Source organism: Sulfurospirillum sp. 1307 (assembly GCF_054408545.1).
The window spans coordinates 921,955-1,790,000 of record NZ_CP176011.1; the positions used below are offsets into that span (position 1 = coordinate 921,955).

At 30.4% G+C, this 868,046-nt stretch carries 841 protein-coding genes, 9 tRNA genes, 6 rRNA genes and 10 pseudogenes (2 of these 866 only partly in view); 359 read left to right on the forward strand and 507 right to left on the reverse strand.

The genetic code is table 11. The annotated features are described in order from the left end of the window. The 17 genes in view from flgK to ACKGJI_RS04840 are tightly spaced (at most 59 nt apart) and all read left to right on the forward strand, a layout consistent with a single transcriptional unit that may run on beyond the window. Window positions 1–693: the 3' portion of a flagellar hook-associated protein FlgK gene (flgK, locus tag ACKGJI_RS04760; protein WP_458701427.1), read on the forward strand. 1,191 nt of this gene lie to the left of the window's left edge; only the last 693 of its 1,884 coding nucleotides appear in the window; the start codon falls outside the window, past its left edge; its stop codon occupies window positions 691–693. Beyond that, window positions 693–1,496, forward strand: a complete 804-nt coding sequence (locus ACKGJI_RS04765) for an ABC transporter permease (RefSeq protein WP_458701428.1) — start codon at window positions 693–695, stop codon at window positions 1,494–1,496. Before flgK ends, ACKGJI_RS04765 begins: the two co-directional genes overlap by 1 nt. Further along, window positions 1,497–2,246: a TIGR02757 family protein gene (locus ACKGJI_RS04770; RefSeq protein WP_458701429.1), complete on the forward strand. Its 750-nt coding sequence runs from the start codon at window positions 1,497–1,499 to the stop codon at window positions 2,244–2,246. A gap of 59 nt (window positions 2,247–2,305) precedes the next feature. Beyond that, a complete protein-coding gene (locus tag ACKGJI_RS04775) occupies window positions 2,306–2,980 on the forward strand; it encodes a F0F1 ATP synthase subunit A (protein ID WP_458701430.1) in 675 nt (224 codons plus the stop codon). Window positions 2,981–2,986: 6 nt separating this feature from the next. Next, on the forward strand, window positions 2,987–3,259 hold the full coding sequence (locus ACKGJI_RS04780) for a hypothetical protein (protein WP_458701431.1): 273 nt from the start codon (window positions 2,987–2,989) through the stop codon (window positions 3,257–3,259). After that, window positions 3,237–3,779, forward strand: a complete 543-nt coding sequence (locus ACKGJI_RS04785; protein WP_458701432.1) for a thiamine phosphate synthase — start codon at window positions 3,237–3,239, stop codon at window positions 3,777–3,779. The genes ACKGJI_RS04780 and ACKGJI_RS04785 overlap by 23 nt, the downstream gene beginning before the upstream one ends. An 11-nt stretch (window positions 3,780–3,790) precedes the next feature. Further along, complete coding sequence (gene gatB / locus ACKGJI_RS04790; RefSeq protein ID WP_458701434.1) at window positions 3,791–5,221, forward strand: Asp-tRNA(Asn)/Glu-tRNA(Gln) amidotransferase subunit GatB; 1,431 nt, start codon at window positions 3,791–3,793, stop codon at window positions 5,219–5,221. A gap of 3 nt (window positions 5,222–5,224) precedes the next feature. Next, window positions 5,225–6,778: an ion transporter gene (locus ACKGJI_RS04795; RefSeq protein ID WP_458701435.1), complete on the forward strand. Its 1,554-nt coding sequence runs from the start codon at window positions 5,225–5,227 to the stop codon at window positions 6,776–6,778. After that, window positions 6,775–7,464 (forward strand): potassium channel family protein, encoded by a 690-nt coding sequence (locus ACKGJI_RS04800; RefSeq protein WP_458701436.1) that lies wholly within the window; start codon window positions 6,775–6,777, stop codon window positions 7,462–7,464. Before ACKGJI_RS04795 ends, ACKGJI_RS04800 begins: the two co-directional genes overlap by 4 nt. Beyond that, window positions 7,461–8,348: an NAD(P)H-dependent glycerol-3-phosphate dehydrogenase gene (locus tag ACKGJI_RS04805; protein WP_458701437.1), complete on the forward strand. Its 888-nt coding sequence runs from the start codon at window positions 7,461–7,463 to the stop codon at window positions 8,346–8,348. Before ACKGJI_RS04800 ends, ACKGJI_RS04805 begins: the two co-directional genes overlap by 4 nt. Next, window positions 8,345–9,361: a glycoside hydrolase family 3 N-terminal domain-containing protein gene (locus ACKGJI_RS04810; RefSeq protein WP_458701438.1), complete on the forward strand. Its 1,017-nt coding sequence runs from the start codon at window positions 8,345–8,347 to the stop codon at window positions 9,359–9,361. Before ACKGJI_RS04805 ends, ACKGJI_RS04810 begins: the two co-directional genes overlap by 4 nt. After that, window positions 9,358–10,581: an amidohydrolase family protein gene (locus ACKGJI_RS04815; RefSeq protein WP_458701439.1), complete on the forward strand. Its 1,224-nt coding sequence runs from the start codon at window positions 9,358–9,360 to the stop codon at window positions 10,579–10,581. Before ACKGJI_RS04810 ends, ACKGJI_RS04815 begins: the two co-directional genes overlap by 4 nt. Continuing rightward, a complete protein-coding gene (gene amrB / locus ACKGJI_RS04820) occupies window positions 10,578–11,351 on the forward strand; it encodes an AmmeMemoRadiSam system protein B (RefSeq protein WP_458701440.1) in 774 nt (257 codons plus the stop codon). The genes ACKGJI_RS04815 and amrB overlap by 4 nt, the downstream gene beginning before the upstream one ends. A gap of 51 nt (window positions 11,352–11,402) precedes the next feature. After that, window positions 11,403–12,320 carry a DUF2333 family protein gene (locus ACKGJI_RS04825; protein WP_458701441.1) on the forward strand — a complete coding sequence of 306 codons (918 nt, stop codon included), beginning with the start codon at window positions 11,403–11,405 and terminating at the stop codon, window positions 12,318–12,320. After that, window positions 12,320–13,906, forward strand: a complete 1,587-nt coding sequence (locus ACKGJI_RS04830; RefSeq protein WP_458701442.1) for a phosphoethanolamine transferase — start codon at window positions 12,320–12,322, stop codon at window positions 13,904–13,906. The genes ACKGJI_RS04825 and ACKGJI_RS04830 overlap by 1 nt, the downstream gene beginning before the upstream one ends. After that, window positions 13,884–14,579, forward strand: coding sequence for a phosphatase PAP2 family protein (locus tag ACKGJI_RS04835; RefSeq protein WP_458701443.1), 696 nt, complete (start codon window positions 13,884–13,886; stop codon window positions 14,577–14,579). Before ACKGJI_RS04830 ends, ACKGJI_RS04835 begins: the two co-directional genes overlap by 23 nt. Further along, entirely contained in the window at window positions 14,563–14,925 is a 363-nt protein-coding gene (locus ACKGJI_RS04840; protein ID WP_458701444.1) for a diacylglycerol kinase, read from the forward strand. Before ACKGJI_RS04835 ends, ACKGJI_RS04840 begins: the two co-directional genes overlap by 17 nt. Here ACKGJI_RS04840 and truA read toward each other — a convergent pair. Genes truA through glmU form a run of 7 tightly spaced genes read right to left on the reverse strand, consistent with a single transcriptional unit; the run spans window position 14,909 to window position 21,265 of the window. Further along, complete coding sequence (gene truA / locus ACKGJI_RS04845) at window positions 14,909–15,637, reverse strand: tRNA pseudouridine(38-40) synthase TruA (RefSeq protein WP_458701445.1); 729 nt, start codon at window positions 15,635–15,637, stop codon at window positions 14,909–14,911. The two genes, ACKGJI_RS04840 and truA, sit on opposite strands and share 17 nt — an antisense overlap. Beyond that, a complete protein-coding gene (locus ACKGJI_RS04850; protein ID WP_458701446.1) occupies window positions 15,637–16,662 on the reverse strand; it encodes an LptF/LptG family permease in 1,026 nt (341 codons plus the stop codon). Before ACKGJI_RS04850 ends, truA begins: the two co-directional genes overlap by 1 nt. Then, a complete protein-coding gene (locus ACKGJI_RS04855) occupies window positions 16,655–17,401 on the reverse strand; it encodes a prepilin peptidase (RefSeq protein ID WP_458701447.1) in 747 nt (248 codons plus the stop codon). Before ACKGJI_RS04855 ends, ACKGJI_RS04850 begins: the two co-directional genes overlap by 8 nt. Further along, a complete protein-coding gene (locus ACKGJI_RS04860) occupies window positions 17,398–18,087 on the reverse strand; it encodes a di-trans,poly-cis-decaprenylcistransferase (RefSeq protein WP_458701448.1) in 690 nt (229 codons plus the stop codon). The genes ACKGJI_RS04855 and ACKGJI_RS04860 overlap by 4 nt, the downstream gene beginning before the upstream one ends. A 2-nt stretch (window positions 18,088–18,089) precedes the next feature. Then, window positions 18,090–18,788: a hypothetical protein gene (locus ACKGJI_RS04865; protein ID WP_458701449.1), complete on the reverse strand. Its 699-nt coding sequence runs from the start codon at window positions 18,786–18,788 to the stop codon at window positions 18,090–18,092. Then, the gene (gene coaBC, locus ACKGJI_RS04870; protein ID WP_458701450.1) at window positions 18,785–19,963 is read right to left on the reverse strand and encodes a bifunctional phosphopantothenoylcysteine decarboxylase/phosphopantothenate--cysteine ligase CoaBC; all 1,179 of its coding nucleotides are present in this window, start codon (window positions 19,961–19,963) and stop codon (window positions 18,785–18,787) included. Before coaBC ends, ACKGJI_RS04865 begins: the two co-directional genes overlap by 4 nt. Then, window positions 19,964–21,265 (reverse strand): bifunctional UDP-N-acetylglucosamine diphosphorylase/glucosamine-1-phosphate N-acetyltransferase GlmU, encoded by a 1,302-nt coding sequence (gene glmU, locus ACKGJI_RS04875; RefSeq protein ID WP_458701451.1) that lies wholly within the window; start codon window positions 21,263–21,265, stop codon window positions 19,964–19,966. Window positions 21,266–21,412: 147 nt separating this feature from the next. Between glmU and ACKGJI_RS04880 the strand changes: the two genes are divergently transcribed. From ACKGJI_RS04880 to fliP, 3 genes are read left to right on the forward strand one after another with little or no spacing between them, the layout of a single operon-like run. Beyond that, window positions 21,413–22,177 carry a motility protein A gene (locus tag ACKGJI_RS04880; RefSeq protein WP_458701452.1) on the forward strand — a complete coding sequence of 255 codons (765 nt, stop codon included), beginning with the start codon at window positions 21,413–21,415 and terminating at the stop codon, window positions 22,175–22,177. A gap of 8 nt (window positions 22,178–22,185) precedes the next feature. Next, a complete protein-coding gene (locus ACKGJI_RS04885) occupies window positions 22,186–22,968 on the forward strand; it encodes a flagellar motor protein MotB (RefSeq protein WP_458701454.1) in 783 nt (260 codons plus the stop codon). After that, window positions 22,969–23,697 (forward strand): flagellar type III secretion system pore protein FliP, encoded by a 729-nt coding sequence (gene fliP / locus ACKGJI_RS04890; RefSeq protein WP_458701455.1) that lies wholly within the window; start codon window positions 22,969–22,971, stop codon window positions 23,695–23,697. 10 nt (window positions 23,698–23,707) lie between these two features. Here the strand turns inward: fliP and ACKGJI_RS04895 are convergent, their stop codons facing one another. The 7 genes from ACKGJI_RS04895 to ACKGJI_RS04925 all read right to left on the reverse strand — a co-directional run bounded on the left by ACKGJI_RS04895 (window position 23,708) and on the right by ACKGJI_RS04925 (window position 28,613). Further along, window positions 23,708–24,229, reverse strand: coding sequence for an ATP/GTP-binding protein (locus tag ACKGJI_RS04895; protein WP_458701456.1), 522 nt, complete (start codon window positions 24,227–24,229; stop codon window positions 23,708–23,710). Window positions 24,230–24,286: 57 nt separating this feature from the next. Then, on the reverse strand, window positions 24,287–25,078 hold the full coding sequence (locus ACKGJI_RS04900) for an amino acid ABC transporter permease (RefSeq protein WP_458701457.1): 792 nt from the start codon (window positions 25,076–25,078) through the stop codon (window positions 24,287–24,289). 6 nt (window positions 25,079–25,084) lie between these two features. Continuing rightward, window positions 25,085–25,870 carry a transporter substrate-binding domain-containing protein gene (locus tag ACKGJI_RS04905; RefSeq protein ID WP_458701458.1) on the reverse strand — a complete coding sequence of 262 codons (786 nt, stop codon included), beginning with the start codon at window positions 25,868–25,870 and terminating at the stop codon, window positions 25,085–25,087. 60 nt (window positions 25,871–25,930) lie between these two features. Continuing rightward, a complete protein-coding gene (locus ACKGJI_RS04910) occupies window positions 25,931–27,649 on the reverse strand; it encodes a YgiQ family radical SAM protein (RefSeq protein WP_458701459.1) in 1,719 nt (572 codons plus the stop codon). A 12-nt stretch (window positions 27,650–27,661) separates the two neighbouring features. Then, window positions 27,662–28,057 (reverse strand): hypothetical protein, encoded by a 396-nt coding sequence (locus ACKGJI_RS04915; protein WP_458701460.1) that lies wholly within the window; start codon window positions 28,055–28,057, stop codon window positions 27,662–27,664. Window positions 28,058–28,165: 108 nt separating this feature from the next. Next, window positions 28,166–28,252 (reverse strand) — tRNA-Leu (locus ACKGJI_RS04920). A gap of 82 nt (window positions 28,253–28,334) precedes the next feature. Then, entirely contained in the window at window positions 28,335–28,613 is a 279-nt protein-coding gene (locus tag ACKGJI_RS04925) for an HU family DNA-binding protein (RefSeq protein WP_458701461.1), read from the reverse strand. A 173-nt stretch (window positions 28,614–28,786) separates the two neighbouring features. On the opposite strand from ACKGJI_RS04925, the gene flgL reads away from it, so the two are divergent. Then, the gene (gene flgL / locus ACKGJI_RS04930; protein WP_458701462.1) at window positions 28,787–31,177 is read left to right on the forward strand and encodes a flagellar hook-associated protein FlgL; all 2,391 of its coding nucleotides are present in this window, start codon (window positions 28,787–28,789) and stop codon (window positions 31,175–31,177) included. A 107-nt stretch (window positions 31,178–31,284) separates the two neighbouring features. Next, the gene (locus tag ACKGJI_RS04935; protein WP_458701463.1) at window positions 31,285–33,366 is read left to right on the forward strand and encodes an FtsK/SpoIIIE family DNA translocase; all 2,082 of its coding nucleotides are present in this window, start codon (window positions 31,285–31,287) and stop codon (window positions 33,364–33,366) included. 31 nt (window positions 33,367–33,397) lie between these two features. Here the strand turns inward: ACKGJI_RS04935 and prpF are convergent, their stop codons facing one another. Genes prpF through ACKGJI_RS04960 form a run of 5 tightly spaced genes read right to left on the reverse strand, consistent with a single transcriptional unit; the run spans window position 33,398 to window position 41,115 of the window. Beyond that, window positions 33,398–34,579 carry a 2-methylaconitate cis-trans isomerase PrpF gene (gene prpF, locus ACKGJI_RS04940; RefSeq protein WP_458701464.1) on the reverse strand — a complete coding sequence of 394 codons (1,182 nt, stop codon included), beginning with the start codon at window positions 34,577–34,579 and terminating at the stop codon, window positions 33,398–33,400. 8 nt (window positions 34,580–34,587) lie between these two features. Continuing rightward, a complete protein-coding gene (gene acnD, locus ACKGJI_RS04945) occupies window positions 34,588–37,176 on the reverse strand; it encodes a Fe/S-dependent 2-methylisocitrate dehydratase AcnD (RefSeq protein ID WP_458701465.1) in 2,589 nt (862 codons plus the stop codon). A gap of 1 nt (window position 37,177) precedes the next feature. Then, complete coding sequence (gene prpC, locus ACKGJI_RS04950) at window positions 37,178–38,329, reverse strand: bifunctional 2-methylcitrate synthase/citrate synthase (RefSeq protein ID WP_458701466.1); 1,152 nt, start codon at window positions 38,327–38,329, stop codon at window positions 37,178–37,180. Then, a complete protein-coding gene (gene prpB, locus ACKGJI_RS04955) occupies window positions 38,326–39,207 on the reverse strand; it encodes a methylisocitrate lyase (protein ID WP_458701467.1) in 882 nt (293 codons plus the stop codon). Before prpB ends, prpC begins: the two co-directional genes overlap by 4 nt. Before the next feature lie 12 nt (window positions 39,208–39,219). Further along, window positions 39,220–41,115 (reverse strand): propionyl-CoA synthetase, encoded by a 1,896-nt coding sequence (locus ACKGJI_RS04960; RefSeq protein ID WP_458701468.1) that lies wholly within the window; start codon window positions 41,113–41,115, stop codon window positions 39,220–39,222. A 233-nt stretch (window positions 41,116–41,348) separates the two neighbouring features. Here ACKGJI_RS04960 and ACKGJI_RS04965 point away from each other — a divergent pair, with 233 nt between their 5' ends. Next, a complete protein-coding gene (locus ACKGJI_RS04965; protein WP_458701469.1) occupies window positions 41,349–42,392 on the forward strand; it encodes a hypothetical protein in 1,044 nt (347 codons plus the stop codon). Here ACKGJI_RS04965 and ACKGJI_RS04970 read toward each other — a convergent pair. Beyond that, window positions 42,389–44,944, reverse strand: a complete 2,556-nt coding sequence (locus ACKGJI_RS04970; protein ID WP_458701470.1) for a YhdP family protein — start codon at window positions 44,942–44,944, stop codon at window positions 42,389–42,391. The genes ACKGJI_RS04965 and ACKGJI_RS04970 overlap by 4 nt on opposite strands. On the opposite strand from ACKGJI_RS04970, the gene mltG reads away from it, so the two are divergent. The 14 genes from mltG (at window position 44,835) to ACKGJI_RS05040 (ending at window position 58,409) form a co-directional block, all read left to right on the forward strand. Further along, the gene (gene mltG, locus ACKGJI_RS04975; RefSeq protein ID WP_458701697.1) at window positions 44,835–45,827 is read left to right on the forward strand and encodes an endolytic transglycosylase MltG; all 993 of its coding nucleotides are present in this window, start codon (window positions 44,835–44,837) and stop codon (window positions 45,825–45,827) included. The genes ACKGJI_RS04970 and mltG overlap by 110 nt on opposite strands. A gap of 151 nt (window positions 45,828–45,978) precedes the next feature. Continuing rightward, window positions 45,979–48,150, forward strand: a complete 2,172-nt coding sequence (locus tag ACKGJI_RS04980) for an NADP-dependent isocitrate dehydrogenase (RefSeq protein WP_458701471.1) — start codon at window positions 45,979–45,981, stop codon at window positions 48,148–48,150. Window positions 48,151–48,203: 53 nt separating this feature from the next. After that, the gene (gene mdh / locus ACKGJI_RS04985; RefSeq protein WP_458701472.1) at window positions 48,204–49,154 is read left to right on the forward strand and encodes a malate dehydrogenase; all 951 of its coding nucleotides are present in this window, start codon (window positions 48,204–48,206) and stop codon (window positions 49,152–49,154) included. Between the two features lie 3 nt (window positions 49,155–49,157). Beyond that, a complete protein-coding gene (locus ACKGJI_RS04990) occupies window positions 49,158–50,009 on the forward strand; it encodes a fumarate hydratase (RefSeq protein WP_458701473.1) in 852 nt (283 codons plus the stop codon). Window positions 50,010–50,020: 11 nt separating this feature from the next. Next, entirely contained in the window at window positions 50,021–50,581 is a 561-nt protein-coding gene (locus ACKGJI_RS04995) for a Fe-S-containing hydro-lyase (RefSeq protein WP_458701474.1), read from the forward strand. Window positions 50,582–50,732: 151 nt separating this feature from the next. Further along, window positions 50,733–51,905: an ADP-forming succinate--CoA ligase subunit beta gene (gene sucC / locus ACKGJI_RS05000; RefSeq protein WP_458701475.1), complete on the forward strand. Its 1,173-nt coding sequence runs from the start codon at window positions 50,733–50,735 to the stop codon at window positions 51,903–51,905. Beyond that, complete coding sequence (gene sucD / locus ACKGJI_RS05005; RefSeq protein ID WP_458701476.1) at window positions 51,905–52,777, forward strand: succinate--CoA ligase subunit alpha; 873 nt, start codon at window positions 51,905–51,907, stop codon at window positions 52,775–52,777. The genes sucC and sucD overlap by 1 nt, the downstream gene beginning before the upstream one ends. A gap of 78 nt (window positions 52,778–52,855) precedes the next feature. Then, window positions 52,856–53,173 carry a 4Fe-4S binding protein gene (locus ACKGJI_RS05010; RefSeq protein ID WP_458701477.1) on the forward strand — a complete coding sequence of 106 codons (318 nt, stop codon included), beginning with the start codon at window positions 52,856–52,858 and terminating at the stop codon, window positions 53,171–53,173. Between the two features lie 9 nt (window positions 53,174–53,182). After that, complete coding sequence (locus ACKGJI_RS05015) at window positions 53,183–54,316, forward strand: 2-oxoglutarate synthase subunit alpha (RefSeq protein ID WP_458701479.1); 1,134 nt, start codon at window positions 53,183–53,185, stop codon at window positions 54,314–54,316. Beyond that, window positions 54,316–55,146 (forward strand): 2-oxoglutarate ferredoxin oxidoreductase subunit beta, encoded by an 831-nt coding sequence (locus ACKGJI_RS05020; RefSeq protein ID WP_458701480.1) that lies wholly within the window; start codon window positions 54,316–54,318, stop codon window positions 55,144–55,146. The genes ACKGJI_RS05015 and ACKGJI_RS05020 overlap by 1 nt, the downstream gene beginning before the upstream one ends. 11 nt (window positions 55,147–55,157) lie before the next feature. Beyond that, entirely contained in the window at window positions 55,158–55,709 is a 552-nt protein-coding gene (locus tag ACKGJI_RS05025; RefSeq protein ID WP_458701481.1) for a 2-oxoacid:acceptor oxidoreductase family protein, read from the forward strand. A 78-nt stretch (window positions 55,710–55,787) separates the two neighbouring features. Beyond that, entirely contained in the window at window positions 55,788–56,324 is a 537-nt protein-coding gene (locus ACKGJI_RS05030; protein ID WP_458701482.1) for a hypothetical protein, read from the forward strand. Beyond that, a complete protein-coding gene (locus ACKGJI_RS05035) occupies window positions 56,321–57,214 on the forward strand; it encodes a DMT family transporter (protein ID WP_458701483.1) in 894 nt (297 codons plus the stop codon). The genes ACKGJI_RS05030 and ACKGJI_RS05035 overlap by 4 nt, the downstream gene beginning before the upstream one ends. Beyond that, window positions 57,204–58,409 (forward strand): BaiN/RdsA family NAD(P)/FAD-dependent oxidoreductase, encoded by a 1,206-nt coding sequence (locus ACKGJI_RS05040; RefSeq protein ID WP_458701484.1) that lies wholly within the window; start codon window positions 57,204–57,206, stop codon window positions 58,407–58,409. The genes ACKGJI_RS05035 and ACKGJI_RS05040 overlap by 11 nt, the downstream gene beginning before the upstream one ends. Here the strand turns inward: ACKGJI_RS05040 and ACKGJI_RS05045 are convergent. The 13 genes from ACKGJI_RS05045 to ACKGJI_RS05105 form a co-directional block, all read right to left on the reverse strand. Next, on the reverse strand, window positions 58,406–58,747 hold the full coding sequence (locus ACKGJI_RS05045) for a metal-sulfur cluster assembly factor (protein WP_458701485.1): 342 nt from the start codon (window positions 58,745–58,747) through the stop codon (window positions 58,406–58,408). The genes ACKGJI_RS05040 and ACKGJI_RS05045 overlap by 4 nt on opposite strands. Next, on the reverse strand, window positions 58,740–59,159 hold the full coding sequence (locus tag ACKGJI_RS05050; RefSeq protein WP_458701486.1) for a SufE family protein: 420 nt from the start codon (window positions 59,157–59,159) through the stop codon (window positions 58,740–58,742). The genes ACKGJI_RS05045 and ACKGJI_RS05050 overlap by 8 nt, the downstream gene beginning before the upstream one ends. 1 nt (window position 59,160) lies before the next feature. Then, a complete protein-coding gene (locus tag ACKGJI_RS05055) occupies window positions 59,161–60,348 on the reverse strand; it encodes an aminotransferase class V-fold PLP-dependent enzyme (protein ID WP_458701488.1) in 1,188 nt (395 codons plus the stop codon). Continuing rightward, window positions 60,348–61,511 (reverse strand): SufD family Fe-S cluster assembly protein, encoded by a 1,164-nt coding sequence (locus tag ACKGJI_RS05060; protein ID WP_458701489.1) that lies wholly within the window; start codon window positions 61,509–61,511, stop codon window positions 60,348–60,350. Before ACKGJI_RS05060 ends, ACKGJI_RS05055 begins: the two co-directional genes overlap by 1 nt. After that, window positions 61,495–62,253 carry a Fe-S cluster assembly ATPase SufC gene (gene sufC, locus ACKGJI_RS05065; protein ID WP_458701490.1) on the reverse strand — a complete coding sequence of 253 codons (759 nt, stop codon included), beginning with the start codon at window positions 62,251–62,253 and terminating at the stop codon, window positions 61,495–61,497. Before sufC ends, ACKGJI_RS05060 begins: the two co-directional genes overlap by 17 nt. An 11-nt stretch (window positions 62,254–62,264) precedes the next feature. Then, entirely contained in the window at window positions 62,265–63,698 is a 1,434-nt protein-coding gene (sufB, locus tag ACKGJI_RS05070) for a Fe-S cluster assembly protein SufB (RefSeq protein WP_458701492.1), read from the reverse strand. A gap of 133 nt (window positions 63,699–63,831) precedes the next feature. Further along, window positions 63,832–64,503 carry a YggS family pyridoxal phosphate-dependent enzyme gene (locus ACKGJI_RS05075; RefSeq protein ID WP_458701698.1) on the reverse strand — a complete coding sequence of 224 codons (672 nt, stop codon included), beginning with the start codon at window positions 64,501–64,503 and terminating at the stop codon, window positions 63,832–63,834. Continuing rightward, window positions 64,503–65,564, reverse strand: a complete 1,062-nt coding sequence (gene rseP, locus ACKGJI_RS05080; RefSeq protein ID WP_458701493.1) for an RIP metalloprotease RseP — start codon at window positions 65,562–65,564, stop codon at window positions 64,503–64,505. Before rseP ends, ACKGJI_RS05075 begins: the two co-directional genes overlap by 1 nt. Further along, on the reverse strand, window positions 65,564–66,109 hold the full coding sequence (pgsA, locus tag ACKGJI_RS05085; RefSeq protein WP_458701494.1) for a CDP-diacylglycerol--glycerol-3-phosphate 3-phosphatidyltransferase: 546 nt from the start codon (window positions 66,107–66,109) through the stop codon (window positions 65,564–65,566). The genes rseP and pgsA overlap by 1 nt, the downstream gene beginning before the upstream one ends. After that, entirely contained in the window at window positions 66,106–66,888 is a 783-nt protein-coding gene (locus ACKGJI_RS05090; protein ID WP_458701495.1) for an enoyl-ACP reductase, read from the reverse strand. Before ACKGJI_RS05090 ends, pgsA begins: the two co-directional genes overlap by 4 nt. Then, window positions 66,888–67,781, reverse strand: coding sequence for a 4-hydroxy-tetrahydrodipicolinate synthase (gene dapA / locus ACKGJI_RS05095; protein ID WP_458701496.1), 894 nt, complete (start codon window positions 67,779–67,781; stop codon window positions 66,888–66,890). The genes ACKGJI_RS05090 and dapA overlap by 1 nt, the downstream gene beginning before the upstream one ends. Beyond that, the gene (locus ACKGJI_RS05100; RefSeq protein ID WP_458701497.1) at window positions 67,778–69,040 is read right to left on the reverse strand and encodes a M16 family metallopeptidase; all 1,263 of its coding nucleotides are present in this window, start codon (window positions 69,038–69,040) and stop codon (window positions 67,778–67,780) included. Before ACKGJI_RS05100 ends, dapA begins: the two co-directional genes overlap by 4 nt. Window positions 69,041–69,081: 41 nt before the next feature. Beyond that, window positions 69,082–70,143, reverse strand: coding sequence for a quinone-dependent dihydroorotate dehydrogenase (locus tag ACKGJI_RS05105; protein WP_458701498.1), 1,062 nt, complete (start codon window positions 70,141–70,143; stop codon window positions 69,082–69,084). A 93-nt stretch (window positions 70,144–70,236) separates the two neighbouring features. On the opposite strand from ACKGJI_RS05105, the gene ACKGJI_RS05110 reads away from it, so the two are divergent. Beyond that, window positions 70,237–70,863 (forward strand): LysE family translocator, encoded by a 627-nt coding sequence (locus ACKGJI_RS05110; protein WP_458701699.1) that lies wholly within the window; start codon window positions 70,237–70,239, stop codon window positions 70,861–70,863. 26 nt (window positions 70,864–70,889) lie between these two features. On the opposite strand, the gene ACKGJI_RS05115 is transcribed toward ACKGJI_RS05110, so the two are convergent. From ACKGJI_RS05115 to murJ, 3 genes are read right to left on the reverse strand one after another with little or no spacing between them, the layout of a single operon-like run. Beyond that, window positions 70,890–72,614, reverse strand: a complete 1,725-nt coding sequence (locus ACKGJI_RS05115) for an ABC transporter ATP-binding protein (protein WP_458701499.1) — start codon at window positions 72,612–72,614, stop codon at window positions 70,890–70,892. Then, the gene (gene cysS / locus ACKGJI_RS05120) at window positions 72,611–74,002 is read right to left on the reverse strand and encodes a cysteine--tRNA ligase (RefSeq protein ID WP_458701500.1); all 1,392 of its coding nucleotides are present in this window, start codon (window positions 74,000–74,002) and stop codon (window positions 72,611–72,613) included. The genes ACKGJI_RS05115 and cysS overlap by 4 nt, the downstream gene beginning before the upstream one ends. After that, window positions 73,989–75,389: a murein biosynthesis integral membrane protein MurJ gene (gene murJ, locus ACKGJI_RS05125; RefSeq protein WP_458701502.1), complete on the reverse strand. Its 1,401-nt coding sequence runs from the start codon at window positions 75,387–75,389 to the stop codon at window positions 73,989–73,991. Before murJ ends, cysS begins: the two co-directional genes overlap by 14 nt. Window positions 75,390–75,479: 90 nt before the next feature. On the opposite strand from murJ, the gene ACKGJI_RS05130 reads away from it, so the two are divergent. The 10 genes from ACKGJI_RS05130 to flgH all read left to right on the forward strand — a co-directional run bounded on the left by ACKGJI_RS05130 (window position 75,480) and on the right by flgH (window position 85,781). Beyond that, the gene (locus ACKGJI_RS05130) at window positions 75,480–77,399 is read left to right on the forward strand and encodes a flagellar assembly protein A (protein WP_458701503.1); all 1,920 of its coding nucleotides are present in this window, start codon (window positions 75,480–75,482) and stop codon (window positions 77,397–77,399) included. Continuing rightward, window positions 77,396–77,956 (forward strand): Holliday junction branch migration protein RuvA, encoded by a 561-nt coding sequence (gene ruvA, locus ACKGJI_RS05135; protein WP_458701504.1) that lies wholly within the window; start codon window positions 77,396–77,398, stop codon window positions 77,954–77,956. The genes ACKGJI_RS05130 and ruvA overlap by 4 nt, the downstream gene beginning before the upstream one ends. Window positions 77,957–77,960: 4 nt before the next feature. Continuing rightward, window positions 77,961–78,998: a D-alanine--D-alanine ligase gene (locus ACKGJI_RS05140; RefSeq protein WP_458701505.1), complete on the forward strand. Its 1,038-nt coding sequence runs from the start codon at window positions 77,961–77,963 to the stop codon at window positions 78,996–78,998. A 1-nt stretch (window position 78,999) separates the two neighbouring features. After that, complete coding sequence (locus ACKGJI_RS05145; protein ID WP_458701506.1) at window positions 79,000–79,209, forward strand: prevent-host-death protein; 210 nt, start codon at window positions 79,000–79,002, stop codon at window positions 79,207–79,209. 1 nt (window position 79,210) lies between these two features. Then, window positions 79,211–79,927 carry an alpha/beta fold hydrolase gene (locus ACKGJI_RS05150; RefSeq protein WP_458701507.1) on the forward strand — a complete coding sequence of 239 codons (717 nt, stop codon included), beginning with the start codon at window positions 79,211–79,213 and terminating at the stop codon, window positions 79,925–79,927. Beyond that, window positions 79,914–80,186, forward strand: coding sequence for an acylphosphatase (locus ACKGJI_RS05155; RefSeq protein WP_458701508.1), 273 nt, complete (start codon window positions 79,914–79,916; stop codon window positions 80,184–80,186). Before ACKGJI_RS05150 ends, ACKGJI_RS05155 begins: the two co-directional genes overlap by 14 nt. Window positions 80,187–80,242: 56 nt before the next feature. Next, window positions 80,243–81,613 (forward strand): Mur ligase family protein, encoded by a 1,371-nt coding sequence (locus ACKGJI_RS05160; RefSeq protein WP_458701509.1) that lies wholly within the window; start codon window positions 80,243–80,245, stop codon window positions 81,611–81,613. Window positions 81,614–81,765: 152 nt separating this feature from the next. Further along, the gene (gene pta, locus ACKGJI_RS05165) at window positions 81,766–83,853 is read left to right on the forward strand and encodes a phosphate acetyltransferase (protein ID WP_458701510.1); all 2,088 of its coding nucleotides are present in this window, start codon (window positions 81,766–81,768) and stop codon (window positions 83,851–83,853) included. Continuing rightward, the gene (locus tag ACKGJI_RS05170) at window positions 83,853–85,043 is read left to right on the forward strand and encodes an acetate/propionate family kinase (RefSeq protein WP_458701511.1); all 1,191 of its coding nucleotides are present in this window, start codon (window positions 83,853–83,855) and stop codon (window positions 85,041–85,043) included. The genes pta and ACKGJI_RS05170 overlap by 1 nt, the downstream gene beginning before the upstream one ends. Window positions 85,044–85,070: 27 nt before the next feature. Continuing rightward, window positions 85,071–85,781, forward strand: coding sequence for a flagellar basal body L-ring protein FlgH (gene flgH, locus ACKGJI_RS05175; protein WP_458701512.1), 711 nt, complete (start codon window positions 85,071–85,073; stop codon window positions 85,779–85,781). A 31-nt stretch (window positions 85,782–85,812) separates the two neighbouring features. Here the strand turns inward: flgH and ACKGJI_RS05180 are convergent, their stop codons facing one another. Genes ACKGJI_RS05180 through ACKGJI_RS05250 form a run of 15 tightly spaced genes read right to left on the reverse strand, consistent with a single transcriptional unit; the run spans window position 85,813 to window position 99,298 of the window. After that, the gene (locus tag ACKGJI_RS05180) at window positions 85,813–86,304 is read right to left on the reverse strand and encodes a type II secretion system F family protein (RefSeq protein WP_458701513.1); all 492 of its coding nucleotides are present in this window, start codon (window positions 86,302–86,304) and stop codon (window positions 85,813–85,815) included. Continuing rightward, window positions 86,301–88,049, reverse strand: a complete 1,749-nt coding sequence (locus tag ACKGJI_RS05185) for a GspE/PulE family protein (RefSeq protein WP_458701514.1) — start codon at window positions 88,047–88,049, stop codon at window positions 86,301–86,303. The genes ACKGJI_RS05180 and ACKGJI_RS05185 overlap by 4 nt, the downstream gene beginning before the upstream one ends. A gap of 4 nt (window positions 88,050–88,053) precedes the next feature. Continuing rightward, window positions 88,054–88,605 (reverse strand): hypothetical protein, encoded by a 552-nt coding sequence (locus ACKGJI_RS05190; protein ID WP_458701515.1) that lies wholly within the window; start codon window positions 88,603–88,605, stop codon window positions 88,054–88,056. Continuing rightward, complete coding sequence (locus ACKGJI_RS05195) at window positions 88,595–89,512, reverse strand: CDC27 family protein (RefSeq protein ID WP_458701516.1); 918 nt, start codon at window positions 89,510–89,512, stop codon at window positions 88,595–88,597. Before ACKGJI_RS05195 ends, ACKGJI_RS05190 begins: the two co-directional genes overlap by 11 nt. Continuing rightward, on the reverse strand, window positions 89,505–90,311 hold the full coding sequence (locus ACKGJI_RS05200; RefSeq protein ID WP_458701517.1) for an AAA family ATPase: 807 nt from the start codon (window positions 90,309–90,311) through the stop codon (window positions 89,505–89,507). Before ACKGJI_RS05200 ends, ACKGJI_RS05195 begins: the two co-directional genes overlap by 8 nt. After that, window positions 90,304–91,794 (reverse strand): pilus (MSHA type) biogenesis protein MshL, encoded by a 1,491-nt coding sequence (mshL, locus tag ACKGJI_RS05205; RefSeq protein ID WP_458701519.1) that lies wholly within the window; start codon window positions 91,792–91,794, stop codon window positions 90,304–90,306. The genes ACKGJI_RS05200 and mshL (ACKGJI_RS05205) overlap by 8 nt, the downstream gene beginning before the upstream one ends. Continuing rightward, window positions 91,763–92,176 carry a hypothetical protein gene (locus ACKGJI_RS05210; protein ID WP_458701520.1) on the reverse strand — a complete coding sequence of 138 codons (414 nt, stop codon included), beginning with the start codon at window positions 92,174–92,176 and terminating at the stop codon, window positions 91,763–91,765. The genes mshL (ACKGJI_RS05205) and ACKGJI_RS05210 overlap by 32 nt, the downstream gene beginning before the upstream one ends. Next, entirely contained in the window at window positions 92,173–92,817 is a 645-nt protein-coding gene (locus ACKGJI_RS05215) for a hypothetical protein (protein ID WP_458701521.1), read from the reverse strand. Before ACKGJI_RS05215 ends, ACKGJI_RS05210 begins: the two co-directional genes overlap by 4 nt. Window positions 92,818–92,819: 2 nt before the next feature. Then, window positions 92,820–94,337 (reverse strand): hypothetical protein, encoded by a 1,518-nt coding sequence (locus ACKGJI_RS05220; protein ID WP_458701522.1) that lies wholly within the window; start codon window positions 94,335–94,337, stop codon window positions 92,820–92,822. A 60-nt stretch (window positions 94,338–94,397) separates the two neighbouring features. Beyond that, the gene (gene era, locus ACKGJI_RS05225) at window positions 94,398–95,345 is read right to left on the reverse strand and encodes a GTPase Era (protein WP_458701700.1); all 948 of its coding nucleotides are present in this window, start codon (window positions 95,343–95,345) and stop codon (window positions 94,398–94,400) included. Between the two features lie 8 nt (window positions 95,346–95,353). Then, entirely contained in the window at window positions 95,354–96,679 is a 1,326-nt protein-coding gene (gene hslU / locus ACKGJI_RS05230; RefSeq protein WP_458701523.1) for an HslU--HslV peptidase ATPase subunit, read from the reverse strand. Window positions 96,680–96,681: 2 nt separating this feature from the next. Further along, window positions 96,682–97,224, reverse strand: a complete 543-nt coding sequence (gene hslV / locus ACKGJI_RS05235) for an ATP-dependent protease subunit HslV (protein ID WP_458701524.1) — start codon at window positions 97,222–97,224, stop codon at window positions 96,682–96,684. Next, window positions 97,225–97,671 (reverse strand): 50S ribosomal protein L9, encoded by a 447-nt coding sequence (rplI, locus tag ACKGJI_RS05240; RefSeq protein ID WP_458701526.1) that lies wholly within the window; start codon window positions 97,669–97,671, stop codon window positions 97,225–97,227. 11 nt (window positions 97,672–97,682) lie between these two features. Continuing rightward, on the reverse strand, window positions 97,683–98,069 hold the full coding sequence (locus ACKGJI_RS05245) for a rhodanese-like domain-containing protein (RefSeq protein ID WP_458701527.1): 387 nt from the start codon (window positions 98,067–98,069) through the stop codon (window positions 97,683–97,685). Continuing rightward, window positions 98,069–99,298 carry an argininosuccinate synthase gene (locus tag ACKGJI_RS05250; protein WP_458701528.1) on the reverse strand — a complete coding sequence of 410 codons (1,230 nt, stop codon included), beginning with the start codon at window positions 99,296–99,298 and terminating at the stop codon, window positions 98,069–98,071. Before ACKGJI_RS05250 ends, ACKGJI_RS05245 begins: the two co-directional genes overlap by 1 nt. A gap of 163 nt (window positions 99,299–99,461) precedes the next feature. Here ACKGJI_RS05250 and ACKGJI_RS05255 point away from each other — a divergent pair, with 163 nt between their 5' ends. From ACKGJI_RS05255 to ACKGJI_RS05275, 5 genes are read left to right on the forward strand one after another with little or no spacing between them, the layout of a single operon-like run. Continuing rightward, the gene (locus ACKGJI_RS05255) at window positions 99,462–99,707 is read left to right on the forward strand and encodes an RNA-binding S4 domain-containing protein (RefSeq protein WP_458701529.1); all 246 of its coding nucleotides are present in this window, start codon (window positions 99,462–99,464) and stop codon (window positions 99,705–99,707) included. After that, on the forward strand, window positions 99,707–100,693 hold the full coding sequence (gene trpD, locus ACKGJI_RS05260) for an anthranilate phosphoribosyltransferase (protein WP_458701530.1): 987 nt from the start codon (window positions 99,707–99,709) through the stop codon (window positions 100,691–100,693). The genes ACKGJI_RS05255 and trpD overlap by 1 nt, the downstream gene beginning before the upstream one ends. After that, the gene (gene tsaE / locus ACKGJI_RS05265) at window positions 100,690–101,091 is read left to right on the forward strand and encodes a tRNA (adenosine(37)-N6)-threonylcarbamoyltransferase complex ATPase subunit type 1 TsaE (RefSeq protein WP_458701531.1); all 402 of its coding nucleotides are present in this window, start codon (window positions 100,690–100,692) and stop codon (window positions 101,089–101,091) included. The genes trpD and tsaE overlap by 4 nt, the downstream gene beginning before the upstream one ends. Then, on the forward strand, window positions 101,078–101,800 hold the full coding sequence (gene lptB / locus ACKGJI_RS05270) for an LPS export ABC transporter ATP-binding protein (RefSeq protein WP_458701532.1): 723 nt from the start codon (window positions 101,078–101,080) through the stop codon (window positions 101,798–101,800). Before tsaE ends, lptB begins: the two co-directional genes overlap by 14 nt. Before the next feature lie 9 nt (window positions 101,801–101,809). Continuing rightward, window positions 101,810–103,078, forward strand: a complete 1,269-nt coding sequence (locus ACKGJI_RS05275) for an RNA polymerase factor sigma-54 (protein ID WP_458701533.1) — start codon at window positions 101,810–101,812, stop codon at window positions 103,076–103,078. Here ACKGJI_RS05275 and ACKGJI_RS05280 read toward each other — a convergent pair. Continuing rightward, a complete protein-coding gene (locus ACKGJI_RS05280) occupies window positions 103,075–103,479 on the reverse strand; it encodes a J domain-containing protein (RefSeq protein WP_458701701.1) in 405 nt (134 codons plus the stop codon). The two genes, ACKGJI_RS05275 and ACKGJI_RS05280, sit on opposite strands and share 4 nt — an antisense overlap. A 68-nt stretch (window positions 103,480–103,547) precedes the next feature. On the opposite strand from ACKGJI_RS05280, the gene ACKGJI_RS05285 reads away from it, so the two are divergent. Both ACKGJI_RS05285 and ACKGJI_RS05290 read left to right on the forward strand, forming a co-directional pair. Further along, window positions 103,548–103,862: a transposase gene (locus tag ACKGJI_RS05285; protein WP_458699524.1), complete on the forward strand. Its 315-nt coding sequence runs from the start codon at window positions 103,548–103,550 to the stop codon at window positions 103,860–103,862. Between the two features lie 11 nt (window positions 103,863–103,873). Beyond that, the gene (locus ACKGJI_RS05290; RefSeq protein ID WP_458701702.1) at window positions 103,874–104,737 is read left to right on the forward strand and encodes an IS3 family transposase; all 864 of its coding nucleotides are present in this window, start codon (window positions 103,874–103,876) and stop codon (window positions 104,735–104,737) included. 42 nt (window positions 104,738–104,779) lie between these two features. On the opposite strand, the pseudogene ACKGJI_RS05295 reads toward ACKGJI_RS05290, so the two are convergent. Together ACKGJI_RS05295 and ppk2 are read right to left on the reverse strand one after the other, a co-directional pair. Continuing rightward, window positions 104,780–105,535, reverse strand: a pseudogene (locus ACKGJI_RS05295) (IS1634 family transposase); the annotation flags it as partial. A gap of 180 nt (window positions 105,536–105,715) precedes the next feature. Then, window positions 105,716–106,531 carry a polyphosphate kinase 2 gene (gene ppk2, locus ACKGJI_RS05300; RefSeq protein ID WP_458701534.1) on the reverse strand — a complete coding sequence of 272 codons (816 nt, stop codon included), beginning with the start codon at window positions 106,529–106,531 and terminating at the stop codon, window positions 105,716–105,718. A 101-nt stretch (window positions 106,532–106,632) separates the two neighbouring features. On the opposite strand from ppk2, the gene dsbD reads away from it, so the two are divergent. Both dsbD and ACKGJI_RS05310 read left to right on the forward strand, forming a co-directional pair. Continuing rightward, window positions 106,633–108,393, forward strand: a complete 1,761-nt coding sequence (dsbD, locus tag ACKGJI_RS05305; RefSeq protein ID WP_458701535.1) for a protein-disulfide reductase DsbD — start codon at window positions 106,633–106,635, stop codon at window positions 108,391–108,393. Window positions 108,394–108,421: 28 nt separating this feature from the next. After that, window positions 108,422–108,712 carry a hypothetical protein gene (locus ACKGJI_RS05310; protein ID WP_458701536.1) on the forward strand — a complete coding sequence of 97 codons (291 nt, stop codon included), beginning with the start codon at window positions 108,422–108,424 and terminating at the stop codon, window positions 108,710–108,712. A 26-nt stretch (window positions 108,713–108,738) separates the two neighbouring features. Here the strand turns inward: ACKGJI_RS05310 and kdsB are convergent, their stop codons facing one another. Genes kdsB through ACKGJI_RS05335 form a run of 5 tightly spaced genes read right to left on the reverse strand, consistent with a single transcriptional unit; the run spans window position 108,739 to window position 113,861 of the window. Beyond that, entirely contained in the window at window positions 108,739–109,440 is a 702-nt protein-coding gene (gene kdsB, locus ACKGJI_RS05315) for a 3-deoxy-manno-octulosonate cytidylyltransferase (RefSeq protein ID WP_458701537.1), read from the reverse strand. After that, on the reverse strand, window positions 109,437–110,909 hold the full coding sequence (thrC, locus tag ACKGJI_RS05320) for a threonine synthase (protein ID WP_458701538.1): 1,473 nt from the start codon (window positions 110,907–110,909) through the stop codon (window positions 109,437–109,439). Before thrC ends, kdsB begins: the two co-directional genes overlap by 4 nt. Before the next feature lie 13 nt (window positions 110,910–110,922). After that, window positions 110,923–111,774 carry an acetylglutamate kinase gene (argB, locus tag ACKGJI_RS05325; RefSeq protein ID WP_458701539.1) on the reverse strand — a complete coding sequence of 284 codons (852 nt, stop codon included), beginning with the start codon at window positions 111,772–111,774 and terminating at the stop codon, window positions 110,923–110,925. Window positions 111,775–111,802: 28 nt separating this feature from the next. Continuing rightward, window positions 111,803–112,720, reverse strand: a complete 918-nt coding sequence (locus ACKGJI_RS05330; protein WP_458701540.1) for a tetraacyldisaccharide 4'-kinase — start codon at window positions 112,718–112,720, stop codon at window positions 111,803–111,805. Continuing rightward, a complete protein-coding gene (locus ACKGJI_RS05335) occupies window positions 112,713–113,861 on the reverse strand; it encodes a DegT/DnrJ/EryC1/StrS family aminotransferase (RefSeq protein WP_458701541.1) in 1,149 nt (382 codons plus the stop codon). Before ACKGJI_RS05335 ends, ACKGJI_RS05330 begins: the two co-directional genes overlap by 8 nt. Before the next feature lie 287 nt (window positions 113,862–114,148). Here ACKGJI_RS05335 and ACKGJI_RS05340 point away from each other — a divergent pair, with 287 nt between their 5' ends. Then, window positions 114,149–115,378 carry an IS110 family RNA-guided transposase gene (locus ACKGJI_RS05340; protein WP_458701542.1) on the forward strand — a complete coding sequence of 410 codons (1,230 nt, stop codon included), beginning with the start codon at window positions 114,149–114,151 and terminating at the stop codon, window positions 115,376–115,378. Between the two features lie 285 nt (window positions 115,379–115,663). Here ACKGJI_RS05340 and ACKGJI_RS05345 read toward each other — a convergent pair whose 3' ends face one another. Further along, the gene (locus ACKGJI_RS05345) at window positions 115,664–116,467 is read right to left on the reverse strand and encodes an NAD+ synthase (RefSeq protein ID WP_458701543.1); all 804 of its coding nucleotides are present in this window, start codon (window positions 116,465–116,467) and stop codon (window positions 115,664–115,666) included. A 213-nt stretch (window positions 116,468–116,680) separates the two neighbouring features. Between ACKGJI_RS05345 and ACKGJI_RS05350 the strand changes: the two genes are divergently transcribed. Continuing rightward, window positions 116,681–117,274, forward strand: coding sequence for an MBL fold metallo-hydrolase (locus ACKGJI_RS05350; protein WP_458701544.1), 594 nt, complete (start codon window positions 116,681–116,683; stop codon window positions 117,272–117,274). Here ACKGJI_RS05350 and ACKGJI_RS05355 read toward each other — a convergent pair whose 3' ends face one another. Genes ACKGJI_RS05355 through ACKGJI_RS05365 form a run of 3 tightly spaced genes read right to left on the reverse strand, consistent with a single transcriptional unit; the run spans window position 117,275 to window position 118,986 of the window. Further along, on the reverse strand, window positions 117,275–117,805 hold the full coding sequence (locus ACKGJI_RS05355; RefSeq protein WP_458701545.1) for a PaaI family thioesterase: 531 nt from the start codon (window positions 117,803–117,805) through the stop codon (window positions 117,275–117,277). It lies immediately after the preceding gene. A gap of 40 nt (window positions 117,806–117,845) precedes the next feature. Beyond that, entirely contained in the window at window positions 117,846–118,745 is a 900-nt protein-coding gene (cmoB, locus tag ACKGJI_RS05360) for a tRNA 5-methoxyuridine(34)/uridine 5-oxyacetic acid(34) synthase CmoB (protein ID WP_458701546.1), read from the reverse strand. Continuing rightward, the gene (locus tag ACKGJI_RS05365; RefSeq protein ID WP_458701547.1) at window positions 118,732–118,986 is read right to left on the reverse strand and encodes a hypothetical protein; all 255 of its coding nucleotides are present in this window, start codon (window positions 118,984–118,986) and stop codon (window positions 118,732–118,734) included. Before ACKGJI_RS05365 ends, cmoB begins: the two co-directional genes overlap by 14 nt. Window positions 118,987–119,033: 47 nt before the next feature. Here ACKGJI_RS05365 and ACKGJI_RS05370 point away from each other — a divergent pair, with 47 nt between their 5' ends. From ACKGJI_RS05370 to ACKGJI_RS05380, 3 genes are read left to right on the forward strand one after another with little or no spacing between them, the layout of a single operon-like run. Next, entirely contained in the window at window positions 119,034–120,308 is a 1,275-nt protein-coding gene (locus tag ACKGJI_RS05370) for a zinc-binding metallopeptidase family protein (RefSeq protein WP_458701548.1), read from the forward strand. A gap of 2 nt (window positions 120,309–120,310) precedes the next feature. Then, entirely contained in the window at window positions 120,311–120,874 is a 564-nt protein-coding gene (locus tag ACKGJI_RS05375; protein WP_458701549.1) for a thioredoxin family protein, read from the forward strand. Then, on the forward strand, window positions 120,874–121,563 hold the full coding sequence (locus ACKGJI_RS05380; protein WP_458701550.1) for a response regulator: 690 nt from the start codon (window positions 120,874–120,876) through the stop codon (window positions 121,561–121,563). The genes ACKGJI_RS05375 and ACKGJI_RS05380 overlap by 1 nt, the downstream gene beginning before the upstream one ends. 158 nt (window positions 121,564–121,721) lie before the next feature. Here the strand turns inward: ACKGJI_RS05380 and nth are convergent, their stop codons facing one another. From nth to ACKGJI_RS05395, 3 genes are read right to left on the reverse strand one after another with little or no spacing between them, the layout of a single operon-like run. Beyond that, on the reverse strand, window positions 121,722–122,366 hold the full coding sequence (gene nth, locus ACKGJI_RS05385; RefSeq protein ID WP_458701551.1) for an endonuclease III: 645 nt from the start codon (window positions 122,364–122,366) through the stop codon (window positions 121,722–121,724). Between the two features lie 18 nt (window positions 122,367–122,384). Further along, window positions 122,385–122,711, reverse strand: coding sequence for a type II toxin-antitoxin system PemK/MazF family toxin (locus ACKGJI_RS05390; RefSeq protein WP_458701552.1), 327 nt, complete (start codon window positions 122,709–122,711; stop codon window positions 122,385–122,387). After that, complete coding sequence (locus ACKGJI_RS05395) at window positions 122,705–122,965, reverse strand: AbrB/MazE/SpoVT family DNA-binding domain-containing protein (protein WP_458701553.1); 261 nt, start codon at window positions 122,963–122,965, stop codon at window positions 122,705–122,707. The genes ACKGJI_RS05390 and ACKGJI_RS05395 overlap by 7 nt, the downstream gene beginning before the upstream one ends. Before the next feature lie 183 nt (window positions 122,966–123,148). On the opposite strand from ACKGJI_RS05395, the gene ACKGJI_RS05400 reads away from it, so the two are divergent. The 11 genes from ACKGJI_RS05400 (at window position 123,149) to ACKGJI_RS05450 (ending at window position 148,249) form a co-directional block, all read left to right on the forward strand. Beyond that, window positions 123,149–123,961 (forward strand): peptidylprolyl isomerase, encoded by an 813-nt coding sequence (locus ACKGJI_RS05400; protein WP_458701554.1) that lies wholly within the window; start codon window positions 123,149–123,151, stop codon window positions 123,959–123,961. 10 nt (window positions 123,962–123,971) lie between these two features. Further along, on the forward strand, window positions 123,972–125,042 hold the full coding sequence (gene fbaA, locus ACKGJI_RS05405; RefSeq protein WP_458701555.1) for a class II fructose-bisphosphate aldolase: 1,071 nt from the start codon (window positions 123,972–123,974) through the stop codon (window positions 125,040–125,042). Window positions 125,043–125,073: 31 nt separating this feature from the next. Then, window positions 125,074–125,946, forward strand: coding sequence for a 1-aminocyclopropane-1-carboxylate deaminase/D-cysteine desulfhydrase (locus tag ACKGJI_RS05410; RefSeq protein WP_458701556.1), 873 nt, complete (start codon window positions 125,074–125,076; stop codon window positions 125,944–125,946). 13 nt (window positions 125,947–125,959) lie between these two features. After that, window positions 125,960–126,205 carry a hypothetical protein gene (locus ACKGJI_RS05415; protein ID WP_458701557.1) on the forward strand — a complete coding sequence of 82 codons (246 nt, stop codon included), beginning with the start codon at window positions 125,960–125,962 and terminating at the stop codon, window positions 126,203–126,205. After that, window positions 126,198–126,578 carry a PIN domain-containing protein gene (locus ACKGJI_RS05420; protein ID WP_458701558.1) on the forward strand — a complete coding sequence of 127 codons (381 nt, stop codon included), beginning with the start codon at window positions 126,198–126,200 and terminating at the stop codon, window positions 126,576–126,578. Before ACKGJI_RS05415 ends, ACKGJI_RS05420 begins: the two co-directional genes overlap by 8 nt. Further along, a complete protein-coding gene (gene hisD, locus ACKGJI_RS05425) occupies window positions 126,556–127,854 on the forward strand; it encodes a histidinol dehydrogenase (RefSeq protein WP_458701559.1) in 1,299 nt (432 codons plus the stop codon). The genes ACKGJI_RS05420 and hisD overlap by 23 nt, the downstream gene beginning before the upstream one ends. 96 nt (window positions 127,855–127,950) lie before the next feature. Continuing rightward, complete coding sequence (locus tag ACKGJI_RS05430) at window positions 127,951–129,759, forward strand: TolC family outer membrane protein (protein ID WP_458701560.1); 1,809 nt, start codon at window positions 127,951–127,953, stop codon at window positions 129,757–129,759. Window positions 129,760–129,769: 10 nt separating this feature from the next. Beyond that, window positions 129,770–131,944, forward strand: coding sequence for a type I secretion system permease/ATPase (locus ACKGJI_RS05435; RefSeq protein ID WP_458701561.1), 2,175 nt, complete (start codon window positions 129,770–129,772; stop codon window positions 131,942–131,944). 9 nt (window positions 131,945–131,953) lie between these two features. Further along, window positions 131,954–133,330: an HlyD family type I secretion periplasmic adaptor subunit gene (locus tag ACKGJI_RS05440; protein ID WP_458701562.1), complete on the forward strand. Its 1,377-nt coding sequence runs from the start codon at window positions 131,954–131,956 to the stop codon at window positions 133,328–133,330. A gap of 2 nt (window positions 133,331–133,332) precedes the next feature. Then, window positions 133,333–133,950 carry a response regulator transcription factor gene (locus ACKGJI_RS05445; RefSeq protein WP_458701563.1) on the forward strand — a complete coding sequence of 206 codons (618 nt, stop codon included), beginning with the start codon at window positions 133,333–133,335 and terminating at the stop codon, window positions 133,948–133,950. 79 nt (window positions 133,951–134,029) lie between these two features. Further along, window positions 134,030–148,249 (forward strand): Ig-like domain-containing protein, encoded by a 14,220-nt coding sequence (locus ACKGJI_RS05450; protein WP_458701564.1) that lies wholly within the window; start codon window positions 134,030–134,032, stop codon window positions 148,247–148,249. A 35-nt stretch (window positions 148,250–148,284) separates the two neighbouring features. On the opposite strand, the gene ACKGJI_RS05455 is transcribed toward ACKGJI_RS05450, so the two are convergent. The 3 genes from ACKGJI_RS05455 to tgt are packed head-to-tail and all read right to left on the reverse strand — an operon-like array spanning window position 148,285 to window position 151,997. Then, window positions 148,285–150,210 (reverse strand): bifunctional diguanylate cyclase/phosphodiesterase, encoded by a 1,926-nt coding sequence (locus ACKGJI_RS05455; protein ID WP_458701565.1) that lies wholly within the window; start codon window positions 150,208–150,210, stop codon window positions 148,285–148,287. Beyond that, complete coding sequence (locus tag ACKGJI_RS05460) at window positions 150,207–150,872, reverse strand: transglutaminase-like cysteine peptidase (protein ID WP_458701566.1); 666 nt, start codon at window positions 150,870–150,872, stop codon at window positions 150,207–150,209. The genes ACKGJI_RS05455 and ACKGJI_RS05460 overlap by 4 nt, the downstream gene beginning before the upstream one ends. Window positions 150,873–150,875: 3 nt before the next feature. Further along, complete coding sequence (tgt, locus tag ACKGJI_RS05465) at window positions 150,876–151,997, reverse strand: tRNA guanosine(34) transglycosylase Tgt (RefSeq protein WP_458701567.1); 1,122 nt, start codon at window positions 151,995–151,997, stop codon at window positions 150,876–150,878. Window positions 151,998–152,121: 124 nt separating this feature from the next. Between tgt and ACKGJI_RS05470 the strand changes: the two genes are divergently transcribed. The 12 genes from ACKGJI_RS05470 (at window position 152,122) to ACKGJI_RS05525 (ending at window position 163,911) form a co-directional block, all read left to right on the forward strand. Continuing rightward, a complete protein-coding gene (locus ACKGJI_RS05470) occupies window positions 152,122–152,940 on the forward strand; it encodes an STAS domain-containing protein (protein WP_458701568.1) in 819 nt (272 codons plus the stop codon). Then, window positions 152,924–153,232, forward strand: coding sequence for an STAS domain-containing protein (locus ACKGJI_RS05475; RefSeq protein WP_458701569.1), 309 nt, complete (start codon window positions 152,924–152,926; stop codon window positions 153,230–153,232). Before ACKGJI_RS05470 ends, ACKGJI_RS05475 begins: the two co-directional genes overlap by 17 nt. Continuing rightward, complete coding sequence (locus ACKGJI_RS05480; protein ID WP_458701570.1) at window positions 153,216–154,271, forward strand: ATP-binding protein; 1,056 nt, start codon at window positions 153,216–153,218, stop codon at window positions 154,269–154,271. The genes ACKGJI_RS05475 and ACKGJI_RS05480 overlap by 17 nt, the downstream gene beginning before the upstream one ends. Next, entirely contained in the window at window positions 154,268–155,203 is a 936-nt protein-coding gene (locus ACKGJI_RS05485) for a diguanylate cyclase domain-containing protein (protein ID WP_458701571.1), read from the forward strand. Before ACKGJI_RS05480 ends, ACKGJI_RS05485 begins: the two co-directional genes overlap by 4 nt. 62 nt (window positions 155,204–155,265) lie before the next feature. Next, window positions 155,266–156,669 carry a COG3400 family protein gene (locus tag ACKGJI_RS05490; protein ID WP_458701572.1) on the forward strand — a complete coding sequence of 468 codons (1,404 nt, stop codon included), beginning with the start codon at window positions 155,266–155,268 and terminating at the stop codon, window positions 156,667–156,669. Window positions 156,670–156,678: 9 nt separating this feature from the next. Next, window positions 156,679–157,713: a 3-dehydroquinate synthase gene (aroB, locus tag ACKGJI_RS05495; RefSeq protein ID WP_458701573.1), complete on the forward strand. Its 1,035-nt coding sequence runs from the start codon at window positions 156,679–156,681 to the stop codon at window positions 157,711–157,713. Then, entirely contained in the window at window positions 157,706–159,307 is a 1,602-nt protein-coding gene (locus ACKGJI_RS05500; RefSeq protein WP_458701574.1) for a mechanosensitive ion channel family protein, read from the forward strand. Before aroB ends, ACKGJI_RS05500 begins: the two co-directional genes overlap by 8 nt. Then, a complete protein-coding gene (gene mtaB, locus ACKGJI_RS05505) occupies window positions 159,304–160,545 on the forward strand; it encodes a tRNA (N(6)-L-threonylcarbamoyladenosine(37)-C(2))-methylthiotransferase MtaB (protein ID WP_458701575.1) in 1,242 nt (413 codons plus the stop codon). The genes ACKGJI_RS05500 and mtaB overlap by 4 nt, the downstream gene beginning before the upstream one ends. Beyond that, a complete protein-coding gene (locus ACKGJI_RS05510; protein WP_458701576.1) occupies window positions 160,532–162,187 on the forward strand; it encodes an AAA family ATPase in 1,656 nt (551 codons plus the stop codon). Before mtaB ends, ACKGJI_RS05510 begins: the two co-directional genes overlap by 14 nt. Beyond that, window positions 162,174–162,668, forward strand: a complete 495-nt coding sequence (gene bioV / locus ACKGJI_RS05515) for a pimelyl-ACP methyl ester esterase BioV (protein ID WP_458701577.1) — start codon at window positions 162,174–162,176, stop codon at window positions 162,666–162,668. The genes ACKGJI_RS05510 and bioV overlap by 14 nt, the downstream gene beginning before the upstream one ends. After that, window positions 162,665–163,189 carry a molybdopterin adenylyltransferase gene (gene mog, locus ACKGJI_RS05520; protein ID WP_458701578.1) on the forward strand — a complete coding sequence of 175 codons (525 nt, stop codon included), beginning with the start codon at window positions 162,665–162,667 and terminating at the stop codon, window positions 163,187–163,189. Before bioV ends, mog begins: the two co-directional genes overlap by 4 nt. A 29-nt stretch (window positions 163,190–163,218) precedes the next feature. After that, a complete protein-coding gene (locus tag ACKGJI_RS05525) occupies window positions 163,219–163,911 on the forward strand; it encodes a tRNA (5-methylaminomethyl-2-thiouridine)(34)-methyltransferase MnmD (protein WP_458701579.1) in 693 nt (230 codons plus the stop codon). On the opposite strand, the gene ACKGJI_RS05530 is transcribed toward ACKGJI_RS05525, so the two are convergent. The 3 genes from ACKGJI_RS05530 to ACKGJI_RS05540 are packed head-to-tail and all read right to left on the reverse strand — an operon-like array spanning window position 163,897 to window position 167,734. Continuing rightward, entirely contained in the window at window positions 163,897–164,517 is a 621-nt protein-coding gene (locus ACKGJI_RS05530) for a LysE family translocator (RefSeq protein ID WP_458701580.1), read from the reverse strand. The genes ACKGJI_RS05525 and ACKGJI_RS05530 overlap by 15 nt on opposite strands. Continuing rightward, entirely contained in the window at window positions 164,514–165,110 is a 597-nt protein-coding gene (locus ACKGJI_RS05535) for a DedA family protein (protein WP_458701581.1), read from the reverse strand. Before ACKGJI_RS05535 ends, ACKGJI_RS05530 begins: the two co-directional genes overlap by 4 nt. After that, complete coding sequence (locus ACKGJI_RS05540; RefSeq protein ID WP_458701582.1) at window positions 165,110–167,734, reverse strand: valine--tRNA ligase; 2,625 nt, start codon at window positions 167,732–167,734, stop codon at window positions 165,110–165,112. Before ACKGJI_RS05540 ends, ACKGJI_RS05535 begins: the two co-directional genes overlap by 1 nt. A 244-nt stretch (window positions 167,735–167,978) precedes the next feature. Here ACKGJI_RS05540 and ACKGJI_RS05545 point away from each other — a divergent pair, with 244 nt between their 5' ends. From ACKGJI_RS05545 to ACKGJI_RS05695, 31 genes and pseudogenes are all read left to right on the forward strand, one after another. After that, window positions 167,979–168,419, forward strand: a complete 441-nt coding sequence (locus ACKGJI_RS05545) for a rhodanese-like domain-containing protein (protein ID WP_458701583.1) — start codon at window positions 167,979–167,981, stop codon at window positions 168,417–168,419. Then, complete coding sequence (locus ACKGJI_RS05550) at window positions 168,409–169,077, forward strand: TVP38/TMEM64 family protein (protein WP_458701584.1); 669 nt, start codon at window positions 168,409–168,411, stop codon at window positions 169,075–169,077. Before ACKGJI_RS05545 ends, ACKGJI_RS05550 begins: the two co-directional genes overlap by 11 nt. After that, entirely contained in the window at window positions 169,058–170,155 is a 1,098-nt protein-coding gene (locus ACKGJI_RS05555; protein ID WP_458701585.1) for a (Fe-S)-binding protein, read from the forward strand. The genes ACKGJI_RS05550 and ACKGJI_RS05555 overlap by 20 nt, the downstream gene beginning before the upstream one ends. Then, on the forward strand, window positions 170,152–170,793 hold the full coding sequence (locus ACKGJI_RS05560) for a TVP38/TMEM64 family protein (protein WP_458701586.1): 642 nt from the start codon (window positions 170,152–170,154) through the stop codon (window positions 170,791–170,793). The genes ACKGJI_RS05555 and ACKGJI_RS05560 overlap by 4 nt, the downstream gene beginning before the upstream one ends. Further along, window positions 170,780–171,985 carry an ABC transporter substrate-binding protein gene (locus ACKGJI_RS05565; protein WP_458701587.1) on the forward strand — a complete coding sequence of 402 codons (1,206 nt, stop codon included), beginning with the start codon at window positions 170,780–170,782 and terminating at the stop codon, window positions 171,983–171,985. The genes ACKGJI_RS05560 and ACKGJI_RS05565 overlap by 14 nt, the downstream gene beginning before the upstream one ends. A 64-nt stretch (window positions 171,986–172,049) precedes the next feature. Then, on the forward strand, window positions 172,050–172,772 hold the full coding sequence (locus tag ACKGJI_RS05570) for a hypothetical protein (protein WP_458701588.1): 723 nt from the start codon (window positions 172,050–172,052) through the stop codon (window positions 172,770–172,772). Then, window positions 172,769–173,485 carry an ABC transporter permease gene (locus tag ACKGJI_RS05575; RefSeq protein ID WP_458701589.1) on the forward strand — a complete coding sequence of 239 codons (717 nt, stop codon included), beginning with the start codon at window positions 172,769–172,771 and terminating at the stop codon, window positions 173,483–173,485. The genes ACKGJI_RS05570 and ACKGJI_RS05575 overlap by 4 nt, the downstream gene beginning before the upstream one ends. Then, the gene (locus tag ACKGJI_RS05580) at window positions 173,463–174,458 is read left to right on the forward strand and encodes an ABC transporter ATP-binding protein (protein WP_458701590.1); all 996 of its coding nucleotides are present in this window, start codon (window positions 173,463–173,465) and stop codon (window positions 174,456–174,458) included. Before ACKGJI_RS05575 ends, ACKGJI_RS05580 begins: the two co-directional genes overlap by 23 nt. Further along, window positions 174,455–175,033, forward strand: coding sequence for a CDP-alcohol phosphatidyltransferase family protein (locus tag ACKGJI_RS05585; RefSeq protein WP_458701591.1), 579 nt, complete (start codon window positions 174,455–174,457; stop codon window positions 175,031–175,033). The genes ACKGJI_RS05580 and ACKGJI_RS05585 overlap by 4 nt, the downstream gene beginning before the upstream one ends. A 35-nt stretch (window positions 175,034–175,068) precedes the next feature. Continuing rightward, window positions 175,069–175,923, forward strand: coding sequence for a TIGR01777 family oxidoreductase (locus ACKGJI_RS05590; RefSeq protein WP_458701593.1), 855 nt, complete (start codon window positions 175,069–175,071; stop codon window positions 175,921–175,923). Between the two features lie 30 nt (window positions 175,924–175,953). Continuing rightward, on the forward strand, window positions 175,954–177,759 hold the full coding sequence (locus ACKGJI_RS05595) for a diguanylate cyclase (RefSeq protein WP_458701595.1): 1,806 nt from the start codon (window positions 175,954–175,956) through the stop codon (window positions 177,757–177,759). Window positions 177,760–177,762: 3 nt separating this feature from the next. Beyond that, window positions 177,763–178,539 (forward strand): GGDEF domain-containing protein, encoded by a 777-nt coding sequence (locus ACKGJI_RS05600; protein WP_458701596.1) that lies wholly within the window; start codon window positions 177,763–177,765, stop codon window positions 178,537–178,539. Continuing rightward, on the forward strand, window positions 178,536–179,078 hold the full coding sequence (locus tag ACKGJI_RS05605; RefSeq protein WP_458701597.1) for a PAS domain-containing protein: 543 nt from the start codon (window positions 178,536–178,538) through the stop codon (window positions 179,076–179,078). Before ACKGJI_RS05600 ends, ACKGJI_RS05605 begins: the two co-directional genes overlap by 4 nt. Before the next feature lie 613 nt (window positions 179,079–179,691). After that, window positions 179,692–180,057, forward strand: a pseudogene (locus ACKGJI_RS05610) (methyl-accepting chemotaxis protein); the annotation flags it as partial. A gap of 90 nt (window positions 180,058–180,147) precedes the next feature. After that, on the forward strand, window positions 180,148–180,507 hold the full coding sequence (locus ACKGJI_RS05615) for a CZB domain-containing protein (protein WP_458701703.1): 360 nt from the start codon (window positions 180,148–180,150) through the stop codon (window positions 180,505–180,507). Window positions 180,508–180,579: 72 nt separating this feature from the next. Then, on the forward strand, window positions 180,580–184,389 hold the full coding sequence (locus ACKGJI_RS05620; protein ID WP_458701598.1) for a LamG domain-containing protein: 3,810 nt from the start codon (window positions 180,580–180,582) through the stop codon (window positions 184,387–184,389). A gap of 44 nt (window positions 184,390–184,433) precedes the next feature. Beyond that, complete coding sequence (locus ACKGJI_RS05625) at window positions 184,434–184,670, forward strand: DUF433 domain-containing protein (RefSeq protein ID WP_458701599.1); 237 nt, start codon at window positions 184,434–184,436, stop codon at window positions 184,668–184,670. Beyond that, entirely contained in the window at window positions 184,670–185,023 is a 354-nt protein-coding gene (locus ACKGJI_RS05630; protein WP_458701600.1) for a DUF5615 family PIN-like protein, read from the forward strand. The genes ACKGJI_RS05625 and ACKGJI_RS05630 overlap by 1 nt, the downstream gene beginning before the upstream one ends. A 10-nt stretch (window positions 185,024–185,033) precedes the next feature. Then, complete coding sequence (locus ACKGJI_RS05635; protein WP_458701601.1) at window positions 185,034–185,672, forward strand: prepilin-type N-terminal cleavage/methylation domain-containing protein; 639 nt, start codon at window positions 185,034–185,036, stop codon at window positions 185,670–185,672. Beyond that, window positions 185,669–186,586: a type II secretion system protein gene (locus tag ACKGJI_RS05640; RefSeq protein WP_458701602.1), complete on the forward strand. Its 918-nt coding sequence runs from the start codon at window positions 185,669–185,671 to the stop codon at window positions 186,584–186,586. The genes ACKGJI_RS05635 and ACKGJI_RS05640 overlap by 4 nt, the downstream gene beginning before the upstream one ends. After that, window positions 186,586–187,044, forward strand: a complete 459-nt coding sequence (locus ACKGJI_RS05645) for a hypothetical protein (RefSeq protein ID WP_458701603.1) — start codon at window positions 186,586–186,588, stop codon at window positions 187,042–187,044. Before ACKGJI_RS05640 ends, ACKGJI_RS05645 begins: the two co-directional genes overlap by 1 nt. Then, window positions 187,041–187,553, forward strand: a complete 513-nt coding sequence (locus tag ACKGJI_RS05650) for a pilus assembly FimT family protein (protein ID WP_458701605.1) — start codon at window positions 187,041–187,043, stop codon at window positions 187,551–187,553. The genes ACKGJI_RS05645 and ACKGJI_RS05650 overlap by 4 nt, the downstream gene beginning before the upstream one ends. A 17-nt stretch (window positions 187,554–187,570) precedes the next feature. Next, on the forward strand, window positions 187,571–189,061 hold the full coding sequence (locus ACKGJI_RS05655; protein ID WP_458701606.1) for a hypothetical protein: 1,491 nt from the start codon (window positions 187,571–187,573) through the stop codon (window positions 189,059–189,061). Beyond that, on the forward strand, window positions 189,058–189,666 hold the full coding sequence (locus ACKGJI_RS05660; protein ID WP_458701607.1) for a hypothetical protein: 609 nt from the start codon (window positions 189,058–189,060) through the stop codon (window positions 189,664–189,666). Before ACKGJI_RS05655 ends, ACKGJI_RS05660 begins: the two co-directional genes overlap by 4 nt. Next, entirely contained in the window at window positions 189,663–190,037 is a 375-nt protein-coding gene (locus tag ACKGJI_RS05665; protein ID WP_458701608.1) for a hypothetical protein, read from the forward strand. Before ACKGJI_RS05660 ends, ACKGJI_RS05665 begins: the two co-directional genes overlap by 4 nt. A gap of 2 nt (window positions 190,038–190,039) precedes the next feature. Next, window positions 190,040–191,482: a pilus (MSHA type) biogenesis protein MshL gene (gene mshL / locus ACKGJI_RS05670; protein WP_458701610.1), complete on the forward strand. Its 1,443-nt coding sequence runs from the start codon at window positions 190,040–190,042 to the stop codon at window positions 191,480–191,482. Next, on the forward strand, window positions 191,483–192,280 hold the full coding sequence (locus ACKGJI_RS05675; RefSeq protein WP_458701612.1) for an AAA family ATPase: 798 nt from the start codon (window positions 191,483–191,485) through the stop codon (window positions 192,278–192,280). Further along, on the forward strand, window positions 192,273–192,995 hold the full coding sequence (locus ACKGJI_RS05680; protein WP_458701614.1) for a tetratricopeptide repeat protein: 723 nt from the start codon (window positions 192,273–192,275) through the stop codon (window positions 192,993–192,995). Before ACKGJI_RS05675 ends, ACKGJI_RS05680 begins: the two co-directional genes overlap by 8 nt. Next, complete coding sequence (locus ACKGJI_RS05685; RefSeq protein WP_458701616.1) at window positions 192,992–193,528, forward strand: hypothetical protein; 537 nt, start codon at window positions 192,992–192,994, stop codon at window positions 193,526–193,528. Before ACKGJI_RS05680 ends, ACKGJI_RS05685 begins: the two co-directional genes overlap by 4 nt. 9 nt (window positions 193,529–193,537) lie before the next feature. Further along, window positions 193,538–195,205 (forward strand): GspE/PulE family protein, encoded by a 1,668-nt coding sequence (locus tag ACKGJI_RS05690; protein ID WP_458701617.1) that lies wholly within the window; start codon window positions 193,538–193,540, stop codon window positions 195,203–195,205. After that, window positions 195,195–196,460, forward strand: a complete 1,266-nt coding sequence (locus ACKGJI_RS05695; protein WP_458701619.1) for a type II secretion system F family protein — start codon at window positions 195,195–195,197, stop codon at window positions 196,458–196,460. Before ACKGJI_RS05690 ends, ACKGJI_RS05695 begins: the two co-directional genes overlap by 11 nt. Window positions 196,461–196,644: 184 nt before the next feature. Here the strand turns inward: ACKGJI_RS05695 and ACKGJI_RS05700 are convergent, their stop codons facing one another. After that, window positions 196,645–197,244 carry an IS1634 family transposase gene (locus ACKGJI_RS05700; protein ID WP_458701704.1) on the reverse strand — a complete coding sequence of 200 codons (600 nt, stop codon included), beginning with the start codon at window positions 197,242–197,244 and terminating at the stop codon, window positions 196,645–196,647. A gap of 12 nt (window positions 197,245–197,256) precedes the next feature. Here ACKGJI_RS05700 and ACKGJI_RS05705 point away from each other — a divergent pair, with 12 nt between their 5' ends. Together ACKGJI_RS05705 and ACKGJI_RS05710 are read left to right on the forward strand one after the other, a co-directional pair. After that, window positions 197,257–197,571 (forward strand): transposase, encoded by a 315-nt coding sequence (locus ACKGJI_RS05705; RefSeq protein ID WP_458699524.1) that lies wholly within the window; start codon window positions 197,257–197,259, stop codon window positions 197,569–197,571. Window positions 197,572–197,582: 11 nt separating this feature from the next. Next, complete coding sequence (locus ACKGJI_RS05710; protein WP_458701702.1) at window positions 197,583–198,446, forward strand: IS3 family transposase; 864 nt, start codon at window positions 197,583–197,585, stop codon at window positions 198,444–198,446. A gap of 35 nt (window positions 198,447–198,481) precedes the next feature. On the opposite strand, the pseudogene ACKGJI_RS05715 reads toward ACKGJI_RS05710, so the two are convergent. The 13 genes and pseudogenes from ACKGJI_RS05715 to ACKGJI_RS05775 all read right to left on the reverse strand — a co-directional run. Continuing rightward, window positions 198,482–198,661: pseudogene (locus ACKGJI_RS05715) on the reverse strand (IS1634 family transposase); the annotation flags it as partial. Between the two features lie 167 nt (window positions 198,662–198,828). Continuing rightward, window positions 198,829–199,665 carry a J domain-containing protein gene (locus ACKGJI_RS05720; protein WP_458701620.1) on the reverse strand — a complete coding sequence of 279 codons (837 nt, stop codon included), beginning with the start codon at window positions 199,663–199,665 and terminating at the stop codon, window positions 198,829–198,831. A gap of 42 nt (window positions 199,666–199,707) precedes the next feature. Then, window positions 199,708–200,442: an arginyltransferase gene (locus ACKGJI_RS05725; RefSeq protein WP_458701621.1), complete on the reverse strand. Its 735-nt coding sequence runs from the start codon at window positions 200,440–200,442 to the stop codon at window positions 199,708–199,710. Next, window positions 200,442–200,609, reverse strand: coding sequence for a hypothetical protein (locus ACKGJI_RS05730; protein ID WP_458701622.1), 168 nt, complete (start codon window positions 200,607–200,609; stop codon window positions 200,442–200,444). The genes ACKGJI_RS05725 and ACKGJI_RS05730 overlap by 1 nt, the downstream gene beginning before the upstream one ends. Before the next feature lie 80 nt (window positions 200,610–200,689). After that, window positions 200,690–201,487: a HesA/MoeB/ThiF family protein gene (locus ACKGJI_RS05735; protein ID WP_458701623.1), complete on the reverse strand. Its 798-nt coding sequence runs from the start codon at window positions 201,485–201,487 to the stop codon at window positions 200,690–200,692. A gap of 54 nt (window positions 201,488–201,541) precedes the next feature. Further along, window positions 201,542–201,826 (reverse strand): MoaD/ThiS family protein, encoded by a 285-nt coding sequence (locus tag ACKGJI_RS05740; RefSeq protein ID WP_458701624.1) that lies wholly within the window; start codon window positions 201,824–201,826, stop codon window positions 201,542–201,544. A 213-nt stretch (window positions 201,827–202,039) separates the two neighbouring features. Further along, the gene (locus ACKGJI_RS05745) at window positions 202,040–202,282 is read right to left on the reverse strand and encodes a MoaD/ThiS family protein (protein ID WP_458701625.1); all 243 of its coding nucleotides are present in this window, start codon (window positions 202,280–202,282) and stop codon (window positions 202,040–202,042) included. Next, window positions 202,282–204,024, reverse strand: a complete 1,743-nt coding sequence (locus ACKGJI_RS05750; RefSeq protein WP_458701626.1) for an aldehyde ferredoxin oxidoreductase C-terminal domain-containing protein — start codon at window positions 204,022–204,024, stop codon at window positions 202,282–202,284. The genes ACKGJI_RS05745 and ACKGJI_RS05750 overlap by 1 nt, the downstream gene beginning before the upstream one ends. 67 nt (window positions 204,025–204,091) lie before the next feature. Further along, entirely contained in the window at window positions 204,092–204,751 is a 660-nt protein-coding gene (locus tag ACKGJI_RS05755; RefSeq protein ID WP_458701628.1) for a response regulator transcription factor, read from the reverse strand. Beyond that, entirely contained in the window at window positions 204,748–206,646 is a 1,899-nt protein-coding gene (locus tag ACKGJI_RS05760) for an FIST N-terminal domain-containing protein (RefSeq protein ID WP_458701629.1), read from the reverse strand. Before ACKGJI_RS05760 ends, ACKGJI_RS05755 begins: the two co-directional genes overlap by 4 nt. A 126-nt stretch (window positions 206,647–206,772) precedes the next feature. Then, entirely contained in the window at window positions 206,773–207,078 is a 306-nt protein-coding gene (locus ACKGJI_RS05765; RefSeq protein ID WP_458701630.1) for a metal-sulfur cluster assembly factor, read from the reverse strand. 10 nt (window positions 207,079–207,088) lie between these two features. Next, on the reverse strand, window positions 207,089–208,327 hold the full coding sequence (locus tag ACKGJI_RS05770; protein ID WP_458701631.1) for a hypothetical protein: 1,239 nt from the start codon (window positions 208,325–208,327) through the stop codon (window positions 207,089–207,091). A gap of 6 nt (window positions 208,328–208,333) precedes the next feature. Then, window positions 208,334–208,660, reverse strand: coding sequence for a hypothetical protein (locus ACKGJI_RS05775; protein WP_458701632.1), 327 nt, complete (start codon window positions 208,658–208,660; stop codon window positions 208,334–208,336). A 126-nt stretch (window positions 208,661–208,786) separates the two neighbouring features. Here ACKGJI_RS05775 and ACKGJI_RS05780 point away from each other — a divergent pair, with 126 nt between their 5' ends. Next, window positions 208,787–209,248 carry a hypothetical protein gene (locus tag ACKGJI_RS05780; protein WP_458701633.1) on the forward strand — a complete coding sequence of 154 codons (462 nt, stop codon included), beginning with the start codon at window positions 208,787–208,789 and terminating at the stop codon, window positions 209,246–209,248. A 15-nt stretch (window positions 209,249–209,263) separates the two neighbouring features. Then, window positions 209,264–210,322, forward strand: a complete 1,059-nt coding sequence (locus ACKGJI_RS05785) for a tyrosine-type recombinase/integrase (RefSeq protein ID WP_458701634.1) — start codon at window positions 209,264–209,266, stop codon at window positions 210,320–210,322. On the opposite strand, the gene ACKGJI_RS05790 is transcribed toward ACKGJI_RS05785, so the two are convergent. From ACKGJI_RS05790 to ACKGJI_RS05825, 8 genes are all read right to left on the reverse strand, one after another. After that, on the reverse strand, window positions 210,319–210,822 hold the full coding sequence (locus ACKGJI_RS05790) for a SixA phosphatase family protein (protein ID WP_458701636.1): 504 nt from the start codon (window positions 210,820–210,822) through the stop codon (window positions 210,319–210,321). The two genes, ACKGJI_RS05785 and ACKGJI_RS05790, sit on opposite strands and share 4 nt — an antisense overlap. A gap of 9 nt (window positions 210,823–210,831) precedes the next feature. Next, the gene (locus ACKGJI_RS05795; RefSeq protein WP_458701637.1) at window positions 210,832–211,095 is read right to left on the reverse strand and encodes a hypothetical protein; all 264 of its coding nucleotides are present in this window, start codon (window positions 211,093–211,095) and stop codon (window positions 210,832–210,834) included. Then, window positions 211,088–211,348 (reverse strand): ribosome-recycling factor, encoded by a 261-nt coding sequence (locus tag ACKGJI_RS05800; protein ID WP_458701638.1) that lies wholly within the window; start codon window positions 211,346–211,348, stop codon window positions 211,088–211,090. Before ACKGJI_RS05800 ends, ACKGJI_RS05795 begins: the two co-directional genes overlap by 8 nt. 69 nt (window positions 211,349–211,417) lie before the next feature. Further along, window positions 211,418–213,214, reverse strand: coding sequence for a Na/Pi cotransporter family protein (locus ACKGJI_RS05805; protein WP_458701639.1), 1,797 nt, complete (start codon window positions 213,212–213,214; stop codon window positions 211,418–211,420). Continuing rightward, window positions 213,214–214,749: a hypothetical protein gene (locus ACKGJI_RS05810; protein ID WP_458701640.1), complete on the reverse strand. Its 1,536-nt coding sequence runs from the start codon at window positions 214,747–214,749 to the stop codon at window positions 213,214–213,216. Before ACKGJI_RS05810 ends, ACKGJI_RS05805 begins: the two co-directional genes overlap by 1 nt. After that, entirely contained in the window at window positions 214,743–216,236 is a 1,494-nt protein-coding gene (locus ACKGJI_RS05815; RefSeq protein ID WP_458701641.1) for a tripartite tricarboxylate transporter permease, read from the reverse strand. The genes ACKGJI_RS05810 and ACKGJI_RS05815 overlap by 7 nt, the downstream gene beginning before the upstream one ends. A gap of 9 nt (window positions 216,237–216,245) precedes the next feature. Beyond that, window positions 216,246–216,698: a tripartite tricarboxylate transporter TctB family protein gene (locus tag ACKGJI_RS05820; RefSeq protein WP_458701642.1), complete on the reverse strand. Its 453-nt coding sequence runs from the start codon at window positions 216,696–216,698 to the stop codon at window positions 216,246–216,248. Window positions 216,699–216,703: 5 nt separating this feature from the next. Then, a complete protein-coding gene (locus ACKGJI_RS05825; protein WP_458701643.1) occupies window positions 216,704–217,642 on the reverse strand; it encodes a Bug family tripartite tricarboxylate transporter substrate binding protein in 939 nt (312 codons plus the stop codon). 137 nt (window positions 217,643–217,779) lie between these two features. On the opposite strand from ACKGJI_RS05825, the gene ACKGJI_RS05830 reads away from it, so the two are divergent. The 8 genes from ACKGJI_RS05830 to ACKGJI_RS05865 all read left to right on the forward strand — a co-directional run bounded on the left by ACKGJI_RS05830 (window position 217,780) and on the right by ACKGJI_RS05865 (window position 225,930). Next, window positions 217,780–218,454, forward strand: coding sequence for a response regulator transcription factor (locus tag ACKGJI_RS05830; protein ID WP_458701644.1), 675 nt, complete (start codon window positions 217,780–217,782; stop codon window positions 218,452–218,454). Further along, entirely contained in the window at window positions 218,447–219,754 is a 1,308-nt protein-coding gene (locus ACKGJI_RS05835) for a cache domain-containing protein (protein WP_458701645.1), read from the forward strand. Before ACKGJI_RS05830 ends, ACKGJI_RS05835 begins: the two co-directional genes overlap by 8 nt. Window positions 219,755–219,757: 3 nt before the next feature. Further along, window positions 219,758–220,273, forward strand: coding sequence for a sensor histidine kinase (locus ACKGJI_RS05840; RefSeq protein ID WP_458701646.1), 516 nt, complete (start codon window positions 219,758–219,760; stop codon window positions 220,271–220,273). A 118-nt stretch (window positions 220,274–220,391) separates the two neighbouring features. Continuing rightward, window positions 220,392–221,357 carry a tripartite tricarboxylate transporter substrate binding protein gene (locus tag ACKGJI_RS05845; protein WP_458701648.1) on the forward strand — a complete coding sequence of 322 codons (966 nt, stop codon included), beginning with the start codon at window positions 220,392–220,394 and terminating at the stop codon, window positions 221,355–221,357. Between the two features lie 59 nt (window positions 221,358–221,416). Then, on the forward strand, window positions 221,417–221,905 hold the full coding sequence (locus ACKGJI_RS05850) for a tripartite tricarboxylate transporter TctB family protein (protein ID WP_458701649.1): 489 nt from the start codon (window positions 221,417–221,419) through the stop codon (window positions 221,903–221,905). Beyond that, window positions 221,902–223,416: a tripartite tricarboxylate transporter permease gene (locus tag ACKGJI_RS05855; protein WP_458701651.1), complete on the forward strand. Its 1,515-nt coding sequence runs from the start codon at window positions 221,902–221,904 to the stop codon at window positions 223,414–223,416. The genes ACKGJI_RS05850 and ACKGJI_RS05855 overlap by 4 nt, the downstream gene beginning before the upstream one ends. Before the next feature lie 11 nt (window positions 223,417–223,427). After that, complete coding sequence (locus ACKGJI_RS05860; RefSeq protein ID WP_458701652.1) at window positions 223,428–224,123, forward strand: response regulator transcription factor; 696 nt, start codon at window positions 223,428–223,430, stop codon at window positions 224,121–224,123. Continuing rightward, window positions 224,116–225,930 carry a sensor histidine kinase gene (locus tag ACKGJI_RS05865; protein ID WP_458701653.1) on the forward strand — a complete coding sequence of 605 codons (1,815 nt, stop codon included), beginning with the start codon at window positions 224,116–224,118 and terminating at the stop codon, window positions 225,928–225,930. The genes ACKGJI_RS05860 and ACKGJI_RS05865 overlap by 8 nt, the downstream gene beginning before the upstream one ends. Window positions 225,931–226,016: 86 nt before the next feature. On the opposite strand, the gene ACKGJI_RS05870 is transcribed toward ACKGJI_RS05865, so the two are convergent. After that, entirely contained in the window at window positions 226,017–227,915 is a 1,899-nt protein-coding gene (locus tag ACKGJI_RS05870; RefSeq protein WP_458701654.1) for a PilZ domain-containing protein, read from the reverse strand. A gap of 405 nt (window positions 227,916–228,320) precedes the next feature. Between ACKGJI_RS05870 and murA the strand changes: the two genes are divergently transcribed. The 13 genes from murA to ACKGJI_RS05935 all read left to right on the forward strand — a co-directional run bounded on the left by murA (window position 228,321) and on the right by ACKGJI_RS05935 (window position 241,325). Further along, entirely contained in the window at window positions 228,321–229,583 is a 1,263-nt protein-coding gene (murA, locus tag ACKGJI_RS05875; protein WP_458701655.1) for a UDP-N-acetylglucosamine 1-carboxyvinyltransferase, read from the forward strand. Next, window positions 229,580–230,776, forward strand: a complete 1,197-nt coding sequence (locus ACKGJI_RS05880) for a molybdopterin molybdotransferase MoeA (protein ID WP_458701656.1) — start codon at window positions 229,580–229,582, stop codon at window positions 230,774–230,776. The genes murA and ACKGJI_RS05880 overlap by 4 nt, the downstream gene beginning before the upstream one ends. A gap of 84 nt (window positions 230,777–230,860) precedes the next feature. Next, a complete protein-coding gene (locus ACKGJI_RS05885; protein WP_458701657.1) occupies window positions 230,861–232,495 on the forward strand; it encodes a methyl-accepting chemotaxis protein in 1,635 nt (544 codons plus the stop codon). A gap of 74 nt (window positions 232,496–232,569) precedes the next feature. After that, window positions 232,570–232,644: transfer RNA gene (locus tag ACKGJI_RS05890), tRNA-Gly, on the forward strand. 8 nt (window positions 232,645–232,652) lie between these two features. Next, window positions 232,653–233,528 (forward strand): flagellar basal body P-ring formation chaperone FlgA, encoded by an 876-nt coding sequence (gene flgA / locus ACKGJI_RS05895; RefSeq protein ID WP_458701658.1) that lies wholly within the window; start codon window positions 232,653–232,655, stop codon window positions 233,526–233,528. Between the two features lies 1 nt (window position 233,529). Beyond that, window positions 233,530–234,054, forward strand: a complete 525-nt coding sequence (locus ACKGJI_RS05900) for a UbiX family flavin prenyltransferase (RefSeq protein ID WP_458701659.1) — start codon at window positions 233,530–233,532, stop codon at window positions 234,052–234,054. Further along, the gene (gene coaD / locus ACKGJI_RS05905) at window positions 234,051–234,527 is read left to right on the forward strand and encodes a pantetheine-phosphate adenylyltransferase (protein WP_458701661.1); all 477 of its coding nucleotides are present in this window, start codon (window positions 234,051–234,053) and stop codon (window positions 234,525–234,527) included. The genes ACKGJI_RS05900 and coaD overlap by 4 nt, the downstream gene beginning before the upstream one ends. Next, window positions 234,511–235,095 carry a dTMP kinase gene (tmk, locus tag ACKGJI_RS05910; protein ID WP_458701662.1) on the forward strand — a complete coding sequence of 195 codons (585 nt, stop codon included), beginning with the start codon at window positions 234,511–234,513 and terminating at the stop codon, window positions 235,093–235,095. Before coaD ends, tmk begins: the two co-directional genes overlap by 17 nt. After that, complete coding sequence (hisS, locus tag ACKGJI_RS05915; RefSeq protein ID WP_458701663.1) at window positions 235,088–236,293, forward strand: histidine--tRNA ligase; 1,206 nt, start codon at window positions 235,088–235,090, stop codon at window positions 236,291–236,293. Before tmk ends, hisS begins: the two co-directional genes overlap by 8 nt. Before the next feature lie 8 nt (window positions 236,294–236,301). Continuing rightward, window positions 236,302–238,131: a biosynthetic arginine decarboxylase gene (gene speA, locus ACKGJI_RS05920; RefSeq protein ID WP_458701664.1), complete on the forward strand. Its 1,830-nt coding sequence runs from the start codon at window positions 236,302–236,304 to the stop codon at window positions 238,129–238,131. Beyond that, window positions 238,132–238,857 carry a serine O-acetyltransferase gene (gene cysE, locus ACKGJI_RS05925; RefSeq protein ID WP_458701665.1) on the forward strand — a complete coding sequence of 242 codons (726 nt, stop codon included), beginning with the start codon at window positions 238,132–238,134 and terminating at the stop codon, window positions 238,855–238,857. Window positions 238,858–238,907: 50 nt separating this feature from the next. Further along, on the forward strand, window positions 238,908–240,074 hold the full coding sequence (locus ACKGJI_RS05930; protein ID WP_458699324.1) for a pyridoxal phosphate-dependent aminotransferase: 1,167 nt from the start codon (window positions 238,908–238,910) through the stop codon (window positions 240,072–240,074). Window positions 240,075–240,128: 54 nt separating this feature from the next. Beyond that, the gene (locus ACKGJI_RS05935; RefSeq protein WP_458699326.1) at window positions 240,129–241,325 is read left to right on the forward strand and encodes an NAD(P)-dependent oxidoreductase; all 1,197 of its coding nucleotides are present in this window, start codon (window positions 240,129–240,131) and stop codon (window positions 241,323–241,325) included. Between the two features lie 48 nt (window positions 241,326–241,373). Here the strand turns inward: ACKGJI_RS05935 and ACKGJI_RS05940 are convergent, their stop codons facing one another. From ACKGJI_RS05940 to dat, 8 genes are all read right to left on the reverse strand, one after another. Next, window positions 241,374–241,613, reverse strand: a complete 240-nt coding sequence (locus ACKGJI_RS05940) for a hypothetical protein (protein ID WP_458699328.1) — start codon at window positions 241,611–241,613, stop codon at window positions 241,374–241,376. Window positions 241,614–241,625: 12 nt separating this feature from the next. Next, on the reverse strand, window positions 241,626–242,588 hold the full coding sequence (lpxD, locus tag ACKGJI_RS05945) for a UDP-3-O-(3-hydroxymyristoyl)glucosamine N-acyltransferase (protein WP_458699330.1): 963 nt from the start codon (window positions 242,586–242,588) through the stop codon (window positions 241,626–241,628). Further along, complete coding sequence (gene ilvN / locus ACKGJI_RS05950; RefSeq protein WP_458699332.1) at window positions 242,588–243,058, reverse strand: acetolactate synthase small subunit; 471 nt, start codon at window positions 243,056–243,058, stop codon at window positions 242,588–242,590. The genes lpxD and ilvN overlap by 1 nt, the downstream gene beginning before the upstream one ends. A 4-nt stretch (window positions 243,059–243,062) precedes the next feature. Continuing rightward, a complete protein-coding gene (locus ACKGJI_RS05955) occupies window positions 243,063–244,754 on the reverse strand; it encodes an acetolactate synthase large subunit (protein ID WP_458699334.1) in 1,692 nt (563 codons plus the stop codon). A 117-nt stretch (window positions 244,755–244,871) separates the two neighbouring features. Beyond that, a complete protein-coding gene (thiH, locus tag ACKGJI_RS05960) occupies window positions 244,872–245,999 on the reverse strand; it encodes a 2-iminoacetate synthase ThiH (RefSeq protein WP_458699336.1) in 1,128 nt (375 codons plus the stop codon). Then, window positions 245,992–246,762, reverse strand: a complete 771-nt coding sequence (locus ACKGJI_RS05965) for a HisA/HisF-related TIM barrel protein (protein WP_458699338.1) — start codon at window positions 246,760–246,762, stop codon at window positions 245,992–245,994. Before ACKGJI_RS05965 ends, thiH begins: the two co-directional genes overlap by 8 nt. A 1-nt stretch (window position 246,763) precedes the next feature. Beyond that, a complete protein-coding gene (thiC, locus tag ACKGJI_RS05970) occupies window positions 246,764–248,632 on the reverse strand; it encodes a phosphomethylpyrimidine synthase ThiC (RefSeq protein WP_458699340.1) in 1,869 nt (622 codons plus the stop codon). 292 nt (window positions 248,633–248,924) lie between these two features. Then, window positions 248,925–249,785, reverse strand: a complete 861-nt coding sequence (dat, locus tag ACKGJI_RS05975; protein WP_458699342.1) for a D-amino-acid transaminase — start codon at window positions 249,783–249,785, stop codon at window positions 248,925–248,927. 102 nt (window positions 249,786–249,887) lie between these two features. Here dat and ACKGJI_RS05980 point away from each other — a divergent pair, with 102 nt between their 5' ends. The 7 genes from ACKGJI_RS05980 to ACKGJI_RS06010 are packed head-to-tail and all read left to right on the forward strand — an operon-like array spanning window position 249,888 to window position 254,677. Further along, the gene (locus ACKGJI_RS05980) at window positions 249,888–250,670 is read left to right on the forward strand and encodes a pyridoxine 5'-phosphate synthase (RefSeq protein ID WP_458699344.1); all 783 of its coding nucleotides are present in this window, start codon (window positions 249,888–249,890) and stop codon (window positions 250,668–250,670) included. Continuing rightward, window positions 250,658–251,563, forward strand: a complete 906-nt coding sequence (gene pdxA, locus ACKGJI_RS05985; RefSeq protein WP_458699346.1) for a 4-hydroxythreonine-4-phosphate dehydrogenase — start codon at window positions 250,658–250,660, stop codon at window positions 251,561–251,563. The genes ACKGJI_RS05980 and pdxA overlap by 13 nt, the downstream gene beginning before the upstream one ends. A 52-nt stretch (window positions 251,564–251,615) precedes the next feature. Beyond that, a complete protein-coding gene (locus ACKGJI_RS05990; protein ID WP_458699348.1) occupies window positions 251,616–252,362 on the forward strand; it encodes a DUF4198 domain-containing protein in 747 nt (248 codons plus the stop codon). Beyond that, complete coding sequence (cbiM, locus tag ACKGJI_RS05995) at window positions 252,362–252,961, forward strand: cobalt transporter CbiM (protein ID WP_458699350.1); 600 nt, start codon at window positions 252,362–252,364, stop codon at window positions 252,959–252,961. The genes ACKGJI_RS05990 and cbiM overlap by 1 nt, the downstream gene beginning before the upstream one ends. Then, window positions 252,958–253,350 carry a hypothetical protein gene (locus tag ACKGJI_RS06000; RefSeq protein WP_458699352.1) on the forward strand — a complete coding sequence of 131 codons (393 nt, stop codon included), beginning with the start codon at window positions 252,958–252,960 and terminating at the stop codon, window positions 253,348–253,350. Before cbiM ends, ACKGJI_RS06000 begins: the two co-directional genes overlap by 4 nt. Further along, complete coding sequence (locus ACKGJI_RS06005; protein ID WP_458699354.1) at window positions 253,281–253,994, forward strand: energy-coupling factor transporter transmembrane component T family protein; 714 nt, start codon at window positions 253,281–253,283, stop codon at window positions 253,992–253,994. The genes ACKGJI_RS06000 and ACKGJI_RS06005 overlap by 70 nt, the downstream gene beginning before the upstream one ends. Further along, window positions 253,991–254,677, forward strand: coding sequence for an energy-coupling factor ABC transporter ATP-binding protein (locus ACKGJI_RS06010; RefSeq protein ID WP_458699356.1), 687 nt, complete (start codon window positions 253,991–253,993; stop codon window positions 254,675–254,677). The genes ACKGJI_RS06005 and ACKGJI_RS06010 overlap by 4 nt, the downstream gene beginning before the upstream one ends. Here the strand turns inward: ACKGJI_RS06010 and mnmH are convergent. From mnmH to ACKGJI_RS06050, 8 genes are read right to left on the reverse strand one after another with little or no spacing between them, the layout of a single operon-like run. Next, on the reverse strand, window positions 254,613–255,623 hold the full coding sequence (gene mnmH, locus ACKGJI_RS06015) for a tRNA 2-selenouridine(34) synthase MnmH (protein WP_458699358.1): 1,011 nt from the start codon (window positions 255,621–255,623) through the stop codon (window positions 254,613–254,615). The genes ACKGJI_RS06010 and mnmH overlap by 65 nt on opposite strands. Continuing rightward, entirely contained in the window at window positions 255,617–256,105 is a 489-nt protein-coding gene (locus ACKGJI_RS06020; protein ID WP_458699360.1) for an HIT family protein, read from the reverse strand. The genes mnmH and ACKGJI_RS06020 overlap by 7 nt, the downstream gene beginning before the upstream one ends. Next, a complete protein-coding gene (gene trpC, locus ACKGJI_RS06025; RefSeq protein WP_458699362.1) occupies window positions 256,105–256,890 on the reverse strand; it encodes an indole-3-glycerol phosphate synthase TrpC in 786 nt (261 codons plus the stop codon). The genes ACKGJI_RS06020 and trpC overlap by 1 nt, the downstream gene beginning before the upstream one ends. Further along, window positions 256,887–258,098 carry a tetratricopeptide repeat protein gene (locus tag ACKGJI_RS06030; RefSeq protein ID WP_458699364.1) on the reverse strand — a complete coding sequence of 404 codons (1,212 nt, stop codon included), beginning with the start codon at window positions 258,096–258,098 and terminating at the stop codon, window positions 256,887–256,889. Before ACKGJI_RS06030 ends, trpC begins: the two co-directional genes overlap by 4 nt. A 32-nt stretch (window positions 258,099–258,130) precedes the next feature. Continuing rightward, window positions 258,131–258,508, reverse strand: a complete 378-nt coding sequence (locus ACKGJI_RS06035; RefSeq protein ID WP_458699366.1) for a YkgJ family cysteine cluster protein — start codon at window positions 258,506–258,508, stop codon at window positions 258,131–258,133. After that, the gene (locus tag ACKGJI_RS06040) at window positions 258,502–259,191 is read right to left on the reverse strand and encodes a tRNA1(Val) (adenine(37)-N6)-methyltransferase (protein WP_458699368.1); all 690 of its coding nucleotides are present in this window, start codon (window positions 259,189–259,191) and stop codon (window positions 258,502–258,504) included. The genes ACKGJI_RS06035 and ACKGJI_RS06040 overlap by 7 nt, the downstream gene beginning before the upstream one ends. Next, window positions 259,178–261,328 (reverse strand): hypothetical protein, encoded by a 2,151-nt coding sequence (locus ACKGJI_RS06045; RefSeq protein WP_458699370.1) that lies wholly within the window; start codon window positions 261,326–261,328, stop codon window positions 259,178–259,180. The genes ACKGJI_RS06040 and ACKGJI_RS06045 overlap by 14 nt, the downstream gene beginning before the upstream one ends. A 1-nt stretch (window position 261,329) precedes the next feature. Next, window positions 261,330–262,292 (reverse strand): NAD(P)-binding domain-containing protein, encoded by a 963-nt coding sequence (locus ACKGJI_RS06050; RefSeq protein WP_458699372.1) that lies wholly within the window; start codon window positions 262,290–262,292, stop codon window positions 261,330–261,332. A gap of 98 nt (window positions 262,293–262,390) precedes the next feature. Here ACKGJI_RS06050 and ACKGJI_RS06055 point away from each other — a divergent pair, with 98 nt between their 5' ends. Continuing rightward, window positions 262,391–263,626 (forward strand): glutamate-5-semialdehyde dehydrogenase, encoded by a 1,236-nt coding sequence (locus ACKGJI_RS06055; RefSeq protein ID WP_458699374.1) that lies wholly within the window; start codon window positions 262,391–262,393, stop codon window positions 263,624–263,626. Continuing rightward, window positions 263,613–264,071, forward strand: a pseudogene (locus ACKGJI_RS06060) (ATP-binding cassette domain-containing protein); the annotation flags it as partial. The gene ACKGJI_RS06055 and the pseudogene ACKGJI_RS06060, both read left to right, overlap by 14 nt. Before the next feature lie 159 nt (window positions 264,072–264,230). Here ACKGJI_RS06060 and ACKGJI_RS06065 read toward each other — a convergent pair. Beyond that, window positions 264,231–265,595: a class II 3-deoxy-7-phosphoheptulonate synthase gene (locus tag ACKGJI_RS06065; RefSeq protein WP_458699376.1), complete on the reverse strand. Its 1,365-nt coding sequence runs from the start codon at window positions 265,593–265,595 to the stop codon at window positions 264,231–264,233. Window positions 265,596–265,713: 118 nt separating this feature from the next. Between ACKGJI_RS06065 and rarD the strand changes: the two genes are divergently transcribed. From rarD to ACKGJI_RS06095, 6 genes are all read left to right on the forward strand, one after another. Beyond that, entirely contained in the window at window positions 265,714–266,586 is an 873-nt protein-coding gene (rarD, locus tag ACKGJI_RS06070) for an EamA family transporter RarD (RefSeq protein ID WP_458699378.1), read from the forward strand. Between the two features lie 179 nt (window positions 266,587–266,765). Then, a complete protein-coding gene (locus tag ACKGJI_RS06075; RefSeq protein ID WP_458699380.1) occupies window positions 266,766–267,779 on the forward strand; it encodes an amino acid ABC transporter substrate-binding protein in 1,014 nt (337 codons plus the stop codon). A gap of 100 nt (window positions 267,780–267,879) precedes the next feature. Beyond that, a complete protein-coding gene (locus tag ACKGJI_RS06080; protein WP_458699382.1) occupies window positions 267,880–269,034 on the forward strand; it encodes an amino acid ABC transporter permease in 1,155 nt (384 codons plus the stop codon). Further along, window positions 269,034–270,119: an amino acid ABC transporter permease gene (locus ACKGJI_RS06085; RefSeq protein WP_458699384.1), complete on the forward strand. Its 1,086-nt coding sequence runs from the start codon at window positions 269,034–269,036 to the stop codon at window positions 270,117–270,119. Before ACKGJI_RS06080 ends, ACKGJI_RS06085 begins: the two co-directional genes overlap by 1 nt. A gap of 23 nt (window positions 270,120–270,142) precedes the next feature. Next, the gene (locus ACKGJI_RS06090; RefSeq protein WP_458701705.1) at window positions 270,143–270,871 is read left to right on the forward strand and encodes an amino acid ABC transporter ATP-binding protein; all 729 of its coding nucleotides are present in this window, start codon (window positions 270,143–270,145) and stop codon (window positions 270,869–270,871) included. Window positions 270,872–271,013: 142 nt separating this feature from the next. Beyond that, the gene (locus ACKGJI_RS06095; protein WP_458699386.1) at window positions 271,014–271,469 is read left to right on the forward strand and encodes a hypothetical protein; all 456 of its coding nucleotides are present in this window, start codon (window positions 271,014–271,016) and stop codon (window positions 271,467–271,469) included. Between the two features lie 29 nt (window positions 271,470–271,498). Here ACKGJI_RS06095 and ilvA read toward each other — a convergent pair whose 3' ends face one another. After that, window positions 271,499–272,710: a threonine ammonia-lyase gene (gene ilvA / locus ACKGJI_RS06100; protein WP_458699388.1), complete on the reverse strand. Its 1,212-nt coding sequence runs from the start codon at window positions 272,708–272,710 to the stop codon at window positions 271,499–271,501. Next, window positions 272,711–273,145: a CoA-binding protein gene (locus ACKGJI_RS06105; protein ID WP_458699390.1), complete on the reverse strand. Its 435-nt coding sequence runs from the start codon at window positions 273,143–273,145 to the stop codon at window positions 272,711–272,713. Window positions 273,146–273,487: 342 nt separating this feature from the next. Here ACKGJI_RS06105 and ACKGJI_RS06110 point away from each other — a divergent pair. Both ACKGJI_RS06110 and ACKGJI_RS06115 read left to right on the forward strand, forming a co-directional pair. Beyond that, window positions 273,488–273,634 (forward strand): annotated as a pseudogene (locus ACKGJI_RS06110) (HAMP domain-containing protein); the annotation flags it as partial. Window positions 273,635–273,997: 363 nt separating this feature from the next. Beyond that, window positions 273,998–274,492, forward strand: a pseudogene (locus ACKGJI_RS06115) (methyl-accepting chemotaxis protein); the annotation flags it as partial. A gap of 6 nt (window positions 274,493–274,498) precedes the next feature. Here ACKGJI_RS06115 and trmA read toward each other — a convergent pair. The 13 genes from trmA to ACKGJI_RS06180 all read right to left on the reverse strand — a co-directional run bounded on the left by trmA (window position 274,499) and on the right by ACKGJI_RS06180 (window position 290,584). Further along, a complete protein-coding gene (gene trmA, locus ACKGJI_RS06120; protein ID WP_458699392.1) occupies window positions 274,499–275,602 on the reverse strand; it encodes a tRNA (uridine(54)-C5)-methyltransferase TrmA in 1,104 nt (367 codons plus the stop codon). Beyond that, entirely contained in the window at window positions 275,592–276,545 is a 954-nt protein-coding gene (locus ACKGJI_RS06125) for a DNA adenine methylase (protein WP_458699394.1), read from the reverse strand. Before ACKGJI_RS06125 ends, trmA begins: the two co-directional genes overlap by 11 nt. Before the next feature lie 9 nt (window positions 276,546–276,554). Further along, window positions 276,555–277,262 carry a DUF445 domain-containing protein gene (locus ACKGJI_RS06130; protein WP_458701706.1) on the reverse strand — a complete coding sequence of 236 codons (708 nt, stop codon included), beginning with the start codon at window positions 277,260–277,262 and terminating at the stop codon, window positions 276,555–276,557. 58 nt (window positions 277,263–277,320) lie between these two features. Further along, on the reverse strand, window positions 277,321–278,364 hold the full coding sequence (gene corA / locus ACKGJI_RS06135) for a magnesium/cobalt transporter CorA (protein ID WP_458699396.1): 1,044 nt from the start codon (window positions 278,362–278,364) through the stop codon (window positions 277,321–277,323). Window positions 278,365–278,375: 11 nt separating this feature from the next. Continuing rightward, complete coding sequence (locus tag ACKGJI_RS06140; protein ID WP_458699398.1) at window positions 278,376–280,295, reverse strand: TIGR00341 family protein; 1,920 nt, start codon at window positions 280,293–280,295, stop codon at window positions 278,376–278,378. Next, window positions 280,288–281,211 carry a mechanosensitive ion channel family protein gene (locus tag ACKGJI_RS06145; protein ID WP_458699400.1) on the reverse strand — a complete coding sequence of 308 codons (924 nt, stop codon included), beginning with the start codon at window positions 281,209–281,211 and terminating at the stop codon, window positions 280,288–280,290. Before ACKGJI_RS06145 ends, ACKGJI_RS06140 begins: the two co-directional genes overlap by 8 nt. A 21-nt stretch (window positions 281,212–281,232) precedes the next feature. Further along, entirely contained in the window at window positions 281,233–282,747 is a 1,515-nt protein-coding gene (locus ACKGJI_RS06150; RefSeq protein ID WP_458699402.1) for a B12-binding domain-containing radical SAM protein, read from the reverse strand. Continuing rightward, window positions 282,744–283,661 carry a methylenetetrahydrofolate reductase gene (locus tag ACKGJI_RS06155; RefSeq protein WP_458699404.1) on the reverse strand — a complete coding sequence of 306 codons (918 nt, stop codon included), beginning with the start codon at window positions 283,659–283,661 and terminating at the stop codon, window positions 282,744–282,746. The genes ACKGJI_RS06150 and ACKGJI_RS06155 overlap by 4 nt, the downstream gene beginning before the upstream one ends. A gap of 94 nt (window positions 283,662–283,755) precedes the next feature. Continuing rightward, window positions 283,756–286,311, reverse strand: a complete 2,556-nt coding sequence (gene acnB / locus ACKGJI_RS06160) for a bifunctional aconitate hydratase 2/2-methylisocitrate dehydratase (protein WP_458701707.1) — start codon at window positions 286,309–286,311, stop codon at window positions 283,756–283,758. 123 nt (window positions 286,312–286,434) lie between these two features. Then, window positions 286,435–287,055 (reverse strand): HAD family hydrolase, encoded by a 621-nt coding sequence (locus ACKGJI_RS06165; protein ID WP_458699406.1) that lies wholly within the window; start codon window positions 287,053–287,055, stop codon window positions 286,435–286,437. Further along, the gene (locus ACKGJI_RS06170) at window positions 287,052–287,549 is read right to left on the reverse strand and encodes an N-acetyltransferase family protein (protein ID WP_458699408.1); all 498 of its coding nucleotides are present in this window, start codon (window positions 287,547–287,549) and stop codon (window positions 287,052–287,054) included. The genes ACKGJI_RS06165 and ACKGJI_RS06170 overlap by 4 nt, the downstream gene beginning before the upstream one ends. Window positions 287,550–287,595: 46 nt before the next feature. Continuing rightward, a complete protein-coding gene (locus ACKGJI_RS06175; protein ID WP_458699410.1) occupies window positions 287,596–289,566 on the reverse strand; it encodes a thioredoxin domain-containing protein in 1,971 nt (656 codons plus the stop codon). A 151-nt stretch (window positions 289,567–289,717) separates the two neighbouring features. Then, window positions 289,718–290,584, reverse strand: coding sequence for an AraC family transcriptional regulator (locus ACKGJI_RS06180; protein ID WP_458699412.1), 867 nt, complete (start codon window positions 290,582–290,584; stop codon window positions 289,718–289,720). 500 nt (window positions 290,585–291,084) lie between these two features. Here ACKGJI_RS06180 and ACKGJI_RS06185 point away from each other — a divergent pair, with 500 nt between their 5' ends. The 3 genes from ACKGJI_RS06185 to ACKGJI_RS06195 are packed head-to-tail and all read left to right on the forward strand — an operon-like array spanning window position 291,085 to window position 292,588. Beyond that, window positions 291,085–291,954: an SDR family oxidoreductase gene (locus tag ACKGJI_RS06185; RefSeq protein WP_458699414.1), complete on the forward strand. Its 870-nt coding sequence runs from the start codon at window positions 291,085–291,087 to the stop codon at window positions 291,952–291,954. Next, on the forward strand, window positions 291,938–292,321 hold the full coding sequence (locus ACKGJI_RS06190) for a hypothetical protein (RefSeq protein ID WP_458699416.1): 384 nt from the start codon (window positions 291,938–291,940) through the stop codon (window positions 292,319–292,321). The genes ACKGJI_RS06185 and ACKGJI_RS06190 overlap by 17 nt, the downstream gene beginning before the upstream one ends. 42 nt (window positions 292,322–292,363) lie before the next feature. Further along, the gene (locus ACKGJI_RS06195) at window positions 292,364–292,588 is read left to right on the forward strand and encodes a hypothetical protein (RefSeq protein ID WP_458699417.1); all 225 of its coding nucleotides are present in this window, start codon (window positions 292,364–292,366) and stop codon (window positions 292,586–292,588) included. 52 nt (window positions 292,589–292,640) lie between these two features. Here ACKGJI_RS06195 and hypA read toward each other — a convergent pair whose 3' ends face one another. Genes hypA through hypB form a run of 6 tightly spaced genes read right to left on the reverse strand, consistent with a single transcriptional unit; the run spans window position 292,641 to window position 297,750 of the window. After that, window positions 292,641–292,979, reverse strand: coding sequence for a hydrogenase maturation nickel metallochaperone HypA (gene hypA / locus ACKGJI_RS06200; RefSeq protein ID WP_458699418.1), 339 nt, complete (start codon window positions 292,977–292,979; stop codon window positions 292,641–292,643). Beyond that, window positions 292,972–294,609: an enoyl-CoA hydratase-related protein gene (locus ACKGJI_RS06205; RefSeq protein ID WP_458699419.1), complete on the reverse strand. Its 1,638-nt coding sequence runs from the start codon at window positions 294,607–294,609 to the stop codon at window positions 292,972–292,974. Before ACKGJI_RS06205 ends, hypA begins: the two co-directional genes overlap by 8 nt. Before the next feature lies 1 nt (window position 294,610). Continuing rightward, complete coding sequence (gene hypE / locus ACKGJI_RS06210) at window positions 294,611–295,606, reverse strand: hydrogenase expression/formation protein HypE (RefSeq protein WP_458699420.1); 996 nt, start codon at window positions 295,604–295,606, stop codon at window positions 294,611–294,613. Continuing rightward, window positions 295,603–296,739: a hydrogenase formation protein HypD gene (gene hypD / locus ACKGJI_RS06215; RefSeq protein WP_458699421.1), complete on the reverse strand. Its 1,137-nt coding sequence runs from the start codon at window positions 296,737–296,739 to the stop codon at window positions 295,603–295,605. The genes hypE and hypD overlap by 4 nt, the downstream gene beginning before the upstream one ends. Beyond that, window positions 296,720–297,001: a HypC/HybG/HupF family hydrogenase formation chaperone gene (locus ACKGJI_RS06220; protein WP_458699422.1), complete on the reverse strand. Its 282-nt coding sequence runs from the start codon at window positions 296,999–297,001 to the stop codon at window positions 296,720–296,722. The genes hypD and ACKGJI_RS06220 overlap by 20 nt, the downstream gene beginning before the upstream one ends. After that, window positions 297,001–297,750 (reverse strand): hydrogenase nickel incorporation protein HypB, encoded by a 750-nt coding sequence (hypB, locus tag ACKGJI_RS06225; protein ID WP_458699423.1) that lies wholly within the window; start codon window positions 297,748–297,750, stop codon window positions 297,001–297,003. The genes ACKGJI_RS06220 and hypB overlap by 1 nt, the downstream gene beginning before the upstream one ends. Window positions 297,751–297,881: 131 nt before the next feature. Here hypB and ACKGJI_RS06230 point away from each other — a divergent pair, with 131 nt between their 5' ends. Further along, entirely contained in the window at window positions 297,882–298,565 is a 684-nt protein-coding gene (locus ACKGJI_RS06230) for a hypothetical protein (RefSeq protein ID WP_458699424.1), read from the forward strand. 35 nt (window positions 298,566–298,600) lie between these two features. Here the strand turns inward: ACKGJI_RS06230 and nikR are convergent, their stop codons facing one another. From nikR to ACKGJI_RS06280, 10 genes are all read right to left on the reverse strand, one after another. Next, window positions 298,601–299,017, reverse strand: a complete 417-nt coding sequence (nikR, locus tag ACKGJI_RS06235; RefSeq protein ID WP_458699425.1) for a nickel-responsive transcriptional regulator NikR — start codon at window positions 299,015–299,017, stop codon at window positions 298,601–298,603. 97 nt (window positions 299,018–299,114) lie between these two features. Further along, the gene (gene hypF, locus ACKGJI_RS06240; protein WP_458699426.1) at window positions 299,115–301,328 is read right to left on the reverse strand and encodes a carbamoyltransferase HypF; all 2,214 of its coding nucleotides are present in this window, start codon (window positions 301,326–301,328) and stop codon (window positions 299,115–299,117) included. Further along, complete coding sequence (locus ACKGJI_RS06245) at window positions 301,318–302,964, reverse strand: hypothetical protein (protein ID WP_458699427.1); 1,647 nt, start codon at window positions 302,962–302,964, stop codon at window positions 301,318–301,320. The genes hypF and ACKGJI_RS06245 overlap by 11 nt, the downstream gene beginning before the upstream one ends. Window positions 302,965–303,062: 98 nt before the next feature. Continuing rightward, window positions 303,063–303,602 (reverse strand): HyaD/HybD family hydrogenase maturation endopeptidase, encoded by a 540-nt coding sequence (locus tag ACKGJI_RS06250; RefSeq protein ID WP_458699428.1) that lies wholly within the window; start codon window positions 303,600–303,602, stop codon window positions 303,063–303,065. A 9-nt stretch (window positions 303,603–303,611) separates the two neighbouring features. Beyond that, window positions 303,612–304,283, reverse strand: coding sequence for a Ni/Fe-hydrogenase, b-type cytochrome subunit (gene cybH / locus ACKGJI_RS06255; RefSeq protein ID WP_458699429.1), 672 nt, complete (start codon window positions 304,281–304,283; stop codon window positions 303,612–303,614). Between the two features lie 14 nt (window positions 304,284–304,297). Continuing rightward, complete coding sequence (locus ACKGJI_RS06260) at window positions 304,298–306,046, reverse strand: nickel-dependent hydrogenase large subunit (protein ID WP_458699430.1); 1,749 nt, start codon at window positions 306,044–306,046, stop codon at window positions 304,298–304,300. 18 nt (window positions 306,047–306,064) lie between these two features. After that, entirely contained in the window at window positions 306,065–307,222 is a 1,158-nt protein-coding gene (locus ACKGJI_RS06265) for a hydrogenase small subunit (protein WP_458699431.1), read from the reverse strand. A 253-nt stretch (window positions 307,223–307,475) separates the two neighbouring features. Then, window positions 307,476–308,816, reverse strand: coding sequence for a nickel-dependent hydrogenase large subunit (locus tag ACKGJI_RS06270; RefSeq protein ID WP_458699432.1), 1,341 nt, complete (start codon window positions 308,814–308,816; stop codon window positions 307,476–307,478). Continuing rightward, window positions 308,803–309,699, reverse strand: a complete 897-nt coding sequence (locus tag ACKGJI_RS06275) for an NADH-quinone oxidoreductase subunit B family protein (protein WP_458699433.1) — start codon at window positions 309,697–309,699, stop codon at window positions 308,803–308,805. The genes ACKGJI_RS06270 and ACKGJI_RS06275 overlap by 14 nt, the downstream gene beginning before the upstream one ends. Next, window positions 309,689–310,282 (reverse strand): TetR/AcrR family transcriptional regulator, encoded by a 594-nt coding sequence (locus ACKGJI_RS06280; RefSeq protein WP_458699434.1) that lies wholly within the window; start codon window positions 310,280–310,282, stop codon window positions 309,689–309,691. Before ACKGJI_RS06280 ends, ACKGJI_RS06275 begins: the two co-directional genes overlap by 11 nt. Window positions 310,283–310,485: 203 nt before the next feature. Between ACKGJI_RS06280 and ACKGJI_RS06285 the strand changes: the two genes are divergently transcribed. After that, window positions 310,486–310,884 carry a TerB family tellurite resistance protein gene (locus tag ACKGJI_RS06285; RefSeq protein ID WP_458699435.1) on the forward strand — a complete coding sequence of 133 codons (399 nt, stop codon included), beginning with the start codon at window positions 310,486–310,488 and terminating at the stop codon, window positions 310,882–310,884. Here the strand turns inward: ACKGJI_RS06285 and ACKGJI_RS06290 are convergent. The 13 genes from ACKGJI_RS06290 to ACKGJI_RS06350 form a co-directional block, all read right to left on the reverse strand. Further along, window positions 310,849–311,460 (reverse strand): hypothetical protein, encoded by a 612-nt coding sequence (locus ACKGJI_RS06290; protein ID WP_458699436.1) that lies wholly within the window; start codon window positions 311,458–311,460, stop codon window positions 310,849–310,851. The genes ACKGJI_RS06285 and ACKGJI_RS06290 overlap by 36 nt on opposite strands. A gap of 81 nt (window positions 311,461–311,541) precedes the next feature. Next, window positions 311,542–312,564, reverse strand: coding sequence for a CNNM domain-containing protein (locus ACKGJI_RS06295; RefSeq protein WP_458699437.1), 1,023 nt, complete (start codon window positions 312,562–312,564; stop codon window positions 311,542–311,544). A gap of 84 nt (window positions 312,565–312,648) precedes the next feature. Further along, on the reverse strand, window positions 312,649–314,457 hold the full coding sequence (locus ACKGJI_RS06300; RefSeq protein ID WP_458699438.1) for a menaquinone biosynthesis decarboxylase: 1,809 nt from the start codon (window positions 314,455–314,457) through the stop codon (window positions 312,649–312,651). A gap of 11 nt (window positions 314,458–314,468) precedes the next feature. Then, window positions 314,469–314,744: a type II toxin-antitoxin system RelE/ParE family toxin gene (locus ACKGJI_RS06305; RefSeq protein ID WP_458699439.1), complete on the reverse strand. Its 276-nt coding sequence runs from the start codon at window positions 314,742–314,744 to the stop codon at window positions 314,469–314,471. After that, window positions 314,734–314,988, reverse strand: a complete 255-nt coding sequence (locus ACKGJI_RS06310) for a prevent-host-death protein (RefSeq protein WP_458699440.1) — start codon at window positions 314,986–314,988, stop codon at window positions 314,734–314,736. The genes ACKGJI_RS06305 and ACKGJI_RS06310 overlap by 11 nt, the downstream gene beginning before the upstream one ends. Before the next feature lie 70 nt (window positions 314,989–315,058). Continuing rightward, complete coding sequence (gene hemC, locus ACKGJI_RS06315; RefSeq protein ID WP_458699441.1) at window positions 315,059–316,003, reverse strand: hydroxymethylbilane synthase; 945 nt, start codon at window positions 316,001–316,003, stop codon at window positions 315,059–315,061. A gap of 4 nt (window positions 316,004–316,007) precedes the next feature. Beyond that, on the reverse strand, window positions 316,008–316,841 hold the full coding sequence (locus ACKGJI_RS06320) for a DsbA family protein (protein WP_458699442.1): 834 nt from the start codon (window positions 316,839–316,841) through the stop codon (window positions 316,008–316,010). Next, on the reverse strand, window positions 316,795–317,226 hold the full coding sequence (locus ACKGJI_RS06325; protein WP_458699443.1) for an FxsA family protein: 432 nt from the start codon (window positions 317,224–317,226) through the stop codon (window positions 316,795–316,797). The genes ACKGJI_RS06320 and ACKGJI_RS06325 overlap by 47 nt, the downstream gene beginning before the upstream one ends. Continuing rightward, a complete protein-coding gene (locus ACKGJI_RS06330; protein ID WP_458699444.1) occupies window positions 317,223–318,929 on the reverse strand; it encodes a proline--tRNA ligase in 1,707 nt (568 codons plus the stop codon). Before ACKGJI_RS06330 ends, ACKGJI_RS06325 begins: the two co-directional genes overlap by 4 nt. After that, entirely contained in the window at window positions 318,916–320,256 is a 1,341-nt protein-coding gene (gene hemA, locus ACKGJI_RS06335; RefSeq protein WP_458699445.1) for a glutamyl-tRNA reductase, read from the reverse strand. Before hemA ends, ACKGJI_RS06330 begins: the two co-directional genes overlap by 14 nt. Then, window positions 320,256–321,128: a polyprenyl synthetase family protein gene (locus ACKGJI_RS06340; protein ID WP_458699446.1), complete on the reverse strand. Its 873-nt coding sequence runs from the start codon at window positions 321,126–321,128 to the stop codon at window positions 320,256–320,258. Before ACKGJI_RS06340 ends, hemA begins: the two co-directional genes overlap by 1 nt. A gap of 36 nt (window positions 321,129–321,164) precedes the next feature. Continuing rightward, window positions 321,165–321,581 carry a hypothetical protein gene (locus ACKGJI_RS06345; RefSeq protein WP_458699447.1) on the reverse strand — a complete coding sequence of 139 codons (417 nt, stop codon included), beginning with the start codon at window positions 321,579–321,581 and terminating at the stop codon, window positions 321,165–321,167. Next, the gene (locus ACKGJI_RS06350) at window positions 321,581–321,865 is read right to left on the reverse strand and encodes a DUF2018 family protein (RefSeq protein WP_458699448.1); all 285 of its coding nucleotides are present in this window, start codon (window positions 321,863–321,865) and stop codon (window positions 321,581–321,583) included. Before ACKGJI_RS06350 ends, ACKGJI_RS06345 begins: the two co-directional genes overlap by 1 nt. 187 nt (window positions 321,866–322,052) lie before the next feature. On the opposite strand from ACKGJI_RS06350, the gene yedF reads away from it, so the two are divergent. Then, the gene (gene yedF, locus ACKGJI_RS06355; protein ID WP_458699449.1) at window positions 322,053–322,643 is read left to right on the forward strand and encodes a sulfurtransferase-like selenium metabolism protein YedF; all 591 of its coding nucleotides are present in this window, start codon (window positions 322,053–322,055) and stop codon (window positions 322,641–322,643) included. A gap of 59 nt (window positions 322,644–322,702) precedes the next feature. Here yedF and hutG read toward each other — a convergent pair whose 3' ends face one another. Both hutG and hutI read right to left on the reverse strand, forming a co-directional pair. Continuing rightward, window positions 322,703–323,677, reverse strand: coding sequence for a formimidoylglutamase (gene hutG, locus ACKGJI_RS06360; protein WP_458699450.1), 975 nt, complete (start codon window positions 323,675–323,677; stop codon window positions 322,703–322,705). After that, the gene (gene hutI, locus ACKGJI_RS06365; protein ID WP_458699451.1) at window positions 323,670–324,878 is read right to left on the reverse strand and encodes an imidazolonepropionase; all 1,209 of its coding nucleotides are present in this window, start codon (window positions 324,876–324,878) and stop codon (window positions 323,670–323,672) included. Before hutI ends, hutG begins: the two co-directional genes overlap by 8 nt. Before the next feature lie 79 nt (window positions 324,879–324,957). Here hutI and hutU point away from each other — a divergent pair, with 79 nt between their 5' ends. The 6 genes from hutU (at window position 324,958) to cysK (ending at window position 331,668) form a co-directional block, all read left to right on the forward strand. Then, window positions 324,958–326,616, forward strand: coding sequence for a urocanate hydratase (gene hutU / locus ACKGJI_RS06370; RefSeq protein ID WP_458699452.1), 1,659 nt, complete (start codon window positions 324,958–324,960; stop codon window positions 326,614–326,616). Between the two features lies 1 nt (window position 326,617). After that, complete coding sequence (hutH, locus tag ACKGJI_RS06375) at window positions 326,618–328,150, forward strand: histidine ammonia-lyase (protein WP_458699453.1); 1,533 nt, start codon at window positions 326,618–326,620, stop codon at window positions 328,148–328,150. Window positions 328,151–328,177: 27 nt separating this feature from the next. Then, window positions 328,178–328,882: a UTRA domain-containing protein gene (locus ACKGJI_RS06380; RefSeq protein ID WP_458699454.1), complete on the forward strand. Its 705-nt coding sequence runs from the start codon at window positions 328,178–328,180 to the stop codon at window positions 328,880–328,882. 169 nt (window positions 328,883–329,051) lie between these two features. Beyond that, entirely contained in the window at window positions 329,052–330,317 is a 1,266-nt protein-coding gene (locus ACKGJI_RS06385; protein WP_458699455.1) for an O-acetylhomoserine aminocarboxypropyltransferase/cysteine synthase family protein, read from the forward strand. Window position 330,318: 1 nt separating this feature from the next. After that, window positions 330,319–330,732 (forward strand): RrF2 family transcriptional regulator, encoded by a 414-nt coding sequence (locus ACKGJI_RS06390; RefSeq protein ID WP_458699456.1) that lies wholly within the window; start codon window positions 330,319–330,321, stop codon window positions 330,730–330,732. A 9-nt stretch (window positions 330,733–330,741) separates the two neighbouring features. Continuing rightward, a complete protein-coding gene (gene cysK, locus ACKGJI_RS06395) occupies window positions 330,742–331,668 on the forward strand; it encodes a cysteine synthase A (protein WP_458699457.1) in 927 nt (308 codons plus the stop codon). Here the strand turns inward: cysK and ACKGJI_RS06400 are convergent. From ACKGJI_RS06400 to ACKGJI_RS06410, 3 genes are read right to left on the reverse strand one after another with little or no spacing between them, the layout of a single operon-like run. After that, entirely contained in the window at window positions 331,665–332,882 is a 1,218-nt protein-coding gene (locus ACKGJI_RS06400; protein WP_458699458.1) for an MFS transporter, read from the reverse strand. The two genes, cysK and ACKGJI_RS06400, sit on opposite strands and share 4 nt — an antisense overlap. Window positions 332,883–332,939: 57 nt before the next feature. Further along, complete coding sequence (locus tag ACKGJI_RS06405) at window positions 332,940–333,308, reverse strand: heat shock protein transcriptional repressor HspR (protein WP_458699459.1); 369 nt, start codon at window positions 333,306–333,308, stop codon at window positions 332,940–332,942. A 19-nt stretch (window positions 333,309–333,327) separates the two neighbouring features. After that, complete coding sequence (locus tag ACKGJI_RS06410; RefSeq protein ID WP_458699460.1) at window positions 333,328–334,209, reverse strand: DnaJ C-terminal domain-containing protein; 882 nt, start codon at window positions 334,207–334,209, stop codon at window positions 333,328–333,330. A gap of 182 nt (window positions 334,210–334,391) precedes the next feature. Between ACKGJI_RS06410 and ACKGJI_RS06415 the strand changes: the two genes are divergently transcribed. From ACKGJI_RS06415 to ACKGJI_RS06430, 4 genes are read left to right on the forward strand one after another with little or no spacing between them, the layout of a single operon-like run. Continuing rightward, complete coding sequence (locus ACKGJI_RS06415; protein ID WP_458699461.1) at window positions 334,392–335,795, forward strand: DegQ family serine endoprotease; 1,404 nt, start codon at window positions 334,392–334,394, stop codon at window positions 335,793–335,795. A gap of 43 nt (window positions 335,796–335,838) precedes the next feature. Next, window positions 335,839–336,522 carry a response regulator transcription factor gene (locus ACKGJI_RS06420; RefSeq protein ID WP_458699462.1) on the forward strand — a complete coding sequence of 228 codons (684 nt, stop codon included), beginning with the start codon at window positions 335,839–335,841 and terminating at the stop codon, window positions 336,520–336,522. 14 nt (window positions 336,523–336,536) lie between these two features. Continuing rightward, window positions 336,537–337,769: an ArsS family sensor histidine kinase gene (locus ACKGJI_RS06425; RefSeq protein ID WP_458701708.1), complete on the forward strand. Its 1,233-nt coding sequence runs from the start codon at window positions 336,537–336,539 to the stop codon at window positions 337,767–337,769. A 29-nt stretch (window positions 337,770–337,798) separates the two neighbouring features. After that, window positions 337,799–338,197 carry a hypothetical protein gene (locus ACKGJI_RS06430; protein ID WP_458699463.1) on the forward strand — a complete coding sequence of 133 codons (399 nt, stop codon included), beginning with the start codon at window positions 337,799–337,801 and terminating at the stop codon, window positions 338,195–338,197. A 1-nt stretch (window position 338,198) separates the two neighbouring features. On the opposite strand, the gene ACKGJI_RS06435 is transcribed toward ACKGJI_RS06430, so the two are convergent. Together ACKGJI_RS06435 and secA are read right to left on the reverse strand one after the other, a co-directional pair. Further along, a complete protein-coding gene (locus ACKGJI_RS06435) occupies window positions 338,199–339,401 on the reverse strand; it encodes an ABC transporter permease (protein WP_458699464.1) in 1,203 nt (400 codons plus the stop codon). A gap of 2 nt (window positions 339,402–339,403) precedes the next feature. Next, on the reverse strand, window positions 339,404–341,968 hold the full coding sequence (secA, locus tag ACKGJI_RS06440) for a preprotein translocase subunit SecA (protein ID WP_458699465.1): 2,565 nt from the start codon (window positions 341,966–341,968) through the stop codon (window positions 339,404–339,406). 104 nt (window positions 341,969–342,072) lie between these two features. On the opposite strand from secA, the gene lolA reads away from it, so the two are divergent. Next, on the forward strand, window positions 342,073–342,588 hold the full coding sequence (gene lolA, locus ACKGJI_RS06445) for a LolA-like outer membrane lipoprotein chaperone (RefSeq protein WP_458699466.1): 516 nt from the start codon (window positions 342,073–342,075) through the stop codon (window positions 342,586–342,588). A gap of 29 nt (window positions 342,589–342,617) precedes the next feature. On the opposite strand, the gene ACKGJI_RS06450 is transcribed toward lolA, so the two are convergent. Genes ACKGJI_RS06450 through ACKGJI_RS06460 form a run of 3 tightly spaced genes read right to left on the reverse strand, consistent with a single transcriptional unit; the run spans window position 342,618 to window position 344,862 of the window. After that, window positions 342,618–343,022 carry a flagellar basal body-associated FliL family protein gene (locus ACKGJI_RS06450; RefSeq protein WP_458699467.1) on the reverse strand — a complete coding sequence of 135 codons (405 nt, stop codon included), beginning with the start codon at window positions 343,020–343,022 and terminating at the stop codon, window positions 342,618–342,620. Continuing rightward, window positions 343,009–343,515: a hydrogenase-4 component G gene (locus ACKGJI_RS06455; RefSeq protein ID WP_458699468.1), complete on the reverse strand. Its 507-nt coding sequence runs from the start codon at window positions 343,513–343,515 to the stop codon at window positions 343,009–343,011. Before ACKGJI_RS06455 ends, ACKGJI_RS06450 begins: the two co-directional genes overlap by 14 nt. Window positions 343,516–343,545: 30 nt before the next feature. After that, window positions 343,546–344,862, reverse strand: a complete 1,317-nt coding sequence (locus ACKGJI_RS06460; protein ID WP_458699469.1) for an ATP-dependent DNA helicase — start codon at window positions 344,860–344,862, stop codon at window positions 343,546–343,548. Window positions 344,863–344,895: 33 nt separating this feature from the next. On the opposite strand from ACKGJI_RS06460, the gene ACKGJI_RS06465 reads away from it, so the two are divergent. Both ACKGJI_RS06465 and ACKGJI_RS06470 read left to right on the forward strand, forming a co-directional pair. Next, window positions 344,896–346,803, forward strand: a complete 1,908-nt coding sequence (locus ACKGJI_RS06465; RefSeq protein WP_458699470.1) for a bifunctional C40 family peptidase/M15 family metallopeptidase — start codon at window positions 344,896–344,898, stop codon at window positions 346,801–346,803. A gap of 12 nt (window positions 346,804–346,815) precedes the next feature. Then, a complete protein-coding gene (locus tag ACKGJI_RS06470) occupies window positions 346,816–347,403 on the forward strand; it encodes a hypothetical protein (RefSeq protein ID WP_458699471.1) in 588 nt (195 codons plus the stop codon). A 1-nt stretch (window position 347,404) separates the two neighbouring features. Here the strand turns inward: ACKGJI_RS06470 and ACKGJI_RS06475 are convergent, their stop codons facing one another. From ACKGJI_RS06475 to rsmH, 6 genes are all read right to left on the reverse strand, one after another. Then, a complete protein-coding gene (locus ACKGJI_RS06475) occupies window positions 347,405–350,227 on the reverse strand; it encodes an EAL domain-containing protein (protein ID WP_458699472.1) in 2,823 nt (940 codons plus the stop codon). A gap of 33 nt (window positions 350,228–350,260) precedes the next feature. Then, window positions 350,261–352,381 carry a methyl-accepting chemotaxis protein gene (locus ACKGJI_RS06480; RefSeq protein WP_458699473.1) on the reverse strand — a complete coding sequence of 707 codons (2,121 nt, stop codon included), beginning with the start codon at window positions 352,379–352,381 and terminating at the stop codon, window positions 350,261–350,263. Window positions 352,382–352,450: 69 nt separating this feature from the next. Then, window positions 352,451–353,629, reverse strand: coding sequence for a DNA recombination protein RmuC (locus ACKGJI_RS06485; RefSeq protein WP_458699474.1), 1,179 nt, complete (start codon window positions 353,627–353,629; stop codon window positions 352,451–352,453). Continuing rightward, window positions 353,622–356,714 carry an efflux RND transporter permease subunit gene (locus tag ACKGJI_RS06490; RefSeq protein ID WP_458699475.1) on the reverse strand — a complete coding sequence of 1,031 codons (3,093 nt, stop codon included), beginning with the start codon at window positions 356,712–356,714 and terminating at the stop codon, window positions 353,622–353,624. Before ACKGJI_RS06490 ends, ACKGJI_RS06485 begins: the two co-directional genes overlap by 8 nt. Next, window positions 356,714–357,022, reverse strand: coding sequence for a hypothetical protein (locus ACKGJI_RS06495; RefSeq protein ID WP_458699476.1), 309 nt, complete (start codon window positions 357,020–357,022; stop codon window positions 356,714–356,716). Before ACKGJI_RS06495 ends, ACKGJI_RS06490 begins: the two co-directional genes overlap by 1 nt. Next, a complete protein-coding gene (gene rsmH / locus ACKGJI_RS06500; RefSeq protein WP_458699477.1) occupies window positions 357,015–357,920 on the reverse strand; it encodes a 16S rRNA (cytosine(1402)-N(4))-methyltransferase RsmH in 906 nt (301 codons plus the stop codon). The genes ACKGJI_RS06495 and rsmH overlap by 8 nt, the downstream gene beginning before the upstream one ends. A gap of 59 nt (window positions 357,921–357,979) precedes the next feature. Between rsmH and ACKGJI_RS06505 the strand changes: the two genes are divergently transcribed. Next, on the forward strand, window positions 357,980–358,561 hold the full coding sequence (locus ACKGJI_RS06505; RefSeq protein WP_458699478.1) for a class II aldolase and adducin N-terminal domain-containing protein: 582 nt from the start codon (window positions 357,980–357,982) through the stop codon (window positions 358,559–358,561). Here the strand turns inward: ACKGJI_RS06505 and ACKGJI_RS06510 are convergent. Further along, window positions 358,531–359,079, reverse strand: coding sequence for an RBBP9/YdeN family alpha/beta hydrolase (locus ACKGJI_RS06510; protein WP_458699479.1), 549 nt, complete (start codon window positions 359,077–359,079; stop codon window positions 358,531–358,533). The two genes, ACKGJI_RS06505 and ACKGJI_RS06510, sit on opposite strands and share 31 nt — an antisense overlap. Beyond that, on the reverse strand, window positions 359,072–360,382 hold the full coding sequence (locus ACKGJI_RS06515; protein WP_458699480.1) for an adenosylmethionine--8-amino-7-oxononanoate transaminase: 1,311 nt from the start codon (window positions 360,380–360,382) through the stop codon (window positions 359,072–359,074). Before ACKGJI_RS06515 ends, ACKGJI_RS06510 begins: the two co-directional genes overlap by 8 nt. A gap of 112 nt (window positions 360,383–360,494) precedes the next feature. Between ACKGJI_RS06515 and ACKGJI_RS06520 the strand changes: the two genes are divergently transcribed. From ACKGJI_RS06520 to ftsZ, 3 genes are read left to right on the forward strand one after another with little or no spacing between them, the layout of a single operon-like run. Further along, a complete protein-coding gene (locus ACKGJI_RS06520; RefSeq protein ID WP_458699481.1) occupies window positions 360,495–361,955 on the forward strand; it encodes a peptidylprolyl isomerase in 1,461 nt (486 codons plus the stop codon). After that, a complete protein-coding gene (gene ftsA, locus ACKGJI_RS06525) occupies window positions 361,956–363,320 on the forward strand; it encodes a cell division protein FtsA (RefSeq protein ID WP_458699482.1) in 1,365 nt (454 codons plus the stop codon). Between the two features lie 21 nt (window positions 363,321–363,341). Next, window positions 363,342–364,469: a cell division protein FtsZ gene (gene ftsZ / locus ACKGJI_RS06530; protein WP_458699483.1), complete on the forward strand. Its 1,128-nt coding sequence runs from the start codon at window positions 363,342–363,344 to the stop codon at window positions 364,467–364,469. A 30-nt stretch (window positions 364,470–364,499) separates the two neighbouring features. Here the strand turns inward: ftsZ and prmC are convergent, their stop codons facing one another. Both prmC and ACKGJI_RS06540 read right to left on the reverse strand, forming a co-directional pair. Next, window positions 364,500–365,306, reverse strand: coding sequence for a peptide chain release factor N(5)-glutamine methyltransferase (gene prmC / locus ACKGJI_RS06535; protein ID WP_458699484.1), 807 nt, complete (start codon window positions 365,304–365,306; stop codon window positions 364,500–364,502). Beyond that, entirely contained in the window at window positions 365,299–366,498 is a 1,200-nt protein-coding gene (locus ACKGJI_RS06540; RefSeq protein ID WP_458699485.1) for a M48 family metallopeptidase, read from the reverse strand. Before ACKGJI_RS06540 ends, prmC begins: the two co-directional genes overlap by 8 nt. 105 nt (window positions 366,499–366,603) lie before the next feature. Between ACKGJI_RS06540 and ACKGJI_RS06545 the strand changes: the two genes are divergently transcribed. Further along, complete coding sequence (locus ACKGJI_RS06545) at window positions 366,604–368,535, forward strand: ABC-F family ATP-binding cassette domain-containing protein (protein ID WP_458699486.1); 1,932 nt, start codon at window positions 366,604–366,606, stop codon at window positions 368,533–368,535. A gap of 12 nt (window positions 368,536–368,547) precedes the next feature. On the opposite strand, the gene ACKGJI_RS06550 is transcribed toward ACKGJI_RS06545, so the two are convergent. The 4 genes from ACKGJI_RS06550 to ACKGJI_RS06565 all read right to left on the reverse strand — a co-directional run bounded on the left by ACKGJI_RS06550 (window position 368,548) and on the right by ACKGJI_RS06565 (window position 372,827). Further along, window positions 368,548–370,140 (reverse strand): methyl-accepting chemotaxis protein, encoded by a 1,593-nt coding sequence (locus tag ACKGJI_RS06550; RefSeq protein ID WP_458699487.1) that lies wholly within the window; start codon window positions 370,138–370,140, stop codon window positions 368,548–368,550. A gap of 2 nt (window positions 370,141–370,142) precedes the next feature. Continuing rightward, the gene (locus tag ACKGJI_RS06555; protein WP_458699488.1) at window positions 370,143–370,448 is read right to left on the reverse strand and encodes a hypothetical protein; all 306 of its coding nucleotides are present in this window, start codon (window positions 370,446–370,448) and stop codon (window positions 370,143–370,145) included. Window positions 370,449–370,511: 63 nt separating this feature from the next. Beyond that, entirely contained in the window at window positions 370,512–372,044 is a 1,533-nt protein-coding gene (purH, locus tag ACKGJI_RS06560) for a bifunctional phosphoribosylaminoimidazolecarboxamide formyltransferase/IMP cyclohydrolase (RefSeq protein ID WP_458699489.1), read from the reverse strand. A 27-nt stretch (window positions 372,045–372,071) separates the two neighbouring features. Further along, window positions 372,072–372,827 carry a TerB family tellurite resistance protein gene (locus ACKGJI_RS06565; protein ID WP_458699490.1) on the reverse strand — a complete coding sequence of 252 codons (756 nt, stop codon included), beginning with the start codon at window positions 372,825–372,827 and terminating at the stop codon, window positions 372,072–372,074. A gap of 59 nt (window positions 372,828–372,886) precedes the next feature. On the opposite strand from ACKGJI_RS06565, the gene ACKGJI_RS06570 reads away from it, so the two are divergent. Further along, window positions 372,887–374,023 (forward strand): MalY/PatB family protein, encoded by a 1,137-nt coding sequence (locus tag ACKGJI_RS06570; RefSeq protein ID WP_458699491.1) that lies wholly within the window; start codon window positions 372,887–372,889, stop codon window positions 374,021–374,023. Window positions 374,024–374,033: 10 nt separating this feature from the next. Here ACKGJI_RS06570 and ACKGJI_RS06575 read toward each other — a convergent pair whose 3' ends face one another. Together ACKGJI_RS06575 and purL are read right to left on the reverse strand one after the other, a co-directional pair. Next, window positions 374,034–374,834, reverse strand: a complete 801-nt coding sequence (locus ACKGJI_RS06575; protein WP_458699492.1) for an ion transporter — start codon at window positions 374,832–374,834, stop codon at window positions 374,034–374,036. Between the two features lie 14 nt (window positions 374,835–374,848). After that, the gene (gene purL / locus ACKGJI_RS06580) at window positions 374,849–377,050 is read right to left on the reverse strand and encodes a phosphoribosylformylglycinamidine synthase subunit PurL (RefSeq protein ID WP_458699493.1); all 2,202 of its coding nucleotides are present in this window, start codon (window positions 377,048–377,050) and stop codon (window positions 374,849–374,851) included. Between the two features lie 127 nt (window positions 377,051–377,177). Between purL and ACKGJI_RS06585 the strand changes: the two genes are divergently transcribed. After that, window positions 377,178–378,725, forward strand: a complete 1,548-nt coding sequence (locus ACKGJI_RS06585) for an inorganic phosphate transporter (protein WP_458699494.1) — start codon at window positions 377,178–377,180, stop codon at window positions 378,723–378,725. A gap of 37 nt (window positions 378,726–378,762) precedes the next feature. Here ACKGJI_RS06585 and mnmE read toward each other — a convergent pair whose 3' ends face one another. From mnmE to glmS (ACKGJI_RS06635), 10 genes are all read right to left on the reverse strand, one after another. Beyond that, window positions 378,763–380,097 carry a tRNA uridine-5-carboxymethylaminomethyl(34) synthesis GTPase MnmE gene (gene mnmE / locus ACKGJI_RS06590; RefSeq protein ID WP_458699495.1) on the reverse strand — a complete coding sequence of 445 codons (1,335 nt, stop codon included), beginning with the start codon at window positions 380,095–380,097 and terminating at the stop codon, window positions 378,763–378,765. Further along, window positions 380,097–380,939 carry a Jag N-terminal domain-containing protein gene (locus ACKGJI_RS06595; protein ID WP_458699496.1) on the reverse strand — a complete coding sequence of 281 codons (843 nt, stop codon included), beginning with the start codon at window positions 380,937–380,939 and terminating at the stop codon, window positions 380,097–380,099. The genes mnmE and ACKGJI_RS06595 overlap by 1 nt, the downstream gene beginning before the upstream one ends. Continuing rightward, window positions 380,936–382,543 carry a membrane protein insertase YidC gene (gene yidC / locus ACKGJI_RS06600; RefSeq protein WP_458699497.1) on the reverse strand — a complete coding sequence of 536 codons (1,608 nt, stop codon included), beginning with the start codon at window positions 382,541–382,543 and terminating at the stop codon, window positions 380,936–380,938. The genes ACKGJI_RS06595 and yidC overlap by 4 nt, the downstream gene beginning before the upstream one ends. 17 nt (window positions 382,544–382,560) lie before the next feature. After that, window positions 382,561–382,890 (reverse strand): membrane protein insertion efficiency factor YidD, encoded by a 330-nt coding sequence (gene yidD, locus ACKGJI_RS06605; protein ID WP_458701709.1) that lies wholly within the window; start codon window positions 382,888–382,890, stop codon window positions 382,561–382,563. Further along, on the reverse strand, window positions 382,887–383,225 hold the full coding sequence (rnpA, locus tag ACKGJI_RS06610; RefSeq protein ID WP_458701710.1) for a ribonuclease P protein component: 339 nt from the start codon (window positions 383,223–383,225) through the stop codon (window positions 382,887–382,889). Before rnpA ends, yidD begins: the two co-directional genes overlap by 4 nt. After that, entirely contained in the window at window positions 383,213–383,347 is a 135-nt protein-coding gene (gene rpmH / locus ACKGJI_RS06615; protein ID WP_458699498.1) for a 50S ribosomal protein L34, read from the reverse strand. Before rpmH ends, rnpA begins: the two co-directional genes overlap by 13 nt. 77 nt (window positions 383,348–383,424) lie before the next feature. Continuing rightward, the gene (locus ACKGJI_RS06620) at window positions 383,425–384,993 is read right to left on the reverse strand and encodes an AMP-binding protein (protein ID WP_458699499.1); all 1,569 of its coding nucleotides are present in this window, start codon (window positions 384,991–384,993) and stop codon (window positions 383,425–383,427) included. A 255-nt stretch (window positions 384,994–385,248) separates the two neighbouring features. Beyond that, entirely contained in the window at window positions 385,249–386,451 is a 1,203-nt protein-coding gene (locus ACKGJI_RS06625; RefSeq protein ID WP_458699500.1) for a glutamate mutase L, read from the reverse strand. Further along, window positions 386,444–387,811, reverse strand: a complete 1,368-nt coding sequence (locus ACKGJI_RS06630) for a methylaspartate mutase (RefSeq protein ID WP_458699501.1) — start codon at window positions 387,809–387,811, stop codon at window positions 386,444–386,446. Before ACKGJI_RS06630 ends, ACKGJI_RS06625 begins: the two co-directional genes overlap by 8 nt. Next, entirely contained in the window at window positions 387,808–388,221 is a 414-nt protein-coding gene (glmS, locus tag ACKGJI_RS06635) for a methylaspartate mutase subunit S (RefSeq protein WP_458699502.1), read from the reverse strand. Before glmS (ACKGJI_RS06635) ends, ACKGJI_RS06630 begins: the two co-directional genes overlap by 4 nt. Before the next feature lie 82 nt (window positions 388,222–388,303). On the opposite strand from glmS (ACKGJI_RS06635), the gene rraA reads away from it, so the two are divergent. From rraA to ACKGJI_RS06650, 3 genes are all read left to right on the forward strand, one after another. Continuing rightward, window positions 388,304–388,783, forward strand: coding sequence for a ribonuclease E activity regulator RraA (gene rraA / locus ACKGJI_RS06640; protein ID WP_458699503.1), 480 nt, complete (start codon window positions 388,304–388,306; stop codon window positions 388,781–388,783). 83 nt (window positions 388,784–388,866) lie between these two features. Further along, a complete protein-coding gene (locus ACKGJI_RS06645) occupies window positions 388,867–389,268 on the forward strand; it encodes a hypothetical protein (protein WP_458699504.1) in 402 nt (133 codons plus the stop codon). Continuing rightward, complete coding sequence (locus ACKGJI_RS06650) at window positions 389,265–389,618, forward strand: nitrous oxide-stimulated promoter family protein (protein WP_458699505.1); 354 nt, start codon at window positions 389,265–389,267, stop codon at window positions 389,616–389,618. Before ACKGJI_RS06645 ends, ACKGJI_RS06650 begins: the two co-directional genes overlap by 4 nt. On the opposite strand, the gene ACKGJI_RS06655 is transcribed toward ACKGJI_RS06650, so the two are convergent. Next, window positions 389,586–390,386 (reverse strand): glycosyltransferase family 2 protein, encoded by an 801-nt coding sequence (locus ACKGJI_RS06655; protein ID WP_458699506.1) that lies wholly within the window; start codon window positions 390,384–390,386, stop codon window positions 389,586–389,588. The two genes, ACKGJI_RS06650 and ACKGJI_RS06655, sit on opposite strands and share 33 nt — an antisense overlap. A gap of 1 nt (window position 390,387) precedes the next feature. Beyond that, window positions 390,388–392,961: an ATP-dependent Clp protease ATP-binding subunit gene (locus ACKGJI_RS06660; RefSeq protein WP_458699507.1), complete on the reverse strand. Its 2,574-nt coding sequence runs from the start codon at window positions 392,959–392,961 to the stop codon at window positions 390,388–390,390. A 257-nt stretch (window positions 392,962–393,218) separates the two neighbouring features. Here ACKGJI_RS06660 and ACKGJI_RS06665 point away from each other — a divergent pair, with 257 nt between their 5' ends. From ACKGJI_RS06665 to crcB, 7 genes are all read left to right on the forward strand, one after another. Continuing rightward, entirely contained in the window at window positions 393,219–394,463 is a 1,245-nt protein-coding gene (locus tag ACKGJI_RS06665) for a S41 family peptidase (RefSeq protein ID WP_458701711.1), read from the forward strand. Window positions 394,464–394,472: 9 nt separating this feature from the next. Further along, window positions 394,473–395,189 (forward strand): phosphoribosylaminoimidazolesuccinocarboxamide synthase, encoded by a 717-nt coding sequence (gene purC, locus ACKGJI_RS06670; protein ID WP_458699508.1) that lies wholly within the window; start codon window positions 394,473–394,475, stop codon window positions 395,187–395,189. Window positions 395,190–395,191: 2 nt separating this feature from the next. Then, on the forward strand, window positions 395,192–395,431 hold the full coding sequence (purS, locus tag ACKGJI_RS06675; RefSeq protein ID WP_458699509.1) for a phosphoribosylformylglycinamidine synthase subunit PurS: 240 nt from the start codon (window positions 395,192–395,194) through the stop codon (window positions 395,429–395,431). Further along, window positions 395,431–396,108 carry a phosphoribosylformylglycinamidine synthase subunit PurQ gene (purQ, locus tag ACKGJI_RS06680; RefSeq protein ID WP_458699510.1) on the forward strand — a complete coding sequence of 226 codons (678 nt, stop codon included), beginning with the start codon at window positions 395,431–395,433 and terminating at the stop codon, window positions 396,106–396,108. The genes purS and purQ overlap by 1 nt, the downstream gene beginning before the upstream one ends. Window positions 396,109–396,192: 84 nt before the next feature. Beyond that, window positions 396,193–397,350 carry a hypothetical protein gene (locus ACKGJI_RS06685; RefSeq protein ID WP_458699511.1) on the forward strand — a complete coding sequence of 386 codons (1,158 nt, stop codon included), beginning with the start codon at window positions 396,193–396,195 and terminating at the stop codon, window positions 397,348–397,350. Window positions 397,351–397,394: 44 nt separating this feature from the next. After that, complete coding sequence (locus ACKGJI_RS06690) at window positions 397,395–398,099, forward strand: lysophospholipid acyltransferase family protein (protein ID WP_458699512.1); 705 nt, start codon at window positions 397,395–397,397, stop codon at window positions 398,097–398,099. Further along, the gene (gene crcB / locus ACKGJI_RS06695) at window positions 398,068–398,457 is read left to right on the forward strand and encodes a fluoride efflux transporter CrcB (protein WP_458699513.1); all 390 of its coding nucleotides are present in this window, start codon (window positions 398,068–398,070) and stop codon (window positions 398,455–398,457) included. Before ACKGJI_RS06690 ends, crcB begins: the two co-directional genes overlap by 32 nt. On the opposite strand, the gene ACKGJI_RS06700 is transcribed toward crcB, so the two are convergent. After that, on the reverse strand, window positions 398,435–398,848 hold the full coding sequence (locus ACKGJI_RS06700; RefSeq protein ID WP_458699514.1) for an arsenate reductase/protein-tyrosine-phosphatase family protein: 414 nt from the start codon (window positions 398,846–398,848) through the stop codon (window positions 398,435–398,437). The two genes, crcB and ACKGJI_RS06700, sit on opposite strands and share 23 nt — an antisense overlap. Before the next feature lie 233 nt (window positions 398,849–399,081). Here ACKGJI_RS06700 and htpG point away from each other — a divergent pair, with 233 nt between their 5' ends. Continuing rightward, entirely contained in the window at window positions 399,082–400,959 is a 1,878-nt protein-coding gene (htpG, locus tag ACKGJI_RS06705) for a molecular chaperone HtpG (protein ID WP_458699515.1), read from the forward strand. 82 nt (window positions 400,960–401,041) lie between these two features. Here the strand turns inward: htpG and ACKGJI_RS06710 are convergent, their stop codons facing one another. The 5 genes from ACKGJI_RS06710 to ACKGJI_RS06730 all read right to left on the reverse strand — a co-directional run bounded on the left by ACKGJI_RS06710 (window position 401,042) and on the right by ACKGJI_RS06730 (window position 408,011). After that, the gene (locus ACKGJI_RS06710) at window positions 401,042–401,431 is read right to left on the reverse strand and encodes a rhodanese-like domain-containing protein (protein WP_458699516.1); all 390 of its coding nucleotides are present in this window, start codon (window positions 401,429–401,431) and stop codon (window positions 401,042–401,044) included. Between the two features lie 133 nt (window positions 401,432–401,564). Further along, window positions 401,565–402,779 carry an NrfD/PsrC family molybdoenzyme membrane anchor subunit gene (gene nrfD, locus ACKGJI_RS06715; RefSeq protein ID WP_458699517.1) on the reverse strand — a complete coding sequence of 405 codons (1,215 nt, stop codon included), beginning with the start codon at window positions 402,777–402,779 and terminating at the stop codon, window positions 401,565–401,567. Window positions 402,780–402,789: 10 nt separating this feature from the next. Continuing rightward, window positions 402,790–403,353: a 4Fe-4S dicluster domain-containing protein gene (locus tag ACKGJI_RS06720; RefSeq protein ID WP_458699518.1), complete on the reverse strand. Its 564-nt coding sequence runs from the start codon at window positions 403,351–403,353 to the stop codon at window positions 402,790–402,792. Between the two features lies 1 nt (window position 403,354). Next, on the reverse strand, window positions 403,355–405,772 hold the full coding sequence (locus tag ACKGJI_RS06725; protein WP_458699519.1) for a molybdopterin-dependent oxidoreductase: 2,418 nt from the start codon (window positions 405,770–405,772) through the stop codon (window positions 403,355–403,357). 208 nt (window positions 405,773–405,980) lie between these two features. After that, window positions 405,981–408,011 carry an ATP-dependent helicase gene (locus tag ACKGJI_RS06730; protein WP_458699520.1) on the reverse strand — a complete coding sequence of 677 codons (2,031 nt, stop codon included), beginning with the start codon at window positions 408,009–408,011 and terminating at the stop codon, window positions 405,981–405,983. Window positions 408,012–408,117: 106 nt separating this feature from the next. Here ACKGJI_RS06730 and ACKGJI_RS06735 point away from each other — a divergent pair, with 106 nt between their 5' ends. From ACKGJI_RS06735 to ACKGJI_RS06765, 7 genes are all read left to right on the forward strand, one after another. Next, window positions 408,118–408,828: a type II secretion system protein gene (locus tag ACKGJI_RS06735; RefSeq protein WP_458699521.1), complete on the forward strand. Its 711-nt coding sequence runs from the start codon at window positions 408,118–408,120 to the stop codon at window positions 408,826–408,828. Between the two features lie 4 nt (window positions 408,829–408,832). Continuing rightward, window positions 408,833–409,429: a type II secretion system protein gene (locus ACKGJI_RS06740; RefSeq protein ID WP_458699522.1), complete on the forward strand. Its 597-nt coding sequence runs from the start codon at window positions 408,833–408,835 to the stop codon at window positions 409,427–409,429. A gap of 128 nt (window positions 409,430–409,557) precedes the next feature. Next, window positions 409,558–410,091, forward strand: a complete 534-nt coding sequence (locus ACKGJI_RS06745; protein ID WP_458699523.1) for a hypothetical protein — start codon at window positions 409,558–409,560, stop codon at window positions 410,089–410,091. After that, window positions 410,040–410,354: a transposase gene (locus tag ACKGJI_RS06750; RefSeq protein ID WP_458699524.1), complete on the forward strand. Its 315-nt coding sequence runs from the start codon at window positions 410,040–410,042 to the stop codon at window positions 410,352–410,354. Before ACKGJI_RS06745 ends, ACKGJI_RS06750 begins: the two co-directional genes overlap by 52 nt. Window positions 410,355–410,365: 11 nt before the next feature. Beyond that, the gene (locus tag ACKGJI_RS06755) at window positions 410,366–411,229 is read left to right on the forward strand and encodes an IS3 family transposase (RefSeq protein ID WP_458701712.1); all 864 of its coding nucleotides are present in this window, start codon (window positions 410,366–410,368) and stop codon (window positions 411,227–411,229) included. A gap of 28 nt (window positions 411,230–411,257) precedes the next feature. Beyond that, on the forward strand, window positions 411,258–411,941 hold the full coding sequence (locus ACKGJI_RS06760) for an IS1634 family transposase (RefSeq protein WP_458699525.1): 684 nt from the start codon (window positions 411,258–411,260) through the stop codon (window positions 411,939–411,941). A 49-nt stretch (window positions 411,942–411,990) separates the two neighbouring features. Then, on the forward strand, window positions 411,991–412,167 hold the full coding sequence (locus ACKGJI_RS06765) for a hypothetical protein (protein WP_458701713.1): 177 nt from the start codon (window positions 411,991–411,993) through the stop codon (window positions 412,165–412,167). Here ACKGJI_RS06765 and ruvX read toward each other — a convergent pair. From ruvX to ACKGJI_RS06780, 3 genes are read right to left on the reverse strand one after another with little or no spacing between them, the layout of a single operon-like run. After that, window positions 412,148–412,558, reverse strand: coding sequence for a Holliday junction resolvase RuvX (gene ruvX, locus ACKGJI_RS06770; protein WP_458699526.1), 411 nt, complete (start codon window positions 412,556–412,558; stop codon window positions 412,148–412,150). The two genes, ACKGJI_RS06765 and ruvX, sit on opposite strands and share 20 nt — an antisense overlap. Next, on the reverse strand, window positions 412,559–414,442 hold the full coding sequence (locus ACKGJI_RS06775; RefSeq protein WP_458699527.1) for a methyl-accepting chemotaxis protein: 1,884 nt from the start codon (window positions 414,440–414,442) through the stop codon (window positions 412,559–412,561). It lies immediately after the preceding gene. A gap of 46 nt (window positions 414,443–414,488) precedes the next feature. After that, complete coding sequence (locus ACKGJI_RS06780; RefSeq protein ID WP_458699528.1) at window positions 414,489–415,241, reverse strand: glycerophosphodiester phosphodiesterase; 753 nt, start codon at window positions 415,239–415,241, stop codon at window positions 414,489–414,491. A gap of 149 nt (window positions 415,242–415,390) precedes the next feature. Here ACKGJI_RS06780 and ACKGJI_RS06785 point away from each other — a divergent pair, with 149 nt between their 5' ends. Further along, window positions 415,391–416,794, forward strand: coding sequence for an FAD-dependent oxidoreductase (locus ACKGJI_RS06785; RefSeq protein WP_458699529.1), 1,404 nt, complete (start codon window positions 415,391–415,393; stop codon window positions 416,792–416,794). Next, window positions 416,791–418,002 carry an NAD(P)/FAD-dependent oxidoreductase gene (locus tag ACKGJI_RS06790; protein WP_458699530.1) on the forward strand — a complete coding sequence of 404 codons (1,212 nt, stop codon included), beginning with the start codon at window positions 416,791–416,793 and terminating at the stop codon, window positions 418,000–418,002. The genes ACKGJI_RS06785 and ACKGJI_RS06790 overlap by 4 nt, the downstream gene beginning before the upstream one ends. On the opposite strand, the gene ACKGJI_RS06795 is transcribed toward ACKGJI_RS06790, so the two are convergent. The 10 genes from ACKGJI_RS06795 to ilvC form a co-directional block, all read right to left on the reverse strand. Beyond that, window positions 417,999–418,790 carry a metallophosphoesterase gene (locus tag ACKGJI_RS06795; RefSeq protein WP_458699531.1) on the reverse strand — a complete coding sequence of 264 codons (792 nt, stop codon included), beginning with the start codon at window positions 418,788–418,790 and terminating at the stop codon, window positions 417,999–418,001. The genes ACKGJI_RS06790 and ACKGJI_RS06795 overlap by 4 nt on opposite strands. Continuing rightward, entirely contained in the window at window positions 418,787–419,638 is an 852-nt protein-coding gene (locus ACKGJI_RS06800; RefSeq protein WP_458699532.1) for an ABC transporter permease, read from the reverse strand. The genes ACKGJI_RS06795 and ACKGJI_RS06800 overlap by 4 nt, the downstream gene beginning before the upstream one ends. Then, window positions 419,635–420,489 (reverse strand): ABC transporter permease, encoded by an 855-nt coding sequence (locus tag ACKGJI_RS06805; protein WP_458699533.1) that lies wholly within the window; start codon window positions 420,487–420,489, stop codon window positions 419,635–419,637. Before ACKGJI_RS06805 ends, ACKGJI_RS06800 begins: the two co-directional genes overlap by 4 nt. Before the next feature lie 3 nt (window positions 420,490–420,492). Next, complete coding sequence (locus ACKGJI_RS06810; RefSeq protein ID WP_458699534.1) at window positions 420,493–421,551, reverse strand: ABC transporter ATP-binding protein; 1,059 nt, start codon at window positions 421,549–421,551, stop codon at window positions 420,493–420,495. A gap of 87 nt (window positions 421,552–421,638) precedes the next feature. Further along, window positions 421,639–422,700: an extracellular solute-binding protein gene (locus ACKGJI_RS06815; RefSeq protein WP_458699535.1), complete on the reverse strand. Its 1,062-nt coding sequence runs from the start codon at window positions 422,698–422,700 to the stop codon at window positions 421,639–421,641. 217 nt (window positions 422,701–422,917) lie between these two features. Further along, window positions 422,918–423,679, reverse strand: coding sequence for a DNA-processing protein DprA (locus ACKGJI_RS06820; protein WP_458699536.1), 762 nt, complete (start codon window positions 423,677–423,679; stop codon window positions 422,918–422,920). Then, window positions 423,679–424,737 carry a divergent polysaccharide deacetylase family protein gene (locus tag ACKGJI_RS06825; RefSeq protein WP_458699537.1) on the reverse strand — a complete coding sequence of 353 codons (1,059 nt, stop codon included), beginning with the start codon at window positions 424,735–424,737 and terminating at the stop codon, window positions 423,679–423,681. Before ACKGJI_RS06825 ends, ACKGJI_RS06820 begins: the two co-directional genes overlap by 1 nt. Beyond that, window positions 424,724–424,966, reverse strand: a complete 243-nt coding sequence (gene minE / locus ACKGJI_RS06830; protein WP_458699538.1) for a cell division topological specificity factor MinE — start codon at window positions 424,964–424,966, stop codon at window positions 424,724–424,726. The genes ACKGJI_RS06825 and minE overlap by 14 nt, the downstream gene beginning before the upstream one ends. Then, window positions 424,963–425,772: a septum site-determining protein MinD gene (minD, locus tag ACKGJI_RS06835; RefSeq protein WP_458699539.1), complete on the reverse strand. Its 810-nt coding sequence runs from the start codon at window positions 425,770–425,772 to the stop codon at window positions 424,963–424,965. The genes minE and minD overlap by 4 nt, the downstream gene beginning before the upstream one ends. Window positions 425,773–425,831: 59 nt before the next feature. Continuing rightward, window positions 425,832–426,854: a ketol-acid reductoisomerase gene (ilvC, locus tag ACKGJI_RS06840; RefSeq protein WP_458699540.1), complete on the reverse strand. Its 1,023-nt coding sequence runs from the start codon at window positions 426,852–426,854 to the stop codon at window positions 425,832–425,834. Window positions 426,855–427,002: 148 nt separating this feature from the next. Between ilvC and ACKGJI_RS06845 the strand changes: the two genes are divergently transcribed. The 6 genes from ACKGJI_RS06845 to rpsR all read left to right on the forward strand — a co-directional run bounded on the left by ACKGJI_RS06845 (window position 427,003) and on the right by rpsR (window position 431,970). After that, a complete protein-coding gene (locus ACKGJI_RS06845) occupies window positions 427,003–427,815 on the forward strand; it encodes an HDOD domain-containing protein (RefSeq protein WP_458699541.1) in 813 nt (270 codons plus the stop codon). Continuing rightward, window positions 427,812–429,755, forward strand: coding sequence for an RNB domain-containing ribonuclease (locus ACKGJI_RS06850; protein WP_458699542.1), 1,944 nt, complete (start codon window positions 427,812–427,814; stop codon window positions 429,753–429,755). Before ACKGJI_RS06845 ends, ACKGJI_RS06850 begins: the two co-directional genes overlap by 4 nt. Continuing rightward, window positions 429,748–430,722: a DNA polymerase III subunit delta gene (holA, locus tag ACKGJI_RS06855; RefSeq protein ID WP_458699543.1), complete on the forward strand. Its 975-nt coding sequence runs from the start codon at window positions 429,748–429,750 to the stop codon at window positions 430,720–430,722. Before ACKGJI_RS06850 ends, holA begins: the two co-directional genes overlap by 8 nt. Window positions 430,723–430,803: 81 nt before the next feature. Next, complete coding sequence (rpsF, locus tag ACKGJI_RS06860; RefSeq protein WP_458699544.1) at window positions 430,804–431,178, forward strand: 30S ribosomal protein S6; 375 nt, start codon at window positions 430,804–430,806, stop codon at window positions 431,176–431,178. Between the two features lie 11 nt (window positions 431,179–431,189). After that, the gene (locus tag ACKGJI_RS06865; protein ID WP_458699545.1) at window positions 431,190–431,669 is read left to right on the forward strand and encodes a single-stranded DNA-binding protein; all 480 of its coding nucleotides are present in this window, start codon (window positions 431,190–431,192) and stop codon (window positions 431,667–431,669) included. A gap of 31 nt (window positions 431,670–431,700) precedes the next feature. Continuing rightward, the gene (gene rpsR / locus ACKGJI_RS06870; protein ID WP_458699546.1) at window positions 431,701–431,970 is read left to right on the forward strand and encodes a 30S ribosomal protein S18; all 270 of its coding nucleotides are present in this window, start codon (window positions 431,701–431,703) and stop codon (window positions 431,968–431,970) included. Window positions 431,971–432,003: 33 nt separating this feature from the next. On the opposite strand, the gene lon is transcribed toward rpsR, so the two are convergent. Together lon and ACKGJI_RS06880 are read right to left on the reverse strand one after the other, a co-directional pair. Further along, window positions 432,004–434,427 carry an endopeptidase La gene (lon, locus tag ACKGJI_RS06875; RefSeq protein WP_458699547.1) on the reverse strand — a complete coding sequence of 808 codons (2,424 nt, stop codon included), beginning with the start codon at window positions 434,425–434,427 and terminating at the stop codon, window positions 432,004–432,006. A gap of 171 nt (window positions 434,428–434,598) precedes the next feature. Next, window positions 434,599–435,246, reverse strand: a complete 648-nt coding sequence (locus tag ACKGJI_RS06880; RefSeq protein WP_458699548.1) for an outer membrane protein assembly factor BamD — start codon at window positions 435,244–435,246, stop codon at window positions 434,599–434,601. Window positions 435,247–435,389: 143 nt separating this feature from the next. Here ACKGJI_RS06880 and fliW point away from each other — a divergent pair, with 143 nt between their 5' ends. The 6 genes from fliW (at window position 435,390) to hpf (ending at window position 442,561) form a co-directional block, all read left to right on the forward strand. Further along, on the forward strand, window positions 435,390–435,773 hold the full coding sequence (gene fliW / locus ACKGJI_RS06885) for a flagellar assembly protein FliW (RefSeq protein WP_458699549.1): 384 nt from the start codon (window positions 435,390–435,392) through the stop codon (window positions 435,771–435,773). Between the two features lie 171 nt (window positions 435,774–435,944). Beyond that, entirely contained in the window at window positions 435,945–439,958 is a 4,014-nt protein-coding gene (locus ACKGJI_RS06890; RefSeq protein ID WP_458699550.1) for a hypothetical protein, read from the forward strand. Further along, complete coding sequence (locus ACKGJI_RS06895; RefSeq protein ID WP_458699551.1) at window positions 439,958–440,596, forward strand: type II secretion system protein; 639 nt, start codon at window positions 439,958–439,960, stop codon at window positions 440,594–440,596. The genes ACKGJI_RS06890 and ACKGJI_RS06895 overlap by 1 nt, the downstream gene beginning before the upstream one ends. Further along, window positions 440,596–441,477, forward strand: coding sequence for a type II secretion system protein (locus tag ACKGJI_RS06900; protein ID WP_458699552.1), 882 nt, complete (start codon window positions 440,596–440,598; stop codon window positions 441,475–441,477). Before ACKGJI_RS06895 ends, ACKGJI_RS06900 begins: the two co-directional genes overlap by 1 nt. Beyond that, entirely contained in the window at window positions 441,477–441,899 is a 423-nt protein-coding gene (locus tag ACKGJI_RS06905) for a type II secretion system protein (RefSeq protein WP_458699553.1), read from the forward strand. Before ACKGJI_RS06900 ends, ACKGJI_RS06905 begins: the two co-directional genes overlap by 1 nt. Before the next feature lie 146 nt (window positions 441,900–442,045). Next, complete coding sequence (gene hpf / locus ACKGJI_RS06910; protein ID WP_458699554.1) at window positions 442,046–442,561, forward strand: ribosome hibernation-promoting factor, HPF/YfiA family; 516 nt, start codon at window positions 442,046–442,048, stop codon at window positions 442,559–442,561. A gap of 2 nt (window positions 442,562–442,563) precedes the next feature. Here hpf and recG read toward each other — a convergent pair whose 3' ends face one another. Genes recG through ACKGJI_RS06925 form a run of 3 tightly spaced genes read right to left on the reverse strand, consistent with a single transcriptional unit; the run spans window position 442,564 to window position 446,676 of the window. Then, window positions 442,564–444,351 carry an ATP-dependent DNA helicase RecG gene (gene recG, locus ACKGJI_RS06915; protein WP_458699555.1) on the reverse strand — a complete coding sequence of 596 codons (1,788 nt, stop codon included), beginning with the start codon at window positions 444,349–444,351 and terminating at the stop codon, window positions 442,564–442,566. Next, window positions 444,338–445,630 carry a M16 family metallopeptidase gene (locus ACKGJI_RS06920; RefSeq protein ID WP_458699556.1) on the reverse strand — a complete coding sequence of 431 codons (1,293 nt, stop codon included), beginning with the start codon at window positions 445,628–445,630 and terminating at the stop codon, window positions 444,338–444,340. The genes recG and ACKGJI_RS06920 overlap by 14 nt, the downstream gene beginning before the upstream one ends. Next, complete coding sequence (locus tag ACKGJI_RS06925) at window positions 445,630–446,676, reverse strand: dehypoxanthine futalosine cyclase (RefSeq protein ID WP_458699557.1); 1,047 nt, start codon at window positions 446,674–446,676, stop codon at window positions 445,630–445,632. Before ACKGJI_RS06925 ends, ACKGJI_RS06920 begins: the two co-directional genes overlap by 1 nt. Window positions 446,677–446,764: 88 nt before the next feature. Here ACKGJI_RS06925 and ACKGJI_RS06930 point away from each other — a divergent pair, with 88 nt between their 5' ends. The 6 genes from ACKGJI_RS06930 to ACKGJI_RS06955 all read left to right on the forward strand — a co-directional run bounded on the left by ACKGJI_RS06930 (window position 446,765) and on the right by ACKGJI_RS06955 (window position 453,102). Further along, the gene (locus ACKGJI_RS06930; protein WP_458699558.1) at window positions 446,765–447,391 is read left to right on the forward strand and encodes a LysE family translocator; all 627 of its coding nucleotides are present in this window, start codon (window positions 446,765–446,767) and stop codon (window positions 447,389–447,391) included. Between the two features lie 109 nt (window positions 447,392–447,500). Then, window positions 447,501–448,370 (forward strand): sulfurtransferase, encoded by an 870-nt coding sequence (locus ACKGJI_RS06935; protein WP_458699559.1) that lies wholly within the window; start codon window positions 447,501–447,503, stop codon window positions 448,368–448,370. Between the two features lie 94 nt (window positions 448,371–448,464). Further along, window positions 448,465–450,360 (forward strand): DHHW family protein, encoded by a 1,896-nt coding sequence (locus ACKGJI_RS06940; protein WP_458699560.1) that lies wholly within the window; start codon window positions 448,465–448,467, stop codon window positions 450,358–450,360. A gap of 59 nt (window positions 450,361–450,419) precedes the next feature. Next, the gene (locus tag ACKGJI_RS06945; RefSeq protein ID WP_458699561.1) at window positions 450,420–451,160 is read left to right on the forward strand and encodes a (Fe-S)-binding protein; all 741 of its coding nucleotides are present in this window, start codon (window positions 450,420–450,422) and stop codon (window positions 451,158–451,160) included. Further along, window positions 451,160–452,521, forward strand: a complete 1,362-nt coding sequence (locus ACKGJI_RS06950; protein ID WP_458699562.1) for a lactate utilization protein B — start codon at window positions 451,160–451,162, stop codon at window positions 452,519–452,521. Before ACKGJI_RS06945 ends, ACKGJI_RS06950 begins: the two co-directional genes overlap by 1 nt. Then, a complete protein-coding gene (locus tag ACKGJI_RS06955) occupies window positions 452,521–453,102 on the forward strand; it encodes a LutC/YkgG family protein (RefSeq protein ID WP_458699563.1) in 582 nt (193 codons plus the stop codon). Before ACKGJI_RS06950 ends, ACKGJI_RS06955 begins: the two co-directional genes overlap by 1 nt. A 307-nt stretch (window positions 453,103–453,409) precedes the next feature. Here the strand turns inward: ACKGJI_RS06955 and ACKGJI_RS06960 are convergent, their stop codons facing one another. The 9 genes from ACKGJI_RS06960 to ACKGJI_RS07000 form a co-directional block, all read right to left on the reverse strand. Beyond that, window positions 453,410–454,051, reverse strand: coding sequence for an IS630 family transposase (locus tag ACKGJI_RS06960; RefSeq protein WP_458699564.1), 642 nt, complete (start codon window positions 454,049–454,051; stop codon window positions 453,410–453,412). After that, window positions 454,035–454,373: a helix-turn-helix domain-containing protein gene (locus tag ACKGJI_RS06965; RefSeq protein ID WP_458699565.1), complete on the reverse strand. Its 339-nt coding sequence runs from the start codon at window positions 454,371–454,373 to the stop codon at window positions 454,035–454,037. Before ACKGJI_RS06965 ends, ACKGJI_RS06960 begins: the two co-directional genes overlap by 17 nt. A gap of 238 nt (window positions 454,374–454,611) precedes the next feature. Beyond that, window positions 454,612–454,812: a tautomerase family protein gene (locus ACKGJI_RS06970; protein WP_458699566.1), complete on the reverse strand. Its 201-nt coding sequence runs from the start codon at window positions 454,810–454,812 to the stop codon at window positions 454,612–454,614. Further along, a complete protein-coding gene (locus ACKGJI_RS06975; RefSeq protein ID WP_458699567.1) occupies window positions 454,813–455,271 on the reverse strand; it encodes a YybH family protein in 459 nt (152 codons plus the stop codon). A gap of 60 nt (window positions 455,272–455,331) precedes the next feature. Next, window positions 455,332–455,904 (reverse strand): TetR/AcrR family transcriptional regulator, encoded by a 573-nt coding sequence (locus tag ACKGJI_RS06980; protein ID WP_458699568.1) that lies wholly within the window; start codon window positions 455,902–455,904, stop codon window positions 455,332–455,334. 76 nt (window positions 455,905–455,980) lie between these two features. Beyond that, window positions 455,981–456,490, reverse strand: coding sequence for a sigma-70 family RNA polymerase sigma factor (locus ACKGJI_RS06985; RefSeq protein ID WP_458699569.1), 510 nt, complete (start codon window positions 456,488–456,490; stop codon window positions 455,981–455,983). Continuing rightward, window positions 456,490–456,981 carry an ArsI/CadI family heavy metal resistance metalloenzyme gene (locus ACKGJI_RS06990; protein ID WP_458699570.1) on the reverse strand — a complete coding sequence of 164 codons (492 nt, stop codon included), beginning with the start codon at window positions 456,979–456,981 and terminating at the stop codon, window positions 456,490–456,492. Before ACKGJI_RS06990 ends, ACKGJI_RS06985 begins: the two co-directional genes overlap by 1 nt. Window positions 456,982–457,236: 255 nt before the next feature. Further along, the gene (locus ACKGJI_RS06995; protein WP_458699571.1) at window positions 457,237–457,650 is read right to left on the reverse strand and encodes a hypothetical protein; all 414 of its coding nucleotides are present in this window, start codon (window positions 457,648–457,650) and stop codon (window positions 457,237–457,239) included. Continuing rightward, the gene (locus ACKGJI_RS07000; protein WP_458699572.1) at window positions 457,640–458,569 is read right to left on the reverse strand and encodes a DMT family transporter; all 930 of its coding nucleotides are present in this window, start codon (window positions 458,567–458,569) and stop codon (window positions 457,640–457,642) included. The genes ACKGJI_RS06995 and ACKGJI_RS07000 overlap by 11 nt, the downstream gene beginning before the upstream one ends. Window positions 458,570–458,846: 277 nt before the next feature. On the opposite strand from ACKGJI_RS07000, the gene ACKGJI_RS07005 reads away from it, so the two are divergent. Then, window positions 458,847–459,524 carry a GDSL-type esterase/lipase family protein gene (locus ACKGJI_RS07005; RefSeq protein WP_458699573.1) on the forward strand — a complete coding sequence of 226 codons (678 nt, stop codon included), beginning with the start codon at window positions 458,847–458,849 and terminating at the stop codon, window positions 459,522–459,524. Here ACKGJI_RS07005 and ACKGJI_RS07010 read toward each other — a convergent pair. Beyond that, window positions 459,501–459,755 carry a hypothetical protein gene (locus tag ACKGJI_RS07010; RefSeq protein WP_458699574.1) on the reverse strand — a complete coding sequence of 85 codons (255 nt, stop codon included), beginning with the start codon at window positions 459,753–459,755 and terminating at the stop codon, window positions 459,501–459,503. The genes ACKGJI_RS07005 and ACKGJI_RS07010 overlap by 24 nt on opposite strands. A gap of 329 nt (window positions 459,756–460,084) precedes the next feature. Here ACKGJI_RS07010 and ACKGJI_RS07015 point away from each other — a divergent pair, with 329 nt between their 5' ends. The 4 genes from ACKGJI_RS07015 (at window position 460,085) to ACKGJI_RS07030 (ending at window position 464,784) form a co-directional block, all read left to right on the forward strand. Next, a complete protein-coding gene (locus ACKGJI_RS07015) occupies window positions 460,085–460,339 on the forward strand; it encodes a DUF4212 domain-containing protein (RefSeq protein WP_458699575.1) in 255 nt (84 codons plus the stop codon). Window positions 460,340–460,351: 12 nt separating this feature from the next. Then, complete coding sequence (locus tag ACKGJI_RS07020) at window positions 460,352–462,256, forward strand: sodium:solute symporter family protein (RefSeq protein ID WP_458699576.1); 1,905 nt, start codon at window positions 460,352–460,354, stop codon at window positions 462,254–462,256. A gap of 93 nt (window positions 462,257–462,349) precedes the next feature. After that, window positions 462,350–464,170 (forward strand): DUF294 nucleotidyltransferase-like domain-containing protein, encoded by a 1,821-nt coding sequence (locus ACKGJI_RS07025; RefSeq protein ID WP_458699577.1) that lies wholly within the window; start codon window positions 462,350–462,352, stop codon window positions 464,168–464,170. After that, window positions 464,170–464,784 carry a 3'-5' exonuclease gene (locus ACKGJI_RS07030; RefSeq protein WP_458699578.1) on the forward strand — a complete coding sequence of 205 codons (615 nt, stop codon included), beginning with the start codon at window positions 464,170–464,172 and terminating at the stop codon, window positions 464,782–464,784. The genes ACKGJI_RS07025 and ACKGJI_RS07030 overlap by 1 nt, the downstream gene beginning before the upstream one ends. Here the strand turns inward: ACKGJI_RS07030 and ACKGJI_RS07035 are convergent. From ACKGJI_RS07035 to ACKGJI_RS07060, 6 genes and pseudogenes are all read right to left on the reverse strand, one after another. Beyond that, the gene (locus ACKGJI_RS07035; RefSeq protein WP_458699579.1) at window positions 464,781–465,620 is read right to left on the reverse strand and encodes a CheR family methyltransferase; all 840 of its coding nucleotides are present in this window, start codon (window positions 465,618–465,620) and stop codon (window positions 464,781–464,783) included. The genes ACKGJI_RS07030 and ACKGJI_RS07035 overlap by 4 nt on opposite strands. Then, window positions 465,620–466,198 carry a CheB methylesterase domain-containing protein gene (locus ACKGJI_RS07040; RefSeq protein WP_458699580.1) on the reverse strand — a complete coding sequence of 193 codons (579 nt, stop codon included), beginning with the start codon at window positions 466,196–466,198 and terminating at the stop codon, window positions 465,620–465,622. Before ACKGJI_RS07040 ends, ACKGJI_RS07035 begins: the two co-directional genes overlap by 1 nt. A 2-nt stretch (window positions 466,199–466,200) precedes the next feature. Further along, the gene (locus ACKGJI_RS07045; RefSeq protein WP_458701714.1) at window positions 466,201–467,358 is read right to left on the reverse strand and encodes a methyl-accepting chemotaxis protein; all 1,158 of its coding nucleotides are present in this window, start codon (window positions 467,356–467,358) and stop codon (window positions 466,201–466,203) included. 15 nt (window positions 467,359–467,373) lie between these two features. Then, window positions 467,374–467,890, reverse strand: a pseudogene (locus tag ACKGJI_RS07050) (cache domain-containing protein); the annotation flags it as partial. A 61-nt stretch (window positions 467,891–467,951) separates the two neighbouring features. Then, window positions 467,952–470,033, reverse strand: coding sequence for a transporter substrate-binding domain-containing diguanylate cyclase (locus tag ACKGJI_RS07055; RefSeq protein WP_458699581.1), 2,082 nt, complete (start codon window positions 470,031–470,033; stop codon window positions 467,952–467,954). Between the two features lie 83 nt (window positions 470,034–470,116). Continuing rightward, window positions 470,117–471,703: an aspartate:alanine exchanger family transporter gene (locus ACKGJI_RS07060; RefSeq protein WP_458699582.1), complete on the reverse strand. Its 1,587-nt coding sequence runs from the start codon at window positions 471,701–471,703 to the stop codon at window positions 470,117–470,119. Window positions 471,704–471,811: 108 nt separating this feature from the next. On the opposite strand from ACKGJI_RS07060, the gene ACKGJI_RS07065 reads away from it, so the two are divergent. Continuing rightward, entirely contained in the window at window positions 471,812–473,671 is a 1,860-nt protein-coding gene (locus ACKGJI_RS07065) for a 7TM diverse intracellular signaling domain-containing protein (protein WP_458699583.1), read from the forward strand. On the opposite strand, the gene eutC is transcribed toward ACKGJI_RS07065, so the two are convergent. The 3 genes from eutC to ACKGJI_RS07080 are packed head-to-tail and all read right to left on the reverse strand — an operon-like array spanning window position 473,660 to window position 476,200. Next, window positions 473,660–474,424 (reverse strand): ethanolamine ammonia-lyase subunit EutC, encoded by a 765-nt coding sequence (gene eutC, locus ACKGJI_RS07070; protein ID WP_458699584.1) that lies wholly within the window; start codon window positions 474,422–474,424, stop codon window positions 473,660–473,662. The genes ACKGJI_RS07065 and eutC overlap by 12 nt on opposite strands. Further along, window positions 474,418–475,824: an ethanolamine ammonia-lyase subunit EutB gene (locus ACKGJI_RS07075; protein WP_458699585.1), complete on the reverse strand. Its 1,407-nt coding sequence runs from the start codon at window positions 475,822–475,824 to the stop codon at window positions 474,418–474,420. Before ACKGJI_RS07075 ends, eutC begins: the two co-directional genes overlap by 7 nt. A 4-nt stretch (window positions 475,825–475,828) precedes the next feature. After that, on the reverse strand, window positions 475,829–476,200 hold the full coding sequence (locus tag ACKGJI_RS07080) for a DUF423 domain-containing protein (RefSeq protein ID WP_458699586.1): 372 nt from the start codon (window positions 476,198–476,200) through the stop codon (window positions 475,829–475,831). A gap of 138 nt (window positions 476,201–476,338) precedes the next feature. On the opposite strand from ACKGJI_RS07080, the gene ACKGJI_RS07085 reads away from it, so the two are divergent. Both ACKGJI_RS07085 and ACKGJI_RS07090 read left to right on the forward strand, forming a co-directional pair. After that, window positions 476,339–477,130 (forward strand): exodeoxyribonuclease III, encoded by a 792-nt coding sequence (locus tag ACKGJI_RS07085; RefSeq protein WP_458699587.1) that lies wholly within the window; start codon window positions 476,339–476,341, stop codon window positions 477,128–477,130. Window positions 477,131–477,212: 82 nt separating this feature from the next. Further along, entirely contained in the window at window positions 477,213–477,923 is a 711-nt protein-coding gene (locus ACKGJI_RS07090; protein WP_458699588.1) for a YebC/PmpR family DNA-binding transcriptional regulator, read from the forward strand. Between the two features lie 42 nt (window positions 477,924–477,965). Here the strand turns inward: ACKGJI_RS07090 and dnaK are convergent, their stop codons facing one another. The 6 genes from dnaK to rpsO all read right to left on the reverse strand — a co-directional run bounded on the left by dnaK (window position 477,966) and on the right by rpsO (window position 482,530). Beyond that, complete coding sequence (gene dnaK, locus ACKGJI_RS07095) at window positions 477,966–479,843, reverse strand: molecular chaperone DnaK (RefSeq protein ID WP_458699589.1); 1,878 nt, start codon at window positions 479,841–479,843, stop codon at window positions 477,966–477,968. A 179-nt stretch (window positions 479,844–480,022) separates the two neighbouring features. Next, entirely contained in the window at window positions 480,023–480,598 is a 576-nt protein-coding gene (gene grpE, locus ACKGJI_RS07100; RefSeq protein ID WP_458699590.1) for a nucleotide exchange factor GrpE, read from the reverse strand. Between the two features lie 19 nt (window positions 480,599–480,617). Beyond that, window positions 480,618–481,400, reverse strand: a complete 783-nt coding sequence (locus ACKGJI_RS07105; protein WP_458699591.1) for an HrcA family transcriptional regulator — start codon at window positions 481,398–481,400, stop codon at window positions 480,618–480,620. A gap of 183 nt (window positions 481,401–481,583) precedes the next feature. Continuing rightward, complete coding sequence (locus tag ACKGJI_RS07110) at window positions 481,584–481,748, reverse strand: hypothetical protein (RefSeq protein WP_458699592.1); 165 nt, start codon at window positions 481,746–481,748, stop codon at window positions 481,584–481,586. Continuing rightward, window positions 481,748–482,050: a helix-turn-helix domain-containing protein gene (locus ACKGJI_RS07115; protein ID WP_458699593.1), complete on the reverse strand. Its 303-nt coding sequence runs from the start codon at window positions 482,048–482,050 to the stop codon at window positions 481,748–481,750. Before ACKGJI_RS07115 ends, ACKGJI_RS07110 begins: the two co-directional genes overlap by 1 nt. A gap of 207 nt (window positions 482,051–482,257) precedes the next feature. Then, the gene (gene rpsO, locus ACKGJI_RS07120) at window positions 482,258–482,530 is read right to left on the reverse strand and encodes a 30S ribosomal protein S15 (protein ID WP_458699594.1); all 273 of its coding nucleotides are present in this window, start codon (window positions 482,528–482,530) and stop codon (window positions 482,258–482,260) included. Window positions 482,531–482,696: 166 nt separating this feature from the next. Between rpsO and ACKGJI_RS07125 the strand changes: the two genes are divergently transcribed. The 5 genes from ACKGJI_RS07125 to ACKGJI_RS07145 are packed head-to-tail and all read left to right on the forward strand — an operon-like array spanning window position 482,697 to window position 486,936. Continuing rightward, complete coding sequence (locus ACKGJI_RS07125; RefSeq protein ID WP_458699595.1) at window positions 482,697–483,098, forward strand: Rrf2 family transcriptional regulator; 402 nt, start codon at window positions 482,697–482,699, stop codon at window positions 483,096–483,098. 12 nt (window positions 483,099–483,110) lie between these two features. Then, window positions 483,111–485,312: a flagellar biosynthesis protein FlhA gene (flhA, locus tag ACKGJI_RS07130; protein WP_458699596.1), complete on the forward strand. Its 2,202-nt coding sequence runs from the start codon at window positions 483,111–483,113 to the stop codon at window positions 485,310–485,312. A 9-nt stretch (window positions 485,313–485,321) separates the two neighbouring features. After that, window positions 485,322–486,374: a DHH family phosphoesterase gene (locus tag ACKGJI_RS07135; RefSeq protein WP_458699597.1), complete on the forward strand. Its 1,053-nt coding sequence runs from the start codon at window positions 485,322–485,324 to the stop codon at window positions 486,372–486,374. After that, complete coding sequence (locus ACKGJI_RS07140) at window positions 486,364–486,624, forward strand: hypothetical protein (RefSeq protein WP_458699598.1); 261 nt, start codon at window positions 486,364–486,366, stop codon at window positions 486,622–486,624. Before ACKGJI_RS07135 ends, ACKGJI_RS07140 begins: the two co-directional genes overlap by 11 nt. Beyond that, entirely contained in the window at window positions 486,625–486,936 is a 312-nt protein-coding gene (locus ACKGJI_RS07145) for an NGG1p interacting factor NIF3 (protein WP_458699599.1), read from the forward strand. A 16-nt stretch (window positions 486,937–486,952) separates the two neighbouring features. Here the strand turns inward: ACKGJI_RS07145 and cmoA are convergent, their stop codons facing one another. The 12 genes from cmoA to ACKGJI_RS07205 form a co-directional block, all read right to left on the reverse strand. Next, window positions 486,953–487,657: a carboxy-S-adenosyl-L-methionine synthase CmoA gene (gene cmoA, locus ACKGJI_RS07150; protein WP_458699600.1), complete on the reverse strand. Its 705-nt coding sequence runs from the start codon at window positions 487,655–487,657 to the stop codon at window positions 486,953–486,955. Then, window positions 487,650–488,528, reverse strand: a complete 879-nt coding sequence (locus ACKGJI_RS07155) for a bifunctional riboflavin kinase/FAD synthetase (protein ID WP_458699601.1) — start codon at window positions 488,526–488,528, stop codon at window positions 487,650–487,652. Before ACKGJI_RS07155 ends, cmoA begins: the two co-directional genes overlap by 8 nt. Then, window positions 488,494–489,207: a 23S rRNA (cytidine-2'-O)-methyltransferase TlyA gene (tlyA, locus tag ACKGJI_RS07160; RefSeq protein ID WP_458699602.1), complete on the reverse strand. Its 714-nt coding sequence runs from the start codon at window positions 489,205–489,207 to the stop codon at window positions 488,494–488,496. Before tlyA ends, ACKGJI_RS07155 begins: the two co-directional genes overlap by 35 nt. Further along, entirely contained in the window at window positions 489,204–491,150 is a 1,947-nt protein-coding gene (gene ligA, locus ACKGJI_RS07165) for an NAD-dependent DNA ligase LigA (protein ID WP_458699603.1), read from the reverse strand. Before ligA ends, tlyA begins: the two co-directional genes overlap by 4 nt. 102 nt (window positions 491,151–491,252) lie before the next feature. Next, complete coding sequence (locus tag ACKGJI_RS07170) at window positions 491,253–491,648, reverse strand: thioredoxin family protein (protein ID WP_458699604.1); 396 nt, start codon at window positions 491,646–491,648, stop codon at window positions 491,253–491,255. Window positions 491,649–491,707: 59 nt separating this feature from the next. Continuing rightward, entirely contained in the window at window positions 491,708–492,469 is a 762-nt protein-coding gene (locus ACKGJI_RS07175; RefSeq protein ID WP_458699605.1) for a TSUP family transporter, read from the reverse strand. A gap of 1 nt (window position 492,470) precedes the next feature. Then, window positions 492,471–492,914: a hypothetical protein gene (locus tag ACKGJI_RS07180; protein ID WP_458699606.1), complete on the reverse strand. Its 444-nt coding sequence runs from the start codon at window positions 492,912–492,914 to the stop codon at window positions 492,471–492,473. Continuing rightward, the gene (gene folP, locus ACKGJI_RS07185) at window positions 492,911–494,053 is read right to left on the reverse strand and encodes a dihydropteroate synthase (protein WP_458699607.1); all 1,143 of its coding nucleotides are present in this window, start codon (window positions 494,051–494,053) and stop codon (window positions 492,911–492,913) included. Before folP ends, ACKGJI_RS07180 begins: the two co-directional genes overlap by 4 nt. After that, a complete protein-coding gene (locus tag ACKGJI_RS07190; protein WP_458699608.1) occupies window positions 494,050–494,670 on the reverse strand; it encodes a DNA polymerase III subunit delta' in 621 nt (206 codons plus the stop codon). The genes folP and ACKGJI_RS07190 overlap by 4 nt, the downstream gene beginning before the upstream one ends. Continuing rightward, on the reverse strand, window positions 494,663–495,214 hold the full coding sequence (locus ACKGJI_RS07195; RefSeq protein WP_458699609.1) for a HobA family DNA replication regulator: 552 nt from the start codon (window positions 495,212–495,214) through the stop codon (window positions 494,663–494,665). The genes ACKGJI_RS07190 and ACKGJI_RS07195 overlap by 8 nt, the downstream gene beginning before the upstream one ends. A gap of 3 nt (window positions 495,215–495,217) precedes the next feature. Further along, window positions 495,218–496,420 (reverse strand): aspartate kinase, encoded by a 1,203-nt coding sequence (locus ACKGJI_RS07200; RefSeq protein ID WP_458699610.1) that lies wholly within the window; start codon window positions 496,418–496,420, stop codon window positions 495,218–495,220. A gap of 1 nt (window position 496,421) precedes the next feature. Then, window positions 496,422–496,892: an RNA pyrophosphohydrolase gene (locus ACKGJI_RS07205; RefSeq protein WP_458699611.1), complete on the reverse strand. Its 471-nt coding sequence runs from the start codon at window positions 496,890–496,892 to the stop codon at window positions 496,422–496,424. Between the two features lie 60 nt (window positions 496,893–496,952). On the opposite strand from ACKGJI_RS07205, the gene hemW reads away from it, so the two are divergent. Genes hemW through queA form a run of 4 tightly spaced genes read left to right on the forward strand, consistent with a single transcriptional unit; the run spans window position 496,953 to window position 500,235 of the window. Continuing rightward, entirely contained in the window at window positions 496,953–497,993 is a 1,041-nt protein-coding gene (hemW, locus tag ACKGJI_RS07210; RefSeq protein WP_458699612.1) for a radical SAM family heme chaperone HemW, read from the forward strand. A gap of 45 nt (window positions 497,994–498,038) precedes the next feature. After that, window positions 498,039–498,464 carry a Sec-independent protein translocase protein TatB gene (tatB, locus tag ACKGJI_RS07215; RefSeq protein WP_458699613.1) on the forward strand — a complete coding sequence of 142 codons (426 nt, stop codon included), beginning with the start codon at window positions 498,039–498,041 and terminating at the stop codon, window positions 498,462–498,464. Next, a complete protein-coding gene (gene tatC, locus ACKGJI_RS07220) occupies window positions 498,464–499,216 on the forward strand; it encodes a twin-arginine translocase subunit TatC (protein ID WP_458699614.1) in 753 nt (250 codons plus the stop codon). The genes tatB and tatC overlap by 1 nt, the downstream gene beginning before the upstream one ends. Next, window positions 499,213–500,235, forward strand: coding sequence for a tRNA preQ1(34) S-adenosylmethionine ribosyltransferase-isomerase QueA (gene queA, locus ACKGJI_RS07225; RefSeq protein WP_458699615.1), 1,023 nt, complete (start codon window positions 499,213–499,215; stop codon window positions 500,233–500,235). Before tatC ends, queA begins: the two co-directional genes overlap by 4 nt. On the opposite strand, the gene ACKGJI_RS07230 is transcribed toward queA, so the two are convergent. Beyond that, a complete protein-coding gene (locus ACKGJI_RS07230; RefSeq protein ID WP_458699616.1) occupies window positions 500,228–500,512 on the reverse strand; it encodes a flagellar basal body rod C-terminal domain-containing protein in 285 nt (94 codons plus the stop codon). The two genes, queA and ACKGJI_RS07230, sit on opposite strands and share 8 nt — an antisense overlap. A gap of 65 nt (window positions 500,513–500,577) precedes the next feature. On the opposite strand from ACKGJI_RS07230, the gene ACKGJI_RS07235 reads away from it, so the two are divergent. Further along, window positions 500,578–500,919: an arsenate reductase family protein gene (locus tag ACKGJI_RS07235; protein ID WP_458699617.1), complete on the forward strand. Its 342-nt coding sequence runs from the start codon at window positions 500,578–500,580 to the stop codon at window positions 500,917–500,919. A 24-nt stretch (window positions 500,920–500,943) separates the two neighbouring features. Here ACKGJI_RS07235 and ACKGJI_RS07240 read toward each other — a convergent pair whose 3' ends face one another. After that, window positions 500,944–501,441: an asparaginase domain-containing protein gene (locus tag ACKGJI_RS07240; RefSeq protein WP_458699618.1), complete on the reverse strand. Its 498-nt coding sequence runs from the start codon at window positions 501,439–501,441 to the stop codon at window positions 500,944–500,946. Between the two features lie 164 nt (window positions 501,442–501,605). Here ACKGJI_RS07240 and ACKGJI_RS07245 point away from each other — a divergent pair, with 164 nt between their 5' ends. Continuing rightward, on the forward strand, window positions 501,606–501,854 hold the full coding sequence (locus tag ACKGJI_RS07245; RefSeq protein ID WP_458699619.1) for a CBU_0592 family membrane protein: 249 nt from the start codon (window positions 501,606–501,608) through the stop codon (window positions 501,852–501,854). Between the two features lie 19 nt (window positions 501,855–501,873). Here the strand turns inward: ACKGJI_RS07245 and ACKGJI_RS07250 are convergent, their stop codons facing one another. The 6 genes from ACKGJI_RS07250 to ACKGJI_RS07275 all read right to left on the reverse strand — a co-directional run bounded on the left by ACKGJI_RS07250 (window position 501,874) and on the right by ACKGJI_RS07275 (window position 508,364). Beyond that, window positions 501,874–502,068 carry a hypothetical protein gene (locus ACKGJI_RS07250; protein ID WP_458699620.1) on the reverse strand — a complete coding sequence of 65 codons (195 nt, stop codon included), beginning with the start codon at window positions 502,066–502,068 and terminating at the stop codon, window positions 501,874–501,876. 40 nt (window positions 502,069–502,108) lie between these two features. Further along, the gene (gene acs / locus ACKGJI_RS07255) at window positions 502,109–504,046 is read right to left on the reverse strand and encodes an acetate--CoA ligase (RefSeq protein WP_458699621.1); all 1,938 of its coding nucleotides are present in this window, start codon (window positions 504,044–504,046) and stop codon (window positions 502,109–502,111) included. 42 nt (window positions 504,047–504,088) lie between these two features. Then, complete coding sequence (locus ACKGJI_RS07260) at window positions 504,089–505,723, reverse strand: cation acetate symporter (protein WP_458699622.1); 1,635 nt, start codon at window positions 505,721–505,723, stop codon at window positions 504,089–504,091. Beyond that, a complete protein-coding gene (locus ACKGJI_RS07265) occupies window positions 505,720–506,037 on the reverse strand; it encodes a DUF485 domain-containing protein (RefSeq protein ID WP_458699623.1) in 318 nt (105 codons plus the stop codon). The genes ACKGJI_RS07260 and ACKGJI_RS07265 overlap by 4 nt, the downstream gene beginning before the upstream one ends. Window positions 506,038–506,154: 117 nt before the next feature. Then, window positions 506,155–506,823, reverse strand: a complete 669-nt coding sequence (locus ACKGJI_RS07270) for a response regulator transcription factor (RefSeq protein WP_458699624.1) — start codon at window positions 506,821–506,823, stop codon at window positions 506,155–506,157. Further along, a complete protein-coding gene (locus ACKGJI_RS07275; RefSeq protein ID WP_458699625.1) occupies window positions 506,820–508,364 on the reverse strand; it encodes an ATP-binding protein in 1,545 nt (514 codons plus the stop codon). Before ACKGJI_RS07275 ends, ACKGJI_RS07270 begins: the two co-directional genes overlap by 4 nt. Window positions 508,365–508,422: 58 nt before the next feature. Between ACKGJI_RS07275 and ACKGJI_RS07280 the strand changes: the two genes are divergently transcribed. Together ACKGJI_RS07280 and ACKGJI_RS07285 are read left to right on the forward strand one after the other, a co-directional pair. After that, on the forward strand, window positions 508,423–509,412 hold the full coding sequence (locus ACKGJI_RS07280) for an agmatine deiminase family protein (protein ID WP_458699626.1): 990 nt from the start codon (window positions 508,423–508,425) through the stop codon (window positions 509,410–509,412). A gap of 189 nt (window positions 509,413–509,601) precedes the next feature. Further along, a complete protein-coding gene (locus tag ACKGJI_RS07285; protein WP_458699627.1) occupies window positions 509,602–510,495 on the forward strand; it encodes a cation diffusion facilitator family transporter in 894 nt (297 codons plus the stop codon). Between the two features lie 29 nt (window positions 510,496–510,524). On the opposite strand, the gene feoB is transcribed toward ACKGJI_RS07285, so the two are convergent. Both feoB and ACKGJI_RS07295 read right to left on the reverse strand, forming a co-directional pair. After that, window positions 510,525–512,624 (reverse strand): ferrous iron transport protein B, encoded by a 2,100-nt coding sequence (feoB, locus tag ACKGJI_RS07290; RefSeq protein ID WP_458699628.1) that lies wholly within the window; start codon window positions 512,622–512,624, stop codon window positions 510,525–510,527. Continuing rightward, window positions 512,621–512,848 carry a FeoA family protein gene (locus ACKGJI_RS07295; protein WP_458699629.1) on the reverse strand — a complete coding sequence of 76 codons (228 nt, stop codon included), beginning with the start codon at window positions 512,846–512,848 and terminating at the stop codon, window positions 512,621–512,623. The genes feoB and ACKGJI_RS07295 overlap by 4 nt, the downstream gene beginning before the upstream one ends. 144 nt (window positions 512,849–512,992) lie before the next feature. Here ACKGJI_RS07295 and ACKGJI_RS07300 point away from each other — a divergent pair, with 144 nt between their 5' ends. Further along, window positions 512,993–513,868, forward strand: a complete 876-nt coding sequence (locus tag ACKGJI_RS07300; RefSeq protein ID WP_458699630.1) for a carbon-nitrogen hydrolase — start codon at window positions 512,993–512,995, stop codon at window positions 513,866–513,868. A 19-nt stretch (window positions 513,869–513,887) separates the two neighbouring features. Here the strand turns inward: ACKGJI_RS07300 and ACKGJI_RS07305 are convergent, their stop codons facing one another. Genes ACKGJI_RS07305 through ACKGJI_RS07315 form a run of 3 tightly spaced genes read right to left on the reverse strand, consistent with a single transcriptional unit; the run spans window position 513,888 to window position 517,031 of the window. Further along, on the reverse strand, window positions 513,888–514,451 hold the full coding sequence (locus ACKGJI_RS07305) for an NUDIX domain-containing protein (RefSeq protein WP_458699631.1): 564 nt from the start codon (window positions 514,449–514,451) through the stop codon (window positions 513,888–513,890). Window positions 514,452–514,458: 7 nt separating this feature from the next. Further along, on the reverse strand, window positions 514,459–515,829 hold the full coding sequence (gene mgtE / locus ACKGJI_RS07310; RefSeq protein WP_458699632.1) for a magnesium transporter: 1,371 nt from the start codon (window positions 515,827–515,829) through the stop codon (window positions 514,459–514,461). A gap of 8 nt (window positions 515,830–515,837) precedes the next feature. After that, window positions 515,838–517,031, reverse strand: coding sequence for a peptidoglycan DD-metalloendopeptidase family protein (locus ACKGJI_RS07315; protein ID WP_458699633.1), 1,194 nt, complete (start codon window positions 517,029–517,031; stop codon window positions 515,838–515,840). A gap of 116 nt (window positions 517,032–517,147) precedes the next feature. Between ACKGJI_RS07315 and ACKGJI_RS07320 the strand changes: the two genes are divergently transcribed. From ACKGJI_RS07320 to ACKGJI_RS07330, 3 genes are read left to right on the forward strand one after another with little or no spacing between them, the layout of a single operon-like run. Further along, on the forward strand, window positions 517,148–517,867 hold the full coding sequence (locus ACKGJI_RS07320) for a plasminogen-binding N-terminal domain-containing protein (protein WP_458699634.1): 720 nt from the start codon (window positions 517,148–517,150) through the stop codon (window positions 517,865–517,867). A gap of 1 nt (window position 517,868) precedes the next feature. Further along, a complete protein-coding gene (glcD, locus tag ACKGJI_RS07325) occupies window positions 517,869–519,251 on the forward strand; it encodes a glycolate oxidase subunit GlcD (protein ID WP_458699635.1) in 1,383 nt (460 codons plus the stop codon). A gap of 2 nt (window positions 519,252–519,253) precedes the next feature. Further along, window positions 519,254–520,060, forward strand: a complete 807-nt coding sequence (locus ACKGJI_RS07330) for a YihY family inner membrane protein (protein WP_458699636.1) — start codon at window positions 519,254–519,256, stop codon at window positions 520,058–520,060. Here the strand turns inward: ACKGJI_RS07330 and ACKGJI_RS07335 are convergent. The 8 genes from ACKGJI_RS07335 to ACKGJI_RS07370 form a co-directional block, all read right to left on the reverse strand. Then, window positions 520,022–521,257 (reverse strand): ComEC/Rec2 family competence protein, encoded by a 1,236-nt coding sequence (locus ACKGJI_RS07335; protein WP_458699637.1) that lies wholly within the window; start codon window positions 521,255–521,257, stop codon window positions 520,022–520,024. The genes ACKGJI_RS07330 and ACKGJI_RS07335 overlap by 39 nt on opposite strands. Then, window positions 521,257–523,719: a replicative DNA helicase gene (dnaB, locus tag ACKGJI_RS07340; protein WP_458699638.1), complete on the reverse strand. Its 2,463-nt coding sequence runs from the start codon at window positions 523,717–523,719 to the stop codon at window positions 521,257–521,259. Before dnaB ends, ACKGJI_RS07335 begins: the two co-directional genes overlap by 1 nt. Continuing rightward, window positions 523,706–524,767 carry a flavodoxin-dependent (E)-4-hydroxy-3-methylbut-2-enyl-diphosphate synthase gene (gene ispG / locus ACKGJI_RS07345; RefSeq protein WP_458699639.1) on the reverse strand — a complete coding sequence of 354 codons (1,062 nt, stop codon included), beginning with the start codon at window positions 524,765–524,767 and terminating at the stop codon, window positions 523,706–523,708. The genes dnaB and ispG overlap by 14 nt, the downstream gene beginning before the upstream one ends. A gap of 202 nt (window positions 524,768–524,969) precedes the next feature. Next, window positions 524,970–526,802 (reverse strand): primosomal protein N', encoded by a 1,833-nt coding sequence (locus ACKGJI_RS07350; protein ID WP_458699640.1) that lies wholly within the window; start codon window positions 526,800–526,802, stop codon window positions 524,970–524,972. Between the two features lies 1 nt (window position 526,803). Continuing rightward, a complete protein-coding gene (locus ACKGJI_RS07355) occupies window positions 526,804–527,268 on the reverse strand; it encodes a type II secretion system protein (RefSeq protein WP_458699641.1) in 465 nt (154 codons plus the stop codon). Between the two features lie 8 nt (window positions 527,269–527,276). Then, window positions 527,277–527,741: a type II secretion system protein gene (locus ACKGJI_RS07360; RefSeq protein ID WP_458699642.1), complete on the reverse strand. Its 465-nt coding sequence runs from the start codon at window positions 527,739–527,741 to the stop codon at window positions 527,277–527,279. A 79-nt stretch (window positions 527,742–527,820) separates the two neighbouring features. Further along, a complete protein-coding gene (locus tag ACKGJI_RS07365) occupies window positions 527,821–528,039 on the reverse strand; it encodes a hypothetical protein (protein ID WP_458699643.1) in 219 nt (72 codons plus the stop codon). After that, window positions 528,036–528,269 (reverse strand): hypothetical protein, encoded by a 234-nt coding sequence (locus ACKGJI_RS07370; RefSeq protein ID WP_458699644.1) that lies wholly within the window; start codon window positions 528,267–528,269, stop codon window positions 528,036–528,038. Before ACKGJI_RS07370 ends, ACKGJI_RS07365 begins: the two co-directional genes overlap by 4 nt. A 58-nt stretch (window positions 528,270–528,327) precedes the next feature. On the opposite strand from ACKGJI_RS07370, the gene uvrB reads away from it, so the two are divergent. Genes uvrB through ACKGJI_RS07390 form a run of 4 tightly spaced genes read left to right on the forward strand, consistent with a single transcriptional unit; the run spans window position 528,328 to window position 533,580 of the window. Then, the gene (uvrB, locus tag ACKGJI_RS07375; RefSeq protein WP_458699645.1) at window positions 528,328–530,304 is read left to right on the forward strand and encodes an excinuclease ABC subunit UvrB; all 1,977 of its coding nucleotides are present in this window, start codon (window positions 528,328–528,330) and stop codon (window positions 530,302–530,304) included. A gap of 48 nt (window positions 530,305–530,352) precedes the next feature. Continuing rightward, window positions 530,353–530,877: a putative metalloprotease CJM1_0395 family protein gene (locus ACKGJI_RS07380; protein WP_458699646.1), complete on the forward strand. Its 525-nt coding sequence runs from the start codon at window positions 530,353–530,355 to the stop codon at window positions 530,875–530,877. Between the two features lie 56 nt (window positions 530,878–530,933). Further along, window positions 530,934–533,036 carry an RNA degradosome polyphosphate kinase gene (locus tag ACKGJI_RS07385; RefSeq protein ID WP_458699647.1) on the forward strand — a complete coding sequence of 701 codons (2,103 nt, stop codon included), beginning with the start codon at window positions 530,934–530,936 and terminating at the stop codon, window positions 533,034–533,036. Window position 533,037: 1 nt separating this feature from the next. After that, window positions 533,038–533,580 carry a gamma carbonic anhydrase family protein gene (locus ACKGJI_RS07390; protein WP_458699648.1) on the forward strand — a complete coding sequence of 181 codons (543 nt, stop codon included), beginning with the start codon at window positions 533,038–533,040 and terminating at the stop codon, window positions 533,578–533,580. Here the strand turns inward: ACKGJI_RS07390 and ACKGJI_RS07395 are convergent. The 5 genes from ACKGJI_RS07395 to ACKGJI_RS07415 all read right to left on the reverse strand — a co-directional run bounded on the left by ACKGJI_RS07395 (window position 533,570) and on the right by ACKGJI_RS07415 (window position 537,888). Continuing rightward, window positions 533,570–534,361, reverse strand: coding sequence for a 3'-5' exonuclease (locus ACKGJI_RS07395; RefSeq protein WP_458699649.1), 792 nt, complete (start codon window positions 534,359–534,361; stop codon window positions 533,570–533,572). The genes ACKGJI_RS07390 and ACKGJI_RS07395 overlap by 11 nt on opposite strands. Then, window positions 534,358–534,945, reverse strand: coding sequence for a phosphoribosylanthranilate isomerase (locus tag ACKGJI_RS07400; protein WP_458699650.1), 588 nt, complete (start codon window positions 534,943–534,945; stop codon window positions 534,358–534,360). Before ACKGJI_RS07400 ends, ACKGJI_RS07395 begins: the two co-directional genes overlap by 4 nt. 118 nt (window positions 534,946–535,063) lie before the next feature. Continuing rightward, window positions 535,064–535,702: a ribulose-phosphate 3-epimerase gene (gene rpe, locus ACKGJI_RS07405; protein WP_458699651.1), complete on the reverse strand. Its 639-nt coding sequence runs from the start codon at window positions 535,700–535,702 to the stop codon at window positions 535,064–535,066. A gap of 12 nt (window positions 535,703–535,714) precedes the next feature. Then, window positions 535,715–537,100, reverse strand: a complete 1,386-nt coding sequence (locus tag ACKGJI_RS07410) for a chemotaxis protein CheX (RefSeq protein WP_458699652.1) — start codon at window positions 537,098–537,100, stop codon at window positions 535,715–535,717. Continuing rightward, a complete protein-coding gene (locus tag ACKGJI_RS07415) occupies window positions 537,100–537,888 on the reverse strand; it encodes a hypothetical protein (protein WP_458699653.1) in 789 nt (262 codons plus the stop codon). The genes ACKGJI_RS07410 and ACKGJI_RS07415 overlap by 1 nt, the downstream gene beginning before the upstream one ends. A 155-nt stretch (window positions 537,889–538,043) precedes the next feature. Between ACKGJI_RS07415 and rpmB the strand changes: the two genes are divergently transcribed. From rpmB to ACKGJI_RS07435, 4 genes are read left to right on the forward strand one after another with little or no spacing between them, the layout of a single operon-like run. After that, complete coding sequence (rpmB, locus tag ACKGJI_RS07420) at window positions 538,044–538,232, forward strand: 50S ribosomal protein L28 (protein WP_458699654.1); 189 nt, start codon at window positions 538,044–538,046, stop codon at window positions 538,230–538,232. Between the two features lie 28 nt (window positions 538,233–538,260). Next, window positions 538,261–539,391 carry a potassium channel family protein gene (locus ACKGJI_RS07425; protein WP_458699655.1) on the forward strand — a complete coding sequence of 377 codons (1,131 nt, stop codon included), beginning with the start codon at window positions 538,261–538,263 and terminating at the stop codon, window positions 539,389–539,391. Continuing rightward, window positions 539,384–540,571 (forward strand): bifunctional glutamate N-acetyltransferase/amino-acid acetyltransferase ArgJ, encoded by a 1,188-nt coding sequence (argJ, locus tag ACKGJI_RS07430; protein WP_458699656.1) that lies wholly within the window; start codon window positions 539,384–539,386, stop codon window positions 540,569–540,571. The genes ACKGJI_RS07425 and argJ overlap by 8 nt, the downstream gene beginning before the upstream one ends. Window positions 540,572–540,629: 58 nt before the next feature. Further along, window positions 540,630–540,857 carry a YdcH family protein gene (locus ACKGJI_RS07435; protein ID WP_458699657.1) on the forward strand — a complete coding sequence of 76 codons (228 nt, stop codon included), beginning with the start codon at window positions 540,630–540,632 and terminating at the stop codon, window positions 540,855–540,857. Between the two features lie 69 nt (window positions 540,858–540,926). Here the strand turns inward: ACKGJI_RS07435 and ACKGJI_RS07440 are convergent, their stop codons facing one another. The 10 genes from ACKGJI_RS07440 to ACKGJI_RS07485 all read right to left on the reverse strand — a co-directional run bounded on the left by ACKGJI_RS07440 (window position 540,927) and on the right by ACKGJI_RS07485 (window position 550,348). Continuing rightward, on the reverse strand, window positions 540,927–542,060 hold the full coding sequence (locus tag ACKGJI_RS07440; protein WP_458699658.1) for an MFS transporter: 1,134 nt from the start codon (window positions 542,058–542,060) through the stop codon (window positions 540,927–540,929). Beyond that, window positions 542,050–543,306: a bifunctional DedA family/phosphatase PAP2 family protein gene (locus ACKGJI_RS07445; RefSeq protein WP_458699659.1), complete on the reverse strand. Its 1,257-nt coding sequence runs from the start codon at window positions 543,304–543,306 to the stop codon at window positions 542,050–542,052. Before ACKGJI_RS07445 ends, ACKGJI_RS07440 begins: the two co-directional genes overlap by 11 nt. Continuing rightward, window positions 543,303–543,983, reverse strand: coding sequence for an EI24 domain-containing protein (locus ACKGJI_RS07450; protein ID WP_458699660.1), 681 nt, complete (start codon window positions 543,981–543,983; stop codon window positions 543,303–543,305). Before ACKGJI_RS07450 ends, ACKGJI_RS07445 begins: the two co-directional genes overlap by 4 nt. Continuing rightward, window positions 543,983–544,558: a DedA family protein gene (locus tag ACKGJI_RS07455; RefSeq protein WP_458699661.1), complete on the reverse strand. Its 576-nt coding sequence runs from the start codon at window positions 544,556–544,558 to the stop codon at window positions 543,983–543,985. Before ACKGJI_RS07455 ends, ACKGJI_RS07450 begins: the two co-directional genes overlap by 1 nt. Window positions 544,559–544,661: 103 nt before the next feature. After that, window positions 544,662–545,480, reverse strand: a complete 819-nt coding sequence (locus ACKGJI_RS07460) for a patatin-like phospholipase family protein (protein WP_458699662.1) — start codon at window positions 545,478–545,480, stop codon at window positions 544,662–544,664. 69 nt (window positions 545,481–545,549) lie between these two features. Beyond that, window positions 545,550–546,983 carry an ArnT family glycosyltransferase gene (locus ACKGJI_RS07465; RefSeq protein WP_458699663.1) on the reverse strand — a complete coding sequence of 478 codons (1,434 nt, stop codon included), beginning with the start codon at window positions 546,981–546,983 and terminating at the stop codon, window positions 545,550–545,552. After that, window positions 546,976–547,869 (reverse strand): ChbG/HpnK family deacetylase, encoded by an 894-nt coding sequence (locus ACKGJI_RS07470; RefSeq protein WP_458699664.1) that lies wholly within the window; start codon window positions 547,867–547,869, stop codon window positions 546,976–546,978. Before ACKGJI_RS07470 ends, ACKGJI_RS07465 begins: the two co-directional genes overlap by 8 nt. Continuing rightward, window positions 547,853–548,800, reverse strand: coding sequence for a glycosyltransferase family 2 protein (locus ACKGJI_RS07475; RefSeq protein ID WP_458699665.1), 948 nt, complete (start codon window positions 548,798–548,800; stop codon window positions 547,853–547,855). The genes ACKGJI_RS07470 and ACKGJI_RS07475 overlap by 17 nt, the downstream gene beginning before the upstream one ends. Next, window positions 548,790–549,200 (reverse strand): GtrA family protein, encoded by a 411-nt coding sequence (locus ACKGJI_RS07480; RefSeq protein WP_458699666.1) that lies wholly within the window; start codon window positions 549,198–549,200, stop codon window positions 548,790–548,792. Before ACKGJI_RS07480 ends, ACKGJI_RS07475 begins: the two co-directional genes overlap by 11 nt. An 89-nt stretch (window positions 549,201–549,289) precedes the next feature. Continuing rightward, a complete protein-coding gene (locus ACKGJI_RS07485; RefSeq protein ID WP_458699667.1) occupies window positions 549,290–550,348 on the reverse strand; it encodes an LptF/LptG family permease in 1,059 nt (352 codons plus the stop codon). Window positions 550,349–550,509: 161 nt separating this feature from the next. Here ACKGJI_RS07485 and ACKGJI_RS07490 point away from each other — a divergent pair, with 161 nt between their 5' ends. Beyond that, entirely contained in the window at window positions 550,510–551,952 is a 1,443-nt protein-coding gene (locus tag ACKGJI_RS07490; protein ID WP_458699668.1) for an ArnT family glycosyltransferase, read from the forward strand. Here ACKGJI_RS07490 and ACKGJI_RS07495 read toward each other — a convergent pair. From ACKGJI_RS07495 to ACKGJI_RS07565, 15 genes and pseudogenes are all read right to left on the reverse strand, one after another. Next, window positions 551,941–552,966: an LptF/LptG family permease gene (locus ACKGJI_RS07495; RefSeq protein WP_458699669.1), complete on the reverse strand. Its 1,026-nt coding sequence runs from the start codon at window positions 552,964–552,966 to the stop codon at window positions 551,941–551,943. The two genes, ACKGJI_RS07490 and ACKGJI_RS07495, sit on opposite strands and share 12 nt — an antisense overlap. 155 nt (window positions 552,967–553,121) lie before the next feature. After that, the gene (locus tag ACKGJI_RS07500; protein WP_458699670.1) at window positions 553,122–553,994 is read right to left on the reverse strand and encodes a ChbG/HpnK family deacetylase; all 873 of its coding nucleotides are present in this window, start codon (window positions 553,992–553,994) and stop codon (window positions 553,122–553,124) included. Then, on the reverse strand, window positions 553,994–554,962 hold the full coding sequence (gene galE, locus ACKGJI_RS07505) for a UDP-glucose 4-epimerase GalE (protein WP_458699671.1): 969 nt from the start codon (window positions 554,960–554,962) through the stop codon (window positions 553,994–553,996). The genes ACKGJI_RS07500 and galE overlap by 1 nt, the downstream gene beginning before the upstream one ends. Beyond that, window positions 554,959–556,383: an LssY C-terminal domain-containing protein gene (locus ACKGJI_RS07510; RefSeq protein WP_458699672.1), complete on the reverse strand. Its 1,425-nt coding sequence runs from the start codon at window positions 556,381–556,383 to the stop codon at window positions 554,959–554,961. Before ACKGJI_RS07510 ends, galE begins: the two co-directional genes overlap by 4 nt. A gap of 2 nt (window positions 556,384–556,385) precedes the next feature. Continuing rightward, window positions 556,386–558,182: a glycosyltransferase family 2 protein gene (locus ACKGJI_RS07515; RefSeq protein ID WP_458699673.1), complete on the reverse strand. Its 1,797-nt coding sequence runs from the start codon at window positions 558,180–558,182 to the stop codon at window positions 556,386–556,388. A gap of 124 nt (window positions 558,183–558,306) precedes the next feature. Continuing rightward, a complete protein-coding gene (locus ACKGJI_RS07520; protein ID WP_458699674.1) occupies window positions 558,307–558,579 on the reverse strand; it encodes a type II toxin-antitoxin system YafQ family toxin in 273 nt (90 codons plus the stop codon). Beyond that, entirely contained in the window at window positions 558,576–558,827 is a 252-nt protein-coding gene (locus tag ACKGJI_RS07525; protein ID WP_458699675.1) for a type II toxin-antitoxin system RelB/DinJ family antitoxin, read from the reverse strand. Before ACKGJI_RS07525 ends, ACKGJI_RS07520 begins: the two co-directional genes overlap by 4 nt. 177 nt (window positions 558,828–559,004) lie before the next feature. Next, the gene (locus tag ACKGJI_RS07530; RefSeq protein ID WP_458699676.1) at window positions 559,005–560,258 is read right to left on the reverse strand and encodes an HD-GYP domain-containing protein; all 1,254 of its coding nucleotides are present in this window, start codon (window positions 560,256–560,258) and stop codon (window positions 559,005–559,007) included. Window positions 560,259–560,271: 13 nt separating this feature from the next. Further along, a pseudogene (locus ACKGJI_RS07535) lies at window positions 560,272–560,733 on the reverse strand (methyl-accepting chemotaxis protein); the annotation flags it as partial. A 1,345-nt stretch (window positions 560,734–562,078) separates the two neighbouring features. Next, complete coding sequence (locus ACKGJI_RS07540) at window positions 562,079–563,377, reverse strand: sensor histidine kinase (protein WP_458699677.1); 1,299 nt, start codon at window positions 563,375–563,377, stop codon at window positions 562,079–562,081. Then, window positions 563,367–564,023: a response regulator transcription factor gene (locus tag ACKGJI_RS07545; protein ID WP_458699678.1), complete on the reverse strand. Its 657-nt coding sequence runs from the start codon at window positions 564,021–564,023 to the stop codon at window positions 563,367–563,369. The genes ACKGJI_RS07540 and ACKGJI_RS07545 overlap by 11 nt, the downstream gene beginning before the upstream one ends. 3 nt (window positions 564,024–564,026) lie before the next feature. Further along, on the reverse strand, window positions 564,027–564,470 hold the full coding sequence (locus ACKGJI_RS07550; protein ID WP_458699679.1) for a PepSY domain-containing protein: 444 nt from the start codon (window positions 564,468–564,470) through the stop codon (window positions 564,027–564,029). 89 nt (window positions 564,471–564,559) lie between these two features. Continuing rightward, window positions 564,560–567,586 carry an efflux RND transporter permease subunit gene (locus ACKGJI_RS07555; RefSeq protein WP_458699680.1) on the reverse strand — a complete coding sequence of 1,009 codons (3,027 nt, stop codon included), beginning with the start codon at window positions 567,584–567,586 and terminating at the stop codon, window positions 564,560–564,562. Beyond that, window positions 567,583–568,434 (reverse strand): efflux RND transporter periplasmic adaptor subunit, encoded by an 852-nt coding sequence (locus ACKGJI_RS07560; protein WP_458699681.1) that lies wholly within the window; start codon window positions 568,432–568,434, stop codon window positions 567,583–567,585. The genes ACKGJI_RS07555 and ACKGJI_RS07560 overlap by 4 nt, the downstream gene beginning before the upstream one ends. Next, on the reverse strand, window positions 568,431–569,666 hold the full coding sequence (locus ACKGJI_RS07565; protein WP_458699682.1) for a TolC family protein: 1,236 nt from the start codon (window positions 569,664–569,666) through the stop codon (window positions 568,431–568,433). The genes ACKGJI_RS07560 and ACKGJI_RS07565 overlap by 4 nt, the downstream gene beginning before the upstream one ends. Before the next feature lie 116 nt (window positions 569,667–569,782). On the opposite strand from ACKGJI_RS07565, the gene ACKGJI_RS07570 reads away from it, so the two are divergent. Genes ACKGJI_RS07570 through ACKGJI_RS07585 form a run of 4 tightly spaced genes read left to right on the forward strand, consistent with a single transcriptional unit; the run spans window position 569,783 to window position 573,075 of the window. Beyond that, window positions 569,783–570,508 (forward strand): ABC transporter ATP-binding protein, encoded by a 726-nt coding sequence (locus tag ACKGJI_RS07570; RefSeq protein ID WP_458699683.1) that lies wholly within the window; start codon window positions 569,783–569,785, stop codon window positions 570,506–570,508. A gap of 1 nt (window position 570,509) precedes the next feature. Further along, the gene (locus ACKGJI_RS07575; RefSeq protein ID WP_458699684.1) at window positions 570,510–571,445 is read left to right on the forward strand and encodes an ABC transporter permease; all 936 of its coding nucleotides are present in this window, start codon (window positions 570,510–570,512) and stop codon (window positions 571,443–571,445) included. Next, window positions 571,438–572,406, forward strand: coding sequence for an ABC transporter permease subunit (locus tag ACKGJI_RS07580; RefSeq protein ID WP_458699685.1), 969 nt, complete (start codon window positions 571,438–571,440; stop codon window positions 572,404–572,406). The genes ACKGJI_RS07575 and ACKGJI_RS07580 overlap by 8 nt, the downstream gene beginning before the upstream one ends. A 54-nt stretch (window positions 572,407–572,460) precedes the next feature. After that, entirely contained in the window at window positions 572,461–573,075 is a 615-nt protein-coding gene (locus ACKGJI_RS07585; RefSeq protein WP_458699686.1) for a hypothetical protein, read from the forward strand. Window positions 573,076–573,107: 32 nt separating this feature from the next. Here the strand turns inward: ACKGJI_RS07585 and ACKGJI_RS07590 are convergent, their stop codons facing one another. From ACKGJI_RS07590 to yajC, 16 genes are all read right to left on the reverse strand, one after another. Beyond that, complete coding sequence (locus ACKGJI_RS07590; protein WP_458699687.1) at window positions 573,108–574,529, reverse strand: sensor histidine kinase; 1,422 nt, start codon at window positions 574,527–574,529, stop codon at window positions 573,108–573,110. Next, a complete protein-coding gene (locus ACKGJI_RS07595; RefSeq protein WP_458699688.1) occupies window positions 574,516–575,172 on the reverse strand; it encodes a response regulator transcription factor in 657 nt (218 codons plus the stop codon). Before ACKGJI_RS07595 ends, ACKGJI_RS07590 begins: the two co-directional genes overlap by 14 nt. Then, window positions 575,153–575,719: an undecaprenyl-diphosphatase gene (locus tag ACKGJI_RS07600; RefSeq protein WP_458699689.1), complete on the reverse strand. Its 567-nt coding sequence runs from the start codon at window positions 575,717–575,719 to the stop codon at window positions 575,153–575,155. Before ACKGJI_RS07600 ends, ACKGJI_RS07595 begins: the two co-directional genes overlap by 20 nt. Further along, window positions 575,719–577,626, reverse strand: a complete 1,908-nt coding sequence (locus tag ACKGJI_RS07605; RefSeq protein ID WP_458699690.1) for an LTA synthase family protein — start codon at window positions 577,624–577,626, stop codon at window positions 575,719–575,721. Before ACKGJI_RS07605 ends, ACKGJI_RS07600 begins: the two co-directional genes overlap by 1 nt. A gap of 57 nt (window positions 577,627–577,683) precedes the next feature. Beyond that, on the reverse strand, window positions 577,684–578,346 hold the full coding sequence (locus ACKGJI_RS07610; RefSeq protein WP_458699691.1) for a 3-methyladenine DNA glycosylase: 663 nt from the start codon (window positions 578,344–578,346) through the stop codon (window positions 577,684–577,686). Then, window positions 578,339–581,311: a transcription-repair coupling factor gene (mfd, locus tag ACKGJI_RS07615; RefSeq protein WP_458699692.1), complete on the reverse strand. Its 2,973-nt coding sequence runs from the start codon at window positions 581,309–581,311 to the stop codon at window positions 578,339–578,341. The genes ACKGJI_RS07610 and mfd overlap by 8 nt, the downstream gene beginning before the upstream one ends. A 3-nt stretch (window positions 581,312–581,314) precedes the next feature. Continuing rightward, window positions 581,315–581,713 (reverse strand): bactofilin family protein, encoded by a 399-nt coding sequence (locus tag ACKGJI_RS07620; RefSeq protein WP_458699693.1) that lies wholly within the window; start codon window positions 581,711–581,713, stop codon window positions 581,315–581,317. Continuing rightward, entirely contained in the window at window positions 581,656–582,552 is an 897-nt protein-coding gene (locus tag ACKGJI_RS07625) for a M23 family metallopeptidase (protein WP_458699694.1), read from the reverse strand. Before ACKGJI_RS07625 ends, ACKGJI_RS07620 begins: the two co-directional genes overlap by 58 nt. Next, the gene (locus ACKGJI_RS07630) at window positions 582,542–583,696 is read right to left on the reverse strand and encodes a bifunctional folylpolyglutamate synthase/dihydrofolate synthase (RefSeq protein WP_458699695.1); all 1,155 of its coding nucleotides are present in this window, start codon (window positions 583,694–583,696) and stop codon (window positions 582,542–582,544) included. Before ACKGJI_RS07630 ends, ACKGJI_RS07625 begins: the two co-directional genes overlap by 11 nt. Next, window positions 583,693–585,240: a GGDEF domain-containing protein gene (locus ACKGJI_RS07635; RefSeq protein ID WP_458699696.1), complete on the reverse strand. Its 1,548-nt coding sequence runs from the start codon at window positions 585,238–585,240 to the stop codon at window positions 583,693–583,695. Before ACKGJI_RS07635 ends, ACKGJI_RS07630 begins: the two co-directional genes overlap by 4 nt. A 10-nt stretch (window positions 585,241–585,250) precedes the next feature. Next, entirely contained in the window at window positions 585,251–585,754 is a 504-nt protein-coding gene (lptE, locus tag ACKGJI_RS07640; protein WP_458699697.1) for an LPS assembly lipoprotein LptE, read from the reverse strand. After that, complete coding sequence (gene leuS / locus ACKGJI_RS07645) at window positions 585,754–588,204, reverse strand: leucine--tRNA ligase (protein ID WP_458699698.1); 2,451 nt, start codon at window positions 588,202–588,204, stop codon at window positions 585,754–585,756. The genes lptE and leuS overlap by 1 nt, the downstream gene beginning before the upstream one ends. Window positions 588,205–588,218: 14 nt before the next feature. Beyond that, a complete protein-coding gene (locus ACKGJI_RS07650; protein ID WP_458699699.1) occupies window positions 588,219–588,557 on the reverse strand; it encodes a DUF6394 family protein in 339 nt (112 codons plus the stop codon). 340 nt (window positions 588,558–588,897) lie between these two features. Further along, a complete protein-coding gene (gene secF, locus ACKGJI_RS07655; protein WP_458699700.1) occupies window positions 588,898–589,869 on the reverse strand; it encodes a protein translocase subunit SecF in 972 nt (323 codons plus the stop codon). After that, the gene (secD, locus tag ACKGJI_RS07660; protein WP_458699701.1) at window positions 589,869–591,452 is read right to left on the reverse strand and encodes a protein translocase subunit SecD; all 1,584 of its coding nucleotides are present in this window, start codon (window positions 591,450–591,452) and stop codon (window positions 589,869–589,871) included. Before secD ends, secF begins: the two co-directional genes overlap by 1 nt. Then, window positions 591,445–591,717: a preprotein translocase subunit YajC gene (gene yajC, locus ACKGJI_RS07665; RefSeq protein ID WP_458699702.1), complete on the reverse strand. Its 273-nt coding sequence runs from the start codon at window positions 591,715–591,717 to the stop codon at window positions 591,445–591,447. The genes secD and yajC overlap by 8 nt, the downstream gene beginning before the upstream one ends. Between yajC and ACKGJI_RS07670 the strand changes: the two genes are divergently transcribed. The 3 genes from ACKGJI_RS07670 (at window position 591,690) to ACKGJI_RS07680 (ending at window position 594,288) form a co-directional block, all read left to right on the forward strand. After that, window positions 591,690–592,961 carry an apolipoprotein N-acyltransferase gene (locus ACKGJI_RS07670; RefSeq protein WP_458699703.1) on the forward strand — a complete coding sequence of 424 codons (1,272 nt, stop codon included), beginning with the start codon at window positions 591,690–591,692 and terminating at the stop codon, window positions 592,959–592,961. The two genes, yajC and ACKGJI_RS07670, sit on opposite strands and share 28 nt — an antisense overlap. Window positions 592,962–592,979: 18 nt before the next feature. Next, a complete protein-coding gene (ctlX, locus tag ACKGJI_RS07675; protein WP_458699704.1) occupies window positions 592,980–593,906 on the forward strand; it encodes a citrulline utilization hydrolase CtlX in 927 nt (308 codons plus the stop codon). A gap of 88 nt (window positions 593,907–593,994) precedes the next feature. Beyond that, window positions 593,995–594,288 carry a hypothetical protein gene (locus ACKGJI_RS07680; RefSeq protein ID WP_458699705.1) on the forward strand — a complete coding sequence of 98 codons (294 nt, stop codon included), beginning with the start codon at window positions 593,995–593,997 and terminating at the stop codon, window positions 594,286–594,288. A 21-nt stretch (window positions 594,289–594,309) separates the two neighbouring features. Here ACKGJI_RS07680 and metK read toward each other — a convergent pair whose 3' ends face one another. The 16 genes from metK to ACKGJI_RS07760 all read right to left on the reverse strand — a co-directional run bounded on the left by metK (window position 594,310) and on the right by ACKGJI_RS07760 (window position 607,160). After that, window positions 594,310–595,533, reverse strand: coding sequence for a methionine adenosyltransferase (metK, locus tag ACKGJI_RS07685; RefSeq protein ID WP_458699706.1), 1,224 nt, complete (start codon window positions 595,531–595,533; stop codon window positions 594,310–594,312). Between the two features lie 198 nt (window positions 595,534–595,731). Further along, window positions 595,732–596,628: an AEC family transporter gene (locus tag ACKGJI_RS07690; protein WP_458699707.1), complete on the reverse strand. Its 897-nt coding sequence runs from the start codon at window positions 596,626–596,628 to the stop codon at window positions 595,732–595,734. Window positions 596,629–596,684: 56 nt separating this feature from the next. Next, the gene (locus tag ACKGJI_RS07695; RefSeq protein ID WP_458699708.1) at window positions 596,685–597,869 is read right to left on the reverse strand and encodes an ATP-binding protein; all 1,185 of its coding nucleotides are present in this window, start codon (window positions 597,867–597,869) and stop codon (window positions 596,685–596,687) included. A 68-nt stretch (window positions 597,870–597,937) separates the two neighbouring features. Continuing rightward, window positions 597,938–598,603 (reverse strand): leucyl/phenylalanyl-tRNA--protein transferase, encoded by a 666-nt coding sequence (aat, locus tag ACKGJI_RS07700; RefSeq protein ID WP_458699709.1) that lies wholly within the window; start codon window positions 598,601–598,603, stop codon window positions 597,938–597,940. After that, the gene (clpA, locus tag ACKGJI_RS07705) at window positions 598,587–600,770 is read right to left on the reverse strand and encodes an ATP-dependent Clp protease ATP-binding subunit ClpA (protein ID WP_458699710.1); all 2,184 of its coding nucleotides are present in this window, start codon (window positions 600,768–600,770) and stop codon (window positions 598,587–598,589) included. Before clpA ends, aat begins: the two co-directional genes overlap by 17 nt. Before the next feature lies 1 nt (window position 600,771). After that, window positions 600,772–601,068, reverse strand: coding sequence for an ATP-dependent Clp protease adapter ClpS (gene clpS / locus ACKGJI_RS07710; RefSeq protein WP_458699711.1), 297 nt, complete (start codon window positions 601,066–601,068; stop codon window positions 600,772–600,774). Continuing rightward, entirely contained in the window at window positions 601,061–601,663 is a 603-nt protein-coding gene (locus tag ACKGJI_RS07715) for a thioredoxin domain-containing protein (RefSeq protein ID WP_458699712.1), read from the reverse strand. The genes clpS and ACKGJI_RS07715 overlap by 8 nt, the downstream gene beginning before the upstream one ends. A 68-nt stretch (window positions 601,664–601,731) precedes the next feature. Continuing rightward, window positions 601,732–602,193, reverse strand: coding sequence for an SsrA-binding protein SmpB (gene smpB / locus ACKGJI_RS07720; protein ID WP_458699713.1), 462 nt, complete (start codon window positions 602,191–602,193; stop codon window positions 601,732–601,734). Continuing rightward, window positions 602,168–602,497, reverse strand: coding sequence for a type II toxin-antitoxin system RelE/ParE family toxin (locus ACKGJI_RS07725; RefSeq protein ID WP_458699714.1), 330 nt, complete (start codon window positions 602,495–602,497; stop codon window positions 602,168–602,170). The genes smpB and ACKGJI_RS07725 overlap by 26 nt, the downstream gene beginning before the upstream one ends. Continuing rightward, complete coding sequence (locus ACKGJI_RS07730; RefSeq protein ID WP_458699715.1) at window positions 602,487–602,702, reverse strand: addiction module protein; 216 nt, start codon at window positions 602,700–602,702, stop codon at window positions 602,487–602,489. The genes ACKGJI_RS07725 and ACKGJI_RS07730 overlap by 11 nt, the downstream gene beginning before the upstream one ends. 28 nt (window positions 602,703–602,730) lie before the next feature. Further along, on the reverse strand, window positions 602,731–603,042 hold the full coding sequence (locus tag ACKGJI_RS07735) for a type II toxin-antitoxin system PemK/MazF family toxin (RefSeq protein ID WP_458699716.1): 312 nt from the start codon (window positions 603,040–603,042) through the stop codon (window positions 602,731–602,733). Continuing rightward, window positions 603,032–603,262 (reverse strand): AbrB/MazE/SpoVT family DNA-binding domain-containing protein, encoded by a 231-nt coding sequence (locus tag ACKGJI_RS07740; RefSeq protein ID WP_458699717.1) that lies wholly within the window; start codon window positions 603,260–603,262, stop codon window positions 603,032–603,034. Before ACKGJI_RS07740 ends, ACKGJI_RS07735 begins: the two co-directional genes overlap by 11 nt. A gap of 37 nt (window positions 603,263–603,299) precedes the next feature. After that, complete coding sequence (locus ACKGJI_RS07745; protein WP_458699718.1) at window positions 603,300–604,070, reverse strand: 4-(cytidine 5'-diphospho)-2-C-methyl-D-erythritol kinase; 771 nt, start codon at window positions 604,068–604,070, stop codon at window positions 603,300–603,302. Then, complete coding sequence (gene csrA / locus ACKGJI_RS07750; RefSeq protein ID WP_458699719.1) at window positions 604,067–604,300, reverse strand: carbon storage regulator CsrA; 234 nt, start codon at window positions 604,298–604,300, stop codon at window positions 604,067–604,069. Before csrA ends, ACKGJI_RS07745 begins: the two co-directional genes overlap by 4 nt. After that, the gene (gene truB, locus ACKGJI_RS07755) at window positions 604,294–605,118 is read right to left on the reverse strand and encodes a tRNA pseudouridine(55) synthase TruB (RefSeq protein ID WP_458699720.1); all 825 of its coding nucleotides are present in this window, start codon (window positions 605,116–605,118) and stop codon (window positions 604,294–604,296) included. Before truB ends, csrA begins: the two co-directional genes overlap by 7 nt. Further along, window positions 605,115–607,160, reverse strand: a complete 2,046-nt coding sequence (locus ACKGJI_RS07760) for an ATP-dependent helicase (RefSeq protein WP_458699721.1) — start codon at window positions 607,158–607,160, stop codon at window positions 605,115–605,117. The genes truB and ACKGJI_RS07760 overlap by 4 nt, the downstream gene beginning before the upstream one ends. A gap of 508 nt (window positions 607,161–607,668) precedes the next feature. Here ACKGJI_RS07760 and ACKGJI_RS07765 point away from each other — a divergent pair. Further along, complete coding sequence (locus tag ACKGJI_RS07765; protein WP_458699722.1) at window positions 607,669–608,571, forward strand: LysR family transcriptional regulator; 903 nt, start codon at window positions 607,669–607,671, stop codon at window positions 608,569–608,571. 4 nt (window positions 608,572–608,575) lie between these two features. On the opposite strand, the gene ACKGJI_RS07770 is transcribed toward ACKGJI_RS07765, so the two are convergent. Beyond that, on the reverse strand, window positions 608,576–609,028 hold the full coding sequence (locus ACKGJI_RS07770; protein WP_458699723.1) for a hypothetical protein: 453 nt from the start codon (window positions 609,026–609,028) through the stop codon (window positions 608,576–608,578). Further along, a complete protein-coding gene (locus ACKGJI_RS07775) occupies window positions 609,006–610,742 on the reverse strand; it encodes a M3 family oligoendopeptidase (RefSeq protein ID WP_458699724.1) in 1,737 nt (578 codons plus the stop codon). Before ACKGJI_RS07775 ends, ACKGJI_RS07770 begins: the two co-directional genes overlap by 23 nt. Window positions 610,743–611,014: 272 nt before the next feature. Between ACKGJI_RS07775 and ACKGJI_RS07780 the strand changes: the two genes are divergently transcribed. Continuing rightward, window positions 611,015–612,259: a dicarboxylate/amino acid:cation symporter gene (locus ACKGJI_RS07780; RefSeq protein WP_458699725.1), complete on the forward strand. Its 1,245-nt coding sequence runs from the start codon at window positions 611,015–611,017 to the stop codon at window positions 612,257–612,259. Window positions 612,260–612,296: 37 nt separating this feature from the next. On the opposite strand, the gene ACKGJI_RS07785 is transcribed toward ACKGJI_RS07780, so the two are convergent. From ACKGJI_RS07785 to ACKGJI_RS07800, 4 genes are read right to left on the reverse strand one after another with little or no spacing between them, the layout of a single operon-like run. Continuing rightward, window positions 612,297–612,866, reverse strand: a complete 570-nt coding sequence (locus ACKGJI_RS07785) for an aminotransferase class IV (RefSeq protein ID WP_458699726.1) — start codon at window positions 612,864–612,866, stop codon at window positions 612,297–612,299. After that, a complete protein-coding gene (locus tag ACKGJI_RS07790) occupies window positions 612,850–613,794 on the reverse strand; it encodes an aminodeoxychorismate synthase component I (protein WP_458701715.1) in 945 nt (314 codons plus the stop codon). Before ACKGJI_RS07790 ends, ACKGJI_RS07785 begins: the two co-directional genes overlap by 17 nt. Beyond that, the gene (locus ACKGJI_RS07795; protein ID WP_458699727.1) at window positions 613,781–614,656 is read right to left on the reverse strand and encodes an aspartate carbamoyltransferase catalytic subunit; all 876 of its coding nucleotides are present in this window, start codon (window positions 614,654–614,656) and stop codon (window positions 613,781–613,783) included. The genes ACKGJI_RS07790 and ACKGJI_RS07795 overlap by 14 nt, the downstream gene beginning before the upstream one ends. 55 nt (window positions 614,657–614,711) lie before the next feature. After that, a complete protein-coding gene (locus ACKGJI_RS07800; protein ID WP_458699728.1) occupies window positions 614,712–617,540 on the reverse strand; it encodes an FAD-binding and (Fe-S)-binding domain-containing protein in 2,829 nt (942 codons plus the stop codon). A gap of 122 nt (window positions 617,541–617,662) precedes the next feature. Between ACKGJI_RS07800 and ACKGJI_RS07805 the strand changes: the two genes are divergently transcribed. Further along, complete coding sequence (locus ACKGJI_RS07805; protein WP_458699729.1) at window positions 617,663–618,154, forward strand: glycine zipper 2TM domain-containing protein; 492 nt, start codon at window positions 617,663–617,665, stop codon at window positions 618,152–618,154. On the opposite strand, the gene bioD is transcribed toward ACKGJI_RS07805, so the two are convergent. From bioD to ACKGJI_RS07820, 3 genes are all read right to left on the reverse strand, one after another. Then, the gene (gene bioD, locus ACKGJI_RS07810) at window positions 618,131–618,787 is read right to left on the reverse strand and encodes a dethiobiotin synthase (RefSeq protein ID WP_458699730.1); all 657 of its coding nucleotides are present in this window, start codon (window positions 618,785–618,787) and stop codon (window positions 618,131–618,133) included. The genes ACKGJI_RS07805 and bioD overlap by 24 nt on opposite strands. Next, window positions 618,784–622,266 carry an EAL domain-containing protein gene (locus ACKGJI_RS07815; RefSeq protein WP_458699731.1) on the reverse strand — a complete coding sequence of 1,161 codons (3,483 nt, stop codon included), beginning with the start codon at window positions 622,264–622,266 and terminating at the stop codon, window positions 618,784–618,786. Before ACKGJI_RS07815 ends, bioD begins: the two co-directional genes overlap by 4 nt. 64 nt (window positions 622,267–622,330) lie before the next feature. After that, window positions 622,331–623,281 (reverse strand): adenosine deaminase, encoded by a 951-nt coding sequence (locus ACKGJI_RS07820; RefSeq protein WP_458699732.1) that lies wholly within the window; start codon window positions 623,279–623,281, stop codon window positions 622,331–622,333. Window positions 623,282–623,418: 137 nt separating this feature from the next. Here ACKGJI_RS07820 and ACKGJI_RS07825 point away from each other — a divergent pair, with 137 nt between their 5' ends. The 3 genes from ACKGJI_RS07825 to ACKGJI_RS07835 all read left to right on the forward strand — a co-directional run bounded on the left by ACKGJI_RS07825 (window position 623,419) and on the right by ACKGJI_RS07835 (window position 628,838). Beyond that, window positions 623,419–625,086: a Na+/H+ antiporter NhaC family protein gene (locus tag ACKGJI_RS07825; RefSeq protein WP_458701716.1), complete on the forward strand. Its 1,668-nt coding sequence runs from the start codon at window positions 623,419–623,421 to the stop codon at window positions 625,084–625,086. A gap of 97 nt (window positions 625,087–625,183) precedes the next feature. Beyond that, window positions 625,184–625,690, forward strand: a complete 507-nt coding sequence (locus ACKGJI_RS07830) for a glycine zipper 2TM domain-containing protein (RefSeq protein ID WP_458699733.1) — start codon at window positions 625,184–625,186, stop codon at window positions 625,688–625,690. A gap of 55 nt (window positions 625,691–625,745) precedes the next feature. Then, window positions 625,746–628,838 carry an efflux RND transporter permease subunit gene (locus tag ACKGJI_RS07835; protein ID WP_458699734.1) on the forward strand — a complete coding sequence of 1,031 codons (3,093 nt, stop codon included), beginning with the start codon at window positions 625,746–625,748 and terminating at the stop codon, window positions 628,836–628,838. Here the strand turns inward: ACKGJI_RS07835 and ACKGJI_RS07840 are convergent. Beyond that, window positions 628,829–629,698: a LysR substrate-binding domain-containing protein gene (locus tag ACKGJI_RS07840; RefSeq protein WP_458699735.1), complete on the reverse strand. Its 870-nt coding sequence runs from the start codon at window positions 629,696–629,698 to the stop codon at window positions 628,829–628,831. The genes ACKGJI_RS07835 and ACKGJI_RS07840 overlap by 10 nt on opposite strands. A 95-nt stretch (window positions 629,699–629,793) precedes the next feature. Here ACKGJI_RS07840 and ACKGJI_RS07845 point away from each other — a divergent pair, with 95 nt between their 5' ends. Beyond that, window positions 629,794–630,774 (forward strand): YeiH family protein, encoded by a 981-nt coding sequence (locus ACKGJI_RS07845; protein WP_458699736.1) that lies wholly within the window; start codon window positions 629,794–629,796, stop codon window positions 630,772–630,774. Between the two features lie 26 nt (window positions 630,775–630,800). Beyond that, entirely contained in the window at window positions 630,801–631,367 is a 567-nt protein-coding gene (locus ACKGJI_RS07850) for an HD domain-containing protein (RefSeq protein WP_458699737.1), read from the forward strand. On the opposite strand, the gene ACKGJI_RS07855 is transcribed toward ACKGJI_RS07850, so the two are convergent. Then, complete coding sequence (locus ACKGJI_RS07855) at window positions 631,354–632,211, reverse strand: AraC family transcriptional regulator (protein WP_458699738.1); 858 nt, start codon at window positions 632,209–632,211, stop codon at window positions 631,354–631,356. The genes ACKGJI_RS07850 and ACKGJI_RS07855 overlap by 14 nt on opposite strands. Before the next feature lie 91 nt (window positions 632,212–632,302). Between ACKGJI_RS07855 and ACKGJI_RS07860 the strand changes: the two genes are divergently transcribed. From ACKGJI_RS07860 to ACKGJI_RS07875, 4 genes are all read left to right on the forward strand, one after another. Further along, complete coding sequence (locus ACKGJI_RS07860; RefSeq protein WP_458699739.1) at window positions 632,303–633,472, forward strand: aminotransferase-like domain-containing protein; 1,170 nt, start codon at window positions 632,303–632,305, stop codon at window positions 633,470–633,472. A gap of 64 nt (window positions 633,473–633,536) precedes the next feature. After that, window positions 633,537–634,394: a DMT family transporter gene (locus ACKGJI_RS07865; protein WP_458699740.1), complete on the forward strand. Its 858-nt coding sequence runs from the start codon at window positions 633,537–633,539 to the stop codon at window positions 634,392–634,394. After that, window positions 634,391–635,224, forward strand: a complete 834-nt coding sequence (locus ACKGJI_RS07870; protein ID WP_458699741.1) for a bifunctional helix-turn-helix domain-containing protein/methylated-DNA--[protein]-cysteine S-methyltransferase — start codon at window positions 634,391–634,393, stop codon at window positions 635,222–635,224. The genes ACKGJI_RS07865 and ACKGJI_RS07870 overlap by 4 nt, the downstream gene beginning before the upstream one ends. A gap of 96 nt (window positions 635,225–635,320) precedes the next feature. After that, window positions 635,321–636,370, forward strand: coding sequence for an AbrB family transcriptional regulator (locus tag ACKGJI_RS07875; protein WP_458699742.1), 1,050 nt, complete (start codon window positions 635,321–635,323; stop codon window positions 636,368–636,370). A gap of 15 nt (window positions 636,371–636,385) precedes the next feature. On the opposite strand, the gene ACKGJI_RS07880 is transcribed toward ACKGJI_RS07875, so the two are convergent. Both ACKGJI_RS07880 and ACKGJI_RS07885 read right to left on the reverse strand, forming a co-directional pair. Beyond that, complete coding sequence (locus ACKGJI_RS07880) at window positions 636,386–636,661, reverse strand: hypothetical protein (protein WP_458699743.1); 276 nt, start codon at window positions 636,659–636,661, stop codon at window positions 636,386–636,388. Between the two features lie 12 nt (window positions 636,662–636,673). Continuing rightward, window positions 636,674–638,257: a glycerol-3-phosphate dehydrogenase/oxidase gene (locus ACKGJI_RS07885; RefSeq protein WP_458699744.1), complete on the reverse strand. Its 1,584-nt coding sequence runs from the start codon at window positions 638,255–638,257 to the stop codon at window positions 636,674–636,676. 186 nt (window positions 638,258–638,443) lie between these two features. Between ACKGJI_RS07885 and ACKGJI_RS07890 the strand changes: the two genes are divergently transcribed. Together ACKGJI_RS07890 and ACKGJI_RS07895 are read left to right on the forward strand one after the other, a co-directional pair. Continuing rightward, window positions 638,444–638,758, forward strand: coding sequence for a transposase (locus ACKGJI_RS07890; protein WP_458699524.1), 315 nt, complete (start codon window positions 638,444–638,446; stop codon window positions 638,756–638,758). 11 nt (window positions 638,759–638,769) lie between these two features. After that, the gene (locus tag ACKGJI_RS07895) at window positions 638,770–639,633 is read left to right on the forward strand and encodes an IS3 family transposase (protein ID WP_458701702.1); all 864 of its coding nucleotides are present in this window, start codon (window positions 638,770–638,772) and stop codon (window positions 639,631–639,633) included. Between the two features lie 36 nt (window positions 639,634–639,669). Here the strand turns inward: ACKGJI_RS07895 and glpK are convergent, their stop codons facing one another. The 19 genes from glpK to rpsP all read right to left on the reverse strand — a co-directional run bounded on the left by glpK (window position 639,670) and on the right by rpsP (window position 655,478). Next, window positions 639,670–641,079, reverse strand: a complete 1,410-nt coding sequence (glpK, locus tag ACKGJI_RS07900; RefSeq protein WP_458699745.1) for a glycerol kinase GlpK — start codon at window positions 641,077–641,079, stop codon at window positions 639,670–639,672. Between the two features lie 56 nt (window positions 641,080–641,135). Next, complete coding sequence (locus ACKGJI_RS07905) at window positions 641,136–642,845, reverse strand: ABC transporter substrate-binding protein (protein WP_458699746.1); 1,710 nt, start codon at window positions 642,843–642,845, stop codon at window positions 641,136–641,138. A 48-nt stretch (window positions 642,846–642,893) separates the two neighbouring features. Then, a complete protein-coding gene (locus ACKGJI_RS07910; RefSeq protein ID WP_458699747.1) occupies window positions 642,894–643,172 on the reverse strand; it encodes a DUF2160 domain-containing protein in 279 nt (92 codons plus the stop codon). A 9-nt stretch (window positions 643,173–643,181) separates the two neighbouring features. Next, window positions 643,182–644,006, reverse strand: a complete 825-nt coding sequence (locus ACKGJI_RS07915; protein ID WP_458699748.1) for a carbohydrate ABC transporter permease — start codon at window positions 644,004–644,006, stop codon at window positions 643,182–643,184. Next, window positions 644,006–644,878, reverse strand: a complete 873-nt coding sequence (locus ACKGJI_RS07920; RefSeq protein WP_458699749.1) for a carbohydrate ABC transporter permease — start codon at window positions 644,876–644,878, stop codon at window positions 644,006–644,008. The genes ACKGJI_RS07915 and ACKGJI_RS07920 overlap by 1 nt, the downstream gene beginning before the upstream one ends. Continuing rightward, window positions 644,878–645,957, reverse strand: coding sequence for an ABC transporter ATP-binding protein (locus tag ACKGJI_RS07925; protein WP_458699750.1), 1,080 nt, complete (start codon window positions 645,955–645,957; stop codon window positions 644,878–644,880). Before ACKGJI_RS07925 ends, ACKGJI_RS07920 begins: the two co-directional genes overlap by 1 nt. A 1-nt stretch (window position 645,958) precedes the next feature. Further along, a complete protein-coding gene (locus ACKGJI_RS07930; protein WP_458699751.1) occupies window positions 645,959–647,065 on the reverse strand; it encodes an ABC transporter ATP-binding protein in 1,107 nt (368 codons plus the stop codon). Between the two features lie 366 nt (window positions 647,066–647,431). Continuing rightward, window positions 647,432–648,205 carry a triphosphoribosyl-dephospho-CoA synthase gene (locus ACKGJI_RS07935; protein ID WP_458699752.1) on the reverse strand — a complete coding sequence of 258 codons (774 nt, stop codon included), beginning with the start codon at window positions 648,203–648,205 and terminating at the stop codon, window positions 647,432–647,434. Further along, entirely contained in the window at window positions 648,171–648,659 is a 489-nt protein-coding gene (gene citX, locus ACKGJI_RS07940; protein ID WP_458699753.1) for a citrate lyase holo-[acyl-carrier protein] synthase, read from the reverse strand. The genes ACKGJI_RS07935 and citX overlap by 35 nt, the downstream gene beginning before the upstream one ends. Continuing rightward, on the reverse strand, window positions 648,643–650,097 hold the full coding sequence (gene citF / locus ACKGJI_RS07945; protein ID WP_458699754.1) for a citrate lyase subunit alpha: 1,455 nt from the start codon (window positions 650,095–650,097) through the stop codon (window positions 648,643–648,645). Before citF ends, citX begins: the two co-directional genes overlap by 17 nt. Beyond that, window positions 650,090–650,974: an aldolase/citrate lyase family protein gene (locus tag ACKGJI_RS07950; protein WP_458699755.1), complete on the reverse strand. Its 885-nt coding sequence runs from the start codon at window positions 650,972–650,974 to the stop codon at window positions 650,090–650,092. Before ACKGJI_RS07950 ends, citF begins: the two co-directional genes overlap by 8 nt. Continuing rightward, entirely contained in the window at window positions 650,971–651,270 is a 300-nt protein-coding gene (citD, locus tag ACKGJI_RS07955) for a citrate lyase acyl carrier protein (RefSeq protein ID WP_458699756.1), read from the reverse strand. Before citD ends, ACKGJI_RS07950 begins: the two co-directional genes overlap by 4 nt. Next, entirely contained in the window at window positions 651,254–652,276 is a 1,023-nt protein-coding gene (citC, locus tag ACKGJI_RS07960; RefSeq protein WP_458699757.1) for a [citrate (pro-3S)-lyase] ligase, read from the reverse strand. Before citC ends, citD begins: the two co-directional genes overlap by 17 nt. 136 nt (window positions 652,277–652,412) lie before the next feature. Beyond that, on the reverse strand, window positions 652,413–653,273 hold the full coding sequence (locus tag ACKGJI_RS07965) for a damage-control phosphatase ARMT1 family protein (RefSeq protein ID WP_458699758.1): 861 nt from the start codon (window positions 653,271–653,273) through the stop codon (window positions 652,413–652,415). A 40-nt stretch (window positions 653,274–653,313) separates the two neighbouring features. After that, entirely contained in the window at window positions 653,314–653,670 is a 357-nt protein-coding gene (gene rplS, locus ACKGJI_RS07970) for a 50S ribosomal protein L19 (protein ID WP_458699759.1), read from the reverse strand. A 28-nt stretch (window positions 653,671–653,698) separates the two neighbouring features. Next, the gene (gene trmD, locus ACKGJI_RS07975; RefSeq protein ID WP_458699760.1) at window positions 653,699–654,388 is read right to left on the reverse strand and encodes a tRNA (guanosine(37)-N1)-methyltransferase TrmD; all 690 of its coding nucleotides are present in this window, start codon (window positions 654,386–654,388) and stop codon (window positions 653,699–653,701) included. Further along, complete coding sequence (rimM, locus tag ACKGJI_RS07980) at window positions 654,388–654,924, reverse strand: ribosome maturation factor RimM (protein ID WP_458699761.1); 537 nt, start codon at window positions 654,922–654,924, stop codon at window positions 654,388–654,390. The genes trmD and rimM overlap by 1 nt, the downstream gene beginning before the upstream one ends. After that, the gene (locus ACKGJI_RS07985) at window positions 654,914–655,162 is read right to left on the reverse strand and encodes a KH domain-containing protein (RefSeq protein WP_458699762.1); all 249 of its coding nucleotides are present in this window, start codon (window positions 655,160–655,162) and stop codon (window positions 654,914–654,916) included. Before ACKGJI_RS07985 ends, rimM begins: the two co-directional genes overlap by 11 nt. Window positions 655,163–655,256: 94 nt before the next feature. Beyond that, entirely contained in the window at window positions 655,257–655,478 is a 222-nt protein-coding gene (rpsP, locus tag ACKGJI_RS07990) for a 30S ribosomal protein S16 (protein WP_458699763.1), read from the reverse strand. A gap of 226 nt (window positions 655,479–655,704) precedes the next feature. On the opposite strand from rpsP, the gene ACKGJI_RS07995 reads away from it, so the two are divergent. After that, window positions 655,705–656,445 carry a hypothetical protein gene (locus tag ACKGJI_RS07995; RefSeq protein WP_458699764.1) on the forward strand — a complete coding sequence of 247 codons (741 nt, stop codon included), beginning with the start codon at window positions 655,705–655,707 and terminating at the stop codon, window positions 656,443–656,445. A 9-nt stretch (window positions 656,446–656,454) separates the two neighbouring features. Here ACKGJI_RS07995 and ffh read toward each other — a convergent pair whose 3' ends face one another. From ffh to ACKGJI_RS08045, 10 genes are all read right to left on the reverse strand, one after another. Beyond that, entirely contained in the window at window positions 656,455–657,798 is a 1,344-nt protein-coding gene (ffh, locus tag ACKGJI_RS08000) for a signal recognition particle protein (RefSeq protein ID WP_458699765.1), read from the reverse strand. A gap of 72 nt (window positions 657,799–657,870) precedes the next feature. After that, a complete protein-coding gene (locus ACKGJI_RS08005) occupies window positions 657,871–658,611 on the reverse strand; it encodes an RluA family pseudouridine synthase (RefSeq protein WP_458699766.1) in 741 nt (246 codons plus the stop codon). Continuing rightward, window positions 658,608–659,735: a lipid IV(A) 3-deoxy-D-manno-octulosonic acid transferase gene (gene waaA, locus ACKGJI_RS08010; protein ID WP_458699767.1), complete on the reverse strand. Its 1,128-nt coding sequence runs from the start codon at window positions 659,733–659,735 to the stop codon at window positions 658,608–658,610. The genes ACKGJI_RS08005 and waaA overlap by 4 nt, the downstream gene beginning before the upstream one ends. A gap of 9 nt (window positions 659,736–659,744) precedes the next feature. Then, window positions 659,745–660,458: a zinc ribbon domain-containing protein gene (locus ACKGJI_RS08015; protein ID WP_458699768.1), complete on the reverse strand. Its 714-nt coding sequence runs from the start codon at window positions 660,456–660,458 to the stop codon at window positions 659,745–659,747. A 26-nt stretch (window positions 660,459–660,484) separates the two neighbouring features. Next, window positions 660,485–661,210, reverse strand: a complete 726-nt coding sequence (locus tag ACKGJI_RS08020) for a Nif3-like dinuclear metal center hexameric protein (protein WP_458699769.1) — start codon at window positions 661,208–661,210, stop codon at window positions 660,485–660,487. After that, window positions 661,200–662,063, reverse strand: a complete 864-nt coding sequence (glyQ, locus tag ACKGJI_RS08025; RefSeq protein ID WP_458699770.1) for a glycine--tRNA ligase subunit alpha — start codon at window positions 662,061–662,063, stop codon at window positions 661,200–661,202. Before glyQ ends, ACKGJI_RS08020 begins: the two co-directional genes overlap by 11 nt. A gap of 19 nt (window positions 662,064–662,082) precedes the next feature. Continuing rightward, window positions 662,083–662,547, reverse strand: coding sequence for a DUF3972 domain-containing protein (locus ACKGJI_RS08030; protein ID WP_458699771.1), 465 nt, complete (start codon window positions 662,545–662,547; stop codon window positions 662,083–662,085). 10 nt (window positions 662,548–662,557) lie between these two features. After that, on the reverse strand, window positions 662,558–663,052 hold the full coding sequence (gene purE, locus ACKGJI_RS08035) for a 5-(carboxyamino)imidazole ribonucleotide mutase (RefSeq protein WP_458699772.1): 495 nt from the start codon (window positions 663,050–663,052) through the stop codon (window positions 662,558–662,560). A gap of 16 nt (window positions 663,053–663,068) precedes the next feature. After that, window positions 663,069–664,328, reverse strand: a complete 1,260-nt coding sequence (locus ACKGJI_RS08040; RefSeq protein WP_458699773.1) for a peptidase U32 family protein — start codon at window positions 664,326–664,328, stop codon at window positions 663,069–663,071. 2 nt (window positions 664,329–664,330) lie between these two features. Beyond that, on the reverse strand, window positions 664,331–665,059 hold the full coding sequence (locus ACKGJI_RS08045; protein ID WP_458699774.1) for a chemotaxis protein: 729 nt from the start codon (window positions 665,057–665,059) through the stop codon (window positions 664,331–664,333). A 102-nt stretch (window positions 665,060–665,161) separates the two neighbouring features. Between ACKGJI_RS08045 and ACKGJI_RS08050 the strand changes: the two genes are divergently transcribed. Then, window positions 665,162–665,941: a histidinol-phosphatase gene (locus tag ACKGJI_RS08050; protein WP_458699775.1), complete on the forward strand. Its 780-nt coding sequence runs from the start codon at window positions 665,162–665,164 to the stop codon at window positions 665,939–665,941. Window positions 665,942–666,013: 72 nt separating this feature from the next. After that, window positions 666,014–667,444: a type I glutamate--ammonia ligase gene (gene glnA / locus ACKGJI_RS08055; RefSeq protein WP_458699776.1), complete on the forward strand. Its 1,431-nt coding sequence runs from the start codon at window positions 666,014–666,016 to the stop codon at window positions 667,442–667,444. Window positions 667,445–667,468: 24 nt separating this feature from the next. On the opposite strand, the gene ACKGJI_RS08060 is transcribed toward glnA, so the two are convergent. From ACKGJI_RS08060 to ACKGJI_RS08070, 3 genes are read right to left on the reverse strand one after another with little or no spacing between them, the layout of a single operon-like run. Further along, window positions 667,469–668,149, reverse strand: a complete 681-nt coding sequence (locus ACKGJI_RS08060) for a response regulator transcription factor (protein ID WP_458699777.1) — start codon at window positions 668,147–668,149, stop codon at window positions 667,469–667,471. Window positions 668,150–668,152: 3 nt separating this feature from the next. Then, window positions 668,153–669,265, reverse strand: a complete 1,113-nt coding sequence (locus ACKGJI_RS08065) for a sensor histidine kinase (protein WP_458699778.1) — start codon at window positions 669,263–669,265, stop codon at window positions 668,153–668,155. A gap of 55 nt (window positions 669,266–669,320) precedes the next feature. Continuing rightward, complete coding sequence (locus ACKGJI_RS08070) at window positions 669,321–670,754, reverse strand: alanine/glycine:cation symporter family protein (RefSeq protein WP_458699779.1); 1,434 nt, start codon at window positions 670,752–670,754, stop codon at window positions 669,321–669,323. A gap of 167 nt (window positions 670,755–670,921) precedes the next feature. Between ACKGJI_RS08070 and ACKGJI_RS08075 the strand changes: the two genes are divergently transcribed. Both ACKGJI_RS08075 and ACKGJI_RS08080 read left to right on the forward strand, forming a co-directional pair. Then, window positions 670,922–671,161 carry a DUF2721 domain-containing protein gene (locus ACKGJI_RS08075; RefSeq protein WP_458699780.1) on the forward strand — a complete coding sequence of 80 codons (240 nt, stop codon included), beginning with the start codon at window positions 670,922–670,924 and terminating at the stop codon, window positions 671,159–671,161. 216 nt (window positions 671,162–671,377) lie between these two features. Continuing rightward, on the forward strand, window positions 671,378–671,584 hold the full coding sequence (locus tag ACKGJI_RS08080; protein ID WP_458699781.1) for a DUF2721 domain-containing protein: 207 nt from the start codon (window positions 671,378–671,380) through the stop codon (window positions 671,582–671,584). An 8-nt stretch (window positions 671,585–671,592) separates the two neighbouring features. Here the strand turns inward: ACKGJI_RS08080 and ACKGJI_RS08085 are convergent, their stop codons facing one another. The 7 genes from ACKGJI_RS08085 to alaS are packed head-to-tail and all read right to left on the reverse strand — an operon-like array spanning window position 671,593 to window position 679,344. Next, entirely contained in the window at window positions 671,593–672,045 is a 453-nt protein-coding gene (locus ACKGJI_RS08085) for a YaiI/YqxD family protein (protein WP_458701717.1), read from the reverse strand. Then, window positions 672,039–673,961, reverse strand: a complete 1,923-nt coding sequence (locus ACKGJI_RS08090; protein ID WP_458699782.1) for a penicillin-binding protein 1A — start codon at window positions 673,959–673,961, stop codon at window positions 672,039–672,041. Before ACKGJI_RS08090 ends, ACKGJI_RS08085 begins: the two co-directional genes overlap by 7 nt. Further along, complete coding sequence (locus ACKGJI_RS08095; RefSeq protein ID WP_458699783.1) at window positions 673,958–674,650, reverse strand: ATP-binding cassette domain-containing protein; 693 nt, start codon at window positions 674,648–674,650, stop codon at window positions 673,958–673,960. The genes ACKGJI_RS08090 and ACKGJI_RS08095 overlap by 4 nt, the downstream gene beginning before the upstream one ends. Further along, a complete protein-coding gene (locus ACKGJI_RS08100; RefSeq protein WP_458699784.1) occupies window positions 674,647–675,750 on the reverse strand; it encodes an aminotransferase class I/II-fold pyridoxal phosphate-dependent enzyme in 1,104 nt (367 codons plus the stop codon). The genes ACKGJI_RS08095 and ACKGJI_RS08100 overlap by 4 nt, the downstream gene beginning before the upstream one ends. A gap of 2 nt (window positions 675,751–675,752) precedes the next feature. After that, complete coding sequence (gene maf, locus ACKGJI_RS08105) at window positions 675,753–676,304, reverse strand: septum formation inhibitor Maf (protein ID WP_458699785.1); 552 nt, start codon at window positions 676,302–676,304, stop codon at window positions 675,753–675,755. Beyond that, entirely contained in the window at window positions 676,304–676,801 is a 498-nt protein-coding gene (locus ACKGJI_RS08110) for a hypothetical protein (protein WP_458699786.1), read from the reverse strand. The genes maf and ACKGJI_RS08110 overlap by 1 nt, the downstream gene beginning before the upstream one ends. Before the next feature lie 2 nt (window positions 676,802–676,803). Continuing rightward, window positions 676,804–679,344, reverse strand: coding sequence for an alanine--tRNA ligase (gene alaS / locus ACKGJI_RS08115; protein WP_458699787.1), 2,541 nt, complete (start codon window positions 679,342–679,344; stop codon window positions 676,804–676,806). Window positions 679,345–679,503: 159 nt separating this feature from the next. Between alaS and ACKGJI_RS08120 the strand changes: the two genes are divergently transcribed. The 3 genes from ACKGJI_RS08120 to hemH are packed head-to-tail and all read left to right on the forward strand — an operon-like array spanning window position 679,504 to window position 682,426. Further along, the gene (locus ACKGJI_RS08120; RefSeq protein ID WP_458699788.1) at window positions 679,504–680,598 is read left to right on the forward strand and encodes a DegT/DnrJ/EryC1/StrS family aminotransferase; all 1,095 of its coding nucleotides are present in this window, start codon (window positions 679,504–679,506) and stop codon (window positions 680,596–680,598) included. Window positions 680,599–680,603: 5 nt separating this feature from the next. Next, window positions 680,604–681,503 carry a Gfo/Idh/MocA family oxidoreductase gene (locus ACKGJI_RS08125; protein WP_458699789.1) on the forward strand — a complete coding sequence of 300 codons (900 nt, stop codon included), beginning with the start codon at window positions 680,604–680,606 and terminating at the stop codon, window positions 681,501–681,503. Further along, window positions 681,500–682,426, forward strand: a complete 927-nt coding sequence (hemH, locus tag ACKGJI_RS08130; RefSeq protein ID WP_458699790.1) for a ferrochelatase — start codon at window positions 681,500–681,502, stop codon at window positions 682,424–682,426. The genes ACKGJI_RS08125 and hemH overlap by 4 nt, the downstream gene beginning before the upstream one ends. Here the strand turns inward: hemH and ACKGJI_RS08135 are convergent. The 4 genes from ACKGJI_RS08135 to flgB all read right to left on the reverse strand — a co-directional run bounded on the left by ACKGJI_RS08135 (window position 682,403) and on the right by flgB (window position 685,429). Next, entirely contained in the window at window positions 682,403–684,088 is a 1,686-nt protein-coding gene (locus tag ACKGJI_RS08135) for a peptidoglycan D,D-transpeptidase FtsI family protein (protein WP_458699791.1), read from the reverse strand. The genes hemH and ACKGJI_RS08135 overlap by 24 nt on opposite strands. A 107-nt stretch (window positions 684,089–684,195) precedes the next feature. Next, window positions 684,196–684,492 carry a flagellar hook-basal body complex protein FliE gene (gene fliE, locus ACKGJI_RS08140; RefSeq protein WP_458699792.1) on the reverse strand — a complete coding sequence of 99 codons (297 nt, stop codon included), beginning with the start codon at window positions 684,490–684,492 and terminating at the stop codon, window positions 684,196–684,198. A gap of 7 nt (window positions 684,493–684,499) precedes the next feature. Next, window positions 684,500–684,994 (reverse strand): flagellar basal body rod protein FlgC, encoded by a 495-nt coding sequence (gene flgC / locus ACKGJI_RS08145; RefSeq protein WP_458699793.1) that lies wholly within the window; start codon window positions 684,992–684,994, stop codon window positions 684,500–684,502. Window positions 684,995–684,997: 3 nt separating this feature from the next. Continuing rightward, window positions 684,998–685,429 (reverse strand): flagellar basal body rod protein FlgB, encoded by a 432-nt coding sequence (gene flgB, locus ACKGJI_RS08150; RefSeq protein ID WP_458699794.1) that lies wholly within the window; start codon window positions 685,427–685,429, stop codon window positions 684,998–685,000. Window positions 685,430–685,537: 108 nt separating this feature from the next. On the opposite strand from flgB, the gene ACKGJI_RS08155 reads away from it, so the two are divergent. From ACKGJI_RS08155 to ACKGJI_RS08190, 8 genes are all read left to right on the forward strand, one after another. After that, entirely contained in the window at window positions 685,538–686,698 is a 1,161-nt protein-coding gene (locus ACKGJI_RS08155; protein WP_458699795.1) for an FtsW/RodA/SpoVE family cell cycle protein, read from the forward strand. Window positions 686,699–686,739: 41 nt separating this feature from the next. Beyond that, a complete protein-coding gene (gene murG, locus ACKGJI_RS08160; protein WP_458701718.1) occupies window positions 686,740–687,762 on the forward strand; it encodes an undecaprenyldiphospho-muramoylpentapeptide beta-N-acetylglucosaminyltransferase in 1,023 nt (340 codons plus the stop codon). After that, the gene (locus tag ACKGJI_RS08165) at window positions 687,759–688,001 is read left to right on the forward strand and encodes a hypothetical protein (protein ID WP_458699796.1); all 243 of its coding nucleotides are present in this window, start codon (window positions 687,759–687,761) and stop codon (window positions 687,999–688,001) included. Before murG ends, ACKGJI_RS08165 begins: the two co-directional genes overlap by 4 nt. Continuing rightward, the gene (locus tag ACKGJI_RS08170) at window positions 687,998–688,621 is read left to right on the forward strand and encodes a LysE family translocator (protein WP_458699797.1); all 624 of its coding nucleotides are present in this window, start codon (window positions 687,998–688,000) and stop codon (window positions 688,619–688,621) included. The genes ACKGJI_RS08165 and ACKGJI_RS08170 overlap by 4 nt, the downstream gene beginning before the upstream one ends. A 96-nt stretch (window positions 688,622–688,717) precedes the next feature. Further along, window positions 688,718–690,571 carry a methyl-accepting chemotaxis protein gene (locus ACKGJI_RS08175; protein ID WP_458699798.1) on the forward strand — a complete coding sequence of 618 codons (1,854 nt, stop codon included), beginning with the start codon at window positions 688,718–688,720 and terminating at the stop codon, window positions 690,569–690,571. A gap of 2 nt (window positions 690,572–690,573) precedes the next feature. Next, window positions 690,574–693,426, forward strand: a complete 2,853-nt coding sequence (locus tag ACKGJI_RS08180; protein ID WP_458699799.1) for a transporter substrate-binding domain-containing protein — start codon at window positions 690,574–690,576, stop codon at window positions 693,424–693,426. Between the two features lie 77 nt (window positions 693,427–693,503). After that, window positions 693,504–695,276 carry an ATP-binding protein gene (locus tag ACKGJI_RS08185; RefSeq protein WP_458699800.1) on the forward strand — a complete coding sequence of 591 codons (1,773 nt, stop codon included), beginning with the start codon at window positions 693,504–693,506 and terminating at the stop codon, window positions 695,274–695,276. Next, entirely contained in the window at window positions 695,266–696,327 is a 1,062-nt protein-coding gene (locus ACKGJI_RS08190; protein WP_458699801.1) for an HD domain-containing phosphohydrolase, read from the forward strand. The genes ACKGJI_RS08185 and ACKGJI_RS08190 overlap by 11 nt, the downstream gene beginning before the upstream one ends. On the opposite strand, the gene ACKGJI_RS08195 is transcribed toward ACKGJI_RS08190, so the two are convergent. Both ACKGJI_RS08195 and ACKGJI_RS08200 read right to left on the reverse strand, forming a co-directional pair. After that, on the reverse strand, window positions 696,324–697,121 hold the full coding sequence (locus ACKGJI_RS08195; protein ID WP_458699802.1) for a hypothetical protein: 798 nt from the start codon (window positions 697,119–697,121) through the stop codon (window positions 696,324–696,326). The genes ACKGJI_RS08190 and ACKGJI_RS08195 overlap by 4 nt on opposite strands. 104 nt (window positions 697,122–697,225) lie before the next feature. Then, window positions 697,226–697,302, reverse strand: a tRNA-Arg gene (locus ACKGJI_RS08200). Between the two features lie 85 nt (window positions 697,303–697,387). On the opposite strand from ACKGJI_RS08200, the gene ACKGJI_RS08205 reads away from it, so the two are divergent. Then, window positions 697,388–698,281: a nucleoside recognition protein gene (locus ACKGJI_RS08205; protein ID WP_458699803.1), complete on the forward strand. Its 894-nt coding sequence runs from the start codon at window positions 697,388–697,390 to the stop codon at window positions 698,279–698,281. Window position 698,282: 1 nt separating this feature from the next. Then, window positions 698,283–699,128, forward strand: coding sequence for a prephenate dehydratase (locus tag ACKGJI_RS08210; protein ID WP_458699804.1), 846 nt, complete (start codon window positions 698,283–698,285; stop codon window positions 699,126–699,128). Window positions 699,129–699,226: 98 nt separating this feature from the next. On the opposite strand, the gene rrf (ACKGJI_RS08215) is transcribed toward ACKGJI_RS08210, so the two are convergent. The 12 genes from rrf (ACKGJI_RS08215) to trpB all read right to left on the reverse strand — a co-directional run bounded on the left by rrf (ACKGJI_RS08215) (window position 699,227) and on the right by trpB (window position 711,667). Next, a 5S ribosomal RNA gene (gene rrf, locus ACKGJI_RS08215) occupies window positions 699,227–699,342 on the reverse strand. Between the two features lie 348 nt (window positions 699,343–699,690). Continuing rightward, window positions 699,691–702,602: ribosomal RNA gene (locus ACKGJI_RS08220) — 23S ribosomal RNA — on the reverse strand. 193 nt (window positions 702,603–702,795) lie between these two features. Continuing rightward, window positions 702,796–702,871: transfer RNA gene (locus ACKGJI_RS08225), tRNA-Ala, on the reverse strand. 117 nt (window positions 702,872–702,988) lie between these two features. Beyond that, window positions 702,989–703,065, reverse strand: a tRNA-Ile gene (locus tag ACKGJI_RS08230). A gap of 96 nt (window positions 703,066–703,161) precedes the next feature. Then, window positions 703,162–704,672, reverse strand: a 16S ribosomal RNA gene (locus ACKGJI_RS08235). Together the 16S, 23S and 5S rRNA genes with 2 tRNA genes alongside form the textbook arrangement of a ribosomal RNA operon. 351 nt (window positions 704,673–705,023) lie before the next feature. Beyond that, window positions 705,024–705,704: a pilus assembly FimT family protein gene (locus ACKGJI_RS08240; protein WP_458699805.1), complete on the reverse strand. Its 681-nt coding sequence runs from the start codon at window positions 705,702–705,704 to the stop codon at window positions 705,024–705,026. A 9-nt stretch (window positions 705,705–705,713) separates the two neighbouring features. After that, window positions 705,714–706,898 carry an ArnT family glycosyltransferase gene (locus ACKGJI_RS08245; RefSeq protein WP_458699806.1) on the reverse strand — a complete coding sequence of 395 codons (1,185 nt, stop codon included), beginning with the start codon at window positions 706,896–706,898 and terminating at the stop codon, window positions 705,714–705,716. After that, window positions 706,895–707,464, reverse strand: coding sequence for an anthranilate synthase component II (locus ACKGJI_RS08250; RefSeq protein ID WP_458699807.1), 570 nt, complete (start codon window positions 707,462–707,464; stop codon window positions 706,895–706,897). The genes ACKGJI_RS08245 and ACKGJI_RS08250 overlap by 4 nt, the downstream gene beginning before the upstream one ends. A gap of 73 nt (window positions 707,465–707,537) precedes the next feature. After that, complete coding sequence (locus ACKGJI_RS08255) at window positions 707,538–707,987, reverse strand: phosphoribosyltransferase (protein ID WP_458699808.1); 450 nt, start codon at window positions 707,985–707,987, stop codon at window positions 707,538–707,540. Window positions 707,988–708,006: 19 nt separating this feature from the next. Continuing rightward, window positions 708,007–709,287 carry an NCS2 family permease gene (locus tag ACKGJI_RS08260; protein WP_458699809.1) on the reverse strand — a complete coding sequence of 427 codons (1,281 nt, stop codon included), beginning with the start codon at window positions 709,285–709,287 and terminating at the stop codon, window positions 708,007–708,009. A 2-nt stretch (window positions 709,288–709,289) separates the two neighbouring features. Beyond that, on the reverse strand, window positions 709,290–710,360 hold the full coding sequence (gene mqnE, locus ACKGJI_RS08265; protein WP_458699810.1) for an aminofutalosine synthase MqnE: 1,071 nt from the start codon (window positions 710,358–710,360) through the stop codon (window positions 709,290–709,292). A gap of 95 nt (window positions 710,361–710,455) precedes the next feature. Further along, window positions 710,456–711,667 (reverse strand): tryptophan synthase subunit beta, encoded by a 1,212-nt coding sequence (gene trpB / locus ACKGJI_RS08270; protein ID WP_458699811.1) that lies wholly within the window; start codon window positions 711,665–711,667, stop codon window positions 710,456–710,458. A 150-nt stretch (window positions 711,668–711,817) separates the two neighbouring features. Here trpB and ACKGJI_RS08275 point away from each other — a divergent pair, with 150 nt between their 5' ends. From ACKGJI_RS08275 to ACKGJI_RS08285, 3 genes are read left to right on the forward strand one after another with little or no spacing between them, the layout of a single operon-like run. Beyond that, the gene (locus ACKGJI_RS08275) at window positions 711,818–714,346 is read left to right on the forward strand and encodes a [protein-PII] uridylyltransferase family protein (protein ID WP_458699812.1); all 2,529 of its coding nucleotides are present in this window, start codon (window positions 711,818–711,820) and stop codon (window positions 714,344–714,346) included. A 1-nt stretch (window position 714,347) separates the two neighbouring features. Beyond that, window positions 714,348–716,159, forward strand: coding sequence for a glutamine--fructose-6-phosphate transaminase (isomerizing) (gene glmS / locus ACKGJI_RS08280; protein ID WP_458699813.1), 1,812 nt, complete (start codon window positions 714,348–714,350; stop codon window positions 716,157–716,159). Continuing rightward, complete coding sequence (locus ACKGJI_RS08285) at window positions 716,159–716,641, forward strand: c-type cytochrome (RefSeq protein WP_458699814.1); 483 nt, start codon at window positions 716,159–716,161, stop codon at window positions 716,639–716,641. The genes glmS (ACKGJI_RS08280) and ACKGJI_RS08285 overlap by 1 nt, the downstream gene beginning before the upstream one ends. On the opposite strand, the gene ACKGJI_RS08290 is transcribed toward ACKGJI_RS08285, so the two are convergent. Beyond that, window positions 716,624–717,748 carry a glycerate kinase family protein gene (locus tag ACKGJI_RS08290; protein ID WP_458699815.1) on the reverse strand — a complete coding sequence of 375 codons (1,125 nt, stop codon included), beginning with the start codon at window positions 717,746–717,748 and terminating at the stop codon, window positions 716,624–716,626. The genes ACKGJI_RS08285 and ACKGJI_RS08290 overlap by 18 nt on opposite strands. Continuing rightward, window positions 717,745–718,875, reverse strand: a complete 1,131-nt coding sequence (locus tag ACKGJI_RS08295; protein ID WP_458699816.1) for a murein transglycosylase domain-containing protein — start codon at window positions 718,873–718,875, stop codon at window positions 717,745–717,747. Before ACKGJI_RS08295 ends, ACKGJI_RS08290 begins: the two co-directional genes overlap by 4 nt. A gap of 26 nt (window positions 718,876–718,901) precedes the next feature. Here ACKGJI_RS08295 and amrS point away from each other — a divergent pair, with 26 nt between their 5' ends. Both amrS and ACKGJI_RS08305 read left to right on the forward strand, forming a co-directional pair. Then, window positions 718,902–719,732: an AmmeMemoRadiSam system radical SAM enzyme gene (amrS, locus tag ACKGJI_RS08300; RefSeq protein WP_458699817.1), complete on the forward strand. Its 831-nt coding sequence runs from the start codon at window positions 718,902–718,904 to the stop codon at window positions 719,730–719,732. After that, window positions 719,732–720,091 carry an HIT family protein gene (locus ACKGJI_RS08305; RefSeq protein ID WP_458699818.1) on the forward strand — a complete coding sequence of 120 codons (360 nt, stop codon included), beginning with the start codon at window positions 719,732–719,734 and terminating at the stop codon, window positions 720,089–720,091. The genes amrS and ACKGJI_RS08305 overlap by 1 nt, the downstream gene beginning before the upstream one ends. Here ACKGJI_RS08305 and ACKGJI_RS08310 read toward each other — a convergent pair. Next, window positions 720,086–721,174, reverse strand: a complete 1,089-nt coding sequence (locus ACKGJI_RS08310) for a dipeptide epimerase (protein ID WP_458699819.1) — start codon at window positions 721,172–721,174, stop codon at window positions 720,086–720,088. The two genes, ACKGJI_RS08305 and ACKGJI_RS08310, sit on opposite strands and share 6 nt — an antisense overlap. A gap of 128 nt (window positions 721,175–721,302) precedes the next feature. On the opposite strand from ACKGJI_RS08310, the gene ACKGJI_RS08315 reads away from it, so the two are divergent. From ACKGJI_RS08315 to ACKGJI_RS08335, 5 genes are all read left to right on the forward strand, one after another. After that, window positions 721,303–722,895 (forward strand): ABC transporter substrate-binding protein, encoded by a 1,593-nt coding sequence (locus tag ACKGJI_RS08315; RefSeq protein ID WP_458699820.1) that lies wholly within the window; start codon window positions 721,303–721,305, stop codon window positions 722,893–722,895. A 166-nt stretch (window positions 722,896–723,061) separates the two neighbouring features. Next, window positions 723,062–724,066 carry an ABC transporter permease gene (locus ACKGJI_RS08320; protein ID WP_458699821.1) on the forward strand — a complete coding sequence of 335 codons (1,005 nt, stop codon included), beginning with the start codon at window positions 723,062–723,064 and terminating at the stop codon, window positions 724,064–724,066. Next, the gene (locus tag ACKGJI_RS08325) at window positions 724,066–724,935 is read left to right on the forward strand and encodes an ABC transporter permease (RefSeq protein WP_458699822.1); all 870 of its coding nucleotides are present in this window, start codon (window positions 724,066–724,068) and stop codon (window positions 724,933–724,935) included. The genes ACKGJI_RS08320 and ACKGJI_RS08325 overlap by 1 nt, the downstream gene beginning before the upstream one ends. A gap of 82 nt (window positions 724,936–725,017) precedes the next feature. Further along, window positions 725,018–725,878, forward strand: coding sequence for an ABC transporter ATP-binding protein (locus ACKGJI_RS08330; protein ID WP_458699823.1), 861 nt, complete (start codon window positions 725,018–725,020; stop codon window positions 725,876–725,878). Then, window positions 725,875–726,663: an ABC transporter ATP-binding protein gene (locus tag ACKGJI_RS08335; RefSeq protein ID WP_458699824.1), complete on the forward strand. Its 789-nt coding sequence runs from the start codon at window positions 725,875–725,877 to the stop codon at window positions 726,661–726,663. The genes ACKGJI_RS08330 and ACKGJI_RS08335 overlap by 4 nt, the downstream gene beginning before the upstream one ends. A gap of 311 nt (window positions 726,664–726,974) precedes the next feature. Here the strand turns inward: ACKGJI_RS08335 and ACKGJI_RS08340 are convergent, their stop codons facing one another. Continuing rightward, entirely contained in the window at window positions 726,975–728,795 is a 1,821-nt protein-coding gene (locus ACKGJI_RS08340; protein ID WP_458699825.1) for a 7TM diverse intracellular signaling domain-containing protein, read from the reverse strand. 145 nt (window positions 728,796–728,940) lie between these two features. On the opposite strand from ACKGJI_RS08340, the gene ACKGJI_RS08345 reads away from it, so the two are divergent. Beyond that, on the forward strand, window positions 728,941–729,132 hold the full coding sequence (locus ACKGJI_RS08345; protein WP_458701719.1) for a SelT/SelW/SelH family protein: 192 nt from the start codon (window positions 728,941–728,943) through the stop codon (window positions 729,130–729,132). Here ACKGJI_RS08345 and ACKGJI_RS08350 read toward each other — a convergent pair. Together ACKGJI_RS08350 and ACKGJI_RS08355 are read right to left on the reverse strand one after the other, a co-directional pair. Further along, on the reverse strand, window positions 729,129–730,040 hold the full coding sequence (locus tag ACKGJI_RS08350; RefSeq protein WP_458699826.1) for an AEC family transporter: 912 nt from the start codon (window positions 730,038–730,040) through the stop codon (window positions 729,129–729,131). The two genes, ACKGJI_RS08345 and ACKGJI_RS08350, sit on opposite strands and share 4 nt — an antisense overlap. A 6-nt stretch (window positions 730,041–730,046) precedes the next feature. After that, window positions 730,047–731,642: an ABC-F family ATP-binding cassette domain-containing protein gene (locus ACKGJI_RS08355; RefSeq protein ID WP_458699827.1), complete on the reverse strand. Its 1,596-nt coding sequence runs from the start codon at window positions 731,640–731,642 to the stop codon at window positions 730,047–730,049. Window positions 731,643–731,747: 105 nt separating this feature from the next. Here ACKGJI_RS08355 and ACKGJI_RS08360 point away from each other — a divergent pair, with 105 nt between their 5' ends. Genes ACKGJI_RS08360 through ACKGJI_RS08370 form a run of 3 tightly spaced genes read left to right on the forward strand, consistent with a single transcriptional unit; the run spans window position 731,748 to window position 734,307 of the window. Next, complete coding sequence (locus tag ACKGJI_RS08360; RefSeq protein WP_458699828.1) at window positions 731,748–732,818, forward strand: PilZ domain-containing protein; 1,071 nt, start codon at window positions 731,748–731,750, stop codon at window positions 732,816–732,818. Between the two features lie 36 nt (window positions 732,819–732,854). Further along, the gene (locus tag ACKGJI_RS08365) at window positions 732,855–734,066 is read left to right on the forward strand and encodes a GGDEF domain-containing protein (protein WP_458699829.1); all 1,212 of its coding nucleotides are present in this window, start codon (window positions 732,855–732,857) and stop codon (window positions 734,064–734,066) included. A 28-nt stretch (window positions 734,067–734,094) separates the two neighbouring features. Beyond that, window positions 734,095–734,307 carry a hypothetical protein gene (locus ACKGJI_RS08370; protein WP_458699830.1) on the forward strand — a complete coding sequence of 71 codons (213 nt, stop codon included), beginning with the start codon at window positions 734,095–734,097 and terminating at the stop codon, window positions 734,305–734,307. A 27-nt stretch (window positions 734,308–734,334) separates the two neighbouring features. Here ACKGJI_RS08370 and ACKGJI_RS08375 read toward each other — a convergent pair whose 3' ends face one another. Together ACKGJI_RS08375 and ACKGJI_RS08380 are read right to left on the reverse strand one after the other, a co-directional pair. After that, entirely contained in the window at window positions 734,335–735,549 is a 1,215-nt protein-coding gene (locus ACKGJI_RS08375) for a tetrahydrodipicolinate N-succinyltransferase N-terminal domain-containing protein (RefSeq protein WP_458699831.1), read from the reverse strand. A gap of 178 nt (window positions 735,550–735,727) precedes the next feature. Then, window positions 735,728–736,861 carry an Mrp/NBP35 family ATP-binding protein gene (locus ACKGJI_RS08380; RefSeq protein ID WP_458699832.1) on the reverse strand — a complete coding sequence of 378 codons (1,134 nt, stop codon included), beginning with the start codon at window positions 736,859–736,861 and terminating at the stop codon, window positions 735,728–735,730. Between the two features lie 111 nt (window positions 736,862–736,972). Between ACKGJI_RS08380 and ACKGJI_RS08385 the strand changes: the two genes are divergently transcribed. Genes ACKGJI_RS08385 through ACKGJI_RS08400 form a run of 4 tightly spaced genes read left to right on the forward strand, consistent with a single transcriptional unit; the run spans window position 736,973 to window position 740,674 of the window. Continuing rightward, window positions 736,973–738,136 (forward strand): bifunctional 2-C-methyl-D-erythritol 4-phosphate cytidylyltransferase/2-C-methyl-D-erythritol 2,4-cyclodiphosphate synthase, encoded by a 1,164-nt coding sequence (locus ACKGJI_RS08385; RefSeq protein ID WP_458699833.1) that lies wholly within the window; start codon window positions 736,973–736,975, stop codon window positions 738,134–738,136. Beyond that, on the forward strand, window positions 738,133–739,023 hold the full coding sequence (locus ACKGJI_RS08390; RefSeq protein ID WP_458699834.1) for a response regulator: 891 nt from the start codon (window positions 738,133–738,135) through the stop codon (window positions 739,021–739,023). Before ACKGJI_RS08385 ends, ACKGJI_RS08390 begins: the two co-directional genes overlap by 4 nt. Then, window positions 739,001–740,197, forward strand: coding sequence for a sulfate adenylyltransferase (locus tag ACKGJI_RS08395; RefSeq protein ID WP_458699835.1), 1,197 nt, complete (start codon window positions 739,001–739,003; stop codon window positions 740,195–740,197). The genes ACKGJI_RS08390 and ACKGJI_RS08395 overlap by 23 nt, the downstream gene beginning before the upstream one ends. Window positions 740,198–740,206: 9 nt before the next feature. Next, on the forward strand, window positions 740,207–740,674 hold the full coding sequence (locus tag ACKGJI_RS08400; RefSeq protein WP_458699836.1) for a phosphatidylglycerophosphatase A family protein: 468 nt from the start codon (window positions 740,207–740,209) through the stop codon (window positions 740,672–740,674). Here the strand turns inward: ACKGJI_RS08400 and ACKGJI_RS08405 are convergent. After that, window positions 740,655–741,248, reverse strand: coding sequence for an IMPACT family protein (locus ACKGJI_RS08405; RefSeq protein ID WP_458699837.1), 594 nt, complete (start codon window positions 741,246–741,248; stop codon window positions 740,655–740,657). The genes ACKGJI_RS08400 and ACKGJI_RS08405 overlap by 20 nt on opposite strands. A 140-nt stretch (window positions 741,249–741,388) precedes the next feature. On the opposite strand from ACKGJI_RS08405, the gene ACKGJI_RS08410 reads away from it, so the two are divergent. Next, window positions 741,389–741,601: a hypothetical protein gene (locus ACKGJI_RS08410; protein ID WP_458699838.1), complete on the forward strand. Its 213-nt coding sequence runs from the start codon at window positions 741,389–741,391 to the stop codon at window positions 741,599–741,601. A gap of 9 nt (window positions 741,602–741,610) precedes the next feature. Here the strand turns inward: ACKGJI_RS08410 and proC are convergent, their stop codons facing one another. Further along, window positions 741,611–742,354 carry a pyrroline-5-carboxylate reductase gene (gene proC / locus ACKGJI_RS08415; RefSeq protein WP_458699839.1) on the reverse strand — a complete coding sequence of 248 codons (744 nt, stop codon included), beginning with the start codon at window positions 742,352–742,354 and terminating at the stop codon, window positions 741,611–741,613. A 154-nt stretch (window positions 742,355–742,508) separates the two neighbouring features. On the opposite strand from proC, the gene ACKGJI_RS08420 reads away from it, so the two are divergent. Beyond that, a complete protein-coding gene (locus ACKGJI_RS08420) occupies window positions 742,509–742,997 on the forward strand; it encodes a ferritin-like domain-containing protein (RefSeq protein WP_458699840.1) in 489 nt (162 codons plus the stop codon). 33 nt (window positions 742,998–743,030) lie between these two features. On the opposite strand, the gene ACKGJI_RS08425 is transcribed toward ACKGJI_RS08420, so the two are convergent. Beyond that, window positions 743,031–743,585, reverse strand: a complete 555-nt coding sequence (locus ACKGJI_RS08425) for a hypothetical protein (protein WP_458699841.1) — start codon at window positions 743,583–743,585, stop codon at window positions 743,031–743,033. Window positions 743,586–743,693: 108 nt separating this feature from the next. Between ACKGJI_RS08425 and ACKGJI_RS08430 the strand changes: the two genes are divergently transcribed. Next, the gene (locus ACKGJI_RS08430) at window positions 743,694–744,287 is read left to right on the forward strand and encodes a DUF134 domain-containing protein (protein ID WP_458699842.1); all 594 of its coding nucleotides are present in this window, start codon (window positions 743,694–743,696) and stop codon (window positions 744,285–744,287) included. Here ACKGJI_RS08430 and ACKGJI_RS08435 read toward each other — a convergent pair. The 11 genes from ACKGJI_RS08435 to ACKGJI_RS08485 form a co-directional block, all read right to left on the reverse strand. Then, complete coding sequence (locus tag ACKGJI_RS08435; RefSeq protein ID WP_458699843.1) at window positions 744,270–745,370, reverse strand: GGDEF domain-containing protein; 1,101 nt, start codon at window positions 745,368–745,370, stop codon at window positions 744,270–744,272. The two genes, ACKGJI_RS08430 and ACKGJI_RS08435, sit on opposite strands and share 18 nt — an antisense overlap. A 182-nt stretch (window positions 745,371–745,552) precedes the next feature. Then, a tRNA-Ser gene (locus tag ACKGJI_RS08440) sits at window positions 745,553–745,643 on the reverse strand. A gap of 70 nt (window positions 745,644–745,713) precedes the next feature. After that, on the reverse strand, window positions 745,714–745,857 hold the full coding sequence (locus ACKGJI_RS08445) for a hypothetical protein (protein ID WP_458699844.1): 144 nt from the start codon (window positions 745,855–745,857) through the stop codon (window positions 745,714–745,716). Between the two features lie 49 nt (window positions 745,858–745,906). Then, window positions 745,907–747,376, reverse strand: a complete 1,470-nt coding sequence (locus ACKGJI_RS08450; RefSeq protein WP_458699845.1) for an AsmA family protein — start codon at window positions 747,374–747,376, stop codon at window positions 745,907–745,909. 9 nt (window positions 747,377–747,385) lie between these two features. Beyond that, on the reverse strand, window positions 747,386–748,069 hold the full coding sequence (pyrF, locus tag ACKGJI_RS08455) for an orotidine-5'-phosphate decarboxylase (protein ID WP_458699846.1): 684 nt from the start codon (window positions 748,067–748,069) through the stop codon (window positions 747,386–747,388). Between the two features lie 3 nt (window positions 748,070–748,072). Continuing rightward, a complete protein-coding gene (nusB, locus tag ACKGJI_RS08460; protein WP_458699847.1) occupies window positions 748,073–748,477 on the reverse strand; it encodes a transcription antitermination factor NusB in 405 nt (134 codons plus the stop codon). Continuing rightward, on the reverse strand, window positions 748,478–748,942 hold the full coding sequence (gene ribH / locus ACKGJI_RS08465) for a 6,7-dimethyl-8-ribityllumazine synthase (RefSeq protein ID WP_458699848.1): 465 nt from the start codon (window positions 748,940–748,942) through the stop codon (window positions 748,478–748,480). Window positions 748,943–748,956: 14 nt separating this feature from the next. Beyond that, on the reverse strand, window positions 748,957–749,721 hold the full coding sequence (locus ACKGJI_RS08470) for an undecaprenyl-diphosphate phosphatase (RefSeq protein ID WP_458699849.1): 765 nt from the start codon (window positions 749,719–749,721) through the stop codon (window positions 748,957–748,959). A 4-nt stretch (window positions 749,722–749,725) separates the two neighbouring features. Then, window positions 749,726–750,526, reverse strand: a complete 801-nt coding sequence (gene kdsA, locus ACKGJI_RS08475; protein WP_458699850.1) for a 3-deoxy-8-phosphooctulonate synthase — start codon at window positions 750,524–750,526, stop codon at window positions 749,726–749,728. After that, the gene (locus ACKGJI_RS08480; protein ID WP_458699851.1) at window positions 750,523–751,395 is read right to left on the reverse strand and encodes a DMT family transporter; all 873 of its coding nucleotides are present in this window, start codon (window positions 751,393–751,395) and stop codon (window positions 750,523–750,525) included. The genes kdsA and ACKGJI_RS08480 overlap by 4 nt, the downstream gene beginning before the upstream one ends. Then, the gene (locus ACKGJI_RS08485) at window positions 751,396–752,364 is read right to left on the reverse strand and encodes an integron integrase (RefSeq protein WP_458699852.1); all 969 of its coding nucleotides are present in this window, start codon (window positions 752,362–752,364) and stop codon (window positions 751,396–751,398) included. It lies immediately after the preceding gene. Window positions 752,365–752,548: 184 nt separating this feature from the next. Between ACKGJI_RS08485 and ACKGJI_RS08490 the strand changes: the two genes are divergently transcribed. The 14 genes from ACKGJI_RS08490 to ACKGJI_RS08555 all read left to right on the forward strand — a co-directional run bounded on the left by ACKGJI_RS08490 (window position 752,549) and on the right by ACKGJI_RS08555 (window position 762,655). Further along, window positions 752,549–753,514 (forward strand): hypothetical protein, encoded by a 966-nt coding sequence (locus ACKGJI_RS08490; RefSeq protein ID WP_458699853.1) that lies wholly within the window; start codon window positions 752,549–752,551, stop codon window positions 753,512–753,514. A 1-nt stretch (window position 753,515) separates the two neighbouring features. Further along, a complete protein-coding gene (locus ACKGJI_RS08495) occupies window positions 753,516–753,890 on the forward strand; it encodes a hypothetical protein (RefSeq protein ID WP_458699854.1) in 375 nt (124 codons plus the stop codon). Window positions 753,891–753,976: 86 nt separating this feature from the next. Then, complete coding sequence (locus ACKGJI_RS08500; protein WP_458699855.1) at window positions 753,977–754,822, forward strand: restriction endonuclease; 846 nt, start codon at window positions 753,977–753,979, stop codon at window positions 754,820–754,822. An 85-nt stretch (window positions 754,823–754,907) separates the two neighbouring features. Beyond that, window positions 754,908–755,252 carry a hypothetical protein gene (locus ACKGJI_RS08505; protein WP_458699856.1) on the forward strand — a complete coding sequence of 115 codons (345 nt, stop codon included), beginning with the start codon at window positions 754,908–754,910 and terminating at the stop codon, window positions 755,250–755,252. Window positions 755,253–755,276: 24 nt separating this feature from the next. Continuing rightward, the gene (locus ACKGJI_RS08510) at window positions 755,277–755,732 is read left to right on the forward strand and encodes a hypothetical protein (protein ID WP_458699857.1); all 456 of its coding nucleotides are present in this window, start codon (window positions 755,277–755,279) and stop codon (window positions 755,730–755,732) included. A gap of 79 nt (window positions 755,733–755,811) precedes the next feature. Then, complete coding sequence (locus tag ACKGJI_RS08515; protein WP_458699859.1) at window positions 755,812–756,288, forward strand: hypothetical protein; 477 nt, start codon at window positions 755,812–755,814, stop codon at window positions 756,286–756,288. 87 nt (window positions 756,289–756,375) lie between these two features. Next, window positions 756,376–758,355, forward strand: coding sequence for a DUF2075 domain-containing protein (locus ACKGJI_RS08520; protein WP_458699860.1), 1,980 nt, complete (start codon window positions 756,376–756,378; stop codon window positions 758,353–758,355). Window positions 758,356–758,415: 60 nt separating this feature from the next. After that, on the forward strand, window positions 758,416–758,844 hold the full coding sequence (locus tag ACKGJI_RS08525) for a PaaI family thioesterase (RefSeq protein WP_458699861.1): 429 nt from the start codon (window positions 758,416–758,418) through the stop codon (window positions 758,842–758,844). A 154-nt stretch (window positions 758,845–758,998) separates the two neighbouring features. Next, entirely contained in the window at window positions 758,999–759,232 is a 234-nt protein-coding gene (locus ACKGJI_RS08530) for a type II toxin-antitoxin system Phd/YefM family antitoxin (RefSeq protein ID WP_458699862.1), read from the forward strand. Next, window positions 759,226–759,495, forward strand: a complete 270-nt coding sequence (locus ACKGJI_RS08535; protein WP_458699863.1) for a Txe/YoeB family addiction module toxin — start codon at window positions 759,226–759,228, stop codon at window positions 759,493–759,495. The genes ACKGJI_RS08530 and ACKGJI_RS08535 overlap by 7 nt, the downstream gene beginning before the upstream one ends. Before the next feature lie 6 nt (window positions 759,496–759,501). Continuing rightward, window positions 759,502–760,086: a TetR/AcrR family transcriptional regulator gene (locus ACKGJI_RS08540; protein ID WP_458699864.1), complete on the forward strand. Its 585-nt coding sequence runs from the start codon at window positions 759,502–759,504 to the stop codon at window positions 760,084–760,086. Window positions 760,087–760,162: 76 nt separating this feature from the next. Beyond that, window positions 760,163–760,684: a hypothetical protein gene (locus ACKGJI_RS08545; RefSeq protein ID WP_458699865.1), complete on the forward strand. Its 522-nt coding sequence runs from the start codon at window positions 760,163–760,165 to the stop codon at window positions 760,682–760,684. Between the two features lie 132 nt (window positions 760,685–760,816). Continuing rightward, the gene (locus tag ACKGJI_RS08550; RefSeq protein ID WP_458699866.1) at window positions 760,817–761,503 is read left to right on the forward strand and encodes an aspartate/glutamate racemase family protein; all 687 of its coding nucleotides are present in this window, start codon (window positions 760,817–760,819) and stop codon (window positions 761,501–761,503) included. A gap of 72 nt (window positions 761,504–761,575) precedes the next feature. Further along, window positions 761,576–762,655, forward strand: coding sequence for a mechanosensitive ion channel family protein (locus ACKGJI_RS08555; RefSeq protein ID WP_458699867.1), 1,080 nt, complete (start codon window positions 761,576–761,578; stop codon window positions 762,653–762,655). Between the two features lie 6 nt (window positions 762,656–762,661). On the opposite strand, the gene ACKGJI_RS08560 is transcribed toward ACKGJI_RS08555, so the two are convergent. Then, complete coding sequence (locus ACKGJI_RS08560) at window positions 762,662–763,387, reverse strand: DUF4395 domain-containing protein (protein WP_458699868.1); 726 nt, start codon at window positions 763,385–763,387, stop codon at window positions 762,662–762,664. A gap of 156 nt (window positions 763,388–763,543) precedes the next feature. Here ACKGJI_RS08560 and ACKGJI_RS08565 point away from each other — a divergent pair, with 156 nt between their 5' ends. From ACKGJI_RS08565 to ACKGJI_RS08600, 8 genes are all read left to right on the forward strand, one after another. Next, the gene (locus tag ACKGJI_RS08565; protein ID WP_458699869.1) at window positions 763,544–763,750 is read left to right on the forward strand and encodes a heavy-metal-associated domain-containing protein; all 207 of its coding nucleotides are present in this window, start codon (window positions 763,544–763,546) and stop codon (window positions 763,748–763,750) included. Next, on the forward strand, window positions 763,743–764,108 hold the full coding sequence (locus ACKGJI_RS08570) for an ArsR/SmtB family transcription factor (RefSeq protein WP_458699870.1): 366 nt from the start codon (window positions 763,743–763,745) through the stop codon (window positions 764,106–764,108). The genes ACKGJI_RS08565 and ACKGJI_RS08570 overlap by 8 nt, the downstream gene beginning before the upstream one ends. Further along, window positions 764,090–766,264 carry a heavy metal translocating P-type ATPase gene (locus tag ACKGJI_RS08575; protein ID WP_458699871.1) on the forward strand — a complete coding sequence of 725 codons (2,175 nt, stop codon included), beginning with the start codon at window positions 764,090–764,092 and terminating at the stop codon, window positions 766,262–766,264. The genes ACKGJI_RS08570 and ACKGJI_RS08575 overlap by 19 nt, the downstream gene beginning before the upstream one ends. Before the next feature lie 87 nt (window positions 766,265–766,351). Beyond that, entirely contained in the window at window positions 766,352–767,737 is a 1,386-nt protein-coding gene (gene der, locus ACKGJI_RS08580; RefSeq protein WP_458699872.1) for a ribosome biogenesis GTPase Der, read from the forward strand. A 57-nt stretch (window positions 767,738–767,794) separates the two neighbouring features. Next, window positions 767,795–768,301, forward strand: a complete 507-nt coding sequence (locus ACKGJI_RS08585) for a shikimate kinase (protein ID WP_458699873.1) — start codon at window positions 767,795–767,797, stop codon at window positions 768,299–768,301. Between the two features lie 230 nt (window positions 768,302–768,531). After that, the gene (gene trpS, locus ACKGJI_RS08590; RefSeq protein ID WP_458699874.1) at window positions 768,532–769,497 is read left to right on the forward strand and encodes a tryptophan--tRNA ligase; all 966 of its coding nucleotides are present in this window, start codon (window positions 768,532–768,534) and stop codon (window positions 769,495–769,497) included. 8 nt (window positions 769,498–769,505) lie between these two features. After that, a complete protein-coding gene (serS, locus tag ACKGJI_RS08595) occupies window positions 769,506–770,750 on the forward strand; it encodes a serine--tRNA ligase (protein ID WP_458699875.1) in 1,245 nt (414 codons plus the stop codon). 17 nt (window positions 770,751–770,767) lie between these two features. Further along, a complete protein-coding gene (locus ACKGJI_RS08600; RefSeq protein WP_458699876.1) occupies window positions 770,768–773,068 on the forward strand; it encodes a tetratricopeptide repeat protein in 2,301 nt (766 codons plus the stop codon). 5 nt (window positions 773,069–773,073) lie between these two features. On the opposite strand, the gene ACKGJI_RS08605 is transcribed toward ACKGJI_RS08600, so the two are convergent. The 38 genes from ACKGJI_RS08605 to ACKGJI_RS08790 form a co-directional block, all read right to left on the reverse strand. Beyond that, a complete protein-coding gene (locus tag ACKGJI_RS08605) occupies window positions 773,074–774,627 on the reverse strand; it encodes a 2-isopropylmalate synthase (RefSeq protein ID WP_458699877.1) in 1,554 nt (517 codons plus the stop codon). Window positions 774,628–774,831: 204 nt separating this feature from the next. Then, complete coding sequence (gene pssA, locus ACKGJI_RS08610; RefSeq protein ID WP_458699878.1) at window positions 774,832–775,566, reverse strand: CDP-diacylglycerol--serine O-phosphatidyltransferase; 735 nt, start codon at window positions 775,564–775,566, stop codon at window positions 774,832–774,834. Further along, window positions 775,553–776,203, reverse strand: coding sequence for a phosphatidylserine decarboxylase (locus tag ACKGJI_RS08615; RefSeq protein WP_458699879.1), 651 nt, complete (start codon window positions 776,201–776,203; stop codon window positions 775,553–775,555). The genes pssA and ACKGJI_RS08615 overlap by 14 nt, the downstream gene beginning before the upstream one ends. Further along, window positions 776,193–778,124 (reverse strand): ATP-dependent zinc metalloprotease FtsH, encoded by a 1,932-nt coding sequence (gene ftsH / locus ACKGJI_RS08620; protein WP_458699880.1) that lies wholly within the window; start codon window positions 778,122–778,124, stop codon window positions 776,193–776,195. The genes ACKGJI_RS08615 and ftsH overlap by 11 nt, the downstream gene beginning before the upstream one ends. After that, window positions 778,111–778,953, reverse strand: a complete 843-nt coding sequence (locus ACKGJI_RS08625) for a 50S ribosomal protein L11 methyltransferase (protein ID WP_458699881.1) — start codon at window positions 778,951–778,953, stop codon at window positions 778,111–778,113. Before ACKGJI_RS08625 ends, ftsH begins: the two co-directional genes overlap by 14 nt. Before the next feature lie 5 nt (window positions 778,954–778,958). Beyond that, window positions 778,959–779,324, reverse strand: coding sequence for a chemotaxis response regulator CheY (locus ACKGJI_RS08630; protein ID WP_458699882.1), 366 nt, complete (start codon window positions 779,322–779,324; stop codon window positions 778,959–778,961). Window positions 779,325–779,409: 85 nt separating this feature from the next. Further along, window positions 779,410–780,120, reverse strand: coding sequence for a 1-(5-phosphoribosyl)-5-[(5-phosphoribosylamino)methylideneamino]imidazole-4-carboxamide isomerase (hisA, locus tag ACKGJI_RS08635; RefSeq protein ID WP_458699883.1), 711 nt, complete (start codon window positions 780,118–780,120; stop codon window positions 779,410–779,412). Between the two features lie 2 nt (window positions 780,121–780,122). Next, on the reverse strand, window positions 780,123–780,734 hold the full coding sequence (gene hisH / locus ACKGJI_RS08640) for an imidazole glycerol phosphate synthase subunit HisH (protein ID WP_458699884.1): 612 nt from the start codon (window positions 780,732–780,734) through the stop codon (window positions 780,123–780,125). After that, on the reverse strand, window positions 780,718–781,635 hold the full coding sequence (locus ACKGJI_RS08645; RefSeq protein WP_458699885.1) for a PDC sensor domain-containing protein: 918 nt from the start codon (window positions 781,633–781,635) through the stop codon (window positions 780,718–780,720). The genes hisH and ACKGJI_RS08645 overlap by 17 nt, the downstream gene beginning before the upstream one ends. A gap of 104 nt (window positions 781,636–781,739) precedes the next feature. Beyond that, entirely contained in the window at window positions 781,740–783,836 is a 2,097-nt protein-coding gene (locus ACKGJI_RS08650; RefSeq protein WP_458699886.1) for an STT3 domain-containing protein, read from the reverse strand. 112 nt (window positions 783,837–783,948) lie between these two features. Beyond that, window positions 783,949–785,682 carry a polysaccharide biosynthesis protein gene (locus ACKGJI_RS08655; RefSeq protein WP_458699887.1) on the reverse strand — a complete coding sequence of 578 codons (1,734 nt, stop codon included), beginning with the start codon at window positions 785,680–785,682 and terminating at the stop codon, window positions 783,949–783,951. Between the two features lies 1 nt (window position 785,683). Further along, window positions 785,684–786,793, reverse strand: coding sequence for a UDP-N-acetylbacillosamine transaminase (gene pglE, locus ACKGJI_RS08660; RefSeq protein ID WP_458699888.1), 1,110 nt, complete (start codon window positions 786,791–786,793; stop codon window positions 785,684–785,686). Further along, complete coding sequence (locus ACKGJI_RS08665) at window positions 786,790–787,389, reverse strand: acetyltransferase (protein ID WP_458699889.1); 600 nt, start codon at window positions 787,387–787,389, stop codon at window positions 786,790–786,792. Before ACKGJI_RS08665 ends, pglE begins: the two co-directional genes overlap by 4 nt. Continuing rightward, window positions 787,389–787,982, reverse strand: a complete 594-nt coding sequence (gene pglC, locus ACKGJI_RS08670; RefSeq protein WP_458699890.1) for an undecaprenyl phosphate N,N'-diacetylbacillosamine 1-phosphate transferase — start codon at window positions 787,980–787,982, stop codon at window positions 787,389–787,391. The genes ACKGJI_RS08665 and pglC overlap by 1 nt, the downstream gene beginning before the upstream one ends. Beyond that, window positions 787,975–789,132, reverse strand: a complete 1,158-nt coding sequence (locus ACKGJI_RS08675; RefSeq protein WP_458699891.1) for a glycosyltransferase family 4 protein — start codon at window positions 789,130–789,132, stop codon at window positions 787,975–787,977. The genes pglC and ACKGJI_RS08675 overlap by 8 nt, the downstream gene beginning before the upstream one ends. Continuing rightward, window positions 789,129–790,247, reverse strand: a complete 1,119-nt coding sequence (locus ACKGJI_RS08680; protein WP_458699892.1) for a glycosyltransferase — start codon at window positions 790,245–790,247, stop codon at window positions 789,129–789,131. Before ACKGJI_RS08680 ends, ACKGJI_RS08675 begins: the two co-directional genes overlap by 4 nt. Continuing rightward, window positions 790,244–792,115, reverse strand: coding sequence for an asparagine synthase (glutamine-hydrolyzing) (gene asnB, locus ACKGJI_RS08685; protein WP_458699893.1), 1,872 nt, complete (start codon window positions 792,113–792,115; stop codon window positions 790,244–790,246). The genes ACKGJI_RS08680 and asnB overlap by 4 nt, the downstream gene beginning before the upstream one ends. Further along, the gene (locus tag ACKGJI_RS08690) at window positions 792,103–793,212 is read right to left on the reverse strand and encodes a glycosyltransferase (RefSeq protein WP_458699894.1); all 1,110 of its coding nucleotides are present in this window, start codon (window positions 793,210–793,212) and stop codon (window positions 792,103–792,105) included. Before ACKGJI_RS08690 ends, asnB begins: the two co-directional genes overlap by 13 nt. Further along, on the reverse strand, window positions 793,209–793,829 hold the full coding sequence (locus ACKGJI_RS08695; RefSeq protein ID WP_458699895.1) for a hypothetical protein: 621 nt from the start codon (window positions 793,827–793,829) through the stop codon (window positions 793,209–793,211). Before ACKGJI_RS08695 ends, ACKGJI_RS08690 begins: the two co-directional genes overlap by 4 nt. A gap of 2 nt (window positions 793,830–793,831) precedes the next feature. Beyond that, entirely contained in the window at window positions 793,832–794,140 is a 309-nt protein-coding gene (locus tag ACKGJI_RS08700) for a glycosyltransferase family 2 protein (RefSeq protein WP_458699896.1), read from the reverse strand. Further along, entirely contained in the window at window positions 794,133–795,203 is a 1,071-nt protein-coding gene (locus ACKGJI_RS08705) for a glycosyltransferase family 4 protein (protein WP_458699897.1), read from the reverse strand. Before ACKGJI_RS08705 ends, ACKGJI_RS08700 begins: the two co-directional genes overlap by 8 nt. Beyond that, window positions 795,200–796,054, reverse strand: coding sequence for a glycosyltransferase family A protein (locus ACKGJI_RS08710; RefSeq protein ID WP_458699898.1), 855 nt, complete (start codon window positions 796,052–796,054; stop codon window positions 795,200–795,202). Before ACKGJI_RS08710 ends, ACKGJI_RS08705 begins: the two co-directional genes overlap by 4 nt. Then, window positions 796,051–797,742, reverse strand: coding sequence for an ABC transporter ATP-binding protein/permease (locus tag ACKGJI_RS08715; protein WP_458699899.1), 1,692 nt, complete (start codon window positions 797,740–797,742; stop codon window positions 796,051–796,053). The genes ACKGJI_RS08710 and ACKGJI_RS08715 overlap by 4 nt, the downstream gene beginning before the upstream one ends. Beyond that, on the reverse strand, window positions 797,743–798,999 hold the full coding sequence (gene tviB, locus ACKGJI_RS08720) for a Vi polysaccharide biosynthesis UDP-N-acetylglucosamine C-6 dehydrogenase TviB (protein ID WP_458699900.1): 1,257 nt from the start codon (window positions 798,997–798,999) through the stop codon (window positions 797,743–797,745). Beyond that, complete coding sequence (locus tag ACKGJI_RS08725) at window positions 798,989–799,801, reverse strand: DNA ligase (protein WP_458699901.1); 813 nt, start codon at window positions 799,799–799,801, stop codon at window positions 798,989–798,991. Before ACKGJI_RS08725 ends, tviB (ACKGJI_RS08720) begins: the two co-directional genes overlap by 11 nt. A gap of 108 nt (window positions 799,802–799,909) precedes the next feature. Then, the gene (locus ACKGJI_RS08730) at window positions 799,910–800,158 is read right to left on the reverse strand and encodes a ComEA family DNA-binding protein (RefSeq protein ID WP_458699902.1); all 249 of its coding nucleotides are present in this window, start codon (window positions 800,156–800,158) and stop codon (window positions 799,910–799,912) included. Window positions 800,159–800,241: 83 nt separating this feature from the next. Beyond that, window positions 800,242–801,081, reverse strand: a complete 840-nt coding sequence (gene galU, locus ACKGJI_RS08735; protein WP_458699903.1) for a UTP--glucose-1-phosphate uridylyltransferase GalU — start codon at window positions 801,079–801,081, stop codon at window positions 800,242–800,244. Further along, the gene (locus ACKGJI_RS08740; RefSeq protein WP_458699904.1) at window positions 801,078–802,319 is read right to left on the reverse strand and encodes a glucose-6-phosphate isomerase; all 1,242 of its coding nucleotides are present in this window, start codon (window positions 802,317–802,319) and stop codon (window positions 801,078–801,080) included. Before ACKGJI_RS08740 ends, galU (ACKGJI_RS08735) begins: the two co-directional genes overlap by 4 nt. Beyond that, window positions 802,316–803,404 carry an NAD-dependent epimerase gene (locus ACKGJI_RS08745; protein ID WP_458699905.1) on the reverse strand — a complete coding sequence of 363 codons (1,089 nt, stop codon included), beginning with the start codon at window positions 803,402–803,404 and terminating at the stop codon, window positions 802,316–802,318. The genes ACKGJI_RS08740 and ACKGJI_RS08745 overlap by 4 nt, the downstream gene beginning before the upstream one ends. Further along, the gene (locus tag ACKGJI_RS08750) at window positions 803,401–804,765 is read right to left on the reverse strand and encodes a phosphomannomutase/phosphoglucomutase (RefSeq protein ID WP_458699906.1); all 1,365 of its coding nucleotides are present in this window, start codon (window positions 804,763–804,765) and stop codon (window positions 803,401–803,403) included. The genes ACKGJI_RS08745 and ACKGJI_RS08750 overlap by 4 nt, the downstream gene beginning before the upstream one ends. Then, entirely contained in the window at window positions 804,762–806,039 is a 1,278-nt protein-coding gene (locus ACKGJI_RS08755; protein WP_458699907.1) for a sugar transferase, read from the reverse strand. Before ACKGJI_RS08755 ends, ACKGJI_RS08750 begins: the two co-directional genes overlap by 4 nt. 10 nt (window positions 806,040–806,049) lie before the next feature. Next, the gene (locus ACKGJI_RS08760; RefSeq protein WP_458699908.1) at window positions 806,050–807,366 is read right to left on the reverse strand and encodes a TolC family protein; all 1,317 of its coding nucleotides are present in this window, start codon (window positions 807,364–807,366) and stop codon (window positions 806,050–806,052) included. 21 nt (window positions 807,367–807,387) lie between these two features. Further along, entirely contained in the window at window positions 807,388–808,713 is a 1,326-nt protein-coding gene (locus ACKGJI_RS08765) for an HlyD family type I secretion periplasmic adaptor subunit (protein WP_458699909.1), read from the reverse strand. Further along, a complete protein-coding gene (locus ACKGJI_RS08770) occupies window positions 808,713–810,479 on the reverse strand; it encodes a type I secretion system permease/ATPase (RefSeq protein ID WP_458699910.1) in 1,767 nt (588 codons plus the stop codon). The genes ACKGJI_RS08765 and ACKGJI_RS08770 overlap by 1 nt, the downstream gene beginning before the upstream one ends. 8 nt (window positions 810,480–810,487) lie before the next feature. Beyond that, the gene (locus ACKGJI_RS08775) at window positions 810,488–811,912 is read right to left on the reverse strand and encodes a SapC family protein (protein ID WP_458699911.1); all 1,425 of its coding nucleotides are present in this window, start codon (window positions 811,910–811,912) and stop codon (window positions 810,488–810,490) included. A 74-nt stretch (window positions 811,913–811,986) separates the two neighbouring features. Then, complete coding sequence (locus ACKGJI_RS08780; RefSeq protein ID WP_458699912.1) at window positions 811,987–812,418, reverse strand: hypothetical protein; 432 nt, start codon at window positions 812,416–812,418, stop codon at window positions 811,987–811,989. Window positions 812,419–812,434: 16 nt separating this feature from the next. Continuing rightward, window positions 812,435–812,510 (reverse strand) — tRNA-Thr (locus ACKGJI_RS08785). 99 nt (window positions 812,511–812,609) lie between these two features. Further along, entirely contained in the window at window positions 812,610–813,356 is a 747-nt protein-coding gene (locus ACKGJI_RS08790) for a transposase (protein WP_458699913.1), read from the reverse strand. Between the two features lie 120 nt (window positions 813,357–813,476). Here ACKGJI_RS08790 and ACKGJI_RS08795 point away from each other — a divergent pair, with 120 nt between their 5' ends. The 3 genes from ACKGJI_RS08795 to ACKGJI_RS08805 are packed head-to-tail and all read left to right on the forward strand — an operon-like array spanning window position 813,477 to window position 814,230. Continuing rightward, window positions 813,477–813,764, forward strand: a complete 288-nt coding sequence (locus tag ACKGJI_RS08795; RefSeq protein WP_458699914.1) for a nucleotidyltransferase family protein — start codon at window positions 813,477–813,479, stop codon at window positions 813,762–813,764. Then, window positions 813,757–813,927, forward strand: coding sequence for a ribonuclease HepT family protein (locus tag ACKGJI_RS08800; RefSeq protein ID WP_458699915.1), 171 nt, complete (start codon window positions 813,757–813,759; stop codon window positions 813,925–813,927). The genes ACKGJI_RS08795 and ACKGJI_RS08800 overlap by 8 nt, the downstream gene beginning before the upstream one ends. A 57-nt stretch (window positions 813,928–813,984) precedes the next feature. Further along, on the forward strand, window positions 813,985–814,230 hold the full coding sequence (locus tag ACKGJI_RS08805; RefSeq protein ID WP_458701720.1) for a HepT-like ribonuclease domain-containing protein: 246 nt from the start codon (window positions 813,985–813,987) through the stop codon (window positions 814,228–814,230). Between the two features lie 222 nt (window positions 814,231–814,452). Here the strand turns inward: ACKGJI_RS08805 and ACKGJI_RS08810 are convergent, their stop codons facing one another. The 4 genes from ACKGJI_RS08810 to ACKGJI_RS08825 all read right to left on the reverse strand — a co-directional run bounded on the left by ACKGJI_RS08810 (window position 814,453) and on the right by ACKGJI_RS08825 (window position 819,819). Further along, on the reverse strand, window positions 814,453–814,767 hold the full coding sequence (locus ACKGJI_RS08810; protein WP_458699916.1) for a transposase: 315 nt from the start codon (window positions 814,765–814,767) through the stop codon (window positions 814,453–814,455). Continuing rightward, a complete protein-coding gene (locus tag ACKGJI_RS08815; protein ID WP_458699917.1) occupies window positions 814,716–815,045 on the reverse strand; it encodes a hypothetical protein in 330 nt (109 codons plus the stop codon). Before ACKGJI_RS08815 ends, ACKGJI_RS08810 begins: the two co-directional genes overlap by 52 nt. 381 nt (window positions 815,046–815,426) lie before the next feature. Beyond that, window positions 815,427–816,170, reverse strand: a complete 744-nt coding sequence (locus tag ACKGJI_RS08820) for a transposase (RefSeq protein ID WP_458699918.1) — start codon at window positions 816,168–816,170, stop codon at window positions 815,427–815,429. Between the two features lie 577 nt (window positions 816,171–816,747). Continuing rightward, window positions 816,748–819,819 (reverse strand): beta strand repeat-containing protein, encoded by a 3,072-nt coding sequence (locus ACKGJI_RS08825; RefSeq protein WP_458699919.1) that lies wholly within the window; start codon window positions 819,817–819,819, stop codon window positions 816,748–816,750. Window positions 819,820–820,001: 182 nt separating this feature from the next. Between ACKGJI_RS08825 and ACKGJI_RS08830 the strand changes: the two genes are divergently transcribed. Together ACKGJI_RS08830 and ACKGJI_RS08835 are read left to right on the forward strand one after the other, a co-directional pair. Beyond that, window positions 820,002–820,226, forward strand: a complete 225-nt coding sequence (locus tag ACKGJI_RS08830) for a hypothetical protein (RefSeq protein ID WP_458699920.1) — start codon at window positions 820,002–820,004, stop codon at window positions 820,224–820,226. Further along, a complete protein-coding gene (locus ACKGJI_RS08835; protein ID WP_458699921.1) occupies window positions 820,223–820,486 on the forward strand; it encodes a Txe/YoeB family addiction module toxin in 264 nt (87 codons plus the stop codon). Before ACKGJI_RS08830 ends, ACKGJI_RS08835 begins: the two co-directional genes overlap by 4 nt. A 59-nt stretch (window positions 820,487–820,545) precedes the next feature. On the opposite strand, the gene ACKGJI_RS08840 is transcribed toward ACKGJI_RS08835, so the two are convergent. The 6 genes from ACKGJI_RS08840 to ACKGJI_RS08865 all read right to left on the reverse strand — a co-directional run bounded on the left by ACKGJI_RS08840 (window position 820,546) and on the right by ACKGJI_RS08865 (window position 823,507). After that, on the reverse strand, window positions 820,546–821,139 hold the full coding sequence (locus ACKGJI_RS08840) for a tyrosine-type recombinase/integrase (protein WP_458699922.1): 594 nt from the start codon (window positions 821,137–821,139) through the stop codon (window positions 820,546–820,548). 235 nt (window positions 821,140–821,374) lie between these two features. Further along, the gene (locus ACKGJI_RS08845; RefSeq protein WP_458699923.1) at window positions 821,375–821,608 is read right to left on the reverse strand and encodes a sigma factor-like helix-turn-helix DNA-binding protein; all 234 of its coding nucleotides are present in this window, start codon (window positions 821,606–821,608) and stop codon (window positions 821,375–821,377) included. Between the two features lie 12 nt (window positions 821,609–821,620). Then, window positions 821,621–822,115, reverse strand: coding sequence for a hypothetical protein (locus tag ACKGJI_RS08850; RefSeq protein ID WP_458699924.1), 495 nt, complete (start codon window positions 822,113–822,115; stop codon window positions 821,621–821,623). Continuing rightward, complete coding sequence (locus tag ACKGJI_RS08855; protein ID WP_458699925.1) at window positions 822,112–822,675, reverse strand: siphovirus Gp157 family protein; 564 nt, start codon at window positions 822,673–822,675, stop codon at window positions 822,112–822,114. The genes ACKGJI_RS08850 and ACKGJI_RS08855 overlap by 4 nt, the downstream gene beginning before the upstream one ends. A gap of 2 nt (window positions 822,676–822,677) precedes the next feature. Continuing rightward, a complete protein-coding gene (locus ACKGJI_RS08860; protein WP_458699926.1) occupies window positions 822,678–822,887 on the reverse strand; it encodes a hypothetical protein in 210 nt (69 codons plus the stop codon). A gap of 83 nt (window positions 822,888–822,970) precedes the next feature. After that, the gene (locus ACKGJI_RS08865; protein WP_458699927.1) at window positions 822,971–823,507 is read right to left on the reverse strand and encodes an antirestriction protein ArdA; all 537 of its coding nucleotides are present in this window, start codon (window positions 823,505–823,507) and stop codon (window positions 822,971–822,973) included. A gap of 599 nt (window positions 823,508–824,106) precedes the next feature. Here ACKGJI_RS08865 and ACKGJI_RS08870 point away from each other — a divergent pair. Beyond that, window positions 824,107–824,328 (forward strand): hypothetical protein, encoded by a 222-nt coding sequence (locus ACKGJI_RS08870; RefSeq protein WP_458699928.1) that lies wholly within the window; start codon window positions 824,107–824,109, stop codon window positions 824,326–824,328. 264 nt (window positions 824,329–824,592) lie between these two features. Next, complete coding sequence (locus ACKGJI_RS08875; RefSeq protein ID WP_458699929.1) at window positions 824,593–826,635, forward strand: DEAD/DEAH box helicase family protein; 2,043 nt, start codon at window positions 824,593–824,595, stop codon at window positions 826,633–826,635. 644 nt (window positions 826,636–827,279) lie between these two features. Here ACKGJI_RS08875 and ACKGJI_RS08880 read toward each other — a convergent pair. From ACKGJI_RS08880 to ACKGJI_RS08940, 13 genes and pseudogenes are all read right to left on the reverse strand, one after another. Then, complete coding sequence (locus ACKGJI_RS08880) at window positions 827,280–827,891, reverse strand: hypothetical protein (protein ID WP_458699930.1); 612 nt, start codon at window positions 827,889–827,891, stop codon at window positions 827,280–827,282. A gap of 343 nt (window positions 827,892–828,234) precedes the next feature. After that, window positions 828,235–828,507, reverse strand: a complete 273-nt coding sequence (locus ACKGJI_RS08885; RefSeq protein ID WP_458699931.1) for a type II toxin-antitoxin system YafQ family toxin — start codon at window positions 828,505–828,507, stop codon at window positions 828,235–828,237. Continuing rightward, window positions 828,492–828,773 carry a type II toxin-antitoxin system RelB/DinJ family antitoxin gene (locus tag ACKGJI_RS08890; RefSeq protein ID WP_458699932.1) on the reverse strand — a complete coding sequence of 94 codons (282 nt, stop codon included), beginning with the start codon at window positions 828,771–828,773 and terminating at the stop codon, window positions 828,492–828,494. Before ACKGJI_RS08890 ends, ACKGJI_RS08885 begins: the two co-directional genes overlap by 16 nt. 61 nt (window positions 828,774–828,834) lie before the next feature. After that, window positions 828,835–829,977 (reverse strand): tyrosine-type recombinase/integrase, encoded by a 1,143-nt coding sequence (locus ACKGJI_RS08895; RefSeq protein ID WP_458699933.1) that lies wholly within the window; start codon window positions 829,975–829,977, stop codon window positions 828,835–828,837. A gap of 508 nt (window positions 829,978–830,485) precedes the next feature. Continuing rightward, window positions 830,486–830,584, reverse strand: a pseudogene (locus tag ACKGJI_RS08900) (sugar phosphate nucleotidyltransferase); the annotation flags it as partial. 364 nt (window positions 830,585–830,948) lie between these two features. Further along, a complete protein-coding gene (gene tviB, locus ACKGJI_RS08905) occupies window positions 830,949–832,205 on the reverse strand; it encodes a Vi polysaccharide biosynthesis UDP-N-acetylglucosamine C-6 dehydrogenase TviB (protein ID WP_458699934.1) in 1,257 nt (418 codons plus the stop codon). After that, complete coding sequence (locus ACKGJI_RS08910; RefSeq protein ID WP_458699935.1) at window positions 832,195–833,007, reverse strand: DNA ligase; 813 nt, start codon at window positions 833,005–833,007, stop codon at window positions 832,195–832,197. Before ACKGJI_RS08910 ends, tviB (ACKGJI_RS08905) begins: the two co-directional genes overlap by 11 nt. A gap of 108 nt (window positions 833,008–833,115) precedes the next feature. Next, window positions 833,116–833,364 carry a ComEA family DNA-binding protein gene (locus ACKGJI_RS08915; protein ID WP_458699936.1) on the reverse strand — a complete coding sequence of 83 codons (249 nt, stop codon included), beginning with the start codon at window positions 833,362–833,364 and terminating at the stop codon, window positions 833,116–833,118. An 83-nt stretch (window positions 833,365–833,447) separates the two neighbouring features. Then, complete coding sequence (galU, locus tag ACKGJI_RS08920) at window positions 833,448–834,287, reverse strand: UTP--glucose-1-phosphate uridylyltransferase GalU (protein ID WP_458699937.1); 840 nt, start codon at window positions 834,285–834,287, stop codon at window positions 833,448–833,450. Continuing rightward, window positions 834,284–835,525: a glucose-6-phosphate isomerase gene (locus ACKGJI_RS08925; protein WP_458699938.1), complete on the reverse strand. Its 1,242-nt coding sequence runs from the start codon at window positions 835,523–835,525 to the stop codon at window positions 834,284–834,286. Before ACKGJI_RS08925 ends, galU (ACKGJI_RS08920) begins: the two co-directional genes overlap by 4 nt. Continuing rightward, window positions 835,522–836,658, reverse strand: a complete 1,137-nt coding sequence (locus tag ACKGJI_RS08930) for an NAD-dependent epimerase (RefSeq protein WP_458699939.1) — start codon at window positions 836,656–836,658, stop codon at window positions 835,522–835,524. Before ACKGJI_RS08930 ends, ACKGJI_RS08925 begins: the two co-directional genes overlap by 4 nt. Further along, window positions 836,651–837,013, reverse strand: coding sequence for a four helix bundle protein (locus ACKGJI_RS08935; protein WP_458699940.1), 363 nt, complete (start codon window positions 837,011–837,013; stop codon window positions 836,651–836,653). The genes ACKGJI_RS08930 and ACKGJI_RS08935 overlap by 8 nt, the downstream gene beginning before the upstream one ends. Window positions 837,014–837,051: 38 nt before the next feature. After that, window positions 837,052–838,461 (reverse strand): phosphomannomutase/phosphoglucomutase, encoded by a 1,410-nt coding sequence (locus ACKGJI_RS08940; protein WP_458699941.1) that lies wholly within the window; start codon window positions 838,459–838,461, stop codon window positions 837,052–837,054. Between the two features lie 94 nt (window positions 838,462–838,555). Here ACKGJI_RS08940 and waaC point away from each other — a divergent pair, with 94 nt between their 5' ends. The 6 genes and pseudogenes from waaC (at window position 838,556) to ACKGJI_RS08970 (ending at window position 845,948) form a co-directional block, all read left to right on the forward strand. Next, complete coding sequence (waaC, locus tag ACKGJI_RS08945; RefSeq protein ID WP_458699942.1) at window positions 838,556–839,500, forward strand: lipopolysaccharide heptosyltransferase I; 945 nt, start codon at window positions 838,556–838,558, stop codon at window positions 839,498–839,500. Continuing rightward, window positions 839,490–840,383 carry a lipid A biosynthesis lauroyl acyltransferase gene (locus ACKGJI_RS08950; protein WP_458699943.1) on the forward strand — a complete coding sequence of 298 codons (894 nt, stop codon included), beginning with the start codon at window positions 839,490–839,492 and terminating at the stop codon, window positions 840,381–840,383. The genes waaC and ACKGJI_RS08950 overlap by 11 nt, the downstream gene beginning before the upstream one ends. Then, window positions 840,380–842,653, forward strand: coding sequence for an O-antigen ligase family protein (locus ACKGJI_RS08955; RefSeq protein WP_458699944.1), 2,274 nt, complete (start codon window positions 840,380–840,382; stop codon window positions 842,651–842,653). The genes ACKGJI_RS08950 and ACKGJI_RS08955 overlap by 4 nt, the downstream gene beginning before the upstream one ends. Further along, window positions 842,638–844,187, forward strand: a pseudogene (locus ACKGJI_RS08960) (glycosyltransferase family 2 protein). The gene ACKGJI_RS08955 and the pseudogene ACKGJI_RS08960 overlap by 16 nt, the downstream one beginning before the upstream one ends. Continuing rightward, window positions 844,177–845,037, forward strand: a complete 861-nt coding sequence (locus ACKGJI_RS08965; RefSeq protein ID WP_458699945.1) for a glycosyltransferase family protein — start codon at window positions 844,177–844,179, stop codon at window positions 845,035–845,037. The pseudogene ACKGJI_RS08960 and the gene ACKGJI_RS08965 overlap by 11 nt, the downstream one beginning before the upstream one ends. Further along, window positions 845,034–845,948: a glycosyltransferase family 9 protein gene (locus ACKGJI_RS08970; protein ID WP_458699946.1), complete on the forward strand. Its 915-nt coding sequence runs from the start codon at window positions 845,034–845,036 to the stop codon at window positions 845,946–845,948. Before ACKGJI_RS08965 ends, ACKGJI_RS08970 begins: the two co-directional genes overlap by 4 nt. On the opposite strand, the gene gmhA is transcribed toward ACKGJI_RS08970, so the two are convergent. The 5 genes from gmhA to ACKGJI_RS08995 are packed head-to-tail and all read right to left on the reverse strand — an operon-like array spanning window position 845,908 to window position 850,118. Next, window positions 845,908–846,480, reverse strand: coding sequence for a D-sedoheptulose 7-phosphate isomerase (gene gmhA, locus ACKGJI_RS08975; protein ID WP_458699947.1), 573 nt, complete (start codon window positions 846,478–846,480; stop codon window positions 845,908–845,910). The genes ACKGJI_RS08970 and gmhA overlap by 41 nt on opposite strands. Next, complete coding sequence (gene rfaE1, locus ACKGJI_RS08980; protein WP_458699948.1) at window positions 846,477–847,886, reverse strand: D-glycero-beta-D-manno-heptose-7-phosphate kinase; 1,410 nt, start codon at window positions 847,884–847,886, stop codon at window positions 846,477–846,479. Before rfaE1 ends, gmhA begins: the two co-directional genes overlap by 4 nt. Beyond that, window positions 847,879–848,853, reverse strand: coding sequence for an ADP-glyceromanno-heptose 6-epimerase (gene rfaD, locus ACKGJI_RS08985; RefSeq protein ID WP_458699949.1), 975 nt, complete (start codon window positions 848,851–848,853; stop codon window positions 847,879–847,881). The genes rfaE1 and rfaD overlap by 8 nt, the downstream gene beginning before the upstream one ends. Window positions 848,854–848,861: 8 nt before the next feature. Then, complete coding sequence (gmhB, locus tag ACKGJI_RS08990; protein ID WP_458699950.1) at window positions 848,862–849,371, reverse strand: D-glycero-beta-D-manno-heptose 1,7-bisphosphate 7-phosphatase; 510 nt, start codon at window positions 849,369–849,371, stop codon at window positions 848,862–848,864. Window positions 849,372–849,407: 36 nt separating this feature from the next. Then, entirely contained in the window at window positions 849,408–850,118 is a 711-nt protein-coding gene (locus ACKGJI_RS08995; protein WP_458699952.1) for a tetratricopeptide repeat protein, read from the reverse strand. Window positions 850,119–850,255: 137 nt separating this feature from the next. Between ACKGJI_RS08995 and ACKGJI_RS09000 the strand changes: the two genes are divergently transcribed. Beyond that, a complete protein-coding gene (locus ACKGJI_RS09000) occupies window positions 850,256–850,552 on the forward strand; it encodes a c-type cytochrome (RefSeq protein ID WP_458699953.1) in 297 nt (98 codons plus the stop codon). On the opposite strand, the gene ccoS is transcribed toward ACKGJI_RS09000, so the two are convergent. Both ccoS and ACKGJI_RS09010 read right to left on the reverse strand, forming a co-directional pair. Next, window positions 850,553–850,792, reverse strand: coding sequence for a cbb3-type cytochrome oxidase assembly protein CcoS (gene ccoS / locus ACKGJI_RS09005; RefSeq protein ID WP_458699954.1), 240 nt, complete (start codon window positions 850,790–850,792; stop codon window positions 850,553–850,555). 39 nt (window positions 850,793–850,831) lie between these two features. Further along, window positions 850,832–853,210, reverse strand: a complete 2,379-nt coding sequence (locus ACKGJI_RS09010) for a heavy metal translocating P-type ATPase (RefSeq protein WP_458699955.1) — start codon at window positions 853,208–853,210, stop codon at window positions 850,832–850,834. A gap of 95 nt (window positions 853,211–853,305) precedes the next feature. On the opposite strand from ACKGJI_RS09010, the gene ACKGJI_RS09015 reads away from it, so the two are divergent. From ACKGJI_RS09015 to ACKGJI_RS09030, 4 genes are all read left to right on the forward strand, one after another. Next, window positions 853,306–853,581 (forward strand): hypothetical protein, encoded by a 276-nt coding sequence (locus ACKGJI_RS09015; RefSeq protein ID WP_458699956.1) that lies wholly within the window; start codon window positions 853,306–853,308, stop codon window positions 853,579–853,581. Beyond that, window positions 853,578–853,973, forward strand: a complete 396-nt coding sequence (locus ACKGJI_RS09020; RefSeq protein WP_458699957.1) for a hypothetical protein — start codon at window positions 853,578–853,580, stop codon at window positions 853,971–853,973. Before ACKGJI_RS09015 ends, ACKGJI_RS09020 begins: the two co-directional genes overlap by 4 nt. 317 nt (window positions 853,974–854,290) lie before the next feature. Beyond that, entirely contained in the window at window positions 854,291–855,628 is a 1,338-nt protein-coding gene (rho, locus tag ACKGJI_RS09025; protein WP_458699958.1) for a transcription termination factor Rho, read from the forward strand. Window positions 855,629–855,808: 180 nt separating this feature from the next. Beyond that, window positions 855,809–857,413, forward strand: a complete 1,605-nt coding sequence (locus ACKGJI_RS09030) for a DNA polymerase III subunit gamma/tau (RefSeq protein WP_458699959.1) — start codon at window positions 855,809–855,811, stop codon at window positions 857,411–857,413. Between the two features lie 31 nt (window positions 857,414–857,444). On the opposite strand, the gene ACKGJI_RS09035 is transcribed toward ACKGJI_RS09030, so the two are convergent. The 3 genes from ACKGJI_RS09035 to prfB all read right to left on the reverse strand — a co-directional run bounded on the left by ACKGJI_RS09035 (window position 857,445) and on the right by prfB (window position 860,785). Then, window positions 857,445–859,118 carry an alpha-keto acid decarboxylase family protein gene (locus ACKGJI_RS09035; protein ID WP_458699960.1) on the reverse strand — a complete coding sequence of 558 codons (1,674 nt, stop codon included), beginning with the start codon at window positions 859,116–859,118 and terminating at the stop codon, window positions 857,445–857,447. 30 nt (window positions 859,119–859,148) lie between these two features. After that, entirely contained in the window at window positions 859,149–859,475 is a 327-nt protein-coding gene (locus tag ACKGJI_RS09040; RefSeq protein WP_458699961.1) for a hypothetical protein, read from the reverse strand. A 212-nt stretch (window positions 859,476–859,687) separates the two neighbouring features. Then, window positions 859,688–860,785, reverse strand: coding sequence for a peptide chain release factor 2 (prfB, locus tag ACKGJI_RS09045; RefSeq protein ID WP_458699962.1), 1,098 nt, complete (start codon window positions 860,783–860,785; stop codon window positions 859,688–859,690). A gap of 55 nt (window positions 860,786–860,840) precedes the next feature. Between prfB and panC the strand changes: the two genes are divergently transcribed. From panC to tilS, 3 genes are read left to right on the forward strand one after another with little or no spacing between them, the layout of a single operon-like run. Next, entirely contained in the window at window positions 860,841–861,665 is an 825-nt protein-coding gene (gene panC, locus ACKGJI_RS09050; protein ID WP_458699964.1) for a pantoate--beta-alanine ligase, read from the forward strand. Window positions 861,666–861,672: 7 nt separating this feature from the next. Further along, the gene (gene rimO / locus ACKGJI_RS09055) at window positions 861,673–862,986 is read left to right on the forward strand and encodes a 30S ribosomal protein S12 methylthiotransferase RimO (protein ID WP_458699965.1); all 1,314 of its coding nucleotides are present in this window, start codon (window positions 861,673–861,675) and stop codon (window positions 862,984–862,986) included. Beyond that, complete coding sequence (gene tilS, locus ACKGJI_RS09060; RefSeq protein WP_458699966.1) at window positions 862,961–863,938, forward strand: tRNA lysidine(34) synthetase TilS; 978 nt, start codon at window positions 862,961–862,963, stop codon at window positions 863,936–863,938. Before rimO ends, tilS begins: the two co-directional genes overlap by 26 nt. A gap of 62 nt (window positions 863,939–864,000) precedes the next feature. Here the strand turns inward: tilS and rrf (ACKGJI_RS09065) are convergent. The 5 genes from rrf (ACKGJI_RS09065) to ACKGJI_RS09085 all read right to left on the reverse strand — a co-directional run. Continuing rightward, window positions 864,001–864,116 (reverse strand): 5S ribosomal RNA (gene rrf, locus ACKGJI_RS09065). Between the two features lie 257 nt (window positions 864,117–864,373). Further along, window positions 864,374–867,285, reverse strand: a 23S ribosomal RNA gene (locus ACKGJI_RS09070). Window positions 867,286–867,478: 193 nt separating this feature from the next. Continuing rightward, a tRNA-Ala gene (locus ACKGJI_RS09075) sits at window positions 867,479–867,554 on the reverse strand. Between the two features lie 117 nt (window positions 867,555–867,671). Next, window positions 867,672–867,748: transfer RNA gene (locus tag ACKGJI_RS09080), tRNA-Ile, on the reverse strand. Between the two features lie 96 nt (window positions 867,749–867,844). Further along, a 16S ribosomal RNA gene (locus tag ACKGJI_RS09085) occupies window positions 867,845–868,046 on the reverse strand; it runs 1,309 nt beyond the window's last position.

Here is an 868,046-nt window from a genome sequence, read left to right on the forward strand (position 1 = left end):
ACAACCATGGATAAAAGCACAGTTGACATATCTGGTAATAGTAATAATGATAGTATTGTTGATCAATTCAATTTTGATAGTGATGACAATGCTGATAATAACTCTTTAAATGATATTAATGACTATTTTAAAGCAACTTTTTCATATGATGCAGATACTAATAGTGGAATTTTATCTTTTCAATCACAAAATGAATTATCAGGTTACACAATAGCCATACAAGATAATGGCACAAATTTCGCAGGAGCGATTGGTCTTAGTCCTTTTTTAGAAGGAAGTGATGCATCTCATATGAATGTGGTTTTAGATTATCGAGATGATCCTTCTAAGCTTAATGCCTTCGGTGCACCAATAGATGGAAACAATGATGTTGCAAATGCTATGGTTCAAATGCAGTATGAAAGTTTTGATTTTTACAGAGCAAATCAAACTGATGTAAATGAATCAATAGAAGGATTTTACAGATTTATAACTACTCAAATTTCTACTGATGGAGAGAGTGTTGGAAGAAACTATGAAACTAGTAATGCTCTTTACAACACTATAAATAGTGAATTTCAATCTATTAGTGGAGTTAATATTGATGAAGAATTATCAAATCTTATGAAATATCAAGCCTCTTATGGTGCAAATGCAAAGGTTATAACTACTATTGATCAAATGCTTGATACTCTTTTAGGGTTAAAACAGTAGTGAAATTACCTAAGATTAGTATATTTGTACTTTTTAGTGTTGTTTTTGTATCTTTTTTTGGCTCATTTTTTTATGATGTAAGTCCATATGAGTTAAATCCAGATTTCATACTGCTTCATCCTTCAATCAACCATCCATTAGGAACTGATAGACTTGGAAGAGATCTTTTAGCTAGAATTATGGAAGGTGGTAAGATATCTTTAAGTATTGGACTTTTAAGTGCTTGTATAACTAGTCTTATAGGTCTTATTATCGGTGTAAGTGCTGGTTTTTTTCAAGGAAAAACTGATAAAACTATCATAGTGCTTATCGATTTATTTTTAACTTTTCCCACTTTTTTCTTATTATTAGCACTTGTTAGTTATGTTAATGCATCTGCTTTTGTCATTATCATAGTTATTTCGGTAACTGGTTGGATGGGAATGGCTAGAATGATTAGAAGTGAAAGTTTTGCAATCTCAAATGCACCGTATATAAAAGTTCTAAAAATTGCAAATGTAAATAAATTAAAAATTATAATAAAGTATTTTACTCCAGTTCTTGCTCCAATCTTTTTTATTAGTTTTACTTTTGGTATTAGTGGAGCAATACTAGCAGAGAGTGGACTTAGTTTTTTAGGGATTGGTATAAATCCTCCTGATATTAGTTGGGGGACAATTTTAAGTGAAGGAAAAGAGGTTATTGATATAGCTTGGTGGGTTAGTTTTTTTCCTGGATTTATGATTTTTTTAGTTACTTACTCGCTTATTAATATATCTGATTATTTACAGAGTAAAACTGATTCAAAAGAGAGAATAGTATAGTTGAATAAAATACAAAATCTTTTGCTAGAAGAGACTAAAAAAAGAGATACATTAGTTGAATTAAGTGAAGAAAGACCTGATCCACTTATGGTTGCAAAAGATTATAATGATGAGTTTGTATCTTTGATATGTGCTTTATTTGCTTACGGAAATGCAAGGTTGATTGTAAAATTTTTAAGAAGTTTGGATTTTTCTTTATTGGATAAAAATGAAGATGAAATTAGAGAAAACCTTAAAAAACATTATTATAGATTTCAATCATCAAATGATATTGTTGAATTTTTTATAACATTGAATCGCTTTAAAAAAGCAAGTAGTATAGAAGATATTTTTAAAATAGCTTATAAGAAAAATGAAGATGTTATGAGTGGTTTAAAAGAAGTTATCTCTTACATGTATGAGTTAAACTCTTATAGATCAAGAGGTTATGAATTTTTAATAGGAAAAATCCCTTCAAATACCCCAGCTTCACCATATAAAAGATGGCATATGTATCTTAGATGGATGGTAAGAAAAGATAATCTTGATATGGGACTTTGGAGCGGAATTGATAAAAAAAATCTACTAGTTCCACTAGATACTCATACTTTTAAAGTTGGTCAAAAACTAGGTTTAATTAAAAGAAAAAGCTATGATTTTAAAGCAGTTGTTGAATTAACTGAGTCATTTAGAAAAATTGATAAAAGTGATCCTGTTAAATTTGATTTTGCTCTATATAGGATAGGCCAAGAAAATCTATTAGAGGATTAATTAACTCTTAAAGCATTTTAAGGTAAAATCTCACAAATTTATAAGAAGGAAACAGTGTAATGGGTGAAATTTTTACATTTTTAGGCCTTATTAATCACTCTCATGGCTTTATTATTGGAGCTCATATTGTATTAGTGGGTATTATTGTTTTATTATTGGCAAAAAGTGCAACTTCTTCAATGCAATTAGTTCCAAAAGGTACACAAAACATCATGGAAGCTTACCTAGAAGGTGTTATAGCTATGGGTAGAGATGTAATTGGTGAAGAACTAGCTAGAAAATATTTACCTCTAATTGCTACAATTGGTCTAATTGTATTTGTTGGAAATGTGATAGGAATTATTCCTGGTTTTGAATCTCCAACAAGTAATGTTAATATGACAGTGGTATTGGCTATTATTGTTTTTATTTATTATAATTATGAAGGTATTAGAGTTAACGGAGTTGTTAAATACTTTGGACATTTTATGGGTCCTATGAAGATATTAGCTCCTTTAATGTTCCCAATAGAAATAGTTTCACACTTCTCAAGAATCATTTCTTTATCTTTCCGTCTTTTTGGAAACATAAAAGGTGATGATATGTTCTTGGCTGTTATTCTTATGTTGGCTCCTTGGTTAGTTCCAATGGTACCTTTTGCACTATTAACATTTATGGCATTTTTACAAGCATTTATTTTTATGATGTTAACATATGTTTATCTTGCAAGTGCAGTTCAAATTAGTGATCACTAATAATATATGACAAGAAAACACACCGCCTTTGAAAAGCTAATCAGTTTGCTTCAAGGTGCTTCTTGGGCTTTTGCTTTTTTAGGTGGTGTAACTTTATACTCTTTTTTCTCTCCTTTTGGTTTGGTATTTTCTCTTTTAGCAGCTTTCATAGGCTCTCTTGCTGGGCTTTTTTTAGTAATCATCTTAGAAATCGCAAATATCCAATTTGAAAAATTATATGAGATAAAAAAACAAACAAAACTTTTAGAAAAAATAGATGAAAAGTTATCTAATAACTGATCCATCTTTTTATACTTCAAACCCTAAAATCTTAGAAAAAAAACTTCTACATGTAGACTCTACTAAAAAACCAGACTTTATCTGTCTAAGGGATAAAATTACTACTGATTTTTACTCCTTAGCAAAAACTTTTAGTGAGTTAAAACTAAATGCAAAAAAAGTTTTACATAGTGATTATAAACTTGCTTTTAAGCTTGGTTTTTGGGGAGTTCATCTACCATCAAACAAGTTTGAAGATATCAAAAAAGCAAAAGATTTATCTTTACATGTAGTCGTTTCAACTCATAGTTTAGAAGAAGCTTTACATGTAGAAAAACTTGGGGCTGATTTTATCACTTTTAGTCCAGTATTTTTTAGCCCAAACAAAGGAAAACCAAAGGGTTTAGAGAAGTTAAAAGAAATAAATGATAAAATATATATAAAGTGTTTCGCACTTGGCGGAATTATAGAAAAAAAGCAAGTGGAACTTTGTGAACAAGTAGGTGTTTATGGTTTTGCTTCGATTAGATATTTTACATAAAGGTAAGTTATATGCAATTTGAAGTTGTAATAGGTCTTGAAGTTCATGTTCAATTAAATACAAAAACGAAGATTTTTTGCTCATGCCCAACTAGTTTTGGAGATGAACCAAATACAAATGTTTGTACGGTTTGTTTAGGTTTGCCTGGAGCTTTACCAGTTTTAAACAAAGAAGCAGTAAAAAAATCAATTGCATTTGGCACAGCTATTAATGCAACAGTTCATAAAAAATCAATTTTCAATAGAAAGAATTACTTTTATCCTGATCTTCCAAAAGGTTATCAAATAAGCCAATTTGAAATTCCAATTGTTGAAGGTGGAGAGATTATTATCGATTTGGATGATGGAAGTAGCAAAAGGATTGGAGTTACAAGAGCTCACCTTGAAGAAGATGCTGGAAAAAATATGCATGCAGGAAATGTAAGTTTTGTTGATTTAAATCGTGCTGGAACTCCACTTTTAGAAATCGTAAGTGAACCAGATATGAGAAGTGCTGAAGAAGCAGTTAAGTATCTAAAAAAACTTCACTCAATTGTTAGGTATTTAGACATTAGTGATGCAAATATGCAAGAGGGAAGTTTTAGATGTGATGTAAATATCTCTATTCGTCCAAAAGGTGATGAGAAGCTTTATACTAGAGCTGAGATTAAAAATCTAAACTCATTTAAATTTATACAAAAAGCAATAGAATATGAGATAGAAAGACAAACAGAAGCTTGGGAAGATGGAGTATATGAGCAAGAAGTAGTTCAAGAGACTAGACTTTTTGATACAGAAAAAGGTGTTACAAGAAGCATGAGAGGAAAAGAAGATAGTGCAGAGTATAGATATTTTCCAGATCCAGATTTACTTCCTGTTATAATTCCAGATGATATGATGGAAGAGTGCAAAAAGATACCTGAACTTCCTGATGAGAAAAAAGCTAGATTTATAAATGATTATGGAATCAAAGATTATGATGCTATGGTGATTACAAGTTCTGTTGAGATGGCAAACTTTTTTGAGGAAATGCTAAAAGAGGGAGCTGATGCAAAGATAAGCGTAACTTGGCTTACAGTTGAGCTTTTAGCTAGATTAAAAGGAGAAATTAGCATTACAAATTCTCCAGTAGATGCAATCAAACTTGCATCTCTTGTAAAAAGAATTCAAGATGGAACCATAAGTGGAAAGGCTGCTAAAGATGTGCTTGATTATCTTATGGAAAATGAAAATAAAGATGTAGATGAAGCCATAGATAAGCTAGGATTAAAACAACTTAGTGATGATTCAGCAATTCTAGCGATTATTGATGAAATCTTATCTAAAAATAGTGATAAAGTTGAAGAGTATAAAAGTGGAAAAGATAAACTTTTTGGCTTTTTTGTTGGTCAAGTTATGAAAGCAAGTAAAGGTACAGCAAATCCTGCAAAAGTAAATGAGCTTTTAAAACAAAGATTAGGATAAAAAATGTTAGCAAAGTTTTTAGTCTCTTTTGCTTACTTTTTAGATAATTCTACTGCTTATAAAAGAGCTAAAAAATTTGCTTATGATATTTTAGAAAATCCAAAATCTAAGATAAAACCATACTTTGATTTATTTATCATTTTTTTGGTTTTAGTAACTGTTTCAATATTGATATATGATATTGCTCATCATTTACCATACCATTTTGAAGTTATTGAAAATATTGCAGTTGGTGTTTTTATATTAGAGTGGCTTGGTAGATTTTGGATACATGATGATTTAAGACATGAAATTATCAAATACCATGAAAAGACTTTAGCTAAAAACAAACAACCAAGAGCCATAGATATATTTGACATTTGTTTAAAAGCCAAATTGCAGTATGTTTTTTCTCTTATGTCAATTATAGATTTATTGGCAATTTTACCTACTTACAGACCTCTTAGAGTTTTAAGAATATTTTTGATTTTTAGACTCTTGAAAATTTTTAGATATACAAAAAGTTTAAATACATTTTTTAAAGTTTTAAATGATAAAAAAATGGAATTTTACTTTTTATCTATTCTGACTGCATTTGCTTTATTTTTCTCAGCAACTATTATGTATGTTTTTGAAGGAGTTGGAAACAATCCAAATATAAATTCTTTTGTTGATTCATTGTATTGGGCTATTATCACTATGACTACTGTTGGTTATGGAGATATTACTCCTGTTACTATTACTGGAAAAATAATTACATTTTTTTTAGTAGGCGGAGGTTTTTTAATATTGGTATTGGCTACTTCTATAGTAACAAATGCACTTTCAGAAAAAATAGATTTGGTTTTGGAAAATAGGCTTGTTAGTGAGACAGGAAAAATTGAAAAATTAATTGTTGTTTTTGGATTTGGTAGAATGGGTCAAACACTTTGTGAAGAGCTCATATTAAATAAGAAAAAATTTGTAGTTGTTGATAAAAGTGAAGAAAATGTAAAAAAAGCAAGAGAGCTTGGATATTATTGTTTAAAAGGTGATGCAAGTGATTATGAAATTATAAAAAAGACAGTCTTTGATAATAATGTAAAAAAAGTGGTAGTTACAACAGATAATGATGCATTGAATTTATCAGTTCTTCTTACTATTAAAGCTGAGAGACAAGATATAATAGTAATTGTTAGAGCAAATAACGATGAAAACATTAAGAAATTTAAAATTGCTAAGGCTGATTTTGTAATTTTCCCTTATGAAACTGTTGCTGATGTTGCAGTTGAGTACATTGGAAACTCAGTAAAATTTGATGCAATTGAAAATATTTTACTTAAAAAAAGTGGCATAACACTTGATGAGATTCATATACCAAAAGGTAGTGATATGATTGGAAAATGTATAAATAGAATTGGTTTTGAAGATTTAAATATAACTACCATTGCAGTTTTAAAAGATGGAAATACAAGAAATTATATTTTTAATCCTGATTGGTATGATTATAAATTTGAAGAAAATGATTCACTGGTTGTTATGGGAGAGTTAGAAGATATTGAAAAAGTTAAAAAATCAATTGCAAGGCAGTTTGCATGATGAAAGTTGTATTATTTGGATATTCTAAAACTGGTAGAGAAATAGCAAAAATTTTAAAAGATGATGAATATGACTTTAGTATCATTGAAGAAGATCCTCTAAAAGTATCTGAAGCAAAAATTGATGGATATGATTGTTGGCATACAAATTTAAAAGATGATAGCGTACTTGAAGAAATTGGAATAGGAAAAGATGTAGATGTTTTGTTTTGTGCTTCAAATGATGATAGTTTAAATCTATTTGTAACTCTAAGCGCTAGAAATTTAGATGAAAATTTAAAAATATTGACATTGATTTATAAAAAAGACGACGAAAAAAAGATGCTTTTAGCTGGGGCAAATAGAACTATTAGTCCATATGATGTAGGAGCAATTAAAGCTTATAGGATTATAGATAAGCCAAAGGTATCAAAAGTATTAAATCTTTTTTCTTCACATTCCAATAAACTCTCCATCAGCGAAATAGAAGTCCCAAAAAACTCTATACTAGATGGAGTTTACTTTAAAGATGTTGATATTTTTAAAAAGCACAATCTTATATTTTTAGGTATTTTAGATAGAGAGTTAGATGATAAATTTATCTTTTTTTCACAAGGAATAAACCATAAAATAGATGCAAAAGATGTGCTTGTTGTTCTTGGAAGTAAGAGTGATATCAAAAAATTTAAAAAAGAGATAAGTGCATGAAAAGTATAGCTGTAATTGGTGCAGGTAAATGGGGTAGTGCAATACATTTTGCGATTAGTAAAAACTTTACATGTAAGATTAGTTCTAGAACAAAAAGAGATATAAAAGATTTTGTAGAATTAGATGAAGCGTTAGAATGTGAATATTTGGTGATGGCATTGCCAGCTCAAATTATAAGAAATTGGCTAAAAAATAATTTTAAATTTAATAACCAAAAGATACTTGTAGCTGCAAAAGGAATTGAAAAAGGAAGTGGAGCTTTTTTAAATGAAATTTATAGCCAGTTTGTCCCACAAAATAATTTAGCTTTTTTATCAGGTCCATCATTTGCTGCTGAAGTTATGAAATCACTTCCAACTTGTTTGGTAATAAACTCAGAAAATGAGACTTTAGCAAATGAATTTGCATCATTTTTCCCTGATTTTATAAAAACTTATACATCAAATGATGTAATAGGAGCTGAGATTTGTGGAGCTTACAAAAATGTTTTAGCAATTGCTAGTGGGATTTGCGATGGACTAGAGCTTGGAAATAATGCTAGAGCTAGTTTAATCTCAAGAGGCCTTGTCGAGATGAGAAGATTTGGCAAGTTTTTTGGTGCAGAAGATGAAACATTTTTAGGACTTAGTGGAGCTGGAGATTTGTTTTTAACAGCTTCTAGTACACTCTCAAGAAATTACAGAGTTGGATTAGGGCTTGCTAAATATAAAACTTTAGAAGTGATTTTAGAAGAGTTACAAGAGGTAGCTGAGGGTGTTTTTACAACTTATGCTATTAAAGAGCTTTCTTTGAAACATGGCATATATACACCAATTGTAGACGAAGTTTTTGAAGTACTAAATGGCAAATCAGTTCACAAAAGCCTTAAGGATTTGCTGTCTTGATAAAAATATTGCTGATATTTTTTTTTACATGTAACTACCTTTTTGCAATTAGTATAGATAATATGATAGGGCAAATGCTTCTTGTTGGAGTGGGGGGAAGCAAAGTATCAGATAAGTGGGTTAAAGTACTAAGAGATGATATAAAAAATGGTAGAGTTGGCGGAGTAGTTTTTTTTAAAAATAATGTACATAGTAAAAAGGAATTAAAAAAATTAACTGGTTTTTTAAATCCAAAAGAGTTAAAATTAAAGCCATTTATTGCAATAAACCAAGAGGGTGGAGAGTTTAGCAATTTATTTGCTAATTATCCAAGTGCTTATGAAGTTGCTAATAAATTGGATTTAAATAAAGCTAGTAAGATGTATGAGGGTTTGGTATCTGAACTAAAAGAGTATGGATTTAATCTAAACTTTGCTCCAGTTGTAGATTTAAACAAAAATCCTAATTCAAGCAAAATAGGTGCTAAAAATAGAAGTTATTCAGCATATGAAGAGATTGTAATCTCTTATGCTAGTGAATTCATAAAAGTATTAGATGAAAAAAATATCATAAGTGTTATAAAACATTTCCCAGGATATGGAAGTTCTAGTAGTGATACTTGGGATTATAATGAGTTAAAGCCATATTATTATTTTATAAAATATAACAAAGTTGATGCTATTATGGTAGGACACATATACTTGAGCCAATTTGATAAAATTTATCCAGCAACGCTTTCTAATATCATAATCCAAGGTATATTAAGAGATAAAATGAAATTTAATGGTGTTGTATTTAGTGATGATATGCAAAAAAAAGAGTTGCTTAAAAAATATACTTTAAAAGAATCAGTCATAAGAGCAATAAATGCTGGGGTTAATGTACTTGTTTTTTCAAGTTATTTTACAAAAAAATCAAGTGTGATAAACGATGTCAGTAAAATCATAAAAGAAGCAGTTAAAAATGGTGAAATAAAAAAAGAAAATATAATCGATTCGTACAATAGGATTGTTAAGTTAAAGGAGAGATTGTGATACTTATAAAAAATGCAAAACTTTCAGATGAAAGTGTAAAAGATATACTAATTGATGAGAATAAAATAGTAAAAATTGAAGAAGAAATTGATATTTTAAATAATACAAGAGTAATTGATGCAAACAATAACTATGTAATAGCAGGACTTGTTGATTTAAATGTAAGATTAGCAAATGATGTTCTCAATAAAGATTCACTTAAAAAACTTACAAAAAACTCTCTTAAAGGTGGAGTTACTACAAGTGTAATTATGCCCGATTTTACTCCAAGACTTGATAATTCAACTTTGCTTGAACATTTTATGATAAAAGCAGATGACGAAGAATCAACTCTACATGTAGCAGCTCCTTTAGTAGATGTAAATGAAGAAAAGTTAAATAATATAGCAACTCTACTTGACAATGGAGCAACTGCAATTTGGACAAATTCAAATATAAATGCAAATCTTTTAAAAAGAGGATTTCAATACGCTAGGATGAAACTCGCTCCAATTTTTTGTAGATGTTATGATGAAAATTTAGATGAAAGTGGAGTTATGAATGAGGGTGAGCTATCTTTCAAACTTGGACTTAGTGGAATTTCTAAAATCTCAGAGAGCTCAGAAGTTGCAAAAATTGCTGAGATTTCTACTATAAATAACACAAAGATAATTTTTCAATCTCTCTCAACAAAACGCTCAATCGACATAATCAAAGATATGAAAAAAGCAAATAAAAATATATTTGCAGAAGTTTCAATCCATCACATAGCAAAAAATGAAAATAGCTGTGATGGCTTTAATACTTATTCAAAAATCTTACCTCCACTAAGAGATGAAGAAGAAAGAGAAGCAGTTTTAAATGAAGTTGTAAATGCAAATGTAGATATCTTAACATCAGCTCATTCTCCAAAATCAGTTTTATATAAAGATGTAGCTTTTGAAAATGCGGCATTTGGTTTGGGATGTATCCATGAGTACTTGTCTATTTGTTATACATATTTGGTAAAAAATCAAAAAATAAATATGAAAAAACTAGAAGAACTGATTTCAACAAAACCAGCAAATTTAATAGACAAAGAAGATATTGGAAAAGTAGAAGTTGGATATATTGCTGATTTGGTTATTTTTGATGAAAATGCTTCTTTTGAAGTAAATGATAAGACTTCTTTGTACTATCAAGATACTTTATATGGTGAAGTAAGACAAGTTATAAAAAATGGTGAGGTAGTTGAGCTATGATTCGACTTATGAGTGTTGATGGTGCATTTTATCCTGATAATGAGGAAGATTTAAAATCTACTTTTAACTACTTTAATGAACTAATAGAACAACATTTTAAAGATAGATTATATAATGAAGATGTAAAAGCCTTAGTTGTCCCTCATGCTGGTTACATGTATAGCGGATTTACTGCAAATTTAGCGTATAGAAATGTAAAAAAAGCTCCAAAAAGAGTTGTTGTGATTGGTCCTAGTCATAAGGTGGCATTTGATGGAATTAGTCTAAATGATTATGATAAGTATTTGACTCCTTTAGGAAACATCGCTGGAGATAGCAATTATGTAAATGAGCTAAAAAAAAGGTTTAAATTTACTTCTATAAGGCATGAAGAACATAGCACTGAAGTTCAATTTCCTTTTATAAAGCATTATTTTAAGGATGCTAAAGTAGTCGAATTGATTTACTCACACAATGCTAGTTTAGATCCAATCATAGAGTATGTTTTAAATGATGAAGATAATTTACTCTTAATCAGTACAGATTTAAGTCATTTTCATGAACAACAAAAGGCTAATAAGTTAGATAGATATATCATAAAAGGAATTGAAGAGTTTGATATAAATCTACTAAGCCAGGGTGAAGCTTGTGGAATTTTTGGAGTTGCATCACTTATACATGTAGCAAAAAAGATGGGCTTACATGTAAAAGGTTTGGATTATAGAACAAGTGGAGATATAACTGGTGATAATAGCAGTGTTGTGGGCTACTATAGCGCTATGCTTTACTAATAATTTACTTTGTTTGGATAAAATACATTTTTTTATAATTTTGGAGAGTTTATGAAAGATTTTTTGATAGATTATTTGTTTGATTTTAATGAGTGGAAAATATTTTTTAAAAGATTATTTTCTTTGGTTGCTTTGATTGTTGTCTCTTTTTTACTTTGGTTGTTTCCTATTAGTTTAATTGTAGCTCCTTTTTATAGTATTACTACTGATACTCCAAAGCAAATTGTTATATACAAAGATGTTGTAGGAAAAACTACTGTTAGTGCTATAAAAGATGGTTTAGCAGAATTAGTTGATGAAGGTTTGGTTACTAATTTTACAGGTGTTAATTTTTGGATTGATAATAAGTATTTTGAGCAAGTTGGCGAGATTGAGATGTATAGAATTGCTATTAATACACTAGAAAATAATCTCGCAAGAAATAGAGGAACTGGTGGAGCTAACAAATACATTGTTCAAGCTCGCTCAGATATATATGCTGATTATACTCTACCAATCTTTACTAGCTATACAACTAGACTAAAACAAAGTATTAAGAGTTTAGATAAATACTTAAGCGAGTTAGAAAAAGACCAAAACAAACCTATGGAAGAGAAAAATGCTGTTTTTATTGTAAATTCTGACAATCTAGCTGAAGTATTAGATAAAATCAAACAGCAACTTCAAACAAATATCATGATTAAAACAAGCTTTCTTTCTCAAGACGATAAGTATTACAGAATAAAAGGAAACCTTCTTGCAATGCAAAGGTTTTTAGAAGGAATTAACTATGATTTTAAAGATAAAATGATTGATAAAACAAGCTATGAAGAAAATTTCCTTCCACTTCTTGCTTTGATAAAAAGTAGTATAAAGCAGAATCATATAGTCATACTTGAATCATTTGGCCATTTATCTAAGCTTGAAAAAAATGCAAACTTGATAGCACAAAAGCTAGGTGAATTAAGAGATAAGTTGAGGAATGGTTAATGAGAATTACCCAATACAATCTAATCTTTTTAGTTTCACTGTTTTTTTTATGTTTTGCTAATTTTTCATTTTTTGAAAATGTTTTAAAAGTTTACCCATGGAATGAAAATGCCATTTATATAATCTCAGTTGCTCTGTTTTTACTTGCTTTTTTTGTTTTGTTTTTTACACTTTTAAGCTCAAAATATACTACAAAACCAATTTTGATTTTAACTCTTTTAGTCTCTTCTTTTACTAGTTATTTTATGGATACATATCATGTAGTAATTGATTCAACTATGATAAGAAACTCTCTTCAGACTGACATCCATGAGTCTTTGGATTTATTTAGCTTGAAAATGGTTTTATATGTTCTGTTTTTAGGAATATTGCCATCAATCTTAGTTTACAAAGCAAAAATAAAATATCATGGATTTAAATCTGAATTATGGAGAAAGATAAAAGTTATAGTATTTTCAATTGTACTTATTGTAGCAGTAGTTGCTAGTTTTAGTAAGTTTTATACATCATTTTTTAGAGAACATAAACCTTTAAGATATTATACAAATCCAACTTATTGGATTTATAGTGTTGGAAAATACATTTCTAAAACTTACACTGGCGGACCAATTGTTCTTAAGAAAATTGGACTAGATGCAAAAATAGAAGATGATAGTAAAAGAAAATTGATTATCATGGTAGTAGGAGAGAGTGCAAGAGCTGATAGATTTTCACTTAATGGCTATGAAAAAGAGACTAATCCTCTTTTAAAACAAGAAAATGTTGTTAGTTTTACAAATATGTACTCATGTGGAACTTCAACTGCTACTTCAGTTCCTTGTATGTTTTCTATGTATGATAGAAGTGATTATAGCTATAAAAAAGGAATATCAACTGAAAATGCAGTAGATATATTAAAGCATACTAACAAAGTAGATATATTATGGAGAGATAATAACTCTGATTCAAAAGGAGTGGCTCTTAGAGTAAATTACGAGGATTATAAAACACCAAATAAAAATAATCCAATATGTGATGATAAAGAGTGTAGAGATATGGGAATGTTAGTTGGACTTGATAAATTTATAGAAAAGTCTAATAAAAAAGATATTTTTATAGTACTACATCAAATGGGAAATCATGGACCAGCTTATTATAAAAGATATCCAAAAGAGTTTTTGAAATTTAAACCGATTTGTACTACAAATCAGTTAGAAAAATGTACGCAAGAAGAGATAAGCAATGCTTATGATAATGCGATACTTTATACTGATTATTTTTTATCAAAAACTATAGAGTTTTTAAAAGGATACTCAAAAGATTTTGAAACAGCGATGATATATATGAGTGATCATGGTGAGAGTTTGGGAGAAAATGGAGTTTATCTTCATGCAATGCCTTATTTTATGGCACCAGATGCACAAAAACATGTAGCTTCAGTATTTTGGAGTAGTAATGATAGTGTAATTAATGCACTAAAAAAAGTACAAGATAAAGAATTTTCACAAGACAATCTATTTGATACGATTTTAGGGATTTTTGATGTAAAAACAAAGATGTACAATAAAACTAAAGATATAGTGTATGACGCAAAAAACAACAAATAAACAAATCATAATAACCTCGATTTTATTGTTTTTTGTAATTGCTTTGTTTGAATTTACTAACTTGGATTTTGTTGTACAAAATTATTTTTATAACTTTGAAACTCATACTTGGTTACTTGATAGAAATGAGCCAATTTTAAAGTTTATTTTTTATGATGGTATTAAAAAATTACTTATTGTAATTGCTGTTTTAATCCTCTTTAGTTTGATTTTTTTTAGAAAAAAGAAACTAATAAAAGAGTATAAAAAAGGCTTGATTATTATAGTGCTTTCTGCAATTTTTGTGCCAGTAGTAGTTGGTGGATTAAAAGCAATTTCAAATACACCATGTCCTAAAAATATAGAATATTATCATGGAAAATATCCAAATGTAAAAGTTTTTGATTCTTATCCAAAAGATTTTAAGCAAAATGGCAAGATAAAATGCTGGCCAGCAGGTCATGCAAGTGGTGGTTTTGCTCTTTTGTCACTCTTTTTTTTATTTAAAACTTCAAAAAATAGAAAAATAGCACTAACTGGAGCTATGGTAGTTGGCTGGAGTATGGGACTATATAAAATGTTTATAGGAGATCACTTTTTAAGCCATACTATTATAACTATGCTAATTGCTTGGCTAATTGTACTTATCATTGCAAAATTGATTCAAGGAAAAGAATTTGAGAAATCAACCTAAATATAATTTTTTTAAAAATACATCATATGCTCTAAACGGCTTAATTGATATAATAAAAACAGAAAGTTCTTTTAGGATTGAACTTGCTTTTGGAGTTATATTAATACCTCTTATTTTATTGTTAGATATTAATTTAACTAATAAACTTTTTCTTTTTAGCTCATATATGCTTGTTTTACTAGCTGAAGCTATTAATAGTGCTATTGAGAGAGTTGTTGATTTAGTAACTATTGAATACCATGAAATGGCAAAAAAAGCAAAAGATGCTGGGAGTGCAGTAGTATTTATATCTATAAGTATAGCAACGATTACTTGGTTTAGTATATTAGTTAATAGTATATTTTAGACAAATATAGTCCATTTGGAGCAATCAGAGTTCTTGAATAAATCTTTTTACATGCTAATTGATCTTTTAAGTTTTGCTCACTTAAATACCCTTGCATTACTTTAAGTGCAAAATCGCTCATCATTCTAACTTGACTTCTTAAAAAACCATTCCCTAAAAAATAAATAATAAAAAAGCCTCTATGTTCATAAGCTCCAGCTCTATAAATAATCCTTACATCGCTATTTGTTGGACTGCCTTCTTTTTTGAAGTTTTTAAAATCATGTTCACCTATAAAATTTTTTACTATTTTATTTAGTTTTTTTATGTCTAATTCTTTTACATGTAAAGCATAGTTGTGTAAAAATGGCTGATACTTACCAGTGTATAAAATGTATCTGTATAATCTTTTTTTAGCATCAAATCTTGCATTAAAGTTGTCATGGATTTGTTGTATTGATTTTATGTAAATAAAAGGACTTAATATTTGATTAAGCTTATTTGTAAGTTTTTTTAAATCTTTCCAAAAGTTTGGAACTTCAAAGTCTATGACTTGATTTGTTGCATGAACTCCACTATCAGTTCTTCCACTTCCATTTATATTTGATTGAATGTTGAGTTTTAAAAGAGCCTCTTTGATATCTCCTACAACGGTTTTTACTTTTGTATTAGATTGAATTTGAAATCCATGAAATTTGCTTCCATCATAACTTAAAATTGCTTTTACTTTCATCAGTACCTAGTTAAAATTTTTCGTTTGTAGTATAAATATGATAGTGTCATAAAGCTTGAAAAAAGAATTATCAACCCAATTAGATTCCAATATTTAATCATTATAAAACCAGGTATCATATAGGCCATAATAACTAGTGCCATACTAGGATAAATTCCTTTTTTTTCATATCTATAAGTTACGATTCCAATGCTAACTGCAAATAGTGCAGTTGCTAGTGGAAATAGAGCTATTAGCAGGAAAAATGCTAAATCGTAGGCTCTTTTTGGGTATTTAAGAGCAGCTAGCCAGTAATCTTTTATGCTTTTTACTTCTGAAACATATTCTCTAGTTTCATTATATAGATACATTTTTTTAAAATCTAATTGTTCAATTTTATCTTTTTCAATTTGAAATGCTCTTCCATCATCTAGTTCTAATTGTAATATCCCTTTTTTATTTTTTATATTTGCTTTTTTCGCAGTTATTAGTTTTTCTGGATCATTTTTTTTATCAGCTTGATACATAACAACACTATCATATGTACCTTTTTTATCACTTTTGTTTATATAAACAAGCCAATTAGAAAATTTTTGACCAAATTCTGTGGCTTTTATATTGAATTTTGCTTCCACCTTTTTATAATCTATAAAATTTGCATTTAACTGCTTTGCTGTTGGAATTAAGACGATTATATTAATGATTAGTAATGTTGTAAGTATAAAAGATACTGTGGTAAAAAGTTTTGCAATTTTTCTAGGTGAGTGACTGAGTGTAAACAAAACAATGATTTCATTTTCTTTTGATAAATTAAAAAGAGAGATACAAACAGCTATAAAAAAAGTAACTGGAAGTGTATAAATTAAAATATTTGGGATGAGATATAAATACAAAATTCCAAGCTCAACAAATGTGATTTTTATAACAGATGTAATATTTGCTATTTTGATAAAAAATATGATAGATGTTATGAAAAACAGAGTAAAAAACAAAGATGAAAAAATTGAGCTAAATTGTTTTAAAAGATAGTTGTTAACTCTATTCATATAGCATATCCATCAAAATTTTTATGTTATCTAAATACTCCCAAGTTATAAAAAGGCCTAATGCTAAAAATGGTATAAAAGGTAGTTCATAGCCTTTCTTTGAAACAATTAAAAATACTGGCAGAGCAATTAAAGCTGATATATAAATAGCTACAAAACCATACTCAACTCCAAGAATTGCTCCAATGATTCCTGCTATGATTATGTCAGCTTCTCCCATAGCCTCTTTTTTTATAATCCATGACACAAATATACGAAGTAAGCAAAAGGCTCCAGCAAGAATAAGAGCATTTTGCAATGAAACTAAGAAATTACCAAAAAAAAGCGAAATTATAAGGGCTGGTATGCTTATATTATCAGGAACTGCTTTGTATTTTAAATCTATAAAGCTAAGAGATAAAAGCATTGAAAAAAGGATAGATAATACTAACATATCTTTTATATTTTCAACTCTGTAAGCAACTATAGTAAACAAAACAGAAGTTAAAATTTCAACAATTGGATACTGAATAGAAATTTTTTCACCACAAAATGCACATTTGCCTTTTAGAAATATCCAAGAAAAAACAGGGATATTATGATACCACTTTAGAGGATGATTACATTTTATACAATGAGAAGAAGGAAAAGCAATATTTTCTTCTTTTGGAACTCTAATTATAACTACATTTAAAAAAGAGCCAATTAAAAGACCAATTAATCCATAAAAAAATAAAAAAGGCATTGATGATGTAATCATATTGCTCCAAATCTCCTTGAAGTTCTTTTAAATTTATCTATCATGGTTTCAAGCTCACCACTACTAAAATCAGGCCAGAGAGTATCAGTAAAAAATAGTTCAGCATAAGCACTTTGCCATAAGAGAAAATTAGAAAGCCTTTTATCTCCTCCTGTTCTTATGAGTAAGTCAACATCAGGATATTTTGCAGTATCTAAAAAGCTTGAGAAATCATCTTGGCTTATCTCATTTTTAGACTCTTTTAAAGCTTTATTTACTGCTCTTGTGATTTCATCTCTTGAACCATAGTTGATTGCTAAAATTTGAGTCATACCTGTACAGTTTGAAGTCTCTTCTCTTGTTTTTTCTATTGTTTTTTGAAGTTCTTTGGAAAATTTACTAATATCTCCTATAACATCAAATTTTACATTATTTTGCTTAAAAGTTTTTACTTCTTTTTTTAGAAACTTTGATAATAATTTCATTAGAAATTCTATTTCACTTTTAGGGCGTTTCCAATTTTCTGTACTAAAAGCATACAAACTTAGATATTTTACACCAAGTTTGGAACAATACTCTGTAATATTTCTTACATTTTTAGCCCCATTTTCATGTCCAAATGAGCGTTTTTTACCTTGACGCTCTGCCCACCTACCATTGCCATCCATTATTATCGCTATGTGTTTTAAATCATTTAAATTTGTCAAAATTAACCTTTTAGATCGAGTATCAATTTATCTATTTCAAAAAGTGGCAAAATGTCTTCTTTGATACTAAAATCTATATTTAAATTTATATCATCTGCTTTTTTAGATAAAAAATATAAACTTTTAGAAAATAGTATATCAATTTTTAGCTTTTGATTCTCAAAAATTCCTCTAATTGGTCCAAGATTTTCAAAACTCATATAAAATTCATTGTTTTTTATTTGAACTAGGTTTAATTTATTGTTTTTTTTAAAAGGAAGATGTATAACTTCGTTTTTTAAAGCCAATAGCATTGTAGCAAATATTTTAAACTCTTTTTTGCCTGCTTTTTCTAAGTTATCCATGATCCATTGTTTAAAATTTATTAGTGAAATGTTTTTTAAATTTTCTAAAAAATCTTCCATTTCAATATCTAAAAAATTACTGTCATCTTGCATAAAAGTTGGCATTTGTTTTAAGTTTGAAATAGTTATTATGCCATCTCTACTTTTACCAAAATTTCCCCAATATCTGTTTTTCTCTTTTAGTTTTTTTTGAGACTTTGTTGTAAATTCACGATTTCCTAAAAGAAGTTTATATCTATCAAGAGGTAACTCTTTTAAAACTTCTATGCTTATAGGAAGCGAACTATTAAATTTCAGTGGTAAATCAGGATTTGATATTCTTTGAATTTTTGAAATTTTTGAAATATTATTTATCATAACTCTTTACTTAGATTTACTATTTGCATAGCTATATCAAATTTAGTTGCTATTTTTAAATGAAATTCATTATTTTTTGTTAAAAATACTATCTCATTTTTATCACTTCCAAATTTATTATCTTGTTTGATGATATTTAAACAAACAGCATCAAGTGATTTTTTTTCTAACATTTTTTTTGCATTATCTTTTGCACTAAATTCATCTAGCTCAGCTTTAAAACCAATAGTTCTTATGTTTTTTTTATCAAGATTTAAAAGAATATCTTCATTTTTAACTAATTCTAGATTCCAACTATCCCCAATTTCTTCTTTTTTAATCTTACCTTCTTTTTTAACAGCCGGCACAAAATCACTAATAGCAGCAGCCATAAAAAGATATGAGTTTGGCTTAATAGTGTTTTTGATAGCTTTTTTATAATCTTGCGAAGATTCTACATGTAGAGTTTTTATCAAAGATAAATTGTTCTCTTTTGAGCTAATCAGAGTTACATTTGCTCCTTTTAGATAAAAAGCATAAGCTAGAGCATTTGCTTGTTTACCACTTGAAAAATTGCTTATGCATCTTACATCATCAATCCTCTCTACGCTTCCACCACCGGTTATAACTACATCTTTATTTGTCCAAAAATCATCTTTTAAAAGTTCTCTTGCACATATATCAAAGATGTCTTTTGGCTCGCTCATAGCACCTTTTCCGCTATCAAGACAAGCCAATAACTTATCTTGTGGTTCACTTATGATAAATCCTAGTTTTTTTAGTTTATCTAAACTCTCTTTTGTGATATGATTTTCAATCATATTTGTATTGGCACTTGGAGCAATAACTATCGTTTTATTAAAAGCTAGTATGCTTTGAGTTAGCAGGTTATCAGCGATTCCATTTGCAATTTTATTGATACTATTTGCACTTATTGGAGCTATGACAAACAAATCAGCCCATTTACCAATGTGTATGTGATTTAATTCATCAGCCCAATTTTCAGTTTCTACATGTAAAACTCTGTTTTGACTGATTGCTTCAAAAGTAAGAGGAGTTACAAACCTTTTTGCTTCTTCACTCATAAGAACTTTTACACTTGCATTTTGTTTTATAAAAAGTCGGATTAACTCCAATGTTTTGTATATCGCAATACTTCCAGTAACTCCTACGAGTATTTTTTTGCCACTTAACACTTATTTATCCTCTTTGTTAAAGAATTTATAAAAGAAACTATCAATAATCTTAAGCTTTTCTCTAGCGATTGCCAAGCTTCCTTTTTTTACATCTTTTGTTACTGTTGTTCCACTTGCAATGAGTACATCATCTTCTATTTTTATTGGAGCAATCAGTTGCGAATCACTGCCAACAAATACATTTTTACCGATTATCGTTTTATATTTTGCTCTTCCATCATAATTACATGTAATAGTACCACATCCTATATTGGTTCCCTCATCAATCTCACTATCGCCAAGATAGCTAAGATGTCCAGCTTTAACACCATTTAGAGTTGATTTTTTGATTTCTACAAAATTTCCAATTTTAGAATTTATGATACTTGATTTTGGTCTAACTCTAGCAATTGGCCCAATTTCGGAGTTTTGAATGAGACTATCTTCTATAACGGAATTTGCTTTGATATGCGAATTGATAATACGAGATCCTTTTAACAAGCTAACACCATTTTCTATAATACATTCACCTTCAATTTCAACATCACTTTCTATGTAGATACTATCAGGAAGTCTCATAATAACACCATCTTCCATAAACCTTCTTTTTATTCTTTTTTGCATAATCTCTTCAGCAATGCTAAGATGATATTTAGAATTAACTCCCATAAAAGTTTCTTCTTCTACATGTAAAGCTTTAACATTTATATTTTGTTCGTTTGCGATACTGATTAAATCTGTTATATAGTACTCTTTTTGATTGTTGTCATTTGATAGTTTAGATAGATTTTCTTTTAAAAATTTTGTATCAAAAAGGTAAACTCCAGCATTTACATTATTTACCTTCAATTCTTCTTCATTTGCATCTTTTTGCTCAACTATTTTTACAACATTTGAGTTATCATCAAGTATCACTCTTCCATATCCACTAGGATTACTACATGTAAAGCTACTCATAACTACTTTTGCATCTACTTCAAAAAACTTTTTCATATCATTGGCTTCAAGAAGTGGCATATCTCCATTTAATACTAAAACTTTTTCATATTTTGGCTCAATTTTCATGATCGCTCCACCAGTTCCAGGGAAGTTTTTATGATCTTGGATTATATAGGTTAAATTTTTAAAGTACTGATTCATTTCAGCTTCTATTTCTTTTGCTTGATGAAATAAAATTACACTTATATCATCAGATATCTTACTAGCTTCTTTTATGATATGATAAAGCATAGGAAATCCACTGATAGTATGTAGTACTTTTGATTTTTTAGATTTCATTCTAGTTCCAAAACCAGCTGCCATAATGGCTATTGAGCATTTCATTTTTATTCCTCTAAAGATATATTATAAATAGACGATATTTTATCTAAAGTTTGTTTTAATCGGTATAAAATAGGGGCTTTAACCACTTTTTAACATTAAAATAACTAAAATTATACATATCTACTATTTTAGCAAGGAAGCAAAAACATGGATTTAGGAACGGTCGTTGGTTTAGTACTAACATTGGCGCTACTTTTTGGTGCAATGGCAATGGGTGTTGGTATAGGTCCATACATAGATATACCTTCTGTTTTAATTGTTTTTGGTGGTACAGCAGGAGTTCTTTTAATCGGCTTTAAAATGGAGCAGATGAAGAGCTTAACAAAAATTTTTATGATTGCAATTAAGCCTCCACAAGAAGATATAGCAGCACTTATTAAAAAAATGGTAGAGTATTCAACAAAAGCAAGGCGAGATGGTATATTGGCTTTAGAAGCTGATGCAAATAGTGAAGAAAATGAATTTTTAAAAAAAGGCTTATCTATGGCAGTTGATGGAAATGAGCCTGATACTATTAGAGATATGCTTGAGATTGAGATGGAACAAACAAGTGCAAGACACGCAGCAAATGCTCAAATCTTTGACCAAATGGGTGGTTTTTCAGGTGCTATGGGTATGATTGGAACTCTTATCGGTCTAGTTGCGATGCTTTTGAATATGGCTGATCCTAGTGCGATTGGTCCATCAATGGCGGTTGCTTTGCTTACAACGATGTATGGAGCGATGATTGGAAACATCGTAGGTGCTCCGGTTGCTAATATTTTGGGTATTAGAGATAGTGATGAAACTTTAGCTAAGACACTTATCTTAGAAGGAATTATGGCTATTCAAGCTGGAGATAATCCTAGAACTTTAGAAGGAAAATTACTTTCATTTTTACCTCCTAAAGAGAGAGTTTCTCAATTTGATTAAGGTGTATAATGGCTAAACAAAAATGTCCTGATTGTCCAAAATGTTTGCCAGGATGGTTGGCTGCTTTTGGTGATTTGATGAGTTTACTGCTTTGTTTTTTCGTTTTGCTTCTATCTATGTCTACAATGGATGCTAAAAAAGTTCAAGAAGCAATTGGATCTCTTGCTGGAGCTTTGAGTGTACTAGAAGGTGGTACTAAAACAGAGATTAGCCGTGAGAGACAACAACAAGCAACACCAATAGAATCTCAAGATGAAACTTCAAATAGAGTTGTAACAACACAACTTAAAAAAGCAATTACTGAAATAAATGAGATGTTAAAAACTTCAGGAGGGCCTGAAGTTCAAGTAGAAGAGGCTGAAGATGGGTTTATAATTAGGCTTCCAAGTGGGCTACTTTTTGCTCCTGGCAGCGCTGTTATACAAAATGAAGATGCCTTATTGTTTTTAAAAAGAATTGCTTTAATTGTTAAAAAATTGCCTGAAAAGATGCAAGTAAATGCAAAAGGTTATACAGATGATGTTCCTCCGCCAAGTACAAGTCCATATAAAGACAATTGGGAACTCTCCACTGCAAGAGCAGTAAGCGTAGTAAAAGAGCTTATAAAAGATAGAGTAGATCCAAAAAAAATTATAGCTTCGGGAAGAGCTCAGTATGATCCAATAGCATCAAATGCTACAGCTGAGGGAAGAGCAAAAAACAGAAGAGTTGAGCTTCACTTTTTCTCACTAGATGGTTCTTCAAAAAATAGTGCTAAAAAAAGTATATTAGATCAAGCTGGAGCTAAATAATTGAGAAAAATTATCTTTATTTTTCTATTAATATCTCCAATATTTGCTGTAGATCCAATTCCAACAGTTAATCTAAGTCTTAGTGCTCCAAATACACCAGAACAGTTAGTAACTAGTTTAAACTTACTTGTTGTTTTAACGATACTAGTTTTAGCACCTTCTATTGTTTTTGTTAGTACTAGTTTTTTAAGATTGATAGTTGTGTTTTCTTTTTTAAGACAGGCTCTTGGAACACAACAGATGCCACCAAATCAAATTTTGATTTCATTGGCTTTGATACTTACATTTTTTATTATGGAACCAGTTGCAACAAAATCATACGATATTGCAATAAAACCTTATTTGGAACAAAAAATAAGCTATCAAGAAGCATTTGATAAAGGTGTAGAGCCTTTTAAAGCTTTTATGGTAAGGAATACTAGAGAAAAAGATTTAGCTCTTTTTTTTCGTATAAGAAAACTTGAAAACCCAAAAAATATACAAGATGTTCCTTTAACAGTAGCAGTTCCAGCTTTCATGATAAGTGAGCTAAAAACTGCATTTCAAATAGGCTTTTTACTCTATCTTCCTTTTTTAGTTATAGATATGGTTGTGGCTTCAGTTCTTATGAGTATGGGTATGATGATGTTACCTCCTGTTATGATTTCACTACCATTTAAATTACTCGTATTTGTTCTGGTAGATGGCTGGAATCTTTTAATTGGTAGTTTGGTAGAAAGTTTTCATTAGCTAATAAACTTTACATGTAGAGCTCAAATTTATCTTGTTGTTTTAGTAAAGCATCAAAAAGTTTTTGAGCCTCTTTTAGGATTTTTTCATTTTGATTTTCTGCTTTTTGAAGGACTTTATCAAAAGTTTTTAAAGTATTATTGCTTAAATAGTTTTTTGTATTTAAATCTTTTGCTTTTGGAAGATAAGAGTTTAAATCAAATGCTTTGTTTGTGATTTGTGCCATAGAAGAGTCTTTATCACTTTCTTTTATGTTTTTAAGGTACTTCTCAAGCATAGGCTCGATGATTTTCATAGCTTCTTTTATCTCTTTTTTATCTTGCTTATCAATTCCATTACCTTCATAATGAAAACTATATCCGTAAGAATGAGTAAGTGAGAGCATCATCTCTGTTTTGCTGCCATCTTTTTTGTATGACATTTCAGAAGATTTTTCATCATATAGTTTTAAATCTATCTTATCACCACTACTTGTTTGCATAGAAAAATTAAAATCATTATAGTTGTAGTTACTTGTGTTTATACTTTGCATGATATACTCCTTACATGTAAAGAGTATATCGACAATCAATATTTTTTATTAAGTACTTTAATCTTTCATTTTATTTTCTAGTTTTCTAGCCCAAAATGAAATTGGGTAAGTAAGTAGTAAGTATCCAACACCTAGTGGTATATAGCTCTCTAGTGTTGAGTAAGTATATGCATTTACTTCTTGTGCATTCATAGTAAATTCACTAATAGAAATTATAGATAATAGTGAAGAATCTTTGATAATTGATGCAAATTGTCCTGTTAAAGGAGGGATTATCCTCTTGTATGCTTGAGGAAATATGATGTATAGATAGGTTTTTGTTGGAGTAAACCCTAATGATTGAGCTGATTCATACTGCCCTTTATCTATGCTTTTTATCCCAGCTCTAATTATCTCACTCACATATGCTCCACTAAACATTGCTAAAATTACAGTTCCAACTATGTAGCGGTTATTAAATCCTAAATTACTAGCAAATACATAGTAAAATATAAGTATTTGTACAAGTAAAGGCGTACCTCTAATAACTTCTATGTAAAATCTGGAAAAAAACCTTAAAAGTATTATTTGTGAGCTTTGACCATAAGCAAAAACAACCCCAATTACAAAGCTCAGGATAAGAGCAAAGAAAGAAATATAAATAGTCATTAAAAAACCATCTATAAATTTTTGTCTATACTCCCATATGCTATCCCATTGAAATTCATAGTTTATAGTAGTAAACATAAAATAAAATAGTAAGATGATAGTTGTGCTTAACAATAAAAAGTTGAAGATGTAAACACTTTTTGGAGTTTTTACATCTTCTTTTTGGTCAATTTTTTGAATAAAATATTTTTTTAAATTCATATATTCTTAAAAGAAAAATTCGATTCCAAGTTTATCAAATGTAGCTCTAGCTTCTGTTAGGTATTTTTTCGATAACTTATCAAAAGTACCATCGCTTTTAGCTTTTTTTATAAATTCATCAACTTTTTTCTTTAAATCAGTATTACCTTTTTTAATTGCCATTCCCCAGTATTCTGGTTTTTCTTGAAAAGGCTTTAGTAAAGCTACTGTTGTGTCTTTATGTTTTGCCCAATTTTTATATATTGTTAATTGGTCATATAAAAATCCGTCAGCTTTTCCTTGAATAACTTCTAAAACAGCTGCATTTTCTTTATCAAAAACTAATAAATCAGCATTTTTTAGATATTTCATAGCATAAATGTGACCAGTAGTACCTTTTTTAACAGCAATTTTTTTGTCTTTTTGGTTTAAGTCATTTATGTTTTTGACACCACTTTTTGTATTTGTAAGGATTGCTAAGTTTGACTGTGCATAAGGGATTGAAAAATCTATACTTTTTGCTCTTTGAGGAGTTATAGTCATAGACGAAATTATCAAATCAACTTTTCCAGTTTTAAGAGAAGGAATTAGTCCATCCCAAGCAATATTTTCTATTTTAACTTCACGACCAAGGTATTTACCAAGAGCATATGCCAAATCAACACTAACTCCTGTTGGTTTTCCTTGTTTATCACTCATCTCAAATGGTGGGTATTGAAGTTCCATTCCAACTACCAAAGGTTTTTCGGTAGCAACTAAACTTGCTGTACTTAAAAGTAGCGTAACTAAAAGAGCGCTTATCTTTTTAAACATACTAATCCTTTCTTATATCTTAAAATGTTCGCTTATTGTATAGTTTATTTTCTTAGTTTCTTATGAGTTGAATGTGCTTTTAAAGTTTCGTTTCTCTTTTTTAACAACTATACTTTTTTGTCTTTCTTTTTTATGGACATCTTTTTCAACAAAGATTGGCTTTCTAGTTTTTGGATCTAGCCCTGTATAATACATCAAAGTAGAGTATGTTGAAGGTGTTGGAGTAAAGATTTGAGCTTGTTCTGGATTCATCTTTAGAACATTACTCGCAAAATCTTTTAGATTGTACATATTTTTTTCTTTGCATCCTGGATGAGCTGCTATGAGGTAGTATGTTAAAAACTGCTTTTTACCTGATTCTTTATTTAATTTGTCAAAAAGTTTTTTAAAATCTACAAGTGATTGTTTACCTGGTTTTCCCATGTAAGCTAAAACTTCATCATCTATATGTTCAGGAGCTACTTTCATCTGACCACTTATGTGGTGATTTACAATCTCTTTTAGATAGTTATAACCATTTAGTTTGTCATCATTTATCAAATCATATCTTATGCCACTAGCAATAAAGGCTTTTTTTATACCTTTTATCTCTCTGATTTTTCTTAAAAGTTTAATCTGAAAAGAATGGTCTATCTTCATAGCACTACACATTTTAGGAAACATACATGCTTTGTGTTCGCATGTCCCTTTTGTTATTTTTTTATTGCACTCATATCCGTACATATTGGCTGTTGGCCCACCAACATCAGAAATGATACCTTTAAAATCTTTATATGTTGTAAATTTTTGTGCTTCCTTTAGGATTGACTCTTCACTTCTGCTTCTGATCGTTCTTCCTTGATGAACTCCTATCGCACAAAAACTACACTCTCCATAACATCCTTGATGAGTCATAATAGAAAATTTTATAGTCTCTAACGCTCTTACATTCCCATCTTTTTTATGATATGGATGTAAATCTCTTTCAAATTCGAGATCACTTACACTATCTAATTCTTCAGTTGTAAGATTAATTTGAGGTGGATTTTGTATGAGGTATCTTGTATCTATTTTTTGGCATAAACCTTTTGCACTAATTGGATCATTGTTTTTATAAAAATGATCAAACATATCAATAAATTTATTTTTATCACTAAGGCACTCATCATGACTTGGAAGCTCGATATAATCTTCTTTTGGAGTTTTTGAGATGTAGCTAAGACCTCTTACATGTAAAGGCGCAATTCCCTCTTTTAAACAATTGGCAAATTCAACTATACTTTTTTCAGCCATACCATAGATAAGATAATCAGCCTTTGCGTCAAATATGATAGGTTTTCTTAGTTTATTTGACCAAAAATCATAATGCGTAACTCTTCTAAGACTAGCTTCAATGCCACCTAGAACAATTGGAACTGTGTTTTTAAAGTATCTTCTTATGAGATTTGTATATTTTAAAGTAGCCATATCAGGGCGTTTGTTGTTAATGCCACCTGGGGTATAATCATCACTATGTCTAAATTTTTTTGTAGCAGTATAATTTGAAACCATACTATCTACACTACCTCCACTAACTCCCCAAAAAAGTTTTGGCTCACCTAGTCTTTTTATATCAACATCACTATTAATATCAGGTTGTCCAATGATACCTACGCGGTACCCAGCTCGCTCTAGTATCTTTCCAACAACACTAACTCCCATATAAGGAGAGTCTATGTAAGCATCACTTGTGATTAAAATAACATCTAGTTTTTTCCAACCTCTTTTTTTCATCTCTTTTTTTGTGGTTGGTAAAAACATTTAAGTTATTCCTTACTTATTTATCCATCTATCAACAATTGACATACAAAAAGGTACTCTTTTTTTCAAACCTTTTGCAAGTCCATCTTCCAAAACACCCCAGTTATAAATACTTTTGTCCATATAAGCACTACTTGCATAGCATCCAGCAGAAATATTTCCAAACTTATGAGCAAACTCAAAATACTTTATAGCTTTATCTAAGTTTTTATGTACACCTTTTCCTTCTAAGTACATTTTACCAAGTATATGACCAGCATTAAAAACTTTATCTTTTTCCAACGCAACTTCTAAAAGTACTTTTGCTTTGCTAAAATCACCTTTTTTATACGCACGCATTCCCTCAGTAAAGTTATTTGAACTAAATACAAAAGTACAAACAGAAAACAATACAATAAAATATTTCACTTTAAATCTCCATAACCTTTAATAAGCGATAATTATATCAAATTAAAAGAAGTTTTTTATATAAATTTATATTAAAATTTCAAATTAAGTGTATTTGTAACAAAGAAGTGGTACCTGAGGCCGGACTCGAACCGGCACGGTATTGCTACCATCAGATTTTGAGTCTGACGTGTCTACCAGTTTCACCACTCAGGCACATAAAAATGAGATTGAAATAGTACAAAAAAAAGCTTAAAGATAGTTTGAACTACCTTTAAGCAATTATCGTATATAAAAATTAAGCTTTAGCTACTGCTTCTTTTAATTTTTTACCAACTTTGAATTTAACTGCTGTTGTTGCAGGAACGTCCACTACTTTGTCAGTTCCAGGAACTCTAGCTTTTCTAGCAGCTCTTGGTGCTGTTGAAAATGTACCAAAACCAATAAAGCTTGCGCTTTTACCTGCTACTAGTGCTTCACTAATAGTTTCTAGTGCAGCATCTACTGCTTTTTGAGCATCTTTCTTTGAAAGACCTGCTTTGTCAGCTACAGCTTGGATAAACTCTGCTTTTTTCATTACTAAATCCTTTTGAAGTATTATTATGCGGTCATTGTACACTTTTTTTTTATAAATTACAATAATTTTTGCAAAGAAATTAAAGAAAACACCTAAAAAGTCGATTTTTTACCATATGGAACTTATATTGCTTGTGCTAAAATGAGTAAAATTTAGATAAAAGGTAGTAAACTATGAGGATAACCAATTCACTTTTTTATACAAATGCAACAAATGACTACCAAAGAAATATGAAAACGTTGTATGATATCAATACACAACTATCTTCTGGCATGAAAATTCAAAATAGTTATGAAGATAGTGGTACTTTCGTAGATGCTATGAGATTAAACTATGAAGTAGCAACACTAGAACAGGTAAAAGAGAGTAGTTCAAAAGCTCAAACTTATGCAAATAATACAGATAAAACTTTAAATCAATTTACAGATGCACTAGACCAGTTTAAAACAAAACTTATACAAGCTTCCAGTGGAACCCACTCTACTACTAGTTTAGACGCTTTAGCTAATGAATTAGAAGCCTTGAAAAGACATATGATAAGTCTAGGAAACACTTCTATAAATGGGCAATATCTTTTCTCAGGTTCAGCAGTTACTAAAAAACCACTTGATGATTTAGGAAATTATCAAGGAAATGATGAATCAGTTGAAGCAATCATAGGCTCAGGTGTAAAGCTTCCTTATAATATCAACGGAAAAGATCTTTTTTTAGGAACTGATAGTGATTATAATAAAGTGATTTCAACAAATGTAAAAATGCTCAACCAAACACTTTTACATCCCAAAGTAATGCAAGGTCTAGATAGTAATCCAAAGGAGGAGTATCTAAGTGAGAGTAATACTATAAGAGATATGGTAGGTGATAGTGATGCAGACGCTTTAAATGATCCAAAACCAGTTTTTTATCTTTCAGGAAGAAATTCTGATGGAGAAACAATAAAAACAAAGTTTGATATGTCATCAAGTTCTAAAATATCAGATTTGTTAGAAAAAATTGGAAATGAGTTTGGTAACACTTCTACAAATCAAGTAGTTGAAGTAAGCATGAATGCCCACGGTCAAATTGAAGTAAAAGATCTGAAAAAAGGAAACTCTTTGCTTCAAATGCATCTATTTGCTGCTGTTGATAGAAATGCAACTAATTTAGCGGGTAGTGCAGACCAATCTAGTATAGATGATTTGTTAGCTCAAAATAATGTAGATATTATAGAATTTATAAAGAGTGATTTTAAATCTGTAAATACTGCTAGTACAATTAACTCTAGAGAAGATATATACAGTTCAGGTACATTTTATGTTGGTTTTCCTATGAAAGATAGTGATGGAAATGAAGCAAAATTAACCACTAAATTACAAGATATAATGGGTGTAAAAACAACAGAATTAGAAATAAATGGTACTTATTACGAAGTAAATAGCACTTCTAGTGTAAGTGACTTTATAAATAATATTGAAGCAGAATACACAGGGGTATCGGCTAGGATTGAAAATGGACAAATTATTGTTGATAAAGGTAGTTATTCTGGTGCATTAAGTATTTCAATTACAGCTAGGGATACAGCAAATCCACCACTAGATGGTAGTGGTAATCTTGTAGATGCGTTTTCAACACCTGATGCAATGAACTATGAAAGAAGAGGTTTTAGTAAAGATGGAAATCAGTTAAGTGGAAATATATCTCAAATCATAAAAGGTACCAATGAATATGCAACTTCTAGTACTAAAATATTTAATGTTACTGGTCAGGATTTAGATACTACTTCGCTAACATTAGATTATAAAGATGTTTTTGGTAATTCTAACAGTGCAACAATAAATTTTTTAGATTCTGGCAGTACCTTTAGTGTGAATGGGAATACATACAATATCTTTGATTCATCAGGAGTTATAACAAAAGCAGATGATGTTACATATCAACAAATTAATGATATTGTTTCTATGCTTGTTTCAAACAAATTACCTACAGATAGTGACACTAGTGGTACTATAGATTTTTCAGAATACAATAGTGCTATTACTGATGCAAAAGCAGTAGTTGAAGTAGGATTAGATTACAAAGGTAGACTTGAAATAAAAGATAAGCAAAACTCACAAACTTCTATAGAGTTTGCTATGTATGACTCAAAGTCAAATGACTATAGTGCTACTCCTTCTACACTAAATTTTATGGCAAATGATTTAATAACAATAGAAGAGCCTAAGATTGATTTTTATAAAGATTTAGACCAAATGATTGAAGCTGTTAGAAATGGGACATTTAGAATGGATTCACAAGGCAGTAATCCTAGAAATATTGGTATGCAAAATTCTATCCAAAGGCTTGATCATTTACTAGATCATGTTACTAAGGAACACACTAAGATAGGCTCATACTCAAATGCACTCTCACAAGCAAGTGATAGAGCTCAACTTTTAAGCATAAATGTTCAAACTGTTCGCTCAGAAGTGATTGATGTGGATATGGGTGAAGCTTATATGAAGTTTCAGCAGTTATCAAACTCTTATCAAGCTATGTTATCAACTGTTGCGAAGATAAATTCTATGAGTTTATTGAACTACATGTAAACATTAGATATAATTCCAACTTATTTACATGTAAAGGATAAATCATTTTAAAAGAGACTGTTTTTATATTATCTATTGCTATACTTATATTTTTTGGTGTTTCTACTTTGGTACCTGATCCTAGTTTTGTGGGAAGTTATGGTGCAACCTTAGGACATTGGAATCAAAAATGGTTTGGTTATGTTTCATATATCTATCCATTTTTATTGATAGTACCTACTTTTTTATTTTATAAAGATACAAGTTTTACTTCTAGAAGAATTGAGTTTGTTTTATCTACTATTCTTTTTTTATTTGCAATTTTGATTTTTCAAGCAAGTGTTATAGAGTCTAATATGAAAGGATATTTAGGTTTTTCAATAGTTGAGATTTTGCAATCATTTATAGGGGTTTTAGGCGTTTGGTTGTTTATGATAGCAATTGCAATTTTGTCTATTAGTATAATCGTAGATAAAACTACTGATGATATGTTTACATTTTTTAAAGAAAAAATTCCTACTAAAGAAAATGAAGAAGAATTAGATGAGAAAGAAGAAAAGCCAGAATTACATCAAGAAATAATATCAAATGACATTGTAGAAGATGATGTACATCCTGAAGAGTACAAAGATAGTATAAAACTCATAAAAAAAGATGAAGCTAAAGAAGTTACTAAAGTTGAAGAAAATGATAATAAAGAAGATTTAAAAAAGGAAGTAACAGAGCATCATAGCGTAGAGATTCTTAGTGAAGTAGAAGAAAATAAAAAGCTACTTGACGAGATAGAAAAAGGAGAACAAGATAAACCAAAAGATTATAAATTGCCTCCTTTAAAATTTTTAACAACTCCACCAAAAAAGTCTAAGCATATAAATGAAGCAGAAATTGATAGAAAGATTTCTAATTTATTGGATAAATTAAAAAGATTTAAAATCGATGGAGATGTTGTTAGGACTTACTCAGGTCCAGTTGTCACAACCTTTGAGTTCAAACCAGCTCCGCATGTAAAAGTTTCAAAGATTCTTACTTTACAAGATGATTTGGCAATGGCTCTAAAGGCTAAGACGATTAGGATACAAGCTCCAGTTCCAGGAAAAGATGTAGTTGGGATTGAAGTTCCAAATGAGAGTATTGAAACCATTTATTTAAAAGAGATTTTAGAAAGTGATATTTTTACTAAAGCTTCATCTCCACTAACAATTGCACTTGGAAAAGATATAGTCGGAAATCCATTTGTAACTGACCTTAAAAAACTTCCCCATTTACTAATCGCAGGAACAACTGGAAGCGGAAAGAGTGTTGGAATTAATTCTATGCTTTTAAGCCTTCTTTATAGAAATTCGCCAGATAATCTTAAGCTTCTTATGATTGATCCAAAGATGTTGGAATTTTCAATATACAATGATATTCCTCATCTTTTAACTCCAGTTATTACGAAACCAAAACAAGCTATTATAGCTTTAGCAAATATGGTCAGTGAGATGGAAAGAAGATATCAAATTATGAGCCAATCAAAGACTAAAAACATAGAAAACTATAATGAAAAAGCAAAAAAATTAGGACTTGAGCCATTTCCCTATATCGTAGTTATCATAGATGAGTTAGCAGATTTGATGATGAATAGTGGAAAAGAGGTAGAATTTTATATTGCAAGACTTGCTCAAATGGCAAGAGCTAGTGGAATTCACCTAATAGTAGCAACCCAAAGACCTTCAGTAGATGTAGTAACTGGTCTAATAAAAGCAAATTTACCAAGTAGGATTAGTTATAAAGTTGGACAAAAAATTGATTCAAAAGTTATCCTTGATACTATGGGGGCTGAATCACTTCTTGGGCGAGGAGATATGCTTTTTACTCCACCTTCAACTTCTGGTCTTATTAGACTTCATGCCCCATATGCGAGTGAAGATGAGATTGAACAAATTGTAGAATACTTAAAAAAACAAAGATCAGTTTCTTATGATGAGAGCTTTTTAAAAGAGAGTTCAAATGATACTACTAGTTCAAGTGAAAGTGAAATAACAGGTGAAATTGATGAACTTTTTGAAGAAGCAAAAGCAATAGTGCTAAATGAAAGAAAATGCTCAATCAGCTACATTCAAAGAAGACTCCAAATAGGCTATAACAGAGCTAGTAGGATTGTAGAACAACTAGAAATGATGGGAATTTTATCAGCTCAAAATGCAAAAGGTCAAAGAGAGATATTATAATCTACATGTAGATAGTTCTACATGTAGAAAATTATTGTAAAGTAACAGCAGGAACATGTACAAAACCATCCATGATAATTCTTGCACTTCTGCTCATGCTGGCTACTTCTACTTTGGGTTTGTTATTGTTATATGAAATTTTAGCACCAACTTTTAGTGTTCCTGATGGGTGACCAAAGGTAATGCTTTCTTTTTTACCACCACCGCAAGCAAGATTTACTAGTGTATTTGGTATGCATGCTGCTACACCAATAGCTACAGAAGCTGTCCCCATCATAGCATGATGAAGTTGTCCCATAGAAAGTGCTCTAACATTTAAATCTATCCCGTTTTTTTCTATGGTTTTACCACTAGAAGCTACATAGCTTTGTGGTGGTGAAACAAAAGCGACTTTTGGAGTATGAGCTCTTGTTTTTGCTTCTTCAATGTTTTTGATAAGTCCCATTTTAATAGCACCATATGCTCTAATTTTCTCAAATATTTCTAAAGCTTTTTCATCAGAATTTATATCGTTTTGAAGTTCACATCCACTATATCCTAAAGCTTTTGCTTCTAAAAAAATGATAGGAATTCCAGCTGTTATCATAGTAGCTTTAAAAGTACCGACTCCTGGAACTTCTAAGTCATCTACTAAATTTCCTGTAGGAAAAAGCTCTTCACTTGGATCAACTGGTTCAACAAATTCAAGTTTTATTTCACTTGCTGGAAATGTAACACCATCAATCTCATAATCTCCAATCTCTTGAACATAGCCATCTTTCATTGGAACATGACAAAGTATAGTTTTATTTATATTTGCTTGATATATTTTTACAGTTACTATGCCATTTTCAACTAATCTTTCTTTTGGCACAAAGCCACATTTTATAGCAAATGGTCCAACTGCACTAGATAAATTACCACAGTTACCACTCCAATCAACAAAAGCTTTATCGATTGATACTTGCCCAAAATAATAATCAACATCATGGTCGCCATTTGAACTTTTTTTCAAGATGACAGTTTTGCTCGTACTAGAAGTAGCACCTCCCATTCCATCTATTTGTTTTTTATAAACATCTGGGCTACCAACTACTCTTAGAAGTATTTTATCTCTAATTTCATCATTTTCTTTAGCAATTTGAGGTAAATCATCAAACTTGAAAAAAGTTCCTTTACTAGTCCCGCCACGCATGTATGTAGCGGGGATTTTTATTTGTGGTTTATAGCTCATGGTTTGCCTTATTTGTTTTTTAAAAAATCTTGAGCAAATTTTTGCAAGATTCCACCAGCATTGTAGATTTCAACTTCTGCACTCGTATCTAATCTACAAATAACAGGTATTTCTACAATTTCACCACTTTTTCTTGTCATTTTAAGTATCAAAGAAGTTCTAGGTTTGATTTCACCTTCAACTTCAAATACTTCACTTCCATCAATCTTGTAAGTTAATCTACTATCGCTATCTTGAAATTGAAGTGGTAAAACTCCCATACCAACTAAATTAGTTCTATGTATTCTTTCGATACTTTGTGCCACTACTACTTCAACACCTGCTAGTCTAACACCTTTAGCAGCCCAGTCACGAGAACTGCCTTGTCCATAATTTATACCAGCAACAATGATTAGTGGTTGCTTTCTATTTTTATAAGTTTCAATTGCTTCCCACATTCTAATAACTTTACCATCAGGCTCGACTCTTGTAAGTGATCCTTGGATGATATTGCCATTTTCATCTCTTACCATTTCATTATATAGTTTTGGATTTGCTAAAGTTGCTCTTTGAGCAGTTAAATGATCCCCTCTATGAGTTGCATAAGAGTTAAAATCCTCTTCAGGCAGTCCCATTTTTGCTAGGTATTCTCCAGCGGCGCTATCAGGAAGTATCGCATTTGAAGGAGATAGATGATCTGTTGTTATATTATCTCCAAATACTCCTAGTGGGCGCATGTTTTTAAGAGCTGGTTTTCCCATAAACTCATCTTCCCAATAAGGAGGATTTTGTATATAAGTACTTTTTTTATTCCAGTTATAAAGAGGGCTTACTTTTACATTTTCAAGTCCACTTTTTGCAAACATTGGATCATAGATTGCTTTAAATTGTTCAGGCTTAACTGCATTATTAATAATACTATCTATCTCTTCATCACTTGGCCATAAGTCATCTAGTTTTATTTCATTACCATCTTTATCAACACCTAAAACATCATTTTCAATGTCAAATCTTATAGTACCAGCAATCGCATATGCAACAACTAAAGGTGGGGAAGCTAAGAATGCTTCTTTTACATATGGATGAATTCTTCCATCAAAATTTCTATTTCCAGATAGAACTGCAGTTGAGTATATATCATTTTCAACTACTTCTTTTTGAATTTTAGGATCAAGTGCACCACTCATACCATTACATGTAGTACAAGCAAATCCAACTATTCCAAAACCTAATTTTTCTAAATCTTTTAAAAGATTAGCTTCTTTTAGATACTCTTCAACAACTTTTGAACCAGGTGCTAGAGAAGTTTTTACCCATGGTTTTCTTTGTAATCCAGCTTTATTTGCATTTCTTGCAAGTAGAGCTGCAGCTATTACATTTCTTGGATTACTAGTATTTGTACAGCTTGTGATTGCTGCGATTAGGACTCCTCCATCAGGTATTTTATCTTCACTTACTTGAGTATTTTTCACGATACCTTCTTCTTTTAAAGTCGCTAGAGGTACTAACTTATGAGGTTTAGATGGACCAGCTAAGCTTCTAGTAACACTAGATAAATCAAATTCCAAAACTCTTGCATAAGTTGCATCTTTAAGGCTATCGGCCCATAATCCATTTGTTTTAGCATATGTTTCAACTAAATTGATTTGAGAAGGCTCTCTTCCTGTTAGTTTTAGATATGAAAGTGTTTGATTATCTATAGCAAACATAGCAGCACTTGCGCCATATTCAGGTGTCATATTTGATATTGTCGCACGATCAGCCAAACTTAGATACTCAATTCCATCTCCAAAAAACTCTAGAAATGAAGAGATTACATTTTGTTCTCTTAAAAAACTAGTCATTGCTAAAGCAATATCAGTTGCTGTAATTCCTTTTGCTCTTTTTCCTGTTATTTTAACTCCTACGATTTCAGGGAGTCTCATGTAAGTTGGATTTCCAAGCATTACATTTTCAGCTTCAAGACCTCCAACCCCAATAGCAATTACACCTAAAGCATTAACATGTGGAGTATGTGAATCTGTTCCTACTAATGTATCTGGACTAGCGATTTTATCTTTAACACCTACAACAGGTGACATTTTTTCAAGATTTATTTGATGCATGATTCCATTGCCTGGAGGTATAACATCAACATTGTCAAAAGACTCTTTAGTCCAATTTATAAAATGAAATCTATCAGCATTTCTTCTATCTTCAATGGCTCTGTTTTTGTTAAAAGCATCAGGATCATATCCGCCACACTCAACCGCTAAAGAGTGATCTACTATGAGTTGAGTAGGAACAACAGGATTTACAAGTTTTGGATCACCACCTTCTTTTGCAATTGCTTCTCTAAGACCTGCTAAATCAACTAAAGCAGTAAGACCTAATATATCATGGCAAACAACGCGACTTGGATACCAAGGAAAATCTTTATCTGCTTTTTTTTCAATGATTTGTTCAAGTGACTCTTTTAGTTCATCACCTTCACAATTTCTTATAATATTTTCTGCTAATACTCTTGAAGTATAATTAAGTTTATTAAATGCTCCATTTTTTATATCTTCAACAGCTTCTTTAACATCATAATATTTTAGATCTAAGCCATTAAGCTCTTTTAGATATTTATCACTCATATTATCTCTCTTCAATTGGAGTAAATTTTAAATTTTCATCTCCAATATAATTAGCTGAAGGTCTGATTATTTTTCCATCTTCTCTTTGCTCTATTACATGTGCTCCCCATCCAGTTACTCTAGACATAACAAATATAGGTGTAAACATATCAGTTGGAATTCCCATTTGTGAGTAAGAAACAGCAGAGAACCAATCAAGATTAGGGAACATTTTTTTAGCATCCCACATAATACTCTCGATTCTCTCAGCCACATCAAACATCAATGTATCGCCATTTTCAACTGATAGTTTTTTTGCAACTTCTTTGATAACTACATTTCTTGGATCACTAGTTGTATAAACAGGATGTCCAAATCCAATGATTATCTCTTTTCTTGCCATTCTTTCTTTGATGTCTTTTTCAGCTTCATCAGCACTGCTGTATCTCTCTTGGATCCTACAAGCTTCTTCGTTTGCACCACCATGCTTAGGACCTCTAAGAGCTCCAATTGCTCCAGTGATACAAGAATACATATCAGAATTTGTTCCAGCAATTACACGAGCTGTAAATGTTGAAGCATTAAACTCATGCTCTGCATACAAGATTAATGAAGTTTGCATTGCTCTTATCCAAGTTTCACTTGGTTTTTTACCATGAAGTAGATGTAAAAAATGTTCAGCAATACTATCATCATCTGTTACTAGTTCTATTTTTTTATTGTTGTGAGTGTAGTGATACCAATAAAGAAGCATTGAACCAAAAGATGCCATTAGTCTATCAACAATATTTTGAGCTTCTTCTTTTGGATGAGATTGGTCTTCTCCTTCAACACATCCAAGAGCTGAACAACCAGTTCTTAAAACATCCATTGGGTGAGTGTCTTTTGGAAGTTGTTCTAATATGTTTTTTACCTCTTTAGGTAAATCTCTAAGATTTTTTAATTTGTTTTTATAATCTTCTAACTCTTTTTTATTTGGAAGTTTTTCATGAACGATTAAATATGCAATTTCTTCAAACTCTGCAACATTTGCAAACTCTAAAATATCATATCCTCTATAATGTAAATCATTTCCACTTTTTCCAACTGTACAAATTGCTGTATTTCCTGCAGCAGTTCCTGAGAGTGCTACTGATTTTTTTGGTTTAAATCCTGATTTGTTTTCTGTGCTCATTTCTTCTCCTTTGAAAAAAGTTGATCTAATTTCTCTTCGTAAGAGTGGTAATCTAACATATCATACAATTCCATTCTTGTTTGCATGATATCTAAAACATTAGTTTGGCTTCCCTCTTTGATTATTGTTTCAAAAAGAGTTAATGCGGCCTTATTCATAGCTCTAAATCCTGATAAAGGATATAAAACCATGCTTATTCCAACACTTGCTAACTCTTCTACACTAAACATTGGAGTTGCACCAAATTCTGTAATATTAGCTAGTACTGGCACTTTGATTTCATTTGTAAAATCTTCATACTCTTTTAGAGTGTGGATAGCTTCAGCAAATATCATATCAGCTCCAGCTTCAACATAGGCATGAGCTCTATCAAGTGCAGCTCTTTGTCCTTCGCTAGCATGAGCATCTGTTCTTGCCATGATTACAAAATCTTCATCTATTTTTGCATCAACTGCTGCTTTTATTCTATCGCACATTTCTTCAGTGGATACTAACTCTTTATTTGGCCTATGTCCACATCTTTTTTGTGCAACTTGGTCTTCTATGTGAAGTCCAGCTGCGCCAGCTCTTGTCATCTCTTTTACAGTTCTTGCTATATTAAACGCACCACCCCATCCAGTATCAGCATCAACCAAAAGAGGTAAATCAGATCGTCCAGTTATCCTTCTAATATCTATACAAACATCTTCTAGCATTGTCATACCAAGATCTGGCAAACCATAGCTTGCATTAGCAACACCAGCACCAGATAGGTATAGTGCTTTTGCTCCAGCTCTCTCAGCTTGAATAGCACTATATGCGTTAATTACTCCTAAAATTTGTAGTGGTGTTTGCTCTTTTAATGCTTCTCTAAATCTTTTTCCTGCGCTTTTTAACATATTATTTCCTTATTATTTTTTTGGGTAGCCAAGCTTTTTAATAGCTTCTTCAATTTCTGGCAAAACAGTTGCATCCTCTATAGTTGAAGGCATATTCCACTCTTTTCCATCAGCCATTGCTCTCATTGTTCCTCTAAGTATTTTTCCACTTCTTGTTTTTGGAAGTCTTTTTACAACAGTTGCTATCTTAAAACTAGCTACTGGTCCAATTTCATCACGAACTAGTTGAACAACACCTTCAATTAAAGATTGGTAATCTCTTTCTATACCTTCTTTGAGTACAACAAATCCCATAGGAATTTCACCTTTTAGCTCATCATCTACTCCAATTACAGCACATTCTGCAACATCAGGGTGTTTAGCTACTATTTCTTCCATTTCACCTGTTGATAAACGATGTCCAGCAACATTGATAACTCCATCCATACGTCCCATTACCCAAACATAGCCATCTTTATCGATGTAGCCTGAATCTCCAGTTAAGTAGTATCCTTCGTAGAAGTTTAGATATGAGCGTTTATATCTAGCATCATCATTCCAAATTCCCATCAAACAACTTGGTGGAAGAGGTAGTTTAATAACAAGATTTCCTAGTTTTTCAGCTTTACATTGTTTTCCATTTTCATCTAGAACTTGCAAATTATAACCAGGCATTGGTTTTGTTGGGCTTCCTGGTTTTACAGGCATTGGGTCAAGTCCTAAAGGATTAGCTGCAATTGCCCATCCAGTTTCAGTTTGCCACCAGTGATCAATCACTTCTTTTCCTGTGACTTTTTTAGTCCACTCATAAGTTGGAGAATCACATCTCTCACCAGCCATAAATATATTTCTAAGATTACTTAAATCATACTTTTTAGCCCATTTCCCTTCAGGATCTTCTTTTCTAATTGCTCTAAAGGCAGTTGGAGCTGAAAATAGTACATTTACTTTATACTCCTCACAAACCCTCCAAAATGCTCCCGGATTTGGTGTGCGAACAGGTTTCCCTTCATATATAACAGTAGTACATCCATTCATAAGTGGCGCATAGACTATGTAAGAGTGTCCAACAACCCAGCCAACATCACTAGCTGCCCAGAACACATCTCCTGGTTTTGCGTTGTAAATATTATCCATTGACCATTTCATAGCAACTGAGTGTCCGCCGTTGCTTCTAATAACACCTTTTGGTTTTCCTGTTGTTCCTGAAGTATAAAGGATATAAAGTGGATCAATTGCATCAACTGGGACACAATCAACTGGATTAGTTTTTTCTTCTTCTTCAGCCCAATCAACATCTCTCCAAGGAAGCATAGTTGCTCTTTCTTGTGGTCTTTGAAAAATAAAACAAGTTGTTGGTTTATGGCTTGATTTTTTGATAGCTTCATCTAAAAGAGGTTTATAGTGAATTACTCTACTTATTTCTATACCACAACTAGCACTCATAATAACTCTTGGTTTTGCATCTTCTATTCTAGTAGCAAGTTCGTGTGCTGCAAATCCGCCAAAAACTACTGAGTGAATTGCCCCAATTCTTGCACAAGCTAGCATTGCTATTACTGCTTCAGGAATCATTGGCATGTAAATTACAACTCTATCACCTTTTACAACACCTTTATTTACAAGCATTCCAGCTACTTTAGCAACTCTATCTCTTAATTCTCTGTATGTATAAGATTTTTTAGTATCAGTAACAGGAGAGTCATATACAAGAGCTGTTTGATCTGCTCTTCCATGGTCTACATGTAGATCCAAAGCATTATAACAAGAGTTCATGCAACCACCAACAAACCATCTATAGTGACCATCTACTACATCTAAAACTTTATCCCACTTATGATACCAATGTACTTTAGTAGCAGCTTCTGCCCAAAATTTTTCAGGGTCTTTGATTGACTCTGCGTAGACTTTATCATATATTTCGCCCATTAGTTTCTCCTTTGATTATATTAATAACTGACCTTACGCACTATATATAGTTCTTGTTTTACCCTTTGGGTGCTTTTTGCAACACTCCCTTGTGGCGTTAAAAAGTTTCAAGTTACCTACGGGTAGCCTTTCAACTTTTTGCCTACCAATGAATTATTGCAAAAAACATCAAGCACTACATATAGTGCGTAAGGTCAGTTACTGACAGTATACAATGTAACAAAGAAATATGCTTGTACAAAAGAGTGATATTTAAAGCAATTTTTGTACATATTGCTTTTTTTGTACAAAAATTGTACAATTTTACTATGAAAACAGTTGAAAAAATCATAGAAATATACAAACGCTCAGAACTAAGTATCTCTAAGTTTGCTTCAATTATTGGCAAAGATAGGAGAACTGTAACTTCTTGGATTGATAAGATAGTTGAAAGAGAGCCAAATGATGATGTACTAGAGAGGATAAATAAATTTTTTAGGTATCCAAGTAGTATTTGGGATGAAAATTGTCATTATAATGAATTCATAGAAATGATTACAAAAGTTCCACAAGAAGAGATTAAAATCATAGATGAAGGATATCTTGGAGGACTTAAGTATATACTAGAGCATGAGGATAAAGAGAGATTTGTAATTCATCCTCAATTTCCTGGTCCAATGTATAGAGATACAACAGTTCCTAGAGTTTATCGTACAAAAAATAGTTCAGAAATAGAAAAATTTAAAAAAGAAAGAACTATAAGGATGCTTTCTTACTCTTTTGAAACTACTGAGTGGTATAGCATAAAATCATTACTTGCTTTTTGTTTTTCACCTATTGGTAATTTTTATACAAAAGAGCAAAAGCTTCAAATTTTAAATTTAATGTATGATAATTTTCATGAAAATTACAATAAAAGATTATATTTTTTTGATTCATTTTCTAGAAAAATTTATGGTTTAGATACTGCTTATACATCTATAAATATAAAAAATGGAGTTATGTTTTTTAAAGCTCCTTTGGAATCTGTTTTTATAGAAGTTAGAAATAAAAAATTGATTGAAAGAATTCATAGACATTTTACATTTGGAAAAGAAGCACCAAATCATATAAATCCAAATGAGGCAACTATGATTTTAAAAATTTTAAAAGAAGCAATAGAATTTAATAAATCGATTGAAGAAGCCTACGAAGATATAAATAGTAAAACTCTATATGGAGGGCTTTTTAGAAATAATATAAGTCTGTCTTTACATAATAGATTATCTTTACCAAAGGATGGACAAAAGATTAATTAATTTTCAAAAAGCTTGAAAGGTGCTTGAATAGTTCTTTTAATCATATTTAAAGGTGAGCTTGCCGAATCTTTTAATATATTCGTTTTGATTATTGGCTTACTAGCTGTACCACTTACATCAATTTGAGTATATAGTTTGTCATCATCTCCAAGTATGATATAGTTAAATACTGGTATATTTTTAACTAGGGAACTAAAACTTTTAAGTATAGATAGTTTTAAACTTAAAGTTATTTCATCAGTAAGTAAATTGTATTTTCCATATCCTTCTATGTCTGTACTTTTACCATCGATAGTTATTTTACTCATATCTATAAAATCCCCATTTTTTTGAAATTTTATATCCATTGAATTTATACTAAAGCCTTTTTCGTTAAATCCAGGTGTTTTAAATGTGAGTAAGGATGGAATTGTATTTATAGTGGCAATCAAGTTATTATAAAAAGACATCCTTTTTAAAGTAGTATTAGTAGCTTTAAAGTTTCCTCTAAAATTGTCTAAATCTTTTCCATAAAATTTAAATCCAAAAATTCCATTTTCAAAATCATTTTCACCAATCAAAGAGTTGATAAAAATGTCACTCAAGTTTTTACTTTCAACATAAAATAAATTATTTGTTTTTTTTACATGTAGTTCTTGATTGAACAAAAATGAATCTAGGTATAAATTGCCATTATTGATTTTTATTTTATATGATAGGCTTAAAAGTTTTTTTGAGGAATTTGTATCTTTAATATTGGAGTTTCTTCCATCTATTTGTATATCAGATATCTCATTATTTGATGAGTTAATTTTTGAAAAGTCCAATGCAATATCAAGATTATCCAAATATACAGATAAAAAATCTTTTTGTTCAATTTTTAAAAATTTATCCTCAGAAATTGCACTAAAATTTTTACCATCAGTATTGATATGCATTTTTAGTTTTTTTAATTTTTTACGATTTTTAAGTATTGGTAAATCAATATTTTTGATATCAGCTAGTATATTATAGTTTTTAAAATCATTTGTTTTTACATATACATCACTATCTTCAATATTTAGTTTTTTCATTATGTCTGAATATTTTTTAAGATTTTTAAGGTTTTTTACATTTATTTCATTTAATTTTCCAAATTTCAGTGTAGCATTTAAATCATCTAATGAAATATCTACATTTTTATCAATTTTCATTTTAGAATTTGTTTCAAAGTTTGTTATATCTAGAAGTTTGGTTTTTCCTAGTTTTACATGTAAAGAATTTATATGATTTTGACTTTTGTATGTACTGTTTTTTGTATTGAAAACTCCTGATGTATTTAAATCAAAAATTGATTTATATTTTAAATTTGCATTTTTTATATAGATTAAATCATTATCTAGTTTTACTTGTGCCTTTTTAGAGTACATTTGCACTCCAGAAATACTTATATTTGAATCTTTTAGTAAAAAATCTCCAGTGTAGCTTTTTACTTCAATTGGCTCAAAAGAAATATCAAGTTTTACGTTTGCTTCAGTAAGTCCTGAGTGTTGGATTATTGGTACATGTATATCATATGCTCTTAGGATTTTATGGATTGAATCATCTAAAATAGTATGAGCTTTAATATTTACAATTATTCCAGCTCCTTTTGTCATTAGATGGTAAATATAAACATCAGATTTACTTACATCTTTACTTTCGTAAGTGGCTTTTTGTATATCAAATATCAAAGTATCATTTTTTAAGATCACATCTAAATCATTTCCAATAGCAACAGGGGCATTTTTGTCAAATTTTATAGCTGCATTTTTAACATTTGCTTTTGCTTTCATTTCATTTGGATAATAATCATTTGTTTTTAGGTTGAATTTTCCTTCAAGGTAGTTTAGTTTATAAGTATCTGCAATAATTTTTTTATATATCCAAGCGCCAATTAGTGGTTCTAAGTCGATTTTTTTAGATAAAAAATCCATAAAAGGTTTTAATGTTTTGAATTTTTGAGTAGAAATCTTGTAATTTAAAATGTTGTTTTTTATATCAAGATTTAAACTTCCATCTATATTAAAAGTTGAAAAGTTTCCTTGAAACCTGGTTTGTTTATTTTTTAGATTTAGTAAAAGATTTCCTTTTAGTCTAAGCTCCCAATCTTTTAAGAAAAGGTTTTTTATTTTTACTTCAATATTTTTTTCCCATGGTTTAACTTGTGCATCTAAGCTTATATAATCACTGTTTATATAAAAAACTTCATCTTTATATAAAAATTTAAATTCTTTGTTATCATATTTGAAATCTTTAATAGAAACTGAGTCAAACAGCATATATAGATGAGGTAGGTAATTTAAAATATTTTTTATCTCAGATAAGGAAGTTTCATTTTTGTTTGTTGCAGCTATTTGTACTTTTGCTATATCTACAATTAGTTTTTTATCTAATTTAATGTAAAATTGTTCAATATTGACTTTTGGTAGAGTTATTTTGTCTATTCTTATACCATTTAATAGAGTCAAAAAAACGATGGTGATAGTTAAAATTATGAATAAAAAAACAGTCCAAATTTTCTTACTTATTTTTGATGTTATATTGATTATCATATATTCTCTTATCTTTTATCTCTCAGAGCCTATTTATTCTACAAAGGTTGTTAATGTTCCAAAAGGTTCTATTTCAGCGATTATATCATATTTAGAGAAACAAAAGTTTAACGTATCATTAAGCGTAGATAAATATTTATTGTACCTCATAGGAAAACCGCAATTTGGATGGATTGAAATAGGAAAAAATAAGCTATCAAGAGGAGATTTTTTATATAAACTCTCACATGAAAAAGCAGCTTTACAGCCTATTAAACTAATTCCAGGTGAAACTATAGATGTATTTATGTATGAACTTTCTAAAAAATATGGGTTAAATTATAAAAAACTAATGAAGTATTATAATGAGTTGAGCCCTTTAAAAGATGGTTTTATAGTTCCAGAGACTTATCATATACCAATTGGGATAGGCGAAAAACATTTGATTGTTTATCTTTTAAACTATGCATACAGATATCAAAAAGAGATGTCAATAAAAATTTTTAAAACTTACAATCAAAAAAGTTGGTTTAGATATTTAATTATTGCTTCGATTATACAAAAAGAAGCAGCTAGTGTTGAAGAAATGCCAATAGTTTCTTCTGTAATTTATAACAGACTTAAAAAAGGCATGAAGTTGCAAATGGATGGGACTTTAAACTATGGAAAATTTTCACACATAAGAGTTTCAGCTAAAAGAATAAAAGAAGATAATTCTCTTTTTAATACATATAAACATATAGGCTTGCCACCATATCCAGTATGTAGTGTGTCAAAAGAGGCTATTTTTGCAGCTATATTTCCTAAGAAAACCAATTATTTATATTTTGTAAAATCAAAAAATGGAAAACATGTTTTTTCTAGTACGTACAAAATGCATATGAAAAACATAAAGAAAAACTAAAATTGTATTATTTGTATTATGTATTTTATATGTTATAAAGTAAAAATTTCACAAAATTAAAGAATTTATAATAAATTCTATTGGTTTAAAATAGTTAAAAGTAATTAATCAATATAGTAATACTATAAAATCTAAAAATTAAGGAGATTTGATGGCACCGGTTTCAAAAATAGTTTATACAAAAGTAGATGAAGCACCAGCATTGGCTACATATTCGTTTTTACCAATTATTAAAGCTTTTACAAAAGACTGCGGTATTGAAATGGTAAGTAAAGATATTTCTTTAGCTAGTAGAGTACTTGCTGCTATGGGTAAAAAAGAAGATGAACTTAAAGAATTAGGAAATTTAGTTTTACAATCAGATGCAAATATTATAAAACTTCCAAATATTTCAGCTTCAATTCCACAGCTAAAAGCTTGTATCGCAGAATTGCAAAAACAAGGTGTTGATATTCCTGATTATCCAGAAGATCCAAAAAATGATGCAGAAAAAGAGATTCAAGCAAAATATGCAACTTGTCTAGGCTCAGCTGTAAATCCAGTTTTAAGAGAGGGAAATTCAGATAGAAGAGCAGCAGTTGCTGTTAAAAAATTTGCTCAGAAGAATCCTCATAAATTAAGAGAGTTTTCAAAAGATTGTAAAGCATATGTTGCTTACATGGAAAATGATGATTTTTATGGTAATGAGCAATCATGTGTTGCAACTAGTGATGATGAATACACAATTGAATTAAATGGCAAAGTACTAAAAAAGATTGAAGGTGTAGAAGCTAAAGAAATTGTTTCTAGTACATTTCTTTCAGCTAAATCATTAAAAAGTTTTTTAGCTAAAACTATTGAAGATGCAAGAGAAAAAGGATTACTTTGGTCAATACATCTAAAAGCTACAATGATGAAAGTTTCAGATCCAATTATATTTGGTTATGCTGTAGAAGTGTTTTTCAAAGAAGTTTTCGAAGCATATAAAGATGAGTTTGAAAAGCTTGGAGTAAATCCTGATTTGGGGATTGGAGATCTTCTAAAAAAAGTTGAAAATTCAGATAAAAAAGATGAAATTTTAGAAAAAATAGAAAATATTGTAAAAGGTGATAATCCAACAATTGCAATGGTTGATAGCGATAAGGGTATTTCAAATCTTCATTTTTCAAATGACATCATAATCGATGCATCAATGCCTCCTGTTATTAGAGAAGCTGGACAAATGTGGAATAAAGATGGAAAGTTACAAGAGTGTGTAAGTGTTATTCCTGATAGAACTTATGCTCTTATGTACAGCGCTATTTTAGAAGATTGTAAAGAAAATGGACAATTTGATGTTGCTACTATGGGACACGTCTCAAACGTTGGACTGATGGCAAAAAAAGCTGAAGAGTATGGCTCTCATCCATATACTTTTAAAGTTAGCGAAGATGGTAAGATGAGTGTTAAGGATTCTAGCGGAAATGTGCTAATGAGCCATGAAGTAAAAAAAGGTGACATATGGAGAGCTTATAGAGTAAAAGATGTTGCTTTAAAAGACTGGGTAAGACTAGCTCACGAAAGAGCAAAATTAACTTCTCAGCCTGTTGTATTTTGGCTAGATTCAAACAGAGCTCATGATGCAAACCTAATAAAAGGAGTACTTGAGTATCTACCAGAGCATTTAGAAAAAGCACCAATAGAATATCATATTATGGCATCACCTCTAGCGATGAAATATACAGTAAAAAGAAGTAGAGCAGGGCTTGATACGATAAGTGCAACAGGAAATGTTCTTAGAGATTATTTGACTGATCTTTTTCCAATTTTAGAGCTTGGTACTAGTGCAAAAATGATGTCAATTGTTCCACTCTTGGCTGGAGGAGGACTTTTTGAAACTGGAGCTGGTGGAAGTGCACCTAAACATGTTGAACAATTTTTAAACGAAGGCCATTTAAGATGGGATTCATTAGGTGAATTTTTAGCATTAGCAGAAAGTTTAAGAATGATTTATAATAAAACTGGTGATGAAAAAATCAAAATAGTATGTGAGGCACTTGATAGTGCAAATGAAGCATATTTGGATAATAATAAAGAACCAAGTAGAAAAGTGGGAGAGCCTGATAATAAAGCAAGTCATTATTATTTAGCAATGTATTGGGCAAAAGCCTTGGCAAATTATGATAAAAAGTTTGAAAAAATTGCCAAAGAGTTAGAAGATAATGAATCAAAAATCTTAGAAGAACTACTGTCGGTTGAGGGAAAAGCTCAGGATATTGGTGGTTATTTTAAACCAAATGATGAATTGGCAACAGATGCTATGAGACCAAGTCAGACATTAAATAAAATTATAAGTAATATTTGATATAAAAATTAATATGGAAATTAAATTTCCATTTATGCATTTAAGGAGTAAACTTGTTACAAGCAAAAAAGGTTTCAATCATTGGAGCTGGAAATGTAGGAGCCACGATTTGTTATTGGCTTGCTATGAGAAAAAGTTGTAGAGAAATAGTAATGATAGATATTGTTGAAGGGCTTGCTAAAGGAAAAGCTTTAGATATTGCTCAAGCTACTTCGCCGGAGGGAAGTCATACTATTATAAATGCATCAAGTGATTATGAAGATATAAAAGGAAGTCATATAGTAGTTATAACTGCAGGGGTACCGAGAAAACCTGGAATGAGCAGAGATGATTTGCTAATGATTAATGCAAATATTATAAAAGATATTGTTTTAAAAATTAAAGAAAATGCTCCTGAAGCTATAATAATCACAGTTACAAATCCTCTTGATGCAACAACTTATACAGCTTTAAAAGTTGGAAATTATCCAAGAAATCAAGTTGTGGGAATGGCTGGAATTTTAGATAGTGCTAGGATGGAAACGCTAATTTCGCAAAAACTTGGATATGGTTATGGTCAAGTAACAGCAAGTGTAATGGGTGGACATGGGGACAACATGGTTCCACTTCCAAGATACTCTTCAGTAAATGGAGTAGCACTTGAAGATTTACTTAGTGATTTAGATATAGAAGAAATTATAGAAAAAACAAGACATGGAGGTGCAGAAATAGTAGGGTATATGGGGACATCAGCTTACTATGCACCAGCAAATGGAACTGTTAAAATGGTTGAAGCGATATTAGGGGATAAAAGAGCAATATTTCCTTGCGCAACTCTTCTTGAAGGAGAGTATGGTTACAGTGATACTGTAAATGGAGTTCCTGTTGTATTAGGTGCTAATGGGGTTGAAGAGGTTGTTGAGTTACCACTTAATTTAAGTGAACAAAAACTCTTTGCTAGAAGTATTGATTCAGTAAATTCTTTATTGGAAACATTACGAAAAAATAATTTTTTTGGGGAGTGAAACATGAGAGAAATAAAATACGAAGATATTGTTAAGTCTATTAGAGACTGTATCATATATAGTGGTACAAATCTTCCAAAGGATGCATTAGAAAAAATGCAAGAAGCATATGAAAAAGAGCAAAGTCCTGTTGCAAAAGAGGTACTTAAACAATTATTGGATAATGCTGAAATTGCATCAACTGAAGAAAAACCATTATGTCAAGATACTGGACTTGCTGTTTTCTTTGTAAAAGTTGGAGAGGATTTAAAAGTAGTTGGCGGAACTCTAAAGGATGCTATTAACGAAGGAACTGAAAAGGGTTACACTGAAGGTTATTTAAGAGCTTCTACATGTGTATGGAATACAAGAGAAAATCTTAAAGATAAAATTGGATATAACCTTCCAGCAATAATTCACTTTGATTTAGTAGCTGGAGATGGACTAGAAATTGAATATGCTGCTAAGGGTGGTGGTAGTGAAAATGTAAGTCGTGCAACTGTACTTCCACCAGCTGCTGGTCGCCAAGGAATAATTGATTATGTTAAAGAGGTAGTTAGCAATGCTGGACCAAACCCTTGTCCTCCTTTAACAGTAGGTGTTGGAATTGGAGGAACTTTTGAAAAAGCAGTAATTTCTTCTAAGCATGCACTTTTTAGAAAACTTGGAAGTGTAAACGAAGATCCAACATTAGATGGTATGGAAAAAGAGTTAGTTGAAGAATTAAACAAATTAGGTATTGGAGCTATGGGAATGGGAGGAACTCAAACAGTGTTTGGTGTTCATATTGAAGCAAATCCATGCCATATTGCAAGCCTTCCAGTTTCAGTTAATGTTCAATGTCACAGTAGTCGTCATACAGTTATTAAGTTGTAGGAGTAAAAAAGATGAGTAAAACATATCATTTAAAAACACCATTAAGCGTTGAAGATGTAGAGCAATTAAAAGCGGGAGATATTGTTTATCTTAGCGGAGTTATTTATACAGCACGTGATGCAGCGCATAAAAAATTGATAGATTTAATGGATGCTGGTGGAGAATTACCATTTGAAATTGAAGGTTCTGTTATATATTTTGTAGGACCTACTCCTCCAAAACCAGGTGATCCAATAGGAAGTGCTGGACCAACTACTAGTTATAGAATGGATTCATACTCTCCAAGACTAATTAGAGAAAAAGGTCTTAGAGGAATGATTGGAAAAGGTAAAAGAAATCAAGATGTAATTGATGCATGTAAAGATGCAAAAGCAATTTATTTTGGAGCTACTGGAGGTGCAGGAGCACTTTTAGCTCGTCAAATAAAGAGTGCAGAAGTTATAGCTTATCCTGAACTTGGTCCTGAAGCGATTAGAAAATTAGAAGTTGTTGATTTTCCTTTAACAGTTATAAATGATACATATGGTCAAGATTTATACAAAATAGGAAGAGCTCAATACGAAGTAAAATAAGTAATAAGGTAACACTTTTTAGTGTTGCCTTCTTCTCTAACCTTAAACAATAAGAAAAAAATATATATAGTTGATAATTTTATTGGTTTGATAGACAATTAAGTATAAAGTTTTATCAAATTTGTGTAAAACAAAAAAATTAGGAGATTCAATGAATGTTCATGAATATCAAGCAAAAGAGATTTTTGCTAAGTATGGTGTACCAGTTCCTAGAGGGATTTTAGCAAATAGTGTTGAAGAAGCTGTTGAAAATGCTAAAAAATTAGGAGGCAGTGTTTGGGTTGTAAAAGCTCAGATTCATGCAGGCGGACGTGGACTTGGCGGTGGTGTAAAAGTTGCTAAGAGTTTAGAAGAAGTTGAAAAATATGCTAATGAAATCTTAGGCATGACTTTGGTAACTCATCAAACTGGCCCTGAAGGTAAACTTGTTCAAAAAATTTATATTGAAGAGGGTGCTGATATTGCTGATGAACTTTATCTTGGTGTTGTATTAGATAGAGCAAAAGAGATGCCTGTAATCATGGCTTCTACTGAGGGTGGAATGTCTATTGAAGAGGTAGCAGCTAAAACTCCTGAGAAAATCATAAAAGTTGCGGTTGATCCAACAATTGGTTTTCAAGGTTTTCATGGACGAGAACTTGCTTTTGGTCTTGGTCTTCCAAAAGAACAAATTGGTAAATTTATCAAATTTGCATCTGCTTTATATAAAGTTTATATGGAAAATGATGCTGAGTTAATTGAAATTAACCCACTTGTTAAAACAGGAAGTGGTGATTTTATATCACTTGATGGAAAAATGGGATTTGATGATAGTGCACTTGGACGTCATCCAGAAATTGAAGCTTATAGAGATATAAGTGAAGAAGATGCGGATGAGAGAGAAGCTGGCAAGTATGGTTTAAGTTATGTTGCTCTTGATGGTGAGATTGGTTGTATGGTAAATGGAGCAGGACTTGCTATGGGTACTATGGATACAATCAATTATATGGGAGGAACTCCAGCAAACTTTTTAGATGTTGGTGGAAAAGCTAACGCTGAAACTGTTGCAAAAGGTTTTGAAATAATTCTTAAAAATAAAAATGTAAAAGCAATTTTCGTAAATATTTTTGGTGGTATTGTTAGATGTGATAGAATTGCAAATGGAATTCTTGAAGCTACTAAATTAGTAGATGTTCATGTTCCAGTTGTGGTAAGACTTGATGGAACAAATGCACCAGAAGCTGCAGAAATTTTGAAAAATGCAGGAATAAAAAATGTTATAGCAGCTGATGATTTAGGTGATGGAGCTAAAAAAGCAGTAGCTGCAGCGAAAGGAGAGTTATAATGAGTATATTAGTAAATAAAGATACAAAAGTAATCGTTCAAGGTTTTACTGGTAAAGAAGGAACTTTCCATGCAGAGCAGTGTATTGCTTATGGTACTCAAATTGTTGGTGGTGTTACTCCAAATAAGGGAGGAACTGAGCATTTAGGAAAACCAGTTTTTAATACAGTAAAAGAAGCAGTTCAATCAACTGGTGCAACTGTTAGTATGATTTTTGTTCCACCTGCATTTGTTGGTGATGCTGTAATGGAAGCTGCTGATGCTGGAGTGGAATTAGCTGTAATTATTACTGAGGGTGCTCCTGTTAGAGATATGATGTTTGCTAAAATGTATGCAACTAAAAAAGGAATGAAAACAATTGGTCCTAACTGCCCTGGTATTATTACTGCTGAAGAATGTAAAATTGGTATTATGCCTGGTATGGTTTTCAAAAAAGGAAATGTTGGACTTATTAGTAAATCAGGAACATTAACTTATGAAGGTGCAAATCAAGTAGTTAAAGAGGGTTTTGGTATTACAACTGCAGTTGGAATTGGTGGTGATCCAATCATTGGTTTAAGTTATAAGCAACTATTACCTATGTTTGAAGCAGATCCAGAGACTGAAGCAATTGTAATGATTGGTGAAATTGGTGGAGACTTGGAAATCCAAGCTGCAGCATTTATAAAAGAAAATATTACAAAGCCAGTTGTTGCTTTTATTGCAGGACAAACTGCGCCAAAAGGTAAAAGAATGGGACATGCTGGAGCAATTGTAAGTGGAAGTGCTGGAACAGCGGCTGAAAAAATGGCTGCTCTTGAAGCTGCAGGTGTTGCAGTTGTTAAATCACCAGCTGATATTGGTAAAAAAGTAGCAGAAGTTTTAAAAAAATAAGTTTTTAGGAAAATAATAGGTCATTTTTGGCCTATTATTGTTATGATATAAATAAAATTTTCAAAGGAGACTTGAAATATGAGTTTAATTAAAGCCCCACAAGATACTCCTGTTTGGGTAAATACAAGCAGATGTAAAGCATGTGATGTGTGCGTTAGTATGTGCCCTGCTGGTGTGCTAGCGATGGTTCCTGCACCTAATTCAATATTAGGTTCAATGATTGAAGTTGTTCATCCTGAATCTTGTATAGGATGTAAGGATTGTGAACTTCATTGTCCTGATTTTGCGATATATGTAGCAGATAGAAAAGAGTTTAAGTTTGCAAAGATTACTGATGAAGCTAAGAAAAGAGCTGAAGAAGTCAAGAAAAATCATTTTAGAAAAATAAGTGCGTAAGGAAGCCTAATGTCAAGAGAAGTAATTTCAAGTGGAAATGCACTTGCAGCAAAAGCTGCAGTTGAGTGTGGTTGTAGATTTTTTGGTGGCTATCCTATTACACCATCAAGTGAAATTGCACACGATATGAGTGTTTTACTGCCAAAAGAGGGTGGTAGATTTATTCAAATGGAAGATGAGATAGCTGGAATTTGTGTTGCACTTGGTGCATCAATGAGTGGAACAAAAGCAATGACAGCGACAAGTGGACCTGGTATATCACTTAAATCAGAACAAATTGGATATGCATTTATTGCTGAAATCCCATTGGTTATTGTAAATGTAATGAGAGGTGGTCCTAGTACTGGTCTTCCAACTCGTGTTAGTCAAGCTGATATCGGACAAGCAAAATACCCAACTCATGGAGATTTTGCATCTATTACATTATGTCCTGGTTCACTTGAAGAAGCTTATAGTGAAACTGTTAGAGCTTTTAATATAGCTGAGCAATATATGACGCCAGTTTTCCTACTTTTGGATGAAACTCTAGGTCATATGCACGGAAAAGCAATTTTACCAGATTTAGAAGAAGTACAAAAGTCTATTGTAAATCGTGCAGTTTATGAAGGTGATCCAAAAGATTATAAACCTTATGACGCTCCTATGGATCAACCAGCAGTTTTAAATCCGTTCTTCAAGGGATATAGATATCATGTTACAGGGCTTCATCATGGACCAACAGGTTTTCCTACAGAAGATGCAAAAATATGTGAGTACAATATCGAAAGATTGACTGGAAAAATAAATAATCATAAAGAAGATTTAGTTAAATATGAAGAGTTTATGCTTGATGATGCGGAAGTTTGTATCATTGCTTATGGAAGTATCTCGAGAGGTGCAAAAGAAGCTGTTGTTAAGTTAAGAAATGATGGAATTAAAGCAGGTTTATTTAGACCAATTACACTTTGGCCAAGCCCAGAAAAACAGTTAAAAGAAATAGGTGAAAGATTTGAAAAAATCTTTGTTACAGAGTTAAATATGGGGCAATATATTGAAGAAATTCAAAGAGTTATGAAAAGAGATGATTTTGCTACGCTTCATAAAGCAAATGGTAGACCAATCGCACCAATTGAAATGGTAGCAAAAGTTAAGGAGATGTTTTAATGGCTTTTGATTACGATAAATATCTTAGAGTAGATAAGATGCCAACACTATGGTGTTGGGGGTGTGGAGATGGTGTTATACTAAAAGCAGTTATCCGTGCAATTGATAAAATGGGTTGGGATATGGATGATGTTTGTATAGTATCTGGTATTGGTTGTAGTGGACGTTTTAGCTCATACATCAATTGTAATACAGTGCATACTACGCATGGTCGTGCTGTTGCGTATGCTACTGGAATCAAGCTAGCAAATCCTGATAAACACGTTATAGTTGTTACTGGAGATGGTGATGGTTTAGCAATTGGTGGTAACCATACAATTCATGGTTGTAGAAGAAATATAGATTTAAATCATGTATTGATTAACAACTTTATTTATGGTTTGACTAATTCTCAAACAAGTCCTACTACTCCACAAGGAATGTGGACAGTTACTGCACAGTATGGAAATGTTGATCCAACATTTAATGCTGCAAAACTTGCATTTGGTGCAGGAGCTACTTTTGTTGCTAGAGAATCAGTTTTAGACCCTGCAAAAATGGAAAAAGTTCTTGTTGCTGGTTTTAAACATAAAGGGTACTCTTTTATGGAAATGTTATCAAACTGTCATATTAATCTTGGTAGAAAAAATAAAATGGGAGAAGCTGTTCAAACATTAAATTGGATTGAAGAAATGACTATCCCTGTTAAAAAATATGATGCATTACCAGATGAAGAAAAATATGGAAAATTACCAACTGGTATATTAAAAGAATATGATAATCCAGAGTATTGTGATAGCTATAGTAAAGTTATTGAAGCAGCTCAAAACAATACTAAAGTTAAATTATAAGGAATGCTAAGATGAGAAGACAATTAAGATTTGTTGGCGTTGGTGGACAAGGTGTTATCTTAGCTGGAGAGATTTTAGCAGCTGCAAAAATTAAAGATGGTGGGTATGGAGTAAAAGCTTCAACATATACTTCTCAAGTAAGAGGTGGACCTACTAAGGTTGATATTCTTCTTGATGATACAGAAATTTTATACCCTTATGCAAATGAGGGTGAAATCGAATTTATGATTGCTACTGCTCAAGTTAGTTTTGATCAATTTAAAGATGGTGTAAAAGAGGGAGGTATCATTGTAGTTGAACCAACCCTTGTAACTCCAAGCGAAGAAGATAGAAAAAAATGGAGAATTATAGAGATTCCTATTATTAGTATTGCTAAGGAAGAAGTTGGAAACGTTATTACTCAATCAGTTGTTGCTCTTGCAATTACAGTTGAAATGACTAAAGTTCTTCCTGATGATTTAGTATTAGATGTAATGCTTTCTAAAGTTCCTCCAAAAGTGCATGAAGCAAATAAACTTGCTTATTCATTAGGTAAGAAATACGCTCAAGAAGCACTTTCTTAAAAACTATGGAGTAAGGCATAGAAGCTTTACTCCACTTTCAAAAGCAATTTTATATATTTTTTTTAGTACAATTTGTTTATGAATAAACAAATAAATTATATATTAGAGTATTTGGCTAAAAAAGATGATTATATTTATAAAGAAATATTGGGTTTTTTTGAAAAAAAACTGATTTATATCCCTACAAAATTCAGTCCAAATCAGTTAGAATTATTAGCACAAAAATCAGATATCGATCTTTCAAAAACAAAATTAGATAAACTTGTAAATGAAATTTTGGATGATGAATTAATAAAAGCTAAAAAAAGTATTTTTCATACACTTATAAAATCAAATTTTAAAAAAGATATTGAGAAATTTAACAAGGTTGAAAGTAGCATATATAAGTTGTTGGATTTATATATTAATTCCTTGTGTATAGGTTTTGATCTTTTTTATATTTACACTAAATCTAATTTGCAAGAGCCAGAAATTTGTATTGAGTTTGCAAATGTGCTACATGTAAAACTTTTAAATAAAATTTTTAATAAAGAAGAGATTGTGCTTTTGGAAAAAAATTTAAAAGAAGTTATGAGTGTTTATCTAGCTTTGTATGCAAAGTATCTTTATAAATGATTAAAAATAAATTACCGATTATTGCCTTTGTTATTTTAGGAGTAGTGTGGGGAAGTAACTTTATATATATGAAATGGGCAAGTGAATTTATAAGTCCACTACAAATTGTTTTTATTAGGGTGCTTTTTGGTTTTATTCCTGTGTGTATTTATGCTTTAATAAGAAAAGAATTAAAACTAAAAGATTTAAAACATAGTATTCATTTTTTTGTTATGTCATTGCTTGGAACAACTATATATTATTATTTTTTTGTCAAAGCAAGTTCGTTACTTTTATCAGGTCTCGCTGGAGCTTTAAGTGGTTCAATCCCTATATTTACCTTTATATTAGCACTTATGTTTATAAAAGAAGAAAAAGCAAATGTTTTTAGTATTTTAGGTATTATAATAGGTTTTATTGGTGTAGTATTGATAGCAAAACCATTTGAACTTGACATATTTAATGCAAATATTGAAGGTGTTATTTCTGTAGTTGTAGGCTCTTTTGTAATAGGTTCTTCTTTTGTATATGCAAAAAAATTTATTGTTCCATTAAAGCTTCATTTTTCAGCTCTTGCTACTTATCAGTTAGGTTTTGCTTTACTTGTTTTATTTTTTGTTGTTGATTTAAATGGCATAGGAGATATTTCTTCTAATACTCATGTTTTAGTTGGTTCAATTTTGGGTTTAGGTTTACTTGGAACTGGTGTAGCATATATAATTTACTACTATCTTATAGAGACTTTAGGAGCTATAGTGGCTTCTTCTGTAACATATTTACCTCCTATTGTGGCTTTATTTATTGGTTATGTTTTTATTGGAGAAAATATAACTTTACTTGATTGTATTGCAACACTTTTTATATTTATTGGTGTCTTTTTGATTAACAAGAGGGCTAAAAATGATTTATGATGTCATTGTGATTGGAGCAGGGGCTTGTGGTATTATGAGTGCAATAAGTGCAGCAAGAGATGGAAAAAAAGTATTATTATTAGAAAAACTTCCAAAAATTGGAGCAAAATTAAAAGCAACTGGTGGAGGAAAGTGTAACTTAACTAATACTTTGGGTAGTGACGATTTTATTAAAGCTTTTGGTAAAAATGGGCGTTTTATGAGAGATGTAATAAATGCTTTTAGTAATGAAGATTTAATAAAATTTTTAAATTCTATCGGCTTGCAAACAGATTGCAAGGATGGATTTAGAGTTTTTCCAAGTTCTCATAATTCTACAAGTGTACTAGCAGTTTTTGAAAATGAGTTAAAAAGACTACATGTAGAAATTCAATGTAATTGTAGCGTCAAAAAAGTGGAAAAAAAAGAAAATATTTTTTATGTAGATAATTATGAAGCTCTACATGTAATAATAGCAACAGGAGGTTTGGGTTATCCTAAACTTGGTGCAAATGGAGATGGGTATAGGTTTGCAAGTCATTTTGGACATAAAATCACTACTCTAGCACCAGCTATGATGCCTTTATTTGTAAGAGAAAAATGGGTTCAAAATTGTACAGCTGATACTATTGCAAGAGCAATCATTTGGGTAGATTTACCAAAATATAAAAAGTTAAAAGCAGTTGGAGATTTAATCTTTACAAAAAATGGAATCAGAGGTCCTGTTGTACTTGATTTTGCAAGAGAAATAACTCCACTTTTAGATAAGTTTGAAGAAGTACCAATATGTGTCAATATGATTCAAGGCATGAGCGAAGATGATATAATATTTCATCTAAAAAAACATAGTGATAAAAATATATTAGAAAGTATCTCTAAATTAATCCCACAATCTGTAGTGGTAGAAATGCTAAATATACTTAATCTTTCTTCTACATGTAAATATAAACAAATAGAAGGAAAATCAAGAGATAAACTTGTAAAAATTTTAGCTAAAACTCCTTTACATGTAATAGGTCATGATGGCTTTGAAAAAGCTATGATAACAAGAGGTGGGGTAAGTTTAAAAGAGATTGATCCAAAAACTATGCAAAGTAAACTTGTTAAAGGACTATATTTTTGTGGAGAAGTTGTTGATTTAGATGGTCCTTGTGGAGGCTATAATCTCCAATGGTCTTTTTCAAGCGGATATGTAGCCTCTAAACTATTATCTTAGATTACCATACCATTAAGTGCTAGTAAATCTTTTCCTTCATCGCTTATTTTACTAGGATCCCAAGGTGGATCAAAAACAAGGTTTACAACAGCGGTATTTATCTGATCAACTGATGCTGTTAGGTATCTTACTTGATCAACTAAAACATCAGCAACAGAACATCCAGGAGATGTTAAAGTCATATCTACTTCGCAGTGAATTAATCCATCATTTTCTTCTAGTCTAATATCATAAATCAGTCCTAAATCATAAAGGTTTACTGGTATTTCTGGGTCGTATATTGTTTTTATGTATTCTATTATTTTATCTTTTATTGCTTTTTCTTCTTCTTTAGTCATTTTTGTGCCTTTTAGTGTATTCTATTATTTTATTTACAATACTTGTAAAACCATTTTGTCTTGTAGGTGTAACAATTTCTGCTAAGCCTAAATCATTTAATCTATTTAAATCAAAATCTAAAATTTCTTTTGGAGTTCTATTGGAAAACAATTTTAACAATATTGCTACTAATCCTTTAACGATTACAGTATTGCTATCACCTCTAAAATTCATTTTACCTTCAACATAAGAAGGAATAATCCAAACTTGAGATGTACAGCCTTGTATCAAGTATTGATCTATTTTTTCTTCATCTTTTAGCGGCTTAATGCCTTTGCCCAAATCAACTATATATTCATACTTTTCTAATTCATCATCAAAAAGTTCAAAATCTTCAATAATTTCATTTAATTGTTCGTCTATACTTGGCATCTTAATCCTTTAAAATATTAATTGCTCTTTTTAGTTTATTTATAAAAATATCAATATCCTCTTTGTCATTATAAATTCCTAAACTAACTCTAAGAGTTCCATTTATATTTAATTTTTTCATTATAGGCTGTGCACAATGGTGTCCTGCTCTTATGCTTACATTCATTTTATCAAGTAATATCCCCAAATCATCAGCCATAATTCCTTTGATATTAAAGCTCAAACTCCCTATTGAATTGATTGAATCAGTATAAAAGATTATATCTTCTATATCTTTTAAACTTTCATATAGATATTCATAGATTTCATTTTCATAGCTAATTACAGTTGGGTAGCCAATCTCTTGTAAAAACTCAATTGATTTTTGAAAGCCAATTACTCCTGCTATATTTTGAGTTCCAGCTTCAAATTTAAATGGAGCATCAAGAAGTGTAGTTTTATCATAACTAACATCACTTATAGTAGCACCACCTGTTTGGTATGCTCTTAAATCTTTTAAATGTTTTTTATTGGCATATAAGGCTCCAACTCCAGTAGGCCCATAGGTTTTATGACCTGATATTGTATAAAAATCTGCATTTATATCTTGCATATCTATGTTAAAGTGAGGGAGTCCCTGAGCACCATCTACCATAACAACAGCCCCATATTGATGTGCTATTTTGATGATGTTCTTTATAGGGTGGATTTTTCCAAAAGCATTTGAAACATGAGTAATGCTAACAAATGAATTTGGATTATCTTTAAGTAGTTTTTCAAAATGATTCATATCAAAAGTTAAACCATCATCACAATCAACCACTTCAAGACCATTGTGAAGGCTTCTGTTTTGCATATGCCAAGGGACAATGTTTGAATGGTGCTCAAGTGATGATATTATAACAGTATCAAATCTATCTTTCACAAAAGAAGAGGCAACAAGATTTAGTGATTCTGTTATCCCTTTTGTAAATATGATTTCTTCTGAATCATTAGCATTGATGCATTTTTTTATAATTTGTCTTGTTTTTTCAAACTCTGTTGTTGCTTTATTTGCATCTTTAAAATTGCTTCTGTGAGTATTGGAGCAATATTTTGTATAATACTCATTGATAGCTTCAATTACAACTGTTGGTTTTTGTGCAGTTGCAGCAGTATCTAAATAAATATTTTTACTATTATTAAAATAGGGAAAATACTTTTTATACATTACTTACCTTTTAAAAAATCTAATGCAAACTCTTTTACATCACTATTTACTATCGTATCAAGAATTTGTAATTCAACAGCTTGTATTAACATGTCTGATGCCATTTTCTCATCTATACCTCTACTCATTAGATAATATAAAGCTTCAGTATCAAGTGAACCACTAGTAGCGCCATGAGCAGCTTCAAGTTCATCAGTATGTAATATTAGCTGAGGAATCGCATTTATCTTTGGGCCATTATCTAATAGAATTGTTTGTGAGTTTTGAAATGTTTTTGAAAATTTTGCATTTTGCTCAACCGTACTTTGAACTTCAAACAGAGCTGATGATTCATCACTTAATATATGTTTTGAGATAAAATTACTTGAAGTTTCTTCTGCAACATGATGCATTGAAGCAATATTTCCAGATTTTTGAGATTCATTGATTCTTATAATGCCGTGAAAAGAAAATGAACTTTTTTGATTATTTAGTGTAATATCTGAAACATTTAATGAAATTTTACTTCCCAAATCAATCATATTTACATTACACGTAGCACTAGTAGCAATTTTTGGTATAAAATTACATGTCATACTATTTGATTTATTTAGATTTTGTAGCTTAACATAGTTAAGTTCTGAATTGTTTGAAATATCAAAAGTTCTATTTAAATTTACAAAAGAATCTCTCAAAGATTCATCATCAAAAACTTCAACTATATCTACATGTAGATCATTTTGAACTTTTATATTTAATTGATTTGCTATAAAAGATTTAGAACCTGAAAGTTGGTTTACTATCATTATGGGTTTATCTAAGTTTTTATTTATTAAAAGAGTTTGCTCATCTTTTAAAAATGCCTCACTTAGATAATACAAACTATTTGTAGTTTCTATTAAGTTTTTATTTTTGCTACTACATTGCACATCATTAGATAGTTCTGAACTAGTTGTATCAACTATACCATTTTTTAAAATTATAGTTATAAATTTTTCATCTTTAACAAAATTTTTAAAATTATCTGTTAAATCTATATCGTACTCTTCATCTAGTAAAGAGCTGATATCAAAATGCCTATAATTTTCGACTTTTTTTGAAGGTAAGCCAATCTCTTGTAATTTTAAAAAAGCTTCACTATCGATGATATTTTGATTATTTTGTAATTCATTTGGTTTCATCATGTTTTATTCCTAAGCCTTCATAGCCTTCTTCATCAATCCTAAGAGCGAGTGAGTAATCACCACTTTCAATTATTTTTCCATCTTTTAAGATATGAACAAAATCAGGCTTAATTAACTCTAACAATCTATCATAATGTGTTATCATAAGAACTGATCGTTTACCATCTAAAAGAGCGTTAACTCCATTTGCAATAGTTTTGATAGCATCTACATCTAAACCAGAATCAATCTCATCTAATAAAATTAAATCAGGTTCCATAACGACCATTTGAAGAAGTTCACTTTTTTTCTTTTCTCCACCAGAAAATCCATCATTTACACTTCTTTTTAGCATTTTATCATCGATTCCAAATTCTTTGGTTTTCTTCCTTAAAAGTTTTAAAAACTCTGCACCATTAATTTCTTCTAATCCTTGATATGCTCTTTTTGCATTCAATGCTGTTTTTAAGAAGTACATGTAATTAACACCTGGTATCTCAGTAGGGTTTTGAAAGCTCATGAAAATGCCTTCATTTGCTCTTTCGCTAGGATTTAACTCTAATAAATTTTTATTTTTGTATGTTATTTTTCCATCTGTTACTTCACAATCAAAATGATCACTAAGTGTTTTTACTAGTGTTGATTTTCCTGCCCCATTTGTTCCCATTAGAACATGAACTTCACCAGGGTTAATTTCTAAATCTAAACCTTTTAATATCTCTTTATCTTTTATATTTACATGTAAATTTTCTATTTTTAACATTTTATCTCCCATTATCCTACACTTCCTTCTAATGAAATACTTAAAAGCGCTCTTGCTTCAACTGCAAATTCCATAGGTAATTCTTCTAATATTTCTTTACAAAAGCCATTTACTATAAGCGAAACAGCATCCTCTTCATCAATTCCTCTTTGTTTTATATAAAACAATTGCTCATCACTAATCTTAGAAGTTGTTGCTTCATGCTCAATATTGGCACTTTTATTGCTAACTTCTTGATATGGAAAAGTGTTAGCTGAACAAGTTCCACCAATCAAAAGTGAATCACACTGTGAAAAATTTCTAGCATTATCTGCATTTTTACCAACTTTTACTAATCCTCTATAAGCATTTACGCCATTCATAGCAGAAATACCTTTGGAAATGATTGTTGATTTTGTATTTTTACCAAGATGAATCATTTTTGTTCCAGTATCAGCTTTTTGAGATAGTGATGTTAGTGCGACTGAATAAAACTCACCTACACTATCATCTCCTTTTAATACACAGCTTGGATATTTCCAAGTTAAAGCTGATCCTGTTTCTACCTGTGTCCAAGAAATTTTTGAGCGATTTCCTTTACAAAGTCCTCTTTTAGTAACAAAGTTATAAATTCCACCTTGTCCTTTTTCATCACCTGGATACCAATTTTGTATAGTAGAGTACTTGATTTGTGCATCTTCTAGTGCTACTAATTCAACAACGGCAGCATGTAGCTGTGATTCATCACGCATTGGAGCGGAACACCCTTCATTGTAAGATACATAACTACCTTCATCAGCGATTATTAGAGTTCTTTCAAATTGTCCAGTATTTAGAGCATTAATTCTAAAGTATGTTGATAATTCCATTGGACATTTTGTATTTTTTGGTATATATACAAATGAGCCATCAGTAAAAACAGCACAGTTTAGTGTCGCAAAAAAATTATCATTTACAGGAACTACTGAAGCTAAATATTTTTTCAATAGTTCAGGATGCTCATGTGCAGCTTCACTAATAGAGCAAAATATTATGCCAAGTTCTTTTAACTCTTTTTGAAAAGTAGTTTTAACAGAAACTGAGTCAAATACAGCATCAACTGCTATTCCAGCGAGTGCTTTTTGCTCTTCTAATGGAATTCCAAGTTTATTGTAAGTTTCAAGTATCTTTGGATCAATTTCATCGAGTGAATCAGGAGCTTTTTTAGGAGCAGAAAAATAACTTATATCTTGATAGTCAATCTTTTTGTATTTTAAATCTGCCCAATGAGGCTCTTCCATACTTAGCCATTTCTCATAGGCTTTTAATCTAAATTCAAGCAGCCACTTAGGTTCTTCTTTTTTAGCTGAAATTGCTTTTATAACATCTTCATTAAGTCCTTTTGGAAAGGTATCAGCTTGGATGATAGTTTCAAATCCCAATGCATAATCATTAGATATGATATCTTTTACCACTTTATTTTGCATCAATTTTCTCCTTCGTTTTAATTAGGACTTAATTAGTCTTAATTAAACGGATATTATATTATATATAGTTAAATAAAAGACATCATGCTAAATAAGTAATGATTGTTAAGTTTTATTTAATAATTAAAAATATTTATTTAAAAAGAACACTTCCTAATCTCAACATGTTTGCGCCACACTCAACTGCTAATTCATAATCATTACTCATGCCCATTGAGCAAATTTTAGCGCCTTTTGATTGTAAATCTTCATATATTTTATATGTTGTCTCAAAGCTTTTTTTAACTAATTTTTTATTATCACTATGAGCTCCGATATTCATAACACCTTTTAAATTTAAGTGTTTACATGTAAAGCTTATCTCTTCATATATCTCTTTTGCAACTTCAGGCATAACTCCAGCTTTTTGCTCTTCATATGCGCTGTTTATCTGTAAAAGTATATTTAGCTTTTTATTCTTCACTTCTAATCTTTTATCTATCTCTTTTGCAAGTTCTAATGAACTAACAGAGTGAACTAAAGATGGATTTAAATCTATTAGAGCATTTATTTTATTTGTTTGAAGGCGACCAATAAAGTGCCAATCGATAGGAAGATTTTCTAGCTGTGATACTTTTTCTTTTAAAGCTTGAACTCTGTTTTCTCCAAAAGAGCGTTGTCCAACGCTATACATTTCTTCAATCTGTTTAGCTTCCACACTTTTACTAACAGCGATTATTTTTATAATTTGGTGTTGATTAACTCTTAGTCTTACTTTTTCAATATTTGTCAAAATTTCATCATATCTTTCTTCATATACACTTATCATCCATGCCCTCCAGCAATTCTATATATATCATTAAAAATAGTAAATACCATCAAAGAGAGTAAAAGTACCCAACCAGCAACAGTTAGACGATATAAAACAGCTTGGCTAGGTGGTTTTTTCCTTATCATTTCATATATGTTAAACATTATATGTCCACCATCAAGTGCTGGAATTGGTAACAAATTTAAAACTCCTAAATTAACTGAAATTAGAGCAGTTAAACCCAAAAGTGCAACGATACCAATTTGGCTCGCCTCAGCTGTAACTTGAACGATACTTACAACTCCTCCCAAATCTTTAGCAGGAATTACACCTTCAACTAGTTTTTGAAGACTCTTTAAGATAAGAGTAGTTGCTTTTAATGTTTCATTATAAGCAAAAGATATCGATTGGCTTGGAGTAAAATAAAGTTTGACTACTTTACCACTTGGACTAATTCCTAAAATTCTTTTTTTAATACTCTCACCAAAAATACTTTTTATTTCTCTAATCTCAGGAGTTACTAATAGGTTTTTTACAGTTTTATCTCTTTTGATTGTCAAGATAAGCTTGCCATCACTCTCTTTTATAAGTTCACTTAAATCATCCCAGCTTTTAATCTTTTCGCCATTTATTTCTAATATTTCATCGTTTTTTTGCAATCCAATCTTTTGAGCTGGAGAGTTCTGAGAAATCTCTCCAATAGATGGGGCAAGTTTAGTTACACCAATATTTGCAATAGCAATATAAAGTAAAAATGCTAACAAAAAGTTCGCAAATGGCCCAGCAAATAAAATGACAATTCTTTGCCAAGGTTTTTTTACATTGTAACTATCAGGATCACTGCTTACTTTAGTAGGATCGCTATCATCTTGGCCTTTCATTTGAACATATCCACCAAGTGGGATGGAGCTTATGCAGTATTTTGTATCGCCAATCACTTTAGAAAAAACTTGCTTTCCAAAGCCTATACTAAAAACTTCAACCTTAACCCCAAAAAATCTTGCTGCTAAAAAGTGTCCTAATTCATGAAAAAAGATTAAAAAAGATAGAACTAAAAGAGATGTTAAAATACCCATTATTTTTCTACCTTTTTAGTATAACCAACAATATACTCATATCCAGAATAAAGAGTCATTGCAACTGCTAACCATAGTAAAAGATTAGCATAAGGCCAATCCATAGTTAAAAATCCAATTGCAAACATTTGAAGTAAAGTTTTTATCTTACCCCAAATAGAAGCTGCTATATCAATTCCTTTGCTAACAGCAGCAACTCTTAGTCCTGTTATAAAAAACTCTCTTGTAAGTATAAGATATATTGCCCAAACATTAGCTCTATCTATCATCATTAAACCTAAAAATGCACCTAGCATGAGCATTTTATCAGCTAGTGGGTCAAGAATAGCTCCAAGAGTTGTTTTTTGATTCCAAGCTCTTGCAATAAATCCATCAAAACCATCGGTTATACTAGCTATTACAAAAATGAGAGCCGCCATATAATCAAGCCAACTTGGATGAATTCCTTGAAAAATTGAGCTATCTCTTCCTACTAAAAACCATAGCATTAATGGAGCTAGAAAAATCCTAATAATTGCTAAAATATTTGGTAAATTAAACATCATTTAAAAGTTGTTCCACCATCTATTAGTAAAGTATGACCAGTCATCCAACTTGCTTTATCAGAGCACACAAATAAACAAGCACCAGCTAAATCTTCAGGCTGTCCCATGCGTTTTAGTGGAGATAAGCTAGCCGTTGCATCTTTTACTTCTTCATAATTTTTAAAAGCTCTTAGAGCGTCAGTTTCTATTGGACCACCGCTAACTGCATTTACTCTGATGTTGTATTCTCCAAGTTCAATTGCAGCATATCTAGCCATAGCTTCAACTGCAGCTTTTGCAGTTCCATGACCTGAGTAATACTCGATATATTTTAAATTACCAGTTGATGAAAGAGTTATGATACTTCCGCCACCTACTTTTTGCATTCTTTTTGCAGCTTCTTGGCTTCCTACAACAAAAGCATTTACAGTTGCAGTAAAGATATTGTTTATACCTCTTGGACGAAGTTTCATAAACTTAGTATATCCTCCAGCAACTGGACGACCTGAAATTATCGCGTTTGATATAAAAAAATCAACTCTATCAAAATCTTCATCTATTTTTTTAAATAGTTCTTTGTATTCATCTGGTTCTAGTATATTTAGTGGATAAGTTCTAGCTTTGATACCATATGTACTTTCTAAATCTTTAACTTGATTTTGTGCTAATTCTTCATTTGAATTGTAAGTAAAAGCTATATTTACTCCATTTCTTGCAAATTCATATACTATTGCTTTTCCTATACCTCTAGTTCCCCCACTTATTACTAGAGTTTTACCTTTCATCTCTTCACAAATCATTAAAATCCTTTTATGTCGTATTGTTTTATTACTTCTTCTATTTTTTTCATGTTTTCTTTGCTAGGCTTAGTTAGTGGTAGTCTATATTCCAAACTATCAATAAGTCCAGCTATGTATAGTGCTGCTTTAATTGGGATTGGATTACTTTCACAAAATAAAACTTTATTAATTGTATAAAGTTTATCATTGATTTTTTTTGCTTCATGAAAGTCACCATCCATTGCAGCATGAGTTAACTTTGAAATCATATCAGGAAGGATATTTGAAGTAACAGAAATAACTCCACTTCCTCCATTTGATAAAATTGGGTAATTTATAGCATCATCTCCACTAATTACACTTAACTTTGGCTCATGAGCCAATAAATCTACACATCTCTCAATTGATCCAGTTGCCTCTTTAACACCATAGATATTTTCACAATCATTAAAAAGTCTATAAATTGTCTCAGGCATCAAATCACATGCAGTTCTACCTGGTACATTGTATAAAAGAACAGGGATATTAACTGCGTCAGCTAAGGCTTTGTAGTGTTGATAAAGTCCTTCTTGCATTGGTTTGTTGTAGTATGGAGTTACAGATAAAATTCCATGCGCGCCATGTGATTCTGCAAATTTGGCAAGTCCAACTGCCTCATGAGTTGCATTACTTCCAGCTCCTGCTAATACCTTTACATTAGTATCTTTGCAAACATCAACCGCAATTTCTATGCAGCGTCTGTGTTCTTCATGAGTTAAAGTTGCACTCTCACCTGTTGTTCCTACTGGTACTACTACATCAATACCGTTTTTTATTTGTCTTTTTATTAGTTTTTCATAACCAACTTCATCTAATTTTCCATCTTTAAATGGAGTAACTAAAGCTGTCATTGCTCCTTTTAAACCAGTGCTCATTCATTATCCTTTCTTAATATAACAGTTGTTGATTTTTCTTTTACCAAGTATTTTTTTGCAACATTGATTATATCTTCTTTTTTTAGTTTATTTATATTTTCTTCATAGTGTAAAAGTGGTGTTATATCTCCTTTTGCAAAATAACTTCCAAATAAATTAGTAAGGTTTGATGAACTCTCAAGTGAAAAAATAAAATCAGCTTTTGTGTTTGTTTTGATTTTTTCTACCTCTTCATCACTTACTTTACCATTTTTTATATCTTCAATTATACTTAGCCACTCTTTTTCTATATCTTCAGCCTTAACACCAGGATTACCTGAAGCTAAAAACATAAAAATACTAGGATCTTTGTTTTCCATGTTATATGCATATATTTGATTTACCATCTTTTTATCATTTACTAGTATTTTTTGTAATCTTGAACTTTTTCCATTACTCAAAAGTTCACTCAAGGCAGAAAGTGCTACTTGGTCTTTGCTTAAAAAGCTTGGTATTTTATAAGCAATTGCAAGCATTTCCACTTCGCTTTCTTTTTTAATGTATACTCTTTTTGCTCCATCTTGCTCTGGTTCTACTTGGTGAGAAGAGGGATGCTTTACTTCTTTGCTCTTGATTGAGCCAAAATATTTTTTTGCTTTATCAAAAACCTCTTTTGCTTCAATATCTCCTGCTACAACTATGATAGCATTTGATGGTTGGTAATAATTGCTATGAAAATCTCTAATATCTTTTATAGTCCAATTTTTAATATCACTTTTAAAACCTATTGGAGTCCAGTGATATGGATGATAAACAAAAGCATTATTAAAAAGTCTAAAATACAGATAACCAATTGGAGAGTTATCTGTTCTCCATTTTCTCTCTTCAAGGACAACATTCCTCTCAGGTTGAAACTCTTCGTCACTTAGTTTTAGATTTTGCATCAATTCAGCAAAAAGTTCAAGCGATTTTTCCAAATTTTTTGAAGAACTTTTTATAAAGTAGTGAGTATAATCAAATCCAGTTGAAGCATTGTTGAGCCCACCGAATCCTTTTACAATTTCATCAAATTCTCCAGCTTTTAAATTTTTTGTTGATTTAAAATTAAGATGCTCTAACATGTGAGCAATTCCGCTTTTACCCATTATCTCACTACCACTTCCAACTTTGTAAAATATATCTGTTGATATTACATTACTCTCATTATGCATTGGTATTGCAACTACTACTAGACCATTATCTAGTGTTTTTGTTTCGAATTTTGGCAGTGAATTTGCCATAAGGCCTCCTAAAAATATTGTTATTAGTATAATTTTTTTTATCATTTTAAATTTGCTCCAATCGCTTCACTTATATGATGAAAACCATCTTTGCTCATAAGATCTAAAATCCCTTTTGAAATGTCATAATTAAGCTTAGGACCTTTAAAAATAAATGCGCTGTATATTTGTACAAGATTAGCTCCATCTTTTATTCTTTCATACGCTTCTTCTTTACTATCAATTCCTCCTACACTAACAAGTGTAGTTTTACCATAAAACTCTTTTGCTATTTCTTTAAAAAGTTTTTTGCTTTTTTCTTTTAAAACTTTCCCGCTAATACCTCCAAAATTTTGCGCATTTGGAAGTAGTGAGTAATCAATCGTAGTATTTGTAGCAATTATCCCGCTGGCTCCATGTGAAATTGCAACATTACAAAGTTCAATTGCATTTTTAGTTTCTAAATCAGGTGCGATTTTTAACAAAATTGGTTTATTAGTTAGCTCTTTTGACATACTAAAAAGCTCTTTTATAAACTCTTCATTTTGTAAATCTCTCAGATTTGGAGTATTTGGAGAAGATATATTAATCACAAGGTAATCACTTAAATCTTTAAAAGTTTCTATTAGTTTTTTATAATCTTCAAGTGCATCTTCTTGAGAAGTTGTTTTATTTTTACCAATATTTGCTCCAAGTGGAATTGCATATGGATAAATTTTTTCAACTCTTTGTTTTATTTTATCCATTCCATCGTTATTAAATCCCATTGCATTTTGGATACTCTCAAATTTTGGATAGCGAAATAACCTTGGTTTTGGATTTCCACTTTGAGGTTTTGGAGTAACTGTTCCAAACTCTATATGTCCAAATCCAAGTGCATTTAGTGTCCTAATCATATTAGCATTTTTATCAAACCCAGCAGCTAGTCCTATAGGGTTTAAAAATTTTGTTCCTAGTATATTTTGTTCTAATCTCTCATCAGTAAAAAAATATTTTTCACTTAAGTATGCTAATAAAAAAGGGCAAAACTTAGCACTATTTTTAAACATGAACTCAGCTACATTGTGGGCATTTTCAGGGCTTAATTTGAAAAATAGTTTTTTAAAGTGTTCGTATGTAAACATTTTTTGTGCCTTTTTATAAAATTAGAAGATTATACAAAAAAAATGCTAAAAGAATGTATAATTACAATAAAAAAGGGTTTATGCTTGTTTAATGTGATAGATTTATCGGTGCTTGTTGTGTTTGTTCCAACATTTTTCTTTGTATCTTTAACTCCAGGAATGTGCATGACTTTAGCTATGAGTTTGGGTATGAGTATAGGTCTTAGAAGAACTTTTTTTATGATGATTGGAGAGTTAATAGGAGTAGGTTTAGTAGCTTTAGCATCAGTTATAGGAATTGCAGCTATGATGCTTAAATATCCTAGTATTTTTATGGTTTTTAAGTATGTTGGCGGTGCATATTTGGTATATTTAGGAGTTCAGATGTGGCTAAGTCGTGGAAAGATGGCAGTTAGTACATGTAGCAATCAAGACAATCTTATAATTTCAAATCAAGCTTTAGCTATACAAGGATTTATTACCGCAGTTGCAAACCCAAAAGGGTGGGCTTTTTTTATAGCATTACTGCCACCATTTATCAATGAAAATTATCCGTTATTTCCTCAGATTTCTATTTTACTATCTATTATTTTACTGCTTGAATTTATGTGCCTAACAATTTATGCAGGTGGAGGAAGTACGCTTAGAAGATTTTTACAAAATCAAAGCAATGTAAAACTTATGAATAAAATAGCAGGTAGTCTAATGATAGCTGTTGGCTTTTGGCTTGCTTTTGGATAATCTACATGTAGAAGTTTACATGTAGATTAGTTTTGTAGACCTTTTAGGTTTTTATACTCGTCACTGCTTATTTTTAATTCTTCATCATTTCCAATAGCTACAATTTTTCCATGTTTTAATACAGCAATTTTATCTGCTTTTTGTACTGTACTTAATCTGTGTGCAATAACAAATGTAATTTTATCTTTAACAATATTTTGCATAGCTTGTGTAATTTTCTTCTCACTTTTGCTATCAAGAGCGCTTGTTGCTTCATCAAATATTAGTATTTGTGGATTAACATAAATTGCCCTTGCAATTGCTATTCTTTGTCTTTGTCCACCTGATAGGTTTGTTCCAAACTCATCAAGTTTTGTATAAATCCCATCTTCTAATTCGCTTATAAAATCATATGCATTTGCTTTTTTTAAAGCTTCTGTCACTTTTGTTTCATCAATCTCTTTTCCATATGCTACATTTGCAGCTACACTGTCATTAAATATATATACTCTTTGAGTTACAATTGCAATAGATTCTCTTAGACTTTTTAGACTAAATTCCTTTATATTTATGCCATTTATCAAAATTTCACCACTATCTGGATCATAAAATCTCATAATGAGGTTTACTAAAGAGCTTTTTCCTCCTCCACTATCTCCTACTAGTGCCACAAATTCTCCTTTTGTAGCCTTTAGATTGATACCATTTAGTGCAGTTTTATCGCCATATTTTAAAATTACATTTTTAAATTCAATCGATTCAATCTCTTGTGGAACCTCATTGTCTCCTCCGATTATACTTGGTTTGTGATCAAGTAGAAAAAATATTCTTTCACTAGCTGCTACTGCTTCTTGAAGTTGATTATATAAGCTTGATAGTTTTTTCAGTGGGGTGTAAAGCATAAAAAGAGCAGTTAAAAATGAAAAAAATGCACCCATAGTTATTCTATCTTCTATAACTTCTAATCCACCAATTATAATGACAGTTGAAACTCCAATAGCTCCCAATACTTCCATCATCGGGCTTACTAATTGAGCTATTTTTACTGATTTTATTGTTATGCCAAAATATTTATTATTTTCTTTTTTAAATATTTCTAATTCATAATTTTGAGCATTATTTGCTTTGATTACTTCAATATTGTTAAAAATTTCACTAAGTTTAGCTGTTATATCGCTTATCTTTTCTTGTGATTTTGTAGAAATTTTTTTCATTTTTTTAGCTAACTTACTAAGTGGAATAATAGCTAAAGGAAGTACAATCAAAGCCCAAAATGCTAGAGTTGGACTTTGATAAATAACAACTCCAACAAGACCAATGATTGTAAAAATTTCTTTAAAAAATTCTGGAATTAGATTACTAACTACGCTTCTTACTCTTTCAACATCATTGGTATTTCTACTTATTAGTTCACCAGTTCTATATTTATGGAAAAAAGAAATATCTTGTATCAATAAATTTGCTAGAATTTTATCTCTAAATCTTCTGATTATATCATGTCCGATATAGCTAGTATAATAGCTTTGCATATATCTTCCACCTTCTTTTGCAATATATACTGCAATGATGGCATATGGAAGAAGTCTTAACATATCAGCATCTTTTGCAATAAAAATTTTATCTAAAAGAGGTTTAACAAGATAAGCAGAAGCTGCTGTCCCGCTTGAAGCTAAAATCATACCAATAATAGCTAAGATAAAATATGTTATATAATCTTTAAAATATGGAGAAAATCTTTTTAATACTAATTTTAAACCTTCATTAGGTTTCATAAAATTCTCTCCCAAAGAGTGCCATTAGGAGTGTCCATGATAGCAATGTTTTTAGAAGTTAAAATATCTCTAATTTCATCTGCTTTTTTAAAATCTTTTTGTTTTTTTGCATCACTTCTTTGATTTATCAAATCTTCAATCTCATCTTTTTCTTCTTTACTAAGACCTAGTTGAAAGTACTCATATGGGTTTTTATATCCAATGCCCAAAAGTGTGTTTAAAAATCCTAAATTTGACCTAATTTCATTTTTTAGCGATTTGTCTTTTGGGTTTAAATCTAGTTTTTCATTTGCTAAAGTTATCATTTCATCAACTATGCTAAGTGCTTTTGATATATTTAAATCTTCACTTAATGCATCAAGCAGTTTTTGCTTAAATTCTTTGTTACATGTAGAATCACATGATTCAGAAACCCTTTTTTTAAGGCGGTATAATTTATCTAATCTTTTTTTACTATTTAGTAAATCTTCCTCATTGAAATTAAAATTTGCTCTATAATGAGTTGAGAGAAGATAAAATCTCAAAATTTCACCATCATATACACTTAAAGCATCTTTTAAAAAGAAACTATTTCCAAGAGATTTGCTCATTTTTTCGCCATCTATTGTTACAAAACCATTGTGCATCCAGTACTTTGATAACTCTTGATTGCTTTTACATCTTGTTTGACTTGCTTCATTTTCATGATGTGGAAAAAGTAAATCTGCACCACCTGCGTGAATGTCTATCTGATAATCCCCATCATATGCTAAGTGTTTTTCTATCATACAACTACACTCTATATGCCAGCCAGGTCTTCCATCTCCAAAAGAAGCTTTGTATGTTGGCTCGTTTGGTTTTGAAAACTTCCAAAGAGCAAAGTCTTTTTGATCTCTTTTTTCATTGTTTTCTTCAACTCTAGCCTTTGCATCATCTATTTGCATATGAGATAGGCTTAAGTATTTTTCATCTTTTGAAGTATCAAAATAGATTGAATCACTTGTAACATAAGCAATATCTTTTTTTAATAAATCTTCTATAAAGACAATAATTTCTTCGATTGTATTAGTTGCTTTTGGCTCAATATCAGCATCTATTACACCAATTTTGTGCATTTCATCTTTGTATCTTTGTATATAAAAATTTGTGATTTCTTCGAGTGATTTTCCGCTATTTTTCATTTTATTGATGATTTTATCATCAATATCAGTAAAGTTTTTTACAAATGTAACTTCATATCCTAACGATACAAAAACTCTTCTTAACAAATCAAAAGCTAAAGCACTTCTTGCGTGTCCTAAATGAGCATCATCATAAACAGTTGGTCCACAAACATAAATTTTTACTTTACCATCTTTTATAGGTATAAATGGTACTTTTTCTTTTTGTACCGAATCATAAATAACCATCAATAATTTCCTTAAAATATAAGAGTATAGGTATAAAAATACTCATACTTAAAATATAAATAAATATTTTTTTGTCTCGCATTATATCTAAAAACTTTTTTATACCAAATGAGTGAATAGTAAATCCCAAAAGAACAAAGCCTCCACCAGAACTTGCTAATGCTAATCCACTAACTCCAAGTGGTTTTACAAGTAGCGCATATAATATTATGTTTGTACCAAGTGCATACAAAGATATTTTTGCAGCTTTTTTTTGCAAGTGATTAGCATATAGCCAAAGAGAAAATAGCTTAGATAGTCCAAATGGAATCAATCCAACTAGATACATACTTAAAACTTTTGCACTCTCTATGGTGTCATTTTGGCTAAATTCTCCCCTTTGAAAGAGTAATTTAACTATTTCTTGGCTTAAAATAATGCCCCCAATTGTAGAAAAAGATAACAAGAAAAATAGTATCCAAAAACCATCTTTAAATAGTTTAAATGATTTTTTTTCATCTTTTATTTTGATATACCTAGCAATTTTAGGAAAAATTCCAACGCTAAGTGCAATTGCAAAAAGTGCTAAAGGAAGTTGAAAAACTCTATTTGCATAATAAAGATAACTTATACTTCCTGCACTTAAAAAACTAGCAATTGCAGTATCTAAAAAAGCTGAAATTTGTGCAGTAGAATTTCCAATAATTGCGTGTGAAAATGATTTGAAAAAACTTTTTTCCTCTTTTTTAATCTCTTTTTTTCGATATAAAAATCCAAATTTAAAGATTTTAAAAAGACTTTTTCTTTTTATAGCTATTATATGAGCAAGAACTTGAAGAAATCCACCAATTAAGACTGCATAACTTAGAGCATAAACTATCTCGATTTTACTCAAATCTTTTGTTAGTAGCAATGCCCCAATTAAAGATATGTTTAAAAGAGTTGTAGCAAATGCAGTTGTTGCAAAATGATTTTTGTATTGGAGTAGGGCACTTAAAAAAGTTACACTAAAAATCAATGGAAGATAATAAAAGTTTATTGCAACTAAAGGTGAGGCAATATTAATGGTTTTTTCATCAAAGCCATAAGCAATTATTTTTGTAAAAAAATCACTACATATTGTGACTATAAGAGAAAGCAAAAGTAGAAAAATTATAAATTTTGTAAAAATTTTATATGTAAAAACTGATTTATTTGCCGATTTAGTAAAAGATGGTATAAAACTTTGTGTAAATGCACCTTCAGCAAAAATTCTTCTAAAAAGATTTGGAAGTTTAAATGCCACAAAAAATATATCACTGTATATATTTGCTCCAAGGATTGATGCACTAAGAAGGTCACGAAGCAAACCAAAAATACGCGAAGTTAAGATACCAATGCTGTTTGTAAAAAAGTTTTTAAAAATCATGCGCTATTTTATCTAGTTAATGGTTAAATAGTGCATAATTAAACTTTTTATTGTATAATGAAGCTTATAATTTTGTCTCGAAGGTAAAGAATGGGATTATTTGGTAATGATAAAGAAAAAAACTCTAAAGTTAAAGATGTTGAACAAGAAGAGGAATTTAAATCTATTGTAGTAGAGAGTGATAATATTCCAAGAGAGTTAAAAAGTATATCTGTTTCAAAAAAAATATCTTTAAATGAGCTTGATTTTAATATACTAAAAACCAAAACACAAGTTATGATTACAAGAGATGAAGGTTGGATTGAAGCTGATAAAGAAGTACTAGATAAATTTAAAGATAAAGATTTTTTACTAAACAAAGATTTAAAAATAAGACAACTTTATAAAGTAGAGATTTTTAATACAAATTTACATGATAAAAAAGTTTTGCCTTCCATAGTTTTAGGAGCAAATAAGTTACTTACCAAAGTAGTATGCACAATAAAAAAAGATTTAGATTTAAAATATTATTCAAAATTAGAACATGACATCATCGAAGAAATCAATAAGAAAAAAATTAAAGCTGGAGTGATGGTCGGATTTAATGATGAAGATATGTATAAAGAGGTAAAAAAACTTGTTTCTAGTGTAAGAGTAAATGGTTTTTTAAATGAAGATATTCAATTTATTGCATGTAAGGGAATTGATCCTGTTGAGCCAGTTAACGATGAATTTATCTATCATTACAAGCAAAATGTATCTGCTGAAGATACTAATGGAAGAGTTGATTACTCTAAAAGAGGTTATGTTTTAGCTGTTTCAAAAGATGATTGTATAATGGAGTATATAAAACCAAAACTTGGAACTCCTGGTAGAAATTGTCAAGGTAAATTTTTAGCTGTTGAAGAGCCTAATGATGATAATGAAATACAAATTAATTTTACTGAAAACATTATCAAAAAAGAAGATGATGAAAAGATAAAATATATTGCAAATAAAAATGGATATGTTGTAGAAGAAAATGGAACATATGATATAAGAGATGAAATGGTTGTAGATGAAGTAAGCTTCAAATCAACTGGTTCAATAGAGACTGATTTAGATTCAGAAGTTATAATCAATATAAAAGAGAGTGATGTTTTTAAAGATGCTGTAGGTCCTGGTATGAGTGTTGAGACTTATGAACTAAATGTTGAAGGAAATGTTGGTAGTGGTGCCAAAATTAAAACAGAAAAAATTACTATTGGTGGACAAACTCATAAAACTTCACATATAGAATCTAAAGAAGCAAAGATTGCTATGCATAGAGGCGTGGTAATTGGAGGTCAAATAGAAGTCGAGAGATTAGAAGGTGGAAAAATAGTTGGTGATGATGTTCACGTGAAGCAGGCGATTGGTGGAGAAATTATTGCTAAAACTGTTAATATAGATGAACTTACATCAAATGCTGTAATTATTTCTTCTGATTTAATAGAAATTCAAAACTTAAAAGGAACAAACAATAAGTTAATTATTGACCCAAGCTCAACCAAAGAGTTTAATAAAGAAATTGAAGAAATTAAAAGTAAGATAGAAAATCTTTCTTTTAAAATCAAGCAAATACCAAAAGTTTTAGAAGAGAAAAAGAGAACTTTAGATAGAATAAAACCAACAATTTCTATGGTTCAAGAGAAGATAAAAGAGCTTAAATCAAGTGGTAAAAAGCCGCCATTAACTCTTTTGAAAAAGTTAAAAGATTTTCAAAAGATGGTAACTGATTATAATTTATCTTTGAATGATTATAAAAATAAAAAGTTAAAAATACAAAATTTAAAAGAGGATTTAGCTCAAGTTCAAAATAGAATTTTCTCTGCAAAAATTATAAACCACTCTCCTTGGAAAGAATTTAATGAGATAAAATTTAAACTTATATCTCCTCCAATTGAGAAAGTTTATAATACAAAGGAGCATGAAATCATACGAGAAATTACTCTAAAAGAGACAGCTGATGAAGGATTTGAGATAAAGCGTTCGAGTGAGTATAGCAATTGATTATAGCGATAGATGGAAAAGTAGTAAAAAAAGAGCCGACTTTTTTACATGTAAAAACAAATGCAGGTTTAACATACAAGATAAATGTTTCTTTGTTTTGTTCTTCAAAAGTAGAATTGGGTGATATTAGTTTACATATAACTCAAATTATCAGAGAAGATGCAAATAATTTGTATGGATTTATAGATTTAGATGAAAAAATAGTTTTTGATACTCTTATCAAAGTAAACGGGGTTGGTCCATCAACTGCTTTAGCAGTTTGCTCAACTCTAACTCCTAGTGATTTTTCAAGCGCACTAACATCAAACAATATTGAAGCATTTAAAAAAGTACCAGGTATTGGTCCAAAGAGTGCTAAGAGGATATTGGTTGAGCTTAGTGATTTTAGCTTAGATAGCAATACCGATGGATTAAGTACAAATAGTACATTTAATGAAGCTATGATGGCACTAGAGAGCTTGGGATTTAAAAAAGATAGAGTTAAAAAAATACTTTCTACATGTAGAGCAGAAGATACAAGTAGTTTAATAAAAGAAGCACTAAAAAAATTAGGATAGATTTATGACAATAGGGATAGTTTTTGGAGCAAATAGTTTTGAACATGAAATAAGCATAGTAAGTGCAATTGCTTTAAAAAAAGTATTAAAAGCAAATTTAGTTTATATTTTTTGTGATTATGAAAGAAACTTTTATTTGATACCAACTGATAAAATAACTTCAAAAAGATTTAGTAGCGGTGAGTATAAAAAAGATAAAAAATTAGAATTAAAAAAAGGTGGATTTTTTATCAAAAGTTTATTGGGTGAAAAAAAAGTTGATTTTGATATTTGTATAAATTTGATTCATGGAGCAGATGGTGAAGATGGTAAAATGGCAGCTCTTTTGGACTTTTTTGATGTAGCTTATATCGGTCCTAGAGTTGAAGCTAGTGTTGTTAGTTACAATAAACTCTTAACTAAAGAGTATGCAAAAGAAAATGGTGTCCATGTTTTAGAGTATCAAAGCCTAAATAAAAATGATAAAAGAGATATAAAAATCAAATATCCATTTATTATAAAGCCAACAAGACTAGGAAGTTCTATTGGTATTGGTATAGTGAAAAATGAAAGTGAACTTGATTATGCTTTAGATGTTGCTTTTGAGTTTGATAATCAAGTAATAATTGAACCATTTATCAAAGGCATAAAAGAGTATAACTTAGCTGGCTGTAAAATAGGAGATGAGTATAGATTTTCTATAATTGAAGAGCCAATTAAAGAAGAATTTTTAGATTTTGATAAAAAATATTTGGATTTTTCAAGAACAAAAAGAGTTAATGAAGCCTCTTTGAGTGAAGACATGATAAAAAAATTAAAAGAATCTTTTATAAGTTTGTATGAGCCATTTTTTAAAGGTTCACTCATAAGATGTGACTTTTTTGTACATGACGATGGTGTTTATATAAACGAAATAAATCCAATTCCAGGAAGTATGGCTAATTATTTGTTTGATGATTTTGATGATGTTATTAAAAAGTTATCAAAATCTTTACCAAAAAAGGTAAAAGTACCAGCTCAATATAAATATATAAATTCAATCCAAGCTGCAAAAGGAAAATAGTATGTTTTCTCCCAATGAAATAGTAAGTGCAACAGATATTGTTAGAAATTTTTCATCAGAATTAAAAGCACTTACAAGTGGAGAAAAAGAGAAACTTGTTATTGTTAAAAATAACAGATTTGAAGCAGTTATGATACCACTTGAGACATATGAAAAAATGAGTGAAGCTGTTAGTATATTAGAAAAAATATATCAAAAAACCAAGAAGTAATATGGCCAGTAGAGAAATTATATATAATTCTAAAGAGTATTCATTAAGTTATGAAATTTTAAATCCAAAAAATACAAAAAGCATACTTTTCTTACATGGTTGGGGAAGTAATAAAGAGATAATGAAACAAGCTTTTAAGAGTACTTTAGCTGGTTATAAGCATATTTACTTAGATATGCCTGGATTTGGAAACTCAGATATTCAAGAAGTGATTTGTACGCAAGATTATGCAAATATTGTAAGACTATTTTTAAAATCTTTACATGTAGAAGTTGATTGCGTGGTTGGACACTCATTTGGAGGTAAGGTTGCAGCTTTATTAAATCCCAAAACATTAGTTCTTTTAAGTAGTGCAGGAATCGTTCGTAAAAAATCTTTTAAAGTTAGAGTAAAAATAAAATGTTTTAAAATTTTTAAGCATATTGTACCTAAAGGGTTTTATAAATATTTTGCTAGTGAAGATGTTAGTGGAATGAGTCAAATAATGTATGAAATACTAAAAAATGTTGTTGATGAAGATTTTAGAGAAATTTTTAGAAAAATTAATTCAAAATGTTTTATTTTTTGGGGAAAAGAAGACATGGCTACTCCACTTAAAAGTGGACAAATGATAGCAAATCTGATAGATAATAGTAAATTTTTCCCTCTACAAGGAGATCATTTCTTCTTTTTAAATCAATCAAATTTTATTGCAAAGAGTATAGATGGAAACATATAAACTAAAAGTTTATGGAAAAGTCCAAGGTGTTTGGTATAGAAAATATGTTAGTGAGGTTGCAAATACTTTGGGTTATGTTGGTTATGTTAAAAATTTAGAAGATGGAAGTGTTGAAGTTGTTATAAATGTTGAATATCAAAGTGAATTAGAACTTTTTATAAGTAAATTATATGAAGGAAGTACATTTTCAAGAGTGAAAGATGTAAAGTGTAAAAAAATTGATTTTGAAGATTTTGAAGATTTTAGGATAATTAGATGATTATTTATAATTTTATTTTTCACTTTATTTTTATTTTTTTGCTAGCATATTACACAATGAGCGCACTTCAGTGGTACAGCTATAAGCTTGAAAGAGTTGTTTTTAATTATAAAAGATATGATTGGCATTTATTGTTTTTTGTAGTTCCAATTTTTGTTTATTATTTAAGTGGAAAATTTTTTCCAATTTATCTTTTTTTATTGTATCTTCCAACTTTAGTGTTTTGGTACAAAAAGTTAGATAAAAAACTTGTTTTTACAAATAGAGTTAAAAGATTTTTTCTGTTTTTAACTTTAGCAGTAATTTTTCAAGATTTTTTATGTTTTAGCTTAGATAGATGCCAAAAATTAGGTGTAATTTTGCCTTTATTTGTTGCCGTTTTCACTAGTTTTATGTTTGAGAAAATACTTTTTTTAGGCTATAAAAAAGAAGCAAAAAAGAAACTAGAAAATCAAGAAGAATTAAAAATAATTGCAATTACTGCAAGCTATGGAAAAACAAGTATCAAGAATTTTTTATATCAAATTTTAAGTATAAAATACAACTGCTATAAAACACCCAAAAGTGTAAATACTATCGGAGGAATTATAAAAGATATAAATGAAAATTTACCTTCAAATTTAGATTTTTACATTGTAGAAGCTGGCGCTAGGTTAAAAGGAGATATTGCTGAAATTTCTAGGCTTATCAATCATCAGTATGCAATTGTAGGAGTTATTGGCGAACAACATCTTGAATATTTTAAGACTTTAGAAAATATAAGAAATACAAAAATGGAGCTAATAGAATCAAATAGGCTAAAAATCGCTTATGTGCATAAAAGTGCAAATGTTAAGCCAAATGATAAAGTTAGAATTTTTGGAGATGAATTAAAGGAAGTAAACTCAACTTTAGATGGATTAATTTTTAAAGTCAAAATTAATGATAATGAAGAACTTTTTGAAGCTCCACTACTTGGTAGTTTTAACGCCATTAATATATTAGCAGCCATTAATATAGCAAAAGAGTTCATGAGTATTGAAGATATAAAAAAAGCAGTAAAATCTCTAAAAAGTGTTGAGCATAGATTGCAAAAAATAGAAGCTGGAGGGAAAATCATCATAGATGATAGCTACAATGGAAATTTAGAAGGCATGACTAGCTCTTATGATTTAGTTTCATCTTATGAAGGTAGAAAAGTTATAGTAACTCCAGGTATTGTTGAAAGTACTGATGAAGCAAATGAAAAGTTGGCTAAAAAAATTGACGAAGTTTTTGATTTGGTAATATTGACTGGAAAAATAAATATTGATATTTTAGATAAAAACATTAAAAAGAGTGAAAAAATAATTGTAAAAGATAAATCAAAAATAGAAGAAGTTTTACAAGAAAATACATTTGGTGGTGATCTTATAATTTTTTCTAATGATACTCCAAGCTTTATGTAATCGACAATTAATCTTAGAAAATGATTAAAATTTACTAATTGTTTTATTTTCGTTATATAAATTTTATACTATTGCTATATCATTTTAAAATAATTTTAAATTTAAAAACAATTCTAGTATATTTGAATTGTTTATAAGAAGGAAGGTTGTTTATGAAAGCAAAGAGTCTTTATATCTCTTCTTTGGAAAGAGCAGCAGGTAGCTTGATAGTTACTATGGGTATGATGGAACTTCTAAAGAGTAGGGTGAATAGAGTGGCATTTTTTAGGCCAATTATTGAGGGAAAAGAATCCAGAGATCATGATATAGATTTTGTTTTAGAGAGATATGATTTAGATATGAGATATTCCAATGCATATGGCTATACTGTTCATGAAGCTGAAGCTATGATTGCAGAAAATAAACTAAATCAATTGATAGAAAATTTAATAGAAAAGTTTAAACAGTTAGAAAAAAAATATGATTTTATTTTGATTGAAGGCTTAAATCAAGCATCTCTTACGCAATCTTTGGATTTTGATTTAAATCTTATAATTGCTAAAAATATTGGAAGTCCAGTTATTAGTGTACTAAAGGGCAAAGATAAGAGTGCTCAAGAAATTATAGATGAGATACAAATAGAATCAGATGTTATAAAAAAATCTGGCTGTTCACACTTTGCAACATTTGCAAATAGGCTATCAGAAGATGTATTGTCTAAGTTATCAAATACTATTACGAATATTCCTACATATTTTTTACCAGAATCTCCTGAACTCGATATGCCAACGATTGGTGAAGTTATGAAAAATTTAAATTGTATGTTGGTTTTAGGAGAGCAAAAAGATTTAAAAAGAGTAGTGAGACAAAGTAAAATTGCTGCTATGAAGCTAGAAAACTTTTTGGAGCACATAGAAGATGGTGATTTAATTATAGTTCCAGGAGATAGAGCAGACATTATTGTTGGCTCAATTTCTACAATCAAATCAAGAAATTATCCAAATATTGCTGGTTTATTACTAACTGGAGGTATGACACCTAGTCGTACTATTAGAAATTTGTTTGAAGGTATCAGCGAATTTCCTATGCCAATACTAAGTGTTAATGATGATACATATACAACGGCTATGAAGGTAAAAGATGTACCTGCTGAGATAAATGTAAATAGCGAAAGAAAGATAGCTCTAGCTCAAGGTTTATTTGCTTCAAATGTTGATTTGAAAAAAATAGAAGAAAAAATCAGTTTAGTTTCTAATCAAAGTATTACTCCTATTATGTTTGAATATAATTTATTTGAAAGGGCAAGAGCTGATAGAAAGAGAATCGTACTTCCTGAAAGTGAAGATGAAAGAGTTTTAAGAGCAACAGAAATTTTACTAAGAAGAGATGTGGTTGACATAATCTTGCTTGGAAACAGGGATGAAATTGAGCATAGAAGTGCATCTTTAGGTTTAGATGTAAGTAAAGCTGAAATCATTGAGCCTTCAAAATCAGAGTATCTAGAAGAATTTGCTCAAGAGTTTTATGAACTTAGAAAGAAAAAGGGTATGACTAAAGATACAGCACATGATATGATGAATGATGTATCTTACTTTGCTACTATGATGGTTCATCTTGGGTATGCCGATGGTATGGTTTCAGGTGCAAGTCATACAACAGGAGAAACAGTTAGACCAGCTCTTCAAATTATAAAAACAAAACCTGGTATTTCAATAGTTTCAAGTGTGTTTTTTATGTGTTTAGATACAAAAGTTTTAGTTTATGGTGATTGTGCTGTAAATCAAGATCCAAATGCTGATCAATTAGCACAAATTGCAATGTCATCAGCTGATACTGCTAAAATATTTGGAATTGATCCAAAAGTAGCAATGCTTTCTTACTCAACAGGTAATTCAGGACAAGGAGAGGATGTAGAAAAAGTTAGAATTGCAACTCAAAAAGTAAAAGAAGCAAGACCTGATATCCTAGTAGAAGGACCAATTCAATATGATGCAGCAATTGATCCAAAAGTAGCTAGTAAAAAACTTCCAGGTTCTAAAGTTGCTGGACAAGCAACAGTGTTTATTTTCCCTGATTTAAATACAGGAAACAATACTTACAAAGCTGTACAAAGAAGTTCAGGAGCAGTAGCAATTGGACCAGTTTTACAAGGCCTTAAAAAACCAGTAAATGATTTAAGTAGAGGGTGTTTAGTAGCAGATATTGTAAATACTGTTGCAATTACCATTATCCAAGCTCAAGAAAACTCAGGAGATAAATAATGAAAATATTGGTACTAAATTCTGGAAGCTCATCAGTAAAATTTCAACTTTTTAGTATGAAAACAAAAAAATCTCTTGCAAGTGGAATAATAGAGCAAATTGGTCAAAGTGAATCTCATGCTAAAATAAAATATGATGGCAAATCAATAGAAGAGAATAAAGAAATCAAAGATCATTTAAGTGCATTAAGTTTGATGAATGATCTTTTAATTAAAAGTGAAGTTATTAGTGATATAAGTGAATTAGCTGGTGTTGGACACAGAGTTGTTCATGGTGGAAAAGATTTTTCTAAACCTGTTGTTGTTGATGATATTGTTGAAAAAGAGATAGAAAACCTTATTCCACTAGCTCCTTTACACAATAAAGCAAATTTAGATGGAATTAAAGTTATGAAAACATTGTGTCCTGGTATTAAACAAGTAGTTGTTTTTGATACAGCTTTTCATGCTACAATTCCTGAGTATGCTTACATGTATGCCCTACCATATGAAGTGTATGAAAAAGATCATGTAAGAAGATATGGATTTCATGGTACATCTCACCATTTTGTAACAAAAGCAGCTATGAAATACCTTAATAAAGAGAAGTTAAATACTATTACATTACACCTTGGAAATGGTGCTAGTATGGCAGCAGTTAAAGATAGCAAATGTATAGATACTACCATGGGATTAACTCCGCTTGAAGGGCTTATTATGGGTACTAGAAGTGGTGATTTAGACCCGGCAATTCTTTTTTATTTAGCAAGAAAACACGACTTAAATATTGATGATTTAGACAATATGTTAAATAAAAAAAGTGGTTTAAAGGGTATTTGTGGAAGTAATGATATGCGTGAAATTGAAGAGATGGCTGAAAGTGGAGATAAAAAAGCTCAGCTGGCTTTAGATATGTTCGCATATCGTATAAAAAAATATATCGGTTCATACAGTGCTATAGTAGGAAAACTAGATTGCATAATTTTTACTGGTGGAATTGGTGAGAATGACATAGATACCAGAGCTAGATGTTGTGAAAATTTAGAGCATCTAGGAATTGAATTAGATAAAGAAAAAAACAATGTAAAAGCTAGAGAGATAGTAGAAATTTCTAAAGAAAATAGTAAAGTTAAAGTACTTGTTATTCCTACAAATGAAGAATTAGAAATTGCACTTCAAACAGAGAAGCTTTTAGGAACTAAAATTGCTTAATTGATAAAAAAGCAATTTGGAGTATATATGAAATTAGTTACAAGTGTAACTTTGATAGGAGTGATGTTTATAGGTTGTTCTACTCATCCAGTTGATCCAAAAATTGAGATGAAACCACCTACTTATGTAGAACAACTTCCTCCTAAAACAAAACAGCAATCTATTGCAAATCCAGGAAGTATTTTTGGAAAAGGAGATAATCCTCTTTTTTCTGATTTAAAGGCGATGAATGTAAACGATATAGTAACAATAGTTATAAGTGAAAACATTGCCCAAAGTTCAGTTGGACAAAAAACTCTAAGTGAAGAAAACAAGGATTCTCTAGGTGCAGGAGTTATAACAAATAAGGGTGGAGATTCCACAGTTGGTACAGTAACAAATGCTTTTAATAAACTAGGAAATGTTAGTTTTGAAGCAGGTTCAACCAATAGTTATAAAGGTTCAGGAAAAAATAGTAGAAATGAATCATTTACAACAACAATATCAGCTAGAATAATTAAAATTTTGAATAATGGAAATTATTTTATTGAAGGAAGTAGAGAACTACTTGTAAATGGTGAAAAACAAATAATTCAGATTAGTGGCGTTATTAGACCATATGATATTGACCAAACCAATACTATAAACTCAAAATATATTGCAGATGCTAAAATTTTATATAAAACTGAAGGTGAAATTGATAGAGCCACCAAGAAACCTTGGGGTTCAAAATTTGTTGAAGCAATTTGGCCATTTTAATACAAAATTTAAGAGTTGGTTTAACCAACTCTTAGTTTTTAACAGCTTGAGCCATATCCCACATAGGCATAAAAATACCAAGTGCCATCAATAGAACCATTGCTATTGTGACATCACCAAGTTCGTACCTAAAACTCATCATTGCTTCGGTTAAACTAAGACCTGAGTTTAAATCATCATCAATTTGAGCAAATATTTCTTTTAGTGATTTATCAACTGTTGCTTCTTTTACCTCTTTTATACTATCATGGATTGAAATTCCTGCATTTGTCATGACAGCTAATTGCCTGATTGCAGCAATCAAATCTTTCATTTTGATACTTTTTTTTGTAAAAGATCCTAAAATATTGTCTTTAAGATTAGCTAATTGATCTTCAACTGGTGCTGAAGTTTCTTTAACGCTTATTACAACTCCAGATGCTTTTGATTTAGCCATAGCAAGAGCATCGTTTTTGTTAGGCGCCTTAATTGTCTTGAATACTTTTTTACCTTTGAACATTGAGGTTATTTCGTAGTATTTCATGATTTTGCCACCCTTATTATTTCATCTAGGGTTGTTATACCCTTTGCAGCTCTCATTATACCATCTGTAAACATATCAGTAAAACCTTCTTTTATAGCTTGTTCTAGAAGATTTTTTTTACTCTCTCCATTTGCAATCATACTAGAAAGAGTTTCGCTTATAGGTAATATCTCTGAAAGCATTTCTCTTCCTTTATAGCCAGTTTGAGCACATTTTTCACAGCCATTATGTTTATAAAATTGATAATTTTCTGGTAGTTTATCTTTAATTTTTTCTAAAGTTGATTTTGGTAGAGTTATTTTTGTTTTGCAATATGGGCAAAGTTTTCTTACAAGTCTTTGAGCTTCTATTGCAACTAGTGAACCACTTAGAAGATATGGCTCAATCCCCATATCCATAACTCTTGTTATAGCGCTTACCGAATCATTAGTATGTAGTGTAGAAAAAACTAAGTGACCTGTAAGAGCAGCTTGAACTGCTATTCTTAGAGTTTCTTGATCTCTTACCTCACCAATCATAATGATATCAGGGTCTTGTCTTAGTATAGATTTTAAAGCACTAGCAAATGTCAGGCCAGTTTTCAAATTGACTTGAACTTGTTGAGTTAGATTTAATTGATACTCAACTGGATCCTCAACAGTAATTATCTTAGTTTGTACATTTTTAATAGCATTTAAGGCTGCATACAAAGTAGTAGTTTTACCACTTCCAGTTGGCCCAGTAACAAAAATAATACCATAAGGTGCATGCATTGCTTTATTGAATTTATCAAAATTATCTTCATGCATTCCCAATTCTTCAAGTTTTATCATAACTTTTGATTTATCAAGAATACGAATAACAATTGATTCGCCATTTAAAATTGGTAAAGTTGAAATTCTAAAATCATATTCTCTTCCTAGGATAGTAGCGGAAAATCTACCATCTTGAGGTTTTCTTTTCTCTGCTATATCCATATTGGATAAAAGTTTCATTCTTGAAGCTAATGGAGGATATATATCTTTATCAAAGATAAATGTTTCAGCCAACATTCCATCAATTCTAGCCCTTACAACACAATTATTTTCAGTAGGCTCTATATGTATATCACTTGCCCCAGCTAAAATAGTGGTTTTTAGAATTATTTCAATAAGTTTTAAAATTCCAGAAGATTCTTGTGGATTTTCAGCAGCACTAGAAGTTAACTCTTTTCTAATTTCAGAAATAAGCCCTTTAATGCTTTCTCCCATTTCTGCTTTATTTAAATGTTTTTCTATTTGAAAAGGCTCAGCAATTATATATTTTACTAATTTCCTTGGAAATATTCTTTGAACACCTTCTTGGGCATTCATATCCATTGGATTCATTAGGGCTATGTATATATTTATTTCATCTTCTTTTATTGGAAGTGCTCCAAATTTTTTTAATTGTCCAAATGGAAGTTTTGAGAGCATGCTGTAATCAATATCAACAGAATCTAAATCTAAATATTCCAATTTTAAATTTTTTGCAAGTTCTTGCAGAAAAAACTCTACTTGAATTGCAAAATGATTATTTATATCTTCTAGAGTTAAGTATCCCTTTTTATAAAACTCTATGATTAAAACAAGTAAATCTTCTTTAGAAAAATAGCCATTTTTAATTAATATATCACCTAATATTTCTTTTGAGTTTTTAAGTTGTTCTGATATTTCATTAGCACTATTTTCATCAATAATTCTATTTTGAATTAAATAGCTTAAAATTTTTTTTGTTTTATCTTCCATCTTATTACCAATATGTTCTAACTTTTATAATTTTGTTATCTTTATAAGTTCTTAAAAAAATTTTTTTTGCATTTTGGTGAGTTTCAACAGAGAGTTTATACTTTATGCTCTCATCATTTTCATCATTAAACCAATATGTACCATTTTTATATTCATAATCACCACTTACAAATTTACTAAATATAATAGATAAAATATATTTAGTTTTTGGTAAGTTTACATAGGATATATCAACATCATCAACAAGTGCATGATATAAAAGCTTTTTTTGATACAAGATTGTTGCAAAATAAGCTGCATTTTCTCTAGCTTTTGGAGTTTTATAAAGTTTGATAATAGGAAGTATACTTCTATTTATCATATCTTCTTGAATACAAGCATCTGCGTACATACTTAAAAAATCTTCATCTTCTTTATATTTGTTATATAAATCTCCAGCTTTTAGGCAAGCTTTTCTATAGTTTCTTTCTTGATATAATTTTATGATATCATCTTTGTTAGTAGCATATAAAAAATTCATCATTAAAAAAATAATCAATACAAATTTATAAACCATTTAAATCTCCATGTTGAATTTTATTTAAAAGCATACTTAGCCTTTTTGATTTATTTTGTTTTAAATACGCATTTAAAGCTTTTTTTGCATCATCAATTTGTCCAAGTTTAATCTTTGATTTTGCAAACCAATACCAGCTTTTATCATTTAAAGAGTCTACATCATTTGCTATAAGAGACCATTTTAATGAATCTTTATATTTATTTTGATTGTAGTATTCTTCCGCTATCATTAGAGCAAATACAACACTAGAAGTCTTATAAAATTTTTCTTTTAAATAAGCAATTGTATCAATTTCTTTCATATCTATTGATATATTGCTACTTTTTTCTTTTTTAATATGTGATGTATTTTTTAAAGAAACTTGTTTTTTTTCAAGAGACTCTTCTTTAACTGCTTTCTTTACTTTAACATAAGGAGGATTAAAAAGCAATTCTCCACTTGATGAAAACAGTTCATTAAGCTCATTTGATGCTATTAATTTAAAGCTATAAGGCTCTTGTTTTTTAGTTAACTCTTTGTTTGGTATAACTTTAGAAATATTATCTTCTACATGTAAAGAATTTTTTGTAGTTGAGTTTTTATCTATTGTAGTTTCTTTTTTGTTAACAATAGGCTTGGTTTTTTCTTCATTAATAGTAACTTTTGTAATTTGTTTTTTATCAATTTTACTGATTTCTTTTTTTACAATTTCTTTACTTTTAGGCTCATTTTTAACAATCTCTATGTTTTTAATCTCTTTTTTTGTAAAAAAATATTGAAATTTTGAATAATTCAAATAAAAATATACACTAGATAAAATTATTAATATTAAAAATAAAAATATAGAGTAATTTTTAATTTTTTGTTTTATTTTATATCTTAACCATTTTTTTTCAAGTTCAATTATATCTTCAGCATTAAACATTAATCATTCCTAAGTTAATAGCTGCCATTTCCAAAAATTTGGTATGCAATGATTTTCCTCTAATTTTAGAAGGCTTGTTTTTATCATAGTATTCTAAAATTTCAAACATTTTAAATAATAATTTATTAACTGTCCTTAAATTACCTTCTGTTAATTTCATAATCACTTTATAGTGTGTATCTTTAAAGAGTGAAAGATATTCGAATTTATTATGGAAAAGTAGCTTCTTTTCAATATAAGTTTTAACTTCATTTAAATTAGAATTGTGTAATTCAATTGTTTCCCATATTCTTGTTTGAAAATAGTCTTTTGCTAGAACATCTTCTTCTTCTGTCTTATGAACAGTAAAAAGAAATTTAAATTTTCTAGAATCAGCCATTAATCTAATCTTTTCAATTAGCTCTTCAGGGTAAAGTTGAGCTTCATCTAAAAGTACTGTAACTGAGTCTTTATCTCCAAGTTTTTTAGAAGCTATTGATAAGAATTTATCATATCCAGAAAAGTCAGGAGATTCTTCTTTAAATACTTCTTCATACAGAACTTTTAAAAACTCTTTTTCTTCAAAAAAAGGTCTAGGAAAAAATATGACCTTTTTTTTGTCTTTATAATCTTGGTAGATTTTTTGTAAAAGAAAAGTTTTTCCAGTTCCAGGCTTTCCAAAAAAAAGTATTAGTTTGAGAGGTTTGTCTAATGTTTGAGCCAACCTCTCATAGGCCTGAGTAGATTTATCTAAATTTACATAATCAAATACTTGTCCATCTACAAATATTTCTTTTAATTCAGTAAAATTATTATTCATATATCTTCTTAGAAAAACCCAGATCTTTTAATGTCGCTTTTGTATCATCTTTTGGACCAATTAGTCTAGGAGTAATTACAAAAACCAATTCAGTAGTTGCTTCACTTGTTCCTTTGTATTTAAAAGCTTCTCCAAATATTGGAATATCACCAAGTACTGGAACATGAGATCTGTCATTTGAAACAGACCTTGCTATTAATCCACCTAGTATAATTGTATTTCCATTGTGAACTTTTACTACAGTTGAAAGCTTTCTTTCTTTTGTATCAGGAGCAATTTCTCTAATACTATTGGTACTTAAGTCACTTTCATTTTTTAAACTACTAACTGATGGGTTTATTCTAAGAATTATTTGTCCATCATTTGTAATTTCTGGAGTTATATTTAAAAGAACTCCTACAAATATAGAGTAGTTGTTGTAGGTAACTGTAACAGAATTTGTATCAGTATTATCTGTTTGTTGAGCAATTCTATAATTGATATTATCCCCCACTGTAATAATTGCTGGTTGATTGTTCATAGTTAAAACTTTTGGACTTGAAACAACTTTAGTTACTCCATTTGTATCTAAGAAATCTATTAGCCCAGCAACAGAAAATGCTGCCTCTGTAGAAGTTACAATTGTGTTATTAAATACTAGGTTTGAACTAATTGGAGTTTGGTCTTGCGCAGTGTTTGAAGCACTATTTGTAAAGCTAGAATCATGTGTTAAATTTAAATTAAATTTTGACCAGTTAATTCCTCTTTCGTTTGCATTATTTAGCAATACAGAGTAGATACTAACATCAATAAGAACTTGTTTATGTAATCTATCTTGTAAATCATCTATATAGGTTGCAACTCTATCTAATTGATTTTTTGTACCAGTAACTGTTATAAGTCCAGCATTTTGATTTACTATAGGAGCTTTTGCTACATAGTCTTCTTCTCCAGTATTCATCATAGATAATATTTCGTTTTGAACTGTTCCCCAAAAATCAAATGTATCATTAGAAGTTATAACATTATCTCCATTTCCTGTAGCAGCTGTTGTAGTATCACCTTCAGTTACTTTAATATCAACAGATGCATCAATATTTGCTGTTCCTTGCCTTACTGATGTAATATAATCAACTTTAAAAGTTCTAGTTTGTAAAGCTGAAATTTTTAAAAAGTTTTTATTGTATTCATAATACAAATCATTATCTGAAATTAGAAGGTCAAATATCTCTTCAAGAGTCATATTTTTAATATTTACACCATATAACTCTTTTTTCACTAAGTCTGCAGCAAAATTGTCTTTTATTACTAAACTAAAATCACAGCTATCTGCTAATTGTGACAGTAACTCTAGACTTGTTACTTTATCACTTGTTTTGATATTAAAAACCCTATAATCACAACTCTTATTTGCATAAACATTTGATGGTTGAATCAATATAGCTAATAAAGCTATAAAAAATATATAATATTTACTTTGAAGAAAATTTGATTTTACTAACATTATTTTTCCTTATAAAAAGTTCTTGTTTATAGTGATCATTACCTATGATGACACTTCTTCTTTTAATATTTAATAATTTATAATTACCTATTTCATTACCAATTTCATGCCATATGCCATTAATTTTAGCTTTTTTATCAAATATACCACTAAGAATATAAGTTTCTTTTTTTTCAATTGAAGTAGAGTTATTGTCTTTTTTATCTACAAATACTTTTTTCATAACAAATGGGTTTTTAAGTTTATCTATCATTTTCTCATCAATTCCAACTCTTTTTTGGCCAATTTCATTAAATAAATTATTATATTCATCTAAATTATTGGCATTACAAATAGTTGTTATTAACAATGAGAAGGTGATTGTTTTAATTAGATTTTTCAATACTTCATCCCCCATACTGCAATATCTAAAGAACCATTGATTGTATTGGTACTCTCGAGTGTTATTTGATCTATATCTACAACAAGTTTACTCTCTTCTAATTTATTAATGAATTTTAAAATATTTTTAAAATCTCCATTAAATTCTAATTTTATAGTTAGTACTTGTTTTATCTCTTGAAGATTTGGTTCAAAAAAACTATTATTTAATAGTTTCAAGTTTATATTATATTCTTGAGCCAAGTAAGTTATTGAATCTAAAAATTTTGCCCAGTTTTTATCATTAAATAAAAGATAAGATAGATTTTTTAGCTTTGTATCAACATATGCGTTAGCATAAGTGATATTTTCAAGGCTCATTTTTTCTTGGTTCAATTCATTGCTCATTTTTTTTACAAGAAAATTTTTATCACCATTGTTGCTAACTGAGAGCATGTATGCTTTTTCTTGAGCAAGTTGTGATTGTACGGTTTTATGAGTTTTCACCGTTCTATTTAACTGTTTTTCTGTAATTGGAAAAATATAAGAATATATCAAAAATCCTATAACTACAAAAATAATAAGAAAAAGGAGTGATAATTCACTAGCTTTTTTATTTTTAAGATAGTTGTCAATTTTATCTAGCGTACCAATATTATCCATGATTATATTCCTATTAATACTGTACTTAGATAAAGATTTTTTTCTTTATCTTTTGCAATTTTATCAGTACTTATTTTATATTTTTTCAAATTTGTTAATTCTTTTATAAACTCTGTTATTTTCTTTTCGCTTTTATTTTGTATATTAAATTTCAATGAATTTTCTTCATATATTATAGAAGAAATTTTAGAATTATATTTGTTTGATATTTCTAGTAATTCTGTAAGCATAATAGCTTTCATGGGGTAGTTTACTTTTTTATTATGCATTTGAGTAAGTAGTTTCTTTCTAAACTCTAATTTTTCTGACTCTTTTTTTATTAGTTCAGTAATTTTTGCTTTTTGTTTTTTTATATTAGCAATTTTCGCCCTTATAGAATTTGCTTCTTTATTTATCTTTTTGTATTCGCTTTGTGCTTTATCAATTTTTATTTGAAGAAACTTTTCATACCCATATTGATAAGCTGGATAGGCAGAAGAAATCAAAATACTAGATGCAATAACAGCAAGTAGTTTTCCTACAGGTCTATTTGATAGAGCAGGGGGTCTTTTAAAAATAGAAAAATTTAAATTATCATCTTTTTCATCAAAATAAACTTGAGCTGCCAAAGCCATTAGCACATGTATTTGGTCTACATACCACTCTTTGGAATTAATAGCAATTGAAAAATTAAATTCAAATGATTCCAGTCCTAAGTAGCTTTTTGCATACTCATCTGCACCAATTAAAACTCCAACTTCAGAACCAATATAAATTTTATCAATACTATCAATATCATATGAGCGCTTTGCAAAAGATATTACATCATTTATATATAAAAATAGCTCCCCAAAAAGTTGCATTAAAAAGGATTGATAAGATGCATTTGTGCTTTTTAATCCTTCAGTAGTTAATAGCCTAAAAAATTCTTTTTCATCAATTCTTTCACCAATAAGTTCACAAAATTTTTCATTTAGTTCATTTAGTGAATAATGAAGTGATTTTGAGTAAAGGTATTCGCCATTTCTATAAATTGCCAAAAAAGCATCATTTTTTTGAAAATAAACAAAACAATCAGTACTTTCAGCTTCTACTAATGACTTTTTATATAAAGAGCTGATTAAAAATGGTGCAGTTGTAACGTAATCTATATATCTTGTTTTTTTTCTAATTTCTCCAAGTTGAGATTTTACAATTGATGCATCTATAACAAAAACATTAAAAACTCTATTTTTTGTGTCGTTTGTTTCTGTTTCAAGATAGGTGATGGTGTATTCTATTGCAGGGTCAAGTCCAAGTTCATCATAAACTTTTATTTCAATAGCATCTTTTAAATCACTATCTGGGATATTTCTACTTATATCAACAGTTGCGCTGATTACATCTTTGCTTTGAATATAAGATACAAAAAATGAATCTTTTTTAACCTTTTTTAGGTTAATAAGCTTCATTTCATTTTTGAAGTAACTATATGCTTGCAAAGATATAGGGTCTATCGAAACAATTTCAGAAAAATTCTGCACATTACTTTTTTTTGACATATCTCTACCTAAAATTAGTAAAATTTTATTTACTTATAGTATAACATATAAATATTAATATTAATCTATAATATAACCTATTTTTTTCAAAATCTTTTTATCTTGACTCCATCCCTGCTTTACAACTACAAAAAGTTTTAAAAAAATCTTTTTACCAGATAACCTTTCAATAGATTTTCTCGCTTCATATCCAATTCTTTGAAGAGTTTTACCCTCTTTTCCAATGATAATACCCTTCTGGCTTTTTTTATCTACTATTATATTAGCATAAATATTATCAATTTCATCATACTCTTCTACTTTTTCTACAATTACATCGGCAAAATAGGGGATTTCTTCACTAGTATTATTAAAAATAGCCTCTCTTATGTACTCTTTGTACAAATCTTTTACACTATCAGTGGTCATGATATCTGTTTCATATAGATAAGGATGAACTGGTAACTCTTTTACTATTTGATCAAGTAAATACTCTCTTGAAATTCCTTTTTTTATAGAAATTGGAATAAGAGCTTTAAATTTGTCCTGAAATTTTGAGTACTCTTCTATCTTTTTAAATATCTCTTTTTTTCCAACATTATCAGTTTTTGTTAAAAGAACAATATGAGGAGTGCCTTTTTTATTTTTTTCTAAAAAAGCTTCATAATCTCTAATCTTATCAGTAATTGGAGCCAAAAATAAAATAAGATCACAATCCCCCATAGCTTTTAAGGCTTCATCCATCATAAACTGATTTAAAAGTCTCTCTTTTTCGTGAAGACCTGGAGTATCTACAAAAATGATTTGAGCATTATCGTGCATTACGATTATGTTTGATCTTTTTCTTGTAGCATTTGCTTTGTGAGAAACCATTGCAATTTTTTCACCAATAAGCCAATTTAAAAGTGAACTTTTTCCTGCATTTGGTCTTCCAATGACTGATACAAAACCAGCCTTTGTGGCGCAGTTTCTCTGAAAACCAGCCTTTGTGGCGCCAGTTTCTTTAGTAAAGCCAGATTTTGTTTTCATTTCGTCCATTAAAGTATATACCTACTTGTATCTTCATCCTCTGCTATTGTATCTAGTTTAGAATGAACTAACTCTTTAGTTACTACTATCTTTTCTCCAGCATGTTCATCTGCACTATAGCTAATGTCTTCTAATACTTTTTCTATAACAGTATGAAGTCTTCTTGCTCCTATGTCCTCAGTTTTTTCATTAGTCATTTGAGAAATTTTAGCAATACTTCTTATAGCATCATCTTCAAAAACTAACTCAACTTTTTCAACTTTTAAGAGTTCTTCATATTGGCGAAGCAGTGAGTTTTTTGCTTGAGTTAAAATTTTATATAAAACTTCTTCGCTAAGTGATTCAAGCTCCACTCTTAGTGGAAATCTTCCTTGAAGTTCAGGTATGAGATCACTTGGTTTACTAAGATGAAATGCACCAGCAGCTATAAAAAGTATGTGATCAGTTTTTACCATGCCATATTTTGTATTTACATCACTTCCCTCAACTATTGGAAGTAAATCTCTTTGAACACCCTCTTTACTAGGGTCACTCCTGTGCGAAGCACTTGAACTAACTGCTACCTTGTCGATTTCATCTAAAAATATTATACCACCATTTTGTGCTCTCTCAATAGCTTCAGTTTTAATAGCCTCAAAATCAAGAAGTTTTTCACTAGCATCATGTTTTAACGCCTCTTTGGCTTCTTTTATCTTCATCTCTTTTTTTATGCTATCTTTTCCACTTCCTAGAATCTTTATAAATGATTCTTGTACCTTTATCATCTCTGGAGGAAGTGAACTATCTGATAAGTCCGAATTTCTTCCACTTATTTCTATCTCAATACTAAGTTCATCTAACTCACCATTTCTAAGTTTTTCAAGCATCCTCTCATAGCTTCTTTTATAATCTCCTTTTTTTTCTTCACTTGCACCTTTTGGAAGAGGGGGAAGAAGCTTTTCTATTATGGTTTTTTCAATATAATCATCAATTTTTTCTTTATTTTTTTCTCTATGCTCATTTCTTACTAAATTTATTGAAGCCATGACTAAATCTCTAACCATAGATTCAACATCACGCCCTACAAATCCAACTTCAGTATATTTACTAGCTTCAACTTTGACAAAAGGAAGAGCCATCATTTTAGCAAGTCTTCTAGCAATCTCAGTTTTACCAACTCCAGTATTACCTATCATTAGTATATTTTTTGGCATAATTTCTTCTGCCATTTCATTACTTAGTTTTAATCTTCTATATCTATTTCTAAGTGCAATTGCAATAGCTTTTTTTGCTTCAAATTGCCCTATGATATACTCATCTAGATATGAAACTATCTCTTTTGGTGTCATACTCATATTTATTTTTCATCCTCTAAAACAAAAGTTTTTATATTTGTATTTGTATAGATACAAAGCTCACCCGCGATTTGTAAACTCTCTTTTACAAGAGTTTCAGGCTCTAGTTTTGCATGTTTATCTAGTGCTCTAGCTGCTGAGAGTGCAAAGTTTCCACCACTACCAATAGCAGCAATTTTGCCATCTTCAGGCTCAACAACATCTCCATTTCCGCTAAGTATAAAAATATGTTCTGTATTTAAGACTATCATCATAGCTTCTAGTCTTCTTAGCATCTTGTCTTTTCGCCACTCTTTTGAAAATTCGATGACTGATTTAAATAAATCGCCTTTTTTTTGCTCTAAAATTCCTTCAAACATATCAAAAAGATTAAATGCATCAGCAGTACTTCCAGCAAATCCAGCTAGAATTTTTCCATGATGGAGTTTTCTTATCTTTGTAGCATTTCCTTTTAAAATGGCATTCCCAAAAGTTACCTGTCCATCGCCACCAATAACAGCTTTTCCATCAGCTTTGTAACCAAGTATTGTAGTTGCATCAAACATCTACTCTCCTAAAATTTCAAGTTTCAATGGAGCATGAATTCCGTGTCCTAGTTTGAGTGTTATATCAAAAACTCCTGTTGATTTAATTGGATTTTTAATTTCAACAGTTTTTTTGTCTATCTCAATATCATGTTGATTTTTTAACTCTTCAGCAATTTCTTCTTTTGTAACTGCTCCAAAAAGACTTCCATTTGCCCCTAATTTTCTTTTGATTTTTAGAGTTAAATTTCCAAGAGTTTTTTCAATATCTTTTAATCTCTCAATCTCTTGCTTTTCTTCTTCAGCTTTTCTTCTTAAATTTGCTTCATGCTTTTTAATTACTTCATGAGTTGCGTGTAGTGCTAAGCCTTTTCCAATTAAAAAGTTTTTTCCATACCCATCTTTTACTTCTTTAATTTCTCCAGATTTTCCTAAACCTTTTACATCTTTTATCAATAAAACTTTCATTTATATCTCCTTTAATTCAATTTATTTGGAAGTGGAGCATTTTTAAGTTTTTCTCCACTATACCTTACTATTCCATCACTTAGATGAGCTATTTTTGTAAATCCCATTCTATCTAGTATGTGTAGCATTTGTCCTGTTCTATTACCAGTTCTACAGTATAAAACTATTAGTTTGTCTCTTAATTTTTCAAGTTTATCCATATGCATGTGAATCATACTTGTAGGTAAAAGTAAATCAGTTCCTTTTATGCTCAAATCAGTATATTCAAAAACTTCTCTAATATCAATAAGAGAAAAATCAATTTCATTATTATCTCTACATGTAAGTAGGTTTTGTAAAACCTCATCACTTATATATGGCGTGATTGAATCGTATAATTCTTTACATGTAAAATCCACTAATTATCTCCATAGAATTTTTTGTTTTTTCCACCTATGATAAACCTAAGTGCATTTAGTTTTATAAATCCCTCTGCATCTTTTTGATTGTAAACTTCATCTTCTTCAAATGTACAAAACTCTGCATTGAAAAGATTATTTTTTTCTGAATTTCTTCCAATAACCATTACATTTCCCTTGTAAAGTTTTAGCCTTACAGTTCCATTTACATTTTCTTGTGATTTATCTATGAGAGCTTGCATCATTTCTCTCTCTGGAGCAAACCAAAAACCATTGTATATTGCTTTTGCATATTTTGGCATAATTTCATCTTTTAGATGAGCTGCTTCTCTATCTAGTGTGATACTCTCAATTGCTCTGTGAGCTTTTAGCATGATAGTTCCACCAGGAGTTTCATAGCAACCTCTACTTTTCATTCCTACAAAACGGTTTTCTACGATATCAATTCTTCCAATTCCATGTTTTGCACCTAGTGTATTTAGTGCTTCTAGCATTTTAGCAGGACTCAAATGAACACCGTTTAAAGTAACAGGATCTCCTTTTTCATAGCCTATTTCAATAACTTCTGGCTCATTAGGAGCATCAATAGGATTTGTTGTCCATCTCCACATATCTTCTTCTGGCTCAGCATTTGGATCTTCTAAAACTAGCCCTTCATAAGAGATATGAAGTAAGTTAGCATCCATAGAATATGGAGATTTTCCTTTTTTCTTTTCAATTTCAATACCATGCTCTTTTGCATATGCCAAAAGTTTTTCTCTAGAGTTCAAATCCCACTCTCTCCAAGGTGCAATTATTGTTAAATCAGGATTTATTCCTAAATAGCCAAGTTCAAATCTAACTTGATCGTTTCCTTTTCCAGTTGCCCCATGGCTTACTGCATCAGCTCCAGTAAGAGCAGCTATTTCAGCTTGGCGTTTTGCTATAAGAGGTCTTGCTATACTAGTTCCTAACAGATACTCTCCTTCATAGATTGCATTTGCTCTAAACATAGGAAATACATAATCTTTTACAAATTCTTCTTTTAAGTCTTCTATAAAAATATTTTCTGGTTTTATTCCAAGTTCAAGTGCTTTTTTTCTAGCAGGCTCTAACTCTTCTCCTTGTCCTACATCAGCAGTAAAGGTTACAACTTCACAATTAAATTCATCTTGTAGCCACTTTAAGATTATACTTGTATCTAAGCCTCCTGAATATGCTAAAACTACCTTTTTTACATCTTTTCTCATTTTCTTTCCTATAAAATTGATTAATTTTATCATTTTAACAAAAGTTACTAAAATATTTGCTTATTTGGTAAAAAAAAGTTTTTAAGGCAAAAATCGTTCCATAAATAAGCTATTTTAAAAAAACTTTTGTTAAAATGGCTTGCAAAGGAATTAGGGGCAAAGTATGCGAATAGATAAATTTTTAAATGCAGTTAATATAACTAAAAGAAGAGCAATTAGTGAAGATATGTGTAAAAACGGTGTTGTTGAAATAAATGGTAAAGTTGTAAAACCAGCAAAAGATGTAAAAGTTGGAGATAAAATTACTATTAATTATCTACAAAAGAGTGTTTCTTATGAAGTTTTGCAAATTCCAGAGACTAAAACAATACCAAAGAGTAAACAAGATGAGTATGTAAGGGAGCTTTAATGACATATGATGAATCAAAGATGATATTTACAAAGTTGTTTAACAATGAAATGAGTAGTGAAGAGATGAGAGATTTTTTAGTCTCAATTCCGTTGGATGAAAATACTCCAGTAGAGTTTATTGCAGCAGCTGCTGAAGTTATGAGAGCAAATGCAATACCTCTACATGTAGAGGAAAACTTAAGAGAAAAATTGATTGATATTGTTGGAACCGGTGGAGATAAAATAGGAAGTTTTAATATATCTTCTACAGTTGCGCTTTTATGTGCAAGTACTGGAGTATATGTAGCAAAACATGGAAATAGCTCAGTTACTAGCAAATCTGGAAGTGCAGATATGTTTAATGAACTTGGGGTTAGACTAGACTTGAATATTGAACAAAGTAGTAAACTTTTAGAAGAAACTGGATTTACTTTTATGTTTGCTAAAAATCATCATCCAGCTATGAAATTTATAATGCCAGTTAGAAAATCAATACCTGATAAAACGATTTTTAATATTTTAGGACCTCTAACAAATCCGGCAAAAGTGCAAAAAAGTATGCTTGGTGTTTTTGATAAAGTGTTTGTTCCAAAAATTGCTGAAGCTCTTAAGATAAACGATACAAAATCAGCACTTGTTGTTAGCTCTGTTGAGCATATGGATGAGATAAGTATCAGTGGAATTACATATGCGGCTAGATTAAAAGATAATAAAATTGAAGAGTTTGAGATAGATCCTGAAGCATTTGGCATAAAAAAAGCGCCACTTGAAGCTATTAAAGGTGGAGATGCAAAATTTAATGCATCTTTGGTGTATGATATTTTTAAAGGTGATGCAGATAATGCAAAAAGAGATATTGTTTTACTAAATGCTGGAGCTTCTTTAATGGTTGAAGGAAGCGCTAGAGATATACAAGAGGGCATTGAAATAGCAAGAGATGCTATAAAGAGCAAAAAAGCTCTTAAAAAGTTAGAAGAGATTATAAAGGTTTCAAATAGTTTATGAAAATTTTGAGTGAAGATGAGTTAGAAGATTTTGTTAAAGAAATTATAGAAAAAGTTGGAGAAAATGGAATCATCCTTTTAAAAGGCGATTTAGCAAGTGGTAAAACAACTTTTGTTAAAGCTTTTGTAAAAGCATTAGGATTGAACTCGAGTGTTAGTTCTCCTACTTTTTCAATTATGAATGAGTATGATGGAAAAGTTTGTCATTATGATATTTACCAAAATGGTATCGAAGGCTTTTTACAAAGTGGTTTACTAGAAAAATTAGATGAGCCAAAGTACCACTTGATTGAGTGGGCAGATGATAAGCTAGAAGAAATTTTGAACAATTATGGTTTTGAATTTTTAAAAATAGAAATAAAAACAGTTGGAAAGAAGAGGGGATATGCACACACTTAAGGTAGAAAAGTTAGTAAAGACTATTAAAAAAACTAAGATTATACATGATATATCTTTACATGTAAAAAGTGGAGAAATTGTTGGTCTTTTAGGTCCAAATGGGGCTGGAAAGACTACAACATTTTATATGATATGTGGTTTAATTCCTCCAACTGATGGAAAAATTTATCTCGACAATAAAGACATAACAAAGATGCAACTTCATGAAAGAGCAAAGCAAGGAATAGGCTATCTTCCTCAAGAAAGTAGTATATTTAAAGAGCTTAGCGTTGAAGAAAATCTCATGCTAGCTGCTGAAATTGTTTATAAAGAAAGTGAAGAACAGCAAAAAAGAGTTGAAGAGCTTTTAAATCTTTTAAATATTGAGCCAATTAGACAAAGAAAAGGCTTGAGTTTGAGTGGAGGCGAGAGAAGAAGGTGTGAGATAGCAAGATCACTTATAATTCAGCCAAAATTTTTGCTTCTTGATGAGCCTTTTGCTGGAGTTGATCCAATAGCAGTGGCTGATATACAAACAATTGTGAAGGATTTAATCAAACTTAATATTGGAGTTTTGATAACCGATCATAATGTTAGAGAAACGCTTGATATTTGCCAAAGAGCTTATGTGATAAAAGATGGCTCACTTCTAGCAAGTGGAAGAAGTGAAGAGGTTGCAAACGATAAGCTTGTTAGAACTTACTATCTTGGTGAAGATTTTAAGTTGTAGGGTTGGTATATGCTAAAACAAAGAGCTTCTCAATCACAAAAACAAAAATTATCATCAACTCTTAGGAGTTGGTTACCAATTTTACAAGCTGATTTAGACTCTTTGAGCGAAGCATTAGAGCCATTTGCCAAAGCTAACCCTTTTATTGAGATAAAAGTAGGTAATGAAAAGCCAGATAAAAAATGGCAAAAAAAGAGCTTTTTTAATGAAATAAGTAAAAATAGTGTATCAAGTACTATTGAAGCATTAACACTTCAAAAGAGATCTCTTTTTGAAGTTTTGTATGAACAAATCAATCCACCACTTTTTCCAACCAAAAAATCCCAAGATATAGCTTATGAAATTTTAGAATATATAGACCATGAGGGATATTTTGAATATTCAAAATTAGATGAGATTGAAAAAAAGATACATGTAGATAAGAGTGATATAGAAAAAATAAGAAAAAGATTTAGCTATTTAGAGCCTATTGGGGTTGGGGCAGTTGATTTAAAAGAAGCATTTTTATTTCAATTAGACGATATGGACTTGGAAGATTCATTATATGTATTTGTAAAGAAGTTAATACAAGATTTTGAAAATATTGAGATTTACAGTGGCGAAGAGCATTTTAACGAAGCATTAAAGATCATAAAAAAGTTTAAAAATCCACCTGCAATTGAGTATCTTGAAGATGAATTGCAGATAATTCCTGATATATTTGTGTATGATTCTAGTGGAAAAATTGAAGTAGCACTAAATGATGCATACTATCCTGAGATTGTGATTGATACTGATGGTTTAGATGAAAAAGAATCATTTGTTTCATCTAAGATAAAAGATGCAAAAGATTTAGTAGATGCACTTGAGATGAGAAAATCAACACTTTATAAAATTGGTTTAATGATTATTGAGTACCAGTATGACTTCTTTTTTGGAGGAGCTATTAGGCCTATGAAGCTAAAAGATTTGGCTGATGATTTGGGAAGAAATCCTTCAACAATTTCAAGGGCAATTGCAGGTAAATATCTTTCATGTAGTAGGGGAGTGATTCCATTAAAGCAATTTTTTGCAACAGCTGTTGAAGAAGATATATCAAATAGTGCGATTAAAGAGTATATGTGCGAAATAATAAAATATGAAGATAGAAAAAAACCTCTTAGTGATGTTAAAATTTTAAAAATGATTGAAGATAAGTTTGGTGTTAAAATGGTTAGAAGAACCATAACAAAATATAGAAAAGAGTTCAATATAGCTGGTTCTAGCGAGAGAAAAAAACTATATAATCTTAAGTCTTAAGCAACATATTTTCTTTGATGTTCGAAATGAACTTTAATCATTTCGTATGCTTCTTGGATATTTTGAAATTTTTTAATGTACATTGCCATTTTATTTGAGTTTTTATCTGTAACTCTATCTGGGTGGTATTTTTTGACAAGTTTTAGATAGTTCTTTCTAACTACTTCAAAACTATCTTCTGATTTGCACTCTAAAACTTTGTAGTAATCTTCAAGAAGAGAGAAAAGAGCATTAAATTTTCTTTTTCTGTTTATCTTATCTCTTAGGGTCTTTTTGTATTCTATAATTTCATCAATATCATATTTAAACTCAACATAACAACCAATAATCTCTTCTTTTTGAAGTAGATTCTCAAAAAGTTCTGCAGTTTTTTCTGACTTTGGATATATAGTTAAGGTGATCTGGCTACACTAAATAGGACACAGAAATTAAGTAATTCTGAGTTAAAATTAGTAATAGAAGGAAGATTATGTCAAGAAGTCAATATAGTGAAGAGTTTAGAGCTTCAACAGTGCAGTTAATTTTAAATAATTCAAGATCCATTCGAGAAGTTTCTGATGATTTGGGTATTCATGAAAAAACCTTGTATAGCTGGATAAGAGCTTATAAAATAAAAAACAATATTCCGATTGAAGGAAGAGGTGCACATTTTAAGAAGACTAATTCTTTGAAAGAGTCCCATGAAGAAGAACTCAAGCGTTTAAGGGCTGAGAATAAGATACTTAAACAGGAGAGAGAAATTTTAAAAAAGGCAGCCGCATACTTCGCCAAAGAAACTCTCTAAAGTATGCATGGATTAAAGAGCACAGGAAGAGTTTCTCAATAAAACTAATGTGTAGATTGTTTCAAGTTACAAGAAGCAGTTATTATATATGGATAAAAAATGGTTCTATAGTAAATAAGGTAGATAAACCTTTAAATGACCTTTTGCAAAAGATTTTTGAAGAGGCAAGAGCTACATATGGCACAAGAAGACTAAAAGTAGTGCTAGAGAAGAGATATGGGATTATTGTATCTCGTAGAAAAATACAAAAGTCCTTGAGCCAGCTTGGTTTAAAAGTGAAGATGAAAAGAAGATATAAAGTTATAACTACTACTTCCAATCATAAATTACCTATATCACCAAACCATCTTGAGAGAGACTTTTATGCGAACAACTCTAATAAAGTATATGTTGGAGATATTACATATGTGCCAACTTATGAGGGATGGCTTTATTTAGCAGTAGTGCTTGATATTTATTCCAGGAAGGTTGTAGGATGGTCTATGAGTCACTCTTTACACACTTCTCTTGTAAATGATGCATTGATTATGGCAATAAAGAGACGAACGCCTAAGAAAGGACTTGTTTATCATACTGATAGAGGTAGCCAATATGCTTCATACGAACATAAGGCTATTTTAGAAAAATATGGTATTACTCAAAGTATGAGTAAGAAAGGTGATTGTTGGGATAATGCTGTTGCAGAGAGTTTCTTTCACTCTCTTAAAACAGAACTTATCCATCATGAAAAGTTTATTTCAAGAGCTCAAGCCAATGAAAAAATATTTGAGTATATAGAAATTTTTTATAATAGAAAGCGTTTACATTCTTCTAATAATTACATGTCACCTTATGAATTTGAAGAAGTAATGTTACAAAAAGAAATAGCTATGTAGAATATAAAATTTTATGTCCTAAATACTGTTGACAGATCAAGTTTTTATATTAAATTTCTTTTGAAAATTTTGTAAGATATCTATTAGCGTATGCCCCTCATATTTATTACCCTCATACACTTCATAGGATAATGGATACCCTTGCAGTGTTGTAAACAATCCTAATTGTATCTGAGGACATGCCAGTTTTCCTTCTTTACTAAATCCTATTCGCCTAAGATCATCTTCACTCTCAGACTCAAAGTATAGTGTTGTAACATCATAAAAAGTAACTGTGATAGTATCATTCATGATTTTCTTAGTATGTTCAAATATACACTTTTGGATTTTAAATTTTAAATCATCTTTGCAAATGGTATCCATAAATCTATAGATCTTATTTTTATCTATATTTTGCTTTTTATAAATATGATAGTAATCAATTAGATAGAGTTTACTTCCTGGATATAACAATCTTGATATTACTAAAGCTTTAAATAGTTCTAAGTCTTTAGTTTTTATAAATGAAATATTTTTACATCCAATATCTGAAAAAAGTTTTCCAAATATAAGTTCATCACCAATAACTCTAATATCTTTGTTTGTTAACTTATGTTTTTTCTCTTGATATTTAACAAAATCAAACAGATTTGGCTCTAGTTCTAATAATCTCTCATTGGCTTGTTTTAATAACTTTTCTATCTCATAATTATTTTTACTACAACCTATAGTTTCAACTACTTTATATTTACCTTTACTTTTAGAAATTATCTGAATACTAATACTACCACTTTTATTTTTTTTCTGACGAACAAACATAGTTAAATTGTATCAGCTTTTAGCTTGGGACACCCTAATTTAGGTTGATAAACATTTATAAACCCCTTAATTTAGGGAAATTGAAAATTAAGGTTTTAGAAGTGAGAAACTCAGGAGATGGCAAGATAGATTCACTCGCCGCTAAAATTATCTTGGAGAGATGGATTAGTAGCAGCAGTACTATTTCAGAGAAAATTTAAAATTATTTTCCATTTTGATTGCTTCATCTCTACCATAAACTACTATATCATTATCTACTAAAATCTCATCATCAGAAATTTTATCTGGATAATCCACAAAATTTAGTATATGTTTTATTGTATTTATCCTGGCTTTCTTTTTGTTATCACTTTTTATGATTGTCCATGGAGCTTCTTTTGTGTGAGTTGAGCTTAGCATCATGAATTTTGCTAGCGTATACTCATCCCATAATTTTTGAGACTCTTTATCAACTGGGCTTAGTTTATATTGTTTTAGGGGGTCAGTTTCTCTTGCTTTAAATCTTCTTTTTTGTTCTTCTTTAGAAACTGAAAAATAAAATTTAAAGATTTGAATGCCATCTTCAACAATCATTTTTTCAAACTCAGGGGCATCTTTTAAAAATTTATGATGTTCTCTTTCTGTACAAAAGCCCATGACTGGTTCGACCATAGCTCTATTGTACCAACTTCTATCAAAAAGAGCAATTTCTCCAGCACTTGGGAGGTGTTTAACATATCTTTGGAAGTACCATTGAGTTTTTTCTACTTCTGATGGTTTCTCAAGTGCTACAACTCTAGCACCTCTTGGGTTTAAATGCTCAGTAATTCTTTTAATCGTTCCACCTTTTCCAGCGGCATCTCTTCCTTCAAAAATCATTAAAATTTTTAAGCCTTTATTTTTAACATGGTTTTGAAATTTTATTAATTCTACTTGAAGTTTCTTTAACTCTTTTTCATATTCTAACTTTTCTTTGCTAACCCAAATTTGAACTTTATTGTCGTGTTTTTTTGGCATAGAAGACTCCTTTAAACTGTTGCATACTATTATATCGTTTTTATTAATTAAATATTTAAATTAACATGATAAACTAAGTAAAATTACTATTAGGATTTGGTTTGAAAGTAGCTTTTAGATTTTTATTGTTGAGTTTGGTTTTAGTTGGTTCTTTATTTGGAATTACCCAAAGAAAAGTTTTATCTCCAGAAGAGGCTTTTAATCTTAAAGTTCAAAAGACTGGTGAGGTTATATCTATAAAACTTTCTGTTGGAGAAGGTATATATGTATATGATGATAAATTAAAAATCTCAATTAGCGACCCAAAGGTTGTTTCTCTTGATAAGGAAATCAAGCGTCCATCTCCAACAAAGCATGATGAATATTTAGTTCATGAAAAAGCAATAAATTTATTAATTCCAATTAATTTGATAAAAAAATATATAAATAGTGGTCAATATAAGATAAAAGTTGAGTATCAAGGATGTGCAACATCAGGTATTTGCTATCAACCTATGAGTAAAGAGTTTAGTTTTGATTTAGGTAGTGGTAGTAAAAAAGCTAATATTATAGAAAAAGAATTATCAGAACAAGATGCAATTGCTAATAGCCTTAAAAATGATAGTGTTTGGCTTGTTCTTTTAACTTTCTTTGGATTTGGACTGCTTCTTTCTCTAACACCATGTATATTCCCAATGATACCTATTTTATCTTCTATTATTGTATCTCAAGCTGAAAAAATTACCACCAAAAGAGCATTTTTTCTTTCACTTGTTTATGTGGTTTCTATGGCATTAGCTTATACTATAGCAGGTGTTTTAGCTGGTCTTTTTGGAGCAAATATTCAAGCTGCGCTTCAAAATCCATGGATTATTTCTATATTTAGTTTAGTTTTCGTGTTCTTAGCATTTTCTATGTTTGGATTTTATGAGATTCAAATGCCTAGGTTTATTCAATCAAGACTTACAAAAAAATCAGATGAAATGCAAGGTCATGGTATCATCGGTGTTGCTATTATGGGCTTTTTATCAGCTCTAATTATGGGACCTTGTGTTGCAGCTCCTCTTGCTGGAGCACTAGTTTATATCGGGCAAAGTGGTGATGCACTTTTAGGTGGTCTTTCTCTTTTTGTAATGAGCCTTGGTATGGGTGTGCCTCTTTTACTAGTAGGTGTCGGAGCTAAAAGATATATGCCAAAACCAGGTGTTTGGATGAATAATGTATCAGCAACTTTTGGTGTTGTTATGTTAGCACTTGCTATTTGGACGCTATCAAGAATAGTTGATGCAAATATAATCATGTTTATGTGGACATTTTTAGCTATTGGCTCAGCTGTATATATGGGAGCATTGGAAAGACTAAAAGATGATGCTAAAGGGATTGATAAACTTATAAAAAGTATGGCTGTAATTATTTTGATTTATGGAGCTATTTTATTTGTAGGCTCAGTTAGTGGAGCAACTAATCCTTTAAATCCTTTATTAAAATTTACACAAAAAAGTCTTGTTTCCGCTCAAATAGAAGTAAGCGAAGAAAATGATTTTGAATTGGTAAAAAACCTTGGTGAACTAGAAAGTATCATTAAAAATTCAAAAAAACCAATCCTAGTAGATTTTTATGCTGATTGGTGTGTTAGTTGTGTAGAACTTGATACATATACTTTTTCAGATCCTTTGGTTAAATCAAAAATGAAAAATTTTAAGTTAGTCAGAGTTGATGTGACTAAAAATTCGAAGGACGATAAAGAACTGTTAAATAAATTTGGCCTTTTTGGACCACCAGCAATTATGTTTTTCAAAGATAAACAAGAGTTAAAATCAAAGCGTATAATTGGCTTTAAAGATTCAAAAGAGTTTTTAGAACAATTAAATGGTATAATATAGGATAAATTTTTTAATAGAGGTAAACAAATTGAAAGTTATTTTAATTGTTGATGTTATCGGATTAAAGGATAAAGAAGTATTTAACAAACATTTAAAAAGAGAGGGTTTTTTACCAGTTGAAGGTGAAGAATTTGCTTATGAAGGAGATACAACTACTCATTTAAATGCCACTAGAGCATACATACTAGATGTGGTTTCTAAAGGTCTTAAAAAAAGTGGCTTTGAAGAGTGTAAGATAATCTTTCAAGTTGGTAAAAATCCTATGGAAGCTTTTAAGTTTAATAAAAAAGAGGATGGTTTTAGTGGAGTTGATCTTTAATCATAACCTAAAGATACTCCACCATTTTAAATAAAAATTTTTAAAGCTCTTTGTAAATCTTCTTTTGTGTCAATTCCAAAGCTTTGACTTTTAACTTCTACCATCGCAATTTTTTTGCCATGATAAATTGCTCTTAGTTGTTCAAGTTTTTCTATATCTTCAAGAGGAGAATTTGGAAGTTTGCAAAATTCATTTAAAGTTTTTTTAGTAAATCCATAAATTCCTAAATGCCCAAAATAGCTGTTGTGTTCTTCTCTATCATATGGGATTTTACTTCTTGAAAAATAAATTGCATTGTTATTACAATCAGTTATCACTTTTACATGATTTGGATCAGTTGCAAAAGTTTTATCTATTAGTTTATAACAGCTTACCATAAAGCAATTACCAACTTTTACTCTATCAATTACAGCTTTTACAACTTCAGGCTCAATAAATGGCTCATCCGCTTGAACATTTACTATGACTTCATTTTCTTCTACATGTAGTTTATTTGTAGCTTCATTGATTCTATCTGTACCGCTTTTGTGTTCTGTACTAGTTAAAACTGCTTCAAATCCATAATCATTTGCGATATTTAAAACTTCTTTGCTATCAGTTGCAATTAAAACTTTGTCCAAATTTTTAACTCTATTAGCAGTTGCAATTACCATAGGATAGCCATTTATATTTGCTAATATTTTATTTGGAAATCTACTTGAAGCAAGTCTTGCTGGGATTATTATCATTTGATAAACTCCAAGATTTCTTTTTCAATATTCTTTTTGTCTACAACTTTATCATGCAAAACTTCTTTTTCAAATAGCTCATTTATACAATCAGGTATCTTTACATGTAAAGCTTTGGAAAACTCTTCAAGTGCTTCTTTATCACTATATTTTTTGTCATCTTGTTTGATTGCATTTAGCATTGTTGGAGCAAATTTAGTCCATTCAGCAGTTGAGCACATAACACAAGGTATATTTTTTTCTTTTAATTCATTATACGCTTTAAGACAAGTAGCAGTGTGAGGATCCATCACATAACCCTCAAGTGCAAATTCTTTGATAGTTTCTTTTGCAAAATCATCATCACAATAAACTGCACTAAAATCTTTTTGTAATTCTTTTAATTCATTTTGAGTTAATTTATACACTTTATTTTTAGCTAATTCTTGCATTAACTCTTTTGTTCTATCGCTTCCATACTTATCAAATAAAACCCTCTCAACATTTGAAGATATAAGTATATCCATAGCTGGACTTGTAGTTAAAAGTAACTCTCTATCTCTTAAGTCATACTCACCTTTTGTAATTAAATCAGTTAAAATATTGTTTATATTTGATGCAATTAGGATTTTTTCAATCGGTACTCCCATTTTTTTAGCATAATAAGCACCAAGTGCATTACCAAAGTTTCCACTAGGAACGATGTGATAAATACTCTCTCCTAAGGAGATTTTATTTTGTTTTACTAACTTTATATAAGCATATACATGATAAACAATTTGAAAAATAATTCTTCCAAAATTAACAGAGTTTGCTGCACTTAATTTAATATCATTTTTTTCTAATTCTTCTTTAAATGTATTACTTGCTAGAAGTGATTTTAAAGCACTTTGAGCATCATCAAAGTTACCTTTTATCCCTATAACCTTTAAGTTTTTACCAGCTTCACTAACCATTTGTAGTCTTTGAACATCACTTGTTCCGCCATCTGGATATAGACATGCAACTTTTATATTTTCTTTGTTTGAAAAAGTATCAAGAGTTGCTGGACCAGTATCTCCACTAGTTGCAGCCAAAATTAGGTAGTTTTGTTTTTGTTTTTTTGCTAAGTTTGAAAGTATATGACCAAAAGGCTGAAGCGCCATATCTTTAAAAGCTCTAGTTGGTCCATGATATAGCTCATTTACAAATAAATCATTTCTTATTTGAGCTAAAGGTACAGGCTCAGTTTGATTATCAAACTTATCATATAAATCAATTGCTTCTTTTAAAACACTCTCTTCTATATCAATCTTAAAAAGTTTTAATATATCAAGAGTTATCTCTTTGTAACTTTTCTTTGTAGCAAGAGCTAAAAATTCTAAATCTATCTTAGGTAATTCCTTTGGTACATAAAGTCCACCAAAACTAGCACTTGGATTCATAATTGCATAAGAAAATTCAACTTCTTTTGCTTTTACTCCATCATTTCCTCTTGTTTCTATAAACATATTTCTATCCTAATTATTTTTCTATGATTGTTCCAATACCTTCGCTTGTAAAAAGCTCAAGCAAAATAGAATGCTCAACTCTTCCATCAATGATTTGAGCACTTTTTACACCACCATTAATTGCTTCTAAACAAGCATCTACTTTTGGTAACATTCCACCAGTTATTGTTCCATTTTCTTTTAAATCTTCAACATCTTTTTGATTAAGCTTTGTAATTAGCTCTCCATCTTTATTTAGTATGCCTTTAGTATCAGTTAAAAATAGAATTTTCTCAGCCTTTATTGAAGCTGCAACCTTACTAGCGCACAAATCTGCATTGATATTATATCCAGGATGAGTTTCATTATCTCCTGCAGCTATTGGAGCAATTACAGGGATAAATTTTTCTTTTAGTAGGTTTTTTATGACTTTTTTATCTATTTTATTTATTTTACCGACTAAGCCGTATTTGCCATCATTTAAAGGTTTTGCCTTTATAAAATTTGAATCTTTCCCACTTATCCCAATAGCTTTTCCACCATGATGATTTAACAGTGTAGTTATCTCTTTGTTTATGTTTCCACTCAAAACCATTTCAACTACTTCCATTACCTGTTCACTTGTAACTCTTAGTCCATCTACAAATTCACTTTGAACTTCTAATTTATCAAGTAAAGTGTTGATTTTTTTACCACCACCATGGATAATGACTGGTTTCATTCCTACTAAATAAAGCAGAATTATATCTTGTGCAAATTTGTCTTTTAAAACTGGATTTATCTGTGCTGAGCCACCATATTTTATAACTATTATTTTTTTTCTAAAATTTTTTATGTATGGTAGAGCATCTAGCAGTATTTTTGCTTGTTCTATCTTTTTAATCATTTGCTTTTCTCCTTAAAGAGGGTGCATTTTATCTAAAATTGTATAAATATTCGTTTATTTTATTTTTGATATTAGGATTAATATCTACATGTAGATCTAAAATTGAAAGAGGAAGATTAAAATCTCTCATCTTTACTTCGTCTTTTGAAGTAGTTAAAATCGAGCTTGCTTTATATTTTTGTATTAGCTCCAATAACTCTTCTTTTTTGTACATGTAATGATCTTCAAAATATATTTTTGCTTTTACTTTAGGCAGATACTCATCAAGCCTTTGTGGTTTTGAAATAGCTGTTACTAAAATCATGTTTTTCGTTTCATTTTTGATTGTAACTACTCTTTTAAAATCATCACTCTCTCTAACAACCAAATTTGCACTATTATAAAGGAACTTAGGCTCTCTATAAGCTCCACTAGGTAGGCAAAATGGAAGCTTTGGCTCAATTTTTGGGCGAATTAAAACATCAAATTTTTTTATAAAAGATTTAGAAAAACCATCATCTAAAAAGATAATTTTACAGCCCATCTTTATTGCTTTTAGTATAGCCTTGCTTCTATCTTCACTAACAATTACTATTGCATTGCTAAGGGCATTTGTATATAGTTTTGCTTCATCTCCACTTATATCCACAGGAGTTTCTTTAGTAACTACATGTAAGCCTTTTGAATTTCTTCCATAACCTCTTAGTATTATGGCTACGCTTTCGTAATTTTTTGCTAAGGAAATTAAAAAAGGAGTTTTTCCATTGCCTCCAATTGTTAAATTACCAATACTTATAATTGGTATTTTAAAATCAATTTTTTTTGACATAAGCCTTTTTGATATAACAATGATACAATATATTAGGCTGATTGGAAGTAGTAAAAATGCTAAAAAATTGTGTAAAAAGGAGTTTGGATAGAAAAGATAGTTTTCTATCCAAAGTATAATTTTTTGTCTTTTAGACACGGTTTTTAGCAATCTCTTTTATCTTTTTACTTATATAAACAACATCTTTAGAACTCAATCCTGGATAAATAGGAAGTGAGAGTATTTGTTGATAATTTATAAGTGCATTTGGAAAGTCATTTACTCTTAGATTATATTTGTGCTTATAATAGCTTAGTAAATGAAGCGGTATATAGTGAAGTGCTGTAAAGATTCCATTTTCTCTTAACTCTTTAGCAAAACCATCACGGTTTTTATCTACTTTAATTATATATTCATGATATATATGTTCACTCACTTTTATTGGCGTTGATATATGAGGACAATCTTCTAGTTCAGTGTTGTAAATATCAGCAATTTCTAATCTTCTTTTTGTAAAATCATCATTTTTCTTTAGTTGAGCTATGGAAAATGCTGCATTTAATTCATTTAAATCATATTTTAGTCCTATATCAACTACATCATAAACATAACCTAAGTTACTATATCTATCCCATCCATCACTTACAATAGCATGGTTTCTTAAAAGTTTTGCTCTTTGCATTAACTCTTCATTGTCAGTTACCATCACTCCACCACTAGCAATTGCATTTTTTGTTTGAGGTGAAAATCTAAAAACAGTTATATCAGCACCAGTTGAGCCAATTCTTTTTCCATTGTAAGTTAAACCCATCGCACAAGTTGCATCTTCTATAACTTTTACACCATAAATTTTTGCTAATTCATAAATCTTATCTAGTTTAGCAACTTGTCCTGCAACATGTGTTACAAAAATACCTTTTAATTTTTTATGATTACTTTTTTCCAAAACTTTTTCAAGCTCAACCACATCCATATTAAAATCATCTTTATCAATATCAACAAAAATTGGTTCAGCATCAAAATGTCTAACTACTTCAGCAACTGAAGGAAAAGAATTAACTGAACATATGATTTTATCTCCACGCTTTAAATCCAAAGCACACATTGCAAGATGCATAGCAGCTGTACTGTTACATGTAGATACAGAATATTCACATCCTATGTATTTTGAAAATTTATTTTCTAATTCTTCCACTCTAGAAGTGTCATCTTTCATTTCAAGTACTTCATTGATTAATGCTTTTTCTTCATGATCAATCAATGGTTTAAAAAATGGTATCTCTTTCTTTGGTAGATGCATAATATTTCCTCGTATAATAAATTTATCAAGTTACTAGATCAATTTAGAGTAGTAATTTGATAATCATTTAGACTTTGGTAAAGTTTTATTAGTTTTACCAACATCTAAAACAACTTACAGTTAAAGAGTTGAATGACAGTCTTTTTTCCTTATGAACTTGTATCTTCAAAGAAAGCATACTGCGTTTAACTAAAGTAACTTACATATAGGATGCAAAGATAGAATTTATTTCTAATCTTCTATCGTTACGAGGCTGTAAGAAAAAGTTAGACATAAAAGGATCAGTCATGTATTTCGTAGGAATAGATATAGCAAAAAGTTTTCATGTCGCAGCAGTGCTTAGTATTGAAAGTGATAAAGTATTAAATACTTTAAAATTAAACAATGATGAAGAAGGGTTTGAAAAGTTATTCTTGCTTCTATCATCTATTGATGAAATATCAAACTTCACTATTGCCATGGAAGCCACTGGGCTATTCTTTGAAAATCTCTATCTTTATTTGAAAGCAAAGGGGTTTAAGGTAGTATTACTTAATCCCTATCAAACAAATAGATTCAGAGAAATGGATACAATGAAGAAAGTTAAAAATGACAACATAGATGCACTAATGATTGCAGCTTTGATAAAATCAGGTAGATATTCCAAAGCGTATGTAAGTGAAGACTCATATCAAAGTATTAAATCTTTGTATAGACATAAGTCTAGCTTACAGGATGAACTAAAAAAACATAAACGACAAGTAAGTACTCTTCTTGCAGTTGTATTTCCAGAGATGGAACAAGTGATCAAAGATCCATTTAATGTTACTGGACTTGCACTGCTTGAAAAATATCCAACAGCAAAGCACTATCATCATGCTAGTGTAGATAGAATACTTAAAACTTTTAGAGGCATCAAGGGCAATAATTTCAATGAAAATAAAGCTACAAAGCTTTTAGAGTTAGCTAAGCACTCTATCTATCAAGGCAATGGTGTTGATGAGAGAGCATTTGTGATTCTATCTCATATTAGACAAATCAAATTTATCAACAATGAGATTGAGCAATGTGAAACTCAAATGTTAGCTCTTTTTAATCAACAACCAAAGCTTGATGCAAATGAAGAGCAAGAGGTTATGAATATCATTGATAATCTCAGAACCATACCTGGAGTATCTGATAAAACCATCTTTGCCCTTATGAGTGAATGTGGTGATCTATCTAGATTTACCAATCAAAACAGTTTCATAGGTTATCTTGGTCTTTATCCAACACTAGAGCAATCAGGCAATAAAACAGTTCATGGACCAATTGCAAAGCGTGGAGCCAAGCTAGCCAAAAAAGCACTCTACCAAGCTGCCATTGCTAGTATTAGACACAACAAAGAGCTTAATAAACTCTTCTACGACAAAGTCTCTTCTGGAAGAGTTAAAAAAGAAGCTGTTGTTATAGTTGCTAGAAAACTTGCTCATATCATTTTAGCTATTTACAAAAATAATGTTGCCTATAACCCACAAAGGGTATTCGTCACATCTTGATCTTTATCATTCAACTATTTAACAATAAGTTGTAATAGAACTTGGCAAATAAACATTGAGCCACATAGTGTCTCAACCATACCATTGTCAAACCAAACATTTTTAGTGTTTGATTATCAAAGCACTCTAGTAAAATTCTAGATACTTACCTAAAATGAGTGTTTCAAAAATCAAACATTAGCAAGAAAAAATCTCTTGCTATGTTCTTTAAAATTTCACTGTTAATATACTATTGTCTTTTTTAAATTTTACCTTTCGTTTAAGCTATTCTTTATAGGATTGCTTTTACATTTTGATATCGCGAGGATATAAAAAATCATGTCCAATTGTTCTATATCCTAATTTTGCGATGATTGGTAGTTTTCTTTTGAATTGATTTTGATAAATCTTTTTGATGATTAAATCACAAAGATTTTCATCAAAACCAGCTTCTAACATTTCTTCTTTACTTAAACGCTCATCAACATAAGCTTTTAATGCCTTATCAATAGTAGCATAACTATACCCAAGCTCTTCTTCGTCACTTTGACCTTCCCAAAGATCAGCTGAGGGTGGTTTGTTTATAATACTCTTTGGTACACCTAAAAATTCAGCAAATTCAAAAATTTCACTTTTATACATATCGCCAATAGGATTTATAGCACTTGCTAAATCTCCAAAAAGTGTTCCATACCCAAGTAAAAGCTCACTTTTATTACTAGTTCCTAGTACCAGTGCATTATGTTTTGCAGATAAATCATATAAAACTGACATTCTAATTCTTGCGCTAAAGTTTCCAACTCTCAGATTTGTTTTTTCTTTACCTTTAAAGTAATTATCTACTATATCACCTATAAAGACAGTTTGTGTTGCAATATCAAACTTTTTTGCTAACTCTGTAGCATCATCAAGACTTGATTTTGAAGAGCTAGAACTAGGAAGCATAACAGCACTCATGTTATCATCAAATGCTTTTTTTGCTAGGACTGCAACTACAGCTGAATCAATTCCACCACTAAGCCCTAATATTACACTTTTTAGACCAGTTTTATAAACTTCATCTTGCAGAAATTTTATAAGATAATTTTCAATTAGTTCGTATTTTTTCACTAAATTTCTTTACACTTTTGGATTGAGGTCATTATACTAAAGAAAATATTAAATTTTTCTTTTAAATGTAATTGTTTTATTTAAGATTTAGTTCTTTTAATGTACTATCATATATAGTAAAACGGAGACAGTAATGATATACAGAAACTTTGTTTCGTGCTTCAGTGAGAGGAATTTTTACTGGACTTCGTTCAGTAAAAAGGAGACAGTTAAATGAACATTAAAGCTCAACCAATGGGGATGTACCAAACAAATTGTTACATAGTAGAAATTGACAATAAAGAATTCATAATTGACCCAGGAGTTGGTGCAACTAATTGGGTTTTGCAAAATGTTAAAAATCCATATGCAATTTTAAATACTCATGGACACTTTGATCATGTTTGGTCAAATGCCGAACTCCAAGAATTACTAAAAGTTCCTCTTTATGTACCAATTGAAGATGAATTTATGTTAAAAGATGATCCTTTTGATCAAGGAACACCTCCATCTAATCCTGATGTTTTAGTTCAAGGTGATCAAGAATTTGACTGTGATGGTGTAAAGATAAAATATTTACATTTTCCAGGGCACACACCAGGATGTAGCGCAATTGTCATAGAAAATAGTTTTTTTAGTGGGGATTTTATATTCAAAAATTCTATTGGAAGAGTTGATTTTCCATATAGTAGCCCTAATGATATGAAAAAAAGTATCAATAAATTTTTAAATATAAAAGAAAATTACACTATATATCCAGGACATGGAGAGCCAACTAGTAGTGAAGCTGAAAAAAGAATTCTTCCTATGTGGTTAAATATGATTTAATTATTGAAAACTTCTATGTGCATTTTTGATATTTGTTTTGAAGATATGTTGTTCTAATACTATAGCTTGAAATATGCCCTCAAAAACTTTGATTTCATTTATGTGAGCGATTACTTTAATCTCTCTTTTTCTAGCATCTTCAAATTTTGCTCTTGCTTCAAATGTTATTAAATCACCAAGTTTTGTAGGAGCCATAAATTTTGTTTTAGCTCCAATGATTACAATATTTTCTTCATTTACTGAAGCTGCAGCTGCAAAATCAGCAGCACCAAATATAAAACCACTATGAATTAAGCCTAGTTCATCTACTATCATCTCTTTTGTTGTTTGAAGAGTTGTTTTTGCATATCCAGAATCAAGGCTTATAATTGTTCCACAAAGGCTAGAATTTATTTTGTTATGAGTTTTTAGATTTTCTTTATTTTCATCTACTTCTACAAGAGCTACTTCTTCTTCATCCTCGAATTCATGCGAAAAGTCTTCTTCTACTAGTCCTTGTTCTTCTTGAGTTTGTTCTTCATTTTCAGCCATGAAACTGCCTTATTTATCTTTTGTCTATTATATCGGTAAATTATTTTTTGAGTTTAACATATGCTCTTTTTGGAGCAGGGTAGCCTTCAATAGTTAAATCAGGATTATTTGGATCTAAAAAGTCATTTAAACTCTCTCCTAATATCCAATCTGTTCTTCTTTGCTCATTTAACTCAGTTTTTTTAATTTCTAAAAGTTCAAAGTCTGAAAATTTAGCTTTTATTGACCAGTTTTGCAGTGCTTTTATAGTTGGTACAAAGTATACATTTGGAATTTTGGAGTAAGTTTTACCTGGACACAAAGCATAAGGCTCATCTCCATCAATCATAAATGTATCTATTATCACTTCACCATTTTTATTTAGTGAATTGTATAAATCTTTTAAAGTTTGAACAGGATTTGGTCTATGATAAAGAACTCCCAAGCAAAATAAAACATCAAATTTGTGTTCAAAGTAAGGTAAATGCTCAACTCCAAGCATTTCAAATCTTATAGGAGTTTTTGCAAAATGGTTTATAAAATCAAATTGCATTTTACAAAGAGCGCTAGGATCAAATCCAACCAATTTTTTTGGATTTTCTTCTAGCATCCTAAAAAGATAGTATCCATTATTACATCCAATATCACCAACTATTTTATCTTCTAGATTAAAATATGGTTTAATCAGATTGTATTTGATAAAGCTTTTCCACTCAGTATCTATAAATGTATCAAAAACCTTAAAAGGCCCCTTTCTCCAAGGTCTAAGTCCAAGAGCACTATTGTGAATTTGCTCTAGTGTTGAAGCATCTAAGTCTTTACATGTAAGAGTTATGGAATCTTCTATTTTTAACTCACAATTTTGAATATTTGGAAGATTGTCTACTATGGCTTTTCTTACTTTGTTGTCTTTCCAACTAAAGCATTTTTCTTTTTCTTTTCTAATTTCATCTAGATTCATTACTGTTTATATCTTTGTAAATTTTGATTGATTTATCTTTTATAGTTTTGTATACTTTTTTAGTACCATCTTTTATGTCTTGAAATTCTACGAGATTCTCATCACAAGATTTATGATACTCTCCCATTGCATCATAGTACTCTTTACAATCATTGTAATAGTGAGTATCTATCCCTCTATCATTTACATAAAGACAGCCACTTAGTAAAAATGGTAAAATAAGAATTAATATTTTTTTCATAAGGATTATAATAACATTAAAGAAGTTAAAAAAGTATAAGGAAGATTATGAGTAGTGTAAGAGAGTATTTTGAGTTGATTGCTTCAACGCCAAGATGTAGCTTCAAAACAGAAAAAATGAGAAATAAGATAGTAGAACTTGCAAAAAAAATTGGTTATAAAGTAGAGATTGATAAAGCAGGAAATGTACTTTGTTCAAGTGGTAAACCAAAGGTTTGTTTACAATCTCATTATGATATGGTTTGTGTAGGAGATGTAAACCCAATAGAACTAATCGAAAAAGATGGTCTCTTAAGAGCAAAAAACTCAAGTTTAGGTGCTGATAATGGCATGGGAATGGCTATCATGTTTAGTATGATGGAAAAATATGATGATTTGGAGTGTTTATTTACAAATGATGAAGAAGTTGGCCTAATAGGAGCTTCAAATTTAGAGTTTCAAATCCAATCAGATAAATTATTAAACTTAGATGGAGAAGAAGAAAAAGATATTTATGTAGGTTGCGCTGGTGGTATTGATGTTGTATCTAAATTAAAATTAGAATATGAAACAACAAATAGTGATGAAAAAACTTATGAAGTAAGTATAAGTGGACTAGATGGTGGACATTCAGGAGTGGATATTGATAAAAATATTCCAAATGCAATCAAACTTTTAGCTGGTGAGTTAGTAAAACATGAAGTTAAGTTGGTTTTTATTGAGGGTGGAGAATTTAGAAATTCTATACCAAAGAGTGCAAAAGCCATTGTTACATGTAAAGAAGAGTTACATGTAGATGAAAGTTTTAGTATCAAAGAAATAGATAGTGCAGAAAAATATATCAAAAATGGAAACTTGATTTTAAAAAGTTTACATGCATTTGCTAGTGGGATTAGAGCATATGATAAAGAGTTTATGATACCTTTGGTTAGTGTTAATCTAGGAGTTATACGCATCGAAGATGAAAGCTTGAAAATTGATTGTTCTTGTAGGGCGATGAAAGATACAGACCTGATAACTCTAGCAGGTGAGATTGAAAGCTTTTTTAGTTTGATTGGATGTGAAACTAAACAAAGTGATATTTACCTTCCTTGGATTCCTAATGTGGGAGATTTTGCCAATATTGTAAAAAACAATATGAATAAAATATATAAAGATGCAAACTTCAAAGCTATTCATGCTGGTTTAGAATGTGGTATACTTATAGCCACTCAAAAAAAAGAGATTGAAGCAGTTTCAATTGGACCAACTATTAGATTTCCACACTCTCTAAGAGAAGAGTGTGATATGAATTCAGTAGATAGGATTGCATCAGTAGTTGAAAATATTTTAAAGGAATTATAAAAATGGCATATACTCAGTCAAAAAATTTAGAATTAGGGAAAAAATTAGAGCATTTTATTTTAGAAGATCCAAATGGAAATACATTTGATTCGAAGAAAAATTTTGGAAAAAGTGGGATGATAATTGCAGTTATGTGTAATCACTGTCCTTATTCAAATGCTATTTGGGATAGATTAAAAGAAGTTGTGAGATTTGCTAAAAAGCTAGATATTAATGCAGTTGCAATTAACCCAAATATCCACCCAAATTATCCTGAAGACTCTCCTGCTCATATGATAGATAAGATAAAAGAGTTTGATATAGACTTTCCTTATTTGATAGATGAAAAACAAGAAGTTGCTAGAAGTTTAGGTGCTGCTTGTACTCCAGAAATGTTTGTTTTTGATGAAAATGAAGAGCTTTATTATCATGGTAAGTTAGATGATCATTGGCATGATGAAAGAGGCGTCAAAGAGGAGTATTTAAGAGATGCAATAATTTCTTTATTTGGGAAGCAAGAACCACCAAAAGTTCAGTATCCTTCACAAGGCTGTTCTATAAAGTGGCTTGATACAGTAACTGGCTAATGAAAGATGTTCATATATTACTAGTTGAGGATGAGACTATCATAGCTATGGATATCTCATCCATTCTAGAGAATTTTGGATATATTGTTGATGAGGTTGCAAGTAGTACTGATGAAGCGCTTTTGTATGTAGAAAAATACAAACCTCATTTAGTTCTTATGGATATTTGTTTAGATGGAAGCAAAGATGGAACTGAAATTGTCGAAGAAATCCAGCAAAAATTTCAGATTCCAGTTATTTATTTAAGCTCATACAGTGATGAAACTACACTGGAAAAAGCAGGTTCAACTAAGCCTTATGGATACATAGTAAAACCAGTAGATGAAAACCAGTTAAATAGTACTATCCTTATAGCTCTTTCAAGATTTAAAGAGGATCAAAAGAAAAACAGTGGTGCGATCATTGAACTTAGTAAAAACTATAGCTATGATTTAGAAAAAGATGAATTAAAACATCTTGGAAGCCCTGTTAAACTTACAAAGAGAGAAAAAAAGTTTTTTTCATTTATGATACAGCATGTAAACAGAGTTATTGAGTACAATAAAATCATAAAAAATGTTTGGAGATATGAAGAAGTTCAAGTATCAACTCTTAGAAGTTTGGTTAGAAGAGTAAGAGATAAACTAGAAGATGATATACTACAAAATATCTCATCAAAAGGTTATGTATTAAAAACTTTAAGGGATTAATAGGTCGGAAGAGGTAGCGGATTATGGATTGTGGATAAGTGTAAAGTCCCTCTTCCTTGATAAAAATTATACATTAAAATTGTGTTGTTTTTGTGCCATTTTTTTTAAATTTGTGCCAAAATAAAAGAATATTCATTTATATTTATAACTAGTTTTAATTATACTTTAAAACTCTTTTTCGTTTTGCAATACTCTTTCATGAAACATTTATCTTCACATTCTGGTTTTACTGCTTTACATATATATCTTCCAAAAAGTACCATTGCTTGGTGTAGTATATGAAGATCTGATTTAAATTTTTTTGTTAGTTCTTCTTCAGTTTTTATAGCGCTATTTGCGTCACTTAATCCTAGCCTGTGAGCAACTCTAAAAACATGAGTATCAACAGCCATCAAATTTGCCTTGTTGTACTCAATCATAACAACATGAGCAGTTTTTTGGCCAACACCTGCTAAACTCATCAAATCTTTTTCATTAAGTGGTATTTTGCCATCAAAGTTTTCAACAACACTTTGTGCCATTTTTAAAAGATTTTTTGCTTTGTTGTTAAAAAAAGAGCAACTTTTTATCAATTCTTTAATATCATCAAGCGAAGCATTACTTAAAGCTTGTACATTTGGGTATTTCTCAAAAAGTGCAGGGGTTATGATGTTGACTCTTTTATCTGTACATTGAGCCGAGAGCATTACTGCTATTAAAAGTTCATATAAATTGTTATAATTTAACTCAGTTACTGCATCTTTGTATTTTTCAACAAATATTTTTTTTATTTCTTCAATCTCTTTTTTTGTTGCTTTTTTCATTTAAAATTTAACCTTGTATTATAATTCAAACATACTTACAAGTATTTTTGAAATTTCTTTTGATGTTATTTCATCAACATCTCCTAGTTTTTTTACAAGTCTAGTTTTATCAACTGTTCTAATCTGATCTAGCAACACTAACCCATTTTTATTTTGAAATTTTATTTTTGGTCTAAATATAAAATCAAAACCTTTAGAGGTCATAGGTGCAACTATAACAGTTTTTAAAATATTTAGTTCATTTGGTGAAACTACAATACATGGTCTTGTCTTTTGAATTTCAGAACCAATTGTAGGATTTAGCTTTACCAAGTATATTTCAAATCTTTTGATATCGACTACCATTGCCAGTCTTCTAAATCATTATCATTAAGGAAGTCTTCTAAAACATCTTCATCTTTAAGTTCTTTATGTTTAGATATAACATTTTCAATATTTTCTTTCCATAAGCTTCTATCAGAATTATTAACAGGTTTTATTAATAATCCATTTTCTAAAACCTCTAGTTCTAAACTTTTATTTTCAAGATTAGCTTGTTGTATTAATGGTTTAGGAATTCTAATTCCTTGTGAGTTTCCTATTTTTGTGAGTGTTGTCATCATAAACTCCTTTTAGTAATTATATTGTAATTACATAAAAAAGTCAATTCAAATTTAGCATAAATATTATCATCTTTTTACTACAAGGTAAGTTAATAAAGTATTTAATAAAAAGGAGTATAATGCGACTTTAATAGAAACATTAGTAAAATGTTACAAAAATTTATTTGATGAAGGATGTTTATGAAAAAAGTTATTTTAGGTACTATTGCAACACTTGCTATGGGTGTTAGTTTAAACGCTGCTGTTTATGCTACGGTTGATGGCATGGATGTTACAGACCAAGATGTAGCAACACTACTTAGAGCAATGCCAGGGGCAAAGTTTGAAAATCTTCAAAAAGAGCAGCAAAAAGCTGTAATCGATCAAGCTATTGAGAGAAAATTACTATCAAAATTGGCTGTTAAAGAGGGCGTGACTAAAGATAAAGAATACAAAGAAGCTTTAGAAAAAGTAAAGAGTGATTTAGCGCTTGAAATTTGGATGAAAAAAGTATTTAAAGATGTTAAAGTCAGTGATAAAGAGATTAAAGATTATTTTGATAAAAATAAAGATAAATTTGTAAAACCAGCAACTATAAAAGCAAGACATATTGTTGTAAAAACTGAAGATGAAGCAAAATCAATCATCAAAGATTTAAATGGTTTAAAAGGTGAGGCATTAAGTAAAAAGTTTATAGAACTTGCAAAATCAAAATCAACAGGACCTAGTGGCTCAAATGGTGGTGATCTTGGTTGGTTTAGCTCTAAACAAATGGTACCATCTTTTAGTGAAGCAGCATTTGCTCTTAAAAAAGGTGAGATTACAAAAAATCCTGTAAAAACTCAATTTGGTTACCATGTTATTTTAGTTGAAGATAAAAAAGATAGTGGACATGTTAAATTAGATGAAGTAAAAGTACAAATACAAAATGTCCTAAAAATGGAAAAATTCCGTGAAAAAGTTTCAAAAAGAGCAAAAGAATTAAGAAAAAAAGCAAAAATCGTTATTAAATAAAGGTTGATTTATGGCAAAAGTTCTTGATGTTGTAAAGGCGGGTGTTTTAGTTGGTGATGATGTTAAGAAAGTTTTCCAAGTAGCAAAAGAAGAGGGTTATGCTCTGCCTGCTGTTAATGTAGTAGGAACAAACTCAATCAACGCTGTTTTGGAATCTGCAAAAAAAGTAAATTCTCCTGTGATTATTCAATTCTCAAATGGAGGGGCTGCTTTTTATGAAGGAAAAGGCTTAAAAGCTGAACAAGCTGGAGTTTTAGGTGCAATTAGTGGGGCGCTACATGTACACACTCTAGCAGAAGCTTATGGTGTGCCAGTGATTTTACACACTGACCATGCTGCAAGAAAACTACTTCCTTGGATTGATGCTTTGTTAGAAGCTAGTGAAAAACATTTTGAGACTACTGGTAAGCCACTTTTTAGTTCACACATGATTGATTTATCTGAAGAAGATTTAAAAGACAATATCGATACTTGTGTTGAATACCTAAAAAGAATGAGCAAGATTGGTATAACTTTAGAGATTGAGCTTGGATGTACTGGTGGTGAAGAAGATGGAGTTGATAATACTCATCTTGATAACTCAGCACTTTATACTCAACCTGAAGATGTTGCATATGCTTATGAGAGATTACTAGAAGTTAGTCCAAACTTTACGATTGCAGCTTCTTTTGGAAATGTACATGGTGTTTATAAACCAGGAAATGTTCACTTGACTCCTAAGATTTTGGATAATTCTCAAAAATATATAGAAGAAAAATTCAAAACTGACACTAAACCAGTAAATTTTGTATTTCATGGTGGAAGTGGAAGTGAGCTAAGTGATATAAGAGAAGCAATCTCTTATGGTGTTATTAAGATGAATATAGATACTGATACACAGTGGGCATTTTGGGAAGGTACTAAAGAGTATGCCGAAAAATATCATGATTACTTACAAGGACAAATTGGAAATCCAGAAGGCGAGGATCAGCCAAATAAAAAATATTATGATCCAAGAAAATGGTTAAGAAGTGGCGAAGAAGCAGTTGTAGCAAGACTAGAGCGTGCTTTTTCTGATTTAAACTGTTTAAACAGAAACTAATATAAGGAGTCATTTTGACTCCTTTTTCTACATGTATAAAAACTCACCATTTGAACTTCATAGTTTTAAAAACCATAGGATTTTTGTAAAAAGAGATGATTTACTAGATAAGGATTTTTCTGGTAATAAGGCTAGAAAATTTTACTATTTTTTAGTTAATGACTTTTTACATGTAAAGAGGGTTGTGAGCTATGGCTCAAACCAATCAAATGCTATGTATTCGCTTAGTGTGTTGGCAAAATTAAAAGGTTGGGAGTATATTTATTTTACAGATCATATCCCAGAGTTTTTGGAACAAAATCCAGTAGGAAATTATAAATATGCTTTGCAAAATGGTATGAAAATATACAAAAGTAAAGACAGAGCATTTGAAGCCAATAAACTGAGCGATAAAGATACATTGGTGATTCAAGAAGGTGGAAGACAAAAAGAAGCTAAGTTTGGTCTTAAAATCCTAGCAGAAGAATTAAAAGACGATATAAAAAAACAGAACATTAAAAATCCATATGTTTTTTTACCATCAGGAACAGGAGCTACATCTTTGTTTTTGCAAAAATATTTAGACTGTAAAGTTTTTACATGTAGTACTGTTGGAGATGATGAATACTTAAAAAAACAGTGGAGTATGTTAGAAAATAACGAAAAAAATTATCCAACTATTTTAAGCTCACCTAAAAAGTATCATTATGGAAAACTTTATTTAGAGCTATATGAACTTTGGAGTGAGATTAAAAATGAGATGGGTGTTGAGTTTGATTTGATGTATGATGCAGTTGGCTGGAAAAAATTTTTATTACATGTAGAAAAACTAAAAGGTACTCCAATCTACATTCATCAAGGTGGTATTAAAGTAAATGAGTCCATGTTAGCTAGATATGTGCGTAAGTATGGTATAATAAGGTAAAAGGAGTACTTTTATGATTAGAAAAGTAGTAAGACCAGAACATACAAATATTACTATTGATGTGCCAACTAGTTATATTGGTAAAGATATTGAATTTATTATGTTTCCTCTTGAAAATCAAAATCAATTTGAGAAAAGTAGTTTAAAATCTTTAGAATCATTAAGAGGCGTTTTTGCTAAGTATTCTAAAAGTGCTAATATTGAAAAAGAAAAAAATGCTTGGCAAATGCATATTGTAGAAAAATATAATAATGATTAGAATTGATACAAATTATATATTAAGATATTTGTTAGATGATGATGAAAAAATGTCAGATATTGCTGAGAATTTGATTGTTAACAAGGACATATTTATTGCAAATAAAATATTAGCTGAAGTAGTCTATGTTTTAATGGGTGTATACAAAATATCAAAACAAGATATTTCAGAAAAGCTTATTGAGTTAATTAATTTTCATAATATTTTTGTATCTAACAAAAAAGTTATTAACAAAGCTTTGTCAATTTTTAGAACAAAAAACTTAGATTTTGTAGATTGTATTTTGTGTGCTTATTCGAAGCAGGATGAAATTGCAACATTTGATAAAAAATTAAATAGGTGTGTAAAAGATGAAATTAATAAAAACAAGTGATAATAATTTTAATAAAGAATTTAGTGAACTTTTGAGACGAGGGGATATGGATATCCAAAATGTTTCAAAAATAGTTCAAACAATACTAGATGAGATAAAAGTAGATAAAAATGAAGCCATTAAAAGACATATTGAAAAATTTGATGGCTGGGAAGTAAAAAGTGATAATGATTTGGAAATTTCGACATCTAGTATGAAAGAGGCGTATGAAAATCTAGATGATGATTTGAAAAATGCTTTGCAAGTTGCTTATGATAGGATAAAGTCTTATCATGAAAAGCAAAGGCCAACTTCTTGGCTAGATTATGAGAAGAATGGCAATATTTTAGGTCAAAAAGTAAGTGCAGTTGATAGAGCTGGGCTTTATATCCCTGGAGGAAAAGCTGCGTATCCAAGTAGTTTGCTAATGAATGCAATTCCTGCAATTGTTGCAGGAGTTGAAGAGATAGTAGTTTGCACACCAGCACCAAACAATGAGTTAAACGAACTATTACTTGCTGCTATGCATCTATGTGGAATTAAAAAAGCATTTAAAGTTGGTGGAGCAAGTGCGATAGGTGCTATGGCTTTTGGAACGCAAAGCATACCAAAAGTGGATGTCATAACAGGACCTGGAAATATCTTTGTGGCAACTGCAAAAAAGCTTGTTTTTGGCGAAGTAAACATTGATATGATTGCTGGTCCTAGCGAGATTGGAGTTTTAGCTGATGAGACAGCTGATGCTAATCTATTGGCTATTGATTTGCTATCTCAAGCAGAACATGACGAAATGGCGAGTTCTATTTTGATAACTACTTCAGAAGAGATTGCAAAAGAAACTTTAAATAAGATTGATGAGTGGCTAGAGAAGTTAGAGAGAAAAGAGATAGCAAGAACTTCTATTGAAAATAGAGGGGCGATTATCATAACTAAAGATATAGATGAAGCGATTGTACTTATGAACAAAATTGCACCAGAACACTTAGAAGTTGTAACTGTTAATCCATTTGATTTACTTCCAAAAATCAAACATGCTGGAGCAATTTTTCTGGGAAGATACACTCCTGAGCCAATTGGCGATTATATTGCTGGGCCAAATCATACCTTACCAACTGGAGGAACAGCTAAATTTTACTCACCTTTAGGAGTTGAATGTTTTATGAAAAAAAGCTCAGTCATTAGTATGAGTAAAAGTGGTATTGAAAGTATAGGAAAAGAGTGTGCTCTTCTGGCAAAAACAGAAGGCTTAACGGCTCATATGCACTCTGTATTGCAAAGATTGGGTACAGATAAATAAATTTGGCTTAGTTGACGATATAAAGTAATGATAAATTAAGCAATATAAGTGTATATTAGTAATATTTGTTAAAAATAGATTATTTAGGGTTATGTAATGAAAAGTAAAATTTGGGGTATATTTTTAATAGTACCAATGTGTATGTATGCAGTGTCTATAGAAGATATAAATAAAGAAGTGCTTAAAAACTCGCCTCAGATTAAAGAAACAGTTAAATACTATGATTCAATAAAAAAAGATGTTGATATTGCAAAAGCAGGGTATAAACCAACTTTAGATGTAGTTGCTGGATATGGAAGAGAAACAACAAAAAATAGTAGTACGAACTATAAAAATAAAAGCTTAAATAAAAGCGAGATTGGAGTAGTTTTAAATCAGAATCTTTTTGAAGGATTTGGTACAAAATACAATATAAAAAGACAAATAGCAAGGCTTGATTCAGCTGCGTTTGGAGTTTTAGAACAAGCAAATAAAACAGTTCTTAAGATGAGTGAGGTTTATCTTGCTCTTTATAAACAAAATAAGCTTTTAAAACTTGCTCAAGAAAATGTTTTATCTCATATAGAGATTGACAATAAAATAAAAGAAAGAATGAGCGCTGGAGTTGGAACCGAATCTGAATTTAAAGAGAGTGCTAGTAGGTTAGCATTAGCTAGATCAAATGTTGCAGTTGTTGAAAATAATTATAATGATGCAGTTAGTAATTTTGTAAGAATGTATGGATACTATATAGATCCAAATAAACTTGATGAACCAAAAGAGTTAGAAAATCTTCCCAAAACAAAAAAAGAAGCTATTGAGCTATCTAAATCTTTAAATCCTTCACTAAAAGTTCAAAAAGCAAATATTGATGTAGAAAAAAACAATTACAATTATGCAAAAAAAGAGTTTTATCCTAAGATTGATTTAGAAGCTAGAAAAGATTGGAACTATAATGTCGGTGGAGTTGATGGAAAAGATGAGTCATCATCAATCATGTTAAAATTCAATTACAACCTTTACAACGGTGGTGCTGATGAAGCAAGCAGTAAGAAATCATATGAAAATATGCAAAAAGAAAGTGCAGTTTATAGTGATTTAGTAAGAAGAGTAGATGAGAGTATAAACCTTGCTTGGGCATCAAAAGAAGCACTAAAAAGACAGATAAAATATCTTAAAATCCACAAAGAATTAAGTGAAAAAACTCTTAATCTATTTATGGAAGAGTTTGATTTAGACAGAAGAACATTGCTAGATATTTTAGATACTAAAGAAGAAGTTTACTCAGCAAAAAGAGAGCTTATAATCGCAAGGTATGATTATATTTTTGCTCAGTACAGACTTCTTGAAGCCATAGGAACACTTGCTTCTAGATATGATGATAAGTTTTTTGATATTATCAATTTAGATACTAGTATTTATGAGCAAAACTATAACTCTTCTAAAGATGATGATGTTAAAAATATACCTATGATAATGGGAACTGATGAAAACTTAGATGAATTATCCAAAGAATTAAGTAAAAATTTAGTTAAAGATACTAAAAAAGAAATTACACCAAATGAGAATACTCAAGAAATAGACCAACAAGAAGAGAAGCCAGTTTATGTTAGGTTTAAAGTATGGGGTTATGACATAAATGATATTTCTAAAGAAAACATCGTTTCATTTATCAAAGAAGCAAAAAATAATCCAGATGCTAAAATAGAAATATCAGGATATACAGATTCTTGGGAAAAAAGTGAAGTTAATTTGAAAAGATCTAAACAAAGAGCTAATATAGTAGCAAAAGAACTTATAAAAAATGGTATCGATAAGTCAAGATTGATTGTAAATGGATATGGAGAAGAAAATTTCATAGCTGATAATAGTACAAAAGAAGGAAGAGAACAAAATAGACGCGTTGAATTGAAATTGATAAAGTAAAAGAGTAAGTATGAGTGAAAAAAGCTTTTTAAATCAAAAACTACAAGAAGAATCTTCGAGAGACTCTTTGCTTCAGGCATTAGTAATCATAACAAAACTTAATAATAAACCATTTACTGCTGAAGCTCTAATCGAGGGGCTTCCTACGGAAAAAGGACAGGCAAAACCAGAGCTTTTTTCTTTAGATAAGCCAAAATCAGGTTTTTCAAGAGCAGCTGCTAGGGCTGGATTTAGCTCTAAACTTGTAAAAAGAGCTATCAAAGATATCTCACCTTTGGTATTGCCATGTATATTGATACTCAAAGAAAATAAAGCTTGTATCTTAGAAGAGTTTGATGTAGGTAAACAGCATGCAAAGATAATTTTACCGGAGTTTGATGAAGGTGAAATTTGGGTTGATGTAAAAGATTTAGAAAAAGAGTACCTTGGCTTTGCTTTTTATCTTAAAAAGACATACAGACATGAAGAAAAAGAAGATATAAAATTAGAAGATAAAGCTCATCATTGGTTTTGGGGGACTTTGTGGAAGTCTAAAAAGATTTATATAGATGTGATTTTTGCTTCGCTAGTTATCAATATCTTTGTATTGGCAAGCCCACTTTTTACTATGAATGTATATGATAGAGTTGTTCCGAACAACGCTATTGAGACTTTGTGGGTGCTGGCTATTGGAGTAGTTACAGTTTATCTTCTTGATATATTTTTAAAGTTTATTAGGGCGTATTTTTTAGAGATTGCTGGTAAAAAAAGTGATGTCATTATGTCCTCGATTATCTTTGAAAAAGTTATGAATCTAAGTATGTCAGCTAGACCAAAATCTGTGGGATCCTTTGCAAATAATTTAAAAGAATTTGAAAGTATAAGAGGTTTTTTTACATCTTCAACCATCGCTACTATTATTGATTTGCCTTTTGTTTTGATTTTTCTTTTGGTTATTCATTTTATCGGTGGAAGTTTAGCTTTTGTTCCTTTGACAATCATGGTGATCATCTTTGTTTATGCACTCATCTTAAAATCACCACTAAATAAAAGCATAGAAAGCACTTACGAATCAGCCGCTCATAAAAACTCAGTTTTGATTGAATCTTTGAGTAATATAGAAACAATTAAAACAATGGGAGCTGCTGGAACTGCACAGTATCAGTGGGAAGAAGCAACAGGAGATATCTCAACAAAGAGCTTAAAAACTAGGATTTTATCTGCTTCTATTAGCAATGTTACATCTTTTTTTGTTCAACTAAATACCGTAGCAGTTGTGGTCTATGGAGTTTATCTCATCCAAGATAGAGAATTAACTATGGGAGGACTTATAGCAGTTGTTATATTATCATCTCGTGCAATTGCTCCGATAGGTCAAGTAGCTTCACTTTTAGCAAACTACGAACATACAAAAACAGCATATGAAAATATAGACAATATCATGAAACTTCCTGTTGATAGACCAGAAGGCAAAGAGTTTGTCAAAAGAGAAAAGTTCAATGGCATGATAGAGTTTAAAAATGTAACTTTTAAATATCCAGATGAAGATAAAAAAGCTTTAGATAATGTCTCTTTTAAAATAATGCCTGGTGAAAAAGTAGGCATTGCAGGTAAGATTGGCTCAGGAAAAACTACTATCGAAAAGCTTATACTTGGACTTTATCAGCCTCAAGAAGGCTCTATTTTGATTGATGGAATTGATATTAGCCAAATCGATCCAGCTGATCTTAGAAAAAATATCGGCTATGTTCCTCAAGATATTACTCTTTTTAGAGGTACTGTAAAAGAAAACATACTATATAAAGCACCATATGCCAGTGACGAACAAATGCTAAGAGCTTCTATACTATCAGGAGTAGATGACTTTATCAAACTTCATCCAAAAGGCTATGATATGCAAGTTGGTGAAAGAGGAGATGGTTTAAGTGGGGGGCAAAAACAAAGCATTGCGATAGCTAGAGCATTTTTACTTGATTCTCCTATCATACTTTTAGATGAGCCAACAAACTCAGTAGATAATGTCATGGAAGAAAAAATCAAATTTCACTTAGCAAATAACATCCAAGGAAAAACCACGATTTTGATAACTCACAAAACCAATATGTTAGCGCTTGTAGATAGACTTATCATCATGGATAATGGAAAATTGATTTTAGATGGTAAAAGAGATGAAGTGTTAAACAAACTAAGAGCACCAGTAAAATAAGGTTGGGATATGGCTGAAAATGAATTGAAATTTAAAAAAATATCCTCAAAAGATATAAAAACAGACAAATACTATCATCGCTCAGACTTAGAGTACATGAAATCTCTAAGTGCAGCAGTACTAGAAAAATCTACACTAGGTAGTAGGATAATTTTATGGACTATTGTTATAAGCATTTTTGCACTGATTACTTGGGCTTATTTTGCACAAATTGATGAGAGAGTAAGAGGTGAAGCCAAAGTAATACCTGCTAAAAAAGTTCAGGTTGTTCAAAACCTAGAAGGCGGGATTGTAGAGGCAATTTATATAAAAGATGGAGATGTGGTAAAAAAAGACCAGCCACTAATAAAACTTCAAGATGTTTTACTATCAAGTAGCCGTGATGAAAATAAGATAAAAATATATGAGCTAAAAGCTAAAATTAAAAGATTATATGCTGAAGCTTATGGCAAAGATTATGTTGTTGAAAATACAAATGATTTGGATTATAAACTTTTTTTAGAAAATGAAAAAAGTTTATACAAATCAAACATGAAACAACTCCAAAGCTCACTTGAAGTGATTAAATCACAACTTAAACAAAAAGAGAGTGAATTAAAAGAGGCTAGAGCAAAAGTAAAACAGTTAAAAAGGAGTTTGGATTTTCTAACAAAAGAGATAAATATAAAAGAGCCACTTGCTAAAAGAGGAGTTATCTCAAATGTAGATTTAATTCAACTAAAAAGACAGCAAAACGATGCAAAAGGTGAGCTTGAAGCTGTGAAATTGTCTATACCAAGACTAAAAGCGAGTATTGAAGAGTTTGAAAAGAAATACTCTGAAACTATTTTAGGATTTCAAAATAAAGCAAAAGAAGAGCTAAATAGTGCCGAAGCTGAGTTAAAAGCTACAGAAAAAACTATCAATGCTCTAAGCAACAGAGTTCACAGAACAGTAGTTCGCTCTCCAGTAGCTGGAACAGTAAAACAACTTTTTGCAAATACCATCGGTGGAGTAGTACAACCTGGGATGGACATAGTAGAAATTGTTCCAAATGACGATTCTTTGTTACTTGAAGCAAAGATAAAACCTTCAGATATTGCATTTTTATTTGTAGGGCAAGAAGCCACTATAAAGATAACTGCTTATGATTTTTCTATCTATGGTGGTTTAAAAGGAAAAGTTGTCAATATAAGTCCGGATACAATCATGGAAGAAGATAAAAAGATATACTATCTAGTTCAAATAAAAGCTGATAAAAACTACTTAACTTTCAAAGGCAAAAAACTGCCAATCAAAGTAGGTATGGTAGCTAGTGTAGATATCTTAACTGGTAAAAAAACAGTTTTAGATTATCTTTTAAAACCTATATTAAAAGCTAAAAATACAGCTCTTAGAGAGAGATAAATATGCAAATAATTTTGTGTACAAAATCTAAAACTTTACTCTTTCATTGGCTAGAATCACTAAACCAAACCCATAAAGATATTCTACATGTAAAGGATAAGATTGAGTTAGAAAGTAAACTAAAAAATGACGAAAATATTTTGTTACTATTTGATAGTAAGTTTACTAAAGAGCCAAAAGATGATATAGCATTTTATCTCAGTGAGTATCCAAAACTAAAAATCTTGTTTTTAGAAGATATCCCATCATACAAAAATGGAAAACAACTCCTACCTCTTGGCATAAAAGGTTATGGAAACACAAGGATGGCAAAAACTCCACTAAACCAAGCCATAGAGATCATAAAAAGTGAGAATGTTTGGCTATACCCTGAGTTTATGCAAGAACTCATAAAAGATGTAACTCCTACACTAAAGCATGAAACAAATACAGATATATCTAGCCTAACTAAAAAAGAGTTAGAAGTTGCAAAACTAGTTGCAAATGGACTAAGCAATCAAGAAATTGCAGAAAAATTATCTATCTCCCCAGCAACTATCAAAGTCCATCTTCGCTCAATATTCTCAAAACTACATGTAAAAGATAGACTCTCTTTAGCACTTCATATAAAAAATATCTAAATTTACCACCAAAGTAGTATAAAAAATCCTTGAAACTTTGCTATTATAAAGTTAATAATAAAGTAATAAGGAAAATATCATGGCAGCAGTTGGCACGGTAAAAGCAGTAATCGGAGTAGTTCAAGCAAAAGCAAGCGATGGAACAATCAGAGTTTTAGCAGTAGGTGATCCAATCTACGAAGGCGATATCATAAACCCAGTAGGGCCTGGAAGCCACATAGAGTTCACTTTAAACAACGGTAAAGAGATGGCTCTAGATGAAGGTGATTTAACACTACTAGACCAAACAGTCCTAAATGACACCCCACTACCACAAGAAGACATAACAGCCGAACAACAAGCCATACTAAACGGATCCAACCTCCCGACAGAAGATACAGCCGCAGGAATCACTGGACCAAATAGCGATGGCGGTATAGTAGAACCTTTCGTTGCTAACAGAACAGATGATAGAGGAGATGTTGATACTTATCACTTAGATACTGATGCCAATAGTAGAAGTGTTGATAATTTGTTTTTTAATGGAGAACAGATTTTAGGACAAATTGATAATGTAGGAAGTGAAGTAGTAGATACAACAGCATCTGCAACTATTACAGTAGATAATATAACAACAGATGATATCCTTAATGCAACTGAAGCTGCTGGAACTGTAACTGTAACTGGTACAGTTGGTGGTGACGCTGAAGCTGGTGATACAGTAACTTTCAATGTAAATGGAACAGATTATTCAGCTATCGTAGCTGCAGACAAAACATGGTCAGTTGATGTAGCTGGATCTGATTTAGAAAATGATACAAGTTTCGATGCAACTGTAACTGGTAGTTATGATAATGGTAACGAATTTAGCGCAACAACTACTTCAACTCATACAGTAGATACGACAACATCCGCAACTGTAGATATCAAAGATGATTCAAACAATGATGATATGATCAGTACAATCGATGATCAAACTGCCACAAAACTCTCCGGAACTATAGAAGCAGGCGGAACTATCACAGCTCTTAGCGTGAGTGATGGCACCAATACAATTACCATTGACCCAGCTACCATAACAGTAAACACAGATGGATCATGGTCGACAACAACAGATGTATCAAGCTTAAATGATGGAACGCTAACGGTAAGCCTCGATGCACAAGATGCCCTTGGAAACCCAGCACAAACAGTAACGGATACAATTAGTAAAGATACAGTAACACCAGTGACAATAGATACAATCAGTGATACAAATGACAACACACCGACTATCAGCGGAACAGGTGAAGCTGGAAGCACAATCGTTCTTCTTGATGAAAACAATACTCAAATCGGAACAGCGACAGTAGCAGCAGATGGAACTTGGAGTACAGATGTAAATACTACTCTTGGTGATGGAAGCCATACAATCACAGCCAATGCAACAGATCCATATGGCAATACAAATACAACGACAAGTGCTGCCTTTACAGTAGATACGACAACATCCGCAACTGTAGATATCAAAGATGATTCAAACAATGATGATATGATCAGTACAATCGATGATCAAACTGCCACAAAACTCTCCGGAACTATAGAAGCAGGCGGAACTATCACAGCTCTTAGCGTGAGTGATGGCACCAATACAATTACCATTGACCCAGCTACCATAACAGTAAACACAGATGGATCATGGTCGACAACAACAGATGTATCAAGCTTAAATGATGGAACGCTAACGGTAAGCCTCGATGCACAAGATGCCCTTGGAAACCCAGCACAAACAGTAACGGATACAATTAGTAAAGATACAGTAACACCAGTGACAATAGATACAATCAGTGATACAAATGACAACACACCGACTATCAGCGGAACAGGTGAAGCTGGAAGCACAATCGTTCTTCTTGATGAAAACAATACTCAAATCGGAACAGCGACAGTAGCAGCAGATGGAACTTGGAGTACAGATGTAAATACTACTCTTGGTGATGGAAGCCATACAATCACAGCCAATGCAACAGATCCATATGGCAATACAAATACAACGACAAGTGCTGCCTTTACAGTAGATACGACAACATCCGCAACTGTAGATATCAAAGATGATTCAAACAATGATGATATGATCAGTACAATCGATGATCAAACTGCCACAAAACTCTCCGGAACTATAGAAGCAGGCGGAACTATCACAGCTCTTAGCGTGAGTGATGGCACCAATACAATTACCATTGACCCAGCTACCATAACAGTAAACACAGATGGATCATGGTCGACAACAACAGATGTATCAAGCTTAAATGATGGAACGCTAACGGTAAGCCTCGATGCACAAGATGCCCTTGGAAACCCAGCACAAACAGTAACGGATACAATTAGTAAAGATACAGTAACACCAGTGACAATAGATACAATCAGTGATACAAATGACAACACACCGACTATCAGCGGAACAGGTGAAGCTGGAAGCACAATCGTTCTTCTTGATGAAAACAATACTCAAATCGGAACAGCGACAGTAGCAGCAGATGGAACTTGGAGTACAGATGTAAATACTACTCTTGGTGATGGAAGCCATACAATCACAGCCAATGCAACAGATCCATATGGCAATACAAATACAACGACAAGTGCTGCCTTTACAGTAGATACGACAACATCCGCAACTGTAGATATCAAAGATGATTCAAACAATGATGATATGATCAGTACAATCGATGATCAAACTGCCACAAAACTCTCCGGAACTATAGAAGCAGGCGGAACTATCACAGCTCTTAGCGTGAGTGATGGCACCAATACAATTACCATTGACCCAGCTACCATAACAGTAAACACAGATGGATCATGGTCGACAACAACAGATGTATCAAGCTTAAATGATGGAACGCTAACGGTAAGCCTCGATGCACAAGATGCCCTTGGAAACCCAGCACAAACAGTAACGGATACAATTAGTAAAGATACAGTAACACCAGTGACAATAGATACAATCAGTGATACAAATGACAACACACCGACTATCAGCGGAACAGGTGAAGCTGGAAGCACAATCGTTCTTCTTGATGAAAACAATACTCAAATCGGAACAGCGACAGTAGCAGCAGATGGAACTTGGAGTACAGATGTAAATACTACTCTTGGTGATGGAAGCCATACAATCACAGCCAATGCAACAGATCCATATGGCAATACAAATACAACGACAAGTGCTGCCTTTACAGTAGATACGACAACATCCGCAACTGTAGATATCAAAGATGATTCAAACAATGATGATATGATCAGTACAATCGATGATCAAACTGCCACAAAACTCTCCGGAACTATAGAAGCAGGCGGAACTATCACAGCTCTTAGCGTGAGTGATGGCACCAATACAATTACCATTGACCCAGCTACCATAACAGTAAACACAGATGGATCATGGTCGACAACAACAGATGTATCAAGCTTAAATGATGGAACGCTAACGGTAAGCCTCGATGCACAAGATGCCCTTGGAAACCCAGCACAAACAGTAACGGATACAATTAGTAAAGATACAGTAACACCAGTGACAATAGATACAATCAGTGATACAAATGACAACACACCGACTATCAGCGGAACAGGTGAAGCTGGAAGCACAATCGTTCTTCTTGATGAAAACAATACTCAAATCGGAACAGCGACAGTAGCAGCAGATGGAACTTGGAGTACAGATGTAAATACTACTCTTGGTGATGGAAGCCATACAATCACAGCCAATGCAACAGATCCATATGGCAATACAAATACAACGACAAGTGCTGCCTTTACAGTAGATACGACAACATCCGCAACTGTAGATATCAAAGATGATTCAAACAATGATGATATGATCAGTACAATCGATGATCAAACTGCCACAAAACTCTCCGGAACTATAGAAGCAGGCGGAACTATCACAGCTCTTAGCGTGAGTGATGGCACCAATACAATTACCATTGACCCAGCTACCATAACAGTAAACACAGATGGATCATGGTCGACAACAACAGATGTATCAAGCTTAAATGATGGAACGCTAACGGTAAGCCTCGATGCACAAGATGCCCTTGGAAACCCAGCACAAACAGTAACGGATACAATTAGTAAAGATACAGTAACACCAGTGACAATAGATACAATCAGTGATACAAATGACAACACACCGACTATCAGCGGAACAGGTGAAGCTGGAAGCACAATCGTTCTTCTTGATGAAAACAATACTCAAATCGGAACAGCGACAGTAGCAGCAGATGGAACTTGGAGTACAGATGTAAATACTACTCTTGGTGATGGAAGCCATACAATCACAGCCAATGCAACAGATCCATATGGCAATACAAATACAACGACAAGTGCTGCCTTTACAGTAGATACGACAACATCCGCAACTGTAGATATCAAAGATGATTCAAACAATGATGATATGATCAGTACAATCGATGATCAAACTGCCACAAAACTCTCCGGAACTATAGAAGCAGGCGGAACTATCACAGCTCTTAGCGTGAGTGATGGCACCAATACAATTACCATTGACCCAGCTACCATAACAGTAAACACAGATGGATCATGGTCGACAACAACAGATGTATCAAGCTTAAATGATGGAACGCTAACGGTAAGCCTCGATGCACAAGATGCCCTTGGAAACCCAGCACAAACAGTAACGGATACAATTAGTAAAGATACAGTAACACCAGTGACAATAGATACAATCAGTGATACAAATGACAACACACCGACTATCAGCGGAACAGGTGAAGCTGGAAGCACAATCGTTCTTCTTGATGAAAACAATACTCAAATCGGAACAGCGACAGTAGCAGCAGATGGAACTTGGAGTACAGATGTAAATACTACTCTTGGTGATGGAAGCCATACAATCACAGCCAATGCAACAGATCCATATGGCAATACAAATACAACGACAAGTGCTGCCTTTACAGTAGATACGACAACATCCGCAACTGTAGATATCAAAGATGATTCAAACAATGATGATATGATCAGTACAATCGATGATCAAACTGCCACAAAACTCTCCGGAACTATAGAAGCAGGCGGAACTATCACAGCTCTTAGCGTGAGTGATGGCACCAATACAATTACCATTGACCCAGCTACCATAACAGTAAACACAGATGGATCATGGTCGACAACAACAGATGTATCAAGCTTAAATGATGGAACGCTAACGGTAAGCCTCGATGCACAAGATGCCCTTGGAAACCCAGCACAAACAGTAACGGATACAATTAGTAAAGATACAGTAACACCAGTGACAATAGATACAATCAGTGATACAAATGACAACACACCGACTATCAGCGGAACAGGTGAAGCTGGAAGCACAATCGTTCTTCTTGATGAAAACAATACTCAAATCGGAACAGCGACAGTAGCAGCAGATGGAACTTGGAGTACAGATGTAAATACTACTCTTGGTGATGGAAGCCATACAATCACAGCCAATGCAACAGATCCATATGGCAATACAAATACAACGACAAGTGCTGCCTTTACAGTAGATACGACAACATCCGCAACTGTAGATATCAAAGATGATTCAAACAATGATGATATGATCAGTACAATCGATGATCAAACTGCCACAAAACTCTCCGGAACTATAGAAGCAGGCGGAACTATCACAGCTCTTAGCGTGAGTGATGGCACCAATACAATTACCATTGACCCAGCTACCATAACAGTAAACACAGATGGATCATGGTCGACAACAACAGATGTATCAAGCTTAAATGATGGAACGCTAACGGTAAGCCTCGATGCACAAGATGCCCTTGGAAACCCAGCACAAACAGTAACGGATACAATTAGTAAAGATACAGTAACACCAGTGACAATAGATACAATCAGTGATACAAATGACAACACACCGACTATCAGCGGAACAGGTGAAGCTGGAAGCACAATCGTTCTTCTTGATGAAAACAATACTCAAATCGGAACAGCGACAGTAGCAGCAGATGGAACTTGGAGTACAGATGTAAATACTACTCTTGGTGATGGAAGCCATACAATCACAGCCAATGCAACAGATCCATATGGCAATACAAATACAACGACAAGTGCTGCCTTTACAGTAGATACGACAACATCCGCAACTGTAGATATCAAAGATGATTCAAACAATGATGATATGATCAGTACAATCGATGATCAAACTGCCACAAAACTCTCCGGAACTATAGAAGCAGGCGGAACTATCACAGCTCTTAGCGTGAGTGATGGCACCAATACAATTACCATTGACCCAGCTACCATAACAGTAAACACAGATGGATCATGGTCGACAACAACAGATGTATCAAGCTTAAATGATGGAACGCTAACGGTAAGCCTCGATGCACAAGATGCCCTTGGAAACCCAGCACAAACAGTAACGGATACAATTAGTAAAGATACAGTAACACCAGTGACAATAGATACAATCAGTGATACAAATGACAACACACCGACTATCAGCGGAACAGGTGAAGCTGGAAGCACAATCGTTCTTCTTGATGAAAACAATACTCAAATCGGAACAGCGACAGTAGCAGCAGATGGAACTTGGAGTACAGATGTAAATACTACTCTTGGTGATGGAAGCCATACAATCACAGCCAATGCAACAGATCCATATGGCAATACAAATACAACGACAAGTGCTGCCTTTACAGTAGATACGACAACATCCGCAACTGTAGATATCAAAGATGATTCAAACAATGATGATATGATCAGTACAATCGATGATCAAACTGCCACAAAACTCTCCGGAACTATAGAAGCAGGCGGAACTATCACAGCTCTTAGCGTGAGTGATGGCACCAATACAATTACCATTGACCCAGCTACCATAACAGTAAACACAGATGGATCATGGTCGACAACAACAGATGTATCAAGCTTAAATGATGGAACGCTAACGGTAAGCCTCGATGCACAAGATGCCCTTGGAAACCCAGCACAAACAGTAACGGATACAATTAGTAAAGATACAGTAACACCAGTGACAATAGATACAATCAGTGATACAAATGACAACACACCGACTATCAGCGGAACAGGTGAAGCTGGAAGCACAATCGTTCTTCTTGATGAAAACAATACTCAAATCGGAACAGCGACAGTAGCAGCAGATGGAACTTGGAGTACAGATGTAAATACTACTCTTGGTGATGGAAGCCATACAATCACAGCCAATGCAACAGATCCATATGGCAATACAAATACAACGACAAGTGCTGCCTTTACAGTAGATACGACAACATCCGCAACTGTAGATATCAAAGATGATTCAAACAATGATGATATGATCAGTACAATCGATGATCAAACTGCCACAAAACTCTCCGGAACTATAGAAGCAGGCGGAACTATCACAGCTCTTAGCGTGAGTGATGGCACCAATACAATTACCATTGACCCAGCTACCATAACAGTAAACACAGATGGATCATGGTCGACAACAACAGATGTATCAAGCTTAAATGATGGAACGCTAACGGTAAGCCTCGATGCACAAGATGCCCTTGGAAACCCAGCACAAACAGTAACGGATACAATTAGTAAAGATACAGTAACACCAGTGACAATAGATACAATCAGTGATACAAATGACAACACACCGACTATCAGCGGAACAGGTGAAGCTGGAAGCACAATCGTTCTTCTTGATGAAAACAATACTCAAATCGGAACAGCGACAGTAGCAGCAGATGGAACTTGGAGTACAGATGTAAATACTACTCTTGGTGATGGAAGCCATACAATCACAGCCAATGCAACAGATCCATATGGCAATACAAATACAACGACAAGTGCTGCCTTTACAGTAGATACGACAACATCCGCAACTGTAGATATCAAAGATGATTCAAACAATGATGATATGATCAGTACAATCGATGATCAAACTGCCACAAAACTCTCCGGAACTATAGAAGCAGGCGGAACTATCACAGCTCTTAGCGTGAGTGATGGCACCAATACAATTACCATTGACCCAGCTACCATAACAGTAAACACAGATGGATCATGGTCGACAACAACAGATGTATCAAGCTTAAATGATGGAACGCTAACGGTAAGCCTCGATGCACAAGATGCCCTTGGAAACCCAGCACAAACAGTAACGGATACAATTAGTAAAGATACAGTAACACCAGTGACAATAGATACAATCAGTGATACAAATGACAACACACCGACTATCAGCGGAACAGGTGAAGCTGGAAGCACAATCGTTCTTCTTGATGAAAACAATACTCAAATCGGAACAGCGACAGTAGCAGCAGATGGAACTTGGAGTACAGATGTAAATACTACTCTTGGTGATGGAAGCCATACAATCACAGCCAATGCAACAGATCCATATGGCAATACAAATACAACGACAAGTGCTGCCTTTACAGTAGATACGACAACATCCGCAACTGTAGATATCAAAGATGATTCAAACAATGATGATATGATCAGTACAATCGATGATCAAACTGCCACAAAACTCTCCGGAACTATAGAAGCAGGCGGAACTATCACAGCTCTTAGCGTGAGTGATGGCACCAATACAATTACCATTGACCCAGCTACCATAACAGTAAACACAGATGGATCATGGTCGACAACAACAGATGTATCAAGCTTAAATGATGGAACGCTAACGGTAAGCCTCGATGCACAAGATGCCCTTGGAAACCCAGCACAAACAGTAACGGATACAATTAGTAAAGATACAGTAACACCAGTGACAATAGATACAATCAGTGATACAAATGACAACACACCGACTATCAGCGGAACAGGTGAAGCTGGAAGCACAATCGTTCTTCTTGATGAAAACAATACTCAAATCGGAACAGCGACAGTAGCAGCAGATGGAACTTGGAGTACAGATGTAAATACTACTCTTGGTGATGGAAGCCATACAATCACAGCCAATGCAACAGATCCATATGGCAATACAAATACAACGACAAGTGCTGCCTTTACAGTAGATACGACAACATCCGCAACTGTAGATATCAAAGATGATTCAAACAATGATGATATGATCAGTACAATCGATGATCAAACTGCCACAAAACTCTCCGGAACTATAGAAGCAGGCGGAACTATCACAGCTCTTAGCGTGAGTGATGGCACCAATACAATTACCATTGACCCAGCTACCATAACAGTAAACACAGATGGATCATGGTCGACAACAACAGATGTATCAAGCTTAAATGATGGAACGCTAACGGTAAGCCTCGATGCACAAGATGCCCTTGGAAACCCAGCACAAACAGTAACGGATACAATTAGTAAAGATACAGTAACACCAGTGACAATAGATACAATCAGTGATACAAATGACAACACACCGACTATCAGCGGAACAGGTGAAGCTGGAAGCACAATCGTTCTTCTTGATGAAAACAATACTCAAATCGGAACAGCGACAGTAGCAGCAGATGGAACTTGGAGTACAGATGTAAATACTACTCTTGGTGATGGAAGCCATACAATCACAGCCAATGCAACAGATCCATATGGCAATACAAATACAACGACAAGTGCTGCCTTTACAGTAGATACAGAAATAATTTTAAATAACAAAACAATAGAATACAATGAAAATCAACAGGATAATGCAGTCATTGGTACTTTAGATAATAATAGTGATATTGTTGATTATGTATTTAAAAATGCAGATCCAAATGATTCTAAGTTGAGTGCTGATGGTTATTATCATATTGATGATGATGGTCAAATCACTATTACTGCTCTTGGGGTTGCTTCTGAGGTAAATGATTATGAGCAAGGTTTAAATAGTGGAATTTATACAGTTATTGCAAGTGATGCAGCTGGAAATACAACGGAAGCTGATATTACATTAAAAGAGTTGAATGTAAATGAAGCTCCAACAGCAGTTGATGATAGTGCAAGAGTTTCAGAAGAAGGTTTAGTAAATGGTTTAGTAGATACTACAGGTGCTAATGCTGGGGATGATATTACAGATAGTAGGATTTACAGTGGTACCATAAATATATCTGATGTTGATGGGGATACTTTGAGTGTTACTCTTGATAGTAGTTCTATCCCAACTATAAAATCTAATGGAGTTGATTTAGATTGGACTGGCGGTTCATCTAATGCTGATGGTTCTTCTGATTTGGTTGGTTCTGCAAATGGAAATGAAATAATCAGTGTACATGTAGAGAATAATGGCGATTATACTGTAACGCTTAGTGGTCCTGTAGATCATCCTGAAAATTCTGTCGAAGATGTTTTGAGTTTTGATGTTGGGGTTAATGTTTCAGATGGTACTAATACTGCAAATTCTACTACTAGCGCGACTCTTAGTATTGGCATAGAAGATGATATGCCAGTTGCGACTAATATCACACAATCTATAGAATTACCTATACAAAATACTAATTTGATGTTGGTTTTAGATGTTTCAGGTAGTATGAATGATCCTTCTGGCATTGTAGATTCTAATGGTAATTCTTTGTCTAGATTAGATGTTGAAAAGCAGGCTGTTATAGACTTGATAAACTCTTATGAAGAACAAGGTAGTTTGATGGTAAGAGTTGTACCATTTTCTACACATGCTGATCCTGTAGGTAGTATTTGGGTAGATGCACAAACCGCGATCAATCAGGTAAATAGTTTAAGTGCTGGTGGGTGGACAAATTATGATGGAGCCCTTTTTGATGCTATGGCATCATTTAGTGATAGTGGTAAACTGCTAAATGGTCAAAATGTTAGTTATTTCATAACTGATGGAAAACCAAGATATGCTGATGGTGATACAAGTGTATTGTCTGATAGTGGGGGAGATAATGATATACCTGATGTTGGAATTCAAGCATCTGAAGAAACTACTTGGACAACATTTTTATCTAATAATAATATAAACTCTATTGCATTAGGTATAGGAACGGGAGTAACAGCTGATAATATTAATCCTATTGCTTATAATGGAATAACCAATACAAATAGTGATGGTAAAGTAGTTACAGATTTATCTCAAGTTAGCACTTATCTAAGCAGTACTGTTTCTGAAAATTTATCTGGTAATTTACTGTCTGGTAATATAGTAACGGATGGTTTTTCTGCAGGTGCTGATGGTGGACATTTAAATACAATAGCTGTTGATGGTGATATATATACCTTTGACGGGGTATCAACATTGAGTATTAGTGGGAGTGGCAATACTTCATATACATTTGATAGTGCCACAAACACTGTTTCAATAACAACTGTAAAAAATAGTGTATTGACTGTAGATCTTGATGATGGTGATTATACTATGGTTCCAGATTCTACAATGACACAAGATTATACTGAAAACATTACATTTTCTTTAGTAGACAATGATGGAGATGAGGCAAGTGCAACTGCAACTTTTGATATTTCTAGAGAAGCAAATAGTGCTCCAAATTCAGTTGATTCTTCAGTTACGGCTGTTGAGGATACTAGCTATATATTAAAAGCAAGTGATTTTGGTTTTAATGATGTTAATGCTGGAGATTCTCTACAAGCAGTTCGTATAGAAACTCTACCTACAAATGGAACGATTTATCTAAATGGTACAGCTATAACTGCGTCAACTGAGGTGACGGTTGCTCAGCTTAACAACAATGAACTTACTTTTATTGCAAATGCAAATGAATCTGGAAGTGATGAGTACATTACATCAGGAGTTGGTGATCAGTTTAGCGATTATGCTACTTTTACATATAATGTTAGTGATGGAGTAAATTGGAGTGCAACATCAGCAACTATGACACTTGATGTGACAGCTGTAGCAGATGCGCCAACACTTAATGTAGGTTCAACATCAACTGTTAGACAGAGTATAGATATAAGCAATGTAACAAGTACTACGGATGGATATACTGTAACAGCATTTAATGCTGATGGAAGCAATTCTACTATAAGTATACATGGTACGGCTGGATCTACGAGTGTTAATGGATTTGGTGTTAGTGGCAATGCATCAGGTAATACTGACGAACTTGGATATTTAGATGGTACTGGATCTGAAAAACTGAGTGTTCATTTTGATCAGGAAATAACATCAGTAGATATTGCTTTTTCGTGGAAAGCAAATTCTAGTGAAGATGGTACAACTGAAGATGCTGTAATAGAGTTTTATAAAAATGGTACTAAAGTAGGAGAGGTCACTGATGTTGGGGGAACAGATGGAAATGATTCAGCAAAAACATTTCAGCCTAGCAATGGTTCATCATTTGATGAGATAGTATTTTCAGCTCCTGGCCAGTATGATGATTACTTAATACATGAAATTTCATTTGATAGAACTATTTCAACTAATGATACAGTGGTAACAAATGAAGGAGTTCCTGTTGATTTAAGTATATCAACAAGTTTAGTAGATACTGACGGTTCAGAGAGCATCACAAGTTTAACTGTGTCAGATATACCAGATGGGGCAATATTATCAGATGGTACAAATACTTTTACAGCAACAGCTTCTTCATCATCAGTTGATATAAATAATTGGAATTTGAATTCACTTACATTCAATCTTCCAACAGGAATTGTGACAAGTAATACTACATATGCTCTTAATGTAACTTCTACTACAACAGAGAGTTCAAATGGAAGTATTGCAAATAGTAGCGAAACTTTAAATATACAAGTAAATTCAAATAATCAAGTGATATCGAGTGATGTTAGTATTACTAATGATATTACTACTGGTATAGGTGATGATACAATATCTACTACAAATGATATTAGAGCAGATATATCTACTGGAGCAGGAAATGATACTATAACAGTTGGAGATGATATTCAAAATGGTTCAGTAGTTAATACAGGTACAGGAAATGATACTATTACAGTTACAGATATAATTAAAGATGATGATACAACCATAAATATGGGAGATGGTGATGATAATTTAACAGTCTCTAGAATAAAAAATGACAATATATCTATTGATATGGGAGATGGTGATGATATCATGACTATTACTGGAAATGTAATTAGACCAAATAATTCTATCATTATGGGCAGTGGCCAAGATACTTTAGTTTTTGACAATGGTCTTATTGCAGATAATATTGATATCACATATAATAATGATGGCACTATTGATTTAAAAGATAATATTAGCGGTTATAATATTAATGTTACCTTTGATAGTCTTGAGAAAATACAGTTTACTGCTGATAATACATCATTTACACTAGGAAATGATGGAACATTCCATAATGATGATCCAAATAGTGCAGTTATTTTAGATGCAATAGTAGAAGGCTTAACTTATACTACATCTTCAGGTCTAACAGGACTTACGGATGCTGATGGTAGTTTTGATTATCTTGATGGAGATATTGTTACATTTACGCTTGGTAATGTTACAATAGGAAGTGTTGATATGAGCAATATATCTGATGATAAGGTATTTTTACAGGATATTGCAAATGTTGATAGAACAGATTTAAATGATGAGTATGTAGAAAATATGGCAGTATTGCTTCAATCTTTGGATGCAAACAGTGATGCTTATGATGGTATAGTAATCACTCAAGAGATGAGAGATGCATTTAGTAATGAAAACTTTGATTTAGCTAGTATATCAGAGGATGATTTAAGAAGTATTATTGAAAATACTGGAAGAGTAGCAGTTAGTGAAGATGATGCAATGACTCATGTTCAAGATGTATTGGAGACACACACTGATATCGACTCGAGCGAGTTTAGTGAACATATTAGTGACCATGAGATAGATCAAAACATAAATACTCAGGTTTCAGATGATACTAGTGGTTTAGAGAGTGCTAATAATCCAATTTTGGAAACTACTAGTGATACTAATCAAGATAGTGAAATTATAACTGATACTATAGTTGAGGATCAAAGCTTAGATGAACAAAATGTACAAGAATCTACTGAAGCTAGTGATAGTTTAGATAGCCAAATATTTGCAGAAAATGTACAAGAATCTACTGAAGCTAGTGATAGTTTAGATAGCCAAATATTTGCAGATGTTGATAGTTTGGATTTATCAAGCGTAGAAGATATCTCTGACACATCTGATAATAACGAAGATACTACATCAGCAACTGATTTAGAATCTTTAGATTTAGAAGATATCATAGATACTCCAGAAGGCAATGATGAATTAGAGTTACCTAATATAAGTAGCGATGATCAACAAGAGCAAGATTCAAATGATGACACTCAAAATATAGATACTGATAAATTGACAAGTGATATATTTACTTCAGATGAATTAGCTAATATCTTACCAACTGTGGATGATCAGATTCAGCATCATAATGGATAATTTAATAAGTTCCCTAATTTTGTTAGGGAACTTTGTTACAAACTAGGCTCTTGGATAAATCTTCCTTGCATAAGGTTGATGCCAAGGGCTTTTAGTTTTTCTACTTCTTCTTGTGATTCTACTGATGTAGCTATTAGCTTGATATCTAGTGAATTTACTAGGATTTTAAAGGAGTTGTAGATACTGCTTTTTGCATCTTCTTGCATGTCAAAGAAAAATGTTTTGTTTGCTTTTATGTAGCTTGGTTTTAGCTCTTGTAGGTAGTTTAGATTGGTTTTGCTAATTCTAAAGTTGTCTATTCCAAATTCGCAGTTGTATTTTCTTATGATATTTGAAAACTGAATAAACATATCTAAGTTGTGAGTTATGGCGTAGTTTCCTGCTTCAAATGAGATTTTATTGTTTCCTTTTGTTTTTAGAGTAGTCTCTAGCCATCTAAGATTTGAGATATTTTGTATGAAAGATGTAGCTATGTTTATAGCTATGTTTTTATTGCTATTTTCCAAGGCAAGTTGGATTACTTTTCTGTCGATTTTATCACTTAGATTTAAAAGATTTAAAACAGGTATAAATACTCTTGCTGGGTGGATATTACCTTTGTCATCCATAATTCTAAGGTAGGATTCTTCGTGGTAAATGTTTTTATCAATGTCTTTTACTGCTTGAAGAGATAGTTTAACTCCTTCGTTCTCAATGGCATTTTGGATTAGTTTGTGCCACTCTTGTTTTCCCATTTTTACGATAGAATCTAATTCTTGAATCTCATGAAAATAAACACTTTGCTCTTTACTCATCTTTGCATTAGAAAGAGCATAATCAGCTCTTGATAGGATTTCGTTTTGTTTATCTTCTTGGTTGTAGTAAGTTGCCCCACCATAGATATAAAACTCTTCTATCTCTTTTAGTCTATCGCTTTTGATTTCATTTGCACTTGATAAAAACTTATCTATAATCTCTTTTGATTTATCATAATTAAGAGCCGGTAATATCATAGAAAATTCATTGTCTTTTAATCTTGTGATTACTCTTTCTTCTATTCCTTTTGTGCTTTCATAAAATATTTCGGCTAATTTATTTATATAGTTATTTAACTCTTTAAATCCTACGATTTTTTTAGTTTCAGCAAAATGATTTAAAACAAAAATCACAATAGTTCCACTAGATTTTAAATCATCTTGTTCTAAAAGTGAAGATAATCTAAGTGAAAAAAACTTTCTATTACCCATGCCTGTATCGCTGTCTTTGTAAAGAAGGTCATTGTATTTTTTAACCATTTGTGCTTCTTGGTTGAAGATATCTTTAACCTTACTTACCATTTTATTCATAGCTATGACTACATGTCTAAATTCAGTAGTAAAAGGAAGTTTCTTTTGTATGATAAAACTGTTTTGAGTGATTGCAATGGCTTGGTTTTCAACACTTTTTAGTGATTTTAAGATGATTTTTAAAAGTATATATATGCTAAGCATTGCTAGAGCTGTTAAAAAGAAAAATGTATTGACTAAGTCTTTGAAACTATTCCAAAGCTGATTGTACGCATATCCAGTGTGAATTTTTACACTAAGAGTACCGTAAGGAACCCAGCCATTTGATACTTGAGTTGAGGCTTCAGGAACTTTTACATGTACATTGTCGATAAACCATTGAGGTACATCTTTTACTTTGATTATATTTTTGTTTTCAATCAAAACTTTGCCATCCATATCTTTTAAAATGATGTATTCATAATATCCTCTATCAAATATAGCATTTATGATGGTCTCAAGTGTTGATATGTCATCATCCTGGGGTATATTCATGCTAAGTGATAAACCTAGAGATGTAGCAGTATCTTCTGAGATAGTAAAGAGTTGATTTTGCAAAAAATCACTTGAAGATTTAAAGTTTAGATACATAATAGAACTTATTACTAATGTTACAAATAGTGAAAATACTATCGCAATTTGTTTAAAAAGACTCATATTTTATTTCTCCTTATATCGTCTAACAGTTTTAACCATTTTTTATTTTTTCTATTTCCTGAAGGCACTTTTTGTCCAAGTCCTTGTTGTTTTGCCAAGTATAAAGACTCACCATTGAAGCTATAAATTGGTATCAAATCTCTTCTTTTTGTAGCTGGTAGGATTCTTTTGTTGTAGTTGTCTAAAACCAAAGGAATACTTTTTGGGGTTTTAAAGTAAGTCAAAACCATATGCGCTATTTTTTGTTTGGTTGCTTTTACATAGGTTAGATACATCTTGCTCTCACTAACTCCAAGTTGTTTAAGTGTAAAGTACTTAGCAGTCGCATAATCTTCACAATCGCCTCTATCTTTTCCTAAAAGCTCCATCCTCGTTGCCCAGTAGTCTTTAACTCCCCAAGTTTTCAAATCAGATTGGTAAGGGACTTGGTTGAAAAATTGATTTACTTTTTTTAGTTTTTCATCTTCAGGAGCATTTTTTAGTGAATTCATCAGTTTTACTAGTGCTAAGACTCTGTTTTTTGCAAATTTTCCATATTTTTTTTCTACTTTATCTATGGTTTTTTTATCTATAAAAAAGTCATCATTGATTGCATTTATATTTAAAAAAGAGATAAGTAAAAGGGCTATAAAAAGTTTAAAATCAAATTTTATAGCCCACATCTCTTATAAGCCTCTTTTTTGGTAAAACTCTTTTTTAAACTCAGCAAATCTATTTTCTAGTATCGCTTCTCTCATCTTCTTCATGAGATTTAGATAGTAGTGAAGATTGTGCAAACTTGCAAGCCTAAAATATGTAAGCTCTTTTGCTCTAAAAAGGTGGCTCATATATCCTCTTGAGTAATTTTTACATGTATGACAATCACACTCAGGATCTATTGGGTTGTTATCAAGTGCATAGATTGCTTTTTTTATATTGATTTTTCCAAAAGATGTAAAAAGTGTACCATTTCTAGCGTTTCTAGTTGGCATAACACAATCAAACATATCAACACCACGCTCTACATTTTCAACCAAATCTTCAGGAGTTCCAACTCCCATAAGGTATCTTGGTTTGTTTTTTGGCATAAACTCAGTTGTATACTCTACTGTATCATACATCTCTTGATTTGCTTCTCCGACACTAAGGCCTCCTATGGCATATCCATCAAAATCTTCAAATGAGCATAACTCAGTAGCAGAGATTTTTCTAAACTCTTTATCAGTTCCTCCTTGGATGATTGCAAAAATGTTTTGGTTTATACCTATGCCTTTTTCTTTTTGGCTCATGTGGTATTGTATGGCTTTTTTTGCCCAAGAAGTTGTTCTTTTAATAGAAAGCGCAACTCTCTCTTTAGTAGCAGGAAGAGCTACTAAATCATCTAAAATCATCATAATATCAGAGTTCAAATCATACTGAACATCAAGTACACTTTGCGGGGTAAAGTAGTGTTTGCTTCCATCTATGTGACTTCTAAACTCTATCCCATTTTCATCTGCTTTTGATATGTCGCTTAAACTAAATGCTTGAAATCCACCACTATCAGTTAAAAAACTATTTGTAAATTTTGTAAAACCATGAAGTCCGCCAAAATGTTTTACTGTTTTGCTTCCTGGTCTTAGATATAAATGATAAGTATTTCCCAAGATAATTTTTGCTCCAAGCTCTAACATGTCAGCTGCATCAAGACTTTTTACACTTCCTACAGTACCAACAGGCATAAAAACAGGAGTTTTTATGGTGCTATGAGCTGTTTTAATGGTACAAGCTCTTGCATTGTTGTCTGTATTGTCTATACTAAATTGCATATTTTTATTGTTTCCTTAAATATATTTGATTAAAATTGTACAATATATTGCCTAATTTATCGCTAAACGCTTAAAATTGTAATATAATAGGTTTGTAAAAAAATTTTTAAAAAAGGATTGTAGGATGAAAAGTGTAAAAGATATTGTAACAAAAGATTTTGACGCAGTACTTCAAAGCTGGGTAGATGGTGTTATCTCTAGTGATATTGGGCTACAAATGCTTTCAGATGAAGAAGTTTTCATACAATCAAAAAAAATTTTAAACCAAATCAAACAATGTTTACAAAATAGTGATGATTTTGAAAATATATCTATCGATGAATTAAAAGATGTTGTTGCAAATATTGCCGTTGAGTGGACTAAGCTAGATATAAAACCAAATCAAATTTCAAACTATTTAATGCTACTTTCAAAAGTAGTTGCTAAAAAAGTAAAAGAAGAATTTGTAAAAAGTAAAGATAAAGAGTTTATGGTTGATGAGTTAGTTGATTTTAATGTATTTATATCTAGTCTTTCAATACACTCCCATGAAATATTAAACGAAAAACAGAGTCTACTCATCAAAAAGCAAATCGAAAATATTAGAAGAACAGAAATTCCAATTTTAAGATTGGATAAAGATACTATTTTGATACCAATTTCAGGGATAATTGATTCTGAAAAAGCTATGACTCTCATGAAAAAAACTTTGAATGCTATTAAAAATTTGGAAATTCATAAAGTCATATTGGATATCGAAGGTGTATCTTTAATTGATACTGATGTTGCAAATCAATTGGTTAGATTAGAAAATGCTACAAAACTGATGGGTGCAAAGATGATAATCTCAGGTTTTTCTCCAGATGTGGCTGAAACTATGGTTCACTTGGGAATTGAGTTAAATATCCCAACAACTTCGATTTTACAATTTGCAATAGAAGCTTTTAATGGCAAAGAGAAATAAACATTTAGTAGTTTTACCAGAACTTTTAACTCCTCATTTAGTTGAGGAGTTGTTTGAGGAAGTAAAAAAAGATATTTTTTCAAGTATTACTCATATAGTGGTGGATTTTTCTAAACTAAAGAGTATCGATCTTAAGAGTTTTAATGCGATAATGGATTGGTTGGAAGTATTTAGAATATCTGGAAAAAAAGTTGCTATCTATGGGATTATGCCTCATATTGCGGCATTGCTGGCAACTTATAATGTATCAATAGACTTTAAGATTTTAAGACACTATGATGAAAAATGGTAAGCTATTATTTGAGCATGAAATTTATAAAGATGATAATGTTTTAAATATTTTACCTGATTTAAAAGAGGTTTTTTCTAAGTTTAATTTTTCTAACAATGATATCCTTAAAATACTAACTGCAGCAAAAGAAGCAATTTTAAATGTAATAAAATATGCAAATAATGGAAAACTTTATTTGTATTATTTTGAAAAAAAAAGATATGCATATATACAATTGATTGTAGATGACAATGGTGCTGGTATAGATGACATTAAACTTTGTATGACTAGGGGTTATAGTACTGCTAATACTATGGGTGTTGGCTTAAATGTGATTTTAAACTCAGTAGATGAAGTAAGGTTTCACTCAAAAAAAGATGGCTTTTATGTTGATATGAAAATGTATCTATATGATTATAGATATCATTTTTTATTTAGAAATATTTATGATAACTTTGAAGTATCTATGAAAATTGATCCATATGATATATACAATACATGTGGAGATGGTGGAGTTGTTGTAAAAAATCAAAATGATTTATTTTTTGCTCACTGGGATATAGAAGGTCATGGAAATTCTTTATTATATGAAACTTCATTGTTACTGAGAAAATACTTTTCTGCTCTTTGCGAGTATGATTTAGAAGATGTCATTTCAATAGTAAATGAATTTATAGTTACGCATTATAAATTTAAAAGAGCTTCAGTTTTAGTCGGCAAAATAGATTTAAAAAGTAAAAAATTAAGCATATATAGACTTGGAAATATTAATTATATTATTTATACTAATAGAGTAGAATTTAAAAGCATGGATAGTAATGGTTTGCTAGGTTTAGAGAAAAATTTGTATATAAAAGAAGAGTTTGAACAAAATCAATGGGATTGTTTTATAAGCTTTAGTGATGGTATCAACAGTACAAAACTATCTAATATATTAGCCATAAATGAAAATACGAATAGTTATGAAGTTGCAGATAAATACCTAAGTGAATGCTCTAAGATAGATGATGATAGTTCAATACTGGTTATAGAAAAATTTAAAAAAGAAGAGAAGTTATGAAAAGTTTAAATTTGTATAATATAAAAATATCAAACGAGATTGCATTAGAAGAATCACAAAAGGTTTTAGATACTATTTTGGACTATTTTATTGATGATATATTTTTCAAAAGTAGTTTTCTCTCATCAATAATGGATTTTATTTTTAAACTAGATGTTAAAAAGTCTTTTGATGTAAAAGTTTTTATAGTTGAAAATACGCTACATGTAGAAATAAAAAGTAATCAAGTGCATGAAATCTTTACATGTAAAATCAATCAAGAAAAGCTTGAAAAAGAAAGTATAGATGCTTTAAAAGAAAAAATTATAATGCTCTCTAAGAGTGAGCTTTTGTCTATGATTCAAAATAAAAATGATTTAGAAAAGATGCTTAAAGAAAAACTCCATACTCTAAATCAAGAGTTATATGAGAGTGCTTACTATGATAAGCTAACAAAACTTCCAAATAGAGCAAGCTTTTTTGATAGGTATGATGAGTGTTTTTCGTTTTCATCAAGGCATGATAGAAAATTTGCACTTATGTTTATAGATTTAGACGGGTTTAAATTTGTAAATGATACTTATGGGCATGATAGTGGTGATGTAGTTCTTAAAACATTTGCAAATCGTACAACTAAGATTTTAAGAGAGCATGATCTTTTGGCTCGTCTTGGTGGAGATGAGTTTGTGATAATCATAAAAGATTTTAAAGATAAAAAAGACTTAGAAAGTATCGCAAAAAAGATTATGAAAAGTACAAATGAGCCTATACCTTTAAATGAAAAGAATGTTGCAAATATATCTGCAAGTATTGGTATAGTTATATTTCCAGATGACTCAAGTGATAAAGAGGAACTTTTAAAATTTGCTGATATTAGTATGTACAAGGTTAAAGAATCTGGAAAATCAAACTATGTCTTTTTCTCTCCAAAATTCCTAGTCAGCAATTTATAATAGGAGATTTGCTATAATCAAAGACTTATCTATTATGATAAATATGATTGGTTGGAGATTGGATGAAGAAAATTCTTATTATTGCTGATGGTACTTTGGCAAAACACTTTTTAGAAAGGATTATGCATCAAGGAAGTAGTGATAATCTTTTTGATGTTGTAACTTATAGAGATAAAACTGTACCCTCTAAAAAACTTGAAAACTTTAATTTTTATAGTTTTGATCCTACTAGTTATGAAAAAATATCTCCACTTTTAGCAAGAGATTATTATCAGATCATGATAATAGTTTCAAAAAAAATAGATGCAATTGGCTCATATAATAATATTAGAAGCATCAATAAAGATGTTCAAGTTATCATGATGGATAGGTGGGAACTTGATATCGATGATGATAGATTAGAAATTTTAGATTCAAAAGCAGTTTTAAGTTCTAGATTTGTTGATTTTTTACCAGATATGCCAGTTATCGCTCAAAATGTAGGCTTGGGTGCGGGTGAAATAATGGAGATAAGAGTTCCAATAGGAAGTTCTTATGTATATAGACACATAGGTAGTATTGCTCAAAAAAAGTGGAAAATAGCTGGAATTTACAGGGCAAATAAACTCATTTTACCAAGACCAACTTTGATGATTCAGCCAAATGATATTTTATTGGTGATTGGTGATCCAGTTGTACTGCAAAGTGTATATAGAAGTATAAAACAAGATTTAGGACAGTTTCCTTCTCCTTTTGGAAATAGTATCTATTGTTTAATAGATATGAAAAATATGAGTAAAAGAAGTATAGATACACTTTTAAATGATGCTATGTTAATACACTCAAAAATAAACAGTGTAAAACTTTATATAAAGGTCATTAACCCAACATACACAGAACAATTTGAAAAGATAAAGAGTTATGATTCTAAATATATAGTTGTAAATATAGACTTTTATGAAGACAATGCAAATAAAGTTTTAAAAGATGATTTAGAAAAACTAGATATCGGACTTATCGTTGTTGATGGAGAATTTTTCAATGAGAATTTAAAAGCTCTATATGCTTCAAAATTACCAGTTTTAAAAATCGGCGCTTGGGGATTTTTAAGCTTAAGAGAGGGTGTTGTTTTGAGTAGTAATAGTGAAGATATAGAAAAAGAATCAGCGGTGATTTTTGATGTATCTTCGCAGTTAGACTTGAAGATAAAATTGTATAATTTTAATCCAGATAATTCAACAGAAGCTAATTCATTGGTTGAGTATTTTGATAATTTATCAAAACTTTTTTCAAGAAAAGTTGAGATAGTAGAAACTAGAAAAAATCCATTGTTAAAACTCAGAAACAAAGATGATATATTACAATTTGTACCTTTTAATTCTAAAATATTAGAGCCAAGTATGTTGTCTGTTTTTTCAACTGATATGGAAAGATTATATTTTAAACTATCAAATTCTTATCAGCTTTTTATCCCTGTATCTGTCTAAGGAGACAAAATGAAAGTAAATATAGATTGTGCAAAACCATACAATGTTTATATAAATGAATTAGATAAAATAAAACTTGACACAAAAGTAGCGATAGTTACAAACGATACTGTAAAAGCTTTACATGTAGAAGATTTTTTGAAAAAAGTTGAAGCAAATGAGTGCCATGTGATTAGTGTTAAAGATGGTGAAGAGTATAAAAATTTTGAAACGATAAATTATATACTTGATGAGTGTTTTAAGTTAAAGCTAGATAGAAAATCAGTATTAATCGCTCTTGGTGGTGGTGTAGTAGGGGATATGACAGGATTTGTAGCTTCTATATACCAAAGAGGGATTGATTTTATACAAGTTCCAACTACTCTTCTTTCTCAAGTTGATGCAAGTGTTGGCGGGAAAACAGGTATCAATAACAAATATGGGAAAAATCTAGTAGGAGCTTTTTGGCAACCAAAAGCAGTTTATTGTGAGACAAATTTTTTAAAAACATTACCTGCTAGAGAGTTTAGTGCTGGGGTTGCTGAAATCATCAAAATGGCAGTGACTTTTGATAAAGATTTTTTTGAATGGTTAGAAAATAACTCTTTACATGTAGAAGAAAATCTACAAGAAGCTATCAAAAGAAGTGTAAAAATAAAGGCTGATGTTGTAAGCCGTGATGAAAGAGAAGAGGGCGTAAGAGCAGTTTTAAACTATGGGCATACATTTGCTCATGTGATTGAAAATGAAACAGAGTATAAAAAGTATCTTCACGGAGAAGCTGTTGCTATTGGGATAGTTATGGCAAATACTTTAGCAACTAAAATCGGGCTTTTAAGTAAAGATGAGTTTGACAGAATAAAAGCACTTTTATCTAAATATGACTTACCAACAAGTTATGAGATAAAATCTGCCCAAAAATTTTATGAAAGTTTTTATCTGGATAAAAAGAGTTTTAACCATAAAATCAAGTTTATTTTGCCAAATGGCATAGGAAACTTTAGTATGAGAGATGATATAGAAAAATCCGTACTTTTGGAAGTCTTAGGTGGTTTTAATGATTAAAAAAATTGTCTTATTGATTTTTATTTTTACTTTTTCTTTTGCAAATACACAAGATAGTAATGTAAGCAGTGAAAATCTTGTAAAAATAAAAGAGCTTGAAACAAATATTGAAATCATTAATGAAGAGTTAAAAAACAATATTTGGTTAATTGGATATGAAAACTATGTAACTTATCAAAGTTTATTTGAAGAATTAAAAATAGTAGATAAAGAGGTAAAAAGATTATCAAGAAAAAGAGATAAAAAGTCTAAAGAATTATATGAAGAGATGCTTAAAGAGCAAGATAGACTTGAAAAACAAATTGAACTTTTAAGAGAGTATAAAAACTCACCATTTGTAAAAATCATAAAACCAGATGAGATTGATACGCAACCATCAGTGACCAATCCTTTGATGATAATTTCTGCATTTTCTTACATAAAAAAGATTAAAAAAGATAGAGATGATTACAAAAACAGGCTTGATTCTTTAGAGATTTTGATATCAAAACTAAAAAAGAAAGAAGAAATTTTAAAAGAGATTTATAAACTAAATCAAAAAGAAGAGATTTTAAAAGATATTAAAAATATAGAAAAAGATTTATTGGAATTCAAAAGAGCCCATGAGCTTGCAAATACTACTTATGAGGTTTATTCAAAAAAAGTAGATAGAATTATACTAGAAGTTAAAGATGAGATTACTTCTCAAATCAAAAGAGCTTTTGACATAGCTTTATTTGTTTTGATGGTGATAGTGATTTCTTTGATAATCAAATTTATGATAAAAAAATATATAAAAGACAATGAGCGCTTTTATATGGCAAATAAGGCTATAAATTTTATAAACTTTACTCTTATTATCTTGATTTTACTTTTTGCTTATATAGAAAATGTTTCTTACTTTGTAACTATATTAGGATTTGCTTCAGCTGGTATTGCAATTGCCATGAAAGACTGGTTTATGAATATCTTAGGATGGATGGTTATTGTTTTTGGAGGAAGTTTCCACGTTGGGGATAGGATAAAAGTTAGAAAAGATGGGCTTTCATATGTTGGAGACATCATAGATATTTCTCTTCAAAGAATGACAATTTTAGAAGATATAACTTTAACTAGTTATGTAGAAAATAGAAGAACAGGAAGAGTTATATTTGTACCAAATAATTATATATTTACAACGTTGATTGCAAATTATACTCATGGTACATTAAAAACTGTTTGGGATGGGATAGATTTGACTATAACTTTTGATTCAAATCATAAAAAAGCAATGTACATCATCAAAGAGATAACTAAAAAATATTCAAAAGGATATACAGATATAGCAAGAAGAAGTTTAAATCATCTAAGAAGTCAGTATAGTCTTAAAAATACAAATGTAGAACCAAGAATTTACTCCTTTTTAGAGCCTCATGGTTTGACAATTAGTACTTGGTATATGACTAATTCATATGCTGCGCTTGTTCTTAGAAGTACGATAAGTGCTGAAATAGTTGATGCAATAAACAAAGAAGACGATATAAAGATAGCTTATCCAACTCAAACCATTGATATAAGACATCAAAGCAGATTTGCTCCAAAAGATTTAGATGTTAACAAGGATGTATTATTTTGAAAAAAGTGTATTTTAAAACATTTGGGTGTAGAACAAATATCTATGATACTCAAATAATGATGCAAAATTTAAAAGATTTTGAAGTTGTTAGTGATGAGAGTTTAGCAGATATTGTTGTAGTAAATTCTTGTACAGTTACAAATGGTGCAGATAGTGGTGTTAGAAGCTATATAAACGGGATAAATAGACAAGGTAAAAAAGCAATCATTGCTGGATGTGGAGCTTTTAGCAAGGGAAGTGAACTTTTTAAAGACAAAAAAGTTTTTGGTGTTATGGGGCACTCTGAAAAAGAAAATATAAACAATCTTTTGAAAGTTGAAAAACCATTTGTTGAATTAGGGGATTTAAACTCGGTAGATAAAACAATAGTAAGTGAGTATATCGGAAAGAGTAAAGCTTTTTTAAAAATCCAAGAAGGATGTAACTTTAGGTGTTCATATTGTATCATTCCTTATGTAAGAGGAGATGCTAGAAGTCAAGATGAAGAAAAGATATTAGAACAGGTAAGAAAACTAGCATATAATGGCTATGGAGAGTTTGTATTAACAGGAACTAACATAGGAAGTTATGGACAAGATAAAAAAAGTAGCCTTGGTAATTTAGTTAAAAAAATAGCTATGATTAGAGGTGTTAGAAGGATAAGACTTGGAAGTATTGAGCCAATACAAGTAGATGATAGCTTTAGAGAAATTTTAGATGAGCCTTGGTTGGAGAAGCATTTACATCTTGCACTTCAGCATACAAATGAAGAGATGCTAAGAATTATGAGAAGAAGAAACAATGTAAAAAGGGATTTAGAGCTCTTTAATGAACTAAGTAGCAAAGGTTATGCTTTGGGAACAGATTTTATAGTAGGGCATCCTGGAGAGAGTGAAGAGATATTTGCAGATGCCTATGAAAAGCTAAAAGAGTTTCCTCTAACACACATCCACTCTTTTATTTACTCTAAAAGAGATGGAACTCCTAGTAGCAAAATGAAGCCTGAGATTAGAGGTGATGTGGCTAAAAAACGACTTAAAAAGACTGAAGAGTTGATAGAAAATAAAAACTATGATTTTAGATTGAAAAACAGAGCAATCCTAGAAGTATTGGTTGAAGAGAAAAAAGATGATGCTTTTGTGGGGTATGATCAGTTTTACAACAAAGTTCATATCAAATCAAATAGAGATATAGATAAAGAGTGGGTAAGTATTAGCGAGTATGAAGTAAAAAAGGATGCAAATTATGCTCAATTTTAAATCCAAAAAAGTAATGATAATTTTTATGTCATTTAGTATGTTGGTTATTTTGCTTTTAGGCGTTGCCCTAAAAGATAGAAATAATCCGATAGATTTAAAAATGTATGAAGTTCTTTTGAAAAAATCAGAATTTAAAGAAGCTAAGATTGATGGAAATGAAGTATTTTTAAAAACTGATAGTGGCTCATATGTTATTTACAAAGACAGTATTGATTTAAAAGAGCTTGCAAGTCATGTTCCTATAAAAGTTGCAAAAGATGTTAGTATCTTTGAAGATTTGATTTTTATGATAATCATTTTTGCTCTTTTGATTGCATTTGGCATATACAACAGAAAAAAAAGAGAGAGTGAACTTCAAAAAGAGCAAGAAAAATACAGCGCTTATGCACATGAAGGACTTACAAAAACTATCATACAAAGAAGTAGGTCAGCCTATAAGTTTAGTGATATTGCAGGAATTGATGAGGTAAAAGAAGAGTTAACTGAGATAGTTGATTTTTTAAAAAATACAAGAAAATATAAAAAAATGGGTATAAAACTTCCAAAAGGGGTTTTACTTATCGGTCCTCCTGGTGTGGGTAAGACTATGATAGCAAAAGCAGTTGCTGGAGAGGCTGATGTGCCATTTTTTTATCAAAGTGGAGCTAGTTTTGTTCAGATTTATGTGGGAATGGGAGCAAAAAGAGTAAGAGAACTTTTTTCATATGCTAAAGCAAATGCACCATCAATCATATTTATTGATGAAATTGATGCTGTTGGAAAAGCAAGAGGTGGTATGAGAAATGATGAGAGAGAATCAACGCTAAATGAACTTTTAACTCAAATGGACGGGTTTGAAGATAGTAGTGGAGTTATAGTCATAGGAGCTACAAACAAGATAGACATCATTGATGAAGCACTTTTGCGTTCAGGTAGGTTTGATAGAAGGGTTTTTATACCAATGCCTGATATAAACGATAGGATGAAGATCTTAGAAATTTATCTAAAAGATAAAAATTTTGAAGGAAGTATAGAAAATATAGCAAAAATGAGCGTAGGCTTTAGTGGTGCTGCACTTGCTACTTTGGTAAATGAAGCAGCCATAAATGCTCTTAGAAATAAAAAAAGTGTTATAGATGAAGATGACTTTTTTGCAGTAAGACAAAAAGTTTTACTAGGAAAAAGAAAAGTTTTAAATTTTTCAGATAAAGAAAAAGAGATACAATCATACTATCAAGCCGCAAAAGCACTTTGCGCATACTGGTTTGAGTGTGATTTTGATAAAATTTCCATAGTAAATGATAGATTAAAAGATTTGGATATGGAAATTGAATCTAAAACTTCAATGCTTTCAAAAATCAAAGTATATCTAGCTGGTATTGCAATAACAAACATAAAATACAACGAAATTTTTACAAATAGCAGTGAAGATTTAAGCCGTGCTAGAGAAATAGCAAAAGATATGAGTGAGAGATACGGCATGGGCAAAAGCTTAGTTCCAAGTGTTGATGATATTGAAAATATCTTGAAAAATGCAAAAGATGAAGTAGAAAAATTTCTCATAGGAATGACAGCAGTAATCGAAAAAATTGCACAAAATATCTACGAAAATGAAAGCATAACAAAGCAAGAGGTTAAAAAAATTGTAGATGAAGTATTTTAACGGTTTTTCTCTTGAAGGTGAAGAGGAGCTTTTTGAGAGCTTTACATGTAAAGATGATTTTTGTGTTGTAGGGTTTAGTTATGGGGCTCAAAGAGCACTTGAGTATGCTTTTACATGTAAAGAAAGAATCGATAAGCTTCAACTCATTTCGCCTGCTTTTTTTCAAGATAGAGACAAAAAGTTTAAAAAACTTCAAAAGATAGCTTTTAGAAAAAATTCTGATGAGTATTGCAAAAATTTTTTAAAAAGTTGTGGTTTTTGTGATGATAAATACTTTAAAAAAGGAAGTATTGAAGAGTTAGATGAGTTGCTTGAATATGAATGGAGCATTGAAAAACTTCAAAGCTTAATTGCTAGAGGAATTCAGATCGAGGTTTTTTTAGGGGAAAAAGATAAAATAATAAATCCTTTACATGTAAAGAGGTTTTTTCAAAAATTTGCTACAATTTGGTTTATAAAAGATAAAGGACATATACTATGATTAAAATTGGGATTTTAACACTTTCAGATAGAGCAAGTGCAGGGGTTTATGAGGATTTATCAGGTAAAGCGATAATTGATACATTAAACGAGTATTTAACAAATGAGTGGGAACCAGTTTATGAAGTTATTCCGGATGATTTTGACCTCATAAAAGAGTCACTTAAAGATATGGCTGATACTCATGAATGCTGTTTAATAGTAACGACAGGTGGAACGGGGCCAGATCCAAAAGATTTAACTCCAGAGGCTACTGAAGCAGTGTGTGATAGAATGATGCCTGGTTTTGGTGAACTTATGCGTCAAGTTAGCCTTAAGTATGTTCCAACTGCTATCCTTTCTCGTCAAACTGCTGGGATTAGAGGAAAAAGTTTGATTATCAATCTTCCTGGTAAACCAAAGTCAATAAGAGAGTGTTTGGACGCAGTATTTCCTGCTGTTCCTTACTGTATTGATTTGATTGGTGGGCCATACTTAGAGTGTAATGAAGAAGTGATAAAAGCTTTTAGACCTAAAAAATAAAGGGTTTTTAACTGAAAATTGTAAAAAGTTTGGATGGAAGCTACACAGCTTACTCAAATAGTTATGAAGAGCACTATCACTCAACAAAAGATGGTGCTCTTAGTGAAACACTAATTAAGCATGTAATACCTGCATATGAGTTAAAATCAGATAAAAAATCATTATATATTTTAGATATCTGCTTTGGTTTGGGTTACAATACTCTAGCTACTATTTGGTACTTTTTAGAGCATAAACCTGAGATTGAGCTTTTTATCTACTCTCCTGAACTTGATGGAGATTTGATAAATTCATTAGTTGATTTTGAGTATCCAAAAGAGTTTTCAAAAGAGATTATAACCACACTATCAAAAGAGAAAAAATATCATAAAAACAATCTACATGTAGAACTTTTTATTGGTGATGCGGTTGAGTATGTAAAAGGGTTTGATAATTTTTTTGATGTGATTTATCAAGATGCATTTTCACCCGAGAAAAATCCTAAGCTTTGGACTAAAGAGTATTTTGGCTTGATTGCAAATGCTAGTAGGGAAGATGCAATTTTGACTTCTTATTCTACTTCATTTAATACTAGATATAATCTTTACACAAATGGTTTTTTTATCTATGATAAAGTAAATGAAAAAACAAGAGATTCTTTAGTGGCTTCAAAAAAGAAAATTGAATTATATAAAAAAATCGATATGGAACACAAAATAAAATGCAACTTAGATAGCAACTAGTTTAATTCCTATAAGAGCGATAAAAGTTGATGAAATTAAGTTTATGATACTTTTATATTTTAGATAAGCATTTTGTGCTTTTTTAGTAGAAAGAGCAATGGCAACTGTACTATACCAAGAAAAATCTAAGATAAATGATAAAGTGCAAATGATTACAAAAGTATATCTTGGGGTTTCTTGTGGTAAAAATGCTGCGATGATTCCACCTATGACTATGATAGTTTTTGGATTTGAGAGCTGAGTAAAGAGTCCCGTTAAAAATGATTTGAAATTGTCTGCTTTTTTATCTACATGTAAAGAGTTATTTTCTTGTTTTGATTTAGAGCTTTTAAAAATCTTATATGCTAAAAAACACAGATAAGCTCCACCTAGTACTTTAAAAGCTAAAAACATAATAGGGATTTTGGTTAGAAGCAAGTATAGCCCAGTACAAGCAACAAGCGCTAAAATAGCTGCTCCAAGTCCCAGTCCAAAAGCCATGAAAAGTGCTTTTTTTCTAGTATTTGACATCGCATTGTGAGCTATGAGAAAAAAACTAGGGCCAGGGCTCATGACTCCTGCGATAAATGCAAGGATTATAGGAACTAAAAATATATATTCACTCACTTTTGTTTCTTAATGTAAAAAATTGTTAAAACTATGATAAAAATCACAGTGCCTATGGTTATCTCTTTTAGGTAGGAGTTTATAAGCTCTTTATTATCTCCCAAAAAATAACCAAGTAATGCTAAAATACTAACCCAAATACCAGCACCCAAACTTGTATAAACAGAAAATTTGATTATATTCATACTTGCAAGTCCAGCTGGAAGTGAGATGTATTGTCTGATTACTGGGATTAACCTTCCATTGAAGGTTGAAATTTCTCCGTGTTTGCTAAAAAAATCTTCTACTTTATTTAGTTTTTCTTCATCAAACCAAACATAATGGCCATATTTTAAGATAAGTTTTCTTCCAAGTGTTTTTGATAGATAGTAGTTAAAAAGTCCTCCGCTAAGAGAGCCTAAGATTCCAAGAGCTATAACAAGATATAAATTCATTTCTCCTTTGTAAGCTAAAAAACCAGCAGGAATCATAACTACTTCACTAGGAAAGGGAAAAAATGAGCTCTCTAGGAACATTAAGGCAAATATACCAAAATATCCCAAAGAGCCAATACTTTGAACTAAAAAGTCAATTACTACATGTAAAAGTTCCACTAAGAAAGTGCCTTTAACTCTTCATCAATTTTTTCTAGTTTTTCTTTTGCATCACTTAGTGCTTTTTTATTTGTTTCTACAACTTCTTTTGGTGCATTTGCTACAAATCTTTCGTTGCTTAACATTGCATTGAGTTTTGCTACTTCTTTTTCAAGTTTTGCTTTTTGATTGTTTAGTCTAGTGATGATTGGAGTTAAATCAATCCCACTTAGTGGTATGAAAACTTCTAAGTTGTCGCTAACATCTCTGATTGCATTTTCTACTTTTGAATTTACTAGGTTAACTTCACCACTTTTTCCAAGAAGTTTTATAAAAGGAATAGCTTTTGTTAAATCAATATCTTCATTTAGTTTTATGCTCACACTCTCAATTTTACCTGGCATATCAATAGTTGCTTTTGCTCTTCTTATGCTTACGATTGATTCAATGACTAAAGAAAAGATTTTTTCAATCTCTTCATCTTTTGAAGTATCACTTGGATATGACATTACCATGATTGATTCTTCGTTTTCAAGCTCTTTATTACTAAGAGTTTGGTAAAGATACTCAGAAATAAATGGCATAAATGGATGAAGTAACTTCATAGCCTCCTTAAAGATAGCTCCAAGTTCAGCTACGCTTGATTTTTCAGCTTTGCTAAGCTCAATTCCCCAGTCACAAAATTCACCCCATAAAAATCTATAAAGAGTAGTTGCTGCATCATTAAATCTATAGCTATCAATTTGCTCTCTTACTTCACGAGTAGCTTCGTGTAAACGAGATAGCATATATCTTCCCAAATCAGTTTTAATCTCTATCTGGCTTAAGTCTTTAAAGCTTTTTTCATTCATGAGTAGATAATTTGATGCATTATAAAGCTTATTTGTGAAGTTTCTCATTTGCTCTAATTTGTCGTTACTTAGTTTTATATCACGACCTTGAACAGCTAAAATAGCTAAAGTAAAACGAATAGTATCTGCGCTGTATTCTTCTATGGTATCAAGTGGATCAATAACATTGCCTTTGGATTTACTCATCTTAGCACCATGCTCATCTTTTACTAGTGCGTGAAGGTAGATATCTTTAAACGGAAGTTCTTCAAATGTTTGCTCACTTTGAAACATCATCCTAGCTACCCAAAAGAAAAGTATATCAAAGCCTGTAATTAAAAGTGAGTTAGGATAAAAATCTTTTAAATCACTCTCGAACCATTTTTCATTTTTAAATTCATCTCCATTTCCCCAACCAAGAGTTGAAAATGGCCAAAGTCCAGAGCTAAACCAAGTATCAAGTACATCAGGGTCTTGATAAATATTTTTACTTTTACACTTTGGACATTCACTTTGTGTATCTTCTTCGCTAGCCCACTCATGTCCACAGTCTTTACAATAAAACACTGGTATTTGATGTCCCCACCAAAGTTGACGAGAGATACACCAGTCTCTTAAATCTTTCATCCAAGCATTAAACGAGTTTATCCAATGACTTGGGTAAAACTCACATAGGTGTTCATTTACTTTTTTTATAGCACCATTGGCTATCTCTTTTTTTACAAACCATTGTTTTGATATATAAGGCTCAACTACATTTTTACAGCGATAACAGTGTCCTACCTGATTTTCATAATCTTCTATTTTTTCTATAAACCCAAGTTCTTCAAGCTTTTGTACTACTTTATCTCTAGCTTCAAGTCTTTCTTCTCCTTTAAATTCACCACATTCATCATTTAAGATACCTTTTTCATCAAAGATAGTGATAAATTCAAGATTATGTCTTTTACCTACTTCGTAGTCATTGATGTCATGAGCTGGAGTTACTTTTACACAACCTGTTCCAAAATCCATTTCAACATGTTCATCAGTTATGATTTTTACTTTTCTGTTGATGATTGGTAAAATTACATTTTTACCAACTAAATGTTTATATCTTTCATCATCAGGATGAACCATTACAGCAGTATCACCAAAGTAAGTTTCAGGTCTAGTTGTTGCAACTATGATAGCTTCATCACTATTTTCAATAGGATATCTTAAATGATAAAGCTTTCCTTTGTTTTGTTCGTACTCAACTTCGATGTCACTTAGTGCACCATCATGCGTACACCAGTTTACCATGTAATTATCTCTTACTATTAAACCTTCATTGTAGAGTTTTACAAATGCTTTTTTAACAGCTTTTTTAAGCCCCTCATCCATAGTAAATCTAGCTCTACTCCAAGCTGGACTTACTCCTAATTTTCTCATTTGATGAAAGATTTGGTTTCCACTTACCTCTTTCCACTCCCAAACTTTTTCTAAAAACTTTTCTCTACCTAACTCTTCTTTTGTTATACCTTTTGCCAAAAGTTGCTTTTCTACTACATTTTGAGTAGCAATTCCTGCGTGGTCAGTTCCTGGCTGCCAAAGAGTTTTAAACCCATCCATTCTTTTATATCTTGTTATAATATCTTGTAAAGTAAAAGTTAGAGCATGACCAATATGTAGGCTTCCTGTTACATTTGGAGGAGGCATCATGATACAAAAGTTTTTACCATCTTTTTGTATGTTTTTATTGCCATCTATTTCAAAATAGCCTCTTTCTTCCCAAATCTTATAAAATTTATCTTCAACAATTTTTGGATTATATACTGTACTTTTTTCACTCATAATATTTTTATCCTATCTTCAAAATGACGCGATTATATCAAAATATGAGTAAATTAATGATTAAAGACAATGGTAAAATTATGTTTACCAATTAATTAGTTCTTAAGCCATTAAGAAATATAATTTTATTACTCATGTGTAGCATAGCTTAAGGTTTAAGCATACATCAATTGAGACATAGAGTACTCCTTTGATTCCATCAATTCATATACATGTAGTGAAAAATATAAATTAGGAGATGTGTATGAAAGGAATTATTCTTTCAATTTTGTCTATCATGGTTTTTATTGGTTGTAGTGGTAAGGTTGAGCAAAAGCCTGAATATAACTACATAAGTGCAAAAGAGACTGCAGAGCTTATTCGTCAAAGTCCTTCAAAGATAGTTTTAGTTGATATCCAAGAAAAAGATGACTTTGAAGAAGAACACTTAAGAGGTGCTATTGCTACATATGCATATCCTGTTAAAACAAAAGAAGAAGAAGCTAGAATAGCAAAGATGATACCTAGTATAAAAGATGATCAAAAAGTCATAGTTGTTTGCCCTAAAGGTGGCGGAGGAGCTGAGAGAGCATATGACTTCTTAGCAAAAAATGGTATTAAAAAATCAAACTTAGTGATACTAACTGATGGTCAATATGGTTTGCCACGAGAAGAAATAAAAGATGTTTTAGAAGTTGAAGAATAATCTTTATAAATTCATAATCCTATCAGTAGTGATAGGATTATGTTTTGTTGAACCACTTAAAAGTACACTTTTAGATATATTTTCATTGTTTAACTCTTTGGATATTGAAAGAGTTAAAGAGTATATACTCTCTTTTGGTCTTTTAGCACCAATTGTCTCATTTGTACTTATGGTTCTTCAATCACTCATTGCACCACTTCCAGCATTTTTGATAACATTTTCAAATGCTGCTCTTTTTGGATGGGTATATGGAGCAATTCTCTCTTGGATTTCAGCTATGGTTGGAGCTATACTTTGTTTTTATATTGCAAATTTTTTAGGAAGAGATTTTGTAGAAAAACTGACATCTAAAAGTGCATTAGAAAGTGTAGATATGTTTTTTGAAAAGCATGGAAAATATGCTATTCTTATAGCAAGGCTTTTACCTTTTATATCATTTGACTTGATTAGTTATGCAGCAGGTCTAACTAAGATGAAAATAAAAGATTTTATTATAGCAACAGGGATTGGGCAGCTTCCAGCCACGATTGTTTATTCTTATGCTGGAGAGATGTTAATAGGGGAGAGTAAGATGATTGTTTATGGACTTTTATGTCTTTTTGCTTTTTCAATACTCATATACTTACTAAAGAGTTTATATGTCAAACGCACATCTTGATTATGAAAAATGTATAGATTGTAAGCTTTGTATGCAAGGCTGTTTAATGCTTGATGAGTTTACAAACTCGCCAAAAAACTTACTTCTTGATTTTAAACAAAACAAACCAACTTCACATATCTCTTTTTCATGTGCTACATGTAACTATTGCGAAACAGTTTGCCCAGCTGATATTAGTTTTAAAGATATATTTAAAGAAGCAAAAGTAGAACATGCAAAAGATGATAAAGTTTTAAAAAGTTTTGGGTACAAATCTGTACTTTTTCATCAAAAAAATAGTTTTTCAAAAATATTTACAGCTAAAACAAAATTTAGCGTAGGAGAGTATAAAAATATGGCTTTTATGCCTGGATGTGCCTTGTCTTCTTACTCTCCTCATCTAGTTTATAAAATTTATAAGCACTTAAATGCTACCTTGCCAGGGATTAATATGCTTCAGCAATGCTGTGGGCAACCTACAAGAATTGTAGGAGATATGAAAAGATTTCATAAGCTATATTCTAAACTTGAAGCTGATATTGACTATATGCAAGTAGATACAGTAGTGACTGCTTGTGAAAATTGTTATATGAGTTTAAAAGAGTTTTCGCCAAATGTAAAAGTTGTTTCTCTATATGAAACTTTAGCTAAGCATGGCATACCTAGAGAAAAAGAAAATGCTTATACTTCTTTTGATAAAGTCGCTTTACATGATCCTTGTCCAACTCGTCATGAAAAACATCTACATGTAAGTACAAGAAAGCTTTTAGATATGATTGGTTTAGAGTATGAAGAGTTTAAAAACAATAAAGAAAAAACAGAGTGTTGTGGAAGTGGAGGTATGCTTGAGCTTACAAATCCAAAATTGGCACTAAATCAAATGAATTCAAGAGCAAATCAAACAAAGTGTGATACTATTGTAAGTTACTGTCAATCATGTGCTGAATCAATGAGTAGAGGCGGTAAAAATGGAGTTCATATACTTGACCTTATATTTACAGATATAAAAAAAGATAATTTTGTGCAGAAGAAAAACTCTGTTGTAAAAAAGTGGTTTAACAGATATAAATCAAAAAAGATTATTGAGAAATTAAAATGAAAAAAACTATATTTTATGTAATTATTGCTGTTGTTTTAGGTAGTTTTTACTATTTTGATATTTTTTCGTTTACAAGTCCATCTGAGATAAGAGATTATGTTTTAAGTTTTGGCTCATTTGCACCGATTGTTTTTATAATCTTATTTACCATAGTACCTTTGACACTTTTTCCTGATGCTCTTTTAGCAATAGCCGGAGGTTTGATATTTGGCCTGTTTGAGGGAAGTTTATATATCATGATTGGGGCTCTTTGTGGTGCTACTTTGTCATTTTATATTTCAAGATTTTATGGTTCATGGTTAAAAGAGAAGTTAAAAAATGAAAAGCTTTTAAACTTAGATAAAAACATAAAAGAAAATGGTTTTTTGATTATATTTTTTCTTCGTTTAGTTCCTTTAGTTCCATTTGATATCATCAGTTATAGTGCTGGTTTTTCTTCTATAAGATATAAAGATTTCATACTTGCAACTTTATTTGGGATAATACCAGGAGTTGTAGTTTATGCAAACATTGGGGCTCAATCTCTTAATTTTGGCTCAAGTAGTTTTTATCTCTCAATTGCCTTTTTAATAGGACTTACTGTAGTTTCAATGATATTTAAAAACAAGCTAAAGAGGAAGTTTTATGAAAATAATTAATCTTTTGCTAGTAGCATTTTTATTTATATCTTGTTCTAAAGACAATGGTGTAAAAGAAAATGTACTTGAAAAACCATATGAACAGATACTAAATGAAGCTAGAGGAAGTGAAGTTTCTATTTACATGTGGGGTGGAAGTAAAGAGGTAAATAACTATTTTGATGAGTTTGTAATACCAAATGTAAAAGAGCTTTATGATATAAAGATAAATCGTGTGCCAATAGATGATGTAAAGAGTGTTTTACAAAAGATAGAGTTAGAAAAAAACTCAAATAAAAAAGGCTCTATTGATATCATTTGGATAAATGGTGAAAATTTTAAGATTGCGAAAACAAAAGATTTATTATATGGCTCTTTTGTTTCAAAACTTCCAAATTATAACGCTTATGTAGATAGCAAAAACAAATCAAATTTGCTTGATTTTTCTGAGCCAACAAACTTACTTGAAGCCCCTTTTGGAAGAGCTCAATTTGTTATGGTTTATGATTCAAGCAAAGTAACAAACCCACCTAAAAATACAAAAGAATTATTTAGCTGGATAAAAAATAACCCAGGAAGATTTAGCTACCCTGCCATTCCTGATTTTACAGGGAGTGCCTTTGTTAGGCAACTATTTTTAAGTAGCATAGGAGGGATAGAAAACTTTGATAAAGACAACTATAAAAGCAAGTTAAAAATGTTTTTTAAAAAATTAAATGATATAAAACCTTATATGTTTAAAAATGGTAGTTACTTACCAAAAAGCTCAGCTCTTTTAGATACATTGTATGCAAATGGAAGTGTTGATTTTACATTTTCTTACAATCCATCTCATGCACTAAATAAAATCAAAACTTCAAATTTTCCAAAATCTTCAAAAACAGCTATTTTTGAAGGAGGAACTTTGGCAAATACTCACTTTTTAACTATTTCAAAAACAGCATCAAATCCAAAAGCAGCAATGGTAGTTATTAACTTTCTTTTATCTCCAACTGCACAATACAAAAAAGCACAAAGTGATGTTTGGGGAGATGGAACAGTACTAGATTTAAATAAGCTTGATGATGATTTTAAAGTAAAATTTTCCAATTTAACTTCCGATCCAGCTTTGTTAGATTCAAAAATATTACAAGAAAATCAAATCCCAGAATTAAGTGCTGATTATATAGAAGAGATAGAAAAGATTTGGAAGAAAGATGTTCTTCAAAAATAAAAATTTTCTTTTATTTATACCTGCTCTGTTTTTAAATATACTCTTTATTTTGAGCTTTTATCTGATGTTTCAAAAAACTATTGGTGCAAATGAAAATATATTTTTAGAATTAATTAGCACTAAAGAATTTTTAAAATCTCTATTTTATGGACTTGAAGTTTCTTTACTCGTTATAGTTTTTAGTGTAGTTTTGTTTTTGTTGATTTATTATATGCTTTTTTTATTGAGCTTTAAATACAAGCAAGATTTAAAAGCTTGGTTTCTTTTTACAACTTTCCCAGTTCTCATACCTTACTCTTTTTGTGCATTTTTAATGTTTTTGATGTTTTTCCCAGTTGGTTACCTTAAAGAATTTATGCCTTTTTTAGTAGGCTCAACTCTGTCTTTAGTCATAGCTTATGCTTATAAAGTAGTGCCTTTTTTGATACTTGTTTCTTTTCCAAATTTATTAAAAATATCTAAAAACGAGATAAAACTACATAAAATTTACTCTTCAAAATCATTTGATTTTTTTTGGTATATTTTGATGAGAAGAAATTTAAAAGTTATTTTTATAGCTTTATTTATTGTTTTTTCTTTTGTGTTTAACGCTTATGAAATACCTTCAATATTAGGTTCAAACATCGATAAAATGCCAGCAGTTTATGTAAATGAAACCTTACACACATACAGTTTAAATTCTATAAATCAAGCATATGCTAGCTCAATGCTTTTTTTTGGAATAACTCTTTTTTTTATTCCTCTTTTTTATTTAAGCTATAATACTACAAAAAGAAGAGTATTTTGAGAAGTATAAAAAGATTATTGACCATGGTTGTGATTTTAAACTTTATACCACTAATTTACATATTTTTTATTGGTTTTTCAAGTATAGATTTGTATAAACTTTTTGAGTTTACATGTAACTCCTTTTTACTAGCTGTGATTTCTGTGCTTTTATCGTTTGTTTTTGCGCTTCCTAGTGCATATGTATTTGTCTATAAAGATGGTTATTATAAGTATTTTGTAATATCAATTTTGATGTTAATCTCGATACTTCCTCCCTTTTTGATTTCAATCATGCTTAGTAATTTATCTGATTTTTTTGGTTTTGAAAATGGCTTTGGTATTGTAAGTTTTGCTCATATGATAATCATCTTTCCTTATACACTAGCTTTGATGGTTTTAGGTTTTTCTTTTGTACCAAAAAGTGCTATTTATGCTTCAAAACTCTATGCTACAAATTTTTTAAAAGGTTTTGTCATGTTTTATCTGCCTTTTATGAAGAGTGTTTTTTTAGTAGCATTTATCTTGGGCATTACAATTTCAATGAGCCAGTACATTCTCTCACTTATGCTAAGCAGTCCTAGTTTTAGCACTTTAATGCTTCAAATAATCCCATATCTAAAAAGTGCAGATTTAAAAAGTGCAAATACTTATGCTCTTGTTTTCATTGCAAATAGTGCATTTGCGATTTATATTTTTTATAGGCTAAGAAATGTCATATCTAAAAATAACTAATCTACATGTAAAGCAAGGTGATTTTTGCTTAGATATAGACTCCCTAGAGATTAAAAAGGGATCCTTTTTTGGTGTTCTTGGTAAATCTGGAGCTGGAAAAAGTACTTTTTTAAACTCCATATGTGGTTTAGAAAGTCTAAAGGATGGAAAAATCATTTTAGATGGACAAGATGTAACAAATCTTGCGCCAAATAAAAAAGATATAGCTTATGTTTTTCAAAATTCACTTTTATTTGAAGGTTTAAGTGTAAAAGAAAATTTGGAGTATATTTTAAAAGCAAAAGGAATTAAAAAAGAAAATTACTCACAACTTATAGATGAAGCTTTGAATGATTGCGAGGCAATTGAGTTAAAATTTAGTGATATTGCCAATTTAAGTGGTGGAGAAAAACAAAGAGTTGCACTAAGTATGGCTTTGATATTAAAACCAAAACTTCTAATCCTAGATGAGCCATTTTCAAACTTAGATACTTCGCTTAAAGTAAGAATGAGAGAATTTTTAAAATCACTTGTAAAAAAACACAATATTACGGCCATCATGGTAACTCACGATAAAGAAGATGCATTTGAGCTTTTTGATGAAATGATACTTTTAGAAGATGGTAAAATCATTCAAACAGGCTCCCCAAAAGAGATATATGAAAATCCTAACTCAATCAAATGTGCTAAATTTTTCAATCTAGAAAATATGCTTTATGGAAATATTAAAAATGGTTATTTTAAAAATGAAGATTTATTTTTATATGTAGAACAAAGTGATTGCAAAGAAGTTTGCATGATAGTGCCTTTTAATGCCATAAAAGTTGATAACAAGGGGATTTTAACAAGTGTAATTGAGTCAAAATTTATAGATGGAAGATGGAAAATAAAGCTAGAAAACAATCTCATATTTTACTCCAATGAAACAGTTGGACATTTTGTGATAATCAATATCGATATTTCTAAGCTTGTTTTTTTGAAGGATTTGGTTTGATTGATACATATGCAAGAGGATATTTTAGTAAGCTTTTTTTAGCTATTGCAAAGCTTCTTTTATCTCTACATGTAAAGCCTTTACATGTAACGGTTTTTTCTCTTTTTATAGGTGTTGTAGGCGCCATTTATTTTTATGTGGGACTTCACATAACAAGTTTGATTTTGCTTTGGTTAAGTGGTTTTATGGATGTTTTAGATGGTGAGTTAGCAAGACTAAGCAATCAAAGCTCACAAAAAGGAGCTTTACTTGATATATTTTTTGATCGTATAGTTGAGATTTCTTATATATTTGCTTTTATTGGTACTGCTAGTAGTGAATCTCTTTTGGTTTTGAGTTGTACAATCATACTTTCCATGACACTTTTTTTATCAGTTGGAGCCATGAGTCAAAAAGAGAGTAAAAAAGCATTTTACTATCAAGCAGGACTAATCGAGCGAACGGAAGGATTTATACTGTTTTCTTTGATGATTATGTTTGCAGATTTTTCAACTTATATAGCTTATCTATTTGCTTTTTTGATTTTGCTAACTGTTGGGCAAAGGCTAAAAGAGGCACTTAGTATTTTAAAGTAGTATGCTATAATCATAATAAAAAAAGGTAAAATTTAATGCGAATTGCGATTTGCGGTATTAGTGGTTTTGTAGGAAAAAATCTTTCAAGAGAATTTGTAAATGATGGACATGAAGTTGTTAGGATTGGAAGAGAGCATTTTTTAGATGAAGAAGCTCTATATAGAGCACTTTATAAGTGTGATGTTGTTATAAATCTAAGTGGTGCTCCGATTTTAAAAAAATGGGATGAGGCTTATAAGCATGAGCTTTATGTAAGTAGGATTGATACTACAAAAAAGCTTATTAGAGTTATTGAAAAACTACAAGAAAAACCAAAAGTTTTTATCTCTCCTTCTGCGATTGGAATATACAAAGAAAATTTAGTTCATGATGAAAACTCAACAGAATTTGGTACAAATTATCTGGCACTTTTGGCAAAAGATTGGGAAAGTGAGGCAAAAAAGGTAGAGAAATTTGGTGTTAGATGTGTAGTGTTCAGGTTGGGCGTTGTTTTAGGAAAAGATGGTGGAATTGTTGATGAGTTAAAAGTACTTTTTAAGATAGGTTTAGGAGCAGTAGCGGGAGATGGAAATCAGCCATTTTCTTGGGTACATGTAGATGATGTTATAAATGTTTTTAAATTAGCGATTAGAGATGAAAATATGAGTGGAGTGTATAATTTGGTAGCTCCTGAAAGTGTTAGCAACAAGACGTTTATGAAAATTTTTGGCAAAGTTTTATCAAGACCCGTTTTTTTAAATGCACCTGAAGTATTTTTAAAACTAAAGTATGCTGAGGGGGCTGAGAATTTACTAAAAGGCTCATTTGTTGTTTCAAAAAGATTAGAAAAGATGGATTATAAATTTAAATTCAATAACTTATATGAAGCTTTAAGGGATATTTTGAAATAATAGTAAGAAAACCTAATTAAAAGGATTTAAGTGAGTGGTAGTAAGAAAATTTTAGTAATCATAGCTAGTATGATGCTTATATTTTCACTAGTAGTAGTGATAATAGTCACGCTCAATTTTAAAGAGTTTTCAAAAGATAGAGAGATAGAAAAAGCTGAAACAATTGCTTCTTTGGTCAAAGATGGATTAACTGCTCACATGGTAAGTGGTACAATGACCCAAAGGGCTTTTTTCTTAGATAATGTAAAAGAATCTTCAGGAGCACTTAAACTTTGGGTATTTAGATCCGATAGTGTTGTAAAAGAGTATGGAAAAGGTTTAAGAAATGAGCTTTTAAGAGATGAGATAGATAAAAAAGCACTCAGTACGATACAAACTCAAAAAATTATAGATGAAATACTCACTCGTCCAACTCTTAGAGTAACGATTCCATACGTAGCAACTTCAAAGGGTGAGCTTAATTGTTTATCTTGTCATACTAACGCAAAAGAGGGTGAAGCACTTGGTGGAATTAGTATGATTTTTGATATAGAAGGTGCTAGAAATGAATCTATTTTAACTCTGTTAAAAATCACAGGTACAACTTTGATATTTATCTTAATATTTATTTATATTACAGATAGACTTCTTTATCCATACACAAAAGCTTTAACTTATATTAGAGATTCACTTAAAAAAGCAAATTATGGAGATTACTCGTCTCATATAGAAATAAAAGGACAGGATGATTCAACAGAAGTTGCTAAGTGGCTAAACACACTTTTATTTAAGCTTAAAAAGACAATTGGCTCGATAGAAGATAATATTTCTTTATTTGTGGCAGATAGAAGAGAAAAGTTTAATGATCCTCTTGAAAAATCTCAAGCAGTTATTGAAGATATTGCAAAAATTTACAAATTTAAAAGAACAATTGAGCAAGATGTCTCAAAAGATGTAATTTACAATAGATTAATAAAAATCTTTAAAGAGCAATTACATGTAGATGATTTATCTTTATATGAAGTTGATATAAAAAATGATAAAAGGGTACTTGTCTATGATGATACTCCTGAGAAATTTTGTAAAATTGCAGATGAAAAAACATCTCAAAGATGTAGAGCATATAGAACAAACTCGATAGTCATGAGTGATGATTTTGAAAATATTTGTCAATCATGTAGTAGTACTAAAGAGTATCTTTGTATAAACTATCCGATAGATGATAATATATCTTTGGTTTTAAATATCAAACCAAAAAGCAAAGACGAATTAGCAGAGAATAAAAAAGCGATAGGTTACATCAAAAATTATCTTGAATCAGCCAGACCAGTTTTACAAAGTAAAATCCTAACAGAAATCCTTCAGCAATCAAATATGATAGATGGCCTTACAAAACTTTTCAATAGAAAGTATTTAGATATTTTTATGGAAGATGATATAAATGATTATGAAGATTATGCAGTTGCTATGATAGATATTGATTATTTTAAAAAGGTTAACGATACTTATGGGCATGATGCAGGAGATAAAATTTTAAAAGGGCTTAGTGATATCTTTAGAAAAATTATACAAAAAGATGATATTGCTTTTAGATTTGGTGGAGAAGAATTTCTTATCTTTATGCCAAATGTAAATGAAGCAAAAAATACTATACAAAAGATAAAAGATACATTTGAAAAAACTAACTTTAATGTTGGAGAAGATAGTATAAATAAAACTTTGAGTTCTGGAATTTCATTTAAGAAAGATAGTCCACAAAGTGTTTGGCAAGTCATAAAAAATGCCGATATTGCACTATATGAGGCAAAAAATAGTGGACGAAATAGAATAGTCGTATTTAAAGAGATAAAGAGTTGAGTTATGAAGGATTACAAAGAGCTACATGTAAAAATTACAAATGAAGTTAAAAATGTAGTAAATAAGCATGAGATTGTTTTTCCAGCATATTATGGAAAAGTTTATAAAGCCATAGCTAAAAAACACAATATTGATTTATCTCCAGAACAACTTTTACACAAAGAGATGTTAGATGAAAAGATAGTAAGACATATCATATCTCTATCTCAATATACACAAGAAGCAATAGAAGCGATGGAAGATAAAAATGAAGAAAAACTAAAAGAAGTTTTAGATGAAACCAAAAGACTTCAAGAAGAGATAGAAAAACTACAAAAACTTGTGTATAAAGATAGCCTAACAAAGTGTTATAACAGAGAGTGGTTTGAAGATAAATATCTACAAGAAGATAAAGCCTCCTTTTCAAAAGATGGAGTCTTTGTATTTGTAGATTTGAATAGACTAAAAAGAATCAATGATGATTATGGCCATATGGTAGGTGATAAAGTCATAAAATATTTAGCACTTAAATTACTTGAGATGACTCCAAATGTAGTAAGATATGGTGGAGATGAATTTATACTTTTTTTCACTGAAGGAAATGAACAAGTAGAAGAAAAAATGCACCAATGCTATGAACACTTTAGGCATACAAAATTTAAATCAGAAGATATTGAACTAAAAGCAACATTTGCATATGGATTATGTCCATTTAAACAGGGTGATACACTAGAAAGCATTTTAAGTGAAGCAGATAAGAAGATGTATGCTTACAAAGAGGGTAATAGGAGGGTGGAATGAGTCAAAAAAGGTTAAGTAAATTAGATGCACCAAAAAACATAACTAATGATGAAAAAGTTATGGGTGCTGATGATTTTATTGTTTCAAAAACTGATACAAAAGGTTTTATAACATATGCAAATGAGATATTTATAGAGATGAGTGGATATACGCCCCAAGAGATAATGGGTGCAAATCATAACCTCATACGTCATCCTCATATGCCTCGTATTGCATTTAAATTAGCGTGGGATTTGATACAAAATGGAAAAGAGTTTTTTGGTTTTGTTAAAAACTTAAAAAAAGATGGCGGATTTTACTGGGTGTTTGCTTATATCACAGCTGATTATGATAGTAGAGGCAACATCATAGGATACAGCTCTTTTAGAAGAACACCACCAAGAAGTGCGATAGAACAGATAGAGCCAGTTTACAAGCTTTTAGTAGATGCTGAAAGAAAAGGCGGCATGGAAGCTTCAGGAAAACTACTGAATGACTTTTTAGAGCAAAACAAAACAACATACAATGCACTTGTTATGAATCTTCAAAAGGGAGCTTAAGATGAAAAGTTTAAAAAGTTTACATGTAATAGCTCTTTTTTGTGTTGCAATTTTGAGTTCACTTTATATGTTTTATATATCTGAGTATATAGTTGCTTCAATCACACTTGTTTTATCTATAGTAGCTATATTTATACCAGCTAAAAGCAACGATAAATCTAACGATGAAGTTTTAGATCAAATAGAATCAATCCTAAAAGATATGGAAGAGGGCAAACTAACAAATAGAGTTAAACTAAGTAGTAACTCAAATAGGATGGAAAGTATAGCATGGCATCTAAATAATGCTCTTGATCAGATGGAAGTCATTCTAAGAGAAAGCAGATACACTATACAAGCTGTAAGTAGTGGTGATTTTAATAGAACTATTTTTTCAAGTGGGCTTCATGGAGAGTTTAAGTATAGTTCAAAAGCGATAGAAAAAGCTATAAATGCACTAAAAGCAAATGCAAAATATCAAATGATGGGAGTTATGTCTAACGAGTTTTCAAAAATAAATGGAGGATTTAAAGGAAGTTTAAATCTTTTAACATCAAATCTTGAAGAATTAGAAAATACAATTAAAATTTCATCTTTAAAAACAGATGAAGTTTCTGAAGTTTCAAATACAACTATGATTGAGTCAAAAAAAGCAAACAAAGAAGTATTAAACTTAACACAACTTGTTTCTCAAACCTCTGAATCTATCGATGGGCTTACTCAAAATTCAAAAGATATAAGTTCAGTAGTTTCACTGATAAATGATATAGCAGATCAGACAAATTTATTGGCTTTAAATGCTGCAATCGAAGCTGCGCGTGCTGGAGAACATGGTCGTGGATTTGCTGTTGTGGCTGATGAAGTAAGAAATTTGGCTGAGAGAACTCAAAAAGCGACAAATGAAATCTCAATAACTATAAATACCCTTCAGCAACAAGCAACAAACATACAATCAAATGCTGAAAATATGCGAATAATTTCAGAAAAATCAAGCGAAACTATGCAAAACTTCATAAATACTATGGAAATGTTAAACAATGACTTAACACTTGTCAAAAATATATCAGACAAGAGTAGTTTTGCAATGTTTATGGATAGATTTAAGATAAATCATATTGTTTTCAAATCAAATGCATATTCAGCAGTAGTAAAAGGAAATGTTTCAGATAAACTATTTAAAGATTATAAAAATTGTTATTTTGGAAAGTGGTATTATGGCGAAGAAGTTGAAAAATTTAGAAATAATAAAACATTTAAAGAGATGGAAAAATACCATAAAGACATACATGATAAAGTAAATGAAAATTTAACTTTTTCAAAAAATTGTGGAGATAACATCAGTAATGAAGATAAAGAAAAAATTATAAAAAGATTTAGTGAAGCAGAAGAAGCAAGTAATAAACTCTTTGCTTTGATGGATAAGTTTGTTGATGAAGTTGAAGGGACGTAATTAGAAGTATGTTTGTAAAGAAGCTTGAAGATTTAGTTTATGGATTTTTTAAAACTTGTAGAATAAAATATAATGTGGCAATTTGATTTGACTAAAAAATATACATTTATAATTTATTTTTTTATTTTTTTCGTTACATTACAAGTAGAGCTTTTTGCCATTGAAACCCCCATAGCAAACTACCAAATGGATGAATGCCATTGGAATGGAACAACAAAAGAGGTTAAGGATATTAGTACTGATGGTACAGATAATAGTGGAACCATAACAGGCTCAATACAAATCACAAAAGATGGAAAGATATACAATGGTGGAGAATTTAGTGGAGGAGCAATAGATATAGATAATCTAAATGTTTCAACTGCAACAAATGCTAAAACAACAGTAGCTTTTTGGATGTATTGGGATGGTACAAATAATGTTATGCCATTTGGCTGGGGACTATATGATTTATGGTTGCAAGGTGGTAAGTTTGGATTTAACACCTTTAACTCTGATATATATGGAATTTCAAACAATGCATCTTTGAAAAATGGATGGCATCATATAACAGCAGTTTTTAATAATGGTGATTACACTCAAAACAAACTCTATATAGATGGAGTAAATCAAACACTCTCACAACAAAACTCTTCTGAAAATATAAGCCATGCCATAGTTTCATCAACAGCAAGAATAGGAGGAACTAGAGGAAACAATGGATATCGTTTTAAAGGAAAAATTGATGAGCTTAAGATTTGGAACGGGGAGCTTGGGGCATCAACTATTCAAAGTATATACAATAATGAAGTAAATAATAATAACTATGATGGAACAACAAGAGAGAATACATGTATAGACCCTGTCGCAGATTATCGTATGGATTCATGCTTTTGGGATGGACATAGTGGCGATGTGATTGATAGTAGCTACAATAATTTAAACGGTACTTCTCAAAATGGTGCATCAACAGAGTCGAATGTAACAGCCGGTGGTGGAATTTGCCATGTTGGAAAGTTTGACAATAAAAATTATGTTAAGATACCGGATAATTCTTTATTGCAGGTTACTAATAATTATACATTTATGGCTTGGGTAAAAACTACAAAAGAATCAGGAACAATTTTATCAAAAACAGACCCTAGTAGTCCTTGGCATGGATATGTTTTTGCGATAGGTCCAAATAGCGGAGGAAAGCTTGCTCTATGGAATGGTTCTGGAGGATGGAAAATAAGTGATGGCACAGTAGTAAATGATGGCTCATGGCATCAAGTTGGGATTACGGTTGACGGTACAACTTTAAAATTTTATGTTGATGGAGTACAAGATGGTGCAACACAGACTCTTTCAAATATAACAAATACATCAACACAAAATTTACAAATAGGATTTGAACAAAACCCAAGTGCAAGTGCAAGATATTTTAGTGGAGATATAGATGAAGTAAAAATCTTTGATAAAACTCTGTCTGATTCACAAATACAATCAATTTACAATAACGAACAATCCAAGCATAATTGGGACGGAGCAGATAGAACTTGCTACACATGTGAAACCCCCATAGCAAACTACCAAATGGATGAATGCCATTGGAATGGAACAACAAAAGAGGTTAAGGATATTAGTACTGATGGTACAGATAATAGTGGAACCATAACAGGCTCAATACAAATCACAAAAGATGGAAAGATATACAATGGTGGAGAATTTAGTGGAGGAGCAATAGATATAGATAATCTAAATGTTTCAACTGCAACAAATGCTAAAACAACAGTAGCTTTTTGGATGTATTGGGATGGTACAAATAATGTTATGCCATTTGGCTGGGGACTATATGATTTATGGTTGCAAGGTGGTAAGTTTGGATTTAACACCTTTAACTCTGATATATATGGAATTTCAAACAATGCATCTTTGAAAAATGGATGGCATCATATAACAGCAGTTTTTAATAATGGTGATTACACTCAAAACAAACTCTATATAGATGGAGTAAATCAAACACTCTCACAACAAAACTCTTCTGAAAATATAAGCCATGCCATAGTTTCATCAACAGCAAGAATAGGAGGAACTAGAGGAAACAATGGATATCGTTTTAAAGGAAAAATTGATGAGCTTAAGATTTGGAACGGGGAGCTTGGGGCTAATAGTATTAGAAATTTATACTATGACATAGGAAATGGTAGAAGTGCACCTATGTGTGGTGGTGTCTTTGATGCATGGGATACATTTAGAGACATAAATGATAGAAATATATCCACTAAAATTGTAAATAAAGATTTTAATCTCACTATTGCTTCTCTGGATATAAACAGTAGCAAATATCAAGAGTTTAACGGAACAGTCTGTGTTAAAGTGGATAACAACATTACTAAACTGCTTTTTATAGATCAGAACACTTCAAATGCAAGTTTTAATATCAATAAAGCCATAAAAGATACAAGAGTTTCTATTGCATGGAAAAGAAATGTTGATGAAAATTGTCCGCTTAACAGTGAAGATAATAGTACAAAATCAACGGATAACTTTGCAATCCGCCCTCTTAGGTTTAACATAGATATAAATACCACTTCTTTTTATGCAGGAGTACCTTTTCATGTAGATTTAAATGCTACATCCTTTAGTGGTACAAACAGTTTTGATTATAATGAAACAAATTCTACTTCATTTGTTTTTGAAAAAAATGACTCAAATGCCACATGTATTAGTGGAACTTTAAGTAATCTTCCAAATCCATTTAAGTTTAGTGATGGGAATATCTCATTTGATACAAGCTACAGTGATGTTGGATATGTAAAATTATATTTAAAAGAGATAAATGGAAGCGAATTTGCCAAAGTTGATGCTGACGATACTAATAATTCTGACAGATTAATCCAAGATTATAACACAACTATAACTGTAAAACCGTATCAATTTTCTATCGTAAACTATAGTTTTACAAGAAACCCAAATCAGGATTGGCGTTACATGTCTGATGTGAAAGATTCAAATATAAGTGTATTTTTTCAAGTACAAGCACAAAACAAAGATGGCAATGTGACACATAAATTTGATAAAAACTGTTATGCACAACCTTTAAATGTAGTTATAGATTTAAATGCAACAAGTAGTGATGGTAATGTAAGTTATTATAAATATATTAACAATGCTTCTATATATGCTCATGATAAAAGCCTAAACAATTTTAATCTATCAGATACTATAAATGAGCAAAATTTTACAGATGGAAATAGTACAAAAATTATATATGCTCTAAATGTTTACAGAAAATTTAATGATGAAAAAAGTCCACTTGAGATAAATGTTATAGATGTAAATACAAGCTACCAAGTTGATACTAATGTTATAAATGCAGGACTTTTACCAGATAATAATAGAAGTAAATTTTATTACGGACGAGTAAAAACAAAAGACATAAGCACTAACAAGAAAGATGTAAATCACTCCTTACATGTAGAAGTTTATGATACAAATAAAGATAGCTATGTAAATGGTTTTCATCAAGTAAGCCTAAATTGGTATGTTATGAAAGATGATAATAATCAAACAATTAATGAAACTGATTTTAATGCAAGCAAGACTTTTTCTAATTCAAATGATGCTAATTTAAATATTTCAAATACAAATTATTCTAATGGAATATTGAACTTTAAAATAAGCAATCCAAGTGAAGTTTCAAATGCTTATATACATGTAGATGTACCAACTTATCTTTGGTATAGTAAGTATAATGATTACAACATATCAGATGATTGTGCCCATCATCCTTGCTTTAGATATGATTATATTGGTAAATCTGAAACACATAATATACATAGTGGTGATTTTAATGGTACAACTATAGGGCGAGAGTATAATGCAACTAAAACCAAAAAAGGTGTAAAAGTATTTAGATAGATATGATATAATAATGTTTAAATAGGTATTGAAAGGGGTTTATTATGGATACATTATTAAAAAGAATTACAGTTGATAGTGATATATGTCATGGTAAACCTACCATAAGGGGGCTTAGGTATCCTGTTGAGATGATACTTCAACTTCTAAGTAGCGGTATGAGTACAGAAGAGATATTAGAAGATTACGAAGACTTAGAAAAAGAAGATATATTGGCTTGTTTATCGTATGCTGCTAAGTTAACTGAAGTAAAATCAATTTATGAGTTTAATGTAGCATAATGAAATTTTTACTAGACGCTCAACTTCCCAAAAAAATATCTGAATTTTTAAATTGGAAGGGGTACGATTCTTTACATACCTTGGATTTACCAGATAAAAACAGAACAAAAGACTCTCAAATCAATGATATATCAATTAAACAAAGTAGAGTAGTTATAAGTAAAGACTTAGATTTTGTTGAGTCATTACTTATATCAGATAAACCATATAAATTGATTTATATAGCAGTTGGTAATATATCAAATAAAGAATTATTAGAAATATTTAGTAAAAATATAGAAGAGATTATAAAGCATATAGAAAATGCAAGATTGATTGAAATAACAAACAACAAGATTATTGTTAGGGTGTAAAAGTATTTAGATGAGAAAAGGATTAACACTAATTGAGCTTATTTTTACTATTGTTATCATTGCCATCGTATTTACTGTGATTCCTAAGATTGTATTTGCTCTAAACAAGGCTGATAGTTTTATAATCCGTCAAGATGCAATGTTTAATGGCTTTTCGATGATAAAAATGATTTCAAATATGCCGTGGGATGAGAACAATATAAACTCTGCTGATATTTTACATGTAACAAAAAGTGATTGTAATAGCTCTACTGATAATTATAGAGTTGGTGGATTTGTTGGTTCTAGAACTTGTGAAGATAATCTAAGTGCGAGTTTGGATTTTAATGATAGTGATGAAGATAAAGATACGTATGATGATATAGACGATTTTAATAATTCTGATTACAATACAACTTCAAAAGGAAACTTACGCTACGGTTTACATGTAGAGGTAAAATATATAAATGATGAAATAGCATATACTAGCTCAAATGCAAAATTAGATTTAAATAAAAGTGAAGTTAGTCCAACTACAAATCTAAAGTATGTAGATATAAATGTAACTTATAAAGGAAGTAGAGGTAATCAAGGAAAACAACTCACACAGTTTAACTACACTTCTGCAAATATTGGACAAATGATACTTCATAAAAGAGTTTGGAAATGAAAAAAGCATTTACTTTAGTTGAAGCAATCTTTACTATCGTAATCTTAGGAATACTCTCAGTTGGTACATTTGTTTCGCTAAAGCATCTTTACATAAGAAGTGCAAAGAGTAAAGCTTTGAGTGATTTGTCTTTTGAATCTCAAATCATAGTAGACCAAATTTCAGCACTACTTTACAACAGAGTTCCAAGCTCTGTAATAGGTTCAAATAACAATAATGATAAAAATTTTACTTCTATTTATAATATAGATGAAAATTATACTATTTTAGAATGGATAGGAACATCAAGCGAAGCTTTAAAAGCAGGTTATTATAGCGGTTTTGTGGATTTAGATGGTTCTAATAAAGATGCAAATACAACAAAAACTGATATATTTGATGAGAGTAGTATCGATAGTATTTTAGGAAATAAATTTGGCTCAATAAATAATGTTTTAAATAGCACAGCTATTATTTTTGCCGGAGCTTTTGATAATGGTGTTTTAAGTGATGTAAATAGCTCCTTTGGGTGGCATGGTACAGATCATAATAAAACTTATACTATAAAAAATATAGGAGATAAAAATATAACTTTAACTACACGACCAGATGAAATATATGAGAAATTTTATCTTGTTGATAGTGCTTATGCTATAGCTAGAGGAAAAGATGTAAATTTAAGTAAACCAATTATGCAAGATTTGAATGCAACTTTTAAAAATGTTAACAAAAATACTCTTTTTTTATTTTATAACTATCGTCCATGGAATGGAAAAACTTTTTATGATGGCAATGTAACAATTCTCTCAAATGATGTGAGTGCTTTTGAAGCTGGTATGATTAATGATAGTATTTACTTTAGTATTGAGCTTGAAAAAGAGATTAGAGGAAACGATAGCAATGTAACTATATCAAAACAAAAGGTGGTGTTTTGATGCGTAGTGGATTTGGGCTTATTCAAGCATTGATGGTTATTGTTTTGGTTAGTGGGATTATGACTATCGCTATGAAGTATGCAACTGTTTCGGTTAAGCAAACTGGGGATTTGTATGTAAGAGAGAGTGCAGAACTTTTTATGAATAGTGCAGTTGAATTGGCTTTGTTGGCAATTCAAGAACACAATAGAAGTAATGGATGTTTGAAAGATGTCCATATAACTTCACCTGATAAGAGATTTGTAGCAGATATTAACATTTCAAAATATTATGTTTATGATGGAAAAGATAATAACGGATCTGCTTTTAACTGTGAAAGTAGTAGAGTAGAAAGTATACAAACAGAAGATTCTCACGGAATGGTGATGTTGCAAGTAAAAGTAGAGACAAACTCAAGTCATCCTAAAAACTATGGAAAAGTTGTAAAGTTAAACAGAAGGACACTTCAAAGACCATGAGAAGACTAATTTTAAATTTTAAATATTTAATGTTTAATTCAAAATTCAAAATTCAAAATTCAAAATTACAAAAACGTGGTTTTAGCATGGTTGAAATTATATTTGTAATTGTCATAATGGGAATTTTAGCTTTTGTGGGAAGTAGTTTTTTGCCAGACAATAGACTTTTAAATGATACAAACTTTGTGATGATGAAGATAAAAGAGACTCAAAAAAATGCAATAGGAAATGATATAAATGGTTTCAATGCGCCTTGGATTAAAGAAAATAATTCTACATGTATAACTCTTAACAAAGATTACTTAGATAATTTAGATGAAAAATATAAATTGAGTTTTAATAGTATCAGCTCTACTTTGGAGCAGATATGTTTTGATGAATATGGAAGACCATATAGTGCTTCGGAACATAAATTGCTTCCTAAAATTGACATAAATGTGACATATAATGGCAAAATGAAACAAATTTCAGTTTTTCCATATAGTGGCTATGTTACACTAATAAAATAAAACTCTAAGGCTTGCGGATGGCTAGTATTGATAAAGTTGTTTATATTGATCCAATTTATTTAAATGAAACAGCATTTGATGGTAAAAAGTTTGATGTAGCTTATAATAAAAAAGCTTTTATTAGTAGTAGCATAAAATATGATCATCTTATACTTCATAGTTTTAAAGTTCCAATTACTACTAGTGATGAAGAGCTCTCAAACTTGGTAGAAATTCGTATTTATGAAGATACCGGATTAGATTTACAAAAAAAATATAAAATTTCATATATCAAAAAAGAATTAGATTATGAAGAAAACTTTCTTGTTGAAGCCTATGCAATCGAAGTAGACAAGGTATCTGAGTATTTATCTGGTGTACTTAAAAAAACAAAACATATAGATTTTTTAGCTCTTCCTTTTTTGTCCTATTCAACTCTTTATAAAAATAAAATAATTGCTGCTAAAAATGATATCTTTGTTTATCTAGGGGAAGAAGAAGCTTTTTTAAGCATCTATAAAGATGGAAGATATTTATCCTCTAAAGGTGTTGTAAATATAGATAAAATAGCTCAAAATATAAATAATGCTGGTTATGATATAAGCTCAAAAGAGCTTTTAGAGATACTTTCTTCAAAAGGTTTAGATCCTACTCTTTATGAAAGAGGTGAGAGTATACTTTATAATCAGATTGAAGCTGAATTTACAAATATCTTTACTAAGGTAAATGATATAGTCATATATAACAGAAGTGTTTTTGGTTTTGAAAAAATTGATAGGATATTTTTAAGCACTAATAATGGAAGAATAAAAGGCTTAAAGGAATTTATCCAAAATTTTGGATTTAGCGAGGTAGAATTGCATGATTTTAACCTCTTTAACGATAAGTTTGAAAGTAACTTTTTAAATCGAATAATTGCTTCATATGTATACGATAAAGCAGTAGCAAATGATAATAGCCAAAATGTTACTTTATTTCCAAGAGAAGATCCTTTTTATAAAAAAACTTCAGGAAAACTACTGATTTTTGCTCTTAGTATATTGGTTCTAACGGCTTCATATGTATTTTCACTATATTATGAAGTCAAAAATTTGCAAGTTCAAAAAATGGAGCTAGAAAAACAATACAATGAAATGCAAAATATTAAAAGTAAATATGCAGAAGATATAAATAAAGCAAAAAATGAATTAAAAGATATAGTTAGTGAAGATAAAAATTTGGATAATAAATTAGCAAATATAAAAGATAGTATTTCTTCTTTTGAAACTTTATTAAAAACCAAAGATAGCTATAGTAACTTTGTTATAGAAGTAAATAAATTGCTAAAAAAATACAATCTAGCAACAACAAACATTACGATTTTAGATGCAAATCAAATGCAGATTGAAATAGTTGCAAACTATTCAAAAAGAGACAATATTGCAAAATTTATGAAAGAGTTAATAACTAGAGGTTTTATTGGTGTAAGAACTGATGAAATTAAGTCTGATAAAGATATATACTTAAGTAAAATCGAGATAAAAAGATGAATAAGTTTGATAAATACCTAAAAACAGCAAGTACAAAAGAAAAAGTTATGATTGTACTATCTTTTTTCCTTGGTATTGGTTTAGTTTTAAATCTAGTTTTACCAGATATACTAGCACAAAAAGATGAGCTTACTTATAGTGTTGAAGACCTTGAGATGAAGTTAAGTAGAAACAATATAAGTAGAGTTAAAAGAGAGTTAGCAAAGATAAAAAAAGAGGTTTTAAAGAAAAAAGAAGAGATAGATAAAAAGCAAGAAGATTTAGATTTTGTAGTATCAAATGTTTACAAGATAAAGTATGCACTTTTTAATGATTTAAAACTAACAAAAATGCTTGATGAAATCTTGGCTTATAGTGTAAAAAGAGATATCAAAATAATTTCTTTAAAAAACAGCGACATTAAAGAAGATAGTGTTTCTTTACTAAAGAAAAAGAAAAAGATAACAATATCAGGAGTAGGGAACTATAAAGATATCGTTTTATTTATGCAGTATATTGAAAATTTCAAAGCTTTGGTTTCATTTGAGAAAATTGAGATGAAGTTGAGTGAAAAAGAACAAGTTCAATTTGATTTACAAATGGATGTTTATGGAGTAGGGTTATGAAAAAAGTTTTTTTTATTATGTTTTTATCTACTCTTTTATTTTCAAATGATTTAACCAATAAAGTTATAAAGTTTAATAATTATGAATTTAAAAAGAGTATGGTTTTGCTTGATTATGATCCGTTTGTTAGAGGCTCAAAAGTTATCAAAAGTACACTTGAAGCTAAAAAAGAGGATAAAACTTTTTATGTCTCTTCGATTTTGAATCATAAAGCGTTTATAAATTCAAAATGGTATAAAACCGGTGATAAAGTGTTAGGATATAAAATCATAGCGATTACAAAAGAGAATGTTTTGGTAAGAAAAGATAGTAAAACTATAAAAATAGGTATTAAAAGAGATAAAAAGCTACTAGAGGTAAAGGAAAAATGATTATGAAATTAGGAATAATAAGTTTAATTTTGACAATTTTTACAATTAACTTAAGTGCAAATTGTGAAAATAAGTTTTTTTCATTTAGCATAAAAGAAGCAAATAACCAAAGTGTCACAATCATGGATGTCTTAGAAAATATCTCTGATGAATGTAAAATGTCAATTGTTTTTGAAGATAGTGTTGTAAAAGATGCATTAAACAAAAAATTAAACTATATCAATGTAAAAGATTTTTCACTCAAAGATTTACTCGATCTTCTTTTAGTAGATAATAATATATTTTATAAACTAACAAATTCAAATCAAATTTTAAAGGTAGCTACTTTTAAAACAAAAACATATTTCATAGATTATGTTAGCTTTTCTCAAAGAAGTAGCAAAACAAACAAAGTCATAAAAACTGGCTCTTCTAGTGGTAATGCAAACAATGGTTCTGATTCTACTACTATGGATTTTACTTCTGAGTTTAAATTTTGGGAAAAAATTACAGGTGAAATTAGTGATATATTAGATAGAGATGAGGATAACAGAAAGATAAAATCAAAAGTACTCATAAACCAAGAAGCAGGGATGCTTACAGTTACTGGAACAAAAAAACAGTTAGATAGAGTTGATAGTTATATTGATTCTTTGATGAACAGATTACATAAAGAGATACTTTTAGAAGCAAAAATTATAGAGGTAAAATATAGTAATAGTAAAACAGATGGAATTGATTGGAGTCAGTTTCAACTAAATATAAACGGAAGTTCAGATGCAACTCGCTCTAGAACTGATGGAGTTTTAACCAGAGGTTTTAGGCAACCAAACTATCTTGTTGGATATGATTTTTCTATGGCTGGTATGATAAAATTTTTAAAAACCCAAGGTGATGTAAAGATTGTATCAAATCCAAAGATCATGACGCTAAATAATCAACCAGCAGTTATAAATGTTGGGCAAGAGATAAACTATCGATACCAAACACAAAGTACAACAGATTTGTCTTCAAATAGTGGAAATACAGCTATTAGCTATGAGAATGATTCTACTTTTGTAGGAGTCACTCTTGATATCACTCCTCAAGTTACAAAAGATGGTTTCATAATCTTAAAAATAAATCCGATAGTAAGTGAGATAGGTGATACTCACCTCGATAAAAATGATATTCCAATTTTAGCTCCTGACATTAGGATAAAACAGTTATCTTCTATTGTAAGAGTAAAAGATGGTGAAAAAGTAATAGTTGGTGGACTTATCAGTAAAGACGAAGATGTAGCTGATACAAGTGTACCAGGACTATCTGCTATACCAATTTTGGGAAAAGCATTTCAAAGTAGCACAAATACTTCTTCAAAAAGTGAGTTAATCATCATCATAACTCCTCATATAGTCAATGGCAAACACAATCCTAGTTTAGATTCGCTAGATGAAGATAAGCACATCATAAAGGCATATAAGTAGATGCGAGATTTTGAAGGTGCGAAAAGTATCTATAAAGATATTATAGATACTAGTTTTTACTTTGATAGTTTGAGCGCAGAAGTTGCAAAAACGAAGATTAGTGAAGCTATAAAAGAGAGAAATGCACCTTTGATTTTTGTTATAGGTGATCCTGGTGTTGGCAAGAGCTACATGCTTAAGCTACTAAACAATGAGATAAAAAAAGAGCAATTAACAGTTTTTATAGACCATCCATTTTTTGATAAAAGAGATTTGCTAAAGTTTTTGTATGAAGCAAAAGGCTTAGAATTTAATAAAGATATAAATTTTAACACTTTAAAAGATGAGCTTATAAAAGAGTATAAAGATACAACTCATACTATATTCATAGATGAAGCACAACTTTTAAATGAAGAACAATTTGAATTAATACGAATTTTAAGTGATACAAAGGTTTTACAATTTGTACTTTCAATGCATAAAGAAGAGGGTGTTGAGATATTGAAAAAAAAGCATTTTAAATCTCGTACAAAAGTTGTAGTAGAGTATGGTAGATTAGAATCTAATGAAGTTTACAGGTACATACAAAGTTCACTAGCTTCATATGCTTATGCTGAAATATCTTATATGTTTTCCAAAAAAGATGCAAAGAAAATAACAAAATATTGCAATGGAAACTTTAGAACTATTAAAAGATTTATGTATGTACTTATGAGCCTTTTAGATTATGCTAAGAAAAATGGTATAAAAAAATATCAAAGATTAAATGATAGATTACTTTTGATGAGTGCTATAGAGTTAGGTCTTGTAAATGAATAGTGTAAAATTTGAAGCTTTAGAAAAAAAAGCCCTTAAAATACAACGAAAAAAGTTATTTAAAACTATTTTTACTAGTTTGTTTCTTGTATCTATTGTAGTTATTGCTTTTATATTTTTACAGCAACAAAATATCAATAAAAACAATCAAAAAGATTTCAATTTAACTACAAAAACAATAGAAAAGAAAATGCAAAAAAAAGTAGTTAAACAAGAAATTAAAAAAAATGATAAACCAAAGGTTCAAAAAAAAGAAAAACTGCCCAAAAAAGTGGTTAAAAAAGAAGATACTTACGATACTTTAAAATTAACTCCAGTAATTATCTTAGATGAAGTAAACAATGAAAAAGTGCAAATAGCAGAAGAAAAAATCATTAACAAAGAAGAGCCAAAAAATAAAAAAATAAACCTTATAGTAAAAGAAGTGGGAAGTAAAAGTGCTTTAGAAGAGAGATTTAAGGTTGCAAACGATTTTGATTCAGCTATTAGATTAGCTAAGATTTATTTTGATGAAAATAACTATGATAGAGCAATATTGTGGGCAAAAAGAGCTAGTAAAATCGAGCCAAAAGAGGATCTATCATGGATACTTTTTGCAAAAGCTAACTATAAAAAAGGAAATAAAAAAGACGCCATAAAGGCGCTTGAAGTTTATAGTGAATATTTTAGATCCAAAAATGTGCAACAATTACTAAATAAATACAGGAATGAAAGATGATAAGAATTTTTAGTTTGTTTTTTCTTTTACATGTAGCATTATTTGCTTATACTCACGAAGATATTATAAATGATTATAAAGAGCAAAGATATAAAGATATATGTTTAAAGAGTGCAAAGTTTTATAAAAATGCTGAAAAGAATGAGCAAATTTTATCTATCATTGGTGATGCTTGTGCTAGAATTGATTATATAAATCCTTTAGGTTATATAGTAAGAGGACTTATATCAACTCCTGAGTTTAGGCAAAATGGCTCGTATTTTGCAACTTTGGTTTTGCAAAAAAAACTTATTTATCAATTTATGCATGATAAAATTGATTTAAAAAACCTTAGACTTCCAAGAAGTAACCATACTCTCTCAATAGTTTTTGAAAATTTAGTCAAGAAAAATTATAAAAAAGAAGATAAAAAATTTATCATTAAATTAAAAGAAAAAGAGTATAGAGTTTATCTAGGAGATGAAGCAAAAAGAGTTGTACATGTAGATGAGTATAAAGATGGTAAGATTATTAAAAAGCATGGCTATTTATAGGATAGATAAATGATAAGACAAAAGATTAGAATCGGTGATATATTAGTAGAAAAAGGCTTTTTAACAAATGAACAGTTGATGGACTCTTTAAAAGAGCAAAAAGAGAGTAATTTTAGTAAAAAACTTGGCGAGATATTTGTACAACGAGGATATGTAACTGAAAAAGAATTTATAGAAGTTTTAGCTGAACAGTTAAATTTAGAATTTATTGATCTTTACGGTATAGATGTTGATTATAATCTGATGAGTAAGTACTCAATAAATATGCTTAGAAATGCTGATGCAGTTTTGTTTAAAGAAGATAGTGATTTTATCTATGTTGCAGTTTCTGATCCTTTAAATTATGATGGAATTGAATTATTAGAAAAAAATATAGCAACAAAGCCTATTAGGTTGCATGTAGCACTTCACAATGATATTTTATATGTTTTTGATAGACTAGAGATTATCTCGACAACAAAAAATATTGTCTCAAACATAAAAAAAGAGCTAAGCTCTGGAATGTATAAAACAGATAGTGAGCAAAGCTCTATAATGCAATTGATTGAGCAAATCATAAAAACTGCAATCAAATCAAAAGCAAGTGATATACATATAGAGCCCTCTGCATTTAATGTATCTGTTAGAAGCAGGGTAGATGGTGTTTTAAGAGAGAATTTCGTTTTTGATTTAGACGTTTACAATGCCTTAGCTTCTCGTATAAAAATTTTAGGAAATTTAGATATAAGTGAAAAAAGAAAGTCTCAAGATGGAAGATTTTCTATGAGCGTAGAAGGTAATAAGTACGATTTTAGACTTTCAACTGCTCCTACGATGTTTGGTGAATCTATCGTTATGAGGATACTTGATAGCAACAAAATCCTTTTAAAACTAAAAGATTTGGGTATGGAAGAAAAAAATCTTGAACTTTTCAATGAAATTCTAAATTCTCCATATGGTATCGTTTTTGTAACAGGACCAACAGGAAGTGGTAAAACAACAACTTTATATGCGGCTTTAAATGAGATAAAAAGCATAGAAAATAAAATGATAACCATTGAAGATCCGATAGAATATCAACTGCCACTTGCCCAACAAATCCAAATAAGTGAAAAAATTGATTATGATTTTGCAGATGCTCTTCGCTCAATCCTAAGACAAGACCCTGACATTATAATGGTTGGTGAGATTAGAGATGAAGAAACACTAAATATTGCAGTTCAAGCTTCACTAACTGGTCACTTAGTATTTACTACTCTTCATACTAATGATGCTCCAAGTGCAATTACTAGAATGATTCAAATGAATTTGGAGCCATATTTGATATCTGATTCATTGATTGGTGTTGTAGCTCAAAGGCTTGTTAGAACAATTTGCCCAGCTTGTAAGGAAAAATATACTCCACCTTTAAAAACTATTGAAAAGATAAAAGACCACTTACCAGAAGATTATCAGTTTTATAAAGGAAAAGGATGTGTTAAATGTGGATTTACAGGATATAGTGGTAGAACCATGATAAGTGAAATCCTAAAAATCACTGAAACCATATCTCATATGATTTCAATAAACATGAACAAATATGAGATTTCAAGAAGAGCTGAAGAAGAGGGCGAGTATGAACCTATGATTGTTGATGGTATAACAAAAGCATTAAAAGGTGTAACTACACTCGAAGAGGTTTTAAGAGTTGCAAAGTAATCAGCCAAAAACTTACTTTTTTGAAATAGAATACATAAAAGATGGCGAACGACATAAAAACATCATACAATCAACCCACAAAATTGAAGCTATAAATGAATTTAAATTAAAAAATATTGGAGTTTTTGTAGGGATTAAAGAGATTGATGAGCCAACAAGTGTAAAAATTGAAAAAATAAAACAAAAAATATTAGAGAAATTTAGAGCCAAAAAAATACCACTAGAACCTTACATAGCAACTCTAAGACATATAGCAACCATGCTAAATGCAGGCCTTCCGATAACTATCTGTCTTGAAGATATACTAAAAACAACTACTCATAAGAGGTTATTAGAAATTTATACAAATATTTTAACTGAAGTAGAATCAGGAGTTAGTTTAAGTGAAGCTTTTAAGAGATATGAGAGTGAAGTTGGTACTATCTCAGTTGCCTTGATTGACTTAGGAGAGCAAACAGGAACACTTGATGAATCTTTGGAAAAATTAGCTGATATACTTCAAGAGATACATGACAATAGAATGAAACTAAAAAAAGCAACAAGATATCCAATGATTGTAATTTTTGCTATGATTGTAGCTTTTTCTTTTGTTATAACTTTAGTTGTCCCTCAATTTCAAGCAATGTTTGCTGAGTATAACACAGAGCTTCCTTTTCCAACTCTATTTTTGCTTTGGGTTGAACATGCAATAACTCAATATGGTATTTTTGTGCTTTTAGGTGCTGTTGTTATTGGTTTTATCCTTTCTGTATTTTATAAAAAAAGTGAAAATTTTAAGCTGCTTTTTGACAAATATATGTTAAAAGTTTATATCGTCGGACAAGTAATTTATCTTTCTATGATTGGGCGATTTATATTTGTTTTTGATAGACTTTCAGCTTCTGGGGTTCCTATCTTAAACTCTTTAAAAACTGCTATTGGAATCGTGGAAAATGAGTACTTAAAAGAGAGATTAGAGTATGTCATCTCATCTATAGAAGAGGGTAGAAGTTTAAAAGATGGATTTAATGAAACTAATCTTTTCGAGAGTATGATAATCCAAATGATTAGTGCTGGTGAGAGTAGTGGAAGTTTAAGTACGATGTTAGATAAAATTTCAGATATTTATAGAAAAAAATATAGTTATTTAGTTGATAATGTAGCAACGATGATTGAGCCACTTTTAATCGCTGCAATTGCTGGTTTTGTGCTGCTTTTAGCTTTAGGAATATTTTTACCAATGTGGTCAATCGCAGAAGCTGTAGGGGGTGTATAGTGGAAGATATGCAACTAGGAACTATCAGCATAGCAATCTTAAGTTCCATCATACTTGGAATTGTTTTTTGGATAATCAATAAAATAACAAATATCTAGTTACATGTAGGAGTTGGTTTTGTTCCTGTGTTATTTACATCAATAAGTACAAAATCTCCTGAGTTTCTCATAGGACACCCAAATTTTCATTTGAGATAAATAGCATCATAAATTTTTTGTTGAATTTCATCCATTTGTAATGGTTCGATACCATATGGAGTTTTATAACCATACATTGTTTTAATATGATCAAATGTGAGTTTAAATTTTATATCAATATTAGATTGTTTGATTTTTCTTTCAAATTCTTTATATATTGCATAAGAAACAAATGATATTAGGATATGAGCTTTAATTCTTGTTTCTAGCCTGTGATATATAGGCCTAATTTTAAGATCAGTTTTAGATATTCTAAATGCTTTTTCTACATCATATTGATTAGCATAGTGTTCAATAACTTCATTTGCTTTAAGGTTAAAATCATTTATAATAAATCCCTTAACACCATCTAGTTTTTCATCCTCAGATATTTTTGCTTGATTAAGTTTATATTTGATATCACATTTTTCATCTATATCAAGGTATTTTGCATAATATGATAATTTAAGATCACTTTTATTGATATTTTTAGATAGTTTGGCTTTAATCTTTTCAAGAGCTTTTTGTCTTGTATATTTATCCTTTTTTGATCTGGCTACACTAAATAGGACACAGAAATTAAGTAATTCTGAGTTAAAATTAGTAATAGAAGGAAGATTATGTCAAGAAGTCAATATAGTGAAGAGTTTAGAGCTTCAACAGTGCAGTTAATTTTAAATAATTCAAGATCCATTCGAGAAGTTTCTGATGATTTGGGTATTCATGAAAAAACCTTGTATAGCTGGATAAGAGCTTATAAAATAAAAAACAATATTCCGATTGAAGGAAGAGGTGCACATTTTAAGAAGACTAATTCTTTGAAAGAGTCCCATGAAGAAGAACTCAAGCGTTTAAGGGCTGAGAATAAGATACTTAAACAGGAGAGAGAAATTTTAAAAAAGGCAGCCGCATACTTCGCCAAAGAAACTCTCTAAAGTATGCATGGATTAAAGAGCACAGGAAGAGTTTCTCAATAAAACTAATGTGTAGATTGTTTCAAGTTACAAGAAGCAGTTATTATATATGGATAAAAAATGGTTCTATAGTAAATAAGGTAGATAAACCTTTAAATGACCTTTTGCAAAAGATTTTTGAAGAGGCAAGAGCTACATATGGCACAAGAAGACTAAAAGTAGTGCTAGAGAAGAGATATGGGATTATTGTATCTCGTAGAAAAATACAAAAGTCCTTGAGCCAGCTTGGTTTAAAAGTGAAGATGAAAAGAAGATATAAAGTTATAACTACTACTTCCAATCATAAATTACCTATATCACCAAACCATCTTGAGAGAGACTTTTATGCGAACAACTCTAATAAAGTATATGTTGGAGATATTACATATGTGCCAACTTATGAGGGATGGCTTTATTTAGCAGTAGTGCTTGATATTTATTCCAGGAAGGTTGTAGGATGGTCTATGAGTCACTCTTTACACACTTCTCTTGTAAATGATGCATTGATTATGGCAATAAAGAGACGAACGCCTAAGAAAGGACTTGTTTATCATACTGATAGAGGTAGCCAATATGCTTCATACGAACATAAGGCTATTTTAGAAAAATATGGTATTACTCAAAGTATGAGTAAGAAAGGTGATTGTTGGGATAATGCTGTTGCAGAGAGTTTCTTTCACTCTCTTAAAACAGAACTTATCCATCATGAAAAGTTTATTTCAAGAGCTCAAGCCAATGAAAAAATATTTGAGTATATAGAAATTTTTTATAATAGAAAGCGTTTACATTCTTCTAATAATTACATGTCACCTTATGAATTTGAAGAAGTAATGTTACAAAAAGAAATAGCTATGTAGAATATAAAATTTTATGTCCTAAATACTGTTGACAGATCAAACAGATTTGGCTCTAGTTCTAATAATCTCTCATTGGCTTGTTTTAATAACTTTTCTATCTCATAATTATTTTTACTACAACCTATAGTTTCAACTACTTTATATTTACCTTTACTTTTAGAAATTATCTGAATACTAATACTACCACTTTTATTTTTTTTCTGACGAACAAACATAGTTAAATTGTATCAGCTTTTAGCTTGGGACACCCTAATTTAGGTTGATAAACATTTATAAACCCCTTAATTTAGGGAAATTGAAAATTAAGGTTTTAGAAGTGAGAAACTCAGGAGTTCAATATAGCTGGTTCTAGCGAGAGAAAAAAACTATATAATCTTAAGTCTTAAGCAACATATTTTCTTTGATGTTCGAAATGAACTTTAATCATTTCGTATGCTTCTTGGATATTTTGAAATTTTTTAATGTACATTGCCATTTTATTTGAGTTTTTATCTGTAACTCTATCTGGGTGGTATTTTTTGACAAGTTTTAGATAGTTCTTTCTTATGACTTCAAAACTATCTTCTGATTTGCACTCTAAAACTTTGTAGTAATCTTCAAGAAGAGAGAAAAGAGCATTAAATTTTCTTTTTCTGTTTATCTTATCTCTTAGGGTCTTTTTGTATTCTATAATTTCATCAATATCATATTTAAACTCAACATAACAACCAATAATCTCTTCTTTTTGAAGTAGATTCTCAAAAAGTTCTGCAGTTTTTTCTGACTTTGGATATATAGTTAAGGTATTGTTTTTTAATCTGTATTGAACTAAATGATCTTTAAAATAATTTTTTAGATAGCTAACTAAAATAGAGTTATTTCCACTTAAAAGAAACAATAAAGCATAATTGTCTTTTATTTTTATATCAATTTTAAGTCTTTGCTGAATTTGGTTTGATTTTAAATGCACAATTTTTATGGATTTATCTATTGAATTTAAAATTTCTTCGGAGATTTTTTTACTAGGAGTAGAATTTAATCTCATATACATTTTATTTAGAAGTTTTAGAAAATATTTTCTTTGTATATCCTCAGATTCTTGTTTAAAAATAATAGTTTTATTTTTTCTTCCAATCCATTTTTTAAAATTTTTTTCAACAATGTTTTGAAGGTGGTAAAAAGTTTTTGTATCATCTTCTAGCGTGATTGCTAACATATCTTGAGAAAATGAAATTTGCATGAAATCTCCTAAACATTTACATTTAGAATATCAAAGCAAATTTTATTCCCAAATAGGTATTTCCTCTAATGTTGGATTGTTTTTTAGTATTTCATAAGGCTGATAATTTGCCTTGTAATTCAAACTGGAGCAATCTTTTACATAATAACCTAAATATATCCAATCTAGTTTATAATTTTTTGCTATTAATATCTGTTGATATAGTGAGAACCTACCAAGTGATAAATGAGCAAAATCTGGATCATAAAAGAAATAAATAGATGAGATTCCATCATTTTGAATAATATCTATAAGATCAACACCTACTAACTTATCATCCACAAAATATAGAACTTCTTTACCAAATTCCATTGCACCACTTACATAGAGTTCATGATAGCTATTTGGACTCAAAGAGTAATGTTTCCAGCCTTTTTTGTTTTCCATAAACCTATGATATTTTTCATATAGATTTAGATGTTCTTGTGTTAAAGTTGGTTTTCTAATAAGTATCTTTGTGTTAGAGTTTTTTCTAAAAGTTCTTCTTGCACTTTTTGAAAACTTAAAGTTTGTAGCATCAATCCTCAATGATAAACATTCAGAACAATCTTTGCAATTAGGTCTAGAGTAGTACTCACCAAATCTTCTCCAGCCTCTTTGTATCAATTGTTGATTTAAGAATGTTGGACAATTTTCTATGTATTTATACTCCATCCTCATTCGTTTATCAGGAAGATATGCACATTTTGATTCAAGAGTAGAAAACTCTACTAAGCGAGTTGGAAAGCCACTTATCATTAGTTCTTTTTCTTTATCCCAGAAGCTTTCATAAAAGCTTCAAAATCATCTTTTAATTTTTTTTCTTTTTCGTTTTTTAAAAGTTTTTCTTGCTTGTCATTTTCTTCTTTTTGAGTTTTAGCCATATCTTTTTTTAAATCTTTTAAATTATCAAATAAATCATTCACCTGTAAATCTCCTTTTCATTAAAGCAAAGCTTCAATGAAATCATCAAGATTTTCATTTTACTTCTCTTTAATATGAGCAATTATATCAAAATAAACTCATTTTCCAATAAATTGCTCATTAGTATATTGTCTTTCAAAGTTTCTCCAATATTTAAAAGAAGTTTTATAGTTTCACAAGATTGAATTGACGCTGCAAATGTGACTGAAAAGGATGGATTTCCAACTACTACTTCAGCACCTCTGCTACCATCTTTGTATAAATTTTCTAATGTAGAGTTTGAAGTAAACTGCCCACTAAAGCCTGCAATTGCACCGTGAACAAAATTTTTATTATTTTGTTTACAAATCTTAGATAAATCGAGTTTAACTCCTGGGTCATCTAGTGCATCAACTATAACATCACAATTTTGTATAAGTTCAAAATCTTTTTTTGGAGTAAACTTTTTAACATAAGCATTGATTTTAATTATAGGATTTATATGTTCTAAGTTTTCTTTTACTACGAGTACTTTTTCTTTTCCAATTGCTTTAAAAGAAGAAAAATTTTGCCTATTTAGATTATGCTCTTCAAAAATATCAAAATCAAAGATACTTAGCTCTCCTACCCCAATTCTTGTTAAGTTCTCAGCTATATGTCCACCAAGTCCACCAGAACCTATAATTGCCACATGGGAATTTAAAAGTTTTAATTGCATATTAGGAGTTATTGTTTCTTGATTTCTTTTGTATCTAAGTGGAGTTATTTCAAGTTGTAATGCTGTTTTTTCAATATCAAATAGACTAATATCGAATTTTTTAGCAATTTTTTGTTCTACATGTAAAGGAATAAATCCATCTTTTGAAAGTTTTTTTATAGTTTCTTCTAAATTATTACTCATGTCTATCTTTCAAAAATATGTTTTGCAAATAATTCCTTTTTAAAGTGTGTAATGTTAGTTATCAATCTTTTTAGCACCTAATATAAGGCGATATGAACCTGGGGTTCCTGGCGGAACTAAAGCAACTCTATCTCCATCTTTTAATACTGTATCTTTTGGCATAACTTTACTGTTTATAAAAGCAAATTCAACTTTGTTTTCTTTAAAGCCAAGCTTTTTAATTAGTTCTTCTGGAGTAAAATTATCTGGTAATTCCATTTTATGATTTACATAAGCAACACCTTGTTTTTCAAGATGACCTCTTAAAAAAGAGAATGCGTTAAATGTGATTTTGATCATAGTTTGCCTCTTAAATGATTGTAGCAGATAAAGGCTTATTCATTAGCTATAGTGAAAAATTTAAAGCCAATAGATAATGCCTCATTGTTTTTGCCCTTTACTTTTGCAACACTCTTTGGTAGTTAAAAGTTTTAAATTACCTAATAAGCTTTTTGTCTACCAATGAAATGTTGCAAAAAAACATTAAGTATTATATATACATAAAGTCAGTTATTAACCGCCACCAACTTTTGGGAAGAGGGCGATAGTATCACCCTCTTGTAAAACATAGTCCTCTTTTTCGTGAACTGAGTTAATCATCAAAACTCCCAAAGGGAGTTTGTGATTTGTTATTCCTAATTCATCCATTATATCTTTAGCAGTAGTACCACTTTTACAGACTTTTTGCTGGACTTTGAATTTTCCTTCTCTGTACTGAGCAAACAGTTTTACAGTGATATTTATGCTATCACTCATCAGAAATTCCAGAACTCATCTATCTCTTCATTTGTAAAATCCCATACAACATTATGAGGAGGAAGAGGCTCATACTTCATAAATTCAGGCATTCTATCATCAGCACTTGTTAAACCAGCTTTTAGGTTAAATTCTCTCTCTTTTTTCAAGATATTTTTACCAAGGCTTGTTACATCATCAGCTGTTAGATTTATGCCAAATCTAGCATTTATCATGTCAATTAAAGCTGGAAGACATTTTGGATCATCAAGAGCCGGGAATGCAACAAATATACACATACCAGTGCTATCCACTGCAGCTGAAGCAATTTGAAGATTTCTTGCAAGTTCAACTTGACCATCTTTTTTCAAAGGATCAATATGTCCACCACTATTTAAGATATTTGTAGCAACTGCATATCCAGCAGTGTGATCAGCTCCCATAGGAGTTGTTACATAAGTTACACCCTGTCCTTTTACAGCTCTTGGCTCATACGCAGGAATTGATTGGTTTTTAACTACAGGAACTCTTACAAGTCCATAAAGTTTACCAAGATTTCCACATCCTCCACCAATGATTCTTCCAAGAGGAGTTCCATTTGCTACTTCTTCAGCAAGAATTCTGTAAGCTTCTTCGCCATCACCAAATTTAATTAATCCTGCATCTACTGCTAGTCCAAATGTTACACCAGTTTCAATTGCATCAACACCCAAATCATCCATCAATGCATCTATTTTTGCGATTTGATCTAAATCTTTTATTCCAAAGTTAGCACCAAATGCCCAAATCATTTCATATTCAAATCCAGAAGTTAGATAGTTACCATCTTTATCATTGTATGTCTGAGAACATTGGATAACACAACCAGCATGACAACCGTGAGTTGTACTACCATTTCTAGCTTTGATATTTTCAGCCATTGTTTCACCACAAATAGCTTCTGCATTTTCAGAATTTCCACTTCTAAAGTTGTGTGAAGGAAGTCCACCAGCTTCATTGATGATATTAACCAATACATTTGTTCCAAATGCAGGTAATCCCTCACCACTGATTGGGTTTTCTTGTAGAGCTTTTGTAAATACTTTACTTGCTTCTTTAAATTTTTCAGGATCAGCAATGCTAGCACTTGCTTCATTGAATTTTTCAGCATCAACCGTAATACATTTGATTTTTTTAGAACCCATAACTGCACCAAGACCACCACGTCCGTGACTTCTTAGTTTACCTTTTGGATCTTTTACTGAGATATTTGAAATTAGCATTTTCATCTCACCTGGGCGACCAATGCTCATTACAGCTACTTTTTTATTATATTTTTCAGCCATTTTATCAAGTACATAGTAGTTGTCTTTTCCAACTAGCTCAGGAACAGTTTCAATAACTATATTTTCTTTACTTACATGTATATGATAAAAAGTAGAATCATCTTGTGGAATTCCTTCGATGATAAGAGCTTTGACACCAAGCTTAGCCATAACCCCAGCCATAGTACCACCAACATTACTCTCTTTAATACCACCAGTTAGTGGACTTTTTGCACCGCAAGAGTTTCTTCCGCTGTTAGCTGCACTTGTACCAGATAGTAAACCTGGAGCAAAAACTAACTTATTGTTTGGACCAAGAGGGTGACACTCTGGATCAACTTCTTCAGATACTATTGTTGAAGTTAATGCTCTACCACCAAGTCCCATCCAATCAGCTGGAACATCTTCAATCTTAAAACTAAGATCATTCATATTGACACGATAGATTTTATCTGCCATCACAACTCCTTTTGAAAATTTGTTTACGGTATTATATAAAGAGTTTATAGCATGAAAATAGCAAGACTTAAGAAGGGGGATGTATGGTATAGCCAACACCTCTAATGTTGGTTATAAAATCCTCTTTTAAATGCTTTTTTAATCTATTTACTTCAGCTCTTATTGTTCCATCTTCGACATTTTCATCATTCCAAACATAATCTTTAAACATATCATAACTGCAAATAAATGAGCGATTATGGGCTAAAAATTCTACTATTTGAAGTTGTCTTTTTGAGAGTACTTGAGGTATGTTGTTGTAGTATAAAACTGAATTTTCAAAATCAAAACTATAATTTTTTGATAATCTTTTATGACTCATCTCTTTTTTTGAAGTTTCTAAAATTTTATTTATTCTTAGGTTTAACTCTTTTAAATGAAAAGGTTTTTTTATATAATCACAACATCCAAGTTCATATGCTTTTGATATATCTTCTATATCTATAAGTGTAGATATGTAAATTACAGGTGTAACTTTTTTTTGGGCATGAAGCTTTTCTAATATGCTTAAGCCATCAAGGTTTGGAACGTTTATATCAAGTATCAAAAGATCAAATCTTTCATTTTGTGCAATTTCTAAGCACTCATCACCATCTCTAACTTGTACTATTTGATGTCCTATGGTTTCTAAGTATTGCTTGATAGCATTATTTAGCATGATGTCATCTTCTAAGAGTAATATCTTCATTCTACTCCCTCTTTGAAAATATATGTAAAAGTTGTAAGCTCTTTTTTTGATGTTAAGTTTATATCTATATTTTCTTCAACACATATTCTTTTTACGAGATTTAATCCTAATCCAAAGCCATCTTTTGATTCTTCTTCTCTATAATACTCTTCAAAAACTTTTTTAGGCTCTTGAATTTGCCTAGAACAAGATGATATGGAAAAAATTACTCTGTTATCTTCTTTTTCTAGCTTTACATGTATATCTTTGTTTTCGTAAGTATATTTAATTGCATTTGTTAGATTGTTATCTATAATTCTTTGAAGTTTTGTTTCGTTAAAAAAGATTGTTATATCGTCTTTTGGATGTGTAAAAACAAATTTAGAATTAACTTTTAGAGCAACTTGAGAAAAGAAATCTATCCTAGCTCTTATATAATCAACTAAATCAATTTTTCTTTTAAAATAAGTAATTTGGTCTTTTCTAACTAAGTAGCTTAAATCATCAAACAAAGAAAAGATACTTTTAACTCCTACTTCTATATTTTCTAAATATGTACTTTTGCCAAATTCTAATTCATGAAGTTCTATGTTATTCATGATAACACTAAGCGGTAAATTCATTTCATGGATTGTATGTCTTAAAAACTGTTTATGAGATTTTAAGATATTGTTAGAATAAGCAATTTGTTCTTCTAGTTTTTTTGATTGTTTAGCGTAGTCTTCATTGCTTTGTTGAATTAAATTTGTAAGAGATTGTATGGTTTTGGCATATGATGCTTCTTTTTTGTTTATACTATTTTTATTGTCAGATGAAGAAGAGGGCGCTTTTATACTTTTGTCTGCTTCACTTAGAGCAACTGCTGTTAGAGTTTGATTTAAAACTTCATTTTTACAGTTGTGATGATAAAACTCAGAATATGTAAAAAATCCAGATGTTGGAGCGATGCTAGCAAAAGGTTTTACTTGGATTTTAGTCAAATCAGGCATATATCTTCTTCTTGCCATACATGAATATATGAAAAATGTTTCAGGCTCAAATTTATTTAGATTTTTTAAAACTTTTAGAGGATTTTTTAGTAGTGATTTAGCATCACCATATCCAATTTTTACTTTTTCTCCCTCTTTAAAATTCCCTGAAAAACTCAAACTTCCATCTTCATGCCTACTTATCACCGCTCTTGCTATTGGAAAATCTTTATTTTGTTTGATTAGTGGAAATTCAATTTGAGATATATTATTTCCTAGATATTTGATGTAAAAATCACTAGGATTCATCCCATCAATTTCATAGACTCTATTTCCTTTAACTTTATTGATAGTGTGTTCTAGCCCTATAGCTTTCCAATCAAACTTATAATCAGTTGCAACTTTTAATACATCAGAATCTAAAGCTACCCCAACAGCACCACGTGATAAAATTTTATCATTTGAAGATATGTATGTTTTTTTAAAATTACCATTATCCCCAGCCATTCCACCACAAACAATTATATTTTTATCTACACTACTAACCCCATTTAAAAATTCTTCAGCATTCATATGCGTACCATCTGAAAAGAGTATCAGTAGTTTTGTTTTTTTTGATATTAATTTTTTTGCTAGTTTTTTTCCACACTCAAATGAATCTAAATCTTCAATAAATTCAGTTGTAATTTTTGTTGCTTTAAAAACAGAAATAGAAATAACTGTATGTTGTGACAAGATAGAATAATCAGCAATTTCTCCATCAGTTGTTGAGCCAATAATAGCTGCTTGAGGTAGATTGGCTTTTAAAGTTTTTACTATTTGTTCTAATTCGTCTTTAGCATTACCGCAAAAAACCTGAATAAGAATATTTTTTTCATCCATTAAAGTTGAAAAATCAATAAACTCATCTAGCTTTAGTGAATTACATATGTAATTGAATGTTTTCATAAATTTTAATCTTTTTATTTGAATTATAACAAAAAGTTTATAAGCCTACTTGTAAACGCTACAAATAAATTAACTGTGAAAATTATAGTTTTCAATAATTAGAACATATAAGAGGGATCAAACCTCTTATATTGCGCCAAGCTTTTCTTTTACTTCATCACTTGCCATTGTTATATTCCAAGCAGGTTCCCAAACTACAATTGCTTCAGCATTTTGTGCTTTTGGAAGTTCTCTTAAGACAGCTTCTTCTACCCACTGAACTATCATTTGATGAAGTGGACAAGCTCTTGTTGAGAGTGTCATAGTAACTTTTACATTTCCCTCATCATCACAAGTTGCATCATAAATCAATCCTAATTCAACCAAATTAAAACCAACCTCAGGATCAATTACAGTACTAACTGCTTTAAAAATTTCCTCTTTTGTATACATATCTTTTCTCCTATTTAAATCTAATCATATATAGTAAATTATATAGCATAATAACCGCACCTACTATTAACATAAGTGAACCAATTACATGTAGATAATTTAACTGAAAAAACATAGCAATGCTTATCAGCCCTACTCCTATACATGTAAAGCTTATTTGAATATTTGCACTAGTTTGGGGAACCATATCTGCTAACATTGGAACTTTTTGTTTTCCAACAAGTGGTGAAAATCTCTCATACCATACTAAAAATGGAACAATTTTATAAAGGTGTCCCAATATAATAAATCCAAAAAAACCTGAAAATAGTAACCATCCTGAAAGTGTTGCATATAATGCTTCATTTGTTACTACATGTAAAACTCCAAAAATAGCTGATAAAGCAAAACTAACAAATGAAATAAATAATGATATAATATACATATCATTTTGTTTTCTTGCTCTTGTTTTGTTAATTAAATATACTAAGTAAAAATAACTTATAACAGATATAAAACTAAGAATATATCCTAAAATATAAAGTATATCACTACTCATAAGAGATGCTATAAAAACACTAACAACACCCAAACTTTGAGTAGTTATTGCAAAATCCAAAGGTTTTCTAGAAAATCCGTGAGCTAAACCAAACATCGGTAATAACACATAAGAAAATGCCATAATAGTTATAAATATATATCCACCAATAACCATAAAAACATGTGCTTTTAAAAGCTCACTAACATCGCTTGTAAAAAAACCAGCAAATGTTAAAGCCATAATAAAACCAACTATTACTCCTATCCATAAAAATGTATTTGACAGTAAAACACTTATGGTAGTTATATTGAACTCTTTTACATTTTTTAGGGTTAAGAGTGTCTCAAGCGCAAATATACTCATGCAAACAAGTACCAAAACTCCACCAAAAGATAAAACCAAATGTGAGTGCATAAACCCATATGCCATTAGTAAAACACCAATAGTTAAAAGCGGATATATAAGATAATAAAAATCTACACTAAAATGACCTTTTTCAAGTACTACTGGAATCAATTGAGCCATAGCACCAAATATAATCATCATTACAAAACCAAGCAAATAAAGATGTACCCAGCTTATAATTTTTAAATCTGAAAAATTTTGAAAATCATTCACATTAAAAGTTAGTAAAAAAAGCGCACTTACTAGATAAAATATAATTCCTATAATAAAATAAGGAGCTATTAATTTAAATGGTGGCGCAAAATCTCTGGTTATACTTACCATCTTTTTTTATCCATTGCAGCTATTTTGAGTAAAATCTGTTGTACCTTTTGCATCAGGCTTTTTTGTAAAAATAACTTTTACCTTATTATCTTCAATATCTACAACTTCATAATCATAATCAGCCTCTATTTTTGGAAACAATCCCATAGGTGGTTTGTGATTTATCATTTCTAGTTTATCTGTTTTATTATTTAAAAGTTGTAATCCACACATTGCATTTACCATTGGCTCTGGTGGTTGAGTTGCTGATGTATCAAACGTATATATTACACTCCCCTCTTCTTCTTTTTTGTAAAAATCAACAGTTGAGCCTGTTACTTCAATCTTTTCCATACTCTTTCTCCTATATTTTTAGGACAATTTTAGTCTTATACAAAATATTATTCATTGATTATAATCAATTTAACGCAAAATTAATACAAATTTTATAAAATAACCAATCCAAAAGGAGTATTTACATTGAAAAATAAAAAATTTTTAACAATACTATTTTTAGAGTTCTTAGTAGTAGCTGGAATTGCTGGATATTTTTTGATAGATAGTGCTGATATTTACAAGTTTATTGCTGGAGATATTAAGTTTTATGAAATGAATAAAGATTGTGATTTACACAAAACTAGTTGTAGTGTAGAAGTACCAAATTTTGGTAAAATTACTTTTGATATAACTCCAAAAGATATACCTTTGATGAAAGAGTTAACCTTTAAAGTAACAAGTTCAGTTGATGTTGATGAATTTGATATGAACATATTTGCAACCAATATGAACATGGGTTATCACCAGTTTAAACTTAAAAAAATTGCAGATAAAACTTATGAAGCAAAAGGGATACTACCTACATGCGTAGTTGGTGGGATGATTTGGAGAGCAGAGGTTATTAACGGTAGGAAAGGTGCAGTTTTTATTTTTAAAACAAAATAATGTTATACTATATTTATGAGGTATAAATTAGATTATAAAAAAGATTTCAAAAGTAGTTTACTTTTTTGGTTAGATAGATTTGTAAAGTACAAACTAACTTCGCTTTCAAATAGACAAGTAAGTGACAATAAAAAACTCTCAACCATAATTGCTAAGCTAAATAAAGGCTCAAATAGTATAGATGAGTTAAAAGACCTATGTAAAAATGCTAGAAATATAGGTTTGATTGGGATAAATACCTATATAAATCCACTTTACAATTTTTATAACTACATAATAAATTTTGATTTTAAAAGTTTAAAAGAGATAGATGAAGAAATTATAAGTGAGTTTTTAGCTTCTCAAACTGGTTCGCTAAGCGATGCTACTAAAAAAAACTATCGTATGACAATGGTTGCTTTTTTTGGATTTTTAGATAAACAAAATGAAGAATCAAATGGCAACGCTTATATATTTAGAATCGAGCTTAAAAACTGGGGCGGATTAAAAAGTGGTATGCAAAATAAACTCCCTTCTTATATGCAAGATGAAGAGTTAAAAAGATTTTTAAAAGCAATAGATGAAACACCTTTTAAAGAGTATGCAAAATATAAAAATAGACTTCTTATTAAAATCATACTGTATAGTGGTATGAGAGTAAGTGAAGCTTTAGGTTTACATGTAAAAGATATAACAAAAGAAGATGGATATTTTATTTTTATGATTCGAGGGAAAGGAAATAAACCAAGAGTTGCAATGATAAAAGAAAAATTCATACAAAAAGACTTTGATGAATGGATGAGTAAAAGAGACCATTCTATCTCCTTACTCTTTTATTCTAGAACTAAAAAACCTCTTACTCAGCCATATGTTAGCTACATTATGGATAAGATTTTATCTCATGCAGGAATTAGAAAAGATAAAAATGGAGCTCATATGTTAAGGCATACCTTTGCTACTAGACTTTATCAAAAAAATAGAGATTTAGTTTTAGTCCAAGAGGCTCTTGGACATGCTAGTTTGGATACTTCTAGGATATATACGCATTTTGATAAAGAGAGATTGAAAAAAGCAACAAGCGCAATCGAAGATTAATCACCAATATCGTGTTTTTTAGGATAATCAAAAAACAATATCTTCCCACTTTCTTCTTTTATCTCTTGAAAGATATCTACATCAAATTCTATACAGACAATAGAACATGTTGGAATATTAGTCAATATTGCTCCACTTAGTTTCTCTCCAACTTCGGTTATGGTTGGATTATGACCTACTATAAAAACTTCATTTAAATTATCATCTAATGAGTCTAGAAGATATCTATAAGTTGTATAAGAACTATCATAAAGAGTTTCTTTATATACTATTTTTTTCTCATCATAACCAATTATCTCGGCAATTTTTTGTGCTGTTTTTTTGGCTCTTTTTGCAGGAGATGACAAAATTAAATCAGGCATAATATTAAAATCTTTGAGTCTGTTAGCCATATATGGCAGATCTTTCTTCCCTCTTTTGTTTAAAGGTCTCTCAAAGTCGCTCATTCCAATCTCTTTCCAACTAGACTTTGCATGGCGTATTAGATAAAGTTTTTTCATAATGCCATCTTAATACATAAAGTTATTTACTACCCAGTTTTTAACTAGGCGTCTATTTGTTGCAAAGAATGGAAGTTCATATCTTAACATGCACTCTAATTTCTTGATCGAATACTCATCACTTATGCCAAGTTCATTTATAATGATTTCAATCATAACTAACATCTGGTTTTTAGATTGATTATCAAAAAGTTCGCTACCCTCTTCTTCTAAAAATTTTTCTTTATTTATTTTTTCATCTATTTTTTCATAATCTAAGTTAAGCTCAATCAATTTCTGCCTCTTTCTTAGCTAAAATTTTCTCACCTTTTTTTATTTGTATATTATAGACTTCTAGCTCATCTTCAAGTTCTTTTTTTATTTCTTGGCTTAAAGTTTCATTTTTAAGTCTATTTTTTATCGCTGCTTTGTTTTCTTGTAGTTTTTTCAAGAGTTCTTTTAGACGCTCTTTTTTACTTTCCTCACTCTTTGGAGGTTTTACATGTAGAACTTTTTTTGTCTTCTTAAAAAACTCTTTTATTTTCATTGCAGCCATCCTTTTTTGGATTTCTAACTAAATTTTAGTTAATTAAATAGAAAATTTTGCTTAAAGCAGCTAAATAATATGTTCTAAATCTTCATCATTTATGATCAAATGCTCATCATTGTCAGTTCGATTTAAAAATAATTCTTCTGCCATTGCTATAAGATTTTTTGAGATTTCGTAGGCATATTGACTATCATTCATCAGTGATACAGCCATTTTATTTGATATGAGTTCTTGTCTAATTAAATCATCAACCATACCGTTTGCAATTATGTCATACTTTTTCAAGTGTAATTTTGCTTTAGAGATAAGTGTTGCAATTTTTTCATGGTCGTGAATGACATCTATAGTATCAATCAAGCGTAGAATTTTTACTAAATCTTTTCTGATATTATTGTACTGCTCTTTTATATATTCATTTTTGGATTTTGTATAAAACTTTATATTTTTTTCTAAATGTTTCGCTGCTTTTATGGCTGAGACAATGTGTTTAATCGCTAGTTTTATTCTATAAATTTTTTCAATATCTTCATGAGTCATATTTGTTTGAGCTTTTGTACAATAAAGTAAAATTTCTCCTGAAATTTCTTTGATTTTTGATTCATATTCACTGCTAACATTGATATCTTTTAAATCATGCTCATCATTTAAAACTTCTTCAACTGGCATTGAAGATAAGATATTTTTTCTTTTTAACAGTAAACTATTTGCTATAATTTTAAAAGCTATTTCATACAAATGATTTGTCTCTTTTGTTATAGCAATTAAAGCAGTTTCAGGAAGTTCAAGCACTGAATCATTTAGATATTTAACTCCAACAACTCCAGCATCTATTTTAGTAGGATATTTTTTCTCTTTAAAGATGGTTTCTAAAATTTTAACAAGATTACTTATAAATGGGATGAAAATAACAACACCCATTACCTTAAAAAGTGTATCAAAAACAGCTAATTTTAAAGTAAAGTTATTATTTGATATACCAATATAATCACTAATAATATTTACAACTTCCATCATATAAGGAAGTATAAAGATCGCAATAAAACCTGTTGTTAAATTAAATATAAAATGGGCACCTGCTAGTCTTTTTCCATCAACATTTGAACTAATTGAGCCAATAATAGCTGTGATTGTAGTTCCAATATTTGCTCCAATAGTCAATGCCAAAGCATTTTCGTAAGTTATTTGACCAACTGAAAGAGCAGCAATGATCAAAACTATCGTAGCATGACTTGATTGCATTATAACAGTTGCAATTATACCAATACCACTGTATATTAAGATTCCTTTTAATCCACTAACTGAAAATGCGCTAAAATTAACACTATCTTTAAAAGTCTCAAATCCCTCTTTCATATAGTGGATTCCTAAAAACAAGAATCCAAGACCTACTAAGATATATCCTATTCCTTTGAGTGTTTTTGCTTTTTGAAAAAGTAATAAAACACCAAATACAAGCATTGGCATTGCATAAGCTGAAATTTTAACTTTGAGTCCAAATCCAGCCATAAGCCAGGCTCCTGTTGTTGTACCTATGTTTGCTCCAAATATTATGCCTATACCTTGAGTAAGCCCTATAAGACCTGCGCCTAAAAAAGATATAGTAAGTACTGAAACAAGAGAGCTTGATTGCATGAGTGTAGTAGTAATTATCCCAAAGCCAATACTTTTATATAGTTTATCAGTTGTTTTTTTTAAAATGTTTTCTAAAATTCCACCAGAAAAAGCTCTAAATCCTTCTTCTAATGAAACCATTCCAAATAAAAATATAGCAACACCAGCAGAAATTGTTTTAAATTCAATGCTTATCCAAAAGCCATATGAAAGTAAAACAAATATAACTGGTAAAAACATTTTCTTTAGCATTATTTTTCTATCCTTTTAACTAATCCTGACTTTTTTAAGCCAAGCCAATTTATATCTTTTTTAATAATGTTTTTATGAAAAAACTTTATTCCAAATTGAGGTAATTCAATTCTTTTGATACCTTTTTTAGTAAGCACTATTCTTGCTTTATGAAGTTTTTTTTCATTTTTAGATATAAATTCTACTACTACATTAACATGATATACCTTATGTCCGTATATTTTATTATGGGTTGTTCTATATAATGGAATTTTTGGTGAATCCATTTTTTTTAAGAATTTTGATATATCAAATCTCATTATATTATGAATTCCATTTATTGTATTGTTATAATAATCTTGAATATTTCTATTATAAAGAGTGATATGTTTTTCGTATTTTAAAATTTCCTCTCCCAAAAACCAAGTTGAAAGTCTATTTTGTGTTCCACTTAGTCTGGTCTTTACTACATCATCATTTAAATTTACTTTATTGATAAATCTTACTTTTTCTTTTATAAAAGAAAATATGGATTTTTTTTGATTATCATAAATTTTTTCTTTATAATCATAAATCTTTAATTGCATTTTTTTATCGAAGTATTTTCTGTATGCCTCTTTTATTCTATCTTTAAACATATAACTTATAACAAGTGCTGCAAAAAATGTAAGTGTAAAATTTCCATATTTTTGTTGTGTGAAAAAAACAATGGCTGTTGTAAAAACCATAGAAATTCCAGCCGCAATTGCATAGTAAAACTCTTTTATATTTTTTCCGTCTTCCTTTCTTTTTTGATGTAGATAAAGAACACTATAAAAGTATTTTTTAAATACAGAATATCTATAAATAACTTTTTCATTTTGATATTCATCATTTGATATAATTGGAAAACCATTTTTTTTACAAAATTTTAGTTCTTGGTTTATTTGATGAACTATTTTATTTACACAATCAATATAATCTTTTCCATAAGTATTTAAATAAATATTTAATTTAAACAAATAATGTTGTGTAGTTAAGCTTAAATATTCTGGCGCTGATTGTGATACAAATATTAATTCTTCATTATTCGATAAATCTTCTAGATTGAGGATTTCATTTTTTAGCTTATCAAATCTTTTAATTCTCTCTAACAAAACTATAATTTTATTTATATTTATTTTATCAGTAGTTTTTATATCATTTACAAATTTTCTTAAATAAGTTATATAAGAACAAACTAACATTTTTAGTTCATGTAATAAGGCTAAAATTTCTTTATCATTGCCTATGTTTTTTTTAATAGAAGATATAATATCTTCCATCTTTTTATAAATTAATCCCAGTTTATATCTTGGTGTAATTAATCGTATATAACTTATATAATCACCATAAAAATCTTCTTTTGTATATGTATAATCGTTTATTCCTAGATTTTTAGGAATAAACATATATATGTTTATATCATAATCAATTTGTTTTTCATTCTTTTGATTAGATAGATAACCAGCCCTAATTTCAAATTGATTTGGGCTAGTTATTTTGATAAACTCTGTATCATTTACCATATCTAACAAACTTCTGTTTTTTCATTTTTTTCTTGTTTTTTATACTTATAGTGGCTAATAAGAGGTTGAACTAGTAGTATAATTATGATTGTCCACAAAATTTTAGCTGTTATTGATTCAAAAAATACATAACCATCACCAGATGAAATTGTAAGAGCTTGTGTAAAACCATTTTCTGCGATAGGGCCTAAAATCATACCTAAAATTATAGCACTAAGAGAAAAACCAAGTTTGTCAAGGAAAAAACCAGAAAATGCAAAAATAAGCATAAGCCATACATCAAACATAGAGTTATTAATAGCATATGAACCTACAATTGCAAATACACTAATTGAAGCAATCAGTATAGATGTAGAAATTTGAGAAATTTTTGCAAAATATGGAGCGAAAAATAAACCTACTAATAAAAAAACAATATTAGCAATAAAAAGTGATAAGATAAATCCATAAGTAATAACACCATGTTTAGTAAAAAGTTCAGGTCCAGGAATCAATCCTTGAATCATCAAACCTCCCATAAGAGCTGCTGATACAGTATTTCCTGGTACGCCAAGAGTTAAAAGTGGAACTAAAGAGCCACCAACACAAGCATTATTTCCAGCTTCAGCTGCTGCAATCCCTTCTGGATTTCCTTTGCCAAATAGTTTTTTTAATTTTGATTTTTGTTTTGCGAAATTATATGATATAAAAGCAGCAATTGTAGCACCCTCCCCTGGTATAATCCCTACTACAGTTCCTGCGGCTGTTCCAATTGTGATAAAAGGCCACATTCCTTTTGGCATTTTATCTCGCTTTATAGTTTTTAAATCAATATCTTCATTCGATGTATTTTTTTCACTTGTAAGTGCAAGCATTTGAGTAATGGAAAACATACCAATAAGTGCTGGCATAAATGAAACACCTTCGTAAAGTTCAACTATTCCAAAATCATATCTATTCATTCCTGTCATTGGATTTGTTCCAATTAGAGCAATAATAAGTCCTATTAAACCAGAAATAATTCCTTTCGTAAGTCCGCCAGATGCTACTGAAATAACTCCTGTTAATCCCATAATAGCAAGTAAAAAATATTCAGCTGGACCAAATTTTAGTGCAAATTCAGCTAATATAGGAGAAATTGCTAAAAGAACAATCACAGAAAATGTTCCTCCAACAAAGCTAGCTACAACCGAAACTTTTAATGCAAGTCCACCTCTGCCTTGTTTACTTAAAGGGTAACCTTCTAATGCAGTTGCTGCTGCTGCGGGTGTTCCTGGTGTTGAAAGCAAAATGGCAGGTATGGAACCACCATACATCGCACCTGCATATACTCCTCCCATCAAAGCCAAACCAATTAGTGGAGTAAATGAAAATGTAATTGGGATTAAAAGTGCAACTGCCATCGTAGCAGTAAGTCCTGGCATACCACCAATTACAATTCCTGAAACTGTTCCTATAAAAACTGCAATGATAACATCAAATGACATAACAGCTTGTAAAGCATCTAATAAAATCATTTTATCCCTTTAAAAAATTGTTATCTCAGGAAGTAGTATCTCAAAGCCTACTTGAAAAAGCAGATATACTCCAGCTGTGATTGCTATAGATATGATGATTGATTTAATGAATTTATTATATCCCATAGCCCTCATAGTTGCTGGAATAAATATAAGCGTGCCAAGTATAAAGCCAATATACTCCATAATCCAAACATATGCTATTAGAAGGAGTATAAGAGTAAAAAATTTATCTGGCCTTTTTGTGAACTCTATAAACGAAGGATTTGAGATAATACTCATAGCTAACTCTACAACCCCTGCAATACCAAGTGCAATAGCAAGTGCTTGCACATAAAGTGAAGAGCTATCTGTTGAAGCTTTGCTAACAGCATTACTTACAGTATCAGCACTACTAAAAAGCAGTGCTGATAATACTATAAAAAATATACTTAAAATAATTTCTATATATTTTTTATTCATGAATATTACCAAGGAGTTTTGTAAAAAACTTTTTGTGTATCAGTCTGAAGACCTCTTAGGTAAGATTCATACTCTTTTGAGTTTAGAGGATTTAGAAAAATAAAGCTTTTTTTAGCTCTTTCTTTAAATTCACTATCATTTACAACTTTTGTGTATAAATCTTCAATTTTACTAGCAATTTCAGGTTTTACTTTTGCGCTGATTATCATACCTCTAGTTGCAGTCATTAAAACATTGTAGTTTTGCTCTATTGAAGTAGGAATATCAGGAGCTACCTCTGCTCTTTTTTTAGAAAGAAGTGCTATAATTCTCACTTTACCTGCTTTATGGTTTGCTAGCATTTGAGAAAGATTCATAAAAGCAACTTCAACATGATTTCCTAAAATTGCAGTTTTTTGTTCAGTTGAACCTTTTGTTGGTAATAGGTTAAAGCTAACTCCAGTTTTTTCTTCAAATTGCTTAGCTGCTAAAAAGTCATCACTTCCAATTCCATTAACAGCAGCTGTTATTTTTTTAGATTTTGCTAACTTAACTAAATCATCTAAGTTTTTGACACTACTTGAAGAATTAACAACTACGATGCCAGGATCCTCAGCAATGTTGCCAATTACTTTAAATGAATCAATTGTATATTTTGCTTTACCTGAAACTATATGAGCAACGAATTGAGGTGTAAACATTAATCCAAATGTATAGCCATCAGGTTTTTGTCTTTGCTCATAAGAAAAGCCAATAAGCCCTCCAGCACCTGGTTTATTTACAACAATAAAATCAGCATCTTTCCAATACTTTTTAGCAGTATCAATAAACAATCTAGCAGTAGTATCAGTAGAGCCACCAGCTTTTGATGGTACAACTAACTTAATTGTTTTACTAGGATAAGCAGCAAATGAAGTTGTTGCAACAGCAGCACAAACTAAAAGTGAAGAAATAATTTTTCTCATTTTTGTCTCCTTTAAAAATTAAACTTAATTTACTGTAAAACAAAAAAATCAAAAAAAAATCAAATTTTAATATATGATATAATTAATCATGGGTTTTTTGATTAAAATTTACAAAATTACTCACGCAAGAGGTTTACATGTACAATGACTTTAAAGACTATACTATTTTGTATGCTGAAGATGACGAGGGTGTAAGAGAAGTAACTTTTAGTATGCTAAAAAGGATTTTTAAAGAGGCTTATGAAGCAAAAGATGGATTAGAAGCTTTTGAAAAATATACTCAATATAAGCCAGATATTATAATAGCAGATATAAAAATGCCAGAGTTAAGTGGTATTGATTTGATTAAAAAAATAAGACAAAAAGATGAAAAAACAAAAATCATGATTACGACTGCTTTTAATAACGAAGAATATCTTATGGAAGCTATTGAGCTAAATATTGTAAGGTATATTGTAAAACCTCTTACCAATAGAAACTTATTTCCAGCCTTACAAAAGGCCATATCAAAGATTGATAAAATAGTAATGTTGGGGGATGAGTTTTATTACGATAATAGAACTTCATTGTTCTATTATAAAAATGAAATTATACAAATGAGTAAAAAAGAGCTTCTATTTTTATCATTACTTGTAAAAAATAAAGACAATATAGTAACATATGAAATGATTGAAGATGAGGTTTGGTCACCTGAAGAAATGAGTTTAAGGTCACTCAGAACAATAGTTGGATTGATTAGAAAAAAAATTCCATATAATATTATTTCAAATATATCAAATATGGGTTATAAGTTAAAACTTTTTCATGAATAACATTGATTATAAACAAGAAGAAAAAAGAACAAAAAGGTTTGTTTTGTTAGGCTCAAGTATTGTAGTTCTTGTTGTCTCTTTGTTAGTTGCCTATATCCTAATAAGTTTTGAAATAAAAGAATTTAAAACTCACATAAAAACCTTTAAAGATACATTGATTGAAAGAGAAAAATCTGCTATCAAATCTGCTGTAAATAACCTCATAAATGATATCAAATATGATGAAATATCTAGATACCAAGAGATAAAGAAAAGATTGAAAAATCAGACAAATATATTTGTTAATAATTTAGAATATAGTGTTTTAAATCAAAATACTGGTAAAAAAGATATGATTAAGAAAATCACATATCTATTGGAGGTTGCTTATAAACAAAGTGGTGTTGCGTTTTTTATGTTTAAAAATGATGGTGAACTTTTATTTAGTACAGCGAAAAATTTAAAATTACATCAAAATTACATAGATTTAAAAGATATTGATGGTAAACAATTTGTAAAAGAAATTATAAATAAATCTGGTTTTGTTGATTTTCTTTGGTTTGTACCAAAAAATCTTAGAATTTCTAAAAAAATAACATTTTCTAAAAAAATTGAAAATCTAGGTGTAGTTATAGGTTCAGAAGAATTTTTAAATACCAAATACCCATTGAACCAAAAAATGGTTGATAAAATTTATAATGAAAAATTTAATAAAAACAATTTTATTTTTATATATGAAATTATGAGTTTAAGTAGCTCTAAAAACTATTCAAAACTAATATTAGAACAAAATATAAAAACAACAAAAAATGATTTAAGAGCTATTGAAGATATTCTTGAAAAAAGTGAATATAAAGGAAATATTTTTTACGAGTATAACAATAAACTAGTATATTCAGCATTTTTGTTTGATCAAAAAACATTTATAAGTGCTGGAGTATATCTTTCTAATATAAAAAATATACTTGAGAATGAAGAAAAAATTTCACATGAAAATTTAATTAAAAAGATTAGTTCTTTACTTATTAACATTACAATAGTTCTTGTTGTTTTCTTTTTAATCTCTTATTTTATTGCTCAAAAAATTGAAAAACTTTTTAATGATTACAACAACAAAATCATTAATTCACAGCAACTATTAATTCAAAAAACAAAAATGGCTTCTATGGGAGAGATGATTGCAAATATCGCTCATCAATGGAGACAGCCTCTAAGCAGACTTTCTAGCTTTTTTTTAGATATAGAATCAGCTTATAAGTTTAATGAATTGGATGAAAAATATTTATCAAAAAGAATTAATCAAGCAAATGATGTACTTTAATATATGTCAAAAACTATAGATGATTTTAAAGAATTTTACAATCCAAATTCAAAAGAGAAAAGTTTTTGTCTTTATGATTCTATTAAAAAAGCTATTAAGCTAATGGGTGGATCGTTATCTTTTTATAATATAAAGATAGATCTACATGTAGAAAAGTCTTTACATGTAAATGGGTGTAGTAGTAGTGAATTTTCTCAAGTGGTGTTAAATATGCTAGCAAATATAAGGGATGTTGCTATAAAAAGAAAAATAAACAATTCATGCGTAATGATATATACAAAAATAAAGAATAAAAAATTATATTTATTTATAGAAGATAATTGTGGAGGAGTTAAAGAGGAAAATATTGAAAAAATTTTTGAACCTTATTTTACAACAAAATATAATCATGGAACAGGTATTGGTCTTTATATGTGCAAAATCATAATAGAAAATAAATTAGGAGGAAAACTTTCAGCAAAAAATTTAAAATCAGGTTTATTTAGACAAGAAATTCTTTTTGATAGTTACATAAAGTAACAAAAAACTCATAAAATACTTTAAAAAATCCATAAAAGTTACATAATTTTTGATTTACATTTTTTTTACATTTTTTTTAATTATTCTTTTCCTAGATTTAAATTTCAAAGGAGTAAAGATGAAAATCTTAAAATTATGTAGAAACATTGCGTTAGCTGGATGTCTAGCAGCTGGTATGGCAACAACTTCTGTTGCTAGTGAGGTAGAATCAATCCACTTTTTAATTCCTGGTGGAGCTGGTGGTGGCTGGGATGGAACAGCTAGAGGTGTTGGAGAAGCTTTAAAAAAATCTGGCTTAGTTGGACAGACTTCTTTTGAAAATATGTCTGGAGGTGGTGGCGGTAAAGCTATCGCTTATTTAATCGAAACAGCTTCAAAACAGCAAAACACAATGATGGTTAATTCAACTCCGATTGTTATTCGTTCACTTCAAGGAGTATTCCCTCAATCATTTCGCGATTTATCTTTAATAGCTTCAGTGATAGCTGATTATCAAGTTTTAGTTGTTAAACCAGATTCAAAATATAAAAATTGGGATGATGTATTAAAAGCATTTAAAGCAAATCCTAGAAAAGTAAAAATTGCAGGTGGTAGTAGTAGAGGTAGTATGGACCATTTAGTTGCAGCTCAAATTTTCCAAGCAGCTGGTGGCGATCCAAAAGCAGTTAGATATGTTCCTTATGATGCTGGTGGAAAAGCGCTAGCTGGTCTTTTAACAGGAGAAGTTGATGTATTATCAACTGGATTTGGTGAAGTTTTAGAAAAACATAAAAAAGGACAAGTAAGAATTATTGGTGTTACTTCAAAAAATCCAATAGAAGGAATTCCGTCTTTTAAAAGTATGGGTACAGATGCATTTTTTGCAAACTGGAGAGGTTTTTTTGGTGCACCAAATTTGTCAAAAGAAAAAATTGCAGCATTTAATAGTGTGTTAAAGAAAATGTACGATACTCCTGAATGGGAAGTAGTTAGAGCAAGAAATGGGTGGACTAATTTGTATCAGCCAACTGATGAGTTTAGAAAATTCTTAGAGGACCAAGAAAAAACTATTGGTTCTTTGATGAAAAACTTAGGATTTTTATAAGATATAAATTCTTAAAAAATTAAAAGAGGAGAGAAATCCCCTCTTAATAGGAGGGTGTTATGACAAAAACTCGTGTTGGTTCGGTCTTTTTTTTACTTTTTTCAATTTTGTATTTTTACCAATCTTACAATATTCACTTACTACCTGGTGCTCATTATGATGCAATGACAGCTAGAACTTTTCCTTTTTATCTTGGGATATTAGGGATTTGTATATCAATTTTAATGTTTGGTTTAAGTTTTTTAGAAAGTAGTGAAAAAGATATCTTTGATTTTGAAAATTTAAAAACTTATGATTTTAAAAAAGGTGTATATTTTATTTTAGCAATGTTACTTTATGGTTTTACTATAAGAACACTTGGATTTATAATTTCGACAATTATATTTTTGATAATAGGATTTAAAATACTTGAAGAAAAGAGATGGAAAATTATACTTTTAACTTCGTTTGGGGTAAGTATTGTTTTTTGGTTTTTACTTACTCAAGTTTTGGGTATATATATAGAGCAAGGTTTAATTTTTGATTACCTTTTAGGAGCTGCAAAATGATGGAAGGTATATATGAAGGTGTAAGTACTGCACTTTCTGCTTATAATATTTTAATGGTTGCTATTGGTGCATTTGCTGGTACATTTATAGGGATGCTACCAGGGCTTGGACCGATTTCTGCAATTGCACTTATGATTCCTGTTACATATGGAATGGATCCAGCTAGTGGACTTATTTTAATTGCTGGAGTTTATTATGGAGCTATATTTGGTGGTTCAACTTCATCTATTTTAATTAATGCTCCAGGGGTTGCTGGAACTGTTGCTACAGCATTTGATGGTTATCCAATGGCTAAAAAAGGATATGCTGGTAAAGCGTTAGCAATTGCTGCATATGCTTCATTTAGTGGTGGAACAATTGCCGCAATTTTTTTACTCTTTGCAGCTCCAGCACTTGCAAAAGTATCACTTAGCTTTCAATCATCAGATTATTTTGCATTGATGGTTTTAGGATTAACTGCCGTTGCTGCTTTTGCTGGTAAGGGTAAGTTTTTAAAAGCTGCCATTATGACAATATTTGGTTTGATGTTAGCAACCGTTGGAACTGATGCTGATAGTGGAGTTTCAAGATATACTTTTGGAAATTTAGACCTCATTGATGGTATAAGTTTCTTGCTTTTAGCAATGGCAGCTTTCGCACTTAGTGAAGCTTTGATGAATATCATTGAAAATAAAAAAATGAGCAAAGAAGAAGAAGAAATGCTCAAAAAAGATATTGGAAATTTAAAAGTTACTAAAGAAGAAGTAAAAGAGATGGTTCCAGTTATTGGTCGTTCATCTGTTTTAGGTTTTTTTGTAGGAGTACTTCCAGGTGCTGGTGCTACAATTGCATCATTTTTAGCCTATGGGATGGAAAGAAGCATTGCTAGTGCAAAAGAAAAACTAAAATTTGGTAAAGGTAGTATTAGAGGGCTAGCAGCTCCTGAAAGTGCTAATAATGCAGCGTGTTCAGGATCTTTTGTACCACTTTTAACACTAGGAATTCCAGGAAGTGGAACGACTGCTGTTATTTTAGGAGCTCTTATATCATATGGAATTCAGCCTGGTCCAACCTTATACACTGAACAACCTGCCCTATTTTGGTCAGTTATCATTTCTATGTATATAGGAAATTTGGTACTTTTGATTTTAAATTTACCACTCATTCCATATATTGCAAAACTTTTAGCAATGCCAAAACAACTTTTAACTCCTTTAGTTATCTTTTTTTCATTAATTGGAGTTTATTTGGTTACTTTTAATACCTTTGACATATATATGATGGTTGTATTTTCAATCGTAGCGGTATTTTTAAGACTAATTGATTTTCCAATGGCTCCTATGATATTAGGTTTTATCTTAGGTGGTATGATGGAAAATAACCTTAGAAGAGCACTAACTATCAGTGATGGAAGTTTAGACTTTTTATGGGAAAGACCAATAACTGCTACAATACTTGCAATTACAATTTTAATGCTCGTTTATCCATTGATAAGTAATTACTTTTTGGGTAAAATAAAAAAAGAGGGATAAACCTCCCTCTTTTGTATTCAGAGGTTGCTATGACTAAAGAGTTTAAAGATTTTTCCTTACTATATATTGAAGATGATGATGGTGTTAGAACAATCAATCTTAGAATCTTGACTAGACTTTTTAAAAATGTTTATGAAGCAATTGATGGTGAGATGGGGTGGGAGTTGTATAACAAACATAAGCCTCAAATAATTCTTACTGATATAAAGATGCCAAAATTTGATGGTATTAGTTTAGCAAAAAAAATTCGAGAACACGACAAAACGACAAAGATTATCATAACTACAGCATTTAGTGATTCAAAATATCTATTAGAAGCAGTTGAATTAAATCTGGAGAGATACTTAGTAAAACCACTTACAAAAAGAAACTTACTACCAGCTCTTCAAAAAGCAGTTGATGGATTAAAAGAAAATGCTATTTTGAGTTTTAGCGAGAATTTTTATTTTAATTATGATACTGAATTGTTCTATTTTGATGATAAAGTAATTGATATGACTAAAAAAGAGTTAACTTTTTTAAAACTACTTGTAAAAAATAAAGACAGAATCGTTTCATACTCTCAGATAGAAAGTGAAGTTTGGGGTGATGAATATATGAGTATGAATTCTCTTAGAACAAGCTTGGGTTTTTTGCGCAAAAAGTTACCTAAAAACATCATAAAAAATGTATCAAATATGGGTTATACATTAAAAATAGATGGATAATTTACAAGAAGAAAAAAATATAAAAAGAGTTATCCTTTTAGGATCAACTTTTATAATTTTATCAATCTCTATTGGCTTAGCATTTTTGTTGATAAGCAGTGAGATAAAAAACTTTAAAACTCATCTAGAAACTTTTAAAAAAACGCTAATTGAAAGAGAAAAATTTACTTTAAAATCTAGAGCGGAAAATATCGAAAATGATATATTATATGAAAATGTTTCATCAATTAAACAGTTAAAGCAAATCACAAAAAACCAAACAATAATAGCATATAACATTGCTAAATCGATATATTCAAACAATCAGTCTTTATCCCAAGATGAAGTTATTAGAAAAATCAGAAATGCTTTATATAGCATTGGAAATCATAAAATTCAATATTTTATATTTGATGTTTTTGGAAATTTGATACTAAATACAAGTGATAGATCAAGTGAAAGTAGAAACTACTTAGATTTTGAAGATATCTATGGATTTAAATATGTAAAAGAGATAATTTCAACAAAATCAAAAACAGGTAATTTTGTTAGTTTTACATGGTACAAACCAAAAAGCAGCAAAATATCAAAAAAAATTACTTTTGTAAAAATGATGGATGAATTAGGAATTATCGTAGGCTCTGCTAGCTTTTTAGATGATATAAATCAACCAAATGATAATATCATTGAAAAGATAAAAAGACAATCTTTTAGAAAAGATGAATTTATGTTTATGTATAAGATAAACAGCTTAAACAATGCTCATAAAAATGCAGATTTAATAATCCAAAAAAACTTAAAAAACAAAGATAAAATTCCTGCAATAATAGAAAAAATTCTTATAAGTAGTGATTACAAAGCAAATATCTTTTTTAGGCATCAAAATAGCCTATTTTATTCAAAATATATAAAAAGTTCTAAGATATTTATCTCTGTTGGTTTAGATTTAGGCTTTATAAATGAAATAATTGCAGAAGAAGAAAAAATTTCAAATAAAAACTTGATGGATAAAATTACAACCATTATTATCATAATTGTACTCAGTACAACTCTATTTTTTGCGATTTCATACTTTGTATCTAGTAAAATAGAAAGAATTTTTAAAGATTACAGGCAAAGAGTTACAAAACAAAAACAACTTTTAATACAAAAATCAAAAATGGCTTCTATGGGTGAAATGATAGCAAATATTGCTCATCAGTGGAGGCAACCACTTTCTCAACTATCAGGATTGTTTTTTGATATTGAAATGGCTCATGAGTACAAAGAACTAGATAAAAAATATTTGTCAAATAGAATTGATGAAGCAAATGATTTAGTAGAGTATATGTCAAAGACAATTGATGATTTTAAAGAGTTTTATAATCCTAATACAAAAAAAGAGAACTTTAGCCTTTTAGAATCAGTAAATAACGCTTTAAAAGTTGTTGATGCCTCTTTAAGGTATAGCAATATTATTGTTGAAGTTGATATTGATGAATCTTTACATGTAAGGGGTTACAAAAACGAATTTTCTCAAGTTATTTTAAATATCATATCAAACTCTAAAGATATTGCTAAAAAACGAGATATAAAAGAACCTATTATTAAAATCTATGCTAAAAAAACTGATAAAAAAATAGTTTTACATGTAGAGGATAATTGTGGAGGTATAGAAGATGAAAATTTTGAAAAAATTTTTGAGCCATATTTTACTACTAAATATGATTACGGAACTGGCATAGGGCTTTACATGTCAAAAGTAATTGTTGAAAATAAGATGAATGGTAAAATTATAGCTTCAAATACAAGTTTTGGAGCTTTGTTTAAAATCGTGCTAGTTAACTAAAAAATAGTAAGTAAGATTCGTAATATAATCTTAGGTTCTTAAAATGCAAGTTTAAAATTAATCAAAGAGATAAAATTTTATATGTTTTATTTAACATTATGAACTTTAACTGCCCTTTTTAACTCTAAAATCAACTCTTTTTGTCTATCGTACATATATTTTAGTAAATATGAATCATATGGTTGCTCAAGCTCTAGTCCTACAACTAATTTTGTTTTTGTTTGTCCAACTTCTTGAACAAACATCACATTTCCTTCGATATCCATTATAACAAAACCATTTTCACTAGATTCATTTGGAAACTTAAATCTTAGTTTGACTTTTTTATTTTTTGTTTCACTACTTAAGGAGTGGTTTAGGATAATTGCAATTGCTTGAGTTGAGATATCAAGTATCATACCTTGAAATGAGCTTTTTTCAAACATAACATTAATAGGTGTTCTAATGCTTGGTTGAACCCTTGTTGTTTTTCTATTATTTGCACTTGTTTCTAAAAATCTCAGATTATCTAAAACAGCATATGATTTTTCAATATTTACATAAATAACATCTGCTTCAAGATCTTTTGGTAAATCAGGTGCTTGAATTACAGATTTATTTTCAAACTGCATAGAATATCCCTGTATGCTCTCACAATGAACAAAGTAAGAGTCATCTTTTTCCTTGATAATCTTTGAAGAAGTATTTATACATAGGCCTTTGTATATATTTAAAAGTTTTATTGGTGTTTTATTTGCAATGCAAGTTTTTAAATAGTATTTAATTTGATCATTTTCATCTATGCAATCATCTAAATGATTTATTTCGAAAAAATCACAACTATTGAAATAATTTTCACTATAACTACGAGAACTTATATGCTCTAAAGATTCAATTATTTCATTGATATCAAATTTGTCAATATTTAATGCAGTTGAAGTTATGATTGGTGAAATATTAGCATCAACCTCACTATAAATGATTTTTTGATGGATAGAATCAAGTTCTTCTTTAACTTCTTCAAAGCTTTTTCCTTCAACTAAAAAAACAAAAAAGTGTTGTTCCCATTGTGATAGTTCTTGACAAGTATCTTTGTAAAAGCATAATTTATCGATAAATTTTTTTATAAAATCATGCATTACTATGCTTCCACAGTTTTTTAAGAGCTTATCATAGTTGCTTATATTAATTCCTATTATTGACATTGATACTTCATTGACACTATTTTGTGCTAATCTATCTTTTAATATCTCAATAAATTTAAACCTGCTAACAGTAGATAAATAACCCTCATCATTTTGAACTTCGCCTTGAGGAACGATTGTTAAAAGCTTATCATCATTTGAACTTAGTGTATCTAAGAAAAATTCATAACTCCAATTTTCACCATTTTCATTTTGCATAATAACATCAATTTTTTTTGTTTCATCATCAACTAAAAGTTTATATATGTCTTCATTATTTAAAATTAAAGATTCAATTTCTTTTAGAGTTTTATTTGGAAAAATACTTTTAGCCCTTTCATTGGCAAAGGTTAGTTTTTTTGATTTAAAAATGAGTAAAGCAAATAATGAGTTAATTTTTTTACTAATTTCTATTTGGTGTTTTTCTTCTTTTTTAATCAAGGTTTTCTTAGAGGCCAGTAAGCACAGTGATATAAACTCTTTTTCTTGGATTTTAATGGAGTGCAATTTATTGATAGAAAAATGAAGTGCAAACTTTAGTAAAATAACATTTTCAGTCTCTTTTGTAAATATATAGATTTCTTTATTAGTGTTTTTTTTAACTATTTCATTTAAAAGAACAAATTCATCTTTTTTTAGAGTAGGAAACTCGATAAATAGTATATCAGCTGATTTTTTTTCAAGATTACTATCGTTTATGTTGCAACATTCATATTTTAAAAAATTATTTTTAATATTTGAAATTGGAATAACTGGTGAATTCGTTACTACATGTAGAATTTTTATAGTTGATAACACCTTCAATGATTCATTAGCACCCATATTAAACCTATTAATAATTTTTATGTTTTAACTGACCTTACGCACTATATGTAGTACTTGATGTTTTTTGCAACATTTCATTGGTAGGCAAAAAGTTGAAAAGCTACCCGTAGGTAACTTGAAACTTTTTAACGCCCCAAGGGATTGTTGCAAAAAGCACCCAAAGGGTAAAGCAATAAGGCATTATCTGACGGCGTTAGATTTTTTCACCTTAGCTAAGGCTAGGCTTTTAAAAATCTGCCTTGCATATAACGCCTTCTTGTTTTATCAAGAACTATATATAGTGCGTAAGGTCAGGTTTTAATATAATATCAAAATAATAATTAAAAAACTACTATAGACTACATTATTTTTTAAATGTTTTTACTATACAATTAGACTTACTAATTATAAGGATTTATTTTAATGCATTATTTATCGATTGAAGGCGGTCAAAAATTAAGTGGAGAAGTTGTTGTCTCAGGAGCCAAAAATTCAGCTCTGCCTATTCTTGCTTCAACACTATTATCTAAAAATAAAATTACTATATCAAATTTACCAAATGTAGCTGATGTTAATACTCTTTTAAAGTTACTTGGAAATTTAGGAGCAACTTTTGAACTTCAAGATAATATTGTCAAAATTGATACAACTGGTGTAAATTCTGCTTGTGCTAATTATGATATTGTTAGGAAAATGAGAGCTTCAATACTGACTTTAGGTCCTCTTCTTGCTAGATTTGGGCATTGTGAAGTTTCACTTCCTGGTGGTTGTGCTATTGGTCAAAGACCTATTGATTTGCATCTAAAAGCTTTAGAGCTTATGGGTGCAAAGATAGAATTAAAACAAGGCTATGTTATTGCTACTGCAAAAGATGGCTTAAAGGGTAATACAATTATATTTGATAAAGTTACAGTTACAGGAAGCGAAAATATAATCATGGCTGCTGCACTAGCTCATGGGACTACTAAGTTACTCAATGTAGCAAAAGAGCCTGAAGTTGTACAACTTTGTGAAATTTTAAAAGAAGCTGGCGTAGATATAGAGGGAATTGGAACAGCAAATTTAACTATACAAGGAAGCGGTGGAGAGCTTTTAGACTTTAAAGATATAAAAGTTATACCAGATAGAATAGAAGCTGGAACTTATCTATGTGCTGGAGCGATTACAAACTCAAAAATAACAATTAAAGATGTTATACCAAAACATCTTGAAGCTGTAACGCTAAAATTAATGCAAATGGGATTTGGCATTGAAAGTGGTGAAGATTTTATAACTATACTTCCAGCAGAAAAAATCAAGCCAAGTGATATTGAAACAACAGAATATCCAGGTTTTCCAACAGATTTACAAGCACAATTTATGGCTTTATGTACACAAGCAGATGGAACGAGTATCATAGATGAAAGACTATTTGAAAATCGCTTTATGCATGTAAGTGAACTTAGCAGAATGGGAGCAAAAGTAAAACTAAAAGGACACAGCGCAACTGTTGAAGGAAATTGCTCGCTAAATTCAGCAGATGTTATGGCAACTGACCTTAGAGCAAGTTCAGCACTAATTTTGGCAGCACTAGTAGCAAAAGGCACAACAAGAATTCACAGAATTTATCACCTAGATAGAGGATATGAAAACTTAGAGGGTAAATTCTCAATCCTCGGAGCAAAAATCAAAAGGTTAGAAGAATGAAAAAATTTAATATTGTTAGTTTTGAAGAGGCTATGAATACAGTTGTAAGCTTGATTGATAAAACTCCTATTAAGGAGTATGTGTCTTTATTTGAAGCTCATAATAGAGTTTTATTTGAAGATATAAAGTGTGTAAAAAACTTACCTTCGTTTAACAATTCAGCACTTGATGGATTTGCATTTGATTATAAAAATATTGGTAAAAGTTTAAAAATCAAAAAAACAATTTTTGCAGGTGATTCGATTGAGCCTTGTTTAAATGATGATGAATGTTATAAAATAATGACAGGAGCTAAAGTTCCAAGTGATGCCGATACTATTGTTCCATTTGAAAATGCGATTAGATATGATGATTTACATGCAGAACTTCCAAGTGATACAAAAAAAGGAAATGCATTAAGATTAAAAGGTGAAGAGTGTGCCATAGGTGAGTTACTTTTACAAAAAGGTGAAGTTTTAGATGCTAGTAAAATTGCATATCTTGCTTCGCAAGGTATTAGCGTAGTTCCTGTTTATAAAAAGATATCTATTGCAATATTTTCAACTGGGGATGAGTTAAAAGAGCCTTGGGAAAAAGCGAATGAAGATGAAATATACAATGTAAACTCTTCATCACTAAGAGCAGTTTTAAAAGAGTTTGGTTTTGAAGCTGATTATTGTGGTGTAATTCCTGATAATCTTGAAGATAGTATAGAATATTTTTCAAAAATGAAAAAATATGATGCTATTGTCACAAGCGGTGGCATTAGCATGGGAGAGGCTGATTTTGTCGAAGATGCTTTAAAGGCAAATGGTTTTGAAGACTCTTTTCACGGGATCAATATAAAACCTGGTAAACCAACTATGTTTGGAAAAATGGATGAAACTCTAGTTGCTTCAATGCCTGGCAATCCTCTTGCTGCATATGTAAATGCATTTTTATTTTTAATTCCAGCTTTAAAAAGTTTACAAGGCTATGATAATGTTCATCATGATTTAGTTGAAGTTGTCAACGATGAAGAGCTTAGATTAAAAAACAAAAGAGTAAATATAGTTTTGGGTAATGTAAGAGATAGTAAATTTATTGCATTTAACAACAATAAATATGGCTCAGGAATGATAACTCCTATTGTACAAAGTAATGCAATATTTTTGTCTTCATTAGAAGATAGCCTTATAAAGAGTGGAGAAAAAATAAAGGTTATATTTTTTTAACATTAATAATATAGGTAAAAAATTATAAACTATTTTTAAGTTTATAAAGATATAATTTTACTCTATAATATTAAAAGGATGTGGATGTTAAGTTTTACAAAGAATATTAAAATATCGACAAAACTATTATGGATTTCAATTGCTTCAGTAGTTGGCTTAATTCTTTTATCTGGAATTAGTATCAATTCAAGCATCGTAGGCTCAAACGCACTTGAAAAAATATATGAAAAAAATGTTGTTCCAGAATCACAAATTAATTATGCTAGAGAACAGTTTGATAAAATTCTAAATGATTTGATTCAAGTAACTAGCGAGTTTTTACCAACAGGACAAGCAAGAGATAGAGTTCATGTTATAGAAAAAGATATGGATAATTTCTTTGAGAATGCAAAAAAGAGTGACTTTTTTAAAGATCCATATCTAAAGAAAAATCTTGATGAAGCATACGCTAAATATAAACAAGAGATAAAGCCAATGTTTGATGAGATATATGATGTGTATGTTAAAGATGATCCTGATGATATCGGTGATGTTGCTGTTGATGTAGAAGCTCCATCAAAATATATTTCAAAAAGATTTTTGAATATGTCTCAGTACACAAATAAAAGAATAAAAAAGATTAGTGAAGAAATTAGAAGTTCATTGGAGATAAATTATAATCTTAATATTATAGTATCAGTTATTATTTTATTGTCTACATGTGTGGTTTTATGGAGGATGGGAAGGTATATAGTAAATAGTATAAACCATATAAAAACTCACATTTCAAACAATGCCCATCATTTAAATTTGGATAATGATGTAATTTTTGAAAATAATGACGAATTAGGAGAAATTTGTAATAATATAAATAACCTTATGCATGCTATAAAAAATGCAATTATTAAAGCAAAAACAAATGTTGAACAAACTGCAAGTGTAAATGATAGTGTAAAGAATTCTTCAAAAGATATCATAGAATTAGCCTCAAAACAAGATGAAATTGTAGAAAAAGTAAATACTGATACGAGTGAGATTAATATAGAACTTAATGAGCAAAAAGAAATAGCAGAAAAATCAGCAAGTTATATGCAAGAAGATTATGAAATGCTCGATAGGATGATAAAAACACTAGATGGTATAGTAGCAAGTATAAACAATATAAGTTCAGATGAACAAGAAATTTTGTTAAAAGTAAACGAACTTTCAGAACAAACAATACAAATAAGAAATGTTCTAGAAATCATAAGTGATATCTCAGAACAAACTAACTTATTGGCCCTAAATGCAGCAATTGAAGCTGCACGTGCTGGTGAGCATGGACGAGGTTTTGCAGTTGTTGCTGAAGAAGTAAGAAAATTAGCTGAGAGAACTCAAAAATCACTCTTAGAGATCGATGCTACGATTAGCGTTGTAGTTCAAAGTGTAAATCAAGTAAGTGAAAATATAAAACAAAACAATGAGCAAGTCTCAGTTCTAAATAACAATGCAAATGAAATATCAACAATGGCAACTGATACAAAAAATTCTACTGCTAAAAGCTTAGAAATTACAAATATTGCAAAACAAAAAAGTATAATGATTACTGAAAAGATTAAAGAATTGGCAAAACAAGTTAGCTCAGCTACCAACATAACTCATAAAAATAAAGAAGTAGCTAGTCACTTAACCCAAATTGCAAACTCTTTAGAAGAAGCAACAAGTGATTTAAAACATGAAATAGATGTGTTTAAAGTTTAATCCCCTTAAAATGTGTTAAAATAACGCATTTGACAATAAAGGGGTTTTTTTGATAAAATTTTGCCGATTTTTAAGCGGGAATAGCTCAGTGGTAGAGCACAACCTTGCCAAGGTTGGGGTCGCGAGTTCGAACCTCGTTTCCCGCTCCATTGTGTTATTGCTACTAGTAATATCTCCTTTTTATGCACTAGATTTAAAAGAACAATATTGTATAGATGACCAAACATCTTTAGATAGCAGTTTTTTTGGATTAGAAGAAAAATTTCATGTGATTGATATACCAAAAATCAAAACTATTCATAAAGTACCCTCTTTACATGTAACAAAAGTTTTTAAAGAACATAAGATAGAAGTTAATGATGTAAAATCAGGAATAATAGTTTTTAAAAGGAATTGTGATATATCAGGTAAAAAAGAGGAATTGTCATTAAAACTATTGGAGGAGTTTGAAAAAAAATATCCTTGCTTGAATACAGAAGATTTGCCAGATATCATTGCAGTATCAACTTTACCATATGATTTTAAAACATATGAGTTATTGAGGATTGAGTTGAAATCTGTTTTTTTAAGAAAATCAAAAGGCTCATTTAAAGCTATTTTTAAAACTCCTAATGGAGCAGAAAAAAATATTTATTTTAAATTTTTTATAAATGCATATATAAAAACTTTTAAAGCTAAACATAAATTGTATAACGATAAAATTCTCTCTTTTAATGATGTCAAAACTGTTGAAGTGCCGATAGATAAATTACCTAGTAAAGCAATTGTTTGTGAGTTGCCTAAAAAACTTATGACAAAAAGTTATGTTAGTGCAAATTCGATTTTAAGTATGAATAAATTTAAATATAAAAAAGATATACTAAGAGGTGATAATCTTAGAGCATATATAAGAGATGGAATGCTTGTAATTACAACTCCAGCAACTGCTTTAAGTGATGCAAATATCGGCGATGTAATAAAAGTAAAAACTGAATCAAGAAAAATAGTCAGAGCAAAAATAGTTTCAAAATATAAAGCTATTGTATTGGAGTAAAATGAAAAGATTAATAGTTGGGGTAAGTGGAGCTAGTGGTGCTAGCTTAGCCCAGAGATTCATTGATAAGCTACCTAAAGATTTAGAAGTTTATATAATACCAACAAATAGTGCAAAAATTGTTTTAAAAAGAGAAGAAAATAGAGTATTTTTGGATAATTCTGACATAGGAGCGATTAGTGCATCTGGCTCATTTAAATCTGATGGAATGGTCATCATACCTTGTAGTATGAATACTTTAGCTAAGATTAGTTGTGGCATTGCAGATAATTTATTGACAAGAACTGCTAGTGTGATGATAAAAGAAAAAAGAACTCTACTTTTAGCACCAAGAGAGATGCCCTACTCTTCTATTGCATTAGAAAATATGTTAAAACTCTCAAACTTGGGTGTTATCATAGCTCCTCCGGTTAGCGGGTATTATGCTGATATAAAATCGTTAGAAGATATGGAAGATTTTTTTATAGGTAAATGGTTTGATTTATTAGGAATTGAAAATGAATTATATAAAAGGTGGGAAGGATGAGTAAGCAAGTAGCGATTTATCCTGGTACGTTTGATCCAATTACAAATGGTCATTTGGATGTTATAAAAAGAGCTGTAAAGATTTTTGATAAAGTTTATGTAGCAGTTGCAGAATCTGAAAGTAAAAAACCAATGTTTGATTTAAAAACTAGGGTAAAAATGGCCAAAGAAGTTAGTAAGAATTTTGATAATGTAGAGGTTATATCTTTTACAGGTTTGTTAGTAGATTGTTGCAAAAAACAAAATGCAAAGGTTATCGTAAGAGGCTTAAGAGCAGTTAGTGATTTTGAATATGAACTACAAATTGGTTATGCAAATGCATCACTTGATAGTAGCATTGATACTGTTTATCTCATGCCAACACTAAATAGTGCTTTCATAAGTTCAACTGTAGTTAGAGATATACTAAAACATGGTGGAAATGTTATGCATTTGGTGCCAAAAGAGATAAAACAATATGTACATAATATTTGAAGGAGTTGATACTTGTGGCAAAAGTACACAAGTAGAATTGTTTAAAAATAGAAAAAGTGATGTAGTAGTAACTAGTGAGCCAGGTGGTACTAAAGTTGGTAAAAAATTTAGAGAAATACTACTTGAGAGTGATGAAAAACTTAGTGTAAACGCTGAACTTCTTTTATTTTTAACTGATAGAGCTGAACACTTCGATAAAGTTGTTAAACCAAATATATTAGATAAATATGTACTAAGTGATAGAGGCTTAATCTCAGGAATTGCTTATGCTTTAGCAAACCATAGTAATCTTGATCTGAATTTTTTGATTGAGCTTAATAAGTTTGCATTGGAAGGAAATTTACCAAATAAAGTAGTTTTATTTCAAACAGATTATGAATTGATAAGCTCAAGATTAAGTAAAAAAGAGCATGATAAGATTGAATTAAGAGGGATTGAGTACCTACTAAAGGTTCAAGAAATTATGTTAGAAGTTATAAAAGCTTTACATGTAGAATATATTTTGATTGATTCACATAAAAGTATAGAAGAAATTTATAAAAAGATAGAGGAATTTATTTATGATTAATCCATTAAGAGGAATGAAAGATACTATCAATGATAGTGCAAAAAGATATAGCTATTTAGTAGAAAATTGTTCAAGAATTGCAAAGAATTATGGGTTTAATTTTATTGAAACACCTATTTTAGAAGATACTTCACTATTTAAAAGAAGTGTTGGAGAAAGTAGTGATATTGTTGGTAAAGAGATGTATCAGTTTATCGATAAAGGTGGTAATGATGTATGTCTTAGACCTGAAGGAACAGCTGGAGTTGTAAGAGCTTTGATTAGTTCTAAGCTTGATAGAGTTGCTGGTGTAAAAAGATACTTTTACTATGGTCCTATGTTTAGATATGAAAGACCTCAAAAAGGAAGACTAAGACAGTTTCATCAGTTTGGAGTTGAGAGTTTTGGTGAAAGTAGTGTTGTAGAAGATGCTATGATAATAGTAATGCTAAAAGAGATGTTTGATTTTTTAGGGATAAAGTACAAACTTCTTATAAATTCTCTAGGATGTCCTGTTTGTATGCCTCCATATAGAGAAAATTTAGTTAATTTTTTAGATAAAACAGAGGGACTTTGTGAAGATTGCCAAAGAAGAAAAGTATTAAACCCTATTAGAGTTCTTGATTGTAAAAATGAGCATTGTCAAAGTTTATTAACTAATGCTCCTAGATTGTTAGATAATTTATGCTCTACATGTAGTGATGATTTTAATAAACTAAAAGAAATTTTAGATAGTTTTAATATAGAGTACGAGGTTGATTCATCTTTAGTTCGTGGGCTTGATTATTACAATAAAACAGCATTTGAGTTTATAAGTGATGAGATAGGCTCACAAAGCGCAATAGCTGGTGGTGGACGATATGATAGACTTGTTGAATTTTTAGATGGTAAACCAACAGCTGGAGTTGGTTTTGCTATGGGAATTGAAAGGTTGATGGAGCTTATAAAGCTTCCTGAAGAGAATAAAGATGGCTATTATATTGGGGCTATGAATGATGAAGCATTAAAAAGTGTTTTAAAATTGGTTGTTGAGAAAAGAAAAATAGATAAAGTTACAACGCAATATGTTTCAAAATCTATAAAAGCTCATCTTAAAATGGCTGATAAAGTAAATGCAAAATATTTCATTGCAATTGGAGATGATGAATTAAAAAATGGTGTTTATACAGTTAAAAATTTAGAAAGCAAAGAAGAAACTAAAGAAAAATTTCAAATCTAGGAAATCAAATGGATTATGGTTTAAGTAATTGGGGAAATGATAATTATATCATCGAAGATGGTAAGGTAAAATTAAAAAGTTTTACTAAACCAGCCCTGATAGATATCATAAAAGATATAAGGAAAAGAGGGATAAGTGGACCAATTTTACTTCGCTTCCCTCACTTAATAAAAAAACAAATTGAAATAGTTTATAGTTATTTTAGAAAAGCAAAACAAGAGTTTAATTATAATGGAAAGTTTCAAGCTGTTTATCCTTTAAAAGTTAATCAATATCCAAATTTTGTAAAAAACCTTGTAAGGTTGGGAGAAAAATATAACTATGGATTAGAAGCTGGAAGTAAGGCTGAGTTATTGCTTGCAATGAGTTACAATAATCCAGATGCACCAATTACTGTAAATGGTTTTAAAGATAAAGAGATGATATCCATAGGTTTTATAGCTGCAAATATGGGATATGATATAACTATAACCATTGAAGGTTTAAATGAACTTGAAAATATCATTGAAATTGCAAAAGAGCATAAGGGAAAATTACCAAATATTGGTTTAAGGATAAGACTTCACAGCTCAGGAAGTGGAATTTGGGCAAAAAGTGGAGGAATAAACTCTAAGTTTGGATTAACTTCAACTGAACTAATAGAAGCTATAAATGCACTAATAAAAAATAATCTTTTAGATAGTTTTACAATGATTCATTTTCATATTGGCTCACAAATAACAGATATTGCTCCAGTTAAAAAAGCTCTTAGAGAGGTTGGGAATATATATGCTGAACTTAAAAAAATGGGTGCAGATAACTTAAATGCAATTAATCTAGGTGGTGGTTTAGCAGTTGAGTACTCCCAACATGATGATAAGATACTAAGAAACTATACAGTTAGCGAGTATGCTAATGATGTTGTATATCTTTTGAAAGATATTTCATCGAAAAAAGGTGTTAAAGAGCCTGATATCTTTATAGAATCAGGAAGATACATAGCGGCTCATCATGCAGTTTTAGTTGCACCTGTGCTAGAGCTTTTTTCAGGAGAGTATACAGAAAAAAAATTGATAAAGAAAAACAACCCTCCTTTAGTTCAAGAGTTATATGATCTTTATAATACTATTAACAAAGCAAATGCTTTAGAGTATTTACACGATAGTATCGATCATATGGAATCACTTTTAACTCTATTTGATTTAGGATATATTGATTTAAAAGATAGGTCCAATACGGAAGTTTTAGTAAATTTAATCATCAAAAAAGCCATTTTACTTTTAAAGGACAAGCACTATAAAGAGTTAATTTCGATTCAAGATAGAGTTCAAGAAAGATATTTGGTCAATTTTTCACTGTTTCAAAGCTTACCAGATTTTTGGGGATTAAATCAGCATTTTCCAGTTATGCCACTAGATAGATTGGATGAAAAAGCAACTCGCTCTGCTTCTATTTGGGATATAACTTGTGATAGTGATGGAGAAGTTGGTTTTAATCCTAAAAAGCCATTGTTTTTACATGATGTTGATTTAGAAAAAGATGATTACTTTTTAGGCTTTTTCTTGCTTGGAGCATATCAAGAAATACTTGGAATGAAACACAATCTTTTTACACATCCAACAGAAGTTACGATAGATGTAAATGATCAAGGATATGAAATCACTAACATCATAGAAGCTCAGAGCATAAGTGATATATTTGAAGATTTAGACTACGATATTGATGAGATTTCAGAAAACTTAAGTTTAAAAATTGAAAATTCTAATTTAATAGATGATAAACAAAGAAGTTATATATTAAAAGAGATAAATTCACTCTTAAATAACAATTGTTATTTAAAAAATGAGGAGTATAGATAGATGAATACATCTTTATGGCAGATTATCAAAGAAGATTTTTCTCAGCCAGTAAAAAATGATCCCGCAATTAATTCCAAATTTGAACTGTTTTTTAATTATCCAGGAGTTTGGGCATTAGTAAATTATAGATTTGCAAATAGGTTATATAAAAAAGGGTTTAAATTAATAGCTAGAGCTATTATGGGTATAACTCAAATAATTACAAATATTGACCTTCATCCAGCTGCAACAATTGGTAGAAGAGTATTTTTTGACCATGCTTTTGGATTAGTTATAGGAGAAACTGCAATCGTCGAAGATGATGTTTTAATTTACCAAGGAGTTACACTTGGTGGTGTTACTTTAGATAGAGGAGTTAAAAGGCATCCTACTATTAAAAGTGGCTCTGTAATTGGTGCAGGAGCAAAAGTTTTAGGGGATATTGTAGTTGGCCATAATTGTAGAATTGGTTCAAACTCAGTTGTTGTAAAAGATGTACCAGATGAATCTACGGCAGTTGGAATTCCAGCCAGAGTTATTACAAAAGGAAGAGATAAAAGTCCTCTTGCACATAATAAAATTCCAGATATTAACAAAGAGTTATTTGCTTATTTATTTAAGCGTATTAAGATACTTGAAGATGCAATGCAAACTTGCGATAAAACTACATGTAATAGAGATATAGTTAAATTTGATGAAGAATTAGAAGAAATATATAAACAATTTATAAAAAGTATAAAAGATTAGTTGAATTTTTGATATAATCTATAAACTAAATTTTAATTAGAAGGGTTAACATGATTGCAAAGAGAGTTGAGGTTCTTAGCGAGTCTATAACTATAGCTATTTCTACTTTAGCAAAAAAGATGAAAGCTGAAGGTAAAGATGTTCTTAGTTTTTCTGCAGGTGAACCTGATTTTGGAACACCAAAAATCATAAGAGATGCTGCTATTAAGGCTATAGAAGAAGGAAACAATGGCTATACACCAGTGCCAGGTACTCCTGAAGTTTTAAAAGCAATTCAAACTAAATTAAAAAATGAAAATAATTTAGATTATGAAACAAGTGACATCATAACAAATGTTGGAGCAAAGCACTCTTTGTTTAATCTGTTTCAAGTTTTACTAAATGAAGGAGATGAAGTAATTATTCCAGCTCCTTATTGGGTAACTTATCCAGAGATTGTAAAGTACTCAAAAGGTATTCCTGTTTTTATTGATACTAATGATGCAAGTGAGTTTAAAATAACTGCTGAACAACTTAAAAATGCAATTACTGATAAAACAAAAATACTAGTTTTAAATACACCTTCAAATCCTACTGGATCACTTTATACAAAAGAGGATTTAGAAGGATTGGCAAAAGTTTTAGAAGGAACAGATATTTTAGTTTTTTCAGATGAAATGTATGAGAAAATTTTATTTGATGGTAACAAATTTACTTCAGTAGCTTCTATAAGTGAAGATATGTTTAAAAGAACAATAACTATAAATGGACTTAGTAAATCAGTTGCAATGACTGGATGGAGATTTGGCTATCTTGCAACTCCTATAAAAGAGATTACATCAGCTGTTAAGAAACTTCAATCTCAAAGTACTTCAAATATAAACTCTATTACTCAAAAAGCTGCAATTCCTGCACTTCTTGGTGAAGCAAATGAAGATATTGAGATGATGAGACAAGCCTTTGAAAAAAGAAGAGATATTGCACTTGAATTATTTAACGAAATTGATGGATTAAGCGTAGTAAAACCAAAAGGTGCTTTTTATCTATATGTAAACTGTAAAAAAGTTAGTAATGATTCAGTGGAATTTTGCAAGAGATTATTGGAAGAAAAAGGCGTAGCAACAGTTCCAGGGCTTGGTTTTGGAACAGAAGGTTACTTTAGATTTTCTTTTGCAACAGATGAAAAAAGTATCATTGAAGGAATAAATAGAATTAAATCTTTTGTTGAAAATTTCTAATACCTAAAATTCACCCCAATATGGGGTGAAAATCCCCATATAAGGTAGGCTAAAATGAATAAATATACTATTGCTCTTGCAAATACATGTTTAGGTTGTAAAAAACCTTCCTGTCAGGTTGGATGCCCTGTTAATACTCCCATAATGCAGATGATAAAAATGTTTTTAAACGGAGAGATAAAAGAAGCAGGAAAAATGCTTTTTGAAAATAATCCGCTCTCAGTTATATGCTCTCTAGTTTGCCCACATGAAAAACATTGCGAAGGACACTGTGTTTTAAACAAAAAAAAGACTGCAGTTAGTGTTGGGGCTATAGAAAACTATATATCAGATTTTTATCTAAATGATACAGAATTTCAAAAGCCAGTTTACAATGGTAAAAATGTAGCAATCATTGGAAGTGGACCAGCTGGAATTGCTCTAGCTTTTATACTAGCAGCAAAAGGTTATGGTATTACTATGTATGATGGGCATGATAAGATTGGTGGGGTTTTAAGATATGGAATTCCTGATTTTAGATTAGATAAAACCACTCTTGATAGATTAATAGACAAGCTAAAACTACTTGGCGTTAAAATTCGTCCAAATATTTTAATTGGTAAAAATATAACGATTGATGATTTATTTCGTGATGGTTATGATGCAATTAGTCTAACTATGGGAGTTTGGAAACCTCAAAAACTAGGTATAAAGGGTGAGAGTTTAGGTCATGTTCATTTTGCAATTGATTATCTAAAAAATCCTGATGTATATGATATAGGCAAAAGAGTTGTTGTATTAGGAGCAGGGAATGTTGCGATGGATGTTGCAAGGACTGCTATTAGAAAAGGTGCAAAACAAGTAATTGTTGTGTATAGAAAAGGAGAAGATGACATTCCTGCTGAAAAACACGAGGTAGATTGCGCAAAGATTGATGGAGTTAAATTTGACTTTTATAAAGAACCTCAAGAGATAACTTTTGATGGCTTGGTATATAAGAGTACTAATGGTAGCGATGAAATCGGGCTAATACAAGCAGATACAATTTTTGTATCTATTAGTCAAAAACCAAGAGGTGTCTTAGCTCAACACAATCAAGATATCAATGTTGATAGATGGGGATTTTTTCAAACAGATGAAAATGGTATGACTTCAAGGCCTGGAGTTTTTGCTTCTGGTGATGCGGTAACTGGAGCTAGAACGGTAGTTGAAGCTGTAGCATTTTCTAAAAAAGTAGCTGTTGCTATTGAAGAATATATTCAAAACAAATAAAAAAATACTTCTACATGTAGAGAGTTTCTACATGTAGAAAATAATTTATTATTTATTGCCGTATTTCTCTTTAGCTTCTTCTAAAGCTTCGATAAGCTGGTCTAGATTTTCATAAGGTATGTGAGCTTTCCAATCTGGAGCACTGTCGTCACCTTTTAGTGATATACCAATACTTACTACAGGAAAAGAGCCAGTTCCATATGGTTCTTCTAGATGAGAAACTGAAATCACGCCTTTTTTTGTATCTGCTAATGGGAATGTTTTTAATATTGTATTTTTTCCACTCATTTTTTAATCTCCTTAATTTTGTTTTTGTTTTTTACTAAAAAATTTTATCATTCTAAGCTGAATTTTTAGCCAATCTTTTTGTAACATCAAAGGAAAACCTCCATAAGTTTTTCCACCTTCGATTGATTTACTTACTCCTCCTCTTGCTGCTATCATAGCAAAGTCACCAATTTTTAGGTGCCCTGCTGTGGCACTTTGTCCACCCATGATAACATTTCGTCCAAGAGTACTTGAACCAGATAATCCAGTTTGGCTAACTATGATACAAGCTTCTCCTAGTTCACAGTTGTGTCCAATTTGGACAAGATTATCTATTTTTGTATTTTTCCCAATCACAGTTGAGCCAAAAACTGCTTTATCGATAGTTGTATTTGCACCAATTTCTACATCTTCTTCAAGAACAACATTTCCATGGTGATATATTTTTACATGCTCACCTATTTGAGTATGAGCATAACCAAATCCATCACTACCGATGATTGCACCAGCTTGTATGATACAATTATCTTTTATAACGCAATTATCATAGATGACAACATTTGGATAAATTGTTACATTTTTACCGATTTTAACATTTGCACCAATTACAACACCAGGCATGATTCTTGTACCCTCTTCTACAACACTAGAGCTACCAATAACTACACTTTTATCTATTTGTGTATTTTCATTAATGCTTGGTTCAACACTGCAATCAAATGCACTTTTAGCAAAAAATTTGCTAAGTTTTGCCATAATCAAATATGGATTTTCATTTACTATAGCATTTACATTATCAGGCAAAAAATCTTTATGCTCTTCTTTTAATATTACAGCTCCAGCAGAAGTTTTTTTCAAATCTTCTAAAAGTTTTAAATCTGTAAAAAAAGAAATTTGATCTTTTTTTGCATCTTTGATTGTTGCAAATGAAACTACATCAAAATCTTCTCCAGTGTAGTTTAAATCAATTTTATTTAAAAGTTCACTAATTTTCATTAAACATCCAAAGCAACTGAACCACCACGAACCATTTCAGTTGGATTATATTTTTTAATTGCTTTTAAAAAGTTGTCAACTTTATGTGAATCATCTGCTATCATAATAACTATATATGTTTCTCCACTTGAAGCAACTGTTCCATTGTAAGCTTTTAGCATCATATCAAGTCCACTAAAGTCTTCACTAAGTGGGATTTTAACTAAAGCTAACTCTTTTTCAACAAAATCACCACTTTCTATAACTTTATAAGTTGGAATAAGTTTATGAAGTTGTTTTACGATTTGTTCTAGTACCCTTTGGTTTCCACTTGTAACTATTGTCAATCTTGAAAATTCAGTATCTGGAATAGGAGCAACTGTTAAGGAATCAATGTTATATCCACGACCAGCGAAAAGTCCAGAAATTCTTGAAAGTACACCATCCTCATTTGTAACTATAACAGAAAGTACGCGTCTTAAATTTTCCATTTCATTACTCCTTATACTCTAACATCATATTATATAGTGTACCACCAGCTGGAACCATTGGTAGAACATTTTCCATTCTGTCTATATGTACATCTATCATAGCTACTTTTTTACTTTCAATTGCATCTTTTAGTGCTTTATCAAACTCTTCTTTTGTTTTAACTCTATATCCAACTCCACCAAAACTCTCAACAAGTTTAACAAAATCGGGTTGAATTTCAATATCAGTTGAAGAGTAACGCTTATCATAAAAAAATGTTTGCCATTGTCTAACCATACCTAAGTATTGGTTATTTAAAATTATATTTACAACAGGTATATTATACTCAACGGCTGTCATAAGCTCTTGAATATTCATTAAAATTGAGCCATCACCTGTAAAGTTTACTGAAACTTTATTTGGATTTGCTCTTTTAACTCCCATAGCAGCTGGAAGTCCAAATCCCATAGTTCCAAGTCCACCACTAGTTATAAACTGTCTTGGGAAACTAAATGGGAAAAACTGAGCTGTCCACATTTGGTGTTGACCAACATCAGTTGTTACAAAAGCTTTACTTCCTAACGTTTCTCCAACTCTTTGTATAACCCATTGTGGTTTTAAAACTTCAGGGCTATCTTCATATTTTAAAGGATGGATTTCATTATATCTATTTAGTAAATCTCTCCAACTTTTATATTTGCTTGAATCAACTTTTTCTTTTGCTAATGGAATCATGCCTTCAACAACATTTTTTAAATCACCAACGATTGGATAATCAACATTTACAAGTTTTCCAATACTACTTGGATCAATATCTACATGAATTATTTTTGCATGTTTTGCAAATTCGCTAAGTTTTCCTGTAACCCTATCATCAAATCTAGGACCAAAAGCTATCATAAGATCAGCTTCACTCATAGCCATATTTGCACTATAACATCCGTGCATTCCTAGCATTCCAAGAAGTAATGGATTATCATCCTTCATCGTTCCTCTTGCCATTAGTGTCTCAACAGCAGGAATTCCAGTTACTTTTGCAAACTCTATTATGGCTTCACTTGCTCCTGAATTAATAGCACCTCCACCAATATATAAAACTGGTCTTTTAGCATTTGCAATAGCTTCAACAGCTTTTTTTATTTGCCTTACATTACCTTTGTAAGTAGGTTTATAAGTTTTCATTTTTATAGTTTCTGGATAAACAAATTTTCCTATTTGAGCTGTTACATCTTTTGGTATATCTATATGAACAGGTCCAGGTCTTCCACTTCTTGCGATATAAAATGCTTCTTTTAATATTCTTGGTAAATCTTCTACTTTTTTTACTAAATAGTTATGCTTAACACAAGGTCTACTAATTCCAACAGCGTCAATCTCTTGAAAAGCATCTGTTCCAATCATTGTAATTGGTACTTGTCCACTGATGACAACCATTGGTACTGAATCCATATAAGCTGTTGCAAGTCCTGTTACAGCATTAGTAAATCCAGGTCCACTAGTAACAAATGCTACTCCAACATCTCCACTACTTCTAGCATAACCATCAGCTGCATGAACAGCAGCTTGCTCGTGTCTTGTCAAGATATGTTCAAAAAAGTTTTGCTTGTAAACTTCATCGTAAACATTCATTATAGCACCACCAGGATAGCCAAAGACGACTTTAACATTCTCCCTTTTTAATGCTTCAACAACCATTTGGGAACCGTTTAACTCCATGACTTCTCCTTTGCTAATTTTAAAAGTCGTTTATTGTACCCAAAAGAAGATAAATTTTGTATTATTCAGTTCAATTTAGGTAGCAATATACTAAATAGGTTCCCATTTTACAATATTTTAGCTTATTAATTCCCAATCTTTAAAAACAGGTTGTTGTCCTTTGCTTTTAATGATATTTACAATTTCTTTGACATCTCTATCATCAGAGATATCAAATTGAGCAGTTGATTTATCTTTTCCACTGTATCCACCAACATCAGTTTTTGAGCCAGCTGAAAATTTAGTAACTCCTAAATTTATTAGATTATCTCTAAAATTTGGTTTTTCTCTAGTTGATATGTTTATCCCACACATTGGCATAAAAAGCCTGTAAGCTAACATGAATTGCACAAAAGTCTTATCATCTAAAGTATATTTTGGAATAAAATTACCTTCAGCCCTATTGATTCTAGGCAGTGATAAAGAAATTTCAATATCCAGGTATTTATCCATCAGATACTTAGCGTGAAGACCACTTAAAAAAGCTTCTTTATGGATGTCTGCTAAGCCAAATAAAACTCCAATGTTAATTGCTCTAAAGTTAGCTTTAGCTCCTCGCTCAGGAGCTTCAAGTCTATACATGTAGTTTGTTTTTTCTCCTGAAGTGTGAACTTTAGCATAAATGTTTTTATCATAAACCTCTTGGTAAATAGTAAGCCCATCTACACCTAAGTTTTTAAGTTCACTATACTCACTTGTTTCTAAAGGATAAATTTCGATAGAAATTGAACTAAAGTATTTCTTTAAAACTCTAACAGCCATCTTTAGATAATCTAAATCAGCTAAATGCTTAGCTTCTCCAGTTAGAAGAAGTATGTGTTTTATACCAGTTTTTGCTATCTCTTTAGCTTCAATTTCAATCTCTTCTTCATTTAAATGTTTACGCTTAATTTTATTTTTTTTACTAAAACCGCAGTACTCACAATTGCTTGAACAATAATTGGAAATATAAATAGGTAAATACAATTGAATTACATTACCAAAATGTCTGATCTTATGTTTTCTTGCAATTATTGCCATTTGTTCTAAATACTTAGAAGCTTTAGGGCTAAGTAAATTTAAAAAATCAAAATGATTTAGATTTTCTTTCTCTAAAGATTTTTCTATATCTAAATCTGAAACATTTTCGAAATATTTAGCAACATCAAAATTTTCATACTCTTTTAAGACATCAGCAAAATTACTATATGATTTTAAATCATTCATTTAAAAAACCAGTTAAAGGTGATGAAGCACTTGCAATTTCATTTTCTTCTGCAAGTTTTGCTAAGTATGCTAATCTTCCAGCTTCTACGCTTAATTTAAATGCCTTAGCCATAATTGCTGGATTTCCAGCATTTGCAATAGCAGAGTTTACTAAAACCGCATCTGCTCCAAGCTCCATCGCTTCTGCTGCTTGAGAAGGTTTACCAATACCAGCATCTACTACTATTGGAAGGTTTATATTTTCAATTAAGATTTTAATCATTTCTCTTGTTTGCAAACCCTTATTTGAGCCTATTGGTGAGCCAAGAGGCATAATTGCAGCTGCTCCAGCTTCTTGCATTTTTTTTGCAGCAATCAAATCAGGCATCATGTAAGGTAGAACAACAAAACCATCATCAGCTAGGATCTTTGTAGCCTTTATAGTTTCTTCGTTGTCTGGGAAAAGATATTTCATATCATTAATAATCTCAATTTTTATAAAATTTCCACACCCTGCTTCTCTTGCGAGTCTTGCAATAGTAACAGCTTCTTGATGATTTCTAGCGCCAGAAGTATTTGGTAATAAAACAATATCTTTTGGTATAAAATTTAATATGTTTTCTTCTTCCATATTAAAATCAACTCTTCTTAGAGCAACAGTAATCATCTCTGACTTACTTGATTCCAAAATTTTAGGTATCCAGTTCTTATCAGGAAATTTTCCAGTGCCTGTAAAAAGGCGGCTATTAAATTCAACGCCGCCTAATATTAGTTTATCACTCATCTTACTTGTAAATCTCCCCACCAGCCTTTTTAAAGTTTTCTGCTTGCTCTTGCATACCAATTTCTAATGCTTCTTTTTCATCTTTGGCACCAATTTCTTGTGCATAATCTTTTACATCTTGAGAAATTTTCATAGAACAAAATTTTGGTCCACACATAGAACAAAAATGTGCAACTTTTGCATTTTGAGCTGGCAGTGTATCATCATGATATTCTCTAGCTCTATCAGGGTCAAATCCTATATTGAATTGATCATACCAACGAAATTCGAATCTAGCTTTACTCATTGCATTATCTCTTATTTGCGCACCTGGCAATCCTTTTGCTAAATCTGCTGCATGAGCTGCAATCTTATAGGTAATAATTCCCTCTTTTACATCTTCTTTATTTGGAAGACCTAAATGCTCTTTTGGAGTAACATAACAAAGCATTGCTGTTCCGTACCAACCAATTTGAGCTGCACCAATTGCTGAAGTTATATGATCATATCCAGGTGCAACATCAGTTACTAATGGTCCAAGTGTGTAAAAAGGAGCTTCAAAACAATCTTCTAATTCTTTAGTCATATTTTCTTTTATTTTTTGCATAGGAACATGACCAGGACCTTCTATCATGACTTGAACATCATGTTTCCAAGCGATTTTAGTTAATTCACCGAGAGTTTCAAGTTCTGCAAACTGAGCTTCATCATTTGCATCATAAATTGAGCCAGGACGAAGTCCATCACCAAGTGAAAAAGCTACGTCATAAGACTTCATGATTTCACAAATTTCTTCAAAATGCTCATATAAAAAACTTTCTTTGTGATGATATAAACACCATTTAGCCATGATTGATCCACCACGAGATACAATCCCAGTCAATCTTTTTGCTGTCATTGGAACATAAGCAAGTCTAACACCAGCATGAATAGTAAAGTAATCAACCCCTTGTTCAGCCTGCTCGATTAAAGTATCTCTAAAAACTTCCCAAGTTAAATCTTCTGCAACACCATTAACTTTTTCTAATGCTTGATAAATCGGAACAGTACCAATTGGAACAGCTGAATTTCTTATGATCCACTCTCTTGTTTCATGAATGTTTTTTCCTGTTGAGAGATCCATAACAGTATCAGCACCCCATCTGGTAGCCCAAATCATTTTTTCTACTTCTTCTTCTATTGATGAAGTAGTTGCTGAGTTACCAATGTTAGCATTTACTTTAACCATAAAGTTTCTACCAATAATCATAGGTTCAATCTCAGGATGGTTAATATTTGCAGGAATTACAGCTCTTCCAGCTGCTACTTCATCTCTTACAAATTCAGGAGTATAAATTTCTGGTATATTGGCACCAAAAGCTTCTCCTTTATGTTGTGCCCCTAGGATATTGTTTTTTCTTGCAAGTTCTAGGTTGCAATTTTCTCTGATAGCTATATATTCCATTTCGGGAGTAATTATGCCTTGTTTAGCATAATACATTTGGCTGACATTTTTGCCTTTTTTTGCTCTTCTTGGCTTTTTTATATTCGGAAATCTAAGAGAATTTAACTCTTCATTTTCATATCTCTTATGGAAATACTTTGAAGAAAAATCTTCTAACTCTTCGGTATCATCTCTTTCTAAAATCCAATTTTTTCGTATCGACTTAAGACCAACATGAAGATCAATGTTTTCATTTGGATCAGTATATGCCCCTGAAGTATCATATACATGTAAAGGTGGATTTTCTTCTATACTACCATCACTTTTTTTTGTCTCACTAAGAGTTATCTCTCTCATAGGTACTTTTATATCTTCCCTTGAGCCACTTAGATATATTTTTTTTGAATTTGGAAAATTTTCCACATACGCTGAATTTACTTTTTCTAGGTTGTCGAGTACTTTACTCACTTTATCTCCTTTTCCTACGCCCGCATTACCGGGATCAGGTTCACTAGAACTACATTAATAGCTCTCTTAGGGTATTATCTCAGCCATTTATACAATCCTAAATAAAAGTAACGCATAATAGCGTTTCTTTGGTCTAGGATGGGTATACGCAGCACCCCCACAGACAATGATACGAGAAGTGAATTATACTCTTAGTAGCAAAAAATAAACTTAAAAGAAAATTTTGTATAAAATTTTTATGATACGACTTCTTCTAGAATTTAACTAGAAGAAGTCGTATGTATATGCAGTATTATAAAGAAACTCCAGCAATTTCTAAAGCTGATTTTATATACATTTCTCTCATCTTTTTATAAATAGGTCCAGGTTTTCCATCACCTATTTTTTTGCCATCAAGCTCTACTATAGGTAAAACAAAAGTAGTAGCACTTGATAAAAATGCCTCATCTGCTTCATATGCTTCTTCAGGAGTAAAAGGTCTTTCAATAAGTGGTATATTATGGTTTTGAGCTAACTCAACAAGCAATTTTCTTCTAATTCCAGGTAAAATTGAATTTGACAAAGGCCTAGTAATGATTGCGCCATCTTTTACAATATAAGCTGATGATGAAGTACCTTCAGTTACAAATCCATTTTCAACCATCCAACCTTCAAATGCACCAGCCCTATGAGCCTGTTCTTTGGCTACACATTGAGCTAAAAGAGCGATTGATTTTATATCTCTTCTTTTCCATCTAATATCTTCAACTGTAACAACTTTAACTCCATCTTCTGCTTGTGGATTGTCTATGACATTTTTTTCAAAAACAAATGCCATAACAGTAGTTGGTGTATCACTTGGATAATAAAATTGGCGAGGAGCAACACCGCGAGTAACTTGCATATATACTCCACCCTCTTTTAAATTATTTCTTTTGATTAGTTCATTAATCATGACTAAAAATTCATCTTTACTAATAGGCCATGCTAGGTCTATTTCTCCCAAACTTCTCTCAAATCTTTCTAAAAATGGCTCTTTATCTAGTACAACAGAATTTACAACAGGAACTACTTCATAAACTCCATCTCCAAATAAAAATCCTCTATCAAAGATTGAAACTTTAGCTTCATCTTTTTTTAGATACTCTCCATTTAAAAAAACAATATCACTCATAATATTTTCTCCATAAAAATTTATACAAGTTTATACCAAATTACCTAAAATTAAACTAATTCAAGTTTTTTTTGATAGAATTCAATAAAAAAAGGATAAAAAATGCTATTGGGTGTTAATATTGACCATATTGCAGTTTTAAGGGAAGCTAGAAAGATAAATGATCCAGATCCATTAGATGCAGTTAGTTTAGTTAAAAGAGCAGGTGCAAATCAAATTACGATTCATTTAAGAGAAGACAGAAGACATATCAATGATTTAGATGCATTAAGGATCATTGAAAACTCACAACTTCCTGTAAATATGGAATGTGCAATTGATGATGAAATTATTGATACTGTAATAGATATGAATCCTCATAGAGTTACATTGGTTCCTGAAAAAAGAGAAGAAGTTACAACTGAAGGTGGACTTGATTTGATAAAAAACTTTGCAAAAATTGATGAAGTAAGTAAAAGACTTCAAGAAGCAAATATTGAATTATCAGTTTTTATAGATCCAAATATGTATCAAATCAAAATGGCAAAAAGTTTAAATGCACAGTGGGTGGAGCTTCATACTGGAAGTTATGCAAACATATACGCAATGCTATTTTCAAATCTTAAAAATACACCTCATTCTATAAAAGAGTTAGATTTACCAAGAAATGAGCTACATGTAAAATTAGAGGCTGCACTAAATGAGTTAAAAGAATCAGCAAAACTAGCAGACTCTTTGGAGTTAAAAGTTGCAGCTGGGCATGGACTAAACTATCAAAATGTTAATGAAATAGTAAAGATTCCAGAAATTATTGAACTTAATATTGGCCAAAGTATCATCGCAAAAAGTGTGTTTGTAGGCTTTAAAAATGCTGTAAAAGAGATGATTGATTTATGCAAAAGATAGCTATTAGCATTGGGGATATTAATGGCATTGGGCTTGAGATTGCTTTAAATTCACACGAAGAGATTAAACAAATTTGTAAACCAATATACTGTATCAATAAAACCATGCTTGAAAAAGGTGCAAAACTGTTAAAAAAAGAGATTCCAAGTGATTTTACATGTAGTGAGTGTGGAGATGTATTTGAAATCACTCCTGGAGTTAGCACTAAAGAATCTGGAGAATTTTCTTACACTAGTTTTTTAAGAGCTATAAATCTAGCAAAAAGTGGTGAAGCTGATGCCATTGTTACACTTCCAATTAATAAAGAATCATGGTCAAAAGCAAATGTTCCATTTATTGGACATACTGATGCTTTGAGTAAAAAGGCTATCATGATGCTTGGTTGTGAAAAATTATTTGTAATCCTTTATACCCATCATATCCCAATCAAAGAAATAGCAAAAAAAATCAAAACTAAAAAGCTAAAGAAATTCTTTTTAAAAGTTTATGATTCTTTACATGTAGAAAATATAGCAGTACTTGGATTAAATCCTCACGCTGGAGATAATGGAGTTATTGGAGATGAAGATAAAAAGATAAAAAAAGCAATTAAAAAGGCAAACAAGAAGTTAGAAAAAGAGATATTTCATGGTCCAATGGTACCTGATATTGCATTTACAAAAAGAAATAGAGAAAAATATACTCATTTTGTCTGTATGTATCACGACCAAGGATTAACTCCACTTAAAGCATTGTATTTTGATGAAAGTATCAATGTAAGTCTAAATACTGGAATCATTAGAACTTCTGTTGATCATGGAACGGCTTTTGATATTGCATATAAGTTTAAAAAACCTTTAAATATAAGTTTTATAAATGCAATCAAATATGCAATTAAACTTTCCTTAAGATAAATAGTGACATAATACAAATAAATTATTAGTATTACTCAATAAGGAGAATATTTTGAAAATATTACTAATGGTACTCGTATTTGTTACTACACTTCTTGAAGCACATTTTCAAGCGATACTGCCTCAAAATGATGTTGTTACTTCTAGTAAGAAACAAAACATTGAGTTAAAGTTTATGCATCCATTTGAGCAAAACTATATGAATATGGCAAAACCAGATTTCTTTGGTTATTTTTTGGATGGTAAAAAAGTTGATTTGACAGATAAATTAACATCCGAAAAGATAGAGGGATATCAAGCTTGGAGCTATAAAACAAAGTTTAAGGATATTGGGGATTATATCTATTTTGTTGATCCAAAACCATATTTTGAACCTAGTGAAGGCAAATTTATCCATCATATTACTAAAACAGTTATTGATGCTTACAATGCTGGTGAAGGTTGGGATGCAAAGCTTGGGCTAAAAGCAGAGATTGTACCACTTGTTAGACCATATAGTTTATATAGCGGAAATATTTTTAAAGGAGTAGTTTACTACAAGGGAAAACCAGCTTCAAATGTAACTGTTGAAGTTGAATACTTAAACAAAGGCAGTAAACTAAAAGCACCGACAGACAATCATATAACACAAGTTATAAAAACTGATAAAAATGGAATTTTTAGTTTTGTTATGCCAAAAAGTGGATGGTGGGGATTTGCAGCACTCATTGATGATGATGTAAAAATTAAAAAAGATGGAAAAGAGTATCCTGTTGAACTTGGTGCTGTTTATTGGCTTAAAACTTACGAGATGAAATAATGCATATTAGTGAAGGAATTTTAAAACCAGAAATTCTTATAACAGGAGCAGTTATATCTACGGCTATAACTGTTTATGCTCTTAAAAAGCTTAAAAACGAAGAGATACCTTTGGTAGCAGTTTTTTCTGCACTGTTTTTTATTGGCTCATTCATACATATACCAGTAGGTCCAACATCAGTTCATTTGGTACTAAACGGCATAATAGGAGCGATACTAGGCATTAGAGCTTTTATATCAATTGGTATTGCTCTTTTGTTACAAGGTTTAATGTTTGGATATGGTGGTGTAAGTACACTTGGAGTAAATGTTTTTAATATGGCAATTCCAGCACTTTTTGCTTATGCTATTTTTTCTTTACATGTAAAGAGTAGTTGGCTTAAAAAAATGCAGTATTTTTGTGTAGGTTTTTTACCAGTTGCACTCTCTGCACTTATGCTATCTCTTGCTCTTGCTTTAAATGGTGATGCGCTAATCTCAGCTGCAAAAGTTGCTTTTATCTCAAATGTACCTGTTATGTTCATAGAAGGTTTTATCACAATGTTTGCTATTTTATTTTTAGAAAAAGTTTATCCTAAGATTTTTAGGAGTATTAAATGAGAATATTGTTTTTATTTATACTTCTTTTAAATTCTTTATGCGCACATAAGCTTTATGTCTTAGGAGATGACGATGGAAAAACTCTACATGTAAAGAGTTATTTTACAAAAAGCTCTTTTTGTCAAAATTGTCAAGTAAAAATACTTGATAAAGATGAAAAGGTATTATTTGAAGGCAAAACTGATACCAAAGGTGAAGCAGACTTTCCATTTGTTTCAAAAAATGTTTATATTGATGTAGTTGGCTCAATTGGACATAAAAATAGAGTTTATTATGAAAGTGAAAATGATTTAATTTCAGAAGATCAAAATGAGTCTTTATGGCGAATTTTTATGGCATTAGGTATTATTGCATTAATTTTTTCAGCCTTGAGGTTTTTAAAAAGGTGATATCTTCATCGTTTGGTTTAATTAACACTATAATATACAGTTTTGGACTATCTTTTTTTAATCAAGTATACGTTAGTCTTTTTATTCCTACATTGTTGCTAATGATAATTAAAAGAAAAGCTTTATTAGGAATATTAAAAAAAGTGCTCTTTTTAAATATATTTATAGCTATCATGGTAATAAGTAGCATAATTCACAAAGATTATAACTATGCTTTGTTGATTGGACTAAGAGCAAATGCTATTATTTTATTTGCTCTATTAACATTTCACAATAAATCATTTTTTGAAATTGCAGGAGCTTTACAAAGTTTGAAATTTCCTGATAAATTAGTATCTTTGTTTTTCTTTGTTGGCAAATTTATAATAATCATAAAAAATGAGCTTGATATTACTAAAAAAACACTAAAAGTTAGAAATTTTAAATCTAAAACAGATTTATTTAGCTATAAAGTATATGCAAATATTATTGGTATGCTTATCGTTAAATGCTTTGATAGAGCAGAAAAGTTAAAAAATAGTATGATTTTGAGAAATTTTAATGGCAAAATTTATCAATCAAAAAAAGACAAATATACAATATTGGATTTAGTTATATTTTTTAGTGTAATTTTTTCCCTTATCTTTGCAAAGGTTAGTTTATGAGCTGTTCAGTTACTTTAACAAATTTATCTTATGGAAATGATGAAAAGATACTTTGTAAAAATATAAATTTAAATGTATCTCACAAAGAAAAAATAGCAATCATAGGGCCAAATGGTTGTGGAAAAACAACTTTGCTTGATATTATTGCTGGATTAAAGAAAAAAAGTAGTGGTTCACTTGAGATTTTTCACAATAAAATAAATAGTGAAAAGGATTTTAAACCTATAAGAGATTTGATAGGCTATCTTTTTCAAAATTCGGATAATCAATTTTTAGCACCAACTGTTTTAGATGATGTGGCATTTTCTCTTTTAAGTGGTGGTATGGATGAACAAAAAGCTTTGTTAAAAGCAACTATGATGTTAAGAGACTTTGGAATTGAGCATTTAAAAGATAAAATCATTTATAACCTGTCTGGAGGAGAAAAAAAGCTTGTAGCTCTAGCTGGAGTTTTGGTGACTGAGCCAAAGCTTATGCTATTGGATGAACCAACTAATGGACTAGATAAAAATGTTCAGTTAAAACTTGTTGAGATATTAAAAAGTATAGATAAAAGCATCATAATTGTTTCCCATCATAGAGAATTTATCGATTCTATTGTAGATAGAATCTATGAAATCACGGACGATGGCTTAAAGCTTGTTGCAACTCTAAAAGACGCTCCAAAGCATCATTCTCATTAGAATTATCTATAACATAATCAACTTTCGATGGTTTTTTATAAACCTTATCATAGTAATCAACAAGTAAAATTTCGGCCACTTTAGCCAAATCACCTTTTTTGTAAAATTCTATTGCTTCAAGTCTTGAATTTTTCTTTATATAAGGCTTTATTTTTTCCATAGAATTATAAAAATACTCATCATCAATATTTACATAATCTTTGAGTATTCTTTCAACCCTTTGTTCAAGTGGTGCAGTAATTTCAACTCTAATACTATTTTGAATTCTTTCGTAAAAAAGATCAGATTGAATGATTGAGCCTATTTTTTTACTCTCACCCTCTACAAAAATCCAAGCATTTTGATCTATATTTTTTAATTGGTACGCTAAATCATTTTGAAACTGTTTTTGTGATGGTTGAGCTCCATTCATAAGACCAAAAGTTGAGCCAAAATGATTTGCTAGAGCTTCAAGGTCGAGACTAGGTTTTAACTTTCTTATTAACTCACTCTTTCCACATCCTGTATTTCCACCAAGAGTTATAAAATTTTTGTGAGGAAAATCTTCTAAATAATCCAAAACATATCTTCTATAGCCTTTATATCCATTTTCAATCTTATAAACTCTATAGCCAGTAAAAGACAAAATAGTAGCAATAGAGGTTGAGCGAAGCCCTCCTCTAGCACAATAAATTCCTATTTTACTTCCAATTTTAAAATTTTCACCAATATATTTTAAGTGTTCTGAAGCATTTTTACATATATAACTAGCTCCCAATACTTTTGCTCTGTTTTTTGATTTTCTAACATACATAGTACCTATTTCTTCATGCTCATTATCATTTAGTGCATATAAATTACGAGCATTTGGCATGTGTGATTCATTAAATTCTTTTGGGCTTCTAGCATCAATGATTAAATCAAAATCACTTGCCATAAATTCATCGGCTAAGATTTCTTTTAACATAGATTTTTTTCTACAATTTTCTTAAGTTTTTTGTATATTTCATGAAAATCAGTTGAGTAAACCCTAGTATTTGAAATTGAAGTAATGAAGTTCGTATCTTTTTTCCATCTAGGAACGATATGATAATGAACATGCTCGCTAATACCAGCACCTCCAGCATCTCCTAAATTCATACCAATATTTACTCCTTGTGCTTTAAAGTCATTTTTAAGTATTTTTACTGATTTTTGTACATACTCACTCATCTCAAGCCATATTTGCTTATCGAGCTTTTCAATAGCATCTACATGTAGATTTGGAACAACCATAAAATGTCCAGGTGTATAAGGGTATTTGTTCATAATTAAAAAACAATTTTTACCTCTAAAAAGTACACCTAATTCTTCATCTTTGTCTTGATGTTTTATAGCATAGCAAAAAGGACAACCTACATCTTCATTTTTGATGTATTCATCTCTCCAAGGAGCGTAAAGATAATCCATCAGACTTTTACCAATTCTTTTAAAGCAACAGAAATATTTTCTTTTCTCATAAAATGCTCACCAATCAAAAAGGCATCTGCTCCAACTTTACTTAGATGCTCAATTGTTTTTTTATCATTTAAGCCACTCTCAGCTACTATAATTTTAGTATTTGGGATAAGAGGCATAAGTTTTTCAGTCAAATTCATATCCATTTCAAAAGTTTCTAAATTTCTATGATTTATACCTATGATATTTGCTCCTGCAAATATAGCTTTTGTCAAGTCTTCTTTATCGTGAATCTCAACTAGTGCTTCTAATCCCAATCTCCAAGCATACTCAAGCAATGATTTTAACTCTTTTTTACTAAGAGCCTTTGCAATTAAAAGTATAAAATCAGCTCCATAAACCAAAGCTTCTAAAACTTGATACTCATCTACAATAAAATCTTTTCTTAAAAGCGGAGTTCCAACATATCTTCTAATACCTGTTAAATACTCTATGTCACCTTTAAAAAAATGAGGTTCAGTTAAAACACTAATAGCACTTGCCCCACCACTTTCATACTCTTTTGCTATGAAAAGTGGATCAAAATCTTCTCTTATTATACCTTTACTAGGGCTTGCTTTTTTTACTTCAGCAATAATCCTGTAAGGATTTTCTTTGGTAGCTTTTAGATAAGGTTTTACATCTCTTGGCATAAATGGATTAAAAGCAAGACTTCTTCCTAGCCAATCAAGACTATATTTTGCCTTTCTTTTTTCTAAATCATCTTTTGTTTTTTTAATTATCTCATCTAAAATCATTTATTTTTACCTTTACTACATTCATTTATCTTTTTCCAATGCATAATTATTTCTTCTTCTTTAGAGCCTTTTACAAGTTCATCCATGATTTTTTTGGCTTCCTTACACTTTCCAATTTTATAATATCCCCATGCTAAAGAATCCAAGTAAAATGGAGAATCTGGTTCTTTTAATAAAGCTTCCTTGACTAATTTTATTCCTTTTTTAGCATTTAAATCATGATCAATTAAAAGATATCCGTAATAATTCAAATAAAGAGGCTCATATAATTTTGAAATCACTTTTTCAAATTTATCTGATATAGAATTTAATCTTTTTTTGTTTATACCATCTTTGTATGTTTCATACTCATAAATTGCCATTTTCCCTAGATAATCTATTTTATTAGTATCTTTATATAGTTTTCTTGCAATCTTATATGCATTTTTAAAATCTTTTAGAGATACATATATATCAAGTAACATTTCTTGATTGTAACCACTTTGCTTTAAAAAGTTAATTGCACCATCTCTATCTTTTTTATACATGTAAAGCTCGACAATCTTTTTTGCAAAATCATCATCTTTGTATCTTTTATAGAGTTTTTTATATGTTGAAATTATCCCATCAATATTTTTTTCTTTGCCATATATCTCAATGAGTTTAAAGCATGTTTTTTCATCACAAGATTGCATTCTGATATGAGTTTCAAGAAGTGCTATAGCATCATCTTTTTTATCTAAATAATTATATAAAATCTCTACTATATTTAGTAATGAACTTGAATCTTGCTCTTGTTTATATGCACTTTCAAAATACTTCAAAGCTAAATCATATGATTTCATTTGAAAATATATACTTCCAGCTATCTTTAAATATGTCGTTGACTTATTCTTTTTTAAAAGTTCTAAAATCTTTTTTTCTGCTTCTTTTAAATTACCTTGTCTTGTTAAAAATCCAATTTCTATTCGCTTTAATTCTTCATTTTCTGGTTCTTGTTTTAGAGCTTCTTTTAAAAGTTTTTCAGTTCTTTTCATATCTTTTGATAAAAATGAAATCTTTGCAGATTCAATCAAATAGTTTATCTTATGTGATTTTTCATATAGCGTATTATAAACTTTTATAGCGTTTTTTATATCTCCATTTTGCTGATACTCTAAAGCTAAAAGTATAAGATAATCTTCATTTTCAAAGCTTTTTTTACCAATTTTACTACTTGGCTCTCTCAAAGAACATCCCGCGATTAAAAAAATAACAAATACTAAACTAATATACCTGGACACTCTTGTTTTACCTCTTCTATATTTGTTTTAAAATGTTCCCAAAAGGGAAATTTTCTACATTGCAATGGCCTTACTTCATAGATACTACATTGCAATTTTTCGGTATCAAAAAAAACACACCTAAACCCATCTTTATAAACTTCTTCTTTTATACTGTAACGATATCTAACTTTATCTAAATAACTATTTATAAAGTCGTCTTTTTTTAAATTTAGTTTATTAGCGATACTCTCTATCTCTTTTGGAGTTACCCAAATATATCCACTTTCACCAATACAACATTTTCCACCACAACCTTCACAAAAGTTTGGATCAAATGAAAACTCATAACCTTTTTCTTTTATTATATCTAACATTCTATACTCTTTGTCTTGCATTTATCATAAATTTTTTCCATCTCTTCACTTTGCATTATTAAAGGAGGTAAAACTTTTACTAAACTTTTAGAACTTTTTTTTGCACAAATCAAAGCTAACTTAGCATCATTTGATTTTTTTGTATGCACAAATCTAAGCTCTACAGGCTTAATTTTATATTTTAAAAGAACACTAAAAATTGCATCTATCTGCTTTGCATCATAGCAAAATATAAAACTTCCTCTTGGGCTTAAGATTGAAGAAACTTTTTTTACAAAATTCTCTAATGGTAATGATTGAGCGTACCTGCTAATTTGCAATGACTTATCTTCAGATTTTTGACTTCCCATATGGTAAAAAGGAGGATTTGAAACAACAAAATCAAATTTTTCATCAAAATTACAACTTAAAAAATTCTCACAAATAGTCTTTACATGTAGATTGTTTTTTATAGCACTTTTTTGAGTTAATTCAATATGCTTTTGCTGTATATCAATGCTACTTAAGTCTATATTAAAATCCCTTTTTATTAAAAGACCTAAAATCCCACTTCCACTTCCTACATCTAAAACATTTTTTTTAGGATTAAACCTTGATATAAAATCATACAAAGCCAAGGTATCACTGTTAAATCTATACCCATCTTTATTTTGATATAGATAAAGTGTTTTATCTATACACACGGATTATAAATCCTCTTTTATCTTTTGATTCAATACTATAAACTGTATAACTAATTTTTACATCTTCTCCAAATTTTTCTCTTATAAGCCATCCACCCTCTTTTGCTCTATGTCTACTAAGTCCTATGTTTGCAAGATCAGTAAGTCTTTTGATTTCACTATCAGGTATGCCTAAACTCTTATCATTTCTTACTTTTTCCAATGAAGCAAATCCGCTTGTTCCTACTATTGGGATTACTTCATAAAAATTATTTTTATCATATTTGTCCAAAAACTTATCAACTTTTTTCTTACATGTAGAAGTTATTTTGAAATTTCCACTTGGCATATCATCACATTCGATACTTCCAAGCAGTGTTAGTTTACTTGGAATTGCATTTTCTTTTTTACTACCTAGTTCTTTTAGTTTCTTTTTTAATGCAGTAATATCAAGTATATATTTTCTTAGTTTTTCTTTATCTTTATTCCAAGCTAAGAGCTTTTCTTCATAAGATAGAGCTTCATTTTTTAGATTTTTAATGATCTTTTTATATTCATTTTCTTTTTTGATGACATTTAGTTTTAACTCTTCAAAAGCATTGTTTAACTCTTTTATTTTTTCATTATCACTTAATTTTAATTTTTCATTTTCATTTTCTAAATCTTTTATATTTTGTTCTAAATCTTTTATATTTTGTTCTAAATTTTTTATAGTTAGTTTTTTATCACTTAATTCTTGTTTATCTTTCTCAAGCTCTTTTTCTAAGATGTTTTTTTCTGCTATTAACTGTTTAGAATTTTTTTCACTTTGTGCTGATAAGTCACTTATCTTGCTTTCATACATAGCTATTTTTTCATTTAGTATTTTGTAGTTTTTATTGTGTTTTTGGTTGTTTTGTTCTATTTGCTTTTGTATACTTTTTTTTATGCTATCTTTTTCTTTTTCTAAAGCAGAAATTTTGTCATTTAATTGTAATATTTTATCTTGTTTAGCTTGCATTTTCTTTTGTATGTCATTATTTTTATCTTTTAAAAGTTGTATTTCATTACTTAGTTTAGATGTATTTGTGAATTCATCATTTAATTTTTTTGTATTTTCTTCAAGTCTTGATTGAATTTCTTGCTTTTGTTTTTTTAGCTTTTCAATCTGATTTTTATAGTTTTCTTCAAGTTTTTTTATAGTTAAATTATATTTATTTTTAATTTCATCTTTTTCTATATTATTATTTTTTATGATGTCACTAAACTCTTGAAGTTTTTTACTGTTTTTATCTTCAAGCTCTAGTATTTCTTTTGTTTTGTTTGTAAGTATTCTGTTTTTTTCTAAAACTAATTCATTGATTTTATCTTGTAAATCTGAAATTTGTTTATTTTTTTCATTTATTTTTTCTAAAAAATTAGTATTGTCTAGTTTGAGTTTTTCATCAAGAAAACTTATTTTCTTTTCTAAGTCATCTTTTTTTATCAAGAGTAAATCAAGTTTCTTTTTTTGATCTGCTAGGATTTTATCTTCCTTTTTCTTGAGTAAATCTTTTTGTACTTTTAACTCTTTTTTTAGTTTCTCAACTTCTTGACTTAAACTGTCTTCTTTTGAGTTTAATTGTTGAGATAGTCTAATATTGTCTCTTTGTAAATCATTTATCTTAGCTGTTAGAATGCTGATGTTTTTGAAATGTTGTTTTTCTGCTTCATTGATTTTTTCTAAATTACTTGTCAAAATTGACTTTTTGTTATTTGCGTTTTTTGCTTGTTCTTCTTTTATAGCTTTTAAAAGTTCTTCTTTATCGCTATTTAGAGATATATTTTCTCTTTCTAAAAAAGCTACTCTTTGCTGAAGTGATTTTAAGATTTTTAAAAACTCATCTTCATCTGTTATTTGTATATCAATTGGATTTCCATCTTCATCAAAAAGTTTTTCAAGTGCAGAATCATCACTAGGAGTAACTTTTAGCTTTGATTTACTGATATATTTTTTTTGGATATTTTTAGGTAAGTCTTCAAACTTTAAAGAGTTTTTTTCAACATACTGCTCATTTAATTCTTTTAAACTAATACCACCAAAATTTCCAAAAAAATAACTAAACATAACGCTACCAACTAAAAGTAGTCCTAGCGTTATATTTAAAAATAATAAAAATGAGTTTTTGTTATCTTTCATTCTATGCTTTGTTAGATTTTTCTAATATATGACTCACTATGTGGTGCGCATGGTTAAGCGCAACTGCAATTGAGCCACCACTTTGAACTGCAATATCTCCAGCTAGGTATAGCCCTTCAGTTTCAGTTTCAAAGTTTTCATCAAAAATTGGCTTTTTATTTTCATCAAATGTAACACCACAAAGTTTTAAGAAATCAATAGGAGTAGTTCCTCCAATTGCATAAATTACTCTATCATATATAGTGTAATATCCATCAGTAAAGTTTACTTTTACAAGTCCACTTTCATTCTCTAAAGATATTATATCTGTTCCCATTCTTAATCTAAGTTTTTCTTGTCCGTTGTATTCGTATATCATCTTTTCATTGATTTCATTAAGTCTTGAAAACTTTTCTCTTCTATAAACTAGTGTAACAGTATTTGTTTTTGAAAGTTCTATTGCGTATTCAACTGCAGAGTTTCCACCGCCAACTAGTAAAATCTTTTCTCCTTGAGTACATTTATCTAAATTAAAGTTAACTCTATCTCTAATTGATGGAGGAATTTTATAGCTTGGTTTATTTGGTTTACCCATTGTACCAATAGCTATGATTATATTTTTAGCAGCATACCCTGCTTTAGATGTTATAACTTGAAAAACTCCATCACTCTTCTTGATTTTCTCAACTTCAGAATTAAACGCTGTATCAATTTCTTCGTTATCTAAAAGTCTATCAAAATAATCAAGAGTACTCTCTTTTGTACCATCAAAAAATTCAACATTTCCTTTTAGCTCTACTACATTTTCTTTGTAGTCTTTATCTACTCTTTTATTGTCTTTATAAAATTTTCTAATTGTTTGAGAGTGGTTATCTCCCTTTTCTATTAAAAGTATATCTTTTAACCCCAATATTTTAGCTTCAACAGCAGCACCAATTCCACCAGGTCCACCACCAATAATTATCAAATCATATACTTGTTGCATTTTTCCCACCTAATTAGTATTTAATGATATATTATAACTAAAAACTGTAGAATATAAGTTTAAAATGTTTATTACTAGAAGACAAAAAGGAACCAGATATGGAAAATTTTCTAAAAAAGCTCAAGTCATCATCAAGCATAATATCAACATTAAGCCCAAAAAAGAAATTAAAGGTTTTAAATGATATGGCAAATGCTATAAGAGAGAATTCCCATTTAATTATAAAAGAAAATGAAAAAGATATGCACAATGCAAAGCAAAATGCTTTAAGTTCAGCACTTTTAGATAGATTGTTTTTAAATGAACAAAGAATTGAATCAATGGCTAAGGCTATCGAAGAAATTGCAATGCTTAGTGAGCCTGTAGGAAAAATACTTGATGGTTGGGTAGTTCCAAGTGGTCTTAGGATAGAAAAAGTATCTGTTCCTATTGGAGTAATTTCCATAATCTATGAAAGTCGCCCAAATGTTACAAGCGATACAGCAGCACTTTGTTTTAAAAGTGGAAATGTTTGTGTTTTAAAAGGTGGAAAAGAAGCATACTTTAGCAATGAAATTATTGCTAAAATTTTACAAAATACACTAGAGCAAAACTCACTTCCAAAAGAGATAATATCTCTTGTTCCTGATAGTTCTCGTGAAGCTATGGCTAAATTGATTAAAATGGATAAATATATTGATTTAATTATACCAAGAGGTGGGGAAAGTCTTATTAGATATATTTCACAAAATGCAACAATTCCAGTTATAAAACATGATAAAGGATTATGTCATACTTATATTGATAAAGATGCAAATATAGAGGATGCTATAAAGATAGCCATAAATGCAAAATGCCAAAGAACAGGAGTTTGTAATGCAATGGAAACTCTGCTAGTCCATGCTAAAATTGCAGATAAAGTCTTAAAAAAATTAAAAGAAGAGTTTGACAAGCACAATACTGAACTTAGAGGATGTGAAAATACCATAAAACAAATTGATGTAAAACTTGCAAGTGAAGAAGATTTTCATACAGAATATTTAGACAATATTCTCTCTATTAAAATTGTTAAAGATGTAGATGAGGCGATAGAACATATAAATACTCACAGCTCAGGGCATTCAGAAGCTATAATTACACAAAACTATATAGTAGCTGAGAAATTTTTAGATATGGTAGATTCAGCATGTGTATACTTAAATGCAAGTACCAGATTTACTGATGGTAGTGAATTTGGTTTTGGAGCAGAAGTTGGAATTAGTACAAACAAACTTCATTCACGCGGTCCAATGGGCATAAATGATTTAACAACCTATAAATTCAAAATCTATGGGCAGGGAAATGCAAGAGAATAATATTGTACTAAAAGTTGAAAATCTAAACTTTGGGTACAAAAATTCACATCTTCTATACAAAGATTTTTCTTTACATGTAAAAAAAGGAGAAATAGTCTCAATAGTAGGAGCTAGTGGCAGTGGAAAAAGTACTCTTTTTGAGCTAATTACAGGCAATTTAAGACCTATAAAAGGCAGTATAAAAAGTAAAAAAATAGCTCAAATATTTCAAGACCCTTACACATCTTTTCATCCAACATATACTATTAAAAACCAAATCAGTGAAGTTGCTGGGCTAGAAGGTTATGAAGAAATTTGTAAAGCTTTAGAGCTTGACACCTCTCTTTTAGATGCCAAGCCTCATAAATTAAGTGGGGGACAACTTCAAAGATGCTCAATCCTAAGAGCTTTGCTAATGAAACCTGAACTTCTTTTAGCAGATGAGCCGACTAGTGCATTAGACAATATAACAGGATTAGAAGTTATGAGACTTTTAGTTAAATTTTTAGATAGGGTTGGGATATTACTAATCACACATGATTTAGACTTAGCTTCATGGTGTAGCAATAAAATAATTAGGTTGGATAAGTACCTAACCACTTTATGATTAGGTACTTTAAAAGGGTTAAGCCCCTTTTATCCTAGCTCTTGCTTCTTTTAACGATTGGGCAATTAAAAATGCCAATTCTAAAGCTTGATCAGCATTTAGTCTTGGATCACAATGAGTATGGTATCTATCTTCTAAGTCTTTTTCACTAAGTTTTGCACTTCCACCAACACACTCTGTTACATTTTGACCAGTCATTTCAAGATGAACTCCACCAGGAATCGTTCCTTCTTCTTTATGAACTCTAAAAAATCCTTTTACTTCTCTTAAGACTTCTGAAAACTCTCTTGTTTTATAGTTATTGGAAGTTTTAATAGTATTGCCATGCATTGGGTCTATACTCCAAATTACATTTTTTCCAGCTTCTTTAACAGCTCTCACAAGCTTTGGAAATTCATTTTCAATTTTATCTGCACCCATTCTAACAATGATATTTAATCTACCTTCTTCATTTTCTGGGTTTAGTTTTTCTATGATTTGTAAAAGATTTTCAGGTGTCATAGTTGGGCCAGCTTTTACTCCAACAGGGTTTTTTACTCCACTTAAAAATTCTACATGAGCTCCATCAACATCTCTTGTTCTATCTCCTATCCATAGCATATGAGCAGAACAATCATACCAATCACCACTAAGACTATCTTCTCTAGTAAGCGCTTCTTCGTAATTCATAAGTAATGCTTCATGAGAAGTATATAGTGTTGTCTCATTTATAGTTGGTGAATTTTGAGAATTAATACCACAAGCTTCCATAAAATTAAGTGTTTCTGTGATTTTATCAGCCAAGTTTTGATACTGCTCACCCAAAGAGCCATCTTTTACAAATGCCAAGTTCCATTTATGTACCTTATGCAAATCAGCCAAACCACCTCTAGCAAATGCGCGAAGAAGGTTCATAGTAGCACTTGATTGATTATATGCTTTTATCATTCTATTTGGATCAGGAATTCTAGCAGCTTCATCAAATTCATTGCCATTAATGATGTCACCACGATAACTAGGTAATTTAACACCATTTATTTCTTCAAAATCACTGCTTCTAGGTTTTGCAAACTGACCAGCTAATCTTCCTACTTTTACAACAGGACAACCACCTGCAAATGTTAAAACAACAGCCATTTGCATCATTACTTTAAACATATCTCTTATATTATCAGCGTTAAACTCACTAAAACTCTCAGCACAATCTCCACCTTGCAGTAAAAATGCTTCACCACGACAAACTTTTGCTAATTCTGCTTTTAACTTTCTGACTTCTCCAGCAAAAACAAGTGGTGGAAATTTGTTTAGTTCAGCCTCAACTTTTTTTAAACTATCTAAATCTGGATATGTTGGTTGTTGCTTTATTGGAAAATTTCTCCAAGAATCTCTTTGCCACTTACTCATTTTATGTACCTCTTTTAAAAAATTTATTGATTATATAAAAAAAGAACAAAAATGTTGCTTATATGAATTAATATGCTAAATTTAGGATATAATACCAATTTTTTAAAGGGCATCAAGTTTGAAAAATTTTACGCAAGATAAACAAGGAACACTTTATGCAATTTTGGCTTTTAGCTTTTGGGGCTTAGTTCCGATATATTTTAAAAGTGTTAGTCATGTAAGTGCATTTGAAGTACTTGTTCATAGAATTTTATGGTCAGTTATTTTTTTGTTAATGATTATTTTAATTACTAAAACAACTTCAAATGTATTGATTGTAATGCGAAATAAAAAGAAATTAAAGCTTTTATTTTTATCAGCAATACTAGTTTCATTAAATTGGCTTACTTTTATTTGGGCTATTTCAAACAATAAAATTGTCGAAGCTAGTTTGGGGTATTATATTAATCCATTAGTAAATGTAATACTTGGATATCTGTTTTTTAAAGAAAGAGTTAACAAGAGTAGAGTATTTGCTATATTTTTAGCTTTTATAGCAATCTTGTATCAGTTATATACTCTTGGTGAGTTACCTGTCATATCAATCATATTAGCTCTTAGCTTTGGTTTTTATGGATTGGTTAGAAAAAAGATACATGTAGAATCAATTTCAGGCTTATTTATAGAAACACTTTTAATTTCACCATTTGCACTTTTATATTTCATATATTTACAAGCAAATGAAATGTCAGCATTTACATTTTCACTGGATAAAACAACTATTTTACTTATATTAGCAGGTTTTATTACTATCATACCTCTTATTTGGTTTAATTCCGCAGCTACAAGAATATCAATGATAAAATTAGGTTTTTTACAATACATAGGCCCTAGTTTATCCTTTCTCTTAGCTATATTTTTGTATCACGAGCCATTTAATAAAGATAAATTAGTAACATTTATAATTATATGGGTAGCACTTGCTATATTTTCAATTCCAAAGAAAAAATAAATTATATCAGAATTGTTACAGTATGAAACAATTTTGAAATTTTTTTAAATAAGAAAGATAATATTTGTCTTTTTAATCTCAGATAGTGTTTATTTGTGTAGAATTACTATGTTATTTGTTTCTAAAATTAAAAAACTAATTTTGGAAATATAAATATATTTAAACTTAAAAGGATTCACATGACTAAATTCGCAAAATTGTCATTAGCTGCGTTAGCACTTGTTGGAATGAGTGCAACTGCTGGAACATTAGAAGACACAAAGGCACAAGGCTACGTAAAATGTGGTATAGATGGTGGACTACCAGGATTTTCTGAAATCTTAAGTGGTGGCAAACACAAAGGTATGGATGTTGATGGATGTCGTGCAGTTGCAGCTGCAGTATTAGGGGATGCAAATAAGGTTAAATATATATCTTTAAATGCAAAAGAAAGATTGGCAGCACTTCAATCTGGTGAAATTGATGTTCTTTATAGAAACACAACTTGGACTCAAACAAGAGATACTTCTCTTGGATTAAATTTTGCTGGAGTGAACTACTATGATGGTCAAGGTTTTATGGTAAGAAAAGACCTTGGTGTTAAAAGTGCAAAAGAATTAGATGGTGCTTCAGTATGTATCCAAACTGGTACAACAACTGAAATGAATGTTGCTGATTACTTTAAAAAAGAAGGTATGAAGTATAAATCAGTTGCTTATGATGGTAACGACCAAGTTGTAAAAGCTTATGAGAATGGAAGATGTGATGTTCTTACTTCTGATGCTTCTCAACTATATGGCTTGAGAACTAAACTAAAAGATAGTTCAGCTCATATAGTACTTCCTGAAATTATTTCAAAAGAGCCATTAGGTCCTGTTGTAAGACAAGGTGATGATGCTTGGTTTAATATAGTAAAATGGTCTTATAACGCAATGGTTGCTGCTGAAGAGCATGGAATTACAAGTAAAAATGTAGATGATTTAAAGAAAAATTCAAAAAATCCTACTATTAGAAGAATACTTGGCGTTGAAGGTAAACTAGGAGCTAACTTAGGATTAAGTGCTGATTGGGCTTACAACGTAATTAAACAAGTTGGAAACTATGGTGAAGTATTTGAAAGAAATGTTGGTGTAAATACTCCACTTAAAATAGAAAGAGGAATTAATGCTTTATGGACTAAAGGTGGATTGCAATATTCTCCTCCATTTAGATAATCGTATATAAATATACTATAAGGGATAGCATTATGTTATCCCTTTTTTAATTTTTATTATTAAGGATATTGATGTTAATGTTTAGAGGAGAAGCTTGGTTATGATGCAGCTCTTAAGAAATCAAAAAATTAGAGGTATAATATTTCAAATTTTGACTATTATTGGATTAGTTGCTTTTTTGTGGTATATTGGAGCAAATACAGTTGCCAATATAGAACAAAGAGGCATAAAAACTGGTTTTGACTTTTTAAATAGTACAGCTGGTTTTAATATAGATGAAGCTCCTATTGAATTTACACAAAGCGATACGCATTTTAGAGTATTTTTAGTAGGACTTTCAAATACGATCATTATAGGTGTTGTTGGAATTATACTAGCAACTATATTGGGTCTTATAATTGGGGTTTTGAGATTATCAAATAACTGGCTTATTAAAAAAATCGCTGCTGCTTATATTGATATTTTTAGAAATATTCCAGTACTTCTTCAAATACTGTTCTGGTACAATGTTGTTTTAAAAGCATTACCTTCACCAAGAGGAAGTATAGAACTTATCGGTGGAATTTTTATGAACAACAGAGGTTTATATCTTCCACGCCCTGATTGGAACTCAACAACTATATCAGTGCTGTTAAGTTTTATTGTTGTTGCTATTGTTGTTTATATTATTAATAAATGGGCAGATAAAAGACAAGAAGAAACTGGTAAATATTTTCCTGTTGTACTTGTTGGACTTGCTCTTTTTGTAATAGCTCCATTTGTTGCATATATTATTGGTGGTGCAAATTTTAATTTTGATTATCCACAATTAAAAGGATTTAATTTTAGAGGTGGTAAAGCTATCTCTCCAGAATTTTTAGCTTTAACATTTGCGCTTGTTATTTATACAGCAACTTTTATTGCTGAAGCTATAAGAAGCGGTATAGAGGCTGTTAGTAAAGGACAAAAAGAAGCAGCTGCTTCCATTGGATTAAATGGCTATCAAGCACTTAAACTTGTTGTTCTTCCTCAAGCCATAAGGATAGCAATCCCACCAACAATAAACCAATATCTAAACTTAGTTAAGAACTCATCACTTGCAACTGCTGTTGGATACCCTGAAATTGTAACTGTATTTTCAGGTACTTCACTAAATCAAACAGGGCAGGCAATTGAGATTATTGCTATGACAATGTTAGTTTATCTAACAATCAGTTTATTAGTATCAGCAATATTAAATTGGTTTAATCACAAAATGAGAATTAAGGAAAGATAATGGCAGTATATAATCAAGTAGAAGCAAAACCAGCACCTGCCAATACAAAAGGCGTAATTCACTGGTTAAAAGATAATCTTTTTTCAACTCCAACAAATGTTGTATTAACATTTCTTGGAATTTACATTTTATATGTAATAATTCCTCCATTTATACAATGGGCATATACAGATGCAAACTTTGCTGGAACTACAAGAAATGATTGTGGTGGCGATGGTGCTTGTTGGGTATTTATCAAAATGAAATTAGATATGTTTCTTTACGGATTTTATCCACAAGAACAAATTTGGAGACTAAATACTGGATTTGGTTTATTTATTGTTTTAATGGGCGCTTTTAAATTTATCAAGAATTCAAAGATAAAATTTGCACTTTTTAACATCTATATGATAGTTGCTTTTATTTTAGTAAATGGTGGACTATTTGGTTTAGAAGTTATTCCAACTGACAAATGGGGCGGATTGATGCTAACTATAGTGGTAGCTGCAGTTGGTATTATATTTTCTTTTCCTATTGGAATTATAATTGCATTTGGTAGAGCATCTAACCTGCCGATTATCAGAAGTATATGTGTTACATATGTTGAATTCATTAGAGGTGTTCCACTAATTACTATTTTATTTATGTCTTCTATTATATTACCTCTATTTTTCCCAGAAGGAATGACTTTTGATAAACTACTTCGTGCTCTCATTGGTATCACGCTGTTTCAAGCTGCTTATGTTGCTGAGATTATTAGAGGTGGTCTTCAATCAATCTCTAAAGGTCAATATGAAGCTGCAGATGCAATTGGATTATCATACTGGCAAAAAATGATATTGGTTATTTTACCGCAAGCACTAAAAGTTGCTATACCAAACCTTGTTGGAGCTTTTATTTCATTATTCCAAGATACAACATTGGTACTTATTATTGGACTATTTGATCTTTTAGGTATGGTAAGAATCACAGCAGCTGATGCAAATTGGCTTGGTATGGAGACTGAAGGTTATGTTTTTGTAACCATAATCTTTTGGATATTTTGTTATGGTATGAGTAGATATTCTAAAATATTAGAAGAAAAATTTAACACAGATTTGAAGTAGGAAGTATTATGAAAAAAGACAATATAATTGAGATAAAAAACTTAAACAAATGGTACGGAGATTTTCACGTACTAAAAAATATAAATTTAGAAGTTAAAAGAGGAGAAATCATCGTAGTTTGTGGCCCAAGTGGTAGTGGAAAATCTACTATGATTAGATGTATAAATTATCTTGAGCAATTCCAAGAAGGAACAATCACAGTTGATGGCATTGAAGTGACTGATGATATCAAGAAAATCAAAGCAATTAGAGAAGATGTTGGTTTTGTTTTTCAGCATTTTAATCTATTTCCACATTTAACGATCTTAGATAATCTCACATTGGCTCCAACATGGGTTAAAAACACTCCCAAAAAAGAAGCAATTGAAACTGCAATGAAATATCTAAAAAGAGTTGGTATTGCAGATCAGGCTGATAAATATCCAAATCAGTTAAGCGGTGGTCAGCAACAGCGTGTGGCTATTGCTAGAAGTCTTTGTAAAAACCCAAATGTAATGCTTTTTGATGAGCCTACAAGTGCACTTGATCCTGAAATGGTAAGTGAGGTTCTTGATGTTATGGTTGAACTTGCACAAGAAGGTAGAACAATGATTTGTGTTACTCATGAGATGGGTTTTGCAAAAAAAGTTGCTGATAGGGTTATATTTATGGATGCAGGACAAATCGTAGAAGAAAACACACCTGAAGAGTTTTTCAATAATCCAGAATCAGATAGATTAAAAGTATTCTTAGATCAAATTCTTTCTCACTAAAATCTTTACAGGTAAAGGGTTAGATTAATTAACCCTTTACAAAAATCAGGTATAATACCCATCCTAAACCAATCTTTGTACTCCTGTTATGCTTTAGTTTAGGGTGAGTATAATCAAAAAAAATATTTTAAGGTAATGATAAATGATGCTAGATCAACTTTTTCCAGTTATATTTGTAGTCGCAGTCGTAGCTTTTATTTTGATAAAACAAATAAAGCATATTGCTAGTCAAGCTGACAATAGAGTTAGTGTTAAAAACAATTTTGAAAAATATTCAAAATTTTCTGTTGAAATTCAAAATTTTATTAGAGAGATAAAAGCAGATATTGATAGCTCAAAAAACAAGGAAAATCCAAAATATATTCTTGTAGATAAAACAAAAGAGGAAGAGTATGTTGAGCTTTTATCTGATTTTTTAAGAAAATTAGTATTTTTTGAAACTCTTCTAGCAAAAAACAAAGCTCCAGATGAAATTGAAAGTGAACTTTTTGAAGTTTTAAGTAAAGTAGATGATTTTTTAAGAAACAATGTAGTAGATGGAGAAAAATTAGCTGATGAGCTAAGAGATGAACTTCATAAGATTTATCAAAATTTATAAAAAAGCTTGGGAAAAACCAAGCTTTTAATTTATACTTCTATTTCAGCTGCGTAGCCATTTTTTGTTAATTCTTTCATAACAAAATCTTGATGCTCTTTTCCTTTTGTCTCAATCACTATTGTAATCTTTGCATCACCATAAGACAATTTTGTTGATGTTCTATCATAATCAATTTCAATAATATTTGCATTTGCGATTCTTAATACATCAGTGAGCCTCATAAGAGCTCCTGGCTTATCAATAAGAGTAATCAGTAGTTTCATCTTTCTATGAGATTTGATAAGGCCTTTTTCAATGATTACTGAGAGCATTTGAACATCAATGTTTCCACCGCTTAAAATTGCTCCAATCTTAGCTTTAGAGTTGAATTTAAACTTTTTGTGCATAATAGCTGCAACACTAGCAGCTCCTCCACCTTCAACAACTAATTTTTGTTTTTCAAGTAAAAATAAAATAGCATTTGCAATTTCTTCATCATCAACCGTTACAACTTCATCAACACATTCTAAGATATGCTCTAGATTTGATTCGCTAACATCTCTTACTGCAATTCCATCTGCTATTGTTCTAACACTTTTAAGATTGAGTGGTTTTTTTGCTTTAAATGAGTTATGCATCGCTGGAGCTCCATGAGCATTTACACCAATAACCTTTATTTTTGGATCAAGTTGCTTAATGGCACTAGCAACACCACTAATAAGCCCTCCTCCACCAATTGGTACAACTACATAATTTAAATCATTTACATCATCAAGCATTTCTAAAGCAACAGTTCCTTGACCAGCAATTACCTCTTCATCTTCAAATGGATGTATAAATGTCATTTCATGTTTTTTTGCATGATCTAATGCATACGAATATGCCTCATCATAATTATCACCATGTAAAATTACATCTGCACCCAAATCTTTTGTTCCAGTAACTTTTAGTAAGGGAGTAGCCTCAGGCATTACAATAGTTGCTTTTATACCAAACTCTCTAGCACTATAAGCAACTCCTTGTGCATGATTACCAGCACTTGCAGCAATTACGCCTTTTGCTCTTTCTTCGTCATTTAGAGTTGCTATTTTATTGTAAGCTCCTCTAATCTTATAAGCTCCGGTAATTTGTAAATTTTCTTTTTTCAGATATACACTTGCTCCAACTTCATCACTCAAATTTGGTGCAAAAATAAATGAAGTTCTATTAACAACACGACTCACTCTTCTTTTTGCTTGTACTATTTCACTTAACTGTATCATTTATCCAAATAACCTTTTATGCTCTACTTTAGAACATTTATTTTGAACTGCAACCATTCCATACTCTTGTGCCTTTTTAAAAGCATCATCATTTACGATGCCAAGCTGCAACCAAAAGTATTTGACATCACCTCTTTTTTTAGCAATTTCTACTAATTCATCAGCAAAAGATGGTTTTCTAAACATATCAACCATATCAACTTTTTCTTCTATCTCTTCAAGGCTTCTATATACTTTTTCTCCTAGTATAGTATCTTCCTTTGGATAAACTGGTATTATTTTGTAGCCTTTGGACTGTAAGTATTTTGCAACCATATTGCTTGCTTTTGTTTCATCAGGTGACAAGCCAATAATAGCAATAGTTTTTGTATTCTCAAAAATCTCTTTCAGTTTTGCATCATCATTTGTATTAACTGTTGGCATTGGACATTCCATATCTAGCTCCCATAATTTTTGCATTAAGTTTAACACAAGCTTACTTTTAAGAAGCTTTTTGTTTTAAAGTAATATAATAGTATTTTAAATTTTACTTTTTAAGGATTCTTGATGCAATGGTTAAGAAATATAAGCATAAAATCTAAAGGTTGGATTTTGGTAGCTACGACTGCAGCTGGATTTACATCTAATATTTTACTTGTTTTATTTTTGTTCTCTAATTTAAAAGATAAATATAATTTAGCAAATAATGATTTTTTAGCATCATTAGACTTTTCTAAAACTATTTTAATTACTGGCTCTATTGTAGGTTTGATTTTTTTTATCTTTTTTACATATGTAATGGTTAAAAGTATTACTGACTCTGTTGATGATTTAAGCAAAATAAGCATAGATTTAGCAAGTGGAAGTGGAGATTTAAAAAAACGCATAAATGTAAAATCAAAAGATGAAATTTCTTATCTATCACAAAACATAAACAAATTTATATCAAAAATTCACGATACAGTAAAAATTGCAAAAAATACTTCTAATCAAAATGAAGAAGTAGCAAACGAATTTTTAAGTATTTCATCTCAAATTAAAAATAGAATTTCTAAAGAGTTTAAGGTAGTGGAAGAAACAAAAAATATTGGAGATGTGATTCAATCAAATCTTCTTAATGTAACAAAAGATTCAAGTTTGGCAAGCAGTGAAACAAAAGCAGCTTCGCAAACATTAAATGATACAGTTAAAGATGTAAAAGAGTTAGTTAGCAATATTCAGTATGCCTCACAAGTAGAAGCAGAGAGTTCAGAAAAATTACAACAATTAAACAGCGAAACAGAGCAGGTAAAAAATATTCTTGAAGTTATTAGTGATATAGCAGACCAAACAAATCTATTGGCACTAAACGCTGCTATTGAAGCCGCAAGGGCTGGTGAGCATGGAAGAGGTTTTGCTGTTGTTGCTGATGAAGTTAGAAATCTCGCAGAAAGAACCCAACACTCACTATCAGAAATTGACATGACTATAAATGTAATAGTTCAAGGAGTCTCAAATGCAAGTGAACAAATGAATAAAAACTTTAAATTTATAGAAGAATTAGTAAATAAATCAAACAAAGCAAAAGATGATATTATCAAAACGCAAGAAATCATGACTAAAACATCACAGATTTCATCAAATTCTGCAAATGTAACAAACAATCTAACAAAAGATATTGAAAACATCATCAATAAAATTGATTCTATTTTAGAGTTTTCAAAAGAAAACAACAATAATGCTGAAAAATTAAGTCAAAAAACTGATGAGTTAAGAGAGCATACTATAAGTGTGACTTCAAAGCTAAATGAATTTGAGGTATAAGAAAACTTATACCTTTTTTAAAATTACTCCACTTTCTACATGTAAAGTGTGAGGAAATTGATCAAATATAGCAAATTTTTCAATTTTAAATTTATTTTTTAAAATTTTTAAATCTCTTTTTAAAGTTATCGGATTACATGAAATATATATTATATTTTCAAATTGCGAGATAAACTCCAAACTTTTTTCATCAATTCCAGCTCTTGGAGGATCAACAAATACATGTGAAAAATCATAATCATCAAGATTTATATCTTTTAGCCTATTAAATTCTCGCTCTTTTTTCAAAGCACTTGTTAACTCTTCTACGCTCATCCTTAAAAATTCAATATTTTCAACACCATTTTTAACACAACTAAATTTAGCTGATTTTATAGAAGATTTTGAGATTTCAGTTGCTAAAACTTTATTAAATTTAAATGACAAAGGAATTGTAAAATTTCCATGTCCGCAGTAAAGTTCAAGCAAATCTCTTGGATTTTTTACATGTAGAGTTACCCACTCAATCATTTTTGTATTTAAAAAACTATTTGGCTGAGAAAATCCACCTTCAATTATCTTATAAGTATAGGATTTGTTCTTTACATGTAGCTCATCAATCACAAAATCATCGCTTATGACTTTTTTGATTTTCCTACTTCTTCCTATGACTGATATATTAAATTTATCTTCCAATTTTTTTGCATACTTACTCCACTCATCATCAACTTTTTTGTGATAAAGAAGTGAAACTAAAACTTTGTTAGATGATGATAAAAACTCAATACTAAAAAGTTTATCTCTTAAAATATCATATTGCTCAATTTCTAACCTCAATGACTCCATCAAATCAGCAATTTTTTTAACAACTTTTGGATATTCATCAATCTTTACAATATCTTTTTTATTTACACCATTCATAGCATAACTAATTTTATCTTTATCATGCCATATTCTAAACTCTGCTCTATTTCTATAGTTTTTGCTTGGGCTTTTAAAGATGTCAAAATCACTAATCTTAAAATCTTCAAATAACTCACTTATAAAGTTTTTTTTATGTACTATTTGTTCGTCATAATTAAGCTCATAAAGTGTACAGCTACCACACTTTCCAAAATATTTACAATCCATTTTTCTCCAATACATGTAAGTATTCTATAACTTCACCCTTTTTTGAGTTTTTACTAACTCTTAAGCGAGGATGAGGCTTTGTAAATCTAGTATATTTACCAAATTTAGTAAAAATTTTTTCAATTGTTATTTTATCTAAAATTCCATCATCTGAGTAACTTAAAAAGATGTATTTAAATTGTGCATTTTTAATCAAATCCTCTAAGGCAAACTTGGCTTGATTTACCTTACAATAATCTGAGCGATAATAATCTCTTAATCCACTCTTGCCTAAGACATCAAATTCTTTATAATCAACTATTGTATTTAAGATATGATAATTAAGACCATATTGCCTGTGATTATATGGTGGATCAAGATATAAAATATCTCCACAAATTGATTTTATTAATTGATTTGCATCTTCATTATAAACTTTATGCTCATTTTTATTGACTTCAAAGTCATATGGTAAGATTTTCATCTTGGTTTTAGCCATATACTTTAGTTTTTTTAGGTATGAGCCATAAACTCCAGTAGTGTTTGCAACCCTATCTGCTGAATATATTAAAGAAGCTAATGCAAAATAATACTCATCATCATTTTTATCAAAGTTTTTCTCTATTGCTATTCTAAAACCATCTATTGTTTTTGCATTTTCTTTTGAAAAATAACTTCTTTTTAAAGCATATTCTTTACAAATAAAACCTTCAAATGGCTCAAAAACAATTTTATCTAAAGCACATCTTTTTTTATTTTGAATTTTATTTCTTACTAATACATAAGAATAAGGCTCTATATCATTTGCTAGTACTTGTTTTACTTTGTTTTTAAAATGAGCTGAAACCACACCGGTTCCAGCAAATAAATCACAAAAAATTTTATCGTTAATATCCCCTGTAATTTTTACTATGCTATTTTCTATAAAATCAAGTAAAAATTTTTTAGAGCCAATATAATTCAACTTATAGCTTTACATAAAAAAAGTAGAAATCAAACCAATAAGTCCACCAAAAAATCCACCCCAAACGACTAGCCAACCAAGATGCTCTCTTATAAAGTTCTGTACGATTTCTTTTACCATTTTTGGAGTCAATTCATCTAATCTTTTATCTATCATAGATTCGATTGACTTTAGCATATCATCACTTAGGGTTGAGCTTTTAAGCGTTTCTTGTAAAGTTTTGTTAAAAGTTTCACTTTGAGAAATTGTTACAATAGAGTTTTTTAGTTTTTGACTAAAAGGTTCACGAAGCCCTTCTAACGCTCCAGCTCCTCCAAACATACTTAGCATACCACCAAATTGTGATTCCATTACAGCTTGACTTAAAGCATCAAATGCTGGTGAAAAATCTGTTTTTTCAATGATTGGAGCTAAATCAATCTTTTTTTCCTCTTTCTGAAAGAAGTTATCTAGTTGTTCTCGAGTAAAAAACTGCTCCATCATTAAATCTTTTATTGAGCTTTTAAAAGCTTCAAATCTTAGCTCAATTACACCAGATCCATAAAACAAAGGAACTTTTTCAAAAAGCATATGGATTGCAATTTGATTTGTAATTGCTCCAGAGAGTCCAAAAAGACCAATATATAAAAAATACCTACTAAATTGTGTATCCAAAAATGAAATAGCAAAAATCAAAAGTAAAAATATGTTGGTAATTAAACCTTTATTCACGCTTATCCTCCTAATTTTTTTTGCAATTATACAGTTTTTTTTAATAATTCATATTAATTTAAAATCAAAACCACTTTCTAATCTTAAAATATGCAATTAAAACTATAGGGATTATTAACATAATAATATTTGTATATATGTAAGAATCATTTGATTTTAAAATACCTTCAGACATAGAAATAAAATTCATTCCAAAATATCCAGTTAAAAAAGAAAGTGGAATAAATATTGTTGAAATTATTGATAGAGTTTTCATTATTTCGTTCATTCTATTACTTAAAGCTGATAGATAAATATCTAAAAAACCAGAAGTCGTATCTTTATAATTCTCAATTATATCCATGATATTAATTACATGTTCATACACATCTCTAATATATACATTATATTTAGTATCGAATTTTTCAGAATGCATAAGAGCATTAATAACTTCTCTCATAGGCCAAATATTTTTTTTGAGATTCATTAGTGTTTGCTTCATTTTATGTATTTTATTAATACTATTTTGACTTGGATTATTTAATATTTCATCTTCTAAATCTTCTATTTCATCACCAATTTCTTCAAGGACTTTGAAATATCCATCAACAATATAATCAATAAGAGTAAAAAAAAGATATTCTATATCATATTTTCTAGTTCTAGAACCTACTCTATATAATCTCTTGACTATACTATCAAACCTATCTTCACTTAAGTCAGCAAAACTTATTAAATTATTATCTTTCAAGACAAAAGAAATTTGAGAAAAATCTAAAAATCCTTTATCATACGATACACTTTTAAAGATCACAAATGTATATTCATCAAATTCTTCTGCTTTTGGTCTATGAGTAACTGATAAAATATCTTCTACTACTAGAGGGTGTAATGAAAAGGCATTACCAATTTCTGAAATTTTTTCTTGATCACTAATGGGCTCTACATGTATCCATGATATTTTATCAGCAGATGTTTTTAAAAATTGCATCAGTTTTTTTAGTGTCAGTTGATCTTTTAATATTATAGTATCTTCATTGTATGATATTAATCTTATTGCAGGTTCTTTACACTCTATTGTGCCCGTATAAATGGCACTTCCAGGAGATAATCCAATTTTTTCTTTCATTCCTTCTCTTTTTATTCAATTTTTAAGTTTATACTTGCTTTTAGAACTATGTTTTTATTGATTTTTTTCTCTATCATATCTTTAAGTATACGTATTTCTTCATCAGTTATTGTTTTTGAAGATAAAACTTTTAGTTCAATTATTAATTTATTGTTTATGCTCTTAATATCTAGAGGCTTAATTTCAAGTTTTTTGCTATTAATATGAACAATATTTATTGACTTTAATGAATTAAAATATTTATTTTTTTCAATTAAACTAACAAATGAAAAATAAAGAGGTATAGAAATCATAAAAAGCATAAAAGATGTATATAAAATTGCTTTTTTTGCCTTATGTACAGGAGAATAACCAAGTACTGTAAATGTAAAACCTGCACTCAAAGTAATACCGACTAAGTTTGTAATAAAAAGCAAAAATGATCCATAAATAATTTTAAAATCAAGCATTCCAATACCAATACCAGTAACACTCAATGGAGGAACAAGTGCAACAGCTATAGCAACTCCAGCAAGAGATTTTGCAACTTCTGCTTTTGACGAGGCATATGCACCAGCGATACCAGAAAAGACAGCTACCATTAAGTCAAATAAATTTGGATTTAATCTACTTGTCATTTCAGGTGTTATTTCTTTTATTGGAATTAGCAGTGTAAAAATAGCAGAAAAAATTATAGCTATATTTATGCCATAAAAAAGCGTTTTAATACTTCTATTTATTAGTGATTTATCACCTCTTATAATACCCATTGAGAAGGACACAATAGGAGACATTAAAGGTGCTAAAATCATAGCACCTATAATCACTGGAGCTGAATTTGCAAATAAACCTACAGTGGCAAGTAGAGTACTTAAAATGATAAGAGTTATAAATACAGAGGAAATTTTTGCATCATTTCTCAAGCTAGTAAATAATTCTTTAAAATCCTCTTCACTAGCTTTTTTAAAGAAAGGTAATTTGCCTCTAATTAGTATATCCTCAAGCTCATTTTTAGGCAATGTCTTAACATTAATTATATCTTGTATTTCGCCTTTATCTGTTTCTAATTTAACTTCTTTTGCCAAATTCCTACCAAGATGTAAATTAATAATTTTTTTGTAAACAATAAATTCAAGTTCTTTTGAACAAATTAAACTATCATCAATTAATAGATTTATGGACTCGTTAGAAGTTATAATTAATCTAGAAGATTTTATATAACCTAAGCCATCTGGTAATTTTTGTATAGATATTTTTTCATAAAAAAACATAAGTATAAGATACCATAGGTATGCTATCAATGATGTAGGAGCTAATATGAAAGCATTTAATTTTCCATCACGAATTGATAATTTATCATCAATTTTATCTTTATCTTCTCTTAAAGATTGTTCTAAAATTGTTATACCAGTAGCAACTGTATGAAATTTCTTTTCCTTTGAAATTAAAAAGTTATAGTTTTTAAATTGTAATCCTTTTAAATTATGGAAAAAAAGTAAAGCTTTTTGAAAAAAAGAGCTCCTACTTGATGCTATTCTATTCAAACCGTGCATATCACCTATAATTACTTTATTAAAAACTATAATATCATTACATTTTAAAAGATCTACACTGCTAAGTAACTCACAATTTAAGCCATCATCAATAGCTTCATATAAATTAGAAGAAATATCAAATGCTTTAATGGCATTAGAACAATTATCATTTGGTAATATTGATATATTTAAATTGTATTTTAAGTTGTTATTTAAAAATAATTTCATTTCATCATCAGATAAATAAAACATAAAATTCGTACTAGTATAAAAATCATCATCTGATTTGTTTAGTACCTCTCTAAAACTTAACAACTCTGGCTTGATATTATATTTTTCTTTAAAATAATCAAATATAACTTTATATTCATCTTTATCATCTACATTTGAAACAACCAAAAAAATATTTTTATACATTTAAATTACTTTCTAATTTTTTTGGTGTTGATATTATATGAACATCTTGTTGTGGAAAAGGTATTGTTATATTATTATCATTTAAAGCCTTATATATTGTTCTTAATATATCATCTTTGGTAATACCTGGTGGCATTTGATTTTTTATACCAACTCTTATCCAAATCCATAATTCAAAATCAACACTACTCTCACCTAATCCAGTCATTACGCATCGTGGTAATTTATCTTCATCATTCTTTATAAAATCTTTTTCAATTTTCATTATTGCTGGTATTATAGCCTCGTCTACTTTTTTAGCATCAGTTCCATAAGCAACACCAAAAGGTATCTTAAGCCTTTTGATTCTATCACTCATTGTCCAATTGATTACATTATTTTCTATTAATGTCTTGTTTGGAACAATAACCTCTATATTATCAAATGTAAGTATACTTGTATATCTCATTCTTATATCTGTAACTTTTCCAATAAGCCCATTTGATGATATATCTATATAATCTCCAATTTTAATAGACTGTTCAAAAAGTATAACAAGACCTGATACAAAATTTGATATAATAGCTTGCAAACCAAACCCAATTCCAACAGAAAGTGCACTCATAATTATAGTAAGGGAAGTTAAATCTATACCTGAGTAATTAAGAGCAAATAATATAGTAATTAAAAAAATCCCATAATAGCCAAGAACAGATATAATAGTTGCAGTTTCTTGTTCTAAAGGATGTTTTGGGTTATTAGCAAGAGAACTTATATATTTTTTATATGCTCTAGCAAAACTAAAGCCAATTAGCAAAATTAATACTAATCCTATCACCGACATAAGAGTAAAGTTTATATTGTTAATTTTAAATAAAGAAAAATTAAGTATCTTCGATAATTGCTCAAAAATCTCTAAAAGATCCTTGCTAACCATATTTATACCTCTTTTTATTTATTATACTACATTATGTTTTAATTGTCTTTTATTGAAAGTTTTAGTTTCTTCTTTTCTTGTTTTTTTATTTTTAATCTCCATTCTTAAAAACTTTGGAAGCTTTCTTCCTTCTACTCTTAGTATGTCTTCTTTTAGATTTTCTTTAGCTATTTGTTCTTCTACATGTAGCTCTTGCGTTAAGTAGTTGTAAATAAGATATGCTAATCTATCTAGTGAAATTTGCCAAGTTGATTGAGTTTGATTGTATATCCATCTACTAAACGCTAAAAAGCCATCAAAAACTTTTCCATCTCTAAAAAGATATGTTACAGTTTTTTTAAAATTTCCACTGTTATATACAATATCCCAAAATCTTGCAAACCTTTTCATCTCTTGCATTTTTGCAAAAGGAATCAAATCATTTTGTAAAATATCATATGGAGGCTTATTTGAATAAACCATACCAAACTCTTTGTCATGTCTATTTAAAGTCGTACCTGATAACTTTTTTAATATTCCTAACTGTATTTCACACTTTGTCATACTGTAAAGTAAATCCAAATTTTTGCCGAACTGCTCTACACTCTCACCAGGCAAACCGATAATCAAATCTACATGTAGATGAGCTTTTGTCTCGTTTTCTAAGAATTCTAAATTTGTTCTAATTTTTTCTATGTTTAATTTTCTATATATATTTTTAGAAATCACAGGATCTAAAGTTTGAATTCCAACTTCAAGTTGCAGTGAAGCTGGAGGAAATTCTTTAATCCTTTGTTTTATAGATTCAGGAAAATTATCTGGTATAACTTCAAAGTGTATAAAATATGGAGGCTCTTTTGATAGAAAAAAATCCATCAGCCTATTTGCTGTTCTTATACCTTGGTTAAAAGTTCTATCTATAAATTTAAAACTTCTAACTCCTCTGTCCCAAAGTATTTCCATCTCTTTTAAAAATCTATTGGTATCTACTTTTCTTACTTTTTTATCCAAGGACGATAAACAAAACTCACAAGAATAAGGACATCCCCTACTAGCCTCAACATAGCACTGTCTATTTGCAACATCATGGTCTGTGTAATACTTATAAGGAAGCTCGATTTTACTTAAATCAACTATATCAGCTTTGATAAATTTTTGCTTTGGGCTTTTTCCATCATATAAGGCTCTACAAAGCTCATAAAAAGCAATATCACCTTCGCCTTGTATAAAATAATCAGCTTCACTAAAATCAACTCTATGAGGCAAATAACTAGCTTCGGGACCACCTACTACTAAAATAGTTTTGGGAGATACACTTTTTATGATTTTTATAAACTCTCCAACTTCAATTGCATTCCATATGTAAGCACCAATTCCTACTATCTTTGGGTTTTCTTTTAAAACTTCTTCTACTGCATCTGCTACTTGAGAGTTTATAACAAACTCTTTTATGATTGCATCACTTTGTAGCTCTTTTAAATTTGCATATAAATATCTAAGACCTATTGAAGTGTGAGTATATCTCGCATTAAATGTACAAAGAACTATGTTTTTCAACTCATAATCTTTTTAATATCATTTAAAAGCTCAATCGAGGCATCAATTTCAGATTTTCTTATAGCAACGCTTTCTACATTACATCCGATAGGAATGCCCTTGCCTTTTGCATAAAAATATAAAATTTCAAATATATCTCTACTTAGTTTTACAGATTCTTCAAGAATATCTTCTGAATTTTTTAATCTCTCTTCTAAATGAGCTGGTATATTTATGCCAAGCCATTTCATAAAATCCAAAGTCTTAGATGAACCACAAGGAGTAATCGTAAAAATGATTGGTACCATCTCTTTATTGTACTCTTTTGCATAAACAGCATAATCATCTAAAAATCTTTTTGCTCCCATCAAATCATAAACGCATTGAGATACAAAAAACTCACATCCACTCTCAATTTTTTTAAAAACTCTTAAGTGCTCATCCTTTTTTACACTATGTCGTTCTGGTATCATAATGCCACCAATTATCATATCAGGATTAACTCTTTTTTTAATCTCATATGCCTCAGCTACATTGATAGTAACTTTTGTATTTTTGCTAGCTGCTCCTACAAATACACTAAAAAAATCTTTTCCTTTTCTATCTTCAATCCACTTTGTAAATTCATCTTTTGCATATTTTCCAACTGCTCGATAAATGATAACTGGTACATGTAAAGGAGCATCAAGGTAGTTTTTAGCATAATCACACGGATCAATAGTCTCTATAAAAGGAAAAGGTCTTTCATCTTTTGTTCTATCACTCTCATCTTGAATATCATATAAAACTAAACCATCAATATCAAGAGGCTCAATTCTTTCAATATGCTTTTTAGCTATCCTATCTAAGTCTTCTTTTGTGTTTTTAGCTTTTGGAGGTGTCATACCATAAAAAAGTATACCACTTTCTTTATTTTTTATCTTCTCTTTCAACATCTCTAAGTTGCCTTTAAAATTTTTCGGATTCTACTATAAAAGTGGTTAGAATTTGATTAGTTACCTCAAAGTATGAGGTAACTAACCTTGTTAATTAGTCTTCTAATTTGAAGTTTTCTATTTCATTGAAGTTTAAATATCTATAAACTTTATCTTGTTTACCTTCAAGCTTTTTAGGAACTAAGCTCATATACTCTTCAACACTTGGTAATCTACCTAGCATTGCACAAAGTGCTGCAAGTTCTGCACTTCCTAAGTATACTTGTGCTCCCATTCCCATACGGTTATCAAAGTTTCTTGTACTAGTTGAAAAAACAATAGCACCATCTTTTACTCTAGCTTGATTTCCCATACATAAACTACATCCAGGAATCTCAATTCTTGCTCCAGCTCCTCCAAATAGTGAATAGTAGCCCTCTTCTATTAGTTGTTCTTTATCCATCTTAGTAGGAGGTGCAACCCATAGAGTTGTAGGAACTTGACCTTCACCTCTTAAAACTTCACCTAAAGCTCTGTAGTGACCGATATTTGTCATACAACTTCCAACAAATACTTCATCGATTTTCTTAGGTCTATTCTCATCAGCTAAAATTTCACTTAGAGTTGCAACATCATCTGGATCATTAGGACAAGCTAAAATTGGCTCTTTAACATCAGCTAAATCTATCTCAATAACTGCTGCATACTCGGCATCACTATCAGCTTTAACCAAAGTTGGATTTTCAATCCACTCTTTCATCTTATCTGCTCTTCTTTGTAAAGTTGTAGCATCGCCATAACCAGCTTTTATCATTGCTTCAATAAGTGCAATATTAGATTTTAAGTACTCTATGATTGGTTCTTCATCAAGCTGAATAGAACAAGCTGCTGCACTTCTTTCTGCACTTGCATCACTTAATTCAAAAGCTTGCTCAACTTTTAGATTTGGAAGTCCTTCAATTTCCAAAACTTTACCTGCAAAAATATTTTTCTTATTTTTCTTTGGAACTGTTAAAAGACCTTGCTTGATTGCATAATAAGGAATTGCATTTACCAAGTCTCTTAAAGTAATTCCAGGATTTAGCTCACCTTTAAATCTTACTAAAACTGACTCAGGCATATTTAGTGGCATACTACCAGTAACTGCTGCAAATGCAACAAGTCCACTTCCAGCTGGGAAACTTATACCTATTGGAAATCTAGTATGTGAATCTCCACCAGTTCCAACAGTATCGGGTAAAACCATACGATTAAGCCATGAATGAATAACTCCGTCCCCAGGTTTTAAACTTACTCCACTTCTATTTTTGATAAAATCTGGCAAGGTATGATGCATTTCAACATCACTTGGTTTTGGATAAGCCGCAGTATGACAGAAACTTTGAAGAACAAAATCAGCATTAAATCCAAGAGCTGCTAATTCTTTTATCTCATCTCTAGTCATTGGACCAGTTGTATCTTGACTTCCAACAGTAGAAGTTACAGGTTCACAATACATTCCAGGTCTAACACCTTTCATACCACATGCCATACCTACTATTTTTTGAGCTTGAGTATAACCTTTTCCACTATTTTCAGGCTGTTCAGGTCTTGCAAATATCTCATCTTGACCCATACCAAGACTTTCTCTAGCTTTTGTAGTTAATCCTCTACCAATAATCAAAGGAATTCTTCCACCAGCTCTGTATTCATCAGCCAAAGTATTTGGTGCAAGTGTAAAAGTTGAGACTATTTCTCCATCTTTTACGATTTTACCCTCAAAAGGATATACGTCAATAATATCTCCAGTTTCTAAAGCATCAACATTTACCTCAATTGGTAAAGCTCCACTATCTTCTGCTGTATTGAAAAAGATTGGCGCAATTATACTTCCTAGAATTAAACCGCCTGTTCTTTTATTTGGAACAAATGGTATATCTTTTCCCATATGCCATTGAACTGAGTTAATTCCTGATTTTCTACTACTACCAGTTCCAACAACATCACCAACATATGCTACTTCATAACCTTTATCTTTTAGCTCTTGAATTTTTTCAATTGAGCCTGGAAGTCTTTTTACAAGCATTGCTTGAGCATGAAGTGGTATGTCACTTCTAGTAAAAGCTTCACTAGCTGGACTTAAATCATCTGTATTTGTCTCTCCTGGTACTTTTAAAACTGCAACTGTAATCTTTTGAGGTACTGGTTCTCTTGATGTAAACCACTCAGCATTTGCCCAAGAAGTTAAAACCTCTTTTGCATACTCATTTGTTTTAGCTAAACTCTCAACATCATTAAAAGCATCATAAACTAAGACTGTATTTTTTAGTGCATCACAAGCTGCTTTTGCTACTTCTTTGTTTTCACTACTTAAACCATCAACCAATGGCTTTACATTGTAGCCACCTAGCATTGTTCCTAGAATTTCAATCGCTCTAACTGGACTTATAACATCGCAAGATGTATTTCCTTTTGAAATATCATTTAAAAAAGCTGCTTTTACATAAGCTGCATCATCAACTCCAGGCGGAACTCTGTTTAATAATAAATCTAATAAAAATTCTTTATCTTCATCACCACTTTTTAATAATTCAACAACTTGTGCAGTTTTTTTAGCATCAAGTGGAAGTGGAGGAACTCCTAATTTTGCCCTTTCTTCAACCTCTTTATTGTACTCTTCAATAAATGACATCATTGGTCTCCTTTTGGTTTTGTTACGAAGATTGTATCAAAAAAAACATTCAATTCCCAAGCTTTTTTTGAATTTTTTTGAAATTAGAGATATTCTGTTACATACCTTAAAAAGGTAGTTTAATTAAAAAAATTCTTTTAATTCTAAGATTGTTTCAAAAGTTTTTGTAGGATTTTGACTTTTCCCATATCCCCACTCAACAAATAAAAAATCGACTCCAGCATTTTTTGCTGCTGATTCATCTTTTAAACTATCTCCTACTAAAACGGTATTTTCCAAAGGTATAGAGTTGAGATTTGAAATTTTATATATCATATCTGGATTTGGTTTTGGCTTTTCAACCATATTTGCTCCAACTATATAATCAAAAAAATCAAGCATATTTTGATGTTTTAACATATTTACAGCAAATATGTCAAAGGCATTTGTAGCAATACTAAGTGAATAATTTTTCCCTTTCAATTCTTCTAATAATTCATATGCGCCATCATAAGGCTTTACATGCAGATTGGCATTTTCCATGTAGTGTTTGGAAAAAAGCTCTCTATGCTCTTTTTGCCACTCTTTAGTCTCATAAAAAATCTTTGCCAAATTTTGATCTGGTTTATTTATATAATATTCTAAATACTCAGTAGTAACTGGCTCTAAACCTATGGATTCTCGAACATAATTTACACTACATGTAAGAGCATAACTACTATCTAGCAATGTTCCATCCATATCAAATATAATAGATTTAATCATTGTACTTTTAACCCAAGAAGAAGTAAATCTCTATCTTCTCCGTGAATTTTAGCTACACTTGGTAAATTTCCCCACTCTTTGAAACCTAACTTTTTAAATAGCTTCAAACTTGTTGGATTATCAGCAAAAATCAAAGCAATATAGTTTTCAATACCTAAATCACTAGACATATTAATTACCTCTTGTAAAAACTGTTGTCCTAGCTTTTTACCCCTAAAGTTTCTATCGATGTATATATTTATCCTAGCACTTTTTTCATAAGCTTTATGAGGATAAAAAGGCTGAATCGAAACCCAAGCAATTATTTTTCTATGATATTCAATGACTAACATTGGATATTTATCTTTATTGTGTGATTTAAACCAATCAATTTTTTCATCAGCACTTACGATTTCACTATCAGCCGTTGAAATTCCATCTTCTATCGCCTTATTGTAAATATCCACTATTTGAGGTAAATCCGCAATGGTTGCATTTCTAAAAGAGTTAATCATCAAAGCTCCTTTTAAATCTAGTTAATCGATTATAATATAAAAACACTTAGTAAGCTATTATTTGTTTTTCAATATCACTTAATTTTTCGTCTATTGCAAAACAGCTTTTCTCATCACAAGCCAAATATTTATCAATATTTTCTACACTTCTTAATAAAAAAGGATATCTGATAGTAGATATCTCATCTTGATATTTTATGAGATTATTTTTATTTGATTTAAGAACAATATCTCTATTTTTTGAGCGAATTAGCGCTAATACTCCATTTGGTGCATCAAAAGGCACATTTAGGATCGCATTTTTTTGTGCTTTTAGTAAATCTCTAGTTTTTTTCAAAAGTTTTAAATCATAATTTAAATTTGCCTGCGTAAACATAACATGAAATAGTGTGGAAAGTGCAGATACATAGTATTTGTCCTCATATGTTGCAAGTGATTTAAATTTCGTATCATCTAAGAAAAATTTACCTCCTTTGTAAAACTTCGACAAACATTCATCTAAAATATATTTAGAAAGCTTCAAATAAGCCTTGTTATATGTATACATGTAAGAAGTTTGCAAAAGATCAATCAAAAACACATAATCTTCTAAGTAAGCTTTAACTTTTGGTTTATGATTGTTTAAAAAACCATGATATAAATTTCCATTTATATATACCTTTTGTAGTAATTTCAACATAGATTTTTCAGCTTTTAAAGATAAAGTTTTATCAAAATATGATGCTTTAAATAAAGCTTTTATCATTAAAGCATTCCAACTAGTTATAATTTTTTTATCAATAAAAGGAAAATCTCTATCTTTTCTAAGATCTCTTAAAATTTTAAGTGCTTTTTTTAAGTTTTTTGGCTCGTAATCAAAGCCCGTGTTAAATTGAACATTACTTAAAGAGTCCTCAAAATTGCCAATTTCATTTATATCCATGTATTCCATCAACTCTTCATAATTATTAATATTTGCTTTAATAAATTCATTTTTGACTTTAGTATAATCATAGAGATAATACATCCCTTCACCAAGCTTATTATCCGCATCAAGTGCACTAAAATATAAATCATCTTTATTTTTAAATCTCTTTTGGACTAAGTAAATCGTACTTAAAACAATTTCTTTATATTTTTCTTTTGGTTTAACTATATATAATTTTACATATAATTTTACAAGTTCAGCTTGTGTATAAAGCATTTTCTCAAAATGAGGGATAATCCAGTCTGCATAGGTACTATATCTAAAAAAACCACCCTCAACTTGATCATAAATTCCACCATATGAGATAGAATCAGCAGTTTTAAAAACCATATCAAATGCTTCTTTATTGTTATCTAGCAGATATATATCAACTAAAGTATTTAGATGTGTAGGAAGTGGAAATTTTGGAGATTTATCAAATCCATAGTATATTTTATCAAATCTATTTAGAGCCTCTTTTACATAAGTTTTTGATATATCAGATATATTGTTATTTGCAATAGATTTTTCTTTATCAATTGATATTTCATTTTCATGTATAATTTTTTTTACTAACTCTTTTTTATATTGCCAGATATTTGCATACTTTGGAAGTATATAGTCCATGCCTTTAACACCATAATTATCAGTTTTTGGGATGTATGTTGTAATATAAAGTATTTTTTGATTTGGAGTTAAGATAGCAGAAAGAGGCCAACCTTTTCTTTGAGATTTTATTTTTACTAATAAGTCTTGAAAATGTGAATCAATATGAGGCATCTCCTCCTTATCAACTTTTATACTTATATAATTATCATTTAAAAGTTTTGCTATCTGTTCATCTTCAAAGCTCTCTTCTTCCATCACATGACACCAATGACATGTAGAATACCCAATAGATAAAAATATAAGCTTATTTTGTTTTTTTGCCAAATCAAGTGACTTATCACTCCAAGCATACCAATTTACAGGATTATCTGCATGTGATAGCAAATAAGGAGAATGAGAATTAATCAATGAATTTGATGCAAATAGAGTCGTAAAATATATAAAAAAGATTAAAAATTTCATAAAATACCTCGCTTTAGGTATTTTATAGTTTTAACCTTTAATTACTTATTACTCCATCTCCAATCTCATCAAATCAATATCTTCACTAGAAAATACCCCTAAAATATCGAATTTAGAAATATTAAAAATATATATTTTTGATACTATTTTTTTAATTTAAGATACCATTGCAATTAGAATTTATTTTTAACAATAAATTAGTTGTATTTACCAGAGTGTTTCCATTTAAAATATCTTTAGGGCTATCAAGGTACTCTTCTATAGGAGGAAAGTTATCAAGTTCTAATTGTTTTTTGTAAATCCAACCATAAAATTGAAACCATACATCATAAAGATCTTCATAATCACCACAAAACTTTAATTTTGCATATTTTCCTTTTGGTAATATTTTTATTTTCTTTAGATTAATTTGATTTTGTTCATCTTTATTTACAGAAATACAAGCTTCATATCTCATTTTCTCATATTCAGTAATTTTAGGATTATCAAAACATAAACCAAAGTATCTTTTATCTGAAAACTCTAACTCAACCTTATTCAATTCAATTTGAGTAATCAACTTATTCCAAGCTGAAATTGCAGCATCATTATACTCTCCTAAAGATCTATCAAAATATGTATAGATATCTTCTTTGAAATCTATTATTATTGGCTCTGTTTTGAGTTTTTTAATGTATTTCTTCAAATTATTTTCTGTTTCTAGTTTATATTCTCGTGGACTCATATTAAATATTTGCTTAAAAGCTTTATTAAAACTACTAGGAGTTTCGTAACCGACATCAAGTCCTATTTCAGTGATTAAAGAGTTTCTATACATGAGATAATGTGTACTTTGTGCAAGACGGAGTCTTTTAATCATGCTATTAATGTTTTCTCCAGTCTCTTGTTTAAATATTCTAGAAAAGTGAAAAGGACTATAAGATGCTACTTTTGCAATTTCATTTAAACTAAGAGTCTCATGAAGATTTTTTTCAATGTATTCAATAGCTTTTTGGATTGGAGAGTTTTTTGAGGACATCTAGTACACCTTATAGCAAAAATGGAAAAGTTTTTATCTTAGTATAACTGTATAATTGTAAAAAATAAATAAGGAATACAATCTTATGAGAAAATTGGCTTTACTAGGTTTGTTTATATTATCTTTCTATCATATTTTTATATTAGTTGATTTGCTTAGCTATAAATATGTTTGGGGTGGGTATATTAAGGATAAATATTTAATAATTATTTTAGAAACTATTGTATTAATTATCATATACTACTTTATATTTTTTATTATGTACTTAGAAAAGACAAATAAAGCAACACTATATTCAAATATTAGTTTAAGGATAGGAGTTATTATATTTATACTCTCGTTAATTGGAAATATATTAAGTACAAATTGTTTAGAAAAAGTTATTGGTTCTAGCATTGCCATTTTTTATATTTTTTACTTTATATCAGAAATAAAAAAATTAAAGTTGATAAATCAACTACAAAAAATCAAACTAACAAATTAGTATGCGAGGATAAATTATGAATATTGCATTAGCAGGAACAACAGGATATCTTGGAAAATATATTGCACAAGAATTAAATATTAGAGGAATTACACCAAATATATTAACTAGAAGATGGGATAGTAAAATGTCATCTTCAATACAATCAAATCTCGTACACAAGGTAGATTTTAATAACCCTTTAACACTAAATACAAAATTACTGGATATTGATATTGTAATATCAAGCTTAGGTATAACGAGGCAAAAAGATAATTTAACTTACATGGATGTAGATTACAAAGCTAATTCAAATCTTTTAAAAGAAGCTAAAAAAAGTGGAGTGAAAAAATTTATTTATGTATCAGCATTAAATGGTCATAAGTTAAGAGATACTAAGATATTTGAAGCCAAAGAAAAATTTGTAGATGAATTAAAAAATTCAGGGTTAGAATATCTCATTATTAGACCTAATGGTTTTTTTTCAGATATGAAAGATTTTCTAGAGATGGCAAAAAATGGAAAAGTATATTTATTTGGTAAAGGAGAGCAAAAACTTAACCCAATTGAAGGATCTGATTTAGCCAAGTTTATTATTGATTCTATGTATGAGTGTAAAAACCAAGAATTAGAAGTAGGTGGTCCAAAAGTTTACACACATAAAGAAATAGCAGAATTGGCATTTAAAGTGCTTGAAAAAGAAGTAAAAATAACATATATACCAGATTATTTTAGAAAATTACTTTTAAAAGCTTTACCAATATTTTGTAATTCTAAAACATATGGACCTATAGAGTTTTTTTTAAGCGCTATGGGCATAGATATGATTGCACCAAAATTTGGAAAACACTTTTTAGAAGATTTCTACAAAAACAACATAAGGAACGAAAATGAAGATTACAACTAAATACGAGGATCATGTATCCATATTGAAAGAATTAAAATATGATAAAAGTTTTTATGAAGTTAGAAAACCTTATAAAGAGGCATTTCAAAAAATTTATGAAGATACAAAAGAAAAAGGTGTCAGGATTTCAAATGCAAAAGAGTATTTAGATAACCTATCAAAAGAAGAATTATCAACTTTACAAAATTATACAAGACTTGTTCATGAGATAAATGTTGATACATTAAGTAATGAAGGGGCATATAACCTACTTTTAGAGCATTATGAAAAATATGATTTTAACAATGATGGTGTGGTAGAAGATGGAGAGGGAAAAACCATACCTCTCATTCCAGCACATTTTTCAAGTACTGAAAAAAAAGCTTAAGTTAATACTTTTAATTCTATGGAATCTAGCAATATACTATCTATGGCTACATTACTTTTGCCACCAATGAAACTTGTTAATGGAGAGTTAGTTTCTGATCCAAAAAATATGAAATTTGATGATATACAAAAAAGAGTTGAATTAATATTTCTTCCTGAAAATAAAAATAATTCAGCGCAAGCATTTAAAGATAGTGTAAAAATCTTTTGGGAAGAGTTAATGAAAAATCATGCTATGGTATTAAAACAAAAAGCTTATTATATATAGAATAAAAGCATAATATTAATGAAGGTTTAGAGTCCCCTCAAAATAGGGGATACTATTCCATTTCCAATCTCATCAAATACATATCTTCACCATCAATTACTTCAACATCACCACCACATTTTGGGCAAGAAAAGACATTTTGCTCCAAAATGCTTTTTTCATGGCACTTAACACACCGCACCACTAAATCTTGTATATTCATGACAAACTCTGCACCATCACAAATCGTTTTTTCCTTAAAAGTATCAAAAGCAGTTTGTAAAAGATGAGGCTCAACTCCACTTAGTTTACCAATTTTTACTTCTACTTTAGTTATCTTTGTTGCATTATTGTCTTTTGCATTTTTTTCACACATATAAAGTAAATCTTGTACTATTGAAAACTCATGCATCTATATCCATCCTTAATCTTTTTGGTGTACATGTAGGGCAAACTTTATATACAAAATCATATCTTAGTTTATGAAATTCACTATTTTCATTCCAAAACTCTGGATACATTTTTGTAAGTTCCCTCTCCTTACACTCTTCTATATAATATTCATTTTTTTCTAAAAACTCTGCCTTAGAATCCAAAAAATCATAATATTCATCTTCATTAGCAAAAAGATTTTCACAATACTCTTGTAAATTTTTATCATAATTTTTTGTTTCTAAAACTTTATCAATCATACCAATGTTTTTTGCATAACTTGTGCTAATAGGCAAAGCTTCATCTAGTATTTTTTGAGATAATTCTTTGCCTACTCTTTTTGGAAAGCTAAAAGTATGATACTCACTTCCACTAAGTCCCATAGTTTTATAATGAGGATTTAAAACAACTTTTTTTCTAGCTACTACAAAATCACATGCAAGTGCCAAAAAAACTCCACCAGCTCCTGCATTTCCTTTTATAGAAGCTACTGTAACAGTATCTTCACTAAAAATTATCTCTTTTATGAGATTATTCATAGCATTTATATTGCTCCAGCCATCTTCACCTTGTTTTTGGCTATCCTCTAAAATACACAAATGAATACCATTTGAAAAAAAGTTTTCGCCACCTTTTAAAACCAATACATCAACTTCTTCTTTTAGTGTCTCAATAGCATATTTTAATCTTATACACTGAGCCGAACTCATTGCACCATTGTAAAAATCAAAATCCAAATAGCCAATATTTCCTTTTTTTTCAAAAGTTATCTCTTTAAAAGTTTGCAAATTTTTATCAACCCAAAGAGGGATTCTAACTTCTTTAATGCCTTTTAATTTATCTTTTAAAACATAAGTAGCAGGGAGTTTAAAACCATCAATCTCTTTTAAATGACTTATCCAAACTGCACCATCGATAGTTCCTAAACAAATTGCACCATCTCTTTTAGCTAATATCTCTTTTGGTTTTCCTTTTAGTTCTAACTCTTTACAAGCACCAAACAGATAGCATTTAACACCTAAAATTTCATCTAATAATCCTGGAAAATTATCTAGTGAATTTATCTTTTTTATTATAACTTCGCTACTATCTTTTTGCCAATCAATCGAGATATTAAATTTTTTATGAATTGGATTTAAAATTTGAGGTATTTTTTTATCATTTTTTATATTTTCAAAAAGCTCATCAAGTAAATTTAGAGCTAAAGTTGTTTCTTCATTTCTATATATTGAAGCTTTAGAAGTATCTCTTAACTTAAACTCTCCACTAGCGTATATGTCACCGCCATCAAAAAGTTCGTTTGCTCTTAGCCAAACTCCACCCCAGATTTGCTTCTTGTTATATAAAGCCCACTCTATTGAATAAGCTCCTCTATCTCCCCTAATTCCAGGATGAAAAACAAATGTAGGATAAGTTTCATATATATCTTTAGATATAAAATCTTTTAAAAAGGGACAAAGAATAATATCTGGATTAAACTCTTTTATCTCTTTATCTTTAGAGATTGATTTTATATAAGTTACACAAACTTCAAACCCTTTATCTCTTAGGTTAACATAAACACCTTGAGATAAAGAGTTGAAAGAAGTTACTAAAAGCAAGACTCTCAAACTAACAAATCCTTGGAAGTAATTCACCTGTTGGCATATCTAAAAATCTTTTTGTTCCCCACTGGCTAAATAATAAAACTTTTTTCTTATGTTCACCACCAACTTTTCCTATTTCACAAGCCATTTTATTATTTTCAAAAGTTTTTAAAATTTCTAAAGTTTTATCTACATCTTTTTTATCTAAGACAAGAACAAATGTTCCTTCATTTGCCAGAGCACTAGGCTCAAATCCTAAAAGTTCGCAAATTCCATTTACTTCATCACAAACTGGGATTTTGTCTTCTTGTATCTCTATACAAACATCACTTGCTTTTGCCCATTCGTTTAAAACTGCAGCTAATCCACCTCTAGTGGCATCTCTTATCTCTTTTGGTTTGATTCCAGCTTCAAAAAGAGCCTCTATCATTGGCCAAAGTGAAACACAATCACTTTTTAAATCACTTTGTATATCAATGCCCTCTCTAGCAGCGTATATGGTAGCACCATGTCTTCCTATATCTCTTGAAACAACAATCACATCTCCATCTTCTAAATTTGAAGCACTAATACCTTGTTGTTTTACAATTCCAACTGCAGAAGTATTGATAAAAAGACCATCAACACTACCACGAGGTACTACTTTTGTATCACCTGCTACAACTTTTGCACCATTATTTTCTAACTCTTTTTTTATGCTTCTTACGATTTTTTCTAGGTTTTTAAACTCAAACCCCTCTTCTATCATCATAGCTAATGTAACATATGTAGGTTTTGCTCCCATCATAGCTAAGTCATTGCAAGTTCCACAAATTGAGAGTTTTCCAATATCACCACCATTGAAAAAAAGTGGGCTTATAGTAAAACTATCTGTTGTAAAAGCTAGTTTTCCATCTTCTATGATACAAGCATCTTCACTCTTTACTAAATACTCATTTTTTAAATGTTTATAAAAAACACCTTCTATTAATTCATTATTTTCTTGCCCACCATTTCCATGAGCTAAAGTTATAGTTTTCATTTTAAAACACCACCATATTTATAATAAGCTGCACATGCACCTTCACTACTTACCATACAACTACCTATTGGTTTGCTAGGTTTACATGCTTTTCCAAAAACTTGACACTCTGTAGGTTTTGCCATGCCCCTTAGTATATCACCACAAATACAGAGTTTATGATCTTCTATTTCACCTTTGGGTAAAACATCATCATATATTTTTTCAGCATCAAGATGAGCATATTCATCTCTTAGTTTTAATCCGCTCTTTGGAATATTTCCTAAACCTCTCCATTTAAAAAGCTCTCTTTTATCAAAATATTTATCGATAAGCTTTTGAGCTACAACATTTCCCTCATAACTCACACTTCTTTTGTATTGGTTTTCAAGTTCTGCTCTTCCTTCATTGATTTGACGAACAATCATCAAAAGCCCTTCCATCACATCAACAGGCTCAAATCCAGTTACAACAACTGGTCTTTTATAATCTCTTGGAAACATTTCATAAATTTTTGAACCAGTTATTACGCTAACATGACTTGGACCAATAAAAGCATCAATTCTATTATTGTAACTATCTACATGCCTATCTCTACTATCTAACAACTCTTTCATAACTTCGGGAACTGTTACGTGATTTATGTGAAAATAAACATTCTTAATCTCTTTTTTTACAATATGATCAATTAAAGCAGCTGTCATTGGAGTTGTTGTCTCAAACCCTATGGCAAAAAATATAATCTTTTTATCTGGATTATCCTGCGCGATTTTTAAAGTATCCATAGGAGAATATACAAATCTTACATCCGCACCTTTACTTCTAGCTTGTGCCAAACTTCCGTGGCTTCCTGGTACTTTTATCATATCTCCTAGAGTAACCAATATCACATCAGGTTGTTGAGATAGTATGTAGGCATGATCAATTCTCTCTTTTGGCATAATACAAACTGGACATCCTGGACCATGAATAAATTCAATAGCATCAGGTAAAATTTGGGGTAAACCATATTTCATGATAGTATGAGTATGCCCTCCACAAACTTCCATAACCCTAACTTTTTTTGTAGCTTCTTGATTGATTAATTTAGCTAGAGCCTTCATATGCTCAGGGTTACGAAATATTTTGAACATATCAAGTTTGTCTTGTTGCATAATTCATATCTCCCTCTTCTTCGTCTATCTCTCCACTTTCCATTTGAGCAACAATTTCTTCATAAATCCGAATACTCTCTAGGGCTTCTTCTTTACTGATTTTATTCATAGCAAATCCAACATGGATAAGAACATAATCTCCAATATCCACTTTTTCATCAATTAAATCTAAAGTAACTTGCCTTTGAACACCCATTGTATCAACAGTTGCAACATTGTTTTCATCAATTTCAACTACTTTTGAAGGGATTGAAAGACACATTACCTTAACTCCTTCTTCATTTTTAAATAATTAACCCACTTATCAATTCCTTTTCCACTTTTAGAATCGATTTCAATAACATCTACTTTTGGATTAAGTTTTCTTGCCTCTTTTATGGCTTTTTGAACATCAAAATCAAAATGAGGCAATAAGTCAGTTTTTGTTATAAGTAAAACATCTGCAACTCTAAACATTACAGGATATTTTGCTGGTTTATCATCTCCTTCAGGAACAGATAAAAGAACTACATTGAAATGAGTTCCAACATCATATGAAGCTGGACAAACTAAATTACCAACATTTTCAACAAACACAACATCTAAACCTTCAATTGGCATATGATGAAGTCCATCATGAACCATATGAGCATCTAAATGACATGCCTGACCTGTTGCAATTTGGTGAGCTGGAGCTCCTTTTGCTTTAATCCTATCTGCATCTTGGTTAGTTTCTAAATCACCCTCAATAACTCCTAACTTTATGCCACCTTGTTCAATAGTAGCTTCCAAAAGTGTAGTTTTACCAGCTCCTGGGCTACTCATTAAATTAACTGCTAATACACCATGATCTTCAAAATGAGCTCTATTATGAGCTGCTTGAGTGTCATTAACATCTAAAATCTTAGTTATTACTTCTATAGTTTTTGGATCATTTAATTGAGGATTTGGATGCTCCTCATTGTGATGGTGATGATGATGACCATGGTCATGAGTATGAGTTGTTATACTACATCCGCAATCTTTGCACATATTCTTGTCTCCTATTTTTAAAATATTGTTCTGATGAGAGAAATGGAACAAATTAGGAGTATTATAGAAAAAAAAATTAAAATCAGATATAAAAAAAGCATTTTCTTAGATACTTTTGGGAAAAATACTATATGAATTTTGAAAATTGTCCATTTTGTGGTGAAACTAAATTATACAAAGTATCAAAAAACTCTTTTAAATGCTCAAAATGTGCTAAAAAATTTAGCCATACTAAACTTAAAAGAGATTATGAGGTATTAAAATATTTTATAGAAGATTTTAGTGCTAAAAAATGTAGTGAAATTTTGAAGGTAAACTATAAAACAGTAAAAGAAAGATATGATGATTTTCGAAAAATAATCGCTCTACATGTAGAAAACATTTACCTAAATAATCACAAAGAATTTACTGAATATGATGAATACTACTTTTTACCTAAAAATAAAAGAGGAAAAGTAAAATATCTTTTCGACTCTATTGGAATCTTAGGTCAAGTTTATGAAGATAAAGTTTATACTATTCTCCTTCCAGAACAATTTGCACATTTAAAGAATGAAAATTTAAATAAAGAAATCAATCTAGTATATATGAAAGAGTATTCAAAATATTTAAATAGATATAAAATAGTACATTTTGAAAAATTTGATAGTATTATTTTGAAGTTTTGGGCATACTTAGAGAATAGACTTGATAAGTATAAAGGTATTAGTAAAGACAAATTTGCATACTATCTCAAAGAGAGTGAATTTAAATTTAACTATACAAAAGAAGAACAACTAAAAATAATTTGGAATTTATGGTTAAAATACAAATAGGGATAGGAGCTAAAATTTAGCTCCTATGATGTAAACTATGAAGCAGGGATTGCAGCTTCAACTAGCTTACAAAACTTTACGCCTTTCAATCCTGTAATCTTTTGAGCAAATGTTTTTATTTCATTTACTGGACCTTGAACCATTATAGTTTCAAGACAATTATCGTGATCTACATGTACATGAGTATTACACATGATATTGATTTTTGCATCATGTTGAATTGTTAAAATTTTATCAACTAATTCATTTTGATGATGAGTATAAATCATTGTTAAAACTCCGATAACTTCAGAGTTGTCATCTTTCCAACTATCTTTAACAAGTCTCTCACGAATCAAATCACGAGTATATTCACTTCTTGAAGCATATCCTTGCTCACCAACTTTTTTGTCTAGCTCTGCTAGTAATTTCTCAGGTAGTGAAACACTAAACCTTATCACATTGTTATCCATAATCGCATCCTTAAAATATTTTACACTTATAAGTGTAATACATCTAGGCTTAAATAAAAATAAGAGAAAATATTAAAAATATAGTAAAAAGAGATATTTAATGATTATTATTTAGTACGTAAGCTATTTGGCCTACAGATATACCCCCATCATTGATTGGAAATTTATTTGAAAAAACAAAATCAATGCTTTTGTATTTAAGTAAATTTTCTAATATTGTTCTGTTTTGAAAGACTCCTCCTGATAAAATAACCTTTAATTTATACTTCAAAGATATTTCAATGATGATTTTTAGCAATGAATTAATAAATTTTGAAGCTATTATCTTTGCGTCATTATCTTTAATCATATCAATTATGGTATGTTTATATTTAATAATATCATTTTCAAAATAAAAATCGTAACTATCTTTTATTTTTTTATCATATAAACTTTCAAGTATTAAGCCACTTTCTCCGTCATAAGTTACCTTATCACAAACTCCACAAATCACAGCAACCATATCAAACAATCTTCCAACGGCTGAGCATTTTGGAGAATTTAACTCTTTTTTATGAATTTGTTTTAGCATATTTAATTCAAAATTACTAAAAGTAGATAAAAAATCATCAAAAATCTTATCTTCTTTACAATCTAAAATCATTGAAAGCGCAATTCTTTTAATATCTTTTATGCTAGCTTCACCACCTAAAAGTTTAAATGGCTCAAAGTATGCTACTCTTTCATAGTTTTGATTATCACATACAAAAAACTCTCCGCCCCAGATACTACCATCATCGCCGTATCCTGTACCATCCCAAGCAACTCCTAAAACCTTTTCATTTATATTGTGTTCAAACATACAAGACAGTATATGTGCATAGTGATGTTGAACTTGGATGATAGGTAGATTTTGCTTTTTCGCCCACTTTGTACTCTCATATAGTGGGTGCTTGTCACAGACAATTAAATCTGGTTCAAAATCATAAAAGTTTTTAAAACTTTTTATATTTTTTTCAAATAGCTCAACGCTTTTTATATTGTCCAAATCACCAATATAAGGAGCTAAAATAAGCTGGTTGTTTAGATATATACTAATTGCATTTTTCTGATGAGCACCTAAAGCTAATATTTTTCTATTTTCATTTGAGTTTACTCTTATGGATGTTGGAGTAAATCCTCTTGAGGATCTTATCATCACACTTTTATCATCTATCATCTGTAAAACACTATCATCACTTGAATTTACAATTTCTCTATTATAATCCAAATAATACTCTATAACCTCTCCAAGTGCCTCTTTTAAATCATCTTCATTTGTTACTATTGGCTCACCTGATCTATTTGCACTAGTTGCAATAATTGGAAAATTCAATCTATCAAGAAGCATTACATGTAAAGGAGTATAAGCTAAGAAAACACCTAATCTATCAATATTTGGAGCGATATAAGCATTTATCTTTTTTTTCTCTTTTACAATTACAATAGGTCTATTAATTGATAAAATTTTTTCTCTTTCAAATTCACTTATTGAGGTATATTTTTCAATCTCTTCTATACTTTTAGACATCACTGCAAATGGTTTAGATGGACGTTTTTTTCTAACTCTTAATTCTTTTACAACTTCTTCATTTGAAGCATCACAAATAAGATGAAATCCTCCCATACCTTTTAAAGCTACAATTGCACCTTTTGTTATGAGTTCAGCAAATTTATCTATTGCTTCAATATTGTGTGCTAAAGTATTGCCTTTCATATCTTTTAAACTCAAAGTCGGACCACACTTATCACAACTAACAGGCTGAGCATGATATCTTCTATCTAGTGGATTTTCATACTCACTTCTACACTCTTCGCACATCTCAAATGGTTTCATTGATGTATTTTTTCTATCGTATGGAACAGTTTTTATAATCGAATATCTTGGCCCACAATTTGTGCAATTTATAAAAAAATAATTATACCTTCTATCATTTTTATCTCTTAACTCTCTTAAACAATCATCACACATTGCAAAATCAGGACTAATAAGAGATGATTTTGAAGATAAATTTTTACTCTCTTTTATAATAAAATCTTTAAAATTTTCAATAGAAGATTCTTTTTTTTCTAATTTATCAATTCTAGCTAGTGGTGGGAGTTTATTGAAAATATCTTGTTCAAATTTTTCCAAATCTTCATCATTGCCTTGGGCAGATATAAAAACACCCAATGAATGATTTAGTACATACCCTTTTATATTGTTTTGTAGTGCTAAAGTATAAATAAAGGGGCGAAATCCAACCCCTTGTACAATTCCTTCTATTTCAAATTTAAAATGTTTAATTTTCAATTGGTAATTCTTTATTCATACAAATTTGCATATTTGCTTGCATTTGTTTACATGTAAGTTCACTAAGTCTTCTTACTCCAAACATAGAACCACAAAGTGCTAATCTTTCAGATGACAAATTATCTCTACAAAAATCACTTGTATCAGATAGAAAGTATGCCAACGATTCTAGTAAACCAAAACTTAATGTTTTATCGTCAGTTCCAGCAAGCCTAAAGCTCATAGCACTTCTAATGAGTTTTACCATATCAAATTGACTTACTAGTTTTCCCTCTTCAATTACTTTATAATCAATCATTGGTCCTTTTAATCCACCAAAATCTTCTGCAAACTCTATGATTTTATCAGCTCCACAGTCTAAATCATCACTAAGACCTAATATAACTGATACTATTTTCCAAACAGAATAGATACTATCGGTTAAGTTTTCAGGTATAGCCATATCTTCAATTTTATCAAAAATTTGTGGATAGCTATCTTTATAGTTTTTTAGCAATTTTTTACCTGAATTTGATTTTTCCATTGTCTCAAAAATTTCTTTAAAACTTTTTAAAACAGGAAAAGTTATCAAATTTAGCATACCTGTTTTTTCACTAAGATGCATAATCAAATCATCATTCTTCATACTAAGATAAAAACAACTTACTTTTTTATCAAAAATATCATGTTCTTGCATAACTGAAGCAAAACTAGCATATGCTGGATTATCAAATTTCTTCAAATTTTCTTTTAACTCTTTAGATGCATAATCACTACCACTAAGTATCAATATTTCGCCATTTTCTAAAACAGTTACCTCAATCTGAGGAATATTGTTTAAAATACCTTCAATTTTTAAAATATATTCATTTTTATTAGCATTTACTCTATATACAAAATCTATACCTTTTTCATGTAGCTTTTGTAGTATTTTAAAAATTAAAATTTCATCTGCCAATTTTACTTTTACTCTTGATATTGGGAGTATCTCTTTTGCTTCATAAAGTGAATTTACTTTTAATTTTATAGCAGGTTTTTCCAAACTTGCAAGAGCTTTAATTTCATTTTCCCTAATTACAACCATTTTTTCCAATCTTGATAAATCAGTTGGAAACACAATGTAATCTTTATAATTTTTAGATGCAAATGTTTTATCTAAAATCCCATATATATAACTTCCACTAGCGCTTTGTATTGAAACTTCTTTCCCACTACTAAAGATATCAGCAATTTTTTCATATAACTCATCAAATGAATTATAATTTATCTTAGCTCCATCTTCATATAAAATTACACTAGAATCATTGGCATATAGTTCATTACCAATTTCATTGTTCAAAAGTGGATTATCTGATTGTAGTGTCTTAGGAGTAAAAGGCAAAGTTAAATTACAGTTTTGCACATCAAAATTTTCTATGCTAAATTTATCGACAACATTAACTGCACTAGATTTGAAAAATATTGAAAGTGGTAATCTTTGTGAAATAAAATCAGAAAACTCTTCTAGTTTTTCTTCACTACCTTTAACTTCTAGCTTGATTATGCTCTTTTCTTTCCCAATTTTGTATTCTATATCAAAATCTTTACAAATATTTTCTAAAAAATTTTCTAAAAGTGCATTTTCAGATATATAATTAAATTCAAATGAAAGTATCATTTTAATCCTTGTTATGAATTAGTTTTATAAGCTATTCATTTTAGTAAATAGCTTATAAAACCATTATTAAATGGTTAATTTTATGGGGAGGGGTTGTTTTATACTTCTCTTTCACAAGCACTTAGTGCCACTTCTTGAATATCGAAATTATTTACCTTTTTATAAGTAAAACCAAGTTCACTTATATGCTTTAAAAAGGTTTTTTCCATCAAATGACTACCTTTTATGACTGGTTCAGTCATTTTCAAAGTAGTATCAGCAATAACTTCAGGAATAATTCCTATGATTTTTGTAGGAGGTCTATCTCCAGACATATCCATCATCATCAAAGTTTGGAGCATTTCTACTTCATGTGCGCTTCCTTGCCATGATATAGAATTTGGTACATTTTCAAAATCAAAAAAATACACATCTCCAATCTCACCATCATTAGCATCAACACAATCTAACATAATCATATAATCATATTGACTGATTATAGGAATTAACCTTTGAGCTAATGTTCCGCCATCAACAAAATCTAAAGTATGCTCATCTGAGCTAAACTCATAATTTTTTTCCAAAGTTCTACAAAGGTGTACGCCAACTCCTTCGTCGGCGCACACAACATTGCCTATACCTAAGCATAAGACTTTCATAATAAACTCTTAATGATCTTGTTTTTCAAATTTATATCCACTGATAATTGAATCAATAGATCCTTCTTTACCCATAATTGAGTTAAAGATAGCCATATAAATATGAACAGGAATAAAGATCAATATGCCCCACATTGCAATATGATGAATTTCTCTTACATTCGCAAGCCCACCCATCATAACTTCTAATGGACGCATATAATCATACAAAAATCCACCTAAGCCATTATGATATACATGTACATACAGAACTAGACCTGTAATACAAATCACAAATACCAAAGCATATAATCCTATGTAAGCAATAAATTGCAATGGATTATATACACCTCTTAGTTTTGGATGATCACCTAAAAACAGATAATATTTTATTTGACCTATCCATACTTTTGGATTAACAAAATCCAAAAATGATATTCTCTCTCTCCAGCTAACCTTATCTATAACGAATAGATATGATTTAAATAGAGTCACTGCTATAAGTACAAATCCTGCTATTTGGTGCCACATTCTAAATTTTGCATTTAAAAATAAAACAGGCTCATCAGATGCTGCTGGTGCAACAAAAACATAAGCAAGATAAAAGCCAGTTACTGTTAAAGCAAATATTGCTATCGCTCTAATCCAGTGAGTCCAGCGTAAACCAGCAGAAAACTCATATTCAATTTTTCTTTTTGGCATTGTTATTTCTCCTTTTAACAAGCAGCTCCATTAGGATCAACTTTATATGAACTCATTTCATTACCTTTTGTATCAAATACATGTACAGCACAAGCAATACAAGGATCAAATGAGTGAACAACTCTAATAATTTCTAATGGTTGAGACAAATCAGCTATTGGTAAACCAATAAGTGCTTCTTCGTAAGGTCCTCTAACACCACTTGCATCTTTTGGACTTGCATTCCAAGTTGAAGGAACAACTGCTTGATAGTTTTCAATTACTCCATTTTTAACTCTAACCCAGTGGCTTAGAACTCCTCTTGGAACATTTCCTATATATCTTCCTTTATACTCTTTATTTTTATCAATTTTATAACTAGTATAGGTAGAATCATCAACTTTTAAATTTTCAACCAATGCATTAAATGCATCTAGTGCATTATCAGCAATAACTTTACACTCAAGCATACGAGCTGCTGTACGACCTAATGTTGAAGCAACAGCTGTTATAGGAAGACCAGTATCTTTTAAGAATTGGTCAACTACTTTAACAACTCTTGGATTACCTTTTGCATAGTTTATCACAATATTTGCTAAAGGTCCAACTTGAAGAGGTTTTCCTTTATATCTTGGAGCTTTAATCCAGCTATATTTTCCATCTTCTTGTACAACTTTTGATGTTACTAACTCACCTTTGTCATTTACAGTTTGAGCATCTTTTAATCCTGTGTAGTTAGGATCAGTTTCTCCATCATATGGATGAAGAGCAGCATCATTTTTATACCAAGAGTGAGTTGCTTCTTCAGTAATTTGACTTTCATCAAGCTCTTCAACTTTAAATTTCTTACCACTAACTAAATTTACAACATCCTCAGCCATCATAACGCCACTTTCAAACATCCACTCATTAGCGCTCAATGGAAACTCTTTATAAGTAAATAAGTTTGCAGTACCAAGACCAGCATTAACACTAGGCTCACCAGCATACATACCACCAGCCATAACAACATCTGCATAATAACAATTATCAATAAACGCTTTAACTTCTTGGAACTTAGTTAAAAATTCACCTAAACGTGCTGGAGATTTAAGATCCATGACACATGTAACGCCACCAACTGTTAAAGTTTGAGGGTGTGGTTGTTTAGCTCCAAAAATTGCCATCATTTGAGCTGCAGTTCTTTGGATTCTTAGTCCTTCTAAGTAGTGAGAAACTGCTATTAAGTTTTGCTCAGGAGTTAATTTATAAGTTGGATGTCCCCAGTATGCATTAGCAAATGGTCCAAGGTGTCCTTTTTTAACAAACTCTGCTACTCTCTTTTGAACAGCTTTTAAGTGATCCTCTCCAGTAAACATTGGAGTTTTAGTATATTTGAATGCTTCTTTACTTGCTTTTGCTGGATCCGCACTAAGTGCTGAAACAACATCTACCCAATCTAATCCATGTAAGTGATAAAAATGTATTGGGTGATCATGCATAAAAAGCGCTGCATTCATCAATGTTCTTGTAAGCTTAGCATTTAAAGGAGGTTCTATCCCTAATGCATCTTCAACAGCTATAATACCAGCTTTGTAGTGAGAGTAAGTACAAACACCACAAATTCTTTGTGTAAAGAAACCAGCATCTCTTGGATCTCTACCTTTAAGGATATTTTCTAATCCTCTCCATAAAGTTGCAGAAGAATAAGCTTCCGTAACTTTGTTATTATCATCAACTACTACTTCTATTCTTAAGTGTCCTTCAATTCTAGTGATAGGATCTACTACTATTCTTTTACTCATTTATATTTCCTTCTCAGCTTAGTCATCAGATTTTGGAGCGCCTTTTACGGCTGCTATTGCTGCATGTGCTGCGATACCTACTGCTGTTGCTCCAAGAAGCGCAACTCCTACCTTATCAGCAGTCTTATCTGCACCCTCTCCATAAACTGTTTGATATAGTCTATCGCCAAGTGGCTCTTCAAATGGTCCCATAGCATCCCAAAAATCTGGTTCACTACAACCAATACATCCATGACCTGCTTGAACTGGCCAAGATGTATGTTGATTAAATCTTTCTCTACTACAATTGTTAAATGTATATGGACCTTTACAACCTACTTTATATAGACAGTACCCTTTTTTTGCACCATCATCTCCAAATTCTTGAACAAATTCACCAGCGTCAAAATGACCACGTCTTTCACAAAGATCGTGAATTCTAAGACCATATGCCCATTTTGGTCTATTATATGCATCAAGTGCTGGTAAAGTTCCAAATAGTATATAGTGAAGAACATTTCCAACTATATTTTTTTCACTTGGAGGACAACCAGGAACATTGATAACAGGTTTATTAGTTACTTCATGAAGTCCTTTAGCCTCAGTTGGGTTTGGATATGCAGCTTGTACACCACCAAAACTTGAACATGTACCAATAGCAAAAATTGCAGCAGCATTATCTGCAGCTTTAACAGCATTACTTAGCCCTGTATTTGCATTTGGTCCAATTTTAAGATACATTCCATTATCTTTAGTAGGAATACCACCTTCAACCATTAAAATATATTTACCCTTATATTTCTCTATAGCATGTTCTAAATTATGCTCTGCTTGCCAACCAGCTGCTGCCATAATTGTTTCATGATATTCTAATGAAATATAATCAAATATCAAACTATCAATTCCTGGTGCATCAGTTCTAAGTAAACTTTCACTACAACCAGTACACTCTGCCATATGCAACCATACAACTGGTAAACGGTCAGTCAACTCTGCCGCTTCTGCCATGAGTGGTGTAAATGATGAAGGCAAAGAAAGCATTGCAGTCATCCCAGCAGCCCATTTCATAAAATCACGACGGCTGATACCTTTTTCTTCCATCAACTGTGCTATTGACTTATCCTCGTGCATTGGAGCGAACTTTTTGAGTTCTCCAAGTCTTGAGGAAATCTTTTGGTACAGTTCAGCTTGTTCCATAAGTTTCTCCTATGTGGTTTTTCTCTCATCAATAAGACATTCAATAAATGACTATTCATTTATTAAATGATTATTCATTTAGTATTAAAGCAAAAATTGCAATAATAAGTAAATAAAAAAACGGTTTTTTATAAAAAAGTAAACTAAAATGTGTAAAAAAGAAACAAAGTAATAGGATAAATTAAGTATTAAATTAAATTTAAATTAATTTTTAGGTATAATTAATTACATTTAAGTGATATTTTAAAAAAGTCTACTGTGTTGTACATACTGCACAAACATCAAAAGTTTTGAAAACAAAATCAGCCATGCTAGGTGAATCTAGTCCAATAATAGCTTTTTGGGCAATCGCAGGCTCTTTTCTTGAACCATTTCCTAAATTCCAAACTGTTGGAGTTATGATGTCATAGCTACTAATTAAGCCTTTTTTTATAACTACTTCATGCAAAAGTGATCCTCTAGCAGCTTCACATCTTCCTATACCTTTTGCATTTATATGATTAAGGTTAACCAAAGGTGTATTACAAGATGCTTCCAAAAGGTTTATATGATTTAGAATATAGTTTGATCTTTTTAAAAGATGCGCAATCTCTGCAACTCTTGAAGCTATTCTTGTTAAAGATGAATCTTTAAACTTTCGATGAAAATCTTTTATAAGTTTATCTTTGCCAATCATCATTCTAGCAATTGGACCTGACTCATAGTAGCTCTTTTTATACATAGCACTTTTTGAGTATGTATATCCATTTTCAATAAAAAAGGTATTGTCTAAACTTTCACTTATTAAATTTAAATTTACATTTAAAACTCTAGTTGCAATAGATTTTTTTGCATCTATTTGATTGGTATTTTCACCTAAAGATATAAATTGATCATAACTTTTACCAATGCATTGTAAATTGTTTTCCATCATTTTTTCAACTATATATTTTAATTTACCATTATTTGTCATTATTTGCATTGATGAATCATATGATAAAAATTCATCAATAGTAGTTCCAAAGATTTCTTCCTCGCAAAAACTATATACTTCATCAAGATATCTCATTGCTTCATACTTATCACCATCAATTGGATCACAAGTTACACCTCCAGGCATACAAAATGATCCATGTGGCCATTGTCCTGTAAAAATAGCCATTGCTTTAAGAATTGTATTGCTAGCTTTTTGTGCCTTTATCCACTCACTTCCTTCAAAAGCTCTTATGTTTTCTGATTTTTCTTTTGATAAATCAAATATTTGAGGAAGGATAGTAAAATATAGCCACTTTATATGGTTTTGTATTTTTTCGCAATTTAACGCAAATTCTCTAATATATTTTGCTTTTTGTGTTAAATCAACTTTAATACCTACAGATTTATAAGCATCTTCAATCGCATTAATAGCAGCAATTGTATGAGAAGTATTACAAATACCACATACTCTAGGAGTAATAGCAAGTGCATCTAAAAAAGGTCTTTTTTCTAAAATTTTTTCTATGCCTCTGAAAGTTAAAAATTTTATTTTTGCGTATGATATAGCATCATCTTCCCATTGTAATTCTAATGTTGCTTCTCCCTCTACTCTTTGTAAAAATTCTTTAGTTATCTTCATCTATCAGTCTCTTTTCCAATCTATCTATCTTAAAACCCTTAGCAACACCAGCCAGTGAGTAATATGCCCTTTTACTTATACCATATGGTGCTGGAGGAAGTGACATATGAGTTTTTGTTTCATAAAGTCTCTTTTTAGGAAAATCAAATTCGGTACATCCTAAACATGGCGAACCAACTCTTGTTTTTGAGCTGACTGAATTCCAAAGTATCTTATTGCAACTTGCATGTGTCATAGGTCCTTGACAACCATGTTCATAAAAAAGACACCCCTCTTTTTGTCCATAATCTTTACAATCTACTTTCCATTCAAAATACTCATTTCTCAAACAACCATGGTGTACCAAAAATGCATATACATCTTTTGGTCTTTTATACTCATCAAGTAAAAGTTTATCTTTTCTGTGAAGTTTATAAATAGTATCTACAAACCACCTAGGATGCATAGGGCATCCTGGAATATTTACAACTTTTTCATTTTTTTTCCAATATCCACCCTTTTCTTTTCCACTATACAATGCACCAAAAATCTCTTTTTCATTTTGAAATCTAAATATACCACCAAAGCTGGAACAGCTTCCTGCACATATTATGTGTTTTGCTCTTTTTGAAAGTTCATCAACCAAATAAGAAAAAGAGTATCCAAATCTATCTATATACTTATCGTTCTTAGTAAATGCTCCCTCTACCACTAAAAAATCAATTTGCATATTGCTTTCTATGATTTCATTCATCTCATATGGTGTTCTAATTTGTGGGTGATGAAGAATCTTGATAGATTTTTTAAAAACTTCAAAACTCTCATAGTTAAAAAATGACTGAGAATTACCATTACACGTAAGACCTTGTAGCCAAACTAGAGTAGATTTTTGATTACTTTTCATCAATCTTTAAAGCTTTGTATATGTTATAAGATATATCATCTATGTAATTATTGATATCTTTGTCTAAAATACCCTCACCATTTAAAAAAACAAAGCCACCTAAATACCCCATAAAAAGTCCAAAGGCTGAGAAAAAATCTTGATCTCTAAGCTCTCCTTTTCTAACACCTTCTTCAAAGAATATCATCATCTCTGTTACAAAGCTTGCAACACAAAGCATACCTTCACAACCATCTTTGAAAATCTCTTTATTTGCTAGATAAACTCTTAAAAAATAATCTAAGTACTGTGGTTTGTTAGTTGCTATATCAAAATATGCTTCTACAATTTTATATATTTTATCTCTTACACTACAATTCATCTCATTTATTTCTTTTATTCTCATTCCAACAATATTTGATGAATATTTAATTACTTCTCTTGCTAATTCTTCTTTTGAAGAAAAATAATTATATAAGTTTCCAACACTCATATTCATTTCTTTTGCAATATCTGGAATTGTCGTGCTATAAAATCCTTTTTTGGAAAAAAGTAATAAAGAGGTTTCTAAAATTTGTTCAATTTTTCTAGTTCTTTTATCCATTAGCAATTCCTTTTTTATAAGCTTTATAAAATTACTTATTTTAGTGCATTTTATCATAATTATATATAACTTTTCTTATATAAATGTAAAATCAGGTAATAAATTATTTACTTTTTCTCATTTTATACATTTTGTTACTTTTTTATTAATTTTATCATTATATAATATACTTTCTAAATTATTACAATAAAAGGAAAACTTATATGCTACTAATGCAATTAAAACCAATAGAAAAATTTGCTTTTTTACAATTAGCTCATCATTTAGCAAAAGCGGATGGAGATTACGGAAATAGAGAAAAAAAGATGATTGAAGAGTATTGCATAGAAATGGGAATTGATGACATAATCTATGATAAAAATGAATTTTCACTAGAAGAGTGTTTAAATAAATTTCAAAACAAGAAAGGACAAAGAATTCTACTTTTAGAACTAATGATACTCGTTCATGTTGATGATAAATACAACCAATATGAACAAGAACTCATACAAATCATTTCTAAAAAATTTGACATAAGCGACCTTAGTGTAAAATACGCTTCATCATGGGGGAAGGCAGTATCAGCACTAAGAGAACAAGCTTTGTTGATTGTTGATATTTAAATCTTTAAAGTATTTTTTTATAGCATCATTGGAAAATGCTTTATCATACATATGCAATTCTTGCCAAGTTAAGCCATCTAACAAGTTTGTATAAGATGGCTTTAGTTTATTATCAATCTTGTATATAAAATTTTTTATCATTCTTACTAAAAATACATACTGTGATATATTTAAAGAATCAAGCAAATCAATCACTTTGTAATAATTTGCAGTTTTTAAATTTTTGTCTTGGTCATAAGACCAAATTCTTTTTGCAAAATCATGTCTGTATTCAACACTAGAGCGATTTTCATAAGCAAATTTTTTTAATTCTTTTTTTAAATTATCCCTTTGCATATAATCAATATCTTTGTTAAAAAATAAAAACACACTCAATAAAAAAATATCTTCTACTAAGATAGGTTTACGCTGTAATTCTCTTAATATTTCATCTTCAATAATCAATTGTTCTTTTAAATAAGCTAGATGTTTTACACGCCAATTATTTTTTTCTTTTTTAACTCTTTTTTGCCAATCTATTAAAGTTGGTCTTGGGATTTCAAATCTTTCAACTAATTTTTTATAGGAGAAGCGCATATAATACTCCAAATTTATTTTGGAGTATTATAGCATAAATATATGGATTACATTATATTTAATTAATTATATAATGAATTACTATCTTTTTTTTCTTTTCATTTTATTTTTTGCAAGTTCTTGCATATCTTCTGTAACATCAAGTTCATCCATGATTTCTAGTCCTAAAAGGGTTTCAATACAATCTTCTAATGTTACTATACCTTCTGTTTGTTCATATTTATCTGTTACTAAAAACATATGTTCTTTTCTTTTTATGAACAAATCTAGAGCGTAAGATACTGGTATATTTTCATTTATAGAAAATATTGGCAACATCAAATCATCTACAATTCCATCTTTATTTTGTATTGCATGCTTAAAAATTTGTTTACTTAAAACAACTCCTACGATATTATCAATACTTCCTTCATAAACTGGAATTCTAGAAAATCTTTCAATACCTTCTGTTTTTAAAACATCTGAAATCTTCATACCTTTTTCAATTGCATAAACAACACTTCTAGGTGTTAATATGTTTGCAACTTTTGTTTTATTTAGTCTTAAAACATTTTCAATAAAATCACTCTCTTTTTCTCCAATTTCACCACTGTCTTCAACTAAAAGTGTAGTTTCAAGAAGTTCTTCACGAGTGATTAAATGCTGTTCAGAGTTTCTAGAAATTTTTTTAGTTACAAATATTGTTAAAACTATAATTGGATAACTTAAAAAGATAAAAAATCTAATCAAATAAGCTACAAAAGGGGCTAATTGCTTAAAATAAACTGCACCAATTGTTTTTGGAATAATTTCAGAAAAAAACAATATCGCTAAAGTCAATCCTACTGAGACATAAAATACCCATTCCATGCCAAATATTTTAGCAGCTTCAGCACCGATTCCAGCAGCTCCTAGAGTATTTGCAACTGTATTAAAGATTAATATTGAGGCAATAGAAACATCCATGTCCTTTTTAAGCTTTTCTAGAAGTTTCCCAACTTTCTCATTTTCTTTTTTTATAACTTTAATATGTGACATATTAAGAGATAATATAGCAGCTTCTGAAATAGAACATAAAAATGAAACACCAATAGTTAGACTTAGATAAATAATAAGCATACTCATAAATGCCAACCTTTATTATTTATCTCACTTTTGTTACGCGGCAGAAAGAACTTAATCAAACAGTACCGCTGTTTCGACGAAGAATCAGACATGATATTTTTTTAATAACTCCTTATCATTTTTTATCAATCCACGAGAGATTAAACTCTCAATAACTTTTGGATCACAATCAGTATCTTTTGGCCACTCTCTTGTGTAGCCATCAATCTCATTTTTATTTGTAGCATCAATTCCTATGAATTCTTTTTCTAAAAAGATATCCCTTTTTGCATCAATGTTATTTACAATCCTCCAAATCAACATATAAGGGTTATCAAGATCATTACAATCAATATCTACAAATACTAAAAGTTTCATATGTTCTTTTAGTTTTTTTAGTTTTTCATAAAGTTCTCTTACAGCTCTTTTTTTCTCAATACCTATAACTACTATTGGAGTCTTGGTATGAGTTTTGTACTGCTTGATACTTTTTACTTCTTCAACTAAACTCGTAATTTTAGCATAAAGTTCGTCATTACACAATATATTTTTCTTAGGAAAGTTAACATTATCTTCAGTACAATCAACTCCTAGTTTTCCACCAAAACATGCATTTGGGCTAGCATGGTCTAGTGCATCACAAACTCCCTCACTTATCAAAATATTATCCACACTAACTCTATCTAGTATATAATCACTAAGTTCATCATAATTCTTTAAATCAGGAGCATCATCACCTACAAAAAAAGCATGCTTAACAAAACTCATTTGCCCTACTCCCCAAAAAGCATGCATAAACTGCTTTGCGTGAGCTGGATACATTGTTTTCATTTTAGCAATTATTAGATTATGAAATACACCATTTTCTGGCATATTATAATCAATAAGCTCTGGAGCTGTTGTTTTTAAAAGTGGTAAAAATATCCTCTCAGTTGCCCATCCCATATATTTATCTTCCAATGGAGGTTTACCAACTACTGTTGCTTGGTAGATTGGATTATCTTTAGTACTTATACAAGTTACATCCATAACAGGATACTCTTCTTTTAAAGTATAATACCCTGTATGATCGCCAAATGGACCTTCTATCTCCATACAAGTTGGATCAACCCAACCCTCTATTACAATATCTGCATCATTTGGAACATAAATTGGATTAGTAAGAGATTTAACAAGTTTTACACTCTCTTCTCTAATTAGTCCATAAAGAAGCATTTCAAACATACCATTTGGCATTGGTGCTTGACCACACCAAATATAAAGAGGATCACCACCAATTGCAATACTAACAGGCATTTTCTTACCTGCTTCCTTGTATTCATGAAAAAAATGTGCTCCATCTTTATGTATTTGCCAATGCATTCCAAGTCTATTTCTATCATAAACTTGCAATCTATACATACCTACATTTTGTTTATTACCATCTAAACTTTGAGTATAAACATGCCCCATTGTGATAAATGGTCCGCCATCTTCACTCCAAGTTTTTAAGATTGGCAAATCATATAAGTTTACAGATTCTTGTATATTTTTTTGGCAAATACCTTTTTTGTTTAATCTTTTTGGGAATACATTTTTAAGACTAAAAAGTCTTCCTAACATATCAAGTTTATCCATAAAACCACTTGGTGGTTTCATATGTAATAACTCTTCAATTTCACTAGAAACATCTTCCGGATGTTTTCCAAAAATCAATTCAGTTGCTTCATAAGAGCCAAAAACATTCATCAAAACTGGCATATTAAACTTTTTATTTAGCCTTTTTGAAACTGGATTTTTAAATAAAAGAGCTTTTGAATCTTTTTGCTTTACTTCAACATAAGCAATATGAGGAATTTCAAGGTCAATATCAACTTCTTCTTCTATTACTCTTAGCAACCCATGTTCATTTAATTCTTTTATTATTTCTTCCATACTTTCCTCATTTAATACACTTCATCATGCGTTCCAATATCAAGGAGAATTATCTCATTTTCTTTTATTACAAAATCAATAACAACTCTATACTTTATAGCTATAGATATACTTTGATACTCTTTTAGTTGTCCCTGTAATTTATGTAATCTTAAAGATGGATGATAAGGATCCACTTCAAGAAGTTTTATAGCTTTTATATATCTATCTAAAACATCAGGATGTTTTTTAATAAACTTTTTTAATTTTCTAAAATACTCATCAGTCCTGATGATTTTATAGAGCATCTACCAACTCTTTTATATGCTCATCTGAACTTTGAATTTTAAACTTTCCCTTTTCAATGTCTTTCATAGCTTTAATATAAGCAATATCAAGTTCATTAGCTCTAAACTCTTTATATCTTTCTATATCAATAACAACAAACCTATCTTTACCTCTTACATTAATAATTAGCTCATCAAATTTATCTAACATTTTATTAAATATAGATACTCCGTTTTTTTTAACTTCATTTGCAGTTATAGTCATAATAGTATCCTTAAAAGTACTTTTTAAAGTATTATAGCATAAAAATAGAAATTAATCTTTTTTATTTACTTTAAAAAACTTCATTAAGTGCAATATGTTCAGCTCTTGCTAGAAGCTCTTTTGCACCATTTTTAATAAATTTTCTAGCTAACTCTTCACCTCTTGTTTTGTATTCATTTTTATTACATGTAAATTCTTCAGATATAACTTCAGAGCCATCAGGAAGTCCTAGAAGTGCTCTTACATGTACATCATTACCATCTACTTTTGCATTGATTCCAATTGGAACTTGACAACCACCTTCTAGTACCTTTACAAATTCTCTTTCTATTGTAGTTTCAATCATAGCTGTTTCATCAGCTAAAACTGAAACAATCTTTTCCACTTCAGGGTTATCAACGATTTCTATACCAAGTGCAGCTTGTCCCATAGCAGGAATCATAAGCTTTTCATCTATCGGAGTGAAGTATTTTATCTCTTCTTGAAGTCCAAGTCTTTTTATGCCTGAACTTGCTAATATAATAGCATCATACTCTCCATCTTTTAGCTTTTTTATTCTTGTATTTACATTTCCTCTAAGGTTTTTTATAGTTAAATCTGGTCTTATTTTTAAAATCTGCATTCTTCTTCTAAGACTAGTTGTTCCAACAACTGCATTTTGAGGTAATTCTTCTATAGAAGCGTATTTTTGACTCAAAAGTGCATCTCTTGGGTCATGCCTTTTAGTAATAACTGCAAGTTTTAAACCTTCTGGAAACTCCATAGGCACATCTTTTAAACTATGAACAGCTATATGAGATTCACCTTTTAACATTGAAGTTTCTAACTCTTTTGTAAAAAGTCCTTTTCCTCCAATTTTAGCCAAAGGAGTATCAAGAATTTGATCACCTCTTGAAGTCATAGAATTTATCTCAACCGTTAAATTTGGATGAGCATCTTCTAAAAGCTCTTTTACATGATAAGCCTGCCAAAGTGCTAATTTACTCTGTCTTGTTGCAATGATTAATTTATCCATTATACTACTTTACCAATTTTTTATATTCATTTCTTGTTTTATCAAACTTTTCATTAACAAAAAGTCTTGGTGTACCCATAAGACCAAGTGCATTTACTATCTTCATATCTTCTTCGATACTTTTTATAAATTCTGGTTTATTTATATCCTCTAAAGTAAACTTAGTTCCCATAACTTTATTAAAAGCATCAAGTGTTTTTTGATCATTTTTACCACCTTCAATATCAAATGCTTCTTCATAAACCTTCAAATCTACATCTTTAATTCCCAATTTCTTAGCAGCCAAACTAGCTTTTATGAGTGTTTTTGAATTTGGATGAATATTTAATGGAAAATGATAATAATAAAGAACAAAATCTTTTGGATGAGATTTTACAAACTTTATAATTTCAGGCATAAATCCCATACAAAATGGACAAAGAGGATCACTAAATACAACTAGTTTGTTTGGAGCATCTTTAGTACCATAGATTATGTTTTTATCATTATAGTATTTTGGATCGAAGTCCATAACAAATTGAGTTTTTATACTTCTTCCATTATTTATATCAATTAAATCTCTAGAAATAACTTTACCATTTGTAAAAATTTTATCAGAAATTGTTATATTTTTATTTTTACCTAAAATCTCTAAATCAATCTTTACAAAATATACTTTCCACCCTTTCATAAACTCGACATCTCTACTTCCATCAAGTCTAAAATCTTTGATCTTGTAACTCTTAGTTGGAGCAATAGTTTTTTTCAAAAACCTTAGTATTTTATCTTCGGTACTGTTCGCACTTAAAAAACTAATACTTAGAGTTATAATCAATAACTTCAACATCAATGATTTCATCATCATCCTTTCTTTGATTTATGTTATGTATATCTTCTATGTCAATATTGTCTTTTACATGTAGAATTTTTCTAGCAAAAAGTGTTGCAAAAAATCCAAACTGTAAAAGGATTCCTAGTATATCTGTAAAAAAACCTGGAATTATTAGTAAAAATGCTCCTAATAATGTAAAAGCATTAAGTTTTTGAAACTCTGACATTGATATAGTTCTTTTTTGTAGCGCCATCATACTCTCTGAGAGTGTATTTCTAAAATTTGCAAGTATTACAAATCCAACTAAAGCTGAAAAAATAATCTCTAAAAATGTAGCAAATGCCCCAATAGCAGAAGAGATATTGACACTTACAAAAACCTCTAATGCAATGTAAATTAAAAAATATATCAATCTAATAGTTCCTTTATCTTATGTTCAATTTCATCTACATGTAAAGATGTTTTAACAAGAGTTTTTCTATCAACCAACTCTACTAATCCATCTTTTAGATTTTTTCCAACAATAATAGCATATGGAAAGCCCATAAGCTCAAAATCTTTCATTTTTGGACCAAATCTATCTTTTCTATCATCTAGCAAGACATTATATCCCTCTTTTTTTAACGATTCATAAATATTTTGGGCAAATTCAAGCTCATCTTGATTTTTTATGTTTGATACAATGATTTCTAAATCAAATGGAGTAGTTTGGAGATTCCAAATACAACCTTTTTCATCATGACTAGCTTCAATCATAACAGCTACTAATCTACTAACTCCAATTCCATAACATCCCATATAAAAAGGTTTTGATTTTCCATTTTCATCTAAAAATGTAGCTTGCATTGCGGAGGCATATTTATCACCAAGTTGAAATATATGTCCAACTTCAATTCCTTTTGTTATTTCTAGTTCACCACCACAACAACTACACTTGTCTCCAGCTTTTACTTCAACCAAATCTTTATATCTTGACTCTTTAAAGTTGAACATACCAACACCTACATTGTGATAATCAACTTCATTTGCACCACAAATTAGGTTTTTCTCTTCTTTTAATTCATTGTCTATAAAAAATTCTACATTTTCAGGCAATCCAATTGGTCCGCAAAAACCTGCAACTAATCCTGCTTCTTTTATCTCATCTTCACTAGCATCAACTAATTCAAGTGCACCACAGGCATTTTGAGCTTTTGTTTCTTGAAGATTATCATTTCCTCTTACGAAGAAAACAACAACCTCTTTTTTATCCTTATAAATTGCCTTTTTAATTACTGCTTTGATAGTATAAAACTCATCTACTTTAAAAAAGTCTGCAACTGCATCAATTGTATTTGTATTTGGTGTATGAAATTTTGCCGCATCTGCTTCAGGAGCATCTGTTGTACTTGTTCTTTTTTGTCTTTTTGCAGCTTCTATGTTTGCTGCGTATTCGCAATTTTTACAAATGACAATATCATCTTCACCATTATCAGCTAAAACCATAAACTCTTTACTTCCACTTCCGCCAATAGCTCCACTATCAGCCTCAACAGCTCTAAAGTTTAGTCCAAGTCTAGTAAAAATTTTTCTATAAGTTTTCTCCATCAAATCAAATTCAGCTTTCATTGATTCTTCATCTGCATGAAAACTATAACCATCTTTCATGATAAATTCACGACCTCTTAAAAGCCCATATCTAGGTCTTGCTTCATCTCTAAATTTTGTTGTAATTTGATATAGATGCAAAGGAAGTTGTTTGTAACTTGTGATTCTATTTCTGACCATATCAACTACTACTTCTTCATGAGTGGGCCCTAAAACAAAATCATTTTGCTTTCTATCTTTAAATCTTAAAAGTTCATTCCCAAAAACATCAAATCTTCCACTTTGTTTCCAAAGTTCTGCTGGAGTTACAACTCCCATTTGAACTTCATTTGCTCCTGCATTATCCATCTCTTCTTTTACAACATCTCTAATCTTATCAAGAACCATTTTACCAAGTGGCAAGAAATTATAAAGTCCACTTCCACACTGCTGTATAAATCCAGCTCTTATTAAAAACTTATGACTTGGAAGCGTTGCATCTTTTGGTGCTTCTTTAGTTGTTGGGGCAAAAAGTCTACTGAATCTCATCGTTTTCCTCATTTTTTTTATTTTTATTTTCAATATCCATATAATATTCGCATCTATACGTATTTAACTTTTTAATACTTTCTTCATCCATTTCAAAAATTTCTTGAATTGATTGTACTATAGTATCAGCTTCAGGTTTTTCTGCTAATTGTTTTAATTTTTTTGTAGGAGTATGCAAAAAAGCATTAAAAGCACAATGAAGAATTTTTTCAACAGTCTCTTCATACTCTTTTGGAATGTATCCTTTTTTAACTGAACGTTTTATCTCTTTTTGTGAACACTCTTTTGCTTTTCCTCTTAATTCTTTTATAATTGGATCAATACTTAAAGTTTGAAGCCATTTAAAAAATTCATTTGTAGATTTCCCCACGATTGAGTAGGCAACTCTAGCTTGTTCTTCTCTTAGAGCTAAGTTTTTGGCAACAATCTCTTCTAAATCATCAACTGCATAAATACTAACTCCATCCATACTAAAGTCTTCAATATCTCTAGGTACTGCAATATCAAAAAAGTATCTCTCAAATTCTCTTACTTCAACCATGTCTTTTGTGATTACAGTATGAGGAGCACCAGTTGCACTAAAAATCAAGTTGTGACGGTTAATAAGCTCTTTTAAATCAGAAAAAGGAGCAACACTAATCATATCACCTAAATCATCAGCAATTTCTTTTGCTTTCTCTAGACTTCTGTTAACTATGATTACTTTTGCACCATGAGTTATGAGATGTTTTGCGGCTAAAACACTCATCTCGCCAGCACCAACTAAAACAGCCGTATACCCACTGATCGAGCCTAGTAAATCTTCTGCTTTTGAAACAGCAACACTTGAAACTGAGATTGGATTTCTTGAAATTTCTGTACTAGCTCTAACTTCTGCAGCACACTTAAAAGTATGATGCATTGCTCTACTTAATTTTTGAGAGCAGTAGCCATGATCAACTGAAAATCTAAATGCATCTTTTAACTGACCTACGATTTGTGTTTCACCAATAACTAAGCTATCAAGCGAGGAAGCTACTGAAAATAGATGATGGATTGCTCCATTGTCTTCGTAAATATCTGCTCTTCCTTCTAATTCATCTTTAGAGATATTTGAAATATGAGCTAATTTTTCAAATATATATTCAATAGAAGGATCAACTTCACTAACACTTGCAATGATTTCAACCCTGTTACATGTAGATAAAATAATTGTTTCATTTATCGAGTTACATTTACTAAGAGTTTCTAAAAAATTTAATCTTTTTTCCTCATTTGCAAAAGATAGTTTTTCCCTTACTGAAATATCAGTGTTTTTATGTGTAAAGCTTATGGTTAAATAATGCATTAAAATTCTCTTTCAATCATGTCATTTATAATTTTCTCTAATTCTGGTAAATTCTCATCTTTTATAGACTCAAGTGCTTCAATACCTAATTTTTTTGCATACTTTATAGATTCTTTTATTGCATTTGTTTCATTCATTTTATTAAGTATCCATTCACTCTCTTCTTTGCTTAACTCTTTTGCAAACAAAGATTGTAATTTTATCTTATCTTTTTCATTTAGTTGTTGATACATGTAGATATAAGGAAGAGTTGTTTTTCCTTCTTTAAAATCATTAAGTGCAGGTTTGCCTAAAATTTCGCTAGAACTAGTTATATCTAAAACATCATCAATTACTTGAAAAGCAATGCCTAAATTTCTACCATAAGTAGCATACTTTTCAATATCTCTTCCACTCAAAATTGCACCACTTATTGCACATGCTTCGATAAGTGAAGCTGTTTTTTTATAGATCATATCAAAGTAAATTTCTAAATCATCATTAAACTTTTTTGCAAGTTCTACATCTAAAAGCTCACCAACTGAAAGCTTCGTAACCGCACTTGAGACCACTCTTGCAACCTCAATTGGCAGATGAGTTAACATCTCAAAACCTTTAGAGTAAAGTATATCTCCAAGCATGATTGCAGTTAAATTTCCAAATTGATGATTTATAGAAAGAACACCTCTTCTAGTATCAGCTTCATCGATAACATCATCATGGAGTAAACTTGCTGCATGAATTAGCTCTACTATACTTGCAAGCTTTATAGCTTCGTCACTTTGATTTGCAATCTTGAGTATCAATTTGGCTCTTAATCTTTTGCCTTTAGGAACTTTATCAAAAAGCTCTAAACTTTTAGAATCTCCAATAGATTCAATGTAACTTCTCATATGTAATTCAACTTTGTCTAACAAATTTTCCTGCCTCTATTTTACTTTTTCAAATTTTACTAGTATTCTTTTGTTTTTGTCACTTATAAATATATCAAAATCTACTACTTTTTTCTCTTGATTTATGTCAGATAAAACCAAATACAAATAAGTTTTATCAGCAAATCTATCAATTCCATCATTTAAAAGATTAATTTTAACTCTATCTAAAGAGCGTTTTTTATATAAAATATATTGATATGGATGCCCTTTAAAATTCAAAAGTACAGTAACTCTATCTTTTACATTTAAAGTCCATCTAAAAAAAAGATCAAAGCTCTTTTGTCCTTTTGATTCTGAAGTTCCAACGACAACATGTGCTATTTCATCTTTTTTTAGGCTATATCTATATGAAAAATCCCATGCTTGCAGGTTAAGTGCAAACATCAAATAAACAAGAACAAAGGCTTTCATTATTCATTCTGTGTAAGAATATCTCCTACAGTTGATATAAAAAAATCAATTTTTGCATTATGAACTGCATCTTGATTTTCAGCTTGTAAAACACTCAGTTCCGCTTCTAGATTAAGTCCATGTTCTTGTGCAAGTTTTTCTAAAAGCATTTCCATTGCTACATGTCTTTCAACGTGCTTTTCTAAAGCATCTTCAACTAAATTTTTATTTGCATGGAATAATATATCGAAAAATTTACTTCTGGGACTTCCTACAAAAAAATCATCTTCATCTTCATATAACATCTCTATCCTTATACTTATCTATTTAAAAGTATGGATTATAACACAATCTTAAAAAGAGTATCTTTAAAATGAGTAAAAATTTCCTTATATTAAAAATAAACTCTAAAGTAATCAAAATTGATTGATTTTTAATTAATTTTATCTTAAAATGAATAAATAAGACTAATACTTAAGATGGGAGTAACATATGAAGACACTAGACTTTAGAGATATGCCAGTTCCAAAACCTGTAATACTAGCTAAAAATACGATAGATGAGTTACCAGAAGATGCATCAATTACTATCATAGTAAATTGTGAAATGTCTGAAGACAACATCTTAACTTATGCTCAATCAAAAGGTTTTTTTGTTAGACGCGAAGAAAAAAGTGCTGGAGTATTTATAACAATTGCTAAAAATTTTAGCTGTGACATTGACTCTCATTTTTCAAAGCAAAAAGAGATTGAAAATTGTGCTTTTATTATAACTCATGACTGTATTGGAAAAGGCCTTCAAGGTGACACTTTAATGCAAGAGTTTTTAGATTCTATACTAGCTCAAAAAGTAATCCCTTCAAAAATAGTGTTTTTAAATCAAGGTGTGAAACTAACTTGTCTTGACGAAGAAAGTGCAACAATTAAAACATTAAAAAAACTTGAAGAAAAAGGAGTTAACATATTAGTAAGCCTTACTTCATTAAAAGAGTTAGACCTTCACAAAAAGAATATAATTGGAAGAAAAGTTTCAATGTATGAACTTGTTGAAATCATGATCCATCAAAAAACTTCAACAATATAAACCCCTAAATATTAGTATCTACATATTATTTTACATAAAATATTTTGTATAATTTTACTTTATTTTCTACAAATAACGTTATGATGAAAAAGTTCCACTAAATCAAAAACTAATCTACTAATATGCTTTTTACCTAAATCATTTATATCATATTTTGGTGAAAATTCAGCAATATCTAGCAGTTTAATTTTATCACTATATTTACTAAATAGATGATTTAATATATCTAAAACCAATCCAAATTCAATCCCTCTTGATGCCATTGCACTTACTGATGGAACTTGATTTGAACAAAATACATCACAATCAATACTTATGTAAATGTACCTTTTACCTTCTAAAAAAGTATCTATTTTTTCAATTGTATCTATTAGATTTAAATAGTTAATTTCTTTATCTAAAATATATCTTACATGTAAATCATTTGCCCTTTTAAAAAGTGCTTTAGTATTTGATGCTTTACTAATACCAAGTACCATATAATTAAAATCAATATTTTGATTTTTACATGTAAGCGCAATTTGATTAAAAGGAGTGCCACTAGTCGAGCTTTTTGCTTCCCTTAAATCAAAGTGAGCATCAAAATTAATAATAGCAATATCTTCTTTATTTTCAAGTGCATTAAACATACCCAAAAAACTACCAAGTGCTACTTCATGCCCTCCTCCAATGATTATTGGAAAATGAGAATTTTTTAAAATATATTCTACATGTAAAGCCAATTCTTTTTGAGATGTTAAAAGGTCATCCTTGTAAACTACATTTCCACAATCATATAAATTTAAATCATCAAAATGCCAAGCTAAGCTTCCAAGTGCCTTTTTTAACTCATCTGGCCCCTCTTTTGCACCAACTCTTCCTAAATTTAGATTTATGCCTTCATCACAGCTAAACCCTAAAATACAAATGCCTTTTTTAGCACTATTATAAGGAAAATCTAAAAATTTAATTTTTTGATGAAATCTAAGACCTAAGTCTCCATCATTTTTATCAACTCTTCCACTCCATAAATCTTTAATTGGCTTTTTATACATGTACTAATTCTCCATTATATACACTAAAGATTACATTATTAGGCCTATATGAGCAAATCAAATCTCTTGGATGTTCTATATCCCAAACTACAAAATCAGCATCCTTACCCTCTTCTAAGCTTCCTTTTGTTTTTTCAATTCCAAGTGCAATGGCAGCATTTATTGTTACTGCTTTAAAAACTTCTTCAACTCTCAATCCAAAAAGAACACTTGACATATTCATCATAAGTTGAAGAGAACATAAAGGAGATGTTCCAGGATTTAAATCTGTTGCAACTGCCATTTTTACATTATGCTTTCTAAAAAGCTTAATTGGAGGCATCTTTGTTTCTCTTAAAAAATAATACGCTCCTGGAAGCAAAACAGCAACTACACCATTTTTTGCCATCTCTTTTATGCTTTCTTTATCAATGTATTCTAAATGATCACTACTTAAAGCTTTAAATTTGGAGGCTAGTTTAGTAGCTCCCATATTACTAAATTGTTCGGCATGAATCTTTATATCCAAGTTTAATTCTTTAGCTTTAGTAAATACTTTTTTTGTTTGCTCAAGATTAAATGCTAAATGCTCTGTATATATATCAATAGCATCTACATGTAGAGCAACTTTAGGCATCATCTCTTTACAAAGATAGTCTATGTAATCATCGGCTCTATCTTTAAACTCAGGAGGAACTGCATGAGCTCCTAAAAATGTTTTAACTATCTTTACGGGGAAATTACTCTCAAGCATTTGCATGATTTTTATCATTTTTAATTCACTTTGCAAATCAAGCCCATATCCAGTTTTTATCTCAACTACACTTACTCCTTCTTTTATAAGAGCTTTGAGTCTTTTTGCTGAATTTTCATATATCTTTTCTATACTTTCTTGCCTAGTTGCTTTAATACTAGCTATTATCCCTCCTCCACTTTTAGCAATGCTAGCATATGTCTCGCCATTTAGTCTTCTTTCAAATTCATCTAAACGGTTTCCACCATATACTAAATGTGTATGACAATCTATCAAAGAAGTAGTTACAAGCTTGTTTTTTACATCTATTATATCTTTACATGTAGAACTATCAAAATCTTTCATTTTGCCAATATACGCTATCTTTTTATCTTTAGTAGCTATAAAAGAGTTGTTTTTTTGAATAAAATGTCCGTTTTTATCTAACTGTATTATTTTTGCATTTATCCAAGCTTTATCAAAATTCATGCTTTACCTTTTAATTGTATTGACAATTAATTTAATTGTATATATAATTTTATCATAAAAAAATAAAAAAGGATAGAAAATGGGTGAAAAAAGAGTTATAAAAGCTCCAACTGGTACAAATCTAAACGCCAAATTATGGCTAACTGAAGCACCACTTAGAATGCTTATGAATAATCTTGATCCAGAAGTTGCAGAAAGGCCTGAAGATTTAGTTGTATATGGTGGCATAGGAAAAGCAGCTAGAAATTGGGAGTGCTACGATAAGATTGTAGAAACTCTAAAAAGGCTTGAAGCAGATGAAACTATGCTAGTACAATCTGGAAAACCTGTTGGTGTTTTTAAAACTCATGAAAATGCCCCAAGAGTACTCATAGCAAATTCAAACATCGTTCCACACTGGGCAAATTGGGATACATTTAATGAACTAGATAAAAAAGGGCTCATGATGTATGGCCAAATGACAGCTGGAAGTTGGATATATATAGGTAGCCAAGGAATAGTTCAAGGAACATATGAAACATTTGTATCTATGGCTAAAAAACATTTTGCAGGGGATTTAAGTGGAAAGTGGATACTAACTGGTGGACTTGGTGGTATGGGTGGAGCTCAACCACTAGCTGCTACAATTGCAGGAGCTTCTATGCTTGCAGTTGAGTGTGATGAGAGTAGAATCGATATGAGAATTAAAACTGGTTATTGTGATTATAAAGCTTATAGTTTAGATGAAGCTCTAAATCTCATAAAAGATGCTACTAAAAATAAAAAAGCTATTTCAGTTGGACTACTAGGCAATGCGGCTGAAATTTATAGTGAAATTCTTAAAGGTGATTTTCACCCTGATGCTGTAACTGACCAAACTAGTGCGCATGATCCTTTAAATGGATATTTACCAATAGGCTGGAGTTTAGAAAAAGCAAAAGAATTAAGAAAAAGCAATCCAGAACTTGTAGTAAAAGAGGCAAAAAAATCTATGGCAATACAAGTTGAAGCAATGCTTGGTTTTCATAAGCTTGGAATTCCTACATTTGATTATGGTAACAACATAAGGCAAATGGCTTTTGAAGAAGGAGTTAAAAATGCTTTTGATTTTAAAGGTTTTGTACCTCTTTATATAAGAGATTTATTTTGTGAAGGTGTTGGACCATTTAGATGGGCTGCACTTAGTGGTGATCCAGAAGATATTTACAAAACTGATGCTAAAATGAAAGAGTTATTCCCTGAAAATAAACATTTACACAATTGGCTAGACTCAGCAAAAGAAAAAATTCATTTTCAAGGACTTCCAGCTAGAATATGTTGGATTGGTGCTGGAGAGAGAGAAAAAGCTGGTATAGCATTTAACGAGATGGTAAAAAATGGAGAACTAAAAGCTCCAATTGTAATTGGTCGTGATCATTTAGATAGTGGCTCTGTTGCATCTCCAAACAGAGAGACTGAAGGAATGAAAGATGGAAGCGATGTTGTTTCAGACTGGGCTTTTTTAAATGCTCTTTTAAATACAGCAAGTGGTGCAACTTGGGTTAGCTTACATCATGGAGGTGGTGTTGGTATGGGATTTTCTCAACATGCTGGAGTAGTTATAGTAGCTGATGGAACAGATGAAGCTAAGATAAGATTACAAAGAGTTTTAAGTAATGACCCAGCTACTGGAGTCATGAGACATGTAGATGCTGGATATGAAATAGCTAAGAAAAAAGCAAAAGAATTAAATTTAGATCTTCCAATGATGAAGGATTAAAATGAATAAATTACACATAATTCCTGGTAAATTAACACTTCAGGATTTAAGAAAAGTAAGTAAAGAGCCAACTTTTGTAACTTTGGATGAAAGTGCAAAAGAGAAAATACAAAAGGCTCAAGAAACAATTTTAAAGATAGTAGATGAAGAAAAGACTGTTTATGGTGTAAACACCGGGTTTGGCTTACTTGCTAATACTAAAATAAAAAAAGATGACTTAGAAGACCTTCAAAGAAGAATCGTTCTCTCTCACTCAGCAGGCGTTGGAGAATATATTGATGATAGCACTGTTAGATTAATGATGATTCTTAAAATAAATTCACTAAGTCTAGGCTATTCTGGAATCAGATTAGAAGTAATCGAAGCATTGATAAAACTCATTAATGCCCAAGTTTATCCATGCGTCCCTAAAAAAGGCTCAGTTGGAGCTAGTGGTGATTTAGCTCCTCTTGCTCATATGAGTGCAATTCTTCTAGGAAAGGGGTATGTAAGATACAAAGGTAAAATTCTAAAAGCTAGTGAAGGCTTACAAATAGCTGGACTAAATGAGTTAGAATTAAAAGCAAAAGAAGGTTTGGCTCTATTAAATGGAACTCAACTATCAACTGCTTTTGGTTTAGAAGGACTTTTTTTAGCTGAGGATTTATTTGCAAGTGCAATTGTAGTTGGCTCAATGACAACAGAAGCTGTTTTAGGCAGTAGAGCTCCTTTTGATAAAAGAGTACATGAAATACGAGGACATAAAGCTCAAATTGATACTGCTAAAATGTATAGAGATATGCTTAAAGATGAAAGTGAAATTGCTTTATCTCATAAATATTGCGATAGAGTTCAAGATCCATATTCTATCAGATGTCAACCTCAAGTAATGGGGGCTTGTTTAAACCAGATAAGAAATTCAGCCAAAACTCTTTTAACTGAAGCAAACGGAGTTACAGATAATCCTTTGATATTTGTTGATGAAGAAGATGTCATTAGTGGTGGTAATTTTCATGCTGAACCAATTGCTTTTGCGAGCGATAATTTGGCTTTAGCAATTAGTGAAATTGGAGCTTTGAGTGAGAGAAGAATGGCTCTATTGGTTGATAAACATTTAAGTCAATTGCCTGCTTTTTTAGTTGAAAATGGTGGTATAAATTCAGGTTTTATGATAGCTCAAGTAACTAGTGCAGCACTCGCAAGTGAAAATAAATCTCTAGCTCATCCAAGTAGCGTTGATTCACTACCTACTTCAGCAAATCAAGAAGACCATGTTTCCATGGCTACATATGCAGGAAGAAGACTTAAAGATATGGCTGAAAATACTTCTAGTATATTAGGGATTGAACTTTTAGCAGCTGCTCAGGGTATGGATTTTAGAAAACCTAATAAATCAACAGATCTTATTGAAGAAGCTAAAAAAATGTTAAGAGATGAGGTAGAATACTACAAAGAGGATAGATACTTCACAGATGATATGGAAAAAGCCATAAGCATCATTCGTTCAGGTAAGTTTAATAAATTTTTAGATAAAAATTTAATACCTAGTTTTTAAAATAAAATTAAAAGGAGTTTTATTACCATGAAAAGACCTTTATTTGAAGAGATAAAAGATTTTATAAAAAATAAAATCAGGCAAAAGGTTTATCAAGATGGCGATAAAATTCCAACTGAGATGGAATTAGCTAAACTTTTTAATACAAGTAGACAAACAGTAAATAAGGCATTAAGAGATTTAGCTAATGAAGATATCATTGAAAGATATCCAAGAAGTGGCTCTTTTGTAAAAACAAAAGTTCCTCATACTTCAGTGTTGGATTTAAAAAATATTGCCTTAGAAATAAATGAAAGAGGAAATCAATACAGCAATAAACTCATTAGGCTTGTAACTACAAAAGCCAATGAAAATGTAGCAAAAGCTCTACATGTAGTAATTGACCAAGAGGTATATACCTCTTCAATGATTCATTATGAAAATGGAGTACCTGTTAGATTTGATGAAAGATATATTAGACCTACTTCAGCTCCAGAGTATATAAATCAAACATTTGAAAATGTTACTCCTGCTGAGTACTTACAAGAAAACTGCCCAGTCCAAAAAGTTGAAAACATAATAGAAGCAGTAATGCCAAATGAAGAGATTCAAAAATATTTAGAAATTTCTAAAAATGAACCTTGCCTTAGAATTTCTAGGATTGTAACTTCTGAAGGAAGAGTTGCTACATATTCTAAATTATATTATCCTAGTAGTAGATACAAATTAAGTTCAACCTTTAGCTCTAACTAATTCTTACTAAAATAGTAAACTTTAAAATAGCCTATATTTAGGTGTTTTTGTAGTATCCAATGCTTATTTATAAGTATATTTATCAATTTACTTGACATTAAACTCAATTTATCATATACTTTCAATATCAAAACGAAAAATAAACTCGTAAAATAAAAAAGGGAAAAAAATGAGACAAGAGACTTTAGCACTTCATAGCGGTTATGAAAAAGGAGATTTTGGAACTATGGCTGTTCCTTTATATCAAACAACAGCATATGATTTTGGTTCAGCTGATCGAGCTGCTAATCTGTTTGCATTAAAAGAGTTAGGACCAATTTATACTAGATTAAATAATCCTACTACTGAAATATTAGAAAACCGTTTTGCAAGTATTGAAGGTGGTAAAGCTTCTCTTGCAACATCAAGTGGACAATCTGCTATCTTCTTTGCTATTGCAAACTTGGCTGAAGCTGGTGATAATATAATCTTAGCTAAAAAGGTATATGGAGGTTCAACAACACTTCTTACTCATACTATAAAGAGATTTGGAATTACTGCTAAAACATTTGACAGTGATAGTGCTGATGATTTAGAAAAACTAATTGATAATAAAACAAAAGCCATATTTTTTGAATCACTCTCAAATCCTCAAATTGCAATTCCAAATATAGAAAAAATTGTTCAAATTGCAAACAAGTATAACATTGTAACAATTTGTGATAATACAGTTGCAACTCCTATTTTGTTTCAACCAATATCTCATGGTGTAGATGTTGTAGTTCACAGTACTAGCAAATATACAACTGGACAAGGACTTGCACTTGGAGGGATTATAGTTGAAAGAGATGGTCTAAATGATAAACTAATTGGAAATAAATTATATCCACAATTTAATGAGCCTGATGAGAGTTATCATGGTTTAGTTTATGCTGATCTTCCATTTCCTCTTTTTACACTAAGAGCTAGATTGTCTTTACTAAGAGACATTGGGGCAACTCCATCTCCATTTAACTCATGGTTATTAATTCAAGGCTTAGAAACTCTACATGTAAGAATGAAACAACACTCACTAAATGCACTTGAAGTTGCTAAATTTTTAAAGTCTCATCCTAAAGTAAAAAAAGTTTCTTATCCAGGATTAGAAGGAGACGAGCAGCATGATAGAGCTAAAAAATACTTTAAAGATGCATTAACCTCTGGGTTATTGAGTTTTGAAGTAGAAGATTTTGATACTGCTAAGAAGATTCTTGATAGTACTAAAATATTTAGTGTGGTAGTAAATATTGGTGATTCAAAGTCTATTATAACTCACCCAGCTAGCACAACGCATATGCAAGTTCCAGCTGATGAACTTGAGGCTTCTGGTATCAAGCAAGGCTTGATTAGATTAAGTATAGGGCTTGAAAATCCAGCAGATTTAATAGATGATTTAACTCAAGCTATGGATGCTTAAGATGGCACTTATATCTTCAAAAGGTATCTATGGTCTTAGTGCCATGTATGAGCTGTCTTTAAAAAAAAGCAGTAAACCAACTCAGATTAAGGATATATCTAAAAATGCAAAGATACCTCAGAACTATCTTGAGCAACTTTTAGTTATTTTAAGAAGAGCAGACTTGGTTGTAAGTGTCAGAGGAGCTCATGGAGGCTATTTTTTGGCAAGAAAACCTGAAGAAATTAGTATAAAAGAGATTTTAGTTGCACTTGAGGGAGATTTAAGTGTAACTGAATTTGATATAGAAAATCCTGTATTGAAACTATTTTATGAAGAAAGTAGCATAAAACTGAAAAAGATTTTTGATCTTTCCTTGAAAGAGTTACAAGAATATGAAGATAAGCTGACAAATCAAATCAGCTATATAATATAAGGAAATAAAATGAAATATGCAAATAATATGACAGAATTGATTGGAAATACACCATTGGTAAAGCTAAATGATGCTTCAAACGAAACTAACTCAACAATATTAGGTAAATGTGAATTTCTAAACCCAACTCATTCAGTAAAAGATAGAATTGCATTTAATATGATAAAAGATGCCTTAGATAAAGGACTTATTAGCAAAAAAAGTGTCATAGTAGAACCAACTAGTGGAAATACAGGGATTGGATTGGCCGCAGTTTGTGCTTCTTTTGGATTAGAATTGATTCTTACTATGCCAAGTTCCATGAGCATTGAAAGAAGAAAACTCTTATCAGCACTAGGAGCAAAACTAGTTCTAACTGAGCCAAAACTTGGTATGAACGGTGCTGTTAACAAGGCAAAAGAGATAGCAAGTGAAATTGAAAACTCTTTCATACCACAGCAATTTGCAAATAAAGCAAATCCAGAAATTCATATAAAAACAACAGCTGAAGAAATTTGGAGAGATACTGATGGTAAGATTGATGTATTTGTAGCAGCTGTTGGAACTGGTGGAACTGTTACAGGAGTTGGCTTGGTACTTAAACGAAAAAATCCAAATATAAAAGTTATTGCAGCTGAGCCAGATTTATCACCAGTTTTAAGTGGAGGAAAACCTGGACCTCACAAGATACAAGGAATTGGTGCTGGTTTTGTACCTGATATTTTAGATAAAAGTGCATTTGATGAAGTTATTCAAGTAAAATACGAAGATGCAGTTGAAACCTCAAGAAAATTAGCAAAAAAAGAGGGTTTACTTGTAGGAATTTCAGCTGGTGCAAATGTTTTTGTATCAAAACAAATCGCCCAACGAGATGAATTTCAAGGCAAAACGATTGTTACAGTTTTGTGTGATACTGGTGAGAGATATTTAAGTAGCGGATTATATGAAGAGAGTTAAACTCTCTTCTCAAATCTTCTACTAAAAAAATAACCTACTGACAATAAGATTATGGTAAGTAAATATATAAAACTGTAACTAGATACATACCTCAGTAAAACTCCACCTATAATAGGAAAAAACAATCCAAATGATGTAATTGTTGTTTGAAGAGCAGTATAGGTTGGTCTTTTTTCTTCTGGAGCAATTTCAATGACAAGATTCATTCCTGATATGCTAAAACCATCTATTGCCATACCAAAAAGTAAAAATACTGATGCATACATGTAAAGGTTATTTGCAAATAAAGCCACTACAAAAGATAAAATAGCAAATAAAAAGCTAAGAGATAGCATTTTTTCATAATCATGTATTTTTCTCCAAAAAAATGTACTTCCTATGATACTTCCTATCATTTGCACCATGATAAATCCACCAAGCATCCAACCAGTAAGAGTGAAGGATTTATTGGCATTTAAAATAACAAACGGCATCGCTAAGAAGTAGCTATATCCTAAGAAAATTACTAAAATTTGCTGTCTTAAACGTTTATCAACTTTTAAAATTTGTATAGAATTTTTCATAAATTCACTAAAGCTTTTCTCTTTTTTAGCAACATTTTCTTTAGGGCTCTCATCCATCATAGAAAAAGCTAAAAATCCTATACCCATAATAAAACTACTAAGCATGAAAAGGTAGGCATAATTCATAGGAGCATCAAAAGAAGATAAAACATAACCTGTTACACCACCACTTATAATAGAAGCTATTGAACTTGCAATTTGCCTATTTGCCATGGTTTTACCACGATATTTTTTCGAAAAAAGCTTTGCTTGAAGTTCTTTAAAATATATCGCTCCAAAACCAGCAGAAAATGAAAAGAAAAACAGTCCTATTCCAATACAAATAAGAGTTAAACTAGGATTTGAAGTTCCAAAGGTAAATATGCTAAAACCTATAAAAAACCAACTTGCAAATCTAAAGAAAAATACTTTTCTAAGTGATGGTAAAACTAATCTATAAGCTTGGGCATGGAACGCAGCATAAAGTTGTACTGCAATCGCTCCTCCTCTTAACAATGAAACATAAAGTCCAACAATAATCGCACTATCACTAAAATGGTGCACCATCAAAGGAAGTATCGTTGAAGGCTCAGCTATGGTAATAGCAAGTGACAAAAAAAATGCATGAGCAACATTTTTATAATTATTTTTAGGGTTATCTATCTGAAACAATTTACTAAAACCTCCATACAAGAGATTTTAGTGAAATTTTTAAAACTATTTTCATAGCTACTCATCAAATAAAATAATATCGTAACTATTTCTTCTTTTTACGATTGGGTTTTTTGTTTTAGTTCCACCTTTTAAAGTGTTAATCTCTTCTCTTAATTCATCAATTGTTCGCTCATACTCATCAAGTTTTTCTTTTAGCTGTAAAACAACATCAACTCCAGCTAAGTTAACACCCAAATCTCTAGTTAATCTTAAAATCATTTTGATTCTATCTATATCTCTTTGAGAGTATAAACGCATCTTTCCATCAGTTCTTGAAGGAGTAATTAAACCTTCTCTTTCATACTGACGAAGAGTTTGAGGATGAATCGTTAAAACTTTAGCTACAACACTTATTAGATACACAGGTTCATCATATCCATGCATACTTATACTCCTTATCTAGTTAGTTATTTTCTGGAAGCTTTTGTTTCATTAATTCTACCAAATCTTCATCTAAATCTTCAATATTTGGCAAAATTATATTTGCTTTAAGATATAAATCTCCCTTGTTTCCACTTTTTCTATTTACTGCACCATAATCTTTAACTCTAAATTTTTGATTATTTTTAGTCCCTTCTTTAACCTTTAAAGTAATCTCTTTATAAAGAGTATTAACTTTTACTTTTCCACCAAATAGTGCAGTTTTTAGTGGGATATCTATAATTTTAGTTAAATCATCTCCATCTCTCTCATACTCAGGCGATTCACTTACTTCGACAATTAGGATCATATCTCCTCTTTGCCCTTGATAACTCTTTCCCTTACCTCTGATTCTAAGTTTCTCACCATCTTTAATTCCAGCTGGTATCTTAACATCAAAACTTTCACCAGCATAACTAACTGAGTGTTTACCACCCAAAACTGCTACATTAAATGGTATTGTAATTCTAGCAGTTATATCAAGATCTGGCATTCCAAAACCACCATTAAATGATGATCCTCCAAATCCACCACTACTAAAACCACCACCAAAACCTCCAAAACCACCACCACCGAACATTGCTCTAATAATGTCATCAAGGTTTGCTGAACCTTGTGAACTAGCAAAGTCATGGAAGTTTTGACCACCAAACATATTATCACCGTATTGATCGTATTGTGCTTTTTTCTTTTCGTCACTTAATATTTCATAAGCTGCATTAATCTCTTTGAATTTTTCTTCGGCATCTTTGTCTTTGTTTATGTCTGGATGATATTTTCTAGCCAGACGCCTATATGCTTTTTTTATTTCATCTGTGCTTGCATCTGGGGATACTCCCAATGTATCATATAAACTCTTACTCATCCTTATCACCTCTAATTATAATTTTTAATCCAATTTTAGGATCTAAACTTTTATAGTGATTATAACATAAAACTTTAGTCTATGTCAATCAACTTTATAATAAATATTTACATAATATTAACTTAATATTAACTTATGAGGAATATAATTTCATTAATATAAAACATTAAAAGGAGTTCGATATGAATAAAACAATTTTAATTTCTGCAATCACAGCTATTAGTCTACTAGCTGGAAATATAGACATACAAAGCATGCCAGATAATCCAAAAAGAGTTTTTCCTTCAAATAAAGAAGTTGTATTATCATACAATAATGCTATAAAAGATATTAAACATAGTGTTGTAAATATAGCAACAACAAAAACCATAAAGCAAAATACTAATCAATTAAATGAAATGTTTAACAATCCATTTTTTAAAGATTTTTTTGGAGGAAATATCCCTCAATTACAACCTCAATCAAGAAAAGCAAGTGCTCTTGGTTCTGGTGTGATTATATCTAAAGATGGATATATTCTGACAAACAATCATGTTGTTGAAGGAGCTGATGAAATAGTTGTAACCCTAACTGGACAAACAAAAGAGTACAAAGCAGAGATCATAGGAACAGATCCTAAAACTGATTTAGCAGTTATAAAAATAGATGCTAAAAATTTAAAAGTAGCAAAATTTGGAAACTCTGATAGACTTTTAGAAGGTGACGTTGTATTTGCTATTGGAAATCCTTTTGGAGTCGGTGAATCTGTTACTCAAGGTATAGTCTCAGCACTAAATAAAAGTGGAATAGGACTAAATCAATATGAAAACTTCATACAAACTGATGCTTCTATAAACCCTGGAAATAGTGGTGGCGCACTAGTTGATAGTAGAGGTGCTTTAATCGGAATAAACAGTGCTATTCTTTCAAGAAGTGGCGGAAATAATGGTATAGGATTTGCAATACCTTCTAATATGGCAAAAAAAGTAGCAATTACACTTATAGAAAAAGGTAAGATTGAAAGAGGCTATCTTGGTGTATCAATATCAGATTTAAATAATGATTTAAAAGAAGTATATAAAAATGACCACGGTGCACTTGTTTTAAATATAGAAAAAGATTCACCTGCTCAAAAAGCTGGTCTTAAAATAGGTGACTTGATATTAGAAGTAAACAATAAAACAATAAAAGATGCAAATGATTTAAAAAATTATGTAGGCTCAATTGCTCCTGGAACAAAAGTAAGTGTTAAGTATGAAAGAAACTCAAAAGAAGTTCTAACAGAGTTAGTTCTAGCAAATATGGATAAAAACATAGATAAAAATAGTAATCTATCATATATTGAAGGATTGCAACTTGAAGAGCTAACAAGTAGTGTTAGAAAAAAATACCAAATACCTACTCATATAAAAGGAGTTTTAGTAAGTAGAGTTAAGCCTAATTCAAAAGCTTATAAAATTGGTTTTATGCCTGGAGATATTATAGTTCAGGTTGATCAAACTAGCATTAAAAATTTTGATGATTTAGATAAAGCATTAAGCAATAAAAAAGCTAGAGTAGTATTTATAAATCGTAATGGATATCATTTACCATTAGTTATAAAGTAATGATATGTTATAATCCTCTATCTTAAAAGTTAGGTAGTTTTGTATGATAAAAGTTTTAATGATAGAGGATGATTTAGAATTAGCTGAAATATTAAGTGAATATTTAGAACAATTTGATATGAAAGTAAAAGTAGTAGAAGACCCTTTTATGGGTATTTCTACTCTTAATGTTGAAGAATTTGACTTAATTATTCTTGATTTAACACTTCCAGGTATTGATGGTCTTGATGTATGTAAAGAGATAAGAAAAAAACATGATATTCCAATTATCATATCTTCTGCAAGGCATGACATAACAGATAAAGTTACTGCATTGGACAATGGGGCAGATGATTATCTTCCAAAACCTTATAATCCAAGAGAATTACTAGCTAGAATAAATAGTTTACTTAGGCGTCACCATAAAGTTTCTCCTAGTGAACTAGAAAATGTTATGAAAAATAGTGATTTGGTGCTTGATGAAAACTCTATGAATATTAAATATAAAGGTAAAGATTTAAATCTTACAAGTGCAGAATATGGAATATTGAGCTATCTTATGAAAAAAAATGGTGGAGTAGTTTCAAGAGAAGAGTTAATCTACAATGTAGATGCTATTAGTGAAGATACATCTAACAAAAGTATTGATGTTATCATTGGTAGAATCAGATCAAAACTTGGAGAAGATTCTAAAAACCCTAGATACATTCATGCAGTAAGAGGCATAGGGTATAAATTTAAGCAATGATAAAAAAGTTAAAAATTACAAAATCATCAATCTTTTACAGCATCACTTTTATCTTTTTTCTCTCTATTGTTAGTATATTTTTTGCTCTTCTATTTTTACTTGAGTATGACAAGCAAAACTATACAGAAAAACTAAATAAAAAGTACTCAATCATAGCTAGAGCTACGTTATTTCATCTGAATAATTTTATTGATGAAAAAGAATTAAAAGAGCAAGTCAAAGATTATAGTATGAGAAAGATTGAATCTGGAAAAATAAAAGATTATATCATCTCAAATGCTAAAATTATACAAAAAATTGAAAGTAAAATTGGAAGCAGTGCAATATTAAAATATAAAAAATACCACTATTTACTAATAGAACATAAAAATAATATTTTATTATTCAAAGATGAAGACTTTCAACCATATAGATATGATGTTATCAAAGCTATTTTTGGACTTGTTTTACTCATAATCATAACAGCTTATGTAATTACAATCAGAAAAATCAAACCTCTTAGAAAATTAAAAAGAGAGATGGACAAATTTGCAAAAGGTGATCTTAGCATTAATTGTTACAGAGATGGTGAAGATGAAATTTCACAGGTTTCTAACTCTTTTGCAAATGCTGTTGAGCAGATAAAAAAGCTCAATCATTCAAGGCAACTTTTTTTAAGAAATATCATGCATGAGTTAAAAACTCCTATAACAAAAGGTAGACTAAGTGCTGAAATGCTAGAAGATTCCAAACAAAAAGATAGACTCATTAATGTTTTTGAAAAACTTGAATTACTCATAAATGAATTTGCTTCGATAGAGCAAATAACAAGTGGTGCTGGACTTAACAACATAAAACCTGCAAGACTAATTGACATTATTGATGAATCTATTGATTTGACAATGGCAAGTTATGATCAAATTAAACTTGAGATTGATGAAAATTTAGTTTTAAATGTTGATTTTAGACTTTTTACAACTGCTCTTAAAAATTTGATAGATAATGGTCTAAAATATTCAATAGACAAGTTTGTAATCATTACTGCTAATAACAATAAAATTTCTGTTATTAGTAAAGGAAGTCCATTAAAACAAAAATTGATTCATTATATACAACCATTTACTCAAGAAAAAAATTCACACCAAAGTTTTGGTTTGGGATTATACATAGTTGATAACATTGCAAAAGCGCATAAATTAAATTTTAAATATTCACATAAAAACGGCTTAAATTACTTTTATTTTGAAAATATAGAAACATTATTGTAGAATATTGTAAATAAGAAGAAGGATATAAAATGTCAAGTTCAATTTTTTCAAGAGAAGATTTAGTATCTTTAGTTGATCATCACATAGCTCTTTTAGATAGGTTTGGATTGAAAGATGAAGCTCCATTTTCAATTATTTATTTTTCAATGAAAGATAAAGATATAGCTGATAGTACAGAGATATTTGGCAAAATCCTAAGAAAAACAGATGCACTTATTCAAATTGATAATTTTTTTATTGTAATGTTACCCGGTACTGATTGGAATGGTGCTAGTGAGCTTTTATCTGGTATCCAAGAGTTTTTATCGCAAGAAGCTATGGATAACATTGTAACTTATCCTGAAGATGGTATTGATGCAAAGTCAATGCTAAAAAGATTAGAAAATATAGTAGAAGATAATTCTGGAGATATTGTTAAGTTAGTCTAAGCTACTCGTTTCTTAAAACATCTAAAACATTGATTTTAGTTGCTTTATTTGCTGGATAAAATGATGAAAAGATAACTATGATTGTTGCACCTCCAACTATCATAAGAAAATCAACCATAGATAACTCCAATGGCAACTTTGAAGAGCCATAAACATCAGCAGGCAAATCTATAATATCAAAGGAACCTAAAATCCACAAAGACAACAAACCAAGGATAACACCAAAAAACATCCCTCCTCCGCCTATTATCATGCCTAGATAGAAAAATGCTTTTTTAACCTCCTCTTTGTAAACACCAAGTGAGAGTAACAAAGCAATCTCTTTTCTTCTATTCATAACTGTCATAAGGAGTGAACTTACTATATTTAGTGAAGCTATAAGGATGATTAGCATTAAAACGATAAACAGTGCTCTTTTTTCAAGTGCTAATGCAGAAAAAAAGTTTCCGTTCATCTGCCACCAACCAACAATACTTAAATGATCTGGTAAAATTTTTCCAATTTTTTTGATATCTTCAAAAGGATTAGAACTATAAATATGAATTCCATCATACCTTTGCTTTGAATACCCTCTTAACTTTGACAACCCTTCAATAGGTGTATACATGTATAGTTTATCATACGCTATAAGTCCTGATTCAAAATCACCTTTATACCTAAATCTTTTCATCTTTGGTATCAAAGAGAGGCCTCCAGCACTCGCTTCAGTAAAAATCAAGACAACTTTTTCATTATTTTCTAAATAAAAATTATCTTTTATTTGCTTTCCTACAATCACATCAAACTTTGATATGTTGGTATCTTTTATCCCTTCTTTTAAAACACTATTAATTTGTATTTCTTTTTTAAAATCTACCCCAAAAAGTAGTCCACCTTCCATCTTTCTTCCTCTTTTGATAATTACTTGTGAAGAAATATAGGGGCTAAATTTTAAATTTGGAAATTTTTGAGACAATACATCGACATCATCTTGAGTAATTGGTGTAAAACTATTTGGGTGAATTGTAAGTGGATAATTCATTGTAAAGAGTTTTCTCTCAAACTCTTTATCAAAACCATTCATTATAGCCATAGCTACAATCAATACCATAACTCCAATAGCAACTCCAAAAAAAGCTAAAAAAGCACTAATTGTTATAAAGGGTTGAGATTTATCAACCCTTAGATACTTTTTAACTAAATAGCTGCTTATGGAATTTGTCATATTTAAGCAAGTATTCCTTTTTTAGGTCCACTTTTTCCACAACATTGTTTATATTTTTTACCACTTCCACATGGACAAGGAGCATTTCTTGGAATTTTTTTCTCAACTACAGGTTCAGTTTCTATGCTTCCGTGCTGATAAGTCATACCTTGTTCATTTTGGGCTTCCATTTGAGCTAACATTTCTTCCATCGCACGGCGTTCTTCTTCCTCTTTCTCATCTCTTAATTGAACCAAATGAAGAGTTTTAATACTTTCAAATTTTATTTGATTTACAAGCTCCATAAACAAGTTATAACTCTCTTTTTTATACTCAGTTAATGGATCTTTTTGATTGTATCCTCTAAGTCCAATACCCGTTTTTAATATATCCATTTGGTAAAGATGATCTCTCCAAGCCTTATCTAATACTTGAAGATAAAGGATTCTTTCAATCTCTTTTCTTTGTTCATCATCAACAACACTCATTTTTTCATCAAAAGATTTTTTTAGTTTTTCTTCTATGTATGAAGCCAACTCTTCATAATCTTTATCTTTTAATTCATCAACACTAAAATCAAACTGTACTTCAGATTTTATAAAAGAAATCAATTTTTCCAAATCAAACTCTTCTTTTACACCACCTTCAAAAATTTCTGCTCTAAAGAGTAAATCATGAACATATTCTTTTCTAACTTCATTAACTTTTGAATCAATATCATAGTTCGGATCAAGCAAATTATCTCTAAAGTTGTATATAGTTTTTCTTTGCTCGTTTGCTACATCATCATACTCTAGTAGGTGTTTTCTTGATTCAAAATGCATTTGTTCCACTTTTTTCTGAGCATTTTCAACTGCTCTTGTTACCATTTTTGATTCTATATGCTCACCTTCTTCGATACCTAGCCTATCCATGATATTTTTAATTTTATCACTTCCGAAAATTCTAAGCAAATTATCTTCTAAACTTAGATAAAATCTACTCTCTCCTGGGTCACCTTGACGACCTGAACGACCTCTTAGCTGATTATCAATCCTTCTACTTTCATGCCTTTCAGTACCTATGATGTAAAGACCACCAAGTTTTTTAATCTCATCATCAATCTTAATATCAACACCACGACCTGCCATATTTGTTGCAATTGTAACTGCACCTTTTTTACCAGCATCCATGATGATTTGAGCTTCTTTTTCATGATTTTTTGCATTTAACACAGAGTGAGGAACTTTTTCTTTTTTTAATAAAGCATGTAAAATTTCACTCTTTTCAATTGAAGCAGTACCAACTAAAACAGGCTGCCCTTTTTTATGTCTCTCTTTTATATCTTTTATAGCTGATTCAAACTTCTCTTTTTCAGTTTTATAAATCAAATCATTTTGATCTTTTCTAATCATTGGTAAATTAGTTGGGATCGAGATTACTTCAAGATTATATATCTGAGCAAACTCAGTCGCTTCTGTTTGAGCAGTTCCTGTCATACCTGCTAATTTTTTATACTGTCTAAAGTAGTTTTGGAAAGTAATATCAGCCAATGTTTGAGATTCTTCTTTTATCTCAACACCCTCTTTAGCTTCAAGTGCTTGATGAAGCCCTTCACTAAACCTTCTTCCCTCGCTTAGTCTTCCTGTAAACTCATCAACAATTACAATTTCACCATCTTTTACAACATAATCAACATCTTTTTCAAAAAGATATCTCGCCTTTAAAGCCTGGTCTAAATGATGTGCTAAAACTGCATTTTCTAAACTATAAAGGTTATCTACTCCAAAAAGTTTTTCAGCGTTTGCATTACCTTCTTCGCTTAGGCTTACAGTTCTGTTTTTTTCATCTATCGTAAAATCTTTATCTTTTACCAATTTTTGAGCAACAACATCAGCTTTTTTATATCCATCCAAAGTTCTATCAGTTGGCCCTGAAATGATAAGTGGAGTTCTTGCTTCATCAATCAAAATTGAGTCAACTTCATCAACTATAACAAAGTTATGACTTCTTTGCATTTTTTCACTAGAAGAGTAACGCATATTATCTCTTAGATAATCAAAACCAAACTCATTATTAGTTCCATAAGTTATATCAGCATCATATTGTGCTTTTCTATCATCTTCACTATCAGCTGTTATTATTCCTACGCTAAGACCTAAGAAGTTATAAATCGCTGACATTTCAGTAGCATCACGACGAGCTAAGTAATCATTTACAGTTACTACATGTACACCTTCACCTGTCATAGCATTTAATACAACTGCAAGTGTTGCAACAAGAGTTTTTCCCTCTCCTGTTTTCATTTCAGCAATATTTCCATCATGAAGTACCATACCACCAATCATTTGCACATCAAAATGGCGCATACCTGTTGTTCTTTTACTTACTTCTCTAGTTATTGCAAAGACATCATATAAAACATCATCTAAAGTTTTTTTACCATCAATTACTTCTTGTTTAAAACCATCAAATGAAGATTTTAACTCTTCATCACTCATTTTTTCATATTTACTCTCAAGAGCATTAATCTTTTTTACACGCGATTGATATTTTTTTACAATCCTGTCATTTTGTGTTCCAAATATCTTCTTCACAATACCTAACATATGAGTTTACCTTTATCTATTCGATTTAAAAGAAGAGATTTTATCATACTTTTACTATTTATTTGCTAAAACTATCTTTATCATTTTAATATCAAAGGGTTTTTATGAAGTTTTTAATATCAGTTTTACTTTTATTTGCATCGTTATATGCAAATCCATTAGATTTTAACTCAATTCAAAGCGACTTTACTCAAATAATTACAAATGAAGAAAATTCAACCATAACTTACGAGGGAAGTTTTTATGCAAAAAGTAATGCTAAGGCTCTTTGGATATACAAATCCCCAATTTCTAAAAAAATTTACTTTAATCAAAATCAAGTAGTAATAATAGAACCTGAACTTGAACAAGCCATCATAACAAATCTAAAGAATACCCCAAATTTAACCGAACTTTTAAAAGATGCAAAAAAAGTAGAAAAAAATCTTTATGAAACTTCATACTATGAAACCACATATAAAATCTTTATAGAAGATGACCATATCAAAAAAATTAGCTATGAAGATAAATTAGCAAATCAAGTTACGATTGAGCTTAAAAACCAATCTGTAAATATATTTTTAGATGATGAATTATTTAAAGCTAAAATACCAAATGGCTTTGATATTATAGCTCAATAACTAACCTTACACACTATATCAGTTAATAACTATTTTTTGATATATCCTTGTTTTTCTAATTCATTTATAATTTCTTTTGCACTCACATTATCTAGCATGCTTAGTTTTTGTATATAAACATTATCTATATCTATAGAATATTTTTTTAAAGCATAATTTATCAAGGCTTGTTTTAAGGCTTCTTTTCCTTTTGACATCATTAAATCTTCTGCATAAAAACTACCAATTACAACATTGAGTGCATCTATGATTTTAAAATCATAAACTTCAACATCTCTTCCTTCAATTACCATTGATAACTCAATATTTTGCTGTGATTTATTTATCTTAGAAAAAAGAGTAACTTCAAAATCATCAATTCTAAGTATCTCATCTGCATTCAAAAATGAAATACAAATCAACAATCCCATAAAAATCTTACTAAACATTTTCATCTAATATAGTAGCTCCTAATTCTGCTAGTTTTTTATCTATCATTTCAACTGATTTATTTATAGTTTCATAACTTATATCAGGAAGTTTTTTACCCCAAAGCTCTTCTGCCTCACTAAAACCTCTTAGTATTCCTTCTCTTCCTGATTTTAGTTTCTCAACATCATCACCAGCACCATTTAAAACAAAATTTGCAATTCTATCACTTGTTTTTTTGATCCCAAAAAATCCATCTTCACTTACTAATTTTTTGGCTTCATCTTGGCTCAAATCACCTATTGGTTTTCCATCATATCCAATATCAGCTAAACTAAAAGTTTCAAATTGCTTAGAGATTTCATCTTTTGATTTATTGAAAATATCAAACTGATACTGAGCTAAGTAACTATCAGTTATATCTTTTGCGCTTAACTTCTCTTTGTTTTCTTGCTTTTTCGAAACCGATACTTGAACATCTTTGTACACATTTACCATATATGAACTATCTACTTGCATAATTAACTCCTTTACATGTAGAGTACATCGTCAAAAGAGTGTTCCCTCTTCAATCTTGTCTATTTTATTATTTTCATAAAAATCTCGAACACTATTAGAAACTAAAACACACCTTTTTAAGTGATTTTCAAAGCTGTTATAATTATACTCTAAAAGTAAGTTTTTAGGATTTTTTGCCCTACTAATTGCTACATAAAACTGCGATTTTTCAAAAATATTGTCAATATTACACACCAAAGTATCGATACTCATACCTTGAGACTTGTGTATGGTAATGGCATATGCAAGTTTTAGTGGAAATTGTTCAATACTAACCAATGGTTTTTCTTCAATTTCACCATTTAACACAATACTTTCACTAAGAGTATACTCAGCTCTTTTTACTTTTACAACTTTGTCATTACTCTTTTGAACAATCACTTCTTCATCATCTATGTTTAAAACTATGCCTCTTTCTCCATTGTAATAACTTCCCCATTTATTCGTACAAAAAAGCACACTAGCTCCAATCTTCAAATCAAGCTCAACTGGTACTGGCAAATTCTTTTTCCAATTTTCAATCTTGTTTACATGTAAAGATTTTAAATGAAGTTTTTCTTTTGCTTTTAAAGTTATATGCTCACCCTCTAATTCTTGTAATTTCTTTTTATTTGTAGCTTCTGCTCTTGCATTTATCCCATAAAGAATAGTCGGTGTATTTTCTTTTACATGTAGATTTTCTCTAAGCTTTTGTAAGTAAGTGATAATCTCAGGATTTAAATCCCCTTTTCTTATAGCATTTAAAATCGCAAAAAACTCTTCATCTTCTGTTCTTTTGGTTTTTGTAAGCTCAATGATGTAAGGATCAAAATAATCCCAAGCAGGACTTTCAAATGCAAAACTAGTTGAATCAAATAGTGAATTTGTCTCTTTTTTAGACTTAATAGGCGGAAGTTGATAAAAATCTCCAACAAAAAGTAACCTTCCTTCAAAACTCCCATTTCTGAGCCTATAAAGAATCATATCCATTAAATCAGAACTAACCATGCTAATTTCATCTATGATTAAAAGATCAGCCTTTTGAAGGATTTTATTTAACTCTTTTACTCTTTGCTTTGTATATCTATCATGTTTTTTCATCTCTTCAAGATTATTTGAAATCCCAAAAGAAAAAAAACTATGAATTGTATATCCTCCAACATTGACTGCACTTACTCCAGTACTTCCTAAAACAACAACTTGTTTGCCCTCTTTTTTGTAAGATTCTATGAGTTTTGTAGTGAGGTAACTCTTGCCAACTCCACCACCACCAGTTAAAAGTAGATTCTTTGTTTTTAAATGCTCTTTTACTTTTTCTAAGATTTCCAAAAATTTTCCTGTTTTTTTAGGTATTATAACATTATGAAAAAAATAATTCTAATTTTACTAATCTTACTAATGTTTTTTGGATGTAGTGTTAAAACTCCTAAGCTTTTAGAGTACGAACAAAATACAACTGCCCTTATAAATGATGTTTATCCATTAAAAGCTGATTTAAAAGTTTACGAGAGTAGGTACTACATGCCTTGGAGGATTAAAAAGATAAATCTTTTAGCTAGTAAGGCTTCATGGGCAAATGTAGTATTTAAAAGAAAAGTTTATTTTTCACAAAATCTTAGGTTATGGAATCAAAACAAAGTTGATAAAATCATAAAAAATACAAATTTTGAAAATTTTAACAAACTAAATCGATATGCGATTACTACAAAAACAGCTCAAGTTAGAAATCTTCCAACTAACAAGCCATTTTTTAAAAATCCAAAACTTGGAGGAGAAGGTTTTCCATTTGATTATATGCAAAATACACTTCTACATGTAAACACTCCTTTGTTTATTTCTCATCTAAGCAGTGATGGCGCTTGGGCATTTGTGCAAAGTCCAGTTTCTATTGGTTGGATAAGGCTAGAAGATATAAAATTTATAGATGCAAAACAAAGATATGAGTTTATGAAATCACCAAAGATTGTGATCACAAAAGACAATATTCCTCTTTATGATGCTAAACAAAACTATAAGCTACATGTAAAGCTAGGTGCAATTTTTCCTAAAGATAGCGAAGATGATGATTTTTACTACTCACATGAGCTTAGTATTCCAAAAGAGTATGCAAAAGATTTTCCCCTAGATTTTAACAAACAAAACATTCTTTATATAAGTCATGAACTATTAGGTGAAGAGTATGGCTGGGGTGGGTACTATAAAAGTAGAGATTGCTCTTCTATGAGTAAGGATTATTTTAGTATATTTGGAGTTTGGTTGCCTAGAAACTCTTATTATCAAGGACTTTTAGGCCAAACTATAGATTTAAAAGATTTAGGTGATAAGGAAAAAGAAAATATGATAAAAAAATATGCCATTCCTTTTGTCTCTTTGATATATTTGCCAGGTCATATTATGCTTTATGCAGGAACTATCAATGATAAAGCTATGGTCATGCATGACACTTGGGGAGTTAAAACAAAAGATGATGATAGATTAATCATAGGAAAAACAATCATCTCTGATTTATATCTTGGAGCAAACCAGAACAATGCTGATAAAGAAAAATTACTCATAAAAAAAGCTACAAAGCTAGTGATTGAGCCAAAAACAAACCTTTTACATGTAGAGAGTTTTATAAGAGCTTATCCGTCTATAATTTCACTAAAAGATAACAAGCTTATATTTGATGATAATACAAGTTTAGTTTATGATGATTTTAAAGAAAAAAGCTTTGAAAAAAAGCTAAGTAATCCTAGCCCAAAAGATATGTTATCCATAACTTATAAAGCTTTTAGTGATATAATCCAGCCAGATATAAATGAAGATGCAGGAAGATTTAGAAATGAAAAGTTACTAAAAAAACTATATGGAAATACAAAAGAAGAAATTAAAAAGAACCTTGAAACACTTACTTGGACTGATGGAACAAACATAAAATTTAACAAAAAACAAAACGCTTCAATACAGCTACAAAAAGTCATAAACGAACTAAAAAAACTTCCCAAAAAATACCAAAAATTTCTAAGTCCTATTGGAGGAACTTTTAATTATCGATATATAAAAGATACAAAAAGATTAAGCGCACATAGCTTTGGAATCGCTATTGATTTAAATGTAAAACAATCTAAGTACTGGAAATGGGATAAGACTTACAAATACTCAAATAATTTTCCAAAAAAAATTATAGATATCTTTGAAAAGTATGGTTTTATCTGGGGTGGACGATGGTATCATTATGATACAATGCATTTTGAATATCGTCCTGAAATGTTTGAAAGTATTGATTAAAATGGATTTATTATGAAACAATTTATTTATGTACTAATTATACCAATCTTTTTAACTGGCTGTTTATCAAGCTACCCAATGGGCGTAGATGAAGATACATGGAAGTTGCTCTCTGCTGAAAAAAAGGCTGAACTTTTCAAAGAAGAAGCAAAACAAAGAGAGTTCTATAAAAAACTTAAACACGAAGAAGAATTAAAAAAGCTAGATATTGAAGCTATGAAAGAACAAAGGTTAAAAGAGCTTTTACAAATATCAAAATATGGAGATATAATTAGAGTTAATATCTTTTCAGGTTGCATAAATCTATACAAAAAATGCAAACCATATCGCCCAATTTCGATACTTTTACAAAAAAATGAAACTAGAAAAATACAACTAAAAATGTCTTATAGTTCACTTGATTTGTGGATTAGATACGACAATCAAGGTATTTTGATAGATGATGATAAAAATTTGGACGACTTTGATACAGCAGTTTTTTTACCAGAAAGATGGGATTTGGGTAGATACTATCGTTTTAATCTTAAAAGTTCTTATTCTAAAAGAAACGTTTTACAAAATGCCAAAATTTATATACAATATATAAAGCTAAAACAATAGTTTATCTATTTAAAAAATCTTCTCTCAATGTATCAGCAATAATAGGTTTAGAATAAAAATAACCTTGAATATGAGGACAACCATGCTCAACTATAAAATCTTTTTGCTCAGTACTTTCAACGCCCTCAGCAATAATGCTGAGATTTAAACTTTTAGCCAATGCTATAACAGATTTTGTGATTCCAATATCTTCTTCATTATCTGGTAAGTTTTTTACAAAAGTCCTATCAATTTTTAGTTTATGAATAGGCAATCTTTTTAAGTATGCTAAAGAAGAGTATCCTGTTCCAAAATCATCTACTGCTAATTCTACACCTAAATTGGTTATTTGATTAAGTATCTTAATAGCTTCTTCGGGGTTTTTCATAATCTGACTTTCAGTTACTTCTAAAGCAAGACATTCTGCTTTGCAACCTGTAGTTTCCATAAGATTTTTAAATACTTCAATAAAATCAGCCTGTTGCAATTGTTTAACAGATAAATTCATAGATAATCTACCAGGTTTAAAACCCTCTTTGTACCATTTTGCCATTTGTGTCATTGCAGTTTTCATAACATATCTATCTAACTCAACTATCAAGCCAGTTGATTCAGCCAAAGGAATAAATTTATCAGGAGATACTAAACCCATTGTTGGATGTTGCCATCTAACTAACGCTTCCATACCAATTAGTTTATCTGTTCTTCCGTCTATTTGAGGTTGATAATATACAATAAATTGTTCTTCTTTAAGTCCTATTCTAAGGCTAGTTGCCATAGCAACTCTTTCAAAAGCAAGTTCAGTCATAATTGGATCATAATACTGAAAATCATTTCTTCCTTCTTCTTTTGCTTTATACATAGCTGAATCAGCATATTTTATAAGATTTTGACCAGATTGCCCATCATTTGGATATATACTTATGCCTATACTAGCCGTTACATAAAGTATATGGCCATTTACATTCATATCTCCTGCAATAGCATGAAGTATTTTATCTGCAATCAACGAAGCATCTGCAGATTGCACCAAATCTTCTAAGATAATAGTAAATTCATCTCCCCCAAGTCTTGCTATAGTATCTTTTTCCCTAACCGTTTTTTGTAATCTTAAAGTAATTATTTGTAAAACTTGGTCTCCAACAGTATGGCCAAAAGAGTCATTTATCTCTTTGAAATGATCAAGATCAATAAAAAGAAGAGCAAATTTTGATTTATCTCGTTTTGCATTTTCTATGGCTTGATTTAATCTATCATTTAAAAGAACTCGATTTGGTAATTTTGTTAAATCATCATGATGAGCTTTATAATTTAATATATTTTTTTGCTCTTTTAATTCATCCTCCATTTTCTTACGTTCAGTAATATCTAAAGCAATAGCAACATATGCATTATGTCCTTCATAACTTGTAGGTTGTAAAAAAATATCTACATGATAAAATGTCCCATCTTTTCTTTTATGTATAGTTTGAGCCTGAATATATTGTTTTTCTTTTTTTATAACTGGTTGTAAAATATCTATAATTTTATTTTTTGTAATATATGGACTAATATCCAAAGGTGTCATTTTGCGAATCTCTTCTACACTATATCCAAGATTTTTTTGTGCACCTTTATTTATATAAAGAAATTTAAAATTTTCACTGTCAAATATGTAAATTTCATTTAGTGAATTATCTAAGATAAGACCTCTTTGATAAGATAAGTTTTGAGCTTCTATATCAGCTGTTATATCAGTATGAGTTCCTATCATACGAACAGCGTTGCCATCTTTATCGAATATAGCTTTTGATCTATTGTGTATCCATACCCAACTTCCATTTTTATGCCTTAGACGATGATTGACATCTACATAATCAATTTTACCCTCTATATTAGCTTGAACAACTTTCAAAACTCTATCTTTATCATCTTTATGGACTAATTTTTCCCAAGTTGCAAGTTCACCAGCTAATTCATCCTCTCTAAAACCTAGCATACCTTTCCATCTAGGAGAATAATACACTTCATTTGTTAAAAGGTTCCAATCCCAAATACCATCATTGTTTCCCAAAAGAGCTAACTCCATACGCTCTTTTAATTTTTTCATTTCTCTATTTTTATTGTACATTTTAGTAATATCTCTAGAAACTCCTACAACACCCATAAAGTTGTTATTGATATCTTTAAACGGTGTTTTTAAAGTACTCAACAATATCTTCTTACCATTTGAAAGAGTATGCCACTCTTCTTTTTCAAATGATTTGCCACTTTTTAGTACATTCTGATCTTCTTGGCGATACAAACCTCCAACCTCTTTCCCAAATAAGTCTATATCATTAAGTCCTATTATGTCATATTTGTCTTTTTCTACATAATAACTAAAAGTATCATTACATCCTATATATTTGCCATCAAAATTTAAATAGTCTTTATAAAAAATGCTATCTGGAGTTGCATTTATAACAGAGTTAAGGATATTGTATTGATACTCTGCTTCAATCTCAGCTTCAACTCTTTGTGTAACATCAACTAAAGTCCACAATACTTCACTGTTGTCTTTTATGGGGTCTCCAGAAATATGAGCCCAAAAGAGTGAGCCATCGCTACGTTTAAATTTATAATCAAGCTCTAAAGAAGTACCTGATATTACTGAATCAAAAGCTAGTTTTGAGAATTCTAAAAAAGAGGCTTTATTTATATGAAATATTTCTGCTGTACTTTTTAATAAAATATCTTTTTCGTATCCAAACATTTTACATAAGCAAGAATTAACAAAAAGATTATTTCTTTTGCTATCAACAACTAAGATACCGATATAAGAGCTATCAACAAGCTGTTCTATCCACTTCTTATGATTAATCATATAAATCACTTATATAAAATGTTAAATACAAAATCAATCCTCTTTTGTCATCTCATTTAATATATCAAAAAGTTGAGAACTATAAGACTCTGCTTCTTCCATAAGTCTTACAATATCATCTTTATTTTCGATATGAAGATTATTTTTAAGATATTCAATAGACTTTGATACATTTTCATGAACTTTTTTATGAGGTTCAACTAAGTTTTTATAGCTAGAAGTTCCTGAAAACACCTTTTTACCATCACCTTTTTCGTACCACTGTCCAAGCCTACAATCATGATAATTTGCAAATTCACCTACTATTTTTTCTTCTAGTAAAGAAACATAACCATTCATTTTATAAGTGATATGATCAATTTTTGCAAGATCAACAAAAAGTGTATGAGATATATTTGTGTTGTATTTTTTAATCTCATTTGAATTAGATATCAAAGTACTTAATGTCTGACTAAAAGTACCAAGTTTTTGTGTTGATTCATTTGCAAACTCTTCACTTTTTTCACTGTTTGCTAAAAGATTTGAAGTATTTTGTTTTAATACATTTATACTAGCTTCAATTTCAGAAGTAGCTTTTTGAGTTTTTTCTGCTAAATTTCTTACTTCATCAGCTACAACTGCAAAACCACGTCCATGTTCACCAGCCCTTGCTGCTTCAATTGCAGCGTTTAGAGCTAAAAGATTAGTTTGGTCAGATATATCTCTAATCAAAGATATAACCATACTAATATCATCTACATTTTTATCTAGTTGAATTGAACTCTCTTTTGATTCGTAAATCATCTCAATTATTTTATTAATTGCACCTACTACAATATCAGTGTTTGTTTGTACCTCTTGGGTAACTTTTTCATTTATCTCATTGGTTTCATTGATTTTTTCTATTTTATTTATATTTGAGCCAAAGCTTTTTTGTAGATTTTGCATATTTTCTTTAAATCCAACTACCATTGTACCAGTTAAAGATGATTTAAATTGTTCTTTTTTCCTTCCCTCTTCTATCTCTTTAAAGCTTTCTTGCACTTTGTGAGTCTCTTCTTGGGCTTTTAAAGCAATTTTTTCAACCTTTTCTATAAAAACATTGAAACTTCCGGCAACTTCACCAAATTCATCATTGCTAACATAATCAAGCCTCTTTGACATATCAGCTTCTCCACTTGCTAATTCATCAGATATATCTTTAAAAGCTTTTATAGGTCTTATAACTGCTTTTTGTACAACAAAAAATATAACAGAAAAAATTAAAATAAAAGATACTAAAACCATTATAATTTGTTCAATAATTATATTTTTTGACTTATCTAAAGCAGCATTAATAGAGTTCAAACTCTCGCCAACTAAAGCATAAGCTACAATATTTCCTGAAAAATCTTTTAATGGTTCAGATACAAAAAGAAAGTTTTCGCCTACAAATTGTTTTGTAGTATCGCTAATATCTACTTTTGTAAAATCACTTAAAAAAGTTTCATTGAGATTTTTTTCATTTGAAGCTAGAGCATATTTTCCTATTTGTTTACTTTTTTTAAGAAGAGTAGCTACCTTTAAATAGTCCTTTTTTAACAAAATCACCAACTCTTTGTTCATATCTTTTAAATCTTTTTCAATTTTTCCAAAACCTTGCATAAATTCAACAGAGCCAATATAGGTATCTTGAACTATAATTGGAGCTACTCCTCTAAGTACCAATCCCGCGCGACCTAGTTCAATAGCAATAAGAGGCTTTTTAGTTTCTTTAACTTTTACTATTGTTTTTCTAAAACTAGATAAATCATCTCCAAATTTCTTAGGATTCCATACTCTTAAAAAACTTTTCATATTTTCATCATGAATATGAATTTTAATATTTTTTAATTCACTATTTTTTTTGTATTCTGCAAGTAAAAGATTCATACCTTTAGCAGCTGCTCCTCTACTTCCATCCAACAAAGAATCAATTATATATGAGTTTTGAGATAAAGAAACTGCATTTGTTAAACCAACATCTTTGCTTACTTTATACTCTTTTTTAAAGAGGGTTTTTAGTTCTAAACTTTTTTGTTTATAAACATTTTCTTTTATTTTCAATTCAGATGAGATAAAGTTTATAGTAATTGTAACTAAAAACAAAACAAACACTATTACCAGTGGTAGATAAATCTTCTTTTTGATAGACATATTCCCCTCCCTCAAAAAATCTTATACTCTATCTTATCAAAATTATAAGTAAACTATAATCTATTTTGTTTACTTTTCATCATTTTTTATCAAAACATTACTATTCTCTTCAAATTCTACTTTTTCTATACGCTCAAATTCACTTGTAATTTTATGTGTTGAAACGGCTATCTCTTTTACATCTTTATTTACAGTTTCTATATGTTTTGATAAATTATCCCATCTTTTTTTATAAAGTTTGAAATTTGTAGATAGTTTTAGTAGCTCTTCTTGTATCTTTTTGGCTTGCTCTTGAGTCTTTATATCTCTTACAATCGCTGTAATTGTAGTTAGTAAAGCCATCAAAGTTGTCGGAGATGCAATCCAAACTCCTCTTTTTCTTCCATACTCAATTAACTCTTCATGATAAGCATTGATTTCAGCAAATATAGCTTCTGCTGGTAAAAACAAAATCGCCATATCAGCAGTTGTACCTTTTATGATGTACTTAGAGCTTATATCGTTTATATGCTTTTTAATATTTTGCTTAAATTCACTTGTAAATTTTGCATCTTCTATCATACGAGTATAATTTTCCATAGGAAATTTTGAATCAATCGCAATCAAGCCCAAAGGCTCTGGAGCTCTTATGATGGCATCTGCAATGAGGCCACTTTTAAAAGTATATTGCAAATCATACAAATCCCTTTTTTCACCAAAAATTGATTTTAAAATCGAGCTTAACTGAACTTCACCAAAGATACCTCTTGATTTTTTATCTGTTAATACACTTTGGAGTGAATTTACCTCTGAGCTAAGTGATTCTATTTTTTTCTGAGCTTCACCAATCTTTGCAATTCCAGTAATGATATCTTTGAAAGTTTTATCAATCTCTTCAAAACCTTTTGTAAGTCTATCTTCTACTTTTTCGTTAATTTTGGCTAATTTATCTTCTACTTTTTTTGTTAAATTCTCAATGTCTCGTGAACTTTTTTGGCTTATGTCTTTGCTCATTTCATAAAGGTTTTTTTGTAAATCTTCTCTTAGTTTTTGCTGTGAATTTGAAATCTTTAAAAAAAGCTCTGCATTTTTTTCAACCAATGAAGTTGTATCTTTTGCCCCTTGAAGTAAGCTTTTTTCTATCTGATTTATTTTTTCAAACAAAAACTCTTTTTGCTCTACATGTAAAGATTTTATTTGCCAAATTATCGCAATTACAGATAATAAGACAACACCAATAATTACTGAAAAAAATACTACATTATCCAAGTTTTTTTCCTTTTAAAACTGTATATAAAACAGGAATATAAAAAAGATTTAAAATAGTAGCAAAGGCCAATCCAAATCCCAAAGAAATTGCCATAGGCTGAAGAATAACAGCTTGACCTGAAGCAAAGAAGATAAGAGTTGAAAGCCCTAGTATAGTTGTGATTGAAGTTAGCATAATAGGTCTTAGCCTTCTTGTTGCAAACTGTATAAGCTCTTCTAGATTTAGAGCTTTTTTAATAAAATCCATAATGATAATTCCATCATTTACAACAACCCCACTAAGCCCAACTATACCTAAGAGTCCAGGCATAGTAAGATTTATGCCCATTAACATATGTCCAACTAAAACTCCAAGTAAAGAAAGAGGAATGGTAGTTAAAAGAACAACACTTAAAAATATTGAGTCAAACATCCAAACCAAAGCTAAAAAGATAAGAAATATTGCAATAGTTCCAGCCTCAGCCATCTCTTTTTTAATCTTATTGTTTTCTTTTTCTTCACCTTTGATATAAACTTGCAATCCATCTTTTTTAAACTCTTCAAGAGTTGGTTTTAATTTGTCTAAGAGTTCACCAGAAGTGATTTTAGCTTTATCAAGAGAAGCAAAAACAGAACTTACTCTAACTCCATCATCTTTATAAATATTTGCATACCCCTCTTTAAAGTCAAAATCAACAACATCTTTTAGAAGAATTTTTTTATCTGTATTTGGAATACTAATATAAAAGTTTTTTAAAGCATTGAAAGTATCTTTTAGCCTATCTTGAGAGCGAATTTTAATCAATTCTCCATTGTAAAACATTTTAGCGATTTCAGCTTTGAAAAAATATGGTCTTAACAACGAAGAGATATACTTCTCACTAAAACCAAGAAGTTGTCCATAGTTATTTACTTTTAACTTCAACTCTTTTTTGCCAGCTTTTAAATCATCATCAATGTTATAAACACCATCAACACTTTTCATTTTAGTATTCAATGTCTTAATCGCGCGTTGTAAAACTTTTGCATCACCACTTAAAGCAATTTCAACATCATTTCCAACAATTCCAGCTCCTGGAACTATTGCTTTAAACTCTTCAAACTCTTTTGAACTAGCTAATTCTTTCGTATATTTTTTAATATCATCTAGTATTTCATTTGCACTTCTTTGTCTTTTCATATTGCTACTATCATACTCTGGTGAGAGATATGGATTGATGTATTTGTTGAAAAAGTTTTCTGGTATTCTATCGCTTAAATCAATAAAAATATGAAAATTATTTTCTGCAATATGAGGCTTATACTTTGCGTCAAGCTTAAAACCACTAACACTTGCTATTGAGTTTACTTCATCTTTTGATAGCTTTGTCAGAAGTATCTTTTCTATCTTATTTACAATCTCTTGAGTATCTTTTAACTCATTATTTATATTTACTTTTCCACTTATATATATCTGAGTTGTATCAAAATCTGGAAATAGTTGGAATTTACTATTTTTTAACATAACTACTATAAGTGAGATTGTTATAGCTAAAAATAGTGTTAAAGCAGTTTTTTTATACTTAATCAAAAATGCTAGTATTTTGGCATATATCGCATTTAGTACCATCCACAAAGATTCATTTTTTTTAGTTTTGTTTTTTACTTTTAAAAAATCTTTTGCATGAAGCGGTAAGAAATAAAATGCTTCAAACAAAGAACTTATAAGCAATATTGAAATCATAATAGGAAGCATACGCATAAAAACTCCCATTTCACCACTCATAATTAAAAGTGGTAAAAAAGCAAATATTGTCGTAGCAGTTGCAGTTAAAACAGCTGGAAACATTTCAACTGCTCCATTTATGGCAGCTTCTCTTGGATTATCTCCTTTTTCTAAGTGCCTATATATATTTTCAGCAACAACAATTGCTTCATCGACTAGCATACCAAGAGCAATCAATGCTCCAAGCAAAGAGAGCATATTTAAACTATATCCCATCATTTCCATCCAAATAAGCCCTATCATAAAACTTACAGGAATTCCTAAACTTACTACAAATGCTATTCTTCCGCTTATAAAAATCCATACTGATATACCAACTAAAATCAAACCAAAAATTATATTTGAAATTACGGTATTTAGCCTATTTCTTATCCAAATGGAAGAGTCCGAATAGGTTTCAAAAGTAAAATTTTGATATTTTTGTTTATAATCTTTGAGTATTTTTTTGATATCTTTTACAAGTGCAATTGCATTTCCATTTTTTGATTTATTTATACTTATGGAAAGGTTTGGCTCCCCGTTAAAGTGTGAAAGTTGATCAGAGTCAGAGTAAGTAAAATCAGCACTTGCTACATCTTTTAAATATATTTTTTTGCCTCTTATGCTTATAATCGTATTATTTAGTTTTTCCTCATTGTTTTCTCCCCCAAGTGTACTTACAAAAAGATGATTTCCTTTTTGCTTTATGACTCCCACTGGAAAAACATCACTGAGATTAGATAAAACACTTGCAAATTCTAGAGGTGAAATACCGTAAGCTTTTAATTTTTCATGATCAATCTTAAATACAAGTTCTTTATCTGAATCTCCTCTAACTGTTACATCACTTAAATCTTCAATCTTTGATAATCTTGATTTTAATTCATCTGCAACTTTTAGCATTTCTTCTTTAGAGGCACTCCTACTAGCAATAGCTATGGATATGAGGGGATAATCAACCTCCATAATCTTTGCTATTGGCTCATCCATATCACTTGGTAAATCTTTTTTATTTGTACTTACTATATCTTTTACATCATCTAAAATTTTACTTCTATCAGTACCTCTTTTTAAGTATATAGTTATACTAAAAAATCCATTTCTTATGAAACTCTCAAACCTATCAACACCATTTAGGTTTGATATGTCATCTTCTATTGATTTTACTGCCATCTTATCTAGCACATCTGGACTAGTTCCTGCGTACGCTCCAGTTATCATGATTGAGTCTAAACTAGAAGGTGGAAATATCTCTTTTGGAATACTCCTATAAGCAAAAATAGACATAACAAATAAAAAAACTAAAAAAATATGATTTAATACACTTTTATCTACTGCAAATTTTACGAAAGCTTTTAACATTACTTCTCCAAGTCAATAAAAACAGAATCTAAAACTTGATTTTTAAATCTAATAGAATCTAATTTTTGTTTTAAATATCTATTTTCTTCTTTTAAAGTAGAGTACTCAGAATGTAATCTGTTTATATCTCTACTTATATAATATATTTGATTTTTTATATAAATCTTTGGCAAAACTATTAAAAATGCTACAAATAATGACAGATAAACTAAAAAGAGAAATTTAAAATCTAAATTTTTTTCTCTTTTTTGTTCTTCATCATAATCATTTAGTAATTCATTTTTATCATTTTTCGTATCTTTAACCATTGATTTTAAACACCCTCATCTTTGAACTTCTACTTCTAGGATTTGTTTTGCACTCTGCTTTACTAGGAATTATCGGTTTTTTAGTCAAAATTTTTCCTAGAGCATGATTGTTCCCACACTCGCACTTCATTATACCATCAGGGCAAATACAATTTCTTGACCAAAATTTAAATGTTTTTTTAACAATCCTATCTTCTAAGGAGTGAAAAGAGATAATAGCAACAATGCAATCTTTTAGATTTGCATTGTAAATTGATTCAAATAGTTCATCAAGCTCACCCAATTCATCATTTACTTCTATCCTAATAGCTTGAAAAGGAAGTGTTGCTGGATGAATTTTTGGTTTGCCACCTAATTTTTTAAACAATTCTGCCAAATCTTTAGAGCTTTCAAAAGGCCTATTATCGATAACTAGTTTTGCAGCCTTTCTAAAATCTCTCATCTCTCCATATTCTCTAAAAATCTCTTCTAGCTCTTCTTTTGAATAGTTATTAACAACATCTTTTGCACTTTTTGGATTATCTGGGTTCATCCTCATATCCAAAGTAGAGCTTGTAAACCCAAAACCTCTCTCTTCTTTATCTAATTGTAAAGAAGAAACTCCAATATCAGCTAAGATTCCACGAATTGGATAATCTTTGTAAGTTTTAATTACTGTTGAAAACTTTGCATGCTCAAATATAACTCTATCTTTAAATCTCTCAAGTCTTTTTTTACTAAAATTAATAGCTTCTTGGTCTTGGTCACAACAAATTAGTTTAATATTTGGATTTTGCTCCAACAAAGCTTCACTATGGCCACCATATCCAACAGTACAATCAACTATATATCCATCATCAATATCTTTAAAAACTTCTTTGACTTCTTCTAATAATACAGGCTTATGAGGTATATGCAAATCTTTTCCTAAGTTTTTTTGTTATAATACCAAACTAAGTAACAAAAAAAGGTTAAGTCTTGCAAAACTATCTTATCGAAGATTTAAAAAATATATCTCTTTCTATGTTCAGAAAAGATTTTATAGGTATTTTTCACGGTGCACTATCTGCAAGAGTTGCTCATAATCATTTTATTATCAATAAAAGAGATACAGTTTTTGATGATGTTGATAAAGATGACTTCATCGAACTTTACTCTAAAAAAGATTATCGGTGGAATGAAGCTAGTTTAGATGCCGAAATTCATTTAAATATATACAAAAATATTAACGAAGCAAAATACATTTGTTATGCAATGCCTCCTTTTACAACATCATACTCTTTAGTCAATGATGATATTGTCCCACAAGATTACTTCGGGATAAAAGAGATAGGTAATATCGATGTTTACGATCCAAAATCATTTGATGATTGGTATGAAAGAGCAGAAATTGAGATATATAGGTACTTAAAAGAAAACTCAACAAACTTAATGGTTATAAAAGGTTATGGAGTTTATATATTTGATAGAGATATCCACCAACTGGCAAAAAAAATAGCTCTTTTAGAAAATAGTTGTAAGTTATTATACTATGCAAGTGAGTTTAACAAAGGAAGATAGTTCAATTCTTTTCTTCCTTCTTCCCAAAAACCCAAATTTGACTCTGCATTGATGTGTCCTTTGTTACCTACATGTACAATTTTGCTACCCCATTTATTTGCTAAAAATTCTGCATTTTCTACACTATTATATTGGTCATTACTACTGATGATACATGTTGATTTAAATGGTAGTTTTTCTAAAGGGGGATTTGAGTAACCTTTTATATCTTTTGGAAAATCTTTTCTTTTTGTATCAGGAGGTGCTACAAGTAGCGCACCTATAATATTTTGATTTTGATAATACTTTTGTACCCATTCTACTACAGTATGACAACCTATACTGTGTGCAACTATCAAAATTGGTGAATTTATTTGATTGATTGTATTGTCTAACTCTTTAATCCACTCATCTTTATTTGGATGATTCCAATCTTTTTGTTCAACCCAGTAAGAATTATTAGTTTCATTAAACCATAATCGTTGCCAATGTTTGTCCAAAGAATTTCCATAACCAGCAACAAATAAAGTGCTATACATCTAATAAGGCCTTTATTGCTTCATATGCTACATCCATCATAGTGTCAATTTCTTTATAATCAATCACAAATGGAGGCATAAAATATACTACATTTCCAAGTGGTCTTAAAAATACACCTTTTTCCAAAGCATAATCAAATACCTTTAAACCAATTCTATCTTCACTTTTATAACCTTTTATATCAAGAGCTGCAATCATACCTGTTTGTCTTATATTTTCTACATTTTCTAACTCTTTAAATCTTTCCAATTTTTTAGCAATATAAGCAATTTTTTCTTGATTTTGTTCTATTATATTTTCATTTTCAAAGATATCAAGTGTTGCGTTAGCTACTGCACAACTAAGTGGGTTTCCTGTATAACTATGTGAGTGCAAAAAGGCTTTATACTCGTTATACTCGCAATAAAACATATCATAAACTTCGTTAGTAGTTAGCACGCAAGATAGTGGTAAATAGCCTCCTGTTAGTCCTTTTGAGAGTGCCATGAAATCAGGAGTCATCTTAGCTTGTTCACATGCAAACATACTTCCTGTTCTTCCAAATCCAACTGCAATCTCATCAGCAATTAGATGAATACCAAATTCATCACAAAGCTCTCTTGCTTTTTTTAAGTATTCTGGTGAGTACATATGCATACTTCCTGCACATTGTACCAATGGCTCTAGTATAAAAGCTGATATTTTTGAATCATTTTTTTCAAGTGTACTTCTTAAATCTTCAATAGCTCTACATGTAGCCTCATTAGACTTGTCTTTTGGGACTTCAACTTGAATGGTTTCTAACAAAATAGTATCAAATGTATCTTTATAAAGCCCTACATCACCAACTGCAAGAGCACCTAAAGTTTCTCCATGATAAGAATTTTTTAGAGAGATAAAACAAGGTCTATCTTCACCCTTATTTTTAAAATACTGATAACTCATCTTAAGAGCCACTTCAACTGCACTAGAGCCATTATCTGCCCAAAAAACTTTTTCTAGGCCTTTTGGTGTTAGCTCTACTAATCTAGAAGATAGCTTAACAATAGGCTCGTGAGTAAAACATGTTAGTATTACATGTTCTAAATTTTCAACTTGTTCTTTTAGCTTTTTGTTTATGTAGTCGTTAGAGTGTCCAAAAAGATTTACCCACCATGAACTTATAGAATCAATATATTTATTTCCTTCATAATCATACAAATATACTCCTTTTCCTTTTTTAATTGGAATAAGAGGCAGTTGTTCATAATCTTTCATTTGTGTACAAGGATGCCAAATATGTTTTAAATCTTTTTTTTTCAATTGCTCTATAAATTCACTCATTTTATCTCCATTTGCTCGTTTTTATAGTCGTTTAATAACAATAAGGATAAAATTATATCTAAAAAAAAGAGTAAGTACTACTAAGTTGTAGGTACTTGTTTAAAGGATTTAGATGATAACTTGGATGCAGCATCACAAAAAGTATCTAGTAATTACCATATGGGTAGCAACAATAGCATTTATTGGAGCTGGATTTGTCGGCTGGGGAGCATATGATTTTAACTCTGATAGAGCTTCAGCAGTAGCTAAGGTAGAAAATAGAAAAGTTTCTGTACAAGATTTTCAATTAGCGTATGCTAACTATTATAACTTTTATAATAACATGTTAGGTGGCACATTGACTCAAGAAAAAGCTGATCAAATGGGCTTAGAAAAGATTGTGATGAATGCAATCATAAACGAAACGTTGTTATTAAGCTATGCTGATGAAATTGGTCTTAGAGTACTTGATAGTGAAGTTAAAGAAGCAATTGCAAATGATGATGCTTTTAAAAATAATGGTGTTTTTAACAAAGAAACATATTACAGAGTAGTTAAACAAACAGGAATAAAACCAAAAGAGTATGAGCAAAATCTTAAAAAAACTCTACTTTTAGAAAAAGTCCAAAAGGCACTTGATTTAAAACCTTCTAAAATGGAACAAGAAATTTTCTCTTCTGCTATGTTTATGAAAGATAGATTAGCAATTGACATAATCAAGATAAATGCTGATGAAGTAACAATTAATGAAGATGAAATTAAAAAATATTGGGAAGAGCATAAAACAGAGTACTTAACTGAAAAAAGTTTTGATTTAGCAACAATCAAAATAGGAGCTTCAAACAAAGATGTTGACCAAAAAGAATTAAAATCTTTTTATGAAGAGAAAAAATATGATTATAAAAAAGCTGATGGAAAACTAAAAAGTTTTGATGAAGCATATGAGGATGTACTAAAAGATTATCGCATTAAAATGAGTAAAAGGGAAGCTTTAGAAACTTATTTGTTGTTTAAAAAATCTCAAATGAATCCAACAGGTAAAATGAATGTAAAAATAAGTGATAAAAATTTTCCTGTTGAAAAAATAAAAAATGCAAGATTAGGTCAAGTTTTAAAGCCTATACAATTTGAAAATGGATTTATTATAGTAAAAGTTACTTCTATTAACGAACCAAAACCAAAACCATACATTGAAGCAAAAGATACAATATATAAAAAACTTAAAAGTATAAAGCAAGCTAAGATGCTTAAAAAACAAGCTAAAGCTAGACTAGGTATTTTTAATGGACAAGATATAGGATTTGTAACTAGAGATTCTAAGAAACAAATACCAGGACTTAGCAATGAAGAGAGTATAGAATTTGTAAACTATGTTTTTGATACAAATAAAGCAAGTAGTTATAAGATTATCGGAAACAAGGCAATTCTATACAAAATACTGGAACAAAACTTGCTTAATAAAGACAAGTTGCAAGAATATGTAGATTTGATAAATACTAATATCATGCAAATAAAAAAAGCTGAGATAAATCAAAATCTCATTAGTGAACTAAAAAAGAGATATGCAATAGAACAATACTATAAAGGAAAATAATTGAGCACTACTATCTTAGGTATTGACATAGGTTCAAGTAAAATTTGTGCAATTATCGCTGAAAAAAGTGATGATGACATAAAAGTACTTGGAGCTGGTATCGCAAAGGCACAAGGACTTAAAAAAGGTATAATTACAAATATAGAACTTGCGTCAAAGTCAATAAAAAATGCACTAAATGACGCTAAAAGAGTAGCTGGTACTCAATATGAAAAAGTTATAGTTTCTATTTCTGGAGCGTATACAAAAAGCATAGATAGTAGTGGAGTTGTTAATATTCCTAATAGGGATATTGGTATAAAAGAGATAAATCGCGCTATGCAAATGGCTGATCATAATGCAAATATACCAAATGAATATGAAAAACTTCATATTCTCCCTTATAATTTCAAAGTAGATGATCAAGAATTTATAGAAGATCCACTTGGTATGAATGGAGCTAGACTTGAAGTTCAAGTTCACATCATAACTGCTCAGAAATCATCTCTTAGTAATCTTCAAAAAGCAGTCAAATCAGCTGGAGTTCAGATAGACAATATTGTATTGGCTGGTTATGCTTCAAGTATAGCTGTTTTAAATAGTGATGAAAAAGAGCTTGGAGTTGGTGTTATAGATTTGGGTGGGGCTACATGTAACCTAGTAGTTCATGCTGGAAATTCTATAAGATATAATGACTTTTTGGGTGTTGGCTCACTCAATATTACAAACGATCTTTCAACAGCACTTCATACGCCATTAGGAGCTGCTGAAAATATCAAGATAAATTATGGTTCATTGCAAGGTAATTCAAGTGATCTTATAGAGATACCTGTTATCGGAGATGATGGTTCTACTCATGAAGTTTCACTTGATATTGTTTCAAATGTTATTTATGTAAGAGTTGAAGAAACCCTGATGATTCTAGCAAAAGCACTAGAAGATAGTGGATTTAAAGACCAGCTTGGTGCTGGTATTGTCCTAACTGGTGGTATGACAAAGCTAGAAGGAATCAGAGAGCTTGCATCTGCGATTTTTGATAATATGCCAGTTCGCATAGCAAAACCAAAAGAGATGGATGGACTTTTTGAAACACTAAGAGATCCTGGGTATTCAACAGCAATTGGCTTAGTTTTATACGGCGCAGGACAGTTTACTCCATATGAAATCGATTCAAATAAAAAACTTAGATATAAAAATGAAGAAATTCCACCTAGTAAAAATGTACAAAATATTTTAGATGGTACAGAGGGCGAAAGCTTTGTTGATGAAGAAAGTGGAATAAAAAATGCTAAGGATAAATTAGCAACTATTGCAGACATAAAAGAAAAAGAAAATAGTAGTGGTTTTATAAGCAAAATATGGAACCGTATGACACAGTTGTTTTAAAAGAAATATTCAGGAGAGAAGATGAGTGGGTTTACAATAGAAGAATCAAAAAATGTTTATGGTGCTAAGATTAAAGTAATCGGTGTTGGTGGTGGCGGTGGTAACATGGTTAACCACATGATTAGTGAAGGTGTTAGTGGAATTGATCTAATTGTTGCTAATACTGATGCACAAGCACTTGAACACTCAAAAGCACAAATTAAAATTCAGCTTGGTGAAAAAAAGACAAAAGGCCTTGGTGCGGGAATGCAACCTGAAGTAGGAAGAGAATCAGCTTTAGAAAACTACGAAGAAATCAAAAGTGCACTTGAAGGTGCTGATATTGTTTATGTCGCTTCTGGATTAGGTGGAGGAACTGGAACTGGTGCTGCTCCTGTTATCGCACAAGCTGCAAAAGAAATTGGTGCATTAACTGTGTCAGTTGTAACTAAACCTTTTATGTTTGAAGGTAGAAAAAGAGCAAAATTAGCAGAAGCTGGTTTAAATGAACTAAAAAAAGAGAGTGATTCAATCGTTGTTATACCAAATGACAAACTTTTATCAATCATTGAAAAAGGTTTAGGTATAAAAGATAGTTTTAAAATCGTAGATGATGTACTTAGTCGTGCAGTTGGAGGTATGAGCCAAGTTGTACTTTCAAGTGGAGATAGTGACATAAATGTTGACTTTGCCGATGTAAAAACAGTTATGAGTCACAGAGGAATGGCACTTATGGGTGTTGGTCAAAGTAGTGGTGCTGGTGCTGCTAGTGAAGCAGTAAAAAGTGCGATTGAATCTCCACTGCTAGATAATATGTCAATAAATGGTGCTCTTGGTGTACTAATTCATTTTCATATTCCACCTGCTTGTCCGCTATCTGATATTAGTGAAGCGATGGAAATCGTTTATGAAAGCGCAGATGAAGATGCAGATGTAATATTTGGTACAACAACTGATGATGGAATGGCTGATGATAGTGTAAAAGTAACTATCGTTGCTACTGGATTTGAAAACAAGATAGAAAAAGCAAAAGAATTAAAAGCTTTAAATGAAGATCAAGAAGAAGCTAAAAAAAGACGAATAATGAGCCTTAGAAAGGTAAGTGGTGGTTATGAAGGACAAGAAGATTATCTTGATATTCCTACATATATCCGCCATCAAATGGATTAAGCCAATATCTTCTCTAAATAAGGAAGGGATTTAATCCCTCCTTATTATAAACCCTCTATCAAGCCCTGCTAAATCTTTGTAAAATTCTGCATTGTTAGCATAAGATAATATCTTTTCTCTTTGGTCATACCCCATTTCACAAGCTAAGTATTTTATATCTCTTTGTTTAAAAGTATCTATTATATCTTTTAAAATTTCATCACCAACTTCACCGCCATAAAGAGCAAGACTTGGCTCGTAAGAGAGTCCTACATGTAAAGACTCATCGTTTGCTATATAAGGGGGGTTTGAAACTAACATATCAAAACTGTTATCTTTTACATTTTCTAACAAGTTACTTTGTATAAACTCGATTTTATCTTCTACACCATGTTTTTTAGCATTAATCTTTGCAACATCTAAAGCATCATTACTTATATCAATTGCTTTTATTTTTGCCTTTGGTAAAAGTATCGCGAGCATAATTGATATAATCCCACTTCCTGTTCCAATTTCAACTATTTTAGCTCTTTTAAGACCTTTACATGTAGAAACTACTAAATCAACCAACAATTCAGTCTCAGGCCTAGGGATGAGGACTCTGCTATCAACATAAAATTCACGAGAGTAAAACATGGCACTGTTTGTTATGTATTCAACTGGCTCGTGATTTGCTCTTTTTTGTATCAACTCAAAATACTTTTCATCTACAATTTTTTTATCTTCGTTTGTAATTAAAAAAATTTGGTCTTTTTTTAAATGATGAGCGAGAAGTATCCTAGCCTCTTTTTGGGGTATTTCACTACTATCTTTTAAAATATCAACTGCTTTAATCAAAGCATCTTTTATACTATACATCAACACCTAACTTTTCAAGTCTTTCAACCACACTTGGATGTGTATGATAAAATGTAACGGTCAATGGGTGAGACAATGGGAAGCTTTTATTTTCATCAACAAGTTTCATTAAAGCATTTGCTAATTCTTGTTTTCCTCCTACTTCACTTCCATATTCATCTGCTCTAAATTCATTGTGTCTGCTAAGTAATCCAAATAATGGCATAAAAATAAACGATAAAACAGGAGATAAAAGTAAAAACAAAATCAATATCATATGAGCTGATTTTTCTACTCCTATTCCTTGAAAAATTGTTTCAGGTAAATTCCCAAATATAAAAAACATAGCGAACATCATAAGTCCACTTGAAAATATATTTTTAATTATGTCTTTGTGCTTAAAATGACCTAATTCATGGCCTAAAACTGCTAAAAGTTCATCTTTTGTCAATTTTTGAACCAATGTATCATACAATACAACTCTTTTTGATTTTCCAAGTCCTCCAAAATATGCATTTAATCTCTTATCTCTTTTACTGGCATCTATTGTAAAGACTCCACTACTTTTTAATCCAGCTTTTTTTAAAAGATTTTCAATTGCATCTTTTAACTCTACATCTTCTAAAATAGTAAATTTATTAAATATAGGAGCAATCAGAGTTGGATAAATCATATTTATAAATAAAATGATAACAAAAACAATACCAAACCCATATATCCACCAGTTTTCATAACTATTTATTATCCAGCTTAACAACCATATAAGGAGTGCTCCAAATACAAAAAACATAACTGCACCTTTAATTTGGTCTATTATGTAAGTTTTTGTATCAATCGTAGAAAATTCATATCTTCTATCTAAATTAAATATTTTATATAAATCAAATGGTAATCCAAGTATATAATTTATACTGATAAAAGATAGTACAAAAACTATAGTATTAACTGAGCTATTTTCAAAATTGATAATACTATCTAAAAATTTAAATCCAAAACTAACCCACGCAAAAAACAGCAGTAAATCATACAAAGATTCTACAATTGAGATTTTACTACTCTCAATCCTGTAATCACCTGCAATTTTGAAATTTTCTTTTGAGAGAATTATGGGTTTACCCTCTTTTCTTTTCTTTACAAAATTTGATTCCATCATACTTATATAAATCTTAGTAAGTGTATAAATTGTATATATAACTAACATTGCTTCAAACATAAAATATCCTCTATTTTTTTGCGGATTATATCTAAATGAAGTTTATATATTGATTTAGCTAAATATTGCTAAAATTACACTCATCTTAAATATCTTGGAGATAAATTGGCATTATTAGACTTATTGGGCATTTGTAAATCGTATGAATCACAACAGATTTTAAAAGAGATTGATTTTTTTGTAAATAAAGATGAAAGAATTTGTATCATAGGTAAAAATGGTGGCGGTAAGTCGACTTTGATGAAAATCATCAATGGCTCATTAGAATTTGATGAGGGAAGAAGAATAGTTCAAAATGGTATAAAAGTTGAAATGTTAAGTCAATCGCCATCTTTTGAAAAAGATATTACTGTAAAAGAGGCTATTGAAGAAGAATTAAGTGAACTAAAAAGTGCAAAAATAAAATATGATGAAATTTTAAAAAAACTAGAAAATGATTTTAATAACAAAGAATTATTAGCCCAGCAAGAGGCACTTACAAATTTTCTAGATTTACACAATGCTTGGAATTTAGATGATAAAATAGAAAGAGTTTTAGTGCAATTCCAACTAAAAGAGTATGAAAACAGGCCTGTAACACTTTTAAGTGGAGGAGAGCAAAGAAGAGTAACACTAGCTGGATTGATTTTAAAAAAACCTGATATCTTACTCTTAGATGAACCTACAAACCATCTAGATGTATATATGGTTGAATTTTTAGAAGAGATGCTTTTAAAAGAGAAATTTACCCTAGTTTTTATATCACACGATAGATACTTCATAGATAATATAGCAACTAAAACAGTAGAAATTGATGATTGTAAATTAAGAAGTTATGAAGGTGGATATGAAAAATATCTAAAAGCAAAAGAAGAATTACTTTTGAGTATGAAAAAATCTCATGAAGTTTTGCTAAAACATTTAAGAAGTGAAGAAGAGTGGCTAAGGCGAGGGGTTAGAGCTAGACTTAAAAGAAATGAAGGAAGAAAACAAAGAGTTTTTCAAATGAGAGAGGAAGCTAAAAAGAATCCTGCAGTTATAAATAAAATCAAATTAGAACTTGAAAGGGAGCAAAAAAACTTCAATCAATCAAAATCTCAAAATAAACAAAAAATGCTTTTTGAGATGTATGATGTATCAAAAAAACTTGGAGACAAGCTACTCATAAAAGATTTTTCTACTAGAATCTTACAAAAGGATAGAATTGCGATTGTTGGGAAAAATGGAGCTGGTAAATCTACACTTTTAAAGATATTGCTTGAAGAAATAAAGATAGATAGTGGTACATTTAAAAAGGGTGAATTTAAAATTGGTTATTTTGATCAGCAAAGAACATCGCTGGATGATGATAAAAACTTGATAGAAACTTTTTGCCCAAATGGTGGCGATAGAGTTGATGTCAAGGGCAAAAATATGCATGTTTATGGATACTTAAAAAACTTTTTATTTCCAAAAGAACATCTTGATAAAAAAATAGGCGTTTTAAGTGGTGGTGAGAAGAACAGAGTTGCTCTAGCTCTTTTATTTACTAAAGAGATTGATTGTTTGATTTTAGATGAGCCTACTAATGATCTTGATATACCAACTATAAACATTTTAGAAGAGTATATACAAAGCTTTCAAGGAGCAGTAATCTTTGTAAGTCATGATAGGTATTTTGTAGATAAAATTGCTCAAAAACTTTTTATTTTTAAGGGTAATGGTATCATCGAAGAGAGTTATCAAAACTATAGTGAATATCTAGAAATTGAAAAAGAGTTAAAAGGTATAGAAAATTTTTCAAATAAAGAAGAAAAAGAAACAACAAAAGCACCAGTTAATCGTACACTGAAACTATCATACAAAGAAAAACTAGAATATGAAAAACTACCTTTAGAAATTGAAAAATTAGAAAATGAAATAAGTGAAATAAAAAAATGCCTTAGTAATCCTGAGTGCTACGAAAAAATAGGACTTATAAAACTCTCAGAAGAGCTAAACCAAAAAGAAGAAAAACTTGAACCATTAATCGATAGGTTATTAGAAATAGAAGAAAAAATAGAAGAAATAGAGGGCTAAAGCCCACTATTTCTATACTTTAAAAGAAGAAAGAGTTTCTTCCAAATTTAAAGATATTTCAGTCATATTTTTAGAAATTTTAGCTAAATCATCAGCTATTTTTTCGTTGTAGCTAGATGCTTCGAAAGTCTCTTTCATTTGCTCCATCATAACATTTGTTAAATGAGAAATTTCAACTACTTTTTTTGAAGCTTCTTTTGAAATTTCAATAGATTCTTTTGTTTTTTCTTTTGTTTTATCAGCTTCACTTCTAACATTTTCTGCACTACTTGAAACTTCTTGCATAGCGATTGCATTGTTTTGCATAGCTGAGCTAAGTTCAGTTACACCTTGAACTATCACACTGATTGTTGAATCAATCTCACTCAAAGACTTCTGAGTTCTCTCAGCTAATTTTCTAACTTCATCTGCAACAACAGCAAATCCACGACCATGTTCTCCTGCCCTTGCTGCTTCAATTGCCGCGTTTAGAGCAAGTAGATTTGTTTGGTCAGCAATATCTTTAATCATCTCCAAAACGCCTTTAATTTGTTCTGTTTGAGAAACAACAGAACTAATTTGTACAGACATTTCCTGCTCATTTTGACTAGATTCTAAGATCTTTTCAACAACATCATGCAATGACTCACTCATATTTTCTAATATATTAAATGCTTTAATATTATCTTCAGCTGTACTTATAGCTAGCTCTTCTGAAACACCTAGATTTTTTTCAACATCTTTCATAACATTAAAAGTCTTACTAATACTTTGTGTTTGTATTTGAGCACTTTTAGTTATCTCAACAACATTATTGTTCAATATCTCATCAGTTTTGTTAACTTCGTTTGCACTTTCTTTAGAAACAACTATCATATTTTGTATTTTTTCTATAAATTTATTTATATGACTAGCAACTTGACCTATTTCATCTTCAGAATTCACTTCGACTCTAGCTGTTAAATCACCCTCACTACCAGATAAATTTTCAACTCTTTCTTTTAAAATATTGATAGGATCTCCAACAACTTTTTTCAAAACCCACATTACTACTAAAGATGTAATAATTAAAGAAATTAAAAATATAAATAAAAATACATAACTACTATCTTTGATATCTTTATCGATTTTTTCAAAAGAATAAGTCATGTCCATAACACCTAGAACATCACCTTTCTTACTAGTTACATGACAACCTAAACACTCATTTGTAGCAACTAGTGGTCTTAAAAGCCTCAATCTATGTCCTTTTTCATCATTTATGTCAATAGCTTTTATTTGTGGATTTTTTATAATATTTTTAATCAACTCTTCACTACTTGGCTTAGCCTGAATGCCAAAGCCATCAATAACAGCTTGTGATTTATGGATTTCTAATTTTTTAATACCTTCAATCTTTTCTGCATCCTTTAAAGCTTGATCGATTTGTTCAGGATCTCCTAAATTCATAGCAGCTCTTACTGTTTGAAAAACTGATTGGCTAAAAGAATTTAAACTTCTTTTACTTTGCTCCAAAGAAGCTGATTTAAACTCACTAACGATAAAATACTGTAAAACAATAAAACTAATCAATAAAACTGGAATTAAAGTAAATGCTATTTTTAGCCCTATTCTTTTTTTTATCATCACTACGCCTTTTTTATGTTTAGTACAGATAGCAAATTCATATTATCTAGCATGTCATATAGTTCATTATTATAAACATATAAACTAATTGGTATTTGATCTTTTTTTATAAACTTCATCAAAAAACCAATTACTGATGATGTTATGATAAATGAATCTTTTATATGTATATCGATTGGTTTTTTATCATCATTTAAAGAACTATCTTCTATAGCATCTTTTAACTTTTTACCATCTACTAAACTTTTAATATTACCTTTAACATTAATCACAATTTTAGCAGAACTATTTTCAACATTAATTTCCATAACATCCCTTTTTCAACAAATTATTGCAAAAACTACAATCTTTTACCACAACATAAATCAATTTTAGTGTAAAAAGTGCCTTACTCCAGTAAAATATAACGCCATATCATATTCATCAGCTGCTTTTATAATATCATCATCTCTTATACTACCACCTGGTTCTATCACAGCTTTTACACCAGCTTTATATGCTTCATCAATGCTATCTCTAAACGGGAAAAAGGCTTCACTAGCTAAAACACAGCCTTTTATATCAAGATTTAAATCTTTTGCTTTTCTAAGAGCGGCTTTAGCAGCATCTACTCTACTAGTCATTCCCATTCCAATTGCAACCATTGCGCTATCTTTTACATATACAACACAATTAGATTTAGTTAAAGCTGCAACTTTAACTGCAATTTCCATGTCTTTTAGCTCACTTTCGCTAGCTTTTCTTTTACTTTTACATATAGCATTTTTTACTTCATCATCAGCTACTCTGTCGCTATTTTGATATACAAATCCACCATCTACATGTTTAAAATCATACGCATCTTCATTTAAAATAAGATATTTACTCTCTTGAGTAAAAATTTTGATTCTTTTTTTATCTTTAAATACTTCTAAAGCATCTTCATCAACATTTGCAGCAATTATAACTTCGATAAAGATTTCATTTATTTTTTCAGCCAATTTTTTATCTAATGTCCCATTGATAGCAACAACACCACCAAAAGCCGAAATTGGATCACACCTCAAAGCTTTTTCATAACTATCAAGTAAATTATCTCCGATAGCAAAACCGCAAGGATTTGCATGTTTGATGATAGAAACTGCTGGAGCTTCTCCAAATGAAGCTGCAATTTTTACAGCACCACTTATGTCAGTCATATTGTTAAAACTAGCTTCGCCTTTTAATGCTTTGAAATTATTTGTAAAAAAGTAATCAAACTCGTACAACGCGCCTTTTTGATGAGGATTTTCACCATATCTAGTATCAAATGCTTTTGAACCAACTATAAATTGTTTCTCACCAAAGCCATCATTAAATCTTTTATTCATATAGTTTGCTATCATGCTATCATAAGCTGCTGTATGCTCATACGCTTTTATCATCAAATCTCTTCTAAATTCAAGGCTATTTTTATCATTTTTAATAGCATCAATTACTTCATCATAATCATTAACATCAGTCACAATCAAAACACTTGCAAAATTTTTAGCAGCACTTCTAACCATAGTAGGCCCACCAATGTCAATATTTTCGATAATTTCTTCAAAATCATCAGTCTTTGCAATAGTCTCCTTAAAAGGATAAAGATTTACACAAACCAAATCAATACTTTCAACTCCGAGCTTTTTTGCTTCTACTACATGTAGCTCTTTATCTCGTCTATATAAAATCCCACCATGAACATAAGGATTAAGAGTTTTTACTCTTCCTTCAAAGCACTCAGGAAATTTTGTAACTTCATCAATCTCAATAGCTTTTATACCCTCGCTTGATAAAAGTTTAAAAGTTCCACCTGTAGAAATTATCTCATAACCTAATTTTTCAAGTTCTCTTGCAAACTCAACAATACCAGTTTTATCACTTACACTTATGAGTGCTCTCACTTTTTCATCCTTAAATTAAAATAATCTTTATTTTACACTATTCTTCTTTATGATTTCATAAGCTTCATTAATCTCTTGAAGTTTTTTTGTAGCACTTTCAATGATACTTTTATCTTTTCCTTCTCCCATGAGTATATCAGGATGATTTTGTCTAACCAATTTTCTATAAGTTTTTTTAACTGTATCAAAATCTACGCTTTCATCTAAACCCAAGGTTTCATATGCTTTTTTTAGGCTCATACCTTCTTGTTTTGCTTTGTTTGCATAAAAATTCTCAAACTGTTTTATTAAGTTCTCAAAATCACTTTTTCTGATTTCCAAAGCATTAGCGATATCTTCAGTTATCATAAACTCTTCTTTACTAAACTCACCATCAATAAAAGCAAGATTTAGTAAATATTCCATTATTTTTAGTCTTTTTAAATAATCCCTTTTTGTTAAAGCAAGATATTTTTTAGCAATTTCTAAAGTATTTTCAAAGCTCTCTTTTTCTTGCTTATAGATGCTCTTTAACTCATCTCTTATTTCATTTGAATTTTCAAACACTTTAGAAATATCAGTAAAAGTATGACTTAAAAGTTCAGCCTCAAGCTCACTCACCCTTCCATCAGCTTTTGCAACTTTTGCCATCAAAGCAACTAGCAAACCAGCTTCATGATCTTTAAGTGAGCCTTTTAGACTTTGAACTTTATCTACATGTATATGATTAAAATCTTCTGTTTTATAACCTTTTGTTAGCAAATAAAACAACACAATTACAATAACGATGATAATATAACTCAATTCAGCATCCTTTTTTCATTATTTTACTACAATAATCATAAATTTTAACAAGGTAAAATATGGAAATCTTTGATAAAGTAATCGATAGAACAAAAAGCCATTGTGAAAAATGGGACAAATATAAAAACCAAGATGTTATTCCTATGTGGGTAGCCGATATGGATTTTAAATCACCTCAATGCATAATTGATGCTTTACATGTAAGAGTAGAGCATGGTGTTTTTGGTTATACTAGAGTTGATGAAGTAACTATTGATGCAGTGATATCTTTCATAAAAAGACACTACGATTGGGATATAAAACCAGAGTGGATTGTTTGGAACTCTGGAGTTATAAGTAGTATGAATGTAGCTTGTAAAATGACTAAAGGAAGTGATGTTATCATTAGCACTCCTATTTATCCACATTTTGTTAAAGCACCCAAAAATAATAATTTAAATATTTTAAAAGTGCCGTTAGTTGAAAAAAACAACCGATGGACTATTGATTTTGATGAATTTGAAAAGGCAATTACTCCTACATGTAAACTGTTTATGTTTTGCAATCCCTACAATCCAGGAGGAACAGTTTTTAAAAGAGATGAACTTGAAAAACTTAGTGATATTTGTGTAAAACATGATTTGATTATATGCTCTGATGAAATACACGCAGATTTAATTTTAAATCCAAATGCAAAACATATACCAATTGGCTCTTTAAATGATGAAATATCTAAAAGAAGTATAACTCTTTTAGCCCCAAGTAAAACATTTAATATAGCAGGACTACAAAGCTCTTTTGCTATAATCCCAGATAAAAAATTAAGAAAAGAATTCCAAGTAACAATGGCAGGAATTACTACTGGAGTAAATTTACTAGCTCTTACAGCTACAAAAGTTGCTTATACCAGCTGTGATGAGTGGCTAAATAAACTTAGAGTTTATCTAAATGAAAATCTAAAAATAGTACAAGATTTTGTAAAACAATATCCTAAATTAAAATTATTAAACCAAGATGCTACATTTTTAGCTTGGATTGATGTAAGTAAATTAGAGCTTGAAAACCCATATGAGTACTTTTTAAAATATGGAGTTGGCCTAAGTGATGGTGAGCCTTTTGGAAATAAAAACTTCGTTAGATTAAATTTTGGTACACCTAAAAGCATTTTAAATGAAGGTTTAAAAAGGATATCAAAAGCTTTAGATGAGCTAAACTAAAAGGAGATTATCAAATTTCCTTTCTTTTTTCTATTTGTGATTTAAGCTCTTTTATCTCTTCTAATAGTAAATCTAATTTTTTACTATCTTCATGGATTTCATTTTTCATTTTTGCATCTTGCATTTTTTGCATTTCACCAATTATGACAGCTACAAAAAGATTAAAAAATACAAAAGCAGCAATAATAATAAAACTAACAAAATAAATCCAAGCCCAAGGATATACTTCCATAGCCTCATACATAACATCTGTCCAATCTTCAAAAGTCAAAATTCTAAACAGTGTAAGCATAGAAACTAAAAAATTATCCCATAATTTAGATGGCAAATCAGCAAAGATAAAACTACCTGCAATAGCATATATATAAAAGATAATAAACATAAGAATAACAATATCTATGATAGATGGTATTGCTTTAATTAGCATATCTATTATAGATTTAAGTTCAGGTCTAGCAGTGAAAAGTCTTAAGACCCTAAAAACTCTAAATAATCTTGCAATGGCTGCAAATGAACTATTTTCCAATGGTACAAGAGTTATAGCAACTATAACAAAATCAAAAAGATTCCATCCATTTTTAAAAAAATTGATAAATTTTTCTTCAGCAATCATTTTAATTAAAAGCTCAATTACAAAATACACTGTAACAATATAGTCTAAAGTATGAAGAATATTTCCTAATGGTTGAGCAACCTTATCGATAGTTTCAAAGCCTAAAACTGAAGCATAAAATATGATAATTGATGTTGTCAAGTTAGAGAACCATCTTGAATCTCTAACTTGCTTTATTTTAAAAATGAAACTACTCATCGAAACTTTCTAACTTAAATATCTTGTTCTATGACTTCTTTAAATCTATTGAAATATATATTTTTCATCGCGGTTAAATCAGCACTTATTTCGTTACAACTAAAGCCATCTTTTTGAACTGTTCCAATTTTTTCTATTTTCAATCCTAAATCTTTTGCCATTTTTTCAAAAACTACATCATTATTAACTTCTACAATCGCTCTTGAAAAACTTTCACTAAATATATCTATTGGATCATCTAAACTAACTTTTGCTTCAATTCCTTTAGAGCTTTTACAAGCCATTTTTGCCAATGCTATGGCAATTCCACCAACATTTACATCTTTTGCAGCATTTAGTATACCTGCTTTATTTGATTCAATAACAAGTTCCCATAAAGCTAGCTCTTTATCATAGTCAATTGCTGGAAGCACACCTTCAACTTTATTGTAAAGCTCTTTCATATACAAACTTCCACCAAATTCACTTCTAGTCTCACCAACTAGATAAACACTAGCTCCAACTTCTTGGAATGAGCTAGGAAGAGTTTTGTTTGCATCTTCGTTAACTCCAACCATAGCAATAGCAGGAGTAGGATAAATACCTTCGCCGTTTGTTTCATTATATAATGAAACATTTCCACTAACAACTGGTGTATTTAACTTAGCACAAGCCTCTTTTATACCATAACACCCCTCAGCAAATTGCCACATTATTTCAGGGTTTTCAGGGTTTCCATAGTTCAAACAATCAGTAATTGCCTTTGGTCTAGCTCCACTCATAGCAACATTTCTTCCACTCTCCATAACCGCTGCTGCTGCTCCACCTTTTGGATCAATATAGTTATATCTAGGATTACAATCACTACTCATAGCAATTGCTTTATTGTTTTCTTTAACTCTTATAACACTAGCATCTAAACTACCTGGTGCTTTTATTGTATTTGTTTGTACGGTTGAATCATACTGCTCAAAAATCCATGATTTATCTACAACTTCAACTGAACTAAATAGCTTTTTAAATGCTTCTTGATTATCTACTCTTTCAAAATCATCTATGTTAGTTTTGTTTATTTTTTCAAGATAATCAGGCTTTTTAACAGGTCTATCATAAATCGGAGCTTCCTCACCAACAGGTAAAACTGGTATATCTGCAACTCTTTTGCCATACCAATAAAGTTCCATATTTCCACTATCTGTAACTTCACCTATAACTTCAGCATCTAAATCCCATTTTCTAAATATCTCAACCACTTTATCTTCATGGCCTTTTTTTGCACAAATCAACATTCTTTCTTGAGATTCACTAAGCATAAATTCATGAGGTTGCATGCCCTCTTCTCTAGCTGGAACTTTATCTAAATGCATAATCATTCCACTTCCGCTTCTACCTGCCATCTCAAATGAACTTGAAGTAAGCCCAGCAGCTCCCATATCTTGGATACCTACAATATAATCATGTTTAAAGAGCTCCAAACAAGCCTCTAGTAAAAGTTTTTCAGCAAATGGATCTCCAACTTGTACTGTTGGTCTTAATGACTTGTTTTCTTCTGTAAAACTATCACTAGCCATGACAGCACCTCCTAAACCATCACGACCTGTTTTACTTCCAACATATACTACAGGATTTCCTATACCTTCGGCTTTTCCATAAAAAATTTCATCACTTTTTGCAAGTCCTAGCGTAAAAGCATTTACAAGAATATTTCCATTATAACACTCATCAAAGCTAGTTTCTCCACCAATAGTAGGAACTCCCATACAATTACCATAATCTCCGATACCAGCAACTACTCCTCTTACTAAGTATCTTTGATATTTTGAAGTTTTATCATCATTTACGACATTTCCAAATCTCAAAGAGTTCATATTTGCAACAGGTCTAGCACCCATAGTAAATACATCTCTTAAAATTCCTCCAACCCCAGTAGCTGCTCCTTGATATGGTTCTATATAACTTGGATGATTATGACTCTCCATTTTAAATACTGCAGCCATACCTTCACCAATATCAATTACTCCAGCATTTTCTCCAGGCCCTTGAATTACCCATGGAGCCTTTGTAGGGAAACCATTCAAATATTTTTTACTTGATTTATAAGAACAATGTTCACTCCACATGGATGAAAAAATACCAAGCTCTAAATCATTTGGCTCACGACCCATAATTTTTAGAATATTTTGATACTCATCATTAGTTAACTTATACTTTTTTAATACTTCCTCTAATTTTTCCATGACTAATTAATCCTATAAATAAAATTACTTTATTTTACAAAAAAAGTGCTAAATAACTATTGAAATGAAAAACTCTATAAGCTTTTTTATGCGATAATTATACTTAATTTATACAACAAGGATAAGTATGACTAAAGACAATATTATAGCTTTCTTAATATTTTCGATTTCTACGGTAGGATTTTTCATATGGGGATTTAACTACATTCCATCTCAATATTTTTTACTGTTTTCCATTGCAACTGTATTTGGAATTTTTATGGCATTTAATATAGGGGGAAATGATGTTGCTAACTCTTTTGGGACAAGTGTTGGGGCAAAAACAGTAACAATCAAGCAGGCTCTTGTAATTGCTGCTATATTTGAATTAAGCGGTGCGATATTTGCAGGTGGCGAAGTTACAAAAACAATAAGAAAAGGCATAGTTAAAATCCCAGCTGTTGATTTTGATCCAATGCTTTTTGTACTAGTTATGATGGCTTCACTTTTAAGTGCTGGATTATGGTTACTTTTTGCATCAAAAAGGGGATTACCAGTTTCAACAACTCACTCAATAGTAGGAGGTATTGTTGGAGGAAGCTTAGCTTTGGGCTTTGTAGTCACTTCTGGTAATAATGTAATTAGCATGGTAAATTGGGCTAAAATTGGACAAATTGTTGCAAGTTGGATTTTATCTCCAGTGCTTGGAGGAATTTTATCTTATATCATATATTACTTCATAAAAAAGAGTATTTTAACTCCGAGTAAAATTGCTATTGCAAAACAAAAACAAATCAAAAAGCGTAGAAAATCACTAAAAGAGGCATATAAATTGTCTTTAAAATCTAAATCAAAAGAAGAGCAATTAGAAGAATTACACAAAATAGCTTTTCTTGATGAAGAAGATGAAGAAGATTTAGAAAACGCAAGTGATTATAGAAAGAAAATAAAAGAGTTAAAGAAAAAAGAGAAAAAAATTGATACTTTTTCTTATGTTAAGAAAAATGTGCCATTTGTCGGTGCCTTTGCAGCATCAATTATATCTGGAATGCTTCTTTTTAAAGGACTAAAACATTTAAAAATCAATGTAAGTGTAATTGAGACTATTTGGATAATCTTTTTAATAGCAACTGTAGCTTACATAGTAAGTTTTATCATAGTTAGTGTAATGAATAAAAATGATGTAGAAAAATCAACCATGAAGATTTTCTCTTATCTTCAAATTTTTACAGCTTCCGCTTTTGCATTTAGTCATGGTGCAAATGATATAGCAAATGCTATTGGTCCATTTGCTGCGATTTTAGATGTTCTTAAAACTGGCGCAATTAATGCTAAAGCTCCAGTACCTATGATAGCTATGGCTACATTTGGAGTTTCTTTAATAGTAGGTCTATGGTTTTTAGGAAAAGAAGTAATTCAAACTGTGGGTACAAGGTTGGCTGAGATATTACCAGTAACTGGATTTTCAGCTGAATTAGGTGCTAGTGCTGTTATACTTCTAGCAACTAAACTTGGTATACCAGTATCTTCAACTCATATTCTAATTGGTGCAGTTTTAGGTATTGGAATTTTAAATAAAGATGCTAATTGGAGTTTGATGAAACCAATTGGTATGGCTTGGGTTATAACTCTTCCTGCAGCAGGAGTTTCTTCAGCTATTTTCTTCTTTATTTTAAAATCAATAATGGGATTATAAAAACTTTACATGTAGCTCATAAGGGCTACATGTAGTCTTACTTTCCTAGACAAAAACTTCCAAACATTTTATCAAGTATTTCTGTTCTATCAAAGTTTTTAGAAATTGAAGATATACTAGCTATTGCTTCATTAAGATTGAAAGCAAAAAGTTCAAGCTCTCCTTCACTAAGAAGTCCAACACTCTCTTCTATACTCTCATATGCTTTTTTTACGGCTTCTAATTGTCTTTTAGATGTTAAAAGAAGGCTGTCTTCGTTTGAACTATTATCTAGAATTTCTTTTATTTTTGAAGCAAGCTCTGATATTCCTTCTTTACAATTTAAACTAGTATAATTTGAATCTATTTTTGAAGTATCAAATTTTGAAGGTAAATCTGACTTATTTAAAACATAAATGATATCTTTTTTAGGATATTCATTTAACATTTTTACAATTTGTTCATCTTCATTATCAAACTCTCTTGAGTTATCAAACATCGCAATTACAATGTCAGAGTTTTCAACAGCCTTCAAAGAGCGCTCTATTCCTATTTTCTCAATAGTATCACTAGCTTCTCTAATACCAGCAGTATCTACTATCTTGATGATATGAGTTCCTATGTATATCTCTTCTTCAATAGTATCTCTTGTAGTTCCAGCAATATCACTTATGATTGCTCTGTCATAATTTAAAAAAGAATTTAAAAGCGAGCTTTTACCGACATTTGGCTTTCCAACGATTGAAACTCTAAAACCTTCTATAAGCCCTTCTCTTCTTTTAGAACTATCATAGCAATTTCTAAGTTCAAGCCTTAAATCCTCTAATTTTTTTTGAATTTGATCCATCAAATCTTGAGGTAAATCCTCTTCTGCATAATCAATATTTACTTCAACAAAGGCTAAGATGTTAATTAAATTTTCTCTTACACTATCTACGAAATCTTTTATTTCGCCCTTCATTTGACGAGTTAAGATTTTTGCAGCATCAATGCTTTTAGTCTCAATTAGCTTTGCAATTGCTTCAGCTTCACTCAAATCAATTTTGCCATTTAAAAAAGCTCGTTTTGAAAATTCGCCAGGTTCAGCCAATCTTGCACCGTTTGATAATACTTCATCCATTATCATATTAGCAACAACTAAACCACCATGACATTGAAACTCAACTATATCTTCTGCTGTAAAAGAGTGGGGAGCTTTAAAATAAATGACAATTGACTCATCAATCATATCATTTAACTTATCATAAATTGGCGTTAAAGTAGCATATCTTGGAGTAAAAGTATCTCTTTTTGAAAGTTTTTTAGCAATTTTTAGGGAGTTAGCACCACTTACACGAATTACTGCAATTGAGCCAACTCCATGGCTTGTAGCTATAGCGGCTATTGTATCCACTACTCTTTATTTTTCCTATTAAAGTCATTCACAACAATAAATCTACCGCCCTCACGACCAGATTTTATGCCTACATATTTATTTGGAAATTCTTTTCTAAGAGCTTCAAGTGCAATCTTAACTAAAACACCATCTAATATCTTAGTTTGAGCACGACCAGTGTTATTGATTCTTTCTATTACTCCTACTAGATACTTAGAAATCATCTCTTCTTGATTTTTCAAAAACTCAGCAATTTCTAAACGAATATTAAGTCCATATTTTATATTAATCCAGTTATAAAGTAAATAAGATAGTGATTTGTATCTATATCCCTCTTTACCTATCAATAAAGCAGCATCTACTCCGCTAAACTCGATTAAAACCGTATCTTCACTATATGCTTCAACTTTTATCTCATCTAGTTCAAAACAGCTTTGAGAAAATAAAGAGTTGATATCTTTTTTTATCTCTTCTACTGCTATATTTACATCAACTTTTGGAGTGTTATATTCACTTTTCTTTGTAGTTTTTTTAGGTTTTTCTTCGGAAATTTGCTTTTCTTCTTTTACAGCTTTATTTTCTGGTTTTGAAGCTTTTTTTACTTCCTTATTTGTCGAATCTTCATTTTTCTTTTGTTTTTTTCTTCTTTGTCTACTTCTTCTACTTTTATCTTCTGATTTTTTATCTGATTTTTTGCCTGCAATACTAGCTTCAATAATAGCATTTTTACTAAATAAGCCTAAAAACCCTGAACTTGGATTTTGAATAACATTAAATGTAATTTGAGTTACAGAACAATTAAGCTCTAAAGCAGCCTTTGAATAAGCTTCTTCAAGTGTTTTTGCTTCTATTCTAATCATTTTTTAGCCTTTTTGTCACTTACTACTGGCTCAGCTTCTTTTTTCTTTGCAAACAAAGAGTTAACATAATACTGCTGAGAAATAGAAAATAGATTGTTAGTAAACCAATACAAAGTAAGTCCAGCTGGGAAAGTTACGAAGAAAAATGTAAATATCAATGGAAGATATTTCATAATTTTTTCTTGCATAGGATCTTGTATGTTTGTAGGTGTAATTTTTTGCTGAACAAACATAGTAACACCCATTGCAATTGGAAGTACAAAATATGGATCCATTACAGATAAATCGTGTATCCATAAAATCCAAGGTGCAGATTTTAACTCGATTGCATTTTGTAAAACTCTATAAATTGCAAAGAAAACTGGTATTTGCATAAGTATTGGCAAACATCCACCCATTGGGTTTGCACCGTGCTTTTTATATAGCTCCATCATGTGAGCATTTAATTTTTGAGAATCACCTTTGTATTTAGCCTGAAGTTCTTTTATCTTTGGACTAAGCTCTTTTAGCTTATTCATAGATACCATTCCTTTGTATGTCAAAGGAAATAAAACCAACCTAATAAGAAGTGTCATACAAACAATTGACCAACCCCAGTTGCCAAAAATAGAGTGTAACCAAGATAGTAACAAAAATAGTGGTTTAGAAATAAATGTAAAAAACCCATACTCTATGATATCAGTTAATCTTGGATCAATTCTTTTAAGAACTCTATGCTCTTTTGGCCCAATATATCCATGTATACTTAAATCTCCATCACCTTTTACAAATAAAAGAGGCTCTTCTTTATTTACAATACTAACTATAATATCAAAGCCTTTATCAAAGTTATAAAGTGCTGTTGTATAGTATTTATCTGAACCTGCTGCAATTTTTGCATCAATGAATCTTTCAGAACCAGTAGCATCACCTGCTTCAATTGGAGTATGAGTATCATCTGCTTCTTTTACAAATGCTCCATGGAAAGTATAACTATCAACTGCAACATTTGGTCTAAAACCTGGTGTTAAAAAATATTTTTGAGGTTTACTAAGCTTTATACTAAGATCATAATTACCATCTTTATAAAAAGTCAACTCTTTTATAACTTTAAGGTTACTTAGTGACTGCGTTAATTGAACTTTTACTCCATCATTATCTACTTGTACATTACTATTGTTAGCAACATAAGATGTAGCAAATGCTTCAGTATTTATATTTTCATTAGCAAATCTTAATTCCAATGGATATGGTTTTAATTCACTATCTATTAGTTGAATTCTTTCACCATTTTCATCTTTATATTTTTCTTCATTTAAATAAAACTTGCTAATTCTTCCAAGTCTATCTATATGAAGTTCATATCTTTTAGCTTTTACTGTAAGAATAACCTCTTCTTGGTTTTTCATACTTTGAGTATTTTTTGGCATACTACTAACACTATCTTGCTCTTTTACAGATGGTGCTTTATTTGAAGTTTCTTGTTTAACTTGAGTTTGTTTTGTCTGATTTACATCTACTATATTTTTCTTTGGAATAAAGTAGTGATCATATGTTGCGAAGAATAAAAATGATAAAACCGTTGCTATAATTATCCTACTCTGATTGCTCAGTTTATCTATCACGGCGTTCCCTTTTGAGATTAATTAAAAGCTTTTACTACGAAAAAACTTTTTTTATTTTTTGGTACAAACCAAAATTTAATTTTTACAACATGTTGGGGAGTATTTGAAACAAAAGAAGAAAGTTGAAAACTTTTAGTTATAACCGGATAATCAATTCCTCCACGGAACAATTGGTTACACCTTAAAATCCTCAAAGTACTATAAAACAGAGCTTTTAAAAGTCCATTATGTAAAATTTGCCACTTTGCGTACTCTGAACAAGTTGGATAGTATCTACAACTACCGTAACTAAACAGAGTAAAAAACTTTTGATACAGTTTTAAGACAAAAAGTGCCAAATGCCTCATGAATTTAAACAACCCATTCTCTTTAGTGACCAAAGAAAACCTTTCTTAAGCTCCACATAAGACATTTGGCTCATACGATCTTTTGCTACAAATACATAAATGCCATCAACTAAATCACTATTGATCTCTAAAAAAAGAGCTCTCATTCTACGCTTAGCTCTTGCCCTTTTGACAGCATTTCCAACTTTTTTACTAGCTGTAAAACCAACTTTTTTTTCTAAACCTTTTTTGAAAAAGACAACGACACCATCACTATGCCATTTCTTTCCCTTTTTGTATATGCTTGAAAACTCAGAACTTTGTTTGAGTTTTTCAAAGCTACCTATACTGCCAATCTTTTTCTACCTTTAGCACGACGTGCAGCAATTACTTTACGACCATTCTTAGTCTTCATTCTCACTCTAAAACCGTGTGTACGTTTTCTTGGAGTATTGTGTGGTTGATATGTTCTTTTCACCAAAAATCCTTCATTAAATTTGTTTTTTAGGTACGGATTTTACCTTTTTTTTACTTAAATAATCCATAAATTAAAACTTAAACGATTTCCAGAACCTCTTTTTTTAGAGCATCTTTATCAATCTTATCACTGTTTGGGCTAGTCTTTGGAAGCTTTAATTTATATAATATCCTAGAAGGAATCATATGATTTGGTAAATGTTTTTTAAGTTCAAACAATAATTCATTTTTTGGTATCTCTTTTGACGCACTATAAGCTAAAACTATCTCTTCTTCAATTTTTTCATTTGCTATTCCAAAGACTGCACACTCTTTTATAAAAGGAAGATTATCATAAACAACTCTTTCAACTTCATAAGGGCTTATTCTAAATCCACAAGACTTTATCATATCATCTTTTCTAGAAACAAAATACAAATACCCTTCTTCATCTTTATATACATAATCCCCACTGCAAACTACAATTTCATCAGTTAAATCACCTTCAAGATTTATAACTTTATCTAAAACTTTTATAGACTTATAAAATTTATCAGTTTGTTCTTTTGCATTCCAATACCCTTTATATATGTATCCTCCTCGATGAATTAATTCACCAATTTCTCTTGGTTTACACTCATATCCCTCTTCATTGATAACATATATTTCAACATCAGGTATTGCTTTTCCGATTGATTCAGGTCTAATTTTTAACTGATTTGGTTCAAGATAGGTTGAGCGAAATGCTTCTGTTAAACCATGCATTGAATAAAATTCTGCATTAGTAAAATGTGTTTCTATGTCTTTTATCATTTTATCTGTAAGTTTTCCACCGCTACTAGTGATTTTCCTAACTCCACTTAAGAGCTTTGGATTTGGTATAACTTTTTCATCAAACATCTCAGTTATATGTATTGGCATAAGAGGGATTATCGTTACTTTATCATTTAAAACATGATTAAAAAAATCACCTCCTAAAAGCATACTATGAATTGCCAAGGTTGCTCTTTTGTAGATTGAACAGCATATTTGATTAATTCCATAATCAAGTATAAAAGGTAAAACCCCACTTATAACATCATCATTTTGTAAATCAAGATAAGATGAAACTACTCTTGCGCTATCAATTAAATTTCTATGAGTTATTACAATACCCTTTGGAAAACCTGATGAGCCAAAAGAGTATGTAATACAAGCATTTGAATGGCCGTTTATATCACAACTGTATTTTGTTGTACAGCATTTAAAAATTTCTTCAAAAGAAACTATGTCTTTCTCAACCGCTTCATAAGTAATGATAGTACCGTTATACTCAATTTCTTTTATATTTTTTAGTTTATTTTTATCTGTTATAAGGCAATTTATCCCACAATCATTTATGATGTGTTGAACTTGTTCTGGTTTTAAAAGCCTAGAAATAGGAACAAAAATATAATCAGTTGATAAAATTGCAAGTATTGCTATGACTTGCTCTATATTTTTATAAGAATAAATTCCTATGCGACTTCCTTTTGGAAGTTCTAATTCACTAAGATAGTGAGCTACTTGATTAATTTTTGCAAAAAGCTCTTGATAATTTAACTTTTTATTTCCCTCAATCAAAGCAATCTTTTGTGGTGCTTTAACAACTGCCTTTTCAATCAAACTTCTCATACAATTAATTGACATGCTCTATCCTTTTTATACCCATCCTAAATCAAACTAACGCATAACAGGAGTACAAAGAGGCGTAAGATTTGAATATAAAAATATGCAGGACTGCTTTATTGCAATTCAAATATTTTTATATTCGAAGATTATGCCTCTTTGTACTCCCCGTAGGGCGTCTCTATTTTGACCACTATCTTTGTTAGATAACCTTTAACATAGCTTTGGCTATGCTAAAGAACATCTGCCGCAATAGTGAACAAAATAGAAACGCTGTTAAGCGTTAGTTTGGTTTAGGATGGGTATTTCTTTCATTCCTAGCGTCCATATATAATACTCTTTATCTAAAACTATAGTTGTAGAAGTTGTACTATTTAAAACTTTTCTATAAAAAAACTCAACAATTTTTTCTACATCCTCATAACTTAAAACCTTTGTAATACCACCAGTAAAAACTATACTTTTTAATAAATGCATATTAAGAGTAACATAAAGAGGTGTATGAGTTGAAACTTTACACAACACTAAAAATATCGATAATTGCATCAATATTTTCGTAGCTTCACTGCTTTGTTCTTCTAATATATTTTCTGTTACATTTAGATAATTCAAAAGCTCGTAAACAAATTCATTGTTTTTAGCTGTATAAACTAAACTTTCCCTAGATTTATAAACACCTAATTTTTTAAATACAAGTCTATCATACTCACTTTGACTTAGCATATTGTCTCTGACTAAATCTTTTGAATAATGTATATCAGTAGTTGCTCCACCAATATCTACAACTATAAATGGGTTTATTACTTCAAAATTTGCATCAATTAATGGTAAAGACTGATTTACAACATAAGGAGTTGGATAAATTTGATTTGAAGTTATTTCATATAACTCTTTGATGTCTTCTTTACCCACGATATCTTTTTGATAAAGATTTGTTAAATACTCTTTTAAATGCTCCTCTTTCATCTTCAAATCTTCATCAATTATATTTTCTAAAACTACTAAATTTTCGATATTTTCGCTTAAAAACTTAGCATCGTTTTTACTTCCAACATAAACAATATTATTATAATTTAATTTCTCAAGATAAGAAAACAGTCTCTCATCAAACAAGCCTCCAACACTATCGATTCCACCAACTATAATTACAACATCAAGTAGTTCGCCAGTTAGTGTTGAATTTTCTATCTGATGAAACAGTATGGTATCGATTATATTAATTCCAGAATTAAATGCTATATTTTTTGCATATTTGATACTAAATGATTCAGTTAAACCAATGATAAGAGTACTTAATCCTCCATTTGCTGAAGAGCAGATATAAACATCATCTTTATTGTACTTCTCTATGGTTTCACCAAACTTATTTAGCAAATCATCAAGAATACTTCTTTCAAAATTTCTAAATTTTTGATAAATTCCCTCTTTGGAGCTTACTTTAAAGTAAGTACTTCCAACATCAATTAGTAACTTACTCATGCATCACTCCTATATCTTCTATTATTTTATTGATTACTTCAGTTTTATCTTCACTTAGCTTAACTTTTGATTTTTCATAAGCCAAACATTTATCACTTATTGGCATATTTCCTCTATCAATGATTCTTATATTGCTTTGTTCATCTCTTATAGTTATTACTTTGTTGTGATTTATTATATGAGGAGAAAATGGCACATCAATTATCCCATTTTTAATAGCATTAAAAACTTTTCTCCACAAAGTATCAGCTCCATCATTAAAAACTGCTTCCATGATAGAATCAACCTCTTCTTGTAGATTTTCTTCCTCTTCTTCGTCACTCATTTCTGGAAGCCCGTTTAAAACTTTAAAAGTATATTTTGTATTTGCGACTGATTGAGCATTGCACTGCATGGTTGGGATTCCAAAAGCTTCATCTCTTGTTTTTACAATGATTTTATCAGCTCTAACAAGTCTTGCTATAAATGAGCTTGAATTTATAAGTGAATCAGAAAACTCTTTATCTCTTGGAAATGCTCCCATCCACTGGTGATAAACTAGGTTAATAGTTGCATCTTCTACGCCTATTTTTTTGGCATAAAACTTAGCAGTTTTTCTTAAAACATTTGCTGTTACTACATCTTGTATGACTGAGCCACTTTGAGCAAAACTAACTGAAAATGATTTTACACCCTCTTCAAGTGATAAAAGCATCTCCAAGAGTTGTATGACAATCGCAACACAAGGTGGCACTAATGTAGCTGTTAAAGGGCCAAATGATTCTCGGTTGATTGGTTCGTTAAGTTTTGAATAATCAGCACAAACTCTCTCAACATATTTCCAATATAAAAATGCTTTATCCAAAGGAAAATTTTTTGAGTAAGGAAGAAGATAAGTGATAGGCCCACCTTCAATTTCAAAAATGCCACTCGCGAGTGCATTTTCTATCAAAAGCCTAGCATCAGGAGTTCCATGCCTTAGACTTACTGGTCTATTAAAGTGTGTAATCATCTTTCTAGTAGTTCTGTATCCATGATTTACCAAAGGATATCCATTTAACATATCTACTTCATTTGCCTCACTCAAATCAAGCATTTTTTTAGCACTTGCATAATCATTTAATCTAGTGTGAGAATCTATCGTTAAAGGCAAAACATCAGTATCTACTCTATCAAACTCTTCATAAAGTGCAAATTGCTTAGCGTATGTTGGAAATCCACCTCTTGGTTGAGCTAGAGTCATGTTTGAATTTTTAAATTTATAAGATATAAATAGCTCTTTATTTGCATTTTTAATGAACTCTTTTATCTCATCAAAATCAAAGCTATCCACATACTCATTTTGAACTATTATTGCTCTTTCTTTTTCATGTAGTGTCATTTGCTTTGCCTTTGCTTTAAAAACTCTTCAAGCCTATCAAGTCCTGTATTTAAATCAACTTGATGAAAAATCAAATCAAAACCATAAGATTTATATTTTGGGATTATTTCATCAACATTTGCTTCTCCAACAGAAAGATTTCCACCAATAACAAAGACTACATCTTTTAGATCATACTCTGCTCTTAAAAATTGTAAATCCCTACACCAACCTTCAGCTTCACCATTTAGTGAAGATATGAGAAGTACATCAGCATCACTCTCAACAACCGCATCAATAAACTCTTTTAGATAAGTATTTACTCCTAAATTAAATACTCTAAAACCTCTTGCTTGAAGAGATATATCTATAAGTCTATTAGCAACTACATGTATATCATTTCCAACTACACCTGTTACAACTTTGTACATACTTTGCCCATTAATTAAAATTAGGCTAAATTTTATCTAATTTACTTTTAAGTTTAGATATAATCGCCAAAAAGGAGCAAGTATGAATTTTTTTACAGCTGATTTATGCGACAAATACAAACATAATGTACAAGTTTGTGAACCTGTTTTTAAATCTTACGGTGGGCTAAATAAATTTTATGGACAAATTGCTACATGTAAATTAAAAGACAACAACGCTGAACTTATAAAACTTTTAAAAAGCGATGGAAATGGTAGAGTTTGTATTGTAGATGTTGATGCGAAATATCTAGCAGTAGTTGGTGATAAACTCACGGGCTTTGCATATGAAAATGGCTGGAGTGGAATTATTGTAAATGGTTATATAAGGGATATAGAAACTACTAAAAAATTTGATGTAGGACTTTTAGCACTTGGAACTTGTCCTAAAAAAGCTTATCATGACAATGATGGCAAACTTGGTATAGATTTAGAATTTGCTGGAGTTATATTTAAAGAGGGTGATTATGTATATGTTGATAGTGATGGAGTTATAGTATCAAAACAATCATTATTGGATTAATCTCTTTATTTTTATTTGTAGGTTGCACAAAACAGCCAAATATAAACTTTGAGCAAAAAAAACTTGAAAATATGCTTTTGGGTATGAGCAAAAATGTAAAAAAAGAGGAAGCTTATACTCTTTCTAAAAAGGCAATTTCATTTTCGCTAAGTTTAAAAGAGAAGTATGATTTAGTAAAACCTCCTTTATATCATAATTTTTTAGTAAATATTGGAATTAAAAAAAGAGGACTTTGTTGGCAATTTACTTATGATATGCTTGATATGGCTAAAAGCTTAAATTTAAAAAGTTTTGATTATTATATAGGTGGAGCAAATATCAATGATTATTGGCAAGAACATAACACTTTAGTTGTTACATGTAAAGGATGTAAATTTAAAGATGGCATAGTTCTTGACCCATGGAGAAATTCTGGAAATTTGTATTTTAATTTTGTGAGCAATGATAAAGAGTACAAGTGGAAACAAAGAGGCAATAAAAGATGACAAATGAAAAATTTATAAAAGATACAAAAACTGTTTTAAAGTTCATACAGCTATATTGTGATGAAAAACATCAAGATGAGAAAAAAAGTAATGAAACCCTACATTTAAACTATAAAAATGTAGATTTAAAAGAAGAAGTCAATTTTAATCTATGCTCTACATGTAAAAAAACTTTTTTATACTCTTATGAAAGATTACAAGAGTGTCCACATGAAGAAAAACCAAGATGCAGGAAATGCCCAAATCCTTGTTACGAAAAGAGTGAATGGAAAAAACTAGCAAAAATCATGAGATTTAGTGGAATGAAACTAGGACTTTTAAAAATCAGAAGACTCTTTAAGAAGAGTTGAGTACTTAGCATAAATCTCTTGATTGTTATGTTTTTTTGCACCATTTATGAGGATTTTACATTTTTTTATAATCTCTTCTTTGACTTCTTTTGAGTATTTTGAATTTAAGAATTTAACTAATGAATCAACATGGTATGAATCAATAGCAAATATTTCACTTGAGAGTTGAGGGTGACCTGCTCTTTTTATGATAGCCTCTTTTTCAACTAATCCTATATCAAATGCAAAAGAAACCCTCAAATAAAAATCATAATCTTCACAGACTCTAAGATTTTCATCAAAATAACCGACTTTTTCAAAGACTGATTTATGAACCAAAACAGAGCTACATGCAATCTTACATGTAGAGATATTTTTTAAAAAACAATTTCCTTTTGGTTTTGCAAGTTTTTTGGGGTATTTTACAAATTTATCGCCTCTTTTCCATTTCTCTAAAGTGTGGGAAAATAGTATGGAAGGATTATTTACATGTAGATTTACCTGTTTTTCTATCTTATCTTTTAACCACAAATCATCGCTATCTAAAAAAGCTATCCAATTATTTTTTGAAGATTTTATACCTATATTTCTAGCACTTGAAACTCCTTTATTTGGAGTTTTTAAGTACTTTACATCATAGTTTGAAACCACTTTACATGTAAAATCACTTGAGCCATCATCTACAACGATAATTTCATCTATTTTATAAGTTTGATTTTGTACAGACTCTATAGCCTCAGCTATAAAGTCTGCACGATTATATGTAGGTATTACTACTGAAATTTTCAAGTTATTTCTTTTTTATAATAACTTCTTCACCGTTTGCAACAACTTCTAAGTCATCACCATCACTTACCTCATCACTAAGTATCATATCTGCTAATCTATCTTCGATGAGACTATAAACTGCTCTTTTTAAAGGTCTTGCACCATAAACTGGATCAAATCCTGCACTTGCAATCAATTTTTTCGCTTCACTTGAAAGCTCTATTGTAATATCTCTTTCTTTTAGCTTATCTTGAAGCTCTTTAAAGATAATATCAACAATTGCTTCAATTTGCTCTAATCCTAATGGATTAAAGATAACTATATCATCAAGCCTGTTTAAAAACTCTGGCTTAAAGTTTCTCTTTAACTCATCCATAACAGCATTTTCACAATTTGATGGATCAGCCATAATCTTATCACTTGCAATGTTTGAAGTTAAGATTATGATAGTGTTTTTAAAATCAACCACAACACCTTTGTTATCAGTCAATCTTCCATCATCCAAGACTTGCAACAAGATATTAAACACATCAGGATGAGCCTTTTCTACCTCGTCAAAAAGTATAACACTATATGGCTTTCTTCTAACAGCCTCAGTTAATTGTCCACCTTCATCATATCCAACATATCCTGGAGCTGCACCTATTAATCTACTAACTGAGTGTTTCTCCATGTACTCACTCATATCAAATCTAATCAAAGATTTTTCAGTATCAAACAAAAACTTAGCTAGTGCTTTAGCACTTTGAGTTTTACCAACACCTGTTGGCCCTAGGAACATGAAGCTACCTATTGGTCTAGTTGTAGCACTAAGTCCTGCTTTATTTCTTTTTATAGCTCTTCCAATCGCGCTAAGAGCTTTATCTTGTCCTACAACCTCTTCTCTTAGCTTATCTTCGATATCAAGTACTTTTTGCTTATCGCTTTGAAGCATTTTATTTACAGGAATTCCAGTCCATTTACTAACAATACTTGCAATCATCTCTTCATCAACACTGTTTTTAAGCAGTGTTCCAGCTTCAACCATAGCATCCCACTGTTTTTTAAGCTCTTCTTCTTTTTTTAGAAGTTCTGGGATTCTACCGTATTCAATTTCTGCTGCTTTATTAAAGTCACTGTTTTTCTTAGCAAGCTCAGCTTCTCTTTTTAAATTTTCTAGCTCTGTTTTAAAGTTTGCAATTTTTTCGAACACTTGCTTTTCATTTTCAAACTGTGTCTCAAGTGCTTGTTTTTTCTCTTTTGCGTTACTTAACTCTTTTTCTATCTCTTTTAATCTTTGTTCATTCTTCTTATTTTTTTCCATCAAAAGAGCTTCTTTTTCGACCATTAGCGTACTAATAAGTCTTTTTACTTTACTAAGCTCAGTTGGCTCACTCTCTATTTGCATCTTAAGCTCACTTGCTGCCTCATCTATCAAATCAATCGCTTTATCAGGCAAAAATCTATCAGTGATATATCTATCACTAAGTTTTGCAGCAGCTACTAATGCACTATCTTGGATATTTACACTATGATGAGCTTCAAGTGATTCTTTGATACCTCTTAGTATCTGTAAAGCTTCATTGATACTAGGTTCATCAACTTTTACAGGCTGAAATCTTCTTTGTAAAGCTGTATCTTTTTCAAAATGCTTTCTATACTCTTTTAGCGTTGTTGCTCCAATTGTGTGAAGCTCACCTCTTGCGAGCGCTGGTTTTAGTATATTAGCAGCATCCATACTACCTTCACTTGCACCTGCACCAACAATAGTATGAATTTCATCTACAAAAAGAATGATATTTCCATCTTTTTTAACTTCTTCAATTACTGCTTTTAACCTATCTTCAAACTCTCCTCTATACTTAGCTCCTGCAATGAGTGCTGCCATATCCAAAGCAATTAATCTTTTGTTTTGCAAACTAATAGGCACATCCTTACTAGCAATCATTTGAGCTAAGCCCTCTACGATTGCGGTTTTACCAGTACCTGGCTCACCTATTAATATAGGATTATTTTTAGTCTTTCTAATGAGTATCTGCATCATTCTGTGGATTTGCTCATCTCTTCCAATTACAGGATCTAACTTTCCTTCATTTGCCATCCTTGTTAAATCGATTCCATATTTACCAAGAGCTTCAAGAGTCTCTTCAGCAGTTTGCGAATCTATCTTTTTACCACCTCTTAGTGCTTCAAAATTCTTTTTAAATTCCAATACATCAACATACTTAGCTATTATCTCTTTAAATAGATTGATATTTGCCAAAAGCCAAGTATCAACAGCAATATAGCTATCTCCTTGCTTACTCATTAATCCTTCTGCATTATGAAGTGAATCAACTAATGATTTTGAAATTTTAATGTTTTCTTTTGTAACACTAGAAACTTTTGGTAGTTTATCTACTGCACTTTTAACTTCTAGTTCAATTGCAGCTTTATCAATATTCATCTTATTAAATACTTGATTGAGTATCGATTCGCTATTTGTAATTAAAGCCCACAATACATGTAAAGGTACTACTTCTTGGTTTTTACTATGAAGTGCCAGGCTCAATGCACTTTCAATTGATTGTGTCATTTGGTGAGTTAATTTTTCAAAAATATTATTTTGGTTTTTCATCTTAGTCTCCTTTTTGGTTTATACCAAAGTTTATTTGATGTTATTATACAACTTTAGTCTATCTTTGTCAAGTTTCTTTAGTAATTTTTTTAACAGTACTGTTTTAAGGCTTTCTTTTTTATGCAGAAAAAATCGCTTTATAGATTTTTTAGTAATTTTTTTATATAATCTACTTCTTTATTAAAGGAGCATAAATGAAACACCTCAAACTCATTGCTATAGGTTTTGCTACCACTCTCATAGGATCATCACTTCTTATGTCAAATGCCTTTGGCTCAAGTGGCGAACAAAGTAGATTAGGAGCACTTGCAAAATACACAAAAGTGCTAGGTACAGTTGAAAAATACTATGTAGATGATTTAAATATAACTGACATCATAGATAAATCAATCAAAGGACTTTTAGCAAATTTAGATGCTCACTCATCATTTCTTGATACTTCAAGCTTTAAAGACTTAAAAATTCAAACAGATGGAGAATTTGGAGGCCTTGGAATTACGATTGGTATGAGAAATGGAGCACTTACAATAATCGCTCCGATGGAGGGAACCCCTGCTGATAAAGCTGGCGTAAAAGCTGGAGATATAATTTTAAAAATTAATGACAGATCTACTCTAAATATGACTATTGATGAAGCAGTAGGTATCATGAGAGGGAAACCTGGAACTTCTCTTACTTTAACAGTTGTAAGAGAGGGAGAGAGTAAACCTCTTGAAATTCCTATTACTAGAGATATTATAAAAATTGATTCGGTTTATTCAAAAACTATTGAAAAAGAAAATATTTTATATGTAAGAGTTGTTAATTTTGACAAAAATGTAGTTAAAAAGACAAAAGAAGCAATCAGCAAAAATAGAGATGTAAAAGGAATCATAATAGATTTAAGAAATAATCCTGGAGGACTTTTAAATCAAGCTGTTGGATTAGTTGATTTGTTTGTTGAAGATGGTGTTATAGTTTCTCAAAAAGGAAGAAATAAACAACAAGATAGCGAATACAAAGCAACTAAACAAGGCACTATCAGCAATGTTCCACTTGCTGTATTGGTAAATGGAGGAAGTGCAAGTGCGAGTGAGATCGTAAGTGGCGCTTTACAAGACCATAAAAGAGCAGTTATAGTTGGAGAGAAAACTTTTGGAAAAGGAAGTGTTCAAGTCATACTACCTGTAAATGAAACAGAAGCTATAAGATTGACTATTGCAAGGTATTATTTACCAAGTGGAAGAACAATACAAGCTGTTGGAGTAACTCCAGACATCACAGTTTATCCTGGAAAAGTTCCTCATAAAACAAATGAATTTATCATCAAAGAAAAAGAATTAAAAAAACACTTAAAAGAAGAACTTAAAAAAGTAGATAAAAAAGATAGTAAAAAAGAGAAAGAAACAAAAAAAGAGAAAGAAGATACTAAAAAAAGTATCATCACTCAAGATGATGTTTTAAATGATTTACAATTAAAAAGTGCTATTGATGTTATCAAAGTACTAAGTATAAAAAACTAGGAGAGAAAAGTGGAAAAATTGGATCTATTGTACGAAGGAAAAGCTAAAAGGCTTTTTAAATGTAAAGATGAAAATCTTCTAATTGCTGAATTTAAAGATGATTTAACTGCAGGTAATGCGGCTAAAAAAGGTAGTGAAGCTGGAAAAGGAGCTCTTAATTGTAAGATTACTACTCAGCTATTCAAGTTACTAGAAGACCATGGTATAAAAACTCACCTAGTAGAAACTTTAGATGACACTCATCAGCTTGTTAAAAAAGTAGATATTATTCCTATCGAAGTAGTTGTAAGAAATATAGCTACTGGTTCACTTACAAAAAGACTTGGAATCAAAGATGGTACAGTTCTTCCTTTCACTTTAGTTGAGTTTTACTACAAAGAAGATGCGCTAAATGATCCAATACTAAATGATGAACACTGTATTATGATGGATTTGGTAAAAAGTGAGAGTGATTTAGAAGAGTTAAAAAGACTTGGTCGTGAGATTAACTCTATACTAAAAAAATTCTTTGCTGAGAGAAATTTAAACTTAGTTGACTTTAAAGTTGAATTTGGAGTTGATAAAGATGGAAATATTCTTTTAGCAGATGAAATAAGTCCTGATAGCTGTAGATTTTGGGATATGAATACAAACGAAAAATTAGACAAAGATGTTTTTAGACAAGATTTAGGTAGCGTAAAAGTTGCTTATGAAGAAGTTTTAAGAAGAATACTAAGTAAAGGATAGATATGAAAGTAGTAGTAAATGTGCAATTAAAAGAAGGCGTACTTGATCCTCAAGGAAAAGCTGTACATCACGCACTAAGTTCACTTCATTTTAACGAAGTAAAGGATGTTCGTATAGGTAAGCAAATCATACTTAATTTAGAAGAAACTGATAAAGAAAAAGCTAGAGAAAGAGTCGCTAGTATGTGTGAAGAGTTACTAGCTAATACGGTAATTGAAAATTATACTATAGAGATATTATAATGTTTAAAGTAGTTGTTGCAGTATTTCCAGGAACCAACTGTGAAATAGATACAAAATATGCTTTTGAAAAACTAGGAGCTAGTGTTGAGCTTGTTTTTCACAAAGAAGAAAAACTTCCAGATGATGTAAATCTTGTTGTTTTACCTGGTGGATTTAGCTATGGAGACTATTTAAGAAGTGCAGCCATTGCAAAATTTTCTCCTATTATGAAAGATGTTATTAGATTTGCAAATGAAGGAGGAAAAGTTCTTGGGATTTGTAATGGTTTTCAAATGCTTCTTGAAACAAATCTTCTTCCTGGCGCTATGAAAAGAAATGCCAATGTTCATTTTATCTCAAAATTTCACTATCTAAGAGTTGTAAACAATGAAAATAACTTTTTAAAAAAACTAGAAGTTAATCATGTAGTAAATATACCTATCGCTCATGGCGAAGGAAACTATTTTATTGATGAAAAAGGTCTTGAAGAACTTTATAAAAACAATCAAGTATTGATGAAGTATTGTGATGAAAACGGAATCGATAAAAATCCAAATGGCTCAGTAGACAGCATTGCTTGTATTTGCAATAAAGAAAAAAATGTATTTGGTCTTATGCCTCATCCTGAGCGAGCGATTGAATCAATACTTGGCTCATCAGATGGAGTAAAAATGCTACAAGGTCTTATGGAAGACTGATGAAGTACTCATGATTTTTATTAAAATTTCAAATAATGAGGAATTTTCATTGAAGCTTCGCTTTAATGAAAAGGAGATTTACAAGTGAAACTCATTTTAGTCAAATTAGTACTTTTTTGTACTATATTTTTATCATTAAATGCTGAAGAAGTTTTTTTTTCAGTATATGATACAAATAACACTACACTAGAAACTAATTTGACAAATGAGTCAAATAGCTCATCAGATATAACTCAAAAAGAGGTAAAAGCAAAATCCGTTTTTTTAAAATATGAAAATATACCTTCAAGAGTATATGTAAATGAAGTATTTTCTATAAAAGTAAAAGCCGTCATAGCTACCCAAAACTTTGAAGAGCTACAAACCTCTTTTGATGTAGAAGATGGAGTTCAAATCCTAAATCAAAATAGTAATTGGAAATGGTTTAGTGATAATATCTTTTATAATACATACTATGTTAAGATAAGCAAAAAAGAGGCAAAACTACCTACTATTAGACTTGGTATATTTGAGAATGACAAAGAGGTAGACAGTGCACTTTTAAAACCTAGTGATATTAACATAGTTGAATTAAATGGCAATAAATATTTTAGTGGAGTGATTGCTAACTCTCTAAAGATAAAAAAACACAAAACAACACAATTTGATGATAAAAACAACATCATAGTATTAGAACTTGAAGCAAAAAATTCAAACTTAAAAGATTTTCATTTAGATTGGGTAATAAGAGATGGAATTGATTCTAGTGAAACAAACCTGCCATTTGAAAAAATTTACTACTATGCAATCATACCAAATTACACTAAAAAATTTGATTTTACCTATTTTGATAAATCGCAAAACAAATTTATAAAAAATTCAATCCCAATAGCAGTGCTAGATGATAGTGTCAGTACACAAATTGATTTAAATCCTGAAGATAGTTCATTAAAAGTGTACAAAGATACTCTTTATGCCCTTATAGCTCTCAGCTTACTTATACTTTTAATCAAAAGGAAAAAAATTGTATATTTTATTTTGTTAATGCTACTAGCAACTTTGTTTATATATGATAAAAATCCATTTAATTCTATCAAAATAGAAAAAGGAACGAAACTTAAAATTTTGCCAACTAAAAAATCAACTATATTTTACATAACAAATAGAACACTTTATGTACAAAAACTAGATACTAGAGATACTTATATAAAAGTTTTACTTCCAAATGGAAAAATTGGATGGATAAATAAGGAAGATAAGTGATAGGAATTTTCATTGAAGCTTTTCTTTAGTAAGGAGATTTACAAGTGAAAGAGATATTTGCAAAAATTAAAGGTTTATTTATAATAATAGAATTTGTCATTACAGTTATAACAACTATTGCACTTTTATATTTATTCCCCAAAAAAGGTCACAAGATAAGACAAACTTGGGCAAAAATGCAAACTTATATAATGGGATTTAAGATAAAAGTCATTGGTGAACCTGATTTGGATGCAAAGCTACTTCTTATGAATCATCAAAGTGTAGTTGACATTATAGCTCTTGAAGCAATTTATCCAAAAGATGAGTGTTGGGTAGCTAAAAAAGAGATTGGAGAAATTCCTATATTTGGGCATATTTTAAGAGCTCCTAAAATGATTGCAATAGATAGAAAAGACAAACGTTCAATGGTAAAAATCATTAAAACAAGTAAAGAAAGAATCAATGAAGGAAGAGTAATCTCTATGTTTCCAGAAGGAACAAGAGGCAAAGGGGATAAACTCTTAAAATTTCAAAATGGTGCAAAAATATTAGCTGAAAAATTAAATCTAAAAGTTCAACCAATTGTCATAGTAAATTCTAGATATATTTTTGATTCAAAAAAAATAACTGCACATAGTGGGCAAATGAGTGTTATATACCTTGATAGTATAAATCCAAAAGATGATGAAAATTGGTTTGAAAAAATGAAAGAAGAAATGAGTAAAAGGTTAAAAGATGAGTTGGCAAACTATACTAGCAATAGGTAGCGGAGGATTTATAGGAGCAGTAAGTAGAGCATATTTAAATGGTCTTGTAAATAAAAATATCCCTCATGACTTACCATTTGGAACACTTAGTGTAAATTTACTTGGTAGCTTGATTTTGGGAATTTTGTTTGCATTTTTTAATTATACTGAGTTTTTTTCAGTTCATGTAAAATCATTTCTATCTACTGGGATGATGGGAGCATTAACAACCTACTCTACATTTGCAATTGAGACTTTTTGGCTACTAAATGCTGGAAATATTGTACTTGGAATTAGCAATATACTCTTAAATGTTATAGGAACTATTTTAGCAGCTGGCATAGGCTTTAAAACTGTTATACACTTTTTAGAATCATAGGCAATGCTTTTGTTTTTAGCCTTTTGGCTAATTCTTTACATGTAGACTCATTTTCTTCATCTATAATTGGAAACTCCATATGAATTGTTGAAATTTCTTTAGGGAAATGTGGGCAAATCTCTTTAGAGTGGGAACAAATTGTAAGTATAAGATCAAAGTCTTCTTCAACTATATCATCTATGATTCTAGGTTTTAATTCTGAAAAATTTATGCCCTCTTCTTTTAAAATCTTAAGAGCGTTTTTATTGATATTATCATGACTTTCAAGTCCAGCCCCAATAAATTTTATATTCTCTATATTATTGTTTTCATTTATATATTTCTTTAGTAAACCCTCAGCCATTATTGCTCTACAAGGGCTTCCTGCACTTAAAAGAAGAACTCTTTTCATAATTTTTCCTTATACTATATCAATGATTAAGTATATATTTATATTCTTAAAAATATTTTAATTTTTTAAAAAAAATTATCTAAAAACTAAAAAAGTTTCAATTTTGTTCTATTTTTACACAATAGCTTTAAACCTTGATACTAATAAACTAAAGATTACTATTAATTTTATATTAACTTTATTGCTTTTTTTTATTTATTTTGCTATTATTCCAATAAAAAATTTAGGAGGAAATGATGGCAAAACATCAGTTTCAAACAGAAGTTACACAACTTTTAGATCTTATGATTCATTCACTTTATTCAAACAAGGAAATATTTTTAAGAGAATTAATCTCGAATGCAAGTGATGCGCTTGATAAACTTAACTATCTTACACTTACTGATGACAATTTTAAAGGTATAGAATTCAAACCAAGAATTGACATCAAAATAGATAAAGATGCAAAAACTTTAACTATTAGTGATAATGGTATCGGTATGAATGATGAAGATTTGGTACAAAATCTAGGAACAATTGCTAGAAGTGGTACTAAATCATTTGTTCAAAATCTAAGCGGTGACCAGAAAAAAGACTCATCTTTGATAGGTCAATTTGGTGTTGGTTTTTACTCAGCTTTTATGGTTGCAAGCAAGATAGAAGTTATTAGTAAAAAAGCTGGGGAAGAAAAAGCTTACAAGTGGGTAAGTGAGGCAAATGGTGATTATGAAATCACTGAAGATAAAAGAGATAGTCAAGGAACAACTATAATCCTTTATCTAAAAGATGATGAAAGTGAGTTTTTAGAGTTTTATAGAATCGAAGGTATCATAAAAAAATACTCTAACCACATTCCATTTGGTATTTTTATGGATAAAGAAGAGTATATTGCTCCAAAAGAGGGTGAAAAAGAGGGAAAAACTGAAATCAAAAATATTCAAATTAACAAAGCTTCAGCACTTTGGAGACTAAATAAAAAAGATATTTCAGAAGAAGAGTATAAAGATTTTTACAAGCAAATTTCACATGATAGCTCAGACCCACTTCTTTGGATGCATACAAAGGCTGAAGGTACTATTGAGTATTCAACACTATTTTATATACCTTCAACTGCTCCAATGGATCTTTTCCGCATGGATTATCAGCCTGGAGTTAAGCTTTATGTTAAAAGAGTTTTCATCACAGATGATGAAAAAGAATTACTACCAGTTTATCTAAGATTCGTAAGAGGTATCATAGATGCAGAAGATTTACCACTAAATGTTAGCCGTGAAATACTTCAACAAAATCGCATATTAGAGACTATAAAAAAAGCTAGTGTTAAAAAAATCTTAGGTGAGCTTAAGAAACTTCAAGAAAAAGACAAAGATAAATACCTAGAATTTTATAAAGTGTTTGGTAAAGTTCTAAAAGAAGGACTTTATGGTGATTTTGAAAACAAAGAAGCTCTATTAAATCTTGTAATGTTTAAATCAAGTAAAAGAGATGGCTTAATTACTCTAAAAGAGTATAAAGAAGCTATGAAAGAGGATCAAAAATCAATCTACTATATCACAGGTGAAGATGAAGCAATCCTAAAAAATTCTCCACTAATAGAGCAATTTAAAGCAAAAGATATCGAAGTTTTAATCTTAGATGATGAAGTAGACAGCATTGTTATGCCAATGGTAAGCGAGTATGATAAAACTCCAATAAAACCAGTAAATAACTCTGAAATTGATGAAGAAATCAAAGAAGACAAAGAAGAGCTTAAAAAAGAAGAAGAAAAGTTTCAACCAATCTTAGTTAAAATCAAAGAGATACTAAAAGACGAAACAAAAGATGTTAAAATTTCTTCAAGATTGAGTGATTCTCCATCTGTTTTGATTTATGACAAAAATGATCCAGATTTCCAAATGCAACAAATGTTAAAGCAAATGGGACAAGACAACCTTCCAAAGGTAAAACCAATTTTGGAGATAAATCCAAAGCATGAAATTTTACAAAAACTACTAGATAAAAAAGATGACATTATTTTAAATGATGTTGCTTACTTGCTACTTGATCAAGCTAGACTTGCAGAAGGTATGAAAATCGAAGACATAAATGGCTTTGCAAAAAGATTAAACAAACTAATCGCAAAAGCTATATAAAAACACTTCTACATGTAAGGAAAAATCCTTACATGTAGATTATTAACTGACCTTACGCGCTATATATAGTGCGTAAGGCCAGTTATTTATAAGGTGTTAATTTGTATCCTTGTTTCATCAAAGATACAACTCCTCCTTTTAGGTTAATCACTTTGTATCCCATTTTTCCTAAAAAATCTGAAACTGCAGTTGTGCGGTTTCCAGTCCTGCAAATGAGAGCAAATTCTTCATTTTTATCTACATATTTATTTAGCAATTTTAAAAATTTTGGCACATCATAATTACCTCTTTCATCAAAAAAAGTAATAGGAATTGCACCTTTTACTATGCCAGTTTGAAGCCATTCTGGCTTTGTTCTTATATCTATGATTTTAATCCCACTATTTACTATCTCAGGACTAGCATTTAGTGTTTTAACTCCTGCTAGCAAAAATGAAGAAATTAAAATCAATGCCAATATCACTTTTTTCATCTATACTCCTATGTACTTTATCAAACTAATACTTCTAAATACAAAAATATTATACAAGTACTTGATTATACGATATTAAAACTTTCAAGACACTGACTAGATAGTCTAAGCCAGTGTCTTAATAAAAAATCTATTAATCAATCTTTTGATAATTTTGGAAGTATTTATCATCTTCTTTTGGATCAAGATAAAAAAAGTTTTCTCCAATATAGTATAATGAAAGAGTAATGCCAATTGCTCCAATTGCTATTGCCCATTCTGTAGGAGTTGGTGAATAGTGTATCCAAGTTGGCTCTAGCTGATATTCTTTAAGTTTTAAAGTTTGCATAGGCTTTACAAGTGTATCATGTACTAAATCATACCTCATAAAAAATATGCCTACCATTCCGCCTAAAGAAGCATAAATTGTTGCTTTTATAGCTTTTGCCTTGCTAGTTAATATGATAACAAATGGAATTAACATACCAAATAGAACTTCTCCAATTAGAAAATTTGGAGATGTTAAAATATGTAAAGCTGTATCAGCTCTTTCAGGAACTCCCCCATATAATGCAGTCAAAAGTCTCCAAAACTCAAAAAATAATAATATTGCGATTAAAAGTCCCAAAAGTCTTCCTAAATTTACCAAAAATTTTTGCATTTGGTCATCGAATTGCATTTTATACTTATATCCATACATTAAAAACAGTAGATAACAACCAGTAATCATAGCTGATAAAATAAAATAAATAGGATAAAATACACCATTTGCAAGTGGTCTACCAACTAAAAAGCCAAAAACAGCTCCAAGATTTGAGTGAGCTGCTATACCTACTAATAAACCGCCTAAACCAAAAAATCTAGACCATTTATGCTCATCTCTTGATAAAAATATAAATTCCATAACTATTAGGCCAAGATATATAGAATAAAGTACTCCCATACCCCAAATGGCTGAAGTTACACCTGGACTTATAGTATTGTAAATAAGCATTCTAATTGGATGGCCAATTTCTAATCCAATTACAGCAAAACCAGATAATATTGTAATAATTGCACCAAATATTGCTCTTTTCCCTATAAATTCAAAACTTTTTATTTTAAATACATGTCCAAGTGATGATATAATACAAAGCCCAGTTGAACTTACAACAAAAAAGATATACATAGCAATTAACAATCCCCAAGGATGTTCTCTAGTAATTCCATAAGCATGGTGTCCATGCTTTACATAAGTTATAAAACCATATCCAAATGCACTTAGAAGTACTATTGTAATAACAAGCATAACGATATTAAAAGGTGTCTTTTCAAAACTAAAAAGTGCCTTTGGTGTAATAGGTTTATGTGGTAAAATTTTACTAAACATTTTCTCTCCCTTATAGCAAATAAAATAGTTTTGGTTTTGTACCAATGTGTGACTTAAGCGTAAAATGAGCCCTACTTCTTAAAAGTTCTGAAATCTCACTATCAGGGTCATCTAAATCACCAAAAACTCTAACTTTAGTTGGACAAGTTGCTTGACAAGCTGTCATAGTTTCACCTCTTACCAATCTAGTATCCGAACAAAAGTTACACTTATCTACAGTCATTGTTTCATCTTTTACATATCTTGCATCATAAGGACATGCAACCATACAGTAACTACACAATATACACTTATCACTATCTACTTGAACAATTCCACCTTCATCGTAATATGTAGCTTGTGTAGGACAAACCTCTTGACAAGGAGCATTTTCACAATGTTGACATTGAGAAGGCATGAATGTATTTGAAGCAATACTCAAATTTGGCCACTCTCCATCAATTTCTTTAACTCCAACCCAAATTCTATGTTTATCTGCGCCTAGTTGAATTCCATTTTCTTCTTTACATGCAACTTCGCAAGCTTTACAATTTATACAATTTTTAAAATCTAATGCCATTCCATAGTTTGCCATATTACACCACCTTCCTTATCTCAACATTAGTTTCATGCATGGCAGCAGCACCATAAATAGGCTCAACATGATCTTCTATAACAGTATTATCGCTACCACCTCTTTTGTATGCTAAAGTTAACTCATAACTTTCTTCTCCAAATCCATGAACAAAAAATACACATTTTGGCCCTATTTTTTCAGTTGGATAAGCCTTTAGTTTTGTTGAGCCAATTTTACTTGAAACTTCAACTAAATCACCAAATTTTATACCTCTTTGTTTTGCTATTTTTTTGTTTATCCATATATAGTTTTCATTGATTAAATCTCTAAGAATTGCATTATTTGCTGTTCCACTTTGAGTAAATTGTGCATGTCTTCCTGTAATCATTTTAAATTTACCATCAGGAACACTAAAAGAGTATTCATCCCTCCATATTGGCATCGGGTCAACTCCTTTTTTAGCTAAAGTTTTTAAATTACATTCAACTTTTTTAGAAGGAGTTTTTGCTTTACCTCCATTGACACTATATGCTTTTTTAGTATCAGTATAGTACTGGTACTCATTCAAGGACAATCTTTTAAAATATTTTTTCATATCTGGATAAAAAATACCATTTTTTTCTAACTCTTCATAAGCACCAGGGTATTCTGAAACTGCATGCTTGTTTAGCTCTTCTTGAGAGTGTTTAAAAGGTATTGTTAAATCAAATTCTGCATATACTTCTTGTTCAGAAGAATCTTCTATTTCTTCTTGCACATCTTCATCATATTTTTTTGTAATTTCAAAAAGTGGTTTAGAAATTTTTTGAGTTAAACCTCTTAATATTTCAATAACTGGTTTTGACTCATACATAGGCTCTATTACTTTATTTCTTTGTGCGATACTTGGTTGAGTTCCACCAAAAGTTTTAACAGGATCAGTTCTTTCAAGATAAGTACATTCAGGTAAGATAACATCAGCATATATTGCAGTGTCACTTGGCATAGTATCTATCGCCACTACTAGCTCCATTTTTTCTAACATTTCAATAGTTTTTTTAGAGTTTGGCATATTTAATATAGGATTATGTTTGTAGATAAACATTCCTCTTACTTTATATGGCATTCTATCTTCTAAAAATCTATTTCTCCAAGATATCCAAGAGCCACCTCCGCTTACTATAGCACAATCACTATAGCCAGCTTCTCCTTCTTTATGATCTTTCTTTACGTCAACTGCCCTTGCTTGAGCTCTTGCATAAAGAGGTTCAACTCCCTCATGACCTTTTAACTTTAAAGTTTTACCAAATATTAACCCACCTTTGGTATCTATACCACCACCTAATGCTTGGAAAATTGCTTGAGCTCTTCTTAGTTGAAAATCATTTTTTGCAAAAGTACTTCTTCTTCCTGGATAATAAATTGCATATGGAGCATTTATCATAAATTCTCTTGCAATTTCTTCTATATCCCTAGCTTTTATACCTGTAATTTTTTCAGCCCACTCAGGAGTATAGTGATTATTTAATACTAACTCCTTGTATTCTTCAAAACCATTTACATTTTCATCTACATACTTCTTATCGTACAACTCATCTCTTAGCACTACATAAGTAAGAGCTAAAACAAATGCTAAATCAGTTCCGGGATTAATAGCAAGCCATTTATCTGCTTTTGCAGCTGTATTTGTAAATCTAGGATCAACACATATAAGTTTTGCTCCTCTACCTTGAGTTCTTTTGAAAAAATCCATAGTATCAGGAGTTACAATTGCTTCTGCTCTATTTGCACCAGCCATTATTACATATTTTGCATTTTCTAAATCTGCTTGAGGATATGCACCCAAAGTAACTCCATACCCTGATACAACAGTTTGTAAACACAAAGATGCATGATTTAGCCAATTTGAAGAGCCAAATGCTTGGTAAAATGTTTTAAAAGTATGTTCAGCCATACCTTCTCCAGCACAAAATAAAAATGTGGAGCGATTATCTTTTTCTTCATCTAAAATCTTTGCCATTCCAGGAAAGTTTTCTGTTCCATTTAGTATAGCCTCATATGCTTCATCCCAAGTAACTCTTTTAAATTTACCTTCTCCTTTTTTACCAACTCTAATTAAAGGATATTTGAGCCTATCTGGATCATACAATGCTTGAATACCAGCATTTCCTCTTGGACAAAGCATACTTTTTGATTTAGGAAACATAGGATTTGGATCTAGCTTTGTAATTACTCCATCTTCTACTCTTGCAACTGCTGCACATTTATTTACACACATTTCACAAAGTGTTGGAATATTGTCAGCTTTAACATTAGATGTCTTAGTTAAACCAAAATTATCAGTAATTTTTGATTTTTTACTATCGCTTGAGCTCATACTAGCTGCACTACTCATTGCAACTACACTTAATGCAACGCTACCTTGTAAAAATTTTCTACGAGAAACTTCTATTTTCACATTACCTCCTTATAGAGACATATTATATTAATATATATCTTTTATAACTATATGTGATATTTTAGCAATTTATTCTTTATTGTAGTTTTTTGGTAATTTTTTTAGATACAATTAAAGTTAAATGTGTAAATTTCACACAGTAGAAAAAATTTTATCAAAAAATTATATTTACTATATAAAAATAATTTTACTTTATATATATTATAAGTTAGCTAATAAGCCCAGCTTCTTTTAAAAATGGGGAGTGAATATACTCTATCTTTTTTATTTTGTCATATTTTGCGTATGAGAGTGATAGTCTGTCTTTAGCTCTTGTTGTAGCTACATAAAATAGTCTTCTTTCTTCTTCTAGGCTTCCGCCTTTGCTCATAAGTTTTCGATTTGGAAATCTTCCATCCATCAAATCTATCACATAAACTTCACTAAACTCCAAACCCTTACTAGCATGAACACTTAAAAGATTAACCCCTTCTCCCTCACTCATTTCACTACTTCCAAGAGTTAGGGCATTTAAAAATCTCTCGCTTGAACTATAAGAGCTTGATAAATCTTTTAAAAGCTGACCTTTTCTAAAAATCCTGCTTATTGCATCTTTTTTATTTTCTTCATCTATGCTTCCATCTTTTCTAGTAGCCCTTGAAGTTGCTAAAAAATTTGCAATTTCATCAAAAATTTCAGATTTTAAAATATGCTCAATCAATGTTTTTGGATTTTTAATACGGCTTGAGTTTTTTAGGTATTTGTAAAACTTATATATAAACCTAGCCCCTTCCACACTTAGTCTTGAGTGTTTTAAAATAGGATTTGATAAAAAACTCTCATCAAATCCCTCTTTTGCAAAACGACTAACACTACCAAATTCAAAGCACTCATCAAAAAGCCCTAATTGATAGTTTTTTACTCTTTGTTTAAAAGGATTTGCAATATCTGCTGGATGAAAAAAACCTTTGTAAATATCTCCATCTCCAAGCTTAAAAAGTGCTTCAAATAACTCTTTTGAGAGGGCTGAGCCTACACCTTTTGCATATTCAAAGATGTGAATAAAACTCATCATATCTTTTGGATTTACAACTACGCTAAACAAATCTATCATAGCTTTAACTTCACGAGAATCAAAAAAGCTAATACCACCTTTTCTCTTACAGCTAATCCCTAACTCTCTTAAAGTTGCTTCAATACCATCAGCACTTGAGTTGTTTCTAAAAATCACAGCAATCTCGTGGTATGGAGTAATTGATTGCTTTATAAGAGTAGAAATCGCTTGATATTGGCTAAAGAGTTCATCATAAATCAAGAGCTTTGGAGCTTCAAAATCACCACTTCTTGTTACTTCCAATTTTTTTTCATAAAGTCTTGGGTTGTGACTTATAACCTTGTTTGCAAGTGAGAGTATCTTTGAAGTTGAACGATAGTTTTTTTTTAGTGTAAAAATCTTTGCATCTTTGTACCTACCTTTAAATGAACCGATTATGCTTATATCTGCTCCATTAAAAGCATAAATACTTTGATCATAATCTCCAACACAAAAGAGTGATTTTTTGTAAAAACTATCTATGAGTGAGCTTTGTAAAATGTTTGTATCTTGATACTCATCTACTAAAACTTCGCTAAATTTAATATCATTTTCTTTTTTAAGCTCATCTCTCATCATCACTAATAAATCATTAAAATCCACATAACCATACTCTTTTTTTAATGCTTTAAACTCTTCAAAAATATCTTCATATATATCATAAAAAACTCCATGTTCACTTCCGTTTTCTTCAAGCCATTTTGAAAAACTTAAATCAATAGTAGAGTTTTGATAGAGTGAAAAAAGTTCATAAAGATATGATGATGAGTAAGCTTTAACCCCACTATCAATGTGGTCAAACCTTCTTTTGTCATGGATTGTTTTTAAAAGTACTTTTAAATCTTTTGGTTGTTTGAGTACTATGTTTTTACCAAGCCTTCTAAGAAGCCTGTAACTTACTGCATGAAATGTACCTGATTCTATCTTTTTAACTACATCATTGGAAAAAAACCTAGCAACTCTCTCAAGCATTTCACTAGCTGCTTTGTTTGTAAAAGTAAGAAGCAAAATATGTTCAGGCTTTACACCTTCTTCTTTTAACAAATAAGCAATCCTAGCAACAATCGTAGAAGTTTTTCCAGTCCCAGCACTTGCTATTATTAGATTTGAGCCAGCTGGAGTAGTTGCAGCAGTGTATTGTTCTTCATTTAGCTTAGATAGTGGCATTTTTCTCCATAAATTTTTCAAAATCAAAGTCGAATTATAGTGGAATTATAATTGCTTTAATATTAAATGTGTTAATATACACAAAATTATATTTACGGAGGATATTATGAGAAGAAGTGGTTTTACCATGGTAGAGTTAATCTTTGTGATTGTAATCATAGGAATATTAGCTGCAACTGCACTACCTAAATTTAATGGTGTTAAAGATAAAGCAAAAATAAATAGCGAAATTTCAGCAATGAGTGGTTTAGATGGGGCAATAACAGCAGCAATTGAATTTAGAGTTGATGATTATGGTGATAGAAAAGTAAACTGGCATAATTTAGATGATACAGATTTAAATATTACTGTTTGGACTGCTGCAGGTAATTCATTTGTTAAAGCAAATGAACAAAAAAGTGTTCTTAGTAAAGTAGCAAAGAAAACAAAAGACTTTGTTATAAAAGGATTTTCACCAATTAGAGCTGATGGTGTTTACAGTGGTGCAAATCCTAGTGATGAAATTTACAATTATCCATTAGTAATAGTTGGTCCTGCTTCAAATCCAACTACTGGTGTAGCTCAACCAACAGATGTTTCAGGAGAGGACTTTGAAGGACAACCAGACAAAAATGACTTTTGGATTTTTAATCCACTTGATTATGAACTTGAAGTTGTTAATACAGCTAATCCTAATATAAATTCAGTAAAAATTGCTCCTCAAAGTATTGGTTTAGTTGATGTAAATGGAACTGGATCTGTTACAATTGGAAGTATTAGATTTAAAGAGCCAGCAGATACTAATAATACTAGACAATTTTTTACATATGGATTATAATGGAATGAATAAATCAGCATTTACAATGGTAGAACTTATCTTTGTAATTGTTATCATAGGGATACTTGCAAGTGTTGCTATCCCTAAGCTCACTGGAGTTAGTGATGGTGCTAAAAAATCTGCTGAGATAGCAACTATCTCAGCAGTCGTTACTGCGATTGAGAGTGCTCATGGTGAGTGGAGCATAAATGAGGGTGATTTTACTTGGGGAAACAAAAGAAGCTCTAGTGAACTAAACTCTCATGGATATCCTAACAAATTAGGAGATCCAAACGATCCTTTTAATTATGTTATCAAAAACTCTAAAAACTTTAAATTAATTACTGAAGATATTATGCCAGGCAATGATGATATAAACATCTCAGTTTATACTGGGCCAGCTAGTGATTCTTCAAATGGTGTTAAATTTCCAAAAGATGCACCAAATAGTGACATTCTAAATAAACCAGATAAAAATGATTTTTGGGTTTATGCTTCTTATATAAAAGATAAATGCACTCTTACATGTACAAACTGTTCAAGCAAAGTACTATACTCTGGAGATTTTGTACTTATTGATGTAAATAACACAGGAACAAAACCAACTCCTACATGTAACTAGATATTTGTTATTTACTGAGTTTCTCACTTCTAAAACCTTAATTTTCAATTTCCCTAAATTAAGGGGTTTATAAATGTTTATCAACCTAAATTAGGGTGTCCCAAGCTAAAAGCTGATACAATTTAACTATGTTTGTTCGTCAGAAAAAAAATAAAAGTGGTAGTATTAGTATTCAGATAATTTCTAAAAGTAAAGGTAAATATAAAGTAGTTGAAACTATAGGTTGTAGTAAAAATAATTATGAGATAGAAAAGTTATTAAAACAAGCCAATGAGAGATTATTAGAACTAGAGCCAAATCTGTTTGATTTTGTTAAATATCAAGAGAAAAAACATAAGTTAACAAACAAAGATATTAGAGTTATTGGTGATGAACTTATATTTGGAAAACTTTTTTCAGATATTGGATGTAAAAATATTTCATTTATAAAAACTAAAGACTTAGAACTATTTAAAGCTTTAGTAATATCAAGATTGTTATATCCAGGAAGTAAACTCTATCTAATTGATTACTATCATATTTATAAAAAGCAAAATATTGATCTGGCTACACTAAATAGGACACAGAAATTAAGTAATTCTGAGTTAAAATTAGTAATAGAAGGAAGATTATGTCAAGAAGTCAATATAGTGAAGAGTTTAGAGCTTCAACAGTGCAGTTAATTTTAAATAATTCAAGATCCATTCGAGAAGTTTCTGATGATTTGGGTATTCATGAAAAAACCTTGTATAGCTGGATAAGAGCTTATAAAATAAAAAACAATATTCCGATTGAAGGAAGAGGTGCACATTTTAAGAAGACTAATTCTTTGAAAGAGTCCCATGAAGAAGAACTCAAGCGTTTAAGGGCTGAGAATAAGATACTTAAACAGGAGAGAGAAATTTTAAAAAAGGCAGCCGCATACTTCGCCAAAGAAACTCTCTAAAGTATGCATGGATTAAAGAGCACGGGAAGAGTTTCTCAATAAAACTAATGTGTAGATTGTTTCAAGTTACAAGAAGCAGTTATTATATATGGATAAAAAATGGTTCTATAGTAAATAAGGTAGATAAACCTTTAAATGACCTTTTGCAAAAGATTTTTGAAGAGGCAAGAGCTACATATGGCACAAGAAGACTAAAAGTAGTGCTAGAGAAGAGATATGGGATTATTGTATCTCGTAGAAAAATACAAAAGTCCTTGAGCCAGCTTGGTTTAAAAGTGAAGATGAAAAGAAGATATAAAGTTATAATTACTACTTCCAATCATAAATTACCTATATCACCAAACCATCTTGAGAGAGACTTTTATGCGAACAACTCTAATAAAGTATATGTTGGAGATATTACATATGTGCCAACTTATGAGGGATGGCTTTATTTAGCAGTAGTGCTTGATATTTATTCCAGGAAGGTTGTAGGATGGTCTATGAGTCACTCTTTACACACTTCTCTTGTAAATGATGCATTGATTATGGCAATAAAGAGACGAACGCCTAAGAAAGGACTTGTTTATCATACTGATAGAGGTAGCCAATATGCTTCATACGAACATAAGGCTATTTTAGAAAAATATGGTATTACTCAAAGTATGAGTAAGAAAGGTGATTGTTGGGATAATGCTGTTGCAGAGAGTTTCTTTCACTCTCTTAAAACAGAACTTATCCATCATGAAAAGTTTATTTCAAGAGCTCAAGCCAATGAAAAAATATTTGAGTATATAGAAATTTTTTATAATAGAAAGCGTTTACATTCTTCTAATAATTACATGTCACCTTATGAATTTGAAGAAGTAATGTTACAAAAAGAAATAGCTATGTAGAATATAAAATTTTATGTCCTAAATACTGTTGACAGATCATTTAACTTTTTTAAATGATGGTGTCACTCATACTATTGAAATAAATCAAAAAATAAAATACAAAGATAAGAGTGATAAAAAGACTATAAATACCAAACAAAGACTTATTCTAACATATTCATCAAAAAGAGCTAAAAAGGATAAATATACAAGACAAAAAGCTCTTGAAAAGATTAAAGCCAAACTATCTAAAAATATCAATAAAAGTGATCTTAAATTATCATATTATGCAAAATACCTTGATATAGATGAAAAATGTGATATCAAATATAAACTTAATCAAGCAAAAATATCTGAGGATGAAAAACTAGATGGTGTTAAGGGATTTATTACAAATGATTTTAACCTTAAAGCAAATGAAGTTATTGAACACTATGCTAATCAATATGATGTAGAAAAAGCATTTAGAATATCTAAAACTGATCTTAAAATTAGGCCTATATATCACAGGCTAGAAACAAGAATTAAAGCTCATATCCTAATATCATTTGTTTCTTATGCAATATATAAAGAATTTGAAAGAAAAATCAAACAATCTAATATTGATATAAAATTTAAACTCACATTTGATCATATTAAAACAATGTATGGTTATAAAACTCCATATGGTATCGAACCATTACAAATGGATGAAATTCAACAAAAAATTTATGATGCTATTTATCTCAAATGAAAATTTGGGTGTCCTATGAGAAACTCAGGAAGAAGCTCCATGGACAATCATAAAAAGTGATAACAAAAAGAAAGCCAGGATAAATACAATAAAACATATACTAAATTTTGTGGATTATCCAGATAAAATTTCTGATGATGAGATTTTAGTAGATAATGATATAGTAGTTTATGGTAGAGATGAAGCAATCAAAATGGAAAATAATTTTAAATTTTCTCTGAAATAGTACTGCTGCTACTAATCCATCTCTCCAAGATAATTTTAGCGGCGAGTGAATCTATCTTGCCATCTCTTTTTTGTTTTGTGATTCCTTTCATTTGCTCTTTTGCTTCAGCACTTGAGCCATACTCATCACAAAATTCAATTTTACCATCAAAATCAAGCAAAGATACAAAATGCTCTATCCTTCTTTGCATCTCCTCTTCGCTACTTCCTCCTTTTGGAAGTCCAACAATAAGAGTATCTATCTGCCACTCTTTCAAAAAAGTACTTACATCTCTTGCAGCTTGATTTCTATTTTTTCTTAAAATTGCATTTTGTGGAGTAACAATCTCACCAAACGAGATTGCAACTCCTATGCGTTTTAACCCAACATCAATTGCAGCTATTTTTTTCATTTAAGATTTAAACTTATTTAACTCATTGTTAAGATTTTCAGTCATACTATGTAGATGATTTGAAGCTTGAGATACATTTTCAATACTATTAACATTACTATTTGATATATCATTGATTTTATCAACATCTTCAACAATAGATTTGACTTTATTTGATGTATCACTAAAATCATTAACAGTTTTACTAGCACCTTTTATTGTTTTGTTAATCACATCTGATATTTCATTCATTTGTTGTTGTAATTCTTCTGAAATATTTGCAAGATGTTGCACTTCTTGTGAATTTTCCGAAATCTCACTATTTGCTTCCATAATAGATTGAACAACTACATTTATAGTTGCATCAATTTCAACCAAACTTTTTTGAGTTCTCTCAGCCAATTTTCTAACTTCATCAGCAACAACTGCAAATCCTCTTCCATGCTCGCCAGCACGCGCAGCTTCTATTGCTGCATTTAATGCAAGCAAATTGGTTTGGTCTGCTATATCTTTTATGATATTTAAAACTTCCTTCACTTCAGCTGCATTTTGACTCACTGTATTTAATTTTTCTGCTAAATTCTGCTCTTTTTGTGATGTTCCTTGCATAGTGCTTTCTAAATCTTCCACTCTATTTTTAATCTGATTAACACTATCATAAGTTTTTTCCAACTCAATTTGAGAAGATTTTGCTTCTTCAACTGCACTATCAAGATATGAAGTTAGCTCTAACCCTTTATTTCTAGTATTTGAAACTATTTTTGATTCTTCTTCTACATTATTTCCCACTTCATTTGCAGTTTGAGAAAGCTCTTCTGAAATCGCTGAATTTTCTGAACTTATTTGTTTTGATTCTTTCACAATCTCATGTAGTTTTTCTATAAATTTATTTATATTTTCAGAAACTTTAGCAAACTCATCATTGGAATTAATTTCCAATCTTTGTCTTAAGTCCCCCTCGCTAGTTGCCATATTTGCAACCAATTCATTTAAATTATTTAATGGTTTCATAAGTATTTTTGTAGAAATCGCAATAACTGCTAAAGTTATACCTAAAATAATCAATCCTAGAATTAAAAGCCCAATAGCCTGTTCATCCAAAAAAGCATAAGCAGCTTTTTTATCAAAAGTCATAAGTGCTTTCCATCCTGTTTCTTTTGAAGTATAAAAAGATAAAAGCTTATCGGCACCTTTAAAATTATACTCTACCATTCCACTATCTTTTGAATCAAGTTCTTTTGCGACATCAGGAAGTATTGTATGTAGGTTTTTTCCAAGAATTTTTTTTGCTGGATGAGCTATAATAACACCTTTTGAATCTTGTAATGCTCCATATCCGCCTTTAAATTTAGTATCATTGACTACTTTTACTAAATCATCTAAAGATAAATCTATTCCATAAACTCCTAAAAATTTATTTTCTTTATCAAAAATTGGAGCCATAATAGTTACAATAAACTTATTTGTAGTTGCATCTTGATAGGCATCAGTAATACCTACTTTTTTTTCATTTTTGGCTTTTATATACCAAGGTCTTTTTCTTGGGTCATATCCATCAGGTAATTTTGCTTGAGAGCCAAGAACCATACGCCCATCTTCAAAACCAATATACGCATCCATTGCACCTACATCTTTTGTATATTTTTTTAACTTTGGGATTAATTCACCCTCATATGAGTATTCAGCAGACCAAAAATCTCTTGCATTTTTTGATACTATATCTTTTTTACTTTTAACCCATAAATCAATATAATCTCTTAATGCTAAAGCCTTTGATTGAATTGAAGATTGAACCTCTTTTACACTACTACTTTTAGTATGGTAAAAACTAAATACTCCTAATGTAGTTAACCCAAAAACAACAATTAGAGTTACTACTAAAGAAATCTTATTTTTGAAACTCATTAATCCCCTCCCATTTTATTGATAATATCACATTCTATAAAAATGTTTATAAAATATCACTAAAAATTGACTTAACTCCTAATGCATTCATCTTTTCTCGCTCTTTTTTATCTTTTATAGTAAAAACATTTACAAAAATTTTAGCTTCATCTAATAGTTTTATTAACTCTTCATTGACTAATTGAATATCTGGATTGTACATATCTACATCTAATTCTCTTAAATACTCTACCAAGTTTTCTGGATGTTCTTTCTCTTGCAAGGCTGCTCTTTTGATATTTGGAGCTAACTCTTTTGCTTCTTGTAGATATTTGTGATTAAAAGATGATATTAATACCAAATCATCCATTTCTAACTCTTTTACTAACTCAATGACTTTTTTTACAGCAACTTTATCAAATGGCGTTTTACTCAAATCTTTTATCTCAATATTTACTGGGAAGTTTTCTTGCTTTAAAAGCTCTAAAACCTCTTTTAAAGTTGGTAAATGCTCTTTGTCATCTTTATTGAACCATGAGCCCATATCTAATTTTAAAAGTTCATCATAGTCATAATCTACAACATTATAAGGAGGATAAAAACCATCAACTTCTTTTACATTTGATGTTCTCTCGAGTGTGTCATCATGAATAACTACAGCAACTCCATCTTTACTAAAGCCCACATCTAATTCTATAAAATCACTCTTTCCAATTGCATCTCTAAAAGCGCCCATCGTATTTTCAGCTTTTAAACTCCTAGCACCCCTGTGAGCGCCAATGAGCATTGCCTTATCATCTAAATTGTCCCAAAAAGACATAGTAAACCTCTTTTTTTAAAAAATTATATCATATATATCTATCATAAAGGTATAAAGATGTAAAATGATAAATAATTATAATCTTAAATACAATCTATACCTTATATCCCAAAAGTATAGGTGGTTTATAAAAAACTTAAGGAAAAGCATTGAAAAATATAGACTTAAATAATCTATTTCCAAAGAAAAAACTAAATTTTTCAGAAGACGAGGTTTTTGATGTAGCTGTCATTGGAGCTGGTGTTGTTGGTTGCGGAATTTTTAAAGAATTTTGTGAAAATGGAGCAAAAACTGTACTTGTAGAAAAAGAAAATGATGTATTAGAAGGTGCAAGCAAAGGAAATAGTGCTATATTGCATACTGGTTTTGATGCGCCACCTGAAAGTTTAGAACTAGAATGCGTAAAAAGGGGCTATTCTGAGTATATAAAGATAAAAGATAAACTAAATTTAGCTTTTTTAAATACAAAAGCATTAGTTGTTGCATGGGATGATGAACAAGTTGAAAAACTTGATGGAATTCTTCAAAAAGGTTTGAACAATGGCGTAAAAGAACTTGAACTTATAACACATGAACAAATAGCACAAAGAGAACCAAATTTATCAAAAAAAGCAAAAGCAGCTATTTTAGTGCATGGTGAATCATTGATAGACCCTTGGAGTGCGCCATTAGCTTATATCAAGCTAGGTGTTGAAGCAGGAGGAAAACTAGCATTTTCACACGAAGTAAAAAGTGGAAATTATAACGGAGATTTTTGGGAAATAAAAACCTCACAAAAAACAATAAAAGCAAAAACTATAATAAATGCTGCCGGTCTTTATGGTGACATAGTGGATAGCATAAAAGGTAGCAAAGATTTTAAAATAATTCCTAGGAAGGGACAATTTATCATATTTGATAAGACTGCTTATAACCTCATAAACTCAATAATACTACCTGTACCTACAAAAATTACAAAAGGTATAGTCATAACAAGAACAGCTTTTGGTAATATTCTAGTAGGACCAACAGCAGAAGATCAAAACAGTAGAACTAATAGTATTACAAAAAAAGAAACATTAAAAATGCTACAAGAAAAGGCATTTGAACATCTTCCCCTTTTGAAAAACCACAATATAGTAGCAACTTTTGCAGGTTTAAGACCAGCATCAGATAAGAGTCACTATAGAGTCATGATTAACGATGAAAAAAACTGGATAACTGTCGGGGGTATACGTTCAACTGGACTTACAGCATCATTAGGGTTAGCAAAATATGTATTTGAGTTAAATGATAAAAAGTATAATACAGAAAAAAAAGAAATACCTAACTCCATAAAAATACAAAATATAAGTGAATTTCAACAAAGAGATTACCAGAATTCAAATTATGGAAAAATTATATGCCATTGTGAGCGAGTAACACAAAGAGAAATAGAAAATGCCCTAAAGGGTGAAACTGCAGCTGGAACATTTGGTGGATTAAAAAGAAGAACCAGAGTGACAATGGGAAGGTGCCAAGGATTTAACTGCCAAGCTGCTATATCTGAAATCTGCGAAAAGAGTAATAAATGAAAAAAGTACAAATTGCGATAGTAGGAGCAGGACCTGCTGGTCTTAGTTTAGCTATAGAATTATCAAATAAAGGCTATAGTGACATAATAGTATTTGATAGAGAAGATGAAGCTGGAGGAACTCCTAGACATTGTGGACATTTAGGATTTGGGATATTTGAGTTTTATAGACTTTTAAGTGGCCCTCAATATGCCAAAAAACTTGTAAAAATTGCAAATGATAAAAAAATTACAATCAAATTAAAACACACACTTGTTGACATAGATGATGACAAACTTATTTTTAGTACAAACAATGGTTTAGAAACTTATAATGCTCAAAAAACTATCTTAGCTCTTGGTGCAAGAGAAACTCCAAGGCCACCAAGATTTATCACAGGTATAAGAAGTCCAAATATAATAACAACTGGAGCACTACAAAGATTTACTTACTTACAAAAACAATGCCCATTTAAAAATGCTGTTATAGTTGGAAGCGAGATTGTTAGTTTCTCAGCAATCATGAGTGCAAAACATGCTGGAATGGAAGTAAAAGCTTTAATTGAAGAGGATAAAAACTTAAATACTTTTAGCATAATTAAAACTTTTACAGAGTTGTTTTTTAATATTCCAGTAAAAGTTGGATATGAAATAGTTAGTATAAATGGAGAAAATAAAAATATACAAAGTATCACTATTTCTAAAGATGGAAATGAAGAAACAATAGAGTGCGATGGTATTATATTTAGTGGAAAATTTGCACCGGAAAGTGAAATACTGCAAAAAAGTTTCAAGGATTTTAATTATACAAATAACTCTTTATTTGTATCCCAAGCATTCCAAACAACAAAAAAAGATTTTTTTGCGGTAGGAAATATTTTAAGAGGAGCACTAACAGCTTTCAAATGTTATTTTGAAGGTAAAAGACTTGCAAAATTTATAGATGATTCATTAAAAAATGAAAAACTTACTCCTTTACATGTAAAAATACAAGCTGATGAAAATATACAATGGTTTTATCCTAGTTTAATTGATTTAAATTATCCTAGTAAAACTTTAACAAATTTAAGACTTAAGAAAAAATGTAGTGGTAACTTAGTTGTTTATGTAAACAAAACCGTTGTTTACAAAAAACAAGTCAATGCTTCTACATTTCAAAACATTAAAATACCTAGACTAGATTTTCCTATTAGTAAAGACGATACCATTTATATAAGATTTGAAGACTAATAATCACCAAGATAGAATCTATCTTCATTCATAAATTCATGATGATGGATTCTAGTATTTCCATCTTCTAATATTTCTATAATTGCATAAGCTGGTTGTTCTTCATTGGTCAAATATTCTATTTTATTATTTGGCTGGAATGCTACTTGAAACGTTGTACTTTTAGTTGAATGAAGAGAAATATTGTATTTACTAGAATGCATTATGCGATGTAAATGACCGAACGAAATATGTCTAACATTTTTATAGTTTTTTAACAAATTCCAAAATTCATTACTCGATTTAAAATCCCCAATATTATCCATTTCATACAAGCCAGAATTTATAGGATGATGATGCATATATAGATAAACCAAACTTTTTTTAGATTCATCTAATTTATCTTTGAGCCATCTTAATCTAGCATTACAAAGTTCTCCATATGACTGATTTTCAACTAAAGTATCAAGAAAGATATGTACTTTATCATCAATTTTTTTTATATATTGAACAAAGCCTTCAGTAAAATAATCTTTGAAATATTTAAAAAAAACTCTTCTACTATCATGGTTTCCTAACAGAGGATAAACTGGAATAGGAAAATCTTGTATAATTTTGCTTAGAAATTCATATGCACTAAGTGAAGCATTATCAGTTAAATCACCAGTTATAACTACAAACTCAGTATCACTGTGATTTTTTTTAATACTTTCTAATGCTCTTTTTAGTCTATAGTTTGGGTTAATTCCATACAAGGATTTATCACTATTCCCTATTAAATGAAGATCACTTAACTGTATTATTTTCATTTATTTCTATTTATAAATAGATTTATAGCAGCTGTAATTGTTATAAGAGTAACAATCATAAACGAAACTGCATTTAAAACAGGTGTTGAACTAAACTTAATCCTTGAGTACAAATCTACAGGAAGTGTTGGGTCTGAGCCTATCAAGAAAATTGTAGTATTGAAATTTGAAAAACTTATAAGAAAAGAAACAATAAATGCACTAATTATTGAAGGTCTTAAAAAAGGAATAGTTACATGCCAAATAGATTGTAATCTAGTAGCTCTTAAACTAAGCGCTGCTTCTTCCAAAGTTCTATCAAACTTTTTAAGTCTTGCACCAACTATAAGCATAACATAAGTTGCACAAAAAGAAAATTGTCCAAATACAACAAGCCAAAAGCTAGGAGTTAATGATTCAATAAAGATACCAAATTTATCTTCAATATAAATCCCAACAGATGTTGAGCTAAGTAAGATAGATATACCTAATATAACACCAGGTATAACAAGTGGAGCTAAAGCAAGAAAATATAAGAGTCCTTTAAATCTAAAATTTTCCTCTTCAAATAATAGTGCAGCAAAAGTCCCAACTATCGTAGAAAGTAAAGCAACAAAAAATCCTGTCTCAAAACTTGTCCAAATACTAATTAGCAAATCTTCATCAGCAAACATTCCTAACCTATCACTAGTGTTAGCAAAAAACCAATCTAAAGAAAAACCTTCCCATGGTAGACCTATGAAATTTGAATCATTAAATGCCAAAACCGATATCGTAATTAATGGCAATACCAAAAATAAATAAAATATGCCAACATAAATTCTATATCCAAATTTATAAAGTGGTGAATTTGGTAACGATCTTATCATGAACCTACCCTTTCTAATTTTTGTCCTGTGATTTTTAATACTCCCCAAATTATTGCTGAAGATAAAATCAACAATAAGAAACCAAAGGCTGAACCTTGACTCCAATCAATTGTAGTTAGGAAGAAATTATATATTTGTTCTGTAAACCAAAGAGAACTTTTACCACCTAAAATATTTGGTGCAACATAATCACCTATGATCAACATAAATACCATTATACTACCTGAAGCTATTCCTGGCATAGCATAAGGAATTACAATTCTTGTAATTATTGTCCACTTTGAAGCTCCCAAATCACTAGCAGCTTCAATCAAACTATCATCCAAGCTTTCAAGCGCTGACATCATTGGAACAATCATAAAAAGCATTGACATATACAATAGACCTATTATCATACTAAAATCAGTATACAACATCACAATAGGCTTGTCTATGATTCCTAGATTTATAAGAAAGTTATTTATAACCCCATTATCACTTAAAAGAACCATCCATCCATAGATTGTAACTAACTCTCCAACCCAAATTGGTATTAAAAGTAAAAGTGTCATAAAACTACTATACTTTTTAGCAACAACTTTAGTCAAATAAAATGCAACAGGAAAAGTAATAACAAAAGCCAATATTGTAATGGCAATTGAATAAAAAGCTGTTCTTACAAAGGTAAGCCAATATACTGGGTCTTTAAAAAAAGATAAATAATTATTAAAAGAGAAAACTTTCTCTCCAAAATCATTTTCATACTGAAAAGAGCTTATTAAAAGATCCACATGGGGTAGTACTATTAAAAGGATCAACCACATAAGAACCGGCACTATAAGTATATAAAAAGTTATATTTTTTCTTTTCATAATTTACTCTTCATAACATTTTAAATTATCTTGGTGAATTCCAACCTTTACTATATCACCCTCTTTTAAATCTTCAAATTGTGCATTTTGAGGAAGTGATATCAATACTTCATCTTTACTCTCTAGAATTGTTACTGCTATTTTTGTATTGGCACCATCAAATAAAATTGTTTTTACTCTCATATCAACAATATTAAGATTTTTTAAATCATCTGCTGGATTCAATATAAATGCTTCAGGACGGATAAATAATTTTTTAGGGATAAAATCTATACCATTTTTTATCAATTTCCAACCATTGCTCGTAACTAAAACATCATTATCATAGCTTTGAATATCAAACTGATTACTCTCTCCCACAAACCCAGCAACAAACGAAGTTTTAGGATTTTTATAAAGGTTTTGAGGAGTATCAATTTGCTCAAATCTACCTTTATTCATAACTGCCACTTTATCACTCATTACCAATGCTTCACTTTGATCATGAGTTATATAGATAAAAGTTGTACCAATTTCTTTCTGGAGTAATTTTAGTTCAATTTTCATATGCTCTCTTAGTTTTCTATCAAGTGCACCAAGAGGTTCATCTAGTAATAATATTGAAGGCCTTAAAACAAGTGACCTAGCTATAGCAACGCGCTGACGCTGTCCCCCAGATAGTTCTGTTACCTTTTTCTTTTCAAATCCTTTAAGGCCTACTCTTTCTAACATCTCTTTTACACGAGAATTGATTTCTGTTTTTGAAATTTTTTGTCTTTTCAATCCAAATGCTACATTTTCCTCTACATTCATCATAGGAAAAAGTGCTAAGTTTTGAAATACAATATTTACTGGTCTTTTCTCAGGAGGAATACCTTTCATAGATTTTCCACGAATAAATATATCACCTTCACTCTCTTGTTCAAAGCCTGAAATCATCCTAAGAAGTGTGGTTTTTCCACAGCCTGATGGTCCTAGTATTGAAAAAAAACCGCCTTCTTCAACAAAAAAATTAATAGATTGAACTGCTGTAAAGCCTTTGAAATGTTTGGATAAATTCTTTACTTCTAGTATATGTTCCATATTTGCCCTTATATATAATTAAAAATTCACTATAAAATTCTTAAGTATATATAGTTAGAGGTATTTAAACCTCTAACTCAGGCAAAATTATTTTGCTGATTTAATTCTTTCTAAGATTTTAGATTCAATCTTATCAAAACCAGCTGGAAGTGCTGGATACCATTTGATATTATCAATATCTTCTTTTGAGAATGTTCTATTAAAATTATCTTTAATTTCTGGTTTAAGGTATTTAATAGCATCTTTAGAAGCTGTACCATAACCTTGGTCGTTTGTAAAATAAGCTGCATTTTCAGGTTTTAAAGCAAAGTTTATCCATTTATAAGCAGCATCGATATTTTTTGCTCTTGCAGGAATTGCAAAAGTATCAATCCAACCTAATGCTCCGCTTTTAGGTGCTACAAAATCAATATCTGGGTTTGTTGCATGAAGAGTCCAACCTTTTCCATCCCAACCAGATTCTACATTTACATCACCATTTTTGATAAGTGCAACTTGTGTATCTCCACTTGTCCAATAAGTTTTTACTAAATGTTTATTGTCTATTAATTTCTTTTCTACTTTTTTCATTAAAGCAGCATAAGCTTTTATATCTCCATATAAAGCAAATGGATCCTCACCCATACCAAGAGCAGTTGCTATTAATGTAGGTCTTTTTAATCTATAAGAGATTTTTCCAGCATATTTTGGATTCCATAAATCTGACCAATCATTTGCTTCAGGAGCTAGTTTCTTATTTACTATCATTCCAGTTGTTCCATAACAAAAAGGAACTCCATATGAATCATTTTTTACTTTTGTATTTTTCTTAACTGCATCAAGCATTGAAGTTATCAAATGACCTGTATTTACTCTTGAATAATCAATTGGTTTATAAATTTTATGTTTCATTTGAACAAATGTTATTCTATCTTGGCTTGGTTGAGCTAAATCAAATCCACCACCTCTTGTTGCAATAAGTTTTGCAACCATTTCTTCATTATTAGAATAAGTTATTTTAACTTTAATTCCTGTTTCTTTTTCGAACTTTTTAACAAGCTCTGGATGCGCATATCCCTTCCAAGTTAATAACCTCAAAGTCTCTTGAGCCAATAAGGCACCAGAACTCAACAATAGTGCAGATACACCAACTAACAATGTTTTTTTCATACTTTCTCCTTTAAATTTGAAAGAATAATACAATTGTAAAGTAACAATTTGATTACAATTTAACCCAAATTATGAAACACAATTACAAAACAATACAACTTCATATATATTAATTTTGTAATTTTGTACATAAACTACTAATAATGTTACAAAATTAATCTTTAAGTTTAGTTTCTTTTATGAAATTTTTTTGAAATTTTTCAAATGTGTGTAGATTTTACCTAAATATATAGATATGTCCATTTTTAATTTGTATTTTTCCATCTAATTCATATTCATAAATTAAATTACCATATTTAGAAAAAACTTTTTCAAATGAACTATTTTCTTTGATGTATTCTAATACTTCATCCTTTGAATTACTTATTGTATCTCCAAATTTATTTGCAAACTCTTCCATATCAAAAATAGCTTTTGCCAATCCATCTTTTAAGAGTTGGTTTGTACCCTTGCTTTCATCAAGTCTATGAGGTAGAACATATATCTCTTTTTCCATTTTTAAAGCAAATTCTGCACTTCTCATACTACCACTGTTTTTATCAGCTTCAGCTATAATCACAACTTCACCCAAAGCTATAACTAATTCATTTCTTACTACAAAGCTCCAAGGGGTTGCACGAAAGCCCTCTTCAAATTGACTAAGCAAAAGTCCATCTTTTTCAATTTTTTCAAACAATGAAGTATTTACTTTTGGATATCTTATATCAATTCCATTTGCCAAAACACAAATGGTGTCTTTAGAGTTTTTATGAGCTATAGCATCAACTCCCATTGCTCCACCACTTACTATGCAAACTCCTCTTTTTGATAAAGTACTACAAAGTTGTGCGACTACTTTTTTTGTATAATTTGATGGTCTTCTAGTTCCTACCACTGAAATTTTTGGAAGTTTTAGTAGTTCTAGATTTCCTTTATAAAATAATTTTTGAGGGTATTTTTGCATCGAGTTTAATTCATCTATTTTAAACTCAACTCGCATCATAAATCTTTCACATAAATTAAATCAACATCTTTTAAAATTGATTTTGCATGTATCAAAACTTCTAAAGTATTTTTATGAGGATGACCAATTGCTACAGCATATCCTCTTTTTTTAGCTACATTTACAGCTTTTTTTAATTGCTCTTTTATTAACCTTTTATCTGTACTATTATCTAAAAAAACATCTCTTGAAATCAAATCTATATGATTGTTCTGTGCTATTATTGGAGCTTTTGTTTTAGCTGTTGTTCTACTATCTACAAAAACCAAATTCTCCTCTTTAAAAACTTTAAAAAGCTTTTTCATAGATTCTAAATCGGAAGTAAACTTACTTCCTGTGTGGTTGTTATAGTATTTTATATTTGGAAACCACTTTTTTATTTGCTTTATTCTTTTTCTAATCACTTCAGTAGAATCACCAACCAACAAAGTACTCTCTTCAGGCCTTGTATAGCTACTACTTGCTTCCATTGGGAGATGAACCATAGCAAATTTAAAATCTTTTGCTAAAAAAATTGTATTTGGATGTCTTTTGCTTGGTGGAAAAAAAGATGGACTTACTTTATATGGTATTTTTTTTATCAATCTTGTTTGATTTGCATAAGATACATCATCGATGATGATTGCTAATTTCGGTTTACCTTCATAAACATATTTTTTCTTTACATGTAAAGGTTCTTTTTTTTCTACATGTAAATCTTTTTCTAAACTTTTTTTATAATCTTTAATCTCAGAAAATTGATTTTCTATATTGTGTTTTTCTTCATTTATGGGTGGTAAAATCTCTTTTTTTTGCTCTTTTTTGCTAATTTTTGGGAGTTCTTCTAGTCGTTTTTTCTCTTCGTCAAGCATCTTTTTCATTTTATCCATCAACACTTTTGTGGATTCTAAATCATTAGATGCTTCTTCTTTATGACTTTTGTTGAAAAGTTCAAAGTAATTAACACTATATACAACTAAAAAAGAAACAAAAAAAGCAAGTATGACAATAGCTATCTTTTTCTTATTGAAAAAAGACTTACTTACTTTTTTCTTTTTTTTTCTATTTTTTGCCAAGTAAAATCTCTACTTCAAGCATATCTACACTTTGATTGTTGTGAGAAGTTATCTTTACATCATTTACAGGAACATATTTTTTGATAACTTCTATCAAATCATTTCTCAAATCATCAAGATAAGGCAATTTACAATCAACTCTTTCATGAGCAAGCATGATTGTAAGTCTATCTTTTGCTATGCTAGCACTGCTTTTTTTCTTTCCAAATAGCTTATCAAAAAGACTCATTTGAAAATTCCTTTAAGTGATTGGAAAAAGCCTTTTTTAGCTTTTAAATCTAAAAATTCAAGCTCTTCACCTAAAATTCTTTTAGAAATTCTTCTATAAGCTTCAGCAGAGAGTGATTTGTCTTTGTAGATTATAGGTTCTCCTACATTTGTTGAGCCAATTATCTCTTCATCATCAGGAACAACACCTATCAAAGGAAGTGCTAAGATACTCAAAACATCTTCAACACTAAGCATATTACCACTTTCAACCATTTGAGGCTTTAATCTGTTGATAATAACATGCTTTTCTACCTCTTTGCCCTCTTTTGCTTTTTCACTTTTTGCATCAATGATACCAATAACCCTATCAGCATCACGAACAGAGCTTACATCAGGAGTAGATACTATCAAAGCTCTATCAGCCAAGAATATAGAATGCTCAAATCCGCTTTCAATACCAGCTGGAGAATCGAGTAAAATAAAATCAAAATCCTCTTTTAGGCTTAAAAGAAGTTTTTTAACTTTTTGTCTATCAAGTATATTTTTATCTTTTGTTTGAGAAGCAGGTAAAAAATATAAGCTTTTCGCTTTTTTATCATTAATTAAAGCTTGAGATAAGTTACATCTATCTTCCATAACATCAACAACATCATAGACTATACGATTTTCTAAACCTAAAATCATATCAAGATTACGTAATCCTATATCAAAATCAATTGCAACAACTTTTTTACCTAAGTTTGCTAAACCAACAGCTAAATTAGCAGTTGTTGTAGATTTACCAACACCACCCTTTCCAGATGTGACAGTAATAATAGTTCCCATTAGTTCTCCATAGACTACATGTAGAGAAAAATCTCTACATGTAAAAAGTTTTTAAATTTTTAGTTTTTATCTTTATCAATGATTTTTTTAGAAGTAATCCAAGGCATCATTGCTCTTAGTTTTTTACCTGTTTGCTCAATCAAACTTCTCTCAGCATTTGCTCTTTCAGCATTCATGCGAGTATAGCCTGCTTTTCTCTCAAGTATAAAATCTTTAGCAAATCTACCATCTTGAATCTCAGCTAAGATTTCTTTCATAGCTTTTTTAGACTCTTCATTGATAACTCTCTTACCACTTACATAATCACCATACTCAGCTGTATTACTGATAGAATATCTCATATCAGCAATTCCACCTTGATACATCAAATCAACGATAAGTTTAAGCTCATGTAAACACTCAAAGTATGCCATTTCTGGCTCATATCCAGCTTCTGTTAAAGTTTCAAAACCAGCTTGAACTAGTGATGTAACACCACCACAAAGAACAGCTTGCTCACCAAAAAGGTCAGTCTCTGTTTCATCTTTAAAAGTTGTTTCAATGATTCCAGTTCTACCACCACCAATTGCACTTGCATATGATAGAGCGATTGCTTTTGCATTTCCGCTTGCATCTTGGTCAACTGCGATTAAATCAGGGATACCACCGCCATTTACAAACTCACTTCTTACTGTATGCCCTGGAGCTTTAGGTGCAACCATGATACAATCAACACCTTTTGGAGCCTTTATTTGTCCATAGTGAACATTAAAACCATGACCAAAAGCTATAACATTGCCCTCTTCTAAATTTGGCTCAATTTCTGCTTTGAAAATGTCAGATTGAAGCTCATCAGGAAGAAGTATCATAACAACATCTGCTTCTTTTGTAGCATCTGCAACAGTTTTTACACTAAAACCTTTTGCTTCTGCTTTTGCCCAAGAACTTCCACCTTTTCTTAGTCCAACTACTACTTCTACTCCACTATCTCTTAAGTTTTCAGCGTGAGCGTGTCCTTGAGAACCAAAACCAATCATTGCTACTTTTTTTGAGCGAATGATACTTAAATCACAATCTTTGTCATAATATACAGTTATTGCCATGTAATACCCTTTATACATTTGTAAAATGAGGCATATTATCCAAATTATGCTTAGCAACCTCTTATAAGCAATCATTTCATAAAAGTAAAGCTGTATATAAAGTGAAAATTGATAAAATGTAACAAAATTTTATATATGGGGAAATAAAATGGATAGTAATATACTAAAAAAGATAAAAGCTCTTCCACCACTAGACGATACAGTCTTAAAAATCCAAAGAATTTGCACTGACAAAAACAGCTCTTTAAATGAGCTTATACAAGTTGTTGAAAGCGATCCAATGCTTACAGCCAACATTCTAAAGGCAGCAAACTCACCACTTTACGGATTTAGCAGAGAAATCAAAAATGTATCTCATGCAATTTCACTTTTTGGTATGGCAACTATAAGAGGTTTTGCCCTAGCTTCAGCGATAAAACAAAATATAAAAGTTGATTTATCTCCGTATGGTATTTCTAACAATTTATTTTTGGATATTAGCCAATCACAAAGTGCTTTGATGTTTAACTGGTATTCAAAAGTAAATAGAGAAATGTTAGACCTTTTAGTTCCAGCTGCATTTATGATGGAAATAGGAAAAATCATTATTTCTCATGAACTCTTAGAGCAAAAAAAAGATGTAGAGTTTAAAGAAAAACTAAAAGATATAAAAGATGTACAAGAACTATCTGAACTAGAAACCCAAGTGGTTGGTTTTAGCAATGAAGATATAACTTCTAAAATCTTTGAACAGTGGAATTTAGAAGGTGAATTAGTTGAAATTATAAGATATTCAAATGTAGATAGTGATACTCCTGAACATCTTTTACCATATGCAAAAGCTTTATTTGTTGTAAAAAATTGTATCAATATTTTTGAGCAAATGAGCGATGCTTCTATATCTAAAGCAAAAGAATTAATTAAATCTTACAAATTAGATGAAGAAGTATTTAATAATGCAGTAGAAAAAGTTACGCAGTGAAAAAATTTCTCCTCGAACTTAGCCAAAAAGAGCTGACAAACGAGGAGATTCCCTCCGAATTTGTCTCTCTTGTTGAAGAACTATTTAGATTAAAGATATTAAAGAAAAAGTTTGGCAAATATAAATTTGATTCAAGATATAAAGCTGGAGTTATTGATATATCTTCAAATGGTACAGGATTTGTAAAAACTCTTACAAACTCTCATTTAAAAGATTTGCTTGTTGAAGCAAAAGATACACTAAATGCTTCAAGAGGTGATATAGTCATAGTAAAGCGTCTACATGTAAGAGATGGCAGACCTAAAGCAAAAGTAGTTTTTATAGCAAAAAGAGTAAATCCAACAAGCATCGTTTATACAAAAATACAACACAAAAGAGTAGTTGGGGTTAATATAAAAAATGAACTAGTTGTAGATATAGGTGCGACTCAAAAATCACTAAAACAATTACCTTCTAAAACTGTTTTAAAGATAGATAATGAATCAGGTATTATAACTGAAGTCTTAGGAGTACTTGATGATCCTAGTGTTGATGAGAAAATTTCACTTGCCTTGTTTGATAAAGAAGAGTTTTTTTCTAAAGAAGCGGAAATTGAAGCAAAAGCTCATGGAAACAAAGTTGAAAAATCATTTTATCCAAACAGAGTTGACTTAACTCATCTTGATTTTTGTACGATTGATCCAAATGATGCAAAAGATTTTGATGATGCTATTTATTTTGACAAAGATAACTATATTCTTTATGTTGCAATTGCTGATGTTAGTGAATATCTTTTTGATATGGGGCATATCGATAAGGAAGCTAGAAAAAGAGGATTTTCTATATATTTTCCACACAAATCAATACCAATGCTTCCAAGAAGCCTAAGTGAAGGAATTTGTTCACTAAAACCAAATGAAGACAGATTGGCATTTACTTTTAAAATAACGCTTGATAAAAACACTCTAAAACCTCTCAAAGAGGAATTACTAGAAGCCATCATACACTCTAAGAGAAGATATACATATGATGAAGTCGATAAATTTTTGGCTGGAGATTTAAGTGATGCTAGTGATGTTGATAAAAAAATTTTAGAATTTTTACTTCCTTTACATGTAGTAACTAATAAACTAAGAGATATAAGATTAAAAGATTCATTCAACTTTAGAACAAGTGAAATAAGAATGGAACTTGATGAAGATTTCAATCTGGTTAAAACTAAAATAGAAAGTGAAACTCCATCTCACTCTTTAATAGAAGATTGTATGCTTTTAGCAAACAAAGCAGCATCAAAAAGACTTGATTTTGGAGTATTTAGAACTCATGGTGAGCCAAGTTATGATAAGATAGAAAAACTTTTAGATGATTTAGCTTTTATTGGAATTGAAGTTAATTTTACTCCCGAGCTTCCTAAACTCATAAGAGAAATACAAAAAAAAGCAGATGCACTTGATATAAGAGAAGATGTAGATAAACTCATCATTAAAGCTCAACAAAAAGCTATTTATGAACCAGTCAATAAAGGTCATTTTGGGTTAGGCTTTGATAGTTACACTCACTTTACTTCACCAATAAGAAGATATAGTGATTTGATGCTTCACAGACTCCTAAAAGCTGATTTAAAGAATGAAACAAAAAGAAAAAAATTTTTACTAAAAGACATAGAAAATGTATGTCAAAATATCAGCGATTTAGAAAGACAAAGCGATAAAGTTGCATGGGATTTTATGGATAGAAAATTTGCAAGATGGGCAAATGAAAGAGTTGGTGAAGACTTTAAAGCTATCATAACTGACAATTCAAAATCAATCATAGCAAAACTTGATGATGAGATTAAAGGAGCAAGACTATTTTTACTTGATGAAGATGCAGACTTGTTTGATAGAGTTATTGTTAAGATTGTAGAATCAAATATCGCAACTGCAAGAATTTATGCAAAAATAGTGAGAAGAGATGTATAAGCGTGATTTAGAAAGACTATTAGACTCAAACACACTTCCAAAAGCAATTTTTGTTTATGGAGAGTGTGATTATCAAAACAATTTGTTTTCTAATAAAATAATCCAAAAATACAAAGATGAAGAAGATGAAGTTTTGCTTATGTATTATGATGAGTATGACTATAGTGTAGCAAAAAATCACTTAAGTCAATCATCTCTTTTTGGCGGTAAAAATATTCTACATGTAAAGAGTGATAAAGTTATACCTAAAAAAGAGTTGGACAATCTCATCGCACTTTGTAAAAAGAGTGATAATAGCTTTTTTCTTTATCAATATTTTGGAGACCAAAGCAAAGCTAAAAATATAACTAAATCATTTGGTAAAGATTTTGTCAGATTTTTTAAAGCAAATCAAAATGAAGCATTAGCATTACTTCAAATGAAAGCAAATGAACTTGGATTAGATATTGATAGATATGCTCTAACTCATCTTTATATGCTACATATGGAAGATTTATCGATTTGTGTAAATGAGTTTCAAAAGCTACTTATCTTTGATAAAACTATCACAACTGTAGATATAGACAATCTAGTGTATGGCTTAGGAAGCGTAAGCATTGATGCTTTTATAGAAAAACTTTTAAATAAATCTGATATCAAAGATGAGCTTATTTCACTCGAGCAAAAAGGAAGTATGGATGAAGTAAGAATCATCAATGCTATGCAAAACTATATCTCAACTCTTTTAATGTTTCATCTATATATCAAAACTTATGGAAGGTTTGACGCAAAAGAGATAGTTGGATACCCTATGCCTCCTCAAATCGCACAAAAAAAAGCTGCAATGAGTATCAAGATAGATTTAAATACTTTCAAAACTATTTTGATTGAGCTTAATAACGCAGAATTTGAGTTGAAAAAGAGTAAAAATTTAGACAAAGAATCATTTCTTCTTTCTACTTTAATAAAACTTGAAAGTTATTTATAGTATAATCGCCGCTCGTACTGTATAAGTACTATTCTTGCTCTTAGCAGATTATGCTTTGAGTCAAATCCATAAGGAGAAACGATGACAAGACATTATGAGTTGCTTTTCGTTCTAAAGCCTACATTGGCTGAAGAAGAATTACAAGCAAAAGTAGGTTTTCTAAAAGAAGTTTTAGAAAAAAATGGTGCGCAAATTGCAGCACTTCAAGAGATGGGAACTAGAAAACTAGCTTACCCAGTTCAAAAGTTTGAGCGCGGATTTTATGGTGTATTTTATTTTACAGCTCCTACATCTGCTATCTTAGAGGTTGAGCGTAACCTTCGTATTAGTGAAGATTTTATCAAATTTATGACAGTTAAGCTTGAGAAACAAAAAGAGATCAAGCACTGGAATAAATCAGTAGAAAAATTTGCATCTAAACAAGAAGATGTTCAAGAAGAGGCAGAGCAAGCTTAAGGAGCCTTAACATGTTTAATAAAGTAATATTAGTAGGTAATTTAACAAGAGATATCGAGTTACGCTACACAGGTGGAGGAACTGCAGTTGCTAGTACTGCAATCGCTACAAGTAGAAAGTTTAAAGCACATGATGGCACTCAAAAAGAAGAAGTATGTTTTGTTGACATTACTTTTTTTGGAAGAACTGCTGAAATTGCAAATCAATACCTAAGAAGAGGTAGTAAAGTACTTGTAGAAGGTCGTTTGAAACTAGATCAATGGACTGATCAAAACGGTGGCAAAAGAAGTAAACACAGTGTTACAGTTGATACTCTTCAAATGCTTGGAAGCAGAGATGACAATCAACAAAACAACAGTGGTTACAACAACCAATCATATACTCAACCTGTTAGTGAACAGCCTACATATGCACAGCCAAAAGAAACAAAACATGTTATGGAAGATTCGATTCCTGAAATAAACATCGATGAAGATGAGATTCCATTTTAGGAAATAAAATAAAATAATGAAGGATATAAAAATGGCACCAGAAAGAAGAAAATATGCTCGTAAATACTGCAAGTATTGTGAAGCAAAAATAGACTATATTGACTATAAAGATACAAAGTTATTAAAGCAAGCTCTTTCAGAGCGTTATAAAATCATGCCACGTCGTTTGACTGGTACTTGTAAAAAACATCAAGAAATGGTAGAGTTGGCAATCAAGCGTGCTAGACATACTGCTTTAATTCCTTATATCATTGATAGAAAAAAAGTAGTTGCTCATCCATTTGACCTACTTCAAGGTTAATCAATCACTACTTAAAAACCAAGTGAGTTAAACTCACTTGGTTTTCAATGCATACTTTAAAACTTCCTCGACTCTTGTTATAGGTATGATTGTTAGATTTTCTTTAACTTCATCAGGTATATCTTTTAAATCATTTTCATAATTTTTCTTTGGTATCAAAGCGGTAGTAATCTTAGCTTTATAAGCTGCAATTAGTTTTTCTTTTAATCCGCCAATCGGAAGTACTTTACCAGTCAAAGTAAGCTCACCAGTCATAGCAACATCACTTCTAACTTTTTTGTCAGATAAAATTGAAGCAAAAACTGTTGCCATTGCAATCCCTGCATTTGGACCATCTTTTGGAGTTGCTCCTTCTGGAACATGAAGATGAAGATCAAATCTTCTATAAATTTCACTTTTTTCTAGTTTTATTTTATCTTCGATCTCTTTTGCACTCTTAGGAATTGCTTTTGTATCGATATCAATCTTGTTCTCATCGATTAAAACTTTTACAACACTAAGAGCAATTCTAGCTGATTCTTTCATAACTTCACCTAGATGCCCTGTTAGTTGCATTGAGCCTTTGCCTTTTATCTTGATAGCTTCGATTTTTAAAACATCTCCACCAACACTAGTCCAAGCAAGACCATTTACCTGCCCTACTATGTCCTCTTTATCTCTTTGTTCAATTTCAAATACTTTTTTATCAAGATACTCATCTAGATTTTTAACATTTACACTTATTTTACTTATACTTGTATCAAGTAGTAATTGTTTCGCTACTTTTCTAAAAATATCAGCAATTCTTCTTCTAAGGTTTCTAACACCTGATTCTCTTGTATAATTCTCAATAATTTTTTCTAAAGCACTTTTAGTGATATTTACTTCACTTGCTTTTAAACCATGTTTTTTTAACTCTTGAGGTATTAGATACCTTTTTGCTATCTCAAACTTTTCATTTGGAGTATAAGAGCTCAAAAAGATAAATTCCATCCTATCTCTAAGAGGTGCAGGGATTGAGCCTATATCATTTGCAGTTGCAACAAAAATGATTTTACTCAAATCTATATTGAAATTCAGATAATAATCTCTAAATTTATCATTTTGTTCTGGGTCTAAAACTTCAAGTAAAACAGCGGTTGGATCGCCTCTGAAACTTTTAGCAACTTTGTCAATCTCATCTAAAACAACAACAGGGTTCATCTGCCCAGCTTCAATCAAACCTTGCACAATTCTTCCTGGCATTGAGCCTATATAAGTTCTTCTGTGTCCTCTTAACTCATTTACATCTTCTAATCCACCAAGAGCAATTCTTACCAATTTTCTCTTTAGTGCTTCAGCAATCGAGTTTGCCAAAGATGTTTTACCAACACCTGGAGGTCCTGCAAAACATAAAATCGCACCTCTATTTGCTTTATCTTTGATTCCTCGTTTAGATATGAGTTCGCGAACAGCAAAGTACTCTTCAATCCTATCTTTTGGCTTTTCTAAAGAGTAATGGTCTTTATCTAACTGAGCTTTTACCTCTAATATATCTAGCTGTTTTTTTGAGAAATCACCAAAAGGGATATCAATAACCCAGTCAAGATAACTTTGTATCATACTAGCATCGCTAGAATCTGGGTGCATTCTTGCTAATTTATCAATCTGTTTTTTTATCTCTTTGTATGCATCTTCATTCATGCCAGATTTTTTAGCTTCTAGTTTTTTTCTATACTCTTCTATCTCTTCTTCTCGTTGATTATCAGTTCCAAGCTCTTGTTGAATTTGTTTTAATTGCTCTTTTAAGAAATACTCTTTATTTACCTTTTCAATACGAGAATGAACTTTTGTTTTTATCTCTTTTTGCAATCTATTTGTCTCAATAGCCTCAATCAAATGCTCAATAAGCATAAAAACTTTAGCTTCTATGTTTTCTTCACAAAAAAGAGCATAAGCTTGTTCTTTTTTTAGCTTAATCGCACTAGCAACTAAATCACAAATTCTATTTACATCATCATTTTCATCAATCGCTTTTACCAAATCAGGTGGAAAATAGCTACTAACCATAGAAAGAGCTTTTACTTTTTCTCTTAAAACTGAAACAATCGCATCTAATTTTGGTGACCTTTCATATGTGTCTTTTAGTATGTCAACAGTTCCAATTAAAGGTTTTACACTCTTTTGAACAAGTATCTTACCTCTTGCCATTCCTTGAAAAAGTATCTTAACTCTTCCATCAGGGAGCACTACTTTTCTCATAACTGAGCCTATAACTCCACTGTCATAGATAGCTTCAAAATCTCTCATATTTTCTTGTCCATCTTTTGCTGAACATATAAGAAGCAGTGAGTTTTTCTCTAAAGCATAATCAACAGCTTCAATATTTTCTTCATCTTCTAAAAATATTGGAGTTATCATAAATGGATATAAAAATTGTTTATCTTCAACTACTATTGGTAAGTCTGTTGGAAACGAATCATAATCATTTAATTTCATTTTACTGTCTCCTTTTTTCTGAACGAAGTCCAGTAAAAATTCCTAGCACTAAAGAACGAAACAAAGTTTCTGTCTTTCATTTTACTGTCTCCTAAATTATATTATGAATTGTATTATATAGTATTGTAGTTTAAAAAGAGAGTAAATTACTCTCTTTTACATGTAGATATTTTATTCTTCAAACCACGAGCGATACCAAGGTATATGAGGTTTTATCATATTGGCATCTTTAAGTGGTGATTTATCGAACTCTTCTTGATATTTTTTAGCAGCTTTTGGTTTATCAACTCTGACATATAAATCAGCGATATTTTTAGCCATAAAATGCTCTCCAAGTTTCATTTTTACATACATTGTCTCAACCATTGGTCTATATTGTGAGTTTGGATATCTATCGATAAACTCTTTAGTTTGAGCAATAGTATCTAAAAGTAACTGCTGGTTTCTGTTTGGATTTGGAAATGATTCAAAATTTGCTTTAATCTTCATAAATCTTGCATATTCACTGTTTTTTGAGTTACCAAATCTTTTTATATATTCATCTAGATAAAAGTTTGCCAAAAGATACTCTTCTTCTTGCATATGCGCTTGAGCCAATATAATCATAGCTTCAGGCAAAAGTGGAGATGAGATATGTTCACTAACTAGCGAAGTATAGTTTTTATCAGCCTCTTCCAAATCAAAATCTTTTATGTTTTTTACAATTTGTTCATACCAATAAATAGCTGGTTTGTTATATACCTCTTTACTATTTTTATCAGCACACCCAATAAATAAAAAAGTTAGCGCAACCATCAAAAATATCTTTGTCAATCTCATATTTATCATCCTTGTATATTATAAAAAAGTTATTGTACCTCTTTTTTTGTTATTAGAAGATAAAATTGCATTTTTTTTGAAATTTACCGATTTATAATCACTATTTAGCTAAAATAAAAAACAATAATTACAAAAGGTGGAAAATGATTTTTGATGTTAAAGCTCCGATACCAGGTTTTGATCAAATCAAACAAGTAGAACTAGAAAAAATAGATGATTTTTTTATGCAACTAAAAAGCTGTGATGATGATACTACTTTCATGTTAATAAATCCATTTTTACTAAGAGAATATGACTTTGAAGTCCCAGAGTACTTCAAAAACCTACTAGAACTAAAAGAAGACTCAAACATACTAATCCTAAACATCATGATAGTAGCAACACCAATAGAAAATTCCGTCATAAACTTCATAGCTCCTCTTATCTTTAACACCGACAACAAATCAGTAGCACAAGTCATACTAGATAGCAATAAGTATAAAGAGTATGGAATCATGGAAGAGATTTCTGGGTATCTTAACAAATGAATACTACCAACCAATTAAGTAGTATTTTATTTTACAAAGAGTAAAATGGAAGAAGCAACACTGTTATTTTAACAGTAAGGTGGGCGGTTGGGTTGCAAAAAGACACATAACTACATGTAAATTCTTTACAACTTATACCTCTGGATAAAATAGATAAAAAAGGATGAGTAAATGACATGTAAATGTAATAAAAAAAATATCCTATCCACTTTAATAATTTTATTTATTATTTCGTCAAACCTTATTGCCGCTACACTATCAAATACTGATAATTTTACAAATGGAAGTTTAGACGGATGGCAAGGAGATGGTTATATTTATAATGATGGCTGGATGTATATAAATAGAGATAAAACAGCATATAAAACATATGATTTTGGTGTAGAAAATGCAAATAAAGAAATACTGGTTACTTTTTATTTTTATGCCACTGAAGAATGGGATAGTTCAGGGGATAGATTTAGAGTTTATAGAAATAATTTGCAAATAAAAGCATATAAAAGTACAGGAGGCTATAAAACAGAATCATTTTCTACAACTTTAGACTCTAGTGGTAAAATAAAATTATCTTTTAAACCTGATACCAATAGAGACAATGAATGGGCAGCTGTAGATTATGTTAATATACAGAAGTATGTTGATTATAGTATAAATAAAACAAGAAGTTTTACACTATTTAAGCAGGATAATATCCGTGGCAATATAAAAATGATAGGTAATTCTGTATTAAAAAAATCTTCTGGTTGTGCAAATTCAACTACACAGAACAATGATATTTTGGCTGAATATGCGGATATGGATTCAGATGATTCTACTTATAATTCAACTTCAGCAGACTTAGTCTTGCCAAAAGGAATAAAAAGTGATGATATAGTTTATGCACTTTTGTATTGGCAAGGAAGAGTTGATAGTAACTATGACGCTGGAATAAATGGTAGAAATATAAAATTGAAGTTACATGGTTCATCTAACTACAAAATTATTACTTCTGAAGATGACAAATTTAATTATAGAAATGGTGATTATCAAGGGTTTTCTGACATAACTGATGACTTAAAAAACAGTATAAACTATGTTGATGATGATTTGATTGATAGCAGTGGATACAATCAACCTGTTTGGGTTGCTGATGTTTACACTGACACTGGATACAATAAGTATGGAGCCTGGAGTTTAATAGTAACATATAAAGATAAAAATGATGACTTAAGAAATATAACCCTATATGATGGTTATGATGAAATATACAATGAAACTAAAAGCTATGAATTAAAAGATTTCTTAACTCCTACAAGAGGTAATATAGATGCAAAATTCATGGTTTTTGCAGGAGAAGGTGATGTTGTTTATGGTGACAGTATAAGTCTTACTGATAAAGATGGTAATGATGTATTACTTGACAATGATTTTTTTCACTCTTCTGAAGATATAGATGGAGTAAATATTACAAATAGAAATCCAAATTGTCCAAATACTATCGGAATTGATTTAAGAACAGTATCTATTGGTAAAAATGCTATAATTCCTGTAATTAGTAATGGGCAAACTCAAACAACAGTTAAACTTTCAAGTAGTGGAGATCAATATTTTCCTGGAGTATTTGTTTTTTCTACACAACTTTATGAACCTAGAGTTTGTTATTATATTGATACCATAGTTGATGATGGTAACACAACTATTTTTAAGGATAAAGGATTTCTAAATCCTATACAAACAGATAAAAATTATAAATTTAATATCTGGATATCTAATATGAAAAAAAATGCTAGTGACACTGATATAGAAACAGCTAAACTTGTACAAGTTTATATGGATTTAACAGATATGAACTATACATCAAACTCAACTTATATACAAAACATAGGAGAAAGCAATAAAACTTATAAAACAGACAATAATGATAGCGATACATTTGAATTTTCTTTAGATAAAAATGAAAGCACATTTAGAGTAGGTACTGGGGCAAATGGTTCGCAAGGAGGAACAATAGAGCCTGCTAGCAACTTCAATGATGACTCAAAGAAAGTATTTATAAGTTTCCAAAGTAAGTTTGATATACAAGATAGTAATACCTCAGACATTGATTTATTGGATTTTTTAGGTTTTAAAGCTTCTTTTCAAACTGATAGTATCACTATAGGCCCTGATAATGCACAAGAGATTGAACAATGTGTTGATCTTAATACATCAGGACTAAGATATACTCCTGTTATAGGTTACTTTAATGCTACTCACGAACAAACCATAACTCATGATCCTATTGATACTACTTATGCAATTAATGCACTTTATACGCAAGTAGCTAATAAAGATTTTAATGTCACTGTAGTAAGCTTAGGAAGTGATAAGGAAACCCCAAATAATTATGAAGGATATACAAAAATAGAATATGTAAATCTTCAAAAAAATAGTAGTGAACTTTACTCTTGTGAAGAAGCTCCAGCTGTGTCTAATTTGATAGATTCAAATGCGACTTTTGATAACCAATCACAAACAACAGCCACTTTGAAAATCAACAAAGCAGTTCAAAATGGCACAATTAGAATAAACTATATAGACTGGGAAAATTTATTCAATAACTCAACTTTAACATGTGCTGATGTTAGTAATATGAATTCAAATTTAAAAGGTATTCCTCAATGTCTAAATGATGAAAATAAAATCAATACGTTATTTCCAGCTAATAATTGTTTAAGCTCTTCAACTGGTGCACCTTGTAAATCAAATAATCATGGATATGGAATTGGTAAATATAATCATGAATTTGGATGTGCTCAATGCTTACTTGAAAACAATAGCACATCTATATGTGCTAGAGATAGCTTTGCCATAAGACCAGATAAATTTGATTTTTCAATCCAAGGAACATCTCCTTTTAAATCAGGAAAAAATTATAATATCTCTATAGCTGCACTAGACAATCAAAACTTAGCAACACAAGATTATAATGAAACTATAAATGATAGCTTTAAAGTAGATATCAACGAAACAAAACCAAACTGCTTAACTGGAGTTTTTACTCCTGATTTTAATACTACATGGAATTTTTCAGATGGTAATAGCACTGTCTTAAGAAACTACAATGAAGTAGGTGTAATAAATGTAAAAGTACAAGAAATAAACGGTAGTGAATTTGCAGTAGTAGATAAAAATGACACTAGTGATGCACAAAGGCTAATAACTCCAGCAGATATTAATCTAACTTTTTCACCAGATCATTTTGATATAAATACGACTTTAGTTCAAGGTGGCAACAACTTTACTTATATTTCAGATGATTTAAATATGTCTACAACTCTGGATATAAAGATAACAGCTAAAAATGAAGTAAATGCTACAACTCAAAACTATAATTCAAATTGCTATGCAATGCCAACAAATTATACTATTTCTTATGCAAACATTTCTACTTCAAATTTGTCAAAAGTACTCTACAGAGAAACCAATACTTCAACAGAAGGAAATGTATCAATAAATAGTGATTTAAATCTATCAAATATTCCAAATACCATATTTTCAACTGATGATAATGGGTCAGGCAATATACATGTAGATATAAATTTTGATAGAAATAAAACAAAAACAGTTAATCCTTTTATATTAAATATACAAAATATAAATACAACTGATTCAAATGGAACTTTTGGAACTCAAAACTTAGACAAAAATGCAACTTTCTACTATGGAAGAGTTCACACAAACAAACAGACATTTGAAGGAACTTCTGGTGTTGCTCCGATATACTATGAAGTATACTGTAATGACTGCAATAAAACACAGTTTAATATAAATGGTAACGAGAGCGTAGATAGTGTCGATTGGTTTGTTAATACTTTACATGTAGACCAAGATGGAAATGTATCTTTATATGATTCACTAGGGAACACAAGATTTAACAATACATCATATGCTAGTGCATCAAATATTATAGTTAATCAAGCAAATATATTAAATGGAGTTGAAAATATTACATTATCGATAGATAAAGCACCATATAATGATAGAATTTTAATGACACCTTCAAGTTGGTTGCTTTACAATACTTTTGATAACAATGCAAGTACAAATGATTTTGAAGTTGAATTTATTCCAATTGGTGGAAATTGGAGTGGTTATGGTGATGAAATGAATGGAACAGTTGATACTACTTTATCAAAAGAAACAACAACGGAGTATGAACGATAATGAAAAAAGGAAGCTCCCTTATAGAATTAGTTATAGCCATAGTTGTTATGGGGATTGCTGTTACTGTACTTCCTATCATACTCACAACTGTTTTGCAAAATAATCTACATGTAAAAGTTGTAGAGGATGAAATCGCATCTGGTATAACTAGATTTAAAACTATTACAACTGGATGGTGGGATGAAAATACAAAAATAAGTAAAAAAATTCTACATGTACAAAGTGGAGACAGCGAGCTTGATAGTAGGCCTGGTCTTATAGAAGCAGATGGAAGAAGAAAATTTGGAGATTTAAATGCATCTAGTATTGGTATGGACTCTAACGAAACTGCTTATAGTATAGATGACATTGATGATCTTGATGGAAATGTATCTTCATATGCAACTGCTAGTGGAAATTATCCACTTAATGTTACATCTACAATTTCAGTTAATTATTTAAACGATACAAATAACTATGCTAATCCAATAACATTTGACATCAATGTCTCTAACATATCGGTTAACTCAACAAATATAAAACTTATAACAAATCAGATTAATATACAAAATGTAGATGAAGATTTAAATCAAACATTAATTTTTAGAGCAATTAGAGCAAATATAGGAACTTCAACTTGGAAAGAAAGAGTATTTTAATGAAAAAAGCTTTTACAATGCTAGAACTTGTAATGGTTATAGTAGTGCTCGGTATCATAGCTTCTATTGGTGCTGATATTTTAAGTAGTGTTTATAATTCATATATAAGTTCAAGGAAGATAGATAGACAATATACAAAGATAAATATTACAATGGAACAAATAACTAAAAGATTGCAAAATGCTGTATTTGAGAGTATAATTGCAAGAAAAAGTGATACAAATACTACTTTCAAGCCAGTTTCATCTATCAGTACAAGAGAATTTAATCAAATCCATGAATGGATAGCAAAAGATATAGAAAGTTTTAATGGTGAAGCAAATTCAACAGCTTTAAAACCTGGTTGGAGTGGATTTGTTGATCTGTATAGTCCTGAGACAAATGCTACACAGATAAAAACACCTGGAAGCAATCTATCTTATACAAATTCTATCATCCAAGCTCTTTCATATGGATTAGCTGATATTAATGATTCAGCTATTATATTCAACGGTGCTCTAGGAGATACATATGATGGATTTGGATGGGATTATAGTGACTTTAATCATACAAAGGTTTTTCCTGTAAAATATAAAAGTGAAGATGTACTAAAATTTACTTCAACATCAAATTTACTAACTAGAATAAGTGAAAAATATATACTTACTTGGACTGCCTACGCACTTGTATTAAGTGATGATGGAAATTTAACTTTATATTATAATTATAGACCATGGAAAAATGAAAAGTATTCAGATGGAAATTCATCTTTAATGTTAGAAGATGTAAAAAGTGTAAATTTTTTACAAGTTGATAAAGCTTTAAGAGTACAGATATGCACTAGTGACCCTGTAGATGAAACTTCAGTAAAACCATTTTGTGTTGAAAGAGGTGTAATGTGATGAGAAAAGGGTTTTCACTCATAACAGCAGTTATATTTTTAGTAACCATTGCAACACTAGGTGCACTTGCTTTATCTATTTCAACACTTTCAGTGAAAAAAAGTACAGATAATTTTTTATATCAACAAGCAAATTTATTAGTAGATAGTGGTATAAACTATGCCCTTCTAGCAATGAGTGGGCACGACTACAATACCTCATGCCTTAATCAGGTAAATATGACTTACAACAATACTTTTGATATAAATGTAACAATACACTATATTGGAAATGGCTTACCATCTGGTTGTAATACCTTAGATGACAATCTTAGTACAGCTGATTCAAACAGAACTGTAATCTTAGATACATTTGTAAGTGTAAAAGATGGAATTGTAACAGAACCAATAAGAGTTCATAGAAGAACTTTACAAAAGCCGTAAAAATCATCACAAAACCCTATATTATAGCATAAGAATACAAATAAATAGTAATTTGTAAAAAAATCTTATTTATCCTTTTTATTTAAGCAATATTAAGTTATACTTTTTTTATAAACCCCTATTATTAGGGAGATAAAGGAGACAAGATGAATTTAAGTATCGTAGGAAAACAGTTAGAATTAACTGATGCAATTAAATCTCACATTGAGAGTGCAAAAGATTCATTGAGTAAATATAATTTAGATATTATTTCAACAAGATGTGTTCTTTCAGCAGATGAAAAAAATGGTAAAAAAGGCTTTAGTGTTGAGTTTGCTATCAATTTAGCTCATAAAAATACAATAGTCATAAAGCAAAAAGACAAAGACCTTTATGCAGCTGTTGATATGGCGATTGAGAGAGCTAAAAAAGTTCTTAGACGTCATCATGACAAAGTTGTTAGTAGTAAACAAAAAGAAGTTGTAGAAGAAGCTGATGCTCCTTACTTCGAGGAAGCTGATGAAATCGTTCCAACTAGACTAGATAGCTATAAGCCAATAGAGATTGAAGAGGCTTTAGAGGAGTTAAAAAACAGTGATAAACAATTCTTCGTGTTTATTGACATGGATGACAAAATGAGAGTTATCTATAAAAGAGCTGACAATAAGTTTGGATTATACTAAAACTAATGGGAAGTCTTTTGACTTCCCAATCTATTTTTTGCTTTCACTAAAATATCTTCTTCAAAATCATAAAATTCAAACTTTGAGCCGCTTTGTTTAACCCCTCCTAAAATATCTCCGCCTTTTCTGTATTTTAAATCAAGTTCAGCTATATCAAAACCATTTTGGCACTTACAAAAAGCATCTAATCTTTGAGATTTTTCTTGATTTGTATATAAAAAACAGTATCCTTTTAAACCATTTCTACTAACTCTACCCCTTAGTTGATGAAGAGTAGCAAGCCCTAGTCTCTCTGCTCCAACTATAACAATTGTTGAGAGTTTAGGAAGTGATATACCAACTTCTACTAAAGTTGTAGCAACTAATAAGCTACCTTTTTCTCTAAAATCTTCTAAAACTTTCTCTTTGTTTTTATCAGCACCATAAGTTACAAAAACATTTTCAAAATTCTTTTCCCAATAAGACCTTGCCTCATCGATAGATTGATACTCAATCACTTCGCTCTCTTCAACCAAAGGATAGATAATGATAATCTGTTTATCTTTTTGTATCTCATCTTTGATATGCTCAATTAAAGCTTTAAAATCTTGCTTTCTTATTACCTTAGTTGTAATATCTTTTTTATAAGGCGTTTCTTTCATAAAGGAAAAATCAACCAAACTTGATTGAATCATACTCATTGTTCTAGGTATTGGCGTTGCTGAAAATTGCAAAAAATGTGGGTGCTTAGACTCTTTGATACTAAGCTGATTTATAAGTTCTCTTTGTTTTGTTCCAAATCTATGTTGCTCATCTACCATAACCAAATCAAACTCTGGTAATTCTCTAAATAAAAGAGCATGAGTACCTATGATAAAATCAAACTCATTTAAATCATCTTTTTTTGAACTACTACTTAGCACTAATCCTACATGTATATCTTTTGGAAGATACTTTGTAGCTTCATCAAAAAGTTGTTTCGCTAGGATTGTAGTAGGTGCTAAAAGAACTGATTTTTTAGGGTAACACATAACAACACTTGCTAAGATTACCATGGTTTTGCCACTTCCAACATCGCCCATTATGATTCTTCTAGCTGCTTTTTTTGAAATAAAATCTTTTTTTATATCGCCAATTGCATTTATTTGGTCATTTGTCAATTTAAATGGTAAAGAAGCTACAAAGCTACTTACATCTGAATCTAGTCTATTTTTTGCTTCAAAGTCTACTTTTTTCTTAGCTAAAGCTCTTAAATAATTATAAATTTCTACGAACTTTAAAACATTTAATTTTGCTTCATCCATGCTTGGGGCTTTAAAGTGAAAATCATTTAAAACTTTTGCTTCGTATTCATTTAAGCCTTCATTCATCAAAGCTTGTATATTGATATATTTTTGGGCTAATGATTGCATAGTTTTACTTTGGAGTGATGTTTTGTATTTTGGTACTATTTGGTTTATGTTTTCTACAATTTGAGGCTGGATCATGGTTATATTGCCATTTTTCCACTCAACCTTACCTCTTACATGTAAACTAGCTCCAACTTTAAAAACACTTCTTTGATAAGCTCTAGCATTAAATACCACTGCAAATATATTTTGCTCCCAAGTAGTACAATAAAGCCTTAGACTCATTGCTCTTCCAAAGCTTACACTTTTTACTTCTACATGTACAGTGTTAAATTCATTTAAAAGTGGAGTTTGATTTATGTAAGTATTTTCGTAGCTTTTAGGGATAAGCAGTGCTAAATCAAGCAGATTACTTACCCCTAGTTTTTTTAATCTTTGGGCGTCTTGATTATCTTTTCTCATTAGTTACAATTGAGAAATTTAGCTTAGTGATTTCATCATGTTTTTTGATAAATTCATTTAAATCTTCAAGACTTAAGCTTTCTATTTTTTCTAACTCTTTTTTACTATACCCAAGCTCAAACCCTCTATAATACTCAAAAAAAGCACGACTTAATCTTTGAGATAGAGTTTCATTTCTTAAAGGCTCACTACCTAAAAGAAACTTCTTAGCCTGTTTTAACTCTTCTTTGCTAACACCGTCTTTTACAAATTTTTCTATCTCTTGTTTTACTATTTTTTTAGCTTCTTCTAAACTTTCATTTTTAGTTTGAAGATAACCTGAAAAATAAGAGTTTGAACTATTGACATGATTTCTAGAGTAAACAGAATACGCAAGACCTCTTTTTACTCTTATCTCTTCCATCAACCTACTTCCAAAACCACTCTCTCCTAGTATAAAAGCAGCAACTTTTGATTTGTATAAATCTTTTGAATTAGGCTCTACATGTAAAGGAGCTCCAAAGTAGATATAGGCTTGTTCACTCGGCTTTATCTCAACCATCTCTTTATTGGTATTTGTAACACTGTATCTTTTTAACTCTCTTTTTTTACCAATTTTTACATCGCTTAGTAGTTTTTGCAAAGATGCTTTAACCTCATCAAAGCTTAAATCACCTCCAATAACAACTATCATATTTGCTAAATCCATGTGAGAATTATAAAAATCTTCTACATCATTTAAACTAAGAGAGTTGATACTTTTTTCATCTCCATTATAGGCATGCCCCAATGGAGTATTTTCAAATAAAATATTTTTTAGATTTAAACTAGCGATATAGTCAAAATCACTCTGTTTTGATGAAATCTTACCCAATGTTATCTGTTTAGTTTTTTCAAAACTCTCTTTTGAAAAGTTTGGATCACTCATCAACTCTTTTAACATATCTAGGCCAAAATCAAATTGCTCTTTTAAAAGAGATAATTCAAAATTAAAAGTTTCAACTCCAGCACTTACGTGTAAGCTGATAGCTCTGTTTTCAAGCTCTGTGGCAAACTTTACTGAGCCTTTTTTCTTACTACCCTCGCCTAACATATTTGCTACAAACCTAGCAAGTCCAGCTTTATTTACATCTTCTATGCTACCTGCTTTTTGTATCACAAGCTGTAAAGAAACTATCGGAAGAGATGAACTCTTCTCATAGATTACAGGAACACTTACACCTTTTATATCAACATTTTTTAAAACTGCACTCACTAAAACTCCTTGTATAAGTAAAATAGCCAATAAAAATTTCTTCATCAAAATTTCTCCAAGATATTGTACGCAGTATCTCTTTTTGCAGGAATTTCTCCAATATCTCTAATCAATTTTATCATCTCTTCTTGATTCATTTGATTTGTAACTCCTGCACTTGCAACGACATTTTCTTCCATCATGGTACTTCCTAAGTCATTTGCACCAAATTTAAGAGCTAATTGACCTATATAGCTTCCTTGTGTTACCCATGAACTTTGAATGTTTTTAAAGTTATCAAGATAGAGTCTACTAACTGCTAAAAGTCTTAGGTATCTATTGGATGATTGTTTTTTTAGATCTGGTATTTCTTCTTTTAGTTTTGTATGAGCTGATTGAAAACTCCACATTATAAAAGCTCTAAAACCTTCTGTTTCATCTTGAAGATCTCTTATCTTCTCCCAATGCTCAATTATCTCTTCGTCAGTTTCAACTGTACCAAACATCATAGTTGCTGTAGATTTTATGCCAACTTTATGTGCTTGTTTGTGAACTTCTATCCAATCTTTAGCACTTAGTTTTTTGGGAGCTATTATATCTCTTACTCTATCGCTTAGTATTTCAGCTCCAGCACCTGGTATTGAAAAGAGCCCTTTTGCATTTAATCTTCTTAAAACTTCTTCATAACTGATTTTTGAAATTCTAGCGATATAATCTATCTCAATCGCACTAAATCCATGAATCGTAATAGTAGGGTAATTTTTACTTATCCACTCTACTAACTCTTCATACCACTCAATCTTTAGTTTTGGATGAACTCCCCCTTGAAAAAGGATTTGAGTTCCACCAATAGCAAGTAATTCTTCAATCTTTTTGCCAATCTCTTCAAAACTCAAGATATAAGCATCATCTTCTTTAGCATGTCTATAAAAAGCACAAAACTTACAATCAACCCAGCAAACATTTGTATAGTTTATATTTCTATCCACTACAAAAGATGTAATCTTATCTGGATGAAGTTCTAGCTTCTTTTTATATGCCATTTCACCTAGTTCATGCAAGTCTGCATTTTGTATTAAATCTAGCGCTTCTTTGTTAGTTAATCTACTCATAAAAACTCTTTCGTTATAATCTATGCGTATTATACATAAAGAAATTTAAACAAAAGACAAATATTTCATTTTAGAAGGATTTATACTCATGATTGATTCTCAAACTTTACTACTTTTTATCACTGCGTCATCTTTACTTGCACTTGCACCTGGACCTGATAATCTTTTTGTACTAACTCAATCCATGAGTAAAGGAGCAAGGCCTGGTATTATGGTGACTTTAGGGCTTTGTACAGGGCTTGTTTTTCACACTAGTGCGGTTGCACTTGGAGTTGCTGCGATATTTCAAACTTCAATAGTCGCTTTTAATATACTAAAATACATAGGTGCTGCTTATCTTTTGTATCTTGCCTATCTATCTTTTAAATCTTCTTCAAAAAGTAACATAAAGGCCGATAAACATAACTTGTCTGATTTAAAGCTCTATAAAAGAGGTATTATTATGAATGTTACAAACCCAAAAGTATCAATCTTTTTTCTAGCATTTTTACCTCAGTTTACAAACCCTCAAAATGGAAATGTAACCATACAGATATTCATACTTGGAGCAATTTTTATGCTTTGTGCATTGGTTATCTTTAGCTCTATCGCAATTTTAGCTGGAAAACTAGGAAATTGGTTTAATCGTTCAAAAAATGCAGAAAATATCTTAAATAAAGTCGCAGGTACTGTATTTGCTGGGCTTGCTATAAAATTAGCATTGAGTGAAAGATAATATGAGTAATTCAACTAAAATTATAAGATTTATAGCTATAGTATCATCATTGACAATTGGTGTACTATTGATAAATTATGTTTTAGAGACTTTTTTAGGGTAGGTAGATATGATGAAAAAGATTTTTATGTTATGTATTGTTGGGATGTTGTATCTTCAGGCACAATCTTTTAGGATTGAAGCAGATGAGTTACTTAAAAATCTAGACTCTTATACTATCTTAGATACTAGAGCAAAAAGTGAATTTGAACAAGGGCACATCAAAAATGCTCTTAATTTTCCAATACAACTTACATATGAAAACCAACAAGAAAATGGAAAGCTTACCTCTCCTACTAAAATGCAACAAATACTACGAAATCTTGGCTTAACGACAGATAGTAAGATAGTTGTTTATGATAGTGGGATATTTTTTGATGCATCTAGGTTATTTTGGGCATTAGAAGTTTATGGATTTCAAAATGTTAAAATACTAAATGCTGGATATCAACAATGGCAAGAAAAAGACTATCCAATAGAGCTAAAAACAAAAAAGACAACACCAAGTAATTATATAGCAACTATAAATCACAAATATTTAGCAACAAAATTTACAACACTGATTGCTACAAAAAACCCAAATCAAATCATCATAGATGCAAGAGCTAAAAGTGCTTACGAAGGTAAACAATCTAGTGCAAAAAGGTTTGGTCATATACCAAGTGCCAATAACATACCAGCTTTTCACAATATCAAAGGACAATCAAAATCATCAAAATTAAAATCCATTGGTGAGCTAAAAGAGTTATATAAAAATGTAGATAAATCAAAAAAAGTAGTAATTTACTGTGCTATTGGTAGAATTTCTTCTACAGACTATTTTGCTCTTAGAGAACTTGGTTATGATGTAGCTAATTATGATGCATCATGGAAAGAATGGGGTAATGATTTTTCTTTACCAATAGTTGGCCCAAAAAACAATGAAGCAAAATCAAAATAATAGTACCAAAAGTATTTGGAATAAATTTTCCATAAAAAGTCAACTTATATTTTTTATGGTATTTTTAGTACTTATCATAGAGATAAGTACCCTTATGATAATAAGAAACATATACAAACAAGACTTAAAAGATTTCGCTCAAAGAGAAGTTACCACGCTAAGTAAATCCATCAACAATGACCTTTTAAAAATTATTTTGAATCCAACAGTAGATGGCTTTACAGATTTAACCTATAGACTCTCAGCATTTGATGTGCTTCAAGGGCTAATTATATATGATGACAAAAATAAACCAATATTTAAATACAAAGATACTAGTAATCTTGAACAAAATCTTTTAGATAAAGATATCTTTTACGCTTCAAACAACCTTTATGCAAAACAATCAATCAGTGCTGAAGGATATGATTTTGGGCATACCTTGATAAATATTAGCTTATTAGATTTAAAAAAGAAACAACAAGAAAATTTAATCAAAATAATGTCGATATTGCCATTGGCATTGCTTATTGGATTTGTCATAAGTTTGTTTTTAAGTAATAGTTACACAAAACCTTTTAACCAATTACTCAAAGCTATGAAAGATTCTGATCCAACAAATAATAACAATATATTTTTAAAAACAGATGCACAAAATAAGATTAAAGAACTATTTGTTGGTTTTAACAATCTCATGAAGCAAATATCTAACTCAACTAAAACACTAAATTTTCAAGCAACACATGATCAACTAACAGGTCTATTTAACAGATTTTATATGGCAAAAAAAGTAAATGAAGCTTTAAAAGATGAAACAAATACGCCTTATGCTCTTATAAAAATAGATATAAACCAATTTAAACTCATAAATAGTACAGTTGGATATCAAAATGGTGATCAACTCTTAAAAATGATTGCATTAAAACTAGATAAATTCAATTCAAAAAATGGTGTTGTTGCTAGAATCGATGGTGATAATTTTATGATTTTATTGAAAAACTTTTCAAAAGAAGATGGAATATCATTTATCAAAAATGAACTAAATTTTTTAAACGATTTTAGATTTTCTACAAAATCAAAATCACTTTCAAGTACAGCAAATATAGCTTTATTACCTTTTATACCATTTGAATATACTACGAAAGAGATAACAAGACATATAGACACTACTATGCAAATGGCAAAAGATAAAGGTATAAATAAATTTGAAGTTTTTAACCCTAACGATGATGTATCAAAAAGATTTAACAGAGAGATAGAAGTAGCAGGTTTTATAAAAGAAGCCCTAAAAGATGGGCCTTCTAAATTTGAACTTTTTGCTCAAGCAATAGTACCTCTTCAGTACAATACAGAAAAAATAAGCTATGAAATTTTGATTAGGATGTGGGATAAAAACAATAATTTTGTCTCTCCTATAGATTTTTTGCCTACAGCAGAAAGATATCAGCTTATGTCAAAGATTGATTCTTTTGTTTTATGGAGTTATTTAGAAATAGTAACAAAGAGCCCTGAACATATTGAGAAACTTCACTCGGTTCACATAAACCTCGCAGGTTCATCCCTTAACAATATTGACTTTCAAACAAAAGTAAAAGAAGCAGTTAATCACTTTGATTTTCCATGGGAAAAATTAGAACTAGAAGTTACAGAAACTTCTGCTGTTGGAAATTTTAATAATGCAAAAGATTTTATAGCTTGGTTAAAAAGTGTTGGTATTGGTCTTGCATTAGATGATTTTGGTACAGGAATGTCTTCATTTGAGTATTTAAAAAGTTTACCTTTTGATGTGGTAAAGATAGATGGAAGTTTTGTAAAAGATATGCATACTGACCCAACAGACAAATCTGTAATAAAATATATACAAGAGATTGCTTCACTAAAAGGACAAAAAACAGTAGCTGAGTATGTTGAAACACAAAAAGATGTAGATGAGCTTACAAAAATGGGTATTACTTATGGACAAGGTTACTTTTTGGGAAAACCACAACCACTTTCTTCTTGGATTGGCTAAAATCATATATTTGTTATACAACTAAGTTAATATTACTTAAACTACTATAAGGATGTTATATGAAAATCGGACTTTTTATACCATGTTTTATGAATGAGCTTTATCCTGAAGCTTCAATGGCGACTTTAAAAATACTAGAAAATTTAAATTTAGATGTAGAGTACCCGATGGAGCAAACTTGTTGTGGGCAACCTCAAGCAAATACAGGGTGCTACCATGAAGCAAACCAGCTTGCTCATAGATTTTTGGAAATTTTTAAAAAGTATGATTATGTGGTTGCTCCTAGTGGAAGTTGTATTAGCATGATTAGAGAGAATTACGCACAATTTTTAGAAGGACTTGATGGTTTTGAGCATCTTAGGAAAAATTCATATGAATTAGTTGAATTTTTACATGATGTTATAAAGCCAAAATCTCTACATGTAAAGCTAAAAGAAAAAGTAAGTATCCATAACTCTTGTCATGCTCACAGAGAGCTTCATATGGCAAGTATGAGTGAAAAAAATGAGCCAGAATTTTCAAAGATAAAAGATATACTCTCTTTAGTAGAAGGCATTGAAGTAGTTGAACCTAGTAGAAAAGATGAGTGCTGTGGATTTGGTGGTACATTTTGTGTCAGTGAAGATGAATTAAGTGCGGCTATGGGACTAGACAAGGTAAATGATCACTTAAGTACTGGTGCTAAGTACATAACAGGAGTTGATATGTCGTGCCTTATGCACATGCAAGGCGTAATTGATAGAGAAAAACTACCAATTAAAACAGTTCATATCGCTCAAATTTTAGCAGGAGAATTATAATGGGACATCCCGAACTTGCAGCAAAATTTGTACAAAATACAAAAAGAATGCACTGGCATGATAAAGCGTTGTGGTTTGTTAGAGAAAAACGAGACTTGGCAGCTCATGGAATTGATGAGTGGGAAGAGTTAAGAAGAGTTGCAAGTGAGATAAAAAAACACACTATAAATAACCTTGATAAATACCTATTAGAATTTGAAAAAAACGCCAAAGAAAAAGGCATACATGTACACTGGGCAAAAGATGCAAAAGAGCACAATGATATTGTTTTAAAACTCTTAAATGATATTGGAGCAAAAAAGCTTGTAAAAAGTAAGTCTATGCTAACTGAGGAGTGTCACTTAAATCCTTTTTTAGAAAAAAATGGCATTGAAGTTGTTGATACTGACCTTGGAGAGAGAATAGTCCAATTAAGAAAAGAGCCTCCATCTCACATCGTTCTTCCTGCAATTCATCTTAAAAAAGAAGATGTAGGAACTACTTTTGAAGAGCATTTAGGAACACAAAAAGGAAATAGTGATCCTACTTATCTTACAAGAGAAGCAAGGATTCATTTAAGGGAAAAATTTCTAAATGCTGATGCTTCGCTAACTGGTGTAAACTTTGCTATTGCAAACACAGGAGGTATTGTAGTTTGTACAAATGAAGGAAATGCTGATTTAGGTGCTAGTTTACCAAAACTTCATATTGCAAGTATGGGTATAGAAAAAATTATACCAAGATTGAGTGATTTATCTGTTTTTACTAGATTATTAGCAAGAAGTGCAACAGGACAGCCAATCACATCTTATACTTCACATTATCACGCACCAGTTATAGATGGACAAATGCATATAATTATAGTAGATAATGGAAGAAGTGAAATAATAGCAAGTGATGATTTTAGACAATCACTAAATTGTATTAGATGTGGAGCTTGTATCAATACTTGTCCAGTTTATAGAAGAAGTGGTGGACATAGTTATGGCTATACAATCCCTGGCCCAATCGGCTCAACTCTTGGAGCAAGCAAAGATCTTCGCTCAAATAAAACGCTACCATTTGCATGTACACTTTGTGCATCTTGTTCCAATGTATGTCCTATAAAGATAAATTTGCACAACCAACTCTATAAACACAGACAAAATGTTGTAAAAGAAGGATTATTAAGCTTTAAAAAACATACTGCTTTAAAAATGGCTACATGGCTTATGAAACATCCAGCTTTGATGGATTTTAGTGGCAAGTTGGCAAGGAAAATTGTTCCTAAGCTTCCAAGAGCTATTATTTACTCTAAATTTAATGCTTGGGGTAAGAAAAGAGAATTGCCAGAATTTCCTAAAAATAGTTTTAAAGAGCTATATAAAGCAAGGAGAAAATAGTGACTTCAAAAGATACGATTATCAACAAAATCAGAAACAACTTACCAAATCAAAAGACTAAGTTACCAGATACTAACATAAAACATATGAAATATGAAGATAAAAATGAAAAATTTGCAAACTCTTTAAAATCTGTTGGGGGAAATGCAATATGGTTGCAAAATGAAAGTATAGATGAATTTGTACAAAAAAGTTATACAGATGCTAGTGTAATAGTTTCTACATGTAAAGACATTTCTTGTGCAACTCTTGATATAAATAGTATCAAAGACCCACACGAATTAAAAGATGTTGATTTAGCAATCATAGAAGGTGAGTTTGGAGTAGCTGAAAATGGTGCAATCTGGGTAGTTAATCCAAATGATATACCAAGAGCTCTTTACTTTATAGCCAAACAACTCTTAATTATTGTAAAAAAAGATAATATTGTAGATACTATGCATGAAGCATATGAAAAAATAGAGTTTAATGAAGCAGGATATGGAACATTTATCAGTGGACCTTCAAAGACTGCTGATATAGAACAATCTTTAGTAATTGGAGCACATGGCCCAACTGATGCTTGTGTTTTGTTTGTATAATTAAGTAACGTGCGTTCAGTTTAAAAGAGGCTCAAAACCAATAAATTACTGCTAGGTAATTTATTGGCTACTCTGTTTTGTTAACATGTGTCCTTTTAGTAGTTTTTGTAATAACAAATCTTCTACACTTTGTCTTGAATCAAAAATAGCTTTATACCATTTACAATTTGCATAAAATCTCCTTCAGTCCTTTTATAGTACCAAATTATTACTCCCCTAAAAAACAAACTCAATAATCAAGCCGCATAAGCAATACTTGGATGCTTGAAAAAGTTAGCAACTTTTTCTTCATTTTTTGAGATCTCATTCATATATTTTCAGTATTTTTTCTCAGTTGTGTTTTTGTAAAAGGGATATTATTTTTATTAGCATTTCTTTTATAATCTTGATTGAGATATTCATCAGGATTAAACTCTGGAGAGTATGGTGGCAGATAAAATATAGCTATCTGATTTTTATGTTCTTCAATCCAAGCAGTTACCAGTTTAGCATGATGAACTCTGAGGTTATCTACAATTATATAGACCTTTTTATCAGATGAATCTATCACCTTTTGCAAGAACTCTATAAATCTATCAACATTTATACTCTCATCATACAGACTGAACATAGTTTTACCTGTATTGGTAATAGCACTGATCATATTGATCTTAAACTTTTGTGCAGGATGGTCAAGTACAGGTTTTATTTTACTTCCTTTTTTTGCATATCCTTTAAGATTGGATGGTAACGATACGCACGCTGTCTCATCTCCCCACCAGATAACTGCATCTTCAGCTTTAGCCTGTTTCTTTATCTTTGGATACTCCTCATTAAGCCACTTCTGTGTTTTTTCATCTTTTCTCTCATAAGCGCGTTTGATTGGTTTCTTTGAAGTAAACTCCCATTTCTTTAGATAGTGCCCTACTGTAGATATTACAGGAAACTTTTTGCTATCGCAAAACCGCATTTGCTAGTTTTGGCATATCAATATCTAACTCATGTTTGATAAGTTGTTTGACTGCTTCACTTGTCCAAAGTGCAAATTTAAATTTTAGTTGTTGTGGGGTTGTATCTATAAGTTGGCGGATAATTCGTTGTTCCTGTTCATTACTAAGAGTTTTACCTACATTTTTTGGTCGACCTGTCTTCTTTTCAACTATCGCTTTTTTACCATTTTTTTTATAAGCGCTGTACCATCGTGAAGTTGTCTCTGGAGCAACTCCTAAAATTGTTGCTGTCTCTTTATTTGAATGACCAGACTCTCTTAACTTTATAGCCCGATTCCTCAAAACTGTAATGTTTTTTGATCTACTATGACAGATTTATTTATAATTGTAAAGCTGATGTATTAGTCCATAACATATGGCACTGAGGATTTATTTTGATAATGGGGGCGTGGGTGAGTGATAGTGACATTGGAAAGCTTGTTTTCTGATGTCACTGTTCGCTCCTCCCGCTTGTTATCTGGTGCGGATCACCGGAGAACTAGCGGGTGTTCAACCCGCACGTTTTGTTATAGATTGAATACTACTTGCATATTCGATTATCACTTACCAAAGTATTATTTATTCCCCAATTATCACATGGAATTTCTTCAATGATTACAAAAGTGGTTTTGGGATTTTTTCCTAAAACCTTTTCTAAAAGTTTAGTTACTCCTGAAACTAATTTTTGTTTTTGTTCTTTGGTTGTATTTTCTTTTGTTATTTTAATATTAACATATGGCATTTATTTTACTAACTCTTGATACTCTTTTAAAAGTTCTGGTGTTTCAATAGAACCATGATGATGTACTTGTTTAAAAACTCCATCAATAAGTTTAAATATCCTACTTGTTCTAATTGCAAGTTCTAATTTTTGGTCACCTATTTGTACATAACCTCGTTCTCTTCCTATTGCACAAAATCCACCGTTTAAATCAACTATTGTATAGTCATAAAATTCAACATAGACTTTCGCCTTACTATTAAATATACGACTATAGACTGATTGAATTTCATCCCAACCTCTTTTAATTCCACCTAGTGGATTATCCATAGCTATCTCTTCAGCTTGTAACCAATTTTTTGACATTAACTCAAAATCCTGATTGTTAAATGCACTATAAAATTGTGCTAACACTTGTGTTGGATTTGATAAATCTTCAAAATCTTCTTTACCTGTAATTGCTATCTGTATTGTTTTCATATCTTATCCTTGACTGATTAGTTAAGTATATCGTAATTAAACCAATCAGTCAAGAGAATATTATAAGTTTTTTAATTGAAGTTCTAGTTGGTTTATTACTATTAAATAATTTTGTTCATTTTGAGATTTTTTTGCAGTTATTAAAGCACCTTCAATTAGTGCAACTATAAACATTGATAACTCTTTTGTATTGCATTGTTTTATCTCTTTAGTCTCAATAGCTTTATCTAAAGCTATTTTTATAATATCTTCAAAATAAAGATATACATCTTCTAAAGCATTTTTAAATTCTTTATCAGATGGTGACAATTCTTGAATAAGATTATTAAGAGGACATCCTTTAATAAAATTAAATTTTGATGTATCTTTTATGATAAGCAATAATTCATCTATAATATTTTTTTCAATAGTTAATAGACTACCATATTTTTCTGATAAATTATTTTTTATAATTTTATCAATAACATCTAACATTAATTCTTTTTTTGACTTATAAAGATGATACATTGAACCTTTGTTTACATTTGCTTTTTTTAGAATGGCACTTAAGCCTGTGCCATGATAGCCGTTTTGATATACTTCTTCAAATGTTGCTTGTAAAAGTTTCTCTTGTGTTGTTGGTTGATTTTTCATAATATTGGATTATATCATATATGTTATTTTAACTATATAACTTAGTATCTATAACATTGGCTACTCTATTTTATTATCATTTACAATCAATCGTACAGCCATCATAATCTGCAATATTTCCATTACTATCATATTTATAATCACAGCAAGAAAAAAACTTTTTGCTTAAGCTTTTTTTTGCCCTAAAAAGTTGAGATTTTATAGTATTTAAGGGTAAATCTTTTTTTAAAGCGATCTCTTTTAAAGAGTATTGTTGTAGTTGTGTCAATTCAAGAATTTCTTTTTCTTTTTCTTTTAATGAATCAAGAACTGGCACTAAACATTCTGATAGCGGATGTTTTTCTTCTATCTTTTCTTGAAAATCAGGTAAAGGTCGATTGATTTTTCTATAATAGTCATAAATAGTATTTTTTGTGATTTTATAGACCCATCCTCTGATGTGTTCATTTTGAGAATGGAGCGAAATAAAAATCTTAAGTGCAACTTCTTGCATAATATCTTTTTGAATATCTATATCTTTGACACGAGAGAGTACAAAAGAAGATAACTCTCTTTCATACTCTTTCCAAATTAATTCAAAGTTCATTAGTTACAACAACTTTTACTATCTTGTGAACTTGAACATGATAGAATTTTTGATGGGTTTTCACTCGTTGGCATACAGCATCCATCAACATTATTTGCACCATCTTCACCAAAAATTTCTATATCATTCATAGAATGATAATTTTCCCACACTATACCAATTGGGTCTTTTACCCAGTATTTATCAGACTCTTTGTAACAACATACTGCACCAGTATCTTCTTTACCGATAATATTATGTTTTTGAAAAAGTGTTTGTGCCTCTTTTAATGCTTTACTACTTTCATACTGAATGCCTAAGTGATTAAGCCCCTTTTTATAACCTCGTGTTGAAATAGCAAAATTTAAAGATAAATCATCTATTAGCCATTGTGCATAATCTTTTTTGACTTTTGTAGGTTTAGCATGTAGTTGTATTGTATAAAACTCAATTGCTTTTTCTATATCATCTACTGAGATGTGAAGGTGTAATTTTTTTCCTAAATGTTGCATAATTTGCTCCTTAGCATTATTTAATATGTTAGTGATTTTCAAATAGTTTAAAACTATATGAACTAACTATAAAAGAAGACGATATAAAATCAAAAAAGGGTGCAATATTATATAATAACTATTTATTGTATAAACAAAAATGCTAACTAAACAAATCTTAATATATAATCAATTGATAATATTTAATAATTTATTGATATAAAGGTATATTTGCCTTGTATTGCACCTTAATTGATTTTATTTGTGGTTAGGTACTTACATAATTTGAGATAAAATCACCACTGATGCCATTAATGCTATAACGGCGTGATGGAAAAAGTGGTGAAACCAATGGATATGATTAGTTTTTTCTACTATCCAATCAGCAGTTATAAAAATCACTATGATACAAACTGCCAAAAACAATTTTAAGCTCATAATAGTACCAATTAAACTTATATCATAATATTTAAAGAGAATGTAACCTCCACTAAAAACAAGAAAACCGATGTTTACAAACATCAATTTTCTAGCTCTTGCAGTAATTTTTGGGCCAAAAAGTTTATATTCACTTTTATCACTATTATGTTTTATAACATCAATAACATAAGTTATGAAAAAAATTGAACCCACAAATAACATAACACTATATAAGTGAATAATTTTGAAAATCAACAAATCAATTGGCATTTCTTAATTTCCTTTTCTTTCTTATATTTTTGATTTTTTCAGTTGTAATTTGAGAAATAAATACTCCACTTAAAATGATAAATGAAGCTATTATCGCACTATATGTCATCTTTTCGCCAAGTATCAAGTAAGATAAAATTACAGCAAAAATTGGTATTAGATTTATATAAATTGAAGCCTTACTAGCTTCTACTCTTCCTAAAGCAAAATTAAAAAGTCCATATCCACCAATTGTAACAACAATCCCTAGATATACAATCCATAAAATGGCCTCTGTGTTAAAATTCATAGCTACCGAATTGTACTCCCAAAGCGCAAAAGGGAAAAAGAAAATTGCACCAGCAAACGCTTGCATTGCTGTTAGAAAAATTGGCGAGAACTTTTTTGTTAAATGCCTTGTAGAAATTGCATAACCTGAAGCTACTATCATAGCACCAAATTCTAGTGTATTGCCAAGTAAAGGATTTGAAGCATGCTCACTTCCGCTTGAGCTTAAACTAAGCCATATAGCTCCACTTACTGCTAATAATGAGCCAATGATTACTTTTCTTGTGATTATCTCTTTTAAAACAATTCCAGCTCCAATTGCTGTAATTAGTGGCATCATAGAAGTTATCATTCCAGCTTGCCCTGCACTTGTGTACTCTAAGGCTCTTGATTCAAACATAAAATACAAACAAGGCTCAAACAATACCATCATTACAATATATTTAATATCTTCTTTGGTAAAATCTAGCTTCAAAAATCCACGAACAAAATATAAAAAACAAATGCTTGCTATAAACATTCTTCCAAACATTACTGTCATCGGGCCAATTTCACCAATTGCTGATTTCATAGCAATAAAAGAACTTGCCCAAACAAACATCGCCATAACTAAAGCAAAAATTGCAATAAAATCAATATCTCTTTTTACCATTAATAACTCTTTTTTTAGTGGAATAGTACCATATTTTTGATACAATCTGACATGAATTTTATAAAGGGCACCTCTAAAAACCCTAAAAGGTCCCAGAGGGAAGAAAAAAAGATGAGATTGTAAAAAATCTTTTTTGAAGCGTAGCCGTAGCTACGGTGATAAAAAGTTTTTTGCAAGATCGCTTTTTTTATCCCTCCCGTAGGGCTTTTCATAGAGAGTAGTACTCGGCGTTAGATAACCTTCAATGTAGCTATGGCTACACTGAAGAACATCTGCCTTGATTACAACTCTCTATGAAAAGCTGAGACCATTTAGGGTTATTAGAGGTGCCCTAAAATTAATTTTTATCTCAATTATTGTAATTGTTTTTTTTAATTACTTTCAATCAAACAATGATGAATTTGATGGGAGTGTTATGTTGCCTTATGGAACTAAAGTAGTAGCTTTTGGAGATAGTATTACTTATGGGTATAAAGTAGATAGGGACAAGACATATCCTGGACAACTAGCAAATTTACTACAAGTAGAAGTAATAAACGCAGGAAAAAATGGTGAACTATCAGCTCAAGGGTTAAGAAGACTACCAGAAGTTTTAGATAAATACAACCCACAAATTCTCATAATTTGTCATGGAGGAAATGACATATTAAGAAAAAAAAGTTTGTATAAGCTAAAAGAAAATCTAATCAACATGGTAAAAATAGCAAGAAAAAGAAATATACATGTAGTTATGATTGGAGTTCCTACAGTTGAGCTTATTTCTTTAAGTACAGCACAAATTTATTATGAAGTAGCCGAGGAGTTAAATGTACCTTTAGAAAGTGATGCCCTTGAGAAAATATTGGCTGATGATTCATTGAAAGTTGATTATGTTCATCCAAATGCAAAAGGATATGAAATACCTAGTAATAAAGTTGCCAACTTAGTAACTTCAACTTTTGAACCTAGCAACTAACTCTTTTACATAGTTTTGGGCTAAAGACATAATCTCATCTTCATCAAGTGTAATCATTTTATTTTCACTAGGAACATTGTGTATGAGTACTACAAATTGGCTACAAGTTTTAAAAAGCTCTTCAGGACTCATTTTTGCCATCTCTTCTATTACCTCTTCTGGAAGGTTGTTGGCATCTAATTGACTTAAACTAGTTATTTGTGCTAAAAAGTTTTCTATTGTTTTATTCAAATTGTTTCCTTTTTATATTTTTTGATGAAATTATGCCATAATTTGAAAACTGTATAAAAAAGTAACTTTTTATAATATAAACGAAACTAATATCTTTATAAAAATAATTATAAAATCAATAAATACACAAATATGTCTATTTTAGTAACAATATAGATATAATCAAAAAATGACTTCTTTATATAAAATATTAAAAATATTACAATGTTACTTTTTTTCACAAAATATTCTTTTTTTGTTTATTTCTTTGATAAAAATAAACATTGCTATGTAAATGCTATTTTGAAGTTTTATTATTAACCATGACAAAAAACTACTAAGGAGAACTTATGAACCAAGAAGTTGCTGATGCTTATTGGAAAGAGAACATCTCAACAATTATTAAATTGTTAGTTGTTTGGTTTGCCGTTTCATACGGCTGTGGAATAATCTTCCTTGATGAGCTTAATGCTATCGAGTTTGGAGGATTCAAGTTAGGATTCTGGTTTGCACAACAAGGTTCTATTTATGTCTTCGTTATTCTAATCTTTGTTTACGCAAAGATGATGGAAAGAATAGAAGAAAAATATGATATACATGAATAAGAAGGATATATAATGGAATTACAAAGTTTAATTTATCTATTTGTTGGTTTATCATTTGCTCTTTACATTGGAATTGCAATTTGGGCAAAAGCTGGATCAACTAAGGAATTTTATGTTGCTGGTGGAGGAGTTCACCCAGTATTAAATGGTATGGCAACAGGTGCAGATTGGATGAGTGCTGCTTCTTTTATCTCACTTGCTGGTATTGTTTCACTAAAAGGTAGTGATGGTGGTGCTTATCTTATGGGCTGGACTGGTGGTTATGTACTGCTTGCGATGCTTTTAGCACCATATTTGAGAAAATTTGGTAAATTTACTGTTCCAGATTTCGTTGGTGATAGATATTATTCTGATTTAGCTCGTACTGTTGCTGTTATATGTGTAATATTTGTATCATTTACATATGTTGCAGGACAAATGAGAGGTGTTGGTATCGTTTTTTCTAGATTCTTACAAGTTGATGTAAACACAGGTGTACTTATCGGTATGGCTATCGTTTTTGTTTATGCAGTACTTGGAGGTATGAAAGGGATTACTTATACTCAAGTTGCACAATATTGTGTTATGATTTTTGCTTTTACAGTTCCAGCAATCTTCCTTTCTCTTCAAGTAACTGACAAATTCTTACCACAAATTGGATTTGGTAGTACTATACCTTTTCAATTCGATGATGGTATAAGAATGATTGATAGCGGAACTTACTTACTACATGCACTTGATACTTCTATGACTGATTTAGGCTTTGGTGCTTATACAGTAAGTCATGGTGGTACTTGGAATGTTTTTATGCTAACAACCGCACTAATGCTTGGAACTGCTGGTCTTCCTCATGTTATCGTTAGATTTTTTACAACGCCAACAGTTAAAGGCGCTAGAATTTCAGCTGGTTGGGCTTTAGTGTTTATCGCTATTTTATATACTCAAATCCCTGCAGTTGCTGGTTTTGCTAGACTTAACCTAATCAAAAATCTTCAAAATGTTGAATATGCAAAATTCGTAAATGGAGAAGCAAAACATCTTGATGGAACTACAAACAATGGTAGATGGTTTAAAACTTGGGAAAATTCTGGACTAATTGGATGGACAGATAGAAACCATGATGGTAAAATCCAATTTGCTGCTGGAAAAGCATTTGATAATAAAAAAGGTAAACCAGTTTATGATGGAGACAAAAGAGGTGCTAGTGGTGAAAGACTAGTTAAAAACTCAATGCCAGCTCACAATATGAGTGCTGAAGAGATGAGAGCAAAAGGTAAAATTGTTAATGAATTATATCTAGATAGAGATATTATCGTTTTAGCAAATCCTGAAATCGCTGGTCTTCCAAACTGGGTAATTGCAATCATCGCTGCTGGTGGTTTGGCTGCTGCACTTTCTACTGCTGCTGGATTGTTACTTGTTATATCTACTTCAATTTCTCATGACCTTTTAGGAAATATGCTTATGAAAGATCCTGAGACTGGAAAATCTAAAATGAGTGAAAAAGCTGAGTTACTAGCTGCAAGAGCTGCTGCTATAGTTGCTATTTGTGTTGCTGGTTATCTAGGAATAAACCCTCCAGGTTTTGTTGCTCAAGTTGTTGCATTTGCTTTTGGTCTTGCTGCTGCTTCATTCTTCCCTGTAATTGTTCTTGGAATCTTCTATAAGAGAATGAATAAAGAAGGTGCAATTGCTGGAATGTTAACTGGACTTATATTTACATTTGGTTATATTGTATACTTTGTATTTATGGGTGGGGACAAAGCTGATTATCTATGGGGAATTGCTCCAACTGGAATTGGAACAATTGGTATGATTTTACACTTTATAGTTGCTATAGTAGTAAGTAAAATTACACCTCCACCACCACAAGAAATTCAAGACTTGGTTGAGAGAATTAGAATACCAAGAGGTGCTGGTGCTGCGCACGATCACTAAAAACATATGTACACCACTTCGGTGGTGTACTTTTAGTCTTTTATTAAGATATTTTTGATACTTTAGTAAAAGACTAAAAAGAGGTTAAAACATATGAGTTTACACGACCAAGAAGCGTTTTTACGCTCAATTCATCCTTTTGATTTACTAACACAAAGAGAACTAACAAGAGCTGTTAATTCTTCAGATATTGCATACTATGAAAAAGACACTCTTTTAATATCTCCTAAAAAGCCTGCTGAATATTTATACATAATTGTAAAAGGAGAAGTAGGAGAATATCACGATGATGAATTGGTAAAAGTTTATCATAACTCAAATATATTTGATGCTGACTCATTGATTTATGATAAAACTGAAGATAGTTTTGTCGTTTTAGAAGAATTAATTTGTTTTGAAATGAAAAAAGCTGATTTTAAAAAATTAATAGAATCTAATACAAGTTTTAAAGACTATTTTGTAAAAGATTTAGCAAATAAAATTCAATCTGCAAAACAAAAAGAGTATTCATCTCAACTTTCTGGTTTTATGATAGCTAGAGTTAGTGATTCATATTTACACGAGCCTTGTATAGTTGAAGAAAACACTCCTATCATGGATGCTCTAAAAGATATGGAGTCAAAAAAATCAAATTGTATCTTAGTTAAAAAAGATAATGAGCTAGGAATTGTAACAGATAGTATACTAAGAAGACATATATTGTTTAATGATTATGATAAGTTTGGCCCAATAGGACCAATTGCACTAACTCCTATCATATCTATTGATTATGATGATTTTTTATTTAATGCTCTTTTATCATTTACTAAAAACTCTATCAAAAGAATAGTAGTAAAAAAAGATAATGAAGTTGTTGGAATACTAGAGCAACTAGACTTACTAAGTTATTTTGCAAATCATTCATATTTAGTTGCTGTTCAAATTAAAAAAGCAAAAAGCATAGAAGAGTTAAAAACTGCAAGTAGTGATTTTATAAATATAATCAAAAAGCTTCATGCAAAAGGAACAAAAGTAGAATATATTGCAAAACTGATTAGTGAGCTAAATGAGAAAATATATGAAAAACTATATTATATGCTCGTACCTAATGAACTAGCACAAAAAGCTTGTCTTATCGTAATGGGTAGCGAAGGTAGAAAAGAGCAAATGCTAAAAACAGATCAAGATAATGCTTTAATAATTTCAGATGATGCAAATGAAGAAGACTATAAAGAATATATGGAAAAATTCACTGAAATATTAATCGACTTTGGTTTTCCTAGATGCCCTGGTAATATCATGGTTTGTAATCCATATTGGAGAAAACACAAGAAAGAGTATAAAGTAGAAGTAGATAAATGGATAGAAGCTCCAACTGGAGATGATTACATGAACTTAGCAATATTCTTTGATTCAATCCCAGTTGCAGGAGATCATAAGTTGTTATATGATGTAAAGGATATGATAAGATCATCAGTAAAAGATAGAAGTGTTTTTATGGCAAATTTTGCAAAAGCTACTCTTTTATTTGATACACCAATTGGAATGTTTACAAACCTAAAAGCAAAAGATAACAAAATAGATATGAAAAAAGGTGGAATTTTCCCAATAGTTCAAGGTATTAGAAGCTTATCTTTAGAAAATAATATCTTTGAAACCAATACAAATAGTCGCATTAGAGAATTAAAAAGACTAAAAATTTTAGAAGAAAGCTTTGCTGGAGCTATTGAAGAAGCATTTGATACACTTTTGAGCTTAAGATTGCATGATAGATTACTTCATGTTGATAAAGAAGGTGAACAAAATCAGACAAATATGATAGATATCAAAAATTTAAATCAGCTTGAGCTTGAATTACTCAAAGACAGTTTCAAGATAGTAAATAAATTTAAAAGTTTTATATCACATCACTTTAAAATAAATATGGTGCAATAATGCTAAAAAAAGTTTATAATCATTTCAATAGAAAAAAACTAAAAGATGAAAAATATTCATTTTTATTTGATAGTATTGCACCTGATGATGAAGTTGTAGTTTATGATACTGAAACAACTGGATTAAATCCTAAAAAAGATGAAATATTATCTATTGGTGCAGTTAAAATCAAAGGCAATAAAATACTTACATCAGAAAAATTTGAAACATTTGTCCAGCCTTCAAAACCTATAAGTAAAGAGAGTATAAAAATACATCAAATAAGAAACATTGACTTACAAAATGGTATGACACCAAATGAAGCTATTGATAAATTTTTACATTTTATAGGCTCTAGACCACTTGTTGGATATTATTTAGAATTTGATGTGAAAATGATAAATAAATACTTAAAACCTTATCTTGGAATAAAACTTCCAAATAAACAAATTGAAGTTTCAGGGATTTACCACGATAAAAAAATAAAACTAATTCCAGATGGAACAATTGATTTGAGATTTGATAGTATTATGAATGATTTAGGATTACCAATTTTTGGAAAGCATGATGCTCTTAGCGATGCTATTATGACAGCTATGATGTACATAAAATTAAAAAATATTAAACACCTTTAAGAAAGTGTATAGTAACAATTTGGTCCATAACCATTTTTTGTAAAAAATTTATTTTCTGGTACAATATCGGCATGGCCTAAATATAATCTTCCATCATTTTTTATAATTTTTGAAAATTGCTCCATAGTTTTGACTCTAAACTCTTCATCAAAATAAATCAGCATATTTCTAGAAAAAATCAAATCAAATTTTCCTAAATTAAAAAATGAATGGTCAAATATATTAGTAACAAAAAAGTCAACTGATGAAAACAAATCTTTTTTTATTTTAAATTTATCATTTTCTTTTGTAAAATACTTATACTTTAAATTATCACTTAATTTATGTAAAGAGCGTTCAGTATAAATTCCAATTTTTGCTTTTTCAATAGCTTGAGAGTTTATATCGATTCCTATAACTCTAAATTTAATCCTATTTCCTAGTTGCTCATTTAATAACATAGATATAGTATAAACTTCTTCTCCTGACGCACAAGGAGCACATACAATTTCAACATCTCTATTTAAACTTTTTATAAAATCAATTGCAACTTGAAGCTGTTTTTCTTCTCTATAAAAGTATGTTTCATTAACAGTTAGTAGATTTATAACTTCTTGTTTTAATTCAATATTGTATTTTATTTCATCATATAATTTTTTAAAACTATAAATTTCTTTTTCTTCACAAAAAAGCTTCAATCTTGTTTCTATAATACTTTTTTTAGCAAAAAGGTCTACTCCTGTTTCTCTTTTGATTAAATGAAAAACATCATTAAGACCATAAGTACTAAATTCTTCTTTTTCTAACTTTTGAATGCTATCAGATTCTACTTTTTTCTTTTTCCTAAAAAAAAACATTATATATACCTATCTAAAGTAAACTGTTTTATTTTCTCTATTATCTTTTCAAGACTCATTACATGTATATCTTTGTTTATCTCAGCTGCAACCTTTGGCATACCATATACTATCGCACTTTCTTCACTCTCTGCAATACAAGTTGAACCTAATTTTTGAAGGTCAGATAATCCATATGCACCATCAGATCCAATTCCTGTAAGCAAAATTGCAAGAATATCAAATTCATTTACAAAATTCTTAACTGAATTAAAAAGATTTTCAATACTTGGATTATAGTTAGAATTAGATATATCCATAGCTTTTAAAAACAAATTATCGTGTTCTTTGATTATTTCACAATGCTTTGCACAAATATATATATAGTTGTCTTCTAATTTATGCTTTTTATTTGCTAATATTACTTTATGGTTTAATTCTTCATTAAATTGTCTAGCAAAACTCTCAATAAAAACTTGATTCATATGTTGTGCAACTATGATTGGGACACCAAAATCACCATTTAATGCAGAAAATATCTTTTTTAAATGACCAGGACCTCCAGTAGAAGCCCCAATCAAAATCAACTTTTTTTTCATTTTTATGTTCTAAATTCTCCTAACTTATTGTTAAGTGATTCAGTCATTTTGTTCATATGCTCTGCTGCACTTGCAATTTCTTCAACACTTCTTGCATTTTGAGTTGAGAGTTCATTGATTTGAGAGATATTTTCTATGATATCCTCAATATCTTTACCTGTTTTTATATAATTTTCCACGGAGCCTTCTGCCATGTTAGTTGCACTTCCCATAACATTAGATAAGAGATTGATTTTTTCTTCTACACTAACTGCAGTTTGGCTAAGCTCTTCAACTTTTTTAGAATTTCTTGTCATCTGATCACTTGAATCCATAATAGATTGAACGATTACATTAATTGTCGCATTTATTTCAACTAAAGACTTTTGTGTTCTCTCTGCCAGTTTTCTAACTTCATCTGCAACAACAGCAAATCCTCGTCCATTTTCACCAGCACGCGCAGCTTCAATAGCTGCATTTAGAGCAAGAAGGTTTGTTTGGTCTGCAATATCACCTATAACTAAAAGTACATCTTTAACCTGCTCAGTATCACTACTAAGTTGTTGAATCTTCCCAGCTAATTCTATCTCTGTAACTGCACTTTGTTTAATATCTTCAGTAAGATTTAATATAGCCTGGTTTGCTTCATTTAAAACACTGTTTGCTTTTTCCAAATCATCTTTTGTAACTTTTGCTTCTTCTATGCTTCCTACCATCTCCTCTTTTAAAGTAGCAGCATGCTCTGTAGTTGAGTTTACAACCTCTGTTGATTCTTCTAAAAGCTTACCAACCTCTAGCGAAGTAGTTGAGAGTTCATGTGATATTGAAGAATTTTCATTAGATAGATTTTTTGCTTGAGCAATTAGTTCACGTACTTTTTCTATGAAATTATTAATCTCAACACTAGCTTGAGCTATCTCATCATTTCCAGTGATTTCTAGTTTTCTAGTCAAATCACCATCACCACTAGATAGATTTCTTGTTCTTTCAATCAAACTTTTAAGAGGATTTGTAATGTTTCTTTTAACCAAATAAATATTTATAAGTAAGTTTAAAACGATTAGTATAACTGCTAATAAAACAAAAAACCAAATATGATTTAAAATTTCCTTATTTATTTCTTTTTCCGTCATTTGTAAATCATTTTCAATATTATCTACATATACACCAGTTCCTATCATCCAATTATATGGTTCAAAACCTATAGCATAACTATACTTCAGCTTTGGTTCTCCTCCAGCTTTTTTAGGCCACATATACTCTAAAAATGATCCACCTTTTTTAGCACCATCAACAAGCTCTTTTACGATATAATCCATTACTATCTTTTAAACCTATTAGGTTTTTTCCTTCCAGTTGGGGTTTTAATGGGTGCAGTACATTTGTACCTTCGTAGTTATAGATAAAAACATATCCACTATTGTCATCAAAAAACCTTACATTTCTGATTGTATCTTTGATGGTTTGTTTTATCTCTTTATCACTTTTACCCTCTTTTTTTAAGCTATTATAAGCACCTTGTATTATCCCTTGAATAATTCTCATTTCATTTTTTAATTCGCTCTTTTTAGAGTCATATAACTCTAATCTAAGTTTTGCAATTAAAGTATCTCTTTCATCAAGCATATTGCTATATGCCAACCCAATAAGAGCACCTCCAAGTACAAAAAGAGAAATTATCAATGAAACCATAACTCTAGTAGATATATTCATACCCTATCCTTTAATCCATAATACAAATATTCTAACATAAAGTTCTTTATTTTTATTTTATTTATGAAAAAACTCTATTTTTACCTTCTTTTTTTGCCTTGTATAAAGCATCATCTGCTCGTTTTATTAGTTTTTCTATTGAATCATTTTCACTGTACTCACTTACTCCAAAACTAGCTGTTAAAGTTTTTATCCCAAAATCATATTTTTCAATTTCTTCTCTAATTTTTTCAGCTAATGCAAGAGCACCTTGTAAGTTTGTATCAGGACAAATGATTAAAAACTCTTCTCCTCCCCATCTTCCAAGTATATCGCTTTTTCTTTTGTTTAATTCAGCAATACTTGAAATCTTCTTTAAAACATCATCTCCTACTTGGTGGCCATAATTATCATTGACCTTTTTAAAATCATCTATATCAAACATAATAACACTAAAAACTCTTTCATATCTGTCATAAACATTTTTTTTGTGCATTAACATCTCATCTAATTTAAGTCTATTATAAATCCCTGTTAATTTATCAGTAACTGAGAGTTTTTCTAACTGAGAGTTATGTTTTTTTAACTCATATTGTCTATATAAGATAAATAAAACAATAAATGCAAAGATATATAAAACCTCTTTTGGAATACCCTTTTTAGTTTGTTGATAATTCACTGAAATCCATTTATTAATTATCTCTTGGTGTTTTTCTCTACTAATTGATGAGATGACTTTATCTAAAATATGAAGTAAATGTATATCATCATTCCTTACTCCCATGCCCAAATCCCAAGATTCATCAAACTTACCAACTATTTTTAAACTTCCTACATAATCTTTTTGAATTCTCCATCCAACTGTTGCTAAAGTTCCAATAAATCCAAACAATTCGCCTTTTTCAACTTTCTCTAGACCTTCAGATATATTTTCTACATCAACCAAGTGCATATTTGGGTATCTAACCCTAAGTATCTCTCCATAAGCATACCCTCTTACAATACCAATTTTTCTATCTTTGAGCGCACTTACATCATCATAGAAAAGTTTGTCATTTGTAGTAACTAAAACAAGAGGTATATGTAGATATGGCTTTGTAAAATTCATATACTCTCTTCTCTCAGGAGTACTCATAGCTAGCGAAAAAATATCACACTTTCTTTTTTTTGCAAATTCAATACTTTCTATCCATGATTTTGTTTGAACTAATTTTACTTTTAAATTTGTAGTTTTAGCTACTATTTTCATATAATCACTACTAATTCCTACATGTAGACCATTTTCATTTGCTTCTAATGGCATCCAATCAGGGTCAATACAAACTTTGATCTCTTTTTTATTTTTGATATATTGTTTTTCTTCTTCTGAAAGTTTTAAAACTTTTTTTTCTAAACTACTCTTTTCTAACCATCTTGTTTTAATATCTAAAAGCTCATCATCACTTACGCTTTTCATAGCTTTATTTATAATGTCTTTTAAAATAGTATTTTCTTTTTGTATCATAAAATACAAAGATTGGTCTTTATATAAATCTACTTTAGATACAAATTTCAGGTTTGATAACATATCTTGCTTGATTATGTAATTTGCAGTAAAATAATCACAAATAATAGCATCAGCAACGCCAAATGCCACTGCTTCTAAAGCTTCTATTTTATTGGAAAACTCTTTGAAAACAACATCTTTTAAATTTTTTTTGATATAGTAATAAGGAATACTATCTTTTACTACTGCTAGTTTTTTACCCTTTAAATCATTTATACTTTTTATTTTATCTTGATTTGCAGTTATCAAAGAAAATTTTAATTGCACATATGCATCACTAAAAACTGCAAATTTCTCTCTATATTTTAACTTCATTGCAGAATTGAGTAAATCAATATTGCCATTTTTAAATTCATTTTCCAAATAATCAAAACTGCCACTAACAAACTCTATTTTGATTCCAAGTTTATCGGCAATTAGTTTTATAAAATCAACAGAGTAGCCTTTTGCAAGACCATTTTCACTAAAATCATATGGATACAAATCTAGCTCATTAGAAACTTTTAATATCTTATGCGAAGACAAAAAGTCTTGTTCCTCTTGTGTTAGATTTAACTGGGAACTATAAGAAGATACACTAAAAAATAGTAACAATATAAGTGTAACTATATTTTTCATATTATATTCACCTTTTATTGATACTATACTAGCATATTTTTTAAATAATTTTTCTTAAACTAAAAATTTTATTAAGGATACCTTTAAAATAATTTTAAACCAAATTGAGCTAAAACTATCATCAAAACGAGGCTTACAGGATAAACAGCAGCGTAAGCGATACTTGGATACTCTGTTTTTGTTGTATTATTTACCATACTCAAAGTTGGAGTTGAAACCATTGCACCTGAGAGAAGCCCTAAAATATTTAAAAAATTCATTTTCAAAAAGACTCGACATATTATGCTTAAAATCAGTATTGGAATAACTAAACCAATAACTGCTATATAAACTGGTGTAAATCCATTTTGAGCAATTGATTCTACCAAGTATTTTCCAGCATTTGTTCCAATTGTAGCCATAAAAATAAGTTGTCCCAAAGTTTTCATCATGCTTGTTGAATGAGGTGAAAGTTGCCATACGATTGAGCCAATTCTACCCATACGCCCTAAAATAATAGCTACAAGTAAAATACCACCTACAAAACTAAGTTTTATACTTCCAATTCCTGGAAAACCAAAAGGAATACTTCCTAAGAGTATGCCAAATACAATTCCTAAAGATATAGGTAAAAAATCAGCTGCTGGATATTTCATCAAGTCATCACCAACTATCTTTGTAACCCTCTCTCCATACTCTTCAGGAGCTACAACATAAAGCTTATCGCCAAGTCTTAGAGTTAAACTTGGATCAGGTGTTATATCGATACCTGAACGCCTTACTTTTGTTATCACTGCTCTTAATGCTTTTAATTGTGTAAGTTCAGCTATCTTTTTCCCTACAATCTCTTTTGAAGCTACTAATAATCTGTAAACTTTCATATCATCATGAAACTCTATGCTCTCTTTAACCTCTTCTCCTAAAATGAGTTCTAATTTTTTAAGTTGATTTATAGTCCCACTAGCCCTTACAATATCTCCAACATGTAAAACTGGATTTTCTTCCAAATTTTTTTCATCATCACAATACAGCTCAATCCTCTCGATGATTGCTCCAGTCATATCTTCAATCTGAGATTTTTTAATAGCACTATTTTTAAAATTTTCATTTAAAATCTTATAATTTTTTGTATAAACATCAGGGTATTTAGAGCGCTGCTCTTTTTCATATGATTCTATCTCTTTATCAAGGTTTACTCTAAAAATAATTGGTAATAATCTTACAAAAAGAACAGTAAGAACTATACAAAAAGGATAGACCAAACCAAAAACAACCGAAATCATTGGATCGTCTTTCACTTCCAAAGCTGAAGCAAGTGCAGGAACACTTGTAAGCGAGCCAGTAAATATACCTTCAATTGTTCCAACTGGCAATTTCATATAAAGACCAATTGCAAAAATCGTTACAAATATCAAACAAACTAAAGCAATTGCTAATATATTTAATCTTACACCATCTTTTTTGATAGTTTCAAAAAAACCCGGACCAGATTGTAAACCAACAGCATAGATAAATATAGCTAAACCAAAAAATTTAAATTGATCAGATATTACCATGCCATAATGTCCTGCTATTAGAGCAACTATAAGCATAGCTGTAATATCCAAAGAAAAGCCTCTTATTTTTACATTACCAAGAATATAACCAACAGAGATGATTGAAAAAAGATAAAAAATTTCACTATGAATCATGATTAAACCAAAAAATTAATATTTGCGAATTATACTACAATTTTTCTACATGTAGATATATAAATATGATTTTAGTATAATAAACTTTAAATTAATATGGGTAAAAATATGATAAAACTAAAAATATTGCTTATATTGTTACTATCTACACTTTCTTTTGCATCTCATGTTGATACAATTGAAGATACAAAATACACTGATATTTTATCTCATAGTGAAATTTACATTGATAAAACTCAAAGGCTAACAATTGATGATATTTTAAAAAAAGACATTACATTCAAAAAAAACTCTAAAAAGCTTTTAGGATTTGGCTACTCTACAAAGTTTAATGTTTGGGTACGCTTTAGCATCACTAATAATTCAAATAAAGCTATGCACAAGATTTTAGAATTTAACAATGCTCTAACCAATGTCATAGAGTTTTACTCTCCTAAAAACAATTATAAACCTCAAATAGAAGGCTTTTTACATGTAAATAAAAATAGAAATTCAACTTCTCCAATTTTTCACATAAATCTAGAGCCAAATGAAAAACAAACTTTTTATATAAAAACAAATTCAAAATTTACTACTTTAATCATTAAGCTCAAGCTTTGGGATAAAGATGAGTTTTACAAAAAAGAATTAAAACATCAAATTATTTTGGGATTGTTTTTTGGGGCGATGAGTATACTAGCTTTGTATAATATATTTATATTTTTCTTTTCAAAAGATATTAACTACTTATATTATGTTTTTTATGTTGTTACTATACTCTTTCATCATGTAATGTATGTTGGTATAGGAGGAATTTATCTGTTCAACCAAACAATAACAAGTTTTCTTATGCAAAATGCTGCCATTTTATTTTCTACGCCGATATTGGCATTATCATTATTTGTAAAAAGTTTTTTAAGAATAAAAGACTACTATCCAAAAATCAATAAGCTACTAAATATTGCCATAACCATAACCTTTATATCTGTCTTGTTTTTTACATTTACTGATGATTATGATAGATATAAAAACATTCTTCCAACTTCACTGTTAGGTTTTATCTATATTATAACAATATATGCTTTAATCAAAAAAAACAAACAATCATATTACATATTTTTTGGATTAACAGCCATCGCTTTTGCAATACTATTTATAGTTTTATCAAGCATGGGAATTTTTAATATCTATAAATACAATCCATACTATGTTGAAATTTCTTTGGTTTTTGAGGCTAGTTTATTTTCTATTGCATTAGCTCACAAGATAAAACAATTACAGCATGAAACTGAAATTGCTCATAAAGAGCTTATAAACCAAAAAGTTACTGAAAGTGCCAGACTAGAAGAAAAAGTAATCAAAAAAACTAAAGATTTGCAAAAAGCACTCGATGAAAAACAGTTACTTTTAAAAGAACTTCATCATAGAGTTAAAAACAATATGCAAACAATTATCTCTCTTATAAGACTACAAAAAGATAAATTACCAAATAATTTAGAGATATCAAATGTTTTAGTTACAATCCAAAATAGAGTTAGTGCCATGGGCCACTTACATGAACTTTTATACAAGCAAGACAGTGTTTCAGAAATTGATGCTAAGAGCTACTTTGAACTAGTATTAAGTGATATAAAGAATAGCTACAATGATGATGTAAAGCTAGAAGTAAATATTGAAACTAAACTAAAAATAGAACAAGCAATACATTGTGGATTAATACTAAATGAGCTGGTAACTAACTCTTACAAATACGCTTTTAATAAAAATCAAAAAGATAAAAAAATCAAAGTAGAATTATATCTAAATGAACTAAATCAATATGTTTTTTCAATACAAGATAATGGAATTGGATTTGATATAAACTCTGCTTCAAAATCAACTCTAGGTTTAATCCTAGTTAATGCTTTATCAAAAAAACAACTAAAAGGAAATATCAATTTAGATTTTGAAAATGGAACAAAAGTAACTATAAAATGGCTAAATAGTTAAACTTTTATCATGTTTCAAAGATTTTAGCTCATATCTATCTTTAAGATTTACACCTGAAAATTTTAACCTAAAAGATTCGTAAAATAAATACAGAAATTTACCTACAGCTAAATCATAACTAAGACCTTCTTCTCTTATATTAGATATACAGTTTCTATTTGAATCATTTAAACCAATTTTAGGCTCATAAGTATAGTACAATCCCATACTATCAGGAGAACTCAATCCTGGTCTCTCTCCTATTAGTATCATTGAAGATTTTGTATTTAGTATTTCACCTATTTCATCTGCTATAGCTACTCTTGCTTGTTTAACTAAACATATTGGAGCAATATTTATAGAATTATCTATTTTTTCAAATAAAACTTTTAAAAATTTACTTATATTTTTTTCTATTGCAAAAGATGAAAGCCCATCTGCAACAACAATTACTAAATCAAAATTTTTTTTGTTGTTTTTTAACAACTCTTTAGAATCTTCATCCAAACTCCTACCTAAATCTGGTCTTTGAAGATAAGTTTCACGATTTTTTGCTTGTGAATGTAATTCTAAGAAATCACAAAATCCAATTTTCTTTAAATCAGATTTTACTTTTTTAAAATCTATTGGTTCATGCACAGCATCCATTGCTCTTGCATGAGCTAGCTGAAAATCAAGTAATTCTTTTGTAGGGATACTAACTCCACTTCTACCAAGTGCAATTCTAGCTGATGTGAATTTTTTAAGTGCATCCCAAGGGTTTTTAACTAACATGACTTATCTTCTTTAATATTTGGTAATGAATTTAAAAAACTTTTTGGCATTGTATCATTTAGGATAAATTTTTTTGAATCTTTAAAAATATCCATTTTTAAAAGCCATTTTTCAAACTCAGGCGCTGGTCTTAAACCAAGTACTTTTCTTAAATACAAAGCATCATGAAAAGATGTACTTTGATAATTTAACATAATGTCATCAGAACCAGGAATCCCCATAATAAAATTACATCCGGCAACACCTAAAAGTGTTAAAAGATTGTCCATGTCATTTTGATCAGCTTTAGCATGATTTGTATAGCATATATCACACCCCATAGGCAAACCTAATAATTTTCCACAAAAGTGATCCTCTAAACCAGCTCTTATAATCTCTTTTCCGTCATATAAATACTCTGGGCCAATAAATCCTACAACTGTATTAACAAGTAATGGGTCAAATTTTTTAGCAACAGCGTATGATCTAACTTCACAAGTTTGTTGATCTAATCCAAAATTTGCATTTGCTGAGAGTGCACTTCCCTGCCCTGTTTCAAAATACATCACATTATTTCCAACACTGCCTCTTTTTAAAGACATAGCTGCCTCTTTTGCTTCTTGCAATATACTAAGATTTACTCCAAAACTTTCATTTGTTTTTTGAGTTCCTCCGATAGATTGAAAAACCAAATCAACTGGAGCATTTTTATTTATTGCTTCTATTGTATTGGTTACATGTGTTAATACGCAAGATTGTGTTGGTATCTCATATTTATTTATAACTTCATCTAACATATATAAAAGTTTAATACTCTGCTCAATACTATCAGTAGCAGGATTTATACCAATAACCGCATCTCCATTAGCATACAATAAACCATCAATAATGCTAGAAGCAACACCCAATGAATCATCTGTAGGATGATTAGGCTGTAATCTAGTAGAAATATGTCCTTTTAAACCGATTGTATTTCTAAATGAAGTTACAACTGAAAGTTTTTTTGCAACTAAAATCAAATCTTGATTTCTCATTATTTTGCTTACAGCTGCAACCATTTCAGCAGTTAGTCCATCTCTTATTTTTTCTATGTCTTGAGTAGTTGTACTATCATCCAAAAGCCAATCTCTTAAATCACCAACACACATGTGTGATATAAAACTAAATGCCTCTTTATCATGCTCATCGATAATTAACCTTGTTATTTCATCATCCTCATAAGGTATTAAAAATTCTTCTAAAAAAGTTTTTAAAGGAGTTTGTGATAAAAGAATTTGAGCTATGACTCTTTGCTCTGAAGAAGTAGCACAAATTCCTGCTAAACTATCTCCTGATCTATGTGGCGTAGCTTTTGCCATCAAGTCTGCTAGATTATTAAACTGATAAGTTTTATTTCCTAATATATATTTATATAAGCCCATTTCATTAACTTTTAATTTCTTTCATACCTAAAATTAACAAAATCCAAGATATTATAAATCCACTTCCACCAATTGGGGTAATTGCCCCAAGCCACTTTATTCCTGTAATAGCCAAAATATATAAGCTTCCAGAAAAGATAAAAATACTAGCAAACATTATGTATCCAGCTAATTTTATTTTATTATTTTCTTTTACATGTAAAATAAGAGCAATAGCTAGAAGACCTAAAGAGTGGTAAAACTGGTACTCAACTCCTGTATGAAAAATTGCTTTTGAGTAAACATCTAAACTAGATTTTAAAGCATGTGCACCAAAAGCCCCGATGGCTACACCAAGAGCCATCATAAAAGCTCCTAGTTGCATAAACTTATTCATAAGTATCCTTAGTATTTGTATTATTAAAAAAACTATAACAAAAATATACTTTATTTTTTTAATTAAAACATATAAAAGTAAAGCATCATAAAGAAATAGCATGTTATACTCTAAAAAACTAAAAAGGGCAAGTACTTTATGAAAAGAAGATACAAATTTATATCATGGAATGTCAATGGAATTAGAGCTGTTGATAAAAAAGAAGCTTTAAAATGGGTAGATGAAGAAGATATTGACCTCTTAGCAATTCAAGAAACAAAATCTATGAAAAATCAAATTCCAAACACTATATTTGAAAAAGAGTATAAAAATATAATTGCAAGTGAATCAGCTATAAAAGGTAGAAGCGGAACTGCTTTATTTACTGATATTGAGCCAATTTTTACATGTAATTGTCCTAGTGTAGATGTGCTTGATGAAGGAAGGATTAATGAAATTCATTTTGAGTTACATGACAAAAAAATTGCTTTTTTCAATGTATATTTTCCTAATGGACAAAGCAAACAAGAAAGACTTGATTACAAAATAGAATTTTATGATAGATTCTTAGAGCATTGCCAAAAGCTAAAAAGTGAAGGAAAATCAATCATCATATGCGGAGATGTAAATACAGCCCATAAAGAAATTGATATTGCCAGACCTAAAGCCAATGAAAAAACTTCTGGATTTCTACCGATGGAAAGAGATTGGATAACTAAATTTTTGAACCATGGCTATATCGATACATTTAGATTAGTAAATGGAGATATCAAAGATAAATACTCTTGGTGGAGTTATAGAGCAAATGCAAGAGCAAATAATGTTGGATGGAGGATTGATTACTTTTATGTAAGCGAAGACTTGAAAGATTTTGTAAAAGATGCTTATATATTAGATCATATCATGGGAAGTGATCACTGTCCAATAGCACTAGAAATGGAATTTACATAAATTAATGATTTTTTATGCTATAAAATTTTTATATTAAAAAAGGTATAATACGCCAAAACTATGTAAAAAGAGGATTTATTTTATGGGAAGAGCGTTTGAATATAGAAAAGCTGCTAAATTAAAAAGATGGGGAAATATGTCAAGAATATTTCCAAGACTTGGAAAAAGTATCACTGTTGCTGCTAAAGAGGGGGGACCTGATCCAGATTTAAATCCAAAATTAAGAACAGCTATTTTAAATGCAAAAGCTGAAAATATGCCAAAAGACAATATTGAAGCAGCAATCAAAAGAGCAACTTCAAAAGATACAGCTGATATGAAAGAAGTTAACTATGAGGGTAAAGGACCTCATGGAGCACTTATTTTTGTTGAATGTCTAACAGATAATACAACAAGAACCGTTGCAAATATAAAAAGCCACTTCAAAAAAGGTGGTGGAGAGATGCTTAACAATGGCTCTTTAGAATTTATGTTTTCAAGAAAAGCTGTTTTTGAATTTGAAAAAACAGATGATATGGACTTAGAAGAGCTTGAACTTGAACTAATTGATGCTGGTCTTGAAGAGATAGAAGAAGAAGATGGAACAGTACTAGTAACCGCAGATTATACAGACTTTGGTAGTCTAAACCACGCATTTGAAGAAATGGGGATTGAACTTAAAACTGCTACATTAAAAAGATTTGCAAACACTCCAATAGAGCTAAATGAAGAACAGCTTGAAGAAGTAGGCAAGTTGATTGAAAGAATAGAAGATGATGATGATGTTCAAGCAGTTTATACTAATTTTAATTGATTAAAAAGGGTAGGGCTTTGATATTTACAAAGCCCTGATTTTTTACTCTACTTCAGCGTCTATAACATCGTCGTCTTTTTTAGCTTCTTTAGCACCACCAGCATTTTGTGGTTCATCTTTTTTATACATTGCTTCAGCAAGTTTATGACTAGCTTCTGTTAAAGCTTTTACTTTTTCATCAATTTGCTCTTTAGAAGCACTCTCGTCTTTTAGAGTTTCTTTTAAAGCATTTAATGCACTTTCAATTTTTTCTTTTTCACTAGCATCAATTTTATCTCCAATCTCACCTAGAGATTTTTCTGTTTGATGAGCTAATGCATCAGCTTGATTTCTAGCATCTACCGCTTCTTTTCTTTTTTTATCTTCTTCTTTATGAAGCTCTGCATCTTTTACCATTTTTTCGATTTCAGACTCATCAAGTCCACTTGAACCAGTGATTTTAATCTCTTGAGCTTTTCCTGTTGCTTTATCAGTTGCACTAACAGTTAAGATACCATTTGCATCAATATCAAATGCTACTTCGATTTGAGGTACACCTCTTGGCGCAGGAGCGATATTTTCTAAATTGAATTGACCTAGAGATTTGTTATCTCTTGCAAACTCACGCTCACCTTGAAGCACATGAATTGTAACTGCTGGTTGGTTATCTTCTGCTGTTGAGAAAGTTTGAGTTTTCTTAACAGGAATTGTTGTACCTTTCTCAATTAATTTTGTCATAACTCCACCTAGAGTTTCAATTCCAAGACTTAAAGGTGTAACATCTAGTAAAAGAACATCTTTTACATCACCTTTTATAACCGCACCTTGGATAGCCGCACCAATAGCAACTACTTCATCAGGGTTTACTGATTTATTAAGGTCTTTACCAAAGAATGCTTTTACTTTTTCTTGAACAAGCGGTACACGAGTAGAACCACCAACCATTACAACTTCTTTGATTTCACTCTTACTTAAATCACTATCTTTAACAACTTCTTCAATTTTTCTGATAGTCTCATCAACTAAATCTTCAATCATAGACTCAAACTTAGCTCTTGTTAATTTTTTCACTAAGTGTTTTGGTCCACTAGCATCAGCTGTAATAAATGGCAAGTTAACTTCAGTCTCAGTCGCAGCTGAAAGTTCTTTTTTAGCATTTTCTGCTGCTTCTTTTAATCTTTGAAGAGCCATTACATCATTTTTAAGATCGATTCCATTTTCTGCTTTAAATTCACTTGCTAACCAGTCAATCAATCTGTTATCAAAGTCATCACCACCTAAAAATGCATTACCACCAGTTGCTAAAACTTCAACAACACTATCACCAGTTTCTAAGACTGTAACATCAAATGTACCACCACCTAAATCGTAAACAACGATTTTTTCAGCTTCTTTTTTGTCTAAACCATAAGAAAGTGCTGCTGCTGTTGGCTCATTGATAATTCTTAATACATTCAATCCAGCAATTACACCTGCTTCTTTTGTAGCTTTTCTTTGGCTATCATTGAAATAAGCTGGAACTGTAATAACTGCGTCAGTTACCTCTTCTCCTAAGAAACTTTCTGCATCTTCTTTTAGTTTCATCAAAATTTTTGCACTAATTTCTTGAGGAGTATAAACTTTTCCTTCAATCTCAATAGCACAAGCGCCATTTCTATCAACTACTTTATAAGGTAGCCTTTTTTTAGCTTCTTCTGCTTTTTCTTCATCACTCATTAAACCCATAATTCTTTTGATAGAATATACTGTTTTCTTTGGATTTGTAATCGCTTGACGCTTAGCAGTTTCACCTACTAAAACTTCATCTTTATCAGTAAAAGCTACAATTGAAGGTGTTGTATTTCTTCCTTCTTTATTTGGTATAACTTTACTATCTCCTCTTTCATATATCGCTACACAAGAGTTTGTTGTTCCTAAATCTATTCCTATTACTTTTCCCATTTTTATCTCCTTTGGTTTTATTTTATTGTCTTCTTTCAAAGGAACAAAGTACCTTTGAAATTCATCTCACTAAAGCACAACCTTGCGGTCGTATTTCCTTTTAATGTTCTTAAACGATGAGTAAAACTCATCCAAGAACCAACTAAAGCACAACCTTATAGTTGTACCTTTTATATTTTCTATTTAACTATACTAACCATTGCTGGTCTTAAAACTCTGTCTTTAATCTTGTATCCTTTTTGGAATACTTGAAGAATTTCGCCAGAGTTTTTATTTTCACTTTCCACTTGCATTACTGCTTCATGGATGTTTGGATCAAATTCACCGCTTATATCGATAAGTTCGATTCCATGTTTTTCAAAAGCTTTTTTAAATTGTTCAACTGTTAAATCAATTCCCTCTTTAATTTTTTCAAAAAGTTCTTCTGGTTTAACATCATCACTCTCTTTGATAGCTGAAGCACTATCAAGAGCATCAATAATTGCTAGCATGTCTCTAGCAAATAGTTCATTTGCATAAGCAACCGCATTGGCTTTTTCTTTTTCAAGCCTTTTTCTCATGTTTTCAAACTCTGCATTTGCTCTTAGATATTTATCTTCAAGCTCAGCTACCTTTGCTTTTAAAACTTCTACTTCATCTTCTTTGGTAACCTCTTCTTCGATACCTACCTCCTCATCAGTCAAAGTTTCTTCTTGAGTTTCATTTTCCTCATTTTTAACTTCTACTTCTTCTTTTACTTTTTCTTTCTCACTCATACATAACTCCTTTATTACTTTAGAAGTTTTTCAAAAAACTTTTAAAATTACTATCAATAGTACCAAAACAAAAAATTTCAGCATCTTCTTCTTCAATCAATGCTGGCTGTTTTAGTGCTAAGCATCCTGATGGAACAAAACCATCAAAATATACACCATCTTTCAATCCTAGTGTAAACTCACTATCTAGTAAATAATTTAAAAATTTTTCATCACTTACTTCTTTTGCTATCTCATACAATTTTGCTTCACCAGCTTTTAATAAATCTGATGAATTAATCAAAGAAACTAACTTATCATGCAACTCATATAAACCAACTTGTGATGATATGTTTTTCAAGTCTCTAATCTCACAACCTATTAAGTTGTTTAAAAATCTTTCAACTTTATCGCTATACTTCAATACTACTTCATGCTCTTCAAAAGAAAGTATTAAGTACCTTTTATTTACATTTATTACCTCTTTAAGATAATCTTTTATGTTTTTTTGAGCTACACAATAAAGCTCATACTCTTCTAAAGAAGTTTCAATTGTTTCAACACTGTCAATTTTAAGAACACTAGAAGTATCTAGTCTGTTTTGCCAATACTCTATAAGTGCTTTTTGAGTTGGAACTCTACCACTACTTACATGTAGTTGAGCCAACGCTCCTTCTTCTGAGAGTCTTTTAAGATATATTCTTATAGTAGAAGGAGAGATAGAAATATTCATTCTCATTTGAAGTTCAACTGAACCAATCGGCTCTTTATGATTTAAATATTCTTCTATAATCGCTTCTAAGATTATATCTCTTTTATTCATCTAGCACTCTTTGTATTTAATTGCTGATGAAATTATACAACATTGAGTGCATCTTTGTCAAGTATAAACTTGAGTCAAATTGACTAAAGTTTTTTTAGTTAGATATAAATAGCCTTATTTAGGGGGTTTAGTTTGATTTATTTTTGTAAATTTTTTGCAGAGGAATATTGTGTTGTATTAAAATTATGCTTGTTTAGTGTGTATTTTTTGTGTTTTTATTAGAGATTTAAAGAGTCTTTGCATATCTTTTCTTGAATTTTTAAGTCGCGTTAAAAAATTTCTTTTTTCATGGATTGTTAAAAACAACTCATCTAATGCTTTTCTCTCAGCTTTACTTAGTGTGCCCATTACTTCTCCTGTTCAAAACCACGCCTGATTCTTCTTACTACATGTAAGACATCTTCATCGTCTAGTTCTGTTAGCATTTTAAAAATAGCAATTGCAGATTGTGGTTGAGAATTTCCTAACTTCCAATCTTGATATGTTCTCATAGAAACATTTAGTCTTTCTGCCATTTCACGCTGACTTATTTTTTTACCAAGAAATTTTGACTCAACTGCATTGTGCAAGAGATTAAATATATCTTTTGTTTTCATAGCAGTCATTTTAGCCAATATTGTTTTAACTGTACCTAAATACTTGCAAAACATTTTAAATTATACCAAAAAAAAATCATTTTACTACTAAAATAAACATTTTTTTTATTTTTTTATACAGTTTATTACAGATTTACAACATAATTAAAATATAATATACGAATTTTCGTGTAATTTTTTTATCTTAAAATTTTAATGTGTATGTAATTGGAAAGGTTTAATAGTAGGTGGGGATGAGACTCCATAAGGAGCCTCGCTGGATTATTTTATTCTAATAGAAAGTTTTTTTGCTATTTCGTTATATTTTGCGAAATCTTTTTTCTTTAGATATTTCATCAAGCTTTTTCTTTGACTAACAAGTTTCAATAGACCTAGTCTTGAAGAGTGATCTTTCTTATTAATCTTTAAGTGCTCAGTTAACTCAACAATTCTGTGTGTTAATAAAGCAATCTGTACTGCAGGTGAACCAGTGTCATTTTCACTAGCACCAAACTCTCTAACAATTTCTTGTTTTTTCGCCGAATCCAAAGCCATAATAGACCTCCTTGATTGGTATAATCTCCCAAAAAATGGGGAGAGGTATTATACCTAAAAAAACAAAAAAATTCTTTAAAGCAAATATTTAATATCTAAATATGTAACATAAAGTAAATACAAGTTTTTATTTAGTACAATTTTACTCTTATTTAAAGGATTGTTTATGCTAATTACAAAAGCGAGTGAATACGCACTTTTATCATTGATTATGATTTCACAAAAAGATACCCCACAAGATGTTGATACTCTTTCAACAGGGCTTGGTATTTCAAAAAGTTTTTTAGCTAAAATTTTACAATCTCTAGCAAAAGAAGGAATACTAAAATCTTACAAAGGTGCACATGGTGGATTTATGCTAGCTAAAGATCCAAGTGAATTTTCCATCAAACAGATAATTACATGTGCCGAAAAAAAACCCATTATGGTTTTAGAATGTACATCAGAATTTGGAACTTGTCCAAGTAATAAAGCAGATTTTTGTAAAATTTTGCCATTTTTAAATAAACTTCAATCTAAAATTGATGATTTTTTAGATAATATGTCACTTAAAGATATCATTAGCTAAAAAAAGGTTTATATGGCTTCTAGGAAACAAAGCATACTAAAAAGTATTGCTCCTTACTTACAGACCATTGTTCAAGCAAAAGATTTAACCTTAGTTGCTTTTATCATAGCAATTATGGCTATAATCATAGTACCACTTCCTAGTGGTCTGCTCGATTTTTTCCTAACTATTTCTTTAGCAACATCTGTACTTATTATATTGATATCACTTTATATTCCAAAACCAACAGATTTAACAACATTTCCAACACTTATTTTGATTATAACACTTTATAGGTTATCTTTAAATATTGCAACAACTAGAATGATTTTAAGCAAAGGTCACGAAGGAACAAATGCTGTAAGTGATATAATCTCTAGTTTTGGTGAATTTGTTGTTGGTGGTAACTATGTCATTGGTATCATAGTATTTTCAATACTTGTATTGATAAATTTTATGGTCATCACAAAAGGTTCAACTAGGGTTGCTGAAGTTGCAGCTAGATTTACACTAGATGCAATGCCTGGAAAACAAATGGCAATAGATGCTGATTTAAATGCAGGTCTTATTGATGAAAAAACAGCTAGAGAAAGAAGAGAAACTATCATACAAGAAGCAAATTTTTATGGAGCGATGGATGGTTCTAGTAAATTTGTAAAAGGTGATGCAGTTGCAGGTATAATAATAACTATTATAAATATAATAGGTGGATTTCTAATTGGAACATTTCAACATGACTTAGATGTATCTGTAAGTGCTCAAACATATACAATTTTGACTATTGGTGATGGTTTAGTATCTCAACTCCCAGCTCTTATTAGCTCAACCGCAACTGGTATAATCATAACAAGAGCTTCAAAAGCAGATGAAAATAAAAACTTTAACGAAAGTACAATTGACCAACTCTTCGCTGAATACAAAACTCTTTTAATAGTTGGTTTTATATTGATGATGTTTGCATTAGTTCCTGGACTTCCTACTTTTTCTCTTGGTTTTGTTGGACTTATATTTTTATCACTTGGTTATCTTATGAAAGTTACACATGATGGAACTTTTTCATTAAGTCAATTTTTTGCACAAAATGTAGATTTAAAAGAGCCAAAAACTGGCCAGAGTGTTTCATCTCAAACACAAAATCTACCTGAAAAACCAAAAAAATCACCTGAAGAAGAGAAAAAAGAAGAAGAAAATGCTCTAAATGATATATTAAAATTAGAAATTTTAGAATTAGACCTTGGATATCAACTAATTAAATTAGCTGATCCTGCCCAAGGTGGTGACTTACTAGATAGAATCAAAAGTATGAGAAGAAAAATAGCATCTGATTTTGGTTATTTAATTCCTCAAGTAAGGATTAGAGATAATCTCCACTTGCAGCCAAACCAGTATCAATTACTACTAAAAGGTATACCAATAGGAGATGGTGAAATATATCCAGATAAGTATTTGGCAATGGATAGTGGTTTGGTAACTGATGAGATTGAAGGAATGCCAACTAAAGAGCCTGCATTTGGGCTTGATGCTATATGGATTGAGCCTGAAAATAAAGAAGATGCAATCATCAAAGGTTATACAACTGTTGATCCAGCCACTGTAATCTCAACTCATATGAGTGAACTTATCAAGAAACACTCTGAAGAACTACTTACCCGTCAAGAAGTTCAAAGCCTTATTGATAAACTAAAAGAGAACTATCCAGTTATCGTTGATGATTGTTTAAAAGTAGCTACTGTTGGTCTAATACAAAAGGTTCTAAAAGCACTATTACACGAGAAAATTCCTATCAAAGATTTACTAACTATTTTAGAAACTATAAGCGATGTTGCTGAAGTTACTAAAAATAGTGACATTATAGTTGAACAAGTTAGAGCAAGACTTGCTAGAATGATCACTAAACTATATGTAGATGAAGATGGAGTTTTAAAACTACTTACTTTTAATGCAGGAACTGAACAAAAACTACTAGATTCTCTAAGAGATAGAGATGGTATAAGAGAGCTACTTTTAAATATAGGACAAATCAATACTTTAGTACAAAAAGTTAGTGACGAAGCAACAAAGGTACTACAAAGAGGAATTGCTCCTGTTGTTATAATAGTAGATCCAATGCTTAGAAAATCACTACATGATATTTTTGAAAAATTTGGTCTTGATGTAGTTGTTTTAAGTCATGCAGAAATTGATTCAAGTGCTAAATTTGAGGTAATTAGTAGTATAGAAATTGAAGAGTTATAAAGGAAAAAAATGTCATATAAAATTTATCATTTAAGTCATACTGACTTAGATGGATATGGTTGTCAAATGATAACAAATTATTATTTTGAAAATATTGAGTTTTTTAACTCAAATTATGGAAAAGAGATAAATGAAAGAATCAATCAGATTGTAAATGCAATAGCAAATAGTGATATAAAAAACAATTTAGTTTTAATAACTGATTTAAATCTTACGATTGAGCAGGCAAAAGAGCTAGAAGCAAAAATCAAAATTAATCAAAAAGATGTAAAACTTCTGCTTTTAGACCATCACAAAAGTGGACAAGACTGCGCAAATGAATATAGTTGGTATTTTTTGGATGATACAAGAAGTGCAACAAAAATAACATATGATTTTTTTAGTTCAATTCTTGTAGGTGATGAAAAATTAAACAAACTTACAAATGTAATAAATGCAGTTGATATTTGGCTAGAAGATGACAAAGAGTTTGAATTAGGTAAGGTTTGTTTAGGACTTATAAGTGGAGCAAAAGAGATAAATAGAATTATGTTTCCAAGAGAAAATGCTGATTATATGTTTTGCCTTTTAGAAATGATTCAAGAATATTTTTATGAGAAAAACCCTCATATAGTTTTGGACGAAGCAATTCACAAAATTAAAAAAAGATATTTTAAAAGAGAAAAAGATGATACACTAAGCAATCTAGTCTCATCATATAATGTAGATTTATTAACTCAAAATAAAAAATTAATGCAAATAAACTATGATAACTTTAAAGGAGTTCTAACATACAACATTGGAAATGTATCTATCATAGGAAATGATTTTTTAAAAAACAATCCTGATTATGATTTTTTTATGGATATTACTTCAAGAAGAACGATTAGCCTAAGAGCTAACGGAAATGTCGATGTTAGTAAGATTGCTGCAAGGATAGGAAATGGTGGTGGTCATCCTAATGCTAGTGGTGGACTTATGAATGGTTTTAAAGATAGTTTTGTATATGATAATATAAAAAAACAAGTGGAAGATATAATAATCTCAAAAGGTATAAACAAGGAGAATCAAAATGGCAAATAAGAGTTTAAAAGAAGAGTTAAAAGACGCAGAAATTGAAATAGAAGAAATGGCATATCAACTAGCTGATATGCTAGGAGCTGCTTTATATTTTGCAGGTGTTAAAAAAGACAATATCCCAAAAGCAGTTGATGCTTATTTGGAAAATTTAGATAAAGTTTTTGAGGATGATGAAGCAACTGCTCAAATGGGAATGGATGAAGTTATTGAAGTTATAAACTCATTGAAAAAAACACACAAACACCTTTTTTAAATGTACAAACTAGCTTTTTTTGTTCCAAAAGAAGATAAAGAAAGAGTCAAAAAGGCTCTTTTTGATATTGGAGTAGGTAAATACAAAAATTATGATTGCTGTTGCTTTGAAACAGAAGGTATTGGACAGTTTAGGCCGTTAGAAAGCTCTAATCCCTACATTGGTACAAAAGGACAAATTAATAGAGTAAAAGAGTTTAAAGTTGAAATGATTTGCATTGATGAGCTTATAAAAGAGGCTGTAAAAACTTTAAAAGAAACTCATCAATACGAAGAAGTTGCTTATGATGTTATAAAGCTTGAGGACATTTAAGTCAAATTTAGGCACGCTACTTTTTAGCTAAAAATGTTACAAAATTTCCATATTTAAAAATAGTCTCTATAGTACTAAAACCAGCATCTTTTATAAGTTGTTTGTTTTCATCTTCGCTATATGGGACTAAAACATTTTCAAGTGCTTCTCTTTTTTGAGATATTTCAAATTCGCTGTATCCTTGAGATTTTTTAAAATTGTAGTATAAATCAATCATCTCTTTATTTAAAACTTTATCATCAAAGATAATTTTTTCACTAAATATAAAAATACCATCTTGATTTAAACTGTTATATACATTTTTAACAAAATCAGCTCTTTTTAAAGGCCTAATAAATTGCAACATATAATTTGCTATAATCACATCTGCATTTGAGAGTTTAGTTTTTGTTATATCTTCGCATATCAATTCAATATTAGCACCATATGCCTGAATTTTTTTTCTAGCATTTTCAAGCATTGCTTCAGAATTATCAATACCTAAAAGCTTATAATTGTGTGATTTTTGGTATAAATGCAACAAAGTATTTGCAGTAGAGCATCCAAGGTCAATTATACTTGCATCATCCTTTACATGTAGTTTTATAAAATCACATATTAAAGATATGACCTCCTTATAGAAAGGAATTGATCTTACAAGCATATCATCAAAAACACTAGCTACACTCTCATCAAATTCAAATTGTTTTTTTATAGGTTTAGTAAATACTTTATCATTCATTCAAATCAAGCCCCATATCAACATGATAAATATTGCAAGTACTCAAAACACTTTTTGCTTTTTTTATGTCTTCTTCAATTTGTTTTTTTAACTCTTCTAGATTATTAAACTTTTTATTATCTCTTAAATACTTAACAAAAAATATTTCCACTTCTTCACTGCCAACTTCTAAATCTTCATCTATTATGTGAGTCTCTACTGAAAATTTTCCATCAGTACTTACTCGATTTCCAATAAATGAAACAGAGTTATATAATTTATCTTTAATCCTTGTTCTTGAAGCATAAACACCATTACTTGGAAGTAAATAATCTTTTATTTCTATATTTATAGTAGGAAACAACTCTTTTTTACCAAGTCCTTGTCCTTTTATTATCTTGCCATGAATTGAGTATTCTCTTCCAAAAAGTTTATTTGCTACTTCTACCTCTTTTGATGTTAAAAGCTCTCTTATAACTGAAGAATGCACTGATATGCCATGATATTTAAACTCATTTACTATTTCAACTTCACCATCAAATAGTTCTTTTAAGTCTTCTGCACTACATGATCTTGATTTTCCAAATGCAAAATCATATCCAACAACAATTTTTTTAAGATTTTTAAACTCTTTTTTTAAAAGCTCTACAAACTCTTTTCCACTTAAATCTTTAACTTTTAAAAAATGATAGTACATACATGGATATTTTGAGTATAAACTTCTTTTTATGCCTGGAGTTAAATTTGCATTGTCTTTATCTATTACAAATAAAGCACCATTATCACCAAGCTTTTTTATAAGTTCCTTATGCCCTAAATGAATTCCATCAAAACTACCTATGGCGATTGTATCTACTTTATCTTTTACTAAAATAGTAGAAGGTTTCTTCATTTCCCTCTTTTCCTTTTAAAATTGAATCTTTTTTTTCTAAAAGCTTCCAGCCTCTTTTAAAGCAGTTTGCTTCAAAAATTTCTTTAACTCTTTTTATAGCTAAATTATCCTTAACAACTCCCTTTTTGTTTCTTTTTACACCAACGCCTACTTCAAATTGTGGTTTAAAAAGTATAATGATTCTATCTTTAGCTAATCTATCAATATCTTCTAAAATTTGCTCAACCCCTATAAAAGAAACATCACAAGTTACCAAATCAAACTTGTCATCACTTTTAAACTGCCTAATGTCAGTGTTTTCAAATAGCTTAATTTTTTCATTATCTCTTAAACTCTTGTGGAGCTGATCTTTTCCAACATCAACACATGTAACACTTTTTGCTCCAAATTCAAGTAAAACTTCTACAAAACCACCTGTACTACTTCCTATATCTAAGCACTCTAAATCTTCTACATGTAAAGAGTTTAATTCTTGTAAAAAACCTTTTAGTTTATAACCAGCTCTGCTTACATAGTGCCTGTTTTCTTCAACTTTAACATCCATTTTTTCAGTTATATCAAATGAAGTTTTAGTTACTACTTTTCCATCAACCATAACTTCACGATTTTTTATCATTTCACTTGCTTTGTTTCTACTGTTTGCAAGTTTTTTTTCAAAAAGATATTTATCTAATCTCAAAGCATTTCCCTCATTTTAGCTTCACTAATGGTTTTTACTCCAAGAGAAATAGCTTTTTCATACTTGCTTCCGGCATCTTCGCCATATATGACAAAATCAGTTTTTTTAGACACACTAGAGCTAACTTTTGCACCATGCTTTTCTAAAAGTTTTTTAATTTCACCTCTGCTTTGACTCATGGTTCCTGTTATAACTACTGTTTTCTTGTTAAAAATCGATTCTATTATTTCTTCTTTTTCTAACTCTTTTGGCTCTACTATTGTTTCTAATTTTTTAATATTTTCTAGATTTACTCTTAAAAATTCTTCCAAGCTTTCGCTCATCTCTTTTCCAAAACCATCTAGCTTGATTAAATCTTCTGCCTTTACATGTAGCCAATCTTTTCCAAACTCAAGAGCTACAATCTTGGCTGCTACTTCTCCAATATGTTCGATACCCAAAGCATAAATAAACCTATCTAAACTAACACCTTTTGATTTTTCTATTGAATTCAGTAAATTTTGTGCTTTTTTCTCTTTAAATCCTTCTAATTTCAATAAATCATCTAAATTTAAAGCATATAAATCAATAACACTTTTTATAAGTCCATTACTATGAAGGATTTCTACAATTTTTTCACCCAAACCATCAATATTTAAGGCCTTTTTAGAAGCATAATGAATGATAGAATTTACAACTCTACTATCACACTCTAAATTTTGACATTTTAAAAGCGCTCCTTCATCTAAAAGTTCACTTTTACATGTAGGGCAGTTTTGAATCTTTTCAATGTTAATTTGAGTTCCATCTCTTCTTTGAGTCAATACTTTTGTAATCTTAGGGATAACATCACCACTTCTTATGATGATTACTTTATCATTAATTTTTATATCTTTTCTTTGAATTTCATCAAAATTGTGTAAAGTTGCTCTCTCAACAACTACACCATCGATATCAACTGGCTCAACTAAAGCAACAGGGGTAATAACTCCAGTTCTTCCAACTTGAAATATAACATCCTTGATAGTAGTAACTTTTTCAACAGCGGGGAATTTATATGCACACATCCATTTTGGATATTTTACGGTATAACCAAGTTCTTCTTCTAAATCAATTTCATCAACTTTTATAACCATTCCATCCATCATCATAGGAATTTCATCTCTTTTGGCAACAATCTCTTGATAAAACTCTTCTATATCTTCAATTCCTTTGCATTTTTTTCTCATTGGAGGGGCTAAAAATCCTAATGAATATATAAAATCCATCTTTTGAGATAAAAGCTTATGTGGTAGAGTATTTTCACCTATACCCCAAGGTTGAAAAACTAGCCTTCTTTTAGCTGTTACACTACTGTCTAACTGCCTTAAGCTACCAGCTGCCGCATTTCTAGGATTTGCAAATGGTGGCTCATTGTTTTTTAATCTTTCTTCATTTATCTTTTCAAAATCTTTTGTTCTTATAACTACTTCGCCTCTTATTTCAATAGCATCAGTATAATCAATTTCTAAAGGTACTGAATGGATAGTCTTTACATTGACACTTACATCTTCTCCAACTTTTCCATCACCTCTTGTTATTGCTTGAATTAATTTACCATTTTCATAAATGAGATTTAAACTAGCCCCATCAAATTTTGGCTCACAAAAGAAACTTGGATTATCTACATTTTTATGAACTCTATCTAGCCAATTTTTTAGGCCGTTTAAATCAAAAATATCTTCCATACTCCACATACGAGCTCTATGGATAGCTTTACTAAATTCTTCTCTTATGATTGCACCAACTCTTCTTGTTGGAGAATTTTTGTCTATTTGATTTGGGTTTGATTTTTCATAAGCTTCTATTTCTCTATAAAGCTTATCATACTCTTCATCTGTAGCTATTGGATTATCTTTGACATAGTAAGCATAAGCCCATTTTTTTAAAATTTCTACTTTTTCTTTGTATTCTTCGTAGTTCATATATGTTCTTTCTTAAAGTAAATAAATTTATTTAGGATATCAAAAAAATGATTAAAATATAATTCAGAAAAAGTAGATCTACCTAAGATGAACTTAAGTATCTTAGTTTGCAGTCTCTTGCTTGTAAACAAGATCCAATAAAGACAAAAAGTCTTCAGTTTTCATATATCCAACAAATTCATCTATAATTGATAAATCTTTTGGATTTAAAATCAAATTTGTAGGATAGTACTTTACATGTAAATTATCTGGCAGTTTGGTTTTTTCTGCCATAACAGACATTCTTATATATTCTTTTGAGATTTTATCTTGATTATTTTTTGGTAAAAATGTTTCTTTTTCCATCTTTTTACAATATCCGCAAGTTAAACTCTCAACACTTAAAAGTATTAGTTTGTTTTCTTTAAGTGCTTTTTTTGATATTTCACTAAAATCTAGTGCATTTACAGAACTTATAAAACCTAAAAAAATAAAAAATAAAATTACTTTTTTAAACATCAATATCTCCTTATTAAGTAAATTTTATTTTACTTATTTTTTATTTAAATAAATATTAATTAACTAAAATAGTTGTCAAATAAAAGTTTTAATATTGTTAGACCTACGATAAATAAAAAGAAAACTCTTATGAATTGAACATCTTTTTTTGCAACTAAACTAGATCCTATAAAAGCTCCTATTATCTGTCCGCTTCCCATAAGTATGCCAACTAACCATAACACTTGTCCACCTATTAAAAAGACACTTAATGAAACTATATTGCTTGTAAAATTCATAATCTTTGTTTGAGCAGTTGCACTTTTCAAATTCAAACCTAAAAGAGTCATAATGGCAATCGTCCAAAACGAACCTGTCCCTGGTCCAAAAAATCCATCATAAAAACCGATAGATAGACCAAATATCAAGTAAAATAAGGCTGGTCTTAGCCTGTGATGCCTATCTTCACTTCCTAATTTTGGTGAAAATAAAGTGTAGAAAAATATAATTATAAGCATGATAGGTATAATCTTTTCAAGCAAACTTGCATCTAAAAGTAAAATAGAATATGTCCCCAAGCTAGCACCAATAAAAGTAAATAATATGCCAAGATAAACATCTTTTATACTAACTAATCCTTTTTTAATATAATTTAGCGAAGCTGTAAAACTACCAAAAGAGCTTTGTAATTTATTTGTCGCTAATGCAATGTGAGGAGGCATTCCTGATGCCATTAAAACTGGAACAGTGATAATCCCTCCGCCTCCAGCAATACTATCAGTAAAACCAGCTAGAAAACCAGCTAGAAAAAAGATGACATAGTAGTATGATTCAAATTCCATCTTATTTTTCTAGCTTTTTGTAGATATCAAATGTATTTAATCTTATCTTTGATAAAATTTCTCTTTCAACCATTTTTAAAGCATACTTTCTATCACCTCCAGTGATTCTTCCAACTTCTCTTTCTCCACAATTATTGCAAACAAAAAAAGTTATTTTTTCACCAAGGTTTGAAGTGGTTTTACAATTTTCATCATCTACATGTAACATACTATTGCAATGAGGACAATAACACCACAAATCAATTATTTTATCTTTTTTATATTTCCATTTCCAATTCAAATTAAAAAATTTATCTTGAGTATATTGTTTATATTTTGGCTCAATAATTTTTATAATTAAAAAAACAATTACCACTAAAAAAACAATAAAAAAAACTATGCATAAGAGTATTATCCATTCAGGATAATTGTATCTATTTGAAAGCTCTGTAATAAACGACATCATAAACACTCTTTTAAAGCTTTTTGTACTTTTAAAGCTTGATTATGTTCTTTTACATCATGAACTCTAACTATACTAGCACCATTTTCAACTGCTTTTAAATGTAAAAACAAAGTTCCAGGCAATCTCTCTTCGATTGGGCTAGGAGTAATCATATCAATCATAGATTTTCTACTAGCGCCTATTAAAAGAGGATATCCAAAATGTAAAAAATGAGCATGGTGTTTAATGAGTTGTAAATTATGCTCTAGCGTTTTTCCAAATCCAATGCCAACATCTAAAACTATATCTTCTATACCAAATGATTTAGCTTTATTAATCCTCTCTTCAAAAAATTCATCAATTTCAATTAAAACATTTTCATAAGTTGGATTTTTTTGCATATCCTTTGGAGTGCCTTTTTTATGCATTAACACAACAGTAGATTTATACTTTGCAACAACTTTAGCAAGCTCATCGTTGCTCAAAGCTGTTATGTCATTTATGATTTTAAAACCATGATTTAGTGCATATGCACAGCATTTTGGAGAGTAACTATCTAAAGAAAATTTTGCATTTTCATAAATTTTTTCTTGGTAAATCAAATCTATAATTGGTTTTAATCTTTCAAACTCTTCATCTTCACTAACTGGCTCACTTCCAGGTCTAGAAGATACACCACCAAGATCTATTATACTAGCTCCATCATTTATCATATTTTTTATGTGATTGATTGCATTTTTACCAACAAATCTACTTCCTGAGTAAAAACTATCTTCATTTGCATTTACAACACCCATAATTTCTATATCATCAGTTTTATTCTCTTTGAGTGTAGATAATTTTTTAGCTAACTCTTTTAGTCCAAATGGTTGTGCTAGCTCTTTTTTTGCTAAAATACTCATTTGTTTATCATTTGCAAGCAAAATTGCATCACTTAAAATATCTTTACATGTAACAGTATCCCTGCTAACTGCTAAGTCTGCTCCTATGGACAAAGCATCTTGTTTTAAAATATTTGCAGCTGGTGCTTTTATATCTTTTATATATATGAGATTTAGATTTGATTTTTGCTTTAGTATCTTAGCTCCCTCTTTTGTAGAGCCAATTTTATTAAAAAGCTTTTCTTTGTTTATATCATTTGAAATTTTTACTATTTTCATAAATTTTTTCTCTGCTTAATTAGTAAAAGTAAACTCAAAAAAAGTTGATTTGGTCTTGAATTTAAATTAGCAAGTTCTAAAAATTTTCCAAACATATCCAACTCATACTCAGTAAAATCTATATTATAATCTAAAATTGCCTCATTTACAATTGTTTGAATCATCTCTTTTGTATCATTTTTATCTAATCTAGAGTTTGATTTTACAAATTCAAATATCTCTTTTTCTGTTAAATTTTTCAAATTTAAACCACTTGATTTTTTTTCTTTTTCATTTTTTAACTCTAAAACTCTAACTCTTGATAAAATTGTTGGAAGAAATACTCTCTTATTTGGTGCAATAAGTACAAAAATTATATTTCTAGGGGGCTCTTCTAAAATCTTTAAAAGCGCATTTTGAGTCTCTATCCTGTATGCCTTAGCACATAAGACCAATACTTTAAGATTAATCTCAGCAATATATGCCTCTTTTACTACAGCTTTTGCATCTTCTAGTAAAAACTCATCTTTTTCTTTTATAAAGGTGCAAATTCTATATTGCCCATATTCATCATTTACATATTCTAAAGCTTTATTTGCATCTCTTGAAACAATTATAGTATTCAAAAGATTAGTCATTCTCTAATGTAACCTCAGCAAAAAGCACAGCATCTATACTTTTATCTAAAAGTCTGAAAAGTTGTATAAGTTTTATATCGAGTAAATCATCCCTACTTGAGAGATAAAAACTATTTTGTAAATGCTCATCCAATACCCACATAAAACTTTCATCATGTCTTTTGGCTAATTGCATTTTTATATCATTGCTTTTACCAATATAAAAAAAGATATGTCCGTTAGAAAATGTTTGAGAAAACATATCTTCTAGAAGTTCAATATCTTCTTTTGATTTTAATCCAGATATATTTGGAAAAAAAGTTTTTAAAGAGACAAATGGTAAGAGTGGACGATTTTTACCCATGGCATTTACGCGTTTGATTATATAATCACCAAACCATTCTCTATCATCATCGGTAATTACTATAATTGATTTGCCATTTAAAAGATTTGAAAGCATAGAAGAAGCAAGTGGAACCCACTCAAACCTCTTCTCTTCCATCCAGCTCATCATTGAGCCATCTTTTCTAATGGTATCTAGCGTCCACTTTAGGAATTTTTGCATATACTATTTGTCCAATTTATAAGCATTATGAAGAGCTCTAACAGCCAACTCTCCATACTTCTCAGCTATTATTATAGAAATCTTAATTTCACTTGTGCTAATCATTTCCAAGTTTATTCCCTCATTTGAGAGAGTTTCAAAAGCAGTACAAGCAACACCACTGTGACTCTTCATACCAACACCCACAACTGAAACTTTAACAATGTCTCTATCGTATTCTACGCTTTGGGAAGCATCTATATCTTTTAATGCATCTTTTGTCATTTCAAGTTCATTTTGAGGAACTGTAAAACCTAAATTTGTAGTGCCATCATGCCCAACATTTTGAATAATCATATCAACATTCACATTTGCTTCACTTAATTTTCTAAAAATCTCCGCAGCAATTCCAGGTTTATCAGTTACTCCTCTTAGAGTAACCCTTGCTTGATTTCTATCTAATGCTACTCCACTAACTATTGGTTGTTCCATGATATTTTCTTCCTTTGTTATAAGTGTGCCTTCATTGTCATTGAAGCTACTTCTTGTTACTAAATTTACATTTAATTTTTTTGCCATTTCAACTGAACGAGTTTGAAGAACTTTTGCTCCAAGACTAGCAAGTTCTAGCATTTCATCATAACTTATTTTATCTAATTTTCTTGCTTTTGGCTCAATCCTAGGATCAGTTGTATAAACTCCATCAACATCAGTATATATCTCACACAAATCAGCTTCTAGCGCCCCAGCAATTGCAACTGCACTTAAATCACTTCCACCACGTCCTAAGGTTGAGACTTCTCCAAGCTCAGTTATACCTTGAAAACCAGCAACTACAACTATATTTCCTTCTTTAATCTTATTTTCAATTCTTGTTCTATCAATACTTTCAATTCTTGCTTTTGTATGTGAAGTATTTGTTACAATTCCAGCTTGTCTTCCACTAAAAGCAACTGCAGGATAACCCATCTCGCTAAGAGCAATTGCTAAAAGTGCACTAGTTACTCTCTCACCTGAGCTTAAAAGAAGATCAAGTTCTCTTTGTTTTGGGTTTTTACTAAAATGCTCAGCATATCCTATAAGCTTATTAGTTTCACCACTCATTGCTGAGACAACTACAACAACATCATTGCCTTCATCTCTTGTTTTTGCTACTCTTTTAGCAACCTCTTCTATTCTCTCTAGTGAACCAACACTAGTACCTCCGTACTTTTGTACTATAAGCATTTTATAAATACCCTTCTTTTTTAAAATAGTTTAAAACTTTTTGATATATTGGCCTTTTAAAATATGTTATATATTTAAATGCCTCTTCAACTTTTACAAATTTATAATCACTAAATTCAGGAACTTTTGTTTTTAAATTTATACTTTCATCATCTTTTAATCTGACTAAAAAATATCTTTGAGTTTGTCCATCATATGGGTACATTTTTTTAGCAATTGTTCCAGGAAAATCATAACTTAACCAATCTGGATATTCTACCAAAATCTCTACATCATTTGTTCCAATTTCTTCTTTTAATTCTCTAAGAAGCGCACTTTTAGGAGTTTCTCCTTCATCAATTCCACCTTGAGGAAATTGCCAAGCTCCATCTATGTCATTTCTTAAAGCGATAAAAAGTTCACACTCAAACGGATATTTTGAAGAGAGTACAACAGCTGCTACATTTGGTCTGTAACGTTTTTTATCTTGCATATCTCTCCTTTTTTGGTAGAATACTATCCAAAAAGTCATTAAACTATCATAAGGAAGATTTTGTTAGTATATTTACACATACCATTTTGTGATTCAAAATGCCATTATTGTGCGTTTAATTCATATGTTGATAAATTTGAACTAAAAGATGATTATATGAAAGCAATCACAAAACAATTAAAATTTGAACTCAAAAAATTTGAAGCCCAAAAAAAATCTATTAAATCACTTTTCATTGGAGGAGGAACACCTTCTACAATTTCACCAGAAAAATATAAAAACTTTTTTGAGATTATAAAACCTTATCTAAAAGAAAATTCTGAAATTACAACCGAAGCCAATCCAAACTCTGCGACAAAAAAATGGCTAAAAGGCATGAGAGAACTTGGAGTCAATAGAGTTAGCTTTGGGGTACAAAGTTTTGATGAGTACAAATTAAAAAAGCTAGGTCGAAATCACTCTTCAAAACAGGCAATAAAAGCAATTTTAAATGCAAAAGAAGTTGGATTTGACAATATATCTTGTGATTTGATTTATGCTACTAGTTTTGATGTAGAAGATGATATAAAAAAAGCCTTTTCATTGCCAATAAATCACATAAGCTCTTACGCATTGACATTAGAAAAAAATACTCCATTTTATGGGAAAAAAGAGTTAATCAACGAAGATGAAAATCTAGCAAAAAAATTCATAAAAGAAGTTACTAAAAAATTTCCACAATATGAGATATCAAACTTTGGAAATTACAAAAGTATTCATAATCTTGGATATTGGATGGGAGATGATTATATAGGAATTGGAGCAGGTGCTGTTGGATTTTTAAAAGATAAAAGATTTTACCCCAATAAAGATATACAAAAATACATATCAAACCCTCTACATGTAGAAGAAGAATTATTAAGCAAAGATGATTTAATAACAGAAAAAATTTTTTTGGGTCTTAGAAGTATTGTAGGAATTGAATTGGAAATATTAAACAAAAAACAACTAGAAAAAGTTGATATACTTATCAAAGAAAAAAAGCTTACATGTAAAGATAAAAAAATATATAATAATGACTTTTTAATAGCTGATGAAATTGCACTTTACATAATTTCTTAAGCAATTTTTAGCTAAAATTCACCTCTTTATAACAAGGATAAGAATATGTTTGGAATGAGTTTTTCAGAGATTATGATAATAGCAGTTATTGCTATACTTTTTTTAGGGCCAGACAAATTGCCTTCCACAATGGTTCAAATTGCAAAGTTTTTTAAATCATTCAAAAGTAGTATAAATGAAGCAAAAAGTTCATTTGAACAAGAAATAAAAATTCAAGAACTAAGAGAAGAAACTTTAGAGTATAAAAAGAAGCTTGATGAGTCGGCAAACAGTATAAGAAAAACAATAAGTTTTGATGAACTAAATGAAATTAAAAAATCAACTGCAAATGTAACAGATACTTTTAATGACATAAAAGACAGCATGAATAAAGTAAAAGAATTAAAAACTGATCCATTAGGTGTAAAATCAACACTTAAGGGAGATAAAAAAACTAAAAAGAAAAAAACTGAAGAAAAAGGCGAAGAATAATGTTTGAAGAGTTAAAACCTCACTTAGTAGAATTAAGAAAACGTCTTGGTATCTCAGTTGCAGTTTTATTTGTCATGTTTTTTGCATGTTTTACCTTTTGGGAGCCAATCCTAGCATGGATGATTCATCCATTAGAAGGTGTACTCCCACAAGGCTCTCACGTAATTTTTACAAAAGTTCAAGAGCCTTTTTTTACAGCACTTAAAGTATCTTTCTTTACTGCTTTTATCATATCTTTACCTGTAATATTTTGGCAATTTTGGCTATTTGTAGCACCTGGGCTATATGAAGAAGAAAAAAGATTAGTTATACCTTTTGTTACTTTTGCGACTTTGATGTTTTTATCAGGTGCGTCATTTTGCTACTTCATAGTAGTGCCACTTGGTTTTGATTTTCTCATAAACTTTGGCTCTCAACTTTTTACTGCTCTTCCTAGTATTGGCGAATACGTAAGCTTTTTTACAAAATTATTATTTGGTTTTGGTTTAGCATTTGAACTTCCTGTAATAACATTTTTCTTTGCAAAACTAGGATTTGTAACAGATAAAAGTTTAATTGAGTTTTTTAGATACGCAATAATAATCATCTTTTTAGTCTCAGCACTTCTTACTCCACCTGATGTCTTGACTCAGTTTATGATGGCTGGGCCACTTATACTTCTTTATGGTGTTTCTATATTGGTAGCAAGAGCTGTAAATCCAGAAGTACAAGAGGACGAAGAAGATGATGATGAGGATGAAGAACAAGAGTGATTGATCCTTTAAGTAAGTCTAGCTATGATTATGTTTTACCAGAACATCTCATAGCTAATTTTCCTGCAACTCCAAGGGATAGTGCAAAGCTTTTAGTTTATGATAGAAAAAAAGACAATATAACTCATACACTGTTTTCAAAACTGTTTGATTTTTTACCAAAAGAAACTGCTATTTTATTGAATGATACAAAAGTTGTAAAAGCTAGAATTTTTGGGAAAAAACAAAGTGGTGGAAAGATAGAATTACTACTAAATTCTCCTTTGCAGAATAATACATTTTCAGTTTATATAAGAGGCAAAGTAAAAGAAAACTCCATACTATATTTTGATAATGAATTAGAAACAAAAGTTCTCAAACTTTGCGATGATGGAACAAGAATAGTATCGTTTTACAAAAAATCTCAAATACTTTCAACCAATGAATTATTTGACATACTAGATAACATAGGACATATTCCACTTCCTCCATATATAAAAAGGGAGGATACAAAAGAAGATGAACAAGAGTATCAAACGGTATTTTCCAGTCAAAAAGGAGCAGTAGCAGCTCCAACTGCATCTCTTCACTTTACAGATAAAATGTTTGAAAAAATGAAAAAAATTTATGATACTCATTTTTTAACTCTTCATGTTGGAGCTGGAACTTTTAAACCTGTTGAGGCTGATAATATAAAAGAGCATGTAATGCATTCTGAATTTTACCAAATTCCAAAAACTACATGTAAAGTTATAGACTCTAATAAAAATATATTAGCAGTTGGAACAACAGTAACTAGAACAGTTGAGTATTATGCGAGAAATAAACAAGCTACTGGAAAAAGTGATTTATTTTTGCATCCACTAAATAAACCAATAAGAGTAAATCACTTGCTTACAAACTTTCATTTGCCAAAATCAACTCTTATTATGCTGGTTGCTTCATTTGTTGGGATAGAAAAAACTTTAGAAATTTACAATATCGCTGTAAAGGAAAATTATAGATTTTTCTCTTATGGTGATGCAATGCTTATTATATAGATAAATCTAAAAGTGAACCTATCATCTCTTCTTGAGTTTTTATAGCTGCAACTTGAGCACTAAAGCCTTTTTCGATTGGAACTTGATCTGTTAACTCTTTTGCTAAATTTGTACCATTATCACCAACTCTAGTTATAGCATTTACTGAGTTTTCTCCATTTGATTGTATCGAAGTCGAAGACGCATTAAAATCCTGAGTATTTACATTTGCAACATTATTTGCATTATTATTCATCCATGCGCTATGTGCTATCATTGAGTTTGAATTTACTTGCATCTCATACTCCTTTTATTTTACTATTGGTATACTTTACAATCAAAAATATAAAAGAAAGGTTAAAAATGATAAAAGTATATGGAATTAAGACTTGTGGAAGCGTAAAAAAAGCTACTAAATTTTTGAATGAATCAAATATAGAGTATGAATTTATTGATTTTAAAAAAACAAATGTAACTGAAAAAGAGATTGATTATTGGTTAAGTAAAGTTTCTATTGATGTACTATTTAACAATAGAGGTACAAAATACAGAACATTAAAACTTAAAGAATTAAACTTAGATGATAAGGGCAAAAAAGAGTGGCTTTTAAAAGAAAATATGCTCATTAAACGCCCAGTAATCGAGTATGGCGAGCAAGTAATCGTAGGTTTTGATGAAGAAAAATATCAACAAATTTTTAAATAATTATTTACATGTAGAGAGTAATCTCTACATGCGATACTGAAATACCCCAATTTCTCTATTTTTAAAAATTTTATCATGCTTGTCAATTAGACCATGCATTGCAATATAAACTCCATTTTTAACATCATTTATAAGATAACCTAATGCCATAGAAAAATTTGCATTTGCTTCGACTGAATCAATACTATACGGAACCATAGCGCCAGTTAGGACTATACATCTATCATCGATTTTTTCTTCTAAGAATTTAGCAGTGATGTCCATAGTATCTGTTCCATGAACAATTAATATTTTTTTATGTTGATTATTTTTTATAAGACTAACTAACTCTTCTCTATCACTTTCAAGCATATCTAAACTATCTTTATGAATTATATTGGTAATTTCATAATCTAAATTATAAAAATATTGTAAAATATTTTCAGGAGCGACTGAATCATTTGGCACTTCAAGTTCACCTTTTAAAGGATTATATCTTTTATTAAAAGTTCCACCAGTATTTATAATCAATATATCTTTCATGTAAAATCCTTACATAATTTTTTAGAAATTCTAACTTTTTTATTATTTTATTTAGATTAAGGGCAACTATGAAACTGTAAACGCTCTTATTTAAAGTTTTTATAGTTGCCTTAAGCTAAATACTAAAAATTTTATTGTATATTTTCACGCTTGAAAGGATTACAATGATGGATATTTATCAATTTATTGGTTTTGTTGGTATGCTTTTTATAGTATATGCTTATTTTTTACTTCAAGCCCAAAAGGCTGACCATAACTCTTTAACATTTCAAATACTAAACTTGATAGGAGCTATTTTACTAATTATTTCTCTACTAGTTCACTTTAATCTAGGTTCATTCTTAATAGAAGTATTTTGGGTATTTATAACAATTTATGGAATGATTAAAAATAAAAAAAGTAGCAGCAAATAAATACTGCTACTTAATTTTGTTAATCTATCTCAATGCCATATTCATCTAACATAACATCTATTGCGACATTATGTCTTTTAGCCTTCACTTTAACACCTTTTTGACCTTTGATACTTTCTAAAAAAGCTTCTATCTTTTTTTCAATGTCTTCAACGCTATCCATGTTTTCTGGCTCATATGTTATTTTTATGTCAACAACTTTATGATTTATCATTTTTTCCCCTTTTTAATTTATGCTAATTATACCAAAACTACTAAGCTTTAAAAAGCTCTTGAATAGTTGGGATTATAGTTGGATCTTCAAGAGTAGATATATCTTGAGTCACTTCCTCATTTTTAGCAATAGTTCTAAGAAGTCTTCTCATAATTTTACCACTTCTTGTTTTTGGTAGGCCTGGAACTATCAAAATCTCATCAACTTTTGCAATTGCACCAATATCTTTTACAACTACTTTATTAATCTCTTTTTGTAATTCTTCACTTCCCATATCACCTTTAGCAACAATATAAGCAAATACACTTTCACCTTTTATATCATGTGGTTTTCCAACAACTGCAACTTCAGCAACTCCTTCAACATGAGCAACTACTGCTTCAATCTCTGCAGTTCCTAACCTGTGTCCAGAAACATTGATAACATCATCTGTACGACCTGTAATTATGATATATCCATCATCATCATACATTGCACCATCACCAGAGAAATAAACAGGTTTTCCATCTTTTTTACAGTCACCAAAATATGATTTTACAAATCTTTCATCATCTCCCCATATAGTTCTTATCATTGAAGGCCAAGGCTTAGTGATACATAAAAATCCTTTTTCACCTTTTGGAGTTGGATTTCCTTCTTCATCTATGATTTCAGCCATTATACCAGGTAGTGGGAAGGTTGCGCTTCCAGGTTTGATTGGAGTTGCACCAGGAAGTGGTGAAATCATATGTCCTCCAGTTTCAGTTTGCCACCAAGTATCAACAATTGAGCATTTTCCTCCACCTATCTCATTATAATACCACATCCAAGCATCAGGATTAATTGGCTCTCCAACAGTTCCAAGTACTTTTAAGCTACTAAGGTCATATTTACCAGGCTCATCAGCTCCTACTTTATGAAGTAATCTGATAGCTGTTGGTGCAGTATAGAATTGGTTAATTCTTAACTCTTCAATCATTTTCCACCATCTACCAGCATCAGGATAAGTTGGAACTCCTTCATACATAACTGTTGTTGCACCCATAGCTAGTGGACCATAAACTATATAGGTATGTCCTGTAATCCAACCAACATCAGCCGTACACCAGAATGTATCATTTTCTTTTACATCAAATACATGTTCCATTGTATATTGTGCCCAAAGGATGTATCCAGCACTACTATGTTGAACACCTTTAGGTTTTCCTGTACTTCCTGAAGTATAAAGTAAGAAAAGAGGATCTTCTGCATCCATAGGCTCAGGGTCACAGTGTTGAGATTCATTCATAATCATATCATTATATATAAAATCTCTACCTTCAACATAATCTACATCTTCAAAGTTTCTTTGAACAACTAAAACTTTTTCACAGCAATCACAACCTTCTTCAAGAGCTTTATCAACAGTTGGTTTAAGTAAATATGGAGTTCCTCTTCTAAACGCACCATCTGCAGTGATTACTAGTTTTGCCTTTGCATCTATAATTCTATCTCTTAAAGCTTCAGCTGAGAATCCACCAAAAACAACTGAATGAATTGCACCAATTTTTGCACATGCTAGCATTGCAAAAGCAGCTTCAGGAATCATTGGCATATATAATACTACTCTATCACCTTTTTTAATACCAAACTGATTTTTTAAAAGGTTAGCCATTCTATTTACTCTATAGTATAAAAGAAGATATGGGATTATCCTTCTTGAGCCATCTTCTCCTTCCCATATGATAGCAGCCTTATTTTTTCTAGTTTTTAAATGTCTTCCAATACACTGATGTGTAACATTTAACTTACCACCAACAAACCACTTATAAAATGGTGCATTACTTTCATCTAAGACTTTATCATAAGGTTCAAACCACTCAATTTTCTCTTTTGCTAACTTGTCCCAATAACCTTCAAAATCTTCCTCAGCTTGTAAGCGCAACTCTTTGTACTCACATATATTCTTAATTCTAGCATTTTTGCTAAACTCTCTGTTTGGTTCAAAAACTTGTGACATATATCCTTCCTTTCATTTGATTTTTTATTTTTAATTTTTTTATTATTCCATACCGATACCAGTTTGGCTCCTTATAAATTGCTCATCATAAGCTTCCATTTCTTTTTTTGCATCTTCACTACTATCAGTAATTGAAAAAAACCAAATACCTAAAAAAGCAATTGAAACAGAAAAAAGAGCTGGATACTTATATGGAAAAATTGCGGCATCTGGATCATTATTTATGATTTCTCCCCAAACAATAGGGCCTAAAATTACTAATAAAACAGCACTTACTAAGCCTATAGAACCGCCAATAACAGCGCCCCTTGTAGTAAGTTTTTTCCAATACATAGAAAGAAAAAGTATTGGAAAGTTTGCACTAGCAGCAATCGCAAATGCAAGACCTACCATAAAAGCAATATTTTGATCTTCAAATGTAATTCCTAAGACGATTGCCAAAATTCCTAATGAAATAGTTGCAATTTTAGATACTTTAATTTCTTTTATTTCATCCACTTCGCCTTTAGAAAAAACATTACTATATAAATCATGACTAATAGCACTAGCACCAGCTAAAGTTAAACCAGAAACAACAGCCAAAATAGTGGCAAAAGCAACTGCTGAAATAAAACCTAAAAATATATCTCCACCAACAGCATGGCTTAAATGTATTGCAGCCATATTGTTCCCACCAATTAAATTTTTACCTAAAGAATCCAAATATAATGGATCATTTGAAATTAAAACAATTGCACCAAAGCCTATTATAAATGTCAATATATAAAAATATCCTATAAATCCAGTTGCATAAAAAACTGACTTTCTTGCTTCTTTTGCATTACTTACAGTAAAAAATCTCATAAGTATATGAGGTAAACCAGCAGTACCGAACATCAAAGCTATTCCTAAACTAATAGCACTTATTGGATCACTTATCAAGCCGCCTGGTTTCATAATTGCATCTGTACCCTTTGCTTTTACTGCATTTTCAAATAATGTTTCAAAATTAAATCCCATATTGTACATTATCATAAAGGCCAAAAATGAAGCTCCAAATAGTAACAGTATCGCTTTTACAATTTGAACCCAAGTTGTTGCCAACATTCCTCCAAAAGTTACTAAAACAATGATCATAACACCAACTAAAATAACAGCAAATTCATAAGGAAGTCCAAATAAAATCTGAATCAATTTACCAGAGCCTACCATTTGAGCTATTAAGTACAAAAGGACTGTTGCAATTGAACCAAATGCAGCTAGCGTTCTAATAGGTTTTTGTCTTAATCTATATGATGCAACATCTGCAAAAGTATATTTACCTAAATTTCTTAACTGCTCTGCTATTAAAAATAAAATTATTGGCCAACCAACTAAAAAACCGATTGAGTAAATCAAACCATCAAAACCTCTTAAATAAACAAGTCCAGAGATTCCTAAAAAAGATGCAGCTGACATATAATCACCTGCAATCGCTAAGCCATTTTGAAATCCGCTTATACCACCCCCAGCAGTATAGAAATCCTTTGCTGTTCTTGTTCTTCTTGCAGCCCATAAAGTTATAAGTAAAGTTGCTAGAACAAAAATAAAAAACATTATAATTGCGGTAATATTCAAATCTCTTTGTCCATTTACTCTCAAAGATTCACTAGCAATAAGAAAATTTAAAAAAAATGATAATAATATTAAAATTTTCATCCATCAAGCCTAACATCTTCTTTGATTAAATCAGTTAATTTATCAAATTCATTATTTGCTTTTTGTATATATATTTTTGTTGATACTACACACAATAATATTATAAAAAGTCCAAAAGGAATACCTACAGTAGTTACACCACTTCCAATTGTTGTTGAAAATAGCTCAGGCCAAAAAGCAATAATCATTATAAAAGTAAAATAAAAACCCAATATTAAAAAAGATAATCTCAAAGCAAAACTACTTCTTTTATCTACTAATTCTTTAAATTTTGGATGTCTTTTTACTTGTTGATAAATCTCTTTTTGAATCAAAAATTTCTCCTTAATAATTTTTATTTTAATATACAAGCATAGCATTAACATAGCAAATAGTTAAATTTGTGTCTATTTTACACACTTTATTCTATCTATGAGAAAATTTGTAGCATTTTAGTGTGAAAAATATTTATCTATCTTATAACCTACTCCTTTTACATTAACAATAAAATCCTCTTTTAGTGATTTTCTAAATCTGCTTATCTCAGCTCTAATAGTAGCATTATCAACTGGTTCTAAGTTCCAAACATAACTTCTAAATTTTTCAAAATCAACTACTATACCAATGTTTTCACAAAGAAGTGTTAAAATTTGTAACTGTCTTTTAGTCAAAGTTTGTGGATTATTATTAAAAAATAGTAAATTTTCATCTTTTGAAAAATAGTATCGTTTACTCAATAACATATGAGAAGTACTTTTTATTTCTTGTTCTTTTTTAATTCTATCTATCCTTATCCCAAGTTCTTTTAAGTGAAATGGCTTTTTAATATAATCGCATGCCCCTAAATCAAAAGCTTTAGAAATATCTTCTATGTCTATATTTGCACTTATAAATATAGTAGGACTTGAAATTTCAAGCTTATTTAACTCCTCAACCAATTTTAAACCACTTATTTTTGGTACATTTATATCAAGTACCAATAAATCAAAATTTTCTTCCTTTAAAGCTTCAAAAGCGACCTGCCCATCACTAAAACCTATAACTTGGTGATTTAGTGCTTCTAGATATTCTTCAATTGAAGTTCTTAACATAAGCTCATCTTCTAAAAGTAAAATTTTCATTCGCTTATCCTTCTGCTACATTCAAAAATGTATCTAAATATTGTTTTATTGTTTTTAGAACTCACATCTATTCCTATACTGTTTTTTTGACATATTTCATATACAATATTAAGCCCCAATCCAAATCCTCCTCTTGCTATATCTTCTCTATAATACCTATCAAATAACTTTTCAACAGATTCTATTTCATTTCCAATATTTTCTATTTCAAACACTGTGCAACTTTCATTGTTGTAGAGTCTTACGATAATTTCTTCATTACTAAAACTGTATTTGATGGCATTAGATATATTATTATCGCACAATCTTTGCAGTTCAAATTCATTTAAAAGAATAAAAATATCATCTTCTAACTCGCTTTTTATTCTTAAATTATTTCCTATAGCAACATCTTCGAAATAAGCAATTCTATCAGCAACAAATTTTGTAAAGTTGACCATATCAACACTACTATCAACTTTATCTTTCTTAACTATGAAACTAAGATCTCCATATATATTTTCTAGAACTTTTACTGCAGCTTCGATTTTAGTAAGGTATTTGTTTTTATCAAATTTTAAATTATATAAATCTATATTCATCATGATAATTGAAAGTGGAGTATTGATCTCATGAATTGCATTTTTCAAAAATTTATCTTGTTCTTTTAATAATTCTTTTGTATAAGCAACTGATTTTTCTAATTTTTTTGTTTTTTCATTAACCAATAATTCTAGGTTTTGATTTAAATCTTCTAATGCCTTTTTCTTCTCTTTTATTTTTAGTATCATATAGTTTACTTGTGCTGTTATCTCTCTAAATTCTTTAAATTTTATCTTATTTCTATTGATTGGAGTATAATCTTTTGAAGTGTTTTTTAGAGATTCAACAATAAACCTTATCTCCTTAGATATCTTATCAGTTATATATCTATATTTTAGAATACTTGCAAGATATAAAAAGAGTGTTAAAGTGATAATTTTCAAGATAAAACTTGTAATTTTATTCCTGTATTGTTCTTTTTTTTGTTCTAAAACTCTATCTATCTGGTCTATATTTACCCCACTACCTATAACCCAATTGATATTTTTCATATATTTTGTGTAAGCAATGCTGTTTACTTTTTTGTATGTTTTAAATGTAATAAAAGATCCACTTTCTTTACTTTCTTTTAGAAAATTATTTATATTTTTGTTTGAGTGTGAGATGCTTTCATATATTTTTCGACCATCTTTTGTATAGATAAATAAATATGAACTGCCTTTATCATCAACTAATATTGCTATCTCTTTAGCAATAATATTTTCTAATTTTGATAAATCTTTATCACTATACTCTTCTAATCTATAATTTACTAGTCTTTCAATCCTTAAAACTTCATTTACAATCTTTCTTTTTTGATTTTGCAAAAAATCTTTTTCTGTATTTTCAATTTCACTTTTAAATTCAATAAATTCATTAAAAATGATAATAAAAGCAGATGTAAATGCAAAAATTCCAGCAAAAATTATAGCAATAACATTTATTTGATTTATACTTTGTTTATTTTCTTTTTTGAACATGGAACAATTATATCAAATTAGGTATAATTAAATATTAAAAGTAAATGAGGGGTTAAAGTTGAACATAAGAATTCCAGCAGAATGGGAAGAACAAGAATCAATTTTGGTAGTATTTCCAACAACACATAAAGATTGGCAACACTCTATCAAAGAAATTCAAAAAAGTTATGTAAATTTTATAAATGCTATAAGAAAATATCAAAAATGTATAATCATTTGTGACGAACCTAAAATTTTAGATAAATACTTTAATGATTTTAAAAATATACAAATTGTAAATATATCAACAAATGATACATGGATTAGAGATTTTGGTGCTATAGATTTTTTTGAAGATGACAAAATAAAATCATATAATTTTATTTTTAATGCTTGGGGAGATAAATTCACATCAAACTTAGATAACGAATTTAATAAAAAATTTTCTACAACAGAGCTTGTTGATATAGATTTTATTCTTGAAGGTGGAAGTATTGATTCAAATGGCAATGGAGTCATGCTAACAACTTCAAGATGTATTTTCAATAAAAATAGAAATGCCCACTTATCAAAAGAAGAAATTATAAATAAAATCAAATCTTTATTTGGACTAAATGGGCTAATAATCTTAAACCATGGAGCCTTAGTAGGTGATGATACTGACTCTCACATTGATACACTAGCAAGATTTATAGATAAAGATACCATTGCTTATGTAAAATGTTATGATAAGAATGACAAACATTATGAAGAATTAAATCTTATGGAAGACGAATTAAAAAAGACAAGATATAATCTAGTAGCAATTCCTCTTCCTAAAGCTCATTATTTTAATGACCACAGAATACCAGCTACATATTTAAACTTTGTCTTTATAAATAATGCATTAATTTTGCCAACATATAACGATGAGATAAACGATAAAATAGCATATGACATATTAAGTAAATATTTCCAAAATAAAAAAATAATTTGTGTTGATGCCTCAATATTTATAAGAGAACATGGAAGTTTACATTGTGCAAGTATGAACAAATATAAAAATGTTACAAATCTAAACAAGAAGTAGATTTTTAGTTATATTTTGTAACAATAAAGTTTTTTTAATTAAATAAAATATAAAATAAAATCGTAACCAACATTAACATGAGGGTAAAACGTAACAACAGCAAGCAACCTCCTCACGTTTTATCCTCTTACCTTTCTTTTTGCTTTTTTAATGTATAATTCAAAAAAATAAATAATATAGGTATGAACAATGACTTTACAAAAAAAAGCAACTGTAATTTCAAGTGCAACAGCAACTCTTTTAATTATAATTAAATTAGCCATAGGAATTTTAAGTGGTTCAGTAGCAGTGCTAGCAAGTGCAATAGATTCTGTCTTGGATTTGATAGTTTCAGCATTTAACTATTTTGCTATCAATAAATCAGAACAACCAGCAAATGAAACTTTTAACTATGGCAAAGGTAAGATTGAAGCACTTGCAGCTGTAATAGAAGGTACTGTTATTACAGTAAGTGGTATTTTTATATTTTATCAAGCAATTAAAAAAGCGTATGTCGGAGATACAACACACTATCTTGATATGTCTATTTTAGTTATGCTAATTTCTCTTGTCATAACAATAGCTCTAGTTATGTTTTTAAACTATGTAGCAAAAAAAACAAATAATATGGTTATAAAATCTGATGCACTTCACTACAAAACAGATGTATTAAGCAATGGTGCTATTTTAATCTCATTAGTTTTAGTATATATAACTAATTTAGATATAATCGATGCAATTATGGGTGTTGCAATTTCAATTTATATTATTTACTCTGCATATGAAATTATAAAAGAGGGGGTATATATACTTTTAGATGCTGCATTAGAAGATGAAATAGTGGATGAAATTAAAAATATAATAGATTCTGAAGATAAGATAAGTAGTTATCACTATCTTAAAACAAGAAAATCAGGAAATACAAACTTTGTTGATGTTCATTTAGTATTTAACGAAGGAATTTCTCTTTTAAAAGCTCATAGCATAGGAGATAAGATAGAAGATAAAATCATGAAAATAAATCCAGAAGCAGAGTGGGTAATCAATGCTCACTTAGACCCATACGATGATTCGGTTATGAATGACATTGAGGGGAAAAATTAGTTTTTCCCCACTACTTTAAAACAAAATTATTAAATCAACAACTTAGTTACATGTAGCCCAATAAACGCCATCACCCAAGCAACAGTGGTTGTAAAAATAAACAAATACACTAAATATTTATAACTTCCAGCCTCTTTTGCAAATACAATTGATGCTGCAAAACAAGGCAGATATATCATCACAAAAATGATAAATGCAACTGCAACTGGTAATTCTATATTATTTTTAATAGCATTTAATAAACTATCATCAGCTTCAGTTGCCTCATCTCCTAGCGAATATAATACTCCAAGAGTTGAAACTACAACTTCTTTAGCAGCTAGTCCACTCTCTAGTGCAACGCTTAATCTCCAATCAAATCCAAGAGGAGCAAAAAAAGGCTGAGTTGCTTTTCCAATAGTACCTAAATAACTATTTTCTAATCTCTCTTTATTTAACTCATTTGTAAGTCTAGTTTTTTCTTCTTCATTTGTTATTTGTTCTATCTTTGTCTTATAAATCGATTCCAGCTCAGGCTGCTTTGGATAATTTACAGCAAACCAAACAAACACACTTGCTGCTAAAATAAATGTTCCAGCCTTTTTCAAGTACATCAAAGATTTTGTTATAACAGTGTGCCAAATTAGCTTAAATGATGGCAATCTATATTTTGGCATCTCCATAACAAATGGCTCATCCTTGCCTTTAAAAACAAGAATTTTTAAAACTTTTGCAAAAACAAGTCCTAGCAATGCCCCTGATAAATATATAGCAAAAAGAACACTACCTGCATTTTCTTTACCAAAAAAAGCTCCGGCAAATAAAACGTAAATTGGAAGCCTTGCTCCACAACTCATAAAACCAATTATAAACAGGGTAATGAGTCTGTCTTTGTCATTTTTTAAAGTTCTAGCAGCCATGTAAGCAGGAACTGAACATCCAAAGCCAGTCACTAAAGGTATAAAACTTTTTCCGTGCAATCCGAATTTATGGAAAAAACCATCTAACAAAAAAGATACCCTACTCATATATCCTGTAGTTTCTAAAAGAGCCAAACCTAAAAAAAGTATCATAATATTTGGTAAAAACAAAACTACCGCACCAACACCGCTAATAGCACCATCAGCTATGAGTGAGCCAATTTGACCATCTCCAAAAATTGTTCTTGCATAATCACTCAGTGAAACAAAAAAAGCATCTATCCAATCCATAGGAATTGAACCTAGTTCAAAAGTCAATTGAAAAAGACCCCACATAAAAAATAGAAAAATTGGAATTCCAAATATCTTATGTAAAAGGATTGAATCTATTTGCTGAGTTAAATTTTTCTTTTCTTTTTCTTTTTGGAAGCTTACAGTTTCCATAACTGCACCTTTTGCAAAAGATGCTCTTTCCTCAGTAAAAATCTCATCTAAATCTTTTGTGTCATAGTGAACATAAAGATGATTTAACGCCTCTCTTATGATTGGTAAAAGTTCAATCCAAATAGGCTCATCGTGTAACTGTTTGTATGTTTGTTTATCTTCACTTAAAAGTTTTATTGCTAAATCTCTATAATCATTGCTTTTATAGTTTTTTTCCTTTAAAAAATTTACTATATTTTCAATCTCTTCTTCAACAGTATCACTAAAAACCAACTTTGAGCCCTCATACTCAAAATGGCTCATATCAACAACTCTATTTATGAGTTTTCCAATTCCTCTTTTTGTTGCTGCTGAAACTTTTATACAAGGAACTCCTAAGATATTTCCAAGTTGATCTTCATCTATACAAATACCCTCTTTTTTAGCTTCATCCATCATATTTAAAGCTACAATCATCTTTTTATTTAAACTTAAAAGCTGCGTTGTTAGAAATAGATTTCTCTCTAAATTAGTAGCATCTACAACATTGATAATCATATCATAATCTTCATTTTCTAAAAACTGTTTAGTAACTCTTTCGTCTTGAGTATAATCATTTAGTGAGTAAGTCCCAGGAAGATCAACTATACGAATAGAGTACCCATGAAAATCAAAACTAACTTCTGCTTTTTCAACTGTTACTCCAGAAAAATTACCAACTCTAAGTTTTGAATTAGAAATTGAATTTATTAGCATACTTTTACCAACATTTGGTTGGCCTACAAGCGCTATTGTTAATTTTTTCATACTTTTTCTACCTCTATCTCTTTTGCCTCTTCATATCTAAGAGCAATAAGAGATGTTCCAACTTCAACTTCTACGACACTTTTTTTGATACCAAAAGTTTTTACTGATATTTCTGAATTTTTTCTAAGCCCCAAAGAAGCCAACCTTCTTTTTAATTCTCCATCTGCTTTTATCTTCAATACAACTGCTTTTTCGTTCTCTTTCAAATCTGCAAGAGTTAACATATACAACCATCCTAAATTCATTTATTTTATTTTTGATAATAATTATTGAAATTATAATTCTTTTTTTATTAAACACTCATTAAACATAAAAAGAGTATTATAATCCTATTATACTTTCTACTGCATAAAGCAAGAGGATTAACTATGTTAAAAATAGCTTTAATACAACATTCGTTTAAAGGTTCAAAAGAAAAGACTGTAAATCAAACGGTTCAAATGATAAAAGAGGCGAAACAAAACAATGCAAAATTAGTACTTCTTCAAGAGTTACATCAAGATAGGTACTTTTGCATAAATGAAGATGTAGATAATTTTGATAAAGCAAATAATTTCGAAGATGATATAAAGTTTTGGGCAAATGTTGCTAAAGAAAATGAGGTAGTTTTAGTAACTTCTTTATTTGAAAAAAGAACAGCAGGCTTGTACCATAATACTGCTGTTGTATTTGAAAGTGATGGAAGTATAGCTGGAAAATATAGAAAAATGCATATACCAGATGACCCTGGATTTTATGAAAAATTTTACTTTACCCCTGGTGATTTAGGCTATGAGCCAATACAAACAAGTGTTGGAAAGCTTGGTGTTCTTATTTGCTGGGATCAATGGTATCCTGAAGCTGCAAGATTAATGGCTCTAAAAGGAGCAGAAATTTTGATTTATCCAACTGCTATTGGGTGGTTTGATGAAGATAACGAAGATGAAAAACAAAGACAATTAGAGGCTTGGATAACTGTTCAAAGAGGACATGCTGTTGCAAATGGACTTCCTGTAGTTGCAATTAATAGAGTAGGAAAAGAGTTAGACAACCACAAAGTACTTGATGGCATAAGATTTTGGGGAAACTCTTTTGTAGTTGGCTCTCAAGGTGAATTTTTAGCTCAAGCTAGCAGTGATAAAGAAGAAATTATCTATTGTGATATAGATTTTCAAAGAAGTGAAGAAGTTAGGAGGATATGGCCATTTTTAAGAGATAGACGAATCGATAGTTACAACAATATAACTAAAAGGTTTATTAACTGACCTTATGCACTATATATAATTATTGACTAAAGTACCACATCAAAGCAAACATTAAACCTGAAGTTTTTGCTATATTTTCATTTAGCATAAACTTCATCACTTCATCTTTTTTTATGTAAATCACTTCTATGGCTTCATTATCAATTCCACCACCATCACTAATTTTCATACTATCATCTAAACAAGCAAAATAGAGTGTTTGCCTACCTCCAGCAAAACCAACTGCTGTATAAAAAGATGTTATTTTTTCTATCTTATCCAGTGGAACATTGTAGCCAGTTTCTTCAACTATCTCTTCATAAGCTATCTCTTTTAAACTCTTATCTTTATCTACAAGTCCAGCACACAATTCATAAGTAAAACCATCACCATTTTTCAAATAAATTGAGGGTCTAAATTGCCTTACAAATACAAATGAATCTTTGTCTTTATGGTACAGTAATATTGCAACGCTATCATGTGCATCTACTACATCCCACCTCTTTTCTACACCATCTTGCTTATAAAACATACTTTTTGGTTTAACATACTTTGAATCTGTACAATTTTCTAAACCAATAAACTCTATATCATTTATATCCATTTCAAACCTATTTCATTAATACTAAACTTGCTAAACCTAAAAAACTTAAAAATCCAATTACATCAGTTGCTGTAGTTAATATAACTGTACTTCCTACTGCTGGGTCGATTCCAAATCTCTTTAAACCTAAAGGCACCAAACTTCCAACCAAACCAGCACTTAAAAGATTTATTATCATTGAAGCTGCTATAACGATACCAATTTTAGTATCATTAAACCAAAAATAAGCGATTAATCCTATCAAAACTGCAAAAATAAGTCCATTTACCAAAGAAATAATAACTTCTTTTTTAATAGCAGTTTTAAAGTTCTGTTCATCAATCTCTCCTATAGCAAGCTGTCTTACCATAATCGTAAGTGATTGAGTTCCTGCATTTCCGCCCATAGAAGCTACTATTGGCATAAGAACTGCAAGAGCTACGTATGAACTTAAAACTCCTTCAAACATACCAATTACCACTGAAGCAAGAATTGCTGTTAAAAGATTTACAAAAAGCCAAGTTACTCTTGATTTACCAGCTTCAACCAAGCTATCCTCATGTTCTGCTTCATCATCAACACCAGCTAAGTTATAAATCTGTTCTGTTGCTCTTTCTTGGATAATGTCGTGAATATCATCGGCTGTAATTCTTCCTAAAAGTTTTCCATGATAATCAACAATTGGAAGTGAACTTAAATCATAATCTTCAAAAAGTTCAATTACTTCAGAAATATCTTCATCATCATGAACATATCTAGCTTTAAATTCTTCTTCTCTACCATTTAATTCTTCATCAAAAGTTTTATTAAAATCAAAAGTAATCAAATCTTCAAGAGAAATTGAATACATCAATCTATCTAGTTTACCTAAGATATATACTTGATGAACATTCTCTAGCTCACCCTCAATTTTCAATTTTTTTAGTCTATCAATAGCATCTATAATTTTTTCATTATAATAAGCTGTGAAGACCTCTGTTTGCATATATGCACCAGCTTGATCATCATCATAGCGAATAAGTTTTTTAATATCTTCTTGGTCTTCTTCATCTAAATTTGAAAGTAATTCTTGAGCCTTTTGTTCATCTATCTCTTCAATATCTTGAATCAAATCAGCAGCGTCATCACTTTCAAGGTCTTCGATGGCATCACTAAGTTGAATTGAAGGGATGTTTTCTAAAATAGATTTTAAATAATATTCTGGAAATTCAAGAACAATATCACCCAAAATATCACTAGGAAATCTTTTGAGTAGTTCAAAAAACAGCTCTTCATCACTATTTTTTATGTTTTTTAAATATTTTGCTAACTCTGAAGCTGATATTTCTTGATCAATTGTATCATCAAGATAGGATTCAATAATCTCTACATACTCTTTTATTTCTTTATTTATTGGCATATATCAACCTAGTTTTTTATTTCCTCATTATGCTTTTCTAAACTTACTATATATTTAAAATTTTTCTCTTTTACAGGATTTGAAACTTCATTTAATGCTAATTCTATCTCTTTTTTATATTTTTCTATATATGTAAAAAACTCTTTTTTCTTTTTACCTGTTAATTTGCTTTTAGTTACTTTTACAACACTATTTGGATTTATTGCTCTATTGTTTTTATACAATCCAAAATGAAGATGTGGACCTGTACTAATTCCTGTACTTCCAACATAACCAATTACTTGACCTTTTTTAACCCATTTACCCCTTCTAGCATTTTTATTAAAAGCTCTCATATGTGCATAAAGTGTCTTGTAGCCATTATCATGACGGATAATCACAGTATTTCCATAGCCGCCTTTTCTTCCTCTAAAAATAATTTTACCATTTCCAGCTGCTTTTATAGGAGTTCCAGGATTTGCAGCATAATCAATCCCTAAATGAGCACGATATCTTTTTAAAACTGGGTGCCATCTTTTATATGTAAATCTAGAAGATATTCTTTTGTAATTAACAGGCTTTGCTAAGAAAAAACCCTCTACCTCTTTTCCTGTATCATCATAATATCTTCCCTTATTGTATCTAAAAACATAATTTTTTCTTCCTCTAACTTCAACCATTGCAGCTTCTATCTTTGGAGCATCAAATTGTTTTCCAAGTCTAATTCTCTTTTTATAAAAGATTACAACTTTATCACCTTTTCTTAGTCTTTTAAAATTTACACTACTTTTAAATGCTTGGATAAATTCATGCGCTAAGAGATAATTGCCTGTTTGGTCAATTATATCTTGATATGGTGAAGTTGTTATCTCTATGGTTACATGCTTATCAATTTCTTCAAAAACTATTGGAGTTGTTGTTAGTTTATAGCCATCTTTTTCTTTTATAAGATGTAGCTGTAACTCTTCGCCTATTGGGATTAAAACTTGCTCCAATTTACCATTGTCGTCTTTTAACATTTGAAATTTAACATCAGACATAATTTCTGTTGCTAATTCTTGGTCTTCTTTATCTAAATCATAATATATGCTAAGAGGCAATTTATTTTTTTCTAAAAAAGTTAAAAAAGTTTCACCCTTTGCCCAATTATCTTCTACTAAAGTAGAAGCACCTAATGTTAATGTCATAAAAAAAACAGCTAAAAGCACTCTAAGCATACTCATAATTCCTTTAAATTAATACCAGATAAATTTTACCTAAACAATTCTTACAAGCACTTAATGGTTATATAAAAACTGTTATTGTATAATCTTCTCAATTTAAAGCAAAAGGAGTTCCATTGCGTAAGTTATTGGCTTTAGTTGGTACATTTTTCATATTAAGTAGTTTAAATGCTGCTTCATTATTTGAAGAATTTAACACCAAAATTTTAGATTTAAACGGTAGATTTGCTACAGTTGAAAATAGTGACAATATTGTAGTTGGCTCATCAGGAATAGTTCTGCACTCATTTAAAGATGGCTCATCTACAATCGTAGCACGTGCAGAAGTTGTAAAAAAAGACAACGATAAAGCAACTATAAAATTTGAAGTATTCAAATACTTAGCACAAGATGCTTTTCCAAAACCAGGGATTTTACCACAAGTCGGTGATCAAGTTAAGCTAAATTATTTGTACAATAGATCTTTAATAGTAGCTCCAAACTATAATGTTTACAAAGAAGTTACAGAGCATTTTAAAGATATCCAATGGGTTCATCCAGATATTTTTGGAGCATACCTAGCAAAAGAGTACAGACCAAACCCAGATAGAGAAATCTTTCAAAAAGTTTGTAGTTTAAATTCAACTGGTTTAGTATTTTTTGCACTTGAGAGAAATGCTTATTTTGTAGATTGTAACAATTTTAAAGTATTAAAAACACTAAAAGGTGGACATATAAAAACTGCCCAAGCACCATTTTATACTAGAGTAAAAGGGATTGAGACTAGCTGGATAAAATGGAGTGGATCTTACATAAATGATTATAATTCATACTATAGAAATCTATTGAGAAATTAAGATGATCGATAAAAAGCATATAAAGCATTTTGAAAATATTTTAGGCAAAGAAAATGTTTATAGCGATAAAGCTCACCTAATAGCTTATGCCTATGATGCTACAAGAAACAGATATGAGCCTGATCTTGTACTTTTTCCAAGAGATGAAAAAGACGTAAGTGATATTTTAAAGTATTGCAATGACAATAAAATCATAATTACTCCAAGAGGTGCTGGCAGTGGATTCACTGGAGGTGCACTTCCTAGTCAAGGTGGAGTAATCCTAGCTTATGAAAAACATATGAATAAAATCTTGGAAATTGACTTGGAAAATATGGTTGCAGTTGTTCAACCTGGTGTTATTAACATGGATTTACAAAAAGCCGTTGAAGAAGTAGGTCTTTTTTATCCTCCTGATCCTGCAAGTGAGCATTACTCTACAATTGGTGGGAATGTTAGTGAAAATGCAGGAGGTATGAGAGCTGCAAAATATGGTATAACAAAAGATTATGTTATGGCTTTAAGAGTTGTTATACCAAATGGTGAAGTAATCAGAGCAGGCAAAAAAACCATAAAAGATGTAGCTGGTTATAACATAGCTGGTATCATCATAGCAAGTGAGGGAACTCTAGGGTGCATTACTGAGATAACTTTAAAGCTCATTGCTAAACCAAAACTTTCAAAAAGTATGATGGGAATTTTTCCTACTGTTAATGATGCTATGAATGCTGTTTATAAATCAATGGCAGCTGGTGTTACTCCTGTTGCCATGGAGTTTTTAGATAATCTCTCAATAAGAGCAGTCGAGCAAAAATTTCACAAAGGCTTACCAGTTGATGCTGGAGCAATCCTAATCTCAACAATTGATGGTAATTTAGAGATTGAACTTGAAAATCAACAAAAAATACTAGAAGACAAATTTAAAGAAAATGGATGTATCGAGTTTAGAGTTGCAAAAGATGCTAAAGAAGCAGAAGATTTATGGTTTGCAAGAAAAAATGCAAGCCAAAGTATAACTATTTATGGAAGCAAAAAACTAAACGAAGATATAACTGTTCCAAGAAACAAACTACCAGCACTTCTTGAAGAGATAAACAATATTGCTAAAAAATATGATGTAAAAGTTCCATGTTTTGGTCATACTGGAGATGGAAATGTACATACAAATGTTATGGTTGATGGAAGTGATGAAAAACAATTAGAAATTGGACATCAAGCAATTGAAGAGATTTTTAAAGCTACTGTAAAACTAGGTGGTACTTTAAGTGGAGAACATGGGATTGGCCTTAGTAAAGCTCCTTTTATGCATCTAGCATTTAGCGAAGGCGAAATGGAATTATTTCGCTCAATAAAAAAAGCATTTGATCCAAACAATATACTCAATCCTCACAAAATGGGACTATAAAAATGATAAAAAAAGATGAAGTCATAGAGATATTAAAAAGGACAAAAGATCCCTCAATTGCTCATTATGCTTCATCTTTGAGTTTTCATACAATCCTTTCTCTGATTCCTATTTTACTTATTTCATTTAGTATTTTTACTAAAATGCCAAGTTTTAAAGAGCATTATGAGAAGATTCAACATTTTATCTTTAATTCATTAATGCCAGCACAACAAGAAAGCATTGCTTCATATCTAAATAAATTCATGGAAAATACTGGCTCAATGGGCTCAACTGGACTTATATTTGTTCTTTATGTATCTATCATGTTTTTTTTGGATTATGAAAAAATCATAAGTAAGATTTTTGAAACAAACAAAAGATCACTTTGGCAATCAATCACAACTTATTGGACGATGCTTACTATGATGCCCCTAGGCCTTGCAATCTCATTTTATCTATCATCCTTGATAAATGGATTTTTATCTTCAAATCAATATACAAACTCTATAAATATACTACCGATTTTGCCTTATCTAATCATTTGGTTTTTGTTTTTTATCATGTATATGATTTCAGCAAATAAAACACTGAGTAAAAAAAGTACTCTAATTTCATCTTTTTTTACTTCTCTTATATGGTATATTTCAAAAACTCTTTTTGTATATTATGTGGCATATAACAAAACTTATCTTAGTATTTATGGCTCTTTTAGTATTTTGATGTTCTTTTTTATATGGGTTTATTTCTCTTGGCTGATTTATCTTTTTGGAGCAAAGTTTACCTTTGTCTTAGATGAGTATATACAAAGAGACAAAAGGCAAGATTAAAGCTAGATTTTTATACTTTATAGAAAGCATTGAAAGAGCTACAAAAACAACTAAAAACCAAGTAGGAGTTATAACAGAAAAACTTTCTACATGTAAAGATAAAAAATCCAAAATATAACTATCAAAAACTCCTCCAAAACTAGCTAAATGTAAAGCTAAAGCAAGTGGATAAAAAACTACAAAAAATATACTAATAAAAGGCGATATAAATTGATAGTAAGAAAAAACATCAAATACATAATGAACTATTGGAATCATACAAAAATAAACCCAAAAATTTAAAATTACAAATTGCCAAACTTTTGGGGTCTCACTAAAATGCTGTAAAAATAAAAATATGTAAAATACCCCACAAATAGAAAACCAAAAAGCAATAGAAAATAAAAGCTTTGGAAAAAGTATCAAAATGATACTTGCACTCATAAACAAAGTTGAAAAAGAGATGATTTTTATATTTTTAATCAACACAAAATACGCCATCAAACTCATAACAAAAGCTCTTAAAACTGATGGAGTAAAATCTAGAAAATATCCGTAAATTCCAAGTAAAATCAAAACTAAAAAACTAATATCAACAAATCTATTTCTATATGGGAAGAATCTGTCTTGAAAAAAAGTATAAAATGGCTTGATTATAAAAAATAAAATTGCACCAATTAAGCCAAAATGAAAACCACTAATTGCAACCAAATGAGAAATACCCCACGTTGAAATCTTATCTCGAAGCTCTTTACTCATAGGATTTGCTAAAAATAAAGCTGAGTAAAGCTCTGTCATAATTTCATTTTCATGTTGTTTGTCTATAAAATCAACAGCTAGATTTTTAGAGTAACTTTTTTCTACATGTAAAGATTTTAAAGGAGCATAAAAACCTTTTAGATATTTTACAAAGTCTATATTTTTAGTATAAAAAACAACTTCTACTTTATCCAACCTCTTTACATGTAAAGGCTTGAAATTAATAGCATTGAAAGTAAAATTACCATTTTTTAGTTTTATTATTTGGTAAATTTTGCCTTTTTTTGAAATTTTTTCATAACTGTTAAGTACTTTAAATGTATCTTTATAAATAGAATAAGTATCAACTTTTTTAAACTTTACATACTCATAGCCAATGGAGATACAAAATAAAAAAACAGCCACTAAAGAAGCAAAAAAAATCTCTTTTTTACTTACAAATAGTGGCACTTTTTTCATTACATATTTGGCATTTCTATTTTTGCTTCTTTTGCAGGTATACTTGAATCATCATAAACAATTTCAACAGGAACACCGTGCCCTAGTGCATCAACAAATCTAGTGCATGATTTTTGAAAGATTAGATTAGCAACCCCAATAGGTCCATTTCTGTTTTTACCGATAATAAGTTCAGCTCTTTCTTCAGGCTTTTCAAAAAAGTTACTTTTGTACTCTTTTCCCTCTTGTCTCGCTTTTTGCTCTTTTTCTTTTTCTTCTCTCATCCTATAAACATCATCACGATAAACAAACATAATGACATCTGCATCTTGCTCGATTGAGCCTGACTCTCTTAAATCACTCATCATAGGTCTTTTATCGCTTCTACTCTCTAAGCTTCTATTTAACTGAGAAAGTGCGATTATAGGTATATTTAGCTCTCTTGCAAGTAGCTTTAAACCTCTTGATATATCACTAACTTCTAAATGTCTATCTTTATTTCCGCCACTACTCATAAGTTGTAGATAATCAATAATAGCAAGTGAAATTTCAGGATGTTGTGATTTTAGTTTTCTTAATTTTGAGCGAACTGTGTGAATGTTGACATTTCCATTGTCATCTACAAAAAACTTTTTATTACTCATCTCATCAGCTGCACTGTTTAAACGACTCCACTCATCATCACTCATATCACCAATTTTAAGCTTTTGAAGAGGTATAGAAGTTTTTGCACTAAGCATCCTCAGCATCAACTGTTCAGCTGGCATCTCAAGTGAAAATATAGCAACACCTTTATTATCATCAAGCGCTTTTTGTGCTAGATTTAGTGTAAAAGCTGTATTATGAGTTACTGTCATGTCTTCTAACAAAAATAAACTATTGCCATCTATCTCAAACCCATAATAATCATCAACTTTATCAAATTCTACCTTGATACCAGTTTGATTCCAACTTCTTTTTACCATCCAAGGTGCAGCTTTTTTTCGCTCTATTTTTACAGGAATTTTATCTACATCACCAAAAATTCTTACCCTATAAACATTACATGTAAAATCAATCTCTTTTATAGATGCTTTTTTCTTTTTAATTGAAGTTCTAAAACCCAAAGAATCTGCTAAAAATTTTATCTGTTTTGCAAGTTTTTTATCTTTTTGAGTTATCTCATAACCATTGCATTGCTTATCATAATGCCCATCACTATCAATCAATCCAGCTAAAAGTTCAAGTCTATTTTTAGTTGAATTTATAAGATATTTTCTAGGAATGTGTTTATTATCTATCAAGCCCAATTTTCTCAAATCAGCTTGAAGTGAATATGTTTTTTTATTGATTTTTTTGCCATTTGTTATGGCATACATAGGACATTTGCCATCATCTTTAGATTTGATAAGTTTTAAATCCAATTTTTTTGCATAATCTTTTAAGTATTTAATGACTTCTTTATCTTTATTTGCAATCCTAATATCAGATTTTCTTCCATCACCCAACCACAAACCTACAAAATAAGGCTCGATTGTTAAAGGCTCTTCTTTAAATTTAACAGCTACTTTGTAGCCCTTATAATTACTTTTAAATTTTTTTGATTTAGTCAAATACTCTTTTACAGAGATATTTAAAACATCTTCATGTTTGTGTTTTCCTTCATTTCTGCTTCTTTTTAGAGACAGTATATGAGATTCATTAACACGATAATCTATACCTTTATTTTGTCTTACCCAATACATCTTTTCTCTACCTCTTGCTATGGATAAAACATTTCTAGCAGTTGAATCATCTCCCATCAGCTTATCTCCAACTTTGATATCTTCGACTTTTTTCAAACTGCCATCATACATTAAAACTTTTGTACCTTTTGCTAGGCATTTTCCCATCGCTGGCCTTGCAGCCACTATGATGAGATCTCCTTCTCCAAATCCTGTTGTTAGTCTATTTAGTTCACTAAATCCAGTATCTAGTCCTACAACTCCTGAATTTCCTCTTTTTTTCATCTCCAAAATATGCTCGATAGTTGAGCTAGTCATCTCAGGAGATTCACGAAACTCTTTTGAGTTACTGTCACTTGTGATTTGATATAGCTTTTGCTGAACCAAATCTACAACTTCACTAGAAGGCAAATCTTTATCAACTGCTACTTCTTTTATATCTCCAGTTAATTTTACTAAATCTCTTTTTATAGATTTTTCTCTTATCTCTTCAACATAAGCTTTAATTGAAGGAAGGGGGTTTGTTGAGAGTATCTCAAGCATAGCATCTTCATCAAATCTATCTTTTTGATTCAGTTTTTTCTTTACAAACTCTTCATCTATCGGTAAATCTTCTCTTTCGCACTCTTCCATAGCCTCAAATATATGAGCATGAGCTGGAAGGTAAAAATCTCTTGGCTTAAGCTCAGTTGCTACATCTTCAAAAGTAGCTGGATTAAAAAGAATCGAGCTTAGAACTGATCTTTCGATATTGATATTGTAAAGATTATTTATACTCATCTGCTGCCTTTTTAACTTCTAGCATAAATCTATCTACCAATTCTTCCTCTTTTAGCTTAGCAACAACTTCACCCTTTACCATCACTAAGCCCTGCCCTTTTCCATAAGCTATGGCAACATCAGCGTGTTTTGCCTCACCTATGGCATTTACAACACAGCCCATAACGGAGATATTAAGTGGTGCTTTTATGTCTTTTACTCTTTCTTCAATCTCAGATATTGCTTTAACTAAGTCAGCTTCAATCCTTCCACAAGTAGGACAAGAGATTATATTAACCCCATTTTTAGCAACACCGCTATCTTTTAAAATTGCACGTGCAACGTTTACCTCTTCTTCAAGCTCTCCAGTCATTGATACTCTCATAGTATCTCCTATGCCTTTTAGCAAAAGTGATCCTAAAGCGATAGAAGATTTTATAGTAGAGTGAAACCTAGTTCCAGCTTCAGTAACTCCTAAATGAAATGGATGATTTGTAAGAGGTCTTAAACTCTCATAAGCCGCAACCGTTCGCTCAACATCACTAGCTTTTAAAGATACTTTGATATCGCTAAATCCCAAATCTTCAAGATATTTTATATTATAAAGAGCAGATTCAACCATACCTTTTGCAGTTGCACCATATTTGATGTCAAACTCTTTTTCCAAACTTCCAGAGTTTACTCCGATTCTAATTGGTATGTTTCTTTCACTACAGGCTTTTACAACCTCTTTTACTCTTTGTTTATCACCAATATTTCCAGGATTTATCCTGATACAATCAACAACTTCAGCAGCAATCAAGGCTAAGCGATAGTTAAAATGTATGTCAGCAACAAGTGGTAAAGAAATCTGTTTTTTTATCTCTTTTAGCGCATTTGCATCCTCATAATCAGGAACAGCAACCCTTACTATATCAGCTCCAGCAAAATGCAATCTTTTTATCTGCTCAACAGTAGCATTAACATCAGCCGTTTTAGAAAAAGTCATAGACTGCACACTAATAGGTGCATCACCACCAACTGCAACATCTCCAACATAAATTTTGTTTGTTTTATATCTTTTTATCATTTTATCTACTTTTTATAATAATTCAAATTTAACTTTTACATCTACTTTTATCGGTTCTGAGGGCGTAATTTGTACAAGGATGTACAAATAGTCCGAAGCCTCGGAAAAAATGCAAGGATGCATTTTTGAGAATGAGATAAAAGTAGATATAAAAGTTAAATTTGAACTACCCTAATTTTTTATTGATTATACAAAAAAAGTATTAAGAAAAAGATAATGGGTCGATGTCTATTTCAACATCATGCTCTTTTAGCATGTGAGCAAAACGCAAAAGTTCTTTTGCATCTTTGCTTCTTGCTAGTAGATTATATCTGTATTTGTTTGCTATTTTTTCTATATTTGCTCTTCCTGAGCCTATTATCTCTAGTTTATTAAATCTCTTTGCTAAATTCTCAACTTCATCCAAAGTTTTTCTAGCTTTTTCATCATTTTTATGACTTATTAAAACCTTTAGTAGTTTTACATATGGAGGATAAAAATCCTTTCTAAAGTCAAGTTCATCTTTCATAAAGTCTTCATAATCATTGATAAATTTTTTAAAAAAATCACAATTTTTTGATTGGATAAATACTTCAGAGTTTCCACTTCGCCCTGCTCTTCCTGCTACTTGCAACACTAAAGCCATTGCTTTTTCTCTAGCCCTAAAATCACTCATACCAAGGATACTATCAATCCCCATAATCACGCTCAAACTCACACCATGATAATCATGACCTTTTGAGAGCATTTGTGTTCCAACCAAAATATCTATTTTTTTATCATTAAAATCTTTTAAAACACTATGAAGTTTTTTGTTTGTTTTTATCTCATCTCTATCAAATTTTTTTATCACTTTTTGTGGAAATTCTTGACTCAATTGTCTTACAACTTCAGCAGTCCCAAGCCTAATAGCTCTCATAGATTCTTTTTTACATGTAGGACAAGTTTTAGGAATCTTACATGTATAGTTACAGTAGTGGCAAACCAAGGCATTTTTATCTACATGTAAACTCATACCAACTGAACAAAAAGGACAAGTTACATGCTCTCCACACTCTTTACATGTAAGATATTTGAAATTTGCTCTTGTTGGTAAAAAGATAATAATTTGAGAGTTTTTATCTAAATGCTCTTTTATTTTTAAAAGAAGACTAGGAGTTAAATCACTAATAGAATCTTCAAATATATAACTTTTTTTTGAAGTATAAAACCTATCTTTTAATCTAAAAAAAGGAATATTCTCATAACTACTAAGAGTTGGAGTTGCACTTCCAAGAAGGACTTTTGCTTTTTTTCTTTTACCAAATAAAAGGGCTAAATCTCTAGCATTGTATCTTGGTCTTGAATTTGATTTATAAGCTTCATCATGCTCTTCATCAACTACAATCAATCCTAAATCCCTAAGTGGCAAAAAAAGAGCTGACCTTGTTCCTGCTACTAGTTTTACTCTTCCTTTATAAATTCTATCTAAGATTTCTTCTTTTTTCTTTTTTGTAACTTTTGAATGCCAAATCTCTAAAGAGTCTTTGAAAACTTTTTTTAGTCTATTTTTCATCTGAGGAGTTAAGCCAATCTCGGGCATCAAAAATATAGCAGTTTTTCCCTCCTTGATAACATCTTCAATAAGCTTGATATAAATCTCAGTTTTTCCACTCCCTGTTTCTCCAAAAAGAAGTGAGTTTTGATGCTTTTTGATAAATTCATAAGCTTTTGCTTGTTTATCTGAAAGCTTTATAGAACTGTTTATCTTAACTTCTGTTTTTTGGCTATTTTTTCTAAAAGGCTTAAACAAACCAAGAGCATCTCCAAGTGAACAAACATAGTATTCACTTACAAACTTAGCAAGACCCAGTGTAGTTTCATCAAAAAACTCATCTTTAAAAGCTAAAATATCACTACATGTAAAGCTTGGTTTTTCAACCTCTTCTAAAACAACGCCAAGTTTTTCTTTTTTATTTAGTAAAACCTCAACAACACTTCCAATCTCTAATTTTTTATCTGAGTGATAAGTAAGAGGAGTTAGAGGGGAGTTTAAAATGCCAATTAAATAGTACAATTTACTTTAGCAATTCCAAACAAACATCACCGTAAGTTCCATTGGATGTATTACAGTCAAATTTACCAGTAGAACTATCATATGTAAAAACTACATTTTTATTTGAAACATTGACACTGTATTGGTTTACACCAGTCTTTTTCCAACCACCACTATTTTTAGAATAAATGGGGTAGGTTAAAAGAGTACCAATAGTGTCATTTCCATCAAATAACTCTTCATCTTCTGTGTTAAGAGAAGCATCATCTAATGCTGTAGGATAACCATTGTTTGTCATGTTTCCTTCGAGGATGTTTTTATTTTTAAGAAGACTAATAGCACTTCTTATAGAAGATATATCACTTTTAACTTTCACAAGCCTAGCATCATCAGCAGGAGCCAAAAGCCTAGGTAAGGCAACTCCTGCTAATATACCTAAAACAACGATAACAAAAACAAGTTCTATCATTGTAAAGGCTTTTTTCATGATTAATACTATTTTAATTTCAACTTAGTATCATCAATATTAACAGTAGTATTTACATCTGTATACCAAAACTTCGGAGCTGAAGTATCACTACCATCTCTACAAACAATATACAAACCATTTGAAGAATCATAAGCTAAGTGATTTGTACTAATATTTGTTATATTAGTATCAGTTGGAGCAACACAATCTGAAAAATTTCCATCAACTTTAATGCCATCTGGAATTTCCGTAAAAACACTTAAATTAGCATCATCTCCTGTAAGACTTTTTATACTACTATTACCATCCATTATTGCTTTACTCCAAAGAGCAGGACCAACTGTTCTATTTAATGTCCCAACAAATGCCTTTGCAACACCCTCTTTTGCTTGCTCTTGAACTCCAATCAATCTTGGAAGAGCAACTGCAGCCAAAATTCCTAAAATCACGATCACGAAGATCAACTCGATCATTGTAAAACCTTTTTTCATGGTTTTCTCCTTTAAGTTTTGTACTGATACACTTATCAGCCATTAATTGTATTTTATACCTTTACATGTAAAGAATTGCTTAAATCTCTTCCATTTTCTCCAAGAGTGATTTCATCTCTTTTTTACTTAAGTATTCGTCATAGCATTTTTGTACATAAGCATACAAAAGCTCTTTTGTATCAATGCCTGTTTTTTCACCAAAAGTTGATTTAAAATCTTTTTCAAAAAATTTTGCAAAATCATCATCAAGAGTGATATCAAAATCTTTTAAACCAACAGAGATGGTAAGCTTACTCATCTTCCTAAGACTTCCTCAATCTTAGACAAAATTTCTTCTGCTTCAATCTCTTTGTTCATAAGTTTTTCTTCAAGTGATTGGATTTGAGAATCTTTTGCTTCATTTTGTGCTTTTAGAGTCACTACCTCTTGTCTTAGCATTTCATTTTGTGATTTAAGTTCATCAAATCTAGCTAGCAAATCACTAATCTTTTCACTTAGTTTACTAACGGTTACTTCTTCGTTAAACATTACTCTTTCCTAATATAAATTTTACTTTGCTATAATTGTAACAAAAAAAAGTAAAAATATGGCAAAATTTGAAATAAATAGCAATTATTCTCCAGCAGGTGACCAGCCAAAGGCGATAGAAAAGCTTAGTGCTTGCATAAAAAAAGGCAGTAGATACTCTACTTTGGTGGGAGTTACAGGAAGTGGCAAGACTTATAGTATGGCTCAAATCATTTCTAAACTTCAAATGCCAACTTTGATTATGACTCACAACAAAACTCTTGCAGCTCAACTTTATAGTGAATTTAAGGGTTTTTTTCCTAAAAATCATGTAGAGTATTTCATCAGCTATTATGATTATTATCAGCCTGAAGCTTATATACCTAGGAGTGATTTGTTTATCGAAAAAGACAGTTCCATAAATGAAGAGTTAGAAAGGCTAAGGCTTAGTGCAACTGCAAGTTTGCTTAGTTTTGATGATGTTATCTGTGTGGCTTCAGTTTCAGCTAACTATGGACTTGGTGATCCAAGTGAATACAAAAGTATGGTTCAAGCCATTGAAGTTGGAAGTGAGATTGACCAAAAAACTCTTCTTTTACAACTTGTAGATATGGGATATAAAAGAAATGATTCTTTTTTTGATAGAGGTGATTTTAGAGTAAATGGAGATGTTATAGATATATTTCCAGCTTACAGTGAAGAAGAAGCCATAAGGATAGAGTTTTTTGGTGACGAGGTTGAGAGTATAGTGTACTTTGATACATTAACAAATGAGAAGTTAAATGGTGTAAAAAAAGTCATCATATATGCTGCAAACCAGTTTATAGTTGGACAAAACAGATTAAAAAATGCAATAAAACAGATAGAAAAAGAGCTAGATGAAAGGCTTGCTTTTTTTCAAAAAGAAGAAAAGATTGTTGAGTATCAAAGATTAAAAAGTAGAGTAGAATTTGACCTTGAGATGCTAGAGAGCACTGGAGCTTGCAAAGGGGTTGAAAACTATGCTAGATATTTAACAGGTAAAAAAGCTGGAGAAACTCCATTTTCACTTTTTGATTACTTTGAAGCTATGGGTAAAGAGTACTTAGTCATAGTTGATGAATCTCATGTTAGTTTACCTCAATTTAGAGGAATGTTTGCAGGAGATAGAAGTAGAAAAGAGGTTTTGGTTGAGTATGGATTTAGACTTCCAAGTGCGCTTGATAATAGACCTTTGATGTTTGATGAGTTTATAAACAAAGCACCGCATTATCTTTTTGTTTCAGCCACGCCAAATGAGCTAGAATTAGAGCTTTCAAAAGAGTGTGTTGCAGAGCAAATCATCCGTCCAACTGGACTATTGGATCCAAAAGTTGAAATCCTAGATAGTGATAATCAAGTTGAAACCCTTTTCGATGAAATCAAAAAAACAATTGCAAGAGGTGAAAAGGTTTTAGTCACAACTCTTACAAAAAAGATGAGTGAAGAACTTAGTAGATACTACAATGAGCTTGGATTAAAAGTTAAGTATATGCATAGTGATACGGATGCAATTGAGAGAAATCAAATCATAAGGGCTTTAAGACAAGGGGAATTTGATGTTCTAATTGGGATAAATCTTTTAAGAGAGGGGCTTGATTTGCCTGAAGTTTCACTTGTAGCGATTTTAGATGCTGATAAAGAAGGATTTTTAAGGAGTAAAACAAGTTTAGTTCAAACTATGGGAAGAGCTGCTAGAAATGTAAATGGAAGAGTTTTGATGTTTGCAAAAAAAATCACTGATTCAATGAAATACGCAATTGAACTTACAAACAAAAGAAGAGAAGCTCAAATCGAATTTAATAAAAAGCATAACATTACTCCAAAAACAACGAAAAGAGTTTTGGATGAAAATTTAAAAGTTGAAGAGCTTGGAGAGATTTATAATAAGCTTGATAAAAAAGATAAAATTCCACCAAGTGAGAGAAAAAAAATCATCAAAGAATTAACAGCCAAGATGCACGAAGCTGCAAAATCTTTGGAGTTTGAAAAAGCTGCAAAACTAAGAGATGAGATAGCCAAGTTAAGAAAAATTTAAAAAATTATGGTATAATAATACCAAAGTATCTTTTTGTAGGATTTTAAAATGCAAGCAGTTGGTTTTTTAGACTCATCATTGCTTAGAATTACAAATTATACACAAGATAGTACTGCACAAAAAAAAGATACTAGCAAAAATGACAAAAACACAAATGAGCTAACTAGCGAACAAAAAGAAAAGGTAAAAGAACTACAAACAATCGACCAAAAAGTAAGAGCCCATGAGGCTGCACACATAGCAGCTGGTGGAAGCGTCATAAAAAGTGGCGCAAACTTTACATATCAAAAGGGACCAGATAACAAACTGTACGCAGTAGCAGGTGAAGTTGCCATTGATACTTCAGAAGAAAACACCCCAGAAAAAACAATTCCAAAAATGGAGCTAGTTAAGACTGCAGCACTGGCTCCTGCTGATCCTAGTCCTACAGATTACCAAGTTGCAAGTACTGCTACTATGATTGAGCTTAAAGCTAGGTTAGAGCTTTCAAAAGAATTATACAGTAAAAACTCCCCTATTAGTTACGCAAATACACCTGAAATCATTGAATCTGATTTTGTGATGTATGCGTAAGTACATAATAATATTTCTTTAGATAAAATAGAAACCATCTCTTTAAAGGACTAAAAATGCCAAACTTAAATGACCCAAAAAATTATATAAACAGAGAGCTTTCTTGGTTAAGATTTAATACTAGAGTTTTAAATGAATCTATGAAAAAAGAGCTTCCACTTTTGGAAAGATTAAAATTTTTGGCAATTTACACTACCAATTTAGATGAATTTTATATGATTAGAGTTGCTGGTCTGAAACAACTTTTTAGTGCTGGAGTAATTGTAACAGGAAGTGATCAGATGACTCCACTTGATCAGTTAAGAGAGATAAGAAGATATATCTCAGAAGAGAAAAAAGTCCTTCAAAATAACTATAAAACAATTATGAGTGAACTTGAAAAAGAAAATTTATTTGTGATTAATTATAGTGATTTAAAAAGAGATTTAAAGAGGAAAACTGATAATTACTTTTTTTCTAATATTCTTCCAATTTGTGTTCCAATCGCCGTTAATGCTACTCATCCTTTTCCACACTTAAATAACTTAGGATTTTCTCTAGCTGTCAAACTTAAAGATGAAAAAGCTGATGAAGCTAGTTTCAAATACGGCATGATTAGGATTCCAAGAGTTCTTCCTAGATACTATCAAGTTAGTGATAATATTTATGTGCCAATTGAAAGTATCGTTGAAAAACATGCGGGAGAATTTTTTCCTGGCTATAGCCTAATATCTTCAGCTGCTTTTAGGGTTACAAGAAATGCTGATATTGTCATAGAAGAGGAAGAAGCAGATGATTTTATGATGATAATGGAGCAAGGATTAAAGCTAAGAAGAAAAGGAGCTTTCGTAAGACTTGAGATAGAAGAAAACCCTGATGAAGATTTGATGAAGTTTTTAAATTCACACATGCAAATCTTCTCTAAAGATATATACCAATACAGTATCCCTCTAAATTTAGCTGGACTTTGGCAAATAGTTGGAAATAAAGACTTTTCATACTTAACAATGCAACCATACAATCCTAAAGTTGTTCCACCATTTAATAAAAATGAATCGATATTTAAAATAATTGCAAAGCAAGATGCCCTTTTATTGCATCCATATGAAAGTTTTGAAAGTGTAACCAAGCTCATCAAAGAAGCTTCAAAAGATCCAAATGTAGTATCAATAAGAGCTACACTTTATAGAGTTGAAAAAAACTCACAAATTGTTCAAGCCTTAATTGATGCTGCAAGTGATGGTAAGCAAGTTACTGCTATGGTTGAACTTAAAGCTAGATTTGATGAAGAAAACAATCTTCACTGGGCAAAAGCATTAGAACAAGCTGGAGCACATGTGATTTATGGTATCACAGGATTTAAAGTACATGCAAAAGTCACACAAGTAATCAGACAAGAAAATGGTAAATTAAAATTCTATATGCATCTTGGAACTGGTAATTACAATGCAAGTACAGCAAAAATATATACCGATGTAAGTCTTTTTACATGTAAAGAAGAGTTTGCTAAAGATACTACATCATTTTTTCATATACTCTCTGGTTTTTCTAAGTCAAAAAGGCTATCAACTCTCAAAATGTCTCCAACGCAGATTAAACCAAAGATAATCTCACTGATAAACAATGAAGCAAAAATGGGCAAAGACGGACATATAATCTTAAAAATGAATGCATTAGTTGATACTGATGTTATAAAAGCTCTTTATAATGCCTCAAAAGTTGGAGTTAAGATTGAGCTTATCATAAGAGGTATTTGCTGTCTTAGACCAAATGTAAAGGGTTTAAGTGAAAACATCACTGTAAAATCTATAATAGGAAAATACCTAGAGCATTCAAGAGTATTTTATTTTAAAAATAGCGAGCCAAATATATTTATAGCAAGCGCAGATTGTATGCCAAGAAATTTAGAGCGAAGATTGGAACTCATGACTCCAATCATAGAAAAACCTCTACAAGAAAAACTTTTTGAAATGCTTCAACTTCAACTAAATGACAACATGTTAAGTTGGAAGTTAAGAAGTGATGGAGAGTATGAAAAAGTTCAAAAAGAAAATGAAAAAGCTATAAATAATCATGAGATTTTAGAAGAATACATCAATAAAATTTATAAAACAATGAAAAAAGATACAACTTTTAGTAAAGCTGAGATTTTGGCAAGAAAGTTGTTTAAGGAAAGTTAATATGATAGAAAAATTTGAAGATTATGAACCAAAAATAGGAAAAAATGTTTTCATAGCAAATAGTGCTGATATCATTGGAGATGTTGAGATTGGTGAAGATAGCTCGATTTGGTATGGAACTGTGATAAGAGGTGATGTTCACTTCATCAAAATAGGCAAAAGAGTTAGCATACAAGATTTAAGTATGATTCATGTAACTCATTTTACAAAAGAAGATAGAAGTGATGGAAATCCAACTATCATAGGAGATGATGTAACGATTGCTCACAAAGTAATGCTTCATGGCTGTACCATTGAAGATACTTGCTTGGTAGGGATGAGTGCTACTATACTAGATGGTGCTGTGATAGGAAAAGAATCAATCGTTGGAGCAAACTCATTAGTTACTAAAAACAAAAAGTTCCCTCCTCGCTCACTAATCATTGGAAATCCAGCTAAAGTTGTTAGAGAACTTACTGATGAAGAGGTAAAATCGCTTTATCAATCATCTAAAAATTATGTAGAATTTAAGAACAGATTTTTAAAAGGTGTATCTAAGATTTAGTCTTTTTCTTTCTCTTTTTAGGATTTGGTTTTGCAAATCTAATCAAATCTTCGCTACTGATAATAGTTTCTGGCAGGTTTTCTAAACTTTTGTCAAAAACTATTTTAGCAGCATAAGCATCCCAGTAAGCTCTGTGTCTTCCTTTTACATCTATGTTAAATTCTTCAATCAAAGATGAAAGTCCATACTTTTGTGCTTGTATAGTTTTTTTAGCCAAATCGATAGTACACATTTTTCTATTTAAAAGTGGCCCAAAACCAGCTGATTCTAGCGAGTAAGAGATGAAGTTATAATCAAAATTTACATTGTGTGCTACAAAAATAGCATCTTGTAAAAATAGTCTAAATTTAGCTAAAACATCTTTTATATTTGGAGCTTTTTCTAAATCTCTTAGTGTTATATTAGTGAGTTCTACTATATTATCTGGTATCTCATTGGCCTTTACAAAGCTTTCAAATTTGTCTATTATGGCTCCACCTTGAACCATCACTGCTCCTATTTCAATAATTTGTGCATTTGATGGTTTACTGCCATTTGTCTCTATATCAACTATACAAAATTTTTGCTTTTCAATTGGAGTAAAAGTTGTCTCTAAAGCTATGAGGTTGTTGTTTAACTCAACCAAAGGAAGTCCTAATAATCTTAGGTTTTCAATAAAATCAGTTGGATTATCAAAAACATACTCTTTTAACTCTTCAATTTTTTCAAGCTTTGCCTTGCACACATTAAAAGGTTGTGCATTTTTTGCCATATTCAATACTAAATTATCAAAATTTCTCAATACTTAACTCTTTTTACAAACTCTTCTATTTTTTTGCTATCTTTTTTTCCAGGGCTTTTTTCAACTCCACTACTCACATCAAGAGCATAAAAACCCATATCTTTTACTTCATTTATATTATCAATATTTAAACCACCAGCTAAAATCATCTTAGAACAATCAATGCCTTCAAACCAGCTTAACTCAACTCTTTTTCCCTCTCCACCATAACCTTTAACAAAAGCATCAACGATTTTATATTCATCTTTATATTTTAGTATATCATCTTTACATGTAGCTCTAATTACTTTAAGATGAGAAACTTCCAATCCACTATAAAGCTCTTCATCTGCTTCAAAATGAATCTGCGCCAAGCTCATTTTTGCTTTTTTACATGTAGAGTTTATCTCTTTACATGTAGCATTTACAAAAAGCCCTACTCTCTCTACAAAAGGTGGAAGTTTTTCTACTATCTCCAAAGCTTTTTTAGGAGTTATATAACGAGGTGATTTTTCATAAAAAACAAACCCTAAAGCATCTGCACCAGCTTTGATTGCAACTAAAGCATCTTCAAGGTTTGTTATGCCACAGATTTTGACCTTCATTTGACTACTTTCTTTAACTTGAATAAAACTAGCATATGCGATTTCTCAAAGAGAAAAGTTTCTCTGAAAATCCAAGTTGAATTCATTGCACTGAAGCTTTGCCTTTGGCAAGATATTCTCATTTTAAACTACTTATAGCGTCTTTATATGAAGGATTTGAAAAAACATAATTTCCTGCAACTACTATGTCAACTCCAGCAGCTTCTAGCTCTTTTACATTTTTATCATTTACTCCACCATCAACTTCTATAAGAGTGTTTAAACCTTGCTCTTTTATCATTGATTTTAATTTTTTAGCTTTTTTTATAACTGATGGTATAAACTTTTGACCCCCAAAGCCAGGGTTTACACTCATAAGTAAGACCATATCTAAATCTTCTAAAAGATATTCAATTAATTCTGGAGGAGTATGAGGATTTAAAACAATCGCTGGTTTTATACCATAACTTCTTATCTTTTGAATAAGTCTGTGAGGATGTTTTTCTTCTTCAATATGAAATGAGATATATTCTGGTTTAAAAGGAGCAAATAAATCAACAAAAAAGCTGTTATTTTCTACCATTAGATGAATATCAAGTGGCTTTGTACTAGCTTTTGCAACTGCACTTACTACTACTGGTCCAATTGTATGGTTTGGTACAAAATGACCATCCATTACATCAACATGAACAAAATCACACCCACCTTCACAAATGTCTCTTAACTCTTCATTTAATTTCCCAAAATCTGCTGATAAAATACTTGGGGCTACTAACATTTTTTTCCTTTATTATCTTGTTAAAAAAAGAATCATATCTTTATTTTCAATTTCTAGATTTACCTGAGCACCTCTGATATCTTTTTCCAAAGTTCTTAGCTCATCTAAAGAATTAAAAGTTCTTGGCATTGTAACTTCTATCTTTATCGATCTTTTACGCAACAATGATACAATTTTACCACCAATGATATGGATAAACTCTGCTAATGCGTCTATAAGATCATGTTCGTCACTATCTTCTTCTAGTAAAATTTTACAAGCTTTTTGGGCAATACTTTTTTCTAAAACCAAAACTAAAACGCCTTCAATATCTCCATAAAATCCTATAGAAGTGCACAATAATCCATCATTATCTTCAACTTTTAAGTCTTGAACTTCTGCTGATTTTTTTTTCGCATTATACCCTGAAAGTACTTCAATAGTCTTTACACAAGCCTCTGTAATAACAGGTAAAATTGAGATATGCCTTTTTGTAATTTCACCTCTTTTAAAAGAAGCTCCCACATCTTCGTGAGCCTCTTTTATGATATCTTCATCTTCAAAAAAATCTTTCATACTAGGGTATACTAAAATTCCTGCATCTTCTAAATCTTCTTTTATTTTTTCAGATATTTTTCTACTATCCAATCCACACATTGCAATGCTTGCACCATATTCAGCTCCAGCGGTTGAAATCTTGGTTAAAAAATCTGCCCCGTGGATATTTATGGAGGAAACTTTGCTTGATTCAAATAAAAATAGTTTAAATCCAAGTTTTAAAGAGTGCTCATGATAACTCATATCAAACTTATTAGCTATACTAGAATCAACAAATCCTTTTAAAGTATAAATGACAATATTATCTTTTATATAAACTCCTGGACTTTTATCTAGCTTTCCAAGATATGAACGCTCTATGATAATATCAGCATCATTTCTTTGTTCTAAAAAATCATGTTCATCCTTAGCAACGATTGGGCTTAATCCTCTTTCATAAAGCTCTACTGCTAATTGATTTTTTTGTTCTTGTGACTCTACATGTATAAGTATCTTTTTTTCTTTATAGCTACTAACATCATCTCCTAAGAACATAAGAGCAACTTCAGTACTATCAAAAAGAGTAAAATCTAAGCCTTTTTCAAACATATCTAAAATCATTTTATATTTTTTTTCATTATAATCACAAAAACCAACGATTGTTCCACAACCTTCTCTTACTCTCATTAGTGATTCTATTAAAACACTTATACCTTTTTTATTAAAAGAAACAACTTTTTTCAAAGAGATAAAGGCACCTTCAAACTTTTGTTTTAACAGATAATCTTCGTCGCTTGGAGTGATGATTTCACTAGCATTTTCGCCATCTAAAAAACCAACTGGAGTAAAAAAAGCAACTTTTTGTTTACTAACTGGCTTCATCAGTCTTCTCTTTTGATTATGTCATAAAATATTTCAATTATTTTTTCATCATCAGTAATATCTATCTCAAAAAGATCATTTAAGCCACTTTTAATGATATCAGGTCTACTCATTTCATAGCTTAGCAATAGTTTTAAAAAATCCATTTCTAAAGGACAATTTTGCTCATTTGAGTTTATTTGTACCAACAGCTCCATAGTTTTATCACTAAACTCCCACTTTTTAGCTATCAAAGCTGTGATATCAAAAAAAGTTCTCCCAGTCATCTTCATAAGAAATTTTTCATAACTTAAATCTTTTTTTTCTTTTAAAAGTTTAATAGAATCTTTTATATCTCTAAAAAGCATTTCGCATACAACTAAAGAAGCTGGGACAACACTAATGGCTTGGTTTAATTCATCATTGTCATTTTTCAAGTATGCAATCAATTTTCCCCAATTATATATAAGTCTTGCTTGAAAATTTTGAAAATGTGAGTTACTAAAATGAAAAACTTCCCACTCTTTTGGAAGTATAAGTAATATATAGTATCCATACAAAACTTGTTTTGCTTTAGATAAACCTAATGCTCCAAAAATTTGGTTTGGGTTTTTAACTTCTTTTGCAAAACCAAATATGGGCTTATTTACAATATTGTAAAGATAATTCATAAGAGCTCTATCTTGGCTTGCTTTTTTAGCTGCTCCTATCAAGTCTCCAGCATTAAGTAAATCTCTACAATCTTTTACAACTTTAGGTATCGGTGGAATATTATCTATATAATTATTTATACTTGATTCAGAAAGCATTTTTAATCCCGCTAGTGATTTTGAAAGATTGTATCTATAATTTCATAAAATATTTATAAATCTTATGGTATCATATCTAGTTATGTATGCAAATTTAAGTATTTATTTTGCTTACTTTGTGTAGAATTCCAAAAAAAATTTCAAGGAAATTGATTATGGCAAAAAAATGTGCAATTACGGGCAAAGGTCCAATGAGTGGAAATAATGTTAGCCACGCTAAAAATAGAACAAAAAGAAGATTCCTACCAAATCTAAGAACTGTAAGAGTTACTTTAGAAGATGGAACAACAAGAAAAATTAAAGTTGCGGCTTCAACACTAAGAACTATGAAGAAGAACGCTTAAGCTCACAAAAACCTATCAAGGGGGATGCTTGCAGTTAATAAAAAAGTTAAAAGACCTTATTAACTGGCAAAGCGGAACAAAACCCCATATAGATTTAAACACTCAATTATACAGACAACTAAAACCATTTCGACTCCCACTTATACTTATTGTTTTAATAAATATGGTGGGAGCACTTGGTTATGTCTTTATAGACGGCTTTACTCTCCTTGATGCGATATATCAAGCTGGAATTACATTTACAACTGTAGGCTATGGAGAAATCTCTCCAATCTCACCTGCTGGAAGAATTTTTACAATTACTCTAATAATCCTTGGATTTGGACTTTTTTCATTTTCTGTTGGTATACTAATAGAAGTTCTAAATCAAGGTCACCTTTTAAATACAATAAAGGAGCGAAATATGCTATATAGAATCGCTAGGCTAAAAAATCACTTTGTTATTTGTTATCACAATGACATTACTATTCAATTATCAAAGCAATTTCGCGAAAATCACATACCCTTTGTTGTAGTTGACCCTAGAGAAGATTTAGAAAAAATTGCCGAAATAAATAAATATCCTTACTACATAAAAGAAGAGCCGCATACTGAAGTTGCACTCTTGAAATCATATCTTTCAAGTGCAAAAGGTATTATTGCTCTTAGTGAAAATACTGCTGATAATATTGCAATCATTGCATCAACAAGATTATATGAACAAGAGATAGGACGTACAAAACCATACTACATTATAACAAGTGCTGCTAATGAAAAAGATATGGACAAATTAAAAAAATTAGGAGCAAATAGCGTAATAAGTGCAACCAAACTAATGGCTGAGCGTGTTAGAGCTATGAGTTTAAGGCCTGATATGGAAAACATGCTTGAGAAACTTTTATATAGAAAAGATGCTCCAATTGATATGGAAGAGTTAAAAATCCCTGATCACTCTTGGCTTAGATTTAAAAAACTAAAAGAGACTAGACTAAGAGATATTGCAAATGTTAGTATCGTTGGCATTAAAGATAATAAAGACAACTTTATACCTATGCCAAAAGGAGATGTTCTTGTTGGAACTGGCTCAAAACTTTTGGTTATTGGAACAGCTGAGAGTATTAGAGCTACAAAAAGAATCATAAGAAAAAAACAAAAACCAGAAGAGTTAAAATATGTTTAATATAACACCTTTAAAAAATGGATTAGAAAATGTAGAAGGTTTTTTCTGCGATGGAATTAATTGTGGATTAAAACCAAATGGAGACAATGATTTAGCTTTTATTAGAAGCAGTGAGCTTTGTAATGTAAGTGCAGTTTTTACAACTAACAGATTTCAAGCTGCACCAATAAAGCATTTTATGAGGTATGAAAAAGGTTTTAAAACAAACTTTTTGCTAATAAATTCAAAAAATGCAAATGCTATGACAGGGCAAAAAGGGATTGAAGATATAGATGAAATCTTTGAAAAACTAAAAGAAAAGCTTCCAACAATCACTAATCCAATTATGAGTTCAACCGGGGTAATTGGATATAGACTAAACAAAGAAAAAATAACTAATGGTTTTGATAAATTTGATTTTTCTACATGTAATTCAGAAAATACAGCAAAAGCTATAATGACCACTGATAGTTTCAAAAAAGAACTATGTTTTAAAATTGAACTTGAAAATGGTGATTTTTTCCATATAGCAGCCATTTGCAAGGGTGCTGGCATGATAAACCCTGCTATGGCTACTATGCTTTGTTTTATTCTAACTGATGCAAATATCCCAAAAGAAGATATGGATGAGCTTTTAAAACAAAGTGTAGAGCAGTCTTTTAATACAATAAGTGTTGATGGTGATACTTCTACAAATGATACAGTAATGCTTCTTAGTTCAGCAAAAAAATCATACGATAAAGAAGCCTTCAAAGAAGCACTTAATCTTTTAACCAAAGAGCTTAGCCTGCAAATATTAAAAGATGGTGAAGGCTCAAACAAGGTAGTGGCTTTTGAAGTAAATGGTGCTAAAAGTTTAGAAGATGCAAAAACTGCAAGCAAAGCTCTTTCAAACTCGTTGCTTGTAAAAACTGCACTATTTGGAGAAGATCCAAACTGGGGAAGAATAGCTTCGACTATTGGTGCAAGCAGAGTTGAGTGTGATCCTGATGAATTAGAAATAAAATATGATAATGTTTTAATATACTCAAAAAACAAACCAAGTTTAGATGAAGGAACAGAAAAAAAAGCATTTGAAGTCATGAAAAAAGATTCCTATAAAATTTCATGTAATTTAAATGCTGGAAAGTTTTCATACACAAGTTACGGATGTGATTTAAGCTATGAATATGTTAAAATAAACGCTGATTATAGGACATAAACTTATATTAACAAGTTTTTAGATATAATCGCTCAAAATTTATAAAAAGGACAAACTCATGTTACATGAATACAGAGATATAATTTCAAAAATCAAGACTGAAAATGCGCATTTTGCTAAGATATTTGAAAAGCACAATGAATTAGACAAAACAATCACAGATGTTGAAGAAGGCCGTGAACATATGGATGCTTTAGAGCTTGAAACTCTTAAAAAAGAGAAGCTAAAGCTAAAAGATGAAGCATACGCTATGATTATGGCTTATAAAAAAGAGCATAATCTATAAAATATTGGGTATTATATACCCAATATTTTAATTTCTACTTTCTAATCTAATTTTAATAATAAACATAAACTAAACAATAACTTTACTCGGCTTTAAAATATAAAATATCAATATAACCATCATTCCTAATATACTAAAAATATACACATACTCAAACCCATAAAATTTCCATATATATCCAATGACTAAAGCTCCAAGAGAACTAAAGAGTGCTATGCCAGCATATAATATACCAAAGACATAACCTTTTGAAATTGCATGTTCTGAGATATATGCTCTAAGTGCATTTAAACTTATGACAGTGAAAAATCCAAGAGAAACAAAAGATACCCACAAATTAACTTTTAACATAAAAACAGCAAATAAACCTAATAAAAAAGATATCCCCAGAGTATAAAACAAACCTAGTTTATCACTTAAAATACCTCCATAATAGCTTATGAGGGTTTGTACTAGAGTAAATAGCATAATAAAAAGTGGAATATCTGCTAAAGTATACCCTATATTTTTTGCATAAAGTATAAAAAATTGTTCGCTCATTATAAAGAATATAAACATAAAATACAAAAATAAAATAGGATATAACTGCTTGTCATCTTCTGAAATTACTATGATTTTTTTAGCTTTTTTATACGGAACATCTTTTACAAAAAAAATCACTATGATAGTTGCTATTATTCCAGGGATAGCTGTATACATAAATATATCCCTAATTATAGACTCATTATGAGAGACATATGTCAAAATTAAATAAATTATAAATGCGCCACTAAGCTCTCCTGCTATATCCATCATTTTATGAAAACCAAAAGTTTTCCCATGTGACCTTTCTTTAGAATAAGCACTAATGAGAGAATCTTTTGAAGCACTTCTTATTGCTTTACCCATTCTTTCACAGCCCCTAAGAAACATAACGCCAGTATATGTATGAGCAAAAGCTATAAGAGGTTTAACAATAGCTGATATAAAATATCCTCCAACTACAAATGGCTTTACTACTTGAAGTTTATCACTCAAATATCCAAATCCTAATCTAAAGATATAAGATACAAATGTTGAAATTGAAATGATCAAGCCTAATTTATCTACATCTTCCTTTAACACATAAACAACAAAAATAGGTAATAAAGTTGTAACCATAGCACTTGCCATATCTGTAAAAAAACTGACAAAGCCCATGGCAATTATGTTTTTATTTATCATTTTTATTTTTTAGTACCTCATAAAATATTGCTAACGAACTCACCCAAAACAGCCCAAGTCCAATACCTGCGATAACATCACTAAGATAGTGAACGCTAAGATAAACTCTACTAAATGAAATTAAAAAAGTGATTATAAAAGCAAAAAATAGAAGGCTTTTTTTCCACTCTGTTTTGTCCTTAAAAATCAAATAAATACTAAAAGATATAGCTGTTACTAAAGTTGCATGACCTGAGGGGAAATAGTATCCTGAAGCTTCTATCAAAAAGTGTTCTGGTCTTGCTCTTTGTACTATATTTTTAACTGCATACATCAAACTTGATGAGCCGATAATAGCAAAAGTCAAAAAATATAACTCTTTAAAATATCTTTTATAAATCAAAAAAGCTCCCATGAAAACAAGTATACATGTAAAGGGTATAAAACTTCCCCAAGATGTCATAAAAATCATACTTTTTGTTAGTAGTGGTGTATATATCTCGTTTATATGTGAGTGTATCCATATATCTGCTTTTGTAATCAACTCCAAGTCCATCACATCTTCTGCCATCTTAAAAAAGAGATAAAGTCCAAGTATATTGACCAAAAAGTATCTAAAATCTTCTCTTTTTAAGATAGAAAGTTTTTCAAAATGCTTGTATGATTTATAAATCAAAAGTGCTAAAATAGTTGCTATAACGATACCAAGTCCAATATACTTACCAAAAAGCTCGAAACTCTTACCAAGGAAAAATCCTCCAAGTAAAAAAGCAGGTGACCAAAATGCTGCTGTTATAAGATTTGCTATGTTAAACCTTTTTATATCAACTCCATTTGCTCCTGCTAAAAAAGGTACAAGCCATCTTGTAAAGCCATTTGAGCGTGCAAAAAATAAAACTTTTATAAGATGATTATCTATGGAATGTTTTAGTGTGTTATATTTGTCTTCATCTATTTTAAGTTTTTTTGCATGCTTTCTTAAAAACTCTTCACCAAATTTTTTACCAACATAATAGCCTATTATATCACCTATAACTAAGCCCACAAATGCAACTACTAACAAGATTTTTATATCTACAATACCTTTAAAAGCTAATATGCCAAAAAATACTGTTGTAGTTTCCATTGGTAAAAACATACCAGCCATTGGTATTGACTCTAAGATAGAACCTATAAATAATACACTTACTACTATTAATAAAACCATACTTGGAGGGAAAGTTACAATCCAAGAAAAAAATAATTCACTTAAGTGATGTATGCTCATCTGAGTCTTTCTAATCTTTTTAAGTTAAAATGTGTAAATATTAAAAGTTGCAGTATATAAACAAACACACCTAAGATAGGCACTAAAAATAGTGATGCACTTAGTAAAGATATCATTGTTGTACTCATCTTTTCATTTTTTTGAAGCATAGCATACTCATCTTTTGAGGCATACATAGATACAGAATCATAAAACATAGGTTTTTTTATAAGTATCATCCATAATATAAGATTTACAAATATATTTAAAAGTGGTACAAACATTGTTGGTAAAAGTATCAAAAATAAAACAATAAATATAGCATTTTGTTTTAGTGATATACCAATAGAGCCTAGCATACTTCCAAAGCCATTCTTTTTAAGATGATAGTATTTGTCATTTATGTTATCTACTATTTTATCAGCTATCAAGCCAACAATTAAAACGGAAGTCAAAATCAATAATTGATAATAAACAAATATACCACCAACAGCTTCTACTATATCTTTAAGCCAAGTAGCATCTCCAAAAAATGGTACATGACTAACCAAATATACAAAAAAACTATTGATTTGTGTATGAAATACAAAAAACACAACTCCCCAAAACAAAGCAGCTATAACTATAGGAATGAGTGAAGTAAAGAATATCTTTTTATCAAAAACATCCTTAATCGCTCTCATAAGTACATCAACCATTATTTCCCCTTTCTTACATATAAAATTATTATTATACCCAATATACCAAAAGTCACAATTGTAATTTCTTTTAAATATTTATGAATTAAAACTTGATTTTCACCTAGATAATAACCTAAAAGAGTTAAAATCAACATCCAAATAAAAGCACCAAAACCTGTATACATAGTAAACTTTAACTTATCCATCCTAGCAAGACCAGCTGGAAAAGATATGTATTGCCTAATGCCTGGAATTAGTCTACATGTAAAGGTAGAGATATGTCCGTGCTTATCGAAAAACTCTTCAAGTTTATCTAGTTTTTGAATAGATACTATCTTCAGCAAAACTCCTCTGCCATACTTCAAAGCTAAAATATAGTTAAACCATGCACCAGCTAAACTACCTAATAAACCTGCTAAGAGTACAAAAGTCATACTCATTTCACCCTGATAAACAAGATAACCTGCCGGTATCATAACAACTTCACTAGGAAATGGGAAAAAACTGCTTTCTAAAAACATCAAAGCAAATATCCCAAAATATCCCATTTGACCTATCGTATTTACTAAAAAATCTACAATTGTATGCAACATTTAAAATCCAACTTTCTATAAATATAAACAAAACATGAGGAGGTTTTAACCATACTGTTTATGTAATTGTAAAAAGTGAAAATGAAATAAGGATGAAATGAGCTTATGAGACATCATTATTTTCAAAACTTTTAGACTCTAGTAATCCTTTTCCTAATGCTGTTATTGCATCAACTTTAGAAAAATCAAAAGTTTTAAAAGAAGATGTTTTTGGCTCTAATAGATAAAGTTGCTTTTTACATTTAACTATAGCATGTTTTGTTTGATTATATATAAGAAGTCTAATAGAATGTTCAAGCATCTCTGCTATATTGCTAGTTTTAAAAAAATTATCTGGTAAATGCTGTTTAAATGAATTTTTACCCATCACATCTACTGCTAAAATATTATCCATGCTAGCTTCTAAGATTCCGAGATTTTCACATAAAAATCCATCTCCTAGCGTTAAATTTTCTATATATTGCTCTTTAAAAATACCTGGGATTGCCATTGTTGCCAATAGTGCATCAACTATACGAGCATTTTTACCTGCACTAAATACATATTTTTCTCCCGTAAATAAATCTGTTGAAATTAATTTAAGTGGTATTTGTGTTTCACAGATTTGTCTATCTCCAAAGATTTGTTCAAGAATTGCTTTTATTTTATGATCATCAATGATTGAATTTCCTCGAAAAGAAATATCTACCCACTTACTCACTTTTAAAAATCTTTTTAACTCCACCAAAATTTGCTCTTCTTTCATCCCAATAGCCAAAAGCGTCCCGATAATTCCACCCATACTTGTTCCTATAATTTCACTAGGTACAACTCCAAACCTTTCCAAATCACCAATCACTCCAACATGAGCTATTCCTAAAGCTCCGCCTCCAGATAAAACTAGAGAAAATGGAGCTTTTTTCAAAGTCTCTATTAAATTCAAGATAAAATTCCTTTTAACTCATCAGATAACAAAACTGAAATTTCTTTTTTTATATTTTTAAAACCTTCTTCATTTACTCATATATAATATGTATTTTTTGCTAGTATAAATCTTTTTTAGATAATTTTTATTTATTTGTGACAAGTCATTTTTATTGACAACTGCAAAGTATCTTGTTTTTGAAGATTTCTCTATTTTATTAAAATCTTTTAATGTAGTTAAATCTAATTTTTTATTCATATAGTATGTTGAAGAAAAAGATTTCTTTCTTACAAAATATATAGGCTTATTTCCTTTAGAGACAGATTTATACTTTGCTATCAAAAATTTTTCTGTTTTTAATGTGCTTGGATTGTATAAAATATAAAATAGAGCTATTATAGATACAATAGGAACAAGCAAGCCATTTATTTTTATAAATTTTCCGTAATTAGCTAAATATTTGCCATCCTTTCTGTTTAAAAACAAAGCCAAAACTATCGCAAATCCTGGCAATGAAGGCAAAACATAAGTCCAAATAACATTTCCAGCAAAAGTGAAAAACAACATCAAAAACAACATCCATACAACATAAAAAGATATATTTTCTTTTTTAAGTTCTTGCAGTAATGTTAGACGATTTATCTTGTCTCTCATATTTTTTAAGCTTAAAGCTATAGCGCTTAATCCCCACGGTAAAGTTGCTACAATCCACATTACCCAGATAGCTCCATGAGGATTTTTATGAACATATCCGTATTTGTCACCATGCCAACCTGTATTTAGAAATCGTCCTAGATTTTCCCCTATTATAAAATAGTATAAAAAACCAGGAGTTTTTATCTCAGCAGCTATATACCAAGGAACAGCAATAACCAACATTAAAGCTATACCGCTTATCCAAGGAAATTTCGCAAGAGTTGATATCCGTTTTTTATAAGAAAACAGTATCCAAAGTGTAATTATGCCACCAACTACTACTAATGCAAGAGGTCCTTTTGTAAGTATGCCAAGTCCGACTCCCACAAAAAATAGATAATTCCAATATTTTATATGTCCATTTATAACCATTAAAAAAGAAACTAAAGACAGTGTGGTTCCAAAAGTGAGATACGGATCAGTAATCACTGCTCCACTTAGTGCAAAAACCAGTGTCAAACCAGAGTATATAGTGATTGCTAGCCATGCAGTAGTTTTATTTTCTAGTGTAATCAATAATTTATAAACAAGCCAAATTGTAGCAAGTGTTATTAACATAGAGGGAAATCTAGGCGTAAAATCATGAATGCCAAATATCTTATATGAGAGTGCTTCAAACCAAAAAGCAAAAGGTGGTTTTCCCCAAAAAGGTACACCATAATCATAATATGGTGTAATCCAATCATTTAATTTTGACATTATTAGTGCTGTATTTGCATATCTTGCTTCTGTTGTATCTGCAAGAGGAAGAAAAAACATAGGTAAAAATCGTGAAATTATAATTACCCAAAATAAAATCATTAAATTTTTAATCTGCTTATTCATATCTTACCTTCATATTGTTTATTAATTTTTCAAAATTATGAGATAATAAAATATCCATCTCTTCTTGTCTGTTTTTGTTTGTATAAAACTTTTTGAATTTATCATCTTTCCAAGCTAAATCTTCTTCTTGGCTAAGATAGGCAGGATGTAATAATATCTCAATATTTTCATTTTTTTTGACATTAAAAAGTGCTTTTTTTATAGATCCAAATGTCATATTTCCGGTAAATAAGACTCCTATAAAAATCTCGCTATATTCTATGCCATTTTGTTTGAGTTTTTTTACCAATTGGTTGGATAAAAAGTTTAGTAAAAAATGCTTTATGATATTTAGACCAAAATAATTTTTTAAATCTTTAAGTGAACCCATCTCTATAAAAAATGGCTCTTTTGGAACACGAATATAAGAGATATCTATATCTAATTCTCTATTTAATTCAATTAATATATCAGATATAAATGGTATAGTATGATAGTGTTGGTGCGAATCTATGTTGATTGATTTAGAATTTATTTTTTCACTATAAAGTAAAATTTGATTTTTATATTCTTCTTTGATTTGTTGTTTTATAATATATTTTTTTTCTCGGTTTTTAAAATAGTAGTCAAATAAAATATTTTCAAAACTCTTGCAAAATTTTCCTTCTTCATCCAAAAGATAATCTATATCCAATGGTTTGGAGATTGGTTTTCCTTCTGCTATATTTAGATGTAAAGATGTTCTTATGCCAGATAGTTTATTTATTTTTTCCAAAGATTCATCCACATAATTTGAATTTATCATAATGCTAGTAGAGTTTAGTGAACCTTCTTGAAAGCATTTGCAGATGATATCACTCATATTTGGTGAGTTTGCAAAATCATCTGCATTAATTATTATTTTCAATTAAGTCTCCAAAATACAGTGGTCTCTTTTTGACTTCAATATGAATTTTACCTATATATTCACCAATAATTCCTAAGATAATGAGTTGGATAGAGCCCATAAATACTATGACTATCAAAGTTGTGGCATATCCAGTTCTATGTTCATTAAAAAATAAATATTCAATTAAAGTATCTAATGCGACTATACTAGATATTGTTGTGGAGATAATACCTAAATAAGTTGCTAATTTGAGTGGCTTTGTTGAAAATTGCATTATGCTGTCAACTGCTAATCTAAATGACTTACTAAAATTGTATTTCGTTTTACCTGAAAATCTTTGCGGTACTTCAAATTCTATTACTTTATGATTTTTATATCCTATAAAGTTTAAAAGTCCTCTAAACATTCTGTCATTTTCACCGATAGTTTTTAAAGTTTCTATATGTTTTTTATCCAAAAGTCTAAAATCTGGATAATCTTTTGGTATCTTTATATCTGAGAGTTTATCTAATATAAAATGATATGTTGAAGATAATATATTATACAGCATTGATTTGTCATTTCCATTGTTTATCTTTTTAGTTAAAATAATTTCACAACCATCAAGCCAATCATTTACCATAGTCTCTATTAGTTTTGGGGGATGTTGCAAATCTCCATCCATAAATATGACACAATCACCTTTTGCTTGATCCATACCTGCACTCATGGCAATCTCGTGCCCAAAATTTCTAGAAAGATTATAAATTTTTATATTTCTATACTTTTGCATCAAACTCTTCAATACTACAAATGTACTATCTGTGCTACCATCGTTAACACATATATACTCAAATTGAACTTTATCTTTAAGGTTTAACTCTACTTTGTACAATTCATCGAATAATTGATGGATATTTCCTTCTTCATTATATAATGAAATAACGATGCTCACCAATTTATGCTTCATAAAATGCTCCATTTCTAAGAAAAACAAAATTCTTATATATTAAATAGTTTTGAATAGCTACAATAGCTGAGGTTAATAATTGTGATACAAATATGTTAATTTGTAAAAAATTATGAAAAATTGTAAATAGAATCAAATTGCTAACAAAAGAGATTGATACAGTGATTATATACTTTAAAATAGAGGTATTGTGTTGCTCGTCAGAATCAAATGTATAATAATATTGAAATATATAATTAAAAATAGCACCTATTATCACCCCTACAGAAGTAGAGATATTTGCATTAATCCCAAGCCAAACCAAAAGTGTCATTGTACCAAGATGACATAATGTTGCACTTCCACCACTTATAATAAACCTTTTGATATGGTACATGTCATATTTTCTGGAATAGTTCATATTGATTTAACCTTATAGAAAATTACTTAGATAAATTTAAAATTATATATGATTATATGATGTGAAAATGAAACAAAAATGAAAAAAAGCTATTTTTTAGTGTAAAAGTAGAAAGCAGTACTAGCAAGCAAGAAAATTGGTATCATAATAGCAATTTCTGGGGTTATGACAGAATTTATGGCTAATTTGGATAGAAGAAACAAGATACCCCAGATGAAAATAGTAGAAAAACTTAAAATAGAAGATATCCAAACTGAATTAGAATATCTTGAAATTATCGGTATTTGAGTAAAAAATATTATAACTAAAAACGGAGCAAACAAAGGTATAAAGATTTTTGATAAAATAATAGCTTTTATTTTGTCTGTATCCAGACTTTGCTTGTTATAAAATTTTAATGCTTCTATAGCATCTAATATTGAAAAATTTACTTCTCCTTTATAAATATTGTCTATAATTTTTGGTCTAAATTTAGTAAGTGCTTTTTTTGTAATAAAATCTTTTACAACAATACCATTACTGTTGATAGTATTAACTTTTGGTTTTATAGTTTCTTTCCCATCATACAAAATCCATTGCTTTACTCTATAATCCCCTTTTTTTGCTTCGATAACCGAAGTAAGATCTCCATTTTTTATTTTAAAAATTTTTATATCTGTAGCATTTTTCTTAATAGGATTAATTTTTTTGAAGAAAATATAATCATCCCCATTTGCTAAAAAAACATAGTTTGTATTTGTCAAGATTTGTTTATATTTTAAAAGATTATAGCGGTAAGTATCAACATAAGAAAATTGTGTAAAGTTCAAAAGAATATATACAATTGTTATAGATAAAGAAGTCACAAATAAAAGTTTTGATACAGATTGCTTACTCAATCCAAGACTATAAAAGCTAACTAATTCATTTGATTTTACCATGGAAAGTACAAAAACAATCATTGCAAATACTACTGAAAGAGGTAGCGTATAGTTTATAGCATTTGCACTCTGCAACAATACATATAGAATTTCTAAGCTAGCTGATTTTGGCAATTTTTGGTAATTTGATAAAAGATCAATACCAATATAAAAAAACTCTAATGCGAAGAAAATAATAATAAAACTTTTAATGTATTTTAATACTATATATCTCTGATATACCTTCATTATAAAATATTCCTTGGCAAATAAAACAATTCTTTTTACCAATTATACAAGAATATTCTTAATGGCTTAATAAATCAATTTTTCATTTTCATTTCATCTTTATGTTATATAATCATTAAAAGAAACATTGTGTTTATAAATTTCTAGAGGATATTTTACTGATGAACAAAACTAAAAATTTAATACTTATATTTTGGAGTATAGTAGCTTCAAGATTTACATTGATGATATTTTTCCCTCTAACAGATACAACAGAAGCAAGATATGCAAATATAGCCTTAATTATGGCAAAAACCAAGGATTGGATTACTCCGTATTTTGATTATGGAGTGCCATACTGGGGCAAACCACCACTTGCTTTTTGGTTTCAGGCACTTTCTTATAGACTCTTTGGTATTCACGATTTTGTGCCAAGACTGCCTTCCATGCTCATAACCTTAGCTACTGCTTGGCTCATATACAAAATGCTTATTACGCTAAGCAATAAAACAACTGCATTATGGGCAATAATCATATATATGAGTTCTTTGCTTGTTTATGCACTAAGTGGTGTAGTTTTAATTGATATCTATCTTACTTTTGCTACTACTTTATCTTATGTTTCTTTTATTATGTTCATAAAAGGATATAAAAAGTATTGGAATTATCTATTTTTTGTAGGTTTGGGTATAGGAATTTTAACAAAAGGTCCTTTGGCACTAGTGCTTGTTGGTGGAACTATATTTATTTGGGTAGTTTTTTCCTTTAAAGAAAGATTTACCAAAATACTTGAACTTCCTTGGATAAAAGGCATATTGTTAATGTTGCTGATTTTTATGCCTTGGTACATATTGGCTGAAATAAAAACACCTGGATTTTTGCATTATTTTATCATTGGAGAAAATTTTAGTCGCTTTTTAGACTCTGGTTGGAAAGGTGATCGTTATGGTCATGCTCATTTTAAGCCTCTTGGGACAATTTGGCTTATGTGGTTATATTCATCTTTGCCTTGGGGTTTAGCGGGAATAATTATAATCTTGAAAAAATCCATAAAAAAGGCATATCGTCAAACTTTTTTAAAAATACTTAGAAAAGATGATATTTTATTTTATACTATATGGATGCTATTTCCTATAGTTTTCTTTACTTTTTCTGCAAATATTACACCCACATACACACTATATGGCTTTCCTGCACTAGGCGTTTTATTTTCCCTATACATAACGAACAATAAAGAGTATTTAAATAAATACAAAAAAATATTGTTAGTAAGTGCTACACTTATACCACTAATCGGAGTTTTAGGAGTATTTTATGTTATTCCAAAAGCTAATACTCTTAAAACTGAAAAATTCTTAATCACCCATTATAAAACTATCGCAAAAAGTAACGAACCGATATATTTTATAAACCAAAAAGAATTTTCAGATACATATTATATGAATAAAAAAGTAACTCCTGTAAATGAAAATGAGTTTTATATACAAATTAAAAAGAATAAAACACTAAGATATTTTGTAGTTATGCACAAAAATATGGTGCTTAAAAATAAAAATATAGAGAAAAACTTGTATAAAATCTTTAGTAGTGAAAGATATGTGCTTTACTCAAATTTAAAATCTTAACGATACTTGTCTTTTATATATAAAATAAGATATAAAAATTGTCACAATAGGTACAGCTAGAATAGAATAAAAAGCATTTATCTTGGATACAACTACAACTAATGAAATATAAGACAATATTGATAAAAATATATATAGATAAATTTTAGCTGATGTATATCTTGATACAACGATGGATAATCCCAATGCCAAGTGAACTGTGGATAAAGGAAATAATGCTATAAGTATAAAAAAAGCAAAATTATAAGCCCTCCCTTCGTTTTGAAAAGCAATATGCCAATAATCATAAATAGTTTGTATATGGCCTATGTTTCCACTCTGTTTTGTATTTATGTACATTTTTTTAAAATCAATTTGATGAATTTCATCTTTTTTAAACTCAAAAATTTTTCCATCATTTAAAATAAGCCTTAATATTCCCGTTACATTCTTGATTGAAGCTACCTTTGCTAGTATAAGTTTTGCTGGTTTATTTGGCGAGTCCTTTTGATATAAGGCTACATTTTGATATGTGTGGTCTTTTTTAACCTTTTTTACATATACAATCCAATCAGAAAATTTTTGTCCAAATTTACTTGCTTGTATATTAAATTTTGCTTCTGATTTTTTGTAGTCAAGAAAATTATCATTTAATTGTCTAGAAATTGGTATAAGAACAATTATATTAATAATCATCAATGTGGAAAAAATAGATGCTAAAAAGATAAATAATTTCAATATTTTCTTTGGAGAATGACCTAATGTAAAAAGGACTAACAATTCATTTTCTCTTGAAAGATTGAATAAAGTGATACATAAAGCAATAAAAAAAGTTACTGGTACTGTATACAATAATAATCTTGGAATCAAATAGACAAACATAATCATCAACTCTAAAAAATTGATTTGAATTACCGATGTGATACTTGCAATTTTTATAAAAAATACAATAGAAGCGATAGAAAATAGTACAAAAAAAAGTGAACTAAACAAAGACATAAAATGTTTTAAAAGATAATCATTTACTCTATTCATGTAGTAACTCTGTTTTAAATTTAAATATCACCTAATTTTCTCTCTATATTTTTATATTTTGTTATTGTAACATCTAGTTCTTTAATAAATAATCATACCATACATAACTCATTTGTAAAAATAATTTTGTATATGCACTTATTAGATGGGGAGAATCACTGCAAAATTTTTTTTAGACCCAAAGATAGTAAAACTGCCATCTCTTTTTTTCTATTTTTATTTGTATACCATCTTTTAAACTGATCATTGTTGAATCTTTTCTTTTCTTTTTCAGATATATATCCTGGGTGCAAAAGTACCTCAATTTCATTTGCAATTTTTACTTTTTTTAAGCCATTTTGGATGGCTTTTAAAGTCATATCTCCACTAAGCAGTACGCCTATAAAAGCATCATTGTATCTTATGTCTTCTTTATTTAATTTTTTTATCATTTTATTAGCTAAAAAATTTAGTAAAAAATGAACAAAAAAGTTTATGCCTATGTAATTTTTAAGATCATTAAATGAACCAATTGCCCAAAAAAACTTCTCTTTTGTAGCTCTAATATTTAAAATATTTATATCCATCTCATTTTTTAATTCTATCAAAATATCGGTTACAAATGGGATTTCATGATAATGTTGATGCGAATCAATATTTATATCTTTTGTTTGTAATTTTTCACAAAATAAAAGGATTTGATTTTTAAATTCTTCTTTTACTTCACTTTTGATAATATTCTGCTTTTTTTTGCTAGAGAAACAATAATATTCAGCTACAAACCTTTGCCAACTTCTAAAAAAATAACCATTTTTATCACTTAGATATTGAAATTTTTGACTTGATATAGCCTTTCCTTCTGCTATATTTAGATGTAGCACTTTTCTTATTTCTTTATCTTTAATTAGCTTTAACGAATCATCTAAATCATCAGAATTTACTATAATGCTAGTAGAGTTCAAAGCTCCTTTTTCAAAACATTTTAAAATAGTTTTACTTATATGAAATGAATTACCAAAATCATCTGCATGTATATATATCTTTTGCATTACAATAATCTCTTTTTCTCCCAATCTAAAGCAGTTTTACAAATAAGCTCTAAGTTATCATATTTTGGTCTCCATTTAGTAAGCTTTAAAATTTTAGAATTATCTGCTATTAAAATACCTGCATCGCCTTCTCTTCGATCACAAATTTCTACATCAAAATCAACACCACTTACTTTTTTCATTGCATTAACTACTTCTTTTACACTTGATCCTTTACCGTAACCACAATTAAAAATCTCACTTTTATTATACTCTATTGCAGTAAGATGTGCAGATGCTAAATCTTCTACATGTATATAATCTCGGATACATGTTCCATCTAAAGTATCATAATTATCTCCAAAAATATACATTTTTTCTCTTGCCCCAATTGCTGTTTCACTTGCAATTTTAATTAAATGTGTTGCATTAGGGAATGATTGTCCTATTTTATTGTCTAGTGAAGCACCAGCAACATTAAAATATCTTAGTATTATATATTTAAAATTCTTATGTGCTATTGCAGCATCAATTAGCATCTGTTCACTCATAAGTTTACTCCACCCATAAGGGTTAATAGGATTTTTGATACTATTTTCACTAGCTGACATATTTTCAATGTCGCCATATACTGCAGCACTTGAAGAAAAAATAAATTTTTTTACATCATATCTAATAGCTAAATCAATAAGATTTGCTGTATTAATTGTATTGTTCATATAATATTTAAGTGGATTTTGTACTGATTCAGGCACTACAATATTTGCAGCAAAATGTATGATAACATCAAAATCTTTTTTTTGAAATACTTCCTCCAGTTTTTTTGGGTTTCCTAAATCTTCTTTTATTAACTCTCCAAATAAAATATTTTCTTCAAATCCTGTAGAAAGATTGTCGATTATCGTAATCTTGTGAGATGTTAACTCACCCAATTTCTTTATTATATGACTTCCAATATAACCAGCACCTCCGGTAATTAGTATATTCATTGTTCCTTTCCTTTTTTTTGAATTTTACATTTTAAAATTTTTCCATCAGTATAGTACCGTTGCTCTTCGCTTGGTTCATTGTCGCCATTTATCTCTTTTATTGAACATTTAGTTTGCTCATATTTACATGTCATTTTCCAATCTTTTCTACTCAAAAGATATTTATAAAAAAAATCTCTACTTTTATCTATATTTTTATCAATTTTATGAAGAGGAGTAATAAAATAATTGTAAAAACCAAATTGATAGCCATCGTCATAAGAGATAGATGCATAATAAGTTTTTAAATTATTTTTTTTATTAGAAAATTGCCACAATCTTATATGCTCTCTTTTTGAAAGTGAAGTCGTTTTATACTGATATGCAAAATTTTGTGGTAATCCAATAAAATAAAGAGAACTAACAGGAGAACTTTTTTGCCTGATTAGCTTAACATACTCGCTAAATGAAATATTATCCTGTCTAAATATGTCATTTTCAATCCAATTATCATCAAATATATCTTTCACATCAAGAGAAGTATTTAAGATTATATTTATTGGCTGAATAGTGTTAGTTTTAGAATCTTTATAATACAAACCAAGATTATTACAATCTTTCGTATCTACTGTGGAAATTATACTTGTATCGTAAAATTTTAAAAAATCAGATGTTGGTTTTTTATTTTCTATAAAAAAAATAAAAAATAAAAAAAGCAAATAGACAAATAACATACCTACAATAAATTTAAAAGAGTCCTTTGCTATGAACGAAATAGCTTTTTTTCTATCTTTATTTAAAATATCTTTCCAATGCTTTAAAATCTTTTTTTTCTTAATATAATAAAGTATAAATAAACATATGATAACAATAAATATGACAACAAATATATAAGTTTCAAATAAAGCTATAACTACATCAAAGTGCTTACCAAAAAAATAACCCGCTATTATAAACTGTCCAATCCCTATAATAGCCCCTGTCATTTCATATGGCAGAAACTTTTTATACTCTAGCTTATATGTCCCTGCTATAAATGGAGTTATCCAAGAAAGAGGTCCTAAAAGCCTCCCCAAAAACACACTTAAAGCTCCATATTTTTTAAAATAGTTAGAGCCTTTAACAAAATTCTCTTCATTAATAAACTTATCAATCAATCGTATTTTTTTTAGTTTATTATAAAATGATATTCCATATTTTCTTCCAAGAAAATAACTTATATTATCTCCAAGTATTCCCCCACTATATAGTACTAATATAATAATCCAAATATTTAATATACCCATACCAGCAAGTATAGATCCGCTTAGAAAAAATATTTCGCCAAAAACAAAAAAAGATATACCAATAATAGTCTCAAACATAGAACCTAAAAAAAGTATAGCATATGCAAACTCTTTATAGTGTACTAAAAAGCCAATTAATTGATCTATGGTATACATATTTATCTAGCTGTACTATAAGACTTGTTTATTTTATTTTTATAAGGTGTTAAAGCTTGAATATTCCAATAAAATAAGGTTTTTAAATATCCATCTTTTTTAAATCTTCTTGTTGAAGTAGACACTTGATTAGTATTTAAGAAGAAAAAATCACCAAATAAACGCATTTCATTAATAAATTTTAAGTCTTCACTATAGTTTAAATTCTCATCATATCTAACCTTTTGAGCGATATTTGTTTGTGCTATTTGAATAGAATATGATGTTTTTGAAAACTTATGTCCAATATCATAAAATTTAAACCAACTCTTATCATACCAAGAAGAACTATCAGATGGTTTGATTGATGTTGTTCCTATGGTCAGATTATCATTAGCATTTTTATTTATATGATTATTTAACTCCTTGAGAAAATCTTTTTCAAGGAGTGTATCAGCATCCAAAAATATTGTAAAATCTGATTTTTTATTTGCATGTTTTAAACCTAAATTTTTAGCTTTTGAAACACCTTTATCAGATTGATAAACTTTAATATTATTTGATACTTCTTCATAAGATAAAGCAATACTATAACTACTATCAGTTGAACCATTTTCTACTAAAATTATTTCCAAATACTCTTTGTCATAATCTAATTCTAGTAGTTTATCAATAGTTTGTTTGATATATCTTTCTTCATTGTAAATTGGAACAACTATTGTAAAAAAGTTTTTATGAAAAAATGACTTAACTGTTGTTTCTATATCTAAAAGAGCTTCATTGGTTTTATTTTTAGGCATTAAAGATATAGTATTATCTAGATTGGTTGATAATTCTTTTAAATCAAAATTATTTTCATCTTCACATATCACAAAATAATCTTTATACTTATGATAAGATGCTAGATACTCTTGCTCTGTAGAATTTGGAGTAGGAAATAGTATAGCTTTTTTGTCTAGTTCAACTAAATCTAAAATTGTAGTATAACCAGTTCTTGATATAACCACTTTAGCTCTACAAAATAGTTCATTTCTAAACTCTTTTGTTGCTGACGGATAAATAACAATATCAAATTCATCCATTTTTACTATATCATCACTATTTGGATCACCAAGCATAAAAACTTTTTTACCTTCTAATTGTTTGGCTTGTTCTAAAAGTTTTGAAACAAAATTATCTTTTTTTTCTTGAAGGTATCCACTTATAATAAAAAGATAATCTATATCTTCTTCTACATCCAATTTTTTATATGATGATACTACTCCTATATAGTCATGAGGGAAAAACTTTGTCATAACTGCATGAGACAAGTTACCTGCTATACTATCATTGTTTTTTTTATAATCAGGTATAAAAACTTTATTGAAATTTTTAAAGTAAAAATAATTTGAGAAATCTGTTACAAATTTAAACATACCTAAGTATTTAGGAGGCATAAATGATATTTGGTGTGAAAGTAAAAACGATGGTATCTTATCGGAATATATACCATATCTACCATCAGAAAATATAAATTCATATTTATCTTCAATCATCAAACATTTTTTGTGTTCATTTTTTATGACAAAACTTGTTTTGGCAAGATCAGTTAAAAGATATAGATAAAATTTTAACCCTTCACCTCTTTCAAGTTTAGGATAATCTTCAAAATCTATAAAATTAACATTCTCACCAGATAACTCTTCTTGCAAAAAACTCAATGCCTTATCATGAGAGATAATAGTGATTTCATACTCTCTCATAAAATGTTTCATAATAGCCAAACTTCTTGTAGCATGACCAAGACCTAGTGAACTTACAGCAAAAAGTACTTTTTTCATCTTCATTTTCCTTAATTTATTTATGAAATTATAAGAAGTGAAAATGAAATGAGAATGAACTCAAAATGAAACGAAAATGAAAAATTATATCTCTACATGTAAATGTAGTTCCAACTATTTACTTTTAACCAAATAAAGTAGAGTGACTACCTGCTTCAATCAATGCTAGTTCCATTATGTTGTCTTTTATTCTGTAAATTAAAAGTAAATCAGGTTTAACATGACACTCTCTACAGCCCTTAAAATTACCTACAAGCAAATGGTCTTTATATTTTGCTTCTATGTTTTCTCCATTGGCTATATTTTCAATAACCAACAACATGGCATTTTGATTTTCAGAAGAAAGTTTTTTAAAAGCTTTCTTAAAGGATTTAGTTCTAAATATAGAGTATTTCAAGACATTAGGTCTTTTTTAAGGTCATCCATTGAAGAAAAAGTTTTACCTTCTCTTTCTTCAAGCTCTTCAAGTGCTTTTTCCATTCGCTTGGTAGGTACTTTTAATTCAAAAGGGATAGAGTGAGTCATTGCTACTTGTTTACAAAAAATATTTATGCCTTCACTAAGACTCATGCCATACTGTTTGAAAACTTCTGATGCAATTAGTTTTGCTTCTTGGTCGATACGAACACTTGTACTTGCTCTCATAAGAATCTCCTTTTAAAGAATTATACCACAATTGTAGTACATAATGCAAACAAAAATGGTCTTAAATCTTGAATTATTACCAAGAAAACTATATCTTTACTGGGCAGTTAAAACTCCATTAGCTAACTAACTTCAAATTCTAGAAGATTATAGAGAGTGACAATGAAATAAAAAGTATTAACTTTCTGGTATATATTTGTTTATTTGATATAATAATAGCTCTTTTAACTCTTCTTCGTTATTTAATGATGAAATTGTTAAATATAATTTTTTGGATATTTTCTTAAATGCTTCAACGAATAGAGGGTTAAAATGAGTTCCGCTTTCTTGAGATATAATTTCAATACTTTTTTCATAGCTAAATGGTTTTTTATAAGGTCTTTCTGATGTTAAGGCATCAAACACATCTGCTATTGCAAATATAGCTGCATTTACTGGTATATCATCACCTTTTAGTCCATAAGGATAACCGCTTCCATCATACTTTTCATGATGATATAACACTACATCTTTAGCACCAGATAACCAAGAAATATTTTCTATGATTTCTGCTCCTTTTGTTACATGACTTTTCATTGTTTCAAACTCTTCTTCTGTAAGTTTTCCAGGTTTTAATAATATATTATCACTTATACCAATCTTACCAATGTCATGTAAAAATGAACCTCTTATTAAATCTCTTTTATCACTTATACTTAATCCTAATTCTTCTGCAATTGCGATAGCATACAAAGTAACTCTATAGTTATGTCCACCAGTATCATTATCTCTTTGAGAAATAGCTTTACCAAATGTCATTAGTGTTTCTAGCCTTGAAGATATTAGTTGATTAGTATAATCAATCAGTGATGAATTCATACTAAACATCATAGGATATAAAAAGAGTGTTGTAACAAGAACTATCATCAAAGAAAAAAGTATTGAAATAATTATTTCACTTTTTATTTGCGATAATTCATTCTTTGGAACAGTATATTCAAGAGTTAAATATCCTAGTATTTCTTGATTTGTAATATCTCTAATAGGAATAGCAACTTCTAAACTAATTTTTGACCAGCCTAAGTTTAAAACACTATCATTATTTTGCTCTAGTAATTCTTGAATAGGAATATGTTTACTTTGTTGTAAACTGTTTATAGTTTGGATTTCTTCTAATTGCTGTGTATAAAATTTTATATAAGAAATATTACCCAGTTTTAGTTTTTCTAAAATTTTTTCTTCTAAAGTTTTAATATTTTCTTTATTATAGTTTTTATTAGAACTTTGAAATAAACTAATTAGATCAATTGATTCTTTTTGAACCAATTGATCTACTCTCTCTTCAATAATCATATAATTATACAGTAAAATGCCTAAAGATAACAACAATGAAAAAACAATAAGAAATAAAGTGACTTTTTTTATAAGTGTTTTTTTTAAGTTATCTATCATGTTCTTTCTTTATTTAAAATTTATTTTTCTTTAAATCTTCTAAAACTTCATCGGCGATGTTCCTAACATCGTTTGAAACAACAGTAATTTTATTAACTATATCATTATTGCTTTTAGTTGATTTATCTATGTTTTTTATAGCTTTATTTACATGTGTTATATTTTCATTTTGCTCATCTATTTCTGAACTTACATCAACAATAGATTGTGTCAGTATATTGACATTTGCATTAATTTCCAATAAAGATTTTTGTGTTCTTTCTGCCAATTGTCTAACTTCATCTGCAACTACCGCAAAACCACGACCATGTTCACCTGCACGCGCAGCTTCAATAGCAGCGTTTAAAGCAAGTAAATTTGTCTGATCTGCTATATCTGAAATAATTGCAACTATAGATTTTATATCATTTGATTGAGAAACTATATTATTGGCCTTCTCAGATATATGCACAATTGATTGAGTAATATCTTCGACAGAAGATATAGTTTCTTCGATATTGGTTGTTTGCACATTTGTTGACTCTGTTAAATCATTCATTAAAGAGTATAATAAGTCAGATTTTTCTACCAAATGCAGTGAAATTTGAGAAGAATCATTTAAGGACTTAATGATGGAGTTTTTCAACTTGTCTATATTTTTTATGAGTAAATCAAAATCACTATTTTCTATAAATTCATCAGAACTAACACTCGCAGTATAATCATAATTCGTGTACTGATTTAAAAGATTATTTATAGAATTAGAATTTGATTTTAAATTTACTAAAGTATTATTTATTGTTGTTTTTAACTCAATTAAAGCATCATTTTTGCTTTGAACTGTTATAGTACTTGAAAAGTCACCCTTCTCAACTTTTGTCATTATTGTTTGTAAATCTTTTATGAACTCTTTATCTTCTTCTAGAGATTTTTTTGATTTTTCTATATGTTCATTTACTACTTTACTCATAAGCCCAATTTCATCATCTGAATTATATTTTATTAAATCAACATTCTTCTCTTCTTTGTTTAAATATCTAAAAAACTTTAATATTCCTACTTGAAAAACCTCAAGTGAACCCATCACTTTTTTAACCAATAAAATAAACATCAAAATGATAAATACAACAATTATAATCCCTATTAGCATATTTTGCGTATTTAATGACAGTAATTTATCTTCTATCGTCTGTGTATGGGTATTATTTTCTATTTTTTGGGCTTTTATCCAAGTATCTAGTTGAGAAGTGATTTCTTGTTCTAATGGATCAAGCTGATGTAAAAGTATATTGCCTTCTTTTGGGCCGCCTGTTATATACTTGTTAGCCATTTTTAATCCAATAGCATAATATTGATCTGCATTATTCTGAAAAATTTTTAGCTCATTGACAACATCTACTTCATTAAGTTGCTGATGAGATTCGATTAAACGTTTTACTATGACATCAAACTCTTTTTTCCTCTTTTTTGCTACAATTAATCCATCATTGGTTTTTTCAGTTGCTCTTGTAGCAGAAATATCTAAAAATGCATTATTTATTGCCAATAATTTATTTTCTAATTTCAAATAATCAATATAATGAGGCAATATATCATTATCCTTTTGCCACAACAACTTTTCTATGCCCATAGTATGCTGTTTTATTATAAAGACACTTAAACTTGAAAACGCCGCTATCAAAAATCCTGTCAGTATTAAAAACTTTTTAATTGAAATATTTTTCAACATCTAAAATCTCCTTTTTTTACAACTAACAAATAATATACCTGCATATACTACTCCCCCCCCTCTTAAATAATCATTAAAATTATACATCCTAAAATGAAATTAAGATGAAAAGCTATATCTCTACATGTACACTAGTTCCAACTTCTTGTGTTGAGTCTACATGTAAAACTCCACCATGAAGTTCAACAGAGTTTTTTACTATACTTAAACCCAAACCAAAGCCTTTGATTTTTTTGTTTCTGCTTTCGTCTACTCTGTAAAATCTATCTGTTATAAATGGAAGTTTATTTTTTGGGATGCCTATGCCTTCATCTCTTATGATGAAGTGGATTTTATCGTCTTGGTGTAGTGAGATATATATGTTTTTATTGTTTGGAGTGTATTTTATGGCATTGTCTATTAGGTTTGAGAAGACGGTTAAAATTAGAGTAGCACTTGCTTTTGAGACTACTTTTTCAAATCTTTCAATCTCTATCTCTATATTTTTATCTTTTGCTTTAGAAGTATATTTTTCTAATGTTTCTAAAAGTAAAGCATTGAAATCACACATTAAAAAATCTTTTTTCAAATTTTCTTTTGAGTACTTACTAAGGAGCAACAACTCTTCTACTATATTTTGTATTTTATTTGATTCGTTTTGTATATTTTTGATACTTTTTTTATAGTACTCAATATCTCTTTCTTTATTGAGAGCAAGTTCTATCTGTCCATTTATAACAGTGAGTGGAGTCTTGAGCTCATGTGATACATCGCTATTAAACCGTTCTATTTTTTCAACACCATCTCTTAGTCTGTCAATCATATCATTAAATGTTTGTGCCAACTCTTTTATCTCATCTTCACTATCATCTAAAGTGATTTTTTCATTAAAGTTATTTACTGAAATATTTTTTGCTATGCTACTTATACTTTTAACAGGAAGAAGAACTTTATCTAACATTTTATTCGCAATATAAATCAACATAAGTAGTAAAATAGGCTCTAAAATCAACATTGCATAGAGTATATCTTCAAGTCTCTCATCTATCTCTTTTTCTAAAACAACTATCTTTGCAGAAAAAGGTTCATCTATGCGCATACTATAAACAGCACTACTAAACTCTTTTCCATCTAAAATAGTAAAATTATTTTTTATTTTGCTTATGCTATTAAACTCAAACTCTTTTGTTTTAAAAAAAATTTTATTGTTTTTAATAACTGCGAAAGGAAATTTATGTTTTATTGAGGCAAGAGGTTTAATGTTGATACTTTCTTTTATATATGTAGCTTCATTATATAATTTACTTTCTATACCTAAAACAAAACTTTTTTCAAAAAAATAGTAAAATGACACACTAAATACAAACAATATAGCAAATGACAATGAACTAAACCAAAAAAGAACTTTTGTTTTTAAGCTTTTAAATTTCAACTTTATATCCTAAGCCTTTAAAACTTTTTATAAAGTCTTTTCCTAGCTTTTTTCTTAAATGGTAAATAGTAACTTCTATGACATTACTTTGATTAAACTCTTCGTTACTCCAAAGTTGCTCTTCAATCATAAACTTTGATACATAAGAATTTTTTCTTTTTACTAAAAATAGTAGCAACTCATACTCTTTTGCTGTCAATTTAACAATTTTTGACTTTTGAGTCACTATTTTAGTACTAGTATCTATAGAAACATCATCTATATCTATTGTTTTTTTACCACCTGAAATCACTCTTCGATGCATTGCCTCAACTCTAGCATGTAGTTCAGCAAAACTAAATGGTTTACTCAAGTAATCATCTGCTCCATTTTTTAATCCCATAACTTTATCATCTATTTCACTTTTGGCTGTTAGCATTATAATTGGAGTTTTAATATCTTGTTTTCTTAATGCTTCTATAACTTGAATACCACTTTTTTTTGGTAACATCCAATCTAAGATGATGACATCATATCTGTTTATAGTAGCTAAATACTCTCCATCTTCTCCATCTTCAGCACTATCTACGATATATTTTTCTTCTAAAAAACTCTCTTTAAGTAGGGAGAGGATGCCTAAGTCATCCTCTATGATTAAGATTTTCACAATCTAACTCCAAAATTTATACCAAGATCCATCATTTTCATTTTCACCGTCATTTTCATCACCTTCGTTGTCACTTTTGTCATGAGAATCATTTTTTTCAACTTTTGATGCTAGTATCTTACCATTTCCTGCATCAATAAGTACATTGGTGATTTGATTGTTGTTTAAAACATCTGCTTGATAAACTAAATTTCCATTTATATTTTCAAGCTGAACATCTATAACATTGCCACCAAATTGATTTTTAGCAATCTTTGCAACTTCTTCTACACCTAGTTTAGCTGAAGACTTTTCATCTACTTCATTGGTGCTTTCTTTTACTTGTATTGAGCTTTTTACTTGTAATTTATTTTCATCATTTGATTCTTTACTAGCATCAGCCATAGCCATGGTCCCAATTAAACTTAAAACTACTAATCCTTTTACAAAATATGAACTTTTTTTCATAATGTAAATCCTTGTATTAAATTTCAATCATATATTTGATTGATAGTGAAATTATAGAAAGAGTAGATGAAACAAAAATGAAAAATTATCTATTTTCTTACAAAAAACAGATAAAAACTAGGGATAACCACTAAGGATATAATAACAGAACCAACTAGCCCAAATATAACAGCAACAGCAAGTGGTTGAAGCATCTCCCCACCATTGCCTAATCTTAAAGCCATAGGTAAAAAACCTGCTATTGTTGTTATGGAAGTTATCATGATTGCTCTTACTCTTAATATAGAAGCTTCTATAACTGCTTCTTTTATAGATGAAGCTTTATCTTTGATATCTTCTATAAAACTTACAACTAAGATGCCATTATTTACCACAATACCAAGTGAAATGATAAGACCTATAAATGCTGATACATTAAAAGAGGTATGTGTAATAAAAAGTCCATATATGACTGCTGATAAAGACAATAAAGAGGAGATGAAAACTATCAAAGTAACTCCATACTTCTTAAATTGCCATAACAATAAAATAAAAACCAAAAATGCAGCCATTATAACTATATATAAAAGCTGTTTAAAAGATTTTTGTTGCGTCTTCCAATCACCTGCTAACTCTACATTAACATTTTTAGGTAACTTTAGAGTATCTAGTTTTGTTTGAATTTGTCGTGCATTTTTTTGTAAATCATTTGAGTCTGTTTTAACCTCTATATTTATAATTTGCATTCCATTTTGACTAAATATATTTCTTGGCTGCATTTTAGTTTTTATGGTTGCAACTGTGCCAAGAGGTATGTAATTACCATTAGAAGTGAAGATTGGTAGCATATCTAAGCTCTCAAGATACTTTGTATATGAAGTTGGATATTTTATTCGCATACTAATACTTTTGCCATTTTGGGATACATTTGTTGCAATATCACCTTGTAAAGCTATTTTTACTTGCTTTGAAATATAGTCTTCACTTAAATTAGCTTTTTTCAAATACTCTTTTTTATATTGTATATCAAATACAGGTGTATCTTCTGGTATCTTTGCTTTTAGTTTCTTGATAAAAGTAAGTTTATTTAAACCCGTCTTGATTGTGTCATATGATTTTAATAAATCACTTTGATTTGCACTAGTTAGCTGGATAAGTACAGATTTTTGTTTACCACTAAAATCTGCAAATCTGTCTGGTAAGATTTGATGTAAATCTACATTTAACTCTGGAAACTTAGAAATCAACTTACTTTCTAGATTATCCATAACATCAAAAGTAGATGGGGCATTTTTATCTTTTTGAACTTTTGGATGCATATAAAAATGTGCTTCATTTGGACGAACTGCTGCATCTCCTATTTGTGTGGAATAAGTTTCTATAAGAGGAGTATCTTTTATAACTGTTTCAACTCCTTTTATGATTCTTTGCATCTCTTTTAACGATGTACCAGGTGGTGTATCTAAGTCCATGATAAATGTACCCTCATCCCAACTTGGTAAAAAACTAGTAGGAAGTGATTTAAACAAATATATACTATATCCACCCATAAGCAAACTTGCAACAATAAAAAGAGATGGAAGTCTTAAGATTTGTACCAACAGACTTTTGTATGATTTTTGTAAAAATGTTAACTTTGATTCTTTTAAAACCAATGCTTTTCTACCACTAAAAAAGTATTTCATCAATATAGGAATAAAAAATATAGCTAAACAAAGAGAAACGCTAAGTGATATAACAATAGTCATAGATGTAGACTTAAAGAAAAATCCTGCTATTCCATCTAGAAGTAATAGTGGCACAAAAACCGCTACAGTCGTTAATGTTGAAAATACTAGCGGACTCACAACCTCACTAGTTCCATCTATAATAGCAGATGATACATCTTTTTCTTTACTTAAATACCTAGATATGTTTTCTACCATCACACTAGCATTGTCAACTAAAATACCAAGAGCTGCTGTAAGACCACCTAAACTCATAATATTTAGAGTCATTCCAAAATATTTCATAATAACTACAGATATTGTCATTGTAAGAGGTATAAAAATCAATAAAGAAAATGACATTTTAAAATTTCTTAAGAACAAAATCACAACAAAAGATACTATTATCATACCCATTAAAAGATTATATAAAACACCATTTATTGACTTTTGCACAAACTGTGCTAAATCATACCATTTAGATATGTGTGTATCTGCTGGTAGTCTTGACTTTAAGGCTTTAAGTTCTTTATCTACACGCTTAGATACTTCAAGTACATTTGCATTTTGATGTTTTAAAATATCAAATAAAATAGCTTGATGTCCATTTGTAGAAGTTATTATAGTGTGAGCAGTTTTACCAAGAGAAATATCAGCTATATCTTTTAGATATATCGTTCTATTGTCTATAGTTTTTATAATTATATTGTTTATATCATCTATACTTTTTAGTTGATAATCACTTACACCAAGGTACATCTTGTACTCTTGATTTATAGTACCTACAAATTTTATATCATTTGAGTTTTTTATGCTTTTAGATACATAGATAGGATTTAATCCAAACTGTATAAGTTTGTTTGGTTTTAACACCACTTGGTACTCTTTATCAATTCCTCCTGTTATATCTACTCTCTTTACCCCTTCAATCTTTTCTAAATTTGGTCTAATAATATTTTTGACATACTCTTTGAGTTTATCTAAAGGCACAGTATCCGAATACAAACTATACCCTTCAACAGCAAACGCACTAGTACTCATCTTCACAATATCAACTTTACTATTTTGAGGAAGAGATGATTTCATTTCACTCATTTTTGTTAAAGTTGCTTGATAAGCCTGTGTTAAGTCTGCGTTCCAGTCAAAAGTTAACTCAAATTCAGATATCCCCTGATATGTCTTAGAAGTAATTTTTTTTACACCAGAAATAGCATAAAGTCTATTTTCTAAAGGCTTTGTAACTTGCATTTGCATCTGTTTTAGTGGCATAAACCCACTATCTATATTTATCTGTATATGAGGAAAAGTTACTTTTGGAAATACTGATTGGCTAATAGTAAGTATATTATATCCGCTCACTAAAACTATACTAAAAATAATAAAAAATATTGGAGCTCTATTTTTTAGTATACTGTGTATAAAGTTTTTCATTCTATTACCCTAATTTTCATACCATCTTCTAGTTCATAGTTACCCAAAACAACTACATCTTCCCCTATAGATAGACCTGATGTTATCTCTAAATATTTATCTGTATTTATCCCAATGGTTACTGTTTTTTCTTTTGCTTCTGCATTATTGACAACATAAACTACTTTTTTCCCATCTTTACTTAAAACTGCATCTCTGCTTATGGCAAGTACATTTTTAGGTTTTAAAGACACCACAACATCACATACTGTTCCTTCATATATGATGTCACTATTTTTTATGTATGATATAGCTTCAAAAGTGTCATTAAGAGGATTTATCAAAGGTATAACTTTATTAATAATACCTGTATGTTTGCTATTGCTACAAATATATGTTATTTGTTCTTTTGTTTTTATATATTTTTTGTATTTATTAGGTATAGAAATAGAAATGTATTTGTTTTTATCAGAACTAATTTTAGCCAACGCTATACTAGGAGTAACGATACTACCTAAAGAGACATAATCTTGAGCAATATATCCGCTTATAGGAGCAAATATTTTTTTATCTTTTATAGAAAAACCTTTGATTTTTTCTAATGCTTGAGCTTTTTTAGTACGAATTGTGGCAAGAAGTTGACCCTTTTTGACATAATCTCCAGTAGTATAATATTTATCTATAATTTGTCCATCAAATTGAGTATATACCTTTGCATTTGAAGATTTACTAGTTTTTACTGCGCCAAATACTCTAAAAGATTTTATCAAAATATGATTATTGACTTTCTCAATTTTGACTGGCATTCCAGTATTGTCACTAGCCATTAAATATACCATACTTAAGATTATTAACATTATTTTTTTCATTTTACATCTCCATTGTAATAGTGCAATTTTGCTAAATTTATTTTATAATCATAAAAAACTTCTAGAGATTTTAGCTTTGCTTGTAAGATATCTTTTTGTATATTTATCAACTCACCTATATTTGTATTTAGACCATTTTTGTACTCTACATGTAAAACATTATATGTTGCTTTTGTTTTTTCATAAGTATCTATGTATTTTTTATATAAGTTTTTGTTGAATTGTAAACTTTGGGATAATTTTTTTACATCTCTTTTTATCGCTTTGACTTTTTTTGATATTTCAAGTCTTTTTTTATTGATAGATATTCTTTTTATTTGCTTATCGTATTTTGAAACATCTGTTGTAAATAAAGGAATATTAACACCTGCATATATATTATAATTATCACTTGTATTTCCAGCAAAGAATTTTTCTTGTTCAGTTTTAATATAAAACGATGGATATATACTGCTATCTTTTTTTATGTTCGTTGCTAAAAGTGCATCTAATTCAAAATTTAAACTTTTAATCTGGGGAGAATTTTCCTCTGTATGTGAGATAAAAGAAGATATATTTTCAGTATTTGAAAAGTCTAATACAATATCTTTAAAGTTAACATCATCTTTTTGATTTATTAAATCCCTTAAATAGCTCTGTTTCGATGCTATTTCATGTTCTTTTGAAAATATTTGATTTTCTATAGAGTCAATTGTGTTGTCAACTTTATAAATATCACTTTGTAAGTTTATCTCTGCTTTTACAAGAACAGTTGTTGTATATCGTAGTTCTTCTAATAGTTTTTTTTGTTTTTTTAGTACTTCTAACTCTTTTTTTGCTCTTAACAAATTGTAATAATTTGTTTTTGTATTATATGTTAAATATGAATAAATTATATCTTTTTTTAATCTATCAGCATTAAGTGAAAAATTATTTAAAGAGTTGTATCTATTTAAATACGAAGCAATATTATAGGTAAAAGTCAATGAAGTAGTTAAAGAGTCATTTCCAAATCCGTGATTATAACTATTTTTGTATTCACTATTAAACTCTATCGATGGTTTTTTTTCTTTATCTAAACTTGCTTTTAGTTTATCTAGTTTAACAAAATCTAATTTTATATTTTCTTCTGCAATAGCTATATCATTATTATTTTGTTTAACATAATGTATGCACATAGGTAAATCTACCACTTTATTTGCAAATGCAAAAACAGGTATTAAACATATATATACCAATTTATAATTTTTCATTTTTCCCCTCCATTTCTCGTGAGTATAAAATTTCAAGATGAAATAAAAATGAAAAGTTTTATTCATTTTTGTTTCATCTACACCATTTACAATACACAAATAAAAAAGGAGATGTCATGGACACAATCATAAAAGTAAAAAATCTCACAAAAAAATACAAAAATTTCACATCAGTTAATGATATATCATTTGAAGTAGAACAAGGAGATATATTTGGCTTTTTAGGACATAATGGAGCTGGTAAAACAACAACTATCAATATGTTAACAACTTTATTGGAACCAACTAGTGGAACCATAACCATAAATGGTTATGATAGTATAAAAGAGAGTTTAAAAGTAAAGTCAATCATAGGTTATGTACCAGAAAATGTACAATTATATGATACATTAAGTGCATATGAAAATTTAGAATTTTTTGCTAAGTTATCTGGCATTGAAACTCCTCATAAAGATATTATCAATACCTTAGAGTTTTTAAATGCCACTTCATATAAAGATAAAAAAATTTCAGAACTTTCAAAAGGCATGAGGCAACGCATAGGTCTTGCACAAGCTATTATTCATAAGCCAAAAATACTTTTTTTAGATGAGCCAACTAGTGGACTAGATCCTATGGGAGTCAAAGAGTTAAGAGATATCATCCTCAAACTAAACCGTGAAGAAAACATGACAATTTTTATGAACACTCACCTTCTCTCAGAAGTCTCAAAAACTTGTAAAACAATTGCAGTTTTAAGTCATGGGAAACTCATATATCAAGATAGCATAGACAATACAATGGCTAGATTTAAAGATGAAAGTTCTCTAGAAGAGATTTACTTTGATATAGAGGAGAGTTAATATGTCAAATGCATCTATTATCTTAGCTAAAAAAGATATAAAATTATTGTTTAAAGAAAATAGTTTTTTGATTATATTTTCTATATTTATGCTGATGAGTGCTCTCTCAACCTACATTGGTTGGTCAACCAATCATACAATTATGGATATTTACAATGCTTCAGCGATAGAATTAAAAGCATTAAACCAACCAGTTCCTCCTATTCCTTTTTCTCAAGAATCTCTAGGAATCATAAAAAATATGATTATATATATCGCACTAATTGGAGCACTATTATCCATAACTTTTGGACATATTATTGGGATCAATGATAGAAAAGCAGGAGTTACGAGGATTTTATTTTCAAACTCATTTTCAAAAAATAGTTTTTTAATAGGAAAATCTATATCAACTTTGAGTGTATTAGCTATTGCTATTATTTTATCTTTTATTATAAGTATAGTATCTTTATTTCTCGTTGGAGTTTTTAGCTTTACAAATTTGATAAATGTCTTTGAATTTTATATGGTATCCTTTGTATATCTGGCAGGATTTGCTTTTTTAGGAATCTACTTTGCAATAAAAACAAACAGTAGTACAAAAGCTATACTTTTACCACTTCTTTTATGGATAGTAATTACATTTGCCCTTCCTGAAATGAGTTCAGCATTGTATCCTACTGGCTCACTTAATCCTGTATTGCCACAAACAAACCTTGTGGACTCACCTATTCTTGCTAATATGCACAAAATAGTGTACCCATTTTCTATATCAGAGCAATACAAAGAATTAAGTTCAAATATACTTGGTTTTTCACAAAATATGCCAACAAATATCACTAGATATTCTTCTTTTGGTCATATTGGTATATTGGCACTATGGTTTTTTTTAACATTGTTCATAACTTTCAGAGCTGTTAATAAATATGATGTTTCGCAAGGAGATGACTATGAATAACATCTATATTATTGCTAAAAAAGAATGGATAGATATCTTAAGAAGTAAAACTTTTATCTACATGGTTGCTTTGTTAATTTTTTTAACTATATTGTCTGTAAGTGTTTCATTCTTGATTTTTAACGCACAACTCAATGAATATAACAGTGCACTTGCATTTTTAAAGTCACTAGGTAAAATGCCCTCGACAGCTATGCCTAAATTATATCCTTTAAATTTATTAAGAGGTGTAGTTGATTATGTTGAAATTATTGGTGCTATTTTAGGAATTATTCTAGGATATATAAGCATTGCAAAAGAGAGAAATACGAAAGCTTTAAAACTTATATTAACTCGTACTGTTTCCAAAAAAGAGGTAGCAATAGGTAAATTAATCGGTAATGGAGTTTTTATTTTTTTACTGATGATTGCAATTGCAACTGTAGTATTTTTAGAAATATATTTTGTTGGTGGTGTAGTTTTAAGTGGCATTGAAATCACAAAATTATTTTTATATGTTATATTTTCTACATTATATATAATGGTGTTTTTTATGCTCTCCTTTTTACTCTCATTGCAAAAAAAGAATATCAATCATGCTCTAATTTTATCTTTTATAATTTGGTTAGTTTTTGTACTTATATTTCCACAAATTGGTGATACTATGGATCCTGACAATCAAGTGCCTGGTGGATTTTTTAAAAGTATGAATATAACAAGAGCAAAAAGCAAAGAAATTATGAAAAAATTCAATAATTATGAAGTAATTCGAGGTGGCATTGAACAATTATCGATAACAAAACATTATGAGAGAGAAATGTTTGCAATTTTTGGTATAAAATCTATGTACAATGATATGTCTCTTAGCAAAATATTGCTTGACAATGCTGGCAATGCATTATCAATTTTGTTTACATTCATATTTGCTTACATATTAAGTTACCTAATACTTATAAAAAATAAAAACTATTTAGGAGGCTAGCCATGTTATAAGAGCTATACTCACAAATAATAAATCAAAATTCAAGGAGAAAAAATGAAAGTAAAAGTTTTATCAGCAATATTGCTGAGTAGTAGTTTAATGTTTGCACAAAATATGAGTGCTAAAGATTTTGACCATGATGGGATTCCAGATAATTCTGAAAAGATTTTGGGAACAAGTCCATATAATGCAGATACAGATGGTGATGGCATAAATGACTTAAAGGATAAACATCCACTTAATGTCGATACTAAATTTATAAAATCAACAGGAGTAAATGCTTTTAAAATTAGAGAAGTATTAGTTGAAAATAATTATGATGAAGTAGCTAAAAAAGATGCCCCTGACCACTTAGAAATTATATTGCAAAACACTAGTTCTAAGGACATATCAGATTTTACTCTATTTTATAAAATAGTTGATTTAAAGACAAGAGCGATGCAGTCATATATCCTTCCATTAAATGGATTTGTACTAGGTGCAAATGAAAAAAAATCTGTACATGTAGATTTGAAAAAAGCACCAAACCATTTTCAAGCAAATCCTAATAGTTTATACTATAACTCACTAAATGAAAGAGAAGTATCAGTTATTGTAAATGCAACAGGTTATAAAGCACAAAGTTCAAGTGTTAAAAAAGATGCAGGTGGTGCAGAAGTAGCTGATTAAAGTACTGTGAACAAGTAAAACTTTTTACTTGTTCACAATTCTACATGTAAAGTAGTTCCGATACCTTCTAAAGAGTCGATAATTAAATTGCCATTATGAAGTTTAACTGCATTTTTAACTATGCTTAATCCCAAACCAAATCCTTTTATTTTTTTATTTCTGCTCTCATCTACTCTATAAAATCTATCTGTTATAAAAGGAATTTTATCTTTTGGAATACCAATACCTTCATCTTTTACTATAAAATGGATTTTTTCATCTTTATATAAAGAGATGTATATATTTTTATTTTTTGGTGTATATTTTATGGCATTGTCTATTAGGTTTGAGAAGATAGTTTCTAGTAAGACTTGATTTGCTTTTGTTTGAATATTCTCAAGTTTACTTACATGTAAAGATAATTTTTTCTCTTTTAATGCCTTGTTGTACTTCTCTAGCACTTTTAAGAAAATAGATTCTACATTACAAATTTCATAAGAATTTTGTATATTTGATTTAGAGTATTTTGAAAGTAATAATAAATTATCAACAATATTTTTAATTTGTTCTGCTTCTTCATCTATAACTTTCATGCTTTTAATATACTCTTGTGGTTCTCTTAATTTATCTAGAGTTATCTCTACTTCACCTTTTATAACGGTTAGTGGTGTTTTAAGCTCATGAGATACATCATTGTTAAATCTTTCTATTTTTTCTACACCCTCTTTTAATCTTCTAATCATCTCATTAAAAGAGTCTACCAATGCTCTTATCTCGTCATTATCTTTTGGCCTTTTTATACTTTTTGAAAAGTCACTTATAGTTATCTCATTGGCAGTTTTTGTGATATTTTTTACAGGAACCAAAATCTTATCTATTAGCCTACTTGCTAAAAATATCAAAACAAGAAGCAAAATAGGCTCTAAAACTAACAAGGTATCTATAACATTTTCAACTTTATCATCTATTCCCTTTTTATATATAAATATATCTGCTTTATATGGTTTATTTATGGGAAGAATATATATCGCATTGATAGATTCATGTTTATGAAATGTATAAAAAAATTCATTTGGGTTTAATTTGTTCTTTAACTTTTCATAATCAAAATTTTTATTTTTAGCAATAATTTTTTCATCTTTAAATATCGCAATATAATAATCTAGATACCTTCTATCATGCAAAATATTTTCTAATGATTCTCCTGTATGAATACTCTCTTTGATTGATAGAGCTTTATCATATAATTGATTTTGTATTTTAAGATTTACACTCTCATTGAAAAAATAGTAAAAAGCTGCACTAAAAATAAACAAGATAAAAAAGCTTGTAAGACCAAACCAAACAAGGACTCTAGTTTTTATGCTAGGAGTAAAAAGGTAACTAAATATCTTTTCATAACAAAAAGTACTAGCTTCTATCATAGATTTTACAGCAAATACTATTTCTCCTCTAATCTTTTCAAACTTCAACACAATAGCCCAATCCCCTAAAGCTTTTTATAAAATCTTTTCCTATCTTTTTACGCAAGTGGTAGATAGTCACCTGTATAACATTGCTATTGATGTACTCTTCTTCACTCCATAGTTGTTCTTCTATCATAGCATTTGATACCATTGCGTTTTTGTGTTTTACCAAAAAGAGTAAAAGCTCATACTCTTTTTGAGTTAAAATGAGCTCAATATCATCTTTTTTAACTCTTTTACTGTCAATGTCTATGATTATATCTTTTATTTGAATAGTGTTGCTTCCACTTGAGATAGTCCTTCTATAAAGTGCTTCAACTCTTGCTAGGAGTTCTTTAAAGCTAAAAGGTTTTGGTAAGTAATCATCTGCTCCATTTTGAAGCCCTAAAACTCTATCATCAATGTCAGCTTTTGCAGTAAGCATAATGATGGGAGTTTTTATATTTTTAATTCTAAGTTCTTTAAGTACTTCCAATCCATCCTTGCTTGGAAGCATCCAATCAAGAACAATCACATCATAACTATTGATTGATGCCATATACTCTCCATCAGCTCCATCTATTGCTACTTCTACGCTGTGGTTATATTCACCAAATCCACGCTTTAGTAAAGAGAGTATATGCTCATCATCTTCAATAATTAAGATTTTCATATCTAAATATTTTCCTATCGATTTTCAAAATTATATCATTTATATATTGTAGTTTCTCTTTTTGTTTTATCACTACAAATGCTGCAAAAGTAGCTGTCACGATTGAGCCTATTATATCAAATGGATAATGAATACCTACAAATACTCTAGCAATGCCACCTAAAAGAGCCAAAGGTAACAAAATCTTTCCCAATTTTTTTGTTTTTTCTTGCATAAAAAGAACTATTGCAATAGCCATTATAAAAGTTGTGTGATCAGATGGAAAAGAGTTTTCACCTGCATGATGAATCAAACTAATACCAATGCCATCCATAAAAGGACGATTGTGAAAATACAAAAGCCCTATGATTTGATTTAGTAAAAGTCCGATTAACATAGCATAAAAAGCAAATATTGCTTCATTTTTCTTTTTTAATCCAAAGTATATATACACTTCTACTACTATAAAAAGATATGGCATATACTGGGCTGTTAAAACCCCAAGCAAATCTAGTGTACTTATTTTACCAACAAAAGAGTTTATAAGTACAAATAAACTCTCATTCATCACTTACTCCACCTATTCAGATTATGTTTGTACATGTAACTAGCACTTTGATAATAAGTGATGGCCTCTTTCTCTTTTTGCATATCTACTTGTATCTCTTTATATTTATTATTTCTTAAAGTCTGTTCTACTATTTCATATTCATTAGTAGTTTTATTTGGCTCCAAAATCAGAAGCTTGTTATCTTTTAAGTATCCAAGTTTTTGATAATTTCCTATAAATGCTCTTTGTTTAAAACTGTTATTTAATATGTCATTGCCATAAAACTTACTTTTATAACTCCAATTTAACATAGAAAATAGAGTTGGCATTATATCTACTTGAGATGAAAGTTTACTAACAATACCAGGATTAACAATTTTTGGTGCATACACTATAAAAGGTATTTTGTATCTCCATACTGGAAGTTGTGTTTTTCCTGCACTTCCTGCATTGTGATCAGCTACTATGATAAAAATCGTATTATCAAACCAAGGTTTACTTTTTGCTTCATTTATAAACTTATCTATTGCAAAGTCTGTATATTTCACAGCTCCACTTCTTCCTGTATGAGAAGGTATATCTATCCTTCCTTCAGGGTAAGTATATGGTCTGTGATTTGATGTTGTCATTACAAAACTAAAAAATGGTTTTTTACTTTTATATGATTTATCTGCCTCTTTAGAAACTCTTCTTAAAAGGTCTTCATCACAAACTCCCCAAACATTGGAAAAAGTTATTTCATTGTCTTTCATATCTGTTCTATCTACTATGTTAAATCCATTATGTGAAAAAAAACTGTTCATGTTATCAAAGTAACCATGACCTGCGTAGATGAACTTATTGTCATACCCTTTATCTTTAAAAATAAATCCTGCAGAAAACATATTAAAGTTGTCTGGTCTTTTTACTATACTTCTTCCTGGAGTTGGAGGCAAGCTTAGAGTTACGGCTTCCATACCCCTAACAGTTCTTGTGCCTGTTGCATAAAGATTATTAAAAAATAGAGATTGTTTTACTAACTTATCCAAGTTTGGAGTCAAACCTCGTTTATCACCAAAAGCTCCCATAAACTCAGCACTTAAACTCTCAACCATAATCAATACAACATTAGGCTTCTTTTCTATACCTTCATTTTTTATACTTTTTATTTTATTTCCATCAAAGCCTTCAAGTTTATAAAGATTTGACATTGCTACTTTGTCATCTAAACTTTTATAAAACTCATCATAAGGTAATTCATTGTTTCTGAAGGCAGAAAATAGTGAATAAAATCCATTTTTAGCTAACTCATTGTTATAACTATTTTTAGAAACATGAGCTAAACCTTGTTTGTTAAAAGCATTAAAAAGGACAAAAGGCAGTAAAATAAAAATAAGTCCAAGTTTTATTCTTTGTAAGAAACCATCTTCCCATGTAAATGCATCATCTAAAACCGTACATTTTTTAGCTACAAAATAAAATATTCCTAATGAAACAAAAAGAACAATAGAAACTAAAAGAGGTACAGGGTAAGATTCTAAGATATTGTTTATTACTTCATGTGTATATACAAGATAATCAACTGCAATGAAATTAAATCTTTTTCCAAATTCTTCCCAAAAGAACCATTCAGATACACCATTAAATGCAAATGCATAGATTTGTGTGAGTATGAATAACCATATAATATACTTGTGTATTTTACTATTAAATATTTTATTTGGAACTATGATTAAATAAAATGCAAAAGGTGCCACATAGTATAAAGACGCAACTAAATCGTAAAAGAAGCCAGCTCCATAAAGTTTTAGCAATGGAATCAATCCAAAATCAATGTGATTAAAACTAGCACCAAGAAGTACAGTTCTAGTTATAAAGCTAATGCCAACAAACAAAGCGATTAACAAAACGATTAAAGAAAAACGATTTTTTGTAAATATACTCATATAAACCTCCAAAATTTAGAGGATTATAAAGTGTGAAAATGAAATGAGAATGAAAAGCTAAATATCTAGACTATCAATATTTACATCTTTCCCTTTTCTATTTTCTTTGCAAAACTCCACGATTTTTCCGTGAAATCTAGCGTAGATGAGATTTAAAGGCATCTCTTTTTCATAAAGTTTATCTATTTTTTCCAAGTTTGCTTCAATGCCACTCACTAACCACTCTTGAAGTTCCAAGTAGCTTTCAAACTCATATCCAAACTTTTTTACAAGTCTATTGGTATAGCTATCTACTACCATAGCTTCTTTCTTACAGCCATAGCAAAGTATACCATCAGCACTCTCTTCACCTATGCCTTTTTGAGAAAGCAACCAATCTCTGCTTACATGTAAAGCAAAATTCTCAAAACTTTCAAATTCATTTACTATATTTTGGCAAAGTTTTTTAAGATTTTTTGCTTTTGTGTTATAAAATCCACTTGGTTTTATTAACTGGGCTAACTCTTTACCATCTAAGTTTGCAATAGAATCCAAATCTAACAAGTTTTTATCTCTTAGATTTGCCAAGCTTTTCTCTACTTTTTCCCACTTTGCTTGTTGTGTTAAAACTGCTCCTACAACTACATCAAAAGTACCACTATTTGGCCACCAAAACTCTTCTCTCTCTTCTTTGATATGACCACTGTTTTTTAGTGCTTTAAGTAGCTCAAAACTATCCATTTTTTACCTTTCCTCGAAGATGTGCCAATACAGTGGCTATGATATCGTCATCATCTTTGCTTCTTGATTTTAGGTACTCTTTTTCATCACTTTCATATTTTAAAGTTATATTTTGTCCAAAATTTGAGATTGAAACTATTTTTGCAATCGTTGCTAAAATTTTTATGGTAATAATTTCTAAAAATTGCTTGGTAGGAGTGTCAAGTGCACCAAAACGATCTAGCATCTCTTCTTCAATATCAAGGACACTTCTAACGCTCTGACACTTACTAAGTCTTCTATAAAGCTCCAATCTAACTCTATCTTCACTTATATAATCACTACTGATAAACGCACTAATTGATAGTTTTATTTCAACCTCTTTTTTCTGTACTGGAGTTTTGTTTAAAAGGGTATTGATTGCATCTTCAAGCATTTTTAGATAAAGAGTATAACCTATATGCTTGATATGTCCACTTTGAGCTTCTCCTATGAGGTTTCCTCCACCTCTTATCTCTAAATCATGATAAGCTAAGACTGAACCACTTCCAAGATATGAGTTTGCTTCGAGAGCAATTAATCTTTTTTTAGCTTGGTCTGTTAGTTTTGATTTATCTTTTACTAAAAAGTAGCAAAATCCCTGCCTCTTGCTTCTTCCAACTCTTCCTCTCATTTGATGAAGATCAGCTATACCAAATCTATCTGCGCTATCTATGATGATTGTATTTACATTTGGTATGTGAATACCTGATTCAATGATAGAAGTTGAAAGCAGTACATCATACTCTTTGTTTTCAAACTTCATCATCTCTTTTTCAGTTACACTAGCACTAATTTTAGAGTGAAGTGTTAAAATTTTTAGTGAAGGTAAAATCTGTTCTAACTCTTTTCTCTTATCTTCAATACTATCAATCCTATTGTGTACAAAAAAGATTTGACCACCCCTTCTTAGCTCTCTTAAAATTGCTTCTTTGATGATTTTTTCATCATACTCTTTAACAAAAGTTCTCAAATCTTGTCTGTCTATAGGAGCAGTTAAAATCTGAGAGTATTGTTTTATGGAGCTAAGCGCCATATTTAAACTTCTAGGTATTGGAGTCGCGCTCATACTTAGTACATGTACACTACTTTTTAGTTTTTTTAACTGCTCTTTTTGTTTAACTCCAAACTTATGCTCTTCATCAAGTACTATTAAAGCAGGATTACTCATCTCAACTCCTAACAAGGAGTGAGTACCAACACAAACTTTCAATTCTCCACTTCTTAAATCACTTAAAATTTTACTCTTTGATTTAGTTGAGGTAAATCTATCTAACTTTTCTACTCTAATATTGTATTTTTTAAATCTTTCATAAACTGATTTGAAGTGTTGTGAACTAAGAAGAGTAGTTGGAGCAATTAAAAGTGTTTGATAGCCATTGATTGCACTTAAAAACATAGCATTCATAGCAACTTCAGTTTTTCCAAAACCAACATCTCCACTTAGTAATCTATCCATAATCTTTCCAGATGAAAGATCGCTAAATATATCATTTATAGCTTTTTTTTGATCTTCAGTATAAACAAATCCGGCATCATTTTGAAACTCTAAAATTTTTTCATTTGCTTCTAATTTTACAGCTTCTATCATCTCTCTTTTAGCTGCAATCTGGATAATCTCACTTGCAATTTCAAATAGTTTTTCTCTAGCTTTAGCTTTTAGTTTGTTAAAACTTCCCTTACCTAGCTTATCAACTACTCCAATAGAGCCACCGTCGCTTATATATCTATCAATGACATCTAAATTTTCAACAGGAAGCAGAAGTTTGTCTTCTCCTTGGTATTGAATAACTACAAAATCTCTTGTACTACCCAAAACTGTTGTATTTTGAAGCCCTTTAAAAACACCGATACCATAGTTTTCATGAACAACTAAATCACCGTTTTTTAACTCATCTAGTATTATGGAGGCTTGTTTTTTTCTTTTCTTTTTTTTGCTTGGTTTATTGAGTGATAAAATGACTTCTTTTGGACTTATTATATTGACAATCAAATCACTCTGTTTAAATCCAAAAGAAGGATCAATTTGCTCTTGCCTTAGAAGGATTTCGTTTTTGGCTAGAATTGTAATTTTTTTATTTTGATGAAAATCTAAAAATGTTTTTGGACTTGAAATCTCCAAATCTTTAAACTCTTTAGCATCTTCAATGAATTCTAAACTTTTTAGTATCTCAGCCTTTTTCTCATCAAATAGTGCAATCTCGTTGATATCTGATGTAACGCTTGGAACTGCTACAATCTTAAATTCATCAAAATAACTCTTAGAAAATTCATCTATCGCCCAAAACCCTAAAGAGTGAATATCTTTTAAAAAACTATCACTTTGAATACTTTCAATTTTTTTAGAAATTAGCTCATACTTATCTTTATCTAGTGAAAAAATAGCTGGAGTTATCTCTACGCTTTCTAATTCTTCTTTAAAACTTTTTTGAGTTTCACACTCAAACTCTCTTATACTTTCAATTTCATCATCAAACAAAGAAATTCTAATCGCATTATCTTTATCTATTGGAAATATATCTATGATATCCCCTCTAAAAGAGACTTCCCCCCTAGATTCAACAACATCAACTACACTATATCCCCAATTTAAGATTTGCTCTTTAAATGATTCAAGATTTATGCTTTGGCCAAATTCAAGCCTTATTGTTTTAAAAAGATCACTTGGAGGTAGTGGAGTAAAAAGAGTTCTAATTGGAGAGATTAAAATCTTTTTTGATGAATTACATTCGTAATATGATTTTAAAGATACGAAAAGGGCTTGTAATTCTTCTTTGAAACTAAGTAAATCATCTCCATATTCAGCTCTTAAATCTGGTAAAACAAAAGTTGGATATTCACAATACCTTACAACATCACTAACACTCTTAGCATCTTTATCATTTGATACTGTAATTAAATCGCAGGTATTTTTATTTTTTAGAAACTCATAAACTGATGATTGCAAATCTTACTTATCCTTTGTAGGAATTATCTTTTTTTCATTTACTTCGTTTTCTCTTTTTATTTTGCTCTCACCTTCAAACTGTGCTTTAGCCTCAATCATTAACTCTTTTGAAGTAACTTTACCCAAAAACTTGCCTCCAGCTAATACTTCAACTCCATCACAATTTGCATCACCTTCAAAAAGCCCATTTACTATCAAACGCTTAGCTATAACTTCACCACTAATTTTACCAGCTTTCCCAATAGTTACGATACTTTTTGAATTAATCTGCCCTTTTACTTCACCATCTACATGTAAACGAGAATTACAATTAAAAACACCTTCAATATTAGCTCCACTTGCTATTATTGTTGTTTCAGAAGTTGATGCCTGATTTCCATCAGATTTATTAAAGATTGCCATGATACTCTTTTCTCCTTTTTAAAAATATCTTCAAAGTTTGCACTATTCCACTTTACAAAATATATAGGATTTAAAGGCCTACCTATAAATCTTACTTCATAATGCAAATGCGGACCAGTTGAAAGACCACTGCTACCTGTATATGCTATTATATCGCCTTTTTTAACATAATCACCAGCTTTAAATGGAAACTTTTTACTTAAATGCCCATAGGATGTTTTAAAACCAAAGTTATGATCTATGATAACTAAATTACCAAATCCACTGCTTTTGTGATATCCAGCATACTCAATAACTCCATCAGCTGGAGCTCTAACAGGAGTATTCATATCAGCTCTTAAATCAAGTCCTCTGTGAAACTCTTTTCTTTTTAATATTGGATGAACTCTCCATCCAAATTTTCCGCTATATCCTTTATAAGGTACAACTTCTCCATTTGGAATATTTTCAAAAAAAACTTTTTGCTGTGCTGAAGTAAATTTAAGATTTTCTAACCTAACATCAACTTTATAGTCTGAAGTGTCAGATATACCGACTAATTCTTCAATATCAGAAATTTTATCTTTTAGTGTATCAAACTCTTTTGTTTTAACTTCTATTTGAGAAAGAAGCTTATTGTTCTCTTTTTCTAAAACTTGTTGTTCTTTTAGAGCAACTTCTTTTTTCTTTTCAAGTGTTTCTACCTCATTCATCAAAAAAGATATAAAAAATGAACCACCTACGATAAGAAGTACTACAAAAAGAGTAAAGTAAAGCACAAATCTTTTTATAATTTGATGCAATAAATAATGCTTTGAGCCATTTATATCTGATATAGTTATTGTAAATTTATTTTTCATAAAAACCCAATAAAAATTTTTCTACCACACTAAAAGAACCAAATACGAGATAATCCTCTTTTTCATCAATTTTTTCAAAATTTTTATATCTTATATTTAAATTTTCTAAAGTATTTATCAACTCTTTTTTAGAAACTATTCTATCATCGTCTATAGCAAGTATCTGAACTTCTTTTATAATAGCTTGTAAAATCTCTAAAACTTTTTTATACTCTTTATCTTTATAGCTGTTATAAATTAAAACAACTTTTTTATCTATAAAATTTTTTTGTATAGCTTTTGCAGCAAGTGGATTATGTCCAACATCAATTGTTATATTTTTTGAAATCCTTTGACATCTTCCAAAAAGTTTTAAACCTTCTAACAACTTTACATCTGGCTCAAAGCCTAAAATTTTAAATGCACACAAAGAAGAAGAAAAATTATCATAAAAAAATTGAGGATATGAATTTTCTTTTATAAAATTTTCCAAATCTTCATAAATTTTAGAAGTAAGATAACTATTTGAAAGATATAAATTGCTTTTATTTTTTTCTACTTGTTTCAATGCTAATTCATAAACAATTTCTTCATTTTGCTTTGCTAAGACTATATCTTTTGAGGCACTTTTTAACTTTGTTGTTGCAATTTCTTTGATACTATTACCTAAAAATGATTGATGGTCATAGTCTATTGGAGTTATTATACTTAAAGTTTTTTCAAATACATTCGTAGCATCAAACTCCCCACCGAGTCCAGCTTCTAGCACTACTATATCACAACTATCACAAAATATTTTCATAGCAAGCAAAGTAGTATACTCAAAATAACTCATCAAATCCAAATCTTCTTTTTTTATATTTTCAGATAAAAACTCATGAGCTAATTCAAGCTTTTCATCACTTACATCATCTCCATTTAACCAAATTCTCTCATTAAATCTTAAAATATGAGGAGAACTATAATGTCCTACGCTCACACCCTTTACATGTAGAAGATGAGCTAGAGCTCTTCCAGTTGAGCCTTTTGCATTTGTTCCTACTATATGAACTATTTTTGGTAATTTAAATAAATATGTATATTTTTTAAATATACTAGGAAATCTTGCATAATCAATATTGGCATAATAAAGAGGCTTAGCGGATAAAAAAGTATCTAAATTCATTTAATCTTTGGCATTACTTGGTTTCTTCCTGCTTCTTTTGCAGCGTATAACATTTTATCAGCTTCTCTAACAGACTCTTCCATGGAGCCACACTTACTTCTTTGAGCAACACCACAGCTTATCTTAACATCAATGCGTTCATTTTTATACATAAATTTATAATTTTCTATAATTTTTCTAATTTTCTCTGCAAAAATCACACCATGATTGAGCTCAATCCCTGGAAGTATTACTAAAAATTCCTCTCCGCCATATCTTCCAACAAAATCAGCTTGTCTTACATATTTTGTTAAAATTTTACCAAGACTTGAGAGTATAACATCGCCTGCTTCATGTCCGTAAGTATCATTAACCATTTTAAAATGATCAATATCAATAAAGCAAAGTGTATAATCAATCTTATATCTATTAAAAGCATCTTCAACTCTTTTTAACTCTTTATCCAATGCTCTTTTAGTTGCAACATTTGTTAAAAAGTCCTCTTTGCTTTCTTGCTTAGCTTGAACAAGCGCATGCTCTAGCTTTTTAACCCTTGTATGAAGTTTTGCAATTGTTTTTTGGTTTTCTGCCATCTTTTGGCTTAAACCTTTTGTTTCTGACTCTAGCGAAGTTGCTATTAGTACTAATTTTTGATGAATTGATTCAAAACTATCTTTTGAGAGATTTATACCTTGTAAATCATTTTTTATGTTTTGTACTTCTTTATTACTAACATCACTACTATCAATAAGAGCAAATACTCTTTTATTGATTTCATCTAATATTTTATCCAGTGATGAGATTTTATTTTTAACTTCTTCTTTGTCTAATTCTATTCTTTTTTTGATAAAATGCTTTATCTCTTCTTGCATTGCTTGAGTGCTTAGTGCTTCTGGATGATTTCTAAGCTCATAGCTAATAGTTGCTAAATCATCATTCATACTTGAAGCTATTGAAGGTGTAAGGGTTGCTACAACTAAAGGCGCAATAGATTTATAAATTTCAACTTCATCATCAGCACTTAAAATTTTTATGATGTCATGAACCATTTTACTTAAGTCTTCTTTATTTATCTTGCCATATTTGTCTAATTTTTTTAAAAAAGAATCATCATAATTACTAATAAAATCAAACCACTTATCACGAATCAATTCTACAGATTTTAAATCATGTTTCAGACCTAATCTCTCAAGTGAAGCATTTGCCAATGTTGAAGCTTTTTTATCATGAAGAAGACTAATCGCTTGTAAAACTCTTTTTGAAAGAAGAACGAGTGAGCTAATCAATTGTTCTTGTTCGCTTGAACTACTACGATTTAGCCTTGAAATTATAAAAGTCAAGAGTTGATCAAGAGTTACTACATTGACTCTTTTAGCCTCTGCCGAGAGTTTTGTATCAAGCTTTTTTAGATACTTTGCAACTTTTTGGCAATCTTCTACAACAACACCTTTTTTCTTTGCAACTTGACAAAAAATTCTCTCATAATTTTCTGGAGTCAATGTTAAATGCTCAGCTCTTATAGTCTCTATACTCTCTTTTATAATTTCATTTATAGTGCTTGACATATCTTCCTCTTTATTTTTTCATACCTTGTAATGCGATATTTGAGACAAACTCATTTAGAGCATCAAGTGATGCGTATTTAATCGCCTCAAATCTTTTTGTATCAGATATTACTGTATTTGCTTGGATTGGAAAGTCATATTCTCCACTAGTCGATAAGCTTCTATTTGTTTTATTTTTAGATTCATAATTTATATTTAATGACACTTTTGCCTTGTATGCAGTAACATAACCATCAGTATCATACAAAATTGGAGTAAAAGTAACAGATCCAATTTTTAAAAATATTTCAGTATCAGCCATTTCTTTTGTACTTAATCTTCCACCAAACCTTGTTATAACAGCTTCATTTAGAGCATCTTTTATCAAAACACTATTTTTTGGATCTTTTCTACTTATGCTAACATCAACATATATATTATTACCAAGAGCTTCTTTAGTATAATACACGGATGGCTTATATCCACAACCAACAATAAAAAACATTAAAAGAAAAGATCCAATTATCTTATACATTATTTTACCACCAAGTTTACCAATCTATTTGGGACATAAATCTCTTTAATTATATCTTTATTTTCAATCCATTTCAAAGAAGCTTCTTTTGCAATCTTTAAAATTTCATCTTTTTGGCTATCTTTGTTTACTTCAATTTCGCATCTTTTTTTACCATTAATGGTAACAGGAAGAGTAATAGTAGATTGAACAAATACCTCCTCTTTTATCTCAATTTTTTTGAAGTTATTAAGGCCAAAAAGTTCGCTACTTAACTCCCAACAAACATGAGGGATAATCGGCTCAAGAAGATTTAAAAGGATAAAATAACCCTCAGTCCAGACTTGCTCATTTTCTTGTGAATTTAAGGCATTTAAAGCTTCCATACAAGAAGCAATCAAAGTATTAAATGCATATCCATCTTCAAAAACTTCATTTGATTTTTTAAGAGCTTCATAAACTTTTTTTCTAGCAAATTGTGCCTCTTTACTAAGTAAATTATGATCTATTTGAGGAAGTTCATCTACTTTTAGTACATTTTTACTTCTATCAACCAATCTTTTTATGAACTTATAAGCACCCTCTACTCCACTGTCATTCCACTCTAATTCTTTTGCAGGAGGAGCAGCAAAAAGTATAAACAATCTCGCAGTATCGGCTCCATATCTACTTACTATATCATCAGGATCTACTGTATTACCTTTACTTTTACTCATTTTTGAGCCATCTTTTAAAACCATACCTTGAGTTAAAAGATTTGAAAATGGCTCATCTACTTTACAATATCCTAAATCTCTTAATACTTTTGTAAAAAATCTAGAATACAAAAGATGCAAGATAGCATGTTCAATTCCACCAACATACTGATCAACACTCATCCAATAATCAACACTCTTTTCATCAAATGGTACATCTTCCCATAACTCTTTTGGAGTTGTGTATCTTAGAAAATACCAACTTGATTGAAAAAATGTATCCATAGTATCAGTTTCTCTTATAGCTTTTTTACCACAATTTGGACAAGTAGTATGTTTCCAAGTTGGATGAGTATCAAGAGGATTTCCCTCTCCACTAATTACTACATCTTCAGGAAGCGCAATTGGAAGATTTTCTTTTTTCTCAGCCACCAAACCACACTTAGGACAATGAACCATAGGAATTGGAGCACCCCAATATCTTTGTCTACTTATTCCCCAATCTCTTAACTTATAATTTATGACTTTTTTACCAAGTCCATTACTCTCAAAATGCTCAATTATTGCTTTTTTAGCTTCATTGGAGCTTAGTCCGCTAAATTTATCAGAATTTACTAAAACCCCATATTCTGTTATTGCCTTACTTCCATCAAAATCTTCATTTTCACTTTTTATTGATTGAACTATTGGAAGATTATATTTGCTTGCAAATTCAAAATCTCTTTCATCATGAGCAGGAACTGCCATAACTGCACCCCCACCATACTCAATTAACACAAAATTTGCTACCCAAATTGGAATTTTTTTACCAGTTAGTGGATGAATAACATCTATATCTAAGCTAAGCCCTTCTTTTTCTCTTTGAGCTCTTTCTCTTGCGCTAACTGATTGCATCTCTTTAATCTTAGCAATTTTTTCTTCGCTAATAAGTTTATGTTCACACAGATATTTTACAATTTCATGTTCAGGCGCAAGTGCGCTATAAGTTACACCATAAATTGTATCAGGTCTTGTTGTAAATACTTTATATTTATCAAAATTATTACCAAGTTTTTCTTTTGATTCATCACTCAAATTAAATTCAAATTCTAAACCTTCACTTCTTCCTATCCAATTTTCTTGCATAGTCAAAACTTGATTTGGCCAACCTTTTTCAAGTAGTTTTATATCTTCAAGAAGCTCTTGTGCATAATCTGTTATCTTTAGATAATATCCAGGCATCTCTTTTTGCTCTACTTTATTGTCACATCTCCAACAGCATCCCTCTTCTACCTGCTCGTTTGCTAAAACAGTATGACAAGTTTCACACCAGTTTACAGTAGAACTCTTTTGATAAACAAGTCCTTTTTTAAACATTTCAATAAAAATTGCTTGTTCATGTTTTGTATATAACTCATCACTTGTTGCAAACTCTCTTGTTTTTGAAAATGACAAACCAAGAGAGTTTAGCTCATTTCTCATATAATCTATGTTTTCATATGTCCATTTTTTTGGATGAACTTTGTTTTTAATAGCTGCATTTTCAGCAGGCATTCCAAAACTATCCCAGCCTATTGGATGAAGTACATTGAACCCTTGTTTTCTAAAATTTCTAGCTATTGCATCACTAATTGTGTAGTTTCTAACATGTCCCATATGTATTCTTCCACTAGGATATGGAAACATACTTAAAATATATTTTTTATCTTTACTAAAATCTTCACTTGGCTCAAATGAATTATTTTCATTCCAATATTTTTGCCATTTTTTTTCTATAACTATTGGATTATAGTCCATAAAATTACTCCGTTTTAAAATTCTTCTTCTGTTTTAAGTGCTTCTATTAATACTAATGCTAATGAAAATAAGTTAGCTACAATTGCTCCAATTGCAAGAGATATTGCCATAGTTTCATTACCTGCAATTACTAAAAATATAAAAGCAGGGATAAGATGTAAATCAGCTACTAAAGAACTAGCAAAAAGTTCAGCTGCCAATATATTCTTTACTCCAATCTTTAGAAGTGTAGAAATCAAGTTAATACTTCCTGCTACAAAAAGTGCTACTTCGTTAGTTTCATACAAAAAACCAACAGTTGTTGTTAGACTCATAAGAGCAAAAAATATGTATATTACTTTTCCCCAATCCATTTTACCATCTCCTCTTAATTCAACTCTACATGTAAAGTTTTTACATGTAGAGTTTCTTGAAAATAAAACTATTCAATAATGTAACTTTATTGTTAGTATTGAGTTCAAACAAACTAAGTACTAAACAATTCCTTGTTCGTATTGAGCTTTATATTTTACCTCGTTCGCTCGAACAAGTTCAAGCTCTCTCAAACACTAAAGCTTCGACTTCGTCGAGAGAGAACTCAATACTACACAATTCCTTGTTCGTATTGAGCTTTATATTTTACCTCGTTCGCTCGAACAAGTTCAAGCTCTCTCAAACACTAAAGCTTCGACTTCGTCGAGAGAGAACTCAATACTACACAATTCCTTGTTCGTATTGAGCTCTCATTTTTTCTTTTTCTACTCTTCTTTTTTCTTTTTCTGTCTCTTTTTTCTTGTAATCTTCTACACTAAAGTTTAACCATTTAAGTATTGGAGAAGCTACAAAAATGGAACTATAAGTTCCCACGATGATACCTACTAAAAGAGTGACACCAAATCCATGAATTATCTCTCCACCAAATGCCCAAAGTGTTAAAATAACAAAAAATGTAGTAAGTGATGTTAAAAGTGTACGAGATAATGTTTTTGATATAGAATAATTGATAATTTCAAATAAATCAAAATTTTTGGAGTTTTTAATCTCCTCTCTAATTCTATCAAAAACGATAATAGTATCGTTTAGTGAATAACCAAGTAGAGTTAAAAGTGCTGCTAATATATCAAGATTTACATCAACCTTAAACAATACAATTGCACCAATAGCAATAGAAATATCATGAACTAAAGCAATGATTGAAGCAACAGCAAATCTCCATTCAAATCTAAATGTAACATATATCAAGATTATTAAGATTGAAACTACCATTGCCATCAAGCCCTTTTCTCTAAGCTCTCCACCAACTTTAGGCCCAACTATATCTACTCTTCTTATCTCAAAGTTACCTGTGCCTTTTAAAAGCTTTGCAATCTTATCACTCAAATCATTTTGAACAGAATCTGTACTACTCATAAACCTAATAACAACTTCATCAGGGCTACCAAATTCAGTAATACTTGCATTTGCAAACATTTTATCTACTGATATTTGATCTCTCATCTTTTGAATTGGAGCTTTTCCTTCATATTTTACTTGAACAATTGTTCCTCCGGCAAAGTCAATTCCATAATTTAAACCTTTAGAAAAAATCATTACATATGATGCAATTATCAGTATAATTGAAAGCATTAAAAAAGGTATGCTTTTACTCATAAAATCATAAGTTTTATCTTTTGAAAAAATTTGCATTATCTTACCTCCTTCTTTATCCCAAACCAAAGAGATAAGTTTTTACTCTTTTCAATACGAGGCATAAAGTATTGATAAATTCCATGAGTTCCTAAGATAGCTGTTAGCATTGAAGCTAAAATACCTATACTCATAGTAACTGCAAAACCTTTTATAGGCCCTGTTCCATATGCATAAAGCACAACTGCAGCTAAAAGAGTAGTTATGTTTGCATCCAAGATTGCACTCATTGCATTATCATAACCTTTTTCAATCGCTTTTTGTATGCTAACACCTTGCCTAAATAGCTCTCTTATACGCTCATTGATAATAACATTGGCATCAACTGCCATACCAACAGTTAGTACAATACCTGCCATTCCAGGAAGGGTCAGGGTTGCTCCAAAAAGTGCCATAATTGCTAAAACTATAAACAAGTTTGCTATCAAAGCCACATTTGCAATAACACCAGCTAAGCCATAATAAACAACCATAAATATAACAACTAATACAAAACCTAAAATTAGTGCAATCATACTTGATTTTATACTATCAGCCCCCAAACTTGGGCCAACACTTCTTTTTTCAAGCAATTTAACAGGAGCTAAAAGAGCACCACTTCTAAGAGCAATAGCTACATCACTAGCTTCATCTACACTAAATCCACCACTGATTTGACCACTTCCTCCACCAATTCTTTCTCTAATAACTGGAGCAGAATATACTTTATCATCTAAAACAATTGCTAAATGTTTGCCAATACTCTTTGCTGTAAAATCACCAAATATTTTTGCCCCTTCACTATTTAGTGAAAAGTTAATAACTGGTTGATTCATACGGTCATATCCAACTTTAGCATCAGTTAGCATACTTCCATCTAGTATTGGAACTTCTTTTAGAACATGTCTTTGCTGTGGATTTCTAGCATCAGGCAATATAACATCACCATACTCTCTTGCTTCATCCTCACTCATACTATAAGCTCTGTCATTTCTAAGCTCATCAACTGCCATCAGTTGTAAATGAGCAGCTTTTGCTATAAGTTCTCTTGCTCTTTTTTCTTGTTCTCCAGTTTTTATTCCAGGAAGTTCTACTAAGATTTTATCTTGTCCTTGCCTAGCAACATTTGGTTCTGCCAAACCAAATTGGTCAAGTCTATTTCTAATAGTCTCAACCGCTTGATTAATAGCATAATCCTTTGTAGCTTCGATTTCTATTGGAGTGAGTGTAATCGTATAGTTTAGTTTATCTTTTTCAATTTTCAAACCAGGTATTTTATTTAACATTTCATCCAAATTTTTCTCTTCATCTGGATCAACTAAAACCAAAGTAACACTATCATCTGTTATTTTTAAATTATCTATGATAATGTCATTGTCATCCGTAAAAAATTTTATACTTGATGCGATTGATTTAATTTTACTTTTTATTGCTTCATCTGTTTTTACTCCAAGGAGCATATAAAGCCCGCCTTGAAGATCTAGTCCTAAAGAAATTTTTGCACCCTTTTGCGTTTGCAAAAATGTTGGCATAGAAAAACCTATGCCAAAGATGATAGCAAGAAAAAAAATCACCAATCGGTAATTTAATCCGCCTTTACTCATCGATTTTCTTCGCTATATACTCTTTTGAAACTTTTACCACAACTTCGTCATTAAGCTTAAGTTTGATAAAATTCTCTTCAGGTTTAACCACCTCACAGATAATACCACCATTTGTGATAACTTTGTCGCCTTTTTTTAAGTTGGCAATCATCTCTTTGTGTTCTTTAGCCTGTTTTTGTTGAGGCCTAATAACCAAAAAGTAAAAAATCGCAAATAACACCACCAATGGGAGCAAAGATGCAAATATATCTGAACCGCCTTGCATATGAATCCTTTTATAAAAAATTTTCGAAGAATCATTCTAGCACTTTTTATATAATAAAAGGCTTTTTTATAGCATTTAGCCTATCAATTTTTATATATCTTGATTATTTTTCTTTTCAATCAAAAATTATTAATTCAATATTTGCTTTTATTGGATTTTACACTCTTTTAAAAGCACAAAATAAAACATTACCATGGATAGGATTTTTTCTAGGAATTTTTTGGTTTTACTGGATTTCTCTTAGCTTTAGGTTTTATGATTTACCTTATCTAATACCTTTTGTAATCATAGGAATTGGACTTATTTATGGGTTTATTTTTTGGATTATTTCTAAGCTTTCTATATCAGTTGAGATAAGAGCTATCCTCTTACTAGCTTTATCTTTTTTTGAACCATTTGGATTTAATTGGCTAAAGTTAGAGCTTTTATTTATCAATTCATATTTTTCTACAAACCTTTACATGTACACTCTTTTTTTAGCTTTTTTAGTCTTTTTAATTAGAGTAAAAAAACCATATAATTTTATTTTCTTAATTGCTATTATATTGCTTCCATTTTCTAACAATCAAACTCAGATAAAACCACCAAATTTAAACATAGCACTTGCAGATATAAATTTAGAGCAAGATAAAAAATGGGATAAAAAATACCAACAAGAGATAATTGAAACTAACTTTTTGATAATCAAAAAAGCTATACAAAACAAAAAAGATTTGATAATACTACCTGAGAGTGCTTTTCCGCTTTATCTTAATTTACATGTAGAGTTAGTAGAAAAATTAAAAAAACTATCTCATAAAATTTCAATTATTACTGGTGGATTAAGAGTTTTAAATGAAAAAGTATATAACTCATCATATATGTTTCAAAATGGAGATATGAAAATAGCAAATAAGGTTGTACTAGTACCTTTTGGAGAAAAAATAGCTCTTCCAAAATTTATGGCAAGAATAATAAATAAAATATTTTTTAACGGCGCAGAAGACTATGAAAGCGCAAAAGATGTTACTGATTTTGATATAAACGGTTACAAATTTAGAAATGCCATTTGTTATGAAGCTACAAGTAATGAACTTTTTAAAAACAACCCAAGATATATGGTGGCAATTAGCAATAATGCATGGTTTAAACCCTCCATCGAGCCAACTTTACAAAAACTACTCTTAAAATACTATGCAAGAAAATATAATACTATCATTTATCATAGTGCAAATGGTGGGATAAATGCTATAATTACGCCTTAAAAAATCAAAGGAAATATTATGGCACTTATTCAAGCACCAAATGCAATAGTCATGGTTCGTCCATGGAAATTTTTTTCTAACCCTGAAACAGTATCTGATAATGCATTCCAAAAGGAAAATACAGAAAATATAGAAAATATATCAAAAAAAGCCCTACATGAATTTGATACTGCAGTTGAAAAATTAAAGCAACATGGTATAACTGTACATGTATTTGATGATTTTGGAGAAAAAGAAACTCCTGATTCTGTTTTTCCAAACAATTGGTTTTCAACGCACAATGGCGGTCACATAGCAATCTATCCTATGTTTTCTCCAAACAGAAGAAGAGAAAGAAGAAGTGATATCATAGAAATGCTCAAATCAGAATATAGAGTTCAAGATGTTATTGATTTTTCTGGCTTAGAGTGGGATAATCTCTTCTTAGAAGGTACTGGAGCAATGGTTTTAGATAACATAAATAGGATAGCTTATACTGCAAAATCAAACCGTTCAAATGAGATAATCCTAGAAAGATTTTGCTCAATATTTAAATACGAACCAATGGCATTTGATACATCTGATGCAAATAACAATGCAATCTATCATACAAATGTAATGATGTGTATAGCTTCAAAATACGCGCTTATTTGCCTTGATATGATTGTAGATAAAAAAAGAAGAGAAGAAGTTAAGCAAAGACTTGAAGAAGGAGGTTTTGAAGTCATACCTCTAAGTTATGAGCAAATAGATAATTTTGCTGGAAATGCAATTGAGCTAACTGGAGACAACAACCAAAGTTATTTAGTTATGTCTCAAAGAGCAAAAGATGCACTAACTAAAGAACAAATCGACATCATAGAAAAAAGCTCAATCATTTTACCACTTAAAGTACCTACAATTGAACTTGCAGGTGGATCTGTTAGATGCATGATTGCTGGGATTCATCTAAGTCCAAGACACTAATTTTAACAAAATGTTAGAGGCAAAATAAAAATTAGATAATATTTTCATATTGTGATATAATAGTGACAGTTTAAACAAAGGAGAGAAAATGAAAATTTTAATTTTTAGTTTATTAGCCTCTATGTTAGTCTTTGCTAGTAGTGATTTTGACGAAGGAAGGGCTTTGTATGTTAAAGCTGATTGTAAAGAATGTCACCTGCAAGGTGCAAAATTTGATCCAAATTCTATAAACAAAAAAGGAACTAGTTTCAAAGCAAAAGATCTAAAGCAGATAAAGGCGTGGGTTGAAATGTGTGATAGTAACTTTGATACTGGATGGTTTCCCGAAGAACAAGAAAAAGTTGCAAATTACCTAAATAAAGTTTTTTATAAACACAAATAAGAAGAGCTTTTGCTCTTCTTATTATTTTTCTAAAGCCTTGAAAATTTCAACCGCATCAAGTTTTTCCCAAGGATAATCACTTTGTCCTACTTGGCCACGAGCTGCAACATCTGCATATAAAAATGTTTCACTACCTGGCTTGTCTAAACCAAACTTGTCTGTAATCCATCTAGGAGTAAGGCTAAAAGTTTGACTTACAAAGTTTGAAAGTGTATCATCATCTACACTTGTAAAAGTTCCAAAAGTATCTACACTTACTGAAACTGGTTTTGCTACGCCTATCGCGTATGAGAGTTGAACTGAACATTTTTTAGCAAGTCCTGCTGCTACTATATTTTTTGCAATCCATCTAGCTGCGTACAATCCACTTCTATCAACTTTTGTATAATCTTTAGAACTTTGAGCACCACCACCTATTGGAGAGTACCCACCAAAGCTATCTACTATCAGTTTTCTTCCGGTTAATCCAGAATCATGTAAAGAGCTATGATTTACATATCTTCCTGTTGGGTTTATATGTATGATTGTATCATTTGGATCATATAACTCAGTTGGTAAACCTGTATCATCAATAAGACCTTTTATAAGAGCTCTTACCTCTTCTATTGGCATTGACTCAACTGAAGGAGCTGACACTACTATGGTGTGTATTTTTTGTGGTTTACAATTTTCAAAATTCTCTTTGCTTCCATAATCAATAGTAACTTGAGTCTTTATATCAACTCCCAATTTATGCTTGTGATTTAGTGCATAATTGTAAACTTTATCACATAACATTCTTGCATAAAAGATTGCTGCTGGCATCAAATCAGCTGTTTCATTTGAAGCAAATCCAAACATAATCCCCTGATCTCCAGCTCCAATTTCTCCGCTTTCTTGATCAACTCCTTGATTGATATCTGGGCTTTGCTGATTTAAAAGAATTTGAACATCTACATCATCAGGATATAAGCATTGTTCCCTACTAAAAGCTGATTTTCCATCATATCCAATTTTAACAAGAGCATCTTTTACAATTTTTTCATAATCAGGATGCTTTTTTGTAGATACTTCGCCACCTACTACTATATGCTTTCCAGCAACAAATACTTCACTAGCAACTCTAGCATTAGAATCTTCAATCAAAAGAGCATCTACAATGCTATCAGCTATGATATCAGCACATTTATCAGGGTGACCTGGACTTACGACTTCACTTGTAAAGAGGTATTGTGTTTTCACAGAATCTTGTGTTTTGTTTTGCATTTTGTTTTCCATTTCTTTGTTTTCCCGTTTATAATTACTTATAAACCTGTTTTCCATCCTTTTGTTTTCCATTTTTTCAAAAACACATTTGTTAGTAAGAAAAAATAAAATTTAAAAGTTTGAACCAAGGCTTTTTTAAGTACCTGCTAGGTACTTATAGCCCACCTATTTCTTTAAAAGAGGTAATTTTACTCCCATTTAACTTAAAATAAAATTCCATATTGGAATTACTAAAAAAGAAAATAAAATTCCAAGCCCCAAAGAGTTTATTGCTAAATCTTTATTTAATCCACCTCTTATAGCAAGTACGGTCGCCATAGTCATTGGTGGCATTGCTACTTCTAAGATGCTTATCTTAGCCCAATTCTCAGTAAAATCAAAAAAAGGATAAACCAGCATAAAAACTATCAGCGGAGTAAGTATCATTTTGATTAAAAGTGCTATCATACTCTCTTTAAAATAATTTTTAAAAGCCTTAATCTCTAGTTTCATACCGACTATCATGGTAACTAATGGTATAAGAGTATATTCTAATTTTTGAAGTACATTTTCTAAAAAAACAGGAAATTCAACACCATGAAAAAAAATAGCTAAGATGATAGACAATAAAGGCGGAGTTAAAATCATCTTTATTTTTTCAAAAGTACTAAGTTTTATCTCTCTTTGAGCTCCCCATGAGATTAAAACCATACCGATAGTCAGTAAAGCTAAAAAACTTCCGATTTGATCATATACCAAAGGATAAACTAGTTCATTTGCACTATAAAGAGATTCTACATATGAAAATCCAACAAACGATGTATTTCCAAAAACAGACACAACCATAAATGTCGCCAATACTTTTCTCTCAAGTTTTAAAAACTTACCTACAAAGTAAGAAAGCACGGCTGATATTGTCATAGCAATGTAAGCAATGATAATGATATTAAAAACTACTTCGTTAAATTCTAACTCTCTAATTTTAACCAAAGCAAGAGCAGGAAGAGAGAAGTAAATAACAAACTCAATAAGAGATTCAGATATATCTCTTTTGAAAACCTTAAACACATATCCAAGTGCCACGAAAATAAAAACTGGCATTATATCAGCTATCAACACAAACACCTATTCAACAAATCTATCTGCACGTAAAATTCCTTTATTTTTGTTGTTTAATATAAAAATCCAAATAACCAAAGTGGGATTTTATTGCCACTTCCAACCTCAATATCATCAGCAACTACAAAACTATTTTCTATATCTTTTATCTGCTTGAAGCTTTTACTTTTCCCACCAACTTCTATAGTATATTTATCATCAACTAAAAAATCACCTTGTTTACTAATGCTCAATCTGTCTTCATGAAACATACTCATAAAAAACACTTCTCTAATAGTTCCTATTTCACTACTGCTACAGTATGCAAAGTGTAAATTTGTATTGGCAAGATACAATTTATCTGGTTTTGTAAAAATGTTATCACCTTTTGACTTTGCTCTTAAAATACTTAATATTTTTCCTCTTTTTAAATACTCCATATATTTATAGAGTGTCTGATAATCATTTATGCCAATTCTATTTGATAACTCTTTTATATTTATTTTAAAAGGCTTAGATAAGCATACAAGTTTTATCAGTTTTTTCAAATTTATAATCTTTTCATACTCGATTGGAAATATTGATGGAATATCAACTTCAATAACTGTATTTATAGTCTCTTGAAGCTTTATAAGATAATTATCTCTATCTTCAAAATAAAATGGATAATAACCCTTTTGAATATACTCTTGAAAAAACTCAAATGGTTTTAATTTAGTCCCAAGCTCATATGCTATGTTTGTATGATTGTCAAATATCTCACTACTTGTAAAAGTCGGTAAAGTCATAGAAGTTTTTAACTCTATAAACTCTCTAAAAGACAATCCTTTCATATTGTACAAAAATGCTCTTCTGCTTAAATCTCCTTTTGCATTATCCAGTTTCAATGCACTTGAGCCTGAAAAAATCACTTTTAAATCAAGCATATCATAAATCTTTTTCAACTCTATTTCAAAATTTTTATATTTATGAATTTCATCTATTATTAAAAGTTCTCCGCCCTCTTTTGAAAAAGAGTATGCAATCTCAAACAGAGATTCCAAATCAACAACATCTGCACTAAAATAAAGTTTTTTAGATAATGGTAAAGGATTTTCGTTTAAATATTGAAGTAAAAAAGTGGTTTTCCCAACACCTCTAGCACCAATAATACCAATAAGTTTTTGATTGAAATTTACCTCTTTATGTATATACCTTTTATATTTTTCATTAAAAATTCTTAAATAGTTTAATTGATAATCTTTGAGTTGCGTTAGCATATCTAGCCTTTTTATGGTTGTAACCATAATATTGTATCATAATATTATGCTTTAAAGTATAAATTAGTTTAAAACAATTCAACCTTTTTATCTTTACATGTAGAAAGTTTATTTAAAAAATCATCTCTTTTTACAATACTAGCGCCTAAACTTATGAGATGTTCTGTTGGCATTTGACAATCTATAAAATCTCCACCATTTTTTCCCATCACTTCACACAAATTCCAAAGTGCTACTTTTGAAGCATCACTAACTTTGCTAAACATAGACTCTCCACAAAATACAGAGCCAATTTGAACTCCATATAACCCACCAACTAACTCACCATCTTGATAACATTCCACACTCTTAGCAAAACCTTCTACATGTAAAGAAATATAAGCTTCTAGCATCTCATCTGTTATCCATGTATCTTCTCTTAATTCTTTACATGTAGAGATAACTTTCTCAAAATCACTATTGAAGTTTACTTCAAATTTTTTTCTACTTTTTTTCAAAGATTTAGTAACTCTAAAATCGTTTGGGAAAAGTAATAACCTAGGATCTGGTGACCACCAAAGAATTGGATCATTTTTTGAATACCAAGGAAAAATTCCACTTTTATAGGCACTCAAAAGTCTTTCTACACTCAAATCTCCTCCCCAAGCAAGAAGTCCATGTGAAGTAGCACTTCTTGGATTTGGGAACACATATTCATCATCTAGTAGCTTTGGTATTTCAACTTTGATACTCAAAACTTAAAGCTTCTTTCTTAAAATCAATCTTAACTGTTCCACCATTTTTTAACTTTCCAAAAAGTATCTCATCACTAAGCGGAGTTTTAACTTCATCACTGATAACTCTTTGCATAACTCTTGCACCAAGTTCAGCAGAGTATCCTTTTTTTGCTAAGTAAGTTTTAGCTTTTTTTGAAGCTTCGATTTTTATCTTTTTATCTTTTAACTGATTTTCTAACTCTCTTAGTAATTTCTCAACAATGCTAATCATAACTTCAGTTGGAAGTGGAGCAAAGTTTACTATGGCATCTAATCTATTTCTAAATTCTGGTGCAAAAAAGTCTTTTATAGCATTTTCGCTTTTAAAACTGCTCTCTTTTGTAAATCCTACTTGATTTGCCTCTTTTGTTCCAAGATTTGAAGTCATTATGATAATTACATTTCTAAAATCAGTTTTATTTCCATCATTATCTGTTAAAGTTGCACTATCAAACACTTGAAGCAATATATTTAGTAAATCAGGATGTGCTTTTTCAATCTCATCTAGCAAAAGTACACTATAAGGGTGTTTTTTTATAGCTTCAGTTAACTGACCACCCTCTTCATACCCAACATAACCAGGAGGCGCACCTATGAGTCTACTTACAGTATGTTTTTCCATATACTCACTCATATCAAATCTCTCAAAATGAATTCCAAGTTCATTTGATAGTTGTTTTGCAACTTCAGTTTTACCAACTCCAGTAGGCCCAGCAAATAAAAATGCACCGATTGGACTAGTTGGATTTCCAAGCCCTGCTCTGCTTCTTTTTATAGCAGTTACTAAAGTCTCAATAGCCTTGTCTTGTCCAAAAACTTTTGATTTAAGCTTACTATCCAAATCTTTCATCAATTCGCCTTCATCAACGCCAACATTTGGATTTGGAATATTTGCAACTTTTGATAAAATTATATTTATATCATGCAGAGTTACTACTTTTCTCTTTCTTTTATTTAGAGCAAAAGAAGCTCCAACCTCATCAATCAAATCAATCGCACTATCAGGCAAAAATTTATCATTTATGTATTTTTTTGCAAGCTCAACTGAACTTTTTAAAACTTTTGGAGGATATTTTATGCCATGATGCTCTTCATAATACTTTTTAAGTCCTAAAAGTATCTCGTATGAATCTTCCAAACTAGGCTCGCTAACATCAAGCTTTGAAAACCTTCTACTAAGAGCTCTATCTTTATCAAAAAAGTTTCTAAATTCACTATAAGTTGTAGCTCCTATACACTTAAGTTCTCCAGTTGCCAATGTTGGTTTTAATAGGTTTGATAAATCCATAGAGCCACCACTAGTTGAGCCAGCTCCTACAATAGTGTGAATTTCATCTATAAATAAAATTGCTTGTTTTTCTTTTTTGAGCTCATTTAAAACATCTTTTAATCTTTTCTCAAAATCTCCTCTATACTTAGCTCCACTCAAAAGAGAGCCAATATCAAGTGCATATAACTTTGCATCTTTTAAGATTTCTGGAGTTTCATTGTTTACAATCTTTAAAGCCAAACCTTCAACAATCGCAGTTTTTCCAACACCAGCTTCACCTACTAAAATAGGATTATTTTTCTTTCTTCTACAAAGCACTTGCATAACTCTGTTTACTTCGTCAGCTCTTCCAATCAAAGGATCAATCTTGCCTTTTTTAGCAAGTTCAATCAAATCAATAGTATAAAGCTCCAATGCGCTCTTTTTATCTTTTTCTTGAGTAACTTCAGGAGAAGTCACTTGAGTTATGATTTCTAAAATATCTAGCTTTTCGACTCCTTGAGATTTTAGTAAAATTACACTGTATGATTGTTCTTCATCAAAGATGGCTACTAGCATATCTGTTAATGTTGCTTGAGTTTTACCTGAGCCTTTTACATGTATCATCATGCTTTCAATTGCTCTTGTTAGAGAAACTGTCTCAAAGGGTTGATAATCAGCTTTATCGTTTACTTTTTCAATACTATTTAAAAAATATACCATCAAATTTTTTTTCAAAAATTCACAATCTGCTCCACACTTTAAAAGAATGTCTTCTATTTGCTTGTTGTGAATAAGTGAATAAAAAATATGCTCAATTGTTATATACTCATGTTGATTTTCTTTTGCAAAACTTATTGCATCTGCAAATACAGAATTTAACTCTTCGCTTACCATTTTATTCTTCCTCCATTATAGCTCTTAAAGGAAATTTATTTTGTTTTGCATAAGATAAAACCTGCGCTACTTTTGTTTCGGCTATATCGTATGTATAAACTCCACATACTCCACTTCCACTGTTGTGAATTTTAAGCATTATTGCATGAGCTTCTTCTTCATTTTTATGAAAAATCAACTTCAATACATTTACAACAAACTCCATACTTGTATAATCATCATTTAAAAGCAAAACCCTATACATTTTAGGCTTTTGTAGCTCAATTTCTGACTTTACTTCCTCTTTAAATTTACTCATTAGTTGATTTTATCCTATTTATGTCTTTTTCTATAATTTCTGTTTCAATTGCCCCAATATAAAAATTGTCATTTGGACTTTCATCATAAGGGTCCGTAACTTTTTGATATTTTCCATTTTTCAAAACTACCTTAAATGGTACTTGAACAGCTCTATTATAATCTATATCTTTTGTAACTGTATTGAGTAATTTTTCATTGTTAGGTGAATTAACTATGAAATAATAAGCATTGTATTTTGATACAAAATTATCTCTTACATACTCATTAGTAACATCTTCAAGAGATGTAAACCCAATCAATACTACATCTTTATCGTTTTTTAACTGAAAATTCATCAACTTTGGTGCTTCTTTTTGACAAGGTCTACAAAATGTACCAAAAAAATCAAGTATCAAAATTTTATTTTCATTACCTTTTAAAACAAACCCTCCATCTTTTCTAAGAAGAGTCATTTTTGTTCCTAGTACACTCTCAAGCTCAATTACATCACCATTTTTGTATGTCTCTTGTACTGGTCCATCTTGAGTGCTATCAGAACAGCCTATAAAAATAAAAATTGTTATTATACTCGCTAAAATTTTCAAAAAACGCATTATTAGTTCCCTTTTAGTTTAAAATTTAATATGATTATTCTACCAATCAAATATAAATAGTTTATAAACTATTTATAAAAATGATTTTTCATAGCAATTTGAGCTTCCCTATTTGCTGTTTTCCTCTTTAAATCTTCTCTTTTATCATGCAACTTTTTACCACGAGCAAGTGCAATTTTGATTTTAACTAAGTTTTTATGACTTAAGTAAAGTGAAGTTGGTACAATACTAAGTCCATCTTTCATCACTCTTTGCTCTAGTTTGTCTATCTCTTTTCTATGAAGTAAAAGCTTTCTATCTCTTCTCTCATCAGGTCTGTAAAACGAGTGAGTTGTTTCAAGATTTGAAATATGTGCATTTAGCAAAAATGCCTCACCTTTTATAATCCTAACAAAAGAGTCTTTTAAATTAACCCTTCCCCTTCTTATAGCCTTTACTTCGCTTCCCTTAAGCGCAATACCTGCTTCATACTCTTCTAAAATCTCATAATCATGATATGCTTTTTTATTTCTTGCTATTGTTTGTCCCATATATATTTTTATCCTCAATTCTATCTTTCCAATAATTTGGCTTACGATGTAAATTTGCTATTGCCACAATTAGTATCTTTTCATCATATATTTTATAAATCACTCCATACGGAAAACTTTTTACTAAACATCTTCTTGTATTTTTCGTTATCTTTTGCCAAGTATAAGGGAAAAACTTTATCCTTTCTAATGATTTTATAACCTCATCAATAAATCTATAGCCTAACTCTTTCTGTTGAAATTCATAGTATTCAAAAGAATCATCAAGCTCTTTTTGAGCTATATCTAAAAACTCAAACTTCATATTTTTTAAATACTTCTTTTATAGACACTGTTTCTATATCTCCATTTTCATAAGCTTCAACTCTATTTTCTACTTCTTCTTTCCAGAGTTCTTCTACTTCTTGATTTGGTATATCAAGACTCAATATTAGCTTATCAATAAGTTCAGCTTTTTGTGCTGGTTTCATAGTCATAACTTCTTCAAATATATCTTCTTTTGCTAACATGAATTCTCCTTTATATTCTTTACTACTTTTAATCCACCAACATTATTTTAATAATACTTTTAATCTCATTAATTTTCTTAGAACTTATCTTAACATCTAATTCTTTGATAATTCTTTTTATAGAAACTGTTCTTATCTGGTCAAGCACTACATAACTATCTTTTTTTAACTTTACTCTTGTTGGGTAATCTTTATATTTTGAAGCTATAGGAGCAACTATAATATTGCTATAGTTCATCTCTTTTGGAGATATTATCAAACAAGGCCTCGTTTTTTGTATCTCGCTACCTAATTTTGGATCTAAATTAATCAAAACTACTTTGTATTGGTTATAATTCATCCCAATCTTTCATATCTAGATTATCGTCTATCAAAAGAGTATTTTCACTATTTTTAAACTTATCTTCCCAACCAACTCTTGGATTTTCCAAAACATCTAAAACAATACTATTTTCTTTTACATGTAAATCAAAGGCAGTGGGTTTTTCAAACATTTTTAAAATACTAGCAGGGATTCTAATCCCTTTACTTGTACCTATATCAATAAGTGAAACTTGCAAGGCAAATCCTTTTTATATAATTATATTATAGCTATATTTATTTGTCAATTTTTACTCTAAAAAAACTACTTCCACTTCCGCTAAAAAACCAACTATCTTTTCTATAATCATTTAGTTTGGGATATACTTTTAAAGCTACTCTAAATAAATCATTTAGAGTTATATCTGAATAAGTTTTTAAGAGCTCAGTTGATTTCATTTTTGACATCTTTTTAGCCAAAACTGGCTCTATTATATAATTTTGCCTAAAAGCTTTATATACTTCTTTAGTATCACATTTTATGTTTGGTGTAAAAACTTCAATATCAAGTAAATCTTCTTCAAACTCTTCTACAATTTCACCAATTCCACTTACATTTGCACTATTGTAATCATAGACAAAAAAAGGAACATCTGCTCCTACTTCTAAGCCGATCTTTGCTAGTTCTTCTTCACCCAAACCAAGGTTTAGTTCACTGTTTATCATATGTAAAAAAACGGCCGCATCGCTACTTCCACCTCCAAGACCTGCAAAAGATGGTATATTTTTTTCTACATGTAAAGAGTGGTTTTTAAAAAAATCTTTTAATTTATCCTCAAATCCAGCTTTACATGTAGCCTTATAGGCTTTGTAGATTGTATTTGATTCAGTTTTACAGCCAAAATCTCCAACAAGTTCAAACTCTTGGTTTGTTTTTTTATCTTTAAATTCCAAATAATCACTTAAATTTTTTACTTTTACAAACCTAGATAATATCTCATGATAATTATCTCTTTTTCCAACGATTTTTAAAAAAACATTTACTTTAGCAAATGCAGGATATCTCATTTTTTCAACTTATTTGTAAAATCTTTTAGAGCTTCTATATCTTGATTTTTACTAGTTGCTTCTAGGTTAAGTTTTTTAACCTCTTCTTCTAGCTCTTCTCTTAAGATTAGCATATCTTCTGGTGCATCAAAGCCAATCCTTACAACACCCTTTGAAATGTCAATAATTCTTATGGTTACTTTTTCATCTAAAACAACTGCTTCGCCAACTTTTCTAGATAGAATTAACATAGTTTTACCTTATTTAGTACATATTCTACTTTTTCATCTTCTACATGTAAAAAACAAAATTCATCTTCTAAGACAATTTTGTATAAGCCATTTTCTTTTATTTTCAGATTTTTTATATCAAGTTTTTTACCAAGTCTGATATCTTGTATATCACCTAAATAAAAGTTTTCTTTTACATCAATATAATCAAGGGGATTTAGCTCTTTTTCATTCTCGTATACAAAATCACCCTCACTCAATCTCTCCAAAGAACTAAGAGCTCCATTAAAACCAAATTTTGAAGCTATTATATCACCAATACTTCTTATGTATCCACCCTCACTTATGGTTATCTCAAAAGTTAAAAATGGATGCATATAGCTTATAACTTTAAAATCATAAATTGTGCTTTTTATTTTTTTAAGTTCAAACTCTTTGCCATCTCTTGCTAAATCATAAGCTCTTTTACCATCTACTCTTTTAGCACAATATTTTGGAGGTAAGTACTCAATCTCACCTTTTAAAGTATTAGCCACTATTTCTACACTTACATCGGCAAATGGCATAACTTCGTCCACTTTTTCAATCTTTTCAATATCTAGTGTTGGACTATAAGCTCCAAGCCACAAAGTTGCTCTATATGATTTCTTCTTTTTGTTTAAAAATCTAAAAAGTTTAGTGTATTGTCCAAAAGCAATGATTAAAACACCTTTAGCAAATGGATCAAGGGTTCCACTAAATCCTGCTTTTTTAACTCCATATCTTCTTTTAATGCTAGTTAAAAATCTATTTGATGAAATGCCAGCAGGTTTATAAGCTACAAATAATCTATTTGTCATATTTTCTCCACAAAAGAGGCAAGAATATCTCTTTTTGTTCCACTAAAGTTGATTTTTAGTTTAAATTCACGTTTGACTTTACTAATCTCAAAAATTCTTCCGATACCAAAAATCTTGTGTTTAACTAAATCACCTTTTTTAAAAGATGTTGTCTTTTCCAATGATAGTGAACCTTTACAAACTCCACACTCTTTTAAAAACCTACTCTTTTCTAATTCAGTTCTTCTTCCTTTATAAAATCTACTTGATGAAAAACTAAGAGTCAACTCTTCTCTTGCCCTAGTAATAGCAACATATCCTAAGCGGCGTTCTTCTTCGATATCACTTCCATCTCCAATCAAAGGCAAAAAGCCCTCTTCTAAACCGATAACAAAAAGATAATCAAACTCCAAACCTTTTGCAGCGTGTATACTCATAATGGATATATTTTCACTATCTATTGCATCAGCCTCACTAGCAAGTGCCAAATCGTTTAAAAATTCATCAATACTTAAATCAGGGTTTTGCTTAATAGAATCTCTATAAAGTGCGTAAAATTCATCAATATTTGCTACCCTCTCAAGTGAATCTGGAAGCATTTCATAGTATTTTTTGATACCAAAAAGTTCTTCAAGCTCATCTATCACATTAAAAGTTGCATTGTTTGAAACTTCTATAAGCTTGTCAATATTATCTATAAATTCAATAAGCGAAGAAAATGATTTTTTACTAACTAAATCTTTTAAATCATTTTGATAATTTTTGATATATTCATAAACTGATACTCTATTTTCATATGCCCCTTTTAGTATCTTATCTATTGTAACTTTTCCCAAGCCTCTTTTTGGTTTGTTAATTATTCTTTTGATAGAAAAATCATCATTTGGATTTGCTATAATTCTTAAATAACTTATGAGGTCTTTTATCTCTGCTCTTTCGTAAAACTTTACTCCACCAACCATATTATAAGGGATTTTTTCTCTGTTTAATCCCTCTTCTAAAGAACGACTAAGTGCATTTATACGATAAAGTACAGCAATATCTTTTGGGCTAACTCCATCATTTATTAGTTTTTTTATTCTTTTTGCAACAATTGTTGATTCATTCTTTTCATCAACAGATTCTATCAGAGCTATACTAGTACCTTCACCTTTTGTACTTTTTAACACTTTTCCTAATCTTGAACGATTATGTTCTATGAGGTTATTAGCAGCTTCAAGGATTTTTGCAGTTGATCTGTAATTATTTTCTAATTTTATAACTTTTACATCATCAAACTGGTCTTTGAAATCTAAAATATTTTTTATATTAGCTCCACGCCATCCATATATACTTTGATCATCATCTCCAACTACACATATATTGTTATGATTTGAGCAAAGTTTTCTTAAAAGTCTGTATTGGAGTTCATTTGTATCTTGATATTCATCAACCATTATATATTGATATCTTTGGCTAGTTTCTTGGCATAAATCTTCATTTTCATCTAAAATTCTATATGGCAAAACAAGTAAGTCATCAAAATCTACTAAGTTATTATCATTTATATACTTTTCATACTGTTCATATAGTTTTGCTATTTTTTTATAATTTTCTTGTTCAGCTTTCTCCCAAGCAATCTGTGGAGTAATAAGAGAATTTTTATATCTTGAGATTTCATTTGCAACTAAACTTACAGGTAAATCAGAATTAAAACTCTTTATAATTCTTTTTTTGTCATCAGTATCAATCACAACAAAACTATTTTTTCTATTAAGTAAATTTATATGAAATTTCAAAAAAAGAAGTCCAAATTTGTGAAAAGTACATAAAAGTGGAGGATATGAGCTTTCATTGCCTATCATAGACATAGCTCTATCTCTCATTTCATTTGCTGCTTTATTTGTAAAAGTTAATGTAAGTGTATTTGATGCAGGAATTCCACAACTAAGTAAGTATGCCAATCTTGATGTAATAGTTTTAGTTTTTCCACTTCCAGCTCCAGCTAGTATCAAAATAGGTCCATCGATTGTTTTCACAGCTTCGCACTGAGCATCATTTAGTGATTCTAATATCTTTTCCATTTTCTCTTCTTTAAATAAGTTTATTTAATAGACTTCTTGCAAGACTCCTATACGCCTCAGCGCTTAATAGAGAGTTTTAATCAAGACAGATGTTCTTTTTCATAGCCATAGCTATAAGAAAGGTTATCTAACGCAGAGTAAAGCTCTCTATTAAGTGCCCGTAGGGATGGCTAAAAAGTAGCAATCTTGCACAAAAAAATATTTTATACTTAGCTACGGCTAGGAATAAAATTTATTTTGCACAATCTTACCACTTTTTAACCATCTGAGGTGTATAGGAGTCTAGTAAGAAGTCTTATTATATCAAAAATCTATTAAGACCCGATTAATGGCTTATACACTTTATTTAAAATTATTCAAACAGCAAATAAAGAAATCTAAAATTACTTATAAATTATCTTGTAATTACTATTAATTTTAGTTATAATTTCAAATTATATTTAAAAACTGAATTTATATACTATGATAGTATGTAATCTCAGTTAATAAAAATTTTTAGGGGATTACGGTGTTAAAGGACTTTACAAAAATAGACACTTTTCTTACTGTTGTAAAAGAAAAGAGTTTTTCAAAAGCTTCAAAAAAACTTGGTATTAGCCAGCCAGCAGTTACTCAACAAATAAAGATAATAGAAGACTATTTAGGTACTCAAATTGTTGATAGAAAGAAAAATGGTATCAAGCTTACAAAAGAGGGTGAAGAGTTTTACAAGATAGTAAATAGATTAGAGCGTTGTGTATTGAATGCTGAAAGAGATGTCATTAAGATTATAAATAAAGAAATTGTGTTTGTTATTGGTGCATCATTTATGATAGGAAACTATATTTTGCCTGATTTTTTAACAGAAATCCAAGGTGCAATAAAAAATGATGTGATGATAAAAGTAGATAGTGTAAGCAATATTACGGAAGAGCTATTGGATAAAAAAGTTGATTTAGCCCTACTTGAGTCACCTAAATTTAATGATGAGATAGTTTATAAAGAGTGGATGGATGATGAATTGGTTTTAGTAAGCAAAACTCCACTTCCAAAATATATTAATCCTGGCGAATTAAATAATTTTAGTTGGATTTGCAGAGAAGACAGCTCAAACACTAGACAAATCATAAAACAAGAGTTTGAAAAAATTGGTGTAGATTGTGATTCTTTTGATTTAAGAAGTGTTGTTACTAGCTCAACTGCTGCAAAACAGACTATACTTAAATCTCCAATAGTTGATGGAGTACCAACTGTTACAATTATATCAAAGCATATGGTAGAAGATAGAATTACAAACAAAGAATTACACTATGCTAGAGTAAAAGGCATAAAATTAACAAGAAAACTATATATTGCTCATTTAAAAGAGAAAAAAAGCGATCCGTTTATGGACAATGTTATAAACTATATCACAAGTAAAAAGAAGATTTAAGAAGTTACTTTTTTAGTAACTTCTCATTTTCTGGATTAGAAAGAAGTGCTTCCATACTTCTTTTTATCCCATCTTCTTTTTTCATTTTTGGCTTAGTTTTTGCTTCAACGCTTAGATTTATTAAGATTGGAGTTTCATCTATCAAAATTTGTAAAATTGAAAGCATAGGAACGCTTACTAGCGAGCCAAAATTTTCGTGTCCAAAACCAGCTTCAAAACTCATACCCCAATCATCTACAACACAACTCTCAAATGTATATCCAGCCAATACAAACATAGTAATTGGTTTGAATGAAGATGTAATTTCTTCAGGTAAAGGTGGATCAAAACTTATCTCACTAACATTTGTCAATATAGAAAAATTTACACCTTTTTTCAATAAAATTTCCAAAACCTCTTTTATGTGTCTTTTCATTTCACTTGAGAATTTTACATCATTTAACACATTTTGTAGCATCACAAATCCCTTTAAACTCATTTAAGAGTTTTCTAATTTCTTCTATACCAATTTGCCAGAATTCTTCTTTATCAATATCAAACCCAAATTTACTCACCAATTCTTTTGGGCTTTTACTTCCAGCTGCACTTAAAAATGAAGTGTAGTTTTCTATAAAATTATCATCTTTTTTACTTTTATATAATCCATAAAGAGCCAAGACTAAAAGTTGTCCATAAGAGTAAGAGTAACAATAAAATGGAGAATGAATAAAATGAGGGATATAGCTCCACCAAAGCTCATAATTTTTTGTAAGCTTTATGGAATCCCCAAACATTTTCTTGCTTTCTTCAATCCAAAACTTATTAAAAACTTCTAAACTAAGCTCTCCTTCATGAGCATGAACTTTTCTTTCAAATGTTGTAAAATTTATTTGTCTGTATAAAGTTGCAAAGATATCTTCTATTTTACTTGCGTATAAAGAGATTTTTTCTTCATCACTTAGTGTATCTTTTATATAATCAAAAACCAACATTTCTGCAAAAACTGAAGCAGTTTCAGAAGTAGTTAAAGGAGTATCTGAATTAATGTATCCTACATCTCTTGATAAATACTGATGAATAGCATGTCCTAATTCATGAGCAAGTGTAAAAAGGTCTCTTCTTCTATTTGTATGATTTAAAAGAACATACGGATGAGTATCAGTAGTAGCAGGGTGAGAAAAAGCCCCTCCTCTTTTACCATCTTTAGGATAAACATCTATCCACTTTTCATCAAACGCTTTTTTTGCGATACTAGCAAATTTTGGCGAGAATTTTTCAAATGCTTTTAATACAATCTCTTTTGAATCTTCAAAACTGTACTCCCTCTCTTTTTCTTCAAGTGGAGCATATCTATCATAATCATAAAGTTCATCAAGTCCAAGTAACTGTGCTTTTAATTTATAATAATCTTGAACCAAATCAAAACTTTCATTTGCACTATTTACCAAAGCATCGACACTTTTTTGTGTTATTTTATTGTCCATATGACGAGGAGTTTCAGGTAAATCATAACCTCTTAGTTCACAACTGTTTTTTAAATCAGTTTTTATCATGTTGTAGATATACCCAAGTAGTGGCTGATGTGGTTTTAAGCCTCTACTAAAAGCAGTAGCAGCTTTTTTTCTAACTTCTCTGTTTGGATTGTGAAGTAGTGATAAAATCTCTTCTTCAGAAATCTTCTTTTTGTCATACGTAAATTTTAACCTACTAAAATGCTCATCAAAAAGCCTACTCCAAGCACTACTTCTAGTGTTACTTGTTTTTAAAAGAATTCTCTCTTCTTTTGGACTTAATTGATGTGGCTTTTCTTGTTGTAAAGATTGTAAGTAAAACTTGTATTTACTAGTTCCATCAATAAACTCTTGCTGTTTTGCTTTATTTAGGCGATTAAACTCTAATTCAAAAAAAATCAAATACTCACTTACATTTGAATATTCATTTTGATATTTTGCATAGTAATTACCATTTGAAGAATCAGTAGCAAATTTTAAAAAAGCATATGTCATAATTTTACCCAAAATTTGACTTATACACTCATACTCACTAATTGCTTCAACGAATTCACTAGAGCTTAGCGTTTTTAATCTATTTTTATACATTTTTTCAAAAGTTTGTGCTTTTTGCTTTGCTAAAGCCAAATCTTTATCTAAATCATTTTCATTTTTATATAATGCACTCAAATCCCAATTCAAAAAATTATCCTTATATTCTTATTTATAAAAAATTCATTATAGCAAAATTTTCTACTTTTTTTAATCATTTCTCCTTTAAATATTGGTATTACATCATTTTCTAGTTTTATTACAAGAACGTGTTTCATTTACAATCTACCAATAAAGCATTTAATTGTGTATAAATGTAACATTTACATAAATTATTTGTGTAATAAACAGATTATTTTCAAAAAAGTCTCTTTGAGGTCACTTTGGATTCTTAGAATAGCTAAAATTTAAGGAGGAAAATAATGTTAGTATGGAAAAGAATGCCACTTTGGCAAAAAATTTTCATTGGACTTTGTTTAGGTTTAGTTGCAGGACTTACTCTTGGTGATACTGCTATTATGTTAAAACCTATTGGTACTTTGTTTATTAACTTAATCAAAATGCTAATAGTTCCACTTGTATTTGTTACTTTAGTAACAGGTATCACAGCAATGGAAGATATGAAAAAGATGAGACGTATAGGGTTGAAAACTTTCTTTTTATATCTTATAACTACAGCCATAGCAATTACAATTGGTCTTGTTATAGGTATTGTTTTGGAACCTGGAGTTGGTGTTTCTATGCAAAGTGCTACAACTATTGCTGCAAAAGAAGCTCCTTCTTTAGTAGATACATTTTTAAATATAATTACTAAAAATCCAATGGCAAGTTTAGCAAAAGGCAATATATTACAAATCATATTTTTTGCTATTATTCTAGGAATTTCAATAAATCTTGCAGGAGAAAAAGGTAAACCAGTAGCTAGTTTTTTTAGTTCATTTTCTGAAGTTATGTTTAAAATGACTGATATAGTTATCTCTTTTGCTCCTTTTGGTGTATTTGGTTTAATGGCATGGGTTTCTGCTTCTTACGGAATAGATGTGCTTTATAGCTTAGGTAAAGTTATCTTAGGTGTATATCTTGGATGTATTATTCATGCTCTTTTTACTATGGGCTTTACACTATCAGTAATAGCAAAATTAAGTCCAATTAAATTTTTCAAAGGTATTCTTGCAGCACAATCTGTAGCATTTACTACAACTAGTAGTTCAGGAACACTACCTATGACAACTCAGAATGTCATAAAAAACCTTGGTGTATCTAAACCAATAGCTAGTTTTGTACTCCCTCTTGGTGCTACAATCAATATGGACGGTACAGCTTTATATCAAGGTGTATGTGCTGTTTTTGTTGCACAAGCTTTTGGTGTTGATCTTAGTGTTGGAAACTATATGACTATAATCTTAACTTCAACACTAGCTTCAATCGGAACTGCTGGAGTTCCTGGTGCTGGTTTAATCATGCTTTCTTTAGTATTGACTTCTGTTGGTCTTCCTATGGAAGGTGTTGCTATCATCGCAGGAATTGATCGTATTTTAGATATGGCTAGAACTACTATAAATGTAACTGGTGATGCCATGGTTTCTGTTCTTGTTGCAAAAAGTGAAGGCGAACTTGACGAAAATATCTATAATAGTGAAAACGAATTACAAGAAGTTGCAGCATAACTACTTGAATCTGGGATATTATAAATATCCCAGATTTTTATAAAAAATCTATACTTAGATTTTCAATAATTTTAAAATCTAATAAAGCATTCATTATGGCAAAATGTTTAGCTTTTTTTAAATCATCTATATATAAATCTTTTGTTTTTAAAAAACCACTCCTTATTAATCTATCTCTTGTTGTACCGTTTAAAAGTGGAGTTCGTGGAGTAAACCATGTATCTTTGATAAAAAGTGCAATATTAGCGATACTTGTATCTTTTAATAAACCATTTTTTGTGATTATAATATCATCATACCCATCTACATGTAAAGCATCTAAATTTTTTCTATCTACATACTTAAAATCATATCTTATTTCACTATTTAGCACTTTAAACCTTCTAAAATTTCTAGGTTTTAACTCTCTACATGTAGTCTTTAAAAAATCTTTTTCATACTCAACTTTTAATGCTCCATTTTGTATATCAAAAGACAGTTTAGCCAAATCTAGTTTATCTTCATACCCAAAAAATTTTTGACGAGTGAAATCTACTCTTTTTTGATGAAACTCTAGATTTTTTAACTTAGAATTTTCTACTTTTATAGTTTCAAAACAAGGGAACATAAACTTTATCTTTCATCTCTTCATATTCGCTTAGATCATTACTATCTATTGTAATTCCACCACCACTTTTGTAAACATAGCCATCATTGGTTTTTTCAATAAATCTAATCATAACAGCACTATCTAAACTATTTCCATCATAATAACCAAAAATACCAGTAAAAAATCCTCTATCATAATTTTCAATTTTTTTAATGATTTCTACTGTTTTTTTCTTTGGAGTTCCACTGATTGAGCCAGCTGGAAGTAAACTTGTTATGATTTTTCCTAAATTATCGTGCCAACTATCGTTTAGTTTTGCTGTTATTTTTGAGCTAACTTGGAGTAGTTCTTTATCTCCAGCATTTATTTTATCGATATATCTAAATTTCTCAACCCTCACATCACTTGCTACAATTCCTAAATCATTTCTAAGTAAATCAACAACCATTGTATGTTCACTCATCTCTTTTTCATTTTCCAAGATACTCTGTTTTGCATTAGGAATTTTTGCATCAATTGTACCTTTCATAGGATATGTGCTTATTTGGTTATTTTGGATTTTTACAAATCGCTCTGGCGAAAAACAGACAAATTTATCTTTTACATGTAGTTTAAAAGGAGCTCTTGAGAGATAAAAAATCTCTTCTAAATGAATATCTCCTTCAAGCCTCGTTTGAAATGTGAGATTTAAAAGATAAGTGTTTCCTTTTTTAATCTCTTCTTTTACTTGCTCTATTGCTTTTTTGTAATTCTCAAAAGAGATATAATGTTTTTTTAAAATATGCGTAGTTTTTTGTGGAGTTTTACTCTCATAGTTTTGAAATTCAGCCAATTTGAAAAGTACATTTTCATCTTCAAAAAACCACTTTTTTGCTTCAAAATCTATTGCAAAAAAAACTGGTTTTCTTTTTTTCCCGCACTCATTTAATCTATCAATTAGCTCCAACAAGTTTCTCCAAAACTGCCATTCTTACAGCAACTCCATTTTTAACTTGCTCTAGGACTTTACATCTTGGATCTCTTAGCATTTCATCATCTATATCTACATTTCTATGAACTGGCCCAGGATGTAAAAGAAGTATATTTCTATCGCCTACTACATCTTTGGTTATACAAAAATCTTTTGCATAATCAGCTAAAGATGCATAGATTTGATTTTTATGTCTTTCTGTTTGAGTTCTTAAACTCATAACTATATCAACTTCATTTATAACTTCTTTTATGTTATGAGAAACTCTAAGTGAAGTTTGAGGTAAAAAGTGAGGAGGAGCAACTAAGATAACTTCTAAACCATAGCGACTTAAAAGCTCGATATTGCTATTTGCAACTCTTGAATTTTTTATATCTCCAACAATTGCAATTTTTTTACCTTTTAAATCTTTAAAATATCTAGTCATAGTAAAAAGATCAAGCAATGCTTGAGTAGGATGAGCATGGCTTCCATCACCACCATTTAAGATAGGACATTTGACATAATTTGCAAGTATACTAGGAACACCGGCATTTTTATGCCTTACAACAATAGCATCAGGTCCCATTGCATCAAGGTTAGCTGCTGTATCAAAAAGTGTTTCTCCTTTACTAGAAGAACTTTTTGATACATCTAAACTAACAACCTGAGCCTCTAATCTTTTAGCAGCAATTTCAAAACTACTTCTTGTTCTTGTTGAGTTTTCAAAAAAGATAGTGATTATCATCCTACCTTTTAGTATATCTCTTTGTTTTTCATCCAAAAACTCAGCAGCTCTTTTAAAAAGTGCATTAACTTCATCGATCGAGAAATCTCTAGTATTTATCAAGTGTTGCAATGTAAATCCTCAATTAAAATAATTGTAATTTTAACAAATTTGCACTTAATAATCACTATCTAGTAACTTTTTCAACCAAATAAAATATAGATTTATAATCCAATCCACTCTCTTCACTCAAACCAATTTCACAAGTTTTACTTGTTGAAAAAGCATATTTTACATTACTTGGAATTTCTTCTTTCAAATGTCTAAGAGCAGATTTATTTAACTCAGGAAAAGTAAATCCTCTATCTCCAGCAAATCCACAACATCCAACATTCTCTGGAATTGTAACATTTGTACTGCACGCTCTTGCAATCTTTGCAAATTTATCTGCAAGTCCTGTTTTTCTTGTACTGCAAGTTGTATGAATAACTATTGGCTCATCAATTGGTTTAAACTCTAGTTTATTTAGTAATATATCATGTGTAAAATCAACAGTATCGTATATCTTTATATCTGCTTTAAAGTTTTGTATCATTGTTTTTGTACATGGGCTCATATCACACAAAACTGGGTATTTTCCGTTTTGAGTTGCCACAATCAACGCTTTTTCTAGTTCATCTGATTTTTTCTTTCCATCTTCTTTGTAACCTTTTGAAGAAAAAGGCATACCACAACACAATCCATCAAGATACTCAGGTATTATAACTTCAATCCCAGCTCTCTCAAGAAGTTTGATAACTACTTTACTTAAAGGTTCTTCTTTATCATTTTTTGGATGAGTATTTGACATAGTTCTGTTGATACAAGATGAAAAATAAACAACTTTCTCATTACTTTTTAGTTTTGGCTCACCTTGAAATTTATTTCCACTAGGCAATGATGCTTTCCACTGAGGGATAGACCCACCACTAAGTTTTGTAATAGCACCAGAGACTCCGCTCATAACTGGATCAGGTATGACTTTATTTATAGTATGTACAGTTGAAAGTGCAAACCTACCAATACCTAATAATCCAGCATAATGATTTGCAAGAGTTGATGAAATAGCTTTCCAAGTAGTAGTGGCTTGTTTCGCTCTTAGTTTTTTAGTTAAATTACCAGTGTCTATATCAACAGGACAGGCCATAGAACAAAGCTGACATGTAGCACATGTATCGATTCCATAATATTGATATAGTTTTTTAAATTCTTCTAATTCTTCGAGTCTATTTTCATTTTTCAAAATTGTCATATATCTATTTGATACTGTTCTTTGACGAGGAGTTAAAGATATCATGTTTGAAGGGCATGTAGACTCACAAAAACCACATTCAATACACATATCTATAATATCATCAGTTTTTGGCATTGCTTTTAGATTTTTTAGATGTATTTTTTTATCACTGCAAAGAATTACATCAGGATTTAGTAAGTGTTTTGGATCAAATAGCTCTTTTATCTCTTTCATGATTTCATAAGCATCACTACCCCACTCAAACTCAACATATGGAGCCATATTTCTTCCTGTACCATGTTCAGCCTTTAAACTTCCATCATACTTTTTAGCAACCATATGAGCTACCTTATCCATCAAAGTATCATATCTCTCTACTTCATCATCACTAGCAAAACTTTGATTTAAAATAAAATGAAAATTACCCTCTAATGCATGACCATAGATACAAGAATCATCATAACCTGATTCGATAAGCAACTTTTGTAACTCTTCGGTCATATCTGCTAGGTTTTGAATAGGACAAGCAATATCTTCAATAATTCCAGTAGTTCCTGCCTCTCTTTGACCAATAACAGCTGGGAATACTCCCTTTCTTATCTCCCAATACTTCTTATACTCTTCTTCTTTGTCAGTAAAGTCAATAGGAATAATTGTTTTTTTGTCTTTTAGCTTTTCTAAGATTGTATCTATATTTTTTTGTAAACTCTCTTTTGAAGGAGCTCTAGTTTCAACTAGGATAGCTGTTGCATCTCCTGTTAAAGTTTTTACATAATCAGGAATTCCAGGTTTATTTTCAATACTTTTAAGAGCAAGTCTATCCATCATTTCGGCAGCATCAACTGCATCTCTACACTCTAAACTCATAATAGCAACTGCTTCACATGCTTCTCTAATAGTTTCAAAAACCATCAAAGCACTTGCTTTATCTTTATAATCAGGAACTGTTCTAAAAGTAACTTCTTCAATAAAAGCTAAAGTACCTTCACTACCAACCATCAGATATTTAATCATATCTATTGGATCATCTGATTTTAAAAATGCATTTAAAGAGTATCCACAAACATTTTTGATGCTATATTTTCTAACAATTTTGTCATATAACTCTTTATTATTTTTTATCTTTTGAGATATTCCTTTCATTCTCTCAAGTAATTTAGGATGTGATTTTTTAAAAGCTTCCCTACTTTCTTTACTAGAAGTATCAAGCTCAGTCCCATCCATCAATATCATCTTAATATCAGAGATGGTTTCCAGTGAGTTTTCAACAACCCCACAACACATACCACTAGCATTATTTGCAACGATTCCAGCTATCATTGCTCTATCTATACTAGCAGGGTCTGGTCCGATTTTCTTACCATATTTTGATAAGTACCTATTTGCACTTGCACCTAATACTGATGCTTGAAGTGTTATAAGGCTTTTGTCTTCATTTGCACTAATTCCATTCCAATCTCTTGAAGTAACGATTAAAATAGAATCACTCAGTGCTTGCCCAGACAAACTTGTACCAGCTGCTCTAAAAACAACAGGTAACCCCAAAGCTGTAGCCTCTTTTAGTATGAGTTTTACCTCTTTAGCACTTTGTATCCATATGACAACTTTTGGTACCAATCTATAAAATGACGCATCAGTTCCATATGCTAAAGTACGAAGTGGATCTGTAAAAACTCTATCTTTAGGTATTTGTCCTATAATTTTCTCATAAAAATCTGAATAACTCTTTGGTAGCATTTTCATAATCTATCCTTATTTTTTAATTAATAAAATATTATCATTATTATATAAAAAAGATATTACAAAAAGTTACTTTCCATTAACGATAATAGTGTATAATGACAAAAAAGAACAAGGAGTGCAAAATGAAAAAAATTATATTGATTCCAATTCTTGCTTTTTCTATGTCACTGAGTGCAAATTCTATAAAATATAATGAAACAGTTGATGTCATAAAAAGCGAGCCAATTCACAAAACAATTATCACTAGAACTCCATATCAAGAGTGCTGGGATGAAGAAGTAACTTCAAATAGCTCAGAAGAAAGTCCTATTGGAGCACTTATTGGTGGTGTTGCTGGAGGAATTTTAGGCAATCAAATAGGTGGAGGAAGTGGTAAAACTGCTGCAACTGTTGGTGGAGCCATTGTTGGAACTCTTGTTGGTAAAAACCTCTCCGAAAAAGGTAATCATCCTTCAACTACTACACAAAGAAGATGTGTGACAAAATATCAAGAGCATAGTGAGGAAAAACTTGTTGGTTACAAAAATATAGCTGATTACAAGGGTAAAACTATTGTAAAATATAGCGATCGACCACTAGATAAAATTCGACTAAGAATCAAGGTTGAGTACTAAACTACTTGCAATCTTAGTTATATCTGATTGAACACTTAAAACCTTGCCAAATTTATGCTCATAAAATGGCAAGGTAATTTTCTTAAAACTCTCTTCATTATCTCTAAAATTTACACACCATCTGAAATCTACATGTAAAGATTCTAAAAGATTTATATTTAATAAAGTATCATTTATACAGCCTAAATTTGCATGAGTTACTAAAAGTGTAATTGCATTGAACTCTTTGATAAAATCATACATATAAAGATTTTCATCAACTGGTACCATCAATCCTCCAGCACCTTCTATTAACACTATATCGCTTACACTATCTATCTTATCAAAAGCTTTTCTTATAACCTTTAAATCAATCTTTTCATCTTTTTTAGATACAAAAGGAGCTGCTGGGAGTTTGTATTGGATCGGTACTATATCTTTACATGTAAAGTCTTTTATGTTTGGATTATACTTTTTTGCAAACTCTAAAAGTAACTTTCCATCTAAGGGCTCATCTTTTACACCTGATTCAATAGGCTTTAAAACTCCCACTTTTAATCCTTGTTTTGAAAGCTCTTCAATGAGTTTACATGTAGTGTAGGTTTTCCCGACATCAGTATTTGTTGCTGTTATAAATATGGCTTTTTTTTTCATAATTTCTTTTCTATTTCATTTGGTGGAAGTGGTTTTGAGTAAAAATAGCCTTGTATAAAATCACAACCAGCCTTTCTTAACCAATCAACTTGTTCTTTTGTTTCAACACCTTCTGCTATAGTTTTCGCACCAAACTCTTTTGATAAGAAGATGATGAATTCTATAACTTTTTCACTCTTTTTAGATAGATTAATTTTATCTATAAAACTTTTATCTATCTTTAAATAATCAAAATCGATAGATGAAATCTCACTCAAAGAGGAATGAGCTATACCAAAATCATCTATTTCAATTTTTATCCCCAAATCTCTAGCACGAGATATAAATCTACTAGCAACTTCAAGGTCATTGATTGCAGCTCGCTCAGTTATTTCCAATGAAACTGCGTCACTTCCTATTTTATTTTTGATTAGGTTTTCTTCTAACATACTAAAAAAGTTTTCATCACTTATATCTAAAGCAGATATATTAATAGCAACTCTTAAATCAATTCCTTTTTCTCTCCAAATTGATTGTTGTTGTAGTACTTTTTTAACAATTACTTTTGTAATATCATTGATAGTTCCAAACTCTTCAGCAGTCTTTGCTATAAGCTCAGGTGAAATTGGATGACCATCTTTGTCTTTTAATCTCATCAAGGCTTCTAGGTGATATACCTTTTCATCATTTGCTCCATATATAGGCTGATAGTACACTTCAAAACTTTCATTTTTAATCGCATCTATGATATTTTTCTCAATTGATATCCTAGTTCTTGATAAATCAAGCATCCATGGCTCAAATAGTATGACATGTTTACTCTCTCTTCCATATCCCAAAGCACTCATACCAAGTTCGTGCATACTTTTTATCTCAGTTGTATCTTCAGGAGCACTTACTACTGACATTCTTACATAAATAGGGACTAAATGTTCATCATCTATGCTAATTCCTGAAGCTAATTTTTTCTTTATACGAGTTAAAATCTCAATTGCAAGCTCTTTATGTACATTGTATAAAAGTATAGCAAACTTATCGCCACCAAGTCTAAAAAGTTTATCAGTCTTTGCTATTGAATCTTTTATTGCCTTAGAGATTGAACAAAGTGCTTTATCACCAAACTTATAACCATAATTAAGATTGATAAGAGAAAAATCTCTTATATTTAAAACACATATACTAACTGGCTCTTTTGCATTATTTAACTCAACTTGAAGAGCGTTGATATTTGGTAATTTACAAAGTGGATCATGATAACTTAAAAATTTTAATTTTTCTATATTTCTTAAACTTTCCAGAGCAAACTCGACATTTTTACTAATAGTTTCAAGTAAATTCTCAAGCTCTTTAGAATATATATTTGATGTATCACTATATAAGTTTAGTATATATTTTTTAGATGTTTTATTATCATTTATAACAAGAGATGATGATGAAAAAAACTTTGCTTCTAAAAGCCTCTGCCTCCAAGGCTCAATATCTTCATTTGTAAATGTATTTTGATTGTAACTTAGTGTTTTTCCTTCAAATATACATTTAGCAGATGTCCCTTTTAAGTTTGAAGGATCTAAAGTCAAAACAAAATCATCTAAATACCCCTCTTCTTCTCCATATTTTGAAACTTCTCTAAGCACTCCTTTTTCAAAATCACAACTTCCAAGCCATGCAAATTTAAAAGGACCACTTTTTACTAAAATACTACAAATTTTTTCAAAAATTTCTTCTTTACTCTGTACATGTAAAAGCATTTGATTAATCTGTGAAAGCGCAATCCCTACTCTTTTTAAAGCTTCATCTTTTGTTACATCATGCCAAAAACCTATCAGTTCATTATCTTCATTTGCTTTATTTAGTTTATATGTTTTATCATTTATATAAATATAACTTCCATCTTTTTTTCTAAATTTGTATATTTGATTTAGTTTGCCTTTTGATTCTAGGTTTATTTGATTTTTTAGAACTTCATCTTTTTTCAAAGGATGAAGATGTTCTTCCCACCAAGTAGAGTAAACTTCTTCTTTTTTATATCCTGTAATCTTATTAAATCCATCTGAGAGATATTTTAATGTTATTTTATCTTTATGATAAACAGTATGAAAAATAACAACAGGAGAATAACTCATCAAAAGGTTTAATTCCCTGCCTAGTTCTTCTATTTCTGTTATATCTACAAATGAAACTATACCAACTCTTTTACCTTTATAAACCATAGAATCAGAAATGGCATATACTTTTAGCTTATGAGAATCAATTTTTAAAAATGCCTCATATGTTCTAGCATTACCACCAATTTTGATTCTTTCTTCTAGTATTTGCTCAAATTTTATAATTTCTTCTTTTGTATATTTATCTTTATCAAGAACATCAAATGGGGTTAAAGAAGATAAAGTATCCATATCGGTTTTTAAAACTCTCAAAGCATATTTGTTTGCATATATAAAAGTAGGAGAATACAAAATGACACCTGAAGGCATATTTTTCACTAAGCCCTCAAATGTATTTTTTTGATCTATTATCTCATGAGCCATTGATTTTACAGAATCTACAACTTTTTGAAGCTCTTCGTCCTCAAAGCTTGGTAATTCATCAAAATCAATATCTTTAGAAGTAAGAGTTTTTGATAATTTGTCTAATTTTTTAACTCTTTTATTGATAATCACACTATAAAAGATAAAGAAAACAAGCCCTAAGATTAGGACAACTCCTAAAAATACTTTATAAGAAGTGTAATTTAAAACTGTTATGATATCTTTTTGATTGCTTGTATATGTAAAGATTATTTGTTTATCTCTACTAAAATCATAAACAACTTGTGTATGTAAAATCTCAGCTTTGTGATTAAAAGAGTAGTAATAATGCGAAAAATCATTTAACTTGTCAAAAGATTTGACATTTTTATTTTCTATTTTGATTTTTATATCTTTTATCTTATTTTTTTCAAAAAACTTTTTATCAATTTTATTAACAACTACCAATATACCATTTGAAGGTTCATCAATCTCTTTTATTATAGGGAAAAAGGCTATCATATAAATTTGATTATCATATACATAATACAAACTAGAAGAGGTTTTTAGATTTATTTTATCTTTTAAATTTTCAAAAGTTTTTGGTAAGGATACTAACTCTTTTCCTATCTTGCCTTCTTTTACTCTTGCACAAAAAAGTCTTTTATTTTTATCAAAAAAGAGCATATAATCTACATCTATGTCAGATAGAGTTGTATCTCCTAAAAAATTATTTTTTATAAAATTTTCATTTTTACCTTCTAAAAACAGATAACTATCTACCCAGTTCCCCCAATCCTTAGATAAATGCTCAAGCCTTTCTTTGTTAAATTCTAACATTGTAACTAATTTTGAAGCTTGAGTCTGGGCTACATTTTTTAATATTATATTTTGAGTATAAGAAAGAGATTTAAATCTGAAAAAACTAATAGAGATTATAGTTATTAGAAAAATTGATAAAAAAAGATAAAAAGTTTTTTTAGAGATGCCCATAAACTAACCTTTATACGATTCTACTTAAGAATATACATAAATAAAACATAAAACATGCTTACTTTTAGGATTTAAATGACGCCTTAAAAGCATTATCTATCATCTTTTTTATGTCATTTTTCTCTAGATTTAAAGCTTTTGCAGTGGCTATAAAATTTTCATTTAAATAACCCCCAAAATATGCTGGATCATCTGAGTTGATTGTTACACACAAGCCCATATCCAAAAGTTTTTTGATATTGTGACTAGCTAAATCTTTTACTGCTCTTAGTTTAACATTTGAAAGGGGACAAACAGTTAAAGGGATTTGTTTTTCTTTTAAATACTCCAAAAGCTTTTCATCTTCATCACATCTTATCCCATGATCAATCCTGTGTACATGTAAAAGCTCTATCGCTTCCCAAATGTAAGAGCTGTTTGCTTCTTCTCCTGCATGAGCTACTAGCTTAAATCCTGCATTTTTAGCCATAGTAAAAACTTTTTGAAATTTGCTTGGTGGATTTCCAACTTCACTAGAATCAAGTCCAACTGCTTTTATGAGGTATTTGTAAGGTAAAGCTTCTTTTAACGTATTTATAGCTTCTTCCTCACTTAAATGTCTTAAAAAACTCATAATCAAACACGAACTAATTCCTAACTCTTCATCAGCTTTTTGTAAAGCTTTTGTAATTCCATTTATAACTGCTCCAAAAGAAATGCCTCTTTTTGTATGAGTTTGAGGATCAAACATAATCTCAGTGTGAACTATGTTTTGCTCTTTACATTTTAAAAGATATGCCCAAGTAAGTTCAAAAAAATCTTCTTCCTCTATCAAAACATTTGCCCCAGCATAATAAATATCTAAAAATGATTGCAAAGATGTAAAATTATAAGCATTTTTTACCTCTTCTATACTTCCATAAGGTATTTTAACGCCATTTTTCTTTGCAAGTTTAAACATCAACTCAGGCTCTAGCGTACCTTCAATATGAAGGTGAAGTTCAGCTTTTTTTAAATTTTTTATAAAATCTTCCATAATATACTCTCCTAAAGATAATTATAGCATTTTTTAAATTTTATTTTAGTACTACCAAAAGTAATACCTATTTTATGCTATAATCTTTTTTTTATTTTTAGGAGGATTGTTTGAAACTTAAATCTTTTATTTATTTAATGTTTTTGCCAATCATGCTATTTGCAGATGCAAAAACAAATGCACAAACTTATGGTGTGCTAACTCTAATCCCACCTTTAGTGGCGATCGGTTTAGCATTTTTAACAAAAAATGTAATTTTTTCTCTATTTATGGGAATCTTTAGCGGTACTTTTCTTTTAAATGTCACTGGAAACAATATCTTTTTAGCACTCTACAATGCTTTTATAGGAATTATTTCTAAGATGATTGGAAGTATGGCTGATTCTTGGAACGCGGGAATCATACTTCAAGTTTTAACAATTGGTGGTTTAATCGCTGTAATTACAAAGATGGGCGGACCAAGAGCCATAGCTGAGAAACTAGCAAAAAGAGCAAAAACAGGTCGTTCAGCTCAGATTTATACTTGGATTATGGGCTTTTTTATCTTTTTTGATGATTACGCAAACTCACTAATCATCGGACCAATTATGAGACCAGTTACAGATAAACTAAAAGTAAGTAGAGAAAAACTAGCATTTATCATAGACGCAACTGCCGCTCCTATAGCTGGAATCGCTCTTATTTCTACTTGGATTGGATATGAAATCTCACTTATCAAAGATGCTTATGGTATGATAGGCCAAACAGATATAAACGCTTATGCGATTTTTGTACAAACCATTCCTTTTAGATTTTATAATATCTTGATGTTGGCGTTTGTATTTTTTACAGCATATTTTATGCGTGAATTTGGCCCTATGCACAAAGCTGCAACTAGATCAATCCAAAAAGGTCAAGTATATCACCCTGATGCAAAACTCATGACAAACCAAGAAAGCTCGACTCTAGAGCCAAAAGATGGAGTAAAACACTCAATTTGGAATGCACTAATTCCTATTGGAACTCTTATAGTAGTTGCTTTTTTTGGATTTTATTTTAACGGTTATCATGCACTTGAGGGTGAAGCATTGAAAATGGTTGATGCAAATCCTTACTCATTTGCTTCATTAAGGGATTGTTTTGGTGCTGCTGATGCTAGTGTTGTGCTTTTTGAAGCTGCTTTATTTGCTTCAATAGTTGCAATTGGTATGGGAATGAAACAAAAAATGTTTAATCTAAGTGAAGCACTTGAAACTTGGGTTTTTGGTGTAAAAGCTTTGGTTATTACAGCTGTTATTTTGATTTTAGCATGGTCAATAAGTGGAGTAATAAAAGAGCTTGGAACATCTACTTATCTTGTTTCAATCCTAAGTGATTCTACACCACAAGTACTTTTACCTTCTATTATCTTTATACTAGGCTCGATCATATCATTTGCCACTGGAACTTCTTATGGAACTATGGGGATTTTGATGCCTTTAGCAATTCCTATCGCAAATGCTGTTGGACTTCACACAGGACTTGAAGGAAGTGAACTTCAAAACTATATAATCTTAAATATAAGTGCTGTTCTAACTGGAGCTATTTTTGGGGATCACTGTTCACCAATTTCAGATACTTCAATCCTATCTTCAATGGGCTCAGCATGTGACCATATAGACCATATCAACACTCAGCTAGCTTATGCCATAGTAGTAGCGTTTATCGCTATACTTTGTGGATATATCCCAGCAGCTATGGGATTTTCTATGTATCTTGTTTTACCTTTAGCTATTTTAGTTACAGCTTTAGTTGTAAGATTTTACGGGAAAAAAGTAGAAGCATAACTAAGGAGGCAATTTTGCCTCCAAACCCTCTTCACAATCATTTCACTTTTTCATTTTATAATTTTCCAAACAAAACAAAAAAGTAGGAGAGAGAAAGATGAAAAAGATAGTAACAATTTTAACAGTAGCAATCATAGGTTTACAAGCAAATTCATTTACATTAACTGATAGAGCAAGAGTTATAAAATCAACTCCAATTTACAAAACAGTTACAAAAAGAGTTCCATACCAAGAGTGTTGGAATGAAGAAGTTCCAGTTAGAAGAGGTAGCTATAACGATGATTATCCAATAGGAACAATTATAGGTGGAGTTGCTGGGGGAGTTATCGGCCATCAAGTTGGTAAAGGTAGAGGAAATGATTTAGCAACAGTTGGTGGAGCAATAATAGGGAGTTTGGTTGGTCACAACTTGTCAAAACATGAAAGAAGATATGAAAGTACAAGCTATGAAACTAGAAAAAGATGTGTAACAAAATATCAAGAAAGTTATGAAGAAAAATTTGTAGGATACAAAAATATAGCAAAATACAAAGGAAGAAGAATAGTAAAAATTTCAAACAATAGATTAAGATATATTCCTATTGAAATTGAAATCAACTATTAGCACTTTATTAACACAACTTAGATAAAATACTCTAAATTATTTTTTAGGGTATTTTATGGAAAAATTGATTAGATTTTTTAGCGATAATGCTAAGATGAACTATATATTGTTTATCTTAGTTTGTTTTGTAGGGATAACTTCTTATATGAAAACACCAAAAGAGGTATTTCCTTCGTTTGAATTAGACAAAATTATCATCTCAGGAAGTTATAGTGGAGCTTCTATTGATATACTAGATAAAATGGCGGTAAGAGAGATTGAAGATAAACTGCAAGGCCTTCAAGGCGTAGATGATATGACTTCTACTATCTCTCCAGGCTCTTTTAGAATCACTTTAGAACTTATAAAAGGAACAAATAAGTACGACACAGCTGCTAAAATAAAAGACTACATAGATGAAGTTAAACAAAACTTTCCTAGCGATATGAATGATCCAAAAGTTACAGTTCCAAGTATCAACAAGAGCCTTGTAGATATCTCAATATCATCTAAAGAAAAAAATTTATCAGGACTTATTGATTTTGCAAAAGATTTAAAAACTGCTATTTTAAAAGTAAAAGATATATCAGAAGTTACAATCTACGGTGATTCTGATATGTATTATAATATATTAGTTGATGAAAGAAAGATTGAAAGTTTAGGACTCAATAAAAACTCTGTGTTTAATGCAATATCTGGAATTTCATATATCTTTCCAGTAGGAAAGATTGAGGGAAATGGTAAGCACTACTATCTTTCTACCTACAATGGTAAAAAAAGTTCAGATAAAATGCAAAATACCCTCTTAAAGATTGATGGAAAATCAATCTATCTAAGTGATATTGCAAAAGTTGAAAAAAGATATGAAGATTCTTCTACACTCTCTTCTATTGATACAAAACCATCTTTAACTCTTACTGTATTTCAAAGCTCAGATGGAAATGCACTAAATGCCAAAAAGAACATAGAAAAGACTCTAAATAAAATAAAAAAGCAAAATCCTGATATTGATTTTTTAGTACACAATGACAACACTCAAAGAATCAAAGATAGATTAAATGTCGTTGGCTCTAACATCATATTTGGTTTTGGGTTAGTAACTTTACTTTTAATTTTACTCATAAACACAAGAATGGCTTTTATAGTTGCTATTGGGATACCAACATCTTTTATCATGGCTGCATTTTATTTTTATCAGCTAGGATATACAATAAATCTTATCTCATTAGTTGGTGTTTTAGTTGCACTTGGAATTGTTGTTGATGATGCCATAGTAATAGCTGAAAATATACAACAAAAACTAGAAGAAGGCTTACCGCCAAAAGAAGCAGCCATACAAGGAGCTAAAGAGGTTGCAAAACCTGTAATCTTTGCTTCACTTACAACTCTTTTTACTTTTATACCACTTTTGATGTTAAGAGGAACTATGGGAGAGTTTATAAAACTCATTCCTATTGCAGTTTCAGCTTTGATTGTAGCTTCACTTATAGAATCATTTATATTTTTACCGATACACGCTGCTCACACACTAAAAACAAAATCAAAAGTTCTCTCATGGGACAGAGCAAATAAAATTTATAGTTCAATCATACATCTACATGTAAAGTATAAAAAAATATTTTTATTTTTATTTCTTGTAATCATACCAATCTTAACTTTTTTGGGCATCAAACACTCAAAATTTCAAATGTTCCCAAGGTTTGATACAACTAAAATAAATATTTCCATAAAAGCAGATATTAACACTCCAATAGAAAAATCTTTTGAAATTGTAAATGAGATAAGCAAAGATTTTGTAAAACTAAAAGACAAATATGGTATCGAAAGTGTCTCAAGCGTAGCAGGATATAGAAGTAATACTGAAGGAGCTAGTGAGAACTACCCATATGTTATGTACATAACACTAGAGCTTTACAAGTTAAAAAACGAAAACTTTTTTAATGAATACATAACTCCATATCTAAGCTTTTATGATGACAATACTCCTAAAATCAGAGAAAAAACTTCTTTTGAAATTTCAAGAGAGTTAAGAAAGTTTTTAAAACAAAAAAATTACAAATCAAAATATAAGCTCCAAGAAATCGAAGTAGCAGAAAGAAGAGCAGGTCCTGTTAAATCAGATATAAAGATAGGAGTGGTTTCAAATGATAATAAAAAAGTTTTTGAATCAATCAAAGAGATTAGAACTGCTTTGAAAAAAGTTGATGGAGTAAAATCCATAAGTGATAGTGCAAGTAGAGGTATAGATGAAATCAAGATAAAAGTTAATAAATACGGAGAATCGCTAGGACTTGATGAGCAAGATATTGGAGCAATTTTATCAAATCTCTTTTTATCAAAAAAGAAAACAACAGCATTTGATGATAAAAACTTACTCGAAATAAAAGTCCAAAGTGTAAACAAAGATGATATTAGTACATTAAAAACTGCTAAAATTCCACTAAGTGATGGCAAAAGTGTAATGCTAAAAGATGTAGTAGAATTTGAAATTGTAAAATCTTTTGAAAAAGTGTATAAAGATTTTGGAGTTAAAACATTTTATGTTTATGCAAATGTTGATACAAAAAAAGTCACTGCATCTGAAGCAATTGATAAAATCAAAGATACTTTAGAAAAGATCAAAAACAATGATGTAGAGATTAAACTCTTAGGAGAAAAGAAGAAAAATGATGAATTAAAAGAAGATATGTTAAATGCTGCTTTTATATCTTTGCTTTTGATAATGCTTAGCCTTATGTATATGTTTAACTCTTTTAGAGATACTTTTATCATAATGTCTGTTATTCCATTTTCATTTTTAGGAGTACTCATAGGTCACTTCATAATGGGTATAAACCTTACCATGCCTTCAGTTATAGGGGCTCTTGGACTTGCTGGAGTTGTCATAAATGATGGTATAGTTATGATGACATATCTTCAAGGAGCAAGAACTTTGGATCAACTCTTTAAAGAAGCAACAAAGAGATTAAGACCGATTTTCTTAACAAGTATCACAACCTTAGTAGGTCTTTCAACTCTTATCTTTTTCCCAACAGGAGAAGCAGCCATATTCCAACCACTTGCAATCTCACTTGGTTTTGGTTTAGCTTGGGGAACTATACTAAATCTTATCTATGTACCAACATTTTTTGCTGTTCTTCACAAAAATAGATATGAGATTCAAAAATAGCTACATGTAAACTCTTTGAAACTCTCAAAGAGTTTACTTTTGTATTTATTTTTATGATAAATACAATAAAAATTTCTCTTAACTTTTATATTTTTTAGTTTAATTTCTATAAGCTCTTTTGCTTCTAGCTCTTTTTTTACAGCTACTTTTGATATACATGTAATTGCATTAGTGTTTTTCAAAAGAAGCTCCTTGATCTGAGCAAAATCACGATACTCCATGAAGATATTAAGCTCATCAAATAATTTTCCCAAAGCCAAAACAAAAGTATCTCTTGTGCCTGAACCTTTTTCTCTTAGTATCCATTTTTTATCATATAACTCATCTATATATTGCTCTTTTTTTAAACTCTTATCACTACAAACAACTACAAGTTCATCTTCAGCTAAAACTTCCTTGATAATTTCATCATCTCTACATGTAGTCTCGATAAATCCCATATCTAAATTTCCTAACTTTACTTGCTCTATGATATAAGAAGAATTTTCGATTTGGTGTTCTATTTTTACTTCTTTATTTAAACTCAAAAAATCAAATACGCTCATAGAAGTTATAAAGTTTCCAATCGTTTTACTCGAAGCAATTTTCAAAGTTCCTGCAATTTCATCTTTTTTAAAATAACTCTTCGCGTCTTTTAATGCTAAAAAGTTTGTATAAGTAATTTCCTTAAACTCTCGCCCTCTTTCATTTAGAACAAGTTTTTTACCAATCCTATCAAAAAGTGGCTCACCTAATTTTGTCTCAAGTGATTTAATAGCCAAAGAGATTGCAGATTGTGAGATTTCTAGCTTTTTAGAAAGCTTAGAAACATGAGGGTTTTTACATAGTGCATAAAAAAAATCTAGTTCTTTAAGTGTCATTTTCTTTCTTATATATTTTTTTAATTATTATATCAAATTTTATATATTTTACAAATAAATAAAACTACACTATTATTGCATCAAAAGGAGTTTAGATGATTCAAGGATTGATTTTAGTTAGCTTATTTGCTCTAGTAGCAACATTTTTATCAAATTTTATTGGTGGCTTAAGCCCACTTATCATTGGTATAGTACTCGGTATGATTTATGCAAATACTCTTAGGCATAAACTTCCAAAAAGTTTTGAATCTGGCATAATTTTTTCAACAAAAACTATTTTAAGAGGAGCTATTATATTTTACGGTTTTAGGCTTACTTTTCAAGACATTTTTCAAGTTGGACTATCTGGCATATTAGTAAGTACTCTTATAGTAACTCTAACTTTTATCATAGGTTATTTTGTAGGTACTAAAATATTAAAAATGGATAGAGACACAGCCATACTAACAACAGCTGGAAGTTCTATTTGTGGCGCAGCTGCAATTTTAGCGACTGAACCAGTTGTAAAAGGCGAAGCTTACAAAACGGCAATTGCAGTTTCAACTGTGGTATTGTTTGGAACAATAAGTATGTTTTTATATCCATTTTTGTACAAATCAGGTTTAATCCCACTATCGCCCCAAGGTATGGGTATATACATAGGAGGAACTCTTCATGAAGTAGCACATGTTGTAGGAGCAGGAAGTGCTATTAGCCAAGAAGTAGCAAATAGTGCAGTTATAGTAAAAATGATAAGAGTGATGCTACTTGCTCCATTTTTAATTTTACTTAGTTTGTGGCTATCAAAAACAGCAACTTCTAAAGAAAAACAAAAAATCACTATACCATGGTTTGCTATTTGGTTTATCGTTGTTGCAGGATTTAATTCATTTGAGTTTATACCAAATAACATAATCCAAAATATAAACATTGTTGATACTTTTGCTTTAACTATGGCTATGAGTGCACTAGGTATGCAAACAAATTTCAAAAAATTCAAACAAGCTGGACTAAAACCAATCTATCTTGCTTCAATTCTTTTTTTATGGTTAGTGTTTGGTGGATTTTATATAACTGACCTTACTATGAATTTTTGATATAATACCTCTAAAAAAGGAATACCATGCCAAACAGAGAAGATGCGCTTAAACTTTTAAAAGAGTATAATGGCGATGCTTTAGTAACTCATGGATTAGCAGTTGAAGGTGCTATGAGACACTTTGCTAGAAAATGGGGTGAAGATGAAGAAACATGGGCAATTGTTGGACTTTTACATGATTTGGATTATGAAAAATTTCCAGATGAGCATTGTTATAAAACAAAAGAGATACTTGAGCCTCTAGGCTACAGCCAAGAGATTATAAGAGCTATTATGAGCCATGCTTGGAAAATTTGTACAGATGTTGAGCCACTATCAAGGATGGAAAAAACTCTTTATGGCGTTGATGAATTAACAGGGCTCATAACAGCTTGCGCTCTTGTTAGACCTTCAAAATCAGTTATGGATTTAGAAGTAAAATCTGTCAAGAAAAAATTTAAACAAAAATCATTTGCTGCTGGTGCTAGCAGAGAAGTTATAAGCGAAGGTGCACAAATGCTAGAGATGAGTCTAGATGATTTGATAAAAGAAGTTATACTTGCTATGAGAGAGATTGCTCCTACTTTAGGACTTGAGCTTAAGCATGCCTAATAGGAATAAAAAAATCTAATTCAAAAAGTTCATCTTTGCTTATAAAATGGTTTTTATGATAATGTGCCATTGAAGGAAGATGAACTTTTTCATACTTTGAGTTTGGTAACCACTCGTAGTAGATATAATCCATATATTTCATCAAATCTCCATATTTTCCACTCAAAGCAAATTTTGCACAGAAAATTCTTGGTATCTCCATCACACCTACATCGCCACTTCTAAAGTACTCAAAATCATCTTTTATCTCCAAACAAGCAACATAATGACAATCTTCTTTTTTTACTATATTTGGGTTTGAGTGATGAAGCCCAATCATTGGCATCTTTGAAAAATCAAGATTATTTTGTAAAGTCCACTCTTCTAATCTTTGCCAAGCTTCTTTTATACTTCTGTTATAACCTCGATGACGCACATAAACAACCCTTCTTTTAGGTACATAATCAATCTCTACATGTAAAGGATTTATCTTTGTGATATTTTGGCTTACATGTAAAGGTTTATCTATCTCACGCCATTTGCTTGGTGTACATCCAAAATGATCTTTAAAAGCATGAGTAAAAGAGGAGTTTGAGATAAAACCTACTTCACTAAAAATTTCACTTATTGTTGAATTTGGATTGAAAAGAAGTGCATTTGCACAGTGTTCTAGCCTAACTCGTCTTATATAAGCATGAACACTCTGCCCAACTATTTTTTTGAAAACTCTATTAAAATGAAACGCAGACATAGAAGCTCTTTTAGACAAACTTTCAACACTATGCTCTTGTGATATATCCAAGTGAATATGAAACAATATTTCGTTTATTCTTTGACTATGGTCATTTCTAGTTATTTTCTTCATATACTATTATAGCACATTTCGACAAAATTATAGTTATTTTTTATGTAGATATAAACTTTACATGTAGATAAACTTTCACAAAGGATTAAATATGCAACGATTCGCAAAAAGAGTACAAAATGCGCCAAGGTCATTTACAAGAAAAATACTAGATATTATAGGAAAAGATGAGATAATCTCTTTTGCTGGTGGCCTTCCTGATGATTCACTGTTTCCATATGAAATGATAAAGAAAAATACAGATGAGTACTTAAAAAAACCACTCTATCAGTATAGCTCAGCTCTTGGAGCAGATGAGTTAAGAGATGAGATAGCAAAGACTTATGCAAACTCAAATAAAGAACAAATCCTCATAACAACAGGTTCACAACAAGGCTTAGACTTACTTTGTAAAGCTTTTATAAACGAAGGTGACTGCATAGTGGTTGAAGCTCCTAGTTACCTTGCAGCACTAAACCTTTTTGCTTTATATGATGCCGATATACAAGAAGTTAGCCTTACATGTAAAGGGGTAGATACTAAAGAGCTTGAAGAAATCTTTAAAACTAAAAAACCTAAGTTTTTTTATGCGATTCCAACTTTTCAAAATCCGACTGGGTGGAGTTGGGATGAAGAGTGCAAAAAAGAAGTTGCAAGACTAGCTAAAAAATATGATGTTCTAATAATCGAAGATAGCCCTTATAATGCTCTTAAATATGAAAAAACAAATGAACTTAGTTTTGAAGAACTACTTCCAAATTTGAGTGTGAGTTTAGGAACATTTTCTAAAACACTTGTGCCAGATTTTAGACTTGGGTGGATGCGAGCAGATGAGAAGTTTTTAAAAGTATTTCAAAGCATGAAAGAAAATACAGACCTTCAAAGTCCAAAGTTTTTTCAATACATTGTAGCAAAGATGATGAAAGACGGTAGTTTAGCTTTACATGTAAAGAATTTGATAGAAAATTATAAGCTAAAAAGAGATGCAATGGCAAATGCTTTAAAAGAAGAATTTAAAGACGAAATCGAGTTTGAAATACCAAGTGGAGGTATGTTTTTTTGGATAAAGTTTAATGACAACATTGATACTATGAAACTTTTTGATACTGCCATAAAGAAAAACATTGCTTACGTACCTGGATCTGTTTTTTTTAAGGGTAATAGAGAAGTTACATATGCCAGATTGAACTTTACAAATGCTACATGTAAAGATATAAAAATTGGCGTAAAAAGGTTAAAAAAAGCATATGATATATATAAAACACATTTTTTACTATTTTAGCAAGATTTGGATTGACATTTTAAATCAATATAAAATATACTTACTTTAAAAAAGAAGGATTCCAATGAGTTTAGGCAACTACTCTTTGCTTTTTTTACTTTCGATTTTGTGGGGTGGTTCATTTTTCTTTATTGAGAAAGCATTATTGTTCTTTTCGTATGAGCAACTTGTCTTTTTTCGTGTATTTTTTGCTGCTATTTTTATATTGTTGGTTCTACTAATAAAAAAAATACAAATTGCTTTTGATATTAAACTATGGTATTCATTTTTAGTAATAGGTTGCTTAAATAATGTAATTCCTTTTTTAGCAATAACATATGCCCAAGAAAGCATTAGCGCATCACTAGCATCATTGTTTAATGCTACAACTCCTATATTTACTGCTATTTTAGCGCACTTTTTTACTAAAGATGAAAAAGCAACTACTTTAAAATCTATAGGAATCTTGATTGGATTTATTGGTATAATAGTTTTACTTTTACCAACTTCTTTTGGAAGTTTTCAAATTGCAGGACTCTTTGCAATTGCAGGAGCACTTTCTTATGCATTTGCTGGGATTTTTGGTAAAAAACTAGCTAATAACAACCCTATATTTAATGTTTTTGGTATGTTAAGTTCAAGTTCATTTATTTTATATGTAGTCTTTTTTTCTTCTATAAATCAAGTATCATATGATAATTTCTGGAAATTTAAAGATGTCTTGCTTTTAGCTATTTTTTCTACATCTTTAGCCTATATAATATATTTTAAACTACTTGCAAGCATTGGTGCAGTAAAGCTATTATTGGTAACATATTTAATCCCTATTACTGCATCATTTTTAGGAGTTTTTTTCTTGAATGAAGTATTTACATTAAATATGCTTTTTGGAGCTTTACTCATATTTGTTTCATTATATTTTATCAACAAGGAAAAAGCATGAACACATTCCAATTGCAAAGTGAACATTATAATATTATTAAAAAAGCAATTGAATATATAGATAAAAACTACATGTTACAGCCAAATTTAGATGAACTATCTTTACATGTAGGCATGAGTAAATATCATTTTAGCCGTGTATTTAAAGAGTATGCAGGCATAACCCCTATACAATTTTTACAAGCAACAACACTTGAACATGCTAAAAAGCGATTGATGAGTACAAAATCTATACTTGATACAACTTATGATGTTGGTCTTACAAGTTCAAGTAGATTGCACGAACTCTTTGTTAAGTTTTCAGGTATTACACCTGGTGAATATAAAAAGATGGATGAAACTATACTAATTACTTATGGTTTTGGATACACTCCATTTGGAAAAGCACTAATAGCAAATACAAAAAGAGGTATCTGTGCATTAGAATTTTGTGATTATATAGAAGATGAAGCAAAACAAAGATTATATAGTACTTGGGAAAATGCACAGTTTATACTTAACAACAACGCTGCACAAAATTTACTTGATAATGTTTTTAAACGATCAAGAGAGATAAAGTTATTTGTTAAAGGTACAAATTTTCAAATCAATGTTTGGAAAGCACTTTTACAAATTCCATATGCAAAAATACAAACATATTCTCAAATAGCACAAATGATCAATAAACCAAAAGCAGTTAGGGCAGTTGCTAGTGCCATTGGTTCAAATCATGTAGCTTTTTTAATTCCTTGCCATAGAGTTATTGCAAAAAGTGCTGCTATGGGTGGATATCGTTGGGGAGTACATAGAAAAAAGATTTTATTAGCTTATGAAGAATCAAAGCTTACTTAATTTATATAACAAACAAAACAAGACTATAAAAAGCTATATATAAAGCTAAAAAAAGTAAAATACTAAATTATACTTTATGATTTCCAAGGAAATTTGTTGTTAAAAAAACTATTACCTTTTTTACATGTAGCTTTATCTCTTTGCATTGGACTTTTAGGTGCAATTATATTTATATACTTAAAGCTTCCTCTTCCTTGGCTTCTTGGCTCTATAACAGCTATGGCAATAGCTTCAAGATTTACTTTTATTCCTGCAAAAAATCCAAAGATGCTCTCTCCCGCTGCAAGGTCTATTTTAGGACTTATGATAGGAAGTGCTTTTACTCCTGAAATAATCAAATATGTGGGCAATTATGTTGTTAGTTTAGTTATGATTTTACCTTTTGTAGTTGTGATTGCGATTTGTGGTATGTATTATTATTGGAAAATTTTGGGGCATGATAAGGTAACTTCTTTTTTTAGTGCAATGCCAGGTGGACTTTTAGAGATGATTGCTATTGGTGAAACAATGGGCGCAAATATATACAAAGTTACTCTTTTTCAATCCACAAGACTTCTTCTGATCGTATTTTCTTTACCATTTATCATAGAAATTGTAGGAGGCATAAGTTTACATGGCAATAGAACTATTACAACCCCTATAAAAGATGTAGATGTGTTAGATATGCTTATTTTAGTTGGATTGGCCGTTATAGGTGTATTTTTAGCAAAAAAATCTAAAATCTCAGCTCCTTTTATCATCGGGCCTATGCTTGTGAGTATGATAGCTTTTTTAAATGGCTGGGTAACTTCTCGTCCACCTGATGAAGTTATCAAACTTGTTCAAATCATACTAGGAACTTCTGTTGGATTTGTTTTTAGAGGAGTGCCTTTTAAAGAGATTGTAACAACTATACTTAGCACTTTTGGTTACTTTATGATACTTCTAGCAGTAGGTGCTTTTTTTACCTTTATAGTCTCTTTGTTAACTCATTTTGATCCACTGTCGATTATCTTAGCTTTTTCTCCTGGTGGTCAAGCCGAAATAAATCTTATAGCCATCGTTATATCAGTGAACCTACCCTATGTTGCTTTACATCATGTTTTTCGACTTTTTTTAGTTATGGGTATAGCTCCACTATTTGCCAAAAAAATAACAAATAATTAAATGCTATTTCTAAATTTATTTAGCCAATTCTTGTATAATTTGCTTTACTTCATCTTCATCAAAAAAAAGATTATTGTGTAGTTCTTTAGATATTTTAGTTAAAAGAGCGGTTTTTGTTTTGATGTAATCATCTTTACTTACATCTCTCAACCCCTCTTTTAACTTTTGTTCGTACATACTAATTATCTCTTGTTGTTTTTGTTCTTTACTTTTAGGTTCTTTTCTTAAACTTTTTGGTTTTATTAACAGATACAAAAACAAAGCTAAAATAACTACTATAAATACTTCCAAAATAATCCTTATTTACAATCTATTTTCTTCTATATGACTTATTGCCAAATTTATCTCATCCTCTAATCTTTTTTCATCCCATGAAAAATGATTTTTCATTATATCAGAAACTTTATATAAAATATTTTTAGAAACTTCCATATCAATAAGTCCTAAACATACCCTTCTAACTAAAAAGTCAAGTGGCTTTTTAATGAACTCATGCTCAAGTGCATAGTAAACTTCAGCTTCAATGATATCATAATTTTCATGAAGTCTATTAAAACCATATTTTTTAGCATATTCAAGTACTTCAAAAGAATTAGCACCATAAGTTTTATATAAATGTTCACAAATTGCGCTATCTTTACATTCAGCTTGTATAGATTTTTTTACGCTGTCTAAATCTATGTGGCTACCTACTAATTTATACTCTTGTGTTTTACAATCTTTGATTCCATCTAATTTTAAAATTGAATCAACCTTATCTACTACTTCTTCGCTCATTTTTCTATAAGTGGTCCACTTTCCACCAGCAATGCTGATAAGAGAACTTTTTGATACTTCAATATAGTGTTCTCTTACAACCTCTTTTGTATTTTCTGTATGTTCTAGCGAAACAAGAGGTCTTAGTCCGCACCAAGAAGATAAGATATCACTTTTTTCAATCTTTATATCAAAGTATTTTCTCATATGCCTTAAAAGATATTCAACATCTTTTTCTTTGACTTGTGGATGATCAACTACTTTTGATTCTTCATCAGTTGTTCCAACTAAACACTTATCCATCCACGGAAGCATGAACAAAACTCTTCCATCTTCAGTTTCAGGTATCATCAATCCTTCATTGTTAGGAAGGAACTTTTTATCTAAAACTATATGAATTCCAGAGCTTGCTTCAACTATACTATTTGCATTTTGATTATCTTTTAATCTTAATTTATCGCAAAATGCTCCAGTTGCATTTATTACTATTTTTGAACTAAATGTATGCTTTTCACCGCTTAAATTGTCTTTTACAAGTACACCTGATATTTTTTCATCTTCATAAATAAAGTCTTCAACTTCATGATAATTTTTAACAATACAACCCAATTTTGTAGCACTTTGAAGTAAAGATATTACCATTCTAGCATCATTAAAAGCACCATCAAAATATCTAACTCCACCTTTTAATCCATCTTTTTTAACACTAGGAAAAATCTTTTTAATCTCTTCTTTACTAATAATCTGACTTTTTCCAAGCCTTCTTTTACCTGAAATCAAATCATATAGTGCCAAACCAATATAAATATAGGGAATTTCATACCACTTATAAAGAGGTGTAACCAAAGTAATACTATGAGCTAAATGAGGTGCATTTTTTAAAAGGATATATCTCTCTTTTAAACCCTCTTTTACTAAATTATACTGATCTTTATCTAACTTTTTAACAGCAGCTTCTAGATACCTAACACCGCCATGAACCAACTTTGTACTTCTACTACTTGTACCTTCTGCAAAATCATTTTTTTCTAACAGCAAACATCTATAACCCCTTAGCGTAGCATCAAGAGCAATACCAGCCCCAGTTGCACCACCACCAACAACAATAATGTCAAAATCTTTTTTTTGCATAAATATTTTTCCTAAAATATATTTTTATTTTGAAAGAGTTCTACTAACTGAATCCTTCCAACCAGAGTATAATTCTTCTCTTTTATCTTTATCCATACTAGGCTTAAATCTCTTTGATCTGGCTACACTAAATAGGACACAGAAATTAAGTAATTCTGAGTTAAAATTAGTAATAGAAGGAAGATTATGTCAAGAAGTCAATATAGTGAAGAGTTTAGAGCTTCAACAGTGCAGTTAATTTTAAATAATTCAAGATCCATTCGAGAAGTTTCTGATGATTTGGGTATTCATGAAAAAACCTTGTATAGCTGGATAAGAGCTTATAAAATAAAAAACAATATTCCGATTGAAGGAAGAGGTGCACATTTTAAGAAGACTAATTCTTTGAAAGAGTCCCATGAAGAAGAACTCAAGCGTTTAAGGGCTGAGAATAAGATACTTAAACAGGAGAGAGAAATTTTAAAAAAGGCAGCCGCATACTTCGCCAAAGAAACTCTCTAAAGTATGCATGGATTAAAGAGCACAGGAAGAGTTTCTCAATAAAACTAATGTGTAGATTGTTTCAAGTTACAAGAAGCAGTTATTATATATGGATAAAAAATGGTTCTATAGTAAATAAGGTAGATAAACCTTTAAATGACCTTTTGCAAAAGATTTTTGAAGAGGCAAGAGCTACATATGGCACAAGAAGACTAAAAGTAGTGCTAGAGAAGAGATATGGGATTATTGTATCTCGTAGAAAAATACAAAAGTCCTTGAGCCAGCTTGGTTTAAAAGTGAAGATGAAAAGAAGATATAAAGTTATAACTACTACTTCCAATCATAAATTACCTATATCACCAAACCATCTTGAGAGAGACTTTTATGCGAACAACTCTAATAAAGTATATGTTGGAGATATTACATATGTGCCAACTTATGAGGGATGGCTTTATTTAGCAGTAGTGCTTGATATTTATTCCAGGAAGGTTGTAGGATGGTCTATGAGTCACTCTTTACACACTTCTCTTGTAAATGATGCATTGATTATGGCAATAAAGAGACGAACGCCTAAGAAAGGACTTGTTTATCATACTGATAGAGGTAGCCAATATGCTTCATACGAACATAAGGCTATTTTAGAAAAATATGGTATTACTCAAAGTATGAGTAAGAAAGGTGATTGTTGGGATAATGCTGTTGCAGAGAGTTTCTTTCACTCTCTTAAAACAGAACTTATCCATCATGAAAAGTTTATTTCAAGAGCTCAAGCCAATGAAAAAATATTTGAGTATATAGAAATTTTTTATAATAGAAAGCGTTTACATTCTTCTAATAATTACATGTCACCTTATGAATTTGAAGAAGTAATGTTACAAAAAGAAATAGCTATGTAGAATATAAAATTTTATGTCCTAAATACTGTTGACAGATCACTTATCAAGTGACCAACTTTTTGAGAACCCTTCTTGTTTTGGATATAAACCTTGATTCATTCCAGCCAACCAAGCAGCACCAAGTGCTGTAGTTTCCAAAACTTTAGGTCTATCTACTTCTAAGCCTAAAATATCAGATAAAAATTGTATAGTCCAATCTGATGCTGACATACCTCCATCTACTCTTAAAACTGAAGCTTTTATATGAGCTTCTTTAGATGATTCAATATCTGCTTGCATAGCTTCAATCAAATCTCTTGTTTGATAACCAACACTTTGTAATGCAGCTTTTGAAAACTCACACGGACCAGAATTTCTTGTAAGCCCAAATATAGCGCCTCTACAATCAGCATCCCAATAAGGAGCTCCAAGTCCTGTAAAAGCTGGTACTATATATAACTGTTGATTTTCATCTGCCCTCTTAGCTAATTCTCCACTCTCTTTTGCTTCACTAATAATCTTTAATCCATCTCTTAGCCACTGCACAACTGCGCCTGCTATAAAAATCGATCCTTCTAGTGCATAAGTTATTTTTCCATCAAGTCTATAAGCAACAGTAGTTAAAAGCTTATTGTTTGATAAAACCATGCTATCCCCAACATTTAAAATAGCAAAACACCCTGTACCATAGGTTGCTTTTAACATACCTGGTTTGAAACATGCTTGTCCAATTGCTGCTGATTGCTGATCACCTGCAACTCCATTTATAGGTATTTTTACACCAAAAAAATCTTCTGAAGTAAAACCGAAATCATCAGCATTATCTTTGACTTCTGGTAACAATTGCATCGGAATTTCTAAAATATCACATATTTCTTTATCCCAAATACCTTTTTTTATATCTAAAAGCATTGTTCTAGCAGCATTTGAAGCATCTGTTGCATGAACCTTGCCTTTTGTTAGCCTCCAAATCAAAAATGAATCAACAGTTCCAAAAAGCAAATCTCCTTTGTCTGCCTTTTGCTTTGCCCCTTTTACATTATCTAGTATCCATTTTAACTTTGTTCCAGAAAAATATGGATCAAGGAGTAATCCAGTTTTTTCTCTAACTATATTTTCGTAACCCTTTTCTTTTAAAGAATTACAATATTTTGAAGTTCTTCTATCTTGCCATACTATTGCATTATATACAGCTTTTCCTGTATTTTTATCCCAAACAACAGTAGTTTCTCTTTGGTTTGTTATACCAATAGATACAATATCATTAACATTGATATCTTTTATCACATCTTTACATGTAAACAATACACTCTCCCAAATATCTTCAGGATTATGCTCTACCCACCCTGAATTTGGAAAGTGTTGTTCAAACTCTTTTTGAGAAATCTTAACAACTTGCATATTCTCATCAAACAATATAGCTCTACTAGAAGTTGTACCTTGGTCAATTGCTAAAATGTATTTCATAATTTTCCTACTTTTTTACTAAAAGCGTGGGAATACTCCCACGCTAAAATAAAATTTTATTTTTTCCAAGACTTAACTAATTCATCATATGAGATAGTTATAGGTTTTGGCTTTTCATTTGCTAACTTAGCTTTTGGAGCACCTGGTTGTGACAACCAATAATCAGCACCTTTTGCTTTGCCAAGTTTTGGTCCAATATCACCTTGAACACCTGAACGCTCAATTCTTTTAAGAACTTTTTCTTGAGCTTTACAAAGTGAATCTAATGCTGCTTGTGGAGTTTTTGCACCACTTGAAGCATCACCAATATTTTGCCACCATAGTGGAGCTAATTTTGGATAATCAGGAACATTTACACCAGTTGGTGACCATGCAGTTCTAGCAGGGGAACGATAAAACTCAACTAAACCACCAAGTTTTGGAGCTCTTTTTGTAAATGATTTATCATTAATAGTTGATTTTCTGATAAAAGTTAAACCCACATGAGATTTTTTAACATCAACTGTTTTTGAAGTTACAAATTGAGCATATAACCAAGCAGCTTTTGCTCTTTTTACTGGAGTTGATTTTAGCAATGTCCAAGAACCTGCATCTTGATAACCAACTTTCATTCCTTTTTGCCAATATGCACCATGAGGTGATGGAGCCATTCTCCATTTTGGAGTACCATCTTCATTAACTACAGGTAAGCCAGGCTTTACCATATCAGCTGTAAATGCTGTATACCAGAACATTTGTTGTGCAATTTGTCCTTGAGCAGGAACTGGTCCAGCTTCAGAGAAAACCATACCTGCTGCACTTGGTGGAGAATATTTTTTCAACCATTCAATATATTTTTTAACTGCATAAACAGCTGCAGGAGAGTTTGTAGCACCACCACGATCAACACATGATCCTACTGGTTGGAATTTTTCATTTACTCTAATTCCCCACTCATCAACGGGAAGTCCATTTGGTTCACCCTTATCACCCATACCTGCCATTGACATCCAAGCATCAGTAAATCTCCAACCTAAAGATGGATCTTTTTTACCATAATCCATATTACCATAAACTTTTTTACCATCGATCACACGACCTGTAAAAAACTTAGCAATATCTTCATATGCTGACCAGTTAACTGGAACACCTAGCTCATATCCATACTCTTTTTTAAATTCAGCTTTTATTTTTGGATCAGTAAACCAATCATATCTAAACCAATAAAGGTTTGCAAATTGTTGATCAGGCAACTGATAAACTTTTCCATCAGGTCCAGTTGTAAAAGAAAGACCTATAAAGTCATCTAAATCTAAATTTGGATTTGTTACATCCTTTCCTTCACCTTTCATCCAATCAGTTAGGTTTCTAACTTGCTTATATCTCCAGTGAGTTCCTATTAGGTCTGAGTCATTTACAAAAGCATCGTAAATATTTCTTCCTGTTTGCATCTGAGTTTGTAACTTTTCGATTACATCGCCTTCACCAATATAATCGTGAATTACTTTTATGCCTGTTAAGTCATAAAATGCTTTTGCTAAAGTTTTACTCTCATATACATGAGTAGTAATTGTTTCAGATACAACTTTTATAGTCATTCCCTTAAAAGGTTTAGCAGCATCTTGAAACCATTTTAACTCATCTTTTTGCTCAGCCTTGGTTAGTGAAGATGGTTGAAATTCATCTACTAACTTGTCAATTACATCTGTTGAAGAAAATGCAGCAGTACTTGATGCCATAACGACACTTAAAGCCAATGCAATTTTCTTAATCCTTGAATTAATCATATTTACTCCTTTTGATTAAATACCGAATATCATACAATATGCCAAATTTTACACTAACCAAAAAACGGCTACTGCGTAAAAAAAACAAACTATCAAACCACCATATATTGGTGGACCAAACATCCAAAGCCAGCCGATTGATATAAAAGCTGAGCCAAGTAAGCTTAGAAAAAGTCTATCCCCCCTTGTTGTTTCAATTTTTAGTATTCCAACTCTTGGCACTTCAGGTTTTTTAATTGCCAAAATCGTCATAATAACTAGCGTAACAAAAATAAGTATAAAAAATGCTGCAGTTTGTGGTGTCCATGCCATCCATGATAAATTCATCAATCCCTCCTAAACTCTACCTAGGGCGAAGCCCTTAGCGATATGATTTCTAACAAAATAGATAACTAATGCACCTGGAACTATTGTCAAAATTCCAGCAGCTGCTAAAACACCCCAATCTATTCCTGTAGCAGAAACTGTTCTTGTCATAGTCGCACCAATTGATTTTGCATCAACTGATGTTAGTGTCCTACTTAATAAAAGCTCAACCCAAGAAAACATAAAACAGAAAAATGCTGTAACTCCAATACCAGAAGCAATAAGAGGCGTAAAAATTTTAGTAAAAAATTTACCAAAACTATATCCATCTATATAAGCAGTCTCATCTATCTCTTTTGGAACACCACTCATAAATCCTTCAAGTATCCAAACTGAAAGAGGAACATTAAAGAGTGTGTGAGCCAATGCAACTGCCCAAGTAGTATCAAACAATCCTACACTAGAATATAACTGAAAAAATGGTAATGCAAAAACTGCAGGTGGTGCCATCCTATTTGTCAACAACCAAAAAAACAAATGTTTGTCTCCCACAAACGAATAACGACTAAATGCATAAGCTGCAGGAAGTGCAACTGCTAAAGAAATAATTACATTTATAACAACATATGTCATTGAATTGATATATCCCATATACCAGCCAGGATCTGTAAAAATCGTTATATAATTATCAAATGTTAAATGATTTGGAAACAAAGAAAATGTACTAAGTATCTCTTCATTTGTTTTTAGACTCATATTTAACAACCAATATAATGGGATCATTAAAAACAGTATGTATAAAAACATAATAAAAGAAGATTTTGTTATTTTTTTATCTTTTGTATTATTATTCATTACACATTTCCTTTCTTATCAATTGAAGTCATAACAGTAAAAAATACCCAAGAGACTAACAAGATAACTAAAAAGTACATAATTGAGTAAGCTGAAGCTGGACCTAAATCAAACTGTCCTAAAGCCATGTTTACTAAATCTATTGATAAAAATGTAGTAGAGTTTCCAGGGCCTCCTCCAGTTAAAACCATAGGTTCAGTATAAATCATAAAACTATCCATAAATCTAAGTAAACCTGCAATTAAAAGAACTCCACTCATTTTTGGAAGTTCAATGTATTTAAAAACACTCCATCTTGAAGCTTGATCAATCTTTGCAGCTTGATAGTAAGCATCAGGAATTGATTGAAGACCTGCATAACATAAAAGAACAACCAAAGATGTCCAGTGCCAAACATCCATAACTACTATGGTAATCCAAGCTGATAAAACATCTTGCGCATAGTTATACTCTATACCCATTGAAGCTAAAGTATGTCCTAGCAATCCGATATCTTTTCTTCCAAAAATTTGCCAAATTGTTCCTACAACATTCCAAGGAACAAGTAAGGGAAGAGCGATAACAACCAAACAAAAAGATGCCCAAAAACCTTTTTTAGGCATATTTAATGCTATAAATATACCTAAAGGAATCTCAATAAGCAAAATCAAAGTTGTAACCAATGCTTGTCTTCCTAAAGACTCATGCATCCTTTGAGAATGAACGATTTGATCAAACCAATCTAATCCTGCCCAAAAAAATTGATTGTTTCCAAAAGTATCTTGAAAAGCATAATTAACAACTGTCATAAGCGGAATAATTGCCGAGAATGCAACCAAAATAAAAACTGGAAGAACTAAAAACCATGCTTTTTGATTTACTGTTTTATTCATTATAACTTTTCTCCTTCAACTAACCATCCATCACTATATACAAAAGTATGCTCAACATCAAAAGATACAAATTTTATATCTTTTGTAATCGGGCTATCTTCTTTTACAATAATACTCATAGTAATATCTTCAAATTTTACTCTTACTATTTTGTGATAACCAATGTCTTCTATATTGACAATTTCAATTTCTAAATCACCATCATCTTTACTTAACTTCAAAAACTCTGGTCGTATACCAAGTTCTATCTTCCCACTTAAATTACTATATTTTTTAGATAATGTTATTTTTTTATCTTTAATATATGCAACATTTCCATCAATTTTTGCATCAAATATATTCATTCCAGGTGAGCCTATAAAATAACCAACAAAAGTATGTGCTGGCTTTTCAAACAACTCTTCAGGAGTTCCTATTTGAACAACTACACCCTTGTCCATAACAACAACTTTATCAGCAAATGTTAATGCCTCAGTTTGATCATGAGTAACAAAAATCATCGTATGATTAAACTCATCATGTAATGCTTTTAATTGCGTACGTAACTGCCATTTTACATGAGGGTCGATAACAGTTAGAGGCTCATCTAATAAAATTGCATTTACATCTTCTCTAACCATACCTCTTCCAAGGCTAATTTTTTGTTTTGCATCAGCACTTAAACCACTGGCTTTTTTATCTAAAATATCTTCCATTCCAATAGATTTTGCTACAGCTTCAACTCTTTTTTTGATATACTCAGGATCTGCATTTCGATTTCTAAGTGGAAATTCCAAATTTTTTCTCACACTCATAGTATCATACACAACAGGAAATTGAAAAACTTGTGCAATGTTTCTATCTACAGTTTCAGCAAAAGTTACATCTCTATCATCAAACAACAACCTTCCTTGTGAGGGTGTAATAATTCCAGAAATGATATTTAAAAGTGTAGATTTTCCACAGCCTGAAGGTCCCAAAAGTGCATAAGCTCCACCATCTTCCCACTCAAGATTAAGGGTTTGTAGAGCATAATCATCTTTCGTTTTTGGATTAGGTAAGTAAGAGTGAGCCAAATTTTCAAATATAATTTTTGCCATATTAAGACTCCTCTTTTTTATAATTTTCAATTGAAGAAAGTGCAGAAGTAACCACTTTCCCATCAGGAGAAAATACATATATATGTCTAGTATCAAGATAAACTTCAATATCAGAATTAAACTTTAACTTTTTAACACCTTCAACTAAGCCAATCCAATGATTATTCTTATGACTTAAATGCAAATAAGTCTCAGAACCTGTAATCTCTGTTACATTTAAATGAGCTTTTATCTTCATAGCATCATTAGAATATTTTTCAATATCCAAATAGTTTGGTCTAAAACCAGCTATATATTTTCCATCTTTCAAATCTTTTAAAGTGTTGCTAGCAATAGCTTTTTCATTATCTCCAAAAGAAATATAATCACCCTCTTTTGTAAAATCAAAAAAGTTCATAGATGGATTGGAAAATATTCTTGCAGTTGTAGTAGAATTTGGAAAATGATATACTTCATCACTTTTCCCATATTGAGTAATTCTTCCTTCCCAAAGAGTTGCAACATTACCACCTAGCAATAACGCTTCTTCTGGCTCAGTAGTTGCATATACAAAAATGGCACCAGATTCCTTAAAAATTTTAGGAATTTCTTCTCTTAACTCTTCTCTTAATTTATAATCTAAATTTGCCAATGGCTCATCTAGTAAAACCAAACCAGAATTTTTTACAAGTGCTCTTGCTAAGGCACACCTTTGTTGTTGTCCACCTGATAGCTCTAATGGCTTTTTATCTAACTGATTGCTAAGATGCAATAATTCAGCGGTTTTTTTTACTTTTTCGTCTATTTCAGATTTAGACATTTTCATAATTTTTAATGGTGAAGCAATATTTTCATAAACACTTAGAGATGGATAGTTAATAAATTGCTGGTATACCATGGCAACATTTCTATCTTGCACTCTAGCTTTAGTAACATCTTTACCATTCCAAAAGATACTCCCTGTAGTAGGGATATCTAAACCAGCCATAATCCTCATCAATGTTGTTTTACCAGATTGTGTTCTACCTAGCAAAACATTCATTGTACCCTCTTTTAGGGTTAAATCCGTATTGTAGATGTGTGTCATACCATTGACAACCATCGAAATATTTTTGAGTTCTAAAGACAAATTGCCCTCCCCTCCGATTTACTTAACTCAATGGTAACACAGAAAACTTAAATTTTTATTTATATTTAATACACATAGATTTAATAAAATGACAAAGTATTGTTAATAAAATTTAAAATATTTTTTATATAAAAACAGTCTTAACATATTTTTTTGAATTTTAAATTGTAAAATATTTTAGTTAAAACAGCCATTTTATAGTGTTTAAAATATATTTCTTAAAATTAAATAAAAATATTTTTTATTATTATATAAAGCTCAAATAATTATTATTAAATAAAAATTATTTTACTTTTTCTATAAAAATTAAATATTTATTTTTATTAATATTTTTAGAGTAGTGTAGAGTATTGTAACGTTATAACCTTATAATATCTTTGCTTGATAAATCAACCAAGTTAATGCTAATAAATCAGCACTTCCACCTGCTGAGAGGTTTTTTTCTATCATTTTGCTATCAAGTACCAGTAAATTTGCATCTAAATTCTCTACATGTAAGATTTTTTTTGATTCATTTTTAACAAATGCTAAACCTTCTAGTCCACCTCTTGCAAATACTGTTGTATCATCAATAAAGCTCATTAGATATAAAAGTGTCATTTTTAAAGCCGTATCTTCGCCGTAAAGTTTTAATTTTTTCTCATAAAAAGGTAGACTTTTCTCAAATATAGTAGCATAGCCACTCATGGCTTCGCCTCTAATACCAAGATTTTTAGTTTCTTTGTAAAATCTTTCACCATTTGTCTTTGGATTTTTTACATCACTAAAGTCTTTATATAAATCTTTACACAATTTTTTTATCTCATTTTGTAATTTATCAAACTTTTTTACTCTATAAAAAGCATTACTAATAACAGCTAAAGAAAATATCATGCCCTTGTGAGTATTAACTCCACTCGTTGCTTCAAACATAGCTTTTTCACACTCTTGCCCTATCTTTCTTAATTCATTAAAATCATTGGCATTTACAAATTTTTCTATAAATGGTTTAATTGCATCTGCACTTTTATAAAAAGTTGATAAATTCATGTCTTTATGGCTTCCATTGTTGTTTTTATCAACAAGTCCAGGCTTTGGAGTGAGTTCAACCTCTTTTATAAGAGCTTTATGACATAGATTTGAAAGTTCTAACTTGTTCATCAATAAACTTTAATAACTCTTCTATACTATGCCTTTGACTTCTTGCACAATCTTTTGCAACTCTATCACAAATATAGCATTTTCTAGGAGTATTTCTTGATAGTATTGTATGATTTTTATCTATAACATCTATATCCATAAATCTTCCCAATGGATGGATTGTTTCTATTTTACATGTATAGCTTTTTAAATCTTTTGCATTGGCATCAACTGCATAAATCGCTTCAAATCCAACATCACTACATGTAGAAATTTTTTTTAATATTTTAAAGGGAAGTTTTTCTATCTCTTTTATAGCTTCTTCGTATATTGTTTTGGCATTTTTTATATCTTTTTGGATACCTGGAATATTAATTGTAAGGCTTATTAAAGGAGAGCCAAACTTAAAGATTAGCTCTCTTTGTTTTATTACTCTTAGCTCTTTATTGGCTAAAATTTTATCTACTAATTTCATAGACCTCATCTATAATTCGTCCATCTCTATACCTGATTTGAGCTACTACTTTATCTGTGTGTTTTATCTTCTTTGGCTGTCCACAAAGGGCTATTGCTCGTTTGTGTAAATCTTCTATATCAACTATAGTAAGCCCAGCTTTTTTTAATCTATTTTTTAACTCTACATTTCTTGGATGAACAGCAATTCCTTGGTCAGTTACAACTACATCTACACTATCTCCTGGAGTTACAATAGTATGTACCCTACTTCTGATAGTTGGAATTCTACCACGTGTTAGTGGAGCCACAATGATTGCAAGTTTTGACTCAGCAGCAGTATCACTATGTCCACCACTTGCGCCTCTTAGCAAACCTTTTGAACCTGTTATTACATTTACGTTAAAATTTACATCAACCTCCAAAGCACTTAAAACAACAACATCAAGCTGTTTAATTGCAGCACCTTTTGAGCTAGGATTTGCATACTCATTTGCACTTATTTCAATATGTCTTGGATTTTCTCCTAAAGATTTTGCTGCAAACTCATCAAAACTTTGAACATCTAAAAGTTTTTCTATTAAATTATTTTTTAACATATAAACCATAGTTCCAGTAATACCACCAAGTCCAAAACTAGCTTTTATATTTTTCTCTTGCATTTTTTCTGACAAAAATATAGTAGTTGCCAAAGATGAACCACCAGTACCGGTTTGCAAAGAGTAGCCATTTTTAAATAAACCAGAGTTTTCTATTACTCTTGCAGTTCTTCTAGCTAAAAGAAGTTCTTTTGGATTGGTTGTCATCCTAGTAGCTCCCTCACCAATTTTACTTGGGTCCCCAACTGCATCAACCAAAACTATATTATCAACTTGATCTTGAGAAATAGAAGCTGGCATATTTGGATATGGCTCCAGTGTTTCACTCAAAAGCACAACATGTTTGGCATATTGAGCATCACTCATAGCATATCCTAATGAGCCACATTGAGATTTTCCTTTTGAACCAGTTGCATTTCCAAATTTATCAGTACAAGGAACACCTATAAAAGCTACATCAATGTTTAATTCCCCACTTTGTAAAAGATGAACTCTACCACCATGAGAGTGGATTTGAACAGGTTTTTCCATCAAACCATAACTAATTGCTTCACCTAGTTTACTTCTAAGTCCAGATGTATAAATCTGAGTTACTACGCCATTTTTTATGTGTTCAATAACTTCATCATGAACACTTGCAAGTGAACTAGAAGCTAAAGTTAAATCTTTTATCCCTAGTTTTGAAATCTCAGCCATAACCATATTTAAAACTTTATCCCCACCACGAAAAGCATGATGAAAAGATATAGTCATGCCATCTTTCAATCCAGATTTTTCAATCGCTTCTTTAATACTTTCACAAATTTTGGAATCTCTTTTACTTATATCTACATTTTTTGCTTTAGGCTCATATCTATTCATCTTCTTCTCCAATCAAGCCAGATTTCTTAGCCAAATCAATAGTATATTTGGCTCTTGCTATGATAGGAGCATCTACCATTCTTCCATCAATAGATACAACTCCCAAGCCATTTTTCTTTGCATGCTCTGCAGCTTCTAGTACTTCTAATGCCCACTCTATTTCTTCTTTTTTAGGTGCAAAAATATCATGTAAAATTGAAATTTGATTTGGATTAACTAGTGATTTTCCATCAAAACCAAGAGCTTTTATTTTTTTAACTTCTGCTATAAATCCCTCTTTATCTCTTACATCAGCAAAAACTGAATCAAATGCTTGAATTTTAGCTGACCTTGCAGCTAAAAGTATTTGAGCTCTAGCTGCTGTTAATTCATTTCCTTCTTTTGTTCTTTGAGTTCTTATATCTCTTACATAATCCTCTGCGCCAAGTGCAATCCCCATAAGCCTAGTGCTACATCTTGCAATATCAACCGCATTTACAACACCTTTAGCACTTTCAATTGCAGCTAAAAGCATAGTTTTTTTAGTTCTTCCTATTTTATTTTCTATCTTTTCAATGGCATGTTGCATATCTAAAACATCATCAACAGTATCAGTTTTTGGCAGTCTTACAATATCAACTCCAGCTCTTATTACAGCTTCTAAATCTAAAAGACCATAAGGAGAATCGATAGGATTTACTCTAACTGCAGTTTCTACCTCTTTATAGGCAAAATGATTTAGTGCGTGATAAACCATGATTCTTGCTGTATCTTTTTCTGCAAGTGCTACTGAATCTTCTAAATCAAACATAACCGTATCAGGCTTATAAACAAACGCACTACATACCATAGCTGTATTTGCACCAGGAACAAAAAGCATACTTCTTCTTAGCTTCATAACAACTCCTCCCAATCAGGGTTTCTACTAGCCTCTGCTGCTCTTAAAACTGCAGCTTGAAGTCTTGCTTTTAAAACAAAATCCAAAGCGCCCTTATCTTGAACTTTTACATGTAAACCTGTTACATTCATCTTTTTCAATGTTTCTAAAATCAATTCTTCTATCATTTCTCCATAAAGCTCTTCTACACTACTATGAATTTCTAATTCAATCTTATCACCCTCTAAAGGATTAACTTGTATATATGCATCACTAGATTCTAAAGTACCAGCTTGCGCACTACTTATAATCTTCATAATTTTCCTTTAAAAATTTATATGTTGTTGGTGGAACTATATTTTTTAATTCTTCAAAGTTATTCTCTTTTAAAAGCCTTCTAACTCTTGAAGCTGAAATTGCATCATTATCAAACTCTACTCTATCAATTTCCACAACTTCTATTGGATTTGCTTTACCATTTGGATCAGCTAAAATCTTCTTCATATTTTGATTATAATTATTTGTCACTTTACAATACGGCTCAGTTCCAACGAATCTATGAGTAATTCCTAAGTATGGTGCTAATCTATTTCTAAAAACATTAAGATCTAGCTTGGCATGTAATTCGTTGATTTTACCTTTGTCTTTTATGAAGTAAGTAGGAAAAGTTGCATTTGAAATTATATAGTCTGAGCCTTCATGAATCGTTATATTTTTTATATGAGATGTCCCTTCTCTTATGAGTCTTATTCTATCTTCAAATTTAAATTCACTAAGGTCTTCTTTTACAACAAATAAGTGAAGCCAATCACATCTTTTTGCAGATTCTTCTACTAAATATCTATGCCCTAAAGTAAAAGGATTTGCATTCATAACAATTGTGCCAATCTTATCTCCTTCTACTCTTTTAGTACTCAATTCTTCTTGATATTTTTTAAGATTATCTGTATTTTCCATAAGTATGATTTCTCCATCACACTCCTCGATGAGATTAAAACCACAATCTCTAAAAAACTCTATATTTTTTGGTGTACTAAATAAAAACAGTTCCTTTCTTCCCCTTGAATAAGCAGCATTTAAAAGATGTGTCATAACCTTCAAGATAAGGCCTTCTCCTCTTCTTTCATTTGCCACGGCAATACATTTAAGAACTTTTCCACTAAGTCCTCCACAAGCAATCATTTCATTATTTTCTTTTAAAGTAACAAAGATTTCTATATCACTTGAAAGCTCTAAGCCATTTTCATCTAAAAACTCTTTTACTTTCTTTACTCTTCTGATATTAGAACTATCAAACTCTGAAACCTTTATACTTTCTTCCATCACAACTCCTAAATTTACCTAGTGGCGCAATAAATTTACCGAATTATATCGATAATAACTTGTATTTATATAAAAGTTTTCTTAAACAGTTTTAAAGAAAGTTTATAGATTTTTGTAATTTTATTTTTTTATAAAGTTAGTAGGATTTTTTGCAAACAATATCGCCTAAGTTTGCACCTATGTATTTTGCAACTACTTGGCATTTTACTTTCAAAAGAAAAAAGATTGGAAAGTTTTTTTCTTCACTTAAACACTCATAATTTCCCATACCCTTTGATATAATACAATCAGCTTTTTGAAATATTTCATGAGCACTCTTGCTAGCTAAATCCATAGCATAACCTGGAGTTGGCACTCCACTATCAACTATAGTAGATACTTCATCTAATCCTGATTTTTTTGCATGCGCCATTGTCAAATCATTTATGATAGGTTTTCCTCTGACAAAATAATAAACATCAATATTTGGATAAATTTCTTTTATAGTTTCTATGCAGATTTTATCAAAAATTTCTTCTCCAGCATTATCTGCTAGATATACTAATATTTTGGTATTTTCTAATTTATTTTTCAAAATTTCAAAATCATTGATTGCAAAATCTGTTTCATATATCTTTTTTAACTCATCATCCAAATCATATATAACTTCAGCAGCCAAATCTATAACATTTCCTGCTACTGCTGTTTTTATAGCATAAAATAATTTATCATTTGAGTTTTTTATTTTTTCTTTACATGTAGAGATAAAACTACAAGCTTTTTTACTTGATTTTTCTTTTATCTGTTTATATAAGTCATCAACACCTAAAAGCTTAGCTATATCTTCATATAAAGGATAGGCATTGTGTGTAGGAGTTACATTGAAATCAAATTTATTGATATGTTTTTGTGTTATAAGCTCTATCTGAGAAGCTTGTTTATCTGAAACATTTAGTAATGAAGAAACTCTTTTTGATTGCTTAAGTATACAATCAATACAATCTTTTTGTAGGTTCATAAAGGATAATTAAGCGGCTTTTTCTAGCCGCTTAATAAATTTACTTTTTAAGTTCTTTAATTCTTGCAGCTTTACCACGTCTTTCACGTAGATAAAATAGCTTAGCTCTTCTAACACGTCCGCGTCTTAGAACTTTTATTTCTTGAATACTATCTGAGTAGATTGGGAAAATTCTTTCAACACCTACTGAGTTAGCACCAATTTTTCTTACGATAAAAGTTTCACCAGTTCCTTCTCCGCGTCTTGCTATACAAACGCCTTCAAAGTTCTGTACTCTTTGTTTATCACCTTCTTTAATTAAAACAGCAACTCTAAGAGTATCACCAGCTCTAAAATCAGGTACATTTTTTGACTCTATTTGAGCTTTTTCAAAAGATTCAATATATTTATTTCTCATTGGATTTCCTTTTATTTGACAAGTAATTCTATATTGTTTTACACAGAGAATACAAGTCTGGCCTAAAGTATTTTGTCTTCAACTTCGCCATCTCATTTTTTAAGTGGGCTATTTTAGCGTGATTTCCCTTTAAAAACTCTGAGGGTGTACTTAAGCCCTCAAAAACTGCAGGTTTAGTAAATGATGGAGCTTCTAAAAGAGACTCTTCAAAACTCTCCACTTCTAAAGAATTCTCATTTCCTAAAACGCCATCAACATTTCTGCTTATTGCATCACTCATGACTAAACTAGCCAACTCACCACCAGTTAAAACATAATCGCCGATTGAAAAAATTTCATCAGCAAATTCTTCAACAACCCTCTCATCAATTCCTTCATATCTTCCATTTACAAATACCAAGTGACTTTTCTTTGCCAATCTTTTAGCATCTACTTGCCTAAATGGTTTTCCAGCTGGAGCTGGAAATATAAAATAAGCTTCAGGGTTGCTTTTTTTTATCTCTTTTAGAGTATCAAAAAGTGGCTGTGAACTCATCAAAAGACCAGCTCCTCCGCCTGCTTGATAATCATCAACTTTATTGTGCTTATTTTTTGTAAAATCTCTTGGATTAAAAAACTCTACATGTAAAAGCTTTTTTTCAATCGCTCTTTTCAAAATAGAATCTTCAAAATAAAAAGAGATTAAATCTTTAAAAAGTGTCACATAAGTAAAATTCATTATGAACTCTCTAATAACAAAAGTCCATCTTTTACTAAGACTACTTTATCATCTTTTTTTACTTCAAGCACATATCTATCAATAAATGGTATATAAAAACTTTTAGCTAATCCTTCTTTTAAAAGCTTATCATCTGTTTTTACTACCATATAATCAACATTTCCAATTCTTTGTATTTCTGTTACAAGCCCTAGATTTAAATCTTTTTCTTTAACATTTAATCCTATTACATCAAACCAAAAAAGTTCATCTTCTTCTAAATCACAACTTTTTCTAGTCTCTTCTATACTTGTTAACAAAAACGAATTCACTAAAGCACTTGCACTTTGTCTATCTTCATATCCACGAAACTTTATCAAACCTCTTTTTTGGTTATATGAGATAATTTCTAATTTTAAACCTTTTTGGGTTTCAAATACTTTTCCAGCTTTAAACTGCTCTGGAAAGTCACAATGCAAATGCAGTTTTAATTCACCTTGCAAACCTACAGTTTTACCAATTCTAGCAACTTCAATCAAGGAGTCTTTATTGCTCATCGTTTGCTTTAACTGTCACTCTATATGATTTGCCATCTTTGGCTTTACAACCAGAGATTAATGTTTTCAAAGAGTTTATCATCTTTCCGTCTTTACCGATAAGTTTACCAGTATCAACTTTATCTGCGTAGATTGTAACTTCACAGAAAGTTTCATCTACATCATTTTTTTCAACTTTTACCAGTTCGGGATGATCAACAACTAACTTAGCAAACTCTTCTAAAAATTTTTCTATCATTTTACTGTCTCCTCTGCCCATAAAATTTATGGACAAATTCCTCTCATAAAAGCATAAAATCTATACTTATATGAGATTAACTACTCTTACAAAATTACTCAGCTGTAATCTTTGCTACTCTATCACTAAGTTTAGCTCCAACGCCTTTCCAATAAGCTAGTCTTTCAGCATCAAACTTAATCTCTTTTGTTAAAGGATTGAAATATCCGATTGACTCAATCCAACCACCATCTCTTCTTTTTCTACTGTCTGTAACTACGATTCTATAGAAAGGTTTTTTCTTTCTACCCATTCTTGTTAGTCTAACAACTGTCATTGTCTCTTCCTTAAATATTAATTTTATAGGGGGTAAAAATGTGGGCATAATAAATTATTGTAGAAGTTTATTGTGCCTCTTTTGACCACCTAAGTGTCATATACAGCCTACAATCACAGAGGGATTATTTTGTAAGCCAAATGAAGACTGGATTATATCTAAAAATTTCTCAAATGTAAAGTTTTATTTGTGGTATAATGTTTACAATCCAATTTAAAGGCTTTTTTTGAATAATTTTTTACAAAAATACAATCTATCAGTAAAGAAATTAGTTTTACCAATATTTGCTATATTTGTCTTTTTAGCAACACCATTGTATGATAAAATTTCTCAAAATTATATAAACAATTCACTAACAAAATCAGCCATTACATATGCTTCGCTAAGAGGTTTAAATGCGGCTGTATCTATTGTCCAAGAAAGCAGTTTAAATTTAGGAATTGCAGTTGAAGCAAACATCGCCATAGGACAAGTACTAGATCCCATAAATGACGCAGTAGAAAGATTTTCAGATATGATAACTTTTTCTATATGGGCACTTGGAAGTGAAAAAATCATATATGAACTTTCAAAAACTCCTATTATGATTTGGATTGTATTATTCATTGGAATTGCTAGTTTATTTATACAAAAAGATTATATAGAAAAAATTCTTCTAATTTTAATCATCACAAGGCTTTTTATACCTTTTAGTGCTGTTGTATCAGACTATGCTTACAAAGAGGTGTTTGAGACAAAAATCGAATCTAACTTAGCCATCTTAAAATCACCTCCAACAGTTGAAGCGTCAATTGAGTCAATAAAAAAGGCTATAAGCTATTATACAAGCAATTCAACCAAGCTTATAACAGCACTCTTAAATCTTTCAATGTTTTATTTTGGTAAGTTTATTTTAGATGTAATATTATTGCCACTCTTGCTTGTGTATATTGCAAGGAGTTTAGTATTTAGCCAAAAAAGGAGCTAACCTAGATAATTATCTAGGTATTCCTCCTTGTTTTGCCTGAGCTAACATATTTTGTAGGTCTTGCATTCCCTTTTTACCAGAGAATTTTTTTGCCATCTTTGAAGCATTTTTAAACTGTTTTAAAAATCTATTTACTTCATTTTGGGATAATCCTGCACCATTTGCAATTCTTCTTTTTCTTGTATTATTAAGTAAAGATGGTGTTTCTCTCTCTTTTTTAGTCATTGAGCCAATCATAGCTTTGATTTTTTTCATCTCTGCCGAATTTTCCAAATCTGCATCTTTAAGCTGATTTGCCATACCTGAGAGTCCTGGAATCATCCCCATAATAGACTTCATGCTTCCAAGCTTTTTCATTTGCTCCATTTGCTCTAAAAAGTCATTGAAGTTAAACTCACCCTTTTTGATTTTACTTGCAACTTTTTTTGCTTTCTTTTCATCAATAACTGCAGCTGTCTTTTCGGCAAGAGTTTCTAAATCACCCTCGCCCATCAAACGATTAACAATCCTATCTGGGACAAATACTTCTAAATCAGCTACCTTTTCACCAGTACCAATAAATCTAAGTGGAACTTGAACTTGTTTTGCAATTCCAAGAGCAACTCCACCTTTGCTATCGCCATCGTATTTACTTAAAATTACTCCAGTTATTCCAATTTTATCATTAAAAGTAGATGCACTTCTAACAGCATCTTGACCACTTAATGAATCTGCAACATAAAAAATTTCATCAGGATCAATTACTTTTTTAACGCTTTCAAGCTCATTCATAAGCTCTTCGTCTATCGCTAAACGACCAGCTGTATCCACTAGTAAAACATCATACAAACCATCTTTTGCTTTTTTAACTGCATCTTTTGCAATTTTTACTGGATTTTTTTCATTGTCATCATAATACAAATCAAGTTCATTTTGTTCACAAAGCTGTTTTAGTTGCTCAACTGCTGCTAGTCTTTGCAAGTCACAAGCTGCAATTAGTACTTTTTTCTTTCTAAGTTTTAAATAATTTGCTAGTTTTACCGTGGTTGTTGTTTTACCACTACCTTGCAGACCTGCCATTAAAACTCTTGTAGGAGGTTTTGGAGAAAAAACAAATCCTTGATTTCCAGGAGCACTAAGAGTTTCATTTAAATTGTTTTTTAATGCCTTTAAAAAATTAAGCTGACCTATACCATTTGCTTTTGTCTCAAGTTCTACAACTCTTAATAAATCTTTTACAACTTTATGATGAACATCAGCTTTTAAAAGTGATTTTTTAAGCGTATCAAGAGCTTTTTTTAGTGATTTTTCATCATCTGCAAATCTTATTTTATTTATTGCACTTTTAAATGAATCAGTTAAAACTTCGAACAAAATATTTTCCTTATTTCTTTACATTATTAGGGTGTTATGCTACTTAATTTTTGCTTTAAATCAGATAAGTTATTATCCCACATTCATACACTTTACAAACTCTTTTGGCTCGTTACTTTTAAATTCATATCCCAAAAGAGAAATTTTATGGGCATGAAGCATTACTCTTTTGTAAGCTTTTGCCCCATAATGTGTATCTCCTAAGATTGGGGTTTTTATACTTTTTAAATGTGCTCTTATTTGATGAGTTCTTCCAGTTTCTATTACTACTTTTACTTTCGAAAGTTTTCCTTCTAACATTAATGGCTCTATGTGAGTAATAGCAACTTTTCCATCTTCACTTATCTTACTAAATAACGAACTACCTTTTTTTATCGTTATCAATGGCTCATCTATTGTTATTGGCTCAACTAATTTTCCTTGAACTATTGCGATATATTCTTTGTATACTTCTTTATTTTTAAATGCATTTACAGCTTGTTTGTGAAAATCTTCATCTTTTGTAAAAAGTAAAACTCCACTAGTTTCTTTATCTAATCTATGAAGTAGCGTCGCATCATAATCTTTTGCTACCTCTTCAGTTGTTAAAAATGCTGGTTTGTCTACTGCTAAAATCTTATCATCTTCAAATATTACTTTTGCTTTTTCAATTTTTTCAATTTTAAATTTTGCTTTTACACTTATCTCACCTCTAGCAACACTAATTTTTCTTCCACCACTATAAACAACTCCTCTATCAATCAAATCTTTTGCCGCTCTATTTGAAATTTTTTCTTGAATTGCTAGTAATTTATATGCTTTTTCAGTCATCATCTTATCCTATCTATGAGGGTTTTCATATCCCCTACATGTAAAATTTTTGAAGGTTTTAAATCTTCAAAATTTATTTTTTTTAGCTCATTTATTGAGCAAATCTTTATATTTTCTACCAGTGAGAAAAGTGGTTTTTGATTGAAAAAATACTCTCCACTTATAATTTTACAAGAAAAATATGCAGGCTCTAATGGATTATGTCCGCCAATACCCTCTTTAAAAGAGCCACAAAGAAAAACAATATCACTTATCTTATACAAATTTACAAGCTCTCCCATCTTATCACACAAAACTATATCACTGTTTAATCCCGAACTTATTGTAGAAAAGCTCAAGTTATGTTTTTTTGCATGTTTTTCTAGTAAATTTCTAACCTTATCAAACCTCTCAGGATGCCTTGGAACTACTATTAACATTTCATTTTGTTCTAATTTTAAATTCTCTAAAAGTAATTCTTCTTCACCTTCGTGAGAACTAGCAATCGTAACAACTCGTTTATTTGGTTTTTTATACTCTTTTGTAATTTTTGGTTTTGCAAAAGTTTTTATATTGCCATTTACAATAACTTTTTTTGCACCTAACTCTTCTAATCTTTGCTTATCTATACTACTTTGAGCAAAAACTTCATCGACATAACTAAAAAGCCATCTATAAAACCAACTAAATTTTTTATATGAGCTATAAGAGTTATTTGAAACTCTAGCATTTATTAAAATAGTTTTTATACCTTTTAATTTTGCTACAACAAACATCATCGGCCAAAGTTCAGCCTCAGTTACTACTAAAACTTTTTGCTTTTTTATCCAAAAAGGTAAAAAAATCTCAAAAGGCAAATATCTCACTTCTACATTTTTAATCTCTGTTGCAGATTTATAACCAGTTTGAGTAGTTACACTGATATTTACATCTTCTTTTAACTCTTCAATAATTGGCTTTAGTGAATTTACCTCACCCAAAGAGCATGCATGAAACCAAATACCTTCTTTTTTAAAAGTTGGATTATGCTTTAAAAAAAATCTAGCTGGGATTGAGTCTTTGTATTTTTCTTTAAAAGAGAGGATTAACAAAATTGGTAGTGCTACTACAAATAGTAGCACTACTAAAAAGTAGTAAATAAAAAGCAATTTATTTGCCTATGCTTCTTCTACTTCTTTATATAAAATTCTTCCACAATGAGGACAAGTGATAATATCATCTGCTCTTATTACACTTGAATATGTTTTATCATTAATTCTCATAAAACAACCATAACATGCTTGTTTTCTAACAGGAACAACAGTTGTATTACCTGCCCATTTTCTAATTTTCTCATAAAATGTAAGTATTTTTTGGCTCATCTTAGAAACTAGTTTCTCTTTCGATGAGTAAACTTCTTCTCTTTCTTTTTCGATATCTGTCATCTCTTTTTCAATAGAAGCTTTTATTTCTGTACTCTCTTTTTGTACTTCTTCAAGCATTGATTTTGCTTCTTCAATGTCAGCTTGTTTTGATTCAATGATATTGTCTAATCTTTCAATCTCTTCATTTGCAAATTCACATTGCTCTTTACTAATCTCTTCTTCTAACTGTAATGCTTTGATTTCTTTATCAGTTTTTACAATAGCACTCTTTTTTGAAAGCTCTTTTAATTTATCAGCAAGTTCAGCTAAATGAAGTTCATTTTTACTTCTTTTAAGTTTACTGTCTTTAATCTCTTCTTCGAAACCTTCAATCTTCTTTAGTATCTCTTCTTCTTTTGCTAATGCAACTCTTAATTTAGACTCAATTTCTTTTATTCTTGGTCCAAACTCATCTATCTGCTTATCTATTTTTGACAATTCTATCAATTGTTCTAAATGCTTGTTCATCTACTTCCTTAATGTATTTTTTTGTACTATTTGTATAAAAATGGGTTAATTGAATTTGTAATTATAACTTTTAATGGAAAATTTTTCAAATTTTCGCTTAAACATACTGAAAAATAGGACTCACTTTCAAAGTGACCGATGTCGATTAAATTCAACTTATTCTCATACGCCTCAAGTGCTTGATGATATTTAAAATCTCCGCTTAGATAACAATCAGCATCAACATAACTTATCAAATCTCCTCCACTACCTGTTGTTAAAGCACACCTGTTTATCTTTTTTTCTTCTCCAACAACTCTAATCGTATCTATTTTTAAACTTTTCTTTACATGTAAAATAAATTCACTAAAATCCAGTCCTACATCAAAATAACATATAAAATCATCACTACATGTAGCATTTTCATAGCCTAAAACCTTTGTTGCTACATATTTGTTCAAATGTGTTTTATCAAAATTTGTATGCATAGAAATCAAAGAGATATCTTTTTTTATCATCTTTTTTATAATATTAGATGGATAATAGCTTGAATCAACACTTCTTATTCCTTTAAAAATCAAAGGATGATGAGTAATGATAAGTGATTTTTCTTCAACTTTATCAATCAAAGAGCTGTCTATATCTAAACTTAAATATACTCTTTGAACCTCATCATTCATCGAACCTACTTGAAGTCCACTATTATCCCATTTTTCTTGGAGCTCAAAAGGGCTTAGTTTATCTAATATCTGATAAACTTCTCTAATTTGCATCAACAACCTCTTTATATGTTTGAGCACATCCTTTTGCTAATTCTCTAATTTTTAAAATATAATTTTGGCGCTGAGTAACACTAATAGCTTTTCTTGCATCAAGAACATTAAAAGTATGAGATGCAACTAAACAATAATCATATGCTGGAAGTGGCAACTTTTCATCTAAACATCTTTTACACTCATCTCTAGCACTTTCAAATTGCTCCAAAAGCATCTTTGTATCTGCTACTTCAAAGTTATATTTACTAAACTCATATTCACTTTGTTTATGTACATCACCATAAGTTGTAATGCCATGTTCATTTTCATTCCAAACAAGATCAAAAACGCTATCTTTTTCTTGTAAGTACATTGCAAGTCTTTCAACCCCATATGTAATCTCAACTGAAATTGGATCACATGCAATGCCTCCTACTTGTTGAAAATATGTAAATTGAGTTACTTCCATACCATCAAGCCAAACTTCCCAGCCTAATCCCCATGCACCAAGAGTTGGGCTCTCCCAGTTGTCTTCTACAAAGCGAATATCATGATTTTTCAAATCAAGTCCTAGTGCTTCTAAACTTCTTAGATATAATTCTTGAATATTATCTGGACTTGGTTTAATCAATACTTGAAACTGATAATAAGCTCCCAATCTATTTGGGTTTTCTCCATACCTTCCATCAGTTGGTCTTCTACTAGGTGCTACATATGCAGTAGCCCATGGTTTACTTCCTAAACTTCTCAAAAAAGTGGCATTATGAAAAGTTCCCGCACCTGCAGGCATGTCATATGGCTGAACAATTGTACAACCTTCATCTTGCCAATATGTTTGTAATTTTAATAGCATTTCACTAAATGTCAACAACTCAACTTCCTTTGATTTATTAATTTTTATAATTTTCTACAGCTTTATTCCACATAAGCTTGTATTTTCTTCTTGTAAATTCTAACTCTTCATGTAATTGCTCTACTTGTTTTGTAAGCGTTTCTACTATCTTTCTATCTTCATCATATAACTCTTGCATAGAAAACAAAGCTTCCTTTAAAAAGTGGTTTTCACTTTTCAAAGCTTCTAATGTTTCATCTTTAGCATCCATTACTTTTTCATGCAAACCTAAAATAGTACCTATTGTTTTTTCTACAAAATCAGCTCCAGCCAAACTTACAACTTCGGCATCTACTGTATTTTTAACTGGAATTAGCTCATGTGTTCCATTAGTAGCTTCAATAAAGCGTTTTCCATCTTCTTCTTTTACTTTTAGTTTTCCACGCTCTATCATATCTTCAATAGTACTTATATCTAAGTGAACTAATTTACTAAATTCATCAATATCTAACCAGGTTTGCATAAATTTACCTTTATATGATTACTTCAACTTCTGATGAGTCAAACTCAACCTTTTTAGCCTTTAGTATTCTATCTTCTAAAAGTTTTGCTCTTAACTCTTCATCCTCAATTGCCAAAATTTGCATTGCCAGATATGCACTGTTCATAGCTCCAGCTTTTCCAAGAGCCACAGTAGCAACTGGCATACCTGAAGGCATTTGTACGGTACTTAGCATTGCATCAAGACCATCCATAGCGCCACCTTTCATTGGAACTCCAATTACAGGTTTTGTAGTTAAAGAAGCTACAACTCCTGCGAGGTGTGCTGCCATCCCAGCAGCCGCTATAAATACTTTTGCACCTTTTTTTTCAGCATTTTTAACATATCTATGTGTTCTATCTGGACTTCTATGGGCTGAAGCTATTACAAGCTCATGAGCAACACCAAACTTTTCTAATATCTTAGCAGCTTCAAGCATGATATCATAATCACTCTTACTACCCATCAAAATAGAAACAAAATTCATAATCTACCTTTATATTTTATTTAACTTTTTTTCTGAAAAAAGTATATGCTGGCAATTCGCATGGCAATACAATTGCATTTACATTTCCACTATGAATTGATTCATATAACTTACCTTTTTCGCTAACTAACTCTTTAAAACTTATCAAATACTTATCATCAACTTTTTTGATGGTTCCTACTTCATTATCAATTTCTTCAATATTCTCATGAGGTAAAACTAATTCATACTCAACATTTGGTTCAACCTTATCTTTTGCCAAAAATGTTTTTCCATCTTCTCTTACTTCTGCAAACACTTGGTGAGTACCTTCACTAATTGAGTGTTCTAAATTTTGAGTATCATTTTTTTCATATGGTCTACTTACTAGATAACCATCACTAAAACCACGATTTTTAGTTGTATTTAATTCATCTACATATTTTTGTTTTTCAAACTCACCTGCATAAAAATCATCGATTGCTTTTCTATATGTTTTAGCAGTAATTCCAACATAATATGGACTTTTAGTCCTTCCTTCTATCTTCAAAGCATCAATAACACCACTTTTTAATATTTCATCAACATGAGCTGAAAGATTTAAATCTTTTGCATTCATTATATGAGTGCCTCTTTCATCCTCTTCTATTTTAAAAAGTGTTCCTGTTTCTTCATTTTGAGCATATAGAGTGTAAGGAAATCTACAATCATTTGCACAGCTTCCTCTGTTTGAAACTCTTCCGCTTTGAACAGAACTAATTAAACAACGACCACTATATGCAAAACACATAGAGCCATGAATAAAAGCTTCAATCTCAAGATCAGGCAAATGTTTTTTTATCTCTTTTAAATCTTTAAGACTAACTTCTCTAGCTGCAACAATCCTCTTAACACCCATATCATAAAATACTTCAGCATCAAGATAATTTAATACATTTGCTTGTGTTGAGAGATGGATTGGAATCTCTGGAGCTATTTGTTTAGCTAATCTAACAACACCAGGAGCAGCAACGATAAAAGCATCTGGCTTCATTTTTGCCATTTTTTCTATATGCTTTTTTAAAAGTTCTATTTGAGCATTAAAAGGAAAACCATTTATAGTTACATAAATCTTTTTCCCTCTATCATGAGTATATTTTACAGCTTCTTCAAAACTCTCATAGCTAAACTCTTTTCCACTTCTAATTCTAAGAGAAAAATGACTAACGCCACCATAAACAGCGTCAGCTCCATAAGCAAGTGCAATCTTTAATTTTTCAAAATTACCAGCAGGTGATAATAACTCTGTTCTAGCCAAAACTATTTTTTCCCTAAATTAGCAATAAGCTCTTCAATATCATCATTTGTTACAATATTTTCAGTACTCTCATCTCCGTGAATATGAACAGCACTTCCAACACGCTTTTCATCCTCAACCTTACCTTCAAAAAGATGGCTCATATACTTAGATAATGCCCTCATAACATTTATAACTCTTTCAATTTTTTGTCGATGTATATCTTGATATTGCATTATATCCATTGTCATCATAACTTCATCTTCAGCACTTTGAGCACTCTCGATAAGTTTTTCTACTTTATCTTTCATCTCTTTGTTATCTTCTAGTGCTTTTTGAAATTCAGCAATTTTAGGAAATTTTTCACAAAGTTTTGAAAAAAGCTCAATATTTGATTCAATCAAAGCGATAACTTCATTTGCATTTTCTTCAGCTTCCATCATAAAGCTGTTTATAGATTCTAATTTATCAAAAACTTCACCAGCTTTTGCTTCAGAGTCTTTAGTAACATCATCTAGCTGATATACCATCTTATGATCATCAGTTGGTGGTGGTGGAGGCCAAGCCATATCTGCTGAAGCTCTATAACTATCAGGAGTTATGTTTTCTTCATCACCTAAGATATCTTCTGTTGATTCAACATTTTCTTCCTCACTTTCAACATTTTCAGATGAAGCTAATTCTTCGTTTTCTTTTGTATCTTCTTCGTCTAATCCGCCAGCCATTAAGGCATCAAGTTCTTCTTGTGTCATTAGTCTCTCCTAAATTAGACTTGTTTTGCAACATATTTATGCTACATTATATATAACTTTTCATATAATTTTACTTTAACAACAAAAAAAAGTGAGTAATTTATGAGTGTAGATTTACATAACCATACAACAAGATGCAATCATGCAACTGGCACAACGCACCAATACATTCAAGAAGCGATAAAACATAAAATAAAATATTTTGGCTTTAGTGATCATGCTCCCATGGATTTTGATCCAAAATATAGGATGCCTTTTTCACAAATGGCTGAATATGAAAAAGAGATTCTACATGTAAAAGAATTGTACAAAAATGATATAAACATACTACTTGCTTATGAAGTTGATTTTTTAGAAGGATACATTGATAATAGAGTAATAAATGCAAATGTAGATTATCTAATAGGCTCAGTTCATTTTATAGGAAAATGGGGATTTGACAATCCTGAATTCATTGGCGAATACAAAAATAAAGATATTGATAAAATTTGGGAAGAATATTTTGAAGCCATAAAAGAACTTGCAAAAAGTAGATTATTTCATATTGTAGGACACATTGATTTGATAAAAGTTTTTAATTTTCTACCTAAAAAAGATATCAAAATAATAGCACAAGATGCTATAAAAGAGATAAAAAAATCAGGTATGAGTGTTGAAATAAACGCTGCTGGATTTAGAAAACCAATTAATGAAGCTTATCCAAGTAAAGCTATAATGGAACTATTGAGTGAATATGACATACCCATAACTTTTGGCTCTGATGCACATGATCCAAAGCAAGTTGGATTTAAAAAAGAAGAAATCCATGCACTAGCAAAAGAGTTTGGATATAGCAAATGTTCAGTTTATATCAACAAGGATCATCAATTGATTAATTTTTAATCATAAAATTAGAGATTTTTGAGTCATAATTAGATACAATTCTAATAATAAATAATTTCAAGAGGAGTAGTTATGGGCAAATTTGTCAATAATGTAGAAGAGTTTTTTAAGTATTGCCAAGAGCATGAAGTTGAGTTTGTAGACTTTCGTTTTACAGATATAAAAGGTACATGGCATCATGTAACATATAATATTAAGGCAATTGAAGAAGATACTTTCAAAAATGGTATACCTTTTGATGGATCAAGTGTAGATGCTTGGCAACCAATTAACAAATCAGACATGATTCTTATGCCAGAAGCCGAAACTGCTTTTTTAGATCCATTTACTGCTGATCCAACTATAATCGTAATTTGTGATGTATATGATATATACAAAGGTCAAATGTATGAAAAATGTCCAAGAAGCATGGCAAAAAAAGCACTTCAACATTTAAATGAAACAGGAATTGGTGATGTAGCTTATTTTGGACCAGAAAATGAATTTTTTGTCTTTGATGATGTAAAAATAAAAGATGAAATCAACTGCTCATACTATGAAATTGACTCTGAAGAAGGCGAGTGGAGTGATAGTAAAAGTTACGAAGATGGATTCAATACTGGACACCGTCCTAGAACAAAAGGTGGCTACTTCCCTTGTCAACCAACTGATTCAATGGTAGATTTAAGAGCTGAAATGGTTCAAGTATTAGAGCAAGTTGGACTTGAAACTTTTGTTGTTCACCATGAAGTTGCTCAAGCTCAAGGAGAAATTGGTGTAAAATTTGGAACACTTGTTGAAGCAGCTGACAATGTTCAAAAATATAAATATGTTGTTAAAATGGTAGCTCATCTAAATGGTAAAACCGCAACTTTCATGCCAAAACCTCTTTATGGTGATAACGGTAATGGTATGCATACACATATGTCTATATGGAAAGATGGTAAAAACCTATTTTATAAAGAGGGTGAATATGCAAACTTAAGCGATATAGCTAGACACTATATAGGTGGTATATTAAATCATGCTAGAAGTGTAGCGGCATTTACAAATGCAAGTACAAACTCTTATAAAAGATTAATCCCTGGATTTGAAGCACCTAGTATTTTAACTTACTCTTCTCAAAATAGAAGTGCAAGTTGTCGTATCCCTTATGGAAGTGGTGAAAAATCAGTTAGAGTTGAAATGAGATTTCCTGATTCTACAGCTTGTCCATATCTTGCATTTTCTGCAATGCTTTTAGCTGGTTTAGATGGTATTAAAAATAAAATTGAGCCAATTGGTCCAATGGATGAAGATTTATTTGAATTAACTCTAAAAGAGATTAGAGAAAAAGGTATCAACCAAATGCCTCATACTCTAAGAGGTTCACTAGAATCACTAATCAGAAATAATGAGTTTTTAAAACCAGTTATGACTGATGATTTTATAGATACTTATCAACAATACAAATTTGAAACTCAAGTTTGGCCAGACGAAGCTCGTCCAACTGCATTTGAATTCAAATCAACTTACTCTTGCTAACAACAAAAGGGGCTTTGTCCCCTTTTACTCCAATATATAACCTTCTTGAGGGATATTTTTTATAATATTTTCCGGAATCTTAGCTCTTAACTCTTTTATAAAAGACTTAAGAGCATATGTTGTCATCTCTTTATTACTCCATAATTCAAATTCTATTTGCTGATATTTTGTAATCGTATTTTTATTTTTATAAAGCATTTGTAAAAAATCTTTTTCTCTCTTCCTCAAAGCTATTTTTTGATTTTTTTTATAAATAAGCTCTCTTTTTGCAACATCCAAAACCAAATCCTCACTTAGTTTTAAAATCTCATGAGCATTTCTATTGATATACTTTTTTAATGCTTCATCTAGCTTTTCTAGATTTAGAGGTTTTAGTATATAGTAATTAATATTTAAATTTATCAAATCAATCAAATAACTGCTATCAGAATATGCGCTAAGCATAATTATCATGATATTTAAATCTTCTTTTCTAACCTTTTTTACAAATTCTATGCCATCCATTTTATCCATTTTTATATCACTAAGTATAATATCTGGCATTTTTTCTTTGTATAATTTGTAAGCTTCTTCTCCGTTTCTTGCTTCATAAACACTGTTAAAATAGTATTTTAAAGTTTTTACTATAATATCTCTTATACCATCTTCATCTTCTACACATAGTATACTTAAATCTTTTAATTCTTCTAAATAATTATCTTCCACAATCTACCCTATCTCTATCTTAAAAACTGCACCTTGTTCACTGTTATAAACACTTAATCTTCCATGCATATTTTTTTCAATAATAACTTTTGAGATGTAAAGTCCAAGTCCTGTTCCTTTTGAATACTCTTTTGTTGAAAAATATGGATCAAATATAAACTCCATATTTTCTTCTTTAATCCCTCCGGCATTATCTTCGATTGTTACTATACTTGTTTGTTTATCTGAATAAACAATAATTTTTATTTTTGGGTTTTTTATCTTTCTTGAAACAATAGTCTCTTTTGCATTGGTAATTATACTTAAAATAACTTGAGAATACTCTCTTGGATAACCTTTTACAAGTAGATCCTTTTTTACATGTAAATCTAAAACAATACCAAGATTTTCCAATGTAGCACTTGCTATGTTTAAAGCTCTTTTACAAGCATCACTTACTAAAAAAGTCTCTTTTGTTTTATCTGGTCTGTAAAAATCTCTAAAATCATCAATAGTATTTGACATAAAATCTAATACCTTATTGCTCTTTTTGATAGAGTGCAAAATATGTTTTTCATCAGCTTTTTTCATTTTTGTAGCTAATTCTAACTCCATTAAAAGCCCAGATATTTCACTAAGAGGTTGCCTCCATTGATGTGCAATCATGCTAATCATTGAACCAAGCATTGCAAGTTTTGATTGTTGCAATAAAAGCCTATTTTTAAGTTCAGTTTCTTTGATTGCTTCTTTTACTTTTATAGCCAAAGTTTTATTTATATCTTTTAATTTTTCTTCTTTTGCTTCAACTTTTTGTAAATACTTTTCTACAATAGTATTCATATATGATGACATCAGAAAAATAAAAAAACCTAAAGAAAAAAGTATAACACTTGTTATTATGATTATAAATGATGTAAATTGTTCTTTTGAATTTTTATGTATCTTTTTATTTTCTTCTATAAACTTGTCTATATTTGAGCTATCTTTTCCATGAACTTTAACATAACTTAGAATATCTTGGTTTAGTTGTTCTTCTGAAACTTTTAGATAATAAGAAAGAGTAAAAAATGCACTAAAAATGATAGAAATAAAAGGAATCATAATTGCAAAAAAAGGAATTCCCTCTTTTTTGAACATTTATTTTGTCCACCTTGAAATTATTTGGGCATAGAAAACTATGCCCAAACGCATTTTACTTAGAATTGTGAATGTTGTCAACAACCTCTTTCCAAGTATTTTTTTCGATATTAAATTCTTTGTAATCTTCGTATTTTAAAACAGGAGTTTTACCCTCTTTTACTTGTCTTTCATAACCTTTTATAAGTTTTAAAACAGGCTTATAAAGTAAAGCAATAACAATCATATTTGAAACTGCTAAAAGTCCCATTGTTAAATCAGCAAATGCAAAAACTGATGATAAGTTTTGAAATGATCCCCAAAGAACTAAACCTATACATAAAAGTTTAAACATTGTAAACAAAGAAGTATTTCCTTTTGTAAAAAAGTTTAAACTATTTTCTGCTAAGTAGTAGTTATAAATCATTGAAGAAAAACCAAATAAAAATAGTGCAAATGTAACAAAATATCCACCAAAAGGACCAATATGCTCAATTAGTGAATTTTGAGTGAGTAAAACACCTTGAACATCAGCAGCTCCTGGGACATATACACCAGATAAAAGGATGATAAATGCTGTACAAGAACAAAGTATAATTGTATCAATAAATACTGAGAAAGATTGAACAATACCTTGTTGTACTGGATGTTTTACATACGCAACTGCTGCAACATTTGGAGCAGATCCAAGTCCTGCTTCATTTGAGAACATTCCTCTTTTAGCTCCTTGAATGATAACTGCACCGATTCCTCCACCAATTGCTGAGTTTGGAGTAAATGCTTCAGTTACTATCATGCTAATCAAAGATGGAATTTTATCAATATTTAATAATATAACAACTAAAGCAATTAACAAATAACTTCCTGCCATAATTGGAACTATTATTTCTGATATTCTTGAGATTCTCTTTACTCCACCAAAAATTGAAAGAGCAAAAACAATAGTTAAAATAACACCTGAAATAGTAGTTGGTATATTAAAACTTCCTTCAAATGAGCTAGTAATGATAAAAGATTGAGTTGCATTAAATGCTAAACCAAAAGTTACCATTAATAAAAATGAAATTATATAGCCAACCCATCTTTGACCAAGCCCTTTTGTTGCATAATACGCTGGACCACCTCTGTACGTACATGAATCAATTTTGTCATTTTCTTTATATAATTGAGCTAGTGAACACTCAAAAAATGATGTAGCCATACCAACTAAAGCAATAACCCACATCCAAAAAACTGCACCAGGTCCACCTAGTGTAATAGCAACAGCAACACCCGCAATATTACCACCACCAACACGACCAGCAACACTTAACATTAATGCTTGAAATGAGCTTACATGTCCGTCTTTATCATGTAAAGACTCTTTAAAGATACCAAACATCTTAAAAAAGTATCTAAACTGAACAAACCTAGAACTAACCGTAAAGAATATCCCCAACAATGGTAAGAAATATATAAGAACATTTCCCCATATCAAATCATTCAAAAATGAATTTATAGTTGAAAACAAAACTTCTCCTTTTAAATAAATTTTAAATACTCTATCATTCGTAGGTGTGTAAAAAGTGTGTTTTAAGAAAACTCTATATTTTTATCAAATAAATGCTACAAAAAGTAACTTTTTATGCTAAAATGGTAGTTAATATTACATAGTACATCAAAAAAAGGTAGTTTAAAATGCAAATAACTATATCAACTCCAGCACTTCTTTTCCCTGCTGTATCTTTACTTTTACTAGCTTACACAAATAGATTTCTAGCAGTTGCTAGTCTTATTAGATTACTTAGTAAACAAATACAAGAAAAAGACAATTGCAAAGTAACTGAACAAATCAAGAATTTAAAAAATAGATTAGAACTTATACCATTCCCCACTAAGAATCAAAATAGCAAACGACTATATTATGACATAGTGTGAGGCGAAAATCAGTAGGGGCTACTAGTAGCCTCAAGGGTTTTCAACGAAGCAATATGTTACAATATAGTCGCCCTTTGGGTTAAAAATACGTCATCATCTATTTCGTTAAAGCTCTTTGAAGCTACTAGTAGCTCCTGCATAGCTTTGCCTCATATCTAATAACTTATTTTTAATTTGCTTTTTTGATTCTTAGTGGGGAATGGTATTACAAAATGGATGCAAATTTTTGGTGTTTTATCCCTTCTTTTATGTACCATATCTATGTTTAGCCTCTTTTTAGACTTTATAGAAATAGGCAAAAAAATATTTGGACTTAGCTTAATTGCTATGTGTATTTCAATGATAATATCACTTTGGGAAGTTTATATCTCAACAAATGCTTTAAATATGGAATTAAAAGATCTCAATAACAAATGTAAATGATAGTTTGTTTAATGATAATATTTTTGCAAAAAAGCATTAAATTGATTAGCAAAACTTTGAGCATTTTTAATTGAAAAAGGTGCAGGACCTCCAGTGGTTTCTCCAGAGTCTCTAAGCTCACTCATAAGATTTCTCATCGTAAGATACTGTTTTATATTTTCCTTGCTATAAAGCTCACCTCTATGATCAATCGCATGAGCATTTTTGCTTATAATCCTATCAGCTAAAGGTATATCAGCTGTAATTACTAAATCACCCTCTTTTACAAACTCAACTATATGGTTATCTGCTTCATCTGCACCTTGTTCAACTAAGATATATGAGATATATTTTGATTTACCTATATTTATTTTCTTATTGGCAACAACATATGTATCTATTTTTAATCTTTCTATCGCTTTTATGACTATTGGCTTTAAGAGATTTGGGAAGGCATCACCATCAATATAAAGTTTTAAAATATCATCCCTCCATCATCATTTTCTTCTAACTTTGTACTTTTAGGCAATGGAGATGTCTTTGTAAAGTACTGCATTTCACCATTTATTTTTTTCATACCTACACCCTCTGGTACTACAAATTTTCTTTTTGCTTGGGGATAAATTTCTAAATATTTTTTTACAAAATAAGCAAAAGATGGGCCAGTCACTCTTCCTCCTGTTTCATACTTTTTCATTGGAGAATTATCATCATTTCCAAACCAAACCAAAACTTCAATCTCAGGAGTAAATCCACAAAACCAAGCATCAATATTATCATTTGTAGTACCAGTTTTACCAGCAGTTTCTATTCCAGCAACTTTTGCTCTTCTTCCTGTACCTCTTTTAACAACAGTTCTTAATATATCTACCATCATAAAGGCTTGTTCAGGCGATGTTAGTCTCTCTTTTTTATTTTCATAAATAGTTTCATCTTTAAATCTGTTTACTACTTTTTTAACTAAAATAGGCTCAACCTTTAGGCCATAATTTGGAAACATTGAGTAAAATCCACTAAATTCTAGTGGAGAAATTCCAAAGCTTCCAAGAGCAAGTGATAAATCATATGGAATATTTTTAAAACCATCTTTTTTTAACTCTTTATAAAGACTATCCAAACCTAAAGCATTTACAAGATTAATAGTAGCTAAGTTTCTTGAGTGTACTAATGCCTCTTTTAAAGTCAATAAGCCTTCATAATTTTCTTCATAATTTTTAGGTTTCCACTCTTTATCATTCTTTTTATCAACATATACTCTAGAAATATCAGGAATTTCACTCATTGGTGAGTACCCAACATCCAAAGCCTCTTGGTAAATAAAAGGTTTAAAGGAAGATCCAGGTTGGCGTCTTGATTGAGTTGCTCTGTTAAAATGAGATTTTTTATAATCAACTCCTCCAACAAGTGCTAAAATATCTCCACTTTTACTATCTAGAGAAACTATTGCACCATTTAAAATACTTGCATTTGTATCAGGATGGCGTTCAAAAACTTTATCATAGCCATATTTCAAAGCTTCTTTGGCTAGGTTTTGAAGCCTTATGTCAATTCCTGTGTATATTTTATAACCGCCTGTTTTTAAATCTTCATATTCATCACTCAATTCTTTAATAACTTCATCAACAACATAAGGTGCTCTATTTTTTGTTAAAGTTTCATCATAAACTATTGGCTCTTCACTCATAGCCTTTCTATACTCTTCATCACTAATCCAACCAAGAGAATGCATACGATAAAGTACTCTATTTGCTCTACTTAAAGAAAGATCAAAATTACGAGTTGGATCGTACGAGCTAGGAGCTTTTGGAAGTCCAACTAAAATAGCTATTTCTTTTAAACTAAGTGCATCTAAATTTTTATGAAAATACCCAATTGCAGCAGTTTTAATCCCATAATAACCATGTCCAAAATATACTTGGTTAAAGTATCTCTCTAAAATTTCTTCTTTGCTTAATTCATTTTCTATTTTAAAAGATAAAACTGCCTCTTTTAATTTTCTAATAAGTGTCTTTTCTCTTGTTAATACTGCATTTTTTATAAGTTGCTGAGTAAGTGTACTAGCTCCTTCAACTAACTTCATAGCTTTTATATCTTTTATAATTGCTCTAATGATAGCCTCTATATTAATGCCCTTATGCTCAAAAAATGAAGTATCCTCGATAGCCACTAAAGCTTCAATCATACGAGCTGGAATTTCATCATAAGGAGCATACAATCTATGTTCTTTTTCAAAAATATTGGCAATTAGTTCATCATTTCTATCAAATATTTGAGTACTTAATTTTGGATGATAATCTATGATTTTATAAGCATCAAATCTAACTTCAGAATAAAGATATAAAAAACCAGCAATTGCTAGGGAAACTCCAACTAAAAAAAGTGTAATTATATATTTCATTGTCTAAACTCTCTATTTTTAAAACTCGAACTTAAAAGTTTTTTTGTATAATCTTCTTTTGGATTATTAATTACTTCTTGTAGTAAGCCACTTTCTATTATTTTTCCATTTTTTAAAATAGCAATTTCTTTACATAAATCTTTAGTTGAATCTATATCATGTGTTACAAATAACATATAAAATTTTTTCTCTACATGTAAAGCTTTTAAAAGCTTTAATATTGAGTTTTTCGAATCAACATCAAGTGCGGTTGTAGGCTCATCTAATAGTAGCAGTTTTGGCTCTAATGCTAAAGCAAATGCAATTACAACTCTTTGAAGTTGCCCTCCGCTTAGCTCACTTGGAAATCTATCTAAGAACTCACTTTTCAAACCCACCAACTCAAAATACTCTTTTGCCTTATCTCTTGAAATCAAAAATTGATCAATTATCTTTGTTAAAGGAGAGAGTGCTGTAAAAGGATTTTGAGGGACAAATGCAATGCTTTTACCTCTTTTATAAACTTCTCTATCTATGTCTAATTCAACTTCAAGCTCATTAGGAAGCATTCCTAAGAGTGCTTTGAGGCTCAAACTCTTACCACTTCCACTCTCGCCAACAAGAGCAAATGAACTTTCAAAACTAAAACTAATATCAACTAGTTTTTTACTAGGACTACTTATTTTGAGTTTGCTACATGTAAAACTCAAACCATATCCCTTTTTAATTTAATTACGCTATCAAAAAGCTCTTTTAAAATCTCAAAATCAATATCAATTTTAGTGATAATTCTTAACATAGGATTTTTAACTGTTGGAGGTCTTATTGCACCAACTAAAAAGCCTTTGTCTTTTAAAACCTCTTGAGCTTTTAAAACATCTTTTGAAGTTTTAAAATTAACTGGCAAAATCAATCCATCCATTTTTATGGAAAAAATTTCACTTACTAAATTTTGTCTATTTTTTATCTCTTCTTTTATAAACTCTTTGTTTTTAAGTACATAAAGCATAGCTTGATGAGCAAGTGCTATATCAAAAACACTTGGTGCAGTTGCATAAATCAGAGCTTTTGCTCTGTTTTGTAAAAATTCTATTATCTCATTTGAAGCTAAGATATATGCTCCATAGCTTCCATAGGCTTTACCAAGTGTTCCCATTTTTACATGATTTTTTTTAGGAGTTACACCAAAATAATCAAACACACCATTTAATTTATCTCCAATAACTCCACTACTATGAGCTTCATCAACAATCAAAACTGTATTTTCATAGCTATCAACAACATCAAATATTTTAGACTCAAGCATATCACCACTCATCGAATAAATACCTTCAACCCCAATGATTGCTCTTTTATACTTTTTATTTTTCAATATTTCTTCTAACTCTTCAAAAGAGTTATGCTTAAAAAAAACAACTTCACACTCAACTAGTTTGGAAGCTAAAATCCCACTTGCATGGTACTCTTCATCTAAAATCAATATATCTTTTTTTCTAGGTAGTGCTTCAATAAGACTTAAATTTGCCAAAAAACCACTTCCAGCAACTATTGCGCTTTCAAAATTATTTTGTCTTGTTAAAAACTCTTCAAAATCTTTGTGAATTTGATGATACCCATTTACCATTTGAGATGATTTTGGAGCGTGAGAATTATATCTTTTTATCTGATCAAATGCACGTTGTAACAAATTTTTTTTAGTTGCCAACCCTAGATAATCATTTGAAGCAAAGTCATATAAAAAATCATCATAAATCACTCTTGATCTATATCTATTTGATTTTTTAATAGCTTTTAATTCATCTTGGTACAAGTTTAAACCTCAAGATGCGGTAGTAATTTTTCAACACAAAGTCCCATAGCTGTACTTTCATATCCTCTTACTTCTTTTATGTAATCTTTACAAAACCCCTCAACCATACAAGCTCCAGCTTTACCCTTCCACTCATCACTTAGTAAATACTCTTCAAGCTTATCTTCATCAAATTTATCAAAAATATAATCTGTACTACTAAGGTCAATAAACTCTTTATTAGCTGATTTTAAAATCATACATGTAAGGATAGATACAACTCCTCCACTTTGAAGTTTTAGTATCCTTCTTGCATCATCTTTGTCTTTTGCTTTTCGCAAAATCTCGCCCTTTGAGGTTACTACTGTATCTGCACACAATATAGGAAATTCTTCTAAACCAAACTCATCAATAAAAGCATTCATTTTACCAACAGTAGCCCTGTAAACAAAATGCGCCGGATTAGAAATATCCAAACTATCTTCATCAAAACTAGCACTTTTTTGGATAAAATCAACACCAAAAGATTTTAAAAGTTCAGCTCTTGTTTGTGAATTTGAAGCAAGTATTATCATCAAAACCCTCTTAATATAACACCTAAATAAGATGCTATAATAGCTAAAATAATGTTTAGTGGCATTAGATAATTAACCACTAAAGTTAGATTTTCATGGACATCAAAAAACTCTCTCATACCATAAAATTTTTTTGCTTGAAGAAATTTTATATACATGTAGACAAAATTAAAAGCTATAAAAACCCACAAAGCCTCTTTTACATGAGTTGTTGCAAAATGACTTGGACTTGTATATTCAAATCCAAGTCCAACATTCATCATAAATGATGCTGATATTAGTATCATCATGATAACAAACACAAAGTATGAATATCTCTGAAGTATTCTAATACATTTTTTATATCTTACCAATTCTTCATCTATGTCCATAATAACTGGTTTGACTATAAATCTAATTGCAAACATGCTACCTATCAAAAGGCAAGCACTAATTACATGTAAAAATACTATAATCCTACCATATGAGCCAAATATATCTATAATTATTCCATTCACAATTACAAATTATCCTTTGCAAAATTGATTGCTACTTTTTTTGCTTCTTCTATCTTAGAAGCATCTTTTCCACCAGCTTGAGCAAAATCAGGTCGACCACCGCCTCCTCCTCCTACTACTGGAGCTACTGTCTTAATCCAATCACCAGCTTTTAAATTAGCATTTTTAACTCCAGCTGCTATTAGAACTTTATCTCCCTTTTTTTGGAATAAAAGCACAGCAACACTATCTTTTTGATTTTTAAAATCATCAATTGTTTTTTTAATATCACCAGCTCCTAGCTCATCTACGATTAACTCAACTCCATTTATAACTTCTGATTTAATCTCTTTTGAAACATTTGATTCTAAAGCTTCAATTTCACTTTTTAAACTTTTAACCTCATTTTGAAGTTTATCAATGCCGATAATTAAATCTTTATGTTTTACTCTTAAAGATGCTTCTTGGATTTTACTTCTAAGACCTTTTGAGTATTCATAAGCACTTTTTCCGCAAATTGCTTCAATTCTTCTAACACCAGCACTTACGCCACTCTCTTTTAATATAAAAAAGCTTCCAATTTCAGCAACACTAGATACATGTGTTCCACCGCAAAGCTCAACACTAACATCTCCAAAAGACACAACTCTTACTTTTGAGCCATATTTTTCTCCAAACAGTGCAATTGCTCCACTTTTTTTAGCTTCTTCAACATCCATAATTTTAGTTTGTGCTTCAAAACCTTTTGAGATTACACTATTTACAAAGTCTTCAACTCTACTTATCTCTTCATCACTTAATGCTTTTGGATGAGAAAAATCAAATCTCAATCTGTTTGCTTCAACCAAGCTTCCAGCTTGAGCGATGTGATCTCCTAAAATCTCTCTAAGAGCAGAGTGAAGCAAGTGTGTTGCTGAGTGATGCTTTGCAATTTGAGCTCTACTATCATCAACTTTTACTTCAACCTCATCTTCTACATGTAAAGGTTTTTCTAGTTTTACCTGAGAGAGATTTAAGTCAAAAAATTTCTCAGTTGCTACAACTTTTCCATAGTCTACAATCTCACCAATATCTCCAGTTTGTCCACCACTTGTTGCATAAAATGGAGTTTTATCAAGCATAATCCAACCAGACTCTTCTAAAGTATCAACCCTCTTAAAATCCTCATCTAAAAGTGCTAAAACTTTTGATTTTGATTGAAGCTTCTCATAGCCTACAAATTCATTTTGGCCAAACTTTTCTAATAAGACTTTAAAATCTCCACTAACTGCCTTATCTCCGCTTCCTTTCCAAGAAGCTTTTGACCTTTGTCTTTGTTCACTCATAAGCTCTTCGAATCTTTTAACATCAACACTTATATTTTTCTCTCTTAACATATCTTCAGTCAAATCAAGTGGGAAACCACAAGTATCATAAAGTTTAAATGCAACATCACCACTAAATACATCTTTAGTATTTTTTAGTTCATTCTCAAAAATTTCAAGTCCATTTGCAATAGTCGCTAAAAATCTCTCTTCTTCTAGTTTAATCTGCTCTTTTATACTATCAGCTTTTGTTACTAAGTAATTATACTGTTTACCCATAAGTTCATTTAAAGTATCAACAAGTTTATACATAAATGGCTCTTTTATGCCTAAAAGATAACCATGTCTTAAAGCACGCCTTAAAATTCTTCTTAAAACATACCCTCTTCCCTCTCTATCAAAATTAACTCCTTGAGCCAATAAAAATGCGGTTGAGCGTATATGATCAGCTATAACTCTGTAACTAGCTCCACTTTCATAAACATAAGGTTTATTGCAAAGCTCAGCAACTTTGTTTATCAAAGGCATAAATAAAGATGAATCATAATTACTCTTAACACCTTCACAAACCGCAACTACTCTTTCAAGTCCCATTCCTGTATCAATTGATGGTTTTGGAAGAGGAGTTAATTTGCCACTTTCATCTCTTTCATATTGCATAAAAACTAAGTTCCATATTTCTAAGAACCTATCTCCATCTCCACCTAAGTAGTCTTCGCTAGAGTTAAAATGTTCGCTTCCTTGGTCATAGAAAATTTCACTACAAGGGCCACAAGGTCCAGTATCTCCCATTTGCCAAAAGTTATCAGCATCTCCAAATCTTTTTATCCTATCTTTTGCAATATGCTTTTGCCAAAGCTCTTCAGCTTCATCATCACTATCATGAACCGTTACCCAAAGTTTCTCTTTTGGAAGTTTTAAAACTTCTGTTACAAATTCCCAAGCGTAAGCTATGGCTTGCTCTTTAAAATAATCACCAAAAGAAAAATTTCCTAACATTTCAAAAAAAGTATGATGACGACTAGTATAACCTACATTATCCAAATCATTATGCTTACCACCAGCTCTTATACATGTTTGAGAACTTGTAGCTCTTGGAGGATTTGGAACTGGCACTTCTCCAGTAAAAATAGTCTTAAAAGGAACCATACCCGCATTTACAAACAACAAAGTTGCATCATCTGGCACAAGTGGAGCACTTGGCACTAATTTATGTCCTTTTTTCTCAAAAAAACTTAAAAATTCACTTCTAATATCCATATTATGTATACCCATCCTATTTGTATTTTAAAATTCAATTATTTTATCTAAATTTGATAAAGATGTAGCTTATAAGTAATAAGCATAAATATTTTTATCCTCTCAAAAGTAAAGTTTAAGTATAATGACCTCTAATTTACTTTACAATTAAGGCTTACAATGAATATCCCTTTTATAGACTTAAAAACACAATACGAAACATATAAAGAAGAAATAAACAAAGCAGTTTTAGCACAACTTGAATCTACTCAGTTTATTTTAGGTGCACAAGTTCAAACTCTAGAAAAAAACTTAGAAAATTTCACAAAATCATCTTATGCTATTAGTTGTTCTAGTGGAACAGATGCTTTACTTTTAAGCCTAATGGCACTTGATATAAAAAGTGGGGATGAAGTCATCACAACACCTTTTACTTTCATAGCAACTGCTGAAGTCATAGCATTTTTGGGTGCAACTCCTGTTTTTGTTGATATTTGTGAAAATGATTACAATATAGACGCTAGTAAGATAGAAGAAAAAATCACAAATAAAACAAAAGCTATTATCCCAGTGTCACTATATGGACAACCAGCAAATATGAATGAGATAAATAAAATTGCAGAAAAATATGACATAGCCGTTATTGAAGATGCATGCCAAAGTTTTGGAGCAACACTTGAAGATAAAAAGAGCTGTAATCTAAGTACTATTGGATGTACTAGCTTTTTTCCATCAAAACCTCTTGGATGTTACGGCGATGGTGGAGCAGTTTTTACAAACGATGAAAACATAGCAAAAAAAATAAGAGTTTTACTAAATCACGGTCAAGAAGAGAGATATAAACACAAATTTATAGGGATAAATGGAAGGCTTGATGCAGTTCAAGCTGCAGTTTTAAATGTAAAACTAAATCACTTTGAAGAAGAGATAAAAAAAAGAGAAGAAATAGGACAAAGATATACAAAGCTTCTAGAAGATATCGATGGAATAACTCCTCCATTTGTTCATTCTGATAGAACTTCAGTATATGCTCAATACTCTATACTGTGTGAAAATAGAGATGAAATTGTAAAAAAATTAAATGACAAAGGAATTCCAACTGCAATTCACTATCCAATTCCTCTTCACTTGCAAGAGGCATTTTCAAATCTTGGATACAAAGAAGGAGATTTTCCTGTAAGTGAAAAAGTAGCAAAAGGTATAATGTCACTTCCTATGAGTCCATTTTTGACAACCAAACAACAAGATTTTATTATTGAAGCAATTAAAGGATAAAAGACATGGTAAAAGTAGCACTAATTGGACTTGGTTCCATGGGACAAAACCATTACAGAGTTTTAAAAAGTTTAACAGGGTTTCAACTGACAGCACTTTGTGATATACAACAAACAAGAGATTATGACGAACCATTTTTTACGGACATTGATGAAATGTTAGAAAAAGCTGATTTTGAAGCAGCTGTGATTGTTGTGCCTACATTTTTACACAAAGAAGTAGCTATAAAGTGTCTAAATAAAGGAAAACATTTATTTATAGAAAAACCAGTTGCTTCAAGTGTAGAAGAAGCAAATGAAATCTTAAAAGTTGCAAAAGAAAAAGATGCAAGAGTTTGTGTAGGATATATCGAAAGATTCAACCCAGTTGTTGAGGAGCTTAAAAAAGAGCTTGAAAATACTGAAATTTATTCTATTGGAATCACTAGGGTTGGACCATTTCCTCCAAGAATTGCAGATGTTGGGATACTAACAGATTTATCAGTTCATGATATTGATTTAATCAGATATATAACAGGAAAAGAGATAGAAGAAACTTCTATATACAAATCTCAAAAAATCCACAACCACCACGAAGACAATGCAATATTATCTTTTAAACTAGAAAATGAAGTCATAGCAAGTATTACAACAAACTGGCTAACTCCTTTTAGAAAAAGAACTATTGAAGTTGCTACAAAAAATGCTTATTATGAAGCAGATTTGATGGAGCAAGATTTAACAGAGTTCTCAGAATACCAAAGAAACAACTCTTATGTTATTAGAAAATGTATGGTAAAAAAAGAAGAGCCTTTAGTAAGAGAACACAAAGCATTTAGAAAGTTTGTTAAAACTGGAGTTAGACATGGGCTTAGTAGTATAGAAGATAGTATCATAACTCTAGAAATTTCTTCGGCTGGCAAATGAAAAAAGCTTTAGTTCTTTTAAACATGGGAGGACCAAACTCCCTTGATGAAGTTGAAGTTTTCTTAAAAAATATGTTCAATGATGAAAATATCATAACAGTTAAAAGTAACATACTTCGCTCATTTATAGCTTTTATGATAGTTACTTCTAGAAAAAAAGAAGCTAGAAGTAACTATGAAAAATTAGGTGGAAAATCTCCGATAGTTGGATATACAAAAGAGTTGGTAAAAAAACTTCAAGATAAACTAGAAGATACCTATGTAACTTTTGCTATGAGATATACTCCTCCTTTTGCCAAAGATGTTATAGAAGAATTAAAAAAAAGAGAGATAAAAGAAGTTACACTGATACCTTTGTATCCACACTACTCCACAACTACAACAAAATCATCACTAGAGGATTTTTATAAATTTTCTAAAAATCTACATGTAAAGCAAATTGATAGGTTTTATGAAAATGAACTCTACAATGAACTTTTAGCAGATAAAATCCAAGAGACACTAAAAGATAAAGACTCCAAAGATTTTGAACTAATTTTTTCAGCTCACTCGCTACCTCAAAAGATTGTAGATAACGGAGATCCTTATCAAAAAGAAGTACTTTTACATGTAGAACTTTTAAAAGAAATTTTAACAAAAAGATCTCTAGAATTTAAATATATACATGTAGCCTACCAGTCAAAACTAGGCCCGGTAAAATGGCTAGAGCCATCTTTGGAAGACAAGCTAAAATCACTTAAATCTAAAAAAGCTATTATAGTTCCAATCTCTTTTACCATTGATAACTCTGAAACAGAGTTTGAGCTATCTATTGAGTATAAAGAAGTAGCAGATGAGCTTGGTTTTGAAGATTATTTAGTAGCTAGATGTCCAAATAATGATGATAAATTTGTGCAAGTTTTACTTGAGCTTAGCAGGGTTTAAATAACCCTCTTCAATCAACCTTACAACAACATCTTTAAAAATTGGCACTGCACTCATTGAAGCAAAATAATGATAAGGTTTTTTAGGCTCTCTTACTAAAACTCCAATTGTAAATCTATTTTTCTTATCATTTGCAAAACCAAAAAAAGAACTGTTATACTTTCTTACATACTTACCATTTTCAGCGATGTGAGCAGTTCCTGTTTTACCTCCAATTTCTAAACCATCAATTTTAGCTTTAGTAGCAGTTCCTTTTTGAACTGTTTTTTCTAAAATTTGTCTCATTCTTTTAGCAACTGAAACAGGTAAAATTTGAATTTCACTATCTCTTTGAATATTATAAATATTTCCATCACTTGATTTAAAATATGAAGCTATATAAGGAGTGATCATTCTTCCATTATTGTTAAAAATATTATATGCTTTTAAAACCTGCATAAATGTGGCTTCCATACCATAGCCATATCCAGCCGTTGCCTTATAAGTTTCCGACTTAAATCTATGTAAGCTAGGAATTACACCTTTTTTTTCATAAGGTAAATCAATACCAGTTTTTAAAGAAAAACCAAAATCTTTTAAGCCCTGATAAAACTCAATCGGATCTAGTTTTTGTGCAAGTTGTGCTATCCCAATGTTACTAGAGTAAACTATAACATCTTCAGCACTTAACCATTCAAAATCATGGGTGTCTGTGATTGTTCTTTTTCCAAGCTTATATTTACCACCATAAACTCTAACTAAATCATAAGGATTAATCTTTTTTTCTTTTAAAAGAAGTGCAAAAGTAATTGCTTTCATAACTGAACCAGGCTCATACGCATACTCAACAGCAGTAACATTTAAATTTGGATAATCCTCTCTTCTAATAAAATCTGGATTATACCTATTTGAGCTTGCAAATGACAATATTGCTCCACTTGAAGCATGCATTATAGCAACTACTATCTCTTTTGCCTCTAACTCCTCTTTATACTTATCAAGTAGTTTTTCAATAATTTTTTGAAGTTTTAAAGATATCGTTGTATGTAGGTTTAATCCATCGATTCGCTTACTTGTTATACTGTTTTTATTTAAAATTATTGTATTTGAAATATCTCTATTTCCAACTACCATCGCATCTTGAATACTTAAAAGTTTATCTTCATAAAACCTTTCTAAACCTTTAACTCCAGTAACTTGTGTTATCCCTTTTCTCTCAATTTTTTTAACATATCCAACTATTGGCGTCATTGTGTCTTTTGCTGGATAAACTCTTCTTTCGCCACTTTCACTGATATTTAAACCATGTAAAAAAGCTATGCCTCTTTTTTTATCATGATATGTTCTAAAAACACCAAAACGAAATAATTTACTTGCCAATGCTTCTAAATGTTTAGCATTTTTTGGATTAATTTTATAGCTAAGAACTAAGCTTCCTTTTCGTGATAAAATTCTCTTTTTTATTTTTTCTCTGTCATCACCACTATATAAAGAGTATAAATTTACAAATAAATCAAGTTTATCAGGATCTATATTTCTTGTATCAACTACTGCTTTATAAAGCTTTTTGCTAGTTGCTACTTTAAAATCATCACTGCTTATTATATTGCCTCTTGTAGCATGAGTAATTTCTTTGTGAATTAGAGTTGGAAGTCTTCTATCTATATTTGACCAGTAAAACAAAGTCCCTAAAAATATAGCAAAACCAATAGTAACAATAAAAAATAAAAATAGAATCTTTATCTTTCGGGTATCTTTTTTGTCCATATGAGAGTATAGCGAAAGATTGTTTAAAGTTGAGTTCTAGATATCTCTTTATAGGCACTTAAAGCTTTATTTCTAATCTCCAACATTACTTTCATGCTAGTTTCTGCTTTTCCTATCGCAATTGCTGCTTGATGTAGATTTTTAACTTCTCCTGTAGCAATATCAGCCATTGCTTTATCAGCATTTTGTTGAGTTTTATTAACTTCTCCTAATGACTCTTTTAATACTTTTGAAAAATCACTATTTGATGTTGTTTTATTGGATTGGTCTAATTTATTGTTTAAAGAGTTAATACCATTTAATTTATCTATAGTTTGCATTTAAAACCTATCCTTTCATCATATCTATAGAGCTATTTGCCATGTTTTTAGCACTTTGAAATGCTGCTACATTTGCTTGATAAGCTCTTGTTGCTTCTATTAAATCGGCCATTTCAATAACTGGATTAATATTTGGATAAGCAACATACCCTTGTTCATTTGCATCAGGATGAGATGGATCATACTTTAATTTAAAATCACTATCATCTCTGATTACTTTATCAACTTCAACACTCATTATAGCAGGTTTTGCATCTGTTTGCAAAAATGTATCATCAAGTGGGTTTTCATATTTCAAAAAATTACTATCTTTTTCAAGCTCGGCATTTAAAGTTTTATCAAAATCCATAGCTTTAAAAACCACTTCTCTTCTTTGATAAGGTCCTCCCTCACTTGTTCTTGTTGTATTTGCATTTGCTATGTTTGAACTTATTATGTTCATTCTAAAACGCTGCGCTGAAAGTCCATATCCACTTATATCAAAATCATTTAAAAATGCCATTTATTATACCTTTGCTGATGCTTCTAATACACTTTTAAAAATTGTACTATTTTTCTTTAGAGCTGCTGTTAGAGCATTAAACATAACTGAGTTTTTACTAAGCTCTGTTGTTTCAACATCTAAATCCACTGTATTGCCATCGTTTCTTGCCATGTGCCCATCTCTTAGAAAAAGAGTTGCTTTATGTGTATCATTATCTTCATATGCTTTTAAGTGATGCTCATTTGTAGTTGCCATTTCTAGTTTTTTTACATCATCCTTAGCATACATTTCTCTAGCTTTTTCCTTAAGAGCTGATTCAAAATCTACATCTCTTGCTTTATAAAATGGTGTATCAATATTTGCAATATTACCAGCAATCAAGTCTTGTCTTAAAGCTCTAGCACTAAGTGCTGCTTCCATTAAAGGTTTTGCTTTAGTAGTTGAATAAACCATTTTATCCTCTCAATAATAATCTACTTTTAATAAAGCAATTTTTGTTCCAAATATTATATTAAACATTATTATATTAAAATAACAAAAAACTTACATGTAAAGAGAATCATGGCAACAGACAAAACACTTTTCATACTTTGTGTATTTTGTATATTTATTAGCATAACTTTTTCATTATCATTGCCTGTATTTACTACACTTTTTTTTGATTATAAAGAATTTCACTTTTTTATAAGACAATTTGGTGTTGGTATGATAAGTATAGCAATCATGTGGGGATTATCTAGGCTAAATCCAGAAAAACATTTGATATGGATTGGATTTACTATCTTTTTTACATGCCTTTTTTTGATGAGCATAATGCATTATCTTCCAGAATCTCTTGTAACAAGTGCTGGAGGTGCTAAAAGATGGATAAGACTACCTGGATTTTCATTTGCTCCAGTTGAATTTTTCAAAGTTGGTTTTGTTTATTTTTTAGCTTGGAGTTTTGCTAGAAAATTAGATGACAAGAAAAAACCACTAAAAGATGAAATGAAACTGATACTGCCTTATGTTGGATTGTTTTTATTAGTTATCTACCTCATAGCAATTATGCAAAATGATTTAGGGCAAGTAGTCGTATTGGCTCTAACTTTGGCTTTTATGGCTTTTTTTGCAGGAACTAGTCTTAGATTTTTTATGCTAAGTATTTTAGGTTCTATTATAATCTTTCTCATAGCAATTTTTACATCAGACCATAGGATTTTAAGGATAAAAACTTGGTGGGCAACTATACAAGATATGGTGCTTTCACTTTTCCCTCCAAGTATCGCTAATGCTCTTAGAGTAGAAAATGCACCTGAGCCTTACCAAATCTCACACTCATTAAATGCAATAAAACATGGAGGACTTTTTGGAGAAGGATTAGGTAGCGGTTTATTTAAACTTGGTTATTTAAGTGAAGTTCATACTGACTTTGTACTAGCTGGAATCACTGAAGAATTAGGAGCTTTGGGAACAACTTTTTTAACTCTAGCTATATTTACAATGATTTATAGAATCTTTAAAATCTCAAGTAGAAGTGAAAACAAAGTCTTTTATCTATTTTCCCTTGGTATTGGACTTCTTATTGTATTTTCTTTTTTAATGAATGCGTATGGAATAACTTCAATAACACCTATAAAAGGAATAGCAGTACCATTTATCAGCTATGGAGGAAGTTCACTTTTAGCCATCTCGATAGGAGTAGGAATGGTTCTCATGGTTAGTAAAAGGGCGAAGCTATGAAACTAACCTCTTTACGCAGTAAAAGCTTCAGTGATATGAACGTGATTTGTATAACAGGCGGTGGCACAGGTGGTCATCTAGCGATTGCAAATGCTTTAAAAAATGAATTAAACAAAAGAGGCTTAAAACCTATCTACATTGGCTCAACAAATGGACAAGATAAAGAGTGGTTTGAAAATGACAGTGGTTTTGAAAAAACTTACTTTTTAAATTCAAAAGGAGTTGTAAACAAAAAAGGCATAAAAAAGCTACTTGTTTTAAGCGACATCATAAAATCAAGCTTTACATGTAGAAATATTTTTAAAAAACATAATGTAAAAGCAGTTTTTTGTGTTGGAGGATACTCTGCTGCTCCTGCTTCATTTGGTGCGATTTTATCAAATACTCCTCTTTTTATACATGAACAAAATGCTGTTATGGGTAAATTAAATAAGATTTTAAAACCTTTTGCAAAAGAGTTTTTTAGCTCATACGATGAAAACTCCAAAGTAAAAGAATACCCTGTAAAAGATGTGTTTTTACAAACTAAAAGAGTTAGAAAAAAGCTTGATACTATCATCTTTTTAGGTGGCTCACTTGGAGCTAAAAGCATCAATCAATTAGCTATGAATGCGGCAAAAGATTTAACATCAATGGGCATTAAAATCATACATCAAACTGGAAAAAGAGATTTTTCTACATGTAAAGAATTTTATGAAAAAAACAATCTACATGTAGAGTATTTTGATTTTCATAAAAACTTGGAAGAAAAAATACAATTGGCTGATTTTGCAGTTAGTAGAGCAGGAGCTAGTACACTTTGGGAATTAAGCGCAAATGCTTTGCCAACACTTTTTATACCCTATCCTTACGCTGCTTCAAACCATCAATACTACAATGCAAAAGTTTTAGCAGATAAAAACATGGCCATTTTAAAAACAGAAGATGAACTAGATAACAATACTCTTTTAGATATAATTAAAAACATCAATCTAGAAAAGATCTCAAAAGATTTATATAACAAAATCAATTCAAATGGCATAGAAAAAATAGCAGACTTAATATTAGAGGATATTTTAAAATGATAGAATCAAAAAAAATGTGGAGCGATCTTTACAAAATTCCAATTATTGGAGATTTTATTATCTCTTTTGGTATTATCGTAGTTTTAACTTCTGTTTCTTCTGCTGGTGGTTTTTGGGGCTTAAAAGGAGAAGATAAAACTCTATTGATCAATATTTTTATCTATATAGGAATTGCTTATTTTATACTTTCAACTCTATTTAGAGCATATAAATACTTTAAAAAGATCAAAACCAAATGATACCTAGCATTACCTTTTTTATAGCTATAACTCTTCTTACTATGACGCCTGGCGCTGATACGATGATAGTCATTAGAAACACAATCAGAGGTGGCATGAAAGATGGTTGGGCATCAAGTTTAGGTATTTGTTTAGGACTTTATGTTCACGCTACATTATCTGCAGTCGGGATATCAGCAATTCTTTTTTATTCTCAAACTGCTTTTGATATTTTAAAAATCATAGGAGCAATTTATCTAATATGGTTAGGCTTTAACAACCTAAAATCATTTTACTCTAATGATAAATTAAATGATATTAAAACTCTACATGTAGACTTCTCTTTTTCTCGTTCTATCACAGAAGGATTTTTATCAAATGTACTAAATCCAAAAACTATAGTCTTTTATATGGCATTTTTACCGCAGTTTATCTCAACAACTCATTCTGCACTAATTCAATCACTCATACTTGCTTCTTTTCACTTCATAATAGCAATAATATGGCAAGGTATTATCATATATACAATAAACAAAGCAAACAGTTTTATAATGCGCCCAAATATCAAAAAAACTTTAGACTTTATTTCAGGAACTGTTATGATTGGTCTAGGAATTAAATTGTTTTTTGCTCATAAATAATTATACTTTCCCCTCCAAATATAAAATAAAAATATTTTAATTTTTCATTAAGTAATTTGGCGTATAATAATTTAATGTTTTATTAGGGGTGAAATTATGAAAAATTTATCTATCAAAATGAGGTTAATTATACTTGGGGCTATTACTATACTTGGTATATTATCTATACATACAGTGGCTACTGTATTTAACAATCAAGAAAAGAGATTGACAACTTTACACGAAGAAGTATCAAATATAGAAACACATGTTTTAGAGCTTAGAAAGCATGAAAAAGATTTTCTTGCAAGAAGCGATATGAAATATGCCAAAAAGTTAAATGATGCTGAAAAAGAGCTAGAAACACATATTAATAGTTTGATAAAAGAGGCAAAAGAGCTAGATTTAAAAACTGGTAATTTATCAAAAATGCTAAACATAATACAAAATTATAAAGCTATATTTAACGAATTAGTTAAAATAAAACAACAAAATGGTCTTACACCAAAAGATGGATTAAGAGGAAATTTAAGAGATGCTATACACAAAGCAGAAGCTTTTTTTAAAGACTTTGATGATACAAAAGCCAGTACACTTATGCTAACTCTAAGAAGAAATGAAAAAGATTTTATGCTCAGAAGAATGACAAAGTATGTAGATAAACTTTCAAAAAACTATGAAAAAGCTATCTCTTACATAAATGAAAAAGAAAATTTAAAACCCGTACTACCTTTGATGCAAAGCTATAAAGATGATTTTTTTGCATTGGTTGATGGATATAAAAAGATAGGATTAAACCAAACACAAGGCGCACTTGGAAAAATAAGAAAAACTGTACATCAAACAGAATCTTTGATAAACAGTACAGTAAAGCTCTTAAACAAAGAGATAAATGAACTTAAGAGTCAAAAAAATGTAGTTTATTTAACCTTGACTATTGTTATGATATTAACAGTATTATCGCTAACTACATATATAATTATGTCTATTTTAAAACCTCTACGAGCTCTAACAGATAAAATAGTTTCTAATGAAAATGATTTAACCGTAAAGTATGAAGTACCATATAATGATGAATTAAGAGAGATAGCAAACGCTTTAAATACTTTTATGGGAAAACTAAGAAATACAGTTGCTGATACAATTACAACAAGTGATGAAAATGCAGCAGTCGCGCATGAACTCTCGTCTACTTCACTTAGTATTGGTAAACGCGCAGAAGAGGAAACTGAAATAATCCAAAAAACTACCCAAACTGGACAAATGGCAAGAGAAAATATTCTAAAATCAGTCGAACAATCAAAAAATGCACAAAAAGAGATAGAAGATACAAACAAATCACTAACTGAAGCAAATCTAGTTTTTGGATTACTTATAGAAAAAATTGAAAAAACATCTGAAGTAGAGCATGAACTTCAATCTAAAATGAATCTTCTTGCTCAAGATGCAGAACAAGTTAAAGATGTCCTAACAGTTATCAATGATATAGCTGATCAAACAAATTTACTTGCATTAAATGCAGCGATTGAAGCTGCACGTGCAGGTGAACATGGACGTGGATTTGCTGTTGTTGCAGATGAAGTTAGACAATTAGCAGAGAGAACGCAAAAATCTCTGGTTGAAATAAATGCAACTGTAAACATTATAGTTCAAGCCATTAACGATTCAGGTGGACAAATGGATGAAAATGGAAAACTATTTAAAGAATTAGTTGAACAATCTGAAATAGTATCTCACAAAATAAGCTCATCAGTAGAATTGATGACAAATTCTGTTCATACAGTAGAAACATCCACAAAATCAACAGAAATTTCTGGAAATGAAATTAAACATTCAATGGATGAGTTAGAGCATATAAATGAAATTTCAACAACAAATGCCAGAGATCTCGAAGAGATAGCAAGTGCCGCAGACCACCTTCACCAAGTAACTCAAAAACTAAACGATAAACTGCATTACTTTAAAGTTTAGCAATGAAAAAGTTGCATATAGCCTTTGTTTTATATTTTATATTAACATCATGGCTATATGCACAAAATGAAAAAATTGATTTACTGCTTAAATGGAAACATCAATTTCAATTTGCCGGATATTATATGGCAAAAGAAAAAGGTTTTTACAATGACCTTGAATTAGATGTAAATATCAAAGTTTCATTAGATAAAGACACACCAACAAAACTAGAAGATATGCATTCAACATATGCTATATTAGATCCTTCTGCTTTGATAGAACAAAAAAATGATAGAAAGATAAGAGCATTAGCAGCAATTTTCCAACAATCCCCTGTGATATTTTTATCTTTAAAATCAAATGATATAAAATCTCCGCAAGATTTTGTAGGTAAAAATATAGTTGCTATATTAGAAAAAAACAATGCAACACTTGCTACACTTTTAAAAAAAGAAGGGATCAAAAATAATCAATTCAATCTTATTCAAAAATACCCTTCCATTAATGATTTGATAGAAAATAAAGCAGATATAATCTCTGCTTACTTAACTGATTCTCCATACCTTTTAAAAGAAATGGGATATGAATACAACATCATCGATCCTCTTGCATATGGAATAGATTTTTATGGGGATATGATATTTACATCTCAAAATGAGGTATCAAATCATCCAAATAGAGTTAAAAGATTTCTGTCAGCAACTTTTAAAGGCTGGTATTATGCTCTAAACAATATTGATGAAACTATAGAGGTTATAAAAAACAAGTATAAATCAGAACTAGACATAAAGACACTTAAATATGAAGCATTAAAAACTAAAGAGCTGATAATGCCTGAGAGAATTCCAATAGGTCAAATAAATAACACAAAAATAAACTCTATTTTAACTATATTTGATGAACTAGGATATATAAATCTAAATAAAAACGAGAAAAATATCAATATACTTCAATCTAACAATTTCAATATATCGTTTGTAGAATTTTGGAAAAATTTAACTTTAGAGGAAAAAAATTTTCTAAAAAATCATAAAAAAATAGTTTTAGGTGTTAGGGATAACTTCCTGCCTTTTTATGGATTAAATAATGAAGGAAATAAAAAAGGTCTTATTGTAGATTTAAATAAAAAGTTTGAAAACTTACTTGGTATAAATTTGGAATTAAAGCCAATACTTATTAAAAATATGTCAGATAAGCTAAAAAAAGGTGAAATTGATCTATTTTATGGTACAAAAGTAGCTCATGGGGGTGACTATTTATATACTAAACCTTTTGCGACATACAGTGCAGCAGCATTTTCCAAGGATAAAAATCTAAAAATAAATTCTATTGAATCTTTAAAAAATAAAAAAGTAGCTGTCTTAAAAGGAACAAATGCAAAAAAATATTTAAAAGATATAACAGTTATTGAGAAAAAAGATATTTTTGATCTTTTAAATTCAATTTCATCAGGTGAAGCTGATATCTTAATAGATGCAAAACCATCAGTTGAATACTATAAAAAAAATTACAAAGTAAACAAACTCTATTTAAATGGTATATTTTATCAATACCTGTTGAACCTAAGCTTGGTAATGAAAAAAGATCAGTTGATTTTAAAACACATTTTTGATAAAGCTATTAAATACATAGGCGAAAAAAATCTGGAAAAACTATTTGCACCATTGACTTCAAATGAAAATAATTTTAATAAATTAAAATTAAATCAAAAAGAGGTAGATTTTCTTACTAAACATAGTACTGTAACAGTAGGAACTGATATAAATTGGCCACCATTTGATTTCACTAAAAATGGTGTTGCGCAAGGCTATTCAGTTGACTTTTTGAAATTAATTGAACAAAAAACAGGTTTACATTTTAAATTTATAAATAAGTATCCTTGGCATGAAACTGTAAATCTATTTAAACATAAAAAGATAGATATGCTCTCAATTATAGGTAAAAATAAGGAAAGAGAAAAATTTACACTTTTTACAGCACCTATACTCTCATCATCTATATCAATAGCATACAAAAAAGGCACAACAGAAAAAACAATAGAATTTTTTAATACAAATAGTTTAAAACTTGGGGTTATAAAAGATTATTGGATAGTTGATAAAATAAAATCGCTATATCCTCATATAAAAGTAGTAGAATACAAATCTAGTGTGGATGCTTTTAAGGATATATCCAATGGTAAAATAGGTGGCTTCATAGGAACAACAAATTTTCTATCTTATCAAATTAATCGAAATTTATTTACTGATATATCTTTATCTTCTCCTGTAATTTTAAAAAACAAATCACATGAAAAATATTTTATTGGAGTTAGAAAGGATTTGCCTATCTTATACTCTATAATTCAAAAAGCCATTGATAGTATAAAAGAAGATGAAATTTTAAAATTATACACTAAATGGTTTGGCAATATGTTAGAAGGAAGTATTTCAAAAAAACTTTTGTTAAGTGATGCTCAAAAAGAATTCCTTAGTTCACATAAAGACATCAGACTTGGTATAGATACATCATGGCCACCTTTTGACTTTGTTGATGAAAAAGGTAACTATCAAGGTATAATTAAAGATATAACAAACTATATTTTTAAGAATAATTTAGAGTTAAATATTAAACCTATTACACAAACAAACTGGAATAAACACATAAAAGCAATAGAAGATAAAAAAATTGATGTGATAGCTGGTATTGTAAAATCACCTAAGAGATCTGAAAAAATGCTTTTTAGCAATCCTTATTTAAAACTTCCTCTTGTAATAGTAGGAAAATCAAACAATATTTTAATTGATTCTTTATCTGATTTAAAAGGCAAAGAAGTTGGGGTTATAAAGGGTTATATAACATATAATATATTGAAAGAAAATATCCATCTATAAAGATTATTCCGTATGACGATATCAAAGATGCTCTAATTGATCTTAGCAGAGAAAAAATTAGCTATTTCTTTGATTCTTTGGCATCTATAAATGATGTTATAAAGATGTATGGATTAACAAACATTAAACTATTGGGAAAAGCCAAAGAAAGTGTTGAACTTAGATATGGTATCAGAAAGGACTGGCCAAAATTACAAGAATCAATCAATCAAATGATAAATACTATGCCAAAAGAAAAGATAAATAGTATACTTAATAAATGGATATCAATAAAAAATGAAAAGAAGATAGATTATACTCTTATATGGGAAATTATTCTTGTATTTTTGATTATTTTACTATTTATTATATATTGGAATAGAAAACTTACAAAAGAGATAAATCATAGAAAGATAGTTGAAGCAAAACTGATAGAAGCACAAAAAAAAGCAGAAAATGCCAATAAAGCTAAAAGTGAATTTTTATCAAATATGAGCCATGAGATAAGAACTCCAATGAATGCTATTATTGGCTTTGCAGAGCTTACTTCAAAAATGAATTTACCATCAAAAGCTTTAAACAATGTAAATATTATAAAAAAATCAGCAAAAGCCCTTATAGATATAATAAACGATATTTTAGATTTGTCAAAAATAGAAGCAGGTAAACTATCAATACAAAAAAAACCAACCAATATAAAAAATATAGCAGATGATTTATATGCTATATTTAGCCTTAGAGCTAAAAATAAAGATATCTTTCTTGATATATCTTTTGGTAAAAATGTGCAAAAAGCTTTAATAGTAGATGAAATACGCATAAGACAAATTCTAATAAATCTCATAGGAAATGCCCTAAAATTCACGCATCAAGGAAGTGTAAAAGTAAAATTTATGACAATTTTTAATAACAATGAAAAAGATTTAATAGATTTACATGTAGAGATAAAAGACACTGGAATTGGTATAAAAGATGAAGATAAAGAAAAAGTTTTTGGAGTGTTTGAGCAACAAAGCTCACAAGACAACAAAACATATGGAGGAACTGGGCTTGGTCTTTCTATATCCCAAAAATTAGCAAATCTTATGGGAGGAAAAATAGAACTTAAAAGTTTTCAAAATGAGGGATCTACCTTTACTCTTATAATTCCAAATATTGAAGTAGCTACTTCACTCCCTTCAATTAACTCAAACAACACTCCAACAATACTTTTTGATAAAGCAAGCGTACTAATTGTAGATGATATTGAAGAAAATCTTAATCTATTAAAAAATATTTTAGAACAATATAAATTTGACATAATAAAAACAAATTCAGGTTCGAAGGCTATTCAATTAGCTGAAGAAAAACTACCTGATATTATACTTATGGATATAAAAATGCCTCATGTTGATGGTTATCAAGCGTCCAATGCAATTAAAAAAAATAATATAACTTCAAACATACCAATTATTGCTGTTTCAGCATCAGTTCTTGGAGAAGTAGATTTAAAAAGAGATAAAAAGTACTTTGACGACTTTATACCTAAACCTATAGATATACAAGAACTTGAAAATACAATGGCAAAATATTTAACACATGTAATTAATAATGAACAAAACAATATAAAAAGTGAAGTTGAAGAAAAATCTAAATTAACCTTTAAAAAAGAAGATAGAGTAACACTATTGAACTTAGCAAAAAAACTTTTAGATACTGGAGACTTAACACAAGCAAAAGAAATAGCTAATATACTACAAAAACAGTCTTCCAATGAATATATAGTTGTAAAGATTAATAGTGCCGTAGATAATTTAGATATTGATATTATTGAGAAAGAATGCTTTAATATTATTACAACAATTGAAAAAGGGAATTATCATGAACTTTGAAAATTATACAATCATGGTAGTAGATGATATCGTAGAAAACATAAAAGTAGCAATGTCTCACATCCAACAACTAGGATGTAAAGTAACATATGCAACAAGTGGTAAACAAGCCATTGCCAGAGCTAAAAATACAATTCCAAATCTTATATTGATGGATGTAATGATGCCGGAAATGGACGGGATTGAAACAACAAAGCAAATAAAACAAATTGAAGAATTAAAAAACATTCCCATAATATTTTTAACTGCTAAATCTGACATAAACGATTTAGAAAAAGGATTTGAAGTTGGAGGTGTTGATTATATTACAAAACCTTTTGAAGGTATGGAGCTACTTGCTAGAATAAAAAGTCATTTGGAACTATCAATTTACAGAAATGACCTTGAAAAACAAATACAAATAAGAACTTATGAAATTGAAAAACTAAAATCAAGCATAATAGAAGCTATGGGCTCACTCGCAGAATACAGAGACAATGAAACTGGTGCTCATATAAGAAGAACTCAACACTATGTTAAACTATTATGTAAACATTTGCAAAAAAATGAAAAATATAGTTCAATAATCAATAATGATTATATTGAATTACTGTTTAACTCAGCGCCCCTCCATGATATAGGTAAAGTTGGCATTCAAGACAGCATACTTTTAAAACCAGCTAAATTAACTCCTGAAGAATTTGACGAGATGAAAAAACATGCACTATTTGGAGAAGAAATTATATCTAAATTAATTGAGCAAAATGGGCCAACTAGTTTTTTATCTCATGCAAAAGATATAGCTGGAGGGCATCATGAAAAATGGGATGGAAGTGGATATCCAAGAGGATTAAAAGAAGAAGAGATACCACTATCAGCTCGTATTATGGCAATAGCCGATGTTTACGATGCTTTAACTTCAAAAAGGGTTTACAAAAATGAATTTACTCACAAAAGTGCTATTGCCATCATTAAAGATGGCAAGGCTAAGCACTTCGATCCTGAACTAGTAGATGCATTTTTAGAATTAAATCTAGAATTTAAAACAATTGCAGATACTATCAAAGACTAATTAAATGGCTTTGATAATTCACTCTCTATAATGTCAGGTATATCAGAAATAGTCATAAATTTTCCCATACTTAAACTAGGATAGGAAATTGCCAAATAATATTTAGCATGAAGTGCAGTTGCTTTACCATCTTCAATTTTTACAGTATATGGCAATACAGTAGCATTTGCTCTTCCAATTTTTTCAACAAAAGATTTAGTACTTTCTTTTAAATCGCAACCAACTAAAATACTATTTTTTAATTTTAAAACAAATACAGGATTGTTTTTTTCTAACTTTGCTAATAATTCTTCATTTTTCCCACTACCAAGCAACAAACTATCTTCATAATAAGGCATACTAAACATAAAGTGATAACCTGCTAAATCATTAAATTCTAAAGCATCTGAAGACTTTTTTAACTGCGGAAAAATTTTATTTATTAAAGATAATTGCTCTTCAAAAACCTTAGGATTATAATCATTTTGCATAAATGCTCTTCCAAAATATATAGGATTTGTGATGCTAAGAGTATTCATTTTTTTATCAACAAATGCCCTTAGAATAGCAACATAAGCTCTACCTTTTTTTGATGCTTCGTTTTCCAAAGCATCATTTGTAAAAACTATAGTTTTACCATCTTTTACACTATCATATGTAGCCAATATCTCAAAACCAACTGATTTTAATTTCGTAGCTACATCACTAACTGGAACATACTCTCCTCTTAAATATGCACTTACCATACTATCCGCTGCAACTGCTGAGGATAAAAACACAAATAACCCAAAAATTATACTAACCAACTTTTTCATTTTCTTCCTTCTAAAGTTTTTGTTAGCATAATAATACTGTTTTAATTAAATATTATTATATAGATGAAATTGTATTGTAAAAATTTTATGTAGCTTTAAGAAGATGGCGCGCTCGACAGGATTCGAACCTGTGACCGTTGGTACCGCAAACCAATACTCTATCCAGCTGAGCTACGAGCGCATATTTAATTGAGAGTGAGATTATACCCAAATTTATATAAAAATCAAAGTTTTTTTGTGTAAAATTAGATAAAAAAAGAATTTTTATGAAATTTTCCATTAACACATCTTTGCAATCATCTTTAAAAAGTTCCATTATCATACTCAGGCTTGTTGTACCTATCTATATATTAGCTGATATACTTTTTTATTATAACTTATTAGAATATATAACTTTCATATTTGAACCTATTACTTCTTTTCTTAGTTTGCCAAATGAAACTGCACTATCAATTGTAAGTGGAATATTTCTTAATTTATATGCAGCTATTGCTTTTTCTGCACCATTAGGATTAAGCCCAAAAGAGTGGACTATATTGGCTGTATTCTTAGGTATATGCCATGCACTTATAGTAGAAACTGCTGTCATGAAAAAATTAGGTATTTCAAAAACCTTTTCAATTTTACTAAGACTAATTGTAGGACTTAGTGTGGGTTACATCACTTCATTATTGCCTGAAACTTGGTTTGAAACAACAACTATTATAAAAGACAATATTCCATCCCTTCCAAATTATAACTCAATAGTTGACCTTCTAAAAACTTCTTTATACGAATCATTGTATCTATCAATTCAAATAATTGCTCTTATAACTTTGCTTATTTTTATTTTAGATTTTATAAAATCGCTTAAGATTATTGAAGAATATTCAAACAAAGTAAATAGTGCATTTTCGATTAGTATTGGTGTAATTCTTGGCATTACATATGGAGCTGGCATACTTATAAGTGAATATGAGAAAAACAGATTAACAAAAAAAGAAATTTTATTTATCGGTACATTTCTTATGATATGTCACGCAATCATTGAAGATACACTTTTATTTGTTATCTTTGGAGCAAATATATGGGTTATAGTTACTCTACGAGTTCTTTTTGCTTTTATTTTTGCTACACTATGCGTAAAAGTACTATCAAATAAAGTACAAACAAAGGATTAACTTGAACGACAAAATAATAGCTTATCAAGGCGTAGAGGGTGCTTACTCTCACTTGGCATGCAAAAGAGCATTTCCTAATTCTATAAGTATTGCTTGCGATAGTTTTGTAAATGCTATGAAATTAGTAGAATCAGGTACTGCAAATTTTGCAATGATTCCACTTGAAAATTCAACAGCAGGAAGAGTAGAAGAAATTTATAGGCTAATTCCAAAACTATCACTATATATTATAAAAGAACATTTTGAACCAGTTAAACACTGTCTATTGTCCATTAAGGGAACGAAGCTAGATAATTTGCAATACATATCATCACATCCTCAGGCACTAGCACAATGCCATAAAAATATAACTAAACTAAACTTAATAGCACAAGCAAAATTTGATACAGCTGGTTCAGCAAAAGAAATAAGTCAACTAAAAGATAAAAAACACGCAGCAATTGCTTCAAGTTTAGCTGCAAAACTCTATAATTTAGAAATTTTAAATGATAACTTTGGAGATTTACAAAATAATACAACAAGATTTATCATATTATCAAAAGAATCTATTATTCCAAAATATAAAAAAGAAAAAGAATACATAACATCCTTGGTTTTTCAAGTAAGAGATATACCAGCAGCTCTTTATAAAGCACTAGGTGGATTTGCTACAAATGGAGTAAACTTGATAAAATTAGAAAGCTATGCTCTTCCTGGCTCCCTTCAAGCAAGTCAATTTCATATAGATATTGATGCGCATATAGAAGAAAAAAAATTAAAACTAGCAATGGAAGAATTAAATTTCTTTGCAAAAGAAATCAAACTTTTGGGAACATATATAAAAGATACGTATAGAAACAACCACTAAATATATAATAAACCAATATACAAGCAAAGCAACTAAAAAGAAATTAAAACAAAAAAAATAGAAATAAAAAAGTAGTAAGCGAATAAGATAAACACAGGAACCGGCAGCGACCTACGTTTCCGTCCCAGTAAGGGAGAGTATCATCGGCGATGAAGAGCTTAGCTTCTTGGTTCGAAATGGAGCAAGGCGTTTCCTCTTCTCTATAGCCACCGGAAGTGTTAATGAAAAGATACTTAGGGGTCTGCTGATTTACTTTTTACCTTTAGGTTAAAAGTAAAGCTCTGACTCCGGTTAAGAGTATATTTTCATTAACACTTTTTGTGTGTTTTTGGGGTCTGTTGCTTGAGTTTTAACTTTTGCTAAAAAGTTAAAAGTAAAGCTCTGACTCCCATTAATAATTGATTGTCTTGAAAAACATTTTGTTTCCTATTAGATTTATCTCTAATAAGGAAGCAAGTGCTTAGAATAATTCAAACACTTAATACGAAAAAGCCGAAGCTTTTTTGTGCTTTAGTATTTGTTACTTTAGCTTGGACTTTGTTCAAGCGGTAAAAGTAAATTAAAATGTAAGCCAAACGACCTATTAGTACTGGTCAGCTAAAGGACTTTCATCCATTACACACCCAGCCTATCAAACATGTAGTCTTCATGAGGTCTTCAGGGAAGATTCATCTTGGAGTTGGCTTCCCGCTTAGATGCTTTCAGCGGTTATCACATCCGAACATAGCTACTGGGCGATGCTCTTGGCAGAACAACCCATACACCAGTGGTTCGTTCAACCCGGTCCTCTCGTACTAGGGTCAACTCTCCTCAATCTTCCTACGCCCACGGCAGATAGGGACCGAACTGTCTCACGACGTTCTGAACCCAGCTCGCGTACCGCTTTAAATGGCGAACAGCCATACCCTTGGGACCTGCTCCAGCCCCAGGATGCGATGAGCCGACATCGAGGTGCCAAACCTCCCCGTCGATGTGAGCTCTTGGGGGAGATCAGCCTGTTATCCCCGGCGTACCTTTTATCCTTTGAGCGATGGCCCTTCCACACAGAACCACCGGATCACTATGACCGACTTTCGTCTCTGCTCGACATGTACGTCTCACAGTCAAGCTGGCTTGTACCATTATACTCTGCGGACGATTTCCAACCGTCCTGAGCCAACCTTTGTAAGCCTCCGTTACTTTTTAGGAGGCGACCGCCCCAGTCAAACTACCCACCAGACATTGTCCTCGCACAGGATAACTGTACGGAGTTAGCTATCAGAATACAGAAGAGTGGTATCTCAACAACGGCTCATCATGATCTAGCGACCATGAATCAAAGCCTCCCACCTATCCTGCACATCTATATCCCAACAGCAGTGTCAAGCTGTAGTAAAGGTGCACGGGGTCTTTCCGTCTTGCCGCGGGTAGGAGGAATTTTCACCTCCACTACAATTTCACTGGATTCCTGGTCGAGACAGCTCCCATCTCGTTACGCCATTCATGCAGGTCGGTATTTAACCGACAAGGAATTTCGCTACCTTAGGACCGTTATAGTTACGGCCGCCGTTTACTGGGGCTTCGATCAACAGCTTCGCTAATGCTAACTGCATCAATTAACCTTCCAGCACCGGGCAGGCGTCACACCCTATACATCCACTTACGTGTTAGCAGAGTGCTGTGTTTTTGGTAAACAGTCGGGAGGGACTCTTTGTTGCAACCTTTCTAGCTTTCAGACGTAAAGTCCTATACCAGAGGAGGCACACCTTATACCGAAGATACGGTGCTATTTTGCAGAGTTCCTTAACCAGGATTCTTCCACGCGCCTTAGAATACTCATCTCACCCACCTGTGTCGGTTTACGGTACGGGTAATTTGTGATATGCTTAGAAACTTTTCTCGGCTCGACGGCATCAACGATTCTCCTTCCACTCCGAAGAGTATCTAGAGCCTGTCGGGTCTCGGTCTTGTGTGATAGGGATTTGCCTCCATCACAACCTACATCCTTCGACTAACTATTCCATCAGTTAGCTCGTTTAGCCCTAAGCGTCCTTCCATCACGCTCACAAATTAGTATAGGAATATTAACCTATTTTCCATCGTCTACCCCTTTCGGACTCGACTTAGGTCCCGACTAACCCTACGATGACGAGCATCGCGTAGGAAACCTTGGGTTTTCGGCGAAGGGGATTCTCACCCCTTTTATCGCTACTCATGCCTGCATGCTCACTTCTAGCCGCTCCACCACTCCTTACCGGTATGGCTTCAACGCTGACTAGAACGCTCTCCTACCACTCAGATAAATCTGAGTCTACAGCTTCGGTGTAAACTTTTAGCCCCGTTATATTTTCCGCGCAGAATCACTAGACCAGTGAGCTGTTACGCTTTCTTTAAAGGATGGCTGCTTCTAAGCCAACCTCCTGGTTGTTTAAGTAACTCCACATCGTTTTCCACTCAAGTTTAACTTTGGGACCTTAGCTGGTAGTCTGGGTTGTTTCCCTCTCGACGACGCATTTTATCACCCGCCGTCTGACTGCCATGATTACACATAGGGTATTCGGAGTTTGACAGGGTTTGGTACCTTGGTGTAGGCCCTAGCCCAATCAGTGCTCTACCCCCCTATGCTACAACATGACGCTATACCTAAATATATTTCGGAGAGAACCAGCTATCACGAAGTTTGATTGGCCTTTCACCCCTATCCACAAGTCATCCGAAGACTTTTCAACGCCTACCGGTTCGGTCCTCCACTGGCTCTTACACCAGCTTCAACCTGCTCATGGATAGATCACTTCGTTTCGGGTCTGCAGCCAGTGACTATGTCGCCCTATTAAGACTCGCTTTCGCTACGGCTCCGGGTATCCTTAACCTTGCCACTGACCACAACTCGCAGGCTCATTATGCAAAAGGCAGTCCATCACCCTGATAAATCATAGGGCTCTGAATGATTGTAAGCAAATGGTTTCAGGTTCTATTTCACTCCCCTCACTGGGGTCCTTTTCACCTTTCCCTCACGGTACTTGTTCACTATCGGTCTGTAAGTAGTATTTAGGGTTGGAGGGTGGTCCCCCCGGATTCAGACAGAATATCACGTGTTCCGCCCTACTCAGGATACTGCTATGTCTTCGCCAGATTTCGTATACGAGGCTTTCACTCTCTATGGCTAATCTTTCCAGATTATTCTACTATCCTTTGAAGTACAATATCGCAGTCCTACAACCCCCAATGCAAGCATTGGGTTTGCCCTCTTCCACGTTCGCTCGCCGCTACTAGCAGAATCTCGTTTGATTTCTCTTCCTCTGGCTACTGAGATGTTTCACTTCACCAGGTTAGCCCCCCGTAGGGTAACATGACTCACGCCATGCTGGGTTGTCCCATTCGGAAATCTACGGATCAAAGCCTCTTGACGGCTCCCCGTAGCTTATCGCAGTCTAGTACGTCCTTCTTCGCCTCTTACAGCCTAGGCATCCACCATTCGCTCTTAATAGCTTACCTTTGACTATTCTAATTCGCACTTACTTCCTTACTAAAAATAAATCTTTAATAAGTCAGCAAAATTGTTTTTCTATTTTTGACAATCAACAATTATAATTTAATGAACATAGATTATTTAAAATCTAATTTAATCTCTACCTATATACAATAGAAATTAAATTAAACTTCTTATCCTTTTAAATGTTATTAGAAATGGTGGAGAATAGCGGGATCGAACCGCTGACCTCCTGCGTGCAAGGCAGGCGCTCTCCCAGCTGAGCTAATTCCCCAAGCCTGATAACTCTTTTAGTTTATACAGTGCAAAGGTAATATTTTTAGTGCAGGAGCTTACTTAAGAGTAAGTGACTAAACTAAAAATTTTAGCTTTGAGCTGTATTGGCTAAAAATGGTGGGCCTGACAGGACTTGAACCTGTGACCTCACCCTTATCAGGGGTGCGCTCTAACCACCTGAGCCACAGGCCCCTTCTCTAATCAATCTCTCAAAACTAAATAAGCACTTTACAAGCTCAAGATAACCTCTTACTCATACATTGTGAGATGTATGAGTTTATACTCTAGAAAGGAGGTGATCCAACCGCAGGTTCTCCTACGGTTACCTTGTTACGACTTCACCCCAGTCGCTAATTCCACTGTGGACGGTAACTAATTTAGTATTCCGGCTTCGAGTGAAATCAACTCCCATGGTGTGACGGGCGGTGAGTACAAGACCCGGGAACGTATTCACCGTAGCATTGCTGATCTACGATTACTAGCGATTCCAGCTTCATGGAGTCGAGTTGCAGACTCCAATCCGAACTGAGATCAGGTTTTAAGATTTGCTCCACCTCGCAGTATCGCTTCTCTTTGTCCTGACCATTGTAGCACGTGTGTAGCCCTGGACATAAGGGCCATGATGACTTGACGTCGTCCTCACCTTCCTCCTCCTTGCGAAGGCAGTCTCCTTAGAGTGCTCAGCCTAACTGTTAGCAACTAAGGACGAGGGTTGCGCTCGTTGCGGGACTTAACCCAACATCTCACGACACGAGCTGACGACAGCCGTGCAGCACCTGTCACTAAGCTCTACCGAAGTAGCACTCTCTCATCTCTGAGAGATTCTTAGGATATCAAGTCCAGGTAAGGTTCTTCGCGTATCTTCGAATTAAACCACATGCTCCACCGCTTGTGCGGGTCCCCGTCTATTCCTTTGAGTTTTAATCTTGCGACCGTACTCCCCAGGCGGTACACTTAATCCGTTAGGTGTATTACTGCAATGACAAGCATCGCAACAACTAGTGTACATCGTTTAGGGCGTGGACTACCAGGGTATCTAATCCTGTTTGCTCCCCACGCTTTCATGCCTCAGCGTCAATAATGTTCCAGCAGATCGCCTTCGCAATGGGTATTCCTGGTGATCTCTACGGATTTTACCCCTACACCACCAATTCCATCTGCCTCTCCCATATTCTAGACTAACAGTTTCAAAAGCAGTTCTACAGTTAAGCTGTAGGATTTCACTTCTGACTTGTTAATCCGCCTACGCATCCTTTACGCCCAGTGATTCCGAGTAACGCTTGCACCCTCCGTATTACCGCGGCTGCTGGCACGGAGTTAGCCGGTGCTTATTCATAGGCTACCGTCATGTTCTTGACCTATAAAAGGAGTTTACACACCGAAATGCGTCATCCTCCACGCGGCGTTGCTGCATCAGGGTTTCCCCCATTGTGCAATATTCCCCACTGCTGCCTCCCGTAGGAGTCTGGACCGTGTCTCAGTTCCAGTGTGGCTGATCATCCTCTCAGACCAGCTAGGCGTCATTGGCTTGGTAGGCCGTTACCCTACCAACTACCTGATACCATAAAGCCCCATCCCTTGGCACCGGAGTTTTCCCATTATAACTTATGTCATAATGGAGTATGGGGTATTAGCAGTCGTTTCCAACTGTTGTCCCCCTCCAAGGGGCAGGTTAGCTATACATTACTCACCCGTTCGCCACTAATCCACTAGTGCAAGCACTAGCTTCATCGTTCGACTTGCATGTGTTAAGCACGCCGCCAGCGTTCACTCTGAGCCAGGATCAAACTCTCCATTAAACTGTTTATAATAATTGTTTTCTTTAAAAGGAAGTAATTCCTTTTAAATTCATTGCACTAAAGCTAACTGCTTCGCAGTAGAATTAATTTAATAATTGAAAACATTTAAATAACATATCAACATGGAGTGTTGATTTTAACTATTTGAGTTAGTTGAACTCTTTTAATAGTTATCCCGACTTGTAAAGTCGCTTATTTAGATTTCAAAGATTGATTTAACATTTATATTTTTAATGAACTTGAATCGCCCTCTACCAAGGCTCTTCTAACCCCGTTCTCTCAAACGAGGACGAAATTATATACAGTTTTAGCTTAGAGTTTCATTAAAGAAATTGGAGATTTTATAAAAATTTATAGAATATGTGCGTAACCAGTTTCAGGCTCAATTGCTATTTGAATATTTTCACCTGAATTATTTGTAAGTGTTATTACTATTTGTGATTGAACTAACCTATCTACAGAACTTTTTATATGACTTGATGTTGAAGTATTTGTTATTCCTCTATAAGGTCTACCTAAATTATCAAATATTACCCTTTGTGTAGTTGAGCCTGTTCCACCACCTGAAAGACTAACATTTGCTATTCCGTATTCATTACCAATATTAAGTTCCTTTGTTGCTTCTTTGTCATCATAATGTATTATGTTGGTTCCACTTGTTCCACCAGTCAAATATCTTGTGTTATCTATTGGATTGTATGCTAATTCACTTGAAGTAGTAGAAGTTGCTGGATTTGGATTCCCATCATGGCCACCTTTCCAGTCTGAGAATATAGTATATGACCATTTATCATCACTTCCTGAATTTTTTGAAAATACAATTTGCCACCTTCCTAAGTACCAATCATCATCATTTGGATCAAACTTATTATCCATCATAGCTAAGTGTTGAGTATATCTTATGTGGCTTACTACTTGTTCGGCAGCTCTTCTTAGGTTATTTGTTTCGAAGCTAGGAGCAATCATTACTGAAATTATTCCAACAAGAACTATGACCATAACTAGCTCTAACATAGTAAATGCTTTTTTCATTTGCCGCTCCTATTTATATAAATAAAATCTTTTAACTAATTTACCTAAATATTCTATATTTATCGTTTTATATTCATCTTTTTTAAATTTAGAATGAGAAAGGATATAATCTCCCCCATCTTTTATACCATAAAATTTTAATCTTAATGCAAGTTGTTTGTCTATAGATTTTACACTTGTTATGTTTTTGTCTTTTAATATATTTGCTAAATCTTTTGCTATATGGTATTTGTATGCAAAATGTTTATTTGGTCTATCAAGAAGTAAATAAAGAGGTTTGTTAAAATAACTAATAGCAAGGTTAGCTACTAAAAACAAAAAAACAATACCAAAAGATATATTGTGATATTTTCTGTGCTGAGGAAGTCTTACTCTGTAACTATTAAAAAATACTTTTACCAAAAGTGGCATTGATATAACTACAAATGGTGCAAAATCTTCTACCATAATCTTTTGTCTAAAAGACAACAATATTGAAAGTAAAAATGATGTAAAAGAGATATACCACAGTATATTTTTTTCTTCTTTAAGTAAAATTCGATATATGGTGTATATAAAATACAAAAGAACAAAAAGAGATAAAATTGCAGCGTATACTCCTAGAGTATCTAAAAAATATCCCTTTGGTTTTCCTCCTGTATCAAAACCATACATGTACATAGAAATTCCAAAGAGCAATAAACTAAACCATAAAAATTCTTTTTTTCTATTAAATATACTATAAAAGAAGATAGAAAGGTACAAAATAGAAAAAGCATTATCAACAAATAAAGATAAAATCAATACTAAGTAAGACAGCCTTTTTTGATTATACATGTAAAAATATATAAATAAAAGAGTAAAAAATATAACTACATAGGCATTATTTATCAACAAAGCAGCACTATTTACACCAGGAAGCATTGCATAAAGAGTGATTGAAATAACTCTATCTATTTTTCTTTTTAAAAAAAGTTTTCCGATTTTATACAATAAGATAATAGATACTACATGTAGAAAAACAAAAGGTAAACGAAGAGCAAAATCATTTTGCCCAAATATTTTAGTAGAAAAATAAACAATATGATGAAGTAAATTAGTTCCTTCAAAAAGAACTTGTGCCTCTTCATACCTTATTGATAGTGAATTTATGCCATATAGCAAGAAAAGTACATTTACAAAAATAACTAAAACAACTAAGTTAATCTCTTTCATAATTTTAAAAAGTTATCCAGTATCTCATAACCATATTCACTTAAAATAGATTCTGGATGAAACTGTACTCCATAAACATCTTTATCTTTAATTTCTAATGACATTATTTCATCATCATCCATGCTATAAGAAGTAGGAACTATGATATCCGTTAAATCATCTTTTGATACTATTAAAGAATGATATCTTGTCATTGTAAATTCACTTGGTAAACCTTTGAAAATTTTAGTATCTTTTACTTTTTTAATTTTAGAGGTTTTACCATGCATCATGTTTTTTGCTCTAACTACTTTGCCTCCAAAGACTTGAGCTATTGCTTGATGCCCCAAACAAATCCCCAAAATCGGTAACTTATCTGAAAAATATTTGATTGCATCTAGGCTAATTCCTGCTTCATTTGGAGTTGCTGGGCCTGGAGAAATTATTATCTTTTCTGGATTTAATTTTTCTATCTCTTTTGTATCTAGTTCATCATTTCTTATAACTTTTAAATCTGCACCCAATTCTAGGCAATACTGAACTATATTGTAAGTAAAACTATCGTAGTTATCTATCATTAAAATCATATTTTTTGTGTATCCTTGGATAATATAGAGTTATTATACCAAAATAAGTAGTTGGAGGGAAACCCCTCCAATTTTATTTGAAGTTATCTATCTGAAAGTCCCAGAAAAATTCTATCCATTCTGTAGCTTCTCTTGCACTAAAATCTGGTCTTAAAAGAGCTTTTTCTTTATAATAAATAGAAGCAACTTTTAAATCTAGATGTGGATATTTATCGGCTAAAACTTTTTTGATTTCTATCATAGTTTCGCCACTGTCTATAATATCATCAACGATTACTACTCTTTTTGCTTTAGTTAAATCTGGAATATTAAAAATATCAATAGTATCTAACTTTCTAGTCTCTTCATAATGAATAGAGTTGATAGAATATAAATCTCTCATTTCTAAAGCTTCTGCCAAAAAGTGTCCTAGTGTCATTCCCCCTCTAGCAACTGCTAAGATGACATCTGGCTCATACTTTTTTATCTCTTTAGCTAAAAGATTAACATCTGTTTTAAACTCATCATAACTATAAAAACGCAATTTGTCCCCTTCCCTAAATTTATTGAACTATAAAAACAATTAAACCAATAACAGCCAAAGATACAACACCTAAGTTAATATCTTCATACTCTTTTTTTAATAGTTTTATTAATAAATATGCTACAAAACCAAATGCCAAACCATTTGTAATTGAAAAAGTAAGTGGCATCATAATAACTATCAAAAATGTTGCAACTGAGGTTGCAATATTATCAAAATTAATGTGTGATAATTCACTAAACATCAAAACACCAACCATTACTAATACTGGATAAATAGCATTTTCTGGAATTGCTTGAAATAGTGGCATCATAAATAGTGTTAATATAAAAAATAAACCTGTTGCAACAGCTGTCAAACCGGTTCTTCCACCCTCTTCAACACCAGCAGCACTTTCAATAAAACTAGTTGTTGTTGAAACTCCTACTAATGATCCAGCAACTGTAGCAGCTGCGTCAGCTTCTAGTGTTTTTTGTAAATCTTTTCCATCATCTTTAAAAAGTCCTGCTCTATAACCAACTCCTGCTAGAGTTCCAATTGAATCAAACATATCAGTTATTAAAAATGTAATCACAACAGGAACAAAAGCTAAAGTTAAAGCATGAGTGATATCTAGCTCTAGTGCAATTGGAGCAATTGATGAAGGCATTGAGAAAAACTCTTTTGGTGCATCAGCAACTCCAAAAACCCAACCTATGATTGATGTTAAAAGAACTGATAATATAAAAGCCCCTTTTACTCTCCATGCATAAAGAGCAAACACAAGCACTAATCCAACAACACCAAGTAAAACTTTTGAATCTTTAAAATCACCAAGGCCTACTAAAACTGCTGGGTTATCAACAACCATTCCCATACTTTTTAAACCAATAAATGCGATAAATGCTCCAATACCAGCACTAATTGCTCTTCTTAAATCATGAGGAACACTTTGCATCATCCAAACTCTAAACTTTGTAAAAGACAATACTAAAAATAAAATACCTGAAACAAAAACAATCCCTAAAGCTGTTTGCCAAGGTATTTTCATACCAAGTACTAGTCCAAATGTAAAATAAGCATTAAGTCCCATTCCAACACTCATAGCAATTGGAGTATTTGCCCAAAGACCATTTAAAACTGTTGAAAATATAGTAATCAAAGCAGTTGCAGTTACTAATGCTCCAAAATCCATACCAGTTTTGCTCATAATGATTGCATTTACTGGAACTATATACATCATTGTTAAAAATGTTGTAAAACCAGCAGTAAACTCAGTTTTGACATCCGTACCATGCTCTTTAAGTTTGAAAAAACCCAAATTTAATCCTTTTTGAAAATTTTTAATTTATTATATAGACTATCCCTCTCAACAGGAATAAAACCTGCTGTAGTAATCAAGTCTATAAAGTCTTTTATATTCATACCAGTTGCACTTTTTGCTCCTGCAGCTGATTGAATTGCCTCTTTTTCTATCGTACCATCTAAGTCATCCGCTCCAAATTCTAATGCAATTAACGCTAAATTTATTGTAGAAGTTGCCCAATATGCTTTTATATGAGGTATGTTATCTAACATAAGCCTACTAATTGCATATGTTTTTAAAATTTCTATCGAGCTTAAAAAATTTTCTACTTTTAAGTAATTATTTTCTCTTTGATAAACAAGTGGAATAAAAGCATTAAAACCATTTGTTTTATCTTGTAAGTCTCTTAATCTTAGCATGTGATCTATTCTATTTTCTCTTGATTCAACATGCCCAAAAAGCATTGTTGCATTTGATTGTTTTCCTTGTTTATGCCAAAGTTCGTGTATTTTTAACCAGTTTTGTGAACTAACTTTTCCTTTGCAAATATAATCTCTTACCTTTTCATCAAATATTTCAGCACCACCACCAGGAAGAGAATCTACACCTGAATCTATCATTTTTTTTATAATCTCTTCATACTCAAGATTGTACTCATTTGCCAAAAAATTTATCTCAGCAGCAGTTAAAGCCTTTACATGTAAAGATGGAAACTTAGTTTTAATTTTTTTAAACATTCCAAGATACCAATCTAAACCAGCATGTGGGTTGTGAGCAGAAACTATATGAACCTCTTTTACTCCATGCTGAACTGCTTTTTCAGCAATATTCAATATCTCTTCATGACTCATAGTATATGGGTTTGGATTTTTTCTATTTGCACTAAAAGCACAAAATTTACATACATCTTTGCATATATTAGTTGGATTTATATGTCTATTTACATTGAAAAAGGCTTGTTTTCCATGAAGCTTTTTTCTTCTTTCATTTGCATACTTTCCTAATGTAAAAAGATCTAGTTCCCAAAGCTTCAAGCCATCTTCATAACTTAAGCGTTCATTTGAATCTAACTTCTCTAATAAGTTCATATAAAAACTTTCTATTTTTAATTTTAAGAGGGTATTTTACCCAAATAAAATTACACTAGGATAAAAGAGGAATTAAATCCTCTTTTTAACTGACTTTACATGTAGTCTTCTGGCGGAAAATTTTCAACAACAAAGTCTATATCTTTGTCGCCTCTTCCACTAAGATTAACTAAAATTGATTCATACGGTTTTTCACGAGCAAGTTTCATGGCAAATGCTACTGCATGAGAACTCTCAAGTGCTGGGATAATTCCTTCGTAGTGAGATAAATCATAAAAAGCTTGGATTGTTTCTTTATCATCAGCAGTTGCAACTTTTGTTCTATTTTGAGTACTTAAATGAGCATGCTCTGGCCCAACAGAAGGATAATCAAGTCCACTAGCGATTGAGTGAACAGGAGCTGGTGAGCCATCTTCATTTTGAAGCATGATAGAATTAAAACCGTGTAAAATTCCCTCTTTCCCATATGTTAAACTAGCCGCATGTTCGCCAAGTTTAGTTCCAGTTCCAGCTGGTTCGACTCCATATATCTCACATGGATCTTCTAAAAAGGCTGAAAACAATCCCATAGCATTACTTCCACCACCAACACAAGCTACTAAATTGTCTGGAAGATTTCCTGTCATCTCTAAAAACTGATCTCTTGCTTCAAAACCTACTACACTTTGAAAATCTCTTACCATTTTTGGAAATGGATGAGGACCTACTACTGAACCAATAGCATATAGTGAATTTTTTGGATCTTTTAAATACGCTTCAAATGCACTATCTACTGCTTCTTTTAGTGTTTTTCCTCCAAAACTAACTGGAACTACTTTTGCACCTAAAATTTTCATACGAGTTACATTTGGGTGTTCTTTAGCGATATCAACTTCCCCCATATGAATTTCACACTCTAAACCAAAATACGCCGCGGCAGTTGCTAGTGCAACACCATGCTGACCAGCTCCAGTCTCAGCAATTAGTTTCTTTTTCCCTAAATATTTTGCAAGTAGTGCCTCTCCCATACAATGATTTAATTTATGAGCTCCTGTATGATTCAAATCCTCTCTTTTTAGATAAATCCTAGCCCCTCCAACATATTCACTTAATCTTTTTGCATAATAAACTGGAGTTGGACGACCTTGATAGTGTTTTCTAATATCTCTTAATTCCATAATAAAATTATGGGAGTTTCCAATAGTAAGGTACGCTTGTTCAATTTGTTTAAATTGTTCTTCTAACTCAGGAGGTAAAAACGCTCCTCCAAACTTACCAAAATATCCTTTTTCATCTGGAAATGCTTTTAAATATGGTTTTTGAATCATACTTATCCTTTGTGTAGTTTTAACAATTATAAATTAGATAAGTTAAATTGCTCATTAAAGCAAAAATAAAAGTTAATTTTTCTTTGAAGAAATGTAAAAACTTCACAATAAATAATTTTTTGGTATCATATCAATAAAAAAGAGAATCATATGGATCTAAAGTATAAAATAGAAGAATTAATTGACAGTGGTGCTGATGATTTTAAAATTTCTAAAGTTATTAAAGAGCATATCAAAAACTATTTAAGCTCACTTGAGCTAATTTTTGTACAAAACCAAGGAAAAGATTTTTTAGTTAAGCATACAAGAAGAATAGATGAATTTTTAGTTTTAATATATAAATATACAATTAGAAAATTTTTTGGAGATTATCTTCCTTTTGCAAATAACATACCAATCACGCTAGTAGCAATGGGAAGCTTTGGAAGAGAAGAGCTTTGTGTTTACTCTGATGTTGATTTGATGATAGTTTATAAAGACATCAAAGGATACAATCTTGAGCCAATCATAGAATCTATGCTTTATCTTGCATGGGATAGTGGCTTAAAATTAGGACATAGAGTACATAAAGTTGAAGAAATTTTTGAAGCAAGTAATAGTGATTTAACTATAAAAACAGCAATGCTAGAATCAAGATTTCTTTGTGGTTCAAACTTTTTATGGATAGAAATAGAAAGAGAAATAAATAAAATTGCAAATCATGATGTAAAAGATTTTGTAAAAGAGATTATATTGGCTCATGAAAAAAGAAGAGAAGAAAATCCTATGAGTATGGAGCCTGATATTAAAAATGCAATAGGAGGATTAAGAGATACAAACACTATACTATGGCTTGCAAGAGCTCTTTTAAGAGCTACTAAGATAAAAGACTTAGTACCTAAATATATAGATGATGTAGAATATAAAGAGTTTAGAATTGCACTGGAATTCTTATATAGAGTTCGCTCTGCTTTGCATCTTAGTGCAAAGAAAAAGCAAGATGTTTTAAATTTAGAATTCATTCCTGATATTGCAAAGAAACTTGGATTTGAAGATAAAAAACTAAAAAATGCACAAATTCAGCTTTGTGAAAAAACATTTAGCGCTATGCACACTATTGATGTAACTTCTCAAATCTTTATTAAAAAGTTAGTTTCTCCTTATTTCTTTGAAAAACAAAGTATTAAAAATTTAAGAAAAAATAGAGTAGAAAAAGGTATATATTTATTTAATGATAGAGTTGTTGCAAAGCGTGAACTATCTTCTAAAACACTTCTTCATATTGTAAAACAACTACAAAGATTTGACTCGCAAAATCAAACTTTTGACATAAGTTATGTAGATTATATAAGAAAAGCTAAACACCAAAAACATAACTCAAAAGAGTTATACAAAGAGTTTAAAAAAATATTTAGAAATGATTATACTTATGAAATATTTAAAGTACTTTACAATGCAAATTTATTGGAACAACTTATAAAGCCTTTTAAACATATAAAACATTTAGCTCAGTTTGATGGTTACCATAGATATCCAGTTGATATTCACTCCATTTTGGGCATTTATCATCTTGAAAACATTAAAGAGCCTTTCATAAAAGGATTGTATGATGATTTGTGTGGAGAAGGTAAAGCGCTTATAAAGTTAGTAATACTTCTTCACGATATAGGAAAAGGAAGAAGAGGAAATCACAGTTTAATTGGAGCAAAAATATTTAGAGCATATGCAAATAAATTAGGATTTAGTGAAGAAGCTTTACATATAGGGAATCTTTTAATCAAACACCATACACTTATGAATAACATTGCAAATAGAGAAGATATTTACAGTGAGGATGTAGTACTGGCTTTTACATCTAAAATAGAAGATGCAAGGATATTGAAACTCTTATATATACTTACATATTGTGATGTAAATGCAGTAGGTGGAAATGAGTATAATGGCTTTACTTCAAAGCTTTTAAGAGAGTTATATCATCTGACAATTGAAATGTTTGATAAAAAAGAGTTAATAGGAGAGACTAAAAGGCGTCTTAGAAAAGAGAATTCACTTAAAAAACTAATAGAATTTCAAAATTTATCTGGCATACTTCAAAGAAAGATATTATCTATCACATCCAATTATTTTTTTATCAAACACAAACCAATAGAAATATTAGAAATTGCTTCAATTGCTAAAGAAACTCAAGAGTTTAAAGCTAAAATCCAAAATGATACTCACCTTAGCATATCAATCATAAAATCACTTCCTCTAAATGTTGGTTATTTGCTTGGGAAGCTTAGTTTTTTAGATTTAATTAATATGGAAATTTTTAAACTTTATGATGATAAAAAATACTTTAAAATAGATTTTAATGAAAATGTTGACAATAGTGATCTGCCTTATATACATAAGTTAATTGATGAGAGTTTTGATATGAGTAAAACAACAACTCTTTGTAAACCAATAATAAGAGAAGATGAGATTGAAATAGATTGTGATCATTCAAAGACTCTTGCTAAAATAACAATAAACTCTCCAAATCAAAAAGGTATGATGGCTTACTTTATGAGTATTTTAGATGATGAAGGGATTGATGTATCTACTGCAAAAATCCAAACAATCAAAAACAGAGCAAGAAATCTTTTTTTAATAGAAAAAACGATAGACTTATGCGATAATAAAAATAAATTAATAGAAATGTTTATTACAAGGCAATAGAATGTGTGGAATCGTAGGATATATTGGCGAAAAAGAGAAAAAAGAATTTTTACTAAATGGTTTAAAAGAGCTTGAATACAGAGGATATGATAGTGCTGGAATTGCTGTTTTAAAAGATGAAAATATAGATTCATTTAGAGCTTTAGGGAAATTAGATAATTTAAAAAATAAAACAAAAAATTTTAAAAGTGATGGATTTGGACTGGGTATTGCTCATACTAGATGGGCAACTCATGGTAAACCAACAGAGATAAATGCTCACCCACATCGTGGAGAATTTTCTTATGTTGTTCATAATGGAATTATTGAAAATTATAAAGAGATAAAAGAAGATTTACAAAATAAAGGCGTAAAATTTTTATCTCAAACTGATTCAGAAGTTATTGTTCATCAATTTGAACAATTTATAAAAGAGGGATTAGATGCAAAAGAGGCATTTAAATCAACTATTAAAATACTAAAAGGTGCATTTGCAATTTTACTAATCACCCAAAACCAAGAAGATACTATATTTTTTGCTAAAAATGCTGTTCCATTGATAATTGGACAAAATAGTTTAGATGAGAAATTTTTTGCTTCTAGTGATGCTCCTTTGATAGGTTATGCAAGTGAAGTTGTTTACTTAGAAGATGGAGATTATGGGTATATTAAAAAAGATGAAATTGTAATTTTTAATAATGAAATTGAAGTTATACCAAACTTTAAAACATTAACTCAAGATAAAGAGTATGCCCAAAAAGATGGTTACAGATTTTTTATGGAAAAAGAGATTTATGAGCAATCAAATGTAGTTAGTGAAACTCTTATGGGAAGAGTAAGTGATGATGGCATAAATTTAGAAGAAATTCAAAATATTGATTTTAGTAATATTGATGAAATTAAAATTTGTGCATGTGGAACAAGCTATCATGCTGGACTTACTGCTTCTTATCTTTTTGAAAGAATTAGCAAGCTTAGGTGTTCAGTTGAAATTGCAAGTGAATTTAGATACAAAGAGCCTCTTCTTGATAAAAAAACTTTATTTGTAGTAATTAGTCAAAGTGGAGAAACTGCTGATACTCTAGAAGCTCTAAAGATGGCTAAAAATGCTGGCCTTCAAACACTAGCAATTTGTAATGTAGATAACTCTTCGATAGTTAGATTAGCCGATGCAACACTTCTAACTAGAGCTGGTATAGAAAAAGGAGTTGCTAGTACAAAAGCATTTGCAACTCAAATCATAACTCTTTGGATGTTAAGTTTATTTGTAGCACTTAAAAAAGATACGATTTCAAAAGAAAAATTAGAAGAAGAGTTAAAAGCAATTCTTCACATACCAAGCGTTCTACATGTAAAAGATACAACTCATGAAAAAATAAGAAGACTTTCTAAAAGATATCTTCATGGACATGGTTTTTTCTTTATAGGAAGAGATATATTTTTCCCTTTAGCGCTTGAGGGTGCTTTAAAACTAAAAGAGATTAGCTATCTTCATGCAGAAGGCTATCCAGCAGGTGAAATGAAACATGGACCAATTGCACTAGCAGATAGTAATCTTTTCACAATTGCGCTAATGCCTCAAACAATACTTTATGAAAAAACAAAGAGCAATGTAGAAGAGTTAAGTGCTAGAGATTCTACTATACTTGCTATTAGTCCGCTTGAATTTGATTTGGCTGATGATTTTATAAAAACTTCTAAACAAAATCATCCTATGAGTGAATTTTTTGAAATGATGATAATAACTCAGATTTTAGCATTAGAAATTTCTATTAGATTAGGTAATGATGTTGATATGCCAAGAAATTTAGCAAAGAGTGTAACTGTAGAGTAATGAAAATTTTACTGCTAATAGCACTTTTGTTTTTGGGTTGTGAAAAAAAAGAGAACAATAAAGTTATTAAAAACACTAAGAAAAAAACAAAAGTGCAAAAGCAACTAAATCTTGAACAAATCAAACAAGAGTTAAAGGTAATCAATACAACTCCTTATTTAGAAGACTACATAGAAAACATTATAAACAATGGCTCAAATGGAGTTTTAGGCTTTAAAAGTGGAGCTATGGATGCTGGATTTGCTGATAAAAGCGATGCAAAAAATATAGCAAGATATGTAGTCACACTCTCAGGTAAAAAAAGCAGTGATGATAAAAAAGCAAAAGAATCTGCCCTATTTTTTACAAGTAACTGCGGTGGTTGTCATGGTCATGATGGAAAAGGTTTAAATGGTGCATTTCCAGATTTGACTGTTCAAACACTAAAGGGTATAAAACTTAGAAAAGAGTTTATTTTATCTAAATTAAAAACATCCAATTAGTCTAAATATTTGTTCACTTTTGTGTGCTATTAAATTAAGTGCTATATCTTTTTGCATCGATTCACTTAAGCTCATTGGTTTGTTTTGTATAGAAAATACTGAGCCAACTCCTAAATGATAAATTTCATCATCTATTTCAGAGCTATCTCCAGTTAAAACTATACACGGTTTTTCGTATGTTTTACAAATTTTAGCGATACCATTAACCACTTTTCCATTTAAAGATTGATTATCAATCTTTCCTTCTCCAGAAATTATAACATCACTAGTTTTTATCTTATTTTCTAAATCCAACTCTTTTATTACTACATTTATGCCAGGTTCTATTTGGGCATTTAAAAATGATAAAAAAGCAAAACCAAGTCCACCAGCGGCGCCCGCACCATTTGTATCTTTAAAATCTACAAGTAACTCTTTTTTTACTAAATTAGCAAACGAATTCAACTCAAAATCCAACTCTTTTAGCATTTGCTTACTTGCACCTTTTTGTGCACCATAAGTAAAACTAGCTCCTTTTTTTCCACACAAGGGGTTATTTACATCACTTGCTATTAGAAAACTTGCTTTGTTTAAACCTTTTAAAACATTATCAAAATCAATTTTTACAATTTTTGATAAATCTTTAGCATATTTAACCTCTTGATTATTATTATCTAAAAATTTATATCCTAAAGCTCTTAGCATGCCAAGCCCAGCATCATTAGTTGAGCTTCCTCCAAGCCCAATTATAAACTCTCTTATGCCTTTTTGATATGCATCTTTTATAAGCTCACCAACTGAGTAAGATGAAGTTATACTTGGATCTCTCTCCTCTTTTTTTAATCTGTACAGACCTATCGAGTTTGCTACTTCTATAATCGCTTTTTTATTATCTTTTATTCCATAATTAGCTTGTATTTCTCTGCCCAATGGATCTTTACATGTAAGAGTTTGAATTTGAATTTTTTCTCCAAAAACTTCAAGTAAACCTTCTCCTCCATCAGAAATTGAAACAAAATCCACTTCAAATTTATTTGAGACTTTAGAAATACCCTTTTTTATAGCCAAAGCTAACTCTTTTGAAGAGGCACACCCTTTAAATGAATCAATTGCAATTAAAACTCTCATATATTTATAAAATCCTTTTTATTGTGTAAAATTTTATACAGATATCTTCTTGTCTCTTCATATGGTAAATACTTTCTAAGTCTAGTATAAATTTCATTTGGAGAATATGAGTTTATAATTTGTTTTGCTCTATCTCTATCTTTGTGAAATACCTTTAAAACATTTCCACTTCCTGTATTATAAGCGCTAATTACACAGTACTCTTTTGAAATTGGATTTTTTATACCCAAAAAATACTTCTGACTTAAAAGTTTTATATATGCAACTCCTAATTCAATATTATTTCTTGCTTCAAACAAATACTCTTTTGATGGTATCCAAGATCTCTTTTTGATAGATTTATAAGCATCCCTGCCAGCACTTCTTGGAACAATTTGCATAAGTCCATAAGCTCCAGCACTGCTAATTGCAAATTGATTAAAATTACTTTCTGTTTTTATGATTGCATAAACCAAATTTTTACTAACACCAAATTTTTTGGCATATTTTTCTACTATTGGCTTAAACTTTTTAACTCTCACACTTACATGATCTTTTACCATTGGTATAGTTACATAGTGAATTGTTTTTCCATTTTCTTTTTTAACTTTGTATCTAGTTTTGAGTAAAATCCCAGCAAATCTATTTGCCCTCCACTGGTATCTTATATTTTTCCCTTGATCATCCTTTATCTCCCCTAAAAGATATGGAGTTGAGCCTAGCTTAACCTTTTTAGCACTAAAAAGATCAGCTCCTCTTGGATCATCTGGCAAAAGAAGAGTAGTAACAATTGCATTTTTAAGGCTTTCTTTACTATCTAAACTCTCAACCCTTACAATCCCATTATCAAAATCTACCAAAGCTCTACTTTTATAATTTTGCATATACTTTACATACTCTTTTTGCTTTGGAATTTTTACATTTTTTCCACCCCACTCTTTTTTTATATTTTCTACAAAATTTGCTAAAAATTTTAAATCTTTTTCCAAAAGTTTAGGATTTAATGCATACTGGATAGATTTATTTCTAGCAAAAGACTCAAGTGCATAAGATGGATTTTTACTAACAACTGCTGAGGCAAGCCCAGTGTAATCACTTGTACTACAACCACTAAATATTAAAATCAAGATCATCATATATTGTTTCATAAAAGATATTTTACTAAAATATACTTATGGAAAAGATTACATGTAGATTGTGTCATCATTACTGTAGGTTAGGTGAAAAACAAATCGGTTATTGTGGTGTCATACAAAATGATTCAAATACTCTTACATGTAAAGTATATGGATATCCAAATGCTTTACAAGTTGATCCAATTGAGAAAAAACCACTTTATCATTTTTTACCTCACACAAACACTTTTTCAATTGGAACTGTAGGCTGTAATTTTAGGTGTCCTTTTTGTCAAAACCACTTACTTTCTCAAAGTATAGAAATGCAAAAAGAAAAATATTTTGCTCCCAATGACATAGTCAAATTAGCAATCTATCATAGATGTCAATCCATCTCATATACATACAATGAGCCAACAATCTTCTTTCCCTACATCAAAGATATTGCAACTATCTCTAAAACACAAGGTTTAAAAAACATCATGGTAAGTAATGGTTTTATGAGCGAAGAAGTAGTTTTAGAAATGCCAAATTACATAGATGCTATAAATATAGACATAAAATCATTTAGTGAAATTTATTATAAAAAACATTTAAAAGGTAACTTATCAGTTGTCTTACAAAACGCTACTAATCTAAAAAAACTAGGTTTACATGTAGAAATTACAACACTTGTTATTCCTGGTATAAATGATTCTGAAAAAGAAATTGAATCCATTGCTAAATTTATCGCAAATGATTTAGGGATTGATACCCCTTGGCATCTAAGTGCTTTTCATCCTGATTATAAAATGATGGATACAAAAAGAACTCCAATTGAAAAACTAAAAACTGCATATTCAATTGCAAAAAGATATAATCTAAAAAATGTTTATTTAGGAAATATATAATGAGAATTTATGAAGATAATTGTATATACATTGAAATTGAAAAATCAGAAATTCCTTGGTTAAAGATTTTTCCGATTAAGAAATACAAAGAATTAAGCGATTGTGATAGCAAAACAAGGCAAATTTTATTTGAAGCAATGTTACAAATAGAAACAACCATGATTGAATATTATAATCCAAAAAAGATAAATATAGCAATGTTTGGAAATTATTTGCCTCATTTGCATATACATGTAATGGCAAGATTTGAAAATGACTCATACTTTCCAGAGCCTATGTGGGGCACAAAACAAAGAGAATCAAATCTAAATCTACCATCTTTTGAAAAATTTATTGAAAATCTATTGCTTGATTTATAACCAAGCAATCCCTTCAATATCTCTAACCCCTAATCCATCTACCACAGATAAACTTACATTTGGAGCATTAAAATCAACACCACCAACAACAGGGGAGATTTTACAATGCATTGGAGAGTCTAAATCGTAAATGACAACAGTATCACTCAAAGCAGAAGCTACATGAGCAGCAGCTCCAACGCTAATAGCCCCTTGCATCATACATCCTATCATACACTTCACACCATAAAGCTCACAAATATGTGCGATATCTATAGCCTTTGAGATACCTCCACACTTATCTAGTTTGATATTTATCATATCAGCTGCTTTATTTTCAAGAATCTTAATAGCATCCATAGGAGAGAACATACTTTCATCTGCTACTATAGGTGTTGTCGTTCTCTCTTTTATATATTTTAATCCTTCTATATCAAAGCGTTTAACTGGTTGCTCTAAAAAATCAATCGCTATATTTTTACCCTCAATTGCATTTAGAAATCTAACACTATCTTTTTGACTCCAACCTTGATTTGCATCTACTTTTAAAGATATATTTTTATCTACAACATCATTTATCGCACAAAGTCTTTCAATATCCTCTATATAATCGCTACCAAGTTTTATCTTCAAAGATGTAAACCCTTTTTCTACCGCTTCAAAAGTATCTTTAACCATCACTTTTGTTTCATTTAAACTTATAGTCATATTTGATTTAAAATCTGTTTTACTTCCTCCAAGATACTTATAAAGTGGTAATTTTGCATTTTGTGAAGATATATCGTATAGAGCAATTTCCACAGCAGACTTTGCAGATAAATTTAACTTAATTGATTTATGAAGAATATGCAGTAAAGAGTTTAAATCTTCTACATTTTTTCCCATCAAAATAGGTTTTAAAAAATTTAATGTATTTACAATAGATTCTTTTGTATTGCCAGTGACTGCTTTTGATGGAGCAGTTTCACCATATCCAACTATACCACTATTAGTTGTTATCTTTATAACTATCATCTCAAAACTATCAGCAGTTCTAAGTGCCGTTTTAAATACTTTTATAAGTGGTATCTTCACAAGTCCAATCGATATATCTTTTATAAACATTACAAATTTCCTTTTGTTACTATTAGATTGTGATTATATCTAAAATAGTAAAAATACTTACTTTTTAAAGAAACTCATTGTTTTAATTTGATATACTAGCTTTTAAACTAAATTAAATGGAGGAATATATGAGAAAAATACTCATAATGACGTTGTTATTTGTAACAACACTAATGTATGCCGCACCAAAATATGGTGGAACATTGGTTTTCGGCAGAAGTGGAGATTCAGTTTCTCTTGACCCATCACATGCAACAGATGGTGAAAGTTTTTATGGCTCAACACAAGTTTACGATACATTGGTACAATTTAAATTAGGTACTACAGAGATAGAACCAGCACTTGCTACTTCTTGGGATATTTCAGAAGATGGACTAACATATATCTTTCATTTAAGAAAAGATGTATATTTTCATACTACAAAATTCTATAAGAAAAAATCTCAGTTTACTGCAGATGATGTCCTTTTCTCTCTTAATAGACAATTTCAAAAAGATCATCCATTTGCTAAGGTAGGAGGTTCTTATAAGTATTGGGGCTTTATGGATATGAGTAAAATCATTAAAAGTATTGAAAAAGTAGATTTATTTACTGTTAAAATTACTCTAAACAGAAAAGAAGCTCCATTTCTTGCAAATATGGCTATGGACTTTGCATCAATACTTTCAAAAGATTATGCATTTAGTCTACTAAAAGAAGGAAAAGAAGATAGACTAGCTAGATTCCCTATTGGAACTGGTCCATTTGTATTCCAAAAGTGGATTAAAGATGATAAAATCATATATACTGCAAACAAAGACTACTGGAATGGAAAACCATATCTTAAAAAGCTTATCTTAAAAGTTATCCCCAACTCATCTGTTAGAGCAGCTGAGCTTAAAGTAGGGTCTATTCACGTTATGGACTTTCCAAATCCTGAAGAAATCCCTGCACTTGATGCAAATAAAAAAATAAAACTTATCAAGCAAGAAGGACTAAATGTTGGCTACATGGCATTAAATATGCACAAAGTTAAAGCATTTCAAGATGTTAGAGTAAGACGTGCAATAAACTATGCTATTAATAAAAAAGCTATTGTAGATGCTATTTATGCTGGTTTTGGTAAAGTAGCTGATTCTCCACTACCTCCTACAATGTGGGGATACAACAAAAATATCAAGCATTATGAGTATAACCCAGAAAAAGCTAAAAAACTTTTAGCAGAAGCTGGATATTCTGATCTTAAGTTTGAGATATGGGCTATGCCTGTTGTTCGTCCTTACATGCCAAATGCAAGAAAAGTTGCAGAAGCTATGCAAGCTGACCTTGCTAAAATTGGAGTAACAACCAAAATCGTAAGCTATGACTGGGGTACTTACCTACAAAAAACTAAGATGGGTGAGCATGACATGGCACTTCTAGGTTGGACAGGTGACAATGGTGACCCTGATAACTTCTTATTTACTCTACTTAGTAAAGCAGCAGCTAATAAACCAGCTCAAAATATTGCTTTATGGAAAAATGATGAGTTCAATACTTTAGTAGAAAAAGCAAAAGTTATCACTGATGTTGCAAAAAGAACTGAACTTTATAAACAAGCTCAAGTTGTTTTCAAAAAAGAAGCTCCATGGGTAACTATTGCTAACTCTATCGTAGTTGAGCCAATGGTAAATAAAGTAAATGGATTCAAACTTGACCCAGTAGGTAAAAGAAGATTCCACAAAGTATGGATTGCAAAATAATCTCATACACCACTCTACATGTAAAGATTTTTCTTTACATGTAGAACTATGATTATGGTTTTGTAAAACTCTTTGAAACTGCCCTTATGCACTATATGTAGTGCGTAAGGGCAGTTTATAAAAGGGCTTCATAAAACTATGCGGATTAAATAACTTAGGAGAATATTTGTTTAGTTACATAATAAAACGCTTAATGTGGTCTGTACCAACACTATTTGGCGTTTCACTACTTGTCTTTTTGATGGTACATTTAAGTCCTGGTGACCCTGCTATCACACTTCTTGGAGATCATGCAAATAAAGAATCTGTTGAGAAACTTCGTGAAGAAATGGGTTTAAACAAGCCTCTTTATGAACAATATTTTATATTTGTAAAAAGAGCTGTAACTGGTGATTTTGGAAACTCTATGAAAACAAAACAACCAGTTTTAGAAGAATTTAAAGAAAGATTTCCAGCTACGGTTGAACTTGCAACAGTAGCTATGATACTTGCTGTTATCTTAGGTATTGCAGCTGGTATAATTTCAGCTATTAAAAGATATTCACTTTTTGATTATTCAGCAATGTTTGTAGCACTTGCTGGTGTTTCTATGCCAGTATTTTGGCTTGGTCTTGTCATGATTTACTTTTTTTCAGTAAAACTTGGGTGGCTTCCAGTCTCTGGACGACTTGGGTATGAATTTTATGTTGATGATGTGACTGGTTTTTATCTAATTGATACGCTTTTGGCAAATGATTATGAAGCATTTTGGGATGCGCTTAAACATCTTATAATGCCAGCAATTGCACTTGGTACTATTCCTATGGCAATTATTGCTAGGATGACAAGAGCTAGTATGATTGAGGTTATGAAAGAAGATTACATTAGGACTGCAAGAGCAAAAGGTTGTAGTATATTTTCAGTTATCATGATACATGCTCTAAGAAATGCATTGATGCCAGTCATCACTGTTATTGGCTTGATGTTAGGAACTTTGTTTGCTGGGGCAATTTTAACTGAGACTACATTTTCATGGCCTGGAATTGGAAAATGGATAATAAATGCAGTTTATCAAAGAGATTTTCCTATAATCCAATCAGCAACCCTTATAATTGCAACAATGTTTATCGTAGTAAATTTAATAGTAGATTTACTCTATGCTCTTATAAATCCAAAGATAAGGCTTAGCTAATGAATAATGAAAATAAAATTTTAGAATTTATAAAGCAATTTAAGAAAAACAAGTCTGCTGTTGTTGGATTTTTCATAGTTTTAGTACTTATCATATTTGCTCTTTTTTCACCATGGATTGCAACGCATGGCCCACTAGATCAAAACTTAGCAAATAGAGTTTTACCACCAATGTGGGATGAAGGAGGAAGTGTCAGTAATATTTTAGGAACAGATGATTTTGGAAGAGATCTTTTTTCAAGAATAGTATATGGTGCTAGAATATCTTTGATGATTGGGGCGATTTCTGTTGGTATTTCGCTTCTTTTTGGTCTTATAATGGGTGTTTTTGCAGGTTATTTTGGAGGAAAAACAGATACAATTATCATGCGTATAGTTGATATCATGCTTTCAATCCCTGCAATGCTTTTAGCTATCGTAATCGTTTCTATCCTGGGACCTGGGCTATTTAATGCCATGATTGCTATTGGGATAGTTGGAATTCCAACTTATGCTAGGATTGTAAGAGCTTCAGTTATGGCTGAGAAAGAAAAAGAGTATGTAATTGCTTCAAGAGTTAATGGTTCACATAATTTAAGATTGATGTTTAGAGTTATACTTCCAAACTGTACAACTCCTATCATAGTTCAAGCAACAATGGGATTTGCTTCAGCTGTACTTGAAGCTGCTGGTCTTAGCTTCTTAGGACTTGGCGCGCAACCTCCTACACCAGAGTGGGGAGCAATGCTAGCTGATTCACTTCAATACATTACAACTGCTCCTTGGATGATTTTTTATCCAGGTCTTGCAATTTTCTTAACAGTTCTTGGTTTTAACCTTGTTGGTGATGGACTTATGGATGTTCTTGATCCAAAATTGAAGGAGAAATAATGATAGATTCTACACGAAGTGTTAGCTTTAGTCGCGAGGAATTTATCAAAGAATTCACTTCTTTGATAAAGGGGGCAATATAATGTTACTAGAAGTTAAAAATCTAAAAACATATTTTTATTCTGATGATAATGTAAACAAAGCAGTAGATGATGTCTCCTTTAGTATCCCTGAAGGCAAAACTGTATGTATTGTTGGTGAGAGTGGTAGTGGGAAAAGTATAACTTCTCTTTCAATTATGGGGCTGATTGATAGACCTGGTAAAATAGAAGGTGGAGAGATAATTTTTGAAGGTGTTGATCTTTTAAAAAAAGATATGAAGTATATGAGAACAATTAGAGGTGCAAAAATCTCTATGATTTTTCAAGAACCAATGACTTCACTAAATCCTTCATATACTGTTGGTTTTCAAATAGATGAAGTATTAAAACTTCACCATAAAAATTTAAACAAAAAAGAGAGATATTTAAAAGCTATTGATGCTCTAGAGCTAGTTGGTATGCCTTATCCTGAAGAGAAGTATAATGAGTATCCATTTAAGCTAAGTGGTGGTCAAAGACAAAGAGTTATGATTGCTATGGCTATGGCTTGCGAGCCAAAACTATTGATAGCAGATGAGCCAACTACTGCACTTGATGTTACTATTCAAGCACAAGTTTTAGAACTTATGAACAAACTTCAAAGAGAAAAAGGAACTTCGATTCTTTTTATCACTCATGATTTAGGAGTTGTTGCACAAATGGCTGATGAAGTAGTTGTAATGTATAGAGGACATGTTGTAGAAAAAGCAAGTGCAAAAGAGTTATTTGCTGATCCTAGACATCCTTATACAAGGGCACTTTTAAACTCTATTCCAAGTCCTGGAAAACACAAAAGAAAATCAAGACTTGATACAGTTGATGATAGTATAGATTATCTTCAATTTCCAAGGGAGATAAGATGAGTACTCTTTTTGAAGTAAAACATTTAAAAAAACATTATGAAGTTAAAAAAGGCTTATTTGCAAAACCTACTACAATAAAGGCAGTTAATGATATAAGCTTTGAAGTTAAAAAAGGTGAGATTTTAAGTATCGTTGGTGAGAGTGGATGTGGTAAGAGTACTACAGCTAAACTTTTAATGACTATTGAAAAGCCAACTGCTGGAGAGATATTTTTTGAAGGTAAAGACATCACAAAATTTAGTGAAAAAGAGCTTCAAGAATATAGAAAAAAAGTTCAAATTATTTTCCAAGACCCATACTCGTCACTTAATCCTAGGTGGAAGGTTGGCAAAATCATTGCTGAGCCTTTGAAACTAAATACAAACTTTAGTGATAAAGAAATCAAACAAAAAGTTTTAGAAATCATGGAAAAAGTTGGTCTAAGAGAAGATTGGTACGATAGATACCCTCACCAATTCTCAGGTGGCCAACGCCAAAGAATTGGAATAGCAAGAGCATTAGTAATAAACCCTGAAGTAATCATTTGTGATGAACCAGTAAGTGCACTAGATGTTTCAATTCAAGCACAAGTTTTAAATCTATTGTTAGATTTACAAGAAGAATTTAATCTTACTTATGTATTTATTTCTCATGACTTAGGAGTAGTTGAACATATAAGTGATAGAATTGTAGTTATGTATTTTGGAGATATCGTTGAAAGCAGTGATGTTGATACCATATTTGAACATCCAAAACATGAATACACTAAAACTCTTCTTAGTGCAATTCCAAAGATAGAGTTTTAATCCTTTACATGTAAGAACTTTTTCTTACATGTAAAGTTATTAACTGACCTTACGCACTATATGTAGTACTTGATGTTTTTTGCAACATTTCATTGGTAGACAAAAAGTTGAAAAGCTACTTATTGTAACTTGAAACTTTTTAACGCCTGGGGGGGGTGTTGCAAAAAGCACCCAAAGGGTAAAGCAATAAGGCGTTATCTGAAGGCGTTAGATTTTTTCACCTTAGCTTTAGCTAGGCTTTCAAGAATCTGCCTTGCATATAACGCCTTCTTGTTTTATCAAGAACTATATCTAGTGCGTAAGGTCAGTTATTAACTCCAAATTATTTTATACTCGAATAAATCGTTTTTTGAAATATCTATTGAGCCTTTTAGCTGTTTTAAGACAAGAGAATGAATAAGTTTTAAGCCTAAAGTATTTGGTTTAGAATCATTGAAATTATAACCATCCCCTGTATCACTAACTATCAATATATACTTACTTGATTCATATGATAGTTTTATGTATATCTCTCCAGCACATTTTTTAAATGCATGTTTTATAGAGTTTGATATTAATTCATTAATTATAATTCCAATATAAACAGCTTTACTAAATGGTAGAGTAATATTTATATCATAATATATTTTTATATTTTCTTCCATGATACTACCTTGTATCTCTTCACACAATTGTATAATATATTCTTTCATATCTATAGTTTCAATATCATTTTTTAAACAAAGTAGTTCATGAGTTTTGGCAACAGCCCTTATTCTTTTTTCAAGTTTATAAAATTCATCTATTGAATTTTTATTTATACTTGCTCTTCTTTGTAAACGGGTAACTGATAAAATTAATTGCAAATTATTTTTAACTCTATGTTGCAACTCTTTTAAGAGTAGATTTTTATCAGATAAAGCTATATTTAATTCTTTGGTTTTCTGTTTTACTTCATTTTTAATTACACTTTCTCTTGAAGACATCTCTTTTACTAGCTTTTCATGTAACAATTTCTTTTCATGAGAAAGAATATTTATGGTATCTGTAAAAGCTAATAGCAAAAATACACCTTCTAAAAAAGTTAAAAAAAGTATTATCTCAGGAAGTTCATATACTGTGGATATTAAACCTATTGCATCTAGTGTTAATAAAAGATAAGCAATCAGTAAAAACGACCAACCAACAATAAAAAACCTTGCTCTTTTATTTCCTTTTTTATGTACGTAAACACCAGCAAATCCATTAAAAGCTACAAATATAATACCCAACAACATTGCCACTTCAGGTACATAAAACAGTGGTGTCCCAAATAAAAATATTTGCAATATAGCTGCTATTATTAATGATTTATATATCCTATACAAGAGCGAATATTGTTTTACATTTAAAAAACTTATAGCATAAATAGATGCCGTTATTATTGCAGCACTAACTTTTAGGACTAAAAGCATAGTAAAAATTTCATTAAACCAAGAAGGTGCATATAAAAGTATAAAACCAGTGTACTCAAGCTGTTGAAATGCTGTTGTAAAAAGATACAAAACAAACAAACCATAACTAATATTTTTTGTATAAATAAATAAAACTAAACTATATATCAAGATAGCTGATAGCAAACCAAATAAGAATACTATAAAAAATTGCTTTTGTTTATCTTGTTGTATGAAATCTTTTGTATTGTAAATATTAACTCCAAATGCAAATGAAGTTGTAGTGTTTTTTATCCTTACAAAAATTTCTCTCTTCTCTTTTGGTTGCAAAATAAAAGAGTAAGAAGGAAAAATTTCACCTCTTTGTTTATTTACATGTAGCATACCAGACTTATATACTTTAAAGTTCTTCTTACTATCAAAGAAAAATACATCCTCTAGCATAGGATTAGAAAGAACTATAGATTTAGTTAGCTTATGATTTGAGTTATTTTGAAATTCAAATTTCAACCAAACAGATATTTTTGCATTAAAGCCAAAATTTACACGCTCTTTTCTTAATGGCTCAAATTTATTTGATTTTTGTATATCATTTATAGTTGTGTTTAGTGAAGATGTTAATATACTAGATTTAACAAATAATCCATCTGTTTGTATTTCATTAGCAAAACACAATACATGTAAAATAAATATAAAAATTAAAAAAAAAGTTTTTTTCACAATAACACCTCTTAATAAAAGAGTACTATTATACAAAAATTCATAAAAAATTGTAAATTAATTATGTTTTAGCTAAAATTCGCAACAAAAAAGGAGAAACATGCAAGTAAATATAATTTATTGTAATCAATGAGCATATAGACCAATAGCTTCGCGTGTCGGAGATGAAATATTGTCGGTTTATCCAGATGCTGATTTGATAGGAATACCAAGCTTCGGAGGAGTTTTTGAAGTTGAAGTTGATGGAAAAAATATTTTTTCTAAAGAAAAAGACGGAAGATTTCCAATCCAAGGAGAAATCATAAAAAGAATTAAAGAGTTAGAATTTAACTCTTAAAACAGTGGCACTATAAAAGAAAGTGTTACAACACAAAGAAGTGTTTGGAGTGTGATGATGGAGGCCATGAGGCTTGTGTCACCTCCAAGCTCTCTTGCTAATATATAACCACTAACTGCTGTTGGCATTGAGCCAAATATCACTAAAATTGCTAAAAAATAACCTTCAATTCCAAATAGTCTTGCTACAAAATAAATAACCATTGGAAAAAGTAAAAGCTTTACTATAACTGAGGTAAAAAGCTCTTTTTTAGCTAATTTAATCTGCCCAAATTCTAAACCTACTCCCACAGATAAAAGTCCGAGAGGAAGTGCTGCATTACTTAAAATGGAGAGTGTTTTTAAAAGTACTAATGGAAGTGCAATTTCTCCAGCATTTATACTTCCACCTACAATGCATGCTAAAATCAAAGGATTTTTTACAATAGTTTTTAAAAATGATACAAATGAGAACTTGCCATTTCTTAGATAAATTGCAAAAGTAGAAATACAAAGAATATTTATAAAAGGAATAACAAAGGCCATTATAATAGCTGCAGTTACTAATCCTTTATCTCCATAAAGAGAATCAACAAAAGCTAAAAACACATAAGAGTTAAATCTAATACCACCTTGAACTATCGAAGTAAACGCTGGATTTTTAAAATCAATAAAAAGTTTAATAAATAAAAGAATTAAAAAGACTACAAATATGCTAACTAAAGCACTTGAGACTAATTCTAAAGCTTCGGATAGATTAATTTTTGCAACCGATAGTTTATATACCAATAAAGCAGGGAAAAGTACATAGTAAGTAAATCTATCAGCCATCGGCCAAAAATCGGTTGAAGGAAATTTTAGTTTTTTAAAAAAATACCCTAACAGTATTAATGAAAAAATAGGTATTAGGGTATTTATGATATGCTGCATCTGATTTTATGCTTCCATTTGCTCTTTATAACTTTCATAATCGCCTTTAAAATCAACAACGCTACCATCAGGTTTAAGCTCTATGATGCGATTAGCAAAAGCATCAATCAACTCTCTATCGTGAGTAACACAAACAACATTACCCATAAATTTAAACAGCCCCTCTCCAAGAGCAATAATAGCTTCTAAATCAAGATGATTATCAGGTTCATCAAGAGCTAAAAAGTTACCTTTTTGAAGCATCATCTTAGAGAGCATCATACGGTGCTTTTCTCCACCGCTGATATTTTTTATGCTTTTATTTTGCTCTTCACCACTAAAAAGCATTCTTCCTAAACATTTTCTTATCTCATCTAAATCATTTTTTTCATCAAAAGCTTGAAGCCACTCAAAAAGCTGCTCATCGCCATCTATTATCTCTGTTGTATTTTGAGGAAAATAACTAGGCTCAATCGTAGCTCCCCATTTTATCTCTCCACTATCAGGCTTTAATTCTCCCATGATTATGTTAAGCAATGTAGTCTTACCAACTCCATTTGGCCCTATTAAAGCAATCTTATCGCCCTTTTCTACTTTAAAGCTAAAATCTTTTAAAACTTGATTATCTCCATATGATTTTGAGATATTTAAAACTTCTAAAATCTCATTTCCTATATCTCTTTTCATTTTAAAAACAATACTTGGATCTCTTCTAGTTGAGCTCTGCAAATCTTCGATATTTAGTTTTTCTAGTCTTTTTTGACGGCTAGTAGCTTGTTTTGCTTTACTTGCGTTTGCGCTAAATCTTCTTACAAATGATTCTAATTCTTCTTTTTCTTTTAGTTTTTTAGCTTGCTCTAACTCTTTTTGCTTTATTATTAAATTAGCAGCTATATACCAATCATCATAATTTCCACTAAATTCTCTAATCTTTTTATAATCCACATCTAATATATTTGTACAAACTGCATTTAAAAAGTGTCTATCATGAGAGATTACAACCATCGTACCCTCATGTCTTTTTAACTGCTCTTCAAGCCAAGCAATTGCTTCTAAATCGAGGTTGTTTGTTGGCTCATCTAAAAATAAAACATCAGGTTTTGGATACAAAACTTGAGCAAGTAAAATCTTAAATTTATCGCCACCTGTAAGAGAACTCATAAGGTCATTATGAGTTTCAATAGGAAAGCCAAGAGCACAAAGTATTTTTTCAATATTTACATCAACCTCATATGTTGGGTCCTCTTCAGCGCAAATCATTTCAAGCTCACTAAGTCTTTCATTGACTTTATCATCTTCAAAATCACCATTCATATAAAGTTCTTCTTTTTCTTTGATAGCATCAAAAAGTCTTTTATTTCCTATCATAACAGCATCTTTTAGAGTAAAATCTTCATATGCATACTGATTTTGACTAAGAACACCTACTTTTAAACCATTTTGTATTGAAACATTTCCACTAGTTGGCTCAATCTCACCACTTAAAATTTTCATAAATGTACTTTTTCCAGCACCATTTGCTCCAATTAAGCCATATCTTTTTCCTGCATCTAATTTTAAATTGATATCTTCAAAAAGGAGTTGAGATGAAAATCTCATCGTTAAATTATTTACTTCTACCATATATTTGCCTATCTATATTTTTTCGCGATTATACCATAATTTTGAAATCTTGCTAAAAAGTAAAAAAAATTTGATATAATATCATCAGGTTATGGAGAGAACAAAATGTTAACACAAATCAACAGAATAAAATTGGACTCAATTTTTAAAGATGAGAAAAACTTTTTTGTAAATCAAAAAGAAAAACTTGTAAAAAAAATACTCGAGTATATAATAACTAACGACCTTTGTAAATATCCTTTTATCACACAAGAAGAAGTTGCCCATGAATTTTATGATGCATTATTTTCTTACAATAAAGAGTTTTATTCGCAACATCTTTCATGGCTAAAAGAAAATCATTTTACATCAATGCAAATTTTATCTTCACTTATGTATGAGTTACTAGCTGAGTATATACAAGAAGATAAAACAAAAGAACAACTAGCTCATATGACAAAAACACTAAATTCTCTACAAAAAAATATCGCAAACACTCTAGTGCAAAATGAAAAACCATTAGAATTATTACCATATGTTCCCAAAAACCCAGCTATACATTATCTTCACAATATGTACAAGCTAGAAAGAGACATAAGATTTATAACACATTCCAAACTAGGAACTGCACCTTCATTTATAAACCTTGTTCAAATCGGTTCGTACTCAGCAATTATAAAAGTTTCACATGAACAATTAGTAATGTTAAAAGATAATTGCACATCATTTATCCTAAAAAATTTAGATGATGAGAAAAATTTTAGTGTAAGAGCTAAAATATTATCAGATTTAGATAGTATAGTTTTAATTGACGATTTAAAAGAGCTAGAGAGCTATCCTCTTTTAAGCAGAAAATACCCTAGAGCCTCTATAATACACGCAAGCCTTGTTTACATTGCAAATGAAAATGAATACATCTCAGGAAATATGCTAGACATTAGTGAAGGCGGAATTGGAATTATGAGTTCATCTTCAGGAGATTTTGAAAAGGGTCAAGATATTGTTGCTTTTATATCTTATGAGGATGAAGCAAATAATTTTAAATTTTCTTTCGAAGCAAATGGAATCATTACAAGTATTATCGGTAAGAAAAATGCATTTAGATATGGAATACAACTATTTTTAGATGAAAGAGAAAGACAAATAGTTTCAAATCTTGTAAATATTCTAAATAGAAATAAAAAGAGTAAAGAGTAGAAAATTTGCTATAATTTTGTCAAAAAATGGATATAAATGACAAAATTTAACTCTTTTAACATCATTTCTTTATCAGCGATTTTCATAGTATCCATAATATCATATTTAGATTTTATACCAAGAGATACTCTTTTAAAATTAAAAGATATTTTTATGGGTATAAATATACTAGCACTTGGCTTTTCGCTTTATTTTTCGAGAAGTAAAATCTTTGTTTTGCTTTTTATCCCTTTACTATTTAACCTATACATGTTTTATCCAAACTTAATAGGCCTTGATGGTGGCAAATATTCATTTTGGCATATATATCCAATCTCAACTGCTATTAGTTTTTTATTTATAGGGATATTAGAAGAAAGAGGAGTATTTTGTTACTATGGCCTAATAAAAATAATTGCTATGTTTTTTTTATTAGCCATAACATACTATCTTTTACATGATTTTTCATTGCAACTAAAAATGGCACTAGATACAAAAATCTTTGATTTTACACTACCTAGTTTTATCAAAACAAATCAATTAACTATTATTTTATTTATCATTTCTATTATATTTAATTTTACAATACTATTTTTCAGAAAAATTAGTCATACTGAATTATCAATCTTTTGGGTATTGATAGCTTTATTGGTACCTAGTTTATTTTTCAAAACTCAATCAGCATTCATTTTATTTAGTGCTTTGGGTTCTTTACTTTTTATAACTGCTCTTTTAAAAGATGCTTACACAATGGCTTATATTGACACTCTTACTCAAATTCCAGCTAGAAGAGCCTTAGAAGAAGAGTTTTTAAAATTGGGCAATAACTTTACACTTGCTATGGTAGATATAGATCACTTCAAAAAATTCAATGATACTCATGGTCATGATGTAGGAGATGAAGTTTTAAAGCTAGTTGCAAGTGAGCTTAAAAAAACAAAAGGTGGAGCAAAAGCTTTTAGATATGGTGGAGAAGAATTTACAATACTGTTTTCAAACAAAAATTCTAAAGAGGCGTTGCCTTTTTTAGAAGAGACTAGAGAAGCTATAGAAAAAAGGGACTTTAAATTAAGAGCAAAAGATAGACCAGATAAAAAACCAGAAAAAATACAAAAAAGAGATAATCAAAAAGTTCTACATGTAACAGTCAGTATAGGAGTTGCAAACTCTACGAAAAATGTGAAAAATCCAGAAACAATTTTAAAAAATGCAGATCTTGCGCTATATCAAGCAAAAAGCAAAGGAAGAAATTGTATAATGACGATATAAGTGTAATTAATACCTAGAGGATTGTTAGATGAAAAGCCTTACATGTAGTAAATCTGAATGTAAAAGAATGCTAGTAAAATCAAAAAAGATGGACTTTAAAGAATTAGAAAAATTTGCAATAAAATGCTCTAATTGTGGAGATTGGATATTTAAAGAGGAAAAATTTGCCAATATAACATACAATGAAATTGCTTCTAGGTATGCCCAAGAATTTATGAGAAAAATGAGATATTTTTCATAAAAAAAGGGGAGGAAAATCCTCGCCTTTTTAGTGTAAATCGCTATTTAAAACAACTTCTCTTTGACTTCTTAGTGCCATTATCATTCCATTTGTACTGTTTTGTCTAAAGTGAATTCCATTTAATCCAGCCAATTCTAAACCTTTAAAAAATTGTATATCTTCATCAGAATCTTTTGCTTCAAATTCAGGATTTACCTCTTTGATTTTTTCTAATTGTTCTTTTTTTACAGCTATTTTTGTACCTTCTAGTATTGCAATACCAGCATCAACGATACAACCATCTCCAAGAGGAATGCCTGTAACTGAATTTGCTCCAAGAAGAGTATTTTCTCCTATACTTACTGGATTTCCATTTGTTCCACTAAGAACTCCTAAGATACTAGCTCCTCCTCCAACATCTGCACCTTTTTTTACAACAGCAGAAGAGCTAATCCTTCCTTCTACCATAACAGGTCCTGTTGTTCCAGCATTAAAGTTTATGTAACTAGCCCCTGGCATAACGGTTGTTCCTGCGCTCAATTGTGCACCCATTCTAACTTTACTAGCATCTAAAATCCTAGTGTTGTCTGCTGGAATTATGTGTGCTAAATATCTTGGAAACTTATCAACTGATTCGATGATTGGATAAGTTCCATCTAATTTCATCTCTATCTCATTTGCTCTTAGCCAATCAAGCTCTAAAGGAACTCCACCACTCCAAGCTACATTTTCTAAAACTCCAAAAGCTCCATTTAGATTTAAACTTCTAAGTTCAGCTTTTCCTGTTGAAAGAGCATAAAGTTTTAAATAAACTGCTTCAACACTTTTAGGAGATTCATCTTCAAAGATAAAGACTAATCTATAATCATCTCTTAGCTTATCAACATCACTTATCCAATGAAGTGTTTTAATAACTTGTACATTTTTATGTGCATCACCTTCCGCCTCATCTAAAAATGGGGTAAATGCTTTATAAGCTCTTTTTACAAATTTTTTATTAACATCACAAGTAAATTCACTTCCACTAAAATCAACCTCAACTCCACTATCTAGCAATGCTGCTACAAAAATAGCCGCACTTCCATAGTTTTCATTCCAATTGATAACAGGAAAATTTGCCTGTAAAATTTTATCACGATTTAATTGCCCTCTATCAACTCTAGCAATTCCAAAACCTATTGGTTTTTTATATCCTTCTATTGATTCAGTTTTTTCAACTAGAGCTTTAAACTCTTCAACATTTTTTATTTTTTTCATATACATTACCTCTTTGAATTTTGCTTTTATTATATCAAACAGGAACAAATAAAAAGATTAATTTTATCGGATTTATTTATGTAGGTTACAAGGGGAGAAATTGGCAGAGTTTTTTAACTCTGCCTTTATCTTTTGAAGTGTTTTGTTTTTTTGTATCTCTAAACCTTAGAGCTATTTAAACACCTCAACCTCCACTAGATGAGGTAGTTGAACAAGCGCTTACGCCTGGAGGTGTAGTTGGTTGAATTGCTTCGTTACTAGCACCACCTTCTTCATTTACTTTTTCTATCTCTTCCCATAGTTTATTTGCTGCTTCTTGATATCTTTTTGCAGTTTCGCTATCTGGAGCAAAGAATACCACTGGTTTTCCAGCATCTCCACCTTCTCTAACAGCAGGCTCAATTGGAATCTCACCTATAACTTGTGTCTCAAACTTCTCAGCTAATGGCTTAGTTGTACCTTTACCGAAGATATCATACTCTTTTCCACTATCAGGGCAGATAAATCCACTCATATTTTCCATAATACCAGCGATTGGAATATGAAGTTTTTGGAACATATCAAGACTTCTTACTGTATCATCAAGTGCAACTTGTTGTGGAGTTGTAACACAAATACCAGCAGTCACAGGAACACTTTGAGCTAGTGTAAGCTGAGCATCACCAGTTCCTGGAGGCATATCGATGAACAATACATCTAAATCACTCCATAAAATATCTGCTAAAAGTTGCTCGATTGCTTTCATGATCATTGCCCCTCTCCAAATTAGAGATTGGCCCTCTTCCATCAAACTTCCCATACTCATCATTTCTATACCATGAGCCAAGATAGGTTTAACTTTTTGTCCAACAATCTCAGGAGCCTTTCCAACAACACCTAACATTCTAGGAATATTTGGACCATAAATATCAGCATCTAAAAGTCCGACTTTTTTACCTTGACTAGCAAGTGCAATAGCTAAGTTTACAGTAGTTGTTGTTTTTCCAACACCACCCTTACCACTACTTACCATAACAAAGTTTTTGATATGTGGAGCTATGTTTTTACCACTTTGTGAATTACTCATTTGTTTTGGTGGTTTTGGTTGCTTTATAGCTACATCTACTCTGCTAGCACCTAATTTTTTTATAGTTGCATCGATATTTGCTTTTAATTCATCTGCAATCTCTTTACTTGCTGAGAGAATATCTACTTCAACAAATACATTAGAATCAGTTACTTCTATATCTTTTACAAATCCAAAAGTAACTATATCTTTTTCAAATCCTGGATACTTTACACCTTTTAAGGCTTCAAGTATACTATCTTTATTTAACATCTATATAAACTCCTTACTTTATCTTTAGATAAGGGAATTTAACACAAAAAAGATAAAAAAAAGCTTTTATAATGTATAATATCGTAACACTTAAGGAAAAAAGGACAAAAATTGCCTGATTTATCCCTTATCATGTTGGGAGCTGGGTCTTCAACTAGGTTTAAGATGAATGTAAAAAAGCAATGGTTAAGAATTTCTCACTCACCATTATGGCTTTATACTACACAACAAATCGAGAAAAATTTTGAATTTAAAAACATCATAATAGTTTGCTCTGAAGACGAAATAGAATACATGAAACTTTATAATAACTCTTATACATATGTTAAAGGTGGAGATACCAGACAAGAATCTTTAAAAAACGCACTTTTACATGTAGATACAAAATTCGTCTTAGTTAGTGATATCGCAAGAGCTTGCGTTCCTAATAGTATGATTCAAAGAATAATTAATGAAAAAGAAAATGCTGATATAGTTGTTCCTTACTTAAAAGTACATGATACTGTTGTATATGAAGGTAATACAATCAATAGAGATGAAGTAAAACTTATCCAAACTCCACAACTATCACTTACTAAATCTTTAAAAGAAGCTCTACATGTAGAAACATTATATACAGATGATAGTAGTGCTATAAAGGCTAATGGTGGCAGAGTAAAGTATGTTTTGGGAGATAAAAAAGCCGATAAGCTAACCACACTTGAGGATATACATGTAATAAAACATTTAGATGGACCTTGTGATGATACATTTGTTGGTTTTGGATTTGATGTTCATCAGTTTTGCGAAAATAAAGAAATGTGGCTTGGTGGAGTTTTGATAAATGATAAAAGAGGTTTTAAGGCTCATTCTGATGGAGATGTTGCTCTACATGCACTAATTGATGCAATTTTAGGAGCAATTGGTGCTGGTGATATTGGTGAATTGTTTCCTGACAATGATGAAAAATATAAAAATGCTGATTCTAAAAAACTACTAGAACAAGTTGTATCATTTGTAAAAAAAGTAGGATATGAAATCATAAACACTGACATAACAATCATGGCTGAGACTCCAAAGTTATCACCATATAAAGACAAAATGAGACAAACGATAGCTTCTATATTAGCAATTGATGTAATAAGAGTTAATGTAAAAGCAACTACAACTGAAAAATTAGGATTTGTTGGAAGAAGTGAGGGGGTTGGTGTCAATGCTGTTGCGACACTCAAATATATTAATTGGAAAAAAGAGAATACATTTCAAGAAGAACTTGAAACAAAGAGGGCAAAATGAAAATCTTAATAGTAGAAAATGAAATCTATCTAGCTCAGAGTATTGCATCAAAACTTACAGAAGTTGGCTACACTTGTGAAATAGCAGCATCTATAAAAGATGCTCTAAAAGATGAGAAATATGATGCTGTTTTATTATCTACAAATATTTCTGGACAAAACTTCTATCCAGTGATTGAAAAACACAAATCATCTATAATTATTTTAATGATTTCATATATTAGTAATGATACAGTTTCAAACCCTATAAAAGCAGGTGCAAGTGATTATATCCAAAAGCCTTTTATGATAGAAGAATTGATTAGAAAACTTAGACATTTAAGCTATTTTAATGAGCTTAAAAGAGAAAATAAAACATATAAAGATTATGTAAGAAATCTTTTTGAAAGTAGCGATTTAGAACCAATAAATTCAAAAATCAAACTTCCAGTACTTCTAAAGACAAATTATCAAAAGCACGCAGATGCAATTGCATTTCATTATGCATTTGAAGTTGGAGAGTTTTTTACATTTATCTCTCTTAGTGAAGATGATGCACTTGAAAAAATAGTTAAAACCCCTTTTAATGAACTAATGTACGTAACAAATTTACAAAACATTAAAAAAAGTGATAAATTAAAAGTATTGAACCTCATAGAAAACAGACACGCCATAATCTCAACAACAGATATAAACGAAACTCAAGATATCATACAAGAGATTGAAGTTTCAACAGAAAACAAAGTATTTGACCAAGGTAATATCCTTAGTATTGATGATTATGTTAAATATGTTATAGTAAATTTTCAAAATAAATTTCCAGATACAGAATTATCAAAGAAATTAGGAATTTCACGAAAGAGCTTGTGGGAAAAAAGGAAAAAATATGGAATCGCAAAAAAGAAGTAAAAATAGACAAATATTTATAGATAAACAAGCATTAGCAACCCTTTCTTTTGCTAAAGAAGGAATTTTATCGCCTGTTACTGGGCTTATGAATGAAAAAGAAGCAAAAGAAGTTGATAAAACTGGATTTTATAAAGGTATTCCTTTTCCATTTCCTTTTATAATTGCTCCTTTTGGTAGAAAAAATACTGCTGTTTTAACTACAGCAAAAAGGGGTGAAGTTCTTGATTTTGTAGTTGATGGTGAGATCAAAGGACATATAGTAGTCGATGAAGTATATAAAATCGATAAAAAAAGAAGAATTGAACAAATTTTTGGAACATACGATACAGCAAATCCTGAAGTTCAACTATTTTTAAAAAGGCTTGGAGATTATGCAGTTTGTGGAGAGTATGAATTAGACTTTGATGACATAAAAGATGTTAAAAGAAAAATTCAAGAAGCAAAAGATAAACTAAATCCAAAATGTGTAGCATCAGTGATGATGAGCGCTAAACCATTTCATAGGGCACATGAAAGATTGATTAGAATTACTTTAGAAAAAACTGATTTATTGGTTATCTTTTTACTAAAACCATATACTCAAGATAAAATTTCATATGAGCTTCGTTTGAAATCACTTCAGTATTTCGTTGACCATTACTTACCTAAAAATAAAGTCGTAATCGTACCTTTTGAAAACACTTATATATTTGCAGGATATAATAATGCTGTATTAGATAGTATTTGTGCTCAAAACTTGGGATGCAATAGATTAGTTCTTGGACAAAACCATAGTGGTATAGGAATGTACTATGACAAAAATGAAATCAGATCTATCTTAGATAAATATGATTCATTAAAAATAGATGTAGAAATCATAACAGAGTTTGTTTACTGCAATGAATGTAGAACTTTAGTTAGTAAAAATACTTGCCCTCATGGACAACATCATCATATAAAATATGATTCTCCAACACTCTCAACGCTTCTAGAAGCTGGTATATTACCACCTGCAGTGTTAATGAGAAAAGATATTTCAGCCTTGCTTCTAAGTGAAATGTTTCCAAATAGATTTGAAAACATCCAAAAAATATATGACAATATATTCCCAACTTCAGGCTTACTAGAAAGCCACAGTGAACAAGACTTTTATTTGGAACTTATGAATTTACATCAAACAGTATCACTAACTTAAAGGTTTTTTATGAGAAAAATATTTTTGACATTTTTTTATAGTGGACTCTCTCCAATAGCTCCTGGTACAGCTGGAAGTTTAGCAGCTTTGCTTGTAGGATTTATACTTTTACAATATATTCCAGTTGATACTCTTTTTTTATTAACTATTCTTTTGAGTATTGTTGCTATTAAAGAGATAGATAAATACGAAAAACAAAGTGGAACTCATGATGATAAAAGTATCGTGATAGATGAAGTAGTAGGACTTTGGCTTGCTTTTTGTATAGCTTCAGGAAACTTAACTCAAATCATACTTAGTTTTATATATTTTAGAGCTTTTGATATATACAAACCTTCAGTAATAGGAAGGATTGATAGAAATGTAAAAGGTGGTTTAGGAGTTGTAGGAGATGACCTTTTAGCTGGATTATTTGCTGGAATTTGTAGTGCTGGAACTTGGAAGATATATAATGAATTTATTCTTCCACTATTTTAAATCCATCTCTCTCAAAAGCTTTAGCAAACTCTAAAAATTCATTTTTTTGGGCTTTACTAATCATCAAAGTCCAAAAAATTCCATCTGCCTTATAGTCTTTATTTTGTACATGTAAATCACTGTGTTTTAAAAAATGCTCAAACCTATCACTTATAGAGTAAATCGTAAAAAAATCAACTTTTTCTTTTTTTTCATATTTGATTAAATTAGCTTGAGATATTACCTCTTTTGCACTACCTCCATAAGCTCTAACTAATCCTCCAGTGCCTAGTTTTATGCCTCCAAAGTACCTAACAACTAAAATTCCACACTCTATTAACTCACTTCCTCTCATAACATTTAAAATCGGAGGTCCTGAAGTTCCTTTTGGCTCGCCATCATCGCTACTATTTTCTACAATTTGATCAAACTCATTTAAAAATCTTTTAGCCCAAACTATGTGTCTTGCTTTTGGATGCTCATCTTTTAGCTTTACATGTAAAGAATCAAATCCATGTATTGGAACTATAAAAGAGATAAAAGTAGATTTTTTTACTTCTAATTCACTTTTATAAATATTTTCAACACTAAACAACTAAAAATCTCCCTATTTTTAACTCAAATTCATAACTGACCTTACGCGATATATATAGCGAATAAGTTCTCAGTTAATTGTACTTTAACAATTTATCTCATAAAATATCCTTATAGCTTTTTAAAAATCAAGGATTTTATATGTCAAAAAACAAATCATCTAAAGTTGTAGACACTATCATAGACTTTGCTCTAATAGTAGCTATAAGTTTTGTAATCTTCTCACTAGCAATCTATCTTGGAGCACCTTTGTGGTTGAGCCTGATAATAGTTGCCTTATGGGGTGCATTTACAGGATACAAACCAAAAGCACTTAGAAAAACATTTTCATTTTTATACAAAGATGAGGAGTAAAACTCCTCTTTAAGATAACTCTTTTGCCCTATCATATGAAGCTTTAATAGCTTTTATAAAACTATCTCTTACTTTTCCATCTTCTAGTTTTGTAATGCCTGCAATGGTAGTTCCTTTTGGAGATGTAATTTTATCTTTTAGTATTGCAGGATGCTCATTTTGTAAAACTGCACCTACTCCTTCAAATACTTGAGCAATATATTCATAACTTATATCTCTTTTTAATCCAAGATTTACTGTCCCATCACTTAAAGCTTCAGCAACAAGGGCCAACCAAGCAGGAGATGAACCAGCTAATCCTGTTGCCATATCCAACTCATCTTCACTGTTTAGCCAAAAACATTTTCCAATACTACTTAAAATCTCAATTGATTTATCTTTTAGCTCTTCATCACCGCAAAGAGAAGTTGCTGACTTTCTAACAAGTGCTGCCATATTTGGCATAGCTCTTACATAGTAGTTTGCTTTAATTTTTTCCTTTAGTTTAGCTAGTGTAACGCCAGCCAAAATAGATATAAGACCATCAGCTTTTCCTTCTACATGTAAAGAATTTAAAGACTGAGGTTTTATAGCAAGTATAACAACAAATCCATCTAAACTTGGGATTTCATTTACTATTTTAATCGATTTATATAATGCTTTTAAACTTTTTTCTTTTTCTTTATCTCTAATTACAACGGTAACATCATAATCACTCAAACCTTGAAGCATAGCTCCACCCATATTTCCAGCACCAATTAATAGCAATCTCATGTATATTTCCTATTTCATATTTTTTTGTATTATATCTAAATAGTATAAAAAGATGTAAATTAGTAACATATTTAAAAAAACTTAAATAAAAAATATAGTTTTTCATATTAATCCTAAAATATAATGATAGACTATGTCAATATAAGGAGATAAAATGAATGCTTACGAATATGCAATGAAGGTTGAAAAAGAAGGTGAAGAATTTTACAGACAATTAGCAAATGAAACTAATCAAGATGGTCTAAGAAAAATTTTTACAATGTTGGCTAATGAAGAGGTTAAGCACTATAACGTATTTAACAAATTAGCTAAAAATTCAGATAATATCACAATTCCTAATATGGAAGTATTTAGGGATGCTAAAGAGATATTTTCTGAAATGGCAAAAGAAAGCGTTGCTTATGATATGAGTGATCAGCAGATTGACTTTTATAGGCGAGCTATAGCAACAGAAGATAAAGCATATGAAGAGTATATGCAAAAAGCAAATGAATCAACAAATCCTCAGCATAAAGAAATTTTTCTTAGAATTGCTGAAGAGGAGTTAAAGCATAAAGAGATTTTAGAAAATATATTAGAATATATTGAACATCCATCTCAATGGATTGAAAGTGCCGAGTTCAGAACTCTTGGTGCGTCATAGCAAATAGGGACAATAGTCCCTATTTTAACAATCTTACTGAATTGTCATAAAAGATTTTATGGCACATCTAATTGATTTTGGTATATCTAAACCTTTTTTGTCCATAAAATCTGTTTGAACTTGATATATAAGTTCACCTGAAATAATAAATTTAAAAACTACATATCCAGCATATAATTTGCTTTGTTCAGTTTTTTTACCTGGGTCTAAAACATCATTTTCGTATATATAATACACTATATTTAATTTTTTATCTTTTATTTTGCTCTTTTGTTCATATGTTTTTAAAATGGATTTTGTAATTTTATCCATATCTTCAAGCTTTACATAATCAAATAATCTACTTTTGGAATATTTGGCTTTTTCCACAGATGAATTTATGACTATATTGCCACTTTTCAATAAGTCTTTTGCTATTTTAACTTCATCATATTTATATATTTTTTCAAAAGTTGTTAATTCTTTTTGACAATCAAGACGCATCGATTTAGCAACTGTTTTTTTATTTAATTGGTCATAAGCTGACTTTGAAATTATAAAGATTAAAAAAAATCCAATTGCTAAAAAAAGATATTTACTCTTAAACACAGATTTTTCCTTATTATTTTTATCATTTTTGCATAAGAATACACTTTTTTTGAACATATGTCAAGAAATTTAGATTAAATCTTGCTATAATTTTGAAAAGGAGTAAAAATGGGAAGACATAAAATAAAAAGAAATTGTTTTTTTATACCAGAATTTACACATTTTAAACCTGAAAATTCTAAGGGAACGATGAAAATAAACAGTGATGAAATTGAAGCTCTGTTTTTACTAGACTATCAAGATATGTACCAAGAAGAAGCAGCTAAAAAGATGAATATTTCACGTCCTACACTATCAAGAATTATAAAAAATGCAAGAAAAAAACTCACAACTGCCCTAATACTAGGTTATGAAATCAAGATAATTCATGAAAAAGATAACTTTATTGTAGCCATGAGTATTTCAAATGAAAATGATTTTTCTCATTTATCAAATTCAAATGAATTAATAGCACTAATTCACTTAGAAAATAAAACTATACAAAAAATAACTTATATTAAAAATCCAATGTATAAGCAAGAGTCAAAACCAGCTAAAATCCTTCCTGAACTACTAACAAAATACAAAGTACACTATTGGGTAACAAATCAAATAGGAGAAGGGTTTAAAAGCTCACTACTTGCAAATGGGATATTTTCAAGAATCAAAGATGGGTTTAAATCAAAAGATGAAATTGTAAAGTTTTTATGTTGCAATTTCTAGCACAGTAGTTTTATTTCTTCCCTCTTCTTTTGATTTATAAAGCCCTCTATCAGCTCTTGCAATCAAGCTTTCTACAGTATCATCTTCTTTTATAACGGCAGCCCCTACGCTTGCAGAAATACTTTTTACTTTAGTAAATTTTGTATTTGCTATAGCATTTCTTATCTTTTCTGCTATCATAAACAAATTCTCAATATCAATATCTTCAACGATTACTATAAACTCTTCTCCTCCCCAGCGACCAAATATATCTATTTCCCTTATATTGTTTTTTACGACACATGAAAACTCTCTTAAAACTTCGTCTCCCCTATTGTGACCAAAAGTATCATTTACATTTTTAAAATAATCTATATCAAGTATAATTACACCAAATGGAATCGAATTTCTCTTATACTTTTTGTATAAATGTGTTAAAACATTATTTATTTTGTTTCTATTGTACGCTTTAGTCAAGAAATCTGTAGTAGAAGCTATTTTGAGTTCCTTTTCATAGTTGTATCTATACTCATAACTTTTTGCATATACCAGTTGCATTATCATAGCTGTAAAAACTCCAGGATATAAAAGAGTAGCATAATTCATATGCTCAAAATTGCTAGCTACGCCAATAAATCCTAAAAAATGAGGGAATATAATCACACTAAGGGAATAAATAAAATTGCAGTACAATGGAAATGCTTGGAAAACTAAAAGACCAAAAAACAAAAAATACATAAAGCCAGCAATACCATAACTCATTCCAGAGTCCAATTTATTTAAAATAATAACAAATATAAACTCTGAGAACAGTATAGATACTACACTCAAAATAAATAAAAATCTTACATTTTTAAAATAAAAAAAAGCAAATCCAGAAATAGAAAATATAATCAAATAACTAAGACGCAAAAAAATAGTACTCTGAGCACCTATAGGATCTAAATTATAGTCCCAAATCCAAAGTATTGGGCCTAAAAAAGCATAGAGAAAAAACAGTAAACCACTTATATGCTTGTGATCTTCAAACTGTTTAATTAAATAATCTTTATCTTTTAGTAATAAGTCTTTAAAATCCAAAAGATAAAGTTTTATAGCGTTCATACTTGAACCTTTCATGATATATGTTATCAAGAATATTTACAACCAACTCTACCTATACTAAAATGATAACCAAACTTAACCTTAATTTTTATTAAAAAAGTATATTTTATTAAGAATTATTCTGACACAATAAGATTTTTTCTTTTACAAAAGTAGTGCAAAATAGGGGAATTAAAGATTAGTGGCGGACAGAGAGGGATTCGAACCCTCGGTAGAGTTACCCCTACGCATCCTTAGCAGGGATGTGGTTTCAGCCAGCTCACCCATCTGTCCGTATGCTTTAAAGTTAGAGCGAAATTATACCATTTAAAGATAATAACTCGCTTAAAGCGAGCTATCATCTCTATATAAAACTTACATCACTACCTTTAGTAAGCTTTTCTAGAAGCTTTTGTAATTTTTTTACTTCATTATCTCCTGTATTTTTTGCTTCTGCTATTTTTTCTTTTAGCATAGCAATCATTTCAACTTTACCCAAAATTTTCATTTTTGCTCCTTTTGAAATTATTTACCTTCAAAAAAGCAAAGAATGTTCCTTATGGGTGCTTAACAACTCCATTATAAAATGGAGTACATTTAGTTTCGGCTTTCTTTGGTTCAGCTTTTTTCTTAGATTTTCCAAAAAACGAACTTATCATACCAACAACTTCTTGTACTTGCTCTTGTGATACTTTGGTAGTTTCTAAAGAGCTTCCTTTAGGATTTGAGATCGTTCCACCAAATCCTTGGGAATATTTTGCGCAACCTTTCTCATCTAAAATAGCAACTTTAACACCATTTAGACTTTCATTTACTAAATTGATACTTCCTTTTAGTGCTATACGATTTTTTAAACTACTCATAGCAACATCACTTAAATTTACAATTCCATTTTTTATATCAGCTTTTACATGTAGATGATTTAAGGCTGTTGTTCCTCCTTTTAATCCACCCATAGGATCTTTTCCACTTGCACTATTTTCTAATGCATTAGTTAAAAGAGAAGTTCCAGTTTTTTTCAAGTCTCCACTTTTTAAATCACTTAAACTCTGGGCAATTTTATCTATATCATAACCATTAATTCCAACACTCTTACCATCTAGTAAGATATAGCCATTCATACTTTTCTTTGCACTCTTTTCATCAAGCCCTCTAAAACTAGCTTTTAGTTCAGAATTAACAACACCTTTTAGTAAATCACTATCTAAAATCTCTTTAGAAAAATTTTCTAATTTTAGATTTGGAATAAGCTCTTCGAAATCAACTTTTGCAACTTTGCCACTCATATCAACTTTTGCATTTGCACTTGCTTTTGAGCCAAATATAGTATATTTCATACTTTTAAGTGTAGCAACTGCATTTTTAAGTGCAAAATCAAGAGATATATCATTGACATTGTATTTGTTATAAGTTAGCTTTTTAATATCAACATTTGCTTTTAAAGCTAAAGCTTTTAAGCCTTCTTTCGCACCATTTAAGCTTATATCATTGATAACTACATCTATATTTTTAACGCTAGCTTTGGATTTTGTTTGCTCATCTGTATATAAAACATTTGCATTGTCCAATCTAATTTGACCAACATTAAGCAAAGGTAATTGTGCTTTTTCATCAGATTGTTTAACTTCTTTTTTTTCTTGAGCTTTTTTTACTGGCTTTACTTCAAAATTAAATTTGGCATTTTTATCTTTTTTGATATTTAAATCAAGATTTGAAAGAACAACATACTTTACTTTGTATTCACTAGATAATAGTGGCAAAATCTCAACTGCAACAGCTAGCTCATCAAACGATGCAAACTCTTTTTTGTTTGGAACTGCTAATTTTACAGTTTTTATACTAAGTCCAACTGGTGAAAAAGATACTTTTATATCTCCATCTATCTTCAAATCATATCCTGAAGCCTTTTTTACTGCTTCTTGTAATTTTGGTTTATATTGGTTTAAATCCAACATTGATATTGTAACTAAAAGGCCAACTATGATTGCTGCCATCAGACCTGTGCTAATTATCAAAAACTTTTTCATTTTCTTCTCCTACAAATTTTCAATTATTTTTTTTACTACCCCTAAAGGATCACTAGATTTATATATAGGACGACCTACTACTATAAAATCACTGTTTTCTTTTTTTGCAACTTCTAGTGTTGCAACTCTTTGCTGATCATCACTACTTTCACTAAAAGGTCTAATTCCTGGAGTCAGTGTAATGAAGTTTTTATCTGTATTGCTTTTTATCAACTTTGATTCATACACAGAGCTAACAACTCCATTTAACCCACTCTCATAAGCATCTTTAGCGAACTCTATCGCTTTTTCTTCTATATTTACTCCATAAATCTTGTAAAAGCTATCTTCATCGAAACTTGTAAGTGCAGTTACCGCTAAAACTAAAGGAGGATTCTTTAAACTGCTTAATCTTTGCATTACCATACTCATAGCTTTTTTACCACTAGAAGCATGTACATTAAACATATCAACACCCAAAGAAGCAACTGACTCAGCTGCATCAGCCATCGTATTTGGTATATCATATATCTTAAGGTCCAAAAAAATTTTAAATTGAGGGTTTATATCTTTTAATTCCTTCAAAAGATTTTCACCATCTCTTATAAAAGACCTTAATCCAACTTTTAACCAAATATCTTCGTTTTTTAAGACTTTTGCTAAATCCAAATTGTCCTTAGCTGTTGGTAAGTCTAGGGCAACACAAAGTTTCACTACTTAATTTCCTTTACTTTTTTTAATAGCGTCTAAAACACCATTTATAAACTTTGGACTTGTATCATTGCATAGTTTTTTAGCTAACTCAATTGCTTCATTAATCACAACTGCATCATCTAAATCACTATATAAAATCTCATAAGTTCCAAGCCTCAAAATAGCTCTTTCAACATTTCCAATTTCTTCTAAATTCCACTCTTTTAGATAAGTATTTATCGTTTCATCAATCTTGTCAATATGAGTTTTGATTCCACCATAGAGTTCTTTTGCAAACTCTAACTGCTTATTTCTGATTTTCTTTTCTTCAAAAATATCATCAACAAATTTATCTATACCATCATTTCCAATATCACTTGCGTACAAAAGCCCAATGATACTTTCTCTTACTTGAAATCTTGTTGCCAATTATAATTCCTTATATAAACTTATCATCTCAATTAGACCTGTCATTACTTCAAAGCCTTTGTTTCCTGCTTTGCTTCCAGCTCTCTCAATCGCTTGTTCGATTGTATCTGTTGTTAAAACTCCAAAAGTTACTGGTTTTGCATACTTCAAAGTAACATTTGCTATTCCTTTTGTAGCTTCAGCCGAAACATAATCAAAATGAGGTGTACTTCCTCTTATAACAGCTCCAACACAACATACTGCATCATACTTTCCACTAGCAAGTGCTTTATCTAGTGCAAAAGGGATTTCAAAAGCACCTGGAACTAAAATCAAATCCAAGTTTTTTTCATCTCCACCATGTCTTAAAAAAGCATCTCTTGCACCTTCTACTAATCTATCTGTTATGATGTGATTAAATCTAGCATTTATTATCGCTACCTTTTCACTTCCATCTAACGCTAATTTTCCTTCTATTATATTCATTTTCATCCTTTTATTTAAATTATATAAAGCAGTAATACACCAAATAATATCCTATAAACTCCAAAACTTACAAATGTAAATTTCTCCAAAAATTTCAAAAACAGTTTTATTGTCAAGTATGCAACTACAAAAGAAGTAGCAAACCCAACCAATAAAACTACAAGATTTTCATCCATAAACTCTTTGTAATGCTTAAGTATATCATATCCACTCACTGTAAGCATAACTGGAAATGCTAATAAAAAGCTAAATTCAGCACTTGCTTTTCTATCTAGCCCTACTAAAAGTCCCCCTATGATGGTTGAGCCTGCTCTACTAGTCCCTGGAATCAAAGCAAATATTTGAGCTAAGCCAATCCACAAGCTTTGCATATATGTAACATCTTCAACATCTTTTACGCTATGCTCTTTTGGTTTGTAAAATTTTTCTACTATTAAAAAAACAATACCTCCAACTATGAACATAATAGCGACTATCTGTACTGAAAAAAGCTCTTTAATTTGATGTCTAAATACAAAACCAACTGCTGCTAGTGGGAGGTATGCTATAAAAAGTTTTTTCCACAGTTCAACTTTTTTAAAACTAAATTTTTCTTTATAGCACAACACAACTGCTAGTATTGCAGAGAGCTGGATGATGACTTCAAACGCTTTAGTTGCAGAAGTTTGGCTAAGTCCTAAAAAATCAGATACAACTATCATATGCCCCGTTGAAGAGATAGGCAAAAACTCACTAAATCCTTCAACAATACCTAAAATAACGGCTTGAAAAATATCCATTATATTAAGCCTTTAGTGCATCTTGGATTTTAAAAATATCACTGATTGCCTTGTCTAAATCTTCTAAATTTAACATATTTGGACCATCGCAAAGTGCTTCACATGGGTTTGTATGAGTTTCAAAAAAGAATCCATCAACCCCAACAGCAGCAGCTGCTCTTGAAAGTGGTGCTACAAATTCTCTTTTCCCTCCGCTACTTCCTCCAGCCATTCCTGGCATTTGCACAGAGTGAGTAGCATCAAAAATCACTGGTGCAAACTCTCTCATAATCAAAAAACTTCTTGTATCAACAACCAAGTTTCCATACCCAAAAGTACTACCTCTCTCAGTTAGCCAAACGCCATTTTCTTTTGCAACACTAAACCCATCTTCTTTTATGCCTCTTGTTTCTAAAACTTTTTTTACTGAGTACTTCATATCAGCTGGGTTTAAAAACTGTCCTTTTTTGATGTTTACAACAGCATCTGTTTTAGCTGAAGCTACTAAAAGGTCTGTTTGCCTACACAAAAACGCTGGTATTTGAATCACATCAGCAACTTCGCCAATGCTTTTTGCCTGATAGCTCTCATGAATATCAGTTAAAATTTTAAATCCAAACTCTTTTTTTACCTCATCTAAAAGCTTTAAACCTTCTTCTAAACCTGGTCCTCTAAAACTATCTAGACTTGTTCTGTTTGCCTTATCAAAACTTGATTTAAAATAAAACTCAATTCTGTCATCTTCATTGTATTTTACTAATTTTTTTGCTACATCAAAAAGTAATTCTCTACTTTCTATCGAGCAAGGTCCTGCTATAAGTATCAATTTTTCTCCTTTGCGACAAGTATGCCACCAATTATTACCAAGATTATACCAAAAGCTCCCAAAAAGTCAGGTAAAGAATCTCCAAGTATCACTCCAATCACTAAAGAAAAAAGTATATTTGCGTAACTTACAGCCCCTACAATCCCTGCTTTTGTAACTCCATACGCCTTTGTCATATAAATTTGAGCTATAGTTGCGCTAGCTCCAAGACCTAAGATAAAAATCCACATCTTAAGATCAGGAACCACAAAAGTAGCCTTCAAAAACTCTACATGTAGAAAATCATTAAAAGTGATAAGCAATATCGGACCAATAGTACCAGTAAGCATAAAAGATAAAACTATGACTCTAGTGTCATAATACTTTTTCAACTCTTTTACACTTGTATAAGCCAAAGCCGCACCAATACCACTAAAAAGCCCCAAAACATCAGTCAAATCAAGTCTAAGTCCATTTGGCTTCATGATAAAAACAATCCCCGTAAATCCAATAATCAAAGCTATGATTTCTTTTGCTCCTAGCTTTTCTTTTAAAAACCAAAATGCAAGAAGTGCTGTGAACATAGGTGAAGTTCTAGAAAATGTCATAGCATCCGCTAAAGAAATATGAGCTATATTGTAAAAAAATGCAACCAAAGCACTAAAGCCCATCAGCCCTCTAAAAAACAGCAAAAAAGGCTTGCCACCAACTTGACTAACTGGCATCTTAAAAAATGAAATAGAGATGATAACAACCCCAATAAGATTTCTAAACAACACAACCTCAAGCGAATCCATGTACAAACTAAGCTCTTTTGCAATCGCCCCCATGATAGCAAAACAAAAAGAAGCAAAAAGCATATACCAAACACCAATATTTATATTTCTCATCTAAAAATCCAGTGGTGATTTTAAAGTGGTTTTATTTATATCTCTTACAACGTGAGTATAAATCATAGTCGTTGATATATCTTTGTGTCCTAATAGCTCTTGTATCGTTCTTATATCAAAACCAGCTTGGAGTAAATGCGTTGCATAAGAATGCCTAAAAGTATGAGCCGAAACTTTTTTAGGAATTTTTGCTTTATTGGTAGCTACCTTAATGTTTCTACCAAATGTTTTATCAAGTATATGAAATCTTATCATTTTTCCACTTCTTGGATCTTTAGAGATGTTTTTCATAGGGAAAAGATATTGCCATTTAAACTCTTTATTTGCATTTGGATACTTTTTTTCCAGGCCATTTGGAAGATTAACATAACCAAAACCACTACTTAAATCTTCTTGGTGAATTCTTTCTACTTCATCAATCTGCATTTTGAGCTCTTCTTTTAAAGTTTTTGGAAGCGGAACAATTCTATCTTTTTGAGATTTACTATCCCATATATAAATATTTTCAAATCCAAAATCAATATCTTTGACTCTGAGCCTTAAAAGTTCATTCATCCTAAGCCCACAACCATACATAAGAGCAAGCATAAGTTTATATACCCCATTCATATAAAATATAACTCTTTTAACTTCCTCTTTAGTAAGAACAATCGGTAAATGTTCTTTTCTCTTTGCTCTTAAAGCCTGTATATTCCACTCTTTAGTATCAATATATAAAATTTCTTTATATAAAAAAAGTATTGCATTAAAAGCTTGATTTTGCGTAGTAGCAGAAACATTCTTTTGGACTGCAAGATAAGTTAAAAACTCTTCAATCTCTTTTTTACCCATATCAACAGGGTGTTTTTTACTATGATATAAAATATACTCTTTATTCCAATAAACATAAGTTTTTTCAGTGGCTCTACTATAGCCTTTTTGGATAATTTTATCTCTTAATTTATCAAGTAATTTTTTCTCTTTTTGCATATAACCTCTCAAATATAAATGTCTTTTTATCACAAAATTATAGTTAATTTTCTATTATATAAATATTAATAACCAATATATCAATGAATTATTAAATATTACTAATTGATTGTATATTAAGATTCATTTAGTTAATATTTTGTTTATACAATAAATAGTTAGTCACTAAAGGAAAATAATAATCTTGGATTTACAGAACATACTTTTAAGAAAACTGGATTCTCTTTTAAATCCACAATTCGATAAAAAAATCATTTGGGCATTATTGACATTTGGTTTTTTACTAATTGGTTATAAAAACTTGATTAACTTCATTACTTCATTCGAATTCCAATATAAAGAATTGTTTTTAAAACTATCAATAGAAAATGAAACAGATATATTTCTGAAAATTGTCGGAATCATATTTGTACTAATCGCATGCATATTTTACTATTTAGTATTTATTAAAAATAGAGACAACACGAAGTATAAAACATTAAAAGAGGCAAGCTGTTCTATTAAAAAATTGTTAGATGAGAACAAAAGAATTTTTAAGACTCAAGGGCCAAACTCATCTGCAACTAGCGTAGATGACCTAAGAAATACAGCCCAATTATCTGTATGGAATGAAACTAAAGCCGAAAAAATCGTTCCGAATAATGAAAAAATTTATTCAATACTTGCAAAGATAGAAGCATACAAAGAGAGTGAAGTTAGTTTAGTTGAAGATATGAAAAATCATATTGAAGCTTTTAAAAACCATGTGTTACATGCAGATGTTGATTATTCAAAACACCAATTTCCAATTAAATTTTCAATTTTGATTACAAAATATTGCAATAATGGCCTTTTGGCGGATAAGTACCTTGAGAAATACACGTCATGGATAAATGAATATATTGTGTCTAATCAAATCGCATATATACAGAACAAATACATTTTTGGCAGTGCTCTTTATGACAAAAAACCACATGACATAGATGTTTTGTTGTTTATAAATACTTCGAGTAGTACCGAATTGTTAAGTACATCAGAATTGTTGAAACAAATGGAAAAAAATTTTAAGACTGACTTCGACAAAAGTCTGCACTTAACAGTGTTCTCATTGAGAGAAGAAGAATGCTTGTATGATTTCAAAAATAGATTATTAGACACCAAAGAGTTTTAAAATGGGAAAAGATTTACATTACACAATTTTGCCGTACTTAGAAAACGCTTTAGCAAAACATGTGATGGTTGATAGTTTTGAAAAAATAGAAACTGATGAACACATATTTTACAAAATTGAAAGGGATGGAAAATCTGATTTGACAATATGGGTTAGTGATGCATACAGATTTAACATTCATGACTACTCTATGAGACCTCAAGAGATAGATTTTATATATCTTGCAAAGCCTGAAAGTGACTACAACAAGGATGAAGTTGTTGAGATGGCATACAACGATGGAATTAATATTGGAAAGTTTAGTGCTTTAATGGGTATTTTATATCAAAGAAACATTAGAGACTATATACCACCTGAACGAAGAGAAGATGACTAACAAAACAGTGGAGCTAATAAATTACCCTGCGGGCAATTTATTAGCTCATTTCAAACGTTATGATAATATTCAGGAAAGATAGTTAAATGTTCAAATATAAATATAATCAACTTTTTCAGCCAACAATAGATGCTTTGCAACAGTTAGGTGGTTCTGGATCAATAAGTGAAATTGAAGAAAAAGTTATTGAAATTCTAAATCTAACTGATGAAGAAATAAATGATATTCACAAAGAAAATACAACAAAACTAACATACAGGTTGGCTTGGGCTAGAACATATTTGAAAAAATATGGTTTAATTGAGAACTCATCAAGAGGTATTTGGGCTTTAACTGAAAAAGGATTAAAAACTCAAAACATTAATGATGAAGAGATCAGAAGATTTGTAGTAAATGAATCAAAAAATAATGATGACAAAGATATGCCTGATGATGAAGAAAATATAACCATCAATAATGAAATTTCAAAATTATCATGGAAAGAAGAGTTGCTTAATATAGTCAAACAAATGGAACCACAAGCTTTTGAAAGGTTGTGTCAAAGACTACTAAGAGAACTTGGGTTTATAAATGTAGAAGTTACACAATATAGTAATGATGGTGGAATTGATGGGAAAGGTGTTATTAGGCTTGGCGGTGTCATGTCTTTTCATGTTGTATTTCAGGCGAAGCGATATAAAGACAGTGTTAGTGCTCCTGTAGTTAGGGACTTTCGAGGTGCAATGATTGGTAGAGCTGATAAAGGACTTATTATCACAACAGGAACATTTACAAGGGAAGCAAAAAAAGAAGCTCAAAGAGATGGTGCACCACCAATTGACTTAATAGATGGAAACGATTTTGCAGAAAAATTAAAAGATTTAAAATTAGGTGTTAATGTTGAACTTGTAGAAACTGTAAATATCAAAAAAGAGTGGTTTGACAGTTTTTAAGTCATAACAAAACCTTGGAAAGAAATATTTGACCCTGCGGCTCAAATATTTCTCAACTCAACCGTTATACAAAGGAAAAGTTAAGATGAAATACATATCCGTAATGATTTTATTTTCATTATCAATCTTAAAGGCAGATATTTCTTCATATCAACTTGAAGAATTAGTTGGATGGACAATTGTAGAAGTTAAAACAATTGAGGGATTTAAAGAACCTAACCAACCTAAGCAAGATGGGTTTGAAGGTTGCAATGGTGATACTGTTGTGTACTTTACAGATGGAACTGCTGCAAAGTGTATTAGCCTTGGATTACAATTGGAATTAATGCCAAAAGCTATAATTTTTGGCATGCAAACGACTTATAAAGGCAAAAAAATGATAATGTACAAAATGATAGTTAAAAATAATACCTACGATATATATTTTTAAACTTTATAATTAGGAGACACCAAAATGGATTTAACAACAATATCGACTGCATTAAGTAGTTTAAAAACTGCTTATGATATTTCAAAAATAATAAGTGATAGTTCCACTTCATTAGAAGAAGCAGAAATTAAATTAAAATTATCAGAATTAATCAGTGCAATAGCTGATACAAAAAGTCAAATCTCTGATATAAAACTTGAATTAATAGATAAAAATGAAAAAATTCAAGAACTAGAAAGTGCTTTGCAAGTTCAAAATGAGTTAGAATTTGAACAACCATACTATTGGAAACTTACTGGTGACTCCAAAGATGGTCCTTATTGTCAAAAATGCTACGATGATAATAAAAAGTTGATTAGACTTCAAGATGAAAAATATGGAAGCTGGAGATGTATGGTTTGTGAATCTTATTTTAGAGATAAAAACTATAAAGATGAAGGTTTTGAAAATAATGAGAGTGCTTACAATTCATATGTATAACAAATCATTGGAGAGAAATATTTGACCCTGCGGCTCAAATATTTCTCAATTCAGTCGTTAGCTTACAAAAGGATATGATATGAAACAAAAAGTTTTTTTAATTACAGGATTTCAAAATTGGGGTAAAAGTTTCATTATTAAAGAACTATTTAATGGTAGAGAAAGATTTTATAAAAATAAACTTTATAAACTATGTGATAAAAAATTTTGTGTTCAGTCACAATCAAATGATGACTGGGGAGAAACTGGCTATATTAATGCAGTAAACAGTAGATTAAAAAAATTAGGCTCTAATCCAGATTATATTATTAGTGCATTTTGTCCAACAAAAGAACCATCAAATGATTCAATAAGAATAATTAAAAATTTATATCAAAACGCAGATATATATTTGATTGCACTGGAACATAAATGGTGTCTACATGCACAATTAAATATAAATGAACTCACAAAATATTATTCAAATATACATAATTTACAAATAATCACTATTAATGAAAAAGATCCAAAGAAAAAAACTCAAGCAGTAGAAAAAAAAATATGTAGCTTAGTCTAAAAGCTAACAAAACTTTGGAGAGAAATATTTGACCCTGCGGCTCAAATATTTCTCAACTCAAACGTTATGTGTAAAAAGGATATTTAAGTGAATAGAGCCTATTACTCAAATAAAATAAATGATTTCTTAAATGAATCAGAAGATAGTATTTTGGGTAAATTAACTTTAAAACATACCAATAGAACACTAGAAGATTTACAAATCAATGCATGGCGTAAGCAAATTGAGATTTTAAAGGATCAATTACAAGAATTTCAAGGAAAAGTTTACTTCGAATTTGCCATTCCAAGAATGGGGAAAAGAGTAGATAATATTGTTATCATTAATGATACAGCTTTTATTATTGAATTTAAAGTAGGTAGTGATAAATATGAAAAACATGCGATCGAACAGGTTATTGACTACACGATTGACTTAAAAAATTTTCATGAAGGAAGCCATCAAATAAAACTCGTACCTGTTTTAATAGCAACCAATGCGACTCCAATTTATGAAGAATCTATTAAAGATATTATCGCATACAAGAGTGCTGCAACAGCCAATCAGTATAATCTAAAAGATATCATAGAATCTTTTATTGATAGTATGAAAGAATCGATAAATATCGATGATTGGGAAAACTCTATTTATAAACCTACCCCAACCATTGTGGAAGCTGCACAGGCTCTATATAAAGGGCATAATGTTAAAGAAATAACAAGATCGGATGCAGGAGCAATCAATCTATCAAAAACTGCAAATTGCATAAACTCAATAATAGAACATTCCAAAACAAGAAAGCAAAAATCAATCTGTTTTGTCACAGGAGTGCCTGGTGCAGGAAAAACATTAGCAGGGTTAAATATTGCTGTTGAACGTATGAAGGCAGATAAAGACGAACATGCTGTATTTTTGTCTGGAAATGGTCCATTGGTTGATGTCTTGAGAGAAGCGTTAACGAGAGATGAAGTCGCCACAGCTAAAGAATCTGGAGAAAGATTAAGCAAAAAAGAAGCTGCCATTAAAGCCAATGCATTTATCCAAAATATCCATCATTTTAGAGATGATAATTTGCAATCAATTAAAGCTCCTATTGAAAAAGTTGTAGTTTTTGATGAAGCTCAAAGAGCGTGGACAAAAGATCAAGTAAGTTCTTTCATGAGACGCAAAAGAGATATAGAAGATTTCGATATGTCAGAACCAGAATTTCTTATTGACGTCATGAATAGACATACAGATTGGTGCACCATTGTTTGTTTAATCGGTGGAGGGCAAGAGATTAATACTGGTGAAGCAGGATTAGAGGAGTGGATAGAATCACTAAAAAATCATTTTCATGATTGGGGTATTCATTTTTCAAATTTAATTTTAGAGAGTGATAATTATCTAAAATCTAATGAAACAAAAGAGTGGCTAAAGACACATGGAACAAGTGAGGTTTCATTGCACTTAGCAGTTTCAGTGAGATCTTTTAGGTCTGAAAAACTTTCCGAATTTGTTCATGAATTATTAAATATCAACTCTGACAGTGCAAAAGAGATATATCAAGAAATTAAAAATCAATATCCTATTGTTTTAACTAGAGATATTGAACGAGCCAAAGAATGGTTAAGAAAACAAGCAAAAGGCAGTGAACGTATAGGATTGATTGCTTCATCTGGAGCAAGAAGATTAAGACCTTTTGGCATTGATGTCAAAAATGAAATTTCTGCACCTAATTGGTTTTTAAATGATAAAACAGATATTCGTTCATCATATTTTTTAGAAGATGTGGCAACTGAATTTGACATACAAGGGCTTGAAATTGATTGGGCATGTGTAGCATGGGGGGCAAATTTTTATATGGATGGCCATAACTGGAAATATCAAAATTTTAAGGGAACTAAATGGCAAAATATTAATCAGGAAATTGATAAAGAATACCTTAAGAATACATATAGAGTTTTATTGACAAGATCAAGACAAGGAATGATAATTTATATTCCAAAAGGTAACAAAAATGACCATACAAGGCCTAGTAAGTTTTATGACGAAACTTTTAAATATTTAAAAGAAATTGGTATTGAAGAATTAAAAACAAACACATAACAATTTATTGGAGAGAAATATTTGACCCTAACGGCTCAAATATTTCTCAACTCAGTCGTTATGTCAACATTGGAGGACAACATTAAAGCAACAGATATCCCTTTCGTAAGTCACATCGGAATTAAAGATGAAAACAATGAACTATCATTAGATTTCAAAGAAGATGTATTAAATCATATTAAAACTATTCACGCAAGTGCTCAATTTACTTTAGCAGAAACACAAAGTGGTCTTCATCTGCAAAAACTATTTCCAGAGCTTGAAGGAAAAGTAATACCAGTTTTGAGAGATGCTCAGATAAAATATAAAAAACCTGCTCAAGAAAAAATTATTGCTTTTTCATCATCAGATGAAGAAGCTATTGAAAAATTCAAAGCTCAGTTTGAGAAAAAAGGCAGAGGTTCACTCCAAATTAATATAGAAGTTAAAGATATAAATGATGTGTTAACTAGTCAAGCAACTTTTACTTGGTTTATTCAAGCACTCTAAAGACATAACAAGTACTTGGAGACCAATAATTTACCCTAGCGGGAAAATTATTGCTCACGACAGTCGTTATCTTTAAAATATCACATCTTGACAAAGCGTACGATATTTAGTACAATGTAGAAAACATGTTAAAGGGTTAGTTATGACAAAAGTTATGTCGGTAAGTCAGGTAAGAGCTGATATTTACAATATAATTGATGAAACAGCACAGACGCATGAGCCGGTGCTTATTACTGGGAAAAGAAACAATGTGGTTATGCTTTCACAAGAAGATTGGAATGCAATAGAAGAAACGTTATATTTAAATTCTATACCAAATATGGCTTCTTCAATTCAAGAATCAATGAATGCAGATGACAGTGAGTTTAGTGAAGATATTGAATGGTAGAGTATAAAATTCTTTATAGTAAGTTAGCATTAAAAGATGCCAAAAAATTAACAAGTGCCAATTTAGATAAAAAAGCTAAAGAGCTTATTGAAATTATAAGAAAAGACCCATTTAAAAATCCACCTCCTTATGAAAAATTGGTAGGAAACTTAAATGGTTCCTATTCGAGAAGAATAAATATTCAACATAGACTGGTTTATGAAGTAAGGGAAAATGAAAAGAAAGTAAGAATCTCTAGAATGTGGTCGCATTATGGAGAGTAAGGGCAAATGATAAAAAAGCAAACAAGAGACTTAATACTAGATGTAACATTTTCTATAATTTATCAACATGGGTACAATGCCACAGGAATTTCTACAATTCTAAAAGAATGTAACATCCCAAAAGGTTCTTTATATCATTATTTTAAATCAAAAAAAGAGTTAGTACTCACCATGATAAAAGAAAGATTATCTCCAAAAATGGATATGCTTTTTTTACTTGAGAATGATGACACAAAAAGCTCAATTGATTTAATCATTGAAACAATAGAAAAAATATCAAATAATGAAAATTTAGTAAAGTATAATTGCCCGTTAAATAGATTAAATATAGAGTTATCAAACTCAGATAAAGATTTTGAAAAAGAATTAAATAATATATTTGTAAACATACAAAGCAGAATAAATGTACTACTTGATAAATCAATTAAAAACAAGGAAATCAAACAAACTGATATAAATTCACTATCCGAGTTTATCATTACATCTACTTGGGGAGCATTATCTTTGAGTTCAAATCAATCTTCGCAAAAAAGATTTAATAACAATATAAATCACCTGAAACAATATCTAAAATCATTAAAAACAGACTAGACCGTTCAGTCTATTTTAAGCAAAAGTATTTTAATATTCTTTAAACAGACCAATTGGTCCAATTAAAGGATAAAATATGTTTATTAAAATTAACAATCAAGAACAATCTAGAGAATTAGAAGAGATTAACTCAAAAATAAAAAAAATGTTTGGTAGTGTACCACCAAATTTTGAATTACTTGGAAATATTGATGTAAATATCTTAAAAGATTTCTTATTATATGTCTTTAAACTTATAAATCACAAAACAATCAATCCTGATTATTTTGGATTTCTAAGATTATTTATTGCAAATCAAGAAGGTTTTAAATATTGCATTGGATTTAATACACAACTACTTCAAAATAGAAACTATGATCTTGAAGTTATAAATAGTTCAAAATCAGATTTGTCACAAATACCATTTGATGATAAGCATAAATTATTGGCTGTCAAAAGTATAAAAGCGATATTTGACAGCAAAAATTTTAATAAAAGTGATTTTAATGAACTTTATCACATAGGCTGGAGTGATAAAGATATATTTGATTCTATTGAACATGCTGGTTTTATGTTACGAAATGGTAGAATTTTAACAGCATACACAATAAAAAGATAACAAATCAGTGGAGCCAATAAATTACCCTGTGGGCAATTCATCGGCTCATTTTAAACGTCAAAAGAAGTATCTTAGCCAAAATATTTTCACAACAATTGGTTAAAATAAAAAACATAATATTAGGTAAATGCAATGAAAACAATCGGATTATTGGGTGGAATGAGTTGGGAATCTAGTTTGTTATATTATAAGATTATCAACGAACATACAAATGCTTTGTTGGGCAATCAAAACAATGCAAAGTCTATCTTATTTACAGTAAATTTTGAAGAGATAGAAAAACTACAACATCAAAATCGTTGGGATGAAGCTGGAAAAATACTTATAGATGCTTGTTTGTCTTTGCAAAATGCTGGGGCTGATTTTATTGTGATATGTACAAATACGATGCATAAACTCTTACCTCAAATTCAAAAATTTATAAAAATACCCTTTTTGCACATTGCTAAGGCAACTGCTAATGAAATAAAAAAATGTAAAATCAAAAATGTTTTACTACTTGGTACTAAATTTACAATGACAGAAAATTTTTACAAGCAAATATTGATAGATGAAGATATAAATGTATCTATACCAAGTAAAGAAGATATAGACATAATCCACAAAATCATATATGATGAATTATGTTTAGGTAAAATTTCTAAAGAATCAAAAAAAATCTATCTTGACATTATCAATAAACACAAATCTGTACAAGGTGTGATTTTAGGTTGCACTGAAATAGGACTTTTGATATCTCAAGAGGACTTAAAAATCAAAGTTTTTGATACAACACACATACATGCAATGCAAGCAGTAGAGTATGCCTTAGAAAAATAAAAAACTGTTTTATAGCTACTATAAAGAAATTTTTAAATATAATTGTACATAACTTTCTAACAAGGATTTTAAGTGCAAGAGTTACTAAATTATACTCTGTTTGATATAAAAGTTTTAGATATAATCATAGCTATTGGTATACTGTTTATTGCTTATTTTTTGAAAATTCAACTCAGCAAGATTATTATCAAAAGTATTAAACATTTTACATCAAAAACAGAAACCTTATTGGATGATAAATTACTAAAGATAATAGAGCCTCCTTTAGAACTTTCTATATTGATTATGGGATTTTATCTAGCTGAAATGTGGATAAATATAGCAGGATTTAAACAAATTGCATCAAACATAGAAAGAACTCTTGTTGTATTTACTATTTTTTGGGTGCTTTATCGTGCTGTAAATGAATTTTCTTTTATATTTACTAGTTTTTCAAGTAAATTTGGAAAAGAATTAAGTGATGATGTTTCAAATTTTATCATCAAATTTTTAAAAGTTATCATACTTGTTATTGGTGGTATGACTATCTTAGAGGGTTGGGGCATCAATGTTGGAGCATTTGTAGCTTCACTTGGTCTTGTTGGTATGGCATTTGCCCTTGCTGCTAAAGATACTGCTGCAAATCTTTTTGGTTCACTTGTTATATTTACTGATAAGCCATTTAAAAAAGGAGATTGGATTCTAACACCCGAGGTTGAAGGAACGATTGAGAGTATTGGGATAAGATCAACTAGAGTAAGAACTTTTGCACAAGCCTTAGTAAGTGTTCCAAACGCGGTTATTGCAAACTCAGCCATAACCAATTGGTCAAAGATGGGAAAAAGAAGAATCAAGATGAGATTAGGACTAACCTACTCTACAAACACTGAGCAACTTGAAAAAGTTTTAAGTGATATAAGAGAAATGCTTAAAAATCATCCTGATATTCACCCTGATGTTATTATGGTCTACTTTGATGAGTTTCAAGATAGTTCTTTGAGCCTATTTTGTTACTTCTTTACAAAAACTACAAATTGGGCAGAGTATTTAAAAGTAAGAGAAAATGTAAACCTTAAAATCATGAAAATAGTTGAAGACAATGGTTGCTCTTTTGCATTTCCATCACAATCACTATATATTGAGAGTATGCCAAAAGAAAATGAGATGATTTAGTAAATTTTATTTACAATTGTGCTCTTTCCACATTTTTTCATGCCCCATATCTATAGCCCATTGAGGTGCAATACAATCGCCTTTACTGGTATGGGTTATCTCTTTTTTTTCGACATTGTTTGTTGTTAATGTATTTTTATATTTATAGTTGTTTAAATAAAAATAAATACCTAAAAACAGAACTAAAAACATTGATAAAAGTAATACTTTGAATTTATTGTCTTTTATAACTCCTGCTTCACAAACACCTCCAGGGCATTTTTCTAATTTGACATTTAATTTACTATAAAGTAAACATCCAAGACATATTCCAAAGGAAGATTCTAAAAAAAGTAAAATTAAACATACAACACATATTAGCAACCTTGCAGGGGCTACTAAATCTAAAATTATAAAATAAGCCATAATTAAACCTAAAACTACACCTAGTGTCCATGCAAATTTTTTAGGTTTTGCTTCTACCCAATTTGGCTCTTGATTTGAAACGATTAACGAGCCTAATAACATATATGGGGCATATTTTGGATTTACAAAAACTCTAATAAAAAATTCGATTATAAATGTGATAGAAAACAATTCAGCCCAAAATAAACTTCTTGTTAAAAAAACAGAAAATAAGCTGATTATCCCCAATAAAAACATTATCCCTGCACTTGCCCTTGCATCATTTTCATTTATAACTTTAAAATCATATTCAGCTACATTCTCACCAAAACTAAAAATTTTGCTCATTGTAAACCCTAGGTATTTTTTAACAATTTTATCTTATATTTTTAAATATAAAATTAACTAATACTCATATATTAAATTTTGATAAATCTAATAAAAATTTAAATATTTATATGATAAGATTTTCATATGAAAAATTAAACATATGAAGGAATTATCATGAAACAAACTTTTAAAGCAAAAAATATCAATTGCGAAAACTGTGCAAACCTCATCAAAGGTTCACTTGAAGATGATTTTGGAGAACTTGTTGTCAATTTAGATGTAGAACCAAAAGAAGTTACAGTAGAAATTGCAGATGACAATGCTAAAGCAAAGTTCAAAGAAGAAATGAGTGATTTAGGTTTTGAGGTTATTGATGAGTGAAAAACTCATTAGATCTTGTTGTGAAGATATAAGCTATATACCTGATATTTTAAAAATCATTCCTAATGATTCTGATATAGAAAATATCACTTGTATATTTAAGGCTCTAAGTGATCCTACTAGAGCCAAAATCCTCTTTGCCCTACTCAAGTATGAAATATGCGTAGGCGAAATGGTAAATCTACTACAAATCCCGCAATCTCATGTATCTCAACAACTAAGAGTTTTAAAAAAATACAACATAGTAACTTTTACAAAAGATAAAAAAATGTCATTTTATCGTATCATAAATGATGATGTAAAAAAGATACTTCAAATCATACTAGAAGGTAACAACAAATGCCAAAAGAAAAAATAAATCTAAATATATCAGGAATGACCTGTGTAAACTGTTCTAATGGTATCAAAAGAGTAGTTAATAAGCTTGATGGTGTAGAGAGTTCAACTGTAAACTTTGCATCAAACGCTGGAGAATTTGTTATAGATACCAGCAAGGTAGATAAAACAAAAATAATAGAAAAAATAAAAAAGCTAGGATATGGAGTAGTTGAGGATCTTGAAGCATTGGAAAAAGAGAAAGAAAAAAGCTACAAAAAACTAAAAAGCACCTTTTTCGTATCAGCTTTTTTTACTCTTTATATATTTATATTTATGTTTTTTCCTGTAAGCATTATAAAAAACGAATACATTTTACTAGGACTTGGAAGCGTTGTTCAATTTTATGTTGGTAAGAGATTTTACAATCTTGCCTTTAGTGCAATAAAACATAAAAACTATGATATGAATGTATTAGTAGCTCTTGGAACAAGTGCAGCTTATTTTTACTCTGCTTTTGTTGTACTTTTCCCAGATTTATTCCCACAAAATCTTAGATTTGTCTATTTTGATGGTGCGGCAGTGATAATCACATTTGTACTTTTGGGAAGACTTTTAGAAGAAAGAAGTAAAGCAAAAGCTACAAATTTTTTAAAAGCACTTATGGATTTAGCTCCAAATAAAGCAAATTTGGTAAAAAACCATGAAGTTACAGAAGTAAACGCAAAAGATCTACATGTAAAAGATATAGTACTTGTAAAACAAGGCGAAGTAATACCAGCTGATGGAGTTGTGATTGAAGGAACAGCTGAGATTGACACATCTATGATAACTGGCGAGCCAATGCCCAAAACAAAAACAATACAAGATGAGGTCATAGCCGGTACAATCAATCAAAATGGAATCATAAAAGTAGAAGTTAAAAAAGAGCCAAACGATACGAAATTATCTCAAATCATCTCTTTATTAAACGAAGCTCAAAACAAAAAAATGCCGATTGCTAGATTTGCAGATAAAGTTGCAAATATTTTTGTTCCAACTGTGATTGGGATCTCTATCTTAACTTTTATCATATGGGCATTTTTTGTAGGTGATTTAAAAAGTGCTATTTTAGCGTCGATCAGCGTACTTATAATATCTTGTCCATGTGCACTTGGACTTGCCACACCAATAGCAATAGTAAGTTCAGTTGGAAAAGGTGCCAAAGAAGGAATACTTATAAAAAACCCTGAAGTACTAGAAATCATAAGAGATATAAAATTTGCAATTTTTGATAAAACTGGAACTATTACAAAAGGTGAAATTGAAGTAGATAAAATGAATGTAGAAGATGAGTATCTTCCTCTTATTTGTTCAGCTGAAGTACAAAGTGAACACCCAATAAGCAAAGCTATAGTTACTTGGGCTAAGAAAAACAATATAAAAACAGATATAAAAATTGATGAGATAAAAATCGAGCCTGGTTTTGGGCTAATCGCTTATACTAAAGATAAAAAAATTGTAATTGGAAATATGGCTTTATTTGAAAAAGAAAATCTACATGTAGATAAAAACCAACAAGAGATTTTAGAAAAATTTCTAGATGATGGAAGTGGTGCAATACTAGCTGGAATTGATGATAAATGTGTAGGAGTAATATCTTTAAAAGATGGTATAAAAGATGATGCAAAAGAGATGATAACTCATCTAAAACAAAACCATATCACACCAATACTACTAACAGGAGACAATGAAATAACAGCAAAAAAAGTTGCATCTAAAATCGGAATTGATTTAGTTTATGCTGAAGTTTTACCAGATGAGAAATACAAGGTTATTAAAGATTTACAAAAAGAAGCAAAAGTCATGTTTGTTGGAGATGGCATAAACGATAGCATATCCATCAAACAAGCAGATATTGGCGTAGTCTTAGCAAGTGGCTCAGATATCACAAAAGACGCAGGAGATATAATCTTAGTAAATAACAAACTAAATGCTGTTAGTAAAAGTCTAAATCTTTCAATTAAAACCATGAAAACAATAAAACAAAATTTATTTTGGGCATTTTTTTACAACTCCATAGGCATACCAATAGCAGCTGGAATTTTATATCCATTTTTTGGAATCATGCTAAGTCCAATGTACGCAGGAATTGCTATGAGTTTTAGCTCTGTAACAGTTGTACTAAACTCTCTAAGGCTTAAGTTTTCAAAGCTATAAGTAAAAGTATGTTATAATCTATAGACTTCTTTATGACGAATATGAGTAAAGAAGTCTAATGCGAAGATACACTAGACAAAGGCAATTATGAAAACCATAGCGATTATAGGCTTACCAAATGTTGGTAAAAGCTCACTTTTTAATAGAATAGCAAAACAAAGAATAGCAATAACATCAGATTTTAGCGGTACAACAAGAGATGTAAAAGACCATGAAGTTTTGATAAATGATAAACCATGTGTCATATTAGATACAGGCGGACTTGATAATTCAAATGAACTGTTTGAAAATGTAAAAACAAAATCATTAGAAGCTGCAAACAAAGCAGATATTATTTTAATGATGGTTGATGGAAAGCTTCTTCCAAGTGATGAAGAAAAAAAGATTTTTTACTCGCTTCAAAGCTACAACAAACCAATAGCACTAGTAATCAATAAAATTGATAATGACAAAGAGATGGAAAGAGCTTGGGAGTTTAGTGAATTTGGAGCTGAAAATGTATTTGCTGTATCAGTTTCTCACAATAGAGGTGTAAATGCGCTTTTAAATTGGATTGAAGGTTTTTTACCTGAAATTGAAGTACAAAATGAACTTGAATTAGAAGATGATGAAGATATTGATTTAGAATCACTACTAGCTAGTGAAGATGAAGAAAAAGAAGAGATAGAAGAAGAATCAAACCAAATAAATATAGGAATTATTGGAAGAGTAAATGTCGGTAAAAGCTCTCTTTTAAATGCTTTAGTTGGAGAAGAAAGAGCTGTTGTTAGTAGCATTGCTGGAACTACAATAGACCCAGTTGATGAAGCCATAGAGTATGAAGATAAGATTTTAAACTTTGTTGATACTGCTGGGCTTAGAAGAAGGGGAAAAATCGAAGGGATTGAAAGATACGCTCTTTTAAGAACAAATTCTATGCTTGAAAATGCTGATATTGCACTTTTAGTTTTAGATGCTAGCGAGCCATTTCGCGAACTTGATGAGAGGATAGCAAGCTTAGCTGATAAAAACAATTTAGGTGTAATCATAGTATTAAACAAATGGGACAAGGCGTATGATAGTTATGAAAAAGTTGTTGATGAGATTAGATATAGATTTAAATTTTTATCTTATGCCCCTATTATAACAGTTTCAGCGCTTACAAAAAAAAGAGTTTATAAAATAAAAGATTTGATACTTCAAGTCTATAAAAACTACTCAAGTAGAATTCCTACATCAAAGTTAAATGAGTTATTTAAAGAAGCAACCATTAGACACCATATGCCAAGTGATGCTACTAAAGAGGTTAAAATCTACTTTGCAACACAATACGAAGTAAAACCTCCTAAAATTGTTTTAGTTATGAACAGACCAAAAGCACTTCACTTTAGCTATAAAAGATATTTGGTAAATAAACTAAGAGAAAGATTTGAGCTTGAAGGAACTCCAGTACTTTTATATGCAAGAAAAAAAGGTGAGAGGGATGAAGAATGATAAGAAAAAGCCAAATGCTTGGCTTTTTTAATTCTGCAAGGCAGAAGGGAAAAGTTAATGGCTAAGAACATCATTTTAATTGGATTTATGGGAGTTGGTAAAGGCACAATCGCAAGAGAACTTTCAAAACAAAGTGGTTTATTTGCCCTTGATACTGATGATTTGATAGAGAGTTTAGAAAATCGCAAAATCAAAACTATTTTTGAAGAAAATGGCGAAGAATATTTTAGAGAATTAGAGAAAAAAACTGCCATTTGGCTTGAGGGTTCAGTAAAAAAGAGCATAATTTCAACTGGAGGTGGCTTTTTTAAAGTTCCTAATTTAAATAAAATTGGAAAAGTCATATATCTAAACTCTAGTTTTGAAGCTATTTTAGAAAGACTAAAAAGTTCTCCCAATGCTGAAAAAAAATTGGCTAAGCGACCACTTTTAAAAGATTTAGAAAAAGCAAAAGCACTTTTTAAAGAAAGAACTTCACAATACAAAAATAAAGCTGACATCATTATACATGTAGAAAATAAAACTCCCAAAGAGATAGCTAAAGAGATTTTAAAAAAAGTCTAACACTAGTAAAAGTTTAAGTTTTATACCAAACTTTATCTCATTCTCAAAAATGCATCCTTGCATTTTTTCCGAGGCTTTGGACAATTTGTGCGTCCTTGCACAAGTAAATGTCCCAAGAACCGATAAAATTTGGTATAAAACTTAAACTTTAATTACTATAAATCACCATACTAACAGCGTTAGATAAGTATAGTTTGGGTATAATCTTTGCAAAAAACAAGAGGATTTTTATGAGAGTTTTAACAGGTATTCAGCCCTCAGGTGCCCTTCACCTTGGTAATTATTTTGGGGCAATAAAACAGATGAAAGATTTGCAAGATAGTAGTGATTTATTTATCTTTATAGCAAACTATCATGCGCTAACTAGCCTAAATGATGGAAAAGCTTTAAAAGAAAACACACTTGATGCTGCTATAAACTTCTTGGCACTTGGAATTGATCCAAATAAAACTACATTTTACGCTCAATCAGATGTAAAAGAGGTACTTGAGCTTTATTGGATTTTATCTAGTTATACTCCTATGGGACTGCTTGAAAGAGCTCATAGTTACAAAGATAAAGTTGCTAAAGGAATTGCAGCTAATCACTCTTTATTTTCTTATCCAGTTTTAATGGCAGCTGATATTCTTTTATATGATGCGAACATAATTCCTGTTGGGAAAGATCAAATCCAGCATGTTGAAATGACTAGAGATATAGCTCAAAAGTTTAACAATACTCATGGAGAAATTTTTACTATACCAGAATTTAGAGTTGATGAAAATGTAGCAACAGTTCCAGGTTTGGACGGTGCTAAGATGAGTAAGAGTTATGGCAACACTATAGATATATTTTGTACAGATAAACAACTTAAAAAAACAGTAGGAAAAATTATAACTGATTCAACTGCCCTTGAAGATCCAAAAGATTGGTCTACATGTAATGTCTTTGCTTTGGCAAAACTATTTTTAGATGAAGATGGGATAGATGAATTAAAAGCAAGATATGAAAAAGGTGGAGAGGGTTATGGCCACTTTAAAATGTATCTAAAAGAGCTTATTTGGGATTATTTTAGTGAGGCTAGAGAAAAACGAGAGTACTACCTAAATAACATAAATGAAGTGTACGATATACTAGATAACGGAGCAAATAAAGCTAAAAAAATAGCAAGTGAAAAAATGAAAATTATTAGAGATGCTGTTGGCATTTATAGATAAGGGAAAAAATGTTAGATATAAAACTATTACAAAATAATTTTGATGAAATTGCACAAAAACTTAGAAAGAAAAAAGTTGATGAGGCTATCTTAGAAAAACTAAAAGGGATTTCATTAAAGCTAAAAGAAGAAAGAAAAGCACTTGAAGAGCTTCAGGCTGAGCAAAATAAAAAGAGTAAAATGTTTGGTGTTTATGCAAAAGAAGGCAAAGACATTAATGAGCTTAAAGATGAACTCTCTAAAAACAAAGAACAAATTGCAAAAGCAAATGAAGTTGTAAAAGAGTTAGAAGAAAATCTAACTTCAATAGCAACTACAATCCCTAATGTTCCTGATGATAGTGTACCTGAGGGAGATAGTGATGAAGACAATGTAGAACTTGAAAAAATCCTAACACCTCCAACATTTAACTTTACTCCAAAAGAGCATTGGGAGTTAGCTGAGCTAAATGGCTGGCTTGATTTTAAAAGAGGAGTAAAGCTATCTAAGAGTAGATTTACAGTAGTTAGATTTGATGGAGCAAAAGTTGCTAGAGCTTTGATTAATTATATGATTAAGTTTAATGAAGAGCGAGGCTTTAAAGAGGTCATGGTTCCATATATTGTAAATAGAAATACTCTTATGGGAACAGGCCAACTTCCAAAATTTGAAGATGATTTATTTAAAATTGATGGAGAAGATCTGTTTTTGATACCAACAGCTGAAGTTCCTGTTACAAACCTTTTTAATGATGAGATACTAGAAAGCAGTGATTTGCCTATCAAAATGACTTCATATACTGAGTGCTTTAGAAAAGAAGCAGGTAGTGCAGGAAGAGATACTAGAGGTATGATAAGACAGCATCAATTTTCTAAAGTAGAATTAGTAGCCATTAGTGAACCAAGCCAAAGCGAGGATGTTTTTACTGAAATGGTAAATTGTGCTAGTGATTTGCTCTCTAGTCTTGGGCTTGCCCATAGAAAAGTTATGCTTTGTGGTGGCGATCTTGGATTTAGCGCAGCAAAGACTGTGGATTTAGAAGTTTGGTTACCAGGACAAGGAAAATACAGAGAGATAAGTTCAATTTCAAATACACTTGATTTTCAAGCAAGAAGAGCTAAAATAAGATATAAAGATGGTAAGAAAAACAAACTAGTTCATACCCTAAATGGCTCTAGTTTAGCAGTAGGAAGAACACTGATTGCCATTATGGAAAATTATCAACAAGAAGATGGAAGTATAAAAATTCCAAAGGTTTTAGAGCCTTACATGTAAAACTATTAGGATACTAAATGGCTGAAGAAGAGATTATAATCTTAGAAACTGATGATGAGGAAGAAGCCTCACCAAAAGAAGAAAAGAAAAAGATTTTACCAGATAACAAAAAGAAAAAATTTCTCATCATTGGAGGAATATCTGGTATTGTTTTACTCATCATCATAATAGTAGTTATAATTCTCTTCAAAAATAGTAACAATGATACAAATGTAGCTGACATAAACACAACTCAAATCGTTGAGAAAATCAACAAGAAAACAAACTTACCACAGTTTTCTCCATCACATTTAGAAAATATGATTAAAAAAGCAAATCTTCTTTATGAAAGAGGAAACAAAGAAGAGGCACTAAAAATATATGAAAAAATCGCAACTTTTAATGAGTCTATATCTTACTATAACATTGGAGTAGCAAGGCTCAAAGAGAAAAATTATAAAGGTGCAATTGAAGCTTTCAAGCAAGCAATAAATAATGGAGAACAAAGATGTGTAAGTTCTATAAACTCAGCTGTTGCAGCACTTGAGTTAAAAGACTACAATCTTTTTAAATACTATGTTGACCTTGCTTATTCTTACTTGCCACTTGAGATAAATGCTCCTTTATACTCATATTATATGGGCTTGATAAACTACTACAAAGACTACTACTACGAGGCATTAGCATCTTTTAAACATCCAAGTAGTAAGTTTTACAACTATGAAGAAAAATATCTATCTTCAAAAATTTTAGCATCACTCAATATGAATTACAAAGCAGTAGGCAAGCTAGAAAGTACTGCAAAAATTGATGATGCTCTTACTTTAGGGCTATTATACGCAAGGTTGGGTGAGTTTAAAGTAGCAAAAAATTACCTTACAAAAGCCACACAAAATACACACAATCCTTTACATGTAAAAGCAGCTCTTGCTTTAGTCGAAAATAAACTTGGTAACCTAAAAACTAGTGCTGATTTGATGAAAGATATGCTCAAACTCTATAATGATAAAGCTTTAAAAGTGTATCCCATAAAAACCATTTTAAAAAAATCACTGTTTGATATAAATATTGCACAAAATGAGTTTGATAAAACTCTATTTTTTGATAACCAAAGAACATATGGATTGCTTTTTTATTACGCTCCATTTAAAGTTTTCAATGCAAAACAAACAGTCGATTACATAAGAAAAGGAAGTATTAATATATTTTTAGATGAAATTGGTCCAGCACTTTCATATCTAAAAAGAAGTTCTACTATCTCAAAAGTAAATATATCAATTTCTAGAGGTATAAAAAAAGCCCTTGCTCATCACACTGAACAAGCAAATAAAATCTTTTTAAAAATGATTGATGATTATCCAAAGCACTCGATTTTGCACTATAATTTAGCTTTAACTTATGCACAAATGGGTGCTTATGAAAAAGCTTATGCTCATTTTAAAAAGAGTTATCACTTAAATACAAATAATTATTTAGCTGGTATATTTGCTATCATGGCAGGTCAAATAATCAATGAAGATATTAAAAAACTAAGAGAAGATGTATCAAACAGTATAGATAGTGATGAAAAGCTTCCAAAAACCAATCTATTTAGCTCTTTGCTTCATTTAACAGATAATAATCAATTATCAATGACAAGATGGCTTGAAGAAGAAAAACCAGAAACACCTTTAAATCTAGTATTTGATACTATTATCGCTCACAAAATATTTAATGAAAAAGCTTACCGTCAAAAATCTACTCTTTTAAAGTCAATCCTACCAAAAGATATTATGGCAAATATCTTAAATTTTAATGCAAAATACAAAAAAAATGACATTAAAGAGTATGCAAAAGCAATTCAAATAGAGTTTAAAAAGTTTGATTTGGATTATGATGCATTTTACTATGGAGCTAGACTAGTTCAAGAAAACTATGTAAAATTACTACAAATTGGTGGCTTACTCCATCATGAAAGAGAAGCTCTTATAAAAAAAGCGAAATTAGAGAGAAATGATATACCAGCAATCACTCAAACACTTGCTTATGTTGATATATACACTCATAATTTCGAAGAAGCTTATGTTTTGTATAACAAGCTAATAGATGAAATGGGCAAAAATGACAGTGCAACAATCTTTTTAGCAGCAGTTGCAAGTATTGGGGCTAGACATGTTGAAAATGCAGTAGCCTTGTTAGAGCTTTCAAAATTAACAAATCCAAAGAATTATGAAGCAAGATATGCTCTTGGCCTTTTATACCAAGAGATTGAAAACTGGGATGGAGCTATCATACAATATAATAAAGTAGGTGATCAAGGATTTCAATCACGCTACTTTAGTTTTGAAATAGATAAGTAGAAGCTTTATATATTAGCTCCTGTTTTATCTTTTATACTTCTTAATCCATCTTTCATAGACATGTAACTATTTAGCGCACCTATATAAGCTTTTGCAGTAGCAAGCATAGTATCTACACTAAGTCCATGCCCCATAATAGGAGGCTTACTATCATCAAAGATAACTTTAACAACAACTCTAGCAAGAGCATCTTTACCTTGGGTAACAGCATCTACTTTATAGTCTCTTAATTCGCCTTGAACTCCACAAACTCTGTCAATTACTTTAAATACTGCATCCATTGTTCCATTACCAATTGCGGCGTCAGTTACATCTTGACCATCAACTTCTATTGTCACTGCAGCACTAGGAACTCCTCCAGGATTGCAATCGCTTAACTGAAGAGTTTTAAGCTTGAAAATTTCAGGAATTTTTGTAATTTCTTCAGCAACCAATGCTCTAATATCATCATCAAATATCTCTTTTTTAGCATCAGCTAAAACTTTAAACCTCTCAAATGCTTCATTTATCTCTTCATCTTTTAAATTAAATCCTAAGCCCAATAATTTATCTTTAAAAGCATGTCTTCCAGAGTGTTTACCTAGTACAATAGAGTTTTTATCCAAACCTATATCAGTTGCTTTCATAATCTCATATGTTTCCATATGTTTTAATACACCATCTTGATGGATTCCGCTTTCATGGGCAAAAGCATTTTTACCTACGATTGCTTTGTTTGGTTGTGGCTCAATCCCTGTTATAGTTGAAACTAACTTACTTGTTGGATAAATCTCTTTTATATTTATATTTGTGTAATAATCTTTAAAAATATCTGATCTAGTTCTTAAAGCCATCACTATTTCTTCAAGAGCAGCATTTCCAGCTCTCTCTCCCAAACCATTTATAGTACATTCAACCTGTCTTGCGCCATTTAAGATACACTCAATAGAGCTAGCAACTGCTAAGCCCAAATCATTGTGATTATGAACAGAAAGAATTGCTCTATCTCCAACACTTTCTTTTAAAGCTTTTATTATTGCTCCCATTTCACTTGGCATCCTATATCCAACAGTGTCAGGGATATTTAAAGTTGTAGCACCAGCTTCAATTACTGCATCTAAAATTTCTTTCATAAATCCAACATCACTTCTTCCTGCATCTTCACAACTAAATTCAATATCATCACAAAAAGTTTTTGCATAACTTACTGCATCAACTGCTTTTTTTATAACTTGGTCTGGAGTCATTTTAAGTTTATATTCCATGTGAATTGGACTAGTTGCAATAAAAGTATGAATCCTTTGAAGTTTTGCATGTTTTATTGCTTCTCCTGCTGCTTTTATATCTCTCTCTAACGCTCTTGCAAGTGAACATACAGTAGAATTTTCAACTTGCTCTGCAATTCTACTAATAGCATCAAAGTCTCCAGGACTTGCGGCTGCAAAACCAGCTTCAATTATATCAACTCCTAATTTTTCTAACTGCAAAGCTAACTGAATTTTTTCTTCAGTATTCATTGAAGCACCAGGACTTTGCTCACCATCTCTTAGCGTAGTATCAAATATTTTAATATTTTCCATTTTTATTACCTTGTGTGTATTTTTGTATTATCTTAAAAAGCTCTACTATATTTGTAAAGCAACATTTCTTGATTTGTGTTATTAAATTTAATTAGAAGTTAAGTAAGAGAAGCAGGAGGAGAGCGTTGTTTTTCTTTTGATCTGAAATTTTAAACCTTGACAAGCATGTCATAACGTCTCCTTTTTAAATTTTTTTGTATTATACTAGATTTTCTTGCGTTTTGCAATCGCAAATGTATATATTGCTCTTATCATACCATATAAAAGGTACAATGTAAACATCAAAGTTGTACCTTCTACTGGAAATAAATAAAGTAAAGAAAAAACTATGATAAGTAAAATCAATACTCTTTTTATATTTGCTGTTTTTAAATCAATCTTTTTAAAGCTTGGATATCTTATATTACTTACCATTAAAAATGATAATAATCCCAATGATAAAAGCATAAAAAACTCTATACCATGTAATGCATCATATTTTAAATAACTTAGAACCCACATAGTAAGTACAACTGCAGCACCTGGTATTGGAATCCCTATAAAAACTGAAGGCTCAGTGCTTGTACTCATTATGTTAAATCTTGCAAGCCTAATAGCTCCAAAGACTACATACATAGCGCAAAAAAGAGCTCCTAATTTTCCAAATTTATGGCCTATTGTAAAATAAAAAAGCATTGCAGGAGCCGCTCCAAATGCAATGACATCAGCCAAAGAATCAAACTCTGCTCCAAATTTACTAGTTGTATTAGTAAGTCTTGCTACTCTACCATCTAGTCCATCAAAAACCAATGATAAAAGTATATAAATTGCTGCTTTTTCAAACTGACCATTTGATGATGCTATTATCCCAATCATTCCTAAAAAAGCACTTGCAGCTGTAAAAAGATTTGGGAAAATATACATAAGTTGTAATTTACCATCGCTACTATTCAATATCATTTCCTTTGTGTGCAAAATACCCAAGAACACTTTCACCTGCTTTTACTTCATCGCCTATTGAAACTTTTATTCTAGTATCTAGCGAAATGTAAAGCTCTACACTTCCATCAACTAATAATCCAAATCTAGAAGCACTTTTTAGTGGGCCTATTGTTTTAAACAATTCAATTTTTCTTGCTAGTGTTCCTGCTATTATATTTATCAAGATTTGCCCAAATTTACTTTCACACTCTATCATAACACTTTGAGCAAGCTTTTTACTGAGGCTTGAAGTAACAGGCAAAAACAGTCCATTTCTTTTTTTTGTATTTATTATGTTCAATTTTGTAGGAGACCTTAAAAGAGCTACATTAAAAATAGATTTATCTATTTGGATTTTAACATACTCTTTTTCATTTAATTTTACTTTTTTAATATCTGAAACTTTTCCATCGCATGGAGCTAAAAGAGAAAATTCATCATCTTCATTTGGAAGTCTCTCAGGATTTCTAAATATAAAAACTGTAAAAGCCATGATAGCAAAAAATACCCATGGCAAAAAATCTACATATAAAGAGATTAAAAAAACAACAAAGAAAAAGGCAATATATTTTATGCCTTCCTTTGCTATTATTTGGGTTGTTGTATTATTCTTCATCGCTATTTTCGTTTTTTAAAGACTTTATGCCTTTTTCTTCTTCAAACCTAGCTATAATTTCTCTTAACTTATCACCATCTATTGTTTCATACTCACGAAGCGCTTCAACTATCCTCTCTATACATTCACTGTATTCTTCAAGTCTTTTTTTAACTATGCTATATCTTTCATCTAGCATATTTTTTGTATAGTTATCTAACTCTTCAGCCATTTTTTCACTATACTCATTAGCAGCACTTCCACCTAAAAATGTATTTTGCTGACGAGATAGTACCATAAGACCTGCAACTTCACTCATACCATACATGCTAACCATTGATTTTATTATATCTGTTGCTCTTTGAAGGTCATTTCCTGCACCTGTGCTAATCTCACCTATAAACACTTCTTCAGCAGCACGGCCACCCAAAAGAACATCAATTTCAGCTATAAGTTCATGCTTTTGAGCTAAAAATTTATTTTCTTCTGGAGTATTTAGAGTATATCCAAGTGCAGCCAAACCTCTTGGAATTATTGAAACTTTTGAAACACTCTTTGCTCCTTTAGTTGTCTCAGCAATCAAAGCATGTCCACTTTCGTGGTAAGCTACTATCCTTTTTTCTTCTGGATTAATTCTTCTACTTTTTTTCTCAAGTCCTGCAATAGCTCTTTCAACTGCTTCAATTAAATCAGCTTGTTCAACATGACTTTTACTTTTTCTACCAGCTAAAAGAGCAGCTTCATTGATGATATTTGCTAAATCAGCTCCAGCAAGTCCAGCTGTTAATCTTCCTAACTCATCCAAATCAACATCTTTTGAAAGCTTAATATCTTTAATATGAACTTTTAAAATATCAATTCTTCCTTTTAAATCAGGTTTATCAACTAAAACTTGTCTATCAAATCTTCCTGGTCTTAAAAGTGCAGCATCTAGTACTTCTGGCCTATTTGTTGCAGCTAGTACAATAACAGGTGATTTATCAGAGCTAAATCCATCCATTTCTGCTAAAAGTTGATTTAGTGTTTGTTCTCTCTCGTCATTTCCACCCATTTGTCCATTTGCTGCACGACTCTTTCCAATAGCATCTATCTCATCAATAAATACGATAGCTGGAGCCTCTTTTTTTGCATTTTCAAATAAATCTCTAACTCTACTTGCTCCAACACCAACAAACATTTCAATAAAACTTGAACCAGATACTGAGAAAAATGGAACATCTGCTTCTCCAGCAACTGCTTTTGCCAACAGTGTTTTACCAGTACCCGGAGGTCCTACTAAAAGCACACCTTTAGGAATTTTTGCTCCAAGTTGTAGGTATCTATCAGGGTGTTTTAAAAAATCAACTATCTCTTTAACCTCTTCTTTTGACTCTTCAACTCCAGCTACATCATCAAATTTTACTTTTGGTTTTTCTGAGTTTATTAATTTTTTACTATTTCCCATACCAAGTATTCCGCCACCCATATTTTTTTGCATACGATTTGCTAAAAGCATCCATATACCAAAAAAGATAAAGATAGGAATTACCCAAGAAAACAGTATCTCTGTAAAGATATTTGTTTCGTTAAATCCACCATATGGAATTTTGTGTTCATCTAAAAGTGGTATCAATGTATTATCTTCAGCTACTTTTTTAACTATATAAACAGTTTTTGTAACTCCATTGTCATGAACAGCTCTTAAAATAGTCTGTCCAATTGCAACATAATTTACTTGATTGTTTTTTACAAGCTCTTTAAACTCATAATAATTTATATTTTTACTTATTGCTTTTGCACCACCAAGTCCTGATGTATCACCTAAACCATCTTCAGGAGCCATAAAATTTTTAAATATCACAATAATGACGATGGAAAAAATCGCAAAAACCAAAAGTGGATTTTGATTAAAAAAATTATTGTTATTATTGTTATTATTATTGTTGTTGTTATTTTGATTCATTTACTACCTTTTTTAAAACAAGTGTATACCACTCATATTTTTTATATTTTTCTAAAATTTCTAATTTATTATATCTTGATTCTACTCTATCTATGTATTTATCGAGTATCCCTGAAAGTATTAAAGTACCATTGTCTTTTACTACATGCACTAAATCATTTGCAAGCATGATAAGAACATCAGCTATGATATTAGCGACTACTACATCATACTTTTTTTCACCTTTTTTAACTGAGCCAGTCCAAATATCGTTAAATTTTACATTGTTTAATTTAAAATTTTCAATTGCGCTTTTTGTAGCAAGCTCGTCTGTATCACACAAATCAACAACACCACCAAGTTTAGCTGATGCAATTGATAAAATTCCACTACCACATCCAACATCTAAAATACTATCATCTTTTTTTACATACTTTCCAATCATCTCTAAACAGCCATATGTTGTTTCATGATGACCTGAGCCAAATGCAAGTGCTGGGTCTATGATAATGTTGATTTTATTGTCTTTTGGGTTTTCCCAACTTGGATATATAAAAAATTTTCCAACTTCAATCGATTTTATTGAATCTTTATAAGCTTGTATCCAATCGATATTTTCTTTTACGTGTAGACTAGTTTTTACCGTAATATCTTGTTTTAATGCCTGAGATAAACTATTTGCAAAAAGCTCTACTCCAAACTTAACATCACTCAAGTCATCTTCGCTTCTTACGATGATATCTCCATCTTTTTCTTCGATGGCACTTTGGCCTAGTGATAAAATAAAATCGGCAAATTTTTCGTATTCGCCCGAAGGCGTAATTAGTAACTCGTTATAGGTCTCTTTCATATATTTTAACCTAAAACATCCTCTAATTTTTCTTTTAAAACTGCAGGCGTAAAAGGTTTTACTATGTAGTTATTTACTCCAGCCTTTAAAGCTACAATAACTTCAGCTTTTCCACCTTCAGTTGTTACCATGATGATAGGCATATCTTCATACTTTGCTTCAGCTCTTACTTTTTTTACAAGTTCTAAGCCATTCATCTCTGGCATATTCCAATCAGTAATAAGCACATCAATATCATCATTTTCGCACAAAATTTGCCATGCTTGGGCACCATGTTCAGCTTCTAAAACATCTTTATAACCCAATCTAGCTAGTGTATTTTTTATTATACGGCGCATTGTCGAGCTATCATCCACTACTAGCAGTCTCAATGTCACTCCTTTTTTTCAATTTATAAGTTTACCAATATGATAAATAATCATCTTACATTTTAGCCAAATTTGCTTTTAACTTACTTTAACGAACTATTTCAATTGCTTCTTTTAAATCTAGTGTTCCCTCATAGTAAGCTTTACCAACAATTACTCCTGAAACTTCATTTGTTGCAAGCAGTTTTTTAATATCATCGATATCTTTTACTCCACCACTAGCGATTGTATCAATGCCACTAGCCCTTGCAATCTCAAGTGTAAAATCAACATTTACACCACTTAAAGTTCCATCTTTTCCAACATCAGTACAAATTATAGCTTCAACTCCAGCATCTGCAAACTCTTTTGCTAAATCACTAGCCTTCATTGTAGATTTTTCAGCCCAACCTTCAACTGCAACAAAACCATCTATTGCATCTATGCCTACAACAATTCTGTATTTTTCACACATTTTTTTTACAAAATCAGGATCTTTTAGAGCAATTGAGCCTAGTATTACTCTATCAACTCCAATATCAACATATCTTTTTATGGTATCTTCATCTCTGATTCCACCACCAAGTTCTAACTTCAAATGACAATTTTTTCTAATTTTTTCAATTTGCTCTAAATTTTTAGGCTCACCAGCAAATGCTCCGTTTAAATCTACCAAATGAATCCATTTTGATCCTAGCTCTTCAAACTTCTTAGCCAAAATCCAAGGCTCATTAGAGTAAATCTTAGCACTATGCATCAGTCCTTTTGTTAGCCTAACAGCAACTCCATCTTTTAAATCAATAGCTGGTAATATTTCCACCTTTACAACCTTACAAAATTTTCAAGTATTTTTAGTCCATTTTCATGTGATTTCTCAGGGTGAGGCTGAAATCCAAATATATTATTTTTTTGAACAGCACTCACAAAATCGTATCCATAAAAAGTTTTACCAATCACAAATTCATCTTTACATGTAGCATGAAAACTATGCACAAAATATAAATAAAACTCTTTTGGCATATCTTTAAAAAGCTCAGAATTTTTTTCTACATGTAGAGCATTCCAACCCATATGTGGTACTTTTAGCTTTTCTTCAAATTTAGCTTTGTCAAACTCTACAACCTCACCTTCTATGAGTCCTAAGCCTTTAGTCACTCCAAACTCTTCGCTTTGTTCAACTAAAAGCTGCATTCCAAGACATATACCCAAAAGTGGTTTTCCACTCTTAGCAAACTCTAAAATAGCTTCTTTTAATCCAGTTGAATTTAAATGCTCCATAGCATCTTTAAAAGCTCCAACGCCTGGAAGTATGATCTTATCAAACTCTTTTAATCTATCAGCATCTTTTACGAGCTCAATTTTAGTTCCAATCTTATCAAAAGCGTTTATCACACTTCTTAGATTTCCCATATTATAATCAATTAGAGCTATCATTATCTGTACCTTTTGAAACTGATTTTACATAAAAAGCAAGAGAAACTAAAAGGATAGAGACTCCGCCTATGAGATAAACTGCTGTTTTGATATGAACTGCGTCAGTTATAGCAAATTTGAAAACCAACATCAAAGCTTCAATTGCAAGGGCTATAATAATCGAGCCTAAAAATCGCACCATAGTTTTGTGAATCCCATGAGCCTCATCTTTGTTATGCCGTCCTAAAACTTCTTCTTCAAAAATAGTTTTAACCAAATCAAAAATAGCAAGTGATAAAGTTAATAGAATTGTTGATTTAAACATAAGCTCTATATTTTTAAAAGCATTCATAAAACCTTGGTCGATAAGTGTTAAAATACTTTTGTAAAATAGTAAAAATGCCACAGTTAAAAGAGCTATTGAAAATGCAGAATATGCAACTTTTACAAAATCTCCAAATAGTGATTGAGAAGAAGTAGGATGAGCAATCTTTAAGACTTCTTCTAAAGATATATCCATACAAGCTACATAAATTAGCTCTGATTTATCATTGTATATAGGAAAAGCAGCAGTTACACTCAAAGAATTTGTCAAGGTTGATGGGTAAGGGTCAGTCAAAACACATCTTTTTTGCCTTACTGCTCTATAAAAATAGGATTTATTGCTTCTATTTTCACCCTTCCCGCCTTTAAATTTTGATTTATTTGTCAGGTTATCTGTAACTTGAACACCATTGCTATCAAGTACATAAAGTGCTTCAAAATTATCCATTTCATTGATTATTTTATCAAGTGATTTTTGTATCTCATCTAAGCTAGGATTTGGAAGGCGATTTGGCATATTTCTGCTAAAAAGATAACAAAAATAAGCTCTAGCTCTTTGCCTTACTTCTGCAAACTGCTGTATTTCTCTTACTACCATGTAGCATAACTCCTTTGAAACATTATGTAATATATTATACTTGTTTTCTTTTTTAATTATGCTTACTAAGTGGTTAATTAATGCATCATTTTTTTGATACTGGTTTATTTTTTCAATTTAAACACTTTAGCACTAGGATCCAACACTACAGGTTCAAACAAGTTTTTATCATAATTTTCAAATACAAAAAGCTGTATATAAAGTGAATTTAACGCTTGATTATCTACAAGTAAAACTGAACCATAAGAGCGCATAAATATGAGGTTTATTACTCCATCATCTGAGATTCTTTGTTTTTGTCTTATGAGTTTTTTGTTTTTATCATATGCTGTTATGTAAAAATCTTTTAGAGGTACTTCTTTATTGCCTATTTTTATCATACCTGTTTTTTTATTGAAAATGATACCGCCTCCTAAATTTAGCAGGCTTCCACTATCTTTAAATCTATTTGTTTGATAAAAGAACATCCTTCTATTTGTTTTTCCATTCATCAAATCTATATCGCTAAATCTAGCAACAGTTGGGAAAATTCCCATCATCCTATATGGTAGATAAAAGTATACTTCTCTAGTTTTTTTAGGAAGTTTTATGTTCGTTTTTAATGAATCTAAAAAATCATTTGTATCTTTAAAACCATAATCTATGGTCATTTTTTCTATGTTTGATCGATTTCTATCTGGATCATCTTCTTTCATTAGAAATCTTTGTTCAGTATATTCTACATCAAGTCTTGCCAAATTTGAAGCACTAACTTGCTCACTTGTAAGCATATAACTAACAGGAAAATTAACCTCACCACTATGTTTTCCACCATCAATGAGTGTTTTTAAATCACCATAATATCTTAAAGGATAACCATAATCCCACCAAGCTATGGCATAATCTTTTTTATTTGAAATTTTATTTAATTTATCTATGACACTAACTTCTTGTTTTGTAAAAACTGTTGGAACTTTATATCCTATTATATGCATGACATTTGGGTATAAAATCAAAATTGTACATGTAGATATAAAAATTATCTTTAAGCCTTTGTTTTCAAAAAACTCTGTTACAAAAAATAAAAGATAAGCAACCCCAAAAGCAGCTACAGGAACTGCATAGATGGTAAATCTAAGCCCACCAACATAAGCTAAAAATCCAAGCCCAAGCATAGGAAGTGCCAAAAGCATTACTCTGTGACGATAGCACATGATAGCATAGCCAATAATGGAGAGAAAAAATGTAATAGTATGCCCACTTATCCTATTTGCAAAAGTTTCAAACGGAATTTTTCCAGCTTCTCTGATAGTTTGAGTAACTGTGAAAAAATGAAGCCCTAGTCCATCACTAGAAGCTGCAATATTATCATTAAAAACATAACCTTTTAATTGTCCCCATATGGGATTAAATCCACCACTTATAAAAAATAGTACTACTCCAAGACCTAAAACATAGTATATATATTTATCAAATTTTTCTTTTTTAAATAAAAAGTAGATACCTATAACAAAAACTAATCTAACCAAACTAGGAAGTCCCATCATAGCAAAGAGCATGATAGCCAAAAGTTTATACATGTAGATATTTTTTCTCTCATACATCAATGTATAAAGCAAAATCAATCCAAAAAATGCAAACTCCAAAGAGTAACTTTGAGGATACCAAAGTCTGTAAGCTATAATCTCCAATGCTGTAAATATCAAATACCTCTCAGCCCTTGTGTTAAAAGCCAATATAAGAGACCATAAAAGAAGAATTGGGAAAAGTATATTTAACATATCAGTATCATAATACCCAACCATAGTCCTATTATAGTAACTCCAAGCGATACTTGCTATAAGAGCTGATACAAAGCCTATCTCAAGTCTTTTTAAACTGTTTGCTATAAGAATCATAGGAACTACTACAAGCGAGCTTAAGATTGCAGGCATATAAAAGATAATACTTTCAAATGAAAAAGGAAGCACATAAGCAAACATAGCAGTAAGCCAAGCAGGAGCTGTACTAGTTGGAGATAAACTAAACTCATCAAATACACCTCTTAGTATATCTCTAGCACCCTCTGCCCAGTAGTAACCATCATTGGTATTTATCATAAATTGGCCATTCCATTTAAAAGCTTCAACTCCACTAAACTGATAAACCCAAATTAACCTAAGTCCTACGCTAAAAATAAATGCAATAGCCATATAAATGTATAATTTTCTATCTTTTGTCATACTATCTCCAAAAATGTTTAAAAAATAGATTTATATAAAAGTGTAGTATATATGTTTTTTGCATAAATCTAAGTAAATCATAAATAACTCATATTGTACATAATATTCAAATTCAATTTTCTTTGTGATCAAACTCAGGAACTATTTCTTTTAGTTTTTTAATCTTGTTAGATGAAGATAATAATGAATATATATCTTTATTTAATTTATTAATTTCATAAATTGTCTTACCTGCAACAGTTATAGACTCATACTCTGTTTTCATATCACTATCATTGATAAGAAGCTCCTCAAAACATTTTTCTCCTGGCCTAAGTCCAATGAATTCTATTTTTATGTCACTTCTTCCACTAAGTTCTATCATCTTTTTAGCCAAATCAACTATCTTTACAGGCTCTCCCATATCAAGGATAAACACTTCTCCCCCTTTACCAATTGAAGCTGCTTGCAGAACTAATTCACATGCTTCAGGTATAAGCATAAAGTATCTTGTAATATCAGGATGAGTGACAGTGACATTTTTTCCTGCTTCGATTTGAGCCTTAAATTTAGGGATTACACTTCCACTACTACCAAGTACATTTCCAAATCTTACAGCTACTATTTCAGTACTATTTGACGCTACATTTTGAGCATATAGCTCGCAAATTCTTTTTGTTGTACCCATAACATTTGTAGGTCTTACAGCTTTATCAGTTGATATCAGTACAAATTTTTGCACTCCATACTTTATAGCACAATCTATAGTATTTTTAGTACCTATAACATTATTTAAAATTGCTTCATCAATGTTTTCTTCTACTAACGGAACATGTTTATATGCAGCTGCATGAATCACAATATCTGGTTTATATTTTTCAAATGTTTTATCAAGAAGCTCAATATTTACAACTGATTGCATTACAATAGCTGGTTTAAAATAATATAGTTCTTCAGCTATATTATAAAGATTAAATTCACTGTGATCTAAAAGTATGAGTTCACTTGCTCCTAGATTTACGCACTTTCTTGCTATTTCACTTCCTATGCTTCCTCCAGCACCAGTAATTAATACTTTTTTATTTTTGATAAATTTTTCTATCTGTTTCTTATCTAAGTCTTTTGGATATCTCGCAAGTAAATCCTCAACACCTATATCTTTAAGTTGAGATGAAAAGTTTTTATAATCAAGTATTTGTTCAAGTGATGGGAGTATCTTGATTTTTTCAAAATATGGACTTAGTTCTTCATATATTTCTTGAGCTCTTTCTTTAGGAGCTGAAGGCATAGCAATGACTAGCAAATCAAACTTATTATTCATTCCAATTATTTTTTTCAAATCTTGATTTGATACTACACGAACACCATCTATACTTCTTCCTTGCCAAATATCTGAATCATCAACATAGTATTTGATTTTATATTCACTTGTTCTGAATTCAGCTTCTAATTTATTTCCAGCTTGCCCGGCTCCATAAATAACAAGTGATTTTGTTTTAGCAATTCCACTTCTGTTCATGTAATAATAGTAAGCATACATCAAAAAAGACACAGATACAAGATAAAAAGAAGCTTCAGATAATATAAATGCAATTCGAACCTCACGATAAAAAATAACCATTGAAATAAACATTGGTATCCCAACAACTAATGTTTTTATAAGAAATGTTTTTTGTGTAGCTTTACTCCAAGACAAAGAGTAATCTTGTAAAATAATCAGCGAAGCCAACATACGAAGTGCAATAATTGTAAGTAAAACATGCCAGTTAAAATCAACATGAAATATAAAAGAAGTCCACCAAAATGTAACTAATGACAAAAAAGTTATCAGTGAAAAGTTTAAGACTTTTTTATTAAAAAACTTCATATCATTTACCTATATTTTCTTTTATCACTTCACAAATCATTTTAACATCTTCTTTTTTCATTGTAGTGCTACTTGCAAGACAAAGTCCTTTTTTAAAAAGCTCCTCACTTGTACCATCCACTAAAGATTTAGCATCTCTAAACAAAGGTTGCAAATGCATCGGTTTCCAAAGAGGTCTTGATTCTACATTTATTTCTTCTAGTGCCTTCATGATTTTACCATAATTTAAATTTTTAAATATCATAGTAGTTAACCATCTATTTCCTCGACTCTTTTTGAGTTCAGGCATAAATGTTATCTCTTCAACATCTTTCAAGAACTCTTTATACCATTTAAATATCTCTCTTTTTTTAGCTACTCTATCTTCTATAACTTCCATCTGAGCAACCCCAATAGCAGCAAGAACGTTACTCATTCGATAATTATATCCATACTCAAAATGTTCATAATGCACAAATGGTTCTCTTGCTTGAGTAGAGTAAAACTTAGCTTTTTCTATCCACTCTTGATTATCACTTACTAACATACCTCCACCAGAAGTAGTAAGTATCTTGTTCCCATTAAAACTATATACTCCAAAATCTCCAAATGTTCCCGTATGCTTTCCTCTACATGTAGCTCCCAAACTCTCTGCTGCATCTTCGATGAGATACACACCATACTCTTTACATGTAGAGGATATCTCTTCAATATCTGCGCTCATACCGTACAAATGTGTAAGAATCAAAGCTTTTGGCTTTTTTTTACATGTAGATAAGTATTTTTTTAAAAGTTTTGGAGATAAATTCCAAGACTCAAAATCACTATCTATAAACACTGGATTTGCCCCTTGGTAAAGGATAGCATTGACTGAACCAATAAAAGTAAAAGTTGAAGCTAAAACATCATCACCTTTAGTAATTCCCAATACTCTAAGAGCTAAATGAATAGCAGCTGTCCCACTAACTACAGCTAAAGCATTTTTTACACCTGTATACTCTTTGATACTATCTTCAAACTTATTAACATACTCTCCAAGTGGCGCTATGTAGTTACTTTCAAATACTTTTTCTATATACTTTAACTCATTGCCACTCATGTGTGGGGAGCTTAAAAAAATTCTCTTATTCATTTCATATCTTCTATTTCTATACATGGATTACCATACGCTTTTTTAAAACTTCCTATATTTTTCACTATATTTGAACCCGCACCTATAATCGTATTATTTCCTATCATTATACCTTGTATAACTTGTGAACCTATGCCAATATGGCTGTATTTCTCTACTTTAACATTACCTGCAAGTGCTACATTTGGTGATACATGTACAAAATCTTCTATTATACATTCATGTTCAATTATACAAGAAGTGTTTAGTATCACGCCATCCCCTATAGTTGCTTTTGCATTAACTATTACATTTGGCATTACAACTGTACCTTTGCCTATAGTTGCACTTGAAGAGACTATGCTACTAGGGTGTATCAGACTTACTATCTCAAAGCTATGGTTTTGCACTCTCTCAAAAAGTCTAGCTCTGATTGTATTGTTTCCTATACCAAAAGCTAATGGAATATTGTTAGTTGTTTTAATATCTTCAAAAGCTATATATTCATTTTCTCCATCATCCACAAAAATAACATCATCATACCCGCAAGCCATAGCTATATCAGCAACTACCAATCCGTGTCCACTTGCACCGTAAATATAAATACTTTTATTCATCACTTACTCCCAGTAAACTTTTCCATGGTAACGCTAGAATTTGAACTTATATCACTTCTTTTAAGACCTTTTAAAAAAGTCATCCATAGTATCTTCATATCAAGCCAAAATGATTGATTATCTACATACCATACATCATATGCAAACTTTTTTTCCCAACTTATTGCGTTGCGACCATTTACCTGAGCCCAGCCTGTAATACCTGGCTTTACATCATGCCTTCTTTTTTGTTCATCATTGTATAGTTCAAGATATTCTATAAGGAGTGGACGAGGACCTACAAAACTCATGTCACCTTTTAAAACATTAAAAAGTTGAGGCAATTCGTCCAAAGAGGTACTTCTTATAAATTTACCTATCCCTTTCAATCTTTTTTCATCAGGCAATAATTTACCATTTTTATCTTTTTCATTTGTCATTGTACGAAATTTATAAATGTTAAATATTTTTTCTTTATAACCAGGTCTATCCTGTCTAAAAAATATTGGTCTCCCCATCTTCCAAAATATTAGTAAACTAATTACTACATAAACAGGTAAAAAAATAGCTATTAAAAACAATGCTAAGGTTTTATCAAACAGTGATTTAAGCATTTATTATCTCTTCATATTCTTCAAGTAAATATTTAAAAAATTGTTTTCTATCATACTTTTTCACGATAGAATCTCTCATATTTTTCGATAATCTTTTTGATAAGGTTTCATCTTCTAAGAATTGTTTCATAGCTAAATACAATTCTCCTTTATCTTTTGGTTTAACTATTAGGCCATTCTTACCATGATTTATTATTTCATTACAACCATTTATATTTGAAACTATACAAGGTAATTCCATACTAGATGCTTGAAGAATAACATTTGGAAAACCTTCTCTGTAAGAAGGAAAAACAAAACAATCACTTAACGCTATGAACGGTCTTATATCGCTTATATAACCAACCTCAATGATAGCTGAATTTTCTTTTATAATATCTTTAGTGTTTTGCGATATTGGATCTAAATCATGTTCATAATTACCAACTAAAATCAAAGATATATTTTGAAATTCATAAGTTAACTTATCAAACGAATATACTAGTTCATCTATACCTTTGTCTTTTACAATTCTTCCTATAAATAAAAAAACAAATTTATCTTTTAAATCATACCTTTCTCTTATTTCTAAAGATTTATTTATAATTTTATCACTTTTATAAAAATATTCTGTATCTATACCATTGCTACTACCATAACCTATTACTTTTAATTTTTCTTTTTTTGTAAGATTATTATCTAAAATATACTCTTCCAAACCTTTAGAGTTTGGATAAACTTTTGTTGCACAAAAATAAGTAAGTTTTTCTACAAATAATAAAAGCTTTTTCTTTTTTCCCGTAGCTTCCATCACCGGAAGCCCTGCAACAGTGTGAAGCCTATGTGGAACTTTACATATATAAGATGCTAACATACCTATAATACCTGCTTTAGGAGTATGAGTATGTACTATATCTGGTCTTTCTTTACATATTAAAACTATCATTTCAACTAAAGATATAACATCTTTAATAGGGGTTATCTCTCGACTCATATCAAGTTCAATAGTTCTAATACCCTCAATTGTTTCTATTTCTTTTAACTCTTTTCCTCTACTTGAAATCCCAATAACATCAAAATATTTATTCATAAATTTTAGTTGATCTTTTAAAAGTATTTTGAGAGATATTGGTACGGTTGTAATCCTAAATAATTTTTTCTTTTTATTCATAAGATATTCTTAAACTCATTTATAGTTTTCTCTATATTAAAATCTTGTATTCTTTTTAAGTTACTCACTATCGTAGTTTTTCTATCAATATTTTCACTCAAATAAATCTTCATTTTACCTATTAAAGTTTCTACATCACCAACTGGATAAAGTAATCCATACTTTTCATCTTTAAGTATCTCCCTCGGCCCGCTTTTACAGTCGCTAGAAATGACAGGCAAGTTACAAGCCATAGCTTCTACTAAAACATTTGGGAACCCTTCTAATTCCGAATTTAAAACGAATAAATCAGATTTATTTAAATAATAAAATGGATTTTTAACATTTCCTAAAAAATGAACTTTTTCTTTTATTTTAAATTCTACACATTGATTTATTAAATCATCTTTTAAAACACCATCACCTAAAAATATAAGTTCTAAACTATTATCATTTTTTTGTAATTCAAAAAAAGCTTTTATCAAATCCATATTTCTTTTCAGAGGTATCAACCTACCAACAGAGATAATATACTTTTTGTTTTTCTCAAACTCAAAATTTACATCTTCACAAATATCTTTTTTGCTATTTATATAATCACAATCAACTACGTTATAAATCACCTTTGTGTTTGTAGTGATATTCATAAGAGATTTTAAATCTTCATCTACACCTTTAGAATTTGATATAATTAACTCTGCTTTATCAAATAAGATACTTATAAGAAAAAGATTTACTTTACCCAATAAGCCTTCATTTTTATATCTTGATGTTGTGCTTCGTATATTTATAATACTTTTGTGATTACTTCCAAAAATTTTAGCAAGAATATTTATATAATTCGGTCTTGTCATAAAACTTAAACTTACATCTATATTTTTTTCTTTTAAAATCTTTTTATATTTAATAGCAAGAAATGGTAATTTTAAAAATTTTTTTATTCCACTCTCAAAAGGTTTTGACTTTTCTAAAAAAATGACTTCAATATTTTTTGGAATTTCATAAAAAATGGTATCATTCATTAGAACAAGAATAATATTATATTTCTTACTTAATTTTTTCAATAATATACTGACTTGCCTTTCTGCTCCACCACTTGCTAATGAATAAATAAGTATTGCTAACTTTTTTTTCACTTTATATTCCTATACTTTTCAAGCCACATTTGAAAGACTAATATAAACCACAATTTATTAATATTGATAGCTTTATTATTCACCAATTTCTGATATTCTTTTTGAATATAATTGTTATTTAACAGATGATGCTTATTAAGTTTATTTGCATTAAAATACCTTTCAAATAGATTTTGCAAATCTCCACCAAACCACTCAAACATAGGTATGCCAAATCCCATTTTTGGTCTATCTATCATCTCTTTTGGTATGTATCTTTCAAGGACTTTTCGCAGTAGATATTTACTTGTTCCATCTTTATATTTTAATGCAAACGGAACTTGTGCCATAAACTCTGCTATATGATGGTCTAAAAGTGGCTCTCTTCCCTCAATGCTGACACTCATTGTAGCTCTATCAACCTTGTTTAAAATATCATCTGGTAAATATCTATGATAATCCCAAAGCATCATACCCTGCATTGGATGTTCTTTTTCACCAACTTGAAAACTTTTTTCATCTATTCCTTTTATTACACCTAAAAGCTCTTTAATTTCATAATTTTTAGAATTGTGTATAAGTTTCTCATAAATTGCTTGCCAATTATCATCCTTTAACATTTCAGTTAATTGGTAATATTTATGTTCAAAATTTTTTATTTTGATAAATCTTGAAGCATTTTGCACACCAATTTTATCCATCATAAAAACTAAACTTTTTCTCAAGATTTTAGGCAATTTTAGTATCTTTTTCCCTATAGCGTAACTGTACCAATATCTCTCATACCCACAAAATATCTCATCTCCGCCATCAGCACTCAAAACAACTTTTACCCCAGCCTCTTTAGCCACTTGAGAAACCAAAGTTGTAGGGATTCCGCTACTGTCGCCAAATGGTTCATCATAAATATCAACAAATTTTTTTAGTATCTCTTTTGCCTGTAAACTATCAAGAAATTTTTCAGTGTGAGTTGTACCTAAGTGCTCGGCAACTTGTTTAGCATAAGTTGCTTCATTATACTTTGCTTCTTTAAAACCTATAGTAAATGTATGAATATTTCCATAGTGTTTTTGCAAAATTGCAGCGACAACACTGCTATCAACACCTCCGCTCAAAAACACACCCACAGGAACATCAGATACCATACGATATTTAAAACTATCTATCAAAAGTTTTTCAAGTTCATCTATAAGCTCTTCTTCACTTTTGGTAAATTTTGGCTTTTGAAAATATGGTAAAATAGACCAATACTCTTTGATTTTCAATCTCAAAGTATCAATTTCAAATTCTACATAATATCCTGCTGGAACTTTAAAACAATTTTCAAAAATAGACAAATTTGAAGAGATATATCCAAATTGAAAAAACTCATAAAGTGCATCTTTATTTAGCGCTAAATCTTTTTTATACTCCATAATCGGCTTTAATTCACTGCCAAAAACAAAATCTTTACCATTAAAACAGTAATATAAAGGTTTTACTCCAACCCTATCCCTTATCAAAGTAACAGTTTTATTTTTTGTATCATAAATAGCAATAGCAAACATACCTATAAACTTATCAACCGCTTTTATACCCCACTTATGATAGGCTTTTAAAATAACTTCACTATCTGTTTCACTCTCAAAACTATATCCTAAAGCTCTTAACTCTTTTTTTATCTCCTGAAAATTATAAACTTCACCATTATAAACCATTACAATATCTTCATAAATCATCGGCTGATGACCATGTGAGCTAAGATCAAGTATAGAAAGCCTTACATGACCAAGAGAAAATTCATCGCTCTCATAAACTCCGTTGTCATCTGGACCACGATGTTGTATGCTTTGAAGCATACTATTTAAAACAGTAGTATTTTTAGTGTTAAAACCTACTATTCCACACATTTTAAAATCTTTTTTTCCGTATTTTTTACCATTTTATCTATAGAAAAATTTTCAATCACTCTTTCCCTACTGCATTGTCCTAATTTTTTTAACTCTTTTTTCATTATATTTTCTATTTCTTTTATCAAACTTTCTACATTATTAGAGGGGGCTATTTCTCCACATTTTCCTACAATAATTTTACTATCACCTACATCAGTAACTACACAAGCACACTCACAACTCATTGCCTCTGCTATTGAATTACTAAAACCTTCTCCAAAAGAAGAAGAAGAAGATATATCAAACCCACTGTAAAAATCTTCTACATTATTTTGTTTACCAAGCCAGATAAATCTTTTATTGTTATACTCACCAAGTATCTCTTCACACTCCTGTTTTATATTTTCATCACCATCACCTACAGAAAAAAATTTTATATTGTCATAGTTTTCTAGTATCTTCTTAGCAGCATTTGCAAATATAGTATATCCTTTCATATAATCAATCCTTGCAACTATCCCTATGGCTATGTCATTCTCATTTAAATTATATTTTTCTCTGAATATTTTTCTTTTTATTTCATCTCTTTTAAATCTGTCAGTATCTATCCCATTATGAATAACCACAGCTTTATCCATACAAAAACCACTATTTTTATGAAACTCTATACTTGCATAAGAGTTTGCAATAATCTTATCTACTTTATAAGATAACCTCTTTTGCAGCCAAAATAAAAACTGAGAAACTTTCCCATACTTAGCAAAGTCCATATTTGAAGCTCTAAATCCCCAAATAATTTTTGTATTTTGAGGTTTACACCAATAAGAAAAAAGATTCATCTCACCTAAAAATGAATAAATTACATCTGGACTAAACTCTTTTAAAACTTTTTTATAATTACTATAAAATCCAAAAAAGTCATATCTACTTTTTTTATTAAGATTAATATACTTTATGTTTGGAATATTTTTAACTATATCTTCTTGTATCCCTCCATACATAGTGCAAACTAAAACATCAAACTTAGTTTTATCTATATGCTTAACCAATTCTATAAATTGCCTCTCTGCTCCCCCTATGTCTAAAGAGCGTATAGACAAAACTAATTTAATCATTTAAAAACTCTTTTTAAATATACTTTTACTTTTGACAAAAAAGGAACTATTTTTTTAGGTAAAAACATAACAATGAGCATTACATATGAACCTTTATATTTTGGGCATAACTTTATGCTTGTCAAAAGATAACTAAATCCCTTTTTATATTGGTTTGATAGTTTTGCAAAATATACCGCACCTTTAAATATTGTTGCCAAATAACATGGACAGTATAATTTCATTTCATTTTGATAATATTCTATATCTCTTTCATAGTTGATTATTGCTTTATCAGCTTTCTCTATCATATTGTGAGTAACACTATTTTCATTTATCCTATAATTTCTAACGGCTTTATGGAAATAATATATCTTTCGATGCCTTAACATTCCTCGCCATAATGTTCCTTCACCGCCATACAAATCAATATCAAATCTTTTATTGCCTAAAATCTCTTGTTTAAAAATACTCCAATACTCACCTGAAATTTTTCCACATAGAAAATCTTTCCAATCAACTTCTCCACTTTTTTCAAGTCCCAAACCAGAAAACTTTCCATTGTCCCATCTGTTTGAGATGATTTTGCAATTTCCCATTACAACATCATAACCTTCTAAAAGCTTATCAACCATCATACTTAAAGCACCTCTACCATAGTATCATCATCAAATATACCTATTATTTCACCAGTGCAATAATCTAAACCATTATTTTTATTACCATTGGGACCTTGGGGATATTTTTTATTTTTCACATATTTTATATAATCGTATTTTTCGATATAAGTTTTACAAACTTTTTCTGTATCATCTGTAGAATTATCATCTGTAATTACTATTTCTAAATTTGGATAATTTTGATTAATTATACTATCAAGACACTCTTTTAAATAATTTGCTCTATTGTATGTAGGAACAATTATTGATACTATTGGATAACTACTCATTCACTACCTTTTTCATAACTTTTTCCCACTCACTCGCTATTTTTTTAATACTATACTTTTCTTGAACCTTCACAGCTTCTTTGGATAATCTCTTTCTTAGAGACTCATCATCTATAAGTTGTTGTATAGACTTGGTTAATTTTTCAATATTTTGATTCCCCACTAAGATACCATTAACACCATCTTCTATAATCTCACCTGGTCCATAAGGACAATCAAAGCTAACTACCGCACACCCCATAGACATAGCTTCAATTAAAACATTTGGAAAACCTTCTTTTCTTGAAGAAAGAACAAAAATTGAAGCTTTTGCATACCATTCAAAAATATTTTTTTGATTTCCAAGTAAAATTACCTTATCATTTAATTGCAACAGTTCTATTAATTTTTCTAAATTTTGTCTCTCCTTGCCTTCTCCTGCAATATAAAGTTTCCAATCAGTTTTTATGTTAGCATAAGCTCTTATTAAATTATCAAAACCTTTTTGTTTATCAAGCCTTCCAACTGCCAAAATTATTTCCCGTTTTTGTGAATATAAAATATCATTATCATTATTAGTAAAATTAATCGGATTATAAATAATTTTTATATTATTCGAAAAATTATAATTTTGAGCATCGGATTTTGTTTGTGTAATCAATTCATTAGAAAATGGATATATAATTTTTCTTAAAATATTTAACATCTTGGAATTATAAAAATCGTATATTGTTCTTTCAGAAACAATAATTTTTTGATTATTCAATTTGGAAGCAATAATTGATAAAATATTGGTATGAGTCATAAAAGAAATATTTACATCTGCTTTAATCTCTTTTAGCTTTTTTTTAAGCACAAAAATTCTTTTTATACTATTTTTTATACTTTGAAATATATTTTCAGATTGTTTTAATAAATCTAATTTTATATGTGTTACTTTACTATCTAGTTCATAAAAAGGATCTGCACTTGAAAAAGTCAATATGAATACTTCATGCTTTTTTGACAATTCATTAGCAAGTAAAGTCAAAACTCTCTCAGCTCCACCACTTCCAAGAGATGAGATAATAAATGCTATTTTCATAATTTTATCACCTTGTATAGTGAAAATCCAAAATAAATAACCTTCAACAAATGCTTCGCATAAACCTTCGGATATCTAAAAAGCATCCACCAATAACGAGCAACAAACCACTTTGATTCAAATAAAAATCCTTCTGGGTATTTTTGTCTAATATTTTGGCTAATATTATCACTCTCATTTCTATAATAAATTCTCAATACTTTATTTAAAAAATAAGAATATGGCTTAATCTCAAATGTAATTCTACTCCAAAAAAAGCTCTCAGGTATAAATTTTAAATTTTTTGCTTCATCTGGTATAGTAAAAGCTTTTTTTAAATTTTCTGTTTTTAAAAGTGCCCAAGTTTCACCCAATCCTATATCCCTCCATTTGAAAAAAATATCTAAAGTCGGAATAAGTTTATTAGCTATTGGATAATCACACCCTATACGATTACCGTATTGATCTTGACACAAAACTCCAATGCCTCCGCATTTTGCTTTTTCTTCTTCTGTAAAATTACGCCATACACTATAAAAAGTTTCAAATGTTTCTGGCAAAAACTCATCATCGCTGTCACAAAACAAAAACCATTCCCCTCTTGCTTTTTCTATCCCTTTTCTTGAAGCATGAGGTTTTCCCATATTTTTCTGATAAAAGTATCTTATTTCAAAATCTGACTCTTTTTGCCATTTTTCAACCAATTCTTTTGTATTATCAGTTGAACCATCATCAACAATAATCCACTCAAAAATATATTTATTATTAATTTTTTGTAATGTCTGATTTTTAATGCTCTTATATACTCTATCTAGTTTATCTGCTCTATTAAAAGTTGGTGTAAAAACTGTCATAAAAACATTATTTTTCATGACACTAGTGTTCCATTGTTCAATTTATAAACCACATCACACCTGTCGATAGTACTCAATCTGTGTGCAATGACAATCAATGTCTTATTGCTGCTTATAGCATAAATCTCATCCATTATTTTTGCTTCCGTCTCATTATCAAGTGCAGATGTTGCCTCATCCAGTACCAAAAGCTCTGGATCGTTATAAAGTGCACGCGCAATTGCGATACGCTGTTTTTGCCCGCCACTTAATTTTATGCCACCCTCTCCTACAATGGTATCGATACCATCTTGATGAAGTTCTAAAAAATCAAATATATTAGCCTGTTTTAGTACCTCTTGTACCTTTTTTTCATCAACTTCATTTCCAAAAGCCACATTTTGAGCCACTGTACCGTCAAAAAGATAAACATTTTGTGGGATATAGCCTATTTTGCTTCTCCATGATTTTATGTTCGATTCATTTAGCATTTTCTTATCTACACATATCTCTCCGCTAGATGGTTTATACAAACCTATTATCAAATCCACCAGTGTGCTTTTGCCACTTCCGCTCTCGCCTATAAAGGCTATGGAAGTACCCTTTGAGATTGTTAGATTTATCTCTTTTAATATAGGCTTGTCGTGGATATACTCAAACGATATATCCTTTAACTCTATACTCTCATTGAACTCTATAACATCTATACCTAAACTCTCCGTATCATATATCACATCATTGTGAATTATATCCAGTGATTTTCTATAAAACAGTATCTGATTATAACTTGTCAGTATCCTATTTGCCGATGGCATAAGTCTGTAAAGTCCCAAGACGAACATAGATATAAGAGCTATAGCGTTTGAGACATCACTTTGATACTTATATACCAGATATATAACTATAAAAGTGACGATGCTAAAACCCACAGCCTCTAAAAAGAGTCTTGGAAAGTGTGAATATGTATCGTTTATAATATTCGTTCTTGCATATCCATAGCTTGCCTCTGCAAACTTCTCCATAATTTCTTTATTATTACTTTTTAGCTTCATAATCTTAAAATTGCCAAATGAGCTATTGATAATCTCATAAAATCTCTTTTGAAAGCTTTCTCTAGCACTTCCGGCTTTTTTTATCTTTGGAGAGATTATTCTTACTAAAAATATTGCATTGAGCACCAATAAACATGTTAGAAGTATAGTTATTTTCCAATTAACATATATCATCATAGAATATATTAGTATAACTATAAATACTTCACTAAACATAAATAGTATAGCAGATAGAAGGGTAGTTAGATTCTGTGCTTCGTTGATGATAGCTTTATTTAAATCGCTACTGCTTCTCTCAATAAAGTCTCTATACCTCATCCCAAGATAGTTCTCAAATAGTCTATAAGCAAAAAGGTGGTACCTTCCTTTTGAAAATCGCGAAAGCATATAAAAATAAAAAAGATTGATAGCACTTCTAAATATATAAAATACAATCAACACGACTCCAAAAGATATAACAAAATCAATCTTTGATGAGAAACTAAATAGGTTGTATGCAGTATGATAGTACTCATTAGTATCTATCAGAGTAAAATCATTTGCCACAGATATAAAAGGCATTATAGCAGATATACCTACCGTCTCTACAATAGAAATTACAATAGAAAAAAACAATAAAAATAATAAAAACTGCTTATCTCTTTTAGATAATAAATACTTTAATTTTTCTATCAATTACAACCTACCATCACAATCATTCAAAATCCCTTTAATATCATAAATAACTTGATTTTGATTTGTTTTTATATCTAAACTTTTAAATTCATCATGAGCAACAGCTAATACAACTGCATTGTAATTTTGAATGTTTATTTGTGCATTTTGAATTAAGTCTAAATTATATTCTCTTTTTACTTCATCTTTATCTGCCCATGGATCTTGTACTTCTACATTGCATCCAAACTCTTTTAATTCTTTTATCACATCAATAACTCTTGAGTTTCTTATATCTGGACAATTTTCTTTAAAGGTAATTCCCAATACCAATACTTTTGAGCCTTCTATCTTTTGACCTTTTTTTATCATTAGTTTTATTACTTGGTTTGCTACATATATACCCATACTGTCATTTATGCGCCTTCCTGCTAGTATTATTTCAGGATGAAAACCAACTTCTTGTGCTTTATGAGTTAAATAGTATGGATCAACTCCTATACAATGACCTCCTACAAGTCCTGGTTTAAATGGCAAAAAGTTCCATTTAGTTCCAGCGGCTTTCAAAACTGCATTTGTGTCAATTCCTAGCTTATTAAAAATCAGTGCTAATTCATTTACAAATGCTATATTTATATCTCTTTGGCTATTTTCTATAACTTTTGCAGCTTCAGCTACTTTGATACTTGGGGCTTTATGAGTTCCTGCTGTTATTATTGATTTGTACAACTCATCTACTTTTTTAGCAATCTTCGGAGTACTTCCGCTAGTTACTTTTAGGATTTTTGTTACTGTATGCTTTTTATCTCCTGGATTTATTCTCTCTGGAGAATATCCACAAAAGAAATCTTGATTAAATTTCAGGCCACTAAATTTTTCTAAGACTGGGACACAATCTTCTTCAGTAGCTCCAGGGTAAACTGTGCTTTCATAGATAACTATATCATCTTTTTTAAGAACTTTACCTATACTTTCACTTGCTTTTAAAAGAGGAGTTAAATCTGGCCTTTTATTTTTATCAATTGGAGTTGGAACTGTTACTATGTAAATGTTACATGTAGAGATATCTTCTAGCTTAGAAGTAAATTTGATACCATTTGAAATAGCTTCTTTTAATTGTTCGCTTGTAAGTTCTAATGTTTTATCGTGAGCATTTTCTAGCTCTTCAATTCTTTTTTGATATATATCAAACCCTACTACTTCATACTTCTTTGCAAATTCTACAGCTAGTGGTAGTCCTACATAGCCTAAGCCTATTATTGCTATTTTATCTTTCATCTCTTACCCTTAAAAAAACAGGAAATCTTGGTTTTCCATATTTTGTAAATTCTTTATATTTAAATGTTATTATTGAGCCAATTTTAGGTGGATTTTTTCGTTGCTCATCACTAAATCCACTTCCTATCTTAAACTCTTTGCCATTATCTAACATGCAAGTTAATGATCCCATTACATGTAGATATTTTCCTTTGCCTTGATTTATAGCTGTTATTTTACACTCTGTATCTTTAAAACTTTTAACTTTTAACACTTTTGAAGTTCTTTTATCTATATAAGGTGCATTTTGATCTCTTATAACTACACCCTCTCCACCTTTATTTTCAACTTCTTTTAAAAAAGATTTTAAGTGCTTTTTATCTTTACATGTAGTTTGTTTTATAATCTTTATATATTTATTTGGATGTGCTTTTAAGTAGTCTTCTAAAACTTTTAATCTCTTTTTTAATCCACCTTTTTGGTTAGGTACCTCAAAAATATTGTAAGTTATTTGTTTCCATCCATCACGAGGAGTTTTTTTACTTGTTATTGAAGAAATATTTTCAAAATCTCCTCGTTTGCTCCAAAGCTCACCATCAATCTCAAATGGAGGAAAATTTTTTGTAAACCAAATGGGAGCACTAAATTTTTTACCTCTTCTGCTTATGAGGTTCTTACCATCCCAATAAGCTCTAACACCATCAAGTTTTTCACTCATGAGCCACCCTGAGATATTTTGGTCTTTATAAGTTTTTAAAAGTAATAAACTAGGTTTACTAGCAAAAAGAAGAAAAGGAATAAATAAGATAAAAAATCTAATCATTTAGTGTTACCAAGCTATTTACAAAAGTTCTAAATTTAAATTTTTTTCTCAATTCATTCCTTCTAATATAAACATGTAAACCTTTTCATAAGGCTTACATGTAGAAAACTATTTACACTCTGAAACTGTAAGATTTTCTCTGTTTTTCTCAATAGTTTTTTTGCCGACACCTTTAACTTTTGCTAAATCATCTACTGATTTAAAACAACCATTTTTATCTCTAAAAGCTACTATTTGTTCAGCTTTCTTCATACCAATCCCACTTAAAGTTGAAAACTCTTTTTTATCTGCTTTGTTGATATCAACACTAGCAAATAAAAAACCAAAACATAAAATTAAAGCCAATAGTACTCTCATGTAGTACCTCCTTATGAAATTTTACACGAGATTAACATAATATAACTTATATAATTATTATTTTATCTTTATTAGACTGATTTTTAATCAAGTAAACTAGATTCTAAAGTCTTATTATAAAAATAATTAGTAGCTTCTACAAATCCATCTATACTGCCACAGTCAAATCTTTTACCTTTAAATTGATATGCTATGACTTTTCCTTTTTTTGCCATTTCTAAAAGTGCATCAGTTATTTGTATCTCTCCACCAATTCCAGGTTTTGTTTCTTTTATGATTTCAAAAATATCAGGTGTTAGAATATATCTTCCAATAATAGCTAGATTACTTGGGGCATCTTTTGGATCTGGTTTTTCTACCATACTCTCAACTCTATATGTATCATCACTGCCATCTACCAAATGTCCGGCAATTACCCCGTATTTACTAGTCTCTTCAAAAGGAACTTCTTCAATGGCTACTACACAGCAATTATATTTTTCATAAATTTTTACCATTTGAGAGAGTATATCGCCATCACACAAATCATCTGCTAAAATTACTCCAAATGGCTCATTTCCTATAAGGGTTTCTCCAGTTAGTATCGCATGCCCCAAACCCTTCATCTCAATCTGTCTTGTATATGAAAAAGTACACTTATTTATCACATCTCTAATTTCATTCAAATAATGCTCTTTTTTAGTACCTTGTATTTGGTGTTCTAACTCATAACTTATATCAAAATGATCTTCTATCGCTCTTTTTCCTCGCCCTGTTACTATAGCCATAGTTTGACAGCCTGCTTTTATAGCCTCTTCTACTCCATACTGGATAAGTGGTTTTGTTAAAACTGGTAGCATCTCTTTAGGCATTGCTTTTGTAGCAGGCAAAAATCTTGTTCCATAACCTGCAGCTGGAAATAGGCATTTTTTGATTTGCTTCATAATAATACTCTATTTTTTAGTTTTTTATTTAGTATGACTTTTGATTCCTCAACTCCAGGTTGATCATATGCATTTACTCCTATAAGACTAGCAGTAATCGAAGTTAATAGCTCATAATAAAATATAAATTTTCCAATATTTTCTTCATCTATTTCTTCAAGCTCAATCAAATCAACTGGAATATCTCCTTTTTGTACAAGTGCTTCCATGACTGAATCAGCTTGTAGGTTTATGAGTTGATTAAAGCTTAGATTATCAATGAGGTTTAAATTTTCTAACTCTTTTAATTCTATTTTTGGTATATTCAAATCCTCATTAAAATTATTTATCTTCAAAAATGTTACGCTTTTATCTCTAAGGCCTTCGACTATGAGTTGTAAAAATGAGTGCTGATCTTTTGGCCCAATTAATCCTACTGGACTTAAACCTAAATTAAAACTACTATGAAGTTGTTTTTTACCCAAACTCTCACCCCAAAGCTGCACATACCACTCAGCAAAGTATTTAAAACTTTCACTATATATAAAAAGAGCATTTATGTTATATCTCATGGAGTTTTTTGCATAATAAGTTGCTTTTTTAAGAAGTATGTCTTTTAAATATCCATCATTAAAAAAACTATTTTTTACAAAACCAGCACCTTTTAGTAAAGATTTTATATCAACTTCAATAAGACTAAGAGGAGCTAATCCAACATTTGATAAAACTGAAAATCTTCCTCCCACATTTTTTGGAATCTCTAGGCAAAAAGATTTTTTACTCTTAGCATGTTTTTCTAACGGGCTATTTTTGTCTGTCACATAAGTAAATCTGTAATCTTCACTAATATTATTGTTTTTTAATAACTCTAAAATATATTTATATATTGCCATAGTTTCAATCGTTGTTCCTGATTTGCTTACTATGAAAAAGTGAGCATGATTTAATCCTACTTTTTCTAACTCAGCTCTTAGTGCAACTGGATCTGTGCTTTCTAAAAAATGAATTTTTTTAGTAAAATTTTTTATATTTTTTAAAGTCCTATAAATCGCTTTTAAGCCAAGTGAACTCCCACCTATGCCTATGATAACTAGATGAGTTACTTCTTTGTTTTTCTTTTCAAACTCTTTTTTATAATGTTCTAAATCACTTAAATCTTGCTCAGGCAAAGAGTAGTAACCAATGCTTTTTGTTTCATCACAAATAGCTTCATATATACCCTCTTCTGCCATAACATCAAAAAATAATTTATTTGTCATAATCTCACCTTCTTGTGCTTGTCACTCTCTGTGAGAAAAAAATCTACATACCAATCCACAAACTTACCAATCCCCTCATCTATACTAGTTTCAGGTTTATAATCCAAATCTTCTATGAGGTCATTTACATCAGCATAAGTACTAGGAACATCTCCTGCTTGAAGTGGTAACATATTTTTCTTTGCAGTTTTGCCTAGCTTTTTTTCTAATGCTTCTATAAAATCCATAAGCTTTACTGGATTGTTATTTCCTATGTTATATACTTTATATGGAGCAGTTGAATTTGATGGATTAATCTTTTCTTCACTAACACCTTTTGGAGGATTATCTATGACTCTTATAACACCTTCTACTATATCGTCGATGTAAGTAAAATCTCTTTGCATATTACCATAATTAAAAACATCTATACTCTTACCCTCAATAATAGCTTTTGTAAACAAAAACAGTGCCATATCAGGTCTTCCCCATGGTCCATAAACAGTAAAAAATCTAAGTCCAGTTGTTGGAATATCATAAAGATGAGAATAAGTATGAGCCATAAGTTCGTTACTTTTTTTACTAGCTGCATAAAGACTGATAGGATGACTTACATCGTGACTTGTACTAAAAGGTTGAGCTTTATTCAAGCCATAAACACTAGAGCTACTTGCATATGCAAGATGTTTGATATCATAATGCCTGCAACACTCTAAGATATTTAAAAACCCTACGATATTACTTTGTATATAAGCATCAGGATTACTTAGGGAGTATCTAACACCAGCTTGGGCCGCTAGATTGCACACTTTGTCAAACTTTTCTTCTTTAAAAAGCTTTTCTAGATTTTCTTTATCTTCTAAATTTAGCTTTATAAATTTATAATTTGGATATTTTTTACTAGTAATCAACTGATTATAGGCTATATCTTCTCCCTCTTTTAAATCCTCAATGATACCTGTTCTTACTAATCTACCATACTTCACATTTTGGTCATAATAGTCATTTATATTATCTAATCCTACAACCTCATCACCTCTTTCAAGAAGTCTTAAGACTAAATGGCTTCCAATAAAACCTGCTGTTCCGGTTACTAAAATCTTCATAATCTCTTTGCCTTCAAAATAAGCTCGTTTAGTTTCTCTTCATAAAGTTTTGCTTTTTCTTCATCAGTTGATTCAAAACGAGTTACTAAAACAGGAGTTGTATTGCTAGCTCTTACTAAACCCCAACCATCTTCAAATATCACTCTAACTCCATCAACATCCACAATCTCTTTAATCTTAGGAAAATCACTTGGAGGGTTTTTTAGTAACTCTTTTACCCTATCTACCAACTTAAACTTTTCATCTTCCGTTGTTTCTACTTTTATCTCTTCGGTCGAATAAACTTTAGGAAGTTTTGCAATTCTACTGTCTACATGTAAACCATTTTTTATAAGCTCTATCATCCTAAGAGTTGCGTAAATTGCATCATCATAACCAAAATACTTATCGTTGAAAAACAGATGCCCACTAACTTCAGCTGCAAAATCAGCATTTACTTCAGCGATTTTTACCTTTAAATTACTATGACCAGTTTTGTACATGTAAGCTTTTCCATAATTGTTGATAGTATCATACATCACTTGAGAACATTTTACTTCGCCTACAACTTTTGGATTTTTCATTGATTCGCTAAAAAGTATTGCCATTATATCACCTTTGACATTGTTTTTCTTTGTCAAAAAAGCAATCCTATCAGCATCTCCATCATATGCAAATCCATACTCATAATCACCTGCTAACTCTTTTTTTATATCAACTAAATTTTCTTCAACTGTTGGGTCTGGATGGTGATTTGGAAAAGTTCCATCTGGCCTAACAAAAAGTCCTCTACAAGCAAAACCCAATCGCTTAAATATAGGACTAGCAACAACACTAGCTACACCATTGCCACAATCATAAACAAAAGGTACATCAAAACCTTGTAGATGATCAAACTCTTTTACTAAATAATCTATATATCTAACTTTTGCATCTATTTTTTTACATGTAGTATTATCTTCAATCGATAAATCAAGATTTGCTAAAATCTCCCTACCTAAAGCATAAATATCTTCTCCAAAAAAAGGCTTTTTATCCATAGTAATTTTAAATCCATTATACTCACTTGGATTGTGAGAGCCTGTAATCATCACTGAAGCATTTGGGCTAATTCCATCAAATGTTTGATAATTTGAAAAATAATTAACAGGAGTTGCCACAAGACCCATACTCAACACTTCACAACCAGCCTTGTTAAATCCACTAGTAAGCCAATCATGCAATATAGGCGAATGACTCCTAGCATCATAACCAATAGCCACAATCCCACCAAGTTTTTTTACATGTAAACCTAAAAAATAGCCAATAAGCTTTACAACCTGTTCATTTAACTCTTTTTCAAAAATCCCTCTAATGTCATACTCTCTGAAGATATTATTCATCTTGCACCCTTTCGTGAAACAACTACTTTTAATGTTTTAAAAAATATAATAATATCCATCCATAATGACCAATTTTGTATGTACCATACATCTAGTTTTTTTCTCTCATCAAATGTAAGTTCATTGCGACCACTAACCTGCCAAAGTCCACTTATACCTGGTTTAGCTCTTAATATCATATTTATTTCTTTTTTCATTTTGTGCTCTTCATTTGGCATATATGGTCTTGGCCCGATTAGATTCATTTCACCTTTTATTACATTTATAATTTGAGGTATTTCATCCAATGAGGTTTTTCTTAAGAAATATCCTACATTAGTAATCCTTGGATCATTTTTATATTTATGATATTTGTCATAATATAATTTTTCAAATTTATTTTTTTCTAAATACTCTTGTAAAATACTATCACCATTTTCATACATGGTTCTGTATTTATAACATTCAAATATTTTGCCATTTTTACCTAATCTTTTTTGTTTAAAAAAAACCTTTCCTGATGAATCTCTTTTTATAAGACATACAATAACTAAATGTAAAATTAACAAAAATGGCACAATCAACAAAACTAAAAACTTTTCAAATAAATTCTTAATAAATAAATTTATAGGCTTTAAAAGATTATTTTGCATTTTGATAGCTGATGCTCTTATATTAAAATACTCTAAAATTTCTGATTGAGAAAAATTAATATTTTCCATATAAGGTAGTAAATATATATCTCTTATAAACTTAGAGTATCTTCTTATATATGCTTCTATACTTTTTATAGGAACATCTTTAGATGCTACAAAAATAACTTCTGGATTATCTTTAACAACTTTAAAACCTAGATACCAATTTAATAAAAACTCCTTTTCAAATTTATTCTTTTGCTCTTCATTTCCTATAATCTTTACTCTTGTTTTAAAAAAATCAAATATATATACAACTCTTTTAATGATTCTTTTATAAATTGGAAATAATAAAATTAGTACTATAAAATAACATATAAAAATATCTTTTGATAAATAAAAATCAAATAAATAAAATGTGGATAGGATAAGGAATGATAAAAGTATGGATTTTAAAATAACTTTTGTTTCTTCCCAAAAATCAAAATTATTTATATAAATTTTTCCTATAAACAAAAGTGAAAGAATAAATACAAAAATTAAAATAATTTTTGAAGAAATTTCTTGGTTAAATATAATATTGTTTATAACAAAAAAAAGAAACAAAAGAAACAAAAGATCAAGCACTACCAATAAAGCACTTGTAATAATCTTTTTCATAAAGCCTCTTTTACATAGTATTTAAAAAGATATCATCTAAATGAGATATATTTTGTGTATTTAATTCTCCTAGGTATTGAAGTAAGATTGCATATGAATCTAAATATTGATATGTAGCATCAATGAGTTTAAATTTTGATTCATATAACTTTGCCTTAGCATCTTCAACATCAATTAAACTTTTTAAACCTTTCTCATAACCTTTTGTGACTGAATGCAGATATAGCTCCGCTAATTTTATTGAGTTTTTATAAAGTAACACACTTTCTTTTGCATTTTTCAATTTAACAACTACTTCTTCATAATCAGAAATTATACTATTTTTAATGTCCTCAACAGAATAATTTGCCGAACTTAAAATATATTTAGATTGAACTATTTTAGACCTCCTATATCCTCCTTGATAGAGTGGTAAACTAAAATTTAACATTATTGTTGATTCGTCTTTATAATCTGAATATACATTTGCATTATCGTACTTTGAATAAGATGCTGATAAATCAACTTTAGGTTTGTATAAATTATAAGAATTTTCTATCTCTTTTTTTGATAATTCAATATTTAATTTTGCCTTTTTTAGTTCTAAATTATGAGCATACAAATAATCATATGAAAAATTAAACGATAAACTGTCAATATTAACTTTTTCAAAATTTATATCAGCTAATTTAAAATCTTTCAAGCCCACTAAGTCTTTAAATTTTAATTTTGCCAAATCTATATTATGCTTTTCTTCATTAATTTTTACTTTTGACTGGTCAAGCGTTAATTTAGCTTCAAAATAATCCATCTTATTTGCTAGTCTTTTTTCATACATTTTTTTAATTTGCTCATATCTTATTTTATTGGCTTCATAATAAGACTTGGCTACATGTAGTGAATTTTTGGCCCTTATAATTGATATATAAGCCCTTATCACATTATATGCAAGTTCTTGTTCTTTTTGACTGAGATACAAAGAAGAATATTTATACTTTAACTCAGATTGATCAATTGCATTAAAATATTCTGGATGATAAATTGGTATCTTAGATGAAATTGTACCCTTATAATATTTCTCTTCCCTATTGTTTCCATTATAATTAAGCTTATAATTTCTCTGTAAGCCTGATATAGAAAAATCAATCTTTGGAAATAATCTTGATTTTGCTTGATTTATATCTTCTTTTTTTGCCAATGTTTGAAATTCATACGATTTTAAATCTGGTTTATAATTTTTTGCAGCATCGTATGAAAATAATAAACTTAATTCACCATTTGCAAGCACTGAATTAGTAATTATTAAATATAAAAATATTAATATAATTTTAACGTTTAATTTATTCATATATTCCTCTTATTATAAATTTTATTCTTCAAGAAAAGCCTTATTTATCATCAATGTCAATGGTTTTACTAAATACTCTAGCATTGTTTGTGAACCTATTTTTATAACTACACTTGCTGGCATTCCAGCTAATAGCTTAAGGTTTTCTTTTCTTAGAGTTTCTTCGCCTTCTTTGTCTACAATTAATTTTACAGTATAGAAACTATGCCCATCTTTATTTGTAGTGCTATCTGCTGCAACAAATATAACTTCACCTTCTATATTCTTTATAAACCTTCCTTTCATCTGAAATGCAGGAAATGTCATATTGGCTTTTAATCCAACCTTAACATAATCAATATATTGAGGTTGAAGCATAGCTTCTATAATCAATTTAGAGTTTTCGGGAACTATATACATAATCGGTTTACCAGGTGCAATTACAGCTCCTATTGTATGTATTTGCATATCAAGTACTGTACCACTAACAGGGGCTTTGATATTGGTTCTAGATAATGTATCTTTTATCCTAATCATTCTTGCTTTCATATCTTCAATAGAAGTAGTTGTTTTTCTAAGTTCACTTTTTATTTTTCTAAAAAAAGATTCTTCATCTAGCAAAAGCTGAGTTTTTGTTTCGTCTATTTGGATATTGGCTTTTATTATATCAGATTCATTTCTAGCAATTTCTGCTTTTAAAGACTCTATCTTTCTCTCAACCTCTCTTAATTTAATTTTATCTATAAGATGTTCTTCATACAAATCTTGCTGTTCTTTTAGTTCATTTTCGTATGATTTTAAAAGTGATTTATTGCTTGAAATTGTTTGATTTAAACTTTCAATTTGTTTGCTTAAAGAATCAATTTTTTGTTTAGTAATTATTTTTTCTTTTTCAAAAGAACTTTTATCATTTTTATAAATTTCAAGTTGAGTTTTGACAAGTTTTTCTCTTTGTGTTTTTTCTAGCTTATCTAATTCTTCTGAAAAAGAAATCTTTGCAAAATTATTATTTTCAGCTATAAGTCTACTTTGAGTCGCAAGAGCATCAAAATAATTTGCTTCTATAGAAAGCAATTCAGACTTTGCTTTTTTAGTACTTAAACTAATAAGCAAATCTCCTTTTTTTACTTTATCTCCATCTTTAACATAAATTTTTTCAACTATACCTCCTTCTAAATGTTGAATAACCTTTTTGTTAGATTCAACAACAACTTGACCTGGAAGAGGAACACCTGTATCCATTGGGGCAAAAGATGCCCAGATTCCAAAAATACCAAAAACAATGAAAATAGCACTCAAACCAATTTTTATATATTTTTTATCATTTGTATCTGGCAATACACTATCAATAGAGTTATTTGATTTCACTATTTTTCTCCTGGCTTTGTCATTTTAGGAACACTCATCTGAGGTTTGCTTTGCTGGGTTACAGCTGATTGTTGTGGCTTAGGCTGTAATGCCTTTAATACTTCATCTCTTTTACCATATGCACTTAAAGTACCTTGAGCCAATATGGCGATACTATCAACAGCAGCTAAAATATTAGGCCTATGAGTAATAAGTATAATTGTACTTTTATTTTCTTTCATAGCTAAAATTGTAGCTAAAAGAGCTTTTTCACCTTCCTCATCTAAATTAGAATTTGGTTCATCTAAAACAATCAACGGAGGCTTTTTATAAACTGCTCTTGCTAGTCCGATCCTTTGTCTTTGCCCTCCAGAGAGTGTAGCACCACCAACTCCAACAATGGTATCATAACCTTGAGGTAATCTCAAAATCATGTCATGCACGCCAGCAATTTTTGCTGCTTCTACTACTTCTTTAGGATCTAATTCCCCAAATCTACTAATATTTTCACTTATACTACCTTCAAAAAGTTCAATATCTTGTGGTAAATACCCAATATATTGTCCTAGTTCTATACTATTCCATCTATGTACATCTGCACCATCGAGTCTTACTTTTCCATTGTGAACTGGCCATACTCCAAGAATTGCTCTTGCTAATGTAGATTTTCCTGATGCACTAGGACCAATAATACCAACTGTTGTACCTGCAGGGATAAGCATATTGATACCTTTTAAAGTTGGTATATTTGAATTAGGCGGAGCTACTACTATATTTTCAACTCTTATTTCTCCCTTTGGGGCAGGTAATTGCATAGGTTCAGGAATCTCTGGAAAATGAGCCAAAAGGTTATTTAACCTTTTATATGCTCCTCTTGCATCTGAAAAACCTTTCCATGTATTTGTTAGTAAATCAAGTGGTTGAAGGGCTCTTCCCATGAGAACAGCACCTGCAATAATCATACCTGGAGATATCAACCCTTCTATTGCTAGATAAGCACCTACACCATAAGTTAAAGACTGAAAAAGTTGCCTTAGAGATTTACTCATATTTGCCCATTTTCCTGCGTTATCACTAGCTTCTGATTGAATTGATAAAAATTTTAAATGTTTTTGAAGCCATCTATATTTAATATTTTCATTCATACCCATAGCATGGATAATCTCTGCATTTGCTATGTTTTTATTGATATAGCCTAATGACTGATTATTTAACTTATTTGCTTCTTCTAAAGCTTTTTTTGTAGTTTTTTCGTTTAGCATTGTTATAGTAAATATAACAATAGCAGCAAAGATAGTAAATACAGCAAACCAAGGGCTAAAAAGATACATTACAAACAAATATATTGGAAACCAAGGCGAATCAAAAAATGCAAATACTCCATTTCCTGTCATAAATTGCCTAACTTTTGTCAAGTCAGCTAAGGGTTGAGATGAAGACTTACCCGGAGTTAATCTAGCTAGATGAAAAATAACATCAAATAAATGGGCATTTAAATCTAAATCTATTTTATTACCAATTCTAACTAATATTCTAGACCTTATAACTTCCAAAAAACCAAGTGTTGCAAACATAACTATGACTATCAATGTAAGTAATGCTAAGGTTTCAAGACTTCTACTTGACATAACCCTATCATAAACTTGGAGCATATAAATAGAAGGCACTAGCATTAGCATATTTATAAACATACTAAATAGTCCAACATAAAAAAACGATTTTTTAGTATTTTTTAGTGCTTGTTCAAGTTGAGTTATTGCAACTTTTCTAGCTTGGTTTGGATTCATTTTTTTTCCTAATTTTTAGTTTGTTGATTTTGACTAGCTAATTTAAATAAAATTTCTATTTTAGATAATGATTCAAGGTGTTTATCAATAAAAGTTATAATTCCTTTTCTAACCCATAACGCTAAAGTTTCATCATCTAGCGCATTCAATTTATCTTTATTTACAACTTGAAAACCATTTATTAAAACCTTTTTTTCTTCACCCTCACCTACACTAATTTCTCTATCTTCTAATATACCTGAATCTTTAATGGCTTTAATAACAGCTTGTGTATTTAAGTTTTGTTTTTCATAGTCAGTTAAAAAGTTAATAGCATTTTTTAATACCTCAGTTTGCTCGCCTTCCTTATTAAACAGCTGTTTACCTTTAGATTTACTAACATTACTAGCTTCTTCATCTATCAGTATAACTTTTTGTTCACTATCTTCTTTTGTGTTTGCTAATGAAAATGGGTATTTTCTTAAAAAAGCTGGAACATATCTTGATATATATTTTCCTTCGTCATTGATAGCTAAATTTTCCTTACCCAATGAAGTTAAAGCTACAAGCGATGGTATTTCATCTGATGTAAAAACAACAGGAAATATTTCAGACACCATTGCTATCTCATTTGCTAAAATTGGAATAAATTTTAAATCTTTAGCAAAATTTAAATTTTCTAATGGAGTAACTTTTAAAGACTTGTGCTTTTCTTTGTCTAAAACTACTAATTTATTGTACATATCTTTTCCTTCTTTCTCTTTTTGATTTTTTTTATTTTTAGGGCGACCTCTTTTTTTTAAAATTGTATCACCAACTCTTTCTTCTATCTTTTTATAAAATTCAGGCGAACCTGTCAAAGTTTGTTTATCTAAATTATTTTTTATAAAATTCATTAAATCCTTATCTAAAATAAATTTATTAAAACTTTTTTTATATAATAAAGATCTATCTTTTGAATCTTTACCCAATAATTTATACATTTCATTCTCTCTTATTATCGGGTCATAGTTTGCATATGCATTTTTTGAATGACTAGTAAACTTAAAAGGATTTTGCTTATCTATTTTACATTCTCTTAATGAAAATGATTCTATATAACTCATAACTGACAATATAAACTTATCTTCAACTAAAGAACTTTTGTACCTACCTTCCCATAAAGTACCATTTCTATTATATTTTTTATTATAATAATTAATATAATTCAAATTTAAACTCTGCATAAATCTTGATAAACTATCTTTTTGGCCAAACATTCCAAGCAAATGTATATACTCAGTAGATAAAGAATATGAATGTATATCTACATGTAAATTAGAACTCAATTTTTCAAGAAGTGATAAATAAAAGTTATAATCCTCTTCATCTTTAAAAATAGCTTCTTTATTAAGGCTCTTAACAACAATGAGTAAAGCAACATCTTCAAAAAACAATCTAATTTTTCTTGCCAAAATAAATTTCCTTTATTTAATAAGAGAAGTATATCTGTAAAATACTTTAAATTTTATTAAAAACGACTCTGACCCTAATTAATATAATTTATTATACCCCATTCGTAAGTTGGAGAAGAGTTAATTAATAATTTTACTACTTTTTGAAAAATTGACTTATCTAAGGTGGCTTTGGCGAAAATATTATGTTCTAAAGATTTAAAAACAATCTCAATAGCATTGTCGTAGTTCTTAAAGCCAACGCTTTCTAATAAAATTGGTGTTTTAAAAGTCAAATTAAATGTTGTATTATCTGTATTTTTTGTATTATCGTTTTTTTCATTACTATAGTCTTCACTAACATAGTCAAAAAAATGTGGTAATAATTTTAATAAAAAGCTTCTTGTTATCCAAAAATCTACTCTATTTTCTATTTCTTCATAATTTATTGTTAGTAATAACCTGTCTTCTTTGGAAATATAATTACACGTGAATGTCTTTGCAGTAATAACCTTGGGATTGTTCATATGTGTACTTTTTTAGTGGAGCTGGTGAACGGACTTGAACCGCCGACCTGCTGTTTACAAGACAGCTGCTCTACCAACTGAGCTACACCAGCACTTATTTCTTTTGAATGTGGATTTTATCTCTTTTTATATTAAATTACAATAAATTGTTAAAACTTTTGTTAGATATCTGATATTTTTAACTTTCTAGGCTATTTTAAATACTTTGAAATCATAGTTCTGGAAATATTTAAAAAATTTGCAATTTCAGCTTTAGTATACCCGTACTCATATGCTTTTTTTATATTTTTCAACCTGTTTATATCTCTATCATTTTCAAAAAATTTTTCAATTCTTATATCTAAAATTTCAACTCCTCCACTTTCTTTTATTACATATTTTGGTTCAGTATAAACTTTATTTATGTACTCTTCACTAATGTCTGTGTTCAAATAACTATAATAATCTTTTATTTTCATACTCAATATTTTTGATTTTTCTATTAGACTAAAGTATTTTTGTTTATGAATATATTGAAAAAGTGATTGATACTTATAATCTTCTATTTTTTTTATAATATTTGCTTTTATTGGATTTCTTTCTATATACTTTGTAACAATCCAAAAATGTTCTTCATCAAATAAATAATTTGAAAAAAATCTACTCTGCCAAAGGTGTCCGTTTCTTTTGTATTTTTTATTAAAATAACTTGCATAGTTTGCATTTAGATACCTTATGGCTTGAGATATATTAGTCTCGGTAGTCTCTAAAAGCAAATGGTAATGATTATTCATAAGACAATATGAATGTACTGTTATCTTATATCTTTTTGATACAAATAATAAGATATCTAAAAATGATTCAAAATCCTCCACATCAAAAAAAATCTTCCTCCTTTCTACACCCCTATTTATAATATGATAATAACCAGGAGATGTTATACGGTATCTTCTTGGCATTCTTTATTTAAAGTACCTGACCCCTGTTGTAGAAGGTGATGGGACTAGATGTTTTTTGCATGCGTATGGATTCAACTGCTGTAATTTATGGTATAATTTGCTCAAATATAGGAGACGATTATGACAAAAGAAGATATACTTTTTTTTCTTAGAAACCATAAACAAACTTTACGAGAAAAATATGCTATAACACAAATAGGTCTGTTTGGTTCTTATGCTAGAGATGAAGCTACAGAAGATAGTGATATTGACTTAGCTATTTCTTCTTCAAAAAAAGATTTTTTTTTACGTGAAGATTTAAAAGAATATCTCCAAGAACATTTCAAAAAACCTATAGATGTAGGATATTTTGATAGCTTTCGAGCATTCTATAAAGATAAAATATCTAAAGAAATTCTTTATGCATAATAAAAATATTAGAAATGTTGAACTATTTATACTCGATGTTTTTATCTCCATTTATAAAATAAAAACTTATACCAACTCATTTGAAGATGGATATGATTTACAAAGTAGTTCTCTTCACTGGGATGCAACTATTAGATCATTTGAAATAATAGGTGAAGCTTGAAATCATCTCTTATCTGATAGTGATTTTGAGTCTGTAGCACCTTTATACTTTCGTAAAATTGTAAACTTTAGAAATGTTATTGTTCATGGTTACTTTGGAATAGATGCTGACGAGGTTTGGGACATCATAGCTAACAAACTAGATAATTTAAATCATGATTTATACCAAATTGTCAACAAACACTATGATTTAAATCAAGCTATTGAACTTACAATTGAAGAATATATCAAGCTAAACGATAAAAATACTGTTGAGTACCTACAAACTGTTTCAGCTGTACTTCAAACTATTAAACATCAGTAGTTTTACCTGATCATCGCTCCCCTAATATCATCATCTGTAGGCTTAATGTACCTCTTGCCTCTTCAAAAATCTTTTGCAAAAGGTCATTTAAAGGTTTATCTACCTTATTTACTATATAACCATTTTTTATCCATATATAATAACTGCTTCTTGTAACTTGAAACAATCTACACATTAGTTTTATTGAGAAACTCTTCCCGTGCTCTTTAATCCATGTATACTTTAGAGAGTTTCTTTGGCGAAGTATGCGGCTGCCTTTTTTAAAATTTCTCTCTCCTGTTTAAGTATCTTATTCTCAGCCCTTAAACGCTTGAGTTCTTCTTCATGGGACTCTTTCAAAGAATTAGTCTTCTTAAAATGTGCACCTCTTCCTTCAATCGGAATATTGTTTTTTATTTTATAAGCTCTTATCCAGCTATACAAGGTTTTTTCATGAATACCCAAATCATCAGAAACTTCTCGAATGGATCTTGAATTATTTAAAATTAACTGCATTGTTGAAGCTCTAAACTCTTCACTATATTGACTTCTTGACATAATCTTCCTTCTATCACTAATTTTAACTCAGAATTACTTAATTTCTGTGTCCTATTTAGTGTAGCCAGATCATCCAAAAGAGGTAATATTTTTGCATCATCTATTTTTATGTATTTTCTTTTTTTATCCTTGTTTATAATTCTTAGATAATAAGTTTTTCTTCCTGAACTTTTTACATCTAGTATAAATCCATTAATTGAATCATCATAAAACTCTTGTTTAGATTTTCCTTTTTCACACTCAATTCTTTTAACAAATCCTTGTGTTAATTTAGCCATGTCATCACCTTTTTTGTTCTGACTCACAACAATATAACAAAAGAGCTGAAGAAGTCAAGTAAAAATTGACTGTCTGCATATAGTCTGCAAAAATAGATCTTAAAATTTTGCAAAATATACTTTAAACATACTAGTATATAGGCATATATGTATTTATTTTTGTCTGCACCCTGTCTGCACAACCCTCGCTTTTTAAACGGTTTCTAAGGTTTTAATTTAAGTTAAAAATTAGCTCTAAGAAGCTCTAGAAAGAACGATTTGATTCTTGGTTGATGTTTTGTATGGAAAAAGTCATTTTTGTGTTTATAAGGAGATATGGAGTAATTTTAGTAAGAATTGAGTTTTATTACTCTTTTGGTTCTTGACACTCTTTTTATAAATCTATTTTATTATTGTATTTATTGTTTTTGTACTTAGATTTAAAAAATTTGCAATTTCCGTTTTTGTATAGCCATATTCAAAAGCTTTTTTTATATTTTGATTTCTATTTATATCATGATCAAGTTCAAAAAAAGTTTCTATTCTTTTTTTGAGTACTTTAAATTTATCATCTTTGTCAATTATATTTGGAGACTTATATACTTTATTTATTGATTCAGTATCCATATCGCTTTTTATATAATCAGCGTATTCATCATATGTCATCTCAAATATCATAGAATTTCTTAGAACTTCAAAGTGTTTATGTTTATATTTCCATTGAAATAATGATTGAAACCTATATACTTCAATATCATTTACCATTCCAGCTTTAATAGGATTTCTTTCTATATATTTTGCTACTATCCAAAAATGTTCTTCATCAAATAGAGGGTATGATTTGTACCTACCCTGCCAAAGATGACCACTTCTAGTATACTTTTTGTTAAAGTATTTTGAATATTTATCGTTTAAATACTGCATAGCTTGTGAAAGATTTTTGTTCTTAGTTTCAAGTAGCAAATGATAGTGATTTGACATAAGACAATATGCATGTATAACAATATCATACTCTTTAGTAAGTCTTAACAACAGATCCGAAAAAAACTCATAATCCTCAGGTTCGAAAAAAACAAGTCTTCTCTCTACTCCACGATTTATAATATGATATTGTCCTGGTTCTTGGTATCTTCTTTTTCTTGACATATTATAGTATACAAAATTTTTAATTAATTTAATATTAAGTTTTATTCCTCTTTTGGTGCCTGACACCCTTTTTCAATGATTGATATAAAGTTGCTGTCATATTGCTGGCACAACCCTCACTTTTTAAACGGTTTCTAAGGTTATGATTTAAGTTGTAGTTAAGCTGTAGGAGGCTCTGTGAGGCACGAAATGACTTGAAGTGGTTGTTGATGGTTGTGAATGATGTTTGTTGGTTCTCGATGATTGTGTAGAGATTGATTAATGTAAAACACAGAAAAGTTTATAAAAAGTACCTGACCCCTGTTATTTATAGTATACAAAATTTTTAATTAATTTAATATTAAGTTTTATTCCTCTTTTGGTGCCTGACACCCTTTTTGAAGCTATAGGAAGCTCTGTGAGGCACGAAATGACTTGAAGTGGTTCTTGATGGTTGTGAATGATGTTTGTTGGTTCTCGATGATTGTGGAGAGATTGATTAAGGTAAAAGAGATAAAAGTTTATAAAAGTACCTCGTTGTTGTGTGTCTTGGAAAGCCCCTCATAAGAGAGGGGGGCTTAGAGGTCATTTGGAAATATTAACCAAAGACAATATCATTAATATCAAGTCCTGTTGTAAGACCTGTTAAATAAATTGCTTGATCTGTACTATTTGTAAAATCACCATCAGCGTTTGTATCTATAAATAAAACTGTAGCATCAGTAGCATCATCAACAATTACTTGTGCAACAGCACGATCAGTAGTACCATCATTGAAGAAAGCAACACCATCATCAATTAAAGTTTGAAGATCTGCTGCTAATTCTGCATTATTTGCGATAGCACCATCACCAATAGTTCCTTTTCCTGTAATAGCTGTTCTAGCATCACCTGTTCCAAGTCCTAATGCTGCACTTAACTCAATTTTATCCTCTCCTGTAGTAAATGTTGTAACTGTATCATATCCTTTAGCAACATCCATAACAACAGGAGTCACAACTGGAGATGTAGTATCAACTAAAGTTAAAACTGAATCTGTATCAGAAGCAATTTTAACTGTTTCTTTAGTTCCTGCAGCTGCAAGAGTAATATCATCAGCACCACCATTTCCTTGAATAACGTTATTTTCTGTACCGTTTCCAGTCATAACAACTGTATCTACACCAGCAGAGCCTAAGTAACCTAAAGCACTTGTTGGAGAACTTAAAGTAACAGTAATATCTCCTGTAGCATCAGAAGCATCAAACTTAGTAAGCGCAGCATCACTTAAAGTTGTAATAGTTAAATCAGCAGCTCCACTTACATCTATTGTTTTAGCATTTGCAACAGTCAAAGTAGTAATTGTGTTTGTATACTCTCCTTCTTCTGCAGCAACACCAGCTGTAATAGTACCCACATCAGTAGTTGATGCACTAGAAACAATATTGATTGTCTCAATACCTGCAGCAGTTAGATCATTTAAAGTCAATTCGCCATCAATATCTCCACCATTTGTATCAGTATCTACTGATTTTAATGTTATATCAAGTGAGTCAGATGTACCAGTTGCATCTTTTAAGTTATATGTTAGTGTACCAGTTGTATCAGTATCTGTAGATGCAACAGAAACGAATTCTAAATCTGTTCCAGCAGCAACGTCATTAAGTGTTGTCAATGAAGCAGTCATTGGAGCTGATACAGTAACCTTAGTTACAGTTGAAAGATAGTCCATATCTAACGTACCAGCAGCTGCACCTTTAAGATCAACAACTTCAAAGTTTACATAATCAGTTGTAGAAGTAACAAAATCACCATCAGCAACCACTAAAGTATCAGTACCATCTCCGGCATCAATTGTACCACTAGCACCAACAGCACTAGTTAGTGTAACTGTATCGTCACCTGCACCCATTGTAATATCTTTAGTTGTTGCACCAAATGTTGCAGAATCATCACCAGCACCACCTGAAAAATCAACAGTATTTGCTACTGAACCAAATGCAACACCAGCTGTATTTGTAATAGCAACTTTCTCTAAAGCACCTACAGTTGTAGCTGTAAGAGTAAGAGCAGCATCTCCAGAAACATTTATCGTTTTAGCACCATTTGCAACTAGTGATGCAATTGTACTTTTTGCTGTAGATGAATCTATATTCAGTGTTTCAATATCAGTATCAACTGTTACTGCACCTGTTGTAGTTAGGTCATTAACATTTACAGCAAGTGTATCAATTGCTGCTGTAGTTAGTGCTCCAAGAGTACCTGCATTAACTGAAGTACCTGTTCCAGATAAGTTTAATGTACTTAAAGCACCTGAATTAACACTTGCTGCAGCAAAGTTAGTTAAGCTAACTGTAGTAATTGTACCTGCATCTGTTGCTGAAGCAGCATTAACATCAGTAACGCTAACTGCACCATTTACATGACCTACTACCGTAGCAGAAGCCGTAGTAGCTTTATCAGCAGTAACTGAAACGCTAGTTGTAGATGCACTACCACTAATTGTTACAGCACCATCAGTCACTGTAGTATTTACAGCATTTGAACTTGTTTGTGTAACAGAAATTGTATCACCACCATTAACACTTATAGCTCCAGCAGTAGCTCCAGCAGTAGATGTATTAGTTTGATTAACTACAACATCACCAGAAGCTACAGTTGTGCCTCCAATAGTTACTGCTCCAGCAGCTACAGAAGATTTTGTTGTAAGATTAATATCATTACCACCATCTATAGCTATAGCTCCAGTAGCTGTAACTGTAGCATTAATATCTGTAGTTTCGCCAGCAGTCAATGTTGTAGCACCAACACTCTTAGAGTTTATTGTTTTTAAACCAGTAAAAGTACTTGATGTATCAGCTGTCACTGTCGATGCTGTTTCTAAATTTAAAATTTCAACTTCACTAACTTCTATAGTTCCTGGAAGATTGATAGCAGAAGTAGATTGAATATTTAACATATCTTCTCCATTTCCACCAGAAATCTTGTCTAACGCAGTAACAGTATCATATGTTGTCGTTCCTGAGCCATCAACAACTATTGTTTCATTTCCATTGAAAATATCATCATTATCTGTTCCTGTTAGTGTGTCAATTCCAGTTGTTAATCTAAGAGTACTTCCAGTAATTCCAGTTGACGCGCTATTAGCTGCTTCAACAGCAGCATCCACATCCGCCTGAGCACTCGTAACAGTTGCAGCATCAGCTGTAACATCAGCTACGATTGCTTGAAGATCAGCAATTGTATCACCTGAAAGAGCTTTATCTACTGAGTAGTACTTAGCAACTGCTGTTTTATTAGCTAAAACTGTAGCAGCATCAGTTAAACCAAAGCCAGCTAATGTGTCTGCATCTGAGTTTAGTAAGAAATCTGTAGCCATACCTAACATAGTTGCATCTGAAGTTCCAGCTTCAATCTCTTGTGTAAAGTATGCTATAGCAGCATCCCCACCATCTGTACCAGCACTTAATCCAAATCTTGCTGCCATTGCCTCAGCTTTTGCAGCTGTATCCATACCATCAAATTGAGCAGCAAACTCTGGAAGTGCTCCTAGTGCTTCTGCTAACTCTACTAGACCAGCGTCTGGGTTACTTGCAGCCCATGCTTCTAGGTTTGCAAGATTTGCCGCGCCTGGTGCAGCATCAAACGTACTTATACATACGCTGATTATTTGTTCTTGTGTTAAAGCCATATTTTGTTTCCTCCTTAAGGAATGTGTAATTTTTGAGTAATGTATATCGAAATCTATCGCATAGTAAGACTGTCCCCCCTCTAAGTGAAGGTGATGGGACTAGATGTTTTTTGCATGCGTCTGGATTCAACTGCTGTAATTTATGGTATAATATGGTACAAAAAATTTATAAAGGATAGAATATGCAAGCAAGTTTTACGCTTGATAGCAATGAGCTAGATTATTTTTTTGTTGACAAACTTAAAGAAATGTTCAAAAACAAAAGAATTGAGCTATCTATAACAGAAACTGACGATACAGAATATCTTTGTGCTTCAGAGAGCAACAAAGAATTTATAACTACCGCCATAGCCAATATTGAAAATGGACAAAATCTTGTAATAGCAGATCCAAAGTTATTTCAGTGAAAGAAATCATTTTTGAAAGTGCCTCTTTTACTGACTTTACAAATTGGGCGGTGGAAGATAAGAAAGTTTATAAAAAAATAATTTCTCTTATCCGAGATATAGATAGGAATCCATTTGTGGGTCTTGGTAAACCGGAAGCACTTAAACATGAATTTCAAGGATACTGGTCACGAAGAATTACACACGAACATCGCTTGGTTTATAAAGTTGATGATAAATCAATTATCATTGCAGCTTGTAAATACCACTATAAAAAATAGTTTCACTCCCCCATATTATATATTTTATGAGAAAATGAAACTATAAAGCTTTATTTAAGCTACCGAACCATAGCTCCTCGAACATCATCATCTGTAGGCTTTATATAACGCATAGTCGTCTTCACATCACTATGACCGATAAACTGGCTGATAATCTTCACATTGATACCTTTTGTTCCCATTTCTGTTATAAGTCCTTGTCTAAAACTATGACTGGTGTATCCCTTACCAAGGATTGACTTCATCACTGCGTTTACCTGCTTGATAAAAACATCGTGGTTGATGCCCTCCTTTTTACTTTTAACTGCCCCTTTAACAATCACTCTTGCATCTAAGTCTGATTCATCAGTTATCTCAAACAACCTCTTTAGCTGCTTCACAAACTCTTCACCTGCAAATACCTTTCGTTCACTTCTTGTCTTTGGTAGAAGAAGTATTGTGCTACCTTGTTCTGTAAGCTCTCTTATATGATAAAGTCTTAGCTCTTGCAACTCGTTAACTCTCAGTCCTGTAAAATACAGTAGAGTAAATGTACGAAGTAAGTTTGTTCTGCTAGTGGCACGAAGTGACTCATCACCCCTGACACCATTCATTAGCTTTTTGTATTCTACCTCAGTTACTGACTCTTTGATTCTTTTTACACCTCTACTCATAATAAACCTCCTTTTATGTTCTCCATAGGGTCAAAAACTGACCTTTTATTCTGCCTGTGCATTCATTGATTGTCACTATCCCCCTAGCTAAGGTAAACCACATAAAATGTATTAGTTTATGTCGTTATCATCACAACACTTTCCACCTCTCTAAAGAAGATATAGAAACTTGGAAAGTATCCAACTATTGTACAAGAGAAAAGCCCAAGTGGACACCCCACTCAGACTTCAATTTTTAAGCTACACCTTTATCCTTCAACTCCTTGCTAATCTTCTTCATAGCTTTAGATTCAATCTGTTTGACTCTAGTTTTACTAATATCAAGTATATGAGCCACTTCTCTAAGGCTAAAACTACAATCATAAAGTTTTAGATTCCCTAGTCTTTGTAAGATTTCATCTATATCAGCTTGACATTCAAGCAACTTATCTAAAATCTCTTTTTGTTCTTGCTTGTTTAGTTTTGACATGATAGTTTTTCCTTATGATGTAAATGCTCTGTCAGTATTCAAGTGATTAATAACAAAATAATTAATCACTGATCCAAACAGAACCTCAATAGCCCTTTTCAATGCTCTAGTCTCAGCTCTAGCATTCATAAAATGAAGTCCACCACTACCTCGTAACTCACTAAGTTCACAAATACCTATAGAATCAGCAATCCTAAGAATATTTCCATTTTTAATTGTTAGAGTTCCACTTACTTGTGCAAATTCAGGATGAATCTCTTTATCTTTTATCTCCCATGCATAACTAAGAGGTAGACTAGAGAGAATTTTTATAAGACCATCTCTTTTTGCTTCCCATATACCATTGATCAAACAGAAGTCATCTTTATTAAGAAGTTTCAATGCTTTTATCTTTGTTGATTTTAGTTGTTCATATTCATTTTCATCTGCACTGATATGAATTTCTCCTGTAAGTGCATTGACATCTAAGGAGCTATTATCTTGTATTTTTACTATTGGTGTACTCATGATGCAAGTCCTAGTAATTGCTCTTTTAAATTGGAATTAATTCTTCTTTTATTGATTTTAAGTTTAGTAGGATAATTTATAGTCTCTATGCTACAGAACTTATTTATCAAGTCTATATATTCTCCATTTTTGTAAGCTTCTAAGATTGTATCTGTATCAATGACTTTCTTATAAAATCCTGCTTGTATAAGAGGTTCTTCTTTATGAACAATGAGTTTGTTTTTAGAAGATACTTTAGGTTTGTTAATAGTGATAGAGCTAATGCCTGCACCTTCAAGTTTATCAATACCAAACTCACTAAACACTTCTGCACCAACTTTGAGTGCTACTTCTTTTGCTAGTTTTAGATTTTTCTTTAGATGTTGTAACTCTTTGATTTCATCATCAAGAGATTGCATCTTTGTATCAATTGATATGATAGAAAAACCAATATAATCAGCTTTTCTTGTATAGTCTTTATTTGATTGCAGGATTGATTTATACTCTTCTTTGAGCCACTCTAGGTTTGAAGCATTTGCTTCTTGTACTGATTGTTCAAATCTGTATCTTGTAGTTTTCATAACTATGCTCCTATGTTAGTGTTGTTATAATCTTGATTGTTTACTGGAGTTTTAGATACAATGGGATTCTTAGAGGTTAGGGACTTATCTAAGTCTCTTTCCATCTCCTTGATATCTTTTTCACTCATCTCATGTTCCATTTCAAGCCAAGCCATCATATCTTGGTAGAATTGTTCATCATTTGCATACTTTGCGTATTGTCCATCAAACATTGTTTCTCCTTTAGATTTTTTAATTATTGACACTTTTTTGTGCAACTTGTTGGTTTTTACATGTAACTTTGATAGTGAATCCTTTAGCCAATGTATTCAAATACATCAGATCCAATCTCCCAATAGTTACCTCCATACTCTAAGTCTCTAGCAACTCTTTCATAATCAATATTGTTAGCTATTATTGGGTCTAATTTATATACCCCATAGCAATCTTCTAAGAGGCTGTAAGCCACATCTTCCAAACTTTGGTCTTGATGTATGATTACATCTTCACTTCGCTCTATGGCATCTTGTATGTCTATTGTGATACCTTCGTTTAGTAAAAAGGCAATTGCTTTTAGTTTGTCTTTGTCTAGAACTGCTAGTTGTCCCATATCAGCATTTAACTTGTATATGTCTTCATATTCATATACTTCAAAGAACTCTAGGTCTTCCCATTCATAGTCAGTTATAAACCACTCTTCATGGTTTGAGGTTTGACTAATGGTTTCTCCTTCACTAAGTACTTCCGATAGGGCTTGTGAGAGTTCAAATGGGGTAAGAGGAAGATTTATCCATTTACCAACTAAATGTCCTTCATTGTATGCTTGAAGATCTGTTAAAAATATCTTTAGCATTGTTTCTCCTTTGTATTGTTTTAAGGGGTTGGTCGCTTGACAACTGTATTTACCAGTAGGGCTTTGTTAAGAGTAAAACTTTTTACTTTTTCACTACTCTAAAAAGTAACGCTAGTTACTCTATGTGTGAAAGAAGTGTGGAAGAATAGAATCACTAGAGGGGGGGATAGGTCTATGCGAGTGTGGGGTGTGGAAGTTTTAATATTTGTTTGCAAAAAAAATAGAAATTTTACATATGATGATGGTGTATGCTTGTGTATGTTATTTAAAAAGGTTGATTTGTATGTTTTAGCTATATTTTTAAAGGTCATTATTTGTACCTTTTTAGAAGCTTTAATGCTACTCATGTATAAAGGATAGGATATTTAGATTCTTTCTTTTTATTATTATTGTTCCATATATTCTTTTTTTATTTCTTAAAGGAGAAAATGGGACAATATTTTTTATTCATGTAAAAGGGATGGAGGTAAAAATATCCCTCAAACTATCCTATTTAAAAATCAAAAAATTTCTTTACAATTCTTTTTAATAGGTTTTATATTGTAAAACTGAACTCAAAAATAGTAATACATTACTAAATTATCACAAAGGAATTACAAATGAGTAATTTAATAAAAGTTATGAGTGAAACTATAAATACTCAAAAAAGATGGTTAACACCATCAGATCTAGAAGCTAAATATGATTTCAGTAAAAGTTGGCAGAGTAAAGCTCGTATGGCAACTAGTGATTCAAATCTTTCTTTCCTCAAAATGGGTAACTTCATCAGATATGATAGATATGAAATTGATGAGTGGATTGAAAAGCATAAAGTGAGGTAGTTGTTGTAGTGATTGAAGTTGATATTATTTGCACTACAATTACCTCTCGTTTTGAAAAAAGTAAAAGTATTTGAGTGTGACTTTTTCACTTTAAAGTACATAATTTGTATCTAATTATTTGGGTTTTACTTATAAACTTAATAATAGTATAATTTTGTATTAATAGAAATAGATTGTAAAAATAGAAAATAGAAAAGTATTGATATATAGAAAACATGGTATTTAAATATCATTATATAATATTTAAGTCAAAAGAGTATAATATTGAAATTAACAAAAGAAGAAAAAAGACGTAAAATAAACGCTATTCCATATACTTTATTTAACTATTCAGATAAATACTTAACTACAACAGAAAATTTTCCTCTTTATCCCATTCATCCTAAGCATTTAATTAAAGCTGTAACCAAAAAATTGAAATATTTCAAAATATTTTTGTCAGAAGACACACCAAGCTTAATTACAGAAATGTGTAAAACATTTAATCAAGTAATTTACTTAAATCAGAATACTTCTAAATTTAAAAATCTGATTGTTTCTCCTCAAACTGGTAGCGCTAAATCATTATCAGCAAAATTATATATTTCTTTATTAAAAAAAGAATCCTCATTAATTGTTGTTCAAAGAGTAGATCAAGCAATAGAGTTTTGCGAACAAATAAATGAATGGAGTAAAAATGATAATTATGCGAGATGTTTTTATCAGATATCAAATGAAAACAATAATCATCATCTTAGAATTGAAAAAGAAGAATTAAAAAATTATAGATGCATCGTCATTACTCACAATATGTTTCTTAACGCCAACCAAAATAAAGAAGTAGATATATATAAAAATTTTAATAACAAAAATAGAGATTTTATATTGATAGATGAACGCATAAAATATCATAGAAAATATACTGTCAGCAAACTTCAAGTCAAAGAATATATTAAAATGGATCAAATAGATTCGATATATGAACACAATGATAACGAAATACTTCTAGAAGCATTTTTAAACATAAGACTAATTTTAGAATTTTTTGAAGGAATTTTTGATAAGCTTAAAGCTACGGCATCTAGCAACAATTCAAATATCCTTTTTTCAACATATGATAACACTTGTAAAATAATAAAATATAATTTTAAGCATGAATATGAAAATATTGAAAATATTATTCAGGTGATTAAAAATGCAAATATATATTTTGTCAAGAATCCATTAATGCCGAAGGAAACAGCTTTTTACAACAAGCAGTCAAAAATAAAACTTTTAACGTTTTTGAAATCATTACAAAAAATAGTTAGTAATGATTTTTTCTATTATAAAAATGGTAATGACGAATCTATTACAACTATTGTGCCTATAAAAAATAATTTTGGTTCCTGCGTTACTTTAGATGCAACTGCTAAAATTAATATGTTTTATCAAATCGAATCTCAATATGGACTAAAAACAACTAAAATTATTAAAACTACGCCAACCAAAATATATAATAATTTAACAATACATACTGCAAAAGGTTTTTTTCAAGGCAAAAGCACTATTATGAAAACTAAAAGAGGAACAAAAGAAGCTAAAGAATATCTTGAGCTTATCAATAGTTTATTGGCATACAACGATGACAAAATACTAGTGATAACATCCAAAAGCTTTAGACAAACCATGGAATCTTTAAGCGTTAATAAACGAATTAGCTTCACTCACTGGGGAGACCATTTAGGTAAAAATAATTGGCAAGATTGTAATAGAGTTATTGTGATAGGTTGGCAGTTTTATAAAAACTTAGAATATTATGCTAATTTTATCAGTGCATGTGGACGCTTTGAAGATTTATATCAGTCTTATAGGATAGAGGGTAAAATTATGCATAAATTTAAAGTAACACAATTAGCAGATGATTTAGTTCAAGCAGTTAACAGAAGTGCTATAAGAAATATCATTGATACAAAAGGTAACTGCCCCCTTAGCCATGTTTATCTGTTTTATGCACAAAAAGATGAATACTTTGATGTTGTAGATATATTTATAGATCAGTTTAAAGGAGCAAAGATAGATAAATGGTCACCAATATTGGGGGATACAAATAATAACAAATCTAAACCTTACCTAAAAATAGAAGCTATTATAAGTACAATAAAAGAAGAACTACAAAAATCACAAGAAGTACGACTAACAACTATTATAAATAAAACAGGAATTCCCAAATCAACTATAAGTAGATTGATAAATAAAGAGGAATTTACCACACAATTATCAGAATCTGGTTTAGATAAAGGTATGCTCGATAAAAAATCTTTAGTCTTTTTTAGAAGCTCACTATGACATTGTGAGAAGGTGGTTTTTTAGGTTTAAGAGCTATTTGGTTGTAAGATGATGGATATGTTGGGTGGAGTTAGATTGTGGCTTTTTGGTGGGTTTATTTGATTGTATGAAGACATATCATTCACTCATCCACTTTCATCATTCTAGTGTTCGACTGATTCTGTTTCGTCAGCTATGAGACAATCTATGGAACGAGCGTAGCGAAGTGCAATAGTTGTTGAAGTAGCTGTAAGAATAAAGATGAAGGAGACGAAGCTCTGAAAGAGCGAAGAACGTTCTTGCGTAGAGCTATCGTTTTTAGAAATTAAAAAATAATAATAAAAACAACAGAGACTTTCCACCACTTTCAAAAGCTTTTGAGTTTATGCTTACAGCCATCTTCAAAAAGCTTTTAGCTGCGTTTCACTTCGCTAAAACTTTTCTTGATGTCTGACGCAACACTCAACGCTTTATCAAGTGGCACGTCTCTGAAAAATAGGAGAGAAAGAACTTTGGAGGGGGAATTCTTCCTCACCAAGTTCTTTTTTAATTTGTTAGTTATTATATTTATAATATAGAAATGCCTATATACAGTCTTTTATCATAGTTTTTATACCCCTATAAAGTAGGGTTATTGTATGATGTTATACCCTATTTAGTAGGGGTTAAATTTGTATCAGATTTGTCGTATTCAACTTACTCCAATTACTCATAACCGTATTGATATATTTTAAATGTCTCTTAGCTTTTTCTTCTTGGCTTAAGTATTTTTCTACTGTTGGGTCTCCTGTAGGCACTAAAAGTTTTGGGTTTATAATGTATTGAGCTCTTTTCACTCTCCTTACAAAATCTTTAGACATAAGTTCTTTAATTCCATCTTGCCAGTTATCTTTTTCTTTTTTTGTCCAACTTGAGCTTTTTATTTTTATAATTCCAAATATGTGGTCGTTTGATAGCATACAATCTTTTAATTTATCTAATGCTCTTCTTCCATTTACTCTCATATCAACCATTTCTTTGATAATATCAATTGATGCTTCTGCGTCTTTTAATCCTAGTTTTTTACCATTACCAACTGCAACATAGGCATAAGGTGCTGACACTTTTCTCTTTTTTTGTTTGGATACAACAAGCATCTCATCATCTTTTAGCTTTTTGGATTTCTCATCAAGATCTACTATAGTAGATGCTAATTCAAGTCCATCATTTAAAAGTTCATCTGTAAATTCTTCATCTTGGGATTTCATCTCATCAATATTCGTATTTTCAATATTCATACTATCATCCGGAACTATAAATTTAAGTGAGATGAAGTAAATTATCCAGTTTCACCCATCTATCCAAGCACTTAAATGACAGTAGATGGATAGGCACTGGATGAACCTTTAGCTACTGTCGTTTTAATGCTCCAAGTAGAACAATAACAGATTATATCACACAAATGGTTAAGCACGGTTGAGAACTTATTTGTGGATATTTTAGCATTCAGGATGAATATTTTGCTAAAGCATGATGCTTGTTTGGAATTTATTTTTACCTACTCATATGTTTGGGTAACTCCCATATTTCTTTTAATCCAACAACTTCCCAGCCTAAAAAGCTGCTTTCATAAGCTATGCATCACTTAAATAACTGTGCGTGTGTTCCTATTCTTGCTAGATATAATGTATCTTCTGTAACCTTGTATATAACCAATATATCTCCACTTACATGAAACTCTCTATATCCTTGATAATTACCTTTAAGTGGATGGTCTTGTGCTTCTGATGGGAGTTCTTCACCTGCTAATAGTTTACCTACATAGATAATAAACTTGCTGTAGTGCTGGTCTGTAAGTTTAGCTTTTATGCTATCTTTATTAAATAGTTTAGTTCTTTTTATTTTACGATACATTTTTTCATATCATCTTTTAGTTGGTCAAAGCTTATCTCTTCTAAATCAACACCTTCGTCAATATCTTTCATAGCTTGTAATGTTTCAGTATTTGGTATCTTTATCTCAAATGGAATTCCTTTCTCCATCACTGACTGAGATAAAAATATATTAAAAGCATCACTTAAACCCATACCATACTGTTTAAATATATCTTTAGCTTGTTCTTTCATAGTTTTATCCAGATATACATTGGTTCTTACTTTATTGGTAACTGTTGTAATCATTTCATTCTCCTCTACTGTTTTAAATAGTATAACACACAATGTGTGTCTTTGTCAATACTTTTTAATCCAACAACTTCCCAGCACAACTGATAGCATTCATCAAAGATTCATTGCTAAGATGAGCATATCTTTGTGTCATCTTCATATTGGAGTGTCCTAGCAAGGTTTGTACTTCATAGAGACTTCTTCCACTGTTAACAAGAGCAGATGCAAAGCTATGTCTTAGATCATGAAGTCTTACATCTTTTAATCCTGCTTTTCTTCTTGCATGATCCCATGAGCGATAGAAGTCATTTTGAGGTATTCCCGTTTTTGGAGAAGGAAATAGATATTTTGAATGATTTGGTATAGTTGATATGAGTTCTTTTAGTTTTTCTGATATTGGAAGAATTCTTTTTTTACCATTTTTACTTGTTGGGATTGTCCAAATGTTTTGGTTTAGATTTATATCTTTCCATTGTGCTTTTAATACTTCTCCTCTTCTTGCTCCTGTAAGAAGTAGAAAGGGTATAATGTACTTTAGATTTATGTTTTGTGATTCATTGACTGCTTTTATCAAGCGTTTAGCTTCTCTTTTGGTTACGAATCTTTCTCTTGCATTATTTTCTTCTAATGGTTTTACTTTACTAGCTGGGTTGTTTGCTATTCCTTCTAGTTCGTATTCGATAGCTATGGTGTAAGCTTGAGAGAGAAATATGAGAAATTTGTTAGCTGTAGATGGTTTTAGTTTTTTTACTTGTACCATCTCTATGTGGGCTTTCATGATATCATGTTTTTTTATTTCACTCATTTTATATTTTCCAAACTTTGGGAGTATATGTACTCGCATCATGCTATCATTACTCTTCCAGCTCTTTACATGTTTTTGTACAAATGGGAGATAGTATTGGTGATAGAAGCTAAGTAATGTCATGGAGGAGAACTCAGGTGGTGGAGTATCTATGATGACTTCTTTGCCCTCTTCTAGACTTCTTTTTAGTTTTAGAGCTTTTGTTCTTGCTTCTTGGGTTGGGAGGATTGTGGCATCGCCTAGTTTGGTTGATTTTCGTTTGCCATCATGTAGAACTATCCTTAAATAAAATGTTTTTCTTCCATTGGCTCTTACTTCAAGCATAAAACCTTTTAATTCATCATCATGGAATTCTTGTTTGCTCTTGTCTTTTTCACATTTTGCCCTTTTTACAAATGCTTGTGTTAGTTTCATAGCTTTTCCTTGCTTTTTTATAAATTGTATAACAGAAAATTACAATCGTACAGGGGGTAAATGAAAAAAATTTAGTAAAAATTACAAAATTGTAAAATACAAGTAGCAAAAAATAGCTTGCTGGCATATAGCTGGCAAATGGAATAAAAGAATGTGATAGGTTTGATTGCTTTAATAGCCCTATACATCGATGAATGATTGATATAAAGTTGCTGTCATATTGCTGGCACAACCCTCACTTTTTAAACGGTTTCTAAGGTTATGATTTAAGTTATAGTTAAGCTGTAGGAAGCTCTGTGAGGCACGAAATGACTTGAAGTGGTTGTTGATGGTTGTGAATGATGTTTGTTGGTTCTCGATGATTGTGTAGAGATTGATTAATGTAAAACACAGAAAAGTTTATAAAAAGTACCTGACCCCTGTTATTTATAGTATACAAAATTTTTAATTAATTTAATATTAAGTTTTATTCCTCTTTTGGTGCCTTCTTTTGGTGCCTGACACCCTTTTTTGTAGTAAATAATTTCACAAATTGTTTTGGCATAAGCTTCCTACTTATTGGCCAAAGCCTTGTTCCACTTCCCCCGCATAAAATTATATTAATCATTTTTTATATCCATTCTTAATCCAAATATTTACTACTCTACATTATAAATAATTTAAAATTTTTTATTAATTTTAATTTTTCAACTTAAATAGCTATTTTGATTCATTGATTATCAATTACAAAAATTACCATACATAGTTGCTAAATCTATAGCCACTTTCTATTCTAAAACTTATTTAATGCAACTAAGATCTGCATAACATTATCTCTATTCCCCAATTATAAAGCTCTATTTTGATATAATTTTTATATACATATTTTATACAAAACTAAGTAATTTTATTCTACTAAATTTCAACTTTTAATATAATTAAATTCTCTTACACAAAAATTAACATATTATTCTTTTCAAAATTATTCGGCACTACAACCCACCATCACAATCTTTCAAAATCCCTTTTATATCATAAATAACTTGATTTTGATTTGTTTTTATATCTAAACTTTTAAATTCATCATGAGCAACAGCTAATACAACTGCATTATAATTTTGAATGTTTATTTGTGCATTTTGAATTAAGTCTAAATTATATTCTCTTTTTACTTCATCTTTATCTGCCCATGGATCTTGGACTTCTACATTGCATCCAAACTCTTTTAATTCTTTTATCACATCAATAACTCTTGAGTTTCTTATATCTGGGCAATTTTCTTTAAAGGTAATTCCCAATACCAATACTTTTGAGCCTTCTATCTTTTGACCTTTTTTTATCATTAGTTTTATTACTTGGTTTGCCACATATATACCCATACTGTCATTTATACGTCTTCCTGCTAAGATTATCTCAGGATGAAAACCAACTTCTTGAGCTTTATGGGTTAAATAGTATGGATCTACTCCTATGCAATGACCTCCTACAAGTTCTGGTTTAAATGGCAAAAAGTTCCATTTAGTTCCAGCGGCTTTCAAAACTGCATTTGTATCAATTCCTAGCTTATTAAAAATAAGTGCTAATTCATTTACAAATGCTATATTTATATCTCGCTGAGAGTTTTCTATAACTTTTGCAGCTTCAGCTACTTTGATACTTGGGGCTTTATGAGTTCCTGCTGTTATTATTGATTTGTACAACTCATCTACTTTTTTAGCAATCTTCGGAGTACTTCCGCTAGTTACTTTTAGGATTTTTGTTACTGTATGCTTTTTATCTCCTGGATTTATTCTCTCTGGAGAATATCCACAAAAGAAATCTTGATTAAATTTCAGGCCACTAAATTTTTCTAAGACTGGGACACAATCTTCTTCAGTAGCACCAGGGTAAACTGTACTTTCATAGATAACTATATCATCTTTTTTAAGAACTTTACCTATACTTTCACTTGCTTTTAAAAGAGGAGTTAAATCTGGCCTTTTATTTTTATCAATTGGAGTTGGAACTGTTACTATGTAAATGTTACATGTAGAGATATCTTCTAGCTTAGAAGTAAATTTGATACCATTTGAAATAGCTTCTTTTAATTGTTCGCTTGTAAGTTCTAATGTTTTATCGTGAGCATTTTCTAGCTCTTCAATTCTTTTTTGATATATATCAAACCCTACTACTTCATACTTCTTTGCAAATTCTACAGCTAGTGGTAGTCCTACGTAGCCTAGGCCTATTATTGCTATTTTATCTTTCATCTCTTACCCTTAAAAAAACAGGAAATCTTGGTTTTCCATATTTTGTAAATTCTTTATATTTAAATGTTATTATTGAGCCAATTTTAGGTGGATTTTTTCGTTGCTCATCACTAAATCCACTTCCTATCTTAAACTCTTTGCCATTATCTAACTTGCAAGTTAATGATCCCATTACATGTAGATATTTTCCTTTGCCTTGATTTATAGCTATTATTTTACACTCTGTATCTTTAAAACTTTTAACTTTTAACACTTTTGAAGTTCTTTTATCTATATAAGGTGCATTGGGATCTCTTATAACTACACCCTCTCCACCTTTATTTTCAACTTCTTTTAAAAAAGATTTTAAGTGCTTTTTATCTTTACATGTAGTTTGTTTTATAATCTTTATATATTTATTTGGATGTACTATTAAGTAGTCTTCTAAAACTTTTAATCTCTTTTTTAATCCACCTTTTTGGTTAGGTACCTCAAAAATATTGTAAGTTATTTGTTTCCATCCATCATGAGGTATTTTTTTACTTGTTATTGAAGAGATGTTTTCAAAATCTCCTCGTTTGCTCCAAAGCTCACCATCAATCTCAAAAGACGGAAAATTTTTTATAAACCAAATTGGAACACTAAATTTTTTACCACTTCTACTTAATAGTTTCTTACCATCCCAATAAGCTCTAATGCCATCAAGTTTTTCACTCATGAGCCACCCTGAGATATTTTGGTCTTTATAAGTTTTTAAAAGTAATAAACTAGGTTTACTAGCAAAAAGAAGAAAAGGAATAAATAAGATAAAAAATCTAATCATTTAGTGTTACCAAGCTATTTACAAAAGTTCTAAATTTAAGTTTTTTTCTCAATTCATTCCTTCTAATATAAACATGTAAACCTTTTCATAAGGCTTACATGTAAAAAACTATTTACACTCTGAAACTGTAAGATTTTCTCTGTTTTTCTCAATAGTTTTTTTGCCGATACCTTTAACTTTTGCTAAATCATCTACTGATTTAAAACAACCATTTTTATCTCTAAAAGCTACTATTTGTTCAGCTTTCTTCATACCAATCCCACTTAAAGTTGAAAACTCTTTTTTATCTGCTTTGTTGATATCAACACTAGCAAATAAAAAACCAAAACATAAAATTAAAGCCAATAGTACTCTCATGTAGTACCTCCTTATGAAATTTTACACGAGATTAACATAATATAACTTATATAATTATTATTTTATCTTTATTAGACTGCTTTTTAATCAAGTAAACTAGATTCTAAAGTCTTATTATAAAAATAATTAGTAGCTTCTACAAATCCATCTATACTGCCACAGTCAAATCTTTTACCTTTAAATTGATATGCTATGACTTTTCCTTTTTTTGCCATTTCTAAAAGTGCATCAGTTATTTGTATCTCTCCACCAATTCCAGGTTTTGTTTCTTTTATGATTTCAAAAATATCAGGTGTTAGAATATATCTTCCAATTATAGCTAGATTACTTGGGGCATCTTTTGGATCTGGTTTTTCTACCATATTCTCAACTCTATATGTATCATCACTGCCATCTACCAAATGTCCGGCAATTACCCCGTATTTACTAGTCTCTTCAAAAGGAACTTCTTCAATTGCTACTACACAGCAATTATATTTTTCATAAACTTTTACCATTTGAGATAGTATATCGCCATCGCACAAATCATCTGCTAAAATTACTCCAAATGGCTCATCTGAGATAAGAGTTTCTCCAGTTAGTATCGCATGCCCTAAACCCTTCATCTTAATCTGTCTTGTATATGAAAAAGTACACTTACTTATCACATCTCTAATTTCATTCAAATAATGCTCTTTTTTAGTACCTTGTATTTGGTGTTCTAACTCATAACTTATATCAAAATGATCTTCTATCGCTCTTTTTCCTCGCCCTGTTACAATAGCCATAGTTTGACAGCCTGCTTTTATAGCCTCTTCTACCCCATACTGGATAAGTGGCTTGGTTAAAACTGGTAACATCTCTTTAGGCATTGCTTTTGTAGCAGGCAAAAATCTTGTTCCATAACCTGCAGCTGGAAATAGGCATTTTCTTATACTTTTCATAACAATCCTCTATTTTGTAATTTTTTCTTTAATATAACTTTTGATTCTTCAACTCCAGGCTGGTCATAAGCATTTACACCTATAAGACTAGCAGTAATTGAAGTTAATAATTCATAATAAAATATAAATTTTCCAATATTTTCTTCATCTATTTCTTCAAGCTCAATCAAATCAACTGGAATATCTGCTTTTTGTACAAGTGCTTCTATGACTGAATCAGCTTGTAGGTTTATGAGTTGATTAAAGCTTAGATTATCAATGAGATTTAAATTTTCTAACTCTTTTAATTCAATTTTTGGTATATTTAAATCCTCATTGAAATTATTTATCTTCAAAAATGTTACACTTTTATCTCTAAGCCCTTCGACTATGAGTTGCAAAAATGAGTGCTGATCTTTTGGGCCTATTAATCCTACTGGACTTAAACCTACATTAAAACTACTATGAAGTTGTTTTTTACCCAAACTCTCACCCCAAAGCTGCACATACCACTCTGCAAAATATTTAAAACTCTCACTATATATAAAAAGAGCATTTATATTATATCTCATGGAGTTTTTTGCATAATAGGTCGCTTTTTTAAGAAGTATGTCTTTTAAATATCCATCATTAAAAAAACTATTTTTTACAAAACCAGCACCTTTTAGTAAAGATTTTATATCAACTTCAATAAGACTAAGAGGAGCTAATCCAACATTTGATAAAACTGAAAATCTTCCTCCCACATTTTTTGGAATCTCTAGGCAAAAAGATTTTTTACTCTTAGCATGTTTTTCTAACGGGCTATTTTTGTCTGTCACATAAGTAAATCTGTAATCTTCACTAATATTATTGTTTTTTAATAACTCTAAAATATATTTATATATTGCCATAGTTTCAATCGTTGTTCCTGATTTGCTTACTATGAAAAAGTGAGCATGATTTAATCCTACTTTTTCTAACTCAGCTCTTAGTGCAACTGGATCTGTGCTTTCTAAAAAATGAATTTTTTTAGTAAAATTTTTTATATTTTTTAAAGTCCTATAAATCGCTTTTAAGCCAAGTGAACTCCCACCTATGCCTATGATAACTAGATGAGTTACTTCTTTGTTTTTCTTTTCAAACTCTTTTTTATAATGTTCTAAATCACTTAAATCTTGCTCAGGCAAAGAGTAGTAACCAATGCTTTTTGTTTCATCACAAATAGCTTCATATATACCCTCTTCTGCCATAACATCAAAAAATAATTTATTTGTCATAATCTCACCTTCTTGTGCTTGTCACTCTCTGTGAGAAAAAAATCAACATACCAATCCACAAACTTACCAATCCCCTCATCTATACTAGTTTCAGGTTTATAATCCAAATCTTCTATGAGGTCATTTACATCAGCATAAGTACTAGGAACATCTCCTGCTTGAAGTGGTAACATATTTTTCTTTGCAGTTTTGCCTAGCTTTTTTTCTAATGCTTCTATAAAATCCATGAGTTTTACTGGGTTGTTATTTCCTATGTTATATACTTTATATGGAGCAGTTGAATTTGATGGATTAATCTTTTCTTCGCCAACTCCTTTTGGAGGATTATCTATGACTCTAATAACACCTTCAACTATATCATCGATATAAGTAAAATCTCTTTGCATATTACCATAATTAAAAACATCTATACTCTTACCCTCAATAATAGCTTTTGTAAACAAAAACAGTGCCATATCAGGTCTTCCCCATGGTCCATAAACAGTAAAAAATCTAAGTCCAGTTGTTGGAATATCATAAAGATGAGAATAAGTATGAGCCATAAGTTCGTTACTTTTTTTACTAGCTGCATAAAGACTGATAGGATGACTCACATCGTGACTTGTACTAAAAGGTTGAGTTTTATTTAATCCATAAACACTAGAGCTACTTGCATATGCAAGATGTTTGATATCATAATGCCTGCAACACTCTAAGATATTTAAAAACCCTACGATATTACTTTGTATATAAGCATCAGGATTACTTAGGGAGTATCTAACACCAGCTTGGGCCGCTAGATTGCACACTTTGTCAAACTTTTCTTCTTTAAAAAGCTTTTCTAGGTTTTCTTTATCTTCTAGATTTAACTTTATAAATTTATAATTTGGATATTTTTTACTAGTAATCAACTTATTATAGGCTATATCTTCTCCCTCTTTTAAATCCTCAATGATACCTGTTCTTACTAATCTACCGTACTTCACATTTTGGTCATAATAGTCATTTATATTATCTAATCCTACAACCTCATCACCTCTTTCAAGAAGTCTTAAGACTAAATGGCTTCCAATAAAACCTGCTGTTCCGGTTACTAAAATCTTTTGAGATTTTAGTAATGATGAATTTTTAATTTTTAATTTTGAATTATTCAATTTTTTCTCCACTTGTTTTTACTATCGAAGTTAATAATTTCACTATCTCATCTGTATCTTCTATTAAGCTTTTAGTATTCTTATCATTGTCATCTAAATAATCAGTTTTTATCAATAAATTTATCCAATATTTAGTTTCTCTTGCTTCTTTACTAGCAATACTCATCTTTGAGATAAAATCCTTTCTTGATTGAGCCGCTTGAGCTTCATTTACATTGGCACCTATTGATGTACCCGACCTTAAAAGTTGTTTCGATAAAACATATTCACTCTTTTTTCTATAAAGATATTGATATAATTTTACAATTCTCACTGAAAAAGCAAATGATTTATCTAATACTATATTATTCTTCATTTTCAATCAATTTAAAATTAAACATTCAAAATTCAAAATTAAACATTTTTTGCCTTCAAAATAAGCTCGTTTAATTTTTCTTCATAAAGTTTTGCTTTATTTTCATCAGTTGATTCAAAACGAGTTACTAAAACTGGGGTTGTATTACTAGCTCTTACTAAACCCCAACCATCTTCAAATATAACTCTAACTCCATCAACATCAACAATATCTTTAATCTTTGGAAAATCATTTGGAGGGTTTTTTAGTAACTCTTTTACCCTATCTACCAACTTAAACTTTTCATCTTCCGTTGTTTCTACTTTTATCTCTTCGGTCGAATAAACTTTAGGAAGTTTTGCAATTCTACTGTCTACATGTAAACCATTTTTTATAAGCTCAATCATCCTAAGAGTTGCGTAAATTGCATCATCATATCCAAAATACCTATCATTGAAAAACAGATGCCCACTAACTTCAGCTGCAAAATCAGCATTTAATTCAGCGATTTTTACCTTTAAATTACTATGACCAGTTTTGTACATGTAAGCTTTTCCATACTTGTTGATAGTATCATACATCACTTGAGAACATTTTACTTCGCCTACAACTTTTGGATTTTTCATAGCTTCGCTAAAAAGTATTGCCATTATATCACCTTTGACATTGTTTTTCTTTGTCAAAAAAGCAATCCTATCAGCATCTCCATCATATGCAAATCCATACTCAAAACCAGCAAATGCGGTTTCATCTTTAGATGAAAGGTTTCTGTGATAATCACCTGCTAACTCTTTTTTTATATCAACTAAATTTTCTTCAACTGTTGGGTCTGGATGATGATTTGGAAAAGTTCCATCTGGCCTAACAAAAAGTCCCCTACAAGCAAAACCTAATCGCTTAAATATAGGACTAGCAACAACACTAGCTACACCATTGCCACAATCATAAACAAAAGGTACATCAAAACCTTGTAGATGCTCAAACTCTTTTACTAAATAATCTATATATCTAACTTTTGCATCTATTTTTTTACATGTAGTATTATCTTCAATCGATAAATCAAGATTTGCTAAAATCTCCCTACCTAAAGCATAAATATCTTCTCCAAAAAAAGGCTTTTTATCCATAGTAATTTTAAATCCATTATACTCACTTGGATTGTGAGAACCTGTAATCATCACTGAAGCATTTGGGCTAATTCCATCAAATGTTTGATAATTTGAAAAATAATTAACAGGAGTTGCCACAAGACCCATGCTCAAAACTTCACAGCCAGCCTTGTTAAAGCCACTAGTAAGCCAATCATGCAATATAGGAGAATGACTCCTAGCATCATAACCAATAGCCACAACCCCACCAAGTTTTTTTACATGTAAACCCAAAAAATAACCAATAAGCTTTACAACCTTCTCATTTAACTCTTTTTCAAAAATCCCTCTGATATCATACTCTCTGAAGATACTGTTCACTGTTTTTCCTACTAACTTTTTTAAATGGATTATTATATCTAATCATCTCTTTAGCAACTATTAGATAGAATATTTTTTTGTAAAAAGGAATGATTTGCGTATAGCTATTGTAAAACTATCTGCTCTTGGTGATATTGTTCATGCTATGCTTGTGCTTCAATACATAAAAAACCATCAAATTGATTGGATAGTAGAAGAACAGTTTGCAGAGGTATTAAAAAACAACCCAAACATAAACAATATAATCACCATAAAGCTAAAAGATAATAAAAAAAATATTTTCAAAGAGTATAAAAAACTAAAATCCATACCAAAATACGACTTAGCAATAGATTTACAAGGATTAATAAAATCATCCATCGTATCAAAAATAGTAGCTAAAAAAACCATTGGATTTAGTAAAAATTCTCTAAGAGAACCAATTGCTAGTTTACTTTACAATCAATCTTTTGACATTCCATATGAAAAAAATGTAATTGAGAGAAATTTGGAATTAGTTTGTAAAGCTTTAAGCATTGAAATACCAAATATTAAAGATAAAAATCCTTTTTTATTTTTTAAATCAAATTTAGATATCAAACCTACTCTTTTGATAATAGTCGGTTCATCTTGGGAAAGCAAAGTTTATCCTAAAGAAAAATTTGTAGAAGTTATAAACGCTTTACATGTAGAAACATTTTTATCTTGGGGAAATACACAAGAGTTGGAAAATGCAAACTGGATTTCTTCTAAAACGCATGCAAAAGTTTTAGATAAATTGAATCTTGATGAATTAAAATGTATAATATCAAATTCAAAACTTGTAATAGGTGCAGATAGTGGTCCAACTCATATGGCTTGGGCTCTTGGTATTGCTAGTATCACTTTATTTGGTCCAACACCAAGCTATAGAAATACAATACAAACAAATAAAAATAAAGTTTTAGACTGTAAAAAGCAAGTAGATGCAAAGCGCTTAAATAAAAATGATTTTTGCATAAAAAATATAGCACCTAGCGAAATTATAAATATAGCAAAGGAACTTTTAAGTGTTAGATAATCTTTATGTAAAATCTTTTAAAATATTTGTATTTTTAGTTAATAAAACTCCTAAGTTTTTATCTAATATTATTTTAAATTTTTTAGCGTATTTAGCATATATTTTGGACGCTAGGCATAAAAAAATAGCTAAAGTCAATCTAGACCTTGCATACGGTAATAGCATGAAAGAAGATGATAAAATAAAAATAGTTAAAAATTGCTATAAAAACTTGCTATTTAATATGAGAGATTTTGTTGAAAATCAAAATATAAGTAAAGAAAAACTCTTGTCAAAAGTCACATTTCACAATGAATACTACTACACTAATATAAAAGAAGAAGGAAAGGGAGTTATCTTTATTACCGCTCATTATGGGAATTGGGAATTACTTCCTTTATGTTTAGGGGCAAAATATGGGAATATATGGGGAGTTGGAAGACCTTTAGACTATAAAAAAATAAATAATATTTTAAAATCTAACAGAGAACAATTTAATGTACATATGCTTGAAAAAAAAGGAGCCATGAGAGGTTTACTTAAAGGATTAAAAAGCGGATATAATATTGGATTATTGGTCGATCAAAATACAAGTTCAAAGGAAGGTATATTAATCAATTTTTTTAATAAACTTGCAAGACATACTCCATCAGCTGCATTGATTGCAAGAAAAACAAATACTCCTATAGTACCTGTTTTTATAACAACAAACGATCATGAACAGTATGATATAACTTTTTATGAACCTATCTTTACTCCAAAGACTAAAAATAGTGAAGAAGATATAAAAACAAGCGTACAAGCACAAGCAGATGTAACAGAATATGTTATTAAAAAGAAACCTGATGAATGGTTTTGGCTTCATAGAAGATGGAAAAATCAATATGAGGAATTGTATAAATGACAAATATAAAAAGACATTTTTATAGAGAGAACATACACAACACAAATAGCTATCTAATGATAATGCTAGGATTTTTCCTTCCACTATCTGTTTCAATTGCAACAATTATATTAGGACTGATTTTACTTTTTTGGTTATATGAAGGAAAATTTTCTCAAAAACTCTCTACTATCAAAAACAATCCTATCACCTATGCTTTTTTAGCATTTTTCTTTGTACATGTACTAGGTCTTTTATGGACAGAAAATTTAGAGTGGGGCTTACATATAGTTGGGAAAGAGTGGAGAATATTAGCTCTAATAATTCTTATCACTATAACAAAAAAAGAACATATAAAGTACTATATTACATCTTTTTTATTAGCTATGAGCTTATCTGAAATTATTTCTTATAGTATTTGGTTTAAAATAATTGATCCCTTTAAAAGCGCCACTATTGATAATCCAACTCCATTTATGAGTCATGTATCTTATAATCCATTTTTAGCATTTACTATATACTTACTCGGATATTTTATATTATTTGGCAAGGTAAAAAATAAAATTGAATATTTGCTCAGTAGTTTGTTTGTATTATCTATGACTATAAACATGTTTATAACTGGAGGTCGTGCAGGGCAAGTTGGTTTTTTTGTAGCAATTTCAATATTAGCTATCCAATATTTTAAAAAAGATTTTATTAAAATAATTTTAATTATGTTCATAGCATTACCTTCAGTATTTTTTTTAGCATACTTCAGTAGCAATATATTTCATGATAGAATTAATTTAGCTGTTAAAGAAATTTCTTCATTTAAAGAAAATCCTAACACTAATGTAGGACTTAGATTAACTTTTCTATTTAACTCACTTGAAATTATAAAAAACAACCCCCTCATAGGTGTTGGAACTGGTGATTTCCCGAACGAATATAAAATAGTAAGTGAAAAAAATACACCAAAAGCAATGCTTACAAACAACCCACATAACATGTACACTTTAGTAGGTGTACAAACAGGAATTTTAGGACTAATCACCCTACTTTCTATATTTTACACACAAATAAAGTTGTCTTTTAAACAGTCTGAATATTCTGAAATAAAACTTGCTTTACCTCTTATTTTTCTAGTTATAATGTTAAGTGACAGCTATTTACTAGGCCATTATACTACAATGCTATTTATTTATTTTAGTGCGTTTCTTTATAAAGACTATGAATTGAACATAGCTAAAATACTCATCGTCATACGACGTTCAAATGGTGATGTATTTTTAAGCTCTCCTCTTATAGAAGCTTTACATGTACACTACAACAATCCTCAAATTGATTTGCTTGTAAACGATGATACCCTAGCTATAGCTAAATGCTTACCTCATATAAATCATATATATACTTTCTCTTATGAAAAGAAAAAAAACACTCCTTTGAAACAAGAGTTTTCGATTATAAAAAGTATATATAAAAAATACGACTTGAGCATAAACCTAACAGCAAATGAGAGAAGTGTTATGTACTCTATACTAGCTTCTTCTTACCCTATTAGTGCTGTGGAACAAGAGAGTAAAAAATCTTGGTGGAAAAAACTTTTTTTAAAAAAAAGTTATCTTTTTGATAACTCAAGGCATATTTTGAAAAACAATACAGCAAGTTTAGACTTGCTAAATATACCAAATGATTCTTTACATGTAAAGACTTATTATCCTCAAACCTCAAAAGATACAATTACTCAAAAGTTAAATAAACTAAAAATTGAAAAATTTATCATCTTTCACCCTTCCGCTCAGTATGAGTATAAAATATATCCAAAAGATTTAAGAGATAAATTGTTGGAACTTCTTAATGATTTAAATATCCCTATAGTTATTACAGGTGCAAATAGTGCATTAGATAAAAAAATAAAAACAGAACTTCCAAAACTAAAAAATATTTATGATTTCATAGGCGAAACAACTCCACATGAACTTTTAGCACTAAATGATTTATCTTTGGCTTATATAGGCATGGACACATTAAACATGCATATAGCAGCAGCGAGTAATAAAGAAGTGTTTGCTATATTTGGACCTACAAAATTAGCTATGTGGTCGCCTTGGTCAAACTCGCTTCAATGCTCAACTTTTCAAAATAAACCAAAGCAAACTTATGGTAATATCACTATATTTCAAGCAAATATGCCTTGTGTAGCTTGTGGATTAGCCGGTTGTGATGATAAACATGGCAAAAGCGATTGTCTATATGCAATTAATCCAAAAACAATTTTTACAGAGGTTAAGAGATGTCTAACAAAATAAGCGTTACAATACTCACGAAAAATTCTGAAAAATACATAAGCGAGTGCTTAAATGCTCTGAGTAAATTTGATGAGATCATTCTTTTGGACAATGGCTCAAGCGATAAAACTATAAAAATTGCTAAAACTTTTTCAAATGTAAAAATATATAAAAACGAATTTATAGGATTTGGTCCACTTAAAAACCTTGCTATATCTTATGCCTCAAATGAATGGATTCTCTCAGTAGATAGCGATGAAGTTTTTAGTGAAAAATTAGTAGATGAAATCCTAAGCCTTTCCTTAGACAAAAATACAATCTACTCTATACTGAGAGACAATTACTACAACAAAAAGCTAATAAAATGTTGTGGCTGGGAAAATGACTTTGTTCTTAGACTCTTCAATAAAAACTCAACAAAATTTAATGACCAACAAGTGCATGAAAGCCTTATCATTCAAAATGATATATCTGTAAAAAAGCTAACAAACTCTTTTAAACATTTCTCTTTTGAAAATGCAAGTGAACTTGTAAATAAAATGCAACACTACTCAACACTCTATGCAAAAGAACAAAAAAACAAAAAAACTTCTTCTCCAATAAAAGCAATCTCAAGAGGAGCTTTTACTTTTTTTAAAAATTACTTTTTTCAAAAAGGATTTTTATATGGTTATGAAGGCTTTCTTATAGCTATGTCAAATGCAAATGGAGTATTTTATAAATACATAAAACTATATGAAGAAAATAAAAAATGACTTGTGCTTTAATCATCACAACATATAACTGGAAAGAGGCATTAGAACTAGTTTTACTAAGTGCTTTAAATCAAAGTGAATTGCCTGAAGAGATAATTATAGCAGATGATGGAAGTCGTAATGACACAAAAGAATTAATAGAAAATTTTGCTAAAAATTCTTCCGTGCCTATTATCCACTCTTGGCAAGAAGATGAAGGCTTTAGAGCAGCAAGTAGTAGAAACAAAGCAATTGCTAAAGCAAAAAGCAATTACATCGTTCTTATAGATGGTGATATGATTCTTCATAAAGATTTTATAAAAGAACATAAACTTCATGCTAAAGAAAAACAATTTATTCAAGGCTCAAGGGTATTAATCCAAAAAGAAAAAAGCAAAACACTTATACAAGACAAAAAATACTCAATTTCTCCTTTTGACTCAGGCATAAAAAATAGAAAAAATACAATTCATAATAAAACTTTATCTTCGATTTTCTCAAAAAACAAAAATTCATTAGCAGGTATTAAAACCTGCAATATGTCTTTTTTTAAAGCAGACTGTTTTGATATAAATGGCTTTAACGAAGATTTTATTGGCTGGGGCAGAGAAGATAGTGAATTTGTAGTGCGTTTATTAAACAATGGCATAAAAAGAAAAAATATTAAATTCAACTGTATCGCATATCACATTTGGCATAATGAAAACCCAAGAGCAAACTTAACTAAAAACGACGCTCTTTTGAAAAAAAGCATAGATGAAAATTTAAAATATTGCCAAAATGGTATAAAGAAATATTTAGGAGAAAATAGTGAGTATTAGTGGATTTACATTTATCAAAAATGGGGAAATTTTAGGTTACCCATTTATTGAATCAATAAAATCAATTTTACCTATAGTTGATGAGTTTATTGTTAATGTTGGTGAAAGTGAAGATGATACATTAAAAGCAATAAAAAACTTAAATGATCCTAAAATAAAAATTATAATATCTCAATGGAATGATAAAATGCAAGACCGTGGTTATGTCTATGGACAACAAAAAATGATAGCTCAGTTTAATTGTATAGGAGATTGGGCATTTTATTTAGAGGGAGATGAAGTAGTACACGAAAATGATTTACCGAAGATAAAAGAGCTTTGTGAAAAATATAAAAATAATAAAAATGTAGAAGCTATAGTATTTGATTATTATCACTTCTATGGAAATTCTAATAGCTATTTATGGAGCCCAGGTTGGTATAGAAAAGCTCCAAGAATAATTAAAAATTCTATAAGGAGTTATGCCCCGGATGGTTTATTTTGGTTAGTAATTGAAAAAAACAAAATAGGTAGATATCCAAAAGCAATAGACTCAGGTATAAAAATATATCACTATGGCTGGGTTAGAAGTGAAGAACAGATGAATTTAAAAAGTCAAAAAGTACAACAATATTGGAACAAAAGTCATAAAAAAATTGATTATAGGAAAATAGACAATACTATATTAAAAGAGTTTAAAGGAATTCATCCAAAAATAATACAAAAATGGTTACCCAAGGAAAAAGGAGTATTTAAAGTAGATTTAAACCATAAATTGTCAAAGAAAGAAAAAAAGCACAGAATTATGCTGAAACTTGAGGAAATCTTCGGTCTAGAATTAAGTAAAAAGCATTACAAATTAGTAAAATGAATATCTTCATTGAACTTCCAACTTGGCTTGGTGATACTATTATGACTACACCTAGTATTGAGCAGATAGTAAAAAAATATCCAAATGCTAAGATAACTTTTTTTGGCTCTTATGTTTCTACAGAAGCTCTAAAAAATCATCCAAACTCTTTACATGTAGTAATTGATGAAAGTAAAAAATCAAACTTTCGTCTACTATGGCTTTATAGAGTTGCAAAAAAGCTTGGTTCTTTTGATTTGGCTATTAGCTTTAGAAGTTCATTTACTTCCAAGCTATTTTTATGGTTTTTAAATTCTAAAAATAAAATCCAATATAAAAAAAATGTTTTTACTGGCCACCAAGTAGAAAAGTATGCAAAAGCTTTACATGTAAAACCAAGTGATTTGAAGCTCTATCAAAAACCATATGTATATGCTCGCCCTACTTTAGGTATAAACCCAGGAGCCACTTATGGAAGTGCAAAAAGATGGTACCCTGAGGAGTTTGCAAAAGTAGCAAATCACTTTTCAAAAACTCATGATATCGTTATTTTTGGTGGTCCAAATGAAATTGAAATAGCTAATGAAGTTGAAAGACTTATAGCAACAAAGGTCGTAAATTTAGCTGGGAAAACAGATATAACAGAGCTCATAGAGAAGATTGCAGGACTTAGTCTGTTTGTAACAAATGACAGTGGACCTATGCACATAGCTGCAGCATATAAAGTGCCTACTGTCACTCTTTTTGGTCCTACAAAGCACAATGAAACATCACAGTGGAATAATCCAAATGGATACATAATTTCTCACAATTTAGAATGCGCTCCTTGCATGAAAAGAGTTTGCCCAATCAAAACACATGAGTGCATGAAGGGCATAAAAGCAAAAGAAGTTATTGAAGTTCTAGAGAATCATCTATCGCTTGGCAGATAATATGCCCTATCATGATGTGCATCTCTTGAATTCTAGGTGTATCATCACTTGGTACTACTAGATTAATATCACAAAACTCATCCATCACTCCGCCATCTCGACCGCTTAATCCTATGGTTTTACAATCCATGTTTCTTCCTAAACTTAGCGCTCTTAGCACATTTTTACTATTTCCGCTTGTAGAAATTCCTATTAGTAAATCTCCTTTTTGTGCTATTGCTTCAACTTGCCTATCAAATACTCTATCATAACCATAATCATTGCCAACAGCAGTTAAAACTGAAGTATCTGTTGTTAATGCAATTCCAGGGAGACCTCGTCGCTCAGTTTTGTAACGACCACTAAGTTCAGCTGCTATGTGTTGAGCATCTGCTGCACTTCCTCCGTTACCAAAAAGTAAAATTTTTCCACCGTTATTTATCGTCTCAGTTGCAATTATACAAGCTGTATATATTTGATGTTGTAAACTTTCTATTGTTTTTTCTATAGTTTCTTTATGTGCTAACATCTCACTTTTTATCATATTTATCATCGTTTTACTCTTTCTATTATTTTTGTTGTACTTTTGCCATCAACAAAATCTACGAGTCTAAGTTCTTTAGCTATATCGCTTCCAACAACTTCTTTACCTTTATAATCTCCACCTTTTACTAATACATCAGGTTTTATCGCACGAATAAGCTCATATGGAGTATCTTCTTCAAACTCTACTACAAAACTAACTGATTCAAGTCCAGCTAAGACATATGCTCTATCTTCACTACTATTTATCGGTCTGCTATCACCCTTTAATCTCTTTACTGAAGCATCTGAGTTTAATCCAACTATCAATACATCACCAAAACTCTTTGCAACCTCTAAGTACTTTACATGACCTACATGTAATATATCAAAACAACCATTAGTAAAAACAATTTTTTTATCTCTAAGGGTTTCTAAAAGTTGCAATAGTTCTTCTTTAGTTTTTATTTTGCTATCAGACCTACCACTTCTTAGGGAATGTTCATATATATCTATCTCATCAAGACTAACAGTTGCACTTCCTAATTTCCCAACCACTACTGCTGCTGCACTTGTTGCAAATTTTGCTGCTTTTTGTATATCATACCCACAACTAAGCGCGTAGCCAATACTAGCTAAAACTGTATCTCCAGCACCTGTTACATCATAAACCTCTCTTGCAACTGTTGGTATCTTTGTAACTTCATCACCAAATATAGCCATACCATCTTCACTTAGGGTAATGATAGCAAAATCCAAATCTAAAGTATCTTTTAAAATTTTACCAGCTTTATGCAAACTTTCTTCATCAACAATATCTATTTTAGTTGCTAAACTTGCCTCTTTTTTATTTGGTGTTATAAGAGTTGCCCCTTTATATTTTGAGTAATCATCGCCTTTTGGATCAACTAGAACTAACCTGTTTTTTGCTAAAGATATGATATTTTTTGTCAAACTCTCAGTTAAAACACCTTTTCCATAATCACTAAGCAATATCGCATCAAAATTATTTAGATAAATTTTTAAATTTTCAAGAAGTTTCTTTTCACTATCTTTTGAAATATCATCTTTTGTTTCTTTATCATATCTTATGATTTGTTGGTGTACTGCTATTACTCTACTTTTTTTACTCGTCTTTCGCCCATCTTGCTTTATTATTAAAGAAGTATCAACTCCAATTTTTCCAAGCATTTCTAAAAGTTCATCGCCACTTTCATCTTTCCCTATAACACTTAAAACACTAACATTAGCTCCAAGAGTTCTTAGATTATTTATAACATTGCCAGCACCACCTAAAACAGTAGTTTCTTTTTGAATATCAACAACTTGCACTGGTGCTTCAGGACTTATTCTATCACACTTACCCCAAAGATAATTATCAAGCATTAAATCACCAATTACTAGTATATTAGGTTTATAATTTCTTAATTTATCCATGTATTGCTCTTATCTCGTCAATATAAGATTTAATTCCATCTTCGAGTTCAAACTGTGGTTCATACCCTAAAAATTCTTTTGTATCTTCTATGTTTGCTTCAGTAAAAAACTGATACTGACCAATATAAGGATTTGGTATATACTCATCTTCTCTTTGTATGTTTAATTCTTTTTTTAATATATCAACTATATCTTGGAAACTTCTTGCTTTGCCTGTTCCTACATTGTAAATTCCACTTTTTTTAGGTTCACATGCTTTTACATTTGCTTGTATTACATCTTCAACATATATAAAATCTCTTTTAATCTTATCACTACCTTCAAAAAGTTTTGCTCTCTCACCTCTTAAGAGTTGAAGTCCAAATTGTAAAACCATTGAAGCAGTTTTATTTTTAAAAAATTCTCTTTGACCATATACATTAAAATATCTAAGTCCTACGATACTAATATCACAAAAACTCATATACTTTCTTGCTAAATTATCCATCATAAGTTTACTAAATCCGTAAACATTATTAGGACTTTCATACCCAACTTCAAATCTATCACTATCTCCATAAGTAGCAGCACTTGAAGCATAAACTACATTTGATTGCATACTTCTTGCTAAGTCTAAAATATTTTTAAAAGCATTTACATTAGTTTCAATCATAAGTCCTTGGTCACTCACTGTTGTATCACTAATTGCTGCTTGATGAAAAATATAATCAAACTTTCTATCTCTTAGTAAATCTAAATCGGTATTGATATCTGCACTTATTACTTCACCTTTAAAACCTAGCAAATTTTTAAAGTGACCAAAACTTTTTAAATTTCCATTACTAAATGTTTCTTCACTTCTAAATTTATCAAAAACTACTACTTCACACTTAGGGAAATTTTTTTGAAAATAAAAAGCAAGATTACTACCTATAAATCCTGCTCCACCAGTTATCAAAACTGATTTATTATTAAAATCAATTGCCATAATTCATCCTAGTTCTTAATTGTTTTTATTATATCTAAAACTTTTTTAACACAATATTTTGCTTTGTTACATGTAGATGAGTTGACAAAAATTGTATTTTCTATGCCTGCGTTTAGTCCTGCTTGTATATCACTTTGCTTATCACCAATCATCCAAGAGTTTTTCATATCTACATTGAACTCATTCTTAGCTTTTTTAAACATCAAAATATTTGGTTTTCTACATGTACAGTTTTCATCAGGAGAATGTGGACAATAATACACTTTTGAGATATTTATATCTTTTTTATAAAACTCTTTTATCATCCAATCAGTAAGTTGTAAAAAGTCTTTTTCGCTATAATAACCTCTACCAATTCCTGATTGGTTAGTTACTATAAATAGTAGATATCCTAATTTTTGAAGATGTCTAAGAGTTTCAAAAATACCTTCATTGAACTCAAAATCTTCTTTTTTGTAAACATAAGATTTATCTATGTTGATTATGCCATCTCTGTCTAAAAATATTGCTTTTTTCATAGACAATATTCTAGCAAAAAAAATATTAACAAGAAGTTACTGAACACTCTGACTTAATTCATTCTCTATGTCTTCTAAGTATAAAGCGTACTCTTCTTTTTTAAAGTTATGTTTATTGACTTCTAGGATTGTTTTTGCTCTTTGGAAGAATTCCCATGATTCTACTTCATCTCTCAAATCATATCTTATTATTTTTGCTAAGTAATAATTTGCGAAAAAATTGTCTTCTTTCTCTTTTATCATTTTCCTAAGAAGATTAATAGCTTTAAATACTTTATTGCATCTTTGATAGCAAAGAGCAAGTTTTATTGTGATTTTAGGTTGATTTGGATTGATTTTTAAACTTTTTTCATACGCATAAGCTGCATCCTTAAAAGCTCCCATTTCGGAAAAATTATTTCCAACCAAGTTCCAAAGCTCTGCATCTTTTGTTTTTTTTGCTTTTCTTGCAAGATTTACAATTTCCAAAGCAGAATCTAAAATATTATTAAAATCACTTGATTTTACTGCTTTTGGGTTTATATGATATGCTTTTACAACCTGATTATAACCTTTTAAAATATCTCCACTTTTTAGATACACAGAAGCAAGTTTTAAAATACACTCTACATTTTTTGGTTCTTTTTTTAAAACTTTTGATATATATTTTTTTGCATTGTCATCATCCATCACTCCAGCTTTGCATACAACATTAACATTAGCTTGAGATATAGAGGTTATAAATATAACAAAAAGTAATATTCTCATTTTTTCTCCATCAAATAAGTGTAAATTATACTCACTTAAAGTTATACTTTGATATTACTATAATTCAAATATAAAAAACTAAGATTTTTTAAAGATTACTCAGATATAATTCACTCAAACAAAATTAGGAGAAAAAAATGAAAAAACTAGTACTAGTATTAGCTTTCGCGGCAGCTTCAACTCTAATGGCAGCAGATGGTGCGGCTCTTTATAAAAAATGTGCAGCTTGTCATGGTGCAAAAGCTGAGAAAAAAGCTTTAAACAAATCACATGTAATTCAAGGATGGGATGCAGCTAAAATCGAAGCGGCACTTAAAGGTTATAAAGCAGGAACTTATGGCGGAGCTATGAAAGGTCTTATGAAAGGTCAAGTAGCAAGCTATGACGATGCTAAAATCAAAGCAGTTGCTGAGTATATTTCAAAACTTAAGTAATCAATCAGGAGGAGAGTAACTCTTCTCCTTTCTTTCTCTTTTTTCTTTTAACTCTTTTTTTCTATTTTCCATCTCAATTGCATCGTGAAGTGCTTCTTCACTATCTAACAAAGCACCATCAATAAACTTTTTAGGATCATCAAACTGTCCAGTTCTTAGCCCCCAAAGCAAAGCCCACAAACCAAATGCTCCAAGTAGAGTCGAAGCACCTAACATCATAGCAACTAACCAATTATCCATTTTATATTTTCCCTTTTAATTTAAAAAATTTAAAATTATTTATCTAATTCTCATAGAGTTACCAACAACAATCAAAGAGCTAAGTGACATACTAAGAGCTGCTATAAGAGGTATAACAAATCCAGCCATTGCTAAAGGAATCGTTATGACATTATATAGCACTGATAAAGCTAAGTTTTGTTTTATGTTTTTATATGTTTTTAAAGATATATCAAAAACATTTTTTAGCCCCCAAAAACTCTCATCAATCAACACAACATCACTTACACTCAAAGCTACATCAGTCCCACTTCCAAGAGCGATTGCCACTTCACTTTGTGATAAGGCCAAAGTATCATTTATACCATCTCCAACCATAATCACTTTTGCACCATTGTGCCTTAATTCTTTTATAAAATCTGCCTTATCAAAAGGCAACATTGAAGATTTATACTCTTTTATTCCTAATTCATTTGCAATTTTTTCTACAACTTTTTCATTATCACCACTTAGCATAACTACTCTTAGATTTTTTTCTTTAAGATAAGCTATAGTCTCTTTTGCTCCATCTCTAACCAAATCTTCAAGATAAAATGTACCAATAAACTCACCATCGTAGCCTACATGTAAAAGACTTTTATCACTTTTTTTTGTTTTACATGTAAAGCCCTCTTCTTTTAAAAAAGCTTCATTTCCTGCAATGATAACTTTGCCGTTACATGTAGCCTTTATGCCTTTTGCTTCTACTACTTTTATATCTTCTAAATCATAAAGTTTTGGTTCTTTAAGTTTTAAGTACTCTTTTACACCTTTACTTATTGGGTGAGTTGAGAGGCTTACCAAAGAATAAATCAAAGAGATATCAAAACCTTCGTTTAAAACTTCTTTCACAACTTTTGGTTTTCCATAGGTAAGTGTTCCTGTTTTATCCAAAACTACCGTATCACACTTTGCAATACTCTCTAAAAGTGCGGCTTCTTTAAATAAAACTCCTTTTTTAGCACCTCTACTTAGTCCCACTAAAGTTGCAACTGGTGTTGCTAAACCTAGTGCACAAGGACAAGCTATAACGATAACAGAAATTGCAACAACCAAAGCTCTTTCAAATGAACCAGTATAATAAAACCAGCCAAAAAAAGTAAGTACTGCAAAAATTAAAATGATAGTAGAAAAATAACCTGATATTTGATTTGCAATTTTTTCAATCTTTGGTTTTTTATCCATAGAGTCTTCAAGTAATGAAACAATTTTACTAAGAGTTGAGCTTTTATAAGTAGCAATTGCTTCGTATCTTACAACACTATCAAGTAAAATTCCACCACTTAAAACTTTATCACCTTTTTTTAAAAACACAGGCTCGCTCTCACCACTCAAACTTGAATTATCAAAAGAACCCTCACCACTAGTAATAACCCCATCAATGACTACTTTATCACCAGCTCTAATCTCTATGATATCTCCGACTTCTACATTTTCTAGACTCACAAAAATTTTCTCATTATCTTTTATCACCATTACCTCATCAGGAATTGATGCACTAAAAGTATCTAGCGTATCTACAACTTTTTTCTTTGTTAAAACTTCAAGATACTTTCCTGTAAAAACAAAAGTTATTATCATGGCAACTGATTCAAAATAAGTCTCTCCATGCCCACTAAACATAGAATAGATAGAAAAAATATAAGCACTTAGCGCTCCACTTACAACAAGTAAGTCCATATTTACAAATTTGTTTTTAAGCCCATAATAGGCTCCTTTGAAAAAGACTCCTCCTGTATAAAAAAGAGCTGGTGTTGAGAGTATAAAACCTGCAAAATTCAAAATATCTTTTATATCACTTCTCATACCACTAAAATACCCACCATACTGAGCGATTGCTATCCACATGATGTTCATAGTACAAAATATACCTACTAAAAGCCTTGAGTAATAGTCTCTTCTTTTTGCATTTGCTTGGACTTCTTGCATAGAAGCATCATATGGATAAGCGTTATATCCTATGCTTCTAATAACTTCAATGATTTTTGAAAGCTTTATTACATCATCATCCCAAACAACTTTTGCTTTATTGTTTGTATGATTTATACTAACTTCAACTATACCTTCAGTTTTGTGCAGTACTTTTTCATTTAGCCAAACACAAGCAGCACAGTGAATTCCATCTATGATTAAAGAGATAGAGTTAAAACCATCTTTTGTAGTTGTTACATACTTATTGATAAAACCTTCTTTATCAAATTTTCCTATATCATCTTGTAGTTCTTTTGGAGGCTCAATTGTATTTTGACCAAGCTTATCATAAAAATCATCCAAACCTTCGCTTTGCAAAAGATGAAAAATACCTTGACATCCTTTACAACAAAAGTATTTACCATTATCTTCTATCAATACACTTTCATCATACTCTAAATGACAATGATCACACTTTCTTTTAGCCAAAGCTTGCTCCTTTATAAAAAGGTAATTATATCGTTACTTCTTTTACATGTAGATAATTTTATGATAGAATTGCACAAAAAAATAAAAGGTATATTGTGGTAGTTTTTGAAGCAACAGTAAAAAATGATGAGCAAGGCGGATGGTTTATAGAACTTAAAGATACAGTTGATGGTAGAGTAGAAATTTGTGAAGATTTGAAAATCTTTGAAGAAACTATACAAAAAATGGGAGAAGACTACGGAGGAAGGATCGATGAAGTAAAATGGATCAGTCATGAAAGCCTAAGCCCTCAAAATGAGCAAAAAGTAAGAGTTGCGATGATGGAATACTACGAAAAATACAAAGACCAAATTGAAGAAGATGAAGATTGAGTGAAGATTTAGAATTATTTTTATCTATACTGATTTTTTTAGAATTTTTTGAGTTTTATTGGCAAAAAGGAAATGATTTTAGAGATTATGTAAAAAATCTATTTTTCTTTTATAACAAAGGGGTGATTTTTTTTATTTTACTTCACCCTAGTTTGTATTTTGTTATATTTGCCCAACTGTACTTTAACCAATACTCACTCTTAGCAAGTAGTATAATAGTTATAAAAGTCTTGGATATAACAACCAAAATATCTTTGATGGACAAACTTTACAAAAACAGAGATTTAGGCAACTTTAAAGAAATGTTTAAAGTAAACTATGCAATTCCTCTTCCTTTTAAACTAATAGGAGTTGTTCTTTATCCTACACTTTTCTTTTTCGCTTTTTCTTGATTATAGTAATTCAAATTTAAGTTTTGTATTAAATTTTATCGGTTCTTGTGGCGTTTATTTGTGCAAGGATGCGCAAATAGTCCAAAGCCTCGGAAAAATGCAGGAGGCATTTTGAGAATGAGATAAAAATTGATATAAAACTTAAATTTAAATCACCATATTTCTTGACAAAAACGGTGCATTATTATAAAATGTCAACATTAAATCGAACTACTTAGTGTTATACACGCAAGCTTTCGAAAACATACTACAATGTGCAATTTTTTGCACACTTTTTGGACTTATACCAAAAAATATCACTTAACAAAGAAGGTAATATGAGCGGTAATCAGACTGCATCAACAAATGGTAATCACAAAAACAACAAACATCACAACAAAACAAGGACACATGTTCCTGTTCAAGGTTATAAGATAGAAGATTTAAGGAGTATGACTTTAGATAAACTCCTAGAAATTGCGACAGAATTAGAAGTTGAAAATCCTCAAGAATTAAAAAGACAAGATTTGATGTTTGAGATACTCAAAGCTCAAACAACACAAGGTGGATTTATACTCTTTACTGGTATCTTAGAAATAACAAACGAAGGTTATGGATTTTTAAGAGCAATTGATGGGAACTTTAGCGACACAGCAAATGACTCATATGTAAGTGCTACTCAAGTTAGAAAATTTGCACTAAGAAATGGAGATATCGTAACAGGACAAGTTAGACCTCCAAAAGACCAAGAAAGATATAATGCTCTTTTAAAAATAGAAGCTATAAATTATATGCCTCTAAAAGATAGCAAGAAAAGACCTCTTTTTGAAAACTTAACACCACTTTATCCTACTGAGGCTTTTAAATTAGAGTATGATCCTATGAAAGTAACTGGAAGAGTGATTGATCTTTTCACACCAATTGGGAAAGGTCAAAGAGCATTGATTGTTGCTCCTCCAAGAAGCGGCAAAACTGAGCTTATGAAAGAATTGGCTCATGGAATTGCAAGAAATCATCCAGATGTTGAACTAATAGTACTTTTAGTAGATGAAAGACCAGAAGAAGTTACTGATATGGAAAGATGTGTTAGAGGTGAAGTATTTAGCTCAACCTTTGACCAACCAGCAGGTAATCATGTAAGAGTTGCAAACTTAGTTATAGAAAAGGCAAAAAGAAGCGTTGAAATGGGTAAAGATGTAGTAATCTTGCTAGATAGTATAACAAGACTTGCAAGAGCTTACAATACAGTAACTCCAAGTAGTGGTAAAATACTAACTGGTGGGGTTGATGCAAATGCCTTACACAAACCAAAAAGATTTTTTGGAGCTGCTAGAAACATAGAATTTGGAGGAAGCCTTACTATCATCTCAACTGCACTGATAGATACAGGAAGCCGTATGGATGAAGTTATCTTTGAAGAGTTTAAAGGTACAGGCAACAGTGAAATCGTTCTTGATAGAAATATTTCAGACAGAAGAATCTATCCAGCAATCAACATAACAAAATCAGCAACAAGAAAAGAAGAATTACTCCAAGCTCCTGAAAAACTACAAAGAGTGTGGGCTTTAAGAAGTGCAATCAGCCAAATGGAAGATGTTGAAGCTCTTAAATTTTTATATGCAAAAATGCTAAAAACAGGCTCAAACGAAGAATTCTTAGCTGCAATGAACGAGTAGTGGGAAATTACTTCCCGCTACTTCTATGAAGTGGATGTTGATAATCGGCTTTTTCACATCCACTAAAAACTGCTCCTATTGATAAAATCAACAAAATACTTAAAACAATTTTTTTCAATTTAATATCCTCTTACATGTAAAGATAGTAAAATTATACAATATTTTTTAAAAGGTTCGTAATTGTCTCAAGTTTTAGCGTTAAAATATCGTCCAAATTCATTTGATAAATTAATAGGTCAAGACTCAGTAACCCAAACTCTAAGTTTAGCATTGAGTTCAAACAGACTATCTCATGCTTATCTTTTTTCAGGACTTAGAGGAAGTGGCAAAACTTCAACTGCTAGAATATTTGCTAAAGCCTTAGTTTGTGAAAATGGGCCAACTGCTACGCCTTGTGAAGAGTGCATCCACTGTCAAATGGCAAATGAAAATCGACATATCGATATCATAGAAATGGACGCAGCAAGTTCTAGAAAAATTGATGATATTAGAGACTTGATAGAACAGACTAAGTACAAACCAAATAGTGCAAGATTTAAAATCTTTATCATCGATGAAGTTCACATGTTAACAAAAGAGGCATTTAATGCACTTTTAAAAACTCTAGAAGAGCCACCTGAATTTGTTAAATTTATTCTTGCTACTACTGATCCTTTAAAGCTACCTGCGACTATACTCTCAAGGACACAGCATTTTAGATTTAAAACTATTGCAAAAGCTGATATAGTTCATCATTTGGCACATATTTTAAATCTTGAAAAAGTTGAGTATGAAGAAGATGCATTAAACATGCTAGCTCGTGCAGGAAATGGCTCACTAAGAGATACTCTAACTTTACTTGATCAAGCTATCATATTTTCAAAATCAAACATAACAGCAAACTCTATAGCTTCTATGCTAGGCTTACTAGATCCTAAGCAAATTGAAGATATATTTGATACTATTATAAAAGGTGATAGAGATAAGCTAAGAGATTATATAAAAGAGTTGGAAAACTATGAGTGTGAAGTCGTTATAGATGAACTTATCGCTTATATAAAAGAGGCGTTTTTCAACAATGAAAACAAATTTTCTACACTTTTAAGTGAGAGATTTTTTAGGATTTTGAGTGAATCAAAAAATCTTTTATTTTTAAATGCTGATAATGGATTTGTTCTTTCTCTTTTATTTTTTAAATTACTAGAAGCTACTCAAATCAAAACGATAGATGAAATGATCGAAGCCTTGGAAAGCGAAAAGTTTAGAATTCCAACTGAACATAAAAAAGAAGGAACAAAAACCATAATTCAAGAACCAATTCAAGAGCCAAAAAGCATACAAAATGATGGAGAAAAACTTTTTGAAAAACTGATAATAAAACTTGAAGATAGAAGCTATGCTCTAGGAGAGTGCTTTAAGAAAAATATCACTTATACTTCTTTTTCAAACAATACTCTAACATGGAATTCAAGTGCAAGTGGAGAAGATAAAGATCTTTTGAAAAATTCTTATCCAATTATCAGACAATTTGTACAAGAAATCTTTGGAATTGAAACAAAAATCTCAATGAGCCAAAAACCAAAAGAAGAAAAAAAAAATTTAGAGCCTAATAAAGAAGAAGATACTAATACCTCATCAGTTATAGAAGATGAAAAAATCGAGCAAAGTAGTGGCAGTTGTATAGCTGGTGCAATTGCAAAAGACACTAAGGAATTTGAAGCCAAAGAGATACTAGAGCATCCATTTGTAAAAAAAGCTCAAGAAATATTTCAGCCTAAAGAAATAAAGATTTACCCTAAAGTATAGCCTAAACTTTACTATATATGTTATGATTAAATTATTGCTCGTGATTTATGCCAATTTTACCTGCATTTGCATCAGCTAATCTATCTGAAATTTGCTTTAACAATGGAGGATAATCTAATTTTTCGAAAAACAATTCGATCATTTTGCCTCCATCTTTATTAATCTCATCTATATTTTCATCAAGCTCATCAAATGTTTTGATACTAATAAGCTTTTCTATCCCTAAAGATTTAGCGAAATCTAAATATTTCCACATATATATATCATTATATGGTTGAGATGGACCATGAATAGCTCTTTCTATTGTATATCCATCATTATTTATTAAAAATATAGTTATATTTAAATCATATTTTTTTATCAAACTAACTTCTTGTGCTGTAAGCTGAAATGAACCATCACCGATAAATAAAAGAACTCTCCTTTCTGGAGAAGCTATGGCTGAGCCAATTGCAGCAGGAAGAGTATATCCTATAGATGCCCAAAGTATTTGCGAAACAAAATCAATACCAGCTGGTAAATTTTGAGGCAACAAACCAAACAAAGATGAACCAGCCTCAGCGATAACTATGTCACCCTCTTTTATAAAATTAGCAGCAACAAATGGCCAAAATTCTTGTTGATTTAATTTTTTGTTTTTTATTTTTTTAAATTTTGCTACTGGTAAAGAAAAATTCTCATATATATCTTCTTTCACCTCAAGGTTTTTTGTAAGATAATCTAAAAGCATATTTACACTCAAATTAGAGTAAACCTTTTTACCTACTTTTACACTATTTGGCCTTATTGTAATTACATTGTCATAATTTATTCCATGCTCACTAAAACCACCTGTATTTAAATCCGTCTCAATTGTCCCAATAGATATAATACAATCTGATTTTTGCATCAACTCAACCATACCATCAGTACTGTAATCTGCGGCATAAATTCCCATATAATATGGAGTTGCTACACTTGGATCTTTTATTATAGATTTTCCCATCAAAGTAGTTGTAAATTTTGATTGAGTTTTTCTTAAAAGATTAGTTACTTTCTCTCTCCAGCCAAATCTAGCTATATCTACTCCTAATAAAAACATAGGTCTTTTTGACTGGGAAAATCTTTTAGCTATAATATCTCCAACATCTTTAACCATATACGTATCACTACTTTCAAAACAAAAAACTATATCATCAATATTATCACTTACTTTCATATCCAAAAGATCAGTTGGGATACCTAAATATGCTGGCTTTTTTGTTCTTAACATGTTTGAGATTACCCTCATAATCTCTTCTATATAATTTACACTCGTTAAGATTGTAGTAGCGCCAGAAATAGGGCTAAATGATTGTAGAAAATTATTTTTTTTATAATTTCCCAGTGTATGGTGAACTGGTATATCATGATTTAATATAGAACTGTTAGGATACCCCACTATATGTAATATAGGTACATTGTGCGCAAAACTCCCGGCAATTCCATTTGCAGCACTAAGCTCTCCTACTCCATGAGTGGTAACTAAAACACCAATTCCATTCTCTCTTGCGTATCCATCTGCGGCATACGAAGCATTTAATTCATTACAGTTTCCAATCCATTGTAAATCATTACTATGTTCTATAAAATCCAAAAACCTTAAATTATAGTCTCCTGGGACACCAAAAATGTGTTTAACACCTAATTTCTTAACTATCTCAACAATAAAATCACCCAGTACCATATTTTATCCCCTCTTATTTTTTTTAAATGCTTATTTATCATATCCTATGACATAATATGTATTTTTTCCTTCTACTTTTTCAATTTTTATTTTGTATTTTTCTGACCAATTTTTTATGATTTCATTTACATCTTTTATCATCTCTTCGCCTTTTGCTTCATTTTTAATTTTAAAACAATCTTTGCTTGAAGAGAGTGCTACATAAGAAAGATGTGATTTTAACTTGTCATGAAGAGCTATGAGGTGTTTTTCAACATAATCAAAATCTTTTGTAGCTTCTATAGCTTTTTTAACTTGAGCTATTGCATTTGGTGTTACACTGTAGCCTAATTGTCTAAGAATTGCATCGTTTCTCATTCGTATCCTTTTTTATTTAATTGTCTCCTTTAACTTGAGCGAAGCCCAAGTTAAATTCCTCTCACTGAAGCACAACCTTACGGTCGTATTTCTTTTTACTGTCTCCTTTAACTTGAGCGAAGCCCAAGTTAAATTCCTCTCACTCTTGTGAAGCAACGCGGTTTGCGTTAGCAAATCACTCTCTTTGAGAAAGCACAACCTTGCGGTCGTATTTATTTGCTTTGTTGTGAAATTAGAACATCTTCTATCATTTTAGAGATGTCACCATCTAAAATTGCACTTACATTTGAATAAGCTTTATTACTTCTTATATCTTTTACCTGTTGATAAGGAGCTAATACATATGAGCGTATTTGATGCCCCCAGCCAATCTCACTTTTTTCAATACCATCTTTTTGAGCTTGCTGTTTTTCTAACTCTAACTCATAAAGTCTTGATTTTAACATTTTTAAAGCATTTGCTTTATTTTTATGTTGACTTCTGTCATTTTGACACTGAACAACAATACCAGTTGGAATATGAGTTATCCTAATAGCACTGTCTGTTTTATTGACATGTTGACCTCCAGCACCACTAGCTCTGTAAGTATCAATTCTTATGTCTTTATCTTCAATTTCTATATCGATATCATCATCTACTTCAGGACTTACCATAACTGAGCTAAACGAAGTATGTCTTTTGGCATTTGAATCAAATGGAGAAATTCTAACTAACCTGTGAATACCATTTTCAACTTTCAAGTACCCATAGGCATTTAATCCCCTTATGACAAAACTGACATCTTTTAAGCCAGCTTCATCGCCCTCTTGGAAATCTAGTGTTTCAACCTTAAAGTTATTTCTCTCAGCCCATCTTAAATACATCCTATAAAGCATACTAGCCCAATCTTGGCTCTCAGTTCCTCCAGCTCCAGGATGAATACTAACAATAGCATCTTTACTATCATCACTACCACTTAGCATCATAGCAATTTCAAGGTCGCTTACGAGATTTTCTAAGCTACTAGCTTCACTAACAACTTCATTGATAGTATCTTCATCGCCCTCTTCATTTGCCATCTCATATATATCTCTTGTATCTTCTAGTGCATTTTTTGCTTTTTGAAATCTCTCATATATAGAATTTAGACTAGTTTTTTCTTTAGAAATTTCAGCAGCTCTTTTTGCATCACTCCAAAAATCTGCCTCGGCCTCTAGTGCTTCAATCTCTTTTAGTCTTTCTTCTATCTTCTCTGGTTTTATGATTTGAGCTATATTTTCTATCTTTGTTTCAAGTTTTTTTAGTAATTCGGTATATTCGTAACTATCCAAATTTTAACCTTTATTTTGGTATAATTGTCGCTTATTTTACAATAAAGAACCTAAGATGAAAATATTAAAAACAGTAAATGAACTAAAAGAATATAGAAAATCCCTTACATGTAAAACTATTGGCTTTGTTCCTACCATGGGAGCGCTACATCAAGGACATATATCTTTGATTAAAAACTCAGTGAATCAAAATGAAAATACAATAGTATCAATCTTTGTAAATCCAACTCAATTTTTAGAGGGTGAAGATTTTAGTAAATATCCAAAAAGATATGAAGCTGATATAAAGATTTGCGAACTAGCTGGCGTTGATGCAGTTTTTATGCCTAATATTAGTGAGATGTATTTTCAAGATGAACCAATAGTGCTTGCTCCAAGCCAAATTAGTTACACTCTAGAGGGATATCAAAGACCAAAGCATTTTGATGGAGTTTTAAGAGTTGTTTTAAAGCTTTTTAATCTAACTAAACCTACAAATGCTTATTTTGGGAAGAAAGATGCTCAACAACTTTTTCTCATACAAAATATGGTAAAAACACTCTTTTTAGATATAAACATAATCCCTTGCGAGATAGTAAGAGAAGAAAATGGCCTAGCACTTTCTAGTAGAAACATATACTTAAGCGATGAAGAAAAAACAGAAGCCCTTAAGATATCAAAATCTCTAAAAATTGCTTCAAGAGAGATTATGCGTGGAAATCTACATGTAGATAGTCTAAAAGAAAAGATGCAAGAAACTCTAGAGCCACTAAAAGCCCAGTACATAGAGATTGTCAACAGAGATTTCAAAACAATAAAAACAGTTGAAATCAAAAACTCAATCATCCTAGTTGCATGCAAAGTTGGAACCACAAGATTGATAGATAATATTTGGATATAGGAAAAAAATGAGTAAAAATTTATATATGGTAAGCCTTGGATGTAACAAAAATCTTGTTGATTCTGAGGTAATGTTAGGAAAATTAAAAGAGTATGATATAGTAAATGAGCCTAGTATTGCTGATGTACTTATTGTAAATACTTGTGGTTTTATAGGCCCTGCAAAAGAGGAGAGTTTAGATACTATCTTTTCTTTGCATGAAGTTAGAAAAAAAGATTCTTTATTGGTAGTAACTGGCTGTCTTACACAAAGATACCAAGAAGAGTTACAAAAAGAGTTACCTGAAGTTGATCTTTTTAGTGGTACTGGTGATTATGATAAGATTGATGAGATTATCAAAAATAAAGAGAGTAGATTTAGTAATTCAACCTATCTAGTAGATGATGAAGAAAGGGTGATAACTGGGTCAAATTATCATGCATATATCAAACTAAGTGAAGGATGTAATCAAAGCTGTTCTTTTTGTGCAATTCCAAACTTCAAGGGAAAACTTCACTCAAGAACGATAGAATCAATCATAAAAGAGGTAACTACTTTAGTAAAAAAAGGATTTATTGACTTTAGTTTTATATCTCAAGATAGTAGCTCATATGGAAGAGATATTGGTAAGAAAGATGGCTTGATTGAGCTAGTTAGAGAAGTAGAAAAGATTGAAGGTATAAGAAGTGCTAGAATTCACTATCTATACCCTACAACTACTTCAAATAAATTGATAGAAACTATCATAGACTCAAAGCTTTTTCATAACTATTTTGATATGCCAATACAGCACATAAGTGATAATATGCTAAAAATTATGAAAAGAGGTGCTGGCAAACAAAGGATCATAGAGCAACTAAAAATGATGAGAGAAGCAAAAGATAGCTTTTTAAGAACAGGTTTTATCATAGGTCATCCTGGTGAGAGTGATGAAGATTTTAATGAACTAGTAGAGTTTTTAAAAGAATTTAGCTTTGATAGAATTGCTTTATTTGCTTATAGTGATGAAGAAGAAACTTCAGCTTATGAAATGAAAAATAAGATAGATGAAAAAACTATCAACAAAAGACTTGAAGTTATAGAAGAGATAGTAAAAATCCAGCATGAAGATTCATTAAAAAAAGATTTAAATAAAGACATAGAAGTTGTATGCCTTGGTGAGAGTAGTGAACATGAGTTTATTTTAGGAGCAAAAAAACTCATTTGGTCACCCCAAATTGATGGGGAAATTTTACTTAATGACTCAGAAATTGGCAAACTTGAAAATGGAAAAATCTATAAAGCTAGAGTTAGTGAACTAGCAGGAGATAAACTAGTTGCAACAGTTACCAAAGCTCTCTAAAGAAATCATAGAAAGATTAAAAGGGCATAAAAATCTTTTAGCATATTCAGCTGGAAGCGATAGTAATGCTCTTTTTTTTATCTTAAAAGCATATGAAATTGATTTTGATATTGCTTTGGTAAACTATAAAACAAGAGAACAAAGTGACGAAGAAGAAGCCTACGCAAAAGAGATAGCAAAAAAACACAATAAAAAATGTTATAGCTTTACATGTAGATTAGAAAAAAACAACTTTGAACATAATGCAAGAGCTAAAAGGTATGAGTTTTTTGAAAATATCATAAAAACAAATTCATACCAAAACCTCATAACAGCCCATCATTTAAATGATAAATTTGAATGGCTTTTGATGCAACTATCAAAAGGAGCTGGAGTGGTTGAATTAAGTGGTATGAACAAAATCGAAAAACGAGAAAACTATACTATCATTAGACCATTTTTAGACATAAGCAAAAATGAGATAGAAGATTTTTTAGATAAAAACTCAATCAAACATTTTCTTGATTCATCTAACCACGATACCAAATACCTTAGAAATAAAATAAGGCATGAGTTTGCATCATCTTTTGTCAAAGAGTACAAAGAGGGATTAAAAAGAAGCTTTGAATACTTAAGTCAAGATGCTAAAAGATTAATGCCAGATTTGATAAAAAAAGAAAAAGACTTATACATACTTAAAAGATATGAAGATGATTTGATAAACATAAGAGGCATTGATAAAATAGCAAAAAATTTAGGCGTTCTTTTAAGCAAAGATATGAGAAATGAGATAATCAGAACTAAAGATTGCATTATTTCTAGCAAAATTGCCATATGTTATAGCAAAGATTTGATCTACATAGCACCTTTTTGTAAAAATACAATGGATAAAAAGTTTAAAGAAGCTTGTAGGTTAGCTAAAATTCCAGCTAAAATTCGTCCTTACATGTACAAAGAAAATATTACCATATAAAAAAGAAAGGAAAAGAAAAAAAGTAGTAGTAAAAAAAAGGGGGGAAAGACAAATAACACAGGAACCGGCAGCGACCTACGTTTCCGTCCCAGTAAGGGAGAGTATCATCGGCGATGAAGAGCTTAGCTTCTTGGTTCGAAATGGAGCAAGGCGTTTCCTCTTCTCTATAGCCACCGGAAGTGTTAATGAAAAGATACTTAGGGGTCTGCTGATTTACTTTTTACCTTTAGGTTAAAAGTAAAGCTCTGACTCCGGTTAAGAGTATATTTTCATTAACACTTTTTGTGTGTTTTTGGGGTCTGTTGCTTGAGTTTTAACTTTTGCTAAAAAGTTAAAAGTAAAGCTCTGACTCCCATTAATAATTGATTGTCTTGAAAAACATTTTGTTTCCTATTAGATTTATCTCTAATAAGGAAGCAAGTTGCGAATTAAAATAAAGATAAGCCAAACGACCTATTAGTACTGGTCAGCTAAAGGACTTTCATCCATTACACACCCAGCCTATCAAACATGTAGTCTTCATGAGGTCTTCAGGGAAGATTCATCTTGGAGTTGGCTTCCCGCTTAGATGCTTTCAGCGGTTATCACATCCGAACATAGCTACTGGGCGATGCTCTTGGCAGAACAACCCATACACCAGTGGTTCGTTCAACCCGGTCCTCTCGTACTAGGGTCAACTCTCCTCAATCTTCCTACGCCCACGGCAGATAGGGACCGAACTGTCTCACGACGTTCTGAACCCAGCTCGCGTACCGCTTTAAATGGCGAACAGCCATACCCTTGGGACCTGCTCCAGCCCCAGGATGCGATGAGCCGACATCGAGGTGCCAAACCTCCCCGTCGATGTGAGCTCTTGGGGGAGATCAGCCTGTTATCCCCGGCGTACCTTTTATCCTTTGAGCGATGGCCCTTCCACACAGAACCACCGGATCACTATGACCGACTTTCGTCTCTGCTCGACATGTACGTCTCACAGTCAAGCTGGCTTGTACCATTATACTCTGCGGACGATTTCCAACCGTCCTGAGCCAACCTTTGTAAGCCTCCGTTACTTTTTAGGAGGCGACCGCCCCAGTCAAACTACCCACCAGACATTGTCCTCGCACAGGATAACTGTACGGAGTTAGCTATCAGAATACAGAAGAGTGGTATCTCAACAACGGCTCATCATGATCTAGCGACCATGAATCAAAGCCTCCCACCTATCCTGCACATCTATATCCCAACAGCAGTGTCAAGCTGTAGTAAAGGTGCACGGGGTCTTTCCGTCTTGCCGCGGGTAGGAGGAATTTTCACCTCCACTACAATTTCACTGGATTCCTGGTCGAGACAGCTCCCATCTCGTTACGCCATTCATGCAGGTCGGTATTTAACCGACAAGGAATTTCGCTACCTTAGGACCGTTATAGTTACGGCCGCCGTTTACTGGGGCTTCGATCAACAGCTTCGCTAATGCTAACTGCATCAATTAACCTTCCAGCACCGGGCAGGCGTCACACCCTATACATCCACTTACGTGTTAGCAGAGTGCTGTGTTTTTGGTAAACAGTCGGGAGGGACTCTTTGTTGCAACCTTTCTAGCTTTCAGACGTAAAGTCCTATACCAGAGGAGGCACACCTTATACCGAAGATACGGTGCTATTTTGCAGAGTTCCTTAACCAGGATTCTTCCACGCGCCTTAGAATACTCATCTCACCCACCTGTGTCGGTTTACGGTACGGGTAATTTGTGATATGCTTAGAAACTTTTCTCGGCTCGACGGCATCAACGATTCTCCTTCCACTCCGAAGAGTATCTAGAGCCTGTCGGGTCTCGGTCTTGTGTGATAGGGATTTGCCTCCATCACAACCTACATCCTTCGACTAACTATTCCATCAGTTAGCTCGTTTAGCCCTAAGCGTCCTTCCATCACGCTCACAAATTAGTATAGGAATATTAACCTATTTTCCATCGTCTACCCCTTTCGGACTCGACTTAGGTCCCGACTAACCCTACGATGACGAGCATCGCGTAGGAAACCTTGGGTTTTCGGCGAAGGGGATTCTCACCCCTTTTATCGCTACTCATGCCTGCATGCTCACTTCTAGCCGCTCCACCACTCCTTACCGGTATGGCTTCAACGCTGACTAGAACGCTCTCCTACCACTCAGATAAATCTGAGTCTACAGCTTCGGTGTAAACTTTTAGCCCCGTTATATTTTCCGCGCAGAATCACTAGACCAGTGAGCTGTTACGCTTTCTTTAAAGGATGGCTGCTTCTAAGCCAACCTCCTGGTTGTTTAAGTAACTCCACATCGTTTTCCACTCAAGTTTAACTTTGGGACCTTAGCTGGTAGTCTGGGTTGTTTCCCTCTCGACGACGCATTTTATCACCCGCCGTCTGACTGCCATGATTACACATAGGGTATTCGGAGTTTGACAGGGTTTGGTACCTTGGTGTAGGCCCTAGCCCAATCAGTGCTCTACCCCCCTATGCTACAACATGACGCTATACCTAAATATATTTCGGAGAGAACCAGCTATCACGAAGTTTGATTGGCCTTTCACCCCTATCCACAAGTCATCCGAAGACTTTTCAACGCCTACCGGTTCGGTCCTCCACTGGCTCTTACACCAGCTTCAACCTGCTCATGGATAGATCACTTCGTTTCGGGTCTGCAGCCAGTGACTATGTCGCCCTATTAAGACTCGCTTTCGCTACGGCTCCGGGTATCCTTAACCTTGCCACTGACCACAACTCGCAGGCTCATTATGCAAAAGGCAGTCCATCACCCTGATAAATCATAGGGCTCTGAATGATTGTAAGCAAATGGTTTCAGGTTCTATTTCACTCCCCTCACTGGGGTCCTTTTCACCTTTCCCTCACGGTACTTGTTCACTATCGGTCTGTAAGTAGTATTTAGGGTTGGAGGGTGGTCCCCCCGGATTCAGACAGAATATCACGTGTTCCGCCCTACTCAGGATACTGCTATGTCTTCGCCAGATTTCGTATACGAGGCTTTCACTCTCTATGGCTAATCTTTCCAGATTATTCTACTATCCTTTGAAGTACAATATCGCAGTCCTACAACCCCCAATGCAAGCATTGGGTTTGCCCTCTTCCACGTTCGCTCGCCGCTACTAGCAGAATCTCGTTTGATTTCTCTTCCTCTGGCTACTGAGATGTTTCACTTCACCAGGTTAGCCCCCCGTAGGGTAACATGACTCACGCCATGCTGGGTTGTCCCATTCGGAAATCTACGGATCAAAGCCTCTTGACGGCTCCCCGTAGCTTATCGCAGTCTAGTACGTCCTTCTTCGCCTCTTACAGCCTAGGCATCCACCATTCGCTCTTAATAGCTTACCTTTGACTATTCTAATTCGCACTTACTTCCTTACTAAAAATAAATCTTTAATAAGTCAGCAAAATTGTTTTTCTATTTTTGACAATCAACAATTATAATTTAATGAACATAGATTATTTAAAATCTAATTTAATCTCTACCTATATACAATAGAAATTAAATTAAACTTCTTATCCTTTTAAATGTTATTAGAAATGGTGGAGAATAGCGGGATCGAACCGCTGACCTCCTGCGTGCAAGGCAGGCGCTCTCCCAGCTGAGCTAATTCCCCAAGCCTGATAACTCTTTTAGTTTATACAGTGCAAAGGTAATATTTTTAGTGCAGGAGCTTACTTAAGAGTAAGTGACTAAACTAAAAATTTTAGCTTTGAGCTGTATTGGCTAAAAATGGTGGGCCTGACAGGACTTGAACCTGTGACCTCACCCTTATCAGGGGTGCGCTCTAACCACCTGAGCCACAGGCCCCTTCTCTAATCAATCTCTCAAAACTAAATAAGCACTTTACAAGCTCAAGATAACCTCTTACTCATACATTGTGAGATGTATGAGTTTATACTCTAGAAAGGAGGTGATCCAACCGCAGGTTCTCCTACGGTTACCTTGTTACGACTTCACCCCAGTCGCTAATTCCACTGTGGACGGTAACTAATTTAGTATTCCGGCTTCGAGTGAAATCAACTCCCATGGTGTGACGGGCGGTGAGTACAAGACCCGGGAACGTATTCACCGTAGCATTGCTGATCTACGATTACTAGCGATTCCA

What these genes read in the sequence shown, in the direction of transcription:
- ppk2 (WP_458701534.1), bottom strand. Translation starts at nt 106,531, where the DNA reads ATGCCAAAAAAACACGACAATAAAGTTCAAATTTGGGTTAGCAAAGAA.
- ACKGJI_RS06270 (WP_458699432.1), bottom strand. Translation starts at nt 308,816, where the DNA reads ATGAAGATAACTAAAGAATTTTTACAAAGAGTAGAGGGAGAAGCAACA.
- ACKGJI_RS07730 (WP_458699715.1), bottom strand. Translation starts at nt 602,702, where the DNA reads ATGTTAGCAAAAGAAGATATATTTGAAGAAGTTATGACTATGAAACCA.
- fbaA (WP_458701555.1), top strand. Translation starts at nt 123,972, where the DNA reads ATGGCAAAAGTTCTTGATGTTGTAAAGGCGGGTGTTTTAGTTGGTGAT.
- ACKGJI_RS06950 (WP_458699562.1), top strand. Translation starts at nt 451,160, where the DNA reads ATGGGACATCCCGAACTTGCAGCAAAATTTGTACAAAATACAAAAAGA.
- ACKGJI_RS07175 (WP_458699605.1), bottom strand. Translation starts at nt 492,469, where the DNA reads ATGGAATTTGAATCATACTACTATGTCATCTTTTTTCTAGCTGGTTTT.
- ACKGJI_RS06080 (WP_458699382.1), top strand. Translation starts at nt 267,880, where the DNA reads ATGATGCAGCTCTTAAGAAATCAAAAAATTAGAGGTATAATATTTCAA.
- cbiM (WP_458699350.1), top strand. Translation starts at nt 252,362, where the DNA reads ATGCATATTAGTGAAGGAATTTTAAAACCAGAAATTCTTATAACAGGA.
- thrC (WP_458701538.1), bottom strand. Translation starts at nt 110,909, where the DNA reads ATGTTTATAGAAACAAGAGGAAATGATGGAGTAAAAGCAAAAGAAGTT.
- ACKGJI_RS06000 (WP_458699352.1), top strand. Translation starts at nt 252,958, where the DNA reads ATGAGAATATTGTTTTTATTTATACTTCTTTTAAATTCTTTATGCGCA.
- nrfD (WP_458699517.1), bottom strand. Translation starts at nt 402,779, where the DNA reads ATGTTTAGTAAAATTTTACCACATAAACCTATTACACCAAAGGCACTT.
- ACKGJI_RS06750 (WP_458699524.1), top strand. Translation starts at nt 410,040, where the DNA reads ATGTCAAGAAGTCAATATAGTGAAGAGTTTAGAGCTTCAACAGTGCAG.
- ACKGJI_RS06805 (WP_458699533.1), bottom strand. Translation starts at nt 420,489, where the DNA reads ATGAAAAGAAAAAATATAACTTTTTATATACTTATAGTGCCGGTTCTT.
- ACKGJI_RS08560 (WP_458699868.1), bottom strand. Translation starts at nt 763,387, where the DNA reads ATGAGCAAAATTTTTAGTTTTGGTGAGAATGTAGCTGAATATGATTTT.
- ACKGJI_RS07440 (WP_458699658.1), bottom strand. Translation starts at nt 542,060, where the DNA reads ATGATAAATAAAAACATAATTGCCATGGGCTTTGTCAGTTTTTTTACA.
- ACKGJI_RS08705 (WP_458699897.1), bottom strand. Translation starts at nt 795,203, where the DNA reads ATGAAAATAGCATTTATTATCTCATCTCTTGGAAGTGGTGGAGCTGAG.
- ACKGJI_RS05395 (WP_458701553.1), bottom strand. Translation starts at nt 122,965, where the DNA reads ATGACAACACTCACAAAAATAGGAAACTCACAAGGAATTAGAATTCCT.
- ACKGJI_RS08870 (WP_458699928.1), top strand. Translation starts at nt 824,107, where the DNA reads ATGAGTAATTTAATAAAAGTTATGAGTGAAACTATAAATACTCAAAAA.
- ACKGJI_RS07410 (WP_458699652.1), bottom strand. Translation starts at nt 537,100, where the DNA reads ATGAAGCCAGTTAGTAAACAAAAAGTTGCTTTTTTTACTCCAGTTGGT.
- ACKGJI_RS06735 (WP_458699521.1), top strand. Translation starts at nt 408,118, where the DNA reads ATGAGAAGAAGTGGTTTTACCATGGTAGAGTTAATCTTTGTGATTGTA.
- ACKGJI_RS04990 (WP_458701473.1), top strand. Translation starts at nt 49,158, where the DNA reads ATGAGAGAAATAAAATACGAAGATATTGTTAAGTCTATTAGAGACTGT.
- ACKGJI_RS08925 (WP_458699938.1), bottom strand. Translation starts at nt 835,525, where the DNA reads ATGACAAATAAATTATTTTTTGATGTTATGGCAGAAGAGGGTATATAT.
- clpA (WP_458699710.1), bottom strand. Translation starts at nt 600,770, where the DNA reads ATGGTAAGCGAAGAGTTAAATTCTGTATTTGCAGATGCAATAAGTTTT.
- ACKGJI_RS07555 (WP_458699680.1), bottom strand. Translation starts at nt 567,586, where the DNA reads ATGAAAAACTTTATACACAGTATACTAAAAAATAGAGCTCCAATATTT.
- dnaK (WP_458699589.1), bottom strand. Translation starts at nt 479,843, where the DNA reads ATGGGAAAAGTAATAGGAATAGATTTAGGAACAACAAACTCTTGTGTA.
- ACKGJI_RS05955 (WP_458699334.1), bottom strand. Translation starts at nt 244,754, where the DNA reads ATGGAGTTAAACGGTTCCCAAATGGTTGTTGAAGCATTAAAAAGGGAG.
- ACKGJI_RS05725 (WP_458701621.1), bottom strand. Translation starts at nt 200,442, where the DNA reads ATGATAAGTGGCTTTCCAACTCGCTTAGTAGAGTTTTCTACTCTTGAA.
- ACKGJI_RS05880 (WP_458701656.1), top strand. Translation starts at nt 229,580, where the DNA reads ATGAAAAAATTTAATATTGTTAGTTTTGAAGAGGCTATGAATACAGTT.
- ACKGJI_RS06420 (WP_458699462.1), top strand. Translation starts at nt 335,839, where the DNA reads ATGATAAAAGTTTTAATGATAGAGGATGATTTAGAATTAGCTGAAATA.
- ACKGJI_RS07715 (WP_458699712.1), bottom strand. Translation starts at nt 601,663, where the DNA reads ATGCGTTTTTTGAAAATTTTAGCGAGTATAATAACAATTTTTATTTTT.
- glmS (WP_458699813.1), top strand. Translation starts at nt 714,348, where the DNA reads ATGTGTGGAATCGTAGGATATATTGGCGAAAAAGAGAAAAAAGAATTT.
- ACKGJI_RS08020 (WP_458699769.1), bottom strand. Translation starts at nt 661,210, where the DNA reads ATGCAAATTAGAGAAGTTTATCAGATATTAGATAAACTAAGCCCTTTT.
- ACKGJI_RS05370 (WP_458701548.1), top strand. Translation starts at nt 119,034, where the DNA reads ATGAGTAGTGTAAGAGAGTATTTTGAGTTGATTGCTTCAACGCCAAGA.
- ACKGJI_RS05690 (WP_458701617.1), top strand. Translation starts at nt 193,538, where the DNA reads ATGATAAGACAAAAGATTAGAATCGGTGATATATTAGTAGAAAAAGGC.
- kdsB (WP_458701537.1), bottom strand. Translation starts at nt 109,440, where the DNA reads ATGATAATAATCCCAGCAAGACTTGCTTCAAGTAGATTTCCAAATAAA.
- recG (WP_458699555.1), bottom strand. Translation starts at nt 444,351, where the DNA reads ATGAGAAAAGATAATCAAGACGCCCAAAGATTAAAAAAACTAGGGGTA.
- ACKGJI_RS06140 (WP_458699398.1), bottom strand. Translation starts at nt 280,295, where the DNA reads ATGTATAAAAATATTTTTTTGGTTGTTTCAAATGTAGATGATAAAGAT.
- ACKGJI_RS06045 (WP_458699370.1), bottom strand. Translation starts at nt 261,328, where the DNA reads ATGAAAGATAACAAAAACTCATTTTTATTATTTTTAAATATAACGCTA.
- ACKGJI_RS06455 (WP_458699468.1), bottom strand. Translation starts at nt 343,515, where the DNA reads ATGCAAGTAGATAGTTCATATATGGTAAATGTGTACAAAGATGTTCAA.
- ACKGJI_RS06145 (WP_458699400.1), bottom strand. Translation starts at nt 281,211, where the DNA reads ATGGTTAGCAAGGATCTTTTAGAGATTTTTGAGCAATTATCGAAGATA.
- ACKGJI_RS05765 (WP_458701630.1), bottom strand. Translation starts at nt 207,078, where the DNA reads ATGTATACAAAAGAGGAAATTTTTAAAGCAGTTAGTACTGTAATTGAT.
- ACKGJI_RS07195 (WP_458699609.1), bottom strand. Translation starts at nt 495,214, where the DNA reads ATGCAAAAATTCCTAAAGTGGACGCTAGATACCATTAGAAAAGATGGC.
- uvrB (WP_458699645.1), top strand. Translation starts at nt 528,328, where the DNA reads ATGGCAAAATTTGAAATAAATAGCAATTATTCTCCAGCAGGTGACCAG.
- ACKGJI_RS07360 (WP_458699642.1), bottom strand. Translation starts at nt 527,741, where the DNA reads ATGAAAAAAGGTTTTACAATGATCGAGTTGATCTTCGTGATCGTGATT.
- ACKGJI_RS08865 (WP_458699927.1), bottom strand. Translation starts at nt 823,507, where the DNA reads ATGCTAAAGATATTTTTAACAGATCTTCAAGCATACAATGAAGGACAT.
- ACKGJI_RS06780 (WP_458699528.1), bottom strand. Translation starts at nt 415,241, where the DNA reads ATGTCTTTTTGGGACAATTTAGATGATAAGGCAATGCTCATTGGCGCT.
- argJ (WP_458699656.1), top strand. Translation starts at nt 539,384, where the DNA reads ATGTTTAATATAACACCTTTAAAAAATGGATTAGAAAATGTAGAAGGT.
- ACKGJI_RS08895 (WP_458699933.1), bottom strand. Translation starts at nt 829,977, where the DNA reads ATGAAACTAACACAAGCATTTGTAAAAAGGGCAAAATGTGAAAAAGAC.
- ACKGJI_RS06250 (WP_458699428.1), bottom strand. Translation starts at nt 303,602, where the DNA reads ATGAAAGTCTTATGCTTAGGTATAGGCAATGTTGTGTGCGCCGACGAA.
- ACKGJI_RS06450 (WP_458699467.1), bottom strand. Translation starts at nt 343,022, where the DNA reads ATGAAAATGTTTAGTAAGATTTTTATGGGATTGTTGATTTGTATTTCA.
- ACKGJI_RS07600 (WP_458699689.1), bottom strand. Translation starts at nt 575,719, where the DNA reads ATGAATGAGAGTTTATTTGTACTTATAAACTCTTTTGTTGGTAAAATA.
- ACKGJI_RS07575 (WP_458699684.1), top strand. Translation starts at nt 570,510, where the DNA reads ATGTCAAATGCATCTATTATCTTAGCTAAAAAAGATATAAAATTATTG.
- ACKGJI_RS04895 (WP_458701456.1), bottom strand. Translation starts at nt 24,229, where the DNA reads ATGCAAAGTATAAACACAAGTAACTACAACTATAATGATTTTAATTTT.
- ACKGJI_RS05790 (WP_458701636.1), bottom strand. Translation starts at nt 210,822, where the DNA reads ATGAAAAAACTTTATCTAATACGCCATGCAAAGTCTAGTTGGAAAGAG.
- ACKGJI_RS05845 (WP_458701648.1), top strand. Translation starts at nt 220,392, where the DNA reads ATGAAAATCTTAAAATTATGTAGAAACATTGCGTTAGCTGGATGTCTA.
- ACKGJI_RS07275 (WP_458699625.1), bottom strand. Translation starts at nt 508,364, where the DNA reads ATGTTCAAAAAAGAAAATAAACAAAGTATAAATCAAATAAATGTTATT.
- clpS (WP_458699711.1), bottom strand. Translation starts at nt 601,068, where the DNA reads ATGAGTAAATTTAAAGAGGAAGTAAAGTCAGAAATTGAGCTACAAAAG.
- ACKGJI_RS07335 (WP_458699637.1), bottom strand. Translation starts at nt 521,257, where the DNA reads ATGAAAAAAGTGCCACTATTTGTAAGTAAAAAAGAGATTTTTTTTGCT.
- ACKGJI_RS07625 (WP_458699694.1), bottom strand. Translation starts at nt 582,552, where the DNA reads ATGAAAAATAAATTTACAATAACTATATCAGATATAAATGGCTCAAAG.
- ACKGJI_RS06645 (WP_458699504.1), top strand. Translation starts at nt 388,867, where the DNA reads ATGAGCAAAAATGTAAAAAAAGAGGAAGCTTATACTCTTTCTAAAAAG.
- ACKGJI_RS05940 (WP_458699328.1), bottom strand. Translation starts at nt 241,613, where the DNA reads ATGAGTGGAAAAAATACAATATTAAAAACATTCCCATTAGCAGATACA.
- ACKGJI_RS04785 (WP_458701432.1), top strand. Translation starts at nt 3,237, where the DNA reads ATGAAAAGTTATCTAATAACTGATCCATCTTTTTATACTTCAAACCCT.
- ACKGJI_RS05490 (WP_458701572.1), top strand. Translation starts at nt 155,266, where the DNA reads ATGAAGAAAATTCTTATTATTGCTGATGGTACTTTGGCAAAACACTTT.
- ACKGJI_RS05800 (WP_458701638.1), bottom strand. Translation starts at nt 211,348, where the DNA reads ATGAAAATAAAAGAGTTTTTTAAGAAGACAAAAAAAGTTCTACATGTA.
- ACKGJI_RS05735 (WP_458701623.1), bottom strand. Translation starts at nt 201,487, where the DNA reads ATGAGTAATAATTTAGAAGAAACTATAAAAAAACTTTCAAAAGATGGA.
- serS (WP_458699875.1), top strand. Translation starts at nt 769,506, where the DNA reads ATGTTAGATATAAAACTATTACAAAATAATTTTGATGAAATTGCACAA.
- ACKGJI_RS08205 (WP_458699803.1), top strand. Translation starts at nt 697,388, where the DNA reads ATGAAATTTTCCATTAACACATCTTTGCAATCATCTTTAAAAAGTTCC.
- hutI (WP_458699451.1), bottom strand. Translation starts at nt 324,878, where the DNA reads ATGAATTTTGATAAAGCTTGGATAAATGCAAAAATAATACAGTTAGAT.
- ACKGJI_RS06575 (WP_458699492.1), bottom strand. Translation starts at nt 374,834, where the DNA reads ATGAGTAGTTTCATTTTTAAAATAAAGCAAGTTAGAGATTCAAGATGG.
- mshL (WP_458701519.1), bottom strand. Translation starts at nt 91,794, where the DNA reads ATGTTAGTAAAATCAAATTTTCTTCAAAGTAAATATTATATATTTTTT.
- ACKGJI_RS08770 (WP_458699910.1), bottom strand. Translation starts at nt 810,479, where the DNA reads ATGAATCCAAACCAAGCTAGAAAAGTTGCAATAACTCAACTTGAACAA.
- panC (WP_458699964.1), top strand. Translation starts at nt 860,841, where the DNA reads ATGAAAATATTAAAAACAGTAAATGAACTAAAAGAATATAGAAAATCC.
- ACKGJI_RS07530 (WP_458699676.1), bottom strand. Translation starts at nt 560,258, where the DNA reads ATGATAGATAACTTAAAAAAAACACTTATAAAAAAAGTCACTTTATTT.
- ACKGJI_RS07915 (WP_458699748.1), bottom strand. Translation starts at nt 644,006, where the DNA reads ATGAATAATAATACAAAAGATAAAAAAATAACAAAATCTTCTTTTATT.
- ACKGJI_RS08310 (WP_458699819.1), bottom strand. Translation starts at nt 721,174, where the DNA reads ATGTTTATAAAAGATATATCGATTGGACTTGTGAAGATACCACTTATA.
- ACKGJI_RS08075 (WP_458699780.1), top strand. Translation starts at nt 670,922, where the DNA reads ATGCAAATAACTATATCAACTCCAGCACTTCTTTTCCCTGCTGTATCT.
- ACKGJI_RS05170 (WP_458701511.1), top strand. Translation starts at nt 83,853, where the DNA reads ATGAAAATATTGGTACTAAATTCTGGAAGCTCATCAGTAAAATTTCAA.
- ACKGJI_RS06595 (WP_458699496.1), bottom strand. Translation starts at nt 380,939, where the DNA reads ATGATTAGAATAGAAGCAAAAACACTTGAAGAAGCTTATTCAAAGGCT.
- ACKGJI_RS07565 (WP_458699682.1), bottom strand. Translation starts at nt 569,666, where the DNA reads ATGAAAAATTATAAATTGGTATATATATGTTTAATACCTGTTTTTGCA.
- cmoA (WP_458699600.1), bottom strand. Translation starts at nt 487,657, where the DNA reads ATGAATGATAAAGTATTTACTAAACCTATAAAAAAACAATTTGAATTT.
- ACKGJI_RS07115 (WP_458699593.1), bottom strand. Translation starts at nt 482,050, where the DNA reads ATGTTTTGCAAGTATTTAGGTACAGTTAAAACAATATTGGCTAAAATG.
- ACKGJI_RS06630 (WP_458699501.1), bottom strand. Translation starts at nt 387,811, where the DNA reads ATGACACTACATGAAAAAGAAAGAGCAATAATAGTTCAAAATGAGTAT.
- ACKGJI_RS04995 (WP_458701474.1), top strand. Translation starts at nt 50,021, where the DNA reads ATGAGTAAAACATATCATTTAAAAACACCATTAAGCGTTGAAGATGTA.
- murJ (WP_458701502.1), bottom strand. Translation starts at nt 75,389, where the DNA reads ATGATTTTTAAAAACTTTTTTACAAACAGCATTGGTATCTTAACTTCG.
- ACKGJI_RS05685 (WP_458701616.1), top strand. Translation starts at nt 192,992, where the DNA reads ATGATAAGAATTTTTAGTTTGTTTTTTCTTTTACATGTAGCATTATTT.
- trpB (WP_458699811.1), bottom strand. Translation starts at nt 711,667, where the DNA reads ATGATTCAAAAACCATATTTAAAAGCATTTCCAGATGAAAAAGGATAT.
- ACKGJI_RS07020 (WP_458699576.1), top strand. Translation starts at nt 460,352, where the DNA reads ATGGAATTACAAAGTTTAATTTATCTATTTGTTGGTTTATCATTTGCT.
- ACKGJI_RS06220 (WP_458699422.1), bottom strand. Translation starts at nt 297,001, where the DNA reads ATGTGTCTTTCAATCCCTTCAAAAGTAGTTGAAATTGATGAAAACAAT.
- ACKGJI_RS08845 (WP_458699923.1), bottom strand. Translation starts at nt 821,608, where the DNA reads ATGTCAAAACTAAACAAGCAAGAACAAAAAGAGATTTTAGATAAGTTG.
- ACKGJI_RS05590 (WP_458701593.1), top strand. Translation starts at nt 175,069, where the DNA reads ATGCGAATTGCGATTTGCGGTATTAGTGGTTTTGTAGGAAAAAATCTT.
- ACKGJI_RS07865 (WP_458699740.1), top strand. Translation starts at nt 633,537, where the DNA reads ATGAGTTTAGGCAACTACTCTTTGCTTTTTTTACTTTCGATTTTGTGG.
- argB (WP_458701539.1), bottom strand. Translation starts at nt 111,774, where the DNA reads ATGATTAAAAAGATAGAACAAGCAAAAATACTGCTAGATGCTCTACCA.
- hisH (WP_458699884.1), bottom strand. Translation starts at nt 780,734, where the DNA reads ATGATAGCTCTAATTGATTATAATATGGGAAATCTAAGAAGTGTGATA.
- ACKGJI_RS07500 (WP_458699670.1), bottom strand. Translation starts at nt 553,994, where the DNA reads ATGCAAAAGATATATATACATGCAGATGATTTTGGTAATTCATTTCAT.
- hutG (WP_458699450.1), bottom strand. Translation starts at nt 323,677, where the DNA reads ATGTATAAAAAGCCAATTAAAGATTTATGGAGTGGAAGAGTTGATAAA.
- ACKGJI_RS07885 (WP_458699744.1), bottom strand. Translation starts at nt 638,257, where the DNA reads ATGCAAAAAAAAGATTTTGACATTATTGTTGTTGGTGGTGGTGCAACT.
- ACKGJI_RS04925 (WP_458701461.1), bottom strand. Translation starts at nt 28,613, where the DNA reads ATGAAAAAAGCAGAGTTTATCCAAGCTGTAGCTGACAAAGCAGGTCTT.
- ACKGJI_RS06985 (WP_458699569.1), bottom strand. Translation starts at nt 456,490, where the DNA reads ATGAACTTTGAATTAATTTGGAAAGAGTATGAAAGAGAGTTATCTTCT.
- ACKGJI_RS08445 (WP_458699844.1), bottom strand. Translation starts at nt 745,857, where the DNA reads ATGAAAATTTTGGGTAAAGTTGAAATGATTGCTATGCTAAAAGAAAAA.
- ACKGJI_RS08780 (WP_458699912.1), bottom strand. Translation starts at nt 812,418, where the DNA reads ATGAACAATCCCAAGGTTATTACTGCAAAGACATTCACGTGTAATTAT.
- mnmH (WP_458699358.1), bottom strand. Translation starts at nt 255,623, where the DNA reads ATGTTAAAAGAAATCTTAGCCGATGAATTTATGGCAAGTGATTTTGAT.
- ACKGJI_RS07570 (WP_458699683.1), top strand. Translation starts at nt 569,783, where the DNA reads ATGGACACAATCATAAAAGTAAAAAATCTCACAAAAAAATACAAAAAT.
- ACKGJI_RS05640 (WP_458701602.1), top strand. Translation starts at nt 185,669, where the DNA reads ATGAAAAAAGCATTTACTTTAGTTGAAGCAATCTTTACTATCGTAATC.
- ACKGJI_RS05830 (WP_458701644.1), top strand. Translation starts at nt 217,780, where the DNA reads ATGTACAATGACTTTAAAGACTATACTATTTTGTATGCTGAAGATGAC.
- ACKGJI_RS04850 (WP_458701446.1), bottom strand. Translation starts at nt 16,662, where the DNA reads ATGAATAGAGTTAACAACTATCTTTTAAAACAATTTAGCTCAATTTTT.
- ACKGJI_RS06415 (WP_458699461.1), top strand. Translation starts at nt 334,392, where the DNA reads ATGAATAAAACAATTTTAATTTCTGCAATCACAGCTATTAGTCTACTA.
- ACKGJI_RS05050 (WP_458701486.1), bottom strand. Translation starts at nt 59,159, where the DNA reads ATGCCAAGTATAGACGAACAATTAAATGAAATTATTGAAGATTTTGAA.
- sufC (WP_458701490.1), bottom strand. Translation starts at nt 62,253, where the DNA reads ATGTTAAAAATAGAAAATTTACATGTAAATATAAAAGATAAAGAGATA.
- ACKGJI_RS07860 (WP_458699739.1), top strand. Translation starts at nt 632,303, where the DNA reads ATGCAACGATTCGCAAAAAGAGTACAAAATGCGCCAAGGTCATTTACA.
- ACKGJI_RS07620 (WP_458699693.1), bottom strand. Translation starts at nt 581,713, where the DNA reads ATGGCAATCTTTAATAAATCTGATGGAAATCAGGCATCAACTTCTGAA.
- ACKGJI_RS07140 (WP_458699598.1), top strand. Translation starts at nt 486,364, where the DNA reads ATGGCAAATAAGAGTTTAAAAGAAGAGTTAAAAGACGCAGAAATTGAA.
- proC (WP_458699839.1), bottom strand. Translation starts at nt 742,354, where the DNA reads ATGAGATTGCTATTAATTGGTGCTGGAAATATGGGTGGAGCTATGCTT.
- ACKGJI_RS07905 (WP_458699746.1), bottom strand. Translation starts at nt 642,845, where the DNA reads ATGATTAATTCAAGGATTAAGAAAATTGCATTGGCTTTAAGTGTCGTT.
- ACKGJI_RS08080 (WP_458699781.1), top strand. Translation starts at nt 671,378, where the DNA reads ATGCAAATTTTTGGTGTTTTATCCCTTCTTTTATGTACCATATCTATG.
- ACKGJI_RS08760 (WP_458699908.1), bottom strand. Translation starts at nt 807,366, where the DNA reads ATGAATAAATTAAACGTTAAAATTATATTAATATTTTTATATTTAATA.
- mgtE (WP_458699632.1), bottom strand. Translation starts at nt 515,829, where the DNA reads ATGCCAATAAATAAAGAAATAAAAGAGTATGTAGAGATTATTGAATCC.
- ACKGJI_RS08420 (WP_458699840.1), top strand. Translation starts at nt 742,509, where the DNA reads ATGAATGCTTACGAATATGCAATGAAGGTTGAAAAAGAAGGTGAAGAA.
- trpD (WP_458701530.1), top strand. Translation starts at nt 99,707, where the DNA reads ATGACATATGATGAATCAAAGATGATATTTACAAAGTTGTTTAACAAT.
- rpmB (WP_458699654.1), top strand. Translation starts at nt 538,044, where the DNA reads ATGGCAAAAAAATGTGCAATTACGGGCAAAGGTCCAATGAGTGGAAAT.
- ACKGJI_RS07485 (WP_458699667.1), bottom strand. Translation starts at nt 550,348, where the DNA reads ATGAAGGTATATCAGAGATATATAGTATTAAAATACATTAAAAGTTTT.
- ACKGJI_RS08180 (WP_458699799.1), top strand. Translation starts at nt 690,574, where the DNA reads ATGAAAAAGTTGCATATAGCCTTTGTTTTATATTTTATATTAACATCA.
- cybH (WP_458699429.1), bottom strand. Translation starts at nt 304,283, where the DNA reads ATGCCAAAAAGAAAAATTGAATATGAGTTTTCTGCTGGTTTACGCTGG.
- ACKGJI_RS07190 (WP_458699608.1), bottom strand. Translation starts at nt 494,670, where the DNA reads ATGACTAATCTTTTGAATACTATAATTGTTTCAAGAGATGCAAATAAA.
- feoB (WP_458699628.1), bottom strand. Translation starts at nt 512,624, where the DNA reads ATGAAAAAATTAACAATAGCGCTTGTAGGCCAACCAAATGTTGGTAAA.
- ACKGJI_RS05885 (WP_458701657.1), top strand. Translation starts at nt 230,861, where the DNA reads ATGTTAAGTTTTACAAAGAATATTAAAATATCGACAAAACTATTATGG.
- hisD (WP_458701559.1), top strand. Translation starts at nt 126,556, where the DNA reads ATGAAATTAATAAAAACAAGTGATAATAATTTTAATAAAGAATTTAGT.
- ACKGJI_RS07840 (WP_458699735.1), bottom strand. Translation starts at nt 629,698, where the DNA reads ATGACACTTAAAGAACTAGATTTTTTTTATGCACTATGTAAAAACCCT.
- ACKGJI_RS08350 (WP_458699826.1), bottom strand. Translation starts at nt 730,040, where the DNA reads ATGCAGCATATCATAAATACCCTAATACCTATTTTTTCATTAATACTG.
- ACKGJI_RS07680 (WP_458699705.1), top strand. Translation starts at nt 593,995, where the DNA reads ATGAAAATTTTAATTTTTAGTTTATTAGCCTCTATGTTAGTCTTTGCT.
- ACKGJI_RS06470 (WP_458699471.1), top strand. Translation starts at nt 346,816, where the DNA reads ATGAAACAATTTATTTATGTACTAATTATACCAATCTTTTTAACTGGC.
- maf (WP_458699785.1), bottom strand. Translation starts at nt 676,304, where the DNA reads ATGATAATACTTGCTTCAAATTCACAAACAAGAGCTGAACTTTTAAAA.
- prpC (WP_458701466.1), bottom strand. Translation starts at nt 38,329, where the DNA reads ATGAGCACAGAAAACAAATCAGGATTTAAACCAAAAAAATCAGTAGCA.
- ACKGJI_RS05755 (WP_458701628.1), bottom strand. Translation starts at nt 204,751, where the DNA reads ATGAAGATATTACTCTTAGAAGATGACATCATGCTAAATAATGCTATC.
- ACKGJI_RS07870 (WP_458699741.1), top strand. Translation starts at nt 634,391, where the DNA reads ATGAACACATTCCAATTGCAAAGTGAACATTATAATATTATTAAAAAA.
- ACKGJI_RS06980 (WP_458699568.1), bottom strand. Translation starts at nt 455,904, where the DNA reads ATGAAAAATCAACCAACAACACAAGAGAAACTTTTACAAGCAACATTT.
- ctlX (WP_458699704.1), top strand. Translation starts at nt 592,980, where the DNA reads ATGGCACTTATTCAAGCACCAAATGCAATAGTCATGGTTCGTCCATGG.
- ACKGJI_RS09040 (WP_458699961.1), bottom strand. Translation starts at nt 859,475, where the DNA reads ATGAGAAACGATGCAATTCTTAGACAATTAGGCTACAGTGTAACACCA.
- alaS (WP_458699787.1), bottom strand. Translation starts at nt 679,344, where the DNA reads ATGGATATTAGAAGTGAATTTTTAAGTTTTTTTGAGAAAAAAGGACAT.
- ACKGJI_RS06290 (WP_458699436.1), bottom strand. Translation starts at nt 311,460, where the DNA reads ATGCGCTTCTCCTATAAAAAATTAGTTGAAAGATTTGAAATCCCAAGA.
- ACKGJI_RS06845 (WP_458699541.1), top strand. Translation starts at nt 427,003, where the DNA reads ATGGATAGTAATATACTAAAAAAGATAAAAGCTCTTCCACCACTAGAC.
- amrS (WP_458699817.1), top strand. Translation starts at nt 718,902, where the DNA reads ATGGAAAAGATTACATGTAGATTGTGTCATCATTACTGTAGGTTAGGT.
- ACKGJI_RS05820 (WP_458701642.1), bottom strand. Translation starts at nt 216,698, where the DNA reads ATGAATAAAAAATATATAGAAATTATTTTAAGTATATTTTTTATAGTA.
- ACKGJI_RS08890 (WP_458699932.1), bottom strand. Translation starts at nt 828,773, where the DNA reads ATGATTACAACAGTTACCAATAAAGTAAGAACCAATGTATATCTGGAT.
- ACKGJI_RS06495 (WP_458699476.1), bottom strand. Translation starts at nt 357,022, where the DNA reads ATGGTTAAAGATACGAAAAATGATAAAAATGAATTACTAAATGATTAT.
- ACKGJI_RS07370 (WP_458699644.1), bottom strand. Translation starts at nt 528,269, where the DNA reads ATGTTTAACGAAGAAGTAACCGTTAGTAAACTAAGTGAAAAGATTAGT.
- ACKGJI_RS08390 (WP_458699834.1), top strand. Translation starts at nt 738,133, where the DNA reads ATGAAAATCTTAATAGTAGAAAATGAAATCTATCTAGCTCAGAGTATT.
- flhA (WP_458699596.1), top strand. Translation starts at nt 483,111, where the DNA reads ATGGCTTCTAGGAAACAAAGCATACTAAAAAGTATTGCTCCTTACTTA.
- ACKGJI_RS08290 (WP_458699815.1), bottom strand. Translation starts at nt 717,748, where the DNA reads ATGAGAGTTTTAATTGCAATTGATTCATTTAAAGGGTGTGCCTCTTCA.
- ACKGJI_RS08600 (WP_458699876.1), top strand. Translation starts at nt 770,768, where the DNA reads ATGGCTGAAGAAGAGATTATAATCTTAGAAACTGATGATGAGGAAGAA.
- ACKGJI_RS08165 (WP_458699796.1), top strand. Translation starts at nt 687,759, where the DNA reads ATGATAGAATCAAAAAAAATGTGGAGCGATCTTTACAAAATTCCAATT.
- ACKGJI_RS06185 (WP_458699414.1), top strand. Translation starts at nt 291,085, where the DNA reads ATGAATATTGCATTAGCAGGAACAACAGGATATCTTGGAAAATATATT.
- ACKGJI_RS08495 (WP_458699854.1), top strand. Translation starts at nt 753,516, where the DNA reads ATGGGAAAAGATTTACATTACACAATTTTGCCGTACTTAGAAAACGCT.
- lon (WP_458699547.1), bottom strand. Translation starts at nt 434,427, where the DNA reads ATGAAATTAAATGATTATGATTCGTTTCCAACAGACTTACCAATAGTA.
- ACKGJI_RS07580 (WP_458699685.1), top strand. Translation starts at nt 571,438, where the DNA reads ATGAATAACATCTATATTATTGCTAAAAAAGAATGGATAGATATCTTA.
- ACKGJI_RS06815 (WP_458699535.1), bottom strand. Translation starts at nt 422,700, where the DNA reads ATGAAAAAAACATTGTTAGTTGGTGTATCTGCACTATTGTTGAGTTCT.
- glnA (WP_458699776.1), top strand. Translation starts at nt 666,014, where the DNA reads ATGGGCAAATTTGTCAATAATGTAGAAGAGTTTTTTAAGTATTGCCAA.
- hemH (WP_458699790.1), top strand. Translation starts at nt 681,500, where the DNA reads ATGAAAAAAGCTTTAGTTCTTTTAAACATGGGAGGACCAAACTCCCTT.
- ACKGJI_RS08955 (WP_458699944.1), top strand. Translation starts at nt 840,380, where the DNA reads ATGACAAATATAAAAAGACATTTTTATAGAGAGAACATACACAACACA.
- mqnE (WP_458699810.1), bottom strand. Translation starts at nt 710,360, where the DNA reads ATGAACTTATTAGAGAAGTTAGATTCAAATGAACGCTTAAGTTATGAA.
- ACKGJI_RS06895 (WP_458699551.1), top strand. Translation starts at nt 439,958, where the DNA reads ATGAAAAAAGGAAGCTCCCTTATAGAATTAGTTATAGCCATAGTTGTT.
- ACKGJI_RS08855 (WP_458699925.1), bottom strand. Translation starts at nt 822,675, where the DNA reads ATGAAAACTACAAGATACAGATTTGAACAATCAGTACAAGAAGCAAAT.
- ACKGJI_RS05145 (WP_458701506.1), top strand. Translation starts at nt 79,000, where the DNA reads ATGTTTTCTCCCAATGAAATAGTAAGTGCAACAGATATTGTTAGAAAT.
- ACKGJI_RS07230 (WP_458699616.1), bottom strand. Translation starts at nt 500,512, where the DNA reads ATGCAAGTAAATTCAAACTCAATGATAGCACATAGCGCATGGATGAAT.
- ACKGJI_RS06230 (WP_458699424.1), top strand. Translation starts at nt 297,882, where the DNA reads ATGAATTTTGAAAATTGTCCATTTTGTGGTGAAACTAAATTATACAAA.
- der (WP_458699872.1), top strand. Translation starts at nt 766,352, where the DNA reads ATGAAAACCATAGCGATTATAGGCTTACCAAATGTTGGTAAAAGCTCA.
- ACKGJI_RS08575 (WP_458699871.1), top strand. Translation starts at nt 764,090, where the DNA reads ATGCCAAAAGAAAAAATAAATCTAAATATATCAGGAATGACCTGTGTA.
- ACKGJI_RS06515 (WP_458699480.1), bottom strand. Translation starts at nt 360,382, where the DNA reads ATGAGTGAATTTATAGAGCAATTGAAAAAAAAAGATTTAAAACATATT.
- hemA (WP_458699445.1), bottom strand. Translation starts at nt 320,256, where the DNA reads ATGCATTATTTAACCATAAGCTTTACACATAAAAACACTGATATTTCA.
- ftsH (WP_458699880.1), bottom strand. Translation starts at nt 778,124, where the DNA reads ATGAATCAAAATAACAACAACAATAATAATAACAATAATAACAATAAT.
- ACKGJI_RS07935 (WP_458699752.1), bottom strand. Translation starts at nt 648,205, where the DNA reads ATGAACAAGTTAGAACTTTCAAATCTATGTCATAAAGCTCTTATAAAA.
- ACKGJI_RS07110 (WP_458699592.1), bottom strand. Translation starts at nt 481,748, where the DNA reads ATGGGCACACTAAGTAAAGCTGAGAGAAAAGCATTAGATGAGTTGTTT.
- ACKGJI_RS05720 (WP_458701620.1), bottom strand. Translation starts at nt 199,665, where the DNA reads ATGCAAATTTCATTTTCTCAAGATATGTTAGCAATCACGCTAGAAGAT.
- ACKGJI_RS08530 (WP_458699862.1), top strand. Translation starts at nt 758,999, where the DNA reads ATGTCGGTAAGTCAGGTAAGAGCTGATATTTACAATATAATTGATGAA.
- ACKGJI_RS05540 (WP_458701582.1), bottom strand. Translation starts at nt 167,734, where the DNA reads ATGAGTGAAAAAAGTACAGTATATAATCCAAAAATTGTTGAAGATAAA.
- ACKGJI_RS07495 (WP_458699669.1), bottom strand. Translation starts at nt 552,966, where the DNA reads ATGAATAGAGTAAATGATTATCTTTTAAAACATTTTATGTCTTTGTTT.
- ACKGJI_RS08045 (WP_458699774.1), bottom strand. Translation starts at nt 665,059, where the DNA reads ATGACACAAGAAGAACTTGATGCCTTAATGGCTGGCGGATTAGACGAA.
- ACKGJI_RS05030 (WP_458701482.1), top strand. Translation starts at nt 55,788, where the DNA reads ATGAATAAACAAATAAATTATATATTAGAGTATTTGGCTAAAAAAGAT.
- ACKGJI_RS05500 (WP_458701574.1), top strand. Translation starts at nt 157,706, where the DNA reads ATGATTAAAAAAATTGTCTTATTGATTTTTATTTTTACTTTTTCTTTT.
- ACKGJI_RS07920 (WP_458699749.1), bottom strand. Translation starts at nt 644,878, where the DNA reads ATGAATAAAACAGTAAATCAAAAAGCATGGTTTTTAGTTCTTCCAGTT.
- ACKGJI_RS05455 (WP_458701565.1), bottom strand. Translation starts at nt 150,210, where the DNA reads ATGAGTCTTTTTAAACAAATTGCGATAGTATTTTCACTATTTGTAACA.
- pdxA (WP_458699346.1), top strand. Translation starts at nt 250,658, where the DNA reads ATGCAAAAGATAGCTATTAGCATTGGGGATATTAATGGCATTGGGCTT.
- hemC (WP_458699441.1), bottom strand. Translation starts at nt 316,003, where the DNA reads ATGGATAAATTAATCATTGCAACAAGACAGAGTAAATTAGCACTTTGG.
- ACKGJI_RS08880 (WP_458699930.1), bottom strand. Translation starts at nt 827,891, where the DNA reads ATGAATATTGAAAATACGAATATTGATGAGATGAAATCCCAAGATGAA.
- ACKGJI_RS05680 (WP_458701614.1), top strand. Translation starts at nt 192,273, where the DNA reads ATGAATAGTGTAAAATTTGAAGCTTTAGAAAAAAAAGCCCTTAAAATA.
- ACKGJI_RS06710 (WP_458699516.1), bottom strand. Translation starts at nt 401,431, where the DNA reads ATGAAAAAAGTGATATTGGCATTGATTTTAATTTCTTCATTTTTGCTA.
- ACKGJI_RS06625 (WP_458699500.1), bottom strand. Translation starts at nt 386,451, where the DNA reads ATGAGTAAGTTACTAATTGATGTTGGAAGTACTTACTTTAAAGTAAGC.
- ACKGJI_RS08915 (WP_458699936.1), bottom strand. Translation starts at nt 833,364, where the DNA reads ATGAGAGTACTATTGGCTTTAATTTTATGTTTTGGTTTTTTATTTGCT.
- ACKGJI_RS08585 (WP_458699873.1), top strand. Translation starts at nt 767,795, where the DNA reads ATGGCTAAGAACATCATTTTAATTGGATTTATGGGAGTTGGTAAAGGC.
- ACKGJI_RS08860 (WP_458699926.1), bottom strand. Translation starts at nt 822,887, where the DNA reads ATGTTTGATGGACAATACGCAAAGTATGCAAATGATGAACAATTCTAC.
- ACKGJI_RS08800 (WP_458699915.1), top strand. Translation starts at nt 813,757, where the DNA reads ATGCATAATAAAAATATTAGAAATGTTGAACTATTTATACTCGATGTT.
- ACKGJI_RS07855 (WP_458699738.1), bottom strand. Translation starts at nt 632,211, where the DNA reads ATGAAGAAAATAACTAGAAATGACCATAGTCAAAGAATAAACGAAATA.
- ACKGJI_RS08550 (WP_458699866.1), top strand. Translation starts at nt 760,817, where the DNA reads ATGAAAACAATCGGATTATTGGGTGGAATGAGTTGGGAATCTAGTTTG.
- ACKGJI_RS07295 (WP_458699629.1), bottom strand. Translation starts at nt 512,848, where the DNA reads ATGTTAACTCTTGCAGATTTGAAAGAGAACGAAAAAGCAGTTGTATTG.
- ACKGJI_RS05815 (WP_458701641.1), bottom strand. Translation starts at nt 216,236, where the DNA reads ATGATTTTATTAGATGCTTTACAAGCTGTTATGTCATTTGATGTTATC.
- ACKGJI_RS05445 (WP_458701563.1), top strand. Translation starts at nt 133,333, where the DNA reads ATGCAAATAATTTTGTGTACAAAATCTAAAACTTTACTCTTTCATTGG.
- rseP (WP_458701493.1), bottom strand. Translation starts at nt 65,564, where the DNA reads ATGGGTATTTTAACATCTCTTTTAGTTCTATCTTTTTTAATCTTTTTT.
- ACKGJI_RS07445 (WP_458699659.1), bottom strand. Translation starts at nt 543,306, where the DNA reads ATGAGCATACATCACTTAAGTGAATTATTTTTTTCTTGGATTGTAACT.
- ACKGJI_RS09000 (WP_458699953.1), top strand. Translation starts at nt 850,256, where the DNA reads ATGAAAAAACTAGTACTAGTATTAGCTTTCGCGGCAGCTTCAACTCTA.
- ACKGJI_RS07035 (WP_458699579.1), bottom strand. Translation starts at nt 465,620, where the DNA reads ATGTTTTTTTTTAGGAAAAAGAAAAAAGTAGAATCTGATAGCATTCAA.
- ACKGJI_RS05450 (WP_458701564.1), top strand. Translation starts at nt 134,030, where the DNA reads ATGGCAGCAGTTGGCACGGTAAAAGCAGTAATCGGAGTAGTTCAAGCA.
- ACKGJI_RS07235 (WP_458699617.1), top strand. Translation starts at nt 500,578, where the DNA reads ATGATAAAAGTATATGGAATTAAGACTTGTGGAAGCGTAAAAAAAGCT.
- ACKGJI_RS05035 (WP_458701483.1), top strand. Translation starts at nt 56,321, where the DNA reads ATGATTAAAAATAAATTACCGATTATTGCCTTTGTTATTTTAGGAGTA.
- hisS (WP_458701663.1), top strand. Translation starts at nt 235,088, where the DNA reads ATGATTAATCCATTAAGAGGAATGAAAGATACTATCAATGATAGTGCA.
- secA (WP_458699465.1), bottom strand. Translation starts at nt 341,968, where the DNA reads ATGTTAGGTATTGTGAAGAAGATATTTGGAACACAAAATGACAGGATT.
- ACKGJI_RS07785 (WP_458699726.1), bottom strand. Translation starts at nt 612,866, where the DNA reads ATGTTCCCTTGTTTTGAAACTATAAAAGTAGAAAATTCTAAGTTAAAA.
- ACKGJI_RS07155 (WP_458699601.1), bottom strand. Translation starts at nt 488,528, where the DNA reads ATGAAGAAACCTTCTACTATTTTAGTAAAAGATAAAGTAGATACAATC.
- ACKGJI_RS06195 (WP_458699417.1), top strand. Translation starts at nt 292,364, where the DNA reads ATGGCTACATTACTTTTGCCACCAATGAAACTTGTTAATGGAGAGTTA.
- ACKGJI_RS06405 (WP_458699459.1), bottom strand. Translation starts at nt 333,308, where the DNA reads ATGCATGGATATGATGAACCTGTGTATCTAATAAGTGTTGTAGCTAAA.
- truB (WP_458699720.1), bottom strand. Translation starts at nt 605,118, where the DNA reads ATGACAAATAGATTATTTGTAGCTTATAAACCTGCTGGCATTTCATCA.
- tmk (WP_458701662.1), top strand. Translation starts at nt 234,511, where the DNA reads ATGTACATAATATTTGAAGGAGTTGATACTTGTGGCAAAAGTACACAA.
- ACKGJI_RS07490 (WP_458699668.1), top strand. Translation starts at nt 550,510, where the DNA reads ATGAACAAAACTAAAAATTTAATACTTATATTTTGGAGTATAGTAGCT.
- ACKGJI_RS08535 (WP_458699863.1), top strand. Translation starts at nt 759,226, where the DNA reads ATGGTAGAGTATAAAATTCTTTATAGTAAGTTAGCATTAAAAGATGCC.
- ACKGJI_RS06820 (WP_458699536.1), bottom strand. Translation starts at nt 423,679, where the DNA reads ATGCGAGTTGAGTTTAAAATAGATGAATTAAACTCGATGCAAAAATAC.
- ACKGJI_RS07965 (WP_458699758.1), bottom strand. Translation starts at nt 653,273, where the DNA reads ATGAACCTACAAAAAGATTGTATTGATTGTATACTTAAGCAATCAAAA.
- ispG (WP_458699639.1), bottom strand. Translation starts at nt 524,767, where the DNA reads ATGATAAAAAGATATAAAACAAACAAAATTTATGTTGGAGATGTTGCA.
- ACKGJI_RS05620 (WP_458701598.1), top strand. Translation starts at nt 180,580, where the DNA reads ATGTGGCAATTTGATTTGACTAAAAAATATACATTTATAATTTATTTT.
- ribH (WP_458699848.1), bottom strand. Translation starts at nt 748,942, where the DNA reads ATGAATATAATAGAAGGAAAATTAGCGTTAGATGGAAGTGAAAAGGTA.
- ACKGJI_RS04880 (WP_458701452.1), top strand. Translation starts at nt 21,413, where the DNA reads ATGGATTTAGGAACGGTCGTTGGTTTAGTACTAACATTGGCGCTACTT.
- purL (WP_458699493.1), bottom strand. Translation starts at nt 377,050, where the DNA reads ATGGAAAAATTAGAGGAAGTATTAAAAAAGTATAAGTTAACTAATGAT.
- dapA (WP_458701496.1), bottom strand. Translation starts at nt 67,781, where the DNA reads ATGAGCACTGGTTTAAAAGGAGCAATGACAGCTTTAGTTACTCCATTT.
- ACKGJI_RS07890 (WP_458699524.1), top strand. Translation starts at nt 638,444, where the DNA reads ATGTCAAGAAGTCAATATAGTGAAGAGTTTAGAGCTTCAACAGTGCAG.
- yidD (WP_458701709.1), bottom strand. Translation starts at nt 382,890, where the DNA reads ATGAGGCATTTGGCACTTTTTGTCTTAAAACTGTATCAAAAGTTTTTT.
- ACKGJI_RS08615 (WP_458699879.1), bottom strand. Translation starts at nt 776,203, where the DNA reads ATGAAGAATAATACAACAACCCAAATAATAGCAAAGGAAGGCATAAAA.
- ilvN (WP_458699332.1), bottom strand. Translation starts at nt 243,058, where the DNA reads ATGGAAAATTTAAGACGCGTACTTTCTGTTATAGTTACAAATGAGGAT.
- coaD (WP_458701661.1), top strand. Translation starts at nt 234,051, where the DNA reads ATGAGTAAGCAAGTAGCGATTTATCCTGGTACGTTTGATCCAATTACA.
- rpsF (WP_458699544.1), top strand. Translation starts at nt 430,804, where the DNA reads ATGACAAGACATTATGAGTTGCTTTTCGTTCTAAAGCCTACATTGGCT.
- ACKGJI_RS06520 (WP_458699481.1), top strand. Translation starts at nt 360,495, where the DNA reads ATGATAACTTGGATGCAGCATCACAAAAAGTATCTAGTAATTACCATA.
- ACKGJI_RS08190 (WP_458699801.1), top strand. Translation starts at nt 695,266, where the DNA reads ATGAACTTTGAAAATTATACAATCATGGTAGTAGATGATATCGTAGAA.
- ACKGJI_RS05420 (WP_458701558.1), top strand. Translation starts at nt 126,198, where the DNA reads ATGATTAGAATTGATACAAATTATATATTAAGATATTTGTTAGATGAT.
- ACKGJI_RS08120 (WP_458699788.1), top strand. Translation starts at nt 679,504, where the DNA reads ATGAATATCCCTTTTATAGACTTAAAAACACAATACGAAACATATAAA.
- ACKGJI_RS05825 (WP_458701643.1), bottom strand. Translation starts at nt 217,642, where the DNA reads ATGAGAAAAATTATTTCTTCACTTTTAGTTTGTGCTGCTGTTGCAACA.
- ACKGJI_RS08155 (WP_458699795.1), top strand. Translation starts at nt 685,538, where the DNA reads ATGGCAACAGACAAAACACTTTTCATACTTTGTGTATTTTGTATATTT.
- ACKGJI_RS07465 (WP_458699663.1), bottom strand. Translation starts at nt 546,983, where the DNA reads ATGAATAAGCAGATTAAAAATTTAATGATTTTATTTTGGGTAATTATA.
- ACKGJI_RS06095 (WP_458699386.1), top strand. Translation starts at nt 271,014, where the DNA reads ATGATGCTAGATCAACTTTTTCCAGTTATATTTGTAGTCGCAGTCGTA.
- ACKGJI_RS07400 (WP_458699650.1), bottom strand. Translation starts at nt 534,945, where the DNA reads ATGAAGGTCAAAATCTGTGGCATAACAAACCTTGAAGATGCTTTAGTT.
- corA (WP_458699396.1), bottom strand. Translation starts at nt 278,364, where the DNA reads ATGAAAGAAAAAATTGGATTATCTCCTGGAAGTGCCATTTATACGGGC.
- ACKGJI_RS08410 (WP_458699838.1), top strand. Translation starts at nt 741,389, where the DNA reads ATGTCAAAAAACAAATCATCTAAAGTTGTAGACACTATCATAGACTTT.
- asnB (WP_458699893.1), bottom strand. Translation starts at nt 792,115, where the DNA reads ATGTGTGGAATAGTAGGTTTTAACACTAAAAATACTACTGTTTTAAAT.
- ACKGJI_RS06740 (WP_458699522.1), top strand. Translation starts at nt 408,833, where the DNA reads ATGAATAAATCAGCATTTACAATGGTAGAACTTATCTTTGTAATTGTT.
- ACKGJI_RS07045 (WP_458701714.1), bottom strand. Translation starts at nt 467,358, where the DNA reads ATGATAGGAACTGGTGTATATGTAGATAATATTGAAAATGATTTACAA.
- gmhB (WP_458699950.1), bottom strand. Translation starts at nt 849,371, where the DNA reads ATGAAAAAAGCAATATTTTTAGACAGAGATGGCATAATCAACATAGAT.
- era (WP_458701700.1), bottom strand. Translation starts at nt 95,345, where the DNA reads ATGAAAACAAAATCTGGCTTTACTAAAGAAACTGGCGCCACAAAGGCT.
- ACKGJI_RS06510 (WP_458699479.1), bottom strand. Translation starts at nt 359,079, where the DNA reads ATGTATAGCACTTTATTTGTTGCTGGTTATGGAAATTCTTTGGACAAA.
- ACKGJI_RS05840 (WP_458701646.1), top strand. Translation starts at nt 219,758, where the DNA reads ATGTCAAAAACTATAGATGATTTTAAAGAATTTTACAATCCAAATTCA.
- bioD (WP_458699730.1), bottom strand. Translation starts at nt 618,787, where the DNA reads ATGAAAAAAAAAGCCATATTTATAACAGCAACAAATACTGATGTCGGG.
- cmoB (WP_458701546.1), bottom strand. Translation starts at nt 118,745, where the DNA reads ATGAATCTAGATGAAATTAGAAAAGAAAAAGAAAAATGCTTTAGTTGG.
- ACKGJI_RS07075 (WP_458699585.1), bottom strand. Translation starts at nt 475,824, where the DNA reads ATGGGCTTATATAAATATATATTAGGAAATAAAACTTATCAGTTTAAT.
- ACKGJI_RS06550 (WP_458699487.1), bottom strand. Translation starts at nt 370,140, where the DNA reads ATGATAAAAAAAAGAATAGGGCTAAAAATAGCATTTACTTTAATTCCA.
- ACKGJI_RS07845 (WP_458699736.1), top strand. Translation starts at nt 629,794, where the DNA reads ATGATTCAAGGATTGATTTTAGTTAGCTTATTTGCTCTAGTAGCAACA.
- ACKGJI_RS06305 (WP_458699439.1), bottom strand. Translation starts at nt 314,744, where the DNA reads ATGCTCTATAAAATCATCAGGACTGATGAGTATTTTAGAAAATTAAAA.
- ruvX (WP_458699526.1), bottom strand. Translation starts at nt 412,558, where the DNA reads ATGAAAAAAATAGCTGCAATTGATGTTGGGTTAAAACGCATAGGAGTT.
- trmD (WP_458699760.1), bottom strand. Translation starts at nt 654,388, where the DNA reads ATGAATTTTACTTATGTGACACTTTTTAAAGATTTAATCTCTTTTTAT.
- speA (WP_458701664.1), top strand. Translation starts at nt 236,302, where the DNA reads ATGGATTATGGTTTAAGTAATTGGGGAAATGATAATTATATCATCGAA.
- ACKGJI_RS08745 (WP_458699905.1), bottom strand. Translation starts at nt 803,404, where the DNA reads ATGAAGATTTTAGTAACCGGAACAGCAGGTTTTATTGGAAGCCATTTA.
- ACKGJI_RS06035 (WP_458699366.1), bottom strand. Translation starts at nt 258,508, where the DNA reads ATGTTAGATATAATAAAAGAAAAAGGTTATGAGTTTTCATTTGATCCA.
- tviB (WP_458699900.1), bottom strand. Translation starts at nt 798,999, where the DNA reads ATGAAAGATAAAATAGCAATAATAGGCTTAGGCTATGTAGGACTACCA.
- galU (WP_458699937.1), bottom strand. Translation starts at nt 834,287, where the DNA reads ATGAAAAGTATAAGAAAATGCCTATTTCCAGCTGCAGGTTATGGAACA.
- ACKGJI_RS05195 (WP_458701516.1), bottom strand. Translation starts at nt 89,512, where the DNA reads ATGTTTAATGCTGAAGATATAATTGAACTTGAAAAAAAATGGTTAAGA.
- ACKGJI_RS07950 (WP_458699755.1), bottom strand. Translation starts at nt 650,974, where the DNA reads ATGAAGCTAAGAAGAAGTATGCTTTTTGTTCCTGGTGCAAATACAGCT.
- ACKGJI_RS06935 (WP_458699559.1), top strand. Translation starts at nt 447,501, where the DNA reads ATGATGAAAAAGATTTTTATGTTATGTATTGTTGGGATGTTGTATCTT.
- ACKGJI_RS06475 (WP_458699472.1), bottom strand. Translation starts at nt 350,227, where the DNA reads ATGATTAATCATAAGAAGTGGATAGAACAGCTTGTTGATAGCTCTTAT.
- ACKGJI_RS05510 (WP_458701576.1), top strand. Translation starts at nt 160,532, where the DNA reads ATGCTCAATTTTAAATCCAAAAAAGTAATGATAATTTTTATGTCATTT.
- pssA (WP_458699878.1), bottom strand. Translation starts at nt 775,566, where the DNA reads ATGATATTGAATAGTAGCGATGGTAAATTACAACTTATGTATATTTTC.
- ACKGJI_RS06975 (WP_458699567.1), bottom strand. Translation starts at nt 455,271, where the DNA reads ATGAAAACAATACAGATAGCAATTACAGGTAAAGAAGATTTTGAAGAT.
- ACKGJI_RS08050 (WP_458699775.1), top strand. Translation starts at nt 665,162, where the DNA reads ATGAGTGTAGATTTACATAACCATACAACAAGATGCAATCATGCAACT.
- ACKGJI_RS07560 (WP_458699681.1), bottom strand. Translation starts at nt 568,434, where the DNA reads ATGAAAAAAATAATGTTAATAATCTTAAGTATGGTATATTTAATGGCT.
- ACKGJI_RS07000 (WP_458699572.1), bottom strand. Translation starts at nt 458,569, where the DNA reads ATGGTAAAAAGAGATATTGATTTTATTGCAATTTTTGCTTTAGTTATG.
- ACKGJI_RS07245 (WP_458699619.1), top strand. Translation starts at nt 501,606, where the DNA reads ATGATGGATATTTATCAATTTATTGGTTTTGTTGGTATGCTTTTTATA.
- ACKGJI_RS07745 (WP_458699718.1), bottom strand. Translation starts at nt 604,070, where the DNA reads ATGAGATATCCTGCATTTGCTAAAGTAAATGTTTTTTTAAAAATCGTT.
- pgsA (WP_458701494.1), bottom strand. Translation starts at nt 66,109, where the DNA reads ATGATGTTTAATTTACCAAATATTTTAGCAATTATTAGGATTTTTCTA.
- ACKGJI_RS08570 (WP_458699870.1), top strand. Translation starts at nt 763,743, where the DNA reads ATGAGTGAAAAACTCATTAGATCTTGTTGTGAAGATATAAGCTATATA.
- ACKGJI_RS05180 (WP_458701513.1), bottom strand. Translation starts at nt 86,304, where the DNA reads ATGAAATACTACGAAATAACCTCAATGTTCAAAGGTAAAAAAGTATTC.
- acnD (WP_458701465.1), bottom strand. Translation starts at nt 37,176, where the DNA reads ATGAGTGATAAATATCTAAAAGAGCTTAATGGCTTAGATCTAAAATAT.
- ACKGJI_RS07830 (WP_458699733.1), top strand. Translation starts at nt 625,184, where the DNA reads ATGAAAAAGATAGTAACAATTTTAACAGTAGCAATCATAGGTTTACAA.
- ACKGJI_RS07820 (WP_458699732.1), bottom strand. Translation starts at nt 623,281, where the DNA reads ATGGAAGATTTTATAAAAAATTTAAAAAAAGCTGAACTTCACCTTCAT.
- truA (WP_458701445.1), bottom strand. Translation starts at nt 15,637, where the DNA reads ATGAAAGTAAAAGCAATTTTAAGTTATGATGGAAGCAAATTTCATGGA.
- ACKGJI_RS08480 (WP_458699851.1), bottom strand. Translation starts at nt 751,395, where the DNA reads ATGAGAAATATAAATATTGGTGTTTGGTATATGCTTTTTGCTTCTTTT.
- ACKGJI_RS06800 (WP_458699532.1), bottom strand. Translation starts at nt 419,638, where the DNA reads ATGATAAGATCGTTACCAAATTCACCACTTTATAAATTTGGATATAGA.
- ACKGJI_RS07735 (WP_458699716.1), bottom strand. Translation starts at nt 603,042, where the DNA reads ATGAATTATAACCAATACAAAGTAGTTTTGATTAATTTAGATCCAAAA.
- ACKGJI_RS06465 (WP_458699470.1), top strand. Translation starts at nt 344,896, where the DNA reads ATGAAAAAAATAATTCTAATTTTACTAATCTTACTAATGTTTTTTGGA.
- ACKGJI_RS08380 (WP_458699832.1), bottom strand. Translation starts at nt 736,861, where the DNA reads ATGTTAAATAAAGATAGTATACTTGAAGCCTTAAAAGGTGTAAAGTAT.
- ACKGJI_RS04805 (WP_458701437.1), top strand. Translation starts at nt 7,461, where the DNA reads ATGAAAAGTATAGCTGTAATTGGTGCAGGTAAATGGGGTAGTGCAATA.
- rpsP (WP_458699763.1), bottom strand. Translation starts at nt 655,478, where the DNA reads ATGACAGTTGTTAGACTAACAAGAATGGGTAGAAAGAAAAAACCTTTC.
- tviB (WP_458699934.1), bottom strand. Translation starts at nt 832,205, where the DNA reads ATGAAAGATAAAATAGCAATAATAGGCCTAGGCTACGTAGGACTACCA.
- ACKGJI_RS08545 (WP_458699865.1), top strand. Translation starts at nt 760,163, where the DNA reads ATGTTTATTAAAATTAACAATCAAGAACAATCTAGAGAATTAGAAGAG.
- ACKGJI_RS06105 (WP_458699390.1), bottom strand. Translation starts at nt 273,145, where the DNA reads ATGGAATGTCCAATGCCAACAGTTAATACAAATGATGATGCAAAACTG.
- ACKGJI_RS05965 (WP_458699338.1), bottom strand. Translation starts at nt 246,762, where the DNA reads ATGAGTGATAAACTAATATTAGGCGGCGTTGAATTTAATAGCCGCCTT.
- ACKGJI_RS07355 (WP_458699641.1), bottom strand. Translation starts at nt 527,268, where the DNA reads ATGAAAAAAGCCTTTACAATGATAGAACTTGTTTTTGTTATCGTTGTT.
- ACKGJI_RS07925 (WP_458699750.1), bottom strand. Translation starts at nt 645,957, where the DNA reads ATGGCAAAAATTATATTTGAAAATTTGGCTCACTCTTACTTACCTAAT.
- ACKGJI_RS08430 (WP_458699842.1), top strand. Translation starts at nt 743,694, where the DNA reads ATGGGAAGACATAAAATAAAAAGAAATTGTTTTTTTATACCAGAATTT.
- ACKGJI_RS08195 (WP_458699802.1), bottom strand. Translation starts at nt 697,121, where the DNA reads ATGAAAAAGTTGGTTAGTATAATTTTTGGGTTATTTGTGTTTTTATCC.
- ACKGJI_RS05560 (WP_458701586.1), top strand. Translation starts at nt 170,152, where the DNA reads ATGAAAAAAACTATATTTTATGTAATTATTGCTGTTGTTTTAGGTAGT.
- ACKGJI_RS05745 (WP_458701625.1), bottom strand. Translation starts at nt 202,282, where the DNA reads ATGAGTGATAGCATAAATATCACTGTAAAACTGTTTGCTCAGTACAGA.
- citF (WP_458699754.1), bottom strand. Translation starts at nt 650,097, where the DNA reads ATGAATAGATATGAGCCTAAAGCAAAAAATGTAGATATAAGTAAAAGA.
- lptE (WP_458699697.1), bottom strand. Translation starts at nt 585,754, where the DNA reads ATGTATAAGATAATTGGATCTTTTCTTTTAATGTTTTTTATTGTTGGT.
- ACKGJI_RS05835 (WP_458701645.1), top strand. Translation starts at nt 218,447, where the DNA reads ATGAATAACATTGATTATAAACAAGAAGAAAAAAGAACAAAAAGGTTT.
- ACKGJI_RS05635 (WP_458701601.1), top strand. Translation starts at nt 185,034, where the DNA reads ATGAGAAAAGGATTAACACTAATTGAGCTTATTTTTACTATTGTTATC.
- ACKGJI_RS05760 (WP_458701629.1), bottom strand. Translation starts at nt 206,646, where the DNA reads ATGAAAACATTCAATTACATATGTAATTCACTAAAGCTAGATGAGTTT.
- ACKGJI_RS08830 (WP_458699920.1), top strand. Translation starts at nt 820,002, where the DNA reads ATGCAAGCAAGTTTTACGCTTGATAGCAATGAGCTAGATTATTTTTTT.
- ACKGJI_RS05935 (WP_458699326.1), top strand. Translation starts at nt 240,129, where the DNA reads ATGAATAAATATACTATTGCTCTTGCAAATACATGTTTAGGTTGTAAA.
- lolA (WP_458699466.1), top strand. Translation starts at nt 342,073, where the DNA reads ATGAAGTTTTTAATATCAGTTTTACTTTTATTTGCATCGTTATATGCA.
- ACKGJI_RS08355 (WP_458699827.1), bottom strand. Translation starts at nt 731,642, where the DNA reads ATGGTAGAAGTAAATAATTTAACGATGAGATTTTCATCTCAACTCCTT.
- ACKGJI_RS08365 (WP_458699829.1), top strand. Translation starts at nt 732,855, where the DNA reads ATGACAAAATTTAACTCTTTTAACATCATTTCTTTATCAGCGATTTTC.
- prmC (WP_458699484.1), bottom strand. Translation starts at nt 365,306, where the DNA reads ATGTATAGTATAAAAGATGCTTTGATTAAAGCAGTTGATATTTTAAAA.
- ACKGJI_RS06930 (WP_458699558.1), top strand. Translation starts at nt 446,765, where the DNA reads ATGATTGATTCTCAAACTTTACTACTTTTTATCACTGCGTCATCTTTA.
- ACKGJI_RS07240 (WP_458699618.1), bottom strand. Translation starts at nt 501,441, where the DNA reads ATGAAAGATATATTGATTATAAATACTGGTGGAACTTTTAATAAAAGA.
- ACKGJI_RS07780 (WP_458699725.1), top strand. Translation starts at nt 611,015, where the DNA reads ATGTTAGTATGGAAAAGAATGCCACTTTGGCAAAAAATTTTCATTGGA.
- ACKGJI_RS05215 (WP_458701521.1), bottom strand. Translation starts at nt 92,817, where the DNA reads ATGGATAATATTGGTACGCTAGATAAAATTGACAACTATCTTAAAAAT.
- ACKGJI_RS07105 (WP_458699591.1), bottom strand. Translation starts at nt 481,400, where the DNA reads ATGAATAAAAGAGATATAATCTTAGAAGCGATTATAGAAGAATATTTA.
- glmS (WP_458699502.1), bottom strand. Translation starts at nt 388,221, where the DNA reads ATGTACAAAGTTGTAACAGGTGTAGTTGGAAATGATATACATGTAGTT.
- ACKGJI_RS05645 (WP_458701603.1), top strand. Translation starts at nt 186,586, where the DNA reads ATGCGTAGTGGATTTGGGCTTATTCAAGCATTGATGGTTATTGTTTTG.
- ACKGJI_RS07635 (WP_458699696.1), bottom strand. Translation starts at nt 585,240, where the DNA reads ATGTCAAGCACTATAAATGAAATTATAAAAGAGAGTATAGAGACTATA.
- ACKGJI_RS06790 (WP_458699530.1), top strand. Translation starts at nt 416,791, where the DNA reads ATGAAAAAAGTACAAATTGCGATAGTAGGAGCAGGACCTGCTGGTCTT.
- ACKGJI_RS06490 (WP_458699475.1), bottom strand. Translation starts at nt 356,714, where the DNA reads ATGTTAAAAGCTTTCGTAAAATTTGCAGTAGATAAAAGTGTATTAAAT.
- ACKGJI_RS08605 (WP_458699877.1), bottom strand. Translation starts at nt 774,627, where the DNA reads ATGGAAAATATTAAAATATTTGATACTACGCTAAGAGATGGTGAGCAA.
- gatB (WP_458701434.1), top strand. Translation starts at nt 3,791, where the DNA reads ATGCAATTTGAAGTTGTAATAGGTCTTGAAGTTCATGTTCAATTAAAT.
- ACKGJI_RS07135 (WP_458699597.1), top strand. Translation starts at nt 485,322, where the DNA reads ATGTCATATAAAATTTATCATTTAAGTCATACTGACTTAGATGGATAT.
- ACKGJI_RS08245 (WP_458699806.1), bottom strand. Translation starts at nt 706,898, where the DNA reads ATGAAAGAGATTAACTTAGTTGTTTTAGTTATTTTTGTAAATGTACTT.
- ACKGJI_RS04780 (WP_458701431.1), top strand. Translation starts at nt 2,987, where the DNA reads ATGACAAGAAAACACACCGCCTTTGAAAAGCTAATCAGTTTGCTTCAA.
- ACKGJI_RS05410 (WP_458701556.1), top strand. Translation starts at nt 125,074, where the DNA reads ATGTATAAAAACTCACCATTTGAACTTCATAGTTTTAAAAACCATAGG.
- ACKGJI_RS09035 (WP_458699960.1), bottom strand. Translation starts at nt 859,118, where the DNA reads ATGGTACTGGGTGATTTTATTGTTGAGATAGTTAAGAAATTAGGTGTT.
- ACKGJI_RS04855 (WP_458701447.1), bottom strand. Translation starts at nt 17,401, where the DNA reads ATGATTACATCATCAATGCCTTTTTTATTTTTTTATGGATTAATTGGT.
- ACKGJI_RS05155 (WP_458701508.1), top strand. Translation starts at nt 79,914, where the DNA reads ATGGAAACATATAAACTAAAAGTTTATGGAAAAGTCCAAGGTGTTTGG.
- rpe (WP_458699651.1), bottom strand. Translation starts at nt 535,702, where the DNA reads ATGTTAGTAGCCCCAAGTATTTTATCAGCAGATTTTGGGAAATTAAAT.
- secF (WP_458699700.1), bottom strand. Translation starts at nt 589,869, where the DNA reads ATGCAAATTTTTTCAAAAGATAAAACTTATGATTTTATGAGTAAAAGC.
- ACKGJI_RS07085 (WP_458699587.1), top strand. Translation starts at nt 476,339, where the DNA reads ATGAAAAGAAGATACAAATTTATATCATGGAATGTCAATGGAATTAGA.
- tatC (WP_458699614.1), top strand. Translation starts at nt 498,464, where the DNA reads ATGTTTGAAGAGTTAAAACCTCACTTAGTAGAATTAAGAAAACGTCTT.
- hypD (WP_458699421.1), bottom strand. Translation starts at nt 296,739, where the DNA reads ATGCAACAAGACAAACTTGATATGTTCAAAATATTTCGTAACCCTGAG.
- ACKGJI_RS05605 (WP_458701597.1), top strand. Translation starts at nt 178,536, where the DNA reads ATGAGTCAAAAAAGGTTAAGTAAATTAGATGCACCAAAAAACATAACT.
- ACKGJI_RS06340 (WP_458699446.1), bottom strand. Translation starts at nt 321,128, where the DNA reads ATGAGAAGTTACATTGAATCTATTGGAGATTCTAAAAGTTTAGAGCTT.
- ACKGJI_RS04910 (WP_458701459.1), bottom strand. Translation starts at nt 27,649, where the DNA reads ATGTTTTTACCAACCACAAAAAAAGAGATGAAAAAAAGAGGTTGGAAA.
- purQ (WP_458699510.1), top strand. Translation starts at nt 395,431, where the DNA reads ATGTTTAAAGTAGTTGTTGCAGTATTTCCAGGAACCAACTGTGAAATA.
- ACKGJI_RS08400 (WP_458699836.1), top strand. Translation starts at nt 740,207, where the DNA reads ATGAGAAAAATATTTTTGACATTTTTTTATAGTGGACTCTCTCCAATA.
- minD (WP_458699539.1), bottom strand. Translation starts at nt 425,772, where the DNA reads ATGGGAACTATTATTACTGTCACATCTGGAAAGGGTGGTGTTGGTAAA.
- trmA (WP_458699392.1), bottom strand. Translation starts at nt 275,602, where the DNA reads ATGGATTGTAAATATTTTGGAAAGTGTGGTAGCTGTACACTTTATGAG.
- ACKGJI_RS05140 (WP_458701505.1), top strand. Translation starts at nt 77,961, where the DNA reads ATGACAATAGGGATAGTTTTTGGAGCAAATAGTTTTGAACATGAAATA.
- ACKGJI_RS08935 (WP_458699940.1), bottom strand. Translation starts at nt 837,013, where the DNA reads ATGAAGAATAATATAGTATTAGATAAATCATTTGCTTTTTCAGTGAGA.
- ACKGJI_RS05600 (WP_458701596.1), top strand. Translation starts at nt 177,763, where the DNA reads ATGAAGGATTACAAAGAGCTACATGTAAAAATTACAAATGAAGTTAAA.
- ACKGJI_RS08505 (WP_458699856.1), top strand. Translation starts at nt 754,908, where the DNA reads ATGAAATACATATCCGTAATGATTTTATTTTCATTATCAATCTTAAAG.
- lpxD (WP_458699330.1), bottom strand. Translation starts at nt 242,588, where the DNA reads ATGAAAATTAGTGAACTTTTAAATAAAATTGATTTAAACTACACTGGA.
- ACKGJI_RS05335 (WP_458701541.1), bottom strand. Translation starts at nt 113,861, where the DNA reads ATGCATCTACCAAAGAAAGAGATACCATTTTTTAAACCATTGATTGAT.
- ilvC (WP_458699540.1), bottom strand. Translation starts at nt 426,854, where the DNA reads ATGGCAATAACTGTATATTATGACAAAGATTGTGATTTAAGTATCATT.
- ACKGJI_RS06940 (WP_458699560.1), top strand. Translation starts at nt 448,465, where the DNA reads ATGATAATAAGAAACATATACAAACAAGACTTAAAAGATTTCGCTCAA.
- hslV (WP_458701524.1), bottom strand. Translation starts at nt 97,224, where the DNA reads ATGTTTGATGCAACTACAATACTTGGTTACAAAGCTGATGGAAAAGCT.
- galU (WP_458699903.1), bottom strand. Translation starts at nt 801,081, where the DNA reads ATGAAGCAAATCAAAAAATGCCTATTTCCAGCTGCAGGTTATGGAACA.
- ACKGJI_RS06435 (WP_458699464.1), bottom strand. Translation starts at nt 339,401, where the DNA reads ATGACAAATTCCATAAGCAGCTATTTAGTTAAAAAGTATCTAAGGGTT.
- ACKGJI_RS07670 (WP_458699703.1), top strand. Translation starts at nt 591,690, where the DNA reads ATGCAAATATATCTGAACCGCCTTGCATATGAATCCTTTTATAAAAAA.
- ACKGJI_RS05460 (WP_458701566.1), bottom strand. Translation starts at nt 150,872, where the DNA reads ATGTGGGCTATAAAATTTGATTTTAAACTTTTTATAGCCCTTTTACTT.
- citC (WP_458699757.1), bottom strand. Translation starts at nt 652,276, where the DNA reads ATGGAAGAAAGTATAAAGGTTTCAGAGTTTGATAGTTCTAATATCAGA.
- ACKGJI_RS05185 (WP_458701514.1), bottom strand. Translation starts at nt 88,049, where the DNA reads ATGGAAGATAAAACAAAAAAAATTTTAAGCTATTTAATTCAAAATAGA.
- ACKGJI_RS07455 (WP_458699661.1), bottom strand. Translation starts at nt 544,558, where the DNA reads ATGTTGCATACAATTGTAGATTTTTTAGTAAATACGATAGGTCAAATG.
- ACKGJI_RS05285 (WP_458699524.1), top strand. Translation starts at nt 103,548, where the DNA reads ATGTCAAGAAGTCAATATAGTGAAGAGTTTAGAGCTTCAACAGTGCAG.
- ACKGJI_RS08375 (WP_458699831.1), bottom strand. Translation starts at nt 735,549, where the DNA reads ATGTATATGAAAAAAATAAAAAATGTTGAAGAGTTTAAAGCTCTAGTT.
- murA (WP_458701655.1), top strand. Translation starts at nt 228,321, where the DNA reads ATGCATTATTTATCGATTGAAGGCGGTCAAAAATTAAGTGGAGAAGTT.
- ACKGJI_RS05045 (WP_458701485.1), bottom strand. Translation starts at nt 58,747, where the DNA reads ATGACTAAAGAAGAAGAAAAAGCAATAAAAGATAAAATAATAGAATAC.
- hpf (WP_458699554.1), top strand. Translation starts at nt 442,046, where the DNA reads ATGAATTTAAGTATCGTAGGAAAACAGTTAGAATTAACTGATGCAATT.
- ACKGJI_RS06995 (WP_458699571.1), bottom strand. Translation starts at nt 457,650, where the DNA reads ATGCCAATTGATTTGTTGATTTTCAAAATTATTCACTTATATAGTGTT.
- ACKGJI_RS05025 (WP_458701481.1), top strand. Translation starts at nt 55,158, where the DNA reads ATGAGAAGACAATTAAGATTTGTTGGCGTTGGTGGACAAGGTGTTATC.
- htpG (WP_458699515.1), top strand. Translation starts at nt 399,082, where the DNA reads ATGATGGCAAAACATCAGTTTCAAACAGAAGTTACACAACTTTTAGAT.
- ACKGJI_RS06925 (WP_458699557.1), bottom strand. Translation starts at nt 446,676, where the DNA reads ATGAGTAGATTAACTAACAAAGAAGCGCTAGATTTAATACAAAATGCA.
- ACKGJI_RS06585 (WP_458699494.1), top strand. Translation starts at nt 377,178, where the DNA reads ATGACTAAAGACAATATTATAGCTTTCTTAATATTTTCGATTTCTACG.
- ACKGJI_RS07080 (WP_458699586.1), bottom strand. Translation starts at nt 476,200, where the DNA reads ATGAATAAGTTTATGCAACTAGGAGCTTTTATGATGGCTCTTGGTGTA.
- ACKGJI_RS07385 (WP_458699647.1), top strand. Translation starts at nt 530,934, where the DNA reads ATGCCAAACTTAAATGACCCAAAAAATTATATAAACAGAGAGCTTTCT.
- thiH (WP_458699336.1), bottom strand. Translation starts at nt 245,999, where the DNA reads ATGAATGATTTAAAATCATATAGTAATTTTGCTGATGTCTTAAAAGAG.
- ACKGJI_RS06970 (WP_458699566.1), bottom strand. Translation starts at nt 454,812, where the DNA reads ATGCCATATGTTAATATTAAAATAACAAAAGAAAATACAACCAAAGAA.
- ACKGJI_RS05625 (WP_458701599.1), top strand. Translation starts at nt 184,434, where the DNA reads ATGGATACATTATTAAAAAGAATTACAGTTGATAGTGATATATGTCAT.
- ACKGJI_RS05855 (WP_458701651.1), top strand. Translation starts at nt 221,902, where the DNA reads ATGATGGAAGGTATATATGAAGGTGTAAGTACTGCACTTTCTGCTTAT.
- ACKGJI_RS05115 (WP_458701499.1), bottom strand. Translation starts at nt 72,614, where the DNA reads ATGAAACCTAATGAAGGTTTAAAATTAGTATTAAAAAGATTTTCTCCA.
- ACKGJI_RS06540 (WP_458699485.1), bottom strand. Translation starts at nt 366,498, where the DNA reads ATGTTTGAAGCAATGTTAGTTATATATACAATTTATACACTTACTAAG.
- ACKGJI_RS05865 (WP_458701653.1), top strand. Translation starts at nt 224,116, where the DNA reads ATGGATAATTTACAAGAAGAAAAAAATATAAAAAGAGTTATCCTTTTA.
- prpF (WP_458701464.1), bottom strand. Translation starts at nt 34,579, where the DNA reads ATGAGCTATAAACCACAAATAAAAATCCCCGCTACATACATGCGTGGC.
- ACKGJI_RS05485 (WP_458701571.1), top strand. Translation starts at nt 154,268, where the DNA reads ATGAAAAGTTTAAATTTGTATAATATAAAAATATCAAACGAGATTGCA.
- ACKGJI_RS05020 (WP_458701480.1), top strand. Translation starts at nt 54,316, where the DNA reads ATGGCTTTTGATTACGATAAATATCTTAGAGTAGATAAGATGCCAACA.
- ACKGJI_RS05340 (WP_458701542.1), top strand. Translation starts at nt 114,149, where the DNA reads ATGTATTTCGTAGGAATAGATATAGCAAAAAGTTTTCATGTCGCAGCA.
- ACKGJI_RS07315 (WP_458699633.1), bottom strand. Translation starts at nt 517,031, where the DNA reads ATGAGTATGCTTAGAGTGCTTTTAGCTGTTTTTTTTATGACATTAACA.
- ACKGJI_RS06920 (WP_458699556.1), bottom strand. Translation starts at nt 445,630, where the DNA reads ATGAAGAAATTTTTATTGGCTATTTTACTTATACAAGGAGTTTTAGTG.
- ACKGJI_RS06865 (WP_458699545.1), top strand. Translation starts at nt 431,190, where the DNA reads ATGTTTAATAAAGTAATATTAGTAGGTAATTTAACAAGAGATATCGAG.
- ACKGJI_RS08030 (WP_458699771.1), bottom strand. Translation starts at nt 662,547, where the DNA reads ATGCAAACCTGGTTAGATATTGATGAATTTAGTAAATTAGTTCACTTA.
- ACKGJI_RS07305 (WP_458699631.1), bottom strand. Translation starts at nt 514,451, where the DNA reads ATGGATATAAATGATATAGAGTTTATTGGTTTAGAAAATTGTACAGAT.
- ACKGJI_RS06390 (WP_458699456.1), top strand. Translation starts at nt 330,319, where the DNA reads ATGGCACTTATATCTTCAAAAGGTATCTATGGTCTTAGTGCCATGTAT.
- ACKGJI_RS06020 (WP_458699360.1), bottom strand. Translation starts at nt 256,105, where the DNA reads ATGGATTATCTTTACGCTCCTTGGAGAGATGAATACATCAAAAATGAA.
- ACKGJI_RS05440 (WP_458701562.1), top strand. Translation starts at nt 131,954, where the DNA reads ATGGCTGAAAATGAATTGAAATTTAAAAAAATATCCTCAAAAGATATA.
- ACKGJI_RS07060 (WP_458699582.1), bottom strand. Translation starts at nt 471,703, where the DNA reads ATGATTCATAGTGAAATTTTTTATCTTTTTTCAATCATCTCTGTTGGT.
- hutU (WP_458699452.1), top strand. Translation starts at nt 324,958, where the DNA reads ATGGGTGAAAAAAGAGTTATAAAAGCTCCAACTGGTACAAATCTAAAC.
- ACKGJI_RS06010 (WP_458699356.1), top strand. Translation starts at nt 253,991, where the DNA reads ATGAGCTGTTCAGTTACTTTAACAAATTTATCTTATGGAAATGATGAA.
- ACKGJI_RS06900 (WP_458699552.1), top strand. Translation starts at nt 440,596, where the DNA reads ATGAAAAAAGCTTTTACAATGCTAGAACTTGTAATGGTTATAGTAGTG.
- flgH (WP_458701512.1), top strand. Translation starts at nt 85,071, where the DNA reads ATGAAATTAGTTACAAGTGTAACTTTGATAGGAGTGATGTTTATAGGT.
- ACKGJI_RS05015 (WP_458701479.1), top strand. Translation starts at nt 53,183, where the DNA reads ATGTCAAGAGAAGTAATTTCAAGTGGAAATGCACTTGCAGCAAAAGCT.
- ACKGJI_RS08790 (WP_458699913.1), bottom strand. Translation starts at nt 813,356, where the DNA reads ATGCCAAGAAGATACCGTATAACATCTCCTGGTTATTATCATATTATA.
- ACKGJI_RS05630 (WP_458701600.1), top strand. Translation starts at nt 184,670, where the DNA reads ATGAAATTTTTACTAGACGCTCAACTTCCCAAAAAAATATCTGAATTT.
- rpsR (WP_458699546.1), top strand. Translation starts at nt 431,701, where the DNA reads ATGGCACCAGAAAGAAGAAAATATGCTCGTAAATACTGCAAGTATTGT.
- ACKGJI_RS06260 (WP_458699430.1), bottom strand. Translation starts at nt 306,046, where the DNA reads ATGAGTAAAAGAATAGTAGTAGATCCTATCACTAGAATTGAAGGACAC.
- ACKGJI_RS06810 (WP_458699534.1), bottom strand. Translation starts at nt 421,551, where the DNA reads ATGGAACATATACTAGAAGTAAAGAATTTATCCAAACATTTCAAAGGC.
- ACKGJI_RS06280 (WP_458699434.1), bottom strand. Translation starts at nt 310,282, where the DNA reads ATGGATAAAAGAACTAGAAAAATTGAACAAATTTTAGAAACCTCTTTA.
- rfaD (WP_458699949.1), bottom strand. Translation starts at nt 848,853, where the DNA reads ATGGCAATTGATTTTAATAATAAATCAGTTTTGATAACTGGTGGAGCA.
- ACKGJI_RS04970 (WP_458701470.1), bottom strand. Translation starts at nt 44,944, where the DNA reads ATGATAATCAATATAACATCAAAAATAAGTAAGAAAATTTGGACTGTT.
- ACKGJI_RS07525 (WP_458699675.1), bottom strand. Translation starts at nt 558,827, where the DNA reads ATGAGAGCAAGTACAAGTGTTCGTATCGACCAAGAAGCAAAACTAATT.
- ACKGJI_RS07770 (WP_458699723.1), bottom strand. Translation starts at nt 609,028, where the DNA reads ATGCTACAAAATGTGTTAAATGATGTAAAATTCTCAAGTGAAATGAAA.
- ACKGJI_RS07695 (WP_458699708.1), bottom strand. Translation starts at nt 597,869, where the DNA reads ATGCTAACGCAACTCAAAGATTATCAATTAAACTATTTAAGAATTTTT.
- ACKGJI_RS08275 (WP_458699812.1), top strand. Translation starts at nt 711,818, where the DNA reads ATGGATCTAAAGTATAAAATAGAAGAATTAATTGACAGTGGTGCTGAT.
- nth (WP_458701551.1), bottom strand. Translation starts at nt 122,366, where the DNA reads ATGAAAAAAGCAACAAAAAAAGAGATTGAAGAAATAAAAAAAATATTT.
- ACKGJI_RS05130 (WP_458701503.1), top strand. Translation starts at nt 75,480, where the DNA reads ATGGGATTATTTGGTAATGATAAAGAAAAAAACTCTAAAGTTAAAGAT.
- ACKGJI_RS06190 (WP_458699416.1), top strand. Translation starts at nt 291,938, where the DNA reads ATGAAGATTACAACTAAATACGAGGATCATGTATCCATATTGAAAGAA.
- ACKGJI_RS08435 (WP_458699843.1), bottom strand. Translation starts at nt 745,370, where the DNA reads ATGAACGCTATAAAACTTTATCTTTTGGATTTTAAAGACTTATTACTA.
- ACKGJI_RS06345 (WP_458699447.1), bottom strand. Translation starts at nt 321,581, where the DNA reads ATGAAAGCCTTTGTTCTTGTTTATTTGATGTTTGCACTTAACCTGCAA.
- ACKGJI_RS05150 (WP_458701507.1), top strand. Translation starts at nt 79,211, where the DNA reads ATGGCCAGTAGAGAAATTATATATAATTCTAAAGAGTATTCATTAAGT.
- ACKGJI_RS08540 (WP_458699864.1), top strand. Translation starts at nt 759,502, where the DNA reads ATGATAAAAAAGCAAACAAGAGACTTAATACTAGATGTAACATTTTCT.
- ACKGJI_RS04885 (WP_458701454.1), top strand. Translation starts at nt 22,186, where the DNA reads ATGGCTAAACAAAAATGTCCTGATTGTCCAAAATGTTTGCCAGGATGG.
- ACKGJI_RS05355 (WP_458701545.1), bottom strand. Translation starts at nt 117,805, where the DNA reads ATGGCTGAAAATGAAGAACAAACTCAAGAAGAACAAGGACTAGTAGAA.
- ACKGJI_RS05770 (WP_458701631.1), bottom strand. Translation starts at nt 208,327, where the DNA reads ATGGTAAGTATAACCAGAGATTTTGCGCCACCATTTAAATTAATAGCT.
- crcB (WP_458699513.1), top strand. Translation starts at nt 398,068, where the DNA reads ATGAGTTGGCAAACTATACTAGCAATAGGTAGCGGAGGATTTATAGGA.
- ACKGJI_RS07515 (WP_458699673.1), bottom strand. Translation starts at nt 558,182, where the DNA reads ATGAAAAAAGTACTTTTTGCTGTAAGTTCACTAGGTCTTGGTCATGCT.
- cysK (WP_458699457.1), top strand. Translation starts at nt 330,742, where the DNA reads ATGAAATATGCAAATAATATGACAGAATTGATTGGAAATACACCATTG.
- ACKGJI_RS05750 (WP_458701626.1), bottom strand. Translation starts at nt 204,024, where the DNA reads ATGGCAGATAAAATCTATCGTGTCAATATGAATGATCTTAGTTTTAAG.
- pglE (WP_458699888.1), bottom strand. Translation starts at nt 786,793, where the DNA reads ATGAATAAGAGAATTTTTTTAAGCTCCCCACACATGAGTGGCAATGAG.
- pglC (WP_458699890.1), bottom strand. Translation starts at nt 787,982, where the DNA reads ATGCTTAAATCACTGTTTGATAAAACCTTAGCATTGTTTTTAATAGCT.
- ACKGJI_RS05570 (WP_458701588.1), top strand. Translation starts at nt 172,050, where the DNA reads ATGTTTCAAAAAACTATTGGTGCAAATGAAAATATATTTTTAGAATTA.
- ACKGJI_RS06075 (WP_458699380.1), top strand. Translation starts at nt 266,766, where the DNA reads ATGACTAAATTCGCAAAATTGTCATTAGCTGCGTTAGCACTTGTTGGA.
- ACKGJI_RS05220 (WP_458701522.1), bottom strand. Translation starts at nt 94,337, where the DNA reads ATGTCAAAAAAAAGTAATGTGCAGAATTTTTCTGAAATTGTTTCGATA.
- tgt (WP_458701567.1), bottom strand. Translation starts at nt 151,997, where the DNA reads ATGCAATTTAGTATAGACAATACAGACAACAATGCAAGAGCTTGTACC.
- ACKGJI_RS07725 (WP_458699714.1), bottom strand. Translation starts at nt 602,497, where the DNA reads ATGAAGTTTGAGTTTTTAGATATAGCTCAAAAAGAGCTTGATGATTCT.
- flgB (WP_458699794.1), bottom strand. Translation starts at nt 685,429, where the DNA reads ATGGTTTATTCAACTACTAAAGCAAAACCTTTAATGGAAGCAGCACTT.
- rplS (WP_458699759.1), bottom strand. Translation starts at nt 653,670, where the DNA reads ATGAGAAATAAATATATTGAATCTTTTGAAAAAGCTCAAATAGAGTCA.
- ACKGJI_RS08645 (WP_458699885.1), bottom strand. Translation starts at nt 781,635, where the DNA reads ATGGTAGTAAGAGAAATACAGCAGTTTGCAGAAGTAAGGCAAAGAGCT.
- ACKGJI_RS05435 (WP_458701561.1), top strand. Translation starts at nt 129,770, where the DNA reads ATGAGTGAAAAAAGCTTTTTAAATCAAAAACTACAAGAAGAATCTTCG.
- ACKGJI_RS06245 (WP_458699427.1), bottom strand. Translation starts at nt 302,964, where the DNA reads ATGATACTTTCATTTGAATTTAATTATATATCTGAAAATGCACTTTTA.
- ACKGJI_RS08305 (WP_458699818.1), top strand. Translation starts at nt 719,732, where the DNA reads ATGAGAATTTATGAAGATAATTGTATATACATTGAAATTGAAAAATCA.
- ACKGJI_RS08995 (WP_458699952.1), bottom strand. Translation starts at nt 850,118, where the DNA reads ATGAGAATATTACTTTTTGTTATATTTATAACCTCTATATCTCAAGCT.
- ACKGJI_RS08065 (WP_458699778.1), bottom strand. Translation starts at nt 669,265, where the DNA reads ATGTTCAAAAAAGAGGGAATTCCTTTTTTTGCAATTATGATTCCTTTT.
- cysS (WP_458701500.1), bottom strand. Translation starts at nt 74,002, where the DNA reads ATGGTTATTTATGATTCGGTACAAAAAGAAAAAGTACCATTTATACCT.
- ACKGJI_RS05665 (WP_458701608.1), top strand. Translation starts at nt 189,663, where the DNA reads ATGAAAAAAGTTTTTTTTATTATGTTTTTATCTACTCTTTTATTTTCA.
- ACKGJI_RS07250 (WP_458699620.1), bottom strand. Translation starts at nt 502,068, where the DNA reads ATGATAAATCATAAAGTTGTTGACATAAAAATAACATATGAGCCAGAA.
- ACKGJI_RS08360 (WP_458699828.1), top strand. Translation starts at nt 731,748, where the DNA reads ATGTTAACACAAATCAACAGAATAAAATTGGACTCAATTTTTAAAGAT.
- ACKGJI_RS08825 (WP_458699919.1), bottom strand. Translation starts at nt 819,819, where the DNA reads ATGGCTTTAACACAAGAACAAATAATCAGCGTATGTATAAGTACGTTT.
- glpK (WP_458699745.1), bottom strand. Translation starts at nt 641,079, where the DNA reads ATGAAATACATTTTAGCAATTGACCAAGGTACAACTTCTAGTAGAGCT.
- ACKGJI_RS06745 (WP_458699523.1), top strand. Translation starts at nt 409,558, where the DNA reads ATGTTTGTTCGTCAGAAAAAAAATAAAAGTGGTAGTATTAGTATTCAG.
- ACKGJI_RS06155 (WP_458699404.1), bottom strand. Translation starts at nt 283,661, where the DNA reads ATGTTGAAAGAGAAGATAAAAAATAAAGAAAGTGGTATACTTTTTTAT.
- prpB (WP_458701467.1), bottom strand. Translation starts at nt 39,207, where the DNA reads ATGTTAAAAAGCGCAGGAAAAAGATTTAGAGAAGCATTAAAAGAGCAA.
- ACKGJI_RS08725 (WP_458699901.1), bottom strand. Translation starts at nt 799,801, where the DNA reads ATGATTAGATTTTTTATCTTATTTATTCCTTTTCTTCTTTTTGCTAGT.
- eutC (WP_458699584.1), bottom strand. Translation starts at nt 474,424, where the DNA reads ATGTTAGTTAAAAACCCTTGGGATGCACTTAAAAAATTCACATCAGCT.
- ACKGJI_RS05430 (WP_458701560.1), top strand. Translation starts at nt 127,951, where the DNA reads ATGAAAAGTAAAATTTGGGGTATATTTTTAATAGTACCAATGTGTATG.
- mog (WP_458701578.1), top strand. Translation starts at nt 162,665, where the DNA reads ATGATTAAAATTGGGATTTTAACACTTTCAGATAGAGCAAGTGCAGGG.
- ACKGJI_RS07200 (WP_458699610.1), bottom strand. Translation starts at nt 496,420, where the DNA reads ATGCTTATAGTACAAAAGTACGGAGGTACTAGTGTTGGTTCACTAGAG.
- ACKGJI_RS07630 (WP_458699695.1), bottom strand. Translation starts at nt 583,696, where the DNA reads ATGAATTTAGATACTTTTTTATCCGCTAAGCCTCTTTATTATGCCAAT.
- ACKGJI_RS08500 (WP_458699855.1), top strand. Translation starts at nt 753,977, where the DNA reads ATGTTCAAATATAAATATAATCAACTTTTTCAGCCAACAATAGATGCT.
- ACKGJI_RS07270 (WP_458699624.1), bottom strand. Translation starts at nt 506,823, where the DNA reads ATGAAAATTTTACTTTTAGAAGATGAGCTTATGTTAAGAACTTCAATT.
- purS (WP_458699509.1), top strand. Translation starts at nt 395,192, where the DNA reads ATGAAAGTAGTAGTAAATGTGCAATTAAAAGAAGGCGTACTTGATCCT.
- ACKGJI_RS05365 (WP_458701547.1), bottom strand. Translation starts at nt 118,986, where the DNA reads ATGAAAAAAATATTAATTCTTATTTTACCATTTTTACTAAGTGGCTGT.
- ACKGJI_RS07090 (WP_458699588.1), top strand. Translation starts at nt 477,213, where the DNA reads ATGGGAAGAGCGTTTGAATATAGAAAAGCTGCTAAATTAAAAAGATGG.
- cysE (WP_458701665.1), top strand. Translation starts at nt 238,132, where the DNA reads ATGAATACATCTTTATGGCAGATTATCAAAGAAGATTTTTCTCAGCCA.
- ACKGJI_RS07985 (WP_458699762.1), bottom strand. Translation starts at nt 655,162, where the DNA reads ATGATAGAAAAATTTTTAGAAGAGTTTGCTAAGTTAGTTGTTGATCAT.
- tsaE (WP_458701531.1), top strand. Translation starts at nt 100,690, where the DNA reads ATGAAAATTTTGAGTGAAGATGAGTTAGAAGATTTTGTTAAAGAAATT.
- ACKGJI_RS07450 (WP_458699660.1), bottom strand. Translation starts at nt 543,983, where the DNA reads ATGGTTGATGTACTTATGAGAGCGATTAAGGATGTTTTTGATAAAAAG.
- metK (WP_458699706.1), bottom strand. Translation starts at nt 595,533, where the DNA reads ATGCAAAACAAAACACAAGATTCTGTGAAAACACAATACCTCTTTACA.
- ACKGJI_RS05980 (WP_458699344.1), top strand. Translation starts at nt 249,888, where the DNA reads ATGCTATTGGGTGTTAATATTGACCATATTGCAGTTTTAAGGGAAGCT.
- ACKGJI_RS08655 (WP_458699887.1), bottom strand. Translation starts at nt 785,682, where the DNA reads ATGAAGTTTTTTAATAAAAAAGTCTTAAACTTTTCACTGATAACTTTT.
- ACKGJI_RS08665 (WP_458699889.1), bottom strand. Translation starts at nt 787,389, where the DNA reads ATGAATAAAAGTATTTATATTTACGGTGCAAGTGGACACGGATTGGTA.
- ACKGJI_RS06700 (WP_458699514.1), bottom strand. Translation starts at nt 398,848, where the DNA reads ATGAAAAGAGTTCTTCTTTTAAGTGCAGGAAGCCCTTGTAGAGCAATA.
- ACKGJI_RS08090 (WP_458699782.1), bottom strand. Translation starts at nt 673,961, where the DNA reads ATGAAATATATAATTACACTTTTTTTAGTTGGAGTTTCCCTAGCAATT.
- ACKGJI_RS07300 (WP_458699630.1), top strand. Translation starts at nt 512,993, where the DNA reads ATGTTAAAAATAGCTTTAATACAACATTCGTTTAAAGGTTCAAAAGAA.
- ACKGJI_RS05930 (WP_458699324.1), top strand. Translation starts at nt 238,908, where the DNA reads ATGATTGCAAAGAGAGTTGAGGTTCTTAGCGAGTCTATAACTATAGCT.
- ACKGJI_RS05010 (WP_458701477.1), top strand. Translation starts at nt 52,856, where the DNA reads ATGAGTTTAATTAAAGCCCCACAAGATACTCCTGTTTGGGTAAATACA.
- ACKGJI_RS06050 (WP_458699372.1), bottom strand. Translation starts at nt 262,292, where the DNA reads ATGCAACAAGTATATGATTTGATAATTATTGGTGGTGGACCTGGTGGA.
- ACKGJI_RS08315 (WP_458699820.1), top strand. Translation starts at nt 721,303, where the DNA reads ATGAGAAAAATACTCATAATGACGTTGTTATTTGTAACAACACTAATG.
- ACKGJI_RS06730 (WP_458699520.1), bottom strand. Translation starts at nt 408,011, where the DNA reads ATGCCACTATCTAAGCTAAATGAAGAACAATACACTGCTGCAACTACT.
- ACKGJI_RS06170 (WP_458699408.1), bottom strand. Translation starts at nt 287,549, where the DNA reads ATGATTAACTCTTTTAGAAATGCAACCATTGCGGATTTACCTCAAATA.
- ACKGJI_RS05805 (WP_458701639.1), bottom strand. Translation starts at nt 213,214, where the DNA reads ATGCTAAAGAAAATGTTTTTACCAGTTATATTTGTTTTACTTTCATAT.
- folP (WP_458699607.1), bottom strand. Translation starts at nt 494,053, where the DNA reads ATGAAAATAGTAAAAATTTCAAATGATATAAACAAAGAAAAGCTTTTT.
- ACKGJI_RS08395 (WP_458699835.1), top strand. Translation starts at nt 739,001, where the DNA reads ATGGAATCGCAAAAAAGAAGTAAAAATAGACAAATATTTATAGATAAA.
- ACKGJI_RS08125 (WP_458699789.1), top strand. Translation starts at nt 680,604, where the DNA reads ATGGTAAAAGTAGCACTAATTGGACTTGGTTCCATGGGACAAAACCAT.
- ACKGJI_RS04835 (WP_458701443.1), top strand. Translation starts at nt 13,884, where the DNA reads ATGACGCAAAAAACAACAAATAAACAAATCATAATAACCTCGATTTTA.
- ACKGJI_RS06650 (WP_458699505.1), top strand. Translation starts at nt 389,265, where the DNA reads ATGACAAATGAAAAATTTATAAAAGATACAAAAACTGTTTTAAAGTTC.
- ACKGJI_RS04980 (WP_458701471.1), top strand. Translation starts at nt 45,979, where the DNA reads ATGGCACCGGTTTCAAAAATAGTTTATACAAAAGTAGATGAAGCACCA.
- ACKGJI_RS07365 (WP_458699643.1), bottom strand. Translation starts at nt 528,039, where the DNA reads ATGAGTAAGCTTACCATCTCTGTTGGTTTAAAAGATTTTGATATCACT.
- ACKGJI_RS07015 (WP_458699575.1), top strand. Translation starts at nt 460,085, where the DNA reads ATGAACCAAGAAGTTGCTGATGCTTATTGGAAAGAGAACATCTCAACA.
- ACKGJI_RS08750 (WP_458699906.1), bottom strand. Translation starts at nt 804,765, where the DNA reads ATGAATAATATCTTCAGAGAGTATGACATTAGAGGGATTTTTGAAAAA.
- ACKGJI_RS05740 (WP_458701624.1), bottom strand. Translation starts at nt 201,826, where the DNA reads ATGATCAAAATCACATTTAACGCATTCTCTTTTTTAAGAGGTCATCTT.
- ACKGJI_RS06385 (WP_458699455.1), top strand. Translation starts at nt 329,052, where the DNA reads ATGAGACAAGAGACTTTAGCACTTCATAGCGGTTATGAAAAAGGAGAT.
- glcD (WP_458699635.1), top strand. Translation starts at nt 517,869, where the DNA reads ATGATCGATAAAAAGCATATAAAGCATTTTGAAAATATTTTAGGCAAA.
- ACKGJI_RS08295 (WP_458699816.1), bottom strand. Translation starts at nt 718,875, where the DNA reads ATGAAACAATATATGATGATCTTGATTTTAATATTTAGTGGTTGTAGT.
- ACKGJI_RS04800 (WP_458701436.1), top strand. Translation starts at nt 6,775, where the DNA reads ATGATGAAAGTTGTATTATTTGGATATTCTAAAACTGGTAGAGAAATA.
- citD (WP_458699756.1), bottom strand. Translation starts at nt 651,270, where the DNA reads ATGAAGATTATAAGTAGTGCGCAAGCTGGTACTTTAGAATCTAGTGAT.
- ACKGJI_RS07065 (WP_458699583.1), top strand. Translation starts at nt 471,812, where the DNA reads ATGATAAAACTAAAAATATTGCTTATATTGTTACTATCTACACTTTCT.
- ACKGJI_RS05100 (WP_458701497.1), bottom strand. Translation starts at nt 69,040, where the DNA reads ATGGCAAATTCACTGCCAAAATTCGAAACAAAAACACTAGATAATGGT.
- ACKGJI_RS05775 (WP_458701632.1), bottom strand. Translation starts at nt 208,660, where the DNA reads ATGGAAAAGATTGAAGTAACAGGCTCAACTGTTGATTTTTACAAAAAA.
- ACKGJI_RS05275 (WP_458701533.1), top strand. Translation starts at nt 101,810, where the DNA reads ATGCTAAAACAAAGAGCTTCTCAATCACAAAAACAAAAATTATCATCA.
- ACKGJI_RS08625 (WP_458699881.1), bottom strand. Translation starts at nt 778,953, where the DNA reads ATGAAAGAGACCTATAACGAGTTACTAATTACGCCTTCGGGCGAATAC.
- ACKGJI_RS05555 (WP_458701585.1), top strand. Translation starts at nt 169,058, where the DNA reads ATGTCAAACGCACATCTTGATTATGAAAAATGTATAGATTGTAAGCTT.
- ACKGJI_RS07850 (WP_458699737.1), top strand. Translation starts at nt 630,801, where the DNA reads ATGCCAAACAGAGAAGATGCGCTTAAACTTTTAAAAGAGTATAATGGC.
- ACKGJI_RS04905 (WP_458701458.1), bottom strand. Translation starts at nt 25,870, where the DNA reads ATGTTTAAAAAGATAAGCGCTCTTTTAGTTACGCTACTTTTAAGTACA.
- rraA (WP_458699503.1), top strand. Translation starts at nt 388,304, where the DNA reads ATGAATTTTTTTACAGCTGATTTATGCGACAAATACAAACATAATGTA.
- pta (WP_458701510.1), top strand. Translation starts at nt 81,766, where the DNA reads ATGAAAGCAAAGAGTCTTTATATCTCTTCTTTGGAAAGAGCAGCAGGT.
- ACKGJI_RS06295 (WP_458699437.1), bottom strand. Translation starts at nt 312,564, where the DNA reads ATGAGTATGCTTATTATTTATCTAAGTCTAACTATTGGTGTTTCATTT.
- ACKGJI_RS05400 (WP_458701554.1), top strand. Translation starts at nt 123,149, where the DNA reads ATGAAAAAAGTTATTTTAGGTACTATTGCAACACTTGCTATGGGTGTT.
- rpsO (WP_458699594.1), bottom strand. Translation starts at nt 482,530, where the DNA reads ATGGCTTTGGATTCGGCGAAAAAACAAGAAATTGTTAGAGAGTTTGGT.
- flgL (WP_458701462.1), top strand. Translation starts at nt 28,787, where the DNA reads ATGAGGATAACCAATTCACTTTTTTATACAAATGCAACAAATGACTAC.
- ACKGJI_RS08675 (WP_458699891.1), bottom strand. Translation starts at nt 789,132, where the DNA reads ATGAATAAAAAGAAAAAATTATTTAGGATTACAACCGTACCAATATCT.
- ACKGJI_RS05375 (WP_458701549.1), top strand. Translation starts at nt 120,311, where the DNA reads ATGGCATATACTCAGTCAAAAAATTTAGAATTAGGGAAAAAATTAGAG.
- ACKGJI_RS08285 (WP_458699814.1), top strand. Translation starts at nt 716,159, where the DNA reads ATGAAAATTTTACTGCTAATAGCACTTTTGTTTTTGGGTTGTGAAAAA.
- ACKGJI_RS05660 (WP_458701607.1), top strand. Translation starts at nt 189,058, where the DNA reads ATGAATAAGTTTGATAAATACCTAAAAACAGCAAGTACAAAAGAAAAA.
- ACKGJI_RS05565 (WP_458701587.1), top strand. Translation starts at nt 170,780, where the DNA reads ATGAAAATAATTAATCTTTTGCTAGTAGCATTTTTATTTATATCTTGT.
- ACKGJI_RS05900 (WP_458701659.1), top strand. Translation starts at nt 233,530, where the DNA reads ATGAAAAGATTAATAGTTGGGGTAAGTGGAGCTAGTGGTGCTAGCTTA.
- ACKGJI_RS07550 (WP_458699679.1), bottom strand. Translation starts at nt 564,470, where the DNA reads ATGAAAAAAAGTTCATATTTTGTAAAAGGATTAGTAGTTTTAAGTTTA.
- dat (WP_458699342.1), bottom strand. Translation starts at nt 249,785, where the DNA reads ATGAGTGATATTGTTTTTTTAAATGGAGAGTATCTAAAAAAAGATGAA.
- ACKGJI_RS05705 (WP_458699524.1), top strand. Translation starts at nt 197,257, where the DNA reads ATGTCAAGAAGTCAATATAGTGAAGAGTTTAGAGCTTCAACAGTGCAG.
- ACKGJI_RS06180 (WP_458699412.1), bottom strand. Translation starts at nt 290,584, where the DNA reads ATGTCCTCAAAAAACTCTCCAATCCAAAAAGCTATTGAATACATTGAA.
- ACKGJI_RS07800 (WP_458699728.1), bottom strand. Translation starts at nt 617,540, where the DNA reads ATGAAAATGCTACCAAAGAGTTATTCAGATTTTTATGAGAAAATTATA.
- ACKGJI_RS08755 (WP_458699907.1), bottom strand. Translation starts at nt 806,039, where the DNA reads ATGAAAAAGATTATTACAAGTGCTTTATTGGTAGTGCTTGATCTTTTG.
- ACKGJI_RS07585 (WP_458699686.1), top strand. Translation starts at nt 572,461, where the DNA reads ATGAAAGTAAAAGTTTTATCAGCAATATTGCTGAGTAGTAGTTTAATG.
- ACKGJI_RS06410 (WP_458699460.1), bottom strand. Translation starts at nt 334,209, where the DNA reads ATGAGTAAGAGTTTATATGATACATTGGGAGTATCCCCAGATGCAAGC.
- ACKGJI_RS05190 (WP_458701515.1), bottom strand. Translation starts at nt 88,605, where the DNA reads ATGGTTTATAAATTTGTATTGATTATTTTTTTAATGATGAATTTTTTA.
- ACKGJI_RS05380 (WP_458701550.1), top strand. Translation starts at nt 120,874, where the DNA reads ATGAAAGATGTTCATATATTACTAGTTGAGGATGAGACTATCATAGCT.
- nikR (WP_458699425.1), bottom strand. Translation starts at nt 299,017, where the DNA reads ATGGATAACAATGTGATAAGGTTTAGTGTTTCACTACCTGAGAAATTA.
- ACKGJI_RS08525 (WP_458699861.1), top strand. Translation starts at nt 758,416, where the DNA reads ATGTCAACATTGGAGGACAACATTAAAGCAACAGATATCCCTTTCGTA.
- ACKGJI_RS07475 (WP_458699665.1), bottom strand. Translation starts at nt 548,800, where the DNA reads ATGAAGCATAAATTGGTGAGCATCGTTATTTCATTATATAATGAAGAA.
- ACKGJI_RS07180 (WP_458699606.1), bottom strand. Translation starts at nt 492,914, where the DNA reads ATGATGTCGTTTATTACAGAGCTTTCAAATAGATACAATTATCCTGAA.
- ACKGJI_RS05390 (WP_458701552.1), bottom strand. Translation starts at nt 122,711, where the DNA reads ATGGTAGTCGATATCAAAAGATTTGAAATATACTTGGTAAAGCTAAAT.
- ACKGJI_RS05060 (WP_458701489.1), bottom strand. Translation starts at nt 61,511, where the DNA reads ATGATGAAACCAAATGAATTACAAAATAATCAAAATATCATCGATAGT.
- ACKGJI_RS04775 (WP_458701430.1), top strand. Translation starts at nt 2,306, where the DNA reads ATGGGTGAAATTTTTACATTTTTAGGCCTTATTAATCACTCTCATGGC.
- grpE (WP_458699590.1), bottom strand. Translation starts at nt 480,598, where the DNA reads ATGAGTGAGAAAGAAAAAGTAAAAGAAGAAGTAGAAGTTAAAAATGAG.
- ACKGJI_RS08370 (WP_458699830.1), top strand. Translation starts at nt 734,095, where the DNA reads ATGAAAAGCCTTACATGTAGTAAATCTGAATGTAAAAGAATGCTAGTA.
- ACKGJI_RS06945 (WP_458699561.1), top strand. Translation starts at nt 450,420, where the DNA reads ATGAAAATCGGACTTTTTATACCATGTTTTATGAATGAGCTTTATCCT.
- minE (WP_458699538.1), bottom strand. Translation starts at nt 424,966, where the DNA reads ATGAGTCTTTTTGATAAGCTATTTGGAAAGAAAAAAAGCAGTGCTAGC.
- ACKGJI_RS06005 (WP_458699354.1), top strand. Translation starts at nt 253,281, where the DNA reads ATGGCGAATTTTTATGGCATTAGGTATTATTGCATTAATTTTTTCAGC.
- ACKGJI_RS06380 (WP_458699454.1), top strand. Translation starts at nt 328,178, where the DNA reads ATGAAAAGACCTTTATTTGAAGAGATAAAAGATTTTATAAAAAATAAA.
- rimO (WP_458699965.1), top strand. Translation starts at nt 861,673, where the DNA reads ATGAGTAAAAATTTATATATGGTAAGCCTTGGATGTAACAAAAATCTT.
- ACKGJI_RS07380 (WP_458699646.1), top strand. Translation starts at nt 530,353, where the DNA reads ATGCAAGCAGTTGGTTTTTTAGACTCATCATTGCTTAGAATTACAAAT.
- sucD (WP_458701476.1), top strand. Translation starts at nt 51,905, where the DNA reads ATGAGTATATTAGTAAATAAAGATACAAAAGTAATCGTTCAAGGTTTT.
- ACKGJI_RS04830 (WP_458701442.1), top strand. Translation starts at nt 12,320, where the DNA reads ATGAGAATTACCCAATACAATCTAATCTTTTTAGTTTCACTGTTTTTT.
- ACKGJI_RS07650 (WP_458699699.1), bottom strand. Translation starts at nt 588,557, where the DNA reads ATGGATTGGGGAAAAGTAATATACATATTTTTTGCTCTTATGAGTCTA.
- ACKGJI_RS05615 (WP_458701703.1), top strand. Translation starts at nt 180,148, where the DNA reads ATGGATAGATTTAAGATAAATCATATTGTTTTCAAATCAAATGCATAT.
- rfaE1 (WP_458699948.1), bottom strand. Translation starts at nt 847,886, where the DNA reads ATGGATAAATTAAGAAATTATAAACCTAATATACTAGTAATTGGTGAT.
- ACKGJI_RS08690 (WP_458699894.1), bottom strand. Translation starts at nt 793,212, where the DNA reads ATGATTAAATTAGTTTTGTCTATACGCTCTTTAGACATAGGGGGAGCA.
- ACKGJI_RS07260 (WP_458699622.1), bottom strand. Translation starts at nt 505,723, where the DNA reads ATGAAAATTTTAATATTATTATCATTTTTTTTAAATTTTCTTATTGCT.
- ACKGJI_RS05255 (WP_458701529.1), top strand. Translation starts at nt 99,462, where the DNA reads ATGCGAATAGATAAATTTTTAAATGCAGTTAATATAACTAAAAGAAGA.
- leuS (WP_458699698.1), bottom strand. Translation starts at nt 588,204, where the DNA reads ATGGACTATAATCCAATAGTTATAGAAAAAAAATGGCAAAAATATTGG.
- ACKGJI_RS06430 (WP_458699463.1), top strand. Translation starts at nt 337,799, where the DNA reads ATGTCAAGTTCAATTTTTTCAAGAGAAGATTTAGTATCTTTAGTTGAT.
- ACKGJI_RS08470 (WP_458699849.1), bottom strand. Translation starts at nt 749,721, where the DNA reads ATGGATATTTTTCAAGCCGTTATTTTAGGTATTGTTGAAGGATTTAGT.
- ACKGJI_RS08510 (WP_458699857.1), top strand. Translation starts at nt 755,277, where the DNA reads ATGGATTTAACAACAATATCGACTGCATTAAGTAGTTTAAAAACTGCT.
- ligA (WP_458699603.1), bottom strand. Translation starts at nt 491,150, where the DNA reads ATGAACTACGAAGAATACAAAGAAAAAGTAGAAATTTTAAAAAAATGG.
- ACKGJI_RS08700 (WP_458699896.1), bottom strand. Translation starts at nt 794,140, where the DNA reads ATGAGTAGTTATCCAATAGTATCAATAATTGTTCCTACATACAATAGA.
- citX (WP_458699753.1), bottom strand. Translation starts at nt 648,659, where the DNA reads ATGAAATTAGTAGATAAAATTTTAGCCAATAAAGAGCTAAGAGTAATA.
- ACKGJI_RS07760 (WP_458699721.1), bottom strand. Translation starts at nt 607,160, where the DNA reads ATGGAAAAGATATTAGAATCACTAAATGATGCTCAGTGCGAAGCTGTG.
- ACKGJI_RS07390 (WP_458699648.1), top strand. Translation starts at nt 533,038, where the DNA reads ATGATAGAAAAATTTGAAGATTATGAACCAAAAATAGGAAAAAATGTT.
- ACKGJI_RS05675 (WP_458701612.1), top strand. Translation starts at nt 191,483, where the DNA reads ATGCGAGATTTTGAAGGTGCGAAAAGTATCTATAAAGATATTATAGAT.
- aroB (WP_458701573.1), top strand. Translation starts at nt 156,679, where the DNA reads ATGAAAGTAAATATAGATTGTGCAAAACCATACAATGTTTATATAAAT.
- ACKGJI_RS06285 (WP_458699435.1), top strand. Translation starts at nt 310,486, where the DNA reads ATGCTACTAATGCAATTAAAACCAATAGAAAAATTTGCTTTTTTACAA.
- ACKGJI_RS07835 (WP_458699734.1), top strand. Translation starts at nt 625,746, where the DNA reads ATGGAAAAATTGATTAGATTTTTTAGCGATAATGCTAAGATGAACTAT.
- ACKGJI_RS06890 (WP_458699550.1), top strand. Translation starts at nt 435,945, where the DNA reads ATGACATGTAAATGTAATAAAAAAAATATCCTATCCACTTTAATAATT.
- lptB (WP_458701532.1), top strand. Translation starts at nt 101,078, where the DNA reads ATGCACACACTTAAGGTAGAAAAGTTAGTAAAGACTATTAAAAAAACT.
- acnB (WP_458701707.1), bottom strand. Translation starts at nt 286,311, where the DNA reads ATGTCATTTATTGAAGAGTACAATAAAGAGGTTGAAGAAAGGGCAAAA.
- sucC (WP_458701475.1), top strand. Translation starts at nt 50,733, where the DNA reads ATGAATGTTCATGAATATCAAGCAAAAGAGATTTTTGCTAAGTATGGT.
- hslU (WP_458701523.1), bottom strand. Translation starts at nt 96,679, where the DNA reads ATGAGTATGACACCAAAAGAGATAGTTTCATATCTAGATGAGTATATC.
- acs (WP_458699621.1), bottom strand. Translation starts at nt 504,046, where the DNA reads ATGTCACAAGTTTTTGAACCAAACAGAGAGTTTAGCAAAAATGCTAGA.
- yedF (WP_458699449.1), top strand. Translation starts at nt 322,053, where the DNA reads ATGAAGACACTAGACTTTAGAGATATGCCAGTTCCAAAACCTGTAATA.
- ACKGJI_RS05200 (WP_458701517.1), bottom strand. Translation starts at nt 90,311, where the DNA reads ATGAATAATAATTTTACTGAATTAAAAGAAATATTTGTAGATGGACAA.
- ACKGJI_RS06905 (WP_458699553.1), top strand. Translation starts at nt 441,477, where the DNA reads ATGAGAAAAGGGTTTTCACTCATAACAGCAGTTATATTTTTAGTAACC.
- ACKGJI_RS08565 (WP_458699869.1), top strand. Translation starts at nt 763,544, where the DNA reads ATGAAACAAACTTTTAAAGCAAAAAATATCAATTGCGAAAACTGTGCA.
- ACKGJI_RS05655 (WP_458701606.1), top strand. Translation starts at nt 187,571, where the DNA reads ATGGCTAGTATTGATAAAGTTGTTTATATTGATCCAATTTATTTAAAT.
- ACKGJI_RS07480 (WP_458699666.1), bottom strand. Translation starts at nt 549,200, where the DNA reads ATGAACTATTCCAGAAAATATGACATGTACCATATCAAAAGGTTTATT.
- ACKGJI_RS08740 (WP_458699904.1), bottom strand. Translation starts at nt 802,319, where the DNA reads ATGACAAATAAATTATTTTTTGATGTTATGGCAGAAGAGGGTATATAT.
- ACKGJI_RS08885 (WP_458699931.1), bottom strand. Translation starts at nt 828,507, where the DNA reads ATGTATCGTAAAATAAAAAGAACTAAACTATTTAATAAAGATAGCATA.
- ACKGJI_RS05870 (WP_458701654.1), bottom strand. Translation starts at nt 227,915, where the DNA reads ATGGGTGCTAATGAATCATTGAAGGTGTTATCAACTATAAAAATTCTA.
- ACKGJI_RS07910 (WP_458699747.1), bottom strand. Translation starts at nt 643,172, where the DNA reads ATGAATTTATCATGGATGGCATGGACACCACAAACTGCAGCATTTTTT.
- ACKGJI_RS07805 (WP_458699729.1), top strand. Translation starts at nt 617,663, where the DNA reads ATGAAAAAAATTATATTGATTCCAATTCTTGCTTTTTCTATGTCACTG.
- ACKGJI_RS08485 (WP_458699852.1), bottom strand. Translation starts at nt 752,364, where the DNA reads ATGCAAAAAGAGAAAAAATTACTTGATAAATTAAGAGATAAAATTATC.
- ACKGJI_RS07285 (WP_458699627.1), top strand. Translation starts at nt 509,602, where the DNA reads ATGACTTTACAAAAAAAAGCAACTGTAATTTCAAGTGCAACAGCAACT.
- ACKGJI_RS05160 (WP_458701509.1), top strand. Translation starts at nt 80,243, where the DNA reads ATGAGCGCACTTCAGTGGTACAGCTATAAGCTTGAAAGAGTTGTTTTT.
- ACKGJI_RS08175 (WP_458699798.1), top strand. Translation starts at nt 688,718, where the DNA reads ATGAAAAATTTATCTATCAAAATGAGGTTAATTATACTTGGGGCTATT.
- glmU (WP_458701451.1), bottom strand. Translation starts at nt 21,265, where the DNA reads ATGAAATGCTCAATAGCCATTATGGCAGCTGGTTTTGGAACTAGAATG.
- hutH (WP_458699453.1), top strand. Translation starts at nt 326,618, where the DNA reads ATGAATAAATTACACATAATTCCTGGTAAATTAACACTTCAGGATTTA.
- ACKGJI_RS08850 (WP_458699924.1), bottom strand. Translation starts at nt 822,115, where the DNA reads ATGAGTACACCAATAGTAAAAATACAAGATAATAGCTCCTTAGATGTC.
- ACKGJI_RS06620 (WP_458699499.1), bottom strand. Translation starts at nt 384,993, where the DNA reads ATGTCAATTAATTGTATGAGAAGTTTGATTGAAAAGGCAGTTGTTAAA.
- ACKGJI_RS06720 (WP_458699518.1), bottom strand. Translation starts at nt 403,353, where the DNA reads ATGGCAAACTATGGAATGGCATTAGATTTTAAAAATTGTATAAATTGT.
- rplI (WP_458701526.1), bottom strand. Translation starts at nt 97,671, where the DNA reads ATGAAAGTTTTATTGATAAAAGATGTAAAAGGTTTAGGAAAATCTGGA.
- ACKGJI_RS06055 (WP_458699374.1), top strand. Translation starts at nt 262,391, where the DNA reads ATGGAAAATTTTCTAAAAAAGCTCAAGTCATCATCAAGCATAATATCA.
- ACKGJI_RS05415 (WP_458701557.1), top strand. Translation starts at nt 125,960, where the DNA reads ATGATTAGAAAAGTAGTAAGACCAGAACATACAAATATTACTATTGAT.
- ACKGJI_RS07330 (WP_458699636.1), top strand. Translation starts at nt 519,254, where the DNA reads ATGATAAAAAAAGATGAAGTCATAGAGATATTAAAAAGGACAAAAGAT.
- ACKGJI_RS07055 (WP_458699581.1), bottom strand. Translation starts at nt 470,033, where the DNA reads ATGAAAAATATAGTTACACTTATATTGTTACTATTTTTTAGTGTATCT.
- ACKGJI_RS07415 (WP_458699653.1), bottom strand. Translation starts at nt 537,888, where the DNA reads ATGCTTTCTGAATCAAGTATAAATAATTATATAGATAATATTCCACCG.
- ACKGJI_RS06775 (WP_458699527.1), bottom strand. Translation starts at nt 414,442, where the DNA reads ATGAGTTTCAAAAATAAGATTTCTTTAGTAGTAACTCTAATTGTTGTT.
- mshL (WP_458701610.1), top strand. Translation starts at nt 190,040, where the DNA reads ATGAAATTAGGAATAATAAGTTTAATTTTGACAATTTTTACAATTAAC.
- ACKGJI_RS05480 (WP_458701570.1), top strand. Translation starts at nt 153,216, where the DNA reads ATGATGAAAAATGGTAAGCTATTATTTGAGCATGAAATTTATAAAGAT.
- ccoS (WP_458699954.1), bottom strand. Translation starts at nt 850,792, where the DNA reads ATGGATAATTGGTTAGTTGCTATGATGTTAGGTGCTTCGACTCTACTT.
- ACKGJI_RS07435 (WP_458699657.1), top strand. Translation starts at nt 540,630, where the DNA reads ATGTTACATGAATACAGAGATATAATTTCAAAAATCAAGACTGAAAAT.
- trpS (WP_458699874.1), top strand. Translation starts at nt 768,532, where the DNA reads ATGAGAGTTTTAACAGGTATTCAGCCCTCAGGTGCCCTTCACCTTGGT.
- ACKGJI_RS08170 (WP_458699797.1), top strand. Translation starts at nt 687,998, where the DNA reads ATGATACCTAGCATTACCTTTTTTATAGCTATAACTCTTCTTACTATG.
- csrA (WP_458699719.1), bottom strand. Translation starts at nt 604,300, where the DNA reads ATGTTAATTCTATCTAGAAAAGTTGGCGAAGCAGTTGTTTTAGATGAA.
- ACKGJI_RS05350 (WP_458701544.1), top strand. Translation starts at nt 116,681, where the DNA reads ATGAACATTAAAGCTCAACCAATGGGGATGTACCAAACAAATTGTTAC.
- ACKGJI_RS07125 (WP_458699595.1), top strand. Translation starts at nt 482,697, where the DNA reads ATGCTAATTACAAAAGCGAGTGAATACGCACTTTTATCATTGATTATG.
- ACKGJI_RS07595 (WP_458699688.1), bottom strand. Translation starts at nt 575,172, where the DNA reads ATGAAAATCTTAATTATTGAAGATGATGAGCATATACTCTCTTTACTA.
- flgC (WP_458699793.1), bottom strand. Translation starts at nt 684,994, where the DNA reads ATGGCATTTTTAAATGATTTTGATATAAGTGGATATGGACTTTCAGCG.
- ACKGJI_RS06175 (WP_458699410.1), bottom strand. Translation starts at nt 289,566, where the DNA reads ATGAAATTTTTAATCTTTTTTATATATTTTACGACTCTATTTGCATCA.
- smpB (WP_458699713.1), bottom strand. Translation starts at nt 602,193, where the DNA reads ATGGGACAAACAATAGCAAGAAATAAAAAAGCATATCATGATTATGAG.
- ACKGJI_RS07510 (WP_458699672.1), bottom strand. Translation starts at nt 556,383, where the DNA reads ATGTATACCATAGATCAATTAATTGGCTTTTTAGTACACTATAAAGAG.
- ftsZ (WP_458699483.1), top strand. Translation starts at nt 363,342, where the DNA reads ATGAGTGGGTTTACAATAGAAGAATCAAAAAATGTTTATGGTGCTAAG.
- rho (WP_458699958.1), top strand. Translation starts at nt 854,291, where the DNA reads ATGAGCGGTAATCAGACTGCATCAACAAATGGTAATCACAAAAACAAC.
- ACKGJI_RS04795 (WP_458701435.1), top strand. Translation starts at nt 5,225, where the DNA reads ATGTTAGCAAAGTTTTTAGTCTCTTTTGCTTACTTTTTAGATAATTCT.
- ACKGJI_RS05040 (WP_458701484.1), top strand. Translation starts at nt 57,204, where the DNA reads ATGATTTATGATGTCATTGTGATTGGAGCAGGGGCTTGTGGTATTATG.
- ACKGJI_RS08820 (WP_458699918.1), bottom strand. Translation starts at nt 816,170, where the DNA reads ATGTCAAGAAAAAGAAGATACCAAGAACCAGGACAATATCATATTATA.
- ACKGJI_RS05475 (WP_458701569.1), top strand. Translation starts at nt 152,924, where the DNA reads ATGGCAAAGAGAAATAAACATTTAGTAGTTTTACCAGAACTTTTAACT.
- ACKGJI_RS05850 (WP_458701649.1), top strand. Translation starts at nt 221,417, where the DNA reads ATGACAAAAACTCGTGTTGGTTCGGTCTTTTTTTTACTTTTTTCAATT.
- ACKGJI_RS06880 (WP_458699548.1), bottom strand. Translation starts at nt 435,246, where the DNA reads ATGAGATTGACAAAGATATTTTTGATGGTTGCGCTAACTTTTTTATTT.
- sufB (WP_458701492.1), bottom strand. Translation starts at nt 63,698, where the DNA reads ATGCAAAATAAAGTGGTAAAAGATATCATATCTAATGATTATGCATTG.
- ACKGJI_RS08515 (WP_458699859.1), top strand. Translation starts at nt 755,812, where the DNA reads ATGAAACAAAAAGTTTTTTTAATTACAGGATTTCAAAATTGGGGTAAA.
- ACKGJI_RS08810 (WP_458699916.1), bottom strand. Translation starts at nt 814,767, where the DNA reads ATGTCAAGAAGTCAATATAGTGAAGAGTTTAGAGCTTCAACAATGCAG.
- ACKGJI_RS05545 (WP_458701583.1), top strand. Translation starts at nt 167,979, where the DNA reads ATGAAAGGAATTATTCTTTCAATTTTGTCTATCATGGTTTTTATTGGT.
- ACKGJI_RS07825 (WP_458701716.1), top strand. Translation starts at nt 623,419, where the DNA reads ATGTTTTTGCCAATCATGCTATTTGCAGATGCAAAAACAAATGCACAA.
- ACKGJI_RS07040 (WP_458699580.1), bottom strand. Translation starts at nt 466,198, where the DNA reads ATGAAAAAAAAGTTGATTTTGATTGGGGCTTCTACTGGAGGTCCTGGT.
- dnaB (WP_458699638.1), bottom strand. Translation starts at nt 523,719, where the DNA reads ATGAGTATAAATAATCTTTACAATATCAATATCGAAAGATCAGTTCTA.
- ACKGJI_RS08650 (WP_458699886.1), bottom strand. Translation starts at nt 783,836, where the DNA reads ATGACAAAAGATAGAAAATTATACATTTATATGGCTATTGCATTTATT.
- ACKGJI_RS07610 (WP_458699691.1), bottom strand. Translation starts at nt 578,346, where the DNA reads ATGGATAGTTTTGAGCTACTTAAAGCACTAAAAAACAGTGGTCATATC.
- ACKGJI_RS06310 (WP_458699440.1), bottom strand. Translation starts at nt 314,988, where the DNA reads ATGACTATAACTGCAAATGAAGTTAAAAAAAACGGAGTATCTATATTT.
- ACKGJI_RS08015 (WP_458699768.1), bottom strand. Translation starts at nt 660,458, where the DNA reads ATGAACAAGCATTTAGAACAATTGATAGAATTGTCAAAAATAGATAAG.
- ACKGJI_RS08795 (WP_458699914.1), top strand. Translation starts at nt 813,477, where the DNA reads ATGACAAAAGAAGATATACTTTTTTTTCTTAGAAACCATAAACAAACT.
- ACKGJI_RS06660 (WP_458699507.1), bottom strand. Translation starts at nt 392,961, where the DNA reads ATGAAAAACCAAAATAATATTTTTGAAAAATTAACTCACCAAATGACA.
- amrB (WP_458701440.1), top strand. Translation starts at nt 10,578, where the DNA reads ATGATTCGACTTATGAGTGTTGATGGTGCATTTTATCCTGATAATGAG.
- ACKGJI_RS08250 (WP_458699807.1), bottom strand. Translation starts at nt 707,464, where the DNA reads ATGATTTTAATGATAGATAACTACGATAGTTTTACTTACAATATAGTT.
- ACKGJI_RS06570 (WP_458699491.1), top strand. Translation starts at nt 372,887, where the DNA reads ATGGAAATCTTTGATAAAGTAATCGATAGAACAAAAAGCCATTGTGAA.
- ACKGJI_RS06085 (WP_458699384.1), top strand. Translation starts at nt 269,034, where the DNA reads ATGGCAGTATATAATCAAGTAGAAGCAAAACCAGCACCTGCCAATACA.
- ACKGJI_RS08330 (WP_458699823.1), top strand. Translation starts at nt 725,018, where the DNA reads ATGTTACTAGAAGTTAAAAATCTAAAAACATATTTTTATTCTGATGAT.
- ACKGJI_RS06320 (WP_458699442.1), bottom strand. Translation starts at nt 316,841, where the DNA reads ATGAAATCATTGATGTTGAAGTTATTGATTATAACTCTAAGTATTAGT.
- ACKGJI_RS08240 (WP_458699805.1), bottom strand. Translation starts at nt 705,704, where the DNA reads ATGAAAAAAGCATTTACTATGTTAGAGCTAGTTATGGTCATAGTTCTT.
- fliE (WP_458699792.1), bottom strand. Translation starts at nt 684,492, where the DNA reads ATGCAAACTATAGATAAATTAAATGGTATTAACTCTTTAAACAATAAA.
- ACKGJI_RS06265 (WP_458699431.1), bottom strand. Translation starts at nt 307,222, where the DNA reads ATGGAACAAGCTGAACTGTACCAAAAGATTTCCTCAAGACTTGGAGAA.
- ACKGJI_RS06555 (WP_458699488.1), bottom strand. Translation starts at nt 370,448, where the DNA reads ATGGAAATTAATGTTGAAAATAGTTCTGCTAAAATTGTGATTAATGTT.
- ACKGJI_RS07145 (WP_458699599.1), top strand. Translation starts at nt 486,625, where the DNA reads ATGTACAAACTAGCTTTTTTTGTTCCAAAAGAAGATAAAGAAAGAGTC.
- trpC (WP_458699362.1), bottom strand. Translation starts at nt 256,890, where the DNA reads ATGATTTTAGATGAGATAATTAAAAAAACAAAAGATGATTTAGAAAAA.
- ACKGJI_RS08005 (WP_458699766.1), bottom strand. Translation starts at nt 658,611, where the DNA reads ATGATGACTGAAAAAGCATATAAATTACTAGCAATTCAAGAAAAAATT.
- yajC (WP_458699702.1), bottom strand. Translation starts at nt 591,717, where the DNA reads ATGCAAGGCGGTTCAGATATATTTGCATCTTTGCTCCCATTGGTGGTG.
- ACKGJI_RS06065 (WP_458699376.1), bottom strand. Translation starts at nt 265,595, where the DNA reads ATGAGTAAGTGGCAAAGAGATTCTTGGAGAAATTTTCCAATAAAGCAA.
- bioV (WP_458701577.1), top strand. Translation starts at nt 162,174, where the DNA reads ATGAAGTATTTTAACGGTTTTTCTCTTGAAGGTGAAGAGGAGCTTTTT.
- ACKGJI_RS05650 (WP_458701605.1), top strand. Translation starts at nt 187,041, where the DNA reads ATGAGAAGACTAATTTTAAATTTTAAATATTTAATGTTTAATTCAAAA.
- ACKGJI_RS08325 (WP_458699822.1), top strand. Translation starts at nt 724,066, where the DNA reads ATGAATAATGAAAATAAAATTTTAGAATTTATAAAGCAATTTAAGAAA.
- ACKGJI_RS06990 (WP_458699570.1), bottom strand. Translation starts at nt 456,981, where the DNA reads ATGCAACATTTAGGAAAAAAATTACACCTTCACATCTCAGTAGATGAT.
- ACKGJI_RS08710 (WP_458699898.1), bottom strand. Translation starts at nt 796,054, where the DNA reads ATGAAAAATAATGTTTTTATGACAGTTTTTACACCAACTTTTAATAGA.
- ACKGJI_RS06330 (WP_458699444.1), bottom strand. Translation starts at nt 318,929, where the DNA reads ATGAGATTCAGTAGACTTTTTGCCCCAACAACTAAAGAAGCACCAAAA.
- ACKGJI_RS06300 (WP_458699438.1), bottom strand. Translation starts at nt 314,457, where the DNA reads ATGGAAGAAATAATAAAAGAATTAAATGAACATGGGTTGCTAAGAGTA.
- ACKGJI_RS07025 (WP_458699577.1), top strand. Translation starts at nt 462,350, where the DNA reads ATGAGTTTACACGACCAAGAAGCGTTTTTACGCTCAATTCATCCTTTT.
- ACKGJI_RS08840 (WP_458699922.1), bottom strand. Translation starts at nt 821,139, where the DNA reads ATGAGTAGAGGTGTAAAAAGAATCAAAGAGTCAGTAACTGAGGTAGAA.
- ACKGJI_RS06165 (WP_458699406.1), bottom strand. Translation starts at nt 287,055, where the DNA reads ATGATTAAATCTATTATATTTGATATGGATGGAACATTGCTAGATAGT.
- ACKGJI_RS05580 (WP_458701590.1), top strand. Translation starts at nt 173,463, where the DNA reads ATGTCATATCTAAAAATAACTAATCTACATGTAAAGCAAGGTGATTTT.
- ACKGJI_RS04865 (WP_458701449.1), bottom strand. Translation starts at nt 18,788, where the DNA reads ATGATAAATAATATTTCAAAAATTTCAAAAATTCAAAGAATATCAAAT.
- ACKGJI_RS04960 (WP_458701468.1), bottom strand. Translation starts at nt 41,115, where the DNA reads ATGGGCGAAATATATGATAAAGTCTACGCAGAGTCAATCAAAGACCCT.
- ACKGJI_RS07605 (WP_458699690.1), bottom strand. Translation starts at nt 577,626, where the DNA reads ATGAGTATATTTACAAAAAATCGTTTTTCTTTAATCGTTTTGTTAATC.
- ACKGJI_RS07170 (WP_458699604.1), bottom strand. Translation starts at nt 491,648, where the DNA reads ATGTTTAAAAAAGTAATTTTATTTTTTATTTTTTTAGGTTTTATAAGT.
- ACKGJI_RS07030 (WP_458699578.1), top strand. Translation starts at nt 464,170, where the DNA reads ATGCTAAAAAAAGTTTATAATCATTTCAATAGAAAAAAACTAAAAGAT.
- ACKGJI_RS06795 (WP_458699531.1), bottom strand. Translation starts at nt 418,790, where the DNA reads ATGAAAATAATACAGTTAAGTGATCTTCATTTAATAGGGAATAGTGAT.
- ACKGJI_RS04825 (WP_458701441.1), top strand. Translation starts at nt 11,403, where the DNA reads ATGAAAGATTTTTTGATAGATTATTTGTTTGATTTTAATGAGTGGAAA.
- ACKGJI_RS06480 (WP_458699473.1), bottom strand. Translation starts at nt 352,381, where the DNA reads ATGTCTATCAAAAAGAAGATTTATCTACCACTGGTAATAGTGTTTGTT.
- galE (WP_458699671.1), bottom strand. Translation starts at nt 554,962, where the DNA reads ATGAATATACTAATTACCGGAGGTGCTGGTTATATTGGAAGTCATATA.
- hypA (WP_458699418.1), bottom strand. Translation starts at nt 292,979, where the DNA reads ATGCATGAGTTTTCAATAGTACAAGATTTACTTTATATGTGTGAAAAA.
- ACKGJI_RS05250 (WP_458701528.1), bottom strand. Translation starts at nt 99,298, where the DNA reads ATGAGAAAAGATGTAAAAAAGGTAGTTTTAGCATATTCAGGAGGCTTA.
- ACKGJI_RS08970 (WP_458699946.1), top strand. Translation starts at nt 845,034, where the DNA reads ATGAATATCTTCATTGAACTTCCAACTTGGCTTGGTGATACTATTATG.
- ACKGJI_RS05055 (WP_458701488.1), bottom strand. Translation starts at nt 60,348, where the DNA reads ATGTATAAAAAGTATTTTCCCTATTTTAATAATAGTAAAAATATTTAT.
- ACKGJI_RS07815 (WP_458699731.1), bottom strand. Translation starts at nt 622,266, where the DNA reads ATGGGCATCTCTAAAAAAACTTTTTATCTTTTTTTATCAATTTTTCTA.
- ACKGJI_RS05470 (WP_458701568.1), top strand. Translation starts at nt 152,122, where the DNA reads ATGAAAAGTGTAAAAGATATTGTAACAAAAGATTTTGACGCAGTACTT.
- ACKGJI_RS06960 (WP_458699564.1), bottom strand. Translation starts at nt 454,051, where the DNA reads ATGCGGTTTTGCGATAGCAAAAAGTTTCCTGTAATATCTACAGTAGGG.
- ACKGJI_RS06665 (WP_458701711.1), top strand. Translation starts at nt 393,219, where the DNA reads ATGTCAAATGCCTTTGGCTCAAGTGGCGAACAAAGTAGATTAGGAGCA.
- secD (WP_458699701.1), bottom strand. Translation starts at nt 591,452, where the DNA reads ATGAGTAAAGGCGGATTAAATTACCGATTGGTGATTTTTTTTCTTGCT.
- ACKGJI_RS08815 (WP_458699917.1), bottom strand. Translation starts at nt 815,045, where the DNA reads ATGGCTAAATTAACACAAGGATTTGTTAAAAGAATTGAGTGTGAAAAA.
- ACKGJI_RS08450 (WP_458699845.1), bottom strand. Translation starts at nt 747,376, where the DNA reads ATGAAAAAGTTTTTGATAATTAGCACAGGTCTGATGGCAGCAATCATA.
- ACKGJI_RS05090 (WP_458701495.1), bottom strand. Translation starts at nt 66,888, where the DNA reads ATGATTTGTGAAGAGATGAAAGGTAAAACTCTAGTAATAAGTGGGGGA.
- hypE (WP_458699420.1), bottom strand. Translation starts at nt 295,606, where the DNA reads ATGAAAACTATAACTTTAGCTCATGGAAATGGTGGGCAAGAAAATAAT.
- gmhA (WP_458699947.1), bottom strand. Translation starts at nt 846,480, where the DNA reads ATGATAAATATGATAAAAAGTGAGATGTTAGCACATAAAGAAACTATA.
- ilvA (WP_458699388.1), bottom strand. Translation starts at nt 272,710, where the DNA reads ATGATACAGTTAAGTGAAATAGTACAAGCAAAAAGAAGAGTGAGTCGT.
- purE (WP_458699772.1), bottom strand. Translation starts at nt 663,052, where the DNA reads ATGAATTTTGTTTCTATTTTGATGGGTAGTAAGAGTGATTATGATATC.
- ACKGJI_RS08730 (WP_458699902.1), bottom strand. Translation starts at nt 800,158, where the DNA reads ATGAGAGTACTATTGGCTTTAATTTTATGTTTTGGTTTTTTATTTGCT.
- holA (WP_458699543.1), top strand. Translation starts at nt 429,748, where the DNA reads ATGTATAAGCGTGATTTAGAAAGACTATTAGACTCAAACACACTTCCA.
- ACKGJI_RS05105 (WP_458701498.1), bottom strand. Translation starts at nt 70,143, where the DNA reads ATGTTTACATACGAACACTTTAAAAAACTATTTTTCAAATTAAGCCCT.
- ACKGJI_RS08695 (WP_458699895.1), bottom strand. Translation starts at nt 793,829, where the DNA reads ATGATGGTTGATAAGCTTTTAGAAGGTTATGATGTTGTAATGGGAAAT.
- ACKGJI_RS08335 (WP_458699824.1), top strand. Translation starts at nt 725,875, where the DNA reads ATGAGTACTCTTTTTGAAGTAAAACATTTAAAAAAACATTATGAAGTT.
- rimM (WP_458699761.1), bottom strand. Translation starts at nt 654,924, where the DNA reads ATGAGCAATAAAGACTCCTTGATTGAAGTTGCTAGAATTGGTAAAACT.
- tatB (WP_458699613.1), top strand. Translation starts at nt 498,039, where the DNA reads ATGTTTGGAATGAGTTTTTCAGAGATTATGATAATAGCAGTTATTGCT.
- ACKGJI_RS04900 (WP_458701457.1), bottom strand. Translation starts at nt 25,078, where the DNA reads ATGAATTTAAAAAAATATTTTATTCAAAAAATTGACCAAAAAGAAGAT.
- ACKGJI_RS06275 (WP_458699433.1), bottom strand. Translation starts at nt 309,699, where the DNA reads ATGAAAAGTAATCAAAAATCTACTCTAGTTTGGCTACAAGGTCTTACG.
- ACKGJI_RS08910 (WP_458699935.1), bottom strand. Translation starts at nt 833,007, where the DNA reads ATGATTAGATTTTTTATCTTATTTATTCCTTTTCTTCTTTTTGCTAGT.
- ACKGJI_RS07205 (WP_458699611.1), bottom strand. Translation starts at nt 496,892, where the DNA reads ATGCAAGATAAAAAACGTTACAGACCAAATGTAGCAGCTGTTGTACTC.
- fliW (WP_458699549.1), top strand. Translation starts at nt 435,390, where the DNA reads ATGATTTTTGATGTTAAAGCTCCGATACCAGGTTTTGATCAAATCAAA.
- ACKGJI_RS05785 (WP_458701634.1), top strand. Translation starts at nt 209,264, where the DNA reads ATGAGGTATAAATTAGATTATAAAAAAGATTTCAAAAGTAGTTTACTT.
- hypB (WP_458699423.1), bottom strand. Translation starts at nt 297,750, where the DNA reads ATGTGCAAAGATTGCGGATGTAGTATAACAACTCATACTCATGACCAT.
- ACKGJI_RS06350 (WP_458699448.1), bottom strand. Translation starts at nt 321,865, where the DNA reads ATGTTATATGAAGATGAAGATGATTTTTTTGTAGGAAGTCCCAGAAGT.